At 63.1% G+C, this 922,746-nt stretch carries 748 protein-coding genes, 1 tRNA gene, 2 other RNA genes, 108 pseudogenes and 1 riboswitch (2 of these 860 cut by a window edge); of the genes and pseudogenes, 368 read left to right on the forward strand and 491 right to left on the reverse strand.

Annotated features, from left to right (window positions below):
* Positions 1 to 829 carry the 5' portion of an ABC transporter substrate-binding protein gene (locus tag ACVWYI_RS28695; protein WP_456663787.1) on the reverse strand. Its footprint begins 362 nt before the window's first position, so the window shows 829 of its 1,191 coding nt (coding positions 1-829); its start codon is at positions 827 to 829; its stop codon lies beyond the left edge, outside the window.
* A 522-nt stretch (positions 830 to 1,351) separates the two neighbouring features.
* Between ACVWYI_RS28695 and ACVWYI_RS28700 the strand changes: the two genes are divergently transcribed.
* Entirely contained in the window at positions 1,352 to 1,636 is a 285-nt protein-coding gene (locus ACVWYI_RS28700) for a hypothetical protein (protein WP_456663788.1), read from the forward strand.
* A 45-nt stretch (positions 1,637 to 1,681) separates the two neighbouring features.
* On the opposite strand, the pseudogene purU reads toward ACVWYI_RS28700, so the two are convergent.
* A pseudogene (purU, locus tag ACVWYI_RS28705) lies at positions 1,682 to 2,546 on the reverse strand (formyltetrahydrofolate deformylase).
* Between the two features lie 160 nt (positions 2,547 to 2,706).
* Between purU and ACVWYI_RS28710 the strand changes: the two are divergent.
* Both ACVWYI_RS28710 and ACVWYI_RS28715 read left to right on the forward strand, forming a co-directional pair.
* Positions 2,707 to 3,549, forward strand: a complete 843-nt coding sequence (locus tag ACVWYI_RS28710; RefSeq protein WP_456649234.1) for a uroporphyrinogen-III synthase — start codon at positions 2,707 to 2,709, stop codon at positions 3,547 to 3,549.
* A gap of 123 nt (positions 3,550 to 3,672) precedes the next feature.
* Positions 3,673 to 4,935 carry an MFS transporter gene (locus ACVWYI_RS28715; RefSeq protein ID WP_456663789.1) on the forward strand — a complete coding sequence of 421 codons (1,263 nt, stop codon included), beginning with the start codon at positions 3,673 to 3,675 and terminating at the stop codon, positions 4,933 to 4,935.
* Here ACVWYI_RS28715 and ACVWYI_RS28720 read toward each other — a convergent pair.
* Positions 4,932 to 5,606 carry a Crp/Fnr family transcriptional regulator gene (locus ACVWYI_RS28720; RefSeq protein WP_247350462.1) on the reverse strand — a complete coding sequence of 225 codons (675 nt, stop codon included), beginning with the start codon at positions 5,604 to 5,606 and terminating at the stop codon, positions 4,932 to 4,934. The two genes, ACVWYI_RS28715 and ACVWYI_RS28720, sit on opposite strands and share 4 nt — an antisense overlap.
* A 333-nt stretch (positions 5,607 to 5,939) precedes the next feature.
* On the opposite strand from ACVWYI_RS28720, the gene ACVWYI_RS28725 reads away from it, so the two are divergent.
* The 6 genes and pseudogenes from ACVWYI_RS28725 to ACVWYI_RS28750 all read left to right on the forward strand — a co-directional run bounded on the left by ACVWYI_RS28725 (position 5,940) and on the right by ACVWYI_RS28750 (position 13,177).
* Positions 5,940 to 6,761 (forward strand): ABC transporter ATP-binding protein, encoded by an 822-nt coding sequence (locus tag ACVWYI_RS28725; RefSeq protein ID WP_456663790.1) that lies wholly within the window; start codon positions 5,940 to 5,942, stop codon positions 6,759 to 6,761.
* A pseudogene (locus tag ACVWYI_RS28730) lies at positions 6,758 to 8,691 on the forward strand (AMP-binding protein). Before ACVWYI_RS28725 ends, ACVWYI_RS28730 begins: the two are co-directional and overlap by 4 nt.
* A gap of 220 nt (positions 8,692 to 8,911) precedes the next feature.
* Positions 8,912 to 9,805 carry a branched-chain amino acid ABC transporter permease gene (locus ACVWYI_RS28735; RefSeq protein WP_247443650.1) on the forward strand — a complete coding sequence of 298 codons (894 nt, stop codon included), beginning with the start codon at positions 8,912 to 8,914 and terminating at the stop codon, positions 9,803 to 9,805.
* Positions 9,806 to 9,808: 3 nt separating this feature from the next.
* Positions 9,809 to 10,882: a branched-chain amino acid ABC transporter permease gene (locus tag ACVWYI_RS28740; RefSeq protein ID WP_354106672.1), complete on the forward strand. Its 1,074-nt coding sequence runs from the start codon at positions 9,809 to 9,811 to the stop codon at positions 10,880 to 10,882.
* A gap of 45 nt (positions 10,883 to 10,927) precedes the next feature.
* Positions 10,928 to 12,213, forward strand: a pseudogene (locus ACVWYI_RS28745) (ABC transporter substrate-binding protein).
* 124 nt (positions 12,214 to 12,337) lie between these two features.
* A complete protein-coding gene (locus ACVWYI_RS28750) occupies positions 12,338 to 13,177 on the forward strand; it encodes an ABC transporter ATP-binding protein (RefSeq protein WP_456649228.1) in 840 nt (279 codons plus the stop codon).
* Positions 13,178 to 13,194: 17 nt separating this feature from the next.
* On the opposite strand, the gene ACVWYI_RS28755 is transcribed toward ACVWYI_RS28750, so the two are convergent.
* Both ACVWYI_RS28755 and ACVWYI_RS28760 read right to left on the reverse strand, forming a co-directional pair.
* Positions 13,195 to 13,956: an AGE family epimerase/isomerase gene (locus tag ACVWYI_RS28755; RefSeq protein WP_456663791.1), complete on the reverse strand. Its 762-nt coding sequence runs from the start codon at positions 13,954 to 13,956 to the stop codon at positions 13,195 to 13,197.
* Positions 13,937 to 14,389: pseudogene (locus ACVWYI_RS28760) on the reverse strand (AGE family epimerase/isomerase); the annotation flags it as partial. The gene ACVWYI_RS28755 and the pseudogene ACVWYI_RS28760, both read right to left, overlap by 20 nt.
* 44 nt (positions 14,390 to 14,433) lie before the next feature.
* On the opposite strand from ACVWYI_RS28760, the gene ACVWYI_RS28765 reads away from it, so the two are divergent.
* The 3 genes from ACVWYI_RS28765 (at position 14,434) to ACVWYI_RS28775 (ending at position 17,102) form a co-directional block, all read left to right on the forward strand.
* Positions 14,434 to 15,657, forward strand: a complete 1,224-nt coding sequence (locus ACVWYI_RS28765) for a phenylacetate--CoA ligase family protein (RefSeq protein WP_456663792.1) — start codon at positions 14,434 to 14,436, stop codon at positions 15,655 to 15,657.
* A gap of 506 nt (positions 15,658 to 16,163) precedes the next feature.
* Positions 16,164 to 16,571, forward strand: coding sequence for a hypothetical protein (locus ACVWYI_RS28770; protein ID WP_456663793.1), 408 nt, complete (start codon positions 16,164 to 16,166; stop codon positions 16,569 to 16,571).
* 249 nt (positions 16,572 to 16,820) lie between these two features.
* The gene (locus ACVWYI_RS28775; RefSeq protein WP_456663794.1) at positions 16,821 to 17,102 is read left to right on the forward strand and encodes a hypothetical protein; all 282 of its coding nucleotides are present in this window, start codon (positions 16,821 to 16,823) and stop codon (positions 17,100 to 17,102) included.
* A gap of 286 nt (positions 17,103 to 17,388) precedes the next feature.
* Here ACVWYI_RS28775 and ACVWYI_RS28780 read toward each other — a convergent pair whose 3' ends face one another.
* Complete coding sequence (locus tag ACVWYI_RS28780) at positions 17,389 to 19,359, reverse strand: acyltransferase family protein (RefSeq protein WP_456663795.1); 1,971 nt, start codon at positions 19,357 to 19,359, stop codon at positions 17,389 to 17,391.
* A 355-nt stretch (positions 19,360 to 19,714) separates the two neighbouring features.
* Between ACVWYI_RS28780 and ACVWYI_RS28785 the strand changes: the two genes are divergently transcribed.
* From ACVWYI_RS28785 to pseF, 12 genes and pseudogenes are all read left to right on the forward strand, one after another.
* A complete protein-coding gene (locus ACVWYI_RS28785) occupies positions 19,715 to 21,127 on the forward strand; it encodes a GHMP family kinase ATP-binding protein (RefSeq protein WP_456663796.1) in 1,413 nt (470 codons plus the stop codon).
* Position 21,128: 1 nt separating this feature from the next.
* Positions 21,129 to 22,010 carry a class I SAM-dependent methyltransferase gene (locus ACVWYI_RS28790; RefSeq protein WP_456663797.1) on the forward strand — a complete coding sequence of 294 codons (882 nt, stop codon included), beginning with the start codon at positions 21,129 to 21,131 and terminating at the stop codon, positions 22,008 to 22,010.
* Positions 22,011 to 22,189: 179 nt separating this feature from the next.
* Positions 22,190 to 22,393, forward strand: a pseudogene (locus tag ACVWYI_RS28795) (N-acetylneuraminate synthase family protein); the annotation flags it as partial.
* 64 nt (positions 22,394 to 22,457) lie between these two features.
* Positions 22,458 to 23,939, forward strand: coding sequence for an N-acetylneuraminate synthase family protein (locus ACVWYI_RS28800; protein ID WP_456663798.1), 1,482 nt, complete (start codon positions 22,458 to 22,460; stop codon positions 23,937 to 23,939).
* Complete coding sequence (locus ACVWYI_RS28805; RefSeq protein ID WP_456663799.1) at positions 23,939 to 24,628, forward strand: acylneuraminate cytidylyltransferase family protein; 690 nt, start codon at positions 23,939 to 23,941, stop codon at positions 24,626 to 24,628. The genes ACVWYI_RS28800 and ACVWYI_RS28805 overlap by 1 nt, the downstream gene beginning before the upstream one ends.
* Positions 24,621 to 25,382, forward strand: a complete 762-nt coding sequence (locus ACVWYI_RS28810; RefSeq protein ID WP_456663800.1) for an SDR family oxidoreductase — start codon at positions 24,621 to 24,623, stop codon at positions 25,380 to 25,382. Before ACVWYI_RS28805 ends, ACVWYI_RS28810 begins: the two co-directional genes overlap by 8 nt.
* Positions 25,379 to 26,227, forward strand: a complete 849-nt coding sequence (locus ACVWYI_RS28815; RefSeq protein WP_456663801.1) for a sugar phosphate isomerase/epimerase family protein — start codon at positions 25,379 to 25,381, stop codon at positions 26,225 to 26,227. Before ACVWYI_RS28810 ends, ACVWYI_RS28815 begins: the two co-directional genes overlap by 4 nt.
* Positions 26,224 to 26,985: an SDR family NAD(P)-dependent oxidoreductase gene (locus ACVWYI_RS28820; protein ID WP_456663802.1), complete on the forward strand. Its 762-nt coding sequence runs from the start codon at positions 26,224 to 26,226 to the stop codon at positions 26,983 to 26,985. Before ACVWYI_RS28815 ends, ACVWYI_RS28820 begins: the two co-directional genes overlap by 4 nt.
* Before the next feature lie 14 nt (positions 26,986 to 26,999).
* Entirely contained in the window at positions 27,000 to 27,839 is an 840-nt protein-coding gene (locus ACVWYI_RS28825) for an SDR family oxidoreductase (protein ID WP_456663803.1), read from the forward strand.
* 51 nt (positions 27,840 to 27,890) lie between these two features.
* The gene (gene pseB, locus ACVWYI_RS28830; protein WP_456663804.1) at positions 27,891 to 28,892 is read left to right on the forward strand and encodes a UDP-N-acetylglucosamine 4,6-dehydratase (inverting); all 1,002 of its coding nucleotides are present in this window, start codon (positions 27,891 to 27,893) and stop codon (positions 28,890 to 28,892) included.
* Positions 28,889 to 30,070 (forward strand): UDP-4-amino-4,6-dideoxy-N-acetyl-beta-L-altrosamine transaminase, encoded by a 1,182-nt coding sequence (gene pseC, locus ACVWYI_RS28835; RefSeq protein ID WP_456663805.1) that lies wholly within the window; start codon positions 28,889 to 28,891, stop codon positions 30,068 to 30,070. Before pseB ends, pseC begins: the two co-directional genes overlap by 4 nt.
* The gene (gene pseF / locus ACVWYI_RS28840) at positions 30,067 to 30,807 is read left to right on the forward strand and encodes a pseudaminic acid cytidylyltransferase (protein WP_456663806.1); all 741 of its coding nucleotides are present in this window, start codon (positions 30,067 to 30,069) and stop codon (positions 30,805 to 30,807) included. Before pseC ends, pseF begins: the two co-directional genes overlap by 4 nt.
* Here pseF and ACVWYI_RS28845 read toward each other — a convergent pair.
* Entirely contained in the window at positions 30,763 to 31,974 is a 1,212-nt protein-coding gene (locus ACVWYI_RS28845) for an HAD-IIIA family hydrolase (RefSeq protein WP_456664585.1), read from the reverse strand. The genes pseF and ACVWYI_RS28845 overlap by 45 nt on opposite strands.
* A gap of 243 nt (positions 31,975 to 32,217) precedes the next feature.
* On the opposite strand from ACVWYI_RS28845, the gene ACVWYI_RS28850 reads away from it, so the two are divergent.
* Positions 32,218 to 34,545, forward strand: coding sequence for a hypothetical protein (locus ACVWYI_RS28850; protein ID WP_456663807.1), 2,328 nt, complete (start codon positions 32,218 to 32,220; stop codon positions 34,543 to 34,545).
* A 423-nt stretch (positions 34,546 to 34,968) separates the two neighbouring features.
* On the opposite strand, the gene ACVWYI_RS28855 is transcribed toward ACVWYI_RS28850, so the two are convergent.
* The 3 genes from ACVWYI_RS28855 to ACVWYI_RS28865 form a co-directional block, all read right to left on the reverse strand.
* The gene (locus ACVWYI_RS28855; RefSeq protein WP_456663808.1) at positions 34,969 to 35,922 is read right to left on the reverse strand and encodes a phytanoyl-CoA dioxygenase family protein; all 954 of its coding nucleotides are present in this window, start codon (positions 35,920 to 35,922) and stop codon (positions 34,969 to 34,971) included.
* A gap of 137 nt (positions 35,923 to 36,059) precedes the next feature.
* Complete coding sequence (locus ACVWYI_RS28860) at positions 36,060 to 36,998, reverse strand: class I SAM-dependent methyltransferase (protein WP_456663809.1); 939 nt, start codon at positions 36,996 to 36,998, stop codon at positions 36,060 to 36,062.
* A gap of 295 nt (positions 36,999 to 37,293) precedes the next feature.
* A complete protein-coding gene (locus tag ACVWYI_RS28865) occupies positions 37,294 to 38,805 on the reverse strand; it encodes a lipopolysaccharide biosynthesis protein (RefSeq protein WP_456663810.1) in 1,512 nt (503 codons plus the stop codon).
* Between the two features lie 481 nt (positions 38,806 to 39,286).
* Between ACVWYI_RS28865 and ACVWYI_RS28870 the strand changes: the two genes are divergently transcribed.
* Genes ACVWYI_RS28870 through ACVWYI_RS28880 form a run of 3 tightly spaced genes read left to right on the forward strand, consistent with a single transcriptional unit; the run spans position 39,287 to position 41,656 of the window.
* Positions 39,287 to 39,982, forward strand: a complete 696-nt coding sequence (locus ACVWYI_RS28870; RefSeq protein ID WP_456663811.1) for an SDR family NAD(P)-dependent oxidoreductase — start codon at positions 39,287 to 39,289, stop codon at positions 39,980 to 39,982.
* Positions 39,979 to 40,701, forward strand: a complete 723-nt coding sequence (locus ACVWYI_RS28875; RefSeq protein ID WP_456663812.1) for a metallophosphoesterase family protein — start codon at positions 39,979 to 39,981, stop codon at positions 40,699 to 40,701. Before ACVWYI_RS28870 ends, ACVWYI_RS28875 begins: the two co-directional genes overlap by 4 nt.
* A 10-nt stretch (positions 40,702 to 40,711) precedes the next feature.
* A complete protein-coding gene (locus ACVWYI_RS28880) occupies positions 40,712 to 41,656 on the forward strand; it encodes an ATP-grasp domain-containing protein (RefSeq protein ID WP_456663813.1) in 945 nt (314 codons plus the stop codon).
* 61 nt (positions 41,657 to 41,717) lie between these two features.
* Here ACVWYI_RS28880 and ACVWYI_RS28885 read toward each other — a convergent pair whose 3' ends face one another.
* The 6 genes and pseudogenes from ACVWYI_RS28885 to pseG form a co-directional block, all read right to left on the reverse strand.
* Positions 41,718 to 42,605, reverse strand: coding sequence for a hypothetical protein (locus tag ACVWYI_RS28885; RefSeq protein ID WP_456663814.1), 888 nt, complete (start codon positions 42,603 to 42,605; stop codon positions 41,718 to 41,720).
* A 238-nt stretch (positions 42,606 to 42,843) separates the two neighbouring features.
* Positions 42,844 to 43,665 (reverse strand): class I SAM-dependent methyltransferase, encoded by an 822-nt coding sequence (locus ACVWYI_RS28890; RefSeq protein WP_456663815.1) that lies wholly within the window; start codon positions 43,663 to 43,665, stop codon positions 42,844 to 42,846.
* 192 nt (positions 43,666 to 43,857) lie between these two features.
* On the reverse strand, positions 43,858 to 45,258 hold the full coding sequence (locus ACVWYI_RS28895; RefSeq protein ID WP_456663816.1) for a surface carbohydrate biosynthesis protein: 1,401 nt from the start codon (positions 45,256 to 45,258) through the stop codon (positions 43,858 to 43,860).
* Positions 45,251 to 46,364: pseudogene (gene pseI / locus ACVWYI_RS28900) on the reverse strand (pseudaminic acid synthase). The gene ACVWYI_RS28895 and the pseudogene pseI overlap by 8 nt, the downstream one beginning before the upstream one ends.
* Positions 46,365 to 46,606: 242 nt before the next feature.
* Entirely contained in the window at positions 46,607 to 46,921 is a 315-nt protein-coding gene (locus tag ACVWYI_RS28905; RefSeq protein WP_456664641.1) for a hypothetical protein, read from the reverse strand.
* 115 nt (positions 46,922 to 47,036) lie between these two features.
* Positions 47,037 to 47,702, reverse strand: a pseudogene (pseG, locus tag ACVWYI_RS28910) (UDP-2,4-diacetamido-2,4,6-trideoxy-beta-L-altropyranose hydrolase); the annotation flags it as partial.
* A 153-nt stretch (positions 47,703 to 47,855) separates the two neighbouring features.
* Here pseG and ACVWYI_RS28915 point away from each other — a divergent pair.
* From ACVWYI_RS28915 to ACVWYI_RS28935, 5 genes are all read left to right on the forward strand, one after another.
* Complete coding sequence (locus ACVWYI_RS28915; protein ID WP_456663817.1) at positions 47,856 to 49,259, forward strand: capsular polysaccharide export protein, LipB/KpsS family; 1,404 nt, start codon at positions 47,856 to 47,858, stop codon at positions 49,257 to 49,259.
* Positions 49,260 to 49,271: 12 nt separating this feature from the next.
* On the forward strand, positions 49,272 to 50,021 hold the full coding sequence (locus ACVWYI_RS28920) for a glycosyltransferase family 2 protein (RefSeq protein WP_456663818.1): 750 nt from the start codon (positions 49,272 to 49,274) through the stop codon (positions 50,019 to 50,021).
* Positions 50,022 to 50,179: 158 nt separating this feature from the next.
* Positions 50,180 to 51,142: a UDP-glucuronic acid decarboxylase family protein gene (locus tag ACVWYI_RS28925; protein WP_456663819.1), complete on the forward strand. Its 963-nt coding sequence runs from the start codon at positions 50,180 to 50,182 to the stop codon at positions 51,140 to 51,142.
* Positions 51,143 to 51,175: 33 nt separating this feature from the next.
* On the forward strand, positions 51,176 to 51,538 hold the full coding sequence (locus ACVWYI_RS28930) for a hypothetical protein (protein ID WP_456663820.1): 363 nt from the start codon (positions 51,176 to 51,178) through the stop codon (positions 51,536 to 51,538).
* Positions 51,454 to 52,608 carry a hypothetical protein gene (locus ACVWYI_RS28935; RefSeq protein WP_456663821.1) on the forward strand — a complete coding sequence of 385 codons (1,155 nt, stop codon included), beginning with the start codon at positions 51,454 to 51,456 and terminating at the stop codon, positions 52,606 to 52,608. Before ACVWYI_RS28930 ends, ACVWYI_RS28935 begins: the two co-directional genes overlap by 85 nt.
* On the opposite strand, the gene ACVWYI_RS28940 is transcribed toward ACVWYI_RS28935, so the two are convergent.
* The 9 genes and pseudogenes from ACVWYI_RS28940 to ACVWYI_RS28980 form a co-directional block, all read right to left on the reverse strand.
* Positions 52,489 to 53,685 (reverse strand): glycosyltransferase family 4 protein, encoded by a 1,197-nt coding sequence (locus ACVWYI_RS28940; protein WP_456663822.1) that lies wholly within the window; start codon positions 53,683 to 53,685, stop codon positions 52,489 to 52,491. The genes ACVWYI_RS28935 and ACVWYI_RS28940 overlap by 120 nt on opposite strands.
* Entirely contained in the window at positions 53,678 to 54,529 is an 852-nt protein-coding gene (locus tag ACVWYI_RS28945) for an NAD-dependent epimerase/dehydratase family protein (protein ID WP_456663823.1), read from the reverse strand. Before ACVWYI_RS28945 ends, ACVWYI_RS28940 begins: the two co-directional genes overlap by 8 nt.
* Positions 54,456 to 54,611, reverse strand: a complete 156-nt coding sequence (locus ACVWYI_RS28950; RefSeq protein ID WP_456663824.1) for an NAD-dependent epimerase/dehydratase family protein — start codon at positions 54,609 to 54,611, stop codon at positions 54,456 to 54,458. Before ACVWYI_RS28950 ends, ACVWYI_RS28945 begins: the two co-directional genes overlap by 74 nt.
* Before the next feature lie 78 nt (positions 54,612 to 54,689).
* Positions 54,690 to 55,310: an acyltransferase gene (locus tag ACVWYI_RS28955; RefSeq protein ID WP_247443727.1), complete on the reverse strand. Its 621-nt coding sequence runs from the start codon at positions 55,308 to 55,310 to the stop codon at positions 54,690 to 54,692.
* 77 nt (positions 55,311 to 55,387) lie between these two features.
* Positions 55,388 to 56,476, reverse strand: a complete 1,089-nt coding sequence (locus ACVWYI_RS28960; protein ID WP_456649189.1) for a glycosyltransferase family protein — start codon at positions 56,474 to 56,476, stop codon at positions 55,388 to 55,390.
* A 3-nt stretch (positions 56,477 to 56,479) separates the two neighbouring features.
* A complete protein-coding gene (locus ACVWYI_RS28965; RefSeq protein WP_456663825.1) occupies positions 56,480 to 57,970 on the reverse strand; it encodes an asparagine synthetase B family protein in 1,491 nt (496 codons plus the stop codon).
* Positions 57,971 to 58,029: 59 nt separating this feature from the next.
* Positions 58,030 to 58,320 (reverse strand): annotated as a pseudogene (locus ACVWYI_RS28970) (asparagine synthase (glutamine-hydrolyzing)); the annotation flags it as partial.
* Positions 58,321 to 58,323: 3 nt separating this feature from the next.
* Positions 58,324 to 59,877, reverse strand: coding sequence for a lipopolysaccharide biosynthesis protein (locus ACVWYI_RS28975; RefSeq protein WP_456664586.1), 1,554 nt, complete (start codon positions 59,875 to 59,877; stop codon positions 58,324 to 58,326).
* 577 nt (positions 59,878 to 60,454) lie between these two features.
* Entirely contained in the window at positions 60,455 to 63,196 is a 2,742-nt protein-coding gene (locus tag ACVWYI_RS28980) for a M10 family metallopeptidase C-terminal domain-containing protein (RefSeq protein WP_456663826.1), read from the reverse strand.
* 196 nt (positions 63,197 to 63,392) lie between these two features.
* Between ACVWYI_RS28980 and ACVWYI_RS28985 the strand changes: the two genes are divergently transcribed.
* Together ACVWYI_RS28985 and ACVWYI_RS28990 are read left to right on the forward strand one after the other, a co-directional pair.
* Positions 63,393 to 63,707, forward strand: coding sequence for a hypothetical protein (locus tag ACVWYI_RS28985; RefSeq protein ID WP_456663827.1), 315 nt, complete (start codon positions 63,393 to 63,395; stop codon positions 63,705 to 63,707).
* 138 nt (positions 63,708 to 63,845) lie between these two features.
* Positions 63,846 to 65,039, forward strand: a complete 1,194-nt coding sequence (locus ACVWYI_RS28990; RefSeq protein WP_456663828.1) for a CaiB/BaiF CoA transferase family protein — start codon at positions 63,846 to 63,848, stop codon at positions 65,037 to 65,039.
* 202 nt (positions 65,040 to 65,241) lie between these two features.
* Here ACVWYI_RS28990 and ACVWYI_RS28995 read toward each other — a convergent pair whose 3' ends face one another.
* The 6 genes from ACVWYI_RS28995 to ACVWYI_RS29020 form a co-directional block, all read right to left on the reverse strand.
* Positions 65,242 to 66,759 (reverse strand): tripartite tricarboxylate transporter permease, encoded by a 1,518-nt coding sequence (locus ACVWYI_RS28995; protein ID WP_354049815.1) that lies wholly within the window; start codon positions 66,757 to 66,759, stop codon positions 65,242 to 65,244.
* 12 nt (positions 66,760 to 66,771) lie between these two features.
* On the reverse strand, positions 66,772 to 67,314 hold the full coding sequence (locus ACVWYI_RS29000) for a tripartite tricarboxylate transporter TctB family protein (protein WP_456663829.1): 543 nt from the start codon (positions 67,312 to 67,314) through the stop codon (positions 66,772 to 66,774).
* Between the two features lie 161 nt (positions 67,315 to 67,475).
* A complete protein-coding gene (locus ACVWYI_RS29005; protein ID WP_456663830.1) occupies positions 67,476 to 68,462 on the reverse strand; it encodes a tripartite tricarboxylate transporter substrate binding protein in 987 nt (328 codons plus the stop codon).
* 141 nt (positions 68,463 to 68,603) lie between these two features.
* On the reverse strand, positions 68,604 to 69,401 hold the full coding sequence (locus ACVWYI_RS29010; protein ID WP_354049812.1) for an enoyl-CoA hydratase/isomerase family protein: 798 nt from the start codon (positions 69,399 to 69,401) through the stop codon (positions 68,604 to 68,606).
* A 62-nt stretch (positions 69,402 to 69,463) separates the two neighbouring features.
* On the reverse strand, positions 69,464 to 70,663 hold the full coding sequence (locus ACVWYI_RS29015; protein ID WP_456663831.1) for a pyridoxal-phosphate-dependent aminotransferase family protein: 1,200 nt from the start codon (positions 70,661 to 70,663) through the stop codon (positions 69,464 to 69,466).
* A gap of 190 nt (positions 70,664 to 70,853) precedes the next feature.
* Positions 70,854 to 72,056, reverse strand: coding sequence for a pyridoxal-phosphate-dependent aminotransferase family protein (locus ACVWYI_RS29020; protein WP_456663832.1), 1,203 nt, complete (start codon positions 72,054 to 72,056; stop codon positions 70,854 to 70,856).
* 132 nt (positions 72,057 to 72,188) lie between these two features.
* On the opposite strand from ACVWYI_RS29020, the gene ACVWYI_RS29025 reads away from it, so the two are divergent.
* The 4 genes from ACVWYI_RS29025 (at position 72,189) to ACVWYI_RS29040 (ending at position 77,946) form a co-directional block, all read left to right on the forward strand.
* Positions 72,189 to 72,926, forward strand: coding sequence for a GntR family transcriptional regulator (locus tag ACVWYI_RS29025; RefSeq protein WP_456663833.1), 738 nt, complete (start codon positions 72,189 to 72,191; stop codon positions 72,924 to 72,926).
* A 105-nt stretch (positions 72,927 to 73,031) separates the two neighbouring features.
* On the forward strand, positions 73,032 to 76,010 hold the full coding sequence (locus ACVWYI_RS29030; RefSeq protein WP_456663834.1) for an FAD-binding and (Fe-S)-binding domain-containing protein: 2,979 nt from the start codon (positions 73,032 to 73,034) through the stop codon (positions 76,008 to 76,010).
* Positions 76,003 to 76,431: a GlcG/HbpS family heme-binding protein gene (locus ACVWYI_RS29035; RefSeq protein WP_247443755.1), complete on the forward strand. Its 429-nt coding sequence runs from the start codon at positions 76,003 to 76,005 to the stop codon at positions 76,429 to 76,431. Before ACVWYI_RS29030 ends, ACVWYI_RS29035 begins: the two co-directional genes overlap by 8 nt.
* A 726-nt stretch (positions 76,432 to 77,157) precedes the next feature.
* Positions 77,158 to 77,946, forward strand: a complete 789-nt coding sequence (locus ACVWYI_RS29040; protein WP_456663835.1) for a hypothetical protein — start codon at positions 77,158 to 77,160, stop codon at positions 77,944 to 77,946.
* 94 nt (positions 77,947 to 78,040) lie between these two features.
* Here the strand turns inward: ACVWYI_RS29040 and ACVWYI_RS29045 are convergent, their stop codons facing one another.
* Positions 78,041 to 78,256 carry a hypothetical protein gene (locus ACVWYI_RS29045; RefSeq protein ID WP_456663836.1) on the reverse strand — a complete coding sequence of 72 codons (216 nt, stop codon included), beginning with the start codon at positions 78,254 to 78,256 and terminating at the stop codon, positions 78,041 to 78,043.
* Positions 78,257 to 78,446: 190 nt separating this feature from the next.
* Between ACVWYI_RS29045 and ACVWYI_RS29050 the strand changes: the two genes are divergently transcribed.
* The 3 genes from ACVWYI_RS29050 (at position 78,447) to ACVWYI_RS29060 (ending at position 80,379) form a co-directional block, all read left to right on the forward strand.
* Positions 78,447 to 78,800, forward strand: a complete 354-nt coding sequence (locus ACVWYI_RS29050) for an AAA family ATPase (protein WP_456663837.1) — start codon at positions 78,447 to 78,449, stop codon at positions 78,798 to 78,800.
* A gap of 16 nt (positions 78,801 to 78,816) precedes the next feature.
* On the forward strand, positions 78,817 to 79,626 hold the full coding sequence (locus tag ACVWYI_RS29055; protein WP_456663838.1) for a hypothetical protein: 810 nt from the start codon (positions 78,817 to 78,819) through the stop codon (positions 79,624 to 79,626).
* Between the two features lie 543 nt (positions 79,627 to 80,169).
* Positions 80,170 to 80,379, forward strand: a complete 210-nt coding sequence (locus ACVWYI_RS29060) for a hypothetical protein (protein ID WP_456663839.1) — start codon at positions 80,170 to 80,172, stop codon at positions 80,377 to 80,379.
* Between the two features lie 155 nt (positions 80,380 to 80,534).
* On the opposite strand, the gene ACVWYI_RS29065 is transcribed toward ACVWYI_RS29060, so the two are convergent.
* The 3 genes from ACVWYI_RS29065 to ACVWYI_RS29075 form a co-directional block, all read right to left on the reverse strand.
* Positions 80,535 to 80,789 carry a hypothetical protein gene (locus ACVWYI_RS29065; protein ID WP_456663840.1) on the reverse strand — a complete coding sequence of 85 codons (255 nt, stop codon included), beginning with the start codon at positions 80,787 to 80,789 and terminating at the stop codon, positions 80,535 to 80,537.
* Between the two features lie 112 nt (positions 80,790 to 80,901).
* Entirely contained in the window at positions 80,902 to 81,156 is a 255-nt protein-coding gene (locus ACVWYI_RS29070) for a hypothetical protein (protein WP_456663841.1), read from the reverse strand.
* Between the two features lie 41 nt (positions 81,157 to 81,197).
* Positions 81,198 to 81,422, reverse strand: a complete 225-nt coding sequence (locus ACVWYI_RS29075) for a hypothetical protein (protein ID WP_456663842.1) — start codon at positions 81,420 to 81,422, stop codon at positions 81,198 to 81,200.
* 1,049 nt (positions 81,423 to 82,471) lie between these two features.
* On the opposite strand from ACVWYI_RS29075, the gene ACVWYI_RS29080 reads away from it, so the two are divergent.
* Complete coding sequence (locus ACVWYI_RS29080; RefSeq protein WP_456663843.1) at positions 82,472 to 82,705, forward strand: PRC-barrel domain-containing protein; 234 nt, start codon at positions 82,472 to 82,474, stop codon at positions 82,703 to 82,705.
* Positions 82,706 to 83,707: 1,002 nt separating this feature from the next.
* On the opposite strand, the gene ACVWYI_RS29085 is transcribed toward ACVWYI_RS29080, so the two are convergent.
* Positions 83,708 to 83,947 (reverse strand): hypothetical protein, encoded by a 240-nt coding sequence (locus ACVWYI_RS29085; protein WP_456663844.1) that lies wholly within the window; start codon positions 83,945 to 83,947, stop codon positions 83,708 to 83,710.
* Between the two features lie 1,180 nt (positions 83,948 to 85,127).
* Positions 85,128 to 85,790 (reverse strand): hypothetical protein, encoded by a 663-nt coding sequence (locus tag ACVWYI_RS29090; RefSeq protein WP_456663845.1) that lies wholly within the window; start codon positions 85,788 to 85,790, stop codon positions 85,128 to 85,130.
* A gap of 452 nt (positions 85,791 to 86,242) precedes the next feature.
* On the opposite strand from ACVWYI_RS29090, the gene ACVWYI_RS29095 reads away from it, so the two are divergent.
* Genes ACVWYI_RS29095 through copD form a run of 3 tightly spaced genes read left to right on the forward strand, consistent with a single transcriptional unit; the run spans position 86,243 to position 88,581 of the window.
* Positions 86,243 to 87,247: a hypothetical protein gene (locus ACVWYI_RS29095; protein WP_456663846.1), complete on the forward strand. Its 1,005-nt coding sequence runs from the start codon at positions 86,243 to 86,245 to the stop codon at positions 87,245 to 87,247.
* Positions 87,248 to 87,249: 2 nt separating this feature from the next.
* Positions 87,250 to 87,606: a copper resistance CopC family protein gene (locus tag ACVWYI_RS29100; protein ID WP_456663847.1), complete on the forward strand. Its 357-nt coding sequence runs from the start codon at positions 87,250 to 87,252 to the stop codon at positions 87,604 to 87,606.
* 42 nt (positions 87,607 to 87,648) lie between these two features.
* Entirely contained in the window at positions 87,649 to 88,581 is a 933-nt protein-coding gene (copD, locus tag ACVWYI_RS29105) for a copper homeostasis membrane protein CopD (protein ID WP_456663848.1), read from the forward strand.
* Between the two features lie 524 nt (positions 88,582 to 89,105).
* On the opposite strand, the gene ACVWYI_RS29110 is transcribed toward copD, so the two are convergent.
* From ACVWYI_RS29110 to ACVWYI_RS29125, 4 genes are all read right to left on the reverse strand, one after another.
* Entirely contained in the window at positions 89,106 to 89,603 is a 498-nt protein-coding gene (locus tag ACVWYI_RS29110; protein WP_456663849.1) for a hypothetical protein, read from the reverse strand.
* Positions 89,604 to 89,815: 212 nt separating this feature from the next.
* Entirely contained in the window at positions 89,816 to 92,035 is a 2,220-nt protein-coding gene (locus tag ACVWYI_RS29115; RefSeq protein WP_456663850.1) for a hypothetical protein, read from the reverse strand.
* Positions 92,036 to 92,593: 558 nt separating this feature from the next.
* Complete coding sequence (locus tag ACVWYI_RS29120; RefSeq protein ID WP_456663851.1) at positions 92,594 to 93,376, reverse strand: enoyl-CoA hydratase/isomerase family protein; 783 nt, start codon at positions 93,374 to 93,376, stop codon at positions 92,594 to 92,596.
* 135 nt (positions 93,377 to 93,511) lie between these two features.
* On the reverse strand, positions 93,512 to 95,602 hold the full coding sequence (locus tag ACVWYI_RS29125; RefSeq protein WP_456663852.1) for a molybdopterin-dependent oxidoreductase: 2,091 nt from the start codon (positions 95,600 to 95,602) through the stop codon (positions 93,512 to 93,514).
* 252 nt (positions 95,603 to 95,854) lie between these two features.
* Between ACVWYI_RS29125 and ACVWYI_RS29130 the strand changes: the two genes are divergently transcribed.
* From ACVWYI_RS29130 to ACVWYI_RS29145, 4 genes and pseudogenes are all read left to right on the forward strand, one after another.
* Positions 95,855 to 96,811: a tripartite tricarboxylate transporter substrate binding protein gene (locus ACVWYI_RS29130; RefSeq protein WP_456664587.1), complete on the forward strand. Its 957-nt coding sequence runs from the start codon at positions 95,855 to 95,857 to the stop codon at positions 96,809 to 96,811.
* A 15-nt stretch (positions 96,812 to 96,826) separates the two neighbouring features.
* Entirely contained in the window at positions 96,827 to 97,297 is a 471-nt protein-coding gene (locus tag ACVWYI_RS29135) for a (2Fe-2S)-binding protein (protein WP_456663853.1), read from the forward strand.
* Positions 97,294 to 99,430 (forward strand): annotated as a pseudogene (locus ACVWYI_RS29140) (molybdopterin cofactor-binding domain-containing protein). The gene ACVWYI_RS29135 and the pseudogene ACVWYI_RS29140 overlap by 4 nt, the downstream one beginning before the upstream one ends.
* A pseudogene (locus ACVWYI_RS29145) lies at positions 99,427 to 100,126 on the forward strand (molybdate ABC transporter substrate-binding protein). Before ACVWYI_RS29140 ends, ACVWYI_RS29145 begins: the two co-directional pseudogenes overlap by 4 nt.
* Positions 100,127 to 100,135: 9 nt before the next feature.
* Here the strand turns inward: ACVWYI_RS29145 and ACVWYI_RS29150 are convergent.
* From ACVWYI_RS29150 to ACVWYI_RS29165, 4 genes are read right to left on the reverse strand one after another with little or no spacing between them, the layout of a single operon-like run.
* On the reverse strand, positions 100,136 to 100,942 hold the full coding sequence (locus ACVWYI_RS29150) for an SDR family NAD(P)-dependent oxidoreductase (protein WP_247350739.1): 807 nt from the start codon (positions 100,940 to 100,942) through the stop codon (positions 100,136 to 100,138).
* Between the two features lie 23 nt (positions 100,943 to 100,965).
* The gene (locus ACVWYI_RS29155; protein WP_247350737.1) at positions 100,966 to 102,258 is read right to left on the reverse strand and encodes a TRAP transporter large permease; all 1,293 of its coding nucleotides are present in this window, start codon (positions 102,256 to 102,258) and stop codon (positions 100,966 to 100,968) included.
* Positions 102,249 to 102,797, reverse strand: a complete 549-nt coding sequence (locus ACVWYI_RS29160; protein ID WP_247443767.1) for a TRAP transporter small permease — start codon at positions 102,795 to 102,797, stop codon at positions 102,249 to 102,251. The genes ACVWYI_RS29155 and ACVWYI_RS29160 overlap by 10 nt, the downstream gene beginning before the upstream one ends.
* A 59-nt stretch (positions 102,798 to 102,856) precedes the next feature.
* Positions 102,857 to 103,828, reverse strand: coding sequence for a TRAP transporter substrate-binding protein (locus ACVWYI_RS29165; RefSeq protein ID WP_247350733.1), 972 nt, complete (start codon positions 103,826 to 103,828; stop codon positions 102,857 to 102,859).
* Between the two features lie 323 nt (positions 103,829 to 104,151).
* Here ACVWYI_RS29165 and ACVWYI_RS29170 point away from each other — a divergent pair, with 323 nt between their 5' ends.
* Positions 104,152 to 104,928: a cyclase family protein gene (locus tag ACVWYI_RS29170; protein ID WP_456663854.1), complete on the forward strand. Its 777-nt coding sequence runs from the start codon at positions 104,152 to 104,154 to the stop codon at positions 104,926 to 104,928.
* On the opposite strand, the gene ACVWYI_RS29175 is transcribed toward ACVWYI_RS29170, so the two are convergent.
* The 4 genes and pseudogenes from ACVWYI_RS29175 to ACVWYI_RS29190 form a co-directional block, all read right to left on the reverse strand.
* Positions 104,925 to 105,653 carry a Crp/Fnr family transcriptional regulator gene (locus ACVWYI_RS29175; RefSeq protein WP_456663855.1) on the reverse strand — a complete coding sequence of 243 codons (729 nt, stop codon included), beginning with the start codon at positions 105,651 to 105,653 and terminating at the stop codon, positions 104,925 to 104,927. The two genes, ACVWYI_RS29170 and ACVWYI_RS29175, sit on opposite strands and share 4 nt — an antisense overlap.
* 299 nt (positions 105,654 to 105,952) lie before the next feature.
* A pseudogene (locus ACVWYI_RS29180) lies at positions 105,953 to 106,104 on the reverse strand (Crp/Fnr family transcriptional regulator); the annotation flags it as partial.
* On the reverse strand, positions 106,103 to 108,796 hold the full coding sequence (locus tag ACVWYI_RS29185; protein WP_456663856.1) for a bifunctional acetate--CoA ligase family protein/GNAT family N-acetyltransferase: 2,694 nt from the start codon (positions 108,794 to 108,796) through the stop codon (positions 106,103 to 106,105). The gene ACVWYI_RS29185 and the pseudogene ACVWYI_RS29180, both read right to left, overlap by 2 nt.
* Before the next feature lie 68 nt (positions 108,797 to 108,864).
* Positions 108,865 to 109,704 (reverse strand): universal stress protein, encoded by an 840-nt coding sequence (locus ACVWYI_RS29190; RefSeq protein ID WP_456663857.1) that lies wholly within the window; start codon positions 109,702 to 109,704, stop codon positions 108,865 to 108,867.
* A gap of 188 nt (positions 109,705 to 109,892) precedes the next feature.
* On the opposite strand from ACVWYI_RS29190, the gene ACVWYI_RS29195 reads away from it, so the two are divergent.
* Together ACVWYI_RS29195 and ACVWYI_RS29200 are read left to right on the forward strand one after the other, a co-directional pair.
* Positions 109,893 to 111,431 carry a bifunctional aminoglycoside phosphotransferase/ATP-binding protein gene (locus tag ACVWYI_RS29195; protein ID WP_456663858.1) on the forward strand — a complete coding sequence of 513 codons (1,539 nt, stop codon included), beginning with the start codon at positions 109,893 to 109,895 and terminating at the stop codon, positions 111,429 to 111,431.
* Positions 111,432 to 111,456: 25 nt separating this feature from the next.
* The gene (locus ACVWYI_RS29200; RefSeq protein ID WP_456663859.1) at positions 111,457 to 112,431 is read left to right on the forward strand and encodes a CHAD domain-containing protein; all 975 of its coding nucleotides are present in this window, start codon (positions 111,457 to 111,459) and stop codon (positions 112,429 to 112,431) included.
* Positions 112,432 to 112,467: 36 nt separating this feature from the next.
* On the opposite strand, the gene ACVWYI_RS29205 is transcribed toward ACVWYI_RS29200, so the two are convergent.
* From ACVWYI_RS29205 to ACVWYI_RS29215, 3 genes are all read right to left on the reverse strand, one after another.
* On the reverse strand, positions 112,468 to 112,926 hold the full coding sequence (locus ACVWYI_RS29205; RefSeq protein WP_456663860.1) for a RidA family protein: 459 nt from the start codon (positions 112,924 to 112,926) through the stop codon (positions 112,468 to 112,470).
* Positions 112,927 to 112,945: 19 nt separating this feature from the next.
* Positions 112,946 to 114,637 (reverse strand): benzoate-CoA ligase family protein, encoded by a 1,692-nt coding sequence (locus ACVWYI_RS29210; RefSeq protein ID WP_456663861.1) that lies wholly within the window; start codon positions 114,635 to 114,637, stop codon positions 112,946 to 112,948.
* Positions 114,638 to 114,785: 148 nt separating this feature from the next.
* Entirely contained in the window at positions 114,786 to 115,304 is a 519-nt protein-coding gene (locus ACVWYI_RS29215; protein WP_247350722.1) for a MarR family winged helix-turn-helix transcriptional regulator, read from the reverse strand.
* A 249-nt stretch (positions 115,305 to 115,553) separates the two neighbouring features.
* Between ACVWYI_RS29215 and ACVWYI_RS29220 the strand changes: the two genes are divergently transcribed.
* Both ACVWYI_RS29220 and ACVWYI_RS29225 read left to right on the forward strand, forming a co-directional pair.
* Positions 115,554 to 116,726, forward strand: a complete 1,173-nt coding sequence (locus ACVWYI_RS29220; protein ID WP_456663862.1) for an ABC transporter substrate-binding protein — start codon at positions 115,554 to 115,556, stop codon at positions 116,724 to 116,726.
* Between the two features lie 27 nt (positions 116,727 to 116,753).
* A pseudogene (locus ACVWYI_RS29225) lies at positions 116,754 to 117,210 on the forward strand (cupin domain-containing protein).
* Between the two features lie 9 nt (positions 117,211 to 117,219).
* Here ACVWYI_RS29225 and ACVWYI_RS29230 read toward each other — a convergent pair.
* The 4 genes and pseudogenes from ACVWYI_RS29230 to ACVWYI_RS29245 form a co-directional block, all read right to left on the reverse strand.
* Positions 117,220 to 118,470 (reverse strand): flavin-dependent oxidoreductase, encoded by a 1,251-nt coding sequence (locus ACVWYI_RS29230; protein ID WP_456663863.1) that lies wholly within the window; start codon positions 118,468 to 118,470, stop codon positions 117,220 to 117,222.
* A 55-nt stretch (positions 118,471 to 118,525) separates the two neighbouring features.
* Positions 118,526 to 120,879 (reverse strand): annotated as a pseudogene (locus ACVWYI_RS29235) (bifunctional salicylyl-CoA 5-hydroxylase/oxidoreductase).
* Between the two features lie 94 nt (positions 120,880 to 120,973).
* Positions 120,974 to 121,810 (reverse strand): enoyl-CoA hydratase family protein, encoded by an 837-nt coding sequence (locus ACVWYI_RS29240; protein WP_456663864.1) that lies wholly within the window; start codon positions 121,808 to 121,810, stop codon positions 120,974 to 120,976.
* 43 nt (positions 121,811 to 121,853) lie between these two features.
* Positions 121,854 to 122,615, reverse strand: a complete 762-nt coding sequence (locus ACVWYI_RS29245; protein WP_456663865.1) for an SDR family NAD(P)-dependent oxidoreductase — start codon at positions 122,613 to 122,615, stop codon at positions 121,854 to 121,856.
* Positions 122,616 to 122,830: 215 nt separating this feature from the next.
* Here ACVWYI_RS29245 and ACVWYI_RS29250 point away from each other — a divergent pair, with 215 nt between their 5' ends.
* From ACVWYI_RS29250 to ACVWYI_RS29270, 5 genes are read left to right on the forward strand one after another with little or no spacing between them, the layout of a single operon-like run.
* Entirely contained in the window at positions 122,831 to 123,628 is a 798-nt protein-coding gene (locus ACVWYI_RS29250; protein ID WP_456663866.1) for an alpha/beta fold hydrolase, read from the forward strand.
* Positions 123,629 to 123,640: 12 nt separating this feature from the next.
* Positions 123,641 to 124,930 carry an acyl-CoA dehydrogenase family protein gene (locus ACVWYI_RS29255; RefSeq protein ID WP_354045111.1) on the forward strand — a complete coding sequence of 430 codons (1,290 nt, stop codon included), beginning with the start codon at positions 123,641 to 123,643 and terminating at the stop codon, positions 124,928 to 124,930.
* Positions 124,931 to 124,932: 2 nt separating this feature from the next.
* On the forward strand, positions 124,933 to 126,456 hold the full coding sequence (locus tag ACVWYI_RS29260) for a class I adenylate-forming enzyme family protein (protein ID WP_456663867.1): 1,524 nt from the start codon (positions 124,933 to 124,935) through the stop codon (positions 126,454 to 126,456).
* A complete protein-coding gene (locus ACVWYI_RS29265) occupies positions 126,453 to 127,541 on the forward strand; it encodes an NAD/NADP-dependent octopine/nopaline dehydrogenase family protein (protein WP_354045115.1) in 1,089 nt (362 codons plus the stop codon). Before ACVWYI_RS29260 ends, ACVWYI_RS29265 begins: the two co-directional genes overlap by 4 nt.
* A gap of 3 nt (positions 127,542 to 127,544) precedes the next feature.
* Positions 127,545 to 128,537, forward strand: a complete 993-nt coding sequence (locus tag ACVWYI_RS29270) for a 3-hydroxybutyryl-CoA dehydrogenase (RefSeq protein ID WP_456663868.1) — start codon at positions 127,545 to 127,547, stop codon at positions 128,535 to 128,537.
* A 99-nt stretch (positions 128,538 to 128,636) separates the two neighbouring features.
* On the opposite strand, the gene ACVWYI_RS29275 is transcribed toward ACVWYI_RS29270, so the two are convergent.
* The 6 genes from ACVWYI_RS29275 to ACVWYI_RS29300 all read right to left on the reverse strand — a co-directional run bounded on the left by ACVWYI_RS29275 (position 128,637) and on the right by ACVWYI_RS29300 (position 134,957).
* Positions 128,637 to 129,683, reverse strand: a complete 1,047-nt coding sequence (locus ACVWYI_RS29275) for a peptidase M29 (protein ID WP_456663869.1) — start codon at positions 129,681 to 129,683, stop codon at positions 128,637 to 128,639.
* 35 nt (positions 129,684 to 129,718) lie between these two features.
* Entirely contained in the window at positions 129,719 to 130,483 is a 765-nt protein-coding gene (locus tag ACVWYI_RS29280; RefSeq protein ID WP_456663870.1) for an ABC transporter permease, read from the reverse strand.
* Positions 130,480 to 131,265: an ABC transporter permease gene (locus tag ACVWYI_RS29285; RefSeq protein ID WP_456663871.1), complete on the reverse strand. Its 786-nt coding sequence runs from the start codon at positions 131,263 to 131,265 to the stop codon at positions 130,480 to 130,482. Before ACVWYI_RS29285 ends, ACVWYI_RS29280 begins: the two co-directional genes overlap by 4 nt.
* Positions 131,262 to 132,107: an ABC transporter ATP-binding protein gene (locus tag ACVWYI_RS29290; RefSeq protein ID WP_456663872.1), complete on the reverse strand. Its 846-nt coding sequence runs from the start codon at positions 132,105 to 132,107 to the stop codon at positions 131,262 to 131,264. The genes ACVWYI_RS29285 and ACVWYI_RS29290 overlap by 4 nt, the downstream gene beginning before the upstream one ends.
* 120 nt (positions 132,108 to 132,227) lie before the next feature.
* Positions 132,228 to 133,922 carry a dihydroxy-acid dehydratase gene (gene ilvD / locus ACVWYI_RS29295; RefSeq protein WP_456663873.1) on the reverse strand — a complete coding sequence of 565 codons (1,695 nt, stop codon included), beginning with the start codon at positions 133,920 to 133,922 and terminating at the stop codon, positions 132,228 to 132,230.
* A gap of 51 nt (positions 133,923 to 133,973) precedes the next feature.
* Positions 133,974 to 134,957, reverse strand: a complete 984-nt coding sequence (locus ACVWYI_RS29300) for an ABC transporter substrate-binding protein (protein WP_456663874.1) — start codon at positions 134,955 to 134,957, stop codon at positions 133,974 to 133,976.
* Between the two features lie 166 nt (positions 134,958 to 135,123).
* Between ACVWYI_RS29300 and ACVWYI_RS29305 the strand changes: the two genes are divergently transcribed.
* Positions 135,124 to 136,032, forward strand: coding sequence for an NAD(P)-dependent oxidoreductase (locus ACVWYI_RS29305; RefSeq protein WP_456663875.1), 909 nt, complete (start codon positions 135,124 to 135,126; stop codon positions 136,030 to 136,032).
* A 25-nt stretch (positions 136,033 to 136,057) separates the two neighbouring features.
* Here the strand turns inward: ACVWYI_RS29305 and ACVWYI_RS29310 are convergent, their stop codons facing one another.
* The 4 genes and pseudogenes from ACVWYI_RS29310 to ACVWYI_RS29325 form a co-directional block, all read right to left on the reverse strand.
* Entirely contained in the window at positions 136,058 to 136,621 is a 564-nt protein-coding gene (locus ACVWYI_RS29310; protein ID WP_456663876.1) for a flavin reductase family protein, read from the reverse strand.
* Positions 136,622 to 136,630: 9 nt separating this feature from the next.
* Complete coding sequence (locus ACVWYI_RS29315) at positions 136,631 to 137,860, reverse strand: acyl-CoA dehydrogenase family protein (protein WP_456663877.1); 1,230 nt, start codon at positions 137,858 to 137,860, stop codon at positions 136,631 to 136,633.
* Between the two features lie 187 nt (positions 137,861 to 138,047).
* Complete coding sequence (locus ACVWYI_RS29320) at positions 138,048 to 139,316, reverse strand: CaiB/BaiF CoA transferase family protein (RefSeq protein ID WP_456663878.1); 1,269 nt, start codon at positions 139,314 to 139,316, stop codon at positions 138,048 to 138,050.
* Between the two features lie 187 nt (positions 139,317 to 139,503).
* Positions 139,504 to 139,692: pseudogene (locus ACVWYI_RS29325) on the reverse strand (hypothetical protein); the annotation flags it as partial.
* Positions 139,693 to 140,208: 516 nt separating this feature from the next.
* Here ACVWYI_RS29325 and ACVWYI_RS29330 point away from each other — a divergent pair.
* Together ACVWYI_RS29330 and ACVWYI_RS29335 are read left to right on the forward strand one after the other, a co-directional pair.
* The gene (locus ACVWYI_RS29330) at positions 140,209 to 140,409 is read left to right on the forward strand and encodes a hypothetical protein (RefSeq protein WP_456663879.1); all 201 of its coding nucleotides are present in this window, start codon (positions 140,209 to 140,211) and stop codon (positions 140,407 to 140,409) included.
* Entirely contained in the window at positions 140,406 to 140,609 is a 204-nt protein-coding gene (locus ACVWYI_RS29335; RefSeq protein WP_247350673.1) for a hypothetical protein, read from the forward strand. The genes ACVWYI_RS29330 and ACVWYI_RS29335 overlap by 4 nt, the downstream gene beginning before the upstream one ends.
* Here ACVWYI_RS29335 and ACVWYI_RS29340 read toward each other — a convergent pair.
* From ACVWYI_RS29340 to ACVWYI_RS29350, 3 genes are all read right to left on the reverse strand, one after another.
* The gene (locus ACVWYI_RS29340; RefSeq protein ID WP_456663880.1) at positions 140,603 to 140,872 is read right to left on the reverse strand and encodes a DUF6894 family protein; all 270 of its coding nucleotides are present in this window, start codon (positions 140,870 to 140,872) and stop codon (positions 140,603 to 140,605) included. The genes ACVWYI_RS29335 and ACVWYI_RS29340 overlap by 7 nt on opposite strands.
* 341 nt (positions 140,873 to 141,213) lie before the next feature.
* The gene (locus ACVWYI_RS29345) at positions 141,214 to 141,462 is read right to left on the reverse strand and encodes a hypothetical protein (RefSeq protein WP_456663881.1); all 249 of its coding nucleotides are present in this window, start codon (positions 141,460 to 141,462) and stop codon (positions 141,214 to 141,216) included.
* 675 nt (positions 141,463 to 142,137) lie between these two features.
* Positions 142,138 to 142,314 (reverse strand): hypothetical protein, encoded by a 177-nt coding sequence (locus ACVWYI_RS29350; protein WP_456663882.1) that lies wholly within the window; start codon positions 142,312 to 142,314, stop codon positions 142,138 to 142,140.
* 204 nt (positions 142,315 to 142,518) lie between these two features.
* On the opposite strand from ACVWYI_RS29350, the gene ACVWYI_RS29355 reads away from it, so the two are divergent.
* Positions 142,519 to 142,845 carry a nuclear transport factor 2 family protein gene (locus ACVWYI_RS29355; RefSeq protein WP_456663883.1) on the forward strand — a complete coding sequence of 109 codons (327 nt, stop codon included), beginning with the start codon at positions 142,519 to 142,521 and terminating at the stop codon, positions 142,843 to 142,845.
* A gap of 50 nt (positions 142,846 to 142,895) precedes the next feature.
* Here the strand turns inward: ACVWYI_RS29355 and ACVWYI_RS29360 are convergent, their stop codons facing one another.
* Together ACVWYI_RS29360 and ACVWYI_RS29365 are read right to left on the reverse strand one after the other, a co-directional pair.
* Positions 142,896 to 143,069 (reverse strand): hypothetical protein, encoded by a 174-nt coding sequence (locus tag ACVWYI_RS29360; RefSeq protein ID WP_456663884.1) that lies wholly within the window; start codon positions 143,067 to 143,069, stop codon positions 142,896 to 142,898.
* A gap of 68 nt (positions 143,070 to 143,137) precedes the next feature.
* Positions 143,138 to 143,407 (reverse strand): hypothetical protein, encoded by a 270-nt coding sequence (locus tag ACVWYI_RS29365; protein WP_354045143.1) that lies wholly within the window; start codon positions 143,405 to 143,407, stop codon positions 143,138 to 143,140.
* 247 nt (positions 143,408 to 143,654) lie between these two features.
* Here ACVWYI_RS29365 and ACVWYI_RS29370 point away from each other — a divergent pair, with 247 nt between their 5' ends.
* The 3 genes from ACVWYI_RS29370 to ACVWYI_RS29380 all read left to right on the forward strand — a co-directional run bounded on the left by ACVWYI_RS29370 (position 143,655) and on the right by ACVWYI_RS29380 (position 146,778).
* Positions 143,655 to 143,840 (forward strand): hypothetical protein, encoded by a 186-nt coding sequence (locus tag ACVWYI_RS29370; RefSeq protein ID WP_211398252.1) that lies wholly within the window; start codon positions 143,655 to 143,657, stop codon positions 143,838 to 143,840.
* Between the two features lie 283 nt (positions 143,841 to 144,123).
* Positions 144,124 to 145,410, forward strand: a complete 1,287-nt coding sequence (locus ACVWYI_RS29375) for an NRAMP family divalent metal transporter (RefSeq protein ID WP_456649140.1) — start codon at positions 144,124 to 144,126, stop codon at positions 145,408 to 145,410.
* A 153-nt stretch (positions 145,411 to 145,563) separates the two neighbouring features.
* Positions 145,564 to 146,778: a mandelate racemase/muconate lactonizing enzyme family protein gene (locus ACVWYI_RS29380; RefSeq protein WP_456663885.1), complete on the forward strand. Its 1,215-nt coding sequence runs from the start codon at positions 145,564 to 145,566 to the stop codon at positions 146,776 to 146,778.
* Between the two features lie 6 nt (positions 146,779 to 146,784).
* Here ACVWYI_RS29380 and ACVWYI_RS29385 read toward each other — a convergent pair whose 3' ends face one another.
* From ACVWYI_RS29385 to rocF, 4 genes are all read right to left on the reverse strand, one after another.
* The gene (locus tag ACVWYI_RS29385; protein ID WP_247350657.1) at positions 146,785 to 147,081 is read right to left on the reverse strand and encodes a hypothetical protein; all 297 of its coding nucleotides are present in this window, start codon (positions 147,079 to 147,081) and stop codon (positions 146,785 to 146,787) included.
* 102 nt (positions 147,082 to 147,183) lie between these two features.
* Entirely contained in the window at positions 147,184 to 147,726 is a 543-nt protein-coding gene (locus ACVWYI_RS29390; protein WP_456663886.1) for a c-type cytochrome, read from the reverse strand.
* Positions 147,713 to 148,984 carry a sulfite dehydrogenase gene (soxC, locus tag ACVWYI_RS29395; protein ID WP_456663887.1) on the reverse strand — a complete coding sequence of 424 codons (1,272 nt, stop codon included), beginning with the start codon at positions 148,982 to 148,984 and terminating at the stop codon, positions 147,713 to 147,715. Before soxC (ACVWYI_RS29395) ends, ACVWYI_RS29390 begins: the two co-directional genes overlap by 14 nt.
* Positions 148,985 to 149,145: 161 nt before the next feature.
* Entirely contained in the window at positions 149,146 to 150,123 is a 978-nt protein-coding gene (gene rocF / locus ACVWYI_RS29400; RefSeq protein WP_247350647.1) for an arginase, read from the reverse strand.
* 267 nt (positions 150,124 to 150,390) lie between these two features.
* On the opposite strand from rocF, the gene ACVWYI_RS29405 reads away from it, so the two are divergent.
* Complete coding sequence (locus tag ACVWYI_RS29405; RefSeq protein WP_247350644.1) at positions 150,391 to 150,651, forward strand: hypothetical protein; 261 nt, start codon at positions 150,391 to 150,393, stop codon at positions 150,649 to 150,651.
* A 17-nt stretch (positions 150,652 to 150,668) separates the two neighbouring features.
* On the opposite strand, the pseudogene ACVWYI_RS29410 reads toward ACVWYI_RS29405, so the two are convergent.
* A pseudogene (locus ACVWYI_RS29410) lies at positions 150,669 to 153,409 on the reverse strand (EAL domain-containing protein).
* Positions 153,410 to 153,467: 58 nt separating this feature from the next.
* Complete coding sequence (locus tag ACVWYI_RS29415) at positions 153,468 to 154,643, reverse strand: FecR family protein (RefSeq protein WP_456663888.1); 1,176 nt, start codon at positions 154,641 to 154,643, stop codon at positions 153,468 to 153,470.
* Positions 154,644 to 154,772: 129 nt separating this feature from the next.
* Here ACVWYI_RS29415 and ACVWYI_RS29420 point away from each other — a divergent pair.
* Positions 154,773 to 156,570, forward strand: a pseudogene (locus ACVWYI_RS29420) (ShlB/FhaC/HecB family hemolysin secretion/activation protein).
* Between the two features lie 152 nt (positions 156,571 to 156,722).
* Positions 156,723 to 157,553 carry an alpha/beta hydrolase gene (locus tag ACVWYI_RS29425; protein ID WP_247443850.1) on the forward strand — a complete coding sequence of 277 codons (831 nt, stop codon included), beginning with the start codon at positions 156,723 to 156,725 and terminating at the stop codon, positions 157,551 to 157,553.
* 348 nt (positions 157,554 to 157,901) lie between these two features.
* Here the strand turns inward: ACVWYI_RS29425 and ACVWYI_RS29430 are convergent, their stop codons facing one another.
* The 3 genes from ACVWYI_RS29430 to ACVWYI_RS29440 all read right to left on the reverse strand — a co-directional run bounded on the left by ACVWYI_RS29430 (position 157,902) and on the right by ACVWYI_RS29440 (position 159,161).
* On the reverse strand, positions 157,902 to 158,243 hold the full coding sequence (locus ACVWYI_RS29430) for a phasin (protein ID WP_247348308.1): 342 nt from the start codon (positions 158,241 to 158,243) through the stop codon (positions 157,902 to 157,904).
* A 141-nt stretch (positions 158,244 to 158,384) separates the two neighbouring features.
* A complete protein-coding gene (locus ACVWYI_RS29435) occupies positions 158,385 to 158,570 on the reverse strand; it encodes a hypothetical protein (protein WP_247348309.1) in 186 nt (61 codons plus the stop codon).
* Positions 158,571 to 158,861: 291 nt separating this feature from the next.
* Positions 158,862 to 159,161, reverse strand: a complete 300-nt coding sequence (locus ACVWYI_RS29440; protein WP_456663889.1) for a hypothetical protein — start codon at positions 159,159 to 159,161, stop codon at positions 158,862 to 158,864.
* A 184-nt stretch (positions 159,162 to 159,345) separates the two neighbouring features.
* Here ACVWYI_RS29440 and ACVWYI_RS29445 point away from each other — a divergent pair, with 184 nt between their 5' ends.
* The gene (locus ACVWYI_RS29445) at positions 159,346 to 159,702 is read left to right on the forward strand and encodes a hypothetical protein (protein ID WP_456663890.1); all 357 of its coding nucleotides are present in this window, start codon (positions 159,346 to 159,348) and stop codon (positions 159,700 to 159,702) included.
* A gap of 46 nt (positions 159,703 to 159,748) precedes the next feature.
* Here ACVWYI_RS29445 and ACVWYI_RS29450 read toward each other — a convergent pair whose 3' ends face one another.
* Together ACVWYI_RS29450 and ACVWYI_RS29455 are read right to left on the reverse strand one after the other, a co-directional pair.
* Positions 159,749 to 160,324: a hypothetical protein gene (locus ACVWYI_RS29450; RefSeq protein ID WP_456663891.1), complete on the reverse strand. Its 576-nt coding sequence runs from the start codon at positions 160,322 to 160,324 to the stop codon at positions 159,749 to 159,751.
* A gap of 47 nt (positions 160,325 to 160,371) precedes the next feature.
* On the reverse strand, positions 160,372 to 160,899 hold the full coding sequence (locus tag ACVWYI_RS29455) for a GcrA family cell cycle regulator (RefSeq protein ID WP_456663892.1): 528 nt from the start codon (positions 160,897 to 160,899) through the stop codon (positions 160,372 to 160,374).
* A 166-nt stretch (positions 160,900 to 161,065) separates the two neighbouring features.
* Here ACVWYI_RS29455 and ACVWYI_RS29460 point away from each other — a divergent pair, with 166 nt between their 5' ends.
* Positions 161,066 to 161,674 (forward strand): S24 family peptidase, encoded by a 609-nt coding sequence (locus ACVWYI_RS29460; RefSeq protein WP_247348314.1) that lies wholly within the window; start codon positions 161,066 to 161,068, stop codon positions 161,672 to 161,674.
* Between the two features lie 98 nt (positions 161,675 to 161,772).
* On the forward strand, positions 161,773 to 162,048 hold the full coding sequence (locus tag ACVWYI_RS29465) for a hypothetical protein (protein WP_456649129.1): 276 nt from the start codon (positions 161,773 to 161,775) through the stop codon (positions 162,046 to 162,048).
* Between the two features lie 138 nt (positions 162,049 to 162,186).
* Here ACVWYI_RS29465 and ACVWYI_RS29470 read toward each other — a convergent pair whose 3' ends face one another.
* Positions 162,187 to 163,161: a quinone oxidoreductase family protein gene (locus tag ACVWYI_RS29470; RefSeq protein ID WP_247348316.1), complete on the reverse strand. Its 975-nt coding sequence runs from the start codon at positions 163,159 to 163,161 to the stop codon at positions 162,187 to 162,189.
* A 224-nt stretch (positions 163,162 to 163,385) separates the two neighbouring features.
* Between ACVWYI_RS29470 and ACVWYI_RS29475 the strand changes: the two genes are divergently transcribed.
* The 3 genes from ACVWYI_RS29475 to ACVWYI_RS29485 all read left to right on the forward strand — a co-directional run bounded on the left by ACVWYI_RS29475 (position 163,386) and on the right by ACVWYI_RS29485 (position 166,063).
* Entirely contained in the window at positions 163,386 to 163,586 is a 201-nt protein-coding gene (locus ACVWYI_RS29475) for a hypothetical protein (RefSeq protein ID WP_247443856.1), read from the forward strand.
* Between the two features lie 147 nt (positions 163,587 to 163,733).
* Positions 163,734 to 164,681 (forward strand): AAA family ATPase, encoded by a 948-nt coding sequence (locus tag ACVWYI_RS29480; protein ID WP_247348318.1) that lies wholly within the window; start codon positions 163,734 to 163,736, stop codon positions 164,679 to 164,681.
* 5 nt (positions 164,682 to 164,686) lie between these two features.
* The gene (locus ACVWYI_RS29485) at positions 164,687 to 166,063 is read left to right on the forward strand and encodes a vWA domain-containing protein (RefSeq protein ID WP_456663893.1); all 1,377 of its coding nucleotides are present in this window, start codon (positions 164,687 to 164,689) and stop codon (positions 166,061 to 166,063) included.
* 20 nt (positions 166,064 to 166,083) lie between these two features.
* On the opposite strand, the gene ACVWYI_RS29490 is transcribed toward ACVWYI_RS29485, so the two are convergent.
* Entirely contained in the window at positions 166,084 to 166,266 is a 183-nt protein-coding gene (locus ACVWYI_RS29490; RefSeq protein WP_247348323.1) for a hypothetical protein, read from the reverse strand.
* Between the two features lie 348 nt (positions 166,267 to 166,614).
* On the opposite strand from ACVWYI_RS29490, the gene ACVWYI_RS29495 reads away from it, so the two are divergent.
* Positions 166,615 to 166,836, forward strand: coding sequence for a hypothetical protein (locus ACVWYI_RS29495; protein ID WP_456649126.1), 222 nt, complete (start codon positions 166,615 to 166,617; stop codon positions 166,834 to 166,836).
* A gap of 84 nt (positions 166,837 to 166,920) precedes the next feature.
* Here ACVWYI_RS29495 and ACVWYI_RS29500 read toward each other — a convergent pair.
* Together ACVWYI_RS29500 and ACVWYI_RS29505 are read right to left on the reverse strand one after the other, a co-directional pair.
* Positions 166,921 to 167,211 (reverse strand): annotated as a pseudogene (locus ACVWYI_RS29500) (hypothetical protein); the annotation flags it as partial.
* A 96-nt stretch (positions 167,212 to 167,307) separates the two neighbouring features.
* A pseudogene (locus tag ACVWYI_RS29505) lies at positions 167,308 to 168,568 on the reverse strand (allantoate amidohydrolase).
* A gap of 400 nt (positions 168,569 to 168,968) precedes the next feature.
* On the opposite strand from ACVWYI_RS29505, the gene ACVWYI_RS29510 reads away from it, so the two are divergent.
* From ACVWYI_RS29510 to ACVWYI_RS29535, 6 genes are read left to right on the forward strand one after another with little or no spacing between them, the layout of a single operon-like run.
* Entirely contained in the window at positions 168,969 to 170,081 is a 1,113-nt protein-coding gene (locus tag ACVWYI_RS29510) for a BMP family ABC transporter substrate-binding protein (RefSeq protein WP_456663894.1), read from the forward strand.
* Entirely contained in the window at positions 170,078 to 171,190 is a 1,113-nt protein-coding gene (locus ACVWYI_RS29515) for an ABC transporter permease (protein WP_456663895.1), read from the forward strand. Before ACVWYI_RS29510 ends, ACVWYI_RS29515 begins: the two co-directional genes overlap by 4 nt.
* A gap of 1 nt (position 171,191) precedes the next feature.
* Positions 171,192 to 172,118, forward strand: a complete 927-nt coding sequence (locus tag ACVWYI_RS29520) for an ABC transporter permease (RefSeq protein WP_456663896.1) — start codon at positions 171,192 to 171,194, stop codon at positions 172,116 to 172,118.
* Between the two features lie 11 nt (positions 172,119 to 172,129).
* The gene (gene biuH / locus ACVWYI_RS29525; RefSeq protein ID WP_456663897.1) at positions 172,130 to 172,813 is read left to right on the forward strand and encodes a biuret amidohydrolase; all 684 of its coding nucleotides are present in this window, start codon (positions 172,130 to 172,132) and stop codon (positions 172,811 to 172,813) included.
* Positions 172,810 to 174,342, forward strand: coding sequence for an ABC transporter ATP-binding protein (locus ACVWYI_RS29530; RefSeq protein ID WP_456663898.1), 1,533 nt, complete (start codon positions 172,810 to 172,812; stop codon positions 174,340 to 174,342). Before biuH ends, ACVWYI_RS29530 begins: the two co-directional genes overlap by 4 nt.
* A 13-nt stretch (positions 174,343 to 174,355) precedes the next feature.
* A complete protein-coding gene (locus ACVWYI_RS29535) occupies positions 174,356 to 174,838 on the forward strand; it encodes a nucleoside deaminase (RefSeq protein WP_456663899.1) in 483 nt (160 codons plus the stop codon).
* A 158-nt stretch (positions 174,839 to 174,996) separates the two neighbouring features.
* On the opposite strand, the gene ACVWYI_RS29540 is transcribed toward ACVWYI_RS29535, so the two are convergent.
* Positions 174,997 to 176,106 carry a hypothetical protein gene (locus ACVWYI_RS29540; protein ID WP_456663900.1) on the reverse strand — a complete coding sequence of 370 codons (1,110 nt, stop codon included), beginning with the start codon at positions 176,104 to 176,106 and terminating at the stop codon, positions 174,997 to 174,999.
* 572 nt (positions 176,107 to 176,678) lie between these two features.
* Here ACVWYI_RS29540 and ACVWYI_RS29545 point away from each other — a divergent pair.
* The 4 genes and pseudogenes from ACVWYI_RS29545 (at position 176,679) to ACVWYI_RS29560 (ending at position 181,386) form a co-directional block, all read left to right on the forward strand.
* A complete protein-coding gene (locus ACVWYI_RS29545) occupies positions 176,679 to 178,250 on the forward strand; it encodes an ABC transporter ATP-binding protein (protein ID WP_456663901.1) in 1,572 nt (523 codons plus the stop codon).
* Positions 178,234 to 179,325 (forward strand): ABC transporter permease, encoded by a 1,092-nt coding sequence (locus ACVWYI_RS29550; RefSeq protein WP_456663902.1) that lies wholly within the window; start codon positions 178,234 to 178,236, stop codon positions 179,323 to 179,325. Before ACVWYI_RS29545 ends, ACVWYI_RS29550 begins: the two co-directional genes overlap by 17 nt.
* A pseudogene (locus tag ACVWYI_RS29555) lies at positions 179,312 to 180,230 on the forward strand (ABC transporter permease). Before ACVWYI_RS29550 ends, ACVWYI_RS29555 begins: the two are co-directional and overlap by 14 nt.
* A gap of 78 nt (positions 180,231 to 180,308) precedes the next feature.
* Positions 180,309 to 181,386, forward strand: a pseudogene (locus ACVWYI_RS29560) (BMP family ABC transporter substrate-binding protein).
* A 112-nt stretch (positions 181,387 to 181,498) separates the two neighbouring features.
* Here ACVWYI_RS29560 and ACVWYI_RS29565 read toward each other — a convergent pair.
* Positions 181,499 to 182,848: an 8-oxoguanine deaminase gene (locus ACVWYI_RS29565; protein ID WP_456663903.1), complete on the reverse strand. Its 1,350-nt coding sequence runs from the start codon at positions 182,846 to 182,848 to the stop codon at positions 181,499 to 181,501.
* Between the two features lie 151 nt (positions 182,849 to 182,999).
* Between ACVWYI_RS29565 and ACVWYI_RS29570 the strand changes: the two genes are divergently transcribed.
* Together ACVWYI_RS29570 and ACVWYI_RS29575 are read left to right on the forward strand one after the other, a co-directional pair.
* Positions 183,000 to 183,827: an FAD binding domain-containing protein gene (locus tag ACVWYI_RS29570; RefSeq protein ID WP_456663904.1), complete on the forward strand. Its 828-nt coding sequence runs from the start codon at positions 183,000 to 183,002 to the stop codon at positions 183,825 to 183,827.
* Positions 183,824 to 186,550, forward strand: a complete 2,727-nt coding sequence (locus ACVWYI_RS29575; RefSeq protein ID WP_456663905.1) for a molybdopterin-dependent oxidoreductase — start codon at positions 183,824 to 183,826, stop codon at positions 186,548 to 186,550. Before ACVWYI_RS29570 ends, ACVWYI_RS29575 begins: the two co-directional genes overlap by 4 nt.
* Here ACVWYI_RS29575 and uraD read toward each other — a convergent pair.
* From uraD to ACVWYI_RS29600, 5 genes are all read right to left on the reverse strand, one after another.
* Positions 186,547 to 187,434, reverse strand: a complete 888-nt coding sequence (uraD, locus tag ACVWYI_RS29580) for a 2-oxo-4-hydroxy-4-carboxy-5-ureidoimidazoline decarboxylase (RefSeq protein WP_456663906.1) — start codon at positions 187,432 to 187,434, stop codon at positions 186,547 to 186,549. The genes ACVWYI_RS29575 and uraD overlap by 4 nt on opposite strands.
* A gap of 8 nt (positions 187,435 to 187,442) precedes the next feature.
* Complete coding sequence (gene puuE / locus ACVWYI_RS29585) at positions 187,443 to 188,378, reverse strand: allantoinase PuuE (RefSeq protein WP_456663907.1); 936 nt, start codon at positions 188,376 to 188,378, stop codon at positions 187,443 to 187,445.
* A complete protein-coding gene (locus tag ACVWYI_RS29590; protein WP_456663908.1) occupies positions 188,379 to 188,792 on the reverse strand; it encodes a DUF3830 family protein in 414 nt (137 codons plus the stop codon).
* A gap of 100 nt (positions 188,793 to 188,892) precedes the next feature.
* Positions 188,893 to 189,171 (reverse strand): hypothetical protein, encoded by a 279-nt coding sequence (locus ACVWYI_RS29595; protein ID WP_456663909.1) that lies wholly within the window; start codon positions 189,169 to 189,171, stop codon positions 188,893 to 188,895.
* A 1,147-nt stretch (positions 189,172 to 190,318) separates the two neighbouring features.
* The gene (locus ACVWYI_RS29600; protein ID WP_354045207.1) at positions 190,319 to 190,711 is read right to left on the reverse strand and encodes a hypothetical protein; all 393 of its coding nucleotides are present in this window, start codon (positions 190,709 to 190,711) and stop codon (positions 190,319 to 190,321) included.
* 290 nt (positions 190,712 to 191,001) lie between these two features.
* Here ACVWYI_RS29600 and ACVWYI_RS29605 point away from each other — a divergent pair, with 290 nt between their 5' ends.
* Entirely contained in the window at positions 191,002 to 191,259 is a 258-nt protein-coding gene (locus tag ACVWYI_RS29605; protein WP_354106319.1) for a DUF2798 domain-containing protein, read from the forward strand.
* 50 nt (positions 191,260 to 191,309) lie between these two features.
* On the opposite strand, the pseudogene ACVWYI_RS29610 reads toward ACVWYI_RS29605, so the two are convergent.
* The 3 genes and pseudogenes from ACVWYI_RS29610 to ACVWYI_RS29620 form a co-directional block, all read right to left on the reverse strand.
* Positions 191,310 to 193,099, reverse strand: a pseudogene (locus ACVWYI_RS29610) (chloride channel protein).
* A gap of 12 nt (positions 193,100 to 193,111) precedes the next feature.
* Complete coding sequence (locus ACVWYI_RS29615; RefSeq protein ID WP_456649105.1) at positions 193,112 to 193,759, reverse strand: L-fuculose-phosphate aldolase; 648 nt, start codon at positions 193,757 to 193,759, stop codon at positions 193,112 to 193,114.
* A gap of 165 nt (positions 193,760 to 193,924) precedes the next feature.
* Complete coding sequence (locus ACVWYI_RS29620; protein ID WP_354045214.1) at positions 193,925 to 194,551, reverse strand: MarC family protein; 627 nt, start codon at positions 194,549 to 194,551, stop codon at positions 193,925 to 193,927.
* An 89-nt stretch (positions 194,552 to 194,640) separates the two neighbouring features.
* Between ACVWYI_RS29620 and ACVWYI_RS29625 the strand changes: the two genes are divergently transcribed.
* The 5 genes from ACVWYI_RS29625 to ACVWYI_RS29645 all read left to right on the forward strand — a co-directional run bounded on the left by ACVWYI_RS29625 (position 194,641) and on the right by ACVWYI_RS29645 (position 198,628).
* Positions 194,641 to 194,847, forward strand: a complete 207-nt coding sequence (locus ACVWYI_RS29625; RefSeq protein ID WP_456663910.1) for a hypothetical protein — start codon at positions 194,641 to 194,643, stop codon at positions 194,845 to 194,847.
* Positions 194,848 to 194,960: 113 nt separating this feature from the next.
* A complete protein-coding gene (locus ACVWYI_RS29630) occupies positions 194,961 to 195,527 on the forward strand; it encodes a YciE/YciF ferroxidase family protein (RefSeq protein WP_456663911.1) in 567 nt (188 codons plus the stop codon).
* 154 nt (positions 195,528 to 195,681) lie between these two features.
* Complete coding sequence (locus ACVWYI_RS29635; protein ID WP_247443884.1) at positions 195,682 to 196,065, forward strand: Hsp20/alpha crystallin family protein; 384 nt, start codon at positions 195,682 to 195,684, stop codon at positions 196,063 to 196,065.
* An 8-nt stretch (positions 196,066 to 196,073) separates the two neighbouring features.
* Positions 196,074 to 198,467 (forward strand): endopeptidase La, encoded by a 2,394-nt coding sequence (gene lon / locus ACVWYI_RS29640; RefSeq protein WP_456663912.1) that lies wholly within the window; start codon positions 196,074 to 196,076, stop codon positions 198,465 to 198,467.
* Positions 198,468 to 198,472: 5 nt separating this feature from the next.
* Positions 198,473 to 198,628, forward strand: a complete 156-nt coding sequence (locus ACVWYI_RS29645) for a hypothetical protein (protein WP_456663913.1) — start codon at positions 198,473 to 198,475, stop codon at positions 198,626 to 198,628.
* A 70-nt stretch (positions 198,629 to 198,698) separates the two neighbouring features.
* Here the strand turns inward: ACVWYI_RS29645 and ACVWYI_RS29650 are convergent, their stop codons facing one another.
* From ACVWYI_RS29650 to ACVWYI_RS29665, 4 genes are all read right to left on the reverse strand, one after another.
* Positions 198,699 to 199,001, reverse strand: coding sequence for an HU family DNA-binding protein (locus tag ACVWYI_RS29650; RefSeq protein WP_247349545.1), 303 nt, complete (start codon positions 198,999 to 199,001; stop codon positions 198,699 to 198,701).
* Between the two features lie 281 nt (positions 199,002 to 199,282).
* Entirely contained in the window at positions 199,283 to 200,515 is a 1,233-nt protein-coding gene (locus ACVWYI_RS29655) for an acetyl-CoA C-acetyltransferase (RefSeq protein WP_456663914.1), read from the reverse strand.
* A gap of 148 nt (positions 200,516 to 200,663) precedes the next feature.
* Positions 200,664 to 202,127, reverse strand: coding sequence for a GH1 family beta-glucosidase (locus ACVWYI_RS29660; protein WP_456663915.1), 1,464 nt, complete (start codon positions 202,125 to 202,127; stop codon positions 200,664 to 200,666).
* A 144-nt stretch (positions 202,128 to 202,271) separates the two neighbouring features.
* The gene (locus ACVWYI_RS29665; RefSeq protein ID WP_456663916.1) at positions 202,272 to 202,601 is read right to left on the reverse strand and encodes a transglutaminase N-terminal domain-containing protein; all 330 of its coding nucleotides are present in this window, start codon (positions 202,599 to 202,601) and stop codon (positions 202,272 to 202,274) included.
* A gap of 526 nt (positions 202,602 to 203,127) precedes the next feature.
* Here ACVWYI_RS29665 and ACVWYI_RS29670 point away from each other — a divergent pair.
* The gene (locus ACVWYI_RS29670) at positions 203,128 to 203,334 is read left to right on the forward strand and encodes a hypothetical protein (protein WP_247443889.1); all 207 of its coding nucleotides are present in this window, start codon (positions 203,128 to 203,130) and stop codon (positions 203,332 to 203,334) included.
* A gap of 62 nt (positions 203,335 to 203,396) precedes the next feature.
* Here the strand turns inward: ACVWYI_RS29670 and ACVWYI_RS29675 are convergent, their stop codons facing one another.
* From ACVWYI_RS29675 to ACVWYI_RS29685, 3 genes are all read right to left on the reverse strand, one after another.
* A complete protein-coding gene (locus tag ACVWYI_RS29675; protein ID WP_456663917.1) occupies positions 203,397 to 203,918 on the reverse strand; it encodes an adenylate/guanylate cyclase domain-containing protein in 522 nt (173 codons plus the stop codon).
* Positions 203,821 to 205,485: a cache domain-containing protein gene (locus ACVWYI_RS29680; RefSeq protein ID WP_456663918.1), complete on the reverse strand. Its 1,665-nt coding sequence runs from the start codon at positions 205,483 to 205,485 to the stop codon at positions 203,821 to 203,823. The genes ACVWYI_RS29675 and ACVWYI_RS29680 overlap by 98 nt, the downstream gene beginning before the upstream one ends.
* Before the next feature lie 168 nt (positions 205,486 to 205,653).
* Positions 205,654 to 205,938, reverse strand: coding sequence for a hypothetical protein (locus ACVWYI_RS29685; RefSeq protein WP_247349551.1), 285 nt, complete (start codon positions 205,936 to 205,938; stop codon positions 205,654 to 205,656).
* 669 nt (positions 205,939 to 206,607) lie between these two features.
* Between ACVWYI_RS29685 and ACVWYI_RS29690 the strand changes: the two genes are divergently transcribed.
* A complete protein-coding gene (locus ACVWYI_RS29690; protein ID WP_456664588.1) occupies positions 206,608 to 206,895 on the forward strand; it encodes a helix-turn-helix domain-containing protein in 288 nt (95 codons plus the stop codon).
* 20 nt (positions 206,896 to 206,915) lie between these two features.
* On the opposite strand, the pseudogene ACVWYI_RS29695 reads toward ACVWYI_RS29690, so the two are convergent.
* The 6 genes and pseudogenes from ACVWYI_RS29695 to ACVWYI_RS29720 form a co-directional block, all read right to left on the reverse strand.
* Positions 206,916 to 207,324, reverse strand: a pseudogene (locus ACVWYI_RS29695) (hypothetical protein).
* Between the two features lie 73 nt (positions 207,325 to 207,397).
* Positions 207,398 to 207,565, reverse strand: coding sequence for a hypothetical protein (locus ACVWYI_RS29700; protein ID WP_354106331.1), 168 nt, complete (start codon positions 207,563 to 207,565; stop codon positions 207,398 to 207,400).
* A gap of 148 nt (positions 207,566 to 207,713) precedes the next feature.
* The gene (locus ACVWYI_RS29705) at positions 207,714 to 207,944 is read right to left on the reverse strand and encodes a hypothetical protein (RefSeq protein WP_247349555.1); all 231 of its coding nucleotides are present in this window, start codon (positions 207,942 to 207,944) and stop codon (positions 207,714 to 207,716) included.
* Positions 207,941 to 208,240 (reverse strand): hypothetical protein, encoded by a 300-nt coding sequence (locus ACVWYI_RS29710; RefSeq protein WP_456663919.1) that lies wholly within the window; start codon positions 208,238 to 208,240, stop codon positions 207,941 to 207,943. The genes ACVWYI_RS29705 and ACVWYI_RS29710 overlap by 4 nt, the downstream gene beginning before the upstream one ends.
* 158 nt (positions 208,241 to 208,398) lie before the next feature.
* Positions 208,399 to 210,861 carry a TonB-dependent receptor gene (locus tag ACVWYI_RS29715; protein WP_456663920.1) on the reverse strand — a complete coding sequence of 821 codons (2,463 nt, stop codon included), beginning with the start codon at positions 210,859 to 210,861 and terminating at the stop codon, positions 208,399 to 208,401.
* A 163-nt stretch (positions 210,862 to 211,024) separates the two neighbouring features.
* Positions 211,025 to 212,380: a histidine kinase gene (locus ACVWYI_RS29720; protein ID WP_456663921.1), complete on the reverse strand. Its 1,356-nt coding sequence runs from the start codon at positions 212,378 to 212,380 to the stop codon at positions 211,025 to 211,027.
* A gap of 144 nt (positions 212,381 to 212,524) precedes the next feature.
* Here ACVWYI_RS29720 and ACVWYI_RS29725 point away from each other — a divergent pair, with 144 nt between their 5' ends.
* Together ACVWYI_RS29725 and fghA are read left to right on the forward strand one after the other, a co-directional pair.
* Positions 212,525 to 213,145 carry a response regulator gene (locus tag ACVWYI_RS29725; RefSeq protein WP_007612921.1) on the forward strand — a complete coding sequence of 207 codons (621 nt, stop codon included), beginning with the start codon at positions 212,525 to 212,527 and terminating at the stop codon, positions 213,143 to 213,145.
* 69 nt (positions 213,146 to 213,214) lie between these two features.
* Positions 213,215 to 214,061: pseudogene (fghA, locus tag ACVWYI_RS29730) on the forward strand (S-formylglutathione hydrolase).
* A 111-nt stretch (positions 214,062 to 214,172) separates the two neighbouring features.
* On the opposite strand, the gene ACVWYI_RS29735 reads toward fghA, so the two are convergent.
* Positions 214,173 to 214,673, reverse strand: coding sequence for a DUF3280 domain-containing protein (locus ACVWYI_RS29735; protein ID WP_247349561.1), 501 nt, complete (start codon positions 214,671 to 214,673; stop codon positions 214,173 to 214,175).
* 127 nt (positions 214,674 to 214,800) lie between these two features.
* Here ACVWYI_RS29735 and ACVWYI_RS29740 point away from each other — a divergent pair, with 127 nt between their 5' ends.
* From ACVWYI_RS29740 to ACVWYI_RS29765, 6 genes are all read left to right on the forward strand, one after another.
* A complete protein-coding gene (locus ACVWYI_RS29740; RefSeq protein WP_247349562.1) occupies positions 214,801 to 215,982 on the forward strand; it encodes an ABC transporter substrate-binding protein in 1,182 nt (393 codons plus the stop codon).
* Positions 215,983 to 216,127: 145 nt separating this feature from the next.
* Entirely contained in the window at positions 216,128 to 217,144 is a 1,017-nt protein-coding gene (locus ACVWYI_RS29745; protein WP_456663922.1) for a YVTN family beta-propeller repeat protein, read from the forward strand.
* A complete protein-coding gene (locus ACVWYI_RS29750) occupies positions 217,141 to 217,947 on the forward strand; it encodes an ABC transporter ATP-binding protein (protein ID WP_456663923.1) in 807 nt (268 codons plus the stop codon). The genes ACVWYI_RS29745 and ACVWYI_RS29750 overlap by 4 nt, the downstream gene beginning before the upstream one ends.
* Positions 217,944 to 218,792: an ABC transporter permease gene (locus ACVWYI_RS29755; protein WP_456663924.1), complete on the forward strand. Its 849-nt coding sequence runs from the start codon at positions 217,944 to 217,946 to the stop codon at positions 218,790 to 218,792. Before ACVWYI_RS29750 ends, ACVWYI_RS29755 begins: the two co-directional genes overlap by 4 nt.
* Entirely contained in the window at positions 218,789 to 219,403 is a 615-nt protein-coding gene (locus ACVWYI_RS29760) for a hypothetical protein (protein ID WP_456663925.1), read from the forward strand. Before ACVWYI_RS29755 ends, ACVWYI_RS29760 begins: the two co-directional genes overlap by 4 nt.
* A gap of 133 nt (positions 219,404 to 219,536) precedes the next feature.
* Positions 219,537 to 219,836, forward strand: a complete 300-nt coding sequence (locus ACVWYI_RS29765) for a copper-binding protein (protein WP_456663926.1) — start codon at positions 219,537 to 219,539, stop codon at positions 219,834 to 219,836.
* 154 nt (positions 219,837 to 219,990) lie between these two features.
* Here ACVWYI_RS29765 and ACVWYI_RS29770 read toward each other — a convergent pair whose 3' ends face one another.
* Both ACVWYI_RS29770 and ACVWYI_RS29775 read right to left on the reverse strand, forming a co-directional pair.
* On the reverse strand, positions 219,991 to 220,554 hold the full coding sequence (locus tag ACVWYI_RS29770; RefSeq protein WP_456663927.1) for a PQQ-dependent catabolism-associated CXXCW motif protein: 564 nt from the start codon (positions 220,552 to 220,554) through the stop codon (positions 219,991 to 219,993).
* Complete coding sequence (locus tag ACVWYI_RS29775; protein WP_247349570.1) at positions 220,551 to 221,429, reverse strand: substrate-binding domain-containing protein; 879 nt, start codon at positions 221,427 to 221,429, stop codon at positions 220,551 to 220,553. The genes ACVWYI_RS29770 and ACVWYI_RS29775 overlap by 4 nt, the downstream gene beginning before the upstream one ends.
* Positions 221,430 to 221,555: 126 nt before the next feature.
* Between ACVWYI_RS29775 and ACVWYI_RS29780 the strand changes: the two genes are divergently transcribed.
* The gene (locus tag ACVWYI_RS29780; protein ID WP_456663928.1) at positions 221,556 to 222,482 is read left to right on the forward strand and encodes a quinoprotein relay system zinc metallohydrolase 2; all 927 of its coding nucleotides are present in this window, start codon (positions 221,556 to 221,558) and stop codon (positions 222,480 to 222,482) included.
* Positions 222,483 to 222,541: 59 nt separating this feature from the next.
* Positions 222,542 to 223,360, forward strand: coding sequence for a quinoprotein dehydrogenase-associated SoxYZ-like carrier (locus ACVWYI_RS29785; RefSeq protein ID WP_456663929.1), 819 nt, complete (start codon positions 222,542 to 222,544; stop codon positions 223,358 to 223,360).
* 68 nt (positions 223,361 to 223,428) lie between these two features.
* Here ACVWYI_RS29785 and ACVWYI_RS29790 read toward each other — a convergent pair.
* A pseudogene (locus tag ACVWYI_RS29790) lies at positions 223,429 to 223,789 on the reverse strand (hypothetical protein).
* A gap of 87 nt (positions 223,790 to 223,876) precedes the next feature.
* Between ACVWYI_RS29790 and ACVWYI_RS29795 the strand changes: the two are divergent.
* The 4 genes and pseudogenes from ACVWYI_RS29795 to ACVWYI_RS29810 all read left to right on the forward strand — a co-directional run bounded on the left by ACVWYI_RS29795 (position 223,877) and on the right by ACVWYI_RS29810 (position 226,716).
* Positions 223,877 to 224,875 (forward strand): ABC transporter substrate-binding protein, encoded by a 999-nt coding sequence (locus ACVWYI_RS29795; RefSeq protein ID WP_456663930.1) that lies wholly within the window; start codon positions 223,877 to 223,879, stop codon positions 224,873 to 224,875.
* A 1-nt stretch (position 224,876) separates the two neighbouring features.
* Positions 224,877 to 225,614, forward strand: a complete 738-nt coding sequence (locus ACVWYI_RS29800; RefSeq protein WP_018460294.1) for an ABC transporter permease — start codon at positions 224,877 to 224,879, stop codon at positions 225,612 to 225,614.
* Positions 225,604 to 226,315: pseudogene (locus tag ACVWYI_RS29805) on the forward strand (ABC transporter ATP-binding protein). Before ACVWYI_RS29800 ends, ACVWYI_RS29805 begins: the two are co-directional and overlap by 11 nt.
* Before the next feature lie 47 nt (positions 226,316 to 226,362).
* Positions 226,363 to 226,716 carry a hypothetical protein gene (locus tag ACVWYI_RS29810; protein ID WP_247349577.1) on the forward strand — a complete coding sequence of 118 codons (354 nt, stop codon included), beginning with the start codon at positions 226,363 to 226,365 and terminating at the stop codon, positions 226,714 to 226,716.
* Positions 226,717 to 226,889: 173 nt separating this feature from the next.
* On the opposite strand, the gene ACVWYI_RS29815 is transcribed toward ACVWYI_RS29810, so the two are convergent.
* Together ACVWYI_RS29815 and ACVWYI_RS29820 are read right to left on the reverse strand one after the other, a co-directional pair.
* A complete protein-coding gene (locus ACVWYI_RS29815; RefSeq protein WP_456663931.1) occupies positions 226,890 to 227,099 on the reverse strand; it encodes a hypothetical protein in 210 nt (69 codons plus the stop codon).
* A 105-nt stretch (positions 227,100 to 227,204) separates the two neighbouring features.
* A complete protein-coding gene (locus ACVWYI_RS29820; protein ID WP_456663932.1) occupies positions 227,205 to 227,465 on the reverse strand; it encodes a hypothetical protein in 261 nt (86 codons plus the stop codon).
* A 196-nt stretch (positions 227,466 to 227,661) separates the two neighbouring features.
* Here ACVWYI_RS29820 and ACVWYI_RS29825 point away from each other — a divergent pair, with 196 nt between their 5' ends.
* A complete protein-coding gene (locus ACVWYI_RS29825) occupies positions 227,662 to 228,081 on the forward strand; it encodes a hypothetical protein (protein ID WP_456663933.1) in 420 nt (139 codons plus the stop codon).
* A 54-nt stretch (positions 228,082 to 228,135) separates the two neighbouring features.
* Here ACVWYI_RS29825 and pqqA (ACVWYI_RS29830) read toward each other — a convergent pair whose 3' ends face one another.
* Both pqqA (ACVWYI_RS29830) and ACVWYI_RS29835 read right to left on the reverse strand, forming a co-directional pair.
* Entirely contained in the window at positions 228,136 to 228,216 is an 81-nt protein-coding gene (pqqA, locus tag ACVWYI_RS29830; RefSeq protein WP_018460299.1) for a pyrroloquinoline quinone precursor peptide PqqA, read from the reverse strand.
* 171 nt (positions 228,217 to 228,387) lie between these two features.
* The gene (locus ACVWYI_RS29835) at positions 228,388 to 228,780 is read right to left on the reverse strand and encodes a calcium-binding protein (protein ID WP_456663934.1); all 393 of its coding nucleotides are present in this window, start codon (positions 228,778 to 228,780) and stop codon (positions 228,388 to 228,390) included.
* A gap of 343 nt (positions 228,781 to 229,123) precedes the next feature.
* Between ACVWYI_RS29835 and ACVWYI_RS29840 the strand changes: the two are divergent.
* From ACVWYI_RS29840 to ACVWYI_RS29865, 6 genes and pseudogenes are all read left to right on the forward strand, one after another.
* Positions 229,124 to 230,789: pseudogene (locus tag ACVWYI_RS29840) on the forward strand (methanol/ethanol family PQQ-dependent dehydrogenase).
* Between the two features lie 10 nt (positions 230,790 to 230,799).
* Positions 230,800 to 231,156 (forward strand): c-type cytochrome, encoded by a 357-nt coding sequence (locus tag ACVWYI_RS29845; protein ID WP_247349582.1) that lies wholly within the window; start codon positions 230,800 to 230,802, stop codon positions 231,154 to 231,156.
* Entirely contained in the window at positions 231,153 to 232,082 is a 930-nt protein-coding gene (locus tag ACVWYI_RS29850; protein WP_456663935.1) for a substrate-binding periplasmic protein, read from the forward strand. Before ACVWYI_RS29845 ends, ACVWYI_RS29850 begins: the two co-directional genes overlap by 4 nt.
* Before the next feature lie 79 nt (positions 232,083 to 232,161).
* Entirely contained in the window at positions 232,162 to 233,184 is a 1,023-nt protein-coding gene (locus tag ACVWYI_RS29855; RefSeq protein ID WP_456663936.1) for an FUSC family protein, read from the forward strand.
* 110 nt (positions 233,185 to 233,294) lie between these two features.
* Positions 233,295 to 234,284: a Bug family tripartite tricarboxylate transporter substrate binding protein gene (locus tag ACVWYI_RS29860; protein ID WP_456663937.1), complete on the forward strand. Its 990-nt coding sequence runs from the start codon at positions 233,295 to 233,297 to the stop codon at positions 234,282 to 234,284.
* 129 nt (positions 234,285 to 234,413) lie between these two features.
* On the forward strand, positions 234,414 to 234,854 hold the full coding sequence (locus ACVWYI_RS29865) for a hypothetical protein (RefSeq protein WP_247349588.1): 441 nt from the start codon (positions 234,414 to 234,416) through the stop codon (positions 234,852 to 234,854).
* Between the two features lie 60 nt (positions 234,855 to 234,914).
* Here ACVWYI_RS29865 and ACVWYI_RS29870 read toward each other — a convergent pair whose 3' ends face one another.
* A complete protein-coding gene (locus tag ACVWYI_RS29870) occupies positions 234,915 to 235,883 on the reverse strand; it encodes a helix-turn-helix domain-containing protein (protein WP_247349589.1) in 969 nt (322 codons plus the stop codon).
* A gap of 512 nt (positions 235,884 to 236,395) precedes the next feature.
* Here ACVWYI_RS29870 and xoxF5 point away from each other — a divergent pair.
* The 7 genes and pseudogenes from xoxF5 (at position 236,396) to ACVWYI_RS29905 (ending at position 244,353) form a co-directional block, all read left to right on the forward strand.
* Positions 236,396 to 238,201 (forward strand): lanthanide-dependent methanol dehydrogenase XoxF5, encoded by a 1,806-nt coding sequence (xoxF5, locus tag ACVWYI_RS29875; RefSeq protein WP_247349590.1) that lies wholly within the window; start codon positions 236,396 to 236,398, stop codon positions 238,199 to 238,201.
* 109 nt (positions 238,202 to 238,310) lie between these two features.
* Positions 238,311 to 238,802 carry a c-type cytochrome, methanol metabolism-related gene (locus ACVWYI_RS29880; protein WP_247349663.1) on the forward strand — a complete coding sequence of 164 codons (492 nt, stop codon included), beginning with the start codon at positions 238,311 to 238,313 and terminating at the stop codon, positions 238,800 to 238,802.
* Positions 238,803 to 238,863: 61 nt separating this feature from the next.
* Positions 238,864 to 239,973 carry an S-(hydroxymethyl)glutathione dehydrogenase/class III alcohol dehydrogenase gene (locus ACVWYI_RS29885; RefSeq protein WP_106946409.1) on the forward strand — a complete coding sequence of 370 codons (1,110 nt, stop codon included), beginning with the start codon at positions 238,864 to 238,866 and terminating at the stop codon, positions 239,971 to 239,973.
* Positions 239,974 to 240,007: 34 nt separating this feature from the next.
* Positions 240,008 to 240,571, forward strand: coding sequence for an S-(hydroxymethyl)glutathione synthase (gene gfa / locus ACVWYI_RS29890; RefSeq protein ID WP_247443913.1), 564 nt, complete (start codon positions 240,008 to 240,010; stop codon positions 240,569 to 240,571).
* A 618-nt stretch (positions 240,572 to 241,189) separates the two neighbouring features.
* The gene (locus ACVWYI_RS29895) at positions 241,190 to 241,642 is read left to right on the forward strand and encodes a (2Fe-2S)-binding protein (protein WP_354045276.1); all 453 of its coding nucleotides are present in this window, start codon (positions 241,190 to 241,192) and stop codon (positions 241,640 to 241,642) included.
* A 1-nt stretch (position 241,643) separates the two neighbouring features.
* Positions 241,644 to 243,957, forward strand: a pseudogene (locus ACVWYI_RS29900) (molybdopterin cofactor-binding domain-containing protein).
* A gap of 138 nt (positions 243,958 to 244,095) precedes the next feature.
* Positions 244,096 to 244,353 carry a hypothetical protein gene (locus ACVWYI_RS29905; RefSeq protein WP_247443916.1) on the forward strand — a complete coding sequence of 86 codons (258 nt, stop codon included), beginning with the start codon at positions 244,096 to 244,098 and terminating at the stop codon, positions 244,351 to 244,353.
* A 177-nt stretch (positions 244,354 to 244,530) separates the two neighbouring features.
* On the opposite strand, the gene ACVWYI_RS29910 is transcribed toward ACVWYI_RS29905, so the two are convergent.
* The 5 genes and pseudogenes from ACVWYI_RS29910 to ACVWYI_RS29930 all read right to left on the reverse strand — a co-directional run bounded on the left by ACVWYI_RS29910 (position 244,531) and on the right by ACVWYI_RS29930 (position 250,485).
* On the reverse strand, positions 244,531 to 246,258 hold the full coding sequence (locus tag ACVWYI_RS29910; RefSeq protein ID WP_456663938.1) for a methanol/ethanol family PQQ-dependent dehydrogenase: 1,728 nt from the start codon (positions 246,256 to 246,258) through the stop codon (positions 244,531 to 244,533).
* Positions 246,259 to 246,376: 118 nt separating this feature from the next.
* Positions 246,377 to 247,030 (reverse strand): QcrA and Rieske domain-containing protein, encoded by a 654-nt coding sequence (locus ACVWYI_RS29915; protein WP_247349597.1) that lies wholly within the window; start codon positions 247,028 to 247,030, stop codon positions 246,377 to 246,379.
* A gap of 259 nt (positions 247,031 to 247,289) precedes the next feature.
* Positions 247,290 to 247,754 carry a group III truncated hemoglobin gene (locus ACVWYI_RS29920; RefSeq protein ID WP_247349598.1) on the reverse strand — a complete coding sequence of 155 codons (465 nt, stop codon included), beginning with the start codon at positions 247,752 to 247,754 and terminating at the stop codon, positions 247,290 to 247,292.
* 137 nt (positions 247,755 to 247,891) lie between these two features.
* Positions 247,892 to 248,744: pseudogene (locus ACVWYI_RS29925) on the reverse strand (3-hydroxybutyryl-CoA dehydrogenase).
* Between the two features lie 262 nt (positions 248,745 to 249,006).
* Positions 249,007 to 250,485, reverse strand: a complete 1,479-nt coding sequence (locus tag ACVWYI_RS29930) for an FAD-binding oxidoreductase (protein WP_456663939.1) — start codon at positions 250,483 to 250,485, stop codon at positions 249,007 to 249,009.
* Between the two features lie 224 nt (positions 250,486 to 250,709).
* Here ACVWYI_RS29930 and hisC point away from each other — a divergent pair, with 224 nt between their 5' ends.
* On the forward strand, positions 250,710 to 251,762 hold the full coding sequence (gene hisC, locus ACVWYI_RS29935) for a histidinol-phosphate transaminase (protein ID WP_354045287.1): 1,053 nt from the start codon (positions 250,710 to 250,712) through the stop codon (positions 251,760 to 251,762).
* Positions 251,763 to 251,987: 225 nt separating this feature from the next.
* Positions 251,988 to 252,686, forward strand: a complete 699-nt coding sequence (locus ACVWYI_RS29940) for an ABC transporter permease (RefSeq protein ID WP_247349664.1) — start codon at positions 251,988 to 251,990, stop codon at positions 252,684 to 252,686.
* Here the strand turns inward: ACVWYI_RS29940 and ACVWYI_RS29945 are convergent.
* Positions 252,660 to 253,469, reverse strand: coding sequence for an extracellular solute-binding protein (locus tag ACVWYI_RS29945; protein ID WP_456663940.1), 810 nt, complete (start codon positions 253,467 to 253,469; stop codon positions 252,660 to 252,662). The genes ACVWYI_RS29940 and ACVWYI_RS29945 overlap by 27 nt on opposite strands.
* A gap of 172 nt (positions 253,470 to 253,641) precedes the next feature.
* On the opposite strand from ACVWYI_RS29945, the gene ACVWYI_RS29950 reads away from it, so the two are divergent.
* Positions 253,642 to 253,914 carry a hypothetical protein gene (locus ACVWYI_RS29950; RefSeq protein ID WP_247349605.1) on the forward strand — a complete coding sequence of 91 codons (273 nt, stop codon included), beginning with the start codon at positions 253,642 to 253,644 and terminating at the stop codon, positions 253,912 to 253,914.
* Between the two features lie 308 nt (positions 253,915 to 254,222).
* On the forward strand, positions 254,223 to 255,185 hold the full coding sequence (locus tag ACVWYI_RS29955; RefSeq protein ID WP_456663941.1) for a hypothetical protein: 963 nt from the start codon (positions 254,223 to 254,225) through the stop codon (positions 255,183 to 255,185).
* Between the two features lie 49 nt (positions 255,186 to 255,234).
* On the opposite strand, the pseudogene ACVWYI_RS29960 reads toward ACVWYI_RS29955, so the two are convergent.
* A pseudogene (locus tag ACVWYI_RS29960) lies at positions 255,235 to 255,947 on the reverse strand (IS5 family transposase).
* A gap of 126 nt (positions 255,948 to 256,073) precedes the next feature.
* Between ACVWYI_RS29960 and ACVWYI_RS29965 the strand changes: the two are divergent.
* Positions 256,074 to 256,358 carry a TonB-dependent receptor plug domain-containing protein gene (locus tag ACVWYI_RS29965; RefSeq protein ID WP_247443924.1) on the forward strand — a complete coding sequence of 95 codons (285 nt, stop codon included), beginning with the start codon at positions 256,074 to 256,076 and terminating at the stop codon, positions 256,356 to 256,358.
* Positions 256,359 to 256,370: 12 nt separating this feature from the next.
* On the opposite strand, the gene ACVWYI_RS29970 is transcribed toward ACVWYI_RS29965, so the two are convergent.
* Positions 256,371 to 257,687, reverse strand: coding sequence for an alpha/beta hydrolase (locus ACVWYI_RS29970; RefSeq protein ID WP_456663942.1), 1,317 nt, complete (start codon positions 257,685 to 257,687; stop codon positions 256,371 to 256,373).
* A gap of 308 nt (positions 257,688 to 257,995) precedes the next feature.
* Between ACVWYI_RS29970 and blaBJP the strand changes: the two genes are divergently transcribed.
* Positions 257,996 to 258,880, forward strand: coding sequence for a BJP family subclass B3 metallo-beta-lactamase (gene blaBJP, locus ACVWYI_RS29975; protein WP_456663943.1), 885 nt, complete (start codon positions 257,996 to 257,998; stop codon positions 258,878 to 258,880).
* Positions 258,881 to 258,981: 101 nt separating this feature from the next.
* Positions 258,982 to 259,143: pseudogene (locus tag ACVWYI_RS29980) on the forward strand (EAL domain-containing protein); the annotation flags it as partial.
* A gap of 7 nt (positions 259,144 to 259,150) precedes the next feature.
* On the opposite strand, the gene hutU reads toward ACVWYI_RS29980, so the two are convergent.
* From hutU to hutI, 3 genes and pseudogenes are all read right to left on the reverse strand, one after another.
* Positions 259,151 to 260,821 carry a urocanate hydratase gene (gene hutU, locus ACVWYI_RS29985; RefSeq protein ID WP_456663944.1) on the reverse strand — a complete coding sequence of 557 codons (1,671 nt, stop codon included), beginning with the start codon at positions 260,819 to 260,821 and terminating at the stop codon, positions 259,151 to 259,153.
* A gap of 13 nt (positions 260,822 to 260,834) precedes the next feature.
* Positions 260,835 to 262,396: pseudogene (gene hutH / locus ACVWYI_RS29990) on the reverse strand (histidine ammonia-lyase).
* Entirely contained in the window at positions 262,393 to 263,607 is a 1,215-nt protein-coding gene (gene hutI / locus ACVWYI_RS29995; RefSeq protein ID WP_456663945.1) for an imidazolonepropionase, read from the reverse strand. The pseudogene hutH and the gene hutI overlap by 4 nt, the downstream one beginning before the upstream one ends.
* An 84-nt stretch (positions 263,608 to 263,691) precedes the next feature.
* On the opposite strand from hutI, the gene ACVWYI_RS30000 reads away from it, so the two are divergent.
* From ACVWYI_RS30000 to ACVWYI_RS30030, 7 genes and pseudogenes are all read left to right on the forward strand, one after another.
* Positions 263,692 to 265,050 carry a formimidoylglutamate deiminase gene (locus ACVWYI_RS30000; RefSeq protein ID WP_456663946.1) on the forward strand — a complete coding sequence of 453 codons (1,359 nt, stop codon included), beginning with the start codon at positions 263,692 to 263,694 and terminating at the stop codon, positions 265,048 to 265,050.
* A complete protein-coding gene (gene hutC / locus ACVWYI_RS30005; protein ID WP_247349619.1) occupies positions 265,047 to 265,775 on the forward strand; it encodes a histidine utilization repressor in 729 nt (242 codons plus the stop codon). Before ACVWYI_RS30000 ends, hutC begins: the two co-directional genes overlap by 4 nt.
* A 106-nt stretch (positions 265,776 to 265,881) precedes the next feature.
* Positions 265,882 to 266,826, forward strand: coding sequence for an ABC transporter substrate-binding protein (locus tag ACVWYI_RS30010; protein ID WP_456663947.1), 945 nt, complete (start codon positions 265,882 to 265,884; stop codon positions 266,824 to 266,826).
* A 72-nt stretch (positions 266,827 to 266,898) separates the two neighbouring features.
* On the forward strand, positions 266,899 to 267,672 hold the full coding sequence (locus ACVWYI_RS30015; RefSeq protein WP_247349666.1) for an ABC transporter permease: 774 nt from the start codon (positions 266,899 to 266,901) through the stop codon (positions 267,670 to 267,672).
* Positions 267,669 to 268,454: an ABC transporter ATP-binding protein gene (locus ACVWYI_RS30020; protein WP_456663948.1), complete on the forward strand. Its 786-nt coding sequence runs from the start codon at positions 267,669 to 267,671 to the stop codon at positions 268,452 to 268,454. Before ACVWYI_RS30015 ends, ACVWYI_RS30020 begins: the two co-directional genes overlap by 4 nt.
* Positions 268,447 to 269,682 (forward strand): hydantoinase/carbamoylase family amidase, encoded by a 1,236-nt coding sequence (locus ACVWYI_RS30025; protein ID WP_456663949.1) that lies wholly within the window; start codon positions 268,447 to 268,449, stop codon positions 269,680 to 269,682. Before ACVWYI_RS30020 ends, ACVWYI_RS30025 begins: the two co-directional genes overlap by 8 nt.
* A gap of 972 nt (positions 269,683 to 270,654) precedes the next feature.
* A pseudogene (locus ACVWYI_RS30030) lies at positions 270,655 to 271,795 on the forward strand (MFS transporter).
* Between the two features lie 6 nt (positions 271,796 to 271,801).
* Here ACVWYI_RS30030 and ACVWYI_RS30035 read toward each other — a convergent pair.
* Positions 271,802 to 272,791: a Bug family tripartite tricarboxylate transporter substrate binding protein gene (locus tag ACVWYI_RS30035; protein ID WP_456663950.1), complete on the reverse strand. Its 990-nt coding sequence runs from the start codon at positions 272,789 to 272,791 to the stop codon at positions 271,802 to 271,804.
* A gap of 297 nt (positions 272,792 to 273,088) precedes the next feature.
* Between ACVWYI_RS30035 and ACVWYI_RS30040 the strand changes: the two genes are divergently transcribed.
* Positions 273,089 to 275,929 (forward strand): ATP-binding protein, encoded by a 2,841-nt coding sequence (locus ACVWYI_RS30040; protein ID WP_456663951.1) that lies wholly within the window; start codon positions 273,089 to 273,091, stop codon positions 275,927 to 275,929.
* 29 nt (positions 275,930 to 275,958) lie between these two features.
* On the opposite strand, the gene msrA is transcribed toward ACVWYI_RS30040, so the two are convergent.
* The 6 genes and pseudogenes from msrA to ACVWYI_RS30070 form a co-directional block, all read right to left on the reverse strand.
* A complete protein-coding gene (gene msrA, locus ACVWYI_RS30045) occupies positions 275,959 to 276,474 on the reverse strand; it encodes a peptide-methionine (S)-S-oxide reductase MsrA (protein ID WP_456663952.1) in 516 nt (171 codons plus the stop codon).
* 170 nt (positions 276,475 to 276,644) lie between these two features.
* Positions 276,645 to 277,068 (reverse strand): annotated as a pseudogene (locus tag ACVWYI_RS30050) (OsmC family protein).
* A 206-nt stretch (positions 277,069 to 277,274) separates the two neighbouring features.
* Positions 277,275 to 278,123, reverse strand: a complete 849-nt coding sequence (locus tag ACVWYI_RS30055) for an enoyl-CoA hydratase/isomerase family protein (protein ID WP_354107305.1) — start codon at positions 278,121 to 278,123, stop codon at positions 277,275 to 277,277.
* 60 nt (positions 278,124 to 278,183) lie between these two features.
* Complete coding sequence (locus ACVWYI_RS30060) at positions 278,184 to 279,497, reverse strand: epoxide hydrolase family protein (protein WP_456663953.1); 1,314 nt, start codon at positions 279,495 to 279,497, stop codon at positions 278,184 to 278,186.
* A 251-nt stretch (positions 279,498 to 279,748) separates the two neighbouring features.
* Positions 279,749 to 280,438, reverse strand: a complete 690-nt coding sequence (locus ACVWYI_RS30065) for a VOC family protein (protein ID WP_456663954.1) — start codon at positions 280,436 to 280,438, stop codon at positions 279,749 to 279,751.
* Between the two features lie 33 nt (positions 280,439 to 280,471).
* Positions 280,472 to 281,140, reverse strand: a complete 669-nt coding sequence (locus ACVWYI_RS30070; RefSeq protein ID WP_247353521.1) for a sensor histidine kinase — start codon at positions 281,138 to 281,140, stop codon at positions 280,472 to 280,474.
* Positions 281,141 to 281,468: 328 nt separating this feature from the next.
* On the opposite strand from ACVWYI_RS30070, the gene ACVWYI_RS30075 reads away from it, so the two are divergent.
* The 4 genes and pseudogenes from ACVWYI_RS30075 to ACVWYI_RS30090 all read left to right on the forward strand — a co-directional run bounded on the left by ACVWYI_RS30075 (position 281,469) and on the right by ACVWYI_RS30090 (position 287,051).
* Positions 281,469 to 284,312, forward strand: coding sequence for an ATP-binding protein (locus tag ACVWYI_RS30075; protein ID WP_456663955.1), 2,844 nt, complete (start codon positions 281,469 to 281,471; stop codon positions 284,310 to 284,312).
* Between the two features lie 118 nt (positions 284,313 to 284,430).
* The gene (locus ACVWYI_RS30080) at positions 284,431 to 285,138 is read left to right on the forward strand and encodes a hypothetical protein (RefSeq protein WP_247353524.1); all 708 of its coding nucleotides are present in this window, start codon (positions 284,431 to 284,433) and stop codon (positions 285,136 to 285,138) included.
* Positions 285,139 to 285,151: 13 nt separating this feature from the next.
* A pseudogene (locus tag ACVWYI_RS30085) lies at positions 285,152 to 285,478 on the forward strand (type 1 glutamine amidotransferase domain-containing protein); the annotation flags it as partial.
* A gap of 588 nt (positions 285,479 to 286,066) precedes the next feature.
* Positions 286,067 to 287,051, forward strand: a pseudogene (locus ACVWYI_RS30090) (helix-turn-helix domain-containing protein).
* A gap of 1,178 nt (positions 287,052 to 288,229) precedes the next feature.
* Here the strand turns inward: ACVWYI_RS30090 and ACVWYI_RS30095 are convergent.
* Both ACVWYI_RS30095 and ACVWYI_RS30100 read right to left on the reverse strand, forming a co-directional pair.
* Positions 288,230 to 290,557, reverse strand: coding sequence for a hypothetical protein (locus ACVWYI_RS30095; RefSeq protein ID WP_456663956.1), 2,328 nt, complete (start codon positions 290,555 to 290,557; stop codon positions 288,230 to 288,232).
* Positions 290,558 to 290,816: 259 nt separating this feature from the next.
* Positions 290,817 to 293,139, reverse strand: a pseudogene (locus ACVWYI_RS30100) (molybdopterin guanine dinucleotide-containing S/N-oxide reductase).
* Positions 293,140 to 293,420: 281 nt separating this feature from the next.
* Between ACVWYI_RS30100 and ACVWYI_RS30105 the strand changes: the two are divergent.
* Positions 293,421 to 293,816 (forward strand): RidA family protein, encoded by a 396-nt coding sequence (locus ACVWYI_RS30105; protein WP_456663957.1) that lies wholly within the window; start codon positions 293,421 to 293,423, stop codon positions 293,814 to 293,816.
* A 109-nt stretch (positions 293,817 to 293,925) separates the two neighbouring features.
* Here the strand turns inward: ACVWYI_RS30105 and ACVWYI_RS30110 are convergent, their stop codons facing one another.
* The 5 genes and pseudogenes from ACVWYI_RS30110 to ACVWYI_RS30130 form a co-directional block, all read right to left on the reverse strand.
* Positions 293,926 to 294,765: an endonuclease/exonuclease/phosphatase family protein gene (locus ACVWYI_RS30110; RefSeq protein WP_456663958.1), complete on the reverse strand. Its 840-nt coding sequence runs from the start codon at positions 294,763 to 294,765 to the stop codon at positions 293,926 to 293,928.
* Positions 294,765 to 295,575 (reverse strand): annotated as a pseudogene (locus ACVWYI_RS30115) (carbohydrate ABC transporter permease). Before ACVWYI_RS30115 ends, ACVWYI_RS30110 begins: the two are co-directional and overlap by 1 nt.
* Entirely contained in the window at positions 295,572 to 296,492 is a 921-nt protein-coding gene (locus ACVWYI_RS30120; protein ID WP_456663959.1) for a carbohydrate ABC transporter permease, read from the reverse strand. The pseudogene ACVWYI_RS30115 and the gene ACVWYI_RS30120 overlap by 4 nt, the downstream one beginning before the upstream one ends.
* A 45-nt stretch (positions 296,493 to 296,537) precedes the next feature.
* Complete coding sequence (locus ACVWYI_RS30125) at positions 296,538 to 297,797, reverse strand: ABC transporter substrate-binding protein (protein WP_456664589.1); 1,260 nt, start codon at positions 297,795 to 297,797, stop codon at positions 296,538 to 296,540.
* A gap of 56 nt (positions 297,798 to 297,853) precedes the next feature.
* On the reverse strand, positions 297,854 to 298,873 hold the full coding sequence (locus tag ACVWYI_RS30130) for an ABC transporter ATP-binding protein (RefSeq protein ID WP_456663960.1): 1,020 nt from the start codon (positions 298,871 to 298,873) through the stop codon (positions 297,854 to 297,856).
* A gap of 252 nt (positions 298,874 to 299,125) precedes the next feature.
* Here ACVWYI_RS30130 and ACVWYI_RS30135 point away from each other — a divergent pair, with 252 nt between their 5' ends.
* Positions 299,126 to 299,929 (forward strand): DeoR/GlpR family DNA-binding transcription regulator, encoded by an 804-nt coding sequence (locus ACVWYI_RS30135; RefSeq protein ID WP_456663961.1) that lies wholly within the window; start codon positions 299,126 to 299,128, stop codon positions 299,927 to 299,929.
* Positions 299,930 to 300,355: 426 nt separating this feature from the next.
* Here the strand turns inward: ACVWYI_RS30135 and ACVWYI_RS30140 are convergent, their stop codons facing one another.
* The 6 genes and pseudogenes from ACVWYI_RS30140 to ACVWYI_RS30165 all read right to left on the reverse strand — a co-directional run bounded on the left by ACVWYI_RS30140 (position 300,356) and on the right by ACVWYI_RS30165 (position 307,427).
* A complete protein-coding gene (locus tag ACVWYI_RS30140; RefSeq protein WP_456663962.1) occupies positions 300,356 to 303,544 on the reverse strand; it encodes an efflux RND transporter permease subunit in 3,189 nt (1,062 codons plus the stop codon).
* A complete protein-coding gene (locus tag ACVWYI_RS30145; RefSeq protein ID WP_456663963.1) occupies positions 303,541 to 304,935 on the reverse strand; it encodes an efflux RND transporter periplasmic adaptor subunit in 1,395 nt (464 codons plus the stop codon). Before ACVWYI_RS30145 ends, ACVWYI_RS30140 begins: the two co-directional genes overlap by 4 nt.
* Positions 304,932 to 305,340: pseudogene (locus ACVWYI_RS30150) on the reverse strand (FixH family protein). The gene ACVWYI_RS30145 and the pseudogene ACVWYI_RS30150 overlap by 4 nt, the downstream one beginning before the upstream one ends.
* 92 nt (positions 305,341 to 305,432) lie before the next feature.
* Positions 305,433 to 305,786 carry a hypothetical protein gene (locus ACVWYI_RS30155; protein WP_354045344.1) on the reverse strand — a complete coding sequence of 118 codons (354 nt, stop codon included), beginning with the start codon at positions 305,784 to 305,786 and terminating at the stop codon, positions 305,433 to 305,435.
* 216 nt (positions 305,787 to 306,002) lie between these two features.
* Positions 306,003 to 306,416 carry a DoxX family protein gene (locus ACVWYI_RS30160; RefSeq protein WP_456663964.1) on the reverse strand — a complete coding sequence of 138 codons (414 nt, stop codon included), beginning with the start codon at positions 306,414 to 306,416 and terminating at the stop codon, positions 306,003 to 306,005.
* Between the two features lie 138 nt (positions 306,417 to 306,554).
* Complete coding sequence (locus ACVWYI_RS30165) at positions 306,555 to 307,427, reverse strand: NmrA family NAD(P)-binding protein (RefSeq protein ID WP_456663965.1); 873 nt, start codon at positions 307,425 to 307,427, stop codon at positions 306,555 to 306,557.
* 116 nt (positions 307,428 to 307,543) lie between these two features.
* Here ACVWYI_RS30165 and ACVWYI_RS30170 point away from each other — a divergent pair, with 116 nt between their 5' ends.
* From ACVWYI_RS30170 to ACVWYI_RS30185, 4 genes are all read left to right on the forward strand, one after another.
* Positions 307,544 to 307,966 (forward strand): winged helix-turn-helix transcriptional regulator, encoded by a 423-nt coding sequence (locus tag ACVWYI_RS30170; RefSeq protein ID WP_354045350.1) that lies wholly within the window; start codon positions 307,544 to 307,546, stop codon positions 307,964 to 307,966.
* Between the two features lie 168 nt (positions 307,967 to 308,134).
* Positions 308,135 to 309,220 (forward strand): IS5 family transposase, encoded by a 1,086-nt coding sequence (locus ACVWYI_RS30175; protein WP_456663966.1) that lies wholly within the window; start codon positions 308,135 to 308,137, stop codon positions 309,218 to 309,220.
* Between the two features lie 237 nt (positions 309,221 to 309,457).
* A complete protein-coding gene (locus ACVWYI_RS30180; RefSeq protein ID WP_456663967.1) occupies positions 309,458 to 310,783 on the forward strand; it encodes an adenylate/guanylate cyclase domain-containing protein in 1,326 nt (441 codons plus the stop codon).
* Between the two features lie 309 nt (positions 310,784 to 311,092).
* Entirely contained in the window at positions 311,093 to 311,335 is a 243-nt protein-coding gene (locus ACVWYI_RS30185) for a hypothetical protein (RefSeq protein WP_456663968.1), read from the forward strand.
* A gap of 839 nt (positions 311,336 to 312,174) precedes the next feature.
* Here the strand turns inward: ACVWYI_RS30185 and ACVWYI_RS30190 are convergent.
* Both ACVWYI_RS30190 and ACVWYI_RS30195 read right to left on the reverse strand, forming a co-directional pair.
* Entirely contained in the window at positions 312,175 to 312,399 is a 225-nt protein-coding gene (locus tag ACVWYI_RS30190) for a response regulator transcription factor (protein WP_456663969.1), read from the reverse strand.
* A gap of 61 nt (positions 312,400 to 312,460) precedes the next feature.
* The gene (locus ACVWYI_RS30195) at positions 312,461 to 312,874 is read right to left on the reverse strand and encodes a response regulator (RefSeq protein WP_456663970.1); all 414 of its coding nucleotides are present in this window, start codon (positions 312,872 to 312,874) and stop codon (positions 312,461 to 312,463) included.
* A 1,045-nt stretch (positions 312,875 to 313,919) separates the two neighbouring features.
* Here ACVWYI_RS30195 and ACVWYI_RS30200 point away from each other — a divergent pair.
* Positions 313,920 to 314,261 carry an H-NS histone family protein gene (locus ACVWYI_RS30200; protein WP_247353572.1) on the forward strand — a complete coding sequence of 114 codons (342 nt, stop codon included), beginning with the start codon at positions 313,920 to 313,922 and terminating at the stop codon, positions 314,259 to 314,261.
* Between the two features lie 71 nt (positions 314,262 to 314,332).
* Here ACVWYI_RS30200 and ACVWYI_RS30205 read toward each other — a convergent pair.
* Positions 314,333 to 314,561: pseudogene (locus ACVWYI_RS30205) on the reverse strand (hypothetical protein).
* Positions 314,562 to 314,960: 399 nt separating this feature from the next.
* On the opposite strand from ACVWYI_RS30205, the gene ACVWYI_RS30210 reads away from it, so the two are divergent.
* The gene (locus tag ACVWYI_RS30210) at positions 314,961 to 316,061 is read left to right on the forward strand and encodes a hypothetical protein (protein ID WP_456663971.1); all 1,101 of its coding nucleotides are present in this window, start codon (positions 314,961 to 314,963) and stop codon (positions 316,059 to 316,061) included.
* Here the strand turns inward: ACVWYI_RS30210 and ACVWYI_RS30215 are convergent.
* On the reverse strand, positions 316,006 to 316,440 hold the full coding sequence (locus ACVWYI_RS30215; RefSeq protein ID WP_456649038.1) for a VOC family protein: 435 nt from the start codon (positions 316,438 to 316,440) through the stop codon (positions 316,006 to 316,008). The genes ACVWYI_RS30210 and ACVWYI_RS30215 overlap by 56 nt on opposite strands.
* Before the next feature lie 3 nt (positions 316,441 to 316,443).
* Entirely contained in the window at positions 316,444 to 317,064 is a 621-nt protein-coding gene (locus tag ACVWYI_RS30220; RefSeq protein ID WP_456663972.1) for a GNAT family N-acetyltransferase, read from the reverse strand.
* An 88-nt stretch (positions 317,065 to 317,152) separates the two neighbouring features.
* Here ACVWYI_RS30220 and ACVWYI_RS30225 point away from each other — a divergent pair, with 88 nt between their 5' ends.
* From ACVWYI_RS30225 to ACVWYI_RS30240, 4 genes and pseudogenes are all read left to right on the forward strand, one after another.
* A complete protein-coding gene (locus ACVWYI_RS30225) occupies positions 317,153 to 319,066 on the forward strand; it encodes an HAD-IIIC family phosphatase (protein WP_456663973.1) in 1,914 nt (637 codons plus the stop codon).
* Positions 319,063 to 319,311 (forward strand): acyl carrier protein, encoded by a 249-nt coding sequence (locus tag ACVWYI_RS30230; RefSeq protein ID WP_247443969.1) that lies wholly within the window; start codon positions 319,063 to 319,065, stop codon positions 319,309 to 319,311. The genes ACVWYI_RS30225 and ACVWYI_RS30230 overlap by 4 nt, the downstream gene beginning before the upstream one ends.
* Positions 319,312 to 319,797: 486 nt before the next feature.
* A pseudogene (locus ACVWYI_RS30235) lies at positions 319,798 to 319,908 on the forward strand (DUF4082 domain-containing protein); the annotation flags it as partial.
* A gap of 94 nt (positions 319,909 to 320,002) precedes the next feature.
* Positions 320,003 to 324,361 carry a DUF4082 domain-containing protein gene (locus ACVWYI_RS30240; RefSeq protein WP_456663974.1) on the forward strand — a complete coding sequence of 1,453 codons (4,359 nt, stop codon included), beginning with the start codon at positions 320,003 to 320,005 and terminating at the stop codon, positions 324,359 to 324,361.
* A gap of 204 nt (positions 324,362 to 324,565) precedes the next feature.
* Here the strand turns inward: ACVWYI_RS30240 and ACVWYI_RS30245 are convergent, their stop codons facing one another.
* From ACVWYI_RS30245 to ACVWYI_RS30260, 4 genes are all read right to left on the reverse strand, one after another.
* On the reverse strand, positions 324,566 to 325,003 hold the full coding sequence (locus tag ACVWYI_RS30245) for a transglutaminase-like cysteine peptidase (protein ID WP_456663975.1): 438 nt from the start codon (positions 325,001 to 325,003) through the stop codon (positions 324,566 to 324,568).
* Positions 325,004 to 326,042: 1,039 nt separating this feature from the next.
* Positions 326,043 to 327,356, reverse strand: a complete 1,314-nt coding sequence (locus ACVWYI_RS30250; RefSeq protein ID WP_456663976.1) for an HlyD family type I secretion periplasmic adaptor subunit — start codon at positions 327,354 to 327,356, stop codon at positions 326,043 to 326,045.
* Complete coding sequence (locus tag ACVWYI_RS30255) at positions 327,353 to 329,110, reverse strand: type I secretion system permease/ATPase (protein WP_456664590.1); 1,758 nt, start codon at positions 329,108 to 329,110, stop codon at positions 327,353 to 327,355. Before ACVWYI_RS30255 ends, ACVWYI_RS30250 begins: the two co-directional genes overlap by 4 nt.
* 267 nt (positions 329,111 to 329,377) lie before the next feature.
* Positions 329,378 to 331,879: an Ig-like domain-containing protein gene (locus ACVWYI_RS30260; protein ID WP_456663977.1), complete on the reverse strand. Its 2,502-nt coding sequence runs from the start codon at positions 331,877 to 331,879 to the stop codon at positions 329,378 to 329,380.
* A gap of 646 nt (positions 331,880 to 332,525) precedes the next feature.
* On the opposite strand from ACVWYI_RS30260, the gene ACVWYI_RS30265 reads away from it, so the two are divergent.
* Both ACVWYI_RS30265 and ACVWYI_RS30270 read left to right on the forward strand, forming a co-directional pair.
* Positions 332,526 to 333,611, forward strand: coding sequence for an IS5 family transposase (locus ACVWYI_RS30265; protein ID WP_456663966.1), 1,086 nt, complete (start codon positions 332,526 to 332,528; stop codon positions 333,609 to 333,611).
* Positions 333,612 to 334,253: 642 nt separating this feature from the next.
* Entirely contained in the window at positions 334,254 to 335,228 is a 975-nt protein-coding gene (locus ACVWYI_RS30270) for a class I SAM-dependent methyltransferase (RefSeq protein WP_456663978.1), read from the forward strand.
* Between the two features lie 12 nt (positions 335,229 to 335,240).
* On the opposite strand, the gene ACVWYI_RS30275 is transcribed toward ACVWYI_RS30270, so the two are convergent.
* Together ACVWYI_RS30275 and ACVWYI_RS30280 are read right to left on the reverse strand one after the other, a co-directional pair.
* Positions 335,241 to 336,077: a right-handed parallel beta-helix repeat-containing protein gene (locus ACVWYI_RS30275; RefSeq protein WP_456663979.1), complete on the reverse strand. Its 837-nt coding sequence runs from the start codon at positions 336,075 to 336,077 to the stop codon at positions 335,241 to 335,243.
* A gap of 26 nt (positions 336,078 to 336,103) precedes the next feature.
* Positions 336,104 to 337,189, reverse strand: a complete 1,086-nt coding sequence (locus ACVWYI_RS30280; protein WP_456663980.1) for a glycosyltransferase family 2 protein — start codon at positions 337,187 to 337,189, stop codon at positions 336,104 to 336,106.
* Positions 337,190 to 337,327: 138 nt separating this feature from the next.
* On the opposite strand from ACVWYI_RS30280, the gene ACVWYI_RS30285 reads away from it, so the two are divergent.
* Both ACVWYI_RS30285 and ACVWYI_RS30290 read left to right on the forward strand, forming a co-directional pair.
* Positions 337,328 to 338,119, forward strand: a complete 792-nt coding sequence (locus tag ACVWYI_RS30285) for an FkbM family methyltransferase (RefSeq protein ID WP_456663981.1) — start codon at positions 337,328 to 337,330, stop codon at positions 338,117 to 338,119.
* Positions 338,116 to 339,387 carry a hypothetical protein gene (locus ACVWYI_RS30290; protein ID WP_456663982.1) on the forward strand — a complete coding sequence of 424 codons (1,272 nt, stop codon included), beginning with the start codon at positions 338,116 to 338,118 and terminating at the stop codon, positions 339,385 to 339,387. Before ACVWYI_RS30285 ends, ACVWYI_RS30290 begins: the two co-directional genes overlap by 4 nt.
* Positions 339,388 to 339,497: 110 nt before the next feature.
* Here ACVWYI_RS30290 and ACVWYI_RS30295 read toward each other — a convergent pair whose 3' ends face one another.
* Positions 339,498 to 340,475 carry a glycosyltransferase family A protein gene (locus ACVWYI_RS30295; RefSeq protein ID WP_456663983.1) on the reverse strand — a complete coding sequence of 326 codons (978 nt, stop codon included), beginning with the start codon at positions 340,473 to 340,475 and terminating at the stop codon, positions 339,498 to 339,500.
* Between the two features lie 524 nt (positions 340,476 to 340,999).
* On the opposite strand from ACVWYI_RS30295, the gene ACVWYI_RS30300 reads away from it, so the two are divergent.
* Entirely contained in the window at positions 341,000 to 342,163 is a 1,164-nt protein-coding gene (locus tag ACVWYI_RS30300; RefSeq protein ID WP_456663984.1) for a glycosyltransferase family 4 protein, read from the forward strand.
* A gap of 46 nt (positions 342,164 to 342,209) precedes the next feature.
* Here the strand turns inward: ACVWYI_RS30300 and ACVWYI_RS30305 are convergent, their stop codons facing one another.
* From ACVWYI_RS30305 to ACVWYI_RS30355, 11 genes are all read right to left on the reverse strand, one after another.
* Positions 342,210 to 342,965: a class I SAM-dependent methyltransferase gene (locus ACVWYI_RS30305; protein WP_456663985.1), complete on the reverse strand. Its 756-nt coding sequence runs from the start codon at positions 342,963 to 342,965 to the stop codon at positions 342,210 to 342,212.
* Positions 342,962 to 343,984 carry a class I SAM-dependent methyltransferase gene (locus ACVWYI_RS30310; RefSeq protein ID WP_456663986.1) on the reverse strand — a complete coding sequence of 341 codons (1,023 nt, stop codon included), beginning with the start codon at positions 343,982 to 343,984 and terminating at the stop codon, positions 342,962 to 342,964. The genes ACVWYI_RS30305 and ACVWYI_RS30310 overlap by 4 nt, the downstream gene beginning before the upstream one ends.
* Before the next feature lie 465 nt (positions 343,985 to 344,449).
* Positions 344,450 to 345,646, reverse strand: a complete 1,197-nt coding sequence (locus ACVWYI_RS30315) for a DegT/DnrJ/EryC1/StrS family aminotransferase (protein WP_456663987.1) — start codon at positions 345,644 to 345,646, stop codon at positions 344,450 to 344,452.
* A complete protein-coding gene (locus ACVWYI_RS30320; RefSeq protein WP_456663988.1) occupies positions 345,586 to 346,587 on the reverse strand; it encodes an NAD-dependent epimerase/dehydratase family protein in 1,002 nt (333 codons plus the stop codon). The genes ACVWYI_RS30315 and ACVWYI_RS30320 overlap by 61 nt, the downstream gene beginning before the upstream one ends.
* Positions 346,584 to 347,765 carry a DegT/DnrJ/EryC1/StrS family aminotransferase gene (locus ACVWYI_RS30325; protein ID WP_456663989.1) on the reverse strand — a complete coding sequence of 394 codons (1,182 nt, stop codon included), beginning with the start codon at positions 347,763 to 347,765 and terminating at the stop codon, positions 346,584 to 346,586. Before ACVWYI_RS30325 ends, ACVWYI_RS30320 begins: the two co-directional genes overlap by 4 nt.
* A gap of 101 nt (positions 347,766 to 347,866) precedes the next feature.
* Complete coding sequence (locus ACVWYI_RS30330; protein ID WP_456663990.1) at positions 347,867 to 348,376, reverse strand: acyltransferase; 510 nt, start codon at positions 348,374 to 348,376, stop codon at positions 347,867 to 347,869.
* Positions 348,377 to 348,408: 32 nt separating this feature from the next.
* Positions 348,409 to 349,884: an oligosaccharide flippase family protein gene (locus ACVWYI_RS30335; RefSeq protein WP_456663991.1), complete on the reverse strand. Its 1,476-nt coding sequence runs from the start codon at positions 349,882 to 349,884 to the stop codon at positions 348,409 to 348,411.
* A gap of 52 nt (positions 349,885 to 349,936) precedes the next feature.
* Positions 349,937 to 351,001: a Gfo/Idh/MocA family protein gene (locus ACVWYI_RS30340; protein ID WP_456663992.1), complete on the reverse strand. Its 1,065-nt coding sequence runs from the start codon at positions 350,999 to 351,001 to the stop codon at positions 349,937 to 349,939.
* 40 nt (positions 351,002 to 351,041) lie between these two features.
* Positions 351,042 to 352,304: a UDP-N-acetyl-D-mannosamine dehydrogenase gene (wecC, locus tag ACVWYI_RS30345; RefSeq protein ID WP_247443989.1), complete on the reverse strand. Its 1,263-nt coding sequence runs from the start codon at positions 352,302 to 352,304 to the stop codon at positions 351,042 to 351,044.
* Positions 352,297 to 353,421, reverse strand: coding sequence for a non-hydrolyzing UDP-N-acetylglucosamine 2-epimerase (wecB, locus tag ACVWYI_RS30350; RefSeq protein WP_456663993.1), 1,125 nt, complete (start codon positions 353,419 to 353,421; stop codon positions 352,297 to 352,299). Before wecB ends, wecC begins: the two co-directional genes overlap by 8 nt.
* A gap of 3 nt (positions 353,422 to 353,424) precedes the next feature.
* A complete protein-coding gene (locus tag ACVWYI_RS30355) occupies positions 353,425 to 354,219 on the reverse strand; it encodes a WecB/TagA/CpsF family glycosyltransferase (RefSeq protein WP_456663994.1) in 795 nt (264 codons plus the stop codon).
* Positions 354,220 to 354,408: 189 nt separating this feature from the next.
* Between ACVWYI_RS30355 and ACVWYI_RS30360 the strand changes: the two genes are divergently transcribed.
* Positions 354,409 to 355,296, forward strand: a complete 888-nt coding sequence (locus tag ACVWYI_RS30360) for a glycosyltransferase (RefSeq protein ID WP_456663995.1) — start codon at positions 354,409 to 354,411, stop codon at positions 355,294 to 355,296.
* 16 nt (positions 355,297 to 355,312) lie between these two features.
* On the opposite strand, the gene ACVWYI_RS30365 is transcribed toward ACVWYI_RS30360, so the two are convergent.
* The 10 genes and pseudogenes from ACVWYI_RS30365 to rfbC form a co-directional block, all read right to left on the reverse strand.
* Positions 355,313 to 356,485: a hypothetical protein gene (locus ACVWYI_RS30365; RefSeq protein WP_456664591.1), complete on the reverse strand. Its 1,173-nt coding sequence runs from the start codon at positions 356,483 to 356,485 to the stop codon at positions 355,313 to 355,315.
* A 25-nt stretch (positions 356,486 to 356,510) separates the two neighbouring features.
* Positions 356,511 to 357,938: an HlyD family type I secretion periplasmic adaptor subunit gene (locus tag ACVWYI_RS30370; protein ID WP_456663996.1), complete on the reverse strand. Its 1,428-nt coding sequence runs from the start codon at positions 357,936 to 357,938 to the stop codon at positions 356,511 to 356,513.
* Positions 357,935 to 360,151, reverse strand: a complete 2,217-nt coding sequence (locus tag ACVWYI_RS30375) for a peptidase domain-containing ABC transporter (RefSeq protein ID WP_456663997.1) — start codon at positions 360,149 to 360,151, stop codon at positions 357,935 to 357,937. The genes ACVWYI_RS30370 and ACVWYI_RS30375 overlap by 4 nt, the downstream gene beginning before the upstream one ends.
* Complete coding sequence (locus ACVWYI_RS30380) at positions 360,129 to 360,452, reverse strand: hypothetical protein (RefSeq protein ID WP_247443995.1); 324 nt, start codon at positions 360,450 to 360,452, stop codon at positions 360,129 to 360,131. Before ACVWYI_RS30380 ends, ACVWYI_RS30375 begins: the two co-directional genes overlap by 23 nt.
* Before the next feature lie 10 nt (positions 360,453 to 360,462).
* Positions 360,463 to 366,417, reverse strand: a complete 5,955-nt coding sequence (locus ACVWYI_RS30385) for a DUF4082 domain-containing protein (RefSeq protein WP_456663998.1) — start codon at positions 366,415 to 366,417, stop codon at positions 360,463 to 360,465.
* Entirely contained in the window at positions 366,389 to 367,285 is an 897-nt protein-coding gene (locus ACVWYI_RS30390) for a polymer-forming cytoskeletal protein (protein WP_456663999.1), read from the reverse strand. The genes ACVWYI_RS30385 and ACVWYI_RS30390 overlap by 29 nt, the downstream gene beginning before the upstream one ends.
* Before the next feature lie 109 nt (positions 367,286 to 367,394).
* Positions 367,395 to 368,283, reverse strand: a pseudogene (gene rfbA, locus ACVWYI_RS30395) (glucose-1-phosphate thymidylyltransferase RfbA).
* Complete coding sequence (rfbD, locus tag ACVWYI_RS30400; RefSeq protein ID WP_456664000.1) at positions 368,192 to 369,181, reverse strand: dTDP-4-dehydrorhamnose reductase; 990 nt, start codon at positions 369,179 to 369,181, stop codon at positions 368,192 to 368,194. Before rfbD ends, rfbA begins: the two are co-directional and overlap by 92 nt.
* A gap of 7 nt (positions 369,182 to 369,188) precedes the next feature.
* Positions 369,189 to 370,247, reverse strand: a complete 1,059-nt coding sequence (gene rfbB / locus ACVWYI_RS30405) for a dTDP-glucose 4,6-dehydratase (protein ID WP_456664001.1) — start codon at positions 370,245 to 370,247, stop codon at positions 369,189 to 369,191.
* Between the two features lie 14 nt (positions 370,248 to 370,261).
* On the reverse strand, positions 370,262 to 370,819 hold the full coding sequence (gene rfbC, locus ACVWYI_RS30410; protein ID WP_456664002.1) for a dTDP-4-dehydrorhamnose 3,5-epimerase: 558 nt from the start codon (positions 370,817 to 370,819) through the stop codon (positions 370,262 to 370,264).
* Positions 370,820 to 371,168: 349 nt separating this feature from the next.
* Between rfbC and ACVWYI_RS30415 the strand changes: the two genes are divergently transcribed.
* From ACVWYI_RS30415 to ACVWYI_RS30425, 3 genes and pseudogenes are all read left to right on the forward strand, one after another.
* Positions 371,169 to 373,505, forward strand: coding sequence for an AAA family ATPase (locus tag ACVWYI_RS30415; RefSeq protein WP_456664003.1), 2,337 nt, complete (start codon positions 371,169 to 371,171; stop codon positions 373,503 to 373,505).
* Positions 373,506 to 373,580: 75 nt separating this feature from the next.
* Positions 373,581 to 375,593, forward strand: coding sequence for a hypothetical protein (locus ACVWYI_RS30420; protein WP_456664004.1), 2,013 nt, complete (start codon positions 373,581 to 373,583; stop codon positions 375,591 to 375,593).
* 247 nt (positions 375,594 to 375,840) lie between these two features.
* Positions 375,841 to 377,312 (forward strand): annotated as a pseudogene (locus ACVWYI_RS30425) (exopolysaccharide biosynthesis polyprenyl glycosylphosphotransferase).
* 57 nt (positions 377,313 to 377,369) lie between these two features.
* Here ACVWYI_RS30425 and ACVWYI_RS30430 read toward each other — a convergent pair.
* Positions 377,370 to 377,738: an H-NS histone family protein gene (locus ACVWYI_RS30430; RefSeq protein WP_354104729.1), complete on the reverse strand. Its 369-nt coding sequence runs from the start codon at positions 377,736 to 377,738 to the stop codon at positions 377,370 to 377,372.
* 724 nt (positions 377,739 to 378,462) lie between these two features.
* Here ACVWYI_RS30430 and ACVWYI_RS30435 point away from each other — a divergent pair.
* Positions 378,463 to 378,843 (forward strand): H-NS histone family protein, encoded by a 381-nt coding sequence (locus tag ACVWYI_RS30435; RefSeq protein ID WP_456664005.1) that lies wholly within the window; start codon positions 378,463 to 378,465, stop codon positions 378,841 to 378,843.
* A 55-nt stretch (positions 378,844 to 378,898) separates the two neighbouring features.
* On the opposite strand, the gene ACVWYI_RS30440 is transcribed toward ACVWYI_RS30435, so the two are convergent.
* The 4 genes from ACVWYI_RS30440 to ACVWYI_RS30455 all read right to left on the reverse strand — a co-directional run bounded on the left by ACVWYI_RS30440 (position 378,899) and on the right by ACVWYI_RS30455 (position 383,214).
* Entirely contained in the window at positions 378,899 to 379,975 is a 1,077-nt protein-coding gene (locus ACVWYI_RS30440; protein WP_456664006.1) for a nucleotidyltransferase family protein, read from the reverse strand.
* A complete protein-coding gene (locus tag ACVWYI_RS30445) occupies positions 379,962 to 381,092 on the reverse strand; it encodes a serine/threonine protein kinase (RefSeq protein WP_456664007.1) in 1,131 nt (376 codons plus the stop codon). Before ACVWYI_RS30445 ends, ACVWYI_RS30440 begins: the two co-directional genes overlap by 14 nt.
* Positions 381,093 to 381,249: 157 nt before the next feature.
* Entirely contained in the window at positions 381,250 to 381,495 is a 246-nt protein-coding gene (locus ACVWYI_RS30450) for a hypothetical protein (protein ID WP_456664008.1), read from the reverse strand.
* A gap of 1,191 nt (positions 381,496 to 382,686) precedes the next feature.
* Positions 382,687 to 383,214 carry a hypothetical protein gene (locus tag ACVWYI_RS30455; RefSeq protein ID WP_456664009.1) on the reverse strand — a complete coding sequence of 176 codons (528 nt, stop codon included), beginning with the start codon at positions 383,212 to 383,214 and terminating at the stop codon, positions 382,687 to 382,689.
* A gap of 564 nt (positions 383,215 to 383,778) precedes the next feature.
* Here ACVWYI_RS30455 and ACVWYI_RS30460 point away from each other — a divergent pair.
* A complete protein-coding gene (locus ACVWYI_RS30460; RefSeq protein WP_456661595.1) occupies positions 383,779 to 384,864 on the forward strand; it encodes an IS5 family transposase in 1,086 nt (361 codons plus the stop codon).
* A gap of 366 nt (positions 384,865 to 385,230) precedes the next feature.
* On the opposite strand, the gene ACVWYI_RS30465 is transcribed toward ACVWYI_RS30460, so the two are convergent.
* Positions 385,231 to 385,617 carry a hypothetical protein gene (locus ACVWYI_RS30465; RefSeq protein WP_456664010.1) on the reverse strand — a complete coding sequence of 129 codons (387 nt, stop codon included), beginning with the start codon at positions 385,615 to 385,617 and terminating at the stop codon, positions 385,231 to 385,233.
* Positions 385,618 to 385,990: 373 nt separating this feature from the next.
* Complete coding sequence (locus tag ACVWYI_RS30470; protein WP_456664011.1) at positions 385,991 to 386,479, reverse strand: arsenate-mycothiol transferase ArsC; 489 nt, start codon at positions 386,477 to 386,479, stop codon at positions 385,991 to 385,993.
* 952 nt (positions 386,480 to 387,431) lie between these two features.
* On the opposite strand from ACVWYI_RS30470, the pseudogene ACVWYI_RS30475 reads away from it, so the two are divergent.
* The 5 genes and pseudogenes from ACVWYI_RS30475 to ACVWYI_RS30495 form a co-directional block, all read left to right on the forward strand.
* A pseudogene (locus tag ACVWYI_RS30475) lies at positions 387,432 to 387,635 on the forward strand (SMP-30/gluconolactonase/LRE family protein); the annotation flags it as partial.
* Between the two features lie 115 nt (positions 387,636 to 387,750).
* Positions 387,751 to 388,134: an SMP-30/gluconolactonase/LRE family protein gene (locus ACVWYI_RS30480; RefSeq protein ID WP_456664012.1), complete on the forward strand. Its 384-nt coding sequence runs from the start codon at positions 387,751 to 387,753 to the stop codon at positions 388,132 to 388,134.
* Positions 388,135 to 388,150: 16 nt separating this feature from the next.
* Positions 388,151 to 388,459, forward strand: a complete 309-nt coding sequence (locus tag ACVWYI_RS30485; protein ID WP_456664013.1) for a hypothetical protein — start codon at positions 388,151 to 388,153, stop codon at positions 388,457 to 388,459.
* The gene (locus tag ACVWYI_RS30490; protein ID WP_456648957.1) at positions 388,407 to 388,727 is read left to right on the forward strand and encodes a tripartite tricarboxylate transporter substrate-binding protein; all 321 of its coding nucleotides are present in this window, start codon (positions 388,407 to 388,409) and stop codon (positions 388,725 to 388,727) included. The genes ACVWYI_RS30485 and ACVWYI_RS30490 overlap by 53 nt, the downstream gene beginning before the upstream one ends.
* Before the next feature lie 5 nt (positions 388,728 to 388,732).
* Positions 388,733 to 389,104: a tripartite tricarboxylate transporter substrate-binding protein gene (locus ACVWYI_RS30495; protein ID WP_456664014.1), complete on the forward strand. Its 372-nt coding sequence runs from the start codon at positions 388,733 to 388,735 to the stop codon at positions 389,102 to 389,104.
* A 400-nt stretch (positions 389,105 to 389,504) separates the two neighbouring features.
* Here the strand turns inward: ACVWYI_RS30495 and ACVWYI_RS30500 are convergent, their stop codons facing one another.
* From ACVWYI_RS30500 to ACVWYI_RS30540, 9 genes and pseudogenes are all read right to left on the reverse strand, one after another.
* Complete coding sequence (locus tag ACVWYI_RS30500) at positions 389,505 to 390,908, reverse strand: amidase (protein WP_456664015.1); 1,404 nt, start codon at positions 390,906 to 390,908, stop codon at positions 389,505 to 389,507.
* 85 nt (positions 390,909 to 390,993) lie between these two features.
* Positions 390,994 to 391,755, reverse strand: coding sequence for an SDR family NAD(P)-dependent oxidoreductase (locus tag ACVWYI_RS30505; RefSeq protein ID WP_354104718.1), 762 nt, complete (start codon positions 391,753 to 391,755; stop codon positions 390,994 to 390,996).
* Positions 391,756 to 391,801: 46 nt separating this feature from the next.
* A complete protein-coding gene (locus tag ACVWYI_RS30510; RefSeq protein ID WP_456664016.1) occupies positions 391,802 to 392,512 on the reverse strand; it encodes an ABC transporter ATP-binding protein in 711 nt (236 codons plus the stop codon).
* Positions 392,502 to 393,221 (reverse strand): ABC transporter ATP-binding protein, encoded by a 720-nt coding sequence (locus tag ACVWYI_RS30515; protein ID WP_456664017.1) that lies wholly within the window; start codon positions 393,219 to 393,221, stop codon positions 392,502 to 392,504. The genes ACVWYI_RS30510 and ACVWYI_RS30515 overlap by 11 nt, the downstream gene beginning before the upstream one ends.
* A 2-nt stretch (positions 393,222 to 393,223) precedes the next feature.
* A pseudogene (locus ACVWYI_RS30520) lies at positions 393,224 to 394,298 on the reverse strand (branched-chain amino acid ABC transporter permease).
* Between the two features lie 12 nt (positions 394,299 to 394,310).
* The gene (locus ACVWYI_RS30525; RefSeq protein ID WP_247444019.1) at positions 394,311 to 395,177 is read right to left on the reverse strand and encodes an ABC transporter permease subunit; all 867 of its coding nucleotides are present in this window, start codon (positions 395,175 to 395,177) and stop codon (positions 394,311 to 394,313) included.
* Positions 395,178 to 395,276: 99 nt separating this feature from the next.
* On the reverse strand, positions 395,277 to 396,518 hold the full coding sequence (locus ACVWYI_RS30530) for an urea ABC transporter substrate-binding protein (RefSeq protein ID WP_456664018.1): 1,242 nt from the start codon (positions 396,516 to 396,518) through the stop codon (positions 395,277 to 395,279).
* A gap of 34 nt (positions 396,519 to 396,552) precedes the next feature.
* Complete coding sequence (locus tag ACVWYI_RS30535; protein WP_247444020.1) at positions 396,553 to 397,548, reverse strand: acetamidase/formamidase family protein; 996 nt, start codon at positions 397,546 to 397,548, stop codon at positions 396,553 to 396,555.
* A gap of 17 nt (positions 397,549 to 397,565) precedes the next feature.
* Positions 397,566 to 398,966: an amidase gene (locus ACVWYI_RS30540; protein WP_247341517.1), complete on the reverse strand. Its 1,401-nt coding sequence runs from the start codon at positions 398,964 to 398,966 to the stop codon at positions 397,566 to 397,568.
* Positions 398,967 to 399,374: 408 nt separating this feature from the next.
* On the opposite strand from ACVWYI_RS30540, the gene ACVWYI_RS30545 reads away from it, so the two are divergent.
* A complete protein-coding gene (locus ACVWYI_RS30545; RefSeq protein ID WP_247444022.1) occupies positions 399,375 to 400,550 on the forward strand; it encodes a transporter substrate-binding domain-containing protein in 1,176 nt (391 codons plus the stop codon).
* A gap of 74 nt (positions 400,551 to 400,624) precedes the next feature.
* Entirely contained in the window at positions 400,625 to 401,134 is a 510-nt protein-coding gene (locus ACVWYI_RS30550) for an ANTAR domain-containing response regulator (protein ID WP_456648953.1), read from the forward strand.
* Positions 401,135 to 401,729: 595 nt separating this feature from the next.
* Here the strand turns inward: ACVWYI_RS30550 and ACVWYI_RS30555 are convergent.
* Together ACVWYI_RS30555 and ACVWYI_RS30560 are read right to left on the reverse strand one after the other, a co-directional pair.
* Complete coding sequence (locus tag ACVWYI_RS30555) at positions 401,730 to 402,203, reverse strand: SDR family NAD(P)-dependent oxidoreductase (protein WP_456664019.1); 474 nt, start codon at positions 402,201 to 402,203, stop codon at positions 401,730 to 401,732.
* On the reverse strand, positions 402,091 to 402,507 hold the full coding sequence (locus ACVWYI_RS30560) for an SDR family NAD(P)-dependent oxidoreductase (protein ID WP_456664020.1): 417 nt from the start codon (positions 402,505 to 402,507) through the stop codon (positions 402,091 to 402,093). The genes ACVWYI_RS30555 and ACVWYI_RS30560 overlap by 113 nt, the downstream gene beginning before the upstream one ends.
* Between ACVWYI_RS30560 and ACVWYI_RS30565 the strand changes: the two genes are divergently transcribed.
* Positions 402,483 to 402,629 (forward strand): hypothetical protein, encoded by a 147-nt coding sequence (locus tag ACVWYI_RS30565; RefSeq protein ID WP_456664642.1) that lies wholly within the window; start codon positions 402,483 to 402,485, stop codon positions 402,627 to 402,629. The genes ACVWYI_RS30560 and ACVWYI_RS30565 overlap by 25 nt on opposite strands.
* A gap of 69 nt (positions 402,630 to 402,698) precedes the next feature.
* On the forward strand, positions 402,699 to 403,160 hold the full coding sequence (locus ACVWYI_RS30570) for a tyrosine-type recombinase/integrase (RefSeq protein ID WP_456664592.1): 462 nt from the start codon (positions 402,699 to 402,701) through the stop codon (positions 403,158 to 403,160).
* Positions 403,161 to 403,221: 61 nt separating this feature from the next.
* Here ACVWYI_RS30570 and ACVWYI_RS30575 read toward each other — a convergent pair.
* The 5 genes and pseudogenes from ACVWYI_RS30575 to ACVWYI_RS30595 all read right to left on the reverse strand — a co-directional run bounded on the left by ACVWYI_RS30575 (position 403,222) and on the right by ACVWYI_RS30595 (position 407,738).
* Positions 403,222 to 403,297 (reverse strand) — tRNA-Lys (locus tag ACVWYI_RS30575).
* Positions 403,298 to 403,453: 156 nt separating this feature from the next.
* Positions 403,454 to 404,077 (reverse strand): Spy/CpxP family protein refolding chaperone, encoded by a 624-nt coding sequence (locus tag ACVWYI_RS30580; protein WP_456664021.1) that lies wholly within the window; start codon positions 404,075 to 404,077, stop codon positions 403,454 to 403,456.
* 188 nt (positions 404,078 to 404,265) lie between these two features.
* A pseudogene (locus tag ACVWYI_RS30585) lies at positions 404,266 to 405,269 on the reverse strand (TRAP transporter substrate-binding protein).
* A 223-nt stretch (positions 405,270 to 405,492) separates the two neighbouring features.
* Entirely contained in the window at positions 405,493 to 407,055 is a 1,563-nt protein-coding gene (locus ACVWYI_RS30590) for a 2-isopropylmalate synthase (protein WP_456664022.1), read from the reverse strand.
* 419 nt (positions 407,056 to 407,474) lie between these two features.
* Positions 407,475 to 407,738 carry a hypothetical protein gene (locus tag ACVWYI_RS30595; protein ID WP_247341496.1) on the reverse strand — a complete coding sequence of 88 codons (264 nt, stop codon included), beginning with the start codon at positions 407,736 to 407,738 and terminating at the stop codon, positions 407,475 to 407,477.
* A 280-nt stretch (positions 407,739 to 408,018) separates the two neighbouring features.
* On the opposite strand from ACVWYI_RS30595, the gene ACVWYI_RS30600 reads away from it, so the two are divergent.
* The 9 genes and pseudogenes from ACVWYI_RS30600 (at position 408,019) to ACVWYI_RS30640 (ending at position 421,187) form a co-directional block, all read left to right on the forward strand.
* Complete coding sequence (locus ACVWYI_RS30600) at positions 408,019 to 409,257, forward strand: SMP-30/gluconolactonase/LRE family protein (RefSeq protein WP_247341494.1); 1,239 nt, start codon at positions 408,019 to 408,021, stop codon at positions 409,255 to 409,257.
* Positions 409,258 to 409,790: 533 nt separating this feature from the next.
* A complete protein-coding gene (locus tag ACVWYI_RS30605; RefSeq protein ID WP_456664023.1) occupies positions 409,791 to 410,894 on the forward strand; it encodes an NAD(P)/FAD-dependent oxidoreductase in 1,104 nt (367 codons plus the stop codon).
* Positions 410,895 to 411,144: 250 nt separating this feature from the next.
* Positions 411,145 to 412,389, forward strand: a complete 1,245-nt coding sequence (locus ACVWYI_RS30610; RefSeq protein WP_247442277.1) for an ABC transporter substrate-binding protein — start codon at positions 411,145 to 411,147, stop codon at positions 412,387 to 412,389.
* 91 nt (positions 412,390 to 412,480) lie between these two features.
* Entirely contained in the window at positions 412,481 to 413,356 is an 876-nt protein-coding gene (locus ACVWYI_RS30615; protein WP_354053238.1) for a branched-chain amino acid ABC transporter permease, read from the forward strand.
* A gap of 1 nt (position 413,357) precedes the next feature.
* Positions 413,358 to 414,284, forward strand: a complete 927-nt coding sequence (locus tag ACVWYI_RS30620; protein WP_456664024.1) for a branched-chain amino acid ABC transporter permease — start codon at positions 413,358 to 413,360, stop codon at positions 414,282 to 414,284.
* Positions 414,284 to 415,766, forward strand: a pseudogene (locus tag ACVWYI_RS30625) (ATP-binding cassette domain-containing protein). The gene ACVWYI_RS30620 and the pseudogene ACVWYI_RS30625 overlap by 1 nt, the downstream one beginning before the upstream one ends.
* Positions 415,767 to 415,804: 38 nt before the next feature.
* Positions 415,805 to 417,043: an ABC transporter substrate-binding protein gene (locus tag ACVWYI_RS30630; protein ID WP_247341481.1), complete on the forward strand. Its 1,239-nt coding sequence runs from the start codon at positions 415,805 to 415,807 to the stop codon at positions 417,041 to 417,043.
* A 161-nt stretch (positions 417,044 to 417,204) separates the two neighbouring features.
* Positions 417,205 to 419,720 (forward strand): annotated as a pseudogene (gene uvrA, locus ACVWYI_RS30635) (excinuclease ABC subunit UvrA).
* A 156-nt stretch (positions 419,721 to 419,876) separates the two neighbouring features.
* Complete coding sequence (locus ACVWYI_RS30640; RefSeq protein ID WP_456648944.1) at positions 419,877 to 421,187, forward strand: ABC transporter substrate-binding protein; 1,311 nt, start codon at positions 419,877 to 419,879, stop codon at positions 421,185 to 421,187.
* Positions 421,188 to 421,251: 64 nt separating this feature from the next.
* On the opposite strand, the gene ACVWYI_RS30645 is transcribed toward ACVWYI_RS30640, so the two are convergent.
* From ACVWYI_RS30645 to ACVWYI_RS30685, 9 genes and pseudogenes are all read right to left on the reverse strand, one after another.
* The gene (locus ACVWYI_RS30645) at positions 421,252 to 422,421 is read right to left on the reverse strand and encodes a Gfo/Idh/MocA family protein (RefSeq protein WP_456664025.1); all 1,170 of its coding nucleotides are present in this window, start codon (positions 422,419 to 422,421) and stop codon (positions 421,252 to 421,254) included.
* A gap of 49 nt (positions 422,422 to 422,470) precedes the next feature.
* The gene (locus tag ACVWYI_RS30650; protein ID WP_247341471.1) at positions 422,471 to 422,782 is read right to left on the reverse strand and encodes a septal ring lytic transglycosylase RlpA family protein; all 312 of its coding nucleotides are present in this window, start codon (positions 422,780 to 422,782) and stop codon (positions 422,471 to 422,473) included.
* Between the two features lie 104 nt (positions 422,783 to 422,886).
* Positions 422,887 to 423,732, reverse strand: coding sequence for a CmcJ/NvfI family oxidoreductase (locus ACVWYI_RS30655; protein ID WP_456664026.1), 846 nt, complete (start codon positions 423,730 to 423,732; stop codon positions 422,887 to 422,889).
* 333 nt (positions 423,733 to 424,065) lie between these two features.
* Positions 424,066 to 425,004: pseudogene (locus ACVWYI_RS30660) on the reverse strand (ABC transporter substrate-binding protein).
* Entirely contained in the window at positions 425,001 to 426,101 is a 1,101-nt protein-coding gene (locus ACVWYI_RS30665; protein ID WP_247341464.1) for an LLM class flavin-dependent oxidoreductase, read from the reverse strand. Before ACVWYI_RS30665 ends, ACVWYI_RS30660 begins: the two are co-directional and overlap by 4 nt.
* Before the next feature lie 28 nt (positions 426,102 to 426,129).
* Complete coding sequence (locus tag ACVWYI_RS30670; RefSeq protein WP_456664027.1) at positions 426,130 to 427,302, reverse strand: acyl-CoA dehydrogenase family protein; 1,173 nt, start codon at positions 427,300 to 427,302, stop codon at positions 426,130 to 426,132.
* The gene (locus ACVWYI_RS30675) at positions 427,296 to 428,096 is read right to left on the reverse strand and encodes an ABC transporter ATP-binding protein (protein ID WP_456664028.1); all 801 of its coding nucleotides are present in this window, start codon (positions 428,094 to 428,096) and stop codon (positions 427,296 to 427,298) included. The genes ACVWYI_RS30670 and ACVWYI_RS30675 overlap by 7 nt, the downstream gene beginning before the upstream one ends.
* On the reverse strand, positions 428,090 to 429,112 hold the full coding sequence (locus ACVWYI_RS30680; RefSeq protein WP_456664029.1) for an ABC transporter permease: 1,023 nt from the start codon (positions 429,110 to 429,112) through the stop codon (positions 428,090 to 428,092). Before ACVWYI_RS30680 ends, ACVWYI_RS30675 begins: the two co-directional genes overlap by 7 nt.
* Entirely contained in the window at positions 429,090 to 430,193 is a 1,104-nt protein-coding gene (locus ACVWYI_RS30685; protein WP_456664030.1) for an ABC transporter substrate-binding protein, read from the reverse strand. The genes ACVWYI_RS30680 and ACVWYI_RS30685 overlap by 23 nt, the downstream gene beginning before the upstream one ends.
* A gap of 475 nt (positions 430,194 to 430,668) precedes the next feature.
* Here ACVWYI_RS30685 and ACVWYI_RS30690 point away from each other — a divergent pair.
* Positions 430,669 to 431,648, forward strand: a pseudogene (locus ACVWYI_RS30690) (ABC transporter substrate-binding protein).
* Positions 431,649 to 432,029: 381 nt separating this feature from the next.
* Complete coding sequence (locus tag ACVWYI_RS30695) at positions 432,030 to 433,124, forward strand: catalase family protein (RefSeq protein WP_247341450.1); 1,095 nt, start codon at positions 432,030 to 432,032, stop codon at positions 433,122 to 433,124.
* Positions 433,125 to 433,129: 5 nt separating this feature from the next.
* On the opposite strand, the gene ACVWYI_RS30700 is transcribed toward ACVWYI_RS30695, so the two are convergent.
* A complete protein-coding gene (locus ACVWYI_RS30700) occupies positions 433,130 to 436,201 on the reverse strand; it encodes an ATP-binding protein (protein ID WP_456664031.1) in 3,072 nt (1,023 codons plus the stop codon).
* Between the two features lie 202 nt (positions 436,202 to 436,403).
* Between ACVWYI_RS30700 and ACVWYI_RS30705 the strand changes: the two genes are divergently transcribed.
* Positions 436,404 to 436,583: a hypothetical protein gene (locus ACVWYI_RS30705; protein ID WP_456648932.1), complete on the forward strand. Its 180-nt coding sequence runs from the start codon at positions 436,404 to 436,406 to the stop codon at positions 436,581 to 436,583.
* Positions 436,580 to 436,783, forward strand: coding sequence for a hypothetical protein (locus ACVWYI_RS30710; RefSeq protein WP_456664032.1), 204 nt, complete (start codon positions 436,580 to 436,582; stop codon positions 436,781 to 436,783). The genes ACVWYI_RS30705 and ACVWYI_RS30710 overlap by 4 nt, the downstream gene beginning before the upstream one ends.
* A 4-nt stretch (positions 436,784 to 436,787) precedes the next feature.
* Here ACVWYI_RS30710 and ACVWYI_RS30715 read toward each other — a convergent pair whose 3' ends face one another.
* A complete protein-coding gene (locus tag ACVWYI_RS30715; RefSeq protein ID WP_456648931.1) occupies positions 436,788 to 437,264 on the reverse strand; it encodes a hypothetical protein in 477 nt (158 codons plus the stop codon).
* A gap of 293 nt (positions 437,265 to 437,557) precedes the next feature.
* Between ACVWYI_RS30715 and glgC the strand changes: the two genes are divergently transcribed.
* From glgC to ACVWYI_RS30730, 3 genes are read left to right on the forward strand one after another with little or no spacing between them, the layout of a single operon-like run.
* Positions 437,558 to 438,820 (forward strand): glucose-1-phosphate adenylyltransferase, encoded by a 1,263-nt coding sequence (gene glgC / locus ACVWYI_RS30720; protein ID WP_247442313.1) that lies wholly within the window; start codon positions 437,558 to 437,560, stop codon positions 438,818 to 438,820.
* Complete coding sequence (gene glgA, locus ACVWYI_RS30725) at positions 438,817 to 440,274, forward strand: glycogen synthase GlgA (protein WP_456664033.1); 1,458 nt, start codon at positions 438,817 to 438,819, stop codon at positions 440,272 to 440,274. Before glgC ends, glgA begins: the two co-directional genes overlap by 4 nt.
* A gap of 37 nt (positions 440,275 to 440,311) precedes the next feature.
* Positions 440,312 to 440,572: a SemiSWEET transporter gene (locus ACVWYI_RS30730; protein WP_247341438.1), complete on the forward strand. Its 261-nt coding sequence runs from the start codon at positions 440,312 to 440,314 to the stop codon at positions 440,570 to 440,572.
* A 53-nt stretch (positions 440,573 to 440,625) separates the two neighbouring features.
* Here the strand turns inward: ACVWYI_RS30730 and ACVWYI_RS30735 are convergent, their stop codons facing one another.
* A complete protein-coding gene (locus ACVWYI_RS30735; protein ID WP_456664034.1) occupies positions 440,626 to 441,420 on the reverse strand; it encodes a DODA-type extradiol aromatic ring-opening family dioxygenase in 795 nt (264 codons plus the stop codon).
* 157 nt (positions 441,421 to 441,577) lie between these two features.
* Between ACVWYI_RS30735 and ACVWYI_RS30740 the strand changes: the two genes are divergently transcribed.
* On the forward strand, positions 441,578 to 441,757 hold the full coding sequence (locus tag ACVWYI_RS30740; RefSeq protein WP_247329577.1) for a hypothetical protein: 180 nt from the start codon (positions 441,578 to 441,580) through the stop codon (positions 441,755 to 441,757).
* A gap of 11 nt (positions 441,758 to 441,768) precedes the next feature.
* On the opposite strand, the gene ACVWYI_RS30745 is transcribed toward ACVWYI_RS30740, so the two are convergent.
* Complete coding sequence (locus ACVWYI_RS30745) at positions 441,769 to 443,229, reverse strand: carboxylesterase/lipase family protein (RefSeq protein WP_456664035.1); 1,461 nt, start codon at positions 443,227 to 443,229, stop codon at positions 441,769 to 441,771.
* A gap of 80 nt (positions 443,230 to 443,309) precedes the next feature.
* Positions 443,310 to 443,486, reverse strand: coding sequence for a hypothetical protein (locus ACVWYI_RS30750; RefSeq protein WP_247341430.1), 177 nt, complete (start codon positions 443,484 to 443,486; stop codon positions 443,310 to 443,312).
* Positions 443,487 to 443,747: 261 nt separating this feature from the next.
* On the opposite strand from ACVWYI_RS30750, the pseudogene ACVWYI_RS30755 reads away from it, so the two are divergent.
* The 3 genes and pseudogenes from ACVWYI_RS30755 to ACVWYI_RS30765 all read left to right on the forward strand — a co-directional run bounded on the left by ACVWYI_RS30755 (position 443,748) and on the right by ACVWYI_RS30765 (position 447,222).
* Positions 443,748 to 446,439 (forward strand): annotated as a pseudogene (locus ACVWYI_RS30755) (flavin-containing monooxygenase).
* 92 nt (positions 446,440 to 446,531) lie between these two features.
* Positions 446,532 to 446,804: a hypothetical protein gene (locus ACVWYI_RS30760; protein WP_456664036.1), complete on the forward strand. Its 273-nt coding sequence runs from the start codon at positions 446,532 to 446,534 to the stop codon at positions 446,802 to 446,804.
* Positions 446,805 to 446,916: 112 nt separating this feature from the next.
* Positions 446,917 to 447,222, forward strand: coding sequence for a hypothetical protein (locus ACVWYI_RS30765; RefSeq protein WP_456664593.1), 306 nt, complete (start codon positions 446,917 to 446,919; stop codon positions 447,220 to 447,222).
* A gap of 68 nt (positions 447,223 to 447,290) precedes the next feature.
* Here the strand turns inward: ACVWYI_RS30765 and ACVWYI_RS30770 are convergent, their stop codons facing one another.
* The 19 genes and pseudogenes from ACVWYI_RS30770 to ACVWYI_RS30860 form a co-directional block, all read right to left on the reverse strand.
* Entirely contained in the window at positions 447,291 to 447,446 is a 156-nt protein-coding gene (locus tag ACVWYI_RS30770; protein ID WP_247341420.1) for a hypothetical protein, read from the reverse strand.
* Between the two features lie 116 nt (positions 447,447 to 447,562).
* A pseudogene (locus tag ACVWYI_RS30775) lies at positions 447,563 to 448,082 on the reverse strand (septal ring lytic transglycosylase RlpA family protein).
* A 93-nt stretch (positions 448,083 to 448,175) separates the two neighbouring features.
* Positions 448,176 to 448,394, reverse strand: coding sequence for a hypothetical protein (locus tag ACVWYI_RS30780; protein WP_456648926.1), 219 nt, complete (start codon positions 448,392 to 448,394; stop codon positions 448,176 to 448,178).
* Positions 448,395 to 448,426: 32 nt separating this feature from the next.
* A complete protein-coding gene (locus ACVWYI_RS30785; RefSeq protein WP_247341413.1) occupies positions 448,427 to 449,674 on the reverse strand; it encodes a DUF1501 domain-containing protein in 1,248 nt (415 codons plus the stop codon).
* Positions 449,675 to 449,676: 2 nt separating this feature from the next.
* Complete coding sequence (locus tag ACVWYI_RS30790; RefSeq protein ID WP_247341411.1) at positions 449,677 to 451,140, reverse strand: DUF1800 domain-containing protein; 1,464 nt, start codon at positions 451,138 to 451,140, stop codon at positions 449,677 to 449,679.
* 154 nt (positions 451,141 to 451,294) lie between these two features.
* Positions 451,295 to 453,815, reverse strand: a pseudogene (locus ACVWYI_RS30795) (M56 family metallopeptidase).
* Positions 453,812 to 454,204, reverse strand: a complete 393-nt coding sequence (locus tag ACVWYI_RS30800; protein WP_247341405.1) for a BlaI/MecI/CopY family transcriptional regulator — start codon at positions 454,202 to 454,204, stop codon at positions 453,812 to 453,814. Before ACVWYI_RS30800 ends, ACVWYI_RS30795 begins: the two are co-directional and overlap by 4 nt.
* A gap of 305 nt (positions 454,205 to 454,509) precedes the next feature.
* Entirely contained in the window at positions 454,510 to 456,162 is a 1,653-nt protein-coding gene (locus ACVWYI_RS30805) for an NAD-dependent malic enzyme (protein ID WP_346730922.1), read from the reverse strand.
* A 285-nt stretch (positions 456,163 to 456,447) separates the two neighbouring features.
* Entirely contained in the window at positions 456,448 to 457,446 is a 999-nt protein-coding gene (locus tag ACVWYI_RS30810; RefSeq protein ID WP_247341403.1) for a tripartite tricarboxylate transporter substrate-binding protein, read from the reverse strand.
* 103 nt (positions 457,447 to 457,549) lie between these two features.
* Positions 457,550 to 459,874, reverse strand: coding sequence for a mechanosensitive ion channel domain-containing protein (locus ACVWYI_RS30815; RefSeq protein WP_247442907.1), 2,325 nt, complete (start codon positions 459,872 to 459,874; stop codon positions 457,550 to 457,552).
* A gap of 930 nt (positions 459,875 to 460,804) precedes the next feature.
* Complete coding sequence (locus tag ACVWYI_RS30820; protein ID WP_247341400.1) at positions 460,805 to 461,734, reverse strand: polyphosphate kinase 2 family protein; 930 nt, start codon at positions 461,732 to 461,734, stop codon at positions 460,805 to 460,807.
* Positions 461,694 to 462,713, reverse strand: a complete 1,020-nt coding sequence (locus ACVWYI_RS30825) for a branched-chain amino acid ABC transporter permease (RefSeq protein WP_247341398.1) — start codon at positions 462,711 to 462,713, stop codon at positions 461,694 to 461,696. Before ACVWYI_RS30825 ends, ACVWYI_RS30820 begins: the two co-directional genes overlap by 41 nt.
* Positions 462,710 to 463,591, reverse strand: coding sequence for a branched-chain amino acid ABC transporter permease (locus ACVWYI_RS30830; protein ID WP_247341396.1), 882 nt, complete (start codon positions 463,589 to 463,591; stop codon positions 462,710 to 462,712). Before ACVWYI_RS30830 ends, ACVWYI_RS30825 begins: the two co-directional genes overlap by 4 nt.
* A 13-nt stretch (positions 463,592 to 463,604) precedes the next feature.
* The gene (locus ACVWYI_RS30835; protein WP_247341394.1) at positions 463,605 to 464,309 is read right to left on the reverse strand and encodes an ABC transporter ATP-binding protein; all 705 of its coding nucleotides are present in this window, start codon (positions 464,307 to 464,309) and stop codon (positions 463,605 to 463,607) included.
* A 3-nt stretch (positions 464,310 to 464,312) separates the two neighbouring features.
* Positions 464,313 to 465,081, reverse strand: a pseudogene (locus ACVWYI_RS30840) (ABC transporter ATP-binding protein).
* Positions 465,082 to 465,112: 31 nt separating this feature from the next.
* Positions 465,113 to 466,423 carry an ABC transporter substrate-binding protein gene (locus ACVWYI_RS30845; RefSeq protein ID WP_456664037.1) on the reverse strand — a complete coding sequence of 437 codons (1,311 nt, stop codon included), beginning with the start codon at positions 466,421 to 466,423 and terminating at the stop codon, positions 465,113 to 465,115.
* Positions 466,424 to 466,518: 95 nt separating this feature from the next.
* Positions 466,519 to 467,223, reverse strand: coding sequence for an NUDIX hydrolase (locus tag ACVWYI_RS30850; protein WP_456664038.1), 705 nt, complete (start codon positions 467,221 to 467,223; stop codon positions 466,519 to 466,521).
* 29 nt (positions 467,224 to 467,252) lie between these two features.
* Positions 467,253 to 468,278 (reverse strand): ABC transporter substrate-binding protein, encoded by a 1,026-nt coding sequence (locus ACVWYI_RS30855; RefSeq protein ID WP_247341385.1) that lies wholly within the window; start codon positions 468,276 to 468,278, stop codon positions 467,253 to 467,255.
* Positions 468,279 to 468,356: 78 nt separating this feature from the next.
* Positions 468,357 to 471,089: an autotransporter outer membrane beta-barrel domain-containing protein gene (locus ACVWYI_RS30860; protein WP_456664039.1), complete on the reverse strand. Its 2,733-nt coding sequence runs from the start codon at positions 471,087 to 471,089 to the stop codon at positions 468,357 to 468,359.
* 377 nt (positions 471,090 to 471,466) lie between these two features.
* On the opposite strand from ACVWYI_RS30860, the gene ACVWYI_RS30865 reads away from it, so the two are divergent.
* Entirely contained in the window at positions 471,467 to 471,916 is a 450-nt protein-coding gene (locus tag ACVWYI_RS30865; RefSeq protein ID WP_247341381.1) for a cupin domain-containing protein, read from the forward strand.
* Between the two features lie 54 nt (positions 471,917 to 471,970).
* On the opposite strand, the gene ACVWYI_RS30870 is transcribed toward ACVWYI_RS30865, so the two are convergent.
* From ACVWYI_RS30870 to ACVWYI_RS30895, 6 genes and pseudogenes are all read right to left on the reverse strand, one after another.
* The gene (locus tag ACVWYI_RS30870) at positions 471,971 to 472,744 is read right to left on the reverse strand and encodes an anti-sigma factor family protein (protein WP_247341379.1); all 774 of its coding nucleotides are present in this window, start codon (positions 472,742 to 472,744) and stop codon (positions 471,971 to 471,973) included.
* On the reverse strand, positions 472,741 to 473,259 hold the full coding sequence (locus ACVWYI_RS30875; protein WP_456664040.1) for a sigma-70 family RNA polymerase sigma factor: 519 nt from the start codon (positions 473,257 to 473,259) through the stop codon (positions 472,741 to 472,743). Before ACVWYI_RS30875 ends, ACVWYI_RS30870 begins: the two co-directional genes overlap by 4 nt.
* Before the next feature lie 40 nt (positions 473,260 to 473,299).
* A pseudogene (locus ACVWYI_RS30880) lies at positions 473,300 to 474,768 on the reverse strand (YncE family protein).
* A gap of 9 nt (positions 474,769 to 474,777) precedes the next feature.
* Positions 474,778 to 475,320 (reverse strand): DUF305 domain-containing protein, encoded by a 543-nt coding sequence (locus ACVWYI_RS30885; protein ID WP_247341372.1) that lies wholly within the window; start codon positions 475,318 to 475,320, stop codon positions 474,778 to 474,780.
* A 102-nt stretch (positions 475,321 to 475,422) separates the two neighbouring features.
* Positions 475,423 to 476,208 carry an ABC transporter permease gene (locus ACVWYI_RS30890; protein WP_247341370.1) on the reverse strand — a complete coding sequence of 262 codons (786 nt, stop codon included), beginning with the start codon at positions 476,206 to 476,208 and terminating at the stop codon, positions 475,423 to 475,425.
* Complete coding sequence (locus tag ACVWYI_RS30895; RefSeq protein ID WP_247341368.1) at positions 476,208 to 477,026, reverse strand: ABC transporter ATP-binding protein; 819 nt, start codon at positions 477,024 to 477,026, stop codon at positions 476,208 to 476,210. Before ACVWYI_RS30895 ends, ACVWYI_RS30890 begins: the two co-directional genes overlap by 1 nt.
* 133 nt (positions 477,027 to 477,159) lie before the next feature.
* Between ACVWYI_RS30895 and ACVWYI_RS30900 the strand changes: the two genes are divergently transcribed.
* On the forward strand, positions 477,160 to 477,942 hold the full coding sequence (locus tag ACVWYI_RS30900; RefSeq protein WP_456664041.1) for an ATP-binding cassette domain-containing protein: 783 nt from the start codon (positions 477,160 to 477,162) through the stop codon (positions 477,940 to 477,942).
* Positions 477,939 to 479,495, forward strand: a complete 1,557-nt coding sequence (locus ACVWYI_RS30905; RefSeq protein WP_456664042.1) for a glycine betaine ABC transporter substrate-binding protein — start codon at positions 477,939 to 477,941, stop codon at positions 479,493 to 479,495. The genes ACVWYI_RS30900 and ACVWYI_RS30905 overlap by 4 nt, the downstream gene beginning before the upstream one ends.
* Before the next feature lie 63 nt (positions 479,496 to 479,558).
* On the opposite strand, the gene ACVWYI_RS30910 is transcribed toward ACVWYI_RS30905, so the two are convergent.
* Together ACVWYI_RS30910 and ACVWYI_RS30915 are read right to left on the reverse strand one after the other, a co-directional pair.
* Positions 479,559 to 481,271, reverse strand: a complete 1,713-nt coding sequence (locus ACVWYI_RS30910) for a sulfatase-like hydrolase/transferase (RefSeq protein WP_456664043.1) — start codon at positions 481,269 to 481,271, stop codon at positions 479,559 to 479,561.
* A 203-nt stretch (positions 481,272 to 481,474) separates the two neighbouring features.
* Positions 481,475 to 482,068, reverse strand: a complete 594-nt coding sequence (locus tag ACVWYI_RS30915; protein WP_247442355.1) for a TetR/AcrR family transcriptional regulator — start codon at positions 482,066 to 482,068, stop codon at positions 481,475 to 481,477.
* Between the two features lie 188 nt (positions 482,069 to 482,256).
* On the opposite strand from ACVWYI_RS30915, the gene ACVWYI_RS30920 reads away from it, so the two are divergent.
* Positions 482,257 to 482,877: a hypothetical protein gene (locus tag ACVWYI_RS30920; RefSeq protein WP_456664044.1), complete on the forward strand. Its 621-nt coding sequence runs from the start codon at positions 482,257 to 482,259 to the stop codon at positions 482,875 to 482,877.
* Between the two features lie 7 nt (positions 482,878 to 482,884).
* Here ACVWYI_RS30920 and ACVWYI_RS30925 read toward each other — a convergent pair whose 3' ends face one another.
* The 9 genes from ACVWYI_RS30925 to miaA all read right to left on the reverse strand — a co-directional run bounded on the left by ACVWYI_RS30925 (position 482,885) and on the right by miaA (position 492,253).
* A complete protein-coding gene (locus tag ACVWYI_RS30925) occupies positions 482,885 to 483,736 on the reverse strand; it encodes an SDR family oxidoreductase (protein WP_456664045.1) in 852 nt (283 codons plus the stop codon).
* Between the two features lie 474 nt (positions 483,737 to 484,210).
* A complete protein-coding gene (gene ilvC, locus ACVWYI_RS30930; protein WP_247341352.1) occupies positions 484,211 to 485,230 on the reverse strand; it encodes a ketol-acid reductoisomerase in 1,020 nt (339 codons plus the stop codon).
* A 161-nt stretch (positions 485,231 to 485,391) separates the two neighbouring features.
* Entirely contained in the window at positions 485,392 to 485,994 is a 603-nt protein-coding gene (locus ACVWYI_RS30935; RefSeq protein WP_247341349.1) for a LysE family translocator, read from the reverse strand.
* 7 nt (positions 485,995 to 486,001) lie between these two features.
* Complete coding sequence (locus ACVWYI_RS30940) at positions 486,002 to 486,877, reverse strand: EamA family transporter (protein WP_247341347.1); 876 nt, start codon at positions 486,875 to 486,877, stop codon at positions 486,002 to 486,004.
* A 65-nt stretch (positions 486,878 to 486,942) separates the two neighbouring features.
* Positions 486,943 to 487,632, reverse strand: a complete 690-nt coding sequence (locus tag ACVWYI_RS30945; RefSeq protein WP_456664046.1) for a class I SAM-dependent methyltransferase — start codon at positions 487,630 to 487,632, stop codon at positions 486,943 to 486,945.
* Between the two features lie 3 nt (positions 487,633 to 487,635).
* A complete protein-coding gene (gene ilvN, locus ACVWYI_RS30950) occupies positions 487,636 to 488,178 on the reverse strand; it encodes an acetolactate synthase small subunit (protein ID WP_007613340.1) in 543 nt (180 codons plus the stop codon).
* A gap of 23 nt (positions 488,179 to 488,201) precedes the next feature.
* Positions 488,202 to 489,185 (reverse strand): threonine dehydratase, encoded by a 984-nt coding sequence (locus ACVWYI_RS30955; protein WP_456664047.1) that lies wholly within the window; start codon positions 489,183 to 489,185, stop codon positions 488,202 to 488,204.
* A 5-nt stretch (positions 489,186 to 489,190) separates the two neighbouring features.
* Positions 489,191 to 490,966, reverse strand: a complete 1,776-nt coding sequence (locus ACVWYI_RS30960; RefSeq protein ID WP_247442363.1) for an acetolactate synthase 3 large subunit — start codon at positions 490,964 to 490,966, stop codon at positions 489,191 to 489,193.
* Positions 490,967 to 491,296: 330 nt separating this feature from the next.
* Complete coding sequence (gene miaA / locus ACVWYI_RS30965; protein WP_456664048.1) at positions 491,297 to 492,253, reverse strand: tRNA (adenosine(37)-N6)-dimethylallyltransferase MiaA; 957 nt, start codon at positions 492,251 to 492,253, stop codon at positions 491,297 to 491,299.
* A gap of 11 nt (positions 492,254 to 492,264) precedes the next feature.
* On the opposite strand from miaA, the gene serB reads away from it, so the two are divergent.
* Positions 492,265 to 493,170, forward strand: a complete 906-nt coding sequence (serB, locus tag ACVWYI_RS30970) for a phosphoserine phosphatase SerB (protein ID WP_456664049.1) — start codon at positions 492,265 to 492,267, stop codon at positions 493,168 to 493,170.
* A 132-nt stretch (positions 493,171 to 493,302) separates the two neighbouring features.
* Here serB and ACVWYI_RS30975 read toward each other — a convergent pair.
* The 12 genes and pseudogenes from ACVWYI_RS30975 to ACVWYI_RS31030 form a co-directional block, all read right to left on the reverse strand.
* Positions 493,303 to 494,806: pseudogene (locus tag ACVWYI_RS30975) on the reverse strand (Do family serine endopeptidase).
* A gap of 144 nt (positions 494,807 to 494,950) precedes the next feature.
* Entirely contained in the window at positions 494,951 to 495,157 is a 207-nt protein-coding gene (locus ACVWYI_RS30980; RefSeq protein WP_211384594.1) for a DUF2065 domain-containing protein, read from the reverse strand.
* A 71-nt stretch (positions 495,158 to 495,228) separates the two neighbouring features.
* On the reverse strand, positions 495,229 to 496,125 hold the full coding sequence (gene hflC / locus ACVWYI_RS30985) for a protease modulator HflC (protein WP_247347556.1): 897 nt from the start codon (positions 496,123 to 496,125) through the stop codon (positions 495,229 to 495,231).
* A complete protein-coding gene (gene hflK / locus ACVWYI_RS30990) occupies positions 496,122 to 497,258 on the reverse strand; it encodes an FtsH protease activity modulator HflK (protein WP_247347558.1) in 1,137 nt (378 codons plus the stop codon). The genes hflC and hflK overlap by 4 nt, the downstream gene beginning before the upstream one ends.
* A 153-nt stretch (positions 497,259 to 497,411) precedes the next feature.
* Positions 497,412 to 497,921: a dihydrofolate reductase gene (locus tag ACVWYI_RS30995; RefSeq protein ID WP_354104661.1), complete on the reverse strand. Its 510-nt coding sequence runs from the start codon at positions 497,919 to 497,921 to the stop codon at positions 497,412 to 497,414.
* Positions 497,921 to 498,406: an N-acetyltransferase family protein gene (locus ACVWYI_RS31000; protein ID WP_456648903.1), complete on the reverse strand. Its 486-nt coding sequence runs from the start codon at positions 498,404 to 498,406 to the stop codon at positions 497,921 to 497,923. The genes ACVWYI_RS30995 and ACVWYI_RS31000 overlap by 1 nt, the downstream gene beginning before the upstream one ends.
* A gap of 5 nt (positions 498,407 to 498,411) precedes the next feature.
* Entirely contained in the window at positions 498,412 to 499,206 is a 795-nt protein-coding gene (locus ACVWYI_RS31005) for a thymidylate synthase (protein ID WP_247347571.1), read from the reverse strand.
* 168 nt (positions 499,207 to 499,374) lie between these two features.
* Positions 499,375 to 500,355 carry a tripartite tricarboxylate transporter substrate binding protein BugD gene (locus tag ACVWYI_RS31010; protein ID WP_456664050.1) on the reverse strand — a complete coding sequence of 327 codons (981 nt, stop codon included), beginning with the start codon at positions 500,353 to 500,355 and terminating at the stop codon, positions 499,375 to 499,377.
* Positions 500,356 to 500,519: 164 nt separating this feature from the next.
* Entirely contained in the window at positions 500,520 to 502,085 is a 1,566-nt protein-coding gene (locus tag ACVWYI_RS31015; RefSeq protein WP_247347573.1) for a tripartite tricarboxylate transporter permease, read from the reverse strand.
* A 7-nt stretch (positions 502,086 to 502,092) separates the two neighbouring features.
* Positions 502,093 to 502,854 carry a tripartite tricarboxylate transporter TctB family protein gene (locus ACVWYI_RS31020; protein WP_456664051.1) on the reverse strand — a complete coding sequence of 254 codons (762 nt, stop codon included), beginning with the start codon at positions 502,852 to 502,854 and terminating at the stop codon, positions 502,093 to 502,095.
* Between the two features lie 95 nt (positions 502,855 to 502,949).
* Positions 502,950 to 503,480 carry a chromate transporter gene (locus tag ACVWYI_RS31025; RefSeq protein ID WP_354051019.1) on the reverse strand — a complete coding sequence of 177 codons (531 nt, stop codon included), beginning with the start codon at positions 503,478 to 503,480 and terminating at the stop codon, positions 502,950 to 502,952.
* On the reverse strand, positions 503,477 to 504,094 hold the full coding sequence (locus tag ACVWYI_RS31030) for a chromate transporter (protein ID WP_456664052.1): 618 nt from the start codon (positions 504,092 to 504,094) through the stop codon (positions 503,477 to 503,479). The genes ACVWYI_RS31025 and ACVWYI_RS31030 overlap by 4 nt, the downstream gene beginning before the upstream one ends.
* Positions 504,095 to 504,178: 84 nt before the next feature.
* Here ACVWYI_RS31030 and ssrA point away from each other — a divergent pair.
* From ssrA to feoB, 7 genes and pseudogenes are all read left to right on the forward strand, one after another.
* Positions 504,179 to 504,544, forward strand: a transfer-messenger RNA (tmRNA) gene (ssrA, locus tag ACVWYI_RS31035).
* A 113-nt stretch (positions 504,545 to 504,657) separates the two neighbouring features.
* Positions 504,658 to 505,176, forward strand: a complete 519-nt coding sequence (locus ACVWYI_RS31040; protein WP_247347583.1) for an SspB family protein — start codon at positions 504,658 to 504,660, stop codon at positions 505,174 to 505,176.
* A gap of 87 nt (positions 505,177 to 505,263) precedes the next feature.
* Positions 505,264 to 506,707, forward strand: a pseudogene (gene fumC, locus ACVWYI_RS31045) (class II fumarate hydratase).
* A gap of 278 nt (positions 506,708 to 506,985) precedes the next feature.
* Complete coding sequence (locus ACVWYI_RS31050; protein WP_247347585.1) at positions 506,986 to 507,174, forward strand: DUF4169 family protein; 189 nt, start codon at positions 506,986 to 506,988, stop codon at positions 507,172 to 507,174.
* Entirely contained in the window at positions 507,171 to 507,425 is a 255-nt protein-coding gene (locus ACVWYI_RS31055; RefSeq protein WP_247329715.1) for a ribbon-helix-helix domain-containing protein, read from the forward strand. The genes ACVWYI_RS31050 and ACVWYI_RS31055 overlap by 4 nt, the downstream gene beginning before the upstream one ends.
* Positions 507,426 to 507,541: 116 nt before the next feature.
* Positions 507,542 to 507,817 carry a FeoA family protein gene (locus tag ACVWYI_RS31060; protein ID WP_247347587.1) on the forward strand — a complete coding sequence of 92 codons (276 nt, stop codon included), beginning with the start codon at positions 507,542 to 507,544 and terminating at the stop codon, positions 507,815 to 507,817.
* A gap of 20 nt (positions 507,818 to 507,837) precedes the next feature.
* Positions 507,838 to 509,710: pseudogene (gene feoB, locus ACVWYI_RS31065) on the forward strand (ferrous iron transporter B).
* Between the two features lie 226 nt (positions 509,711 to 509,936).
* Here feoB and ACVWYI_RS31070 read toward each other — a convergent pair.
* A complete protein-coding gene (locus tag ACVWYI_RS31070; RefSeq protein ID WP_456664053.1) occupies positions 509,937 to 510,458 on the reverse strand; it encodes a sensor histidine kinase in 522 nt (173 codons plus the stop codon).
* 79 nt (positions 510,459 to 510,537) lie between these two features.
* Positions 510,538 to 511,182: pseudogene (locus ACVWYI_RS31075) on the reverse strand (GAF domain-containing protein); the annotation flags it as partial.
* Between the two features lie 75 nt (positions 511,183 to 511,257).
* On the opposite strand from ACVWYI_RS31075, the gene ACVWYI_RS31080 reads away from it, so the two are divergent.
* Entirely contained in the window at positions 511,258 to 511,755 is a 498-nt protein-coding gene (locus ACVWYI_RS31080) for a GNAT family N-acetyltransferase (protein ID WP_456664054.1), read from the forward strand.
* Between the two features lie 190 nt (positions 511,756 to 511,945).
* Here the strand turns inward: ACVWYI_RS31080 and ACVWYI_RS31085 are convergent, their stop codons facing one another.
* The 6 genes from ACVWYI_RS31085 to soxC (ACVWYI_RS31110) all read right to left on the reverse strand — a co-directional run bounded on the left by ACVWYI_RS31085 (position 511,946) and on the right by soxC (ACVWYI_RS31110) (position 516,456).
* Entirely contained in the window at positions 511,946 to 512,668 is a 723-nt protein-coding gene (locus ACVWYI_RS31085) for a hypothetical protein (RefSeq protein WP_456664055.1), read from the reverse strand.
* Positions 512,665 to 513,552: a hypothetical protein gene (locus tag ACVWYI_RS31090; protein WP_456664056.1), complete on the reverse strand. Its 888-nt coding sequence runs from the start codon at positions 513,550 to 513,552 to the stop codon at positions 512,665 to 512,667. The genes ACVWYI_RS31085 and ACVWYI_RS31090 overlap by 4 nt, the downstream gene beginning before the upstream one ends.
* Positions 513,553 to 513,871: 319 nt before the next feature.
* Complete coding sequence (locus tag ACVWYI_RS31095; RefSeq protein ID WP_247347597.1) at positions 513,872 to 514,195, reverse strand: hypothetical protein; 324 nt, start codon at positions 514,193 to 514,195, stop codon at positions 513,872 to 513,874.
* A gap of 30 nt (positions 514,196 to 514,225) precedes the next feature.
* Positions 514,226 to 514,702, reverse strand: a complete 477-nt coding sequence (locus tag ACVWYI_RS31100; RefSeq protein ID WP_456664057.1) for a DUF302 domain-containing protein — start codon at positions 514,700 to 514,702, stop codon at positions 514,226 to 514,228.
* Between the two features lie 10 nt (positions 514,703 to 514,712).
* Complete coding sequence (locus tag ACVWYI_RS31105; protein WP_354104651.1) at positions 514,713 to 515,261, reverse strand: c-type cytochrome; 549 nt, start codon at positions 515,259 to 515,261, stop codon at positions 514,713 to 514,715.
* On the reverse strand, positions 515,248 to 516,456 hold the full coding sequence (soxC, locus tag ACVWYI_RS31110) for a sulfite dehydrogenase (protein WP_456664058.1): 1,209 nt from the start codon (positions 516,454 to 516,456) through the stop codon (positions 515,248 to 515,250). Before soxC (ACVWYI_RS31110) ends, ACVWYI_RS31105 begins: the two co-directional genes overlap by 14 nt.
* Positions 516,457 to 516,863: 407 nt before the next feature.
* On the opposite strand from soxC (ACVWYI_RS31110), the pseudogene ACVWYI_RS31115 reads away from it, so the two are divergent.
* Both ACVWYI_RS31115 and ACVWYI_RS31120 read left to right on the forward strand, forming a co-directional pair.
* Positions 516,864 to 517,340 (forward strand): annotated as a pseudogene (locus tag ACVWYI_RS31115) (cupin domain-containing protein); the annotation flags it as partial.
* A gap of 36 nt (positions 517,341 to 517,376) precedes the next feature.
* Positions 517,377 to 517,790 carry a helix-turn-helix domain-containing protein gene (locus ACVWYI_RS31120; protein ID WP_456664594.1) on the forward strand — a complete coding sequence of 138 codons (414 nt, stop codon included), beginning with the start codon at positions 517,377 to 517,379 and terminating at the stop codon, positions 517,788 to 517,790.
* Positions 517,791 to 517,817: 27 nt separating this feature from the next.
* Here the strand turns inward: ACVWYI_RS31120 and ACVWYI_RS31125 are convergent, their stop codons facing one another.
* The 5 genes from ACVWYI_RS31125 to ACVWYI_RS31145 all read right to left on the reverse strand — a co-directional run bounded on the left by ACVWYI_RS31125 (position 517,818) and on the right by ACVWYI_RS31145 (position 525,064).
* Positions 517,818 to 518,303: a YkgB family protein gene (locus ACVWYI_RS31125; protein ID WP_456648892.1), complete on the reverse strand. Its 486-nt coding sequence runs from the start codon at positions 518,301 to 518,303 to the stop codon at positions 517,818 to 517,820.
* Between the two features lie 198 nt (positions 518,304 to 518,501).
* Positions 518,502 to 518,729, reverse strand: a complete 228-nt coding sequence (locus tag ACVWYI_RS31130; protein ID WP_456648891.1) for a hypothetical protein — start codon at positions 518,727 to 518,729, stop codon at positions 518,502 to 518,504.
* A gap of 19 nt (positions 518,730 to 518,748) precedes the next feature.
* The gene (locus ACVWYI_RS31135) at positions 518,749 to 519,867 is read right to left on the reverse strand and encodes a DUF2336 domain-containing protein (RefSeq protein ID WP_456648890.1); all 1,119 of its coding nucleotides are present in this window, start codon (positions 519,865 to 519,867) and stop codon (positions 518,749 to 518,751) included.
* Positions 519,868 to 520,065: 198 nt separating this feature from the next.
* On the reverse strand, positions 520,066 to 523,695 hold the full coding sequence (locus ACVWYI_RS31140) for an AsmA family protein (RefSeq protein ID WP_456664059.1): 3,630 nt from the start codon (positions 523,693 to 523,695) through the stop codon (positions 520,066 to 520,068).
* A 139-nt stretch (positions 523,696 to 523,834) separates the two neighbouring features.
* Complete coding sequence (locus ACVWYI_RS31145) at positions 523,835 to 525,064, reverse strand: cytochrome P450 (protein WP_456664060.1); 1,230 nt, start codon at positions 525,062 to 525,064, stop codon at positions 523,835 to 523,837.
* A gap of 129 nt (positions 525,065 to 525,193) precedes the next feature.
* Here ACVWYI_RS31145 and ACVWYI_RS31150 point away from each other — a divergent pair.
* Positions 525,194 to 525,806: pseudogene (locus ACVWYI_RS31150) on the forward strand (TetR/AcrR family transcriptional regulator).
* Positions 525,807 to 525,842: 36 nt separating this feature from the next.
* On the opposite strand, the gene ACVWYI_RS31155 reads toward ACVWYI_RS31150, so the two are convergent.
* Positions 525,843 to 526,397 (reverse strand): MarR family winged helix-turn-helix transcriptional regulator, encoded by a 555-nt coding sequence (locus ACVWYI_RS31155; RefSeq protein WP_456664061.1) that lies wholly within the window; start codon positions 526,395 to 526,397, stop codon positions 525,843 to 525,845.
* A gap of 70 nt (positions 526,398 to 526,467) precedes the next feature.
* On the opposite strand from ACVWYI_RS31155, the gene ACVWYI_RS31160 reads away from it, so the two are divergent.
* Both ACVWYI_RS31160 and ACVWYI_RS31165 read left to right on the forward strand, forming a co-directional pair.
* Entirely contained in the window at positions 526,468 to 527,367 is a 900-nt protein-coding gene (locus tag ACVWYI_RS31160; protein WP_456664062.1) for an alpha/beta fold hydrolase, read from the forward strand.
* Positions 527,368 to 527,424: 57 nt separating this feature from the next.
* Positions 527,425 to 528,228 (forward strand): isocitrate lyase/PEP mutase family protein, encoded by an 804-nt coding sequence (locus ACVWYI_RS31165; protein ID WP_456664063.1) that lies wholly within the window; start codon positions 527,425 to 527,427, stop codon positions 528,226 to 528,228.
* Between the two features lie 89 nt (positions 528,229 to 528,317).
* On the opposite strand, the gene ACVWYI_RS31170 is transcribed toward ACVWYI_RS31165, so the two are convergent.
* The 11 genes and pseudogenes from ACVWYI_RS31170 to ACVWYI_RS31220 form a co-directional block, all read right to left on the reverse strand.
* Positions 528,318 to 529,634, reverse strand: a complete 1,317-nt coding sequence (locus tag ACVWYI_RS31170) for a glycoside hydrolase family 130 protein (protein ID WP_456664064.1) — start codon at positions 529,632 to 529,634, stop codon at positions 528,318 to 528,320.
* A gap of 43 nt (positions 529,635 to 529,677) precedes the next feature.
* Positions 529,678 to 531,955: pseudogene (locus tag ACVWYI_RS31175) on the reverse strand (glycosyltransferase family 4 protein).
* A complete protein-coding gene (locus ACVWYI_RS31180; RefSeq protein ID WP_456664065.1) occupies positions 531,943 to 532,908 on the reverse strand; it encodes a class I mannose-6-phosphate isomerase in 966 nt (321 codons plus the stop codon). The pseudogene ACVWYI_RS31175 and the gene ACVWYI_RS31180 overlap by 13 nt, the downstream one beginning before the upstream one ends.
* A gap of 658 nt (positions 532,909 to 533,566) precedes the next feature.
* Positions 533,567 to 533,791 (reverse strand): hypothetical protein, encoded by a 225-nt coding sequence (locus tag ACVWYI_RS31185; protein WP_456664066.1) that lies wholly within the window; start codon positions 533,789 to 533,791, stop codon positions 533,567 to 533,569.
* A 159-nt stretch (positions 533,792 to 533,950) separates the two neighbouring features.
* Positions 533,951 to 534,404, reverse strand: a pseudogene (locus ACVWYI_RS31190) (EAL domain-containing protein); the annotation flags it as partial.
* A gap of 11 nt (positions 534,405 to 534,415) precedes the next feature.
* Positions 534,416 to 535,708 (reverse strand): MFS transporter, encoded by a 1,293-nt coding sequence (locus ACVWYI_RS31195; protein ID WP_456664595.1) that lies wholly within the window; start codon positions 535,706 to 535,708, stop codon positions 534,416 to 534,418.
* Positions 535,709 to 535,975: 267 nt separating this feature from the next.
* The gene (locus tag ACVWYI_RS31200) at positions 535,976 to 538,405 is read right to left on the reverse strand and encodes a bifunctional diguanylate cyclase/phosphodiesterase (protein WP_456664067.1); all 2,430 of its coding nucleotides are present in this window, start codon (positions 538,403 to 538,405) and stop codon (positions 535,976 to 535,978) included.
* A gap of 128 nt (positions 538,406 to 538,533) precedes the next feature.
* The gene (locus ACVWYI_RS31205; protein ID WP_456664068.1) at positions 538,534 to 539,007 is read right to left on the reverse strand and encodes a hypothetical protein; all 474 of its coding nucleotides are present in this window, start codon (positions 539,005 to 539,007) and stop codon (positions 538,534 to 538,536) included.
* 210 nt (positions 539,008 to 539,217) lie between these two features.
* Positions 539,218 to 540,195 (reverse strand): hydroxyacid dehydrogenase, encoded by a 978-nt coding sequence (locus tag ACVWYI_RS31210; protein WP_456664069.1) that lies wholly within the window; start codon positions 540,193 to 540,195, stop codon positions 539,218 to 539,220.
* A gap of 12 nt (positions 540,196 to 540,207) precedes the next feature.
* Positions 540,208 to 542,061 (reverse strand): TRAP transporter large permease, encoded by a 1,854-nt coding sequence (locus ACVWYI_RS31215; RefSeq protein ID WP_456664596.1) that lies wholly within the window; start codon positions 542,059 to 542,061, stop codon positions 540,208 to 540,210.
* A gap of 22 nt (positions 542,062 to 542,083) precedes the next feature.
* Positions 542,084 to 543,116, reverse strand: a pseudogene (locus ACVWYI_RS31220) (TRAP transporter substrate-binding protein).
* Positions 543,117 to 543,546: 430 nt separating this feature from the next.
* Between ACVWYI_RS31220 and ACVWYI_RS31225 the strand changes: the two are divergent.
* A pseudogene (locus ACVWYI_RS31225) lies at positions 543,547 to 545,031 on the forward strand (caspase family protein).
* 297 nt (positions 545,032 to 545,328) lie between these two features.
* A pseudogene (locus ACVWYI_RS31230) lies at positions 545,329 to 546,997 on the forward strand (SulP family inorganic anion transporter).
* Positions 546,998 to 547,203: 206 nt separating this feature from the next.
* Here the strand turns inward: ACVWYI_RS31230 and ACVWYI_RS31235 are convergent.
* Both ACVWYI_RS31235 and ACVWYI_RS31240 read right to left on the reverse strand, forming a co-directional pair.
* Positions 547,204 to 547,566, reverse strand: coding sequence for a hypothetical protein (locus tag ACVWYI_RS31235; RefSeq protein ID WP_456664070.1), 363 nt, complete (start codon positions 547,564 to 547,566; stop codon positions 547,204 to 547,206).
* Positions 547,567 to 547,690: 124 nt separating this feature from the next.
* Complete coding sequence (locus tag ACVWYI_RS31240; protein ID WP_456664071.1) at positions 547,691 to 548,752, reverse strand: Spy/CpxP family protein refolding chaperone; 1,062 nt, start codon at positions 548,750 to 548,752, stop codon at positions 547,691 to 547,693.
* A gap of 54 nt (positions 548,753 to 548,806) precedes the next feature.
* Here ACVWYI_RS31240 and ACVWYI_RS31245 point away from each other — a divergent pair, with 54 nt between their 5' ends.
* Entirely contained in the window at positions 548,807 to 549,004 is a 198-nt protein-coding gene (locus ACVWYI_RS31245) for a hypothetical protein (RefSeq protein WP_456664072.1), read from the forward strand.
* 116 nt (positions 549,005 to 549,120) lie between these two features.
* Here ACVWYI_RS31245 and ACVWYI_RS31250 read toward each other — a convergent pair whose 3' ends face one another.
* Positions 549,121 to 550,545, reverse strand: coding sequence for an FAD-binding oxidoreductase (locus tag ACVWYI_RS31250; protein WP_456664073.1), 1,425 nt, complete (start codon positions 550,543 to 550,545; stop codon positions 549,121 to 549,123).
* An 87-nt stretch (positions 550,546 to 550,632) separates the two neighbouring features.
* Between ACVWYI_RS31250 and ACVWYI_RS31255 the strand changes: the two genes are divergently transcribed.
* A complete protein-coding gene (locus ACVWYI_RS31255) occupies positions 550,633 to 551,127 on the forward strand; it encodes a thioesterase family protein (RefSeq protein WP_456664074.1) in 495 nt (164 codons plus the stop codon).
* Between the two features lie 63 nt (positions 551,128 to 551,190).
* Here the strand turns inward: ACVWYI_RS31255 and ACVWYI_RS31260 are convergent, their stop codons facing one another.
* Positions 551,191 to 551,364 carry a DUF1328 domain-containing protein gene (locus ACVWYI_RS31260; protein WP_007613448.1) on the reverse strand — a complete coding sequence of 58 codons (174 nt, stop codon included), beginning with the start codon at positions 551,362 to 551,364 and terminating at the stop codon, positions 551,191 to 551,193.
* A 251-nt stretch (positions 551,365 to 551,615) separates the two neighbouring features.
* Here ACVWYI_RS31260 and ACVWYI_RS31265 point away from each other — a divergent pair, with 251 nt between their 5' ends.
* The 11 genes and pseudogenes from ACVWYI_RS31265 to ACVWYI_RS31315 all read left to right on the forward strand — a co-directional run bounded on the left by ACVWYI_RS31265 (position 551,616) and on the right by ACVWYI_RS31315 (position 560,336).
* On the forward strand, positions 551,616 to 554,030 hold the full coding sequence (locus tag ACVWYI_RS31265) for an ATP-dependent helicase (protein WP_456664075.1): 2,415 nt from the start codon (positions 551,616 to 551,618) through the stop codon (positions 554,028 to 554,030).
* The gene (locus ACVWYI_RS31270; RefSeq protein ID WP_456664076.1) at positions 554,014 to 554,202 is read left to right on the forward strand and encodes a hypothetical protein; all 189 of its coding nucleotides are present in this window, start codon (positions 554,014 to 554,016) and stop codon (positions 554,200 to 554,202) included. Before ACVWYI_RS31265 ends, ACVWYI_RS31270 begins: the two co-directional genes overlap by 17 nt.
* Positions 554,203 to 554,278: 76 nt before the next feature.
* Positions 554,279 to 554,431, forward strand: a pseudogene (locus tag ACVWYI_RS31275) (type II toxin-antitoxin system HicA family toxin); the annotation flags it as partial.
* Positions 554,432 to 554,509: 78 nt separating this feature from the next.
* The gene (locus ACVWYI_RS31280; protein ID WP_456664597.1) at positions 554,510 to 554,800 is read left to right on the forward strand and encodes a type II toxin-antitoxin system HicB family antitoxin; all 291 of its coding nucleotides are present in this window, start codon (positions 554,510 to 554,512) and stop codon (positions 554,798 to 554,800) included.
* 88 nt (positions 554,801 to 554,888) lie between these two features.
* Positions 554,889 to 555,305 (forward strand): hypothetical protein, encoded by a 417-nt coding sequence (locus ACVWYI_RS31285; RefSeq protein WP_247347651.1) that lies wholly within the window; start codon positions 554,889 to 554,891, stop codon positions 555,303 to 555,305.
* Positions 555,305 to 555,976 carry an OmpA family protein gene (locus tag ACVWYI_RS31290; protein WP_456664077.1) on the forward strand — a complete coding sequence of 224 codons (672 nt, stop codon included), beginning with the start codon at positions 555,305 to 555,307 and terminating at the stop codon, positions 555,974 to 555,976. The genes ACVWYI_RS31285 and ACVWYI_RS31290 overlap by 1 nt, the downstream gene beginning before the upstream one ends.
* Before the next feature lie 154 nt (positions 555,977 to 556,130).
* Entirely contained in the window at positions 556,131 to 556,667 is a 537-nt protein-coding gene (locus ACVWYI_RS31295; protein WP_456664078.1) for an Mpo1 family 2-hydroxy fatty acid dioxygenase, read from the forward strand.
* Between the two features lie 29 nt (positions 556,668 to 556,696).
* On the forward strand, positions 556,697 to 557,728 hold the full coding sequence (locus ACVWYI_RS31300) for an NAD-dependent epimerase/dehydratase family protein (protein ID WP_456664079.1): 1,032 nt from the start codon (positions 556,697 to 556,699) through the stop codon (positions 557,726 to 557,728).
* A 29-nt stretch (positions 557,729 to 557,757) separates the two neighbouring features.
* Positions 557,758 to 558,384: a methyltransferase family protein gene (locus ACVWYI_RS31305; protein ID WP_247347659.1), complete on the forward strand. Its 627-nt coding sequence runs from the start codon at positions 557,758 to 557,760 to the stop codon at positions 558,382 to 558,384.
* A gap of 292 nt (positions 558,385 to 558,676) precedes the next feature.
* Entirely contained in the window at positions 558,677 to 558,886 is a 210-nt protein-coding gene (locus ACVWYI_RS31310; RefSeq protein ID WP_354049359.1) for a hypothetical protein, read from the forward strand.
* Positions 558,887 to 559,028: 142 nt separating this feature from the next.
* Positions 559,029 to 560,336, forward strand: a pseudogene (locus ACVWYI_RS31315) (PQQ-dependent sugar dehydrogenase).
* Positions 560,337 to 560,339: 3 nt separating this feature from the next.
* Here ACVWYI_RS31315 and ACVWYI_RS31320 read toward each other — a convergent pair.
* On the reverse strand, positions 560,340 to 561,164 hold the full coding sequence (locus ACVWYI_RS31320) for an aspartate dehydrogenase (protein ID WP_456664080.1): 825 nt from the start codon (positions 561,162 to 561,164) through the stop codon (positions 560,340 to 560,342).
* Positions 561,165 to 561,200: 36 nt separating this feature from the next.
* Positions 561,201 to 562,118 carry a LysR substrate-binding domain-containing protein gene (locus tag ACVWYI_RS31325; RefSeq protein ID WP_456664081.1) on the reverse strand — a complete coding sequence of 306 codons (918 nt, stop codon included), beginning with the start codon at positions 562,116 to 562,118 and terminating at the stop codon, positions 561,201 to 561,203.
* A gap of 155 nt (positions 562,119 to 562,273) precedes the next feature.
* Here ACVWYI_RS31325 and ACVWYI_RS31330 point away from each other — a divergent pair, with 155 nt between their 5' ends.
* Positions 562,274 to 563,572: a D-galactonate transporter gene (locus tag ACVWYI_RS31330; RefSeq protein ID WP_456664082.1), complete on the forward strand. Its 1,299-nt coding sequence runs from the start codon at positions 562,274 to 562,276 to the stop codon at positions 563,570 to 563,572.
* Positions 563,573 to 563,592: 20 nt separating this feature from the next.
* Complete coding sequence (locus ACVWYI_RS31335; RefSeq protein WP_456664083.1) at positions 563,593 to 564,666, forward strand: tartrate dehydrogenase; 1,074 nt, start codon at positions 563,593 to 563,595, stop codon at positions 564,664 to 564,666.
* Positions 564,667 to 564,868: 202 nt separating this feature from the next.
* Here the strand turns inward: ACVWYI_RS31335 and ACVWYI_RS31340 are convergent, their stop codons facing one another.
* Positions 564,869 to 565,801: a LysM peptidoglycan-binding domain-containing protein gene (locus ACVWYI_RS31340; RefSeq protein ID WP_456664084.1), complete on the reverse strand. Its 933-nt coding sequence runs from the start codon at positions 565,799 to 565,801 to the stop codon at positions 564,869 to 564,871.
* Positions 565,802 to 565,959: 158 nt separating this feature from the next.
* Here ACVWYI_RS31340 and ACVWYI_RS31345 point away from each other — a divergent pair.
* Positions 565,960 to 566,373: pseudogene (locus ACVWYI_RS31345) on the forward strand (cytochrome P450); the annotation flags it as partial.
* Here the strand turns inward: ACVWYI_RS31345 and ACVWYI_RS31350 are convergent.
* From ACVWYI_RS31350 to ACVWYI_RS31360, 3 genes and pseudogenes are all read right to left on the reverse strand, one after another.
* Entirely contained in the window at positions 566,370 to 566,711 is a 342-nt protein-coding gene (locus ACVWYI_RS31350; protein ID WP_456664085.1) for a hypothetical protein, read from the reverse strand. The pseudogene ACVWYI_RS31345 and the gene ACVWYI_RS31350 sit on opposite strands and share 4 nt — an antisense overlap.
* 111 nt (positions 566,712 to 566,822) lie before the next feature.
* Positions 566,823 to 568,670, reverse strand: a complete 1,848-nt coding sequence (locus tag ACVWYI_RS31355; RefSeq protein ID WP_456664086.1) for an arylsulfatase — start codon at positions 568,668 to 568,670, stop codon at positions 566,823 to 566,825.
* 32 nt (positions 568,671 to 568,702) lie between these two features.
* Positions 568,703 to 569,650, reverse strand: a pseudogene (locus ACVWYI_RS31360) (formylglycine-generating enzyme family protein).
* Between the two features lie 833 nt (positions 569,651 to 570,483).
* Here ACVWYI_RS31360 and ACVWYI_RS31365 point away from each other — a divergent pair.
* Together ACVWYI_RS31365 and ACVWYI_RS31370 are read left to right on the forward strand one after the other, a co-directional pair.
* Entirely contained in the window at positions 570,484 to 570,627 is a 144-nt protein-coding gene (locus ACVWYI_RS31365) for a hypothetical protein (RefSeq protein ID WP_456664087.1), read from the forward strand.
* A 38-nt stretch (positions 570,628 to 570,665) separates the two neighbouring features.
* Positions 570,666 to 571,022 carry a transporter gene (locus ACVWYI_RS31370; protein WP_456664088.1) on the forward strand — a complete coding sequence of 119 codons (357 nt, stop codon included), beginning with the start codon at positions 570,666 to 570,668 and terminating at the stop codon, positions 571,020 to 571,022.
* A 451-nt stretch (positions 571,023 to 571,473) separates the two neighbouring features.
* Here ACVWYI_RS31370 and ACVWYI_RS31375 read toward each other — a convergent pair whose 3' ends face one another.
* Positions 571,474 to 572,190, reverse strand: a complete 717-nt coding sequence (locus tag ACVWYI_RS31375) for a hypothetical protein (RefSeq protein ID WP_456664089.1) — start codon at positions 572,188 to 572,190, stop codon at positions 571,474 to 571,476.
* Positions 572,191 to 572,477: 287 nt separating this feature from the next.
* Between ACVWYI_RS31375 and ACVWYI_RS31380 the strand changes: the two genes are divergently transcribed.
* Positions 572,478 to 573,401: an ABC transporter ATP-binding protein gene (locus ACVWYI_RS31380; protein ID WP_247347679.1), complete on the forward strand. Its 924-nt coding sequence runs from the start codon at positions 572,478 to 572,480 to the stop codon at positions 573,399 to 573,401.
* A complete protein-coding gene (locus ACVWYI_RS31385) occupies positions 573,398 to 574,159 on the forward strand; it encodes an ABC transporter permease (RefSeq protein ID WP_247442496.1) in 762 nt (253 codons plus the stop codon). The genes ACVWYI_RS31380 and ACVWYI_RS31385 overlap by 4 nt, the downstream gene beginning before the upstream one ends.
* A gap of 46 nt (positions 574,160 to 574,205) precedes the next feature.
* Here ACVWYI_RS31385 and ACVWYI_RS31390 read toward each other — a convergent pair whose 3' ends face one another.
* The gene (locus tag ACVWYI_RS31390; RefSeq protein ID WP_247347869.1) at positions 574,206 to 574,529 is read right to left on the reverse strand and encodes a hypothetical protein; all 324 of its coding nucleotides are present in this window, start codon (positions 574,527 to 574,529) and stop codon (positions 574,206 to 574,208) included.
* Between the two features lie 315 nt (positions 574,530 to 574,844).
* Here ACVWYI_RS31390 and ACVWYI_RS31395 point away from each other — a divergent pair, with 315 nt between their 5' ends.
* Entirely contained in the window at positions 574,845 to 575,627 is a 783-nt protein-coding gene (locus ACVWYI_RS31395; RefSeq protein ID WP_456664090.1) for a L,D-transpeptidase, read from the forward strand.
* A 2-nt stretch (positions 575,628 to 575,629) separates the two neighbouring features.
* Here the strand turns inward: ACVWYI_RS31395 and ACVWYI_RS31400 are convergent, their stop codons facing one another.
* Complete coding sequence (locus tag ACVWYI_RS31400) at positions 575,630 to 576,388, reverse strand: hypothetical protein (RefSeq protein WP_456664091.1); 759 nt, start codon at positions 576,386 to 576,388, stop codon at positions 575,630 to 575,632.
* 318 nt (positions 576,389 to 576,706) lie between these two features.
* Here ACVWYI_RS31400 and ACVWYI_RS31405 point away from each other — a divergent pair, with 318 nt between their 5' ends.
* Positions 576,707 to 576,961, forward strand: a complete 255-nt coding sequence (locus tag ACVWYI_RS31405) for an acyl carrier protein (RefSeq protein ID WP_247347689.1) — start codon at positions 576,707 to 576,709, stop codon at positions 576,959 to 576,961.
* A 26-nt stretch (positions 576,962 to 576,987) separates the two neighbouring features.
* A complete protein-coding gene (locus tag ACVWYI_RS31410) occupies positions 576,988 to 578,787 on the forward strand; it encodes a fatty acyl-AMP ligase (protein ID WP_456664092.1) in 1,800 nt (599 codons plus the stop codon).
* On the opposite strand, the gene ACVWYI_RS31415 is transcribed toward ACVWYI_RS31410, so the two are convergent.
* From ACVWYI_RS31415 to ACVWYI_RS31425, 3 genes are all read right to left on the reverse strand, one after another.
* A complete protein-coding gene (locus tag ACVWYI_RS31415; protein ID WP_247442503.1) occupies positions 578,696 to 579,709 on the reverse strand; it encodes a hypothetical protein in 1,014 nt (337 codons plus the stop codon). The two genes, ACVWYI_RS31410 and ACVWYI_RS31415, sit on opposite strands and share 92 nt — an antisense overlap.
* Positions 579,684 to 580,970, reverse strand: coding sequence for an MBOAT family O-acyltransferase (locus tag ACVWYI_RS31420; protein WP_456664093.1), 1,287 nt, complete (start codon positions 580,968 to 580,970; stop codon positions 579,684 to 579,686). The genes ACVWYI_RS31415 and ACVWYI_RS31420 overlap by 26 nt, the downstream gene beginning before the upstream one ends.
* Positions 580,971 to 581,113: 143 nt before the next feature.
* A complete protein-coding gene (locus ACVWYI_RS31425) occupies positions 581,114 to 582,073 on the reverse strand; it encodes an acyl-CoA desaturase (RefSeq protein WP_456664094.1) in 960 nt (319 codons plus the stop codon).
* Between the two features lie 160 nt (positions 582,074 to 582,233).
* Here ACVWYI_RS31425 and ACVWYI_RS31430 point away from each other — a divergent pair.
* Positions 582,234 to 583,242, forward strand: a pseudogene (locus ACVWYI_RS31430) (glycerophosphodiester phosphodiesterase).
* A gap of 9 nt (positions 583,243 to 583,251) precedes the next feature.
* Here the strand turns inward: ACVWYI_RS31430 and ACVWYI_RS31435 are convergent.
* Complete coding sequence (locus tag ACVWYI_RS31435) at positions 583,252 to 585,531, reverse strand: spermidine synthase (protein WP_456664095.1); 2,280 nt, start codon at positions 585,529 to 585,531, stop codon at positions 583,252 to 583,254.
* A 211-nt stretch (positions 585,532 to 585,742) separates the two neighbouring features.
* Here ACVWYI_RS31435 and ACVWYI_RS31440 point away from each other — a divergent pair, with 211 nt between their 5' ends.
* The gene (locus ACVWYI_RS31440; RefSeq protein WP_456664096.1) at positions 585,743 to 587,374 is read left to right on the forward strand and encodes a phytoene desaturase family protein; all 1,632 of its coding nucleotides are present in this window, start codon (positions 585,743 to 585,745) and stop codon (positions 587,372 to 587,374) included.
* 46 nt (positions 587,375 to 587,420) lie between these two features.
* Here ACVWYI_RS31440 and ACVWYI_RS31445 read toward each other — a convergent pair whose 3' ends face one another.
* Positions 587,421 to 588,308 (reverse strand): IS1 family transposase, encoded by an 888-nt coding sequence (locus ACVWYI_RS31445; RefSeq protein ID WP_456664097.1) that lies wholly within the window; start codon positions 588,306 to 588,308, stop codon positions 587,421 to 587,423.
* A 107-nt stretch (positions 588,309 to 588,415) separates the two neighbouring features.
* Between ACVWYI_RS31445 and ACVWYI_RS31450 the strand changes: the two genes are divergently transcribed.
* The 3 genes from ACVWYI_RS31450 to ACVWYI_RS31460 are packed head-to-tail and all read left to right on the forward strand — an operon-like array spanning position 588,416 to position 590,388.
* Positions 588,416 to 588,712, forward strand: a complete 297-nt coding sequence (locus ACVWYI_RS31450; RefSeq protein WP_456664098.1) for a type II toxin-antitoxin system RelE/ParE family toxin — start codon at positions 588,416 to 588,418, stop codon at positions 588,710 to 588,712.
* Positions 588,712 to 589,860, forward strand: a complete 1,149-nt coding sequence (locus ACVWYI_RS31455) for an ImmA/IrrE family metallo-endopeptidase (RefSeq protein ID WP_456664099.1) — start codon at positions 588,712 to 588,714, stop codon at positions 589,858 to 589,860. The genes ACVWYI_RS31450 and ACVWYI_RS31455 overlap by 1 nt, the downstream gene beginning before the upstream one ends.
* Positions 589,861 to 589,869: 9 nt before the next feature.
* The gene (locus tag ACVWYI_RS31460; RefSeq protein WP_456664100.1) at positions 589,870 to 590,388 is read left to right on the forward strand and encodes a hypothetical protein; all 519 of its coding nucleotides are present in this window, start codon (positions 589,870 to 589,872) and stop codon (positions 590,386 to 590,388) included.
* 714 nt (positions 590,389 to 591,102) lie between these two features.
* Here the strand turns inward: ACVWYI_RS31460 and ACVWYI_RS31465 are convergent.
* Entirely contained in the window at positions 591,103 to 591,258 is a 156-nt protein-coding gene (locus ACVWYI_RS31465) for a Flp family type IVb pilin (RefSeq protein WP_456649783.1), read from the reverse strand.
* Between the two features lie 165 nt (positions 591,259 to 591,423).
* Between ACVWYI_RS31465 and ACVWYI_RS31470 the strand changes: the two are divergent.
* Positions 591,424 to 592,312 (forward strand): annotated as a pseudogene (locus ACVWYI_RS31470) (50S ribosomal protein L11 methyltransferase).
* Positions 592,313 to 592,341: 29 nt separating this feature from the next.
* Here ACVWYI_RS31470 and ACVWYI_RS31475 read toward each other — a convergent pair.
* Positions 592,342 to 592,515 (reverse strand): hypothetical protein, encoded by a 174-nt coding sequence (locus ACVWYI_RS31475; protein WP_456664101.1) that lies wholly within the window; start codon positions 592,513 to 592,515, stop codon positions 592,342 to 592,344.
* 187 nt (positions 592,516 to 592,702) lie between these two features.
* Here ACVWYI_RS31475 and ACVWYI_RS31480 point away from each other — a divergent pair, with 187 nt between their 5' ends.
* Together ACVWYI_RS31480 and ACVWYI_RS31485 are read left to right on the forward strand one after the other, a co-directional pair.
* Positions 592,703 to 594,532: an aminopeptidase P family protein gene (locus ACVWYI_RS31480; protein WP_456664102.1), complete on the forward strand. Its 1,830-nt coding sequence runs from the start codon at positions 592,703 to 592,705 to the stop codon at positions 594,530 to 594,532.
* A gap of 213 nt (positions 594,533 to 594,745) precedes the next feature.
* Positions 594,746 to 596,020 carry a multidrug effflux MFS transporter gene (locus ACVWYI_RS31485; RefSeq protein WP_456664103.1) on the forward strand — a complete coding sequence of 425 codons (1,275 nt, stop codon included), beginning with the start codon at positions 594,746 to 594,748 and terminating at the stop codon, positions 596,018 to 596,020.
* A gap of 111 nt (positions 596,021 to 596,131) precedes the next feature.
* On the opposite strand, the gene ligA is transcribed toward ACVWYI_RS31485, so the two are convergent.
* From ligA to rsmH, 19 genes and pseudogenes are all read right to left on the reverse strand, one after another.
* A complete protein-coding gene (gene ligA / locus ACVWYI_RS31490; protein ID WP_456664104.1) occupies positions 596,132 to 598,279 on the reverse strand; it encodes an NAD-dependent DNA ligase LigA in 2,148 nt (715 codons plus the stop codon).
* 112 nt (positions 598,280 to 598,391) lie between these two features.
* Positions 598,392 to 600,065, reverse strand: coding sequence for a DNA repair protein RecN (gene recN / locus ACVWYI_RS31495; RefSeq protein WP_456664105.1), 1,674 nt, complete (start codon positions 600,063 to 600,065; stop codon positions 598,392 to 598,394).
* Positions 600,066 to 600,078: 13 nt separating this feature from the next.
* Complete coding sequence (locus ACVWYI_RS31500; RefSeq protein WP_247347720.1) at positions 600,079 to 600,969, reverse strand: outer membrane protein assembly factor BamD; 891 nt, start codon at positions 600,967 to 600,969, stop codon at positions 600,079 to 600,081.
* 261 nt (positions 600,970 to 601,230) lie between these two features.
* A pseudogene (gene lpxC, locus ACVWYI_RS31505) lies at positions 601,231 to 602,201 on the reverse strand (UDP-3-O-acyl-N-acetylglucosamine deacetylase).
* A 360-nt stretch (positions 602,202 to 602,561) separates the two neighbouring features.
* Complete coding sequence (gene ftsZ / locus ACVWYI_RS31510; protein WP_456664106.1) at positions 602,562 to 604,367, reverse strand: cell division protein FtsZ; 1,806 nt, start codon at positions 604,365 to 604,367, stop codon at positions 602,562 to 602,564.
* An 87-nt stretch (positions 604,368 to 604,454) separates the two neighbouring features.
* Positions 604,455 to 605,777 (reverse strand): cell division protein FtsA, encoded by a 1,323-nt coding sequence (gene ftsA, locus ACVWYI_RS31515; protein ID WP_247347727.1) that lies wholly within the window; start codon positions 605,775 to 605,777, stop codon positions 604,455 to 604,457.
* Positions 605,774 to 606,802, reverse strand: coding sequence for a cell division protein FtsQ/DivIB (locus tag ACVWYI_RS31520; protein ID WP_456664107.1), 1,029 nt, complete (start codon positions 606,800 to 606,802; stop codon positions 605,774 to 605,776). The genes ftsA and ACVWYI_RS31520 overlap by 4 nt, the downstream gene beginning before the upstream one ends.
* A gap of 350 nt (positions 606,803 to 607,152) precedes the next feature.
* Complete coding sequence (locus ACVWYI_RS31525; RefSeq protein ID WP_456664108.1) at positions 607,153 to 608,139, reverse strand: D-alanine--D-alanine ligase family protein; 987 nt, start codon at positions 608,137 to 608,139, stop codon at positions 607,153 to 607,155.
* A 22-nt stretch (positions 608,140 to 608,161) separates the two neighbouring features.
* The gene (gene murB, locus ACVWYI_RS31530) at positions 608,162 to 609,082 is read right to left on the reverse strand and encodes a UDP-N-acetylmuramate dehydrogenase (RefSeq protein ID WP_456664109.1); all 921 of its coding nucleotides are present in this window, start codon (positions 609,080 to 609,082) and stop codon (positions 608,162 to 608,164) included.
* Positions 609,083 to 609,086: 4 nt separating this feature from the next.
* Positions 609,087 to 610,490: a UDP-N-acetylmuramate--L-alanine ligase gene (murC, locus tag ACVWYI_RS31535; protein ID WP_354049299.1), complete on the reverse strand. Its 1,404-nt coding sequence runs from the start codon at positions 610,488 to 610,490 to the stop codon at positions 609,087 to 609,089.
* A gap of 123 nt (positions 610,491 to 610,613) precedes the next feature.
* Entirely contained in the window at positions 610,614 to 611,714 is a 1,101-nt protein-coding gene (gene murG / locus ACVWYI_RS31540) for an undecaprenyldiphospho-muramoylpentapeptide beta-N-acetylglucosaminyltransferase (protein WP_354049297.1), read from the reverse strand.
* Between the two features lie 166 nt (positions 611,715 to 611,880).
* Entirely contained in the window at positions 611,881 to 613,032 is a 1,152-nt protein-coding gene (gene ftsW / locus ACVWYI_RS31545) for a putative lipid II flippase FtsW (RefSeq protein WP_247442556.1), read from the reverse strand.
* 245 nt (positions 613,033 to 613,277) lie between these two features.
* On the reverse strand, positions 613,278 to 614,678 hold the full coding sequence (gene murD / locus ACVWYI_RS31550; protein ID WP_456664110.1) for a UDP-N-acetylmuramoyl-L-alanine--D-glutamate ligase: 1,401 nt from the start codon (positions 614,676 to 614,678) through the stop codon (positions 613,278 to 613,280).
* Positions 614,679 to 614,685: 7 nt separating this feature from the next.
* Positions 614,686 to 615,789, reverse strand: a complete 1,104-nt coding sequence (gene mraY / locus ACVWYI_RS31555; protein WP_247347744.1) for a phospho-N-acetylmuramoyl-pentapeptide-transferase — start codon at positions 615,787 to 615,789, stop codon at positions 614,686 to 614,688.
* A gap of 190 nt (positions 615,790 to 615,979) precedes the next feature.
* Positions 615,980 to 617,353, reverse strand: a pseudogene (locus ACVWYI_RS31560) (UDP-N-acetylmuramoyl-tripeptide--D-alanyl-D-alanine ligase); the annotation flags it as partial.
* Positions 617,350 to 618,823, reverse strand: a pseudogene (locus tag ACVWYI_RS31565) (UDP-N-acetylmuramoyl-L-alanyl-D-glutamate--2,6-diaminopimelate ligase). The pseudogenes ACVWYI_RS31560 and ACVWYI_RS31565, both read right to left, overlap by 4 nt.
* An 85-nt stretch (positions 618,824 to 618,908) precedes the next feature.
* Complete coding sequence (locus tag ACVWYI_RS31570) at positions 618,909 to 620,663, reverse strand: peptidoglycan D,D-transpeptidase FtsI family protein (RefSeq protein WP_456664111.1); 1,755 nt, start codon at positions 620,661 to 620,663, stop codon at positions 618,909 to 618,911.
* Positions 620,660 to 621,052: a cell division protein FtsL gene (gene ftsL, locus ACVWYI_RS31575; RefSeq protein WP_456648837.1), complete on the reverse strand. Its 393-nt coding sequence runs from the start codon at positions 621,050 to 621,052 to the stop codon at positions 620,660 to 620,662. Before ftsL ends, ACVWYI_RS31570 begins: the two co-directional genes overlap by 4 nt.
* 3 nt (positions 621,053 to 621,055) lie before the next feature.
* Positions 621,056 to 622,045, reverse strand: coding sequence for a 16S rRNA (cytosine(1402)-N(4))-methyltransferase RsmH (rsmH, locus tag ACVWYI_RS31580; protein WP_354104598.1), 990 nt, complete (start codon positions 622,043 to 622,045; stop codon positions 621,056 to 621,058).
* 523 nt (positions 622,046 to 622,568) lie between these two features.
* Between rsmH and ACVWYI_RS31585 the strand changes: the two genes are divergently transcribed.
* Positions 622,569 to 623,351 (forward strand): N-acetylmuramoyl-L-alanine amidase, encoded by a 783-nt coding sequence (locus ACVWYI_RS31585; RefSeq protein WP_354104597.1) that lies wholly within the window; start codon positions 622,569 to 622,571, stop codon positions 623,349 to 623,351.
* A gap of 109 nt (positions 623,352 to 623,460) precedes the next feature.
* Here ACVWYI_RS31585 and ACVWYI_RS31590 read toward each other — a convergent pair whose 3' ends face one another.
* Positions 623,461 to 624,693, reverse strand: a complete 1,233-nt coding sequence (locus ACVWYI_RS31590; protein ID WP_354104596.1) for an RNA polymerase sigma factor — start codon at positions 624,691 to 624,693, stop codon at positions 623,461 to 623,463.
* A 22-nt stretch (positions 624,694 to 624,715) separates the two neighbouring features.
* Positions 624,716 to 625,069, reverse strand: a complete 354-nt coding sequence (locus ACVWYI_RS31595) for a YciI family protein (protein WP_247347753.1) — start codon at positions 625,067 to 625,069, stop codon at positions 624,716 to 624,718.
* 149 nt (positions 625,070 to 625,218) lie between these two features.
* Between ACVWYI_RS31595 and rnpB the strand changes: the two genes are divergently transcribed.
* Positions 625,219 to 625,645: RNase P RNA component class A (rnpB, locus tag ACVWYI_RS31600), an RNA gene on the forward strand.
* A 180-nt stretch (positions 625,646 to 625,825) separates the two neighbouring features.
* Here rnpB and ACVWYI_RS31605 read toward each other — a convergent pair.
* Entirely contained in the window at positions 625,826 to 626,299 is a 474-nt protein-coding gene (locus ACVWYI_RS31605; RefSeq protein ID WP_456664112.1) for a DUF983 domain-containing protein, read from the reverse strand.
* A gap of 49 nt (positions 626,300 to 626,348) precedes the next feature.
* Between ACVWYI_RS31605 and ACVWYI_RS31610 the strand changes: the two are divergent.
* Positions 626,349 to 627,720, forward strand: a pseudogene (locus tag ACVWYI_RS31610) (aminotransferase-like domain-containing protein).
* 6 nt (positions 627,721 to 627,726) lie between these two features.
* On the opposite strand, the gene ACVWYI_RS31615 reads toward ACVWYI_RS31610, so the two are convergent.
* Complete coding sequence (locus ACVWYI_RS31615; protein ID WP_456664113.1) at positions 627,727 to 627,990, reverse strand: hypothetical protein; 264 nt, start codon at positions 627,988 to 627,990, stop codon at positions 627,727 to 627,729.
* Between the two features lie 231 nt (positions 627,991 to 628,221).
* On the opposite strand from ACVWYI_RS31615, the gene ACVWYI_RS31620 reads away from it, so the two are divergent.
* On the forward strand, positions 628,222 to 628,965 hold the full coding sequence (locus ACVWYI_RS31620; protein WP_456664114.1) for a sulfite exporter TauE/SafE family protein: 744 nt from the start codon (positions 628,222 to 628,224) through the stop codon (positions 628,963 to 628,965).
* Between the two features lie 173 nt (positions 628,966 to 629,138).
* On the opposite strand, the pseudogene ACVWYI_RS31625 reads toward ACVWYI_RS31620, so the two are convergent.
* The 4 genes and pseudogenes from ACVWYI_RS31625 to ACVWYI_RS31640 all read right to left on the reverse strand — a co-directional run bounded on the left by ACVWYI_RS31625 (position 629,139) and on the right by ACVWYI_RS31640 (position 635,659).
* Positions 629,139 to 630,543 (reverse strand): annotated as a pseudogene (locus ACVWYI_RS31625) (MATE family efflux transporter).
* A gap of 58 nt (positions 630,544 to 630,601) precedes the next feature.
* Entirely contained in the window at positions 630,602 to 632,401 is a 1,800-nt protein-coding gene (locus ACVWYI_RS31630; RefSeq protein WP_456664115.1) for an ABC transporter ATP-binding protein, read from the reverse strand.
* Positions 632,402 to 632,727: 326 nt separating this feature from the next.
* Positions 632,728 to 634,314, reverse strand: coding sequence for a DHA2 family efflux MFS transporter permease subunit (locus tag ACVWYI_RS31635; RefSeq protein WP_247442588.1), 1,587 nt, complete (start codon positions 634,312 to 634,314; stop codon positions 632,728 to 632,730).
* A gap of 25 nt (positions 634,315 to 634,339) precedes the next feature.
* Positions 634,340 to 635,659 (reverse strand): efflux RND transporter periplasmic adaptor subunit, encoded by a 1,320-nt coding sequence (locus ACVWYI_RS31640; protein ID WP_456664116.1) that lies wholly within the window; start codon positions 635,657 to 635,659, stop codon positions 634,340 to 634,342.
* A gap of 192 nt (positions 635,660 to 635,851) precedes the next feature.
* On the opposite strand from ACVWYI_RS31640, the gene ACVWYI_RS31645 reads away from it, so the two are divergent.
* Complete coding sequence (locus tag ACVWYI_RS31645) at positions 635,852 to 636,487, forward strand: TetR/AcrR family transcriptional regulator (RefSeq protein ID WP_354104588.1); 636 nt, start codon at positions 635,852 to 635,854, stop codon at positions 636,485 to 636,487.
* Between the two features lie 53 nt (positions 636,488 to 636,540).
* The gene (locus tag ACVWYI_RS31650) at positions 636,541 to 636,876 is read left to right on the forward strand and encodes a DUF6665 family protein (RefSeq protein WP_456664117.1); all 336 of its coding nucleotides are present in this window, start codon (positions 636,541 to 636,543) and stop codon (positions 636,874 to 636,876) included.
* A gap of 182 nt (positions 636,877 to 637,058) precedes the next feature.
* Here ACVWYI_RS31650 and ACVWYI_RS31655 read toward each other — a convergent pair whose 3' ends face one another.
* Positions 637,059 to 638,426 carry a tetratricopeptide repeat protein gene (locus tag ACVWYI_RS31655; RefSeq protein ID WP_456664118.1) on the reverse strand — a complete coding sequence of 456 codons (1,368 nt, stop codon included), beginning with the start codon at positions 638,424 to 638,426 and terminating at the stop codon, positions 637,059 to 637,061.
* 608 nt (positions 638,427 to 639,034) lie between these two features.
* On the opposite strand from ACVWYI_RS31655, the gene ACVWYI_RS31660 reads away from it, so the two are divergent.
* Entirely contained in the window at positions 639,035 to 640,516 is a 1,482-nt protein-coding gene (locus ACVWYI_RS31660) for a sulfatase family protein (protein WP_456648826.1), read from the forward strand.
* 219 nt (positions 640,517 to 640,735) lie between these two features.
* A complete protein-coding gene (locus tag ACVWYI_RS31665; RefSeq protein WP_456664119.1) occupies positions 640,736 to 641,137 on the forward strand; it encodes a phage integrase N-terminal SAM-like domain-containing protein in 402 nt (133 codons plus the stop codon).
* A gap of 169 nt (positions 641,138 to 641,306) precedes the next feature.
* Here the strand turns inward: ACVWYI_RS31665 and ACVWYI_RS31670 are convergent, their stop codons facing one another.
* From ACVWYI_RS31670 to ACVWYI_RS31705, 8 genes and pseudogenes are all read right to left on the reverse strand, one after another.
* The gene (locus ACVWYI_RS31670; protein WP_456664120.1) at positions 641,307 to 642,371 is read right to left on the reverse strand and encodes a DUF1254 domain-containing protein; all 1,065 of its coding nucleotides are present in this window, start codon (positions 642,369 to 642,371) and stop codon (positions 641,307 to 641,309) included.
* Positions 642,372 to 642,379: 8 nt separating this feature from the next.
* Entirely contained in the window at positions 642,380 to 642,721 is a 342-nt protein-coding gene (locus ACVWYI_RS31675) for a hypothetical protein (RefSeq protein ID WP_456664121.1), read from the reverse strand.
* Positions 642,722 to 643,174: 453 nt separating this feature from the next.
* The gene (locus tag ACVWYI_RS31680; RefSeq protein WP_456664122.1) at positions 643,175 to 643,903 is read right to left on the reverse strand and encodes a Crp/Fnr family transcriptional regulator; all 729 of its coding nucleotides are present in this window, start codon (positions 643,901 to 643,903) and stop codon (positions 643,175 to 643,177) included.
* Positions 643,904 to 643,935: 32 nt separating this feature from the next.
* On the reverse strand, positions 643,936 to 646,404 hold the full coding sequence (locus tag ACVWYI_RS31685; protein WP_456664123.1) for an amidase family protein: 2,469 nt from the start codon (positions 646,402 to 646,404) through the stop codon (positions 643,936 to 643,938).
* A gap of 29 nt (positions 646,405 to 646,433) precedes the next feature.
* Positions 646,434 to 647,273: an ABC transporter permease gene (locus tag ACVWYI_RS31690; protein ID WP_456664124.1), complete on the reverse strand. Its 840-nt coding sequence runs from the start codon at positions 647,271 to 647,273 to the stop codon at positions 646,434 to 646,436.
* A pseudogene (locus ACVWYI_RS31695) lies at positions 647,270 to 648,566 on the reverse strand (M20 family metallopeptidase). Before ACVWYI_RS31695 ends, ACVWYI_RS31690 begins: the two are co-directional and overlap by 4 nt.
* Positions 648,567 to 649,079: 513 nt before the next feature.
* Complete coding sequence (locus ACVWYI_RS31700; RefSeq protein ID WP_354049241.1) at positions 649,080 to 650,270, reverse strand: extensin-like domain-containing protein; 1,191 nt, start codon at positions 650,268 to 650,270, stop codon at positions 649,080 to 649,082.
* A gap of 341 nt (positions 650,271 to 650,611) precedes the next feature.
* Positions 650,612 to 650,929, reverse strand: coding sequence for a DUF2147 domain-containing protein (locus ACVWYI_RS31705; protein ID WP_456664125.1), 318 nt, complete (start codon positions 650,927 to 650,929; stop codon positions 650,612 to 650,614).
* A gap of 193 nt (positions 650,930 to 651,122) precedes the next feature.
* On the opposite strand from ACVWYI_RS31705, the gene ACVWYI_RS31710 reads away from it, so the two are divergent.
* Both ACVWYI_RS31710 and ACVWYI_RS31715 read left to right on the forward strand, forming a co-directional pair.
* A complete protein-coding gene (locus tag ACVWYI_RS31710; protein WP_247347774.1) occupies positions 651,123 to 651,914 on the forward strand; it encodes a DUF2147 domain-containing protein in 792 nt (263 codons plus the stop codon).
* 322 nt (positions 651,915 to 652,236) lie between these two features.
* Positions 652,237 to 653,688, forward strand: a complete 1,452-nt coding sequence (locus ACVWYI_RS31715) for a FecR domain-containing protein (RefSeq protein ID WP_247347874.1) — start codon at positions 652,237 to 652,239, stop codon at positions 653,686 to 653,688.
* 225 nt (positions 653,689 to 653,913) lie between these two features.
* Here the strand turns inward: ACVWYI_RS31715 and ACVWYI_RS31720 are convergent, their stop codons facing one another.
* Together ACVWYI_RS31720 and asd are read right to left on the reverse strand one after the other, a co-directional pair.
* The gene (locus tag ACVWYI_RS31720) at positions 653,914 to 654,480 is read right to left on the reverse strand and encodes an NUDIX hydrolase (protein ID WP_456664126.1); all 567 of its coding nucleotides are present in this window, start codon (positions 654,478 to 654,480) and stop codon (positions 653,914 to 653,916) included.
* A gap of 67 nt (positions 654,481 to 654,547) precedes the next feature.
* Positions 654,548 to 655,411, reverse strand: a complete 864-nt coding sequence (gene asd, locus ACVWYI_RS31725; RefSeq protein ID WP_456664127.1) for an archaetidylserine decarboxylase — start codon at positions 655,409 to 655,411, stop codon at positions 654,548 to 654,550.
* A gap of 35 nt (positions 655,412 to 655,446) precedes the next feature.
* On the opposite strand from asd, the gene ACVWYI_RS31730 reads away from it, so the two are divergent.
* A complete protein-coding gene (locus ACVWYI_RS31730; RefSeq protein WP_456664128.1) occupies positions 655,447 to 657,111 on the forward strand; it encodes an aminotransferase class III-fold pyridoxal phosphate-dependent enzyme in 1,665 nt (554 codons plus the stop codon).
* Positions 657,112 to 657,257: 146 nt separating this feature from the next.
* Here the strand turns inward: ACVWYI_RS31730 and ACVWYI_RS31735 are convergent, their stop codons facing one another.
* The 3 genes from ACVWYI_RS31735 to ACVWYI_RS31745 form a co-directional block, all read right to left on the reverse strand.
* A complete protein-coding gene (locus ACVWYI_RS31735) occupies positions 657,258 to 657,917 on the reverse strand; it encodes a hypothetical protein (RefSeq protein ID WP_247442630.1) in 660 nt (219 codons plus the stop codon).
* Positions 657,918 to 658,155: 238 nt separating this feature from the next.
* The gene (locus tag ACVWYI_RS31740) at positions 658,156 to 658,845 is read right to left on the reverse strand and encodes a methyltransferase domain-containing protein (RefSeq protein WP_456664129.1); all 690 of its coding nucleotides are present in this window, start codon (positions 658,843 to 658,845) and stop codon (positions 658,156 to 658,158) included.
* Positions 658,846 to 658,879: 34 nt separating this feature from the next.
* Positions 658,880 to 659,932 (reverse strand): glycosyltransferase family 4 protein, encoded by a 1,053-nt coding sequence (locus ACVWYI_RS31745; protein ID WP_247347780.1) that lies wholly within the window; start codon positions 659,930 to 659,932, stop codon positions 658,880 to 658,882.
* A 274-nt stretch (positions 659,933 to 660,206) separates the two neighbouring features.
* On the opposite strand from ACVWYI_RS31745, the gene ACVWYI_RS31750 reads away from it, so the two are divergent.
* From ACVWYI_RS31750 to ACVWYI_RS31760, 3 genes and pseudogenes are all read left to right on the forward strand, one after another.
* Positions 660,207 to 660,914, forward strand: coding sequence for a L,D-transpeptidase (locus ACVWYI_RS31750; RefSeq protein WP_247347781.1), 708 nt, complete (start codon positions 660,207 to 660,209; stop codon positions 660,912 to 660,914).
* A 102-nt stretch (positions 660,915 to 661,016) separates the two neighbouring features.
* Positions 661,017 to 661,445, forward strand: coding sequence for a c-type cytochrome (locus ACVWYI_RS31755; RefSeq protein WP_456648809.1), 429 nt, complete (start codon positions 661,017 to 661,019; stop codon positions 661,443 to 661,445).
* A 292-nt stretch (positions 661,446 to 661,737) separates the two neighbouring features.
* Positions 661,738 to 661,851 (forward strand): annotated as a pseudogene (locus ACVWYI_RS31760) (GIY-YIG nuclease family protein); the annotation flags it as partial.
* Between the two features lie 280 nt (positions 661,852 to 662,131).
* On the opposite strand, the pseudogene ACVWYI_RS31765 reads toward ACVWYI_RS31760, so the two are convergent.
* A pseudogene (locus ACVWYI_RS31765) lies at positions 662,132 to 662,383 on the reverse strand (hypothetical protein); the annotation flags it as partial.
* Entirely contained in the window at positions 662,380 to 663,174 is a 795-nt protein-coding gene (locus ACVWYI_RS31770) for a DUF899 domain-containing protein (protein ID WP_456664130.1), read from the reverse strand. The pseudogene ACVWYI_RS31765 and the gene ACVWYI_RS31770, both read right to left, overlap by 4 nt.
* A 90-nt stretch (positions 663,175 to 663,264) precedes the next feature.
* Between ACVWYI_RS31770 and ACVWYI_RS31775 the strand changes: the two genes are divergently transcribed.
* From ACVWYI_RS31775 to ACVWYI_RS31810, 8 genes are all read left to right on the forward strand, one after another.
* Positions 663,265 to 664,485, forward strand: coding sequence for a helix-turn-helix domain-containing protein (locus tag ACVWYI_RS31775; RefSeq protein ID WP_456664131.1), 1,221 nt, complete (start codon positions 663,265 to 663,267; stop codon positions 664,483 to 664,485).
* Between the two features lie 30 nt (positions 664,486 to 664,515).
* The gene (locus tag ACVWYI_RS31780; RefSeq protein ID WP_456648806.1) at positions 664,516 to 665,154 is read left to right on the forward strand and encodes a Vgb family protein; all 639 of its coding nucleotides are present in this window, start codon (positions 664,516 to 664,518) and stop codon (positions 665,152 to 665,154) included.
* 135 nt (positions 665,155 to 665,289) lie between these two features.
* On the forward strand, positions 665,290 to 666,858 hold the full coding sequence (locus tag ACVWYI_RS31785; RefSeq protein ID WP_456664132.1) for a DUF4403 family protein: 1,569 nt from the start codon (positions 665,290 to 665,292) through the stop codon (positions 666,856 to 666,858).
* A 134-nt stretch (positions 666,859 to 666,992) separates the two neighbouring features.
* Positions 666,993 to 668,102 (forward strand): ABC transporter ATP-binding protein, encoded by a 1,110-nt coding sequence (locus ACVWYI_RS31790; RefSeq protein ID WP_354104566.1) that lies wholly within the window; start codon positions 666,993 to 666,995, stop codon positions 668,100 to 668,102.
* A gap of 73 nt (positions 668,103 to 668,175) precedes the next feature.
* Positions 668,176 to 669,225 (forward strand): ABC transporter substrate-binding protein, encoded by a 1,050-nt coding sequence (locus tag ACVWYI_RS31795; RefSeq protein WP_247347788.1) that lies wholly within the window; start codon positions 668,176 to 668,178, stop codon positions 669,223 to 669,225.
* 253 nt (positions 669,226 to 669,478) lie between these two features.
* Entirely contained in the window at positions 669,479 to 670,741 is a 1,263-nt protein-coding gene (locus tag ACVWYI_RS31800) for an ABC transporter permease (protein ID WP_456664133.1), read from the forward strand.
* Positions 670,738 to 671,568 carry an ABC transporter permease gene (locus tag ACVWYI_RS31805; protein WP_354049205.1) on the forward strand — a complete coding sequence of 277 codons (831 nt, stop codon included), beginning with the start codon at positions 670,738 to 670,740 and terminating at the stop codon, positions 671,566 to 671,568. Before ACVWYI_RS31800 ends, ACVWYI_RS31805 begins: the two co-directional genes overlap by 4 nt.
* Positions 671,569 to 671,735: 167 nt before the next feature.
* Complete coding sequence (locus tag ACVWYI_RS31810; protein WP_456664134.1) at positions 671,736 to 672,950, forward strand: ABC transporter substrate-binding protein; 1,215 nt, start codon at positions 671,736 to 671,738, stop codon at positions 672,948 to 672,950.
* A gap of 216 nt (positions 672,951 to 673,166) precedes the next feature.
* Here ACVWYI_RS31810 and ACVWYI_RS31815 read toward each other — a convergent pair whose 3' ends face one another.
* Positions 673,167 to 673,700, reverse strand: coding sequence for a PRC-barrel domain-containing protein (locus ACVWYI_RS31815; protein WP_354104563.1), 534 nt, complete (start codon positions 673,698 to 673,700; stop codon positions 673,167 to 673,169).
* A 212-nt stretch (positions 673,701 to 673,912) separates the two neighbouring features.
* Positions 673,913 to 674,494 carry a hypothetical protein gene (locus tag ACVWYI_RS31820; RefSeq protein ID WP_456664135.1) on the reverse strand — a complete coding sequence of 194 codons (582 nt, stop codon included), beginning with the start codon at positions 674,492 to 674,494 and terminating at the stop codon, positions 673,913 to 673,915.
* Between the two features lie 180 nt (positions 674,495 to 674,674).
* On the opposite strand from ACVWYI_RS31820, the gene ACVWYI_RS31825 reads away from it, so the two are divergent.
* Both ACVWYI_RS31825 and ACVWYI_RS31830 read left to right on the forward strand, forming a co-directional pair.
* Entirely contained in the window at positions 674,675 to 675,430 is a 756-nt protein-coding gene (locus ACVWYI_RS31825; protein WP_456664136.1) for a response regulator, read from the forward strand.
* A 1-nt stretch (position 675,431) separates the two neighbouring features.
* On the forward strand, positions 675,432 to 676,757 hold the full coding sequence (locus ACVWYI_RS31830) for an ATP-binding protein (protein WP_456664137.1): 1,326 nt from the start codon (positions 675,432 to 675,434) through the stop codon (positions 676,755 to 676,757).
* Positions 676,758 to 676,759: 2 nt separating this feature from the next.
* Here ACVWYI_RS31830 and ACVWYI_RS31835 read toward each other — a convergent pair whose 3' ends face one another.
* The gene (locus ACVWYI_RS31835; protein WP_456648795.1) at positions 676,760 to 676,975 is read right to left on the reverse strand and encodes a hypothetical protein; all 216 of its coding nucleotides are present in this window, start codon (positions 676,973 to 676,975) and stop codon (positions 676,760 to 676,762) included.
* A 238-nt stretch (positions 676,976 to 677,213) separates the two neighbouring features.
* Here ACVWYI_RS31835 and ACVWYI_RS31840 point away from each other — a divergent pair, with 238 nt between their 5' ends.
* From ACVWYI_RS31840 to thiC, 6 genes and pseudogenes are all read left to right on the forward strand, one after another.
* Positions 677,214 to 677,747: a transglycosylase SLT domain-containing protein gene (locus tag ACVWYI_RS31840; RefSeq protein ID WP_456664138.1), complete on the forward strand. Its 534-nt coding sequence runs from the start codon at positions 677,214 to 677,216 to the stop codon at positions 677,745 to 677,747.
* 66 nt (positions 677,748 to 677,813) lie between these two features.
* Positions 677,814 to 677,942: riboswitch (TPP riboswitch) on the forward strand.
* Positions 677,930 to 678,940 carry an FAD-dependent oxidoreductase gene (locus ACVWYI_RS31845; RefSeq protein WP_456664139.1) on the forward strand — a complete coding sequence of 337 codons (1,011 nt, stop codon included), beginning with the start codon at positions 677,930 to 677,932 and terminating at the stop codon, positions 678,938 to 678,940. Its footprint overlaps the riboswitch before it by 13 nt.
* Before the next feature lie 7 nt (positions 678,941 to 678,947).
* The gene (gene thiS, locus ACVWYI_RS31850; RefSeq protein WP_247442660.1) at positions 678,948 to 679,145 is read left to right on the forward strand and encodes a sulfur carrier protein ThiS; all 198 of its coding nucleotides are present in this window, start codon (positions 678,948 to 678,950) and stop codon (positions 679,143 to 679,145) included.
* A gap of 171 nt (positions 679,146 to 679,316) precedes the next feature.
* Positions 679,317 to 680,099, forward strand: coding sequence for a thiazole synthase (locus ACVWYI_RS31855; protein WP_354049182.1), 783 nt, complete (start codon positions 679,317 to 679,319; stop codon positions 680,097 to 680,099).
* Positions 680,086 to 680,695 (forward strand): annotated as a pseudogene (locus tag ACVWYI_RS31860) (thiamine phosphate synthase). Before ACVWYI_RS31855 ends, ACVWYI_RS31860 begins: the two are co-directional and overlap by 14 nt.
* 205 nt (positions 680,696 to 680,900) lie before the next feature.
* Positions 680,901 to 682,800 (forward strand): annotated as a pseudogene (thiC, locus tag ACVWYI_RS31865) (phosphomethylpyrimidine synthase ThiC).
* A gap of 85 nt (positions 682,801 to 682,885) precedes the next feature.
* Here thiC and ACVWYI_RS31870 read toward each other — a convergent pair.
* The gene (locus tag ACVWYI_RS31870; protein WP_456664140.1) at positions 682,886 to 683,419 is read right to left on the reverse strand and encodes a hypothetical protein; all 534 of its coding nucleotides are present in this window, start codon (positions 683,417 to 683,419) and stop codon (positions 682,886 to 682,888) included.
* A 280-nt stretch (positions 683,420 to 683,699) separates the two neighbouring features.
* Between ACVWYI_RS31870 and ACVWYI_RS31875 the strand changes: the two genes are divergently transcribed.
* Positions 683,700 to 684,242 (forward strand): mismatch-specific DNA-glycosylase, encoded by a 543-nt coding sequence (locus tag ACVWYI_RS31875; RefSeq protein WP_456664141.1) that lies wholly within the window; start codon positions 683,700 to 683,702, stop codon positions 684,240 to 684,242.
* Between the two features lie 193 nt (positions 684,243 to 684,435).
* On the forward strand, positions 684,436 to 685,089 hold the full coding sequence (locus ACVWYI_RS31880; RefSeq protein WP_456664142.1) for a glutathione S-transferase family protein: 654 nt from the start codon (positions 684,436 to 684,438) through the stop codon (positions 685,087 to 685,089).
* A gap of 14 nt (positions 685,090 to 685,103) precedes the next feature.
* On the opposite strand, the gene ACVWYI_RS31885 is transcribed toward ACVWYI_RS31880, so the two are convergent.
* Complete coding sequence (locus tag ACVWYI_RS31885) at positions 685,104 to 685,832, reverse strand: SDR family oxidoreductase (RefSeq protein WP_456648785.1); 729 nt, start codon at positions 685,830 to 685,832, stop codon at positions 685,104 to 685,106.
* A 175-nt stretch (positions 685,833 to 686,007) separates the two neighbouring features.
* Between ACVWYI_RS31885 and ACVWYI_RS31890 the strand changes: the two genes are divergently transcribed.
* Positions 686,008 to 686,718: a glutathione S-transferase family protein gene (locus ACVWYI_RS31890; RefSeq protein WP_456648784.1), complete on the forward strand. Its 711-nt coding sequence runs from the start codon at positions 686,008 to 686,010 to the stop codon at positions 686,716 to 686,718.
* Positions 686,719 to 686,867: 149 nt separating this feature from the next.
* Here the strand turns inward: ACVWYI_RS31890 and ACVWYI_RS31895 are convergent, their stop codons facing one another.
* The gene (locus ACVWYI_RS31895; RefSeq protein ID WP_456664143.1) at positions 686,868 to 687,302 is read right to left on the reverse strand and encodes a hypothetical protein; all 435 of its coding nucleotides are present in this window, start codon (positions 687,300 to 687,302) and stop codon (positions 686,868 to 686,870) included.
* A 446-nt stretch (positions 687,303 to 687,748) separates the two neighbouring features.
* On the opposite strand from ACVWYI_RS31895, the gene ACVWYI_RS31900 reads away from it, so the two are divergent.
* Together ACVWYI_RS31900 and ACVWYI_RS31905 are read left to right on the forward strand one after the other, a co-directional pair.
* Positions 687,749 to 688,135 carry a RidA family protein gene (locus ACVWYI_RS31900; protein WP_456664144.1) on the forward strand — a complete coding sequence of 129 codons (387 nt, stop codon included), beginning with the start codon at positions 687,749 to 687,751 and terminating at the stop codon, positions 688,133 to 688,135.
* Between the two features lie 143 nt (positions 688,136 to 688,278).
* Positions 688,279 to 688,539, forward strand: coding sequence for a hypothetical protein (locus ACVWYI_RS31905; protein WP_247347810.1), 261 nt, complete (start codon positions 688,279 to 688,281; stop codon positions 688,537 to 688,539).
* A gap of 141 nt (positions 688,540 to 688,680) precedes the next feature.
* Here ACVWYI_RS31905 and ACVWYI_RS31910 read toward each other — a convergent pair whose 3' ends face one another.
* Positions 688,681 to 688,959 carry a hypothetical protein gene (locus ACVWYI_RS31910; RefSeq protein WP_456664145.1) on the reverse strand — a complete coding sequence of 93 codons (279 nt, stop codon included), beginning with the start codon at positions 688,957 to 688,959 and terminating at the stop codon, positions 688,681 to 688,683.
* 29 nt (positions 688,960 to 688,988) lie between these two features.
* Between ACVWYI_RS31910 and ACVWYI_RS31915 the strand changes: the two genes are divergently transcribed.
* Positions 688,989 to 689,435, forward strand: coding sequence for a hypothetical protein (locus ACVWYI_RS31915; RefSeq protein ID WP_456664146.1), 447 nt, complete (start codon positions 688,989 to 688,991; stop codon positions 689,433 to 689,435).
* A gap of 4 nt (positions 689,436 to 689,439) precedes the next feature.
* Here the strand turns inward: ACVWYI_RS31915 and ACVWYI_RS31920 are convergent.
* Positions 689,440 to 689,926 (reverse strand): annotated as a pseudogene (locus ACVWYI_RS31920) (J domain-containing protein).
* A gap of 111 nt (positions 689,927 to 690,037) precedes the next feature.
* Between ACVWYI_RS31920 and ACVWYI_RS31925 the strand changes: the two are divergent.
* Both ACVWYI_RS31925 and ACVWYI_RS31930 read left to right on the forward strand, forming a co-directional pair.
* On the forward strand, positions 690,038 to 690,805 hold the full coding sequence (locus ACVWYI_RS31925; protein WP_456648780.1) for an SDR family NAD(P)-dependent oxidoreductase: 768 nt from the start codon (positions 690,038 to 690,040) through the stop codon (positions 690,803 to 690,805).
* A gap of 204 nt (positions 690,806 to 691,009) precedes the next feature.
* Positions 691,010 to 691,258 carry a helix-turn-helix domain-containing protein gene (locus ACVWYI_RS31930; RefSeq protein WP_456664147.1) on the forward strand — a complete coding sequence of 83 codons (249 nt, stop codon included), beginning with the start codon at positions 691,010 to 691,012 and terminating at the stop codon, positions 691,256 to 691,258.
* Between the two features lie 273 nt (positions 691,259 to 691,531).
* On the opposite strand, the gene ACVWYI_RS31935 is transcribed toward ACVWYI_RS31930, so the two are convergent.
* From ACVWYI_RS31935 to ACVWYI_RS31945, 3 genes are all read right to left on the reverse strand, one after another.
* On the reverse strand, positions 691,532 to 691,756 hold the full coding sequence (locus ACVWYI_RS31935; protein WP_456664148.1) for a hypothetical protein: 225 nt from the start codon (positions 691,754 to 691,756) through the stop codon (positions 691,532 to 691,534).
* A 52-nt stretch (positions 691,757 to 691,808) separates the two neighbouring features.
* Positions 691,809 to 692,024: a hypothetical protein gene (locus tag ACVWYI_RS31940; RefSeq protein ID WP_456664149.1), complete on the reverse strand. Its 216-nt coding sequence runs from the start codon at positions 692,022 to 692,024 to the stop codon at positions 691,809 to 691,811.
* A 96-nt stretch (positions 692,025 to 692,120) separates the two neighbouring features.
* The gene (locus tag ACVWYI_RS31945) at positions 692,121 to 692,387 is read right to left on the reverse strand and encodes a DUF2277 domain-containing protein (protein WP_092021683.1); all 267 of its coding nucleotides are present in this window, start codon (positions 692,385 to 692,387) and stop codon (positions 692,121 to 692,123) included.
* A gap of 126 nt (positions 692,388 to 692,513) precedes the next feature.
* Between ACVWYI_RS31945 and ACVWYI_RS31950 the strand changes: the two genes are divergently transcribed.
* The 3 genes and pseudogenes from ACVWYI_RS31950 (at position 692,514) to ACVWYI_RS31960 (ending at position 694,790) form a co-directional block, all read left to right on the forward strand.
* On the forward strand, positions 692,514 to 693,590 hold the full coding sequence (locus tag ACVWYI_RS31950) for an alpha/beta fold hydrolase (RefSeq protein ID WP_456664150.1): 1,077 nt from the start codon (positions 692,514 to 692,516) through the stop codon (positions 693,588 to 693,590).
* A 170-nt stretch (positions 693,591 to 693,760) separates the two neighbouring features.
* Positions 693,761 to 694,107 (forward strand): annotated as a pseudogene (locus ACVWYI_RS31955) (hypothetical protein).
* An 80-nt stretch (positions 694,108 to 694,187) separates the two neighbouring features.
* Positions 694,188 to 694,790 (forward strand): MSMEG_1061 family FMN-dependent PPOX-type flavoprotein, encoded by a 603-nt coding sequence (locus ACVWYI_RS31960; protein WP_456664151.1) that lies wholly within the window; start codon positions 694,188 to 694,190, stop codon positions 694,788 to 694,790.
* A gap of 78 nt (positions 694,791 to 694,868) precedes the next feature.
* Here the strand turns inward: ACVWYI_RS31960 and bfr are convergent, their stop codons facing one another.
* Together bfr and ACVWYI_RS31970 are read right to left on the reverse strand one after the other, a co-directional pair.
* Positions 694,869 to 695,357, reverse strand: coding sequence for a bacterioferritin (bfr, locus tag ACVWYI_RS31965; protein ID WP_247347820.1), 489 nt, complete (start codon positions 695,355 to 695,357; stop codon positions 694,869 to 694,871).
* A gap of 132 nt (positions 695,358 to 695,489) precedes the next feature.
* A complete protein-coding gene (locus ACVWYI_RS31970; protein ID WP_456664152.1) occupies positions 695,490 to 695,762 on the reverse strand; it encodes a (2Fe-2S)-binding protein in 273 nt (90 codons plus the stop codon).
* A 320-nt stretch (positions 695,763 to 696,082) separates the two neighbouring features.
* Between ACVWYI_RS31970 and ACVWYI_RS31975 the strand changes: the two genes are divergently transcribed.
* Both ACVWYI_RS31975 and ACVWYI_RS31980 read left to right on the forward strand, forming a co-directional pair.
* Positions 696,083 to 696,421: a hypothetical protein gene (locus tag ACVWYI_RS31975; protein ID WP_247442698.1), complete on the forward strand. Its 339-nt coding sequence runs from the start codon at positions 696,083 to 696,085 to the stop codon at positions 696,419 to 696,421.
* A gap of 211 nt (positions 696,422 to 696,632) precedes the next feature.
* Positions 696,633 to 696,917, forward strand: coding sequence for a hypothetical protein (locus ACVWYI_RS31980; RefSeq protein ID WP_247442699.1), 285 nt, complete (start codon positions 696,633 to 696,635; stop codon positions 696,915 to 696,917).
* A 92-nt stretch (positions 696,918 to 697,009) separates the two neighbouring features.
* Here the strand turns inward: ACVWYI_RS31980 and ACVWYI_RS31985 are convergent, their stop codons facing one another.
* Both ACVWYI_RS31985 and ettA read right to left on the reverse strand, forming a co-directional pair.
* On the reverse strand, positions 697,010 to 698,239 hold the full coding sequence (locus tag ACVWYI_RS31985) for a lytic murein transglycosylase (protein WP_456664153.1): 1,230 nt from the start codon (positions 698,237 to 698,239) through the stop codon (positions 697,010 to 697,012).
* A 7-nt stretch (positions 698,240 to 698,246) separates the two neighbouring features.
* On the reverse strand, positions 698,247 to 699,896 hold the full coding sequence (gene ettA, locus ACVWYI_RS31990; protein ID WP_247347826.1) for an energy-dependent translational throttle protein EttA: 1,650 nt from the start codon (positions 699,894 to 699,896) through the stop codon (positions 698,247 to 698,249).
* 233 nt (positions 699,897 to 700,129) lie between these two features.
* On the opposite strand from ettA, the gene ACVWYI_RS31995 reads away from it, so the two are divergent.
* Both ACVWYI_RS31995 and ACVWYI_RS32000 read left to right on the forward strand, forming a co-directional pair.
* Positions 700,130 to 700,345 (forward strand): hypothetical protein, encoded by a 216-nt coding sequence (locus ACVWYI_RS31995; protein ID WP_247442701.1) that lies wholly within the window; start codon positions 700,130 to 700,132, stop codon positions 700,343 to 700,345.
* 103 nt (positions 700,346 to 700,448) lie between these two features.
* Entirely contained in the window at positions 700,449 to 701,411 is a 963-nt protein-coding gene (locus ACVWYI_RS32000; protein WP_456664154.1) for a D-2-hydroxyacid dehydrogenase family protein, read from the forward strand.
* Between the two features lie 4 nt (positions 701,412 to 701,415).
* Here the strand turns inward: ACVWYI_RS32000 and ACVWYI_RS32005 are convergent, their stop codons facing one another.
* Positions 701,416 to 702,384 (reverse strand): NAD-dependent epimerase/dehydratase family protein, encoded by a 969-nt coding sequence (locus ACVWYI_RS32005; protein ID WP_456664155.1) that lies wholly within the window; start codon positions 702,382 to 702,384, stop codon positions 701,416 to 701,418.
* A 176-nt stretch (positions 702,385 to 702,560) separates the two neighbouring features.
* Positions 702,561 to 703,752 (reverse strand): annotated as a pseudogene (locus ACVWYI_RS32010) (L,D-transpeptidase family protein).
* Between the two features lie 318 nt (positions 703,753 to 704,070).
* Here ACVWYI_RS32010 and ACVWYI_RS32015 point away from each other — a divergent pair.
* Positions 704,071 to 704,913: a hypothetical protein gene (locus ACVWYI_RS32015; RefSeq protein WP_456664156.1), complete on the forward strand. Its 843-nt coding sequence runs from the start codon at positions 704,071 to 704,073 to the stop codon at positions 704,911 to 704,913.
* Between the two features lie 2 nt (positions 704,914 to 704,915).
* On the opposite strand, the gene sseA is transcribed toward ACVWYI_RS32015, so the two are convergent.
* The 3 genes and pseudogenes from sseA to ACVWYI_RS32030 form a co-directional block, all read right to left on the reverse strand.
* The gene (sseA, locus tag ACVWYI_RS32020) at positions 704,916 to 705,773 is read right to left on the reverse strand and encodes a 3-mercaptopyruvate sulfurtransferase (protein WP_456664157.1); all 858 of its coding nucleotides are present in this window, start codon (positions 705,771 to 705,773) and stop codon (positions 704,916 to 704,918) included.
* Between the two features lie 220 nt (positions 705,774 to 705,993).
* Positions 705,994 to 706,401: pseudogene (locus tag ACVWYI_RS32025) on the reverse strand (rhodanese-like domain-containing protein); the annotation flags it as partial.
* 38 nt (positions 706,402 to 706,439) lie between these two features.
* Positions 706,440 to 707,615: a vWA domain-containing protein gene (locus ACVWYI_RS32030; protein ID WP_456664158.1), complete on the reverse strand. Its 1,176-nt coding sequence runs from the start codon at positions 707,613 to 707,615 to the stop codon at positions 706,440 to 706,442.
* A gap of 123 nt (positions 707,616 to 707,738) precedes the next feature.
* On the opposite strand from ACVWYI_RS32030, the gene ACVWYI_RS32035 reads away from it, so the two are divergent.
* Positions 707,739 to 707,984, forward strand: coding sequence for a GlsB/YeaQ/YmgE family stress response membrane protein (locus tag ACVWYI_RS32035; protein ID WP_007613712.1), 246 nt, complete (start codon positions 707,739 to 707,741; stop codon positions 707,982 to 707,984).
* A gap of 93 nt (positions 707,985 to 708,077) precedes the next feature.
* Complete coding sequence (locus ACVWYI_RS32040) at positions 708,078 to 708,920, forward strand: AAA family ATPase (protein ID WP_247442707.1); 843 nt, start codon at positions 708,078 to 708,080, stop codon at positions 708,918 to 708,920.
* Positions 708,921 to 709,739: 819 nt separating this feature from the next.
* Here ACVWYI_RS32040 and ACVWYI_RS32045 read toward each other — a convergent pair.
* From ACVWYI_RS32045 to ACVWYI_RS32060, 4 genes are all read right to left on the reverse strand, one after another.
* A complete protein-coding gene (locus ACVWYI_RS32045; protein WP_456664159.1) occupies positions 709,740 to 711,386 on the reverse strand; it encodes a GMC family oxidoreductase in 1,647 nt (548 codons plus the stop codon).
* A 17-nt stretch (positions 711,387 to 711,403) separates the two neighbouring features.
* Positions 711,404 to 711,997 carry a GNAT family N-acetyltransferase gene (locus ACVWYI_RS32050; protein ID WP_456664160.1) on the reverse strand — a complete coding sequence of 198 codons (594 nt, stop codon included), beginning with the start codon at positions 711,995 to 711,997 and terminating at the stop codon, positions 711,404 to 711,406.
* A gap of 203 nt (positions 711,998 to 712,200) precedes the next feature.
* Positions 712,201 to 713,127, reverse strand: a complete 927-nt coding sequence (locus ACVWYI_RS32055) for an SMP-30/gluconolactonase/LRE family protein (protein WP_247347839.1) — start codon at positions 713,125 to 713,127, stop codon at positions 712,201 to 712,203.
* Positions 713,128 to 713,330: 203 nt separating this feature from the next.
* Entirely contained in the window at positions 713,331 to 713,684 is a 354-nt protein-coding gene (locus ACVWYI_RS32060) for a hypothetical protein (RefSeq protein ID WP_456664161.1), read from the reverse strand.
* 185 nt (positions 713,685 to 713,869) lie between these two features.
* Between ACVWYI_RS32060 and ACVWYI_RS32065 the strand changes: the two genes are divergently transcribed.
* Complete coding sequence (locus tag ACVWYI_RS32065; RefSeq protein ID WP_247347841.1) at positions 713,870 to 714,094, forward strand: hypothetical protein; 225 nt, start codon at positions 713,870 to 713,872, stop codon at positions 714,092 to 714,094.
* A 289-nt stretch (positions 714,095 to 714,383) separates the two neighbouring features.
* Here the strand turns inward: ACVWYI_RS32065 and ACVWYI_RS32070 are convergent, their stop codons facing one another.
* Positions 714,384 to 715,040, reverse strand: a complete 657-nt coding sequence (locus ACVWYI_RS32070; protein WP_456664162.1) for a glutathione S-transferase family protein — start codon at positions 715,038 to 715,040, stop codon at positions 714,384 to 714,386.
* Between the two features lie 160 nt (positions 715,041 to 715,200).
* On the opposite strand from ACVWYI_RS32070, the gene ACVWYI_RS32075 reads away from it, so the two are divergent.
* The gene (locus ACVWYI_RS32075; protein ID WP_456664163.1) at positions 715,201 to 716,424 is read left to right on the forward strand and encodes a polyhydroxyalkanoate depolymerase; all 1,224 of its coding nucleotides are present in this window, start codon (positions 715,201 to 715,203) and stop codon (positions 716,422 to 716,424) included.
* A 28-nt stretch (positions 716,425 to 716,452) separates the two neighbouring features.
* On the opposite strand, the gene ACVWYI_RS32080 is transcribed toward ACVWYI_RS32075, so the two are convergent.
* Genes ACVWYI_RS32080 through ACVWYI_RS32090 form a run of 3 tightly spaced genes read right to left on the reverse strand, consistent with a single transcriptional unit; the run spans position 716,453 to position 720,066 of the window.
* Positions 716,453 to 716,647 carry a hypothetical protein gene (locus ACVWYI_RS32080; RefSeq protein ID WP_354107400.1) on the reverse strand — a complete coding sequence of 65 codons (195 nt, stop codon included), beginning with the start codon at positions 716,645 to 716,647 and terminating at the stop codon, positions 716,453 to 716,455.
* Positions 716,644 to 717,789, reverse strand: coding sequence for a PepSY-associated TM helix domain-containing protein (locus ACVWYI_RS32085; RefSeq protein ID WP_456664164.1), 1,146 nt, complete (start codon positions 717,787 to 717,789; stop codon positions 716,644 to 716,646). The genes ACVWYI_RS32080 and ACVWYI_RS32085 overlap by 4 nt, the downstream gene beginning before the upstream one ends.
* Positions 717,790 to 717,807: 18 nt before the next feature.
* Complete coding sequence (locus tag ACVWYI_RS32090; RefSeq protein ID WP_456664165.1) at positions 717,808 to 720,066, reverse strand: TonB-dependent siderophore receptor; 2,259 nt, start codon at positions 720,064 to 720,066, stop codon at positions 717,808 to 717,810.
* A 299-nt stretch (positions 720,067 to 720,365) separates the two neighbouring features.
* Between ACVWYI_RS32090 and ACVWYI_RS32095 the strand changes: the two genes are divergently transcribed.
* Positions 720,366 to 721,292 carry a catalase family peroxidase gene (locus tag ACVWYI_RS32095; RefSeq protein ID WP_456664166.1) on the forward strand — a complete coding sequence of 309 codons (927 nt, stop codon included), beginning with the start codon at positions 720,366 to 720,368 and terminating at the stop codon, positions 721,290 to 721,292.
* On the opposite strand, the gene ACVWYI_RS32100 is transcribed toward ACVWYI_RS32095, so the two are convergent.
* A complete protein-coding gene (locus ACVWYI_RS32100) occupies positions 721,293 to 722,219 on the reverse strand; it encodes a helix-turn-helix domain-containing protein (protein ID WP_247442717.1) in 927 nt (308 codons plus the stop codon).
* Between the two features lie 348 nt (positions 722,220 to 722,567).
* Between ACVWYI_RS32100 and ACVWYI_RS32105 the strand changes: the two are divergent.
* Positions 722,568 to 722,729 (forward strand): annotated as a pseudogene (locus ACVWYI_RS32105) (polyhydroxyalkanoate depolymerase); the annotation flags it as partial.
* Between the two features lie 14 nt (positions 722,730 to 722,743).
* Here the strand turns inward: ACVWYI_RS32105 and ACVWYI_RS32110 are convergent.
* From ACVWYI_RS32110 to ACVWYI_RS32145, 8 genes and pseudogenes are all read right to left on the reverse strand, one after another.
* On the reverse strand, positions 722,744 to 726,070 hold the full coding sequence (locus ACVWYI_RS32110) for an adenylate/guanylate cyclase domain-containing protein (RefSeq protein WP_456664167.1): 3,327 nt from the start codon (positions 726,068 to 726,070) through the stop codon (positions 722,744 to 722,746).
* Between the two features lie 330 nt (positions 726,071 to 726,400).
* The gene (locus ACVWYI_RS32115) at positions 726,401 to 726,916 is read right to left on the reverse strand and encodes a hypothetical protein (RefSeq protein WP_456664168.1); all 516 of its coding nucleotides are present in this window, start codon (positions 726,914 to 726,916) and stop codon (positions 726,401 to 726,403) included.
* Between the two features lie 505 nt (positions 726,917 to 727,421).
* Positions 727,422 to 729,291, reverse strand: a pseudogene (locus ACVWYI_RS32120) (ABC transporter ATP-binding protein).
* 9 nt (positions 729,292 to 729,300) lie between these two features.
* A pseudogene (locus ACVWYI_RS32125) lies at positions 729,301 to 730,228 on the reverse strand (2-hydroxyacid dehydrogenase).
* Between the two features lie 13 nt (positions 730,229 to 730,241).
* Positions 730,242 to 731,570, reverse strand: a complete 1,329-nt coding sequence (locus ACVWYI_RS32130; protein WP_456664169.1) for an NAD(P)/FAD-dependent oxidoreductase — start codon at positions 731,568 to 731,570, stop codon at positions 730,242 to 730,244.
* A gap of 52 nt (positions 731,571 to 731,622) precedes the next feature.
* The gene (locus tag ACVWYI_RS32135) at positions 731,623 to 732,498 is read right to left on the reverse strand and encodes an ABC transporter permease (RefSeq protein ID WP_456664170.1); all 876 of its coding nucleotides are present in this window, start codon (positions 732,496 to 732,498) and stop codon (positions 731,623 to 731,625) included.
* Positions 732,499 to 732,501: 3 nt separating this feature from the next.
* Positions 732,502 to 733,452, reverse strand: a complete 951-nt coding sequence (locus ACVWYI_RS32140) for an ABC transporter permease (protein ID WP_247347852.1) — start codon at positions 733,450 to 733,452, stop codon at positions 732,502 to 732,504.
* A 27-nt stretch (positions 733,453 to 733,479) separates the two neighbouring features.
* Positions 733,480 to 735,171: a peptide ABC transporter substrate-binding protein gene (locus tag ACVWYI_RS32145; RefSeq protein WP_456664171.1), complete on the reverse strand. Its 1,692-nt coding sequence runs from the start codon at positions 735,169 to 735,171 to the stop codon at positions 733,480 to 733,482.
* 206 nt (positions 735,172 to 735,377) lie between these two features.
* Between ACVWYI_RS32145 and ACVWYI_RS32150 the strand changes: the two genes are divergently transcribed.
* From ACVWYI_RS32150 to ACVWYI_RS32165, 4 genes are all read left to right on the forward strand, one after another.
* The gene (locus ACVWYI_RS32150) at positions 735,378 to 736,010 is read left to right on the forward strand and encodes a helix-turn-helix domain-containing protein (RefSeq protein WP_456664172.1); all 633 of its coding nucleotides are present in this window, start codon (positions 735,378 to 735,380) and stop codon (positions 736,008 to 736,010) included.
* A 129-nt stretch (positions 736,011 to 736,139) separates the two neighbouring features.
* On the forward strand, positions 736,140 to 737,981 hold the full coding sequence (locus ACVWYI_RS32155) for an ATP-binding protein (protein WP_456664173.1): 1,842 nt from the start codon (positions 736,140 to 736,142) through the stop codon (positions 737,979 to 737,981).
* 73 nt (positions 737,982 to 738,054) lie between these two features.
* Positions 738,055 to 738,504 (forward strand): cupin domain-containing protein, encoded by a 450-nt coding sequence (locus tag ACVWYI_RS32160; RefSeq protein WP_247347856.1) that lies wholly within the window; start codon positions 738,055 to 738,057, stop codon positions 738,502 to 738,504.
* Between the two features lie 40 nt (positions 738,505 to 738,544).
* Positions 738,545 to 739,618: a hypothetical protein gene (locus ACVWYI_RS32165; protein ID WP_456664174.1), complete on the forward strand. Its 1,074-nt coding sequence runs from the start codon at positions 738,545 to 738,547 to the stop codon at positions 739,616 to 739,618.
* 256 nt (positions 739,619 to 739,874) lie between these two features.
* On the opposite strand, the gene ACVWYI_RS32170 is transcribed toward ACVWYI_RS32165, so the two are convergent.
* Complete coding sequence (locus ACVWYI_RS32170; protein ID WP_456664175.1) at positions 739,875 to 740,681, reverse strand: ABC transporter substrate-binding protein; 807 nt, start codon at positions 740,679 to 740,681, stop codon at positions 739,875 to 739,877.
* Positions 740,682 to 740,942: 261 nt separating this feature from the next.
* On the opposite strand from ACVWYI_RS32170, the gene ACVWYI_RS32175 reads away from it, so the two are divergent.
* A complete protein-coding gene (locus ACVWYI_RS32175) occupies positions 740,943 to 742,127 on the forward strand; it encodes an efflux RND transporter periplasmic adaptor subunit (protein ID WP_456664176.1) in 1,185 nt (394 codons plus the stop codon).
* Between the two features lie 27 nt (positions 742,128 to 742,154).
* Positions 742,155 to 745,314, forward strand: a pseudogene (locus ACVWYI_RS32180) (efflux RND transporter permease subunit).
* On the opposite strand, the gene ACVWYI_RS32185 reads toward ACVWYI_RS32180, so the two are convergent.
* Both ACVWYI_RS32185 and ACVWYI_RS32190 read right to left on the reverse strand, forming a co-directional pair.
* Positions 745,311 to 747,545 (reverse strand): cation:proton antiporter domain-containing protein, encoded by a 2,235-nt coding sequence (locus ACVWYI_RS32185; protein ID WP_456664177.1) that lies wholly within the window; start codon positions 747,543 to 747,545, stop codon positions 745,311 to 745,313. The pseudogene ACVWYI_RS32180 and the gene ACVWYI_RS32185 sit on opposite strands and share 4 nt — an antisense overlap.
* A gap of 558 nt (positions 747,546 to 748,103) precedes the next feature.
* The gene (locus ACVWYI_RS32190; protein WP_247347861.1) at positions 748,104 to 749,276 is read right to left on the reverse strand and encodes an MFS transporter; all 1,173 of its coding nucleotides are present in this window, start codon (positions 749,274 to 749,276) and stop codon (positions 748,104 to 748,106) included.
* Positions 749,277 to 749,335: 59 nt separating this feature from the next.
* Between ACVWYI_RS32190 and ACVWYI_RS32195 the strand changes: the two genes are divergently transcribed.
* Positions 749,336 to 750,136: an AraC family transcriptional regulator gene (locus tag ACVWYI_RS32195; protein ID WP_456664178.1), complete on the forward strand. Its 801-nt coding sequence runs from the start codon at positions 749,336 to 749,338 to the stop codon at positions 750,134 to 750,136.
* A 95-nt stretch (positions 750,137 to 750,231) separates the two neighbouring features.
* Positions 750,232 to 751,584 carry a malonyl-CoA decarboxylase gene (locus ACVWYI_RS32200; protein WP_456664179.1) on the forward strand — a complete coding sequence of 451 codons (1,353 nt, stop codon included), beginning with the start codon at positions 750,232 to 750,234 and terminating at the stop codon, positions 751,582 to 751,584.
* A 179-nt stretch (positions 751,585 to 751,763) separates the two neighbouring features.
* Here ACVWYI_RS32200 and tarD read toward each other — a convergent pair whose 3' ends face one another.
* The 5 genes and pseudogenes from tarD to ACVWYI_RS32225 all read right to left on the reverse strand — a co-directional run bounded on the left by tarD (position 751,764) and on the right by ACVWYI_RS32225 (position 755,559).
* Positions 751,764 to 752,933: a D(-)-tartrate dehydratase gene (gene tarD, locus ACVWYI_RS32205; protein WP_456648751.1), complete on the reverse strand. Its 1,170-nt coding sequence runs from the start codon at positions 752,931 to 752,933 to the stop codon at positions 751,764 to 751,766.
* 125 nt (positions 752,934 to 753,058) lie between these two features.
* Positions 753,059 to 753,316 carry a DUF3297 family protein gene (locus ACVWYI_RS32210; RefSeq protein ID WP_247442757.1) on the reverse strand — a complete coding sequence of 86 codons (258 nt, stop codon included), beginning with the start codon at positions 753,314 to 753,316 and terminating at the stop codon, positions 753,059 to 753,061.
* A complete protein-coding gene (locus ACVWYI_RS32215) occupies positions 753,313 to 753,789 on the reverse strand; it encodes a glutathione peroxidase (protein WP_456648750.1) in 477 nt (158 codons plus the stop codon). The genes ACVWYI_RS32210 and ACVWYI_RS32215 overlap by 4 nt, the downstream gene beginning before the upstream one ends.
* Positions 753,790 to 753,791: 2 nt before the next feature.
* Positions 753,792 to 755,193, reverse strand: a pseudogene (locus ACVWYI_RS32220) (amidase family protein).
* 108 nt (positions 755,194 to 755,301) lie between these two features.
* Complete coding sequence (locus ACVWYI_RS32225; protein ID WP_247339247.1) at positions 755,302 to 755,559, reverse strand: DUF6894 family protein; 258 nt, start codon at positions 755,557 to 755,559, stop codon at positions 755,302 to 755,304.
* 249 nt (positions 755,560 to 755,808) lie between these two features.
* Here ACVWYI_RS32225 and pqqA (ACVWYI_RS32230) point away from each other — a divergent pair, with 249 nt between their 5' ends.
* The 10 genes and pseudogenes from pqqA (ACVWYI_RS32230) to ACVWYI_RS32275 all read left to right on the forward strand — a co-directional run bounded on the left by pqqA (ACVWYI_RS32230) (position 755,809) and on the right by ACVWYI_RS32275 (position 765,949).
* Complete coding sequence (pqqA, locus tag ACVWYI_RS32230; protein WP_007595659.1) at positions 755,809 to 755,889, forward strand: pyrroloquinoline quinone precursor peptide PqqA; 81 nt, start codon at positions 755,809 to 755,811, stop codon at positions 755,887 to 755,889.
* A 117-nt stretch (positions 755,890 to 756,006) separates the two neighbouring features.
* A complete protein-coding gene (pqqB, locus tag ACVWYI_RS32235; RefSeq protein ID WP_456664180.1) occupies positions 756,007 to 756,936 on the forward strand; it encodes a pyrroloquinoline quinone biosynthesis protein PqqB in 930 nt (309 codons plus the stop codon).
* Between the two features lie 20 nt (positions 756,937 to 756,956).
* Complete coding sequence (gene pqqC, locus ACVWYI_RS32240; protein ID WP_456664598.1) at positions 756,957 to 757,724, forward strand: pyrroloquinoline-quinone synthase PqqC; 768 nt, start codon at positions 756,957 to 756,959, stop codon at positions 757,722 to 757,724.
* A gap of 11 nt (positions 757,725 to 757,735) precedes the next feature.
* Entirely contained in the window at positions 757,736 to 758,047 is a 312-nt protein-coding gene (gene pqqD, locus ACVWYI_RS32245; protein ID WP_247339255.1) for a pyrroloquinoline quinone biosynthesis peptide chaperone PqqD, read from the forward strand.
* Positions 758,044 to 759,244 (forward strand): annotated as a pseudogene (pqqE, locus tag ACVWYI_RS32250) (pyrroloquinoline quinone biosynthesis protein PqqE). Before pqqD ends, pqqE begins: the two are co-directional and overlap by 4 nt.
* The gene (pip, locus tag ACVWYI_RS32255; RefSeq protein ID WP_456664181.1) at positions 759,234 to 760,220 is read left to right on the forward strand and encodes a prolyl aminopeptidase; all 987 of its coding nucleotides are present in this window, start codon (positions 759,234 to 759,236) and stop codon (positions 760,218 to 760,220) included. The pseudogene pqqE and the gene pip overlap by 11 nt, the downstream one beginning before the upstream one ends.
* A 147-nt stretch (positions 760,221 to 760,367) precedes the next feature.
* Positions 760,368 to 761,045 (forward strand): hypothetical protein, encoded by a 678-nt coding sequence (locus ACVWYI_RS32260; RefSeq protein ID WP_456664182.1) that lies wholly within the window; start codon positions 760,368 to 760,370, stop codon positions 761,043 to 761,045.
* A gap of 235 nt (positions 761,046 to 761,280) precedes the next feature.
* Positions 761,281 to 763,080 carry an FAD-dependent oxidoreductase gene (locus ACVWYI_RS32265; protein WP_456664183.1) on the forward strand — a complete coding sequence of 600 codons (1,800 nt, stop codon included), beginning with the start codon at positions 761,281 to 761,283 and terminating at the stop codon, positions 763,078 to 763,080.
* The gene (locus ACVWYI_RS32270; RefSeq protein WP_247339267.1) at positions 763,050 to 764,897 is read left to right on the forward strand and encodes a 2-oxoacid:acceptor oxidoreductase subunit alpha; all 1,848 of its coding nucleotides are present in this window, start codon (positions 763,050 to 763,052) and stop codon (positions 764,895 to 764,897) included. Before ACVWYI_RS32265 ends, ACVWYI_RS32270 begins: the two co-directional genes overlap by 31 nt.
* Positions 764,894 to 765,949 (forward strand): 2-oxoacid:ferredoxin oxidoreductase subunit beta, encoded by a 1,056-nt coding sequence (locus ACVWYI_RS32275; protein WP_456664184.1) that lies wholly within the window; start codon positions 764,894 to 764,896, stop codon positions 765,947 to 765,949. The genes ACVWYI_RS32270 and ACVWYI_RS32275 overlap by 4 nt, the downstream gene beginning before the upstream one ends.
* Here ACVWYI_RS32275 and ACVWYI_RS32280 read toward each other — a convergent pair whose 3' ends face one another.
* Both ACVWYI_RS32280 and ACVWYI_RS32285 read right to left on the reverse strand, forming a co-directional pair.
* A complete protein-coding gene (locus tag ACVWYI_RS32280) occupies positions 765,950 to 766,396 on the reverse strand; it encodes a DUF4399 domain-containing protein (protein WP_456664185.1) in 447 nt (148 codons plus the stop codon).
* A gap of 17 nt (positions 766,397 to 766,413) precedes the next feature.
* Positions 766,414 to 767,937 (reverse strand): SUMF1/EgtB/PvdO family nonheme iron enzyme, encoded by a 1,524-nt coding sequence (locus ACVWYI_RS32285; protein WP_456664186.1) that lies wholly within the window; start codon positions 767,935 to 767,937, stop codon positions 766,414 to 766,416.
* Positions 767,938 to 768,240: 303 nt separating this feature from the next.
* Here ACVWYI_RS32285 and ACVWYI_RS32290 point away from each other — a divergent pair, with 303 nt between their 5' ends.
* From ACVWYI_RS32290 to ACVWYI_RS32315, 6 genes are all read left to right on the forward strand, one after another.
* Positions 768,241 to 768,861 (forward strand): hypothetical protein, encoded by a 621-nt coding sequence (locus tag ACVWYI_RS32290; protein ID WP_456664187.1) that lies wholly within the window; start codon positions 768,241 to 768,243, stop codon positions 768,859 to 768,861.
* A 31-nt stretch (positions 768,862 to 768,892) separates the two neighbouring features.
* The gene (locus ACVWYI_RS32295; RefSeq protein WP_456664188.1) at positions 768,893 to 769,342 is read left to right on the forward strand and encodes a DsrE family protein; all 450 of its coding nucleotides are present in this window, start codon (positions 768,893 to 768,895) and stop codon (positions 769,340 to 769,342) included.
* Between the two features lie 247 nt (positions 769,343 to 769,589).
* Positions 769,590 to 769,913 carry an ArsR/SmtB family transcription factor gene (locus ACVWYI_RS32300; protein WP_456664189.1) on the forward strand — a complete coding sequence of 108 codons (324 nt, stop codon included), beginning with the start codon at positions 769,590 to 769,592 and terminating at the stop codon, positions 769,911 to 769,913.
* Complete coding sequence (locus tag ACVWYI_RS32305; RefSeq protein ID WP_354105779.1) at positions 769,910 to 770,341, forward strand: SRPBCC family protein; 432 nt, start codon at positions 769,910 to 769,912, stop codon at positions 770,339 to 770,341. Before ACVWYI_RS32300 ends, ACVWYI_RS32305 begins: the two co-directional genes overlap by 4 nt.
* Before the next feature lie 42 nt (positions 770,342 to 770,383).
* Positions 770,384 to 770,608: a hypothetical protein gene (locus ACVWYI_RS32310; protein ID WP_354105778.1), complete on the forward strand. Its 225-nt coding sequence runs from the start codon at positions 770,384 to 770,386 to the stop codon at positions 770,606 to 770,608.
* Entirely contained in the window at positions 770,605 to 771,051 is a 447-nt protein-coding gene (locus ACVWYI_RS32315) for a DUF1801 domain-containing protein (RefSeq protein WP_456664190.1), read from the forward strand. Before ACVWYI_RS32310 ends, ACVWYI_RS32315 begins: the two co-directional genes overlap by 4 nt.
* Positions 771,052 to 771,060: 9 nt before the next feature.
* Here the strand turns inward: ACVWYI_RS32315 and ACVWYI_RS32320 are convergent, their stop codons facing one another.
* The 4 genes from ACVWYI_RS32320 to ACVWYI_RS32335 form a co-directional block, all read right to left on the reverse strand.
* Positions 771,061 to 772,596, reverse strand: a complete 1,536-nt coding sequence (locus tag ACVWYI_RS32320; protein WP_247350874.1) for a SpoVR family protein — start codon at positions 772,594 to 772,596, stop codon at positions 771,061 to 771,063.
* Positions 772,593 to 773,870 (reverse strand): YeaH/YhbH family protein, encoded by a 1,278-nt coding sequence (locus ACVWYI_RS32325; RefSeq protein ID WP_456664599.1) that lies wholly within the window; start codon positions 773,868 to 773,870, stop codon positions 772,593 to 772,595. The genes ACVWYI_RS32320 and ACVWYI_RS32325 overlap by 4 nt, the downstream gene beginning before the upstream one ends.
* Positions 773,871 to 773,889: 19 nt before the next feature.
* Positions 773,890 to 775,833 carry a PrkA family serine protein kinase gene (locus ACVWYI_RS32330; protein WP_247350872.1) on the reverse strand — a complete coding sequence of 648 codons (1,944 nt, stop codon included), beginning with the start codon at positions 775,831 to 775,833 and terminating at the stop codon, positions 773,890 to 773,892.
* A gap of 297 nt (positions 775,834 to 776,130) precedes the next feature.
* A complete protein-coding gene (locus tag ACVWYI_RS32335; protein ID WP_456664191.1) occupies positions 776,131 to 776,790 on the reverse strand; it encodes an STM3941 family protein in 660 nt (219 codons plus the stop codon).
* Positions 776,791 to 777,096: 306 nt separating this feature from the next.
* Here ACVWYI_RS32335 and ACVWYI_RS32340 point away from each other — a divergent pair, with 306 nt between their 5' ends.
* From ACVWYI_RS32340 to ACVWYI_RS32365, 6 genes and pseudogenes are all read left to right on the forward strand, one after another.
* A complete protein-coding gene (locus tag ACVWYI_RS32340; protein WP_456664192.1) occupies positions 777,097 to 779,946 on the forward strand; it encodes a bifunctional transaldolase/phosoglucose isomerase in 2,850 nt (949 codons plus the stop codon).
* 13 nt (positions 779,947 to 779,959) lie between these two features.
* A complete protein-coding gene (gnd, locus tag ACVWYI_RS32345; protein ID WP_456664193.1) occupies positions 779,960 to 780,940 on the forward strand; it encodes a phosphogluconate dehydrogenase (NAD(+)-dependent, decarboxylating) in 981 nt (326 codons plus the stop codon).
* Positions 780,941 to 780,985: 45 nt separating this feature from the next.
* The gene (gene zwf / locus ACVWYI_RS32350; RefSeq protein WP_354105773.1) at positions 780,986 to 782,497 is read left to right on the forward strand and encodes a glucose-6-phosphate dehydrogenase; all 1,512 of its coding nucleotides are present in this window, start codon (positions 780,986 to 780,988) and stop codon (positions 782,495 to 782,497) included.
* Entirely contained in the window at positions 782,497 to 783,246 is a 750-nt protein-coding gene (pgl, locus tag ACVWYI_RS32355) for a 6-phosphogluconolactonase (protein ID WP_456649777.1), read from the forward strand. The genes zwf and pgl overlap by 1 nt, the downstream gene beginning before the upstream one ends.
* Positions 783,233 to 783,764: pseudogene (locus ACVWYI_RS32360) on the forward strand (gluconokinase). Before pgl ends, ACVWYI_RS32360 begins: the two are co-directional and overlap by 14 nt.
* Positions 783,765 to 783,789: 25 nt before the next feature.
* On the forward strand, positions 783,790 to 784,602 hold the full coding sequence (locus ACVWYI_RS32365) for an HAD family hydrolase (protein WP_456648735.1): 813 nt from the start codon (positions 783,790 to 783,792) through the stop codon (positions 784,600 to 784,602).
* 1 nt (position 784,603) lies between these two features.
* On the opposite strand, the gene ACVWYI_RS32370 is transcribed toward ACVWYI_RS32365, so the two are convergent.
* Both ACVWYI_RS32370 and malQ read right to left on the reverse strand, forming a co-directional pair.
* Positions 784,604 to 786,409: a glycoside hydrolase family 15 protein gene (locus ACVWYI_RS32370; protein WP_456664194.1), complete on the reverse strand. Its 1,806-nt coding sequence runs from the start codon at positions 786,407 to 786,409 to the stop codon at positions 784,604 to 784,606.
* A 44-nt stretch (positions 786,410 to 786,453) separates the two neighbouring features.
* Complete coding sequence (malQ, locus tag ACVWYI_RS32375) at positions 786,454 to 788,415, reverse strand: 4-alpha-glucanotransferase (RefSeq protein WP_456664195.1); 1,962 nt, start codon at positions 788,413 to 788,415, stop codon at positions 786,454 to 786,456.
* A 204-nt stretch (positions 788,416 to 788,619) separates the two neighbouring features.
* Between malQ and ACVWYI_RS32380 the strand changes: the two genes are divergently transcribed.
* The 6 genes from ACVWYI_RS32380 to treY are packed head-to-tail and all read left to right on the forward strand — an operon-like array spanning position 788,620 to position 802,623.
* Positions 788,620 to 790,566, forward strand: a complete 1,947-nt coding sequence (locus ACVWYI_RS32380; RefSeq protein ID WP_456664196.1) for a maltotransferase domain-containing protein — start codon at positions 788,620 to 788,622, stop codon at positions 790,564 to 790,566.
* An 11-nt stretch (positions 790,567 to 790,577) separates the two neighbouring features.
* Positions 790,578 to 793,871: a maltose alpha-D-glucosyltransferase gene (gene treS / locus ACVWYI_RS32385; RefSeq protein WP_456664197.1), complete on the forward strand. Its 3,294-nt coding sequence runs from the start codon at positions 790,578 to 790,580 to the stop codon at positions 793,869 to 793,871.
* The gene (glgB, locus tag ACVWYI_RS32390; protein ID WP_456664198.1) at positions 793,864 to 796,002 is read left to right on the forward strand and encodes a 1,4-alpha-glucan branching protein GlgB; all 2,139 of its coding nucleotides are present in this window, start codon (positions 793,864 to 793,866) and stop codon (positions 796,000 to 796,002) included. The genes treS and glgB overlap by 8 nt, the downstream gene beginning before the upstream one ends.
* Before the next feature lie 3 nt (positions 796,003 to 796,005).
* Complete coding sequence (gene glgX / locus ACVWYI_RS32395) at positions 796,006 to 798,084, forward strand: glycogen debranching protein GlgX (RefSeq protein ID WP_354051945.1); 2,079 nt, start codon at positions 796,006 to 796,008, stop codon at positions 798,082 to 798,084.
* Positions 798,081 to 799,835, forward strand: a complete 1,755-nt coding sequence (treZ, locus tag ACVWYI_RS32400) for a malto-oligosyltrehalose trehalohydrolase (protein ID WP_456664199.1) — start codon at positions 798,081 to 798,083, stop codon at positions 799,833 to 799,835. Before glgX ends, treZ begins: the two co-directional genes overlap by 4 nt.
* A 1-nt stretch (position 799,836) precedes the next feature.
* Positions 799,837 to 802,623, forward strand: a complete 2,787-nt coding sequence (gene treY, locus ACVWYI_RS32405) for a malto-oligosyltrehalose synthase (protein WP_456664200.1) — start codon at positions 799,837 to 799,839, stop codon at positions 802,621 to 802,623.
* Positions 802,624 to 802,626: 3 nt separating this feature from the next.
* Here treY and ACVWYI_RS32410 read toward each other — a convergent pair whose 3' ends face one another.
* Entirely contained in the window at positions 802,627 to 802,944 is a 318-nt protein-coding gene (locus ACVWYI_RS32410) for a polyhydroxyalkanoic acid system family protein (protein WP_456664201.1), read from the reverse strand.
* Positions 802,945 to 803,127: 183 nt separating this feature from the next.
* Between ACVWYI_RS32410 and ACVWYI_RS32415 the strand changes: the two genes are divergently transcribed.
* Positions 803,128 to 803,292 (forward strand): DUF3309 family protein, encoded by a 165-nt coding sequence (locus ACVWYI_RS32415; protein WP_007595743.1) that lies wholly within the window; start codon positions 803,128 to 803,130, stop codon positions 803,290 to 803,292.
* Positions 803,293 to 803,389: 97 nt separating this feature from the next.
* Here ACVWYI_RS32415 and ligD read toward each other — a convergent pair whose 3' ends face one another.
* Entirely contained in the window at positions 803,390 to 806,062 is a 2,673-nt protein-coding gene (gene ligD / locus ACVWYI_RS32420; RefSeq protein ID WP_456664202.1) for a DNA ligase D, read from the reverse strand.
* Positions 806,063 to 806,180: 118 nt separating this feature from the next.
* Here ligD and ku point away from each other — a divergent pair, with 118 nt between their 5' ends.
* On the forward strand, positions 806,181 to 807,065 hold the full coding sequence (gene ku, locus ACVWYI_RS32425) for a non-homologous end joining protein Ku (protein ID WP_354105765.1): 885 nt from the start codon (positions 806,181 to 806,183) through the stop codon (positions 807,063 to 807,065).
* A 137-nt stretch (positions 807,066 to 807,202) separates the two neighbouring features.
* Here ku and ACVWYI_RS32430 read toward each other — a convergent pair whose 3' ends face one another.
* From ACVWYI_RS32430 to ACVWYI_RS32455, 6 genes and pseudogenes are all read right to left on the reverse strand, one after another.
* Complete coding sequence (locus ACVWYI_RS32430) at positions 807,203 to 807,892, reverse strand: response regulator (protein WP_247442830.1); 690 nt, start codon at positions 807,890 to 807,892, stop codon at positions 807,203 to 807,205.
* Complete coding sequence (locus ACVWYI_RS32435) at positions 807,889 to 810,612, reverse strand: DUF4118 domain-containing protein (protein ID WP_456664203.1); 2,724 nt, start codon at positions 810,610 to 810,612, stop codon at positions 807,889 to 807,891. The genes ACVWYI_RS32430 and ACVWYI_RS32435 overlap by 4 nt, the downstream gene beginning before the upstream one ends.
* A gap of 40 nt (positions 810,613 to 810,652) precedes the next feature.
* A complete protein-coding gene (locus ACVWYI_RS32440) occupies positions 810,653 to 811,258 on the reverse strand; it encodes a K(+)-transporting ATPase subunit C (RefSeq protein WP_247350835.1) in 606 nt (201 codons plus the stop codon).
* 108 nt (positions 811,259 to 811,366) lie between these two features.
* A pseudogene (kdpB, locus tag ACVWYI_RS32445) lies at positions 811,367 to 813,482 on the reverse strand (potassium-transporting ATPase subunit KdpB).
* A gap of 17 nt (positions 813,483 to 813,499) precedes the next feature.
* Positions 813,500 to 815,203, reverse strand: a complete 1,704-nt coding sequence (kdpA, locus tag ACVWYI_RS32450) for a potassium-transporting ATPase subunit KdpA (protein WP_456664204.1) — start codon at positions 815,201 to 815,203, stop codon at positions 813,500 to 813,502.
* Between the two features lie 111 nt (positions 815,204 to 815,314).
* Positions 815,315 to 815,404, reverse strand: coding sequence for a K(+)-transporting ATPase subunit F (locus ACVWYI_RS32455; RefSeq protein ID WP_008133410.1), 90 nt, complete (start codon positions 815,402 to 815,404; stop codon positions 815,315 to 815,317).
* Positions 815,405 to 816,027: 623 nt separating this feature from the next.
* Between ACVWYI_RS32455 and ACVWYI_RS32460 the strand changes: the two genes are divergently transcribed.
* The 7 genes and pseudogenes from ACVWYI_RS32460 to ACVWYI_RS32490 all read left to right on the forward strand — a co-directional run bounded on the left by ACVWYI_RS32460 (position 816,028) and on the right by ACVWYI_RS32490 (position 821,232).
* Positions 816,028 to 816,495, forward strand: a complete 468-nt coding sequence (locus ACVWYI_RS32460) for a hypothetical protein (RefSeq protein WP_247442840.1) — start codon at positions 816,028 to 816,030, stop codon at positions 816,493 to 816,495.
* Between the two features lie 155 nt (positions 816,496 to 816,650).
* A pseudogene (locus ACVWYI_RS32465) lies at positions 816,651 to 816,903 on the forward strand (hypothetical protein).
* A gap of 24 nt (positions 816,904 to 816,927) precedes the next feature.
* Positions 816,928 to 817,845: a 4-hydroxy-tetrahydrodipicolinate synthase gene (gene dapA / locus ACVWYI_RS32470; RefSeq protein WP_247442842.1), complete on the forward strand. Its 918-nt coding sequence runs from the start codon at positions 816,928 to 816,930 to the stop codon at positions 817,843 to 817,845.
* Between the two features lie 128 nt (positions 817,846 to 817,973).
* Positions 817,974 to 818,165, forward strand: coding sequence for a hypothetical protein (locus tag ACVWYI_RS32475; RefSeq protein WP_247350829.1), 192 nt, complete (start codon positions 817,974 to 817,976; stop codon positions 818,163 to 818,165).
* 509 nt (positions 818,166 to 818,674) lie between these two features.
* Complete coding sequence (locus ACVWYI_RS32480; protein WP_256467627.1) at positions 818,675 to 818,803, forward strand: hypothetical protein; 129 nt, start codon at positions 818,675 to 818,677, stop codon at positions 818,801 to 818,803.
* A 168-nt stretch (positions 818,804 to 818,971) separates the two neighbouring features.
* Positions 818,972 to 819,607: a uracil phosphoribosyltransferase gene (gene upp / locus ACVWYI_RS32485; RefSeq protein WP_247442844.1), complete on the forward strand. Its 636-nt coding sequence runs from the start codon at positions 818,972 to 818,974 to the stop codon at positions 819,605 to 819,607.
* A 33-nt stretch (positions 819,608 to 819,640) separates the two neighbouring features.
* Positions 819,641 to 821,232: pseudogene (locus ACVWYI_RS32490) on the forward strand (AMP-binding protein).
* A gap of 17 nt (positions 821,233 to 821,249) precedes the next feature.
* Here the strand turns inward: ACVWYI_RS32490 and ACVWYI_RS32495 are convergent.
* The 6 genes and pseudogenes from ACVWYI_RS32495 to ACVWYI_RS32520 all read right to left on the reverse strand — a co-directional run bounded on the left by ACVWYI_RS32495 (position 821,250) and on the right by ACVWYI_RS32520 (position 828,208).
* Positions 821,250 to 822,488: an acetyl-CoA hydrolase/transferase family protein gene (locus ACVWYI_RS32495; protein ID WP_247442848.1), complete on the reverse strand. Its 1,239-nt coding sequence runs from the start codon at positions 822,486 to 822,488 to the stop codon at positions 821,250 to 821,252.
* 8 nt (positions 822,489 to 822,496) lie between these two features.
* Positions 822,497 to 824,054 (reverse strand): annotated as a pseudogene (locus ACVWYI_RS32500) (class I adenylate-forming enzyme family protein).
* Between the two features lie 32 nt (positions 824,055 to 824,086).
* Positions 824,087 to 825,253 (reverse strand): acyl-CoA dehydrogenase family protein, encoded by a 1,167-nt coding sequence (locus ACVWYI_RS32505; protein WP_456648719.1) that lies wholly within the window; start codon positions 825,251 to 825,253, stop codon positions 824,087 to 824,089.
* A gap of 29 nt (positions 825,254 to 825,282) precedes the next feature.
* Positions 825,283 to 826,572 carry a TRAP transporter large permease gene (locus tag ACVWYI_RS32510; protein WP_456664205.1) on the reverse strand — a complete coding sequence of 430 codons (1,290 nt, stop codon included), beginning with the start codon at positions 826,570 to 826,572 and terminating at the stop codon, positions 825,283 to 825,285.
* A gap of 12 nt (positions 826,573 to 826,584) precedes the next feature.
* Positions 826,585 to 827,139, reverse strand: a complete 555-nt coding sequence (locus tag ACVWYI_RS32515; protein ID WP_247350810.1) for a TRAP transporter small permease — start codon at positions 827,137 to 827,139, stop codon at positions 826,585 to 826,587.
* Between the two features lie 40 nt (positions 827,140 to 827,179).
* The gene (locus tag ACVWYI_RS32520; protein ID WP_456664600.1) at positions 827,180 to 828,208 is read right to left on the reverse strand and encodes a TRAP transporter substrate-binding protein; all 1,029 of its coding nucleotides are present in this window, start codon (positions 828,206 to 828,208) and stop codon (positions 827,180 to 827,182) included.
* 226 nt (positions 828,209 to 828,434) lie between these two features.
* Here ACVWYI_RS32520 and ACVWYI_RS32525 point away from each other — a divergent pair, with 226 nt between their 5' ends.
* The 4 genes and pseudogenes from ACVWYI_RS32525 to ACVWYI_RS32540 all read left to right on the forward strand — a co-directional run bounded on the left by ACVWYI_RS32525 (position 828,435) and on the right by ACVWYI_RS32540 (position 831,746).
* Positions 828,435 to 829,637 (forward strand): CaiB/BaiF CoA transferase family protein, encoded by a 1,203-nt coding sequence (locus ACVWYI_RS32525; RefSeq protein WP_456664206.1) that lies wholly within the window; start codon positions 828,435 to 828,437, stop codon positions 829,635 to 829,637.
* Between the two features lie 29 nt (positions 829,638 to 829,666).
* Positions 829,667 to 830,134 (forward strand): annotated as a pseudogene (locus ACVWYI_RS32530) (MaoC family dehydratase); the annotation flags it as partial.
* Complete coding sequence (locus tag ACVWYI_RS32535; RefSeq protein ID WP_354105750.1) at positions 830,134 to 830,985, forward strand: HpcH/HpaI aldolase/citrate lyase family protein; 852 nt, start codon at positions 830,134 to 830,136, stop codon at positions 830,983 to 830,985. The pseudogene ACVWYI_RS32530 and the gene ACVWYI_RS32535, both read left to right, overlap by 1 nt.
* 20 nt (positions 830,986 to 831,005) lie before the next feature.
* Entirely contained in the window at positions 831,006 to 831,746 is a 741-nt protein-coding gene (locus ACVWYI_RS32540) for an IclR family transcriptional regulator (RefSeq protein ID WP_456664207.1), read from the forward strand.
* A 7-nt stretch (positions 831,747 to 831,753) separates the two neighbouring features.
* Here ACVWYI_RS32540 and ACVWYI_RS32545 read toward each other — a convergent pair whose 3' ends face one another.
* From ACVWYI_RS32545 to ACVWYI_RS32555, 3 genes are all read right to left on the reverse strand, one after another.
* Entirely contained in the window at positions 831,754 to 832,170 is a 417-nt protein-coding gene (locus ACVWYI_RS32545; protein WP_456664208.1) for a hypothetical protein, read from the reverse strand.
* Between the two features lie 150 nt (positions 832,171 to 832,320).
* The gene (locus ACVWYI_RS32550; RefSeq protein ID WP_456664209.1) at positions 832,321 to 833,112 is read right to left on the reverse strand and encodes a transporter substrate-binding domain-containing protein; all 792 of its coding nucleotides are present in this window, start codon (positions 833,110 to 833,112) and stop codon (positions 832,321 to 832,323) included.
* 28 nt (positions 833,113 to 833,140) lie between these two features.
* Positions 833,141 to 833,938 carry a fumarylacetoacetate hydrolase family protein gene (locus ACVWYI_RS32555; RefSeq protein WP_247442865.1) on the reverse strand — a complete coding sequence of 266 codons (798 nt, stop codon included), beginning with the start codon at positions 833,936 to 833,938 and terminating at the stop codon, positions 833,141 to 833,143.
* A gap of 647 nt (positions 833,939 to 834,585) precedes the next feature.
* Here ACVWYI_RS32555 and ACVWYI_RS32560 point away from each other — a divergent pair.
* A complete protein-coding gene (locus tag ACVWYI_RS32560; protein WP_456664210.1) occupies positions 834,586 to 836,100 on the forward strand; it encodes a hypothetical protein in 1,515 nt (504 codons plus the stop codon).
* 6 nt (positions 836,101 to 836,106) lie between these two features.
* On the opposite strand, the gene ACVWYI_RS32565 is transcribed toward ACVWYI_RS32560, so the two are convergent.
* On the reverse strand, positions 836,107 to 837,408 hold the full coding sequence (locus ACVWYI_RS32565; RefSeq protein ID WP_247442871.1) for an MFS transporter: 1,302 nt from the start codon (positions 837,406 to 837,408) through the stop codon (positions 836,107 to 836,109).
* Positions 837,409 to 837,671: 263 nt separating this feature from the next.
* Between ACVWYI_RS32565 and tnpC the strand changes: the two are divergent.
* From tnpC to ACVWYI_RS32585, 4 genes and pseudogenes are all read left to right on the forward strand, one after another.
* Positions 837,672 to 839,126 (forward strand): annotated as a pseudogene (gene tnpC, locus ACVWYI_RS32570) (IS66 family transposase).
* A gap of 207 nt (positions 839,127 to 839,333) precedes the next feature.
* Positions 839,334 to 840,548 (forward strand): ABC transporter substrate-binding protein, encoded by a 1,215-nt coding sequence (locus tag ACVWYI_RS32575; protein WP_247350791.1) that lies wholly within the window; start codon positions 839,334 to 839,336, stop codon positions 840,546 to 840,548.
* 7 nt (positions 840,549 to 840,555) lie between these two features.
* Positions 840,556 to 842,289, forward strand: coding sequence for an FAD-dependent oxidoreductase (locus ACVWYI_RS32580; RefSeq protein ID WP_247350789.1), 1,734 nt, complete (start codon positions 840,556 to 840,558; stop codon positions 842,287 to 842,289).
* A 19-nt stretch (positions 842,290 to 842,308) separates the two neighbouring features.
* Positions 842,309 to 843,103, forward strand: a complete 795-nt coding sequence (locus ACVWYI_RS32585; protein ID WP_247350787.1) for an IclR family transcriptional regulator — start codon at positions 842,309 to 842,311, stop codon at positions 843,101 to 843,103.
* 1 nt (position 843,104) lies between these two features.
* Here the strand turns inward: ACVWYI_RS32585 and ACVWYI_RS32590 are convergent, their stop codons facing one another.
* From ACVWYI_RS32590 to ACVWYI_RS32645, 12 genes and pseudogenes are all read right to left on the reverse strand, one after another.
* Positions 843,105 to 843,878: an SDR family NAD(P)-dependent oxidoreductase gene (locus ACVWYI_RS32590; RefSeq protein ID WP_247350786.1), complete on the reverse strand. Its 774-nt coding sequence runs from the start codon at positions 843,876 to 843,878 to the stop codon at positions 843,105 to 843,107.
* Between the two features lie 54 nt (positions 843,879 to 843,932).
* Positions 843,933 to 844,530: pseudogene (locus tag ACVWYI_RS32595) on the reverse strand (thiamine pyrophosphate-dependent enzyme).
* Positions 844,530 to 845,072, reverse strand: a complete 543-nt coding sequence (locus ACVWYI_RS32600) for a thiamine pyrophosphate-binding protein (protein ID WP_247350781.1) — start codon at positions 845,070 to 845,072, stop codon at positions 844,530 to 844,532. Before ACVWYI_RS32600 ends, ACVWYI_RS32595 begins: the two are co-directional and overlap by 1 nt.
* Before the next feature lie 208 nt (positions 845,073 to 845,280).
* Positions 845,281 to 846,024, reverse strand: coding sequence for an aspartate/glutamate racemase family protein (locus ACVWYI_RS32605; RefSeq protein ID WP_247350779.1), 744 nt, complete (start codon positions 846,022 to 846,024; stop codon positions 845,281 to 845,283).
* Positions 846,025 to 846,033: 9 nt separating this feature from the next.
* Positions 846,034 to 847,299: an NAD(P)/FAD-dependent oxidoreductase gene (locus tag ACVWYI_RS32610; protein ID WP_247350778.1), complete on the reverse strand. Its 1,266-nt coding sequence runs from the start codon at positions 847,297 to 847,299 to the stop codon at positions 846,034 to 846,036.
* A 3-nt stretch (positions 847,300 to 847,302) separates the two neighbouring features.
* A pseudogene (locus tag ACVWYI_RS32615) lies at positions 847,303 to 848,965 on the reverse strand (thiamine pyrophosphate-binding protein).
* 238 nt (positions 848,966 to 849,203) lie between these two features.
* Positions 849,204 to 850,394: a mannonate dehydratase gene (gene uxuA / locus ACVWYI_RS32620; RefSeq protein WP_247350774.1), complete on the reverse strand. Its 1,191-nt coding sequence runs from the start codon at positions 850,392 to 850,394 to the stop codon at positions 849,204 to 849,206.
* A gap of 14 nt (positions 850,395 to 850,408) precedes the next feature.
* Positions 850,409 to 851,458, reverse strand: a complete 1,050-nt coding sequence (locus ACVWYI_RS32625; protein ID WP_247350772.1) for an L-idonate 5-dehydrogenase — start codon at positions 851,456 to 851,458, stop codon at positions 850,409 to 850,411.
* Positions 851,455 to 852,861, reverse strand: coding sequence for a TRAP transporter large permease (locus tag ACVWYI_RS32630; protein ID WP_247350770.1), 1,407 nt, complete (start codon positions 852,859 to 852,861; stop codon positions 851,455 to 851,457). The genes ACVWYI_RS32625 and ACVWYI_RS32630 overlap by 4 nt, the downstream gene beginning before the upstream one ends.
* 4 nt (positions 852,862 to 852,865) lie before the next feature.
* Positions 852,866 to 853,444, reverse strand: coding sequence for a TRAP transporter small permease (locus tag ACVWYI_RS32635; protein ID WP_247350768.1), 579 nt, complete (start codon positions 853,442 to 853,444; stop codon positions 852,866 to 852,868).
* A gap of 71 nt (positions 853,445 to 853,515) precedes the next feature.
* Positions 853,516 to 854,448, reverse strand: a complete 933-nt coding sequence (locus ACVWYI_RS32640) for a sialic acid TRAP transporter substrate-binding protein SiaP (RefSeq protein WP_249804290.1) — start codon at positions 854,446 to 854,448, stop codon at positions 853,516 to 853,518.
* Between the two features lie 115 nt (positions 854,449 to 854,563).
* Positions 854,564 to 855,373 carry a FadR/GntR family transcriptional regulator gene (locus ACVWYI_RS32645; protein WP_456664211.1) on the reverse strand — a complete coding sequence of 270 codons (810 nt, stop codon included), beginning with the start codon at positions 855,371 to 855,373 and terminating at the stop codon, positions 854,564 to 854,566.
* 129 nt (positions 855,374 to 855,502) lie between these two features.
* On the opposite strand from ACVWYI_RS32645, the gene ACVWYI_RS32650 reads away from it, so the two are divergent.
* Positions 855,503 to 856,987 (forward strand): mannitol dehydrogenase family protein, encoded by a 1,485-nt coding sequence (locus ACVWYI_RS32650; RefSeq protein ID WP_247350763.1) that lies wholly within the window; start codon positions 855,503 to 855,505, stop codon positions 856,985 to 856,987.
* Positions 856,988 to 857,083: 96 nt separating this feature from the next.
* Complete coding sequence (locus ACVWYI_RS32655; RefSeq protein WP_247350762.1) at positions 857,084 to 857,491, forward strand: nuclear transport factor 2 family protein; 408 nt, start codon at positions 857,084 to 857,086, stop codon at positions 857,489 to 857,491.
* Between the two features lie 68 nt (positions 857,492 to 857,559).
* Here ACVWYI_RS32655 and ACVWYI_RS32660 read toward each other — a convergent pair whose 3' ends face one another.
* Positions 857,560 to 858,276 (reverse strand): HAD family hydrolase, encoded by a 717-nt coding sequence (locus tag ACVWYI_RS32660; RefSeq protein ID WP_247350761.1) that lies wholly within the window; start codon positions 858,274 to 858,276, stop codon positions 857,560 to 857,562.
* Between the two features lie 148 nt (positions 858,277 to 858,424).
* On the opposite strand from ACVWYI_RS32660, the gene ACVWYI_RS32665 reads away from it, so the two are divergent.
* A complete protein-coding gene (locus ACVWYI_RS32665) occupies positions 858,425 to 859,273 on the forward strand; it encodes an SDR family oxidoreductase (protein ID WP_247350760.1) in 849 nt (282 codons plus the stop codon).
* Between the two features lie 120 nt (positions 859,274 to 859,393).
* Entirely contained in the window at positions 859,394 to 860,656 is a 1,263-nt protein-coding gene (locus ACVWYI_RS32670) for a serine hydrolase domain-containing protein (RefSeq protein ID WP_247350759.1), read from the forward strand.
* 112 nt (positions 860,657 to 860,768) lie between these two features.
* On the opposite strand, the gene ACVWYI_RS32675 is transcribed toward ACVWYI_RS32670, so the two are convergent.
* Both ACVWYI_RS32675 and ACVWYI_RS32680 read right to left on the reverse strand, forming a co-directional pair.
* The gene (locus ACVWYI_RS32675; protein ID WP_247350758.1) at positions 860,769 to 861,656 is read right to left on the reverse strand and encodes a dienelactone hydrolase family protein; all 888 of its coding nucleotides are present in this window, start codon (positions 861,654 to 861,656) and stop codon (positions 860,769 to 860,771) included.
* Between the two features lie 101 nt (positions 861,657 to 861,757).
* A complete protein-coding gene (locus ACVWYI_RS32680; RefSeq protein WP_247350757.1) occupies positions 861,758 to 863,047 on the reverse strand; it encodes an MFS transporter in 1,290 nt (429 codons plus the stop codon).
* 427 nt (positions 863,048 to 863,474) lie between these two features.
* Here ACVWYI_RS32680 and ACVWYI_RS32685 point away from each other — a divergent pair, with 427 nt between their 5' ends.
* Positions 863,475 to 864,050, forward strand: a complete 576-nt coding sequence (locus ACVWYI_RS32685; RefSeq protein WP_247344605.1) for a MarR family winged helix-turn-helix transcriptional regulator — start codon at positions 863,475 to 863,477, stop codon at positions 864,048 to 864,050.
* Positions 864,051 to 864,064: 14 nt separating this feature from the next.
* Here ACVWYI_RS32685 and ACVWYI_RS32690 read toward each other — a convergent pair whose 3' ends face one another.
* Complete coding sequence (locus tag ACVWYI_RS32690) at positions 864,065 to 865,003, reverse strand: hypothetical protein (protein WP_456664212.1); 939 nt, start codon at positions 865,001 to 865,003, stop codon at positions 864,065 to 864,067.
* Positions 865,004 to 865,818: 815 nt separating this feature from the next.
* On the opposite strand from ACVWYI_RS32690, the gene ACVWYI_RS32695 reads away from it, so the two are divergent.
* The gene (locus ACVWYI_RS32695) at positions 865,819 to 866,589 is read left to right on the forward strand and encodes a response regulator transcription factor (RefSeq protein WP_247344611.1); all 771 of its coding nucleotides are present in this window, start codon (positions 865,819 to 865,821) and stop codon (positions 866,587 to 866,589) included.
* A gap of 126 nt (positions 866,590 to 866,715) precedes the next feature.
* Here the strand turns inward: ACVWYI_RS32695 and ACVWYI_RS32700 are convergent, their stop codons facing one another.
* The 37 genes and pseudogenes from ACVWYI_RS32700 to motA all read right to left on the reverse strand — a co-directional run bounded on the left by ACVWYI_RS32700 (position 866,716) and on the right by motA (position 897,457).
* Entirely contained in the window at positions 866,716 to 867,174 is a 459-nt protein-coding gene (locus tag ACVWYI_RS32700) for a hypothetical protein (protein WP_247344614.1), read from the reverse strand.
* The gene (locus tag ACVWYI_RS32705) at positions 867,171 to 867,683 is read right to left on the reverse strand and encodes a flagellar biosynthesis protein FlgN (RefSeq protein ID WP_247344617.1); all 513 of its coding nucleotides are present in this window, start codon (positions 867,681 to 867,683) and stop codon (positions 867,171 to 867,173) included. The genes ACVWYI_RS32700 and ACVWYI_RS32705 overlap by 4 nt, the downstream gene beginning before the upstream one ends.
* 42 nt (positions 867,684 to 867,725) lie before the next feature.
* Complete coding sequence (locus ACVWYI_RS32710; protein ID WP_247344723.1) at positions 867,726 to 868,205, reverse strand: rod-binding protein; 480 nt, start codon at positions 868,203 to 868,205, stop codon at positions 867,726 to 867,728.
* Positions 868,202 to 868,621 carry a hypothetical protein gene (locus ACVWYI_RS32715; protein ID WP_247344620.1) on the reverse strand — a complete coding sequence of 140 codons (420 nt, stop codon included), beginning with the start codon at positions 868,619 to 868,621 and terminating at the stop codon, positions 868,202 to 868,204. Before ACVWYI_RS32715 ends, ACVWYI_RS32710 begins: the two co-directional genes overlap by 4 nt.
* A 6-nt stretch (positions 868,622 to 868,627) precedes the next feature.
* Positions 868,628 to 869,381: pseudogene (gene fliR / locus ACVWYI_RS32720) on the reverse strand (flagellar biosynthesis protein FliR).
* A pseudogene (flhA, locus tag ACVWYI_RS32725) lies at positions 869,378 to 871,460 on the reverse strand (flagellar biosynthesis protein FlhA). The pseudogenes fliR and flhA overlap by 4 nt, the downstream one beginning before the upstream one ends.
* A 95-nt stretch (positions 871,461 to 871,555) precedes the next feature.
* Positions 871,556 to 871,822, reverse strand: a complete 267-nt coding sequence (gene fliQ, locus ACVWYI_RS32730; RefSeq protein ID WP_106945789.1) for a flagellar biosynthesis protein FliQ — start codon at positions 871,820 to 871,822, stop codon at positions 871,556 to 871,558.
* Positions 871,819 to 872,238: a flagellar hook assembly protein FlgD gene (gene flgD, locus ACVWYI_RS32735; RefSeq protein WP_247344628.1), complete on the reverse strand. Its 420-nt coding sequence runs from the start codon at positions 872,236 to 872,238 to the stop codon at positions 871,819 to 871,821. Before flgD ends, fliQ begins: the two co-directional genes overlap by 4 nt.
* Positions 872,239 to 872,252: 14 nt before the next feature.
* Positions 872,253 to 872,663, reverse strand: a complete 411-nt coding sequence (gene flbT / locus ACVWYI_RS32740; protein ID WP_247344631.1) for a flagellar biosynthesis repressor FlbT — start codon at positions 872,661 to 872,663, stop codon at positions 872,253 to 872,255.
* Positions 872,663 to 873,007, reverse strand: a complete 345-nt coding sequence (gene flaF, locus ACVWYI_RS32745) for a flagellar biosynthesis regulator FlaF (RefSeq protein WP_247344634.1) — start codon at positions 873,005 to 873,007, stop codon at positions 872,663 to 872,665. Before flaF ends, flbT begins: the two co-directional genes overlap by 1 nt.
* A gap of 46 nt (positions 873,008 to 873,053) precedes the next feature.
* Positions 873,054 to 874,100, reverse strand: coding sequence for a flagellar hook-associated family protein (locus tag ACVWYI_RS32750; protein WP_247344637.1), 1,047 nt, complete (start codon positions 874,098 to 874,100; stop codon positions 873,054 to 873,056).
* A 3-nt stretch (positions 874,101 to 874,103) separates the two neighbouring features.
* Positions 874,104 to 875,579, reverse strand: a complete 1,476-nt coding sequence (flgK, locus tag ACVWYI_RS32755) for a flagellar hook-associated protein FlgK (protein ID WP_456664213.1) — start codon at positions 875,577 to 875,579, stop codon at positions 874,104 to 874,106.
* Positions 875,580 to 875,613: 34 nt separating this feature from the next.
* On the reverse strand, positions 875,614 to 876,840 hold the full coding sequence (locus tag ACVWYI_RS32760) for a flagellar hook protein FlgE (RefSeq protein WP_247344642.1): 1,227 nt from the start codon (positions 876,838 to 876,840) through the stop codon (positions 875,614 to 875,616).
* 96 nt (positions 876,841 to 876,936) lie between these two features.
* Positions 876,937 to 877,520 (reverse strand): annotated as a pseudogene (locus ACVWYI_RS32765) (transglycosylase SLT domain-containing protein).
* A complete protein-coding gene (locus tag ACVWYI_RS32770) occupies positions 877,471 to 878,835 on the reverse strand; it encodes a flagellar hook-length control protein FliK (RefSeq protein ID WP_456664214.1) in 1,365 nt (454 codons plus the stop codon). Before ACVWYI_RS32770 ends, ACVWYI_RS32765 begins: the two are co-directional and overlap by 50 nt.
* Positions 878,832 to 880,034 (reverse strand): chemotaxis protein, encoded by a 1,203-nt coding sequence (locus ACVWYI_RS32775; RefSeq protein ID WP_247344650.1) that lies wholly within the window; start codon positions 880,032 to 880,034, stop codon positions 878,832 to 878,834. The genes ACVWYI_RS32770 and ACVWYI_RS32775 overlap by 4 nt, the downstream gene beginning before the upstream one ends.
* On the reverse strand, positions 880,031 to 881,350 hold the full coding sequence (locus ACVWYI_RS32780; RefSeq protein WP_456664215.1) for a MotB family protein: 1,320 nt from the start codon (positions 881,348 to 881,350) through the stop codon (positions 880,031 to 880,033). Before ACVWYI_RS32780 ends, ACVWYI_RS32775 begins: the two co-directional genes overlap by 4 nt.
* A gap of 6 nt (positions 881,351 to 881,356) precedes the next feature.
* On the reverse strand, positions 881,357 to 882,058 hold the full coding sequence (locus ACVWYI_RS32785) for a hypothetical protein (RefSeq protein ID WP_247344655.1): 702 nt from the start codon (positions 882,056 to 882,058) through the stop codon (positions 881,357 to 881,359).
* Positions 882,055 to 883,689: pseudogene (gene fliF / locus ACVWYI_RS32790) on the reverse strand (flagellar basal-body MS-ring/collar protein FliF). The gene ACVWYI_RS32785 and the pseudogene fliF overlap by 4 nt, the downstream one beginning before the upstream one ends.
* 305 nt (positions 883,690 to 883,994) lie before the next feature.
* A complete protein-coding gene (locus ACVWYI_RS32795) occupies positions 883,995 to 884,906 on the reverse strand; it encodes a flagellin N-terminal helical domain-containing protein (protein ID WP_247344659.1) in 912 nt (303 codons plus the stop codon).
* Positions 884,907 to 885,179: 273 nt separating this feature from the next.
* Positions 885,180 to 886,088 carry a flagellin N-terminal helical domain-containing protein gene (locus ACVWYI_RS32800; protein WP_247344661.1) on the reverse strand — a complete coding sequence of 303 codons (909 nt, stop codon included), beginning with the start codon at positions 886,086 to 886,088 and terminating at the stop codon, positions 885,180 to 885,182.
* Between the two features lie 242 nt (positions 886,089 to 886,330).
* Positions 886,331 to 887,071, reverse strand: coding sequence for a flagellar type III secretion system pore protein FliP (gene fliP, locus ACVWYI_RS32805; RefSeq protein WP_247330503.1), 741 nt, complete (start codon positions 887,069 to 887,071; stop codon positions 886,331 to 886,333).
* On the reverse strand, positions 887,068 to 887,511 hold the full coding sequence (locus tag ACVWYI_RS32810) for a flagellar basal body-associated FliL family protein (RefSeq protein ID WP_247344664.1): 444 nt from the start codon (positions 887,509 to 887,511) through the stop codon (positions 887,068 to 887,070). The genes fliP and ACVWYI_RS32810 overlap by 4 nt, the downstream gene beginning before the upstream one ends.
* 42 nt (positions 887,512 to 887,553) lie before the next feature.
* A complete protein-coding gene (flgH, locus tag ACVWYI_RS32815; RefSeq protein WP_247344667.1) occupies positions 887,554 to 888,249 on the reverse strand; it encodes a flagellar basal body L-ring protein FlgH in 696 nt (231 codons plus the stop codon).
* Positions 888,250 to 889,013, reverse strand: a pseudogene (locus tag ACVWYI_RS32820) (MotE family protein).
* Between the two features lie 67 nt (positions 889,014 to 889,080).
* The gene (flgI, locus tag ACVWYI_RS32825) at positions 889,081 to 890,211 is read right to left on the reverse strand and encodes a flagellar basal body P-ring protein FlgI (RefSeq protein ID WP_247344672.1); all 1,131 of its coding nucleotides are present in this window, start codon (positions 890,209 to 890,211) and stop codon (positions 889,081 to 889,083) included.
* A complete protein-coding gene (gene flgA / locus ACVWYI_RS32830; RefSeq protein WP_247344674.1) occupies positions 890,208 to 890,684 on the reverse strand; it encodes a flagellar basal body P-ring formation chaperone FlgA in 477 nt (158 codons plus the stop codon). Before flgA ends, flgI begins: the two co-directional genes overlap by 4 nt.
* A gap of 13 nt (positions 890,685 to 890,697) precedes the next feature.
* Positions 890,698 to 891,486 (reverse strand): flagellar basal-body rod protein FlgG, encoded by a 789-nt coding sequence (gene flgG, locus ACVWYI_RS32835; RefSeq protein WP_247344678.1) that lies wholly within the window; start codon positions 891,484 to 891,486, stop codon positions 890,698 to 890,700.
* A 15-nt stretch (positions 891,487 to 891,501) separates the two neighbouring features.
* Positions 891,502 to 891,831, reverse strand: a complete 330-nt coding sequence (locus tag ACVWYI_RS32840) for a flagellar hook-basal body complex protein FliE (protein ID WP_247344681.1) — start codon at positions 891,829 to 891,831, stop codon at positions 891,502 to 891,504.
* Between the two features lie 2 nt (positions 891,832 to 891,833).
* Positions 891,834 to 892,251: pseudogene (flgC, locus tag ACVWYI_RS32845) on the reverse strand (flagellar basal body rod protein FlgC).
* 11 nt (positions 892,252 to 892,262) lie between these two features.
* Positions 892,263 to 892,664 carry a flagellar basal body rod protein FlgB gene (gene flgB, locus ACVWYI_RS32850; protein WP_247344684.1) on the reverse strand — a complete coding sequence of 134 codons (402 nt, stop codon included), beginning with the start codon at positions 892,662 to 892,664 and terminating at the stop codon, positions 892,263 to 892,265.
* A gap of 64 nt (positions 892,665 to 892,728) precedes the next feature.
* A complete protein-coding gene (gene flhB, locus ACVWYI_RS32855) occupies positions 892,729 to 893,814 on the reverse strand; it encodes a flagellar biosynthesis protein FlhB (protein ID WP_247344686.1) in 1,086 nt (361 codons plus the stop codon).
* Positions 893,815 to 893,827: 13 nt separating this feature from the next.
* A complete protein-coding gene (locus ACVWYI_RS32860; protein ID WP_247344689.1) occupies positions 893,828 to 894,868 on the reverse strand; it encodes a flagellar motor switch protein FliG in 1,041 nt (346 codons plus the stop codon).
* Positions 894,869 to 894,870: 2 nt separating this feature from the next.
* Entirely contained in the window at positions 894,871 to 895,251 is a 381-nt protein-coding gene (gene fliN / locus ACVWYI_RS32865; RefSeq protein WP_247344694.1) for a flagellar motor switch protein FliN, read from the reverse strand.
* A gap of 76 nt (positions 895,252 to 895,327) precedes the next feature.
* On the reverse strand, positions 895,328 to 895,642 hold the full coding sequence (locus ACVWYI_RS32870; protein ID WP_247344696.1) for a hypothetical protein: 315 nt from the start codon (positions 895,640 to 895,642) through the stop codon (positions 895,328 to 895,330).
* Positions 895,623 to 896,561, reverse strand: a complete 939-nt coding sequence (locus ACVWYI_RS32875) for a flagellar motor switch protein FliM (protein ID WP_249803923.1) — start codon at positions 896,559 to 896,561, stop codon at positions 895,623 to 895,625. Before ACVWYI_RS32875 ends, ACVWYI_RS32870 begins: the two co-directional genes overlap by 20 nt.
* Complete coding sequence (gene motA, locus ACVWYI_RS32880; protein WP_247344698.1) at positions 896,558 to 897,457, reverse strand: flagellar motor stator protein MotA; 900 nt, start codon at positions 897,455 to 897,457, stop codon at positions 896,558 to 896,560. The genes ACVWYI_RS32875 and motA overlap by 4 nt, the downstream gene beginning before the upstream one ends.
* Before the next feature lie 142 nt (positions 897,458 to 897,599).
* Here motA and ACVWYI_RS32885 point away from each other — a divergent pair, with 142 nt between their 5' ends.
* From ACVWYI_RS32885 to ACVWYI_RS32915, 7 genes and pseudogenes are all read left to right on the forward strand, one after another.
* Complete coding sequence (locus tag ACVWYI_RS32885) at positions 897,600 to 898,388, forward strand: DUF1217 domain-containing protein (RefSeq protein ID WP_247344701.1); 789 nt, start codon at positions 897,600 to 897,602, stop codon at positions 898,386 to 898,388.
* Between the two features lie 3 nt (positions 898,389 to 898,391).
* Positions 898,392 to 899,120: a flagellar basal-body rod protein FlgF gene (flgF, locus tag ACVWYI_RS32890; protein WP_247344705.1), complete on the forward strand. Its 729-nt coding sequence runs from the start codon at positions 898,392 to 898,394 to the stop codon at positions 899,118 to 899,120.
* A gap of 36 nt (positions 899,121 to 899,156) precedes the next feature.
* A pseudogene (gene fliI, locus ACVWYI_RS32895) lies at positions 899,157 to 900,483 on the forward strand (flagellar protein export ATPase FliI).
* A 759-nt stretch (positions 900,484 to 901,242) separates the two neighbouring features.
* Positions 901,243 to 901,878, forward strand: coding sequence for a MarR family winged helix-turn-helix transcriptional regulator (locus ACVWYI_RS32900; protein WP_247344711.1), 636 nt, complete (start codon positions 901,243 to 901,245; stop codon positions 901,876 to 901,878).
* A 933-nt stretch (positions 901,879 to 902,811) separates the two neighbouring features.
* Positions 902,812 to 903,876: a ketopantoate reductase family protein gene (locus ACVWYI_RS32905; RefSeq protein ID WP_247344714.1), complete on the forward strand. Its 1,065-nt coding sequence runs from the start codon at positions 902,812 to 902,814 to the stop codon at positions 903,874 to 903,876.
* 209 nt (positions 903,877 to 904,085) lie between these two features.
* A complete protein-coding gene (locus ACVWYI_RS32910; protein ID WP_247344717.1) occupies positions 904,086 to 904,904 on the forward strand; it encodes a YkgJ family cysteine cluster protein in 819 nt (272 codons plus the stop codon).
* A 103-nt stretch (positions 904,905 to 905,007) separates the two neighbouring features.
* Positions 905,008 to 906,519: an ATP-binding protein gene (locus tag ACVWYI_RS32915; protein ID WP_247344720.1), complete on the forward strand. Its 1,512-nt coding sequence runs from the start codon at positions 905,008 to 905,010 to the stop codon at positions 906,517 to 906,519.
* On the opposite strand, the pseudogene ACVWYI_RS32920 reads toward ACVWYI_RS32915, so the two are convergent.
* From ACVWYI_RS32920 to ACVWYI_RS32970, 11 genes and pseudogenes are all read right to left on the reverse strand, one after another.
* A pseudogene (locus ACVWYI_RS32920) lies at positions 906,516 to 908,832 on the reverse strand (TonB-dependent receptor). The gene ACVWYI_RS32915 and the pseudogene ACVWYI_RS32920 overlap by 4 nt on opposite strands.
* A complete protein-coding gene (locus ACVWYI_RS32925) occupies positions 908,813 to 909,859 on the reverse strand; it encodes a HoxN/HupN/NixA family nickel/cobalt transporter (protein ID WP_247348494.1) in 1,047 nt (348 codons plus the stop codon). The pseudogene ACVWYI_RS32920 and the gene ACVWYI_RS32925 overlap by 20 nt, the downstream one beginning before the upstream one ends.
* Positions 909,860 to 910,132: 273 nt before the next feature.
* Positions 910,133 to 910,873 carry an ABC transporter ATP-binding protein gene (locus ACVWYI_RS32930; protein ID WP_247348399.1) on the reverse strand — a complete coding sequence of 247 codons (741 nt, stop codon included), beginning with the start codon at positions 910,871 to 910,873 and terminating at the stop codon, positions 910,133 to 910,135.
* A complete protein-coding gene (locus tag ACVWYI_RS32935; protein ID WP_247348401.1) occupies positions 910,870 to 911,712 on the reverse strand; it encodes an ABC transporter ATP-binding protein in 843 nt (280 codons plus the stop codon). Before ACVWYI_RS32935 ends, ACVWYI_RS32930 begins: the two co-directional genes overlap by 4 nt.
* Positions 911,712 to 913,535: an ABC transporter permease gene (locus ACVWYI_RS32940; protein WP_247348404.1), complete on the reverse strand. Its 1,824-nt coding sequence runs from the start codon at positions 913,533 to 913,535 to the stop codon at positions 911,712 to 911,714. The genes ACVWYI_RS32935 and ACVWYI_RS32940 overlap by 1 nt, the downstream gene beginning before the upstream one ends.
* Positions 913,536 to 913,548: 13 nt before the next feature.
* Positions 913,549 to 914,706, reverse strand: a complete 1,158-nt coding sequence (locus tag ACVWYI_RS32945) for an ABC transporter substrate-binding protein (protein WP_247348407.1) — start codon at positions 914,704 to 914,706, stop codon at positions 913,549 to 913,551.
* 59 nt (positions 914,707 to 914,765) lie between these two features.
* Entirely contained in the window at positions 914,766 to 915,350 is a 585-nt protein-coding gene (locus ACVWYI_RS32950) for an alkylhydroperoxidase domain protein (RefSeq protein ID WP_247348409.1), read from the reverse strand.
* A gap of 11 nt (positions 915,351 to 915,361) precedes the next feature.
* Positions 915,362 to 915,982 carry a CMD domain protein gene (locus tag ACVWYI_RS32955; protein WP_247348496.1) on the reverse strand — a complete coding sequence of 207 codons (621 nt, stop codon included), beginning with the start codon at positions 915,980 to 915,982 and terminating at the stop codon, positions 915,362 to 915,364.
* A gap of 37 nt (positions 915,983 to 916,019) precedes the next feature.
* Positions 916,020 to 917,054 (reverse strand): putative FMN-dependent luciferase-like monooxygenase, encoded by a 1,035-nt coding sequence (locus tag ACVWYI_RS32960; RefSeq protein WP_247348414.1) that lies wholly within the window; start codon positions 917,052 to 917,054, stop codon positions 916,020 to 916,022.
* Positions 917,055 to 917,189: 135 nt separating this feature from the next.
* Positions 917,190 to 917,984 (reverse strand): MetQ/NlpA family ABC transporter substrate-binding protein, encoded by a 795-nt coding sequence (locus tag ACVWYI_RS32965; protein WP_247348416.1) that lies wholly within the window; start codon positions 917,982 to 917,984, stop codon positions 917,190 to 917,192.
* Positions 917,985 to 918,323: 339 nt separating this feature from the next.
* Entirely contained in the window at positions 918,324 to 919,805 is a 1,482-nt protein-coding gene (locus tag ACVWYI_RS32970; RefSeq protein ID WP_247348418.1) for an MATE family efflux transporter, read from the reverse strand.
* Between the two features lie 140 nt (positions 919,806 to 919,945).
* On the opposite strand from ACVWYI_RS32970, the gene ACVWYI_RS32975 reads away from it, so the two are divergent.
* The gene (locus ACVWYI_RS32975) at positions 919,946 to 920,524 is read left to right on the forward strand and encodes a TetR family transcriptional regulator (protein ID WP_247348420.1); all 579 of its coding nucleotides are present in this window, start codon (positions 919,946 to 919,948) and stop codon (positions 920,522 to 920,524) included.
* 197 nt (positions 920,525 to 920,721) lie between these two features.
* Here ACVWYI_RS32975 and ACVWYI_RS32980 read toward each other — a convergent pair whose 3' ends face one another.
* Positions 920,722 to 921,513, reverse strand: coding sequence for a hypothetical protein (locus ACVWYI_RS32980; RefSeq protein ID WP_247348421.1), 792 nt, complete (start codon positions 921,511 to 921,513; stop codon positions 920,722 to 920,724).
* A gap of 43 nt (positions 921,514 to 921,556) precedes the next feature.
* Between ACVWYI_RS32980 and ACVWYI_RS32985 the strand changes: the two genes are divergently transcribed.
* Positions 921,557 to 922,746, forward strand: partial view of a peptide ABC transporter substrate-binding protein gene (locus ACVWYI_RS32985; RefSeq protein ID WP_247348424.1) — the 5' portion only. 598 nt of this gene lie beyond the right edge of the window; the window shows 1,190 of its 1,788 coding nt (coding positions 1-1,190); the start codon lies at positions 921,557 to 921,559; its stop codon lies off the right edge, out of view.

Raw genomic sequence — 922,746 nt, forward strand, 5'->3', positions numbered from 1 at the left:
CCGTGCCCAGCACGGCGTCGCCCATGTTGTTGAGGAGGTCGTCGTCGGTGACGTCGCCCGGTCCGATCACCTTGATGCCGGCCTTGTCGAGCCCACGCTCGGCATACTGCTTCATGAAGTTGCCGCCCTGGCCGGCCGGCACGAACACGAAGATCGCGTCGGGTTTTGCGTCCTTCATGCGCTGGAGGAACGGTGCGAAATCGGGATTGGCAAGCGGCGTCTTCACCTCTTCGACCACCTCGCCGCCGCCGGCGGTGAAGTTCTGCTTGAAGAAGTTGAGCGCGTCATTGCCCGGCGCGTAGTCCGAGGTCAGCGTCGCCACCTTCTTGATGCCGTTCTTCACCGCCCAGTCGGCGATGATCGTGGAGGACTGCGCCAGCGTGAAGCTGGTGCGCACGATATAGGGCGAGCGCTCGGTGATGATGGAGGTGCCGGCCGCCATCACGACTTCCGGGATCTTGGCCTGCGTCGCGAGCGGAGCCGCAGCGAGCGCGGCCGGCGTCACGCCAAAGCCGGCGATGAAATTGACCTTGTCGTTGACGATCAGTTCCTGCGCGGCCGTCTTGGTCTTGTCCGGCACCGCGCCGTCGTCCCTGAGGATGATCTCGATCTTCTTGCCGGCGACGGTGTCGCCGTTCTGCTGCATGTAGAGCTTGATTGCGTTCTCGATCTGCTTGCCGGTCGAGGCCTGGCCGCCGGTCATGGGCAGGATCAGGCCGACCTTGACGCTGTCCTCGGCCTCCGCCGGAGCGACGGAAGCAAGGCCGGCGATGGCGGCCACTGCTGCGGCCCAAACGGCCTTATGAGACAATTGTTTGCGTTCGAACATCAGATGTCCCTCCCCTTCATTCCTGATCTCTTGTGCGCCGGACCGAGTGCCCGGTCCTTGCGCTAAGTTTAGGTCACGCACGCGTGATGTCGCGCGCCACAAGGCGTCTTTCGCGCCCTTATTGTCAATCGGACGTTTGGCGACCATTCGGCGCAAGCCGAGCGTTCCGATTGCCAACATCCGAAAGCGATGTCGGAGTTACGTCGGGTAACCGGGCATCGCGATTGCGGTCGCCATCATTTGTACGATTGTACAAATAAAATGGACCTGTCACCGAAAAAGCCCCCTCGCTGATCAAGCCACTTTGCCGCGAGCCCTTGCCGGAGTCTACAACCGCAGCCAGCCGGGTGGATGGAGGATTTCGCCTTTCATTTGCAGAATTTGAACATCTTCGTGGCTTGGATCGGCACTCCTCGGTAGCTAATTACCTACCTCGAATAAGTCTCTTTTACCTTGTTGAAGGCTACTCTCACGGCGCCAGCCCTGGCGTCCAAAATGACTGACCTCGCGCGTGCCGGTACAATGCCCAAGTTTTTTCGTTCCCTCCTGATCCTCCTCGCACTCGCCGGGGGGCTATCCGGCTGCGGCACCGTGAACGAAAAGCTCTCGTCCGGCATGGGCGACTACGTCCCGCAATGGGCCGGCGGTCTGCCGGCCGACGCACCGCCGCGACCCGGCACGCCGCAATACGATGCGTACCTGAAGGAGCGCGAGCGCAAGCGGCTGATGCCGGCGGCGGACCGCGAAAAGGAAGAGCAGGCGCAGAAGGGCGCAACGGGGTCTACGTCGGGCAACGCGGCGCGCTAGAACAGTGCGCTCCCTCGCCCTGCAAGCGGGAGCGGTGAAGCAACATCAATCCATAAACACCACGGTCTTGCGGCCGTTGAGGATGACGCGGTCGTCGAGGTGGTAGCGGATCGCACGCGCCAGCACGCGACGCTCGATGTCGCGGCCCTTGCGGACGAGATCCTCCGGCGTATCGCGATGGCTGATGCGCTCGACGTCCTGGTCGATGATCGGGCCCTCGTCGAGATCGCGTGTGACGTAATGCGCGGTGGCGCCGATCAGCTTGACGCCGCGCTCATGGGCCTGGTGATAGGGTTTTGCGCCCTTGAAACCCGGCAGGAACGAGTGGTGGATGTTGATGCAGCGTCCCGACAGATTTGCCGAGAGATCGTCCGACAATATCTGCATGTAGCGGGCGAGCACGACGAGATCGGCCCCGGTCTTGGCGACGAGGTCGAGGATCTGCGCCTCCTGCTCGCGCTTGGTCTCTTTCGTAACAGGCAGATAGTGGAAGGGAACCCCGCCGAAATCGAGCCCGTCATAGACTTCGCGCGGATGGTTGGAAACGATTGCGGCCAAATTCATCGGCAGCTCGCCGGTGCGCCAACGATAGAGGATGTCGACCAGGCAGTGGTCGGACTTCGACACCAGCAGCATCACCTTGCGACGCGCCGCACGGTCGCGCATCTGCCATTCCATGCCGAAACGCTCGGCAATCGCGGCAAAGCCGGTCTGGAGCGCCGACAGTTTCACGGCAAGGTCGGCGGCGGTGAACACCACCCGCATGAAGAACTTCTTGGTCTCGATGTCGTCGAACTGCTGGGCGTCGAGAATGTTCTGTCCGTTATGGGGCCAGGAAGGTCGACACTGCCGAGACGATGCCGGGACGATCCGGACAGGACAGGGTCAGGACATATTGATGATCGGGCATGGGCCTTGATGAAGGTTTGGGCAGCGGCTGCGAAACGACCCGCGATTTGCGCCCTGCTCTATCACCGACCCCACCCTTGCGCCAATCCCAAGACTTGAATGAACATGATGCGAGGAATCAGGCTGAATGTACCATTGCTTTGACTGACCGGAGTACGCCGATGGCCGACCGCTTGAACGGTTACCGCATCCTGATCCTGGAAACGCGCGAGGAGGCGCAGTTCTCGAAGCTGCTGGCCGAGCAAGGCGCCGAGGTCGTGCAGTGCCCGATGTTCACCATCCAGGATGCACCCGACCCCGCCCCGGTCGAGGCCTGGATCCGCCGTGCCATCGACAAACCGTTCGACGACCTCGTCCTGATGACCGGCGAAGGCCTGCGCCGGATCATGAAACTCGCCGTCGCGCGCGGCCTCGACCAAGCCTTTGTCGCGGCGCTCGGCAAGGCGCGAAAATTCACCCGTGGCCCGAAGCCCGGCAAGGCACTGCGCGAAGTCGGACTCGAGGCGCAGCAGACCACGGAGAAGCCGACCACCGAGGGCGTGATCGAGATGCTCGGCAAGCTCGACCTGAAGGGGCATCGCCTCGGCCTCCAGCTCTATCCTGACAAGGACCACAGCGCGCTGACCGGCGCGCTTGCCGCGCAAGGCGCCGATGTCGATGCCGTGCTGCCTTATGCCTACGACTCAAAGGCAGCGGATGCGAACATCGTCACCGCGATCGACGACATGGTCGAGGGGCGAATCGATTCGATTGCGCTGACCAATCTCGGCCAGGTGCGCCGCCTGATCGAAGCCGCGAAGGCGCATGGCAGCGAGGCGAAGCTGCGCGCAGGTTTCGAGCGCACTTTGATCGCCTCGGTGGGACCTGCTGTCTCAGGCGAACTCGCCGCGCATGGCCTGCGCACCGACGTCTCGCCCGCGGATGAAGCTTATTTCATGCGGCCGCTGATCTCGGCAATGGCCGCGGCGCTGGCGGAGCGGAAGCCGAGACCCGCGGCGACGTAGGAGCCGAGCGCGGGGCCGGCCTGCGGCGGCGCCGATTGACACGAGCATCGCCAGCGCTAGGTTGCCGAACAGCAAGAAGAAGCAACAAGGCAAGGGAATCGCCGTGATACGCGCCATCGCGCCTTGAGCACAGCCGCACGACCCTCCGCGCTCGCGCCGTTTCGCATCCGCAACTACCGCTTCCAATGGCCATCCGATCTGCTCACCTCCTGGGCGTTCGAGGTCGAGACTCTCGTGCTCGGTTGGTACATTCTGATCGAGACCGGCTCGGTGTTGCTGCTCACCGTGCTTGCGTCGCTGCAATTCGTCGGAACGCTCGTCGCACCGGTGCTCGGCATGATCGGCGACCGCATGGGTCATCGCGATCTCCTGGTCGTAATGCGCCTTGCCTATGCGGTGCTTTCGTCGACCATCATGGTTCTGGCCCTGACCGGTCATCTGTCGCCACTGAGCGTCATGATCATCGTCGCAATCATGGGCCTGATCCGCCCCTCCGATCTCGGCGTTCGCGGCGCGCTGCTTGCCGAGATCATGCCGGCCGAGCAACTGGTGGGCGCCATCAGCGTTGCGCGCACGACCCAGGACAGCGCGCGCATCGCCGGCGCGTTGACGGGCGCCGGGCTGTTCGCCGTCCTCGGCATTGGCCTCGTTTATGTGGCGATCGCCTGTCTCTATTTTGTGGCAGCGCTTCTCATGCTCTGCCTGACCCGGCCGGAAAAAACAGTTGTCACAACTGATCTCCCGGCGAACGGCCGCGCCGTTTCGAGATTGCTGGGCGATTTGAAGGAAGGGATCGTCTACGCCTGGAATGGCCCGGGGATGCGCGCAGCGCTGTGCGTCGCCTTTCTGGCCAATCTCACCGCATTTCCCTTCACCGGCGGATTGCTGCCCTACATCGCGCGGGACATCTTTCATACCGACCAGACCGGCCTCGGCTATCTCTCGGCGAGCTTCGCCGTCGGCTCGCTGATCGGCTCCATCACGCTCAGCCTCGTCGGCGGAGTGCGCATTGCCCGGCTTCTGATCGGCGCGACGCTGGCCTGGTACGCCATGCTCCTGGTGTTCGTCGAGATCAGAACCATGCCCGTGGCGATGGCCTGCCTCGTCCTCGCCGGCATCGCCCAGAGCATGTCGATGATTTCAGCTGCCGTGATTCTGATGCGGACGGCGAGTGCGCATCTGCGCGGCCGCGTCATGGGCGTGCGCATGATGGTGATCTACGGCCTGCCGATCGGACTGCTCGCAGCCGGCAGCCTGATCGACGTCATCGGCTATTCGGCGACGGGTTCGCTCTATGCCGCCTCAGGATTCATCGCAATGCTGGCGATCGCAATCCGCTGGCGTGCCGACCTCTGGCCGGTGCACGCTCCTGCCAATGGGCGCTAGTCCCCGTAACCGCGCAACCGCTCGATATCGAGAATGGTGACGCCGCCATATTCCAGCCGGAGCAAGCCCTCCTTCTCCAGCCGGTTCAGCGCGCGATTGGCATTCTGGCGGGACATTCCGGAGAGCGCGCCGATCTCCTCCTGGGTGATCTCCAGATGCGCGGTCGATTCCGGATAGAGGATCGGATTGAACAGCGACGCGATGCTGCGGGCAAGCCGCGCGGTAGCATCCAGCGTGCGGTTGACCTCGAGCATGCCGATGAACTGGCCGAGCCGCTCGTTGAGCTGGCGCACCAGGAAACGGTTGAAGCCAACGCTGTTCTCGAACAGCCACATGAAGGCGCTACGTTCCATCAGTGCGACGCGGCTGTTGCGCAGCGCGACCACGTCATAGCGGCGCGGCTCGTTCTTCAGCACGCTGCCTTCGCCGAACCATGCCCCTGCCGTCAGCCCGGCCAGACTCGTCTCCTTGCCGTCGCGCGAGACCCCGCCCATCCGGGCAAGCCCAAAAACCATGCCGGCCCAATAGTCGAACGTGTCGCCGCGCATGAACACGGTCTCGCCGGTGCCGTAGAACCGCTCCGTGATCCCGGCACGCGCGACCTCGATCTCCCTTTCTGTGAGCTCGCGCGCCCAGGCAGCGACGCGCTTCAGTTGATCCTCTGAAATCATGATCCCGAAGCCAGCCGCACCGTTCGCCACTCCTTGTTCTGCTGCATTGCAGCATGGCCGCTTCGACCACCATCCGACGAAAGACGGAGGCTGCTACCGCCCGAAAACTTTGTCGCAGAATTGTCAGGCGGGAGACATTTCAAAATAGCGCTTTCCCCTATTGAGGACCACCTCGGACGATGCGGCTTTTGATCCCAACGGGAACGAGAGTGGCGCGGCTCCGGTCGAGACCATCTGCTGCATGGCCTCACCGGCACAGCCGTACTAGGATCGCCGAAGAGAAACGGACGAAGAGCGCCCCTGAATGCGCCATCACCGGGAGGGATTTGTTTGGTGGCTACCAGTCTCGAAGTGCGCGGCGTGTCCTTGCGATTCGGCGGCGTCCGTGCGCTGACCGATGTCGGCTTCGCCATCAGGGATGGCGAGCTGTTCTCGATCATCGGCCCCAACGGCGCCGGCAAGACCTCGATCGTGAACTGTATTTCCGGCCGCTACAAGCCGACCGAAGGCCAGCTGTTCTACCAGGGCCGCGACATCTCCGGCCTGACGCCCAACGCGCGCGCTTCGCTCGGCATCGGCCGCACCTTCCAAAATCTGGCACTGTTCCACCACATGAGCGTGCTCGACAACATCATGGTCGGCCGCCATCACCTGCTGAGGAACAATTTCCTCACGGGCTCGCTGTACTGGCTCACCGGCGCGCGCAAGGAAGAGCTCGAGCACCGCCGTAAGGTCGAGGAGATCATCGATTTCCTCGACCTCCAGTCGGTGCGAAAAGCGCCGGCCGGCACCCTCTCCTACGGCCTGCGCAAGCGCGTCGAGCTCGCCCGCGCCATGGCACTGCAGCCGCGCCTCATTCTCCTCGACGAGCCGATGGCCGGCATGAACTTCGAAGAGAAGGAGGACATGGCCCGCTACATCGTCGACCTCAACGAGGAGTTCGGGATGACCGTGGTGATGATCGAGCACGACATGGGCGTGGTGATGGACATCTCCCACCGCGTCATGGTGCTGGATTTCGGCCGCAAGATCGCCGAAGGCGATCCGGCCGCCGTGCTCGCCGATCCCCACGTCAGGCGCGCCTATCTCGGCGAAGAGGACGAGGTGCTGGTCGATCCCGACGATGCACCGCCGGCGCAGGAGAGCGCGGCATGATGGATTACGCGGGCCGCGTCGCGCAGGCCGACACCTATCCGAAGATGCTCCGGCTCAACGCGAAGGAGTACGGTAACGAGATCGCATTGCGCGAGAAGGATCTCGGGCTGTGGCGCCCCTTCACCTGGAATGACTATCAGACACGGGTGCGCGATTTCGCGCTCGGTCTGGTCGAATTGGGCCTGGGGCGCGAGGATGTCATCGGCATCATCGGCGACAACCGGCCGGACTGGGTCGCCGCGGAAGTGGCGGCTCACGCGATCGGGGGATTGAGCCTCGGGCTCTATCGCGACGTGCTGGACGAAGAGGCCTCTTATCTCCTCAACTATGGTGAAGCCCAGCTCGTCTTCGCCGAGGACGAGGAACAGGTCGACAAGCTGCTTACGCTGGCCGAACGCGTGCCGAGGCTGAAGCACATCATCTATTCCGACCCGCGCGGCATGCGGAAATATGAGGATCCGCGTTTGATGTCCGCGGAAAAGCTTGCCGAGCTCGGCCGTGCCCGGGCGACGCGCGAGCCTGAGCTTTACAACCGCCTGGTCGACGCGACCAAGGGCGAGGACGTCGCGATCCTCTGCACGACGTCAGGCACCACCTCGCATCCAAAACTTGCGATGCTCGCCGCCGGTCGCGTGCTTGGCCATTGCGCGACCTATCTCGCCTTTGACCCGAAAGGACCGGACGACGAATACGTCTCGGTGCTGCCGCTGCCTTGGATCATGGAGCAGGTCTATGTGCTCGGCAAAGGCCTTTTGTGCCGGATGAAGATCAACTTCGTCGAAGAGCCCGATACCATGATGAACGATCTGCGCGAGATCGCGCCGACATTCGTGCTCTTCGCGCCACGCGTCTGGGAATCGATCGCTGCGGACGTGCGCGCCAAGGTAATGGACGCGACGCCCTTCAAGCAGCGCCTGTTCGACATCGGCATGAAGTCGGGTCTCGCTGCGCTCGCAGACGGCAAGCGTTCGGGCTTTGCTGACGCGATCCTGTTCCGCGCGCTGCGCGACCGCCTCGGCTTCACCCGGCTGCGGTCGGCCGCGACCGGCGGCGCGGCACTCGGCCCCGAGACCTTCAAGTTCTTCCAGGCCATGGGCGTGCCGCTGCGCACGCTCTACGGCCAGACGGAATTGCTCGGCGCCTACACGCTGCATCCCGAGGGCAAAGTCGATCCTGACACCACTGGCGTGCCGATGGCCGACAGCGTCGAAATCCGCATCGACAACGCCGACGTTCACGGCGTCGGCGAGATCGTGGTGCGGCATCCCCACATGTTCCTCGGTTACTACAAGAACCCGGAGGCGAGCGTTGCCGATATTCGGGAAGGCTGGATGCTGTCCGGTGACGCCGGCTATTTCAACGACAACAAGCAGCTCGTGGTCATCGACCGGATCAAGGATCTCGCCGAGACCTCGCGCGGCGAGCGCTTCTCGCCGCAGTTCATCGAGAACAAGCTGAAATTCTCGCCCTACATCGCGGAAGCGGTGGTGTTAGGGGCGGGTCGCGACGCACTCGCTGCGATGATCTGCATCCGCTACTCCATCATCTCGAAATGGGCGGAGAAGAACCGGCTCTCGTTCACGACCTACAGCGATCTCGCCTCGCGACCCGAGGTCTATGCGCTGCTCCGCAAGGAGGTTGAGACCGTCAACGTCACACTGCCGCCGGCGCAGCGCATCTCGCGATTCCTGCTGCTCTACAAGAAGAGCTCGACGCCGACGACGGCGAGCTCACCCGCACGCGAAAAGTGCGCCGCAGCGTCATCAACGAGAAATACGAAGCCATCATCGACGCGATCTACCGCGGCGACGCCGACATCCCCGTCGACACCATGATCCGCTTCCAGGACGGCACCACGCAGAGGGTCCGGACGACGCTGCGAGTGGTGGATCTGGGTGGACCGGGGCATTTGGCGGAGGCCGCGGAGTGAGGTCGCTTCGGGAGAACGCGCGGCCAGTCGATGCGCCCTCTCCCCTTGTGGGAGAGGGCATCACCGCCGCCAACCACACCCTCACGCGCGTGAGGGGTTCTCTCTCCGCATCCTCACTGCGGAGACAACCCCTCACCCGGCTTCGCTCCGCGAGGCCGCCCTCTCCCGCAAGGGGAGAGGGTGCACCGTCATCGCTTTTGCACTCTGCGCGGACATCGACATGAACACTGCCTTCCTCATTCAGCTCCTCGTCAACGGCCTCGTGGTCGGCACGCTCTATGGCGTGGTCGCGATGTCGTTCGTGCTGATCTACAAGGCGACACAGGTCGTCAATTTCGCGCAGGGCGAGCTCTTGCTGGTCGGCGCCTGGGTGTGCTGGACCTTGCTCGCGAAATACCAGGTGCCGTTCTGGATCGGCATGCCGCTGACGCTGGTGTTCATGTTCGTGTTCGGCATCGCGGTGCAGGTCCTGATCCTGCGGCCGATGATCGGCGAGCCCATCATCTCCGTCATCATGGTGACGATCGGCCTCTCCACTGTACTGCAGGCGACGCTGAAGTGGATGTTCGGGGTCAATCCGCAGCCGTTCCCGCGCGTGTTCGAGAGCCAGTCCGTCAGTCTGTTCGGGCTCCAGATCCAGACCGTCTATGTCATGAGCCTCGTGGTCTCGGTCGCGATGATGATCGGCATGGCCTGGTTCTTCCGCGCGTCAAAGTACGGCCTTGCGATGCGCGCCACCGCATTCAACCAGCAGGTGGCGCAGTCGCTCGGCATTTCCGTGAAAAGCGTGTTCGCGATGGCCTGGGCGATCTCGGCAACGGTGTCGGCCGTGGCAGGCGTCGTGGTCGCGGTCGTGAACGGCGTATCCTCGGGCCTTGCCGCTTACGGCATAAAAGTGTTTCCGGCTGCGATCCTCGGCGGGCTCGATTCCGTCGGCGGCGCCGTGCTCGGCGGCATCATCATCGGGCTACTCGAGAACATCGCGCAATATGTCGACAGCGAATACCTGCACTGGGGCAATCTCTACGAGATCGCGCCGTTCTACGTCCTCATCATCGTGCTGATGATCAAGCCCTACGGCCTGTTCGGCACCCACGACATCGAACGGATCTGATCCATGGCCGGCCCCGCCCTCATCCCTGCTGGTGATTTCCGCACCTCTTACGCGGCCGACACCACGATCTTCCCGACCACGACCAGCCGCAACTTTGCGATCGTCGGCGTGGTGCTGCTCTGCCTCGTGCCGCAATTCCTTGGTGGCTACTGGCTCAGCATCCTGATCCAGATCGGCATCTTCTCGATCGCCGCGCTTGGCCTCAACATCCTGGTCGGCTTCACAGGCCAGATTTCGATCGGCCACGCCGCCTTCTTCCTGCTCGGCGCCTTCACTTCGGCCTACATCTCCAACAACGCATCGATCCCGGTGTTCTTCGCGATCCCCCTCGCGGGCGTCGTCACTGCGCTGGTCGGGCTGATCTTCGGCATCCCGGCGGCGCGACTGAAGGGGCTCTACCTCGTCATCGCGACGCTCGCGGCACAATACATCCTGCTCGACTTCTTCTCCCGCGCGGAGTGGTTCACCGGCGGCTCGGTGCCGGCGAGCGCCAACCCGTTCTCGCTCTTCGGATACACGCTGCGCGGCGACAGGCAGTATTTCTATGTCGTGCTCGCCTATGTGATCGCAAGCTACGTTCTCGTCACCAATCTGATGCGCACGCGCGACGGCCGCGCCCTGGTGGCGATCCGCGACCATTATCTCTCGGCGGAGATCATGGGCATCAATCTCACCAAATACCGCACGCTGTCATTTGGCCTCGCCGCCTTCTTCGCCGGTATCGCCGGCGCGCTCTATGCGCACTACCAGCTCGTGGTCTCCCAGGAAGGCTTTGGCATCGAACGCTCGATCCTGTTCCTCGCCATGATCATCATCGGCGGCACCGGTTCGATCATGGGCACGCTGATGGGCACCGCCTTCGTGGTGCTGCTGCCTGAGACGATGGAATTCCTCAGCGTTGCCCTGAAGGGCGGCGCGATCGACAAGGCGCTGTCGCTCAACACCAACATCACCTTCCTGCGCGAGATCGCGATCGGGGTGATCATCATCGCGTTCCTGATGTTCGAGCCGGACGGGCTCGCCCATCGCTGGCGGCAGATCAAGGCGTACTGGAAACTCTACCCGTTCTCGCATTGAGCACGGCAACTCTCTAACCAACAAATAAACAGGAGGAGACAACCAATGAAGACGAAATCCCTTTTGAGCACCGCATCGCTGGCATTGGCCATCGCCGCATTCTCGGCAAGCGCGCAGGCGCAGATCGCAATCGGGCATCTCGCCGATTATTCCGGCGGCACGTCCGATGTCGGCACGCCCTACGGGCAGGCCGTCGCCGATACTTTTGCCTGGGTCAACAAGAACGGCGGTGTGGGCGGAAAGCAGATCAACGTCGACACCAACGACTATGGCTACCAGGTGCCGCGCGCGATCGCGCTCTACAAGAAGTGGTCGGCGCCCGACAGCAAGGTCGCCGCAATCATGGGCTGGGGCACAGCGGACACCGAGGCCCTGACCGGTTTCCTCGCCCAGGACAAGATCCCCGACCTCTCCGGCTCCTACGCCGCCGCCCTCACCGACCCCGAAGGCGTCAGCGGCAAGGCCAAGCCCGCGCCCTACAATTTCTTCTACGGCCCGAGCTATTCGGACTCGCTGCGCGCGATGCTGATGTGGGCCGCCGAAGACTGGAAGGCCAAGGGCAAGTCCGGCAAGAGCCGAAATTCGTGCACATGGGCGCCAACCACCCCTATCCGAACGCACCGAAGGCCGCCGGCGAAGCCATGGCGCAGGAACTCGGCTTCGAGGTGCTGCCGCCGCTGGTATTCGCACTCGCGCCGGGTGACTACAGTGCGCAGTGCCTGAGCCTGAAATCCTCGGGCGCCAACTACGCCTATCTCGGCAACACCGCCGCTTCCAACATCTCGGTGATGAAGGCCTGCAAGACCGCCGGCGTCGACATCCAGTTCATGGGCAATGTCTGGGGCATGGACGAGAACGCCGCCAAGACCGCGGGCGATGCCGCCGATGGCGTGATCTTCCCGCTGCGCACCGCGGTGAGCTGGGGCGGCGATGCGCCCGGCATGAAGACGGTGATGGAGATCTCGAAGATGTCCGATCCCACCGGCAAGGTCTATCGCCCCGTGCACTACATCGCCGCCGTCTGCTCGGCTCTCTACATGAAGGAAGCGCTCGACTGGGCCGCCAAGAACGGCGGCGCCACCGGCGACAACGTCGTGAAGGGTTTCTACCAAAAGAAGGATTGGGTGCCGTCCGGCATGGAAGGCGTCTGCAATCCCTCGACCTGGACCGAAAAGGACCACCGCGGCACGCTGAAGGTCGATCTGTACCGCACCAAGATTGCGGGCGCGACCGACGGCGACCTCAACGGCCTCATGGCCAAGGGCACGATCAAGCTCGAGAAGGTCAAGACCGTGGAGCTGCCGCGCAAGCCGGAATTGCTGGGGTGGTAACCACAATGTCGGACGTCATGGCCGGGCTGGTCCCGGCCATCCACGCCTGACCATTCGTACGAAGTACGTGGATGCCCGGGCCAAGCCCGGGCATGATGAGCACAGCAAATTGGCGGCACCTGATATGACCGAGACTCTCGCAGCATCCCGCCCCTCCCCGAGCATCGTACCCGCGCCGCCCCTCCTCGGCGTGCGCAACATCGAAGTCGTCTATGACGATGTCATCCTGGTGCTGCGCGGCCTCAGCCTCGACGTCCCCAAGGGCGCAATCGTGGCGCTGCTCGGCGCCAACGGTGCCGGCAAGTCGACGACGCTGAAGGCGATCTCGGGGCTGCTCAAGACCGAGGACGGCGAGGTCACGCGCGGCGAGATCCTGTTCGAGGGTGAGCGCATCAACGGTATCGATCCCGACAAGATCGTCCGCCGCGGCATTTTCCAGGTGATGGAGGGCCGGCGCATCGTCGCCGACATGACGTCGCTGGAAAACCTCAAGCTCGGCGCCTTCACCCGCAAGGACCGCGAGGTCGGTGCCGATCTCGACATGGTCTTCGACTATTTCCCGCGGCTGAAGGAGCGCACCGGGCTAGCCGGCTATCTCTCCGGCGGCGAGCAGCAGATGCTCGCGATCGGCCGCGCGCTGATGGCGCGACCGAAGATGATCCTGATGGACGAGCCCTCGATGGGCCTGTCGCCGCTGCTGGTGAAAGAGGTGTTCTCGATCATCCAGAAGATCAACCGCGACCTCGGTGTCACCATTCTGCTGGTCGAGCAGAACGCCCGCGCAGCGCTGTCGGTGGCAAGCCACGGCTACATCATGGAGCAGGGCAAGGTCGTCCTCGACGGCACCGCGGACGAATTGCGCGACAACGAGGACGTCAAGGAATTCTACCTCGGCGGCGCCGGCGACCAGCGCAAGAGCTTCAAGAACCTCAAGAGTTTCAAGCGGCGCAAGCGCTGGCTGTGACCCGCAACGCCTCGAGCCTAGCTCAGCACCTGCTCCGCTTCCGTAACGGCGCAGAGAACATGATAGAACGACGACGCAGGAATGGTGTCGATCAGCGATTTGCCGTCGCGATCGAACTGGTCGTACCAGCCGCCCCGCACGGGATGGTTGAGATAATGCCGTTCGAGCCGCGCCAGCGCCATGCGCGCCTCGTCCGCCGCGCCCGTCTCGCCGGATTCGGCCTGCGCGATCCACGCTTTCGCAATCTCGGTCTGCGGCCACAGCCGGCGCGTGCCGCGGCGAATGTTGCCGGCGTCGTCGCCTTCGTCGATCAGGCAGCCGTTGGCCGCGTCGCGATAGCGCAACGCGGTCTCCAGCAGTTCGGCGCGCCGCTGTCCGGTCGGGCAGCCCGTGATGCGTTCGAACCCCTTCAGCAGCCAGACCCATTCCGCCTGGTGTCCCGGCTCGACGCTGACCGGCGCGATCTTCGACCAGTCCTCCTCGAAATATTCGCCGAGCGCGCGCGTCTGCTTGTCGTAGAGATTGGCGAGGAACAGCGCGAAGAACTCGCCGGCGCGGTTCTGGAACGACAAATCGTGGGTCGCGTCGAAGCACGCGATCATCGCCTCGAACAGATGCATGTGCGGATTCTGCCGGCGCGGCAGCGAGACCGGCAGGCCTTCGTGGACGCCGCCGTGCGGCGAGCGCAAATGGCCGTCGAGGAAGGTGAGCAGTGCGTCGATCTCGGCGCGAATTTGCGCGTCCTGGTCGAGCGCATAGACGGTCGCCAGCGCAAACAAGGATGAAGGCGTGGTCGTAGGCGTCGCGCCGGCCGTCCAGCACCGCGCCCTCCGGCGTCAGCCGGTGCACGTAGCCAGGCCGGCCGTCGGGCGCTTTCGCGCGTGCGAGCAGATGCTCCAGCCCCTTGAGCGCGATGGCGCGCCCCTCAGGATACCAGCCCATCTGCGCGGCCTTGGCGTAGCACCAGATCTGGCGGGCCTGCACGAACACGCGCCGCGGCGCGGCCACGTCCGCCGTGCCGTCATGGTGCAACCGATCGATGAAACCACCCGCGCCATGGTCCCAGCCGACCGTCGACCACAGCGGCAGCGCCTCGTCGATCATGCGGCGCTTCAGGCGCGCGACGACGTCCGCCACCTCGCCCGCCGCAATGATTCCTTCGTCCGCCATCGCGTCCTCTTCAAACCTCGCCAATGGCCGTCTGATACCCATGCCGGCGGCGGCGCGCAACGGATGCCAACCCGGAAAGATCAGCCATGACCGCCCATTACGACGCCCTCGAGACGCGCAAACAAGCCGCACGCGAGGCCGATCTGTTCTCCCGCCTGCCAGGCGTGCTGCGCAGTGCGATGACCGCGCCCGCCTATGCCGATCGGCTGAAAGGCGTCGATCCGGCCGCCGTGACCTCGAGGACGGCCCTGGCAGGCCTGCCGGTGCTGCGCAAGTCGGAACTGCCGGCCCTGCACAAGGCCTCCACGCCCTTCGGCGGCTTCGTCGCGGCTGCGCCCGGATCGTTCGCCCGCCTCTTTACCTCTCCAGGGCCGATTTTCGAGCCGGAGGGACGACAGGCCGACCCCTGGCGCGGCGCACGGGCGCTGTTCGCGGCCGGGTTCCGGCCCGATGACATCGTGCTCAACACCTTCAGCTACCATCTCACCCCCGGCGGCTTCATCTTCGATGCGTCGGCGCGCGCGCTCGGCTGCGCCGTGATCCCCGCAGGTCCCGGGAATACCGAGCAGCAATTCGAGCTGATCGAGGCCTACCGCCCTGTCGGCTACAGCGGCACGCCCGACTTCCTGAAGATATTGCTCGATGCCGCTGCCAGTTCGGGCCGCGATGTCTCCTCGATCAAACGCGCGCTGGTTTCGGGCGCGGCGTTCCCGCCCTCGCTCCAGGCGGAGATGAAGGCGCGCGGCATCGACGCTTACCAGGCCTTCGGCACCGCGGATCTCGGCCTCATCGCCTTCGAGACCGGGGCGCGCGACGGCATGGTCGTGAACGAGGACCTGATCATGGAGATCGTCAAGCCAGGCACCGGCGATCCCGTGGCGCCGGGCGACGTCGGCGAGATCGTCGTGACCTCGCTCGACCCGCACCATCCCTGGATCCGGCTCGCGCTCGGCGACCTCACCGCGGCGTTGCCGGGGACCAGCCCCTGCGGGCGCACCAACATGCGTATCAAGGGCTGGATGGGCCGCGCGGACCAGACCACCAAGGTCAAGGGCATGTTCGTCCGCCCCGAGCAGATCGCCGAGATCGGCAAGCGCCATTCCGCGCTCGGAAGACTACGCCTCGTCGTCGCGCGCCAGGGCGAGACCGACGCGATGACGCTGAAAGCGGAAACGGCGGCCGCGAGCGACGCGTTGCGCGACGAGATTGCAGGCAGCTTGCGCGCAGTGACGAAACTCGGAGGCGACGTTGAACTAGTGAGGCCCGGCGCGCTGCCGAACGACGGCAAGGTGATCGCGGACGAGCGGTAGAGGATGGGTGTTTCTGCGTGTAACCACCTGTCTATATTCGATTTTCCAAAACGGGCTGGAGGTCTTGTCCTGCGAGTTTTGCAACCTTGTCGGGCAGCGCCAACAATTTCAATTCCGTTGCAATGCCTCACTTCTTCACAGTTTCCTTGCCATCGTAAAGATGGCACCCGAGGTTTGCGGTTATAGACGCTGTTGCCGATGTAGGCTTCGTTGCTCAGTATGTTGCGGATCATCCCTTCGGACCTCTGGAGTGAACGTTTAGCGATTCCATGGTTAGGTTGACCACAAGAAATCTCCTACTTAGCGATGCCTTGCTCCTCGACTGCTGCGGCAATAGTCGATGTCACCTTGGACAATTGCTCGATCGTGTCCGAGATTTCTTTGATGGCTTGCACCGGTCCCCTACCGATCGCCAAGGAGCTTTGGGACGCCAGCCCAGTTGGTCTCACGGACGAAGCAAACATCACCCCGTCGGTGCCGCTCCCATTGCCTGAGGCGCCTCGACAATGAACGCTGAACTTGATCGACTTCAGACCCACACGGTCACTGCGATGCCAACGGAAATCGAGGCGTTGCGCCCCCCGCCTCAACTTCTCCCGGGAGAGAGCATTGACCACTATCATGGCCTTCAGGCCGCCGTTTTACGAGATATCAATCCTCGATCGGCAATTGAGTGGCTGCTCTCTTTCGACATTGCCGAATTATCTTGGGAGATGCTACGCTATCGCATACTGCGCCACAGGCTTCTCAGCACATATCGCCAAAAGGCGATCGAAACGATGCTTCGTCGTGTGGACGTTTTTTCGCCGGCATCGCGCCGGATCTCCAAGATCTTGCGGAGATCTACACAGTCAAAAACGCCCTGGATTGGCAGCTCGACCGATCCGCCGCGCTGGATATTGAAGCACGACTAAAGACTCAAGGCTACGATGAACATGCCGTCAGCATGGAAGTCTACGTCCAAGCACGCGAAACCCTTTCGCTCTTCGAAGCACTGTTGAACGGAGTGCAACTCCGGCGCATGCTGCTGTTGAAAGAGCTAACTAATCTGCGCCGAACACGATTTCTCCCTCCGGTGAGAGCCACCTTATCGGATTAAAGACGACAGCAATTAGTGCAGTGCTCAGGTTGAGCGGTTCGCCGCGTGTGTATCGCTCATGCTCATGCCGTACCTGCTGCCGAAGATGCACGAGCGGTACTTCTACGCATTCGAATTTGCGTCCATCGCGCTCGCCTGCCTCAATCCGCGCTACTTGCCCTTCGCGGTCATTGCTCAGGTCGCCGGCGAGTTATCCTATCTCGCTTTCGAAAGTGGAATCGTCCTGGGCGTGCTACCGCCGCCAACAGCAGAAACGCTTTCAAAACCACAAATCAGTGCGGACTTCCCAATGGCCAGCGCACGATTGCGCATGCCGTGGCCGATGTCGCCGACATTACGCATGTGAATATCACCGCGAAGCAAATCGAGGCTGCTTCAGACGAGGCCTGGCTTGCTCCGGAAGTCCGATCCCCGCTTCCTGAGGGACGTGGGGAGAAAACATGCAGGCTTGACCCTTCTACAACCCGATTTGGGGAGGCGCTTGATTCGCAGGCACTGCGACCAGCGCGCTGTTCGAAAAACGCCAATAATGTGGGGCTTTGTACCACTCAGATCGGCGCTCTCTGCGGCAATCAGGAGTTGGGCCTAATACTTCTGCGTCGCCCCAGATACAAGCGTACAACCGGGGAAATTCACTTAGCGTCTGTCGCCTCCGTTGGAAGTACCGCTTTTAGCCGTTCTCCGATTACGCGTTCCTGACACACACTGAAATGGTCGAGATCCCGGTAAGTCAGGCAACTGCCGTTCATCAGAGTCATGCTTTCGGGTCTAACCACTTCGAAGAACGACAAATACCGAAAATCCCTGTGTTGCCGGCTGATCTGTTCATCAAGGTATTTCTCAAGGGCCAAAAAGATCTCCACTGATGCCGGATTCAAATGAAAGCCGGATTTCGCAACCCTTTTGATCAACTCGAAATCGCCGAAGTCGATTCTCGCTTCGATGAAAGGCCCTAACCAGATCACCTTGGTCAGCCGGGACATCCTCTGCAGATAATCAATTGTAGACTCAATCGCACTGTCGCCAAAGTGATATTTGCCTCCAGACTTCAGCACGTCGCCCGGCTCCTCACGCCCCTCCTCATCAAGCACCAAGTGAGAGCCTGAGAAATTCAAAATGACAGATGCTACCAGCGCGGGATTTGTTGCCAAGAGTTCATCGAAGCCAACGTAAGGGCACTCTCTCCTTCTATCCCACGGACGGCAGCCGGGATTAGCCAACCCAACAACAAACCTTCCATACTTCGCTCTGAACAATGCATTATAGATATTCATTGCGTGAGAATCGCCGAGAATTACCGTTGCCGGTCCGAACCACTTGGAGCAGTTGATGATGCGTTGCCGAGCAGCGGGATCAATCGATTCTTTCCAAAAGACGCAATCATCGTCTGTACCCATGTCCCGCGTGAGATCGCCTCCGGTGTCCCGCTTGATGAGCTGGTAAAGACGTCGAGTGTCGCTATCGCTGAAGTAGAGCGTCTGCTTCTCGAAGCCATCCGTCAACATTCCAGCAACGCCGAACGAAAAAAGACAAAGCGTCCCAATCAGGGAAAGAGTAACGATACCCCTCCTGTTCAACCTCTTGCGGTCCCGCGCAGGCCGCTCGACGAAAATGTACGTAACACCCGCGAGACAAACCGATGCCACGGTCAAAGCGAGAGCTACGGCAACGCTGCCACTTCCGAAACCATTTAGCCTCGCAAAAACAAAGACTGGCTGGTGCCAAAGATACGCGCTGTAACTGACTAGGCCGATGGATACAGGGATCGGACTTCCGAGCAACCTTCCAATTTTCGTCTGTTGGGTTGCGAATAGGATAACCAGAGAAGCCCCCAAAACCAGAGGCAGGGAGCGGAAGCCGGGATATCGATGCTCTGCATGGTCAAAAATACCATAGCTGAGCAGCACGACTCCAAACAGTCCCAACAGTTCGAGCGCACGATTTGGCAAGCGAGCTTGCAAACCCTCTATGGGCGACAAGGCCATCACTGCTCCAACCAACAACTCCCAAATGCGGCTTGGGATCAAAAAGAATGCGGCTTCTTTCGTCTGCGATCCCCATTGAGCATATCCGATGCTTGCGATTGCAGTGCAGCCGAACACGACGGCGGCTCGCTTCCGACCAAGGCGCAAGAGGATCGCAAGGAGAATGGGAAAACCGAAATAGAACTGCTCTTCGACACCGAGGCTCCAAGTATGCAACAGCGGCTTCAGCTCGCCCCCCGCATCGAAATAGCCGCTCTGGGACCAAAAAAAGATATTTGACACGAACGCGCACACAGCCAGCACGCTTTTCGAAAACTCGAATATCTCGCGTGGAAGCATGAAAAAAAGGACAAAGGGGACGCAGGCCAAAACGACAACCATCATCGCGGGCAATATTCTACGAGCTCGCCTTTCGTAGAACGCTGCGAAGCTAAACTCGCCCGCCTCCATCTCTGTGACGATGATCGATGTTATCAAGTAGCCACTGATGACGAAAAATACGTCGACGCCGAGGTAGCCGCCTGGAACGGCACGTAGGCCTGCGTGAAAGAGGATGACAGAAAGCACGGCGATGGCGCGCAGGCCGTCAATTTCAGGGCGATAATTCACGTGTTCCACGGCAATTAGGACGCAGCCCGATGTATCGGGAGAGCGCTAAATATGCAAGAGCTTGCTGGTTAGCTGCAAAGCAGGCCGTCCTTTAAGGTGACAGCAGAACTGCAGCCTGCATCGCCCCAAGGGCCGATCCTCGTAATGGGGTTGGAATTGGTCCGCTTTGACGCCCAGCTAGGTGGCCTTACACGGGTAGGACGCTTAAGAGTGGCGATGCGCGACTGGCGGCGGCAACCACGCCCGAGGGAGCAACTTGCGTCGTCTGCCCACCTTGGCGTATCAAGGCCTGATTCAGACCTTTTCCAGGGGCTCGCGCCGGTGATAAGGACCGGAACTGCCTGAACTTTTTGGATCCACGACCTTGATAGACACGAGCCTCGTGATCATCGCCGAGACCGAGACGATTCAAGAAGCGTTTCGGCGCTTAAACGTCAACATGCTCGGCATCCTGTTTGCGCAGGATGCGTGCGGGCGGATCGTCGGCGCGGTGACCGACGGCGACATTCGCAGGCGGATGATGACGGGCATCACGATCCACGATCAGGTCGCAACCTGCATCAATCGCAACTTCGTCTCGGCGCGGAGCGGCGGGCCGCGCGAGCAGATTCTCAAGCTGCTCGACCAGCGGGTGCACGTGGTGCCGATCCTCGATGGCGAGGGGCGGCTGGTCGATGTGTTCAGCCGCGGGCTGTTCAACCTGTCGGAAGAGAGCGAAGTGTTCGCGCGCGCACGCTCGCCGGTGCGGATCAGCTTCTCGGGCGGCGGCACCGACCTGACGCATTATTTCGTGGCAAATGACGGCGGCGCGGTCATCAACGCCACGATCAAGATGTACGCTCACGCGACGCTGCGGCGACGGAGCGATCCCCGCATCCGGATCTATTCGCATGATTTCCGCTGCACGATCGAGGCCGACGATCTCGCAGAACTTGGCTCGGGCGGCGACCTCGCGCTGATCAAATCGGTTGTGCGCCTGATCAAGCCGACTTACGGCTTCGAGCTCGAGGTGTCCGCCGACTTCCCGGTCGGCTCCGGGCTCGGCGGCTCGGCAGTGGTCTCATCCGCCATCATCGGCTGCTTCAACGAATTTCGCGGCGACCAGTGGGACCGTCACGAGGTCGCCGAGATGGCGTTCCAGGCCGAGCGGCTGATGCTCAACATTCCCGGCGGTTGGCAAGATCAGTACGCCACCGTGTTCGGCGGCTTCAATCACATGGAGTTCTTCTCCGACCAGAACACCATCGTGCCGCTTCGTCTCGATCCCAACATCATCGCCGAGCTCGAGGAAAGCCTGGTGCTCTGCTACACCGGCTCGGGCCGCGATTCCGGCGCCATCCACCGCGATCAGAAGGCTCAGCACGAGACCAGCGACGCCGTCGCCGCGGCCGCCAAGCAGAAGGAAGTGACGCGCGACATCCGGCGACATCTGCTGCGCGGCCAGCTGCTGGAATGCGGTCGGCTGATCGACGACGCCTGGCACGCCAAGCGGAAGCTGAGCTCGAAGATCTCGTCGGACGCAATCGATGCGATCTACGATTTCGCCAAACAGCACGGAGCGGTCGGCGGCAAGCTGCTGGGCGCCGGTGGCGGCGGTTACTTCATGTTCTTCGTGCGTCCGTTCGAGCGCTACCAGCTCATTGCCGCACTGGAACAGCAGGGACACAGCTGTTCGCGCATCATGTTCGAAGAAAACGGGCTGCGGACATGGAAGTCGCGCTTTCTCTCTTCGACCATGCGGGACGCCGTTGAAGCCGCCAAGCCAAAGGACCATTGACGTGCACTGGCAAGCAAAGGCGCGCGCGTTCGCCGTGCTCTCGAATATCCCGTTCGGAGACGACCTGCACTACGCTTTGCAGCGCTACGTGACGCGACGGTTGCCGCGTCCTGAAAAGCAAGTCAGCTCGATCCATGCATTTGCCCAGAAGCTGCTCAACACATATTGCGAATACAGCAGCCGGCCGCCGCAGGCGTCGACGTTCTACGAGTTCGGCACCGGTCGCGACCTAGTCACTCCACTGGCTTTCAGCGCCCACGGCGCCAAGCGGTTCATCACCGTCGATATTGAGCGGCTGGCCAAGCTCGACCTGATCCGCTCCAACGCCGCGATCATCTCCAAAGCGAGCGGAGCCAATCGCCTCGGGATAAATTCATGGGACGATCTCGATCGTCTTTGGAACATCGAATACCGTGCGCCCGCCGACGCCCGCGCAACGGATCTGCCGAGCAACTCGATCGACTGCGCCGTCTCTGTCGAGACTCTCGAACACATCCCCATGACCGATATTGCGGCGATCTTGAAGGAGCTGCGGCGCATTCTTCGCCCCAACGGTGTCGCCCTGATGCAGATCGATTACGGCGATCATTTCAAGAGGTTTGACCCTAGCATTAGCTCGTTCAACTTCTTGACTTACTCCGAAGAGGAATGGACTCCGTTTCAGTCGCGCTTCCAGTACGTAAATCGCTTGCGTCACAGCGAATATCTGCAACTCTTCAAGGACGCTGGTTTTCAAATATTGAGCGACCGGCCGGACTGTAGATCGCCGGAACCGGCGATCATGGAGCGGCTGGCACCGCATTTCCGCCAGTTCTCGGAACGGGATCTGTTCACGCTCGGCTCGTTGATCGTGGCCAGGCCAGCAGATCCCAATGAAAGATGATGAGAGGACCAGAGCGAATGGTTGACGTATCAGTGCGCATCGGCGACCGCCTTTTGGGAGACGGTACGCCCTGCTACGTCATCGCCGAGATCGGCAACAACCACAATGGCGACTTCGATCGCGCCATTGCGCTGGTCGATGCCGCGGTCGCGGCCGGTGCCGATTGCGCCAAGTTCCAGATGCGCAAGCTCGACGAGGTCTATCGCGCGTCGAGCCTGTCCGGGAAGGACGACGACCTCGCCGTCGAATACACGCTCGATCTCCTGCGCCGCTTCGAGCTCCTGACCGCGCAGCAGAAGAAGATTGCCGAGTACTGCGCAGCAAAGGGTATCGAATATCTCTGCACGCCCTGGGACGCAAAGAGCGTCGCCGTGCTCGAAGGGTTCGGCGTGCAGGCCTACAAGGTTGCCTCCGCCGACCTCACCAATCTGCCGCTGCTCGCGTGCCTTGACCGCCACCGGCAAGACGCTGATCGTCTCGACCGGCATGAGCACGACGGACGAAATCAAGACCGCGGCGAAATTCCTCGACGACCGCGATGCGAGCTACGTGCTGCTGCACTGCCAGAGCACCTATCCGGCCGCGCTCCACAACATCCATCTGCGTTTCATGGAAACGCTGCGCGAGATCCATCCGATCGTCGGCTATTCGGGCCACGAGCGCGGCGTTGCCGTTTCGACGGCGGCGGTGGCGCTCGGTGCCGTCGTCATCGAACGCCACATCACGCTCGACCGCGAGATGGAAGGTCCGGACCATGCCGCGAGCCTGGAGCCAGAGGAATTCAAGACGCTGGTCTCGGGCATCCGCGAGGTGGAAGCGGCGCGCGGTGAGAAACTGGCCGAGCGCGCGCTGAGCCAGGGGGAGCTCATCAACCGCGAAAACCTTGCCAAGAGCCTGGTGGCCGCGCGCGAGCTTCCGGCCGGCACCGTGATCTCCGACAGCGACATCGCCGTAGTGAAGAGCCCGGGACAGGGCCTGTCGCCGCTGAAGATGCCGGCGCTGCTCGGCCGCAAGCTCACGCGGGCGATGGCGACCGACGATTATTTCTTCCAGAGCGATCTCGACGAAGGCACCGCAAAAGCGCGGCGCTACCGCTTCGACCGGCCGTGGGGCGTGCCGGTGCGCTATCACGACACCAAGCGCTTCCTGGAGATCTGCGAGCCTGATATCATCGAGTTCCATCTCAGCTACAGCGACATGGAGCGCGATCCCGCGACGTATCTCTCCGGCACCTACGATCTCGGCTTCGTCGTACATGCGCCGGAGTTGTTTGCCGGCTCCAAGCTGATGGACCTCGCAACCCCCGACGAGGCGCTGCGGCGCTATTCGCTGGAGCAGACGCAGGCCGTGATCGACATCACCCGCGGCCTGAAGAAATTCTTCCCCAAGACGAAGCGCCCGTCCATTGTCGCCAACGTCGGCGGCTTTACCATGGACGAGCCATTGCCGCCGGAAGAGAAGGCCGAGCGTTATCGCATCTTCGCCCGGAGCCTGAAGGAGCTCGACATGGACGGCGTCGAGCTGACGCCGCAGACCATGGCGCCGTTCCCCTGGCATTTCGGCGGCCAGCGCCACCAGAACATCTTTATCTTCCCGGAGGAATCCGCCGCGTTCTGCGCCAAGCATGATCTGCGCATGTGCGTCGACATCTCCCACACCAAGCTTGCAGCCAACCATTTCGGCTTCGACTTCGCACAAGGCCTGGCGCAGCTCGGGCCGCACACCGCGCATCTGCATTTCGGTGACGCCAAGGGGCTCGATGGCGAAGGGCTCCAGGTCGGCGAAGGCGAGATCGATTTCGACGAGATCGGGCGGGTGCTGCGTAAGCATGCACCGACTGCGTCCTTCATTCCCGAGATATGGCAGGGCCACAAGAACATGGGCGAAGGCTTCTGGATCGCGCTCGAGCGTCTCGAGGGGCATATCTGATGGCGCGCAAGACGCTGGCCGTGATCGCCGCGCGCGGCGGCTCCAAGGGCATTCCGCACAAGAACCTGCTCGATCTCTGCGGCAAGCCGCTGATCGCGTGGACGGTCGAGCAGGCCCGCGCGGCGCGCGGCGTCGACGTGGTGGCGGTCTCTTCCGACAGCGACAATATCCTCACCGCGGCTGAAGCCGCTGGCGCCATCGGCGTGCGGCGCCCCGAAGACATTTCGGGTGACCTCGCCTCCTCCGAATCCGCCTGGCTGCACGCGCTCAATGCGATCGACGAGCGGATGGGACGGTTCGAGCGGGTCGTTGCGCTCCAGGCGACCTCGCCGATCCGCGAGTCCATCGACATCGAGAATGCACTTGCGACCTTTGATCGCGACCATCTCGACAGCCTGCTCTCGGTCTGCGAGGTCGAGGATTACTTCAACTGGCGCATCGGCCAAGAGGGACCGGAGCCGATCAACTACGACTATCACAATCGGCGCATGCGGCAGCAGATCGAGAAGCGCTATCTGGAGAACGGTTCGTTCTACGTCCTGACCCCATCGCTCCTGCGCGAGCAGAACAATCGTCTCGGCGGTAAGATTGGCTTTCACGTGATGGATCGTCACAAGATGTTCCAGATTGATCGTCCCGAAGACGTCAAGCTTTGCGCCGCCATCATGCGAAGTTACAGCTATGCCTGATCTCAGCACCTTCTCTCTCGCAGGAAAGATTGCGGTCGTGACCGGCGCTTCGCGCGGCATTGGCGCTGCGATTGCGACCGGCCTGAAAGATGCCGGTGCCACGGTGTTGGGCCTGAGCCGTTCGGGCACCGCGCCGCATGGCGTGAGCGCGATTGCCTGCGATCTCGCGGACGATGCGACGATCACGCAGGCATTCGACGACATCGCAAAACAGCACGGGCGGCTCGATGTGCTCGTCAACGCGGCCGGCATCAGCCTGCCGTCGTCGAACGCCGAAACCGAGCTTGCACGCTTCCGCACGACGCTCGCGACCGACCTCACCGGGGTCTATGCGACCATCCTCGCTGCCTATCCGCTGTTGAAAACGGCCGGCGGCTCGATCGTCAACGTCACCAGCATCAATTCGGTGCGCGGCTTTCCCGGCAATCCCGGCTATGTGGCGGCGAAGGCCGGTCTTGCCGGGCTCACGCGTGCTCTCGCAGCCGACTATGCTCCCGACGGCATCCGCGTCAACGCGCTCGCGCCGGGCTATGTCGCAACCGAGATGACCGCAAAGAGTTTTGCCGATCCCGCCATGCACGAGGACCGCCGCCGCCACACTATGCTCGGCCGCTGGGGACAGCCTGCAGACATGGTAGGAGCCGCTGTTTTCCTGGCGTCGGAAGCCTCCGCCTATATGACCGGCCAGGAACTCTTCATCGACGGCGGATGGACCACCAAGGGCCTCGCCATCAACTCGGACAAACAACCGTGACCGCAACGCTCGAACGCATCGGCTTCATGCAAGGACGGCTGTCGGCTCTCGTCGACGGCAAGATCCAGGCATTCCCCTGGAATGAATGGCGCGAGGAATTCCCGCGGGCGAAGCAGCTCGGCCTGACCCGGATGGAATGGACCATCGATCAGGAGCGGCTGCGCGAGAACCCGCTGACGACCGAGTCGAGGCAACAGGACATTCTGGCGCTGTCGCGCGAGAACGGCGTGCGGATCCCGAGCCTGACCGGGGACTGCTTCATGCAGGCGCCGTTCTGGAAGGTCGATGCCGTGGTGCGCGACGCGCTCGTCGCCGACCTCGATCTCCTGATCGCCGCCTGTCACTACATTGGCATCGAATTCGTCGTGATCCCGCTGGTCGACAACGGCAAGATCGAACGCGAGAGCGAGAGCGATACGTTGAAGCGCGTGCTGCTGGCTCGCTCCGAACAGCTTGCAAGACGGAACGTCAAGATCGCCTTCGAATCCGATCTGCCGCCGCACGAGCTCGCGCGGTTCATGGAGGCGTATCCAGCCGGCGTCTTCGGCATCAATTACGACAGCGGCAACAGCGCTTCGCTCGGTTATGACAGCGACGAAGAGATCAGCGCCTACGCGCCGCGCATCCTCAATGTGCACGTGAAGGACCGCATTCGCGGCGGCACCACCGTGCCGCTCGGCACCGGCAACGCGGAACTTGCCAAGACGATCCGGCTGATCGAGCGATCCGGCTACAAGGGCCAATACATCCTGCAAACCGCGCGCGCCACCGACGGCGACCACGCCGGTACGCTGGCGAAATACCGCGACATGACGGTTCGCTGGATCGGGGACGCCGCGCGATGAAGCTCGAGCTGAACGATCGCGTCGCTCTCGTCACCGGCGCCAGCCGCGGGATCGGACTTGCGATCGCGACGACGCTCGCAGCTGAAGGCGCCAAGGTCGCGTTGGCGGCGCGCGGCGCCGATGCGCTGAACGCCGCGCGTGCGGCGGTCGGCGGACGGAATTCGATTCACGTGGCCGACGTCACCAATCCCGCCAACGCCGCAGCCCTCATTCAGGACGTCGAAAGGCAGTGGGGCCGGCTCGACATCCTCGTCTGCAACGTCGGCAGCGGCGCGTCCGTGCCCCCAGGAAAGGAAACGGCGGCGGAGTGGTCGCGGGTGATGGACCTCAATTTCTTCGCCACCACCAACATGATCGAGGCGGCGCGTCCGCTGATGGCGCGCGGCAGGGGCGACCGGTCCATCATCTGCATCTCCTCGATTGCAGGCATGGCAGCGCTCGGCGCGCCCGTGACTTACTACGCCGCGAAGGCGGCACTGAATGCGACCGTGCGCGGACTGGCCCCGCCGCTGGCGCTCGAGGGCATCCGCATCAACGCGGTCGCGCCGGGCAATGTTCTGGCCGCCGATGGCACCTGGGCACGCAAGCTCGCCGAGAACCCGGCTGCGGTCGAGGACATGCTACAGCGCGAGGTGGCGCTGCGCCGACTGGGCAAGCCGGAAGAGGTCGCCGACCTCGTCGCGTTCCTCGCCTCGCCCCGTGCGGCATTCGTCACCGGCAGCATCATGGTCGCCGACGGCGGCCAATTGCGCAGCTGAACAGGAGCCTTCCGATGGCAAGCCCGTCCTCCCGCTACGACCTGACCGGACGCACCGCGCTCGTGACCGGTGCCGGTGGCCTGCTCGGGCGTCAGCATGTCGCAGCGCTTTCCGAAGCCGGCGCGCGCGTCGTCGTCACCGACATCGGTCTTGCGCAGGCCCAAGCGGCTGTCGCCGCATTGACGCAAAACGCGCCCTCCGCCGATCTGGTCGCGCTCGCGATCGACGTCACCTCGCAGGATTCGGTGCGCGCCGCAAATGAGCAGCTCGCGAGCCGCGACATCACCGTCGACATCCTCGTCAACAACGCCGCCATCGATCCGAAGGTGACGTCGACCCCGGGCGTCATGCACTCCTCACGCTTCGAGGCGTTCCCGGTGCCGCAATGGCAGACCGAGATCGCCGTGGGCCTGACCGGCGCAATGCTGTGCGCGCAGGAGTTCGGCGGCCAGATGGCCAGGCGCGGCCACGGCGTGATCCTCAATATCGCCTCCGATCTCGGCGTGATCGCGCCGGATCAGCGACTCTACCGGCAGCCGCATGTGACGCACGAAGAGGAACAGCCGGTGAAGCCCGTGACCTATTCAGTGATAAAGCACGGGCTGATCGGCTTGACGAAATACCTGGCGACTTACTGGGCCGATCACGGCGTGCGCGTCAACGCGATCTCGCCGGGCGGCGTCTTCAACAACCAGGACCCCGCCTTCGTCGAACGGCTGACGCGCCTGATCCCAATGGGACGGATGGCCGAGGTCGATGAATACCGCGCCGCGGTCCAGTTCCTGTGCTCGGATGCCTCGAGCTACATGACGGGACAGAACCTGGTGATGGACGGCGGCAGGAGCGTGTGGTAACCAGCGCCATTCTCCCATTTTCGCACAAGATGGTCCGACGCAAGGGCAAGCATGTTCAACGATAAGGCCATTCTGATCACCGGAGGCACCGGGTCGTTTGGGAAGAAATTTGTCGGCTACCTCTTGAAGGACTTCAAGCCGCGTCGCGTGGTTGTCTATTCGCGCGATGAGCTGAAACAATATGAAATGGAGCAGGATTTCGATCAGCCTGCGATGCGCTATTTCATTGGCGACGTGCGCGACGGCGAGCGCCTGCGCACTGCAATGAAGGGAATCGACTTCGTCATCCACGCCGCGGCGCTGAAGCAGGTTCCGGCTGCGGAATACAATCCCATGGAATGCATCAAGACCAACGTCCATGGCGCGGAGAACGTGATACAGGCGGCGCTCGAAGCCGACGTCGAGAAGGTCATCGCGCTGTCGACCGACAAGGCCGCCCAGCCGATCAACCTCTACGGCGCGACCAAGCTCGCCTCCGACAAGCTGTTCATCGCCGCCAACAACATGGCCGGCGGCCATCGCACCGCCTTCAGCGTCGTCCGCTACGGCAACGTGGTTGGCTCCCGCGGCTCGATCGTGCCCCTGTTCAACAAGCTGATCGCAGAGGGCGCGGACCACCTGCCAATCACCGATCCGCGGATGACACGGTTCTGGATCACCCTGCAACAGGGCGTCGACTTCGTGGTCAAGAGTTTCGAACGCATGTCGGGCGGCGAGATCTTCGTCCCGATGATTCCGTCGGTGCGCATCCCCGATCTCGCGGCCGCGATGGCGCCGAACCTGCCGACCCGCGTGATCGGCATCCGCCCGGGCGAGAAGCTCCACGAGGTCATGTGCCCGACCGACGACTCGCATCTGACGCTGAAGTTCCACGACCACTTCGTGATCAAGCCGACCATCAAATTCTTCCGCCGTGACGTCGACTATCTCAGCAACCAGATCGGTGAACGCGGCGGGGCCGTGTCGGACGGCTTCGATTACAATTCAGGCAGGAACGAGCACTTCCTCGACGTGGCCGAGATCAGAGAGTTCAACAAGATAGCGGTCCAATGATCCCCTACGGGCGCCAGGATATCTCCGCCGAGGACATCGACGCGGTCAGGGACATCCTGACGTCGGACTGGCTGACCCAGGGACAGGCCGGCCCGCGCTTCGAGCAGGCGCTGGCGACATACTGCGGCGCAGCCCACGGCATCGCCGTCTCGAACGCGACCGCGGCGCTTCACATCGCCTGCCTCGCGCTCGATCTCGGGCCCGGCGACATCCTCTGGACGGTCCCGAACACGTTCGTGGCCTCCGCCAATTGCGCGCTCTATTGCGGCGCGACCGTCGACTTCGTCGACATTGATCCGCGTACTTACAACATGAGCGTCGCGGCATTGGCCGAAAAGCTCGCGCAGGCAGATGCAGCGGGCCGCTTGCCGAAGGTCGTGGTGCCCGTGCATTTCGCCGGGCAATCCTGCGAGATGATCGAGATTCGCGCGCTCGCGGATCGCTATGGCTTTCGTATCATCGAGGACGCCTCGCACGCGGTGGGCGCCGACTACCGCAGGCGCAAGGTCGGCGATGGCGCCCTCAGCGACGTCACGGTGTTCAGCTTCCACCCGGTCAAGATCATCACGACCGGCGAAGGCGGCATGCTGCTGACCAATGCGCCGAAGCTCGCCGAACGGCTTTCATATCTGCGCACCCACGGCATCGTTCGCCCGGTGCAGTCGCTCGCGCCGGCCGACGAACATCGCTCCAACGAGGACCAGCACGGTCCCTGGATGTATGAGCAGATCGAGCTCGGCCTGAACTACCGCATGACGGACATCCAGGCCGCGCTCGGCACCAGCCAACTCGCCCGCCTCGACGCCTTCGTCGCACGCCGGCGTGAGCTAGCGGCACGCTACGACACTCTGCTCGCGAAGCTGCCGGTGACCTGCCCGTGGCAGCATCCAGACACGAATTCGGCCTGGCATCTCTACGTGATCCGGCTGCGGCGCAACGAGATCAGGCTCAGCCGACGCCAAGTGTTCGAGGCGCTACGCGCCGCCGGCATCGGCGTCAACGTGCACTACATCCCCGTGCATACCCAGCCCTATTATCAACGCATGGGCTTCAAGGTCGGCATGTTCCCGGAGGCCGAGAGCTACTACCAGGACGCCATCACGCTGCCGCTGTTCTCGAAGATGACGGATGCCGAGCAGGACACCGTCGTCGCCGCGCTCACGAAGATCCTCGCGTGAAAATCGCCATCATCCCGGCGCGCGGCGGCAGCAAGCGCATCCCGCGCAAGAACATCCGCCCGTTCTGCGGGAAGCCCATTGTTGCCTATTCGATCGATGCGGCACGGCTAAGCGGGCTGTTTGATCATGTCGTTGTCTCCACCGAGGACGACGAAATTGCGGCGGTCGCGAAAGAGCATGGGGCGGAAATCCCCTTCATGCGTCCGAAAGAGATCGCCGACGATTTCACCGGCACCAATGCCGTAGTGAAGCACGCGATATCCTGGTTCATTGAACAGGGCCACGGCGTCAGCCATGCCTGCTGCATTTACGCTACTGCTCCGTTTGTACAGGTCCGCCACTTATGCGAAGGCCACGAGTCGCTGACCCAATCCGATGCCGCATTTGCATTTTCGGCGACGAGCTACGCCTTCCCTGTTCAGCGCGCACTGCGCATCACAGCAACGGGCCGGGTCGACGCCATCTTTCCGGAGCATCGACTAACGCGTTCCCAGGATCTCGAGCCGGCCTATCACGATGCCGGCCAGTTCTACTGGGGCGCGGCGCGTGCATTCCTGGAAGATATTCCAGTGTTTTCGCAGAAGTCGATCGGCATCATCCTGCCGCGCTACCTCGTGCAGGATATTGACACGCTCGAGGACTGGGAACAGGCCGAATTCATGTACCGCGCGCTAGGGGCTCGTGGAGCCGCCTCAGCTGGCTTGACGGACGACCAGCTGGCGGATGAAATCCACTAGATTTCCGTTTTGGAACAAATAGCCGGGTATTCCGGCCGCGGCGGCCGCATCAAGGTCGTGCTGCTGGTCTCCAATCAGCAGGCTCGACTCTTTGCGCGCTGACCACGCCTCCAAACAGTCCAGAATCATGCCTGGCGCCGGCTTTCGCCGGTCGCTCGGACGACGCAACTCCTCGACGACGCCATCTTCGTGGAAAGGACAGTACTGGAAGTCGTCGATGTGGGCGCCGAGCTTCATCAGCTCTCGGTTCATCCAGTCATGGAGGCTTTCGACTGCTTCGAGGCCGTAATAGCCGCGCGCCACACCGGACTGGTTGGTCACGACGAAGCAGAGGTAACCGAGGTCATTGCACAGCTTGACCGCCTCGCGCGCGCCCGGTATCCATTCGAAGTCCTCCTGTCGGTGGACGTAATTCCTGTCGACGTTGAGCACGCCATCACGGTCGAAGAACACCGCAGGCCGCCGCAGCCTTTCGGGTAATTTGCGCCCTGCTCGCTCGAAATCGGCGGGAACGCCGATATCGATAAAGAAGCCGTCATACCGAACGGCTTCCAATTGCCCCCTCGCGGCCAGCCGCGGAAACACACTCTGCTCCAGCGAGCACGGTATCTCCTCAATCAAGGACAGGATGCTGCGATCGACACAGTAGACGCCGGCGTTAATCGGCCCGCTGGGCTGCGAGCCGGCGGCGAGGAAATCCACGACCTTGCGGCCATCCAAGACAAGCCTTCCGTAGCGATCTCCCGGCTGATCGCGTTTCAGCGCCATCTGGACCAGCGCAGATGAACCCTCCGCGTGGCAGGCGAGATCCAGCAGGTTGAAGTCGAAAAAGGAATCTCCGTTCAGAAGGAAAAACTGTTCCTGGAGCCTTGATGAAGCATGTTTCAGCGCGCCCCCCGTCCCGGATGGTGCCGGCTCGGACAAGACCGAAATGGACGTACCTCGGAGATTTCTGCCGTCGTAAGCCTCCACGATCTGCTGCGCGTGATATCCCGCGAGCAGAAGGATGTCCTCGATGCAAGGATAGCGGGCGAGCTCATCCAGGATATGATCGAGGAACGCCCTGCCCGCGATTTCGAGCATTGGCTTGGCCCGCGATCGAGTTTTCTCGCCAAGACGGGATCCGAGCCCGCCCACCAGGATGACGGCTTGCTTCGGCACTAGCATTGTCCGAAAATCGGCTGTGAACGAAAACACCGGATGGTCAGCCAAGCGGCAAGATCGTTGCGACCGAGTGCTATTGGCATGCGACCACCCTGGAGCCCTTCTCACCTCCGCTAGCCCATTGCTTCTGCGAGAGCAAGGGAGATATCAAACTTGCTTCTCTGGCCTAGCCATGCAGTAGTCAGAACACGATGACACAACGAATGGTAGTTCCGCCCCCCGCACTCATCGGATGATTGTTCGAACGTGATCTCGATTCTGATCGCTCCGCTCTTCTATTTAATTCCCGCAGGCACCATGCTTTGCCTGCTCCGAGGATTGGTGGGCAGGGTATCACTTTCCCTCGTGTTGGGCAGCGCGTGCTGCTCCGGATTTGTCATTCTGACGGTTTTTCTGCAGCAAGCCGAAACGCTGAATGTGCTGCGCGGAAGCTTCCCCGCGTTGTGCTTGCTGTTCCTGCTTGCAACGGTCTTTGGCCTGTCGTCGCTGGCACGATACAAAATCAGCTGGCACATTTCTCCGGCCGCCTTGCTGATTTCATTCAGTATCGCTCTCATTGTCTATTTCTATACGTACTTTGTTTTGTCTCATTACCCGACCGGCGACCTTTTTCAGGACGTACATTCGATGAAGGGAGCCGAAGAGCTTGGGCGGTTCGGAATCCTCAGCCCGTATGTCACCGATTCCTACATTCCAATCAAACAGGCCCTCGCCGGAATACTCGTCAGGACTTTTGGGTTCGACCAACTCGTCGGATACTGGGCTCTTGGGCCTTGGACGATACTGTTCAAACTTCTCGTAGTCTTTGCGGCATCCTCAATCGTGCCAAACTCGCAGCAACGCACTGTCGTATTCGTCATCGTCTCTGCCGTGGTTGCAAACGGAGACTTCGGCAACGGGGTTCTCTGCTTCTTCGCCAGCTTACTCTTGATGACAGCTACTAATAAATGGATGCGGGACGCTGTCGAAACCACTCGGATCAGGAACTCATCGCTGCTGCTCCTGTTCCTGGTGGGTACCCAATTGTTCCTGGCGCTGCGATGGCCGCAGTTGGCTCAGGCGTTTCTGCTCGTGATAGCCGGCGCGTCGCTGCTCCACTTTCTTCACGTCTCGTTCGAGATGTCGCCGTCGGGCCGTGTCGTCACTATCCGCAAGCGCATCGACCCCGTGTTGCTGCTCATCTGGCTGATCGTCGGCTCCATGTTTCTGATGCACCGCTCGAGCATCATTTTGGTCCCCATTGCAATGGGGGTCGGTTGGGCGCTCGCCGTGCCGATGCCCGTCTCGCTTCGGCGATACCTGATCGTGCCGGGGATCGTACTTCCTCTCTGCTGCCTGGCCCCGGCCGGCGTGGTTGCGGCCGAGCTTCTTGGTATCCTTAATTTCTCGGATCAGTCCGAGCGGATCCTCTCATGGGCCGCGCTAGTCGTGGGCAGCAATCCCGGCGACGACTTTGCACTCGGAACGGGCCTACGGAATGCGCTCGTGGAATGGGCGAGGACGATCGGGCTCAACTTTTCGCTCGTGGTCGCTGCGACGTTCGTATACACGACCATGAGCCGGTCGGGACGGACCCTTTGGCAGGACCAGAGGTTCTCGGTTCCGTGGATCATCGGCTGGTCTCTGACCCTATTGATACTCATAGGCACTCCGTTCGCTTATCGCTCCTCCTTTTACGTGATCCTGCTGTTATCACTGTCCGGATCAATTGCGCTGCTCCAACTATGGAAATCCGCGCACAGCTTCCTTCGGCTTTCCGCAATCGCGGTCCTTGTCACCTCGGGCAGCTATCTTCTAGCTGCGTACACGCTGGCAGTTTATCGGCCATACCTTGGATTCGTTTGGCCGACAACGATCATGTTCGCTCTGGTCGCCATGATCATCGTTGGCACATTCTCTCGCGTGCGCAGGATGGATTTCATGCTGCTGGTTGCCTTGGTTACGGTCGCCCTGTCGCTGGACCGCGTTGGCGCAAGATTTATCTCGCTGCCACACTCTTACGGACGGCCCACCTCCCCAATTCAGGCAGTCGCTCACTACACCGAAGACGACCTTGCCGTCGCACAAGCTTTGCGAAGCTTTGAGCCCGACACCGTTGTTCTCTCTGATTCATACACGATGGCGATTATGCGCGCCCGCACGGGACTTGGCGGCATCGTTGCATTCTCGAACCTTGATACTGTTGTCGACAAGCAAAGAGAGTGGCTTCAGGGGGCGATCAATGCGGCGCGAACGGCGAACAAGAAGAGCTATTGCAGGGTCGTGAGTCAGCTCATCGGCGGCGGAGCCGCTGAATATCGGTATGCCATGCACAGGATCCGCAAACACGATCGCCCCGATGAAGTTCGAACTCTCTTTGTATTCTCGTCCAGAACAGCAGACTGGGCTACAACCACTGGCGCAGAGCGGACAAGCTATTTCCCGAATCCATTACCAGTCCGGGGGGAGGAGATCGATTCAATCGGCGAGTTGGGACCGATCGTTGCGAACAGCCACGGAAGGACCATCGCAAGTCTCATCACCTGTCCCGCAGTTGAAGAGTTGCCACACGATCCGCTGTTCACTCCCTATTGAGAGCGATCAGTGCTGCAGGATACCCATCAGGTTCATGTGGGCGGGCCGCGAGTGCTCAATCCCCAGCAGCGTGCGGCGATTGTCGGTGGACCGATGAAGGTGCAGGCTTGCCAGCGTAACGCCCAAGCACGTCGTGACCGTTGCGCCTCGACCGCCGAAAGGTTTTAGGAACTCGAGTACCTGCTGCCGAAGATGTTGACCACTGACATTTCGCGCGCGCCAAGCGGCGCAATCCGACCGAAGTCACTATCGAGGTGCACAAACCTCGTAAGTGCAAACGCCACCCCCGACCGCGTCCCAAGCTCGCTGATCAGAACGACGGCCCGCCCCACGACAGCTCTTCCTTGTGAAACGTCCGCCTGCAACCCCGACATCGGATGTTCGCCGGAGGTTTCATTTCCGCGCCCTCACCAATCTAACAGCTCATGTCAGGCGGTACTGGACGGCTCTCCGCACGCTCTCAGGAAGCATTTTTCGCTCGTTCAAATTGCGCAGAACGTTCCACGCCCAGGTCGCATAAAACGGCTCCTCAAGATAGTGAAAGACCAGCCTGATTTGCTCACGCACGGCTCCTGCCGCGAAATTACCGCGGCGGTGGAAACCAAAATTGTTGGAAATGACCAAGGTGTTTGGTTCGGTCAGGATGTGTTTCTCAACAACACCCATGTCCTTCAAGTGTGCTTCGGGAATTTCCAGATTGTGCTTCACTGGAGAGCGCGCAACACGAATACTGTCGGCGTATTCGTATCGTAGACGCGCTGCTGTAAGCTTATGACTCCGTGGCACCCAAACATAGGCTCCGTTTTCCAGAGTGGAGCCGTTCAGGCTGTAATAGGCCTTGATTGTGGGATAGTGGCGATCGGCGTGCAGGATCGTTTCAGCATCCGGCACGAACTCCTCATTGTCTCTCATCGTCAGCAATTGATAGCCGATTTGCGGAGGTCGCTTTATTTGGTGGCGCGACATCGCTGAGACTACGTTAAGCAGCCTGGAATCGTTGGCGATCTTTTCCACCACAAAGGCACCATCGCCCTGATCGTCCCGGGAAATTGGGCTGGTTGTAAAATCAAGACCGGTACCGCCGCGATTTGCCTCATATCTCGTCGCCGGGCCTGAACGAAGCTTAGCGCAGTAATTGCGAAGCCTTTCGAATTCATCGGTTGGAAGGAAATTCGGGATCACGACAACGCCGTCTGCGATTCCCTGACCGATCAGGTCTTTCGTTTCCGCCAGAGGTGCAGGCTCTCGTCGCATGGCATATGCGCCGTGATGACTCAGGACGCGCGCAAGCTGCCAGCCCAAAAAATTGGCCGCGACCGGCCCAGAATGATACCTGGGCGGTTCCAAGAACTTCTTCGCCAGGTTGGATATCGACATCTTGCTACTCCTGTTCGATATTGTCAGGTTGTAGATAAAGAAGGGCTTCGCATGCAAGAGGCATTTTTATTAGTAATTTTAGGCGCTTGGTGTGAGGCAAGACAGGATTGACGGTTCGCCATTCGCAGCAGAGAGGCTTACCGCGCGGACACAATGCTGGCGGGCTCCCAAACATACAGGAACCCATCATTATGCAATGTCGGCGCGAACTCCATTCTTTCGCGAGCTACGACTCGAATTTCACCCTTGTCATTCAGTTCATCAAGGAATTTGAAAAGACGCGTCTGATAATCCATCGATTCGATATAGACGCGGCTGGCGAAATCGCGAGGCTTCGTGAGGCTGAGCATGTGGATAGAAGGCTCGATATTCACGACGCGCGCCGGTCCCGCACGCAGGATGTTCTCGATGACCTTTTCAACCAAATGCGGGATCTGTTCCAGGCAGAAATAGGTGAGAACCGTCGCGCCAGCGAGTTCAGCGAAACCGGGATCAGCTGGATCGGTCAGATCGATTCCGCCAAAAGTCACCCGATCGGAAAGCCGAAAATGACTCGCGATCTGTCGGCCTGCTTCAATTCCGTTGGCGGAAATATCCAATCCACGAAGCCGTCGCCATCGCGGATCCAGACTGAGCGCAAAGAGATTATACCCGAAACCAGTGCCGATTTCCAAAAGCGAGTCCGCCGCACCAGCGTGCTGCGTAATCAATTCAGACAACGCATCGATCCGATAGCGGTAGTAGTCACGATGCGAAAGCTGAACGATCCGACCATCCACCTTCGCAAGGCGCGCGTCCGCATTGTCCCCCACCAGAAATTGCACCAGTGTTGGCGCGCGGAGCCAGGTGCGGTCGTTGAGAGTTTTGCGCCAAGTGCCGGAATTATACTCGGAATCGACGACATCGCTGGTTCGGTGCCGACGCCTCAGCACCATCCGGGCAAGACTGTGAGCGATATCCTTCGTATAGGCCCCCGCCAAATCGGCTCGCGACGCGGGCCGGACGTCAGGTCTGAATCTCGATTGGCTCATTTCGAAATGGCTTACGCTATCGAGTCGGCAGGTGGCAATGTGCATCAAAGGCGCACCACCAGCTTCTGCTCGCTCTTTTCATTGAGATGCCAGACGTTCGCACCCGTATTCACTGCGTAACGCTGGGGCGAGCGGTTCACATGCCAAGGTGCTCTGGACACCATCCCCATATTCAACATATCCGAATTTTCAGCTGCAATGCGGCATCGGCCCGTGCCCGCCGCCGGCCGATGGCATAGCAAAGTTACCCCGTACGGGCAAGAATGGGGGCCCAAGAATGCGGGCCTGGCCGCCCCCGGGCCGAATCGCCCGCGGACTGCAAAGTCTCACTCCAAACCGCCTATTGCCGGTGGGTCATGGCTCTCGCAAGCGTACCGAACATCGCACGGTCACCGCGCGACAGGATCAGCTTGAAACTGAGAACCCACGCCGCGATGCACCCGACCCCTCCGACGAGAGCTAGACCAGGGAGACTCTCCGGAGCTGAATATGATCTGAAGCATGCTACGGCCGCCAGGATGATTGCCGCGACCATCGCCTGACGTCCCACTTGATCCCAAAACAGGGATTTCGGCAGTTCCATGAAAGACAGCATGTGGCGCGCGATGAGCGGCGCGAAGACCACAGCGGATATCGCCCACCCCAGGACGAAGGCTCGCTCTTGGAACCAGGCAAGACCTATTGCCGTCAAAACATATTGGAGGAGCACCTGCCAATAGAGGTACTGATTATTCATACTAACGAAATCCGGCCGCACCATCAATGCGGCTTGGCCCACACCGAGCATGGATGAAACAGCAGGAACCAATAGCGACATCGCAAGCCATGGCCCTTGGTCTGCGTGCTGCGGCCCCACCCATATTTTGAGTATGTCTTCCGAAAACAATGCCATGACAACCAGTGCCGGAATGATAACGGCGGCGGGAAGAATAAAGCCGTTTCGTCCAAGGATCTGCAATCGCCGGGTGTCGGTGAGCTCGTCGATTCGGGTCGAAAGCGGCAGGATGGCCGAGTACAGCGGCGCCATCGTGGTTTTGATGAACCGGGGCAGGCGCGTAATCAGATCGAATGCGCCGACCTCGGCCGGACCGTAGAGAATCCCGATAGCAAGCGGAGGCAACGTCTGCTGAAATGAACCCACGATCCGGCTGTTGAACATCAGCCAACAAAGACCCACGATATCGCGTCGGCAGTCAGCACTCCATGTGCTGAAGCGCAACGGCAGCCGACGCGCCGTAAGCAAGATGACGACCGCCAGCACAAGATACTTTGCGACGATCGTGGCCAGATAGGAATAAGCAAGCCATTCGAAGGCGCCGCCGTACCAGAAGACGGAATAAATGGAAACGACATAGGCCACGTTGCTTCCAACTTCAGTCAATCGCAACCACCCGTACTCCTCAAATCCTTTCAGCGCCCCCTCCGCCACGAGTCCCACAAAGGCAATCGGAAGCACCATCGCGGTTACGATCAGGATAGAAACGAAGGATTGAGTCTGATCCGGCGTGACTTTGAAGATTGCGGCAAGTGGCGTGGCAAACAGCCATATCGCCAGTCCGGCGATGATCCCCGTGACAGCGGAGATCACGGCGAGCAGCGATACTTTCTCGCTGGCCAACGTCCAGTCGCCCATCCTTCCCCGAACCACGGATTGCGTGGTGAGTTCGGAAACTCCCAGGTCAATCAGCGCTAGAAATCCAGTGGGCAGGAAAGCTCGCACGAGCACGATCAGGCCAAGTACCGCCAAGCCATAGGACCGCGCAATCAGACCGACGGCAAACAACCCCAGGACACCGGCAAGACCAAAGGCGATTGCCGAGATTGTCGTGTTTCGAAGGAATCTCCGCAGCACTCTCAGTTCGCCTCGGTGGGCGGCAGCCTCGCGCTGCCAACAGCAAGAAAGCCTGACGGGCCGGCAATGCGGTAGGCGCCGGCGGTGTTATGCAGGAATTTCCAAGGCACGGATCAGTTCGCCTCGCCAGCCTGTTATTCATGACGGGCAGCTAGCATAGCCCAGAGTCAGGCACCGTTTAGCACCATTGCCGGCGATAAGCAGGCAATGATCGAGCTTTCTCCAATTGCTATCGCTCCAAGAGTTTGTGGAATTTCGGTCCGGGGCCGACTCACTTGCTCAGCAAGATGCGGTATTTTAATACCTCAAGAACGGTCACACGGTGGTGGGGGCGACTCTTACGCCGAAGCCGACATAGCCAAGAGATGTAATTCTGGCATGGGGCTAACGACGAGTGTTCCATACGGTAGTGCCGCAACCGGCCATTCCAAAGCGGCTCTTGTCGACAGGATACCGAGGAATGTGCGAAAGGACGGTCGGCATGGAGCAACAGCGCGCGATCATCATCACCGGCGCCTCACGCGGACTCGGCTTTGAGCTGCTTGACCTACTTATTGCGGCCGACGCACGACCGATCGCGTTAGGCCGGCGTCTCGATCCGCGCCACGAGGCGGCCGCAGCCAGGAACGCCTGTATTTTCGTGCCTGCCGATTTTTCCGCTTTGCCGAACCTGGATCAAATCGACCTCGCCAGCACTTTGCCGCAAACCGCCAATGAGATCGTCCTGATCAGCAATGCCGGGGTTGTTGAGCCAATCGGCACGCTCGGCGTCATCGATGCCGCGTCGCTTGTCACGGCGTTCGCGGTCAATGCTCTGGCTCCAGCGATCCTAGCCCGCAAGCTTCTCGCGACCGCCGACGCGCAAAGGACGCGGTTGCGCATTCTCAACATCAGCACGGGAGCAGCGCGCCGCCCGCTGCCGGGACTTGCCGCTTACTGCGCCAGCAAGGCCGCAGCCGCGATGATCTTTGATTGCCTAACCGAAGAGCGACCCGACGTCGTTATCGAGCATATTGATCCGGGCGTTCTCGACACTGACATGCAAAGCATGCTGCGCGGTACTGACGATCCAGCTTTACCGGTACGGCAAATGTTTGTGAAGTTTGAGACCGAGGGTAAACTTCAACATCCTCGCGATGTTGCCCGCGATATCCTCACGCGAGCCGGGTTACTATGAAGATTGCCGTGCTCGCCGATATCCATGGCAATGCCGGCGCTCTAGGTGCGACCCTCGTCGAGGCACGCAAGAGCGGCGTTGAGCATCTGATCGTGCTCGGTGATATCATCGGCTATTACTATGCCGCCCGCGAAGTGCTTGAACAATTGAGGGAGTGGCCCTTCGTTGCGATCCGAGGCAACCATGAGCGGTTGCTCGCTGAAGCCCTCAAGAGTGAAAAATCCATGCAAGGTTATCGCGAACGGTATGGCAGCGCGTTGGACCTAGCGGGGGCAACGCTTAAGCCGCAAGACATCAATTGGCTGATCAGTCTGCCCGACCGGGCAAGCGTTCAGCTCGGCGGAATTGCGCTGGAGCTGTGCCATGGCTCGCCACGCGATCCTGACGAGTACGTCTATCCCGACGCGAACGCTGCGACGCTGGAAGCTTGCCGAGTAGCTGGGGCCGACTTCGTGCTGATGGGACACACTCACTATCCCATGCTTGTCGCCGGAGAGCGCTCTCTACTCCTCAATCCCGGCTCGGTGGGTCAGGCACGTGACCGCGGAGGATTTGCTTGCTGGTGCCGCATCGATACTGACACACGCGCCGTGGTCCTGGATCGTACCCCCTATGACACGCGTCCACTCGTTGAAGAAGCACGACGGCGGGACCGCCATCTCCCCTACCTCGCGGATGTACTCGAACGAGGCAATCCCACGGCCGCTGGGGCAGACTGAGGACCGCGAGATGATTTACGAAACCATGCTGATAACCGGATGCGGCGGCGATATCGCGTTGGCGCTGGCCCGTATTGCGCGAGAAGCCGGCGCAGTCCGCCGACTGATCGGTTGCGATATCCATGCTGATCATGCAGGAGCCGCCTTCTTTGACGTGTGCGAACTGCTGCCACGCGCAAATGAGGGTTCCTACCTCGAAGGGCTCGAACGAATCGTTTCAGCGCACGGCGTGGACGTGATCGTACCTATGTCGGAAGCGGAGATCGCAGTCTTACTCGCCGCCGGACACCTGGGTACTTTCGCCGGAGTACCGGTCCTAGCTGCAAACAAGCTCGCCGTCGAGACGGGCCTCGATAAGTATGCGACGTACAATCGACTTGCTGCGCACGAACTTGGGGTGCCGTGGACCCGTATCGTCGGGGAGGCGCCGCCACTAGCCTTGCCGTGCATCCTCAAGCGTCGGCGTGGCCAGGGCAGCAAAGATTTGCGTCTGGTCAACACCGAGGAGGAAGTCGAGATCGCCAGGCTGACGCGGGCTGGCGACTTGTGGCAGGAGTTGTTGTTGCCCGACGATCAGGAATACACCTGCGGCCTGTACCGGAGCCGTACCGGAGAAAACCGCATGATCGTGCTCCGCCGTCGGTTGCAGGGCGGACTAACTGGCGCAGCCGTGGTTGCCGATAGCGCACCATTCAGCTCGCTCCTGCATGGAATAGCAGACGCGCTTGAACTCAATGGTTCGATTAACGTGCAATTGCGACTGACCGCCGACGGCCCAAAGGTGTTTGAGATCAATCCACGCTTTTCGAGTACGGTACGCTTCCGTGACAAGCTAGGCTTTCACGACTTCGTCTGGTCGTTGCTAGAGTCACGTGGGCTTCCCATCGGAGACTATCGTGCGCCGTCTCCCGGCATACGGATGTATCGCAGCGCCGATGAAGTTATCATCGGCTGAATTCGCGGCATTCTGGATCGATTCGCGATCCCTTGCTGCGCATCCGCAGCCAGTCGCCACCTCAGAGGCCCATCACCAGCTTTTCCAGCGGCGACGTCTCGGGCGTAGCCAAAAATGGTCGCGGCCTCTCGAAAGGGTACATGATCGGGAACGCGAAGAAAGTGGCAGTGTAAAGCAGACGCCCGTGCCCCGGCCCCATACGGCTCCCCATGTGAAGGCATTTCGCCGTGTCCACCATGAAGGACGTCAGACGAGGCGCCTTCATCACCTTGATGTCTTCGCGCGGCACCTTTTGAAAAATTCGCTCGTCCGGGAAATGGCTACCCAGCAGCGGATAACCGAACTTGTCTGTCGATTGACGCGGCAAGAATGTGAACGGTCCGTCGCCATCCGTCTCGACATCGGTCAAATAGCTGAACAGCTTGATCACGCGGACGTCGTCGTGGTCGCGGTGCCACAGCTGGGAAGACTGGAGCTCTTCGCCCGTGTGACGGGAATAGGATAGCAGCACATAATCGAGCCACGGAATTTCGCCCAATGCCGCGGCAATGACGTTGATGACCGGAGGTTGCAGCGCATAGCGGACAAAGACGTTGTCGGCGCTCAGGCGACCGTCCTTCATCTCGGCATCCAGCAGACGGACCCAGAACTTCTTCCAGGTCGACGTTTGCTTGTCTTGCGCGGCTTCGATGTTGTCGAGCCTAGTTCGCCCCGCCTCGGCGAATTCAACCTGAACGGACGGATCCATCAATTCGGTGACGATCGCGTATCCATCACGATTGAGATCGTCGGCCTTCGCACGTTCCGCCGCCGCAGAGACGTTCAGAAGCTTCAATTGACGGCGGCGCTCGCGCTTTTCATTGAGATGCAAGGCGCTGTAACCGGTTTTCACCGCGTAACGCAGCGGCGAGCGGTTCACATGCCAGATTACCCGCGACACCAAACCCATCTTCGGACATCCTCTGCGTCAACGACGCGGGCTGTGGCCCGAGCGTCTGCACCCCCGGTGCAGGGGGATCCTTTAGCAAAATCAACCCATCCGAGCAAGGAAGACGCTCTGATGGCGCGGCGGAACGGGTGAGAGGTCCGGATCGGCCGACCAACGCGCCTGTCGGCAATGATCAAGCGGCTATTGCCGCAGAGCAGACGCATGGAACCATCACGCACGCGGACTACCACCCGCCCGTTCACCGTCGAACCACGATGCAGATATCTCTGCCCAATCCCGCCATGAATATCGACCTGAACAATGCGAGCCTGGCGTCAATTTCGACGCCACACGCATAACGAAAGAACTTTCGTCGCAATGAATGCGCCGAGGAACCAAGTTTTCTATCGTTGTAGTAGTTGAACGCCTCTTCCATCAGAAGATGGTCAATGGGGTAGTCGCCGAAGCAGTCAACGACGGATAAGCCGTTACGCCTACCGAGTTCGGGAAGCGTTTTCGTCGTGAAGTAGTGCAGATGTACCGGCGGCACGAAGATGGGAAGCTCTTCCTTGCTGGCATCGCCAAATATGGTCGAATGAAGCTTCGAGAAATCGTTTGGAACTTCGATAATCACCAACCCTCCGGGAGACAGGTAGGACGCAATGCGCGTCATGATGCTGTCCGGATCGATGACGTGCTCGATGACGTTCTTGCAATAAACCAGGTCAAACGTAGCGCCTTCGAAATGACGCCGAGATCCGATGTCGCCGGCGACGAAATGGCCAGGATCGCCGTCGATCAGATCGCGATTTTGCCGTTCAATGCCGACCAGAGAGTGGTCCACACCAAAGACGTCGAAGCCCCGTCGCTGCGCCGACTTCAGGAAGAACCCCTCCCCGCACCCGAGATCAATCGCAGTTCCCTTGGTAACGCCGTGGGCCGCTGAGAAATCGAGTGCGACGTTTGCTCGATCGTCGAAATAGTCGAGCTCCGCTCGATCATACGCCTTCTTATATTGCCCGGTCGGGTCTTGATAATAGGATTCGCGATAGTGTTTCTCGATCTCCTCGATGGTGGGCATTGGCTCGGCTGAGTGACCATACAAGGAGGGAACGCATCGATATTTCCGCATTGGCTACTCGTGAAAGGATCGAGGGACATCAGGCTGTGAATTGAAGCGATCCGGATTCGTCGAGGTGAAGCATCCGCGCTATCCAATTGGCAAACTTCGGGTGCTCGGAGCGGCGCCGCATCTCCTTGTGAGAAAGAGCGATCAACTGGATTCCGTCAATTGCAGGCTAGCGCCGCTCACAACCCTAGCCATCCGGCGCGTGTCACCGACGACCCTGCGGACGGAAAATCGTCGGCCATCCACGGAAGCAGCATCTATCCTGCCTAGTACGGCGCCGACCATGTCCACCGCGAACGTCTTGCCCAGACGGCGACGCTCGATCTCCGGCGAGCCAAAGCGGCGACGCAGAGCCGAGCTTGCCTTGTATCCAAGCACGGTACGGGCCATGGCGACTGCACGGCCGCGGGACGAAGGTCGCGGCAAGGTGCCGGAACGCGCATTGCCACGGGCCGTCTCGATCGTCGCGAGTATGACATCGGAAACGCGGATCGAGCTTGCGCCGTCGATGGCCGTAAAGAGATCTCTGATGATCTCGCGGCGGAATTGCGCGGTTTCCTCGGCAACCAAGGGCAACCGCCTTTCCATCGCCTCCTTGACCAGCGCAATCAGATCGGATTCCGACGCGACCGGACGGCTGACTTGCGCGGCTGCCTGAACACGCAAGGAAGGCGTGTTGAACCACTCCATGCTCAGCGGCTCCACATTCAGCATTGTCGCTTCAATCGCCGTCGAACAATTCTGGTGGATCAGCAGGCGCGCCCCATTGATCCACTCGATCGACGTACCTTCCTGCCGCACCTCGAAATTCGGGAGGTCTGCCAATGCATCGTAGGACTTGATGTTCTCGAACGGGTGCGGGCGCAGCACGAAATGGACGTCGGGAAAATGCCTGGCGAGCTTCATCGACATCGCGAGCGTCGATTGATAAGCGTGCTTGGCTTCGATGATGACCTGATTTGCGTAGTCCCTGGAGTAACCAGCATTGACGATGGTCTCTATCTCATCACCCGGACCGTTTGAGAAACGCGGATTGACGCTCGGAAAATTCGTGTTGAGGAGCACATAGTCCGCACCGACCGATGGCTTGGACAGTGCCGCGCGCCAGGGTCCCGCACAAAAATCGTACCGCGGACACCCGGTCGCATGCAGGATATGCGCGGGTACCGTCCCGTGCTTGAGGAAGGCATCCCGCTGCGCTTGTCCCCACACACAATAAACGTCGACCAGATCAGTACAACCCGCGCTTTTGACCAGCGCGGCAAACTGATCGGCATTGTTGCCGCCAATCCCCTCTGTATCCAGCACGCCGACCAGTATACCTTCCTGCTTGTACCGCTTGATCAGGTCGGCATTGTTCGGTCGCGTGTAATTCAAGAGCACTAGATCGGGTTGCAGCGCCGGAACGTCGAATCCCTGCTCGTACATGGGAACGAGCGTGACTTTCACGCCTCGCGTCGCAAGCTCCCGCCCGAGCAGAACCAACCCTTCGAGGTCACGAAGCGGATTGTCGACGATCAGGCAGACATGCGGCTGGTCAGGCACGGGCGTTCCTCGACGCGGACTGTCGGGACTTCGCAACCGTATCGTCGAGCGACGTCAGAAGGTCCCAGCTCATCGGCGTGCCCTTGCGCACGGCCCGGCCGACACATTTGCCGATCAGGGTCGAGAAATATTTTGGCGGCAGTCCGAGGCCGGGGCGGATGATCCGCAGGTTCTGCTCTGTCAGGACATCCCCAGCCGCGAGGTCCTCGGCCACGTAGAGCGAGCGGCGGAAAACCCGCGAGTCCTTTTCCTTCCCGGTCAGACCGTAATGGACTTCGCCGAGCGCCATCCACGCGCGCTCAGTCTCGACCACCAGCGAGGCCATTTCGGCGGGCTCCATGGAAAAGGACGAGTCCACCCCGCCATCGGCGCGCGCGAGCGTAAAATGCTTCTCGATCACGCTGGCGCCAAGTGCCACGCTGGCCACGCTGGCTCCGATGCCGAAGGTGTGGTCGGACAACCCGATCTCGCAATCGAACATGTCGCGCAAATGCGGAATGGTCAGAAGATTCGTGTCGGAGGGAGTCGCCGGATAGGTGCTGGTGCATTTGAGAAGAACCAGATCCTGGCAACCGGCGTCCCGCGCGGTCCGCACGGCCTCGTCGATCTCGGCCACCGTCGCCATGCCGGTCGATATGATCATCGGCTTGCCGGTCGAGGCGACCTTGCGGATCAACGGCAGGTCGGTGTTCTCGAACGACGCGATCTTTGAAGCAGGGCACACCGAGCTCTTCGAGGAAATCCACAGCGGTCGCATCGAATGGCGACGAGAACGGGATCATTCCGAGGGCGCGGGCACGCTCGAAGATCGGCTTGTGCCATTCCCAGGGCGTGTAGGCCTGCTGGTAAAGCTTGTGCAGCGAATGGCCCTTCCAAAGGCTGTTCGGATCATCGATGAAGAATTCGCCCTGGTCGATATCGAGCGTCATGGTGTCGGCGGTGTAGGTCTGCAGCTTCAGCGCGTGCGCGCCGGTCTTCGCTGCAGCGTCGACGATGGCCAGCGCCCGGTCGAGCGATTGATTGTGATTGCCCGACATTTCCGCAATGATGAACGGCTTGTGCGACCGGCCGATCGAGCGCCCCGCAATCAAGATCGTGTCCGCCATCGATTGCTCCTAACGCTCACGAATCGCGGTGCGATTCCATCCGTCTATTCGGCAAGGTCCTTGGTCCTGGATACCTTGCGGTCGATTCATTCCATGCCGAAAGCCAATCCGGCATCGTCTTTGGTCGCCGATCTTCCCAAAACGTGGCATCGCGAACCATCCCAAAGCACCCCCGCCATAGGCGTGGACCGCTGATTAGTCAACCGAGGGGATGGTTCCTGTGCTTGCTTCCCATTGTAAAGTCAGCAGAAAACGGCTCGGCGGACACGCTCCGCGCCATCGCCGTCTACGAGGGCCAGTGCGGTTTCGCTCATCCGCCGCACCTGCCCCGCATCGCACAACAGCGAATGCAGAGCCTGTGCGATCCTCTCCTCAGTCACTGATGCAGCTGCACCGAGATGCACAAGCGCTCCGGTTGCCGCGAGGGCCGTGAGTACGCCGACCTGGTTCTCGGCAATGCCGATCGCCACAGTCGGCAGACCGAGGCAGCAGCGCTCCCAGCTCATCACACCACCCGCACCGATCGCAAGATTCGCGCGCGCCATCAGCTCGGCCATGTTCTCTGCACCGTGATGCAATGCGGCCCCCTTCATCTCCCGGCACTGGCCGCGCCACGAGATCGGCGTTCGGATGGCCCCGCCCGATCACGACGTCAACGGCGAGCGTGGCAAATGACAGACGGCTGACCGCGCCCAGCGCTTTCCCGGTTTCGTTCGAGGGATCGGTGCCACCGAAACAGATCAGGAGACGATTGACCGCCCCGCTGCGCGCGGCGAGCGATCGGCGCAGCCGTGAGAAATCCGGGCGGAGCAGGGCGTAGCGCGGGCCAAGCAGGTATCGGCAGGTCCCTGGCACAAGGGGCTGATAGCGCGTCTCCATTCCCAGAACGAGATTCTGGTCGAGCAGGAAAGCGCAATCATGGGGGCGGTTGGCCAGATCGTCGATCGCGAGAATGCACAAACCTGGACGCCGCAGGGCGCGCTCCCACCTTGCGTCGAGACCGTAGTGATCGACGATCAGCCAGTCAGCTTCGCCAACACCGTGGATCGCTTCCCGCGTCTGTTCCGAATCCTGCTGCCAGCGCACCGGCAACCAGTTCGCGTAGGGACTGTCTGCCGGATCACGCCGACGGTTCCCGGATTCCGGGTCTGCCAGCAGGACCAGCTGGTGTCCAGCCGCCTCAACCAGGCCAGAGAAAGCAGCCGACTTCGCGCGCATGATGAAGACCGCCCTGGCTCCATTGGCGGCGAGGTTGTTTGCAAGGGTTATGCATCGGGTCAGATGCCCGATGCCCATCTCGACCGAAGCGTCGACACGAATGACAACCCGCCGTTCCATGGTGCCTGTTCAGAAGTGCCGTAGATTTTCAGGGATAGGAGCCGCGGTGATCGAAATGCCCGGCCCTCCCCGGGACCGGCGGAACGCCCGGTTTTTCACGCGAAACCCTCACTTGAGCTATCGCCTGACATTCTATATTGCGTCGCCGTAGCAATGCAATGTTCTGCAGAAACCTTCCTGATCACCACGCTCGCGGAATACCAGACCCGGTTCTGGATTCCGGTCGCGCAGCGGTTGCGCACGGCCGGCCATGATGTCGAGTTGCTCGCCTTCGACGATCGCAGCGCTGAGATTTCGGTCGTTGCAGGCGTGCCGGTCACGAACATGTATCGCGAGGGCCTCAAGGCCGGCCCTGCCCCCTACGACCGCGAGGCATTCGACGCGCGTGTTGCTGCCTACGGACTGGACGGAACCAATTTCCTGTTCAGCCACGAGCGTTTCACTTTCGGTATCCGCGACACGACCGCGCTGCACCGGCGCTTCATGATCTATGCCGACGCCATGGAGGCGCTGCTCGACCGGCTGGAAGCACAAGGCACGCGCGCCGAGCTGGTCCAGGAGCTTGGCGGTTTTCTCTCCGTCATCGCGAGCTTCTACGCCGCCAGGCGCCGTAACATCCGCAACTGGTTCATCGAGCCATCATTCTTCCGCGGCCGGATGTATTTTACGCCCGACAGCCTCGCAGCTCCCGACGTGATGTCGACGCCCGCAGACACGGTGTCATCAGAGGTGCGCGCCTATCTCGACGACACGCTGACGCAGCGTGCGATCGTCATCCCCAAGAAGGACCAGCATCATTATTCGGCGGCCTTCAAGAAGGTCGTCAACCTGCGCAATGCCAATCGTCTTGCCGAAAAACTCTGGGACCAGTTCGCACTCGGCAAGCACCAGGAGTTCGGGCACAATCTGCGCCACGCGCGTGTTCATGCGGCAATGGCACTCAACGCGGCGCGGCTGCGCAAGCTCTATCGCCCGCTTCCCGAAACGCCCTTCGTCTACTATCCCTTCCACGTTCCGGCCGACATGGCGCTGACGCTGCGCTCGCCGGATTATCTCGACCAGGTCGCGACCGTCGACTTCCTGCTGCGCACGATCCCGGATTCGCATGTGCTCGTGGTCAAGGAACATCCCGCCCAGATCGGCGCGATCGCGGCTTCGCGGCTGTTCGAGCTCGCGCGCCGGTTCGACAATTTCGTGCTGCTGCCGCCGCAGACCAACAATTACACCGTGCTCAATCGCGCCGATGCCGTGATCTCCGTCAACAGCAAGTCGGGCGCCGAAGCGCTGCTGCTCGGCAAGCCGGTCGTGGTGATGGGCGATGCCTTCTACCGCTCCTGCCCATTGGTGTATGCGGTCGACCGCCTGGCCGATGTGCCGGCCCGGCTGCGCGAAGCGCTCTCCGCCGGGCCATTCGATCCGGCCAGGGGGGCGCCCTATTTCGAGTCTGCCTGGCGCCGGTCTTATCCGGGCGAGCTTTATATCGGCGATCCCAAGCTGCTCGACACGTTTGCGGCCTCCTTGCGCGCGGCAATCACCGAGCCCGCCGACACGAACTGAACGGGACCCATCATGCCGCTCGTCTCGATCATCACACCGTCCTGGAACGTCGAAGGCCTGATCGAGGAGACGATCCGCTCGGTGCAGGACCAAACCTTCGCCGATTGGGAACTCTTAATCGCCGACGACTGCTCGATCGACGGGACGCCGGCGATCATCGCGGCAATCGGCGAGCGCGATCCCCGCGTCAAGCTGATCCGGCAGGCCAAGAATGGCGGCCCGGCGCTCGCCCGCCAGGCCTCGATTGATGCCGCGCAGGGCCGCTATCTCGCCTTCCTCGACAGCGACGATCTGTGGCTGCCGGCGAAGCTCGAGCGACAGCTCGCCTTCGCCCGGGAGAAGCGGGCCGCCCTCAGCTACACCGCGTTCCGCCGCATCGACGAGAACAACACGATCACCGGACGGCTGATCGAGGTGCCTGCCTCGCTCACCTATGGCCAGCTCCTGGAGAACACCGCGATCGCGACGCTGACCGCGCTGGTCGACCGCGAGATCGCCGGTCCCATCCTGATGAAGAACGAGGGCTACGACGATTTTTGCCTGTGGCTCTCGATCCTCAAGCGCGGCCATACCGCATACGGCCTCAACGAGGACCTTGCGCGCTACCGCGTCAGGGGCTCCTCGGTCTCCAGCCGCCCCGCGCGCTCCGCCAAATGGGTCTGGCAGATCTACCGCAATGTCGAACAGCTCTCCCTGATCCGATCGGCCTGGTCCTTTGCCCATTGGGGTGCGCGCGCCTGGCTGAAACGGCGGGAATTCTAGCTTCCCGGCGCCCTGCCGAGGGCACCTGCAAAAAATATCGAAAACAACCCCATGCACAGTACAGGTATTTAAATACCATTGACTAAGCCATTTGGCTATTGGCGAGTCCGCCCGTTGCCGATACCACTCAGCGCGCTCTGCCGCGAACTGGAACCATCATGCCATTTGAAAGCTACAAGAACAGCCGCATCCTCGTCACCGGAGGCGCCGGCTTCATCGGATCGCACCTCTGCGAGCGGCTGCTCGATACGGGGGCCGAGGTGGTCTCCGTCGACAATTACTTCACCGGCAGCCGGCGCAACATCGCCCATCTGATCGCCAATCCGCTGTTCGAGGCTGTCCGGCACGACGTCACCTTCCCGCTCTACATCGAGGTCGACGCGATCTTCAACCTGGCCTGCCCGGCCTCGCCGATCCACTACCAGCGCGACCCCGTGCAGACCACCAAGACCTCGGTGCACGGCGCGATCAACATGCTCGGCCTCGCCAAGCGGCTCAAGGCGCGCATCTTCCAGGCCTCCACCAGCGAGGTCTATGGCGATCCGCTGATCCATCCCCAGACCGAAGACTATTGGGGCAACGTCAACCCGATCGGCATCCGCTCCTGCTACGACGAAGGCAAGCGCTGCGCCGAAACGCTGTTCTTCGACTATTGGCGCCAGCACGCCCTGCCGATCAAGGTCGCGCGCATCTTCAACACCTACGGCCCGCGCATGCAGCCCAATGACGGGCGCGTGGTGTCGTCCTTCATCGTCCAGGCGCTCAAGGGCGAGCCGATCACCGTGTTCGGCGACGGTGGGCAGACCCGCTCGTTCTGCTATGTCGACGATCTCGTCGAGGCCATCATGCGGCTGATGGCAACCGGCGAGGACATCACCGGACCGATCAACATTGGCAACAACTCGGAGTTCACCATCCGCGAACTCGCCGAGAAGGTGATCAAGCTCACCCGTTCGCGCTCGAAACTGATTTTCCAGCCGCTGCCGCAGGACGATCCGCGCCAGCGCCAGCCGGACCTCACCAAGGCAAGGGCGGCGCTGGACTGGGAGCCGAAGGTCGCGCTCGAGGACGGGCTGAAGGAGACGATCGCCTATTTCAAGCGTACGCTCGAACTGGCTTGATCAATCTCCCTCACACGCAGGCAATGATCCGCAATGAGCCCGTCCTCCGGCATCCTGTGCGAGATGCGGTCACGGCTGGAATCCAAGCCCGGCTTGGCGATTTTGGCGACGCTGCAAAGCGCCATCACCTGCCTGTCACTGATCCAGGTCGCCAATTATCAGTCCTACATGCCCTTCGACCACGATCGGATGTGGATCGCGGTCGCCATTGCGCTTGCCTTCTCCGCCGTTTCAATGCTGTTCGCATTTGCCCGTTTCAGTTTCGGCTATTTCGTCGGTTTCTATTTCTATACGATGATCCTCGGATTCCTGTGGATCAACGTTTCTTCTCGAAATACAACTACGACCACCGGCTCGCCGGCATCTCGGCGGCGGTGTCGCTGGTGCTCTTTCTGATGCCCACGCTGTTCGTCACGGCCCCGGTCAGGCAGCTCCTGATCCTTTCTGAGGACCGTTTCGAACGACTGTTGAATCTGGCGTTGATCGCCTCCGCGGCCGTAATCGCGACCGCCGCGACCTACAACTTCCGACTGGTCTCGATCGGCCACATCTACGACTTTCGGGGCGAGATCGCGTTTCCGGGACCGCTCCGCTACCTGGTCGGCATTTTCTCCAGCGCGTTACTGCCGTTCTTATTCGCATGCTACTGGCTGCTCGGATATCGCTGGCGCGCCGCGCTCGTCCTCGTCCTGCTCTTGCTGTTTTACCCCATCACATTGACCAAGTTTGCCTTCTTGACCCCGGCCTGGCTGATGGTCCTCGTCGTTCTGTCGCGCTTGGTAGAGGCGAGGTCCTCCGTCATCCTGTCGATCCTGGTCCCGATGCTCGTCGGCATTGTCGCGATCGTCCTCACCCACACCGACCTCGGGAGCCCTGTGGGCAGGTATTTCGACCTGGTCAACATCCGCATGATCGCGACGCCGTCGAGCGCGCTCGATATCTACAACGAGTATTTCTCATCTCATCCGCTCACCCTTTTCTGCCAGATCTCCTTGCTAAAAACGGTGACGCATTGCCCTTACCAGGATCAGTTGTCGGTCGTGATACAGAACACGTACGGGTTCGGCATGATCAACGCATCCCTGTTCGCGACGGAGGGTGTCGCATCGGTCGGGCTTTATTTTGCGCCGCTGGCGGCACTTGCATCGGGTTTCATCCTGGCTCTGGGCAACCGTGCCTCGACAGGACTGCCGCATCGCTTCGTGCTGATATCCACCGGCATACTACCGCACGTTCTGCTCAATACGCCGCTCACGGTCGCCATGGTTACCCACGGCACCGCGCTCCTCTTCCTGCTCTGGTACGTGGTGCCGCGAAGCATCTTTGCGCGGGCCCGGTATCGCCGATTAGCGGACTCTCGACGTTTGCATCACGTCCGATGTCAGTCGGACGAAATCTGCAACGAACACCTTCACGCGCTCCTCGAGGTTCGGCGACAAATCTCGCATGGTCGCAGGACCGGCTGATTGTGCGACCTGCGACAGGTGATCGGTCAAGGCTTCCGGATCGCGGATGCCGAAATATCGCGCGCGGCCCTCGGTCTGCTCGCGATGGACATCGATGTCGGACAGGATCATCGGGACACCAAACGACTTGGCTTCTTCGACAGTCGTGCTCCACCCCTCGCACTCCGAAGGATTGATGAGAGCCATCGATGCGCGCAGGAGAGCGTAGACGTGATCCAGAGGAATCATTCCGAGATGCTTGAAGTTCATCTCGAGACCACGCGACCTGACCACACTCATGGTCCTCTCGAAAAGACCAGTTTCACGGAAGTCCCGCGTATTTCCGGAGGCCGCGACGACGACGTCGAGCCCTCGGCTTTTCAGCAGATCGAGCGCATCGACCACGATCTGGTGATTCTTGTGCCGCCAGAACTGGTTTGGCAGGTAGAAATACCGTGACGGAAGACCGTACTGCGCAATCACGTCGGACGGCGGCGTGGCGAGCAGACTGGCGGGCGGCTCGGTCGCAAACCGGACGACCGAGACGCCGTTCGAATTGCCGGGATAGAATCTCTTGAGATCGCCGAGCGCGGTGGCGCTGCTCAACATGATGTGCCGGCCCGATGCGATCTGAACCCGAAAGCCGAGATCACGCCGCCAATATGCACTCCTGGAGAACAGATGCGGGAGCAGGCGGTGCTGAAAATCCGGGAACCAGGCGACCACCGGCAACGGCAGGCGCCAGCCAAAGAAGCGCGCGGATTCGAACACCATGTCGATCTTGCTGGCCGTGAACGCGGCGACGGCAGGTGCGTCCAAACCAAAGACGATCGCGCGGGCGAGGTCCGTCGTGCGGGCAAGACCTGTCGCGGCGTGATCGAACACCGGCGAGCGCACGACCTCAACGCCGGGAATGCCGGCCAAAATTGCGATCTCCTCGGGATCGTCCGCCGTTCCGGCAAACAGCACGGGTACCACAGTCCCCGGAGAATGCCGATGGAGCACCTCGAACAGATTGCGTTGATAGTTATAGCCACCCGCCCATAGCCGACGTGGGATGTTGGTGAACGCAATCCGCAGCGACGTACGCTCAGGCACGAGTTTGGCTCCTGAACCATTCGACGTAGTCGGCCAGACCACGCTCCAGCGGGATACGCCAATCGAAATTCATGTCGCGCACGCGGCCGTTGTCCGCCAGCAAGCTCGTCGGGTCCCCTGGCCGCGCGACGCCGGAAAAGCGCGCGACCGTTTTGCTGTCCCAATGCCTGATCAGTCCCTCGGCAATATCGGCCACGCTCACGCCGCGCCCCGAACCGCCATTGATCACGCCAAAATCGTCCTGCCACTCCGCCTCCGCGACGCGCGCCAGCAAGCGAACGACGTCGCGAACGTCAGTCCAATCCCTTATCTCGGCGCCCGTCCCTCCGAGATTGAGCGTTTCGACCTCGCTCCGCAGCCGAGAGCAGATATCCCAGAGCAGTTGCTTGCGAAGGTGGGGACCGTAGACAGAGAACAGTCGCACGACCATGCAGTGAATGCCGAAGCTCTGGACGTAGCTTTGACACAGCTGTTCCATCACCAGCTTGTGGTGTCCGTAGGGCGACATCGGCAGAAGCGCTGCGCTCTCGGGGATCGGACCGGTGTGATCGGCGCCGTAGACCGCGGCGCTCGACACCACGATCAGCCGGCTGCTGGGTGCAAAACTTCGAAGCCATTCGAGCAGACGCGCCGTGCTCGTCACGGTCCGCGAAAAATCCTCGAGTGGGCGCGCAATCGACAGCCCGACCGACGACCCGCCGGCCAGATGGAAGACGTCCGACGGCAGGCCGTGCAAGGCGGCGAGTGCATTCAGATTGGCCGCGTCGACCTCACCATTGATCCAGCTTCTGCAAGCCGAGAGCGTGCGCATCGGCCGGATCGAGCGCACCGTGACCAACGCCATGGACCACACGCCCGGCGCCCGCCAGCTCGCGAACGAGATGACGTCCGATGAATCCGTTCCCACCGGTAACCCACGTGGACATTATGCTACCTTGGGTACTGCCAACGAGACGCTCGCTTGGCTCGCAAGCAAACTGCTATCGGTATTGCCATATGCTCCCTCATCGCTCGCCCGGCGACAATTCCCTGACGATGGTCGCAGGATTACCTGCTACGATGGAATATGCCGGAACATCCTTGGTGACCACAGCACCCGCGGCGACAATCCCACCCTCACCAATGGTCACGCCTCGCATAACCATGGCGCAAGCACCGATCCACGCATCATCGCAAATCTTGATCGGACGATCGTCAAGAGAAAGCTGCCTTGGGTGACCGGTAGAGAAAATCTGCTTCGCCTGTTCGTGCCGCTCAGAGGCACGGATCGGATGCGAGAGATTGTCGAATATATTGACGGAATGCGAGATCAAGACACGATTTCCGATGTCGATCGACGCACCTGACCAAATACGCGTGCCGACCCCAACATAGCACCACTCTCCGATAGTGATTTGACCGCCGTGACCGAGGATCATCAGTTCACCCCTGACGTGAGAATGGCTGCCAATGACAATCCTTTCGCTTTTGCCAAGCGCATTCCTGATCCGCGCGCTATGGGCCAAGAAAGCATCTCGTTCCAAGCGGCAAGTCGCCCGTCCGACTAGACGCTGGACGATATAGTGTAAGTTGAAGCCATCGATGGCGTGCGCAAACCGGCGCACAAGCGTGGAGAGGCTGGACATCAGCCTATCCTCTCACATAGCAAAATCCAACGTGCACGGATTTTCAATTGAACACCTCCAACGGAGCGGCTGCGCGGTCAGAGGCGCCCCACGAGCTCGCCGAATAGCTTCCACTGCATGTCCTTATGGTAAATGTCCCGGATGCGAGCTCGACCTAGCGCTGCGATCTCGGCCGATCTGCGCCAGTCCTGCAGACTGTGTGAAATGACCTCGACCGCCCGTTCCGGTGTATCGTAGGTTTCGATGGTCACCCCCTCCTGCATACCATCGATATATCTTCCCGCGTCGGACACGAGCAATGCACCACACCCCATTGACTCGAAGCAACGCATATTACCACGGTCTTCGCCTGCCATGTCGATCGAGCCATTAAGCGCGATCTTAGACGAGCCAATCAGCTCGTAGAGATCTCTCCCGAATACCGGCGGCCGAGCGATAGCTGCGATTGCTTCGGGACGTCTGTGCTGCTGCAGGGGCAGCAATCGCCCGATTGCACTCTCGGCGAGCCTGGTCAAGCGCGATGCGTCAAGACAAAATACGACACCATGACTGCCCGATAGGCTCGCGACTCGCTCAAGCGTCTTCGCACGCTCACGATGATGTCGTGAATAACCGCCGACGAAGACGACGTCGATCGGACGGTCTCCGTGGCCATACTCGTCCATCACCGGATCATGCGCCGGGTAAAATACCTCGGCCCGGCATCCCTTGCGGCGCCACATGTCGAGCATCGAGGGAAAGTTTGCAAGCACGGCGCCGTAGGACGTAAAGTCAGCATTTCCCGATGGCGCGCCACGCCAGCACAACGTCTTCTTGACGCAGCCCGGCAGCTTGGCAACGAAAGCGCTCGGGTAGCGCACGGGATCGAGATTGTAGAACACCTCGGTGGCGTGATGCTCGATTTGCGCGAGCAGGATGGCCTCGAGCGTCGGCTCGCCCGACATGCCCTGCTCGCGCGCCCAGCGGCGCTGCAGGATCTCGTCGTCCCCGTTGGTGAAGAAGGCGTCCGGCGAACCGTCGAGCACCGGTTGAAGGAAATGCGACGCACCGAAACGATCGTTGAGAAAAACCCGGCGTCGCTCTTCGAAGCTGACGGCCTTTGCCGCGAGCTGGTTCAACCGCGGCAGGTAGGATGGATAGAAACAGCTATTCTGGAACAGACGCATTGCTTATACGTACCTCGCCAACATCCATTTCATATTCAGATACGGCCAGATCCGCCCGACCGACTCCCAATCCCAGGACTTCGACGCAGTCAAGCGGCTGACGGCCGCGCGCAGACTCGCTTCATCCACCAGTTCCGCAAACGCCGGCACGCTCCTGTCCAGCAGGTCGGCCGTCCAGCCGGCCAGCGGTCCGTTCAACCATTCCGGCATCGGTGAATTGAAGCCGACCTTGCGGCGCGCGGTGCGAATGGACTCCGGCATCAAATTGGCCATCGCCCGCCGGGCAACAGCCTTGGTATAGCCGTCTGACGACTTGCTGCTCTCGGGAAGCGCCATCGTGTAGGTCACCAGCCGCCAATCCATGAAGGGCATGCGGACTTCGACGCCGTGCGCCATCGAAAGGCGGTCGAAGTTGCGCAGGATAGTGGGCAGCACCGTGCTGTGAAACATCCGATAGAGGCGCTTGTTCAAGCCACCCCATTCACGCGGCAGCACATCGTCCTCCGCTGTCAGCGGGAGCGGGGCGGGAAGATTGCGCAGGCCACCGCGCAGAAAATAAAAGCCCTTCCGCTTGAGGGCCACCGCGCGCAGGACGTCCACGCAGCGCCGGGCCAGCTTCGAACGCGAAGCGAGGTCCTCTGCCGCGTTCCGTATTCGAAATGCGCGCGCTTGTCCTTCCTGCAAATAGCCGCCCATCAACTCGTCCGCCCCGTGGCCGTCGAGTGACACCGCCACGCTGTTTTTGGTCAATTGCCGATAGAGCAGCCAAATGGCGCTGGGCAGCGCGATATAGACGTCATCGAGATCGTCGAGAATCTGATCGAGGTCCGTCAGCGCATCGGCCTGTCCGATTTCAAGAAAAGTAGGCGCGACATTGGCCCAGGCGGCGGCCTCCTCGGCCATCGGCCTCTCGTCATTCAAGGCGCCGGGGAACGTCGCAACAAAGGCGTGACGCCATGCCGTGCTGTCGCGCGGCCCCATGCCTTCCTTCTCATGCGCCGCCATGGTGCAAATCACCGCCGACGAATCGAAGCCTCCGGACAGGCATGTTCCGATCGGCACATCACTACGCATGCGCAGGGCCACGGCATCCTGGAACAGCTCGCGAAAGCGCGCGACACGCTCGGCTTCGGTCGTTGGCACGGGCGGCAGATGATCCACGGTCCGCCACCAACGCCTGACATTGACCTTACCCTGGCGAAGCCACATGCAGTGGCCGCCCTGCAGGCGGCGAACCTGCCGAAACAGGGTCCGCTCGCTTGCCTCGATCCCGAAGGCGTCGAGCAACAGCCGGCGTGCCACCTCCATGTCAACTGACGCATCGATCAGTCCACTCCGCACCAGCGCCCGCTGCTCGGAGGCGAAGATGAATCGTTCCGGCGACGCGGAATAGAGCAGCGGCTTGATGCCGAAGCGGTCGCGCGCAAGAAATAGTTCGCGGGTGCTGTTGTCGAAGATCGCGAGAGCCCACATGCCGTTGAAGCGGGGCAGCATGTCTCTTCCCGCCAGGCCTGCCAGGCGGCCAGGATCACTTCGGTATCGGATTGGCTACGGAACACCGCGCCCTGCGCCTCGAGCTCGCGGCGAAGCTCGAGGAAATTGTAGATCTCACCGTTGAACACGATCATGTGGCGGCCGTCCGCAGACAGCATGGGCTGATAGCCGCCGTCGCCGGGATCGATGATGGCCAGGCGGCGGTGGCCGAATGCGAGGCTTCGGTCTGCGCTGAACCAGGTCCCCTCGCCGAACGGACCGCGATGCGCGATCAGGCTGGTCAGCCGCGAGATGTCGGCCGGTTCGACCGCGTTGCCACCTAGATTTACGATGCCTGCGATCCCGCACATGTCCTATACAACCTTGACGGGCAAGAAGCGAGTGACGATGGAGCGAATGTCTTGCCAGCAGGCCCTTCGATACGGACCCAATTGCGACGCGGCAACCGCAATCACGAAGATGGTCGCGGCCGTCAGCGACGAGACGGCTCCCACCGACCACCAGGACGGCGCGAGGTGGAATGGCGCGCGGTCGAGACCGTATCGCACCGCCAGCGCCGTCGAGATCCCGATAGCAAGCGGCATCAGCACGCAATGCACGATGCGCGACCACATGCCGGCCAGGTCAAAACTGCGGCGCAACAGGAAGACAATGGTCGCCATCTGCGCGATCATTCCGGCACATGCGCTCCAGCCAGCCGCCTGCCATCCGAAGCGTGGCAATGCGACCGCGCTGGTCAGGAGTGTGACGACACCCGTGACCAAGGCGATGAACGCGTTAGAGCGCGACCGCCCGTGCGCCAGCAAGTAAAAGCCGAAGACGTTCGCGCTCGATCCGAGGATCCCGGCAATCGACAGCACGACGAGAACCCGTGCAGCCTCGGCCGCGACCTCGGCGCCGGTCCAGACATACAGCAGCGGGCCAGCCACAGGGATCAACCCGCCCAGGGCACTTGCGGCCAGGACGTTGAGAATCCACGACGATCGAAACAGCAGATCGACCTTGCGGTCCTCGCTCTCCCCTTGCAGCGTGCTGAAGAAGGGAAACAGAATCTCGCCGATCTTCAGGATACCGATATAGGTCGCCTCCTGCAGGCGCTGCGCAACGCCATAAAAACCGACGAACTGCGGTTGCAGCAGCGCGCCGAGCAGATATCGATCGGCTTGCCCTGCAAGTAGCGCACCGCCCTGTGCGGCAACTTGCCATCCGCCGAACTGAACCAGCCTGCCGAGTGCCTCGCGATGCAGTGCTGGCGGCGCCAGCCATTTGCGCATTTGGCCACTCGACCAAGCCAGGGCCAGCAGCAGGCCGATTGCCAATCCCAACGCCTGGCAACCCAGGAACGTCGATGCGTATGGCGCGGCGGGGATCAGGAGGAGCATCGAAAGAGTCGAAACCACGGTACTGACGATGCCGATCGAGGCGATCCGGCGATAGTCCTGCCGCGCGGTGAACAACGAAATGAAGACCGCCAGGACACACTGGCACAACCAGCCGACACCGGCCAGCGCGAAGGCCAGTGCGAGATCGTCGGCGGCCGAACCGGCCAGATGAAATCCGAGACGCGCAAGCGGAGCCCCGGCAACCAGAAGGAAAATGGCGATCGGTCCGCCCGCGCCGATCGCGAGCATGACCGCGGTCGCGAACAGGCGTCGCGCATCGTCGCGGTCGGATGGCGCCAGTCGCTGTGCAAGCTCGCGCGACGTCGACAGGCCGAGCGCGTTGCTGAACACCAGTGCTGGCGCAATGCATGAGGTGACCAGACCCGCGACCCCGAATGCAGCGAGTCCGAGGTGAGTGATCACGAAAGGCAGGATGGCCAGGTTGAGCACCACGGCCACCAGGAAAGCCATCGCATTCCACGCGGAATTCCCCAGCAGATCGGGCGGTGTTTTTCTCAACGTCATGCCAGCCACGCGGCTATCACCTCACCAAGCCTTTGCCCCGCGCCGATCAGGGGCCCCCTAGGCATCGCGAATTCGGGCTAGCAGTCAGTTCACGGAATGTCGATAGCCGGTGGGGACCGCAGCCGGCCCGGCTGGGTCGGACCCGTTGGACCGTTCTTTCAGGGTTCAACCCGAGGCTTGCCGGGACAGATTGCGGACGTTTGCGGGGCGAGCTCGGAAAGGCCCGCTCAAAGTCCGTCCGACTCGCCGTTTCTTCGGCGTCGAACGCGGCACGAAAGGCGAAGACGGCTCGGCCGGGCCCGGCATCGTCGACCTGCCACCGGCATCCGTGGGGGGCCACCGGGTGCGGCTGCCGGCCGCTGGAGCGCCAGCACCTCTGCACTCGCCTTGCTCGAGCGTAACCTCGCGCGGCTGCACCGAGGTCAGCAACCAGCCGCCGAGCGATTCGCCCTGCCGCTTAGCAAATCTGTGTGCGGAAATCGAACGTAAGCGGCGTTTTGGCCGCACCTTTTCCTGATGTTTTCGTTAGGTGATTGTTACGATCTCTGAATCGGAGATCGGCTATGTCCCGACATCTTCAGTAGATCAAGAAGTGTGCCAGAAGATGCTCTGCAGTAGATGACGCGTCGGCGGTGGCCCCGGCTGATGGAACACCGATGTTGCCATCACCATTGAGGTCTTGGTGGAAGGTGGTCTCGAGCGACTGAAATGACGCATTTGTCCCCGTCACCTCGGGAACGATGTTGGCAATATAGTTGCCGCTGCTATCGGTGCTCCAGACCGTGTAGTGACCTGTCGCCGAGTCCTTCCAGGCCACATCGTATCCGCCGACGGTCTGCTCGGCTGCGATGGGCGCCCAGGTGCCACTCACAATGGCGCTGACCGGCGAGCCGGAGATCTTCAGGATAGGCCCGCTGCCCGTGCTGATAGCGTCAAGGTAGAAGTTGTCTCCCATCTGCAGCAGCTTGGTGGAGCCCAGCGCCTCAATAGTGTTGACGGGAACACCGATGTTGCCATCACCATTGAGGTCTTGGTGGAAGGTGGTCTCGAGCGACTGAAATGACGCATTTGTCCCCGTCACCTCGGGAACGATGTTGGCAATATAGTTGCCGCTGCTATCCGTGCTCCAGACCGTGTAGTGACCTGTCGCGGAGTCCTTCCAGGCCACATCGTATCCGCCGACGGTCTGCTCGGCTGCGATGGGCGCCCAGGTGCCACTCACAATGGCGCTGACCGGCGAGCCGGAGATCTTCAGGATAGGCCCGCTGCCCGTGCTGATAGCGTCAAGGTAGAAGTTGTCTCCCATCTGCAGCAGCTTGGTGGAGCCCAGCGCCTCAATAGTGTTGACGGGAACACCGATGTTGCCATCACCATTGAGGTCTTGGTGGAAGGTGGTCTCGAGCGACTGAAATGACGCATTTGTCCCCGTCACCTCGGGAACGATGTTGGCAATATAGTTGCCGCTGCTATCCGTGCTCCAGACCGTGTAGTGACCTGTCGCCGAGTCCTTCCAGGCCACATCGTATCCGCCGACGGTCTGCTCGGCTGCGATGGGCGCCCAGGTGCCACTCACAATGGCGCTGACCGGCGAGCCGGAGATCTTCAGGATAGGCCCGCTGCCCGTGCTGATAGCGTCAAGGTAGAAGTTGTCTCCCATCTGCAGCAGCTTGGTGGAGCCCAGCGCCTCAATAGTGTTGACGGGAACACCGATGTTGCCATCACCATTGAGGTCTTGGTGGAAGGTGGTCTCGAGCGACTGAAATGACGCATTTGTCCCCGTCACCTCGGGAACGATGTTGGCAATATAGTTGCCGCTGCTATCCGTGCTCCAGACCGTGTAGTGACCTGTCGCGGAGTCCTTCCAGGCCACATCGTATCCGCCGACGGTCTGCTCGGCTGCGATGGGCGCCCAGGTGCCACTCACAATGGCGCTGACCGGCGAGCCGGAGATCTTCAGGATAGGCCCGCTGCCCGTGCTGATAGCATCAAGGTAGAAGTTGTCTCCTATCTGCACCAAACTGGTCGACCCGATCGCTTCGATCGTGGCGTTGATTAGGCTGGTGCTAGCAATTCTGCCATCAGCGAACTGAAAAGACTCGACACCGCTGACGGTATCAGTTCCGTCGGGAGAACTGGATCGCTGATCAACCACAGTAAAGTTCTGCGTGACCGCGCTGTAGATTAACGCGTAGTTCGCCTTGTTGCCTGAGAACACGGCAGTATCGGTGCCGGAGTCCCCGATGATGGTGTCGTTGCCGCCGCCGCCGGTGATCGTATTGTTGCCGGAGCCGCCGTTCAGCACGTTGGCAATGACGTTCCCAATGATCGCGTCGTTGCCGGAGCCACCGATGGCGTTGTCGATGTAGGAGCGGCCGTCATTGTTGTAGAGATAGGAATTGTAGACGTTGCCCGACGCATAATGGCCGTTTCCGAGATTGGCGAGTTGAACCGACGAGAACGCGGACGACGCACCTGGATTCAGATTGATGCTCAGGTTCGTCGTGTAGTTCGACAGGTCGTAGGTATCGACGCCGCCACCATCCCAGATCGTCTGGTAGATGCGATTGGCCGAGCCGCCGGCACCGCCATTGTCGGCCGGCTGGCCAACGCCGTTGATGAACTCCTGCCCGGTGGTCGGGCTCCATGTATAGACAGTGGTCCCGCTTTGGGTCGCGTAGTTGGCCCCGTACAGCGTCTGCAGCGCGAGGATATCGTTGGCCATGTAGGTCTGCGGATATCCATAGGCTTCGTTGGTGTAGCCGCTCGTCGTCGAAGCACCGACATAGCTGCGATAGCTCATGACGGTGTATTCGCTGTCGTCATGCGCGCTCGGCACCGCGACGTTGGCGACGCCGCCCGTTTCCTGGCTATGCTTCAGGCCAAGGGCGTGTCCGAGCTCGTGCAACGCCGTCGTGAAATAGTAATTGCCGAGCGCAGCCAGCGAATAGTTGTAGGCGGTTCCGAACCACACGTCGCCGCCGGCCGCGTAGTTGCCGGGGTAATAGGCGTAGGATGTCGGATTGGCCGCCGGCGACTGCGCGACCATGATGTCGGCACCGTTCGTCCCGGCGTACTGGATGTTGGCGTTGGTGTAGCCGAGGATCAGCCCGATCGCGTAATTGATCGCCACCTGCATCTGACTCGGCGCCGAGGCAAAGCCCGACGTGGTTGGCTCACTGTCGCCGCCGCTGTACGGATTCGCGTAGTCGCTGGACGAGTCGGGAAAGCTGTAGGTGATCGCGCCAGACCATTTGTAGCCCGACAGCAGGCCATCGATGTCTGCGTTGTTGGTCCTGCTGACGGTGACAGTGGTAGCCAATGGACCCTCCGCGAAACAGCGCATGGCGCTCGATGGGGCGCAGGCGGAATATCCCAGCTTGAGATGGATGTTTGGTTTAATTTTGGCGTCCGCAGCCGGACCTCTTCCATAATGCTGTGTTAGCCATCAATTCCCGTAATCATACGGGGCAAGGACAAGGATGCCGGTTCCGGCTACCCACGTGATTGGCAGAACAATGAAACTAAGTCCGCTCTCGGTCGGTCTGTTTGGCGCCCTGGTGGCACTCGCCGGGCCGAACCATCTACATTTCGGAGGACTGCCTGTCATGGTCGGGAAAGCCAGCGCGGATGAGAGTGGCAAGCAAGGCGGCACAGCGGGACGCGCCCCCTCTGTTCCAATGGCCCGCGACCCCTCGGCTGCGGTCGCGGAGGAGTACGAAGCCGCCCGCCGGCAGGGTACACGGGAGGCGTTCGAGCTCTTCATCGCGCGTCACGGTGACGATCCCCTGGCCGAGCAGGCGCGTGCCGAGCTGAAGCAGCTGGCGCGCTGATCCTTCGCGCGCCGCGCCCCCTCAGGCATTGCATTTCGACAGGCGGCATCCGCGCGGCCCAGACCTGCCGCGTGATGTCTTGCCGCATGGTCTTTCGGCACTATGGTAGGCCCGCAATCTGTCCCGGAGCCTTTCAATATGCCCTTTCCGCATGCCTCCGAAGCCCTGTCGCGCTTCACCGTACTCGATCTGACCCGCGTCCGGTCCGGACCCACCTGCGTGCGGCAGCTCGCGGACTGGGGCGCCAGCGTGATCAAGATCGACGCGCTGACCGAGGATTCCGGCGGCGAGCAGCCGGGCGGGCCGCGGCGGGGCTCTGACTTCCAGAATTTGCATCGCAACAAGCGGGCGATGACGCTGAACCTGAAGGATGAGCGCGGGCTTGCCGTGTTCAAGCGCCTCTCCGCCAAGGCCGATGTCGTGGTGGAGAATTTCCGTCCCGACGTGAAGAAGAAGCTCGGCATCGACTATGAGAGCCTGCGCGAGATCAACCCGCGCATCGTCTATGGCAGCATCTCCGGCTTCGGCCAGGACGGCCCCTACCACAAGCGGCCGGGCTTCGATCAGATCGCGCAAGGCATGGGCGGGCTGATGTCGATCACCGGCGCGCCGGGCGAAGGCCCGATGCGGGTCGGCATTCCCGTCGCCGACCTCACCGCGGGCCTGTTCTGCGCCATGGGCATCCTCACCGCGCTGCTGGAGCGCGAGGTCTCGGGCAAGGGCCAGTGGGTACAGACTTCTTTGCTGCAAGCCCAGATCTTCATGCTCGACTTCCAGGCCGCGCGCTGGCTGATGGAAAAGGACGTGGCAAAACAGGCCGGCAACAATCACCCGACCAGCATCCCGACCGGCGTGTTCAGGACCTCGGACGGCTACATCAACATCGCCACGACGGGTGGCCGGATCTGGGAGCGCTGCGCGCAGGCGATCGGCGCGCCGGAACTCTACAGCCACCCCGACTATGTGACCGCGCCAGCCCGCTCCAAGAACCGCGACGCACTCAATGCCGAGATCGAGAAGCGTACCTTGACGAAGTCCACCGAGACCTGGGTCAGTGAACTCAACGAGGCCGGCGTGCCCTGCGGGCCGATCTACGCCATCGACCAGATGTTCGAAGACGCGCAGGTCAAGCATCTCGGTATCGCGCAGGAGGTGCCGAACGATGAAGACCGCGACATCCGCCTGGTCGGCCAGCCCGTGACGCTGTCGCGCACGCCGAGCAGGATGGTGGCGCGGCCGCCGGAGTTCGGCGAGCAGACCGACGAAGTGCTGAAGGAGTTCGGCTTCAACAAGGAGGAAGTAGCTCGTTTAAGGGAGGCGAAAGTCGTCTAACAGTCTGCTGAAAAAACCCCTCGCCAGGGAGGGGACTTGATGATTCACTTTATCATCTCGAATCGGCGGAGACGATCATGCGCGGCAGGTTTACGGATCAGGGCGGCCTGTTTTCGTACATCGCGCCGGATAAACGTGTGCCAGCGAACGATCCGCTGCGGCGGGTCCGGGAACTTGTCCGGGATGTTTTGAGTGATAGAGGTCAAAGTGACCTGGCTTTACCCCGTTGCATCCCTCCAATGCGTGTCAGAAGCCCATCAATAATGGGCCAGAACAGCAGCACAATCGCGAGCGTCGTGATCGAGCCGACCAGGCCGTTCGACCAGAACACCTTGAGGTCGCCGCCGGAGCCGATCATCGACAGGCGGAAGGCATCCTCCGCGCGGTTGCCGAGCACGAGCGCGAGCGTGAACGGCGCCAAGGGAATGCCGATCTTCTTGAAGACGTAGCCGACGACGCCGAAGCCGAGCATCAGCCAGATGTCGAACATGGCGTTCTGGATCGCATAGGCGCCGATCGCACAGGACACCACGATCATCGGCGCCACCGCGGCGAACGGCACGCGCAGGATCGAGGCGAAGATCGGCACCGTCGTCAGCACCAGCACGAGGCCGACGACATTGCCGAGATACATCGAGGCGATCAGGCCCCAGACGAAATCCTTGTGCTCGACGAACAGCAGCGGGCCGGGATTGAGCCCCCACACCATCAACCCGCCGAGCAGGATCGCCGCGGTGCCGGAGCCGGGAATTCCGAGCGCCAGCATCGGCAAGAGGGCCGCGGTGCCGGAAGCATGCGCCGCCGTTTCCGGCGCGAACACGCCCTCGATGCGGCCCTTGCCAAAGCTCTCGGGATCCTTGGCGAAGCGCTTTGCCAGATTGTAGCCCATGAAGGAGGCCGCGATCGCGCCGCCCGGGGTAATGCCGAGCCAGCAGCCGATGACGGAGGAGCGCAGCAGCGTCACCCAGTATTTCGGCAGGTCCTTCCACACGCTCAGCACGACGCGCAGCGAAATGCTCGCTGCGTGTCCGCGCAGCGCGAGGCGCTCCTCCATCGTCAGCAGGATCTCGCTGATGCCGAACAGGCCGATGACGGCGACCAGGAAGTTGATGCCGCGCAAAAGCTCGGACGAACCGAAGGTCATGCGTAGCTGCCCCGACACGGTATCCATTCCGACGCCCGCGAGCAGGAGCCCCAGCGACATCGAGATAACAGTCTTGTGCTTGGCCTCGCGGCCCAATCCGACGAAGGAGCAGAAGGTCAGCAGATACACCGCGAAGAACTCGGGCGGGCCGAACTTCAGCGCAAAGGACGAGATCATCGGGGCGAGGAAGGTGATCAGCAGCACAGCGACCAGCGAGCCGATGAAAGAGGACGTGAACGCCGCGGTCAGCGCCTCGGCCGCCCTGCCCTGCTGCGCCATCGGATAGCCGTCGAACGTGGTCGCGACCGACCAGGCCTCGCCGGGGATGTTGAACAGGATCGAGGTGATCGCGCCGCCGAACAGCGCGCCCCAGTAGATGCAGGACAGCATCACGATCGCCGAGGTCGGATCCATCGTGAAGGTGAGCGGCAGCAGGATCGCGACGCCGTTGGGCCCGCCGAGGCCGGGCAACACGCCGACGAAAATGCCGAGCACCAGCCCGACCATCATCAGCGCGAGCGTCTTCCACGTCAGCAGGACGGCGAAGCCGTGAAGCAAGAGACCGAAAGCTTCCATCGCGGGCCCCGCCTAGTAGCCGAAGGCCGCTTCAAGCGGCCCTTTCGGCATGATGACGTCGAAGGCGATGTCGAAGGTGACGAACATGATCGCCGTGAACACGACAGCGGTGAGCAGCGACTTCCACGGCGCGATCTTGCCGACGAAGCGCATGAAGCCCGCGATCAGCAGGAAGCTCGCGACATAGAGGCCGAGAAACTGCGTCGTCAGGCAGAACAGCAGCGTCGGCACGAACACCGCCATCACGCGGCGGGCCTGCGCGCGCGTGACGAAGGTCTCAGCCGCCTTGCGGTGCGCGACCAGGGCCACGATCAGGCCGTAGAGGCTGCCGCCGCCGAGAATGACGGAGAGATAGAACGGGAAATAGCCAGGCTCCGGCCCGGTCGAATCCCAGGAGGCGCCGGTGCGCCAATTGTCGTAGCCGAGCGTGGCAGCCAGCGCGAGCAACAGGAGACAGACGAATATCTCGACCGTGCCGGAGGAGACGACGGAAGGCGAGTCGTCTTCGGGCGCGGTCGGATCGTCGACGACGATTTCAAGATCGGTTTGGGACATGAGCCGTTGGGGACCGAGTAGTTCAATTCCCCCTCTCCCCGCTTGCGGGGAGAGGGTTGGGGTGAGGGGGAGTCTCCGCGATGACGGTGAGGATTGGACTCGCGGAGAGAGCCCCTCACTCCGACCCTCTCCCCTCAAGCGGGGAGAGGGAGAAACCAAAGCTACTTCGCGACGAATCCGGCTTCCGTCATCAGCGACTTGTTGACTGCATCGTCCTCTTCGAGGAATTGCACCATGTCCTTGCCGGTGAGGAAGATCGGCTTCAACGCCTGCTTTTCCATGTAGTCCTTGTATTCGGCGGTCTGCGTCACCTTGTGGAACAGGTCGACATAGAACGCCTGCTGCTCAGCCGTGACCTTACCGGGCAGGAACGTCGCGCGCAGCATCAGATACTGGACATCGACGCCCTCCTCCTTGCAGGTCGGGATGTCGGCCCAGGACTGCGTGTCCGTCACTTTGCTGGTGTAGGAGATGCGCTCCTTGTCGAACACGCAGAGCGGCCGCACCTGGCCCGCGCGCCAGACTTCGAGATTTTCGGACGGGTTGTTGACGTTGGATTCGGTGTGGTTGCCGACCAGCTGGGTCGCGGCCTCGCCACCGGACTTGTAAGGCAGATAGGAGAATTTCGCGCCGGTCTTCTGCTCGAGGAACACCGTCAGCACGTGATCCTCGCGCTTGGAGCCGGTGCCGCCCATCTTGAACGGGGCGCTCGCAGCCTTCGCGGCGGCGACGAACTCCTTCACCGTCTTGGGACCCGCGCTGTTGTCCCATAGGACGAACTGGTCGAGCGCGATCACCGAGACCGGGGTCAGCTCACGCCAGTTGAACGGAATCTTCGCCGACAGCGGCAGCATGTAGATCAGCGAATAGGCGATCAGCACCTTGTTGGGATCGGCCTCGCTGGACTTCATGTACATCAGCGCTTCCGCACCTGACGCGCCGCCCTTGAGCGAGACCACGATCGGCTGCTTCATCAGATTGTTCTTCTGGATCGCGGCCTGCATCATCCGCGCCATCTGATCGGAGGCGCCGCCCGCGCCCGCCGCCACCACGATCTCGACCGGCTTGGTCGGTTCCCAGGCGGCAAACGCCGGAGCGCTCAACGATAGCGCCGCTGCGACCCCGACAGCTTTCACTAGAATTCGCACGAGTTTCGCCCCCTGGTTATTGTTGGCTTTGTTTGTCAGTAATTTATCGGCACATTGTGCGGACTAAAGCCAGCGAGTTCAAGCAGGCGGGCATCCCGCCGCCTATGACTTTCGGCTGACGAGGCCCAAGCCGGAGATACGCTACTTGCCCTTCCAGTTGGGCGTGCGCTTGTTGAGGAAGGCGTCCATTCCCTCGCGGAAATCTTCGCTCATATAGGCCTTGAGGATCAGATCCTCGCCCTCTTCGCGCGACAGCGTGCGGCGGATGCGGCGCACCGCCTCCTTGGTCGCTTCCAGCGTGAGCGGGGCGTGGCTCGCCACAAGCTTGGCGGTCTCGTCGGCGCGGCGCTGCAGCGTCTCGACATCGGGCACGATTTCGGTGAGCAGGCCGAGCGCGAGCGCTTCCGGCGCCTCGACCAGGCGCGCCTTGAAGATCATATCCTTGGTGCGGGCGGGACCGACCAGCGAGACGACGCGGCTGATATTGGACATCGACAGGCAGTTGCCGAGCGTGCGCGCGATCGGAAAGCCGATGCGTGTCGCTTCAGTCCCGATGCGAAGGTCACAGCAGGCCGCAATTCCGGCGCCGCCGCCGGTGCAGGCCCCCGCGATCGCCGCGATCACGGGCACGCGGCACTGCTCGAGCGTGCCGAGCACGCGGTCGATGCGAGCCTCATAGTCGAGCGCATCCTGCGCGGTTTTGAACGCGCGGAATTGAGAAATGTCGGTGCCGGAGGCAAACGCCTTGTCGCCGGCGCCGGTCAGGATCAGCGCCTTGATCGAGCGATCGGCGTTGATCTCCAGGCAGATCTCCGCCATGCGCTCGTACATGGCGAAGGTCAGTGCGTTGCGCGCCTGCGGGCGGTTGAAAGTGATCCGCGCGATGCCGTCCGAGACGGAGTAGAGCAGGTCTTCGTTGGCAGTCGTCGGTGCGTTCATCGCGCGCTCACTTCTTTTCTAAGCTAGTTCAAGCCACTTGAGCCTTCAGGCTACCTGGGCCTTTAAGCCACCTGGGCCTTGGCCATCGGCACCACGTCGCGTCCCTTCAGGACGTCCATGGCCGCCAATACGCCGCCGCTCCGGTGCGGGATCTGTGCAAGATCCAGGCCCATCTCGACGCCGGCGAGCGTGCCCATCAGCATCAGATCGTTGAAATGGCCGATATGGCCGATGCGGAACACCTTGCCCTTGACCTTGTTCAGGCCGGTGCCGAGCGACATGTCGAAGGCTTCCAGCACCACCTTGCGGAAGGCGTCGGCGTCATGGCCATCAGGCACGCGCACGCCGGTCAGCGCCGGCGAATGTGCGGCGGGATCGGCGCACTGCGTCTCCAGGCCCCAGACTTTGACCGCAGCACGCGTCGCCGCACTGTGGCGCTTGTGGCGGGTCCAGGCGTTCTCAAGCCCCTCTTCTTCCAGCATCTTGACCGCTTCGCGCAGGCCGTAGAGCAGATTGGTCGCGGGCGTGTAGGGGAAGGTACCGAGCTTGTTGAAGCTGATCACCTCCTGCCAGTCCCAATAAGAGCGCATGCCGGGGTTGGCCTTGGCCATCGCGAGCGCCTTCTCCGAGACGGCATTGAAGCCGAGGCCCGGCGGCAGCATCAGGCCCTTCTGCGAGCCGGCGACCGAGACGTCGATGCCCCAGGCATCGTGTTCGTATTCAATCGAGCCGAGGCCGGAGATGGTATCGACCATCAGCAGCGCCGGATGCTTGACCCGGTCGAGCAGCTTGCGCACTTCGAGCGGCGGCGTCACGCAGCCGGTCGAGGTCTCGTTGTGGACGACGCAGACCGCCTTGATCGCGTGCTGCTTGTCGGCCGCAAGCCGCTTCTCCATCTCGGCGAGATCGGCGCCATGGCGCCAGTCGCTCGGGATGAAGTCGACGTTGAGCTTGAACTTCTCGGCGATGCCGCGCCACAGCACGGCGAACTGGCCGGTCTCGCACATCAACACCTTGTCGCCGGGCGCCAGCACGTTGACCATCGCAGCTTCCCAGGCGCCGGTGCCGGACGAGGGGAAGATGATCACGGGCTGCTTGGTGCGGAACGCCCGCTGCATTCCGGCGAGGACGGCGAAACCGAGCTCGGCGAACTCCGGACCGCGATGGTCCAGCGTCGGCATGTCCATCGCCCGCAGCACCCGGTCGGGCACGTTGGTCGGTCCTGGAATCTGTAGGAAATGCCTTCCAGTATGCACGGTCATCGGCGTCCTTCCCGGTCTTGCCTTGATTTTGATGGCCGCCGAATAGCACCATTTGACCGGCTTGTCCCCTCTTCTAAAGGCGGCTCCCATGCATGGCCGGAGGGCGGCCGCCCCCTACTCTGCGGCCATACTCCCATCTCACCCTCCCTGAATGCTTTTTGTGGTTGTCGTCCGCGTGTCCCCGCGCGGTTTAAGTGCCGACCACTTTCAGATGCGGCGACGTATTGCCCTGCGGGCGCTGCTCCAGCAGCTTCATCGCGGCATCGACGCCGCCGGAGCGGTGCGGCACGCCCGCGACCGAAAGGCCCATCTCCACGCCGGTGAGCGCGCCGAGCAGCGTCAGCGCGTTGCATTCGCCGAGATGGCCGATGCGGAAGACTTTGCCCGCGACCTTCGACAGGCCCGAGCCGAGCGACATGTTGTAATTGTCGAGCACGATCTTGCGGAATTGATCGGCGTCATGTCCCGGCGGCATCAGCACCGCCGTGAGCACCGGCGAAAATTCCGATGGCTCCTGGCAGAGGATTTCGAGGCCCCAATGATTGACGGCGGCACGGGTCGCAGCAGCCAACCGCTGATGCCGCGCGAACACGTCGTCGAGCCCCTCTTCGAGCAGCATCGCGATCGCCTCGCGCAGGCCGTAGAGCAGATTGGTTGCCGGCGTGTAGGGGAAGAAGCCGTTTGCATTGGGCTTGAGCATCTCCTCCCAGTCGAAATAGGAGCGCGGCATCTTGTTGGTCTTCGCCGCAGCGCGCGCCTTCTCCGAGATCGCGTTGAAGCCGAGGCCGGGCGGCAGCATGAAACCCTTCTGCGAGCAGCTGACGCTGACATCGACCTTCCATTCGTCGTGGCGGTAGTCGACCGAGCCGAGCGAGGAGATGGTGTCGACCATCAGCAGCGCCGGATGCCCTGTACGATCGATCGCGGCGCGGATCTCGGCGATCCGGCTGGTCGCGCCGGTCGAGGTCTCGTTGTGCACGACCATCACGGCCTTGATCGCGTGGGCGGTGTCGTCAGTGAGTCTTGCCTCGATCACGGCCGGATCGGCGCCGCGGCGCCAGTCGCCGGGAACGAAATCGACCTCGATGCCGAACCGTCCCGCCATTTGGCGCCACAGAGTGGCGAAATGGCCGGTCTCGACCATCAGCACCTTGTCGCCCGGCGACAGCGTGTTGACGATCGCGGCCTCCCAGGCGCCGGTCCCCGACGAGGGGAAGATCACCACCGGGCCGGCGGTCTGGAAGATTTTCCGGCTGCCTTCGAGCACGGCCCGGCCGAGCTCGCCGAATTCCGCGCTCCGGTGGTCGATGACGGGCATGTCCATGGCGCGCAGGACGCGCTCGGGGACCGGGCTCGGCCCCGGTATCTGAAGGAAATGGCGTCCCTGATGCATGAAAACCTCCCTGTCGGCGGATTCTGGCCGGCTCTGCGAGCTAGTTTGCATTCATTTTTTGTACTTTCAATCAAATTTGGTATTCGATTGTGAAGATCGACGCGACCAAACGAGCAAACTATTGTGCTGCAAATGAAATCCACGATTCCCGACACCGGGGTTCCGATTGCCCCGTCCGCCGCAAATGGCGGCGACCGCCAGGAGGCCTCGCTTCACGGCGAGATCCTGCTGCGGCTGCGCGACTACGTGGTCGAGGGCAACATTCCGGACGGCGCCCGCGTTCCCGAGCGGCAGCTCTGCGAGATGCTCGGCATCTCCCGCACACCGCTGCGCGAGGCACTGAAAGTGCTCGCCGCAGAGGGGCTGATCGAGCTTCTCCCCAATCGCGGCGCGCGGGTCCGCCAACTCAGCCAGCGCGATCTCGAGGAGCTGTTCGACGTCATGGCGGGGCTGGAAAGCCTGGCCGGGCGCCTCGCCTGCGAAGCCATTACGGATGCGGAAATCGCCGCGATCGAGCAGCTGCATTACGAGATGTACGGCCACTATCTGCATCGCGACATGCACGGCTATTTCCAGATCAACCAGCGCATCCACGAAAGCATCGTCGCGGCCGCGCGCAACGAGACGCTGAAGACCGCCTACGCGAACTTTGCCGGGCGGATCCGCCGCGTCCGCTACTCCGCGAATTTCGCCCGCAAGCGGCAGCGCTGGGCCGAAGCGATGCGCGAGCACGAGACCATCCTCGACGCGCTGCGCCGCCGTGCCGCGAGTGAGCTCAGCGACATCCTGTTCCAGCACCTGCGCAACAAGCGGACGGCCGCGATCGAGCACCTGACCGAGCCCCAAGAGGGCGCTTCGGCCGCGCCGTGAGGGCAGCCGAGCCTGCTCATTTGCATTCATAATGTAATCGATCAGAAACAAGAATGAATACTCCAGTCCGGCCGTAGGCCTCGCTGGATCAGTCCGGGACCAGGGATGACAAACGCCTCCTCGCTCGAACGGCGCCTGCGCGCGGAAATGACCGGCGACGTCCTGTTCGACGGTTTCAGCCGCGGCCGCTACGCCACCGACGCCTCGTTCTACCAGATCGTGCCCGCGGGCGTGGTTGTGCCCAAGACCATGGACGAGGCCTTGCGGGCGCTGGCAATCGCCCGGGACGACGGACGCAAGGTCACCCCGCGCGGCGGCGGCACCTCGCAATGCGGCCAGACCGTCAATGACGGCCTTGTGGTCGATCTCTCGAAGCATCTGACCCGGATCCTGTCGCTCGACGTCGAGGCCCGCACCTGCGTGGTCGAGCCGGGCATCGTGCTCGACGACCTCAACCGCCAGCTTAGGAAGCACGGCCTCTGGTTTCCCGTCGACGTCTCCACGGCCTCGCGCGCCACCATCGGCGGCATGGCCGGCAACAATTCCTGCGGCGGCCGTAGCTTGCGCTACGGCACCATGCGCGACAACACGCTGTCGATGGAGGCCGCGCGCGCCGATGGCACGCTGAGCCGTTACGGCGAGGTGGCGCGCGATCTCTCTGATCTCGACGCGAACGACAGCGCCAGCGCCCTGTTCCGCGACATGCTCGATCTCGGCGCCCGCGAGGCCGAGGAGATCGCCGCGCGCTTCCCGAAGGTGCAGCGCCGAGTCGGCGGCTACAATCTCGATGCGCTGGTGCCGCGCAATGCGCGCAACAACATGGCGCATCTTCTCGTGGGCTCCGAGGGCACTCTCGCCTTTACCACCAAGGTCGAGCTGAAGCTGTGGCCGGTGATCCGCAACAAGGCGCTCGGCATCTGCCATTTCGGCAATTTTTACGAGGCGATGGACGCCGCCCAGCATCTGGTCAAGCTGAAGCCGATCGCGGTCGAGCTGGTCGATCGTACCATGCTCGCGCTCGGCCGCGACATCGCGATGTTCCAGCCGATCATCTCTGCTGCCATCAAGGGCGATCCGGATGCGGTGCTGGTGGTCGAATTCGCTGAAGAGGATCAGGCGGATAATCTCGTACGCCTGAAGCAGCTCGGCGAGCTGATGGGCGATCTCGGCTTCGGCTGGAATAACGACAAGCGCAAATGGGGCGGCGTGGTCGAAATCATCGAGCCTGCGCTGCAGAGTGGCATCGCCGATTTCCGCGCCGCCGGCCTCAACGTCATGATGTCGATGAAGCAGGAGGGCAAGCCGGTCTCCTTTGTCGAGGACTGCGCCGTGCCGCTGCCGCATCTCGCCGACTACACCGCGCGGCTGAACGAGGTGTTCGCCAGGCACGGCACCAGCGGCACGATGTACGCCCACGCCTCCGAGGGCTGCCTGCATGTGCGGCCGGTGTTGAATTTGAAGCTCGATAAGGACGTCAAGGCGATGCGCGCCATCGCCGAAGAGGCCTTCGAGCTGGTGCGCGAATACAAGGGCTCGCATTCCGGCGAACATGGCGACGGCCTGGTGCGCTCCGAATTCCACGAAACAATGTTCGGCGAGCGCCTGGTCGCCGACTTCCGCGAGGTGAAGCAGCGCTTCGATCCCGATGGCGTGCTCAACCCCGGCAAGATCGTCGACGCACCGAAGATGGACGATCGTTCGCTCTTCCGCTTCAAGCCTGAGTATCGCGTCGCCGAGCTCAAGACAAAACTCGACTGGTCCGCTTATCCCGGGGCCGGCGGCGGTTTTCAGGGCGCGGTCGAGATGTGCAACAACAACGGCGCCTGCCGCAAGCTTGAGGGCGGCGTGATGTGCCCGTCCTACCGCGCGACGCGCAACGAGAAGGACGTCACGCGAGGGCGTGCGAACACTTTGCGGCTCGCCATCTCCGGCCAGCTCGGCGAGGGCGCCTTGTCGTCGGACGAGATGATGGAGACGCTAAAGCTCTGCGTCTCCTGCAAGGCCTGCCGCCACGAATGCCCGACCGGTGTCGACATGGCCAAGATGAAGATCGAGGTGCTCGCCGCGCGTGCGGCGTCACACGGCCTGACCTTGCGCGATCGCCTGGTCGGCTACCTGCCGCGCTATGCCGGCCTCGCCTCGCGCTTCGCGCCGCTCGTCAACCTGCGCAATCACAGCCCGCTGCTGCGAAGACTGTTCGAGCGCTTCGCCGGCATCAGCGCGCGACGCGCCCTGCCCGCCTTCCGCAGCGATGTGTTCGTGCCGCCTGCGGACAGCGTGGGGCCAGAAACCGGCCGCGAAGTCGTGCTGTTCGCCGACACCTTCAATCGCATCTATGAGCGCGAAAACCTCGAGGCCGCGCTGCGCGTGCTCGCGGCGGGCGGCTATCGCGTGCACCTGCCGAAGCCCGCGAGCGGCAGCCGGCCGCTATGCTGCGGCCGCACCTTCCTGTCCGCCGGTCTCGTCGACCAGGCCAAAGTCGAGCTCGATCGTCTCGTCGCCGCCTTCGCGCCCTTCGCCGCGCGCGGCGTGCCGATCGTCGGTCTCGAGCCAAGCTGCCTGCTGACCCTGCGCGACGAGCTGGCTTCGCTGCGCAAGGACAACGATGCCAAGGCCGTCGGCGCCCACGCGCTGACCTTCGAGGAATTTCTGGTGCGCGAAGCCGAGGCCGGCCGGCTGCAACTGCCGCTCGGCACCGTCGCCGACAAGGCCATGGTGCACGGCCATTGCCATCAAAAATCCTTTGGCGCCTTCAAGCCGGTCGAGCAGGTACTGCGCCTCGTCCCCGGCCTTGCGGTCGAGACCATCGAGTCGAGCTGCTGCGGCATGGCCGGTGCGTTCGGTTATGGCGCGGACACCTACGACGCCTCGATCGAGATGGCCGAGCTGTCGCTGCTGCCTGCCGTGCGCCGCGCGGACCAGAATACGCTGGTCGTTGCCGACGGCACCTCCTGCCGGCACCAGATCCACGACGGCGCCCAGCGCGAGGCGCTTCACGTCGCGCGTGTGCTGGCGATGAGCCTTGATCGTGCCAAAACCCAATCCACAACCACTCCCCTTGCAAAGGAAACCAGCCATGGCTGACCTCACCCTCGACACCGCCCGCAAGATCCTCGACGCCGCCTTCGCGAAATCCACCGAGCTGAAGCTGAAGCCACTCGTCGTCACCATCCTCGACGCCCGCGGCGTGCTCAAGATCGCCGCGGCGCAGGACGGCACCAGCCTGATGCGCGCGGAGATCGCGCACGGCAAGGCCTATGGCGCGCTCGCATTGGGCATGGGCTCGCGCGCTTTGTTCCAGCGCGCGCAGGAGCAGGCCTATTTCATCGACGCCGTGAACACCATCGCCAAGGGCGCGCTGGTCCCGGTCCCCGGCGGCGTGCTGATCATGGACGGCGCGACGCTGCTCGGCGCCGTCGGCGTCTCCGGCGACACGTCGGACAACGACGAGGCGTGTGCCGTGGCGGGCATCCAGGCCGCGGGGTTGAAAGCCAACGCGGGGTGAATCCTGTAGAGGTGGGTTGGACGGCGGCTGCGCGAAGCGCGGTCGCTGACGTAACCCACCACTTCTGTCACCGCGGAGACTAAAAAGGTGGGTTGCGCCCTACGCGGCCACAACACTTTGCGCCACTCGACGAGCAAAACACGCTAGCCCTCGGTCAACCACCACCCATCAAAATATTCGCCTTTACAGAATTTCTGTTTTATCGCATTCTCCACCCCATCCTGATCCGGCGAAAGGGGCGGTCGTACGTCGTCACGAACCGCGGATCGGGCTGCGGTGGACGCGAGCGGCGCCGATGCGGAACGTAATGTGCAGGGCGGGATGAACCCCGTGAGCACATCGCGGACCGCGCACGACGGACGGCGCCGAATGCGTACGGCAAAACCGCGTGGTCCTGGCCGTCGTTGCTACGGTCAAGCCTTTGCGAATGCGGCATCGCCTCAACCGGGGAGATGTCCGTGATTTTCGCGAGGCGACGGAGGCAAGCAGGAATTCGTCTCCGGGGAGAGCGCGCATAAGCCGTCAAACCACTGCGCAGGGAGAGCGTGTGCCAAGAAAGCCTAGACATATCAATGCGTTGGTGGCGTTGTGTCTACATTTGTGTCGCGATCCGGCGACAGCCTGGCTGCGAGAAAATTATATGAATGCCCATCAAGCCCTGTGGATCGCGGTGAAGGCTGGCGGCGGGCGCAACGGTCGCGCTACGATCAACGGATGACGAATCCTATGTCCAAGATGATCCTGCTCGCACTGGCCGCGCTCGCCGTTTTGGCGACCGACGCCTCGGCCGATGTGCTGAGGTGCAAAATCGAAGGCTTCAGCGAGAACATTTTCATCACTTCTTCGCCCGACACCAATCAGAATGACGGTCAATACGCTCGGATCGGCATCTCGCCCGGCATCGGAAACAGAGCTTTTGCTTTCGCCGACCGCATGGGCGCTCACGTATTCGTTGAATTGAATGCTGACGGTACGCCTGTTGGGCTGTTGACGGTGCAGAAGGATATGCACGTGATCAATTCACGTCAGTCAATCGATTCCTTCGGGCATGGTTTTTGCGCCATCCCAAAATGCAGGCATGTGTACTCGATGCGAGTCGCTAAAGGCGTGTTCGCCACGATGACCACGACGGTAATCGCACTGCTCACGCTCTCGCTGATGATCGGCGCAGCGTCGGCGCAAACTCGCAAAGAGATTTACGAGTTGCAGGAACGATGTGGCAAACGGGCCGAGCAGATCTACGAAAAGGATTTCCCGGTCGGTGAGCGGAAGGGTCTCGAATCCTTCGAGAACCACTACAACGTTCGGCTAAATCGCTGCTTCATACTCGAAGAAAATACTATGACCGCGAAGGACGCAGGCAAGTCCTACGGAATGAAACTACTCACACTAATCGATGTGAACGACAACAAGATCTACGGCAGCTTCAGCCCGCTCAACTGCGATGTCCAGAAAACGACCTGCAAATCGGAGCAGGAATTCCGGTCCTTGATACGGCAGTTCATGGAAGATTGACGGGGGACGCAATGAGGCTGGAAATAAATCATCAGCTCATGTTCAAAAAGCCATCGGGGTTTGAGCTGCCGCCAGGTCCGTAGCCATTAGCCTTTTACCCCACCAAGATCACCTCGGCGAGATGCGCGAGTCCGGTGCCCGCGATGTCCTGATCTATTGCCGCGACTACCGCTGCGGCCATCACATCGAAGCCAACGCGGACGGCTGGCCCGACGATGTCCGGCTCTCCGACATCGAGCCGCGCTTCATCTGCAAACGCTGCGGCCCAGCGCGGCGCGGAGATGCGGCCGAAGTTTTCGCACGGACGCATGGGGACAGGCTAAATACCTGATGCTAGCCCGGTTTGGATGTTTGTGGATTGAGCCCCACCAGCAGGCCTGTGAATAATCGGGACAACAGCCCCAATCCTAGTCTTGCTACCCTGCATTGTGCCATCGTGTCACAATAGCGATTCGCGAAAATTGCCGCCACGGCACTTAATTGACTGGCGAGGGGATGCGGTGCGGTACAAATCGTTCAGAATACAAAACTTCAAGGGGATCAAGGACGCTACAATTAACCTCGACGGTGTTGGCGGTGCAGCGGTCTTTGCTCTCGTCGGCCTGAACGAAAGTGGAAAAACAACTGTCCTCGAAGCCATTCACAGTTTCTCACCCGAATCCGCTACCGGCGAACTACTCGGCGGCCCTAATGGAATTGGCATTCCATACAAAGATCGAGTGCCGAGACATCTGATTTCGACATTTTCCGGAGATGTTTCAGTCACTGCCACGGTCTCGCTTAACGAGAGCGACAAGGAGCAGATCGCCGCAGCGGTTATTCACCCAGTTTCGAGTCTCGCGAGCAGGTGTTGACCGAAAACTTCTATTCTTGTTCGACGAGCCAGCCTCTAACCTTCATGCGGCGGCCCAGCAGAAACTGATCGACTGCTTTCCGGGCATCGCCCGCGATGACCACATGCTAGTTTATTCAACTCATAGTCACTACATGATTGAACCGAAGTGGCTGGAGCAAACATTCATCGTCACCAATCGGGCCGATGCTCCCGGCAAATCTATTCTGGATGAGATTTCGCTCGACGATGAATCGCTCGACGTGAAAGTTGCATCGTATCGATCCTTCGTAAATGAACATCCAAACCAAACGAGCTATTTTCAGCCAATACTCGATCGACTTGAAGTTGCTCCCTCCCGCTTTGACATGAAGCGGTCATCGATCATTTTGGAAGGAAAATCTGACTATTACATCCTGCGATACGCCACAAAACTCCAAAATATGCCGGATTTGCCGCTCATCCCCGCTCTAGGAGCTGGAACATTCGACGCGCTGGCATCTCTGCACGTCGGCTGGAATCTGGACTTCCTATTTGTTTTAGATGGCGACAAGCAGGGCTTGGAGGAGAAGAAGCGATATTCGCAGCAATATGGTATCCCGGCAGAGCGTCTAACAACCATCAGCGAGCTGGCTGGAGACACAAAGGTCATTGAAGACCTTCTTGATGAGGAAGCGCTCAAATTCATTCAATCGGAGCTGTCTTTAACTAGCCCGCCGAACAAGAGCCAAATCCGGCGTTTCTTCCAAGAGCGGTTGGCCAGCGACCAGACGACTAAGATAAGTGCTGGATTTTCTTCCTCCTCGAAGAGCCTGCTGCACGCACTTCGCTCCCGGCTCAATCCGTAGTTATCGATCGCGCGACAGTGTCCACCACGACGGTCTCGGAGGATGATCAAGATTAGATCGTGGTGGCACGCGAGACGATGCAGGAGATGGCTCTGTCAGAGACTCTGAGAGAGCGGTGAATATCCCTTATTGGAGTCCCCATCGGAGCGCTCCGATAGGTCAACGCAAGGGGCATGGCGTAAACCCGCTAATTTCTAGCACGTCTCACTTCGCGCCCTGCCGCTGCTCGGCTTCGGCGATTTCGCATACGGCCACGGGATTCGGATGCCAGCGGCTGACACCGCAGGCCGCATGCGTAGCGCAAGTTCAGCGCTCACGCTTGGCACCGGGATCGCCCTAGAATAGGTCTGATCCAGCGCGCTCATGATGGGATAGCACAGTGGACCGTTGCCACGGATCAGGCCCAGCGCTTCGATCTGGCAGTGATTCGCGGCTGGCGTTGCAGATTTACAACCCGCACGGCCGTCCAAGGTACTAAGCTCATCGATTGGGACGACCAAACATATTTCATTCTTAGTTCAATATAATCAGCGGGGGCGAAAAGTGTTTGATGTCTATCGCAATGACAAGCGCGACTTTCTCGTTCTAAGTACAGGCTCTGCCGTACCCGTGCTTTACTCTGCGCATAAGTGGCGCAAGAGCAGGAAAAGAGTTCTCAAGGTCAGCGATGAAATCAAGACGGCCGTTCAGGCGCAGGGCTATTACGTCCGCAACCTGCGGGCCACCAAGGAGCGAATGGTCGAGGTCGAGTAGGCCGGCGGCCGGCGTCTCGATGTCCAAAGTCTACAGCACGACCGCCACCAGTCCGCCGTAACAGCCGTCACCACAGTCTGATCACTCAGGACCGTAAAAAGCCGCCGGGTTGAGGCCGCGCGGCGGCTCTTGCTATCGCGATTGCGAGATGATCGTCAGTAGCCACTCTTCGTGCTCGCGCCAGTGGTTTGGCCCGGCGCATAACCGGATGCACCGGGATGTCCCTTCTTAGAACCCATGGCGTGCATTTTGTGTCCCGGAGAGTATCCGGATGCTCCTGGGTGGCCTTTCTTAGACCCTTTGATTTGCATCTCGTGACCCGGCGTTTTGCTCGACACACCTTGCGCAAATACGGCCGGCGCTGTCCCTACGAGGGCGATGACGGAAAGTGCAACAATCACCGATTTCATTTTCATTCCTCCTCAGATAACCCCTCCCGACCAACCACTTGGAAACTGCGCTGTTCCATGAATGGTTGTTCATCAACCCTTCGCCGCAACGCAAATAGCCCGGATCATGTGCTCAAGATCGATGGATGCGGAGAAAGAAGATCGGTGGGGGCAGTCTGAACACAAGCAGCGGGTCGCGGTTATCTGGTCGTTGCGCCTTCCAACCGCCCAGCCCAGTCTCGATGACCACGATGTCTTCCGCGATCTGCTGGATGGTAGTCGTGCAGTCGATCCCGGTGCACGCGTTGAGGTCTGCAATCAGTTTCCGGCGCTGCATCCGCAGCTCATCGAGAGACCTCTGGTCCTTGAGTGAAACGTAACCCTCCACGATCAGCCCAATAGCCCCTGACATCTTCCGTACCCCGAGCCTCATTGTACCTTCAGGCTGCAATCACGCGTCCTGAGTTCGTCTAAAACAACGCCCCTGCGCAATTTGTGCGCAGCAGCCGTCAAATGCGAGCCTACGATCAGCCCGAGCCGGCTTAAGGTCAGGAGTGCAACGGGCTCACACAGCTCGATAGAAAGTCCGGCTCCCAATATCGCAATGGCGCGCTGCTCATCCGCGTCGAGATCAGCCCATGAAATGCCTTCCATCACGCGCCTCAAAGTTATCCCCGAGGGACATCTCAAAAACCAAACGCGTACCTGATTTGCCGCAGCATGATCATTGCCGTGTCGGTGTACCGACCGCAGTAACCAGTAACCAATCCCTTAACCGGCGCGACGTTTGGATGCGCGTGCCGTGGGACGAGGCGAAGGCGCTGCAACGGCCGTTATTTCGAGTTACGCCACCTATTAGCCGCCAGACCGCATCAGAAACGGATCCACAGACAGAGCTAATCGGTCCGCCACTTGCGTCGCGCCCGACGTGGATTGCCTTTCTGGCGACAGCGAACGGAAAGAATTGACGGTCAGCCCAGTACAAGCGGCAAGAACAGCTATCGCAATCGCAGCGAGATATTTGGTCCTCATAGCGATGGTCCCCTTTATCACCCTGAATTAACCGGGCACTCTCAGAAATAGTTCCCGAGTGCTGTTTGTGTGTCAGTTGGGCCGAAATGCATGGCTGCAAGTGGATGCGTCGAACGCCGCACTCACTTCGGGTTCCTCGTCCGGATGGAACATCGCGTCGCGATGAGAGGTCCAACGGAACGAAAACACCTGCCAGGCTTTGAAAAAACATGAGACCGTCGCTCGCCGGTACTAACACGGCGCATGTCGCGGATAGCCAAAGGTCGTTGCCAGCGACCCGCTGTTCTTAATACAAGCGCTCGCGCAGATAGCCAAAAGCGGCGGTCTCCAGTTTTATTCAAAAACGTCAGCCGTGCCTCGATTGGGTCGCGGGGAGCAGTGTTGGGCCGATATCGGCCAGCCGGACGGCGTTCTTGCCAACCGAAGGCTCCGTTATGCGCAACCGAATTGACATTGACCACATACACAGTCGGGCCATCGTTCGAGAGATCGGCGAGAGGCTACGCGCGTTGCTGAAGCCAGAGCTGAAACTGCCGGCGCGCCTCAAAACGCAAATCGACCGGCTTCGCGAATTGGAGCGCACACCGTCAATCGTTCCCGATGCGGAGCATTGGAATAAACGTCGCCGTTGAGCCGCAGGCAGATGGGCCGGCCGAATTTGGACGAGCAAGATGCCATCGGAGAAACGTCGTGCGTCAAAGATTTTGAGCGAGTACGGGTCAAAGATTTTGAGCGAGTACGGTAAGGCGCAATCCGAATTGATCGGCAAAGCCGTCGTCCTTACCGACGGAAAGGCAGGCACGGTCGAGAACGTTTGGCTGGATGAATTGCACGGGCTTCGGATTTCGATCAAAGGTCATGACGGAAGATGGCCGATCTCAACCATCAAGTTCGAGGAGAACTAGACCTTCGCACCCGCTGCGCACCACCCCAAAATAGCGCGCTATTTCAGAACATTCCGATCAGGATGAAAAACCCGATCTCAATCAGGAACGTCGTGCTCATAACCGCGACCGTAAGGAACACGTCGCTCGCCGAAAGAGGGTTCATGAATGCCTCGCATCTTGCGAAGCCCCGGGAGTAAATCATTCAGGCTAGAGAATGTTTCAGTTCCAAACTCAGACGGCGCGAGATGCGAGCGGGGCGGACATCCGAGGCGGCCTAAGGCCAGGCCCGCTTCGGGTCAAAAGCGGCGGTCCGGCGCTCGCATACCCTTGATAGCGGACCTACCCACACCCACGCGCCAACTATCCCTACGCCGATCCGATCCCCACCCGCGCAACAGATCAGGACGCGCGCACGGCCATCTCGCGAGCAGCTACAGCCACCGCCACCGGTTGGACCTCGTGGTGGTTCGTCGGCGTCGGACGTTACCTTCGTGATTGCAGAAAGGCACAACCCGTAAATTTCCCAAGTGTTGGCAATCAGGCGCACTGGTTTAATTGGTCGGCAGGTTGTGGGCGCCGCACCATGAAAACACCGAAGCCAAAGCAATGGGCCGAGCGCGAATTCCAGCAATTGTTCAAGCTGGCCCGGGCAGGCGCAGGCGTATCGAAGATAGCAGCCGAGCTGGGCCGTCACGCGGGATCAGTGAGGCGAATGGCGCGAACGATAGGGATACTGTTGAAGAAGTAGCCGTCGGGGACCTTTTGTGCAGCGCCAACGATCTACAGCCCAAACGCTCGGCTCGTGTCCCGCATCGGTATTGAGCCCGGGCGGAGATAAACGGCCCGGGCTCATCTGTTGAAAGGCCGTTACTGGGACCGACCAGATTTAGTGTGACTAAAGTTCGTTGGGGCAGTGCTAAAGCGGGTTCGCATGCGACATTGGGAATACTACGGGAGGCTCGCAAGGTCCGTAGCAACTTACCGGCCAATCGGGAGCAAAGCAGCACGTTGAGGTGCCGCTCAGTCAGATTTCGCCCGCGCGGCAATCTCTTTGACCTTCGTCAGCGTTCGTTCGAATTCCGATCGAAGATACTGCTCGTGCGCGAGGTCTGTTGGCTCCGCCAGAAATGCGACTTTCACGAGGAAGCGGTTCAACAGCGATGTAATTGGAAGGTTGCCCGAGTGTTTCGAACGGAGCGCCGTAAGTTGGCGACGCATCTCGATGAGATCAAGCGTTTTGTGGTCCGGCTGCTCTCTCAAATGAAGCTCGCGCGACTATCCAGTGACGAAGTCGCGGCACCGAGTATGATGGTGCGGCGACTTCGCTGGGGTGGGCCGGACAAGGGCAATGTCCGGTGTGCGCAAACCTAATCCTCTGGAGCGCGGCCGCAATCACGGTTTGAAATTAAGCTTGATGTTCGTGTTGCAAGTTAATTCTGGAACTGTGCGCTAAGGCGAACGATAGGATTACTGTTGAACTTCGCGATTGAGGGGATGCATTGGATGCGCTGCCCGGCGCGGAGACGTAGCTCCGAGGGTCTTGGCATCGCTGGTTCGAGTACATCCGCCGAGAATGACTTGGCCGCCAGTTCAGCCTTGCGCCAGTCAGCCCGCCGCCTGTGCTCGGCTGCCAACGCCATTTTAGTCTCCACATCCGAGATGATCCGGTCGATCTCGGCTCTGTCCAGCGTGCCCTGGTCCGCAACACGATGGACAGCACCATCACGACATCACCGTAAGGCATCAACAAATCTCGGACCGCTCTTGATGAAGCAGTTCGGCGTGCTATTACGCACCCCCATTAATCGGCTCGGAGAGCATCAGTGGCTAAAACGACTAAGACCAAACGCAAAGAATACACGAATGAAGACGTTAAACTGATCAAATCGCATTCCAAAGCTCGCACCCCAGTCGCCAAACTTTCAAAACTGATGAAGAGGTCCGAAGGTTCGCTGAGACAGAAGGCGCTCGCGCTCGGTATCGGTCTGGGTCATCAGCGGTAGCCACAGGCCATACCCAACCAAAACGGCCCCGGCGCGTGAAGCACTCCGGGGCCGTTCAAGATCATCAGGCTCGGGTACGTCCGCCGAGCCTGCCGATCTAGATGTCGTCAATTGCCGGACCTGATGTCCGCGCAAAATCGTGTCGAGCGACATCGATATGATCACATTGCGTTCGGTTTACCGCGTTTCGAGCCCAAACCGATTACGTCGCGCGAGAATGACCTTCCTTGTCAACTCGTACCTCATCTGACGCGCAATCATCCGCGCCCGCGTAGCCTCTGCGACGCTGCGCGGACGTGCTGACGGCATTCCGGCAGCGATCAGCCGAGCGACGCCCACAGGTACTTCTTCGACACTGCCAAACCATCCGTCTGTTCGCTGTAAAGTACGGAATGGCTCGGCGCCGGGCGGACAGAACTTCAACCAATCCTCCTTTTTTAGATCCGAACAAAGCCCTTGAAGGTCGGCTCAGCCTTCACGGCGTGGTACTTGAAGTGCGGCTCCTGAGGAGCCGGTGCCGGCGCCGGCACGTGCTGATCATCGCCGCGCGGCAAGCTCGCAGGCGCCGTGCCGGCGATCACAGCATCCGCGTGCGCACGCAGCAGCTTGGCAACCAGTTCCAGCGCGGCTGGCACTTCCGCGCGGCAGATCGCCATGAACTTGTCGACGCCAAGAGCATCGTACACCAGCGGTACGGCGCGCGCGGTATGCTCGGAAAGTCGCGAAGCCGCATTGTCGAATTCCGTACCAACCTCCGTCAGCCTGCCAATCAGACGATCGATGTCCGCTGCGGTTTCCGCTCGCAACTTCTTATCGGCGGCGTCCTCCTTGGCGCGTTCGAGATCGGCCAGCCGCTGGTTCATCTCCGTCAACGCCGTCTTGAGGGTCGTGGCGCGATCCTGAGCGAGGCGGAGCGAAGCCTCCGCTGCATCAAGAGCGGCATCGTCGCCGCTCAGTGCGCTTTCCTTGGCCGCAGTGGCATGCCGGGCAATGGCTTGATCGCATTCGGCGAGGTTCGCGGAGAGTCGATCGCGATTAGCCGTTGCGGCGTCGATGTCGCGCTGGATGGTTTTCTCGGGATTGGATTTGAAGATCGCCATTAGTTGCTCCTGTCGTTTCGCGATCACGTTACGCGATGACAGAGCTGCTTCGCATCAGACATAATCCAACGAAATACAACGAGAGCGTATGTCGGCTGTTCGGCCGGAGCAGTCGGCGGACATAGCGTTGCGAATGTGCAAGATGGGCCATGAGCAGACCTGTCCACGCGGCGCGTTCGGGAGCAGAGCAGTTAAGCGACCGGTACGACGAGCTATTTCTGGATGGGCGCGTCGAGATTATTCCTTGCTTGAAGTGACATTTTTGTCCTTTTGTTCCCGTGGGTGCATGGTAGCCTTGTGGCGGGTCAATGCACTCGACACCTCCAATGCCTTCAGCGCCGATCGAAGTCACACGTGGGCCTATTTGCGAGAGAACGGCGTCGGGGGTCGAACCTGAGCAGGCCGCTCCGGTGGCCGCCTCATCCATCCGCTACACAGCAGAGTGACCTCTCATGCCTATCCGTCATTTGCGCACGGCCCTGCCTGGGCTCGCAATCGCGCTCGTTTCTTCCAGTCAAGCTTCTGCCCACGAAATCGTCGGCAACCGCTTCTTTCCTGCAACCCTCGGGATCGACGATCCCGGCGTCAACGACGAACTTTCGCTGCCGACCGTCGCCAATTTCAAGACCGGCGATGATCCGTCGTTCAGGCAGCGCGATTTTTCCGCCGAATTTTCCAAGCGCATCACTGAAGCATTTGCGATTTCGTTTGGATCGACTTTTAGCAGTTTCGCGGCTCCCGGCGGGCCGACCGGGATCGGCGCGAGCGGATTTCAGAACCTGGAGACGACGTTCAAGTACCGCCTCTTCCGGGATCCGGAGCATGAGTTTGTGATGTCGGTCGGTCTCAGCGTCGAATGGGCCGGAACGGGCTCGCAAAGTGTCGGAACCGACCCTTTTAACACCTACACACCCACACTGTACCTCGGAAAAGGGTTGGGTGATCTTCCCGACACCCTGTCATGGATTCGACCGATCGCCGTCACGGGGCAGATCGGCTATGCGATCCCGGCGAGACGTTCGACGACGACGCTGAGCATAGACCCTGATAGCGGTGACCTGACAGCCGATACCGAATTTCATCCGAGGGTGATCAATTGGGGAGCGACCATCCAATACAGCATGCCCTATCTCAAATCGGCGGTCGTCGATCTTGGCCTGCCGGATTTTGTTAATCATCTGATCCCGATCGTCGAAGCAACGATGCAAACCCCGGTCTCGAATACCTTGACGTCCGGGACCCTGACGACCGGGACCATCAATCCGGGGATCCTTTGGGTCGGAAACTCGTTTCAGGTCGGTGTCGAAGCCCTGATTCCGATCAATCGGCAGAGCGGAACGAATGTCGGGGTGATCGCGCAGTTGCACCTGTACCTCGACGATATCGATCCGCGCGGGATTGGAAAGCCGATCTTCGGCAATGCCGTTCAGCCCGCCAGCCCGTTTCCGAGGAATTGATCATGCGCCGCACAGCTTTTGCCGTACTGGTTCCGCTGTTGCTGCTGCTCGTGACGGGCAACGCACTTGCGCACGCTTCTCTCGACCATGCCGAACCGCGCGTCGGCAACAAGGTCGCGACCGCACCACGCGAGGTGACCCTGTGGTTTACCCAAAAGCTGGAGCCTGCCTTCAGTTCCGTGACCGTGACCAACGCCGCCGGCCAGCGTGTCGATACCGGCAAACCACGTGTCAGCGGCAACCAGATGTCGGTCGCACTGCGTTCAGGGGGCGCGGGAACATACCGCGTAAACTGGCGTGTTCTTTCCGTGGACACGCACACGACGGACGGCAGCTTCACCTTTCAGGTCGGGCAGTAAAGGCCTGATGATCTGATGCTAGGGGACGCTGTAAACGTCTCATTGATCGTCGTCCGCGCGATTCACTTCGCCGCCACCGCGATAACCGTCGGCATCCTGATTTTCAGGGCAGTGGTGGCGCAGCCCGCGCTGCATTCAACGGGAGCTGCCCGCATCCTCGTCATTGGTCAGATGATCGTTCGTGCCGCATGGATCGGCCTAGCGGTGACCGTGGCATCCGGCGCGGCCTGGGTTCTGTTGCAGGCCGCCGCCATCAGCGGTCTGCCGCTCGGCGAGGCCGCGACCACAGATATCCTCTCCACCGTGGTGACGGAGACGCAGTTCGGGATGGTTTCGGAAATTCGCCTTGCACTGGCGATCGTGCTGGCCGCTTGCTTGAGCTATGACCGACTTCCGCTGGGCCGACCTCTCGCGCTCGCCTCTAGCCTCGGCCTCGTAGCGGGCATCGCATGGACCGGACATGCCGGGTCAAGCGCGGGCGATATCGGCAACATCCACGTGATGGCAGACGCGTTACATCTCATCGCCGCAGCGGCCTGGCTCGGTGGACTTGTGCCGTTCACCCTTGTGCTGGCGGAGGTTCGGCGCAACCAGGATCATGCGTGGGCCTCGCTTGCATCGCAGGCAGCACGCCGGTTTTCCAGCCTCGGCATGGTCAGCATCGGCACAATATTGGCGACCGGCATTGTCAATGCCTGGATTCTGGTCGGTTCAATCAAGGGGCTGCTCACAACGGAATATGGATGGCTACTCATGCTGAAGATATTTCTCTTCATGATCATGCTCGCCTTTGCCGCCATCAATCGGTATTGGCTGACGCCTGATCTTGCCTTGCCGCTGGGTAATGAAGCGCAGCTCAAGGCCCTTCGTCGACTGACGCGCAACAGCGGAATCGAGATCGCCTTCGGACTTGCGATCTTTGCGGTCGTCGGGGTGCTCGGGACCTTGCACCCCGCAGTTCACTTGGCGAACTAGCGTCCCCAACAGCCCCCTCCACGATAGCATTCAGTTGTTCTAATGTTATTCGCTCGCATTGTCCCTTCCCGGTTAAAAGCGGCGCGACCCTAACGGGGCGCTATTTCCGGTGTACCGCCAAGAGCGGACGAACTGAGGTGACGGGATTCACCCCCGCTCATCTAGCAACGAACGGTCCAACTACAGGAAGGTGTTCTTTGCTGCTCTCTCTCTGGGAGCCAACATTCTCCCTAATGCCGGCCAAAGAGCCGCGCTTGGCGTGCCTTCAAGCTAGTCAAGCTGATTATCCAACGCCCGCCCTCGCGGTGGGCATCGATCAGCCCGCGCTCCGCCCAAACACGTACGGTCTCGTAGTTCAAGCCACAGACCGATGCAGCACGCTTGAGGGGCAAGCCAGTGCGGGGCCGGCTGCTCAAGCTCCGCGACGCGGGCCTGCAACCGTGCGATCGTCTGCTGCAAGGCAGCGACAACATCATCCTGATCGTCAGTCTCGTGGCCGGTCTCTCGCGTATCTGCATCCATGGTCAGGCGCCTCCGGTCAAACGCGCAGGGCCGCCGGCAATGGCGTCGAGAATCTGCCAGCACTCATCCTGCGTCCACTCACATGGGCGCTCGAAGCAGCGCATCGCTACCCTCAGGTGCTGGTCGCAACGGAGGGAGGCACGAAGATCGTCTTCGCGGACCGCGCGAGCCTCGGAACGCATGGCGCCGTCCAGCTCGACCAAAAGGGCCAAAAGCCGGCGAGCTTCCTGCCGGCGTGCCTCCAGATCAGGGATCGAGCCGAGTCCTGCGCAACCTTCGTCGAATTCGGCAAAAGCAATATCCAGGCGGCTTTGATCGGCGGGCCGGGACAAGTTGTTGCGACCGAGGTGTCGATTGACCGCGTCGATGACAGTGGGCATCCGCCAACGCGGCTGCTTCTTTTCGTAGCCATCGGGCGCCACATGACGCAAGGCACGGCGGACAGTTTGCCGATCAAGCTCCAGCATGTCGGCGGCGCCGAACGCGGAAACGAGTTTCACGTTGAGTTCCTTTCGATGTTGTTGTCGCTCTCGAAATTCGCCATCTCCAGTCGTGCCGGGCGCGCGGGCGCGACCCGCCCCACGACTCCTACTTCTCTAAAACCCTCCTTCTTGCCTGTCTTTTCCCTGTCACTTCCCTCGTTTCTCATCTTCTCAGCAATTGAAAGAAAAGGGGGTCATTACGGTCACAGCAGCTCGAAAAACAAAGGTGCTCAGGGACTTGCGTCGATGACCGGTGTCGTGACCAGAAACGTCCTTACGCCGCTTTCGCGGTCACCGGTCAGTGACCCGCGATCGATTTGTGACCCGGTGTCGTGACCGGCACGCATCTTGACGATGGTCTCGCGGTCATTCCAGCTCACTGGAATGAGCGAGTTGACCTCGCGCGCCGGGTCGGTCGCGGTCGCGGTCTTTCCCTCGAACAGCCGGCTCTCATAGGCCGCGCGGTGGTAGCGAAGACCTGCCGCGTTCAGCGCAATGCCGCAGTAGTAACGGCTCGCGCTATCGCGCATCTCGTTGCGGTCCATGCCGATGCGCGCGTCGCCCATGGCTTTCAGCGCTTTGGCGACCGCTTCGTTGGTCGGCAGACGCCGAGCTTCGCCCTTCAGCTCAAGCCACCATGCCGAATGAGCCAGACAGAAGTCGGAGGAGCGGAGCCGGGCCGTCGGATCAAACTCGACGCAGTCGGCGAGGAAGCCCGCAACGAGGTTGCTGTCCTTGTGGATCGCGTCGGCTGTCTCTTCAATTGCATTGGTGGTCTCAATGGAGCCCCGCTCCAGCGCCCTGCGAAGCCCGGCAATCGCCCAATTCAGAACGCCCGGCAGTTCGGTCGCCACGACCAACTCGCCGGGCTTGGCGAAGCCCCGGCGCAAGGCTTCAGCGGCGGCGCCGATCGGCTTGCGGTTGGAGAACTGGCGCGACACTTCAATCACGATCATGCGGTCAACGATCGCGCGCGTCGCTTCCTTGAACTGCGGCTGGAAGTTGGTCGCCCAAAAGATCGGCGCGCGGATCACGGTGTTGATCATCGGACCGTTCTTCACGTTGATCTGCACCGGGTCCTGCGTGATGATTGATTTGACGTTGGTCGAGAAGTTCCACTGGCCGTTAAAGGCTTCGTGCAAGACCCACGGCGCCCGATGCTGGAACGGCATCAGGCCATGCGTCCCCTCGACCGAACCAATGGGCGCGCTGATCGACTTGCCGAACAGGCCGGCGATGACGTCGAGCGGCCCCGACTTGCCGAGGTTCTGGATGCCCCAAAACACGCACGCCTTCGAGAGCGCGCGCGGCTTCTTGTCGATCAGCGCGCAGCCGAACAGCTCTTGAACGACACGCACAAGCTCGCCCTGATCGTCCTTGTCGCCGAACATATCGGCGATCATGGTTTCCCACCACGGACACGTGGCGGCGGGGTCATAGTCAAGATCGATGCGCCACGTGCAGAAGTGATCAGCGCGCGCGATCTCCAACTCGCCCGTGCGCGGATCGACCAGCCCCGAGCGCGTCGGGATTTTGCCGTGCTGGTCCCACGGGATTTCATCCTCGCGGAAAAGCTCAGGCCGCGCCTCGATCCAGTTGCGGGTTTCGTTGCGCATCTTGGTGCTGTTCTTGAAGCCGAGCCCGACGCAGGCTTTCTCGATGCGCACGTTCAGCCATCTCGGCTCGACGCGCAGCTCCCACACGCCAGCCTTGTAGAACCACGTGTGGTTATTGATGTTAATGATCTGCTCGCCTGCAGCGCTCATGTGGGCGAGCACGGCCTTGCCGAGCTGCACGTGCTCCTCATCCTTGCGCGTGATCACGGGGCGCAACGGCACGACGTTGTCGCCGCTGGCGGTCTGGCGCGCGTCAGACTCGGCCTCGCGCTTGACGATCTCATTGCGCGTGGTCATGCCGGCCTCGACCCCCTCGACGGCCTTCAACGCGGGGTCCTTCTTCTTCTTCTTGCGCTCTTCAGGCGGATGCTTACGGACCCAATCATCGCAGTCGCGGCGGATGTTGCGCTCCTCGCGGCGCCAGTTCCAGCGGTTGCCATAGTCGCCGGCCGCGACCTTCGTCGCCGCAAGCAGGATCGCGACGACCTCATCGACCGCCATGCCACGGCTCAGCATCGAGGCCGCGCACTGGATTTGCGTCTGATGGATCGAACTCTCGCCGCTGCCCATATAGATCATGGCGTTCAGCCGCGCCTCGACGTCGATCGGGGCCTTGATATCGAACTTCTTTGCATATTGCGCAAAGAAGTCGTCCTCGATTTCCTGCACGGTCGCACCGCGCTGGCGAACCTTGCGCAGCATTACGGGCGATTGCTCGCTGAACCACTCTTCGAGATCGTCCAGCTCATAGCGGCGATCGGGATCAAACGACGTGATCTCGACCTCGTTCCATGCGCCGTCCTTGGTGTTGTGCGTGCCGGGAAGGCGCAGCACGCGACTGACTTCGCAGACAGCAGGATCGCCGGCAACGATGTCGGAGAGCTGGCGCAGCGCGGCCTCGATGCGCTCGCGTTCGGCTTGATTGTCGATCGGCTCGTTCGCAGCTAAATCAATGACTTAGCCATTCCACCGGCTTCTCTGCGCGTCCACGCGGGTAATTATTTTCCCCTGCGCAGGGAAGGCCGGGTGCCGGCTGGCACCCGCATAACTCCCGTGCGAGAACGTTGCACACGCAATGCACAGGAGAGAAACAGGGCAGCCTGACATCCGGCCTTCCCTGCGCCCTTTCTCCGGAAAGGGCGTGAAACGGAGAGCAAACCTCGGGCGAAATACGCCGCGAGAACGCGAAGGCGTGGTTGCTGTTTGACAATCGAATCTAAGCTGGTGGAAGTCGCTCTCGTGCCCCGGACGCAGCGCAGCGCTTCTTCAGCGGGTGCGCTGCAGAGCCGGGGCCTATCCCGCCGCGCTGTACCGAACTGCCTTCTGGGTCCCGGCTCTGCGCAGCAACGCAAGAGCGTTGCAGCGCGTCCGGGACACGAGAGCGGTGCGCCCTCACCGCCCCGTCCAAATCGGCTTGCGCTTTTCGCCGAACGCTTTCAGCCCTTCCTTGGCGTCCTCGGTCATGGCGAGCAGCGCGATCTGGCTTTCGGTGTAGGCGATACTCTCGTCGAACGACATCGAGGCGATCGCGCGCATCGCGTATTTGCCGCGGCGGATCGCGGTCGGGGATTTGTCGACGATGCGGCCGATCAGCCAGTCGACCTTGGCATCCAGCTCGGCCGTGGGCACGACATAATTGAGCAGGCCGGCTCCTTGCGCCGCCTTCGCGTCGAACGGCTCGCCAGTCAGCGCCCATTCGTTGACGAGCCGCGGCGGCGCGATCGACTGCAACAGGCTCAACACTTGCATCGGAAACACGCCGACCTTCACCTCCGGCAGGCCGAAGATGACGTGATCGGCGCCGACCGCCATGTCGGTCATGCAGAGCAGGCCCATGCCGCCGGCCATGCAGACGCCGCCGACGCGCGCAATCGCCGGCTTGGTCGCGTTCTGCGACAAACGCAGCAGATCGGCATAGTCGACATTTGGTTTGGAATGATCCATCGCGAAAGCCGCGCCGGAGTTCTGCAAATCCGCGCCGGCGCAGAACGCCTTCTCGCCCGCACCCGTCAGCACGATGACGCGGACATCCTTGTCCTCATGCGCGTCGCGATAGCCGCGTGCGATTCCGGCGATGACCTCGCCATTCAGCGCATTGCGTTTCTCGGGCCGGTTGATGGTGATCCAGAGCGCCTGCCCGCGCTTCTCAGTGATCACGGCTGTGGTGTCGGTCATGGCGCACTCGCTTCCTCTAGTTCCCGTTTTGCAGCCATTTGCGGCAGCACGGGCGGAAGGTGCAAGGGCAATCTGCGGCGAGCCGCCGCTTTAGCGCCTCGACACAAACTTGAAAGGCGAACGAAGCGCGAGCGCTCAGGCCGCGACCGCTTTCCTGATCCAGACCTTGTTGTCGTGGAAAGCGGCTCCGCCGATCGGCGCGATGGTGTCCGCGCCCGTCAACATGTTGATGCCGCGGTTACCGATATGGTTCTTGTTGGGATGAACGGACTCCGCGATCAGCACACCACGGCGCACGCCCTCGAACAGAGTGGCAATCAGCGTGGTCTCGCCGCGGGTGTTGCCGAGCGTCACGGCGTCACCGTCGGCGATGTCGAGCGCGGCCGCATCCAGGGGATGGATCATCACGCTCGCTTTGCCCTCGCGCGCCTGCGAGGACGGCGTCTCGTTGAAGGTGGTGTTGAGGAAGCTGCGCGACGGGCTGGTGGCAAGCCGGAACGGATGGGCCCGATCGGAGTGCTCGATCACCGCCCAATGGTCCGGCAGCGACGGCATCTTGTCGAAGTCCCCCATCGTCTGGCCGAACGGCGGATGCGCCCAATCGGCTTTGAAGTGGAATTTCCTGTCGGCATGGGCGAAGCCGTCGAGATAATGCGAGGTGCGGAAGTCCGGTTGCAGGTCACGCCAGAGATCGGCTTCAAGGCCGGCAATGTCGCCGTGGTCGCTGAGCTTCAGCGTCGCGTCGATCAATTCACGCGGCGTCAGCTCGAACCCCGGATGCCTGGCGCCGAGCCGCGGCGCCAACGCCTGCAGGACCTCATGGTTGGAACGGCATTCGCCGGGCGGATCGATCAGCTTCGGCCCGACCGAGATGTGCTGGTGGCCGCCGCCGTAATAGAGATCGTCGTGCTCCATGAACATCGTCGCCGGCAGCACGATGTCGGCCATCTCAGTCGTCTCGGTCATGAACTGCTCGTGCACCGCGACGAACAGATCCTCGCGCGCAAAGCCCTGGCGCACCAGTGCCTGCTCCGGCGCCACCGTCATTGGATTGGTGTTCTGGATCAGCATCGCCTTGATCGGACCCTTGCCGTGCAGGGCCTCGGCATCACCCGTAAGGATGCGGCCGATCTGCGACTGGTCGAGCGCTCGGATGGTCTGGTCGATGGCGTCGTGGCCTTCGATGATGGATTCGTTGAAGTGCCACAGCGCGTAATTGTTGAAGAAGGCGCCGCCGCCTTCATATTGCCAGGCGCCGGTCACCGCGGGAATGCAGTTCGCGGCATGCATCTGCGCCGCGCCGTTGCGCGAGCGGGTGAAGCCGTAGCCAAGCCGGAAGAAGGTGCGCTTGGTTTCGCCGACCAATTTGGCAAAGGCCTCGATCTCCGCCACCGGCACGCCTGAGATCGCGGACGCCCATTCCGGCGTGCGCGTCTTCAGATGCGCCTCGAGTTCGTCAGGGCAATCGGTGTACTTGTCCATATAGGCGCGGTCGGCATAGCCGTCACGGAACAGGACATGCATCACGCCGCAGGCGAAGGCACCATCGGTGCCGGGCCGCAGGATGATCTTGATGTCGGCCTGCTTCATGGTTTCGTTGTCGTAGATGTCGACCGCCGCGATCTTGGCGCCGCGCTCCTTCCGCGCACGTGCCGCGTGCGTCATCACGTTGACCTGCGTGTTGACGGGATTGGTGCCCCAGATCACGACGAGGTCGGAGAGTGCCATCTCGCGCGGATCGACGCCGGCGATCTTGCCGGTGCCGATCGCGAACCCGATACGCCCGACATTGGCGCAGATGGTCTGATAGAAGCGCGAATATTTCTTCACATGCGTGAGGCGATTGAGGCCGTCGCGCATCACCAGCCCCATCGTGCCGGCGTAATAATAGGGCCAGATCGATTCTGCACCGAACTCGCGCTCGGCCTGATTGAAGCGACGCCCGATCTCGTCGAGCGCCTCGTCCCAGCTGATCCGCGCGAATTGGCCGGAACCCTTCGGCCCGGTGCGGCGCATTGGATACATCAGCCGCTCGGGGTGATGGATGCGCTCGGCATAACGGGCAACCTTGGCGCAGACCACGCCGGCCGTATAGGTCTGCTTTTTCGAACCGCGGACGCGGCCGATGCTGCGTCCCTCGACCACCTCGATATCGAGGGCACAGGCCGACGGGCAATCATGCGGACAGGTCGAATGGCGGATTTCGATCTTGGCGTGCTGGTTCATGACCAATTTGGTAACACCAAAATACCTGTCAGCCGAGGGTATTTATCCGGCAACGCCCATGCGATTTGCTCAGGCCGCGTGCGCCGCCGGTTCCTGCTGCGACCGCGAAGAGCGGCACCGCCACACCGCAAACCGCCCGATATTCCCGGCACCGTCGGCTTTGTGAGGCGTCGACAGTCCGCCTCCCCTGCCGCTACAGTGCCGGCCAACAAGAACGATATCAGGGAGGTGGGTGTGACGGCCCGACAATTGATGCTGGCGCTGGCCGCCGGCCTGCTCAGCGCCTTCGCTGCAGCCCCGTCCCTGGCGCAAGACTATCCCAACCACGCGGTTCGGATCGTCGTGCCCTTCGGCGCCGGCGGGCCGGCCGATGTCGCGGCCCGGCTGATCGGCAATGCGCTCCAGGAGAGTTTCGGCCAGCCCTTCGTGATCGAGAACCGAACCGGCGCGGGCGGCGTCATCGGCACGGTCGAAGCGGCGAAGTCGCCGGCCGACGGCTACACGCTGTTGATGATGTCCAACACCCAGACCGCAAACGAATCCCTGCTGACACCGGATAAACGCAAATATGAACTGATGCGTGACCTCGCGCCGATCGCGCCGGTGAACTATTCCGATCTCGTCATGGTGGTGAACCCGCAAGTCGCAGCGAAGACACTGCTGGAGTTCGTCGCGCTCGCCAAGTCGCAGCCGGGCAAATTGAACTACGCGTCCTCCGGCCAGGGCACGCCCTATCACATGGCCGGGGAGCTGTTCAAAGCCATGGCCGGCATCGACCTCGTGCACGTCCCCTACCGCAACAGCGGCGAGGCGCGCAGCGGCGTGATCGGCGGGCAGGTGCAGATGATGATCGACGCGGTGCCGGCGATGGCGCCTAATATCGGCGAGAACCAGGTCCGCGCGCTCGCGACCACTGGCAAGCAGCGCTCAGCGGTGCTGCCAAACGTACCGACGGCGATCGAGGCGGGCGTAGCAGGCTCTGAAGCCACGATCTGGCTCGGCCTGATGGCTCCCGCCGGCACGCCAAAACCTGTTATCGACAAGCTCAATGCCGCCGTGAACGCGATGGTGAAGCGCCCCGACATCATAAAGCTCTGGACCGAGCAGGGCGCTGTGCCCATGTCGATGACGCCGGACGAATTTGAGAAATTCCTGCGCGGCGACATCGAAAAATGGGCCGACGTCGTCAAGAAGTTCGACAAGTCCTGAGGCTGTAGAGCGACAATGCCTACCATTCAATTCCAGCTCAACGGCGCGGCCACGTCCGTGGATGCCGCTCCCGATCGGACGCTACTCGATGTGCTGCGCGGCCGGCTCGGCGTCACCAGTCCGCATTTCGGTTGCGGAGCCGGCGAGTGCGGCGCCTGCTATGTCATGGTCGGCGACCGCGCGATGGCCTCCTGCGACTTGCCGATGTGGTCGGTCGCGGACAAGGACATCGTCACGGTCGAGGGCCTCGGCACGGCAGAGCAACCGCACCCGCTGCAACGTGCCTTTATCGCCGAACAGGCGATGCAATGCGGCTATTGCGTCTCCGGGATCCTGATCAGCGCGGCGGCGTTGCTGAGGCGCAATCCGTCGCCGACGGAGGCGGAGGTCAAAGCGGCGCTGGATCACCATCTGTGCCGCTGCGGATCGCACAATCGCATGGTCCGCGCCGTACTGCGGGCGGCGTCGCAGATGGCGGCATCATGAGTACGGCGTCCCCTGTCCCGACACTGCCGGTCAGCCTTGCGGCCAATCCAAAGCTGTCCTCCTGGGTGAGGCTCATCGGCGAAGGCCGTATCGCGATCTCGCCCGGCAAGGTCGAGATCGGCCAAGGCATCGTCACGGCGCTGGCGCAGATCGCCGCCGACGAGCTCGACGTCGATATCATCAGGATCGAGATGATCCGTGCCTCCACAGCGACCAGCCCGAACGAGGGCGTCACCTCGGGCAGCCTCTCAATCCAGCAGTCCGGCCGCGCGCTGCGCCACGCCTGCGCCGAGGTGCGCCAGCGCTTCCTCGTCGCGGCATCGGAACGTCTCGGTGTCGATGCGTCGCTGCTCGAGATCGATGACGGCACGATCTCGGGCCCCGGCAATGTCAGGACCAGCTATTGGGAGCTTGCCGGTGACGTCTTGCTCGACCACGACGCCAATGCGGGCGTGACAACGAAGAACTTCGCCAAACGCGCTATCGCCGGACATTCGGTCCAGCGCGTCGATAATCCCGACAAGGTGTTCGCACGGCCGCGCTTCATCCATGACCATGCGCTGCCGGACCTGGTGCACGGACGCGTGTTGCGGCCGCACGTCTCGGGCGCCAATTTGATCGCGCTGGACGAAGCGGCCGCGCGCGCCGTTTCCGGCCCCGTCGCGATCGTCCGCGACGGCGGCTTTGCCGGCGTGGTTGCGGAGAGCGAGGCAGCGGCGGAAGCCGCGCTGAAAGCCTTGCGCAAGGGCGCGACATGGTCGGCCGGCGAACCGTTGCCCGATGAAAATGATCTGGCGGGCTTCCTGAAGAGCCAGCCGGTCGAGACTGATCTCATCGACACCAGGATAGCGGCAACGACAGGCAAGCCCACTCGGACTCTCCGCCGGCAATACACCCGCCCCTACATCGCGCATGCCTCGATCGCGCCTTCCTGCGCCATGGCACAATGGGCCGGCGACGATCGTGTCCACGTTTGGACGCACAGCCAGGGCGTTTACCTGCTGCGCGCCGATCTCGCGATCGTGCTCAAGCTGCCGGCCGAAAATATCGTCGTCGAGCACATGGAGGGCGCCGGCTGCTACGGGCACAATGCCGCCGACGACGTCGCGCTCGATGCCGTGCTGCTGGCGAAAGCGGCGGGCGGCCGTCCGGTGCGGGTGCAGTGGTCGCGCCACGACGAGATGGCCCACCCGCCGTTTGGCGCAGCGATGACGATCGAGGTCGAGGCTGATCTCGACGTGGACAACGAGATCGTCGGTTGGCGCCATGCGATCTGGAGCAACGGCCACGCGGCGCGACCGGGGCGCGCAGCCCAGCCCGCGCTGCTTGCCGCGACCGAGATTGCGAACCCCTGCCCGCGCATGATCTCGACCAACCCGCCCGCTGCCAACGGCGGCGGCGGCGATCGGAACTCCATTCCGCTCTACGACCTCCCGGCCTGGACGGTCACGAGCCACCGGCTGCTGACCATGCCGGTGCGGACCTCGGCGCTGCGGACACTCGGCGGACACGGCAATGTGTTCGCCATCGAGTCCCTGCTGGACGAGATCGCCGCCCTGCGCGGCGAGGACCCGATCGCGTTCCGCTTGCGTCGTCTGCGCGACGAGCGGGCGAAGGACGTCATCCGCGCCGCGGCACGACGCGCGCAGTGGAAACCGCAGAAGCAGTCCGGCACGGGGCCACGGCGTCGGCTTCGCCCGCTACAAGAACACAGGGGCCTATTGCGCCGCGATTGCCGAGATCGAAGGCACTGATGACATCCGCGTCAAGCGGCTGACGCTTGCGGTCGATGTCGGCGAGGCCGTCAATCCGGACGGTGTCATCAACCAGATCGAGGGTGGCGCGATCCAGGCGACAAGCTGGGCGCTGAAGGAACGCGTCCGCTTCGACCGGACGCGCATCACATCGACGTCATGGACCGACTATCCGATCCTGACCTTCAGCGAGGTGCCGGCGGTGGATGTCGAGATCATCCAGCGGCCGGAGATCGAGCCGGTCGGCGCCGGCGAGGCCGCCCACGGGCCGGTGACGGCGGCGATCGCGAATGCGGTCTACGATTGCCTCGGCGTGCGCGTGCGCGACCTTCCGATCACGCGCGACAAGATCATTGCAGCCATGGAGCTAGCATCGTGACGTCAGTGAACATTTTGAGCGGAGGTGCGGCGCAAGGCCTGGTACGCGGCCTCAGCGAGCCTTTCAAGGCGCAGACCGGCCTCGGTATCGACGGCGAGTTCGGCGCGGTCGGCATCATGGCCGACAAGCTGCGCGCGGGGACGGCGGCCGATCTCGTCATCCTGACGCAGGCGCTGCTTGCAAAGCTCGCGGTGGGGAAGTTCGTCATCCCCTCCTCCATCGCAGATGTCGGACGGGTCGAGACCGCGCTGGCGGTCCGCAGCCGCGATCCCAAGGTGACGGTGAAGACCGAGGCCGATTTGCGCGAGGTGCTGCGCAGCGCCGACGCAATCTACGTCCCGGATACCAGAGCCTCGACCGCGGGACAGCAGGTCGCAAAAGTCCTGGATCAGCTCGGCATCGCCTACGAGGTTGCTTCGCGCCTCAAGATCTTTCCCAACGGCGCGACCGCGATGCGGGAGCTTGCGTCGTCGACTGCGACGCGTCCGATCGGCTGCACCCAGGCGACCGAGATCATCGCGGCCGACGGCATCGCGCTATCAGGGGGCGCTGCCGCCGGGCTGCGAGCTCGTGACGATGTACACGGCCGGCGTGACCACGCGGGCCGCGCATCCGCAAGAAGCGGCCGCGCTGATCGCGCTGCTGACCGGCGCAGATCACAAGGAGCTGCGCCAGCGTGCAGGCTTCACCGGCTAGACAACCGCCCTATTTGTGCAGCTGGGTGAGGCCGGTCGGCGGCCCGTCGACCGCGGTCCAGCCGCCGTCGACGAACAGCGTGCTGCCGCTGACATAGCTTGCGGCGTCCGAGGCGAGATAGGCGACGGCGGTCGCGACCTCGTCGGCGCTGCTCCAGCGGTTGAACACGGTGTGGCCGGCATACAGATTGTAGATGTCGGGCCGCTGCTTGAACGGCCCGGTCAGCGCGGTCTCGGCGATGCTCGGCGCGATCGCATTGACGCGCACGCCGGAGCGTCCGACCTCGGAGGCAAACCCCTTCACCAGCAGGCCGATGGCCGCCTTGGTCGAGCCGTAGACGCCGAGGCCCGGCTCGATGGTCACCGCGCGCACCGAGGAGCAGGCGATGATGCTGCCGCCCTTCTGCTCGACCATGATGCGGCCGAACGCCTGGAAGAACCAGACCGTGCCTTTGATGTTGAGGTTGAGGACGCGGTCGAGATCCTCCTCGGTGTAGTCGAGGATGGTCTTGCGGATGTTGAGCCCGGGCGTCGTCACCGCAATGTCGAGCCGCGGAAATTTCTGCATCACGGTTTTAGCCAGCGCATTGACGTCCGCAGCGCTCGCGGCGTCACACGCAGCCGCCTCGGCCCAGCCGCCCTTGTCGCGAATGCCGGCGGCGGTCGCTTCGGCGGCATCAAGCGCGCGATCGGCGCAGACGACACGGGCGCCGAGCCCGGCCAGCGCCTCGGCTGACGATTTGCCGATGCCCGATGCGGCGCCGAGCACCACGGCGGTCTTGCCGGTGAGATCGAAGAGCTTGCGATAGTCAGTCACGAACGAATTCTCCTGTGTTGCTGCTATCCCTTGTAGCCCATCAGCAGGCGCGGCAGCCACAGCGAGAAGGCGGGGACGTAGGTCACGAACATCAGAGCTGCGATCAGGGCGGCGTAGAACGGCAGGATGGTGCGCATCACCGCGCCCACCGAGATGCCGCCGATGGCGCAGCCCACGAACTGCGTCGTTCCGACCGGCGGGGTGTTCAGTCCCAGGGCGCAGTTGATCAGCATCAGCATGCCGAACTGCACCGGATCCATGCCCGCCTTCATCGCGATCGGCAGGAAGATCGGCGTGCAGATCAGGATGGTCGCGGCCATGTCCATGAACGTGCCGAGCACGAACAGGATGACGTTGATGAGCAGGAAGATGACCCAGGGCTGCGTCGAGACCTTGCTCATCATGTCGCCGGCGAAGTCGGCCACCTCGTATAGTCCCATCAGATACTGGAACATGGTGGAGACGCCGATCAGCAGCAGCACCACGCCCGTCGTCTTCACCGCCTTGGCCGCGGCGCGCAGGAAGTTCGGCAAGGTCATGGTACGATAGATGAAGAACGTCAGCAGGATCGTGTAGGTGACCGCGACGGCCGCGGATTCGGTTGCCGTGAACACGCCCGACAGGATGCCTGAGAGGATGATGCCGACGATCAGAAGGCCAGGCAGAGCGGCCGCAAACGAGCGAAAAACCGCGGGCCAGCCCGGGAACTTGCCGGCCGGATAGCCTCGCTTCACCGCGACCCCGTAAGCGGCGGCCAGCATGCACACCATCAGCACGAGCGCCGGCAGCAGGCCGGCGGCGATCAGCGCGCCGATCGATACCTTGCCGCCGGCGGCGAGCGCATAGATGATCATGTTGTGACTGGTCGGCATCAGCGCTCCGACCAGCGAGGCATGGGTGGTGACGTTGACGGCGTAGTCGGTGTCGAAGCCTTCCTTTTTCATCATGGGGATCATCACGGCCCCCATTGCCGACACGTCGGCCACGGGCGAACCGGAGACGCCGCCGAACAGCGTGCAGGCGACCACGTTCGACATGCCGAGCCCGCCGCGGATGTGCCCGACGAGATTCTTGGCGAGCTGCACGATTTTGTCGGCGACGCCGCCATGCAGCATCAGCTCACCGCTGAAGACGAAGAACGGGATGGCGAGGAAGGAGAAGATGTTCATCCCCGACATCATCTGCTGGAAGATGACGGCGACCGGCAGGCCTTCGTAGAGGATGGTGCAAATCGCCGAGAGACCGATCGCGAAGGCAACGGGTACACCGATGACGAGAAAGCCGAAGAAAGTGGCGCCGAGAATGATCAATTCCATGAGGGGACGACCTCTTCGCCGCGCAGGAGAGCAATGATGTGCTCGATTGAAAAGGAAACGATCAAAACGCCGGAGGCGATCAGCGGCACGTAGCGGATGACCTCCGGCAGGCCGAGATTGGGGATCTTCACCGTTCCGACCGACGCCCCGAGGATCCAGCCGTTGTAGGCCATCGCAATGCCGAACACGGCCACCAGGACGTGGATCACGAGTTCGATCTTCTCACGCACTTGATCTGGAAGCATCACCAGCAAGCTGTCCATTCCGATGTGTCCGGCATCGCGTACGCCGACAGCGGCGCCGATCAGCGTGACATACAGGATCAGAACCAGCGCAAGGTTCTCCGTCCAGGTCGGGCTGGAATTCAGCACGTATCGTCCGAACACCTGGTAGAACACGATGGTGACGATAACGAGCAGTCCGGTCACAGACACATACATGCCCAGCCGAGCGACGACGGCGTTGATCCGCGACAGCAAGCCGGTCGACGGTCGTCCGGCGACTTCCTGCTCGTGGCTTGCGACGTGAGGGTCTGTCATCAGCTCTCCTTGCGGGGTCCGGTGTCGCCATGCGGCGACGCCGGACCGACGCTATGGTCTTACTTCGTGTCCTGGATCCGCTTGACGAGGCCCTTCAGCTTCTCGTCGCCGGCGAACTTGTCGTACACCGGCTTCATCGCATCGACGAATTCCGCCTTGTTGGCGATCGTCACGACCTGAACGCCGGCCGCCTCGACCGTCTTGCGGGACGCCTGCTCACGCTCGTCCCAGAGCTTGCGCATGACGGGCACCGATTCCTTGGCGGCCTTGCGGACCATCGCCTGATCTTCCTTGCTCAGCGTGTCCCAGACCGTCTTGGACATCACGAGAACTTCGGGCGCCAGGGAGTGCTCGGTGACGTTGTAGAACTTGGCGGCCTCGAAATGGCGCGAGGATTCGTAAGAGGGCCAGTTGTTCTCGGCAGCGTCCACCAGACCCGTCTTGAGCGCGGTATAGACCTCGCCATACGGCATCGGCGTCGGGTTGGCCCCGAGGCTCTGGATCATGCCGACCCACAGGTCGGATTGCTGGACGCGAATCTTCAGTCCCTTGAGGTCGGCGAGCGACTTGATCGGTGCCTTGACGGTGTAGATGGACCGGGCGCCGCTGTCATAATAGGCGAGGCCGATCAGGCCTGCGGGCGCCATAGCCGCCAGGATCTCGTCGCCGATCGGCCCGTCAAGGACCGTGCGCATGTGCTGCGTGTCCCGGAAGATGAAGGGCAGGCACAACGCGATGGTTTCCGGCACGAAGTTGTTCAAGGGCGATGCGTTGATCCGCATCATGTCGAGTGCGCCGATCTTGAGCTGCTCGATGGTGTCCTTCTCGGAGCCCAGGGCTCCGTTGGGAAACACCTTCACACCAAGCTTGCCGCCGCTCGCCGTCGCGAGCTGCTTGCCCATGAACTTGACGGCCTCGACGGTCGGATAATCAGCGGGATGGATGTCGGCGGAACGGAAATCGCGTGCGGTCGCCAAGGGGGCCGAGACCGCGAGCAGAGCGGCCGCAATGATGCCGGTGAGTGTCTTCATCTGGGCTTCCTCCTGAGGTGATTATATCGTTGGGCAGATGCTGTGGGCCGCCTTGGGTCGCTCCACTTCAGGTGTGAAGTCAAGCGCCATTGTCGTCCGTAGGGCGGGCGGCATTCTGAGTCCAAGCCAAATCCGGCATCGATCAATGCTAGAGTTGCATCGATGGATCAAGCGGGTTCGGAGAGGCAATCTGGGAATAGTCAGTTTTTTCCGAAACCATCTGGCCGTCTGCCGCGGGAAACGTTCACGCGCGTCGCTTGACGCCCCCGGTGCGGCCCCTCCAAGATGCTCCGAAACAAAACGGACCGTCCCGAGGAACGCTCATGCCGCGGAAGCTGATCGACATCTCCGTGCCGCTCAGAAACGACGTGACGGCCGATCCCCCGGGCAATCACCCGACGATCCAGTATATCGATCACCAGCAGGGCCTGCCGCGGATGCTGCAGTTCTTCGACGGCCTCAAGGCGCAAGACCTGCCGGACGGCCAGGGCTGGGCCGTCGAGCAAGTCTCGCTGTCGACCCATAACGGCACGCATCTCGATGCGCCCTGGCACTTCCATCCGACCATGAACCGCGGCGAGCGGTCGTGGACGATCGACGAGGTGCCGCTGGAATGGTGCTTTCAGCCCGGCGTGAAGCTCGACTTCCGGCATCTGCCCGACGGCTACGTAGCGAGCGCCGACGACGTCGAGAAGGAGTTGAGGCGGATCGGGCACACGCTATCGCCGCTGGAGATCGTCGTCGTCAACACCAGCGCCGGCGCCAAATTCGGCCGCGCCGACTACGTCAACTCCGGTTGTGGCATGGGCTATGAGGCCACCATGTATCTGCTCGAACGCGGCGTGCGGCTGACCGGCACCGACGGATGGAGCTGGGACGCGCCATTCGTCTATACCGCGCAGAAATATGCGGAAACAAAAGATGCCGGCCTGATCTGGGAAGGCCACAAGGCGGGACGGCACATCGGCTATTGCCATCTCGAGAAGCTGCACAATCTCGACCAGCTGCCCTCGACCGGGTTCACGGTGTCATGCTTTCCGGTGAAGATCGAGCGTGCCTCCGCAGGCTGGACCCGCGCAGTCGCGATCATCGACAGCTAGTTACCGTCGAGGCCGCTCTCGGCGAGTTCGCGCAAGGCATCAATGTCGCGCACGACGATGGCGCCGTGCTCGAGGCGAACCCAGTTGCGACCTGCCCAGACGCGCAATTGCTTGTTGATGCTCTCGCGCGTCATCCCCACCATCTCGCTGATCTCCTGCTGCGTGATGGTGAGCGTGCCGCTGCCGGAGTCGAGCTTGCGCTCCTCAGTGAGACCGAGCAGCGCGCTCGCGAGCCGACCCGGTAGATTTTGCAGGATCACCTGCTCGACCTGCTGACTGGTCCAGCGCAGACGCGCGCAGAGCAGCTCGATGAATTTCATCGCCAGCGCCGGCTGGCTCTTCACGAACGGCAGGAAGTCCCGGCGGTCGATGATGTAGAGCTCGCAGTTGGTGTTGGCGGTCGCGTCGGCCGACCTTGGCGCGCCGTCGAGCACGGCGATCTCGCCAAAGATTTCTCCAGGACCGATCAGGTTGAGAATGGCATTCCGCCCATCAGGCGACGAAGAGGAAATCTTCACTGTCCCGGCGATCACCGCGAACAAATTGTTTCCCGGATCGCCCTTGGCGGCGATCGTCGCACCGCGCTTCACCATGGTGTGCTTGGCGTAGCGGCAGAGCTGATCAAGCGCGTCCGGCTCCAGATCCGCGAAGATCGGGTGCTTGCGCAGGACCGATAGTTTGTTGCCCGCCGACTGTCGCGGGTCGCCGGTCTTGTCCTGAGGCACGCCGCGGGGCTCCTAAGACTGCAAGGCACTGAAGTTCCTGCGTAGTCAACGTTATCAGGCTTTTCAACCAGAAAGCACGCGCGGCAAATGCCGCGAAAATGCGGCGGTCGGGCCCCAAGTCGGCATCCGAAGGATGCGCCGATGCATTTGATAGATGCAGAGTTGCAGGTAACGCAATTCTTATTGCGTTGAGACGCTGCCGAACGCCCGGAGCTGGCCCGGGTGAGCATCGCGGATTTGGCGCGCCAGATCAGACGATGATCTCGCGAGAGTCGGCGAGAGCGTTGTGGACAGAAGGTCAGGCCGCGGCCAGAGCCTCGACGCCGGCCGTCGGGCAGCAGCTTGTACAGCCGCATGACGCCCTCGAGGAGATTGGAGAACGAGGCTGTGATGTCCTCCTCGGAGAACACGTCTCGCCGGAGGCAAAATGGACGGGGCGTCCGAGATGCTCAGAGTTTCAGCCTGACGTCGCAAATATCGGGCTCGGCGGGATCCGGCCTCACCTCGAAGCCGAGCTGGCGACACATCTCAAGCATCGTGGTGTTCTCCCTGAGAACATCACCGGAGATCGCTTTGAGCCCTTCCGACTTCGCGTAGTCGATGATCAGTTGCATCAGCGCCCAGCCCAGCCCCCTGCCCTTGAGATCGGACCGCAGCAGGATCGCGTATTCGCCGCTCTCGTAGATCGAGTCCGAATGGAGCCGGACCACGCCGACCATCTCGCCGGTCGCCTCGCCGAATGCGATAAATGCCATCGCGCGCGCATAGTCGAGCTGGGTCAGGCGCGCGATGAACTCGTGGGTGAACTCCTTCATCGGCGCGAAGAAACGCAGGCGAAGGTCGTGCGCCGTGACGTGACGCAGGAATTCGTGGATGGTCGGCTCGTCTTCGGGACGCAAGGGCCGCACGAAGATGCGCCAGCCGTCCTTGAGCTCGAGGCGGCGTTCCCATTGCGACGGATAGGCCCGAACGGCGAAGTTGGCAGGACCTGAGCCGGCAAACTTCCGTTGCGGCGGCCCGACCGCGACGCGGGCATCGACCGCGGTGATGCCGGTTTCATCTGCGAGCAGCGGATTGATGTCGAATTCGCGGATCTCGGGAATGTCGGCGGCCATCTGCGCCAGCTTGACCAGGACCATGGCGACGGCGTCGGGCTTCACCGCCGGCACGTCCCGGTAAGCGCGAAGCAGCCGTGACACGCGCGTGCGGTCGATCAGGTCGCGGGCCAGTTGCAGATCGAGCGGCGGCAGCGCAAGCGCCCTGTCGTTGATGATCTCGACCGCGATCCCGCCGCGGCCGAAGACAACGACGGTGCCGAAGGTGGGATCGTCGGCCAGGCCCAGGATCAGCTCGCGCGCCTTCGCCTTGACGACCATCGCCTGCACGATGACGCCCTCGATGCGAGCTTCGGGACGCAGCTTCCTTGCCCGAGCGATAATGTCGGTGGCAGCGGTGCGCACCGCCTCGGGCACGGTCAGATTGAGCACGACGCCGCCAACATCGGATTTGTGGACGATGTCGCGCGACATGATTTTCAGCACGACGGTGGCGCCTTGCGCGAAGATGACTTTCGCGTGGGCTACCGCCTGCTCGACATCAGTGGCGGCATAGGTCGGAACCATTGCGATGTCATAAGCCTCCAGCAGAAGCTTGATCTCGACGGGTTCGAGCCATTCGCGACCGTCGGCGATCGCAGACGTAACAATCTGCCTGGCAGCCTGGGCGTCAGGCACGAACGTATCGGGCATCGCCGGAGGAACCTGGCTCAGCTCCTCCACGACTTCGCGATGCCTCACGAGGTACATGAAGCCGCGTACCGCGTCGTCTTCGGTCGGATAGTTCGGAATGCCGGCGCCAGACAGTGTTTCGATGATGTTCTGGTCTGCTCCGATCCATGAGGCGAGCACGGGCTTGGCCCAACTGCGGTGCTTCTGGCGATATGCCTTGACGCGTTCGGTCACCATCGTTGCGATATCGGCAGCCGAGGCGATCGCGGTCTGCACATTGAGGACCAGGACAGCGTCATTGCCGGAATCGGCGAGCAGCACCTCCAGCGCCGCCGCATAGCGCGACGCATCGGCGTCGCCGACGATGTCGACGGGATTAGCGCCGGACCAGGTCGGCGGCAGCGCGTCATCGAGCTTCTTGCGGGCGTCCGCCGAGATGGCCGCCGGAATGCCGCCGAGCTCGACCAATCGGTCAATGGCGAGGACGCCGATCCCGCCGCCATTGGTCAGGATGGCGAGGCGCTTTCCGGCCGGGGATTCAACGCGGCCGAGCGTCTCGGCGCAATCGAACAGCTCGCGCAGATCGGAGACCCGCAGGACGCCCGCGCGGCGGAACGCCGCGTCATGGACCGCGTCGGCGCCCGCGAGCGCACCGGTGTGGGTGGCGGCCGCCCTCGCGCCCTGCGCCATGCGGCCGGATTTGACCACGACGACCGGCTTCACGCGCGCCGCGGCGCGCGCTGCCGACATGAACTTGCGCGCGTCCTTGATGGCCTCGATATAGAGCAGGATCGCACGAGTCTTGTGATCCATCGCGAAATGGTCGAGCAGATCGGCAATATCGACGTCGATCTGATCGCCGATCGAGACGATGCCGGAGAAGCCGACGCCGCGCTGCGCGGCCCAATCGACCATGCCGGCCGCGATGGCACCCGATTGCGAAATCAGCGCGAGATTTCCCGCCCCCGGCATGTGCGCGGCAAAACTCGCATTGAGGCTCACGCCGGGCATCATGATGCCGAGGCAGTTCGGCCCGATCAGCCGCATGCCGTATTTGCGGGCCGCCGCGATTGCGGCCTCGTGCAGGGAGCCCGGTTCGTGACCGAGCCCGGCCGAGACGATCAGCGCGCCCGCCGAGCCGCGCCGGCCGGCTTGATCGATAATGTCGGGAACCGCGCGCGCCGGCGCGGTGATGACCACGAGCTCAGGCACGAACGGCAGTTTGTCGAGGCTGCCCACCGCCGCGACGCCGCCGATCTCGGCATGTCGCGGATTGACGAGGCCGAACTGCCCCGTGAATTCAGCCTTCTGAATATTCTCCAGAATGGCGCGTCCAACGGAGACCGGGCGGGCGCTCGCACCGACGAGCGCAACGGAACGCGGCGACAGCAGGTTCTTCAGACGATAAGTTGACATGAAAGCAAATGCGCCCGGTCGGTGGCGGTTCCGATGGTTGACGATCAGGCCAATGAACTGGCTACCGTCTAGTACGAGATCATAACCCAGCACGGTGGCTCGCCAATGACGGTCTTTGTCACACCGCCCCAAACGATCTCGTTCAGGCGCGAATGATGGTAAGCACCCATCACGATCGCATCGATGGCATGGGAATTCGCCCAACTTCCCAGCACCTTGCCGATCGAGCTGCCGCTGCCCGTCGTGGTTTCGAACGAGGCGTAGACCCCGTGTTCCCTCAAGTGGTCGACCAGAGCCGTCCCGGATTGCACGATCCGGTCGGACTTGTCGTCCGCCACGGTCACCACGCGGACCGAGGCAACTGCCTGAAGGATAGTCAGCGCGTCGCCGACCGCTCGCGCCGCACGCGCGGAGTGATCCCAGGCGATCATGACGTTCTCGAATTCCGGTCGCAGCTCGTTCACATGCTGCTCCGGGCAGAGCAGCACTGGCCGCCCGGATTCGAACAGGAGCGTCTCGATGATGTGCTCGGTTCGGCTGTCGTGCGGCTTCACGGGGACCAGCGTGAGATCGCTGAAACGCGCGTGCTCGGCCAGGATTGACGCGATCTGGTCTGCCGGCACCTTGGCCGATCGGCTTTGAGCGCGAATGTTGGCGCGGGAGGTCGCATGGCTGAACGCATTCAGGAGCTGCCGCATGTCGCCGGCTTCGCGCAACCCTTTTGCCTCGGCGGCATCGGAATCGTCTGGCAGCATCACCTTCGGCCGCACGAAAACATCGTCTTCGAGTGCCAGAGCGGTGATCCTGGCGCCGAGGTCGGCGGCAACGGCAACGCATTTCTCGATCGCAGCAAGGGCCGGCTCGCGCGGCTGGCCGACGAGCGGCAGAAAGACGTCCTTGATGGGCATCGGGATTCTCCTTTGGCCGCCAGATTAGGCTCGGCTTCGTCGGGACGCTTGATCCTCCTCAAGCCCGGGGAACTCCGCCAGCCTGGACAGGCGTTGACCGAGGCCAAGGACTGGCCGCGATCTCCTCCTAAGGGTTAACCTGTCGCGAGGTGGACTGCCTTTCGATGCATGTGGAAGTGTCAACTGGAATGACAGAGGATTCTGCGACCCAGGACCGGATCTTTGCGGCGCTCACCGATTCTGCCGCGCATCCAGGCGTGAGGCGGATCGATACGCACGCAGCTTCGGTTTTTCTCGAAGGCAGGCGCGCACTGAAAATCAAGCGCGCCGTGCAGTTTCCGTTCCTCGATTATTCGACTCTCGAGAAGCGCAAGGCGGCGTGCGAGGAGGAGCTCAGGATCAACCGGCCGCAGGCGCCGCAGATCTATCATCGGGTCGTGGCGATCACGGAAGAGCCCGACGGATCGGTGAAGGTCGACGGCCCCGGCCGGCCGATCGAGTATGCGGTCGAGATGTCGCGCTTCGACGAGAGCCGGACGCTGGACCATCTGGCCAAGGCCGGTCCGCTGGATGCTAATTTTGCCTCGGCTGTCGCCGACGCCATCGTAGCTTCGCATGCCGCGGCGATCCCCGCCGACCGCGAGGCATGGGTTTCCTCCATCCCCGGCCTGATCGACGGCAACAGCAATGGCCTGCGGACCGGCTTCGAAGCCGGAGAGATTGCACGGCTCGGTACAGCCTCGCTCGCGATGTTCAGGGGCCTCCGGCCGCTGCTCATAGAGCGCGGCCGTCAGGGCTTCGTGCGCCGCTGCCACGGCGACCTGCATCTTGCGAACATCGTGTCGATCGACAAAAAGCCGGTGCTGTTCGACGCCATCGAGTTTGACGCCCAGATCGCAACCATTGACGTGCTCTACGATCTCGCATTCACGCTGATGGACCTGCTGCGCCATGATCAACGATACGCCGCCAACATCGTGCTGAACCGTTATCTCGCCGCGACGCCGCCCGAAAATCTCGACGCGCTCTCCGCATTGCCGCTGTTCATGTCCGTCCGGGCGGCGATCCGCGCCCAGGTGGCCCGGGCACGGCTGAAGCCGTCACATTCTAGTAATCCCGGCATCGTGGACGACGCACGGCGCTATTTTGGCCTCGCCCGGGCGCTGATCCACCCTCCCGCTCCCCGGCTGATCGCGGTCGGCGGACTGTCAGGCACCGGCAAGACGATTTTGGCACGTGCGCTCGCGCCGGTGGTTACGCCGCAGCCGGGGGCCGTCGTTCTGCGCAGCGACGTCGTCCGCAAGCAGATGTTCGGGGTCGAGGAGACCCACAAGCTGCCGGCATCCGCATACACGCCGGAGGTTACAGCCCGCGTTTACGACATGTTGGCTCAGCACGCCCGGCGGGTGCTGGCGCAAGGCCATTCGGCGATCATCGACAGCGTATTCGCCCGCGAGGACGAACGAGACGTGGTCGCCGCACTGGCACGCGAGCGCAACGTGCCGCTGAGCGGCCTATTTTTGGTTGCGGACCTCGCGACCCGGCAGGCGCGGATCGGAGGCCGCCGGGGCGACGCATCCGACGCCACGCAAGAGGTTGCCGCGCTGCAAGAGCACTATAATATCGGCCATGTCGGTTGGGCGACCATCGATGCATCCGGGACGCAAGAGCAGACGCTCCAGAACTGCCGGGACGCGATCGCCGCAAGTAAGGCAATCTGCAGATAAGGCAATCTGTTTGACGCGGGTAAGGATGGCGCGACCCAGCACGAGTTCGACGGCGGCCGCGCGCGCCAAGCCTGCGGCGAAGCGCAACGCCCTGCCCGGCCGGCTCAGCCCCGGCATGGTCTGCGATACGGCCTTCCGGATCATTGCCCGCCGTCACCTCGACGCCGTTCTTGCCCAGCATGACGGCACCTGCCGCGGCGATCCAGAGGCGCTGCACCAGATCCGAATCGCACTGACGCATCTACGCACCGCCATCCGCTTCTTCTCGCCGATGGTGGATGACGCCCTGCGCCCGCAGGTCTGGACCGAACTGAAATGGCTGAACAGCCAACTCGGCATGGTGCGGGACCTCGACGTGGCGATCGAGCGGGTCATCGCCGAGAGCGGCGGCGAGTTGACCGTGATTGCCGAACTTCAGCACTGGGACGAGAAGCGCGCCGAGAGCCATCGTCTGCTGGCGCGTGCGCTGCAATCCGCGCGATATCGCCGTCTCGTCGAGCAGACCTCTAGCTGGATCGAGAGCGGCCCCTGGTCGACCCGGCGCAGCAAGGAGGCCATCCGGTTGCGCCGCTGCTCGCTTGCCGACCACGCGACGGCGCAACTCACGGAGTGGGAAACGACGCTGCTCAAGAAGGCGCGCAAGCTCCGCAAGCTCAACGTCGAGGAACGGCACAGGCTGCGGCTTCTCAACAAGCGGCTGACCTATTCGATCGAGTCGCTGGAGGACCTGTTCGCCGACGACTCGTTGACGAAGCAGAAGTCGATCCTCAAGCAATTGCGCAAGGCGCAAAAGTCGCTGGGACAGTTGAACGACGATGCGCGAGGGCAGACCTTGGCCGCGTCATTGAACGAGGTCGTCCCAGAGGCGGGCATTCGCTTCCTCAGCCGCAAGCGGGAAAAGAAGCTGTTGCGGACCGCCTCGGACGCCTACCGGAAACTGGACAAGGCCAAGCCGTTCCGCTCCGCCGACATTGCGCCGAATGCGGAGCCTGAGGATTAGGTGATCTCGCCAAGGCGAGCTGAAACCGGGCACGGCTCAGCGCGGAATGACGGCGGTGGCCTCGATTTCGACGCGCGCCGCCTTCTCGACGAGGCGGACCACCTGAACCAGCGCCATCGCCGGATAGTGCGCGCCGAAGATGGTGCGGTAGGCCTTGCCGAGCTCTTTGAGGTTCGTCAGGTACTCGTCCATGTCGACGACGTACCAGGTCAGCCGAACCAAATGCTCGGGCTGCGCACCGGCCTCAGCAAGGATCGCGGCGATGTTGCCCAGGGTTTGGCGCACCTGCGCGACAAAACCCTCCGCGAGACGTTCCTCGGCATCCCAGCCGATCACGCCGCCAGTGACGACGATGCGTCCCTCGGCGGCCATGCCGTTGGCATAGCCTTTCGGTACCGGCCAACCAGACGGCTGAAGTACCTGCGCCTTGGAGCGGGTTTCGTCCTCGGCTGCTGTCGGCAGCACCGCGAGGTGCGGGCCTTTCGGCGTCGTCACGGACAATTCTCTATCCTTCTCATTCCGCCGCGACGCCAGAGGTCGTCACTGCGGCTTGCGCCAGTTGCCGCAGGGCGAAGCGTTTTAACTTGCCAGTCTCGGTCTTCGGTAGCTGCGTCACGAACTCGATCGCGCGCGGATATTTGTATGGCGCGATCTCGCGCTTGACATGCTCCTGCAACGCGGTGACCAGCTGAGCGTCGGGCGTCACGCCAGGCGCGGCAATGACATAGGCCTTCACGATCATGCCGCGCGCCTCGTCCGGCGCACCGACGACCCCGCACTCGACGACGGAGGGATGCGTGAGCAGCGCCGCCTCGACGTCCGTGCCTGCGATGTTGTAGCCGGCCGACACGATCATGTCGTCCGAGCGCGACTGGTACCAGAAATAGCCGTCGCTATCCATCAGGTAGGTGTCGCCCGTGATGTTCCAGCCGTTCTGGACGTATTTGCGCTGCCGCTCGTCGGCGAGATAGCGGCAGCCGGTCGGCCCGCGTACCGCGAGCTGTCCTATCGTGCCGGGCGGTAAATCATTGCCGGAATCGTCGACGATCTTGGCTTCATAACCCGGCACGGGCTTACCCGTCGCACCCGGGCGGATCTCGTCCTCGGTAGCGCTGATGAAGATGTGCAGCAGCTCGGTCGAACCGATGCCGTCCATCAGCTTGATGCCGGTCGCCTTCAGCCAGGCGTCGAATGTCGGCTTGGGCAGCGTCTCGCCGGCGGACACGCATTTGCGGAGCGAGGAAATGTCGCGGCCCGAGAGCTTGCCGATCATCGCCCGGTACGCGGTCGGCGCGGTGAAGCAGACCGTGGTCTTGTGCTGCTCGATGGCGTTCAGAATGTCGTCGGGCGCCGTCTTCTCCAGAACGACGAAGGAGGCGCCGATGTGCATCGGAAACAGCACGCCACCGAAGCCAAACGTGAAGGCGAGCGGTGCCGAGCCGACGAAGCGATCCTTCTGCTCCGCACGCAAGATGTTGCGCGCATAACCATCGCAGACCGCCAGCATGTCGCGGTGGAAATGCATGGTGCCTTTGGGATCGCCGGTCGTGCCCGACGTGAAGGCGATCAGGCAGATGTCGTCGGAGGCAGTATCGACAGCTCTGAACTCCGGGCTCGCCTCCGCCATCAGCGCCTCGAGCGAGTCGCCGGCGCCGTTGCCCCAATAGACCACGTGCCTGAGGCCGGGTGCTGCGGCTTTCGCCTTCTCCATTTCCTCGGCGAGTTTTCCATCGCAGAGCGCCAGTGTGATCTCCGCCTTCTGGATCGGATAGGACAGCTCCTTGGCGCGGAGCAATGGCATGGTCGCGACGACGATGCCGCCAGCCTTGATCACCGCGAGGTAGGTCGCAACCATCATCGGATTGTTGGCCGAGCGCAGCAGCACGCGTTCGCCGGTCACAAGACCAAGCCTGCCGACCAGTACATTGGCGATGCGGTTCACGAGCTCTTGCAACTCGCGATAGGTGTAGCTGCCAGCGGGGCTGATGACGCAAGGGGCGTCGCCATGTCCCTGCTCGACCCAGCGGTCGAGGAAATAGCTGACGCTGTTCAAGCGGGGCGGATATTGCAGCTCGGGACGCGAGAAAATGAATTCGGGCAAAAACTCTCGCGGCGGCAGATGCTGCCGTGCGAACGCATCGACATGGGCCGTTGCGGCGTTGCCGTCATGCGAGCCCGAGACTTGAACCTTGGCGGCGTTGGCCATCGCACGCTCCTTTCGGCATGGAAAGCACCCGGCAGCACTAACTTGAAAACATTTTATGCTTAAAACAATTTGGTGCAATAGCGGATTTTGGGCATCCTGTGCCTTTTCCGGCGGCAAAATGGGATTAGTGGGGCGTCAGCCCGCGGACCTAGGTCCGGCGACGACCGGCTGATTTCTGCGCCGATGCCTTGGTCTTGGCAAGGAGCCGCATCAATTCGCGTACATCCTTCGGCGTCAGATCGGCGAACAAATCGGCGATCCAGGTCTCGTGTTCCGCGGCCATTTTGCGAAACTCGCCGCGACCGAGTTTCGTGAGGCGGATCACCTGAACGCGGCGGTCCGTCTCGGAAGTGCGGCGGTCGAGATGACCGGATTCCACGAGGCGTTCGACGAGGCCGGTCACGTTGCCGTTCGACACCATCATGCGCTTGGAGACGTCGGACAGCGTCATGCCGTCAGGCGCCTTGTCGAGCTGCGCCATCAGGTCGAAACGGGGCAATGTGACGTCGAAGCGCTGCCGCAACCGGCCACGGACCTCGCCCTCGATCAGGGTCGTGCAGGTCAAGAGCCGCAGCCATAGCCGAAGCTCTTCGGCGTGATCCTCCGGAGTTTCGACGGCCTTGGTCTCGGAATCGAGCATGTTGATGCAGTCACTCACGGCCGGCATTGGCGCGGGCACGGATTCCCCAACGTTTTGAGCTTCAAATAAATCGAAGCCGGCTGCAAGCCTAAAGCCGCAACAATCGACCGCACGCTGATTTCTTTAGGCTTCAAATAATTGGCGCGCCGCTTGCATGCGCGGCGGCGCGCAGCATGACGACGCCTTGAGCTCGCTTGCCGCGGCAGCAATCATCGGCCTAAACTTGGATTGAAGTAGCGGCTTGCAGCGCAAGACCGTCGTCACGGGGGACTGATCATGAAGACGCAGATGACCTTGGCCGCAGCCGCGTTGCTGCTTGGCACCGCGAGCCCTTCCCTCGCCCAGGAGAAGATCAAGCTGGGTGTAATCGTGACCCTCTCGGGGCCTGCTGCCGCGCTCGGCCAACAGGTTCGCGACGGCTTTGCGCTCGGGATGAAGGATCTCGGCGGCAAGATGGGCGGCCGCGATGTCGAGGTCATCGTGGTCGACGACGAATTGAAGCCGGACGCAGCGGTCACCAAGGTCAAGGGCCTTCTGGAACGCGACAAGGTCGACTTCGTGGTCGGCCCGATCTTTTCCAACATCCTCCAGGCGATCCACCGGCCCGTCACCGAATCGAAAACCTTCCTGATCAGCCCCAACGCCGGCCCATCTACTTTTGCCGGCAAGGACTGCAATCCGTTCTTTTATGTAACCTCGTACCAGAACGATCAGGTGCACGAGATCCTCGGCAAGGTCGCGCAGGATCGCGGCTACAAGCGCATGTATCTGATGGTGCCGAACTATCAGGCCGGCAAGGACTCGGTCGCCGGCTTCAAGCTCGACTACAAGGGTGAGATCGTCGAGGAATCCTACATGCCGCTCAACACGCTGGACTTCCAGCCGGAGCTTTCCAAGATTTCATCGCAGAAGCCCGATGCTCTTTTCACGTTCATGCCGGGCGGCCTCGGCGTCAATCTCGTCAAGCAATACAAGCAGGCAGGCCTCGCCGACAGCATTCCGGTGCTCTCGGCTTTCACGGTGGATGAATCGACCTTGCCGGCGCAGCAGGACGCCGCGGTCGGCATGTTCGGCGGCGCGAACTGGGCTCCAAATCTCGACAATCCCCAGAGCAAGAAGTTCGTTGCCGCCTACGAGGCCGCCTACTACAGCGTGCCAGGCACCTACGCCTTCCAGGCGTACGATGCTGCGATGCTGATCGACAGCGCCGTCAAAGCCGTGAAGGGAGATCTCTCGAACAAGGATGCAGTTGGGGCCGCGCTGAAAAAGGCCGACTTCACCTCACTGCGCGGCGCCTTCAAGTTCAACACCAACGGCTATCCAATCCAGGATTTCTACCTGACCAAGGTCGCCAAGCGCGCGGACGGCAAGTTCCAGACCGAGATCGTCCAGAAGGTTTTTGAGAATTACGGCGACCGTTACGCCAAGGACTGCAAGGCGGCGAACTAAGCCGCATCGCGTTATGGGAGGATCACAATGAAGAGCGAAATCACCGGCATCACGCGGGCCAATGAGGGGATCCAGGGCATCTCGTGGAACATCCTCGGCCAGACCTATGTGCCGAAGAGCAACACAGAGCACAGCTTCTCCTGGCACGCGACGCTGCCGCCGGGCACGTTCGTGCCGCCGCACATTCATCCCGACCAGGATGAATATCTCTACATGCTGGAGGGCAAGCTCGATTTCATGCTCGGCAAATTCCGAGTCGCAGGCGACCGCGGGCGATCTGATCCGGCTCGGCATGGGCGTGCCGCACGGCATCTTCAACAAATCGGAGCAGACCGCGAAGGTGTTGTTCTGGGTGTCACCGACCCGCAAGCTGTTCGACCTGTTCTGGGGCCTTCACAACATGAAGGAGCAGAAGCCGGAGGACGTGGTGGCGATGGCGGCCGAGTTCAACATCCACTTCCTGCCGCCGCCTTCCGGCGGCTAGCAGCGCATCCTAAGCGCGCACCGCCGCAAGTCCCGGCACTGCAGCGAAGCCGGCTTTGGTGGCGTAGCCGCGTACGATCGCTTCGCGCTGGGAATAGCTCAGCACGTTGTCGACATTGTCGAAGCCGTCAGGCGCGAGTTGCTCGACGGCGTCGATGACGCCCTCGGGGCCGCCGCGACGGTTGGAGCGGACGATGTCAGCGGTCATCGGCAGGCGCTTCTTCTCGTATTCAAGCAACGCCTGGCGCGGGTGCTCGGCGCGCACCAGCGCGTCGGCGAGGCAGCGTGCATCGAGGATCGCCTGCGAGGCGCCATTGGAGCCGACCGGATACATCGGATGCGCGGCATCGCCGAGCAGTGTGACGCGCCCGGACGACCAATAGGGTAACGGATCGCGGTCGCAGGTCGGATATTCATAGAACTCGGGCGTGGCCGAGATCAGGCTCTTCACGTCGATGTAAGGCACCGAGAAGCGCGCGACATGCGGCATCAGTTCCTCGCGCCGGCCCGGCCGCGACCAGTCTTCCTTTCGCGGCGGCGGGGCATTGCCCTCGCCGACCTTCACCAGCACCGCCCAGTTGGTGAGACGGCTCGCGGGGCTCGATCCCTCCGCGATCGGATAGATCACCACCTTGGCGTTGAGGCCACCGGCGACGATCATCGACTTGCCGGTCAGGAACAGCGGCCAATCTCGCGCACCACGCCACAGCATCAGGCCGTTCCAGCACGGCGGCCCCTCGCTCGGAAACAGCGTGTCGCGGACCCGCGAATGGATGCCGTCGGCACCAATCAGAATGTCCCCGCGCGCGGTGTGAATGTGCGCGCCGGCGCGATCGAAGAAATAAGCGGTGACGCCGCCCTCGTCCTGGGTGAAGGCACCGAGGCGGCAGCCGGTGTGGATGGCCTCCGGCCCGAGCCGCTCCTCGACGGCCCGATGAATGACGCCCTGAAGGCGGCCGCGATGGATCGAGAATTGCGGCACATCGTGGCCGGCGTCGACACCGCGGGCCTCGCGCCAGACTTCCTGGCCGTGACGGTTGAGGTAATAGAGCTGGTCGGTGCGGATCGCGACATCGTCAAGCTGCTGGAGCAGACCGAGGCCTGCCAGCTCTCGCATGGCATGGGGCAGCGTGTTGATGCCGACGCCAAGCTCGCGGATGGTCTCGGCCTGCTCGAAAATCTCGCAAGCCACGCCGCGCGAGCGCAGCATCAATGCGGTGGTGAGACCACCGACACCGCCACCGACGACAATCGCCTTCATCACCCCTACTCCACTCGATACACACCAGGCAATGCGGCTAAATTCGCACGAGCAGTCACTCTGCCGCAAGCGGCTTTGTCGCCTCCGCCTTGAGCTCGGCCCGGGTCTTGGGTTTAGCCTTAATTCTCAGCTCCTCGAGATCCTGTCGGTCCCGTGCGCTGTTGCGGAAAATCTGATCTTTTCCGGGAAGATATTGCGGCGGGCAGAACGCGTCGTCTGCTCCGTACCAGGCTGCCGCCCGCGTGGTGAAGAAGGGATCGACCAGATGCGGCCGCCCGAGCGCGACGAGGTCCGCCCGGCCGGCGGCCAGGATGGTGTTGGCCTGGTCGGCGGTCGTGATGTTGCCGACGCACATCGTGGCCACGCGGGCCTCATTGCGGACCTGGTCGGAGAACGGGGTCTGGAACATGCGCCCATAGACCGGCTGCGCATCGCGCACGGTCTGCCCGGTTGAGACGTCGACGAGATCGACGCCGGCTTCGGCAAAAGCGCGCGCGATCGCCACCGCGTCGTCGCCGCCGATACCACCCTCGGCCCAGTCGGTCGCGGAAATGCGCACCGACATCGGCTTGTGCGACGGCCACACGGCCCGCAGCGCCTCGAAAATTTCGAGCGGGAAGCGCAGGCGATTGACGAGCGATCCGCCATAATCATCCGTCCGCGTATTCGTCAGCGGCGAAATGAAGCTCGCGAGCAGATAGCCGTGGGCGCAGTGCAGTTCGAGCATGTCGAAACCGCAGCGTTCGCCGCGCTCGGCCGCCGCGACGAAAGCGTCCCTCACCGCATTCATGCCGGCGCGATCGAGCTCACGCGGAACCTGGCTGTCGGGGAAATAGGGCAGCGGCGATGCGGAGAACACCTCCCAGCCGCCCTCCTCCAACGGACGATCCATGCCGTCCCACATCAGCTTGGTCGCGCCCTTGCGCCCGGCGTGGCCCAATTGCAGGCAGATTTTCGCAACCGAATTGCCGTGGACGAAGTCCACGATGCGCCGCCAAGCCGCCTCCTGCTCGTCGTTCCACAGGCCGGCGCAGCCGGGCGTAATCCGCGCATCGCGGCTGACGCAGATCATCTCGCTGAAGATCAATCCGGCACCACCGATCGCCCGCGAGCCATAATGCACCAGGTGGAAATCGGTCGGCACGCCCTCCTTCGCCGAGTACATGCACATCGGCGATACCACGGCGCGGTTGGCGATCTCCATCTCGCGCAAGCGGAACGGCTGAAACAGCGGCACCATCGGCTTGTTGACGTCGACGTCGAAGCCGCTGTCGCGAACCTGCCTGGCAAACGATTTCTCAACCTCAGCCACGAAATCGGGCGCGCGGAGCTTCAGATTGTCATAGGTGATCGCCTTCGAGCGCGTCATCACGCCGAAGGCGAACTGCACGGGATCAAAATCCCAGAAGCGGTCGACATGCTCGAACCAGACCAGCGAGACGTCGGCGGCGTGCTGCGTCTTCTCGACCTCTTCGCGGCGGCCGTGCTCATAGACGTCCAGCGCGCCGCCTTGATGCTGGGCGCTTTCTCCATCGCGTCAGCCAGCGCGATCGCGTCTTCCATCGCGAGCTTGGTGCCCGAGCCGATCGAGAAATGCGCGGTCGCCTTGGCGTCGCCGAGCAGCACCATGTTGTCCTTGACCCAGCGTTTGCTGCGGATCATCGGGAAGTTGCGCCAGGTCGAGCGGTTGGTGAGCAGTTGGTGGCCATCGAGGAACCAGCCGAAGATCTCAGCCATCCGCGCGGCGGATTGGGTCTCGTTCAGACCCGTCAGTCCCGCGCGTTCGAACGTCTCCGGATCGGTCTCGAAAATCCAGGTCGAGTGCCCGGCTTGATATTGATAGGCATGGGCGATGAACGGCCCCCACTCCGTCTCCTGGAAGATGAAGGTGAAGGCATCCAGCGGCCTGGTCGAACCCATCCAGGCGAACTTGTTGGCCCGGAGGTCGACTTCCGGGGCGAAATGATCGACGTATTTGTCGCGGAAGCGGCTGTTGATGCCGTCCGCGAGCAGGATGAGATCGGCGTCGGCGAAGCTGGATTCGTCCTCGACGTCCGCTTCGAAAATCAGGACGACGCCCAGTTCGCGCGCTCGCGCCTGGAGAATCAGGAGCAGCTTCTGCCGCGAGCAGCCACAGAAGCCGTTGCCACCGACCCGATGGACCGTTCCGCGGAAGTGCACGGCGATGTCATCCCAGTAGGCGAATTCCTGGGTGATACGGCGATAGCTCGGAAGATCGTGCTTCTCGAAATTATCGAGCGTCGCGTCTGAGAACACCACGCCGAAGCCGAAAGTGTCGTCCGCGCGGTTGCGCTCGTACACCGTAATCTCCGCGCTCGGCCGCTGCTTTTTGAGCAGGATTGCAGCGTAGAGACCCGCAGGTCCGCCACCAATGATCGCGACTTTCATGGGAGCCTCGCCAGTTCAACCCGCCGAAACTATTTTAAGCCTAAACTAATTTCGCGCAAGTCCCCATTGCGGTAGGATGCCGGCAAAGCCCGGCTTAGTCGCCCCTGAAGACCGGCTTGACCTTGTTGGCGAAGGCCTCGAAGGCCCGTTCGAAATCCGCCGTCGTCATGCACAGCGCTTGAGCAACAGCTTCCGCCTCGATCGCCTCCTCCACCGACATCGCCCATTCCATGGCCAGCATCCGCTTGGTCATGGTGTTGGCGAAGGTCGGTCCCTCCGCAATCTGCTTGGCCAGCAGCTGTGCCTGGGGCAGCACCTGCTCCGATGTGACGATGCGGCTGAAGAAGCCCCAGCGCTCGCCCTCCTCCGCAGTCATGAACCGGCCGGTGTAGAGCAACTCGGAGGCGCGGGACTGTCCGATGATCCGCGGCAGGATCGCGCAGGCGCCCATGTCACAACCAGCAAGGCCCACCTTGTTGAAGAGGAATGCGACCTTGGTCCCGCTCGCCGTAAGCCGCATGTCCGACGCCATGGCGATGATCGCGCCCGCGCCGGCGCAGATACCCTCGACCGCGGCAACGATCGGTTGCGGGCAAGCCCGCATCGCCTTGACGAGGTCGCCGGTCATCCGCGTAAACGCGGTCAGCGCCTTGGTGTCCATCTTCACGAGCGGACCGATGATCTCGAACACATCGCCGCCGGACGAGAAATTGGCACCGGCGCCTGTCACGACGATGGACTTGACCGCATCATCGAACGCGCAAGCGCGAAAGAAATCGGTGAGTTCGCGATAGCTCTCGAAGGTCAGCGGATTCTTCCGTTCGGGACGGTTGAGCGTGACTGTCGCGACACCGTCGATTATGGCCAGCAGGAAATGCTGCGGCGAATAGTCCGCAAGCGGTAAGGTCACGGGATTGGCTGGTCTGCTCATGCGATCTCCTTAGCTTCTTTGTTCCTCGCCTGCGCCATACGCGCTAGATTTCACCACCGGCAACAGCGATCGCCTGCCCCGTGATTGCGCCGGCGCCCTCGCCGCACAGCCAGACCACGGCATCCGCGACCTCCTGAGGAGAGATCAGCCGCCCCTGCGGATTATGTTTCGCGAGCTCGGCAATGGCTTGCTCGCGGCTACGCTCCGTCTTTTTCATGATGTTCTCGATGCTGCCGGCGACAAGATCCGTGTCGGTGAAACCGGGGCACACCGCGTTTACGGTTACGCTGCTGCCAGCCATCTCGATAGCGAGGGACCGCACGAGACCGACCACAGCATGCTTGGCCGCAGTGTACGCGCTGACGTAGGCATAGCCCTTGAGCCCGGCCGTCGACGCGATCGCGACGATGCGCCCGTAGGGGCGATCCTTCATCCCGGGCAGCACACCGCTGATGGCATGGACCACGCCCATGAAATTGACGTCCATCATGCGCGCGAACAGGGCGCTGTCGGATTTGAAGAACGGCGCGGACTCGGCACTTCCCGCGTTGGCGATCAGAATGTCGATCGGCTGCCGCGCGCTCGCTTCAGCGATGGCGGCCTTCAAAGAGGTTTCGTTCGAGACGTCGGCGACGGCTGCAAAATGCGCAGCTCCTGCACTGACGGCCTCTTCAAGCGTCGCGGCGTTCCGGCCAAGCACCGTCACCGTGGCGCCGGCCTCGACGAGCGCTGCCGCGATGGCGCGACCGATGCCGCGACCGCCACCAGTCACCAGCGCGTGCGGCGAATGCGGTAATCCGGACATGCGCTGGCTTCCTTGCATTCTGCTGATCGCTCCTTGGATATATTTTAACCTTCAAACTTTTGCAAACAAGGCTCGACTTGGCACCGCGAACAACTGCACGCCAACGACCGGCCCAAAAATTGCTTTAAGTATAAAATTATCTCTTCCCATCCCTCACAGGCCTGTTAGCATCGAAGGGACGAGCAAAAGGATGTCGCGTGTCGCAGCCTGCGCCAATGATAACAAAGGACGGCCGCTTCGCCTATGAAGCCGCCGGCGATCCGGGCGCGACGCCTCTGATTTTCCTGCACGGCATCGGCGGTGCGGCACGGGCCTGGCGGCAGCAGCTTGCTACATTCGGCGACCGCTTCTACACGATTGCGTGGGACATGCCGGGCTATGGCGGATCGGCGCCGCTCGCCAGCGTCAGCATCGCTGCCCTGGCCGATGCGCTCCAGCAATTCATCGAGCAGCTTGGTGCGAGCAGGCCCATTCTGGTTGGCCATTCCATCGGCGGCATGATCGTCCAGAAATGGCTGGTGCAATCCCCAAAACTGGCGCGCGCAGTCGTGCTGGCGCAGACCAGCCCGGCCTTCGGCAAGGCCGATGGCGATTGGCAGAAATCGTTTATCGCCGCACGCCTGGGACCGCTCGATCGTGGGGAAACGATGAAGTCGCTGGCGCCCTCTCTGGTGGAGGAACTCGTGGGCGACGATCCTGATCCCAAGGGAATGGAGCTCGCACGCGAGTGCATGGCAAGCGTGCCCGAGGCGAGCTATCGCGCCATGATGCTGGCCTTGATTGGATTCGATCAGCGAGCCACCCTCAAGGACATTTCCATCCCGACGCTGCTGCTGTCCGGCTCCAGGGACAACAACGCGCCGGCCGCCATGATGGCGAAGACGGCGACCTACATTCCATCTGCCGAATATGTCGAGTTGGCCGGTGCCGGCCATCTTGCGAACCTTGAGCGCCCCGATGCCTTTGACGAGGCCCTCGGCGGGTTTCTGTACTCCGTCGCCACCAAAACGTAGGGTAACTGCGCCATGACCATGCAAGTCAGCAAGAATATCGGCGCAACCGACAAGGTCGCGCTCGATGCGCCGATCTTCGATCCCGTCGCGTTCCGCCTGAGCGACGAACAAGCCGGCATCATCGCGCGGGCGCGCGAGATCGGCCAGAGCGTGTTCGCTGGCCGCGCCGCGACTTACGACCGCGAGGCGATCTTCCCGTCCGAGAATTATCGCGACCTGCATCGCGTCGGCCTGCTCGGCATTGCCGTCCCCAAGAAACATGGCGGGCTCGGCGCAAACTACCAGACCTACGCTTTGGCGGCAGCCGAAATCGGCCGTTATTGCGGCGCGACTGCGCTCACCTGGAACATGCATGTCTGCTCGACGCTGTGGTCGGGCCCGCTCGCCGACGATCTCGACATGGACGCTGAGACCCGCGCCGAGCACGAGCGCCGGCGTGCAGTCCATTACAAGCGCATCGTCGAGGATGGCGCGATCTATTCGCAGCCCTTCTCGGAGGGTGGTGCGGCAGCGGCAGGCGGCGTCGCTTTCGGCACGGAAGCACGGCCGGCCGAAGGCGGCTGGATCGTCAACGGCAAGAAGATCTTTGCATCGCTCTCCGGACATGCGGACTATTACGGCGTGCTCTGCACCGAGATCGAGGAAGGCGAAAAGGCTTCGCGCCGCAATACGCTTTACCTCGCCATCCCCGCAAAATCGGAAGGCGTTTCGGTCGTCGGCGACTGGGATCCGCTCGGCATGCGCGGAACGGTCTCGCGCACGCTGCTGTTCAAGGACGTGTTCGTGCCGGGAGATTCGGCGCTGATGCCGCGGGGCGTCTATTTCCAGGCCGCGATGCGCTGGCCGCACATGTTCCTGACGCTGTCGCCGACCTATATGGGCCTTGCGCAAGCCGCCTATGACTTCACCGTGCGATATCTGCGCGGCGAAATACCGGGCATGCCGCCGGTCAAGCGCCGGATGTATCCGACCAAGCAAATTGCGGTCGCGCAGATGCAGATCAAGCTCGAGCAGATCAAGGCGATCTGGTTCCAGGCCGTCACCGAGGCCCGCGCCAATCCGAGCAAGGAGCAGGTGCTGCGCGCCTATGCCGCGCAATATTCGGTGATGGAGGGCGCCAATGAGCTCGCTACACTCGCGATCCGGACCTGCGGCGGCCAAGCCATGCTCCGCTCGCTGCCGCTCGAGCGCATCTATCGAGACAGCCGCTGCGGCTCGCTGATGCTGCCCTGGACAGCCGAGCTCTGCCTCGACCGGATCGGACGCGAAGCGCTATACGAGGCCGGCGAAACGGACGACTGACGGTGGACCTCTGTAGTCTGATCGATCGCAACGCGGCGTTCGCGCCAGACAAGACAGCCATTGCCTTTGAAGGCGAGCGGTTGAGCTATGCAGCGTTCGCCGCACGGATCGAGCGGAGCGCGGCGACATTGAAGCAGGAGCTCGGCGTAGGCCGGGGCGACCGCGTTGCCATCCTCAGCCTGAACCGGCCGGACTATCTGGTTCTGCTCTATGCCTGCGCCCGGCTCGGCGCGATGCTGGTGCCCCTGAACTGGCGGCTCGCTATCGCCGAGCAGCTTTTCATCCTCACCGATGCCGGCGCCAAGGTTTTGGTGCTCGAGCAGGCATTTGAGGGGGTTCTTGCCGAGCTTGAGGAGACTGCAATTGTCGGGCTCGACTTCGAGCCGCCTCGCGGCACGACGTTCGAAAACCTGTTGGCTCGAAGCCGGGGCACCGGCTGCAACCCGCACACTGATCTCTCCTGCCCGCTCCTCATTGTCTACACGTCAGGAACGACCGGACGGCCCAAAGGCGCGGTGCTGCGCCAGGAGGCGCTGTTCTGGAACGGCGTCATGAGCCAGCACATGCACAACATGACGTCCGATGACCATGTGCTGACGCTGCTGCCGTTTTTCCATGTCGGCGGCCTCAACATTCAAACCACGCCGGCGCTCCAGCTAGGCGCGACGGTCACGGTTCACGCGCGCTTCACGCCGGACACTGCGCTTGCAGCCGTCGAACGGGAACGACCGACACTGACCGTGATGGTGCCGGCGATCATCCAGGCCGTAAGCGAGCATCCCGCCTGGGCCACGACCGATCTTTCGTCACTCAAGGCCGTCACGACCGGCTCGACCATCGTGCCGCCGCATCTGATCGACCGCTTCGTCGGCCGTGGCGTCCCGGTGCTTCAGGTCTACGGCTCGACGGAGACTTGTCCCATCGCAGTCTACACTCGGCTTGGTGGCGATCTCTCGCGCGCGGGATCGACGGGACTTGCCGGCCTGTGCTGCGAAGCGAAGGTGATCGATCAGGCCGGCAACGAGATGCCGGTGGGCGCGCCGGGCGAGATCGCGGTTCGCGGCCCCAACGTGTTCTTCGAATATTGGAGCAACGCGGACGCCACGCGCGATGCGCTGCACGACGGCTGGTATCGCACCGGCGATATCGGCCTGTGCGATGCGGACGGCTATTTCTGGGTCCGCGACCGCAAGAAAAACATGATCATATCCGGCGGCGAGAATGTCTACCCTGCAGAGGTCGAGCGCGTCCTGCTCGAACACCCCGATGTCAGCGAATGCGCCGTGATCGGCCGGCCCGATCCGCGTTGGGACGAAGTGCCAATCGCCTATGTGATTCAGCGATCCGGCTGTCGACTGGAAGCAGACGAGTTGAAAGTGCATCTTCAGGCACAACTCGCGCGCTACAAGGTTCCGCGCGAGATCGTTTTCGTTACCGACCTGCCGCGCACTGCGCTGGGCAAGGTCCAGCATTTTCTGCTGAAGCAGCTTGATGCGCAATCGCGCACGCGAGGAGAAGCATCTTGAAGATTGCGGTTCTAGGCGGGGGGAACGGCTCTTTCGCGGCCGCGGGCGATTTTGCGCTGTCGGGACATGCGGTCCGGCTCTGGCGCCGCGACGCGAATCAGGTCGCAGCCCATCGCGCCGCCGGCTCGCGCATCCTGGTGAAGGATCATAACGGTCCTCACGACGTCAAGCTCGCGGTGGTAACGGCCGACATTGCCGAAGCGGTCGACGGCGCAGAGCTGATCCTGTGCCCTGCACCTGCCTTCGCGCAGCCCGACATTGCGCGGCTGCTTGCTCCACATCTACGAGATGGACAGGTCGTGTTTCTGCCGCCGGCGACGTTCGGCTCGATGATCTTCGCACAGGCTGCGCGGGATGCGGACAATCGCGCCAAGCCGAGCTTTGCTGAGACCGGGACGTTACCCTGGCTGACCCGCAAGCACGGGCCATTCGAGGTCGCGATCACCATCCGCGCCAAGCGACTTCCGGTCGGCGTTTTCCCGCTCGATCAAGCGCCGCATGCACTTGAGGTGATTGGACAGGCTTTCCCCGGCGCGGTCGAGCCGTGCGGAGATGCTCTCTCCGGCGCGCTGATGAACGCAGGCCCGATTATCCATCCGCCTCTGATCGTGATGAATGCGGGCCCGATCGAGCATTTCGAGCGGTGGGACATCCACAAGGAAGGAACGCAAGCCGCGATTCGCCGAGTTACGGATGCACTCGATGCCGAGCGGATCGCCGTGCGTGAGGCACTCGGATATGGCGCACCGCATTTTCCGCTCGCCCATCATTATGCGAGGGAAGGCGAGATCTGGATGTATGGGCGCGGCTCGCATGACCGGCTGACCGATTCCGGTGACTGGCGCGAGCGGATCGTGCTGAGGGAGCATCGCTACATGCGTGAAGATTTGCGGCTTGGGCTATCGCTGCTGGTCTCCGTCGCCGGCCTGGCGGGCGTGGCCACGCCATTGGCCAAGGCGTTCCTGGCCATCGGTGGCGCAGTCTGCGGTGACGATTTTGCGCAAGGCGGTCGGACGCTCGAGACGCTGGGGCTCGGCAATCTCGGCAAGGCCGAACTGCAGACGCTTCTTCGCAAGGGATTTTGACCGATGACCAGCCGAGCTAACATTGCCTGTCTCGGGGCCGGCCGCATGGGCCGCGGCATCGCCGTCGCGTTCGCCTATGCGGGGCATACGGTCACGATGATCGACATCAAGGCCCGCTCAACGGAAGATTTCGCCAGGCTGGAGGCTGACGCGCTCGGCGAGGTCAGGAAGACCTTTGCCAGCCTGTCGAAGCTGGGGCTAGTGACCGAGGCGGATGTCGATCCGCTCATCGCACGGATCTCGGTGGTGCCGGCCAGCCAGAGCGGTGTTGCACTATCCGACGCGGGAATAGTCTTTGAGGGCGTCCCCGAAGTCGTCGAACTGAAGAGAGAGATCCTGGGGGCGGCTTCAAAGCAGATCGGCCCGGATACGATCATCGCCTCAACGACGTCGACCATTCTCGTCGACGATCTCTCAGGTGCCATCGTGAATCCCCGACGCTTCCTCAACGTGCACTGGCTCAATCCGGCCTATCTGATACCGCTGGTCGAGGTTTCGCCCGGCAAGGCTACCGATCCTGCCATCATCGACGAGGTCAAGGCGCTGCTCGAAGGAATCGGCAAGGTGCCGGTGGTCTGCGCGGCGACGCCCGGCTTCATCGTTCCGCGCATCCAGGCGCTCGCGATGAACGAGGCCGCGCGCATGGTCGAGGAAGGCGTCGCCAGCGCCGAAGAGATCGACAAGGCGATCCGCTACGGCTTCGGCTTCCGCTACGCCGTGCTCGGGCTGCTTGAATTCATCGACTGGGGTGGCGGCGACATTTTGTACTACGCCAGCCGGTATCTCGAGGACGCACTTGGCAGTGACCGGTATCGCGCGCCGGACGTCATTTCGCGGAACATGCAGGAGGGCCGGATTGGCTTGCGAACGGGCGCAGGCTTTCTCGATTATTCAGGTATGGACGTCGACGCCTATCGGGTGAAGCGGCTTCAGGCCATGGTCGACCTGCTCCGGCACTTCGACCTGGCGCGTCCGCCGGTGCTCGATCGCGGCTAGAGCATTATCGGTTCTGATTGAATCAGAACCGAAGCTCTAGATTCTTGTTTTGACGCGTTTTCTTCACGCGAACCGGTATCCACTTCGCTCGAAAACGCTCTAGCCGAAGACGTCCTGAAGCACCCCTTCACGCACCACCGCGACGCCATCGAGCTCGATCGTCGTCCCCATCATCGGCAGATCGAAATGGCCCGCCGTGTAGCGGCCGGCGAATTCATTGGCCCCGGTCGAAAACAGGAAGTTGCCGGAGACGGCGCGAATCTCCGTGCCGTTGGTATCGCGCTGGTCATACATCGACAGCGCCTCGTAGCGTGCGCCCGGATTCATGCCGAAACCGACATGGGATACCGCATAGGCTTCCCGATCGCCCCAGGCCGCGAGATAGGCGCGCATCATCGCGGCATCCGTGCCCTCGCCGTCGAGCTCGACGACATAATCGTCCTTCAGTGTCATCTTCACCGGAGATGTCAGGTAACGCTTGAAGGTCAGGTTGATGTCGCCGGGCGCCATCACCAGCGTGCCATTGATCGTTCCGCTCTTGGGGAAGCTGACAACGATGCCGCCGGGCCAATGCGCCAACGTACCTGGTTTGTCCGTCCACCCCCACACGCCGACCGTGGACGCACCGACCATATCGACGTCGAGCGCAGTGCCGGCTTTTGATGTCACCCGCATCCGCTTGGTCCCACGCAGCATTTTTGCCGCCGCACGGACGCGCTTTTCGAGCGCGGAATCCGGCACCATCCGCTCCAGCGCCTCGGGATGCTCGTTGGAGATCACCAGGATGCGCGCACCGGCCTTGAGGATCTCTGGTGTCTCCACGGCATGCATCAGACCCTCGATGGTGCAATCCACCACAAAGCCGGCCTGTTGAAGCGCGGTGATGACCGGCTCGAGCCGTTGGATCGCCTCACTCGCCCCCGTTGAGCGAACCGGAACAATATTCCGGTTACGCGGGGTCGGCATAACCACGTGAAACGGTCGCGCGCCCATCCGCAGCAGCGCGAGCTCCGCCAGATGAACATTCAACGCACGTGACTGGGTTTCCGAGAGGATCGCGGCGGTATCGCCGGCCTTGACGGCGCATCGTTCAAAGATCTCGCAAAATGCGTCGATCCATTTAGCTTCAATGCGATCAGCCAGCATGGTCTACTCCCGTCTTCTGGTTTCTTCTTCGCAGTTCACGCTTCGGGGAAACCCCGCAGCAGGTACGCACGCAAGGCCCCCAGCAGACCATTCAGGATCAACCCCAGCAGCGAGATCGTGATTAGCGGCACGAACATATCGACGGCCTGAAAAGTCCGGGCCGCCGTGACGAGGGCATGTCCGAGCCCATCCGTCGACGTGATCATCTCGGCCAGAAACACCACGATGCAGGAAATGACAAGGCCGATTCGGCAACCGGTCAGGATCGACGGCATCGCCGCCGGCAGCACCACCTTGAACAGGATCTCATAGCGCGGCGTTCCCGCCGCCATGGCCGACCAGATCAGCTTCTGCTCCACCGTCGACGCGCCGTAATAGGTAGAGAGCAAAATGGGAAAGAGTGCGTCTGCCGCCACCAGCGTGATCTTCGATCCGTGTCCGAAGCCGAGCAGCAACAGAAGTGCCGGATAAAGCGCAACCTTGGGCAACGGCGCCAATACGCGAACGATCGGCCGAACCACGGCGTTGATGGCCGGACTGGCGGCAGCGGCGATGCCGACGCTGACACCGAGCACGACCGCAATCGCGAAGCCGGCAAACAACCTGATCAGGGTCGCCGCAATATCCTGCTGGAACGTCCAGGTCAAAAGTTGCTGGAGCAACCGGCCGAAGACGTATCCCGGCGGCGGCAGCAAGACTGCAGGCGCAAAGCCAAATGATACGAGGCCCTGCCACAGCGCGAGCACCAGCACGATTGGCGCGAGCCCGAGGATGCTTGTGGGGTGAAGGCGCGATGTCATGAGAAGCTCAGCGGCATGTCGAACTGAGGCTCGGACCACCGCACCAGCCTTGCGCGAATCCGCTCGAAGATCGCATCCAGGCAGATTCCCATCGCTCCAACGATAATGATCATCGCGAAGACCGTGTCGTATTGGCCCATGTCGAGCGCGTTGAACAGGATATTGCCGGCGCCCGACTGGCGGGCAATCATCTCGCTGGTGATCATCGTGATCAGCGCCAGCACGAGTCCCGTGCGGCACCCGGTCAGAATTTCCGGAAGCGCCGCCGGCAGCACGATCCGGACCAGCCGTTGCACAGGTGAAAGCCCCATTGCGGCGCCCGACCAGAGCATTTTCTCTTCCACTGCCTTGGCGCCCTCGAAGCTGTGATAGATCACGGGCAGGCTGACGCCCAGGAAGATCACCAGTGTCTTCGTAACGTCGCCGACGCCCAGCCACAGCATGATGATCGGCATCAAGGCCGCCTTCGGCACCGGATAGATGATCATCAGCAGCGGATTGAAGAAGGCCGCGACGGCCCGGCTGCGGCCCATCAACAGGCCCAGCGGAATCGAGATCAATACCGCTATGCCGAACCCGATCGCCATGCGGCGCAGCGAGGCCAGGATATTGATCAGCGATTCCCTGTCGCCAAGAATGTCCGGAATCGCCCGGATCGCCTCGATCGCCGTTGGAAAGCTGTCATTCTTTAGCGCGAGCGACGCCACCTGCCACATTGCGAGCAATCCGATGCAGGCAAGCACCGGGGCAGCACGTCTCGCCAAGGCAGCAGGCGATATCATGACGAAGACCCAATTAGGTCGCTCTCGTCAAACATCCGCTCGATATCGACGACGTATTTCTGGTAGCGCGGGTCAAGCAGCAGCTCGTTACGCCGGCGTGGCCGCGGCAGGTCGATGTCGATGACGTCGCGGATGCGGCCGGGCGATGTCGACATCATGACGACCTTGTCCGACAGGAAGACGGCCTCGTCCACCGAGTGGGTGACGAACAGCACCGTCTTGCGATCACGCTCCCAGATGTTCAGGAGATCGTTCTGCAGGCGCGTCCGGGTGTGAGCATCGAGCGCACCGAACGGCTCGTCCATCAACAGAACCTCTGGATGGTAAGCCAGCGTCCGAGCCAGTGCCACGCGCTGCTTCATGCCGCCGGACAATTCCTTGGGATAGAAGCTCTCATAGCCCTTGAGCCCGACCATCTCGATCAGGGCCCGGCTCTGCGCTTCCGCCTCAGTAGCCCGCACGCCCCGCTGACGCGGGCCATACATCACGTTACCCAGCACGGTCTTCCACGGAAACAACGCGAATTCCTGAAACACCGGACCGCGATCCGGCCCTGGCCCCGTGATTGTCCGTCCCTTTATCTTTGCTGAGCCGCTGGTCGGGCTGACGAAGCCGCCGACGACGTAAAGCAGGGTCGACTTGCCACAGCCGGACGGACCAAGGATGGAGACGAAGGCCCCCTCGTCGATCGTCAGCGAGATGTCCGATAGCGCCACATGATCCTTGCGCGTCGAGGTCTGGAAAACCTGCGAGACGCGCTCGATCTCGATGATTGCAGAAGCCGGTTTTTGCGGCGTCACCGGTCTCACCCATTCGCTCGATCTCGAAGGCACTACCTTCATCCCGTCTCACTTCACTCGCGCGAATCCTGCGCAACAGACTCGCTGAACGTCCTCGTCAGCGGCACGAGCTTAGCAAGAAACTTGCCAGACTACCGGCTGTTTCCGAGCAGGTGCGCCGCGTCATTCGAACCAGGGCCATTCTGCGGGCCCTTCATGCGTGACAGCACCGCCTGGCGCCTGGCCAACCAATCGCGCATATTTCGCGAGGGCGCCGGCACGGTGACGAGGCGGACGCGGCTTCCAATTGTGCCGGCGAGCAGTGAGTTCCTGCTCGTCGACGAGCATATCCATCCGCCGATTTGCAGCATCAATCCGGATCCTGTCGCCATCGCGAACCAGCGCCAGCGGACCGCCAACGAAGGCTTCGGGAGACACATAGCCGACGCACATTCCGCGAGTGGCGCCAGAGAATCGTCCATCCGTGATCAGGGCCACCTTCTCGCCCATGCCCTGTCCATAGATCAGCGCGGTGACGCCAAGCATCTCGCGCATGCCTGGACCGCCCACCGGCCCTTCATTGCGGATCACGAGCACCTCGCCCGCACTGTAGCTGCGGTCACGAACCGCTGCGACGCAAGCTTCTTCGTCTTCGAAGATGCGCGCCACACCTTCAAACAACTGGCTCTTCAAACCCGCGACCTTGATCACCGCGCCATCAGGGCAGAGGTTTCCCTTCAGCACTGCCACGCCGCCATCGGGCATGATTGGCGCCCGAGCCGCGTAAACGACCTCTCCGTCGGGTGCGTTGGCGGCGCCATATTCTTCGGCAAGTGTACGGCCCGTGACGGACAGGCAACTGCCATCGATATGCCCGCTCTGGATCAGCTCCCGGATCACCACGGCGGCGCCGCCGATATCGTAGACATCCTTCGCCGTATATTTGCCTCCAGGTCGCAGGTTTCCGATCAGCGGCGTCCTCGCAAAAACCTCGCCGACATCATCGATCGTGAATGCGATCCCGGCCTCGTTCGCGATCGCCGGCAGATGCAGCGCAGCATTGGTCGAACCACCCGTGGCAGCCACGATTGCCGCACCGTTTTCCAGGGATTTCCGCGTCACGATGTCGCGCGGCAACGGCCCGCCGCGCTCCAGCATCTCCATGATGAGGCGTCCGGCGCCCCGCGAAATCTGGGCGCGCTTGGCATAGACGCCCGGCACCATCGACACGTTGGGAATGGTCAGGCCCATCGCTTCAGACACCATCCCCATGGTGTTCGCGGTGAACTGGCCGGCGCACGCGCCGATGGTCGGCAGGCAGGCGCGCTCGATCCGCTCGAGCGTGGCGCCGTCGATCTCTCCGGTCATGAAGCTGCCGACAGCCTCATAGGAGTCGAGCACGGTCAGGGTCCGCCCGTCCACACGGCCCGGCAGCGAGCTACCGCCATAGATGAAAATGGACGGCACGTTGCACCGGACCATCCCCATCATCACGCCGGGAAGCGTCTTGTCGCATCCGCCGTATCCGATCAGCGCATCGTAGGCGAGACCATGGACGACGGCTTCGATCGAATCGGCAATCAGCTCCCGCGAAAACAGGGAGAACTTCATCCCCTCGTGATTCATGCTGATGCCGTCGGAAACCGACACGGTCGAAAACTCGCGCGGCGTCCCGCCGGCCTCCTCGATTCCCGTCTTGGCCGCAGCGACCTGGAAGTCGTGGGTCATGTTGCAGGGCGTCTGTTCGCCCTTCATGCTGACGACGCCCACCATCGGCTTGGCAATCGCAGCGTCGTCGAGCCCCATGGCCCGCATGAACGCGCGGTGCGGGGCCCGATCGAGGCCGTCCGTCGTGATCCGTGATCGCAACTTCTTCATACGTGCATCTTCACGCCGCGACCTTCTCGCTCGGATCGTTCGCCCTATCGCCTATTGCAAAGGAGCGACAATCGTCGAATGCTTGAATTGCGCGACATCCAATTTTGGTAGCATCCCTGTCTCCGCGTAGATGTCCAGCATCTTCTGGATCGCAGGGAAATTCGGTGCCGCACCCGGATCGCGGCCGAAATCATTGTCCTTGAGCAGATAGGTCTCGAGAACCGGAATAGGTGCCTTCAGGACTTCGTTGACCACCTTCAACGTCTCTTCGCGGTTGGCCAGCACTTTCTTCATGCCGGAGGTGATGTCACGCACGTAAGCCTTCACCAGCTCCGGGTTTTTGTCGACGAAATCCGCACGGCAGGCTTCCAGGATATGCACGATGTTTGGCATGGCCTGCGACAGCGAGAAGAGTTTGCGAGTGCCGCCCTTTGCCTCCGCGCGCGCGGCAAACGGCTGGTTCATGTTGACCGCATCGACACGGCCCTGCCGCAGCGCATCTTCAGAAATGGCAAAGCCGACCTCGACCAGCTTGATGTCCTTGGCCGGATCGACGCCATGCTGCTTCAGCAGCAGATTGAACGGGCCTTGCGTGCCGCCGCCGATCACGGAGATCCCGACCGTCTTGCCCTTGAGATCAGCGATTGTCTTGATCGGGGAGTCGTCCATGACGGCCCAGTAGACCGAGAAACCGCCGGGCTTCTCGAAGACGTGCTGCGCCACAATGTAGGCCTTGAGGTTGCCTCCAACCACGCCGTTGGCGAGCGACAGCGGCGCCTGCGTCGCGCAATCCAGCGCGCCGGCCGCCAATGCCTGCGTCATCGGAGCGGTGCCCTGAAATTGGGTCCATTCGATGTTGTAGGTCTTGCCGATATTGGGAAACTCAGCCGGGCGGCGCATCATCCAGTACTTGGATTCCTCAGCCGGAATCGTCCAGCCGACGCGGATCGTCTGCTGCGCCCATGACGAGCCTGCACTCGCACTCACGGCCGCTGCCGCCCCCAAAGCCAGGATCCACTTCGAAACGGTTCGCATCGTGCCCACTCCGCTGCTCCGGCACCGACCGGCGCCATCCAATCCGACTGCCGCAAATGTTTCATGGTTCAAACAATCAAGCAAGCCATGCGGGCCGGGCGGTTTCGTCGTGGCATGCGCCATGTATGGTAATGCAGCGTCGCAGAGCGACAGATGGAGGCAACCTATGGCTGAAGCGAGCAGGACAAACCCGCAGGGCGTCGAGCGGCTCGGCTATCTCGGCCTTGGATTGATGGGGACACCCATGACCCGGCGCCTGCTCGAGACCGGCCATCAGGTCACTGTCTGGAACCGTTCGGAAGGGAAGGTGGCCGCGCTCGTCGAGGCCGGCGCCAAATGCGCAGCCACCCCACGCGACTTGTTGGAGAGCTCGGACATCGTCTTCATGTGCGTGACCGATGCCGCCGCCGTTGAAGAGGTGATCTTCGGGCCTGAAGGCCTTTCAACCGCTGCCGGAGCAGGGAAACTCGTGGTCGACTTCTCATCGATCCATCCTGACGCGGCGCGTGACCTTGCAGCACGGCTGAAAGCTTCGAACGGCGCGAGTTGGGTCGATGCACCAGTGTCTGGCGGCACCAAGGGCGCCGAGGAAGGCACCCTTGCGATCATGGCCGGCGGAGAAGCAGGCGACATCGAGAGGGTTCGGCCCTATGTGCTCGCCATGGCACGCAGGTTCACCCACATGGGCCCGACCGGCGCCGGCCAGACTACAAAGCTCTGCAACCAGGTGATTGTCGGATGCGCGATGGCTGTGCTTGCCGAAGCAACGCGCCTTGCCGTGAACGCCGGAATCGACGCCAACCGGTTACCCGAAGCACTCGCCGGCGGCTTCGCGGACTCCATTCCGCTTCAGCTGTTCGTGCCGCGGATGGTCCAGGGCATTCACTCACCGCCGCTCGGTCACATCGCTACAATGCTCAAGGACCTCGATACGGTCGCCGATGTCGCGCAGACGACGTCAACGCCGGTGCCCATGGCCTCGCTTGCGGGACAACTTTTCAGGCTCGCCAAGGCCGCGCGAGGCGCCGATGCGGATGCACTCGAAATCTACAAGCTTTCGGCGCGGGAGCGCTGAACCGTCCAGCGCGAGCTGAAGCACGTTAGGGTAACTTCTTGCGCTCGTCGTCGGCGAGAAATCGACCAAACGCGCCCCGCGCGAACAGCAGCGGCTCCGTCGCATTGTAAGCATAGGCCTCGACTGCACCGAGAAAGATCACATGGTCGCCGCCGTAATAGCGATTGACCGAGCGGCATTGAAAATTGGCGACGCTGTCGGCGAGCACCGGTGCGTTGCCCAGGCCCGGCGTCCAGTCAACACCGGTAAACTTGTCATCCGACGACTTGGCGAATTTGCTCGCAAGCGCCTGTTGCGAAGCGCCAAGCACATTGACGGTGAAATGACTGGCGTTCTGGAAGATGGTCAAACTGGACGAATAGACGACCAGGCTCCAAAGAACCAGCGGAGGATTCAGGGAGACCGAGGCGAACGAATTGCATGTCAGGCCATAGGGCTTGCCATCAGGCGCCGCGGCCGTGATGATCGTCACGCCCGTAGCGTAGGTGCCAAGCGCGCTGCGAAAATCACGGGGATCGATCGGCGAGCTGTCGTTCGCGAATTCGTTGGCTGGATCGGGAACGGCCGGTTGCTTCGGCAGATCATTCATCGGCCGGCCTCAAAGCGTGAGATTCTCGGACGGCAGGCCCAGCGCCACGCGTCCATAATTGGTCCCGGCCGCATCGAAATTGAACGCGAGATGCGAGTTGATCGCGTGCGCATCGCGGAACTGCCGCTGCAACACGCCCGTCGTGAACAAACCCCGCGCTCCGCTCGCGGCAAACAGCATCGAAACCGCATCCGTGCAGGAGTTTACTGAATAAGCCCCGTCGCGCCGGTATCTGGTCTTGGTCGCCATATCGGGGACATGACCGCGCCGCGCATCCTCCATGGCATTCAGACAGGCCGAGCGCATGATCAAGCGTGCGGCGTCGATCTTCGCCGAGGCCTCTGCGATCTTGATCTGGGTGCTTTGAAAGTCGCTCAGCTTGGCGTGGTTGTAGGTGGAAATGCGATGACGGACGACCTCCGCATAATCGTCGAGACACGCCTGCGCGTTCCCCAGCGCGACGCCGGAGAGGACGTAAGGAAACAGCGCGAACACGGGGAGCGCATACAGCGAATTAGGATTGAGCTCGCTTCCCGGAGTCGGACCGCCGGCAAGATCGCCCACCGCGACCGTCATATAGTCGGGCACGAAAACGTCCCTGACCTCCACGTCGCAAGACCCTGTCCCGCGCAGTCCCGCGACATTCCAGGTGTCGAGGATCTTGTAGTCGGCTTTCGGCAGCAGGAATATCCGATACTCGATGCCGTCTGCCTCATCGTCGGAGTAAACCACGCTTGCGAGCATGTTCCATGCGCAGGAGGCAACGCCCGAAGAGAACGGCCAGCTGCCATGGAGCCGGTATCCCCCCTCGACTCTCGTAGCGCGTCCGGCGGGAAATATGAACGAGGATGCGATCAGCGCGTCCGGATCACGGCCCCAGACCAGATCCTGCGCCGTCGGCTCGAACATGCCGAGCATCCAGTGATGGCTCGCCAGATTGGCCAGATTCCACGCCACTGACGCGTCTGCTTGTCCGAGCTGGTCCGCGCAATCGATTAAGGCGACATAGTCGAGTTCTGCGCCGCCAATGCGCCTGGGCTGGAGCATCCGGAACAGGCCGGCCTCGTGCAGGTCCAGTTCGGTCTCCGGCGGCAGGTGCCGCAGCTCTTCCGTTCGTGCCGCGCGGTCTCGCAGCCGTGGTACGAGCGCCCGGGCCTTCGCGACCATTGCCGCATGGGCACGTTCATCGAATTGCGCCCCCGCGGGCTGGCCCACGCTCGGCTCTTGACCAGGCGCCATTGGTATCCCTCGCTTTCACGCAGTTATGAGGCGAGACTTTTGCCAAATCAAGCCGAGACGGCGCCCGCTGGGTATAGTCGCCCTGAACCCGGCCGCCCGGGAAGGATGCGATGTCACGAAGGCGATATCGCGACGCCGTGAACTGCGAACCGCGCCAGGCTTAGCCTGCAGGATCAGCCCCTCAGGCTCAAACCGACGCCGAGGGCTTACCTGAGCCAAAGACACCCTTTTGGGTGAATTGCGATATCCGGCGCTCGTCATAACCGAGCGTATCACGTAAAACCTGCTCCGTGTGCTCGCCCAGCAGCGGAGCAGCCACAGGATCAACCGAACCGGTCAGGCTCATGGTAATCGGTGGCTCGATGTTCGGGACCCACTCTGCCGTACGATGCGGAATCCGGCTCAAGCGATGGCGCTCTCGCGCCTCCGGTGCATTGAACCCCTCCTCGACCGTCCGGAGATAGCCGACCGGGATATTGGCGAGCTTCATCTTCGCCATCCAGCTCTCGAGGGTATCGCTTGCAAAGACCTCCGCGATGGCTGCTCGCAAAAGCTCCTTGTTCTCGGAGCGGGCTTTGCGCGTTGCAAACTGCGGATCGGTTATGAGATCAGGCCTGTTCAGCACCTCGACGACCAGCCTGCGATAGAGCCGGTCGTTGGCACACGCGATGTAGAGCGGCCCATCGGAGGCCTCGTAGACGCCGACGGTGGGAGACCCGCTCGGCGAATTACCGAACCGCCCAGGGTTCTCGCCGTTGATCAGATAAGCCATGCCGTAGAAGCTCGTCATGCCCATGGCGATGTCGAACAGGGCGACCTCGACATGCTGGCCGCGACCGAGCCGATCCCGCGCCAACAGCGCCAGCAGGATGGCGTTGCAGGCAGACATCCCCGTCGCTATGTCCACGATGGGCGGGCCGGTGCGAACCGCCGGTCCATCGGCAAATCCGTTAAGCGACATGAAGCCGCTTTCCGCCTGCGTGATCGGATCAAAACCGGGACGCGAGGCAAACGGTCCAGTGCGCCCGTAGGCGGAGATCGAGCAATAGACCAGCCGCGGATTGAGCGGCGCAACAGCTTCATAATCGAGGCCAAATTTCTTCATGACCCCGCTGGAAAAGTTCTCGACGACCACGTCGGCCTTGCGAATCAGATCCAGCGCAATCTCACGAGCCTCCGGTACGGTCAGGTCGAGCGCAATGCCGCGCTTGTTGCGATTCAAGCTGAGATAGGCAGCACTCTCTCCACCGATCTCGGCGTGTTCATACGCACGCGTGTCGTCGCCGCCATCCGGATTCTCGATCTTGATGACGTGCGCGCCGAAATCAGCAAGCGTCTGCGTACAGGCCGGACCGGCAACCACACGCGTGAAATCGACGACCAGCAGACCATCGAGTGCGGTAGGCGCGCCCGTCGCCCGCGACGAACGTTCCGGCAATTGAGGCTTGGTGGGCATCGATAGGGCTCCCCTACATCGGCTTGTGGCCGCCGAATTTCCTGCGAGAGCAAACTTAAAGCCCGCCGCCGCTGACTTCGCAAGTGCTTCACCCGCATCGCTCGAATACGCAAAAAAGGGCCCGGCAGCTGTCAAGCTGCCGGGCCCTTGGACGTTTCGTGCTGCGCTTCATCTCGCGCGAACCATTTTACGTTGCGCGAATCACGTGTCGCACCGCGGGAAACCTGGCTCCATTCGCGCAGCGAAGCCGCTTTCGCCAGTAAAGCGTATGCGACCAAGCCCAGGGCACATGGGGCTCAAAGAGCCGATAGCCCGCCCGGATGAAATTATTGGCAGACACCGGATTGTCCGTCGTATCCGAGACGATGCTGCCCCATTCCTTGCTCCCATGGCTTCAGTCGTACGAATATCGATGCGGATCGCACACAAGCCATATCCATGTTCTCGATCGACCTCGACGACCTCTCCGGCGCCCCGGCCCGCCGCCTGCTGGCACTGCACCTCGCCGGCGTGCATGCGTTCGCGACGGCAATGAGGTGGTCTGCATCGGCGCGCTGAAGGAGGTGGACGACGGTAGCGCGGAGGTGAAATCGATGCGCACTCATCGGCCGCCGCGGCGCTGTTGCTCGAGCCGATGCGTAGACGGTCCACCGCAGCTCGCATCCAAGTGAACATTAAAATCTCCTGCAACGCAAAATGAGTAAGCCACTCAAGCCGCTCAGACTAGCCGCGCGCACCCCCGAAAGATTCTTCCAAACAAAATAGCAAATGACAAAGACGGTGCGAAACCGGCGGCCTAGGCTTGAGATATCACCGCGCCTCACTCGGCATCGATCGGCAACGACGACGCCGGGGTTGCGCTCCCGCCCTGCTCGCACGATGGACATGCGCCATGCAGATGCGTCGACGTTTCAAGCAGACCACGACACTCACCGAACGGCTCGCCGAGGAGGCGGCGCGGCTTCGCGAGGAGGCGCGCACGCTCGCGCCGGGGCGCCGCCGCGAGATGCTGCTGCGCCGCGCGCGGCAAGACGAGACGGCCATTCACATCGACGCCTGGCTGCATTCCCCGGGCCTGAGGGCTCCAACATGACACAGCAATATCGCGCCTACCTGGTCGGCGAAAACGGTGTCTTCCGCTCCGCCGAAGCTTTCGAGGCCACGTCGGATGCGACCGCGCTCATCTTCGCGCAGCAATTCACGCGGCACGGCAAGGTCGAGGTCTGGCAGCTCGGCCGAAAGATCGCCGTGCTCGAGCCCGAACAGTCGGCGACATTGCTGACGCGTCAATGATCGCGTGATTCCGAAGCTGTCCTGAAGATCTCGATCGCGAACGAGAAGTTCACCTGCATCACGGGACCTGCGGCATCGCGAACGTCGATCGCCATCGTCTGCCTGCGGCCTGCGGGAGGCGCGGAGAGGATGGCGTCGCGCGCCATATCCGCGACCGACTTGGCGGCCTCCGCGTGAACGGAGCGAGGGCTTGCCAGCTCCAGCCCTTGCTCGTCGAGCGCTACACCGGTCTCGTCGCGCAGGTCGAAATAATATCGGGGCATTGCAGCATCCTTTGCCGTAACAGGTCCGAAGCGGACAAAGGGTTTCCGGCGGCACGAAAAAATCTGTGGGGAATCAACGGGTTCCAAGAACTCCAGCGTCCTGCCCGCCGATTCCGCGCCTGCGTCACGGATGCGCGCGCCACAACGGCCTATCACTCATCCCACGACGACGGTTTCAAGCAAAACAAGGAACCAGACAGGTGCTGCCGCCGACCCAGTAACCGCGCGGAAGCCGAGGGTGAAATTCGATGAAGACGCGAACGCGGCAGCATCAGTTGCCGCGTTCGTGCCCGGTCTCTTCACGGGCGAAAGCGACAGGGGCGAAATGACACTCGCCACCCTCACTCCTCCGCAAGCTTCCGCTCGATATAGGCATCCACCGTCTCGGCGAACGAGCGCTGCACGCCGACCGCGGCACCATGCTGGTCGAGCGCACCGCGCTGGAGCACGCGCAGGCCGCGCCCGCGCATGCACACCGGCGCCGTGTTCAGGTATGAATCGATCGCGCCTTGGGCGAGCGGGATGGCTTTCGGGTCGCCCCTTGCGATCAGAAGGCGCAAGAGGCTCTGGCATTCGGCCAAACCTGGCATGGGATCAGCGCCTCACGCCTGCTGCGATGTCGACTTCGGCCGCTTGACCGGCTGGGTGTGCGTGCCGAACAGCGCCAGCAGAAATGCGACTTCTTCCTTCGAACCGACCTGGATCATGATGATCTCCTTTTCGCTTGGTTGGTCGGGCGCAGCGGGCGGGGAGTTCGAGACTATCTGGTTTCAGCACTGTTTCAGGCGTGTTTCGTCGAGACGCGCTATGTCGCATTGGGCACGCAAACGGGCCGGAGGCACGGCTCCGGCAGCTACGCGACAGCGAAAACACGCCACCCGATTAGGAACAGCTTTAAGGGCCAAGTGTTATTCGGGTGTCGGTCCGGATGAACGACCGACAACCTCCACGGCCTCAGCTCGGTCCGCCGCGCTGAGGCCGTTTCTTTCCACTCGCAGGTCAAAGCAGGCCAGAGGTTTCAGCCGCTATGGAAGCAGCGTTGGCAGCCTGGAGGCGCCGACCGAGGCGGCCTTAGTTTTGATCTCGTCTGGGCTTCTCCCAGCACAGCTTGTTGCACTCGGAGCACCGAAAGATGGCAATCGCCCCGTCCGGTGAAGCAACCGCGTCGATGAATGTCATGGGTTTGTTGCACGCAGCACAAATAGGCCGCTGCCTGGTGTCTTGGTTCGCCATTCCGCGCAACGCGGGAACGGCGGACGAGGTTTCTATTGTTCTGGAGGCTCAGGGTGCCAGATCTTCGGAACCTGTTGCTGAAGCAGTGTCGTTGACATCTCGATCTGCTCCCGCGAACGGCGCAGCAATTGTCGTGTCGTTTGGCTTGCGTCAAGCTGGTGCGTTTTCTGCACGTCGAGATAGGCCTCGAATTCCTTGCTGATGAGCATGACAAGCTCCCGTCTTCCTGCTCTATTCGCAGCGTAGGTTATGAAACGATTTAGGACAGTCCAAAAGTGAACACGCGGAGGGAAGCTCGCCTGCAGCCATCCGGTGCGCTCTTGCCCTCTTGCGCAATCCAAACCGCGCCTTTCACCTCACATTCATGACCCCGCCCTTAAACCACGGCCGAGAAAACGGCAGTAGGTAGGATCATGTCCTTTGACCCGATGGCCGCTGCGGTTGACTGGCTCGATGCCTACCGCGACGGCGATATCGAAACCATTCTGGCAATGTATGCTGACGACGCGGTGGTCCATTGCGGCTGCGGCGGCATGAAAACGATCTCGGGCCGGCAAGGCTTGCAGGAGTATTGGGTCGATCGCCTGAAGAACTACCCCGCATCCCGCCTGGACAACCTCCAGCCGACCGCGGACGCAACGATCATCTCATACGTGTCGCGCGACGGCATCGTGAGCGCGATCCTCACTTTCAATGCCTCCGGGAAGATCGCGGCGCTGAGCTGCGGGCCTTCAAACTAGCTGTTTTTCAGGGTCTGCGCTTCTGCGGGACCGCTGGCAGACAGCCTCGCTCACACCCAGACTTCCTCGCGGCAACCGTCGCACTGGTAGATCAAGACCGGGCGATCGCGTTTCACGTCGAGGATCGAGGTCAGGTAGTGCGTGGACGTCTCGCATTTGGAGCACGACGGCCCCGGCTGATGATGATGGACTCTCAACGGCCCGGCTTGCTGGTCCTTGCTCATTTCCCCTCGCTGGCGAACTGAGTCCTAAGTCCCAAAGTGAACGTTTGTTCCCTGGCGCGGTAGCGCTTCTAATTCATGGGCGCGCCCAGACGTCCCATGATCGCGCGCTGATCCTCGGCGTAGTCCTGAACGACTTGGTGGGATTCCTGCCGTCGCCGTTCGTCCAGGGTCGGGACGGTGCAGATGCGCGCGGCGCGGCGCGCCAGTTCATCGTAATTTTCCGCCACCTTGCGCAGCACTTCCCGCGTCTCGGCGTACTCGCAATTGTCCGCCTTGGTGCGGAATTCTTCCGCCCGCATTCGCCAGTACCGCGGAGGGTGCATCCTTTCGGCGCCCATGGGCCACTCCTAGGTTGGGTCCAGCCAATTCCTGTTCGTTAATGGACCGCGCGTCCAGATGTTCCCATCCCGAATCAAACGTAGACAGCGCAGCAAACTGCAACCAATGGCGGCAACGTCTCGCGGGACTGATCGACTTTAGTTCAAATGCAGCAAGGCACATTCGGCAGGATGCAATTCGTTCGCGCCATGCTGGAACGTGTCCCTTGCGAAAGACGCAATCGGGAAAGCTTCGGAGAGATCGTCGATGTATTACGTCGCCGCTGCATTGCTGGTGCTGTCGGGACTGTTCTATTCCGCAAGCCATCACGAGATCGGCTCGTTCGGCGTCACCATGTGCACCTATGGGAGCGCGTTCTGCGACAATCCGCTGATCGTCTTTTCCGGCGCCGCGCTGGCCGGCGCCTGGGGCATGTTCGTCAGCATCAAATAGTCCCGAAGCGTACTCGCTCAGGGGACAAACACCTCGCTGCTCTCCATGCGCACGTTGCGGACGCGCGACGGCCGTCCGTGGTCGCCGGTTGCGGTAGGGATGTGCGCAAAAGCGGGCACCGAGTGTTCTTCGATGATGCACTTATATAGGTGTTTTGCCCGACGAGTCAAAAGTCGATTAGCTTTATCAGAAATCGGCGAGGGAGCCCGCTCATGCGCCGCTCGGAACCTTGTTCCCTCATTAGCATTTGCTAAGGACGCCCCCGACCGAGGTCCCTCCTGCCATGACCGACAGTGCCCTCACCCCCCCGAAATCGGCGCCGACGCTGTTGCAAAGGCTCGGGCCGGGTCTCGTCACCGGGGCGGCCGACGACGATCCGTCCGGCATCGCCACCTATTCGCAGGCCGGCGCGCAATTCGGCTATGGCTTGCTCTGGACGGTGTTTCTCACCACACCGTTCATGATCGCCATCCAACTCGTCAGCGCCCGGATCGGCCGCGTCACCGGCAAGGGGCTGGCCGCCAACGTGATGCAGATCGCGCCGCGCTGGGCGGTGCTGACGCTCGTCGCCATGCTCGTCGCCGCCAACACCTTCAACATCGCCGCCGACATCGCCGCGATGGCTGAGGCGCTCTCGCTGGTGATCGGCGGCCTCAACCACGAGCACGCGCTGATCTTCGCGGCGGGCTCGACCCTGCTGCAGGTGTTTCTGCCCTATCGGCGCTATTCGCCGGTGCTGAAATTCCTCACTTTGGCGCTGTTCGCCTATGTCGCGACGGCCTTCACCGTGAATATCCCGTGGAGCACGGCGCTGCTCGCGGCGGTGTGGCCGAAGGCCAATGTCAGCGCCGACTACCTCATGATGGTGGTCGCCGTGCTCGGCACCACCATCAGCCCCTATCTGTTCTTCTGGCAGGCTTCGCAGGAGGTCGAGGAGATGAATCAGGGCAAGCGCGACAAGCCGCTTCGCGGACTGAAGCGCGGCGGCAATCCCGAACTCGCGCGCATCAGGGTCGACACCCTCGCCGGCATGCTGCTCTCCAACGGCATCGCCTTCTTCATCATCCTAACCACCGCGTCGGTCCTGCACGCACATGGCGTCACCAACATCAACTCGGCGACCCAGGCCGCCGAAGCGCTGCGGCCGCTCGCCGGCGACTTCACCTTCGCCCTGTTCGCGACCGGCATCATTGGCACGGGCCTGCTCGCAATTCCGGTGCTGGCGGGTTCGGCCGCTTACGGCGTGGCGGAGATCTTCGGCTGGCGCGCGACGCTGGAGGCCAAGCCGGACGAGGCGGTCGGCTTCTACACCATCATCGCCGCGGCGACCATTATGGGCTTCGGGCTCGGCTTCACCGGGATCGGCTCAATTCAAATGCTGGTGTGGAGCGCCGTGCTCAACGGCATCGTCGCCGTTCCGATCATGGCGATGATGATGCTGATCGTCTCGAGCAAGGCGATCATGGGCCGCTTCAAGGCCCGGTCATGGCTCGTCGTACTGGGCTGGCTCGGCACCGCGTTGATGGCGCTGGCCGTGCTTGCTCTGCTCGGCTCCTCCGCGATCGGCTGACTAACCTTGCGACAATGGCCGTAAAACGTCTAGGGCCAGGCCCGCTGCGGGCTTCACGCCGATCCGTGGTTGGCCTAACAATTGCGACCAGGGCCGGGGCTTGCGACCGGGCCTCAAGAATAAGCAAAGCCCGGCCGGGCGACGGGGAGCGACATGACCAAATCATCAAAAGCAACAAGTCTCGAAATTCTCGCCTGCGATGCCGGTTGGAGAAACTACCACTTCGTCAAGCTGACGACCGAAGACGGTATCGTCGGCTGGAGCGAGTTCGACGAGGGCTTCGGCTCGCCCGGCGTCGGCGCTGCGATCCAGCGCCTCTCCGCCCGCGTCATCGGGCAAAACGTTTTCCGGCACGAGCGAATCTACGCCGAGCTGTTCGCGGCCACACGTCCCGCCGCCGGCGGCGTGGTGGCGCAGGCGCTCGGCGCGATCGAGAACGCACTGCTCGATGCCAAGGCGAAGTGTCTCGGCGTGCCCTGCTACGAACTGCTCGGCGGCAAGATCCGCGACCGCGTCAGGGTCTATTGGTCGCATTGCGCGACATGGCGGATCAATCATCCGTCCTGGTACAAGCCGCCGATCGAGAACCTCGACGGCGTCAAGGCAATGGGACGCGAGGTGCGCGAGAAGAAGTTCACCGCGCTCAAGACCAACATCTTTTCCTACGACGACGGCAAGCCGACCGGTTGGCGGCCGGGATTCGGCTCTCCCTTCGCCCCCGAGATCAACGTCGACCGCAAAATCCTGCGCGACCTGCGCATGCATCTGGAAGCGATCCGCGACGGTGCAGGCCCCGACGTCGACATCCTGCTCGACTGCAACTTCAACGCCAAGACCGAGGGCTATCTGAAGATCCTGCGTACCATCGCGGACCTCGATATGTTCTGGATCGAGATCGACAGCTTCAACCCGGAAGCGCTCGGTTACATCCGCAGGCAAAGCCCGCATCCCATCTCGTCCTGCGAGACGCTATTGGGCCTGCGGGAATTCCTGCCCTATTTCCACAAGCAGGCGATGGACGTCGCGATCATCGACACGCCCTGGAACGGCGTCTGGCAGTCGATGAAAATCGCAGCCGCCGCGGAAGCGTTCGAAGTCAACGTCGCACCGCATAATTTCTACGGCCATCTCTGCTCGATGATGAATGCGCATTTCTGCGCCGCGGTGCCGAACCTGCGCATCATGGAGATCGACATCGATCGCTTGGCATGGGACCGCGAGCTGTTCACGCATGAGCCGGAGATTGCGAACGGGCATCTGGTTATTCCAGACCGGCCCGGCTGGGGCACCGAGCCGAACGAGGAAGCCCTTCGCGCGCATCCGCCAAAGGCCAGCGGCGGGCTCCTCAACTACGGTCGCAAGGATTGAGGCCGACTACGGCGTCACGGGGTTGATGGTCGGGGACGTGTTCGGCCCCGGCCGCTCCGGCTCGATCGGCGACTTCTGTTCGGTCGGGAGCACTGCCGCACCAGCGGCGCGCGCAGCTTCTCCCGTGGTCGCATACATCGCGACGTGAGCCGGCTGCGTCTTGGCGCGATTCCACGGCCCATGATCGACGATGAGCATCGCAGCAATCGTCACGCCGGCCACAATCAACGCAATCACGCCGGGATGGCGAAGCGCTGACAACATGGAGTTTGCGAAGCGATCAGTTGCCATCGTATGACCCATATTTTTTCCTCTCGCAGGTTAATTCAATGACGTCCCGCGAGTTCCACCATTCGCATAAGCAAGTTCCGAGCCACCGCGTGGAACCTGATCGCGACAAGGCCATCACTTTTTCACATCAGGCCGCGCATCGTCAACGAACCTGCCGCGGTTCGGCATATTGACGGCCGCAAGCGATTTTGCATCGAGCGCCGCATCGGCTGCCACCAGCCCGTTCAGGTTCAGGATATAGGCAGACACCGCATAGACGTCCTCGTCACTCAGCGACTGCGGCGCGTTCTGCGGCATGGCGCGACGGATGTAGTCGAACAGCGTCGGCGCATAAGGCCAATAGCTGCCGACCGTTCGGATAGGCTTAGGAGTCCCGATCGTGCCCTGCCCTCCGACGAGCCGATCACCCAGTCCGCCCTCGCCCTGGTCGCCATGGCATGAAGCACATTGCTGGGCGAACACCTCGCGCCCGTGGCCGACTGAGCCACTTCCCTTCGGCAGATTGCTGCCGTCGCGCCCGATATCGATATTCCAGCCTGCGATCTCCGCAGCCGTCGCCGGGTGCCCGATGCCGTACAGGCTTTGCGCCTGCGCTTCGCTTGCAAAGACAGAGACCACGATTGCAACGGCGATATTGCAAATCTCACGCCTGCGCATTGGTCACCTCACCGTCAGCCGCGATGCGCCAGGGCCAGATCGCGTTGTTGTGGTAGAAATAGTTCTCGCCGCGCACCGCGAGCAGCTCGGACAGCGTCGGCTGCACATAGCCGGTCTCATCGATGGCCCGGCTCTGGATCACGGCAGGTTTGCCGTCCCATCGCCACGGCAGACGGAAGCGCGTGAGAGCGCGCGTCAGCACCGGCTCCTGCAATCGCGCGTCCTGCCAGCTCTTGCCGTCGTCGACGGATATCTCGACGCGCGCGATCTTGCCATGCCCGCTCCAAGCGATGCCGGTGATCTCGTGGAAGCCGGGCGCGTTCAGACGCTGGCCGCCCGAGGGCCGCGTGATGATCGACTTCGCCTCCATGAAGAACGAAAATTCACGTGCGGTGCCGTCCGGCAGGAGGTCGGTGTATTTCGAGGTCTCCTCTCGCGAATAGACCGGCTCCGCCGTCACATGCAGGCGGCGCAGCCACTTCACGCTCATATTGCCCTCGAAGCCAGGCAGGAACAGCCGCAGCGGATAGCCCTGCTGCGGACGCAGCCGCTCCCCGTTCTGGCTGTAAACCAACATTGCGTCCTCGAGGCATTTCTCGATCGGGATGCTGCGGGTCAGCGCAGCGGCGTCGGCGCCCTCGGCGACGACCCATTTGGCTTCCGGCTTCAACCCGGCCTCCTGGAGCACCAGCTTGAGACTGACGCCGGTCCATTCCGCACAACTCACCAGACCCACAAGCTCCGATGCTGTCTTGCCGTAAGGCTTGCTGTAGCCGGGATTGCCGGAGCATTCGAGAAAGTGGACGCGCGATTCCGACGGGAAACGCCTGAGATCGTCCATTGTGAAGATCAGCGGACGCTCGACCAGCCCGTGCAGCATCAACCGGTGCTGAGCCGGATCGATGGTCGGAACGCCGCCGTGATGCCGCTCGTAGAACAGTCCGTTCGGCGTGATGATGCCATCGAGCTCCTGCAATGGAGTCCGGCCGGAGGCCGATATGTATTGCTTGAGAGTCTTCGAGATGTTCTTGACGACGCCCTTCTCGAACGGTGACGGCGCGCCATAGGGTTGGCTTCCCATCGGTTCGCCCGGCGCCTTCATCCATTCGGGAATGTTGGGTGGAAGGTTGTCGGTCTCGGCGGCAGCCGATGCACCGGCGCCCATGACGGTGCCACCCGCCACCGCAGCGCTGCCGCGCAGAAAGAGGCGGCGAGTCGTGCCTGCGGATTTGTCGTCGGCGTCGAACGTGCTGCTCATTTGCGGATCCTCGGCTGAAGCGCCACCCGCATGAAACATTCTGCGACGTGCATTTGCAATTCGCAGCTGTTTCAAAAATAGGCGATTTCGACCTCGACTGATCTAAATAGCGCGGCGGCGACGGCAGTTCCCTTCTTCGCAACGCACAAACGGCTCGTGCGTCACTCACCCGGCGCGATCGCATTGCTTGGTGTCGGCCGGTCGGCGATCTGCTGGCCGAACAGGCTGCCGATCAGTTCAACCGCGGTCCGCGCGGTGCGGCCACGTTCGTCGAGGAACGGATTGAGCTCGACGATGTCGACTGATCCGACCACGCCGGAATCGTGCAGAAGCTCCATGATCAGATGCGCCTCGCGATAGGTCGCTCCGCCCGGCACCGTCGTGCCGACACCCGGCGCGACGCAGGGGTCGAGAAAATCGACGTCGAAGCTGACATGCAGCACGCCGTTGCCGGCCCTGACGCGCTCGATGACGCGGCGGATCAGCACGGCGACGCCGAACTCGTCGATCTGTCGCATGTCGACAACCCTGATCCGGCGCGCGCGCATCAACTCCTTTTCGAGCTTGTCGATTGAGCGCGCGCCGAACAGGTCGAGCCTGTCGGGATCGATCGAGGCGCGCGGATCATCGCCGAGCAATCCGTCGAGGCCGGGTTCGCCGCACAGGAACGCTGCCGACATGCCGTGCATATTGGCGGTAATCGTCGTCTCCGGCGTGTTGTAGTCGGCATGGGCATCGAGCCAGAGCACGAACAGCTCGCGTCCGCGCTCCTGCCAGTGACGGGCCATGGCGTTCACCGATCCCATCGACAAGGTGTGATCGCCTCCCAGGAAAATCGGCAGCGCACCGGTGTTCGCGATCTCGTAGCCTTTGCGGCTCAGCACGCGCGTCCAGCGCTGAATTTCGCGGTAGTGATTGGCTTTGTCGGGAGGCCTGTCCGCGAGGTCCCGGACCTCGGCCACCGAGAGATCGCCGTAATCAGTGACCTCGAAATCCAGGCTCTCGAGCAGTGTCGCAAGGCCGGCGGTGCGGAGCGCCGCAGGACCCATCAGGGTGCCGCGCTGCGAAGCCCCCATGTCGATGGGAGCGCCCAGCAAGGCGATGCGCCGGGCTCGATCCGTCGGGGTCCGATCGGTCACAGCCGTCTCCTGAGATCAGCAAGATTGCGCCAGCCTAACAGAGATTCGCGCCCGTCGTTTCACGGGGGAGGTCCGCGTAGCGGTGTATCGACGCGGAACAAAACCCCGCGCGCCGAATTGCTCATCCACGGCCGGTACCCGCCGTAAAAACCACGGCGCCTGTCGCGGATAGCCAAAGGTCGTCGGACCCGCTGTTCAGAACGAGCGCTCGCGCGGATAGCCAAAGGTACCGGCCTCCGACACACGATCAGCCTGGAGGTCGCGCGCTTGAGCACGGAGATTCCGCAGTCCACTTCCCATCCCGGCATGGCCGAGCGCGCCATCGATGCCGCGACGGACGTATCCCGCACCGTCGGTGAAGTCGCAGGCGGCTTGCATGCAGCTGTCGACCGCATGACCTCCGCAATCGATGAAGCGCGAAAGCCCGGACGGCCTCTCGCCACCGTCGCGGCAATCACGCGCGAAGCGCCGCTTGCGAGCCTGTTCGTTGCTTTCCTGTTCGGGGTCGCGGTGGCGCGTCGGCGCTAGAAATCGAGCGGGCCCGTTCAGGCGGCGCTGACGGCGCACTCGACCGCGAAGAATTGCCGCTCGAATGCTTCCGCCGGCATCGGGCGGCCGAAGAAATAGCCCTGCCCTTCCTCGCATCCCATGCTCACGAGGAAATCGGCCGTAGCGCGATTTTCGATGCCTTCAGCAACGACCGTGAGTCCGAGCTGCTTGCTGAGGCCGATGGTCGACCCCACGATCGCGGCATCATCGGAATCCGCGAGCAGATCGAGCACGAACGACCTGTCGATCTTGAGCCCGTCGAGCGGAAATTTCTTCAGATAGCTCAGGCTCGCATAGCTCCAGTGCCGAAATCGTCGAACAGGACGCGGACGCCGAGCTGCTGGATGCGCTTGAACATGTCGAGCACGCGGCTTTCGTCGTGGAGCAGGATGTCCTCTGTGACCTCGATCTCGAGCAGCGACGGCGTGAGCCCCGTTGCGTCCAGAAGCGTCGCGACCGAATGCGCGAGATCGCCGGAGTGAAGCTGCGAGGGCGACAGGTTGATCGCGACGCGCACGCTGTTGCCGGACAGCTCCCAGGCGCGCGCCTGCCGGCAGGCGGTCTCCATTACCCAATTCGCGATCCGCTCGGATAGCGCCGAGGTGTTGACCACCGGCATGAACTCCCCGGGCGAAACGTAGCCGCGCACGGGATGCCGCCAACGGATCAGCGCTTCGGCCCCGATCAGGCTGGCGTCGATCAGGCGTACCTGAGGCTGGTAGAACAGCTCGAACTCGCCGCGATCCGCGGCAAGCGCCAATTCACTCTCCAGCGTCAGCCGGTTCTCCAGCTCCTGCCTGATCGCGCTCTCGAAGATCACATGGCCGCCCCGCCGCGTCAGCTTTGCCTTGCTCAGCGCGAGATGGCCATTGCTCAGGAGATCGTCCGCGTTGTGCCCGCCTTCCGGATAGACGGCGACGCCGATGCTGATCCTGACGCGATGCTGCCGTGTGCCAGTCGCAAGCGGTGCTTCGAAGGCGAGCGCGATTCGCTCGGCGAACTCTGCGATCGGCTCGCCGCCATCAGAGCCTTCACGCGCAATGGCGAATTCGTCTCCGCTAAGCCGGGCAACGATAGCGCCATCCCCCGCCTGGCCCTTCAGGCGAATAGCGACCGCCTGCAGCACGAGATCTCCGGCGGAATGACCCAGCATGTCATTGATGCTCTGGAAACCGTCGAGTCCGATCACGAGCAACGCGACCTCGCAAGAGCGCTGCCCGGCGTCCGCAATCATGTCGACCAGTCCGGCATGCAGCGTGTTGCGGTTGGCAAGACCGGTCAGCGCGTCGTATTCGGCGAGATATCTGACGCGGTCGGCCTCGCGCTTGCGGACCGAGATGTCGCGCAGGATGGCTCCGTACTGGAAACCGTCCGTTCCCTGCCAGCCCGAGAAGCTCGCCTCGACCGGGAAAGTGTCACCGTTCTTGCGCCGCCCTTCGAACTCGACGACGACCGCCCCGCCGGGCACGAGGAGCGCCTGGCGTGCGGCGTTGCGCATGGACGGCCTCGCGTCATCGTCCACCGGCACGGCGCACAGCGTTTCGAACGGGCGGCCGATGATCTCGGCGGGCATATAGCCGAAGATCGCACTGGCGCCGGGATTCCACACCGTGATCAGTTGATCTTCGTCGGTGCAGACGAGGCCATCGCCGAGCGACATCGCGATCCGATGAAAGCGGCTTTCGGCGATGCGTCCCAGGAGACTACGGAAGTCGATTTCGTCCAGTGCGATCGCCGCCAGATAAGCGACAATCGCGATGTGGCACAGCGATGTGTCGATGATGAAGGGCCATCTTGCCTGCACGAGGATAGCGACCAGCTCGAAGGCCGCTCCGGCTGAGATCAAGATTGCGACGCGAGCTCCCGGTGCGAAGCGGCGCCACGAATACATCATCAGCAGGCAGATCGCACTGAGGCCCAGGATCATGCCGATATCGGAGGTCCAGCGCAGCATCCGGTTCTGGAGGATCGATTCTGCTGCCAGCGCCTGGAGGACGGGTCCCGAGACGATGCGCCCGTTAGGAACGCTGAACCGATCGCCGAGTTCGAGCGCCGTCGCACCAACGATGATTTTTTTATCTCTCAGCTTGTCGAGAGTGGCGGTATCGCCGCGGAGCACGTCGACATAGGAGACAGTCGGAATGGAAGCGCTTCGAATACCGAAATCGATCAGGAAAGGCGGCCGCCGATTGGCGTCCTGCCCGGCCAGCACGACGGCCATCGACGACATCAAGGCATCGCCGAGCTTCTCGCCGAACGGATAACGGCGCACGAGCCCGTCGGATTCGACCGCCACATTGACGACGGCGGGCCACGACTGGTTGCTGAACGGCTTCAGAGGCTGATTGATGTGAGCCCCGCCGCCATTCGGCGTCGGCTGCTTGAATGACGGCAGGATCGTCGAGCCGCCGACTTCACGAAGCGCAGTGACCAACGCCTCGTCAGAGGCCGGATCAGATGGCGTGCTGAAATCGATGTCGAAGGCGACGTCCTGCGCCCCCGCCGCCTCGAGCCTGTGCAACAGTTCCGCGTGCAGCCGGCGCGGCCAAGGCCATACCCCGATCTGGTCGATCGAGGGCGCGTCGATGGCGACCACGACGACGTTGCCGCTGGCAGCACGCGATTGCCATGCGAACCGCAGATCGGTCAGCGCGTTGCGAAGTGCACCGTGCCACCCCCTGGACAGCACCACCGCGAGTGCGGTCACGACAAGAATATGCGGCCGATAGCGTTTCACCCGATCCTCCTACACACCCGCGTCGGCGGGTGCGCCCCTCATCCCCTAGGAAATCGCCTCAGTGCTTGTTATGGCCGTAGGCATTGCCGTGACCATTGCGGCCATTGCCGTTACCGGTGGCGCCGTCGTTGCCGTTGCCGTTGCTTTCGTTTCCTGGACTTCCACCGGACACATTATCCGGCGGCCCAGCGGTGGTCGCAACGGTCGTCGCGCTTGCCGACGCCGATGTGGCACTGGCTGCGGATGAACTGCTGCTCACGCTGACTGCCGTTGTGTTGGAGCTATTGGCGGCTGCGGTCGTCGTGCTCGCCTTCGTATCGCTCCAGACCGTCTCGGTACCAGCGCTGGCGTTCGCGTTGCGCACCTGCCCGGGAGCAACAGCGCCGTGGGCGAGTCCGTGCGTGACCTTGTGGACGTTCAGCTTGACCTCGCCAAGCGAGCTCGAGATGCGCACGACCCCAGCCTTGGGCGCGTGAACTCCGGCTGCCTGATGCGATTGCTTAGCTGCGCCGGCCGCCTTGGTGCCCTTGTCGACCGGACCGAGCGCATGAATCGCACGGCCATTCGCTGCGCTGCGCGGAGCCGACAGGCCCGATTTCGGCACGGGGACGCGCTCGATCGTCGAGGCGCGCGGCTTGCCGTGCTCGATCGGATTGAAGGTGCCGGCACCGCTCAGGCTGATACCGGGCTTGCCGTGCTCGAAGGCGGTAGCCGCTTGTCCCGGCATGACCTGAGCGATCTGTCCTGTCTTGAAGTCGGAGACCTCGACTTGGCCGCGAAGCACGCCGACCTTGGTGCTGCCTGCATTCACAGTGACGCTGAACTGCGTTCCCTTGACCACGGCGGCGAGATAGGGCGTCTCGACCTCGAAATGCTTGACGTTGCGCTTCTCGACCTCGAGCAGGATCGAACCTGCCTGCTGGATGATGGTGGTCGAGAGACCCTCCTTTTTCTCCGTGGGCAAGCCGACCACCGAGTTGGGAGAGATCAGTATCGTTTCCTCGCCGCGGACGAGCAGCACGCGCCCGTTACGTCCGGTGCGAATGGTGTCGCCGGGCTTGAGCGCCTCCTGCTGGTTCAACGAAACCTGCTGAGCGCCGTTAGTGGCGACCCAGACGTCGCCGGTGGCCTTGCCGACCGACCAGACGCCATCGTCCGCGGCGGAGGCGCCGGAGGCCGTTCCCAGGATCAGCGCAGCCACCAAGGCGCACCGCATTCCAATTTTGACCAGCATGACGATCCTCAGTCCGCGTTACAGCCAGTCTTGGGGGTATCCGAAATCACTCAAGATAGAATTAGCGGGAAGCGGCGAGCGGAGCGGTCGCGTTAACGATTCATTGACCATAAAAAACTATGAAAAATCATGTGGCTAACGACCTCTTACCGCCTTAGGAGCACTTCTCCGTCAAACTACGGGAACAGGCTTGTTGCGCGCGTTGAGAAGCGGCATCTCCTTACCGCGCTGGTGCTGTTGGTACCGATTTTTGCGGGAGTTCCTCAGGCTTTCGGACAACAGGCGAGCCAGCCGGGTTTCGATCCGCGCCAACCTGAGAAATACTTTGAAAACCAGACCGAGCGGGAATCGCTGAGCCGTCCTCCGGTCAGGCTACCAACAGTCGGCCAGCCCAACACGGGCGGCGCTACCAAGCCTCAGTTCGTGCTGCGCGGCGTGAACGTCAGCGGAGCCCAGGCGGTTTCCCCCGATCGCATCGCCGCGGTCTACCAGCCCTATGTCGGCAAGAAGGTTTCGCAGGCGGATCTCGCCGCGATCGCCGGCGCGATCAGCGATCTCTACCGCGCCGATGGATTTCACCTGAGCCGGGCGATCGTGCCGCCGCAGGATATTGCCGACGGACGCGTCCGGATCCAGGTGGTCGAAGGCGCCATCGTGCAGGCCGAGCTGAAAGGCGATGGCGCCGAGCAGTTCGGCGTGAGGCCGATGCTCGGGCCAATCCTGGCCGAGCAGCCCTCGCGCTTGGCAACGCTCGAACGCCAACTCTTCCTCGTCAGCGGCAGGCCGGGCGTCCGCATCACCGATACCGCGCTGGAGGAGATCGGCGGTTTCGACCGGCCGCTTCCGCCTCACCGTCTATTTGAGGACCTGGCACGTCTTCTCGTCGCTCGGTCTGGACAATCTCGGCTCGTCGTCAGTGGGCCCGTGGCAGACCTACGCGACCGGCGCGTTCAACTCCTACCTCACGCCCGGCGACACGCTGGCGGTCAACCTGTCGACCATTGCCAACGACCCCCGTGAGCTCGGCTTCGCACGGCTGTCCTATGACGCGCCCGTCGGCGTCGACGGTGTGCGTCTCGGCGCCTCCGTCCTGTACAGCGCGGTGCGGCCGGGCGATGCCCGCCGCCTCGACAGCGACATCACCACGACCGAAGCTTTCGAGGTGCGGGCAAGCACTGTGCCCTTCCTGTCGCAATCGTCGGGGCTGACGCTTACCGTGGCCGGGACATTCAGCAACGTATCCGAGCATGACCTTTACGGGCCCTGGTACAACGACCATATCAGGACCGCGAGCCTGACCGCCGATTACCGGCTCCAGGATCATTTCGGCGGCACCAATTTCGCGACGCTGACCTATCGCCAGGGCCTCGACATCTTCGGTGCCTCGCATTTCGACGACGATCTGTTGTCGCGCGATGGCGCGGCATCGAACTTCTCGGTGCTGAACCTCTGGTTCACGCGCTACCAGACGCTCAACGACGCCTGGTCGCTCAAGCTCTCCGCTGCGAACCAGACGGCGTCGCGGCCGCTGTTCACCTCGCAGCAATTCTATCTCGGCGGCGCTGCCTTCGGCCGCGGCTATGGCGCAGCCGAGATCAGCGGCGACAACGGTCTTGCCGGTTCACTCGAACTGCGCTTCGACCAGAAGCTCAATTTCCGCTACTGGACCGGCTATCAGCTCTATGCTTTTGGCGATGCTGGCGCAGTCTGGAACGACGGTTACCGCCTGAGCGACGGCCTGTCGTTGACCTCGGCCGGAGCTGGCGTGCGGTTCTTCCTGCCGGACGATTTCCAGGCCGATCTCGGCGTGGCGGTCCCCTTGAGCTACCGGGCGCCAGACAACGAGCGCCGCAGCGCGCGCTTCCTGTTCACCCTGTCGAGCGCGTTCCGGCTCTGCCCCGAACGCAGCAGGGACGGCTACCTCTAGCCGCACGACCCTTGTTGCCGCTGCCTTGATGCGGCCCTTTTGCGGCGTTCCTCACAGACTGTCCTAAATTTAATCCCGTAACCTGCTCACGATCGCTCGATCCGGCAGTTCACAATGGCCATCTTCAGTGAAAAGTGATTTGAGACGGAACCATGAAAAGGGTGTTTGCAGTTCTGGCGTTTCTCTGTGTCCTCGGCGTCGGCCAGTACTTCGTCGTCAGCCGGTTCGCGATCCGCCACGAGGTTTTGGCCCTGTTCGACGCCGCCCGCCAACGGCCGATCGCGGTTGAAATCGCGGTGCGGCGCGATTACGAGACCAAGGCCAATCTCGGTCTCTGGAAGCTGCCGCTCGCCATCATCAGCAACGGCAACACCGTCAAGGCCACCGAGTATTCCTTTCTCGCCAACGTGCTCGCCGCACGCGGTTATCTTGTCGCCAGCATCCAGCAGGACCTACCGAGCGATCCGCCGCTGATGACCCGGGTCGGCCAGGAATATGTCGGCCGGCGCGAGGTCTATATCCGCTGCGAGACCAACATCCTCTTCACCTTGGCTGAGTTGAAGAGGCGGCAGGAGAACGCCGACTTCGACCACATCACCCTCGTCGGACATTCGAACGGTGGCGACGTTTCGATGTATGTCGCTCATCAGCACCCGGAGTTGGTGTCGAAAGTGATCACGCTGGACAATCTGCGGGTGCCTTTCGTGCTCAGCGACAACATGAAGATCCTGTCGTTCCGCTCGAAGGATCCGCATTTCCAGACCGACCCGGGCGTGCTGCCGACGCCGGAAGAGGCCAAGGCGCTCGGCATCGACATTATCCACACCGGCGCACAGCATACCGAGATGAGCGACCGCGGTCCCGATGCGGTCAAGGAGAAAATCCAGGCGACGCTCGACCGCTTCCTGCGCGACAGCGCCAGCAGTGCGCTCGCGCCTGCCGATACGAAAAGCCCGATGATCATGAACCCCGGCGACTATTAGCCTGGCACCTTTGCGGCAGGTCAAGGCTGCCCCGAGCCGGGCACGATAGACAGGGCCTCGCCATCTCGGAGAGGCACGTGTCGCACTCCATCAAAGCCTTGACACGAAAAATCTCCGTACGACAAGCTTTGGCCTGCCCGTGGCAAGGACGCCGAGATTCGCGCGGCATCTCTATCGTTCGGCCCGCAGGCTGCTGCGGTCGATCATTGCCCGCATCGGCCTCTCGCAATTTCCGGGTTCGTGTTGCGGATGAGCACGGCGTCGCAAACTAACGCGTGCCCGAAAATGCAAATCGCTGCCGGAGGACCGGCAGGGATCAGCAGAGGATGATGGAGTCACACACCGAGATCAGGACTTGTCCTTTCCCGGTTGCATGAGACTGCCAGTCATCTGGCGCATGTGATCTCCGGCGCTGGTGAACTGGCTGCGCAGGAAATCGGATTGGATTCGCATCGCCTCCTGAAGGTCGGTGGCATGAACGAGCTTGCGAGCATGCTCGAACGCCGACTTCATGTTCTGCTCGGTGAAAGCGAGCGCCTGCTTCGACACCTCCGCCCCCGCGCCCGGAACGGTCGTCATCGATTTGGTGGCGGCTTCGAAAAACATGCCGAATGCCTTTTCCGCCTGGTCAATCGTCTTCTCCGCCAGGTCGCGCAGTTCGGCCGGAACTTCGATCTTCGGTTCGATCATGGTCGCACTCCTCCCTTTTTCAAACTGAATACCACACTTGCCGGATCGCCTTCCAGCGTCCAGCCCGGGGCAAACCTCGCCCGGCGGCCGGTTCTGGCAGGAAAACGAAGGGCAAGGCGGAAGGCCGGCGCGCAGCCCGGCTTAGGACAGGGGGTGTTCGGAAACAGTTTCTTCGGTGGCGAGGTCTTCGACGAGCTTGATGACCTCGAAACGCTGCCGGGGCGCCAGCTTCAGAAACGCGCGGAGCAGACGCAGGCTTTCGACGGTGCCGCCTGCAGGCGCGCCGAGCTTGAGGTGCAGTTCAGCGGCGAAATTGAGGTTTTTCATCTCGCACCTATAACAAGCATCGGCTTTCGTGATCCGACATCGAGGTCCCAACTGAGAACCGAACGCCATAACCGAACGCATAACCCGATACCATGGCGACGGCGAGCTTTCGGCCGGAGCGGACCCTCGCGTGCTAGCACGCTGAGCTACATGTCCGAACGTTCGGGCTCAACCGAGCAGGTTGCACTTATGCCAAGGAACAACTCCTCCGGCAAGCCCAACAGTTGGCGTAGCAATGCTTCGTCTGCATCGCACTACAGCAATTCCGGATAACAGGAATATGGCCCCCCGTCACCCACCTGCGTCAAGAAGCGGCATCAATTCGGCATACTGTCTCGATCGCTGACCTTGTACTGCGCCTTTGCGCAGGCAAAGGGACGAGGTCCTGATATCTCGCGCCTTGAAGGCAGCCTCTTTTCCCATCAGCCGCGCCTGCCCGGTGCTGTCAGGCTTGCGTTGCGGATCGGCCCATGGCGCGACGGCGGCGGCAGTCAATGTCCAGTTGCCGATATAGAACGGATCGGCAGCCACAGCGACGTCTGCTGCCCCAAGCGACATGAGAAGGCAAACTGCGCCGGAGAATTTCATCATACCCGCCGCCTCGAGCTGTCAGACTCGGACGCGGCTCTTCATTCGGGCCGTATTTGGTTGCTGGCCATGAACCGTTCTTGAGGAGCGAACGACAAAGCGGATGCGAAACAGTCACGCAGATCACGGGCGCCATAGCCGACGGACTGATCGATTCGGGCGCGCCCCAGCACCTAAGGACGACGGCATGCTTTCTCGCTGCGATTTCATCAAAGGCGCCGCGGTCGCGCTTCTCACCCTCTCGATACAAGGCGCATGGGCGCAGGAGACCAGGATGAACCTGTTCAAGGTCGTCACCATCAAGGACGAAATCGTCGTCGGATTGTCGGCGGAGGAGCTTCAAGCGCTCGGCGGCAATGATGCCAGCGCGATTGCGCCTGCTCTTGCGCAGAAGGGCGATCTCACCGTGTGGCAATACAATGTGCATCGCGGTCCGAGCGGAGAATTGCAGCAGGCGCCGACCGCCAAGATCGGGCTTTTGGCCAACGCCTCGCTCCGCGTCGAGCCCTATACCACGCCCTACCAGATCCTGCCGCATCCCTAAGCAGCAGACTGGCACGCCGGCGGCCGAGACCGCAGGCGTGCCGTTGTCATCCGCGCTGCCCTGCACGCTGTCTCCCCGTTTCCGTCGCAAAGCCATAGATCAGCGCCAGCCGGTCCAGGCATTCCCGAAAGCGCCGCGAAAAATAGTCGTTCCAGCGCTGGGTACGGACGGCGCGACGCTGGCCGATCTCGCCCATGGTCAGGCCCAGTACCAACACATCGTGCACCAGCGCGGCGCCGTCGGTGCCGAGTTCGCGCTCGACCCCGTTCAGACGCAGCACCGCCTGACGCTGGCTCTCGGTGACGGGCTCGCGCGTGCGCGCGCCATCGACATATTCGCGGGTCGGGTCCATCGCCTGAAGACCTCGCTCGGCCCTCTCCCAATCGTTCTGGAAGGCACGCCCGCCGCGAAATTGCGCCTCGTCAATCTGATGGTGCGCGTGCAGCCTGCCGAGCGGATCGCTGCGGATCGACCGCACGGCCATGATCTTCTCTCCGGGGTCGAGCGCCAGCGGATTATCGACCTCGACGTCCGCCACCTCCGCATTGAACGGTACCTCGCGCGAGCGCCGGTCGTAGATCTTCGCCAATTTGTAGGACCTGTTGCTTCGGACACGTGCCACTCGGATACTCCTTTGCGAAATTGACGATTGAACGGGCGGTCGCCAGGTCAGGCTGCGGAGACCAGCCTCAGCACGACCGGTCCGGCGGGGCGGCCGGACCCGGCTCCAGAGCGGCGGGTCAGGCGCGCGTGCGGCGCGCAATAGCTCGAGCCCGGCTGGCGCGAATGGCCGCAGAAGGCAATCTCCTCCCCGTCTGTGTCGCCGCCGTAGGGATAGCGACAGTCGTCGCGATTGAGTTCGGCCAACGGGACCAGACGCGGCTGGACGCCGACGCAGCGCAGCTTGACCGGGGCGGCGGGCTTCATCGCGGATTTCGGCGGCAGGTTCAGTAACGTGGGACGGTGCGGGAGGATAAGACAGGCTCCAGACGGCAAAACCGGCACGATCGACGGACTCCTCATCGGTACCTTCACGACCAGCCCGAGCCGCTTGGCGCGGCCTACCACCGCATTGCGCGTGTAAGCCGTTCCAAACCTTGCGTTAATCTCCCTTCCGATCTCCGCATAAGACATTCCCTTGAGAAAATATTCGCGAAGCGCGTCGGAGTGCTCCGACGACCAATTGCCCGGTTCCATGCTGCTGTCCTGTGATGCGCCTCCTCCGATCGCACGATCGCGAGGCCGAGCGCACATTCCGTTATTCCGAAGTAAGTGTCAAGCAATAATTCTGATATTCATAATTGCATCAATTCCGAATTTCGGATTACAAGAGGCGGGACGATGGACAATCGAGGGAATCACCATGTTGGACGCTGCAATGATCGAGCGGGGCCTGGAAAAGACAGGCAAGAGCAAGGGCGGCCTGGCGGCAGCCATGGGCGTTCGGCCCGGCGCGGTCTCGGAGATCCTCGGCGGCGAACGCCTGGTGAAGGCCTCGGAAATCGTTCCGATCATGGAGTATCTCGAGCTCAATCTCGCGCCAATCATGGGCCGCGTCGGCGCCGGTGCCGTGATCGAGCCGGATTATGAGCAGGTTCCCCCGGAGGGACTCGGCGACATCGCGCTGCCCTTCCCGATCATGGAGGAGACCATCGCGTTCGAGATCGTGGGCGATTCGATGCTGCCCAAATACGAGAGCGGCGACGTGATCGTGGTCTACAAGGACCAGCGCCATCCGCTGTCGAGCTTCTACGGCGAAGAGGCCGTGGTCCGGCTCAAGTCCGGCGAGCGCTATCTGAAGACCATCGAGCGGGGCAAATCCCCCTCCGTCGTCAATCTCAGCAGCTTCAATGCCAAGCAGATCGTCGGCGTGAAACTGGAGTGGGTCGGCGAGATCTGCCTGTCCATGCCCAAGGGCCAGCTCGAGCGGTTGCGCGCCAAGTCGGCGCGCCCTCGCAAGAAGAGCAGGTAGGCGCCGACTTCCGATTTTTCGAAATCTAACTTGACTTGATTCCATTTTTCGGAAATACTCTGCCGTGCCCCGGCCGTCGGGCACGGCAGGATCGTTTCATGCAGTATTTCGTCGTGATGATCGACTATGGGCGGCGCGGCCGCGAGGCGGTGGTCGATCCTGAAATCACTAGGCGCGAGGTCATTTCCCGCGTCGCGTCAGGCGAATATCGGAACATCTCGTTCATCCACGAGATCGTGGAGAGTTCGGTCGAGGACGTGACCGAGGCGATCCTCGCCGAGGCTGTCCTGCCCCGGATCGCTGCCGAAGATATCGACCTCCAGGCGATCCGGCTCGATCACGCCCGCGATCTGCGCAAGCACGAGCGGACGTGACGCAGGCCTAGGGCCGTTTCCGTTCCGATCGAAGCGGACCGGCCCTAGATTCTTATCTTGACGCGTTTTCTTTGCGCGAACCGGAATCCACTTCGCTCGAAAACGCTCTGCCAGTCTACGTCACAGCCCGGTCGGAGACTACACCGTCAGGACGGTCGAGCCCGTGGTCTTGCGCGCGGCGAGATCGGCATGCGCTTTGGCGGCGTCCTTCAGTGGATAGGTCTGGCGCACCTCGATCTTGACTGCGCCGGACTTGACGACGTCGAACAGCTCGCCTGCCATCGCGACCAGGCTTTCACGCTTGGCGGCGTAGGTGAACAACGTCGGCCGGGTGACGTAGAGCGAGCCCTTCTGTGCGAGCAAACCGAGATTGAGCGGCTCGACAGCGCCGGAGGATGCACCGAACAGCGCGGCGACGCCGAGCGGCGCGAGGCAGTCGAGTGACTTGAGGAACGTATCCTTGCCGACGGAGTCGTAAACCACCGGCACCTTCTTGCCGCCAGTGATCTCATCCACGCGCTTCACGAAATCCTCGCGCGTGTAGATGATGACATGATCGCAGCCATGCGCCTTGGCGAGCTTGGCCTTCTCGTCGTTGCTGACGGTGCCGATCACAGTCGCGCCGAGATGCTTGGCCCACTGGCTCAGGATCAGGCCGACGCCGCCGGCAGCCGCATGGAGCAGGATGGTGTCGCCGGCCTTCACGCGATAGGTCTGCCGGATCAGATATTGCGTGGTGAGCCCCTTCAGCATCATCGCCGCGGCGGTCTTGTCGTCGACGCCGTCGGGCAGCTTCAGCAGCCGGTCGGCGGGAATCAGCCGCGCCTCCGAATAAGCCCCGAGCGGCGAGGCGCCATAGGCGACGCGATCGCCCGGCTTCAGATCGGTGACACCCGAGCCCACTTCCTCGACGACACCGGCCCCCTCGCTGCCAAGACCGCTCGGCAATTGCACGGGGTACACACCGGAGCGGTTGTAGATGTCGACAAAATTGAGACCGACCGCAGTGTGGCGGATGCGTGCTTCGCCAGGTCCGGGCTTGCCGACGCTGACCTCCTCCCAGACCAGGACTTCCGGACCACCAGTCTGGTGAAAGCGAATGGCATGCGTCATGGGCGTTGCTCCCTTATCGTTGAGGTAAAAGTCCGAATACCGGATCGGCCCTTTGAAATAGGCATTTAGTCCGCCCGTCACAGTACCGAGACGTAACAAGAATGTCACAGCGAACGACAAACCTCCGCCGTTCCGTCTCTGTTCGAAAGAGTTGATGTCGGCCTTGCGCCGACCGGCAGTAGCCTTTGCGCGGGTTTGGTGGTCGCCTGCGAAGGAGAGCCGAGATGCCAGCTTATGTACAGCATCATCAGGATATGGAAATCGCGCCTGTGATCTGCCCTGCTTGCATGGGGTTCCTGCCGATGTATGTGCGGGAGGTTGAACCGCATTGGAGCCTTGCCAAGATCGACTTCGTCTATGAATGCGCCGATTGCGGCGCCGAGGTCAGACAGACCATCCGCAAGCCGGAGTTGCTGCGGCACTGATCGCACGGCCGGTGGGCCTTTCAACTATTTGCGTTGAGCGGAAAATACGTCCGTACGCGCGGGTCTGGTCCCTCCCAAACGAGGCTTGTTCTTTGCCGGGAACACAGGCAGAACAAGCCTCAAGCAAGACCTTTGGGAGCGCCTTTCGTGGCTGAACAGAAGGCCTCGACCGCGATCGAGGCAGTGGAGAGCGGCCTCGCCGCGCAAGGCTACATCGCGAGCCGGCAGATCGCGACCGCCGTCTATTTGTCGCAACAGATCGAAAAGCCGATTCTGGTCGAAGGCCCTGCAGGCGTCGGCAAGACCGAGCTGGCCAAGGCGATCGCGGCCTGGCGCGGCCTGAAGATGATCCGCTTGCAATGCTATGAAGGCCTCGACGAGGCCAAGGCGCTCTACGAGTGGAAATACGCCAAGCAGCTTCTTTACACACAGATCCTGAAGGACAAGCTCGGCGAAGTCCTCGGCGGCGCGCAGACGCTGCACGATGCGCTCGCCCAGCTTCACGATTTCGGCGACGTGTTCTTCTCCAAGGAATTCGTCGAACCGCGGCCGCTGCTGCAAGCGCTGGAGCAGCCCGGCGGCTGCGTGCTCCTGATCGACGAGATCGACAAGTCGGATGCGGAATTCGAATCGCTGCTGCTGGAGATCCTCTCCGACTTCCAGGTCACAATCCCTGAGCTCGGCACCGTCTCTGCGATCACGCCGCCGACGGTGATCCTCACCTCCAACAGCGAGCGGGATCTCGGCGACGCTCTCAAGCGGCGCTGCCTGCATCTGCATATCGGCTTCCCCGAGCAGCGGCTCGAGGAGCGCATCGTCGAGAGCCGCGTCCCCGGCATCTCGCAGACGCTGCGGCGGCAGATGGTCGGCTTCATCCACGAGATTCGCTCGCTCGACCTCAAGAAGCTGCCCTCGGTCAGTGAGACCATCGACTGGGCGCGCGTGCTGGTTCTGCTCCAGGCTTCCGAGCTCGACACCGACATAGTCAAGGACACGCTCAACGTCCTCCTGAAATACGAGGCCGACATCGAGGCGGCTCAGCCTCAGATAACGACCTTCATTGCCAAGGCAGCACGATCCAACGTCTTCGGTTGACGCCGATGCGCGAGAACCTCCATCGTTTCTTCCGTGCGGCACGCGGCGTCGGCGTCCATGTCTCGCCCGCCGAAAGCATCGATGCGATGCGTGCGGTCACGCAGGTCGGCGTTTCAGACCGGACCATCCTGCGCGACGCGCTGCTCCTGACGCTTGCCAAATCGCAGGACGAAAAGCTCGCGCTCGGCGACTGTTTTGATCTGTTCTTCAGCCAGCCGGAGCCGCGGCAGAATCAGCCCGAGGCCGACAGCGAGGACGCTTCGGAGGACGCGGATCAATCGCCCTCCTCCAGCCCGGCCAGCGAAGCGGGCGAAGGTCAGCCTTCCGAGGGATTGGGACCGCTCGCGCAGATGCTGCTGTCGCAGGATCGCAACGCGATCGCAGCCGCGATCGCCAGCGCCTCAGGCGCGGCCTCTCTGTCCGAGATCCGCTACTCCACCCAGCGCGGCATCTTCTCCAGCCGCATCCTCGACGCCATGGGGCTCCAGCGGCTGCGCGACGATCTCGAGGAGCTGACCGCGACCAACCCGGCGCTGGCCGAGCGACTTCGCTCCGCGCTCGACGCCCTGCGCGAAGCCGTCCGCGACACCGTCGCGCAGGGGCTTGCGCTCTATGCCCGCGAGGAGGCTGAAAACCTCCGCAACGAGATCCTGCGCAACGCGCCGCTTGCCCGCATTGAGCGGCGCCATGTCGCGGAGATGCGCGCTCTCATCCGCCAGATCGCGCGGCGTCTGCGCGAGCGCTATTCGAAACCGCGCAAGCGCCAGCGCCGCGGTCATCTCGACGTCCGCCGCACACTGCGCCGCAACGCCGCCTGGGGCGGCATCCCCTTCCTCACGGCGTGGAAGCGCAAGCATCGCGACCGGCCGAAGATCGTGGCGCTCTGCGACGTCTCCGGCTCGGTCGCGCAAGTCTCCGATTTCTTCCTGCTCCTGATCCACTCGCTGCACGAGGTGGTCGACGACGTCCATTCCTTCGCCTTCTCTTCGCATCTGATCGAAGTCAGCGACATTCTGGAATCGAAATCGCCGGAAGAGGCAATGGCCGAGATCATGTCCAAGGTGGGCTTCGGCTCCTCCGACTACGGCTCGTCGCTGGTCGATTTCGAGAAGGAGTTCATGAGCACGTTGACACCGCAGACCACGGTGATCGTGCTCGGCGATGCCCGCAGCAATAATCTCGACCCGCGCGCCGACATCCTGCGCCGCATCTCCGAACGCTCCAAGCGCCTGGTGTGGCTCAATCCCGAAGGACGTCTCGCCTGGGGCTTTGGCGATTCCGAGATGCCGCGCTACGCGACCTTCTGCAGTGTGGTGCGCCAGTGCGCCACCGCGCAGCAGCTCGAGCGCGCGGTGTCCGATATCGTGGCGACTTATCAGTAGGCTTTACGCCACGGCCGACGTCAGTTTCGCGCAAACTCCGTCGGAGCCAAATTGCACTCCCGGAAATGATAGGCGATTTCGTCAAGCGCGCGCTGCTCCCATTCCTGGGCTTGCGCAAGCCAGAAAACCCGGCGCTCGAAATCAAGCGCGGCGCGCTCCCGGCACAGGGATTCTTGACTGCGAATTTCGACCAGCCTGATCATGCACTCCACTCCTGCCGTGTGAAGCCGTTTCACGCCAATCAGCGTAGCAGCATCTCGAGCGTTTCGTCTCATGATTTCCATGCATATTGCGACGCGGAATGGGACAGCAGCACTTCCCGTGCAGCGCGGCATCTCCGCGCGACATCAAGCCCGCTTCATCAATATGTGATCGAGGCCCCGGGAAGATATTCGTGATCGAGCGATCTTAATTCTTGTGGCGCAACGACATGCGGCAATTTGTGAAGAGGAGTTCTAAACACCTGACCGAATTCCCGACTCATTGTCGTCGCACGGTCTTCACGCAGCGCCGCTAACAGGTGAGCGAACGGTACTATCGCTTGAGGCAACATGAGCAACGACATCGACTTCGATCTTTCGCCGGACCAATGGGAAGTTCTGAAAGCGCTCCGCAATCCGCCGTCGCGCAGTCGCCTCACGAAGACCCATGTCGTCGAAGGCCTTATCAAGCTCGGCCTTGTCGCGATCAGGGACGGCGTTCCCGAGATGACATTGACAGGACGCAAGGTACTGGTGCGCGGATCATGCCGCCTGCTGGATCTCGTGGCGTAATATCGCGCGTGCAGCGACGCGGCGCGAGGACGGCAAGCAAGCCGATGCGGGAGCTGATCAGGAACGGGTTTGGCGGGCTGAACAAATGATGGTTTCGGGGTCGAGAACGTCGGGATAGAACCAGGCGAAGTCGCGCGGATAGTACGCGGAGGCGTGCGGCGCGCCCGTGACGAGGAATGCTTCGGTCACCGCAAAGGCGCTGTCCATCGAGTGCCGGTAAAGGTCCTCGATGGCCGTGAACGGATGATGTGACTTTCGCAGGAATCGATCGCCGAGAAAATTCACGGCCTGAAGCGCGTTGGCGACGAAGGTCGCCGCCCGCCCCTGATAAAACCGGGTCTCGCGATGAGATGGAAAAGAGATGTCGCTGTTCACATGCGTCGTGGAATGGTGTCTCGGTGGCGGCGATAGGCCGTCACTCTTCCAGACCTGCCTGATTCGTGTCTCTATCCCGTGACTTGCGGCATCAACTTACCCTTCCCGCGGCCGAAAATTCTCGATCACCCGCAGCAACACCCGCGCGCCGGCGTCAGCATCGGCGGGCTCGACATGCTCGTCCGGGTGATGGCTGATACCGCCGCGGCAGCGGACGAAGATCATGCCGACATCGGCAATGTCGATCATGGCCATGCCGTCGTGCCCCGCCCCGCTCGGCAGCTCGAACACGGAAAAGCCTTCCGCATGGATCGCCTGCGCGATCTGGTCCTTGAGCCAGGGCGCGCAAGGCGCGGTGCGGTTCTCGTGGGTGACGTCGAGCTGAAGCGTCAGTTGGCGGCGCTTTGCGATAGCTTCGATCTGCCGGACGACATCGGCGACCGCGCGCTTGCGGTGCATGTCCATCGGCGCGCGCAAGTCGATGGTGAATGACACCTCGCCCGGAATGACGTTGGTCGCGCCGGGCCTCGCCTGAATGTAACCGACAGTGCCGACCAGGCCGCTCGCGTCGGTCCGGCAGAAATGCTCGATCGCGCCGATGCATTCGGCAGCACCGGTGAGCGCGTCACGGCGCAGCGCCATCGGCACGGTGCCGGCGTGCCCCGCCATGCCAGTCAGGCGCGCGGCAAGCCGTGTCGCGCCCGCAATCGCGGTGACGACACCGACGGGCAGGTTTTGCGCTTCCAGCACGGGCCCCCTGCTCGATGTGCAGCTCGAGATAGGCAAGCAGTTCGCGCCGCGCCCGCGCAGCCGCGCCGATATGATCGGGGTCGAGCCCGAACGAAACGAGCGCGTCGCGCATCGCCACGCCATCGCGGTCGCGTGTGTTCAGGACGCTCTCATCAAAAGTGCCAGCGAGCGCGCGGCTGCCGAGCAAGGTCGAAGCGAAGCGCACCCCCTCCTCATCCGCGAAACCGACGATTTCGATCGCAAACGGCAGGCGCCTGCCGCGGCCGTTGAGATCGGCGACGCAGGCGATCGCAGTGATTACGCCCAGCGGCCCGTCCCATTTGCCGGCATCGCGCACGGTGTCGTAGTGCGAGCCAAGCATCAGGCAAGGCGCGCCCGGCCGCTCCCCTTCGTAGCGCCCGCAGACATTGCCAATCGCGTCGAGACGCGCACTCATGCCGGCCTCGCGCATCCAGCTTAGGATCAGATCCGCGGCCTTGCGCAGCTCGCTGGTCAGATAGATGCGAGTAAGTTTGTCGCCTTCTTCCGAGATCGCGGCGAGCTCGTTGATCCCTCGCACGATCGCTTCGCCGAGCGATGCATTCTGAACGGCGTTACCAGCAGCCATCTCGGCGAGCTTTCCATCTCTTGGGACCCGCGGCAGCGGCGGTCCTGGCGGCAATCGATACAAGTTCGGTGCCGGCGAAATCACGAGCGCGGTCCCGATCCGCGCGTGGGTAGCATGAATGAGGGTAGCCGGCAGAGCGTAGCTCCCGTCGTGCACACGCGCGAGCTGATCGGTCTGCTTAACTCAATTGCATACAATAGACAGATATTGCCTATAAAATAATCTGCCGATTTCCTCGGCAAGATCCTTAAAATTAAAAAATGTTATATTTTTCCATAGCTTACGATAATTTGCCCGCTTCCCGACCTCTGGCATGAAGCTTGCGACATCTTGTTCCGGGCTCCGCCAAACCGGCGCAGCCGCGAGATCGAGGCGGTCAATCCGCCAAGGGGAGCAGGCAATGGAATTTGGCAGGATCTCACGACGTCATTTGTTGCAGGGCGGTGCGGCCCTCACCCTCGGCGCGGCGGCAGGCATCCGCCCGGCCTTCACGGCCGAGACGACCATCGGCTTCATCTATGTCGGCTCGCGCGACGACTATGGCTACAACCAGGCGCATGCCCAGGGCGCTGCGGCATTGAAGAAGATTCCCGGCCTCAAGGTCGTGGAAGAAGAGAAGGTGCCTGAGACCGACGCGGTCGAGAAGACGCTCGAGTCCATGATCAATCTCGACGGCGCCACCCTGCTCTTCCCGACCTCGTTCGGCTATTACAATCCGCACACGGTCAAGATGGCCAACAAGTTCCCGAAGCTTCGCTTCGAGCACTGCGGCGGCCTCTGGAGCGACAAGGACCCGAAGAACGCCGGCAGCTATTTCGGCTATATCGACGAAGCCCAGTACATCTCGGGCATCATCGCCGGCTATAGCTCCAAGAGCGGAAAGCTCGGCTTCGTCGCCGCAAAACCGATCCCGCAGGTGCTGCGCAACATCAACGCCTTCGCACTCGGCGCCAGGCTCGCCAACCCAAAGGCGACGACGCAGGTGATCTTTACCGGCGACTGGTCGATGCCGGTCAAGGAAGCCGAAGCCACCAACAGCCTGATCGACCAGGGCGTCGACGTACTGACCTGCCACGTCGACGGTCCCAAGACCATGGTCGAGAACGCCGCGCGCCGCGGCGCCATGGTCTGCGGCTACCACGTCAACCAGTCGCCGCTCGCGCCGAAGGCCTACCTGACCGGCGCCGAGTGGAACTGGGAGGCGCTCTATCCGAAGTTCGTCAAGATGATCGCCGCCGGCGAGAGCATCCCGAACTTCTATCGCGGCGGCCTCAAGGAAGAGATCGTCAAGACCTCGCCCTATGGCGATGCGGTCTCCGCCGAAGCGCGCAAGCACGCCGACGAGGTCAAGGCCAAGTTCTTGTCCGGCGACGGCTACGCCATCTTCAAGGGAGGCCTGGTCGATAACAAGGGCAAGACGGTGATCGCGGCCGGCACCGATCGCGGCCAGAAGGATCCCGAGCTCGAGAAGATGGACTATCTCGTGGAGGGCGTGGTCGGAGCGACTTCGTGACAGCGGAGGCGGCGGATTCCACTGAAGCGGTCGGGACTGTTGCCCCGGCCGCCGATCCGGGATTCCTCCAACGTCACGGCGGAGCGATCGAATATGTCCTGATCCCGGGCGCGGCGCTGGCCGGCGCGCTCGCGGTCTTCGGCATCTTCGTCGCGATGTTCGGCAAGAACCCGCTCGACCTCTATTTCTACATGTACTACGGCGCGTTCGGCACCTGGTTCTCCTGGCAGAACACACTGACGCGCGCGGCGCCGCTGATCCTCACCGCGCTCTGCACGGCGCTTCCCGCGCAGCTCGGCATGGTCATCATCGGCGGCGAAGGCGCGCTGCTGATTGGCGCGCTTTCGGCAACCAGCGCCGCACTGTTGCTTCAGGGCATGCCGCCGCTCATCGTGCAGATCGCCATGGTCGTTGCCGGCGTGATCGGCGGCGGCCTGTGGGTCATGCTCTCGGGCGCGCTACGGCAGTACCGCGGCGTCAACGAGACCATCTCGAGCCTGCTGCTCGTTTACATCGCGCTCGCGGTGCTCAACCATCTCGTCGAAGGCGCGATGCGCGACCCCGCCAGCCTCAACAAGCCCTCGACCCGCGAGATCGGCGCGGCCAACATGATCGGCTCCATTCCCGGTACCGATGTGCATTGGGGCCTCGTGTTCGGCCTGATCGCCGCGATCGCCGCCTACATCCTGATCTATCACACCGTGTTCGGCTTCGCCGCGCGCGTCGCCGGCGGCAGCATCCGCGCGGCGAAGATCGTCGGCCTCAATGTCAGCAAGCTGATCCTGACTATCTGCTTCCTCGCCGGCGGCGCCGCGGGCCTTGCCGGCATGGTCGAGGTCGCCGCCGTGCAGGGACGCGCCAACGCCAATCTCGCCGCGGGCTACGGCTTCACCGGGATTCTTGTCGCCTTCCTGGCGCGGCAAAATCCGCTCGCCATTATCCCCGTCGCGATCCTGCTCGGTGGCATCAGCGCCAGCGGCGGGCTGTTGCAGCGCCGCCTCGGATTGCCGGATGCGTCCGTGCTGGTGCTGCAAGGCATCATCTTCGTCTTCGTGCTGGGCAGCGATGCGCTCTACGGCCGCATCGGATTTCTGAAGGGAAAGTCGTGAAATGGCAGACGGCTCGATCGGACTCTGGACCGTCCCGCTCGCCGTGCTCGGCGGCGCCATTCGCGTCTCGACGCCGTTCCTGTTCGTGAGCCTCGGGGAATGCATCACCGAGCGCGCCGGCCGCATCAATCTCGGCCTTGAAGGCACGCTGGTGATGGGCGCAATGAGCGCCTACGGCATCTCCTATCTCACGGGATCGCCGTGGTTGGGCGTGCTCGCCGCCGGCATCACCGGCGCATTGCTGGGAGCATTGCATGCCGGCATCTGTTCGCTGCCGCGCGTCAACGACATTGCCGTCGGCATCGCCTTGATGCTGTTCGGCACCGGGCTCGCCTTCTATCTCGGCAAGCCGCTGATCGAACCGACCGCGCCGCGGCTGCCAGCGATCGATTTCGGCTGGTGGAGCGATATCCCGCAGCTTCGCGCCGCGCTCCGCATCAATGTGATGTTCCTGATCGGCGTGGCGCTGGCCCCGATCCTATACTGGGCCTTCCGCACCACGCGCTGGGGTCTGTTGATCCGCACCGCCGGCGAAAGCTCGGATGCCGCACGTGCCATGGGCTACTCGGTGCTGCTGATCCGCCTGCGCGCAACCATGGTCGGCGGCTTTCTCGCCGGCATCGGCGGTTCGTTCCTGTCGCTGTTCTATCCCGGAAGCTGGAACGAGGGCCTGTCCTCGGGCCAGGGCATCACGGCCGTGGCGCTCGTGATCTTCGCGCGGTGGGACCCCTTGCTGTGTCTCTGGGCCTCGCTCGCCTTCGGCGGCGCCGCGGCGCTGGGACCGGCGTTGCAATCGGTCGGCGTCACCTCCGGCTACCACCTCTTCAACGCCGCGCCCTACATCCTGACGCTGGCGATTATGATCATCACCTGCTCGCCGAAGCGAACGCTGACCGGAGCCCCGGCCGAATTGTCGATCACCCGCTAGGAAGCGAAATCATGCCCGAGCGCACCATCAAGTCCGAGCCCTATGCCTGGCCCTATAACGGGGATCTCCGCCCCGAGAACACCGCGCTCATGATCATCGACATGCAGACCGATTTCTGCGGCATCGGCGGTTATGTCGACAAGATGGGCTATGATCTCTCACTGACGCGGGCGCCGATCGAGCCGATTAAGAAGCTGCTCGCGGCGATGCGTGCCCAAGGCTTTCACATCATCCATACCCGCGAAGGCCATCGTCCCGATCTCTCCGATCTTCCCGCCAACAAGCGCTGGCGCTCGCGCCAGATCGGCGCCGGCATCGGCGATCCCGGCCCGTGCGGCCGCATCCTGATACGCGGTGAGCCCGGCTGGGACATCATCCCGGAGCTCGCGCCCCTCCCCGGAGAACCCATCATCGACAAGCCCGGCAAGGGCTCGTTCTGCGCCACCGACCTGGAGCTGATCCTGCGCGTGCGCGGCATCGAGAATATCGTGCTGACAGGGATTACCACCGACGTCTGCGTTCACACCACCATGCGCGAGGCCAACGACCGCGGCTTCGAATGCGTGCTGCTGCACGATTGCTGCGGTGCGACCGACAGGAGCAACCACGAGCACGCGCTGAAGATGATCAAGATGCAGGGCGGCGTGTTTGGCGCGGTCTCGACGTCAGGCGCCTTCATCGGGGCGATTTCGTGATCATCGGCGAAACACCACCGCCGTCAGGCGCCTTCGGTGTCGACGCGATCGCCATGACCATGCGCTTCGGTGATTTCCTGGCGCTGGACAATGTCGCACTGAAGGTGCGGCCGGGTTCGTTCCATGCGCTGCTGGGCGAGAACGGCGCCGGCAAGTCGACCCTGGTCAAATGCATCATGGGTTACTATCACGCCACCGAGGGCGACATTCTCGTCGGCGGGCGCGAGCAGGCGATCGGCAATCCGAAGGACGCCCACGCGCTCGGCCTCGGCATGGTCTACCAGCATTTTACGCTGGTGCCGGCGATGACGGTCGCCGAAAATCTGGTGCTGGCGCGCGACGACGTACCGGCCGTGGTGAACTGGCCGAAGGAAATGAAGGAGCTCGAGGCCTTTCTGGCCCGCATGCCGTTCAAGGTACCGCTCGGCGCAAAAGTCTCCGCCATCTCGGCCGGCGAACGCCAAAAATGCGAGATCCTCAAGCAGCTCTACCTGAAGCGCCGCTTCCTGATCCTGGACGAGCCGACCTCAGTGCTGACGCCCGCGGAGGCCGATGAAGTGCTCGGCATGCTTCGCGACATGGTCGTCAAGGGCGAGCTGACCATCCTGATGATCACGCACAAGTTCCGCGAGGTCATGGCCTTCGCCGACCACGTCACGATCCTGCGCCGCGGCAAGCTCGCCGGAGCGGGCAAGGTTTCCGAGCTGACGCCGGACGCGATGGCGCGCACCATGATCGGCGCCGAGGAGCTGACGATACAGCCGCCGCGCACCGGTGAGGCCGGCAATGCGAGGCTGGAGCTGGCGGAGCTGCGCGCGCTCGACGACGCCGGCGCCATCGCTGTGCACGACGTCTCGCTCACGGTCCGTGCCGGCGAGATCGTCGGCATCGCCGGCGTCTCCGGCAACGGCCAGCGCCAGCTGGTCGAGTTGCTGGCCGGGCAGCGCGAAGCCGAGAGTGGCGAGATCCGCGTCGCCGGCGATCCCTATCGCGCCAGCCGCGAGGAGATGCGCCGCCACAAGATGTCGCTCCTCCCGGAGGAGCCGCTGAAGAACGCCTGCGTCGGCGGCATGAGCGTCGCCGACAACATCGCTTTTCGCGAGTTCGACCGCGCGCCGTTCGCCAGCGGCGGCTGGTGGCTTAACCGCGGCGCCTTTCGCGACGACGCCAGGAAGAAGATAGCCCAGTACAAGATCAAGACCCGCACGCCGGAGACGCCGATCTCGGCGCTGTCGGGCGGCAACGTCCAGCGCGCCGTGCTGGCCCGCGAGCTCGGCAGCAAGGTCGAAGTACTGATAGCGGCCAATCCCTGTTTCGGGCTCGACTTCGCCGCGGTGGCGCAGATCCATGCCGAGATCATGGCCGCGCGCAATCGCGGCGCCGCTGTGCTGCTGGTCAGCGAGGATCTCGACGAACTGCTGGAACTCTCCGACCGGCTGGTGGTGATGTTCCACGGCGAATTCGTGTATGAAGCACGGACCAGCGAGGCCGATCTCACCGTAGTCGGCCGACACATGGCGGGGCATTGACCAGGGAAGAGCGATGAGCGGCGCATCCGAGCGCGACGAACACTTCCTCCGCCTTTCGTTTGCGGTCGCCCGCCGTTCCCTCACCCATGGCAACCATCCCTTCGGTTGCATCGTCGTCGATGCCGACGGCAAGGTGCTGATCGAGACCGAGAACGGCTACATGCCGAATCACGATGGCACCGCGCATGCCGAGCGTCTCGCGGCGACGCAGGCCTGCCGTACGCTCGGCCGCGAGGTGCTGGCGAAGGCCACGCTCTACTCCTCCGCAGAGCCCTGTGCGATGTGCGCCGGCGCGATCTACTGGGTCGGCATCAGCCGTGTGGTCTACGGCCTCAGCGAGCACCGCCTGCGCGGCATCACCGGCGACCATCCAGAGAACCCGACACTCGACCTGCCCTGCCGCGAGGTCTTTGCCAGCGGGCAACGGCCGACGGAGGTTGTGGGGCCACTGCTCGAAGACGAGGCCGAAGCGCTGCACGACGGCGTGTGGAAGTAGCAAACAAGAGTTCAACTCCGTTGGGTAGGTTACCGCCAGCGGACTGCGCTTCGCGCAGCCACGTGCTCATCTACCTACTTTCCTTATCCACAAACGAAGATGACGCCGCGGAGGTTTGACGCGGCGTCATCGTCGTTCAGCCGAAGAGTGTCAGGTGGCTAGAACTTCACAGTGACACCGGAGTAGAGCGAGGACTCGGTGCAGGACCCGGTGCTCACCTTTGCCCCACCGGCCAGGGTGGTGCAGGCCACGGCGTTGTTGTGATCGAGGCCAAACTTGTTCTGCCAGTAGCGGTAGGCGACCCAGACGTCCACGAAGTGCGAATACTTCTCACCCCAGACCGCCTTCGAGGCATCGAGGGTCAGGCGGATCGGCTCGGAGTTGAACTCGACCTTGGTGGGATAGACGCCGTTGGCGACGCTGGCGGGAAGCGGCTCGGTGTCTGTTCCCTTCTTGCCGTACCAGCCGGCGCGGCCGCTGATCGAGAAATACTGCATGTTCGGCGGCAGGAAGCCGAGGTCCATATAATAATTGGTCTCGATCGCCCAGGTTGGCTTGAACGACGTGTTGCCGTCGGCAATACACGGCGCGGACCAACCGGCGCCGCACTGCGAGAAGGAGTTGTGGTTGGCAAACTCCCAGTACACCAGCGGCGCTACGTTGAAATAGCCCTTGTAGGGAAGGTCGAAGGCGAACTGCAGACCGGCGACGACGTCGCGCTTGGCGGCGCCGAAATACCGGTTCTCCGTGTTGGCATCCATGCCAACCTCGAACGAGATGTTGTGCAGCGGTCCCTGCGTGAAGGCCTTGGTGTTGAAGATCTCGTTCCAACCGAAGGTCGAGCGGAAAAGGCCATAGATTTCTGTCGCGCCGGCACAGCTCGCCGGCGTCGCTGCGAAGCCCGCAGCCGGCGAAACGATCACGCCTGTGGCGGTGCAGGGGGCCGCCGGATCGTTGTGATCCGACTTGAACATCGAGATGGTGAAGAAGTTGGTGCCGTAAGCCCAGGCATCGAAATGGGTGAAGGAGTAGACCTGCTTCGTCGTCTTGGCGTTGATCACGCCGTTGGTGTTGGTGAACGCACCGGGCTGCGAGGCGTTGAAAATGTAGGAGAAGGTGACGCGGTCGTCGATCACCAGGAAGAATGGGAGGTCCGCCGCCTTCTTGGCAGCCTTGACCGGCAGATCCGCTGCCTGAGCCAGGCCACCGGTGGCGAGCGTGGCAAGTGACAGCGCCCCTGCTGCAATTGCCTTGAAACGAAATGACATCCTGAATACCCCCAAATTTTGGACACGTAAAAATGAGCGTCCCTTGGTGCGACACTTGCGCCGATCTCCCGGAGTGAGAAGCCTCAACTTGTTTCAAGGCATGCCGCTTGTTTGCACAGGAGGCTGCGTTTCACCGGCGGATTTGGAGGACCAATCTCACCGCCACGCGGTCAGGCGAGAGCGGCCATTGCCGGAAATTCCCATTTGATTTCACTCGCCTTTCATGTCGAGCGGACAAGGCAGACACGATGGCCGGGAGCTACTGTCGCGGTGTTCGCAAATGCATACGCGTGATGGCGCGTCTCTGCTCAAGTTCACGTCAAGCCTGCATAGCGGGTTCCGATTTGGTTTGATCCGTCACAAATTTGCAACAGGCGTCACACGCGAGCCGGCACTGCAAAGGCGGTTCGGGAAGCATTTGAGGTCGATCGCCGCCCGGCGAAAGCAGCGGCTCGCCGACACCACCTGCCTGCCGAAGCGTTGAGCAAGGGATGACGCTTTTTCACACCTTACGCGACGGTTCAAACTAGCCCACTATTGAGGCACTTCACCCCGTGCAAGCGCATCAGCGAATGTTGGATCCAACGACTAACGGCCTGCATTCCGGCGAAACCCCGCTCCTCAGGACGATCGGGCTTACCAAGCGCTATGGGGATTTCCTCGCCAACGATGCCATCGACATCGATATCTGGCCGAAAGAGATCCACGCGCTGCTGGGCGAGAACGGCGCCGGCAAGTCGACGCTGGTCAAGGCGATCTACGGGCTGATCCAGCCCAGCGCCGGCGATATTTTCTGGAACGGCAAGCCGGTCGCGCTGACCGGTCCCTCGGAAGCTCGCAGTCGCGGCATCGGCATGGTGTTCCAGCATTTCTCGCTGTTCGACAATCTCACCGTCGCCGAGAACGTCGCGCTCGGCCTCGATGGGAGAGAGTCTTTCAAGGACATCTCGGCACGGCTTGAGCAGGTGTCGAAGACTTATGGTCTGCCGCTCGATCCCAAACGCGAGGTCTGGCAATTGTCGGTCGGCGAACGCCAGCGCATCGAGATTGTCCGCGCGCTGATGCAGGATCCGCAATTCCTGATCCTGGACGAACCCACCGCGGTGCTGACCCCGCAGGAAGCCGACCAGCTCTTCATCGTGCTGGAGCGGCTCAAGGCCGAAGGCCGCGCCATCCTCTACATCAGCCACAAGCTCGAAGAGGTGAAGCGCCTGTGCGACACCGCGACGATCCTGCGCGGCGGCAAGAAGGTCGAGACGTGCAATCCCAGGCTTGAGACCGCCGCTTCGCTCGCGCGCATGATGGTCGGCGGCGAGGTCAAGCAAGTGAAAGCGGCCGCCGGCCGGCAGACCACTGTGCCGCGCCTCGTCGTCAACGACCTCACGCTCGCCCCTGGCGAGGCGCATGGCGTGCGGCTCGAGCATATCTCGTTCGAGCTGAAGGGTGGCGAAATCCTCGGCATTGCCGGAGTCGCGGGCAACGGCCAGGACGAATTGTTCGCTGCACTGTCCGGCGAGCGCTTGTCGAGGGACCCCGGCACGATCGTGATCGAAGGCCTTGCTGCCGGCCACCTCTCGATCACGCAGCGCCGCAAGCTCGGCGCTGCTTTCGTTCCCGAAGAGCGGCTCGGCCACGGCACTGCGCCGCGCATGAAGCTTTCGGAGAACGCGCTGCTCACCGGGCACGCCGCCAGCGGTATGGTCCATCACGGCTTCATCGACACCGCCGCGACGCTGAAGACGGTTGATCGCACGACCGAGACGTTCGACGTCCGCAAGGCCAAGCGCGATCCGGAAGCCGCGAGCCTCTCCGGCGGCAATCTGCAAAAGTTCATCGTGGGACGCGAGATCCTGCGCAACCCCGCGGTGCTGGTGGTGAGCCAGCCGACCTGGGGCGTCGACGCGGGCGCTGCCGCCGTCATTCGCCAGGCGCTGCTTGATCTTGCAACCGCCGGTGCCGCCGTGCTCGTCACCAGTCAGGACCTCGACGAGCTCGCGGAAATCGCCGACCGCATTGCCGTGATGTTCCACGGCCATCTGACCGCCCCGCTCGCCATCAGCGAGGCGACCCGCGAAAAACTCGGGCTGTTGATGGGCGGCAGCACGCTGGAGCCAAAGGAGGCCGTGCATGCAGTTGGTGCTTGAGAAGCGCGCGGAACGCTCCAACACGATCGCACTGATCTCTCCGCTGATCGCGATCGGCCTCACGATCGTGACGATGGTCATCCTGTTCGCGATTCTCGGCAAGAATCCGCTGCTCGCCCTGCACGCCTATTTCATCGCGCCTTTGACCGACAGCTATTCGCTCCAGGAAATCGCGGTGAAGGCGACGCCGCTGGTGATGATCGCGATCGGGCTGTCGCTCTGCTATCTCGCCAACGCCTGGAACATCGGCGCCGAAGGGCAGTTCCTGATCGGCGCAGTCGCCGGAAGCTGGATTGCGGTGAAGACGCAAGGCACCGACGCCGGCGTCTGGGTGCTGCCGGTCATGCTTGTGCTCGCCGCCGCAGCGGGCGCGCTCTACGCGCTGATCCCGGCGATCTGCAAGGTGAAGTTCGGCGCCAGCGAAATCCTGACCAGCCTGATGCTGGTCTATGTCGCCGACCTCTTCCTCGACTATCTCGTGCGCGGGCCATGGCGCGATCCGCACGGTTTCAACTTCCCGACTACGGCCGAGTTCGATCCGGTCGCAACGGTGCCGCTGCTGATCGAAGGCGGCCGGCTGCATCTCGGCTCCATCGCCGCGCTGTTGGTCGTCGCGGCGGCGGCCGTATTGCTCGGACGCACCATCAAGGGATTTGAGATTCGCGTGGTCGGTGCAGCGCCCCGCGCCGCGCGGTTCGGCGGCTTCAATTCCAATCAGTTGGTCATCCTGACCTTCGCGGTCTCCGGCGCGCTCGCGGGCCTCGCCGGTATCATCGAGGTCGCAGGACCGGTCGGGCATCTCCAGCCCGGCATCTCGCCGGGCTACGGTTTTACCGCGATCATCGTTGCCTTCCTCGGTCGATTGAACCCGCTTGGAATATTAATTGCAGGCCTTTTTCTCGCGTTGACCTTTATCGGCGGCGAGCAGGCGCAGATCACAATGAAGATTCCCTTGGACGTCACCAAGGTTTTCCAGGGCATCCTGCTGTTCTACGTGCTCGCCTGCGATTCCCTCATTCTATACCGCTTCAAGCTGGTGTTCCCGAACCGACAGGTGGCTCGTGGAGCTGGTTGAAGCCATTATCCTCGCGGTGCTCGCCGCCTCGACGCCGCTCTTGATCGCGGCGACCGGCGAGCTCGTGACTGAACGATCCGGCGTGCTCAATCTCGGGGTCGAGGGCATGATGATCGTCGGCGCCGCCTGCGGCTTTGCCCGGCGCCTGGCTGACCGGTTCGATCTTTATTGGCGCGCTGTTCGGCATCGTCGCCGGCACATTGATGTCGCTGGTGTTCGCGCTGATGGCGCTCGGGCTTGCGGTCAACCAGGTTGCGACGGGTCTCGCACTGACCATCCTCGGCGTCGGCCTGTCCGGCCTGATCGGCGCTGGCTTCGTCGGCGAGCGCATCACGCCGGCAGTGCATCTCTACATCCCCGGTTTGACCGACATCCCGCTGATCGGTCGCGTGCTGTTCGGCGAGGACGCCTTCATCTATTTCTCGCTGGCGCTGGTCGTCGGCGTCTGGTGGTTCCTGTACCGCACGCGACCGGGCTTGATCCTGCGCGCCTGCGGCGACAACCACGTCTCCGCGCATGCGCTCGGCTATCCCGTGCTGCGCATCCGCACCTTCGCCGTGATGTTCGGTGGCGCCTGCGCCGGACTTGCCGGGGCTTATCTGCCGCTCGCCTATACGCCCTTCTTCATTCCGGGCATGACTGCAGGCCGCGGCTGGATCGCGCTGGCGCTGGTGGTGTTCTCGTCCTGGCGGCCCGGCCGACTCGTGGTCGGCGCCTACCTGTTCGGCGCGGTGACGATCCTGCAACTGCACGCGCAGGGTTGGGGCGTCGGCATTCCCTCGCAGTTCATGTCGGCGCTGCCTTACCTTGCGACCGTCATCGTGCTGGTCCTGCTCTCCCGCGCGCGCACCGGCGGATCGACCGCGCCGGCCGCACTCGGCACCGTGTTCGTGCCTGACCGCTAGCGTTTCATTTCTGCCGCGTGCGCGATGGGGCGCGCACGTTGCGGATCGTGGCTTTCCCCAGATGTTTGGAGATTGATGATGAGGAAATCACTTCTTGCGCTGGCTGCCGCGCTTTTGCTCGCCGGAAGCGTCAGCGCAGCCTCCGCCGCCGACAAGCTGAAGGTCGGCTTCATCTATTTGGGTCCGATCGGAGACCTCGGCTGGACCTATCAGCATGAGCTGGCACGCCAGGCGCTGGTGAAGGAGCTCGGCGACAAGATTGAGACCACCTATCTGGAAAACGTGCCTGAAGGTCCCGACGCCGAGCGGGCCATCGAGCAGCTCGTCCGCGCCGGCAACAAGCTGATCTTCACGACGTCGTTCGGCTATATGGATCCGACGCTGAAGGTCGCGAAGAAATACCCGAACGTGCATTTCGAGCACTCTACCGGCTACAAGCGCAATCCGAACATGTCGACCTACTCGGCCAAATGGTACCAGGGCCGCTACATCCAGGGCCTGATCGCGGCCAAAATGTCGAAGTCCGGCGTGCTCGGCTATATCGGCTCGTTCCCGATTCCGGAGGTCGTCTCTGGCATCAATGCGACGATCCTGGCGGCGCAGACCATCAACCCGAACATCAAGGTGAAGATCATCTGGGCCAACACCTGGTTCGATCCGGGCAAGGAGGCCGACGCTGCCAAGGCGCTGATCGACCAGGGCGCTGACGTCATCATGCAGCACACGGATTCGCCGGGCGGCGATGCAGATCGCCAGCGAACGCGGCAAGCTCGCCTTCGGCCAGGATTCCGAGATGATCAAGTTCGGGCCGAAGACCCAGCTGACCTCGATCCTCGACACCTGGGGTCCCTACTACATCGCCCGCGTCAAGGCGGAACTCGACGGCACCTGGAAATCCGAGGACACCTGGGGCGGCCTCGACAGCCACATGTTCGCGATGGCGCCCTACACCAACATGCCCGACGACGTGAAGAAGATCGCCGAGGATGCCCAGGCCGCGATCACCGCGGGCAAGCTGCATCCGTTCAAATGCCCGGTCGTTGGGCAGGACGGCAAGCCGGTCGAGTGCAAGGGCGGCGCAAATCTCGACGACGGCCAGATCCTCGGCATGAATTTCTACGTCAAGGGCATCGACGACAAGCTGCCGGGAAAGTAGCACGCTTCTTGCATCGCCTAAATCACCTGCTCCTCCCGGAGGAGGTTCGGAGGGGGTGGCCAGAAGCACCCGGCACTTGTGGTCGCCCCCTCTTTTTATTTTCGCCGGGATGTTATCCCGCCTGCATAGTCCGCGCCGCCGAACTGTGGCGGCGGATGAGGTCAGGGACGTCCAGCCCCGGGATCGCGCCGTCGATCACGGCCCATTTTCCCGCCACCATCACCCGGTCGGCCCAATGCGCCCCGCACAGCACCAGTGCGGCCAGCGGATCGCCGTGGCCGGAGAAGCGCAATTCGTCGAGCCTGAACAACGCGACATCGGCAGACTTGCCGACCGCGATCTCGCCGAGTTCCGGCCGGCCCACACACGCCGCCGACCCCTTGGTAGCCCAGCGCAGCGCATCCTTGTGGCTGACCTTCGTCACCCCGTAGCGCGCCCGTTGCAGCAGGAAGGCGGTCCGCACCTCCTGCATCAGGTTCGATCCATCGTTCGAGGCCGAGCCGTCGACACCGATGCCGATGCCGACACCGGCCTCCTCCATCTCGCAGACAGGGCAGCAGCCGGAGGCCAGAATCTGGTTGCTGCACGCGCAATGGCTGATGGTCGTCTTTGCCTTGCCGAGCCGCTTCATTTCCTCGGCGTTGAAGAAGATGCCATGGGCGAGCCACGTCCGCGCATTGAGCCAGCCGCATTGCTCGAGATAATCGAGCGGACGGCAACCATACATCTCCTGGCAGAATTTGTTCTCGTCCTCGGTTTCGGCGAGGTGGGTGTGCAGACGCACGTCGAGCTTGTCGGCGAGATCGGCGGTCGCGCGCATCAGGGACGTCGTCACCGAGAAGGGTGAGCACGGTGCGAGCGCGATCTGCACCATCGCATCCGCGCCGCGCTGGTGATGCCTGGCGACCACGCGCGCGCTGTCCGCGAGGATGGTGTCCTCATCCTGCACGACGCTATCGGGCGGCAGGCCGCCGTCGCGCTGCGACAGGTTCATCGAGCCGCGCGTGAGCAGCACCCGCACGCCGAGCCGTCTTGCGACTCCGACTTCGATATCGACGGCGTCTTCGAGTCCCGGCGGAAACACGTAGTGATGATCCGTCGTGGTGGTGCAGCCGGAGAGCAGAAGCTCCGACATCGCCACCGTGACAGCGAGCTCGAGCGCATCCGGCGTCAGCTTCGCCCATACCGGATAGAGCGCCTGGAGCCAGGGAAACAGCTCGCGGTCCATCGCCGCCGGCAGCGCCCGTGTCAGCGTCTGGTAAAAATGGTGATGCGTGTTGATGAGTCCCGGCAGCACGACGTGGTCGCCAGCATCGAACACCGCAACATCCGCGGTTGCGGGTACACCGCCGGCCGGCACGAGTTCGACGATCCGACCGTCCTTCACCACGACCCCGCGCTCGGCCCCGTCGGCCAGGATAGCCAGGGGATCCCTGATCCAGATCGGCTTTGCATCGCTCATGATCCCGCTCCTTCTCACATCCGTAGACGGCGACCCGCCCCATGCGGAAGCCGCACGAACGCCTTCCAGCTAGCTACTTGTTGTTGCGACTTGGCTCCGGTCTTGCAAGACTCTGTTGCATGATTTACGGGGCGGAAGCGTTGGCGCAGCCATGGATTTGAATACCATCACGACAGTGGCCCATCCGCAAACGCGCACCCAGCTGCCGATTTGGAAGGCAGGTGATGCTTGGCTCGCAGGCGGCACCTGGCTGTTCTCGGAGCCGCAGGTCCACCTCACTCGGCTCATCGATCTGGCCGACCTGAAATGGCCGGCACTGACCGTCACCGAGAGCCATCTCGGCATCGCCGCCACGTGCACCGTTGCGCAGCTCGATGGACTCGTCTGCCCACCCGGCTGGTTCGCTGCGGCGCTGATCAACCAGTGCTGCCGCGCCTTCCTTGCATCGTTCAAGATCTGGAAGACTGCAACCGTCGGCGGCAATCTCTGCATGTCGCTTCCGGCGGGACCGATGATCTCGCTCACCGCCGCGCTCGACGGGGTCTGCACCATCTGGAAGGCAGACGGCGGCGAACAGAAGATACAAGTCACCGAATTCGTCACCGGCAACCAGCGCAATCGTCTCGCGACAGGGGACCTGCTCCGGCAGATCGATATCCCGATTGCCGCGTTGAAGCGTCGCACGGCCTTTCGCCAGATCTCGCTGGCGCCGGTCGGCCGCTCGGCGGCGCTTCTGATCGGCAGCCTGGATACCGACGGCACGCTGAAGCTCACGGTCACCGCATCGACGGTACGACCGATCCAGCTGTCCTTTCCCAAGCCGCCCAACGCGAGCGCGCTCCGCGATGCGATCGAGCAACACATCACCGACGAGCTTTACCACACCGACATCCACGGCAAGCCGCTCTGGCGCAAGCACATGACACTACGGCTTGCCGAAGAGATCCGTGACGAACTCCTGGGCGCGGCACCATCATGAGCTTCGAGGTCAACGGCAAACCGTTTTCGCAAGCACCGCGCGCCGGCCAGTGCCTGCGCACGTTCCTGCGCGAGCTCGGCCATTTCGGCGTGAAGAAGGGCTGCGACGCCGGCGATTGCGGCGCGTGCACCGTGCTGCTCGACGGCGAGCCGGTGCATAGCTGCCTGATCCCAGCGTTCCGCGCCGAGGGGCGCGCCGTCACCACGATCGAAGGTCTCGGCGGGGATAGCGGCGCGCATCCGATGCAGCAGGCCTTCCTCGATGCGCAAGGCTTTCAATGCGGCTTCTGCACAGCCGGCATGATCCTGACCTGTGCCTCGCTCAACCAGGCGCAGCGCACCGATCTCGGCGTGGCGCTGAAGGGAAATATCTGCCGCTGCACCGGCTATCGCTCGATCGAGGATGCGCTGCTTGGCAAGTCCAATGTCGATGAGAACGTCGAGGCCGGCGCCGCATTCGGCCGCAATCTGCCGGCGCCAGCTGGCCCTGACGTCGTGCGCGGCAAGGCGCGCTACACGTTCGACATGCAGATTGACGGCCTGCTGCATATCAAGCTGCTCCGTTCACCGCACGCCCACGCGAGGATCGTCGCGATCGACAAATCGGAAGCGCTGAGCATTCCCGGCGTGCACGCGGTGCTGACGCATGAGGACGCGCCCAAGGTCCTGATCTCGACCGCGCGGCACGAGAAGGACTGGATGGATCCCGAGGACACCCGTATCCTCGACGAAATCGTGCGCTTCATCGGCCAGAAGGTCGCCGCCGTCGTCGCAGACAGCGAAGCCGCCGCCGAGGACGCCTGCCGCCGGCTGAAGGTCAGTTACGTGCTTCTGCCTGCGCTGATCGACCCTGAAAAGGCGATGGCGCCGGGTGCACCTGTCATTCATCCTGACCGCACCACCGCGAACCGGATCGCCGACGCCCAGCGCAACCTCGCCGCGGAGACGCATGGCGAATTCGGCGATGTCGCAGCTGCGCTCGCGACGTCCGCCGTCACTTACGAGGCTACCTTCCACAGTCACCGTGTGCAGCATGCCGCATTGGAGACCCATGGCGGCCTGGCCTGGCTCGATGCTTCGGGCGTGCTCAATGTTCGCACCTCGACCCAGGTGCCGTTCCTGACCCGGCGCGCACTGTCCGATATCTTCGAGCTTCCCATCAACAAGGTCCGCGTGTTCTGCGAGCGCGTCGGCGGCGGCTTTGGCGGCAAGCAGGAGATGTTCGTCGAGGACATTCTGGCGCTCGCCGTGCTCAAGACCGGGCGGCCGGTGAAACTGGAGCTCACCCGCGAGGAGCAGTTCATCGCGACCTCGACGCGACATCCGATGCGGGTCCACATCAAGGCCGGTGCGGACGCGGACGGCAGGCTCACCGCGCTCCAGCTCAACGTGCTCTCCAACACCGGCGCCTACGGCAATCATGCCGGCCCCGTGATGTTCCACTCGTTGTCCGAGTCCATCGGCGTCTACAATTGCCCGAACAAGAAGGTCGACGGCTACGCGGTCTACACCAATACGGTGCCGGCAGGCGCGTTCCGCGGTTATGGCTTGCCGCAAACACTGATCGCGACCGAAGCCGCGATCGAGGAACTGGCAAGGCAGCTCGGCATCAACCCCTACGAGATGCGCCGGCGCAACGTCGTCAAGCCCGGCGATCCCATGCTGTCGCCGCCGCCGTCGGAATTCCACGACGTGCTCTATGGCTCCTACGGGCTCGACCAGTGCCTCGATCTCGTCGAGCGCGCGATGCGGGCCGATGGTCCCCGACCGGACCTGTCGCCGGAGTGGCTGATCGGCGACGGCCTCGCGCTGACCATGATCGACACGGCGCCCCCGGCCGGCCATCTCGCGGATGCCATGGTCGCGCTCAACGACGAGGCCGGCTTCGACCTCACGGTCGGCACCGCCGAGTTCGGCAACGGCACCAGCACCGTGCACCGGCAGATCGCGGCGACAACGCTTGCGACCACCGTCGACCGGATTCGCCTGCGCCAGTCCGACACCGCCCATGGTGGCCACGATACCGGCGCCTACGGCAGCGCGGGCATGTTCGTCGCCGGCAAGGCGACGCATGCGGCAGCGATGCAGCTTGCGACCGAGCTGAAGACGGCCGCCGCCGGCGCATGGCTCTGCGACGTCCGGAGCTGTACGCTCGAAAACGAGGCCGTTGTCAGTGGGGTGCGGCGCATGGCCTTTGTGGAATTGGCAAAGCTCGCGCGCGAACGCGGCCAGCCTTTCGCCGGCACCGGCAATTCCAGCGGCACGCCGCGTTCGGTCGGCTTCAACGTGCAGGGCTTTCGCGTCGCCGTGAACAAGGGCACCGGCGAGCTCAAAATTCTCAGGAGCGTGCATGCGGCTGATGCCGGTGTCGTCGCCAATCCCATGCAGTGCCGAGGTCAGGTCGAAGGCGGGGTCGCGCAGGCGCTCGGTGCCGCGCTCTACGAGGAGATGGTGATCGACGCGGACGGCCGCGTCACCAACCCGAAATTCCGCGACTACCACCTGCCCTCCTTTGCCGACGTGCCGCGCACCGAGGTTTTCTTCGCCGAGACATCCGACACGGTCGGACCGTTGGGGGCGAAGTCGATGAGCGAGAGCCCGTACAATCCGGTCGCCGCCGCGCTCGGCAACGCGATTGCCGATGCCACCGGCATCCGCTTCACCGCGCCGCCCTTCAAGCCGGACCGGCTGTTTCCGGCGCTGCGCGACAAGTTCGGTGATTAGCTGCCGCGATAGGTCGAATAGCTCCACGGCGTGACCAATAGCGGCACGTGATAGTGCCCCTCCGGCTCGCTGATCGCGAAGCGCAGCGGGATCTCGTCGAGGAACGGCGGGTCGGCGAGCTGCACGTTGCGCTCGGCGTAATATTTGGCCACGCTGAATCGGAGTTCATAGCGGCCGATCGGCAACGGACGACCGCCGATCAGCGGCTGGGCGGTGCGGCCGTCCGCATTGGTGACGGTGCGCGCGATCACGCGGCTCTCGCCGAGCGCGGAGAGTTCAACGAGCTCCACCGGGATGCCCGGCGCGGGCTTGCCGACGTGATTGTCCAATACATGGGTCGACAGCCGGCCATGGACCCTGAGCTTGTCATCGGCTGCGACGAGTTGATCGAGCCGCAACGCCGAGATACGGCCAATCTCCTCGATCGCACGTCGCGTCTCGGTCTTGGCGATATTGCGCAACCGCGTCTCGAAGTCGGCCAGCACGGAATCCTTGGTGTGACGACGCACGCAGACGATATAGGGAATGCCGAACTTGTCACGATAGGCGTTGTTGACGCGTTCAAACGTAGCGTATTCGGCCTCTGACAGCCGGTCGAGCCCGGCGCTGTTCTGCTCGGCGGTCGATTCCTCCGTGAGCCCCGCCGCGCGCTGGGTCTTGTTGGCGAGGTCCGGATGCGCCCGGATCAGCGCCAATTGCACGTCGGGCTCGGCACTCTGGATCGCCGCCATCAGCGCGGCGTGCAATTGGTTGATGCCGGCGAACGGCCGCTTCGCGGCGAGTTGCCCGGCGATCCACGGCGAATGTTCGACGACGTTGGCAAGCGCGGCAACGAAACCGGCTTCATCGGCCGCATTGAGATCAGACAGCGAGATCTGCGACATCGCCCCCCTCACCCGATCTCAAATGCGTCGGCCGCAAGATGCGCGTGCTTGTCGTGCCAATGCTGTGCGATCTGCAACCGCGTCGGCACCCAGACGCGCTCGTGCCTGCCGATGTAGTCGAGGAAGCGGATCAGCCCCGCGGCGCGGCCGGGTCGGCCGGCGAGTCGACAGTGCAGGCCGACCGACATCATCTTCGGCGCGCTCTCGCCTTCGGCATAGAGTACGTCGAAGGCATCCTTCAGATAGGTGAAGAACTGCTCGCCTTCGGCAAAGCCCTGCGGGTTGATGAACCGCATATCGTTGGCGTCAAGCGTATAGGGAATGACGAGTTGCTTGCCGCTCGCGCCCTTGACCCAATAGGGCAGATCGTCGGCGTAGGAGTCGCAGAGATAGAGGAAGCCGCCCTCCTCCATCAATAGACGGTTGGTGTTGTTCGAGGAGCGCCCGGTGTACCAGCCGAGCGGCCGCGATCCAGTCGCCTCGGTGTGGACGCGGATCGCCTCCGCAATCTCCGCGCGCTCCTGCGCCTCGGTCATGTCCTTGTGCTCGATCCATTTCAGGCTGTGGCTGGCGATGTCCCAGCCCGCCTCCTTCATGGCAGCCACGATTTCCGGATTGCGCTTCAACGCCGTGGCGACACCGAACACGGTGGTCGGCCATTTGCGCTCATTGAACATTCGCCACAGCCGCCAGAAGCCGGCGCGCGAGCCATACTCGAACATCGATTCGATATTGGCGTGGCGCTGGCCGGGCCAAGGCTGCGCGCCGAGCACGTCGGACAAAAACGCTTCCGAGGCGCGATCGCCGTGCAGGATGCTGTTCTCGCCGCCCTCCTCGAAATTGACGACGAACTGCACCGCGACCCGCGCATCACCGGGCCATTGCGGGTGCGGCGGGTTGCGGCCGTAACCGCGGAGATCGCGCGGGTAGCGGGCGTCAGTCACTCAGACTTCCTCGAAGCGGATCGGCAGAGCGCCCTTCCACAGCACGCTCTTGCCGAGCGTTGCCAGATTCTCCAGGCCAGAGGTCAGCGTGATGAAATGATTGCCGGCGAGCTGGCCCATCTTGCTTGCGAAGCTCACGCCGCCATAGGCCATCAGGATCTCGGTCTCGCTGATGCCGCCGGGATAGAGGATGATCTGGCCGGGCGCCGGATAGCTAGTGTGGTTCTCGTAGCCGACCCCGAAATCGAGGTCGCCGAGCGGCATCCACACGCCCTCGCCGCTCCAGCGCACATGGATGATGTGGCTTTCGAACGGCAGCGCCTTGCGGAACACGGCGACAGTTTTGGGCGCCAGCTGCTCCTCGAAACGGGCATCGAAGGTGAAGTCGCCGGCGCGGATAACGAGTTTGCTCATCTCATCTCTCTGGATCGGGGCGGGCCCCCCGGGATACTCTCACGGGGAACTCATGGGCAAAAAGCATTCCATCGAGCTTCGCGCAAGGGGCGAGGCCGCATCACCTACGGTCGTAGGACCAGCCGAAAACGCCGCTCCGCCGCGTCTCCGGCTCCGGCTCCGCGGCAGGCTGCGGCGCCTCCCTCAGTTCCGCCTGCGGTGGCGGGGGCGGCACCGGCAGATTCTCGCATTTCATCGAGTAGACCAGTTTGCCGTCCGCGGTACGCCCGATCGGCACGCAGGGGTCCGGATGCGCCGCCGAGGTTTTTGGGGTCAGCTTGACCTGCGCCACGGCCGGCGAGGCGAACAGGAGAAGGACCAGCAGATATCTCGACATCATTGTCGCCTAAAAACCCAATTGGCCGCATTGAACCGGATTGCTGCGGGCAAGTCCATCGGCGCCGCGAGCACGATTGCCGAATATTTAGCCGGGACCCGGTGCTCACTCTCATGTCCCGGACAAGCTGCAACGCCCCTTAGCGTTGCGGCGCAGAGCCGGGACCCAGAAGCCACGAATTCTCTGCGGCATGGGCCCCGGCTCTGCAGCGCACCGCCGACGAGGCGCTGCGCTGCGTCCGGGGCACGAGAGCGAAGGGTGGTGCACACTCTCTCAAGTCGTCTTTGCGAGCGCAGCGAAGCAATCCAGAATCCCTCCGCGGTAAGACTCTGGATTGCTTCGCTGCGCTCGCAATGACGAAGTATGAGGCGGCAGCGCCACTCTTCCAGCTCGCATCTTGATTGCAGACACGCCTTCGCATCCTCGCGGCGCATTTCGCCCGAGCTTTGCTGGTCGATCCACCCTCGTGTCCAAGAGGGCGCAGGGAAGGCCGGGTGCCGGCTGACACCCGCGGTCCGCTGCGCGAAAGTGTAGCGCAAGGAAACCGCACAGCAGCATACAGGTGTAGCCAAATCACTCAGCCTTCCCTGCGCAGTGGCTTTACGGCTTATGCCGTGCTCTCCCGGGAGCCGAGTTCCTGTTGGCCTCCCTCGCCTTCACGAAAGTCGCGGACACCGCGCCGGTTGACGCGAATGCCGCCTCCGCCAAGGCTTGACCGTAGCAACGACGGCCAGGACCACACGGTTTTGCCGTACGCACGGCTCGCTTGTCGCCACCGGTTTCGACGGCGTTGTGCACGTTGCCGCCGACCTGATGACGAGACGAACCTGACAGCGCCGCTCGTCGGCACGAAGCCTCGGGCTCACGGAGAGCAATCCGCCCTGCCCGCACTTTTCGCACCCGACGCTGTCGCGTCCACCGCAAGCCCGGCTCTACGACCATCACGACACGTGGTCGCCCCTCAAGGGTGAGCCGGGATGGGCGACACATACGCCAATTCCGAATTTCGGTAAAGCGGAATATTTTTCCCGGAGAGGATTGACGCACCCGCAACACAGGTCGCGCAATGAGACGCCTCGCGCAGAAGCAACAAGGGGCGATGCAAAACACCGCCCCTTGGCGCGATAGAGATTGCAGCGAGGACAGGCGCCTAATACGGCTGATAATAGCCGCGCGGACCATAGTAGGGACCGCCGCCGTAATATCCCTGGCCGCCGTAGTAAGGACCGGGGCCGTAATTATAGCGGTCCTCGTAGTACTCCTGGCGCCTGCTCTCCGCGATAGCGCCGCCGATCAGTCCTGCCGCCACGCCCATGAAGGCGAGGCCTGCAGCGTTCGGACCTCGTCGATAATAGCGGTGGCGGCGAGCGGCGGCGCTGAAATCGGTGGCAGCCGGAGCGGCCGGGCCCGCGGCAGCGGCCTTGGTGGGCGCGGGCGAGTTGGCAGCCGAAGGCGTGATAGAGGCCGTAATCAGAACAAGACTTGCGAAAGCTGCCAACACAAGGTTGCGGCCGGCTGCAGAAATCATCGGTCCCTTATTCATCTTGACCTTCCTCAGTTCTCGCTCAAAGCGACATAATCAAACGAGACATAATGCGCAAACCACTGAAATGGTTTCCTGATCGCGGCAATCTGTCACGCTTTGAACGATTGTAAACCGACGACCAAATCCAGCTTGAACCATCCAACATGAGCGGATAATGAACAGCCGCGCCGTTTTTTTCGGTCGCCGTAAGCGTTTTACGTGAACCAACGCATCAACCGACGTCGTCGGGATCGATGCCATTTTCAGGTTCACCGTGACTGACCCGTCCTATTCCAAAGAGAAATCAGATGATTGCGGTTCGCAAACTGCCGGCGCGCTATGCGCCGATCGTGATGCCATTCGTGCTGTCCATCCTCATGACAGCCGTGGTGTCGGTCATTTCCACGCTTCGGAGCCTCGGCGCAACGGCGGCGTTCCTCGCGACGTGGCCGGGCGCCTGGGGGCTGTCATGGCTCGTCGCCTTTCCGACGCTGCTGATGGTGCTGCCACTGGTCCGCCGGATCGTGGCTAGCGTCGTCGCGGCTCCCTCCCAACCGGGCCGATAGAAGGCGCGGACGGCGGCGCATGACGCACGCCGTCCCGCTTTCGCGTGTCCTTACGATAGCGCGCCGAGCACGCCGCGCGTCGCCTTGTCGATCTCCTCGACATAGCGGCGTCGGACGAACGTCTCGGTGAGGAAGCCGACCACCTTGCGGCTGTCGGTGGAATCGACCACCGCGAGCATCTCGGCTTCCGCTTCGTCGAACACCGCCATCGCCGACTTCACGTTCATTTCCGGGATCAGCACGATCTCGGTCAGGCGGGCGAGCTCGATCACCTGGATCTCGTCGGCGATGGTGTCGAGGTCGCCGGAGAACAGATCGGGCAGCAGGACGAGCCCGACATATTCGTCCGCATTGTTGACGATGACGATACCCGGACGCGATCCCAGCGGGAATTCGCCGCGGACCGCCGCGATGGTCGTAGTCGACGGCACCTTGCCGACGTCGGAGCGCATCAGCCGCTCGACGGTGAGGTTGCGGAGCCAGCCGACATCGTTGGCGCTGCGGATGGTCTCGCCACGCAGATGCAGGCGCCAGGTCGAGAAGGAGTGTCCGAACATGAAGCGGACGCAGATCGAGGTGACGATGCAGCCGGCGAGCACCACGGCGGTGACGTCGACGTTGCGGGTCATCTCGAGCACGAGGAACGACATGGTCAAGGGACCGCCGACGATGGCGACGCCGAGCGTCGCCATGCCCGTCAGCATCGCGCGACCAGCGGGTCGATCACGAAGTTCGGGCTGATCAGCAACAGCACCGCGGAAAAGAACTTTCCGATCAGGCTGCCGACAAACAGCGAGGCAAAGAACAGCCCACCGCGGAAGCCCGAGGCGAGCGAGATCAGGCAGGCCGTCACCTTCAAGGCGATGATCAGCGCGATCAGGCCGATCGTCATGTCGTGAAAGAGATCGAGCACCATGGCGCCGTGGCCGGCCGCCAGCACCTGCGGTGTGACGATCGCAAAGCCGCCGACGATGAGGCCGCCGATCACCGGGCGCAGCCAGATCGGCATCCATTTGAACAGGCGCTCGAACATCGAGGACGAGCGCATCACGGCGATGCCGACGCCGCTGGTGACGAGTGCAAGCCCGATCAACGCGATATATTGCTCGACGCCGACAGCGCTGACCTTCGGTATTTCGAGCGAGTACGGTGCGCCGCCGAGCCATTGCGCGGTCAAGGCGCCGGCGAGCGAGGCCGCCAGGATCGGGGCGGCGCTGCCGACCGAATAGACGCCGACAATCAGCTCGCAGGCGTAGAAGGCCCCGGTGATCGGTGCACCGAACGCCGCCGCGATCGCAGCGGCAGCGCCGCAGCCGACGATCAGGCGCAGATCGTTGCGGCGCAGATTAAAGAACTTGCCGAACAGCGAGGCGATACCCGAGCCGATCTGGGTATAGCCGGCCTCGAGACCGACGGATGCGCCGCAGCCGTTCGAGATCAGCGTCTGGCTCGACACCACCAGGCTGTCGCGCATCGACAGATTGCCGCCGCGCAGCGCGTTCGCCTCGATCGGGTCGACCGCGTTGGAGATCTTCCACCGCCGCCGCCACCACTCCATGATACCGAGCGCCAGCCCGCCCAGCGCAGGCGCGATCAGCGCGGCCCAGGGGCTGACGCGCGCGTTGGCGGAAAGGCGGACGTCGATGGGAATGCCGTAGATCACCATATGAGCAATCTGCGCAATCTCGGCCATCAGCGTCACGACGGCGCCGGCAAGCGTGCCGATCACGAGGGCGAGCGGGATCAGATAGAATTCGTTGCTGCGCAGCAGCGCCCGCAGCCGAACCATGACGCGGTTCGTCCCCTTGCGATCGGTGAGATGTCTGATCCGAAGGAACACTCTCTGTCCGCCCTACTCTTCCGACATGCCGTAACCGGACATGCGCTGGCGGACCCGCTCGATCTCGGCGCTCGAAAGCAGCGGCGGCTCTCCGATCTGGAGGCAGCCGTGATATTGCCGCGCCAGTGTCTCCACCTCGACCGCGAGCCACATCGCCTTGTCCAGCGACTTGCCGACCGCGATCATACCGTGATGGTCGAGCAGACAGGCGAGCCGGTCCTCCAGCGCCCGCACCGCATGTTCCGACAGCTCGACCGTTCCGAAGGTGGCATAGGGCGCGCAGCGGATGCTGTCTCCGCCGGCGGCTGCGATCATGTAGTGCACGGGCGGGATCTCCATGCCCATGATCGCGAGGATGGTGCAATAGGTCGGATGAGCGTGGACGACGGCGTTGACGTCCTGCCGGGCCTTCAGGATGTCGAGGTGGAAGCGCCACTCGCTGGACGGCTTCTGACTGGGCGCATGTGAGCCGTCCATCGCCATGAAGACGATTTGGTCCGGCGTCATGGCGTCATAGGGCACGCTGGTCGGTGTGATCAGAAGCCCGTCCACATGGCGGACGCTGATATTGCCCGAGGTGCCCTGGTTGATGCCGAGCGCATTCATGCGGCGGCAGGCGCCGATGATGGCCTGTCTCTTGTCGAGCTCGTCCGCTGTCATCGAGATATCGAATTCCTGACGATGGGCGCTTGTTAGACGGGGAGTACGTCAAAGCAATGTGGCAGCGCAAGAGAAAGCAGACCGGATCGCCCGCGATCGCGCCGGCGCTCTCGCTGCATCGTGAAATACTCATGAAAATCAACGCGTTAACAGATTGTCACAGCCCTACGGCAAGCTCGCCCGGACGGCGGCGATCCCGTTGATCACGAACTGCACCGAATAGGCCGCGAGCAGCATGCCGAGCACCCGCGAAAGCACGGCGTTGCCGGTGCGCCCAAGGGTGCGCGCGATCATGTTCGCGGAGGCAAAGCAGAGCATGCAGATGAGGCAGACGCAGAGCACGACCGCGATGATGATCGCGAGCCTCGCCCCGTAACCGGCATCGCCCGAAAGCAGCAGCGTGGTCGCGATCGCGCCGGGACCGGCCATCATCGGGATCGCCAGCGGGAATACCGCGACATCCGAGGCATGCTCCGACGTCGCCTTGTCGGCCTCGCGGGCCTCGCGATGCGGACGGTCGCCGAAGATCATCTGGTAGGACACGCCGAACAGCAGCAGCCCGCCGGCGATCTGGAAGGCGGGGATGCCGATCCCGAGCTGGCGCAGGAGCCAGTTTCCGATCAGCGCGATCACCACCAGGATCGACGCCGCAATCAGCGGCGCGCGCAGCGCGATGGTGCGTTTGGTCTTGTCGGGCATGCCGCCGGTCGCGGCGAGGAAAGCCGGCGCAAGGCCCACGGGATCGACCACGAGCAACAGCGTCACGAAGGCCGACAGGGTGAAGTCGATCATGTCTCGGTGGGCTCCCTGGACGCAGGAACGATGGCTGGCGGACTGACTTAGCCCGGCAGAACCGCTTTGAAAATCACCGGAGATGCACAATGAGTGACAGTGGAATTGGAATGTTGCTGGGCCACCTCTCGGCCAATTTGCTCTGGCTCTGGTTCATCGGAGCCTTCCTGCTCGGTGCGGTTCTCGTCTATGGCGTGTCGAAATCGGGACGCCTGCGGCGCAGCGAGCGCGCACAGCTCGACCGCAACACCGAGGCGCGGCAGCGGCAGGAAGATCCTCGTAAGCGCCCGACCTGAACGATCGCCGTGAGCGCAGGTAGCAGTTTGGAACTTTCGTTCTCGCAAAGGTTTTGATCGCCTGAGGATTGAGGAAGGCGATGCCTTCCCGTGTCACCTCAAGAGGAGGATCTATGGCCAAACGAGCAAAGAAACGTACAACCAAGAAGACCGCGGCGCGGCGCCCGCGTCAGGCGCCGAAGATGTTGAGCGATCTGTTTCTGGAGACGCTGAAGGACATCTATTTCGCCGAGAACAAGATCATCAAGACCTTGCCCAAGATGGCCAAGGCCGCAAACTCGAAGCAGCTCGCGGCGGCCTTCAACAAGCATCTGCGCGAGACGCAGGGCCAGGTCAAACGTCTGGACCAGATCTTCAAGATGCTGGGCAAGCCGCCCCGCGGCAAGCCTTGCGAAGCGATCAACGGCATCACCGACGAAGGCGCCGAGATCATGAAGGAGTTCAAGAACGCTCCTGCGCTCGACGCCGGCCTGCTCGCAGCTGCGCAGGCGGTCGAGCACTATGAGATCTCCCGCTACGGCACCTTGCGCACCTGGGCCGAGGAGCTCGGCATGCACGACGCAGCAAGATTGCTGCAGGCGACGCTCGACGAGGAAGAGGCGACCGACCACGCCCTGACCGAGCTCGCCACTTCCGTGATCAACCTCGAAGCGGAAGAGGAATACCGCAAAGCGGCCTGAGCCGCTCACGCCTGACAACGCCACGCCGCGGCCCGGAAGGCCGCGGCGCTTGTCTTTTCGGATCGCACGATCCGCATGGCACGTCCGCGCCGCCGGGCTGGAATTCCCGGGAACCAGCCCCATATGCAGCATTCCCCACCGCCGAGCCTGCATCATGCAACCCAAAAATCCCCTCGACTGGATGCTGTCCGAAGCCCTGGACCAGCTGACCCGCGCCGAACGGCTGCGTCAGCAGTTCGGCCGCCAGGAGGCCTGCTGGGAGCCGCCGATCGACGTGCTCGAAACCGAGCATGAGCTGCTGATCCTGGTCGCGCTTCCCGGCGTCAATCCCGACAATGTCGAGACTGTCATCCATGACGGCGTGCTCGTCATCTCCGGCCAGCGCACCCTTCCGCCGGAGCTTCGCAACGCCCGCATCCACCGGCTCGAGCTGCCGCAGGGCCGCTTCGAGCGGCGCATCGTGCTTCCCGTTGGCCGCTACGCCATCAGCCGCTTCGTGATGGACGGCTGCGTCGCATTGCGCCTCGCCAAATCCTGAGGTCGATCATGGCCACCGAGCAAATGAATACCGCACAGACCAATCCGCAAAACACTTCCGACGTGAAGATTCCCGAAGACGCGCTGATCATCATCGCCGTGCGCGACATGGTGCTGTTTCCTGGCGCCATCGGGCCGATCGCGATCGCACGGCCGAAGTCGATCGCCGCCGCACAGCAGGCGCTGCGCGAGCAGCGGCCGATCGGCATCGTCCTGCAGCGCAGCCCCGAGACCGACGAGCCCGGGCCGGACGACCTCTACCGGGTCGCGACCATCGCCAACATCGTGCGCTACATCACCGCGCCCGACGGCACCCATCACATCGTCTGCCAGGGCGTGCAGCGCGCGCGCATCCTCGACTTCCTGCCGGGGACGCCGTTCCCGGCCGCGCGGATCCAGCAGATTCCGGAGCCGACTGCGAACTCGCCCGAGATCGAGGCGCGCGCGCTGAACCTGCAGCGCCTGGCCATCGAGGCCATCGAACTGCTGCCGCAGGCGCCGCCGGAGCTGGTCGCGATGTTCCAGAGCACCACCGCGCCCGGCGCACTGGCCGACCTGGCGACGTCGTTCATGGACATCAAGGCGCAGGACAAGCAGGAGGTTTTGGAGACCATCGACCTCGCTTTGCGTGTCGAGAAGGTGTCGAAGCATCTGGCCGAACGGCTGGAAGTGCTACGCATCAGCAACGAGATCGGCCAGCAGACCCGCGCCAGCTTCGACGAACGGCAGCGCGAGGCGATCCTGCGCGAGCAGATGGCGACCATCCAGCGCCAGCTCGGCGAAGGCGACGGCAAGGCGGCCGAGGTCGCCGAGCTGACCGCTGCCATCGCCAAGGCCAACATGCCGCCCGAGGCGGATGCTCATGCGAAGAAGGAGCTGCGGCGCTACGAGCGCATGCCGGAGGCCGCCGGCGAAGCCGGCATGGTCCGTACCTATTTGGACTGGCTGATCGAGCTGCCCTGGGCGCTGCCCGCGGAGAAGCCGATCGACATCAAGGAAGCGCGCCGCATCCTCGACGCTGATCACTTTGGCCTGGAGAAGATCAAGACCCGGATCATCGAATATCTGGCGGTGCGCAAGCTCGCGCCGCAAGGCAAGGCGCCGATCCTGTGCTTCGTCGGGCCGCCCGGCGTCGGCAAGACCTCGCTCGGCCAATCCATCGCACGCGCGATGGATCGCCCCTTCGTGCGCGTCAGCCTCGGCGGCGTGCATGACGAGGCCGAGATCCGCGGCCACCGGCGCACCTATATCGGCGCGCTGCCCGGCAACATCATCCAGGGCATCAAGAAGGCCGGCACGCGGAACTGCGTCATGATGCTGGACGAGATCGACAAGATGGGCCGCGGCGTGCAGGGCGATCCTTCGGCTGCGATGCTGGAGGTGCTCGACCCCGAGCAGAACGGGACGTTCCGGGACAATTACCTGGGCGTGCCCTTCGACCTGTCGCGCGTGGTCTTCATCGCGACCGCCAACATGCTGGACCAGATCCCGAGTCCGCTGCTGGACCGCATGGAGCTGATCAGCCTCGCCGGCTACACCCAGGAAGAGAAGCTGGAGATCGCGCGGCGCTATCTAGTGCGGCGGCAGCTCGAGGCGAACGGCCTGACCGCCGAGCAGGCCGAGATCGAGCCGGAGGCGCTGAAGCTGGTGGTCAAGGGCTACACCCGCGAGGCCGGCGTGCGTAATCTCGAGCGCGAGATCGGCAAACTGTTTCGGCACGCCGCGGTGCAGGTCGCCGAGGGCACGGCTGTAAAGGTCGTCGTGACGCCGAAGGACATCGGCACCGTGCTCGGCCAGCCGCGCTTCGAGGGCGAGATCGCGCAGCGCACCAGCATTCCAGGTGTGGCCACCGGCCTTGCCTGGACGCCGGTCGGCGGCGACATCCTGTTCATCGAGGCTTCGCGCGTATCGGGCCGGGGCGGGATGATCCTGACCGGCCAGCTCGGCGAGGTCATGCGCGAAAGCGTGCAGGCTGCGATGACGCTGGTGAAGAGCAAAGCCTCGCAGCTCGGCATCGATCCGCAGCTGTTCGAGAAGAGCGACATCCACGTTCACGTGCCCGCAGGCGCGACCCCGAAGGACGGGCCGAGCGCGGGCGTCGCGATGTTCACGGCGCTGACGTCACTGCTCACCAACCGCACGGTGCGCAGCGACACCGCCATGACCGGCGAGATCTCGCTGCGCGGCCTGGTGCTGCCGGTCGGCGGCATCAAGGAAAAGGTCGTGGCGGCCGCGGCTGCGGGCCTGAAGCGGGTGATGCTGCCGGCGCGCAATAAGCGGGACTACGACGACATCCCGCAGAGCGCGCGGGACAACCTCGAATTCATCTGGCTGGAGCGCGTCGACGAGGCCATCGCCGCGGCGCTTGAGCCGGCGGACGCCAAGGTCGAAGCGGCGGAGTGAATGCGATGAAGAAACTGCTGGAAAGAGCAAAGCGATCGCGGAAGACGCAGCGGCTGCGCCAGTTGCTCGATCGCGCCATCGACGGGGTTCGCGATGCGCTGACGACGCCAGGACCGCGGCTTCAGCCGGTCCCGGTCCGGGTGAAGCGCCGCAAGGGTTGAGCCCTCCGTCTCAAGTCCTCGCGGCAGCCCCAAACAAAAGGCCCCCTCGCTCAAGGGGGCCTTTGCGCTATTAGCCCACGGCGTCCTTGGCCGCCTTGACCGGGCGGGCGCGAACGATCTTCCGGGCCGGCTTGGCCTTGAACATCATCTCTTCACCCGTGAACGGGTTGGTGCCCTTGCGCGCCTTGGTGGCGGGCTTCTTGATGACCACGAATTTGGCGAAGCCCGGCACCAGGAACAGGCCGTTCTTCTTGAGCTCCTTGTGGCCGACTTCCGTCAGCGTCTCCATGACGCTCTTGACGTCGCGCTTGGAAAGCTCGGTGGTGGTCGCAATCTTTTCGATCAGCTGCGATTTGGACATTTGGGTTGGCATCGTGTCTCCTCTGATTCGTTGGCGGCTGCATATTAGACCAACCGGCGAAGGCCTATAGCCTTCTGCACAGTTTTGTCGCGGTTTTACGGGCTTTTTTGGCCCTCTGTGGCAAAAAACCCTGCATTTTAGCCACTTCCAGTGCGGAAGGAGCCTCGGGCAGCGGATTCTACCTTGTTTCAAAGGCCCGCACGCAGCCTTGCTAAAGCTGATTCGATGCTTTCGACAAGCGACGACCGGCCTCTTTGTGGAAGGCCGGTCGCGATTCACCCTAGAAAATAAGGCTAGACGCGCTCGATGATGACGGCCGGGGCCATACCGCCGGCCGCGCACATGGTGACGAGACCGCGCTTGAGGTCGCGCCGTTCGAGCTCGTCCAGCACGGTGCCGATCAGGATCGAGCCCGTGGCGCCGATGGGATGGCCGAGTGCGATCGAGCCGCCATTGACGTTCACTTTGGCACGGTCGAGCTTGAGGTCGCGGATGTATTTTTCCGCAACCACGGCAAAGGCCTCGTTGATCTCGAACAGGTCGATGTCGTCGATGGTCAGTCCCGCCTTCGCCAGCACCTTGCGCGTCGCCGGCACCGGCGCGTTCAGCATCAGGGTCGGCGAGTCCCCCATGTTGGCCATCGCAACCACACGGGCGCGCGGCTTGAGCCCATGCGCCTTCGCGTAAGCAGGCGACGCGAGAAGGATCGCGGCCGCGCCATCGACGACACCGGACGAGTTGCCGGCATGGTGCATGAAGTCGATCTCGAGGTCGGGGTACTTCTGCAGGATGAGACCGCGATACGTCGTGCCCTTGTCGTCGATCGCATAGTCAGCGATGGCGGGGAATGCCGGCTTGAGCGCGCTCAACCCTTCCATCGTGGTCTGCGGCCGCGGATATTCTTCATGATCGAGCGCGAGGCTGCCGTCCTCACGATGCACCGGAACGAGGCTCTTCCTGAAGTGGCCGTTCGCCATCGCATGTGCTGCGCGCTTCTGGCTTTCGAGCCCGAGTGCGTCGACGTCCCTCCGCGTGATGCCTTCCATGGTCGCGATCGCGTCGGCGCAGACGCCCTGATGCGACTGCGGATGCCGCGCACGCAGGCGCAGATTACCGCTATCCATCATCATCGGACCGCCGCCGCGACGTCCTTCCATCGACATCATCTCGCAACCGCCGGCAATGACGAGGTCTTCCGCACCCGCCATGATCGAGCTTGCGGCCATGTTGACGCTGGTGATGCCGGAGCCGCAGAAGCGGTCGAGCGTCACGGCGCTCGCGCGCACGTCGTAGCCGGCATCCAGCGCCGACATGCGGCCGAGATCGCCGCCTTGCGTTGCGACCTGCGCGCTGCAGCCCCAGATGATGTCGTCGACATCGGCGGTGTCGATCCCGGTGCGCTCGGCGAGCGCGCGCAGCACGGTTGCACCCAGCTGCTGCGGATGGATGCCCGAGAGCGCCCCCTTGCCGGCCTTGCCGACGCCGCGCGGGGTCCGGCAGGCATCGATGATGAGTGCGTCGGTCATTGGCGTTATCCTCTTTTTGAATGGTTAGAGGCGTTTTGAATCAGGGGGCGAAGCGAGTCAATGCGCGCTGGCGGAACCCCTCACCCCGCCCCCGTCAGCGCCAGCCAGGCTCGTCGCGCCCCCGCAAGAACGGGGCGAGGGAGAGCAATCACGCCCCCGCCGCGTTCTTCGCGATCACGTTGCGATAGAAACTGGCGCTGAGTTTCGGCGTACGGACCTGCGTGTCGAAATTGACGTGGTAGAGCCCAAAGCGCTTGTTGAGCCCGAACACCCATTCAAAGTTGTCCATCAGGCTCCAGAGGAAGTAGCCGCGCACCGGTACGCCTTCTGCGGTGGCGCGCTGAAGCTGGGCGAGATAGTTGCGCAAAAACATGATGCGGTCGGTGTCGTAGATCTTGCCGTCGGGCGTCACGACGTCTTCGCCGGAGGTGCCGTTCTCGCTGATATAGATCGCATCGGTCTTCCAGATTTTTGCAGCGAGCTTCGGCACCCAGTAGAGCGTCTCCGGGCCGACGCGCAGCCAGTCCGAATTCATGTGCGGGAACGATTTCGGGATCGGCAGCGGCATGAAGCCCGCGCCCTGGTCGGAGGCCACCACATAGTTCTGCGGCGCGTAGATGTTGAGGCCGAGGAAATCGACCGGCAAAGAGATGATCTTCAGCTCGGCATCGGTGTATTTCGGCGCATCACGGCCAGCGAATTTCAGGAAGGCGTCGGTGTACCGGCCCGTCATGATGACGTTGAGATAGCCGGCGTTCATCTCGCGCAGCGCGATCTCCGCGGCGCGGACGTTCTCGGGCGTGTCGATCGCGGGCGCGCAGGCATCGATGTTCTCGGCCGGCCCGACCCGGGTGCCGCGGCGGCCATGGGCGCGTACCGCCTGCACCGCGAGCCCATGCGCGAGCGCACTGTTGTGCCTGATCTGGTTGACCTCGGCTTGCGGCAGCGTCAGGCCCGGCGCATCGATGCCGATGCCGTATCCGAAATAGACGAAGCGGCCGCTCTCGTTCAGCGTGAACACGTTCTTGACGCGATCGGTGAGATGCTCGGCGACATAGGCCGCGTAATCACCGAAGATCTTGCAGGTCTCCGTCGAGCGCCAGCCGCCGAAACGATCCTGAAGCGATTGCGGCAGGTCCCAATGATAGAGCGTCAGCCACGGCTCGATGCCGCTTTTGAGAAGCTCATCGACCAGGCGATTGTAGAAGTCGAGCCCCTTCGGATTCGGCTGGCCGTCGCCGTCCGGAAACACCCGCGGCCAGGCCACCGAGAAGCGATAGGCCTTGCAGCCAAGCTCCTTGATGAGCGCGATGTCCTCCTTGTACCGGTGATAATGCTCGTTCGCGCGGTCGCCGGTAGAGCCGTCCTCGATCTTGCCGGGGATGCGGACGAACTTGTCCCAGATCGAGGGACCCCGCCCGTCCTCGTTGACCGCACCCTCGACCTGGTAGGACGAGGTCGCCGTGCCCCAGAGGAAGCCCGCGGGAAAGCCGTCCATGCCTCGCGGCGCCGGTGCCCGCTTGATCTCGGCGGCCTCCAGGGGATTTGCCAGCCCGGCTGCGGACAATCCCGCGATTTTCGCGAACTGGCGACGCGAGACCTTGTCCGACATTGATGTTGCTCCGGGGTGATGCTCTTGCCGCAGCACCATGGCGAATCGCGGGTCGTTCGAGAAGCGGGCGGGCCGAGGGCTGAGGATGCAGAATTGCCGGATGCGACAACGCGGTCTGAAAGACCACCGCGATCGTCGGCCGACCTACTGAGGCCTGACGAGCGCCCCCAAGTCCATCCACTCCTCGTCCGTGTACCGGAACGGGTAGGAGATGGCTGACGCCGAAACAGGGAAAACGGGCCAGGCGGTCGAGGTCAATTCGACCTCGGACAAACTTTCGACGACCAGGCTGTCTGTACTGCTCGTGAAGTTGGCCGTGGCGACAGAATTGCCGAAAACATCCTGTGCCCATGTTAATTCGCCAAGCGGCGTGAGGTGAATGACATTGGAAAGAAGCCTGAGATCGCGACTTTCGCGAGGGCGCAGCAAAAATCGATGGTGGTTCAGGCTGACTTGGCCTCCAAACCGGTACACGGTCTTGTGTGCCTTATGCCCAGAACCATCAAACCGCTCCCGCGCCGCCCATGTACGAACCCAGATGCCTGGACTGGCCTGCGGGTTAGCTCAGAGTTCCCAGCCCAATCCGGAAAGGAAGGGTCAGTTCCCTGTCAGGCGCGGGCCGTATGCTTGCAGAATGCCATAACCCCCTCAGAATTTACGACCAAAGTTGCCAAATGTGATGTATGGTGGAGCCATCGCCGCTCCGCTCCAGGCAATTGGCGGCGACTGAGAGTGCTTGCACTCCCGCCTTTTTGGGGAGGGCTGCTGTGGACCAGCTAGTGGGTGAGCCAGTTCGCAGCTTGAGGCCGCAGCGTCGGAGCAAACCAATCTAGAGAGCCTGATCAACTGCCTGCACGAGTCAAAGAGGAGAACGACCGGCTCACGGCGCGGATAAACGCTGGAGACTGTGGTAACCCCTTCCGCTTGACTAAGCGCCTGTCCTGACAGGACACAACGACTGCCCCCACGTGAGAGCAACTGTGAATTTCGAGGTAGATATATGTCGTATGCCTACAAGCTAAATGAAGACGTTCGCCATCAGCCCCAAGGTCCACAAGGACGTGCCGCAACTGATGAGCCGATGATTTACACCATCGTCCAGCATATGCCCATCGAGGCCGATGGACGTCTCCGATACCGCATCAAGTGCAAGTCGGAGAAGATTGAGCGAGTCGTTACGGAAGATCAGCTTTCATATTCGCAGTGATCTGCCGATGACGGAGCGCGTCGGACAAAATCGCAGGACTGCCCCTGAGTATCGGGAACGCGTCAGACAGCCTGCTGAGTGACCTGCTCTTGCAGTCGCCGAGCATGGTGGAGGGCGATCGTGTCTTCCGGAAAGTCGATCAAGAAAGCGGAGAGTTGAAACGAGGCGCTTTCGATAGCTTTCTGCTCTATTGATCGAAAAACGTCTTCCCAGCGCCGGCACATCGCGACCTCCTCCGGAAGAGCGTCCGGAAGTTCCGCGCGAAGTTCGCTGATGTCTACGGCGTCCGCGAAGCCTTTCGGGCTAATACGGTCGACGCTGCGAAACAGGAAGCGATCGGCGACACGCGCGCGGACGGCGGAGCTCACCAGGATTTGCGTGCCATAGTTCTTGTTGAGACCTTCCAGCCGCGAGCCAAGATTCACGGTCGCGCCGAGCGCGGTATAGTTCATTCGATCGTTGGAGCCGATATTTCCTACCACGGCGTCACCGACGTGAAGGCCAAAGCGGGTATGGTAGGGCGGCCACCCCTCTGCTGCGAACGCCCTGTTCAGCTCCTGATTGGCCTGGATGCAGGCCAACACGGCGCGGCAGGCGCCTGCCGTATGATCCGGATCCTCTGCCGGCGCGTTCCCAGAATCCCATCAGGCCGTCACCGATGAACTTGTCGATGGTGCCGCGGTGACGCATGATCTCCTCGGAAAGGGCGGCGAAATAGCGCGACGTGTAAATCATCACTTGAGACGGGTCGGCCATCTCGGTTTTGGCCGTGAAGTCGGCCACGTCAGTGAACAGCACCGTAATTTCGCGCCGCGATCCGCCTAGTTCGAGCGAGGCCTCGGTCTCGACCAATTGTCGCACGATCTGCTTCGGGACGTAGCTCGAAAAGCTCCGGACGACGCTGCGCATGGTGAAAACCGAGCGGCCGAGCTCGTCGATCTCAACGATGCTGGAGCGAACGCGCGGACGATCGGCGATCTTGAATCGCTGGATCTCGTCGGTCTGGTCGGCGAGCTTGCGCAAGGGGCGCGCGATCAGAGAGCCGAGCCAGAACGCAAACGGCAAGGTCGCACCGACGAAAGCGAGCGCCAGCGCAAACAGAGAGCGTCGCTCGGAGAGAATCTGGCCGTAGAACTCGTCGAGAGGCGCGACCTCCGCCAGCCTGACGTCGGCGTCTCCCGTCGACTGCACGCGATGGAAACCGGCCAGGTAGGTTCGCCCGGCCTTGTCGACGAAGATCTGCTGTGAGGAACCTCCTCGCCGCCAGGCCTTGATTGCGGGCATCAGGCCGGGCACGTCCAGCGCTGCCAAAGTCGGAAGCTCCTGGCCCGCGCCCATCAGGCGCCTCATCTCCGGATGTCCGACGACCCGATTGGAATCATCGAACAGGAACGCAAGACCGGACTTGCCCAGCTTCTGTTGCGCCAGCATGTCCTCGAACGTGTTGAGAAGAATGTCGCCGGCGACGGCTCCGGAACGCCCTGCCCCGAGAGGCACCCGTAGCGTGTAACCGGGCTCGCCGGTCGCAAAGAACACGTAGGGGCCGGTCAGAAGCGTCTTGTCCACCTTGAACGCCTCGACATACCACGGGCGCTGTCTGGGGTCGTAGTCGGTTGGCTCAGTCCTTGTGCTCACCGCATCCAGCGTCTCGGACAAATAGATCGTCGAAAAATTGATCCGACCGCTGCGCTGTATCACCACCAGGCGGAAGGCGGCCTCGTCCGCGACTTTCAAGCTCGCCCTGAAGGCCGGCGAGGCGCGATCGATGACGTCCATTTCGAGGAACGATCCGTCATCATAGCCGACATAGAGATTGAATAGCTGCGGATTGTTGCGCAGCATGGAGGCCAGCACGGCATAAAGGCGCGGGTTGTCGACGATGTCCGCCGAACGGATCGACGGAAGCCCGGTGAGTATCCTCAGATTGTCACGCACGTTGGTGAACTGCTCGTCGACGTGATCGGCGCCGAGCTGGGCGACCTTCTCGATGAAGCCAGTCGCGGCGTTGTAAGTGATCCTCGTCACCCGTTCGAAGCTGAGCCAGACAAGAGATAGTCCGACTGCGAGCACGACTCCGACGAATACGGCAATAATCGAGGTCCGGAAGCCGACCCGGAAGCGACGGGCGTTAGGCGGTTTTTCGCCTGCCATCGGAGCTACCTTCGCTCTCAATATTGCGGGCCAGAGGCTTCGCCGAAGCGGAGGGTGCCTCCGGAGCGATCGAGAAGGTCGCCCAGCTGCTCCACACTTGCGGGCGATTCTCGGTCCCGATATCCTCGTAAGCCTTGAGATCGCGCCGTTTCCATTTTCTGCCCGCTTCTATTTCTCGTTGTATTTCAACGATAAGGTAAAATCGCCCTCCTGTGACGTCCAGTTTGTGCCAAATGTTCGAAAAGCAGCGATTGCCGGAAAACGCGGAAAATTTTTGGCGATGTTGATCCAAATCAAACTGCGGCGCGACGCATCGCCGCGCCGTTCGAAACATGCCCGAGTTGCAAAGCGTGCCTCAATAGCGACGCCGGATAATGCAATATAGTCGCCGACGGCGCGGTTTGAATCGAGCGGGATCTGACAATGGCAGGATTTGCCTTGCTGCAGACGCATGAGATCAAAGGGTTCGAGGAATTCAGAGAAGTCGTTGCTGGCGCGCCTCGCGAGGTGGTCCAGATTCAAAAAGGAATGCTCTCCGGCCGCCTCTCGCACGCATTGATCGACGGTCTGCGCATTGACACCGCCAGCTTCAATCTTGGTCTCAGAACGAAGGGTGTTTCCGGCGCGGATGGCGTCGTCATCGGCATGCTCGCGGACAGCACCGATCGTGTGACGCGCTTCTCTTACGAATCCTGCCCGGGAGACGTTTTGGTCACGCCGCCCGGTACTGAGCATGAGAACCGTTATTATGGCGGCAGCAAAGTCATCATTGCCTCGATACGATCCGAAGACATCAGTTCGTCGTTTGCCTGCGAAGGTGAGCTGAGCGATCCCGCGGCGTGGCGAAGAAGCCATTACAAGGGAAATGCCCACACGGTTCAGAGTGTCGTCCCTCGCCTGCAGTCCCTGGTGGCAAGGCTCGGCAACGCCCCACTGACGGCCGAATCCGCCGATTTCTGGAAGCGCGCGGTCATCGAAGCGATGAGTGCCAACATCGTCCAAGGCCGGTCGTCGGAACGTGACGGTCCGCGGCCGTCTGCGTTGAAGATCGTACGGCAGGTCGAGGAGTATCTCGACGAGGCCGGCCCGGGGCCGGTTCATATCTCCAAAATTTGCAGCTACATGCATCTGCCGCGGCGTACGCTGCATCGCGCCTTTCAGGAGGCACTCGGTATCGGCCCGATCGCCTTTCTCAAGCACCGGCGGCTTTGTTCGGTCCACGCGGCTCTCCGCCTGCCAAGGGATAGCAGGACGATCTCGGACATTGCCCTGCACTATGGCTTCCAGAGTCTCGGCCGATTCTCCGGCCACTATCATCGAATGTTCGGCGAATATCCCTCCGAGACGAGGCGTGCGCTTCGAACCCCACATCAAAACGGCAGCCCCGGAATAGAAAGCCCGCAGCCTTAGCGGGCTGGGGCTCAATGCGATCAGCGCGAACGCTTCGGCAACTTCGGGAGCTTGTCGGGATTGAACGCCGGTAGCTTGCCCGGTTCGTTCACGTGCGGGCGGCTGCTGTTCCGTAAGAATGAGCGTGCCCTGGAGGATCATTCCCGGCACCTGTGCTGCCGTCGCCGTGTAGGTCCCGACCTTGCCGGGGCAGTTTCCTTCAATGTCCAGCGTGAGCTCATCGTCGACGCCGAAGACCGTTGCACGTCCGTCGGTATGGCGCTTCGTCGACACCGTGGCGGTGAAGCGATCTCCATCGACCTTGCAGGAGCCGTGATATGTCATCAGGCTGTCGCAGCCCCAGATTTGTCCGTCTGCGACATGAACGATCCCCGTCCCCTGGTCGAGCGGCGTCTTGTACCACGCCGAATAGGTGCCGTCCTTCAGCATGGGAGCAGTCTCCCTTGGCAGTTTCCCTTGGTAGTCCTCCTGAATAATCCGCATGATTAGCGCTAACAAAGCGTTAATCGCGCGGCCCGTGCCAATCCGGGGTATCCCTGCGCAGCTCGGCTTCCAGGTCTTCGATGATGCTGTGAAGCAGGCAGGCGGCAAGCGGATCGGTCACTTCGCGCTCCAAACGCCTGTAACGCGCGATCTGGAATTCCAGCTCTCTCAACTGGTGCTCTGTCATCGGAACGGGCCCTCCGACAAACCGACTCAGAGACAGCCGAACAGTTTCGCTAAAGTTTTCCGATCATTTGCCATGGTTTCCGAGCGGTTAAGGTCGAGGCCGCGCCGACTTTGGCTTGGAAAAGTGGAGTTGGCCGCCGTCTCGGACGTCACGGCACGTCGCCGCTGCGACTTCCACCGATGCTGTGCGGCTTGTTGAGGAAGAACTCCCGGTTACCGAGAGCCGCTTCCGCGTACTGATCGATCGCGACCTGGATGGCCTCGATGTGCATGCGGCACCAGCCTTCGAAGCAAGACAGGCGGCGCGCCTGATCGAGAGCCTTCAGGAACTCCGGCGGCTCCTGCATGTCGGAGAAGTAGCTCGGCCTCTGTCCTTTCATGCCCGTGCCGCCTCGCGCGGCGGAACGAGACGACGCCTCTCAAGACGGAGGCGCAGCGCCATCGGCCTTCGGCGGGGAATGAAGAGGCTGGCGACGACGATCGGGTCGGTGTCACCGAGAGCGGTCCGCTCCTGGACCAGCCCGCTCATCACCGTGCGCATCTTCATGACTTCTCCGGCGACGAAGGCGCAATCTTCGTCCCTGTTGATTTGCTCGTGCATGATCGCTTCAGCCTCACGCATGCTGACACGTAATGCCCTGATTATTCTGCGGATTTCATTGATGCGGTTGTCCATGGCTCGCTCCCTTGGCTGGACGACCAGCATAAGAACAAAACATGAACATTGAGTCAATCGGCCTGAGGTAGAACAGAGCCGGGGTGACACGCCGCTCGGGGCGGCGAAAACCCCGGCCTCCTCGTCACGCACAAGCCCTGAGCGTCCTGAGCCAGGGATCAGAACGTAACCCGCATCCCCGCATAGAACGCACGCGGCCGTGCCGGGCTGAGCGAGCGCGGGTCGGTGAACTCGGCGCCGCCATTGGTGAAGTTGGGCAGTGCTTCCCTGTCGAAGAAGGTGCCGAGCGTCGAGTAGCGATTGTCGAAAATGTTGGCTACGCGGCCATAGATCTGGAGATTCTTGGTAACTTGGTAGGAGGTGTTGAGATTGAACACGGCGTAAGACGGCAGCTTCGGAAACTGGTTGGACTCGTCGCCGACGAAATACTGGCTCGAGACGAAGAGCGCGTCACCCCCGACCTTCCAGACATCGGTCACGGAATATTCGACGCTGGCCTTGAGGAGATGGTGCGGCAGGCGCGGAATCTGGTTACCCGGCAGAACCTGGATGTTGCCGTCGCCGTCGGCAAACGGGCTCTCCGAGCCAAGCTGCAGCGCATCGAGAAAGCGTGCATCGAGGAACGCATAGCTCGCCTGGAACTGAAGCACGTTCGACTTCAGGCTCACCTCGGCTTCGATACCCTGCCTGCGTGTCCGGCCGACGTTCTGGAAGAAGCCAAAGCCCGTCACCCCCGGAACTGGGGTCGCAAGGATGTCGTCGTAGTTGGTCGCGCGGTAGGCACCGATTTTCCAACCGAGCGATCCGATGTTCAATTCCTTTGTGCCGCGGAAACCCGCTTCGAACGTCTTGGATACGACTTGCTGAAGTGGGGGATCAGCGATCAGGAACTGCCCGATGATACACGGCCTTGCCGGATCGGCGCAGCCGAGTTCGAGTGGCGTCGGCACCCGGTTGGCTTCGGAATAGCCTGCATAGGCGGTCACTTCGGACGTGATCTTGTAGGTTCCGCCGATGATCGGATTGAACCGATCATAGTTGTGATCGCCATTGAGCGCGGTGCCAAGCTGGTCCATCAGCGAGATATGGGCCGCATTGAACCGCCCGCCTGCCGTGACCGCAAACCGATCGTCCACATTGAAGGTGTCGAGCGCATAGAGTCCCTGGTATTGGTTGACGGTGCGAAGCGACACGGGGCCGACCGATGTCGGGGCGCCGGACGGACCCAGGAATATCCCGCTGCCGGTGACGACATAGTTCGTGCCTGTCGTTCCCAAGTCGGCGCTACCGGTGAAGCGCGTGCTGCTGACATCATAACTTGCGCCGATCACGAGGCGGTTCTCATGACCGAACAGCTGATCGCTGTTGGTCGCCTGCCCGGATACGCCAAATGTGGTCGATCTCGTGCTGGTGCGATCGACCTCGCTGAGTACGGCGCCCGGCGCAAAGGGATTGGCGAGCTGAACGCCATTCAAGCCAAAAGCCGGGACCGTATCATCGCCAAAGCACAGGAGGGTTGGATCAGCACAAGGCTGGGCGTCGGTGGGGTTTCCGTCCACAGTGTTCTGTTTGAAGCCCCGCAAATGCGCCGTGCCCTCAAAGGTCCAGGTCGGCGTCGCCTCCACCTTGGCGGTCAGGTTGAGATAGCCGACCTTGTTGGAAATGGTCTGCGGCGTTGTATAGGTCGCGCCCCAATATTGCTGGAGCAATTCGGCCGGAACGGTGCTGGGTCCCGCCAGGGAATTGTTGGCGACGCCCATGTTGAGGTGAAATTCGTTGCCTTCAAAGCGATAGCCGACATCGCCATAGAAGCGCCGGACGTCCGATGACGAGAAATTACGGAAGCCGGTGTCATGGATGCCTTCGAGTGCTCCGTAGACTGCCCAGTTGTTGTCGACCTGCTTGCCCCATTGTGCAGAGCCCTGGATGCGGCCGAACGAGCCGCCCATGACGTCGATCTCGGCACCTTGATAGTTGAAGCCGTTCTTCATCTGCAGATCGATGGCGCCGCCGAGCGCATTGAGGCCGAACGCGGGGTTGTTGGTCACGACCAGCGCCGACCGGATCGCAACCGTCGGGATCAGATCCCAATTGACCGTATCGGAAAACGCCTCGTTGATGCGCACGCCGTTCTGGTAGACGGCGAGGCCCTGCGGCGTGCCGGCCAGAGGTGAAGCGACGAAGCCGCGAAACTGCACATCGGGCTGGAATGGATTACCGGTCACTTCGTTGATGCTGACACCAGGCACATACTGCTGCAGGGCGTCGGCGATATTCGGCGAGCGGGTGCGCCTGATCTGGTTTGCATCGACCGCGTTGATGCTGGCTGGAATCTTGTCGACTTCGATGCTGCCGCCGGCTCCGGGCGACGTCGGGTAGACGTAAATGCGGGTCCTGGGGCTGGCGGATGACGGCGCCCCGATGCGCGCGACCGGGCGTGGTGGCGCACTTCGCCTCACAGTCGGCGGCGGTGGCGCCGTGATCTCGACCGCGGGCAGGTTCTGGACGTTGGTCTCCTCGTCCTGCGCAGCACCCGCAGGAATCGCGAAAACCAGCCCCGACATCAACCCCGTCGACACCGAGGCCATCCACAAACGACGCTTGCTACTCAGCTTGCCCATCCCTGCCGTCCCATCCGTGACCACCGGCTGTTTTGATTTTCGCCGTTTGGTGGAGACGAGTGTAATCGGCGGCCATTGGCGCGCCAGCCACAAAAGGTCGGGCGATATTCGCACCCGTTTTCCCGACAAGATCGGGAATTTTTCCCGATTGTATCAGGCGCGATCACGCCGCCGTCGGAACCAGCGCCTCCACGGTCAGACCGCCCTCGCCGGAGACGACGTTGAGCGTGCCGCCCAGCGCCAGTATCCGCTCGCGCATCCCGACCAGGCCGAAGCCGAGCTTATGGCCCGGCTCCATGCCGCGGCCATTGTCGCTGACCCGCACCCGGGCGCAGCCGCGGCCATCGGCCGCCGCCTGCTCCACCGGCTCGATGAGGACGTTGACCGAGGTCGCGCCGGCGTGGCGGAACACGTTGGTGAGCGCCTCCTGCACGATGCGGTAGATCGTGAGGTCGGCGGTCTCCCCCGTGACGCCAAGCGCCGGCGAGATCACGGTCTCGATGGCGACATCGGGATGCGACTCCCGCCACAGCCGCGACAGCGATTCCAGCGCCTGGCGCAGGCCGAGCTCGGCAAGTCCGACGGGCCGGAGCCGCTCCAGCACGCGGCGATTGAACTGCTGAAGCGCGTTGATCTGCTCCATCATCGCGCTGCCGTGTTTTCGCACGGCCTCCGCACTCGGCGCGCGCCCGTCCGCCTGCTTTGCCAGCGCGCTCGCATGTGCGCGCAGCGAGAACAGATACGGCCCGAACTCGTCATGGAGCTCGCGCGCGATCTCCTTGCGCTCGACGTCCTGGAGCGACACCGCTCGCTCGGCGAGGCGCCGCTTGTCCTCGACGGCCTCGCTGAGCGTTGCCGCAAGATGATTGAGCTTGGTGCAGATCGCGGCGAGCTCCGGTGCGCCGCCCGGCGTGACGCGCGCCTGATAGCGCCCGTCTTCGAGCTCGGCCATCACATCCGCCAGGGACTGCAGCGGCGCCAGGGCGCGGCCGACCACATTCATCATCACCAGGAACAGCGCGAGCGCGAGCGCCGAGCCGACCTCGAGCTGGGTCACGATGGCGTCCCAGATCTCGGCGATCTCGTCGTCGGGATGCGAGGTGATCAGCAGCGAGCCCGGCTTGCCATGGATCGAGACGGGCACGCTCACCGCGGTCTGCTCGGGATGAACCAGGCCGACGAACCAGGCCGGCGGCCCGCGCGTGTCGTCATCGGCGTCGGCCCGGGGCTGCGTCAGCGGATTGCCGCCGGCGTCCCGAAGCGCGATGCTGACATGGCGCAGGCGGCTGAGGTCGCGCGCGATCTGATTCAGCCTGGTGTCCGGATCGGGCGCCTCGTTGAGATCGGCAACGATCATCCCGATGAATTCGCGCGCGAGCCGGATCACGCTCTGGTCCTCGGCCTGCACGCGCGGCCCGGCTTCCGCGACCTGCCGGCCGATATTGACGGCGAGCCCCAGCGCCAGCAACAGCGCCAGCAGCAGGTTGATGCGCCCGCGCAAGGATAGATTTTGCCACATTGGTGTCGCCCGTGCCCCCGCGGAGGATTGCTCGCGCCTGTCCGATGACGTTGACAGAGGCGAAGCGCCCGATATCTAATCGAAAGCGTACAGCAATCCCGGCCGGGCGCGAAACAGGCCAAGACGCTGTCGCGAGGAACGCCTATGCGCATTTTGATCGTCGACGATCATCCCATCGTCGCCTCCGGCTGCCGTGCCGTGCTGGCCGACGAGGGCGAGATCGAGATTTTGGAGGCCGCCGACGCCGAAGACGGCGAGTGCGTCTTCATCGTCGAGCGCCCCGACCTCTCCATCATCGACATCAACCTGCCGACCGTGTCCGGCTTCGAGCTCGCGCGCCGCATCCTCGAGCGCGCGCCCGAGGCCCGAATCATCATGTTCAGCATGAACGACGACCCTGCCTTTGCCGCGCGCGCGATCGAGTGCGGCGCCAAGGGCTACGTCTCCAAGACCGGCGACCCCGACGATCTCGTCGAGGCGATCCGCACCGTCGGCAGCGGCGGCACCTATCTGCCGAGCGCGATCGCGCGCAGCATCGCCTTTGCGGGACCCGCGCTGGCGCAAAGCCCGCTGTCGAAGCTCAACGCGCGCGAGATGGAGATTTTGCGGCTGCTCAGCGCCGGAAAGAGCCTGTCCGAGATCGCCTGGCTGGTGCAGTCGTCCTACAAGACTGTTGCCAACACGTCGTCCATCATGCGCCAGAAGCTTGGGGTGAAGACCTCGGTCGAGCTGGTGCGGCTTGCGATCGACAGCGGCGTGGCCTGACGGCCGCCACGAATTCGGTCACACAAGCATTGCAATCCTGATGTGGTTTGACGCCACGGAGCTAACGGCATGACGATTCAGACTGTCTCGACCAATACTTCCTATGGCGGCGTGCAAGGCGTGTACCGCCATGCGAGCCAGGCGACCGGAACCGATATGACGTTCTCGGTCTATGTTCCCCCGCATGCGGCCGGCGCCAAGCTGCCCGTGGTTTGGTATCTCTCCGGCCTCACCTGCACGCATGCCAACGTCACCGAGAAGGGTGAATTCCGCAAAGCCTGCGCCGAGCTCGGCCTGATCTTCGTCGCGCCCGACACCAGCCCGCGCGGGCCGGACGTGCCGGGCGATGCCAACAACGCCTATGATTTCGGCCTGGGCGCCGGCTTCTATGTCGACGCGACGGAAGCGCCGTTCTCACGCAACTATCGCATGTGGAGCTATGTCACCGACGAACTGCCAAAACTCGTGGCGGAGAATTTTCCGGTCGATGCCAAGCGCCAATCGGTGATGGGCCATTCAATGGGTGGCCACGGTGCGCTGACGGTCGCGCTGCGCAACCCGCACCGTTTTCGCGCGGCCAGCGCCTTCGCCCCGATCGTGGCGCCGTCGCTTGTGCCCTGGGGCATCAAGGCGCTGACCGGCTATCTCGGTCCCAACAAGGACGCCTGGCGCAGCCACGACACGGTGGCGCTGATCGAGGACGGCGCGAAGTTTTCGGGCTTTCTGGTCGACGTCGGCGAGGCCGATAACTTTTTGAAGGAGCAGCTTCGTCCCGAATTGCTGCAGGCGGCCTGTGCCAAGGCCAACATCCCGCTGACCGCTGCGGCGGCAGGCGGGCTACGACCACAGCTATTATTTCATCTCGACCTTCATGGGCGATCATCTGCACTGGCATGCGGAAAGATTGAAGGGATGATGGCTTCTTTCCTTCTCCCCTTCTTGTGAGAGAAGATGGCGCGAAGCGCCGGACGAGTGGTTGTGTCCGCGCGTTCAATGAGAATTGGACTCGCGGAGAGAAGTTCCCTCCTTACGGCTTGCCGTAATTCGGTGCCAGCAAGCGGTTGCGGATCAAATAGCTCATCGTGCGCGTCCAGGATTCATCCGTGTTGCCACGCATGTCGGCGCTGGCGGCCGTGATCATGGTGCCGGTCTTCACGTCGCGCAGGTAGATGTTCAGATTGATGATCAGGTTCGAGACCTTCTGCACCATGCCGGTGATCTCCAGGTCAGCACCGAGCTGCCCGGCAAGCTTGAGGTCGCAGCCGCCGCAGGCCTGCAGATTGGCATGACGGGCGGCGTCCCTGATCGGCGCGATATCGAGCATCTGGAACCTGCCTGACTCCGTCAGTTCCTTGCGCAACTGCTCGCCGATGAGCAGGAGCCGCGCCTCCTCCGGCTTGGAGCCGTAGAACTCGCCGGGCAGGCTGGTGTCGATCAACTCGAAGTCGAACACCGCGAGTTTTGGCGGATCGGCAAACGCGACCGACGTCGTCAACAGCAAGGCAGCGAAACATATCAGGGCTCGCATGATCGTGATTTCGGTCCTCGTGCACGCGGGGCGAAATGCGGGGTTGCATGCCCTGACAAATCGGTCATGCTTTAGCAGAGACAATTCTCCACCGGCGGTCAAGCCAGGGAGAACATCTGGAGGAAACATGATCCGATGGTTGGTCGGCCTGATCGGCCTGGGTCTTGCTGCGACGAGCGCGCTCGCCGCCGACCCTGTCATGATCGGCGTCGGCTATCTCGGCGTCGCCGGCACCAGATCGACGCTGTCGCTGGTCGAGCAGCCCGCGGAGAATGACGGCGTCGCGGGCGCGCGCCTCGCCATCGAGGACAACAACACCACCGGCAAATTCCTCAACCAGCGATTTGTGCTGGAGGAGCGCCGGATCAAGGAGGGCGAGGATGCCGTGCAGGCCGCGACCGATCTCGCCGCACGCAACGGCTTCATCATCGCCGACCTGCCGGCGGATGCGCTGCTGAAAGTCTCAGACGCCTTGCGCGACCGCGGCACGCTGCTGTTCAATGCCGGGGCGATCGACGAGCGTCTGCGCGAGGCCGATTGCCGTGCCAACGTCATCCACACCGCGCCGACGCGCGCGATGCTGGCCGATGCGCTCGGCCAGTATCTGGTGTGGAAGCAGTGGAAGCGCTGGCTGCTCGTGGTCGGCTCGCATGACGAGGACAAGCTGTTCGCCGATGCGCTGAGGCGCACGGCCACGCGGTTCGGCGCCAAGATCGTGCAGGAGCGCAGCTTCGAAGACAAAGGCGGCGCGCGCCGCACGGATTCGGGCGTGACGCTGATCCAGCGCCAGATGCCGGTGTTCACGCAGCAAGCGCCGGCCTACGACGTGTTGGTCGCCGCCGACGAGAGCGAGGTGTTCGGCGCCTACCTGCCCTATCGCACCTGGGATCCCCGCCCGGTCGCAGGCTCGGCCGGCCTCGTGCCGCGGAGCTGGGACGCATCGCAGGACCAGTGGGGCGCGATCCAGATGCAGAACCGCTTCGTCAAGCTGAACGCGCGGAGGATGACTGCGCTCGACATGCAGGTCTGGACCGCGGTGCGCATGATCGGCGAGGCCACCTCGCGCACCAATTCCGGCGACGTCAAGAAGGTCACCGACTTCATCAAGGGCCCGGACTTTTCGGTTGCTGCCTTCAAGGGCACAAAGCTGACCCTGCGCGACTGGAACCTGCAGCTGCGCCAGCCGATCCTGCTGGTCGACGGCCGCATGGTGGTGTCGGTGTCGCCGCAGGAAGGTTTTCTGCACCAGGTCTCCGAGCTCGACACGCTCGGCTATGACCGCCCGGAGAGCAAATGCAAATTGAAGTGAGCATTGTGAGATGAGTTCGAGCTGCGACTACAACGACGCTGCGCTCCCTCCCCCGCTCGCGGGGGAGGGTTGGGGAGAGGGTGTCTCCGCGAGCGATAACCTCCTAGAGGAGAGAACCCTCACCCGCATCGCATCTATCGATGCGATGCTCCCTCCCCCGCTCGCGGGGGAGGTGAAACCAACCCGCAGCGGAATACTGCGCTTGTGGCGTGTGGGATTGCTGTCCGGGCTGGCGCTGGCGGCAGCGCCGGCCCATGCGTTCATCGCCTATGTCTCGAACGAGAAGAGCAACACGGTGTCGGTGATCGACACCGACAGCTGGACGGTCACCAAGACCATCAAGGTCGGCCAGCGCCCGCGCGGCATCGACTTCACGCGCGACGGCAAGTTCGTGATGGTCGCGGTCGGCGACGACGACACCATCCAGATGATCGACGCGAAGACGCAGGCCGTGGTGGACAGCCTGCCCTCCGGACCCGACCCTGAATTGTTCGCCCAGGATGCCGCCGGCAAGATCCTCTATGTCGCCAACGAGAACGACAACACGGTGACCGTGATCGACCTCGAGAAGCGCGCGCGCCTTGGCGACATCCAGGTCGGAGTCGAGCCCGAGGGCATGACCATCAGCCCGGACGGCAAGACGTTGATCAACACGTCCGAGACGACCAACATGGCGCATTTCATCGACACCTCGTCGCGCCAGATCGTCGCCAATGTATTGGTCGACGCGCGGCCGCGCTTTGCCGAATTCAAGCACGACGCTTCCGAATTGTGGGTGTCCTCGGAGATCGGCGGCACCGTGTCGATCATCGACCCCGGAAAGCACGAGGTGACCGGCAAGGTCAATTTCGAGATCCCGGGGTTGAGGAAGGAGGCCATCCAGCCCGTCGGCATCGGCATGACCAAGGACGACAAGACCGCCTTCATCGCGCTCGGTCCCGCCAACCGCGTCGCCGTGGTCGATACCGCCACGCGCAAGGTGACGAAATATCTGCTGGTCGGACAGCGGGTCTGGCATATGGCGTTCACGCCGGACGAGAAATATCTGCTCACCACCAACGGCGTGTCGAACGACGTCTCCGTCATCGACGTCGCCGCGCAAAAGGTGATCAAGACCATTCAGGTGGGCGAACTGCCCTGGGGCATTACGATCGCGCCATGACCAGCCCTGCTCCCATCGCCGAACAACGCGATGTGCCGAAGCCCAATCCCGCTGCGGTGCCGGCGCTGTCGATCGACGGCGTCAGCCACGCCTATGGCCCGCGCCGGGCGCTGATGGACGTGTCGTTCAACGTGCAGCCGGCGAGCTTCACGGCGCTGCTTGGCCTCAACGGCGCTGGCAAGAGCACGCTGTTCTCGCTGATCACGCGGCTGTTCGGCATCCAGACCGGCCGCGTCGGCATTTTCGGCCATGATGTGAGCAAGAGCCCCGGCGAAGCACTCCGGTTGCTCGGCGTCGTGTTCCAGCCGCGCACGCTCGATCTCGATCTGTCGCTGACGCAGAACCTGCTCTATCACGCCGCGCTGCACGGCATCAGCCGCCGCGAGGCCGCAGTGCGCAGCGCCGAGTTGCTCGGCCGCATCGGGCTGACCGAGCGCGCCGGCAGCAAGGTGCGCGATCTCTCGGGCGGGCAGATGCGGCGGCTGGAGATCGCACGCGCGCTGCTGCACCGTCCGCGCCTGCTATTGCTGGACGAGCCGACCGTCGGCCTCGACGTCAAGGCGCGCGCAGACATCATCAGCCATGTGCGTCAGCTCGTGACCGAGCAAGGCATCGGCGTGCTCTGGGCCACGCATCTGTTCGACGAGATCATGGCCGGCGACGATCTCGTGGTGCTGCACCAGGGCAAGGTGCTGGCGCAGGGACCAATGAGTCGTGTCGTTGCGGAAGCCGGCGCGCAGGACGTCAACACCGCCTTCATGCGCCTGACCGGCGCGCAGACCCTGCCGGGCAGCGGCGCATGAGCAGCATCACGACACGCGACACGCCGCGCGGCTTCTCAGCCGCCGAGTATATGACTTGCCTCACCGGCATCGTCTGGCGCGAGGGCCTGCGCTTCCTGCATCAGCGCGAGCGTTTCGTCTCGGCGCTGGTACGGCCGCTGGTCTGGCTGTTCATCTTCGCCGCCGGATTCCGCCAGGTGCTCGGCATCTCCATCATCCCTCCGTACGAGACCTACATCCTCTATGAGGTCTTTATCGCGCCCGGGCTGATGGCGATGATCCAGCTCTTCAACGGCATGCAGTCCTCGCTCTCGATGGTCTATGACCGCGAGATGGGCAACATGCGCACGCTGCTGGTAAGCCCCTTGCCGCGCGGGTTCCTGTTGTTCTGCAAGCTGCTCGCGGGCACCGCGGTGTCGCTGCTCCAGGTCTATGCGTTCCTGCTGATCGCCTGGTTCTGGGACATCACACCTCCCCCGATCGGCTATCTCACCGTACTACCGGCGCTGATCCTGTCCGGACTGATGCTGGGCTCGCTCGGCATGCTGATCTCGTCCGGCATCAAGCAGCTTGAAAGCTTTGCCGGCGTCATGAACTTCGTGATCTTCCCGATGTTCTTCGCATCCTCCGCGCTCTACCCGCTCTGGCGCGTGCAGGAGGGCAGTCCGTATCTCTATTATGTCTGCGAGGCCAATCCGTTCACCCATGCGGTCGAGCTGATTCGTTTTGCGCTGTACGGACAGATCAACTGGGTCTCGCTGGCGGTGGTCGCGACCTGCACAATCGTCTTCATGATTGGGGCGATCTATGCCTATGATCCCTCGCGCGGGCTGGCGCGACGGGGCCCTGCGGGAGGCGAAGGATGAAGGTTCGGGTTCTGGCCATGGCCGCTCTGATGCTCGCAGTCGCGAGCACGGCGGCACGCGCGACCGATCCGCGCCATCCGGATTGGCCCTGTACGCAAGCCAAAGTTCCGGAAATTTCGCTCGCCGCCGTGTGGGCTGGTCCTTCGCTCGATGACGTGCAGAACAAGTGGAAGGACGACGCCAGGGTCAGCGCGCTGGTCTCGAAACTGGCGGCCCGCAAGACGCCGCTGGACGAGGCCGAGAAGTCGGTGAAGGAGTTCTTGGCGGGCTCCGCGGCCGACAAGACCGCGAATGCAAAACTTCTGTTCGCCGGCCTGTTCGACACGCTCAACGCCCAGCGCTCGCAGGTCATCGGCGGGCTGGAACGCGTCAGCCGCAAGCAGCGCGAGGCCGCCGACCAGATTCGCGAGGAGTCGATCCAGCTCCAGGCGCTCCAGGGCGCAACGCCGCGCGACGAGGCCAAGGTCGATGCGCTCAGCAACGAGCTGATCTGGAAGACTCGCATTTTCGAGGACCGCCACAAAGTGGTGCGGTTCGTCTGCGAGGTTCCCACCACGATCGATCAGCGCCTGTTTGCGCTGGGACGCGTCATTCAGCAGGAAATGGAATAGCGTCACCCCACTGACAGCTTTGCAAGTTCCGGCGATCTCAACGCTATCGTTAACCTTTGTCCGCGCTATCTGCCGGAACTAAATCGATCCAGGATAGCTTGTCGAAGAGAGTCCAAGACGTCGGGAGGCCTTGATGGGAACCACGAAATTCGTCCTCGCAGGCGCTGCGGCCATCAGCATGCTCGCAAGCAGCGCATTCGCTGACGACATGACCGGAATGGTCACGCGGATAGATCGGCTCAACAGCACGATTTCGATCCAGCAGATGCAGAAAGGCACGGTCGGCGGCAGCGCAGGCGGCGCCGGCGCGCTCCAGGAGTACAAGGCCAAGGACGCCGCGATGCTGGATGCCGTGCACGCCGGCGACAGGGTGAGCTACTCTGCGACCGTCAATAACGGCACGGGCACGCTGACCAAGCTGCAGAAGCAGTAGGGGAAACTCTCTGTCCCATCCTTCGAGACGCCCGCCTTCGGCGGGCGCCTCACAGGATCTGATTTCGCTGCGGGATGTAGATCCTCTGGTGAGGAGACCGCGAAGCGGTCGTCTCGAACCACGAGGCCACCCATGACAGAGCTCGCTCAATTCTTTATTGCTCCGGCCGCAGCTCCGGCTGTGCCTCGTCGGTTGGGAGTTTGGCGCGCTCCCAGCCGTCGGTGCCTTCGGGATACCAGGCGACGTTGGAGTAGCCATACGCGAGCGCGCGCTTGGCGGCGTTCCAGGACATCCAGCAGTCGGCCAGGCAATAGATCACCAGCAGCGCGGCCTTGTCGCCGCGCGACGCACGCGCGAGCCCGCGCTGAAAATAACCGTCCATGGCCGGCGGCAGCGCACCATAGCCAGTATCGGGCAGCCAGATGCTGCCCGGAATGTTTTTGCGCGGCGCCTCGCGCCAGACGGTACCCGCGGGAAGGTTCTTCGGCTTCGGCGCGCGCGGCAGCACGTCGATGAACACGCCGCTCTTGGCGTGCCAGATCGCCTCGGCTTCTGAAGTCGACAGCACGCGCGCGCCGCCGAGCGTCGCCGGCACAGGCGCGCGGTAATTGTCGGCGCGATAACCCTCGGGCTCGAACGGCTCCTGCTGCTGCGCGACTACCGGTGCCACCAGAGTGGCGGCGACCAGCGCAGCGGCAATCTGCCGCCGCCGCCTCATGGCGTCTTGGCCGTCTCCGCGCCGAGCGGCCGGTCGCTCTCGTCCAGCAGCGGCACGCCGAAATCGAGCAGGATCTTGTTGATCTCGCCCTGGTTCTCCTGGATCAGCTTGTTGAGTTGCCGCTTCCAGTTCTGGTCGGCGGCACGCACGCCCATACCGATGCGATAGGCCAGTTTTGGTCCGGTGGTTTCCTTTACCAGCGGCGTGACATGAAGCGAGCCCGCCTGCTTCGCGTAAAATCCCGCCATGGGTCCCCACAGCACGCCGGCGTCAATCTTGCCTGCCGCGAGATCATTGATCATTGCCTGCGCCGAATTATCGTAGCGCGTGTCGATCATCAGCGGATAGGGCTTTGCATCGCCCATCAGTCCCGCGATGGCCATGTTGGTCGCAGGCGGCGTTCCAGCGACGATGCCGACATGCTTGCCCTTCAGCCTGGTATCCTCGAGCGTGTCGACCTCCTCAAGCCCGCTGCCGGCTTTCGCGACCAGCGCATAGCTCGTGCGGTAGTAGGGATTGGTGCCCTGGACGAGGTCATCGCCTTGTGGGAAGCCCATGATGACGTCGCAGCGATGCGAGCCGAGCGTCATGCGCACGAAGCCGGTAGCCTGCGGAAAAAAGACATAGTCGAGCTTCTTCTGGAGCTTGTCTGCAAACAACTCGGCAAGCTTGTTCTCGAACCCCTCACCCTTTTCATTCGAGAATGGCAGATTGCGCGGGTCGGCACAGACGCGCAGCACCTTGGGATCGACCAGCTCGAAGGAGAGGTCGCCGGCGTCGTTGGTCTGCGCGACGGCGACGTCGCCGAACGCGCAAGACGCAACCAGGATACTCAGTGAAACCAACCAACGACGATGTCGTCCGGCCTCCGTCATCGCGCTTCCTCCTAGGATTGTTTGAATGCTAGCCATGCAACGCATGACGCACCATTTCTGCCAGACTTTGTGCTGGCTTTTCTTTGTTGCAGTGCAACGGGTAACCCTTTGAACTGAGGCGGAAAAGTGTCTCGCATCGCTTTCGTGATTGCAGCCTGGTCCCTGCTGGTGACGGCGACACTAGCATGCGCAGGAGCGGCCGAATTGCCTGTAAGCGAAGTCGCGCCGGGAATCTTCGTACACTCCGGGACCATCGCCCTGATGACCCGAGAGAACGAGGGCGACATCGCCAATGTCGGCTTCATCGTCGGCGCGGATGCGGTCGCCGTCATCGACACCGGCGGTAGCCTTCGCGAGGGCGAGGCGCTGCTGGCGGCGGTGCGGGCCCGCACCAGCAAGCCGATCCGCTACGTCATCAACACCCACGGCCATCCCGATCATGTCTTCGGCAATGCAGCCTTCGTCGCCGGGGACACGCGCTTCGTCGGCCATAGCCGGCTGCCGCAGGCGTTGGCGACGCGCGGGCCGTATTATCTCGACAATTTCAGACGCATCATGGGCGACGAATTGATCTCTCCCGTGAAGATCGTGCCGCCCACAATACTTGTCACGGACACCCTGACGCTCGATCTCGGCTCGCGCCACCTGACCTTGCGGGCCTGGCCGGCCGGACACAGCGACACTGATCTCACCGTGTTCGATGAGACGAGCAAAACACTTTTTGCGGGCGATCTCGTCTTCCTCCGCCATATTCCGGTGATGGACGGCAGCATTCGCGGCTGGCTCGGCATCCTCGGGGAACTCGAGAGCATTCCAGCGCGGCGCGTCGTTCCAGGTCACGGACCCGTGAGCGAATGGCCTGCAGCGCTGACCGATGAACGGCGTTATCTCACGGCGCTGCTGGCGGACGTCCGGGCGTCGAACAAGAAGGGCGAACCGATCCGAGCCGCCGCAGACAAGGCGGCCGCCTCGGAACGGTCTCGATGGCTCCTATTCGACGACTACAACGCTCGCAACGCAACCGCAGCATTTTCGGAAATTGAATGGGAGTAGCGGACGCGCTACGCTAGGCCCGATAACTGCTTCTGCTTCGTCCGCGCGGGACCATGACCATGATGGGATGCACACGCCGCCTGCCCCTGATCGCCCTGCTCTTCGGCATGGTAGTCGCCGTGCCGGTGCAGGCAGAAGAAGCTTACGATCCCTGGCCGGGCCTCGTGCAGGACATCTTCAGCAACCGTCCGATGCACGACGGCGGCGATGTCATTGGCATCGATATGCCGTATCGCGCCGAGGATGCGGCGATCGTGCCGGTGACCCTGCGCAGCAAGCTTTCGCCGGGCGATGCCCGCCGCATCCGTTCGATCACGCTGGTGATCGACCGCAATCCGGCGCCGATGGCGGCGAAGTTCGAGCTCGGCCCCGATGCCAACGTCACCGAAATCTCGACGCGGGTACGCATCAACAACTACACCGACGTCCATGCGGTTGCCGAGCTCAGCGACGGCCAGCTCTATGTCTCCAAAGTCTATGTGAAGGCCTCCGGCGGCTGCTCTGCCCCGGCGGGGAAGAATGCCGAGGAAGCCCAGAACCGGCTCGGCCAGATGCGCTACCGGCAATTCGCGCGGCAAGAGACCCCCGCGAGCCGCATGCGCGAGGCGCAGATCATGATCGGCCATCCCAACAATTCCGGCCTGCAGATGGACCAAGTCACGCAGCTCTACATTCCCGCCTTCTTCGTCAACCAGCTCAAGTTGACGCAGGACGACAGCCCCGTGCTCTCGATGGAAGGCGGCATCTCGATCTCGGAAGATCCCAATCTGCGGTTCACGTATGTGTCCAACGGCGCCAAGCGTTTTCGCGCCGAGGCCAAGGATACGGATGGACACGTGTTCCGCAACGAGTGGGATGTGGAGAAGCCGGGGACGTGAGCCCCTCACCCGTCATGGCCGGGGGCAAGCCCGGACATGACGACTACGGGATGCACGCCGCCAAGCGGTTAAAAACACCTCACCTCGGCTTCGGCCTGCGCGCGGCCTCAAATCGTTCACAGCCGAGTTCGCCTGCTCCGAGGTGCGGAACTGGACGCCGAGATTGCCGCGGACCTGGGACATGCTGAGCGCGGTTTCCGCGGTGACGTAGCGCTCATAGGATACGATCGAGGCCACCACGTCGATCGAGCAGGAACATTGCTCGATCGCCTGCCGGCTCTCGCCATTGGCCTTCATGCAGCCATAGACGTACTCCGCACGCGCCGCCGTCGGATAATCATTCGCCTCCTCGGCGCGCACTGCGAGCGCGGTCGCAGCCCACACCGCCAATGCGGCGACAATCGGTCGTAGCTGTCCGGCCAGATTCATGCGCGTCCTCCCGCTGGTTGCGACGAAAGCTATGCTATGCGTATTGTCCTGAAAAGCACTCTGTCAGAGGAAACGGCTCACAAGGTGATGAGAGCACTTGGTTTGATAAGAGCACTTGGTCGACCATTGGCGCTCGCGGTGACGCTGGCGCTGACACTCGCCGGACCCGGCCGCGCCGCGGATACCATCCGCCTTGCGGTGCAGAAGACCGGAACATTCTCCTGGGAGCTGGCCGCGATCCGCGCCGGTGGCCTCGACAAGGAGGCCGACCTGTCGCTCGACGTCACCGAGCTTGCGAGCCCCGAGGCCGGCAAGATCGCGCTGCGCGCCGGCAATGCCGACATCATCCTGTCCGACTGGCTGTGGGTGTCGCGCGAGCGCGCGCTCGGCGCCAAGCTCACCTTCTATCCCTATTCCAGCGCGCTGGGCGCGGTGATGGTGCCGGCTTCCTCGCCGATCAAGTCGCTCGCCGATTTGAAGGGCCGCAAGCTCGCCGTCGGCGGCGGCCCGATCGACAAGAGCTGGCTCTTGCTCCAGGCCCGGTTGAAACAGGACGGCATCGACCTGAAGTCGGAGGCGACCATCGTCTATGGTGCCCCGCCCCTGATCGCCGCCAAGACGCTCGACGGCGAGATGGATGCGAGCCTCAACTTCTGGAATTTCTCCGCCCAACTGGAGGCCAAGGGTTTTAGGCGCCTCACCGGCATTGACGACATTTTGCCGAAGCTGGGCGCCAAGGGCGCGGTCTCCGCCGTCGGCTATGTCTTCGACGAAAACTGGGCGGCAAGTCATCGCGAGGCCGTGGCGCGCTTCATCGCGATGACCCGCAAGGCCAAACAGCTGCTGGTGACCTCGGATGCCGCCTGGGACAAGATCGCGCCGCTCACCGGCACGAGCGATGCTATCCTGCTGAAGACCTATCGCGAGCGATATCGCGACGGCATTCCGCGCCGGAGCATCGATGACGAAGAAAAGGACGCGCGCGTGCTCTACCGCGTGCTCGCCGAGACGGGCGGCCGCGACCTAGTCGGCCCGGCCGCTGAACTCGAGCCGGGCACGTTCTATCACGCAGTTCCCGGAGACTGAGGTGCTGCGTCTTCTGTCGTTTGCCCTGTTGCTCGCGATCTGGTGGATCGCCGCGCTGTTCGTCGGCGCCGCGAAGCTGCCCTCCCCGCCCGCCGTGCTCGACGTCGTTGTCGCGGAAGCTTCGAGTGGCGCGCTGTTCCTGCATCTCGGCGCCACGCTCGCTCGCGTAAGCCTCGCCTTTGTGCTGGCGATGTCACTCGGCAGCGCCATCGGCTATCTGATGGGACGGGTGAAGCTTGCCGACCGGCTCGGCGATCCCTGGCTGATCCTGCTCCTGAACCTGCCCGCGCTGGTCGTGATCGTGCTGGCCTATATCTGGGCCGGGCTCACTGAAGCCGCAGCGATCGCGGCGATCGCCATCAACAAGTTGCCGACCGCCATCGTCACCCTGCGCGAGGGTGCGCGCGCGCTCGATCGCTCGCTCGACGAGATGGCGAGCGTGTTCGCGATGCCGCGCTGGCGCGCGTTCCGCCACGTCGTGCTGCCGCAACTGGCGCCCTATATCGCAGCCTCAGCCCGCTCCGGATTGTCGCTGGTGTGGAAGATCGTGCTGGTCGCCGAACTCCTGGGCCGGCCGAACGGCGTCGGCTTCGAGATCGGCGTCGCCTTCCAGCTGTTCGACACGCCGCGGCTGCTGGCCTATTCCCTGACATTCGCCGCCGTCGTGCTCGTAATCGAGACGGCGCTGGTGCAACCGTTCGAAGCCCGCGCAACACGGTGGCGACCCCGTGCGGCTTGAGGTCGAGATCACAGGCAAGACGTTCAGGAGTGCCGCGGGCGGAACGCAGGGGGTGCTCGCGCCGGTCAGCTTCGCGCTTCAATCCGGCGAGGTCGGCGTGCTGATCGGTCCATCCGGCTGCGGGAAGAGCACGATGCTGCGCATCATCCTCGGGCTCGACCGCGATTTCGGGGGGCACGTCTCGCGTCCGCCCGAAGCGCGGATCGGGATGGTGTTTCAGGAGCCGCGGCTGTTACCGTGGCGCTCTGTCGAGCAGAATGTGCGGCTTGCGGCCCCCGATGTCACCGATGCGAAGCTCGCCGAGCTGTTTAGAATCCTGGAGCTGGACGCGCATCGCAGCCACTTTCCCGCGCGAGCTGTCGCTCGGCCTCGCCCGGCGCGTCGCGCTCGCCCGCGCCTTTGCCGTCGAGCCCGATCTGCTCGTGCTCGACGAGCCGCTCGCCTCGCTCGACGACGCACTCGCCGGCCGGTTGCGCGACGAGATCGCTACGCTGGTGGCGCGCCGTCCGGTGATGACGTTGCTCGTCACACACAGCCTGGATGACGCGATCCGCCTCGGCGATCGCCTGTTCTTGCTGTCGCCGCGGCCGGCGCGCATCGTGCGGGAGGTGCCGATTGCCATCCCACGTGCGCAGCGCAGCGAGGCCGAGCTCGGCAGGATCAGGGCCGAGCTCGCGGCGCTGCAGCTTGAATCGAAATGAGAACTCATGGTCAACTGGACCAACCAAATCTTCGCGGGAGGTTCACCATGCGGCGTCAGTTGATTGCGATCGGCATCCTGTTGGTTGCGATGCCGGGCGCGGCGCTCGCGCAGGCCAAGGGCAAGGGCATCCGACTCTGGAATCTGACGACGGAGACGATCTCCGGCTTCCAGCTCTCGCCGGCCGGCAAGACCGAGTGGGGACCGAACCAGTGCTTGAACGACAAGGACAAGGAGGTCGACCACGACGAGCGGCTGCGCATCACCGGTATCGAGCCCGGCCGCTACGACGCCAAGGTCAGCTATCCCAGTGCACGGCAGTGCATCGTCCGCGACATCGAGATCAAGCCGGATGCGGTGTTCTCGATCGCCGACAAGGATCTGAAGGACTGCAACAAGTAACGTGGCTGCGTTACTGGCGTTTTCCCCTCATGGTGAGGAGCGCGAAGCGCGTCTCGAACCATGCAGGGCCGCCTGTCCGTCTGTCCCTTGTGGCCATCCTTCGAGACGCTTGCTTCGCAAGCTCTCAGGATGAGGACCTAAGCCAGTCGCGACCGGCAAGGCAGCGCAACGCTTCACGCCTTGTCGTGCAGGTGCGGATATTCGCAGCGCCATCGCACCGCCTGCCACTTCGGATGGTCGCCGATCCATTGCGCGATATAGGGCGGCGCGGCCATCGCGCACTGCGTCGGCGAGCCGGCGTAGTTGAATACCAGATGCTGCTCCTCGCAGGTCGCAGGCGAGAGCAACGCACATACAGTCACTACCAGGTCGATCGGGTTCATGCCGGGATCCTCGCAGAGGCGATCAAGATTAGCACAAAAGGTTACGTTCCGAGGAGCGGGAAGTTTCAATCCGGCCGTGAGAGAGGCCGCGGGGAACTCGCCTTCCTAGAAGTTAACCCCAAACACCAGCCTCGCCTGGTGGCGCTCGAAATTGACGAGGTCGAGATTGGCACCTGATCCGGCCGGACGACCCCAGGCCTGCATGCTCCAGCTCACGGTCAGGCGCGAGCGCTCGGAAAGCTGGAAATAAGCGGTCGGACCGACGAACAGGGCCTGGCCGGCAAGCTCGCCGAGGCCGATGCCTTCGTACTGCCGGAAGTAGCGCATCTCGCCGCCGAGCAGCACATCGGGCCGCACACGCACCATTGCCGGCGAAGGCCGCGCCGATGGTCGAGCTCTTTTCGGACAGTCCCGCCACCTCGAAGCGCGCCCATTCCGGTTGATAGATCAGATTGAGCGCGCCGATGGCGAAGTTCGGGATCAGTTCGCGATCGAAGGCGAGTGTGAAATCGGTGCCGTACATCCGCCCTTTCGCGCCGCTGGTTTCGTCGATGCGGTCGCCATGGAGCTCAGCGCCGACGGTCATGCCGAACGGCGCGTGCTCGCGGTCGAGCAGGCGATAACGCAGGTCGAGCGAGGCGCCCTGAAAATTGAACTGGCGACGATCATCGATATCGGGGACGCCGGTGATGTCGTGCAAGCTAGCGATGCCGCCGACCTCAATGCGGAAGTTCGGCAGCGGCACGATCTCGATCTCGACTTCCTGCGAGAGGGCGCGATAGGCCCCTCCGCCTTTGCCGAATCGCCCCGTCGTTTCGGTCTGGAATTCGCGCTCACCGGGATTGCCGACATCGGTGCCGATCAAAAAGCCGAAGATGTGCTCGGTATCGAAGCCCTGTTCGGCGCTGACGCACGCCGGTACGAGCGCGACTGTGCAGGCGGCTATGGTCCAGAATGTATGGGCTCTCGCGCGCATCCCTGACACTACCACGGCTTCAATGGCGTTTGCCATCGAAGCCGCGACAGGTCGTCAGTCTTACTTGCGCAAAGCGCAGGCGTACATGTTGATTTCCATGCCGACCGGCACTTCCACAATCTTCGGAGCTTTCCAGGCCATTCGGGGGTCTCCCAAGGGATGAGCGCGACATCGCGCGGGGCAAAACCTAGGGCTGCATCAGCGACAGCGCAAGTCTGGAATCAGACGACGAACACCGCGAACTGTCGCATCGCGCTCGCGAATTTCCCTCTCGGGCAAAACGCCTTCGCTCCCAGTCAAGCGCGGCTTCTCTCAGCGCAACAATCGCAGCAACGCGCGGCTGGCGCGCGAGTTCAGCTCCTTCGCATCCAGCGTTCCATCCTTGTCGGGATTTGCCGCGTTGAAGCGCTGCTCCACCACCGAGAGATATTCGTCGAGCGTGAGGGTCCCGTCACGATCGGGATCGGCGGCGGCGAGTTCTTTCGCCGTTAACCGTCCGCGCAATTCGCGGGCGTCAAGCGTGCCGTCGTGATCGGGATCGAGCTTGGCGAACAATGCGGCCGCCGCCTTCTTCACCTCGGCAAGATCGAGCGTGCCGTCATTGTCGGTATCGAACAATTTTACGGCGCCGACGGATGCCGACCAGGCCGGACCGGACAGCAGTGCAATCGTGAGCGCAAGCGCAACAGAGCGACGCGATATCATCAAAATCTCCCTGACCGAGAGCTCCGATTGGGAGCCGGATCGTAATGACATAAGTCCACACGCGGGCTTCCGTTCAAGCCCCGAATTGCAACCTGCGCACTGCACAACCCGCAGAACCCGACGGCCCGGGCGCGGCGCCCCGCATGGGCTCCGCTTCGCGCCGCGGAATTTCTTCAGCGCCTGCGCACAAGTTGAGAATCGTTTGTAAGGTTTCCGTCAGGTGACCGGCATCTGGCATCGAACATATCGGCAGCGCGCCTTCGACTTTCGTATTGACGCGTTTTGCATTCGGGCGGAGTGTTGCTGTCGCAGCGTCAACAGGCGCGCATATTGGGAGGAACGGATGAAACGCTTTGCGATGGCCGCGAGCCTCGTCATGCTTGCATCGACTTGTGCAACTGCACAAACCAGCGAGCAGCTGGTCAAGGGCGCGACCGATACATCGAACGTTCTCAACTACGGGATGGGCTACAATCTCCAGCGCTTTTCGACGCTGAAGCAGATCAACAAGGACAGCGTCAAGAACCTTGTCCCGGTCTGGAACTACTCCTTCAACGACGATCGCAGCGAGGAATCGCAGCCGCTGGTGTATCAGGGCGTGATCTACGTGACCTCCCACAACGCGACCATGGCGGTCGACGCCAAGACCGGCAAGCAGATCTGGAAGAGCAAGATCGAGTATCCCGCCGAGACGCCGCGCATCGTCTGCTGCGGCATCATCAATCGCGGCGCCGCGCTCTACGACGGCAAGGTATTCCGCACCACGCTCGACGCCAACGTGATCGCGCTCGACGCCAAGGACGGCAAGGAATTGTGGCGGCAGAAGGCGGCCGACATCAAGGAAGGCTATTCGATGACGGTGGCGCCGCTGGTCGCCGACGGCGTCGTGATCACCGGCATCTCCGGCGCCGAGTTCGGCACCCGCGGCTTCATCGACGGCTGGGATCCGGCGACGGGCAAGCACCTGTGGCGTACCCATTCGATCCCCTCCCCCGACGAGCCCGGCGGCGACACCTGGAAGGGCGATACCTGGAAGCTCGGCGGTGGCTCGACCTGGATCACAGGCTCCTACGATCCCGAGCTGAACACGGTCTATTGGGGCATCGGCAATCCCGGACCGTTCAATTCGGCGGTGCGCCCCGGCGATAACCTCTACACCTGCTCCGTGCTGGCGATGGACCCCAAGGACCGGCAAGATCAAGTGGCACTACCAGTTCTCGCCGAACAATCCGTTCGACTATGACAGCGTGGCCGAGATGGTCCTCGCCGACATCAACGTCGAGGGCAAGCCGACCAAAGTGTTGATGGACGCCAACCGCAACGGCTTCTTCTACGTGCTCGACCGCACCAACGGAAAGCTGCTCGCGGCCAATCCTTACGTGAAGGTCAACTGGGCGACCGGAATCGACATGAAGACCGGCAAGCCGATGGAGACCGACGTCACGACAGGTGCTCGGGAAGGCAAGAAGGTGACAGTCTATCCGTCGATCCTCGGCGGCAAGAACTGGGAACCGATGTCGTTCAATCCGCAGACCGGATTGGCCTACGCCAACACGCTCGCCTTCGGTGGCCGGTACAAGACCGAACCCGTCACCTTCAAGCAGGGTGAATGGTATCTCGGCATGGACCTCACCGATCTCTGGGAGTGGGGTGACGGCCCGCGCGGTCATCTGAAGGCGATCGATCCGATGACCGGCAAGGCGAAGTGGGAGGCGCCGAGCGACATCCCGCGCTTCTCGGGCGTGCTGTCGACCGCGGGCGGCGTCGTGTTCTCGGGCGCGCTGACCGGCGAGTTCGAGGCCTTCGACGCCGACACCGGCAAGAAGCTCTGGCAGTTCCAGACCGGCTCCGGCATCGAGGGACAACCGGTGACATGGCAGCAGGATGGCGTGCAGTATGTCGCCGTCACCAGCGGCTATGGCGGTGTCTACTCGCTGTTCTCCGGCGACGAGCGGCTTGCCAAGGTGCCGCCCGGCGGCTCGCTGTGGGTCTTTGCGGTCAAGCAGTAACCACGGCGCGATGCTGAAAGACGGATCTCACAAGACGGCGGCGATCCTCGCCGCCGTCGCGGTGCTCACGGTCGCGCTTGCGGCGACCGTTCGTGCCGCGGATGACGCAACCGGCAATCCCGTGCAGGCACAGATCGACCACGGCAAGTCGACCTATGCCGAAAAATGCTCGCACTGCCACGGCCCCAACATGATGAACCCCGGCACCATCACGCCGGACCTGCGCGCCTTCCCAAACGACAAGACGCGCTTCGTCACCACGGTGAAGAACGGCAAGAACAACAAGATGCCGCCCTGGGCTGACATCCTCAACGACGACGAGATCGGGGATCTCTGGGCTTTCATCTCGAGCCGGAGGAAGCCATGAAGACCTGGCACGTCGCGTGGAGCGTTGCCGCGATTCTCGCGGCGGCGGCCACGGCTGCGCGCGCGGCCGACGATCCGCTCAGGATCTGTCTCGACGAGGACCGGCCGCCGCTCTCGGTGCATCACAAGGGCAAGCCGGACTCCGGCTTCGACGTGCGGCTGGCGCAGGCGCTCGCCGACCGGCTCGGACGGCCTCTGACGATCCAGTGGTTCGAGAGCAAGCTGGATGAGGATTCGAGCCCGCAGCTCGAGGCCAATGCGCTGCTGTCCGACGGGCGCTGCTCGCTGGTCGGCGGCTACGCGCTGACGACGGATTCGCTCGTCAAGCCCGGCATGAAGACAGCACGCTTACCGGATTTTGCCGGCGCCACCCGTGACGACCGGCGCCGCCGCGTCGCGCTCGGCGTGCTCGCACCGAGCCAGCCCTATGTTTACTCGCCGGTGACGGTTGTGCTCGGGCCGAAGGCGCAGGGCCGCAAGATCGGCGATATCGGCGACCTTGCCGGCCTTCGCCTCGTCATCGAGAGTGGCTCGCTGGGCGATGCCGTCCTGATGACATTCGACAAGGGGCGCCTGATCGACAACATCACCCATCTCGTCCCCGGTCGCGACGATCTCCTCGGCGCGCTCGCTCGTGGCGACTACGACGCGACGCTGATCGACCTCGGCCGTTTCGATGCCCATCGCGCCGCGCATCCCGACACGGCGACCACGGCGTCCGGCTATTACTATCCGATCGGCGCCAACCGCGGCTATGTCGGGCTCGCCGGCGATCCCGCACTGATCGACGCCGTCAACACGGCGCTGAGCGGGCTTGCTGCCGAGGGCAAGATCGCCGAATTCGGCAGGCAGGCAGGGCTGACCTATCTGCCGCCGCGAGAGCCTGCAATCCTCGGCGACGTCTGGATGAAGATCATTCAGCGGTGAGATGGCCTGACATGGCACGCTAAAGTGCCGACATCATTTCCGTGCTATACTTGGCGCTTCATTTGACGATCGGTGCCCTGTGAGCTCCCCGACCATTCCCTCCGCCGCAGGCCTGCGCGATCACCTCTCGCGCGAAATCAAGACCGGCGAGCTGGTGCGGGCGCTGATCGTCGTCGGCCCGATGGTCGCCGCTTTTTTCATCGCGCGCGAGACCGCGCTGCTGAATCTCGGGTTGGTCGCGGTCTCGTTGCTGATTCCCGCACTCAGGCTGCAGCTGCCGCCAAAAGTCGTCGCGTGGCATTATCTCGCGATCCTCGTCACCTTTGCCGCGCTGTTCCTCGCCGCCCCGATCAAGCCGCTATTCGTGGTGCTGACGGCGCTTGCCGGATTCCTTGCGGCCGCGGCGACGCGCCATGGCGAACATTTCCGCACGCTCGGAAATTGGGTGTTCATTCCCGCCGTGTATCTCGCCTGCGAAGTGCGGGAGGGCGTGAGCGCCTCGGACGCCCTCCGCCATGTCGGTATGATCATCGTGTCCTCTCCGATCGCGCTGGCGCTGGTCTGCGCCATCCGGATTTACGACCAGCGGCGCGGCGACACCACGGCGACCTCGTTCGGAGCGCCCGCGGCCGAGTGGTTTCTGCCCGCAGCAGCAACCGCCCTTGCGGTGTTGGCTGCGGCGGCGCTGGTCGAGATCCTCGATCTCGCGCAGGGCCAATGGGTGATGTGGTCGGCCGCAAGTGTCGTGGTCGGCGATCTCACCGCGTCTACCGGCAAGCTGAAGCAGCGGGCGATCGGCGCCTTGGTCGGCGTGCCGCTCGGCTTCATCGCCGGCATGGTGCTGCCGCAGAGCCGGGTTGGCTATGCACTCGCGGTTCTCGCGGCCACCCTCACGCTGATCTCGTTCTCCCGCTACATCGTCGGCTTCGGCCTGCGCTGCTTCTTCATCGCGCTGGCCGCTTCTTTCGCCGGCGGCGCCAGCGGCATCGCGGAGGAGCGCATCGTCAACGTGCTGATCGGCGGCGCCTTTGGCTTGATTGCCGTGGCGCTAACCGAAATCGTCTGGCTGCGTGTCATGCGAAAGGTGCGATCGTCCGGATGACGCCCGAATAGGTACGGGCACGGCCTGTCAAATGCGCCAATCTGTCTCGCCTGGCGCCGATGGCAGAGGCGACCTGATGCAGTACCTTCGGCAAAAATCTGGAGGGAATCATGTCCATGAAACTCGATCGCCGCCACTTCATCGCCGCCGGCGGCACCGCACTCGCGATGCCTTTCGTCTCGCGCAGCGCCTCGGCGCAAAGTCCGTGGCCATCGCGGCAGATCCGCATGATTTGCAGCTATCCCGCTGGCGGACAGACCGATCTGCTCGCACGCGCCTATGGCGAATTCATTTCCAAGCAGGTCGGAAAGACCGTCGTCGTCGAGAACAAGCCCGGCGCCTCGGGCGCGATCGGGACGGCGGAGGTTGCCCGCGCGGAGCCCGACGGCCACACCATCCTGTGCTCGATCTCGACCACCTACATCATGAACCGGGTGGTGATGAAGGCTCCGGGCTACGACATGGACAAGGATTTGACGCTCGTCAGCGTCATTCCGGGCGCCGGCCTGTTGCTGATCGCGAACGCGAAAACCGGCGTCAAGACGCTGGAGGATTTCGTCGCCTTTGCCCGCAAGAGCGGCAAGGTCAATTTCGGCACCTATAGCGCGGGCTCGGCCCCGCATATGACGATCCACGAGCTCAACAAACAGTACGGCCTTGCGATTGAGCCGATCCATTATCGCGGCGAAGCCCCGATGTGGACGGGCATGCTGGAAGGTACGCTCGATGCTGCCATGGGCAGCTACACGGCAGCGCAATCGGTTTTGCAGAGCGACCGTGGCACTGTGTTCGCGGTGCACGCGAAGAAGGTCGACGCGATCCCGGCCATAAAGACCCTCCCCGAGCAGGGCGCGACGTCGAAATTCTTCACCGTCAGCGGCTTCTCCGGCTGGGCCGTGCCGAAAGCGACGCCGCAGCCGATCGTCGACCGCCTGGCGGAGCTTTGCGTTGCCGCCAACAGCGATCCCAAGGTGAAGGACGTTCTCAACACGTTCGTGCTCGAACCCGCGATCGGCTTCAAGGAAACCAACGCGCTGTATCAGCGCGAGCTGCCGATCTGGATCGAGAGCGCGAAGTCGCTCGGCCTCGAGCCGGCCTGAACGTCGAGGCAAGGTGCCTTCGCGACACCGGCATCCGACCAAAGCCTGGTGTCGGAAACGCGTTTTCGCGCTATGATTGTGCGACGCTGGCGGAAGATCTCCCCGCCGCCGACGAGAAAGGCCGATCCCATGACACCGGATGGCGTCACACCGGATGGCGTCGCCATAGCCGTCATGATCATTCTGCTCTTTCCGATGGGCTATTTCACGCTGGCTTCGCCCGCCTTCCTGCTGGTGAAGCTGGATATCCAGCCCGTCGCCCAGCTTTTGCGCGGAATGTTCAATGCCCATTTTCTGGTGATGCGCGTTGCCGGAATCATCGGAACGGTCGCTTTCCTGCTCGACGGTCGTTTGCTCGCTGCGATGGGCGTTGGCTTGGTTACAGCCCTGGCGATCTACGGACGTCGCGGCTTCATGCGGCGGATCGACGACCAGCTCAGCGCGCGAGACGCCGGCGATACCGAAGCCCCACGCCGATTACGCCGGTTACATTGGAGCGGGATGCTGGGCAACGCGGTGCTGCTCGCCGCTCTCGTGGCCGGTATTCCCTACGTCGCCCTATCGGCGTGAGAGACATCGCGGACGTGTGACGGTCATTTGCTGTCGGCGACCGCCGAGCTTGGCGTTCGCCTAATGCTCGTCCGCGGCAACGGCGCCCTGTTGCGCCTTGTGGATCGAGGACGGCACTACGCCGAAATATTTCCGGAACACGCGGCTGAAATGCGATGAGCTGGAGAAGCCCCAGGAGAACGCGACATCGGTGATGGTCTTGCCGGCATGGGTCTCGAGCTCCTGGCGGCAATTCTGAAGACGCGCCTGCCAGATGTAGTCGCTCACCGTGGTGCCGCGCTCGGAGAACAACATGTGCAGATAGCGCTTGGAGCAGCCGAGCTCGGCGGAGATCTGGTCGATGCATAGATCCGGATCGCGCAAATGCTCGCGAATGAAGAACTGCGCGCGCACATACGTCGCTTCGGGCCCGACGCGATCGAGCATCGTGTCCGCCTCGCGCAGCGGCAGCAGCAAAAGGTCGATCAGTGAATCGGCGACGCCGACCGCACTGTTCGCCGACAGCTTGGCCGCCTCGTCGAAGGTCGCATGGACGAAATCATGGGCGATCCGCCCCGTCCCCGTGCGTGACGTCAATTTGCAGGCGGGCATTCGCTGCGACGGGAATCCGCGGTCGCGCAGCAGCGCCTTCGGCACGATCACCACGTCGTGGCGCGTGAAAGCGGGGCTGATGATCGAATGCGGGCAGGAGACGTCATAGGCGATGATGTCGCCCGGGTTCAGCTCGATGTGGCGGCCATCCTGCTCGAAATATGACACACCGTAAGTCTGGAAGTGGATCTTGATGTACGGGTGCTCATTGGCCTTGGCGCGCGCCAGCGTGTGCGCGATGCGATGCTGGCTGACCTCGATCTGGCAGAGCTTCAAGCGCGAGACGGAGGTGTAGTCGATGCGGCCTTCGAGCGAGGACGCCTCCAGCGGATCGACGTCGAAATGCCCACACAGGCTCGTCAGCCCATCGATCCAGCTCTGGATCTGCCGCTTCGGCGTCATTCCCGTCGTCGAGAGCGTGTGTATTGTGTCGGACATTAATCCAGCCACTGGTTTGATCCGGAGATTCGATACGAATCGCAACCAGCGCTGCCGGAGCCCTCAGCCATGATTGCGTGACGTTTACCTCGATTTGAGCGATCTTCTAGAACGAGCGCCATCGTTCCATTGTCACCCTTGAAAGTTAATCCTCCGCCTTAGTCGCAGCGCCGTCAAGGGGAACCTGAGCGTTGAAGACGGTCCCAAAGCAATGCGGAAGCTGCTGAATTCGCTACTGCAAAATCAAAATCTTCGTGTCCGTGCGCTGTGAAGCAAACCAGCTTCTCTCTTGGGCAAGTTTCCCGATTACGAAGTCGTTACGAATTGCGGCAGGAACAACAAGAACGGGCCGCGCTGCACGTGGACCCGTGACTCTCATCAGGAGGAGGTAACACCACCGCATCGTTTCTGGTCCCAATCGTGACCGCCCTGCACGAGCAGACGCCGGACGAAAAGCCCGGTGATTAAGCAATGCTTCGGAAACAATAAACGAGACCAATGGAGGAATGACTATGCGCAAGGTACTACTGGCGGCCTATCTTGGCTCCGCGGCGGCTCTCGCCGTCGGCAGCGCGTCGGCCAACGATGAAGTGCTCAAGATGTCGCAGAACCCGAAAGACTGGGTGATGCCGACGGGCGACTACGCCAATACCCGCTATTCCAAACTGAACCAGATCAACGCACAAAACGTAGGCAAGCTCCAGGTCGCCTGGACCTTCTCGACCGGCGTGCTGCGCGGCCACGAAGGCGGCCCGCTGATCATCGGCAACATGATGTACGTCCACACGCCGTTCCCGAACAAGGTCTATGCTATTGACCTTTCCAACGAGAACAAGATCGTCTGGAAGTACGAGCCGAAGCAGGACCCGAATGTCATCCCGGTGATGTGCTGCGATACGGTCAACCGCGGCTTGGCCTTTGGCGACGGCAAGATCTTCCTGCATCAGGCCGACACCACGCTCGTCGCACTCGACGCCAAGAGCGGTCAGGTGGCATGGACCGCGAAGAATGGCGACGCCAGCAAGGGCGAGACCGGCACTTCGGCTCCAATGGTCGTCAAGGACAAGGTGCTGATCGGTATCTCTGGCGGCGAGTTCGGCGTTCAGGCCCACATGTCCGCCTACGACATCAAGACCGGCAAGCTGGCATGGCGTGGATACTCGGAAGGACCGGATGATCAGCTTCTGGTCGACCCCGAGAAGACCACAGCACTCGGCAAGCCGATCGGCAAGGACTCCAGCCTCAAGACCTGGCAAGGCGATCAGTGGAAGATCGGTGGCGGCGCGACCTGGGGCTGGATCTCCTACGATCCCGCGCTGAACCTCGTCTATTACGGCTCCGGCAATCCCTCGACCTGGAATCCGAAGCAGCGTCCCGGCGACAACAAATGGTCGATGACGATCTGGGCGCGCAACCCGGATACAGGCGTTGCCAAGTGGGTCTATCAGATGACGCCCCACGACGAGTGGGACTATGACGGCGTCAACGAGATGATCCTCTCGGACCAGACGATCAACGGAGCGCCGCGCAAGCTGCTGACGCACTTCGATCGTAACGGCCTCGGCTACACGCTCGATCGTGTCAACGGTGAGCTTCTGGTCGCCGAAAAGTACGATCCGAAGGTCAACTGGACCTCCGGCGTCGACATGGACAAGAACTCGCCGACCTATGGCCGTCCGAAGGTGCTCGACACAGCTTCGACCGACAAGGCGGGCGAGGACCACAACGTGAAGGGCATCTGCCCGGCCGCGCTCGGCACCAAGGACGAGCAGCCGGCAGCCTACTCGCCGGACACGCAGCTGTTCTACGTTCCGACCAACCACGTCTGCATGGACTACGAACCGTTCAAGGTGAGCTACACCGCGGGCCAGCCCTATGTGGGTGCGACGCTCTCGATGTATCCGCCGCAGGGTGAAACCCATATGGGTAACTTCATCGCCTGGGACGGCAAGACCGGCAAGATCGTCTGGTCGAACAAGGAGCAGTTCTCGGTCTGGTCGGGTGCACTCGCAACCGCGGGCAACGTGGTGTTCTACGGAACGCTCGAAGGCTACCTGAAGGCAGTCGATGCCAAGACCGGCAAGGAACTCTACAAGTTCAAGACTCCCTCCGGTATCATCGGCAACGTCACCACCTACGAGAACGGCGGCAAGCAGTATATCGCAGTCCTCTCCGGCGTGGGTGGCTGGGCCGGTATCGGTCTGGCGGCGGGTCTGACCGATCCGACCGCAGGTCTCGGCGCAGTAGGTGGCTACGCGGCGCTCAGCAGCTACACGGCACTCGGCGGTACGCTGACCGTGTTCTCGCTGCCCAACTAGGCCTCTCAGCATCGCTCCGGCGCGTGGATCTACTCCACGCGCCGGCTCGTCTCACAGAATGCCTTCCGAGGAAAATCTCTTGCGTAAAATCTGCTCTGCCATCGCTGCGATGTTTTTGATTGCGTCCGGGGGAATTGCCGTCGCGGACGGCTCAGGTGATCCGACCGCCGTCAAGCAGAACGAAACCGGCGAATGGTCCGACAAGGAAGGCAACCCAACCTACAAGATCACGGAGGGCTCTGTGGACTGGTACACCTATTCCGGGTACCGCCGCTATCACTCGGACTGCCATGTGTGTCACGGCCCGGATGGAATGGGCTCGACCTACGCCCCGGCGCTGAAGGATTCGCTGAAGACGATGAGCTACGCGGATTTTCTCGGCGTCGTCGCCTCCGGCCGCAAGAACATCTCGACTGCCCAGGAGAACGTGATGCCGGCCTTCGGCGATAACCCGAACGTCGCCTGCTACATGGACGATCTCTACGTCTATCTGCGCGCCCGCTCCAACGAGGCCTGGGGCCGCACCCGACCTGGCAAGCACGAGGACAAGAACGACGCCTATACCAAGAACGAAGATTCGTGCATGGGCAACAAGAAGTGAACGTGCGGAGCCCGACCAGGACCTGGTTCCTGGCGCCCTGCTAGAATTTGAGGAGTTTACGATGAAGACACGCGCCGCCGTCGCTTTCGAAGCCAAGAAGCCGCTCGAGATAGTGGAGGTCGATCTGGAAGGACCGAAGGTCGGCGAAGTCCTGGTCGAGATCAAGGCGACGGGCATCTGCCACACCGACGCCTACACGCTCGACGGCTTCGACAGCGAAGGAATCTTCCCGTCGATCCTGGGCCATGAGGGCGCCGGCATCATTCGCGAGATCGGTCCTGGCGTGACCTCGGTGAAGCCGGGCGACCACGTCATCCCGCTCTACACGCCGGAATGCCGGCAGTGCAAAAGCTGCCTCAGCCAGAAGACCAATCTCTGCACCGCAATCCGCGCGACTCAGGGCAAGGGCGTGATGCCGGACGGCACCAGCCGCTTCTCCTACAAGGGCAAGCCGATCTACCACTACATGGGCTGCTCGACCTTCTCGAACTTCACCGTGCTGCCGGAGATCGCGGTCGCCAAGATCCGCGAGGACGCGCCGTTCGACAAGAGCTGCTACATCGGCTGCGGCGTCACCACCGGCGTCGGCGCCGTCGTCAATACCGCCAAGGTCGAGCCGGGCTCCAACGTCGTGGTGTTCGGCCTCGGCGGCATCGGCCTCAACGTGATCCAGGGCGCCAAGATGGCCGGCGCCGACAAGATCATCGGCGTCGACATCAACGACTCCAAGGAGGAATGGGGCCGGCGGTTCGGCATGACCGATTTCGTCAATCCCAAGAAGATCACCGGCGACATCGTCCCGCATCTCGTGACCCTGACCGACGGCGGCGCCGACTACACCTTCGACTGCACCGGCAACACCACGGTGATGCGCCAGGCGCTGGAAGCCTGCCATCGCGGCTGGGGCACCTCGATCATCATCGGCGTTGCCGAATCCGGCAAGGAGATCGCCACCCGCCCGTTCCAACTCGTCACCGGGCGCAACTGGCGGGGCACCGCCTTCGGCGGCGCGCGCGGCCGCACCGACGTGCCGAAGATCGTCGACTGGTACATGAACGGAAAGATCCAGATCGACCCGATGATCACCCACACGCTCAAGCTCGAAGACATCAATAAAGGCTTCGAGCTGATGCATGAGGGCAAATCCATCCGTTCAGTCGTCGTGTTCTAGTTCGAAAAGCGTCACCCCCAAGGAGGATCGACCCATGACTGTTGCACTCCATCCCTCGATCGATAACGGCCTCAAACAGGGCAGCGGCAGCTTTGCCGGCGGCACGCTCGTATGCAAATGCAAGGACCATCAGGTCAAGGTCGCCGTCAAGGGCGACGTCGCGCACAACCACGCCTGTGGCTGCACCAAGTGCTGGAAGCCGCAGGGCGCGAATTTCTCCGTCGTCGCCGTGGTGCCGCGCCAGAACGTCAGCGTGATCGAGAACGGCGACAAGCTCCAGATCGTCGACCCCTCTGCGGTGATCCAGCGCCATGCCTGCAAGGCCTGCGGCACCCACATGTACGGCCGCATCGAGAACAAGGGCCACCCGTTCTACGGCCTCGACTTCATTCACCCCGAACTGTTCCAGGAACAGGGTTCGCAGGCGCCGCAATTCGCCGCCTTCGTCTCCTCGGTGATCGAATCGGGCGTGAAGCCGGAGGAAATGCCCGGTATTCGTTCGCGGCTGAAGGAAATCGGCCTCGAGCCCTATGACTGCCTGTCGCCGGCTCTGATGGACGCGATCGCGACCCACGTGGCGAAGGCCAAAGCCGCCTGAGCCAAGCCGCCTGACGTTTGCCCGTCCGCTCGCTGGTTCTCGCCAGCGAGCGGACGGGTCCGGCCCCGGGACCAATCACGGCGATGCCCCGCTTCTCCACTCTGCGTATACGAGGGCCATCAGGTCCCTCAGTCCTGGTCTCTGAATGACTGCGCAGGGCCGCCGGCTTCCTGCTTGAAGTCCGCAGCGCTTGCGTTTCTCCCTCCCTCGACTGAGGCATCCTGCTTCGTCCGCACAGTTCTTCTGGCGGACGAAGCTTTTTTCATTGTGCCCGTTTCGGGAGGCGCGCTGCGTGATGCAGCGCCCTGCTTTTGACAAACCTTCGTTGCAATCTTTTCCCGTCGATACAGCTGACTAGAGAACACTTGGCTGTGAACGCCGGACCGAGGCGATCTCTGCTACGATTGCGTCGTCACGATGCCGCGCGAAATTCAATAATCAAGAACAAGACGGAGGTATCGAGCACATCCGGACATGACACTCGCATTCCTGCTTCCTGCCGGGATCTGCCCGCGCCGGATGACGGCCGGAACGCGACGACACGACGCAGCGGGCATTGCACCGACCGACGTCGAGACAATTTGAAATCGGCAAGCTTATGAAGAGCGAGGGACGATCATGATCAAGGTGAAGATCAACGGCCAGGAACAGAGCTGGGACGGCGACCCGGATCTCCCGCTACTCTGGTTCCTGCGCGACGAGGCCGGGCTGACCGGCACCAAGTTCGGCTGTGGCCAGGCCCTTTGCGGCGCCTGCACCGTCATCGTCGACAAGGAAGCCGTGCGCTCCTGCATCACATCGGTCAACGACGTCGCCGGCCGCGAGGTCACGACGATCGAGGGACTGCATCCGAACGGCGATCACGCGGTGCAGAAGGCCTGGCGCCAGGTCAACGTACCCCAATGCGGCTTCTGCCAGGCGGGCCAGATCATGCAGGCGGCGGCACTACTGATGGACAACCCAAAGCCGTCGCACGATCAGATCCGCGAAGCGATGGCCGGCAACATCTGTCGCTGCGGCTGCTACCAGCGCATTGAGAACGCGGTCCATCTCGCATCGACGGGAGTGTGACATGAATTTCATCGACAATCCGGGGAAGCTTCGTGGCTTCGAAAAGAACATCAAGGTCGAGAAAGTCTCGCGCCGCAGCATCCTGAAAGGGCTCGGCATCACCGGCGGCTTCGTGCTCGCTGCCCCCGTGATGTCGCGCCAGGCGTTCGCCTATGAGACCGGCGCCGGCAAAATGCCGCATGGCGTCGTGGTGGACCCGCGCGTGTTCGTCGCGGTCGCGCCCGACGGCACCGTCACCATCCTCGCCCACCGCGCCGAGATGGGTACCGGCGTGCGCACCAGTCTGCCGCTGATCGTAGCGGAAGAAATGGAAGCTGACTGGTCGCGAGTCAAAGTGCAGCAGGCTCACGGCGACGAGGTCAAGTTCGGCAACCAGGACACCGACGGCTCGCGCAGCACGCGGCATTATCTGATGCCGATGCGCCAGATCGGCGCCTCCGCCCGCACCATGCTGGAACAGGCCGCGGCCAAGCGCTGGGGCGTGCCGGCGACCGAGGTCAAGGCCGTCAATCACGAGGTCGTCCACAGCGCGACGAGCCGCAAGCTCGGCTTCGGCGAGCTCGCAGCCGATGCCGCCAAGGAATCGGTGCCGAGTATCGAAGGCCTCAAGCTGAAGAACCCCAAGGACTTCCGCTATCTCGGCAAGGGCCAGGTCGGCATCGTCGATCTCCACGACATCACCACCGGCAAGGCGCGTTACGGCGCCGACGTGCGGCTGCCTGGCATGAAGTATGCCGTGATCGCGCGCCCGCCGGTAACAGGCGGCAAGCTGGTCTCGTTCGATCCGGACGCGGCGCTGAAGGTCCCCGGCGTCGAGAAGGTGATGCAGGTGCGCGGTTGGCCGTGGCCGTCGAAATTCCAGCCGCTCGGCGGCGTTGCCGTGATCGCGCGCAACACCGGCGCGGCGATCAAGGGCCGCGACGCACTTAAGCTCACCTGGGATGACGGTGCCAACGGCAAATACGACTCCGTCGCCTACCGCAAGGAGCTCGAGGAAGCCTCACGCAAACCGGGCCTCGTCGTGCGCCAGGAAGGCGACGCCGATGCTGCCCTGAAGGGTGCCGACAAGATCATCGTCGGCGAATATTATCTGCCGCATCTCGCCCATGTCAGCATGGAACCGCCGGTGGCGGTCGCCGATGTCAAGGGCGACAAGGCGGAGATCTGGGCACCGGTGCAGAGCCCGGGCGGCACACGCGAGGACGTCGCCAAGACGCTCGGCATCCCCGAGGGCAATGTCACGGTCAACGTCACCCTGCTCGGCGGCGGTTTCGGCCGCAAGTCGAAGTGCGACTTTGCGCTCGAGGCCGCGCTGCTGTCGAAGGAGCTCGGCGCGCCCGTGAAGGTGCAATGGACGCGCGAGGACGACGTCCGCCACGACTTCCTGCACACGGTCTCCGTGGAACGGATCGAAGCGGGCCTCGACAAGAGCGGCAAGGTGATCGCTTGGCGCCACCGCAGCGTGGCTCCCAGCATCGCCTCGACCTTCGCCGCCGGTGCAAATCACGAGGCGCCCTTCGAGCTCGGCATGGGCCTCGTCGATATGCCGTTCGAGATCGCCAACATCTCTTGCGAGAACCCGGAAGCCGCGGCGTTCACCCGCATCGGCTGGTTCCGCTCGGTCTCGAACATCCCGCGCGCCTTCGCGGTACAGTCGATGGTCGGCGAGATCGCGCATGCGACCGGCCGCGACCAGAAGGAGACGCTGCTGGCGCTGATCGGCAGCCCGCGCATCGTCAAGCCGGCCGTGAAGGACATGTGGAACTACGGCGAACCCTTCGACAGCTACCCGATCGACACCGCGCGCCTGCGCAAGGTGGTCGAGGTTGGTCGCCGAGAAGGGAGAATGGGGCCGCGCGGTCGCCAAGGGCCACGGTCTCGGCATCGCCGTACACCGCAGCTTCGTCAGCTACATCGCGACCATCGTCGAGGTCGCCGTCGACGATAAGGGCAAGCTGACGGTGCCGCGGGTCGACACCGCGATCGATTGCGGCACCTATGTCAACCCCGAGCGCATCGCCTCGCAGATCGAGGGCGCGGCAATCATGGGGCTGAGCCTCGCCAAATACGGCGAGATCAGCTTCAAGGACGGCAAGGTGGAGCAAAAGAACTTTGACGACTTCCAGGTCCTCAGGATGGATGAATCCCCGCTGGTGACCAACGTCTACATCGTGCCGCCCGGACCCGACACGCCACCGAGCGGAGTCGGCGAGCCCGGCGTCCCGCCGTTCGCGCCGGCGCTGATGAACGCCATCTTCGCCGCGACCGGAAAGCGCATCCGCAACCTTCCGCTCGGCAAGCAATTGGAGGCGTGAGAGCTTGGTCCGGAAAAGTGGACACCGGTTTTCCGAACAGACCATGCTCAATCAGGAAAGGGCGCGATAGAAGTCTATCGCGCTCGGGAACACAAAGCGGCTTCGCGCCGTTTCCATCGATCTGACAGGAGCAGATCGATGACCCATATTTCAAAGGCGCTCGCAGTTTCGCTGTCGAGCGCCTTTCTTTTGACGACCACAGGCGTGTTCGCCCAGAACAACACGGCGCCGCCAACCACGGCCACGCGCCCCAGCACGCCGGACCAGAACTCCCTGCCCAACGCCAATGCTCCGCCGCCCTCGACCACCCAGACCACCGGGCAGCACAATCCGGATCCCAAGGTTCAGGAAATGAACCAGAAGGAAAAGGGCAAGGTAGAGCGCGAGGGGAAGTAGCGATCTGGCGTCGCGTGCGACCGCATCGTCATGGCCGGGCTTGTCCAGGCTTGTCCCGGCCATGACGACTTCGTGGCGCGGGCAGCAATCCCATCCCGTCACGCAAAATGCGGCGGACGCTGCCGTCCGCCGCATTTGCCCCCTGACACTCCGCTTCTTTCGATCCGCCAGCGGAGCTTACTTCTTCAGCGCGAACACCCAGATGACGCCGCCCTGCGGTACGTTGGCCTCGATGCCGATATTGTTGGTCACGAGTGCATCCTGGATGCGCTGCGCATCCACGCCCCATCCCGACTGGATCGCGATGTATTGCGTGCCGTCGATCTCATAGGACACCGGCATGCCCATGATGCCGGAGTTGGTCTTCTGCTCCCACAGTAGCTCGCCACTCTTGGCGTTGAAGGCGCGGAAGTTGCGGTCGTTGGTGCCGCCCACGAAAACGAGGTCGCCTGCGGTCGCCGTCACCGATCCGAACAGCTGCGACTTGGGGAAGTTGTGTTGCCACATCTTCTTGCCCGTAACGGGATCCCAAGCCTGGAGCTCGCCGAAATGATCGGCGCCAGGCTTCGTCTTCAGGCCGATGTCCTCCGGCTTGGTGCCGAGCCAGAGTTCGCCGGGCTTGAGCGGAACCTTCTCGCCGGTGAACCCGCCACAGAAATTCTCGTTGGCGGGCACGTAGACGAGGCCGGTCTTCTGGCTGTAGGCCGCCGACGGCCAATCCTTTCCGCCCCACAGCGACGGACAGAACTCCACGCGCTTGCCGACCATCGGCTTATGCGCGGGATCGACGATCGGCCTGCCGCTCTCGGCATCGATGCCCTTCCAGACGTCGGTGGAGACGAACGGCCAGCCGGCGATGTAGTTGATCTTGGTCGGCGTGCGCTCGAGTATCCAGAAGATCGCATCGCGTCCGGGATGGACCAGGCTCTTGATGGTGCGGCCGTCGCGCTGCAGGTCGATCAACATCGGTGCTTCGACCTCGTCCCAATCCCAGGAATCGTTCTGGTGATACTGGTGATAGGTTTTGATCTTGCCGGTGTTCGGATCGAGCGCGAGCACCGACGAGGTATAGAGATTGTCGCCGGGATGCATCTCGCCGGGCCACGGCGCGGCGTTGCCGACGCCCCAATAGATCGTCTTGGTGTCCTTGTCGTAATTGCCGGTCATCCAGGCCGAGCCGCCGCCGTTCTTCCAGTCCTCGCCCTGCCAAGTGTCGTGGCCGGGCTCGCCTTCGCCAGGAATGGTATAGGTCCGCCACAGCTCCTTGCCGTCCTTGGCATCATAGGCGGCGACATAGCCGCGCACGCCGAACTCGCCGCCGGAGCCGCCGACAATGACCTTGCCGTCGACGACCAGCGGCATCAGGGTCATGTACTGGCCCTTCTTGTAGTCCTGCACCTTGGTGTCCCACACCACCTTGCCGGTCTTGGCGTCGAGCGCGACGACATGATCGTCGGTGGTGGCGAGATAGAGCTTGTCCTCCCAGAGGCCGACGCCGCGGCTGGTCGGATGCAACTGGAACAGATCGTCGGGGAGCTGCCGCTTGTAGCGCCAATATTCGTCGCCGGTCTTGGCGTTCAGCGCGATCACCTGCCCCATCGGGGTCGCCACGAACATCACGCCGTTGTTGACGATCGGCGGCGCCTCGTGGCCTTCGACGACGCCGGTCGCGAAGGTCCAGACCGGGGTGAGGTTCTTCACATTCGAGGTGTTGATCTGGTCGAGCGGGCTGTAGCCCTGCCCGTCATAAGTCCGCCGGTAGAGCATCCAGTTGGCGGGCTCCGGGTTTTCCAATCGCTGCGCGGTGACCGGCGCGTAGTTCTCGACCGGGCCTGATACGGCGGCGGTCGAGGCAAGACACGTGAAGGCGACGAAGCCGGACAGTAACCATTGCTTCCTGGTCATGGACGTTCCCCTTTTTCATCCGTTTGAATTCTTATTTTGAATTGTTGTTTTGAATTCTTGTCGTCCGCCCATCGGCGGATGCGGCCTCTCGTGACGCGGGTACGACCCGCACCGTCCATCATCCTGGCTGCACGCCACCTACCTTTCCCATGAAGTTCCCGGCCACGCTGAGCGAACCGTCAGCGAGCGCCAGCGGCAGCGCCGCGAGCCGTCGCGGCGCTGGCCCGAACACGACTTGCGCGCCCGCGCGAGGATCGTATTCGGAGTTGTGGCACATGCACTTGAACACCTCCTTGTCGCCGACATCGCTCTTCACCCAGGCAGTGACGGGACAGCCGGCATGCGAGCAGATTGCCGAATAGGCGATGATGCCGTCGACGGCGCGTGCTTTCGTCTGCTCGTCGAGCTCGGCGGGATCGAGCCGGATGATCAGGATCTCGTTGAGGCGCGAAGCGCTGCGCACGACCGACGTCTTTGGGTCTTTCGGCCAGGCTTGCACCGGCGGTCCGCCGACCGACAGATCGGCCGCGGTAATGAGCTTCCCTTCCCGATCGCCTTCCGAGAAGACGAGCACATCACCCTTCTGCGGCCGCTCATCCGAGCCGGGCGGATCCTCTCCTGCTTGCACCTGCGAGGCACAGCCAAGGCAAGCAGTGGTGGCGAGCGCACCGAGCAAAAGCGTTCGCCGCGTCTGCTCGATGCCCGCGTCGACGTCAGGCTCCGCGACATTCTCGGAGGATGAGGAATGGGTGATGAACGATGCGCTGGACATGCAATTAGGAGGCGCTGGAACTCTGCCGAAAACAAGGCGAAGGATTGGCGCCGCAATGCATCAATATGGCTTTGCTCGCTGTGATTGAGCAAGAATGAAAGCAATCGAACGGTTTTCGCAATTTCAACGTCACATCACGCGCTTCGCATGATGATTTTGCAGACCAGCCCGATGATATCGGAATTGGTGCACCGCCCTACCTGTTGCGCACGCAAAGGCGAACCAGGTCGCTGTACGTCTGCAGGCAGACCGATCGTCGTTAGGACCTGAGCACGTGACGCGGCGCGGCAATCCGACCCGCCAAGGTGGCGGAGGCCATCTCAAAGCTGTCGGCGATGCGGCGCGCCTTGTCGATGAACAGCGCGGCCGCCGCGGGCGGACAGACTTCGTGCGCGGTCGGTTCGAACAAATCCAGCCAGCGGTCGAAATGATCGCCGGCCAGGCTCAGCGGCATATGCGCCCGCATCGGGGAGCCGTGGTAACGGCCACTCATCAGAACGACCGATGACCAGAAGTCCCTGAGATTGGCGAGATGCTCGTCCCAATTCCGCACCCTCGCGAACACGGGGCCCAGCAGTGCATCCTCGCGCACGCGTCCGTAGAAGCGGGTGACGAGTTCCCCGATCATCTCTTCGGTGATGCCCGTGCGCTTGATCGCGTCCTGGGTCAGCAGGTTCCGCCGCTCGGCCGCAGCCTCGCGCTCGGCCTTCAATCGATCCGACATGTCCTTTGTTATCCGTTCCGTTGTTCCCGCAGGCCGCCCGTTCGACATTGTGAGCTCAATTGCGCGCGGCGTCTTTGTCGCAGCGCAAATTGCGGGGTCTGGCGGCGAGCACCAATTGCCCGCCGCCTGCGCCATTGTCAGGCGCTGTAGGTGTAAAAGCCCTGCCCGGTCTTGCGGCCGAGATGGCCGGCATCGACCATTTCCTTGAGCAAGTGGGGCCGGACGGTATTTGGGGTCGTTGAAGCCTTTGTAAAAGACCTCCATCACCGACAACATGGTGTCGAGCCCGACGAGATCGGCGAGCGCCAGCGGCCCGATCGGGTGGTTGCAGCCGAGCTTCATCCCGGCATCGATCTCTTCTGCCGTCGCAATCCCTTCCTGGAGCGCGAAGATCGCTTCGTTGATCATCGGGCACAGGATGCGGTTGACGGCGAAGCCGGGGCTGTTCTTGGCGGTGATCGCCACCTTGCCGATGCGCTTGGCGAAATCGAGCGCTTTGGCGTGGGTGTCGTCGGAGGTCTGCAAGCCGCGGATGAGCTCCAGCAGCGCCATTACCGGTACCGGATTGAAGAAGTGCATGCCGATGAAACGGTCGGGGCGGTCGGTCGCCGCGGCGAGCTTCGTGATCGAGATCGAGGAGGTGTTGGTCGCGAGCAGCGTGCGCGGCGACAGCGTCGCGCAGAGGTCCTTCAGGATCTTGACCTTGAGCTCCTCGTTCTCGGTCGCGGCCTCGATGACGAGGTCGCAATCGACGAGCTTCGCGCGGTCGGTGGTGCCGGTGATGCGCTTGAGCGTCGCGTCGCGATCGCCCGCCGACATCTTCTCCTTCTTGACCAGCCGCTCGAGGCTGCCGCCGACGGTCGAAATCCCGCGGTTCACCGCCGCATCGGAAATATCGACCATCACGACCGAAAGCCCGGCCGCGGCACAAATCTGCGCGATGCCGTTCCCCATGGTCCCTGCCCCGATAATTCCAACGGTTTGGATCATTGCCTCAAATCCTTCATCCTTACGGACGTGCCATACCGGCACCGCCCCATTGCTCCTGCATCAGGGTCTAGCACCGCCACCGGGCGGGTGCGACCTGATCCTGCCCTTCCTTAAAGCATCCAACGCGGGAATAAAGCCGCCATTCGGCCGCGAAACCGCATGATTTGGCGGCCTCCTGGCCTGTTAGGCTCGAGCTATCTGCGGCTTCCTCCCCCAAGAGCGCCGAGGGTCCGGGAGGACCGTGCCCGAGGCGGGGAGCGCCTCAATCGAGACGAAGCACCTTGCCCGGATTCATGATGTTCTTGGGATCGAGCGCCCGCTTGATCGTGCGCATGATGTCGAGCTCGGTCCGGGAACGATAGTACTGGAGCTCGTCGAGCTTCTCGATGCCGATACCATGTTCCGCCGAGATCGAGCCGCCCATGGAGGTGACGAGGTCGTTGACGGCCCGTGAGATCGCCGCGGAATACTGCTTGAGCGTAGCGCGGTCCATGCCCTTCGGACCCATGAAGGAGAAGTGCAAATTGCCGTCTCCGATGTGGCCGAGCGGGTAGGGGCGGATCGTCGGCAGGATTGCGCGTACGGCCTCGAGACCGCTGTCGATGAACTCTGGAATCCTGGAGATGGCGACCGACACGTCGTAGCTCAAGCCCGGCCCTTCGGTGCGAGATGCCTCGGCCACGCTCTCGCGAATGCGCCACATGTTGCGCGACTGCGTTTCGGTTTGCGCGATCACCGCATCCAGCACCCGGCCCGCCTCGAGCTGATCGGCCAAAAACTGCTCCATCCTGTCCGACATGCCCGTGCCGCCGTCCTGTCGGGGCCGGGCCGACGACCATTCGAGAAGGAGATACCACTCGGTCTCCGCCCTGAGAGGATCCTGGGTCCGGGGAACGTGGCGCAGTACCATGTCGGTGCACGCACGGCTGATGAGTTCGCACGAGCCGACATTGTCATCGGAAGCGGCATGCGCCTCCGACAGGAGGTCGATGGCTGCCTTGGCATCGCGGATCGCAAGCCATGCCGTGCACACGTCTTTCGGCGCCGGCCAAAGCTTCAGCACCGCCTTGGTGATGATACCGAGTGTCCCTTCGGCGCCCATGAACAGGTGCTTGAGGTCATAGCCGGTGTTGTCCTTCTTGAGTGCGCGCAGGCCGTCCCAGACATCGCCGTTAGCCAGCACGACCTCGAGACCCAACACCAGATTTCGCGCATTGCCATAACGCAGCACCTGCACGCCGCCGGCATTGGTGGACAGATTGCCCCCGATCATGCACGAGCCCTGAGCACCCAGGCTGAGCGGAAAGAGGCGGTCGTGGCGCGCGGCCGTGTCCTGAAGCGTCTGGAGGATGCAGCCCGCCTCCACGGTCATGGCGTAGCCGACAGGATCGACATTCAGCACCCGGTTCATGCGACCGAGCGACAGCACGATGCCGCGGTGCATAGGCCATGGCGTGGCACCGCCCATCAGGCCGGTGTTGCCACCCTGCGGCACGATGGCAATGCCGTTGTCGTAGCAGAGCTTGACGACAGCGGAGACTTCCGCGGTGCTGGCCGGACGCACGACCGCCGCGGCCTGCCCCGCCAGTTCGCCGCGCCAGTCGGTCACGAAGGAGTGCTTGTCTTGCTCGTCCAGGATCAGGCCTTTGTCGCCCACGATTGCCCGCAAGCAGTCGAGAATAGCTGACGTCACGGGCGCGGTCGGAATCGAGGGAGCGGTGGGAAGGGCTGCACCCGGCATGTGTTCCTCTCTTTGCGGCTGTTCTGCGCCTTGGGCGCACCGGCCTTCGTTCTTGTTTTCTGTTCTGGGCGGTTTCGCGATGACCCTAGCACAGGGGTCGCGCGGGCGGGAACGCCTCCGGCCGTGAGGCTGGTGCGGATTTGCCTGGAATGCCGAATGCAAGCGCACTTCCGCGGAGGTCCCGCATACCCTACTGTGCCGCGATCAAATTCGGATTGGAGATCATGAGCCGTTTCTGGAGTCCGGTCGTCCACACGCTTTCGCCCTACGTCCCCGGCGAGCAGCCGAAGCAGGACGGCATCGTCAAGCTCAATACCAACGAGAATCCCTACCCGCCCTCGCCACGCGTGCTGGCGGCCGTCGCATCGGCTGCGGAGCGGCTGCGCCTTTATCCCGATCCGGGTGCGACGCGCCTGCGCGAGGCGATCGCGGCGCAATGCGATGTGAGGCCCGAGGAAGTGTTCGTCGGCAACGGCTCCGACGAGGTTCTGGCCCACACCTTCCAGGCTCTTCTGAAGCACAATATGCCGCTTCTGTTTCCCGACGTCACCTACAGCTTCTATCCCGTCTATTGCGGCCTCTATGGAATAACGCACGACGAGGTGCCGCTCGATGCCGCGATGAGAATCGATATCTCCGACTACAGGCGACCATCGAGCGCCATCCTTCTCTGCAATCCGAACGCCCCGACCGGCATCGCCCTTCAGCGCGACGCAATCGCATCGCTTCTTGCCGAACAACCGGACCGGCTGGTGGTGGTGGACGAGGCCTATGTCGATTTCGGCGCCGAGAGCGCCGTGCCGCTGGTTGCACGCCACGACAATCTGCTGGTCATCCAGACCTTCTCGAAGTCGCGCTCGCTCGCTGGCCTGCGGGTTGGTTTTGCCATCGGTCAACGACCGCTGATCGAAGCGCTGGAACGGGTGAAGGACAGCTTCAACTCCTATCCCGTCGATTGCCTCGCTATCGCCGGCGCCGTCGCCGCGATCGAGGACGACGGCTGGTTCCGCAAGACCCGCGCCCGTATCATCGCGAGCCGCGAAACGCTGGCCCGTGAGCTTGGACAACTCGGCTTCGAAGTGTTGCCGTCGCTCGCAAACTTCGTTTTCGCGCGCCATCGAAGCCGGAGCGGAACAGATCTTGCGGCAGCGCTTCGCCAGCGTGGCGTTCTGGTCCGGCATTTCGGAAAGCCGCGCATCGAGGACTTCTTGCGCATCACCGTAGGAACGGAGGCCGAGTGTGCCCGGCTTGTTGAAGTGCTGCGCGGCTTGATCTGAGCCCCCGACGGTCGCGGCATCGGCCAGCGTCAAACGGTGATGCCAAACGCGGCCTCGTGCCATGCCGCCCGCGGCTTTTGATTTCCGGTCAAATTCGGGTTACCAAACCGCTCCGCCGCTGCTTTGCACGACGATACCCTCAGGGAAATATACGTGAATCACCTCCGCAGTCCCGAAATCGACGCACCCGAGACATCGTGGCGGGCGGCCGAAGCTCAGGCACGGATGAACGACTTCGCGCGATCCATCGGCGCCGCATTCACGCTGATCGGCGAGGCCGACGCAGAGCTTCTGGGCATCGTCGGACTGTCGGTGCGCGTCAGCTTGACCGCGAGCATCGTCGCGCTTCTGATCGGGGCGCCGTTCGGGGCCCTGCTTGCGATCACCCGGTTCCGCGGGCGGCAGGTCATCATCGTCCTGACCAATGCGTTGCTTGGTCTTCCGCCGGTCGTGGTCGGGCTCGCGCTCTATCTTCTGCTGTCGCGCTCCGGCCCGCTCGGGGCGGCCGGCCTGTTGTTCACGCCGGCGGCGATGGTGATCGCGCAGGCGCTGCTCGCAACACCGATCGTCGTCGCACTGGTGCACCGGCCGGCGAGCCTGCTGTGGGCGGAGTATGGCGACTTGGCGCGAATCGACGGGCTGTCGGTGCTGCGCAGCATCGGCTTGCTGTTCGCGCTGGGCCGGACCTCGCTGCTGACGGCCTTTCTCGCAGCCTTCGGGCGCGCGATCGCCGAGGTCGGCGCCATCATCATCGTCGGCGGCAACATCCGCGGCTTCACACGCACGATGACGACTGCGATCGCGCTGGAGACCAGCAAGGGCGACCTGTCGCTGGCGCTCGGGCTCGGGCTGATCCTGCTCGCGCTCAGCGTCGCAGTATCAACCGTCGCCTTCCTGCTAGTGGGACGCGTTGGGGAAAAATAGCTGCTCGCCACCGACCTTGTAGCCGGCGATGGCCTCCTGTCCCCTAGGAGAGATCAGCCAGTCGATGAAGGCTTGCCCGTCCTGCGCCTTCACGTTCGAATGCTTTGCCGGATTCACCAGCATGACGCCGTACTGGTTGAACAGCCGCTTGTCGCCTTCGGTCAGAACGGCAAGCTCGCCGCGGTTCTTGAATGACAACCAGGTGCCGCGGTCAGACAGGAGATAGGCATTCGACGACGACGCCATGTTCAGGGCTGGCCCCATGCCCTGGCCGATCTCGCGATACCAGCCGTCCTTGCCGGCACCGAGGTCGACGCCCGCCTCCTTCCATAGCCGCAGCTCGGCCGCGTGCGTGCCGGACTTGTCGCCGCGCGAGATGAACGGCGCCTTCGCGGCGGCGATCTTGCGCAGCGCCTCGGCCACGTCCTTGCCGCCCGCGATCTTCGCAGGATCGCTCTTCGGCCCGACAATGACGAAGTCGTTGTACATGATATCGAAGCGCTTCACGCCCTGCCCTTCGGAGATGAACTTGTCTTCGGCAGGCCTGTCATGGACGAACACGACGTCTGCATCGCCGCGCCGCCCGATGTCGAGCGCCTGGCCCGTGCCGACGGCAACCACTTTCACATCGATGCCGCCGACCTTCGAGAACAGCGGCAGCAAATAGCCGAACAGCCCCGACTGTTCCGTTGACGTCGTCGAGGCCACAGTGATGGTGCCGTCCTGCGCGAATGCGATCGTGGACCAGAGCAGAACCGCTCCGAAAGTCATTACCCTCTTCATGCTTCGTCCTTACACCAGAAGCCGGATGTTCCAAACTCTACCTCGATAAGGGCCGTGCAGGGGAACATCGACATTTCGTGAACGCGCGTTGGTGCGATTCTCGCGGCGCTGCCAATTGGGAACGTCCGCCCCGCGCGCAGGTTGTCCGGAGGTGAACCCAGGAGGAAACCAGATGAAGAAGTTCATTTTGGCATCTGCGTGCATCATGGCGCTGGCGACCGGCGGCGCCTTTGCGCAAACACAACCCGCCCCAAGCGCATCCGGCAAGGGCGACGTCGGCCCCTCGTCGCGGGGCCCCGCGACCAAGGGCATGACGACCGGCGCGTCGTCGAACATGCAGAACGAGGCCAGCGACAGCAAGGGCAAGCAGACCCCTTCGGCCGGCGGCAGCAACACCAATAACATGGGCAGCCAGGCCGGCGGCGGCGCGGGCTCCGGAAAATAGGCCGGCATCGATCGGAAATCTGGAGAGGGGCGATCGTCCCCTCTCCAAAAGTTTTTCGTGCAGCCAAAGCTTGTCGTCGCCGATGGTATGCGCGAAGGTCACGGTGCGGGCGGGGCTGCACTGAGGTTACAGTCACGCGGGCGAAATCACCGCCTGCGCGCGATGGGTGTGGATGTTCTGCAATTGGTCCCACTTACATTGACATCAGTGTGATGGCCGGGGCATTTTTTTACATTGCTGGCGAATCAGCGATTGCCTCACGCCGAGTACCTCTTGGACAACTCCCAGTGCTTTCGAGACTGATATCGTTGCTGCGCCGCATCCCCGCGGTGAAATGGGCGTTCACGAAGCTTCGGCCGTTGCCTCACGGCGGCAGCATCGACGTCGCGCCTGATAGCGCAGACGCTTCGCCCGCCCTTGTTGCCGAAATTGCAGAAGCCGCTCCGCCTCTTGAGACCAGCATCAGCGCGGAACCGTCGCGCTGCGACGCCGCGGTCGCGGCTCCGGCCATCGAAGACGACACTGCTATCTCTGTCATCGCGGATAGCCCGTCGGCAGCGGCAACCGATGTCGGCGGCAGCGACGATTCATCCCGGGAGACGCCGACGCAGGTCGAGCCGATCGTCGGGCAAGAGGCTTCTCTCTCGCCGGTCGAGATCGAGAGCGAGCCGGTTGATGCGGCTGACCTCACCAGCAACGATCCGCTCACGGAAATCTCGACGGGCGTCGACTTCGTCATCGCGGAGGAGGCTCCGGTCTCGTCTGTCGACGCCGCGATGGAGATCGCACCGGTTCCCGCAAGCGATCCGGCTCCGGCTGCAGCGATCGCCGCGGACGAGTTTGCCGTCCCCACACCGAGCGTCGTCGCGGACGTCGCGCCGGAGCTGGCCCTCGAGGCTCCCGCTCTGGAGATCACCAGCGCGCCGAAGACTCGTGCAAACATCGCAGAACCCACCGACCGCGCCGCGCTGATCCGGCAGCGCTGGGCGGAGACCGGGATCAGGATGTGGAATCCGCGGCTTCACGGCGCCGGCGATGCCACGCTGAACATCCAGGGGAGCGTCGGGCTGTTGCCGCCCGCGCCCGGCGAGACGATGCCGCGCTACGACAAGCTGGAATTCCGGATGCTCGGCGGACAGATCGCCTGCGAGGGCGTGATTGTCGAAGCACCCGCGCATGCAAGCCAGCGCAGTTTTACGCGGCTCGCCGAGCCCGGGAAGCCCGACCGGATCCGCGAGCCGATGCGGGAACGCCGGGCAGCTCTCGCCTGACCCTTACCTCTCTGCGACGACGCGCCCATATGCTAGGGTCTGTTGGGATTCATCTGGAGTTTATCGCGGCCGCGGCCAGATAGATCATTGAAGTGAAGCTCTGGTCGGTCTTGTCGGCGCGCATTGCGATGCGCTTGAATTCCTTGAGCTTGCCGAAGAAGTTCTCGATGAGATGCCGCCATTTGTACATCTCCTTGTCGATGGCGAGAGGCTGTGCACGGCGCGGATGCTGGGAGATGACGACTTTGGCGCCACGCGCTTCGAGTTCGGCGATGATGGCGTTGCTATCGAAGGCCTTATCAGCGATCAGCGCGTTGAAGGCCAATCCCTCGATGAGCGGCGGCACGCCCACCGTATCGAAACGCTGTCCCGGCAGGAGCACGAAGCGCACGAGATTGCCGAGCGCATCGGTGAGCGCCAGAATTTTGGTGGTCATGCCGCCTTTCGAGCGGCCGATCGCCTGGCTTTGCGTCCCCCTTTTGCGCCCTGACCGTGGCGGTGGACCTTGACGATGGTGGCGTCGACCATGGCGTATTCCATGTCGGGATCGTCGGAGATGGCCTCGAACAGCCGCTTCCAGACATCCGCCTTCACCCAGTCGCGAAAGCGCGTGAATGTGCTATTCCAGTGGCCGAACATCGCCGGCAGATCCCGCCAGGGACTGCCGGTTCGGGCGATCCACAGAACGGCCTCGACAAACAGTCGGTTGTCCTTGCCGCTGCGGCCCGGATCTCCCGGCTTGCCAAGACAATGCGGCTCCATCTTCGCCCATTGGGCGTCAGTTCAAAACGAATCGGTCCATCCCAAGCTTGAATCACAACCAAGCCCCGATGAGAATCCTGAATCCCAACAGACCCTAGGCTGACGCCCCCGAATATGGGAGATCGCATGCCGGCAAAATCATTGCGACTGGTCGTGATCGCGGCCCTCTTCGTTTCGCAGGGAGCCTTAGCCGCGTCCGGTAAACGGCCGCAGCACACGTCCTCTACAGCGCCCGCCACCGATCCGGCCGCACCCTACAAGGCCGACCGGCTCTCTTCCTCGCGCGGAGAGACGATCCTCAACACGCCCGGCCAGACCACCGTGCTGACTCGCCAGGTCCTCGACGACAAGAACGCGACGAGCCTCAAGGACGCCATGCGCTCGACCGCCGGCGTGACGGTCGGGCGTTAGGCTTCTTCGCGCTCAGGGGATCGGATAGCCCTTCCAGACCCACTCCAGCGCCGACGGAAGTGTCTGCGCGATCGTCGGACGGTCGACGTGCTTGGCGTTGCGCACGAACAGGAACTGATAATGATAGCCCTTCTCCGCCAGCACCTTGGCCGTCAGCGCGTTGGACAGGGTCCAGTCGTGCATGCCGTCGGGAATGGTGGGGTTCGGATAGAACAGGTCCTGATCACCGCCGAAGAACCAGAACCGGATCGGCTTGGTCGGTGCGGCGACGATCAGCGGTGCGCCAGGCGGCTCAGCCGGCGTGAGCACGCCGGCCTTCGAGATGAGGTTGGGTGTGGCCGGCCCCGTCCATGCGCTGTGATATTCCCAGGCGCCGCCGCGCAGCGACGGATCATACGGCCATTGCTGGTTGACCATGGTCGGCGAGAAGGCCAGCACGCGGTGATAGAGCTCGGGATAGAACCACGCCATGGTGAAGGCTGCCACGCCGCTCGAACTCAGCCCCATGGTCGCACGCCCATCGGGATTTTTGGTCAGCCTGACGTCCGCGTTCTTTTCGACCAGCGGCAGCACTTCACGCTCGACGAACTGCGCGTAGGCACCTGACACCGCGTCATATTCCCGTCCGCGCTGGCTGCCCTGTGCGTCCTGCCCGCCATTGCCGAGCTGGATCGCGATCATCGGCGGCACGCGGCGCTGCGCGATCAGATTGTCGAGCGTGGTGCCGAGATCCTTGTAGGCGTTGGAGCCGCCGTCGCCGACCACGATGAACGGCGCCTCGGTGCCGTGCACATATTGCGCCGGCACATAGACGTCGATGGTACGCGACCAGATACCTGGGTGGCTGGTGGTGACGATCATGTGCGACTTATCACCAGGCGCCGTGACGGTCGTCATGATCGAGGAATTGGTGCAGCCGGCGGCATCGTCGCGGATCAGGCCGGGATTGTAGATCGTGCTCTCCTTCGACGACAGCGTGAAGGATTTTGTGGTGCCGCGCGGCACGCCCTCCTTTGCGATCGTCTCCGGCGCTGGATTGTGGGTGGGACCGATGATGAAATTGCCCTCAGCCCCCGGTGGCGGCAGCGTTCCGTCAGGCAGCTCAGTCGCGCGCGGGTAGCGGGCATTGGAGGGATCACGCGTCGGAGGCGTCGTCTTGAAGTCGAGACCTGTCGTATCAATGAAGAACGGGGCCGCCTTGTCGGTGCTGTTGGCCCCGGGCGGCACAGCCATGTTCTGGGTGACGCAGGCCGGCTGCGAGACGGCAATCGAAGTGAAGGAGACGAGGGAAATCAGCGTCCCCGCAAGGACGGACAACGAATTGGTCATTTCAGCTCCCGGTGCCGGCGAGTCTTTCTGGCTCGTCTTGACGCAAAGTATGGCGAGCTGCCTGCGCGCGGTCAAACCCCACTTGGCCGCGTTGCAGCAATTGCCGCCATGCTCAAACCGGACAGGCACCGTTATTCCGCGCATGCCACGAAATTTTGCGGACACGTGGCCGTTGCTGCCGCATCTCGCACGACGTAGTTTGCCGGCCGGCCGCGCCGCGCGACGGCCGCGCCCGATCAAAACGACAAGAACACTCTGCAAGAACACTCTGCAAGAACACTCTGCAAGAACACTCTGGGAGACAAACGATGAAGCAGCTCACGGCCGCGCTCTGCGCGCTGGCGTTCCTCGCAACCGGCGCGCAGGCGCAGACCGTCAAGGATTTTATTGCCGCGGTCACCAAGAAATGGACCACGCCGTTCGAGCCATTCCAGCTGATCGGCAATATCTACTATGTCGGCACCGATGGTATCGCCGTCTACGTCATCAAGACCTCGCAGGGCCTGATCCTGATGGATACGGCGCTGCCGCAGTCGACCGGCATGATCAAGGACAATATTGCGAAGCTCGGTCTCAAGGTCTCTGACATCAAGATCATTCTCAACACACACGCGCATTTCGACCACACCGGCGGCTTCGCCGAGATCAAGAAGGAGACCGGCGCCCAGCTCATCGCCGGCGAACGCGACAAGCCGCTGCTCGAAGGCGGCTACTATCCCGGCGACGAGAAGAATGAGGACCTCGCCTTCCCCGCGGTCAAGGTCGACCGCGCCGTGAAGGAAGGCGACAACGTCACGCTCGGCGACACCGCGCTGACTGCGCATTCAACCCCCGGCCACTCGCCCGGCTGTACGAGCTGGGAGATGACCGTCAAGGACGGCAATCAGGATCGCGAGGTGCTGTTTTTCTGCAGCGGCACGGTGGCTCTCAACAGGCTGGTCGGCCAGCCGACCCATGCCGGCATTGTCGACGACTACCGCGCGACCTTCGCCAAGGTGAAGGCGATGAAGATCGACGTGCTGCTCGGGCCGCATCCCGAGGTCTATGGCATGCAGGCCAAGCGCGCGGAGATGAAGGACGGCGCACCGAACCCGTTCGTCAAGGCGGGCGAACTCGCAACCTACGCAACCAGCCTGTCGGAAGATTTCGACAAGCAGCTTGCAAAGCAGACGGCGGCGCTCGAGAAGAAATAGCGACTGTCTTGCGCTATCTTCACCTCTCCTTCTCTGGGGGAGAGGTGAAGCCGGCATGTCGGCCCCCCACCGTTGTCGGTGCGACAATGCATTGCGCTGGCGGCGTCGAGACTCGCGCTCAGCTCGACACCCTGCGCCGGCTGGGCTGCGACTTCATCCAGGGCTACTACTTCGCAAAGCCCATGCCTGCGGACGCAATCGACGATTATCTCACAAAGGAACGCCGGCGCCTCGGCGGCGCCGGAGCCAAGGTCGTGGCCTGAGTCCCAGTTACTTCGCCAAGCTCGGCAGATCGAGACCCCTGTCGCGGGCGCATTCGATCGCAGTGTCGTAGCCCGCGTCGGCATGGCGCATGACGCCGCTGGCAGGATCGTTCCAGAGCACGCGCGCGATCCGCTTCGCCGCTTCCGGCGTGCCGTCGGCGACGATCACCATGCCGGCATGCTGGGAATAGCCGATGCCGACGCCGCCGCCATGGTGCAGCGAGACCCAGGTCGCGCCGCTGGCGCAATTGAGCAGCGCGTTGAGCAAGGGCCAATCGGACACGGCGTCCGATCCGTCCTTCATCGCCTCGGTTTCACGGTTGGGACTCGCCACCGAGCCGCTGTCGAGATGATCGCGGCCGATCACGATGGGTGCCTTCAATTCGCCGCGCGCCACCATCTCGTTGAAGGCGAGGCCCAGGCGATCGCGATCGCCGAGGCCGACCCAGCAGATCCGCGCCGGCAGGCCCTGGAACTTGATGCGCTCCTTGGCCATGTCGAGCCAATTGTGCAGATGCTTGTCGTCAGGCATCAGCTCCTTCACCTTGGCGTCGGTCTTGAAGATATCTTCAGGATCGCCCGACAGCGCGGCCCAGCGGAACGGCCCGACGCCGCGGCAGAACAAGGGACGGATATAGGCGGGAACGAAGCCCGGAAAATCAAAGGCATTCTTCAGGCCCATGTCCTGCGCCATCTGGCGGATGTTGTTGCCGTAGTCGAGCGTCGGAATGCCTTGCGCATGGAAATCCAGCATGGCCTGGACGTGCTCGACCATCGAGGTTTTCGAGGCGCGCTCCACAGCCTTGGGATCGGCGGCGCGCTTGGTCTCCCATTCGGCGAGCGTCCAGCCCTTGGGCAAATAGCCGTTGATCGGATCGTGCGCGCTGGTCTGGTCGGTGACGATGTCGGGCCTGACGCCGCGGCGGACCAGTTCGGGAAAAATCTCCGCGGCATTGCCGAGCAGGCCGACCGAGACCGCCTTCTTCGTCGTCGCCGCCTCCGCCATGATCGCGAGCGCCTCGTCGAGCGTCGCGGCCTGGCGATCGAGATAACCGGTGCGCAGACGCATCTCGATGCGGCTCGGCTGGCATTCGACCGCCAGCATCGAAGCCCCGGCCATGGTTGCAGCCAGCGGCTGCGCACCGCCCATGCCGCCGAGACCCGCGGTCAGAATCCATTTGCCGGCGAGGCTGCCGCCATAATGGCGACGGCCAACTTCCACGAAGGTTTCGTAGGTGCCCTGCACGATGCCCTGGCTGCCGATATAGATCCAGGAGCCGGCCGTCATCTGGCCGTACATCATCAGGCCCTTGCGATCGAGCTCGTTGAAATGATCGAGCGTCGCCCAGTGCGGCACGATGTTGGAGTTCGCGATCAGGACACGCGGCGCGTCGGCATGGGTGCGGAACACGCCGACCGGCTTGCCGGACTGGACCAGCAGCGTCTCATCAGCTTCGAGCTTGCGCAAGGCCGCCGTGATCCGGTCAAAGCTCTCCCAGTCACGCGCGGCGCGGCCGATGCCGCCATAGACGACGAGCTCGCTCGGACGTTCTGCAACGTCGGGATCGAGATTGTTCATGAGCATGCGCAAGGGCGCTTCCGTCAACCAGCTCTTCGCGCTGATTTCGCTGCCGCGGGGCGCGCGGATAGTGCGGTCATTGTCCAGTCGGCGGTTCATGCGGAACACCTCGTCAAGCAAGTGTCGGAAACGGGTCAGTTGAAAGCGCGGCGAGCGCCGCCGCCGGCAGCGCGCCGGCTTCGACCAGCGCTGCGGCCTTGGCGAGATCGCCGGCCATGTAGCGGTCGGCACCGAGCGCCGGCACCTGCTCGCGCAGTGCGGCGATCACGGCAACGAGCGGCGCGCTCGTCGCATGCGGCGCGCGCAGCGCGATACCTTGGGCCGCGACCAAGAGCTCGATGCCGAGGATGGCGGCAAGATTGTCGGCCATGTCCGACAGGCGTCGTGCAGCATGCGCGGCCATCGAGACGTGGTCTTCCTGGTTGGCACTGGTCGGCGTCGAATCGATCGAGCAGACGGCCGCGCGCTGCTTGTTCTCGGCATAAAGCGCGGCCGCCGTCACCTCGGCGATCATGAAGCCGGAATTGATACCGGGATCTGGAGTCAGGAACGGCGGCAGGCCGAAATTGAGCGCGGGATCGACCAGCGTCGCGATGCGCCGCTCGCTGATCGCGCCGATCTCCGACAGCGCCAGCGCGATGGTGTCCGCCGCAAAGGCGACCGGCTCGGCGTGAAAATTACCGCCGGAGACGATCTCGCCGGTCTCGACCAGCACGAGCGGATTGTCCGTGACGGCATTGGCCTCGACGATCAACGTGCGCGCGGCCTGCATGATCAGGTCGAGCGCCGCGCCCGCGACCTGTGGCTGGCAGCGCAGGCAATAGGGATCCTGCACGCGCTCGTCGCCTTCGAGATGTGACAGGCGGATGTCGCTGCCGTCGAGCAGCGCCATCAAGGTTGCTGCAGCCGCGATCTGTCCGGAATGGCCGCGCAGCGCCTGGATCTCGGGGCGGAACGGCGCCGTCGAGGCCATCGCCGCATCGACCGACAGCGCGCCGGTGACGAGCGCGGCGCGAGCCAGGCGACATGCGCGCAGCACGCCAGCTACGGCATAGGCGGTCGAGAACTGCGTGCCGTTGATCAGAGCGAGCCCTTCCTTGGGACCGAGCGTCAGTGACGTCAGGCCGGCTGCGCCGAGCGCGTCGCTGCCCGATACGGTCTTGCCGTCGACGATCGCCTGCCCTTCGCCGATCATCACAGCGGTCATGTGCGCGAGCGGCGCGAGGTCACCGGAAGCGCCGACCGAAAACCCTGCTGCGGCACCAGCGGATAGACGCGCCGCGCCAGCATGGCCTGCAACTGCTCGATCACCTCGCGGCGCACGCCGGAGGCGCCGCGCCCGAGCGAGATGATCTTCAGCGCCATCATCAGGCGGACGATCGGCTCGGGCGTCGCCAGGCCGACGCCGCAGCAATGCGAGACGATGAGGTTGCGCTGAAGCAGCGCAGTCTGATCCGGCGGAATCCGCTTCGACGCCAGCTTCCCGAAGCCGGTGTTGATCCCGTAGACGGGCGCATCGGCCCGCGCGGCCTTCGCGACGATCTCCGCAGCGGCCTCGACACGCAGCCAGAACGACGGATCGAGCACCACGGATTCCCCCGCAAGTACGCGTGCGAGATCGTCGAGGCTGACCGTCCCCGGCTTGACGACGATCGCTGCTCCCTGCTCCGTCACTGTCCCCTCCACACGCGGCGGTGCAGCGGATTGAAGCCGATGCGATAGACCAACTCGGCGGGACGCCCGATGTCCCAGATGGCGAGGTCGCACCATTTGCCGGCTTCGAGCGTGCCGGTTTCGTTCAGCACGCCGAGCGCGCGCGCGCCTTCACGGGTGACACCGGCCAGGCATTCGGCCACGTTCATCCGGAACAGCGTCGCACCCATGTTCATGGCGAGCAGGAGCGAAGTCAGCGGCGAGCTGCCCGGATTGCAGTCGGTCGCCAGCGCCATGGGAACGCCGTGCATGCGGAATGCCTCGACCGGCGGTTTTTGCGTCTCGCGGATGAAGTAGAAGGCGCCGGGCAGCAGCACGGCCACCGTTCCAGCCTTCGCCAGCGCCGCTGCACCGGCTTCATCGGTGTGCTCGAGGTGATCGGCCGACAACGCCGAGAATTTCGCGGCAAGCGTAGCGCCGCCGAGGTTCGAGAGCTGGTCGGCATGCAGCTTGACCCGCAGTCCAAGCCGCCTCGCCGTCTCGAACACCCGCTCCGTCTGCTCACCGGAAAATGCGATACCTTCCATGAAGGCATCGACGGCATCTGCGAGGCCTGCCTTTGCTATCGCCGGCAACATCTCCTTGCAGACGAGATCGATGTAGCGATCCTTGTCGCCATCGGCCTCTGGCGGCAGCGCATGCGCGCCGAGAAACGACGTGCGGATCGTAACCGGCCGCTGGCGGCCGAGGCTGCGCGCGGCGGCAAGCTGCCGCATCTCGGTCTCGATGTCCAAGCCGTAGCCGGACTTGATCTCGACGGTGGTGGCGCCCTCGCCGATCAGCGCATCGAGCCGCGGCAGCGCGTGTGCTGCGAGCTCGGCCTCGCTCGCCTTGCGTGTCGCGGCCACCGTCGAGACGATGCCGCCGCCGGCGCGCGCAATCTCCTCGTAGCTCGCGCCCTTCAGGCGCAGCTCGAATTCATGGGCGCGGTTGCCGCCATAGACCAGATGGGTGTGGCAATCCACAAGGCCGGGCGTGATCCAGCGCCCTTCGCAATCGATCCGGTCGCCGGCCTCGGCATCCGCCGGAAAATCGGTCCGCGCACCTGCATAGACGATACGGCCGTCGCGCACCGCAATCACGCCGTGCTCGATCTCACCGAGATTGGGACGATCGGCCCGCATCGTGGCGAGCCGGGCGTTATGCCAGATCCGGTCGAAGCGCTCTGCCATGCAACTGTCCCTTCGCGTGGGATGCTTGACTTATATGTCTAGACATATAATCGTGGGGCGGTTCTGTCCAGCCGGCATGGAAACATGACACGCCTGCATTTCGCCTCCGCGCTCCTGCCCTCGGGCTGGGCCAATGACGTGCAGGTGGTGATCACCGCCGGCGCGATCGCCGAGGTGACGCCGGACGTCGCGCCCGCCGCCGGCGACGAACGCCACGGCCTTGCGGTTCCTGGACTTGCGAGCCTGCACAGCCACGCCTTCCAGCGCGGCATGGCGGGACTTGCAGAACTGCGCGGCGACAGTACCGACACCTTCTGGACCTGGCGCGAGACGATGTACCGCTTCGCGCTGGCGATGACGCCGGATGACGTCGCCGCCGTCGCGACGCTGCTTTATGTCGAGATGCTGGAGCAGGGTTTCACCCGCGTCGGCGAATTCCATTATCTGCATCACGATCGCGACGGCTCGCGTTACGCCGACCCCGGCGAAATGGCCGCACGCATTGCGCAGGCCGCCGAAGCCTCGGGCATTGCGCTGACGCTGCTACCGAGTTTTTATGCGCATGGTGGCTTCGGCGGCGCCGCGCCGCATGCCGGCCAGCGCCGCTTCATCTGTACGGTCGATCAGTTCGCTGATTTGACGAGCGCCTCGCGCAAGGCGATCGCAACATTGCCCGGCGCGAATATCGGCATCGCTCCGCACAGTTTGCGCGCGGTGACGCCTGACGAACTCGGCGCCATCATCCCGCTCGCGGACGGCGGCCCGGTGCACATTCATGCCGCCGAGCAGGTGAAGGAGGTCGAGGATTGCCTGGCCTGGTCCGGACGGCGTCCGGTGCAATGGCTGCTGGAGCACGCGCCCGTCGACCGACGCTGGTGCCTCATCCACGCGACCCACATGACGGATGAAGAAGTCACCGCATTCGCCAGGACCGGCGCGGTCGCCGGCCTCTGCCCCATCACCGAGGCGAGCCTCGGCGACGGTATCTTTCCGGCGCGCGAATTTCTCTATGCCGGCGGCGCCTTCGGTGTAGGCACCGATTCCAATGTGCTCGTCGGCGCCGCCGACGAGCTGCGCCAGCTCGAATACGGTCAGCGGCTCAAGCACCGCGAGCGGAACGTGCTCTCCGCTGGCGCAGGCCGCTCGACGGGACGCGCCCTGTTCGATCATGCGCTCGCCGGTGGTGCGCGGGCACTGGCGCAGACGTCAGTCGGCCTCACGCCAGGTGCACGCGCCGACATCGTCACGCTCGACACCACGCATCCCTCGCTGGCGGGGCGCACGCGCGACGTCGCCATCGACGGCTGGATCTTTGCCGCGGGCAGCGGTGCAATCGATTGCGTCTGGGCCGGTGGCGACAAGGTCGTCGAGGGCGGCCGGCACAGACTGCGGCAGGTCGCACGCGACCACTTCAACGCGTCTGTGCGGAGGCTCGTGGCATGAGCCTCGCTACTGATACAGCGGAGCAGCCGTCGCTCTACAAACGGATCCGCGCCGATATCGAGAAGCGTATCCTGACCGGCGAGTGGCCGCCGGGGCATCGCATTCCGTTCGAGCACGAACTGGTCGCGCGTTACGGCTGCTCGCGCATGACCGTAAACAAGGCGCTGTCGGAACTCGCGCAAGCCGACCTGATCGAGCGGCGGCGACGTGCCGGCTCCTTCGTCCGCCGGCCGCAACACCAATCTGCCGTGCTCAAGATCGCCGACATCCGCGCCGAGATCACTGCGCTCGGCCGCGGCTACGGCTACGAGCTGATCGGCCGCAAGCTGCGCGCTGCGACCGCTGCCGACCGCGAGCGTCTTGGCGTCAAGAAGGCCGGCAAGGTGGTTGCGATCACCTGCCGGCACAGCGCCGACAACGTGCCTTTTGCGGTCGAGGACAGGCTGATTGATCTTGCGTCGGTGCCGGATGCGGCGACCGCGGATTTCTCGCGCGAGCCGCCCGGCTCGTGGTTGCTTCACCACGTTCCATGGACAGAGGCCGAGCATACGATCAGCGCCATCGTTGCGGACGATCGCACGGCGGAAGCGCTCGACATCGCCCTCGGCGCGCCCTGCCTCGTGATCGACCGCTATACCTGGCGCAGCGCGCGCACGATCACCGCTGTGAGGCTGCTCTATCCCGGTGACTCTCACCGCCTTGTCGCCCGATTCAAGGGAGGCTGAGAGAGCGATGTCGGCACAAATCGTGCAACGCTTCGGGCAACGGTCCACAGGGGCCGACAGTGATCAACAGGACGTCAATCCATCGATCGGCAAGAGGACGACAATCATGCGTAGTTCGAAACTTTTCGCGACAATCATTGCGCTTACGGCCTCCACTCCCGTGCTCGCCGACGACATCAAGGTCGGCGTCGGCATCTCCGGATGGACCGGCTTCGCACCGCTGACGCTGGCGAAGGAAGCCGGCATCTTCAAGAAGAACGGCCTCGACGTCACCATCAAGAAGATTCCGCAGAAGGACCGCCATCTCGCGATCGCCTCCGGTGACGTCCAGTGCGCGGCGACCACCGTCGAGACCTGGATCTCCTGGAACGCCAACGGCGTCGCGACCAAGCAGATCTTCCAGCTCGACAAGAGCTTTGGTGCCGACGGCATGGCCGTGCGCAACGATCTCGCCGCGATCAAGGACCTGAAGGGCAAGACGGTTGCTGCTTCCGCGCCCGGCACCTCGCCCTATTTCGCGCTGGCCTGGATGCTCAAGAAGAACGGCTTGTCGGTGAAGGACGTCACCGTCGTGAACCTCGAGCCGGCCGCTGCCGCTCAAGCCTTCGTCTCCGGCCAGAACGACGCCGCGATGACCTACGAGCCGTATCTGTCGACGGTTCGTGCCGCGCCCGACAAGGGCAAGATCATCGCGACCACGCTCGACTACCCGATCGTCATGGATACGTTCGGCTGCACGCCGAAATTCCTCACCGAGAACCCCAAGGCGGCCAAGGCGCTCGCCGACAGCTATTTCGAGGCCCTCGACATGATCGCCAAGGATCAGACCAAGGCCTACGAGATCATGGGCGCCGACGTGAAGCAGAGCGGCGAGGCGTTCGGCAACTCGGCAAAGTATCTGCGCTGGCAGGACAAGGCCGCGAACCAGAAATTCTTCGCCGGCGATTTCCTGACCTTCAACAAGGAGGCCGCCGACCTCCTGCTCGAGATCGGCATCATCAAGGCCGCGCCGAAGGTGGAGGACCTCTTCGACGCGAGCTACATCAAGTAAACCTCCCAGGAGCCGCCGGCCCCGTCTCTCGGCGGGGCCGGTAAACTTGTTCACCGCCCGGATAGACCATTGATGCGTCCCCTCGATCCCGTGACGTCAAAGCAGCGCGTGGCTTACGGCCTTGCGTTCTTCGTGGTGTTCGTTGCCCTCTGGTCCTGGGCGACCTTCGGCGGCCACGTGTCGAAAGTGTTCCTCGCCAACCCGCTCACCATGGTGCAGGAAGGCGTCGATCTGATCGCCAAACAGGGCTTCCTGTTCGACATCGGCATGACGATCTGGCGCGTCGTCGGCGGCTTCGCGCTGGCCGCAATCATCGCGGTGCCGTTCGGCGTGGTGATGGGCGCGTACAAGCCGGTCGAGGCGTTCCTCGAGCCTTTCGTTTCCTTTGCACGCTATCTGCCGGCGTCCGCGTTCATCCCGCTCCTGATCCTGTGGGCCGGCATCGGCGAACTGCAAAAGCTGCTCGTCATCTTCATCGGCTCGGTGTTCCAGATCATCCTGATGATCGCGGTGACCGTCGGCACGACGCGGCGCGATCTGGTCGAGGCGGCCTATACGTTAGGGGCCAGCGACCGCGGCATCATCCGCCGCGTGCTGTTGCCCTCCTCCGCACCGGAGATCGCCGAAATCCTGCGGCTGGTGCTGGGCTGGGCCTGGACCTATGTCATCGTCGCCGAACTGATCGGCTCCTCCTCCGGCATCGGCCACATGATCACCGACAGCCAGGCGCTGCTCAACACCGGCCAGATCATCTTCGGCATCATCGTGATCGGACTGATCGGCCTCGTCTCGGACTTCCTGTTCAAGGCGTTCAACGCGTGGCTGTTTCCCTGGAGGCTCGCATGACGACCCTCAAGATCGAACAGGTCTCGCGAACCTTTCCCGCGCGCCACGGCAACGCACCGACCATTGCGCTGGAGCCGACCGATCTTGTGATCGGCAACAACGACTTCGTCACCATCCTCGGCCCCTCCGGCTGCGGCAAGTCCACGCTGCTTCGCATCGTCGCCGGACTCGATCGCCCGACCGGCGGACGTGTGATGCTCGACGGACGCGAGGTGACCGGCCCGGGTGCCGACCGCGGCATGGTGTTCCAGTCCTACACGCTGTTTCCCTGGCTGACCGTACGCGAGAACATCGCCTTCGGCCTGCGCGAGCGTGGCGTGTCCGAGGCGGAGCGCCACAAGATCGCCGATACCTTCATCCGCCAGGTCGGGCTGTCCGGTTTCGAGAACCATTGGCCGAAACAGCTCTCCGGCGGCATGCAGCAGCGCACCGCGATCGCCCGCGCGCTCGCCAACGATCCGAAGATCCTGCTGCTCGACGAGCCCTTCGGCGCGCTCGACAACCAGACCCGCGCCTTGATGCAGGAAATGCTGCTCGGGATCTGGGAGCGCGACCAGAAGACCGTGCTGTTCGTGACCCACGACATCGAGGAAGCGATCTTCCTCGGCAGCCGCGTCATCGTCATGAGCGCACGCCCCGGCCGCATCAAGGCCGAGATCAATGTGGACCTGCCGCATCCGCGCTCCTACAAGATCAAGACCACGCCCGAATTCGTCCAGCTGAAGGAACGGCTGGTCGAGGAGATCCGTACCGAGGCGCTGAAGGTTGCCGAACATGCCTGACACTTTCTCGCGCGCAAACGGCGAACGCGTTCTCGCCGACCTCAATGCGCTCCGCGCCATCGGAGCCTACAAGACCGGGGTGCACAAGCCGACCTTCTCCGAGCCGCACAGGCTTTCGCTGGACTGGCTGGTGCAGAAGCTGCCCGACGCGGGCCTCACCGCCGTCATTGACGGCATCGGCAATGTCTTCGGCAGCAGCGCAAAGCGCGGACCCAAGCTGCTGGCGGGATCGCACCTGGAAAGCCAGAACTACGCCGGCTGGCTCGACGGCCCGCTCGGTGTCGTCTACGCGCTCGAAGCGGCCCGCGTGCTCAATGCCGATCCCTCGGCCAGCGGCGTGGTCGAAGTTGCCGCCTGGTGCGACGAGGAAGGACACTTCGGGCACTTCCTCGGTTCGCGCTCCTATGTCGGGCAAGTGACCGAGGCCGATATTGACGCGGCTCGCGACCGCACCAGCGGCCGCACCATGCGCGATGCGCTCGCCGACATGGGGCTCGCAGGACGATCGCGCATCACCGCCGCCGAGCCGGGCCGGCACGTCGGATATCTGGAAGCGCATATCGAACAGGGCGATACGCTCGAGAGCGGCCGGCTTGCGGTCGGCGTCGTCACCTCCATCGTCGGCATCTGGCAATACCAGATCAATTTTGTCGGTGAGCAGAACCACGCCGGCACCACCCGCATGGCGGCGCGGAAGGATGCGGGCCTCGCGCTCGCAAAATTCTGCGTGGCGATCGACGAGCGTTTTCCTGCCGCGTGCGGTCTTCGCACGGTCTGGACCACCGGCCGCATCACGCTCGATCCCGGCGCGCCCAGCATCATCCCCGGAGGCGCGGAGATGCTGTTCCAGATCCGTGACGACGATCCTTCCGTCATCGCACGGCTGGAAGAACTGCTGCGGAGCATGGCGGATGAATTCAGCGCGAACGGCCCCTGCACCGTCACCGTGGAAAAGCTGCGCACCGGTGCACCCGCCATGATGAACCCCGGCATTCAGGACGCGATCGAAGCGGCGAGCAAGGCGCTGGCGGACGGACGGTCCGTCCGCATGCCCAGCGGCGCCGGCCACGACGCGCAGATGCTTGCGACCGTCATGCCCGCAGGCATGTTGTTCGTACCGTCGATCGGCGGCATCAGCCATCACTGGACCGAGAACACCGCCGACGCCGACATCGTCACCGGCGCCCAGGTGTTCGTCGACGCGTGTCGGAGGATACTCGGCGGTTAGAACGACGTGCCGCCGCCCACTCTCATGTCCCGGACGCGCCGCAGCTCTTGCGCTGCTGCGCAGAGCCGGGACCCAGGGCGACACGGATTGCTCGGAGACATGGGCCCCGGCTCTGCAGCGCACCGCAAGGCGCTGCGCGGCGTCCGGGGCACGAGAGCGGATCTTCTTCGCATTCATCTTTGCCTTCCAGTCACGCCTTCGCATCCTCGCGGCGCATTCCGCCCGAGCTCTGCTTCGTCGCTCCACCCTCTTGTCCAGGAGGGCGCAGGGAAGGCCGGGTGCCGGCTGGCACCCACGGTCCGCTGCGCGAAAGGTAGCGCAAAAGAACCGCACAGCAGCATACAGGTGTAGCCAATCACTCGGCCTTCCCTGCGCAGTGGCTTTACGGCTTATGCCGTGCTCTCCCGGGAGCCGAGTTCCTTTTGGCCTCCCTCGTCTTCACGAAAGTCGCGGACACCGCGCCGGTTGACGCGAATGTCGCCTCCGCAAAGGCTTGACCGTAGCAACGACGGCCAGGACCACACGGTTTTGCCGTACGCACGGCTCGCTTGTCGCCACCGGTTTCGACGACGTTGTGCACGTTGCCGCCGACCTGATGACGAGACGAACCTGACAGCGCCGCTCGTCGACACGAAGCCTCGGGCTCACGGAGAGCAATCCGCCCTGCCCGCACTTTCGGGCCCGACGCTGTCGCGTCCACCGCAAGCCCGGCTCTACGACCATCACGACACATGGTCGCCCCTCTTGGTCGAGCCGGGATGGGCGACACATACGCCAATTCCGAATTTCGGTAAAGTGGAATATTTCTGCGCGGAGGGGTTGACGGGGCGGCGACACAGGGCACAAAGCCTTGCGCGTCCACTTGCAGCTGGCGATGGCTGCCTGCGACAATTCGGGCACGCTGCGGACATAAAGGCGCGGCAATCGCAGGGCTTGTCGATTCACCCCCGCCCCGCTTCCCCCGGAGTTCCCATGCCTTCTGCCGACACGCCGGCGACACGCCTTGCGACCAGGCTTGCCTTCCTCGTCGCGGGCTTCGGCATCGCGTGCTGGGCACCGCTGGTACCGTTCGCGAAGGCGCGGCTCGCCGTCGATGACGGCATCCTCGGACTGCTCCTGCTCAGCCTCGGCATCGGCTCGGTCGTCGCGATGCTCCTGACCGGCATCATGAGCGCACGCCATGGCAGCAAGCCGATCATCATTGCGGGCGGGCTCGGTCTCGCTTTCGTCCTGCCCCTGCTGGCAATCGCGAGCGCGCCCGCGACGCTGGCGCTGGCACTGTTCGCATTCGGGCGCCGCCCTCGGCTCCATCGACGTCGCCATGAACATCCACGCGGTGGAGGTGGAACGCGCCGCGGGACGTCCGCTGATGTCCGGCTTCCACGCGCTGTTCAGCATCGGCGGCTTTGCCGGGGCTGCGCTGATGACCGCGCTGCTCTCGCTGCGACTCGGTGCGCTCGCTTGCACGCTGATCTGCTCCGTCCTGATGCTGATCGCAATGCTGGCGACCTGGCCGCGCCTGCTTCGCTCCGTGCAGGTGCAGGAGGGGCCTCTGTTCGTGCTGCCGCATGGCTCCGTGCTCCTGCTCGCGCTGCTTTGCGCCATCACCTTCCTCGTCGAAGGCGCGATGCTCGATTGGGGCGCGCTACTCGTCATCGGCGCGGGCCTCGTCTCCGAAGCGCAAGGCGGGATCGGCTACATCGTGTTCTCGATCGCAATGACGATGGGGCGGCTCGGCGGCGACGCCGTCGTCGCGCGCATCGGAGACCGCACGACATTGGTTTGGGGCAGCCTCATTGCGATCGCGGGCTTCGCGGTCCTGCTCACGGCTCCCGTAGCAGTGGTCGGCGTCGGCGGCTTCCTGCTGATCGGCCTCGGCGCATCAAACCTCGTGCCGGTGCTGTTCCGCCGGGCGGCGAGGCAGAAGGTGATGCCCACGGGGCTCGCCGTCGCGGCGATCACGACCGCCGGCTACGCCGGCGTCCTCGTCGGTCCCGCCGGTGTCGGGTTCGTCGCACGTCTTGGCGGATTGCCGATGGCGTTCTGGCTCCTGGCTGCGCTGATGGGCCTCGTCACGCTGTCGGCGCGCATTGTTACGCGCACAGACGGCTGAGCGGCCTCACAAATTGCTCAGCCCGATCGATTTGATCACGGGCGCCAGGCTTGCGGATGTGGCCTCGACGATGCGCTGGAATTTATCGGGGCTTGAATCGTTGTCCGGCTCCATGCCCTGGGCGCGATAGCTCGCCAGAAGCGCCGGATCGGACATGCCCAGCCGCGTGGCCTGCGCGATCCGGTCGATGATGGCATCGTCGGTGTGCTTGGGTGCAAAGATGCCGAACCATCCCTCATAGCGGAGATCCGGCATGCCGGATTCGACGGCAGTCGGAATCTCCGGTGCACCGCTCAGCCGCCTTTCGGTGGTGACCGCCAGCAGCCTGACCTTCCCGGCCTCGCTCAGCTCCTTCAATTGGACGGACATCACGCCAATGATGAGCGAGATCTGGCCGCTGACGAGGTCGTTGGCCGCCTGCGACATCCCCCGATAGGGCACGTGGACGATATCCAATGCGCCCGCCTGCTGCTTGAAGGATTCGCCGACCAGATGGTTTCCGGTGGCGATGCCGGGCGTCCCGTAGGACAGCTTTCCCGGATTGGCCTTTGCGTAGGCGATCAACTCGCGCAGATTTGCGGCAGGCAACGACGGATGGACGGCGAAGACCAGCGCAGTGCTGATCAGACGGTAGATGGCGCGGAAATCGTCAACGGAATAGCCGGGATTTGCCGAGGTCAGGGGAATGATGACCTGCGTGCTGCCGTTGCCGAGCAGCAGCGAGTAGCCGTCGGGCTCCTCGCGCGCAACCGCGGCAGTCCCGATCGCGCCGCCGGCACCGCCGATATAGTCGACGAAGGTCGGCCCGAGCAGCGATGACATCTTGTCGACCCAGGGACGCCCGATCTGGTCCCCCGCTCCGCCGGCCCCGTACGGATGCACGAGACGAATGGGACGAGACGGGTAGTCGCCGGCTTGTCCGCTGCGGGGAAGCGCGGCGAGCGCCGTTGCGCCCGACAACGCGCGCACGAATTGTCGCCGCGTGAAAGAGGCCATGCTGGAAATTCCGGAAGTCGGCAGTCAATGTGGTGGCGGGACCGGCTCCCGAACAATGCCATCGCAGCATTCCGCCATCACAGTCAATGCTCCATCCGGACGAGCCCTGGCGTCATCGCATTGTCACGTCGGCCTAACTCTTTACGCTGCAAGCGTTATTTCCGCGGCCTAGCCCACCCAAGCCGTCCGCGCAGGGCTGCCAGCCCTGCCCACTGCTTTCCGCCGGTTTACTGTACGCCTCGTTCTGATAGACGAGAAAGAAATACCTTTTGACTCCCTTCGAGGGGGCGATGGCGCGTGCCAGATCGTAACGAAGACTCGGCCATTTCCTTTGGGCCTTTTCGACTGTTTCCGAAGTCCCGGCTCTTGGAGAAGGAGGGCTCGCCGCTTCATGTCGGCGGCCGCGCGCTCGACATTCTGATCTTCCTTGCCGGACGCCCGGGTGAAGTCGTCGACAAGAGAGAGCTGGTCAAGCGCATTTGGGCTGACGTCAATGTCGACGAGGGCAGCCTGCGCTTCCATATCGCGGCGCTGCGCAAGGCGCTCGGCGACACCGGCAAGTCGGCCCGTTATGTCGTCAACGTGCCCGGCCGTGGCTATTGCTTTGTCGCCTCGTTCGCTCAACCAGCCCCGCCGGCCGCCCCTCCCCCGGCCGAAATCGCTGCTCCCCGCTCTCTGCCCGCTCAGCTTACCAAGATGATCGGCCGGGAAGACGTCATCGAGAAAATCTCGAACGGACTTTCGCTCTATCGCTTCATGACCGTGGTCGGACCGGGCGGCATCGGCAAGACCGCGGTCGCCGTCACCGTCGGGCATCGCCGCTCCCAGGATTTCGGCGGACGTGTCTTCTTTATCGATTTCGGCCCGCTGAGGGATGCCAGCCACATCGCTACCACCATTGCTTCGGCGCTCGGACTGACCATCAGTGCGGAGGATCCGACGCCGGCCCTGCTGACATTTCTGAAGACCGGCCCGGCCCTGCTGATCTTCGACAGTTGCGAACATGTGCTGGATAATCTGGCGCCGCTGGTCGAGCGCATCGTTCGCGAGGCGCCGCAGCTTCGTGTTCTCGCAACCAGCCGCGAGTCGTTCCGGAGCGAAGGCGAGCGGATTTTCCGGCTATTCCCGCTGGATTGTCCGCCCGAGCGCGAAGGGCTTGCTGTCGCCGAGGTGCTTGCCTACCCCGCCGCTCAACTCTTCGTGGAGCGTATCGCGCAGAGTTCGGGTCCGTTCCAGCTCAGCGCAGAAGAGGCGCCCCTCGTCGCAAGCATCTGCCGGCGCCTCGACGGCATCGCGCTGGCGATCGAGCTCGCGGCGGGCCGCGTCAATGCTTACGGCATCGCCGGCACGGCATCCCTGCTCGACAGCCGCTTTTCGCTGCAATGGCGCGGGCGGCGCACCGCCGTGCCGCGGCACCAGACCCTCGCCGCGGCTCTCGACTGGAGCTACGATCTTCTGCCCGCTGCGGAGAGCGCTACGCTACGACGCCTGTCGGTCTTCGCCGGACCTTTCGCGCCGGAGGCGGCTGCCGCCGTCGCGTCCGGTGACGGCGTCACCGCATCGGAGACTCTCGAAGCGATCGACAGCCTGGTGACCAAGTCGCTGATCTCGCCGTCCGGCTCGCGGACGCTGCGTTATCGCCTGCTCGACACCACGCGCACCTATGCGCACGGAAAACTCAACGAGCTCGGCGAAACCAGGCAGTTCGCGCGCCGCCACGCCGAACATTTTCGCGATTTCTTCGGGCGCGCGGAGGCCGACACGTCGACGCCGCTGCCCGAATGGCTGAGCATCTATGGCGCGGAGCTGGATAATGTGCGCGCGGCGTTGGACTGGGCCTTCGGGCCCGACGGCGAGGCGACACTCGGTATCGCGCTGACGGCGGCCGCGGTCACGCTGTGGGTGCGTCTTTCGTTGTTCGCCGAATGCCGTGAGCGCAGCAGAACGGCGCTCGCAGCGCTCGGAGACACCGCCGAGGACAACCGCATCCGCATGCAGCTCCTGTCGGCGCTCGGCTGGTCGCTGATGTATGGCGAGGGCCGCGCGCGCGAGGCGCGGCCGATCCTCGAGACGACCCTCGAGCTTGCCGACAGGCTCGACGACAAGGATTTCCGGCTGCGCGCGCTCTGGGGCTTGTGCATCGACCAGTTCAACAACGGACAGTTCGGCAAGGCCCGTATGCTCGCCGATCGCTTTGCGAACGCCGCGGCGAACTCGCCCGACAGGACCGATGTCATGCTGGGCGATCGGCTGACGGCCGTCGCGCTGCACTATCTCGGGGACCAGAACGAGGCACGGCTGCGCATCGACCGGGTCAATGCATCGCTGCATGTGCTGGCGGAGAAGCCGAAAATCTTCCCGCTCGACCTCAGGATATCCACGCAATATTTTCGGGCCCGCATTCTGTGGCTTCAGGGCCTGGCCGATCAGGCCCAGGCTCTCACCGCCAGAAACATCGAGGAAGGCCGCGCCAACGGCCACGCGCTGACCTTCTGTAGCGTGTTGGGACAGGCCGCCTGCCCGATCACGTACTGGGCCGGCGATTTCGACGCCGCGGAGCGTCACGGCACTGAGCTGCTCGAACATACCGATCGCCACGCGATCCGGCTGTGGGGGCTGTGGGCACGTGCCTTCAACGCCGCGGTTATCGTCAAGCGAGGCGACGTCGCGACGGGACTGCCGCTGTTGAGTGAAGAGCTCAATCGCGCCGGCGATGCGCGCTTCCTGCCACGGTTTCTTCCCCTGCTCGGCGAGCTCGCCGCATGCTTTTTGGAGGCCGACCAGGTCGATCGCGGCCTCGACGTGATCGAGGATGTCCTGACCCGCTGCAACAACCGGCAGGAACTCTGGTATCTGCCGGAGCTGACCCGTATCAAGGGTGAATTGATGCTCAGGAGCGCGCGGTACGCAGGGGACGCCGAGGCCCATTTTCGCGAGGCCATGGGCATTGCCGTCCAGCAAGGCGCGCGCTTCTGGGAGCTGCGATGCGCGATCAGCCTCGCGCGAACCATGGTCGGGGCCGGCCAGAGCGCGAACGCTCTGGCCGTTCTCGACAATGTCCGCGGGGCCTTTGCCGAGGGCTCAGACTTCGCCGATATGCGCATCGCGCGCGACCTGATCGCGCAATTGCGAACCTGACCGTACGCGCTGACTGCGCTACGACGGGCTCAGCCTCCCGCAGCCGTCGCGCGCCGCGGCAGCTTCCAGTCGGGCCGGATGAAATGGCAGGTGTAGCCGTCAGGGTAACGTTCGAGATAATCCTGATGCTCCGGCTCGGCTTCCCAGAAATCTCCGGCCGGCGCGAGCGCCGTCACCACCTTGCCGGGCCACAAGCCGGACGCCTCGACGTCAGCAATCGCGTCTTCAGCGGTCCGCTTCTGTTCGTCGCTCGTATAAAAGATCACCGAGCGGTAGCTCGTGCCCAAATCGTTGCCCTGACGGTTGAGCGTGGTCGGATCGTGGATCTGGAAGAAGAACTCCAGCATGGTCCGGAAGCTGGTCTTGGCGGGATCGAAGACGATCTCGATCGCTTCGGCATGTCCTTCATGATTGCGGTAGGTGGCGTTCTTCACCGCGCCGCCGGTGTAGCCGACGCGAGTCGAGATCACGCCGGGCTGCCTGCGGATCAGATCCTGCATGCCCCAGAAGCAACCTCCGGCCAAAACTGCGCGTTCCGTTGTCATATCTCCACTCCCAATTGATCCGTCTGTCCGTTCTGCATCCGTCGCATACTATGCTTTTGGCGGCCCAGCCGAAAGCCGGGCATTTGTCCATCCGGTTCCTCTCGTGGAGGCCAAGCTTCGACGAGCTCAGCTTCCCAACCAGAACCAGATGGACATAAACTGAGCGCGCCCTACGTCAGTTTGGCGTCGAGCGTGATCTCGGCGTTGAGCACCTTCGATACCGGACAGTTCTTCTCGGCCTCTCCGGCGATGCGGGCAAAGTCCGCCTCGTTGAGGTTCGGCACTTTCGCGCGCAGCGTCAGGGCCGACTTGCCAATCTTGAAGCCTTTGCCTTCGGGCTCGAGCGTGACCGCGGCTTCTGTCGAGAGTTCGTCCGGCGTGAAGCCGGCGAGCTGCAGGCCGAAGGCCAGAGCCATGGTGAAACAGCCGGCATGGGCCGCCGCGATCAATTCCTCGGGATTGGTGCCCTTCTCGCTCTCGAAGCGGGTCTTGAACGAATTAGGGCGTCTCGGCGAGCACGCCGGATTCGCTCGATAGCTGACCAGTGCCATCGCGGCCGGTGCCCTTCCAAACTGCTTTTGCCTTGCGGATCATGTCATCTCTCCTTGCTTGGTTTGGCTCCGGCGCTCCGCACCGGAGGAAGGCGACATTGGCATTACCGCCTGTCGCCTCTCCAACCGGTCGAGCGCCGCAGCGGTTCCGTCACAGCCCCGTTCCGATGGAATCGGAACGGGGCTCTGGATTATTGTTCTGGCGCGTTTTCTTGACGCGAACCGGTATCCACTTCGCTCGAAAACGCTTTAGCTGCCGATCTGTCCGACGTGGAAGCCCAGCCGGTTCTCGACGTCGCCGGCGCGGTGGAAGCCGCGCGACATCAGCGCCTTGATGCGGGTCTGGCTTGCGGGGCGGCCGAGCGAGGCCAGGAACGCGTCCCATTCCGGCTTGATCTCGACATCCGGCGGCAGGCTCGCGACGTCGACGAGACGCTTGGTCTCGGCAATGGCTTCCTTGTCAAAGGACGCGATGCGCATGGCCAGCGCTTCGACGAAGCCGTCGAGCTCGGCATCCGGCAACGACCGGTTCACATAGCCGTAACGTTCGGCGAGATCGCCGTGGATGTCGTCGGCGCCCAGCAGGACTTCGAGCGCGCGGCCACGGCCCATCAGGCGCGGCAGCCGCGCCATCGGCCCGCCGCCAGGCACGAGGCCCGCGCCAACTTCCCATTGCGACAAGATCGCCTTCTGGCGGCTGGCAAAGCGCATGTCGCTCGCGAGCGCCAGCTCGCTGCCGACGCCGGTCGCGCGGCCCCTGATCGACGCAATCGAGACCACCGGCGCGCGGCTGAGACGCACCAGCATATCAGGCAGCGCCTCGAGGCCGGTCGGCCCGGGCGGGATATTCAAGGAATCCTCCAGCGGCGCGAGGAAGTCGTAATGCGTTATGAAGAAGCCTTCGACGGCGCTGTCGAACACCACGACCTTCACGTCGGGATCGGTCTCGATCTCAGTGATGATGTCGCCCAGCCGCGGGAGCTGCTTCGGGCCGAAAATATTCACAGGCGGCATGTCAAAGGTGACGCGCCAGTACGACGGCAAGCGGCGCTCCAGGCGGATCTCGTCGGTCGTGAAATTTCGTTCGGGACGATTCATGATTGTGATTCCTGATGTTGCGGCAAGCAGGGACGCGCGGAATGCGCGTCCCTGCTTGTTTCAGATCGACTGACGTAGCGGGCGGAACGCGGTGCGCATTTCTGCAGAGAACAGCACGGGCTGCTCCCAGGCCGCGAAGTGGCCGCCCTTGTCGAGGCAGTTGTAGTGCATCAGCTTCGGATAGGCCGTTTCCGTCCAGCTGCGCGGCGCGGCGTAGATCTCGTCCGGGAAGACGCTGACGGCGACCGGAATCTCCACATGCTTCGGCTCGAAGAACACCAGCTTGTTCTCCCAGTACAGTCGCGCCGACGAAACCGCGGTGTTGGTGAGCCAGTAGAGCGTGATGTTGTCGATCACGTCGTCTCGCGACAGCCCTTCCGTTTTGCCGTCGAACACTCGCGCGATCATCGCAGTGCTGCGCGCATCGTGATCGAGCATCCAGGATGCGAGACCTGCCGGCGAATCCACCAGGCCATAGAGCGTCTGGGGCCGGTTCGCCATCTCGATCGCATAGCCGAGACCGCGCTTGTAGAAATCGTCGAGCTGATCGTAAGCATAGCGCTCGTCGGCCGAGAGGTTGGACGGCCGCGATCCGCCGGGCTGAAGCGCTTTGGCGATCTCGTCAGGAACCGTCGCGGGCATGTTCGTGTGAATACCAAGCAACTCCGGCGGCGCGATCACCGCCATCTGCTCTGTGATCGCGTTGCCCCAATCGCCGCCTTGGGCCACGTAGCGGGTGTAGCCAAGGCGCTTCATCAGCACGATCCAGGCGCGCGCGACGCGCTGCGGGTCCCAGCCCAGTTCCGTCGGCTTGCCGGAGAAACCGTGGCCGGGCAGCGAGGGGATCACCAAATCGAAGGCGTCCGCCGCCTTCGCGCCGTGTGCGGTGGGATCGGTGAGCGGGCCGACGATCTTCATCTGCTCGATGATCGAGCCCGGCCAGCCATGCGTGACGATCATCGGCAGCGCGTTTTCATGGCGGGAGCGCACGTGAATGAAGTGGATGTCGACGCCGTCGATCTCGGTGACGAATTGCGGCAAGGTGTTCAGCCGCGCTTCCATCTTGCGCCAGTCGTAACCGTCCTGCCAGTAGCGCACGAGCTGCTGCACCGTCGTCAGCTGCACGCCCTGCGACTGGTCGGCGACGATCTCGCGATCGGGCCAGCGCGTTGCGGCGAGGCGACGACGGAGGTCCAGCAGATCCTCCTCGGGCACGTTGACCTGGAACGGCCGGATGGCGCCGCTTGCAGCGGCCTTCGCCGGATGCAGCGGCAGCAAGCTCGATACGCTTGCGGCAACAGCGGTCATCGCGGCCTGGGTCAGCAGTTGACGGCGGTCGGGATTGAGAATGTCGGTGCGTGCTTGGTTAGTCATATTGGATCTCCCTTGCTGTGGTCGGTGACGCTGACCGAATTCAAATCGACGCGTCGGTTCGTTGTGCACACAGTGACCCAGGCATCGGCCATTTGCTCGTTATGGATTGTTAGAGAGCGTTAGCCGTTGCGAGTCCGCGCGATGCAAGGCGGGCGAAGACGACGATACGCGCAAGACCAATGCGACACGGCGCGCGACGACCAGGTCATCGCGCGCCGTGTCGACCAAGCTAGGAGCTGTTTCGCTGCAACTCAGGACGGTAGCGGCTCGCCGGCCTGTTCGCGGACGACATAGTCGGCGTACCAATCGGCCCAGTTCGCGTCGTGCCCGCCGGTCCGCTTTTCGTGCTCGCCATGGGCCGCCGCCGCGCGGCGCAGTGCCGCGGCCAGCGCAGCCTGCGAAGCGAATGTCGTGCCGTCGCCCGCGATGCGTCCGGGCAGGCGCGTGGTGATCTCCTGAAACAGCCAGCCATTGCCGTCGGGATCGCTGAACGCGGCAAATGAGCTGTAGCTGCCGCGCTTCGGGTCAGCACCGTTGACCCGAACGCTGCCGGACAAATATGGCTCGTCGTGGCCGGCGTGAATATCGCCGGCACCGTGGAATGGAGCACTGACCTTGATGCCGCGGTCGAGCAGATCCTGTCGGGCCGCCTCCAGATCGGAGACGATCAGGTACAGGCCCCGCACCGAGCCGGGCGCCGCCGCCGTCACGTTCCTGCCGAAGATCACCGAGCAGGCCGAGCCCGGCGGCGTGAACTGGATCACGCGCCAGTCATCGCTGGAGGCAAAATCGGCGTCCAGTCGCCAGCCGAGACGCGTGTAGAACGCCTTGGCGCGGTCGACATCCGACACGGGGATCACGACCACCTCGAGCCTCATATCAACGCCGAGAGATTCAGAACCCTTGGCCGCGGCGTCGCGTTCGATTTCGTTGGTAGCCATGTTCGAACTCCCTGATTGAATTTAAAACGAGCTTCAAGCGGCGATCGGCATCACGATGGTCACGCGTGTGCCGCCCTCTCCCGCCTCGCCGTGCAGCCGGGCGCGGATGCTGCGTGCGAGTCCTTCGAGAATCCGGCTGCCGGTGCCCTGAAGCGGCCCGGTCGCGCCGATTCCATTATCGGCCACCGTGCAGAACCAGGCGCCGTCGCGAACGGCCATGTCGATGCGGATCAGTGCATCCTTCTTGTTGGTGAAGGCATGCTTTGCCGCATTCGTCACCAGCTCCGTCAGCATCAGCGCGAGCCTATGACATTGCGATGCGGGCAGCGTGCCGCTTGCAATGGCAGCCTCGCAGCGGATGCCCGCCGGCTCCAGCACGGCCTCGGAAATCGCTGCGCACAGGTTTTCGAAGAAGGCCTCGACCGGGATCGCCGTATGCCCGCCATTGTCGGACAAGAGTTGATAGAGCCTGCCAAAGGCGACGATGCGCCGCTCGAGCCGGTCCGCGGCAAGCGACACGTCCCGGGTGCCTGCCCGCGTGAAATCGCGGCGAACTGACGCACCCAGCAGTGTCAGCGTGTTCTTCATCCGATGGTGGGATTCCCGCAGCACGAGTTCCCAGTCACGCGACTGATCCTCAAGACTGGCGACAAATTGAGATTGAACGACATGGTCGTTCGGCCGAGCACCGATACCGGACATCATAGCCTCCCCGTTGCAAATAGCGCGTAACTCGGAGGCCATACTGGATGCAGTTCGCGCGCTTTGCTCGTTAGACGTTGCAAGTTTTTGTTATGATCGGCGGTACGACGGTCGGACTCCGAACTGTCAGTTCGGCGGCCAAGCACGCTGCCGAATTGTCCCGATCACTTCGCAAATGCTGCGTTTGAGCAAAATTTGCTACGGATTGTCGCGCAACCGGCCAATTGCAGCCGCCACGCGATTTCGCCACTTTCGACCAGTTTACTCGGGGTTTCCTTCTGGTAGATCAAAGTGCGGATGTCAGCCCCTTCACTGGAATCATTGGCCCGTGCCGGACACTAACGATCAGGATTCGGCCATTGCTTTCGGTCCATTCCGGCTGTTCGCAAAGTCGCGGCTGCTCGAGAAGGACGGCGCCCCGGTTCACCTCGGCGGCCGTGCGCTCGACATCCTGGTTTTTCTCGCCGAGCGCGCCGGCGAGGTGGTGGACAAGCGGGAGTTGATCAAGCGCATCTGGGCCGACGTGAACGTCGATGAAGGCAGCCTGCGCTTCCACATCACGACGCTGCGCAAGGCGTTGGGCGATGCCGGCGAAGGCGCCCGCTACGTCGTCAACGTCCCCGGACGCGGCTATTGTTTCGCGGCCCCGCTGCTCCGGGCTGCCCCGTTGGAGAGCCGGATCAGCCTGCCCGCGGCTTCACCTCGCTCACTGCCCTCGCCGCTCGCGAAAATGATCGGGCGGAACGATGCGGTCGAGAGAATTTCCGCCGAGCTGGCGCAGCATCGTTTCGTCACCATCGTCGGCCCAGGCGGGATCGGCAAGACCTCGGTCGCACTGGCCGTCGCGCATGGCGAGCTCCCGGCGTTCGACGGCCAGGTGTGTTTCGTCGATTTCGGCGCACTGACGGAGGCCCGGCTCGTTCCCGGAACGATTGCGGCCGCACTGGGTCTGACCGTCAATTCCGACGACCCGAGGCCCGGGCTGCTGACGTTCCTGCGCAGCCGGCGGATGCTGCTGGTCTTCGACAGCTGCGAGCACATCCTCGACGACCTCGCCCCCCTGGCCGAGCGCATCGTGCGGGAAGCGCCCGAGCTGCATATTCTCGCCACCAGCCGCGAATCCTTCCGCACTGAAGGTGAGCGGGTCCATCGGCTGTTTCCGCTGGATTGCCCGCCACAGCGCGACGGACTCGGTATCGCCGATATCCTTGCCTATCCCGCAAGCCAGCTCTTCGTGGAGCGCATTGCCGAGAGCATGGGCGATTTCGAGCTCAGCGAGGAAGATGCGCCGCTCGTTGCCGATATCTGCCGGCGGCTGGACGGCATTGCGCTCGCGATCGAGCTCGCGGCCGGGCGTGTGAACGCCTATGGCATTGCCGGAACAGCCTCGCTGCTGGACAGCCGCTTCTCGCTGCTGTGGCGCGGGCGGCGCACCGCTGTCCCGCGGCACCAGACCCTGAGCGCAGCGCTCGCCTGGAGCTACGATTTGTTGCCGGCAGCCGAAAGCGCAACGCTGCGTGGATTGTCGGTGTTCGTCGGGCCGTTCACCCTGGAAGCCGCGCTTGCGGTCGCCTCCTGTCAGGGCATCGGCGAGCCGGAAGCCGTCGAGGCGGTCTCGAATCTGCTCTCCAAATCGCTGATCGCTACCTCGCCTGCGGAGCGGCGGCTGCGCTATCGCCTGCTGGACACGACGCGCGCCTTCGTCGCGGACAAGCTTGTCGAGAACGGGGAAGCTGGCGGCGCCGCGCGCGGCCACGCCGAATATTACCGCGACTTCCTGCGCGACATTGCGCTCAAATCCACGGGCATGCAGACGGCGGGCGGCTTCCTTCCCTATGCGGACCACCTGCCCAATGTCCGGGCGGCACTGACCTGGAGTTTTTCCGAGGGCGGAGACCGAACGATCGGCGTGGATCTGGCAGCGTCGGCGGCCCAGTTCTTCCTCGAACTGACATTGCTGACGGAGTGCTATCGCTGGACGCAGCAGGCACTTGTCCCTCTCGATACGAATTCGATCGACAGCCGCCATGAAATGACGTTGCAGGCCGCGCTCGGCGTCTCCGCGATGTTCACGCAGGGCAACACCGAAACGGTCCGGTCGGCATTCACGCGCAGTCTCCAGCTTGCCCGGGAGCTCGAGGATTTGCATTGGCAGCTCTGGCTGCTGCGCGGATTGCACATCTACCTGACCAGGGTCGGAGATTTTCACGGCGCGCTCGGGACCGGCGAACAGAGCGAAAGCGTCGCGCGGAAGCTGAACGATTCCGCCAGCACGCTGAACGTCGAATGGATGCTGGGCGTCGCACATCATTTGATCGGCAACCAGGACAAGGCGGTGCAGTTCTGCGAGAGCGCGATGGTGCACAATCCCGGCTCGCAGCGGCTGAATATCGGGCATCTCGGCTATGACGACCGCATTGTCGCACTGGTGGCGCTGGCGCGCGGGCTTTGGCTCACAGGCCGGCCCGATCGTGCGATCGAGGCGGCCAGATACACCGTTCGCGAGGCCGAGTTGCTCGAACAGCCGCTCACTCTCGGTATTTCCCTGATCTGGACGATCTACGTGTTCCTCTGGGTCGGCGACTGGGCCAATGCCGAAATCCTGATCGAGCGGCTGATCGAGCATTCCGCGCGGCACTTCCTCGGCCCCTATCACGCGGTCGGCATCGGCCAGAAGGGTGAGCTGCTGCTTCGCCGCGGCGACGTCGCGGGCGGCATCGAGCACCTTCGCCGCAGCCAGGCCACGCTGTACGCGACGCGACACCGGATCATGACGACGGTGTTTGCGACGGCGCTCGCCGAGGGCCTCGCCTCCCAGAACCAGGCCGGCGAAGCGTTGCAGACGATCAACGAGGCCATCGCCCAGATCCCCGATCACGGCGAATCCTTCGATATGCCGGAGATGCTCAGGATCAAGGGCGACATCCTTGCGCGGTCGGGTAACGCTGCGGAGGCCGAGAGCTATCTGGACAAATCGCTCGATCTGGCGCGGCGGCAAGGCGCGGTCGGCTGGGAGCTCCGCGGAGCGATCAGCCTCGGCCGCCTCTGGGAGGGGGCCGGCAAGGCCGTCGACGCACGCGCCCTGCTCACCCCTCTCGTCGCGCGGTACCAGGAGGGCCTCCAGAGCCGCGATCTGGTCGCCGCGAGGGAGCTCCTGGGCGGCCTGAATTGAGAGTATCTTCAACGGGATACCGCAAGAATATCCGCTCGCAACTCCTAACAACTTCTAACACGCCAAGCCGCGTCCGCCCCGCCATGGTGGTGGCACTTCATGGTGGATATGGCGGGACATGGCGCTTCTTGACGATGTAATTGATGCCAGCGGCGGTTTGGCCCGCTGGAACAGCTTGAACCGGTTCACGCTCCACCTTTCCGTCAGCGGAACGCTGTTCTCCAACGCAGGACATGCCAGGGAATTCAAAGACGTGACGGCGGAAGGTTCGACCCGGACGCAATCGGTCCGCTTTACCGGCATCACCGGCGGCGAACACTCCGGATCCTTTCAACCCGATGCGATCACGATCGAGAGCCTGGAGGGTGAGGTGCTGCGGACCTGGCGTAACCCGAGCCTTGCGTTCACCGAGGTCGGCTCGCCTGCGCTTGCGGACGAACTGCACCTCGTCTTCTTCTGCGGCGTCGCGATCTGGAATTATCTGACCAATCCATTCCTGCTCGCCCATCCCGATGTCGTGGTGGAGGAACTGCCACCGTGGCAGGAGAACACGGAGTCATGGCGGCGGCTGCGGGCGCAGTTCCCGCCGAGCCTGATCACGCTCGCGCCCGAGCAGATCTTCTATTTCGACGAGAACGCGTTGCAACGGCGAAACGATCACGATCTGTTCGGGATGAAAGTCGCGCATTACTCCTGGGCTCATGACAGCTTCGGCGGCATCGTGGTGCCGACGCTTCGACGTGCGCAGACGCTGCGGCCCGACGGAACCGTGGTCGCCAAGCCCGTGCTGATGGACGTCGAGATCTTCGACGCCGTCTTCGAGTAGCGGCCCGCGCGACATCGAGTCGTTCTTTGCCACCAGCAAGCATGTGGCGATCGTCTGTCATTCGCCGGCGGCGCTGCGCCACGTCAAGACGCCGGACGGCAAGCCGCTGGTCGAGGGCAAGGAGGTGACCGGCTTCACCAGCGGCGAAGAAGAGGCGGTCGGCCTCACCAAGGTGGTGCCGTTCCTGGTCGAAGACGAGATGCTGCGCCTCGGCGCCACCTTCTCGAAGAGGGCCAACTGGACGCCGCGCGTCGTCAACGACGGCCTCCGGATCACGGGCCAGAACCCGCACTCGTCGGGTCCGAGCGCGAACGCGCCGCTCGCCGCCTTGAAGGGCAAGCCGATCGCGCGTGCTTCAGGCAGCAGGCTCGTTCAGCATGCGCTGTGCCGCCCTGAGATCGGCGGTTTCGAACCCTTCCGAGAACCGGGCATAGGTTTTGGCGAGCTGTTCGAGGGAATTCTGCACACCCTGCCGAACCCGATGCCGCGCCAGCGACATCCGGCTCGCAATCTCCGGGACAATGCGCCCTGCTGTTCGGCGAGCTCAACCGACGCGACAAGATCCGCATCGGCAGCTTCGAGATTGCCGCCAACGGCCTCGAGCTCTCCCCGCAGACGGAGCAGTTCGGGCATGTCGAAGGCGCCACCCTCCTGCCCGACCCGTGCAATGGTTTCGTGCAGTACCTGAACGGTAGCCTCCGCTCTCCAGAGTTGGGGCGGGGCTGCGCGAATATCTGACAAATTGTACAAAACAGCGCTTCCTGCGACGAGCTGCCGCACACCTGATGCGCCCCCACAAAAACTAACAGATCCTAATCACCCCTAACGGGCTTCCTGGCCAGCTCACGCCTATCCTCTCAACATGGAAAACGTGGGTTTGGCGCGCTTGCCGGTCGCAAGCAGCGGCAAACCCGGGAGAGGACGAGCGATGTTGACCAATTTGCAGGCGGCGCATTCCTGGATCGATTTTGCGGCCAGCCCGGAGGATCGCGAGATCCCTCGAGCAACCCAGGCGATCACTCGGGAGAGCCATTGGCGTCAGATCGATCGCGGCCCCGAGGCTGCCGTCGAGGACGTCGCGATCTCGCGATGGGAAGACGCGCGGAGCACGTCGTCACACGACGCGACGACACCTCAGGATTGTTATTTCGTCGGCATCGCCCTGAAGACGACACGCGCCAAATTGACCCGGGATCGCCAGATCATTTTCGATGGCACCATGCCTGCGGGCACGCTGTATCTCACCGCGCCGTCGAAGCGTCTCGGCGTGCAATTCCAGTCGCCCTGCGCCTTCCTGCACTTTCACATCTCCACGGATCATTTTCCGGCGCAATTTTTCCGGGACCGACGGACTGAATGACCTCGTCCTGTTGCGCGACCCGCTCGCTGCGGAGCTTGCCAAGACACTAATCGAACACGGCGACGCCGCGGACCACCAGTTTACGCGCTGCATCGGCCAGACCCTTGCGATGCATCTCACCCGATTGGAATCGCCGCGCGCCAGGATCAATGCCTTGCCGAAATGGCGGCTGCGGCGCGTCGAGCAATATGTCGCCGATCATTTCCACCGCCGCATCAGCCTGTCCGAGCTCGCCGATGTCGCCGGCCTGTCAAGAATGCACTTCGCGGCGCAATTCCGCGCTGCGACCGGTTACCGTCCCCGCGAGTATCTGCTCAATCACCGGGTCGAGCATGCCAAGACGCTGCTCGCGACCACAGAGCGGCCGCTGGCCGAGATCGCGCTTGCCGTCGGCTTCAGCACGCAGGCGCATTTTTCGACCGTCTTCAAGCGCATCAGCGATCAGTCTCCGGCACGCTGGCGCCTCGCCAGCAAGGGACAACGGCACGAGATGCAAGCGCTGCCGCCGCGCCGTCGTTCTCTGGAGAGCGACTGGATCAGCGCAGCCGCGTAACGCACAGGCTCGCGCCCTCCTCCTCCCGGGCCCGCGAGTCACTCGGGGCCGCCCCTGCACCCACACAGGGCGGCCTCTTTTTCTTCATGGACGCGCGCTGAGTCGCGTCTGGGGCGCGAGAGTGCGGTGTGATGCGCCGCTGCCTGCCCATCGTGATTGCGAGCGCAGCGAAGCAATCCAGAATCCCTCCACAGCAAGACTCTGGATTTCTTCACTCCGCTCACAATGACGATACTATCAGCTCCGTCATCCTGAGGTGCGATGCTTGCGATGCGAAGCATCGCGAGCAGAGCCTCGAAGGATGGACGGCTCGATGCAGCCGGGCCGTCGTCCTTCGAAGTTTGCCATTGGCGCGATTGCGCCGCTGGACGCGCACTCAGCGACAAAGGCTTCGCCATTGCACGGGGATGACGGTGTTAGAGTTTTGTCGCAGCACCGATCTCTGCACTTCAAATAACAGACAGGTCTTCGCACCCTCGCGGCGCATTCTCGCCCGAGCTTTGCTTGATCTCTCCACCCTCTTGTCCAAGAGGGTGCAGGGAAGGCCGGGTGCCGGCTGGCACCTGCGGTCCGCCGCGCGAAAATGTAGCGCAAAAGAACCGCACAGCAGCATACAGGTGTAGCCAATCACTCGGCCTTCCCTGCGCAGTGGCTTTACGGCTTATGCCGTGCTCTCCCGGGAGCCGAGTTCCTGTTGGCCTCCCTCGCCTTCACGAAAGTCGCGACGCCGCGCCGGTTGACGCAAGTGCCGCATCCGCAAAGGCTTGACCGTAGCAACGACGGCCAGGACCACACGGTTTTGCCGTACGCACGGCTCGCTTGTCGCCACCGGTTTCGACGACGTTGTGCACGTTGCCGCCGACCTGATGACGAGACGAACCTGACAGCGCCGCTCGTCGACACGAAGCCTCGGGCTCACGGAGAGCAATCCGCCCTGCCCGCACTTTCGCGCCCGACGCTGTCGCGTCCACCGCACGCCCGGCTCGCGAAACGTGACGACACAAGATCGCCCCTCTTGGGTGAGCCGGGATGGGCGACACATACGCCAATTCCTAATTTCGGTAAAGCGGAATTTTGCGGGACGGGATTGACTCGCAGGCGAAACACCAAGCATCAAGGATGCCCGTCGTGACATCGTGCCGCCCCAGGCAACAGAACAGCCCTTGCTGAACCAGCGGTTATTTCGAAAGCTGCTTTTGAAACTCAGAATTTGCGCTAACCGCCCGAACAACATCCGCGAATTGCCGCGCATTTGGAGCGACAAGCTTGAGCCCTTGACGCTCAAGATTGGCCGCGAAGTTGGCGCCAAGGTCTTTCTTAAACGGATTTACATCTAAGACGAATTCAGGAATTAGACTCCGCAAAACACTCGGCGTGCTCAGCACACAGCACACCGACGGATCCACTTTACCGCCGCTTCGCGCCTCAATTTGAGCCCGCATGCGCGCCGACAACGTCCATGACAGGGGTGCCCGAAACTCGTGATCGAAGAGTTGGTAACCGTGCACGACCTTAAACCCTGCGGTCAACGCATCGGTCTGACGAAAACTGCGCGCCTCTCTCACAGCTTCAAACGTCGTGATCGGCGCAACGAGTTCTGATTGAGCGCCTCGCTCACCTTCCAACTGCAAAGCCGCATTCGAATGCCCAAAGGAAATCAGATGAAACTCGACGTTTTGCATCAGCAACTTCGTCTCCTCGGCATCTTTCAACTGCCTTATGATCTCACTCGCCGTGGCGATGCCGCTATTGTCCCAGAAGCCGCCGTCGATCAATTGAAGCCCTGTGGTTTCCCGCAATGTCGCGTCCGCGGCCGCAAACTTGTCGTCGGCGTACAAGACACCTGGTGGTGTCACATAGGGAAAACGTGCACTCAATATTGCCGCTGTCACGAGCGATAGTTGAAGATTGGGACGATATTCAAGAATATTGAAGTAGTTCGGACGTGAATATTCGCTCGCACGAATACCACTGACGACCATGCGCTGAACGATTCGCAGTTGCTCCTTATCGGTACCGGTTTGTGGCATGAATGCACTTAGCACCGGCGCGAACAAGCTCGAAAAAATAAACTTGGTCCGCTTATCCGTCATGTAGAGCTGCGAGAGCAGGATCGGCCTTCCGTAGTTCGCGCTGGTTGTATTGAGAAAGAGTGCCGGGGCAGCGCCTGACGCGGACCAGGACGAATAAAACTGCGTTGACGCATGATCATCATTTGGACCCGCCACATTGTCGATCGCGTTCTTGACAGCGATTTCGAGCGTACGTGCACGATCTGGCGCTAGATGCAGCTGTGGTATGAGGAGGCTTGGCGCATCAAAGAAGAGCCCTGTAGCGACGACGGGAGTTACCAGATCGAATTCAAAGAATTCGCGAACTGACTTCTCCAATTTACCGGTACCTGTCGGTTCGGTCGAGCAGTTCTCTCCGAGCGGTTCAGATCGACGTAGCAATTCATTGAAGATAGTCGCGCCGAGGCTCCCGCCGGAAACGCCGCTGATTGCGAAGACGTGATCCTTGAGCTTCGGGCAACTGTCATAGAGGCGGGCGAGGGAGAGCGCCGTGTGATAGGCGGCGTATTGACCACCGCCTTGGGCCGCCACGACGAAAATCGGATATTTCTGATCCTGTGCACCCGGTTTTCCGACAATACGACGCGCCCCCAGCCAATCGCGAAATGCAGGAGGGAGACTAGGAATGTCGCTTTTTTGAACCACGCTCTCGATTGCCGTAGGCGCTTCAGGCTTAACATCTCCCATAGGCACGATTGTGTGAGTAAATTCCGGTGACGAACCGCCGACTAATTGGCACACCAGAACAACGGTGATGAGCCAACCTGTAAATCCTCGAATGACTCCGTTGAGCCACACCAGAGCCTCGCCGATCAGCAATATACAAATCAGAAAAAGGAGGATGATTCCGACGCCGCCGACGAAGAAAGTGGCGGCAACCACATCGCGCCAAAGCCACGAATAAAGGGCGAGCGCACAGATGCCGGCCGACATCAAGACGACGATCGTTTTCCATACCTCGTCAAGGCGCGCAATTCTGTTTATCGGCACCAGAGTCATGAAAGCTTGAAAGACGGCGGTGAGTATGACCACAATGGCGGCCAGCCAAATCACCCATGTGCCACCCGCGGCCAAACGCGCGGCATCGATGAGCAGGTAGCTGAGCGCAACGGCCGGCGTGACAAGAATGATCAACCGCGCCAATCGCTCAATGACCGTTGTTGCCGGAGACAGCGCGACGCCATTCGCGCGCAAAATGACCCTGCGAAACAGCAGGATGGCGAAGATCACGTACAGCCCGATGCAAAGCAAGAATTGAGCGATCAGTCGCAGACCAAAATTGTCCTGCGCGAACTCCGCCGTGTATAAAAAGTAGTCCGATAGAGGAGAAAATCTTACAAGACGGTAGCTGACGTATATCGACAGGCAGGCCAACCAAACAACAAGCAGAAGGCTTCCTCGTCTCGGGTCAATGGTTGCTGGAAGCTGCATCATCTAGATCACTGCTTGATATGGAAAATGTTATCGATTGAAATCGGACTCCCTGCCCAATTCGCCACGGCACGGAGACCAAATTGGCCGGCTTGAAAATAACCTGGTGCAGTTTCGAGAATATAGTACAGCTGGACCTCGCAATCCAGAGATGCGTTCAAAAATAGTGCACGCGGAACGGCGCGGACAAAGCCGGATATTGGCCGGCGAATTCTTGCATGGCCAGATCCATAGCCTTTCAGACCGACGTTCCGCGTTGGCCCTACACCGGATCGAAAGCCCGGATCGGGGGCAGATTGCCGGTGAACTTCTCGACCTCGACCGTCGTGAGCTGGCCGGTACAGCCCTGCGCGAAGGACGAGGTACCGATGTCGCGGGTAAGAACGTTCGGGTTGCCGTGCACGCAGAGCGGCGCGTCGTCTTCGGGGTCCATCGGGTCGTACCAGGCGCCGGTCGGGAGCTGCACGATTCCCGGCGCGATGTCGTCGGTGACGTGGACCGCGGCGAGACAGGCGCCGCGTTCGTTGAACAGGCGGATGATGTCGCCGTCCTTGACAGCGCGCGCCTCGGCGTCGCGCGGATTCATGCGCGCGACCTCGCGGCCGCGATGTTTGGCGGCAAGCGAATGTCCGCCGAAATCGAGCTGGCTGTGCAGGCGCGTCACCGGCTGGTTGGCGACCAGGAAGCACGGCGCGCCCGGCGTCGGCATATCGGTCTTGTCGAGCCAGACCGGATGACCGGGACAATCCGCATCGCCATGGCCCGCGATCTTTTGCGAGAATATCTCGATGCGGCCGCTCGGCGTCGGCAGAGCGTGATTGACGGGATCGTCGCGGAAGCGGCGCAGCCGGCCGCCGTCGTCGGGCTGCTGCGGCACGACCAGGCTGCCGCGCTGCCAGAATTCTTCGAAGCTCGGGGCCTGCAAACCACGCGCTTCGAGCGAAGCACGGGTCGGCTCATAAAGATATTCCAGCCACTGACGTGACGTACGCCCCTCGGTGAAGGGTTCGCGCGCGCCGAGACGGTCGGCGAGATCGGCAAAGATCTCGTAGTCGTCACGCGCAAGGCCGAACGGCTCGGCGATCCGGTGCATCGCGACCATCAGGGGATCGTTGCTGGAGTAGCCAATGTCTTCGCGCTCGAGCGTCATCGTCGAGGGCAGCACGATATCGGCATGCCGCGCCGTAGCAGTCCAGGCGAGCTCGTGCACGACCAGCGTGTCGACTTTCGCAAACGCCTTGCGCAGGCGGTTGATATCCTGGTGGTGATGGAAGGGATTACCGCCAGCCCAGTAGACGAGGCGGATGTCCGGATAGGTGCGCGTCTCGCCGTTGTAGCGATAGGTGCTTCCAGGGTTGAGCAGCATGTCGGCGATGCGCGCCACCGGAATGAAATCGCGGACGCCATTGCGGCCCTGCCCCAGTGTCGGCCCCGGCACGTCGTTGACGCGGCGGCCGTAATAGCCGATCGCGCCTAACGAATAGGCGTAGCCGCCGCCGGGAAGGCCGATCTGGCCGAGCGCCGCCGCCAGCACCATGCCCATCCACACCGGCTGCTCGCCATGCTCGGCGCGCTGGAGCGAATGGGAGACGGTGATGAGCGCGCGCTTGCCGGCGAGCCGGCGCGCGAGCTGCCGAATCCTGTCCGCATCGACGCCGCAGATCGCTGCGGCCCATTCGGCGTCCTTGGCTTGGCCGTCGCTATCGCCAGTAAGATAGCGCAGGAAGACGGGCCAGCCCTCGGTGTAGCGATCGAGGAAACCCTGGTCGTGGAGGTTTTCCGCGACCAGGGTATGAACAATGCCGAGCATCAGCGCGGTGTCGGTGCCGGGCACGCATGTCATCCATTCGGCGCCGGCCTCGACAGGCAGGTCTTCACGCAACGGACTGACCAGGATGAACTCGCAGCCGCGCCGGTGCGCAGCCTCCATCGCGCCGCGCTCGACATGCTTGCTGATCGAACCGCCGGCGACCATCGAGTTCTTCAGCGCCATGCCGCCGAACGCCAGCACGATCTCGGTGTCGGCAGCGATCTGTTCCCAGGTGACATTGCGCTTGGTGATGTCCTCGTAGCCGCAAAGGATCTGCGGCAGCAGCACCGAGGACGCGCCGGAGGAATAGGAATTCACCGAACGCACATAGCCGCCCAAGGCGATGTTGAGGAAGCGATGCACCTGGCTCTGGGCGTGGTGGAAGCGGCCCGCGCTCGACCAGCCATAGGAGCCGCCGAACACCGCGCCGGGGCCGCGCGTGTCACGGATGCGTGCCAGTTCGTCGCCGAGCAGATCGAGCGCCTTCTCCCAGCTGACGGAGACGAATTCGTCGCGGCCGCGCCGATCGTCGGGACCGGGACCGCGTTCGAGCCAGCCGCGGCGGATCGCGGGTTGGGTGATGCGGGCCTGGTGGCGGAGCGCGCCGGGGGAAATTGTCGATGATGCCGTTCGGATCGGGATCACCCGCATAGGCCCTGACCTCGAGCCCGGCTTCGCTTTGCCGCGCCGAGAACACGCCCCAATGCGAAGTGTGCGGCTTGAAGCCGTCGGACAGGTCGAGGCCGGGGTCGGGGAAGCCAATCGTATCGTCCATCGTCTGATCCTTGTTCCGGGCGTGGCACGGTCCCGGCCCGTCCCGTGTCAATTCGGTTGGCAGTATAACGATCCGTTTCCCGATGTCGTCGGGATCAGGGTCGGCGGAAATGCCGGGCGCTCGTGCAAGGACGGCTTGGCGGACGTTCGAGGGAACGACCGGCGGCGATTTGTTGGCCAGTTTTCTACTTTTATTTTCAACGCCTTACCAAGCCTTATTCGAGCAGTGCAATTCGTCTTAGGAAGCACTGCGAAATCTCTTGCAACGACAGTGACATTGAAATGTGCGATATGCCGCCCATCCCACAGCAACATCGGTCTCATCATGATCAAGCGCGCGTCTTGCCCTACGAAGGTCTGCTCCACGAAGCGGTCGAGCATAATGGCGTGCTTTACATCGGTGGGATCGTCCCCGAGGACACGAGCCTCGATATGTCGGGCCAGGCGAACGACGTTCTCGGGCAGCTGGCGCAGCTACTGAAGACCCTCGGATCCGATCTGACCAACGTCTTGCAGGTGACCATCTACATGACCAGCCTCAAGGAGAAGGCAGAGTTCAATGCGGCCTGGAAGGCGCATTTTGCAGAAGCTCATCTGCCGGCGCGCGCCGCAATCGGCGTGGCCGATCTCGGTCCGGGCGTCAGACTCGAGATCACGGCCATCGCCGCTCGACAATAGTCGCGCACCAAGGCCCGAATTCGGATGACCTCAGCTGCGCGAGGCGTTCGATCTCGCGATCCGGAGCCCGAGCCAGCGCTGGTAGATTTCGCAATTCTATCCGCCCCTCTTAATCCGCCAATTCGATGAAGAGCGGCTGATGATCGGAAGCATCTGTCTTGCCATTGACATCGACGCCAAGGACACGGCCGGCCAAATCCTCCGTCACGAAAATAAAATCTCGGCAATCAGGTCCTGCTATCCATTGCGCGTGATCGTATAGCCCGCAGGTCGCCGACCGCTGCCGGTGTGGACGACGAGCTGTCCAGGCATCGCGATAGTTGAGGCCCGGCCGATTCGATCGATCGATCATGGCGTGCTGGGGATCGGCAACATCACAATTGAAATCGCCGCACATCAGGCTCGAAGCGGCGACCGTCTGGCTTTCATAGGGCTCGACGGGCCCTCCGGTCGGTGCCTTGGGACTGATCGATGCATCCTCTTGCAGGTCCAGCAAACGCTTGATCTGCGCCTCCCGCTGGGCGACCGAATAATATTCGAGATGCGTATTGACGATACGGATCGCACCAAATGGGGTCTGGACCGTTACTTCCAGCGCATGGCGCCGCATGCTGCGCACCGTGCCTGCGCCAGACCACGGCAGGATGTGGTTGTTGATCTGCACGACCGGCAGGCGCGATAGGGTCATGTTGCCGAAGCGATGCAGTTGGCCTGCCTGATCGACGGTTTCGATCGCAGGCCGAAATATCGCCATGTAGCCCGGCAGCAGCGCGGCGAGCTCTGCGCTCTGATCCCCTCCCCCGTCGTGCCTGGAGAAGTTCGAACTCACCTCCTGGAAGCAGAAGACGTCGGCATCCACCGTGTCCCTTGCGACCTCGACGATCCTCGCCAGATCAGTAACGCCGTCGCAACCCTTGCCGCACTGAATATTCCAGGTGAGAAGCCGCATCAACGAATTCCCGCGCGCATGAAGGATTGGACGAACTGCCGCTGGAAGAGCAGGAACGCGATCAGCAGCGGTGCCATGGTCATCACCGTTGCCGCCGTGATGACCGACCAGTCCACGCCGGTCTCCGGCGCGCCGAACACCGCAAGGCCCACGGTGAGCGGGCGCGCTTCGACAGAGTTCGTCACGATCAGCGGCCACAGGAAATTGTTCCAGTGGTAGCTGACCGACACGAGGCCGAATGCCACGTAGGTCGGACGCGCCAGCGGGACATAGACCCGCCAGAGAATCCCTAATGGTCCAGACCCTTCGACCCGGGCCGCATCGACGAGTTCCTGAGGGACGCTTTTAAAGGTCTGCCGAAGCAGGAAGATGCCGAAGGCGCTGGCGAGATAAGGCAACGCAATCGCAGGGATTGTGTCCAGCAGGCCGAGCTTGGCAATCGCGCGATAATTCTCGACGATCAGCACGTCGGGCATGATCATCAATTGTAACAAGACAAGCGCGAAGGCGATGCCGCTGCCCTTGAACTTGAAGCGTGCAAACGCATAGGCCGCCAGCGTCGACAGGATGAGTTGCCCGACCAGAACCAGCGTCACCAGCACAATCGTATTGAGATAGTAGCGGGCGAACGGCGCCTGCTTCCAGGCGCGGGCAAAGTTCTCCAGCGTCCAGGGTGCGGACAAGCTGAACGACGTTGCATAGGCGGCCGGGATGCAGTGCGCTCCAGAAGGCATAGGCCAGCGGCGCGAGCCAGATCAGCGCCAGAAGCCACGCGGCGACAGCCTCGATGGGATGTGTCCGGCCTCTCATTGATAGTGGATCCTGCGATCGAGATAGCCGAACTTGATCAGCGCGACGGCGCTCAGCAGCACCAGAAGCACCACCGTCAACGTCGCCGCGTAGGATGAATCCTGGAACGTGAAGGCGACTTCGTAGATGTAGTACAGCAACAGCGTGCTGGCGTTGTTAGGACCGCCCTTGGTCATGATGACGAGGTGATCGACCAGCTTGAACGAGTTGATGACCGCGTTGATCGCGACGAACAGAGTGGTCGGCATCAGCAGCGGGAACGTGATCCGGCGGAATGTGTACCATCGGCTCGCCCCCTCGATGGACGCAGCCTCTTCGAGATCCGGCGAGAGCTGCTGGAGGGCCGCGAGATAGAAGATCATGAAGAAGCCGGCTTCCTTCCAGATCACCATGACGATCAGGCAGCCCATGACCGTCGAGGGATCGCCGAGCCAATTCCAGCCGGCGAGGCCAAAGTTTCCGCGCAACTGATCGAGCAGCCCATAGTCCGGGGTGTAGAAGAACAGCCAGATGTTCGCGACCGCGATCATCGGCAGTACGGTCGGAGTAAAATAGGCCAAACGCAGAAAGCCGCGGCCGCGCATGTTGCGATTGACCCAGATCGCCATGACCAGCGCCAGCGCGATCGACGTCGGAACTGTGCCGAGCGCGAACCAGAAATTATTGACCAGCGCCTTCCGGAAGATCGGGTCGGCCACCATAGCCTGATAACTGTCGAGGCCGACAAAGACCTCGGTGCCGTTGCGGCGTGTGATGAACAGCGAATGCCGGACCGTCGCGAGGATCGGGTAATGGGTGAACGCGATCAACAGCACTGCCGCCGGCAACAGCAGCAGCCAGGCGTTCACGGCATTCCACCACGCCTGCGAGCCGGCGCGGCGCGGAGAAGCCTGTGATGAGGCGACGGTATCGGACATCCCTGTATCAGCGGGATGGCGGCGAGCCGCCATCCCGCCTTTTCCTTACTTGTAGGCGCGCAAGACGCGATCGGCCTGCTGCTGGGCTGCGGCGAGCGCCTCCTGCGGCTTCTGCGTGCCGGTGATCGCGGCTTGCACGGCATCGCCGACGAACTTGTAGATGCGGCCGTTCTCGTGGACGGAGAGTTCTGGCACCGCGTGCTCGAGCTGGTCGCGCGCGACGGTCGCTTGCGGGAAGCCCTTGGCATATTCCGTCATCGCACTGGTCTTGTAGGCGGCCGGGGACACAGCCACGTAGCCGGTCTTCATGCTCCATTCCGCTGCACGGTCTGGCGCCGTCATCCACTGGATGAACTTGACCGCTGCCTTCTGCTGCTCCGGGGACGCGCTTTTGAAGATATAGAAATTGCCCCCGCCGGTCGGCGATCCGCGCTGCTCCTTGGCCGGAAGCATGGCCACACCGAACTGGAATTTCGCGGCATCCTTGACCGCCGTCAGGTTGCCGGTGGTGTGCCACATCATGGCCGTCTTGCCTTCGAGGAAGTCGGTGCGCAGCGTAGCCCAGTCGATGCTGCCCGCCGGCGCCACGTTGTGCTTGCGCGACAGATCGACCCAGTAGTCCAGCGCGGCGACCGTCTTCGGTGCGGTCAGATACACCTCATTGCCGGGCTCGTTCATCATCTTCTGGCCGTTCTCGATGGCCAGCGCCTGCAGCATCCAGTAAGCGTAACCGGTCGAGGGAATTTCGACACCCCAGCGCGTGGTGTTTCCGGCACCGTCCTTCTTGACGAGCTTCTTCGACATCTCGACCAGTTCGTCCCAGGACGCCGGTGCCTTCTCCGGATCGAGGCCGGCTTCCTTGAAGGCCTCCTTGTTCCAGTACAGCACGATCGTCGAACGCTGGAACGGGATGCTCCAGGTCTTGCCGTCGATCTGCCCGTTCGCCATGAACGCCGGATAAAAATCCTTGAACCACGCCTTGTCGCTGACGAGGCCGTCGATCGGCACGATCGCGTTCTCATCCATGAGCGTGAACACGTCGGTGGACAGCAGCACCGACAATTGCGGCGGTTGGCCGCCCTTCATCGCTGTCATCGCCTTGGTCATCGTGTCCGTGTAGTTGCCGGCATAGACCGCCGTCACCTTGACGTCCGGATTGTCCTTCTCGAAGCGCGAGACCATGTCATCGATGATCTTGGTGACGGGGCCGCCGACCGCGACCGGATAGTACATCGTGAGGTCCACCGCTGCCGCCGGACGGGCGGCGCCCATGGACAGCGCAGCGAAAGCAGCTGCCATCAACATTGTTCGGCGCGCAAACATTCTGGTCTCCTTCGTTATCCGCCCTGACACCGCCGCCCTCATCGGTCGGATGCTGCCAGACGGCCCTCTTTGACAATGCTCTCCAACCGGACTTCCGTTGTCGAATCGAACCGGTGTTCGTAATCTGCATCCCAGGCAATCCGGATATCCTCGCCCGGTCGAACCTTGCTGAAGCCGTCAAGCCGCACCGAGATGGGCTGCCCACCCATCTCGCACAGCACGATGCTGTCCGCGCCGAGATGCTCGACGGCCTTGACGCGCACAACATGATCGCCGCCGGAGACGATGCGGATATGCTCCGGCCTGACGCCAATAAGCTTGTCGCCCTGATGCACGAGATTCATCGGCGGCGTGCCAATGAACCGTGCCGTGAACGCCGTTGCCGGACGATTGTAGAGTTCTTCCGGCGAGCCGTTCTGCTCGACGCGGCCGTCGCGCATCAGCACGACGCGGTCCGCCATCGTCATCGCCTCAGTCTGATCGTGGGTCACGTAGACCATGGTGATGCCGAGGCGCTGCTGCAGCGCGCGGATTTCCGTCCGCATCTCGTGCCGCAACTTGGCGTCCAGATTTGAAAGCGGCTCGTCCATGAGGCAGACGCGCGCCTCCGCGATAATAGCGCGGCCGAGCGCTACCCGCTGGCGTTGCCCGCCGGACAATTGCGACGGCTTGCGCTCCAGCAGACCACTGAGTCCGACGATGTCGGCGACGCGCCGGAGCCGCTCGTCCCGCTCTGCGCGAGACACGCGGCGCACGCGCAGTCCGAAGACGATGTTCTCGGCCACGCTTAGATGCGGAAACAGGGCGTAGGACTGGAAGACCATTGAGATCTTCCGTTGCGCCGGAGTGAGATGCGTAACATCGATGCCGCCAATAGTGATCGTGCCGACGGCGGCCTCCTCGAGGCCCGCGATCAATCGAAGCGTCGTCGACTTGCCGCATCCGGAGGGCCCGAGCAGCACCAGCAGCGAGCCTTCGTCGGCTGTCAGGCTGACGTCATCGACAGCGCGCATCGATCCCCAAAATTTGGAGACGTGGCTCAGCGTAATCGCTGACATGGTCTGTTCGCTCTCAAATGCCGGGTTCGGTGCCGGGCACCGGCGTGGCCATTCATACCGGCTTTGTCCTGCCCTCGCGGAGCAGCCAAAGGCTCCTCACCCCAAGCAGACCGATCCATGCCGTTCCTCCAGACCGCGCAACTTCATTGGCGCAGCAATTATTATGTTCATATGAACATAGTGTGACCCCATATGAAACAGAAAATTGCGTCCTAAGCGTTCAAATGATACTTTGGTTGGAACGGATCAATTATGCTCAAGACCTCCACCTCACGTCGAGCCCCCATACTAGAGATCGTGCGCGAGCAAGGCTTCGCCTCGATCGAGCAACTTGCGACGCGTTTTGAGGTGACGCAGCAGACCATTCGCCGTGTCGTGAATGCGCTCTGCGATCAAGGATTGCTCCGGCGAATCCACGGCGGTGTCAGCCTTCCCGTCCAGAACCAGAATTTGGCCTATGGAAGCCGGCAAGGTTTGAACGCCGTCGCCAAGCAGCGCATTGCGCATGCGACCGCCAGGTTCATTCCCGATGGAGCATCGCTGATGATCGGACTTGGCACGACGCCAGAATACGTTGCGCAGGCACTATCCCGTCGTCAGGATCTGCGCGTCATCACCAACAATCTGAACGTGGCTGCTGCATTCGCACAAAACCCTGAAGTCGAGATTACGATCGCCGGCGGCACCCTCCGCCCACTTGATCGGGATATTGTTGGCGAGGCCGCCGCGCGCTTCTTCGCGGGTTTTCGAGCCGACTACGGGATCTTCGGTGTCGGCGGCATCGATCAAGACGGCGCGCTGCTGGATTTTCATATGGACGAGGTTCAAGCACGTCAATCAATCGTCGCCAATTCGCGCACGGCGGTGCTCGTCGCTGACACGACCAAGTTCGGTCGCAACGCGACGGTGCGAGGCGGCCATCTCGACGATTGTCACCACCTCTTCACCGACGGCCCGTTGCCGCCAGCCTTTGGGCCGATCTCCACCAGATACGCCGATCGTATTCACGCAAGAGACTACACTCGCGAGGAATCCGAGCGGCTTGGCTACGATTGAACGGCACCGGCTGACGAACGCGTCCGTTTGCGTTACTTGAGCGAAGCCGCTCCCGCATCCTCGTTCCGCCGCTCGCCTTTAGAACTTCGTACGCCATCAAAACTCCCTTCCGGAAAGCTCCCTGGAAAGAGCTCCACGCGAAGCTCCTGGAGTTGCAAGGGGTGAAGTCGCCCTTCCCCGCGAGCCGGCATCCCATTCGCGACCGCGCACGTTACCTACCTAAAGCTGCAGTGCTCGGCATACTGCTCGATCGATCGTTCATCTGTATCGCTGGGGTCCATTGTACCGCGAAGTTCGGATCAACTCTGTCCATACGCAAGTTGGGCCCGCACTGACGGTGCGTCGGCCACGCTCGATTGTGCCGTTCGATCGTCTAAGTCGTGCCATGCCCGGCTCGAGGACTTCGCGCATGGCGCCTTGTCGATCTTATTTAGCAGGCTGCAGCACTCGCTCCTTGACGGGCCCCTTTGTCTGATCTGCCGACTGGGCCCTGCCCTGATCACCGGGCGGAAGTCCGAAGCCCTTCACCAATCCGAAGATCGCCGGGATCACGATCAGCGTCAGCAGCGTGGAGGAGATCATCCCGCCGATCATCGGCACCGCGATCCGCTGCATGATTTCGGAGCCGGTCCCGGTGCTCCACATGATCGGCAGCAGGCCCGCCATGATCGCGACCACAGTCATCATCTTGGGTCGGACGCGCTCCACCGCGCCCTCCATGACGGCGTCGTAGAGATCGCCGCGGGTCAGGGCCCGCCCCTCGGCGGCACGCCTCGCCGCAGTCTCCGCCAGCGCCTGGTTGAGGTAGATTAGCATGACAACGCCGGTCTCGGCTGCGACGCCGGCGAGCGCGATGAAGCCGACGGCGACGGCAACGGAGAGGTTGAAGCCCAGCCACCACATCAGCCAAAACCCGCCGACCAGCGCGAAAGGCAGCGAGAGCATGACGATCATCGTCTCGGTGATCGAGCGGAAGTTCAGGTAGAGTAGCAGGAAGATGATCATCATCGTCAGGGGAACGACGATCTTCAGCCGCGCGGTGGCCCGCTCCAGGTATTCGTACTGGCCGCTCCACATCACGTAGTAGCCGGCCGGAAACCGGATGCTGGCCTGCACGGCGGCTTTCGCGTCCGCGACGTAGCCCCCGAGGTCGCGGTCACGGATGTCGACGTAGACGTAGGTCGCGAGTTGCCCGTTCTCGGTCCGGATCGAGGTCGGCCCGCGCGCCGGCGCGACCTTCGCCACCTCGCCGAGCGGCACAGCGCCGCCGGCGGGCATCGGCACCAGCACGTCGTTGGCGATAGCCTGCGGATTGTCGCGCAGATCGCGCGGGTAGCGCATGTTGACGGTGAAGCGCTGCCGGCCTTCCACGGTGGTGGTCACCGTCTGCCCGCCCAGCGCCATAGCGATCGTGTCCTGCACGTCTTGGACCATGATGCCGTAACGCGCCAGCGCGGCCCGGTCCGGCGTGACCTCCAGATAGTAGCCGCCGATCCCGCGCTCGGCGTAGGCCGATGAGGTGCCCGGAACGGTTTTGAGGACCTGCTCGATCTGCTTGGCGAGCTTGTCGATCTCGACGAGATCCGTCCCGATCACCTTGACCCCGATAGGCGTCCTGATCCCCGTCGACAGCATGTCGATGCGCGCCTTGATCGGCATGGTCCAGGCGTTCGACACCCCGGGAAACTGCAGCGCCTTGTCCATCTCGGCGATGAGCCCGTCGATGGTCATGCCGGGGCGCCACTCTTCCTTTGGCTTGAGGTTGACAAGGGTTTCGAACATCTCGGACGGTGCCGGATCGGTGGCGGTCGCGGCGCGCCCTGCCTTGCCGTAGACCGAGGCGACTTCCGGAAAGGATCGAATGATTCGGTCCTGGGTCTGCATCAGTTCGCCGGCCTTGGTGACGGAGATGCCCGGCAGCGTGGTCGGCATGTAGAGCAACGTGCCTTCATTGAGGTTCGGCATGAACTCGGTGCCGAGCTGGCGCGCCGGCCAGATGCTCACGGCCAGCACCGCGAGCGCGAGCACGACCACCAGCGTCTTCGCCCGCATGACGCCTTTGATCACCGGGCGGTAGATCCAGATCAGGAACCGGTTGATCGGATTCCGGTGCTCCGGAACGATCCGCCCGCGCACGAAGATCACCATCAGCGCCGGCACCAACGTCACCGAGAGAAGCGCGGCGGCCGCCATCGAGAACGTCTTGGTGAACGCAAGCGGGCTGAACAGCCGCCCCTCCTGCGATTCGAGCGTGAAGATCGGCATGAACGACACGGTGATGATCAGCAGACTGAAGAACAGCGCCGGTCCGACCTCGGCCGCGGCGGCGATCAGGACGTCGATCCTGGACTTTCCCGGCTCGGCGCGTTCGAGGTGCTTGTGCGCGTTCTCGATCATGACGATGGCCGCATCGACCATGGCGCCGATCGCGATTGCGATGCCGCCGAGGCTCATGATGTTGGAGCCGAGGCCCAGCAGCTTCATGGCACCAAACGCCATCAAGATGCCGACCGGCAGCATCAGGATCGCGACAAGCGCGCTGCGCACGTGCAGCAGGAACACGATGCAGACCAGCGCGACAACGACACTTTCTTCGAACAGCGTGTGCTTGAGGGTGTCGATTGCCGCGTAGATCAGGTTGGAGCGATCGTAGACCGGGACGATCTCGACGGACTTCGGCAGACTCGAGGCGATCTCCCGGAAGCGCTTCTTGACGTTCTGGATCACCTCCAGAGCATTGAGGCCGAAGCGCTGCAGCACGATGCCGCTGGCGACCTCGCCCTCGCCGTTCAGCTCCGCTATGCCGCGCCGCTCGTCGGGGCCGAGTTCGACCCTTGCGACGTCGCGCAGCAGCACGGGCGTGCCGCCGGACGTCTTCAGCACGATGTCGCCGAGGTCGTTGATCGACTTGATGTAGCCCTTGCCGCGGATGACGTACTCGAATTCGGAGAGTTCGACCGTTCGCCCGCCGACGTCGGCGTTGCTGGCGCGGATGGCGTCACGCATCTTTTGCATGGTGATTCCCCGGTCGCGCATGCGCTGCGGATCGAGGATCACGTTGTACTGCTTGACGAACCCGCCGACGCTCGCGACTTCCGCGACGCCCTCGGCCTTGGCCAGCGCGAACTTCAGATTCCAGTCCTGGATGGTCCGCGTGTCGGCGAGGTTCAGCTCCTTCGACATCACCGCGTACTGGTAGACCCAGCCGACACCGGTCGCGTCGGGACCGATCGTGGGTGTGACACCGGCCGGCAGGCGCGCGCTGGCGCCATTGAGGAATTCCAGCACGCGCGAGCGCGCCCAATAGATGTCCGTGCCGTCCTCGAAGATCACGTACACGAACGAGACGCCGAAGAACGAGAAGCCGCGGACCACCTTCGATTTCGGGACCGTCAGCATCGCCGTCGTCAACGGATAGGTGACCTGGTCCTCGATCACCTGCGGCGCCTGGCCGGGGTACTCGGTGTAGACGATCACCTGGGTATCCGAGAGATCCGGGATGGCATCGAGCGGCAGATGCAGAAGCGCGTACAGTCCCGCCGCGGCGGCGAAGCCGGTCCCGAACAGGACCAGCAGCAGGTTGCGGGCGGACCAGGCGATGAGGCGTGCGATCATTGCTGCGCCCCTTCGGCAAAGCCCTTCAGGGCGGCCTTCAGGTTGCTTTCGGCATCGATCAGGAAATTCGCCGAGACCACCACGGCGTCGCTCTCCGCGAGGCCCTGCCGGATCTCCACGAAGCCGCCGCCCCGGTGGCCGAGCTTGACCTCGCGCGGCTCCAGCCGACCCTGCCCCTTGTCGATGAAAACGGCCTGCCGGCTCCCGGTGTCCATCACGGCGCTCTCCGGCACCGCGAGGACGGCCTCGCCGCTACCGGTGTCGATGTCGGCGTCGACGTACATGTCGTGCAGCAGGATCAGGTCCGGATTCTGCAGTTCAACGCGGACGCGCGCGGTCCGGGTCTCCTTGTTGATCTCGGGATAGATCACCTGGACCTGCCCAGTGAACTCCCGGCCCGGAAAGCTCCGCGCCTTCACCGCGACGGGCTGGCCCTTGGCGATCATGCCCAGATCGCGTTCGGCGACGTCGATCAGCGCCCAAACAAGGGAGTGGTCGGCGATCCGGAACAGGACGCCGCCGGGCTGCACGCGCATGCCTTCGATGGCATTGCGCTCCAGCACGATGCCGTCGCGCGGCGAAGTCCACTCGATCGAGGTCGGCACGGTCCGGCTCTTCTCGATGGCGGAGATCGCAGCATCGGGCACGTCCAGATTCATCAGGCGCTGCCGCGATCCACGGCCATACTGAACGTCGCCGCTGGTCGTCTTCGAGGTGATGGTGGTCAGGTACTCGGCCGCCGCGGAGGACACCGCGGGGCTGTAGACCTCCATCAGGGGCTGGCCCTTGGCAACATGCGATCCGGTGGTGACGTCGGCGACCTTAAGGATGAAGCTTTCCGCCCGCATTGCGATCACGGAAATCCGCCGCTCGTCGAGGGCGATCGTGCCCGGCGCCCTGACGACGGTCCGGATCACCCGCCTCGCTGCGGGCTCCGACTTGACGCCGGTACGCTGGATCTTCCCCGGGGAGAGCTTGACGGAGCCGTCGTCGCTGTCCTCGCCCTCGTAGACCGGGATGTAGTCCATCCCCATGGAATCTTTCTTCGGCGCCGGGGAGGTGTCCGGCAGGCCCATAGGATTGCGGTAGTATTTGATCCGTCGCGCTCCGGAATCGCCGGCCGTTGTCGCCGGCTGGTCGTCGTCGAAGCCGACGTCGGCGCCAGCGGGCACGGCGCGGTAATCCCGGCCGTCCGGCGTCTTTCTTGGCACAAGCGAGTAAGACGGCTTGCCGTCCGGATCCTGGTAGTAGATCGGGGCGCCGCTCTCCTCGGCCGCAGCGAGGCCGATCACGGCTCGAGCCGCCGGCCGCTGCGGGCCGGCGATGACGAATGCGATCCCGGCCGCCGCGATCAACGCGGCGACCAGGCTTGTGGCGATGGGGCGGATCATTTGTGCGCCGTGATGACGAGCTTGTTCTCGACGCTACCCCGTCTCGCCCTGGACCTTGGCGCCCAGCGAAAGCTGCCACCGTCCCGCCATGCCAAAGCTTGCCTTGAAGCGGTAGGTGCCGGGCTCGGTCCCGGGCATGGCCGTGACCTTGGTCGCCATCTCCTGCATCCCGTCGGGAGCCATGTCTAAACGGCTGGCGAAGATCACCGCCTCCGGCACCGGTTTGCCGGTCTTGGTGTTCACGAGCCTGACGGTGATGACCTTGTCGGGCCCGGCCTGGACCGACTGGTCGACGAGCTCGAACGTGTAGTCCTTGATGTCGGCCAATGCGGCCGTGCTTGTGCCGCCGATGGTCGCAGCGATCAACGCGGCCTGGACGGCCCGCGCGAAGGTAGACGTCTTCATGTTGTGTGTCCTCGATGTCCTGAATTCGCCGCCGAGGCGGCGTGCGTCATCCGGGCGCAAAGCGCACGGACGCAATCGGCGTCAAGCGCCGTTCAGGCCAGGATTCGAGGGGGTTGGTCGGGAGGTGGACGGATCAAACCGTCGCCGACCACGTCGTCCGCCACCGAGTGGGTGGTCCGGATTGCGTGCCGCAGCGGAAGGGCGGCGGCCTCAGAGGGTCCCGCCTGGGCCGTCTTCAACACGCACATTGCAACCAGCGGACAGTCTTGACAGTCCTTGCTCTTCTGCTCCTCCGGACAACAGGGCATGTCGGCCGACATGGACATGTTGGCCATCGCGGCCGATCGCGCGTGCGCAGCGGCGGCCGGCGTGATCAGAGGCGCCAGCATCAGGCCGAGGCTCACAAAGAGCGCGAGAGCGAGTTTGAGCAGTCGCCGCAAATGCATGGCACGACCATCCCACGGAAAGTGAAACTATGGAAGCCAGCCCGGTTCACATGTTCGCCAGCCAAACCTGCCGGATCTCAGCCGCAGCAGGACTCGCCGTCCTCATCGCCGGACTGGATCGACGGACACGGGATCGACCCGTAGCTGCAGAACACGCAGCAGCCGATCAAACGCGGGGTCAGCTAGGGCCAAACATTGGTAGGTGGACATCCAGTTTCAGCCGCGAACGTTCGCACGCAGACAATCCCTTGGCTCTCCAGTAGCGTCGGTCATGCTGGGCCGGGGAGCCGCTTTCCGCGAGGCGATCCAGCCGCCGACTATCGATAGTGTCGCCACGACAAGCGGCGCCACCGCGTGCCCGTACTCGCCGTGCAGTGTGACGGTCGCGAGCGCCGCCAACATCACGGTGCAGCCCAGCGCCGAGCCCCACAGCCGCGTTCGTGCCCGCACCAGCAGAACGGCGGTCGTGAGTTCTAGCGATCCGGTCACGAAATGGAACCAGTGTGGGTATCCCCACCGAAGATATTCCTCGTAGATGGACCCCGGGGCGAAGATGTTGCTGAGTGATCCCACGACGAAGAAAACGGCAAGCGCCAAGGCCGAGACATGGCTCCAGGAACTCTTTGACATTTGTCTATCCTTTTCTGATGTGGGCGCCGGAAAACCTGTGTGGCCGCCAAGAGAGGGGCGGCCGCGAAGCATTCATTCCGAAGGAGATGCGACTTTCCGGAGCAGGTTCGAAAGTCGCATCTCATCGCTGATCTGGACCTACGCCGTGGCGGTCTTCTGGGCCGCCGCGAAGACATCGCGGGGCAGCGTTGTGCCGGCGACGTGCTCCGTGCCCGCTACGCCGAGGTCCATCCAGCCCGCGTTGACGGCCTCAAACATCGCTTCAGCCGGTCCGGTTTGGCCCTTCGGGATGCCGAACTGCTCGAACGCTGCCGACCACTCGGCCCGCGGCACTGCGAACGCCCTGACTTCGCGCTGCATGACATCGCCCAGTTGCGCTGCGATTTCATCCGCGCTGACCATCGAACCAAGTTCGATGACGCGATGCCCCGACCACGCCGGCCCGGTCAGCAGCGTCGCCGCCTCGGCACCGATGTCGTTCGTCGCGGCCATGGTCGATTTCCGGTTGGTCGGATTGTAGTAGACGGGGAGCGTGCCGCCCTGGGCGGCGTGCAGGCCGTAAAGGAAATTTTCGAAAAACCCGCCAGCGCGCACGAAGGCGATCGGCGATGTCAGTTTGCGAAGGCTCTGCTCCAGCAACGACAGGGCGGTGATCATCCCCAACTCGCTGGTTCTGTTCGCACCCATCGACGAGAGCCCAATGACCCGCGGGGGCGCGGCCTTGGTCAGCGCCTCGACATAGTTCGCGATGACGCCCTTGGCTTCCCTAAAGTCCGGCGAGGGGGCCCAGACGGCCGGCAACATGACAAACGCGCCGTCGACGCCGTTGAGCGCCCGCTCGATGGTGGCCGCATTGTTCCAGTCGCCGTCGACCAGTTCCACGCCCTGGTCTGACCAGCTTGCCGCCTTCGCGCGGTCGCGAACCAGCGCGCGTACTTTCTTACCTTGGGCCAGCAGATGCCTGGCCGTTGCGCCGCCGACTTTTCCCGTGATTCCCGTGACTAGAAACATACGTATTCTCCCGGTGTTAAATGGTCTACGTTCTAGGGTAGGTCTCACATAGAGACCTGAGGTCTGCACCGTAAGGAGGCAGTTTTTTGTAACCAGGAGAGAAAAAGGAGACCGGCATGAGCGACGCATTGAGCGCGATCGAGCGATTCAGCCGATATCAATCGGACGACGCCCGGTCAGCAGAATCCGTACACTGCCCGGTGCGCGACGTACTCGACTGCATCGGCGATAAGTGGAGCATACTCATGATCATGACCCTCGCGACGCGACCGCAGCGCTTCAGCGAGCTTCATCGAGCCATCCGCGACATCTCGAAGCGCATGCTCACCCAGACGCTGCGCGACCTGGAGCGCGACGGACTTGTCACCCGCAATGTCTTTCCGACCAAACCACCGAGCGTTGAGTATTGCCTTTCCCCGCTAGGCCAATCCCTGCTGGAGCCGATGGCGAGCCTCGTCGATTGGGCCGATCGTCGTTATTCCGACATCCATGCCGCGCGCGTCCGCTTTGACGGAGCCCCCTGTGATGTCCCGCGCTAGTGATCTGGTGCAGAAGTTCGCATGGGGCGAACACCACGGTCTCGCTCGGCCTCTACAGCTGCTTTTGCGACATTTCGAGGCCATTGCTCTAGCAGTCTGCTGAAAAACCCCTCGCCAGGAAGGGGACTTGATGATTCACTTTATCATCTCGAATCGGCGGAGACGATCATGCGCGGCAGGTTTACGGATCAGGGCGGCCTGTTTTCGTACATCGCGCCGGATAAACGTGTGCCAGCGAACCATCCGCTGCGGAAGGTCCGGGAACTTGTCCGGGATGTTTTGAATGATTTGAACCGCAGCCTTGGAAAGCTATACGCCAGCGAGGGACGTCCTTCGATCCCTCCGGAGCAATTGCTGAGCGCCTTGCTGCTGCAGGTGTTCTACGGCATCCGCTCGGAACGCCAGCTGATGGAGCAACTGGACTACAATCTTTTGTATCGCTGGTTCGTGGGACTGTCGCCGGACGATCCGGTCTGGGACCCGACCACCTTTACCAAGAACCGGGAGCGGCTGCAGAACGGCGATGTGTTCACGAAGTTCATGACCAGGCTTCTGAACCATTCTCAGGTCAAGCCGCTATTGTCGGACGAGCATTTTTCGGTGGACGGAACGCTGATCGAAGCCTGGGCTTCGCAGAAGAGTTTTCGCCCCAAGGACGGCAGCGGCGACGATGATGACGGCGCCAACTTCCATGGCCAGAAACGCAAGAACGACACCCATGCGAGCACCAGTGACCCGGACAGCAGGCTTTATCGCAAGGCGGCCGGACGGGAGGCCAAGCTTTGCTATATGGGCCACGCCACCATGGAGAACCGGCATGGGCTGGCGGTGGCCGGCAGGGTCACGCATGCCAATGGCACCGCCGAACGCCGGGCTGCGGAGGTCATGCTGAAGGCGAGACGCAAAGCCGCAGGTCGCCGCATCACGGCTGGTGAGGACAAGGCATACGATACGGCCGATCATGTCGCCAACCTTCGCGCCATCGGCGTGACGCCGCATGTGACACAGAACCAGGCCATCACCAAAACCGGCAAGAACCGTAACAGCGCGATCGACGAACGAACCACGCGGCATCCGGGATACGGCATGTCGCAATCGCGCCGGGCGATGGTCGAGTGCATTTTCGGATGGGGCAAGCAGCATGGCACCATGCGCAAGACCAAACATCGGGGCATCGCTCGCGTCGCCGCCGACTTCCTGCTTAATCTGATCGCCTATAACCTGATCCGAATTCCCAAACTGATCGCCGCATAGCCACCCCGCGCCGGGGCACACTCAATAACAAGCTAGAAATTACATCCAACTCTACCGCGCCGCTCCAAAAACGACCGGCGGAAAAATGAAAATTCTCCATTTCAAGGTTTTTCAGCAGACTGCTAGCCCTGTTCAGCTGCCCGTACGATAAGATGCCAGCTGCGCGCCGACCAGGTGACGAACGATGTCGCCTGTTTGCTTCGGCGGTGGGGACCTTAGCCGTCAAGGAAGTGACTGATGATCGATTTTGCCATGCCGGAGACGCGCTATGCGCTCAGCGGCGACGTCAATATCGCCTATCAAACGCTGGGTAGCGGACCCGTCGATATCATCATGGTCCCGGGCATCATTTCGCATGTCGAATTCTTGCATGAACTGCGCGGCTATACCGCGTTCATGCGCCGCCTTTCGACCTTCGCCCGCGTGGTTTCCTTCGACAAGAGAGGCCAGGGGCTCTCCGACAGGGTAGCCGGAGCCCCTTCACTCGAACAGCGGATGGATGATGTTCGCGCCGTCATGGATAGCATCGGGTCAACCCAGGCCGCGCTGCTTGGCGTTTCCGAGGGATGCGCGATGAGCGTCATGTTTGCTGCCACCTATCCCGAGCGCGTATCCAAACTCATCCTCTTTGGCGGCTATCGACGGCGACGCGACTTGCCCGGAGACGGCGAGCAACAGGCCATACAGCTCATGAAGTCGTGGGGCACGGGCGCGATGATCAACAGAGTTGCTCCCAGCCTCGCGACCGATCCTGCCGCCGTGGCGCAATTCGCCAAGTATGAAAGGCTTGCAGCCAGTCCCGGAGCCATAAAGCAGTTTGCCCTGCTGAATGCGTCGATCGACGTGAGTCAGCTGCTTGAGAACGTACGCGCTCCGACGCTCGTGCTGCATCGTCACGGCGACGTGCAGGTACCGGTCGAGCATGGCCGCGATTTAGCCGCGGGGATTCCCGGCGCGCGATTCATCGAGTACGCCGGAGATGACCACAGTCCATATTTCGGCTTCAGCGATCGCGACGAACTGCTTGGCGATATCGAAGAGTTCACGACCGGACATCGCGACGGCTCGCCGGAGGATATCGATCGCGTTCTCGCCACGGTCCTATTCACGGATATCGTCGATTCAACGCGCCGCGCCGCCGAAGCCGGCGACCGGGCATGGCGCAAATTGCTCGACAGTCACGATGAACTGGCGTCGCAAATCGTCGAGAAGCATCGCGGCACTTTGATCAAGTCCACCGGCGATGGCATTCTCGCCACCTTCGACGGACCAGCCCGCGCCGTTCGTTGCGCTCTCGCGCTTGGAGCAGCTGCAAAACAGATTGGCTTGGCGCTCCGAGCGGGTCTTCACACCGGCGAAATCGAGATCAGGGGCCGCGATATAGGCGGCGTCGCCGTGCATGCAGCTTCGCGCGTTATGACGCAGTCGCAGCCTGACGAAGTCTTGGTGTCACGGGTCGTCACCGATCTCGTCGCAGGCGCGGGTTTGAGGTTCGCCGAGCGCGGATCGCATGAACTTAAGGGACTTCCGGGCCGGTGGGATCTGTTCGCAGCGATCATCTAAGTGAAGGGCCGCTCTTGATGCTATTGGCGAACCACATTTGCTCAGGTTGAGTTCTTCGCATTTTGACCCAGTGCGGACAATCGCCCTGACGGACGCTAGGAGATCAACTATTGCGCGGGTCGCCCTGAAGCGGAGATCCCGCTCGCCCACTCTTTCGCTTGGCTATTAATTTCGCCGCGCGGAGGACGGTCACTGGACCGCGAAAGGGCAAGCCCCGCACGCAAGTAAGGCAAAGAGCACAACAACCGATGAGGACGGCCGCATAGCTTCCGGTCCAATCGATGCTGACTGCGAAAAGCAGCGGTCCGAATGCCGCGCCCGCAGCCCGCCCTCGACCACACTTCGGACCATCGCCTCTCGGTATGGTTCGGCAACCACGTCGCCCGCTGGCCCGACCGTGCCAACAACGCTAAAAAAGCCTGCGGGATGAACAGGTTCAACGCAGGATCATGGCCGTGGACCGTGATCCCGCCAAATCCCGCCCGCAAGCATCCGCATGGATACGACAAAGACGTCTATAAAGACCGCAACGTCTTGAGCGCATGTTCTTGAGTCCAGACCCCAGGAGGTTCAAAGGCAAGTCTGGATGCTGCCGTTGATCGGCCCAGAAGATTCGCGCCCAGCAATTCCCGCCATTCAAAAGAAAACTCCTTGTTTAAAATATAATATATAATACCATGCTTTTATATTTCATTTAAATCGAGGAGAGCGCAGCGTGACCCGGGACGGCAACGAAGACGACGACCGGCGGGCCTTTTTGAAGACATGCGGAAGATTCGCGGCCGTGACGCCCCCGGTCATGACATTGCTTCTGTCCACCTCCCTGACCTCGAAAGCCATTGCACGTTCGGGCGGTCTGAACGGAGCGACGCAAGGCGACAAGAGCCAGTCTGTCTTCGACAACGACCGGTCCTCCGCGGTACGGTCGGGGACCTCAAGTAGCGGCGGATCATCCGGAGGGGGTGGAGCTGGAGCACCCGGCGGTGGCCGGCCCAGCTCACCTCATGCTGCTGCAGGGACACCCGTTGGCGGCGGATCCGCTGGTGCCGGAGGCGCTGGTAAAGGGCCTTTCGCGACCGGCGGCAGCTCCGGAAGCCCGACCGCATATGGCGGCGTCGATTGCGCAGATGAAGAGGAAGAGAGGCTCAAGGCCGATTGCGACCGCGCTATCACTCGGGTTTCGAGCGCGACCAAAGCCGAAAATTAGCATCGTTTCAGCGCATGCATAGCGCATTGACTTGCCCAGCCAGCACGTCGGCTCATTTGCTGCGGCATGCTGAAAAGCGTGGCTCGGATTGCGGGGGCCGCGGGCCTGGACATCCGAGAACCTCCTTGAGAGGCAGACCCGATTCCCGTGAGTCGAAAAGGCGTTGTTGCGCTTAACGTCCTCGTCATTTCGCGCTGGCGGGATCTCGCTGTGTAAGACCGGTAGCACTCGACCCACGAGGCGCTGAATGCAGCTCATTCCGTGAAATTGCCAATGCCGCGAGAACTGTCCGATTACTGATGTCCAGTTTTTGAAAGATGTGATGAAGGTGGACTTTGATCGTACCGTCGGCAATGTTCAGGCAACGCCCAATTTCCTTATTCGATAGCCCCTCCGATACGAGCCGCATGATCTGCCGCTCCCGGTCCGTAAGCTGGGTCAGGGACTTCTCCTCACCTGCGCGAGAGTCTTCAGCAACCTGCCCCAGTCCTGTGCGACCGTGACGCCAATCCTCGGATCTGAACAACCTTCCGCAGGGTGGCGACTAACGTCTCCGGCTTCGCATGCTTCGTGAGGACGAGACAGACCCCGTCGGCAACCAGCTTCTGCAACGCGTCATCGCCAGCCGTATCGACGAAGAAAACTACCCGAGTACCCTGGCCCGCGGTGTTTGCCAGAGCCAGGAAGTCAGACCGGCTCATTTCAGGCGCGCCCAAATCCACCAGCGCAATGTCCGGCACAAGAAGTCGAATTGCCTCGATGCAGCTTGCAGCATCTCCGCATGAGGCCACGATCGCAAAATCGTGCTGCGTCGCCAAGACGCTGCTGATTCCCTCCAAAACGATCGGGTGCCGATCCGCGATGACAATTCTGATGCGACGCATGCTTCCTCTGCCCAATTCGTAAACCCACAATGCGGCAGTTTATTCCAGCAACGTCTCCGGTAACGCTCGCTAACCATAAAGCCAATTTGCAATGTCAAAGTGTCGCACTTGCTGAGGCACATCTCGCAACGCTTGACCGCGGTGTGAGCGTAACTCACTCTGAAATTGCGTGCACCACCGTACGAACCCGGGCTCTGCTCGAAACGCAAAAACGCGAAATCTTCGGCGGAAGTCGACCTTCCGGGCAATTTTTGATAGTAACGCAAGTAAGCTTCGCCCGGCAGGTGTATTTTGGGCGCGGGGTGAGTCGCTGACTATCATAATCGACATCCATCTAATCGGTCCACCGCTGCTATATTACGAAGGATATATAGGGATATCCGCGATTCAAATCTAACATTCAACGAAGTTTCGCCTAAAACGAGGCGATCCAACCCGGGGAGGCTGCAGAGTAATATTATCGTCGAGGAGCGTTCATCCGACGCAAAGAACGGCTGCGATCCTTTGATTTTGTGTATCGGCGGGGAGCTCAAATGAGGAATGAAAATTTTTCAAACTGCCTGATTTCAACGAAAGCACCCTGCCAATGCTCGTTTCGAGCGAAATCCAGGGAAAGGCCTTCAATCTAACTATAGCACCGATGAACAACTGATCAGCAGAGTTGAACCGGCATCTTCGTCAGCCCGGCAATTTCACTGAGCGGTTACGAGGTGATCTTTGTAACGAGTGTAGGTGGTCACATGCATTCTTCGGCTGTTCTGCGTCAAACTCATCAGGATCTGATCGTTCAATTCACCGAATTGCAGAATTTGCGTAGTCGCGTATTGCAGGCCGAACAGCGGATGTTTGGCCCCCGACGAGCCAACCGGCGAAGGGCCTCTGGGAGGCGCCTGCTCGGTCGGACAACCAGAACGAAGCGGTAGCGGCGACAGGCGTCGGCGCGGGCCGGACGTGCCGGACCAACCGATCGTGCTTGCCGGACCGGGCTTCGACCTGATATCCCCTCGACCTTCCTGTTTGACGGAAGTAGCTGGGGACGGCTTCCATGGGTAAGGACGACTGGACATCCGTCCCTACGGGGGACCTTTGGCAACTTTACGACGAGGTGACCACGGTTCTCAGTCGCAGAATGACCGCGGAAAAAGCCAAGCTCGAACAGCGGCTTCGCAGGATAGAGGGAACCGCCGGCACTCCCACCGAGGAGCGTGCACGGCGCCCCTACCCTCCAGTGCTGCCGAAGTACCGGAATCCTAAGAAACCATCCCAAACCTGGTCTGGTCGCGGTAAGCAACCCCGATGGCTGAAAGAGCAGCTTCGCGCCGGCAAAAAGCTGACCGACCTGTTGATCAACCGCTCATCCGGCCAGAAGCGCCGCCAGACCGGCTGAGCACGAGCAATCGTTGTACCGGCGCCCGCGCGAACGCCGGCATGGCTGTCGCGGGCCGTTGGCGCCACCCTTCAGCGGTCGTCATCCTCTTTGCCGTTAGGACTGCCGTCCCCGCCGCCGTTGCCGCCCCCATTGTTGCCGTGCACAATTCGGCCAGCCGAACCCGCGATGGCGGCCGAGGTAAGAGAGGTGGAGAGCAACAAGGTCATAGCTGGGGGTCACGGCGGCAAATCTTCCGCAACTCTTCAAGAACTCACGACGGTCTTCGCTGTCGGCGCCCAGGTGGGTCATCGGGGTCATCCTGTAATGATTGCCCAATCGAAAATAGGCCAGAATGGCCGCGCCGCAAGTTAAATATGTTATTTCGGACAATTTAATTACAAGCCTGGTCCGAGGTCTTCGCTGGGGCGACTATCGCTCGAAACCGCGCACGTGAGCTGGGGAATCCACTAATATGCTCATCGCCAATCAGCACAATCGCGCCCATCTACCCGTCCGAGGAATGCATGAATCCCGGCTCTCGCATTTGACATTTTCAATGTTAGATCTATTATAAATTTAAATATAATTTAATAGCAGACAATTTCTTCTTCGCTCATAAGCCTGTTCAGCGCACACCGAATTAGGGGCGATCGGCCCAGAACGTGCCGCGCCCAAGCGCACGGCCATTTCCCGAGTGGCGAAAGCGAAAAGCAGTTCATGACCGGAACCGAGGCAGGAGCAGCATTCAGGCAATTGCGGTCTGGCTTTAATACGGCCTTACGACCAGGATTTTCACTGCCGCGTCTGGGAGCCCTGATGAGCCGGGCCCTCACGGAAACTCTCTTAGACCTTTCGGAACTTACAGTGCTCACCGAAGCTGCGACCGGCGCGTATGCCGTGACGGCCGCCCTTGCAGCGATGGCCGGAGCCAAACACGTCTATGCCTTCACGAGGCCCACACGACACGGCACACCAGCTGAAGCCCGGCAACAGACTCTGGAGCTCGCAGATTTGGTCGGTGTGGCCGATCGCATCGACGTCTTGGAGCAGATCACCCCGGAAGTCCTCCATCAAACCGATATCGTGACCAACAGCGGTCATCTACGGCCCCTTACCGCTGCACTCATTGATGAGTTACCAAGAAACGCCGTCATCGCCCTGATGTTCGAGGCTTGGGAATTTCGCCCTAAGGATCTCGACATGGAAGCATGCTTACGGCGCGGAATTCCGATTGTCGGAGTAAACGAACGCCACCCGTCGGTGGATGTCTTCTCGTTCCTGGGTCCCCTGTGCGTGAAACAACTCCACGATTGCGGACTATCCGTTTACAAGAATCGCATCGCTGTGTTGTGCGACAACGACTTTGTTGGCTCGCTGCGCACCGGTCTCGCAAGTTCTGGAGCGAGCGTGGACACCTTCAACAACATGCAAGATCTGTATCGCGACCAGTGGGACGCAATCGTCGTCGCGTTGCGACCGGCGGCTGAACCTCGTATCGGTTCGCCGGAAGCAATACACCTCGCTGCTTGCGCGCCCGCCGGTGCCATTATCGTGCAGTTCTGGGGTGATATGGATCGAACCGTATTGTCAGAAAATGGATTGGCCGTTTGGCCAACAGCCCCTCCGGCATCGGGGCACATGGGCATTCTCCTGTCGGAGATCGGCCCCGATCCGATCGTGAGACTGCAAGCTGGCGGCCTCCGTGCTGCTGAATGGGTTCGGCGCAGTAGACCTGTTTCGTCCGACGGATTGGCGCAAATCGTCACTCAGCCCCCGATCGACATTTCGCCAATTCATGCTCGGCCCTCGCCTCGATGAGTTCGACGAGCGTGCGCGTCGCGGACGAGAGAAAGACTATACGCCGCATGTCGAACGCGACCGCGGGCGCGGGTGACGATACGGGAAAATACTGCCGCGCCGTGAAGCAAGCGATCGCGTCGTCGAGCTGGCTCACTTCGTAAGCAAGATGATAAAATTTGCCGCCTCGCTTCAGGATACCCTCCACTGGCGATTGTGCGCCGGCCGGCTCAATGAGCTCCAGGCGCGGACCGCCGCCTGACACGAACTGAATCCGCACCTGCTGGATCGGATCCTCGAATACAGGTCCTTCAGGGCTGTAGCCGGCTATTGCGAGTTCCGGCAACTCCGCCTCGATGTTTCGGCACGCCATTCCCAAATGATGAAAATGCAAATCCATCTGCTATTCCCGCGCGTCGAGGAGCAGCGCCGACCAGGCCTGCTTCAACCGTGGATAATCTTCGCGCGACATTCGAAACGTAATCACGTCGTCACCATTCCACCAAGCCTTCGGCGCAATCTTTTCGATTTGGAAACCAAGGCGAAGATGGAAGTTCTTCGCAGATCGGTTGTTGCTTTGCACGTTGGCTACGACGACCGAAAGCCCTAGCTGCCCGAAGGCGAACCCGAGAAACAGATCGAAGATCTCCGCCAGAAAGAGGCGCGCTCCCGGATCGACGATCAACCGCGCCACCTCGCCGCGCTTTGCCGCAAAATCCAGGTTCGCAAGGGCGATGCTGCCAGCCGGTTTCCTCGAGTGCTTGAACTCGGCAATAAAATAGTAATCGTCCGTCCTCGCCTGGTAGCTTCGGAAAAACTCTGCCTGCTGAGTCAAGGTCAGCTTTTCCCGGGTCAGGAACTTGCCGAGAACGGGATCGTTCCGCCAAGCGATGATTTGCGCGGAATCCTCCAGCCGGACCTCTCGGAGGACCAGGTTATTTCCCTCGGGAAGCCGTTCGAGATTCTCAATCTTGTTGGCAAGCGTGCCCTGTCCCGGCGGGGCCAGCCCCATATATCCCGTCATATATTTATCCGCCTTAATTAATGACATAATAATATATTTAATTGACTCGGGACTTTAACATTATTTAGTATCGGCGACAATCAAATGATTGCTGTTTCATTTGTGGAGGCTCGCCATTCTCGCTGCTCTACCCGACCTGTCGGACCGGCACGTAAATGATGCCGAACTCAAATCTTTGGCGCTATCCGGCGATGTCGCGTTCTGGGGACATCTCAGCACCCGCTCGCGGCAGGCGGGGAGTTTTTCAGAACTTTTTTTTCTGTCGGCGCTTCGAAAAAAGGCGAAGTTACCTTCGATCGAAAGTGTCCAGCCAAAACTCCGCCTCGCCTTGATCGGTGGCTACAACCTGTATCCGTTGCACGAATTGGTTGCACATCTCCTGGCCGTTCGTGGGGTCGAGTGCGAACAGTTCCTCGGCGAGTACGATAATTTCGTCTCGGAAATCCTCGACAGCTCCAGCCCGCTGTACGCCTTCAAGCCGGATATCGCCTTCATTCTGCCGAATGCAAGCCACTGTCGGTTTTCCGGCTCGCTCCTCGATGCCGTAGAGCATCAGCGCGAAGCTGCAGTCAACGCGGCGAAGCACCTCCTCAACCTCGCGCAGACTTTCATCGAGCGCTCGGATGCGGCGGTGATTCTCGCGAATCTTCCGCTGCCAGGCGAGCTCGATCTCGGCTCGTTTCGTTCACGCACGCTTGGCGCCGATTGGAGTTTCCGCAAAGCGGTAAACCTCGAACTCGGGCTCCGGGCCTCAGCGGAGGTGCAAATCTGCGACGTCGAGTTCCTCTCGGCACGCCGAGGGATCTCAGCCGCGGCGGATGCGCGAGCGTGGTATGAATCGAAGCAGCTCGGATCGCCTGACTTTCTCGTGGACGTCGCGCAAGAGCTAAGCCATCTGATCGCCTCCCGGAGGCAAAGCCCCAAGAAGGTGCTGGCAATCGACCTCGATCACACGCTATGGGGCGGCGTGATCGCGGAGGACGGTGTCGAAGGAATCGAACTTGGCGACTCGTCCCCCCGCGGCGAAGCTTTCAAGGCCTTCCAGAAGTACCTCCTTGCACTTTCCGAGCGCGGCGTCCTGCTTGCGGTGTGCAGCAAGAACGACCATGCGCGCGCGATCGAGGTATTCGAGACGCATCCCGAGATGGTTCTCCGGCTGGAGCATTTCGCGGCCTTCAAAGCCAACTGGGACCCGAAGTCTGACAACCTGCAGCGGATCGCGGATGAACTCCGCGTTGGCATGGAGAGTTTCGTCTTCGCCGACGACAACCCAGCGGAGATCGAGATCGTGCGCCAGTTTCAGCCGCAGGTCGAAGGCGTGCTCCTCGGGCCGGATCCCGCCGAATTCATCGGCCGCCTCCAGGCCGGGCGCCATTTCGAGCCGCGGAACGTCACCGAGGAGGATCTCGAGCGGACGGCGCAGTATAGGCAGGAACGGCGACGTACGGAGCTCGCGGCGAGCGTCACCGACATGCCAGCCTACCTCGCGTCGTTGGAGATGCGAGGAACGATTAAGGAATTCGACTCGCTCGACCTACCACGCATCGCCCAGCTGATTGCACGCAGTAACCAGTTCAACCTGACGACTGTCCGTCGATCCGAAGCTGAGATCCGGGGGCTCTTAAAAAGGCAGGACTACCTGTGCTTCACGATGCGGCTTGAAGATCGATTCGGTGATTCCGGGCTCATTTCTGTGGTCATTGCAAAGATCGAGGGTGACGCCTTTGTTCTCGATACCTGGCTTATGAGCTGCCGCGTGCTTAAGCGCCAAGTCGAGGACGAGATCATGAACGAGATTTTTCGGCTTGCAAAGGTCGCTGGCTGCGCGAAAGCGCGCGGCATTTATCTTCCGACGGCCAAAAACGGGATCGTCGCTGGGATCTACGAGGAGTTTGGCTTCGTGCGTACGGGAAGGCTCCGCCACCCGAATAAAGTTCGAGCTCGATGTGGAGAAGTATCAGACGCGTTCGACAAAGATCCGCATAACCCGGAGGGCTTATGAAGCAGGCTGAAGTACTGGTGAAGTTGCAGGAGCTATTCGACGGCATCTTCCTTGAGAAGGTCGTGGCCAGACCCGAGCTGTCGGCGGCCGACGTCGAGGAGTGGGACTCGCTCATGCAGATCTCGCTGGTCATCGCCGTCGAGCAGAAGTTTCGCGTGCGATTCCGCGTTGGCGAAGCCGAGACGGCCCGGAACCTGGGTGAGTTCGCCGATCTGATCGCGAAACGGATAGAACCAAAGAGCTGACGTCGCAAAGGACGATCGCGGGAATACGCGATCCGCGACCGTTTTTGGCGTCTCCGGCCCAGCTTATGGGCGTGACGCGGCACCGCTGCGCATAACCGCAGCCGGCGATTGTTCGTCTGAGGTCGAGCGGAACCTCAGCGCCGATATCGTTGCCTCCACTGAAGCGAGCACGCCTTGGGCGGACTGCGATCAACGGGAGCAGCCGCCAACAGCTGTTCAGATCAGGAGGTTGACCGGGAACCGCACCTTTTCAAGAGAAATTGACATCTGTGCAAACGCCGCTTGCTTCACAAGCGCATTAAAGAATGCCATTAACAAATATAACTATTTAATTTATTTAATCTCGCTTTGCACGATTTGGTTTGTTAAATTTGCTGAGTACAAGAATCGATGGCGCTGGAGAACAACATGGCAAGCTTGTTCACCACTCAGGCTCCCGTTCTGACCAACAACACTGACGGGATCGGGGCGGATTATGAGCTGGGGATGCGCTTCACCGCCGACGCTTCCGGCGTGATCCAGGCAATCCGCTACTACAAGGCCTCGAACGAGACCGGCACCCATATTGGCCACATCTGGTCGGCCACCGGCCAGGAGTTGGCGACCGTCACATTCACCAACGAAGGCGCATCGGGCTGGCAGCAGCAGACGCTCGCCACGCCCGCTCACCATCGCGGCCGGAACGACCTACGTGGTCTCGGTCAATATCAACAGCTACTATGTCTCCACCACCCAAGGCTTCGCCTCCGGCATCAGCAATGGCGGCCTGAACGCTCCGGTCGGCGCCGGCGTCTTCGACTATACCGAAGGCGCCTTCCCGACCGCCACCTATCAGAATGCAAACTATTTCCGCGACGTCGTGTTCGCTGCGAGCGGGACCCAACCCACCAATCACCCCGGCACGGTGAGCATCAGCGGCACGCCGACGCAGAACCAGACCTTGACCGCGACGGTGAGCGATGCCGATGGCCTGCCGGGCAGCATCACCTATCAATGGCAGCGAAGCACGGACGGCACCACGTGGAGCAACATCACGGGCGCGACGGCGAGCACGCTGACCCTCGGGCAGGCCCAGGTCGGCGGCTTCATACGTGTCAGCGCCGTCTACACGGACTCCCTGGGCAGCAGCGAGACCCCGGTGAGCGCCGCGACTGCCACGAAAGTGGCCAACGTCAACGACATCGGCATCGTCACCATCAACGGCACGGCGACCCAGAACCAGACGCTGACGGCCAGCGTTGCGGATCCTGACGGCGTCCCGGCCAGCATCACCTATCACTGGCAGAGCAGCCCCGACGGCACCACCTGGACGAATCTGTCCGCCACGACCGCGAGCCTCACCCTCGACAGCAGCCTGGTCGGCAAGCGGATCCGGGTCAATGCCACCTACACCGACCAGCTCGGCACCGCCGAGAACGCAACCAGCGCGGCCACGGCGACGGTCGGCGCTGCGAGTGCCACCACCACCCTGTTCACCACCCAGACGCCCGTCAACACCAATGCCACCGACGGGACAGGGGCGGATTATGAGCTGGGGATGCGCTTCACCAGCGACGCTTCCGGGGTGATCCAGGCGATCCGGTACTACAAGGCCTCGAACGAGACCGGCACCCATATTGGCCACATCTGGTCGGCCACCGGCCAGGAGTTGGCGACCGTCACATTCACCAACGAAGGCGCATCGGGCTGGCAGCAGCAGACGCTTGCCACGCCGCTCACCATCGCGGCCGGAACGACCTACGTGGTCTCGGTCAACATCAACAGCTACTACGTCTCCACCACCCAAGGCTTCGCGTCTGGCATCAGCAATGGCGGCCTGAACGCTCCGGTCGGCGCCGGCGTCTTCGACTATACCGAAGGCGCCTTCCCGACCGCCACCTATCAGAATGCAAACTATTTCCGCGACGTCGTGTTCGCTGCGAGCGGGACCCAACCCACCAATCACCCCGGCACGGTGAGCATCAGCGGCACGCCGACGCAGAACCAGACCTTGACCGCGACGGTGAGCGATGCCGATGGCCTGCCGGGCAGCATCACCTATCAATGGCAGCGAAGCACGGACGGCACCACGTGGAGCAACATCACGGGCGCGACGGCGAGCACGCTGACCCTCGGGCAGGCCCAGGTCGGCGGCTTCATACGTGTCAGCGCCGTCTACACGGACTCCCTGGGCAGCAGCGAGACCCCGGTGAGCGCCGCGACTGCCACGAAAGTGGCCAATGTCAACGACATCGGCATCGTCACCATCAACGGCACGGCGACCCAGAACCAGACGCTGACGGCCAGCGTTGCGGATCCTGACGGCGTCCCGGCCAGCATCACCTATCACTGGCAGAGCAGCCCCGACGGCACCACCTGGACGAATCTGTCCGCCACGACCGCGAGCCTCACCCTCGACAGCAGCCTGGTCGGCAAGCGGATCCGGGTCAATGCCACCTACACCGACCAGCTCGGCACCGCCGAGAACGCAACCAGCGCGGCCACGGCGACGGTCGGCGCTGCGAGTGCCACCACCACCCTGTTCACCACCCAGACGCCCGTCAACACCAATGCCACCGACGGGACAGGGGCGGATTATGAGCTGGGGATGCGCTTCACCAGCGACGCTTCCGGGGTGATCCAGGCGATCCGGTACTACAAGGCCTCGAACGAGACCGGCACCCATATTGGCCACATCTGGTCGGCCACCGGCCAGGAGTTGGCGACGGTCACATTCACCAACGAAGGCGCATCGGGCTGGCAGCAGCAGACGCTTGCCACGCCGCTCACCATCGCGGCCGGAACGACCTACGTGGTCTCGGTCAACATCAACAGCTACTACGTCTCCACCACCCAAGGCTTCGCGTCTGGCATCAGCAATGGCGGCCTGAACGCTCCGGTCGGCGCCGGCGTCTTCGACTATACCGAAGGCGCCTTCCCGACCGCCACCTATCAGAATGCAAACTATTTCCGCGACGTCGTGTTCGCCCCGTCCAACGTCATCGCGCTCCTCAACACGTCCACGATCTATGTCAGTGAAGCGGCCGGCACGGCCACCATCACCGTCACCCGCTCCGGCGACCTCCAGTCTCAAAACACCGTCGAGTACACGACGAACGAAATCGGCACCGGTGGAACCGCCACGGCAGGATCGGACTTCATCCAGCCCACCTTCAACGGTCGGGCGAACACCGGCCAGATCGTCTTCGCACCGGGCGAGAGCACAAAGAGCTTCACCATCTCCATCGTCAACGATCAACTGACCGAGGGCAACGAAACGTTCGCTGTCGGTATTCAAAATCCGGGCTCCGGATCCCTCGGAGCTCCACGCACTGTGCTCGTGACCATCATCGACGACGACTCCCCCGCCTCGATCGCAATGGCGGACGTCGCGGTAAGTGTTGCGGAGAGTACCCCGACGGCGGCGATCACGCTGCTGCGCAGCGGGAACGTCAATCAAGCAGCCACGGTCGGCTTCACGACGAGCAACGGCAGCGCACTCGCAGGTTCCGATTACACGACCTCATCCGGCACGGTGACCTTTGCTGCCGGCCAGGTGAGCCAAACCATCTCGGTGCCGATCGTCAATGATACGACCCCGGAGAACGACGAGACCTTCACCGTCACCTTGAGCAACCCGACCGGCGCCACTCTCGGCCCTCAGGCGACAACGACAGTGAAGATTCTGGATAATGACAACCCCGCTCTCGGCAATCTGGTGGGCGAGACAGCCGTGACGGGGCTGAACGAACCAGCGGCGATGGACTGGACTCCCGACGGACGCTACATGCTGGTCGCGCAGAAGGACGGCGTGGTGCGCGTAGTGGACAACGGCACATTGCGATCGACTCCGCTCATCGACCTTTCGGCCGAGGTAAATGATTTCGGTGATCGCGGGCTGCTGGGGATCGCGGTGAACCCGAATTTCGCAAGCAACCATTATGTCTACCTGCTCTACACTTACGATCCGCCCGAGACGGCGGGCCAGAGCGGTCTCGCAGCCGCCGATCAGGGCGGCAACCGACCTGATCGTCTGGTAAGGGTCACCGTCGACCCCACCACCATGATCGCCGATCCGTCCAGTGAAGTGGTGCTGGTCGGCAAGAACAGCGTCTGGGCCTACATCAGCCGCCCCGACGCGAACAGCGGCGGCGATCCCAGCATTGTTCCTTCCGGGATCGTCAACGGCACCACAATCACAGCTCCCGCGAGTCAGATCGAGGTTGGATCGCAGGACAACGATCCGGATCGGCCCGGCATCCAGAACCAGAACATTCGTGATTATCTTGCGACCGACAGCGATTCGCACTCCATAGGTGCCGTTCATTTCGGCCCCGACGGCTATCTCTATCTCACGGTCGGGGATGGCACATCGTACAACTTCGTGGATCCGCGCGCAGTGCGGGTCCAAGACATCCATAATCTCTCTGGCAAGCTCTTGCGGATCGATCCTGTTACAGGTGAGGGAGCGCCCGGCAATCCGTATTATCAGGCCGGCGATCCAAACAGCAATCAGTCGAAAGTGTTCTACTACGGCGTCCGCAACGCGTACCGCTTCAGCTTCGATCCCGTCACGAATCTGCCTGTGGTGGGAGACGTGGGATGGAACAACTGGGAAGAGATCGATACAGGCCCCGCCGGTTCGAATTTTGGATGGCCTTATCTTGAAGGCCCGGACAGAACCGCTAGCTACCAGAACCTCCCCCAGGCGATCACCTTCTACAATAATGGCAACCGCAACAACACGTCCGACCCGGCTGCCGTGTTCCCGATCCTGCCTCTAAGCCACGGGGCTCCGGACAACGCCCACGTAATTACCGTGGGAGATTTCTACAATCAGAACACGATGTTCTTCGACGACGTCTACAATGGAACGATCTTCGCTGCGACGTTGAATGCGAGCCGTCAGGTCGCAGGCGTCCAATTGGTGGACAACGTACAAGGCATTGTGGACCTGCAGAAGGGACCCGACGGGTGGCTCTACGGCGCCGACATATATGATGGCACGATCCGACGCTGGGTGGATTCCTCGGCTGCCGCCGGGAGCACGCTGGGGCTCGCGGCGTCATGACAGCGGGCGCGCCCCGCAATCTGCGGGGCGAATGTCGGTGCCCCGGCTGAGGTGAGACGTAGAGAAGCTACCACTCTTGAGACTTATCTATACTTGTACATCAGCGGGTACGACAGAGCCGGCACCATTCCGACACAGCAGACCCACGGATGGGTCGCACTTGCATGCCGCCCCGCCCATCATGATTCCGGCCGCGTGGCAAAGTCATGCTGCTGGACGGCCAGTCGTCGCCCACATTCGACTGTCGCTCGGCATCTGCATGCGGACCCAGCCATACGGTACCCGCGACCAGAGCTTAATCTCGGGCGTCAGGTTGTCGAGGACCAGGTCGCCGGTCCTGGCGCGCACCACCAGCACAAGGTGATGATCTCCAGAACCAGTGACCACTTCGCTCAATAGAAGTACCCGCGCGGGCCAGCCGCGTTGCAGCAGTTCATGACGCTTCGTCACAGCGTAGTCGTTGCAATCACCACGATCGGGGTTAACGACCCACTCCTCACCGGCAAGGCCGAATTGATTAGGCTGCGGAGCAATGGCGCGGTTCACGACGCGATTGACTGCTTTCAGCTCTGCCCACCGTTCTTTCGTCAACCGGATCGGCCCGCCGCGGAAGGGAGCGCCGCAGGCGACATTCAGCCTCATACCGCAAGCAAAACATCGTATAAGTGAGGGGTGGAAGCGTCGGGCGTCCCAGCTCGATGTGCGCAAAAGCCGCTTGCGGGGCCGTCGGCACGGTCAACAATGCCGCACGCGCCCACTGAGCGCCTCCGATCATGACAGCTACAGCTGCCGCCACGGCTGGCCCCGAGGTTCGCTGCATCTGCCGATCCCCCTGCGAATGCCAAATTGAGAGCCGGATTCACCACCGAGCGCGGTCGCCCCGGTCGCGGAAATGACCTCCGATATAACTTTTAACCCTAATTATATTTTATTTAATATGCAATAAATAAACCGCAAAATTAAATTGATGCCGTGGAGTCGTCCCCCAGTGGTGCCGCGCGGGGGCGCTGCCAAGCGAGAACGGCACCCAATAAATGGAGCGAGAAGTCTTGATCGGGTTAAGTGCCCCGATGGAAAGGCCGTCAATTCGCGGCACGGAACGTGCTCCGCGTATCCAGAGCCATGACGACATTTCAACGACGCATATAATTATATTCTTGATTTAATTGTTCACCGAGGCCAAATCTTCAAACAGTGTTTCCTGGGGCAGGACGGATTCATATGCCGGATGGGCTGCTCGTCATTCTGGGGGCTGAAGCTACATTGCTGGTTTTTGTAGCGGCGATGACCCTGTACGCTAGACGAATGGACGTACTGAGCGGGCGGTCGTTCGAGCGATCGGTAGCCTCGCCCACGGGCAACAGGCATCCGTCACGGTCAATCCGTCGAAAGCTGCGCAATTTACTGCGGTTGATCAGGCGGTGGGGCGATCTCACCACGTTCGCCCCGTCAAATCTCTTCCGGCGACCAGACATCACCAGAACGCCGCGGTCGGGCCTTGAAACCCGACCGCAGACTCCGTCCCGGCTTGTGACGCGCTTTCGTCGGCCAGGCACGCCCGCTGCGGATGCGTCGGGCCGCCCAGCCGTGCTTTCAGGGCTGGTCGCAACGCCGGGCGCCCGTGGATAAAGGCGCCAGCCCCGAATGCGTGCAGTCGAGTGCTGCGATCTTCCGCGAAGACTCAGCGCTCCTTGAAGGCGCGCTCCGCCTGGTCGTGCAGCGGCTTGAGCAGATAGGACAACGCGGTCCGACCTCCCGTCTTGATGAAGACCTCCACCGGCATTCCGGGCAGCAGCTTGGCTGACCCGAGTTTCGCCAGCTCTTCGGGCTTCAGCAGGACGCGGCCCGTGTAGTAACTCGTGCCGGCACGCTGATCCTGTGTGATGTCTGCGGAGACCATGCTGACATCTCCATCGATTTCGGGCGTAGTCTTCTGGTTGAATGCCGCGAAGCGCATCGTCGCGGTCTGCCCCAGATAGACTTGGTCGATATCGCGCGGTGCGATCTTGACCTCAACCGCAAGCGAGTCCGCGTCGGGCACGATCAGCATGATCTGCTCGCCGGGAGAGATTACACCACCAACCGTGTGGACGCTCAGCTCATGGACACGTCCGGATTGCGGTGCCCTGATATCGACCCGATTGAGTTGATCGACCGCCGCAGTTTTGCGCTCGCCCAGCTCAGAGAGTTTCGATCGCGTTTCGATCAGGTCCTTGCCGACTTCCGTTCGTAGGTCCTGGTCGATCTGAATGATCTGGAGTCCGATTTCGGAAATCTTGCCTTTCGACTGAGCAATCATTCCTGCCAGCTGGCTGCGCTCGCCTTCGAGCCGGGCGGCATCGCGCTCGAGAGAATTGAGCCGCGTGATCGGCACCAAATTTTTTTGCCAGAGGCTGCGAACGCCCTCCAGCTCCTGGCGGATGAAATCGACTTCCTTCACCTTGGCCTCGGTCTGCCCTGTATAGCCCTTAATCTCATTTTCCAGCTGCGCGCCTTTCTCCAGCAACTGCGCCTTTTGGCCGCTTCTCGCCTGACGACGCAGGTCGAACAGCTTCCGCTCCGCGGTGATTGCACGGCTCGCCTCGGAGTTACTCTCGTTGGCCCGGTCGAGCAGCGCCTTTGGAAACATAGCCTGCTCGGCGCCATCGCGCTCGGCCTCGAGCCGAGCCTGCCGCGCGAACAGCTCATCGAGGCTGTTTGTGACGATGGTCGCATTCGCGAGCGTCTGGGTCTCGTCGAGGCGGATCAAGATGTCCCCTGCATTGACCCGGGCGCCCTCCCGCACGCGCAACTCTCCCACGATCCCACCAGTGGAATGCTGAACCTTCTTGACGCTCGAATCCACCACGATCACGCCCTGGGCGATCACCGCGCCAGACAATTGGGTCGTTGTTGCCCAACCGCCGATCCCAAAGGTGACCAGACCGAACATGATCATACCGACGATCATGTAACGCTGGATGGATTGCATCGCCGGTGCCACTTGGCCGTTCATCGACCGCCTCCCTGAGCTTCCGCTACGACCTTGAGCGCTGCGGGATTTCGTAACACTCTCTTGAGAACCTCCTCTCTCTTGCCGAAGGACTGAACCTTGCCTTCCCCAAGGCACAAGACATGGTCCACACCTTCCAGCGCCTTCGGACGATGAGCGACAACGGCGACAATTCCTCCCCGGCGGCGCACGTTCAGGATCGCCTCGGTCAAGGCCTCCTCGCCCTCGGCATCGAGATTGGAAGACGGCTCATCAAGCACTACCAGGAAGGGCTTGCCGAAAAATGCGCGCGCGAGCCCGATACGCTGCCGCTGACCCGCCGACAGCGCGAGCCCTCCCTCGCCAATCTTCGTGCTGTAGCCGTCCGGGAGGGAAAGGATGAGGTGGTGCGCGCCCGCAGCATGTGAGGCTTCCAGCACAGCAGCGGCCGTTGCCTCCGGGTCGAACCGAGCAATATTCATTGCGATGCTGCCGTCGAACAATTCAACGTCCTGAGGCAGATAACCGATGTGCTTGCCAAGGGCGTCTGAAGACCAGTGATCGAGCGCGGCATTGTCGAGCCGGACCCTGCCTCGAATGCACGGCCACACACCAACCAGTGCACGAGCCAACGTCGACTTGCCGGATCCGCTCGGACCAATGATTCCAACCGCCTGCCCGCTCCGCAGCTGGAACGATACTTCGCTGAGCGTGGGCCTCTCGGAGTTCGGGGCGCCAATATAGAGTTGCTCGGCGGTGAGGGTTTCAACAGGCGCCGGCAGTGCCAGGCGCTTCTCCTCGTTAGGCAGAAGCTTCAGCAAGTGATCGAGCCGTTGCCCCGATTGCCGCGCGGCGACGAAACCTTTCCAGTTCGCAATAGCCATTTCGACGGGCGCCAGTGCACGCGCGGTGAGAATCGATCCGGCAATGATAATGCCCGCGCTCGATTCCTGGTTGATGACGAGGACGGCGCCAACGGCGAGAACCAGCGATTGCAATATCGCCCGAAAGATCTTGGAGGCGCCGCCGAGTCCGTTTGCGGCATCGCTGGCCCGCTCATGGGCGGCGAGGTACTTCGCGTTGGCATCCCGCCATCGGAAAGCCGCTTGTTGCCGCATGCCCATGGCCTGCAGAACCTCGGCATTTCGCCGCCCCTCGAGCGCAAGGGCAGTTCGCGAAACGGCTAGGCGCGAGGACGCCTTTGCCGGCCCTCGGGTGCGTGTTTCCGTGAGCATCGTAATGCCGATCAGCACCAGCGCGCCGGCCAGCGCAGTGACGCCGATCCAGAAGTGAAAGAGGAAGCAGACGCCGAGATAGATCGGCATCCAAGGCAGATCGAAGAGCGCCGTCGGTCCTCCGCTCGACAGGAAGCTGCGGACCTGATCAAGGTCTCGCACCGGCTGCAAGCCATCGCCATCGGCCCTGGTCTTGAGAGGCAGGCGAACAAGCGCGTCGAATATTCGAACGCCGAGCCTTTCATCGAAATACCGGCCGACCCGGGCGCTGATCCTGCTCCTGACGAGGTCGAGCCCACCCTGAAACAGGTAGAGAACCGTGGCCAGAACCAAAAGGGCGATCAGCGTCGGTATGCTGCGCCCGGGCAGCACCCGATCATAGACCTGCAGCATGAAGAACGAGCCGGTGAGCATAAGGAGATTGCTCATCCCGCTGAAGGCCGCGAGAGCCCAGAAAACCCGGCGGCAAGAGCGCAGGAAAGACGACATCTCTGACTGGGGCTCGTCGTAATGCTCCGCCGGCCCGGGTCGACCAGCGAACATCCGTTGCCGCAGGATTTCGATCGCGCGCTTTGCCCAGCCGATCAGTCGCGGCGTCCGCAGTTCGGCGTCATCTGCCGACTGTCGTCCGCCCGACCATAATCCTGACAAATGCAAAAGTGGAATTCGATAAAGATTCGCAGGCGGGGGGATCACCCCCCGCCGTCTAAGGTCCATCATGGCAGCCGCCCTTGAAACATGCCTCGGAAGATCCCCAAGAGATCCCCCGAGGCAGTTATTGAGTACTAATCGGTGTGGTTGGCCCGTCTCCTACGCGAAGTGGAAGTCGTGGCTGTTCAGCTTGTCGAGCTGCGTGTTCTTCAGCGTGAGCGTGTCACTCCCCGTCGCGATGACGACGTCGTGGCCTGACTGGGCCGCGTGTGAGAGAACGCTCGCAAAACTGTCGAACACGCTCTTGCTGAATTGGACCGTGTCGTGAGCGGGTCCACTAGCAGCGAAGTCCTTGATGACGTCATGGCCGAACTTCGACGCAAACACGAATGTATCCGCACCTGCTGTGCCAACCATGACGTCGTTACCCGTGGTGCTGGTCTTCGTCGAGCTCAGGGAAGTACTGCCCGATGAAGAAACGACCGGTACCGTGGCGGATACGGCGGACGACGCAATTGCGCCGGAAGTACCCATCTGCCCGTCACCGTTGAGATCCTGGTGGAAGCTCGTCTCGAGCGATTTAAGGCCAGAGTCCGTACCCGACACGGAGCCGCTCGACGCAGAGCCGGTCAAGGCGCTGACATGCGAAACGTAGTTGCCGTTGTCGTCGGTGTTCCAGGCCGTGTACTGACCGGTACTCGCCTCCTTCCAGGCAACCTGATAGCCCGTCGCCGTCTTCTCCGCACCAATCGGCGCCCAGGTGTGATCTGACCCGTCCACAAAATCCACGCCGTGATTCTTCAGCGTGGGGCCCGATCCGCTGCTGCCGTTGAGGTAATATTTGCCGTTGTTCTCAACGAGACTTGTCGCACCATCGGACTCGATTTGCTTACCAGTAGTTGGCGGCGTCGGCGTGGTTGGGGACGTCGGTGTGGAAGCACTGGAAGTACCGATCTGCCCGTCGCCGTTGAGATCCTGATGGAAGCTCGTCTCGAGCGATTTAAGGCCAGAGTCCGTACCTGACACGGAGCCCGACGTGGAGCTGGTCAGGGCGCTAACATGGGAAAGGTAGTTGCCGTTGTTGTCAGTGTTCCAGGCCGTGTACTGACCGGTACTCGCCTCCTTCCAGGCAACCTGATAGCCCGTCGCCGTCTTCTCCGCACCAATCGGAGCCCATGTGTGATCTGAACCGTCCACAAAATCCACGCCATGATCCTTCAGCGTGGGGCCCGATCCGCTGCTGCCGTTGAGGTAGTATTTGCCGTTGCTCTCAACGAGACTTGTCGCACCATCGGACTCGATTTGCTTACCAGTCGTTGGCGACGTCGGCGTGGTTGGGGACGTCGAAGTGCCCGTGCTGGCCGTGACCACGGTGGACGCCGCGCCGGTGTTGCCTGCCGCGTCCGTTGCCTTCGCGGTAAGGCTGTGCGAACCGGCCGCCAGGGCGCTGGTGGTATAGCCCCACACGCCACTGCTGTTAGCCGTCGCAGTCCCGACCTGGGTCGTGCCGTCGAACACCTTTACGACGCTGCTCGCTTCGGCACTGCCCGACATCACCACCTGATTGGCGCTGTTCACCGTATGGCTGGCAATGGTCGGCGCACTCGGCGCTTTGGTATCGACGGTGATCACCAACGCAGACGACGCCGCGCTGGTCTGACCCGACGAGTTGGTCGCGGTTGCAGTGAGCGTATGCTTGGCGTCAGTCAGGACCTTTGTGATGTAGTCCCAATGGCCGCTCGAGTCCGCGCTCGTCGAGCCAATTTGGGTCGTACCGTCGTAGACCTTGACCGTGCTGCCGGCAGCAGCAGATCCCTTGAGCTCAATGGCATTGTCGTTGGTGATCTTGTCGCCAGCGGTGCCACTATCGGTCGAGAACGACGCGATGACGGGAGCGGCTGGTGCGGCTGGTGCGGTTGGTGCCGTCCCGCCCGTGTCGGTACCGCTGTTCGCCGATGTGTTGAGCGTCGCGACCACGGCTGCACTGTCATCGACATTGCCGGTGTAAACCGGCGAGTTGCCGGTGAATGCGGTCGGGCCCCAATAACCTCCACCCATATGATTGTTCGTAACCGACACACCGGTGACCGATCCGCCCTCGAACTGGGACGAGCTGTAGATGTTGTAACCACCACCGTACAGCAAGTTGTTGTCGACGACGACGTTCGAGACCGGCCCGAAGTAGTTGTCGATCATGACTGCCGACGTTTGCGTATGCTCGTTGATCACCGTGTTGTGTCGGATGGTGATATCGGAGTTCTTCCCGTCGATCGAGATACCGTCGTAGTGCGGGGATCCCGACGCGATCAGATCGTGAATATAGTTGTCCTGGATGAGGGTATTCCCTCCATCCACCCCGATCCCATTTTCGACATTGTAGATATTGTTCGCGATGAACTTCCCTTGCCCCATGATTCCATAGTCGCCGTCGTTGCCCGAGCCGACGCCATTGATCTCATTGTGCTGGACCACCGCTCCGGTCACGCCGGTCGCAACCCTCACGGCGTAGAACGCCTCGGTCGTAACCTTGCAGTTCTCCAACGTGACGTTCGGAGCGTTGATGAAGACCGTTCCATGGATGTCGAGGCCGCTGATCACGGCTCCCGCAGTGTTGATAACAAGATCGCCGTTGTAGGGAGTGAGGGTCACGCCCGCCGACACTCCAGTGCTCGTAGCATCAGGCCAAGCAGTCGTCGTTGCCAAAATGTATTCTCCTTCGCAGTTAAATGGAAACGTGCAGTGCACGTAGGCGCCGTCATCCCCAAAGGTGCGCCATGGCCCGTGTCATCGTCCATCGGCGGGGGCTTTTTTGGGACGAGATGGCGGCGTGACTGGGGTCATTTTTCGGGTGCATCACTCAGCTACATTCAATCGCGATTAAAAAAAAACGAAGTAACTTCCGTCATATAAGCTCGGAAAGATTGCGGACATGCGCGCGTTGCCGCAAGAGCACAGTACGAACTTATTCACCTCAATCTTCGCAGGCATCGGCAGAGGAGCGAATCTTCTCGCCACCGGCGAGGCCGTTTGCATTGTTCGATTTAACTCGGATTATATAATACCCGGCTTCAGCCAAAGACCCGCGGCCAGATGGGACCGAGCCACTCGATCTTACGGACGTAGCGCGATCTCGCCAGCAAGCCCGGCGACGTACTGCGCATCCGGCAACACTCACGCAGGGTGTGGACATCCAAGGCGTTGGAAGGAGTGATCCAGAAGGAGCGATCTAGCAGTCTGCTGAAAAACCGCCTCGCCAGGAAGGGGACTTGATGATTCACTTTATCATCTCGAATCGGCGGAGACGATCATGCGCGGCAGGTTTACGGATCAGGGCGGCCTGTTTTCGTACATCGCGCCGGATAAACGTGTGCCAGCGAACCATCCGCTGCGGAAGGTCCGGGAACTTGTCCGGGATGTTTTGAATGATTTGAACCGCAGCCTTGGAAAGCTATACGCCAGCGAGGGACGTCCTTCGATCCCTCCGGAGCAATTGCTGAGCGCCTTGCTGCTGCAGGTGTTCTACGGCATCCGCTCGGAACGCCAGCTGATGGAGCAACTGGACTACAATCTTTTGTATCGCTGGTTCGTGGGACTGTCGCCGGACGATCCGGTCTGGGACCCGACCACCTTTACCAAGAACCGGGAGCGGCTGCAGAACGGCGATGTGTTCACGAAGTTCATGACCAGGCTTCTGAACCATTCTCAGGTCAAGCCGCTATTGTCGGACGAGCATTTTTCGGTGGACGGAACGCTGATCGAAGCCTGGGCTTCGCAGAAGAGTTTTCGCCCCAAGGACGGCAGCGGCGACGATGATGACGGCGCCAACTTCCATGGCCAGAAACGCAAGAACGACACCCATGCGAGCACCAGTGACCCGGACAGCAGGCTTTATCGCAAGGCGGCCGGACGGGAGGCCAAGCTTTGCTATATGGGCCACGCCACCATGGAGAACCGGCATGGGCTGGCGGTGGCCGGCAGGGTCACGCATGCCAATGGCACCGCCGAACGCCGGGCTGCGGAGGTCATGCTGAAGGCGAGACGCAAAGCCGCAGGTCGCCGCATCACGGCTGGTGAGGACAAGGCATACGATACGGCCGATCATGTCGCCAACCTTCGCGCCATCGGCGTGACGCCGCATGTGACACAGAACCAGGCCATCACCAAAACCGGCAAGAACCGTAACAGCGCGATCGACGAACGAACCACGCGGCATCCGGGATACGGCATGTCGCAATCGCGCCGGGCGATGGTCGAGTGCATTTTCGGATGGGGCAAGCAGCATGGCACCATGCGCAAGACCAAACATCGGGGCATCGCTCGCGTCGCCGCCGACTTCCTGCTTAATCTGATCGCCTATAACCTGATCCGAATTCCCAAACTGATCGCCGCATAGCCACCCCGCGCCGGGGCACACTCAATAACAAGCTAGAAATTACATCCAACTCTACCGCGCCGCTCCAAAAACGACCGGCGGAAAAATGAAAATTCTCCATTTCAAGGTTTTTCAGCAGACTGCTAGAGTGCCTTGTATTTTTGCCGGCCAATCGCGTAGCCGTGGCCTATCGTTATCAGGTGCGAGCGCAGTTCTTGCGCCTCTCCAGCTTCACGTCAGGACTCACTGCGTTGTCCCGGCAAGGCCTCGCTGAAGATGCCGCCCTTCCCCTACCGTTGTGGCCTTATGGAATAATTCGCTCGTCGATCGCCACGGCGCTGCAGACCCGCTGCTAACGTCAATCCGCAGCCGCGTTGCCTGAAACGATCCGATAATCAAGATTAGTTCGCTATTCCTCAGTGAACGATATCGCGACCAACCCCAGAGCCAAGATGGTGTCGAATTGCCCGCGCCATAAGTCGTTTGCGCCTGACAAAGACCACAGCCGGCTCAGCTTTTTACTGCCCGAACGAGCTCCGTATGCGTGGTTCTTGTCTGGACGGCGGAATGACAATGAGTCACAATATTTGCGTGCATAAGGTGGAGCGCTGTTAAACGCCGACAACCCTCGTTTTTCTTCATTCAGATCGGAAGTGATTATCCATGCATTATTTCCGCAAGTCTGTTTACAGAATACTCGATCTGATTCTGACTCCGATCCTTTTGCTCTTTGCTCCGTTTGCGGTCCTCCTGAGCCGCCTGCGTGATCGAGTTCCCCTGTCGAGGTCTGTCTGCGACAGGTTTCAGTTCGCCATTGTGCGGCATCACTACTACGAGCCCATCCTTTTTGCGACCGACCTGAAGCGTGATCTTAGTCTTCCGAGGCAAATTACCGGGCTGGACTTGAACGAAGCGGCACAGCTTGAGTTAGTCGAACAATTTAACTACCGGGATGAACTGCTCGAAATTCCTACCCTTCCAAAAGGACCGGCCGAATTTGGATACCACAACGGCTCGTTCGAGCCTGGCGACGCCGAATTTCTTTACAATATGATACGTCACTTCCAACCCAAACGGATCATCGAGGTCGGCAGTGGAAATTCGACCCTCATGGCCCGCCTCGCGATAGAGGCGAACAAGAGGGACAATCCACAATACGACTGTGAGCAAATCTGCATTGAACCGTTTGAGCAACCGTGGCTCGAATCGGCCGGCGTAACGGTCCTGAGAAAAAAGATCGAGTGCTGTCCCGACAGCCTGTTTGAGACTTTGGACAAGAACGACATTCTCTTCATAGACTCCTCCCACATCATTCGACCGCAAGGCGACGTTCTGCACGAATACCTGCATGTGCTCGGTCTCCTCCGTCCCAATGTCATCGTCCATGTCCACGACGTCTTCACGCCGCGCGACTACCCCGCCCAATGGCTACTTCGCGATCGCTGGCTGTGGAATGAGCAATATCTCCTTGAGGCCTTCCTGAGTTTCAACGCACATTTCGAGATTATTGGCGCAGTCAACTGGCTTGCTCGCCATCACGGAGCCAGGCTGAACAACGCATGTCCGGTTTGGATACGCGAACCGTGGCGCGAGCCAGGCTCATTCTGGTTGCGGCGGCTGAATAAATCGGAGACCTGAGTCCGCCGATGACTACCGGGGACCAGCGGGGCGGCCTGTCACGCTGTCCACATTTTCTCGCCAGACCGGAACGTTCTTCACAATCGAACTATAGCCCCACTTGCCTCTGCCCATCCGGTTCTTCGTAAACGAAACCCGCTCGACCGATCCACCGTTGAATTGTGCAGAGCTATAAACCGTATATCCACCGCCCATCAGCAGGTTGCCGTCGACTTCGATATTCGAGATCGGCCCGAAATAATTATCGATCATGACCGCCGACGTCTGCGTGTGCATGTTGACGACCGTGTTGTGCCTGATAACGATGTTGACGTTGCCGCCATCGATCGAAATGCCATCGTAGTGCGGAGAGCCGGAAGCAAGGAGATCGTGAATGTAGTTGTCCTGGATGAGCGTATCAGACCCGGACACACCAATTCCGTTTTCCACGTTGTAGATGTTGTTTGCGACGAACGTACCCTGGCCTACTATGCCGTAGGAACCATCGTTGCCGGAGCCAACACCGTTAATCTCGCAATTCTTGATCACCGCGCCAGTAATACCGGGCTCGATTCGCACGATGTAAAACGAGGCGGAAGTCACTCTGGAGTCGATCAACGTTACGTTCGGTGCCTTGATATAGACGCGGCCTTCGATGTCGAGGCCCGAAATGGTTGCGCCGGCCTGGTCTGCCACAACATCGCCGGAAGGCGTCAGCTTCACATTCGCACGCACTCCTGTATTCGTTGCGTTGGGCCACTCGGACGTGGGTATCTCATCGCGCTCGGCCGCGCGCGCAACAACGCCATCTACTCCGAGGCTTGCGACCACAAGCAATAAAAGCGCGTAAATGAAGATCGGCTGCCGCATCTGGAAGTGCCCCCGACTGGCGTTCGTTATTGGGCCATCCGCTCCTTCGGCCGGCCCATTTCGCCTCTCAATCCGGCGACAAGCCCTTCGACCGCTGCGCGACTGTTGTTTGGAGCTCCCTGCAGCAGGAACCTGAGTGCATACAGGAGGGAAACCGCAATTCGAAGAGGCACCGACCAGGGAAAATGTCGCCGTACAAAGCGAACGCAATTGCGGTGCTGGAGATAAACGGAGAGTACCGGTATTGCCGATGAACCTCTGGCCGAGCCCGTCGTCGTACCTCGCTTGTGAACGACAATCGATTCGACCGCATAACCGAGCCCCAAGTGTCTCGCCCGAAGCCCCCAATCCATATCCTCATAAAACAGGAAATAGCTTTCATCCATCAGCCCTATCTGCTCGATGCACCAGCGGGTCACGTACATCGATGCTCCCGAAGGGCTATCCATCGCGTCTTCAACGGCGGCGATGTTGCAGGAGACGTTGAGAAGCTCTCCCAGGCCGATGGCGACATCTCTCGCCGCCAGCTTCTGCCAGGAAAGTCCGCCGCGAAATCTCACGTGGTCTGCGTCCAAGCTGTCGAGAATGGTGCTGCCCACCATCGCCTTTCGGCCGGACTCGGCCCGTTCGTGCAGCGCCGCCAAAGCAGACTCGGTCGGCTGGGTGTCTGGATTCAAGATCCAGATGGCCCGCCAGGTGGGTATCGCAGAGAGGGGACGCAACCACGCGTTGATCCCGCCTGCATAGCCCAGGTTGTCGGGGGCGCACGCAACCCACACATTCGACGATCTTGCTCGCAGAGCCAGGTGCTGAACGTCGGTAAACCGGCTGGTGTCGCAATCTATCCCGGTTCCAGGAGATTGGCCCCGCACGCAAGGGCCTCCTTTGCCGATCAGGGCGCCGACAAGGCGGTTATAGGCATCATGACCGCCATTTTCGCAAATGAAGATGTCGAACGCCGGCGAAGCCGTCGCACGAGACAACGCCAGGAGACAATCAACGATGTCCTGTGGGTTCCGATAGCCGACGATGAGCACCGCGACCTCAAAGGCGAGGTTTGCCGCCAGCCCACACGAACCGTCCGTTTGGCTAGCCTTCAACCCGGCCGTCATGGGGCGTCCGCTCCAACGATTGAATTAATTATATATTTTTATACATTTAAATAGACGAAGTTGCAATCTGATTTACTTTATTTAATATTGAACGTTGAATGACCGCCTATAACCTCTGCCTCGGAAGGTCCTATCGTTATGAATTTGAAGCCTTTTGCCCGCTTCGCATATGCGAACATCCCCGGCGTTGCCGCCGCGCGATTTGCATTTAAGGACGCGACGGCTTCATACCTTGCGAAACCCGAGTACAGGGGTTCTACGTGGACCACCAGGGCTGATGGTGTGATCATTGACATCGGGGCGAACCGCGGACAAAGCATTCACGCGTTTAAGAGGTTCCGGCCGCAATCGACCATCGTCGCCTTCGAACCCGAACCTGTCTCGGCCGAGCGACTTAAAATTCGGTTCTCCGGTGATAGGTCCGTCTCGATTTTCGCCTGCGCTCTAGGGGCCAAGCCGGGCACCATTACATTCTTCGTTCCGTCATACGGCTGGTGGGTTTGCGATGGCATGGCGGCGACCTCCCGCGAGGCGGCTACCGAGTGGCTGAGTGATTCCGGCCGCATGTACCGCTTCGATCAGTCCAAGTTAACCGTGGGCGAACACAGGATCGAATGTCGCACGCTCGATTCCTTTGCCATGTCGCCTTCCCTGATCAAGGTGCACGCTCAGGGAGCCGAGTTGGAAATCCTGCAAGGGTCGGAGCAGACCCTGAGGCGGCACAAGCCAGCGCTGATGTGCGCCTTTGCATCGGACGCGATTTCGGAATTCGTTTCCGAAATCGGTTATCGGCCGTACGTCTTTCAGAACGGACGTTTCGTGAGGGGACTGGCGCCGCGTTCAGTCACTTTCACGTGGTATTTGAGTGGCGATCACAGCCGCCGCGTTCAGGTCGAAGAGGGGTCACCGGGCAAGGCGGTTCTCTCATGAGCGTCACGGTTGCCGGCGGCGAGTTCGGCCTGACACATACGGCTTTGTCGAGAGCCTCTGAGCGATGCAGTACGCTGCCGGCTTGGCTGCTACTGAGTGGACTCATTCTGCCGGCGGCCCAGGTCCAACTGTACCTCGCCGATGCGAAATTGACGGTAGGCCGGATCGGTATCCTGCTCCTCATAGTACCTGCGGTGGCAAGACTAGCCAAGGCCGGCCGTCACACCCTCGCGTCGGACTATCTTGCATGTGCTGTCGCAGCATGGATGTTCGCAGCCGCTTACTACACGAGCGGGCCGAGTGCAATCTCATCGACCGGCGCAGAGAGCCTCGAGTTTCTGGGCGGTTACACTGTTGCGCGCGGGTTTTTCTTCGGACCGGCGGCAATTTACACCTTCATCAAGCCATTCAAGATTGTGACTGCTTACATCGTCCTGCTGGCGCTTTTCGATAACCTCTCGGGCCGGCTCATTGTTCAAGAAACGTTTTCTGCCGCTTTCGGCAGCTTTGCGCCGCTCTCGCCCGACTTCAGGCTTTATTGGGTAAGAGCTACCTCGACGTTTGACCACCCAATTCTGTTGGGCACCTACTGCACTGTAGCTTGCGGCATCTTCCTGTTTTCGGAGCAAAGCCCATTGTCAAAGATGCTTTGGGCAGGTCTTGCTGTTTTCGGTTGCCTTTTGTCCTTGTCCTCCGCGCCCCTCTTGTCATGTCTCATTGTCCTGATGCTCTATCTTTATAATATGACACTGAAAGAATACTCTGGACGCTGGCGCGCGCTGCAGCTGTGTCTTGTTACGATCGTGGTCGTGATCATGGCCGTTGCCAATCACCCACTTGGCTGGATCATCTCCCACCTGACCTTCGATCCCGTGTCCGGATACTTTCGAATGTTGATCTGGGACGCAGCTACGCAAAAGATTATGGAGTCTCCTTTCACCGGATACGCATTCGGCCCGCTCAATCACGACATTCTCGATACTACAATCGACTCTGTGTGGTTGGTGTTTTCGCTTCGGTTTGGACTTCCTATGGTTTTCCTTCTTGTCTTGGCAAACATTGGAAGCCTCCTACCGGCAAAAAATCGCCTCAAGGGCGCAATGGAGGATCCCAATGCGCCGAATCTGCGCATCGCGTTCACCATCGCGATAGTGACGCTCATGTTTACCGGGCTGACGGTCCACTACTGGAATTACCTCTGGATATTTTGGGGAGTATGCATCGGCATTAGGGCGTCGCTGCGGGAGTTCTCGATGTACCAGGTCTAACCCCTGCGAAACAATCGAACGCGAGGGCTTATTTAGCCGCAGCACCACAAGCAATACGCAGTCGGGTCCGAAACGCCAATTCTAAAGCAGCCCGGAAGCCGCAGCGCCGATTACGGCGTCCTCAGCCGCTCGATAGCGGGCCGCAGCAACTGCCATCCGCGCGATCCCAACTGCCGTTTGCAGGCGAGAAGCCACCAACGGCGCGATCTCGTGACCTTGGGATTCAGCTTTGACGCAATCGCCGAAAGGCGTTCCGATAACTCGACGTCTCCGTCATTGAAGGCCCGGCTCGCGCAACTGATCGCGTCGAGCGCCAAATTGCCCATTAACGAGGACCGAAGATCATTGGCGTCCGGAAGCACCACTGAGCAGCGATCCAGGAAATGCTCAAACGCCAGTTTGCGTTGAAGGAAGTCCTGCTCTGCCGAATATCCGCCTGACATGTTGGTTGAATGTCGTCGATACACAGCCTGGATCGCATCGATAAAACCGACCGGACCATGCGCTGCGAACCGCAACCACATCTCCATATCACCGCTGTGCGTCAAATCCGGCAAGTATCCGCCCACTTTCTTCTGCAGGCTCGTCCGCACCACTACGCTCGGCGCCACCACTATATTTCTGGCGCCCCCGATTTTAATGAAATCTCGGCCGGATAGTATCTTTGTACCACCTCCAAGTCCCTGAGGCAGTGCCACGATCTCTTCGTGACCTCGATAAAGCGCGACCGCGCCGCCGAACGTGAGGCCGACGGACGGGTTCTCATCCATCAGGCTCGTCGACCTCTCAATCGCACCAGGCATCAGGTAATCGTCCGCGGATAGCAGAATCATGTAGTCTGCAGCGGCCCAGACGATCCCCTCATTGAAGGTGGCGATGTGGCCTTGATTGGTAGAATGCCTGCGAAATTCGACCCGAGAATCAGCACGAACCAGTTCTTGTGCAACTTGGGGAGTATTGTCTGTCGACGCATCATCAATAATCAGCACCCGCAACTCGGGTCCGCACTGCTTCAATAGACTGTCGACGCATTCCTTGAGGAAATGCCCATACTGATAACAGGGAACGATCGCATCGACGGAACTCACAGCGCCTCCATTTCCGCCAAAGGTCTCTGGCAAGTGTTTTCCATGATTCCTTAGCGCACTTCGCAATGTGCTTACCCACTGCAGATCGACCGTTCAATGGCGTCAAAAGACGATACGACATTATTTATATATTTTGGTTTTGTGCAATATATAGTTTAAATGTTTATTTTCCGTGCTAATTATTTGGCTTCAGAAATCCAAACGGGCGGCATTAGAACGCATGACGGGTCTCAGTCACAAAGACCTTTCTTTAGTGGGCCGTGCGACACTTTGGGCACAACGAAACTCCTGGCGGCTGCCACGAAGCGTGAGGCGTATCGCGAAGAAACTGTTCATTAGCAGCCACCTGGCCTCTGGAAGTGACGACATTGTCGACGACTGGTCGAAGCCACTCGTACCATGCGATGCGATGGTCGCGCCGAATGCACCGGCGGCGCCCGCCTCGATCCCGACCAGTAGCCTGCCGAATCCAAACGAATTCCTTGTGTCGCCAGGCAAGCATACATTGCCTCATCGTCACTCCGGTGCTCGACGCCGGCGGCCTCGACGAATTTGTTGCTTTTCTTGCACGGCGCCTGCCCCACTTCGGATTTCGCGTCACGGTTATGTGCGCACATTCATCGTCGGCGCCCGTCGGACAACTATTCACGGCGTTGCAGAGGGAAGGCACAGCGGTTGTTGCCGCCTCGCCAGGCGACGCTTGCCTATGGATGGAAGCGAACCGTCCTGACGTCGTCAGCGCGCACGATCCGCCCGGCTGGCTCTTGCAGGCGGCTAGTGACGCCCGCGTTCCAGTCGTGGAAACGCTCCACGGCATTCCAACTCCTATAAGCACGAATTGGAGGGAAGAGCGCCAGAGATCGAAATTCGTTACCTGCTTTGTCGCGGTAAGCGAGCTCGTGAGGCGTCAGTACCTATCGGGCAATCCGTCCTATTCTGATAGCGCGGTTATCACGATCCCCAATGCGTTCAACCAGACACACCGCCCCTTGGTGAATCGGCCGAGAGCCCGAACCTGGCTAGGCCTCAATGACGAATTTCTTTTTCTTTCGCTCGGTCGTCATACCGTTCAGAAGAATGCTTACGGCCTGGTATGGGCCTTTTCCGAAGTCGCAGAGAATAATCCCAAGGCACATCTGCTGATCGCCGGCCGCCTGGACGATGCTGTATACACGCGTCAAGTGCGTACGCTTCGCGACAAAATGCCTTGCAGGGATCGGATCCACCTCCGGCACTCGTTTCCGGATCCGTCCATCCTGCTAGCCGCCGCTGATTGCTTTGTTCTGAACTCCTTTTTCGAGGGATGGTCATTGGCTTCCATGGAAGCCTTAAGCGCGGGGCTGCCCACAGTTGTAAGTGACGTCGGCGGTGCGCGCGAGCAACTCGGTATGGACGGCAGCCGTGGATTTGTTGTGGCGAACCCGGTTGGCGATCCCGAAAGCGCGAATTGGCATAGCTCGAGCCTTATGCGATTTCAGCCACAAAAAAATAAGGATGAACTCGTCTCAGCCATGAGCTCGGTCATCTTACACAGAGACTATTGGTCAAGAGTACGCGGACAACTGTCTGCGGATTCAAAAAGCCGCTTCGATCCGTTCATATGTTCCAAGCGGCATGCCGAGGTCCTTGTTGGGGCGATTTCAAGACCTATGATCAAGACTGAATTCGCGGATTGTGGTCGCCCGTAGTTGATGCCCTCGACGGATATTGCGCGCTTCGCAGTCACCGTTCCCGCTAGCTGATCAGCCGGCTCTTCTTCCAACTGACCTTCGGTTGCGCGGTACGTTCACCAGTCGGCTCACCCGCCATAATGTATTGCTTTGCCAAGTGATGGGTCAGGAACCCCAGTGTAACTCTATCCAACATATTGGATTTGGGACCTTCAAGGCCTGTCATCAGACCGTCTTTGACGATCAGATTTGCATCATTCAGAAGCTTAACGGCGGTGTCTTCGACAAAAAACTTTAGATGGGTGCGGTCAAGAATTCCAGAATCTGCGTATGCAAATCTGCGTTGGAAAAGCAGGGGAAGAGTCACGCTCAGATGCGCGATGTTTGGAACAGAAACAATCACGCGCCCACCATCCATGAGGAGGTTCCTGGTGATGGCCTGAAGCGTACGAGTTGGGTCCGGGACATGCTCAAGGACATCAAGCAACAAGATCAGGTCGAACTTGCTAGCGACCTGTGATATCAAATGGTCGATGTCTCCGATAATCGCGACATCGGCATGCTCTTGCAGGTCGGCCTCAAGTGCTGGATTGAGCTCGACACCGCATGTCGTGACAGCGGGGTAGATCGACTTAAGCCACATCAGTGTGAAGCCTGCGCCAGGTCCCACTTCGAGTATCCGAGAGGCGCGGCTGGGCAGCAATGACCGAATCTCGCGGCGAGAGCGGCTATAGTAGTTTTTCGTAGCCGAGCCATGCGTAACGTCGGCGTGTCGCTGCGTTTCACTCATTTCAATTCTTTTTGCGGCCTCCAAGCTCATTGAACGACGCTCCTTCTGGAAACCTCCATTTGCCCCATTCCGTGATCTTCGCCAAAGAACGGCTTTCGCGATTCACGCCTTGTGGCGGTCGCAACAAGATCGGGCGCAAGTATGGGAAACAGGAGTTGCAACATCGGCCCGGTTGGATGCGGAGCGCACCTTTCAATCCTCTCGATCGCCAGACCGGCCCGCGCACACCAGCTTTGAATTTTTCCGGCTGTCGTGTTGTGGATCCCTACTGCCTCGAAGCTGCCCCAGCGCTGAAAGACGTTGCTGGTCTTCGCGCATTCCCAGGTGTAACGAACAGACGGTCGATTTGGCGTGCTTATGATCACCCTTCCGTCCGGCGCCAAGAGATCGACAAATAGCCTGAGCAGATGTGCCGGATCACGGACGAATTGCAGAACATCGACGAAAAGTAGCCGGTCAAATCGCTCCGCTTCAATTTTCGCTCTCGCCGTTAAGACGTCTCCTAACACCACCTCAGCCCCGAGCTGAGCCAGGCCGTTGCCCAGAACGGGGTCGAGAGGTACAGCCACCACGCGGTTCCCTCTCTCCAGCAGTCGACGCTCGTTTGCCGCGGAGCAGGATCCAATCGAAAGTACGGCAGCGCTTTTCGGTACGCCGGACAACACTTCGTCCCTGGCCCGCTCGTAATAGTCTTTCGAATACATGTTATGCCAGAGCCTAGTCTCGACACTGAATAGCGGAACCGCGTTTTGTCCCTCACGCGCGATCCGCATCAAGACGGACAGTTGTGAGTCCAATTGGTGACGGTCGATGCCGAGCCGGTCGATATATTTATTCGGTAAATGTTGGGCCGAGAAATCATCAATATTGGAAATGGGGATCAATTTCTTGAACCCACACTGCGTGTATGGATCAGTCGCAGCAGTGCACGGCAGGTCGTACTTGCCTTCGTGAGGTCCGACCAGAAATCCGCCGGACGCAATTGCTCTCGCAAGCTGCTGCTGGGTGAGCAAATAGCTGGCGGCATGTTCGTTGGTAAAAATGAGCAAGGTAGTAATCACCCCTGATCTTTACCGATGTGCAGTCCCAGTGGAAAGAGCCATGGGCCTGCGGGTAATTTAGTTCACCGCTTGGCGCTTTCTCGACGAGCATTAATCCGGCAACTTCGTCCTCATTCAAGACTAAAGTCACGTCAAGAAACGATCTGATGTTCCTTTCAGTTATTAAGATATCGTCTTCGGAATAAATGAACAAATCATACTGATCAACTCGCCCTGCAAACAACTCCTTGTGTGCGAAGGGAAGCGACCAGGGATTCTTATTGGGAAGGCCAACGATACACTCGATGTCCGGGGCTGGCTTCTTGTCAATGTTGGATATGATTACGAGGTCCACGTCGAACGACATGGACCGGTACTCTTTAATCACTCGATCCAGGTAGGCATTATTGGCAGTCCCATAGCTCGCGATCACGACCAAAAGCCGCAATGCCTTCTGATGGGCGATCCCCGAGATCATCGTTCCAACTCTGCCCGCACCGCATCGGCCACCCTCAAGGTATCCTCCGCGTCCATCTGTGCATAAATGGGGAGCAAGATCGACCGATCCTGGGCAAGTTCGGATTGACGCAGATCCTGCCCCTGGGTGAGGCTTGAATAGGGCTGCTCACGGTGGGCGCACATGATGCCGCGGCGGGTCGCAATGCCCTTATCGAGGAGATGTTGCATAACGATGCGTTGGTCGAGGCGGTCAGGGAGACGCACGCAATAGCTCTGCCAGTTCGATCTGGCCCACGCCGGCTCGGTAGGTAACCGCAGGCCTTCCAGATTGCCAAGCTGTTCGGCATATCTAGCGGCGACCGCTCGCCGGCGTGCTACCAGTTCTGGAAGTCGCTCGAGCTGTCTGCGCCCAATTGCGGCCTGCATATCGGTCATTCGGTAATTGTAGCCGAGAACAACGTACTCCTCGAAGATCACGGACGACGAGTTATGACGCACCGTATCCGGAACGCTCATGCCGTGCTGGCGCAGCAGCTTGAACTTGCGATCAAGGTCGGCATCCGCGGTGGTGAGCATTCCACCCTCACCGGTCGTGATCACCTTTCGCGGATGAAAGGAAAAGCACGCAATATCGCCACGGGGCTTGCCAATCGGCTCCCATTCCCGGTCTATCCGGATCTGCGATCCGGCGGCACAGGCGGCGTCCTCGATCACGGCGATCCCATGGCGGCGGGCTATAGCCATGAGCGCTGCCATATCACAGGGCATGCCCATCTGATGGACCGCTATGATCGCGCGCGTTCGCTCAGTGATGGCTTCGGCCAGCCGAGCGCAATCCAAATTGTATGTTTCGGGATCGATATCGACAAAAACCGGAATGGCGCCCTGATGCCGGATGACGTTCGCGGTCGCAATGAAGGAGTGGCTGACCGTGATCACTTCATCGCCAGTGCCGATGTCCAACGCCGCCAATGTGAGCTGTAGGGCGGTCGTACAATTGGAGACGGCACAGGCGTGCGGTGCGCCGACAAGTGCAGCGAACTCGCGCTCAAACGCCGCCACCTGCGGGCCTTGCGACACCCAGCCCGATAGCACGACCGCGCGCGCAGCGTCAGCCTCTTCGTCCGCCAGGAGCGGCGCCGCGATCGGAATCACGATGCCGCCGCCTGCCGCTGGCGGTCCGAAGCGAGATCGCGTTCGGATCGCCACCATTTCACGAGATCGGCGAGCCCTTGCTCAAGCGAGACCGTAGCGCGGAAACCCAGCAGACGCTCCGCCTTGCCCGTCGATGCCAGCCGGCGCGGCACCGGATTGACCGAGCGCTCCGGCGCGAATTCCGGTGTCAATCCGCGGTGTCCCATCACGGACGCAAGCACCGTCGCGAGCTCGGTCAGACTGGTTTCAGTGCCGCTCCCGACGTTGAAGACCTCATCAGTAACCTTTGCCCTGGCCGCAAGGATGTTGGCACGCGCGATGTCGCGGACGTGGACGAAATCCATGGTCTGGCGGCCATCACCAAAGATAGTGGGAGGCAATCCGGCTTCCAGGCGCTCCATCCAGCGGATCAACACCTCGGTGTACCGTCCGTGGATATCCATTCGGCTGCCGTAGACGTTGAAATATCGGAATGCCACATAGTCGAGGCCGCATGCATCGTTGAAGGTCCGCAGGAGCCCTTCGTTAAACGCCTTGGCGGCCCCATAAAGAGTCCGGTTGTTGTACGGATTGTGCCGCTCGGTCGTCGGAAACTCCTCGGCCATACCATATACGGATGCCGACGACGCCGCGATGATCTTCTCGATATCGTGCTTGATGCACAACTCCAGCAGGTCGTAGGTGGCATCCACCATGACTTCCTTCGCCAGCCGTGGTTCGGCTGCACAATGGGTAATGCGAAGTGCGGCCTGGTGAAAGACGATATCGGCGGCCTTGACCAGCGCCTCCATCAGCTTGCGATCGCGTATGTCGCCGTGAACCAGTCTCACCGGCCCGCGCCCGAGCGCGCGCCGGAGATTTTCCGGCCGGCCTCTGATCATGTTGTCTATTGCAACAATCTCGATACAGCCCTCGTCGCAGAGCAGATCAACGATATGGGAACCAATGAACCCTGCCCCGCCGGTGACCAGAACGCGCTTTCCCTTGAGATCAATCAAGACGCTCTCCTGTTGTGAGACCATGTCATGACGCTTTGTGGATTCTCCGCCCGGTCGCTGACGGTTTCGCTGGGCCGCAGGGCCGCCGCGTTCCTCAATGTAGAGACAACTTCGTCGGCTTGTTCCAGCAGCATCTCCGGATAAATGGGAAGAGAGAGCAACTCGTTCGCAAGCATCTCAGTGACGGGGAAATCACCGGCACGATAGCCGAGTTCTGCATAGGCTCTCTGCAGATGCACCGGAACGGGATAGTGGATCCCGGAACCAATGCCGGCATCACGCAACAGCGTCAGCGCGTCATCGCGGCGCTGCAACCTGACCGCATAGACATGATACACGTGACGGGTGTAGCGAGGCGGCTGTGGGCGCGCGAATGGGAGATCGGAAAGCAGTGCATCGTATCGCTCAGCGAGCGACCGTCGCGCTTCCGTCCAGCGCTCGATGTAATCCATCTTGACGGTCAGTATTGCGCTTTGAATTTCGTCCATACGATAGTTGTATCCGGGGATGATGTGGTCGTATTTCGCCTCCTGCCCCCAATCGCGCAGCAGTGACACGCGTCGAGCGAGGTCAGGCCGATCGGTTACGAGCGCCCCACCCTCGCCATACGCTCCAAGATTCTTGCCGGGGTAAAAGCTGAAGCAGCCCAGATCGCCAATCGAGCCTGCGCGGCGTTCCCGGTATTCCGCACCGTGCGCCTGCGCGGCGTCCTCAATGACGACCAGACCGTGACGACGCGCGATCGCCATTATCGGATCCATGTCGGCCATCAGCCCGTGGAGGTGAACCGGCACGATCGCTTTGGTTCGCGGTGTTATCGCAGCTTCGATCAAGCCGGGGTCCATCGTCCACGTCACCGGGTCGACATCGACAAACACCGGCCTGGCGCCGCTGTAGAGAATGGCCGCGGTTGTCGCGACGAACGTCATGGATACTGTGATGACTTCGTCACCAGGTCCGACTCCCGCCGCAAGCAAGGCAAGGTGAAGCGCGGAAGTGCCGCTGTTCACCGCGCGGCAATGGGCGGTCCGGCAATAAGTCGCAAAGCGCCCCTCGAAGGCCGTCACTTCCGGCCCGAGCACAAAGTGCCCGCTGCTGACGACCCTCGCTAGCGCCACGTCGATTTCCGGCTTGATCTGGCTATATTGGGCTTTCAAATCCAGGAAGGGTATCGACATTCAAGACCTTGGATTGGGGATAAATAATAGAACAAATAAACTCGTATTATTATATTTAATCAAGTATTAAATTTGATAACCGCATCTTCGATTTACGAATGTTATGAAGCGCGCGTGACCGAGCCTTGCTCGCTCAGAGCGATGTTTTCAGCTCTGGACAGAATCCGAGCCGGCACTCCGGCGACAATGGCTCCGGGCGGAACGTCCTTCGTCACTACCGCACCCGCACCTACGGAGGCACCTGCACCGATCGTCACACCGCACAGAATGGTGGCGTTCGAGCCGATGGAAGCTCCGCTGCCGACATGAGTGCGCTGCAGTGTCCAGTCCGAAGCCTGCTGAGGACGACCATCCGGGTTTGTTGCTCTCGGAAATTTGTCGTTCGTGAACATCACTCCGTGACCGACGAACACTTCGTCCTCAATTGTGACGCCCTCGCAGATGAAGCTGTGCGATGATATTTTGCAACGAGCACCTATCTTTGCCCCAGCCTGGATCTCGACAAAGGATCCGATCCTGCTCTCGTCGCCCACGACGCAACCATACAGGTTGACTAGGTCCGAATGGAGGATGCGGACATCGCGGCCAAGCTCGGTGTCAATTATTGGCATGTCAGTTTTCCTGTCTCTACAGTCAAGCAAGCCTACGGTACCGGGCGCGACGAGAGCAGCCTGGGCGCCATCTCGGCGAGATCCGCCGCCGCTTCACGAAGCTGCTGCAGCAGAGGATGACCTGTCACCATCAGTCCCCACAGCCAGCAGAAGGCGGCGACCACCAACGCTGATACAATCCCAACAACGAAATTAAGAATTCCCGCCTCGATCAACACCGCACAGGTGGCTGCGCCTGAAGCGGTCGCCAACGTGACGACACCGCTCTTCAGCAGGGCGCGGCCAAACTCGGCCGGCCGTAGCGCCAGATGCGGACTGAGGTAGTATATCGCCACCGCTGCTTGAAATGGCAACGTCAGCAAGGCGCACGCTGCAACTGCCTCCACGCCAAAAAAAGACGCACCCAAGAGGGCAAGGAGCGATGGTGGCAACGAGATAAAAGACGAGACAAGCGCGTCGCGCACGCGCCCAACGGCCACGAATACGGGATACGTCAGGCACGCAGCGAATAGCGCCAAATTTGCAAGGCAAAGGATGCGCACTAGCGGCACTACCTCCAGCCATGCTTCCCCCAGCCAGAGCAAAACGATCGGCCTTGCCATAATCGCTATGAAAGTGAGGAATGGCCACTGTACGGCGGAAAGCAGTTGGACCGCGTCGAGATATACGCCCTTTAGATCTGCCCCGGCTGCACGCCTCGTCACGATCGCGGGCATGACGATCGGGTTCAGCACCTGCGTGACGAGCCTGTCGAATACCTGGGTCAGGTTTATTGCCCGGCTATAGAGACCAACGGCAGTAAAATCGAGAATCTTTGCAAGAAAAAGCTGCGGTGCAAGGTTGTAGAAGATATTGATGGCGCTGACGCCGCTAGAAAAGAGACCGAATTCGAGGACGTCTCGGTATTCGGACAGCGAAGGGCGCAACACACCGAAATCCCGATACGAGCTCAGCAGCATGGCCGCGAGAACCACGCTCCCTGCCGCACCACCCCAGATCGGAGCCATGTAGCTGAAGTGCATTACCGCCAGTCCGATCGAAACCAGTGCGATCGTCATGTTGCTCGCAAAATTGCAGATCGCGAGCGTCCCAAACTGCATGTCGCGGCGAAACAAGGCGGCCAACGTTCCGGAGACCGGGAGAAGGAGAAGGTTTAGCGCAGAAACCTCGATACCTCGCCTCAGACCGTCTTGCCCAAACAGTTGCGATATGACGTCGGCCGAGGCCCACAGGATCAGCGCAACCGCCAGCGAGATCGCCCAGGTGATAGTAAACGCTGTGCGAACGGTTCCGCGCGATAGCTCGCGCTTCTGAATTAGGTAATTCGCCCCGCCAAATTCCTGAAAAGCGGCTGCGATCACGGCGGTAAGAGCGTTGACAACCGCGAAGACCCCGAACTCGCTCGGCGTCAGCAGCCGCGAAAGCACTGCGGTCGAGACGAGGAACAGCACAAGGCCCGCATAACGGTCCACCGCAGAAAACAGGACTGAACGCTGTACTGAATTCATTGCAACTCCGTCGCGGGGCTCGGCGGGCGAACAGCCACGACGAAGCCGCCAATTAAGCCGTGGCCCGAGCCCGCTCCGGTAGCCTGCCTGGCAACTGCCTGATGGCGACTGGTTTGCCCTGTTCTTCGATCGATCGCGAAGCCGCCTCAAGCACCTCGATCACTCGCAGCCCAGACATCCCGCCGGAGATCGGCTGTCCGCCGGTGCGCACGCAGTCGATAAAATGCTCGACCTCCGTTTGCAGCGCTTCCTTAGGCGAGATATGCGGAGCCCACATGTCGCCGGCGCGATATCCGATCCGAAATTGATGTGCACTCTCGGGAGGCCTATCAAGGGTAATTCCTTTGTCATACACCTTTACCTTTTCGGTCGGCTCAAGATCGTCGTAGACGATCATCTTCTTGCTGCCACCGATGAACGTCTGGCGTACCTTGACAGGCGAGAGCCAGTTGACGCTGACGTGGGCCACGCATGCGTTGGGGAAGAACAATGTGATGTGGGCCATGTTTTCCGGCGAACCGGCAACATGGCACGAGCCCGTTGCGGAGACCGCGACCGGTTCCTCATCGAGGATATGGTTGATGATCGAGATGTCGTGCACCGCCAAATCCCAGATCACATTTACGTCTTTTTGAAACAGCCCGAGGCTCGAGCGTATGCTATCGTAATAGTAGATGTCACCGAGCTCTCCCTTCAGCAACAGCTCACGGATCTTCTGAACCGCTGGCGTGTAGAGAAAGGTGTGATCGACCATCAACGTCAATCCGCGCCGGTCCGCCTCGTCGATCAAGCGGGACACGAGCTCCGTGCTCGGCGCAAGGGGCTTCTCAACCAACACGTGCTTGCCAGCCCTTAACGCCGCAATCGCCAGCTCGTAATGTGTATGCACGGGCGTAGCTATAGCGATTGCATCAATCGAGGCGTCCTTCAGCAGATCGTCATATCGAGGTGTGGTTGATACCCCCGGGTAAACCTGCCTTATGGCGCCGAGCCTGCCTGGATCAAGGTCGCTGACGCTGACGACCCGGGCGGCCGGATTGATAGAGAAATTACGAACGAGATTAGGGCCCCAATAGCCATATCCCACGACCCCGATTCCCAGCTGGCTATCTCGCATACTGACCTCGATCCATTCGGGAGTTAACGCCGCCTATACGTTATGTCCGCGCCGGCATATCCTGCCATATGCCTCGCGTATCGATGACGTCGAGGTGCCGGCGTTCTGCTAGCGGCACCATTTTGAATTCATCATGATCGACGAGGACAATCGCGATCTCGCAACTGCGCAGGGCTTCCTCGATATTCACGAATGCGACACGATGATCGGCCAACCCAGGAGGCAGACGGCGCAGATTCGGTTCAACAACCTTGATCCGTTCACCGTATTTTGCCGCGAGATGCATGGCTATCTCCATCGCCGGGCTTTCACGCACGTCGTCGACATTCGCCTTGAAGGTCAGTCCACAACAAGCAACGTTCGCATAGGGATGATCGTCGATCAGTGCCTCTGTGCGCTCGATGATCTTTTGCGTTTTGGCGTTGTTCACTTCTCGGCTTGTTCGCATCACACGGGCGAGGTCCGGCGCTGAGTCGATGATGAACCAGGGGTCGACCGCAATACAGTGCCCGCCCACTCCTGGTCCCGGCCGCAATACGTTTACGCGAGGGTGGCGGTTGGCGATATCGATCACTTCCCAGACATTGATGTCGAACCTGTCGCAAATCAACGAAAGTTCGTTGGCAAATGCTATGTTGGTATCGCGAAAGGCGTTTTCCGTCAGCTTGACCAACTCTGCCGCGCGCGCCGTAGTACCGACGCAAGCGCCGCGAACGAACATTTTGTAGAAGCGCTGAGCACGCCGCGTGCAGGTTGGCGTAATCCCGCCGATGCACCTGTCATTGTTGATAAGCTCGGTCAAGATCCGCCCCGGCAGCACGCGTTCGGGACAGTATGCGACGTAAATCGCTCCATCTTCCTTGCCGTTGACGCCAATGTGCAACTCTGGCCTGCGTTCAACGATCCGCTTTGCAATGACTTCTGTCGTCCCAATCGGCGATGTCGATTCAAGGATGACAAGGTTGCCTGGCGCGAGAAGATCTACGATAGAGTCGACTGCCGCATTCACGCTTGACAAGTCTGGACGGTTTTCGTGATCGATCGGTGTTGGCACTGCGATGATGAACACGTCCGCCGGCTGCGGATGTCTGGCCGTCGTGAGCGCACCACTCGACACGACCTTGGAAACAAGGCCATCCAGATCGGGCTCTGCGATGTGAATTCTGCCAGATGCAACGGTATCGACGATGCGCTCATTGGTATCGATACCGACCACCTGCAGCCCTCGGCTTGCAATCAGCGCCGCGGTCGGAAGTCCGATATAACCAAGTCCAATGACATTGATCTTTTGGAATTCAGGCATCGAGAAGGACCTTCACGATCCGCTCGCTCGCGTGCCCGTCACCAAACGGATTGTGCGAACGCGCCATGGCTGCATAAGTCTCGTCATCGTCGAGGAGGCGAAATGTCTCCGCAACAATCCTGTCGTAGTTCGCACCAACCAAGCGCGCCGTTCCCGCTTCTACTCCCTCGGGTCGTTCGGTTGTCTCGCGCATCACCAGGACTGGCTTCCCGAAAGTGGGAGCCTCCTCCTGTACGCCGCCCGAATCTGTCAGGACCAAATAGGACAACGCGAGCAGGCTCACAAAATCTGTATACTCTTGAGGGGAAATAAGGACGACCCGCGGATGGTCCGAGAACCGAGACGCAAACATGTCGCGGACATTCGGATTTGGATGCACGGGGATCACCACGGCAACGTCCTCCCTCCGCAGAATCGTCTCCAACGCGTTTACGATATTAAGGACGCCGCCTCCGAAATTTTCCCGGCGATGGCAGGTCACCAGGATGATGCGCCGATTGCCGTGACGCTTCTTGATGCCGTCCCATCGGCACGAGAGTCGTGGATCGGATTCGACCATGGCTTTCGCGAGGATGAGAGCGTCCACCACCGTGTTTCCGGTAACGTGAATGCGGTCATCCGAGACATTTTCGGCGCGTAACGCGCGCGCCGCGCGCTCTGTCGGGGCGAAATGTTGGTCGGCAATCGAGCCGACGATCTTGCGGTTCACCTCCTCGGGCCACGGCGCGAAGATGTCACCGCTGCGCAGCCCGGCCTCGATGTGCGAGACCGGTATTCGGTGATAATAGGATGCCAGCGCACCCGTCATGGCAGTCGCTGTGTCGCCCTGGACGATAACCCTGGTGGGCTTCAACTTTTCGAGGAGTTCGCCGATTTGTCCGAGCAGACGGGCGGTCAGATGATCGAGAGTCTGATCGGGCGTCATGACGTTCAGATCAAAATCCGGGATCACTTTGGCCAGCTTGAGGACTTGGTCAAGCAAGTGCCGATGCTGGGCAGTCGCACAGATCGTTACGGAGACGTCCTTGCGCTTCTCGGCCTTGAGCCGGTTGATGACTGGAAAGAGCTTGATTGCTTCCGGCCGGGTTCCCAGGAGAATGAAAAAATGCTTGCGCACGCCTCACCCTCCGATCCGGCTCGGACCAGGCGGAACGGCGCGGGGCGCGCCAAGCGGGTGCCGCAGCGCCTGCCTGATAAGGGCTTGCGCCAGAACGCCCGCAAACAGCGTGTTCGTCGTGGCGTATCGCCACCACATCCGCCCAGGCTCCTGATAGATGCGGTACAGCCATTCGAGGCCGAGCCTCTGAATCTGGATCGGCGCGCGCCGAACAGCGCCTGCTAGAATATCGAATGCACCACCGACGCCCATGATAAAAGGTATGCCGAGATCATCGCGGTACGCGGCCAGAAAGCGCTCCTTCCGGGGGGTTGGCATGCCGATGAAGAGACAATCGGCCCCGCTGGATTGGATGTCCCGGACGACGTCATTCTCCTGCTCGCGTTTGAAGTAGCCGTCGTGCCAGCCCGCAAAGACAAGTGAAGGATGCCTCTCGCGCGCCACTTGCACGGCCTGCTGCAGTACGGCGGGAGTGGCTCCCAGGAAGTAGGGCTTGAAGCCTTCATGCGCACATACCACGAGCAACTCGGCGAGGAGATCCACACCCGCGACTCGCGACGTCGCCGGAAGCCCGAGTGCTCGAGCGCCCCAAGCAATGCCCATGCCGTCGATGCCGACAACGTCGCTGTTGGCCACATCGGCCGCGAGCACGGGATCGGATCGCATGTTGACGAATTTAGCGACGTTCAGCGCCACATGTTGCAGCCGTCGCCGGCTGTGCATGGCCCCGCGCGCAAGATCGACGGTTTCCGACATTGTCAGCAGGTCGATGGGGCATCCCAGAAACGAGGCGCGCATTGGAACCATCTCCTAGAAAATCCGGCCGGTTTAAGTTTGCATTTTAGATTAATATTTATATAATACGTGACCGACATTTAATTGCAAGATTTAAATCAAGCACGGCGGCCGAATTCCACAAAAATGAGAGGGCGGCCGCGCAACCGGGTGGGCCGCAGATCTAACAGGATTAAATGGAGGAATTAACTGATGATTTCGGTCGTTATTCCCCACCTCAACCAGCCTGATGCGCTGGAAGCCTGCTTGCGCAGCCTGGACGCACAGACCCTGACGCGTCACGCGTTCGAGATCATCGTGGTGGACAACGGCTCGGCAACGCCCCCAATGAACGTCGTTGCTGGTCATCCTGGTGTGCGGCTGCAGCACGAAAAGCATCCAGGTCCCGGCCCGGCGCGAAATGCAGGCGTCGCTGCCGCCAACGGCGAGATCCTCGCCTTCATCGACGCCGATTGTAAGGCCCATCCGGATTGGCTGAGCAGTGTGGTGAGATGGTTGCGCTTGTCACCGGCAGGCACAGTTCTCGGGGGCGACGTTCGCATTTGGCGGCCGGAAAATGCGGAGCTTGACGGCATTGCGGCTTACGAAAGCGTCTTCGCTTATCGCTTCAAGCTCTATATCGAGCGCCACGGCTATTCCGGCACTGGCAATATGGCGGTGTTTCGCCGCGACTTCGATCGCGTCGGCCCCTTCGCTGGCATTGATGTGGCCGAAGATATGGAGTGGGGGGAGCGTGCGCTGCGCGCCGGACTTCGATTTCGATACACCCCTGAAATGATCGTCTTCCATCCGGCCCGGGGCTCTCTCCGGGAACTCTACGCCAAATGGGATCGACACATCGCGCACTATCGCAACATGGCGGAAGGTAAGCCTATTTGGCAATTGCGCTGGATCGCGCAGGCTCTGCTCGTCCTCGCGTCACTCGCGCCAAACGCCGTGACTGTCCTAACCAGCGACCGCCTACACGGTAGCGGCGTGCGTCTCAAAGCCATTGGCGTATTGTGCGCGGTCCGAGCGCACCGCGCCGTGACGATGCTCTCGCACCTACGAGGCCGCCGAGCAGTCGCTTGGAACCGTTAGCGAAACGCCAATCCTGTCAGGCGCCGCCAAAGGCATAATTATGGGTCAGCTCCTGCAAGTCGATACGCCGGCCGAATGACCAAAGGATCCAACCCAGTTCGTAGCTGCGGCACTCAAGCCGAAATTCGACGTCAGCGCCGTCGATCAGCCGCTCCCCGTTTCCGAGCCAGGCGTTCTTGAGCGCGCGCAATACCCGCGGTGCCTTTGTTGTCGATTCGCCTTTGCGGACCTGCGAGCGGAGGGTCAGGTTCAGTTCAGGCACGAGCATGGCCCGGCCCAGTTGGTTATGGCCAAACACCCAGTTGAATCCCTTTACCAGCGCGTCCCGCGATCCCCGCCGCCCGAAGCGCTCGGCCCACTCCAGCAGTGCCGGGGCCATTCCATACTGATGTACCGAATAGACTTCATAGAAATCAATGACGCGGCCGCTCTGCGCGTCGAAGAACCAAGGCCATTCGCCTTGTGGGCCTTGAAGCGCGATCAGGTTGCGCACACAGGTATCCGCCATGACAAGCGCGGATGCGTCGCCGGCGAATTCGCCATATTGATAGCAGGCGATTGAGAGGTAGGTCTGCGCCGCAAATGACGAGAAACGGCGTCGAAAGGCGAACGGTGCATCGAAGAACAATCCTGATTCGCTGTGAAAGCGTTCCTTCAGGAAAAGATAAAGCGGTCTAGCGTAACGCACCCACTCGTTATCGCCCAACCTCGCTTGAGCCACGATTCCCGTGAGCAGCATGCCAAGATCTTGCGCACGGAAGCTCCTCCACCCGGACTCATCGCCAAGAATGGCTCTCAGCTCGCATTTGACCGACTCCGGTATTGGGAGGCCGAGCTCGGCGGCGGTCCATAACGCCATACCGAAAGCGTACTTGCGTACCGGAAGCCTCGTGAGTAGCAGAACGTTCCGACGGAATATTTCGGGCACGTCAATGCCACTTGGAATCTCAGCGACGCGCGACATCCCGAGCAGAACGTTGAGGGTATAAAATACGTCGCTGCTTGGTACCGACTCGTTTGGCGAAGAACGCCCATCAAGATGGTATATATGCGACCACCGGCGGTGTTCAGGTAACCAACAACGTTCCAGCCCTTTGAGGGCATAGTTCACCAGCGGTGAATTTTGCGAGAGCTTACTCTCCGCCGTCGGCACCACAAGCTTCACCCCAAGATTCGAACTAATGATCATGGTCAATTCGCCATCCCAAGCCGGGTTAGTATTCCCGAATACTTTCATCCAATCCGCGTAGCAATGGGTAGAGGAAGTAGGAAATCACGGTGCGCTTTCCGACTTTCATTTCGGCCGTCACGGCCATGCCTGGAATCAGTTGAATGCGCTCAGGCGGCAGCCGAAGGTGCGCGTCGGACAAATCGACCAGTACGCGGTAATAGGGAGCTGGCGCGCGGCGCACACCTTCGGCTTTCGGGTCCGGCGAGAACGTGTCCTGGCTGATGACGCGGACTTCGCCCGTTGCAGTTCCATACTTCTGGAAAGGATACGCTTCGAACTTGATCCGGACAGCTTCTCCAACCGCCACCTGACCAATATCTCGACCCTCGACATTGACCTCCGCCTGGAGAGGCACATCACGAGGAACCAGGACAAACAGCGTTTCCGCTTCGCGAACCACCGAGCCGACTGTCCGGTTTGCGATCTCCAGCACCACGGCATCTGCCGGCGCCTGCAGGACGATCAGCTGCCGACGAAGGTCGGCTTTCTTCAATTCCTCAGCTGCGCTATTGCGCTTCGGGACGGTCTCCACCAGTTCCTGGTAGGTGGTGCGACGAAACTCCTCGGCGAAGACCTTCAGGTCAGCCCGAGCCTTATCCAGCCGATGCGTACTATCGGCGATACTTCCATGAACGCGCGCCAAATTGCTCTCGACCTCGAGCCGCGCATCGCGAGACAATAGGAAGTTCAGCCTCGAACCGACCTCCTTGTCCATCAGTGTGGTGCGCATAGCTTCAATTGAACGCATCGTGTCGAGTCGCTGAATGAGAACCGCCTCTTCGTTCTGCGCCGTCTTAAGATTGGCCTGAGCGGAAGCGATCTGTGCGTCGTAGTTTTGGATCTGCGCCTCATAGGCGGCCCTCCTCTGCAAGAACAACTTGCCCTGCAGGACCTGGTCCGCATTCGAGAGCTCGGTGACGGAATACTGGGTTCCATTTAGTTCGGCGCCCAGGCGATCGATCGACGCATCGAATCCAGCCACTTTGCCGCGCAGTTGATCGAAATCCGCCTGCGAGAAAGTCGGATCGAGCGTAGCCAGAACGTCGCCGCGGTTGACGCGATCACCGGCCTTGACGTGGATCTCGCGTATGACCGACGTTTCCAATGGCTGCACGACCAGGTTTGGACGTATCGTGGTCAATTTTCCCTGCGCCGTGACGATCATCTCCACTTGCGATACGGATGCCCAGGTGACCGCGAAGGCAATCACTGCAAGCACACTATAGAGAGTGAGACGCGCAATCCGCGGCGGCGCTTGCTGCTCGACTTCGGTTGCATCGGATTGGAATTCGACGATTGCAGGCGCTTGCCTCGGCACTGACCTGAATAGCTTGCGCCGTCGCTCGACCGTTCTGGCCAGGACCAGACCGTCCGGCTTCGTGTCCGCGCGTGATTGCCTTGTCTCCTTCATGCAATCTGCTTCATCTGTTGGTTCCACAAATGCCTGTAGATGGTGCATTTCGACAGGAGGTGGTCGTGACGATCCACGTCAACGATTCGGCCGCGGTCCATCACCAGAATCTGGCTTGCTTCAGTCAGCATTGACAGCCGATGCGAGACGATGATGACGGTACGCCCTGCCGCCAAGCGGCGGAGATTGCGCCTGATGATCATTTCGCTTTCGGAATCGAGCGCACTCGTCGCTTCATCGAAAATCACGATCCGTGGATTGACAATCAAGGCCCTCGCAATCGCGAGCCGCTGCTTCTGCCCGCCGGACAGGTTCGAGGCATCTTCCTCGAGCATGGTGTCGAAGCCACGGGGCAATCCCTCGATGAACTCGTCGGCGCCTGCGAGCTGCGCCGCGGCGACGACCTCGGCAAAGGTCGCGTCCCGCTTCACGCAGGCGATATTGTCGCGGACCGTCCCTCGAAACAGGAAATTATCCTGCAAGACGATTCCGAGGTTTCGGCGCAGGTGCGCCAGATCGAGCTCCCTTGAATCATATCCGTCGATACGGAGCAGCCCCTGCTGCACCGGATACATGCCCGAAATCAGCCTTGTGAGTGTCGTCTTGCCGGAACCGCTCCGGCCCACGATTCCGAAAATCGAACCCGGCTCGACGGCGAAGGAGACATCATCAAGCGCCGGCGCTCCCTCAGCTCCGTAGCGAAAAGAAACATTCTCGAACTCGATTTCGCCGGCGAGGTCGGGACGCAGCCCATCTTTCTTACCATCACGCTCAGGCTTCTGATTCATCACCTCGCCGAGCATCTTCACGGCAAGAGCAACTTCCTGGTATTCATGCACCATGGTCACGAGCTGGACCAGTGGTCCGGAGACCCTCCCGGCCAACATGTTAAAGGCGACCAGGGCGCCGATTGTCATTTCTCCAGCGAAGACATCGAGTGCTCCGACGGCGATGATCCCAAGCGTCATGATCTTCTCGAGAAATCCGGTGAGCGCCTGGGCGCCGGCGGAGATCTTCTCAACACCGAATCGCATGGTCACCGACTGTGCACAGCGGCTATCCCAGATCCTGCCCTGCACGGGCTCCATCCCCAGCGACTTCACCGTACGCATACCATGAACTGTTTCGACGAGGAGAGCCTGCCGCGCACCTTCCGCCTGGTAAAGATCGTAAAGACGTCGCCGGAAAGGGCCCATGAGCAGGCCGACAACAGCGCCGCTCGCGGCAGTAAAAGCCAGAACCATAAGCGTCAACTTGACGCTGTAGAGCGCAAGTACCGGCAGGAAGACGAATAAGGAGAGCGCGTCAAGGGTGGTTAAGAACAGTCGCCCGGTCAAAAATTCACGGATTCGCGCCGCTTGCTGCATGTGCTTGACCAAGACCCCCGCTGCCATGTGCTCGAAGAAGGTGACCGGCAGCCCAAGGAGATGACCGAACGTCTTTGTAGCAACTCGAATGTCAACCTTATTGGTCGCATAAAGCAGCAGGTAGCGCCGCAGAAAGCCAAATATCGCGTCAAAGACGAGTGCGACGGCCGCCCCAGCCGCGAGTACGTAGAGCGTGGTGAAGCTCTCGTGAACCAGAACTTTGTCGATGACGAGCTGGAAAAAGATCGGGACGACGAGGCCCAGCGCATAGAGCATGATGGCGGCAATGGCGACGTCTCTAAACAGTCGCCATTGAGGAAGCAATTCCGGTACGAACCAGCGGAGGCCGAAACTCCTCCGACCATCCCGTGTCAACTGCTCGCGCTTGATCAGGATGATTTCACCGGACCATTGGGCACAGAATCGGTCCCGCTCGACAACCAAGACCTCGTGCTTGCGGTCGGCGAGCGGGTCGAAGACGCTCACGACCTCGGTGCCATCAGCTCCCAGCCCCGCACCAAGGACAACGATCCAATTGCCATTGGTGAGCCGAGCCAGCGCCGGATAGGCTTCTCCGAGACGAATGAGCGCCCCCCAATCCATTTTCGTGCTTCTCGCACGCAGACCTGCATCCTTCGCCATGCGCAACAGGAGATTCAGCGAGAGTAGCGGAGCGGCTACGGCATAGGCGTGCTTCAGACGCTCGACCGGCAGGTCGATGCCATGATGACCGGCAGTCTTGGACAGGCATTCCAATGCCGTCTGCGTCGCCAATCCAAACGGGTCCGCAACCTTGTCCTTCGCGCCACCAGCGGCGTCGATTTCACCGGAAGTTTGAAGAGACATTATGAGACCGTGGCGTGTTGGGGGCGAGCGCATCGCGTACGACCGACGCACCGCTGTGCGACTCAGCCGGCTGATTCCGCCGGATCACGCCCGCATCGACCAGCCCCTGAAGCGCCTTCTGCATCACATCGACCGAATTGGCGAAGGATTCGACCGAAAAGATCAACCGCTGAGAAAACACGCGTTTCGGAACATTGTTGGCGTCACGCTCCGTCGGTGACTGACTGACTAGATCGATGCGGACGATGGTTCCGCTGACGGTAATTTCTTCGATTCCGTCCGTATAAAGTTCGGCGTGCATCTTGTGTCTCCTATGCTGCGAGCTGCTGCCTGAAAACCACGTCAACGCCGTAGCTCGTTGCGTTGTAAGTGTTGGTCGGAAACAGGCTATCTGACCCGTACGCAAACACGCCGTTGCCGGCGATCGATGCCGAGGATGGGGCCGTCAGAGGTCCGTTGGTAATTGCGTTGGCGAGGAGGCCCGGATCGGACGCATAATTCCCGGCGGTGTGATAGGAGGCGACGTAGGTGGTCCCCGGCATGATCGTCACGGGCGTGGCAAAATTGACCTGCTGCCAGCCGTCGGCTGTTTCGCTGGTGAAGGTCGCAGTCGTCAGCAAAGTGCCGGTGCTACTCCAAAGATCCGCAACGTGGGTGCCCGTGTTGGATGGCCCCTTGTAAAAGCGAAGGGCAACAACATCGCCTGGGCTAGACGTCTGGAATTTGACGCCCACTTCCACTGACTGTGGATCGTTGGCCGCCACAATGCTGGGCTCCTGACTTGCGCTGAACAGGCGCACAGTCGTCGAAGACGCAGCGGTCACATTGAGAGCGACGGATGCACTGGCGATGCCACCATGGCCGTCGGAGATACCATAGTTGAAGGACGCCGGCCCCGTGTAGCCGGTCGTCGGAGTGAAGGTCACGCTATTGCTTTGGGCGTTGAAGCTGGCGTTGCCATTCACACCGCCGCTCGCGCCCGTGATCGTGAGGGTATCGCCATCGGGATCGGTGTCGTTGGCAAGCAGTACCGAGGCCGGAATCCCGAAGGGGACGTTCTGCGTGGCGTAAAGGCCGCTGTCGTTTGCGGCGACCGGCTGTCGATTGGCGCCGCCGCTCGAGCTGTTGAACACGACATCCACCCAGTAGTTGCTTGCGTTATAGCTACTGGTCGGGAACAGATTGGTTGTTCCGTAGGTGTAGACGCCATTGATGCTCGCAGGAGCCGTGAGTGGACCGTTGGCGCGAGCGGTGGTGAAGTAGTTGGTGCTGGAGGCATAATGGCCGTTGCTGTGAAAGCTCGCGACGTAGGTGGTGCCAGCCGCGATGGTTACGGGACTGCTGAACGTGACGGTCTGCCAGCCGCTGCTGCTCTCGTTCGTGAAAGTCGCGGTCGCCAGCAGCGCGCCGGTGCTGCTCCACAACGAGCCCGTATGAGTGCCGAGGTCATTTGCACTCTTGAAGTACTTGATGCCGGTAATCGTTCCTGCCACGGAGGATGTGAATTGCACGCCGAGGTTGACCTGAGACGTGTCCCCATTGGACCGCAGTGCGGGGGTGTCCGAACCCGAGAACAGGCTCACCGTTGACGGAACTGCCGACACTGCGATATCGAATGTCTCACTGCTCGTGAGATTGCCGAGGTCGGCAGCAGAGACCGTAACGCTGAGCGTGCCAACGTTCGCAGACGTCGGCGTGCCGCTAAAGGTGCGGGTCTGAGCATTGAACGTGAGCCAGGCGGGAAGGACTGAAGCTGCGGCGTAGGTGAGCGTGTCGCCGGCATCGACATCGGTGAAAGTGCCGGCGGGCAGCGTCAGAGAGAACGCGGAACTCACGGTCGCAGCCTGGCTTCCGGTCTGGATCGCCAGCACCGGCGCGTCGTTGGCGCCGTGAATGGTGACAGTAAGGGTGGTCGACGATGCGGCGCCGGCGGCGTCCCGCATCGTATAGTTGAAGACATCGCTCAGCGTATTGCTCGACTGCCGCAGGGCCTGCACGGCCGCATCGTTCTCGTTCACCGTATAGGTGAAGGCACCTGAGGCACTGAGCAAGAGCGTGCCGTGTGCGCCCGCGAGAGGCGTATTGAATATCCCGTTGGTCGAGCCGAAGCTGAATGCAGTGACGGTCTTGGTGTCGCCGGAATCGGGATCGATATCGTTGGTCAGCACGTTGCCGATGGCGGGCGAACCGCCAGTGCTGTTGTTCGCGCCGCCCTTCTCGGTCGCATCCGCGCCGTCAGCAACCGCGGTTGGCGGCGTATTATTGGCGGCGGTGGAACCGTTGAAGACAACATCGACCCAGTAGTTGGAGGATTTGAAGCTGTTCGTCGGGAACGCGCTTCCGGCTCCGTAAATATAGACTCCGTTGCTGCCGGCCGGTGCCGTCAACTGGCCGTTGGTAAGCGACGTCGCGAAATAGTTCTGGGTACCGGAATAGTTGCCGTTGGTGTGGTAGGACGCGACGAAGGTGGTGCCTGCCGTGATCGCGACAGGGGAGGAGAAGTTGACCTGTTGCCAGCCGCTGGCGGTCTCGCCCGTAAACGTGGCGGTTGCAAGCAGCGTTCCGGTCGAGCTCCAGAGATCCGCAATATGGGGACCGGTATTGAGCGATCCCTTGTAGAAGCGCAGGCCGGTGATCGTCCCGTTCACCGATGCGGTAAACTTGACGCCGACTTCGACCGGGCTGCTATCACCGGAATTGGGAACGCTTGGCGCAGCGCTGGTGCCGAACAGGCTCTGCGCGGAGGCCGGATAATTGACCTTGAGCGACACCTGGCCGGACCCGCTTTGGCCGCTCGTGTCCGTGATCGTGTAGCTGAAACTCGCCGCCCCGGCATAGCTGGCGGTGGGCGTGAAGGTCACGGTCTGGTTCTGCGAATCGTAGCTTACGCTTCCATTGGCCGCGTTGCTGACGCTGGTAAGTGAGAAAGCCAATCCGGACGCGTTGGTATCGTTCGCGAGCAGCGTCGATGCCGCAATGTTCAGCACGCCATTTTGACTAACCGTGAAGCCGCTGTCGGCGTTCGCTTGCGGCGCGCTGGTTGCAGCGGAGCCGTTGAAGACGACATCGACCCAATAGTTCGAGGATTTGTAGGTATTCGTCGGGAACGCGCTTCCGGATCCGTAGGCATAGACTCCGTTGCTGCCGGCCAGAGCCGTCAACTGGCCGTTGACAAGCGACGTCGTGAAGTAGTTCTGGGTACCGGAATAATTGCCGTTGGTGTGATAGGACGCGACGTAGGTGGTGCCTGCCGTGATCGCGACCGGGGTGGAGAAGTTGACCTGCTGCCAGCCGCTGGCGGTCTCGTTCGTGAACGTGGCGGTCGCGAGCAAGGTTCCGGTCGAGCTCCAGAGATCCGCAATATGGGGACCGATATTCAACGATCCCTTGTAGAAGCGCAGGCCCGTGATCGTCCCGCTCACGGATGCGGTAAACTTGACGCCGACTTCGATGGGACTGGTATCGCCGCCATTGGGGACGCTCGGCGCATCATTGGTGCCAAACAGGCTCTGCGCCGAGGCCGGATAATTAACCTTGAGCGACACCTGGCCGGTGCCGGTTTGGCCGCTCGTGTCCGTGATCGTGTAGGTGAAACTCCCCGCCCCGGCATAGCCAGCGGTGGGCGTGAAGGTCACGGTCTGGTTCTGCGAATTGTAGCTTACGCTTCCATCGGCCGCGTTACCGACGCTGGAAATCGAGAAAGCCAGCCCGGACGGGTTGGTGTCGTTCGCGAGCAGCGTTGATGCAGCAATGTTCAGCACGCCATTTTGGCTTACCGTGAAGCCGCTGTCTTCGTGAGCTTGCGGCGACGTCGTTCCTGAATCGGTGAAAACGACGTCCACCCAGTAATTCGCGGCGTCGATAGAGGACGTGTTGCTGGGGAAAGTCGGGCTACTGCCGTAGGCATAGACGCCGTTGAGGCTGCTACCGGGCGCGGTGAGCGCACCTTTCGTAATGCCGTCATAGTCGATGAAATAGAAGTCCGTCGAGGAATAGTGGCCGGTGTTGGTGTGATAGGAGGCGACATACGTGACGCCCGCTTGGACATTGACAGGCGTCGCGAAATCAACCTGCTGCCAGCCGCTCGCTGTTTCGTTGCTAAAGGAGGCGCTCGCGAGCAGCGTGCCGTTGGTGGTCCAGAGATCGCCGATGTGAGTGCCGGTATTATCAAGCGCCTTATAGAAGCGAATGCCAGTGATCTTGCCCGACGCGGTAGGAACGAATTTGAGGCCGACTTCAACTGCGCCGGAATCGCCGTTCGAAATCACCGCAGGCGTGTCGGTCGGACTGAAGAGCGTCAGGCTGGAAGACGGCGTGACCGTGTAGGTCGTGCCCGTACCAGGTGTTTGCAGGTTCAGGCTGTCGTCGACCGCCCTGGTCTTGAGATTATATGCCCCCTGAGCGCTTGCGACGAACGTATATGACCACGTCACGCTCGCCGTGCCGACGTTGCTGTTGGCTGGATGCCACGTTGTTCCACCGTTCGTGGAGATTTCGACGCCGGCAATCTTGCCGCCCACGTCAGTGGCCGTCCCCGTCACCGTGATCGATTGGCCCTCGACAACGCTGGTCGCCGAGAGATTGCTGATGGCAGAGGTCGGCGCCGTAGTGTCTGTCGACTGAATCGTGGCCACCAGGTTCGCCTGCAGCGTCGCCGGCTGAACGCCCATGTCGGCGAAGAGGTTGACCATCGCCTGCTGGACATTTGGGTCCACCGGAGTCGCAGGTCCGTCGTGGTCGCTGGCAAGCGCCCACGGCCAGTTGATTGAACCGGCTGAGAATATCAGTGCGCCACTAACGGGATCCCGATGCAGCACGAGGTTGTGGGTCGCCGTGCCTGCTCCGAACGTGTTACCGTAATCAAGCAGATACTTTCCGTCCACATTGACTGTCGAAGACGAGACACTGACCAACCCCGCCGGACGGAATCCGTTGTCCGGCGCGACGTCCCATTCAACGCCCAATAGGCCGGGTACGAGCGAGGCGGTCTGTCCGGGGGAGGTTTGCGCGACGGCCGTATTGCGCCAGAAGCGCAACTGGGTCATCGAGTACGGTATCGTGATCGTATCGTACCGGAATGCGTTGACCGCGAACAATGTACCAGTCAATTCATTCGAGGGAAGAGGAGCACTAAACCGCGGGTCAGAGTAGTTGCCGGTCGCCTGTCCTGATGGATCAATCAGCGCATTTGCGTGCGTATCCTTGTAGCTGATGAGCGTGCGGTTGGCTGTTCCGCTGCCATCGATGCTGGGTGCCAACCTCGTTTTCCAGAAAATTTCGTTGGCTGTGAGAAACGCAAGGTTCACACCAGCGTGCGCTGCGGCCTCTACGTTGGCGCGCTGAGCTTCGGTCCAATACTCGTCATGCCCCGCATCCATGAACACTTTGTGATTGAGCAACAACGAGCCGTTTGTCGCAGCATCGATTCCTGAAATGTAAGAGACATCGTACCCGTTTTGCTCGAGCCACTGAATGGCCGCGAACTCGGCCGTGAACGGGGAGTCTCCCCCTTCGGAAAAGGTTCCGGTGCCGTCACGCGTTACGAGGGGGCGGTTGTAACTGACCGCGTAGGCTGATCCATTGATGCCCGGGCCGTTCCCGAAATAAAGGTTGGCGCCTCCCCAACCGTTGTAAGCTTGCCAGTCCTCATCACTTGTCTGCAAGACTATATCGCTGTGCGAAGCGTCGTTCCTTATGACGAACGGGATCTGGAAAATCTGGGTGCCGTTGATGACGCTGGCGATGTAGACGCCCGAGACTGCATCGGTTGGCACGCTCCAGGCGTCGGTTACGCTCCAGTTGCCGGCATCTACGAGGCCAGTCGACGGGTCACTTAACGGAGCGGGTTGGACGACCGAGGCTGCCGCCTGATGCTGCAGACTCGTAACTAGTCTGGCACCATCGCCTCCATAATAGCCTAGGCGGTAAACATCGACGTGGTAATTCGGGTTGCCAGTCAGATTGTTGATCTTGAATTGGACCGTCCCCCCGACATCGGTGCTGATTGCTGTCGCAAACCCTTGGGTCAGAGTCGAATTGTCTCCCGGCTGAATCTGCCAGACACTTTTCGGCGTACCTGGTTTCTGGTTTTCCAGTACGATGGGATTCGGCGGTGGATCGGAGACAATGGTGCCTCCCTGCCCATCGCTTTTAAAATTCCAATTCGAGTCCATCCCCGAGAACAATAGGGTGACATCGGCCGCACCATTGCTGAAATCAACTACGCTGATATTCGAGCTATTGTCGTATTGGACGGTCGCCGACATCGACGATGTGAAGGGTAGATCTTTCAGGTCGATCAGGTTCGCTGACGAAAGCGCTGCCCCCCGGCGACGAACCTGCGATCAACCCGTGGAACTTGGCCGACTGATCGAGGACAAGCGTGCCAGCTCCCGTGTCGAACGACACGATTATGCCGGAGAACGATCCATTCAAGAACTGCCCGGAAACCGAACCTTCAATCTCAAGGATCGCCTTGTCTGCAATTTCGAAAGATCCTGTGCCGGTGACATCGCCCTTAAGCTTCCCTGTAGCAATACCATCGCCAGGGAACGACCCTGCTTCGACGGCCCCGTTGTTCACTACATCGCCTTCGACGATAAAGGGCGATCCGACACCAAACGAAAGCGTCGCGCCTGCATCAACGACCAGACTCTTAATATCAACGCTGGACGCGCTGGTGACGACATACGCTCCTGCCGCATCGAGGACCGCAGAGTCAAAGATCGTCGGGACGCCGGCGCTCCAATTCGTAGCAATATCCCAGACTCCACTGCTGGAATTGGTCCATCGCGTGGTGCTCGGGGCCGAAATCGATGATGATGTCGGCGACGTCCGTTCGTTTGCTGCAAATGGGAACGTCGGACTGTGATAGCGGCTCGTCAAAGACGTCGACGACAGCAGATCAGACAATCGCGTTTGGAAGGGAGCAGAGAAAAGATGGGGCGGACCGGATAGCCCGCTTGCTGGCCGATGAGCAAACAGCGGGATCCAAAGGCCGGGCGGATCGGAGTCCTCGAATGCATTCCACAACGGCGATTCTCGCCAAAAAACATTCAAACCCGCGGGAATATCTTCCGCTGGAAAAACGGCCCGGGCTCCCCGACCAAAGGCGCTGGCCTTTTGAATAAGCATCGCCAATCCAATTAAACAAATAACTCTTAGACATTTAATTATATTTTGAACCGCAGGTCAATTCAATGTGCACATGTTTAAAACAAATAAAATTATCGACCAAGGAGCGCTATTTCGAAGCAAAATGCGTCAGCCGAGTGATTTCGTTCAGATATTTGCCGTAACCGCTCTTCTCCAACGGTTGCGCCAAGCGCGAGAAGTTGATCACGATCGATGAAGCCGAGTCTGAAGGCAACCTCCTCGAGACAGGCAACCTTCATTCCCTGCCGCTTTTCAAGGGTCTGTACGAACATCCCGGCATCAATAAGAGACTCGACCGTGCCGGTATCCAGCCAGGCAAACCCCCGGCCCATGCGCTCAACGTGCAGCGCGCTGGCTGAAAGGTAGCGCATCTGAAGATCGGTAATCTCGAGCTCTCCCCGCGACGATGGCTCGACGCGACGGGCGTAGCGGACAACGCGATTATCGAAAAAATACAGCCCCGTAATCGCCCAATTCGAAGGTGGCCGTCTGGGCTTCTCCTCGATCGATACTGGGCGGTCCGCCTCGTCAAACGCGACGACGCCATATCGTTCTGGGTCCCGCACGTGATAAGCGAAAACGGTTGCGCCTTCCTCACGGCCTGCCGCCCTGGCAAGCAATTCGCTCAAGCCATCGCCGAAGAAGATATTGTCCCCAAGCACCATCGCCACCCGATCGGTTCCGATGAAATCGGCACCAACAATGAAGGCGTCCGCGAGACCGGCGGGGCGGGTTTGTTCCGCGTAGCTGAGCCGAATGCCCCATTGGCTGCCGTCCCCCAGCAACCGCTCGAACTGACACCTGTCTGAAGGCGTGGTGATAATCAGAATTTCGCGAATTCCTGCCAACATCAGCGTCGACAGGGGATAATAGATCATCGGCTTGTCATAAATCGGGAGCAACTGCTTGCTGACCACGTGCGTGATCGGATAGAGGCGCGTTCCGCTGCCGCCAGCCAGCACGATTCCCTTGAGCATCGGTTTCTCCTTCTCCAACCAGCCGGTCGAGACAGACTTCGAGTGAGTGGCGCCAAGGGGCCAATCGAATCCCGAACACACGTTCGGCCTTAGATGAGTCCAGGCACGAGTTCCGTGGCCGACGCGCAGCGGTGGGAAACTCTTCGGTGGTGATCGCTTCGAGCGCCGGAATTCGCGCTCCACGACGGGAAAGCTCGTAGAAGATTGCCTGCGCAAAGTCGTGCCAGCTTGTCTCACCTTGACCGGCGAGATGAAAAATACCGGCTGTGGCCCTGCGATCGGCCGTTACTGACCGTTCTGCAATCCGAAGGACGGCTTCCGCAAGGTCCAATGCTGAGGTCGGATTTCCATGTTGATCCCGAACAACCCTTACAATGGGCTGCGTCTCACATAGCCGCAGCATCGTTCGAACGAAGTTGCTGCCATAAGGGCTGTAAAGCCACGAGCATCTGATCACGGTCGCGAGCGGATGCGTGGCCAATACGGCAGCTTCGCCGGCAAGCTTCGACGCGCCGTAGACATTCAACGGCGCGGGGATGTCGCTTTCGTCATACGCATCCGGTTTCGCGCCGTCGAACACATAGTCGGTCGAGAGATGGATGAGTGGCACGCTCATCTGCCAAGCGACATTTGCTAGCGTCGCCGCGCCATCGCGGTTGATGGTAAACACTTTCGCTGCTTCAGATTCGGCCTTGTCAACCGCCGTATAAGCGGCCGCATTGATGATTGCAGACGGCGCGATCGAAGCGATGAGCTTGTCGATTCCTTCGCGGTTCTCCAGATCAAGTTCTCGGTGCCCGAGAGCCACAGCAGGCAGACCGCGCATTGCGGCGAGATCACGCAGGCACATTGCCAGCTGCCCATTCCGCCCGGCAATGAGGATGGGTCGATCGGTCATCTTCACCTCAATGTTGGATCGCGAGGAGACCCAGACGCGAGCCGTCATAGACACCGCAGCGAGCACGCTCCCACCATGCACGGTTTTTGAGATACCATCCGACCGTTTCGGCCAGGCCCTGTTCGAAGGTTCTCGTCGGCTCCCAGCCAAGTTCGCGATGTGCCTTCGACGCGTCGACGGCATAGCGCGAATCATGTCCCGGACGATCCGGCACGAAGGCAATGAGAGATCGTCTCACTCCCGCGCCCGGAGATAACCGATCCAGCACATCACAAATCCGGGTGACCACTTCCAGGTTGGATCGCTGGCTGTCTCCGCCGAAATTGTATTTCTCACCCGGTCTCCCCTCGTACAGAAGTCTTATCAAGCCGGCGGCATGATCATCGACGTGAAGCCAGTCGCGAATATTTCCGCCGTCGCCATAGACCGGTAGTGGCTTCCGGTCGATCGCATTGAGGATCGTCAACGGGATGAGCTTTTCCGGAAACTGGTACGGTCCGTAATTGTTCGAACAATTCGACACGACGACCGGCAGTCCGTAGGTTCTGAACCACGCGAGCGCGAGGTGGTCCGAGGCCGCCTTGCTCGCCGAATACGGCGAACTCGGCCTGTAGGGCGTGTCCTCGCGAAACAAGTCCTCCGGCCCCAATGAACCGTAGACTTCGTCTGTCGATACGTGGATGAAGCGGAACTGCTTCCGCCGCGGAAGCGGCAGACGTTCGTAGTAGATCCTGGCCGCCTCCAACAGCGTGTAGGTGCCAACTATGTTGGTGCTGACGAAGGCCTCGGGCCCGGCGATCGAACGGTCGACGTGGCTTTCGGCGGCCAGATGTATGATCGCATCCGGCTCGTAGTCGGCGAACGCGAGATCCATAACCTGTCGATCGCAGATGTCGGACTGCAGGAACGCATAGGACCCCAGCCCCTCGATGCTCGCCAGCGAAGCCAGGTCGGCTGCGTATGTCAACTTGTCGACGTTGATTACTGCGGCACCGGTCTGCAACACCAAACGGCGACACACCGCAGAGCCGATAAAGCCCGCTCCGCCGGTCACCAAGATACGCATTTTACTCATCTCCGCTATTCGAAAACGCAAGCAACTTGGCTGAGCGCAGGAAGGGTCTGGTCCTTTGGCGATATCTGAGCCTCTGAGGTTGTCACCGGCCACTTGATTGCTAATGCGGGATCAGCCCAATAGACGCCGCAGTCATGGCTCGGCGCGTAGACCTGGTCGACTTTGTACAAGACGACGGTCTTGGGCTGCAGCGTACAGAAACCATGCGCGAATCCCTTGGGAATGAACAGCTGCTCACCGCTTTCGCCATCCAACTGGATGGCGATGTGCTTGCCGAAGGTGGGCGATGAACGCCGGAGATCAACGGCAATATCCAGAATGGCCCCGTTCAACACCCGTATGAGCTTGGCCTGGGCGAAGGGCGGTCGCTGGAAATGCAAGCCGCGCACTGTGCCGATCCGATCTGAGCTGGACTGATTATCCTGAACGAAGTCATGGAGGATCCCCTTTTCAGCAAAAGCTGATCGCCGAAAGGTCTCACAGAAGTAGCCGCGGGCATCGGAGAACCGATCTGTTCGAATTACTTTGACATCAGGGATAGCCAAGGATCGCAGTTCCAGCATTGGGCATCCTCCTTACCGGCCCTCATTTTCCCATCGGGGGTTTGTTGCGACAGACCCTAATCCGCAATGGAATTAATTATCCGTGCGCCTATCGGGCTCGAAAGCTCACATTATTCTTGCTCCAAATACAGGCTGATCGTAACGCCCATAAAAATCTTCTAATTTGCCAATGCCGGGCCGAAGCGGCGGGTCCATATTCATTTTTATTTATTCCATTTAATATATGTTCATTTAATTTGGCAAGTAGATTTTTATATGCATATACTCCCTCGCCGTCCGTTCGTCCCCCCATAAACCTCGGTCTGCGGGCGGGCGGCCCTAATGTGCCCCACCGTCGGACAGGTACGCGATGCTCCAGAACAATCTTCGACACGCGGATAGACTGCGGATTCCGGTGACCGGGCTGGCCCAACCCGTTCAGACAGAGGGCGGAGGGATCAACGACGTCATCAATTTCGGCATCGGGCTTCTCCGACGCCAATATCTCGTGATCCTTGTCACCGCTGGACTCGTAACTGCAGCCAGCCTGCTCTACCTCCGGTTGGCGCCTCCAACCTATACGGCGCAGGTTCAGATCCTGTTGGCCAATCCAAGGCCCCAGTTTATTCAGCAGCAATCTATTCTCGCGGAGCCGGCCTTCGATCTTAATCAAATCGAGACCCAGCTTCAGCTCCTGAGATCAAAGGCCACCGCAGTTGCGGTAATAGATCAATTGAAACTGGTGGACACTCCGGACTTCAATGCGTCAGGGCTATCTCTGCAACCGCTCTGGCAGCGAATTCGGTCTTGGGCCTCGCCTGGATCGAAGAAAGACGACCCATCCGATACGCAGACCGGGCCATCGGACACTATCGTTGACGCATTTCTGAATCGGCTTTCAGCGGGGCGTGTCGGGTACAGCAACGTCATTGAGATCAGTTTCAATTCGAGCAGCGCAGCCAGAGCAGCGGAAATCGTCAACGCTGTAGCCAACACTTATGTTGCGGATCAGCTCAATGCAAAATTCGATGCCAATCGCAGGGCAACAAGCTGGCTGCAGGAAAGGCTGCGCGATCTTGGCGACCAAGCTCTCACTGCACAACGTGCCGTCGACGTCTACAAGGCCCAGAACAATATCGTTTCTTTGGACGGAAAGCCCATCGACGAACAGCAGATTATGGAAATCAACAATCGATTGGCTGCCGCACGCGCCCAGACCTCAGAGGCCACGGCCAAGTTGGCTCGTTATGAAGCTCTCCTGGCCTCCGATCCGACAAAGCGGTTCACGATGGGCAATCTGGATGCTGTCGGGGCCGATGCGACGAATAGTCCGATCATTACGGGGCTGCGTCAGCAGTATCTAGAACTCACGAGGCGTGAGGCCGAGTTGTCGGCCAGGGTGGGTCGCGATCACCTGGCAGTTGTCAATATCCGGAACCGCGCGCGGGAATTTCGCGTCTCTATTTTCGACGAAGTCAAGAGACTTGCCGAAGTCAGCCGAAGCGAATTCGAATTCGCCAAACAACGTCAGCAAGAAATCGAAAAGCAGCTGTCCAAGGCGGTTTCGCAATCCCGTTCAGTCAACTCTGCTGAACTGACTATCAAGGACTTGGAAAGCCGGGCAAAGGGCTTGCGTAGCTTGTACGAGACCTTCCTGCAGCGTTACATGGGCTCCGCACAGCAGGAGACATTCCCAATCTCCGAAACCCGGCTACTTTTCCCCGCTTCGCCGCCACCGAGCAAGAGCAAGCCAAAGTCAAAGCTGGTGCTGGCGCTCGGCATCCTCGGTGGTCTCGCGCTGGGCGTCGGCTTGGCGCTCCTCCGAGACATCATGGACCGCGTCTTTCGTACCTCTTCGCAAGTAGAAAGTGTGTTGGAATTGCCTTGCCTGTCTTTGGTCCCATTGTTGCCGGCCCGCAAATTTCCGAAGCTACCAGTTCGACCCCAGCAAACCCACGATGATGTTCAGCAACAGATAGCTTCGTCTCCAACCGCAATTCATCGAACCGTGATCGGGATGCCGCTATCTCGATATACCGAGGCAATCCGTTCCATCAAGCTGGCCATCGACCACAATCCGGCGAAAATCTCCTCCCAGGTCATCGGCATTACCTCGGCCCTGCCGAATGAGGGGAAGACCACGATTGCAGCCTCGCTCGCGCAATTGATCGGGCACACCGGCAAGAGAGCCATCATCGTCGATTGCGACCTCAGGAATCCCTCACTGTCTGCTACATTTGCGCCGAAAGCTGTCGGCGGAATCGTCGAAGTTGCGAATGGCAGCCGCTCACTCGAGGAGACTATTTGGCGGGATCCTACGACCAATCTTGCATTTCTACCCGCCGTGCGGCGAGGGCCTCTGCTTCACACCAGCGAGATTCTTTGCGCCGACGCGATGAGCAAACTGTTCGACCGCTTGCGAGCTGAATATGACTACGTCATCGTCGACCTTCCCCCACTGACGCCCTTAGTCGATGTTCGAGTCACTTCATCTCTCATAGACTGCTATATCCTAGTTGTTGAATGGGGCCGCACCAGAATAGATGTCGTCCAGCACGCACTGCACACTGCACCCAACATTCACGAATCGCTGATCGGAGCAGTTCTCAGCAAAACGGATACCAAGGCCATGGCTCGATACGACGGTCATCAGAGCTACTACTATCACGATAGCCACTACATCCATTATGGGCTTTCTGGGTCTTGAGGCTGTCTCGTAGTGGCCTCCCCGTTCTCCGCCTAGCGGATCAGTGGAGTGGCCGCGCGACAAGGTGGTGTTTAAATGATTATCCGGCTGGTCATGTTAGCCGAGTTAGGGGCGATCACCGCGGCGCTCACATTGCCGGAAAGCCTACAGAGCTTGGGATTGGCATCGTTCATACTTGCAATAGCCGCGTTCGTTGTAGCGATCTTTCCGTCATCCGCCCCCCTCGGGCTCGCCAAGCTGCTCCGACCTAATCTCGTCGTTGTACTCGCGGCGCCGGCGCTCTGGATGGCGTTACAGGCGGTGCCGATGCCCGTGGACACGCTCGGCAATCCCATCTGGACAACTGCTTCGGCGGCCTTAAACGAGCCTCTCGCCGAAATGATTACTGTCGATATCGGTGCGACTATGCTCTCGCTCGCGCAGTATTGCGCTGTGCTCGCCGCGGCCTTCGTCACTGCGGTCGTCACGCTTGACCGATATCGCGCAGCGCAAGTCCTGCATATCCTACTGTCGGTAGCCACCATTGCGACAGCCATGTGGTTCGGTAAGGAAGCACGTGCTGTCGCCGGCCCCGATGGCTCAACCGTCGCTGTGCTTGGCGTCTTGCTCGCCTGCGCGACGGCAATACGCGCAGTGGATCAATTGCGGCGGCACAGTCGGCCAGGAAAAGTCGCGCCGGCCCCGCTCCCTGCTCTGTCCGCCGCGATCATCGCAATGATTGTGTGCATGACCGCGCTGCTCATTCGGACCAACTCGGCCGCCGTCATTGCCGCCCTCCTTGGATCAGGAACTTTGGTCTCGGTGTTCAGTATTCGGAGGTGGTATTTGGGCTTGTGGGGGACCGCTGGTGTTCTCGCAACCGCCGCAATACTCTTTATTGCCGGCGCAACCGTCATTCCATTCAGGACTAACACCGATGTGACGATCGCGTTGTCAACGAGCAGCCAGATCGCGACAGAACGGATGCTACAGGACGTCAGGCCCGCGGGATCCGGTGCCGGCGCTTCGACGGTCCTCTTGCCTCTTTATCGGGACGTCGATATCGGCGCCCCGCGAGAAAGGTCAACGGCTGCCGCTGCAATCGTTATCGACATGGGGTGGGCATTCCTTTGCGGCCTCGTAGTGATAGCAATGCTCAGCGCTTGTATTCTGTTCAGGCGTTCTCTGTCACGAGGTCACGATTACGTATATCCAGCCTTGGGCGCCGGCGCTTCGATTGCACTGCCAATACTAGCGTTTTCCGACCACGGAATTCTGGGTCTGGGCGCATCGCTCCTGGTCGCAGCGCTTTTTGGGCTTGCGTTCGGCCAAAGCGTACCCGGTGTGGGCCGCGAGGTCTTAATCGTGGAATCGAAAGAGGCCTCGAATTGGATGGCCGGTCCCGTTCCGGCGTCTCGTCCAAGGCTCGCCTCAGCGCTTGTCACCATTTGGCCGCGCGTTGCCCTGATGGTGCTTGGAATAGTGCTGATCATGCAGACAATATGGATGGTTCTCCCCACGTGGTATCTCGCTGGTCAGTCTTCTTTGTCGGCAGCTGTTTCGGCCGCAACGGCATGGCCAAACGGAATCTCGAAACCAGTTTCGGTTGCGGCCGCGCGCGAAGACTTTCGAATCCAAGGGGAATCGCGATCCCGCGGGGAGCCAGCTCTCGCCGCGGACGAGCAAAAGACCGAACTTCCGGCAGCGTCGAGTTCTTTGGTCCGGTCATTGCACTCTTCGCCGCTTCACGGCGACATTTGGCTCATGCTCGCGGCGGCGTCGAAGCAGAATTCGTCCCAGTCCAGCACGGCAGCCATGCTCAAGATGTCGTACTATACTGCGCCGAACGATTTGGATCTGCTGCCGCTAAGGCTATCGGTCGCGCTCGCTACAGATGCTGTGGTACGGGAGCTTGAATTTCGGGACTTGATCAAGCGGGACGTCCGCCTCGTCGTTACGCGTGGATCTGCTATCAGACCAGCGCTTGTGACCGCGTACCGGTCAGCCTCAACCGAGGGGAAGATCTATCTCGAGAGCCTAATTTCGGAGTTGGATCCGACGTACCTCGACAACATGCGCGCGCCGCGTTCTCGTCAGGGTTCTCGATAGAATCCTCTGGCTCTGTGACGGCGGCTTGGAAGCCTTACTTCTGCGACAAAACGCTCCGCGAGTGAAACTGCGGCTCCAGGACCCGGGTACGGAGCCCACCCGACTGCGTTGCGAGTTCCGGCACCGGAAGAATTTCCGGCACGGACCATGACTTCGGGCAAATTTAAATCACACGAACCGTCATTTCATACTTGATAAATCCCATAGATTAATAATAAATTAAATAGTTAATCTAGGGTGTCCGACAATGAATTTCGTGAACCGACATTTCCCCGATCAAGATGAGACGGATTGTGTCAGTCCCCGGCCAGCAGTACCCCGCCAGCATAACTGGCCCCTCCGATACGACTCGATCGAATACGTGGCGCTCTGTGCGGATGTTGCCACCATTCTATTCGCGAGCGTCGTTTCTAGGTTGCTGCACCAAATTCAAAATGCGCAGGCTGCAGGTGACTTGAGTAACGCACTTTGCTTGGCACTAGTCAGCGCAGCTTGTCTCGTTTGCCTGTTGAAGACCCATGGCCTTTATCGGCCAGTTGAGCTCCTCGTCCTCCGAAATCAGATACGCGCCCTGTGTTTGGCCTGGACGTCATTGTTGCTTTTGATTTGGGCCGTGTACGGCTTTGCGATTGGTCCGGGCTCTTCTCAAGAAGCAGGCTCACTCTTCGCTGTCATCGGCCTAGGCTTGCTTATTGCCGAACGGTGGGGTGTCAGGACACTTCTCGGTAGAGGCCTGAGCGGTAGAAAATTTGCTAGCACGAACATCGCTTTGATCAGCGATCAACCGCTATCGGAAAATGCCGGGCTGTCTGAAACGTTGGCAATGCACGGTTACTGCGTCAAGGGAAGGTTCAGCTTGCCTCCGATTGGCTTCGGTCTCTCGCCAGCAGAAGGCGGCTCGCCAGCCGCGTGATTGACTACATTCGCAGTTCCCAGCTCGACCAGGTGGTGGTGGAAGCTAACCCGGAGCGATGGCCCGAACTTCGGGCCTTGGTTGCCGATTTGCGGGTATTGCCTTTCCCGATCATGTTCGTGCCGGTCGGCACAACATCCGAGTTGCTTCGACATCCTACGCGGAGTCTTGGAAGTGCCGTTTGTGTAGAACTTCAGCGCGGTCCCCTCACGCCCATCGAATGCGCGACGAAGCGAACCATTGATCTTGTTGGCGCAGGTCTCGCCTTGACGATATTTGCACCGCTCCTCGCGCTGGCTACGGCGGCGATCAAGCTGGATTCTCCTGGCCCTGTATTCTTTCGACAACAACGCTGCGGCTTTAACGGCCGGACCTTCTTGATCCGCAAATTTCGGACGATGCATGTGCTCGAGGACGGGCCTGTGATCCTTCAGGCCAACCGCGCCGATCGACGCGTTACCCGCGTCGGCAAATGGCTGCGCCGGACAAGCTTCGACGAACTGCCACAGCTGCTGAATGTACTCGACGGCAGCATGTCACTGGTGGGCCCCCGTCCTCATGCCTTGGCTCACGACGGAGAATTTGACAAGCTGGTGCGCAACTATGCCCTTCGCCGCAGGGTCAGGCCGGGATTGACCGGGTGGGCTCAAGTCCACGGCTGCCGCGGCCCGACTCCCACAGCGGTCATGGTCGAAACACGTGTGCAATATGATCTCTGGTACATCGACAACTGGAGCCCTCGGTTGGATCTCGCAATCTTGCTGCGAACCCCCGTGGAGGTGCTGCGTGGCCGCAATGCCTACTAGGCGCACAGATTTATGTGGCTGCGCCGGCTAGCTTGCCGCCGATCATTGCCGATCCGGTCAGCCCCGCTGACGAAGCTTAGGACCCGCTTCGCCTATACGAAAGTCCTCGACCCTTCGACCAGACTTCACGGCTGCAACCAACCACCGCGGCCGCTTGCCGCGCCCTGACCAGGTCTCGGACGTCTGTGGATTCCGATACTTCGGCAGAACTCGTGGATATTTACGCCTCTGCTTGCCGGTCGGAGACGCGCCTGCGCCACGGGAGTCCGCTAAAACAGCCATCCCGCCCCCGAGAACTGCTAAGCGCTTCTCCAGTTCGTGCTTCTCCGCTTTGATCCGCTCAGACAACATCCCGCTAATTTCCTCATGAAGCGACCAGAGATCGTCAAGAGACATGGATTCTAGTTCGAGTTTCTTAGCCGACATGGGCTCACCTTTTAGTTGCGATCATCTAATATTGGCCCGATTGACATTAATCAAGACAAAGAGCCAAATTATCCCCGCAAAATGCGCGGAACCGACTGGAACCTTCGTTCCAGATAGCTGCGTCTCGGTTATTAATCAAGTCTGGAAGATGAGTGATCCGCAGAATTTAACCGCGGAGAAGTAATTTCACGCGCCCAGCGCAGGGCCGCGGAACACATCAAACGTCAAACCGGACCTGGGGGATGAGATCAAGCCGGCCGCGTGAACAACTTTCCGCGCCGCAGCCTCAAGAAGGACGCTTGACGCGCGGAGGCGCCCTTCCTTCGTCTGGGCATCCTTATTACCGTACGGTCGTCCCATACCCGCAGACGGCAGCGAATGACTTCGATATCCCGCAGTGCACGCTGCCTGAGCTCGATTTGGGCCATCAGAGCCTGGATGTCCGAAAATGAAGCCGAGGGAACAATGAATCGGCTGACTGAATCTTGAAGACGTTCAAGAGGAAGTTCGATCAAGACTACTCCTCCATCCGCAATTTCTTTGCTTGTCGAAAGCATTAATAAATAATCGTCGCAATAATTATTAAATCATATATAATAATTTTATTGTCAGGTCAATTCCGGTGCTGACTTCGTCAATCGTTCATTCGCGGCTCGGGTCACGATACTCGAATGTAGAAGATGATAGATGGACAACCAGTCAGTCGAACGGTGACGAGAATGCTATGCGCAAGCAGGATCTCGAAGCTATGGATTTTGAGGAACTTTGGCTTCTCCACGAGGAGCTGACCAAGATTCTTGCTGAAAAGATAACCGCCGAGAAGCGGGAACTGGAAAAACGTCTTGCGCAACTCAACCAACCCGAGCAATTGGGCCAAGCTGGAAGCGGGGCGGCGGAGACGAGCCAACTCCCGCGCCGCAAATATCCCAAGGTCATGCCCAAATACTACAACCCGCTGCAGCCGACAGAGACTTGGTCAGGACGTGGCAAACAGCCTCGCTGGCTGGTAGCCGCCCTCCAATCAGGCCACACGCTGGAGGAGTTCAGAGTCCGCGAGACCGGCGAATCGTCAGATCGTAATGCTCATGATCGAGAGCACTCCTGACTCGGCTTGCGATCGCAAAATTTTGCCGCTGATCTGTCAGACGTCGCTGTCGACCCTAGACTTTTCCAGCACGAGCCACGGTAGCCGCCTTCCACAGAAACTGTAAGGTGTCCACTCTCGGCATCGACCACAATCCACGGCGCGCGCTGGTTTGCGCGTGATCAACGGTCGCCTCCCGCCGGTAGTTTCTGAGGTCCAGGACCGTCATTGCCAGCAAGGGCAGACGTGAGGCCGGAAAGCGCGCTTGCATCAATTGACGAATAAGCTGTAGCCGCGGAATTAGTCGGGAGCGCAGCGCGTGCGGAATCTCGACTCCAAGCAGCGCAGCGAGAACGACCAGCTGGGTTTCGACCGCATTCCTCGTCAACTCGCCGGAAACATGAGAGGCAAGCTCATTCCAGTCGAGCCCCCCAGTGGAGCTGTTCAGATCACGCAATTCAACCAAATGCCGCAGATCCATGTCGCCGAGCCAATAACCATAGTCTTGAAATTGATCATGGATGATCAACATGAGCGCTCGGTACGTGGGCGTCGGAATTCGCACGCTCCCCCGCCCTAGCGGCGCAAAAACGCAATGGTTCAAAGCATGTCCGGCGCGACGATAGGCGTATGCGGGGCCTGGGACGGCCCGCTGAAGATCGATAGCGCCGGCATCTGTCGACCGAATCAGCTCTACAAACCATCTCCGGCTTTCGGGACGAGCCTGATCATGAATTTGATAGCCAATTGCTCGAAGTGCAGCGACCGCTCTTTCAACTTCGTCCGGTATAACCATCAGATCGAGGTCGGACATCAGCCGAACTCCGCGCCGCTCGTCAGCCACGGTGGCTAGCGTCGCCGCCCCCTTGAGCAGCACTGGCGTAACTCCCCGGTTATTCATCGCAACGACGGCTTCTTCCAATTGAACCGCCAACCGGTCGTTGCGCAGTACGTTTCGGTGATAGATCTGTCGGATATACGCGCAGACGTCGTCCGGCAACACCGATGCAAATTGATCGACGAAGTCAATAAGCGCGGGCGTCGTTAACGTCTGGTTTGCGAGGCCGATTACGGACGTCCACTCCACATCGGCAGGCGGCAAACCTCGAAGGCAATTACAGAGGCTCGTCAGTGCCGCACTATGCTTTGCCATTGCACAAGTCCATCAGCAGCGCCCGGGCCTCACCCGACTGGGAGTAGGTAAGCTGAAACGATCGCGCGCCGGCAACAATCCGCTTCAAAGCAAAAAACCCGGCCTGCGACAGCCTTCCGTCGGCGGCAAATGCGCCGTCAATGAGCCGCTTCATCGAATCCAGCTGATCCAGCGATACCAGCTCGGCCGTGCCGCTCGCAACCCGGTTCAAAAAAATGATCCAACTCGCAGAAAGGCTTCCAATGTGCGTGTTCCGAATTGGCAAGTATCGCACCTGAGCGCCGTCGGCCCTGCAATGCGTGACGCCGTCCCAACTGCTATGCAACAGCGACAACAACTCCCATGACCCTTCCTTGAGAGTGAGAGCAAATGGAAATCCACAGACCGCGCCATCATCGCCAATCAGCGCAACATCGTCACCGGCATACTGAAATCCTGCGTCCACCAATTGCAGTGTAAGCGTCGACTTGCCGGCTCCCGGCTGGCCGCACAACAGCAAGCCAGTCCCGCAATTCGCAAGAGACGCGGCATGGAGGGCGAAGACCCATCGATCGCTTCGAATAAGCCGCTCGGTCAAGTACGCTTTGACTGTAGGTGCAAGTGCTTCGAGTTCACATCTGTGGACGCCCCCGTCAATTCCTCGGAAGAACACTCGATCGTCCAGCAGCATCGCCTCGATTGCGATATCGTTTTCGCCATCCTCGTTGTCCAGGATGCAAAATAGCGAAACCAACCGCTGCAGGAGCTCCCGATTGTCAGCCCGGACACTGATACGATGCCGCCCTAAAATGGCTGAGAAGGCACAACTGGCCGAGATTTGCCAATCGACGTCGAGCAGCCCTTGATCTGTCCAAGCGTCTATAGCCTGCCACGTGAACCGGCGCGCCGCGTGCTCAACAATGTCCAGCTCTCCGAGCTCCCGATAAACGGTTGCCAAAGAAGCGCCCTCTGCCAACTTGCACCAGATAAATGCACCCAGCTGGTCCAGCTGATAGATGTTCTGCCTTGTCTCACTAAATAGCACGGGTCGGCCATCCAGCAGTGCGAAGACTGCATCCACAGCTGGCCTCAACACCACTTTTTCTGATGATTTTTCGAGCACGGCTCCAGCCAACATGAGCAGTATTCAATCTCGTCACCGTGCCGAGCCAACCGCGACGAAATCTGCGATGCACTGTTCCACAGCCTTCGATGGAACGAACAGCCGCCTCAGATCCAAGCCCAGCATCTAGCGTGGGCACACATCACTTCGAAAATGGCCAGACACCGACGGGTCAAGCAGCCAGCTGATTGCCCTCGCCTGTTCTGGTTCGAGAATTGTTCACCACATCTTCTGTACAATCGCTGTGCCGCACAGCTAAGCGGTAAGCGTCCAACAGATACCGGCAGGCTTCACGATCAGCACTGCGCTCTTTTAAAATGCGTTCTCTCTCACCGATGATTATTAATTGGTCGCGCATTTTGGCGAATTGCAGCGTGGCGGAGCCGATGTTGCGCTTGTTATGATTTGATTCCCACATGGTTCCCTCCCAGCACAGTACAACTTACAAAAGTTAGCTTACGTCATGCGGCAGAATTGACAATAAATATTCGCGGCGTCAAATATAATAAAAATGCGCCGTATGATTGAACCTGCACCATCCCCCTTGATACCAAGGGGCGCGCTCGTAGAAGGCGCTCAGAGACCCGCCGACGATTAGCCGGCTCATCAACGGCAGATATCCATCGAGCCTTATTCTGATTTCCAGAACGCATACGCTCGATTCATTCGGGCAAATGCGATTTAATTTGCAAATTGATTTTTTCGAAGCGAACATATGACGAAGTGAAGAACGGGGAGTGAAGCTGTCGAGAAGCGCCGTCACCGGCATCTCTCATGGCGCCAAGCAAACGCCCAGTGCCCGATGCCGCTAAGTAAACAGCACTCCCACTCAAGCCAGCCGGTTTCCGATCAGCAGCGAGCAATATCTAGGAAAGGCCTACATGGGTATGATTAATGGTCAAGTGCCCCCAAACCGGTCACGTTATTCCCACCGGTATCATGTCCGATCGTGAGACATTTCTGCGAAGCGTCGTGTTTTTCGGCAATACTCATTGTCCAATTTGCCGCGCCAATCACAATTGGTTTGCTCGCGAGGCTTGGGTGGAAGAGCCGGTCACTCAGCTTGTCAAGATGTTCGGAGGGGCGCCGTCGTGCTGATGTCGAATATCGTCGGCGTATACGTCTAGCCGAATTAACGATGGAATGCGGACCGGATGGATAGCCTTATTTGGCACCGCGCTTGCTGAGTTCTATTGCGCTCCCCCTTCCGACCCGTGGAAAGGAACTTGGCCGCGCCTGATAGAAGCGAAATGATGCGATTCTCAATGGAGACTGTTGCTATGCCGCTTCGGCCAGATCCGCAGCGGCTATGTGCAGTTGAGAGATCAGGGTCCTACCTCCTCTCAGCTGATCGCTATCATGGTCGCTTCGCCCTCACCGGGTGGAATCGCGCCTAGCTTCAAACTTCGCAGGCGACCGCGCTAAGCGGGGATGCGGATCTCGTTCATCGGCCCGATCGCCGATAACGGCTCCTGCAAAACATTAAACGACTGGTCGCCTGCAAATTGTCCGAGCGAGAAAAAGCCGCAGCGAATCTCCGCTGCGGTTCTCGACAGGAGGCGCGCCTCCTGGATGTGGAGTCCTGATTGGGACGCGCTGCACGATGCTGCTAGGCTGAGCGAGGGTTCACGATGGTGTACCCCCTTAGGGAGCGCGCGTGGATCCTCGTCGCGTGCCCTCCCGAGTTTGCGTCATACGCCAACCAGATGTCACCGGCGATGTGCCGCTCCAGGACAAAGACGTGTCCGCGTCGCGCTGCAGCCATTCCCGGGGCGGGCGAGGCGCGCGGAAAACGCAGCCAATTAGCCGCCAGGTTAAGTTCCGGCACTATGCGACCAAACACTCGTATTGCCGCACCACATCCACAGAACGATCGAGGGCAACCGGCTGGACGACCGCCGACGATCTCAGTCTCAGCCATGTCTGAGCTGACTGCGGACATCCTTAAGCTCCGAACAGCATCTGGTTTTAGACCTCGTGCTGATCTGCTAGATCTCTGCATGTGCACCAACGACGTTGAAAAATCGCAGGGCATAGTGACGTTGCATTCGGGTGGAGGAGGACGTAAAGGGCGCGCCTCCGAAGAAACGGAGATTGTTAAAGCGAAAATTAACGCAGTTACTACTCGACTAAACATGCAGGGACTCCCGATTAATGGCCCCGCCCAGCCAAGAGAACGCCTTGTATTTTGTCGAATTTAAGCTTGCCGTTTAAAGTTTCTCACTTGAATAAATTAAATAATTGAACAAGATTTGGCGACCTATGCCGGCCTTATGTCTCTTTGCGATGCATTGCGAGCAAGGTTGGAGCGCACGCGGAATGAGAGCCCAAGGGCCGGGCACACGCAATCGCGGGCATGGAATCTCGCCGGCTTTGAGGCCAGGGTACCCCTCCGGCAGCGCACGGTTGAGTGCCGTCGCCCTAACAGCATCCGCTCGCTTTGCCGTCGTGAAGAATGTTCAATCGCATAAATTCCCGGGAGATGGCCTCAATGGGGCCCTCACGTTTTGGCGGGGCGCCTGCTGCTTAGTCCTTCCTCCCGCCGGGGTGACATCTTACTGATAGATCCGTCTGAGTTTTCGAATGATCCACCGTGCTCGCCATCGGCGCAGCTTTAGGGCCTAGCAGTCTGCTGAAAAACCCCTCGCCAGGAAGGGGACTTGATGATTCACTTTATCATCTCGAATCGGCGGAGACGATCATGCGCGGCAGGTTTACGGATCAGGGCGGCCTGTTTTCGTACATCGCGCCGGATAAACGTGTGCCAGCGAACCATCCGCTGCGGAAGGTCCGGGAACTTGTCCGGGATGTTTTGAATGATTTGAACCGCAGCCTTGGAAAGCTATACGCCAGCGAGGGACGTCCTTCGATCCCTCCGGAGCAATTGCTGAGCGCCTTGCTGCTGCAGGTGTTCTACGGCATCCGCTCGGAACGCCAGCTGATGGAGCAGCTGGACTACAATCTTTTGTATCGCTGGTTCGTGGGACTGTCGCCGGACGATCCGGTCTGGGACCCGACCACCTTTACCAAGAACCGGGAGCGGCTGCAGAACGGCGATGTGTTCACGAAGTTCATGACCAGGCTTCTGAACCATTCTCAGGTCAAGCCGCTATTGTCGGACGAGCATTTTTCGGTGGACGGAACGCTGATCGAAGCCTGGGCTTCGCAGAAGAGTTTTCGCCCCAAGGACGGCAGCGGCGACGATGATGACGGCGCCAACTTCCATGGCCAGAAACGCAAGAACGACACCCATGCGAGCACCAGTGACCCGGACAGCAGGCTTTATCGCAAGGCGGCCGGACGGGAGGCCAAGCTTTGCTATATGGGCCACGCCACCATGGAGAACCGGCATGGGCTGGCGGTGGCCGGCAGGGTCACGCATGCCAATGGCACCGCCGAACGCCGGGCTGCGGAGGTCATGCTGAAGGCGAGACGCAAAGCCGCAGGTCGCCGCATCACGGCTGGTGAGGACAAGGCATACGATACGGCCGATCATGTCGCCAACCTTCGCGCCATCGGCGTGACGCCGCATGTGACACAGAACCAGGCCATCACCAAAACCGGCAAGAACCGTAACAGCGCGATCGACGAACGAACCACGCGGCATCCGGGATACGGCATGTCGCAATCGCGCCGGGCGATGGTCGAGTGCATTTTCGGATGGGGCAAGCAGCATGGCACCATGCGCAAGACCAAACATCGGGGCATCGCTCGCGTCGCCGCCGACTTCCTGCTTAATCTGATCGCCTATAACCTGATCCGAATTCCCAAACTGCTCGCCGCATAGCCACCCCGCGCCGGGGCACACTCAATAACAAGCTAGAAATTACATCCAACTCTACCGCGCCGCTCCAAAAACGACCGGCGGAAAAATGAAAATTCTCCATTTCAAGGTTTTTCAGCAGACTGCTAGGACGAAAATCGGAGCCAGCCTGGTCGGCAGCGAAAGGGACACTGCGTGCCACCTCCTCCGCGTTACTGTCGTGCACCCCACGCTAGCGAGACGTAAAGATGCACCGCAAGCAGAAAGACAGCCGCATATCCCGTGAAGAACAACATTTGGGGTACCGCTCGAAGAATGACCTCTTTGATATTGCCCATATGAGCCTCTCGGTGCGCCCTGTTCGGTGGCACGGGGCTAAAGGCTGCGCTCTTACGATCGAAGCTGCTTTTGCAGATCGTTACGCTCTTCAAGTAGTTCGTTCAGACGTTGAGCATTGCCAATTTGTGTTTCCTGCCACTCGATTCGATCCTCTGCAGTCCATAAGTAAGACTCTCGATTGAACCGATCTTTTTCAAATCCATCGACTTGAATGTACATCTCGATTTCACGCTCAACCTTGTCCAACTGCTCCTGGAGAGCCCTCCGTTGCCTCGGTGGCCACGTTTTAGCAATATCCGTCACCCGACTGAACCTACACCCCAAGTGAAGAAGCTTGGCATCCGCATGCTCCGACGAGAATGGGAGCTCCGGATTGGATTTATTGGGCGACTTGTTGAGCGAAGCGATATGTGTGCTTGGTAATGAATGCATCGACATTGGAATAGCTCAATTTATGGGAGCGACATCGACAATATTATTCTACCCAAATATCTGAGGAATATACCTTAAGCTATAGCATTTCAATTCCATAGATAATCACAGACGTCGCCGGGCTCCCCGACGGCGCCTTGGCTGCCATGTGGGAATTGAGCCCGTTGCAACTTCTTATTTATATGCTCCAATGATTATTTTTATTAATTGAACAATGGACACACTGAATGCCATGAGGGCCAATCCAGGCTGCTTCGCTGTCGATGCGGACAGGGGCTGACGGCTCTGCCATGCCCTTTCGGCGAACGAATAGAACAACCATCTGCCTCACGCGGATGAAGGTGGCGCTATGACGGAGCGGGGATGTCCGCGCCTCCCGCTATTCTTTCCGCAGGCTTTCGGCATGCCCCTTCAGGACCGCTGGTTGTCGCGATATAGCGATCAAGTTCGTGACCATTTGCGTCAGGTGCGGCAGGGTATCGCTGGGCTGGGCGACATCGATATCGTCCACTTGCCAATATAGGACCCGGTCCGCCACAGCCGGAAAGTGGCGTTCGATCATCGATCGATGCTCAGCCTCTTTCAATCCTATGACGACATCTGCTCGACTGAAGTCAGCTAAACTGCACGCCTGCGGAAATTTATCAGCGCCCTTCGGGCTAATTCCTAGGGCTTGCAACCTCTCGAGTGCAAAGCCGGAGATGGGACCGGTGTTCTCAAGCGCCCCCCTCTCGGAAGAGCCTCTGGAGAATGCTCGCCAGGGCAGATCCTCTTGTTCAGCAAGGTGATTGAACAGTTCCTCCGCAAACCGGCTGCGGTAGTAGTTGCCCGTACAAAGGAAAAGAACCCATTTGCAGTTTTCAGTCATTCCGAGACACCAGGAAATGGAAGTTCGATCATGGCTGGAGGCGTGAGTTTATCTCGAATCGCGCCAATCTCCTCGACCCAACGATCACCAGCTTATCTCCTGTAACATCGCTGGCCGAAAGCTTGGCGAAGGCGCCGCGGGCGCCATACCGCACCGTCAGCTATTCTGTCGAATGAAGAATGGCATCAGCTTTTCGAAGATTTGCGACCGAAAGCGATCAATCTCCCAGGTAAGCGCATCGCTAAACCCTGTGGCATACGCATGGATAGTGGCTCGGTCCGCAGTCACCTTGGTGGGCACCCCATTTACAACCACCAAACCAGTCAGAACCTTTCCATCCCATTCAACAGCGCGATTACAATCGACCGACATGGCAACTTCCAATATAAATGACAGGATGGTCTTATATCGTACCAAATCACGTAGATCCGCATGGGCACAATAGAAGGATAAAGAGGCATGATCCCAAACTTGCGCCAATCTACTTGATTCTAATAACACGATTAAATCGATGATTGAAATGGAATTTACATCGCCGCGGCGAATAAAAGCATCATGGTGCAAACTCGCTGGTTGATCGAGAGTGACGAGGACGAAGCGAAGTAGTCGGCTGCTCTTAGCGGGCCGAAGTCTCTCGCGTCGGAGCAACTTCGTTTCGCGTGAATCCAACCTGCGGGACGGGGCCAGACTATACTGCCAGCGTCCCGTGACGCGGCTCGGATACTCAGAGCTTCGGAGATACTCCACGACCTTTTAAGTCTAGAATTAATCGGATGAGGTCGATGGCCCGGTACCGGGCTCCGTCGTCTTTACCGCCTCGATTTGGCTGGCGTCACCGATTGCTTGTCGAAGTCGAGGCGGAAGGCCCGCAGATACGCGTCCATAGCCCCGGTGAAAGCAACTCCGCCCGCCGTGACCACAAGGCCGCTCACCAGTGGTGTGTCCCAGTTGAATGCCATTCCAAGCGGCGTACGACGGCGAGCCGAACGGGTTGAAGATCGCGCGCGACGGGCGGATCGTCATCACGGACTATCGCTATGGGCTCATGACGCTCGATCCAGCCAGCGGCAAGGTCACGTCCATGCGGGAGCGGCGCTGGTCGGAGCGTTTCAAAGGCATCAACGACCTGGTCCTTGCCAGCAATGGCGACATCTATTTCACCGACCAGGGCCAGACCGGCATGCACGACCCGACCGGTCGCGTCTATCGCCTGCGCGTGGACGGAAACGCTCGACCAGATCGTCAACAACGTCCGCAGCCCGAACGGCCTCGTGCTCAACGGCAGCGAACACATCCTCTACGTGGCCGCCATAAGGGGCAATGCGATCTGGCGGATACCGCTGATGCCCGACGGCACGGCATCGAAGGTCGGCATCTTCATTCAACTGTCCGGGAGCCTCGGCGGGCCCGATGGCCTTGCGATAGACGAGCAGGACAACCTTGCCATTGCTCACGCCGGTCTTGGTACCGACTGGATTTTCAGCCGCCTGGGCGAGCCGCTCTATCGGATCCGCTCCTGCGAAGGGCTCGCCACCACCAACGTGGCCTATGGCGGTCTCGACAACAAGAGCCTCTACATCACTGAATCCGAGAGCGGCTGTGTCCTGGTTGCGCGCCTTCCCGTCGCCGGTCGGTTGATGGCGTTGCATCGATAGCGAAAGGATAACCTTCATGTTCTGGACGGTGCAGACGGTAGTTCTGATTCTTGGCCTGACCGCGTCGGGGACGGCCTGGGCCGCATCGCCCGACGACAACCCGGTCGAAGTCGTCGTTGGCTTCGCCGCGGGTGGCGAGACCGACGTGATGGCCCGCAAGCTTCTTCCCTTCGTCGAGAAAAGACTTGGCGGGAACGCGAGATTTGTCGTCGTCAACAAGCCCGGTGCCGGCGGCGAGATCGCGGTCGCAGCGATTGCGCGCGCCGTCCCCGATGCCTACGCGATCGGGTCGTCAACGTCCCCGGCTACAACTTTCTGCCGATGAAAGACCCAGTACACCATGGGACGAAATCCGTCTGGTTGCGCGCGTGGTCGACGATCCCAGCGTGATCGTCGTTCGCAATGACAGCCCGTTCACGACCCTCGCAAGCGTGCTCGACGCGCAGCGCAAGAAGCCGGGTTCGGTCACGTTCGGCCATAACGGCGCGGGCACGAACGGACATCTGGCCATCTGCATGCTCGCAAAGGCGGCCGGCGTCGAGCCGAATGAGATTTCCTATCGCGGAACGGCAGCGGCCATCTGGTCAGCCTGAGCAAAGTGCCTAAGCTTCACGGTACCAACAAAGCAGAGCTCCGGGCTATCGCAATCCTGTCTAAGCCTAGTTCCTCATCATTGCCCGGCGTACCCACGGCCGAGGAAGCCGGCGTTCCCGTCATCACGACCGCCGAGCGCGGCTTTGCGCCGCCGAAGGGGGCGCCCGATGACATCGCAAAGAAGCTGCAAGCCGCGATCGCCGAGAGCCTCAACGATCCCGAATACATCAAGAGCTCAGCCGGTGGTGCTCCAGTGCTCGCTTTCATAGCCGGAGCCGAATGGCAAGCGTCTCGACGATATGACGAACGGGTTGCAGCCGCTTGCGAGCGAGATTCAGTCGATCGGAGCGCGCCGCCTACGCCAATCCGTAACTGACTGCAAGTCCTACTGACGGCAGGAAGTCATTGAATTCCGGTGGCGTCCGGGCTCTCTCGGGCTCCCCAAAAACCTACCCAGGCATCCGCTGAGATCGACGATATGCGGTTCGATCCGACTTCCGCTCATGGCCATAGCTGACTTTCGACAACTCAAGCCTGCTAGATGGGCCGACGGGGTCACCCTATCTACGCCCGGCCACCACTGATAAGCTTTCGGCTATTTCCTTATCAGTTCGCGAACTGCCTTCATTTGCGACCAAGCCATATCGGTTGCCGACTGACTGCTGGGCTCACCAACCCAACTTTCGTGTCGGACTCGCTAAATGAGCCCTATCTGCCAGTCGACTCCGCAGGCTAGGAGATTGCGCGCGCGTCTTGGTATCATTCCGTGACCCCGTTCATTCGATGGCCGCGCGCCGGGTATGCCAGTCCGTTACCGACTGGAAGGCATGACCAGCGCGGGCAAGCACATCCTCGGACAGATGCGGACCCACCAGCTGCATGCTGAGCGGCAGGCCGTCCGACGCCATCCCGTTCGGCAGCGTGATAGTGGGGCTGCCCGAGAAGTCGAACACCGCGGTGAAGCGCAGGATACTGAGCAGCACGTTCGGATCGGCACCGTATTCGGCCATCTTGGTCAGCGTCGGGATCGGCACAGGCATTGTGGGGATCAGCAGCAAGTCGATATCGCCGAACAAGGCGGCGAGACTTCCGCAGAACTTCAGTCGCTCATGATGGATCTGCGCGATCTCGATACCGCTCATCGGCCTGCCCTGCTCGATCAGCTGCGCCAGATCGGGGCCGTATTCCGATTTTCGCGACGGATAGGTCTCCAGGTGCGCCTCCGCCGTTTCGATCGAGCACATCGGGATCCACATGCTGACAAGCTTCTCGTAGGCCGGGAACTTGACCTCGCGGATATCGGCACCGAGCGCTGCCAGCGTGCGTTCGGCTTCCAGCAACGCAGCGACCACCTGCGGATCGATCCCGTCCTGGGTGTAGCTGCGGTCCACGCCGATCCGTACGCCCCGGATGCCGTCACCGATGCCGGCCAGATAGTTCGGCACCGGCGCCTGCAGGGCCGTGGGGTCGTTGACATCGGCACCTGCGATGACGCCGAGCATGGCCGCCGCGTCGGCAGCGCTTCGACACATCGGCCCGACATGGTCGAGCGAGTCCGCCAGCGGAAAGACGCCGTGGCGGCTGACGCGTCCCCAGGTCGGCTTGATGCCGGTCAATCCGCAGGTCGCCGACGGAAACCGGATCGAGCCGCCGGTGTCGCTGCCGATCGAGCCGAAGCAGAGCCCCACCGAGGTCGCCACGCCCGATCCGCTTGACGAGGAGCCGACCCAGTAATCGACACCCCAGGGATTGAGCGGCGCCTGATCGTTCGGATGGTGGCTGGTATAGGCGCCCTCGGTCATCTTGAGCTTGCCAAGAGTGACGGCGCCGGCGTGCTCGAGCCGGTCCACGATCGTCGCATTGAAGGACGGAACGAACTTGGCATGGATCGTAGTGCCGCCTGCCGTCGGTGCGAACGTGGTGTAGCAGAGATCCTTCAATCCGATCGGCACGCCATGCAATGGTCCACGCCAGACGCCCTTGGCAAGCTCTGCGTCACAGCGCTTCGCTTGCGCCATGGCCCGCTCGGCAAGCACGAGCGCGTAACCGTAAAACTTGCTATCGAGCTTCGCGATCCGGCTCAGCATGGCCTCGGTTACTTTCGAAGGCAGGAGCTCACCCCGGCGGAACAGCTCGGAGAGTTCGGTGATCGACTTGTAGTGAATTGGATCCGCTGACATCTGACAGCCCTGCTGTTGTCGGAAATGGCTTCGCTCACCGGCGCCGCAGACGGCCGGCCTCGTGACTACGCTGCTCGAGATGCGCCTAGAACTGCACGCCGCGCGTGAGGGCACCATCAACCACGAGGTTGGTCCCCGTGATGAAGCTCGCCGCCTTGCTGGCAAGGAACACAGCGCCGTTCGCCATCTCCTGCGGCGTTCCCATGCGGCCGGTAGGATTGAGCGCCAGCGCGGTGTTGTACAGTTCGGGATTGCCGTCCTTGATCTGATTCCAGACACCGCCCTCGAAATAGGTGTTGCCGGGAGAGACCGAGTTGGCGCGGATGCCTTTGCCGGCAAGCTGGAAGGCGAGCCCCTGCGTGTAATGGATGATCGCAGCCTTGAACGTGCCGTAGGGGCCGCTGGCGAAGTCGACCTCGCGGCCCGACACGCTGGAGATGGTGACGATCGCAGCGGCCTTGCTCTTCTCAAGATACGGCATCGCCGCATTGACCAGCCGCACCGTGCCCATCATGTCGGTGGAGAACTCCTTCTCCCAGCTCTCCTCGTCCTGCCCAATCGACAGCGCGCTGACATTGGCAACGACGATATCGATCCCGCCAAGTTTCGAGGCCATATCCTCGACCCAGACCTTGAGCGCCGGCCCATTGGAGACGTCGACGGAACCGCCGAACGCCGCAACACCTTTCGCCTTGATCGCGGTGACAGCACTATCGACGTCGGCCTGGTTGCGGGCGCAGATGCCGACATCTGCGCCTTCCGCCGCGAAGGTGTCGGCTATCGCCTTGCCGATGCCCCTGGTGCTGCCGGTAACGAGAACCTTTGCTCCCTTGAGTCCCAGATCCATGTCCATTCCCTCCCTATTGACGACTTATAACGTGCGACGTGGCCGTTCAGAGCAGAAGCTGCTCGCGGACATTATGCTCGTTGACCTCGCCGCCTGCCAGCGACTGCGTGATCTTGCCCTTCTCCATGATGTAACAACGCTCGGCGATCGCCAGGATCGTGTCGAGATTTTGCTCGACGAAGATGATCGTAGTGCCGAGCTCGTTCCGGAACGATCTCAGCGCCCCGCAGATGTGTTGGACGATCGAGGGCTGGATGCCCTCAGACGGTTCGTCCAGGATCATCAAGGATGGATTGCCGATCAGCGCGCGGCCGATGGCGAGCTGCTGCTGCTCGCCGCCCGACATGGTCCCCGCGACCTGCCGCCTGCGTTCCCTGAGCCGCGGAAAATACTCATAGACGAGCTCCGGCAGCTTCTTACCGTCGGGACCGCCGATCAACTCGCCGACCTGGAGGTTTTCCTCAACGGTCATCTGCGGAAAGACGTCGCGCCCCTGCGGGATGTAGCCGAAGCCCGCCCTCGCCCGCGCGTCGGCTTCGAGCTTTGTGACGTCCTGATCCATGAAGCTGATCGTGCCGCGCCAAGTCTGCAGCAGGCCGATCAGGCACCGCATCAGGGTCGACTTGCCGACCCCATTACGGCCGATCACGCCGACGATCTCGCCGCGCGAGACCGACATGGTGACACCCTGCAGGATCGGCGTCGCGCCGTATCCCGCCCATAGTTCCGATACGTCAAGAATCCGATCAGTGGGCATGGGTTTTACCGAGATAGATTTCCGCGACCTTCTCGTCCTGCAGGATGTTTTCGAGATTGCCGCGCGCAAATATCTTGCCGAGATGCAGCACCGTGACGCGCTGGGCGACCTGGCGCACGAAGGCCATGTCATGCTCGACGACAAGCACAGTCATGCCTTCGGCATTGAACGACTTGATCAAATCCCCGGTCTTGAAGGTTTCCTCGGGAGACATGCCGGCGGTCGGCTCGTCCAGCAACAGGAGCTGCGGCTTCAGCGCCAGTGCCATCCCGATTTCAAGCCATTGCTGCTGGCCGTGCGACAGTGCCCCCGCGAGCTTTTCGCTGTCCGGGCCGAGATTGAGCAGCGTCAGCAGGCGATCCTCCTCTGTGATGCGTTCCGCCCCGGACAATCGCTCCTGGAGCGCGATTTGAATGTTCTGCCGGACCGGAAGTTCCTTGAACACGCTCGGAGCCTGCATCTTGATGCTCATGCCCCGTTGCACCCGCGCATATGGACGCTCGGCGGTGACGTCGACGGTATCGAACAGGATGCTGCCCTGGGTGGGTGGGTAAAGACCCACGATCAGCTTGAACAACGTGCTCTTGCCGGCACCGTTGGGACCGATCAGGCAGTGCACCTCGCCCGCGTTGACCGTAAGATCGACATCGGAGACAGCGGTCAATCCGCCGAAGCGCTTGGATACGCCTTTGACCTCGAGCAGCGCCATGTTCAGGATTCTTCCGGCTGTAAGCGACCGGCCTCCTCCGCGACGGCGCCATCATCGCGCCGTCGGCGCGCACCCCACCAGTCGGCGGCAAGCTTGCCAATTCCGAGCACAAAGCCCTGCGGCGCCAGCATCACAGTGGCGAGCAGCAGCGCGCCCATCAGCACCAGCGCGGCCTGCTGGCTGTAGACCGTGATTGTCTGAAAGCCGAACAGCAACAGGAACGACCCGACCAGGGTCGCCGTCAGATCGTTTCGCCCGGAGAAGGCCACCCACACGATCGGCATCGCGGCTGCCGGCAGGCCGATACTGGAGGGCGTGATAAACTGTCCCCAGGACGTGTAGAGTGCGCCGCTGAGGCCCGCGAGGCCGCTGCCGATCACGAATGTCAGCAGCTGGTATTTCCGGACGTCATAGCCCAGCATCTCCGCGCGTTGGGGATTTTCGCGCGTTGCCACGATGACATTGCCGATCCCCGAATTGACCAGCATGCGCAGCGCGAGATAGACGATCACGATCAGCGCGATCATGATGTAATAGAGCGCCGATCCCTCGATATAGAAGTCACCCACGGTCAGCGGGTCCATGCCCTTCATGCCGTTGAAGCCGTTCAACCGCGCCGGGCCGATGTGCCATTCCGGCCCTGCGGTCTGACCAAGGAAGAAGGCAAGCACGAGCGTCGCGGACAGCGTCACGATGCCGAAGAAGATGCCGTTGATCCCACCCCAGATCATGAAGTAGCCGAGAATTCCCAGCCGCCAACATCGCGAGGACAACCGAGAGCACGAGTGCGGCGATCGTCGCAGTGCCGCCGCCCATGTTGATGGCGAGCACGCCATAGCCATAGCCGGCGATGCCGAAGAACAAGGTCTGGCCGAACGACAGCATGCCGCCATAGCCCCACATCAGGCAGAGGCCGAGCGCCATGAAGATCCAGATCAGGAAGTAAGCGAAATTGCCCACGTCGTAGGAATCGGCGAACAGCGGATAAGTCAGCGCACCCGCGAGCACGGCGAGGAAGCATGACCAGAAGATCTTGCCGCGTCCGAGCGTCTGTGGGCCTTCCAGCAGCTTGAACATCAACATTTCCCCTTAGCGCCCACGGCGGACCAGCACGCTAGAGAGCCCTTCGGGCAACACCCGAATGATCAGGATGACAGCCACCAGCATGCCGATCTGACCGATGATCTGTCCATAGCTCGCGTTCAGCGCCATTCGGATTATCGCCAGGAAGACCGCGGCCGGCGCCGTTCCAAGCAGCACGTTCGCTCCTCCGATCACGACGGTGACGAAGCTTTCGACCACGAATGTCGCACCCATGGTCGGAATCAGCGTCATGGTCGGCGCGTAGAGCGCCCCGCAGAGCCCGGCGAGGCCGGTGCCGATCCCGAAACTGATCGCATAGATGCGGCCTGTGCGCGCGCCCAGCGCCTTCGCCATCGCGGCGTTCTGCATAGTCGCGCGGGCGATCACTCCGAACCGCGTCTTCATGAAGATGATGTAGAGACCGCCCAGCACGGCCACCGCGCAACCGAACAGCACCAGACGATAGGTCGAAAACGAATAACCGCCGATTGCGAAGCTTCCCTCCGGCGTTCCGATCCCCCGTACGGCAGACCCGACAATCAGGAGCATCGATTGCGTCACGATGAGACTGAGCCCCCAGGTCGCGAGCAACGAATCCAGCGGCCGCTTGTAGAAACGCCGCACGACCAGGAACTCGACGAGGACACCGATGAGCCCCGCCGTCAGCGCGGCCAGCATCTGGGCAATCGCGAGCGGCACACCGAGATTCACAAGGCCAACCGTCACATAGGCACCACACATGATGAACTCGCCGTGGGCCATGTTGATGACGCCCATCATGCCGAACACAATGGCGAGGCCTGCGGCCGAAAGAATTAGGAACGCAAACACGTCGGCGAACTGATAGAACAGGGAGAATACTTCAGCCGACATCTTGATCCCCCTTGCCGATCCCGGCGCCCCATCGTTGCGGCGCCGGCCTTGTTCAAGATCGTGACACTCAACACGAGCAAGATCTGTGCCCGCCGGACGTCACGACTTCTTGGGGAGATGACTCGGGGTGTACTGATCCTTGTCGTTCTTCTTGGTGAGATCGCAACCGATCTCGCCAAGCCAGTAGGGCTGGATCGTCCCGTAGTCCTTCTCGACCTTCACTTCGTGCTTCGGCCCGACCGAGATCAGGCGCATGCGGTGCGAGGTATGCTGGCTCTTCGGATCGATGCAGACCTTGCCTTCGGGGGCGTCGATGCAGGCGTCTCCACTGGAGATCACCTTCCGCATGTCGTCGAGCTTGATCGACTTCGCCTTCTCGACCAGCGCCTTGTACATGTAGAGAGCGTTATAGGCGTTGTAGCCCATGTCGTTGATGTAGAGTTCGTCGGGGAATTTCGCGTGCCAGCGCTTCTTGAACTCGGTCGCTTCAGGCGTGTCTATTTCCTCGAACCAGTTCGCGGTTGCGTGCATGTTGTTGAGCGCCGGCGGCTTGAACCGCTTGTGCTCGAAGCCGAGCATGACCTTGATCGAAGACCCCATCGGCAGGTTGAGGTTGGCGGCAGCGGCTTGCTCGAAGAACGAATCCTGGGCGGCACCGACATTGATCGTGAGCAGCCAATCCGGCTTCGACTTCTGGATGTTCTGGATCGTCTGCGCGAACTGCGACACACCGAGCGGAATGAACTCTTCGCCCACTATCTCACCGCCGAGATCCTTCATGATCTTGCGGTTCCACTCTGCCGAGATCTGACCGAAATTGTAGTCGGCGGCGATGACGTAGACTTTCTTGCCGAACTTCTCGACCATCCACGGTATCAGCGTCGAGAACTGCTGCTCAGGCACCGCACCCATGCTGATCATGCTGGCGTCGCAGACACCGCCTTCATACTGGTTGGTGTAGAAATAAGGCGTGGAGGTGCGGTCGACGATCGGACGCAGCGCTTCGCGCGAGGCCGAAGTGATGCCGCCGATCAATACGTCGACCTTGTCGCGATTGAGCAGACGGCGGCCGAATTCCTGATATCGGGCGTTGTCGCCCTGCGGATCGAGGTGGATCAGCTCGATCTGCCGCCCCAGGATGCCGCCGCTCTTGTTGATTTCCTCGACGGCCAGCTGGGAACCGTGCAGCTTCGGCATGCCCATGAAGGCGAGATCGCCGGATACGTCCTCGAGCAGCCCCACTTTCAACGGCGGCTCTGCCGCGCGTGCAACATTCATCACCGCAGCTGTACCAAGCATGGCGCCGAGCAAAACGATTCCGAGCTTACGTCCTGAACTCATCGTGATGTCCCCTGTTTTTGAAAGCGGCTGGATGTCATGGCTTGAGGTAATTCTTCAGGATCGATGCTCCCATCGTGTATTTGGGGTCGACCATGTTGCCGAGGCGCATGCGGCCCGTCTGGCTGAGCAGCATGTAGGCGTCGATCTCATCGAAGCCGTAATCTGCCGCCATCCACCGCACGAGCTCACGATAGGCGATACGCGCCGCGTCCTCGAGCGGACGCGCGCTGCCGATCGTCATGATGAAGTCCTTAGTCTCGAGCCGGGGCCAGGCGAAGCTCCAGTTCTTGATCAGGTCGACCTGCAATGTAACGGTGGCGCGCTGCTCCAGCGCCACGCCGGAGAGCTCACCGTCGCCTTGCGTCGCATGGCAGTCGCCGACGTAGAGCATCCCGCCATCGGTATGCACCGGAAAATAGATGATCGCACCTGGCGCGACGTCGGGCAGATCCATGTTGCCGCCGTGGTAATCAGGCTGAAGCGATGAGATGGCCTCGATCTCCGGCGAGACACCGATGGTTCCGATGAACGGCTCGTAGGGCAGCGTGATCTTGTCGTTCCAGCGTATGCCGTTCCTGTCGACATGCAGTTTCTTTACGCGTTCCGGCAGCGGCGGATTGAGCAGCGCCGTCGAGCTTGTTCCGACCAGCCCGCCGAATTCCGGAATGATGCAGGTCGTACCGGCCGGCTGTTCACCCCGCGTCTCGACGTCGCGGATATAGATCGCGAGACAATCGCCCTTCTTGGCGCCCTTGACGGCGATCGGTCCGCATTGCGGGTTGAGATAGGGGAAATTCAGTTTGGCGGTCGGGCTGTCGCTTTCGCTGGTGAGCACGCCGCCAAAGGCATCTTCCGTCTCGACGACAACGATCCCACCCGGGTCGATCGACAGGGTCGGCTTGGCATAGGGGCCGTAGACATAATGGAAGCCGCCCTGCTGCTCGATCGTCAGGCTATGCGTCGCGCCAGTCGCGCCTTTGGCGACCGCGCGCTTGGTCATGATTGATGTCTTCAACCAGTCTTCGGACATGTGATCAGCTCCTCAACTCAGACCCCGGGATGACGTTTGTGCCAGTCGGTGACGCGCTGGAACGCGTCGCCCGCCCGCACAAGTCCGGCCTCGTCGAAATGACGACCAACGAACTGGAAGCCGACCGGACCGCCATTCGCCGCGAACCCGCCGGGCAGCGTCACGGTCGGACTTCCCGTCATGTCGAATGGACACGTGAAGCGCAGCAGTCCGCCGATCAGCGAGGCGTCCTCGCCGAGCGCTGCCATCTTGGCGAGCGTGGGCGCGGCGAACGCCTGTGCCGGCACCGCGACGAGATCGACGGTCTCGAACAGGACACGGACCGCGCCGCGAAATGCCTCGCGGCGAAGCACGATCTTCTGGTAGTCCATGCCGGACTGCTGCCGGCCGAGATCGAGCAGACCCGCGAGCGCCGGGCCATACTCGTCCTTGCGCGCCGGATAGGTGTCTTCGTGCGCGACGGCGACCTCGATGCCGCAGAGCGGGAACCAGTCGTCGATGACCGCCTTGGGATCGGGGAAAATGATCTCATTGATCTTCGCGCCGAGATCGGCCGCCACACGCAACCCTTCGGTCAGGACCTTCGCCGCATCGCCATCGGTTCCTTCGCTGGTCCAGCGCCGGTCGACGCCGATCGTCACACCGCGCAGGTCGCCGGAGAGACCGGCGAGATAGTCGGGCACAGGCAGCGGCACCGACGTCGTGTCCCTGGGATCCTGCCCCGCGATGACGCCGAGGATTGCGCCGCAGTCGACAGCGCTCCGCGCCATCGGGCCGATGTGATCCAGCGTCGCCGCAAGTTCGAAAGCGCCGTAGCGGCTGACTCGTCCCCAGGTCGGTTTAAGCCCGGTGACGCCGTTGGCCGCTGACGGAAAGCGGATTGAACCGCCGGTATCGGTGCCGAGCGAGCCGAAGCAGAGGCCAGCCGCGGTAGCGACGCCGGAACCGCTCGAGGATGCGCCGGGCCAAAGATCCGCGTTCCACGGATTTTTCGGCGGATCAATCTTCGGATGATGATCGGCGTAAGCTCCTTCGGTCTGCTGCAGCTTACCAAGAATGATTGCGCCGGCCTCCTTCAGCCGCGCAACCACCGTTGCGTCCTCAGTCGGACGAAAATCGTGATGGATCGTCATGCCGTGCGCGGCAGGCGCGCCCCTGGCCCAGCAGAGATCCTTGACCGCCACCGGCACCCCATGCAGCGGTCCTTTGACCTTGCCGGAGGCGATTTCCTTCTCGGCCACGGCGGCGTCGGCAAGCGCTGAGTCAGCCATCACATGCGCGAAACTCTTGAGCTTGCCGTCGAGCTTCTCGATCCGCCCGAGCATCGCCTTGGTCGCTTCGACCGGCGACAGGTCCTTCGCCTGGATCTTTCGCCCGATGTCGACGAGCCCGAGATAGTGGAGATCCGTTTCCGCCATCGCTCTTCATCCTCCCGCTCACATGACACATCGCCGTCTCGCACATGCGTCACTGTTCTGGCTACGCGGACGCATCGCCAGCTTTCCCGGCGGCAAACGAAAAAAGCCACCCGTCCCTCCCGAATGAGGTGACGAATGGCTCAAATGCCGCGGCTATGATCTGTCGCTTTAGGGTCCGTGATCGAACGAAGCACTTAGTGCAAGGAGCTGGACGTCATCGGCCAGATCGGCGCACGCGAGGTTCGACAGGTCACCCTGTAGGAGAAAAGTCTAAGGACCTGCCCATCGCGTTGTCAACGATGCTGTCTGCCTAAATTTCGAGAGTGCTGCGCAGCAAAACGGCAAGCCACTTGCGCTGTCATCGGCGATGATGATTTCATCGTCGCGTTACGCGATCGAAAGCAGTCAATGACCAAGCCGTATGTTCCCGTTGGCATCATCTGCTCGCAGTCCGGGCCTTATCAGGCAATGGGCCGCGAGATCCTCAAGAGCGCGATGATGGCGGTCGACGAGATCAACAGCCAGGCGGAGTTCGACTTCGCGATCGCGCCCCATATTCGCGATCCCCGCGGCATCGTCTCCGAATATCACACGGTCTGTGACGACCTCATTCGCAATGTCGGCGTCGAGCACATCATCGGCTGTTACACCTCGGCTTCGCGCAAGCAGGTGCTTCCCATCGTGGAGCGCACCGATCGCCTGCTCTGGTATCCTGCCCGCTATGAAGGCTTCGAGTGCTCGGACAACGTGATCTATGTCGGCGCCTCGCCCAATCACAACGTGCTGCCGCTGGTCCGCTACGTGCTCGACAATCTGTCACGGGAAATCTTCTGCGTCGGCTCCAACTACGTGTGGACGTGGGAGACCAATCGCGTCACCCGTGAACTGGTCAGCGCGGCAGATGGCCACATCCTCGCCGAGCGGCTGCTCGAGCTCGGCGAAAGCGCCGTCGGTCACATCGTCGACGAGATCGTTCGCCGCAAACCGCCGATCGTGTTCAATACGCTGGTCGGAAGCTCGAGCTACGACTTCATCCGCGCATTTCACGCCGGCACCAAGGCTGCCGGGCTGGAGATTCCCATGCTGAGCTGTAGCCTGTGCGAGCCGGAACTGGCGATCGTCGGGCCGGCATCGGCCGGCTGTATCACGTCGTCGGCCTATTTCGAGAGCATCCGGCTGCCGGAGAACCGCGCCTTCGTAGCGCGCTGGAAGGCGCGCCATGGCGAGGACAGCAGCCCCTCCGTTGACGGGCAATCCGCCTATGTCGCAGTCTATCTGCTGGCGCGCGCGCTGCAGCGCGCGGGCACGTCCGACATTGCCGAGGTGCAGCGCGCCGCGGCGGGATATCGCTACAATTCGCCGCAAGGACCGGTGTGGATCGACGGCGGCAACAATCATTGCGTCCTTACACCGCGGCTTGCCGTATCCAATCCGCGAGGACAGTTCGATATCTTCTGGGAAGCCGACGCGCCTGTTAAGCCTGATCCTTACCTGACGCAGCTCGACGTTGCGGTCAGCCCTTCGAAGGAGATCTCGATGGGCGGCGCATTGCCGAACGCGCCGCATTTGCGGGTTGTGAAATGAGCAGACCGTCTTCATTTTCGCTGCGCGGACGCAAGGCGCTCGTTGCCATCAAGGACGAACGCGATGCGACCATCGTGCGACGCCAGTTCGAGCGTCTCGGGATCGAGGGTGTTGCATGGACGCCGGGTGAGCCCGTCGGCTTCACACCGGATCTGTCGCTGATCGATGACGAATTCCTGCCCTTACTGCAACCGGCGCAACGCGCGTACCTAGCGCGATCACCTGTCATCGCGCTGGTCGGCACCGAGACCCCAAGCCGCTTGAAGTTGGTGTTCGAGCTCGACCCAGCTTCGTTCCTGATTAAGCCGCTGCGATCGGCCGGCATCTATGCAGCGCTCGTCATGGCATTCGAGCGAAACCATCGCACAAGCGAATTGAAGCAACAGATCCTCAAACTCGAGCAGCGCCTGCGGTCACGTCGTGTCGTACTTGCCGCCGTTCTCCAGGTGATGCATTCGCATGCGCTTGCCGAACCTGCCGCCTTTGCGCTGATCCGAAAAGCCGCCATGGAGCAACGCAAGACGATCGAAGAGCTTTCGGCAGAGATTACGGCAAGCGGCATGCTCCCACGCGCAACGGGTTAGATCGCCTCCAGCTGCGGGCGGGCGTGACAGGCCGCAATCTCCTATGCCCCGCTGGACTCTTTGCTGTTGCATCGTCACATCGAGAAGATGAGCCGTAGCACGCGCATAGCGCTCGATGAGCTCTCAACTGATTGGCACCATCGGGCAAACTCTGGTTTCGGCTTCTGGCCGCATAGTTGACATCCCAACGGCTGTAGCTGCGGTCTGCTATTCGGGACAAATCAGGCATCCATCTCCCGTCCAGCCCCCAACTGATAAGCTTTCGTATGAAACCTTATCAGTTGGCATGCTTACTCCGATTCGTATGCGTCGCTTTTCAGTTGCTAGGATTTTCAGGACCAACCGCGCGTCAACTAAATTCCGTAACGCTCTCTCGCTGGAACAGAAATTCCAGGAGACACTTATTCACCCAGATGAACCTCAGGTCCACTGGGGCACCGAAAGTAACGTTTTCCAAGCTCCTCCAAGCGGCGCCAAATTACCTCGCCAGGCCAGTTCGAGCAGGCGGTGTTCGCCTCTGGAAGTTGCTCCAATTTCGGCCTGAGGCGTGTCCAGGTGCTCTGTTGACAGACTCGCTCTGCAAGAACTCGGCTTGCTAGCGCGAGAAGCGTCGCGCACCTCCGTCAACGTGGACTACCTGTCCCGTGATGTAACGGGCAAGTGGTGAGGCAAGAAAGGCGACCAGCACCGCGAGATCTTCCGGTTCGCCGATATAGCCGGCAGGACAATTTTCAGCGACCCATTTGCGCTGAGCCTGGCAACAATTCTGGTCGATCTGCTCGGAGTGCAGCCGACCTGGCGGGATTGAATTGACCGTGATCCCATCCTTGCCGACAACGCGGGAAAGCGACTTTGCCCAGATGTCGGTGGCCCCATTGGGGGAATGCCGCCGTTCAACGCCAACGGATCGTCGCCTCCCGTCAGATTGATGATCCGGCTGAATTTCTGTGCTTGCATTATGGGTACGAAGGCATGGGCGAGTTCCCGACCGGCATGAAATTAAGCGCCATAGCCTCATCCCATTGTTGACGCGTGCCGAGCCCGTCGAAGGGCCGCGAACTGCCGGCATTGTTGACGAGGATGTCTAGTCGGCCGAAAGCGGCAACCACATCATCTCTGATCCTCGTAGCTGCGTCGTGCTGCGTGATATCCGCGACAATGACCAACGGCCGCTCGCATCCGATAATCGCAATCTCTTCCGCAGCGTTTCTTAGGCGGTCTTCTCGCTGGGCCACGGTTGCGAGGCGACATCCTTTCTTCGGCAAGCATCTGCGCGATCGCGCGGCCGAGGCCGAGGCCGACGCTGGCACCGGTGACAAGCGCGACCTTGCCGGCGAGCCTGAGATCCATGGTTTTCCCCCTTTTTGCCACACCGCGCAAGGCTGATCTCGCCTGGACGGTACTGGCGCGCATTCTGTCCTTTGCGAAAGACCGCGGCATCATTACCAGCAACCCCTGTGAGCGCGGTGGTCGGCTCTATGTCGCAGACCGCTGAGACAAGATCTGGACCGAGCAGAACATCGCCGCAGTCCTGTCAGTCGGCTCCCCCGAGATCCAGCTGGCGCTGGTCTTGGCTTTGTGGAGCGGACAAAGGCAAGGCGACCTGTTGCGGCTGCCCTGGTCGGCCTACGAGAACCCTTACATTCGCCTTCGCCAGTCGAAGGGAGGTCGGCGCGTCGCAATGCCTGCCGGCGGTCCTCTGCGAGCTCTACTCGACACCACAGAAAGTCGGGGACCCCTTATCTTGACGAACACGCTGGGCCGGCCTTGGACGTCCGACGGTTTTCGGACATCGTGGGCAAAGGCTTGCGAGCGCGCCGGTATCGAGGGCCTGACATTTCATGACCTGCGCGGCACGGCGGTGGTTCGGTTGGCGATCGCCGGCGCTAGTGTGCCACAGATTGCCGCAGTCACCGGTCACTCCCTGAAGGACGTCGAGGCTATTCTCGATGCACACTATCTCGGACGTGACATTCAGCTCGCAGAAGCTGCCGTGCTCAAGCTCGAAGCAAGAACAAAACTGTAAACGGTGGTGTAAACGGGGCTGGCTTTGCCGTTTGCTCAAACCGCTAAGTGTTTGATTTATTTGGTGGGCGCACCAGGGCTCGAACCTGGGACCCGCTGATTAAGAGTCAGCTGCTCTACCAACTGAGCTATGCGCCCGAAAGGCGGTCAATGCCTTGCGAGGTCGGTCGTTTAGCAAAGCGATCCCGGTCTGGCAAGCGATGCAGCGAAGGTTTTTCCACAGTCCTCAGAAAGCGAAAAGCCGCTGGATTCCAGCGGCTTCGCCAAGGTTGATCCCAGACCACACTTGAAGGCTTAGAGCCGCCCCTCGCGGTCCCGGTCCGGGCCGCCGTCGCGGTCGAAACGATCACGGTGGAAGTGGTCCATGCCGCGCTCCATCATGCGGTCCATGCCCCGTTCCATGAAGTGGCGGCGCGGGCCGTCTTCGCCGCTGCCGAACGGGCCGCGGTGACGAGTCAGTACGGCGAGGCGCCGCTTCTGGCCCTCGTCCAGGGTCTTGTAGAGCGGATCGGCTGCATCGGCGATCTTCTTCAGGGCCGCCGAGCTCGTGCCCATGTCCTCGGCGCGCTGGCGCAGTCGGGCGATTGGATCCTCGGGCTTGTCGGCATCCTTGTTAGCATCCTTGTCGGCATCGCCGGGGCCGGCATTCATCCGCGCATTGGCGCGGTCGATGCGCAGCTTGGCGAAGTCGCGCACCGCACTCTCGACCGGCGGCCACAGCTTCTCCTGGTCCGCGCTAAGCTTCAGTCCGGCATGGACGGCGGCGATCCGCGCGTCGACGAAAGCGGCGCGGTCTTCCGGATTCATGCGCATGTGGCGCATGTGCTCGTGCATCCACGGGCGATGATATTGGGCATAGACCGCGCCCGAGCCGGCGATGCTGAGCACGGCAATGGCGGCGATGGTAAACTTCCTCATACGAACCTCCTTGGAAGGACGCCCTGAAGATGAGGGTCGCAAGGCTGACGCGCAACTTACAAGTTGGACAGAGAGAGCCTTCTTACACCCCTGAATGTCCATTCAGATGCAGACTGAAACGATTTGCAACAAAAAAGGGGCCTCCGCGGGGTCTGCACGGAAGCCCCTTCATTCACGGCCGATCCGGATCAGTTCGTCGTGCTCTTCGCTTCCTTCTGGAACTCGTCGATCAGCGGCTGGCCGATGCGGCCTGCGGCGTCCTTGTAGACCGCCTCCATGGCCTTGCGCATCGCCTCGTCCTGCTCCGGCGTGAGCTTGATGATCTCGCTCTTTCCGCTCTTCTTGATCTCCGCCAGCGCGGCGTCGTTCTCTTTCTGCGACTGCGTATTGTTGAAGAGTCGGTCGCTTCCTTCATCGCCTTCGAGAGCTGGTCGCGAATGTCGGCCGGCAGATCGTCCCAGAACTTCTTGTTCACGATCACGACGTAGCCGATGTAACCGTGGTTGGTCTCGGTGATGTACTTCTGCACCTCGTGCATCTTCTGGGTATAGATGTTCGACCAGGTGTTCTCCTGCCCGTCGACGACGCCGGTCTGGAGCGCCTGGTAGACTTCCGAGAACGCCATCACCTGCGGCAGCGAGCCGAGCGACTTGAACTGGGCCTGGAGCACGCGCGAGGACTGGATGCGGAACTTGACGCCCTGATAGTCCGCCGGCGTCACCAGCTTCTTGTTGGCGCTCATCTGCTTGAAGCCGTTGTCCCAATAGGCCAGCCCGGTGATGCCCTTGGAGTCCAGCAGCTTGAGCAGCCGAAGGCCGAGCGGGCCTTCCGTCACCTTCCGCAGCGTCTTCAGGTCGGGAAGGATGTAGGGCAGATCGAACACCTCGAATTCGCGGATGCCGAGCGGGCCGAACTTGGAGTTGGACGGCGCCAGCATCTGCACGCTGCCGAGCTGAAGCGCCTCGAGCTCTTCCTTGTCCTTGTAGAGTGTCGAGTTCGGATAGATCTCGACCTTGACCTTGCCGCCGGTGTACTTCTCGGCAAGCTCCTTGAATTTCTCCGACGCCTTGCCCTTCGGCGTGTCGGTGGCCACGACGTGGCTGAACTTGATGATGATCGGCGATTGCGCCGATGCCGGCCCGGTCAGCGCCAAAGCCGCAATTGATGTCGCAGCCAAAATGAGTTTCCGCATGCTTCCTCCCCCCATGTCCTTATGGGGCACGGACCGCCGGCCCCCGGGACTTGAACTCTTGGGGGCAGATTTATAGGGAAGCACGCCAAGGCGCCATTGCCCCTTAGCAGGGGCCTCCTTGCAAAAATGCGGTACCCGGAAAGAAGCGCCCGCACTGGACGATCAACGAAAAACGCGGCACCGAGGGCGCCGCGCTTTTGCAGATTGGCCGGGAGAATGAGCGTCAGCTCGCCGCTGCCGTCGTCACCGTGTCGCGCTGGCGCTTCATGACGATCTTGTTCAGCGCGCCGAGATAGGCCTTTGCCGAGGCAACCAGCGTATCCGGATCCGCCGCGCGCGCCGTCATTGCACGTCCCTCATGCGACAACCGCACCGAGACTTCGGCCTGCGCGTCGGTGCCTTCGGTCACCGCATGGACCTGGTACAGCTCGAGCTTGGCTTCGTGCGGCACCAGGCGCTTGATGCAGTTGAACACCGCGTCGACCGGACCGTTGCCCTCGGCCTCCTCGATCCTGATCTGGCCGTCGACGTCGAGCTTCATGGTCGCGCGCTGCGGGCCATGGGTACCGGCGATCACGGTCAGCGAGGTCAGCTTGATGCGATCATGCGAAGCCGCCATCTCCTCGTCGACCAGCGCCTCGATGTCCTCGTCGTAGATGTCCTTCTTGCGGTCGGCCAGCGCCTTCATGCGCGTGAACGCATCTTCCAGCTGGTTCGGACCGAGCTTGTAGCCCATCTCCTCCAGCTTGTGCACGAAGGCGTGGCGGCCGGAATGCTTGCCGAGCACCAGCGAGGACTGCTTCAGGCCGACCATCTCCGGCCGCATGATCTCGTAGGTCGAGGCGTCCTTCAGCACGCCGTCCTGGTGGATGCCGCTTTCATGCGCGAACGCATTCCGGCCGACGATGGCCTTGTTATACTGCACCGGGAACGAGGTCGCCGCCGACACCACTTTCGAGGCGCGGGTGAGCTGCGTGGTGTCGATCTTGTTCCACCACGGAAACTTGTCGTTGCGGACATTGATCGCCATCACGACTTCTTCCAGCGCGGCATTGCCCGCCCGCTCGCCGATGCCGTTGACAGTGCATTCGATCTGGCGCGCACCGCCGGCGATGCCGGCCAGCGAATTCGCAACAGCCATGCCGAGATCGTTATGGCAGTGCACCGAGAATACCGCCTTGTCCGAATTCGGCACGCGCTCGATCAGCGTGCGCATGAAGTGGGTGTATTCCTCGGGCGTGGTGTAGCCGACCGTATCCGGAATGTTCACCGTGGTGGCGCCGGCCTTGATGACGGCCTCCACAATGCGGCACAGATAGTCCATCTCGCTGCGGGTGGCGTCTTCGGCCGACCATTCGACGTCATCGATCTGGTTGCGGGCGCGCGCGACCATGGCGACCGAGGTCTCGAGCACCTGCTCCGGGGTCTTGTTCAACTTCACCCGCATATGCAGCGGCGAGGTCGCGATCACGGTGTGGACGCGGCCGCGCTTGGCGAATTTCACCGCCTCGGCGCAACGGTCGATGTCGGCGGGATGCGCGCGCGACAGACCGGCAATCACTGCGTTCTTGGAGCGGCGGGCGATCTCGCTGACCGCCTGGAAGTCGCCTTCAGAGGTGATCGGGAAGCCGGCTTCGATGACGTCGACGCCCATATCGTCCAGCATCTCGGCGACCTGGATCTTTTCCTCGAAGGTCATGGTGGCGCCGGGGCACTGCTCGCCGTCGCGCAGGGTCGTGTCGAAAATGATGACGCGGTCCTTCTCGGACTTGTTCACGGTAGCCATTTCAAATTTCCTTTTGAGCTTCTGCGCCGTCAGTTTTCTGGGCGCTTGAGGTGTACGGTGATCTCGACCAACCCCTGAGCGCCCAGGCGCATGGCGCCCAGCCGGCCCTCAGGGGCAAGTAAGAAGAAGCCCGCCAATAAGGAGGGTGGGCAGCAGCGCAGCCGGGATCGTGGCGGCGGCCAGAGCCACCTCCCCCGAAATCCCATCGATTTGGCCGCGAATCAGCATTGCCAGACCCTGTTGAGCCCTCAAATCCTCGGTCAAAACCGTTGACGGTTGGTTGCCGGGGGCTCGATCGGCCGTTTCTAGACGAAAAATAGGAGCAACTGCAACGCCAAAAGATGGACAGAAAGGCTGACATGATTGCAGCGTTGGCAATTTATCGGATGCGCTGCAGGGCTTGTGCCTTCCGCCGGTAGCTATCCCGTGCGGCGAGCGCGAGCCCTGGTCTCCCAGCGGTCCAGCATCTGACCCAGCTCGCCGGTCGCGACCGGCGCGGCTTTATCGGCGTTCGCGACCTCGTTGGTGTTGGCCGGCGCGTTGGCACCGAGCCACTCCGGCTCGGAGTACTCGCGCCAGCGGCGCGCCTCAGCTCGCCTTTTGCGGGAGACATGGTCGCGAGTGAAATAGCCGGCCGCAAATGCAATCCCGAGCAGCAAAACCAGTACGACGACAGCGACCACGGTCAACTCCGACTTTACACCCCGAGTGACGTTCTGCCAGCGTCGCGCAGGAGGTCAAGGCTTGACATGCTCCACAGTTTGGCAACGCTCCGAAGGCGTTCCGGGGAAGCCGTCACGCGGGGACGAATTTGTCGTTTCCATGTTCGACGTTCCCACGCTTTTGCCGGCCCGATATCACGCGGAGGATGCGTACCTCCCCCTCGCAACCGTCATCGGACCGGACTAACTTGCCCTGCTCGGCCGGATCAACCGGCTAGCCGAACATGACCGGGAGGACGCGATGACACGCCAGGAAGCTCGTGACCACGAGCAGCGTGACCAGGATGCTGCGCTTTCACGACGAACACTCGTTCAGGGGCTCGCGCTGGGTGCTGCCGCCACAATGGCCGGCGCCGGCTCCGCGCTGGCCCAGACCGGACCCGCCGCACCGCCGACGACGATCACCACCCCGCCACGCGATTTCGGTCCCAACGGTGCCCCGACCACCTATTTCTGGGATCCCGACATCATTGCGGTCGATCCGTCCTTCAACGATCTCGCCCAGCCCAACACGGCGATCAAGCGTCTCTATACGGGCGTGCTGTGGGCTGAAGGCCCGGCGTGGAGTGCACAAGGCCGCTATCTGCTGTGGAGCGACATTCCCAACAACCGGCAGATGCGCTGGAGCGAGGACGACGGCCGCGTCAGCGTGTTTCGTTCGCCGTCCAACAATTCCAACGGCAACTCGTTCGACTTTCAGGGCCGCCAGCTCTCCTGCGAACATTTGACCCGGCGGGTGACGCGCTACGACCACGACGGCACCGCGACCGTGCTTTGCGACAATTACAACGGCAAGAAGCTGAACTCGCCTAACGATGTCGTCGCGCATCCCGACGGCAGTTACTGGTTTACCGATCCGCCCTATGGCGGCCAGCTCTACGAAGGCGAGCCCGATGCCGCAGGCGGTCCAACCAACTCCGGCGGCAAGCTCAATCCGCGGATTGGGCAGCCGGCCGGCTTCGTGCCGGGCAAGCGCGAACTGCCGACCAATTGCTATCGCATCGATCCCTCGGGCCGTGTCGATCTCGTCGTCACCGAGGAGCAGGTGCCAGATCCGAACGGCCTGTGCTTTTCGCCGGACTTCAAGAAGCTTTACGTCGTGTCGACCGGCAAGGGACCCGGCGACACCGGGCCCGGCGGCAAGGGCGAGATATTCGTGTTCGACGTTGGCGGCGACAACAAGCTCACCAACCAAAAGCGGTTCAGCGAGTGCGTGATCGACGGCGTGAAGTGCGGGCCGGACGGCGTGCGCTGCGACGTCAACGGCAATGTCTGGGCTGCCAGCAATGCCGGCCGCGCCGTCGGCTACAGCGGCGTGACGGTGTGGTCGCCGGACGGCAAGCTGCTCGGCCGCATCCGGCTGCCCGAAGTGTGCGGCAACATCTGCTTCGGCGGCCCCAAGCGCAACCGTCTGTTCATGGCCGCGAGCCAGTCGGTCTACGCGGTGTATACGGCCACGCAAGGCGCAGGGCCCGGCTGAGCCCGCGCGAGAGACCGCAAGCACGGGCGTCGGCGTGGACCGCCGGCGCCCGATCGCTTTCCGCGGGTGCGATCTGCACAAATAACGGTCACGAGCACCGCGGCGAACTTGCGCGTTGTGACAGCAGTTCGAACGCGTGCGCAGAGTTGCGGTTCCCTGGTCGCAATCAAGTTACGCCTCGGGCAAATCTCCGCCATCAATCCAACGAAGATTGAATGGCACGCCAAGGCCGCAGTGCGGCGCGAAGGCATGCTGCTCTTCGTTCCCGCGCCCGGCTTGAACCGGGAGTTGCGCGATGCGCCGTATGCCAAACGACACCATCATCGTCAGCGTTGGGACCCAGCAATTCGTGACTGAGTTTGGAGACCCGGGCCTGCCGACAATGACGTCGTCATTGCATCGATGAAAAACAGATCGTCCGCCGCGTTCAGCGGAGACTCCGGTAGTTCCATCAGCGATCATGCGCATGGCGGCTGGAGGGGGTCCATACCGCGGATCTCCATGCGAAGGATTTCATTGTGTAGAGGGAATTCATGCGCGTTGTGATTTGCGGCGGCGGCGTGATCGGGGCCTGCACCGCCTGGTTTCTCCGCCGCCGCGGCATCGACGTCATCGTCGTGGAGCGGACAGACGTCGCGGCCGCAGCATCAGGCAAGGCGGGCGGCTTCCTCGCGCGCAACTGGTGCGAGGGCTCGCCGCTCGATGCGCTGGCGCGACGGAGCTTTGCGATTCATGCGCAACTGCCGGAAGAGATCGCAGGCGATTGGGGCTATCGCCCGATGACCGCTTATAGCGGCTTCGTTGCTGCCGATGGCCATCCGCGCCGGGATGCACCCTCCGCGCTCGGCTGGCTCAGCAACGGCGTCATCATCGCACAGCGCATCGGCACGACGGAGACCACCGCGATCGTTCACCCCAAAAAATTCACCTCAGCCGTGATGAACGCGGCGCTCGCGCAAGGCGCCGAGCTTCGCCCCGGCAACGTGGCCGGTATCATGCGCGATGCGGACGGCACGACCGCGACGGGCGTCGAGGTCGACGGCCGCACCGTGGAGGCGGACGCCGTCGTGATCGCGATGGGACCATGGTCGCTGCTCGCCGCGCAATGGATGAGCCTGCCCGCCGTCTTCGGCCAGCGCAGCCCGAGCATCGTGTACGACACCGGCACGGATGCTCCGGCCGATGCGCTGTTTCTGGAGTCTGAAGAGAATGGCAGCGCCGTGTCAGTCGAGGTCTTTCCTCGCGCTGACGGCAGCACGCATATCACCGCTCTCTCCGACTTCGCGCCGCTTCCTCTCGATCCGGCCGCCGTGACGCCGGACCACGACGCAATCGCGCGCCTGCAAACCATGTCCGAGCGGCTGTCGCCGCTGTTCCGCTCCGAGAGGATCATTGCGCGGCAGGCTTGCTTCCGGCCGCTGACACAGGACGGCCTGCCGCTGATCGGCCGGGTACCGCAGAGCGACGGCCTCTATGTTGCGACCGGGCACAATGTGTGGGGCATCCTGAATGCACCCGCCACGGGCGAGGCAATGGCGCAACTGATCGCCGAGGGTGCGACGCGCAACGTCGACATCTCGCCCTTCGATCCCGCGCGGCTCGAGCCGCTCGATCCGTCGCTGCTGCGAGCGCGCTGAGCCAACGCGACGGCATCGCAATTCAACGATCCGGTTGCTGGGCGCGATAGCAGCGCATGCCTACCGACGAAATCTGCATGCCTGCGCGTGAAACGGGTCCGGCAGCTCTCCCGCCCGCTATTTGCGCAGCGCTAGACTTTAGTTCGTCTGTCGCAATCCTGAACGCGGTTTCACTTGCCGAGAATGCCTCCGCCGGTATAGTTGCCGACATAATGGCTCACAAGAGGCCTTTTCAAAGGGAGAGAATAACATGAAGAAACGACTCTCTGTAGCATTGCGAATATCGCTCGGTGCGGCCGCGGCCGGTGCGTTGATGACGGCGTCAGGCGCGGCACTTGCCGCCGATCCCATCAAGATCGGCGTGATCGCGGAAGCGCAGGCGATTGCCGGCGCCTCCATCCCTCAGGCGGCACAGCTTGCCGCCGACGAGATCAACGCCACTGGCGGCGTCGACGGCCGCAAGATCGAGATCATCGGATACGACAATCACTCCTCCTCGGCAGATTCAGTGCGCGCGTTCCAACGCGCGGTGAACGAGGACAAGGTGCAGGTCGTCATCGCCAGCTACATCAGCGAGGTCGTGCTGGCGCTCGAGCCCTGGGCTTCGCGGCTGAAAACGCCGTTCGTGACGCCCGGTGCTGCTTCCAACGAGATCAGCAAAAGCGTCCACGCCGATTACGAGAAGAACAAGTATACGTTCCACGGCTATCTGACGTCAGCGGCACTGGCGCTCTCGGTTTGCGACGGCGCCAAGGACCTCCTCGTCGACAAGATGCACATGAAGACCGCGGTCATCATGAGCGAGGACGCCGCCTGGACCAAGCCGCTCGACGTCGGCTACGAGGAATGCCTGCCCAAGATCGGGCTCAAGGTGCTCGATCACATCCGCTTCTCGCCTGATACCACCGACTTCACGCCGATCTTCAACAAGATCGAGGGCTCAAAGCCCGACGTGATCATCACCGGTATCTCCCATGTCGGCGTGCAGCCGACGGTGCAGTGGAAGAACCAGCAGGTGCCGATCCCGATGTTCGGCATCTCGTCGCAGGCCACCAACGAGACTTTTGGCAAGGATACCAACCAGGCCGCTGAAGGCGTGCTCTACCAGGGCGTTTCCGGGCCCGGCGTCGCGGTGACGCCGAAGTCGGTGCCGTTCGCAGAAGCCTTCAAGAAGAAGTTCGGCAACTATCCCTCCTATGCCGGCTACACCTCTTACGACGAGGTGTACTACATCGCCGATGCCGTGAAGCGCGCCGGCTCGACCGACGCCGACAAGCTCGTCGATGCGCTCGAGAAGACCGACTGGGAAGGCACGATCGGCCGCGTCCAGTTCTACGGCAAGGACGATCCGTTCACCCACTCGATCAAATACGGCAAGGGCCTGATCACCGGACTGATGCTGCAATGGCAGGACGGCAAGCAGAGCGCAGTCTGGCCCAAGGATGTCGCCAAGGTCGACGTCAAGTTCCCGAGTTTCATCAAGCTCTCGAACTAGCCGGAACAGCTCCCGGGACCACTTCCCGGGAGCTTCCACACGCGGCTTTCCGCAGCACATTCCTCCAGCAAGATCGTCTGGCCAATCATAGATGCGAGCTTTCCAGATTCTGATTGATGGCTTTGCCATCAGCGCCCTCTACGCTCTCGGTGCCACCGGCTTCACACTGATCTTCGGTGTCTCTGGTGTGCTCAACCTCTCCCACGGTGCCATCATGGTGGCGGCAGCGGTGGCGGCCTGGGCCGCCGCCAGCATCCTCAATGTCGGCACCTATGCTGGCGCCCTGATCGGCGTCGGAGTTGCCCTCCTCACAGCCTTTGCCACCTATTTCGCGGTGGTGAAGCCGATCCAGGACTCCCGGCGCATACCGAATGAAGAGAAGGAGATCTTCGTCCTCACCGGCACGCTGCTGTGGGGGATCATGATCCAGGAGGTGATCGCCTATTTCTTCACCAATAACGCCAAGACCGTGCTGCCGATCGTCGATGGCGTCGTCGAGATCCTCGGCGTCCGCACGCCCAAGAACGAGATCTTTACCGCCATCGTGTGCTGCTTCGTCATCGCGCTGTTGTGGCTCCTGGTGAACCGCACCCGCACCGGAAAGGCGGTGCTGGCGGCATCGATGAACCCGCGCGGCGTCACCCTGCTCGGGCTCGAGCTCACCAACATCTATGTCGTGGTGTGGGCGATCTACGGCATCCTCGCCGGCATCGCCGGCGTGCTGCTCGGAATGTTCCTCGGCGTCAGTTCCTACAGCGTGGGACCGCTGACGGCGAGCGCATTCTCGATCGTCGTGCTCGGCGGTCTCGGCAGCGTCTCCGGCTCGCTGATCGCAGCCTTCGTGGTCGGCTATCTCGAAACCCTCACGGCCTATCTGGTCTCGCCGGCCTACCGCACCATTCCGGCGCTGCTGCTGCTCGTGTTCGTGATGTACATCCGGCCCCAGGGCCTTCTGGGGAGGCGCTGAGATGGCCAGCTTCTTTACGACACGCCTGTTCTTCATCTCGCTCGCGCTCGTCATCATCGCGGCGACGCTGCCGCTCTACGTCTCCGGCTACGTGCTCGGGCTGCTCACCGTCGCGTTCTATTTCGGCGTGTTCGCGATGGCCTGGGACCTGCTGTTCGGCTTCGCCGGCGAGGTCAATTTCGGGCCGACCTTCCTGATCGGCGTCGGCGCCTACACCGCCGGCATCCTGAACGCCCAGTTCGGCTGGTCGGTTTATCTCTGCATCGTGCTCGGCGCACTCGCCTCCGTGATCGCCGGCCTCGTGCTGGCGCTACCGGCACTTCGGGTGCGCGGACCGTATTTCGGCCTGACCACGCTGGTCGCGGTGCTGATGCTGCAGAACTTCATCGTGGTGTTTGCCGATCTCACCGGCGGCGAGATCGGCCTGACCATCCCGGATGTAATCACCATCAGCGCCGGCGCCAACTACTGGATCGCGCTTGGCTTCATGACGATTTCGGCCGCGATCCTCTACGGCCTGTCGCAATCGCCGGTCGGGCTGGTGCTGCAAGCGAGCGGTCAGGACCCGGTGCAGGCCGGCGCGCTCGGCTTCAACATCGTCAAGCACAAGCTTGCCGCCTTCATCGTCAGCGCGTTCTTCTCAGGGTTGTCAGGCGCGTTGCTGGTGTTCTACTTCGGCACCGCCTCGGTCGGCACCGTGGTCGACGTCGCTGTCGGCGTCAACGTCATCGTCTCGGCCGTGCTCGGCGGCCGGCGCACGGTGCTTGGCGCGGCGCTGGGCGCGATCTTCCTGATCGTCGCCGGCGAATTCCTCAGGCCGACCGGCGAGCTCGCGACCTTCATCGTCTCGGCGGTCGCGCTTCTCGTCGTGCTGTTCTTCCCCGGCGGCTTCCTCGGAGCGGCTCTCTCGCGTGAGGCGCGCTCGTGATGGATATGAAGACTTCAAACCGGGCCGTACTGGAAGTCCGTGGCCTGACCAAGCGCTTCGGCGGATTGACGGCGGTGAAGAACCTCGGCTTCGAGGTCAATAGCGGCGAGATTTTTGGCCTCATCGGGCCGAACGGCTCGGGCAAGTCGACCGCGATGAAGAGCGTGATGGGCATCGAGCGCCCGACCGCCGGCGAAGTGATCTTCGAAGGCGAGAACGTCGCCGGCCTTCCCGCGCACAAGATCGCGCGCAAGGGCTTTGGCATGGTGTTCCAGCACTCGCGGCCGCTGAACCGGCAGACGGTGCTGGAGAACATCATGGTGGCGCTGCTGCCGGACAGCCTGTTCATGCTGTTCCCGGACAAGGCGCTGGTCGAGCGCGCCAAATGGATTGCCGACCGCGTCGGTTTGGGCGCCGTCATGAATCGCCGCCCGCCGACGCTGCCCTTTGCCGACCTGCGCCGGCTCGAGCTTGCGAAAGCGATCGCGCGTGATCCGAAGGTGGTGCTGGTTGACGAACCCTTCGCTGGCCTGACGCGCGGCGAGGTCGACGTCTTCTCCGACCTGATCCGCAGTTTTCGCGACGAAGGCCGCGCGGTGATGCTGGTCGACCACAACGTCAAGAGCGTCGCGGCCCTGGTCGACCGCGTGCTCGCGATGTATCTCGGCGAGGAGATCGTCACCGGCAAAGGCCGAGGACGTCATGAAGAACGAGACCGTGCGCCGGGTCTATCTCGGCGGCGCTATCGAGACCCACGCGCGGCCCGAGACCAGCTTCAAGGACAAGGTGCCGCTGCTCCAGGTCGAGAATGTCAGCGTGTTCTATGGCAAGGCGCAGGCGCTGGAGAACGTCTCGATCCACGTCCACGAGGGCGAATTCGTCTCGATCGTCGGTCTCAACGGCGCCGGCAAGACCACGCTGTTCAACACCATCTCCGGCTTCCTGCCTTATAGCGGCGAGATCGTGCGCGGAGGCGAGAAGCTGCGCGGCACGACGCCGGCCAAGATCGCGCGCAGCGGTCTTGTGCAGTGCCCGGAATCGCGAGAATTGTTCGGCGAGATGAGTGTTCGGGAAAACCTCGATCTCGGCGGTCAACATCTGACCGACGACAAGCGCGCGACGCAGCTCGCCTGGCTGTTCGAGCTGTTCCCGATCCTGAAGGAACGCCAGGGCCAAATGGCTCAGACGCTCTCCGGCGGCGAGCAGCAGATGCTCGCGATCGGCCGCGCGCTGATGATGCAGCCGCAGATCCTGATCCTGGACGAGCCAACGCTGGGCCTCGCCCCTGTCATCCTCGAACTCCTGTCCAAGGCGTTAACGAAACTGCGGCAGACGACGTCGATCACGGTGCTGCTCGGCGAGCAGAACGTGACCTTCGCGCTTCCGCATGCCGACCGCGTCTATGTGCTCGAACATGCAAGGATCGTCTGGGAGGGCGATCCCGGCCGCTTCGCCGCGGAGGCTGGCGCCGATTTCCTGTAATTCACGGCACCAACAACAAAACAAGAAGGGAAACGACCATGCGACTATCTACGATTCTCGGCAGCAGCCTCCTCACCTCTGCGCTGGCGCTGTGCCTCGCCGCCCCCGCCTACGCGCAGTCGAATGATCCGATCAAGATCGGCGTCATCGCCGAAGTGCAGTCGATCGCGGGCGCCGCGACGCCCGGCGGCGCGCAGATCGCCGCCGACGAGATCAACGCCAAAGGCGGCATCCTCGGCCGCAAGATCGAGATCGTGACCTACGACAACAAGAGCTCCTCGGCGGACTCGGTGCGCGCCTTCCAGCGTGCCGTGAGCGAGGACAAGGTGTCGGCCGTGATCGCGAGCTATATCAGCGAAGTCGTGCTGGCGCTCGAGCCCTGGGCGGCGCGGCTGAAGATGCCGCTGATCACGCCCGGCGCGGCCTCGAACGAGATCACCAAGGCGATCCACAACGACTACGAGAAGAACAAGTACACCTTCCACGGCTATCTGACCTCGGCGGCGCAAGCCCAGCTCGTCTGCGACGCTGCCAAGGACTTGCTCGTGGACAAGCTCAAGTTCAAGACGGCCGCGATCATGAGCGAGGACGCGGCCTGGACCAAGCCGCTCGACGTTGGCTACGAGGCCTGCCTTCCGAAAGCAGGCCTGAAGGTCGTCGAGCATGTGCGGTTCTCGCCCGACACCACCGACTTCACTCCGATCTTCAACAACATCGAGGGCAAGAAGCCGGACGTGATCGTCACCGGCATCTCTCATGTCGGCGTGCAGCCGACGGTGCAGTGGAAGAACCAGCAAGTGCCGATCCCGATGTTCGGCATCAGCGCGCAGGCGCTGAGCCCGACTTTCTGGAAGGACACCAATGGTGCCGCCGACGGAGTGCCGTCGCTGGCGGTCGCCACGCCCGACGTCGCCGTGACCTCCAAGACAAAGCCGTTCGCGGCGGCGTTCCAGGCCAAGTTCGGCTCGCCGCCGGCCTATACCGGCTACACCGCCTATGACGAGGTCTACTTCATCACGGAGGCGATCAAGCGCGCGGGCTCGACCGATCCCGACAAGATGGTCACCGAGCTCGAAAAGACCGACTACGAGGGCACGATCGGCCGCATCCAGTTCTACGGCAAGGACGACGAGTTCACCCACGGCATCAAGTCCGGTCCCACGACCGTATCCGGTCTGGTCTTCCAGTGGCAGGACAGCAAGCAGATCGTGGTCTGGCCCGAGAAGATCGCGGAGGGCAAGCTGAAGTTTCCGAGCTTCGTGAAGCTGTCGCAGTAACAATTCGGGCTCGGTACCGAGCGCCCCATCACCCTTGCAAGGCCCGTCGCTTCAACTGCGACGGGCCTTCGCTTTGTGCAGAACGCAGCTGGTGCGCTGGCATCGGAGGACCCATCCTGCGATCTTGCCGTTAACCTCCTATGCGCGGCTGGAACAGCCAGATGGACGACCGATCAAGACAACCCGATAGACTGATGCAGGACGACGGCTTCGTTCGTGTGCGAGGCGCGCGTGAGCACAACCTCAGGAACGTCGACGTTCGCATTCCCCGCAACGCCCTCGTCGTGTTCACGGGCGTGTCGGGATCAGGGAAATCCTCGCTCGCCTTTGGAACGATCTATGCCGAGGCGCAGCGTCGATATCTGGAATCGGTGTCGCCTTACGCGCGGCGGCTGTTCCACCAGATGCAAATCCCAGAGGTTGACGACATCGAAGGCCTGCCGCCCGCCGTAGCGCTCCAGCAGCAGCGCGGCGCGCCGACGACGAGGTCGTCTGTCGGCAGCGTGACCACCATCTCGAACCTGCTCAGGATGCTCTACTCCCGTGCCGGCGATTACCCGCGCGGACAACCGATGCTCTATGCGGAATCGTTCTCGCCGAACACGCCGGAAGGAGCCTGCCCGACCTGTCACGGTATCGGCAGGATGCTCGACGTCACCGAAAACTCCATGGTGCCCGACGACACCAGGACCATCCGCGAGCGCGCCGTCGCGGCCTGGCCGAGTGCCTGGCAGGGGCAGAACCTCCGGGACATCCTGACGACGCTCGGTCACGACGTGGACAAGCCCTGGCGTGAGCTGCCCAAAAAGAACCGCGACTGGATCCTGTTCACGGAGGAGCAGCCGACCGTTCCGGTCTATGCCGGTTACACTGCGGCCGAGGTCAAACGAGCCCTTCGCCGCAAGGAGGAGCCGAGCTATCAGGGCACTTTTCACCGGCGCAAAGCGCTACGTGATGCAGACCTATGCCAAGTCGGAGAGTGCGATGATGAAGCGCCGCGTCGCGCAATTCATGATCACCCAGGACTGCCCGACCTGCCACGGCACGCGATTGAAGCCCGAGGCGCTGAAGGTCAAATTCGCCGGCCTCAATATCGCCGAGATGTCGCATCTGCCGCTCAAGCAGCTGCAGGAGGTGATAAAGCCGTTCGCAAGGGCATCGACGGAAGGGGCATCGGAGAAGACCATCGTCGCCAGGCGCATCAGCGAGGATCTGTCGGCGCGACTAGCCGTCCTGCTCGACCTCGGCCTCGGCTATCTCGCTTGCGAGCGCAGCACGCCGACGCTGTCGCCGGGCGAGTTGCAGCGGCTGCGACTTGCGACGCAGGTCCGCTCCAACCTGTTCGGCGTCGTCTACGTGCTCGACGAGCCCTCCGCAGGCTTGCATCCCGCCGACACCGAAGCGCTGCTGCGGGCGCTGGACCGGCTGAAGCACGTGGGCAAATCAATCTTCGTGGTCGAGCACGAGATCGAGGTGATCCGGCATGCCGATTGGCTGGTGGATGTCGGCCCTGACGCCGGCGAAGGCGGCGGGAGCATCCTCTACAGTGGGCCAGCCGGTGGGCTTGGCCAAATCGAACAATCGCGAACCGCTCGTTATCTCACGCATCCACGAAAGCCGCTGCCGACGGTCCGTCGCGCGCCGAAGGGGCATCTGAAAGTCCGGGGGGTGACCCGGAATAATCTTCACAGCCTCAGCGTCGATATCCCACTGGGTGTTCTCACCAGCGTGACCGGCGTGTCGGGCTCCGGCAAATCGAGCCTGATCAGCCAATTCCTCGTCGATGCCGTGGCGGAGCATCTCGGCCATACACGTGGCGCGGAAGCGGACGACGACAGCCTGGCACCTACGGTCGAGACATTGGGCGGCAAGATTGTTGGCGGCCTCGACCAGATCAATTGCCTCGTCGTGGTGGATCAGAAGCCGATCGGGCCGCACGCCGCGATCCAACCTAGCGACCTATACCGGCCTGTTCGACCATGTCCGGAAGCTGTTCGCCGCGACGCCGCAGGCAAAATCCCGCCGCTACGATGCCGGACGCTTCTCCTTCAATGTCGCGAAAGGCCGATGCAGCACCTGCGAGGGCGAAGGATTTGTCTGCGTCGAGCTTCTGTTCCTGCCCAGCGTCTATGCGCCCTGCCCGACCTGCAAGGGCGCGCGCTACAACGACAAGACGCTCGAGGTGAAGATCCGCGGAAAATCCATCGCGGACGTGCTGGCGATGCGCGTCGACGATGCCTTCGAATTCTTCCGCGCAGATCCAACACTGAACCGCTCGCTATCGGTCGTCCGCGAGGTTGGCCTCGGCTATATCCGCCTTGGCCAGTCCGCCACCGAATTGTCCGGCGGCGAAGCCCAGCGCATCAAGCTCGCGACCGAGCTCATGCGGCCGCAACGCGGTCACACGCTCTACGTCCTCGACGAGCCGACCACCGGTCTTCATCCGCAGGATGTCGAGCGGCTGATCGCCCAGCTCGAGCGGATCGTGGAGGCCGGCAACAGCGTGATCGTGGTCGAGCATGACATGGATGTCGTCTCTCACTGCGACTGGATCATCGACCTCGGCCCCGGCGCCGGTGACGAGGGCGGCCGTATCGTGGCATCGGGGACACCGCATCAGATCGCCGAAGCCGGCGGGAAGACCGCAAATTACCTTGCCCGTCGCTTGAAACAGTAGCGCACGATCTCATCGCCACTCATTTCGCAATTGCGTTCTGCGCCGCGGAGGAGGGACCCCGACTTTCGCCATGTTGACTTTCCGCCGTCCCGCTCCCCATACTTCGTAAAAAGATAAGCAAGACCAGTCATCGGACGGTTTTTGAGGGAGGATAGGATGCCGACTTCACGCAGGCAGCTGCTGAAGAGCTCGGCGGCTGCTGCCGCCGCACTCAGCCTCGATTGGACAAGGGCCCAGGCGCAAGCCGAGAATTTGCGCATCGGCCTGATCTACGACCTCACCGGCCCGTTCGCCGCCGGCGGCTCGGTCGCCTCCTCGGTCGGCGCACAGATCGCCATCGACCTCGTCAACGAAAAAGGCGGCATCGGCGGCAAGACCAAGATCGTGCCGGTCGCGGCGGACTCGCAGAGCAAGGCCGATGTCGCGATCAACGAGGCCGAGCGGCTGATCAGCCAGGAAAAGATCGACATCATCAACGGCGTCTATTCCAGCGCGCATGCGGTACCGATGGCGGCAAAGGTCGAGCAGCAGAAGAAGATCCTCTGGATCACGACCGCGGTCTCGACCGCCGTGTTCAAGGACAAGAACCTGCAATATGTCTTTCGCGCGCAGATCCATTCCGACCAATATGGACAGGCCTTTGCCGGCTTCATGAGCGAGCATGCCAAGGCGAAGCTCGGCATGGAGCCAAAGGACGTCAAGATCGCGTTGATCCACGAGGACGGCCCTTACGGTGTTGGCGTCGCCGCCGCAGACGAGGCCTATGCGAAAGAAGCCGGACTTCAGATCGTGCTGAAAGAGGGCTATTCGGCTTCGGCCCCGGATTTGTCGGTGCTGGTCACAAAAATCAAACGCGCCAAGGCCGACGTGATTTCGCATGCCGGCTACAACCCCGACATCACCCTGTTCCTGCGCCAGGCCCGCGAGAGCGGCCTGCGCTTCAAGATGCTGTTCGGCGCGGGCGCCGGCTATAGCCAGCTCGACAAGCTGCGCGCGACTTTCGGCGCAGACATCGACAATTTCTGCAACATCGATCCGGTGCCGGCGCAGCTGCTCGATCCGGCGAAGCTTGCGCCTGGAATCGGCGATCTGACCAAGACCATGGTCTCGCGCTACCAGGCCAAGACCGGCGCGACCGACGTGCCGCCGCACTGCTCGATGGGTTTCAACCAGACCTGGGTGCTGATCAACAACGTGCTGCCGGTCGCCAAGGAGAAATACGGCAGCTTCGAGCCCGAGGCCATTCGCAAAGCCGCGCTCGACGTCGACATTCCCGCCGGCGGCACCATCCAGGGCTATGGCGTGAAATTCTTCCCGCCCGGCACGCCGCTTTCCGGCCAGAACGAACGCTCGACGCCGGTCGTGATGCAGAATGCCGGCGAGCACATCTCGGTGGTGTGGCCGACGAACATCAGGACGCAAGACCCGGTGTTTCCACTGCCGAAGGGATCGACTTACGGGACGTAGGATTGAAGCCGCGCAGACGGTGCGGCCCTCTCCACTTGTGGGAGAGGGTGGCTCGCCGCTCGCCCTACAACACCATCCTTCGCCCCTCCTCCGCCGCCCAATAGCCGGCGTAGTTCACCTTGATCGTCTCATACGCCAGCGCCAGGTCGGACAGCGGCGGCCTTCCGCTCGCGGCGCATTCCATGAAGTCCTGGATTTCCTGGAGATAGCCGCGCGTCCATTCCTCCTCGAGGCAGACATATTGCCAGCCGGTCTTGCGGTCGACTTTTTCGGTGATGTAGACCGAGGCGAGCTTCTCTTCGGAGGTCTGGTAGCTCATCAGATGCGTGTTCGGCGTGATGTTGGCGAACAGCGAGCCGCCTGACGTATAGGTCTCGATCAGATTGCGCACGCCGCCCATGATCATGTCGCCGGAGAACACCGTGGCCTTGGTACCGTCCGAGAAGGTGGCGGTGAGTGTGCCCCAATCCTCGACGTCGACGGGATTGGCCTTGATGTAAGTGCGCTCCTCCGGCTTGAGGTTGGCCGTGACATTGCCGACATCGCCGGTGACGCTGGCGACGCGGATAGTCTCGCCGCGCGCCTTGGCTTCGACCTGCTTGAGATACAGCACGGCGGAGAGCGGATGGCAGCCCATCCGGATCAACGAGCCGCCGCCGGTCATCGCCCATTGCGCGGCATGGGCCGCATGCGAGCCGGAATGACTCTCCTCGCCCTTCATGAACAGGATTTTGTCTTTCGTCGCCCTGATGATCTCCGCGGTCTTGGTCACCGCGGGTGCGTAGATCCAGTCCTCGGCATACATGAAGAGCTTTCCGGTACGTTCGATCGCGGCCCGTGTCGCGTCCATCTCCTCCAGCACGCGCTCGTACATCAGCGCCTTCGGCACATGCTTGCCGATCGGCTGCTCGTCGCCCGCGCGGCCAAAATAACCGGCGAAGGGTTTTTCACAGATCACGTGCTTGCCGGCTTGCATGGCGGCCACGATCATTTCGGCATGCAGATTGGGCGGCGTGCAGATGTCGATGACGTCGAGTTCGCGGTCTGCGATCAGCTCGGTGAAGCTGCGATAGACCCGCGGGATCTGGTGGCGGCCGGCGAATTCGACGACGCGGTCGCCGCGCGCAGCGACCGCCGCGACCTCGACATCCACGCCGTAGACGCGCCGGAACGCATACATATGCAGCTCCGACACGAAGCCGCAGCCGACGAGTCCCACCCTGATCTTTGCCATAGCGTCCCCTTACCCATGCTTTGGGCCGCACTATAGCGCGCCGGCAGGCCTATTCCACCGAGACCCGCACCACGCCGGCGCTCATCATGCCCAGCGCACGAGCGGCGGGAACGGAGAGGTCAACGATACGGCCGCGGATGAACGGGCCGCGATCGTTGACGCGGCACTGAATCGAGCGGCTCCCGTAAGACACCCTCAGCACGCTTCCGAAGGGCCGCGTCCGGTGCGCGCAGGTCAGCTCGCCTTTCCCAGCTTTTCCGTATCCGTAATAGGAGGCAAGCCCGCTCTCGGCGTGGGCAAAGGAAACAGCAGAAAGCGAAAAAGTGGCAAGGCAAGAAAATAGCGTGGTCTGCGCTCGCACGGCACCGCTCCCGGTTGGCCCTGGCCCGCGCAGCAAACGTTTGTTGGTTCCCGTAGGTTCCTGAGCCGCTGCCGGACGACGCCCGGCAGCGCCATCACACATTGTTACCGCTTGTGGAACACGAGCGTCCGGACCTCGATGCTCTCGCGCGGCGCCGCATCCGCCGGCGTGGTCGGATCGACGAAGGCCGTGTGAGGCCCGAAGCGCGTGCGGCCATCGGTTGCGGAATCGTAGCACTTGAGCAGCAGCGCTTCCTCGGCCGTCATCTCGGGGAAATAGAACCAGCGATGGTTCGGATTGTATTTCACCGAATAAGTCTCGCCGCGACGGTTGGGATAGATCAGATCGGAGGCGACGAGATCGTCGGGCGCAACCGTCGTGCCGTCGGCCATCGCCAAGGGTGAATCGCGCAAGGGACCGCGAATCGGCCGCCAGAGGTTGATCACTTGCACGCGTCCCTTCAGCAGCTCTTCGGCTTCGTCGGGCAGATGTTCGCGCACGCGATTGGCGCCGGAGATCGCGGTCTGGTCGACATGGACGCGCGTTGCCGGCTGACGCGGACCGCCGTCGCGAATGTCCGCGGCGCCCTTGACCCGCCTGCGCACGGTATGATCGAAGATGAAGACGCGGTCGGCCTTCAGCGTTGCGCGCAGGAAGGCCTCGACGGCGGGATAGTAGACCGCCCTCACCTCTTCCTCGTTGTTGAAATCCTTCACCAGGGTCGGATGCCGCACCAGCGCAAAGCCTTCGCGATCGAGCGAGATATTTTGCGCGATCAGGCGCGCATCGAAGATCGGAACCTGATGCGGCTCCGGCAACGACGTGCTTTTGGGCTCGCCCGGGGGCGGATCGAAGGCGTACGTGCGCGGTTTGCCCGAAACCGGCGCGAGATAGTTGAGTTCGGCGATGACGAAGGGAAGCGATTCGATCTTTGTTTCTTGCAGGCCCATGGCCGGTCTCCCGATGTGGTCGTCTGGATGATTTTTGAGGGGACCGCGCGTGGCGCAAGGGAGGTGGTGCAAATAGCAATGGGGGTGTTGTCGAGAGCAAGGAATGCAGAAGGAACGTTTCGAAGAAGGCAATCGGATTAGGAGGTGCTCTCTCCGCTTCACGGACACTTGAGAGGCATGTGGGGTTTCGTGCCCCGGACGCAGCGCAGCGCTTCTTCAGCGGTGCGCTGCTGAGCCGGGGCCCATATCGCCGAGCATTTCTGTGCAACACGGGTCCCGGCTCTGCGGAGCAGCGTTGCACGCTGCGCCGCGTCCGGGACACGAGAGCTGTTCCTACAACCCCGCTTTCGCGATCGCATCCGAGAACGAGCGATCCACGATCTCGGTCGCATCCAGCTTCTGCTTGATCAGGCCCCAGCGAAAATAGAGATCGATCGTGCTCTGCTCGTCCGCGACCACGCCGTCGTCGATCGGCGCGATCCTGATCTTTGCGCGTGACAGCCAATTCTGCGGCACGGCGGTCGGGATGTTCATCAGCCTGCCCCAGGTCGCGGCATAGCTCTCGACATTGTTCAGCGACCACGCCCGCGCCGCGGTGAGGCGCCGGATGAAGTCGGTCAGCTCGGCGCGCTTGTCGCGGATGGCATCAGGCCGCGCCACTTGAAAGCTCAGCCCCGGTGTCAGGCCCTCCGAGGTGATGACGCGGCGCGACCTGAACAGCACCTCCTCCTGGCTGACATAAGGCTCCCAGGTCGACCACGCGTCGACGGAGCCTTGCGTGTAGGCGATCTTGGCGTCCGATGGCGCCAGGAAGGCAATCTGCACGTCGGCCGCACTCCAGCCGTTCTTCTCGAGCGCGGCGAGAATCAGTTGATGGCCGATCGAGCCACGGCCGGTTGCGATCTTCTTGCCGCGCAGATCGGCGAAACTCTTGATCGGCGAGTTCTCGGGCACGAGTATGGCGAGACCCTCGCGCGTCTACCGGATCGCGGCAATCGCTTTCACCGGCGCGCCAGAGGCGGCGGCGAAGGTGAAGGGTGCGTCGCCCACGAGCCCGGTCTCGATCGCGCCGGCGCTGAGCGCCTCGAGCAGTGGCGCAGCGGCCGGAAACTCCTTCCATTCGATCTTGTACGGAACGTCCTTCAGCACGCCGGCGGCTTCCATCACCGCCTGCGAATTGCCCTTCTGGTCGCCGACGCGCAAGGTGGTTTGCGCCGCCACCTGCTCGAACGAGCCGAACAGCAGCGCGCCGGCTAGCATGAGGCGGATCATTCCGCCGCCTCGCCGCGAACGGCCTGACGCTTGGCGACCAGCTCGCGCGTCAGCGGAATCAGCTCGCGCCCATACTCGATGGCGTCGATCAGGGGATCGAAGCCGCGGATCAGGAAATGGCTGATGCCGAGGTCGTAATAGTCGCCGAAGACTTCCGCGACCTGCTCCGGCGTACCGACCAGCGCCGTGGTGTTGCTGTTGGCGCCGGTGAGCTTTGCGATCTCCGTCCACAGCCGCTTGTCGATGCGGCTGCCCTGGTCGGCGAGCGAGAGCAGGCGCCGTGCGCCGGCCGTGGCGTGGCCGTCGGCGGGCTTGCGATAGCCGGTCTTGTCCTGGAGCGCGGTGGCGCGCGCAAGAATCTCTTCCGCCTTTTCCCAGGCCTGCTTCTCGGTCGGGGCAATGATCGGCCGCACCGAGAGGCTGAAGCGTGGCGTCGGACGGCCCTGCCTGACGGCTGCGTTGTGAACGCGCGAGGTGACGTCGCGCACCTGCGCATAAGATTCCCCCCACAGCGCGAACGTGTCGGCATGCTTGCCGGCGACGTCGATCGCGGCATCCGAGGCGCCGCCGAAATAGATCCGGATGCCCTCTGGGCGATACGGCTTCACCTGCGAAAACGCGTTCTCGACCTGATAGTGCTTGCCCTTGTAGGTGAAGGGCTTGTCGCTGGTCCATTCCAGTTTGAGGACATCAAGAAATTCCGAGGTGCGCGCGTATCGCTCGTCCTTGTCGTCGAGCGTGTTGCCGTCCTGCCGCAGCTCGGTGGCGTTGCCGCCGGTGATGACGTGGAGCGCGACACGTCCGCGGGAGAACTGGTCGAGCGCTGCGAACTGCCGCGCCAGCAGGGTCGGGGCGGTGAAGCCCGGGCGCTGCGCGATCAGCACGTTGAGGCGGCTGGTCGCACCGAGGACGTGCTGGGCGACCTGAAGCGCATCGGGCGCCGTTGAATGAAACGCCAGCAGCGCGCGGTCGAAGCCGGCATTCTCATGCGCCTTCGCCACCGTCTCGATGTGGGTCGGGTTGAGGATCGGTCCCTCGCGAACGACGGTCTCGGACGAATTGTTGTTGCTGATGAAACCGATGAACTCGATCGACATGATCGTCTCCCTGTTTGTTTTCTGAAAGCTAGAGTCCCAATGCGGCACGGCCGAGGCCGGTGCGCGTGGAATCGTCCTGCGGCGTGTGCACGCGACCGCACAGGACGTCGCGATAGTGCCGCTCCAGCGGATTGGCGCGGGAGAGGCCATGATTTCCGGTGAGCGACAAGGCATCCTCGACCGCGGCGACGGCGTTGTTGGTCACGGTCAGCTTGATGGCGTTGGACTCGGCCGCGCAGAGCGCGATGCCGTCATCGAAATCACCGGCGAAGGATGCGATCAGCCGCGCATTGACCGCGAGCCGCGCCTCGATCGCGCCGAGGATCTCCTGCACGCGCGGCAAGGTCGCAAGCGGCGCGCCGAGGCTGGCCGGCACCCGCTGCTTCAGGAACGCGACCAGCCAGTCGCGCGCAGCCCGCGCCACGCCGTCATAGATCGCGGCGACGAAGATCGTGTGGACGGTCGCCTGCGCGACATCGGGAGCGCGCCAGTCCGCCGGCTTGCGCACATCGATCTCGGCATCGAGAGGAATCACGACGTCGTCGAAGATGACGTCGTGGCTGCCGCTGGCGCGCAGGCCGTGATGATCCCAGGTCTCGAGGATGCGCGTGCCCGGTAGGCCCGCCGGCACCAAAAACTGTCCGACGCGCGGTTCGGCCTCGTCCGTCCGCGCCCACACCAGATACCATTTCAGGATCGGCGAGCCCGTCGAATAGATCTTGTGGCCGGAGAGCCGCCAGCCGGTTTCGGTGCGACGTGCGATGGTCGCGGGCAGTCCGCCGCGCGCAGGCGAGCCCAGTTCGGGCTCGACGCGAAGCGCGTTGACGAGCGCAAGGCCTTCGACGCTCTCGTGCGCAAGCTTGCGCGACAGCCGCGCCGGCCAGGACGGGCTCCGTGCCATCACCAGATGGTTGATGTAGTGCATCGACAGCACCAGCGCGGTCGACGGATCAGCCTTGCCGATGATGCCGAGGACGCGTGCGGCATATTGTGCGCCCGCTCCGGCCCCGCCATGGGCGGCCGGCACCGTCAGCGACAGCAGGCCTGCCTCGGACAGCTCGCGAAAATTCTCGAACGGGAAGCTGCCGGTGCGGTCGTGTTCGGCCGCGCGCGCGGCGAAGGCCCCGGCCAGCGCCTCGGCACGTGCGATGTAGTCGGGCTCGTGATGGGCCGTGCGCCCCTTGGCTATCGAACTCACCATGTGGCGTCCAGTCCCAGCAAGCCAAGAATCTGGCGGCGCAGATCGGCCAGATACGGATCGCCGCGATGGCGCGGATAGGGCCGGTCGACACGGATGTCGGCCTTCACCCGCGCCGGGCGGTCGCTGAACACGATGACGCGGTTGGCGAGCACCAGCGCCTCCTCGGCGTCATGCGTCACCAGCAGCGTGGTAAAACCCTTGCGCTGCCACAACGAGACCAATTCGGCCTGCATGGTGATGCGGGTCAGCGAATCGAGCTTTCCGAGCGGTTCGTCGAGGATGAGGATTTTGGGATCGTTGACCAGCGCGCGGGCCAGCGCGACGCGCTGCGCCATGCCGCCCGAGAGCTGGTGCGGATAGGCATTGCGGAAGGACGATAGCCCCACGAGATCGAGCGCGGCATCGACGCGGTGACGCTGGCTCTTCAAGATGCCCTGCGCCTCCAGCCCCAGCGCGACGTTTTCCCACACCGTGCGCCAGGGAAACAGGGTCGGATCCTGGAACACGACAACGCGCGACGGGTGCGGTCGCGTGATGCGAGCCTCGTCCTCGCGCAGCGTTCCGGACCTGGGCTTGTCGAGGCCTGCGACGAGGCGCAGCAAGGTCGACTTGCCGCAGCCGGAGGGGCCGAGCAGCGCGACGAACTCGCCCGGCTCCACGGAGAGGCTGACGTCGCTGAGCACCGGCAGCTCGGCACCGTCGATGTCGAAGGCGTGGCTGACCTGCTCGATGTCGAGCGCGGCACCGGCGGCCGGGTGAGCGTCGATTTCGGCGAGTGCAGTTGCGGCTACCATTTTACGGTCCCCTTCTGCCAGACCAGCAGGCGATCACGGATCGCGAACAGCAGCGTGATCGCACCGGAGCAGAGCAGCGACATCACGATCAGCGCCGCATACATGTTGGCGTAGGCGGCCCAGCCCTGCGCCCATTGCAGGTACCAGCCGAGGCCGGCCTTGACGCCGATCATCTCGGCGACGACCAATACGGCGAAGGACGAGCCGAGCCCCATGAACAGGCCGACGAAGACGTGCGGGAGTGCCGCGGGGATTGCGACCTTCAACACCAGGAAGGACGGCTTTGCGCCGAGCGTCCGCGCGACGTCGTAATAAGCGTTGCTCACACTCGCGACGCCCGACCAAGTCAGCACGGTGACCGGGAAGCCGGTTGCCAGCGCAATCAGAAAGGTCGAGGCGCTCCAGCTCGACGGGAAGGTGAAGAAGGCGATCGGCAGCCAGGCGGTCGCCGGCAGCGGGCCGATGAAGCGCAGCACCGGATGCACCCAATAGCCGACGGCGCGCGACCAACCGATCGAGACGCCGGTCAGGAAGCCGATTGTTGCGCCGATCAGATAGCCGCCGAGCTGGAGCTTGACCGAGGCGAGCACGCTGTCGAGCAGTTTTGGCAGATCGTCGGTATAGACCTCGATGATCGACTGTGGCGGCGGGAAGAACGGCAATGGCAGCCAGGCGAATTTCGAGGTCGCGACTTCCCACAGGGTCATGAAAACGCCGAGCACGACGAGCCACGGCGCACGCTGGCGCAAGGCCCGGCCGGCCGAGCCAAGATAGTCGGCGGCGACGGTCCCGAACAGCGCGACGGCCGCGATGACAAAGGCGGCAATACCGAGCGAATGGGTTCGCGACCAATCGGCGACGTCCTCCCACCACAGGCAGGACAGGCCGAAGGCGATCCACGCCACGCTGGCGAGAATGCCAACGCCGGATTCACGGACCCAACTCGCAAGCAGCGGCGCGCGCGAGAGACGCGGCGCGCCGGAAGCAACGCCGTCAGACAGCGAATACGTCGACATAGATGCGCTCCGCGAATTTGGCCGTATCGGTACTCTGTTTGAAGACCTGCACGCTCTTGAGATCGTCGGCATAGGCCTTGAGTTCGCGCTTCAGTACTTCGCCGACGGGATGATGGTGGTGAGTGTGGTAACGCACCATGCCTTCGATATCGGCGAGCGACGCCGTCTTGGGCGCGTAGGGCTGGAACGATTTTGCCGCCACTGTCGGGTTCTGCGAGGTGAACATGGCGGCGTCGAGCAGCGCCTGCGTGATGGCGCGCGCGATCTGCGGCTCCTCGCGCACCAGACTGCCGCGCAAGCCGACGATGCAGCAGCTCTTGTCGCGGTATTCGCCGTCGAGATTGGAGGCGACTTCCTTGTACTGGCTGTCCTTGAGCCAGAGATAGCCGAGTGGGTCGGACGACAGGAACGCCTGCACCTCGCCTTTCTCGACGGCGACGTTGAGGAGGTTGCCGGGATAGGCGCGCCAGTCGACGTCCTTGTTGGGATCGATGCCGAGCTTGGCGAGCTGGATCGAAAAGAAGTTCTTGTCGGGGCCGCCGAGATCGCCGACCGCGACGATCTTGCCCTTGAGATCGGCCAGCTTGCTCACGTTGGAGTCGGCGCGCGTCAGCACGCGCATGCAGCCGCCATGGGTGCCGGCGGCGATCTTGACGTCAAAGCCCTGCTCCAGCGGCTTCAGCCAGCGCAGCGCCATGCCGAGACCGGCATCGCTCTTTCCCGTTGCGATCGCCTCTAGCAGCTGGTCGGTCGATCCGGAATAGTTGACGAGCTCGACGTCGAGATTCTGCGTCTGGAAGAAACCGTGCTCGATGGCGACCGGCAGCGGTGCAAGGCAGACCGCGCCGGCATTCCACGACAGCTTCAATTTGCGCGGCGCACCGGCGAGCGCGGGCGCATCTGACGCCGTCCGGCACAGCGGAAATTCCGAGAAGTCGACGCCGGACGCAATCCCGCGCGGCACAAAAGCCTGTGCCGCACCGAGGGCGCCGAGCGGCGCGGCGAATGCCGCCGCGAGCCCCGCCTTGAGCAGGTGACGCCGGTCGAGCCTCGATCCGCCGTGCTTGATGTCGTCGTTCATCCGTCCCCACTCCTGCGCTGGCACGGCTCCGCCATCTGCACAACAGTTTGCGTTGCGCCTGTTCCGTGCGGAGCTGCGTTGAGAGAAAATCTTTTCGCCGGCGCCTGCTGCGCCTCGTTGATGCGATGCGCAAATCATGCGGCGTGCTCGCCGCATCGTCAATGAAATGGATTTTCGAATGTGGCGCGAAGCGAAGTCATTCTCTCCATCGGCGCGTCCGGGACGATGAAAGGATTTCTTCCGATGCATCGGTTGGCAGCGTGCTGGCCTACTCCCTCTCTTGCTTCATTCTTGCGCAGCATCAGTGGCGCACACCGCACGTTCTCGAAAGCAGCGCCTCGCTAAAACGTCCTTGCCCATCGCGCGCGCAATACGGTTAGCCATTTCATTGACTGCGCATCGCGCGACCATAGACTTGATCGTCTCGCTGGATCGTTCGCTCACGCGTCGTGAGCAAAGCACCAAGACAGGCAACATGAGCATCAACTCCCTCCATCATTCCGTCACCCGCCGGCTCGCCGCATCGCTGCTTGCTGCCGCCATCACCCTGTCGACGGCCGCGACGTCATTCGCAGCCGACGCAATCGTGCTGCGCGTCGGCGACCAGAAGGGCGGCAATCGCTCGCTGATCGAGATCTCTGGCTACGCGAAGGATCTGCCTTACAAGATCGCATGGTCGGAATTCCCCGCGGCTGCGCCGATCCTGGAGGCGCTCAACGCCGGCGCACTCGACGTCGGCTACACCGGCGACCTCTCGTTCCTTTCCGTCTACGCGGCCGGCGCGCCGATCAAGGCGATCGGCGGCACAAGGTCGGATGCGAAGACACAAGCCATTCTCGTACGCCAGGATTCGCCGATCAAATCGGCCGCCGACCTCAAGGGAAAACGCCTTGCCGGCACGCGCGGCGGCTGGGCCAGTTCCTGATCGACGCCACGCTGGAGAAGGCGCAGATCAAGCTGGAGGACGCGACTTTCGCGCCGCTCGGCCCGGTCGACTCCAAGATCGCGTTGGTCGCGGGCTCGATCGATGCCTGGGCAGTGTGGGAGCCCTACGTCTCGTTCGCGACGCTCAAGGACAAGGCCCGCGTGATCGCCGATGGTGAGGGCCTGACGCCGACCATCACCTTTATCGTCGCCTCTGACAGCGCCATCACTAGCAAGCGCGCGGCGGTGCAGGACCTCGTGCAGCGGCTGAACAAGGCGCGGCTGTGGTCGCTGGATCATCTCGGCGAATATGCCAAGAGCACGGCCGAACTAACCAAGCTGCCGGAGGACGTGCTGCTCTCGGCCTACACCGCGCAGCGCACCAGCCCGATCGTGATCGACGAGAACGTCGTGAAGGAGGTGCAGGAAGCCTCCGACCGCTCGACGCGCTACGGCATCCTGCCGAAGAAGCTCGACGTCAGCAAAGCCGTCGACCGCAGCTTCACCACTGCGGCCGCAGGATCGAACTAGGAGGCGGCGGGATGCGAAGGCTTCGCCTCAAGGCTGGCCCACTGCATCTCGCCGCGATCGTGCTCGCGCATTTCGCTTGCATGGGCCTGATCGTGTGGCTGTCACTTTAGACGCCGGCCAACGTCGCCGCTCGCTGGCCGGGCCTTAAGGAAAAGATCAGGACAACATAAGGAGCCCATAAGGACTTACGAGACGCCACTGGCCTAGCATCGACACTGTGATCTCGTCGGTAGCAGGATGCCTCATCCCACGGCTTGTCCAGGCAACCGCAGCTCGTTCTCCGATTGCCGATCCCGACTGGACGGGCTTACAGTGGAACTCGCCCTGCGGCCGTCGACGCTTGCAATGGGAAGGCGACCTTCGGGCTGGGAGATCAGCGCCATGTCAGCCGGTCAGTATCTTCGTTACGATCCGTCCGTCGAACAAATCCGGCCGGAGGAAGCGGAGGCCGTCGAGGCGATCGTTGCCTCGATCTCGCGAACGAGCGCCCGCACTTTTCACAACGACAAGCATGGGACCCGGCAGCAGCACGCCAAGGGCGCCGGCTATCTCCGCGGCGAGCTGATCGTCTACGACGATTTGCCGGATCATCTGCGCCAGGGCCTGTTCAAACAGGCTGGCCACTTCCCGATCATCGTCCGCCTCTCCACCGCATTCAACAGGAGCGATCGCGTACGTTCGCCGCGGGGGTTTGCCATCAAGGTCTTGGGCGCGACTGGGCTTAAGGCGCTCGGCGACGACGACTCGACGAACCAGGATCTCCTGCTCGTCAATCACCCCAGCTATTTCGCGGATGCGATGGCCTATATGCGCGCACAGCACAAGGTCGAGCGCAGCCTGATCCTGCCGGATCTGGCGTATGGACCCATAGGCTTTGTCGCGCGCATCCTGGTCGCCGCATCGGACAGAACAGGCATTCCGATCCCGATAGTCTTGAAAGCGCTTGGTGATGCCGGCAGCAACATTCTTGGAGAAACCTTTCACACAGAGGGAGCACTGCGGTTTGGCGACTATATCGCAAGGCTTCGCCTGGTGCCGATCTCGGCCTCGGTCCGCCGGCTCACCGGCCAGCCCTGCCACGATGCCGATAATGCCGTGCTGAACACTGTCGTTGCATTCTTCAAGGACAATGCGGCCGAGTACGAACTATTTGCCCAGCTCTGCACCGACCTGGAGCAAACGCCGATCGAAGATGCCTCGATCGACTGGCCCGAAGACGTCGCGCCGCCGCAAGCACTCGGCAAGATCACGCTTCCGCGCCAGACCGCCGACAGCCCCGCGCGTCGCGTCTATTCCGACGAGGTGCTTTCGTTCGATCCATGGCGATGTCTCGCGGCGCATCAGCCGCTCGGTTCGATCATGCGATTGCGCAGGGATGCCTACCGTGCCTCCCGCACGCTGCGGCAGCAGCAAAATCAACACACGGTCAAGCAACAGCCCGGAGAACCGCGACAGATCGCGGACCTGCCGGATTGAGCCGATCACCGTTCCGCACTATCGAGCCGGGTGTCCCGGCCTGCGTCGAAAAAGGAGGCCGATCGCAGCGGATCGCCGGGATCAAGCGTCTCTGCCAGCGATCCGATCACCTGGCCGGAGCGGTCCCGCCACTTGGCAGCCCTTTGCGTTTGTCCAAGGCCCGCATAAAGCGCTGCGGTCGTGCGATAAACCCGCCAGGTGGCATGCGGCAACCTGGCATGGCGGACGATCGAAATTGCCGTCGACAAATGTTCGCCGGCGAGTTGCACATCCTGCTTCAGGATCGCAATTCTTGCCATGACCTCGTGGCACAGCGCGAGAAACGGGCGGTCGGGTGCCGCGCTCGTCACCTCATGAAACTGGCTGGCCGAACTCTGGGCGCGATCCAGATCGCCGATCGCGATCCAATAGTCGCAGCAAGTCAGCAGATAGTGGGGGATGACCAGCGACTCCATCGGCACGCGATCGACCTCCATTCGCCGCTCCATCGCATCGAGATGCTGCCGCGCCCGAGTCAGGTCGCCCATCCTGACATAAGCACGCGCCAGCAGGTTCCTGCCAACGAAGAAGGTGAACGGATTGGCCTCGATCATCGGGCCGAGCGCATCCTCCGCACGCCGTGACCCGCTCCCATATTCCTCGGCCTCGGAATACAGCCATCCGATCGCGAGATGACACAGCGCGACGGCCTGCGGATTTGCATTTCGTTCCGAGATGGCCAACGCGGAGACGACGTTTCGTTGCGCCTGCCCCCATTCACCGTGATAAATCTGGGCAAACGCCTCGACCGTTTCATAGAGTACGAACAGATAGACGTCACCGACCAGGCGGGCGAGCTCCTTGCCCCTGGTCGTCGCATCGCAGCAGGCCGGATAATTCGCGCGCAAGAACTCCAGCACCATCTCCATCGAGCAGCGTCGCAGCCGCATGCTCAGATCCTGTTCTCCGGTGATCAGTGCTGACGCATGCTCGGCAAGGTCCGCATTCTCGCGATCCCAGCCGCGGAGCATCAGCTTCAAATTGGCAACGTTCCCCTGGACCAGAGCGCTGAACGCGGCGTCGTCGATCGCCCGGCTCTTTACAAGAGCCTGTTCCGCAACAGGCAGGCTCTGGCGTCGATCGACGTAAAGACAAAATCTGCTGAGGTCGACCAGTGCGTTCACCTCTTCGCGCACGTGTCCGTTCTCCGCCGCGTGCGCGACGACTGCGCTGAGATCCTGCAGGGAATTCAGGAAATCTCCACTGGCCCGCCAGGCCCAGGCGCGCTGAAGCAACAACTTCAGACGTGCTGTCACCCGAAACTCCGGCGGCAAATGCGGCACCAGTTCCAAAGCGCGGGAGAGGTAATTGGCGGCCTCGCGTGTGCTGAACCTTCGCGCCGAGCCCTCGGCGGCCGCGCCCAGATAATGCATCGCTTTCGGGAAATCGCGGCCCAGTTCGAAGTGGCGCGCGAGAACGGCGGCAATCTCCGCAGCCTGCGGCCCATAGCCCTGCTCGAGCCCCGCCCCAAGTAGCGCATGGGTTTTCGTGCGGCGCGCCGGCGCGAGCCGCTGGTACAGGATCTCCTGGTAGAGCGTGTGCTGGAACGCATAGCGACCGGAGACACCTCCGCTCGGCCACTCAGTCATGCCGGCAACGACGATAATGCGATCAGTCCGCGCCAGATCCTCGCACATCTCCTCGACATCCAGCACGGGACGGTCCAGCGCACCGGCGATATGGAGCGCAGAAAACTCCGCTCCCGCCGCACTGGCGACCTCGAGCAAGCTGCGCTCGTCCACGGTGAGGTGATCAATCTGCTGCTTGATCATTCCTTCCAGATCGCGCGGCATGCTGTCATGCGAGGCCGCGTCTTCGCTGACCAGCCGCCAGCCCAATTCGTGCTCGACAAGCGCGCCTTGCGCCACGAGATGATCGAGGAGAGACGACACGAACAGAGGATGCCCGCCGGTTCTCGCGAAGATGCGCTCGACCAGCTCTCTGGCAAAATCGGCCGAGTTGAAGCGCAGGGAAAGATAACGTTCGACGTCGATGCCGGTTAGTCGATCGAGCGCGAGCTCGGTGGCGTGTCCGTGAATCCGCAAGTCCTGGTGAACGGCACGGATAGGATGTCCGCCGACGGCGACTTCCATCGGCCGATAGGTGGCCAGCACGAGGATAGCCGCCCTCCGATCCCGGCGCGCAAGCCGGGAGAGCACATCCACGGTGGCAACGTCGCTCCAATGCAGATCTTCCAGGATGATCACCCATGGTCGCCTGACGGCGAGGTGTTCCATGAGATCGGCAAATTCGCGCAGCATGCGCTCCCGGGTTGCGCCAAAGACTTCATGCTGGAATGCGGCCCGGTCTGCTTCGCCGAGGAATCCGGGCATTTGCGCGAGCCAGGTCGGCGCGTGCTCGCGTATGGAAGTCAGCAGCGATGCTCCATCGGTTCGACGGCAGCACTCGTTCAGCGCTCCGATCAGCGGAAGAAAGGCCTCATGAGTGCCGAACAACTCGTTGCAGCTACAGTGCAGCACGCCCAGTCCCTGCTGGTTCATCCTGTCGAGCGTCATTTGCAAGAGGGTGGTTTTTCCGATCCCGGCTTCGCCGGTGATGAAGACGATCTGACGCTGTCCGGTACGAGCGAGTTGCAACGCCTTGTCCAGCGTCTCGAGTGCGCCAGTGCGGCCCACCCTCCAGTGCCGGCGTCGATCGACGACCTGCTCCGTGACGGAAGCCGCCTCCTCTTCGGCTGGCCGCTCGATCGCAGGCAATTCGGCGGTCGCGACCGGCGCAATGAAGCGATAGCCGCGCCGCGTGACCGTCTCGATGTAGTTGGGGGACTGCCTGTCGTCGCCGAGCACCGAGCGCAGCGTGTTCACGGCAACGGCGAGGCTCGACTCGCTGACGTGCAGATCGGACCAGACCGCGTCGAGCAACTCTTCCTTGGTGACGAGCTCACCGGGCCGACCGACAAGATAGCAAAGAACCTCGAACGGCTTCGGCGCCAGCGCGATCCGCTCCCCGCCTCGCCACAATAGCGCGTTGGCCCGGTCGAGGCGGAATTCACCAAAGGCAAGCGCGTCTCTACGCACGGCTCCAACCCCCGGATGCTCCCCGATCTTAAGGGAAAGCTCAGCCAAATGTAAGGGCGCGCTAAAGACCTGCGCCCTGCGCCGGCACTAGCATTGGCCTGTCCACTTCAGAGACGCCGGCAAGGCGTCGGACGGCCTTTTCATCACACTGTCATTTCAGTCGACAGGCAGTCGATGCCTGAATTCCGGCAAGGAGTTGGCCATGAGCATTTTAAAACACCTGGCGATCTCGCCTCTCGCTTTTGCCATTCGCCATTGCGACGTCAGGGTCATATTGAGCGCCACCGTCCTCAGCCGCATCTTTCTCGTCGCCATCTATCTTGCGTGCGGCGGCCCGGGCCTGTCCGGACCCGATCTCACCAACACCATCGCGCTGCCATGACCTCGGGACCGCTCGAATGGTCCATCGAGATCGCGATCATCGTCGCGATCTGCATCGGGATTGTCGCGGGCGGGCATGGCCGGCTCGTAGTGCCGCATCACCGGGTTCAACGCGCGCAAGCCGATCGGACCGCTTGCGTGCAGCGGCCCTCAAACCTCTTCAGCATCGTCGCGCTGCGGCGAGGCGCTCCGCCCGTTTGATCGATCACCAATATCCGCGATGATAGGCCCGGTACGGCCGGTAGTAGCCGTAGCGCGGACCGTAATATGGACGATAGGCGCGATAGCCGTAGTAGCGGGGACGCGCGTAGTAGCCGCCATAACCGTAACCCGGACCATAAGCATAACCCGATCCGTAGCCGCCGCCATAATAGGCGGGCGCATAACCGTAGCCCGGCCCTGGGTATCCGTAGCCGCCCCCATAGTATGGGCCGCCGCCATATCCATAGCCATAAGGCGCGCTGCTGGCGATGGCGCTGCCGATGATCGCGCCGGCTGCGAGGCCGCCAATACCCCATCCAAAACCTCGGCCGCGCCAGTACACCTGCGTAGCATCATCGCCGACCGCGGCTTTCATGGTCGCGACATTGGTCGGCAGCGGAGCTGCTGCCGCCTGCTCGACCTGGCCGGCCATCACCGCACCCGCCAGCGAACAGGCAATTGTCATTTTCCAGATACTCATCGCCTCACTCCCTGTTTGACGTTCCGCTCGGAAGAGGATCGCGGTCGCATGATCGGGCATCCTTGCGCCAAGTCAAAGGCTCAAAAGTCGCGCCTCCAATTGCGTGCACCGCACAAGATGGGATGCCTCAATTGTCATCAGACCGGAGGCCGCAGACCCGGCAAAGCATTAAGCTTCCCGCGCATTCGCAACCAACAACCACCTTCCCGATTGACTATTCGGGCCGTTACTATCGGTTCCGAAGTGCGCGGCCGGGAGGCTTCTGGCGAGCGCCAGAGTTGTGGGAGGATGACATGAGTGCCGCGAGACCCGAGCCGCTTGCCCGTCAGGCCCTGGCGTTCGTCCTGGCCGGCGGACGCGGCAGCCGGCTCCTGGAGCTGACCGACCGGCGCGCCAAGCCTGCGGTCTATTTCGGCGGAAAATCCCGCATCATCGATTTCGCGCTGTCAAACGCGGTGAACTCGGGCATCCGCCGCATCGCAGTCGCCACCCAGTACAAGGCGCACAGCCTGATCCGGCACCTTCAGATGGGTTGGAACTTCTTCCGTCCCGAGCGCAACGAGAGCTTCGACATTCTCCCGGCCAGCCAGCGCGTCTCCGAGAACATGTGGTATGTCGGCACGGCGGATGCGGTCTACCAGAACATCGATATCATCGAATCCCACGCCTGCCGCTTCATCGTGGTTCTCGCCGGCGACCATGTCTATAAAATGGATTACGAGGTGATGCTGCGCCAGCATGTCGAGAGCGGCGCCGACGTCACCGTCGGCTGCCTCGAAATGCCGCGGGCGGAATCCTCCGGCTTCGGCATCATGCATATCGACGAGAATGGCTGGATCAAGTCGTTCCTGGAAAAGCCGAAAGATCCGCCGCCGATGCCGGGGAAGCCGGACGTCTCGCTCGCCAGCATGGGCATCTACGTGTTCGACGCGAAACTCCTGTTCGAGGAGCTCAAGCGCGACGCCGAGGATCCGAATTCCAACCACGATTTCGGCAAGGACATCATCCCCTACCTCGTCAAGAACGGCCGCGCCATGGCGCACCAGTACTCGACCTCCTGCGTCCGCTCCGGCAGCGACCCCCGCGCCTATTGGCGCGATGTCGGCACGGTCGACGCCTATTGGGCCGCCAATATCGACCTCACCGACGTGGTACCCGAGCTCGATTTGTTCGACAGCGCCTGGCCGATCTGGTCCTATTCGGAGATCACGCCACCGGCAAAGTTCGTCCACGACGAGGAGAGCCGACGCGGCCAGGCCGTGAGTTCGCTGGTCTCGGGTGGTTGCATCATTTCCGGGGCCTCGCTGCGGCGCTCACTGCTGTTCACCGGCGTACGCGTCAACTCCTACGCCAATGTCGAGAACGCCGTGATCATGCCCTACGTCAATGTCGGCCGCGGCGCGCGCTTGAAGAACGTCGTGATCGACCGCGGCGTCGAGATCCCGGAAGGCCTCGTCGTCGGCGAGGATCCCGAGCTGGACGCGAGGCGCTTCCGCACCACCGAACAGGGCATTTCGCTCATCACCCAGTCGATGCTGGACAGGCTCAATACATGACGTCTGTTCGCGTCCTCGCGGTCGCCTCTGAAGTCTATCCCATCGTCAAGACCGGCGGCCTCGCGGATGTCGCGGGCGCGCTGCCGCTCGCGCTGAAAGCTCACGGCGTCGAGATGCGCACGCTGATGCCGGGCTATCCGGACGTGATGCGGATGCTCGGGGGAGCCGACGAGATCCGGCGCTGGCCGAATTATTTCGGCGGCCCCGGACGCCTGCTCGCGGGCTCGCATGACGGGCTCGATCTGTTCGTGCTCGACGTGCCGCATCTCTACGCGCGGCCGGGCAATCCCTACGTCACCGCCGAGGGCGTCGACTGGCCGGACAATGGCGTGCGCTTCGCGGCGCTGTCGCGCATCGCCGCCGATATCGGCCACGGTCTCGTTCCCGCCTTCGTGCCCGACGTCGTGCACGCCCATGACTGGCAGGCCGGGCTCGCGCCGGCCTATCTGCACTATGACAGCCGACCGCGGCCCGGCACCGTGATGACCATCCACAACATGGCCTATCAGGGCAAGTTCGCGCCCGAGCTGATCGGTTCGATTGGCCTGCCCTGGCACGCCCTCGGCATCGACGACCTCGAATATTTCGGCGGCATCAGTTTTTTGAAGGCAGGCCTGCAATTCGCCGATCGCGTCACCACGGTCTCGCCGACCTATGCGCGGGAGATCCAGAGCGACGAGGGCGGCATGGGGTTCGGCGGCTTGCTTCGCTCCCGTGCCAACGTTCTGAGCGGCATTCTCAACGGCATCGACATCGATGTGTGGAATCCGCAGACCGATCCGCACATCGCCTACCGCTTCGGCGCAGAGGATCTCACCTTCCGGGCCGCGAACAAGGCGGTGCTTCAGCAACAGTTCAATCTCGATTCCTCGGACGGGACGCCATTGCTCGGCGTCATCAGCCGCCTGTCGTGGCAGAAGGGGCTCGATCTCCTGCTCGAGGCCATTCCGACCATCCTGAGCGAAGGCATGCAGCTCGCGCTGCTCGGAAGCGGCGACCGCGATCTCCAGGAACGCTATCAGGCCGCCGCACGCGCGAACCCGGGCCGGATCGGGGTCGTGATCGGCTACGACGAGATCATGGCGCATCTGATCCAGGCCGGCTCGGACGCGCTCATCGTTCCGTCACGCTTCGAGCCGTGCGGCCTGACCCAGCTCTGTGCGCTACGCTATGGCGCCGTGCCGATCGTCTCGCGCGTCGGCGGCCTCGAGGATACCATCGTCGACATCGGCGAGGCCGATAAATCGGGCCACGATGCCACCGGCTTCAAGTTCGGCCCCGTGACCGCGGATGCCCTCGCCGGCACGCTGCGCAAGGCCAACACCACCTTCCACGACAAGCTGACCTGGCGCCGTCTGCAACTGGGCGGCCTCGCGACCGACGTGTCATGGCGCAACCGTGCCGGCGACTATGCCGCGCTTTATCGCGGGCTGATGGCCTCCCGCCGCGCCTGAGCCCTGATCGTCCTCGAATCCATGCTATAGAGCCGGCATGGAACCCCTTACGATCAAGCTGATCGGCTTTGCCGCCGCCACCTGCACCACCGTCGCCTACGCGCCGCAGGTCATCAAGGTCTGGAAGACCCGCTCGGCGCGCGACATTTCGCTCGGCATGTTTCTCATCATGGTGCTGGGCCTCGCGCTCTGGCTCGTCTACGGCCTGCTCTCCGGCGACGCGCCCCTGGTCGCGGCCAACGCCATCACCATGCTGCTCGCCGGCGGCATCTTGTTCATGAAGCTGAAATACGGGTGAGGCTAGCGCGATGCTAGGGGGTGGATTAGCGAATCGCAATCCGCCCTACGAGTTCACCCGAACACATACGACGCCATCGCAACGTTAGCGACCTCGTCGACGAAGACGCGCTTGCCCGCGTCGCTGCCGGCGGCGCCGGCGGCCACCATCAGCGGCAGCAGATGATCTTCACGCGGATGCGCGAGACGCGCACTCGGCGCGTTCTCCCAGTCAACCAGCATCGCGTTGCGGCGCGCCGCGTCCGGATTGCTGATCGCCTCGTTCAGATAGGCCTCGAAATCATACGAGACCGGCTTGGACTCCGCCCGGCCAAACCCGCGCATGTTGTGATAGGTGAGCCCGCTGCCGACGATCAGAATGCCCTCATCCCGGAGCGAGGTGATCGCCTGCCCCACCCTGATGTGCTCGGCCGCGTCATAGCTCGATCTCAGCGACAGCAACACGATCGGCATGTCGGCATTCGGATACATCAGGCCGAGCGGCACGAAGGTGCCGTGATCGAAACCCTGATTGGGATCCTCCCGGCAATCGAGGCCGGCGCGCGCAAGCAGCGCCTTCACTTCCGCCGCGAGTTCGGGCTTGCCCGGTGCAGGATATTTGATGTGATAGGTGTGCTCGGGAAAGCCGTGATAGTCGTACACCATCGGCGGATACGCCGAGGTGGTCACGGTGAAGGCCTCGGCCTCCCAATGGCCGGTGATGACGAGCACGGCCTTCGGGCTTGCCGGCAATAGCTGCGGTAGCCGGCCGAACGCCTCGGCAGTCTTCGCATATTGCACCCGCCTGTCCTCCATGAACGGCCAAGGACCGCCGCCATGCGACAGGAAGAGGGTCGGAAATCGCGTCATGGATGCGGGCTCGTCTCGTTGACAGCATGCGCGTGTAACAGCCGCGCGATCGGCGGCGAGCATAGGCAAACCCGTATGGTTAGCAAGACGTTAACGATTTGCCGCCCAAAATCCCGGGCGTGGCCGAAGGAGTCGGCCAGAAGACCAAGGACGTGAGATGAAGAAGTTTGCGCTGGGGGACGTCGTCAACAGTGACAAGGGCCGCCGCGGTGTGGTTCGCGCCGCCTACAGGTCCAGGGAAGGCCAGCAGTTCTACGCCGTCGAGAGGGATGGCGCGATGGATTATCTGGAGGAAGACCGGCTGAGCCCGGCGCCGCGCGTCGAGCTCGCGGCTTAAGTCCAACTCATCTAATGCCCGAGCCGGTCCAGGCGCTCCGACCAGGGGTCGTCTCCGCTCGCGAGGCGATCATTCGTGATCAGCAGCAGGCGATCGCTGCCTGCCGCAGCGTCCCATCGCGGCAGGTCCGCACCGTTCGGATCGCCGCTCTTGGCGAAGTTGATCCAGTAGGCGCGCATGCGGCTTGCGACCTCGCGATCACCTCGTGACAAGATGCCCGCACCCGGCATGCCTTCTGCGCCGAAGATGAACTGCAATTCCCGCCCGTGACCGCCTTCGGGGTTGGCGCGCCGTGCCTCCGGCACGTAGGCGAAGCGATAGCGGAAGGTCGGCGCGCCGCTTGCGGCATGCAGCCGCGCCAGCAGCCGCACCGGCTCCGAGAAAACCTTGTCGGTGTAGAACCTTGCCGCGCGGTCCGAAGGTTTGGCGAGGTCGGGATAGAGCTTGCGCAGTTCGTCGCTGGTGATACCTGACGATGCCAGCTCCTCCCGGATATCGAGCTCGCTGTCGAAACCCGTCTCGTCATCGTTCGAACCGATGATCATCGGAATGCGGCTCTCACGTCCGGCCGCGAAGCCTGCGGCGACCTCCTCGCTCACCAGACGTCCATCGATCGTCGGCGCAAAACTGCGCGGCGATTTTTCGAGCAGATGTTTTTCGGCGGCAAGCAGGCCTCGCGGTTCGGCTACGCGCAAATCAGCCTGTTGACCAAGCGCCGCGACGAATTGCCGGCCCACAATCTCGGCCTCTTGCGCCGAGCGCAGCCGCGCACGGCCAGGGACCGATTGCAGAATGGCTTTCTGAAAGAGCGCGGGCGATTGCGCACACAGCATCAAGAGCGCGATCGAGGTCGCGCCTGCGCCGCTGCCAAACAAGGTGACGTTGTTTGGATCGCCACCGAAGGCCGCGATGTTGTCGTGCACCCAATGCAATGCGGCGATCTGGTCCATCAGGCCGTAATTGCCGGAGCCGCCTTCCGACAGCGCGGGCTCGGTAAGCCAGCCCAGCGCGCCCAGGCGAAAATTCACGGTCACCACGATGAGGCCGGCCTGCGCCAGCCTGCCGCCGTCGAACAGCGGATCGTTCGCGGTGCCGCGGACGAAAGCGCCGCCGTGGATGAATAGCATCACCGGCAGCGGGCCATCGACCCCGAACGGACGGAACACGTTCAGCGTGAGGCAATCCTCGCTCGCGCCCGGCAGCGACGACTGAAGGCATGGCGCGCCGTACTTGTAGGCCGTGCGCATCTCCGAACTCTCGGCCGTTGCCTGCGGCGGACGCCAGCGCAGCGGCCCGATTGGCGCGGCCGCATAGGCCAGCCCCTTGAACGACGCCACCTCGCCTTCGACGGCGCCAAGCATCTGTCCTTCACGCGTCAGCGCGAACGGAAATTGGCCGACCGGCTGGGCCACGGCCGAGCCGTTGCAACAGAGGATGACAGAAGCCGCAAAAAGCGCGAACACGTACCGCATCTTCGGAGCATCTCGATGCGCGGAAGGGTTCGGTCAGGTTATGTCCGTCGTCCATAGTGAGGCAAGCGCCGCGGCCGCGCCTAGCTGCCCTTGGCGATAAGCTCCGCCAGTGCGTGCCGTGCGATGATGCCGAGTTCACCAAGCGTGGAGTGGCCTGACTGCGCCGCCTCGATCAGGCGCTGGGCGATGAACCTGCGGCTGTCGTGATCGCCGCCATGCGGCAGTTGACGGCACGTCTCCTCCAGGACGACGTCCATGTTCGCTCTGGTTCGCTCACTCAACTCTGTCATGACGCCCTGGATATGCGTGGCTTGTAGCCGCAAGCATACACAGACGGATCATCCATGATTAGCCCGGGTAATCACGGCCATTGTGCATCGCGATGCGTGCATTGAAGCAAGGTTCGCGCGGCCATGATGACGCCGCAAACAGCTACCGAAGATTGCACTTGATCTGATGACAAGCCGAGCCTGCGGCGATAGCCTGCCGGCAAAACAAAACATACGGGAGGAAATACCATGCCTGACGCAATGGTTGCTGCACGTGCCTCTGACGCGGGTCGCGGAGCCAGTCAGCAGGTCGATGTTGCCGTGGTGGGGGCCGGGTTTGCCGGCCTCTATCTTCTCCATCGGCTGCGCAAGGCCGGCCTCACGGCGGTCGCCCTCGAAGAAGCCGGCGATGTCGGCGGCACCTGGTACTGGAACCGTTATCCCGGCGCGCGCTGCGATATCCAGACCATCGATTACAGCTATACGTTCGATCCGGAACTCGACAAGGCCTGGACCTGGTCGGAAAAATACGCCGCCCAGCCCGAGATCCTGCGCTATCTCGGCTTCGTCGCCGACCGCTACGATCTCAGGCGCGACATCCGCTTCAAGACCAAGGTGACCGAAGCCAAATGGGACGAAGCGACCGAACGCTGGCAGCTCACCACCGACAATGGCGCACCGGTCTCCTGCCGCCATTACATCATGGCCACCGGGTGCCTTTCCGCGCCAAAGCCGCCCGAGATCGACGGCGTCAAGGATTTTGGCGGGGAGGTCTATTTCACCGGACGCTGGCCTCATGACGGCGTCAATCTCGCCGGCAAGCGCGTCGCCGTGATCGGTACGGGCTCATCGGCCATCCAGTCGATCCCGCTGATCGCCGAGCAGGCCGCGCATCTGACCGTATTCCAGCGCACGCCGAATTTCGCGCTGCCGGCGGGTAACGGTCCGGCGCCGGAAGATCGCAAGACCTTCTTCGAAAGCGACCGCGCCGCATATCGCGATCAAGCACGCTTGTCGATGACGGGCGTGCCGTATCCGCAGCAGACGGTGGTGAGTTGGCAGTTGAGCGATGCCGAGCGTCGCGAGCGCTTCGAACGCGCCTGGGCCGCCGGCGACCTCGTCCACATCCTGACCCAGCTCTGGGCCGACCAGGGCGTGGATGTCGATGGCAATGCGCTGATCGGCGAGCTGATCCGCGAGAAGATCGGCGCTGCCGTGAAGGATCCGGAGACGGCGGCGGCACTGATGCCCCACGATCATCCCTTCGGCGCAAAACGCCCCTGCCTCGACACCAACTACTACGCGACCTACAACCGGCCGAACGTCACGCTGGTCAATCTGCGCCAGGAGCCGATCAAGGCGATCACCGCAAGCGGCATCACGACGGCCAAGCGCAGCGTCGACGTCGATGTCATCGTGTTCGCGACCGGCTTCGACGCCATGACCGGCGCGATCCGCGCCGTGCATCCGATCACCGGACGTGGCGGCAAATCGCTCACCGATGTCTGGGCACAGGGACCGCAGTCCTATCTCGGGCTCACCGTCGAGGGCTTCCCGAACTTCTTCATGATCACCGGCCCCGGCAGCCCGTCGGTGCTGTCGAACATGGCGGTGTCGATCGAGCAGCATGTGGACTGGGTTGTCGACCGGCTCAAGGCATTGCGCGACGCCGGCTTCACCACGATCGAGCCGACCGAGACGGCACAGGCCGGCTGGGGCCGGCACATGGCCGACTGCTCGATGGTGACGCTGCACCGGCTCGCCAACACCTGGTACACGGGCGCCAACGTGCCCGGCAAGGTGCAGGGCCTGATGCCCTATACCGGCGGCGTCGGCCCCTATCGCAGCATCTGCGACGAGGTCACGAGCCGCGGCATGCTCGGCTTCAAGCTGACCGGCCCCAACGTTGCCGCGCAATGCAATGACGGCGAAGTGGTGCGCCTGCAGCCGGATGTGCGGCTGGTGCTGAACCTGTTGGCGTCGCTGAATCTGCCGCAGATCGAGTCGATGGGCGCGATCGGTGCCCGCGCCTTCGTCGACGAGTTCAACAAGGGCCGGCCTGCGGGACGGCCAATCGGCGACATCGTCGACGGCACCCTGCCCGGCACCGACGGCCCGCTGTCGTACCGCGTGTACCGGCCGGCGACGCCGGGGCCGCATCCGGTCGTGATCTATTTCCACGGCGGCGGCTGGGTGCTCGGCGACGAGCAGTCGGACGATCCGTTCTGCCGCGACATGGTGCGGCGAACCGGCATGATGCTCGTCAGCGTCGGCTATCGTCATGCGCCCGAGCATCGTTTCCCGGCCGCAGCCGAAGACGGCTATGCAGCGACGCGCTGGATCGCCGAGCACGCCGCCGAGCTCGGCGGCAAGCCGGGCCCGGTGCTGGTCGCAGGCTGGAGCGCCGGCGGCAACATCGCCGCCGTCACTTGTCAGCTCGCACGCGATCGCGGCGGCCCGGAGATTGCCAGGCCAGCTCCTGATCTGCCCGGTCACCGACTGCACATTCGATCGTCCCTCCTATAACGACAATGCGACCGGCTATTTCCTGACCCGCTCGCTGATGTACTGGTTCTGGGATCTCTACTGTTCGCCAGCCGACCGCACCGATCCGCGCGTCTCGCCGCTCCGCGGCAAGGTTGCGGGCCTGCCGCCGGCCTTCGTCGTCACCTGCGAATTCGATCCCCTGCGCGACGAGGGCATCGCCTACGCCGAGGCAATGGCGGCCGCCGGCGTCCCGGTCGAGCAACTTAGGGCGCGCGGTCATTTCCACTCGTCCTTCGCCATGGTGGACGTGGTGATCACCGGGGTCTCCGGCCGGGTGCAGATGGCCGAGGCGTTGCGGCGCTTCGCCGGGCTTCCGCCAAAGGTCGGTCGCGGCGACGAGATCAGCCACGGTCACGCCAGCCCGGAGCCCAGAATTGCGGCGGCCGCGAGCTGACAAAGACAAAGCGGCCGGGAACTTTTTCCCGGCCGCTGCGTTTTGTGGGGCGGCACCCGTGTAATGGAGTGCGTGTTGCGTGAGGTGGGGCGATGGGCGACGTGGTTGCGGATTCAAAGGTTGATTTCGGCGCGGCTGCGGCCCTGTATAAATGGCCTTCGCTTGCGAACCAGCGCCGGCCGGACCGAGATTCCTATCAGGTGAGCCAAGGCACTCTGGACGAATGCATCTCGGCTTTCATGGAGAAGCCGGCGGCGACCAGGCATCTCTATGAGATTCACACGGCGGCGCAGCCGTCGCTGGTCACGGATATCCTCTCGCCCGAGCACGTCACCGAGCTATCGCGGCTCAGGGAATATCTCTGATTGCCTGCAGGCGCCGAAGCTGCACGCACACGACAAGCTTCTCACAAAGCAGGAACCTTCTTCCGGTTTTTCCCGTTAGTGGTGATCGGAAGCGAAGGTGTGAGTGCTTCAGATGGTTGAAGCCGGCGTGCCAGCCCAGGTCGTGCCCTATGGCGCAGATCAGACCTTGTTCGTGGTGATCGATCGCCTCGACAAGGCGACTGAAATCCGCATCGAGCGAAGCGATCTCGACGCCACCATCGGCGAGCTCGTCGCCGGCTGCTTCAACGATCCCATCCAGGTCATCTCGTTCAACACGCTCGAGCACTGGATGAAAGACATCTCGACCGACGTCGCCGGTGAGATTCGGGCGCGCTGCGACATCGATGGCGTGAGGCTGCCCGACTATCTCAGTGACTTCGTCGAAAGCTATAGCTGAGCGCGCGTTACTTCGATTGCTCAGACGGGGAAGCGAGGCGTATGCGTTCAGCGCATGGATGATAAGAATCAGGCGCGCCGGTACTTGCCGGCGATGACCTCAATCTCGCGGCGGCGTTCGCCCGCGAAGCTCAGCAGCTTTTCGATCGTCACTGTATCCGTGATCCGTTTGGCGAGCCGCTCGGCGCGTGTGGCCTGATCTTCGAGATACTGGATCGTGTTCAAACGCCGCCCCCCAAGAGCCCCGATTTGGAGTCCGGAATTGTTTGGATGTCGATCGTGCGTCGGAGGCGGCTAACAGCCGGTTAAGCACAGCGTCGGAAATCGATGAGAATCGCGCTTTATTGCACGACGTCGAGCCGGACATTGGTGACGCCCTTGTCGACCATGCCGAGCGCCTCAGCCGCAGAGGGAGAGATGTCGACCACGCGTCCGCGAACATAAGGCCCGCGATCGTTGATCCTGACGGTCACGAAGCGACCAGAGGAGACATCGGTGACGCGCAGCTTCGTGCCGAACGGCAGGGAGGGATGGGCCGCGGTCAATTCGTTCTTGTCGAACCTCTCCCCGCTCGCGGTCTCTGTATCCGAATAGAAGCTGGCAACGCCATGCGAGGCGGTTTGCTTTGCGTCTCCGTCGGGGACGCGCACCCGGCTGATCGGCCGTGGATGCAGTGCCGCCACCCTGTGCGGGCGCTCGACCGTGGCCTGCCGGCTGGTGCCCGCCAGATCGGCCTTCTGGCGGCCGAACCGGCGATTGCGCACACGCCGCAAGCGACGCCGCACCGGCGATGGCGAGCAGCAACCGGCACGAGGTTGCCAGCGAAATCCGGGTATTTTCGGCACGTGCAAAGCGAGACATGATGCGCCCTCCGAACGGCCCGAGTTTCGGCGGGCAATGAGGGCAGAACCTTGTCGGAACAAAAGCGGGTCGGAGGCCGCAGCCGTTTCGTGTTTAGCTGTGACGATTCCACCACACTGGCTTGTCCTGAATCGAGACAGGCTCGTGGGATAAGTCCGATACAACGTGCCAGACGATGCGCGTTGCCGGCTGAACCTCGGCAGGCTTGGTGTCACCCTTCAGGAGCCGCGCGAGCTCGCGCCGATAGAGCCACTGCCAGCCTGTCTTGAGGCTGGCGAGAAAGTCGAGCTCCCGCGGTGTCAGTGTGCACATCTCGAACCCGATCCGGCTGCAAAGCCGCGCTATCAGCCGACGAGGCCGCCCATCGGTCTGACATCGGCGCTGCCGGGGAAGACCGCATCGGCCAGCACCTTTTCCTCGACGCGCAGATGATCCCTCAGCAGGCCCTTCAACACCGCGCGCAAATCCGTGGTCGGCTTGAGATCGCGATCCTCGAAGAGTTGCGCCGGCTTCAGGCCAGGCCAGTCCGCGATCACGCGGCCGCCGGCAAGCGCACCGCCGATCAGGAAAGCGACCGTGCCGGTGCCGTGATCCGTACCCTGCGTCCCGTTGATGCGCGCGGTGCGCCCGAACTCGGTGACGACGGCGACCACCGTCTCTCGCCAGGCCTCGCCCATGTTGCTCTCGATCGCAGCGAATGCGCCGTCGAGCGCGCCGAGCAGATTGTAGAGCTGGCCCGCGGCCGCGCCTTCGGCGATGTGCGTGTCCCAGCCGACGAAGCCCATGGCGCCGACACGCGGACCATCGGGCTTTGCGAGATAGCGCGCGGCGGTGCCGGCGGCTTCGGCAAAATAGGCGCGCACGCGCGCGATGCCGGGCGCCAGCGTCGGATCGTCGGACATCGGATCGCCCGTGCCCGGTGCGCCGCCGAGCGAGGCGAGCTTCATGCGGGCCTGGAGCACGGTCGCAAGCTTCGGATCGGTGTGCCGGTAGAGATCGAGCAGGCGGTTCTGCGTGTCCTCGCTCGCCGGCAGCAATTTCTGCGGCACCCATGTCATGACAGGCGCCGAGCCGCGCACCACCAGCGGCGTCACCGAGCCAATGCCGAGTGCGCGGCTGCCGCGCGGGTCGACACGCCCGCCCGATTCCAGCGCGAGCAGCGCGCGGTTGAGCCATCCCGAGTTGGTCATGCCGGGCTTGACGAGCCCGCTTTCCAGCACGTCCTGGCCGTCGAAATGCGAGCGCTCGCGATAGGGCGTCGCGGTGGCGTGGACGATCGCAGCCTTGCCGGTCTTGTAGAGCCGATGCAGGTTCGGCATCGCCGGATTGAGCGCGAAGAAGGCATCGAGCGGCAGCGCCGGCGTCTTGCCGTCCAGCACCAGCGCGCGATCGCCGCGCAAGGAGATCCAGTCGGAATCGCCGACCGGCGCGACCGCACCGAGACCATCGAGCGCACCGCGCAGCACGATGACCAGCAGGCGCGGATCGCGCCCTTCGGCGCGCGCAATCCGCGGCATTTGGCTCCATGCGAACAGCGCACCGGAACCGACGAGAAGCTCGCGCCGCGTGGGCAAATGATTGACGAAGCCCATACTCACCTCCTCAGAAAATCCGCCGACATGAACAGCAGCGCCAGCGCCTGCTGCCGACTCTCGGCACGCCCGACCGCCTGCTTCACCTCGGGCGCGATCTCGGACGCGAAGACATCCTTGATGATGGCTTGCGGATCCGCAGTGGCCGCCACGCGCTCGGCAAAATTATTGGCGATGTCGAGCCTTCGGCCAACGCCGTCGATCCAGCTTGCCTCGTCATCCGGATAGCCCTTGGGCGCCGACGGGCGCCACAGCCCCTCGCCGAGCAGGTCTTGGCCGCCGGTGAAGCGCGTGGGATCGACTTCCCTGATGCCGGTTGCGCGCACCATGCCGACGACCCATTCGCCGGGACGCTTGAGTTTTGACGGCGGCCCGCGCCACGCTTCGTCTGACGAGACCAGCGCGATCGCGACCTGCTTGAGATCGCCCTCGGTGTCGCGAAAGGTTTTTGCCATCTGCGCGACGAGCGCCGGCGGCGGTTCGTCTGCCACGAAATGGCGCGCGAGTTTTGTCGCGACGTGGGTCGCGGTTGCCGGATGCGCGGCGAGGTCGCGCAGCACGGCGCGGCCCTGCTCGGCATCCTCCTGCTCGTAGCGCTTGCCGAGCACGGTCTGTCCGCCGGGCTCGTGCAGCCGCGGATTGAAGATGAACTCGCCACCGTGCTCGGGATTGTCTCCGGGCGGAACAAGCGTCCATCCCGTCAGCACATTGGCGAAGCCGATGACGTCGTTCTGGCTGTAGCCGGTACGCACGCCGAGCGTATGCAGCTCCATGATTTCGCGCGCGATGTTCTCGTTCAGGCCACGGCTGCGGTTGATGCCGGCAATCGAGTTCGCGCCCATCGAGCCGAGATTGTCGAGATAGAACAGCATCGCCGGATGGCCCTCGACGGCCTGAAGCAGATCGACGAAGTGACCGAGCGCATTGGCGCGAACGGCCTCGCGCTCGTAAGCACCCGACATGCTCTGGATCTTGTAGGCCGAGACGCAGAAATGATTGGACCAGAACCACACCAGCCTCTCGGCGAAGCCGATGTCGGCGCCGAGCGCGGCTTCGGTCCGCAGCTTGGCTTCCTGCAAATACATGGGACGTCCGGGATCGGGAACGGCTTCGGCCGCCTGCTTGGCTGCCATCTCAGCCCCGTCCTTCTCCTGACCCTGCGCTGGCCCTTGCGTCTGCGTTTGCTCTTCCGACATGACCGGCGCCGACGCCGTCTGCTGCTTCTTCGCCTGCTGCTGGGCCTGCTTGGCGCGGGCCGTTCGCCGCGCATTGGCGTCGGCCACGGTGCGATAGGCTTTCGCACTGGAGGGCAGGCTGGCGGCTGCGGTGAGCACAAGCGGGCGATCGAGTTCGGCGATCAGCGCGCCGCGCGGGTCACTGCCGAGAGCGGCGATTGATCCCGGCCGCGGCCCCATCCCGAAGCGATGAAGCGCCAGCACAGCTTCGGCCCTTGCAGAATTGCTCATGGCGAATGCCCACTTCTTCGAGCCTGCCCGACAACGCGCCGCTACGAATTGTAATGCTACATAACGTAGCATTCGATGCATAAGCTCGCAAGCGGAGATTGAGACGTCGCCTCAAGACGTCGGAGGCCTCCGGTCCGGCAGACCGGCAGCGGTCCTAGAAATTCGGCCCAAGCGCGATCTTGGTGATCGTGCCGTTCCTGACACCGATCCGCCATTCCGCCGAGCCGTTGGCGAACTGGGCGATGTAGATGTCGCTGTCGAGCGCGGTGACGCCGCGGAACGAGACCGCACGCAGCGCGCCAAGCTTCGCCAGGATCGCCTGGTCGAACGGAAGCTGCTGGCGCGTGACGTCGGCGACTTCCGACGTCATGTGCTCGTAGTCCGGCTGTCCCTTGCCGACGCCCTGGATGTAGCGGCGCAGCATCTCCTCGCCATTGGCGATCGGAACGGCACGGCGCGCGGCGCGTCCCGGCTTTGCGCCGATGTTCGAAGCCTCGACATTGTGGAAGCGCGTCTGCCGGCCCGGCATCAGGACCTCGAGGCACCGCCCCGACTTGTCGGCGATCACCCAGGGATTGTTCACGGTGGTCGTGGCAGCCCAGCTCATGTTGGGCCTGACCACGCTTTGCGTCTTGCGATTGCCGTCGGCACCGAGATTGAAGACCTGGATGTCGTCGCCCATCTCGTTGTAGACCAGAATTCTGATCGGCGAGGTGCCGGCACGACCGCGCACATTCGCCTCCTCCGAGCAAGGCACGATGCCGCCGAGTTCGTCATTGCCGTCGGCCCGGAAGATGACATCGCCGGCCTTGCCATCGGGTTCGAGCAAACAGGCGGAATTCGGCCGTGCCGTTCTCGAACTTCGCGCCATAGATGTCGTAGCCGCCGGGCCCGACGCCGCGGAAGAAAATCGACTCCAGCCCGCCGAGCGCGACCAACGTCGCGTGCATTTCACTGAGCTGCCGGTGGACCTTGGCCGCTAGCGGCGCGCTCATGCGATCGTAGTTCGGTGTGCCGCCGCGCAGATCTTCGATCCCACGCAAGATCATTTCCTTGCCGCCGGTGGCTGGAACCTGCTCCCTGAATCGGTCAGGCACTTCGGCGAGGCGGCGAGCGAAGTCCGCTTCGACGGCCTGAGCCACCCCCGCATCGACGCGGGCTGCCAGGCGGGCGCCGAAAACCGCACTCTGCACCAGCACGCGCGAGACCTTTGACTGCTCGTCGCGCAGGAAGATCAGGAGATGGTCGCCGCGGAAGGAGAACGCATCGGTGCCCTCGGCAAGGACTTGCGTCGTGCCCTGCCCGGTTTCGTTCAGCCAGAGACGATCCCCGTCGCGGCGCACGGTGAGCACGCGGTTCGGCGCGACCCTGTACCAGCCGACATATTGATCGAGCGATGCGGGATCGGCCGCCGCCGTCGGCATCTCGGCGACGCGAACCGCGCGTATGTCGCGGCCGTTCATGCGCAGCATCAGTTCGGCCGAACGACGCTCGGCATCGAGCGGGAACGTGATCTCGCCGGACGAGGCCGCGTAGGACGCGGTACCGTCGCTCCCGACCGTCAGGCGCAATTTGCGCCGCCCGGTGAGCTGGCCGTAAAGCTCGTCACCTTCGCGGAAGATCGCGAACACCGAAGCTGGGGCCATGGCATAGAAATTGACGAAGGGTCGGTAATGCTGGGCCGGCACCTCGCCGGCATCCGCGGCGAGGGGCGCCGAGTCCGGCGTGCGATAGGCGATCATGCCGGCGGATACGATCACGGCCGGTCCGATCGCGGCCGCAATCCAAAGCCGCTTGCGCCAGCCGACTGGGACGGGCATCGCGGCGGCCGCGATAATGCGCTCGACGCGGGCACGCACGGTCGAGGCCCGCGCCATCGCAAGCTCGGCCGGTCGCGGTCTTACGGTGCTTGCAAAATCAAGCAGGATTTCCGCATAGGACAGCCGGTCGTCGATCACCTCGATCGCCTCGGCGTCGCTGATGATCTCGGCGAGTTCGGCGAGGTGCGCGAGCTGCCACCACGAGAACGGGCTGAACCAGAACACCGCTCGGTTGAGGGAAGCGAGCAAGAGAACGTAGAAATCGCGGTTGGCGACGTGCGCGCTCTCATGCGCGAGCACCGCGAGCCGCTTCTTCGCGTCCCAGCCGAAAAATTGCGGCGGCACCAGAATGGTCGAGCCGAAGGTCACGGGACCACCGACGTCGCAGCTGACGCGCACATCAGCGTCGATCATCTGCGGGCCCTTCATCGGCTTCGCCACGCGCGCCAGACGCCAGGTCAGGCAAAGGCCGATAGCGAGCCGCAGCAGCAACAGGCCGGCGACGCCGGCATAGACAATAGTGGCGACCAGCCACCAGTCGATCGAGAACCCGGTCTTGGCCGGTGGAACAATCGCCGGACCGGGCGCGACCGGGAGTGTCGGCTGCGGCATCTCCAGCGTCGACATGTCGGCCGGCAGAAAATCATCCGGCATGGATACCGGCAAGGGCAGCCGGGTAATCGTGAGCGTCGGCCAATGCATCACGAAGGGCATCGCAAGCGACGCCAGCAGCACGACGACCCAAGCCGTCATGTGGACGTGCGGATTGCGCACCCGAAAAAGATTGAGGCCGAACCAGACGACGCCTCCCAGCATAAGGGAGCGCAGCGCCGCCTCCGCCAGAGTTGCGATCATTCTTTCTTCACTCCCCTCGCCTTCTTCGCCTTGGCCACCTGATCGGCCAGCGTGCGCAATTGCTGCTGGTCGAGCATCGCGTTGTCGACCATGCCGACGAGAACCTCCTCGATCGAGCCGTTGCAGAACCAATCGACGATGCGCTGCACCGCCTTGGCTGCAACCCGCGAGCGTTCTTCAGCCGCGTGGTAGACATAGGTCCGTCCGTCCACGGTGTGCCGAGCATAGCCTTTTTCTTCCAGCCGGCGCAGCACCGTGCGGACCGTGGATTCCTTCAGACGCCGCGATAGCCGCTCGCGCACGATTTCGGCCGTAACAGGACCATGGGCCCAAACCAGTTGCATGACCTCGTGCTCGAGGTCGCCCAGATCGGGCAAACGATCGTCCATGGGCATCTGACCTTGCTTCGAATTTTCTTGTAGCGCTACAGATCGTCGCATATACGGCCGCGCCGCGCAACGGCGTTTCCACCTGAAATGGTGTCGCGTGCTGACCTAACGAGGCGCGTTGCGACCCGCGGGGGCGGTGCGCTCCCTCTCCCGCTTGCGGGAGAGGGTTGGGGTGAGGGTGTCTCCGCAGTGGGACTTCCCAAGAGGATAGAGCCCTCACCCGGCGCAAGCGCGCCGACCTCTCCCGCAAGCGGGAGAGGTGACCGGGCCAGCCGCCAGATCGAGTCAATCAAAAGTCATCACGCTCAGTACTTCGGCTCGTACATCTGCGACTGGACCAGGCCTTTCACGTCGTTCGGCGCGGGTCCGTCCGCGAGCCCGCGCTGAAAAGCGACGTCGGCGACGGCGGCGGCGATGCGAACCGAGACCTCGCGGATGCGCGGCAGCGCCGGGTAGAGGCTGCCCTGCGCAAGATCGTCCTTGCCGACGCAATTGGCGAGCGTATGGGCGGCGGCCATGAACATCTCGTCCGTCACCAGCCGTGAACGGCTGGCGATGACGCCGAGGCCGACGCCCGGGAAGATGTAGGAGTTGTTGCCCTGGCGCGGCACGAAGGTGCGGCCGTCGAGCTTGACCGGGTCATACGGGCTGCCGCAGGCAAACAGCGCGCGGCCCGCGGTGTAGCGGTAGGCATCTTCCGCAGAACATTCGGCTTTCGAGGTCGGGTTGGAGAGCGCAAACACGATCGGCTGCTCGTTGAGCTCGGCCATTGCCTTCAGTACGTCGGGTGTGAAGGCGCCGCCGACCGCGGCAACGCCGATGATCGCCGTCGGCTTCAGCGTCTTGATCGCGGTAAGGAAGTCGGCGATCGGCGCCTGATCGGCATGGGCATAACGGAGCTTGTGACCCGAGAGGCCTTCGCGGCTGCTAACGACAAGACCGCGCGAATCCACCAGCCAGTTGCGGCGGAGCGCTTCCGCCTCCGAGGCGCCCTCGGCCTTCATGGCGGAGACCACGAGGTCGGCGATGCCGGTCGCAGCCTCGCCTGCGCCAAGGAACAGGATGCGCTGATCCCTGAGCTTGCCGCCGTTGATGCGCAAGGCCGAGAAAAGGCCGGCGAGCGCCACCGCTGCGGTGCCCTGGATGTCGTCGTTGAAGACGCAGGCGTCATCCCGATATTTGTGCAGCAGCTTGAACGCCGAGTGATTGGCGAAATCCTCGAACTGGATCAGCACGCCGGGGAAGGTCTTTCGCGCGGCGACCATGAATTCGTCGACGAAGCTGTCATAAGCCTCGCCGGTGAGCCGCCGCTCGCGCAGGCCGAGGTAATAGGGATCGTTCAGGAGCTCTTCGTTGTTGGTGCCGACATCGAGCACGATCGGCAGGCACAGTTCGGGATGCACGCCGGCGCAGGCCGAATAGAGCGAGAGTTTTCCGACCGGAATGCCCATGCCGTTCGCGCCGAGATCGCCGAGGCCCAGGATGCGCTCGCCGTCGGTGACGACGATCAGCTTGGCTCGGTAAGGCCAGTTCTTCAGGATTTCGCCGATCTGGCCCCGATCGCGCGAGGATATGAACATGCCCCGTGGCCGCTGGAAGATCAGGCCGTATTTCTGGCAGGCGAGCCCCACCGTCGGCGTGTAGATGATGGGCTGGATCTCGTCGATATTGTCGACGACGACGCGGAAGAAAAGCGCCTCGTTGCGGTCGTGCAGCGCATTCAGCGCGACGTATTTCTCGAGATCGGTCGGCAGCGTGCGCAGATTGGTGAGCACGCGCTCGACCTGGGTCTCCATCGTCAGCACGCAAGGCGGCAGCAGGCCGCGCAAGCCGAGCGCGTCGCGGTCCTGCGCCGTGAAGGCGGTGCCCTTGTTGAGCAAGGGATCGCGCAGCAGCGTCATGCCGTGCGCGGTGTCGGATGACGTCGAATGGGCGCTGACCCGAGCAGGTCTATTCACGAATTCCCCCAGGGAGTTTCTTGTTGAGCCGCAATCATTGTCGGCCACCCCTCACCTGATATCAAGGACGTAGAAACTCAGGCATTGATTGTGATCTCGCACCGCAGCGAGATTTTCGTGAAGACCGGCAGTTGCGCGCGAGAAAAGATTAACGCCGCAAGACTCCCGCTCCTCATGGTGAGGAGCGCGTCTTCGCGCGTCTCGAACCATGCAGGCCCTGCTCTCTCCCGCGGCGCATCCTTCGAGACGCCCGCTCCGCGGGCTCCTCAGGATGAGGAATTGGTATTATTCCGCCTTGATATCGGCGGCCTTCACGATCGGCCACCATTTCTCGGTCTCGGCCTTCTGGAAGGCTCCGAGCGCCGCGGGCGTTTGCTGATCCGCTGGCGGAATCTCCTGCCCCAGTTCGCCAAAACGCTGCTTGACGGAGGGATCGGCAAGCACGGTCACGATGGCCGCGTTGAGCTTTGTGACGATCTCCTTCGGCGTGCTCTTCGGCGCCCAGATGCCGTGCCAGTAGGAAATGTAGAGGCCGGGTAGGCCCGCCTCGTCGACGGTCGGAATGTCGGGCGCAGACGCGAGCCGTGTCGGCGACGTCACCGCGAACGCCTTGATCGCATTGTTCTTGTATTGCGGCAGAGAATTAGAGGCCTGATCGAACATGATGTCGATCTGCCCGGCCACGAGGTCGATCATGGCAGGCCCTGCGCCGCGATAAGGCACGAACTGAAAATCGGTGCCGGTCCTTCCCTTGAAGAAGACACCGGCGACATGGGCGCCCGTGCCGGCGCCGGCTGTGCCGGCAGTCGCCTTGCCGGGGTTGGCCTTCAGCCAGGCGATCATCTCTTTCAGATTGTTGGCCTCGAGCGACTTCCGGCCGACGATCAGCTGCGTGCCCATCGCAATCGTTGCGACCGGTTCGAAATCGGCGATCACGTCGTAGGGCAGCTTGAAGATCGCGCCGTTGAGCACATGCGTGCCCCAATGACCGATCGTGATCGTGGTGCCGTCAGGCGTTGCGCGCGCAACGCGGGCGCCGGCGATGCTGCCGGAGGCGCCGGCCACGTTTTCGACCACGACCGTCGTGTGCAGTTCGGCGGCGATGCGTTCGGACAGGATGCGCGCCAGCGTGTCGGTCGGACCGCCCGCAGCGAACGGCACCACGAGGGTGATGGGACGCGACGGAAACGGCTGCGCGCTCGCAGGTGCGATCCCCGTCGTACATCCAATCAGCGCGCCCACAACCATCGCATGGCCGCGCAATCCGACCCACAGCCCCCGCATCAGTCTCTCCCACCCTTTTTGCCGCCCGCATGTTGTCAACGGGCTGGGGCCGGAGTGAACGCTGCCGGACGGGCCGAGGCAAGTCGGAAATTTAGCGGAGCGACTATACGGCCGCCCGCCTTGGCGTCAAATTGGCGGCGCTATCAGCCGGAGGCGCGACGTGCATCAAGATGGTCTGGGTGGGGGATGCGACCTCGATGCCGTTCTGTTGGAAACGCTGTTTCATGCGGCGGTTGAATTCGCGCTGCACCGGCCAGCGTCCGGCCTCTGTGCAGCGGATCTGGCCGACGATCGACACCATGGCGCCGTCGACCTTGTCGACGCCCCAGAGATCGAGATCGCCGCGGATCAACGCGCGGAATTCCACCTCGCGGCGCATCTCGTCGACGATATCCTTGAGGATCTGACCGGCGCGGTCGGTGTCTTCCTTGTAGGCGACGTTGACGCTGACGGACGCATTGCCGGCGCCGCGGCTGGCATTGGTGATGGTCGTCACCGCGCTGAACGGCACGATGTGCACGGCACCGTCGCCGGCACGGAGCCTGATAGTCCGGATCGAGACGTTCTCGACCACGCCTGATAGTCCCGACACGCTGACGCTGTCGCCGACCTGGACGGTGTTCTCCAGCAGCAGGAATAGACCGGTGATCAGATCCTGCACCAGCTTTTGCGAACCGAAACCGATGGCGATGCCGACGATGCCGGCGCCCGCCAGCAGCGGCGCGACGTTGACGCCGATCTCGCTGAGCGCCGTGAGGCCGACGACGGAGGCGATCACGCAGAGCAAGGCTGTCCGCAGCATCGGCTGAAAGGTCCGCAGCCGCGCGGCGCGGGCATAGTGCCCGTCGCGCGACAGCGTATTGATCTGGCGGTCCAGCAGCGCGTTGCTGGCTTCCCAGATCGCCGCCGCGATGAGTACGGCAACGCCGATCGTCATCACCGCCGAGATCAGCCGGCTGCCGATCTGGCCACCATAGAACCAGACGATGGCATCGACGCCCCAGACTTCGAGCACGGCCACCAGGCCGATGAAGGCGATCACGCTGGATACGATCTTGCGCAGCAGCGGCAGATAGCGGTTGGCGCGGATCTCGAGACCCGGAAAGCGCTGGAGGATCTCCGGCTTGATGCGGAAGCCGCGGTCGATCAAGCCCAGCGTCAGCATGATGGCAACACGCGTGATCAGCACCACCGCGATGGTGCCGACGAAGTATTGCAGCAGCAGCGAATAGCCGTTGCGGATGTTCAGCGCCCACACAGCCCACAGCGCAAGATCGAGTGCGATGGCAAGATAGTGCCAGCCGCCCGCAATGCGGTTGCGCAGTCGCGCCGCGATCCCCTGCCGGTCGGCCGGCGCGCGGATGGCTTCGGCGACCTGGCGGCGGCTTTGCAGGATGATGACGACGACGAAGAGATGCACGACCAGCATCACCATGCGCAGGAGCGCGGCATAGCCGGCACGATGCAGGCCGAGCAGCAGCGCCACGTTGGCAAAGGCGATGCCGGAGACGCCGACACCGACGATACGACGCGCCCAGATCTCGATATAGGCCGCGGTTTCGGCCCTGACCGGAAACAAGCCGAACGGTCCCGCCAGCGCACGGACCGCACAGATGAGCGCGCGCGAGAACGCATAAGCATTGACGACCGCGAGGATCACGAGGCGGACGGTGGTGGGCTCGCCGATCTCTGTGCCGAGCAGCGCCGTGGCGGCGCCGACAAAGACCAACACCGGAAGCAGCTCGAGCAGGAAGCGTCCCAGCACGAGGGGCAGCCGCAGCATGACCTGCCAGGCCCGCGCCAGGCTGTGGCGGCGCCTGTGCAATTCGGGCGCGGGGGTGACATCGGCCACGGATGACGGCGGATCGGCAATCGGCAACACCTGCACCGGCAGACGCGCCGCTTGCGGCATGCGCACTTCCAGGAACGCGACGGGGCGCCGGATCAGACGGAACATCACCCATTCGGCGCAATAGGCGCAGCCGAACACCAGCGCTAGCTTCCAACCGATCTCGATCAGGAGATTATAGGCCGCAGGATCGTTCGCGGTCCGCACGATCCAGTAGTAGAACGCCGGGAAGTGCGTGAGCGTCCTGGCCATATCGGCGACGTCTCGCGAAATTTCGCCGATCTCCTGAGACACGGTGAGCATGAGCTGCGCACCGAGGCCGTCGGCCGCGAGCGGGATCGGCGATTTCTGCTCGGGCGCGGGTTGCTGCTGACCGGGCGCATTCGCGATCGCGCGCAACGTATCGATCATCTGCGCGCGCTTCTTGTCGTCCTGCAGCGTCTCCAGCGCGCGCTTGGCCTCCTCCGGCGACACTGCAGCAGCACTGTTGGCGGCCGGCGGCTCTGCGCGAGCGCTGGTGAAAGACGAGATCGCGAGGAAGAGAACGGCGAAGAGCGCCGGGGCAAGCTTTTGCGACACGAGGATTCCCTGGAAAAAAACAAAAGCGCCGGCGGAATCGGAATCGTCATCACCGAAGCGCATGCGTCATGTCGGAAGGCGTTATTCGCCCCGGTCCTGTGTCGGAAATTTGCCGATGCGGCGACATTCTCTTGGCATTTGCCGCAACGCAGGAAACGGGAACCGCGGTCTCGGAGACACCGGGCGCGTATTAGACGCAGTACGCGCAACCTCTCCCGTCATTCCGGGAGTCGGCCCGGAATGACGGCGATGAGGAGGAGAGAGGCAGGATGTCAAAAACGCCTGTCGCGGCGGCCCCGTCACGGCCATCCGACATGATCGATGTGATGCGCAATACAGCGCCGGGCAGGTAGGGGCTTTGCCTTACTGATGCAGCCCACTAAACCTTGACCCGGCGTGCCGTTCGCGGATTCTGCCGCTATGCGATAGTCCGAACGAGCTCCATCGCAATTAACGCGGCTGGGTCTGCGGAGGTGGTGTCATAGACCTCCCCTTGCTCTTGATGTGGACATTGCGCGTCGCTTGTTTGCGACCATTGCGATGCTCCACCCGTGACACAAAACTGTCAAGCGGGATCGACCGCCTGAGGTATCACATTTCAGGACGCGTTCCATCTCACTGCGACAGATAAGCCGCAGCGGACCGCGGAATAAATTCCCTTCGGCAGTGGGCAAATTACGAGGCCGTCCTTCCCACCAATGTCGAGCGCCTCTGCTACTGGTGGGGCCGCGGGTATTGAGGGGACGACGGGGCCGATGGTGACATCCTGCTCCTGTTTTGCCCGACGAGTCAAACGGCTTCGTAAAATCCGCAGCCGTCTATAGTGTCCGTCAAGCCATTGATTTCGCTATCCTCGGCTACTGTGCATGGGGTTGTTTTCGCGTTTTTTGTCCGTGACCACGAGTGGGCGGGCTTCGCGCCAATCGACTGTCACTTCGCTCGCCCCTTGCTTCCCTTGCCCTCTTTCTCCAGCGCGTTGCGCACCTCGCCGAATTCCTCCCGCGACGCCTTGTCGGCGCGCGGAAAGCGCAAATCGAGCTTTTCGAGCGCTGCGACGATGGCCGACCCGATCACGACGCGGGCGAACCATTTGTGATCGGCCGGCACGACATACCACGGCGCATGCGGCGTTGCCGTGTGGCGCACGATGTCCTGATAGACCGCCTGGTAGCGCGGCCACAGCGCACGTTCCTTGATGTCGTCCATGGAGAACTTCCACTGCTTGGACGGATCCTCCAGCCGGTCGAGGAAGCGCTCGCGCTGCTCGTCCTTGGACAGGTTGAGGAAGAATTTCAGCACCACGGTGCCGTTACGCGAGAGATAGCGCTCGAAGGCGGAGATGTCCTCAAACCGCTCTTTCCAGATGTTCTTGGTGACGAGCTTTTGCGGCAGCTTCTCTTTGGCAAGGATCTCCGGATGCACGCGCGTCACCAGACATTCCTCGTAATGAGAGCGGTTGAAGATGCCGATATGGCCGCGTTCCGGCAGCGCGATCACGTGACGCCAGAGGAAGTCGTGGTCGAGCTCCTTGCTGCTCGGCGCCTTGAACGCACTGACTTCGCAGCCCTGCGGATTGATGCCCTCGAAGATCGCCTTGATCGCAGAATCCTTGCCGCCGGCGTCCATCGCCTGGAACACGATTAGCACCGACCAGCGGTCCTGGGCGTAGAGCTTCTCCTGAAACGCGATCAGCCGCTTCTTGTTGGCGTCGAGAAGCTCCTGCGCCTTCTCCTTGTCGAGGTCGCCCTTCGCGTCGGTCTTGTGGTCCTTGAGATGAAACTTGCCCGATCCATCGTAGCGGAACGGCGTGATGTAGCGGTCAAGTTCCTGGGCGAGCGATTTGGACGGCTTCTTGCTCATGAGCGCGGGGCACCTTGCGTTGCGGCTTCAATCGATCGAGCAAGCTACCAAGGATACCCTTGGGAAGGAATATGATGAAAAGCACGAGCAACACGCCGTAGACGAGATTGTCCCAGCCGACCGCCTTGGTGCCGAAACCAATGCGCAAGGTCTCGGCCAGCAGGATCGTGATGACGGCGCCGAAGGTCGGGCCGAGCGAGACGAACAGGCCGCCGACGATGGCGGCGAACACCATCTGGAGCGACACCGCGATGCCGCTGACGGTGTCGGGCGTGATGAACATCTGGTACTGGCAATAGATCGCGCCGGCGAGCGCCGTCATCACCGCGCTGAGCAGCGTGATCTTCAGCTTCTCCGCCGTGACGTCGACGCCAGCGGCGGCCGCAGCGTCCTCGTCTTCCGAGATCGCCTCAAGCGCATAGCGGGCCATGCTGCGGTCAACCCAGTGCCAGACCACGATGCCGAACAGCCAGACCCCGAGCGCGATCAGGTACCAGGTGATCTTGTCGTCGAATTGCAGCGCCAGGAGCTTGTTGCCCGGGGCCCGGTTCGGCGTGTAGCCGAGCGAGCCGCCGGTATAGTCGCGCGTCGCCGTGATGACCTGGAGCACGATCCCGGAGAGCGCGAGCGTCACCAGCACGAAATAGTGCCCGGTGATGCGGAAGCGGAAACAGGGATAGCCGACGATCAGCGCCAGCACGCCGGCCGCGACCATGCCGATGGGGATGCCGATCCAGGGTGACCATCCCAGATGATTCCAGAGCAGTGCGGTGACATAGGCGCCGATACCCATGAAACCGCCATGGCCGAGCGAGACGAGGCCGAACCGCCCCATCATCGACCAGGACGTATAGGCGAACGACCAGATCAGGATCAGCACCAGGATGTGCAGATGATAGGGATCGCGATAGACGAAGGGCAGCGCGACCAGCGCCGCTAATCCTATCGCCCAGGCTGCAAGCCGCCCCCGCCCCATCATCGGCGCCTCGCCAGCAGGCCCGCGGGGCGGATGAACATCATGACGATGAAGAAGGCGAAGGCGAGCACATAGCCCCATTCGAGATCGGAGAACAGGCCGCCAAGCGAGATGATCTCGGCGAACACGAAGGCGGCGATGAAGCCGCCGATGAAATTGCCGAGGCCGCCGAGCACGCAGATCAGGAAGGTGATCGGTCCGAACGACAGACCGACGAAGGGATGCACGTCATATTGCAGAACCAGCAGGCAGGCGGCGAGCCCGGCCAGAGCGCCGCCGAGTGCCGAGGTAATGAGATAGATCCGCTTGGTGTCGACGCCCATCAGCGCCATGATCTGCCGGTCCTGCGAGATCGCCCGGATCGCGGTGCCGGTGAAGGTCCGCGTCATGAACAGATAGACCACGACCATGCCGACCAGCGCCGCCAGAAAGGACAGCAGCCGCGCATAGCTAAAATGCATTTCGCCGAAGGCGAGCACCGGCAGGCGGATGCCGAGGTTGCGAAAGTCGATGCCGAAGGCGACGGTCGCAAAGCTCTGGAGCACGAACAGCACCCCGCCGGTCGCGAGCAATTGATTGATCGGAGGCGCTGTGAGCAGCGGCGCGATCACGAGGTAATGCAGCGCCGCGCCGAGCACCGCGACCAGCAGGATGGTAAGCGGCGCGGCGACGAAATAGCTGATGCCGTAATGCTGCACCATGAAATACATGGCGTACATGCCGATCATCACCAGTTCGGCGTAGCAGATCCAGGTCACGTCGATGACGCCGAAGATCAGGTTGAGCCCGAGCGCGAGCAGCGCCAGCACGCCGCCGAGCAGGATACCGTTGATCACGGCCTCCAGCAGGTAGATGTCGAAAATGTCCAAAAATGCTTGCATGCCCGCATGAACCTCACACCCCGAGATACGCTTCCTTGACCGTGTCGCTCGCCAGCATCTCGGCCGAGGTGCCTGAGGACCTGATCGTGCCCGCCTCGATCAGATAGGCACGATCGACCACTTTCAGCACCTGCTGCACATTCTGCTCGACGATCAGCACGGTCAGCCCGCTTGCTCGGATCCGCTTCACCAGCTCGAACACCTGCTGCACCACCACTGGCGCCAGCCCCGCCGACGGCTCGTCGAGCAGCAGCAGCTTTGGATTCGACATCAACGCGCGTCCGATCGCGCACATTTGCTGCTCGCCGCCGGACATGGTGCCGGCCATCTGGTGGCGGCGCTCCTTCAGGCGCGGAAACAGATCGAACACGACGTCCAGCCGCTCGGCATAATGGCCGCGCGCCTCCTTCATGAAGGCGCCCATCTTGAGATTGTCGTCGACCGAGAGCTGCGGAAACAGCCGCCGGTTCTCCGGCACATGCGCGATCCCGAGACTGACGATCTTGTGCGACGGCGTCGCCACGACGTCGATGCCCTCCATCGCGATCGACCCACGCGCGGGACGGATCAGGCCGGAAATGACGCGCATCAAGGTGGTCTTGCCGGCGCCGTTCGGGCCGATGACGCCGACCGCCTCGCCGGCCTTCACGTCGAGATTGACGTCGAACAGCGCCTGGAAGGTGCCGTAACCGGCATTGACGGCGCGGAGCTCCAGCATCGACTATCCTCCCGCGCGGCGGCGCGCTTCGGCGGCCGCGGCCTGCGTGGTCTCGGCATCGGTGCCGAGATAGACCTCGATGACGCGCGGATCGCCGGCAACCGCGCTCGGCAAACCTTCCGAGATCTTTTCGCCGTGGTCGAGCACCATCACGCGATCGACGACGCGCATCAGAACGCCCATGATGTGCTCGACCCAGATGATGGTGATGCCGAGCTCGTCGCGGATGTTGCGCAGCATGTCGGCGGCCTGGCCCATCTCGGCTTCGTCGAGCCCGCCGAGGCTCTCGTCGGCGAGCAGCAGTTTTGGCCCAGTCGCGAGTGCTTTCGCCAGTTCGAGCTTTTTCAGGCCGGCTGCGCCGAGGCCATCGACGCTGGCGTGGCGATCGGTCGGCAGGCCGACCATGGCCAGCGATCGCTCGGCCGCCTCCTCGGCCCTGGCACGGCTGTGGCGGCCCTGGCCGTAGAATCCGGCGAGCGCGACGTTCTCGAACATCGTCAAGCGGCGGAACGGCCGCGGGATCTGGAAGGTGCGGCCGATACCACTGTTGATGATCCGGTGCGGTGCGAGGCCCGCGATCTCGGAGCCGCCGAACAGGATCGAACCGGATGTCGGCGCCAGCGTGCCTGAGAGCATGTTGAAGATCGTGCTCTTGCCCGAAGCCGTTGGGGCCGATCAGGCCGAGGATCTCGCCCTGATCGACTTTGAACGACACGTTGTTGACGGCGGTGAAGCCACCAAACCGCTTCACCAGCCCGCTGACTTCCAGCACCGCTCCGCCCTCCTTGCTACGCGTATTTGCGCTACTGGTTGCTGTAGGTGGTGCCCTTCGGAAGCGGCAGCACGGCCTCGCGCTGCGCCTGGCTCTTGGGCCACACCACCGAGGATTTATCGTCGATGTACTGGATCACGACCGGGAACGAGCGCTCGTTCTGCCCGGCCATCGGCGTGCCCTCGCCGTAGAATTTGACGCCGAAGCCGAGCATGGTGCCGCCCTCTGGGATGTCGGTGTCGAGCGCCGCTTTGCGCAGCGCATCTGGATCGACGCCACCGTACTTCTTGATCGCTCGCGGCAGGACGTCATTCATGAACACATACGTGTTGGACGCGCCGATGCCGACATGAGCCGAGCGGATGGCGACGCCGGGCCGGATCTTGTCGAACTCCTCGCCGACCATCTTGATCACCGCAGGGAGCTTCGGATCCATGGTCTTCTGGTTGGCAAGCCAGATCGAGATGGGGTCGGTGTTGAAGATGTAGGTGGCATCGGCGCCCATGCCTTCCTTCAGCTTCTCATAGACGCCGTAGCCCGCGCCATGCCCCATCAGGGCGCCGAACTTCAGGCCCTGCTCGCGGGCCTGGCGCAACAGCAGCGTAATGTCCGGATTGTAGCCGGTGTGGAAGATCACGTCGGGCTTGGCGCGCTTCAACTTGGTCACCAGCGCGGAGAGGTCAGGTGCGGTGGCCGAATAGCCCTCTTTCATCACGACGTTGAAGCCGGCCTTCTTCGCGCCGGCTTCGTTGCCCTTGGACACGTCGACGCCATAGGCGCCGTCCTCGTGGATGATGGCGACGCGCAGATCCTTCGGCTCCTTGTCGAACTTCGCCTTGGCGTTCTGCGCGATGAAATCCATCGTCATCATGCCGAACTGGTCGCCGCTCGCCTGCGGGCGGAAGACGTATTTGTAACCCTTCTCGTTGAACACGGCCGACGAGATGCAGGTCGTCATCCACATGAACTTCTTGAGTTGCTCGACGCGCGCGGCCACCGGCACGCATTGCGCCGACGAGAAAAAGCCGAGCACCATGTCGACCTTCTCCTGCTCGAGCAGGCGGACGGATTCGTTTATGGCAATGTCGGGCTTGCTCTGCGCGTCGGCATAGACCGCCTCGATCTTGTAACCCTCGACGCCGGTCCTGGCGAAGTGGTCGAGGATGATCTTTGCGCCGATATAGCCGAGCTCAGAGCCGCCGCCGGCGAGAGGTCCGGTCAAATCGAAAACGACGCCGATCTTGATCTTCTTCTCTTGAGCCTGGGCGGAGATCGCCAAGCCCGTCGCTGATATCGCGACCAACAGCCCACGCACCAAGCGGGCAGCCATGCGCACGCGCATCAAAACCTCCCTGGACGATTGTGCATTGCATTCTTTTTGCTTTTACTTTTTTGCCCATCACATGGGCTGAGCGCAGCGATGTCAAGCCTCGCGAATCAGCGCGACGCGAACTGCTGCTCGACGAAGGCCGTGACAAATCGCGGCATGGACGGCGTGAGATCACTCATCCCGTGCACGAGATGGATAGCCGAGAGCTCCGGCTCAGCCTCGCGCGCCAGATTGGCTTCGATCCGCGCACGCGCCACGTCACCCGGCATGTCCAGGTTGATAATTTGCATCATTGCAATCGTGGGCCCGGAGACGACACAATGCCAGTCCGGCTCGGCACGGTAGTCGGCCGCGGTCAGGCCGGTCTCTTCCTCGAGTTCGCGGACAACGCTGCCGGAAATGTCGAGCGTGTCGCCCCTGACGTCGTCAAGGTCGGGCGTGCCCGAGGGGAAATAGATGCGCCCGCCGTTGGCGGTGTGCTGTGCCATCTCGCCCATCACGAAGGCGCCGTCGGAGGTGCGCAGCGCGCCCATGCCGAAACCGTTGAACACGGCTTTGTCGGGAATGCCCCAGTCGCGCCAGGCGAGGAAGCTCGCGAAATCGGTCTCGAAATAGGTCGCGGTGAAATGGCCATCCGTAAACACGGGATCACGCCCGAGCAGGACACGGCCGTTCCAAATCTTCGGCCGCTCACGCTGCTTCTCGGCGAAATGCGCGGCGATCTCGGCGCGCCGCTCCTCGGCGAACGGCCAGACGATCGGCCGCACGGCGAGATCAAGGGTGGTGACGCGATGAATGATTGATGACGTCATGACGCCTGATGACCCCACCTTCGCGTCAGTTATTTGGCGCTCCCCGTGGTCTTCTTGGCCTGCTCGACGTACTTGTTGGTAAAGGTCTTGCTGACGTCGATCTTGGCGTTAGCGACCTCGGGCGAGCCAACGCTGAACACCGCGAGCACGGCATCAGCGCCCTTCGGATCCATCTTGCCGGTCTCGGAGAACATAGGAATCGTGTTCTTGAGCGCCGCGAGATAGAGGTCCTTGTTCTTTCCGACCGTCTCCTCCGGCATCTTCGCCATGATCTCCTCGGGCGAGTGCGAGTGGATCCAGGCGAGCGTGCCCATGATCGCGTTGGTCAGCGCCTGCGTCTCCTTTTCGTGGCCGGCAACCCAGGCCGCGGTCGAGTACAGCGCACCGCCCGGATATTCGCCACCGAACGTCTCGAGCGTGTCCTTCTGGGTACGGGTGTCGCTGAGGATGCGAAGATCCTTGTGACTGCCCTGGAGCACGGTGACGGAGGGATCGAGCATCACGGCGGCGTCGATCTGGCCCTGCTCCATCGCGGCGACCGCGGTGGCGCCGAGGCCGACGCCGATCACGGCAGCGCTGGCGGGATCGACCCCATTCTTCTTGAGCATGTATTTGAGGAAGAAGTCCGTGGAGGAGCCGGGCGCGCTGACGCCGACCTTCTTGCCGGCTAGATCCTTGATCGACTTGATCTCGTTGGTGTGCGAGGGCGAAACCACCAGCACGAGGCCGGGATAGCGGTCATAGACCACGAAAGCCTGGAGCTCCTGCTTCTTGGCGGCGAGGTTGACGCAATGGTCGAAATAGCCGGAGACCACATCGGCGCTGCCGCCGAGCACGGCCTTGAGCGCGTCCGAGCCGCCCTTGAGGTCCACCAGTTCGACACTGAGCCCCGCCTTGTCGTATTCGCCGAGCTGCTTGGCCAGCACCGTCGGCAGATAGCACAGGCAGGAGCCGCCGCCGATGGCGATCGTGATCTTGCTTTGCGCCGCGGCAAGACCGGTGGTGAGCGTCAGCGCGAGCAACGCGCCGGCGAGCCGGCCAAACAGTTTCTTCATGGTTTCCTCCCAGTCTCAATTCGAGGCGCACGATAGAGCAGCGTGCGCCGCCTGAGAAGGTGCCGTGCCTACGATAGACTAAAAGCCGATGCGGAGGCCGCCCCGGCCGCTGACGATCGAGCCCGAATTGTTCCACGCGAGATATTCGGCCGCAGCGAAAAGAGACACGTTGCGCGACTGCCATTCCACGCCAAGGCCACCGAAACCACCCCAGACATTGCCCGCGCCCGGTGCGGTGAAGGCGAGCGGCTGCGTGAGCAAGGTGGCGTTGACGGTATCGCCACCGACCCGCTGCAAACCGAGCGCCCCGCCGGACAGGTGGATGGTTAGCAGCGATGCCGGGGATATCTGCGTGGTTCGGATGAACTTCAGCTCGGCCCGCTCCTCGATATTTTGCGTATTGCGGCCGCCGGCCGTCAGCGGCGCGGTGGTACCGGTCTCGGTATAGCCGTCGAAACCGGCATAGAGGTAACGGACCTGCACGTTCGGCGTCAGCGCGTAGTGCGAATCGAGCAGCGTTCCGAGCGCGAAGCGATGGCCCCATGTCAGTTCGGGACTGACGTACCAGCCGGTGTAACCCGCGGTCGCCGTCTCCAACCCATTAGCCACGAGATTGTTGTTGACCAGACGAGACGTCGAACTGTGCAGGGCCCCGCCCTGCAGCGCCGCATTGAGGAACGATGCGCCCGACGTGTAGCGCGCGTAGGCTCCGCCAAATGCGAGATTGCTGTCGGTGGCGTCGCCGTTCAGATCGAGGCGGTTATGGGTGCTGCCCGCGCCGACGAACAGGCCGAGCCGCAAATCCGGCCGCAGCGATTTGTCGATGCCGATCGCACCGCCATACCAGGTCGTGACGTTGCGCGACAGCAGGCCATCGGCAGCCTGCACATGCCGTCCGCCAAACCCTCTGCCCCACACGGCGGTGCCGTCGGCATAAATCGCGGTCGGACTCTTGTAGGCAACCTCGTCCGAGGCATAGGCCGAAAGGCCGGGAATGCCGGCAAAGGCATCGGCGATGCCCGACATGCCGCTATCGGGCGGAGCGAATGCGGACACGCCGCCACCGGATGCCATCACGCTGTCGAATGCCGGCACGATCGCAGAGACGCTGCGCGAGAAGTCGGCAACCACGCTGCCGGCCGTTGCAAACGAGGACGGATCGACCGAGGCGATCCGGTTGCCCGACACCACGTAAGGCACCGTGCCGTTCACCGTTGCGCCGGCCAGCGTATCGAAGGTGAGGTTCTGGTTGACCGCCCGCATGTTGACGGTGTCGCCGCCGCCGCCAAGATTGACGGCGCCGATGATGCGCGATCCCTGCTGCACGGTGAGCGTGTCGGACAATCCCACGAACTGGAGCGCGGCGAGCCGCCCGCTGAGGATCCCGGAATTGGTCAAATTGCTGGAGCCAAAGGCCTGAATGCCGAAGCCGCCGGCCGAGACGGTGCCGGAATTGATCACGGTGGCGTTGTGCTGATCGACTAAAATGGCAATGCCGCCCGTACCATTCGCCGAAATGATTCCGGAATTGACGACATGGGCGTTCTGAAGACCGATGATCGCGACGCCGGAGGGTCCATTGGCAGCGATCACGCCCGAATTCGTCACATTTGCATCTCGCACGGCGATGATAGCTGTAGCGGACAGACCGTCAGCCAGAATGGACCCGGAATTGAATACATTTGCATCTCGACCGGCACCGACGCCGGTACCGACGCCCGACGACGAGATGGTGCCGGAATTGACCACGTTGGCGTCTCGGCCCGCAGAAATTCCAACCGTGCCCGCGATCGTGCCCGAAATGACTCCGGAATTGGTGACGTTGGCATCCTGAAAAGCGCGGATCGCGCGCGCGGTGAAGCCGCCGACCGAAATGGTGCCGGAATTGACCACATTTGCGGTCGTTGCAGAGATGGCGAACAGATTTCCCAGGACGAGCCCTGAGTTGTTGACGTCGGCGATCTGGGTGGCGGCAATGGCGGTGCCGCCGGTATCGTTGGCTCTGATGAGCCCCGAATTGGTCACGGCGGCATTCCGCAGCGCGTGAATGGCGACGCCAGTGCTGGAAGCAGTGATCGTGCCGGTATTGGCTACGGTGGCATCTCGAATCGAAAGGACACCGCGACCGCCGTCCCCGGCCGAGATGATTCCGGAGTTGGTCAAACTGGCGTCTTGATAACTCTTGATACCGATGCCGCTGACGCCGTTCACCGAGATGGTGCCGGAATTGGTCGCAAGGACGGTCTCGCCGGAGACAATGCCGATGCCGCCGCTTCCATTGGCCGAGATGACCCCGAAATTGATAACGGTGGCAGTGTGCAGATCGACGAAAATACCGAAGCCATCGGGGCCGTCGGTCAGGATGCTTCCGGAATTGATCACATAGGCATTTCGACTGGCGATAATACCGGTGCCTTGGGCACCGTTGGCCGAAATCGTGCCGGAGTTAATTACGTTGGCGTCGCGCGTAGCCACAATAGCGTTACTCATACCATCGTCAGCCTGGATGATCCCGGAATTGCTAATGGTGGCATCCCGTCCCACCGCAACGGCGCTGTTGGCAGCACCCGCGGCAGCGACACTTCCTGAATTCGTCAGGTTCAAATCCTGATTGGCGAAGATGCCCAGACTGCTGAAGCCGCTGCTGGAGATCACGCCGGCCGCGGTGTTGGTCAGACTTAGCGTCCCCAGATCCTGCAAGCCGACATTGCCAATGCCCCGAATACTGGTATCAGCGAGCGTCCCGCCATTGGTGCAAGTCTGATTGGTCTGGACCGGGAAACCGACGCACTGCGCATTCGCAGCGTCCATCGGCCAAAACATCAGCGGCAACATCGCCGCCAAGAACACAGCCCCCGACATTCGGCAGCCACCGAAAGGCATTCCCAGACAAGACCTGAAAATTCGCAAAATATTCCTCAAACGCTCATCAAAAATAACGCCGAGGCGATCCAAGCGTTGGCGGCATGTTATTCAAATCAGGCGACTAAAGTCGATCAGCCCCGCGAATATGGCCGCCTATTTCAAATCCCTGTGGCAAACGCGCAACGCTGGGAACGTCGACCATATCGGCCGATCACCGCAAAGCAGCATGCGGCCCTTGAGACGGCGACTTTCCGACCGCTGGTCAAGCAAGTACCGGCGGCATACCATCGCTCGCATAATAATCAGCACGGGGAGGACTACCCATGAATCGCCTGGCCATCACGCTATCGCTCGTCGCCGCCTTCGCCGCCGGGTGCGGCGCAACTCACCTGATGCGGCCGGCGCTCGCCGCCGAGAACATCGCCCCGCAGATCATTCACACCGCCGAGATGGAGGGCGACGCACTCGGGAATGCCAACGCTGTCGGCTACCGTTCCAAGACGTTCGCAAGCGCCGATGGCGCCACCATCTCGATCCAGGTCGGCAATGTGCCCAAGCACATGCATCCCAACACCAACGAGATCCAGTACATTTTAGAGGGCACCGGCACGATCTGGTTCGGCGACAAGGAAGTCACGGTGAAGCCGGGCGACCTTGTCATCATCCCGAAGGGGACGCCGCATGGCGGCACCAAGCCGATCAGCGGACAGGTCAAGGCGATCGCGATCAAGACACCGCCGCAGGCGCCCGACGACACCAAGCTGCTGGACTGACCCATCGCGCTTCCGGGCTCGCGCCAATGCGCGGGCCCGTTCTTGAAATCCGGGCTAGATCGGGCGCGCCTGCTTCCGGATCTCGTTCGCGATCGGCTTGAGCGTGTCCGCTGGAAGCTGGGCGACGAGCGTATAGCCCATACCCCTGTCCGCCCAGGCGAAGCCCGTAATATTGCCGGTCGATTGCGGCAGCATCGGCGTATCCTGCCTGGGATTGCTCATCGGACGCGTCAGCACGACAAGACGGTCGCCGTGATCGTCGTCGTACATAAACATCGCGGCCGGACCATGCGAGGTCGCAACGAGGCGTCCTCCCATCAGCCGATAGCCGGAGACAGCAAGGTCCGGCACCTTGACCGGCTGTTTCAGCCGATTGGAGACCCATTGCGTCAGCTCGGCACTGTCTGAAGCTCGTATCTCGACCGGCCGTACGCGATCCGGAGCGTAGACTCCGTAGGAGTAAGCCGCCTCCTGCGCCAACGCAGACAGTCCGCTCGAACCATCCTGCAACAGGCTGCGCATGGTCCAGCCGCCGAGACCGCCAATGCTCAAGAGCAACAGCGCCGCGATCGCCGCCCACGCCCGCAAGGGACGCCGCTTTCGGCGCTCAATGATGCGCGACAGGTTCAGCGCGGACGGCAATGGTTCATCGGCGATCGACGCCAGCGCGCCGCGCAACTGCTCGCGCTGGGCGGCGAAAGCGGCGACGCGCCCCGCGATGTCAGGGTGATCGTCCAGATAGGATGCGATCTCTGCACGACGCTCGGGCTCGAGCGCCTGGTCCACATAGGCGTGGAGATCATCCTCCGTGATCGGCCGCTGGCTCATTTCATGCTCCGCAATGCCACGACGTTCCCCGGTGCAATGCCGTCTATCTCCTGAAGTAGCCTTTCTCGCGCGCGCGACAGGCGCGACATCACGGTCCCGACCGGGATATTCAGCACCGCCGCGGCATCGGCGTAGGAGAGATCCTCGACGGCAACAAGCAGCAATACAGCCCGCTGCTCTTCCGGAAGTTTCGCCAGCCTGTTCAGGACATCCTGATAGATCACCCTGTGCTCCTGCGCGGCAGCGCTGACGAGCTCACTCTCGCCTGCATCGTCGATCGGCATATGCCTGCCCCGCGCTGTTGCTTGACGGAACTGCGTGACCGCCAGATTGTGGAGGATGGTGAACAGCCACGCGCGCACGCTGCCGTCGCGCCGCTGATGCCAGCGGGTGACGGCGCGCTCCAGGCAATCCTGAACCAGATCGTCGGCAGCCGCGCGATCGCGAACGAGCGCCCGCGCATAACGACGGAGCGCGGGGATCAGCGGCTCGACCTGAACCAGCATATCCTTCATGAGGCGCTCCGCCCGAACTTCGTTGCCGCCCTGCGGCGGGTCATTGCGTCTCGATCTGGACCGCTTCGCCGGGCCCGGCCGCGTCTCCGGAAGCGATCACCAGATATCGCTTTCCTGCCACGGCGGACGGGTCGACGATCTGCCGGATCGGGCCGGCCGCGTTGACGATGGCCGATCCGGCCGGATTGGTCATGAAAGCCGCCAGCGGTTGTAGCGGCCCGCTCCCGTCGCTGCGTTCCGCCAGTGCAAGCACATATTTCTGCTTGGGCTGAAGGCCCGTCACCGAGGCCTGCAAAATCTGAATCAGGCCCTGGTCGAACAGCGAGACGCTGGTCGGCGCCTTGCCGTCCTTCGAACTGTCCCTGGAGGCGAGCGACAGATGGGCGACCTGGCCGGCAATGCCGAGGGCCTGCAAGTTCTGACGATCATCCGGGTCGGGCGCCGCTCCCGGAACATAAGCGATCGCCTGCGGCGCCTGGCCGATCGGGATATTCGCCACCACACTGTTGGTCGCGGTGTCGATAGCCGCGAGGGCGTCGGCATTCTCAAGCCCAACATAGATGCGCGTGCCGTCGCCGGAGGGCCAGATGCCATGCGGCAGATTGCCGACCGGGATCGTTGCGACCTGCGAGAAATCGTCGGTGCGGAACACTTTCACCTCGTTCAGTCCGCCAATGGTCACGTAAGCAAAGGTCCCCTTGGCGGTGTGCGCGAAGTTGACGTGATTTGTAATCGGACCGGTGTCGATCGTCTTGATCGGGTTGAACGGCGGCTTGGCATTGAACACCTGGGTCCGGCCGATGTCCTTCAGCGTGAACCACACCTGATTTCCGTCCGGCGTCACCGCGATGTTCGGGCAGAAGGGGCTCTCCTGCTTCACCCTGGCGATGATCTTGTGCTCGGCGACCGCGACGACATCGGTCTCGGGATTGAAGGACGAGCAGATGTAGCCGTATTTGCCGTCGGGGGAGAATACCTGCATGCCGGCCCGTTCGGGGTGGCGATGCGGGCTTTCTCCGCAAAACTCTTCGCATCGATCACGGAGACATAGTTTTCGCCGCGAATGGTGACCCAGACCTCCTTGCCATCAGGCGTAAAGAACGCCTCGTGCGGCGACCGCCCGATATAGGTCGTGTGCTTGACCGCGTTGGTCGCGGTGTCGATGAACGTCACCGAATTGGAGCCGATCGACACCACGGCAAGCGTCTTGTGATCGGGCGAGAAGCCCACGCCGTGCACGAGGACTTGGCCCTTGTACAGTGGGCTGAAATTGCCGGGCTGCGGGTCGCCCAGCCGGATCACACCAAGCAGCTTGTTGTCGACGGGATCAGTGACCGAGACCGTATTCGAGAACTGCTCCGCCGCGTAGATGCGGTCGTGGTGGCTGATCGGAATATCGGGCGCGGACAGCGCGCCCGGCGCCTGCCCAGCCCATGCGACGGAACCGGTGGCAAGCATGGTGGCTGCCAGAAAAATGCTCTTCATGATGTTGCTTTGCGACGTCGTCATCTGCGGCTCCTACTTCCTCATTTTCATTCCGGCGGACATATCCATCTGCATGCCCGGATGTTGATGAACGTTTGCGGCGGGAACAGCCGACGGCTGCGTCGGAGCCGGCGTCGTCTCCGCCGCCGGCTTGCCGATCGCCAGCTTCATCGCCGCGATCTCCTGCATCTGGTCGACGATGATTTCCTGCGCGATGCGTCGCAGCTGCTCGTTCTTGCCGTAACGCAATTCGATGATCGCCATGTCGATCGCGCCCTGATGATGCGGAATCATCATCGCGGCGAAGTCGCGATCGACATCGCCGGTCGGCTTGGCCGCCATATCGTTCATCATCTTGGTCATCGCGGCTTCGTTCTCTTCCAGGAACGCACGCTCTTCCGCACTCAGCGCAGCCGGTGGGACGGCTGGATGAGATTCATGCGCGAGCACCAGCGAAGGAAGCGCGAATGCGACGAGAATGCGCGCGCAAATGAGCGCCGTACCGAAACCGGGCTTTGGCCTCCGGCATCTGCCTGCGAGCGCCGCAACGACGAGGAGAAACTGTGACCGGGGCATCCTGAACTCCCATGCGGGTGGTTGCATGGGGGTATGACGCGCGGGCGCGCGTTCTATTCCGGCCGGCCCATCACATAAAAGTCAGCAGGCAATCGAGGTAGATTAGCCGCGCTCATCCACGGTCGGCCGCCAGACCAGCAGACGGCGCTCGACCAGCGTGACGCCAAAATCGATCAGGATGACGAAGGCCGACAGCACGAACATGCCGGCGAACACGCCGGCGACGTCGAATACGCCTTCAGCCTGCTGGATCAGATAGCCGAGCCCCGCCGCCGATCCCAGATATTCGCCGACGACCGCGCCGACCACGGCGAAGCCCACCGAAGTGTGCAGCGACGAGAACATCCACGACAGCGCCGACGGCCAATAGACGTGCTGCATCAACTGCCGCTCGCTCATGCCGAGCATGCGACCGTTGTCGAGCACGGTGCGGCTGACCTCCTTCACGCCCTGATAGACGTTGAAGAACACGATGAAGAACACCAGCGTCACGCCGAGCGCGACCTTGGACCAGATACCCAGCCCAAGCCACAGCGCGAAGATCGGCGCCAGCACGACGCGCGGCAACGCATTGACCATCTTCACGTACGGATCGAACACGGCGGCGACCAGCGGCTGGCGCGCGAACCAAAAGCCGACCAGCACGCCGCCGGCCGATCCGATCACGAAGGCCAGGATCGATTCCGTCAGCGTGATGCCGAGATGCCTCCAGATCACACCGGATGAGAACCACTTGACGATCTGGGCGAAGACATCGACCGGGTTGGAGAAGAAGAACGGCGGCAGCAGGATCTTGCCGAACACGGGCACGGTCGTCAGCAATTGCCACAGCACGAGGCAGACGATGGCGACCAGGATTTGCAGCGCAAGCAGCGTGACGCGCGACATCAGACCGCCTCCGCCGCTTGCGTGGACTGCGCATAGCCCTTCATGACCTCGTCCTTGAGCACGCTCCATATCTCGCGATGAAGCGCATGGAACTCCTTGTCCAGCCGGACTTCAAAAATGTCGCGCGGGCGCGGCAGGCTCACGCGCCAGTCGCCGATGATGCGGGAGGACGGCCCCGCCGACATGATCACGACGCGGTCGGCGAGCGCGATCGCCTCTTCCAGATCATGGGTGACGAACAGCACGGCCTTGCGGTCGGCGTTCCAGAGGTCGAGCAGGAGGTTGCCCATCACCTGTCGGGTCTGCGCATCCAGCGGCCCGAACGGCTCGTCCATCAGCAGGATCTTTGGATCGCGGATCAGCACCTGCGCGAGCGCCACGCGCTTGCGCTGGCCGCCCGAGAGCATATGCGGATAGCGGCCGGCGAAGGCGCCCAAGCCGACCGAGGTCAGCCATTTCTGCGCCCGCGGCAGCGCCTCGCTGCGCGGCGTGCCGCTGACTTCGAGCCCGATCGCGACGTTGTCCAGCGCGGTCTTCCATGGGAACAGCGCATCGGCCTGGAACAGATAGCCGGCATCCCGGTTCAGCCCGGCGAGCGGCTGGTTGAATATCTTGACGCTCCCGGCAGCCGGCTTCAGCAGCCCGGCCGCGACGTTGAGCAGCGTCGATTTCCCGCAACCGGTCGGGCCGACGATGGCGACGAACTCGCCCTGCGCGACCGTCAGATGCGCCTTCTCCACCGCCGTATAGACCCGCCCGTCCCCCAGCCGGAACGCGACCTTGGCATCTTCCAGCGCCACTGCCGTGGGCGTTGTCATGTATTCCCTCCGAACTTGGTCCGATGCCTTAGCCGCTCGCGCGGCCAAGTTCAATCAAGCCGCCAAGCGTGGTACGCATAGACCTCGTCATCCCCTCCCTCCCGGGTGGGTCAGCGCAGTGAGCCCCCGCCCGATGCCGTCCATGCCGATGATTCGCTATGCCCATGTCACCAAGAGCTTCGGCGCGCTCAAGGCCGTGGACGATGTGTCATTCGACATCGCCGAAGGCGAGTTTGTGGCCGTCGTCGGCGGCTCGGGTTCGGGCAAGACGACGCTGCTGCGGCTCGCCAACCGCCTGATCGAGGCGGATGGGGGCACGATCACGGTCGAGGGCGACGACGTGCAATCCGCCGATCCGGTCGCGCTGCGGCGCCGCATCGGCTACGTCTTCCAGAGCGGCGGGCTGTTCCCGCATCTGAGCGTCGCCGACAATATCGGGATCACGCCGAAGCTGCTCGGCGTGCCGGCGGGAGATATCGCAACGCGAGTTGATGAGTTGCTCGAACTCGTGCAGCTCGATCGGGCCGCGCATCGCGACCGGCTGCCGGACGCGCTTTCGGGCGGCCAGCGTCAGCGGGTCGGCGTGGCGCGGGCGCTTGCAGCACGGCCCCGCATCGTACTGATGGACGAGCCCTTCGGCGCGCTCGATCCTCTCACCCGCGATGCGCTCGGCGACGATTTTCGTGAGCTGCACCGCAGGCTCGGCCTGACCACCGTGATGATCACCCACGATATGACGGAAGCGATTTTGCTCGCCGACCGCATCGCGGTGATGCGCAGCGGAAAGCTGCTCGCGCAGGGCACGCCAGTGGAGCTCTCGAAAACCAGTGACGCCTACGTGCTGGAGCTGCTGCGGACGCCGCGACGCCAGGTCGAACGGCTGAACGCGCTGCTGCCACAGAGCGGTGCGGCATGAGCCTGTTGTCTGATCCGCGCTGGGGCGAGGCGCTGGCGCATTTGCCCGACTATCTCGGCAACCATGTGCGGGTGAGTTTGGCCGCGCTCGCGCTCGGCCTGATCGTCAGCCTGCCGCTGGCGATCCTGACGCGCAACCGCCCCACCCCGCGCGCTGTCCTGCTCGCGCTCGCCAGCATCGTGCAGACGGTGCCGGGGCTGGCACTGCTCGCGCTGTTCTATCCGCTACTGCTGCTTACGGCCTCCGTGACGCTGGCCTGGTTCGGCGTCTCATTCTCGGCGTTTGGCTTCCTGCCGGCGATGCTGGCGCTCGCGCTCTATTCGATGCTGCCGGTACTGCGCAATGGCATCATCGGCCTCAACGGCATCGATCCCGCGCTGATCGAGGCCGCGAAGGGCGTCGGCATGACCGCACGGCAGTCGCTGGTGATGGTCGAACTGCCGCTGGCCCTTCCGGTGATGATGGCGGGCATCCGTACCGCCGCAGTTTGGGTGATCGGCACCGCGACGCTGTCGACCCCGATCGGGCAGACCAGCCTCGGCAATTACATTTTTGCCGGGCTCCAGACCCAGAACTGGGTGTTCGTTCTGTTCGGCTGCTTTGCTTCGGCGCTGCTGGCGCTCGCAGTCGATCAACTGCTCGGTCTGATCGAGAGCGGCCTGCGCCGGCGCAGCCGCGCGCGTACAGCGCTTGGCGCGGCCGGGATCGCGGCACTGGTCGTCGCAACATTGGTACCGACGATGGGGCGCTCGTCGCAGAGCTATGTCGTCGGTGCCAAGACGTTCGCCGAGCAATACGTGCTATCGGCGTTGATGAGGGACCGGCTTCAGGCGGCCGGTCTTTCCGCCGTCTCACGATCCGGCCTCGGCTCAAGCGTGATATTCGAGGCGTTGAAAGCCGGCGATATTGATCTCTATGTCGATTATTCCGGCACGCTCTGGGCCAATCAGCTTCATCGCACGGACATCAAGCCGCGTGCGGAACTGTTGGCGGAGCTGAAAACAACGCTCGCGAAGGACAACATCACGCTGCTCGGCGAGCTCGGTTTCGAGAATGCCTATGCGCTGGTGATCCCGAAGAAGCGCGCCGAGGCACTTGGCATCCGCACCATCGCCGATCTCGCCGCGCATGCGTCGTCCCTGTCGATCGCCGGCGATTATGAATTTTTCTCGCGGCCCGAATGGGCGGCGCTGCAAAAGACCTATGGCCTCTCGTTCCGCGCCCAGCGCCAGATGCAGCCGGACTTCATGTATGCGGCCGTCGCCAGCGGCGAGGTCGATGTCATCGCGGGTTACACGAGCGACGGGCTGATCGCAAAATACGATCTCGTTGCGCTCGACGATCCCCGGCACGCGATCCCGCCCTACGATGCGATCCTGCTGCTGGCCCCGAAGCGCGCCGGCGACGAGCGGCTGCAGGCCGCGCTGAAGCCGCTGCTCGGCAAGATCGACATCGCGACCATGCGGGAAGCCAATTTGCGCGCCGCCGGCAATGACGCGAATTCGTCGCCGGATGCGGTGGCGAAGTGGCTGTGGGAGAAGGTGGGGAAGTAGGTTTTGCCGTATGTCCCGTCATCCCGAAAGCTTCACAAGCTCTCAGGATGACGGTGACGAAGACTACAGTCCCCGGATCATCCCCGCATCGATCAGCAGCCGGTTCAGCCGGCGCGCTTCGGCGCCGTCCTTGCAGCCGTAGAAGATCCCCTTGCAGCGGAGCATGATCTCCTTCTGCTCGGCGAAAGACGGATCGAGCGGGATGCCGGCGGCTTCCTGGATGACCAGCGGCAGATACGGGCCGTCGACCGTGTCCATCACGGCCTCGCTCTTCACCGGCTCGAAATTGACGGCGTCGATCGCGTAATAGGTCGCGTAGAGACGTGGGTCGTAGGCGTCGAGCTTCTTGCCGAGAGCACCTTCGTCGAGCCCGGGTTCGAGGATACCAGGCGCGAATTCCGGCTGGTGATCGCCGTAGCGCACGATCAGGAAGGGCTCGCCGGGGTAATTTTTCTTCAGGCCCGCGAGGAAAGCCTTGTACTGCTCGGCGCTCATCGCCTGCCGGCGCAGATATTCGTCGATCGACGGCATATTGCCCGGCGCGCGCCAGTTCGGCAGCAGATCGGGGCGGAAGCGCGTCTCCCAGGGGAAATGATTGGCACCGAGGTAGATGAAGGTGAACAGCGGCTTGTTCGGCGTCCGCTCACCCATCAGCCGGAGCGCGTTGTCGTAGAAGAAGCTATCCGGCTCGACATCCTTGGCGCCGAGATCCTTGGAGTCGAAGAATCGTTCGACGCCGGTCGTCAACTGAAAGCTGCGCGCGGCCATGAAGCCGCCATAGGCAGGATAGAGCGACATCGTGTCGTAGCCGCAGCGGCGCAGCGCCAGCGGCAGGCCGCGCTCGACACGGCCTGTCGCGATGCGCGTCACGAAATAGGCGAAGCGGCCGAACGAGCGCGAGGAAAGGCCCGCAAGCACGTTGTATTCGGTGAACCAGCTCGGCCCGCCATTGCTCTCGGCCAGAAATGTGCGCTCCTTGCCGTCCCAGGATTTGAAGTGACGGCCATAGCCTTGCGGCACCTTGATGTCCTGCGCGGCGCGGATGTCGAAGCTCGATTCATCATGGACCATGATGATGTTCGGCCGGCGGCCCGCGGGATGGCACGCATCGACCAGTGGCATGTTGAGCCGTTCGTTGGTCGAAGCAGCCGACTCCATGAAGCCGTATTGCGCGAAGTCGGAGACCGCGCTGACGCCGGAGCGGAAGAATTTCGAGAGATAGCCGTCGTCGTAATAGCCGCGCCAGGCCTCGTCCGGATGATAGAGCGAATAGCCGACCAGCGCGGCGAGGCAGCCGAGCATGGAGGCGAGCGCCGGCAGCCTGCGAATGCGGAACGGATCGAGCCACCACAGCGCATACATCAGCGGCAGCGTGACGAGACCCGCCAGGACCACCGACCAGCGCAAATTCGGGAAGATCGTGAACAGGAACGCCACCGTGTCGCGGTCGATCATCATCAGGTCGATGAAGTTGACCGTCATCTGTACGACATCGTGCTTCAGCCGTGACAGCAGCACCAGCACCACGACCATGGTCAGCGACAACGCACCCGACAGCGCCGGCCGCCGCAGCAGCGCGATCCAGAAGAAGTTGAGGATGCTCCAGGCCAGCACGAAGGAGAGCCGCGCGCCGAAATCCGTCTCGGTCTCGTACATCAGTGCGAGCGCGGCAAGATGGGGCGCCGCAACCGCGAGCAGCCGCCAGATGCCGAGCGCGGCGACACTCGCCAGCACGGCGGTCGCGGCAGAAGGACCTGGATTGGGCGCGGGCGGCATCGACGACACGCTAAACTTTAGTCCGGCGGGTGATGCCAAGCGTCTCGCGTTTGAAAAATCGCGAAGGCGTCCGACGCAGCCGGAAGCCTGCACCGTGTCACAAAACTGTAACGGAACGGTCAAGGACAAGCAACGCGCGCGGCGATCCGAGCTTTGCTTATTGTCAGTGAGCGGCGAAGCGCCGCACGGCCAACTCTATCTCCTCACTCTGAGGGCCGGCAGGCGCGCTGGGGTTTGGCAATCCCGGCGATGAACAGGTCGATGACCCCTTCCGCCATCCGCTCGATCTCGCCCTCCTCCACGCCCCAGCGCGGAAGGTGGCCGTCGAGATTCATCCTGGCAAAACCATAGACCAGGGCGCGGCCGGCGATCTGGATGCGCTTGAGGTCGGCCGACCGCAGCAGGCCCTGCTTTGCCGCCTCAATCAGTATTCCCTCGGTCAGCGCGATCAATTCGGCATTGTCGCGCGTCAGGCCCGGCGAGTTGCCATGGGCGAAGTAGCGCCCGGTGGAGATGATCTCGAAATGCGCGGGATTGCGCCTCGCCCAGCGCACGTAGGCGAGGCCGAAGGCGCGGAAGCGGCCGAACGGGTCGGCGGCCGGTGCCTGGTCCAGCGCCACCTCGATCTCGGCACGGAAGCGCCGCTGCGCCTCCTCAGCCACCGCTGACATGAGCGCGTCGCGGTTGGGGAAGTGCCGGAACGGCGCGCCCGGCGAAACCGCGGCCCGGCGTGCGGCCTCGCGCACCGAGATTTCGGCCCCCTCCGCCGCCAATTGCAGCGCAGCGTCGATCAACACGCGGCGGAGATCGCCGTGGTGATAGGGCCGGACTTCAGAGGTGTTGCGGCGAGCACGCGGCTTGGCCGGCTGTCGGGCAGGCATGGAGCTTCCTAGCATCACCCGAACGTGAATGTAAGCAGCGATTACACCATTGACCGCGCAGCCAAGCCATATGTAATCGGTGATTACATAATGGAGCAAATCGCATGTCACAACCCCAAAACTGGTTTGAAGGCTGGCGGCTGCTTGCCGTCCTCGCATTGAGCCTGATCGCACTCAGCCTGTGGATTGCCTCGATGCGGCAGTTCGAGGTCGAGGGCGCGCGGATGGTGATCCGTTTCACGGCAAGAGGTTCGCTTCTGCTGTTCTGCCTTGCCTTCAGTGCCGCGGCACTGGCACGGCTGTGGCCCAGCGCCTGGACGCGCTGGCAGTGGCGCAACCGGCGCTATCTGGGCCTGAGCTTCGCCACCTCCCACGCCATCCACGCGGTTGCGATCGTCGCGTTCGCCAGGATGGATCCGGCAAGCTTTGCCGAGGCCACCTCGGCGGCCTCCTACATCTTCGGCGGCATCGGCTATGCCGCCATCATCGCCATGAGCGCGACTTCGTTCGACCGCACCGCCGCGCTGCTCGGGCCGCACGCCTGGCGCGCGCTGCACCTTACGGGCGGATACTATCTCTGGTTCCAGTTCGTGGTGTCGTTCGGCAAGCGCGTGCCTGCGATGCCGCTCTATGCCGCGTTTCTCATTCCGCTGATCGCCGTGATGACGCTGCGCCTGGTCGCGATGGCCGCTCGGCCGCGCGGACAGACGGCCGAGGCGAGCTGAACGTCGGTCAGCTCTGCGGCAGCAATCCGACACGCTTGGCGATGATGCGGTCGACCACGCGCTTGGGCAGCGTGGCCGTCATCAAATGTCGCATCCGGTCCGGCGTGATCTGGTAGCGAACCTTGGGTCTCTCAGTCGTGAGCGCCTCGAAAACGACCTCAGCGATCCGCTCGGCCGGCAGCCCGGTCTCGCCGAGCTTCATCATGAACGCCTTGACCTTGTTCAGCGCCGGCAGATAAGGCGAGTTCTGGTAGACGGAGAGATCGATCTGCTCGGCCTTGCTCCAGATCGGCGTCTTGACCGCGCCGGGGGCGACGATGATGACGTCGATGCCGAACAGCATCAGTTCGCGGCGCAGGCTTTCCGATAGCCCCTCGATGGCGTGCTTGGAGGTACAGTAGGGCGCCGACAGCGGATTGCCGTTCTTGCCCGCGACCGAGCTGATCATCACGATCCGTCCCTTCGGCCCCTTCAGCGACAGGTCGGCACCGAGCAGCGGCCCGAAAGCCTGCGTCGCGATCACAGGGCCGATCACGTTGATGTCCATCTGGCGCCGGAAATTGTCGACCGACAGTTCGAGCACGGGACCGGCGACCGCGACACCGGCATTGTTGACCAGACCGGCCAGCGTCTCGCCGCCCAGCACCCCGCGTACTTCTCGTGCGGCGGCCAGCACGGCAGCCTCGTCGGTGACATCGAACAGCAGCGGGGTGAAGTTCGCGCCAAACTCACCGTTGAGCCGGTCGGCGTCCGCCTGCTTGCGGACGCTGCCGAAGACGCGATAGCCGCGCCCGATCAGAAATTTTGCAGTGGCCCAGCCAATGCCGGTGGACGCGCCGGTGACGACGACGGATCGCATGGTCTTTCCCCCCAACAGTTCCCGCGATCATGTAGGACAAAGACGTCAGTGCGCAATGCCGCCCGACACTCAAGGGGGCGCCGCAGATGTCAGTTCTTAAGATGAAGCGGCGCGCGAACGTCGCGGCGCGGGATGGATCGCGCCTTCACAATGCGGGTGAAGAGCCGAATCCTTACCCCTGAAGATGCTAGGCTTTCGGCGTTCACGCGCTTCTGAAAGATTTTGAAAAACCACGCGAGGCCAAGAATGTGGTTTAAGCGTCAGTTCTTCGTTCTCAGGGAGTACTTCAGTTCGCGAAGAATTTGAATGAAGCAGCAATGCTTCGCGCGAGACGAAAAGAGCGAGACCGCTGTTTGCGATCCCGCTCAGATATAGTCGCGAAGGTTTAAGAATTGGTTTGGCGAGCGAAGCTTGTGTTTCGCTCCCGTATCCCGACGCGGCGTAAACGATACGCCGCGTCCGGACGACGGCGACTTAGTTCTTCGACTTGTCGACCAGCGCGCCCTTCTTGATCCAGGGCATCATGTCGCGCAGCTTGGCGCCGACTTCCTCGATCGGGTGCTCGGCGAGCTTGGCGCGGGTCGCCTTGAACGAGGTCTGGTTGACCTTGTTCTCGAGCATCCAGTCGCGGGCGAACTTGCCGCCCTGGATGTCGGCGAGGACACGCTTCATCTCGGCCTTGGTCTCGGCGGTGACGATGCGCGGGCCGGTGACGTACTCGCCATACTCCGCGGTGTTGGAGATCGAGTAGTTCATGTTGGCGATGCCGCCTTCATAGATCAGGTCGACGATCAGCTTCACCTCGTGCAGGCACTCGAAATAGGCCATCTCCGGCGCGTAGCCAGCCTCGACCAGCGTCTCGTAGCCGCCCTTGATCAGCTCGACCAGGCCACCGCAGAGCACGACCTGCTCGCCGAACAGGTCGGTCTCGCACTCTTCCTTGAAGGTGGTCTCGATGATGCCGGCGCGCCCGCCGCCGACGGCGGAGGCGTAGGACAGGCCGAGGTCGTGGGCGTTACCCGAGACGTCCTTGGCGATCGCGATCAGGCAGGGCACGCCGCCGCCGCGCTGATACTCCGAGCGCACGGTGTGGCCGGGGCCCTTGGGCGCGATCATCAGCACGTCGAGATCGGCGCGCGGGTCGAGCAGATTGAAGTGGACGTTGAGACCGTGCGCAAACACGAGGGCGGCGCCCTTCTTCATGTTGTCGTGCAGGTGCTCGCGATAGATGTCGCCCTGGAGCTCGTCCGGGGTCAGCATCATGACGAGGTCGGCCCATTTGGCGGCCTCGGCGACTTCCATCACCTTGAAGCCGGCGGCTTCCGCCTTCTTGGCCGAGGCCGAATCCTTACGGAGCGCAATCGTCACTTCCTTGACGCCGGAGTCCTTCAGGTTGAGCGCATGGGCGTGGCCCTGGCTGCCGTAGCCGACGATGACGACCTTCTTGCCCTTGATCAGGTTCAGGTCGGCGTCGCGATCGTAATAAACACGCATGGTCGTTTCCTCATTCAGGGGCCGGAATCGGCCGTTGGTCAGATCTCGTCAGTCAGGTCTTGTCATTCAGGTCTTGGACGCTGAAATTTGCGGATTTCGGAGGCTGTCTAGAGCATTTTCAGCCCACTGGGAAACCCGATTCTGCATGGAAATCCGCGACATCATGCATCCATGAAAACGGGGTAGAGAGACGTCAGCAGCAGGATCGCCATCAGGATATTGAAGGCGCGGACCAGCCGCTCGGAGGTCAGGACCGGCCGCAATGCCGTGCCGAAAAAGGCCCAGACCACGGTCGAGACCGTGCCCACGAGCAGACTGATCAGGGTCTGGATCGCGATGTTGAGCGGGAATTGGGCGATGGCCGCATAGGCGGTGATGGTGCCGATCACGATCACCCAGCCCTTGGCATTGATCCACTGGAACATGGCGGCGCCCCAGAAGGTCATCGGACCGCGGGCGCTCCCTTCGCCCGGCTTGACCGCGCCGGAGAAGGCGATGACCGCGGCCAGGTAAATCAGATAAGCGGCGCCGGCATATTTCAGGATGGTCTGAAGAATGGGATAGGCCAGGAATACCGTGCCGAGACCGAGGCCGACTGCACCGACCATGAAGGCAAAGCCGATGGTGATGCCGGCGATGTGCGGGATGGTGCGACGGAAGCCGTAGGTCAGTCCCGACGACAGCAGCATGATGTTGTTCGGCCCCGGCGTGAAGAACATCACGAGGGCGAAGATGATGAAGGCGTAGAGCAGCGACTGAGACATGTTCACCTCACGCGACCTTGGCCAGCGCCCGCGGGCGCCGCGCCAGCACCATCACCGCGATGCCACCGACCACGGTCAGCATGCCGGCAAGCCGCAACGGGCCGAACTTCTCGCCGAACACGATGCTCGACGCGGCCGAGCCGACGAACGGCACCAGAAGCGCGAACGGCACCACTTGCGCCGCGGGATAGTCACGCAGCAACCGGCCCCACAGCCAATAGGCGATGCTGGTGGAGATGGCGCCGATCACCAGCAGGCAAATGAGGCCGGTGAGCGACATGTGGATCAGCGACTGCCAGGTCGGCGCCGGTCCGTTGACCACCAGCGTGAGCGCGAACAGCGGCATCGCGGTGGCGAGACACAACCAGGCGAACAGATCGAACATCGGCACGCCGCGAGCACCGCGTAACAGGATATTGCCGATCGCAAAACTGACCGGCGCGATCATCAGCACGGCGAAGGCACCGACGCTGAAATCATAACCAACGGTGCCGCAGATCATCAGGAGACCGACGGCTGCGATGACGATGCCCAGCGTCTGCGCCGGCGTCGGCCGCTCGCCGAATGCGATCGCGGCAAGGCCGATCGTGAACAGTGCCTGGCTCTGCACGACGACGCTGGTCAACCCCACCGGCACGCCATGGGCGATGCCGTAGGCCTGGCTCAGAAACTGGCCGAGAAAGAGCGTGAAGCTGATGGCGATCAGGAGCGACCAGGCAATCTTCGGCTTGCGAATGAACAGGCACGGCACCGCGGCAATCGTGAAGCGCATCGCCGTCATAAGCTCCGGCGAAAATTCGTCGAGCGCAATCCGGCTCGCCACGAAGGCAAGCCCCCAGATGATCGCCACCAGGATGGCGATGAGGATGTCGGCCGGCTTCATTGTTGTTCCCGGTTCTGCCTTGTCGTGCAGCCCTGTTGTTGTCGTCTAGTCTTGCTCGCCGGCCTTTACGTGGAAGAATTGGATTTCCGCAGCAGATAAGTGCCGTGCATCGGGGCGTGGTAATCGGCCGAGACCACCGTGAAGCCGACATCGGTCAGCATCCGCTCCATGACCCAGCCAAAGGTGGAATATTCGTCGCGCATGTGGGTGACGACGCTGTCACGCGAGACATCGTGGTTCTTGATCTCAAAGTCGGCCCATTGCTCGACGTCGCGCTCGACGGCATCGGGCATCGAGGCGTAGACGATGTCGCGCAAATAGAAGGTCGCACCGGGCTTGAGCGCGCGATAGATCCGCGACATCGCCACCGCCTTCCAGAAATCCGGCAGATGGTGCAGCGTGAACTCGCTGACGATCAGGTCATAGGATTCCGGCCGGTAGGCAAAGCTGAGCAGGCCGGCAGACTGTGTGCGCACGGGGGCCTTGCGGTCGCGTGCGTAGATCTCGGCGAGCGCCAGCATCGCGGGCGAGATGTCGATGGCGTCGACCTCGGCACCCAACAGCGCCGCCTCGGTCGCGAGCACGCCGTTGCCGCATCCGATGTCGGCGATGCGCCAGCCGCGTTGGACCCCGAGCATTTTCAGCGCGGCGCGCGCTCGCAGATCGGCGTCGTCGTGGCTGTCGTAGATCGAGGCCACGGCGGGCCCGATGCCCATCCGGTTCCGCTCGTTATAGTACCAGTCGCGCGCCAGCATGGTTCACATCCCTTCGGGCCCGCGGCCGATCGCGGCAACGCCGGTGCGCGACACTTCGACGAGGCCAAGCGGACGCATCAGGTCGATAAACTGATTGATCTTGTCGGTATTGCCTGTGATCTCGAACACAAAGCTCTCGGTGGTGGCGTCGATCACGCGGGCGCGGAACGCATCCGCCAGCCGCAGCGCCTCGACGCGATGCTCGCCCTGCCCTCGCACCTTCACCATCGCCAGCTCGCGCTCGATCGAGCGTTTCGTCAGCGTCATGTCGACGACGCGATAGACGGGGATCATGCGATCGAGCTGATGCTTGATCTGCTCGATCACCATCGGCGTGCCGGTGGTGACGATGGTGATGCGCGAGAGATGCTTCTGGCTCTCGGTCTCCGAGACGGTGAGGCTCTCGATGTTGTAGCCGCGCCCAGAGAACAGGCCGATGACGCGCGCGAGCACGCCGGGCTCATTCTGCACGAGCACCGAGAGCGTGTGCGTCTCGTTCGGATCGTGGCGCTCCTCGATGAAATAGGCGGATGCGGGTTGGTTCATTGTCGTCCCCTCTATTCTCGTCGTTACGCCGTCGCCCGAAGGGCGACCGGCGCATCCGTCCCGACCCAATCGCGGAACAGATCGAAATCGATATTGCCGCCGGACAGCACGAGTCCGACGCGCTTGCCCGACAGTTTCGTCTTTTCCTGAAGTGCCGCGGCGAGCGCGGCGGCGCCGGCGCCTTCGGCGAGATTGTGCGTGTCGGTCCAGTAGGCGCGGATCGCGGCGGCGACCTCGTCGTCGGTGACCTCTACGATATGCGAAGCGCCCTTGCGGATGATGGCGAGCGCTTCCGGATCGGGAATCCGCGTCGCCATGCCGTCCGCGAGCGTGTTGCTGGTCTCGGTCGTCACGACGTGGCCTGCCGCAAACGACAACGCGTAGGACGGCGCCTCCGTCGATTGCACGCCAACGATCTCGGTCTTCAAGCCCAGCAAATCTCGCGCCATGATGCAGCCGCAGATGCCCGAGCCCTGCCCGATCGGCACATAGAGGATGTCGAGATCCGGTGCAGTCCTGAACAGTTCGAGCGCATAGGTCGCCACACCCAGAACAAGGTCCGTATGGAACGACGGCACCATGTGTAATCCGGCGAACTGCGCACGGCGGCCGGCCTCCTCACGCGCAGCTTGAAAGTCCTCGCCATGCTCGACGAGCTCGGCGCCAAACATCTGCATCGCGCGGTTCTTCTCGACCGAATTGCCGCGCGGCACGTAAATCACCGCAGGCACGCCGTGACGGCTTGCCGCGAACGCGAGGCTCTGGCCGTGGTTGCCGCGCGTCGCCGAGATGATGCCCGGAATGTTGGGCTGCTCGCGCTTCAGACGTTCGAGATAGACCAGCCCGCCGCGCACCTTGAAGGCGCCAATCGGCGTGTGGTTCTCATGCTTGACCACGACCTGTGTGCCGAGCCGCTCGGAGAGCAGCGGCCAGGCGTACGCCGGCGTCGCCGGCACCGCCTGCCCCACGATCGCATGTGCGCGTTCGAGCTCCTTCAGGTCGAACATCGCGCTCACACCAGCGCCTTGCCGCCGGCGAACGCCTTTGCGGTGGCTTCGTCGTTGGCCTGCTCCGGCAACAGCATCTCGTTGTGCGCCTTGCCGGAGGGAATCATCGGGAAACAATTTTCCAGCGCCGCGACGCGGCAGTCGAACAGCACCGGGCGCTTGACCGAGATCATCTCCTGGATGGCGCCATCGAGGTCGGCAGGCTTGTGCACCTGGAAGCCGACGCCGCCATAGGCCTCCGCGAGCTTGACGAAATCCGGCAGCGCCTCCGAGTAGGAATGCGACAGCCGGTTGCCGTGGAGCAGCTGCTGCCACTGCCGCACCATGCCCATATACTGGTTGTTCAGGATGAAGATCTTGATCGGCAACTCGTACTGCACCGCCGTCGACATCTCCTGCATCGTCATCTGCACCGAGGCATCGCCCGCGATGTCGATGACGAGGCTGTCGGGATGGGCCACCTGCACGCCGACCGCGGCCGGCAGGCCGTAGCCCATGGTGCCGAGACCGCCCGACGTCATCCAGCGATGCGGCTCCTCGAAACCGAAGAACTGCGCGGCCCACATCTGGTGCTGGCCGACCTCGGTGGTGATGTAGGTGTCCTTGCCGCGCGTCGCCTCGAACAGGCTCTGGATCGCGTGCTGCGGCAGGATGACGTCGTTGCTCTTTCTAAAATAGAGCGAGTTGCGGGCGCGCCACTGCGCGATCTGCTGCCACCACGCCTTGACGTCGGGCTTCTTCGCCTCCGCCTTGAACACCTGGAGGATGTCGCCGAGGATGTTGCCGCAGTCGCCGATGATCGGCACGTCGACGCGGATGTTCTTGTTGATCGAGGACGGGTCGATGTCGATGTGGATCTTCTTCGACCCCGGCGAAAACGCATCGACGCGGCCGGTGATGCGGTCGTCGAAGCGCGCACCGACGCACAGCATGACGTCGCAATCATGCATGGTCATGTTGGCTTCGTAGGTGCCGTGCATGCCGAGCATGCCGAGCCAGCTCTTGCCCGACGCGGGATACGCGCCGAGACCCATCAGCGTGGAGGTGATCGGAAAGCCGGTGACCTCGACCAGCTCGCGCAGCAGCCTGGTCGCCTCGGGGCCGGAATTGATGACGCCGCCGCCGCTGTAGATCACGGGGCGCTTGGCATTGGCGAGCAGCGCCACGGCCTTGCGAATCTGCGTCGCATCGCCCTTCACGCGCGGCGCGTAGGAGCGATGCACGTCGGACTTGCGTGGCGGATGATAGGTGCCGGTCGCGAACTGCACGTCCTTGGGGACGTCGACGAGCACCGGGCCCGGTCGCCCCGTAGTCGCAACGTAGAACGCCTCGTGCAGCACCTTGGCGAGATCGTTGACATCGCGCACCAGCCAGTTGTGTTTGGTGCAGGGGCGCGTGATGCCGACGGTGTCGCATTCCTGGAATGCGTCGTTGCCGATCAGATGCGTCGGCACCTGGCCGGAGATGCAGACCAGCGGGATCGAGTCCATCAGCGCATCCGTCAGCGGCGTCACCATGTTGGTGGCGCCGGGGCCGGAGGTCACCAGCGCGACGCCCGGCTTGCCGGTCGAACGCGCATAGCCTTCGGCGGCGTGGCCGGCGCCCTGCTCGTGGCGGACCAGGATGTGCTGGACCTCGCTCTGCTGGAAGATCTCGTCGTAGATCGGAAGCACGGCGCCGCCTGGATAGCCGAAAATGTCGGTCACGCCATGATCGATGAGCGCGCGGACGATCATCGCGGCGCCCGTCATCTGGTTCGGATCGTGGCTCTTGTCGCTCATTGGCTTGCTCCGGATGCGCTGTTGTCAGCGGCTTCGTTCGTGTCGGGTTCGGGAAATAAAAAAGGCCCCGAAGAGGGCCCCATGCACACCGCCTGACATGTGGATGGCAGCTAGCCATCCCCGGCGGTGTGCCTGGGTACGACGGCGATAAGAAGTTTGGTAATAATGTTACGCATGGCAGGTGCCCAGCTTCCCAAAGGTTGCGCGAAACATAGCGACCAACGCCCCGATGTCAAGGCAATGTGGCCGTTCCCGCGCGATTTAGGCAGTGTAGCGGCGTTCCCGGAGTTCGGCGAGCGGTAAATATGGGAGCCGAGGCACAAAAGCACGTCAGCCCGAGTCCCGTGCCGCGTTCACGATCGCCGCGAGCCAGCCCCTCGCCTCCTCCGGCTTGACCCATTCGAACTCCGGCAATTGGTGCCGGAACCAGGTGAACTGCCGCTTGGCGTAATGGCGCGTGTCGGCGCGGCCGATCGTGGCCGCTTGCTCCAGGCTGAGCTCACCGCGCAGCTGCCGGATCAGGGCCGGCACGCCGTGAGCCTTCATCGCCGGCAGCAGCGGATCGAGGTTTCGGGCGGCGAGACGCTCAACCTCCTTCAGTGCGCCGGCCTCTAACATGGCGTCGAAGCGGGCGTCGATGCGGGCGTAGAGCTCGTCGCGCTCGGGCGCGAGGAACACCGCGCGAAAACTGTCCCTGGGCAAGAGCGACGGCTGGCCCTCATGATGCCAGTCCAGTAGCGAACGGCCGGTGGCTTCGACCACTTCGAGCGCGCGCGCAATGCGTGTGCGGTCGCGCAGGTTCAATCGCTCGGCCGCCCGCGGATCGCGACGCGCGAGTTCCGCGTGCAGCGCCTCGACGCCGTTCCGCTCCAGCCGCGCTCGAACGTCCTCGCGTAGCTCGGCAGGGATCGGCGGTACCACGGAAAGGCCCGCCGTCAGCGCCTTGAAATACAACCCGGTGCCGCCGATGAAGATCGGCTGGCGGCCTTCGGCTTTCGCCTCTTCGAGCGCCTTCGCCGCGTCGCTCACCCAGGCACCGGCCGAAAAATTGACGGCCGCATCGACGTGACCGTACAGGCGATGAGGCACCCGCGCCTCGTCGCCCTGTGTCGGGCGCGCGGTGATGATACGGAGGTCGCGGTAGACCTGCATGGAATCGGCATTGATGACGACGCCGCCCGTGCTGAGCGCAAGCTCGAGCGCCAGCGCCGACTTGCCGCTGGCGGTCGGGCCTGCGATAAGCACGGCCTTGCCAACATGCCTTCTGCCGACTTGCCCCTCGCTCACGAAAACCTCAAATGTCCCTCGTCGCCACGCTGATCTGCAACCCGAATAATCCCGCGCTCGACTCTACCATCGTCGACGGCGCCCGCGCCGTGCTGCCACAGGCGGCTCCCGCGCACTGGCTGTTCGACGGGGTTGCAGTCGACATCCCCTTCGGCGCCGACAGTAACCTCGAAGGCGACCGTCACGCCATCGAACAGCGGTTGCGCGAGCTTCGCGGCGACCTTCCCATCGACATCGTCGTGCAGCCAGTCGGCCTCCGGCGCAAGAAGCTTTTTCTCGCCGACATGGATTCCACCATGATCGGGCAGGAGTGCATCGACGAACTCGCCGATCTTGTCGGGATGAAGACCCACGTGGCCGCCATTACCGAGCGCGCGATGCGCGGCGAGATCGAGTTCGAGCCGGCGCTGCGCGAGCGCGTTGCGCTGCTCAAGGACCTCCCCGCCAGTGCCGTCGACGAGGTGCTGGCCAAGCGCATCACGCTGACGCCGGGCGGCCGCGAACTGGTCGCGACCATGCGCTCCCACGGCGCCTATGCCTGCCTCGTCTCCGGTGGCTTCACGCTGTTCACCCGTGCGGTCGCTGCCAAGATCGGCTTCCAGGAGAACCGCGCCAACGAGCTCGTCGTCCGCGACGGCAAGTTCACCGGCGAGGTGAAGGAGCCGATCTTGGGGCGCGCTGCAAAGCTCGCGACGCTGGTGGATTTGATGGAGTCGTTCGATCTCGACGACATCGACTCGGTCGTCGTCGGCGACGGGGCCAACGATCTCGCGATGATCCAGGCGGCGGGGCTGGGCGTGGCGTATCATGCCAAGCCGTCGGTTGCGGCCGCGGCCGCGGCGCGGATCGATCACGGCGATCTCACCGCGCTGCTGTATGCGCAGGGGTATCGGCGCGAAGAGTTCGTGGGGGCGTAGCGTCCTCTCCGCCGTTGTCGTCCGCCTTGTGCGCAATTGCGCACTGGGCTGGGTGATCCAGAGTTCCAGAGACCGCGAGGATGGAACCGAGAAGCCGCGGCATGACAGTGAGTTTGTGGTAGGCCGTTCTTCCTACTGCACGCTCAGCGCGACAAACCGCAGCTCGCCGTCGGCATTCGACACCAACAGCAGCACCGACTTCTTGCCGTCCTTCTTGAGCTGGTCGACCCGCTTCTGGATGTCGGCTCCGTTTGACACCGCCTCCTGCGCCACCTCGACGATGACATCGCCGGCGGAGAGCCGCTTTTCCGCGGCGTCCGAATTGGCGTCGACATTGGTGACGACCACGCCCTTGACGGTGTCCTTGATCTTGTAGCGCGTGCGCAGATCCTTGCTCAGCGCCGCGAGATCGAGGCCGAGCGCCTTCTGCGTCACAGTCTTTTCAGGCGCGGGCTCATCGGTCTTCACCGCGGCCTGTACCTTGTCGGGATCCTGCAACCGGCCGAGCGTGACCTTCTTGGTCTCTTCCTGGCCCTTGCGAATGATGATGACGTCGACCTCCTTGCCGACCGCCGTGTCGGCGACGACGCGGGAGAGATCCTTGGGGTCCTTGACGTCCTTGCCGTCGAACTTGATGACGACGTCGCCGGGCTCGATGCCGGCCGGTTTGGCCGGGCCCTTGTCGTCAACGCCGGCAACCAGCGCTCCGCGCGGCGGCTTGATGTTGAGGCTCTCGGCGATCTCGTCGGTGACGCTCTGGATGCGGACGCCCAGCCAGCCGCGGCGCAATTCGCCGAACGTGACGGAGCTGGTCGACGACACCCGCGACCGTCTTCGACGGTACGGCGAAGCCGATGCCGATCGAGCCGCCGGACGGCGAGATGATCAGCGTGTTGACGCCGATGACGTCGCCATCGAGGTTGAACAGCGGACCGCCGGAATTGCCGCGGTTGATGGAGGCGTCGGTCTGAATGTAGCTGTCGTAGGGACCTGAGGAGATGTCGCGGTTCTTCGCCGAGACGATACCAGCCGTCACGGTGCCGCCGAGGCTGAAAGGATTGCCGATCGCGACGACCCAGTCGCCGAGGCGCAGCTTGTCGGAATCGCCGAACTTCACCGACACCAGCGGCTTCGGCGGCTTGAACTTCAGCACGGCAAGGTCGGTCTTCTTGTCGACGCCGACCAGCTCGGCCTTGATCTTGGTACCGTCGTTGAGGATGACGCTGATCTCGTCGGCGTCCGCGATGACGTGGTTGTTGGTGACGACGACGCCTGATGTGTCGATGATGAAGCCGCTGCCGAGCGAATTGGTCTTGCGCGGCGCCGGGCTGTTCTCGCCGCCCTTGCTGCCGCCGCCGGGACCCTTGCGATTCTTGAAGAAGTCGTCGAAGAACTCCTCGAAGGGCGAGCCGGGCGGCAGTTGCGGCATGGCGTTGCTGCCGCCGCCGCCACCTTTGGCGTCGACGGTCTGCGAGGTCGAGATGTTGACGACCGCGTCGATCACCTTCTCGGCAACGTCGGCGATGCCGTCCGGTCCGCGCGCAGAGGCCGGTGTGCCGAATGCACTGAAAGCGCCAACGGCGAGCGCGGCCAGCCCTAAGCGCAAACGGGTCGGGGCAATGATGGCAGCGGTCATTGTGATCTCCAGGGAATGCGGATTCGGCGTCAAGACTGCGCTTGAACGGGGGGACGGCGCAAGCGCGGACCTTAACGGGCCTCAAGACCCGGACAATACGGCGAAAACCGGTCCCTCGCCTTCACTTTGGCGTTGGCGCGACGGCTAAATTGGACGTCGCATAACCCAGATCAGGATCAGGCCGGCCACGGCCGAACCAATCCCCACCGCCCGCAGGACATTGTCCGGAGTGGCCATGGCGCTTTTCATGGCCTTGCGCATCCAGGCCGGACTTGCCGCGAACATCAAGCCTTCCAGCACGAACAGGATGCCCAAGCCGATGAGGAAGTCGGCGAACGCAATGGACCTCATCGGATTGGAACCTCCCGTTGTGCTGTTCTTGTCCGGACGAAGGGCGGCCAGACCGGCCGCCCTCGTCTGGCTTACGGCTTCGCTGGCGTCGTGGTCGCCGTCTTGCCGGACGGGTTACCAAAGAACCGGAAGAAATCCGAGTCCGGGCGCAGGAGGAAGCGGGTATCGTTCGAGCGCAACCCGTTCTCATAGGCCGACATCGAGCGGTAGAAGGCGAAGAAATCCGCATCCTGGCCGTAGGCTTCGGCGAACAGACGGTTGCGCTCGGCATCGCCGACGCCGCGCGTTTGCTCGGCCTGTGACCTTGCTTCTGCCTCGATCACGGTTGCCTCGCGGTCTGCCTTGGAGCGGATCTCCTGTGCCTTCTGGCCGCCCTGCGCGCGGAACTCGGCGGCTTCCCGCTCGCGCTCCGTCTTCATGCGCTGATAGACCGCCTGGCTGTTCTGCTCCGGCAAATCGGCGCGGCGGATCCGGACGTCAACGACCTGGATGCCGTAGCCGTCGGCCTCGTGATCGAGCTGATCGCGGATGCGCTGCATCAGCTTCTCGCGGTCGTCGCGCACCACGTTGATGAACGTGACCTCGCCGAGCACGCGGCGCAGTGCCGCGTTCAGCAGGGTGGTGAGCTGGATGTTGGCGGCCTGGATCGAGCCGATGCTCTGATAGAACCGCAACGCGTCCTTGATGCGGTAGCGCGCGAAAGCGTCGACCACGAGCCGCTTCTGGTCGGACGCGATCGCTTCCTGTGACGGGTTCTCGAGATCGAGGATCCGCTTGTCGATGTTGATCACCGAATTCCACGGCGCCTTGAAATGCAGGCCGGGAGCGGTAACGACGTCGACGGGCCGGCCGAACTGCAACACGATGGTCTGCTCGGTCTGCGCTACCGTGAACAGCGACATGTAGCCCACGATCACGACAAGCAGGAGCCCGAGCAGCGCGACTATACCTGTAACTGGAGACCTCATCGGTTGCCTCCGGTCGTCTGCTGGCCGGTTGCAGGCGGCCGCTTGGCCGTCAATTCGCTGAGCGGCAGATAGGGCACGACGCCTTGGCCCGACTGGCCGCCGTCATAGATGAGCTTCTCCGAGCCGCCGAGCACGCGCTCCATCGTCTCAAGATAAATCCGTTCACGCGTCACGTCGGGCGCCTTCTTGTATTCATCGTAAACCTTCAGGAAGCGCGAGCTCTGGCCCTTGGCCTCGGCGACCGTCTGCTCCCTGTAGCCTTCGGCGGCCTGCATGATCTGCGCCGAACGTCCACGTGCCTGCGGCACGACCTGGTTGGCGTAGGTCTGCGCCTCGTTTTGCAACTGCTCGAGATTGGCGCGCGCCGCCTGGACGTCGCGGAAGGCGTCGATCACCTGGGCCGGCGGATCGACCTTCTGCATCTGCACCTGGCTGATCTGAATGCCGGCGCCGTAGGTGTCCAGGGTCTTCTGGATCAGCTCCTGCACGCCCTGTTCGGTGACGTTGCGCGCGCCGGTCAGGATCGGCTGGATCTGCGAGCGGCCGATCACCTCGCGCATCGAGCTCTCGGCGACCGCCTTCACGGTGCCCTCGGGATTCTGGATGTTGAAGAGGAAATCGCCAACGCCATTGGGCTTGATGCGCCAGAGCACGGTGAAGTCGACGTCGACGATGTTCTCGTCACCGGTCAGCATCAGGCTCTCTTCCGGCACGTCACGAATGGAGCGGCCGCGCCGCGCCGGATCGTCGATCAGCGTCATGCCGATGGAGATGGTGGAAACGCGCAATGCCTTCGGCAGCAGCACGGTCTCGATCGGATAGGGCAGATGATAGTTCAGGCCGGGCTCCACGGTGCGAACATGCTTGCCGAAGCGCAGCACGACGCCGAGCTCTTCGGACTGCACCCGGAAGAAGCCCGACAACAGCCAGAACGCGACGATGAGCAGCACGATCAGCGTGATGCCGATGCCGGAGAAATAGCCGCCCGGCATGATCTGCTGGAGGCGGTCCTGGCCGCGGCGCAGAAGGTCTTCCAGATCCGGCGGCCTCGGCCCGACCGGTTGCGGGCCGTTGCCCCATGGTCCCTTCGGACCCGAGCCCCATGGGCCACCGCCCTGATTCTTCCACGGCATTCGATGCTCTCCTCGGCAGGGTGAAATTGCCCCAGCCCGCTTTGTCCGGTCCGGCTTTATAGGGGACAGGCAGGTCCCTTACAACGCGGCCCTCGCTGTCTTCCGAGCTATGCTCGGGCACGAAAAAGTCAATGTAAACATTGGCGAAAGCGGTTAATGGCGCGGCCGCCGACGATATGTCACATAGGAGTAGTCGGCGCTGTCGTCGGGTCCGGCAGGATGACGTACACGCGCCACCTCATCCCAGTCTGCCTTGTCGATGTCGAAATACGTGTCGCCTTCGGGGCGCGCATGCACTTCGGTGATTTCGAGGCAATCGGCGCGATCGAGCCATTGCCGATAGATTTCGGCGCCGCCGATCACGGCAATCTCGGCGACCGAACGCCGCAGGGCATCGCCGCGCGCGACGGCGCCTGCATCGGCAGCCGATGTCGTGACGATGGCGCCAGTGGCGCGATAATCCGCATCGCGCGTGATGACGATGTTGGTGCGGTCCCGAAGCGGCCGGGGCAGGGATTCGAAGGTCCTGCGGCCCATGATCACGGGCTTGCCGATCGTGAGCGCCTTGAAGCGCGCCATGTCGGATTTCAATCGCCACGGAATCGCGTTGCCGGCGCCGATGACGCCGTTCTCAGCGATCGCGACGACGAAGACGATCTCCATCAGGTCGCGCTCCCGGCAAGCCGCGTCAGCGCTGGTCCGGTGACGCGGCACAGCGTCCAGTCGTCCAGCATGACGGCACCGAGCGACTTGTAGAACGCGATCGACGGTGCGTTCCAGTCGAGCACCGCCCATTGCAGCCGCGACCAGCCGTTCTCGACGCATTCCACGGCAAGGCGCACGAGCAGCGCCTTGCCGAGGCCCCTGCCCCGATGCGACGGCCGCACATACAAATCTTCGAGATAGATGCCGTGGCGGCCGCTGAACGTAGAGAAATTCACAAACCACACAGCGAAGCCGGCGGGCTCGCCGTTCCACTCGGCGATTGCGCAATGGAGTTGCGGCCTCTCACCGAACAGCGCGTCGGTGATCATCGCCTCGGTCGCTTCGACCTCGTGCGAAAGCTTTTCGTACTCGGCGAGCTCGCGGATGAAAGCGAGAACGAGCCCGGCTTCGTCTGGACGCACACGGCGGATGTTGAGCGACATCGGCTTCAGACCGCGACTGCCGCCTTGATGTGCGGATGTGGATCGTAGCCGACCAGCTCAAAATCCTCGTAACGGAAGGAGAAGATATCCTTCACGTCAGGATTGATCCGCATCACCGGCAGCGCGCGCGGCGCGCGCGTGAGCTGGAGCTTCGCTTGCTCCAGATGGTTGGAATAGAGGTGGGTGTCACCGAACGAATGCACGAAATCGCCGGCCTTCAGGCCCGTGACCTGCGCCACCATCATGGTGAGCAGCGCGTAGGAAGCGATGTTGAAGGGCACGCCGAGGAACACATCGGCCGAGCGCTGATAGAGCTGGCACGACAGCTTGCCATTGGCGACGTAGAACTGGAACAGGCAGTGGCACGGCGGCAGCGCCATCTTGTCCACTTCGGCCGGATTCCATGCCGAGACGATCAGGCGGCGCGAATCCGGATTGCGCTTGATCATGTCGATCACGTTGGCGATCTGGTCGATGCTGCGTCCGTCCGGCGCGGGCCAGGAGCGCCATTGATGGCCGTAGACGGGTCCGAGATCGCCGTTGGCATCCGCCCACTCGTCCCAGATGGTGACGCCGTTGTCGCGCAGATATTTGACGTTGGTGTCGCCCTTCAGGAACCACAATAGCTCATGCACGATCGCCTTCAGCGGCAGGCGCTTGGTGGTCAGCATCGGAAAGCCGGCGGACAGGTTGAAGCGCATCTGATGGCCGAACACCGACAGCGTGCCGGTGCCGGTCCGGTCGGTCTTTTCCGCGCCGTCTGAAAGAATCCGCTCGAGCAGGTCCTGATACTGGTGCATGTGCGTGAGCCTTTGGGGAGGCGGCAAACTTAGCGGCCACCCCCGCGCTGCGACAGCGTCGATTCGCCATCCATACGCATTATACCCGGAAAAATGAGCGTTCCCGGCGCAAACGACAAGGGGCGGAACTTGCGTGCCGCCCCTCGCCTATCAACTTGATCCTGCTGGCTAACTTGCCGGCTTGAGCACCGGGGTCCACTTCGCGATCTCGCTCTTGACGAGGATCGCCAGCGCCTCCGGCGTCCGGTCCGCGGGCGCCGGAATGACGCTGCCGAGCTCGAGCAGGCGCTTGCGCACGGTCGCATCGTCGAGCGCCTTGACGGCCGCGGCGTTCAGGCTCGCTAGGATCGCGGGCGAAGTTCCCTTCGGCGCGAACATCGCATTCCAGGCCTGGGCCTGGAATGCAGGCAGGCCGGCTTCCGCCGTCGTCGGCACGTTCGGCAGCGACGGATTGCGCTCGGCCGTTGCGATCGCATAGGCCTTGATGGTGCCGGCATTGATCTGCGGCACGGCGTTGACGATCTGGTCGCAGATGTAATCGACCTGGCCCCCCACCAGCGCATTCATCGCGGGGCCCGTGCCGTTGAAGGGCACGCCGACGGGCTTGATGTCGAGGATGGAGTGCAGCAGTTCGCAGGAGACGTGCGAGACAGAGCCGACGCCGGCATGGGCAGCGTTGACCTTCTCGGCATTGGCCTTCACGTAAGTCACGAATTCCTTGAGGTCCTTCGGCGGAAAGTCCTTGCGCGCCAGGATCAGGATCGGCGTGCCCGCCAGCAACGCGACCGGCTCAAAATCCTTTTCCGGATGATAGGCGAGCTTCGGATAGAGCGGCACGGAGGCAGCATGCGTGCCCATGTGCCCGGTGATGAGCGTATAGCCGTCATTGGCCGCACGCGCGGCGCGCGTGGTCGCGGTGGTGCCGCCGGCGCCGACCACGTTCTCGATGATGATGCTCTGTCCCAGCGTCTGCGCCATGTGTCCGGTGACGATGCGCGAGATCACGTCGGTCGGACCGCCGGCCGCGAACGGCACGATCATGGTGATGCCGCGCGTCGGATAGGTCTGCGCCGCAGCCGGTGCGACAAAGCCGCACAACGACGCCAGCGCCGCGGCACATGCGCCGGCAAGCGTGCGAATGGAAGTCATCTCGATTCCCTTGTCGATCCGTTTGTCGGTCTCTTGAGCCCACAAGCAAAATGCCGGCCACAAGGGCCGGCATTTTCATTTCACGAAGCCGTCACACAAGTCGATTGGACTTCCGAATGCGGCGCGCCGACGCAGGCGCGAAGACGACGCAAGAAGCGTCGCCTTCAGTTCTCGGATTCGGTGAACACCTCGTCGCGCTTGGCACGCAACGTGGGCAGCACCGTGAGCACCAGCAGGAAGGCCGCAATCGCAAGCAGCACGGCCGACAGCGGACGCGTCAGGAACACGCTCCAGTCGCCGCGCGAGATCAGCAACGCACGGCGCAGGTTCTCTTCCATCAGTGGTCCGAGCACCATGCCGAGCAATAGCGGCGCCGGTTCGAAATCGTGCTTGATCAGCCAGTAACCGACCAGACCGAACACGCCAGCGAGGATGACATCGACCGGTGCGTTGTTCACCGAGTAGATTCCGATCGCGCAGAAGATCACGATCGAGGGGAACATCAGCCGGTAGGGCACGCGCAACAGCCGCACCCAGATTCCAACCAGCGGCAGGTTGATGATGATCAGCATCAGATTGCCGACCCACATCGAAGCGATCATGCCCCAGACCAGCTCCGGCTGCTTCTGCATCACCTGCGGGCCTGGCACGATGCCGTGGATGGTCATCGCGCCCACCATCAGCGCCATCACCGCGTTGGGCGGGATGCCGAGCGTCAGCAACGGGATGAAGGAGGTCTGCGCCGCGGCGTTGTTGGCGCTTTCCGGCGCCGCAACGCCCTCGATCGCACCGCGGCCGAACCGCGACGGGTTCTTGGCGATCTTCTTCTCGAGCGTATAGGCCGCGAAGGAGGCGATCACGGCGCCGCCGCCCGGCAGGATGCCGAGGATCGAGCCGAGCACGGTGCCGCGCAGGATCGCAGGCGTCGAGTCGATCAGGTCTTTCCTGGTCGGCATCAGGCCGGTGATCTTCTGCTGCACGAGGTCGCGGTTCATCTCGGCGCCGGCATCGAGGTTCCGGATGATCTCGGCGAATCCAAACACGCCCATCGCCACCGTCGCGAAGCCGAGTCCGTCGGCGAGTTCCGGAATGTTGAACGCCATGCGCGAGGCGCCGGTCTCGATGTCAGAGCCGACCATCGACAGCAACAGGCCGAACACGATCATCGCGATCGCTTTCAGCACAGAGCCCTTGGCCAGCACCACCGCGAAGATCAGGCCGAGCACCATCAGCGAGAAGTATTCGGCCGGACCGAATGCCAGCGCGAGCTTGGTCAGCGGCGCACCGAGGATGGCGATCAGGATGGTCGCGACGCAGCCGGCGAAGAACGAGCCGATCGCCGCAATCGCCAGCGCCGGACCGGCGCGGCCTTGCTTCGCCATCTGGTGACCGTCGATGGCGGTGACGACCGATGTCGCCTCACCGGGAATGTTGACCAGGATCGAGGTGGTCGAACCGCCATATTGGGCGCCGTAATAGATGCCGGCGAGCATGATCAGCGCGCCGACCGGCGGCAATCCGAACGTGATCGGCAGGAGCATCGCCACGGTTGCGACGGTGCCGATACCCGGCAGCACGCCGACAAGCGTGCCGACCAGTGCGCCAATCAGGCACATGAGAATATTGATCGAAATCGGGAGCGACAGTCCGAACAGCCACGACGGTGACCACCAGGAGATCTGAAACACCACACCGAAACCGAGGCCCAGATTGTGAAAAAGATCGGCCATCACACCCTCACTGAACCAGGAAACGCGGGAACATCGGCATCGGCAGCCCGAGCACGTAAGGGAAGAGCAGCGCGCAGCCGAGCGTCAGGCAGGCGCCTACGATGATGGCTTCGATCCAGCGCGTCTCATGCGTGCCCATCGCCGCGACCAGGAAGCTCACGAACGCCGTAACCACGACCCCAAGCGGACGAATCGCCAGCGCGAAGAAGATGATCGAGATCAATACGAACAGCGGTCCGCGCCAGGCATAATGTGCCATCGCCGGTCCATCAGACAACAATCCCGTCAACGCGATGCCGGCACCAAGCGCGACGAGGAGCCCGCCAAACATTCGCGGCGCCGTGCCGGCGCCGAAGGAGAAGCCGCGCATACCCTGCAAATCGCTGGAGGCCCACAGCGCGAACAAGGCCAGCGCCATCAGAACGATCCCGCCGACATAGTCCTGCGCCGACCTGATCGTCATGAAGATCGTGAGAATCGCCACCGCAAACAGCGGATAGGAATAGATTAGCGCCAGCAGCACATCGGATGACGCCTTCTTGGTGTCACCGCCGATCGCTCCGATCAGCGCGCCGGGGGCGCCCGCGAGCAGCGCCGTCACGTGACTGATCACGACGGTGGCCGGACCGCGTCCGGTGCCCCAGCCGAAGATCGTCCCGAACGACCAGATGAATTCGAAGATCTGCGGCGCTATGGCCAGCAGACAAAAGCTGAGCGCCACCGACGTGTTTCGGTTGGCTGTCGCCGAGTGGCCCATCGTATCGGCCATGCCTGTCTCCTCCGCGACCCGTAAGCCACGAGCAATGTTGTTCTAATCGGCTGGAAAACGATCCCCCCGCCCGGATCACTGCCTAGCGATTTTCATTACACAATGCCAGCAAAACCCAACAGGCCTCCGGCGAGCAAAAGCCATAGTGGATTGATGCGCGAGACCGAGGCGATCACTGCAACCGTCGCGGTCAGGAGCAGTGCAGCAATGGTGCGATCGGTCGACTGTGCCAGGATCAAGGCGCTCGCCGCCATCAGTCCGATCGACAGCGGAACCAATGCAGCCTGAATCAACACAGGCCAGCGCGATTGGCTGGGGCGGTTGAGGAGCCGGCTGACATAATAGGCAAGCAGCGCCGTCGGCAGGCACATGGCCAAGGTCGCCGCCAGCGCGCCGGGGATGCCGGCAACGGCGTAGCCGATTAACGTGACGATAAGCACGTTCGGACCTGGTGAGAGCTGCGCAATCGCATAGGCATCGGCGAACTGCTTGTCGGTCATCCAGTGATGCACATCGACCGCGATGCGGTGCATCTCTGGCACCGCCGCCGCGGCGCCGCCGACCGCGAACAGCGACATCAGGCCAAAGGTGGAGATCAGCGCCCAGATCGGGTTCTCGGCGTTCATGCTGCTACCTTCCGCCGCATCAGGAAGGTGGCGCCGACACTCACGGGGATCGCAACCAGAAGCACGGCCTGGAGCGGCAGGCGAACGACGCCGATGGCAAGAAACACGGCCAGCATCAGGATGAGCGCGACGACGTCCAGCCGCTTGAGCAACGGCGTCATCATCCGGAAGACCACCGCGGTCAAGAGCCCGACCGCCGCGCAGGAGATGCCCGCGAGGATGCGGCGCAGCACCTCCACATCGCCGAACCGGGAGTAGATGATCGCAAGCACCGTCATGATCAACGTCGGCGGCAGCAACAACCCGGCGAAGGCGGCAATACCACCCGCGATCCCGCGCAGCCGCGCGCCGAACACCATCGACAGATTGACGATGTTGGGCCCGGGCAGAAAATGGCAGAGCGCAAAAGTCTCGTTGAACTCGTCCGCGGTCATCCAGCGGTGCTGCTCGACGATGGCCTGCCGGGCAAATACCAACACCCCGCCGAAACCGGCCAGCGACATCCTGGCGAAGGCCAGGAACAGCGCGACCAGGCCGGGCGGAACGGGGTTGGTGGCTGGACGGTCCGGCGATTGATCTGGCTGTTGGGCGGCCGGTGCGGAATCCTTGGACATGTCAGGAGCTTAGAACGCCGGCCGTCGCGCGGCCAAGCCAGTCGGGAACCTATCCAAAGGGAACCTCCGCAAAACCGCTCGAAACACCTGTCATTTGAAACCTTTGCCCCCTATATTGGGGGTGCCGGTTCGCCGGCTATGGAAATAAACGGTCGTCGCAATAAACCATTCGGACCCGGGGGCGGTACCCGGCGCCTCCACCAAAGCCCACCAGCGGGCTAGCCCTAGAGCGGGCTTTGGCGGGGGCGAAATAGGATCGACGAGGGCGTAAAGGGCGTTCTTTTTCTCGGTATTGTTCCGCCGTTATCGGGCTATGCAATAGTTGCCAACGACAACTTTGCTCCGGTTGCTCAGGCTGCGTAACGCAGTTTGAAAGACCATTCTGAAGTCCTAACGGGTTAAGCTCCGTTAGGCGGGGTTCGGAGGCACCTGGCAACAGAAGCCTCCACTTACCTCCATTTCCTACCCGGCGGGGACTCCTGCTGACCCGTCAGGCGCGGTATTATCGCGGCTTGGCGAGTCGGGCCGGCGGGGCCCAACTCCTGGAATGCAACAGGACCACCATGGCGACCGATCATATCCGATACGATGTGCTGGCCCGCGACGCGTTGCGCGGCGTGCTGCGCAAGGTGCTGACCGATGCCGCGTCCCAAGGACTGCCGGGCGAGCATCATTTCTTCATCACCTTCGTCTCGAAGGCCGACGGCGTGAAGATCTCATCGCGACTGCTGGCGCAGTACCCGGAAGAAATGACGGTCATCCTGCAGCACCAGTTCTGGGATCTGACCGTGCTCGAGGACCGCTTCGAGGTCGGCCTGTCCTTCGGCGGCATTCCGGAGCGGCTGATCGTGCCGTTCAGCGCCATCAAGAGCTTCCTCGATCCGTCCGTGAAATTCGGCCTCCAGTTCGATACCTCCGATGTCGCCGAGGTCTCGCCCGAGACATTGCCGGCCGCTCCCGCCCCGTCCGCGGTCGCGGTGCCGGCGTCTGCGGCCGAGACGACGGAAAGCTCTGAAGAGCCGGCCGCCCCGAACCAGGGCGGCGCCGAAGTCGTGCGATTGGATCGTTTCCGCAAGAAATGATCTAGATTGGGCCGGAACCCGTCGCACCCGACCAAACTCCCTATATAGAGGCACATGTAGAGGCTGCGCGGCGTTTCGCGCAGCGGAATGGATGTGCCCATGGCCAAGATCGCCCGCTCGAAAACCGACCGCTCCTCGCGCTCCGCGACCCGCACCGAGACCGACAGCTTCGGCCCCATCGAGGTCCTCGCCGATCGCTATTGGGGGGCGCAGACCGAACGCTCGCGCCAGAATTTTCGCATCGGCATCGATCACATGCCGATCTCGCTCGTGCATGCGCTCGGCATCGTCAAGCTCGCCGCGGCGCAATCCAACCAGGAGCTCGGCTTGCTCGACCAGCGCCGCGCCAACGCCATCATCCGCGCCGCGCGCGAGGTGATCGAAGGCAAGCTGGACGATCATTTTCCGCTGGTGGTGTGGCAGACCGGCTCGGGCACGCAGAGCAACATGAACCTCAACGAGGTCATCGCCAACCGCGCCAATGAAATGCTCGGCGGCGAGCTCGGCGCCAAGAAGCCGGTCCATCCCAACGATCACGTCAACATGAGCCAGTCGTCGAACGACTCGTTCCCGACCGCGATGCACATCGCGGCGGCAAGCCGTATCAATGCCGATCTCGTCCCGGCCCTCGGCGAGCTGCTCCGTGCACTACGCAAGAAGGAGAAGGAGTTCGCCAAGATCGTCAAGATCGGCCGCACCCACACCCAGGATGCGACGCCGCTGACGCTGGGCCAGGAATTTTCCGGCTACGCCGCGCAGGTCGAGAGCGGCATCGCCCGGCTCAAGGTCGCGGGTGAAGGAGCTCTATCCGCTGGCGCAGGGCGGCACCGCCGTCGGCACCGGCCTCAATTCGAAGCCGCGCTTTGCAAAGCTGTTCGCAAAGCACGCGGCCAGCATCACGAAGCTGCCCTTCACCAGCGCCGCCAACAAATTCGAGGCACTGGCCTCGAACGACGCCTATGTGTCGGCGCACGGCGCCATCAATTCGGTCGCGACCGGCCTGTTCAAGATCGCCAACGACATTCGCCTGCTCGGATCCGGCCCGCGCTCGGGCCTCGGCGAATTGATGCTGCCGGAGAACGAGCCGGGCTCCTCGATCATGCCGGGCAAGGTCAATCCGACGCAGTGCGAGGCGCTGACCATGGTGTGCTGCCAGGTGTTCGGCAATCACACCGCGATCACGGTCGCCGGCAGCCAGGGCCATTTCGAGCTCAACGTCTACAAGCCCGTGCTGGCCTACAACATGCTGCACTCGATCCGGCTGATGGCGGACGCCGCGCGCTCCTTCACCGAGCATTGCGTCAGCGGCATCCGCGCCGACGAGAAGCGCATCAAGGAGCTGATGCAGCGCTCGCTGATGCTGGTGACGGCGCTCGCTCCCAAGATCGGCTACGACAACGCGGCCAAGGTGGCCAAGACGGCGCATGCCAACGGCACCACGCTGAAGGAGGAGGCACTGCGGCTCGGCTTCGTCTCGGCGGACGAGTTCGACCGCCTGGTGCGCCCCGAGAAGATGACCAGCCCGGGATAAAATTCCGAATTCCGATAGCCATCCGTAGTGATACGGACGCGCGCGCTGCAGAAATATGAGGCTTTGAGGGCCGGATTTGATTACCGTCAATGTCGCGGCGGGGCGGTGTGTTACGCAGCCCCTCTGCCCTTCACGGAGCGAAATTCATCGTTTGATGGCCCAAGGGGCCGATTGACGAGGACGAGCGAATGGCGATCAAGTCTTGTGGGGCGCAACGCGGCACCCTGTTTCTGAATGTTTCATCCAGCCCACGGAGGATCGGATGATGGGGACGCGGCATGGGGAACGTCATCAACCTGAAACGTTTCAGGAAGCGCGCCGAGCGGGAAGCCACGGCGAAGCAGGCGGACGCCAACCGAACGAAGTTCGGCCGCACGAAGGCGGAACGGTCGGCGGAGCAGACGCGCGCGGACCAGGCGAAGGCACACTTGGACCAGCACCAGATCGATCGCGAGGAGCAGCCATGAAGTCGCCCGTCGTGAAAAGGTCGATCGTCGTCGCCGGCCACAAGACCAGCGTCAGCCTGGAAGAGGCGTTCTGGAACGGCATGAAGGAGATCTCGGGCCTGCGCAACATGACGCTGTCCGAGCTGGTCGGCGAGATCGACGGCAACCGCCAGCAGGGCAATCTGTCCTCGGCGATCCGCCTGTTCGTGCTGGACTACTTCAAGAGCCGCGCCATGGCCGCCATCCAGTCGGAAAAGGTCCCGGCCCTGTAGCCGCCCTGGCGCCGATCCCCCTCCGTCACGAAGCTGCTACTTTAAAATCACTCTAAGATGCAGCTTCCGCGAGCCAGCGCGCTTGACCTCGATGCCCTGCGTTGAAAATACAGGGCATGACCGACATCCACGATACGCGTCCGCACATGCCGCTGGGTCTGGCCCAGCGCGGCTATACCGGCGTCATCCAGCACCTTTCCGCCAAGGACGCCGGCTCGGCGCTCTCGGACATCGAGCTCGAGAGCCGGCTGATCGAGCTCGGCTTCGTCGAAGGCGCCCGGGTCGAGGTCTTGCATGAGGGGCTGGTCGGGCGCGACCCGATCGCCGTACGGGTCGACAGCATCACGATCGCGGTGCGCCGTCGCGAAGCCATGGCCATTATCGTCGCCTGAAGCGACCGGACCCCAATTCCATGGAATTGCCCCAACTTCATCTCGCCCTGGTCGGCACGCCAAACAGCGGCAAGACCTCGCTGTTCAATGCGCTGACCGGCAGCCGGCAGAAGGTCGCGAACTATCCCGGCGTCACCGTCGAGCGCAAGGAAAGGCTTTTTTGTCACCCCTCTGGGGCGCCAGGTCTCGGTGGTCGACCTGCCCGGCACCTATTCGCTGCGCGGCCGCAGCCCGGACGAGGAGATCACCCGCGACTTCGTGCTCGGCAAGGCCTCCGGCGAGACCGCGCCCGACCTCATCCTGTGCGTGGCCGATTCCACCAATCTGCGGCTGACCATCCGCCTGCTGCTGGAGCTCAAGCGCACCGGCCGGCCGATGGTGCTCGTGCTCAACATGTTCGATATCGCCAGCCGCCGCGGCATCACTATCGACGTCGAGCGGCTCGCCAACGAGCTTGGCGTGCCCGTAGTCACCTCGATCGCGGTGCGCAAGGGCGGCACGGCCGACCTGCTGGCGCTGACGGACGAGATTTCGGCAAAGCTCGCCGCCGAGCCGGGGGAGAACAATTGGCGTGTGCTCAGCGTGGCCGAACTGCGCGCCACCCAGCGCGAGGCCGACCGCATCATCGCCGATTGCGTCAGCCTGCCGAGCCGGCCCGACACCTGGACGGCGCGGATCGACGCGATCGTGCTGCACCCCGTCGGCGGGCTGATCGTGCTCGCGGCTATCCTGTTCGTGATGTTCCAGGCGGTGTTCGCCTGGGCGCAGCCGCTGATGGAGCTGCTCAACTCGGGCTTCGACTCGCTCGGCGAGTTCGTGCACGCCACCCTGCCCGCCGGCCTGCTGCAGAGCTTCCTTCAGAACGGCGTGATCTCGGGCGTCGGCAGCGTGATTGTGTTTCTGCCGCAGATCATCATCATCTTCCTGTTCATCCTGCTGCTGGAAGATTTCGGCTACATGGCGCGCGCCGCGTTCCTGATGGACCGCATCATGGGCGGCGCAGGCCTGCACGGCCGCGCCTTCATTCCGCTGCTGTCGAGCTTCGCCTGCGCCATCCCCGGCATCATGGCGACGCGCGTCATCGACAACAAGCGCGATCGGCTGACCACGATCCTGATCGCGCCGCTGATGACCTGCTCGGCGCGCATTCCGGTCTACACGCTGATCATCTCCGCCTTCATTCCGGCAAAGGACGTCTGGGGCTTCATCAACCTCCAGGGCCTCGTGATGTTCGGGCTCTACGCCGCCGGCATCATCAGCGCGCTTGCCGTCTCGTTCCTCATCAAATTCTTCATGCTGCGCGACTATGCGCCGGCGCCGTTCATGCTGGAGCTGCCCGACTACAAAATGCCGCGGCTGAAATCGATCGCGATCGGCGTCTATACGCGGGCCAAGATGTTCCTGCACCGTGCCGGCACCACGATCTTCTCGATGATGGTGCTGATCTGGTTCCTGGCCTCGTTCCCGCAGCCGCCCGTTGGCGCAACCGAACCGGCGATCGACTTCAGCCTGGCCGCGATCATCGGCAAGGCGCTTGCGCCGCTGCTCGCGCCCGTCGGCTTCAACTGGCAGATCGCGGTCGCGCTGATCCCGGGCATGGCGGCACGCGAGGTCGCGGTCGCCGCGCTCGGCACCGTTTATGCGATCGAAGGCGGCAAGGAAGCGGCCGAGCAGATCGGCCAGGTGCTGGCGACGAAATGGTCGCTCGCGACCGCGCTGTCGATGCTGGCCTGGTACATCTTCGCCCCGCAATGCGCATCCACGCTGGCCGTGATCCGGCGCGAGACCGGAAGCTGGACCTGGATGGCCGTCACCTTCGGCTACATGCTGGTGCTGGCCTATGCGGCGAGCCTCCTGACCTACAACGTCGCGGTCGCGTTCGGGGCGGGCTGAAGCCTCTCGACACCAAAACCGCGAAAACAACCCCATGCACAGTAGACCGATGCTGTGAAATCAACAGCTTACTTGCGCTAAAATGATCCGAGCGTAGCCGGGACAGAACCCACGCGTCGGCACACAGGCCGGTTGCCCCGTCGGGCAAAACAGGCGCATGATGGCATGGTCCGAGAATTGGCGAGACGCTCCGTGACGGCAGGACACGCCGGCGTGGCAGGCCTTCTCAGCCGCTCGCCTGTGTCGCCGGGAACGACGCGGTGAACACCGTTTCATCCCGCACCGACGACGCGACGATCAACCCGCCATGGGCGCGCGCGATCTCCTGGGCAATGTACAGTCCGAGCCCAAGCCCTTTCTGGTTCGGCAGAACGTCGCCACGATCGAACGCAGTGAAAAGGCGCGGCATCGCCTCCGCCGGAATTGGCGCACCTTTGTTGACAATGCTGATGTCGAAGCCAGCTCCGGTCGTTTGCGCCAGCACCCTGATCGGCTCGTTGGCCGCTCCATAGGAAATCGCGTTGCCGAGAAGATTGGACAGCATCTGACCTATGCGGCCGGCGTCGATCCTCACAGTCCCCGGAATGTTGATGACCGTTTCGATATCGCGATCCGGATGCACGTTCTCGAACTCTGCGACAATCTGCTTGATGACAGGCTCGAGTGCCTGTTCTCTCAGCTCGAGCTGCATCCCGGCACCGAGCCGCGTGCGGGCGAGGTCCATGACATTGTCGATCAGACCCGCCATCCGGGCGACGCTTTCCTTGCAGAAGGTTGATCCAGTTCTGCCCCTCTTCATCGACCTTCTTGTTCAGAAGCCGCAGGCCGCCCTGGATCGCGGCAAGAGGGTTTCTGAGGTCGTGACCGAGCACGGCGATAAACTGCTCGCGCAGTTCGGCATTCTGTCGTTCCAGCGCCAGCCTGTTCTCGATCAGTTCGACGCGGTCGCCCGCGTCGAGGTGAGACGCGATCAGCTCGGCAAAAAGCTTGAACATCCCGATGACTTCGGGTGTCCGAAGCTTGCGCGGCTTCGGATCGATCGCGCAAAGAGTCCCGAAGAATGAACCGTCGGGAAGGATGATCGGCACGGAGATGTAGCTTTGGAAGCCATATTGCGCGGGCGTGTGATGCTTGAAGTACCCGGCATCCTCGCTGACATTCTCGATGACGACCGCCTCACGGCTCTGCCGGATCTCATGGCAGATCGTGGTCTCGACCTTGAGCTCGTCACCGGGTTTCAGCCCGAACGCAAGTTCGTCACGCGAGGCACAGGTGATCCACCTGTCCTCCGTGACGCGGGCAACGGCCGTAAATCCCATGCCGGTGGTCCGGCTGACCACGTCCAGGATAGTCGAGACCGCAGCGATTCCGCTGACCTTGGCTATGTCGCGCTCGAAATCCATTGCCGCTCCGCGTCGGAACATTCGCCCCGGGGCGACCGTCACCCCAACCAAAGCGCATCCTTGCAACATTGAAAGCACTGCCAGCCAGGTTATTCCACGTCAATGTTGCTCGACGCCCCACCGTGGAAGCGGCTATCTGTTCCTATGGAACATTTCAGCACGGGGAGACTGACCGCCGAGAGGCTTCGTGAAGATCACCTGGCCGACCTCGTCGCATTGCATCTCGATGCCGAGGTATCCCGATATCTCGGCGGCGTGCGCCCGGCGGAGACGACCAGGACCTATCTCGGCGCCAACATGGCGCATTGGGACCGGCACGGTTTTGGGCTCTGGGTGCTGCGAACCAAAGACGGGGCATTCGCCGGACGGGCGGGCATCCGGCACATTCTGGTGGATGATATCGACGAGATCGAGATTGCCTACGCATTCAAGCGCGAATTCTGGGGCTGTGGACTTGCAAGCGAGACCGCGATCGCGCTGACGGATATCGGACTGTTACACCACGAGCTGCCGTCCCTCATCGGCCTGGTCTGTGTCGGCAATGGCGCATCGCGCCGCGTGCTGGAGAAGTCCAACTATCTCCTCGAGCGAAGCACGATCCGGCACGGCGAAGACGTCGTGATCTACCGGATCCGGCGATGAGACCCGGCCTGGAGATCACTCGGTGCGCAGTCGGACAACCGATTGTGGCAGAGACGCGAGAAACGCGCAGGATCAAGCTGGCTTATGAGCCAGCACCGTTCCGATCCGCTCCTTTTTAAGCGCAAACTGTGCCGCCAATGCGAGGCCGAATGCCAAACAAAACGTCGTACCGGCCGCAATGAAGCGCAGCTTATTGGTTTCCCAGATCGCACCCTCCCTGTGCCACCAGCGACAGCAAGGGCGGAAGAAGCAAAAACACATTGGTTGCCGCAAAGCCGAAGCAATTGAACAGTCGCCACGCTACCGTTCGTAGGGAATTATCGATGTCCGGCAAATCGGAGCAGCTCTGCCTGTCGAGATAGTACGAAATATAAACGGTCACGAGCGCGGGCCCGAGCCCCCACCGCAACATCGCATAGTAAAGACTGACAACAGACATTTCCCGCAGATTCCCCTCTCCAAAGTAATGGACGGCCACCGTCAGACCGGCGGGCCCTACGACCAGCGCGACCAGAAAACTCCAGCAATAGGTGGTGAGGTGCGACGGATCTGAATGGCTTCCCAGCGAAGAAATCGCAAATCGAAGCAAAAGAACGACGACGATCGCCAATCCATAATTGCAAAGTGAATACATGACCCATGCCATCGAGCGATTAGGGTCTTGCGCCAAAACAATACCCTTGCCTTGCAGCACGTCATAAACGACGGCCGAAATGGCCACGCCCAGATAGACGGAACAGATCAGTGCAATAATATAGACAATCCAGTACCGTAAGGGATTGTCGTGAACAGGAGCATCAATTTCGATGCCGAATTTGTTGGCCTCATTGCGCAGGTCAATTCGAGAGCCGTTGCGGTAGATCAGGTAGCACGCAACAAGACGGGCAAATCGATTGTAGAGCTCTTTGATCAATTGCGTGGCCTGGGCGCAGCGAGGCCCGTTAGCACGCCGGCCTTCCACTGGCTCATTGTCGGCGACGTCAGCTGAAAGTCTGCCATGAGCTTGTCGAAACCAAAGCTGTCCTCGGTAAAGAAGGTGGCGTCATCGCCAGCGTCGTGCCCCTGCGTCAGCCACCATTTCATGTAGCAAATTTCCGCCCACATTCGATCCGGGGTATTGGGATCCTTGCGGAAGTCCTGATCCACGATCTCCGGCGAATTCGCAACGACTTCCGAGACCGCATTCTCTGGCACGCGCAGCGAAAAGCGGATTTGCGCCATGATCTGCTTCGCGAGTTGAGGCACGCTGATCCAACTCTGGATCACGTCGCGGACCATCAGCAGGACGTTCCACTGAGCCTCCTTTGTAAGGAGGAACAAATACACGGCCCCCATTGCGGCGATCACGGTCAGGTAGGGCGCAGACTGACCTTTCGCAGCCTGTATGACGGCGTCCGGAATCGCAGGGACCAATGGCGCCAAGGCAATGACGTCCCGATTCTCATGGATGAGAAGAAGGAAAAAGCAGCACGAGAATATGACAAAGATGAAACCGCCCAATCGATACTGCTGTCGGGTCGTCATGTATCTCGGGAAAGTCGGTACTTCGGCAATGGTCACGGCGCGGCCAAAGGCTTGCCAAGCCAATCGGGCCGCCACGACCAAACCCAACAAGGTGATGGACCAGCGCACCAACGAAGGAAGGAGTTCGGACGCGGTGTCGCCGAACTCATCGGCGGAGGCTTGTGTCGATACCAATATGGAGATGACAATTCCCCAACACGATGCTAGCCATTGCCAGAACTCCCTCTTGAGCGAGATAGTTCGAACGGGCCGCTCTACGCGGAATTTGAACAAACCGTAAATCCGGCGCGTCGGCGTGTGTGTGAACTAATTCACATCCTCTGGGAGTTTTTGTGCAACTCTCTCGGGCAAGAGGCACAATGCCTTGTCCGCAAGACCCCGACATCTCAACCAGGCGAGCCGGAAACGAAATCCGGTGCGGCCGGGATTGCCGTCACCTCGGCGGAGCGCTGATCTCCGTCGGCATGACACCGGCCTGCCTGAATGGCGAAGCCAACGTCTTCGAGATCAATTCGAATGATGATTGGTACGGTTTGTCAGCCGGCTATTCCAATGTTGCAGGCACGCGATCCCTTGTCCTGCGCTCGGCCCGTTAGCGTGGGCCGCCGTGTCCATCCTCCGGATCGCTCTCCGGCTCGCGGATCAGCACCGCGGGTTCGTCATAGCCTTTGCGGCTGCTGTAGAACACCAGCGCCATGAGGCCGATGCCGACGACCAGCGAGAACACGACGCCGAGCACCAGCGCAACATAGCCCGACGCCGGCACGCCGTTATCGGTGCTGGTCCAGCCGAGATAGCCGAGAACGCACGCGGCGACGAGCAACGCGCACAGCACCGCAATGACCACCCATCTCGCGAGCTTGCCCTCTCGCGGGCTGGACGTCTCGGTTGCCGGTTGCTCATTGGTGCTGTTCATGGAGCTCTCCTCAAGCGTGGCCGCATTATGTTACGGCACAGTGGCCTTGGTCGCAATCGCATGCAGGGCCGCCGTCATCGCGGCAACCGCAGCCTTTGCCGGCTCGCCGGCGCCGTGACGCCCAGCGAGATAGGCCGGATCGTTGTAGGACAGCCAGGTCGCACCTTGCTCGTCCTGCCAGACCAGTGCCTTCAGCGGAAGGTCGATGCCAGCGGTCTGCGCCTGCTGCATCAACGGCGTGCCGCCCTTGGCGTTGCCGAAGATCAGCAGATCGGTCGCCCTCGGGCGCAATGTCAGCCCGACAGCGGCAGCGCCCGCGGCGTGATCGACATGGGCAAACACCGCGAGGCCTTTGGCTTTCACCTCTGTCTCGAGCCGCTTCATCGTGTCTTCCGGTCCAAAACTGCTCTTGATGGTGATGAGTCCGTCTGCGGCCATTGCTTGTGCCTCCGATAAACATGACGCTGCGACCAGAGCGATGATCCTGATCAGTGCCGAAAGCTTCATGACCGCTCGCTTACTTCTTGCGGAATAGTTTCGCCGGGTCGAACTCCGGTTCCGGAATGAAGCCGTCGCGATTGGGCATCTTGATCTTCGGCAAGCTTTCCTTGTCGACCTTGCCGTCCGCTGGAATGATGCCGTTGAGGCTCAGGATGTAAGCGGTGACGGCATAGGTTTCGTCCGTGCTGAGCGAGCCGGGCGTCGGATACGGCATGGCGCGATGGATGTAGTCGAACAAGGTCGTCGCATAGGGCCAGAAGCTGCCGACCGTCTTGACCGGCATGTTGGAGGTGAGCGTGCCCTGTCCTCCAGCGAGACGATCCTTGATGCCGCCCTGGCCATTGTCGCCATGACAGGCCGCGCAATTGTCGGCGAAGATCTGCTTGCCTGGCGCCACCGCGCCGCTGCCGTCCGGAAGCCCTTTGCCGTCAGGTCCGACATCGATGTCCCACAGCTTGATCTCCCCCGGCGTCGCTGGACGGCCGAAATCGAACCCCAGCGCGGGTGTCGCGAGCAGGCCCAGGGTGAGCGCGACTGCGAGAAACAGCTTGCTATGCGAGGACATTGCGGACCCTCCCGGCCTCGTCGATGCTCCAGGTCTGCTGGGCGTTGTAATGAAACAGCGCGTTAGTCCCCATCGCGGCGATGAAGGACTGCCGGTCCGGTTGAACATTGCCCTGGTCGTCAGTCGAACGGCTCACGATCTTGGTCGGTTTGCCGTCCCACGCCCAATCCATCTGGAATCGGACCTGGGCCTTGGACAACACCGGTTGGCTCAATTGCGCGGGCGTCCACGTCTTCGCGCCATCGGTCGAGATTTCGACCTTGGCGATCTTGCCATGGCCGCTCCAGGCAAGACCCGATATGCGATTGTAACCCGGCTGGATCTGCATCATGCCCGAGGGGTGCGTGATGACGGAGTTGGTCTCCATCCTCAGCTGAAACTGCCTCGCCTTACCGTTCGCGAGCAGCTGTGTGTAGCGCGCCGTCTCCCAACGCGTCATCCACGGTTCGTTGCCGAACTTGAGCCGGCGGAGCCATTTGATATTGAGATTGCCCTCGAAGCCCGGCATCACCAGCCGCATCGGAAAGCCATGCGCGGGCCGCAACGGCTCCCCGTTCTGCCCGTAGGCGACGAAGGCCTCGTTCACGATCTCTTCGGTGAGCGGAATGCTGCGGTCGACGCCCGCGCCGTCGCCGCCCTCCGCGAGCATCCAGTTCGAGCTCTTGTCCTTGGCTACGAGATCAATCAGGAATTTGAGCGGCACGCCGGTCCATTCATTGGTGCTGACGAGGCCATGTGTGTTCTGCACCGTCACATCGGGATCGGCCTTTTTCCAGTTTTCCCATCCGTTGCCAGTGCATTCGATAAAAACGATCCGCGTGACCGACGACATCCGCTTGAGATCGTCGACGCTGAAAACCAGCGGCTTCCGAATCATGCCGTGGATGAGAAGCCGGTGCTGCGCAGGATCGATATCGGGGACGCCGGAATGGCTGCGTTCGTAATGCAAATCGGTTGGCGTGATGTTTCCAACCAGCTTCTGATGCGGCGTCTTGGAGTTGATGGCATCGCCCGGGTCGATGTTGCGCTTGCCCGGCGTGGATTCGGGGATGCGATCGATCTTGGCAAAACGTGAGCGTTCGCTGTGAGCGCTCAGATCGGCGCCGGGCCCGCGATCGGGCACATCGGCCAACGTTTCCGCGCCAGCGGCTTCGGTTGCAACCGCACCCACGATACCGGCCGACAGGCCTGTCACGAAGCCGCGACGCGAAACGTTTCGCGGCGCGCGGCAACAAGTCGATTGGCGTCCTGGACGTCATGCGATCTCCCCTTGATAGACGTACGTTTTGGAAATCCCGGCCGCTCTCATGTCGTGATATTTGCCGAACGCCGCGAAGATTGCTCGTTAGGTTGTGAAACCATGAGCACCAGCTCATTCGCTCGAAGATTGCCAGCATTCCTATCTTGCCGACGCGGCGAGGACCTGGTGGCGATCATTATTCCGATCGAGCAAGGCCATGTTATTTCCCGCGAATGACTTGACGCGCGTAGGTTAGATGCGCTTTGCCGCTCCGTGGAATGGCCGGGCGGCTCGGATTCATGTCCGGGCGGATCAAGGGGTGACGGATGTCGGAGGCGGACGCAGCGGACTTGTTGAAAGCGATGGTGCCGCTATTCAGAATCCGCCCTGTGTTCGAGGATTCCTGCAGATTTGGTGGCAGCTGGGAGTCGTTACACGCGCCGAACGGCAAGGGATGGGCGCAATTCCACATGGTCACGCGCGGCTCCTGCACGGTCGAGAGGCCGGGCTTGGGCTCGCAGCGGCTCGAAGCGGGTGACATCCTCCTCCTGCCGCATGGCGACAGTCACGCGGTCCGAAGCCAGATCGGAGGCGCTGTCGGGCAGATAGCGACCGAGGTCAAAAACGGCGTCCGCCAGCGAGCGACGATCGACGCTGACGCCGATACCGAACTCCTGTGTGGCCGGTTCCTGTTTGAAACGTCGGACAGGAACCCCCTGATCGCAGCTCTTCCCGACGAAATCATTGTCCGCACGGCGGGCGAACCGCTCCTGGAAAGGTTTCGGCACCTGTTCATCGACATTCGTGACGAGCTGGATGCAGGAAGGTTTGGCTCGGAGGTGGTCGCGGCCGACCTCGCAAGGGCGCTGTTCGTCATGATCCTCCGCGACCATCTCGCCGACGATGCTTCCGGGAATAGTACGGTGTCGCTCCTGCGGGACCGCATAACGGCTCGTGCCGTGTCGGCGATCCTCGACGATCTCGCCCGGGACTGGACGCTCGACGAGATGGCGGCGGTCGCGATATCCTCGCGCGCAAGTTTGGTGCGCGCCTTTCGGAAGCGCGCAGGCATTGCTCCAATGGCGTTCCTTGCCGATTTGAGGCTGACGATCGCGCGCAAACGGTTGGCCGGCACCTCTGATCCGATTGCGAAAATCGCAGGCGAGGTCGGCTATGCATCCGAAGGCGCGCTGAGCAAAGCCATCATGCGCAGATACGGCATGCGGCCCGGCGCTCTGAGAATGGCGCAGCCGGGCGAAGCGCGATCCGTCACGGCGAAGACGTCGTGATCGACTGGAGAGAGGCTGCCTGACGCTTCAGCCGGTGCGCAGACGGACAACCGATTGCGGCAGAGAGGCGAGAAACAACACCGCGCAGACGCACAGCAGGACGATGTCCTTGAACAGAAACTCGCCGGTCAGATTCCACGCCATCGGATCGAACGAAAGGCTCCATTTGACGACATCAGGCGTCGTGAAGAAGAACGACCACGTGATCGCGAAGGTCACCATGCCCATGAACGAGCCGAGGGCGGACAGGACCGGGCTGAAGCTGCCTGCCGCGAGCAGCCCCGCGATCACGAATTCGGCGACACCGAGGAAATATGCCTCTCCCCTCAAGCCGAACACCGACAGCCAGGAGATGATCGGGCTGTTGCTGATGAACTGAGCGATGCCCTGCGCGGATTGCGGCGTGAATTTCTGCATTCCAAACGAAACGAATATGATCACCATGACCCAGCGGAGAATGGCGAGGGGACGATAGGAACCGCCTCCATTCTCAGCGACATTGAATTTCTTCATCCGACCATGTCTCCCCGGTTGCACATCCATCAGCTCTGCGAGAATACGTTCGCTGAAGGCTGTACGAAGGGCAGCTTCCGTCGTTACCCATGTCGGCAGGTTCCGGAGATCACAGATGCGTGCGATGCGCGTGTCCGCGCGGCCTACGGCTAACGCCGCCGTCGGCGCATTGATGTGCCATTGGGCATCTGCGGCGTCTTACCTGAAATACCCCAGCACCAGATCGACATCCGCGCTGCCCGCGACCGTACCGTTCAGCTCGGCGTCGATGACGCGGCGGCAGGCTTCGATCGCGGCGTGGTCGCCCAGATCGTTGGCGGCTTCCAGCACGAGCCAGGCGGCGTCGACCGAGGCCTGGTCCGATGCTCCGCCGGCATCGGCGTTGAGGTTCGTCTTGCGAACGGCGGTGCCGAATTGAGGTAACATTGCAGATACTCCCTCTCGCTCAGTGCACCTGGAGCTCGGGCTGACGGCCCGCTTCGGTGCCGGCGCTGTTCTTGCGCGACTGATAGCACTTCAAAACGCTGCGTGATGTCTCGATCTTGAGCTTGCCGAAATCGCGCTCGCTGTCGTGAAGCTCACGCGCCGTGATCAGATGATCCTTGGCGCCGAGGAACAGCAGCGACATGGTCGTGTCCCAGGAGAAGTCGAGCGCCTTGCACAGCACCAGGATCATCTCGCGATTGCGGTCCATCATCGCACGCTCGATCACGTCGACCGGCAGCGACGACAACAGTGACAGGCCGATCTGCACCTCGTCGAACCGGTGCTGGCGCGCGTAGTTCGAGATCGAGTCTTGGTTCAGGTTGCCCTGCCGGTACTGCGTCGTCACCACGCGCTTGGCGACGAAATAGCTGCGCGAGGACGGACCGAACTTCGACTGCAGGTCGCCGGTGACCCCTGTCACCGAGCTCTGGATCTGCGCCATCATCTCGGGCCGCTCGGTCTCGAGCCGGTGGCGGACGTCTTCCGACGCCTTCGAGATGAGCTGCTGGAAGATGTGGCGCGGCACGTCCTTGCGCAGGCCAAGCTGCTCGGCAAGAATCGAGTCGCCCTCGGCGCGGCGGACCATGTGGAGCAGGCCCGAACCGGAGAAGCGCGCGCCCTCGTTCCTGGCAACCGACGTCACGACCGCCTGGTCGCCGCGCTTGACCAGCACGTCGGTGACGGCCTCGCCGATCGATTTGCGCTGAGCGATCGCGAGCAGGTGCGACTGGCCTTTGGTCATGGCGCTCTCGACCAGCATCTTCTCGTCGATGCGCGTGGAGTCGCGCAGCACGGGACCGGCGACGGCGATCTCGTCGTCGAGGGCGAGCTTCTCGATGACGTTGAGCGGGGCGTGATCGCACGCCGACATCAACTCCGAGAGCTGCACGCGCGCGGCGACCTCGATCTCGTCGGCGAGCCGGCCGATCACCTCGCCGAACGTGCTGATCTCGTCGTCGCTGTAGCGGCCGGTGATCAGAATGTCGGTCGCATGCCACAACGCCTTCGTCCGGCTTTCGTCGGAGCCGCGCGCGATCGCGTCGTCCAGATCCTGCAGAAGTGTTGTCGCCCCGTTCATCTCGATATCCCCAGTTCTTGGCGAACCGTCCCGCCTGTGCTGGCGCGACGCCGAATTCCTCTGGGAGCCAGACTAGGGAACAAACGCGCAAATCCGGTAAAATCGGCAGAGCAGTTTTGCCGAGCAAAATTCAATAAAATGCGAGGGAATTCATTTAGGCCCGCGTAACATCGCGCGTCGCTCGGGTCTGCCCGCTCGTTACGGATTCGACGGCGTCAGAACCAGCGGCGGCTTTGGCCTGGGCTTTGCGGGCGGCGGGCCCGGGGCCGGCCTCACGTCGATCGGCGGAGGCAACGGTGCGATCTGCTGGCTTGCAAGCGGCGGGCTCGGCGCTGCGGGGGCTGCCTGCGGCGCCTTCGGCGTCGGCGTGACCCTGATATCGACCTTGGGCTTCGGCGGCGGCGCACGGCGCGGATCGCGGCCGGCCATCGGTACATCCAGCCGCGACGGCTCCGGCGTCGGGTCGGGTGAGACCAGCGTCGGCAGCGCAGCGGTTGCCGGCGGCGGCTCGCCGCGCTCGATCGCGTCCAGCCGTCGCGTCTCGCGGTCGATCATGCGCACCGCCAGCCACGACGACAGCGGCCCGAGATCGACGGTGCGGCTGAGCCTGTCCGGGGGACCTGCAGCGAACAGCTGAATCTCCGGCGGCGCGCCGGACAGCCCGGTCATGATCGGCGTCAGGCTGGCGCGGATGTCGGCCTGGTCGGCGGGGATGTCGTAGCCGCCGGAGACGATGGCACGCGCGTTCTTCGCCTCTAACGACGTGGCACCAACGCGCAGGCGTCCGTCGCGGATCGTGAACGGGAACTGCGCCGAGGCCACTGCAATCGGGCCTGCCGACAGCGCTGGCTCGACCAGCTGCCGCAATCGATTGTCGTCGGCAACCTGCCCGCCGTCGCTGGCCCGGATGGCAATCTCGAAGGCGCGGGGATTGAGGCCGGCGATCTCGGCGGACTCGAGCGTCACCGTGCCGTTGCCGGCGAGCGCGCCGGTCAAGGCCGCGACACTGCGGCCCTGGCTGGTCAGCGCCATCTGCGCCGAGGCGCGTCCCTTCGGCAGCGCGAGGTCGCGATAGCGCAGCACCGCCGCATCGACATTGCCGAGCTCGATACGCGCGTTCAACGTCAGACCATTGGCGCCATTGCGCGCATCCAGGTTCGCCGATATCTCGCCGCCGCCGACGCCGCCCTTGAGCGCATCGAGCGCGAGCGACTGACCGTCGCTTCGGATCGTACCGCCAAAGGGGCGCAGCTCGATGCCGCCGGGCAATGTGCCGCGCAAGGCCTGAAAAGCGATGCGGCCGCGCCAGCCACCGAGGAGCCCCGCACTCAAGGGATCGCCGCCATCGTGGCCGGCCGCGCCGATGGCCATCGCGAGCGCGGGCACGAGGTCGAGCGTGTCCAGGCCGACTTCGCCGTCGACGCTCTTCTCCTGATCGAGCGTCACCGCCAGATGACCGCGCAGATGCGAGCCGACCGCGCTGCTGTCGAGGTCGTCGAAGGTCAGCCGATTGCCGGAGAAGCCGACGCGCGAGGACAGGTTGACGGTCTGCACCGATTTATCGGCCGGGCTGGTCCCGAACAGCGGCGCCAGATTGGCATTGCGCACGCGCAAATTCACGCTGCCTTTCGGCTCCGACAATTCGACGCTGCCTTGTGCGTCCGCGTCCAGCCCGCCGCCGCTGAGCTTTGCGTTCAATTGCAACGGATGGCGCCACGCGCCGCTCAAGCGGCCTTCGAACCGGGAAGCGCCCTCGCCTGCGGCCACCACGCGGTCGAGCCCGAGCAAGCCCAGCAATGCACCGGCCTGCGGTGTCGAGACTCTCGTGTCCAGCGTGAAGTCGCTGTTGCGCAAGCGGTCGACATCGATGCCGTTGACGGCCGCTACGGGCATCTGCGCGGCCAGCGTCGCGGTGGCCTTGAGCTGCGGCGCGTCGAGGTCGAGTACGACGCGCGCGTCGTTGCGATCGGCATGCTCGGCGTTCTTGTCGAGGCTGAGGTCGAGCTTCAGGCGCGTCGCGCCGGGCAATGACGGGATGGCGTCGAAGCGCGCGCGCACCGAAGGCGCAAACGGCTCGAGCAGCGCCGTGAGCTCGCGCAGCGAATTGGCGGAGGATTTCAGCGCGAACTTGCCCGTGGCCTTGGCGCGGTCGAAGCTGCCGCTCGCTTCCGTGGTCACACCGCTGGCCTGGCCGAACCGCAACTGCTCCAGCGACAGCGCCGCCGGACCGTAGCCGAGCTTCGCAGCAAACGGCCGCAACTCCTGGCCCGCCGAGATCGCGCGGCCGATATCGAGCGAGAGCTTCGCTTCCTCCGGCCATTCTCCTTGCGGCCCCGCGAGCGCGCGGACAAAGCTTGCGGCGGAATCGAGGTCGAGGCGGTCGGCCCTCAGCTCGGCATCGATCCGCGAGCCCTTGCTCGCGCCGGTCTGAACGAAGGCGATACGGCCTTCGACCGCGCCGCCCTCGATCTCGGCCTTCAGCCTGTCGATGGCGAAATGGTTGGCGGCGATGGTCACGTCTCCGGCAAGACGCAGCGGCCGCGTGCTGCGGCGGTTGACCTCGCTGCGGCCTTGGAGCCAGGCCACCAGCGTATCGGGATCGGCGGAATCGACGCTGAGGCGGCCGCTGAAACTGTCTGCACCGGGCGTCGCGCCGTTGAGCGAGAGCTGCGTCATGCCCGGCGCGCGCAGCTCAAGCCGCTGGAAGGTCCAGGACCTTCCGTCGGTCTGAAGCTCGGCCGTGATGTTCTGGAGCGGACGGCCGCCGAGCATGATCTGGTCGGAGTTGAACTCGATCTGCGCCGGGATCGGCGCCTGCGGGATTGCGGCTAGCCCTGCGCGGAGCGCCGGGAGGATGCGCTGCGGCTCGTTAGCGTCCTTCGCCGTGAGCTTGTCGGCATCGACCTGGCGCGCCGACAGCACCGCACGCAGCAGCGGCGAAGCGCCGAACTTGATATCGCCGACGCCGCCGAGCTTCAACGCGGTGTCTTCGGGGCCGAAGCTGGCATCGACCTGCTCGAACTTGGCGCCGGCCGGATCGGCCTTGAGTTTTGTCGTGAGCTTCCAGGGCATCCGCCCCGCTTCGCCCGGCTTCTTCGCCGCGGGTACGGCGAGCGTCAGCGCACCGTCGAATTTCGGCAGGCGGTTGTCGAAGGCGAGCACGCCTTCGAGATCGGCCAGGATGGCGCGCTCGCCGGGATCGATGTTGAGGTGGAGGCGGGTGGCGTTGCCGTCGGCGCTCGGGCCGGAGGAGACGCGGAACGGATAGCGCACCCCGGTGGCGGTGAAACTGCCGTCGCCGCGGACCGAGCCGGCCAGCGAGCGCACGTCGCCGGAGAAGGTGATGTCGCTCAACTCCAGCGTCGAACGGCTGGCGGCATCATGCAGGGCGATGCGGCCGGTGAGGTTCAGCCGCTCGATCGCCAGCGAGGCCAGATTGAAGCTGCCGCTCGCGACCGACGGCAAATCGACCCGCCCGCGCGCGTCGAGGCCAAGATCGACCGCCATGCCGTTGACCGTAAGCTCGGTGGCGCGCCATTCACCGCGCATCAGGGAGCTCAGGCTGAACTCGACGTCGAGCTTGTCGGCGCGCAGGCGGCCGAGATCGTTGTTGCCGCCGAAGGTGACCGCGCGCAGCCGCAGCGTCGGCGCCGGCAGGAGCCGCGCGTCGAGCTCGCCCGCCACCCGCACCGGAACGCCGATGATCCGGCCAGCCTCCGCCTCGAACTGGGGCCTGAACTGGTTCCAGTCGACGAAGTAAGGCCCGATCAGAGCGGCCAGCAGCGCTAGAATAAAGGCAATCGCCAATCCGAGCAGCGTCGTCTGCACGGGTCTCCCCTCGGCCAAACCGGATGCGGGCCTTGCCTGAGCCTTAGGGCCTCAGGCGTACCGGAACAGCCCCTTATATAGGGGGAAGTGTGGCGAAGTCACAGCGACTGTTGCGCGCGGAGGTTAACGCCGGCAGCTATCACCAGCTCGCGGGCAGCCGCTTCAGGCCGCGCAGCACGAAGGTGGGCCGCCATTCCGGATTGTCGACGTCGTCAATGCGCAGATCCGGCAACCGCCGCAACAGCGTGGCGATGGCGATCTCGGCCTCGATGCGCGCCAATTGGGCCCCCAGGCAGAAATGGATGCCGCCGCCGAACGACAGCGGCCTCACATTCTGGCGGGTGACGTCGAGCCGGTCGGGGCGGTCAGGATAGACCGCCGGGTCGCGGTTGGCCGAGCCCAGCAGGCAGAGCACGGTCTCGCCCTTGGGGATCCTCGCGCCGCCGAGATCATCAATATCCTCCAGCGCGACCCGCCCGGTCATCTGCACCGAGGAATCGTAGCGCAAAAATTCCTCGATCGCGCCCACCATCAGTTCCGGCCGCGCCTTCAAAAGCGCGAGCTGATCCGGATTGCGATGCAGCGCGAGCAGGCCGTTGCCGATCAGATTGACCGTGGTCTCGTGGCCAGCGCCGAACAACAGGATGATGTTGGCGGTCAGTTCCTCGTTGGTGAGCTTGTTGCCATCTTCCTCGGCCTGCACCAGCTGGGTGATGAGATCGTCGCCGGGGTTGCGGCGGCGCAGCTCGAACAGCTGCTGGAAATACATCTGCGCCATCATGTTGCCGGCGTTACCTTTCGCGATCTCCTCCGGCGAGAGCGGCACGGGATCGAGCAGCCGTCCGCCGTCGCGCGAGCTGCTATAGAAAGTCTCGCGATGATCCTCGGGGATGCCGAGCATGTCGCAGATGATGGTGACAGGCAGGCGGAAGGCGAAGTCCTCGATCAGGTCCATGTGGCCGCGGTCGATCACGGCATCGATGGTCTGGTCGACGATCTCCTGGATGCGCGGCCGCATGTCCTCGACGCGGCGGGCGGTGAAGGCCTTCACGACGAGGCCGCGCAGGCGGGTGTGGTCGGGCGGATCGGCCTGCAGCATCCAGTGACTCATGCTGCGGAAGACCGGCTCCTCCATGATCTTCTCGCTATAGCGGCGCCTGGAACGCTCGACGAAATCCTTGCCGAAACGCCTGTCGCGCATCACGAGGCTGACATCGGCATGGCGGCTGGCGACGAACTGGCCGAACGGCGTCACGTGGATCGGAAAGATCGCGCGGAGCCGGTCATAATGCGGATAGGGATCGCGGATGAAGTCCGGCGACAGCGGATTGAACAGCGGACCGCCGGCGCCTTGCACGTGCTCGTTCATGGTGACCTCATATCGGTTGCCGCATGAATCGAATACGCCGGGCAGCCCCTCGTGCGCAGCGTAACCATCCCCGAATTATCAACTCGATACATTGTTGTATCGAGTTGCATTCTGCCCTAAACTGCTCCGATGTCAAGGGTGAGAACCAGGCCGACCAGGGACGACACGCGCGACAGGCTGTTCGAGGCGGCCGCCCGCATGTTCGAGCAAGACGGCATCGGCGGCGCCAGCATCGAGGCGATCGCGGCGGCCGCCGGCTTCACCCGGGGAGCGTTCTATTCCAATTTCAAAAGCAAGGACGAGCTGATCATCGCCATGCTCGAGGATCATGTCGAGCAGTCGATCCGGCGCAACATGGACATCCTCGCGCAGCACGACAATCTCGACGATTTCATCGCGGCGCTGAAAGACGATGGATCGCACAAGGCAGGATCCGCTCGGCCGTTCGCCGCTGCTGCACATGGAGATGATCCTGTTCGTCGCGCGCGCCGAGAAGCGCCGGCCTGAACTTGCCAAGCGCCTGCGCGCGCGGCGCAAGCTGGTCGCCGACATCGTCGAGGCCACGTTGAAGAGCAACGCGAAGGGCGACAAGCTGAACCCGCCATGGATAGCCTCCGTCGTGCTGGCCCTGGAAGACGGCTTTCGCCTGCACCGCCTGATCGATCCGGAGACAACGCCGCCCGACAGCTTTTTGCGCGCGATCACGGATTTGCGGCGCAGGACGGGGTTGTCGTCGGATTAGGACGAGACCGCGCGCCAGCAAAGCGACCCGTTGCTGCTAGCGATCGCGTTTGCCCTTGGTCGTTGGCAACGGGCAATTGGTGCACACCCTGTCGTCGCACCTGCGGCAGATCGTGAAGCGATCCAGCTCGGACGTGTCTTGCCTCGCCAGCAACTCGTGTAGCAGCGTTCCAAGTCGCTTTGTTTCGGCCGGCGACAGCACATCCAGAAGTGACGCAACGGCTGAAAGCCGCGACGCCATCAGATCGTTCCGGGCAGCGGCGCCGGTGGCCGTCAGGTACAAGGCGACCTCCCGACCGTCCTTTCCCGGCCGACGCTCGACGAGCCGGTCCGACACCAGACGGTCCACCAGCCGGACAGTTCCGGAATGCGATAGGCCCAGGATCCGCCGCAGCTTGTCATTGGTCATGCCCTGGCCATAGCCGACGACTACGAGTGCCGCAGGCGTCTCGCCGCCGCGGCCTATGACCTCGCGCGCGCCCTGCTCGATACGGTCCATGACGGCGAGCGAAAGCGCCCCCAGTAAATTCGCGGTTCCTGATTCCATGCGCTGAACAATATGTGCGGAGCGCACAAAAAACAACTTGACCAAACATGTGTGCTGCGCACATATTTGGTCAAGGAAGCGCGACGATGACATGACGAGGACATGGAGTATGGCGATGAGCACCCGAAGCACCGCACTAACGAGCCCGAATGCCGTCCTCAGTGAACCTGCTCTGAAATTCGTGCAGGCCAATGGCGTGCGTTTTGCCTACCTCGAACAGGGCAACGGGCCGCTCGTCATGTTCTTGCATGGCTTTCCCGACAATGCCTGGTCGTATCGAAAGCAGCTGCAGGTCTTCGCGGATGCGGGGTACCGCGCGGTCGCGCCGTTCCTGCGTGGCTATGCGCCGACCGAGATTCCGACGGACGGAGTTTTCGATCCCATCGCACTGGGCAAGGATCTTGAAGCCCTCATCGCGGCGCTGAGCGACGACGGCCAGGCACGCGTCGTCGGCATGGATTGGGGCGGCACCTCGACCTTTCAGGCGCTGGCCACGGCGCCATCTGCAATCAAGGCCGCCGTGGTCATGAACACCGCCCACCCGATCACGTTTTCAAGCATCAGGAAGGATCCGGACGTCGTTCGATCGATCTTCCATGTCTATTTTTTCCAGATGCCCGGCGCCGAGTCTGCGGTCAACATCGAGGGACTTCCCTTCGTCGATTATCTCTGGAAGCTGTGGTCACCGACATTCAACAATGCCGATCATCTCCGTTCGATCAAGCAGACACTCAGCTCTCCCGGCACCATGGCAGCGGCGCTCAAATACTATGGAGGCCTGACCGATGCGGGGCGCGAGGGCCGGCTGCCGATCAATGACATGCACACGCCGACGCTGACGATCTATGGCAGCAACGATCCGACAGCGAAGTACTCGGTCAAGGAGGAGCCTCTGTTCAAGGGGCCGCACAAGCGGATTGTTCTGCCCGATGTCGGGCATTTCCCGCACCTCGAGCGGGAGGACGAAGTCACCGGCCTGATCATAGACTGGTTCAAGACACACGCGCCTGACTGAACGCATATGGCGTGGCCCACAAACATCCTTTGAGTTCTCTAATCTGGAGTGCGCGCGATGGACGCCAAGACACAGCAGCAATACGCCGAGACGTTTCGCGCTCTTCACAGAAAGGGAGATCCGCTCGTCCTGTTCAACGCCTGGGACGCCGCCACCGCCAAAGCCATTGCGAAGACCTCTCCGGCCGTCGCGACCAGCAGCGGGGCGGTTGCGTCCGCCCTTGGGTATGCGGACGGAGAAAATGTACCGCTCGACATGTTGACAGGCCTGGTGTCGCGGATAACTGCGACCGTGTCGGTTCCAGTTTCAATCGATCTGGAGGCAGGATATGGCGACACCCCGGAGGCCGCCGCCAGGTCGGCGAGTGAGATTTTGAAAGCCGGCGCCGTCGGCATCAATATCGAGGACGGGCTATCCGGGGGAAAGCGGCAACTGGTCAGTTCCGAACACCATGCAGCGAAGATCAAGGCAGTGCGGGAAGCCGCGAAAGATCTGGGCGTTCAGCTGTTCATCAATGCGAGAACGGATCCGTTCCTGCTGAAATTCGGATCGCCGGATGAGTGCATGAATGAAGTGGCAAGGCGGGCGCAGGTCTATGCCGAGGCCGGCGCCGACGGAATTTTCGTACCCGGCCTCACCGACCTCGCTCTCATCGAAAAATTCGTTCAGCTCACGCCTCTGCCGGTCAACATCATGGTGACACAAGGCGTTCCCGCAATTCCGGATCTGGCTCGCGTCGGCGTTCGGCGGGTGAGTCTTGGGCCGTGGCCCATGATGGCAGCAATGCGGATGATCGGACAGGCCGCCGCCGCGGTCGCCGCGACCAAACAATACGGCACATTTCTGCAACCGAGCGCCTGAGCCTGGGAATCACCAGCCGAAGGTCGCGCCCTCCGCCGACCGCTTCACCGTCTTTTCAATCTCACCGGCCGGATGGATGTCGAGAACGGTCAGCGCAGTTCCAATGCGCTGGTGTCCATGGCCGCGATCAAGGATGCGATCTCGATTGTCGCGAAATTGCAGAAGCTGTCGGAGACCGCATAGGGGAAGATGATCTTGTCGCGATGGCGCATCGCGCCGCAGGTATAGACAACGTTTGGAACATATCCTTCGCGTTCGGAAGGGTCTGGGCGCAACAGGGGCTCGCGCAGGCGGCCGAGCACCTTCGACGGGTCCTTTTTGTCCAGCAACGCGGCCCCGATCGAATATTTTCGCAAAGGGCCGACGCCGTGCGTCAGCAGCAACCACCCTACGTCGAGCTCGATCGGTGATCCGCAATTGCCGATCTGCACGAATTCCCAGGGGTATCGAGGCTTCAGAATCGGCTGGCCGCCATCCCACGTATGGAGATCGTCGGAAAAGATCAGATAGAGGTTTTCGTTGTCCTGGCGCGCGATCATCGCATATCTGCCCTCGATCTTGCGCGGGAATAACGCCATGCCCTTGTTGCGCGCGGCATTGCCCTTCAAGGTCGAGAGCCGGAACGATACAAAATCGGACGTCTCGATCAGCTCCGACCGGATCGCGCGTCCGCTATAGGCGGTGTAGGTCGCGTAGTAGATCTTCTGTCCGGCGTTGCTGAATTGCACAAAGCGGGCATCCTCGATCCCGTTCGACTGCGCTTCGGTGACCGGAAAAATCACCCGCTCGCTCAGATCTTCCCCAGCCGCGAACGTAACGTCAATCTCGTCGCCGCCGGCGCCCGATGTCAGCCTGACGAGATCGGGGCTGGATGCAAGACGCCCCGTCGGGTCGATGGTCACGGCCCCGTCTGCCGCAATAAGCCCCGACCGAAATGTCAGGGAAGACACATGACCCTCGCCGACGGCACGAAGACTTAGGATGAAGCGGAGGCTGCCGTCCGGCGTTCCGGACTGATCGGGATGTGGCACGATACTCGGATTGAACAATGCCGAGGCCTCGAACGAATATTCGTTGAGAAAATAGGCGCCGGCGAGTTGGCGCTGGACCGGTGTGAATACGGCATGGTCGGCCAGCGCCTGTTCCATTTCCGCGGCGCGTGCCTCGAAGATCTGCAACAGGTTGCGGTGACGGCCGAGGAAATTCTCCAGAACGTCGGCCAATTGCCGGTCGGCCGTCTCGGGATCGAGCGCGAGAACCCGTTCGACGATATGGTTGGCGCGGGTCTTGTCCGTCGGATTGAGGTCGCGCGGCTCTGTCGCTGGCTTGAATGGCCGAACGATGACACGGGTCGGGTCCGGCCGCAGCTGAAGGGCTTGGCGTTTGAGGAAGGGAGATTGCGACAAAACGGCCTCGATTGGTTGAAGGAGTAAATCGTAATCGGCGCCGTCAAGCGACCAGAGGAGCAGGCTTGGCCCGGCTTTCGCTGAGGCGGGCAATCTGCCGAATCTCGGAAAGGCCAAGCAGATACGACACCACGGATTCCCCGCCCCGATTCTCATTAGGGCGATCGGGGTGCAGGCCATCCCGACAGCTTCCGGTTTCCAAATCGACCAGCGAGGCCGACAAATCGTTACTGCCCAGAAACCACGCGAATACCCGTGCGGCTTCGGCTTTCCACTCGACATCGTGATCGGCCCGCCACGCGGCGAGGCACGCCGCGATGGTCGCCGCGGCTTCCAGCGGCTGCTGGTCGAAGGCTTGCGGCGGTCGGCGTCGATCACCGAATCCCGCCGTGCCGATCGGGCGGAATTGGCCCTTCGCTGAGGTTTGCCGCTTCACAAGCCAGCGCAGCGACTCCAGCCCGATATTGACATAGCGCGATGTCTTGCTGGCCAAGCCGGTAATGATCAGCGCCTGGGACAAGCGGGCGTTATCGTAGGCCAACCCGTCCTCGAACCAGACCCAATCGCCGGTTGCCACGGTATCGAAGATCAAAATCAACCGATCGGCAAGCACGGCACGCAGGCGGGTCGCCTGGAAATCGTCCGGAACAGCCGAGCAGTAAGCATCGAGGCCCAGCAATACGAACGCCCACGCACGGGGCGAACGAAAACTTTCCACTGTCACCATCGCTTCGGAAAACAGCGCCGCGGCCCATGAGCGCCGCGACGGGCTGGCATCGGTGAGCGCGCAGACGCCCAAGGCCCAGAGCGTGCGTCCGTGGCTATCCTCCGACCCCCTGTCCTCCAACCAGCAGCGGTTGAAGCCCATGAAATTGCGAAACCGCCGTGTATCCGGATTCCAGGCGTGCTGGACGAAGGCGGCAAATCGCGCCGTCAGGGCTTCCGGCAGCCGCTCTTCGCCCGGATTGTTGAGCGCACAGGCCACGAGCAGTGCCCGGGCGTTGTCGTCGACGCAATAGCCGTGCGCACGATCCGGCACGCTATGAACGGCATGCTGAAACAGTCCGGTGTCGTCGCACATCGACAGGAAATGGCCGAGCTGCATTTCCGGCGGGGCGCGGCTGTCGCGCAGCAGCGTACCAGTATCCGTGCGCGCAATGGTCTTGAGCCGATGCCGGCGGCCCGCGTTCTCGAATACCGACATATAGCGTTCGGCGGTTCTTTCCCACGTCATCGCGCGGCTGCTCGAATAGGCGCGCTTGCGCATCGCCTGCCGAAGCACGTCGTTGGTGAGCAGCTTGGCGATTTCGATGCCAAGCGCTGCCGCATCGCCAAAACGGAACCAGGATGCCGCGGCCATCGGCTAATAGTTCGCGGGCATGCCAATACGGGGTTGAAACCACGGCTTTACCGAGGCCAAAACTATAGGCGAGCGTGCCCGACGTCATCTGGGCTTCACTGAGGTACGGCGTTACGTACACGTCGGACATCGAGATGAAATCGAGCAGCGTTTTCTTGTCGACGAACTGATCGAGGAACACCACGTGATCCTCGACTCCAGCACGGCGCGCGTGCGCCATCAGGGCCTCACGATAGGCTTCGCCCCGATCTCGCACGAGGTTGGGATGCGTCGCACCGAGCACGACGTAAACAGCGTCGGGTCGGGTCTTCAGAATAGAAGGCATCGCATCGATCATGACTTCGATACCCTTGTTCGGCGAGAGCAATCCGAAGGTCAGGATGACCGACTTGTTCCTGAATCCGAGCGCGGCCTTGGCCGCGTCGGGTTCGACAAACGCGAACTCCGGGATGCCGTGCGGGATGATTTCGATCTTCTCGTCAGCCACGTGATAAACGGAGCGCAACAATTCCCGACCTTTTTCAGCCATCACGACGACCTTGGACGAAGACTCGACGATGCGTGCGATGACATCGCGCTGAGCCTCTGTCGGCTCGGACAAGACCGTATGCAGGGTTGTCACGATCGGTATGGTCAGGCGCGACAAGAGCGCCATGATCTGACCTCCGGCTTCGCCGCCGAAAATGCCGAATTCATGTTGCAACGAAACGGCCTCGAAGCCGCCGCTGTTCAGATAAGCGGCCGCACGGACATAATCATCTTGCCGGTCGTCGTTGATCTCCAGGCCCACGGTGGGAGGATAATCATAGACTTGGCCGTGATCGGTCATCGCGACGATGACGGTTTCCAGATCGCCCCGGGACGCCGCAATGGCGCTCTGCAAGTCGGTGGTGAAAGTCGCAATGCCGCAGCGGCGGGGAAGCGAATTCCCGATGAATGCGATACGATTTACGGTAGCCAATTTGGCGTCTCCGATTGTTTGAGCGCGGCGGTCTCGAAGGGGGTCGGGACCAGGGCGCTGGGAAAAGCGTGCGGTACGCGACTGGCGCTCGCGGCGCTGCGCTCTATTAACGCGGCAGGGTTCGCCTTCGGGCCGGGATAGGCCAGTAGCGCTTTCAACCCGCCCGCACCTACCTCGATTTCCGCCTGGTCGGTTTCCAGAAAAAAAGCGTCACCCGGCGCCAGCTTCGTCGGGCCGAGTTGCGCGTGACCTTCGATCGCCAGCAGCCAAGTCTCTTTCGGTGCGTCGAGCATCCAAACGGAGCCCGGAGCAAGGTCAGTTTGCTCCAGCGCAAAATAAGAATTGACGGTGAGGACGGTTCGCGCGCCGCTCAGACGTTCGGAAGGCAATTGGATTTTGCGAGGGCCTGCCGTGGCCACCGCGACGGCATTGTCGATGTGCAGTTGGCGCCCTCGTCCATAGTCGAACAGCCGGAACGTGGCGTCGCTGTGCTGCTGGATTTCAACGAGCACGATGCCAGCGCCGATCGCATGAATGGTTCCAGCAGGAATGAAAATGACGTCGCCTGGATGAACCGGCTGCCAATGCACGATATCGGCGATCGAGCCGTCAGTGACCGCGGTTCGCAACTCAGCGGCAGAGCGCGGATAGTCCAGTCCCACCGCGACCTGCGCACCGGGGACCGCGGAGACGATGTACCAGGCTTCGGTCTTGCCGTTGGCAAGCCCGATCGCGTGCGCGAACGCATCATCCGGATGAACTTGAATCGATAGCGGCTCGGTGGTGAAGAGCATTTTGAGCAGCAACGCCGTCTTCGGCGCAGCAAGACCCGGGCGCTCAAACCACAATTCCCCGATCGGGCCGTCGCCGGTCGACGTCTGGCTCCAGGGACGCAGATCGAGGCTGCCCCAGGGCTTCGGCCTGGCTCGCACGATAGCATGTTCGATCGTCAAGCGGGCCTCCCAAAGGCTGTGGCATCAGTCGGTGACCGTGCGTGCCGGGCGCGGGCCGGTCCAGGGCGGGAGCGCATCCCATTCAGCCCTTCGCATGCGGCGTTCTTCATCGCCGACCTTGACGAAGACAAACGGGGCGTCGTCCTGCCCGGTCTTCGATCCAGTGAATGTGGCTGGAAGCCCGTTAGAGTCTCGGACAGCTGCTGTATTTGCCAAGTAACCTCCTGACCGATCTGCGCGCGAGATCGCTGCCGCAGATCAATCAAAAATGGATTCCCGATGCATGAGGCCGACATAGCGACCGGCAAAACAAGGAAATCGGGCAACGGCACCGCAGGTACCAGCCACTTCAGGAGATTTGTATTTTGGGGTATCAGACATCCGACCGCCTTCGTGGTTGAGGCGGGAGCGCAATGCTCTCAGTCACCGATAACTACCTGGGGCGGGCGGTGATCTCAAGCATATAGGAACGTCGTCGCCCAATAGCGAGACGAGAGCATCAATCAGATCGGCTTTATTAGCTGTATCTTTGTGTTGGCATTGCTCTATGGTCACACGACCTGACGTCTGAGTTGACGGGGGCAATTGCTCGATTCCAATCCTGGCCGGCTGATCCCCCTTTTCGGAGGGGTTTTCAGCTATCGGATGCTGAATGGTTTCAACGAATCATTTCCGGCAAGAGATTAGATCCCGGCTCGAATTGGCGAGCGCGCAAGGCCGGCAGAACCTGACTATCGAATGTGGCGAGCTTTACCGGTCCGTTAGCAAGCTGCCCCTTTTGAATCGATTGATGATCTTCTGCTGCAATGCCATGCGCGCCGAAATGGCCTTGACCGATCATCTGATTTTCGATGACAGGAACGCAAGCTTGCTGACCGTTCACTATGCATTGCCACGTCAATGCTGACCAAAATCAAACCAGGTACGATCGAAGTAACGCGTTTCACGGCGAGCTGCCCTTGTCCGCGGACATGGCACGCCTTCGGGATGCAAGCCTTCGGAATGCAAGCCTTCGGGATAATTGGCGCCGAGAGTACACGCCTTACGCCGACCGCTTCACCGCAGCCGCGTCAACCGGCTTGACATCAAGCCTGCCCAGCATCGCCCTCGCCTGCTCAGCGCAGTGCTCGATCAGCCAGCGCTCGAAGGCTACTGGCGCGAGCGCGGGTGCGTAGAGGAAGCCTGGCACGACGTCGCAGCCGAGTTCGGCCAGCACCTTGCGCTGCGCCTCGGTCTCGACGCCTTCGGCGACAACGGTCATGCCGAGGCCCTGGCCGACGCGCACCACGGCGGTGGCGATTGCGAGGGCGCCCGCGTCGCGCTCGATGTCGCGCATAAAACTGCGGTCGATCTTCAGCTCGCGGATCGGCAGATGCGCGAGCTGGCTGAGGCTGGAATAGCCAGTGCCGAAATCGTCCACCGAAAGCCCGACGCCGAGCTCCCGGATCGCGTTCATCGTCTCGAGCGCGGCGACGCCTGTCCTGCATGAACGCGCCACGTGCGGAGCCTATTCAGCGCCGGTTGCCGCCTGAAGCTTGCCGGCCACCGCGCGTACCTTGCGCGGCGCGGCCTGCCAGATCGAGAGCGCCGACAATCCGCTCACGATGATGGCGATGCCGAAGGCAAGCGTGTAGTCGCCGGCCCGATCATAGAGCAAGCCGGTGACCCAGGGTCCCGCCGCGCCGCCGGCCAATGCCGCCAGCATGATCGTGCCGAAGATGCTGCCCTGGTGCTTGCCCTGAAAAATCTCGAACACCACTGCGCCCATGATCGAGGTGAGACCGTAGCCGAGCGCGCCTTGCGTGAACACCATGAGATAGACCAGCCATAAGGACGGCTGGAATTTCAGTGCCATCAGCGCCGCGAAAGAGATCGCAAAGCCCGCGCAGCTGATCGCCCACACCCATTCCCGCCCGATCCGATCGGAGACATGGCCGAGCAGGATCTGGCCGGGAATGCCAAGCAGGCTGACGATGCCGAGTGCCCACACAGCGACGTTCGAACTGAAGCCGATGTCGAGCAGGAATTTGGTCTGGTGCACCTGCACCGCATACCAGATGTAAAGGCCGCAGAAATAGCCGAGCGCGATCCACCAGAACCGCGCAGTAGCGACGGCGCGCCGAAGCGTCCACTCGGTACCAACCCAGACGGGATCGACAATGTTGGAGACGGGCTTTGCGGTACCCGCGGCCGGGGCGGCATCGCCGTCCGGCTGGAGGCCGATATCCTCGGGGCGCCTGTTCAGGAACAGATTGATCGGTGCCAGCACGATCAGGATCATCAGACCCATCGCGGTGCAGGCGGTGCGCCAGCCGGTCTGTTCGATCATGTGCTGCACCCATGGCAGCAGCGTCACCGAGCCGATGCCGACGCCGGCGAAGGCGATACCGATCGCGAAGCCGCGCTTGCGGATGAACCAGTTCGGCAGGAACAGCGATTGTCCGGAATAGCCGAGACACACCGAGCCGGCCCCGACCATGACGCCGATGGTCACGTAGAGATGCCAGGGTTGGCTCGTGAGCGGCGCAAGCAGCAGCCCGCCGCCCATCAGAACCACGCCGAGCTCCATCACCGCACGCGGGCCGGCGCGATCCATCAGCCGGCCGATCAGCGGGCTGACCATGCCCGACACCACGAAGCCGAAGGAGAAGGCGCCTGCGGTGACGCCGCGCTCCCAGCCAAATTCGGAGATGATGGGAGGAAAGAACAACGAAAAGGCTGTGCGCGCGTTGACGCCGATGGCCATGGTGACGAAGGTCACCGCGACCACGACCCAGCCGTAGAAGAACGGAAGCCGCATTGTGTGTTTCATCCCTGGACGGTCCTTCGGACCATCCGGGAATGACCGGGTCAAGCGCTTTTCGCGCATGCCCGCTGAGCAAGGCGATCGCATTTGAAGGGCAACTCGGCGAACAACTACCCTGCGGCCATCCTTCGAGACGCCCGCTTGGGGCGGGCTCCTCAGGATGAGGACGGAGTGTACGGCAGCAGTTCAACAGGCGCCGATGCCGCTTAGCCTCGTCCTGAGGAGACGCGAAGCGGTCGTCTCGAAGGACAAGGCGCGCGCTCAGGCGGCGTTGAGCTGGGACGGTTCGACGGGCACGTCGAACAGAATCCGCTCGATCGGCTGCGGGCGGCCAAACAGATAGCCTTGCGCGAAATTGACGCCGAGCGCCTTCAGCCGCTCGTACTCCTCGCGGGTCTCGACGCCCTCGGCGGTGACCGACATGTCCAGCCCGCGCGCCAGCGTCACGATCGAGGAGATGATGGCGGAGCTGCGCGGCAGATGCGTGAGGTTGCGGATGAACGATTTGTCGATCTTGATCTTGTCGAACGGGAACGCGGTCAGATAGCTGAGCGACGAATAGCCGGTGCCGAAATCGTCGAGCGCGAGCTCGATGCCGATACTCTTCAACCGCTCCATGAAGGCGTGGTTCTCGACCCCGCGTTCAAGCAGCACGGATTCCGTGATCTCGATCTCCAGTCGCTGCGGCGGCAGCCCGGAATCCGCGAGTGCCGCGCTGATCATCTCGAACAGCTCGGCCTCCTTGAACTGGATCGGCGACAGGTTGACGGCGAGTGCGAGGTGGGAGGGCCAGCCGGCCGCGTCCGCGCAGGCGCGCCGCAACACGAATTCGCCGAGCGGCACGATCAGTCCGGTTTCCTCCGCGAGCGGAATGAACTGGTCCGGCGGAATCAATCCGCGGCTCGGATGCCGCCAGCGCACCAGCGCCTCGAAACCGCGCCGCGCGCCGCTGAGGGCGTCGACGAACGGCTGGTAGTGCACCTCGAGCTGGCACTGTGCGATGGCGTCGCGCAAATCGCCTTCCAGCGTGTTGCGGGCCTCGAGCTCGGCCGACATCGCCTTGTCATAGGTGGTGAAGCAGTTGCGACCCGCCGATTTCGAGCGGTAAAGCGCAAGGTCGGCCTTCTTCAGGAGCTGCTCCTGGTCGCTGCCATGATCGGGCGCGATCGCAATGCCGATGCTGGTGCCGATCTCGACGCGGTGTCCGGGAAGCAGGAACGGCTCGGCCACGAGCTTTGCGATTCGCCCGGCCAGTTCGGTCGAGCAGACGCGCTGATCCTCGCAGGCCTCCTGGATGATGGCGAATTCGTCGCCGCCGAGCCGGGCCAGCACGTCGCCGGTGCGCACCGCGGATTTCAGCCGCTGTGCGACCTGACGCAGCAGTGCATCGCCGGCACCGTGACCGAGCGAGTCGTTGACGTTCTTGAAGCGGTCGAGGTCGAGCATCAGGATCGAGAAGGTCGGACCGCCGTCCTTCAAGCGGCCGTTGAGCTCGTCGAGCCGGGCGAGGAAGAAGGCGCGGTTCGGCAGTCCGGTCAGGATGTCGGTCTGGGCGAGTTCGAGCACACGCCGGTTCGCCAGCGACAGCCGCTGCGAATTGCGGCTTGCGAGCCTGAGATAGATCGAAAGCGACAGCGTCAGCAGCATGCCGACGATCAACACCGCGCCCGCGCGATCGTACGTCGTCTCCAGCGAACCGCCGGCAGCCGGTATCGCGCGCACTTGCCAATCGGTGTCGCCGATCTTGAGATTGCCCGACCAGTGCAGGGCCCGCGCGACATCCCGCATCGACTGCGGCGCCGTGGCAGCCGACGAATAATCCGGCAGCATTTCCTCCAGGCTGACGATCTGCCCCGTGAACGGCGGATAGACGTTCACGCTGACCGCGGGGCTTGCGCCGGTGGTCACGCGAATGGACTGGATCAGCAGCGGCAGGTCGAACACGCCGACGACGAAGCCGGCGAGATTGCGGCGCCGGTCCACGACCGTGTCGCGCGACGTTGCCTTGGCGTAGACGGGAATGGCGACGAGGACGTCGGGCAGCCGGCCGCCCTCCTTCGGCTCGTAGAGGCGGGTGCGAATGGCCGCGACCCGATCGGCGTCGCGCGCGCGCTCGAGAACCGCGCGGCGCTCCGGAACGGTCGCGTAGTCCATGCCGTAGACCGAAGACGTCTTCGGCTGGGTCGAGTAGAACACCGGAAAATACTCGTCGCTCTGCGGCGCGCTCGCGAACGCATCGCCCTGGAGCGACTTGATGCGATAGCCGGACACGCCGTCCGCGATCGCCGCGGCCTCGTATTCGGCACGCTCCTTGCGGTTCACGCGCGGCACCCACGCGATGCGCAGCATGCCGGGATGGCGTTCGAACAGGCGGGCGCTGAAGGTCTCGAATTCGCTGCGGGTGATCTCCTGGTTGGTCGATTCGAACAGCGTGCGCAGCGCGACGAGCCTGGAGATGTACTCGCCCATGCCGTTCTGCATGACGATCGCTTCGGTTTCGGCCGCGTTCTCGAACTCGATCTTGTTGACGCGGTCTTCCCATCGCGCCACTGCGGCCGCACCCGCAATCGAGAACAGAAGACCGATTCCGACCGCGACGAGCGCAGGACGATACAGCCCGAGCAGTGGCGCGGCACGCCACCATCCGGTCATACGTCCCCGATCCTGATCGTTCTGATCGCGACCGTCCATTCCAGAAACCGCCGTCCCCTCTCCCGGGTCAACCGAACCTCTGGTTGAGCCGCCGGAGCCACTATCGGAACAGGACCGCAGTTAAGAACTGCTCAATTTCGGAACCCGGCCGTTCCGCATGACCCGGCTTAGTTAATGAAGTGCGGGATGATGCGAACTTTGTCGACGTAAGTTGCCGGTTTCCCCGGAGTAGTACGGAGCCGTCGATACATCGCCGATTCATCCTGCGGAGATAGCTTTCCCGAAGCTCTTCCCCGCACCCGGCAAGACTTTTCCCGATGTATCGCGCGCGCGAGCCTGCTGCGCGCCATCAACGATATCGGCCGCTTCGACATCAGCGGCAGCACCGTCACCGTCGGCATGCGGATGATCGAACCGAAGGTGTTTTTGACGGTGACCCAGAAGGACGGGACGTTCAGAGCGGTGGACCGGCTGTAGAGCCGGATTTGACGAGACTCGCCTACCGCTTCGAAAGAGATGCGTTCCCTCCCGTTGTGGGTCAGGGCTATCGCACAGGAAGAAACATATGGCTGGAAGCTCGACTGCGGCCATCCTTCGAGACGCCCGCCCTGCGGCGGGCCCTCAGGATGACGGATGAGCATGCGGCAGCATTTTCAACGCAGATGGATGCAGCTGAGCCTCATCCTGAGGAGGCCGCGAAGCGGTCGTCTCGAAGGACGAGGCGCTCGCTCAGGCGCCGCTGAGACGTCATATGCGATAGCCCTGCCCACAAGGGGAGAGGGAACGGAGAAGCGTGCATTTAGTCGTGTGCCAAGCTCAATTCGACCTCAACAGATCACGCTCGCAGTCGATCAGGGCCGCCGCGTCCAGCGCTCGGCGTTGACCGCGCCCTGCGGAATCTCGCCTTTGACGATCGCTTCGACCTGGCGCACGGTTTCCAGCGACTGATATTCGATCGCCTGCGGCGTCAGCCCACCGACATGCGGCGTCGCGACGACGTTGGGAAGTTTTGCCAGTTCCGGAGTCGGCATCTGGTCAGCTGCACGGCCGACATCCATCGCCGCACCGGCAATGCGGCCCTCCAGCAGCGCCTTCGCAAGCGCCGCCTCGTCGACGAGGTTGCCGCGCGACAGATTGACGAAGACGGCGTGCCTCTGCATGCGCGCCAGCGCCGCCTGCCCGATCAGGCTCTCGGTCTCTTCGTTCGCGATCGCAAGGCAGACGACATAGTCCGACGCGGCGAGGAGATCGTCGAGACCGACCTGCCGAATCGCGGCATCGCTGACGGTCGCGAAGGGATCGGAGACCAGCACCTCCATGCGCAGCACTTTTGCCACCTCGGCGAGGTAACGCCCGATGCTGCCATAGCCAATGATGCCGATCTTGCTGCCGGCGAGCTGACGACCCATCCGCGCTTCCGGCTGGCGGCCGGCCTGATAATCGGCCGTCGCCCGCGATACGCCGCGGGAGAGATCGACCATGAAGCCGAGCGCGAGCTCGGCAACGGCTTGCACGAAGCCAGGCCCGGCGCGGGTCACGAGCACGCCGGCGTTCGAGGCCGCCTCGACATCGACGTTGCGGATGTCGACGGCGCAACGGACGAAGGCGCGCAAGCGCGGCAGTTGCGCAAAGATCTCGCCGCGGCCCTCGGTCATGCGATCGGCCACGATGATGTCGATATCTTTCGCGGCGCGAACGAGGCCGGCGGCGTCCAGCGTATCATCGCTCTCGTGCAGGACCACCTCGGCGGTCGCGCGCAGGCCGCTCAGGCTGCGATCACCGTAGTAGTTGCGGCGCATCTCCGGCGTGTGGGCCAGCAGGACTTTCACGGCAACACTCCTTCAGTAGCCGAACGCGCGCGGCAATGCCGTGCTGAGCCATGGCACGAACGCGATCACCAGCAGGCAAAGGAACAACAGGCCAAGATAGCCCATGATCGGCTTCACCGTCTGCTCGATCGGCACGTTGCCGATCAGGCAAGCGCCGTAGAGCCCGAGCCCGAGCGGCGGCGCGAACAGGCCGATGCCCATCGCGATCACGAGCACGACGCCGAAATGCAGGGGATCGATACCGAGCTGCACGGCCACCGGCAGCAGCAGTGGACCGAAGATGATCAGCGCGGCCGCGCCCTCCAGAACCGAGCCCATCACGATCAGCACGCCGATCGCGAGCAGGATGAACAACCAGGTGCCGCTGGTCTTTGACAATCCCAGCATGAAATCGCCGACCGCATGCGGCACCTGCTGCAAGGTCAGCGTGAACGCCAGCGATTGCGCTGCGGCAACGATGAACAGCACGAGCCCCGCGCGCGTCGCTCCCTGCACAAAACTATGCGCGGCCGATGTGAAGCTGAGCTCGCGGAACACGACACTGCCGACGACGAGTGCATAGGCGACGGCAAAGGCCGAGATTTCCGTGGCGGTGGCAAAGCCGCTCTTGAAGCCGAAGAAGATCATGAAGATCAGGCCGAACGACGCTATCGCGCCGCTCCACAGCCCCGACACCGGCATCTGCGGCTCGACCTCCTCGGTCTCGGCCGGAGTCTTGCCGAAGATGATGGAGACGGCGATCAAGGCCAGCGCCATCAGCGCCGCCGGCAACAGCCCTGCGACGAACAGGCCGCCGATCGACAGGTTCGCGACGAAGCCAAGGATGATCAGGTTGATGCAGGGCGGAATGGTCTCCGCCATCACCGCGGATGCCGCGAGCAGCGCCACCGCGCCGCCCGGATTCTGCTTGGAGCGGCGCGCAGCCGGGATCAACACGGAGCCGACCGCGGCGACATCAGCCATCTTCGAGCCGGAGATGCCGGAGAACAGCACCATCGAGGCCACCATCACGACGTTGAGGCCGCCGCGCATGCGCCCGACCCCACGCTGCAACAGCTCGATCAGCCGCACCGACATGCCGTTGGCTTCCATAAGGTAGCCGACGAGGATGAAGAACGGGATCGCGAGCAGCACGAAATTGTCGATGCCGCGCGCCATCTGCTGGGCGAAGATCACGCCGGGCAGCGCGCCCTCGACCCAGATGAAGACCAGCGCGGCCAGCGCCAGCGCAAAGCCGATCGGCAATCCGCCGACCAACGTCGCGAAGAAACCGATCAGCATCAGCGTTCCCGCCGACGGCACCGTGGCGGGCGACAGATAATCCCAGGCGAGATAAAGGCCGGTCACGACGGCAATCGCAACGAGGCCTCTGACGATATCAGGGAGCGGCCTTGCGCAAAGATGGTCGATCGCGAACACCGTCATGAACAGCGCGCCGATGCCCATCGGATAGAAGGTCAGCTCCAGCGGCAAGCCAGATCCGGTGGTCTGGCCCGCCGTCAACGAGCCGAGCTTGATGGCGTTGTAGGCGACGTAGCCCGAGATCAGCACCACCAGCAGCGAACTCGCGGCGTCGACCAGCGCGCGTAGCCGTACCGGAGCCAGATCGCGAAAGAAGGAGACGCCGACATTCTCGCCGCGCGCGAGTGCGCACGCCGCGCCGAAGAAGGCCGAGCCGACCATCAGGCCGCGCGCGACGTCGTCGGACCATTCGACCGGCGCGTTGAAGCAGAAGCGCAGCAGTACGGAACCGCAGACAACGACGAGATCTGCGGCGAGCAGGATGGCTGCGATCGCGTCGCTGACGCGAAGCAGCAGTGCGATGCTCCCGTGGCGGCCGCCCGAGAGGGAGGCGGCGCCCGTCATCGCCAGCTCAGATTTGGCCATTTCAAGCTTGCGTGGCGCGGATGATGTCGATGACGGGTTTGGATTCCGGCCGCGCCTTGATGAAGTTCTCGATCTGCGGCGCGACACGCTTTTTGAACGCCTCGCGGTCGCATTCAGCCACCGTCACGCCCTTCTCGGTCAAGGCCGACAGCGCCTCCTTCTCGACCGCGAGCCCATGGGTACGCGTGTCGGATGCGGCCTTCTTCGCGGCGTCGAGAAAGCCCTCGCGCAGCTTCGGATCCATGCGATTGTAGGTCACGTCGCTGAAATAGATCGCGAGCGGCGAGAAATTGTGCTGCGTCAGCGCATAGAATTTCGCAGTTTCGAAGAACTTGCTCGCCAGGATGGTCGGCGGATCGTGCTCCAGCCCGTCCAGCACGCCGGCCTGCAATGCCGTGTAGATTTCGCCGAACGCCAGCGGCGTCGCGGCGGCGCCCATCAGGCGCAGGCATTCCGTGATAACGGGATTTGGCAGGGTGCGGATCTTGAGCCCGGCGAGATCTTCCGGCGTCTTCACCGGCTTCTTCGCAAGGACGCTGCGTGAGCCGAAATTATAGGCCCAGGCGATGATGCGGATGTTGCTGCCCTTGAGCAGCGCGTCCTCGATCGGCTCGGCGGCGCCGGCGTCGAACGCCTTGGTCTGCTGCGGGAAACTCGAGAACAGAAAGCCGAGGTCATAGGTGCCGACCAGCGGCACCAGATTGGCCGAGATCGACGAGCCCGACACCATGAGGTCGATGACGCCGAGCTTCACCGAGTTGATGACGTCGATTTCCTGCCCCAACTGGTTGTCGGGAAAGAACGCGACCTCGACCTGCTCACCGAGGCCGTTCGTCTTCAGGTTCTTCACGAGATTGTCGTAATAGACGCGGCCGTTAGCGAATTGTGGGATCGTTCGGCAGCGAGGAGGAGCATTTCAGCTTCAACGTCGCGGCTTCGGCGCGGCCAATCAGTGCGGGGGAGAACACGAGGCCGGCGGCAAGTCCCGTCGACGACTTGATGAACGCGCGACGGTTTACGGGCACGATGGACATAATGCGGTCTCTCCCCAATTCTTATTTTTTCGCGCCGCGGTGGTTGCCGCAACCCGTTGCGCGGACTGTATGGCCAAAGCGATGGCGCAGGCAAGGCTTGCGGCCGGCCGTCGCAAGGCGGCGTGCAGCAAAAAGCAACGGCATCAACGCGCGGCGAAATGACCATGTTTGTGCGGGATTTCCGATCAGATCGGCATGGGGCCCGAGGCACGAAGGCATGCTTTCGCGCAGCACCCGAGATCAATCCAATTGGCGCATGGATCAATGCGCTATTCACATGGATGGTGCCAGAACGATGCTGCACCGGCTCTGGCAAACCTGCTGCCCCTTTTTGCCGCAGCTCGCAACGTGATCCAGTGCACAGACAGGCGCGTGGCGGCGGCCTAGAAAAGGTGACATCCTCGCGCGCATTGCCGATGGAGGAGACACCATGCCCCGTCCAGTCCTTCGCAATTTTTTCCTTGCCTCCAGCCTTCTTGCGCTCACGCAATTGACGACGCCGACGGAGGCCGCGGCCGAAGCGCGGCTCGCGCTCGTGATCGGTCAATCGGCCTATCGCACCGTGCCGGAACTGCCCAACGCTGCCAACGACGCCAAGGGCATGACGGAGCTGCTCGGCAATGCCGGCTTCACCGTCACCACGGCGGCCAATCTCGGGCAGAACGACATGCGCGCGACGATCTCCGATTTCGCCGGCAAGGTCAGCGCCAGCGGCGCCGACACGGTCGCGCTGGTGTTCTATGCCGGCCACGGCCTCCAGATCGACGGCGAGAACTATCTGGTGCCGGTCGATCTCGACCCCAAGCGCGAGGCGGATATCCCGCTTCAAGGCGTGCGGCTCAACGATTTGCTCTCAACACGCTCGGCGCGCTGCCGACGCGGGCGCGCATCTTCATGCTCGATGCCTGCCGCAACAATCCGTTCCCGGCCCTCAGCGGCGCCGGCCACGGGCTTGCGATGGTCGACACCAAGGCCGGCGCGCCCGGCTCCTTCATCTCCTATTCGACCTCACCCGGCGCGGAAGCCGAGGACGGCAGCGGCATCGACAGCCCTTACACCACCGCAGCTTTGACCGTCGCCAAGCAGCCCAATCTGCCGATCGAGGAAGTCTTCAAGCGCATCCGCGTCGCCGTGGCGCAATCGACCGACGGACGGCAGATCCCCTGGGAAAGCTCGTCGCTGACGACCGACTTCAAGTTCTTCGGCGGCGACAGCAGCGGCGATCAAACTGCGCTTCCCGGCGCATCCTCCATGGCACTTGCGAGCGGCACGCGCAGCCTCGATGACTGGCGCAAGGATTTGCAGGGCAAGCCGGCCATGGTCGCCTATGAGATCGTGATCACCGACGACACCGTGCCGGCGTATCAGGCCTATATCGAGTTGTACGCTCAGGACACCCGTACGCCGCGCCTGCGCACGGTGCTGGAGCGCCGGCGCCAGATGCTGGCCTGGGAGCGCGCCACCGCGATCAACACCCGCGCCTCGTTCGAGGCCTATCTGGCGAACTGGGACAACAGCGATCTGGCTGCGACCGCACGCAGGCTGCTGCTCCGCGTGCAGAACCGCAACTACGTCTTGCCTGCTGTGGTCGCGGCCGCTCCTGTCCCGGTCGCAATCGCGATGGCGCCGACCTGCCCGTGCTCCACGCCCTCGACACCGGCAACACCTGTCAATCCGACAATCGCGCCTGTGATCAAGAAGCGCGTCGACGACACGCCGCCGAAGCGCAAGGTCGTCGACACGCCGCCCAGGCAGCGGCGGCCGCCGCCTGATGAAGTGATCTACGAACGCGCGCCGCCCCCCGGTCCGCCTCCCGGCGCCGTCATGCAAGGCATCGGCATCGGTGTCGGAATCGGGCATGGGAATGGGCGGCGGCCGCGGCGGCGATTATCACAATGACCGCGGCCGGTACTGAGGCTTCCGCCCACGTCGAGAGAGATGTCCGCGAGCCCATGGTTTGCGGACACTTCTGTTGATGCGGCTCTCGTGCCCCGGACGCAGCGCAGCGCTCTTCGGCGGTGCGCTGCAGAGCCGGGGCCCATCCAGCAGCGAACTGTGCAGCATCCTGGGTCCCGGCACTGCGCAGCAACGCTACGCGCTGCAGCGCGTCCGGGACACGAGAGAGTTGCGGATCTTCGCCATCTGCCGCCCTCCGAGCCGGAATTGCTGTAGTCTGATCGTCCGACGCAGGCCTTCCGGGGATTCCACATCGATGCCGCACGACACTCCCGCGAAGAGGTCTTGGCCGCTATTCCGGTCGCTCGCGTCCTATTCGCTGCCTGGCGATCTCATGGCGGGGCTGACGCTGGCGGCCATCGCGATCCCCGAGCAGATGGCCACGGCGCGGCTCGGCGGCTTCGCGCCGCAGATCGGCTTCTTCGCCTTCATGGCGGGATCGCTGGGCTTTGCGATGCTCGGCGGCAACCGCTTCCTGTCCTGCGGCGCGGACTCCACGATCACGCCGATCTTCGCCGGCGGGCTTGCGGCGCTGGCCGCCGCCGGCTCGCCGGACTATCAGGGCCTCGCAATCGCACTGGCGCTGATGGTCGGCGCGATGATGCTGGCCGGCGGCGCGTTCCGCCTCGGCGGCATCGCCAATCTGCTATCGGTGCCGGTCATGGTCGGCTTCCTCGCCGGCATCTCGGTCCACATCATCGTGTCGCAATTGCCGGGCGTGCTGGGCCTGGAATCGCCGAGTGGACCGACGCTCGATCGCATCGGCGTGCTCGCAAGCGAGCTCGGCCGCAGCAATCCCTTCACGCTATGCATTGGCTTCGGTGTGCTGGCCGTGGTCTTCGTCGCCGAGAAGGTCAGCGCAAAAATTCCGGGCGCGCTGATCGGGCTCGTCGCCGCGACCTTGGCCACAATCGCCCTCGGCCTCGAGAGCAAAGGCGTTAACGTCGTGGGCCTCGTGCCCGGCACCCTGCCGCGGCCGACCTTCCCCGATCTTGCACCGGAGCAATGGGTGCGCCTCGTGCCGCTGGCCTTCGTGATCGCGGTCGTGGTGATGGTGCAGACCGCGGCGACGACGCGCTCGTTCCCATCCGATCCCGACAAGCCCGCCGATGTCGATCGCGATTTCCTCGGCGCGGGCGCCGGCAGCGTGCTGGCGGGACTGTTCGGCGCGTTTCCGGTCAATGCCAGCCCGCCGCGAACGGGCATCGTCGCCGAGACCGGCGGGCAATCGCAGCTTGCGGGCCTCGCCGCGGCCGCCATCGTGCTGGCGCTGCTCGCATTCGGAACGGGGTTGCTGCAGCACGTTCCGGACGCCGCGCTCGGCGGCATCCTGCTGTTCGTCGCGCTGCGCATCATCCGCGTGAAGCAGATCGTCACGATCTATCGCCAAGCCCCGAGCGAATTCCTGCTGATCGTCGCCACCGCCGCGCTGATTATCTTGCTGCCGATCCAGCAGGGCGCGTTCCTCGGCATCGTGCTGTCGCTGCTGCACGGCATCTGGAGCACGACCCGCGCGCGGCTGGTCGAGTTCGAGCGCGTGCCGGGCACCACGATCTGGTGGCCGGCGCATCCGCACATCACCGGCGAACGCATCGCCGGTGTGGCCGTGATCGGGCTGCAGGCGCCGCTGTCCTTCCTCAACGCGCCCGGCTTCCGCAGCGACGTGACCAAGGTGCTCGGCGCGACGCCCCCGCAACTGCTGGTACTGGAGGCGAGCGGCATGGTCGAGATCGACTTCACCGCCGCGCAGATCCTGCTGGACGTGTTCAGGGCGTGCAGCGAACAGGGCGTCACGGTGGCGCTGGCCCGGCTGGAATCGGTGCGCGCGCAGGACGCGTTCGAGCGGTTCAGGCTGTTCGAGGCGCTGCCGCGGGACCACGTCTTCCACAGCGTCGACGAGGGCCGTGCGCAAGCTGGCGAGGTAAGGCTCAGTGGTGTTGGGTTGAAATCCGATCGCGCCGCGGGTTCGGTGCACCTCTCCCGCTTGCGGGAGAGGTCGACACGCTCGCAAGAGCGTGGCGGGTGAGGGCTTTATCCACTCGCGATATATCGCTGGTGGAGACACCCTCTCCCCACCCCTCCCCCGCAAGCGAGGGAGGGAGCGCACTTTCCTCGCGGCAACATCCAGCGCTCACTGCACCAGCGTCGGGTGATCGCGCTGTATCGTTTCGCGGATCCAGCTGGCATGGATCGCGCGAAACAGGATCTGCGCGGTCTTGAGGTCGCCCGCTTTCATGCAGAGATCGACGATGCGATGGACTGCGTCGTCACGCATCAGTCCATCCGAGATCTTCATCGCGATTTCCATCGCGACTTTCGCCGCCCGCTCGTAGCGCACGCTCTCGTGCTTGTCGTTGCGCGCAGAGCCTGCCGCACTCGCCGCAGCGGCGTCACAGATCGTACGGATGCGCTCGGCGGCCTCGATGTCGCCGAGCGGCCGTTCGATCGCTTCGTCCCAGATGTCCTGTCGCGTCTTGCGCGCGAACCACTTCATCGCCCCGCCACCCGTGGTCTTCCAGCCGCCGCATCGTCACGCTTCAAACCGCGCCCAGCATAGAGAACCGTGGTGAGATCGGCGAGGCGGTTTTTTCCGCCACACTCCGCGGCTCGCGACACGTTCAGGACGTCCGACGCGGCCCGATCGCCTCGAACTGCGCCTTCTGCTCGTCGTTCAACGTGGCATAGAAATCTTCGAGCGCAGCGCGCACCGATTTGACGCCATCCAGCATCAGGTCGAGCCGCTTGTGCATCGCGGCCATTCGCGCCGGCGGCGTCATCACGTCGTTGGGCTGGCAAGCCGCCTTGAGCGATGCGCTGACCTTCGCGCTGGTATCCTGGAGCACCTGCAGCGCAGCGCGCTGGGTGCCGTCGGGATGAAGCCTCGCCTCGATGTCGGCGCCGGGCCAATCGAGTGCCGCAGACGCTCCGCAATTCTGGACCAGCGATCCACTGGCAGCGTTGGAAGCTGTCGCGCGACGCTGATCGTCGGCCAGCGCATTGAAGCGCGCCTTCTGCTCGTCGCTGAGCGAGGCATAGAATTTATCCAGTGCGGGCTGAACGAGATCGACGGCTTTCTCCATCGCCTCGATGCGCTGCTGCATCGCCGCCAGCCGACCGGGCGCCGTCGCCGCGACCTGCGCCGGACAGGACGCGCGGATCATCTCCGCCGCCTGGATCGAGGCATTGCCGAGATCGTCGAGGCTTGCCCCTTGCGCATCGGTCGGCTGCACCGCAGCTGCGATCTGGTCGATCGGCAGACCGACGATTTCGCGGCGGTCGCTGCCGCAAAGCTGGTCGAGCGCAACGCCTCGCGCTTGCCGTCGTCCCTGCGGACGTTGCGGCAGATAGGCCGAGAGACCGTCATAGCCATAGGGCCCGAAGATGCCGGCATAGACGTCGGGATAGCCGTAGCCCCAGAAGCCGAGACCGTCGCCCCAGATCGTGTAGTCGTAGAGGTCGTTATAGGCGAAAGGCCAGAACAGCGGTCCGACCCAGCCATAGCCGCCCCCTGCATGTTGCCACCATCCGCTGCTTGCGCCATGCCAGCCGGCGAGTGCGGCAGCGGCTGCGATCTGGGCCCGCGCCGCCGGATTGCTGATCAGACGGCCGTTGCGGAAGGCGCTGGAGTGCGCGTTGAGCGCATTGCGAAAATTCGCGGGACGCACGGCCGCATTCCGCATCTGACCGAAGTTCGGGCCCCCATGTCGGGCTCCGGTTGCGAACCGCATCCCGCGATGCCCGCCGCCACCATGCGCGTGCCCGAAACCGTGACCACCGAAATGGCCACCACCATGATGACCACCTCCATGATGACCACCTCCATGACCGCCGCCATGACCACCTCCGTGCCCACCGCCATGGCCACCACCGCCCTTGCCCAGAGCCGTGCCCGCCAGCATTGCAGGCCAGCGCCATCACGGCAATTCCAATGATCGGTCGCAACATCGCATCCTCCCGCAGAGCCGCGCCATTGAGGCATCGGAAGTCTACGGGAATTGGAACCGGCGTGGCTGGGGAAAGTTCCGCGACCGCGATGTCACGCCGGGCGCTACGCCTCCGGCACAATCTTGCCGGGATTGAAGATGTTTTGGGGATCGAGCGCCTTTTTCAGCGCCCGCATCGCGTCGATCGCCTCGGGGCCGAGTTCCGCATTGAGATATTTCTGCTTGCCCTGGCCGATGCCGTGCTCGCCGGTGCAGGTGCCATCCATCGCCTGCGCGCGCTCGACCAGGCGATGCATGAATTCCTCGCCGCGCGCCATCTCATCGGAATCGTTGGTGTCGCAGACCAGCGAGCAGTGGAAATTGCCGTCACCGACATGGCCGACGATCGGCGACAACAGATTGAGGCGCTTGAGATCTTCCTCGGTCTCGTTGACGCAATCGGCCAGGCGCGAGATCGGCACGCAGACGTCGGTCGCGACCACGCCGATGCTGTCCCCGGGCCGCAGCGCCTTGACGGACCAATAGGCGTCGTGCCGCGCCTGCCACAGTTTTGTGCGATCCTCCGGCTTGGTGGTCCAGGAGAAATCGCCGCCGCCGTACTCCCCGGCGATCTCGGCGAAGGCCTTGGACTGCTCGGCGACCTCGATCTCGCTGCCGTGGAATTCCATCAGCAGCAGCGGCGTCTCCGGCAGCGTCAGCTTCGAATAGGCGTTGCAGGCCCGCACCTGCGCAGCGTTGAGCAACTCGATGCGCGCCACGGGAATACCGGTCTGGATCGCCAGGATCACGGCCTGACACGCCCCGTGCACGGTCTCGAACGACACCGCACCGGCCGCGATCGTGTCAGGGATGCCGCGCAGACGGATGGTCAGTTCCGAGATGATGCCGAGCGTGCCCTCGGCGCCGACGAACAGATGCGTCAGGTCGTAGCCGGCGGATGATTTCTTCGCGCGCGTGCCGGTCGTGATGATCTCGCCGTCGCCGCGCACCACCTTCAGCGCCAGCACGCTGTCGCGCATGGTGCCGTAACGCACCGCGTTGGTGCCGGAGGCGCGCGTCGAGGCCATCCCGCCGAGCGAAGCATCCGCGCCGGGATCGATCGGGAAGAACAGGCCCTGGTCGCGCAGATGCTCGTTGAGCGCCTTGCGGGTGACGCCGGGCTGGATCACGCAGTCGAGATCCTCGGCATGGACCGCCAGCACCTTGTTCATGTCGCGCAGGTCGATCGAGATGCCGCCGGCGGGTGCGTTGACCTGGCCCTCGAGCGAGGTGCCGGTGCCGAAGGCGATGACGGGCACGCCGTTCTTCGCGCAGATCCGCACCACGTCCTGAATGTCGGCGGTCTCCTGCGCCATCACCACGCCGTCCGGCGGCTGGTTCACGATCCATGTGGTGGTATGGCCGTGCTGCTCGCGGACGGCCTGCGAGGTGATGAGGCGGTTGCCGAACCGTGCGGCAAGCTGCTCCAGCGCGCTTGCGAGGGCTTTCGGCGCCGGCCGCGGCGGATTATTGGTGATGGTCGTACCCACGGACGTTCCTCCCGACGAGACGAACCGTGGCAAAGGACATCTCACCGGTCAAGTCAAGCGACCGGGCGCATAGCTGGGGAAGAAAACATGCTGGAGACTGCCGCCATAGTGCCATTCCGCGCCGCGATCATGCAGATCGAGCCGCAATGGATCGACTACAACGGCCACCTCAACATGGCCTATTACAACGTGATGTTCGACCGCGCGGTCGACCAGATGTGGCTGACGCTCGGGATTGGACCGGGCTACATGAAGGAGCGCGGCGGCTCGACCTTCACCGCCGAATGCCATGTGCGCTACTTGCGCGAAATCCACCTCGGCGATCCCGTGCAGGTGTCGGTCTGGCTGCTGGAAGCCGACGACAAGCGACTGCACACGTTCCAGGAGTTGCGACACGCGACCGACGGCTGGTTGTCGGCGACCTCCGAAAACATGTCGCTGCACATCGACATGGGCTCACGAAAGGTGGCGGCCTTTCCACCAGACATCCGCGAGCGCATTGCGGCGGTGGTCAAGGCCCACAGTACCGTGCCGCGGGCCGAGGGCATCGGCCGAAGCGTGGCGATGCCCTCGAAGCGGTAATGCATGGATCCGGAAAAGTGCGAAGCGGTTTTCCGGCAAGATCATGCACCAAATCAAACCGCGCTAGACCCTGGTACGGCCGCGAGCCAATCCAACAACGGCCGAGACCAGGAACAGCACGACCGCGATGAAGAAGATGATCTTGGCGATTTCGATCGACGCGCCGGCGAGGCCGCCAAAGCCCAGAATACCGGCGATCAGGGCGATAACCAGAAACGTCACAACCCAGCTAAGCATGATCCGAACCTCTGTTTCGATGTCTGTCTGCGGTCGGCGCGGCTGACGCGCCTCACTTGCAGAACCAATCGCCGACGCGGAACAATGGTTCCGGGCCGCTGAAGCCGGAAATTCGCCTGACCAGCAGGAACAAATTGACTTTCCACGCACGTGGAAAACCCCTCCCCGCAGACCCATATAGGGACCAATCCCTGTTAAGAAGGCTCCCCTTTCACCACCCCGCGGTGCCAACGTGGGGCCAAATGATTCGCATGACCGAGCCGAGCAAGATCCCGTCCCAGAGTGTCCCCGACCACCAGCCCGCAGCCGGCGGCATCGCCGCGCGCGCCTCGGTGGGCCCGAAATATCTGTCCGGGCTCAATCCGGAGCAGCGCGAGGCGGTGGAGACGCTGGACGGCCCGGTTCTGGTGCTGGCCGGCGCCGGCACCGGCAAGACCCGCGTGCTGACCACGCGCATCGCCCATATCCTGAGCCAGGGCCGAGCTCGCCCCGCCGAGATCCTGTCGGTGACCTTCACCAACAAGGCCGCCCGCGAGATGAAGCACCGGCTCGGCCAGATGCTCGGCCATGCCGTCGAAGGCATGCCGTGGCTCGGCACCTTCCACTCCATCGGCGGGCGCATCCTGCGGACCCATGCCGAACTGGCGCAGCTCAAGTCGAACTTCACCGTGCTCGACGTCGACGATCAGGTCCGGCTGCTCAAGCAGCTCCTGCAAGCCGACAATATCGACGACAAGCGCTGGCCGGCGCGCATGCTGGCCGGCCTGATCGACGGCTGGAAGAACCGCGGCCTGACGCCGTCGCAGGTGCCGTCAGGCGAAGCCGCCGTGTTCGGCAACGGCAAGGGCGGCAAGCTCTATGCGAGCTACCAGGAGCGGCTGAAGATCCTGAACGCCGCCGATTTCGGCGATCTGCTGCTCGAAGACATCCGCATCTTCCGCGAGCACCCCGATATCCTGCGGCAGTACCAGCAGCGCTTCAAATTCATCCTGGTCGATGAGTACCAAGACACCAACGTCGCGCAGTATCTGTGGTTGCGGTTGTTGTCGCAGGCGCCGTCGAAGCCAACCACACCCGCTGTCAGTCCGGAGCGGCTCGTAGAGCCGAACTCCGACGTGCAATTGCACGTCGGGGAATCCAGAGATGAGTCCGACAATCGAGATACCGGGTCTGCGCCTTTGGCGCATCCCGGAATGACGACTCCGCCCCCCGTCAAAAACATCTGCTGCGTCGGCGACGACGACCAGTCGATCTATGGCTGGCGCGGGGCGGAGGTCGACAACATCCTGCGCTTCGACCACGATTTTCCCGGCGCCAAGGTTATCCGCCTCGAGCGCAACTACCGCTCGACCGGCCACATCCTCGCCGCCGCCTCGCACCTGATCGCGCACAACGAGGGCCGGCTCGGCAAGACGCTGCGCACCGAGGACCAGGACGGCGAGAAGGTCACGGTGACGGGTTCTTGGGATTCGGAAGAGGAAGCCCGCGGCATCGGCGAGGAGATCGAGCAGATCCAGCGCCAGGGCGACAAGCTCAACGAGATCGCAATTCTCGTGCGCGCCTCCTACCAGATGCGCGAGTTCGAGGACCGTTTCGTCACGCTCGGCCTGCCCTATCGCGTCATCGGCGGCCCGCGTTTCTACGAGCGCGCCGAAATCCGTGATGCGCTGGCTTATTTGCGCGTCATCAACTCACCGGCCGACGATCTCGCCTTCGAGCGCATCGTCAACACGCCCAAGCGCGGCCTTGGCGACGCCACCGTGCAGATGCTGCACGACCACGCCCGCAAGCGCCGCATCCCGCTGTTCGAGGCGGCGCGCGCGGTGGTCGAGACCGACGAGCTGAAGCCGAAGGCGCGCGGAAGCCTGCGCGAGGTCGTCGCCCAGTTCGACCGCTGGCGCGCCCAGCGCGAGGTCACGGCGCATACTGATCTGGCCCAGATCGTGCTCGACGAGAGCGGCTACACCGAGATGTGGCAGAAGGACCGTTCGGCGGACGCCGCGGGCCGGCTCGAGAATCTCAAGGAGCTGGTGCGCTCGATGGAGGAGTTCGAGAACCTGCAAGGGTTTTTGGAGCACATCTCGCTGGTGATGGACCGTGACAGCGGCGCCGATGAGGACGCGGTGTCGCTGATGACGCTGCATTCGGCCAAGGGCCTGGAATTCGACAACGTGTTCCTGCCCGGCTGGGAGGAAGGCCTGTTTCCGAGCCAGCGCACGCTGGACGAACAGGGCCGCGCCGGTCTCGAGGAAGAGCGCCGACTCGGCCATGTCGGCATTACCCGCGCCCGTCGCCGCGCCAAAATCTATTTCGCGACCAACCGCCGGATCCATGGCACCTGGTCGACCACGATCCCGTCGCGCTTCCTCGACGAGCTGCCGGCGGCCAATGTCGAGATCACCGAATCCAAGGGCGGCTCGGCTTGGGGCGGCACCGGCGGCTACGGCGCCTCCCGCTTCGACGACATGGAGGCGTTCGGCTCCACCTATTCGACCCCGGGCTGGCAGCGCGCCCAAGCCAATCGCAATCGCGGCGGCGGCGGGGGCGGCAATGGCGGCCGCGGCAGCTTCGAGGAACAGGCCTCGTCGTTTTCGTCCCAATCGTCCTCCGCCCGATTTCGGCAGCTTCTCCTCGCGCCGCCGCGGCCCGATGACGATCGAGGGTGAGCTGGTCGCCAAATCCACCGGCACGACCTCGGAATTCTCGCTCTCCGACCGCGTCTTCCACCAGAAATTCGGCTACGGCCACGTCACCAAGATCGACGGCAACAAGCTCACCATCCATTTCGACAAGGCAGGCGAGAAGAAGGTCGTGGACAGCTTTGTGCAACGGGCGTGAGCGATTGCGGCGCGCTCACTAAGCGCTAGTTGGCCCGGACTAGTTTTACGGTCAGATGATTCTTTGGGGGAACGTCATGCTGACCGCGAGCCGCGATATCATTCGGCGCCTGGAACGAGAGGGGTGGAAGCTCGTGCGCGTTACCGGCTCCCACCACGTGTTCAAAAGCCCCGTCTCAGGGGAAACGCTCGTCATTCCGCACCCCAAGAAGGACTTGGGAAAGGGATTGGTCCGTGCCATCTACGTGCCATCTAATTGGTCCGTGCCATCTATAAGGGCGCGGGTTGGAAGCCCGACTGAGGTCGAAATGGCTCACTACATTGCCATCATTGAGGACGCCGGTCCGGACCACGCCGTTGGCGTATGGTTTCCCGACCTGCCCGGCTGCGTTTCCGGTGGCGACGATATCGACGAGGCCTTGCACAATGCGCCCGAGGCTCTGGAGCTCTACGCGCAAGATCTGAGTGGGGATGGCCGCCAGCTTCCCCGGCCCAGGACCCTGACCGAGCTCAAGGCCGATCCGAACGTCGCCGACGATCTCAGGAACTACATGGTCGCCCTGATCGAATTGCCGGCCCGCGCAGACGCTGCGGAGTGAGGACTGTTCGCCGCACTGGCCGGCCTGTCGACAGTTCTGGTCCGAACAGGCCTTGACCACCGCGAACTTCCCCGTATCAGATGCAGCCATGGTCCGGGGCTCCATCACACTGATCTTGCTGGCATTGGGTATGCCGTCGCTTGCGGCGGCGGAGACCATGAGCTTTGGCGATTCACTCGGGCTCCTGGCCAAGAGTTGCGGTGCGGAAATCGTTGCCAATTGCCGCGGCGTCAACCCGGACTCGACCCGCCTGAAGGAGTGCCTTTCCCGCAACCGCGACGTGCTCTCGCAGCAGTGCCAGAGCGACTATCTCGGCGCCTTCGATGCCATCCAGAAGCGCGTTGCCGCCCGCGTCACCGTGGCGAACGTCTGCCAGCGCGAGATCGTCAAGGTCTGCGGCGGCTCGACCAAGGAGACCAGCAAGGCGATCCCCTGCCTGATCTCGACGCCCAAGGGCATCAGCAACAACTGCCTGAAGGCCGTCGACGACGCGGGATATCGGTGATGCGCGCGAACACGCTTTCCACCGCCGCAATTGGCATCGCGCTCGGTCTTGCCCTGCTCGCGGGCGCGGCAGAAGCGCAGACGGCGCCGCCGACCCGCGACGACATCGTCGCCAAGCTCAACCATTTCGAACAACCCGCTGAGATCGATATCCCCGCGCTGAAGCTGCAGGTGATGGAGCGGGCCAAGGCCAGGATCAAGAACGATCCGGGTCCGGTGAACCGGCCGCTGATCGCGCCGGATCTGGCCAATTTGCCGACCTTCACCGCGCAGATCCAGTTCGACGCCGACACGCCGATCATCCAGCCGGCGTCCTACCAGGCCGTAGGCCGCATTGCCGACGCGCTGGTCCATGCCTCGCTGCTGCCCTACACCTTCCTGATCGTCGGCCATGTCGAATCCAACGTGAAGACGCGCGAGGCTAACGCGATCCTGAGCCAGCGCCGCGCGGACGCGATCCGCGACGTGCTGGTGAACACGTTCAAGATCTCGACCAAGCGGCTGCATCCGATCGGCCTCGGCGAGGAGCAGTTTCTCGACCGAGCCAAGCCGACCTCGACCGCCAACGGCCAGTTGCAGATCCAGACCTTTGCCAAGCTGCCGGAGGACGAGCCTGCGCGCCCGGCTGCCGCGCCTGCGCCTGCGACGAAAAAGCCGGCCAGGAAGCACTGAGCGCATGCGCCCCGGCGCCTGACGGAACCCTTTGAAGTCTTGCCCTTTTGTGACCTGTCTCACAGCGCGACAGATCGGCTTTGCGCGACAATAACGCCGGTTTGTGCACCGCGCTATCAGGTGCTATAGGCTTTTTTCGCCCTTCCCCGACCCCATGCTGCACGAGACCGAGATGGCCAGTTATTTTCAACGCCAACTGGCCGACTACGTCCAATATCATCGCGATCCCTGGAACTGCGCGATGCACGTGGTCGGCATCCTCCTGCTCTTCACCGGGGCCGTACTGCCGCTGACCCTGGTGCACGTCCCGCTGTTCGGGATCGAGGTGAGCCTGGCCGTGATTTTTGCTCTGCCCGTGCTGGTCTACTGGCTGATGCTGGACGCCGGGATCGGGCTCGGCATCCTCGCCTCGATGATCGTGCTGCTTTCTGTCGCAACCGCGATCGGCAATCAGGTCTCGATCGTCATGATGTGGTCGATTTTTGCGGTGCTGATCGGGTCTGGCGTCGCATCGCAGATCGTCGGTCACAAGGTTTTTGAGGAGCGGCAGCCGTCGATGGTTGACCACCCCGCCCATTTCTTGCTCGGACCGATGTTTGTCATGGCGAAATTATTCATTGCATTGGGCTTCCGTCGCGACCTTGCCGCGATTATGGCGCCTCTTCCGACCAATTCCCTTTCAACCCGATAGTTCTAGACGCGAAACAGCAAACCTTCTGCATGGCTCTCGTACTGGTTACCGGTGGCAGCGGCTTCATCGGACATCATCTCGTAGAAGCGCTCCGCGCCCGTGGGCAGCGGGTGCGTGTTCTCGATGTGCGTGCGCCGGCCACGGCGAATGCCGACGTTGAATATGCCCATGGATCGGTGCTGGACGGCGCCGCGGTCGATGCCGCGATCGCGGGCGTCGATCAGGTCTATCACCTCGCCGGCCTGCCCGGCATGTGGGTCGCCGACAAGCAGGCCTTTCACGACGTCAATTGCCGCGGCACAGAGATCGTGCTCGCGGCGGCGATGAAGCGTGGCGTCTCCCGCTTCCTGCACTGCTCGACGGAATCGATCCTGTTCCCGTATTCTGACCTGGGCGGTGTTCCCGCCGAAGAAGCGCTGCAGCCAGCTGATGCCATGCCGGGCGCCTACACGCGGTCGAAATCGCTGGCCGAGCATTGCGCCGCGAAGGCGGCCGCTGAAGGTTTTCCGCTGGTGATCGGCACGCCGACCATGCCGATCGGTGCTGCCGACCACAATCTGACGCCGCCGACCGCGATGCTGTGGTACTTCCTCCAGAAGAAGGTGCAACCGCACCTCAACTTCCTGGTCAATCTCGTCGACGTCCGCGACGTGGCCATGGGCCTCGTGCTGACCATGGAACGCGGCCGCATCGGCCAGCGCTACATCCTCGGCGGCGATTGCGTTCCGCTCGGCCAGATCCTGCGAATGATGTCCACGATGAGGGGCCGCCGGCAGTTCCCGGTCGTCGTTCCCGGCAAGATTGCCGAGCTCTCTGCGATCATGCTCGAATATCTATCCGATCACGTCACGCGCCGGCCGCCCAACGGCACCGCCGAGGGCGTGCGCATCGCGCTCGCGGCGAGCGACCTCTCGATCGACAAGGCGCGCACCGAGCTCGGCTACTCGCCGCGCCCGGTCGAGCCGGTCCTGCGCGAAACCATCACCCATCTTCTCGCCCGCGGCGGCGCGCTTGCCTCCAGCGCCATCGAGCATCACGCGCTCTCCTCGCGCGCCAGCTGAGCTGCCGCCAACCCAAAGAACCTTTCCGCATGTCCTTCGATTTCAGCAAGCTTCTCTCTGTCGCCTGGGGTGGTTGGACCACGACCTGGCCGACGCAACTGCTCGCCCTGATCTGGCTCGCCTGGCTCGCAAGCTGGGTCGGCGCCTCGTTCTGGCAAGGCCGCACCCAGAAGCAGGTGATGACGCTGGAGTCCGGGCGCTATCGCATCCCGATCCTGGTCGGCGGCATCCTGTTCACACCGTGGACCGCGGAAGTGCTCGGTGAGAAGCCGCTCTGGGTGTTCAGCAATACCGCTGTCTATATCACGGCCCTGATCGTGCTGGCCGGCATCTCCTTCACCTGGTGGGGACGGCTGCATCTCGGACAATTCTGGTCCAACACCATCACTCACAAGCAAGACCACCGCGTCATCGACACCGGCCCGTACGGCATCGTGCGCCATCCGATCTACACCGGCCTGATCCTCGGCATGCTGGTGACCGGCATCGCGGTCGGCACGGTGACTGCGATGCTCGGCGCGATCCTGATCTCGCTCGGCATGTGGCAGAAGGGCCGGATGGAAGAGGTGTTCCTGTCCAAGGAGCTCGGCGAAGACGCCTACGGCGCCTATTGCCGCCGCGTGCCGATGATCATCCCGTTCCTGGCGCCGCGGTGAAGTAGCAGACCGCGTCCACCATTTTCTCTGCCAGCGTTAGTGCCAACTCCGTCATCCTGAGGCGCGAGGTTTGCGATGCGCATGCATCGCGAGCCGAGCCTCGAAGGATGCGCGGCCAAGATGCAGCCGGCCGGCCATCCTTCGAGGCTCCCCATGCGTCGCTTCGCGCCCCATGGCTCGCACCTCAGGATGACGGTGATGGATTAGCGCGCTCTGAACATTCCGCCGAGGAACTGCCCTCCTTCCAGCCCGTTGACGCCTCGCCACCTGCACTGACCGCAGAGCATCGAGCATGTCCGACGCCTACGATTATTTTCGCGAGCACGCGATCGCCGCCGTCCGCAAGGCGCGGGCACTGCCGCCCGGGCAGTCGAAGCAGAAGCAGCGCACGGTGGCGCGAGTCTATCAGCTCCTGTCCAGAGAGGCTGCGCTCGCGCCGAACATCCATCATCTGGATGATTTTCGCGCGGCGCGCGGGCTGGAGCGGCAGATCGGCCGCTGATCTCCGGGCACAGCCCGTCGGCGGTCGTCCCATGCAAATTCGAACGGCTGCCATTCCACGGGAATAGAGCCCGACGGCGTGCCACACAGGTTGACGTCTGCCCCGTCAGCCAGTTGGATGCGCGCGCAAACAGGGGCTTCTCATGACTTTTTCCAGCATCTTTGCGCAGTTCGTTGCGCTCCTCGGTGGCATCGCGCTGCAATGGCGGAAGCTGTCGGGCACCGTGCCCGCGCCGGCCTGGGGCCAGTCGCCCGCCATTCCCCAAGCAAAGCCGCAAGGCGCCATCCCGACATTGAAGATGCCGACGGCGCGCGGCTGGAGCGAGGGACAGAAGCCGACGGTCGCTCCCGGGCTCAAGGTCAATGCGTTCGCGACCGGCCTCGACCATCCGCGCTGGATCGAAGTGCTGCCCAATGGCGACGTGCTGATTGCGGAAGCGACGCAGATCGCGGGCGCGCCGAGGTCGGTGTTTCATTACGCGATGCAGGCGACGATGCGGCGCGCCGCCGCGCTCGGCGTCAGCGCCAACCGCATCACGCTGCTCCGCGACAAGGACGGTGACGGCGTCGCCGAAGTCCGCGGAGCCTCTTCATGGAGAATCTCAGCCAGCCGTTCGGCATGGCGCTGGTCGGCGACACCTTCTATGTCGGCAACACCGATGGCGTGATGGCCTTCCCGTACGTGGCGAACGCCGACCGCATCACCGCGCCGGGCAAGCGCCTCACCACATTCAAGCCGAACGGCCACTGGACGCGCAGCCTGCTGGCAAGCCCCGACGGCAAAAAGCTTTATGCCGGCGTCGGCTCGCTCAGCAACATCGCCGAGATGGGCATGGAGGTCGAGCAAGGCCGCGCCGCGGTCTACGAGCTCGATCTCGTCGCCGGGACGCACCGCATCTTCGGCGCCGGACTGCGCAATCCGGTCGGATTGGCCTGGGAGCCGACCACGAACGTGCTCTGGACCGTCGTCAACGAGCGCGACGGCCTCGGCGACGAGACGCCGCCGGACTATCTGACCTCGGTGCGCGACGGCGGCTTCTACGGCTGGCCCTATTGCTACTGGGGCAAGACGGTGGACGATCGCGTGCCCGCAGGATCCGACGCTGGTCGCCAAGGCGCTCACGCCGGACTATGCGCTCGGCGGACACACCGCTTCGCTCGGCCTGTGCTGGATGCCGGCGGGTACACTGCCCGGCTTCCCGGACGGCATGGCGATCGGCCAGCACGGCTCGTGGAATCGCAGCAAGCTGTCCGGCTACAAACTGGTGTTCATCCCGTTCGAGAACGGAAAGCCCTCCGGTCCCGGTCGCGACATCCTGTCGGGCTTCCTGGCCCCGGACGAGAAGGAATCCTACGGCCGCCCGGTTGGCGTCGTGATTGGCCCCGACAAGAAGTCGCTGCTGATGGCCGACGACGTCGGCAACGTGATCTGGCGCGTGACGGGCGCGTGAAGGTTACGTTCCGACGCAGAGCGTGGCGCGCTGCTTGCGGAGCAGCGCGATCACCGACAGTGCCGTGATCAGGCCGGTCTTGGGATTTTCGGACGGGATATTCTCGATCGACATCGAGAAGCGCGCCGCATCCGCCTCGACCTCGATACGATGAACATTGCGTGTCACGGTCGGGTCGGCCCAGATCTGCACCAAGGTGCGGTCCGGCCCGACGCCCGCGAGCGACAGCGCGACCGCGACGTTGAGATTGGCCGGAAAACCCTTTGCAGCCTCGCGCGCGGAGCCTTCGAACAGCTTGAGCGGCTCGCGCAGATTGTCGATATCGATATTGTTCTCGACGATGAACGGCGCGCCCCGCAAGCCGTCGATCGGCTTGCGCGTCACCATCTTCACCGAATGAATGGTGCCGATGGCGGCGGCGTTGACGGCGTCGAGTCCGATCAGCGCGCCGGTAGGCACCAGGATGCGGCCGCCATTGGCGCGGGCGAGATCGACAAGATCGAAATTGTCGAGCAGCCCACCGACGCTGACGACGACCGCGGCCTTGCCGCGCTTCACCGCGGGCTCGACGATCGCGCGCAACTGGCTGCTCGGCGCACACTCCACCACAATATCGGCGGCGTCCCCGAGTTGGTCGATCGGCATGATTTGCGGCGGATGACGCAGGCCGGAGAGGAATGTCTGATGCTTTGCGGGATCGCGCACCGCCACGGCAGAAAGAGTCAGGCCCTCGATGCCCTGATCGAGCGCGGTTGCGATCTTGGTGCCGATCGAGCCGAGCCCTGCGATGGCAACCCGCAATTCGTCCGAAGCTCGCCGTTCAGTCATCGCATCCACCCTCTCGCCAGCCGATGTCATAGCCGCTCAGGCGTCGCGCGCATAGCTGCGCAGGCGCGTCTCGAGCACCGACAGCATCGCGTCGCGGGCCGGGTCGCGCGAGCCGCGCAGCCATACGGCAGCGAGCGGCAGCCGGCCGACGGGGCCGATCTGCTTGGGCCGCAGCGGCACGAAGCGCACGCCTGATACCGCCATCCGCGTGGTCCAGCGCGGCACGATCGCAACCCCGAGCTTCGTTGCGACGAGATTGATGATGGTCTGCTTCTCGTCGGCGACCTGCACGATGCGTGGCGTCAATCCGGCCTGCTCGAACAGTTTTATCGTGAGGTCGTGGCTGTGCGGCCGCGAGCGGCGGTCCGGCACCAGCATCGCCTCGTCGGCGATCTGGGACAGCGTGATCGCCTTGCGTTCGGCGAGCGCGTGGCGCTGCGGGAACGCCACGATGGCTGTCTCCTGCAGGAGATCGCGGAATTCGAGCCGCTTGTCCCGCTGATGGGGGGACGCACGAAGGCGAGATCGAGCGCGCCGGTCAAAATCTTTGGCAGGCAGCCGCACCGTCTTGTCCTCGAGAAGCTGCACCGCGACCTCCGGATGCTTTGCGCGAAAATCGCGGAGTAACGCCGGCAAAAGTCCTGCTGCGGCACTGTCGATAGCACCGACCCGGAGTTTTCGAGCAGCCCCCGCGCGCGAGCGATTGCGCAGATTGCTCTCGACCGCCTCGACGCGGGCGAGGATGGCACGGGCATCGCGCAGCAGAGTCGCGCCATCTTCCGTCAGCGACACCGCACGCGTCGTCCGCGCGAATAGCCGCGTGCCCAGATCCTCCTCAAGCAGCCTGATCTGGCGGCCGAGCGCGGAAGGCAGCATCTGGAGATGCTGCGCCGCGCGGCCGAAATGCAACTGCTCGGCCGCCGCCGCGAAGCATCGAAGCTGATGCAATTCCATTCCCTATCCTCTCGTCCCGCTCCCGGAGACGATTATATCATTTTTTTGTATAAACCAGCGCCAATTGAGTCCCGGGCCTTCCTCCGCCTAGGCTCCTTGTCGGCATGGACCACCGGGTCTGCCGATAACGAGAAAAACGGGACAGGGGGGCTGGGATGGCGAGCGAGATTCAGACGCGCGTGCTGCGCAAGATCACATGGCGCATCGTTCCGTTCATCATGCTGCTCTACTTCGTGGCCTTCATCGACCGCGTCAATATCGGCTTCGCTTCGCTGACGATGAACAAGGACATCGGCCTGTCGCCGACCGTCTACGGTTTTGGCGCCGGCATCTTCTTCTGGGGCTACTTCCTGTTCGAGGTGCCCTCCAACATCATCCTGCACAAGGTCGGCGCGCGGATCTGGATCGCGCGGGTGATGGTCACCTGGGGCATCGTCTCGGCCGCGATGGCCTTCGTACAGGGGCCGACCAGCTTCTATGTGCTTCGCTTCCTGCTCGGCGTCGCCGAGGCCGGGTTCTTTCCCGGCATCATCCTCTATCTCTCCTACTGGTTTCCGGCGCGCCAGCGTGCCGCGGTGACCGCGCTGTTCATGGCGGCGGCGCCGCTCTCGACCGTGCTGGGCTCGCCAGTCTCCGGTGCGCTCCTGGAGATGGACGGAATGCTCGGCTTCAAGGGCTGGCAATGGCTGTTCGTGCTGGAAGCGTTTCCGGCCGTGCTGCTCGGCTTCGTCGTGCTGGCATTCCTCACCGACCGCCCGGAGAAAGCCAAATGGCTCGCGGATGACGAGCGGCGCTGGCTGGTCGAGACCATGAACGTAGAGAGCACCAGCAAGGCTGCGACCTCGAAGCATAGCATCTGGCGCGGGCTCGCCGATCCGCGCGTGCTGGCGCTGGCGCTGATCTATTTCGGCACTTCGGCCGGCCTCTACACGCTCGGCGTCTGGGCGCCGCAGATCATCAAGCAGTTCGGCCTGTCCACGCTCCAGGTCGGGTTCCTCAATGCGTTGCCGGCGAGCGCCGCCGTCGTCGCCATGGTGCTGTGGGCGCGGCATTCGGACCGCACAGGCGAACGCACCTGGCACGTCGTGCTGGCCTGCCTGCTCGCGGCCGCGGGGCTTGCGTTTGCCGGACTTGCGATCGGCGTCGTGACCGTGCTGGTCGCGCTGACACTCGTCAATATCGGCATCTCCTCGGCAAAACCGCCGCTCTGGAGCATGCCGACGCTGTTCCTGTCGGGCCCTGCGGCCGCAGCCGGCATCGCCACCATCAACTCGATCGGCAATCTCGGCGGCTTCGTCGGTCCCGCCATGATCGGTTGGATCAAGGACCAGACCGGCAGTTTCGTCGGCGGGCTCTACTTCGTGGCCGGCCTGCTTGTTCTCTCCGCGGTCCTGACCCTGCTATTGTCGCGCGTGAAGACCGCGCCCGTCGAACCCGTCACACAATCCCATTGATATCTGAAACGGAGCACCCCATGCGCACCCATTTGATTGCAGCGATCCCCGCCGACGGCATCGGCCCCGAAGTCATCTCCGCCGGCGTTCGCGTGCTGGAGGCACTGGCCAAACGCAGCGGCGATCTCGCCTTCAACATCAAAACCTTCGACTGGGGCTCGGACTATTACAAGAAGCACGGCCTGATGATGCCGGCTGACGGCCTTGCCGAGCTCAAGAAATTCGACGCGATCTATTTCGGCGCGGTCGGCGCGCCCGACGTGCCCGATCACATCACGCTGTGGGGCCTGCGGCTGCCGATCTGCCAGGGTTTTGACCAATACGCCAATGTGCGGCCGACCAAGATCTTGCCGGGCGTCGCCTCGCCGCTGCGCAATGTCGGCGTCGGCGATCTCGACTGGGTGATCGTGCGCGAGAATTCGGAGGGCGAGTATGCCGGCATGGGCGGCCGCGCCCACAGGGGTCTCCCCGAAGAGGTCGGCACCGAGGTCGCGGTGTTCACCCGCGTCGGCGTGACGCGGATCATGCGCTACGCGTTCAAGCTCGCGCAGTCGCGACCGCGCAAATTCCTGACGGTCGTGACCAAGTCGAACGCTCAGCGGCACGGCATGGTGATGTGGGACGAGATCGCCGCCGAGGTCTCGGCCGAATTCCCTGATGTCGCCTGGGACAAGATGCTGGTCGACGCCATGACCGTGCGCATGACGCTGCATCCCAAGAGCCTCGACACCATCGTGGCGACCAACCTGCACGCCGACATCCTCTCCGACCTCGCCGGCGCGCTGGCCGGCAGCCTCGGCGTGGCGCCGACCGGCAACATCGATCCGGAGCGCCGCTTCCCCTCGATGTTCGAGCCGATCCACGGTTCGGCCTTCGACATCACCGGCAAAGGCATCGCCAATCCGGTCGCGACGTTCTGGACCGGCGCGCAGATGCTGGAGCATCTCGGCGAGAAGGACGCTGCAATTCGATTGATGGCGGCCGTCGAACGCGTCTGCGCGGCCGGCGTCCTGACGCCCGATGTCGGCGGCAAGGCGACGACACGGGAAGTGACCGACGCCGTGATCGACGCGATCCACGGATCGAATGCTTAAGATCGCAGCCTCTAATTGAGGTTAGTCTTGCGGCAGATTCGCTGTACCTCTCCCGCTTGCGGGAGGTCGACGCGCGAAGCGCGGCGGGTGGGGGCTCTCTCCTCTCGGGGGTTCTCGATCGCGGAGGCACCCTCTCCCCACCCCGCTCCCGCACGCGGGAGAGGGAGCGCACCGCCGCCGTGGTCGCGATGAGACCAGGCTTCTACCTCCGCCCAGCAGGCGGAGTTGCCATCGCGGCAGCCGGCGCGGGCGGCGCCAGATGGCGCGGGACGATGATGGACTGGCCGGGGGTGAGCTGTGCGTTCTCCGCCAGCGAATTGCTCTGCGCGAGCGACCACAGCGGCACGCGATTAGCTGCGGCGATGCTCTCCATGGTGTCGCCCCGGCGCACCGGTAGACGCACGCCGCTATCCCACAATTCGACCAGCGTATTCGCAGGCACGAGATAACGCAGCGGCACGGCATCGATTTGAGTCTGGGGCGGGATCCGCGGCAACTGCGTGACCATCTCGATGATCTGACGATGGATGTCGTCGGACTTCTCGATGTTGATGTGGCTGACCCGCGAATTCTCCTTCAGGTCGTAGCTCGCATAATGACCGCGATAGCCCGGCACGGCCACCACGTTGCCACCGCCGAGCACGCTGTCGGAGAGGAAGATGTTGATGAAGCGCTCGACATTGAGCGGCACGTCGCCGGTCGCATGCGCGGGATCGATGGTGATGACGAGGCTGATCGGGATGTTCTCCTTGGCCGCCATCTCGGAGATGACGATTGAGCACAGCCCCCCCATCGAATGCCCGATCAGCACGATCGGAGCCGGTGCCTCCTTGTAGCTGGAGATAGCGCGGTCACCGATCCATCGGCAGATGGTGAATTCATAGACGTTGGCCGAAAAGCCGGCCTGCGTCAGCTTCTCTTCGAGCCGGTCCATGCCGGTGGAGAAGAACGGCCCCATGGCGCCGCGGAAGAGGTAGATTTTCGGCGGCGCCAATGGCTCGAACGGTGGGGGCGGTGGCGCGGCGGGTGCGGCCGCAATGGGCTTCGATTTGGCGGGTGAGGCAACGGCCATGCCGGGGCTTAGGGCGAGCAGCGCAACCGCTGCCAGTACGACTGGTCGCCTCAAATCCATCATCAGTCCAGCAGTCCCACCACGGGAGGCAGCAACCTCCCCCGGGGGCTTAGTGACCACCGATTGGGTGGATTTTGGGGCACGGAACCGGCCCCCGCGGAAACTCGACCACGCGCCTCGCTTTTGCCGGGGGCCGTCCGCGAGCTTAAAGCGGCAGAAGCAAGCTGCACCACAAACCGGAGCTGGCCCGCAACGCGTTCGAGGAAGGGCTGCGTTATGATTCGCCGGTGCAGACGTTCTTTCGCACCACCTCGCGCGATGTCGAGATCGGCGGCGGCGTGATCCCCGCACACCGCAAGGTGCTGCTGTTCATGGCCTCCGCCAATCGCGACCCCGCGCGCTGGGACAGACCAGACCGCTTCGACGTCGAACGGCTCGCGACCGGGCATGTCGGTTTCGGCGCCGGCATCCACGCCTGCGTCGGCCAGATGATCGCACGTCTGGAGGGCGAATTGATCTTCAGCGAGCTCACAAGGCGTGTGAAGACCATCGAGCTCACGGCAGAGCCGAGGCGCAGACTCAATAATTCCCTGCGTGGGCTTGAGAGTATGCCCGTGCGGGTGACGGCCGCCTAGAACGGATTGACGTAATTGGTGATCGCAATCTGGCGCAGCAGCACCTTGCGGATGGTATGCGCCAGCTTAACGTGTTCGGTATAAATCGCCGCATCGCCGGTGGCTGCCGGCCGGCAGCGCTGCGCAGTCGCTTCGTCGAGCGGTCCAGAGCGTGCCGTCATTGTCGAAAGTCGCGATGCGCTGCTCGACGGGACAAGTCGCCGCCGCCTTGCGTCATCACGCGCGTGACGAAATCGGTAATGGACCTTTTTGACCGCGCCGTCGTTCCAGGACGGCAGCGGATCAGACTGGGCGAGCGCGAGAGGGGCCGCAGCGACAACCAGCCACACCACGAACAAGGCATGCCGGACGGAGCAATGCAAACATCAAATCGCCCTGTCGAGTCGAGGCCACGCAAAACGAAGTCATCCGGTCCGCCCGTGGGCGAACCGGATTCGATGCAGCGTCGCTTATTTGATCCCGCGCTGCTGAAGCTGCTGCTCGATGATCTGATTCACGCCCGAGCGGATCTTGTCGATGCTCTGCGCCCGTTGACCGGCCTTCGCCCTGTTGTCCTTGATGTCGTCGAGTTGCTCCTCGAGAATCGTTGCCGGCACGAAACTCGGCGGGAACGAGCGTGGCGGAAACTCCTTGAACGTCATTACAAAGGCCCCGACGTCGTCCATGGCACCATAGACCTGCCCGACGTGGTTCAACTGCCAGTCCCAGAAGGTGTTGGACGTGATATCGGCGCGTTCGAATGGATCCTGCAACAGATTGAAAATCTTCTGCAGGCGCAGTTTGGTGAACGGTTCCGCCCACACCTGCATCGTGCCGGGAGATCGCTGTTCGGCGTAGACGTACTTGTAGTCGCCCTTGCGCAGCGCCACCAGCAGGCCGTCGTCGTCCGCATAGAAGAACTTGTCGCGCGCGCTCTTGGTCCCGTTGTTGTTTCCGGCGGTACCGCTGACACCGCGCAGGAAAGCGGTCTGGTCGAACCCGTCGAGGTGCACTTTGTAATTGACGCCGTTGGCGGTGTAACCGGCCTTGAGTTTGTTGACGATATCGGGCTCGCCGGCGGCCGCGCAAAGCGTGGGAATCCAGTCGTTGTGGCTCATCAACTCGTTGGTAACCGTGGCGGGCTTGATCACGCCGGGCCAGCGGACGAGACATGGCACCCGGAAGGCACCCTCCCAATTGGTGTTCTTCTCCGAACGGAACCAGGTCATGGCACCGTCCGGCCACGAGTTCATGTGGGGCCCGTTGTCGCTCGAATAGACGACGATGGTGTCGTTTGCGAGCCCCATGTCGTCCAGCGCCTTGAGCAAGCTACCCACGGTGTCGTCGTGCTCCAGCATGCCGTCGATGTACTCGCTGTCGCCGTGGGTGTAGCGGCCTCGATGATCGGTGCGCACATGCGTGCGAAGATGCATGCGCGTTGCATTGAACCAGCAGAAAAACGGCTTGCCTGCCGTTTTCTGCCGATTGATGAAATCGATCGCCGCGGCCGAGGTTTCGTCGTCGATCGTTTCCATGCGCTTCTTGGTGAGCGCTCCGGTATCTTCGATGGTCTGCTTGCCGATCTTGCCGAAGCGCGGATCGACGGTGGGATCGTCGCGGTCGGTCGCCTTGCATTTTAGAACGCCCCGCGGGCCAAACTTGGCAAGGTAGGACGGTTCCTTCGGATAGTCCGGCAGTTCCGGCTCTTCCTCGGCGTTGAGATGGTAGAGATTGCCGAAAAACTCGTCGAAGCCGTTCACGGTCGGCAGCGACTCGTTGCGATCGCCGACGTGGTTCTTGCCGAACTGCCCGGTTACATAGCCGAGGTTCTTCAAGAGCCCGCCGATCGAGGGATCGAGCTGGCTCATGCCCATCGGGGCACCGGGAAAGCCGACCTTGGTCAGCCCGCTGCGGATGCCATGCTGGCCGGTCAGAAAGGCGGCGCGACCCGCCGTGCATGACTGCTCGCCATAGTAATGGAGAAACTTGATCCCCTCACGGCCGATACGATCGATGCTCGGCGTCTCGTAGCCCATCAGGCCATTCGAATAGGCGCTGATGTTCGCGACACCGACATCGTCGCCCCAGATCACCAGAATATTGGGTTTGCGGCCGGACGCCGGCGCAGCAGGCGCCGGTGCCGGAGCGGTCGCGGCCGGCGCGGCTTTCTGGGCTTGCGCCAAGGCACTGGAAGTCAGCGCCGCCGCTGCCACCAAGGTGGATGTTCCCAGCAGGATATTACGACGATTGACGGCACGGCTGCCGGTATCGTCGGTGACGCCTTCGCTATGGTTTTTATTCTTATCTTCGCTGGACATTTCAACTCTCCGCTGGTTGCACGACGGCAAAATCAACAGGTAGGTGAGTTCCTGACGACGCACCTGAACCCGAGGTGGCTGGTGGAGGTATCGATCGCCTCGGCATGCCGCGCGGCCGGGCGATAACGGCGGCAATAGTTTGGCGCGCACAGATGCGAACCGCCCTTGATCACCTTGCGCGGAATTTTGATATTCGGTTGGTTATGGTCGAAGCTCGTCTCTTCGCGACCGCCGCGCGGGTTTTCCGGAATACAACACGACTTCGGCGCGTCGGCCTCGTGCTCCGGAGAATACCAATCGGCCGTCCATTAGAATACCAATCGGCCGTCCATTCCCAGACGTTGCCGATCATGTCGTGGACACCGTAACCGTTCGACGGAAAAGCCGTCACCGGCGAGGTGCGCTCGTAGCCGTCGGCGTTGAGGTTCTGTCCGGGAAATTCACCCTGCCAAGTGTTGGCCATATGTGCGCCGCCGGGCAGAAATTCGTCACCCCAGGCAAACTCGGCGCCGTCGAGGCCGCCGCGTGCGCAAAATTCCCATTCGGCCTCGGTCGGCAGATCCTTGCCCGCCCATTGCGCGTAGGCGAGCGCGTCGGAGAACGACACATGCACGACCGGATGGTGATCGAGCACATTGATGTTGCTCTTCGGCCCATAGGGGTGGCGCCAGTCGGCGCCTTTCATGAAATCCCACCACTGGCTCCAGTCGCGCAAACTAGCCACACGTGGCGGCGGCGAGAACACCAGCGAGCCGGCGTAGAGCATGTGCGGCAGCCCGCCGGGATAATCCTTCGGGTCGGGTGGGAATCTCGGCAAACGTCCGGTGGCCAGTCGTCCTGATGAATTCCTTGAATTGGAGGTTCGTCACCGGTGTGCGGTCGATCCAGAAGCCATCCACCGTCACGCGGTGGACCGGCGCCTCTTCGGGATAGTGATGGTTCGATCCCATACGGAACGTGCCGCCGGGAATCCGAACCATCTCATTGGTCCGGCTATCCTGCAACGGTCGTTCGTTCAGCCCGATCTCGGTACGCAGCAACGTCATGGCACCGGCTCCAGACGATGGTCCGCTACCGGCAGTAATCCCAGAAGCCCTGCGTGCGCGATGGGTCCGTGTAGTACCAGCACATGCCAGGAGCGGGAGCAGCGCCCGCCCAAGCAGCGGCCGTAGCGGCGGTAACAAAGCCGATCGCAGCGCCGGCAGCGATGGCTCCGCCCCTGGGCCAATAGTACCGACCGGGCCGTGCCCAGCGTACGCCGCCACCGGCATAGCCCGGACGCACTACGGCGCCCCGGCGCACCACGGGTGCGGCTTGCCACGCCGCCGCGCGGCCCTACGACGGTGGTCCGGCGCACCGCGCCGCCACCGCGACGCACAACGACGTCGATGACAGAACTCTCCTGCTTGATCTGGTATCCCAGCACACCGGCTGGGCCGGCATTGATGGCGGAGGCCGTCGGCCCGGTGACCGCAAGGACCGTCAGGCCAAGAGCGATTGCTACGCTCGAACGGCGGATTACCGTTATTTTTACAAGATTTCTTATGACCGATCGCATTTCAGACGCCCTTCCATAATTCAGTCTTAAGTTGAATCACTGCGCGAATTGGTCGGTATCCTTTCCCAACTTCTTTTGGATTGCCATAGGTTTTCAGCGTAACAGAAGTCCGCGCGCATGTGATGTACGATTTGTGCCATTTTTTAGCACTCGCTCTAAAATTGAGACGCTGTTGTCGCGTCGGAATGTCGCATAGAAATAACCGGACTCCGATTTGCGATCATGCATTGCGCCTTGGGGAATCGAGGTAGGCAAATGCGACATCGTGTTACCGCCGCACTTGCGGTCGGCGCGCTGCTTTGCCTGAACGATGCACCGGCCAACGCGGCCGAAGGCGGCATCGGCGCCTACCTGATGGGATCGCGCTCGAACGGGCGCCGGCATCACGCCGCTGGGTGACACCGGCGAAAATTCTCGGCGGCGATCTCGGGTTTTCGGTGACCTCGTCGGTAGGCGAACCGCGTGTCAACGCCGACCTGCTGGTCAATTCACCGCGCTTCGGCCCGATCGGCGTCAACGTGACCGATGCGAATACCAACCTCAGCGACTTCTTCGTGCAATCCTTCGTCGGATGGCAGGCGGGCAATCTACACCGCTGGGACCTGTCCGCGACGGCGGGATTTACCTTCAACCAGACCAACACCGCCACCGACTACAAGACCGGTGACGACTTCCATCTGGAGTGGGCAGTAACCAAATATCTCAGCAAGCAATTCACCATCGGCCGGGCCGCGGTCCTTCTCGTTCAAGGGACGTGTGGTCGCGCTCGGCGGCGCCATTGGCTACACGTTTGAGATCGGCCAGCTGCCGGTCTCGACGCGGCTCAAGGTCTTTCGCGAGTTCGACGCCGTCAACCATCTGGAGGGAACGGCGGGCTTTCTTCACGGTGTCGTTGCCGCTCGCCATCGATGCCTCGGTTTCATCTGCCACCACGGGGAAAGCCATCAAGGCAAGGTTCTGAGGTCGGACAGAACCGATGGGGCACAGTTCACACCGATACAAGTTCGGAGCCTCGAAAGCTTCGAACAGCTCAAGAACGCGGTCCGCGGCTCTCAGAGAAACATCGTGCAAATCGACCGCGGACGCATGCGCGGTCAACTCACCCACACCCGCACGCGACGAGCATCACGGCAGGTACGAAGGAGGCGCGTCGTTTGCGGTCATCTCGTTTTCGTCGGGCCGGTGGCCTTTCTTCAGCGTAGACGATTGTGTGACGTTCGCTCCGGATCCAAAACAGCGATCCAGCTAGTTCCTGGCCGGAGCCATTGCCGCCGCCGACCGTGCCGGCCTGGGCCTGCCGGGCTCGGCAACCGGAGCAGGTGCGCGCGAGTGCATGATTGCGGCGTCGATCTCGGCAATCACGCGGCGCTGGATCGCCTCGTTCTTGTCGATCGAGATGTGGCCGACGCCGGACCCGCGGACGTCGACATTGTCGAGCTTGCCGCGGAAACCGTCCGCGCGCTTCACCGGTTCGCCGGGGCCGTCGCCGATGTAGATGTTGATGTAACGCTCCGCGCCGGTCGAGAGCTTGGTCTTGAACACGGAGTCGAGCCCGATCGCGAGCTTCACGGGAACGCCAAGACGGTTGAGCTTGGCGATCATGTCCGGCAGCGCGGTCGCGCCGGAGGAGTGCCCGACCAGCACGATGGTCTTGAGCCGCCCCGCCTTGTAGGCGATGGCGGCTTCATCCGCGAGCGAGGACCAGGACACAAAGTTCGAGACGGTCACCGGGATGCCCTGCGCCTGGAGCCGGGCGCCGATCGTGTCCAGACCGAGCGAGAAGATGTTGAGCACGCCGCGGAGCAGGTAGACATGCGTGGTCGCGGCCGCGGACTGGCTCGGAGCCGCGTGGGCGGTGGTCGGGCTCATGGCAACAGCTGACAGCAGGAGCAGGCTCATCGCCCACACACGGAGAGCGGACAACTGGCTGGTGCCGGCGGTGTGAAGGCCGTTCGGTCTCATCGATCTTTTCCCTGGGAATACGCTTCGCGATTGGCCGGAATCGTAGCCATGGCCTGCTCGCAGACGCAACAAAGAGCCGCGTGAACGACGATCTTAGCAGCAAGCCGTGACGATCGCGCAACACTTGCCCGAAACCTGCCACGGAAGGGCCTGCTTTGAGACCATTTTTCTCTCGGCAATTGCAGCCGGGCAAGGGCATTCCTATCTCAGGGCTCCGCTGACCCGCCCTTCCCGGCTGGTTCCAGCCTCCCCTCCCCAGCATTCAGCCCCTCAGACTTGCGGCCATCATGTCCTCCATCATTTCCGTCGCCAATTTGTCGAAGACCTATGGGTCCGGCTTCAAGGCGCTCAACAACGTCAATCTCGACATCAAGCCCGGCGAAATCTTCGCGTTGCTCGGCCCCAACGGCGCCGGCAAGACCACGCTGATCTCGATCATCTGCGGCATCGCCAATCCGAGCGAAGGCAAGGTTCTGGTCGGCGGCGAGAACATCCAGACCTCCTACCGCAAGGCGCGCTCGCTGATCGGGCTGGTACCGCAGGAATTGCACACCGACGCCTTCGAGAGCGTGTGGGCGACCGTGAGCTTCTCCCGCGGGCTGTTCGGCAAGCCGAAGAATCCTGCGCACATCGAGAAGGTTCTGAAAGACCTCTCGCTGTGGGACAAGAAGGACAGCAAGATCATCACGCTCTCCGGCGGCATGAAGCGCCGCGTGATGATCGCGAAAGCGCTGTCGCACGAGCCGCAGATCCTGTTCCTGGACGAGCCCACCGCCGGCGTCGACGTCGAGCTGCGCAAGGGCATGTGGGAAGTGGTGCGCACGCTTCAGCAATCCGGCGTCACCATCATCCTGACCACGCATTACATCGAGGAAGCCGAGGAGATGGCTGACCGCATCGGCGTCATCAACAAGGGTGAGATCGTGCTGGTCGAGGACAAGGCCACCTTGATGCAGAAGCTCGGCAAGAAGCGGCTGACGCTGCATCTGCAAGGCAAGCTCGATGCGCTGCCAGAGAGCCTTGGCCATTACGAGCTCGACCTCTGCGACGGCGGCGCGACGCTGGTCTACGACTACGACACCAAGGGCGAGCGTACCGGCATCACCAGCCTGCTCGGCGACCTCCGCACCGCCGGCATCCGCTTCAACGATCTCGACACGACCCAATCGTCGCTCGAGGACATCTTCGTCGACCTCGTGAGGGCGTCATGAACTACCGGGCCGTCCGCGCCATCTATCTGTTCGAAATGGCGCGCACCTGGCGCACGCTGCTGCAAAGCATCGTCTCGCCGGTGGTCTCGACCTCGCTGTATTTCGTGGTGTTCGGCGCCGCGATCGGCTCGCGCATCAGCCAGGTCGAGGGCGTCAGCTACGGCACCTTCATCGTGCCGGGCCTGATCATGCTCTCGGTGCTGACGCAGAGCATCGCCAACGCCTCGTTCGGCATCTACTTCCCGAAATTCACCGGCACGATCTACGAGATCCTGTCGGCGCCGATCTCCTATTTCGAGATCGTGCTCGGCTATGTCGGCGCGGCCGCGACCAAGTCGATCATCCTCGGCCTGATCATCCTCGCCACGGCCGGCCTGTTCGTGCCGCTGCACATCCATCATCCGGTCTGGATGCTGGCATTCCTGGTGCTGACGGCGGTAACGTTCAGCCTGTTCGGTTTCATCATCGGCATCTGGGCCGACGGCTTCGAAAAGCTGCAGATGATCCCGATGCTGGTGGTGACGCCGCTGACGTTCCTCGGCGGCAGCTTCTATTCCATCGACATGCTGCCGCCCGCCTGGCACACGGTGGCGCTGCTCAATCCGGTCGTCTATCTGATTTCCGGCTTCCGCTGGAGCTTTTACGAGATCGCCGATGTCAGCGTGTCCGTCAGCGTCGGCATGACGACGGCGTTCCTGATGATCTGCCTGGTTCTGATCTGGTGGATTTTCCGGACGGGGTATCGGTTGAAGAATTGACCCTGGCCGTCATTCCGGGGCGCGCGCGCCCCGGAATCGCCAGCGGCTACCGATAGCAGTGGAAGCGGTGGTACCCGTCGTAATAGCCGCGGCAGCGTCGATGGCCGCGATGTGGAATGCCGAACACACCCTCGACCGCGCCAACGGCACCGCCGACACCGGCGCCGACGACGCCTCCGACTGCACCGCCCACCGGGCCGGCAATACGATTGCCTTCATAGGAGCCTTCCTGGGCGCCGCGCACGATACCCTGGGCGTGGCCAGCTTGCGGCAGCGACAATAGCGCGAGGAGGATGGCGGCGGCTGCGAGCAGCAGGCGGAGGGGCAGACCCGCCGGCAATGACGCGGCGGCGATGCGGGCTTTGTTCATCTTCGATCCCAAGGAAAATATAAAGGGTAACGGCGGCGGGCGCCGCCTGTCGAGCGTGGCCACAGTCAACGCACCGAGCGGCCAAATGGTTGCGCCATTGTGACGAATTGTCGGCGTTGTGAACGCATCCCCGCTCGCGAAAATGTCAGCACCGCCGCTGGCTTTGCGGCACAAAGCGGCCTTGCTTACGCCGGGCGTCCCGTTAACGATGGGCGAGGCAGGCCGCTGGAACGAAAGCCGGATTGCAGGCATAGTGCACGCCGGGGACGGAGAGCCGCGGCGTCTAGCGTGAACAGGCCGGAGGCCAGAAGTCAGATGCGTTCGTTTTTTATTGTTTTCACCTCGCTGATGCTTTTGACCGCGGGCAGCGCGCAAGCCAAGGTCGAGATCACCATCGACAAGGACAATCAGCAGATGACCGTCGCCGTCGACGGCGTCGCCCGCTACCACTGGCCGGTGTCGACAGGCATCCCCTCGCGCGAGACGCCAAACGGCGCGTTCCGCACCTTCCGCATGGAAGAGGATCACTACTCCAAGGAATTCGACGACGCGCCGATGCCGCACGCGATCTTCTTCACCAAGGTCGGGCATGCCATCCACGGCACGGACTCGGTCGGCCGGCTCGGCTCGCCCGCCTCCCACGGCTGCGTACGGCTGTCGCGCCAGAATGCCACGACGCTCTACGCGCTGGTGCAGCAGCAGGGCGTGCTCAACACCACGGTGACGCTGACAGGATCGGCGCAGGTGGCGCTCGCGCGCAATCCGCGCGGCCGCAACCCCACAGCGGTGGCCCGCGCGCCGCAACCGGCCGAAGAGCAGTACGCCACATCAGGCGATCCCGTGAACCTGACGCCGCCGGCCGCACCCGCCCGCCGCTACATGCCGCAGGACGAGAATTACATCTATCCCGCCGACGGCAGCGACAACGGCGCGCGCTATCCCGCGCCGCGCGCGACGAGCCGCCCGCTCTATGACGCGCAGGTCTATCAGCAACAGCCGCAGCAATACTACAATCAGGGCAACGGCCAGCAGGGCAACTACTACCAGCCGCAGCCCCGGCAGGTTTATCAGCCGCGCGGCTATTACTACCAGAACTGACGCTATCTGAACGCCGCGTTGCCGCGCTCGACGATTTTTCGCGCAGCTTGGACGAAGGCACGGGCGACCGGCTCGAGGAGCTCGGGCCCGGTCGCGGCGAAATCGTCCGACGGCGTGTGGAAAGTCCGATGGCGGCCGGCCATGCCGAGCAAATTGGCGTAGCCCGCCGCATGCACATCGCGCAGTTCGCCGACCGCCTGCTTCTCCGTCACCAGCCGTTTTGCATCGACCTTGGCGAAGGCTTCGTCAGTCAGCGCGACGGCGGATTTGCTCAGCACGAGATAACGCTCCTCCTCAGGCCGATCGGTGCGGGCGCCCTCCGCGAAGGCGTAGCAGGCGTTCGATGAGCCGAAGTGAATCCACGCCAGTGTTTCCTTCGGCGCCGGCGCTCCGTTCTTCAGGAACAGCTCCATGCCGCCATGGCCGATCTCATGGCCGGCGGTCGCGATGAAGACGACATGCGCCGGCCATTTTTCGGCAGCGACCGTGCGCGCCAGCGCAAGGAAGTTGGAAATGCCGGGGCCACGTTCGCACACGCAGCCAAGCACGACGGGCTGGGATCTGACCTCGAATCCGGCGGCCTTGAGCTCAGCGGCGATCCACTCGCCGGTGGCGCGATCGCCGGGCGAACCGAACCGGTGCAGACCGAAGGACGCATAACGCGTCACGTCTTCATAGAGGCTCGCACCCGAAAGCACATCCTTGGCTGCCGCCTGCCCGGCCATAAGAACCGCCATGATCGCGATGAACATATGCCGCATCTGGGTTGCTCCCGGTGCCGATCATTTTTCTTGGCGGCCAGTTTCGGCCCTCCGCGGCCGTCGTCAACCGCCCTCGCCGAATCAAATCACTGCCGCGCTGGATGGACGCAGGCAGGATCCGACAGGAACCGCGGGGACAGAAGCGCCTCGCAATCGGGCCCAAGCGCGGAAATCGCGCCAGCCTGTGCACGCACGGATTGAGCACTCGGACGACGCAGGAAAGCAACAGTCCCCAACCTTCAACGCTGCGGCGTTCCGGCCAAATTGACAACCAGAAGGTCGCCCGTATTGTCATTCTGATTGTTTCTGGGACATGACATGACACGCGAGCAGATTTCGGATTTCTGCGTTACCGCCCTGGCGAATATCCTGCGAATTTCGAGGGACCGAGTTGACATCGGCACGAAATTCAATCGTCTCGGCCTCGATTCGGCGATGTTGGTCTACCTGATGATGGAACTCGAGGAGAAGCTCGACCTCGAACTGTCGACGGACGACTTTTACGACCATCCGACCGTTGAGGCCTTGTCGCGATTTCTCGCTGACAAGCGTGCAATCCGCCCCGCCGCCTGAGGGCGGCTGAAGCCGGCGCAATCCACATGGAAACCTTCCGCTCGCTGGTGGCACTGCTGGCCCGGCGTGCGGCGGAGCAGGCCGACGACCGTGCCTATGTCTTCGTCTCCGATCGCGGGACGGAGGAAGCTGTGCTCACCTTCCGCCAGCTGCATGACTCCGCATCCACGCTTGCGTCGCGCCTGACCGCGGCCGCACGGCCCGGCGACCGCGCCATCCTGGTGTTTCCGCCGGGCATCGAATTCATGGTGGCGTTCTTCGGCTGCCTGATGGCCGGCATCATCGCCGTGCCGATGATGATGCCGCGGCGAAACAGCGCGCGCGATGCCAGCGCCGCCATCCTCGCCAATTGCACGCCGGCGCTGGCCCTGACCAATTCGGCCATCGCGCTCCGTGGTGAACTGAGAGCACGCTTCGCGCAGGAGAACATTCGCTGGATCGAGGTCGATCTCGCCGTGGCCGACGGTGAGACATTCGAACTTCCCGAGCCGGCGCCTGACGACACCGCCTTCCTGCAATATACCTCCGGCTCTACCTCCGAGCCCAAAGGCGTGATGGTGAGCCATGCCAATCTGCTCGCCAATCTCGAGATGATCCGGATCGCGCTCGGCAACACCCGGCAATCGACTTACGTCAATTGGGTGCCGCTCTATCACGACATGGGGCTGATCCTGAACGCGCTGCAAGCACTCTATGTCGGCGCGACCTGCGTGCTGATGGCGCCGAACGCGTTCATGCAGCGGCCGCTCGGCTGGCTGCGCGCGATCTCGCACTATCGCGCGGAAGTCGCGTGCAGCCCGAATTTCGGCTTCGACCTCTGCGTCAGCCGCTTCCGCGCCGATCAGATGGAGGGCATCGACCTGTCCTCGCTCAGGATCGCGCTGAACGGCGCAGAGCCGGTGCATGCGGAAACCATCGAACGGTTCATCCAGACATTTGCGCCGCACGGATTCGATCCGCGCGCGATGTATCCCGCCTACGGCATGGCGGAAGCGACGCTCCTGATTTCCGGCGGACACCGCGGCGGCGGTCATGTCACACGCAGCGTGAGCCGCACGGCGCTTCAGGCGCACGCGGCGGAGACGCCTTCCGATGCGGAAGACACGCAAGTCGCCGTCGGCTGCGGGCGCGCACTCACCGGCGAGCGGATCGCCATCGTGAACGCGGACGACCGCACACGCCTGCCCGCCGACCGCGTCGGTGAGATATGGGTGAATGGCGCCAATATTGCCCGCGCCTATTGGCGCAACGGCGAGGCGACGCGCGAGGGGCTCAATGCGCAGATTGCCGGCGAAGGCGGGCCGTGGCTGCGCACAGGCGACCTCGGCTTCGTCGACGTCACAGGCGAACTGTTCGTCACGGGTCGGATCAAGGACCTCATCATCATCCGCGGCATCAACCATTATCCGCAGGACGTCGAGCGCACCGTGCAATCGCTCGACGGAGCTTTGCGCGAAAACTGCGGCGCGGCGTTCTCGGTGCAGGACGAGAGCGGCGAAGAGACGCTCGTCATCGTTCCAGGAGATCGAGCGCACCGCGCGCCACTCGATCGACACCGACGCGATCAAGGGCCTGATCCGCGAGGCTGTCGCCGACCACCACGAGCTCTCCGCGCGCCACATCGCGCTGATCCGTCCCGGCGCGCTGCCGAAGACCACCAGCGGCAAGATCCAGCGCAAGCTGGCGCGCAGGCTCTGGTTCGACGGTGGCTTCGAGGGGATCGGCTGAGCCGGCTCAGAAATCGATCTTCGCACCCTCCCCGTCGCGCAGGCTCGCTGCGATTCCCTGCTCGAGCTTGCGCGCGAGGATCGCGCGGTAGTGGATGAAGTCGGCAAAATTGGAGCGGTCGCGCGTGAGATCGTTATCGACGCGATAGCTGATGAAATTGCTGCGCGGCCGGCCCGCGACCACCTGTTTCAGCGCGGCGTCGCAGGCGCTGCGCTCCAGGGCGATTTCCGTACCGGGCTTCGGCACCGTGGTTGCGAGGGTCGGCGGCACGATGATCACGACGGGCACATCGGCCGGCAATGTCCTGACGGTATCTGCCAGCACAGCGATCTCGGGAAATGTCGCCCGCATCCCGGCGGACAAGGACGGCGCCGGATCCCTGGGCCAGCCGACTTCCTTGAATTGGCCCGGCGGCCAGATGTCCTCGTAGCTGACAAAGCCGTCGGGGTTCATCCGTGGTCGCCGGCCCAGCCCGATACTGATCCGCTGAAAAGCCTGCTCGATCGCCTGCCAGGAGATCAGACGTGCAGCGTAAGTGACGACGCTTCTGTCATAGAGCCAGTCGGGAAACGGGACGCCGCCGACCTCCTTCGCCCGCGCATGCTCGCACCAGCCGGGGTCGGCCACGATCACCAGTGCGCCGACCTCCCGGTGATTGCGGAGGAAGAAGTCCAGCACCGCAAGCTCCTGGCGGGGAAAAGCACCGGTCATGTAGAGCTGCACGAACCGCAGGCCGGTCGCACGCGACAATTCCGTCGGCTCGATCATCTGCGCTGTCGAATTGCCCAGGATGGCAGCATTGAAATCCGGATTCCTGGCGCGGCTCGCGGCCGTGATCTGGGTGAGCCGATTGTCGACGCCGTCAATGCCGAGCAGGCCGAGCTTGCCGCTGTCATAGGGATCGACCGCCACCATCAGTGCGAGCACCAGCAGCGCAGCGCCGATCAGCGTGCCCAGGCACGCGAGCAGGCTCCGGCCCCAGCCGGGGTCGGTCTCAGAACTTGAAGTAGACGAAGTCATGGAGATCCCGACCACCCATGTGGAGCAGCAATGCGAATAGCCCAAGACCGAGCAGACCCGCGAGCCACGGATTGGGACGGCGCGTGAGCACCGCCACGATGTCCTGGCTCGCCGGCAGCAGGAAGGCGAAGAGCGGCGCCGCGATCAGCGGCCACAAATGCTTTCCGTGCTCGAGCGGCAGCGGCGAAACCAGTCCGGCAAACACATGCCAGGCCGCTTCCACCGATCCCGCACGGAAGATCGCGCCGGTCGCGAGCACGAACAGCACGGTAAGCGCCCAGCCGAGCCATGACGGCAAATCCGGGCCATAGCGGCGCCACAGCGTGCAGGCGACCAGTGCAAGCCCGTGCAGCACGCCCCACAGCACGAAGTTCCAACTCGCGCCGTGCCACAGGCCGCACAGCGCCATCGTGATCATCATCGCGGCGAAAAACTGGACGGGAAGCCAGCGCCGCGGCAGCAGGCGCAGATTGACCAGCGGATAGAACACGTAGTCGCGCAGGAACAGCATCAGGGTGATGTGCCAGCGCTGCCAGAAATCCTGGATGTTGGTCGAGCGCAGCGGTGCATTGAAATTGTACGGCAGCTGCACGCCGAACAGCAGGCCAAGGCCGATCGCGATGTCGGAATAGCCGGAGAAATCGAACAGGATCTGGAAGGAGAAGCAGAAGGCGAGCCAGGCATCGCCGCTCGGGAGCGGCCCGTTCGCTGCCTGGGTGTAGATGGGATCGAGCAGATGCGCGATGCCGTCGGCGATCACGACTTTCTCGAACAGGCCGATCGCAATGAAGCAGGTCGCGACGCAGAACTGGCGCTGCCAGCCCGGCACGTAGACCTGCCTGCCGAACTGATGCATCACCTCCGACCAGCGCGCCAGGGGGCCGGCGATCGCCTGCGGGAAGAAGGCGATGTAGAGCGCGTAGCGGTCGAGCGCATAGAGCGGCGCCCTGCCGCGCTTCAGATCGACCAGATACATGATGTGGTGGAAGGTGAAGAAGGAGATGCCGAGCGGCAGCCCGATGTCGAGCGCCGGCAGCGTCGTACCGAGCACGAGGCCGAGATTGGCGAGAAGGAAGTTGGCGTATTTGAACAGCGCCAGCACCGCGAGATCGAGCACGATCACGAGCGTCAGCAGCGTCGGCCACTTCACGCGCCCATAGGCGATCGAGGCAAGCCAATTGATCGCGATCGAGCCGATCAGGAGCAGGATGAAGGACGGGCTGCCCCAGGCATAGAAGGCGAGCGACAGCGCGACCTGCACGCCGATGCTCGCAAATGCGGATAGGGATCGGCCAGGCGGTAGATCAGCAGCGCCGCCGGCAGGAAGACCAAGAGAAAGGGATAGTCGTTGAACAGCATCGGTTCAAAGCTGAGCCATCGCCGGCGTTGCGCCGGCCGATGATGTCAGCCCGTTTCCAGGTCGGGCGTCGCGTCGCCCGGCTGCCGCGACATGCGCCGGGCGATCTTCTCCTCGCTGGGCACCTTGACGTCCCAGGCTAGTCCGAGCGCTTCCAGTGCGCGGATGAAGATAAAGCCGGGATCGAACTCGAACCAGCGCAGGCCGAAGGCCGCGGAATACGGAAAGGCATGGTGATTGTTGTGCCAGCCCTCGCCCCAGGCGAGCCAGGCCATCACGCCGAGATTCCTGCTGCTGTCGTCACGGGTGACGAAGGGCTGCGCGCCAAAGCTGTGCATGACGGAGTTGATGGCGGACATGGTCTGCTCGACCACGAACATGCGCACCACGCCGCCCCAGAGCAAGCCGGTCAGCGCGCCCCACAGGCTCATGGTGGCAAGGCCGCCGATCGCGGCCGGCAGCACCAAGCCGAGACCGACCCAAGTGTAATAGTAGCTGTTGACGGCAACCAGCCTGCGATCCGCCATCAGATCCGGGACATAGTGCGCGACGTTGGGATAATCGTGCGCGATCATCCAGGTCAGGTGCGCGTGCAGGAAGCCGCGCAGGCGGCCGAACGGGCCGTCGCCATGCAGCCGCGGCGAATGCAGATCGCCATCGTGATCAGACAATTCGTGATGCCGGCGGTGCATTGCCGCCCAGGACAGCATGGGACCGCGGCCTGCCATCGATCCCATCACGGTCAGGATCGCGCTCATTGCCGTAGAGGTCGCGAAGGCGCGGTGGGTGAAGAGGCGGTGATAGCCGACGGTGAGGCCGAGGCCGGTGACCAGCCAGAAGCCGAAGAACAGGCCGAGCTCCATCGCGCCGATCGGGCGGGAGAACAGAAGGGCCAGCGCCACCAGCGTGCCGGCCAAGGGCAAAACGTCGAAAAGGATGAAATGCCGCCGCTGCAGCCGATGAAAATGCCGGCTGCGGATAATGCGGTGATCGCGTTTCTGTTGCACGTCGGGATTCCAGGGCAGCTTCCATGAGTACATACCCGCCGGGCGAGCGCAACCCAAGCCACCGCCCAAGGTTTCAACAGGCGCGAAAGCCTATAGAATGGACGCGCCGCGCCGAAATGCGTTCAGATTCGGCCTTTTTCCGCTTGTTCTGCGAGCCACCATGCCATCCCGTGCTGCGACAATCTTGACCGTGCTGTTACTTCTCATTGCGGGAAAGGCCATGGGATTTGATTCGGGATTTGATTCGGGATTTGACCTCGAGGCCCATCGCGGCGGGCGGGCACTGTTGCCGGAAAACACTCTTCCGGCCTTCGCCAATGCGCTGTCGATGGGCGTGGGCACGCTGGAGCTCGACGTCGGCATTTCCGCCGACGGCGAGGTCGTCGTCTCGCATGAGCGCGGGCTCAATCCCGATCTGGCGCGGGATGCGAGCGGCACCTATGTCGCCCCGCCCGCCACGCCTTTCGCAAGATTGCGTTTCGCCGAGGTCAGGACCTACGACGTCGGCCAGATCCGGCCAGACAGCCCTTACGCCAAGCAATTCCCCGACCAGCGCGCCGTACCCGGGACACGCATTCCGACCTTGAGCGAGCTGTTCACGCTGGTGCGCAAATCCGGCAACACGCGCGTGCGGTTCAACATCGAGACCAAGATCGATCCGAACCATCCGGACGAGACGCTCGATCCGCAAACTTTCGTCACCAAGCTGCTTGCGCTGATCGAATCCGAAAAATTCTCCGACCGCGTCATGATCCAGTCGTTCGACTGGCGAACTCTGCAGCTCGTCCAGCAGCGGGCACCGAAGATGCCGACGGTGTACCTGACGCTCCAGCGCGGCTCGGGCCGGACGGTGGCGCTGGACAAGGCGACCAACTGGACCGCGGGATTCAGCCCGGCCGACCACGGTTGGCTCGCTGCCGCGAACGATCAAGGCTGCGGGCGGCGCGATCTGGTCGCCCTATTTCGGCGATGTGACCGCGGCGCTCGTCTCGGAGGCGCACGGCCTCGGGCTGCGCGTCGTGGTCTGGACCGTCAACAAGCCCGAAGACATGGCGCGCATGATCGAGATCGGCGTCGACGGCATCATCTCCGACAGGCCCGACCTGCTGCGACAGGTCGCAGGCGAGAAGGGAATTGCGTTGCCCGCGGGGACACCGGTGGAGCCGTAGAAGGGGCCCCTACTCCCCGTCCCGCAAACGCCGATACAGCGCGCCCAGAATATTGGAGTAATCGTCGGTCCAGACCCGCACCCTGTCGTCAGCTTCGGTCTGCTCCCAAACTTTCGACGATGCGAGCCTGCCGACATCTTCCTCCTCGCGGGCGGAGATGACGACGTCGGTCGAGAAGATGTAGTCACCATCGCGGCCGGAATCCTCGTTGTAGACCCAGCTCTTGAGATCGTTGGCGTCGGCGATGCCGACCACGACGGTCTCGAGATCGAGGTGCCGGTTGGAGACGTGCATCACCACGGCGCCGTGCGGAGCGAGCTTGTCCTTGTAGATCTTCATCGCCTCTTCGGTCGCAAGATGGATCGGGATGGCATCCGACGAATAGGCATCGACGATAATGAGATCGTAGGCGCCGTCGGGCTCCTTCGCGAAGGTGAGGCGGGCATCGCCGATCACCGGCTTCAAATCCGGCAGGCAGCTCGAGATATAGCGGAAATTCTTCGGATCACGGGCGGCATCGACCATGGACTGGTCGATCTCGAAGAATGTCCAGCTCTCGCCGGGCTCGGCGGCGCAGGCGAGCGTGCCCGATCCGACGCCGATCGCGGCGACCTTCAGCGGCGCGCCCTTGCGTTCCCGGATCGCGCTGACGGCCTGACCGATGCCGCCGTCCTTGTGATAATAGGTGATCGGTTCGGGCCGCCCGGTGACCGGCGTGCCGTCATTGTTGAGGAAGCGCTCGGCGCCGTGGATCGTGGTGCCGTGCATCAAGACGTGGAAATAGCCGCCGGGCGTCACCACGATCTTATGCACGCCGAAGAAGCTGCGCACCGTGGTGACGCGGCCTTCGTCCGCCGGATAAATGCGGATCAGTGCCAGCGCGAGCGCGACGGTGGCGAAGATCTTCCAGCGGCCGGCGTTGACCGCCAGGACCAGCAGCGCGGCGAGCACGCCGATGCTGCCGGCCACCCAGACGCGGTGATCCTCGAACCAGGCCGACAGCCCCCCCGTCGTAATGGACGGCACAACGAGCACGACGGCGAGCGCGGCCAGCGCCAGCCAGTACCATTTGACGATGCCCGCCAGCCGCTCGCTCGCGGGCGGCCGGCACAGCGCGGCAAGCGCAACCAGGATCGGATATTCGGCGATCCAGGAGAAGGTAAAGGGCGCAACGAGCCCTGCAAACAAGCCGCCGACCATGCCGCCGAACGACAGCGCGACGTAGAATCCGGTGAGATATTTGGCGGCCGGCCGGGTCCGCGCCAGTTCGCCGTGGCAGGCCATGGCGATGACGAAGAAGCACAATTGATGGCCGCCAAGCGTCAGCAGCAGGTTCTGTTCGCCGCCGAACGCCAGCAGGAAGACAACGCCCGCGATCGCGACCGGCTGGAGCATCAGCATCCATTTGTGCGGCAGCAGCGGCCGCGACTGGAACACCACCACCCAGGTCAGGAGGTACAGCGACAGCGGCAGCACCCACAGCAATGGCGCCGCCGCAACGTCGGTCGAGATGTGCGCGGTGACGGCGATGAGCAGGCCGGACGGCACTCCGGCGAGAAAGATCCAGCGCAGCCGCGTCAGGAAACCCGGGGCCGGAGCATTCAGATCCTCGGTTCGCGCATTGACGATTGCCAACTTCGGCGAGCGCAATAACAGCACACCGCATGCGGCGATCAGGAGGATCAGAATGCCATAACCGCCGGTCCAGAGCCGGTTCTGCGTGTGCAGCGTGAACATCGGCTCCAGCAGGAACGGATAGGATAGCAGGGCGAGGAAGCTACCGATGTTGGAGGACGCGTAGAGGAAATATGGATCGTGTCCGGCAGGATGCCCGGTGCGGACGAACCAGGCCTGCAACAACGGATTGTTGGCGGCGAGCGCGAAGAACGGCAACCCGATCGAGATCACGAACAGGCCGAGCAGCCAGATCGCGTAGCCCGAAGCAGGCGGATCGCCATAGGCGGAGGCGATGCCGAGCGGCAGCGTGACGAACGCCGTAATCAGCAGCAGGAGATGCACCACCACCGGAACGATGCGGTTCCTCACCTGCATCAACAAATGCGCATAGGCGTAGCCCGCCAGCAGCAGCGACTGGAAGAACACCATCGCCACCGACCACACCGCCGGCGAGCCGCCGAGCCGCGGCAGCACCATTTTCGTGAACAGCGGCTGCACCGAGAACAGCAGTAGCGCGCTGACGAAGATCGCGGCGGTGTAGACCGTCAGCAGCAGCCGGTTGCGTGACGAGGACGGCTGCTCCGTGGCGGCGGGTTGCACGATCGAATCCATGGAAGCTCCAGCAAGAACGTTTTCCAGCGAAATGGGCACCGGTTCGCGCGCGAAAACGCGTCGGATTACTCCTCCGGCGGGCGCCGGACGCGCGCAATGGAGCACACGGCGCCTGAACGGGCAATAAAGGGTCTCGTGATGTTGCAGCGGAGAATGCTTGATATACAGATGTCATTCCGAACCTGGTCGTTCAGACCGTCCCGGAATGAATGTGGAACAGCTTGACTCCTTCATGATCGAAACCGACGTCATCATCATCGGCGCTGGCCATAACGGCCTGACCTGCGCGGCCTATCTCGCGATGGCCGGCTTGCGCGTGCACGTGGTCGAGCGCCGCAAGGTGGTCGGCGGGGCCGCGGTCACGGAGGAGTTTCATCCGGGCTTCCGCAATTCGGTCGCGGCCTACACCGTGAGCCTGCTCAATCCGCAGGTGACCCGTGACCTCAAGCTGGCCGAGCAGGGCCTGCGGGTCGTCGAGCGGCGCGCGCAGAATTTCCTGCCCGCGCCCGACGGCAGTTATCTCCTCACTGGCGAAGGACGGACGAAGGCGTCCGTCGCACGGCTGAGCGCCCATGACGCAAACGCGCTCGACGGATTTTCGCGCGAGTTGGAGGATATCGCCGACGTGCTCAGGCAATTCGTGCTGCGCGCGCCGCCCAACATGCTCGACGGTTTCGGCGCGCCTGCGATCCGCGAGGCCGTGAATGCATTCCAGAGCGCCAACATCCTGCGTGGGCTGTCGCTGGAGCAGAGCCGCAATCTGCTCGATCTCTTCACCCGCTCGGCCGGCGAGATGCTGGACGAACGTTTCGAGCACGATCTGGTCAAGGCGCTGTTCGGCTTCGACGCCATTGTCGGCAACTACGCCAGCCCCTACGCCGCGGGCTCGGCCTATGTGATGCTGCATCACGCCTTCGGCGAGGTGAACGGCAAGAAGGGTGTCTGGGGCCACGCCATCGGCGGCATGGGCGCGATCACGCAAGCCATGGCGCGCGCCGCGCGCGACCGCGGCGTTGTGATCGACACCGATGCGGGCGTGCGCGAGGTCATCGTCGAGCGCGACCGCGCGGTCGGCGTGGCGCTGGAGAACGGGACGACCATCCGCGCGAAATATGTCGCGGCCAGCGTCAATCCGAAGCTGCTCTATACGCGGCTGATCGCCGCCGATGCCCTGCCCCAAAACTTCCTCGACCGCATCCGGCACTGGAAGAACGGCTCCGGTACCTTCCGCATGAACGTGGCGCTGGACCGTCTGCCCTCCTTCACGGTGCTGCCCGGCGACGGCGATCATCTCACCTCGGGTATCATCCTGGCTCCGAGCCTCGGCTACATGGACCGCGCCTTTCTCGATGCCCGCGCGCACGGCTGGAGCCGAGAGCCTGTCGTGGAAATGCTGATCCCCTCGACGCTCGACGACACGCTCGCGCCCGCAGGGCAACATGTCGCGAGCCTGTTCTGCCAGCATGTCGCGCCGGAGCTTCCCGATGGAAAGTCGTGGGACGACCATCGCGACGAGGTGGCCGACCTCATGATCGCGACGGTGGACAAATACGCGCCGGGTTTTGCGACAAGCGTGCTCGGCCGCCAGATCCTGTCACCGCTCGACCTTGAACGGCAGTTCGGCTTGTTGGGAGGCGACATATTCCACGGCGCGCTGACGCTGAACCAGCTGTTCTCGGCGCGGCCGATGCTGGGCCACGCCGATTATCGCGGGCCCCTGAAGGGCCTTTATCACTGCGGCTCCGGCGCCCACCCCGGCGGCGGCGTCACCGGGGCCCCCGGTCACAACGCCGCGCAGGCGATCCTGAGGGATCACCGCTCGCTGTTCGGAAGCCGTGGATAGGTCTGTGGACAAGCTGTTGGTAACGCTGTGAAAGGGCGGTAGTGTCTCAGTTTGAAATTTCATCGGCTTCGCGCTTCTTGTAGCGACCGCGAACGGCCGGGACCGGGTTGGCGGCATCGATCAGCGCGACCAAGTCCGTCATCTTCATAACCCGGTCGATCAAGCCAGCAGCCATTGCCGGGGTAGCGCCAAGCGTCTTGTGGACGCGGCAGAAGTTGTAGAACACGAAATAGAGCGCCAGCGCGTGGCAGTGGTTCTCAAACTTCTTGCTGAACGCATTAGTCGGACGGGTGAACCGGCGCATTGACATGCGCATGGTGAGGTTCTGGCGCTCGATAAAGGACGTATTGATGAGGTCTGGGTCCGGGTTGCCCATGATCGGGGGCTTAACCGCGCCGATGCACTTGGGCAGGCTGTAGCGGCCAGCGTCAGCATAGTCGGTCGCGAAAATCTTGTTCAACATCGCATAGTCCGCGTCAAAATCGACCTCTGCCACGGCCTTGAGATAGGCCTTGTGGCCGTCCGTGGTGAACTGGACGCGGTTGGCAAGGCGGGCCTTCAAATCCCCCATGAAGGCAATACCGGTGTGCTGGCTGCGGTCGCCAACGTGCCATGACACGATCAGTTTGGAGTCGGCGTCCAGCGCCGTCCACGTCCAGACGTCGCCAGCGCCCTCAGGGGCGGCCTTGGCGAACTTGACGTTCTTCTGCTTGGCGTAGCTGAACGACCAAATCTCATCGCACTGGACGGCCTTGGCGGTTACGCCGCGCACCGTAACGTCGAGGAAGCGCGCACAAGCCAGCCCGGCGTCAATCAGAAGCTTAGAGACGGTATTGATTGAGACGCCCGTTACTCGCGAGATCGACCGCATGGACGACCCCTCGCAGAGCATCTGGAGGATTTGAACGCGGGTCTGGGCCGGGAGCTTGTTCATGCCCCATCCAACCCGAAATATTTCGTCATTGTCAAGCACATAGTTCAGTTTAAGCCATTGCATTAAACCGACTTGAACGATATAAGAATCAATGCTATACGGCTCGGATGGATATTGTGTTCGCAGACCCAATACTTGCGCTGATCGAGACGGACGAAGCCGGGCAAACGCGGCTCCCCGTTCCGGTCATCAAGTCGGCTCGGCGGAAACTAACCGTCATCCGCTCCGCGCCGGATGATCGTGCGCTGAGGAACTGGAAAAGCCTGCACTACGAAAAACTGAAGGGGGATCGTGATGGCTATCGGTCAGTCCGGGTCAATGAAAAATACTGGATCGTGTTCTCGCTCGACGAAACCACTAGGCCGCCCACCGTCACGATAGTTGCAATTGAGGATTATCACTGATGGCACAGATCAAAATCGCATCCGTGGACCATCCGGGCACGTTCATTGCTGAAGAGCTTGAGGCCCGTGGATGGTCCCAGACGGATTTGGCATACATCCTTGATATGAAGGTGCAGCAGCTCAACCCGCTGCTTAATGGCAAGGCCAACATCACTCCGGATTTGGCCGCCGCTCTTGGCGATGCCTTCGACATGCCCGCAGAGTTTTTTGCAAACTTGCAGAAGCTTTACGAGCTTAATCGGGTCAAGCCGGTCGATCCAGGGGTGAGAACTCGCGCGGCTTGGGCCGCATGGTTTCCAGTCCGGGAAATGATAAATCGCGGATGGATCGAGGAGACCGAGCCTAGCCTACTTGATGTTCAGATGCTCCGGTTTTTCAATAAGAATCGAGTAGAGGATATCCCCTTCATTGGGTCGGGCGGCGTGCCCGCGCACGCTTCTAAGAAAAGCAGCGCGTATGGTGAGCCGACGGCAATCCAGTATGCATGGCTGCATCGGGTGATGACAATTGCGAAAATGCAAGAAGCTCCTCCGTACTCCGAGGAGAACCTTAGGAAGAATCTCGGACGCATTAGAGCGCACCTTCTCGATAAGGAGGATTTGATTCGCATTCCTGAAATTCTTCGAGCGTGCGGCGTTCGCTTCTCGCTGGTTGAGGCGCTGTCTAAGTCAAAGATTGATGGCGTGTGCGTATGGATTGACGGTCAGCCAGCTATCGGAATGACCACCCGTCTTGACCGATTGGATAACTTCGCTTTCGTTCTTCGCCATGAAATTGAACACGTTCTACAAGGTGACGGCAGGGAGGAAACTTTCGCGCCAGTCGATGAGCTAGACGCCTCCGATGTTGCGGGGGCAACAGACAAGCCGAAGGAGGAGGTCAGGGCAAATGATGCGGCGGCTGAGTTTTGTATCCCAAAGGCGCAGTTACATTCGTTCCTCGCGAGGAAAGGCCAATACATCTCAGAACAGGATGTCATTGGATTTGCCGCAAGGCTTGAAATTCATCCGGCCATCGTGGTCGGGCAAATCCAGCATAGGCGTCAAAACTATGCATGGCTGCGCAAATATCAAACCAGCATTCGAGACTACCTGATGGATTGGGAATTCATTGATGGTTGGGACCGAAAATTCCCAACCGGACTCTAGGAGGCCAGAATGGCTAGTAATTTTGATCAGCAGTTATTCGATGCGTGGAATGAGTACGAGGCATTCACTGGCGAACCAGCCAACAATCCAGACGACTTTCTTGTCTGGGCCTTGGAGACTAAAAAGCTCGCACCCGGCCCGCAAGACATTCGCAAAATCTTCCGCAGAGCCATCGGGCGGGTGTTGAGGCAGGCTACCCGCATGGATGATGCGGGCTTTTCCTATCGCGCGAAACAGAGCCTGATTCTAATGGACGAGAGCGGACGCCAGTACCGTATGGTGTTCGATACGGATAGCGGTGGAACGCCGAACCTTCGTCAGAAGGCGACCCGTCAACGGCGGGATGCGGTTGCAAGCGACGTTTACCGAGCCGTCTGCGATGTCGAACACATGAACAAGACGTTCCCAGACGAACCGCAATTGAACTTCTGGTTGGACTTCGCGGAAGATGTTGCAGAGCGGCGCGCCGCTGATCTATTGAATCGCGACAAGGACGACGACGAGGACGACCAGGACGAGGCGGCTTAATGGCGCGAGGACCCAAGGGCGAAAAGCGTCCGGGCGACGTTATAGGGGCCGCAATCATGGTCGGCCGCATTGCCACGGGCGAGATCGAGGAACCTACCGGCAAGGCTCCCAACCGCGCCAAGGGTGGGCGCAAGGGCGCCAAGGCCCGCGCCCGGGTGCTGAGCCCTCAGGAGCGTTCCGAAATAGCCAGAGCCGCCGCTACCGCCCGTTGGAAGAAAAGCTAGCGGTAAGCTTCGCAAGGGAGGTGGGTATATGGTGTTGCTACGTTATGTGTTGCTCTGCGCAACATCGGCGGTGCTGGCCTTTATTACGTATGGGCTGCTTTACGTCAGGGAAATGACCGATATAGATCGGTGGTCAGGTATCGTCGCCTTCATTCTGCTCTTGTTCAATTTCGCTTACATCTACCTTAGCTCGCCAACACAGCGAGCAGCAGAAAGCCCTTGATTTCAAACTGAGACACTAGCGAAAGGGCGGTGGGTTGCCCGTCTCGGCCCGCCGGGCCAAGCCGGGCACAAGTCGGTGGAAAATCTGGGGATGAGTACCGGATAAGGCCGTGGACAATGTCCGGAGAACGAGCGGATAGCCGGTGGGCATCTCCTTCGAAACCCAGTCCCCAAAACGACTTCGCCCGCCAGGGGCAATACCCCGACGGGCGCTGGTCGAAAACAGTCTTATGAAAAAGTAACGCCGCTGAAAAATGGGAGGCGGAAATTACTTCAAGGAGGTGCTAATCGAAGTGAACTTCTCGTTCATCGTAGTACCCAGGCTGTTCACCACCGTGATGATCGCCAGCGCGATACCGGCTGCGATCAGGCCGTACTCGATTGCGGTTGCACCCGAATCGTCGGACCAGAACTTCAAAATCATGCGCTTCAAGTTTCGCCTCCATCTCCTTTTCAAGCTGTGTTGGTTGGCCCCAACATCCGGAAGTATACGGAGCACAACCTGCGGTCGGGTTAACCCCAAGATTGCAAGTTGTGCGAAAAATTGGGAACAAAAGTTCCAAAAATTGAACCGGACGGAACCCTAGGGATGCAGCCCTCCCCCACCCATCGCGCCAGCTTTTCGATCGGCAGCGAGATCGCCGCCAAGCGTGTTGTGGACGTGCTCAACGAGGTGTTTTTCGAGGGCGATGCGGCGGTCGCCGCCTTCGAGCAGCCGAACGGACAATGGGACGTCGCGCTGCATTTCGCAGACGCGCCGGACCAGGCATGGCTGCGCGAACTCGTTGCAACCTCAGCAGGAAACGAGTTCGCGGCAACGCTCGCCTTCGACACGATCGAGGCCAAGGACTGGGTCAAGGCGAGCCTGGAAGATCTCGTCCCGGTGCCGGCCGGGCGCTTCGTCGTTCACGGCAGCCACGACCGCGACCGCGTGACGCCAAACAAGCTCGCCATCGAGATCGAGGCGGCCCTCGCCTTCGGCACCGGCCATCACGGCACAACGCGCGGCTGTTTACTGTTGCTTGACCATGTCCTCAAGAGTTCCCGACCAAGGAACCTGCTCGACCTCGGCACCGGGACCGGCGTGCTGGGAATAGCGGCGGCGAAGGCGCTGCATCGCGCCGTGCTGGCCTCCGACATCGACCGCGGCCTCGGTAAGGGTAGCAGCCGAGAACGCCTCCTTGAATGAGGTTGGTCACCACGTGCGGCTGATCTGCGCCACCGGCTTCGCCGCGCCTGATTTTGGCAGATACGGCCCGTTCGACCTGGTGCTGGCCAACATCCTTGCCAACCCGTTACGGCAATTGGCGGGCCCGATGACGGGCCACCTCGCGCCCGGCGGACGCGTCATCCTCTCCGGCCTGTTGACACCCCAAGCCCCCGCCGTGATCGCCGCCTACCGCGCGCGCGGCCTCGTGCCGTTGAAGCATTTGCGGATCGAAGGGTGGAGCAGCCTGTTGCTGCGGAAGCTTTCGTAGGGTGGGTTAGCGCTGCGTTCGACGCTGCGCTACTTCGCAGGCTTCTCGTCACTGCGCGTCGATGCGCGCAACGCCCGCTTTGCGCGGCGTTCGGCGAATCGATTGATCATCTGGCTAAGGAGGCCGCGCGGCTTCTTCGGTGTCGCCGCAGTCGGGGCGCGGCGCACCGGCGGCGGAATCTTCTCAAACGTGAACGCTGGCATCGTGTGTCCCCTCGCCGTTGAGATGAACCACTTGCTCGAATTTCCCTGTTATCCGGACGAAGCGCACTGCTGCATCCCGTACTCCATCCAATTCGAATGGAACTTGTTCAAGCACAGTCCATGCCAGATGCGGCCTCGAATGCGTCTACATTGCGGACTGATCGTCATGATCCTAAAGTGATCCACCATGTTCGAAGCGCATTTCCAGACATTCGAGGAGCCCGAGGCCGGCGTCGCATTGACGGCCCGGCTGGCCATGCTCCGTGAAGAGCTCGCCCGCCGCAAGCTGACCGGCTTCGTGATCCCGCGCGCCGATCAGCAGCAAAATGAGTATGTGCCGCCCTCGGAAGAGCGTCTGGCCTGGCTGACCGGTTTTACGGGCTCAGCGGGCTTGGCGGTGGCGCTGACGCACGAGGCCGCATTGTTCGTCGATGGCCGCTACACGATCCAGGCGGCCAAGCAGGTCGATCCAAGGGCCTGGGCCGTGGAATCCCTGATCGATCCGCCGCCGGAAAGCTGGGTATCGGCACACCTGAAGGCAGGTGACCGCCTCGGATTTGATCCGTGGCTGCACACTTTTGCGGCAGCCGAGCGTTTGTCCGCCGCCTGCGCCAAGGCCGGCGCCGAGCTGGTCGCCGTCGACAGCAATCCGGTCGATGCGATCTGGCAGGACCGGCCGCAGCCGCCGATTGCGCCGGTCGCGGTACACGGGATGCAACATGCCGGCGTTACTGAAGCCGAGAAGCTGACGCAGATCAGGAGTGAGATCGGCAAGCTCGGCGCCGAGGCGCTGGTGCTGTCCGACAGCCATGCCGTGGCCTGGACCTTCAACATCCGCGGCGCCGACGTCGCGCATACGCCGCTGCCGCTGTCCTATGCGCTGGTGCCGAAGGACGGACGGCCGACCATCTTCATCGACCACCGCAAGCTCTCCAATCTGACCCGCGACCATCTCGAGCAGTCCGCCGACGTGCGCGAGCCCGACGCGATGGCGCCGACGCTAATGGCGCTCGCCAAGAGCGGTGCATCGATCGCACTCGACAATGCGACTGCGGCCGACGCCCTCAGCCGGCTGATCACGGGCGCCGGCGGCAAGCCGGTGCGCGGCAGCGATCCGATTGCGCTGCTCAAGGCGGTCAAGAACGCGACAGAGATCAAGGGCACGCAGACCGCGCACCGGCGCGACGCCGTGGCGCTGGCGCGCTTCCTCGCCTTCATCGACCGCGAGGCGGCAAGCGGCAAGCTCACCGAGATCGACGCGGTCGAGGCGCTGGAAACATTCCGCCGCGACACCGGCGCGCTGAAGGACGTGTCATTCCCGACCATATCAGGCACGGGCCCGAACGGTGCCATCGTGCACTACCGCGTCACCCGCAAAAGCAACCGGCGGATCGTCCCCGGCGATCTCCTGCTGATCGATTCCGGCGCGCAATATGAAGACGGCACCACCGACGTCACCCGCACCATGGCGGTCGGCGACCCCACCGGCGAGATGCGCGACCGCTTCACGCGCGTGCTGCGCGGACACATCGCGATCGCACGCGCGATCTTTCCCGACGGCACCACCGGCGCGCAGCTCGACACACTCGCGCGACAATATCTCTGGGCCGCCGGCGTCGATTTCGAGCATGGCACCGGCCACGGCGTCGGCAGCTATCTCTCGGTGCACGAAGGACCGGCGAGGATTTCGAAGCTCGGCACCACACCGCTGAAGCGCGGCATGATCCTGTCCAACGAGCCCGGCTACTACAAGACCGACGGTTTCGGCATCCGCATCGAGAACCTCGAACTGGTGGTCGAAGCCGACATCAAGGGCGCGGAGAAATCGATGAACGCGTTCGAGACTCTGACCCTGGCGCCGATCGACCGCCGGCTGATCGATGTGGCGATGCTGGGCAAGGACGAGCTCGACTGGCTCAATGCCTACCACGCGCGTGTGAGGGCCGAGGTCCGGCCGGCGCTGGACGAGGCGACCAAGGCCTGGCTCGATCAAGCGACGGCGGAACTAAAGGCGTAAGCACGCCGTCCCGAAGCCGCATGGCACCACGCGATTTGCGCAAGGCTGCTTTCGCAACGGACTCTCATTCTGGCGCGAACCGCGCCCAATTCGTCGCCATCGCGCTCTTATCATAACCGTCCCGGAATTCGTATAGCCGCATTCCGAAACGCCGATATCCGTCTTGCGCGAGCACGCTACAGTCCGATTCGAATTTCCACGAGACGGACACGCATGCACGGCATGATCAGCAAGCCGCCGGAAACGGCGAAGAACATCGCGACCTCGCGCCTGGTGTTGCTGCTGCTCGTCGTCATGACCGGGATCGCGCCGATCTCGCTCTATATGCTGGTTCCGGCGCTGCCGGTGCTGGCGACAACATTTGGCAGCGACATCTCGGTCGCGCAGATGACGGTGTCGCTCTACATGGTCGGCATCGCGCTGTCGCAACTCATCATGGGCCCGCTGTCGGACCGGTTCGGGCGGCGCCCGGTGCTGCTCGGAGGACTGGCGCTGATGGTGGTCGCCAGCATCGCCTGCATCTTCGCGGAAACCCTGCCGCAGCTGATCGCCGCGCGCTTCTTCCAGGCGCTGGGCGGCGCCGCCGGCATGGTGGTGAGCCGCGCCATCATCCGCGACATCTACGCGCGCGACCGCGTCGCCTCGATGATCAGCCTCGTGGTCGCGGCGCTGATGATCGGACAGATGGTCTCCCCGCTCACCGGCGGCCTGATCGAGACCGCATTCGGCTGGCGCGCGATCTTCTACGTCATCACCATCGCCGCGATCATTGTCGCCGTCGGCATCGCGGTCGCGCTCCCGGAGACGCGCCGCACCCGCGCCGCCAGCGGGGGGTTTCGCGGCGACGTCGGCATTCTCATTCGCAACCGCGCCTTCGTCGGCTACGTGATGTGCCAGGTGCTGGCCTCGCAGATCATCTTCACCTTCGCCGGCGGCGGTCCCTACATCGTGGTGACGCAGATGGGCAGGACCAGCGCCGAATACGGCGCGTGGTTTGCAACGACGGGCTTTGCGTATCTCGTCGGCAATCTGCTCTGCGTGCGCTTCGCGCCCAGGCATTCGCTGGAGAAGTTGATCTGGTTCGGCCTCGCGCTCCAGCTTTGCGGCAGCCTTTTGAACCTGCTCTGGAGCTTCACAGGCTGGAACGAGGCGCCGGCATGGCTGTTCGGCACGCAGATGATCGTGATGGCCGGCAATGCCTTCGTGATGGCGAACTCGGCCGCGGGCGCGATCAGCATCCGCCCGGAGGCCGCGGGTACCGCATCAGGCGCGATGGGCTTCCTCCAGCAAGGCATCGGCGCGCTGATGTCGCAGTTCGGCGCCTATCTCGGCGGCCATTCCGCGACCACGCTGCCGCTCACTTCCGCCGTGCTGGCAATCTCTCTGCTCTGCGCCTGCACGATGATCTTCCTCGTCCCCCGCCGCGAGGTGGTGGTGAGCGAGACCTTGATCGAGCAGGCGGAGGAGGAAGAGAGCGGGATGATGTGAGGGGGCGGTATGCCGCCTCCCCGTCATTGCGAGCGAAGCGAAGCAATCCAGAATCTTTCCGCGTTGACAGTCTGGATTGCTTCGCTTCGCTCGCAATGACGAAAGAAAACCTCACTCCCCGATCAGCGTCAACCACTCGTCCTCGGTCAGCACCTTGACACCATGCTTGTTGGCTTCCGCGAGCTTCGAACCCGCTCCGGGGCCGGCGACGACGAAATCGGTTTTCTTGGACACCGATCCGGACACCTTTGCACCTAACCGCTCAGCGGTGGCTTTGGCCTCGTCGCGTGTCATCTTCTCCAGCGAGCCCGTGAACACCACGGTCTTGCCGGCGACGGCGGAGTTGCTCTTCGGCTTCTCGGCGTCGATGATCTCGACCTCCTTGGTGAGCCGCTCGACGATGCCGCGATTGTGGCTCTCGCCGAAATAATCCGCGATGCTCTTGATCACGGTCTCTCCGATCTGGTCGAGCGCATCCATCTCGGCCATCGCCTCCTCGTCGCCCTTGGCGACCTTGAGGCTGGCATCGTGGAAAGCGTCCCAGGAGCCGTAGCCGCGCGCCAGCGCCAGCCCTGTGGTCTCGCCGATATGGCGCATGCCGAGCGCGTAGATAAAGCGCTCCAGTGCAATCTTCCGACGGCTCTCGATCGCGCCAAACAGATTTCGCACCGAGGTTTCGCCGTAACCCTCGATGTCTTCCAGCTTGAGTTTTGCGTTGCGTTTTTCCAGCGTGAAGATGTCGGCCGGCTCCTTCACAAAGCCCTCGTCGAAGAAGTACTGGAGCTGCTTCTCGCCAAGACCGTCGATGTCGAAGGCGCGGCGCGACACGAACAGCTTCAGATGCTCGATCTTCTGATAGGGGCAGGCGAACTCGCCGGTGCAGCGAGCGCGTGAGCCCTCCTCTCCCGCCGCCGTCTCCTCGCGCGTGACATCGGTGTGCAACGGGCAGGGGCACTTCTTCGGAAACTGGAATTCCTTGGCAGCCTTCGGCCGCTTATCTAGGACGACGTCGACCACCTGCGGGATGACGTCGCCGGCGCGCTGGATCACGACGGTATCGCCGATCCTGATGTCGCGGCCCTCGCGCAGCACCTCGCCCTTGTTGCCGATGCCCTTGATGTAGTCCTCGTTGTGCAGCGTGACGTTCTGCACGATCACGCCGCCGACGCCGACCGGTTCGAGCTTGCCCACCGGCGTGAACGAGCCGGTGCGGCCAACCTGGATCTCGATGTCGCGCAGCACCGTCATGGCGCGCTCGGCCGGGAATTTGTGCGCGATGCCCCAGCGCGGCGTGCGCGAGACGAAGCCGAGCCGTTCCTGCCAGTCGATGCGATCGACCTTGTAGACGACGCCGTCGATGTCGTAGTCGAGTTTCGCGCGCTGCTCCTCGATCGAATGATGGAAAGCGAGCAGCTCCTCGACGGAGTGACAGAGCCTGGTCAGCGGGTTGGTCTTGAAGCCGCAGCGCTCGAACCAGTGGATCATGCCGCTCTGCGTGCCCTCCGGCATCGCGCTCATCTCGCCCCAGGCATAGGCGAAGAAGCCGAGGGGGCGCGAGGCGGTGATGGTCGGATCCTTCTGCCGGAGCGAGCCCGCGGCCGAGTTGCGCGGATTGGCGAAGATGGTGCTGCCTTCAGCCTTCTGCCGCTCGTTGAGCGCGAGGAAGGCCTTCTTGGTCATGTAGACCTCGCCGCGCACCTCGCAGATTTCGGGGACGTTGCGGCCCTTCAGCCTCTCGGGCACGTCTTCGAGCGTGCGGATGTTGGCGGTGACGTCCTCGCCTACCGCGCCGTCGCCGCGAGTCGCCGCGGTGACGAGTTCACCGCCCTCATAGCGCAGCGACATCGAGAGGCCGTCGATCTTCGGCTCGGCGGAGAAATCGATCTTGTCGTCGTCGAGCTTCAGGAAGCGCACGATCCGGCCGACGAAGTCGCGCAGATCCTCTTCTGCAAAGGCGTTGTCGAGCGACAGCATGGGGACGGCATGCCGCACCTTCTTGAAGCGGCCTGACGGTGCAGCACCGACTTTCTGCGACGGCGAGTCCGCGCTGACGAATTCCGGAAAGCGCTTCTCGATCGCGTTGAAGCGCTGGCGTAGTGCGTCATACTCGGCATCGGTGACGGTAGGCGCGTCGTCCTGGTAGTAGCGTTCGTTATGCCCCTCGATCTCGAGCGCGAGCCGCATGTGCTCGACCTTGGCCTGCGCCTTGGTGAGGTCGGCGACATCGGGAAGCGGTTTGGATTTTGCTGCTCTGGCCATGGTGCTTGGATACGACGGAGCGGGCGGGAGGGTAAAGGCGGTTACAGTTTCGTACCCCGGACATAACGTTCTGGGTCCCGGCTCGCGCTTCCGCGCGTCCGGGACACGGGGCCTACGCCGTCGCCGCCTTGAGCAGCCGGTCGGCGGCAGCCCTCGCCTCGGCGGTGATCTCGGCGCCGGCGAGCATGCGGGCGATTTCCTCGCGGCGGTGGTCGGCGGCCAGAGCATTGACGCGGGTGGCGACGCGCTTGCCCTTGTCCAGCGCGTCCTTCGAGATCAGCAAATGCTGGTCGGCCCGGGCGGCGACCTGCGGGGCGTGGGTGACGGCCATCACCTGGACCTTGCCGGCGAGCCGCGCCAGGCGCCCGCCGATGGCGTCCGCGACCGCGCCTCCGACGCCGGTGTCGATCTCATCGAATACCAGGGTCGGCGCCGAGCCGCGGTCGGACAGAACGACCTTGAGCGCCAGCAGGAAGCGCGACAGCTCGCCGCCGGAGGCGACCTTCATCATCGGCCCTGGCTTGGTGCCCGGGTTGGTCTGCACCCAGAACTCGACGCGGTCGAACCCTTGCGGACCCGGCGTGGCCTCGTCGGTCTGGACCTGGGTCATGAACTTTGCGCGTTCGAGCTTGAGCGGCGCGAGTTCGGCATTGACGGCCTTGTTGAGCTTTTCGGACGATTTCTGCCGCGCCATCGACAGTTTCTTGGCGGCGGCGGCATAGCGGGCGTCGGCTTCGATCGCGGCCTGCTCCAGCTCTTTCAGCCTCGAGGCGCCGGCATCGATCAGCACGATTTCCGCGGCATATCTGGCGGCAAGCGCGGCAAGCCCGTCGACCGGCGTCGAATGTTTGCGAGACGCTGCACGCAAGGCGAAGAGCCGCTCCTCGATGCGTTCGAGTTCCGAAGGATCGAAGTCCGTCGCGGCCAAGGCAGCCTGGAGATGCTGGTCGGCCTCTTCCAGCGCGTTGATCGCGATGTCGATCGCCTTCACCGCCGGCTCGACCAGTGCTGGCGAACTGGCGCCGCGGCGCTCCAACCGGCGTACCGCGGCCGACAGGGTCGCGACCGGCGAATGGTGGCCGCCGACCGCTTCCTGCGCTTCGCGCAGGTCGGAGGCGATCTTCTCGCCCTGCATCATGGTCGTGCGGCGGGAAGCCAGCGAGGTCTCCTCGCCGTCCCTGGGCGCGAGCTGCTTCAATTCGTCTGAGGCGTGGCGGAGGTAGTCCGCTTCGCGCGCGGCGCGCTCCATGCCGGCGCGATGTTCCTCCAGCGCGGTGTTGGCGGTGCGACGTGCATCCCAGAGCGCTTCGACGGCCGAGACATCTTTTTCGAGACCGGCGAAGGCGTCGAGCAGGCGGCGGTGGGTGGCGGCGTCGACCAGGGCGCGCTCGTCGTGCTGGCCGTGGATCTCGACCAGGGCGGCGCCGACCGCCTTCAGCGTCTGCACGCTGATCGACTGGTCGTTGATGAAAGCGCGGGTGCGGCCGTCGGCGAACTGGACCCGGCGGAGAATCATCTCGCCGGTATCCTCCAGCCCGTTCTCCGCGAGGATCTTCGCGGCGGGGTGATTTTTGGGGATATCGAACACGGCAGTGACCTGCCCCTGCTCCGCGCCGTGGCGCACGAGGCCGGCGTCGCCGCGGCCGCCGAGCGCCAACGCAAAGGCATCGAGCAGGATGGATTTGCCCGCACCGGTCTCGCCGGTCAAAACCGCGAGGCCCGTTGCGAATTCGATATCGAGCCGTTCGATCAGGACGATGTCACGGATCGACAGACGCGCGAGCATGGAATTCTATTTCCTAGCCGAGGCCCATTTTCTTGAAGGTCTTGCTAATCCAGGACCCCTGATTCTCGCTCGGTTCGAGACCACCGGATTTTACAAGATTATAGGCGTCCTTGTACCAGCGGCTGTCAGGAAAATTGTGCCCGAGCACGGCGGCGGCCGTCTGGGCCTCGCCGACGATGCCGATCGCCATATAGGCCTCGGTCAGGCGGTACAGCGCCTCCTCCACATGGCGGGTGGTCTGGTACTGCGTCACCACGGCCTTGTAGCGGTTGATCGCCGCTGTGTAATCGCGCTTCTGCGCGTAGTAGCGGCCGACATTCATTTCCTTGCCGGCGAGCTGGTCGCGCGCACCCTCGATCTTGGCCTTGGCCGAGGTCGCATATTCGGATGTCGGATATTTGCGCACCACCTCTTCCAGCGAGGCGATCGCCTTCTCGGTGCGGGTCTGGTCGCGGCTGATGTCCGGGATCTGGTCGTAATGCGAGGCGGCGATCAGGTATTGCGCATAGGCCGCATCCGGGCTGCCGGGATGCAGCGTGACGTAGCGGGTGGCCGCGCCGATGCAGCTGTCATAGTCGCCGGCCTGATAGGACGAATAGGCGGACATCAGCAGCGATTTGCGGGCCCAGTCGGAATAAGGATGCTGGCGGTCGACCTCTTCGAACTTCTTGTTCGCCGCCTTCATGTCCTTCTTCTCGTTCATGAGGTACAGGCCCTCATTGTAGATCTTGTCGGCGGGCTCCTCGACGAAGGTGTCGTCCTTGGCGGTGAACTTGTCCCAAAGCGCGCCGGTGCCGCAGCCGCCCAGCGGCAGCGCGAGTACGAAGAAGGTGGCAGCCTTGAGCGATCCACGGACTCGAGACGAGACCTGGAGATATCCGCGCGTCATACGCTGTGCCGACATGAGTATTGCCCGTGACGCCCTATGGTGCGGTGTCCGCCAGCCCATGAACCGCGTCATGGGCGCGAAAAGTAGCCGTGGTGCCTGCCATGCGACTACGCCGGTGTAACCGAAAAACGATCTTGAACCAACCGGATAGGCAGGCATTTCGCCCGGATTAAGGCGAACGCGCCGCGATCCTAGCCGATCATCGTTACCAGGAGTTTCCCGGGGTCGGCGGGTACAAGTGGCCGCGACGAGAGGTCCGTCAGGCCAGGTCTTTCTTCAGGAAACGTCCGGCCCGTAGGCCGCGGCGATCCGGCCGCCGACGATGCCACGACCGACTTCGCCCATGGGACGCGCGGTGGTGCGGCGGGCCGCCTCGCCCTCGACCACCCGCCAGGCGGTCCGGTCGGCGAGCAGCGCGGTCAGGACGGCGTGGTTGAGCTTGTGGCCGCCACGGACCGAGCGATAGGCGCCAAGCAGCGGCAGACCGGCCAGCGCGAGGTCGCCGATCACGTCCAACACCTTGTGGCGGGGGGCGCATTCGTCGGCGTAGCGGAGGCCTTCGGTGTTGAGCAGCCGCTCCTCGTCGAACACGACGGTGTTGTCGAAGGAGGCGCCGAGCGCATAGCCGGCGCTCCAGAGCCGCGCGACGTCGCACATCAGACCGAAAGTCCGGGCCCGGCCGACTTCGCGGCGGAAACGTTCCGGGTTGAGGTCGAAGGCGTAGCTCTGCTGGCCGATGACAGGATTGGTGAAGTCGATCTCGACCTCGGCGCGGAACCCGTTGGCGTAGGGCCTGATCTCGCCGAAGGAATCGCCGACCTTGACCGAGATCGGCTTCAAAACCTGAATGAAGCGGCGCTGTGCCGATTGGGTCACGATGCCGGCCTGATCGATCGCTGCAATGAAGGCCGCGGCGCTGCCGTCCATGATCGGCACTTCCGGCCCGTCGATCTCGATAATGGCGTTGTCGACGCCCATGCCCCGCAGCGCAGCAAGTACATGCTCGGCGGTGGAAACCAGCGGGCCGCTGCGCGATCGCCGAGGACGGTGGCGAAATCGGTCGCGATCACCTGCTCGGCGGTCGCCTGAACTTCGCGGTCACTTCCCTCGAGCCCTGTGCGGACAAAAATAAAACCCGCGTCGACAGAAGCGGGCCCAAGCGTGAGAGTGACGGGAAGACCGGAATGAACGCCGACGCCTGCCACGGAGGCTTGCGCACGAAGCGTTGTTTGCCGGCTAAATTTCATCAGGAACCGCCCCACTACGACCATCGCGACTTATACTGAACCCGACTAACCGGCCAAGGCCGCCCGCGCCGAATCCGTATCCCCAAGTCACGGCAAACCATAGTCACTGCCTCAAACAGCGCCAACTCACGCTTTTTTACCGATTGTTACCCCAAACCTGCCGTATTCGCGCCAAGGCTTAACCAAATTAGAGCGAGGTTCGGGACCGTTATCGGCAGTTTTACTGAACCATCGAATACGTAATTAATGATTTAAAATCAGCTGCTTGGCGACGCAATCCGGATATGTACCGGACAAAAGCAAAGGTCCCGGCAAGCTTCCCGCCGGGACCTTTTTTCGTCTGCCTTATTGTAACAATCCTCAGGTCGCCTGCCGCCGCAGGAAGGCCGGGATATCAAGATGGTCGTCTCCCTGTGGCGCCGGGGCAACAGGCGCGGGACGGCCATGCATGTCCAGGCCCTGCGGCGCGGGACGGCGGGCATACTCGGACACCGGCTCGCTGGACGCGATTTGCTGCGCCACGGTCTTCTGGGTCCGGCGATCGGGCAGCGGCGGCATCGCGGGACCGGCGGTACGGGCCGCGATCGGCGCCTCGCTCTCCTCGTCGCGACGGCCTAGGCCGACATTGGCGAGGCGCTGGAGCAGCGACAGGCGGGTCTTCTGCGGGGTCTCTTCTTCAAGCTCGCCGCGGGCCTGGCGAAGCTCGGCCTGGGCCGGCATCGGCAGTTCTTCGATACGCGGCATCCGCGGTGTGCGGACCGGCGCACGCTCCGCCTGCGGCGGGATGAAGGTTTCCGGCGTCATCTGCTCATGCATGGCCATCGGCGCCTGCTCAGGCTCCGGGAACAGCGTGGGCTTCTGCGCGATCGGGCGCACGGTGACGTCGCCATAGGTCTGCATCGGGGCGGGAGCCTGCGGCACGTCCGCAACGGCGGCAGCGATGGCGGCGAGCGCAGCGCGCTCGACGTTCGCACGCGGAGCCATGGGAGCGGCGGCAAACTGGCCCGGTGCGGCGCCCGGGATCTGCGTTTCCAGCTTCTGGGCGCGCTCGGCCATGCGCTGATTGTCGGCGCGCAACCGCGCGGTCAGATCGGCGAGGCGGCTCTCGGCAACCGCGGCCGGAGCAGCGGGAGCCTGCGGTGCCTGCGGTGCCGCGTTCGCGACGGGAGCGCTGGTGGCCTGGCTGTTGCGGGCGATCGCGGCCTGTTCGATGCCGGTGGCGACGACCGAGACGCGGATCAGGCCGTCGAGCGCTTCGTCGAAGGTTGCGCCGACGATGATGTTGGCGTCCTGGTCGACTTCCTCGCGGATGCGGGTCGCAGCTTCGTCGACCTCGAACAGGGTGAGATCCTTGCCGCCAGTGATGGAGATGAGGAGGCCCTTGGCGCCCTTCATCGAGCTATCGTCGATCAGCGGGTTGGCGATCGCGGCTTCAGCGGCGGTCAGCGCGCGCTTGTCGCCGGAGGCTTCGCCCGTGCCCATCATCGCCTTGCCCATTTCCTTCATCACCGCTCTCACGTCGGCGAAGTCGAGGTTGATCAGGCCTTCCTTGACCATCAGATCGGTGATGCAGGCAACGCCGGAATAGAGCACCTGGTCGGCCATCGCGAAGGCGTCGGCGAAGGTGGTCTTCTCGTTGGCGACCCGGAACAGGTTCTGGTTCGGGATGATCAGGAGCGTATCGACGACCTTGTGCAGCTCGTTGATGCCCGCTTCCGCAGTGCGCATGCGGCGGCCGCCCTCGAAGTGGAAGGGCTTGGTCACGACGCCGACGGTAAGGATGCCCATCTCGCGGGCGATCTTGGCGATCACGGGAGCCGCACCGGTGCCGGTGCCGCCGCCCATGCCGGCGGTGACGAACACCATGTTGGCGCCCGAGAGATGGTCGCGGAGTTCGTCCATCACCTCTTCGGCCGCGGCCGCGCCGACGACCGGCTGCGAGCCTGCGCCCAATCCTTGCGTCGCCGCCGTGCCCATCTGCACGATGCGCTGCGCCTTCGACATCGTCAGCGCCTGCGCGTCGGTGTTGGCGACGACGAAGTCGACGCCCTGAAGGCCCGCCGTGATCATGTTGTTGACGGCGTTACCACCGGCGCCGCCGACGCCGAACACGGTGATGCGGGGCTTCAGTTCGTGAATATCAGGAGCATTGATGCTGATGGTCATGTTTGCCTCTCGATCACGCGCGCGTGGGTTCGCCCCGGCCGACGGCCGCGGGAGTTGGTGAAATTCGAAGATTGCGGAACCGGTTCATCAGAAGCCCTCGCGTAGCCATCGTCCGACCTTTCCAAAATAGCCGCCTGTCCCTGTCTTGACCTGCTGCCGCGTATGCCGCGGTTCGACATGTTCCTGGTGAACATATTGCGGGTAGACGAGAAGTCCGGCGGGCACCGCGAACGCGGCGTTCTTCGCCTCGTTGGGCAGCCGGCCGAATCCGAGCGGACGTCCGACCCGCACGGGCCGGCCGAGAATCTGCGTTCCGAGTTCGACGAGGCCCGTGAGCTGCGAGGCCCCGCCGGAGAGCACGACGCGGCCGTTGGGCTCCGAGGCGAAGGGCGAATCCTTCAGCTTGTCCCGAACCATTTCGAAGACTTCCTCGGCACGGTGCTTGACGATATTGGCGATGGTAGCGCGGGAGACGATCTGCGGCAGATCCTGTTCGTCACCGGCTGTCGGTACAGACATCAGCTCACGCGAGTCCGATCCGCCGGTGATGACGGTCCCGTATAACGTCTTGATTCGCTCGGCATCGGCAATGGTCGCGGAGAGTCCGCGCGCCAGATCCATCGTGATATGTTGCCCGCCGACCGCAAAACCCGCGGCATGCACGAACCGGCCGCCGGAATAGACCGCGATCGTTGTCGTGCCCGCGCCCATCTCGACGACGGCCGCGCCCAGATCGGCCTCGTCGTCGGTCAGCACCGACAGGCCGGCCACATAGGGGCTCGCCGCCATGGCTTCGACGTTGATGTGGCAGCGTTCGACCGCCAGCATCAGGTTGCGCGCCACGGTGGCGTCGCAGGTGACGACGTTCATGTCGACGCCGAACTGATGCGCGACCATGCCGCGGGGATCGCGGATGCCTTTGACGCCGTCGAGCGTGTAGCCGACCGGCAGCGCGTGCAGCACCGTGCGGCCTTCGCCGGTGGCGTGGCGCATGCCGGTGGAGGTGACGCGGCTGACATCGGCCGGCGTCACGGCGCCACCGCGGATGTCGGCCGCAGCTTCGACCAGTTGGCCGGAGAGCCGGCCGCCGGAGACCGACAGCAACACGGACTCGACCCGCACCTTGGCCATTTTCTCCGCAAGCCCGACGGCCTGGCGCACCGCCTGCTCGCATTCGCCTAGATCGACCACCGCGCCGGCCTTCATGCCGCGCGACTGGATCTGGCTGTAACCGATCAGTTCCACCGCATGGGTCCGATCGCGCAGGGCTTCGCTCGGCGCCGACGGCCTCAGCCGCGCGATCATGCAGGCGATCTTGCTGGTACCGATGTCGAGGCAGGCGACGAGGCCGCTGCGCTTGTGCGACATCGGGCGTGTCTTCGGCGTTTGGGTGCGATCAAGACCGGTCATGCGGCGTCCCCGGTCTTTTTCTTCTTCTTGTCCTTGAACAAATCTTCGCGCGCTTTGGCGGCGTCCTCGGACAGCTGCACCACAAGCCGATCGGGCAGGCGCAGGTCGACGGCGACGATGTCGCGGGAGAACAGCCTGTCCTCCTTGTCGAGCCTGGACAGCATCGCAAGCGCGTTGCCGACGTCCTGCTCGGGCAGTCGGATATCGAGGCCATCCTTGAGCCTCAGGTTCCAGCGCCGCTCGCCGACGAAGATCGCGGCCTTGGTGATCGAATTGACTTGCGGATAGCGCGCCAGCAGCGCGAGGAAATCGCGGGCCTGCGTATCGGCGCCCTTGCCGACCACGAGCGGCAGCGACAGGAACCGGCGCGAGACATAGGGCTCGAGCACGGCGCCGTCATCGGCGATGACGGAAAGCCGGCCGGCCTCCTGCCACAGCGCGAACGCCTTGCGCTCGGTGAGCTCGATCATGAGCTGGCCCGGATAGAGCTTCAGCACGGTCGCATCCGCGATCCAGGGATTGCCCTTGAGCTTGTCGCGCACGGCGTCGGCGTCGAGGAACAGCAGCGATGAGCGGCCGCTGACGCTGCCGATCGCCAGAATCTCATCCTGGCTGAGCTGCTTGCGGCCGTTGATCACGACGGAGGTGATGCGGAAGCCCGCGGAATTGGCCAGCGCGTTGCGGGTGTCGTTGACCGCGGTGATGAAATCCTGGAGATGGCCGCCCTTGACGATACCGAAGCCGCAGCTTCCGATCAGGAGCAGCACCGTCATGCTGATCCCGACCCGGCGCGGCATAAAGCGCTCGACCAGCGCGACCACGCGCGGCGGCGGCTCGCGCTCGACGACGGCTTTGGCCTTGGTCTTGTCCCTGGCGGCCGCGCGGGCGCCGTGAAGTCTTTCCTCGCGCTTGTCCTGCACCCACTCGCGCAGAAGCACGACCGCTCCGACAGCGGCCGCCTTCAGGTCAGCTTGGGGCCTCAGCGATCTGAAAAGCGACCGAGTGAGGCTTCCTGCTCCATCCATTGCACGAGCTCGTCAACAGTTTGCCCGCGACATCGCGCGGGTCCTGGCGAATATGACGTCTCGGACTTGCCGGGCCGGGTGCTGGTCTTCAGCAGAAGAAAACCTCTCCCCTTCAGAGCGTTCGCTGGAGGTGACAACACCCGCAACGGTCCACGCGCCGGCAGCCAAAGCGTCATATGCGCCGCCAGCGTTAACCTTCGGACGTCCTGGTAAACAAAAGGTAAAGTTCGTTAACGGCGAGAGCTTTTTGCCCAGGCCGGTGAGGCATTTATGCCGCAATGTCTGGCATTTTACCGGTTTTGGGTTCCAAAACCGGCCGTTTCGCCGCTTCGGCCGTTAACCAATCCTAATTATTTTCGCACACGGGGCACGGCGAGCTCGACCAGGCCGCGCAGGAAGTCGACGAATTCGATGCCCTCCGCCTTCAGCGCCTTGGGATAGAGCGATGACTTGGTAAGGCCCGGCAGCGTATTGGTTTCGAGATAGACCAGGCCCTTGTCCGAGACGATGAAGTCCGAACGGGAATAGCCGGTACAGGACATCGCCCGGTGCGCCAGCATCGATTGCTGCTTCAGTGCGGCGGTGATCTCCGCCGTGAAGCGGCCGGGGCAGATCTCCTGGGTCGACTTCAGGAGATATTTCGCGGCGTAGTCGAAGCTACCCTCGCCCGGAATGATCTCGATCGTCGGCAGCGCGATGATCGACCCGTCCGGCCGCTCCAGCACGCCGCAGGTCGCCTCGACGCCGGCGATGTAGGGTTCGATCACGTATTCTTCGTGCTTCGCCGCGTTGCGGACGGCGACGATATCCTGCTTGGCGTTGACGAAGATCAGGCCGTAGCTCGAGCCATCCTTCGCGGGCTTTGCGATCAGCCGGCCGTATTCGGCGAACGCCTCGTCGATCTCGTCCAGCGCAACGTTGGCCGGCGGCGTCACGCCGCCGAGCGCGGCGAAATGCTTGGCCGCGATCTTGTCGAACGCGAGATGCGAGGAGGCCGAGCCAGATCCGGTAAACGGCACGCCGCGCGCCTCGCACATCACCTGCAATTCGCCGTTCTCGGCACGCCCGCCATGCAGGCCGAGCACCAGCACGCGGTCCTCCGCCTTGGCCTGGTCGAGCGCCTGCGCCAGCGGAATGCCTGATGTACCCGGCTTGAACTCGTCCTCGAACGGGCGGGCATGTTCGAGCAGCTGCTTGGACTGCACGACATGCACCTTGTCCTCGACGTCCCACCACCAGAGATCGGCCTCGGGCAGCGCCTGATGCAGCGCCTGGGCTGACGCGACCGAAACCAGACGTTCGCGGTTGGAGCCGCCGAAGAGGATGGTGATGCGCATGTTCTCTCGTCGCTTGTCCAAATTAGCCGGGAATTCCGATCCGCTTGATTTCCCAGTGTAGCTCAATTCCGGAATTTGCCTTCACCCGTTCACGCACGGTCTCGCCCAGAGTCTCGATGTCGTGCGCGGTGGCGTCACCCGTGTTGATCAGGAAATTGCAGTGCATCTCGGAGACCTTAGCCCCGCCGACGCGCAAACCGCGGCAACCGGCGGCATCGACCAGCTTCCAGGCGGAATGGCCTTGCGGATTCTTGAAGGTCGAACCGCCGGTCTTTTCGCGGATCGGTTGCGCGGTCTCGCGGTGGGTCTGCACCTCCGCCATGCGCGCGCGGATCGCCTCGGCATCCCTGATCTCGCCGCGGAAACCCGCGGAGGTGAAGATGATGGAGGGATCGATGCCGCTGTTGCGGTAGACGAACTTCATGTCGGCATTGGAGAAGACGTGCTTCGTGCCGTCGCGCCCGACGCCTCGCGCCTCGATCAACACGTCCTTGGTCTCACCGCCATTGGCGCCCGCATTCATGCGCAGCGCTCCGCCGATCGTGCCGGGAATGCCGAAGTAGAATTCGAGCCCGCCGATATTGGCGGAAGCGGCGACTTCCGCCACGCGCTTGTCGAGCGCGGCGGCTCCAGCTGTGACGACATCGCCACTCGCGCTCGCCTCGCCAAAGGCACGCGGCGCCAGCCGGATCACCACGCCCGCTATGCCGCCGTCGCGCACGATCAGGTTGGAGCCGACGCCGACGACGTAGACGGGAATGTCGCTTGCGAGATGCGCGAGAAAATAAGCGAGGTCGTCCTCGTCCGCCGGCGTGAACAGCACCTGCGCGGGACCGCCGACGCGAAACCAGGTGAGCTCGGCGAGCGACTGGTTCGCGAGCAGCCGGCCGCGCAGCTCAGGCATCGCGGCTTTGAGAGCGGGGGTGATGTCGGGAAAGCTCACTGCCCTACCCCAGCGCCTTCAATTCGCCGGGGAGCGCATACGCCCATTGCGTGATGTTGCCGGCGCCCAGGCACACCACGAGATCGCCCGGCTTTGCGATTGCCTTGATGATGCCCGCAAGCTCCGGCGCCGCCGGCAGCGGAATCACCTCGCGGTGGCCGTGCGCGCGAAGGCCTGAGACGAAATGGTCGCGGTCGATGCCTTCGATCGGCGTCTCGCCTGCGGCATAGACCTCGGCGACGATCACCGCATCCGCATCATTGAAGCAGGTGCAGAATTCCTCGAACAGCGACTCCAGGCGGGTGTAGCGATGCGGCTGCACCACGGCGACGACCTTGCCGTTGGTGGACTCCCGCGCGGCCTTCAGCACCGCGGCGATCTCGACCGGATGATGGCCGTAATCGTCGATCACGGTGACACCGTTCCACTCGCCGGTCTTGGTGAAGCGGCGCTTGACGCCGCCGAAGCCGGCGATCGCCTTGCGGATCGCCTCGTCCGACACCCCGAGCTCGCGCGCGACCGCAATCGCGGCCGTCGCGTTGGAGGCGTTGTGGCGTCCCGGCATCGGCAGCATGAGATCGGCGATCTCGTGCACGCGGCCGGTCTTGCGATCGCGGAACGCGACCTTGAACTTCGATCCGCCGCCCATCGGGGTCAGATCGAGGAAACGCACGTCGGCCTGCGGATTCTCGCCATAGGTGATGATGCGGCGGTCCTCGATCTTGCCGACCAGCGTTTGCACCACGGGATGGTCGATGCACATCACGGCAAAGCCGTAGAACGGCAGGTTCTCGACGAAGTTTCGGAACGCGTCCTGCACGGCCTCGAAGGTCTTGAAGTGATCGAGATGCTCGGGATCGACATTGGTGACGATCGCGACCTCGGTCGGCAGCTTCAGGAATGTGCCGTCGCTCTCGTCGGCTTCGACCACCATCCAGTCGCCCGCACCGAGACGCGCGTTGGAGCCGTAGGCGTTGATGATGCCGCCGTTGATCACGGTGGGATCGAGGCCACCGGCGTCGAGCAGCGTCGCGACCATCGTGGTCGTCGTGGTCTTGCCGTGGGTGCCGGCGATGGCGACACAGCTCTTCAGCCGCATCAGCTCGGCCAGCATCTCGGCGCGGCGCACCACGGGGATGCGCCGTTCGCGCGCCGCCATCAGTTCCGGATTGTCGCGCTTGATCGCGGTGGAGACCACGACGACCTCGGCGCCGTCGACGTTCTCCGCCTTGTGGCCGACCGAGACCTTCGCGCCGTTCTTGCGCAGACGGTCGAGATTGTAATTGTCGGACGCGTCCGAGCCCTGCACGGAATAGCCGAGATTGAGCAGCACTTCGGCGATGCCGCTCATGCCGATCCCGCCGATCCCGACGAAGTGGATGGGTCCGATCTCGCGCGGCAGTCTCATGCGTTGTTCCCTGACCTTGCCGCCCTGCAAGAGCGGCTCTGGCGATGGTCACGGCCAAATCAGCCGCGGGCCTTTCCTACTGGATGCCCCGCTTTAGAAGGCGAAGACAAGGGCTTTTTCGCGTCAGATTCCCGCAACTTTGACCACAAGATCCGCCAGCCGCTCGGCCGCGTCGAGCCGGCCGGCGCTGCGGGCGGCCTCGGCCATGGCGGCAAGACGCGCGGGCTCGGCGGCAAAGGCGGAGATCTCGGCGGCGAGGCGATCGGAGGAAAACTCGGTCTGCAGGATGCGGATCGCGCCATCGACCTTGGCCAGCACGCCGGCATTGGCGAACTGGTCCTGGTCGATCGCGCCGGGCAGCGGCACGAGGATCGAGGGCCGCCCGATCGCGGCGAGTTCGGCCACGGTGCCGGCACCGGAGCGCGACACCACCAGATGGTTGGAGGCGAGCCTTGCCGGCAGATCTGTGAAGAACGGCGCAAGCTCGGCATTGATCTTGAGCTTGTCGTAGACCGCGCGCACGCGCGCCATGTCCTCGTCGCGCACCTGCTGGGTGAGAACGAGCCGGCTCCACAACGCAGGCTCGAGGCGCTCGATCGCGCCGGGCACGATGTCGGCCATGATGCGTGCACCCTGGCTGCCGCCGACGACGAGCAGGCGCAGCGGGCCGTTCACTTCAGGCGCAGCATATGGCACGTCGGCTGCGGCGAGGATTGCCGGTCGCATCGGCGTTCCGACGGTCGTGGTCTTGCCGGATAGCGCCCGATCGCGGTCGAGCACGCCGGGCAACGACGTCGCGATGGCGCGGACGCGGCTCGACAGGAACCGGTTGGCGCGGCCGAGCACCGCATTGGCGTCATGGATGATGCCGGGCACGCCGGCGAATTTTGCCGCGACCAGCGGCGGCAGCGTCGGATAGCCGCCGAAGCCGACGACGGCGACCGGCTTCAATCGCTTGATCAGGCTGTAAGCGGACAGCGTGCCGGCGGCGAGCGTCAGGCCGGCATAGGCGAGCTGCAGCGGATTGCGGCCGCGCGCGGTCTCGCTCGATACGACGTCGATCATGTCCTTGGTGAACAGCCCGCTGTAGCGCAGCGCGCGCTCGTCGGTAACGAGGCGGACACGGAAGCCGCGCCGGATCAATTCGACGCCGAGCGCCTCGGCCGGAAACAGATGGCCGCCGGTGCCGCCCGCGGCGAGAAGAATCAGGGGGGATTTGTCCATGGTGGGGGAGTTTTACAGTGTCTCCCTCGTTATTGCGAGCGAGCCGGCCAGACTGCCTGATCCTCATCCTGAGGAGCGCATCTTCGCGCGTCTCGAAGGATGCAGGCCCGGCCGGTGGCCTCGCCCTTCGAGACGCCGCGCGTAGCGCGGCTCCTCAGGGTGAGGGTCACGCGTAGCTGCGCATCGCCTCGGCGTGGCCGCTTGCCTCGACCTCCGTGCGCGAGCGCAGCCGCGTCAGCGCCAGCATCATGCCGACGCCATAGGCCAGCGACACGATCGAGGAGCCGCCATAGGAGATGAACGGCAGCGTCATGCCCTTGGCGGGGATGAGCTGGAGGTTGACCGACATGTTAATCGCCGCCTGCACGCCGAACAGGATCGCAAGACCCGAGGCCGCAAAGCGCGAGAACATGTCCTCGTTGGCATAGGCGCGCGACAACGTGCGGATGACGACGAAGGCGAACAGCGCCAGCATGGCGAGGCACAGGATGATGCCGAACTCTTCGGCGGCGACCGCGAACACGAAGTCTGTGTGGCTGTCCGGCAGGCTGCGCTTGGCGATGCCCTCGCCCGGTCCGAGCCCGAACCAGCCGCCGTTGTAGAAGGCTTCCATCGCGGTATCGACCTGGAAGGTGTCGCCGGAGGCCGGATTCATGAAGCGCTTGATGCGGCCGGCGACGTGGGGGACGAACAGGTAGGCACTGAACAGTCCGGCCGCTCCGAGCCCGGCAAGGCCGAACACCCAGATCATCCGCATGCCCGCGATGAAGAACAGCGAGCCCCACACCATCAGGATCAGCATGGTCTGGCCGAAGTCCGGCTCCATCACCAGGAGCGACACCAGCATCAAGAGCAGCACCAGCGCCATCGAGGTCGCCGGCATTTCCGGACGCTTGGTCGATTCCGCAAACAGCCAGGCCGCGATGACGACAAAGGATGGCTTGGCCACTTCAGAGGCCTGGATATTGACGCCGAGCAGCGTGATCCAGCGCCGCGAGCCCTTGACCTCAGGGCCGATCGCGAGCGTCAGCACGATCAGGATGATGCTGACGGTGAAGATGATCAGCGCGCTGCGGCGGATCGCGCGCGGCGACAGGAAGGAGACCCCGAGCAGCACGATGCAGGACGGCACCAGGAACAGCACGTGACGGCTGAAGAAGTGGAAGGGATCGAGCCCGATGCGGGTCGCAACCGGCGGGCTCGCCGCCAGCGACAGGATCACGCCGGTCAGCATCAGCGCCAGGATGGCGCCCATCAGCGGCTTGTCGACGGTCCACCACCACTCGGAAAAGGGGGTGCGTTCTTCACGGGAGAGCATGGCGGCCGCTTTCGGAGAGAGGTCGGTCCATTGGTCGCCGAGGTTGGTTTACGGGGGGTTAATGAGATCGATGAACTTGTGGAGAGTCTCGTGCCCCGGACGCTGCGCAGCGCTATAAGCGCGTTTACGCGCGTCTTCGACACGCTATGGCGGTGCGCTGCAGAGCCGGGGTCTATTGCGGCTTCTCGGTCCCGGCTCTGCGGAGCGTCACTTCGTGCCGCACGGCGTCCGGGACACGGGAGCTCCTACACCACCGGCTTCACACCCGGCAGTGCCTGCACCAATTTGCGGAACCTGGTGCCGCGGATTTCGAAGTTGCGGTACTGATCGAAGGACGCGCAGGCGGGTGACAGCAGGACGACCGCGTCAGTGATGCCCGACGCCTCGGCATCGCGCGCGGCGTGCTCGACGGCGACGTCGAGGGTCTGGCTGATCTCGTGCGGAACTTGCGTGCCGAGCGTGCCGGAAAACTCCGGTGCGGCCTCGCCGATCAGATAGGCCTTGCGGATGCGCGGGAAGTAGCCGGTGAGCCCAGTGATGCCGCCCGCCTTCGGCTTGCCGCCGGCGATCCAGAAGATATCGCCGAAGGACGACAGCGCATGCGCGGTGGCGTCCGCGTTGGTGCCCTTGGAGTCGTTGACGAACAGCACGTTGCCGCGGCGGCCGACCTGCTCCATGCGATGTGCAAGGCCCGGAAAGCTGCGCAGGCCGTTCTGAAGCACATCGAGGCTGATGCCCATCGCGAGCGCGGCGGCTGCGGCGCACGCCGCGTTCTGCGCATTGTGCAGGCCGCGCAGCGAGCCGATGCCACCAAGTCTGGCAACTTCGCTGCGGGCGCCGCCCGAATTGCGCACGATGGTGCCGTGCTCGACATGGATGCCGCTCGCCAACGGGTTCTTGACGGAAATGCGCTCCACCTTCTTGCCTGCGCGATCGAGCCGGTCGGCGATGTCGCGGCAAAACCCGTCGTCGACACCGACGATCGCGGTGCCGCCGCCCTGCACACCGGCAACGAGGCGTTCCTTCACCGCGGCGTAATGCGCGATGGTGCCGTGACGGTCGATATGGTCCTCGCTGACATTGAGCAAAATGCCGACGGAGGGATCGAGCGAGGGCGTGAGGTCGATCTGGTAGGACGACATCTCGATGACGTGGACGCGGCCCATGCGCGGCGGCTCCAGCGACAGGATCGCAGTGCCGATATTGCCGCCCATCTGGGTGTCGTAGCCGGCAACTTTCGTCAGGTGCGCGATCAGTGCCGTCGTGGTCGACTTGCCGTTGGTGCCGGTGATGGCGACGAACGGCGCGTCCGGCGCGTTCCGCCGCCGCTCGCGGCAGAACAGCTCGATGTCGCCGATCACCTCGACGCCCACCTCGCGCGCCTTCAGCACGCTCCAATGCGGGACCGGATGTGTCAGCGGCACGCCGGGCGCGAGCACCAGCGCCGCGAAATTCGCCCAGGAGACGTTTCGCAAATCAGCCGTGATGAAGCCCGCCTGCGCGGCCGTGGCGACGTTCTCGGCACTGTCGTCGGCGGCGATCACCTCGGCGCCGCCCGCTTTCAACGCGTGACAAGACGCGAGCCCCGAGCCGCCGAGGCCGAACACTGCGACCGTCTTGCCGGCAAAGGACGTCACGGGGATCATCGACCGGTCACCGCAGCTTCAAGGTCGACAAGCCGGCCAGCGCCAACATCACCGAGATGATCCAGAAGCGAATCACGATCTGCGGCTCGGTCCAGCCGAGCTGCTCGAAATGGTGATGGATCGGCGCCATCCGGAAGATGCGTTTTCCGGTCATCTTGAACGACACCACCTGCACGATGACGGAGACCGCCTCCAGCACGAACAGGCCGCCGATCACCGCGAGCACGATCTCGTGCTTCACCGCCACCGCGATCGCACCCAGCATGCCGCCGAGCGCAAGCGAGCCGGTGTCGCCCATGAAGATCGAGGCCGGCGGCGCGTTGAACCAGAGGAAGCCGAGGCCGGCGCCCAGCAGCGCGCCGCAGAGCACCGCGAGTTCGCCGGTACCGGCGACATATTTGATCTGGAGATAATCGGCGAACACCGCGTTGCCGGCGAGATAGGCGATCATCGCAAAGCTCGCGGTCGCGATCATCACAGGCACGATGGCAAGGCCGTCGAGACCGTCGGTGAGGTTCACCGCGTTACCGGCGCCGACGATGACAAAGGCACCGAACACGATGAAGAACCAGCCGAAATGCAGCACGGTGTCCTTCAGGAAAGGAATCGTCAGCGCGGTCGACGCGGGATCGCGGTTCAGCCGCACCAGCGCATAGCAGGCGACCAGCGCGATGGCCGCCTCGATCAGCAGGCGAAGCTTGCTGCCGAAGCCCGTCGTGGTCTGCTTGGTCACCTTGAGATAATCGTCATAGAAGCCGACGAAGCCGAAGCCGAGTGTCACTGCCAGCACGATCCAGACGTAGGGGTTGAGCGGATTGGCCCACAGCACGGTGCCGACCGTGAGGCCGGACAGGATCATCAGCCCGCCCATGGTGGGCGTGCCTTTCTTGGCGAGATGCGATTGCGGGCCATCGGCCCGGATCGGCTGGCCCTTGCCTTGGCGGAGGCGCAGATGGTCGATGATCCAGGGCCCGAACAGGAACACGAACAGCGCGCCGGTGACGACCGCGCCGCCGGTGCGGAAGGTGATGTAGCGGAAGACGTTCAGGAAGGTGCGAACGGCACCGAAGCCCGGAAATGTGTTGGAGAGCTCGATCAGCCAGTAAAACATTCAGACGGTCCTATGGCGCTTTCGCACGCGTTTTTGGCCGTGGTTATGGCCGTGTTGGTATTGGCCTCGACGTGCCTCACGCGCATTCGCTGGTCTTCATCATGGGGTCGGGCGACCTCTCAAGAAAACGGACGGTTTCGCGCCGCAAAGGGTGGGATTCGGGAGCAGCGCCTTCCAAGCAGTTTACGCCTTTGCACTGCAAGGCGACCACTAGGCCCGGCACAAACTTGTTGACCCAGAACACCTTCTTGCTGCCCTTGACAACCACGACATCGCCTGCCCTCAGCAGATTTGCGACCTCGCCCGGCTTCAGCGTGACGGGATCGTCGTGCCAGCCGAGACCCTTGCCGGCGGGGAGCACCTCGAAGAGGTGACGCATCAAGGGCCCGACGCAATAGACGCCGTCGATGCCGTTGAGATGCTTGGCGAGGTCGGTGTGATAGCCCGGCGCGCCGTCGCCCAGTTCCAGCATATCGCCGAGCACCGCAATGCGGCGGCCGCTTGTCATGTTGCGCGCCTGGAGGCTTTGCAGCGCAGCAGCAACGCTGGCCGGGTTGCCGTTGAAACTGTCGTCGATCACGGTGACGCCGCCGACCGCTTGCTCGACGCCGCGGCCGGTCATGATGCCGACGCGGTCGAGCTTGGTCGCAAGCGTCGCCGCATCGAGGTTGGCCGCACGAATCGAAGCAAGCGCGGCCAACGCATTCTGCACGCGGTGCGGCGCGCCCGGCGTCAGGCTGAAGGCGATCTCCTTCTTGCCGAGCGCGGCCACGACTTGCCAGCTGTCGCCATGCGGCGCGTGCGCGACCTCGTGCACTTCGGCTTTCTCGCCGAAGCGTGCGACCTTGCCCTTCCAGTCCGGCGCCTTGATCCCGGCGGGCAGCACCAGCACGCCGTCCGAGGACAGGCCGAGGGCGATCGACACCTTCTCGCGGCGGATGGCTTCGAGCGAGCCGAGCTTCTCGAGATGCACCGGCTGGACGTTGACGACGAGCGCAACCGTCGGCCGCGTCAGTTCGCTGAGCCGCGCGATCTCGCCGGTCTGGTTCATGCCCATCTCGACGACCCAGAGACTGGCATCGGGCCGCGCATTGCACAGCGTCAGCGGCACGCCCCAGAAATTGTTGAAGCTCGCCGGGCTGGCATAGGCGCCGGGATAGGCGGCCAGAAACTCCTTGGTGCTGGTCTTGCCGGCGCTGCCGGTGAGCCCGATGACTGGTCCTTTGAAGCGTACGCGTGCGGCACGCGCGAGGCCCCAGAGACCGTCGATCAGCGTGTCCTTGACGACGATCTGGGGAATGCGGATGCCGGCGATCTGGTGCGGCACGATCATCGCGACCGCGCCGGAAGCTTCCGCCTTGTCCGCGAACTCCCAACCATCACGCGCGCTGGCGAAGGCCGAGATGAAGCCGCCGCTCGGCGTGCCGCTCAGCGCGACGAACAGGCTGCCCGGTTTCACCAGCCGGCTGTCCTGGGTGACGACATCGATCGGCGTGTCCGGGAATGATCCCACAGCGCCCAGCGCACGCGCCACTTCGGCCACCGTCCATACTGGCGTGCTCATGCAATCCTCGACGCTAATGCGGCGGCGACCGCCTCGTGATCGCTGAAGGGCAAAACCTCTCCGCCGACGATCTGCCCGGTCTCGTGTCCCTTGCCGGCGATGAGCAGCGCATCGCCCTCTTCCAATTCCTCGATCGCAATGCGGATCGCCGCGGCGCGGTCGCCGATTTCGCGCGCGCCCTTGGCGGCCGCGAGGATCTCGGCGCGGATGGCCTCCGGCTTCTCGCTGCGCGGATTGTCGTCGGTGACGATGATTCCGTCGGCGTTGTCAGCGGCGATCTCGCCCATGATCGGACGCTTGCCTGCATCGCGGTCGCCGCCGGCGCCGAACACGACGATCAGCCTGCGCCTGGCGTAGGGACGTAACGCCTGCAGCGCCTTCGCCAGCGCATCGGGCTTGTGCGCGTAATCGACAAAGATCGGCGCGCCATTGCGTTCGCCGACGCGCTCCAACCGACCCTTGGCGCCTTCGAGATGCTCCAGGCTTGCAAACACATTTGCGGCGTCGCTGCCGGTGCCGATGGCAAGGCCGGCCGACACCAGCGCGTTCTCGATCTGGAATTCGCCGACCAGCGGCAGCCGGATCGCATAGCGACTGCCGCGATGCTCGAGCGCGAGCATTTGCGAAAACCCTTCGACTTCGGCACCGGCGAGACGAATGCCCTCGCCTGCCCCGTCGCCGTTGCGACCGACCGCCATCACGCGCAAGCCGCGCGACTTTGCCGCGTCGATCGCCTCCGCCGAGCAATCATGATCGGCCGAAATCACAGCCGCGCCTCCAGGCTGAACCAGCTCGCGCAACAGGCGCAGCTTGGCCGCGAGGTAATGCGCGACAGTCGGATGATAATCCATGTGGTCGCGCGAGAGATTGGTGAAGCCGCCGGCGGAAACGCGCACGCCGTCGAGGCGATACTGATCGAGCCCGTGCGAGGACGCCTCGAAGGCGAGATGCGTGACCCCCTCGCGCGCGATCTCGTCGAGCTGCCGGTGCAGCGCGATGGGATCGGGCGTCGTCAGCGAGCCGTAGACGGTGCGCTTGGGTGAAACGAGGCCGATGGTGCCGATGCTGGCGGAGGCGTGCCCGAGCCGTTCCCAGATCTGGCGCGTGAACGCCGCGACCGAGGTCTTGCCGCATGGTGCCGGTCACCGCGGCGATGGTCGCGGGCTGCGCGGGGAAGAATCTTGCCGCGGCCAGCGCCAGCGCGCGGCGCGGATTGGCGACCGCGACGAACGGCACCTTGCTGGCCGCCGGCGCATGGTCGCCGACGACCGCCACCGCACCTGCGGCAATCGCGGCATCGATGAAGCGCGCACCGTCGGTCTTGCTGCCCGCAAGTGCGAAGAAGAGATCGCCCGGCTTGACCACGCGGCTGTCGAGGGCAACGCCGTTCACATCGAGCGCCGCGACAGCGGGCTCGAGTGCGGCATCATTGCCCAGAACATCCTGACCTAGGAGGTCGCGCAGCTTCATGGTCTTCCAGTCGACATGCCGCACCCGGAGCGCCGAATCTTCCGGGAAATCCCGACTCAGCGGCGGCAACGGCCCACCCGGTTGATTACTGGGTTGTCCTGGATGCTGCAAGAATAAGGCGCTCGGACGGCGGCAGGTCGAACCGCGGCTCGATGCCCAGAAGCGGCGCGATCCGCTCGATCACCTTGCCGCCGGTCGGCACCGCGTTCCAACCAGAGGTGATGAAACCCTTCGTTTCAGGAATCGCCTGAGGCTCGTCCAGCATGATCAGGATCTGATATTTCGGGTCGTCGCAGGGCATGATCGCGGTGAAGGAATTGAGCACGCGCTTCTTGGCATAGCGGCCGTTGATGACCTTTTCGGACGTGCCGGTCTTGCCGCCGACGTAGTAACCCTTGACGTCGGCGGTCTTGGCGGTGCCGATTTCGGCATTGAGCCGCATCAGGAACCGCATCTTGTCGCTGGTGTCCTGCTTGATCACGCGTTTCGCCATCGCCGCCGCTTCGGACTCCGTGCGCTTCATGAAGGTCGGCGGAATCAAATAGCCGCCGTTCACCAGCGCGTTGATGCCCATCACCGCCTGCAGTGGCGCCACCGACATGCCCTGGCCGAACGCGATGGTGACCGTGTTCAGCTCGCCCCAGCGTCGCGGTATCAGCGGAGCCGCGCTCTCCGGCAGCTCGGTGCGCAGCCGGGTCAACTGGCCCATCTTGGCGAGGAACGCCTTGTGCGCCTCGACGCCCTGGCCGAGCGCGATCCGCGCGGCACCGATGTTGGACGAGAACGTGAACACTTCCTTGGTGTTGATGAAACGTCCGAGCGAATGGCTGTCATGGATGGTGAACTTGCCGTAGTGCAGGTTTCCCCGTGCATCCCACATCGAGTTCAAATTGATCTTGCCGGAATCGAGCGCCATCGCCAGCGTGAACGCCTTGAAGGTCGAGCCCATCTCGTAGACGCCGGTGGTCAGGCGATTGATGCGGTCGGGGTCGTGCGCTTCCTTCGGATTGTTGGGATCGAAGTCCGGAAGGGAAACCATCGCCACGATCTCGCCGGTCTTGACGTTGGAGACGATGCCGGAGGCGGCCTTGGTGTGGTACTTCTCCTTGGCCTTCAGGAGCTCGTCGCGCAGTGCGTGCTCGACGCGCAGATCGACCGAGAGCTCGATCGGCTTTTGCAGCCGGTCGGTGGCAAAGCCCGCGCGGTGGAGATCGGCCAGCCCTTGATTGTCGAGCCACTTCTCCATGCCGGCGATGCCCTGGTTGTCGATGTTGACGAGACCGATGAGGTGGGCGACCTCGTTGCCGGTCGGATAGACGCGCTTGTTCTCGCGCAGGAAACCGATGCCGGGAATGCCGAGCTTGTGGATGTCCTGCTGCTGCTTCGCCGTGATCTCACGCTTGAGCCAGACGAAGCCCTTGCGCGACGACAGGCGCTCGCGAACCTCGACCTCGTCGAGGTCGGGCACGGTGGCGGTCAGGAGCTCGATCGCCTCATCCTTGTCGATGATGCGGCGCGGCTCGCCGAACAGGCTCGACGCTTTGACGTCGGTCGCGAGGATCGCGCCGTTGCGATCGATGATGTCGGGCCGCGCGGTCGCGACCACCTCCTGCGCCGCGGCGCGGCGCGCGCCGTGGGCGTCGGCGCCGATCGCGAACATCACGAGCCGGCCGCCGATCAGGGCGTAGACCGCGACGAAGGCGAGCATCGCCAGGCCGACGCGCGCGCGTGCCTTCGCGGCGCGATCGACGTTGCGCCCATAAAGCAGGCTGCGGATCAGACGCTGCCGCCAGGGCTCAGCCGGCTTTGCTGCAGGTTTGGCCGGGGTCACAGCACTCATTGCTTGTCCTCGGACTGAGGCACGGAGCCCGTCACCGTGTCGGGATCGCTCGCGGCTTCGATGGTGTTGAGCATGGCGCCGATCGGATCCGGCTCGCCCGGCCTGAACATCCGCGGCGGACGCTCGGGCAGGTTCTTCAGTGAATCGTACTGCGTGCCGTTGACCGGCTTGAGCTGCAGATGCCGGTCCGACAGGCCTTGCAGGCGCAGGGGCGCGTCGAGCTTGGCCCATTCGGAGCGCAGCGCCGCGATGGCGTCGCGCTGCTCGCGAATTTCAGCATGCAGCCGCAGCACCTTTTCGGTGCGCGCCGTGGAGTCCATCTTGATCCGGTAAACATAGGCCGCTGCAAAGACCAGCGCGCCGATGACGAGGAGGTGGATGAAGCGCATGCGCTAGCCACCTCTCATGACGTCGGAGAGTTTTGGCCAGGGCGATTGCTCGCCATCGTCATGCGCAGGCGCCGAGGTGCGCTCGGCGGCGCGCAGTTTTGCAGACCGCGCGCGCGGGTTCTGCGCGACCTCGTCTTCGCCTGCGATCACCGGCCGCCGTGTCAAAAGCTGGAAGCTGGGCACAGCCTGCGACACTTCCGGCAGATGCCGTGAGCCGCCACCGGTCTTGCTACGCTCGGCCAGAAAATTCTTGACGATGCGGTCTTCCAGCGAATGGAACGAGACGACCACGAGGCGACCGCCGGGCTTGAGCACACGCTCCGCCGCGGCAAGCGCGGTCTGAAGCTCTTCGAGCTCTTCGTTGACGAAGATGCGCAGGGCCTGGAACGTCCGCGTCGCCGGGTGAATATCGCCGGGCTTGGAACGAACCACCCTGCCGACGAGATCGGCGAGCGCGCGCGTGGTCGTGAACGGCGTCTCCTGCCGGTCCGCGACGATGGCGCGGGCAACGCGGCGCGAATGCCGCTCTTCGCCGAGGAGATAAATGATGTCGGCGAGATCGCCTTCGGAGGCACGCGCCACGACGTCGGCTGCGGTCGGTCCCGCCTGCCCCATCCGCATGTCGAGCGGACCGTCGAGACGGAAGGAGAAGCCGCGGCCGGCCTGGTCGAGCTGCATCGAGGATACCCCGACGTCCATCACGACGCCGTCGACGCCATCGACGCCTTGAGCCGCGCAGATCTCGGCGAGGTTGGAGAAGCGATCTTCAACGAGCGTCAGCCGGCCCGCGGAGCGTTCGACCAGCTCGGCGCCGCCTGCGATTGCGGTGCGGTCGCGGTCGATCGCGATCAGACGGGTTCCCGGCACGTCGAGAATCGCGCGGCTGTAGCCGCCGGCACCGAAGGTCGCGTCGACATAAAGGCCGCCTTCGCGCGGGGCGAGGTGGTCGACCGCCTCGCGGCCAAGAACGGGGATGTGCGGAGCCGAGTTCATGCGCCAAGCCTGCCGAGCGCCCCGCCGGACGTCCATGCGAGATCGGGGACGAACAAGCTCATAACGCCTCGCATGATTCCGCGTCGCGGCGGTTCCACGACCCAACCCCCGTCCAGGATGGTTGCCGAACCCGGTGACCCTGAGCCGCCAACCCAGTGTTCCCAGTGGAATTTGTCGGGCAGCCATGGGATTTCAAGCCAAAATACGCTTTGGCCGCCTCCGGACACGGGTCGGCTCTTCATCTCTCAGTAACGGCCCTTAGCGTTAAGAAAGCGTTGATCGGCTCGTGACAAGTCGAAAAGCTGACGCGACGGTGATGCTGCATCCACACACCTGCGCCAAAATGCACCCGTTAACCCCGTCTCCCGATTGCGCACGGTGGAGGGTAAAGAAATAGTAAAGAGAAGGGCTTGGCCCACTCTCTGTCTGTCTCGAGCTGTTTATGTCGTCCGGTTCGTCCACGCCGTCTGGATCTGATTCGAAGCGTCAACGCGTTCTCCCGGTTCCCAAGGCCGCGGCGAACATGCGGACGTTCGAGCCGGATTCCTCGATCGTCTCCGACATCATCCCCTCACCGAACCATGGCGACCGCAACAAGGGCCGGCAGCCCGATATGATCGTGCTGCACTACACCGGCATGCCCGACGTCGAAGGTGCATTGGCGCGGCTCTGCTCCGCGGGCACCGAGGTGTCGGCGCACTACGTCGTGCTGGAAGACGGCCGTATCGTGCAATGTGTGCCGGAGGCCAGGCGCGCCTGGCATGCCGGCGTTTCGTCCTGGGGCGGCCAGGATGACATCAACTCCTGCTCGATCGGGATCGAGATCGTCAATCGCGGCCATGACTGGGGCTATCCGGAATACCCGCTGCGCCAGATCGCCGCCGTGATCGCGCTGTGCCGCGGCATCATGCTCCGTCGCAAGGTGCCCGCGCACCGGGTGCTCGGCCATTCCGACGTCGCGCCCGCGCGCAAGAAGGATCCCGGCGAAAAATTTCCGTGGCATTCGCTGGCCAATTCAGGCGTCGGCCACTGGGTCACGCCCGCGCCGGTCGTGCGCGGCGAGAGCCTGATGCTCGGCACCATCAGCGACGAGGTGTTGAGCCTGCAGCAGGCGCTCGCCAGATACGGCTACGGCGTTCCCTTGACCGGCAAATACGACGCCGGGACGATGGAAGTCGTCACCGCGTTTCAGCGGCACTTCCGGCCGGCGCGACTGGATGGAGTCGCGGATCACTCCACCCTGTCGACCTTGCAGGCGCTGTTGGGGAGCTTGCCGGCCGAGGGGACGGTGGTCGCGTCAAAATAGCTGACGTCTTCGACAACATGACCTCTTGCTCCGTCATGCCCGGGCTTCCACGTCTTTGTCGCGCAGGAAGAACGTGGATGGCCGCGACAAGCCCGGCGATGACGGAAACTCAGTTCATCTCCCTCACTCTTCGCGCGTAGAGCCGTCGCAGCGGCTCGAGCTGCGTCGCCTCCGTCGCCGTAGCATACGCCTCCATCGCCTCCTCCTTCCGGCCGAGCCGCCGCAACAGATCCGCCCGCACCGCCGGCAGCAGCTCGTAACCATCGAGCCCGCCGCGGGCGGCGATCGCATCCACCAGATCGAGCGCGCGTGCCGGTCCGTCGACCATCGACACCGCCGCCGCGTGATTCAGTTCAACCACCGGCGACGGGTTGATGCGTAGCAGGACCTCGTAGAGCCCGGCAATCTGCGGCCAGTCGGTCTGCTCATAGCTCGGCGCACGCGCATGCAGTGCGGCGATCGCGGCTTGTACTGCATAGGGCTGCGGCCGGCCGGGCACGCGTAGCGCGTCGTCCACCATACGCAGGCCCTCCTCGATCTGTGCACGGTCCCACCGTGAGCGGTCCTGCTCTTCCAGCAGCACGATATCGCCGGCGGCGGTCTCACGCCCGGCGCGGCGCGCATCGTGCAGCAGCATCAGCGCCAGCAGGCCCTTGATGCCGGTCCGATCGGGTAGCAGACGATCGAGCAAACGGCCGAGCCTGATAGCCTCGGCCGCGAGATCGGGCCGCATCAAATCCGCACCCGACGTCGCCACATAGCCTTCGGTGAACACGAGATAGATCACGGCGAGTACACCGTCGAGCCGCGGCACCAGCGTGTCGCGCTCGGGCACCTCATAGGGAATGCCGGCGAGCCTGATCTTCTGCTTGGCGCGGACGAGACGCTGCGCCATCGCCTCCTCACCGACAAGGAAGGCGCGCGCCACCTGCGCGGTGGAGAGCCCGCAGACGGTGCGCAGCGTCAGCGCGACCTGGACCTCGGGCGCGAACGCGGGATGGCAGCAGGTGAAGATCAGCCGCAGCATGTCGTCGTCGAGCATCGCCGACGGCTCGTCGGTCGCCTGCGCGTTCAGCTCGAGCTCGTGCACAAGTGCCTGCTGCTTGCCGCGGAAGACGGCCTGCCGGCGAATCCGGTCGATCACCTTGTGCTTGGCGACGTTGACCAGCCAGGCGCGCGGGTTGTCGGGAAACTCGCCCGCCGGCCAGTGCTCCAGCGCAACCGCGAAGGCGTCCTGGAGCGCATCCTCGGCGAGATCGAAATCGCCGACGAGGCGGATCAGCGTGGCCAGCGCCCGCCCCGCCTCGTCGCGGAAGATTTTGTCGATCTCGGACAGTGTCATGCGCCGATGCGCGGCTGCGCCATCACTTGTCGTAGACCCAGATCGGCCGCACCTCGATCGAACCGATGCGCGCCGACGGAATCCGGGACGCGATCTCGATCGCAGTATCGAGATCCTTGGCCTCCACGAGATAATAGCCGCCGAGTTGCTCGCGCGTTTCGGCAAACGGGCCGTCGGTCGTCAGCGTCTTGCCGTCGCGCACGCGGACCGTCGTCGCGGTCGTGGTCGGCTGCAACCGGTCGCCGGCCTTGAAATTGCCGCTCTGGATGATGCCTTGCGTGAAGGCCTGGTATTCGCTCATCATCTTCTGGGCCGTGGCAGCGTCGTTCTTCGCGTATTCGACCTCATTCTGGTAGATCATCAGCAGATACTGCATCGCTTCACTCCTGTGTGTTCGGGGGATCACCGACATCCAGTCGAACGGGGCACGCACCAAACGACATGTTCAGGATAAATTATCTGAAGGTCGCGTGCGCGGCGATATCGGCTTGACGGAACCGTCGCAAATGCTCCATGCGTAAGCCGTCAGTCGGCCGGACGGCCGCCCCTGTAAGTGCCGAAAGGCCGCCGGGGAGGAAAGTCCGGGCTCCCTTGACATACGGTGCCGGATAACGTCCGGCGGGGGCGACCCCAGGGAAAGTGCCACAGAGAACGAACCGCCCTGCTTCGCCTTCGGGCTTCGCAGGGTAAGGGTGAAAAGGTGCGGTAAGAGCGCACCGCGGCTCCGGCAACGGCGCCGGCATGGTAAACCCCACCGGGAGCAAAACCGAATAGGGACGGCGTAGCGGGCTGTTCGCGAAAGCGATAACGCCGCGGGGCGATGTCAGGCCCGCCGTCCGGGTAGGTTGCTCGAGGCCATGTGCAAACATGGTCCCAGAGGAATGGCCGTCACGTATCGTTCGCGCAAGCGGACGATGCCTTACAGAACCCGGCTTACAGGCCGGCTGATATTCTAAAGCGTTTTCGAGCAGAAGAAAACGTGTCTACCAAGAAGTGACGAGGGGTTCGATGCTGACCGCATCGGGCCCCTCACCATTTTGGGGCTCGTTATCCGACGATCTCTTGCAACACCGCCATCAGCGCCTCTGGCGCCGTGACGTTCGGTGTAGCGGCCAGTCGCGCGATGTAAACGCTACGGCCTCCAGGCCGCGCGCGGATCGGCTTTCACGAAGACGGGTGCAAGCTGACCGGCCTCGCGCCGCAGCTTGCCTGGCTCAAAACCGTGCATGCCGATCTGCCACTGCAGCCCGACGATGGCGCCCTTGGTCGGTTGCAGCAGCGCGAGCGAAGCGAACAGCGTCACCGGCAGCCACACCGCCAGTTGCAACCAGACTGCCGGCGCATAGGCGGTCTCGACCGCGAGGATCGCCGGGACCACGAGATGGCCGACGACGACCATCACGAGATAGGCCGGAAAATCATCGGCGCGCTGGTGAAACAGCTCCTCGCCGCAATGGTCGCAGGCGTCAGCCACTTTCAGGAAACGGCCGAACGCATGCCCTTCGCCGCAATTCGGGCATTTGCCCACGAAACCGCGCCACATCGCTTTCGTGAGCGAGACTGAACCGGTTGCCATGACAGCACCTCTTCCTTTCCGCTGATCCATACAATACTATCTTGTATCCATACATTCAAAGGATATGGGCTCAAATTGCATGGATTGGACTCCTACAATCTCGGAGCTGAATGGCCCGCGTTATCAACGCATCGTCGATACCATGGAGGCCGACATCGCCGCGGGCCGCCTCGTACGCGGGCAGCAACTCCCGACGCAGCGCGCCCTCGCAAAAGCGCTCGGCATTGACCTCACCACGGTGACGCGCGCCTATACCGAGGCACGCCGCCGCGGCATCATGGAAGCCCGGGTCGGCCAGGGTTCGTTCGTGTCCGAGACCAGCGCGCGCCGCGCGGTCGATCTGCCGCACCCCGTCGCGATCGACCTCTCGATGAACGTGCCGCCGCATCCGCTCGAAGCGCAGCTGGACGAGCGAATCATCGCAGGGCTCGAGGCCATCCGCGCGCAATCGGGCCTGACCGCGCATCTCAACTACCAGCCGCCCGGCGGCAGCGCACATGAGCGCGCGGTCGCAACGCGCTGGATGCGCGCACGCGTTCCGCACGCGCATGCCGACAAGCTCGTGATCTTTCCCGGTACGCAGACGATCCTGTTCAACCTGCTCGCCCATCTCGCCAGGCCCGGCGACGTGGTGCTGACGGAGGCGCTCACCTTCCCCGGCATCAAGGCCGCCGCGGCGCGGCTCGGCGTCAAGCTCGTCGGCGTCGCCATGGATGACGGCGGCGTCCTGCCTGACGCGCTGGCGAAAGCGTGTCGCGCGCATAAGCCGAAAGCGGTCTATCTCATCCCGACGCTGCACAACCCAACCACCGCGACGCTTCTCCCCGAGCGCCGCAGCGCCATTGCAAGGATCATCAGCGATGCCGATACGATGCTGATCGAGGATGACGCCTACGGTCTGCTCGACCGCTCCGCATTGCCGATCGCCAATCTCATTCCGGAGCGGACATATCTGGCGACCACGCTGTCAAAGTGCATCGCGCCGGCGCTACGGGTGGCCTATCTGGTGACGCCCGACGAGAGCTCCCAGCAGGAAATGCGCAACTATTTGCAGGCGACCGTGCAGATGCCGGCGCCGCTTATGGTCGCGCTGGTGACGCATTGGATCGAGACCGGCATCGCCGATCGCATCATCACCGCCATTCGCAACGAGGCGATCGGCCGCCAGCAGCTCGCACAGCGGACGTTGAAGGGTTTTCAATTTCTGGCCAAGCCCCGCAGCTCATCATCTATGGCTGCGGCTGCCGGAGGGCCGCCCCGACGTCGCAGCGCATCTGTTGCGAAATGGACTCGCAGTGGTCGCAGGCGAGGCTTTCACCGTCGACGGGACGGCGCCACACGCGGCGCGCGTCTCGCTTGGCGCAGCGCGCAACAGAGCGGAATTGACCGAAGCGCTGCGCATCCTGGTCGGCGCGCTGCACAGGCCCGCCGACACCAGACAGATCGTCTAGCAATACTTATCGATGCTGGCGGCGATGGTGGTGGGAGCGAACAGCCGGCGCGACGGGGGACGGATAGGCCGCATAGGCCTCGCTCGGCGCAACGGTCTCGCCGCGGGCCGCGCGCGCGGCGGGCGTGAGCTGGCCGCCATTCAGAACATCGCGGTCCGGATGGGCAGCCTGATAGGCCGCAGGCTCGGAAAACTGCGCCTGCGCCATTGTCGGCATCAAAGTCGCCGCCGACAATAGCGCGGCTGCAACGGCAATCTTCGTGCGGGTCATCGTCCTTCTCCATATTCTCATTCGGGTGACCGGCCGATCGAACCGCATGATGGCGTCGGGCGGACCCCCAGATTGCAGTACGAGCATCATGTGGGCCTGTCTTTCGCGAACGCCCGCCGTCGGGGATCACGCTTGCGTGCAGTTTTGAAATTGACCGACACGGCCGCAGCTGTGCTATGCGAGCGATGGCGATCAACAGTTCGGGATCGCCCAGATAACAGGGACAATCTGTTGGATACGCTCATCTACGCGCTGCTGCTGTTCGGCGCATTGGCCGGGGGCTTCGTCTCGGGCCTTGCCGGATTCGGCACGGCGCTGATGGCGCTCGGCATCTGGCTCTACGTGCTGCCACCGTCGCTCGCGGTGCCCCTGGTGCTGATCTGCTCGGTGATCGCGCAGAGCTCGACACTGCCGTCGATGTGGAAGAGTTTTGATGTCTCGCTGGTCTGGCCGTTCCTGATCGGAGGACTGATCGGCGTGCCGCTGGGCACCATGCTGGTCGCCTCCGCCGATCCAAAAGTGTTCAAGATGAGCGTCGGCGTGCTGCTGCTGATCTTCTCGAGCGCGCTGTACCTCAACAAGAAGCCGCTCGCCATTGCCTTCGGCGGTCGGATCGCCGACGGCGCGATCGGCTTTGCCGGCGGCATTCTTGGCGGTCTCGCCGGATTGTCGGGCCCGCTGCCAATCCTGTGGGCCAACATCCGCGGCTGGAACAAGCACGAGCGGCGCGGCATCTTCCAGCTCTTCAATTTCACGGTGCTCGCCACCGCTTTGGTGTTGCAGACGGCCTCGGGCCTTGTTGAGTTCAAGGTCGTCTGGCTCGCGGTGGTCGCATTTCCGGGCACGCTGATCGGCGCATGGGTCGGCGCGCGCGTCTATCACGCATTGAGCGACAAGCATTTTGGCGATGTCGTGCTCGGTCTGTTGTTTCTGTCGGGCCTCGGCCTCGTCTGGAACAGTTTTGGCACGCACTAAATCCGCATTTTCTTCGCGGCCAGCGCCATGCCGCCGGCAATGCCGACGCCGAGCACGTAGATCCAGCTCCCGGCGAAATCGAACAGATGCGAGTCGGTCATTTGGCCCCTTGCAGCCGTCATCCCCACGGCGCGGCAAATTAGCCGGAGCCGTGGGGCGGGGACAAGCGATCGCTACGCGGGCGCGCGTGCAGGAGACGGCACGGGTTCGGGTGCAGCCTGCTCTGGAGCCGCCTCGTGCACCACCAGACGCTTCCCGAATTCGCGGCGTAGCAGCCACAAGCTCAGGCCCGCCTGCAACGTGGTTGCCGCGATCGACAGGTACCAGACGTACTCCATCCGAAAGCCCGGCCGCGTCGACAGCCAGATCGCCGGCAGCGAATAGGTGAACACGCGCGTTGCCGAGCTCCACAACACAGGCTTGGTATTGCCGAGGCCCTGGAACATGCTCGAGCAGGTGAAGATCAGGCCCTGCGCCACCATGTTGAGCGAGATGATCCGCAGGAACAGGAAAGCGACCTCCATGGTCTCGCGATCGTTCGAGAAGCCGGCGAGCAGGAGCTGCGGCTTCGACTGAGCAAGGCACATGAAGCCGATCATCACGGCACTGGTGATCAGCGCCGCCTTGACGAAGGTTTCGCGCACGCGCTCGCCTTTTCCGGCGCCCATGTTCTGGCCGGCGATCGGCCCGACGGCGAGCGCAATCGCAAGCGCCGGCATCTGGATCAGGCCCAGCACACGTTGTCCGATCCCGAAACCCGCCTGCGCCGCCGCGCCGAAATCGCGCAGCACGAAATAGACCACCGCCATGAGGATGAACATCATCGCGAACTCGCCGCCGGCGGGCAGACCGACGTTGAGAATGCGCTTCAGATGGTGCGCCTGCGGACGCCACTGCGCCGGATTGAAGGCGACATAGCGCTCGACCTTGCGGAAATACGCAAGCAGCATCACGACGCCGATCAACACCGCGACCGAACTCGCCAGCCCCGCGCCGGCAACGCCGAGCGCATGGCCCGTGCCCCAGCCCAAAATGAGGACCGGCGCCAGCGCGATATTGATGACCACCGCAAGCGCCTGCACCAGCATGACGGGACGTACGATGCCGGTGGCCCGCAGCGCGGATCCCATCACCTGGGTCGCGAACTGCAGCGCGAGCGCCGGCATGAACCACAACAGATATTTGGTCCCCGCCTCGATCGTGGCTTGATCCGCGGCAACCGAACGCATGTAGGCGCGCGACAGCGCGGCGCCTGCGACCAGGGTCAACAGGCCGAACAGCACCGACAGCACGATCGCCTGGTTGAAGATCAAATTGGCATCGGGCCGATCCCTGCGACCCACCGCATGCGCGATCAGCGCCACCGAGCCGACGCCGAGCACCTGCATCAGCGCGTTGACGAGAAAGCCGGCATTGCCGGCCGCCGCCACGCCCGCGACCGCGGCATCGCCCAAGCCCGAGACGAAGTACAGATCGACCAGCTGGCAGAGCATGATCGTGATCATGCCCACCATGATCGGGGCGCGGTGCCATGGCCAGGATGTGCTTCGCGACGGAGCCGTTGGTCAGGTCTTTCATGTCATCCCACCCCTTGACGACGCAGCCTCCGGATCTTCGTCCGCCGGCCGCGCGTCACTCATTCAGCTGCTGCGAGATGTCCGAGCTCCACCACCTGGCGCTCGAACAGTCCGCGATAAATGCCGTCTGGCTTGGCCGCGAGCTTGGCATGCGTGCCTTGCTCGACGATCTCGCCGCGGTCGAACACCAGGATCCGATCCATGCTCCGCACCGTCGACAGCCGGTGCGCGATCACGATCGAAGTCCGGCCCCTCATCAGCCGCTCCATCGCTTGCTGGATCAGCGCCTCCGATTCCGAATCGAGGCTCGATGTCGCCTCGTCCAGGATCAGCACCGGCGCGTCCGCCAGGAAGGCGCGCGCCAGCGCCACGCGCTGCCGCTCGCCGCCCGAGAGTTTGACGCCGCGCTCGCCGACAAGCGTGCCGTAGCCCTTCGGCAGGCGCAGGATGAAGTCGTGCGCATTCGCCAGCCTCGCCGCCTGCTCGATCGCCTCCACGCTGGCCCCGGGCCGGCCATAGGCGATGTTCTCGGCGAGCGAGCGGTGAAACAGGATCGGGTCCTGCTGCACGATCGCGATCTGGCTGCGCAGCGCTTGCTGCGTGGCCAGCGCGATGTCCTGCCCGTCGATCAGCACGCGGCCGCCGGTGACGTCGTAGAGCCGCTGCACCAGCTTGACGAAGGTGGTCTTGCCGGAGCCGGAACGGCCGACGAGACCGACGCGTTCGCCGGCGCGGATCGTGACCGACAGTCCGTCGTACAGCGGCGCGCTATGGCCGCCATAGTGGAACGTGACGCCGTCGAACACGATCTCGCCGCTCTCGATCGCAATCGGCCGCGCGCCCGTCGCATCCGCAATCCCGATCGGCTCGTCGTGGATCGCCACCAGCTCCTCCATGTCGTTGACCGAGCGCTGGAGGTTGTTGATGTGCATTCCGACGTCGCGCAAATAGGCGTGGATGACGTAGTAGCTCGTCAGCACATAGGTGACGTCGCCGGGCGAGGCATGCCCGGACATCCACAGCAGCACCGCGCCGCCGATCACGGAGGCGCGCAAGACCAGCAGCAGCGAGAGCTGCGCCATGGCGGTGGTGTTGTAGCGAAGCCAGGTCCGCCGCACGCGCACGCGCCAGCGGTTGATGACGCGGGCGAGCCGCGCATCCTCGCGCGCTTCGGCGCCGAAGGATTTCACCACGGCGTTGCAGGTCAGCGCATCCGCCAGCGTGCCGCCGACCTTGGTGTCCCAGGCGTTGGAGGCGCGCGCGGCCGGCGCGATGTAGCGCGTCGAGAACAGCACCGTCATCGTGACATAGACCAGCGCGCCGAGCGCGATCACCCCGCCGAGCGAGGCCCAGTGCACGCCGAGCAGGACCATCGACCCGATCAGCACGACCAGCGAGGGCAGCAGCGCCAGCAGGACGGTGTCGTTCAACAGGTCGAGCGCCCACATGCCGCGCGTGATCTTGCGCACGGTCGAGCCGGCGAACGAGTTGGCGTGCCAGTCGGTCGAGAAGCGCTGCACGCGCATGAACGCGTCCTGCGCGACCTCGGACATGATCTTCAGCGTGAACGGCACGATCACCTGCAGTCCTGCGAGCCGCAGCACCATCGAGGCCGCGCCGAGCGCCACGATGGCGCCGAACGCGACCAGCGCCGCGTGACGCGCATCGGAATCCGACGGACCGCGCGTCAGGGCATCGATCAGGTGCCCCGAGAATACCGGCATGAACAAGTCGGCGGCGGTCGCGCCCAGCAGGCTGCCAACGACGACAAGCGTACGCCCCGGCTGCTTCAGCCAGTGCCGGAACACGAAGGGCAGCACGACGCGTATCGCTGCGGGCTTTTTTGACAGAGCGGTCATGGCATCATCCGGCCGCTTTTGGCGCAGGCCGGCTCCATTGATGGACGCAGGCCGGCCGCGAGGGCCGAGACGGCGTCACTTGAACTTGGCTTTGACTTGGGGAGCGGAGCGATCGGGACTGGAAGCCCAATCGAAGCTGGCGGAAGAGGCCTCTAGGAGGCCGAGCACATACCGAGCCAGAACATCATCGAGCGCGGGCGTGCGATCTGCGAATGCGACGAAATCATGCAAATCCTCCCGGTTCGATTGAATGAGGTGCGCTTTATAGATGTGCCATTGGTGATTTGCAACGGGGCTCGCGCGCGATCACGCACGAGTGTTGCAAATTAGTGCGCGTCGCCGCTGGCGCCGAACGGCGAGGCCGGCCTCTTCAGCAGCGTGACCGTGAGGGTGAGGCCGAGATAGAACAGCGTCAGGATGAAGAAAGCATCGCCGAAGCTCATCACCACGGCCTGGCGATGCACGATCTGGCTGAGCTGCTTCATCGCCATCAGCGTGGAGTCGCCGAGTCCCTGAAACTTCTGCATGAACATGGTCAGGGTTTCGGTCGCGGTGGCATTGCCCCAGGTCACGCGCTCCTGCAGGCGAGTGATGTGCAGATCGGTGCGGTCGTTGAGCACGGTGTTGATGACCGCGAGCCCGACCGCGCCGCCGAGGTTGCGCATCAGGTTGAACAGGCCCGAGGCATTCTTCACCCGGTCCGGCGCCAGCGTGCCGAGCGCGATGTTGTTGGTCGGCACCATCGCGAACATCATGCCGATGCCGCGCAGGATCTGGGGCACGAGCAGCTCGTAGAAATCGTAGTCGCGCGTGATCCAGGTCATCTGGTAGGAGCCGATCGCGAACACGACGAGGCCGAACGCGATCATGTAGCGCATGTCGTACTTCGCCATGAGACGGCCGACCAGCGGCGCGACCAGGAACATGGTGATGCCCGAGACGAACATGGTCTCGCCGATCATCAGCGCGCTGTAGCCGCGCACCTCGGCAAGATAGCGCGGATAGATATAGGTCAGGCCGTAGAGGCCAATGCCGATGCAGAACTGAAGTACGCAGCCGATCGCGAAATTGCGATTGGAAAAGGTGCGCAGATTGACGATCGGCTCGGCCGCCGTGAACACGCGCCAGAAGAAGGCGATCGCCGAGATGCCGCAGATCCAGGCGCAGATCGCGACCGAGGGGTCCTGCAGCCATTCATATTGCGGGCCTTCCTCCAGCACATATTCCAGCGTGCCGAGGAAGCCGGCCATGAACAGCAGGCCCCACCAGTCGAAGCGGTCGAGCAATTCGAAGTGCGGCTCGTCGAAATCGACCAGCGCCAGCACCCCCAGGGTGATGCCGATGCCGGGCACGATGTTGATGAAGAACAGCCAGTTCCACGACATCAGGTCGGTGATGTAGCCGCCGACGGTCGGCCCAATGGTCGGGGCCAGCGTCGCGACCAAGCCGATGATGGGACCGACGATGTGGAATTTGGAGCGCGGGAAGACAGTGTAAGCCGAGGCGAACACGGTCGGGATCATGCCGGCGCCCAGAAAGCCCTGGAGCGCGCGCCAGAGGATCATCTCCTCGATGGTGGTGGCGAAGCCGCAGAGCAGGCTCGAAGCTGTGAAGCCGGCGGCAGAAATCGCGAACAACAGCCGCGTGCCGAAGGCGCGCGACAAAAACCCCGACAGCGGGATCGCGATCACTTCGGCGATCAGATAGGCGGTCTGGACCCAGGAGACCTCACTGGAGCTTGCCGACAGGCCGGCCTGGATCTCGCTCAGGGACGCCGAGACGATCTGGATGTCCAGGATCGACATGAACATCCCGAACACCATGATGATGAAAGCGAACAGCCGCTTCGGCGCGATGCGCTCCGAAGCGGGGTCCGCCATCATGGCAGGTGAAGCGGTGGTGGCGTTCGCCATGGTCTGACCTCGAAGCGCCGGCGCGCTACTGCGGATGGACCGTGGTGGGATCGTCGAGATCGATTTCGCTGTCGGCGTCGACCGCGCCCTTGTTGGTGTCGACGGTCGCATAGACCGACATGCCGGCGCGGAGCAGGTTTTGCCTCGCGACCGACTTCGGCACGCGGATGCGGACCGGCACGCGCTGCACGATCTTGGTGAAGTTGCCGGTAGCGTTGTCAGGCGGGAGCAGCGTGAACACCGAGCCCGAACCCGCCGCGATGCTGTCGACGACGCCGGAGAACTTGCGCATGCCGTAGGCATCGACCTTGATCGTCACCGGCTGGCCGGGACGGATGCGCTTGAGCTGGGTTTCCTTGAAATTGGCGTCGATATAGACGTTGTCGAGCGGCACGACGTTGCCGAGCCGCTGGCCGACCGCGACGAAGTCGCCGGCACTGACGAGGCGATTCGAGAACGTGCCGTCGACCGGCGCGCGCACCGCAGTGAAGCTGAGATCACGCTCGGCCTTGGCGAGCGTGGTCTTGAGCTCGGCGAGTTGCGCCTGCGCTTCGGCTTGCTGCGCCTTGGCGACGTCGACATTGCTGACCGCGACGTCATAGGCGGCCTGCGCGGCCTTGACCGCGGCGGCGCCCTGGTCACGTCCGGCTTCCGAAGTTTCGAAGGTGGCGCGTGAGGCAAAGCCCTTGCTGTTCAGCGCCTGCTGGCGCTCGTAATCAAGGTCGGCGCGCTTGAGGCCGGCTTCGGCGGACACGAACTGCGCCTTGGCCTGCGCGACCTGGCTGTCGAGCGCCGCAACCTGGCGGCCGATGCGATCGATGGTGGCCTGCTGGGTCGCGATCCTGGTCGCGGCGGCGTCGACTGCGATCTTGTAGTCGCCGTCGTCGATGCGGAAGACGATGTCGCCGGCACGCACCGTGGCGTTGTCGCCAGCAAAGATCGAGGAGATGTGACCGGCAACGCGCGCGCCCAGCATGGTATTGTTGGCGCGGACATAGGCGTCGTCAGTGGCAACGTAGAAGCGCCCGACCAGCGTGTAATAGCCGGCATAGCTCGCGGCCGCGAGCGCCAGCACCAAGCCTACTCCCATCATCACGAATTTGCGCTTGCCCGACTTCGCAGCGGCGGCGGCGGCGGTCGCCTCTGGGGCTGCGGCCGGCTTGTCGATCACGGGCTTCTCCGGCGCATCGCTGGTGCGGCGCTTGGTTTCCTCGGTCACATGAGAGCGCAACTGCTCGGCGAGAACTGCGGACGTCTCGGTGGCGGCGTCACCGCCCGCGGGCGCCGGCGTCTCCACCGTATCCTGGCGAAGAACGCGCGCAGACTGGTCTCTCAATACGGCCATAAAGGCTTCCCCAAAAGCGCGATGAGGGACGGCCGCCGTGCGGCCGGTTCCCTCTCGCCTATCTCAAATACCATTGACCGAACGGTTCGGTCAATATAGATAATACTCCCGGGCAAACCCTACTGGCCCGAATCCTTTATTTCGGTTTCATGGCCCTGGACCGATCCAAAAACCTTCCGAGACCCTAAACCAATGGTTGTAACCGGCCGCGAACAACTACACGTCGTCCAAGAAGAGGACAGCTCCAAGCGGCGCCAGATCCTGGACGGGGCGCGTAAGGTGTTCATGGATCTCGGTTTCGACGGTGCCAGCATGGGCGAGATCGCCCGCGCGGCGCAGGTCTCCAAGGGCACGCTTTACGTCTACTTCGCCGACAAATCCGCGCTGTTCGAAGCCATCCTCGAGCAGGAGGCGCTGCAACACGGCCAAGTCGTGTTCAATTTCGATCCCGCCCGCGACGCCGAGACCACGCTGAAGGATTTCGGCCAAGCCTACATCCATCTGCTGTGCCGGCCCGGCGGCGGGTCCGCAATCCGCACCGTGATGGCGATCGCCGAACGCATGCCCGATGTCGGCCGCCGCTATTATGCGCGGGTGCTGGACAAGACCATCAACCGCCTCTCCGACTATCTCAAAGCCCATGTCGTCCCTGGCGATCTCGATATCGACGATTGCGACCTTGCGGCGTCGCAGTTCATGGAGTTGTGCAAGGCCTCGCTCTTCCTGCCCTTCGTCTTCCAGGCCGCACCCGCACCGTCGGAAGAGCGCATGACCGAAGTCGTCGACAGCGCGACGCGGATGTTCCTGGCGGCTTATCGGGCGAAGTAGCGGCAAGCCGGGCATGCGTTGCAGGCCGTTCCGGCGGTCCTATATTGGGGCTCATGTCCCGTGATCGTCGGCCGCCGGTCGATATCCTCCATTACGAGATCGTTCAGGAACAAGCCTCCGCGCTTGGACGGATGGGCCACACGCTCGAACAGGCGCTAGCGCGCTTGCGCGAGTTCGACGCCGCCCATGCCCTCCCCGAGGTGCCGGCCTCGATGCAACCGGCCAGGCGCAAGCTGGTGATGGAAGCCGGCCACGCGCTCTGGATGTTCGTGGTGCAGCGTGAGGCATCGGGCTTGCGCGACAGCCGCCACATCATGCGGACCTACAATGTCCCGGCCGAGGTGCAGCACTGCATGGGGCTGGTCCCAGTACCGTCGAAGTCGGCCTGAAAATGATTTTCTACGGCACCACGCGCGAGGGCGTGCACTCATTGAGCGGCCGGCCGCCTGATGTCCGGTTTAACGCCAACACCGGCCGAAGAGCGGATGGCCTCCGAGGTCGCAGATGGGCCAATAGGCGACACTCAAGATGTAAGAGGCCGTCGACGTCAGCAAGCGAATAGCCTTGCTTCTTATTGCTCCCGGACCCCTCCCTTCCTCAGCCCATCGAGAATGTCGTCGATCTCGCGGCGAAACTGCGGATTGGTTGACATTGAGTAAACAAGATCACGGTACCAATGGATCGTGAAGTCTGGTCGCAGCTTGTTCAATTCAGTCAAGCTCCGCTGTGCCTGTTCCAATTGCCCCGTGGCTCCATAAGCCGAAGTCAGATCTACATAAGCGTACATGTGCGAGTTGTTCAGATTGACCGAGCGCCCGCATTCCTCGATGGCTTCTCCATATTGGTGCAGGTGCAAGTGTGCATGGCAGAGCCAGAAGCGCCATTGGAAAGCAAAAGGATCTCTGGGACTGAGACGGAGAGCCAACTGGACCGGCGAGAAGGCTTCGCGCGCGCGCCCAGAGGCGATGAGTGCAATTGCTTTAGTAGCGTAGGCAGCTGGATTATTTGGATCAATTTCAAGCGCCGTATCGTATTCAGCCAATGCCTCCTCAGGACGTCCAAATAGAAGAATGGTTCCCTTAGTCGTATGAGCACTCGCGCTTGCCGAGCTTTTGGACAGAACTCTGTCGATGAGGTCGATCGCTTGCTTTTTGTCTTCGACAACGGATGTAGACCATCGGTTGTTCACACCAGCCGCTAGACACCGCGCTTTGCCAATCATGGCTTCGACGTTGTCCGGATCGAGGCGCAGCGCGTCATCGAATAGGTCTTTTGCCTGACCATTTTGGATCTTCGACTGCGGCCCATAGAGCTTTGCCCAGCCGCGCATCGTGAAGTCCGTAGCGTCTGGATTTCTCGATCGGTCTACTTCGCTGCGACGGCTTTCGGCCTGGATCAGTTCAATGTTAAGCGAGCGAGCGAGCCGCGCTGTGATCTGGTCCTGCAAGGCGGCGAGGTTCGTACGATCGCCGTCGAAACGATCGGACCAGACGTCCCGACCGCTCGCGATATCCGTAAGTGATACGTTGACCCGAACCTGATCCCCGTTGCGCCGCACCGCGCCCTGGACCGCCCAGCGGATGCCAAGGTCCTTGCCGAGCGTCCTGAAGTCGATCTGCTTGTTCTTGTATGTAAACGCCGTTCCGCGTCCGATAACGAACGCGCCGGGCATTTGCGCGAGGTCGGTCGTTAGGTCGGTTGTGATGCCGTCGGCGAAGTAGTCCTGCTCCAGATCGTTGCCGACGTTTGCGAACGGCAGAATGACAAGTGACAAGCGGGGAGCAATGTCGGGCCGGGCCGTAGCCTCCCTCTGCGTCTGTTGCTTGTCCGGAAACACGTCGGTGCGGAGCGTCTTCCACACAGTCCAATAGCCGACGAGGCCACCCGCGATCGCACCGATAGCCGCGATCGAAGCGAGCGCCCCGCCGATCAATTGCATTCGCACCCGGAAGCGACCCTTAAAGTTGCGAGTCGATGCCGGTTGGTCCGGAGGCTCGTCATCAGATGGCGTTTTGTTCAGTGGGTCACTATCGGATGCCGGTTTATTCGGTCGGTCGCTGGAGACTTCTGAGTCTGTCACCATTGCCTCCCCGCAGGGGCCAAACGCCCGGATGCTTGAACCTACCAGAGTTTTGTGGCTTTGCGTTGGTCAGGGTTGCTGACTAGGTTCACGGCTCTTACAAGTTGTTGCGGTTGGGTTGAATGGACGGCCGGTTCGGGTCAAAAGCGTCGGTTTGGTGCTCGGACGAAAACTACCGGTCTTCTCTATGACCCGACATTTGGCGCTGGCGCGCTAACGGAAGCGATGGGCCAAACTCAGACCTGAGTTAGACACTCGTGCCGAATGAATTAGTCAACACGCCGACCTTAAATCAATCACTAATCGCCACTCTTGCACGATCGATTGTGCAAGCTTTCCCATATAGCTTAGATGTACGTTGCGGACGGAATCCTAGAGGTGGTTCTGGTTCTGCATATTTTGACGGAGCAATGTAAGCTGTTGACGAAAGCGACGATTTTCTTCAGTCCGCAAGGGGAAACTCATCCATGGTCCAGCAGAGCGCAATTTCACGTCGCCGATTTGTCCAAACAACCGCCGCGAGTTCGCTGGCGCTCACGGGAATAGGCCGGATCGGTCCCGCCGCGGCTCAATCGCGACAGCCGAACATCGTCTTCATCCTGGCGGATGACCTCGGCTACGCTGACGTAAGCTGCTATGGTCAGCGGGACTATACGACGCCGAACATAGACCGGTTGGCTGCCGAGGGGTTGAAATTCACACAGGCATACTCCAATTCGCCTGATTGCTCTTCGACGCGCACGGGGCTGATCACTGGGCGCTATCAGGCTCGCTTGCCGCTTGGGCTCGAAGAGCCACTTTCTCCTTTAAGCCCGAAAGGGATTGGCTTGGCGCCGAGCCATCCCACCTTACCATCACTGCTGAAGAAGGTGGGATATGGCACGACTCTAGTCGGAAAATGGCATCTTGGTGATCTGCCGGATTTCAGTCCGCTGAAAAGCGGCTATGACCAGTTTTTTGGGATACTCGGCTGCTGTGCCGATTATTTCAATCATGGGGCGGAGGCCTCGCAAACGTACATATTGCCGTTCCCCGGACTTGCGCATCAACTCTACGAGCAGGAGGTACCGGTTGAGCGTCACGGTTACATGACAAACCTCCTCGGCGATCGAGCGGTGCAGACTCTTGAAGGCTACGCCAAATCGAAGGAGCCGTTCCTGCTAAGTCTGCATTTCACGGCGCCGCATTGGCCATGGGAGGGGCCGGACGACGAGGCTGAGTCAAAGCGGATCAGGAACATTATTGACCGCGACGGCGGCTCCCAGAAGACATACGCGGCGATGGTGCAAAGTCTAGATGCCAATATCGGTCGGGTACTACACGCGCTTGACGCGAGCGGTCTCGCCAGCAACACCATTGTCATATTCACCAGTGACAACGGCGGCGAACGATTCTCCGATGTGTGGCCGTTCATCGGCATGAAACATGAGCTCCTCGAAGGTGGCATTCGCATTCCAGCGATCGTTCGCTGGTCCGGACGGATCGCGCCTGGAGCGGTGTCCGAACAGGTCACGATTACGATGGACTGGATGCCGACCTTGCTGGCTGCCGCCGGCACGTCGCCGGACGCGGCATATCCATCCGATGGTGAGGACCTCGGACAGATCTTGGCCGGCGGTGCGGGATCGCATCCCCGGAAGTTGTGCTGGCGCTATAAAGCGGGATCGCAGCGCGCCATCCGCGACGGCGATCGGAAATATCTGCGGATAGGGGGAAACGAATTTCTCTTCGATGTCGTGCGAGACCCGCGGGAGCGAGCGAACCTCATGGACCGGGAGAAAGACGTATTCGAACGGCTGAAAAGCGAATGGGCGGTTTGGGACGCTTCGATGCTGCCAGAACGGTCGCGACCGGCGTCTTATGTCCACCCGGGTAACTTCCTGGCTGACCACTACGGCGTCACCAACCCGCCGCCGGCGACCGCGACAATCAATGCTCCCACGAAGTGACTGTTGAGTTGGAAAAGACCTACCGCATTTGCCACTGTCGTCGAGGCGCTTCTCGTCGGTGTCGGCCTAGAACACTGATGTCTGCTTTGGGTCAAAGGACTAAGCCGCTCGCGCGGTAGGGCGCCGCGGCCGGCGGCACAGCAAACAGGATAGCGCTGTGGGGCGTCCTGTCTTGAAGATGAGGAGTTGGCAAACCTCACTCAAGACAGGAGCATCCCCATGACCGACGAGGCAATGAGCCCGTTGCGCCGGCGCATGATCGACGACATGACGATCCGGACGTTATCGCCGAAGACCCAGCAAGGCTACATCCGCACGATCAAGAACTCGGCAGCTTTCCTTTGCCGGTCGCCGGACAAGGCGAGCTTCGAGGACGTCCGACGCTTTCAGCTGCATGTGGCCCAGAGCGGCGTCGGCACGGGAGCCCTCAATGCGACCGTGGCGGCGTTGCGTTTCTTCTTCAGGGTCACGCTTAAGCGATCCGCCATCAGGCTTGTCAACAAATCGCCGCTCAACGCCGGTTCTGCCCATCCGATCAAACCCGCCAACCTTCCCGATCGCGTCCGCAAAACGCGTTCAACGAACCTGGCACACACACCGCCAGCGACGAAATCCCCATAGCACCTGACGTGCCACCTCGCCCGACGTCCCGCGGTTTCCTCCTTTGGAGGTTTTCGTACGCCGGCCCCAGAGCGCGTGGCGCCATCATCGTGGGCCGGCATCCGAAAACCTTCACCAGGCTTTGCTGCGGCCATTGAAACCACGCTACTGACTTGGTAGTCCGTCGCAGCTAATGGACGGGTTCGACCTGGGGCAGCTCATATTTTCCCGACAGCACTTCGTCCGTGGGTTGATAGAGTCTCAGGATCACATAGAACGGGCCCTTAGGGGTCGGCAACCAGTTGGCGGCGTCGCCTGACGGCGGCGCGTTCTGCATTCGCACCTCGACGGAGCCATCTGCGCGAACGTTCAGGCCCTTGGTGCCTGAGCCGAGTTTGTAGCGGTGGATTGGATTTTCGACCAACAGCTTGTCGGTTGCGTCGTAGACGGTGAGCGACCAGAACGCATTGACTGGCGGCGCTTTGACGAAACGTATCATGTAGTTCTTCCCTCCGGCCAACTGATTGCCCTGGGCATCGGTCGACCGGAGCGGGTACATCGCTTCCTTCTCGCCGTTACCGCCGAGGTATGGCCCTGCTACCAGCGCCCTCAATGGGTAGTCATAGCCGAAGTTGTCGAGCCCTGTGGACCAACTCCAGCCGTTGCGGTCGACAGTCGAAGTGGCAAGGGCTGAGACGGCGACCTTCGGGCCGTCTGCCAGTGCCCGCAACAAACCCTTCCGCTGCGGTGGCGTCAGCTTCGACCTGTCGAAGCCGTTCTTTGTCAGGCCGATCCGGGCGAACTGACCGAACAAGGCTGCATCTTGGGCTGGCACTGCATTGGACTTGAGGGCAGCGGCCAAGTGCGTGAAGAAGCCGAATTCGTCACCTTCAATTGCGGGGAGAGGCGGGAGAGCTGCCGCAACCGGCGCATAGTTGGTATCCTTCCAGTGACTTAGCGGGCGCAGCGTGAACTGCTTCTGCAAGGCGTGCATCGGCGCAAGATCCTCGCCCTCTATCGCGCGCATTCGCCCCCAGAGCCATACCTTGTTGGTGGACACATCGAGTCGCTTGACGCCTTCGGGCAATTGACCATTCCATTCCGGCGGCACCAGCGCGTAGTCGCCTGGCTTGGTGCCGGTGGCGCGACGGCCCACGTAATGCTGCAGATTCTGCCACATATCGAAAACGTCGACCACGTAGTAGCGGTCATTTGTATCAGGTACGTGCAGGATAAACGGCTCGTCCAGCTTCACCACCGCGCTCAGTAGGCCGTGTCGTTGTTCGGTGTCGGCATGTCCTTGGCGTCCGCCGTCGCCACCGTCGCCGCCCAGCCGATCTGGTTGAGTGGCGCACGATAACTGGTGGGGGACTGCGGCCCCGACACATCGCTGTACTCCCGCGCAACGCGTTCCATCCTGACCAGCGGGTATCCCCAGATGTAGGCTGATAGACCTGTTTGATAGGCGTCGAGTTCCAGACCAGCGTTAATGTTTTCGGTGGTGGTCGGTGTCGTCTCGAGCGCGTCGGGATAATGAGGCGTGGCGGCCCGGATATGGCTGACCAGTAGCGAGGCCGCGCATGCAATTGCAATTTTCTTGTACACGTCGATCTCCTTTCAAAGTGCCGCCAACCCTCTCTCTACTTGTGCAGTGCACAGCTTGCGCGCCAAGGTCGCTCGCTTCCGCCGGTCTGAGCCGCCGCGCCGGGCATCGACGCTTTCGGGCAACAAAGTTGCGACTGAAACGAGGAATCCTAAAGCCAAAATTGATGCTCGAGTGGTTTGATTGCATCCTCCGAGGCTCAGCTCAGTACCCCTAATAGTCCAGGTTGCAAGTGACTTCCTAATCACGCGACTGCGGTTTAGTTCCGCAAGCGCCGCCGCTATCGTGGCTACCTCGCTACGGTGGGTAAGACACACTTGATCAGCCATGGCGGATGACAACGGACGGTTCCAAGGTTGGCGGCCGCGCCGAAAACCTTCACGCAAGCCGCCCATCATGCTCAAGGCGGGAGACTTCCGTTTTGCGTCGGTAAGCTGACCTCTATGAGTACACGCCTAGTCGGTAACCTGCCTCCTCAGCGCGGCGAGATCGTTGACGACCATCTTGGTCGGGCCGGTCGAGATGATGCCGTCGTCCTGGAGGCGGCTGAGGATCAGGCTGATCGACTGGCGCGTCGCGCCGATCATGCGCGCCAGATTGGCCTGCGTGATGCGGCCGAGCGAGATCGAGCCGCTCTCGTCCTGGGCCGCGTTCTCGCACAGCTTGACCAGGAGCAGGACCAACCGTTCCGCCGCCTTCTGTCCCGCCAGCGTCTGCGCCAGCATCGAATAGGTCTCGCCCTTGAAGCCGAGGCACTCGATCAGCGCGACTGCGAATGACGGCGACTGCGCGATCAACCGGCGGACCGCATCCTGGTCGAGATGCAGTGCTTCGACCCGCCCAAGCGCGCGGGCTGACCAGCTGTGGCGATGATCGCCGAGGATATAGGGCGCGCCGACGAAGTCACCTGCCTCCCAGGTCGACAGCATCAGTTCGCGCCCTTGCGTGCCGGCATGGGTGCTTTCGACGATCCCGGTCAGGATGATGTGGATGCCATTCGCGGGCTCGCCCTCCCGCAGCAGATATTCGCGGTTCTGGTAGGTCGCGAGCCTGCCGGTTCGCATCACCAGGTCCAGATCGGGCTTGTCCAACGCCTTCAGCACATAACGTCCGGTCCCGGGCCGTGACAGTTCAGCGCGCGGCTCAGCTGGATCGGCCACCTCATGCGCATCGCTGCGCTCCACGATCGGTCTCCCTTCGAGTGACGGCTCGAAGGCTAGGAGGTCTCCGCTCCGATTGCAACGCGGCGCAGATGTTGAGGTTCGGCTGCCGCCTCCATGAAGGCGCAAGCCAGATCGGTGAGCAGGCGCTCCCGGCCGGCCGGCGCCAGAAACGTGACGCCATAGGGCACGCCCGCTGCGGTGACGGCGTTCGGAACGGCGATGGCGGTCAGGCCCAGCGGGTTGGCGTAATTGGTGTAATAGCCGTTGTTGAAGTTGGCCATCAGCGGATCGCGCGCGACGTCGTCGATGCTCAGCACGGTGCCGACCGTGGGCACGACCAGCGCGTCGTGATCTTGCCAGAAATCGCGCAGCGATCGCTGGACCTCCTTCACCTTGTAGAGCGCACGATAGGTGTCGGCCGCCGTGAACTTCCGGCTGCCGATGACGAGGTCGCGCACGATCTTCACGCCCGCATCCGGGTTGGCGTCGAGGAATGCGCCGACCGAGACGTCCCGCTCGGCGAGGAAAGGTCCGAAAAACATCAGGTCGTTGACCGAAATGAACGGCGAGAAATCGATCGATGCGACCGACAGATCGAGCCGCCGCAGCTTGCGGAGCCCATCGCCGAACAGCGCCTCCGTCTCCGAATTGCCGAAGAACCTGAGCTGATCCGGACGCGGCGTTGCGATGTTGAGCGGCCGCGCTGGGGATGCCTGCTCCGCCCATCCGGCGAAATCTACCGGTGAAAAGCAGTCCTCGGCATCGCGCCGCGCCAAGACGCGATAGACGTCGTGGCCATCGCGGGGATCGCGCGTGTAGAGCGAAATGGTATCAAAACTTCGGCACGCGTAGACCATGCCGCGCTGACTGAGGGCGCCGGGCGCCGGCTTGAAGCCGGTAACGCCACAATAGGACGCCGGCACCCTGCCCGATCCGCCGGTATCGGTGCCGAAAGCAAAGGACGAGGTGCCTGTCGCGACCGATACCGCTGCGCCCGAGCTGGAGCCGCCGGGGATGTAGTCGGGGTTATGCGGGTTGCGAGCGATGCCATAGGGCGAACGCACGCCGACCAGGCCGGTCGCGAACTGATCCATATTGGTTTTGCCGAGATAGATCGCGCCGGCGGCGATGGCGTCGGCGACAACCGGGCTCGTGTCTTTCGCGGTGTAGGCGAATTCCGGGCAGGCCGAGGTGGTCTGCTCGCCGGCCACATCGATGCAATCCTTGACCGAGAACACGAGGCCGTAGAGCGGCAGTTCGCCGATCTCGCCTATGCGAGCATCGAGCGCGCGCGCCTTTGCCATGACGCTTTCGGGATTTGCCGTCGAGATCCAGACGCCGCTCTGGTCGGCGTCGTCAAGGCGCGAAAGCACATGCGCGGCGACATCGGACGGCTTGAGCTCACCGCTGCGATAGGCGGCACGGAGGTGGCGAGGTGCGAGATTCATGTCGGTCACGTGCTTGCAGGAATTGGCAATGCGCCGGCGAGACAAGCCCGCCGGCACCGACCTTAGCGGCCGATCACCTTCTCCAGATATGCGGGCTGGATGAAGGCTTCGAAGTCGGCGCGCGGCAGCAGCTTCGGCAGGCGCTCCTGCTTCACCAGGGAAGTCGGCGGTCGAGACCAGCGTGTCGACGAACTTGCCCTTTTTCACGGATGTGCCGAGATACTCCTCCGTGAGCTGCCTGTTGCAGGGGACCATCCCGGTGCCCTCCATCATCCGCTGCGCGTCCTCGATGGGCAGCGAAAGCTCTTCCGCGATGATCTCCGCGGTCTTTTCCGGGTTCTTCAGCCAGAATTCGATTCCTTCGCATTCGGCCCTGATGAACTTATCGACGTAGGACGGGTACTTCTCCGCGAACGCCTTCATGACGACGCCGATGTCCCAGGTCGGATAACCGCGCTTGGCCATGTCGCCCGAGGTGACGAGGATCTTGCCGCCGTTCTTCACGGCCTTGCCGAGATTCGGCTCCCAGAACCAGGCCGCGTCGATGTCGCCGCGAAGCCAGGCCGCCGCGATATCCGACGGCGCGAGGTCCAAGATCTTCATCGAGGCGGGATCGACACCCTCGTCCTTGAGCGCCTGGAGCAGGAGGTAGTGTGTCGTGGAGCCGAACGGCGCCGCCACCGTCTTGCCCTTGAGATCCTTGAGCGAGGTGATGTTCTTGTCGGTGCGAACCACCATCGACTCGACGTAGTCGAGCATGTTGATCACCAGGATGCCCTTGATTGGCAGGGCGCGCGTCGCGCCGATCGCGGTTGGCGGGTTGCCGAGACCGCCGAAGTCGACGTCGTTGCCGGCGATCGCGCGCAGCATGTCGCCGCCGCCGCCGATCTTGACGTACTTGATGTCGACGCCTGGCATCTCCTTGGCGAGCAGGCCAAGATGCTTGGTGACCAGCTGCGCGTTCACGAGGTTCAGATAGCCGACCGTCACCTTCGCCGGCTTGTCCTCGGCGCGTACTGCGGCCGTGAGCGCCAACGTGGCAACTGCGAGCGTCGCAATCAGTCTCTTCATCATGGAGGTCTCCCCTTCGATCAGGATTGGATTCAGGCCCACGGCATCAGCAGTTTCGCGATGCCGCGCATAATGAGGTCGAGCACGACGCCGGTGAGACCGAGCACGATCAGCCCCATGATCACGATGTCGGAGAGCAGGAATTTTGCGGCGTCCCAGATCATCCAGCCGATGCCGGCGGATGCCGCGACGATTTCGGCGGCGACGAGAACGGTGTAGGTAAATCCGAGCGAGATGCGCATGCCGGCGAGAATCAGCGGTCCCGCCGCCGGCAGGTAGACGTGAAAGAGCAGGTGGCGCCGGGTCGCGCCAAGCGACTGGGCGGCGCGCACATAGACCGGGTCCACGCTGGTGACGGCCTGGATCGTCGAGATGACGATGCCCGGCAAGCCGGCAAGAAACAGCAGCGACAGCTTCGAGCTCTCGCCTATGCCGAGCCACATCACCAGCAGCGTGTACAGGCCGAGCGGCGGCAGTGGCCGGTAGAACTCGATCAACGGATTGAGCAGCGCGCGTGCGTTGCGCGACACGCCCATGACGACGCCGAGCGGGATGCCGATCAGGCAGGCCAACGTGAAGGCCGTGAGGATACGATAGAGGCTTGCGCCGAGATGCTGAAGCAGTGTCGCGCCCTGATATCCCTTCGTCATCGTCTTGACGAACGCGGCCCAAACCGCCTGCGGCTTCGGCAGGAACAGCTCGTTGGCCCAGCCCCTCTCCGTGACGATGGCCCAGCCAGCCAGCAGCACTGCGACGGTAAGCGTCGAGAGCAGCACCGATCGAGAGACCTTCGGAAGCCGCAGCGGCAGGCTGCCGCGTCGCGTGCGATCCGCCGAGATCGGAATGGCCATGGGGCTCGCCTCGACGCTCATGTCCGCACTCCCAGGATCTGCATGATGGTCAGCGCGTAGATCCGCGTCGCCATCACCGACTTGGTGATCGAGATGTTCTCGTTGTCGACGGCCCAGCCGTCTTCTCCGGGACCGAACGTCACCGCATTGATGCCGGCTTCGCGGAAGCGGATCGTGTCGTTGAAGGCATTCTTGCGGTTGACCCCGGGCTCGCGGCCCATCAGACGCCGGTAAACCGTGCGCAAGGAGCGGCAGGGCTCCTCCTCGACCGGCACCGGTTCGGTCGCGTTGACGAAAAGCGATCCAGGCACCTGGCGCACCTCCACCTTGACGTCGTTCACGCCCGCAAACGTGTCCCGTCCGAGACGCTCGATGTCCGAGATCACGCTCGACAGGGTCATGCCGGGCACGATGCCGACCACGGCGAGCGTAATGGTGCAGGCATCCGGCGAGAACTGCATCTCGCCAGGCAGGCCGGCCCGAATGCGCACCACGGCGCAGCAGGGCGGCGTATGGCCCATGAACTTGCTGGGCACATGCGTGAACGCCATGTCCTTCAACTTCGGCAACAGCTTTGCCGCTTCCATGATGGCGTTGACGCTGATGTCCGGCCGCCAGATGTGCGACTTGATCCCGTGAACGGTGAGTTCGATCAGGCAGTGGCCGGAATTGGCCACCGACAGGTTCATGCCCCAGTCCTTGTTGACGTCACCCCATGCCGTCGGCTCGGCGGTGATCTCGTAATCGGCGGTAAGGCCGACCTTGTTCAGCATGTAGATGGAGCCCTCGGTGCCGTTCCGCTCCTCATCGACGGTGTAGCAACACATCAAGGTGCCATCGAACTTCACACCTGCTTCGATCAGGGCCTGCACTGCGAGCAACGATGCAGCGAGGTTCCCGCGCGTGTCGGAAGTGCCGCGTGCATAAAGCAGATCGCCGTGGCGCGTCGCCTTGAACGGATCGAAATCCGTCATGTGCCATTTCTCGGGCTCGACGACCGGATAGGTGTCGAGGTGATCGTTGAGAATGAGCGAGGGCGCCGGCCCGTCCCTTGAGCACGCCGAGCACGTTCGGCCGGTGCGGCTGCGCGCTGTGCTTGGTGACCTCCATGCCGAGCGCTTCGAGCTTGCCCGCGACCAGCATCGAGATCGCCTCTTCCTCGGCAGGCGGCAAATCGGGATCCAGCGGATTGCCGGAACGGGGCTGGCCGGTGCGGATCAGCTCGGATGCGAGTTCAAGCCAGCGCTCCTCCGTGATGTGCGACAGCACGCGCCGTTCGAGATCCGAGTAAGGAGGGGCAAGGGGCATCTGCATGACGGGTTCCGCTGGCTCACGGCGCCGGCAGCGCCGTTTCGTGGCAGCCTCCCCACTGCAGCGATTGTGCCAACTGCCGGCAAAGCCCGCCGCGACACAATTGTCGTTTTGATTTCAACGATTTAGACAAGAATTGCGAGTGCGCAAATTTTTGCGCCCGGGATGCGCTCTGCCGAAGACGCGGCGTCGGCTGAACAGGCAGGGCTCAGCGCGAGGCCGGCCGGTCCAGATATTCCATGCGGCGCCACGCGTGCAGGACTCGGCGCCCGTTGCGCGCGAACGCGAAACAATGACCGCCGCCGGCGGAGCGGGCCTGCAATGATCTCGGCGGTCTCGATCGCCTTGCGCTCGCCGCTGGAGACGATCTGCGTGGTGCTTGAGAGCCAGCTCGCATTCGCAAGCCCCCCGGTGCGCGTTCGGGCCGATCGGACTGAGGCTCCATTGCGGCACCGGCACCGCGGGGTCAATTTGCACCTGCGGGTGGGTGAGATAGCGACGATATCAGCGGACATTTTAATCGTCCGCGTACTCGTCTTCTTCGCGCTTGTGCGCGGTGCTCTTACGCGCAGCGAGCGAGCCGGTCACGGAGGGATCGCGCGCATTCGCATAAGGATTGCGCCCGCCCGCTCGCGCGGCAACCTCTTCGCCGGAGACGGCGGCGGGCTGGCAGATCAGGCGACGGCTGGCACGGCGCATCAGATCGACGTGGATGTGATCGTAGTGATAGACGTTCGATCCAGGCGCCAACACCGTGGTGAAATGCGCGCACGCGCCGGACTGCACGTCACGCAAAAATCCCTGCTCTTCCGGCATGCCGCGCCAACCATCCTTCACGGTGACGCGGCGGCCGTCGGCGAGCACGAACGCTGCGATATCGAGCGCATTGCCGAAGGCGTGCTCTGAAATGTGGGCATGCGAATTGCCGTTCATGCCGCGGCAGGAATAGGCGGAGATCTGTTTGATCTCGGCGACGCGAGCGCCAAACCAGCGCATTGCCGAGGGCTGCACGGAATCGGCAAGCCAACGGTCTAGCTCGGAGACAATCGGACAGGCCAGCGTCGCGGTCGGCTTCACGGCGACGGGGCCGACGGCGGTGACGGGATTGCCCTGCGCCGGACCAAGACGCGGCAGCGGCTGCTGCGCGGGCGCCTGCGAATACGGCGCCGGCCGCGCCGGATAGCTTGGTGCATTCATGTAGCGCGATGCGCCCGACGCATCGGTGCCCTCGGGCGGCAGGTCGATCTCGTCCTCCTGCTGCGCCACGCCGGGTGCATTCAGAGGCATTGGACCAGGCGAGGCGCCATAGCCGGAAGGCCGCCGCACCGCGCTCTCGGGATAGTTTGAGCGTTGCGGATAGTTCTGGCCTTGCGGGTAATTCGATCGCGGCTGCGTCACCGGCCAGCGCGGCTGGTTGCCGACGCTCCCGGGCGGACGCAGTTCCTCATCGGCAAAGCCGTAGCTGCTCGAGCCTTCGCCGAGGGCGGCGACCTTGAGCGGAAACTCCGCGCCGCACATCCCCGGCCCGGAGATCGGGTCGATGCGGACGAGATCCGGCCCCTCTTTCACCGCGCCTGATTTCAGGCATGCGGCTTCGGCCTCGGCCCGCCACGGTTCACGTTCGGCCTGGAAGAAGCCGCGTCCGCAACCCGCTAGCGAAACAAGGACGATGGAGCCGACGAGATACAAACGAACTCCGCGCGTCATGCACGCACGTTCGGTGAATTTACTTAAAGACTCTTCAACGTGTTGATTTCAGTCTTCTTTAACCATGCCGGCCCGCGCTCGCAGGCGCGCCTGCCGGTGACGAGCGACAGCAAGGCTGGCTTTTTCGGAAAGAGACTCTCTGTTAACCATGACGCTCTCGCGCAGGGCGGCGCGACAGCGGGAGCGACCTCATGACGTTCGCCGGGAGACTGAGCGTTATCACCGCGTACCTCGCCATCGCCTTCGTCGGCGCCATCGTGCTCGGCATGATCTAGCGGCTTCAATCGGCGGTATCGAACGCTTCCCTTACGACCGCGCGCTCCACTGCCGCGACATTGTGATCATTTTCTCCGGCTGCTCTTCGGCTCGCCTCCGGTTGTTTCCGGAACACCAGAAGTGGCCGAGTGCGCAGGCTTCGACGTGGAACTTGGCAGGCTTCGACGTGGAACTTGGCAGGCTTCGACGTGGAACTTGCCGGAGCTCTTCAGCGTCATCGTCGCATAATAGGTGCTGCCGCTGGAGCGGCTGTAGATGTTGCCGGTCCAGACGTCGTGCGTTTTTGGCTTCATATTGACGAGCACGCTCTCGCCCCTGGTCGACGCTTCAGTGAGCGCCATCAGCGCGATCAATTTGCCAAGCGAAGTCACAAGCCGCATCATCGGCGCCTCCCTCTGTGTCCCGAGACGTTACGCAGATGGAATCGCGGCTGAATGTGCGCTGCCTCACCCAGCGGCGGCGAGCCGTTGTGACGTCTATCACAGAACGCTCGATCGGCCCGGCGTAGGGTCGAACCACGCTTCATCCACGGGTGACTTCAGTCCTATCGGGACCACACATTTTTCGGAGGTTGTCATGAACAAGCTCACCATCGCCGCCACTGCCCTCTTCCTCGCTTCGACCGCCGCCGCGCATGCCGGCAATTCGCTCTCGTTCCAGATCGAAGGCCAGCACATCCGCATCGAGACGCCGCGCAACTGCGCCTCGCTCAACTGCGTGACCATCGTCGCGCCGGGCCTGTCGGACAAGCCGATCAAGCTGAACAACATCAATCTCAAGGGCCTTGGCTCCAAAGACTTTGGCTCGAAGGACGATGACATCGACACCACACCGGCTCCGGCCACGACCGCGCAGCCCGCGCCGACTCCGGAGCAGCAACAGCCCGCGCAGCAGGCCCCGGTACAGGCGACCGCACCGGCGGCTCCAACTATCGCCGCTCCGGCAACGACGGTTTCCGCTGCCCCGGCCGCCGGCTACGACACCACGACGCAGACTGCGCCCGTTGCGACTCCTGCTCCCGCTGCCGCCCCCGCGCCGGTCGCGGTTGCGCCGGCTCCGGTTGCCGCCGCGCCTGCGCTGGCCGCCAACACGCCGATCGGCGTCTGGGCCACCGAAGAGAACAAGGGCAATGTCCGCGTCGAACAGTGCGGCGCCAATCTCTGCGGCTACGCCGCGAAGACCAACGAGCGCATCCTGATCAACATGAAGCCCGAGGGCGCGAAGTGGAGCGGCCGCATCCACGACCCCGACTCCGGCAAGAACTACGATTCGACCATCGCGATGAAGGGCCCGAATGCAATGCGCGTGCAGGGTTGCGCCTTCGGCGGCATGTTCTGCGGCGGCCAGACCTGGAAGCGCGTGAGCTGACGCACCACCGTCGTCCTATACTATCGTCATCCCGGGCGATGCAAAGCATCGACCCGGGATCTCGCGCGACAGCTTCACTTTATCCCCTCACCCTGAGGAGCCTGCGAAGCAGGCGTCTCGAAGGGCGAGGCCCGGGATCGAGAGCCGGGCCGGCATGGTTCGAGACGCGCGCAAGAGCGCGCTCCTCACCATGAGGGGAAAGAGTTGCATTTGAACGTTCACCGCTCCCGTGCGATAGACATTCATCCGCCGTTCAGCTGTATCAGGCTGATATCGGTCGATCTCGCCTCGCGTTTCTCACCGGGACCTCTTCGTGACTTTTATCGTGGCTTGGCGCCGCCTCGTGTTCGCGCTTGTGCTGCTGGCGTTGCCACCGGCCTGTGCAAGTGTTGCGTTCGCATCCGATGCGATCGAGCTTGCGCAGGCGCAGCCGCAAGCACAACCGACGCCCGCCCCCTCTCCGACGCCCTCAGCTTCACCCGCTCCCGCGACGGATGCGCAGTCCGCCGCCGTCGAGCCGATCGGCAACGTCGCGACGGTGACAGGCATCGCGACCGTGATCCGCGACAGGAATTCCTACCCGCTGCGGGTGCGAGACGACATCTATCTCAACGACGTCGTGCAGACTTCGTCCAACTCCTCGCTCGGCATTACCTTCAACGACGCGACCACATTCAATCTGTCGGCCAGCGCCAAAATCACCATCGACACTTACGTCTATGAGGACGGCGGCAAGCAGAACGCAGGCGCCTTCGACATCGGCAAGGGCACCGTCGCGTTCGTCGCTGCGGCGGTGGCAAAGACCGGCGACATGAAGATCACGACGCCGACGGCGACGCTCGGCATCCGCGGCACCACCGGCGTCATCGACGTGCCGGAAGGCGCGGCCGCGAACAACGCCAACAATGTCAACATCAAGCTCTATCCCGACGCCGACGGCCGGGTCGGACACATCGATGTCGACGACCGCACGAGCGGGACGCGGCTCGGCGCACTGACGCAAGGATCGAGCGGTTTTGCGATCCGACCGGGCACAGCCGCTGCTGGCGTCATGCGCTTTGCCGCGGTGCCGATCACGATCGCGCCACAGCAGATCGCGCGCGACCGCGGCTTCGTCAGCCAGGTGCATCTGGCGCAGACCACGGGCCGGCAGATCGTCATCGAGCAGCGCGACTTCCGCCGCGCCAATCCGACCGCGAGCCCGCGCATCCCGCGTCCGTTCCAGCCGCCGCAACAGCAGCAATTGCGGCCGAACACGGCGCCCGGACAACAGCCGCAGCGGCCGAACGGCCAGCCCGGTCAGAACAACCGTCCAGGCCAGCAGCAGCCGGGCGCACCGAACCGTCAAGGCGCCCAGCCACCGCAGCGGCAGGGCCAAGGGCAAGGCCAAGGTGGCGCCGTGCAGCCGGGCACGCCGCGCGCGGGTCAGGGTCAGCAACAGCAAGGCCAGAAGCAAGGCGCGGGACGTCCGGTAGGTGCGCCACGCAGCGGGCAAGGCACGCAGCCTAACGGCGCGCCGCAAACCCAGCCGCAGCGCGGTGGACAAATTCAAACTCAGCCCGGAGGAGTCGCGCCGCCGCCGGGCGGGACACAGCAGCAGCCCGGCCAGCAGCTGCAACTGCCACGCACCGGCATGCAGCCGGGGCAGCCGCCCGCCGGTCAACAGCCAGGCCTGCAGCGCCCGGGCGGATTCCAGCAACGCCTGCCGGGCGCACAACGACCCGGAGCGCCACGCAAACCGGCGCCCGCTCCGAAGGAGAAGGAGCGGCGGTGATTGTGCCGCCCCTCACCCTGAGGTGCTTGCGAAGCAAGCGTCTCGAAGGGCGAGGCCACAGTTGGGCCTCGTGGTTCGAGACGCGCGCGATGCGCGCTCCTCACCATGAGGATTGACGTCGAGCGCAATCAGCCTCCCTCCTCTCCGTCAGAGAGCTGGTGCGCTCTCCCCAACCGTATCAGCCCGCGGATGCTTAAGCGCCTGCAAGCGCGGCACGATGAGAACTCATGCCTCGCCACGCAGCCACGCTCGTATCTTCTGCAACAGGCCATGGCGCAGTTCGTCGCTGGAGGCGGCTTCTACCGGTGTCCGGGTCTGCATCGCGGCGTCGACATCGCCGTTTGCAAGCGGCGGCGTCGGCTCCGCATCGGCCGGCGCAAGCCCGGCCGATGCGAGTGCGATCGGGCCGACTTGTACCAGGAACGCACGCTCGTACTCGCGCGACAGGCGCGCGAGCGCGTCTTCCAGCGTCAGCCAGTCGATCGCCTTGATGTCGCTCATCAGCTTGCGGACGGGACCGCCCTCGACCTCCATGCGCCAGAAATGCACGACCTTGGAGCGACCACCGGACTGATAGACGAGCGTGCCCAAAAACTCATGGATAGCGACGTCGTGGCCGGTCTCTTCCAGCACCTCGCGATGCGCGGCTTGCTTCGGGGTTTCGCCGTCGTCGAGCTTGCCCTTGGGCAGAACCCATTCGTTGCGCTTGCGCTGGCGCACGACGGCAATCAGCGGCGGCGCACCACGCCGCAGCACAATACCCCCCGCCGCCATGACCGGCGCCCGTGCCATCACCAAATCCGTAGTCGTAGAAACGTCCGCACGAGCGATATAGGCGGCCGACGCGGCGGATTGAAGGCTAGCTTTTTCTCAGCAGCGCTTGACCCGCCCGTATGCGCGCGCCTTCGGCGATGCCGTCGCAGAACGTGAAATCGCCGGGCGCGAGCATGATGATGGTCGAACCGTGTTCGAACCAGCCGAGCTCCTCGCCCTTGCTCACGTTGACGTCGCAGGGAAAATTGACCGGCCCTCTGGTCTGCGCATTCAGCACCATGTCCAGGAAATGCAGGCGGATGCTTGCGACCAGGATCGCGGCAACCGGCACCAGCGTCACGGCTTCGCCGGCTGGCAAATGCGTGCGGATCACCGCGCGCTCATTCTTGCAGAACAGGCGCTCGACGCGCTTGAGCGCGATCGGGTTGACGTTCCAGACGTCGCCATGGATCAGCGTGACGCGCTCGATATGTGCGTCACAAGGCGCGTGGAAGCGGTGATACATGCTCGAGGTCAGCCGCAGCGTGACGAAGGAGCCGTTGCGGTGCTGGTCGACCAGCGCGGAATCGCCGAGCAAATCGAGCAGCGAGTAAGGCGCGCCCTTGACCTGGAACAGCTCGGTGTCGGCGATCCGGCCATGAGCACCGACGATGCCGTCCGACGGGCTGGCGACCACCGCCGGGTCCGGATCGAACGGCCGCAGATCTGGCTTCAGCTCCCGGGTGAAGCAATCGTGCAGACTCCTGAAATAGGTTTTTCGCGCCTCCGACAGATCGAGGTCTGAAAACAGCTTCCACAGCGCGATCGAGCCGTCCCGAATGAGTGGGTTCTCGATCTTGGAGAACCAGCCCATGAACCGGGTCAGCGCGGCGCGGGGGATGCGGTTGGTCAACAGGAAGTTGAGGTCTTCCTGCTGGGTGAATGAAGCGATGAGGGCTTTGACTGTCATGAATCTGTCAGCTCGCAAGGTTAGCGCTTGTTGTCATGGAAACGACACTCCCGATTCTCTCTTTGTCCGTGGCCGCCGCAGCGTCCGCTGCCGCCGTCTTCCCGAAGCTGAAAGCGCGGCTTGAACTCTCCCGCGCCAAGCATCGCTCGCTCGCCGGGCACTCCAAGATGTCGCGGCGGGTGGCGAAGCTGCTCCCGTTCTACGAGTTCGAGGGCGATCGCTATTTCGGCTGCGACGGCGCGCCGGCGAACGTCGCAACGCAGCGCAAGGACGCCTTCTTCCGCCTCGCCGCCCTCTACGCGGAGCGCTACCCCAAGGGCCGCGCGATGACGAAGGAAGCGGCAGGGAAAATCTCCGACCTGCACTTCACCGAGACTTACCGCGTGCCGTTCCAGTTCTCGCGTCTCGTCCGCGAGCATCTGGGCACCTCGACCTTCGCCGAGTCCTCGCGCGGCGTCACGGTCACGGATGTCGACGGCAACACCTCCTACGACCTCACCGGGTCCTACGGCGTCAACATCTTCGGCAACGACTTCTACAAGGAGTGCATCGAGGGCTCGGAGAAGCGGGCGCATGCGCTCGGCCCGGTGCTCGGCCCCTACCATCCCGTCATCCTCGAGAACATGGCGCGGCTGTGCCGGATCTCCGGCCTCGACGAAGTGTCCTTCCACATGTCCGGCACCGAAGCCGTGATGCAGGCGGTGCGGCTCGCGCGCTACCACACCAGGCGCACGCATCTGGTCCGGTTCGCCGGCGCCTATCACGGCTGGTGGGGCGACGTGCAGCCCGGCGTCGGCAATCCGATCACCGCGCACGAGACCTACACTCTCGCCGAGATGTCGGAGAAGACGCTGCACGTGCTGCGTACGCGAAAAGACATCGCTTGCGTGCTGGTCAACCCGCTGCAGGGGCTGCATCCGAATGCCAGCGCGCCCGGCGATTCCGCGCTGGTGGACTCGTCCCGCGGCGGCAGTTTCGATCGCGCCGCCTACACCGAATGGCTGAAGAAGCTGCGCGAGGTCTGCACCGAACGCGGCATCGTTCTGATCCTCGACGAGGTCTTCGTCGGTTTCCGTCTCGCCGCAGGCGGCGCCCAGGAGTATTTCGGCGTGCGTGCCGACATGGTGACCTACGGCAAGAGCCTTGCCGGCGGCCTGCCGATCGGCGTGGTCTGCGGCAGGAAGGAATTGATGCGCCGCTTCCGTGACGATCGTCCCGCCGACGTCTGCTTCGCCCGCGGCACCTTCAACTCGCACCCCTACGTCATGACGGCGATGGACGAGTTTCTGAGCCGGCTCGCGAGCCCGAACTTCCGCGCCGTCTATGACGGATTGGAAGAGACCTGGAACGGCCGCGCGCAAAAGCTCAACCGGACGATGACCGATGCTGACCTTCCGGTACGGTTCGCAAACTTCTCGTCGATCTGGACGGTGAAGTACACCACGCCGTCCCGCTACAATTGGATGCTGCAATACTACCTGCGCGCGGAAGGCCTGTCCTTGAGCTGGGTCGGCACCGGACGGCTGATCTTCAGCCTGAACTACACCGACGCCGACTTCACCGAAGTCGCCGAGCGCTTCGTCCGCGCAGCCGAAAAGATGAAGGCCGACGGCTTCTGGTGGCACGATGGCGTCCTCACCAACAAGACCATCAAGCGGCAGATCCTGAAAGAGATGCTGGCCAAGCGCTTCGGGCGCTGAGGTTAGTTCCTCCAACGCCGTCATGGCCGGGCTTGTCCCGGCCATCCACGCGTCTCCGCGCGAGAGATCGAAGACGTGGATGCCCGGGACAAGCCCGGGCATGATGCAACCATCAGACATCGGAATGCCGGATCTGCGCGGCGTGCTCAGGCGTGGTGCTCTTCGAGCGTGGACTCGCCGATCAGGCCCAGCGTGTGCTCGGGGTTGAGATGCAGGCCGGGGTCCATCAACTCGCCGCGCAGCAGCGCCAGCGGCGCGTTGCGGTAGAGCATCAAATCGTGGAAGGGGTCGGTCAGGATCTTGGTCATCCAGACGAGGCCGGTCTCGACGTCACGGATGAAGAACAGGTGCACGGTGCGGAACATGAGACCGCCGCCGCCGACAACGAGCCAGATCTTGGCCACCTGCCGCATGAAGTCGGTCGCGCCTGCCCAGGGCGTGAACAGTCCGAACAGCGTGGGATCGACCAACAGCACCGCCGGCGACAGCGCCCAAATCGACATCAGCACCACCTTGCGCCGAAGGTTGTAGCCGACCTTGATCTCTTCCTTGTGCTCGTGCGTCGCCTGGTTGAGCTGGTCGTAGCCGTGCGGCTCGAAGAAGAAGTGACCGGCCTGGCGCGAGGTCATCGACACCAGCCACCCGACCAGCGCGGAGATCATGGGGTCGACGAACAGCCAGACATAGGCGAACAAGAAGCTCAGCGCGCTGACGAAGTGCAGGCTCTGATTGATGCGGCTGTGGTGATAGTAGCGATGGTCGTCCCAGCGCTGGATCCGCAGCTGCTCGAGATAATTCTTGATCATGCTCTCCCCCCAAAATGCTTTCGGGTTCAGGATTTACAGGGATTCGGTGTAGGCCGTGTGACATCATCATTTTTGTCATGTGACGATGTGCAGCGGCGCGATGACGCACGGTTACTTTCTCCCCTCATCCTGAGGAGCGCGGAACGCGCGTCTCGAAGGATGAAGGCCCGAGTGCAGCAGCCGGGCCTCTATGGTTCGAGACGGCGCTGACGCACCTCCTCACCATGAGGAGCGGCAGTCAAGCCGCCTTGGCGACGTCGATCTTGCGGAAGCGCACCAGCGAGAAATGACCGAGCGGCGGAATCAGGCGGCGCTCGGCAAGCTCGATGCCGTCGGCACCAGCCAGCCACTTGGCGTAGCGCGACCAGGCGAATTCGGCGGTGCGGAAGCCGAGCGGACGCACCACCGGCTGGAGCTTCTGCTCGATGAAGCGGCGCATGCCGGTATCGGCGCTGACGCGGGTGAGGATGATCAGCTCGCCGCCCGGACGCAGCACGCGCGCGAATTCGTCCAGCGCGACTTCCGGATTCGGCACGGCCGTGACGACATACTGGGCCATCACGACGTCGAAGGAATTGTCGGGGAATTCGAGCTTCTCGGCATCCATCACCGCGAGGCCCTCGACGTTCCCCAACTTGCCCTCGGTGACGCGCTGGCGCGCCTTGTCGAGCATCGCTTCCGAAATGTCGGTGCCGAAGATGCGCAGATGCGGCGCGTAGAGCGGCAGCGAGATTCCGGTGCCGACGCCGACCTCGAGCACGCGGCCGCCGATCTTGTTGGTGGCCGCGATCGCGGCCTGCCGACCCTTGGCGAACACGCCTCCGAACACGAGGTCGTAGACCGGCGCCCAGCGGTCATACGCCTGCTCGACCGTACCACGGGTGAGGTCGAGCTGCTGGGTGCCGTCAAGGTTCATGATCTTAGCCATCGATGGGGTTCTCGCTGTGGTCGAACGGTTGAGATCAGCCGCGCACCGGCCGCCGCGCCATGACCGGCGAGGCCCGCAAGGCACGGCTGGGCTGAAGTGAAGTGAGGTTGCCGACGAACTGGCGCGCGCTGTTTTCCCAGGAACGCTCCAGCGCGAAATGACGACAGGTCTGGCGCGACATGGTGAGCGCGCGCAGGCACGCGGTACGCAGATCGTGATCGATCGCGCCGATCGGATGATCGGCGATGACATCCTTCGGACCCGTCACCGGAAACGCCGCAACCGGCGTGCCGCAGGCGAGCGCTTCGAGCTGCACCACGCCGAACGTATCGGTCAGGCTCGGAAACACGAACACGTCGGCGGCGGCAAGATGCGCGCTGAGATCGGCGCCCTTCTTCTCGCCGAGGAAGACGACATCGGGGTACTTCTTTTCAAGTGCGGCCTTCTGCGGGCCGTCGCCGACGACGACCTTGGTGCCGGGCAGGTCGAGCGAGAGGAAAGCCTCGAGATTCTTCTCCACCGCCACGCGGCCCATCGTCATGAAGATCGGTCCGGGCAGATCGAGCTTTGCCGGCGAGTCGGGATGAAACAGCTTGGTGTTGACGCCGCGCGTCCAGAAGCCGAGCCGCTTGAAGCCGCGCTCGGAGAGCTCCTGCCGCAGCGAGGGCGTCGCCACCATGGTCATGGCGGCGGCATCGTGGAAGTGGCGCAGAACGGCATAGCCGACGGCGGCGGGGATGCCGGTCCGCACCGAGACGTATTCCGGAAAACGCGTGGTGTAGGAGGTCGTGAAGGCGAGCCGGTTGCGACGGCAATAGGCCCGCGTCGCCCAGCCGATCGGCCCTTCGGTCGCGATGTGCAGCGCCTCGGGCGCCGCCTTCTCGATCCGCCGCGCGATCTCTTTGCCGCTCGGCAGGGCAATGCGCAGCCCCGGATAGGTCGGCAGCGGCCACGATCGAAAGCCGTCCGGCGTGACGAAGTCGATCTCGACATCCAGTGCCTTGGCGGCACCAGCCAGCGAGGTCAGCGTCCGGACCACACCGTTAACCTGCGGATGCCAGGCGTCAGTCGCGATTAATACCCGCATGGGGAAATCCCGAGAGTTTGATGATTCTCGGCTTAGGACCATCAACCACGGATATTTTCAGGCGTGTGACGCCATAGAAATGTCGGCCCGCTGTTTTGTTCGTTAACGGGTCCGCGCAGCCACGAAACCGTCATGAAACAATCCTTTCCGCCATGAAACCGTTTTCGGTTTTCCGCGCAAACGTCCCGAAACTTCTTGCCGTTAGTGATCTACGCAACAGAGCACCGAAACGGTGCCGGGGTGACTAAGAACACCGCGCAAACAGGGGCGACCAATGATCAATCTGGACATGTTGAAGACTTATTCGCGCGCCGTTGCTTTTGGCGCAGTGGCTGTGACCGCGATCGCGTTCGCCGGCCCGGCCAAGGCCGCGCCCGTGCAGCTCTTCCCCTTCTTCCAGCCGTTGCCGACGATCGCAGCGCCGCAGCCATACCAGCCTTATCAAGCCACGCCCTATCAGGCCGCGCCGTCCGAAGATCGGGACGCTGTCGAAACGCCGGCGCGGTTCCGTCGCCAGACGGTCTCCTATGCGACGCGTGAGGCGCCGGGCACCATCATCATCGATACGCCCAACACCTATCTCTATCTCGTGCTCGGCAACGGGCAGGCGATGCGCTACGGCATCGGCGTCGGCCGTGACGGCTTCACCTGGTCCGGCACCCAGTCGGTGACCAAGAAGGCCGAGTGGCCGGATTGGACCCCACCGCCGGAGATGATCCAGCGCCAGCCCTATCTGCCGCGCCACATGGCCGGCGGCCCCGGCAATCCGCTCGGCGCCCGCGCCATGTATCTCGGCGGCACCATCTACCGCATCCACGGCACCAACGCGCCCGACACCATCGGCAAGCACGTGTCTTCCGGGTGCATCCGCCTGACCAATGACGACGTCGCGGACCTCTACTCCCGCGTCAACGTCGGCACCAAGGTGATCGTGCTGCCGATGACGGAACGCCGCGCCGACCTCGGAGCCGCGACGCGGTAAGCGGCAGGACATTGTGACGCAAACGGCCCCGGAACCCACCGGGGCCGTTTTCGTTTGCCCTCGGCATCCCGATGCGCGCGCGTGCTGCGGCGCGATTCCCCGATGGAGGCGCAAATGCAATCACGCCCGCAAACGACGCCGGGCACATGGCTGCGCAGGATGAGCCGCGCCGGCGCATTGACGCTGCTGCTGACCGCGCCCGCCTCGCTGGCACAGCAGCCGGACAGCGACGACGCAGCCCGGCAGGCCTTCAACAATTCCTGCCGTACCTGCCACTCGGTGAAAGAGGGCGACAATCGTCTGGGTCCCAACCTCAATAAAATCGTCGGACGCAAGGCCGGCTCGCTGCCGAACTACAACTATTCTCCGTCGATGAAAGAAGCCGGCTTCGTCTGGGACCAGGACAAACTCACCCGCTTCATGGTCAAGCCGGACGAGGTCGTGTCCGGCAACAAGATGCAGCCCTATGGCGGCGTCTCGGCGGAGGAAGCGGCGAAGGTGGTTGGTTATTTGCAGGCGGCTTCGCAGTAACCAGCCCCGCGATGCAGGGGCCGCTTCGTTTGGAGTCGGTGATCGTGGCCATCCTTCGAGACGCCCGCCTGCAGCGGGCTCCTCAGGATGAGGGCGGAGTGTGTGGCCGCGAGGCGTCTGTCTGGCAAATCGACGCGGCAACGAATGTCCATAATGCTTGCGCCAGTCCGCAACTGCCAGTTAGCCTCATCCTGAGGAGCGCGCTCTTGCGCGCGTCTCGAAGGACGAGGCGGGCACGACGACCGATGGCGCGTACCTCCACATTCTCAGATGTGCCGATGGCAACTACTACATCGGAACGACGCGAACCGAACTTGAAATCAGGATCGCCCAGCACAACGCAGGGACATTCGCCGGCTATACGAAGTCGCGCAGGCCGGTGACGCTGGTCTTTTCCCAATGGTTCGATCGCATCACCGATGCGATCGAATGTGAGCGGAAGCTCAAGAAATGGAGCCGCGCCAAGAACGAAGCCTTCATGCGCGGCGATTTTTCCGAGCTGCATGAGCTAGCGAAGCGCGGATCTCATCATCCTTCGAGACGGCCCGCCTGCGGCGGGCTCCTCAGGATGAGGATCGGAGCGTGCGGCCGCAGGATAGTAGTTGAGCCTCATCCTGAGGAGCCGCGCCAGCGGCGTCTCGAAGGACGAGGCGGGCACGATGTGAGACAGCGCCTATCGGCCCACCCGAGATCAACCTCAGCCATGCCGCCGAATGAAACGCGCTCATCAGCAGATACATCGGCACCATCCCGCCCAGCAAAGATTCGTGTCCGGCGGCGCACAGCATGTCCGAGGAGCCGCCGCCGAGCACGGCCGTCAGCACGGCCATGATCGCGAAGGTGGGCGTGGCCGCCAGCCCCAGCCATCTGGCAAGGTGACGCGCGGCCGCGATGCCGTCGCGGCTTGCACTGGGGACCACGCTGACGGGATGGGTCATTTCCCTTCGCCTGCGGCCTCCTCGCGAAAAGCCTTCTCGCCGGCGGTCGAGATCTCGACCCATTTCTTGTCGGGCGCCGCACCTTCGGTGTAGCTGTCGTGCCAGTTCCACCATTTGTAGGTCGGCGTCTGGGGATAGCCTTTCGGCGAATCCTCCCAGACCTCCTGCCGTCCCAGCGGCGTGATGTCGAGATAGTTCCAGGTGCCGCCCATCTGCTCGTCGCCACGGCTCTTGACGAAGTAGGTGCGGAAGATGCGGTCGCCGTCGCGGTAGAACACGTTCGTGCCATGCCATTCGTCCACGCCGAAATCGGCATCGAAACTGTCGGTGATGGTGACCCATGGCATGGTCCAGCCCATCCGCTTCTTCAGCCGTGCGATATCGGCCTGCGGCGCGCGCGAGGCGAACACCAGCGTGGTGTCGCGGGCGTTCAGATGCGCGACATGGGCGACCTGGTCGGCCACCATGGAGCAGCCGCGGCAGGCATGATCGGGCCAGCCGAACACGCCAGGCTCGAAGAAGGCGCGGTAGACGATCAGCTGCCGCCGGCTCTGGAAAAGGTCGGGCAGACTGACCTTGCCGCCGGGCCCCTCGAACGCATAGGTATTGGTGACTTCCATCCACGGCATGCGCCGGCGTTCGGCGGCCAGGGCGTCGCGGGCACGGGTATGCGCCTTTTCCTTCACGAGCAGTTGCTGACGGGCGGCCTCCCAGTCCTGCGGCGACACCACCGGCGGTGTTTGCATGGCAGCCTGTCTGTTAGTTCCTGCGTTTTCTGATGATGTCATCATGGCTCTCCTGTTTCCGCACATTGTCGGCCGTCAACGATTTCTCGCACCGGACAGTTGCGGAGTGGGAGTAACAAGTGTGGCGGGATTCGAATGGAGTCGCTGATCACGGCCGCGGCGCGCGCGCTCGAAGCCGGCGATCCGCTCGGCGCCTTGAACCGCGTTGGGCTGCGCAACGATGCACCTTCGCTGGCGCTGCGCGGCATCGCGATGGCGCAGCTCGGCGATCTCGCGAAGGCGAAGACGCTGCTGCGGAGTGCCGCACGCGCCTTCGGGCCGAAAGAGGCGGTCGCGCGCGCAAGATGCGTGGTCGCGGAAGCCGAGATCGCGCTCGTCTCGCGCGACCTGAACTGGCCGGCGACGACGCTCGCGGCCGCGCGGGCGACGCTCGCAAGCCACGGTGACCTCGCCAACGCGGCCCATGCGGGTCACATCGAGGCGCGCCGTCTTCTTCTCGTCGGGCGCCTCGAGGAGGCCGAACGCACGCTGGCGGAGATCAAGACCACGCCGCTCCCCCCGGCTTCGCAGGTCGTCCGCGAGCTTGTGATCGCCGGCATCGCAATCAGGCGGCTCAGATCGAAAGATGCGCGCGCGGCGCTCGACCGCGCGGCGAAGGCGGCGCGGCTGGTGGGGATTCCGTCACTCACCGCCGAGGTCGACAGCGTGAACTTCATCCTCGACACGCCGGCGGCGCGCCTGATCGCGCGCGGCAGCGAACACCCGTTGTTGCTCGGGGAGGTCGAACGGCTGGCGACCTCGACAGCGCTCGTCGTGGACACCTTTCATCACGCCCTGCGCAGGCAAGGCCGCATTGTATCGCTCGGAACGCGGCCGGTGCTGTTCGCGCTCGCCCGTCTCCTGGCGCAGGCATGGCCTGCGGATGTCTCGCGAGAGGCTCTGATCGCCGGCGCGTTCCGGGCGAAGCACGCCGATGAATCGCATCGCGCGCGGTTGCGGGTGGAGATCGGGCGGCTCCGCACCAAGCTCAAGCCGCTCGCCGATGTCAGCGCGACGAAGCAGGGTTTTGCGCTGACACCGCGAAAGACGCGGCAAGTTCTGGTGTTGGCACGGCCCGTCGAAGAAAAGCACGCCACTGTGCTCGCCTTCCTCTCCGACGGCGAGCCCTGGGCGAGTTCGGCCCTCGCGCTGGCGCTGGGAACGAGCGCGCGCACCGTGCAGCGTGCCCTCGAAGAGCTGGCGCGATCGAACAAGGTGCAGTCCTTCGGACACGGCCGGGCGCGGCGCTGGATGACGCCGCCCGTCCCGGGTTTCCCGACAGGCTTGTTACTCCCCGGACCGCTCCTGAAGACGTAAGGTGGGGTCACACCACAGGGACCGAGCAACATGAAGCGTTCAGCCGCCGAGATCGTCAGGGAATACGGGCCCTTTGCGGGCGTCGATGCCGTGCACGGCGTCACCTATGACGGCGCCCATGTGTGGTTCGCGTCCGGCGACAGGTTGAACGCAGTCGATCCGGCCAATGGCAAGATCGCCCGCTCCATAGATGTCGCCGCGCATGCGGGAACGGCGTTCGACGGCCGGCACCTGTTCCAGATCGCCGAGGACCGCATCCAGAAGATTGACGCTGCGACCGGCAAGGTGCTCGCCACCATCCCCGCACCTGGCGGCGGCGGCGATTCCGGATTGGCCTGGGCCGAGGGCTCGCTCTGGGTCGGGCAGTATCGGGAACGCAAGATCCATCAGGTGGATCCCCAGACTGGAAAGGTTCTCCGCACCATCGAAAGCAAGCGCTTCGTCACCGGGGTGACCTGGGTGGACGGCGAATTCTGGCACGGCACCTGGGAAGGCGAGGACAGCGACATCAGACGGATCGACCCCGAGACCGGCAAGGTGCTGGAGCAGCTCGACCTGCCCGCCGGGACCATGGTGTCAGGACTGGAATCCGACGGCGGCGACCGCTTCTTCTGCGGCGGCGGCAGTCGCGGCAATGTGAGAGCGGTCCGCCGTCCCAAGCGCAGCTAGGTGCGCACTAACGAATGCGCGGCAACGGCGCATCGCGGCCGTTAACCTGTTCGCCCCAATTCCACCCCATCGGTGCGCTCTAGCGCCCTCCTCGCCTGCCCTGTAGACTTCTGCCCCGGGCGGCCTGGGGGATTGATGCGACTAACGCTGAACTTGAAGACTGTCCTGATCGCCGTCGTGGTGCTCGCGGCGTCGTTCTTCGTCAGCCTGAAGGCGATGGACTGGCTGTCGCCGCGGGCGACGAATTCCGCGCCACCGGTCGCGCAATTGCCGCCGCTGCCGCCGGTCGCGAAGAGCTCAATCGTGGTGGCGCCGGTCGCCATCGCGCTGTCGGCGATCCGAGAGCAGGCCGAGAAGGCCGCGCCGCGCAATTTCGCCGGCAAGGCCGAGAACCCGATCTCACAGATCCTGCAGGACGCCGACATCGGCTGGTCCGCCGTGCGCGGACCGATGTCGGCTGCCGGCGACAAGGACGTGCTGACAATCTCGACGCCGCTCAACGGCAAGCTGAACGTGACGGGCTCGCTGTCGTCGAAGGCGACCGGCGCGCTCGGCGAAGCACTCGGCAGCGTGCTCGGCGGTGACGCAGCGAAACGGATCGGCGCGGTCAACATCAAGAATCTGAACGCCAGCGCCGAGATCAAGGGCAACGTGGTCGTCACCTCGCGACCGAAGCTCGCGGCCAACTGGCACCTCGAGCCCAATCTCGGCGCCCAGGTCAATCTCGGCGACACCAACCTCAACGTCGCCGGCGCCAAGGTCAACGTGCCGGCGCAGGTGAAGCCGCTGATCGACAAGAATGTCGGCGAGCAGATCAACATCGTCTCCGAGCGCATCCGCAACGATCCTTCGCTGCGGGAGAACGCGAAAGTGCAATGGGCCAAGGCCTGCCGCTCGATCGCGCTGCAAGGCTCGGGCTCCTCGGCCGCGCTGCCGTCGCTCTGGCTGGAGATGAAGCCGATCCGCGCCATCGCGGCGCAGCCGCGCGTCGACGCGCAGGCCGTGACCCTGCTGGTGGGCCTCGAGCTTGAGACGCGCGTCACCGCTACCCCGACCAAGCCCGACTGCCCGTTCCCCGACAAGATCTCGATCGTGCCGCCGACCGGCACCGGCGTGAACATCGGTGTTCCCATCGACGTGCCCTTCACCGAGATCAACAAGCTGGTCGCGGCGCAGATGGTCGGCCACACTTATCCCGAGAACGGCTCCGGCCCGGTGGACGTCACCGTCAAGAGCGTCAACGTGATCCCGTCGGGCGAGCGCCTGCTGATCTCGCTGCTGGTACGCGCCAAGGAGAAGAAGAGCTGGCTCGGTCTCGGCGCCGAAGCGACCGTGCACATCTGGGGCCGGCCGATGCTCGACCAGGCACAGCAGACGCTGCGGCTCGCCGACATCCAGCTCGCGGTGGAGTCCGAGGCGGCCTTCGGTCTGCTGGGGGCCGCGGCGCGCGCGGTGGTGCCGCAGATGCAACAGGCGCTGGTGCAGAAGGCGACGATTGATCTGAAGCCGATCGCCGCCAATGCGCGCGAGAAGGTCGCGGCCGTGATTGCCGACTTCCAGAAGAGCGAGGACGGCGTCAAGGTCGACGCGAAGATCGACAGCCTGACCCTCGCCGACATCGCCTTCGATTCCAAGACGCTGCGCATCATCGCGGAAGCCGGCGGCACGCTGAATGTGTCCGTGACGAAACTGTCGGGGATGTAGCGAACCTTCACTCACGGGTCTCGCCCGCCACTTGGTCGCTTGCGCCGCTGGCATTCTCGTCGGAGGATGCTAAGCTGTTCTTCGCAATCTCGAACGAGGTGCCGACGGCACTGTAGAGGACACCGCGAGGACACATGGAAGCCGGCATGGTCACGCCCGCGCCGGCGCTGGTGCGCTTTTCCGGCATTCAGAAGACCTACGATGGCGAGTTCCTCGTGGTGAAGAACCTCGATCTCGACATCAGGAAGGGCGAGTTCATCACCCTGCTCGGCCCGTCGGGCTCGGGCAAGACGACCACGCTGATGATGCTGGCTGGCTTCGAGGTTCCGACCCATGGCGAGATCTACCTCGCGGACAGGCCGATCAAGAACGTGCCGCCACATAAGCGCGACATCGGCATGGTGTTCCAGAACTATGCCTTGTTTCCGCACCTGACGATCGCGGAGAATATCGCCTTCCCGCTATCCGTCCGCAACACGAACAAGGCGGAAACGCAGGAGCGCGTAAAGGCGGCGTTGCGCATGATCAAGATGGAAACCCTGGCGCAGCGCCGGCCCGGGCAGCTGTCCGGCGGTCAGCAGCAGCGTGTGGCGCTCGCCCGCGCGCTGGTTTTCAATCCGCAACTCGTGCTGATGGACGAGCCCCTGGGCGCCCTGGACAAGCGCCTGCGGGAGCAGATGCAACTGGAGATCAAGCAACTGCACGAGACCATGGGCATCACCGTCGTCTACGTCACCCACGATCAGAGCGAAGCGCTCACCATGTCGGACCGCATCGCCGTGTTCAACGACGGCATTGTGCAGCAGATCGACAGGCCCGACGCGCTGTATGAGCATCCGGTGAACAGCTTCGTCGCCCACTTCATCGGCGAGAACAATGTGCTGGCCGGCACTGTCGAGACAATCGAAAAGGAATATTGCCGCGTCGCGCTTGCTGGTGGCGGCGTCGTGACCGCACGAGCGATCAATGTATCAGGCGCTGGCGCATCGACCTCCCTGTCGGTGCGGCCGGAGCGAATCGCCATTGTCTCGGATGGCACCTCCAGCGAGGGGCCGAACCGGCTGCCCGCCAAGGTGCAGAACACGATATATCTCGGCGACCACGCGCTGGCCGTGCTCGAGGTCGCCGGCAACCGCGAGTTCATGGTCAAGCTTCAACCGGGGGCGCGTGACGACTTAAGACCTGGCGAAAGCGTGTTCGTCACCTTCCGCCCCGAGGACTGCCTGGCCCTGGATCCCGTCTGATCCAACCCTGCAGCTCCAAGTGGACCGGCATCGATCAACCCCAACGCAACTCTCATGAAGAAGGAACAAGACCATGCTGAAGCGCAAGATTGCTCTGGGTTTCGCCGCGGCGCTCAGCGCCAGCGCTGCGCTGGCAACGGCCGCGCAGGCGCGTGACCTCACCGTCGTTTCGTGGGGCGGCGCGTATCAGGATGCCCAGAAGAAGGTCTATTTCGAGCCGTTCAAGAAGGCAGCGGGTGTTCCGATGAACGACGAGTCCTGGGACGGCGGCGTCGGCGTGTTGCGCGCCAAGGTACAGGGTGGCGCCGCGACCTGGGACCTCGTCCAGGTCGAGAGCGACGAACTCGCGGTCGGCTGCGAGGAAGGCCTGTTCGAGAAGATGGACTATTCCAGAATCGGCGGCGAGGCCGCCTATATCCCGCCGTCGGTCAATCCCTGCGGTGTCGGCGCCATCCTCTACGATTTCGTTCTCGGCTACGACAGGGACAAGCTGAAGGAGGCCCCCAAAGGCTGGGCCGACTTCTTCGACACCAAGAAGATTCCAGGCAAGCGCGGCTTGCGTCAGGGTCCGAAGACCACGCTGGAGATCGCGCTCATCGCCGACGGCGTCGCACCGAAGGACGTGTACAAGGTGCTGGCGACCGACGATGGCGTCGAGCGTGCGTTCAAGAAACTGGATACCATCAAGAACGACATCGTCTGGTGGAAGGCCGGCGCCCAGCCGCCGCAATTGCTCGCCTCCGGCGAGGTAGCGATGACCTCAGTCTACAATGGACGCATCGACACCGCGAACAAGAACGACAAGAAGAATTTCGGCATGGTGTGGGACGGAGCGCTTTTCACCCTCGACAGTTGGGTTATCCTGAAGGGCAGCCCGAACAAGGACGCGGCCTACAAGTTCCTGGACTTCGCCGGCAAGGCGGAGAACCAGTCAAAACTGTCGGAGAACATTGCTTACGGCACCTCGAACAAGGACGCCGCGGCTCTGCTCGCGCCCGCCGTTCTGAAGGACCTGCCGACTGCGCCGGACAACATCAAGAACGCGGTCGAGATCAACGTTGCCTTCTGGCTCGAGAACATCGACCGCCTGACCGAGCGCTTCAACAAATGGGCAGCGAAATAGGCCGCGACAGCACCGGCGTGCGGCGCGCATTGAAAGCAGTTTCGTCGCGGCCATCCTTCGAGACGCCCGCCTTAGGCGGGCTCCTCAGGATGAGGACGGAGTGCGCGGCAGCGACTTCAGAGAGCCTCATCCTGAGGAGACCGCGAAGCGGTCGTCTCGAAGGACGAGGCGCTTGCTCAGGTTGCTCCGAAAGGCCACATGCCATTGCCGCAGCCAAAATGGCGAGAGATGTCCGGTCACAGTGGGGCTCCCGATGACGACAGCCTCCTCAACCGGCGCCGATGCCCGGACCGAGGTGCCGCTCAAGCGCCGCCTGAAGCGGGCGGAGCGCGCGCGCCAGATCAGGGCGTTGGCACTGATTCTGCCGCTTCTGCTGTTTCTGCTCTTCACCTTCGCGGGCCCGATCGCCGGCATGCTGTGGCGCTCGGTCGATGACAGGGAGGTGCGCCGGGTGCTGCCTCAAACGGTCGCTGCTCTCGCCAACTGGGACGGCAAGGACCTGCCGGACGAAAGGGCCTACGCGGCGTTGGCAAGCGACATCCTGGCGGCGCGCGCCTCCGGCACCATCGCCATTGCGGCCAAGCGGCTCAACTACGCACTGAACGGCTTCCGCACGATCCTGACCAGCACAGCACGCAATCTGAAGGCGGAGCCGGAGCCCGGAACGGCCAGGGAGGCGCTGGGCAAGATCAACCCGGCCTGGCGCGAACGCACCACCTGGACGACGATCAAGGACGCCAGTGGCCCGATGACCGGCTTCTACCTTCTGTCGGCCCTCGACCTGACGCGGAACGTGGACGGCGCGATCGTCGCCGCCCCACCGGATCAGGCCATCTACCGCAACGTTTTCGCCCGCACCTTCATCATCAGCCTTAGCGTCACGGCGCTCTGCCTGATCCTTGGCTTCCCGGTCGCCTACCTGTTGGCGACGCTGCCGGCGGGCCGGTCGAATCTGCTGATGATCTTCGTCCTGCTGCCGTTCTGGACGTCGCTTCTGGTTCGCACCTGCGCCTGGATCGTCTTGTTGCAGAGCAAAGGCGTCGTGAACGACAGCCTGCTCTGGCTTGGCATCATCGACGAGCCGTTGCGCCTGATCTACAACCGCTTCGGTGTGTGCGTGGCAATGACCCACGTTCTCTTGCCGTTCATGATCCTGCCGCTGTACAGCAGCATGAAGGCGATCTCGCCTGCTTACATGCGTGCCGCCGCCTCGCTCGGTGCGCCACCGGCCACAGCCTTCCTGCGGATCTACCTGCCTCAAACCCTGCCCGGCATCGGCGCCGGAAGCCTGCTCGTCTTCATCCTGGCGCTCGGCTACTACATCACGCCGGCACTCGTCGGGGGCGCCGCCGATCAAATGATCAGCTACTTCATCGCGCTCTACACGACCGAGACCGCCAACTGGGGCCTTGCTTCGGCACTGGGTGCGGTGCTGCTGCTCGCAACCATCTTGCTCGCTCTCGTCTACGGAAAGCTGGTGCAGGGCCAGCAGGTCACGGGAGGAATGAAGAATTGAGCGATAATCCTTCCCTTCGCACGCCCAGCCAGCGCATCGCGTGGACCACGACCATCGTGATCTCCACGCTGGTGTTCATCTTCCTGATCGCACCGATCCTGGCAATCATGCCGCTGTCCTTCAGCTCGGGCTCATACCTCACCTATCCGCTGCCGGGCCTCTCCTTGCGCTGGTATGACGACTTCATCAATTCGCCGCGCTGGATGAATTCGCTGAAGAACAGCATGATCATCGGTGTCGCCTCGACCCTGCTGTCCATGGTGCTTGGCACGCTGGCCGCACTGGGCCTGGCGCAGTGGAACAGCCGGTTCAAACCGCTCGTGCTGGCGTTCGTGTTGTCGCCGGTCGTCGTGCCCGGTGTCATCACCGCGGTCGGCCTGTATTTCTTCTTCGCACCGATCGGACTGACCGGTACTTATCTCGGCCTGATCCTGGCCCACACCGCCCTGGCGACGCCCTTCGTGGTGATCACGGTCGGCGCGACGCTGCAAAGCTTCGACACCAATTTGGCGCGCGCCGCCGCCTCGCTTGGCGCCTCGCCGCTTTACGCGTTCCGCCGCGTGATCCTGCCGCTGATCCTGCCCGGCCTGGCGTCGGGCGCGTTGTTCGCATTCGCGACCAGCTTCGATGAGGTGGTGATCGTGCTGTTCATGGCCGGTCCCGAGCAGCGCACCCTGCCACGCGAGATGTTCAGCGGCATCCGCGAGAACATCAGCCCGACCATCACGGCAGCGGCGGTGATTCTGACGACGGTATCGGTCATCCTCCTCGCCACACTGGAAGGCTTGCGCCGACGCAACGAACGGCTCAAGGGCAGCAGCGCCTGACCGGCGGCGTTCTTCTTCCTGCCCCCTTGTGGGAGAAGGTAAACACCGCAGCCCCCTACTTTTTCTCAACCCTCCTCACACATCCCTGGCTTTGCCCCCGCGACGGTTTGTCGGTAGAACAGTCCCCGCAACAAAGCCCAAACAACAAGGCTGAGGGAGAAAACGATATGCAGAAACTCATCGCCGCCGTCGCGGCCGGCTTCGCCATCGCCGCGACCTGCGGCGCGGCGCAGGCGCAGATTTCCGACGATGTCGTCAAGATCGGCGTGCTCACGGACATGTCGAGCCTCTATGCGGACGCGACCGGCAAGGGCTCGCTTGCCGCCGTCGAGATGGCGGTCGCCGATTATGGCGCCAAGGTCGCCGGCAAGCCCGTGCAGGTGGTCGCCGCCGATCACCAGAACAAGCCTGATGTCGGCGTCAACATTGCCCGCAACTGGTACGACAACGACAAGGTCGACGCGATCTTCGACGTGCCGACGTCCTCGGTGGCGCTGCCGATCTCGGCGCTGACGCGCGAGAAGAACAAGATCCACATCAATTCCGGCGGCGGCTCGTCCGATATCACGGGCGTCGCCTGCTCGCCCAACACCGTGCATTGGACCTACGACACCTATGCGCTGTCGAACGTCGCCGGCAAGGCGATGGTGAAGCGCGGCGAGGACACCTGGTTCTTCGTCACCGCCGACTACGCCTTCGGCATGGCACTGCAACGCGACGCCGCCAACGTGGTCAAGGAGAGCGGCGGCAAGGTGCTCGGCGAGGTCCGCCACCCGCTCAACTCGTCGGACTTCTCCTCCTTCCTGCTCCAGGCCCAGGCCTCCAAGGCCAAGGTGGTCGCGCTGGCCAACGCCGGCGGCGACACCACCAATGCGCTGAAACAGGCGGCCGAGTTCGGCCTGACGCAGGGCGGCCAGAAGATGATCGCCTTGCTCATGGAGATCACCGACGTTCATTCGCTCGGCATCAAGTCGACGCAAGGCCTGATCATCACCGACGCGTTCTACTGGGACACAAACGAGGAGACGCGCGCCTTCTCGAAGCGCTTCAACGAGAAGGTCGGTCACATGCCGACCATGATCCAGGCCGGCCTCTATTCGGCGACCATGCATTATCTGAAGGCGATCGAGGCCATCAAGACCGACGAGGCGCCGAAGGTGATGGAACAGATGCGTGCCACGCCGGTCAACGACTTCTTCGCCAGGAACGGCAAGATCCGCATCGACGGCCGCATGGTCCACGATATGTATCTGTTCGAGGTCAAGAAGCCCGAGGAGTCCAAGGGCGAGTGGGACCTCTACAAGCTGATCGCCACCGTGCCCGGCGACGAAGCCTTCCGCCCGCTCGACAAGGGCGGCTGCCCGCTGGTGAAGGGGAACTAGGGACAGCTAACCGGCCGGCGTCAATTCCTCATCCTGAAGGAGCGCGTCTTCGTGCGTCTCGGAGGATGAAGGCCCGGCCGGTGGCCTCGCCCTTCGAGACGCGCGCAAAAAGCGCGCTCCTCAGGATGAGGGTCAACAGCTCGCAATGACGCAAAAAGACACGACAGCGCGCCCGGTGAAAACCGGGCGCGCTTCGTTTAGGCGTTCAGAAGCCCATTACTCCGAGTACTTGAACTCGGGCATCTTCTTCAGATCGTCCTTGCTCGCATTGAACACGGCGTGGTCCGGATACCACTTCGAGCCTGACGACGCCGTCGCAGTCTTGTCGGTGCCGGTCGCAGCGCCCGTGGTGGTGGTCGACTTGCTCATCGTGCCGGGTCCGCCCGGAGCCGTACCGGCGCCGGAATAGGCCACCGCCTCATTGACGAATTTCAGCTTCTCGTACGGAACGGCGACGAGATGCTCGCCCATGCCGAGAAAGCCGCCGACGCCGATCACGGCGATCTTGATCGCACCCCCTTTGTCCATCAGCAGGTCGTTGATCGAGCCGATGTTCTCGTTGGCGTCGTTGTAGATCTTCAGGCCCGCCATCTTCGATGCGCGCCACTCACCCGACGCCGTCGTACTTGTCGTCGTCGCGGTGCTTGCCGCGGTTGGCGACTTGTCGGTGGTAGTCGGGTTTTGCGCAAATGCAACGGTCGCAAACAGTGCCGTGCCGGCAAGGCCGGCGGCGATCGATTTCATCAACATGGTGTCCTCTCCTTCAGCAGAAACTTGTGCGGAGAGAACAAATACGATCACCGGCAGTTCCTGAGCTACGGCAATTTCGTTGCGCAATTGCGCTGCGTTGCGACGAAAGTTCCTGCGTCGCACAGGAACGTTGCGCGGTTCCCACCGACGATCTTGCGCCCTGGGATGTAGCACAATCGCGGCGAAGAACGCGCCGACCTGCGTCGCTCAGGTCAGCTCTTGTAATCGATCAGCAGCGCAGAAAAATCCGAACTGCTCGGCGAGCTCGTCGTGCTGCCATTGGTGCCGTAAGACGAACTCGATGACGATTGCGACTGCTGCAGCGCCTCGAGGAACTGCTTGAGGATATCGGCCGTGGTGGAAGTGGTCGACGTGCTGCTGGTCGAGTCCGCCGACGACGAATCCGAAGAGCTGTCATCCGGCGGCGGACCGGGCGGCGGCCCTCCCGCACCACCGGGACCGCCGGCACCGCCGGGGCCATTGGCGAAGGCGGACTGAAACACGTTCTTCAGCTCGTCGGCCTGGTCCGAGGTCAGCGTCCCGTTCGACACCTCGTTCGAGATGAGGTCGTCGATCTTCGACTTCATCTCGTCCTTGGAGGGACGCGTGCCGCTCGACTGGTCGCTCGATCGGCTCTGCTGGAGCGCTGTGTCGATGTCGGTCAGCGCCGTCGACAGCGCCGACTGATCCGACGACGAGACCGCGCCGGCGGAAATTTCAGATTGCAGTTCTTGCTGCAGCTTTTGCAGGGGGGACTGGTGGGTACTGGCGGAGGTCGCCGAAATCGAGGTCATGATGGCTCCGGGCTTTTTGCGGGGTTTCTTGAGTGACTCCGCCACGGTATGGTTAACGGCCCTAACGAGACCTTGCCGCTCCACTGCCGGGTGATGTCGTGGTGTTGCGGCAAAGGCCGTGGAAACAAACTGAAACAAAAATCCTCGCCTTTTGGCCCGAATCTTGGACAAACAAAGCGCATGGCCATTCCCAATCCCAACATCCTGGTCGTCGAAGACGACCGCGAAACCCGGACGTTGATTGCGAAATACCTGCGCAACAACGCCTGCAACGTCACCGCCGTGAGCGACGGCCGCGAGATGTCGCGCGCCATGGCCGATCACCGCGTCGACCTCATCATCCTCGACGTCATGCTGCCCGGCGAGGACGGCCTCAGCCTGTGCCGCAAGGTGCGCGCGGAAGCGCAGACGCCCATCATCATGCTGACCGCACGCGGCGAGGACATCGACCGCATCGTCGGCCTCGAGATGGGCGCGGACGACTATCTGGCGAAACCGTTCAACCCCCGCGAGCTGCTCGCCCGCATCAACGCGGTGCTGCGTCGCCAGGCGTCCGCACAAGCCGCAAGCTCGATCGAAGGCGCCAGCACGCTCGACTTCGAGGGCTGGCGCATCGATCTGCGCTTGCGCGAGCTGCGCAATCCCGAAGGCGCGCGCGTCGCGGTGACCAGCGCCGAGTTCGATCTGCTGCGGACGTTCTGCGAGCGGCCCGGTCGCGTGCTGTCGCGCGACAGCCTGCTCGACCTCACGCAGGGGCGCAACGCCGGCTCGTTCGAACGCTCGATCGACGTGCTGGTCAGCCGCATTCGCCGCAAGATCGAGCCCAACCCAGCCGATCCGACCATCATCAAGACGGTGCGCTCCGGCGGCTATCTGTTCACGCCAAGAACTGAAGCGGTGAGAACGGAAGCGGTCGCGGCAGCCTTGAGCATCTGACATGCGGCTTTTGGGATTTTTCCATCTCAGGAGCATCAGCGGCCAGATCGCCGCGCTCGTCGTGGTGTCGATCGTCGCGCTTCATCTCATCATCACGGCGGGTTTTCTGATTACGCGGCCGGACCGCGCGATAGCGCCGCCGGACAGCGAGCATGAACTGGCGAATGCCGCGCTGCTGCTGTCCGCGGCCGACGCGAGCGAGCGGCCGCGCCTTCTCGCCGACATCGCGCGCGCCTTTCCGGATCTGCGGGTCGAAGCGATCGCGCCCGGTTCCGTGACGCCCAACGGCGACAGCGAAGGCCCGCATTTGCACGGCATGCGCCGCCATCTCGGTGACGGCTACAAGATCGTCATGCTGGCTCCGAACGGCGGCTCGTCCCGGATCGGCATCGAGCTGCCTGACGGCACAACCATCGCTGGCCATATTGAGCGGGGACGGCCGGGCTGGTTCTGGGGCAATCCCTGGATATCGACGCTGCTATCTGCCGTGATCAGCGTGACGCTGCTTGGCGTATGGGCCGCCCATGCGCTCGCCGCGCCGCTGTCGTCGTTTGCAAAGGCGGCCGAAAGCTTCAGCCTCGACGGCGCGGCCGACCCCCTGCCGGAGCGCGGCCCGGAGGAGATCCGCTCGGTCGCGCGCGCGCTGAACCGCATGCACGAGCGGATCGCGCGGCTGATGTCGGACCGCACCAAGATGCTCGCGGCGATCAGCCACGATCTGCGCACACCGATCACGCGGCTGCGCCTGCGCGCCGAGTTCATCGAGGACGAAGGCAACCGCAAGCGCATGCTGATCGATCTCGACCAGATGCGCTCGATGCTGGAATCCGTGCTGTCGCTCCTGCGCAATGACCGCAAGGTCGAGGCGGTGACGCTGGTCGACATCGCGAGCACGCTGCAGCTCATCGCCGACCAGTTCGGCGACATGGGCCATGTCGTGCACTATGACGGCCCGCTATCTGCGACCGCCGCGGCGCGGCCCGATGATCTGCATCGCGGCGTCACCAATCTCGTCGAGAACGCCGTGCGCTTCGGCGCCGAAGTGACGATCCGCCTCGACATATCGGGCACCATACTCGTCATCGACGTCGAGGACGACGGTCCCGGCATTTCGGACGCGCGCAAGCAGGAGATGCTGGAGCCGTTCGTGCGCGGCGACGATGCGCGCACCATGGACGATTCCACCGGCTTCGGGCTCGGCCTGTCGATCGCCCGGGCGATCGCGGTCGCCCATGGCGGCGAGCTGTCGCTGCACGACCGCGAACCGCACGGGCTGATCGTGCGGATGCAATTGCCGGTGTGGCAACAGCCGCGGCTGGCCGCGTAACCTTACGCCGCGAGCGGCGGGTGCTCGACTTCCATCTCGTCAAAGATTGCCATCGCCTCGAAACGATAGCCGCAGGCGCTGCAATTCCAGAGATATGAGATGCGCCCCTCGCCCGGTTCGATCCAGTCGGGCTGCGCGATCGGCGTGCCGCATTGGGCACAGGGATTATGTCTGGGGATGTCTCCGATGTGTGCCTTCACCACGTTTGCTTTTGTCATGGCACCTCTCCCGATTTGCGCCGCTCTCATACTCGCTTTCGCGCCCGCACGCGAATAGACAGGCCCGCTGTCGCGAATGGCGGCTTCGTCTGCCTGACAACCCCTATGCCGGTCTTGCGTCGGAATGACGGCTCTGCGCTGCAAAATCGTAATCGGCGGCGTTTCGCCACATCATCGCCGCGTTCAAGAGTCCTAACGGTTCCAGTGCAGGTTACCCAAGGACCTCGGGGGATATCTGATGAAAATTTTACGTATTGCCGCGCTGCTCGCGGCCGGACTGACGTTGCCGCAGGCCGCATTCGCGGGCGAAGCGGAGTACGCCGAGATGGTCGCGGCCCATGCGCGCGCCAACGGCGTGCCGGAAGCGCTGGTGCACCGCGTGATCATGCGCGAGAGCCGCTATCAGCCCGGCCTGGTCGGTCATGGCGGCACCATCGGGCTGATGCAGATCAAGCTCGCGACCGCCCGCGGTGTCGGCTACACCGGCGATGCCGCAGGCCTGCGCGATCCCAACACCAACCTCACCTATGCCGTCAAATACCTCGCCGGCGCCTATCACGCCGCCAATGGCGATCACGCCCGAGCCGTGCGTTATTTCGCCGGCGGCTATTACTATGTCGCAAAGCGGCAGCGGCAGGAGGTCCTCCAGGTCGCCAATATGGGCGAGCCTTGGCTCGAGCCGAACGGCAATCCGCAGCCGATGTTCGGCACCGTGCCGCGCCGAAAGCTCGCCCAGCGCGTCGGCAACGCCCGGGCGCAGGCGCCCAGGTAAGTTCCTGCCAACCGCGTTGACACCACAGCCCGTCAGTTGACACAGCCCGTCACTGGCATACATTAGAGCCGTTCCGAGGGGTGCTCCGAGGAGGAGCTGAGATACCGCTAAATGGGCCAACCGGCCCAGGACCGCGGTGACCCTTTGAACCTGATCCGGGTTATGCCGGCGAAGGGACAGGGATGTTGCAGACGACGAAACGACCGGATTCCGCGGTATCCATCATCGGCGCAGGCATTGCGGGCGCCTGGCAGGCCTTGTTGTTCGCGCAGGCCGGCCACGCGGTCACCTTGCACGAGCGCGGTGACGCCGAAATGACCGATGCCACCAGCCATTGGGCCGGCGGCATGCTCGCGCCTTATTGCGAGGCGGAAGTTTCCGAGCCGATCATCTCCAGGCTCGGCCTGCGCTCGCTCGACATCTGGCGGCGCGAGCTGCCTGACACCCCCTTCAACGGCTCGCTGGTCGTCGCCCATCCGCGCGAGCGCAACGATTTTGAGCGCTTTGCCCGGATGACCGAGGGCCATCGCCGGCTCGATGCCGCCAGTCTTGCCGAGCTCGAGCCGTCGCTCGAAGGCCGCTTCCGCGACGCGCTGTTCTTTCCGACCGAAGGCCATGTCGAGCCGCGCCGCGTGCTGCCGAAACTGCACGAGCGCATCCGCGCCGCCGGCGGCACCATCAAGTTCGACAGCGGCGTTTCCGCCGGGGATCTCGACGGCATCGTGATCGATTGCCGCGGCCTTTCTGCGCGCGACGATCAGCCTGCCTTGCGCGGCGTCAAGGGCGAGATGATCCTGATCGAAACGGACGAGGTGCAGCTTGCGCGCCCGGTACGGCTGATCCATCCGCGCTGGCCGCTCTACGTGATCCCGCGCGAGGACAATCGGTTCATGCTGGGCGCGACCTCGATCGAGGCCGAGGACACCGGCGTCAGCGTGCGCTCGGCGCTGGAGCTGCTCGGCGCGGCCTATGCCGTGCATCCCGCTTTCGGCGAGGCCCGCATCGTCGAATTCGGTTCCGGCCTGCGTCCGGCTTTCCCCGACAATCTGCCGCGGATCGGCATTCGCGGCGGCAAGATCAGTGTGAACGGGCTCTACCGCCACGGATTCCTGATCGCGCCTGTTCTCGCCGAACTGACGCTCGCCTATATCGAGCGCGGCCAGATCGACAATGAGGTGATGCAATGCGCGTGATCGTCCAATGCTTGTGATCGTTAACGGCGAGCATCGCGAGATAAACTCGGCCAGCGTCGACGCGCTGCTGAGCGAGCTCGACTACGAGGGCACCCATTTCGCGATCGCGCTGAACTACGACGTCGTGCCGAAGAGCCGCTGGGCCGAGACCCATCTTAAAGCCGGCGACGAGATCGAGATCATCACGCCCCGGCAGGGAGGGTGAGATGATGGCGAAATCTGCATCCACAAATTCCGCCGTCATCCTGAGGCGCGAGCCGTCTTCGGCTCGCCTCGAAGGATTGCCGCACCCCGTGGCTATCATCCTTCGAGGCGCGCAAGTGCGCGCACCTCAGGATGACGGTCTGTGCACGTCGCCTGCAAGGAAATTGAAACCATGGTGACCTTCTACGGCAAAACCTTCGCCTCCCGCCTGCTGATCGGCAGCGCGCTCTATCCCTCGCCTGCGATCATGCAGTCGGCGATCCGCGCCTCCGGCTCGAGCATCGTCACGGTGTCGCTGCGGCGCGAATCCGCCGGTGGAAAGAGCGGCGATGCGTTCTGGAAGCTGATCCGCGAGCTCGACGTGACAGTGCTGCCGAACACCGCCGGCTGCCGCAGCGTGCGTGAGGCGGTGACGACGGCAAAGCTCGCACGCGAATTGTTTGCGACGTCCTGGATCAAGCTCGAAGTGATCGCCGACAACGATACGCTGCAGCCCGACGTCGTCGGCCTGGTCGAGGCCGCTACCATCCTGATCAAGGACGGCTTCGAGGTGTTCCCCTATTGCACCGAAGATCTTTCGGTTGCGAACCGGCTGGTCGATGCCGGCTGCCAGGTGGTGATGCCGTGGGCCGCGCCGATCGGCAGCGCAAAAGGCATCACCAACCGCGACGCGCTAAAACTGATGCGCGAGCGTCTGCCCGACATCACGCTGGTGGTCGACGCCGGCATCGGCGCGCCGTCGCACGCGGCCGAGGCGCTCGAGCTCGGCTACGACGCCGTGCTGCTCAACACCGCCATTGCAAAAGCCGCCGATCCCGTCGCCATGGCCAACGCCTTCCGGCTCGGCGTCGAGGCCGGCCGCACCGCATACGAAGCCGGGCTGATGAACGCCCGCGATTTCGCCTCCCCCTCCACCCCTGTCGTTGGGACCCCGTTCTGGCATGCCGTATCCTGATCCGTTCTATCCCGTCGTCGACAGCCTCGCCTGGGTCGAGCGCCTGACCAAGCTCGGCGTCGGCACCATCCAGCTGCGCGCGAAAGATCTCGACGATTCGCAGGCGCTGCAAATCGTCAGCGACGCGCTGGCGATCACGAACGGCACGCCAGCCAAGCTGGTCGTGAACGATTACTGGCGCGCGGCGATCGTCGCTGGTGCAAAGTACCTGCATCTCGGCCAGGAGGACCTTGCGGACGCCGACCTCAAATCCATTCGCGAGGCCGGCCTGTCGCTCGGCGTCTCCACCCATGACGAGGCGGAGCTTGAGACCGCGCTCGCCGCCAAACCCGATTATGTCGCGCTGGGCCCGATCTTCTTCACCACGCTCAAATCGATGCGCTTCGACGCCGCAGGGCATTCCAAAGATCCCGGAGTGGAAGAAGCGCATCGGCCCCATCCCGCTGGTCGCGATCGGCGGCATCAAGTTCGAGCAGGCCGCGGAGATCTTTGCGGCAGGCGCGGATTCCATCGCCGTCGTCAGCGACGTCACCCAGAATGCCGACCCGGATGCGCGGGTGCGGCAATGGCTCGGCCAGGCGAAGGAGGCGGCGTGATGCTTCATCTCCAAAGCCTTCCACACACTCCACCGTCATCGCCCGGCTTGACCGGGCGATCCAGTACGCCGCGGCTTCTCGGCTCTAGCCGCACCGCCTCGGAATACTGGATCCCCGCTCCCGTGCGCAATTGCGCACTAGGCGGGGATGACAGCGGTATTTGTCTCTCGCGCAGCGATGCCAACGAACTAACTAGGAGGATCCCATGAACATCCGCTCCAACCCTGAAAAAACCATCCCTGCCGTCACCACTGGCCCGCTGCCCTCGTCACGAAAAATCTTCGCGTCCCCGGACGCCGCGCCTGATATCCGCGTACCCTTGCGCGAGATCATCCTCTCCGAAGGCGCCGGCGAGCCGAACCTGCCGGTCTACGACACCTCGGGCCCCTACACCGACCCAAGCGTGACCATCGACGTCAACGCCGGTCTCGCGCGCGGCCGCAAGGCCTGGGTGCTGGAGCGCGGCGGCGTCGAGGAATATCAGGGCCGGCAGATCAAGCCGGAGGACAATGGCAGCGTCTCCACCGACAAGGCCGCGCGTGCCTTCTCCGCCTATCACCAGCCGCTGCGCGGCCTCGACGGCAACATGATCACGCAGCTCGAATTCGCCCGCGCCGGCATCATCACCAAGGAGATGATCTACGTCGCCGCGCGCGAAAATCTCGGCCGCAAAGAGCAACTCGAGCGCGCGGAAGCAGCGCTCGCCGACGGCGAAAGCTTCGGCGCAGAGGTCCCCGCCTTCATCACTCCGGAGTTCGTCCGCAGCGAGATCGCGCGCGGCCGCGCCATCATCCCCTGCAACATCAACCACTCCGAGCTCGAGCCGATGATCATCGGCCGCAACTTCCTGACCAAGATCAACGCCAATATCGGCAACTCCGCCGTGACGTCATCCGTCGAGGAAGAGGTCGAGAAGATGGTGTGGGCGATCCGCTGGGGCGCCGACACCGTGATGGACCTCTCGACGGGCCGCAACATCCACACCACCCGCGAATGGATCCTGCGCAACGCGCCGGTGCCGATCGGCACCGTTCCCATTTATCAGGCGCTCGAGAAATGCGACGGCGATCCAGTCAAGCTGACCTGGGAGCTCTACAAGGATACGCTGATCGAGCAGTGCGAGCAGGGCGTCGACTATTTCACCATCCACGCCGGCGTGCGGCTGCAGTACATCCACCTCACCGCCAACCGCGTCACCGGCATCGTCTCGCGTGGCGGCTCGATCATGGCGAAGTGGTGCCTGGCGCATCACAAGGAAAGCTTCCTCTACACGCATTTCGACGAGATCTGGCGACCTCATGCGCAAGTATGACGTCTCGTTCTCGCTCGGCGACGGCCTGCGCCCGGGCTCGATCGCCGACGCCAACGACCGCGCGCAGTTTGCCGAACTCGAGACGCTCGGCGAACTGACCAAAATTGCGTGGGACAAGGGCTGCCAGGTCATGATCGAGGGCCCCGGCCACGTGCCGATGCACAAGATCAAGATCAACATGGACAAGCAGCTCAAGGAGTGCGGCGAGGCCCCGTTCTACACCCTCGGGCCCCTGACCACCGACATCGCGCCGGGCTATGACCACATCACCTCGGGGATAGGTGCGGCCATGATCGGCTGGTTCGGCTGCGCCATGCTCTGCTACGTCACGCCGAAGGAGCATCTCGGCCTGCCCGACCGCAACGACGTCAAGGTGGGCGTCATCACCTACAAGATCGCCGCCCACGCGTCCGATCTCGCCAAGGGCCACCCCGCCGCACAACTGCGCGACGACGCCCTCTCCCGTGCTCGTTTCGACTTCCGCTGGAGCGACCAGTTCAACCTCGGCCTCGATCCCGAGACCGCAAAGAACTTCCACGACGAGACCCTGCCGAAGGAAGCCCACAAGGTCGCGCATTTCTGCTCGATGTGCGGACCCAAGTTCTGCTCGATGAAGATCACGCAGGACGTGCGGGATTACGCGGCGACGCTGAACGATCCGAACGGCGTGGGCATGTCGATGAGCGGAACCGCCGAGGACGGCATGGCCAAGATGAGCGCGAAATTCAAGGAGATGGGCGAGAACTTGTATCTGGATGCGGAGAAGGTGAAGGAGAGTAACCGGGTGCTGTGAGGGACACTTCTTCTCTGAAATGGTAATCGCGCTCGTCAATAAAGCGACCGGATGTTCATCCGGTCGCCTTATTGCTTAGCTTTCGTCACTTTTTGACGATCAGATCGCTCCAACCTTGGAGTGAAGACGGCCGACTTTCCAGACTCTTCGCAAACTCGATCAAGTCTGCTCTTTCCTCTGGAGCTTTAGTCAGTAGTGCCTCACCCACCTGCTTCAGAGTGGTGAAGCGATCCACTTTCTTCGGGCCCTCTGAAATTCCTAATCGAGCGGAAAACTGTCGCAGTGAGCGACCGTCATTCAACATTGCTCCCTTTGAAGCCGCCCTCAACAACTCAACGACATCTGCCTGAGTTGAATCGGACTTAGATTCAATCTCAGCAATCAGATCGGAAAGGTACTCGCGTTTAGACTTCTTCTTCGACGTTGTTGCGCGCGGGGGTCTGTTAGCAGAAACTCGCTCCGCCCTCCTTACGACGTTCATCGTCAAATCCGATATCTCTCGCAGAGCATCACCGTTCTTGAGAGATTGGACGGCTTGCTCAATTTCGTCAGCGCCGTATCGCTGATACAGCGTCAGAATATCTCTAATGATTGAGCGTTGATCTCTTGGAGATTTCATAAGCTGATCCGAGCCGCAAACGCATTGCAAAATGAAGACACATCGTGCGCAACGCTAGAACGAGCGTTACGAGGTGTGGAAGATTGGACTTCCTTCCCGTGCTCCCTTGGGAAACGATCTACTATAAGGAATCTCCTCGGCAAATACATGCCAACCGAAGCCGGTCGACAGAGCAGCCACTTCCTGTTTCGAGATACTCTCTTCTGGTGAGTAATTCGAGGTCATATTGTAGCAGATATCCGTGCGGCGAGCCCGCGGAACGATCGTTGAGAAAGAGAACTTGCCCGACGCCACTCCCCACCGCCTCCCCGACCAGCTCCGCCCCGACCTCCGCCTCGTCTTCGTCGGCACCGCCGCCAGCACGCGTTCGGCCGAGCTTGGACACTACTACGCCCATCCTGGCAACCGCTTCTGGCGCGCGATCCATGAGGCCGGCATTACGCCGCGGCGGTATCAGCCCGGCGAGTTCGCGGCGCTGCTTGAGCTGGGGATCGGCTTCACCGATCTCTCCAAGTCGGGCGCCGGGATGGATCACCAGATCGCGGCTGAGACGATCGATGTGCCGGGGTTCAAAGCGAAGATCGAGAAGTATCGACCGAAGACGATTGCGTTCACGAGCAAGAAGGCGGCGAGCTTGTTTTATGGCAGACCGTCGAGCGGGATTGCGCTGGGGCGGCAGCCGCGCGATGAGAGCTTGCCGGAGATATTCGTGCTGCCCTCGCCATCAGGGGCGGCGTCCGGGCATTGGACGCTGGAGCCGTGGCGGGAGTTGGCGGCGTGGATCGGTTTGTCGGACGCCCAACACCCACCGACCTCATCCTGAGGAGCCTGCGAAGCAGGCGTCTCGAAAGGATCGCTGCGGGCGAGATGCGGGCCTGCATGGTTCGAGACGGCGCTGCGCGCCTCCTCACCATGAGGGTTTGGTTTCGCATACGTCCCAGAAATCGAGATAGTCTGTCGGAAACTGTCCCTGCCGTTCGTCCTCTGGATATAACGCCACCACCCGGAGCCCTCAGATGCCCCCCACCATCACCGCCTTCGAAAGCTCGCCCGACCGCGGCAAGGGGCAGGCGCGCGAGATGCGGGTTCGCTGGGCGCTCGAGGAGGTGGGCCAGCCCTACGACGTGCGGCTGGTTTCGTTCAAAGCGATGAAAGAGTCGGCGCATCGCACGCTGCATCCGTTCGGGCAGATCCCGACCTATGAGGACGGTGATCTCGCCCTGTTTGAATCCGGCGCGATCGTGCTCCATATCGCGGAGCGCCATGCCGGGCTGCTGCCGGAGGATGCGAACGCCCGAGCCCGCGCGATCACGTGGATGTTTGCCGCGCTGAGCACGCTGGAGCCGCCGATCGTCGAGCTCGGGATGGCCATGCTGTTCGAGCGCGACAAGAGCTGGTACGAGGAGCGCCTGCCGGTCCTGAAGGATCGCGTCCGCGTCAGGCTCGGCGAATTGTCCCGTCGCCTCGGCGATGCCGACTGGCTCGACGGCGCGTTCAGCGCCGGCGATCTCATGATGGTGACGGTGCTGCGCCGGTTGAACGCCTCGGGCCTGCTGGACGAATATCCAGATATCGCCGCCTATGTCGCCCGCGGCGAAGCGCGGCCGGCCTTCAGGCGCGCTTTCGACGCTCAACTGGCGGTTTTCATCGCCGCATCGAAGGGTTCGTAGGGGCGGTTGGCGCTCTAAAGATCGAAATTGGTCGGCAGCATCACCACGTCACGAATTGTCATGCCGCGCGGCCGCGTCAACATGAACATCACCACGTCAGCCACTTCGCTGGCCTCCAGCAGGCTTCCCGATTCCCTGGCTTCCCTCAGCTTCTCCGGCGGCCAATCCGCGAGCAGCGCGCTGACGACCGGACCGGGCGAGATCGAGCCGACGCGGATGCCGTGCTTGAAAACCTGGCGCCGCACCGTCTGGACAAAGCAGTTGATCGCCCATTTGGAAGACGCATAGACCGGCTCCCACGGCGTCGGAAAATGCGCCGCCAGCGAACTCGTGACAATGATGTCGCCGGTCCGACGCGCGATCATATGCGGCAGCACGTCGTGCACGTTTTTCATCACGACGTTGACATTCAGGTTCAGCATCCGGTCGATCGCCATGGTGTCGGCATCGACCAGATCGCCACCGACATAGGTGCCGGCATTCGCATGCAGGATGTCGAGCTGGCCGGTCTTCTCCAGAACGCGCGGCAGCAGCGTTGCGCAGTCCTTTGGGTCCAGCAGGTCGACCAGCAGCGGGATCACTGCGTCGCCGTGCTTGTCGCCGAGCGCCTTCAGCGCGGCCTCGTCACGGTCGACCATCACCACGCGCGCGCCCGCGGCCAGCATCGCCTCGGTGCTGGCCAATCCGATGCCCGACGCGGCGCCGGTCACGACCGCAACCTTGCCTTCCAAGTCTCTCGCCATAGGGATCCCCATCTTGCCGAGGCCAGCAGGATCCGCAGTATAGCGGTTCCGGGCGGCGTTGTCGGGGACAAACCTGTGACGATGCCATCGTCCGCCGAAGGAGGCGGCGCACAAAGCGCGGGACTGTTGCAAGCCCGTCACTGCGGCGATACGACTTCAGCTCGAGGAGCATCCCATGCTGACCCTCTATTCCTATCCAGACCTGTTCGGCGTCGCCGACAACAACGGCTACGGCCTCAAGGTCTATGCCTTCCTGAAGCTCGCGGGCGTGCCGTTCGTGCATGAGCACGTGTTCGACGCCTCCGCCGCGCCGCGCGGGCAGCTGCCCTATATCGTGGATGACGGCGAGACGATCGGCGACAGCGAGACCATCATCGCGCACGCGATCGCGAAGTACCGCCTCACCATCGATGCAGCGCTAACTGCGGAGCAGAGGCGGACCAATCATCTCGTCACGCGCATGCTCGACGATCTCTACTGGGTGATGTCGTATTCGCGCTGGAAGGACGAGCGCTATTATCCGGCGTTTCGCGACGCCTTCATCGCGCAGCACAAGCAGATCGACGCGACAGGATTCGAGAAGGCGAAGGCGTATAATTCGCAGCGCTATCATTTCCAGGGCATCGGCCGCTATACGCCCGAGCTGGCTTACTCGCGGGGGCTCGCCGATCTGCAGGTGCTGGCCGAGATCGTGCCGGCGACCGGCTTCGTGCACGGCCAGGCGCCAACCAGCGTCGATGCCGGCATCTATGGCTTCATCGCCAACATCTATTACTTCCCGATCCCGACGCCGCTGAAGGCGTTCGTCGATCCGCACGCAAATCTCGTCGCGCATTGCGAGCGGATTCATGCGGCGGTGACGCCGCAACCACAGACCTCATCCTGAGGAGATCGCGAAGCGATCGTCTCGATGGATGGCCGCGGGCGAGACGGGCCCGCATGGTTCGAGACGGCGCTACGCGCCTCCTCACCATGAGGGTCTAACACCGCAATGAGGGGCACGGTGCTTGCGCGCCTTTGCCCCCTCTACACGCCCTACCGCATCGTGATCGCGAGCCCGCTCAGATCCGCATTCGCCATCAGGCCTACCTGTGTGCCGGACAGCTCGAGCACGGCGCCCTTCTGGTTGGTCAGCACGATGGCGCGGGCGCCGCGGCCGATCGCGATGCCCGCACCGGCGGCGCCGTAGACGCCGGCGATGTCGGAGGGCCGGTTGATGTTGGAGACGCGGCCGCGCAGCACGGTCTTGGAGCCGCCGAAGACCAGGCCGTAATCGAGCCCGCCGGTCGAGAGCGAATAGGAGCGGCCGCGGAAGCTCAGCACGCCCGAGCCGCCGGACCCGCCGATGATCCAGCCCGCCTTGTAGATCGTCAGCACCACGGTGCCGCCGTCGGCGAGCGCCGAGGTCGAGAGGGCGGCAAGCGCGGCAATGCCGAGCAGCGCGGCGCGGAAGGCGGATGCGATCTTCATGGGGGCTCCGGGGGCTATCTTTCAAGGAGGGAATCGAATCAGACGCGGCGAATGTATCCGATGCATCGCGGCGGCAACATGATGGGGTGGGCGTGAATCGCGGTCTGTAGCACACGCTCAACTGTCATCGTCCGGCTTGACCGGACGATCCAGTATTCCAGAGATCGCGGTGGGATACCGAGACGCCGCGGCGTACTGGATGCCCCGGTCGAGCCGGGGCATGACGGCGGAGTTTGGCGCGACCAGGCACCACTGCCATCATGCCATTCTGCCCCTGTTTTGCCCGACGGAGCAATCGATTATTTTGCTTTTCCCGAATCCAAAAAAAACATCAATGGTTCCCGCAGGATGGCTACTGTGCATGGGGTTGTTTTCGCGTTTTTTGTTGGAGCGGGCCCGACCTGCCGCTACGCTTACCGCCTCCAGCTGTCCATTCGAGGTGATCCATGCCGATCCAGCATTTCGCACCCCCGTCGCACGTCAAGGCTCCGCCGCTGTCCTTTGCCACGCGCGCCGGCGATCTCCTGTTCGTCTCCGGCATTCCCGGCTTCGACGCGAGCGGCGCGCTGCCCGATGGCTTCGAGGCGCAGTTCGCCAACGTCGTCGTCAACATCAAGCGCGTGCTGGCGGAGGCCGGTGCCGGCGTCCGCGATCTCGTCAAGGTCAACGTGTTGCTGACCCGCGCCTCCGACGTCGCCGCCATGAACGCGCTCTACGCCGGCGCCTTCGGCCCACCACCCTACCCCGCCCGCACCACCTGCGTGGTCCAGGCGCTGCCCGATCCGAAGATGCTGATCGAGATCGAGGCGGTGGCGTCGCTGGCCAAGGGGTAATCAAGCGACAGTCAAGGAGAATAAGGGTCGACCGAACAGCCGACGAACGGCTGACATATCCGTGAACGGTCGCCGCCCCGCTTGCCAGCCGCGCAGATTTGCCGCACCAGTTTCCTTCTCACGTTCCCATCAGGAGATATTTCATGCGTCGCGTTCTCGCCCTCTGTGCCGTTGCCGGCATCGCCACCTCCGTGTTCGCCGTGCCGGCCTCTGCCGCGGTCGGCTATTACGTGATCCGCTGGGACAACACCGGCATCTGCCAGGTCTGGAACGAGGACCTCAAGTACAAGCCGTTCCAGTGGGGCGTCTCGACCTACAAGGTCGTCAGCAAGCCGCTCCCGACCTTCACGGCCGCCTCGGACCTCCAGATCAAGCTGCGCGCCGAGCGCCGCTGCACGCTCTAGGCCTTACGCGACAAACCATATTTCGAGGGCGGATTGCGCAAGCGGTCCGCCCTTTTCTTTTTTGGACGCGCCGCTGGTTTTCGGCCGAAGTCACGCATTTTCCGCGCACGCGCTTTGAACCTGGCCACCTGGCGGAACTACTCACATCTTGTCCCGGGCGCGCGCCCAAAAGCGTCTCGCACCACCCCTCCCCAGCAAGGATGCGATGCTAGCATCCTTGCCCGCTCGTTTTTTTACCTCGTGGCTTTGGAGCCAATCGGTGCGCGCACCGGCGACAGCAACGATTCTCGCCGCATCGCTCCTGCTCGCCGCAACGGCGTACGCGCAGGCCCCGCAATCCTTCCGCGTGATCTCGCCAATCTTCGGCCAGCTGGTCAGCTTCGCGATGCCGTCGAATTTTTCCGCGGTGTTCGAGAACACCGCGGGCGGCCACTACATCCGCGAGGGCGGTGCTGAAGGGCGAGACGCCGGAACGCTGGACCGAGATGATCACCGTGACAGGCGAGAAGGGCATGACGCTCACTCCAGGTTCATCGCCGGAGAAATTCGCGGGCTCGATCGCGAGCGGTTTCAAATCCGCCTGCCCCGACAGCTTTGCGGCAAGACCGCTCGGCACCACCACGTTCGGCCGCTTCGAAGGTTTCGTCGCCGTGATCGGCTGCGGCCGCGTCGACAGCGGCCCGACCCGGCACAGCGAGACCGCGCTCCTGGTCACCTTGAAGGGTACGACCGACTATTACACCATCCAGTGGGCCGAGCGCGGCCCCGAAAGCGACGAGCCGCCCGTGAACGACGACCGCTGGCAGGCGCATTTGCGCGCACTCAGCCCGATCGAGCTCTGCCCGATCGTAGCGGGCGAAGCCGCGCCCTATCCGAGCTGCGTGAACAAGAGCTGAGCTCTCACGCGTCCTTGTACGCGCGGGGATGGATCAGGACATCGCGCGCGGGCGGCGAGGTCGATGAAGGCTTCGGCGCTGCCGCCCTGGTCGGGGTGCATGCCCTTGGCCGCGCGGCGATAGGCCTGGTTGATGTCCTCGCAGGTGAGCTGCACGGCGAGCGGCAGGCCGAGCACCTTGCGGGCGCGATCCTCGCTGGACGGTTTTTTCGGCATGGCGTTGCGGCGGCCGAAGCGCGGCGCGGTGAGATCATGAACGACCTCGAGGACCACGCCGATGCGCCGCTGGGCCGCCAGCGTGACGCTGTGATCGTCATTGTCCACGGCCTGGCGCAGCACCGGCAGCGCCTGCTCGGCGGCCAGGCGCAGCATGGTATCGGTGCTCATCCGCACGATCTCGGCGACGAGCCGGCCCGCCTCGGCCCAATCGGCGCCTTGCGACGACCGCAGGCGTTCGAGTGCGAGTTTCCAGGATTCAAGCCGTTCCATCATGCGCGCAACGTTTAGCAATGAAGATCAGTATGCCAAGGCCGCCGTTTCCGACCCCTTAATTTCGGGTTAGCCTTTCATGAAACTTAGAAGCGAAATCGGGAGGAAATTGTCATGGCATTGCTCGCTAACCATATCGCCGTCGTCACGGGCGCCGGTTCCGGCATTGGCCGGGCAATCGCGGAAGGCTACGCACGCGAAGGCGCGCGGATCGTGCTGCTCGACGTCAACGCCGACACGGTCGCGGAAGCCGCCGAGGGAATCCGCAAGGCCGGCGGCAAGGCGGAGAGCTTTGCGCTCGACGTGACCAAGCGCGACGACTGTTTTGCGCTCGCCAAGCAGGTCGCCGACAAGGTTGGGCAGGTCTCGATCCTCGTCAACAATGCCGGCATCACCCGCCGCAATGCCTTCACCGCGGAGCCGGAGACAGTGGCGAAGGACTGGAACGACATCATCTCGCTCAACCTCAACGGCGTCTTCAACATGACGCAGGCGTTCCTCAGCCCGTTGCGCGCAGCTAAGGGTCGCATCGTCAATATCGGCTCGATCCAGTCCTTCGTGCATCTGCGCACGCCGAGTTCGGCGGCCTACACCACCTCGAAGCACGGCGTGCTCGGCTTCACCAAGGCGCTCGCGGCCGAGCTCGGCAAGGAGGGCGTGCGCGTCAATGCGATCGGGCCGGGCTTCATCGAGACCAACATCAACGCCAATGTGCGCGCGACGAATCCGGCGCTGGTGCAGGCCTTCGTCGATCACACCCCGCTGGCGCGCACCGGCAAGCCCGAGGACATCGTAGGCCCCGCGATCTTCCTCGCGTCGGATATGTCGGCCTACGTGACGGGAACGATCGTGATGGTGGACGGCGGATACCGGACGGTGTGAGCGGGGCGAGATATGCCCGCATCACGATGCATCTCGCGCCAATCGCGGCGCCTTCGCGGCAATCCTGAGGTCAATTGGTGCGATCGCCCGCGGTTAACCTTTCATTAACCAAACCCGCCCACCGTAGATCTACGGCTTGGGGGTCGTTGGTTCTCGATCCGCTTCCAAAGATGGAAGCGGGCGCGTCGATCGGGAGGTGTTTTGATGACCACTGTTCATGTCGCTACGTTCGAACCGGGCGCGCAATTCCTTGCCCCGAACCAGATCGTTCCGCTGCTGATCGGCGCGACCGTCGACGAGGTCGAGCGTGAGCTCGTGCTCCAGACACTCGCGCGCTGCGACGGCAACCGGACGCGCGCGTCGCGCGTGCTTGGCCTGTCGGTGCGCACGTTGCGCAACAAGATCAGGATCTATGCCGCCTCCGGCATCGAGGTCCCTGCCTATCACGACTAGCGCGTGACATGCAGCCGATTGATGTTGATCAAACCCTGCGCAATGCCGGGCGGAATTGCCGCTGCCGTCAAAGGCCGCTAAGTAGCTGGCTTCCGCAGAGGGAGCAGTGGCGTGGCAGACGAACAAAAACGGCAGGGACCGCGCGGACGTCAGGGCGAACCGGGACGGCCGGGACCACAGGGTCATCCAGGCAAGCGGGGACCGGACGGCGCGCGCGGCAAGCCCGGGCCAGAGGGCAAGCCGGGCCCGCGCGGGGCAGCCGGCGCGCAGGGATCACCCGGCCCGCAGGGCCCGCGTGGTGAAGCCGGGCCTCCGGGCCAATTGCCGTCGATCGAACAAGTGTTGCCGTGGCTCGATCAGCTTTTCGACGCCTGGGACGAACGCCGCCGCCAGCGCGAGCATGAAGCTGCCGAGCGCGAGGCGCTGGAGGCCGCCGTGCAGGAGGCCGACGACGTGCCCCTCGATGACGGGGACGACGGCAGCGAAGGCGATGATCACAGGAAGAAGAAGAAAAAGAAAGAAGCACGGCCACAAGGACTGACAGACGAATCTATTTCGTCCCGTTCTCGCGTCGCGGCAGCATGCCCATGCGCTCGAACTGCCAGCGCATGGCGCGGTACCAGAGATAGCCGACTGCCGCGCCGCACAAGGCGAGGACCACGACGTTCGCGCTCGAGAACGAGCCGCTCCACCACGTCATCCACGCGGTCCACAGCAGCGTGAAAACGATGGCACCTGCTTTCAGCGGAAGAAGGGGGCGGCTCATGGTCGTGCTCCGGGGTGTCAAAAGCCCGGCGAACATCATCGCGCGTTGACACCGCTTTCACCGTGAGGCAGATCACGGAACGACGTTCGAGGCCGCCTAACCGAAACGCAGCCGCGAGCGTTCCTTCGCCTTTTCCGCCTCGACCTCCCGATCGCGCGCCGGCGCATGAGTGTGCAGCGACGTCAGGAGTTTTCGCGCGACCTCCGATACCTCCGCCACGGCGCGGTCGAAGGCCGCCTCATTGGCCTGCGACGGCTTATTGAAGCCGGACAGTTTTCGCACGAACTGGATCGCACTGGCGTGGATCTCATCCTCCGTCGCCGGCGGCTCGAAATTGAACAGCGTCTTGATGTTGCGGCACATGCAGTCTCTCCTGATGCTTCCCTTGAAGACGATCGACGACAGCGAAATCCTACATCCTTCCGGACAGTTCTGCTAAGTTCCGCCGCAACGCGGCCGCCGACCATGAGCCGCATGGGGGAAATCGACATGAAAGCTTCTTGCGCGGCGCTGTCAGCCATCCTGTTGTCCGTCTCGTTGTCGACCATCTCGACATCCGCATTGGCGGCCGATTATCCGGCGCCGAAGCAGGGCGACTGGATCGCCAGGGATTTCAAATTCCACACCGGCGAGACCATGCCGGAGCTGAAGCTGCACTACACCACCGTCGGCGAGCCCTCAGGCCAGCCGGTGCTGGTGCTGCACGGCACCGGCGGCTCGGGCGCGAGCATGCTGTCGCCCGCCTTTGCCGGCGAGCTGTTCGGCGCGGGGCAGCCACTCGATGCCTCCAAATATTACATCATCATCCCCGACAATATCGGCCATGGCAAATCGTCAAAACCGTCCGACGGGATGAAGACGAACTTTCCGAAATACGATTACGGCGACATGGTCGAGGCGCAGTATCGCCTGGTGACGGAAGGGCTCGGGGTCAAGCACCTGCGGCTCGTCATCGGTAATTCGATGGGCGGCATGCAGACCTGGATGTGGGGCGAGAGATATCCGAAGGCGATGGACGCGCTGGTGCCGATGGCCTCGCAGCCGACCGAGATGGCGTCGCGCAACTGGATGCTGCGGCGGATCATGCTCTACACCATCCGCAGCGATCCCGACTACAATGGCGGCAACTATACCGGCCAGCCGCGCATGATGAAATACGCGATCGCCGCCTACGGCATCGCGAGCATTGGCGGCACGCTGGCCTATCAATCGCAAGCGCCGACGGCAGCCAAGGCCGACAAGATCGTCGATGATCGGCTGGCCATGCCGATCGCGGCAGATGCCAACGACTTCCTCTACCAGTGGGAGTCCTCGCATGACTACAATGCCGGCGAGAAGCTGGAGCAGATCGAGGCCTCGCTGCTGCTGATCAATTCTGCCGACGACGAGCGCAACCCGCCCGAGACCGGTATCACGGACGCTGCGATGAAGCGGGTCAAGAATGGGCGTCTCTACCTGATTCCAGGGAGCACCGAGACGCGCGGCCACGGCACCACGGGCAACGCAAAATTCTACAGCGAGCAGGTCCGGCAGTTTCTACAAACCGCGCCGCAGCGGACGATGTAGGATTGCCAGGCTCGCAGCCATATCGCGATGCATCATATGCGGCGCCTCGACGCCGCATATTATTTGAGCATGCAATGCGCTGACAGCTCGGGCTTAATCGCATCAACGATACGAATCGACGCGCGGGACAATCGCGCGCCAATGGCACGACACGCGATGAGGAGGATCGCATGCACAGGCTCGTACTGTGCGTTTGGCTGGCGGTGCTGACGAGCGCCGCGTTCGCGTTCGACAACGGGCAATATGATCACGTCCCGCCCGACGTCCGCGCCTGGTTCAAGAGCGTGATTGCACCGAACGGCGTGCCCTGCTGCGACGTCTCCGACGGCCATCGTACCGACTACGACGTGCGCAGTGGCGCCTATTGGGTGCCGATCGAGGGACAATGGATGCAGGTGCTCCCGAGCGCGCCATCATCCGTGACTGCGGCAATCCGGTCGGCCAGGCCGTGGTGTGGTACGTCCACCACCGCGGCGCTATCATCATCAGCTGCTTCGTGCCGGCGGATGCGGTGTAGCAGACGGCAGACCCGAATTTCATTGGCTGAAAATGGTCCAATCAGATAGTTTGACGCGAAGCTGAAGCGGAGGCACGCCGTTGACTGATCTTTGCGCCGAAGACCTCGCCACCATCTATGCCCAGCCGAGCCCGCGCGTGATCGCGAAAGCGCGCCCCGCGATCGATACGCACGCGAAGAAATTCATCGAGATGTCGCCCTTCTGCGTGCTCGCGACATCGGGCGTGGACGGCAGCGTCGATGCCTCACCACGCGGCGGCGGCGTTGGCTTCGTCCACTTCGCCGGCCCCAACCAGCTGCTGATGCCTGATCGCTCCGGCAACAACCGCATCGACAGTTTTCGGAACGTCGTCGAGGGCTCGGGCTTCGTGCATCTGTTGTTCTTCGTCCCCGGCATCGACGAGACGCTGCGCGTCGGCGGCCGCGGCACACTGTCCGCCGATCCGGACCTGCTCGCCTCGATGGTGGAATTCGGCAAGCCGCCGCGCGCGGTGCTGAACGTCGCCGTCAGCGAAGTCTATTTCCACTGCGGCAAGGCACTGATGCGCTCGAAGCTGTGGTCGTCCGAGAAGGTGCCGCGCTCGGTGATGCCGAGCATCGTCGAGGTGGTCCATGAGCAGACCGGCCTTGGTGAGCCGCAGAGTCAGGAGATCGTGGAAGAGCTCTACAAGACGCAGTTGTAGTTGGCGTCCTAAACTGTCGCCCCGGCCTGGCGCGCAATTGCGAACCAGGCCGACACGTGGCAGCGCTAACGCACCAGACTAATGCCCCTCGCCCTCGAGCCCGCCGACGTGCTTCTGGGTGTAGAGTTCGAGGCCGATGCGGCCGATCAAATCTAGCTGGGTCTCGAGGAAGTCGATGTGGTGCTCCTCGTCGCTCATCAGCTTCTCGAACAGGTCACGCGTGACGTAGTCCTTGACGCTGTGACAATAGGTTGCCGCTTCCTGATAGAGCGCGCGCGCGCTCATCTCGGCGGCGAGATCGCAATCGATGATCTCCTTGACGTTCTGGCCGATGCGCAAGGGATCGAGCACCTGCATGTTCGGAAAGCCGTCGAAGAACAGGATGCGCTCGGTGAGCTTGTCGGCGTGCTCCATCTCCTCGATGGACTCCTTGCGCCAGACCTTGGCCATGTCCCGCAGCCCCCAATTGTCGAGGAAGCGATAGTGGAGCCAGTACTGGTTGATCGCAGTCAGTTCGTGACGCAGTGCCTTGTTGAGATAGTCGATAACTTTTGCGTCGCCCTGCATGATGCACTCCAGATCTTGCGTCCAAATCGGCTCTGCACCGAATTTAGAATGCTTCTAAATGAGTTTAAGGACGGGGGCAACCGGCTACGGGGACGCAGCCGGGATAAAGCTCAGCCGAGGTTGCGGAAGTTTTCAGCAGGCCGCGAGGGCAAACTGGACGGGCCCGGCCGTCTCGTCGTTGGCGGCCACGGTGTGGTTGTGGGGGCAGCCGGAGCAGCAGGACTTGGCACACGGGCCGAGCGCTTCGTCGATGATGGTCTTGATCGTCCGCGCGCAGCGGCCGCATTCGGCGCTACAGCCGAGACACCCATAAACCTGCTTGGCATGGCGCATGGCGTCGTCGGACTCGGCGACGGCGGCGCGGATGTCGTCATCGCTTAGCACGTTACAGGAACAAACGATCATGGAAGCGGCAGGCCCTTCGGTGATGCGCCATCATCGATATTTAAGAGGCCGTCCGGATGCAAAAGGAAAAAGCGGTATTTGAAGCTATTCCAAACTGGCCCGGAAACAGCCTAGAACGGCTCTAAAATAGGGCGTTGCGCTGGATCAATTTCGCGGCAGACCTAGTCGCCCTCGCCCCTCCACCACCATCGCCGCCGCCTCCGTCTCCGTCTCCGCAATCCCGTCGGCCCCGGCGAGGGTGCCGTTCATTGATCATTCAAACGAAGTATGGAACCTTGCCCCAAAGAGTTCCCGCGTGTTTGTTCGAAAGGTCCAAGCCAATGAAGAAGTCGCTCCTGGCAATTGCTGCCGTCGCCACCCTGGCCCTGACGGCCGGTACACCCGCCCATGCGCAGCGCGGCGTTGCTGCGGGCGTGGCAGCCGGAATCATCGGCGGCGCCATTGTTGGCGGCGCATTGGCCTCCCCGTATAATTACGGACCTGGCCCGGGTTACGGATATGGTCCGGGCTACGGCCCCGGTTACTACCCGCCCCGCTATTACGCGCCGGGTCCTGGCTATGTCGCCGACGACTATTACGGCAACGGCTGCGTCTGGCAGAAGCAGCGCTTCTGGGACGGCTATGCGTGGCGCGCCCGCCGCGTCAGAGTCTGTGGCTGAGTCGCGCCAAGTCGTTTCATTCCGGATGCGCCGTTCATCTCGGGGCCTGAAAAAGACCGCTTTTTCTCGTCACAGCTCCGTGTGCGTTTACCGCGGATTGACCATTTGCGCGCTTCCTAGCTGCAAGGCCAATTCCATCAGAGTCTGCGTGAACCTTTGAACCCCGGACGCTCCTAACAAGGTGCGTCCATCTCTCAGGAGAGCCAAGAGCATGAAGAAGACTTTAGTTGCCGCCCTCGCGGTTGCGACGATCGCCGGTTCGCTGGTGACTGCCACTCCGTCGGCCCAGGCCCGTGACGGTGTCGGCGTCGGCATCGCAGCCGGCCTGATCGGCGGCGCCATCGTCGGCGGCGCCATCGCGTCGAGCCGTCCGGCCTATGGCGGTCCGGTATACGTGGCCGAGCCCGGCCCGCCGCCCCCGCCCTGCTACTGGCAGCGTCAGCGTTATTGGGACGGCTACGGCTGGGCCGTCCGCCCGGTTCGCGTTTGCTACTGATCTGATCGCATGGCGCTCATAAGCGCCGCGATCAAAGCCCGGCCGAGCATCTCGGCCGGGCTTTTTCTTGTGAGCCAGAGGACCGAGACCCGCTATCGCGCCGCCTCGATCGAGCGCAGCACCTCTTCGCTCGGCCAGCAATCGACCTTGAGGCCTGCGGACTTCTGATAGGCACCAAGCGCGGCGCGCGTCTGCATGCCGGCCTTGCCGTCGATCTTGTCCTTGTAGAGCCCGACGCGCGTCAGCCCGCGCTGCATGGTCTCGACGTCCTTGGTACGCAATTGCTTCGAGGCCGACCACGGCGTCGCGAACGGCTGCGGGCTCGTCATGCGGTCGCTGAGATGGCCGACGAACAGCACGTAGAGATCGGAGAAATTGTATTCCTTGATGACGAAGTAGTTCTTCGTGGTCAGGAAGGACGGGCCGTAGATGCCTTCCGGTTGCAGCAGCGAGGCCGGCTGTGTCTGCTCGGCGGCACTGAGCTTTTGTCCCCGCACCGGCACAAAGCCTTCGCGCAGCCACTGGCCGATCGGCTTCGTCATCTCGGGCACACCGCTGGTGCAATCGACCTTGGCAGGCGCCTGCACTTCGTAAGCCCAGCGCACGCCGCTCTGCCAACCCTTGTTGACAAGCTGCTGCGCGGCGGATGCGAGCGCATCCGGCACCGAGTGCCAGATGTCGATGCGGCCGTCACGGTCGAAATCGACGCCGTGCTTGTAATATTCGGACGGCAGGAATTGCGTGAGGCCCGTGGCGCCGGCCCAGGACGAGCGCATGTCCTTGCGTGTCACAACGCCGTCGCCGAGGATTTTCAGCGAGAGGATGAACTCGTTGCGATAGGTGTCCTTGCGGCGGCCGACATAGGCCTGCGTCGCCAGCACGCGCACGAGATCGTAAGGCAGCGTGTAGCGGCCATAGTCGGTCTCGCGGCCCCAGATCGCCAGCATGACGGTGGCGGGCACGCCGGAGTTTTTCTCGATCTCGGTCAGCGCCGGCCGATATTTTTGCAGCAGAAGCTGCCCCTCGCCCGCGAGCCGCGCGATCGAGGCTTCCCTGACGTAGTCGCCCGGCCACACCTGCACGAACTCGGCCTGCGACGGCGCCCCCGTTGCGGGCCGTCCCGGCAGGATCAGATCGGGCAGCTTGTAGTCAGGCTCGAGCCCGCGCGTCTCTCGCTCGAACGTCGCGCGCGACACGCCGGCGGCCTGCGCTTCCGGCCAGAGCGAGGCGATGAACTGCGTGAAGGCGGCGTCGGCGGCGCGGGCGGGCGGCAGGCTACAGGTGATGGTGATCACCGCAGCTATGAGCGCCCGCCGCATCATACCGAAATCACCGCGTCAGCTTCTTGTACTTCACGCGATGCGGGATGATGCTGTCCTGGCCGAGCCGGCGCATCTTGTCCTTTTCGTAATCCTGGAAGTTGCCCTCGAACCATTCGACGTGACTGTCGCCTTCGAAGGCCAGGATGTGGGTCGCGATGCGGTCGAGGAACCAGCGATCATGGCTGATGATGACGGCGCAGCCGGCGAAATCCTCCAGGGCTTCTTCGAGCGCGCGCAGCGTGTCGACGTCGAGATCATTGGTCGGTTCGTCGAGCAGCAGCACGTTCGAGCCGGATTTCAGCATTTTCGCAAGATGCACGCGGTTGCGTTCACCGCCTGAGAGCGCGCCGACCTTCTTCTGCTGATCGGCGCCCTTGAAGTTAAACGAAGAGCAATAACCGCGTGAATTGACTTCCCTCTTGCCGAGCAGGATCAGTTCATTGCCGCCGGAGATCTCCTCCCACACGTTCTTGCTGCCATCGAGCGCGTCGCGGGACTGGTCGACGTAACCGAGATGAACGCTCTCGCCGACCGTGATGGTGCCCTTGTCCGGCTCTTCCTGCTTGGTGATCATCCTGAACAGCGTAGTCTTGCCGGCGCCGTTGGCGCCGATCACGCCGACGATACCGCCGGGCGGCAGCTTGAAAGTGAGATCGTCGATCAGCATGCGATCGCCGAAACCTTTGCTGAGCCCTTCGAAGTCGACCACGTTCTGACCGAGTCGCTCGGCCACAGGAATCGTGATCTGCGCGGTCTGGGTCTGCTTTTCGCTCGCCTGTTTCAGCAGTTCGTCATAGCGCTGATAGCGCGCCTTGGATTTGGCCTGGCGGGCTTTCGGCGAGGACGCGATCCATTCCTGCTCGCGGGCCAGCGTCTTCTGATGCGCAGCGTCCTCGCGGCCCTCCTGCTCGAGCCGCTTCTGCTTCTGCTGCAGCCAGGACGAGTAATTGCCCTCGTAGGGGATGCCCTTGCCGCGATCGAGCTCGAGGATCCAACTCGTGACGTTGTCGAGGAAGTAGCGGTCATGGGTGACGATCAGGATCGCGCCGGGATAGTTGCGCAAATGCCCTTCCAGCCACGACACGGATTCTGCGTCGAGATGGTTGGTCGGTTCGTCGAGCAGCAGGAGTTCGGGCTGGTCGAGCAGCAGCTTGCACAGCGCGACGCGGCGGCGCTCGCCGCCGGAGAGTTTCGAGACCTCGGCATCGTCGGGCGGGCAGCGCAGCGCGTCCATGGCCTGGTCGACCTTGCTGTCGAGATCCCAGAGGCCCTGGGCCTCGATCTCGTCCTGCAGCTTGGTCATCTCGTCCGCGGTCTCCTCGGAATAATTCATCGCCAGCTCATTGTAGCGATCGAGGATGGCCTTCTGCTTGGCGACGCCCAGCATGACGTTCTCGCGCACGCTGAGTGTCGGATCGAGATGCGGCTCCTGTTCGAGATAGCCGACGCGGGCGCCCTGGGCGACCCAGGCCTCGCCGTTGTACTCCTTGTCGAGGCCGGCCATGATCTTGAGCAGCGTCGACTTGCCCGAGCCGTTGACACCGAGGACGCCGATCTTGGCGTCCGGGTAGAACGACAAATGGATGTTATCGAGCACCTTGCGGGTCGGGTAGCTCTTGGTCAGGCCCTGCATAAAGTAGATGAACTGGCGCGCCATCGGTCCCGAAAACCTTCGATTTGAGGAAATTTGCTTGCCGCCGATGTAGCGATCCCGTCCCCAAAGGGCAATGTTTTCCCTCCGTTCACCACGGATCAATACGGGTCGGACACCATCCGGACCTGGATCCGGACAATTGAAACCATCTTTTAATAAATCAGGCCAAAGCTCGGCTTCGCGCGGAAACAGCGCCACCCGCTCAGAAATGAACGGGAGCACAGCGAGACAGCGTCATGGCCGTGATCGAGACCAATTCTCTTCCCGTTCCGGTAGACTCCGGGAACGCGTCCGTGTTCGTCTCGGAGATCAAGGGCTTCTGGAAACGTTTCTTCGCCACCGCTTTCAACCCCTACAGGCCCGAACTGCATTACATGCGCGGCCCCGGCCCCGCCTGGCGGGCCAAACACGGCATGAATGCGCCGTTCCGGCTCAAGCCCCGCGAGCTCTGAGCCTTAATCACCTATCGGATTTTTGAAGACGCGAACGGCTTGCGCACGGTCGTGATTGCGCGCAACCATGGTCCGGTTACACCTCACCCATGGATGAACGCTGATGACGCGGTTGCGCTGTGCAATTCTCGACGACTATTTCAACCTCTCCCTCGATGTCGCCGACTGGCAAAGGCTGTCCGACCGCGTCGACGTCACCGTTTTCAGCCATCCCTTCGCTTCCGAACAGGCTGCGGCCAGCGCGCTCGCCGATTTCGAGATCGTCTGCGCCATGCGCGAGCGCACGGCGTTTCCGAAGAGCTTGTTCGAGAGCTTGCCGAAGCTGAAGCTGCTGCTGACATCGGGCATGCGCAACGCCTCGATCGACATTGAGGCCGCGAAGGCGCGGGGCGTTACGATCGGCGGCACGCAATATTCGCGCGATCCGACCGCGCCCTTGACCATGGGCCTGATCCTGGAACTGACCCGCGGCATCGGCCGCGAGAACGCGCGCATGCATGCGGGCGGGCCGTGGCAGACCTTTGCCGGCGTCGAGATCGAGGGGCTGACGCTCGGCGTCATCGGGCTCGGCAAGCTCGGCAGCAAGATGGCGGGCATCGCGAAAGCGTTCGGCATGAACGTGATCGCCTGGAGCCCGAACCTGACGCCGGAGAAGTGCAAGGACGCCGGCGTCGGCTATGCCACCAAGGAAGAGCTGTTCGCCAAGGCCGATATCATCACCATCCATGTTGTATTGAGCGAGCGTTCGCGCGGGCTGGTCGGAGCTGCCGATCTTGCGCGGATGAAGCCCACGGCCTTCCTCGTCAACACCGCGCGCGGGCCGATCGTGGACGAGCAGGCGCTGCTCGAGGCGTTGCAGCAGAAGCGGATTGCAGGCGCCGGCATCGACGTGTTTTCGGTCGAGCCGCTGCCGACGGACCATCCGTTCCGCAAGCTCGACAATCTCGTGCTGACGCCGCATCTCGGCTACGCCACAGAGGATGGCTTGCGCATCCATTACGGCCAGATGGTCGACGCGATTGACGCCTTCACCAAGGGCGGTGAGCTGCCGCGGAAGCTGGCCTGAAGCCTCAGGCTGCCGCGCGGTGGCTGGTGGGCTGCCTTGCCGCATCGGCAAAGCCGTCGCGCCAGGAGGCATGCGCCGGCAGCCAGCCGAGCTCGCGCTTTGCCTTGTCGTTGGATGCTCCGCGCACCTCTGTCATCATCGCAACCATATGCTCGCCCGCAAGCAGGCGCCCGAGCCAGGCGGGAATGTGACGCGGCGGCTTGGCACCAAGCAGCTCGGCCAGCGCGGGCAACCAATCCCTCACCTGCGCCGGATGATCGTCGACGATGTTGTAGATGCCGCCAACGCGTCCGCGTTCAACCGCGGCCAGCGTGGCAGAGGCGGCATCTTCGGTGTGAATGAACGACCACGTCCCGCCGCCATCGCCGATCACCGGCACACGCCGGTGGCGCAGCTGGTCGATCATCGCCGGCGAGAGCGTGCCGGTGCCAGGTCCATAGAAGAATCCATAGCGCAGCACGATGCCCCCCGGCTTCGCTGAAGCGGTGACGCTTCGCTCCAGATACCGGATTGCCTCAAGAGTGCGTCGCAGCTCTTGCGGGGGATGCGGGTCGAGTTCATCGATCTCGGTCTTCACCGTTCCCCCGGCGCGACTGAAGGTCCAGCCGCAGAAGCTTTGCGCGATGAAGCGCTTGGCGCCGGCCTCGCGTGCGGCGTTGAGAAGAATGTCGGTTCCGCGGGTGCGGAGCTCGTTGGTTCGCGCGAAAGCCCGATCGAAATGCCGGAGGTCCGTGGCGGCCGCGAGATCTGTCATCTGGTGGATGACGGCGTCGGGCTTCGCCGCGATCACCGCAGCGCGCATGCTGTCGGCATCGAGGCCGTCGGCGACGACCGGCTCCGTACCCAATCGACGCACAAAATCTGCTTTTGCCGCATTCCGTGTCGTGCCAATCACCGAATGACCTGCTGCGACCAGCAATGGAACAAGATACCGACCGACCGCGCCGGTCGCCCCCGCAACAAAGATGCGCATCCTGTGCTCCTCAATTCGTTGCAATCCTCCCGGACGTAATCGAGGTGCTGAGCCGTTCAAGCAAGGCATGCGCAACTAAGGCATGCGCAAGCGAGAGATGCGCGCATGCGTCATATGATTACGGCGCGTGACCGAAATTCACGCGCCGTAATCAGATCAATTCTTGCGAGGCCGGTTCAGCGCACGGTGACTGGTGCGGGCAGCGGCGGCACCACCGTCGGCTGCGTGCCCGGGACCGGACCGGCCTGCGCGGCCATCGGAGCGGGCCCGGCAGCACCGGGCACGGGCGCGGCGGATGCGGTCGCAGTTCCCGGCGGCGGACCACCCGGCATCACGACCACACGGGTGCCGACCTTGACGCGATCGAACAGGTCGGAGACGTCCTCGTTCAGCATGCCGATGCAGCCGGAGGACACGAACTTGCCGATCGTCGAGGGCTGGTTGGTGCCGTGGATGCGGTAGACGGTCGAACCGAGATACATCGCGCGGGCACCGAGCGGATTGCCGGGGCCGCCAGCCATGAAGCGCGGCAGATAGGGCTGGCGCTCGATCATTTCCGTCGGCGGATGCCAATCTGGCCATTCGGCCTTGCGGGTGATCTTCTGCACGCCGGTCCAGGTGAAACCGTCGCGGCCGACGCGGACGCCGTAGCGGATCGCACGGCCGTTGCCGAGCACGTAATAGAGATAGGTGTTCGGGGTATCGACGATGAGCGTTCCGGCCGGCTCCTTGGTCGCCAGCGAAACCTCCTGGCGACGCAGGTTCTGCGGCAACTGCGCTGGAGCGGCGTCGGGCTGCTCCTCGGGCGGCAGCGAGGCGATCGCCATCGGCCGGCCATCGGCGCCAACAGGCGGCTGCCCGGCCTGGACCGTTCCGGTCGCGGCGGGACCACCGACCGCCTCGGGCGGACGCAAGCCGTCACTGCCGGGCGCCTGAGCCGGACGATCCGCATAGATCACCGCGGGCGGCCCGGCGGGGCGGCCGTAGCGGGGGTCGTCGGGCGACGTCACGGGACCCTGCGGCGGCGCGGCCGAGTAGACGGGCGCGCCCGCGGGACGACCATAACGGGGATCATCCGGCGACATCACCGGACCCTGCGGCGGGAGCCGCCGAATAAACCGGGGGAGCGCCGGCCGGACTGCCGTAGCGCGGGTCCGGGCCGGGCGGCGGTAGCGCCGCCTGCGGCATCGCGTCGTCTTCATCGTCCAGCGCGTCGAAATTCGGTGCGCGGTCGCCGGGCCGATATTCGGCCGGCGCGCCATAGCTCGGCGCCTGCTGGACCGGATAGCTCTGAGCCTGTGCGAGCGAGGTTCCCGCCGCAGCGACTGTCGCGGCAGCGCATATCGTCAGAATATGTTTGATCATCATCGCTCTTGTATAGTCCCCGGGCCCCGTCCGGACCGTTAACGGCCAGATGACGGAAGATAGCGGCACATTCAAGACATTACAGGTTGATTCGTGCCTGATTTGCCGATTTGTGATCCGCAAAACTACCGTTGCCTCGTTGCATCATGGGATGAAAATCAACGCACGCTTGAGATCACCGGAGTCGCCGGCTCCGTTTTTTACGGAACGACCCGGAATCGTTGCGGTATGTTCGAATCAGCCTGATTCGCCTCCGCTTTGAGCTTCGATCCCCGCGTGGCGAACGCGGCAAGCAGTACCGTCACCGCGTTCAGATGGCTCATGGGCCCTGGCCAATTCGCCGCCGGGGCGGAAATTCGCAATCCCTCGATGCTTCCCGGCTTTCGCTTCCTGTTTGCCGCGATCCTGCTGTCAGCCTCCATCCTGGTGTTCGGCCTAGGCGCCGCCGCGCTGCTGCGGGCGACCCACGAGCAGTATGTCAGCAACCCCTCCTGGCGGAACGGCCCGCAGGAGAAGGTGTTTGCGCAAGCTCCCGAGCCGGCCCAGCCGGTGCTCGCGGTACTGCGCGCCGAGCCGGAGGCGGTCGAGCCCACGCCGTCGCTGCGCGACCGGGTGCCGACGATCGGATTGCCGGCGAGCGAGCCCGAGCAGATCGCGCTGACGACCGAGACCGAATTTCAGCCGCAGATCGTTGCACCTCCCGCTGACGTCCCCGCCGAACCGGCCAATGCCGAGACCATGGCCGAGACCAAGGCCGAGACGACGGCGGACGCCGCGGCGCCGGCCTCGAGCAACACGCTTACTCCGGCCGACGCCACCGCATCCATTGCCGCGGCCAAGCCCGTTCCGATTGCTCTCGCGAGCAAACCAACACCTGCCGCCAGCGGAGCCTCGGCTTCGTCCACGTTCGACATGGCGAGCGCGAAGTTCGCCGCGTTGAACGACCCGGCGACCACGGCCTGGAAGGATCCGCCGGCGAAGGCCAAGGGCGACGCTAAGGCCGACAGCAGCTCGCCGGAGAGCAAGGCAACCAAGCCGCGGGCGCATCGGGTGAAGAAGCGCCGCCGCATTGTCCGGCGTCCGCCGCCGCCGGTTCAGCAACTCGATCCGTTCGGGCAGCCGCAACCGGCCTTCGCCGCGACGACCGCGCGCGCGCGTCAGTAAGGTTACGCCGGCCCGGTCGCGATCGGCGGGCCTTTTTCCTGGCCCCATTCCGACCATGAGCCGTCGTAGAGCGCGGTGTCGGTGATGCCGAGGCGATAGAGCGCGAGCGTCAGCACGCCGGCAGAGACGCCCGAGCCGCAGCTCGTCACGATCGGCGCATCGAGCTTGACGCCGGCGTTCGCGAAGGCGGCGAGGAGATCGTCGAGCGGCTTCATCGTGCCGGTCGCGGTATCGAACAGCTGATTGTAAGGCACGTTGCGTGCGCCGGGGATGTGACCGGAGCGGATGCCCGCGCGCGGCTCGGGCGCCCGGCCCTCGAAACGGTCGGCGGCGCGCGCGTCGATCACCTGCTCGGCACGGCTTTCGACGTTGGCGACCAGTTGCTGCATGCTGCGCACGCGTTTTGAATCATAGCTCGCCTTGAACGTCGCAGGCTTCGGCTTCACTTCGCCGGTCTCGGTCGCACGTCCCTCGGCGCGCCACTTCTTCAGGCCGCCATTGAGGATACGCACATCGTTGTGGCCGAAAGCCAGGAACATCCACCACGCGCGCGGCGCGGCGACCCAGCCGCCGGCATCGTAGATCACGATGGTGTCGGCATTGGAGATGCCGAGATTGCCGGCGTCGCGGCCGAACTGCTCGGCGCTCGGATACATGTGCGGCAGCGGGTTGGAATGGTCCGATACCGCATCGACGTCGAAGAACACCGCGCCCGGCAGATGGGCTGCGAGATAATCGTCCTTCGGCAATGGCAGCACGCCCGGCAGCTTGAAGCTGGCGTCGATCACCTTGACGCCGGCGTCGTTGATGTGGGTGGCGAGCCATTCGGTGGAGACGAGAGGATCGGTGGGGGTGGTCATGCGATTTCTTCCTTGTCATTCCGGAGCGTGCGCAGCACTGGCGAAGTTGAAGCAGTGCGCGTCAAACTCCACTGTCATCGCCCGGCTCGACCGGGCGATCCAGTATTCCAGAGGCGGTTGTGATTGAGCGGAGAGGCCGCGGCGTACTGGATTCCCCGCTTTCGCGGGGAATGACGCCGGAGATTGGAGCAACAGCGCAACACCCCTCACTCCTCACCCCCTTCTTCTTCGGCTCCCACTGCTCCACCGGCCCGCCGGCATCCCGCCAGGCGGCGTAGCCGCCGGCGATGTGGGCGACGGGCTTCAGGCCCATGTCCTGCGCGGTCTTTGCGGCGAGCGCGGAGCGCAGGCCGCCGGCGCAGTGGAACACGAACTTCTTGTCCTCCTGGAACACCGGCTTGGCGTACGGGCTCTGCGGATCGATCCAGAATTCGAGCATGCCGCGGGTGCAGGCGAACGCGCCGGGGATGCGGCCGTCACGCTCGATCTCGCGGGGATCGCGGATGTCGACGATGACGACGTCGCCGTTTTTGGAGATCTCGATGGCATCCTTGGCGTTGAGCGTCTCGATCTCCGCATTGGCCTCGTCGATCAGCGCCTTGATGCCGCGGGTGATGGTCTGGGGCATGTGGTTCTCCCTCTTGTTGTCATTCCGTGGAGCGCGAGCTAATGCGTCAATTCCTTCATCGCACCCTCGAGCCCCTCGATCGTGATCGGGTACATGCGATTGGCGAAGATGCGTTTGATGATGGTGGTGGATTCCGAATAGTCCCAATGCTTCTGCTGCACAGGATTCAGCCACACCGAATGCGGATAGGTGCGGATGATGCGGTCGAGCCAGACCGAGCCGGGCTCCTCGTTGACATGCTCGACCGAGCCCCCGGGCACCATGATCTCGTAAGGCGACATCGAGGCGTCGCCGACGAACACGATCTTGTAGTCGTGCGGATATTTGTGCAGCACGTCCCAGGTCGGCGTGCGGTCGGTGAAGCGGCGCTTGTTCTGCTTCCACACGCCTTCATAGAGGCAGTTGTGGAAGTAGAAATACTCCATGTGCTTGAACTCGCTCTTCGCCGCCGAGAACAGCTCCTCGACCTGCTCGATATGCGCGTCCATCGAGCCGCCGATGTCGAAGAACACCAGCAGCTTCACCGCGTTGCGCCGCTCGGGCCGCATGTGGACGTCGAGATAGCCGTGATTGGCGGTCTCGCGGATGGTGGTGTCGAGATCGAGCTCGTCGGGCGCGCCGGTGCGCGCGAACTTGCGCAGACGGCGCAGCGCCACCTTGATGTTGCGGATGCCGAGCTCGACGTTGCCATCGAGATCCCTGAACTCGCGTTTGTCCCACACCTTCACGGCGCGGTTGTTGCGGTTCTTCTCCTGGCCGATGCGGACGCCTTCGGGATTGTAACCATGGGCGCCGAACGGCGAGGTGCCGGCGGTGCCGATCCACTTCGAGCCGCCCTGATGACGGCCCTTCTGCTCCTCGAGGCGCTTCTTCAGGGTCTCCATGAGCTTGTCCCAGCCCATGGCCTCGATCTGCTTCTTCTCTTCGTCCGTCAGGTATTTCTCGGCGAGCTTCTTCAGCCACTCCTCGGGGATCTCGGCGCCTTCCATGGCATCGAGCAGGCTTTCCAGCCCCTTGAACACCGTGCCGAAGACGCGGTCGAACTTGTCGAGATTGCGCTCGTCCTTCACCAGCGAGGTGCGCGACAGATAGTAGAAATTCTCGACCGAGTAATCCGCGAGGTCAGCGTCGAGCGCCTCCACCAGCGTGAGGTATTCGCGCAGCGTTACGGGGACCTGCGCATCGCGCAGAGAAGTGAAGAATTGCAGGAACATGGGTGACAGATTGCCCGTCGGGGGGCGAACGTCAAGGGGCGGAGGCCACTGCTCTGCGCTGGACCGGGAGGCTTTTTGCTCTAGAATTGGCGGTCTCACGGGGTTGTCTTGGGGACGTTTGCAATGGGAATTCTCGCAGCGCTCATCATTGGCGCGATCGCCGGCTGGCTTGCCGGCAAGATTGTCCATGGGGCGGGATTTGGGCTGATCGGCAACATCGTCGTCGGCATCATCGGCGCGCTCGTGGCCAGCTGGATTCTGCCTCAGCTGCACATCCAGCTCGCAACGGGCACGGTCGGCGCCATCGTCGATGCCACGATCGGCGCGGTGATTGTGCTCGTCATCCTTTCGCTGATAAAACGGGTCTGAAAGCCTGACCGAACCAGGAACGGCCGCCACGCGCGGCCGTTCCCATGTCGCGACCAGGGCAACGCCTGGGACGACGACCAACAAGGACGCGCGATGAAATTTACCGGCACCAAGGACTATGTTGCGACCGACGATCTCAAGGTCGCGGTCAATGCCTCGATCGTGCTGGAGCGCCCGCTGCTCATCAAGGGCGAGCCCGGCACCGGGAAAACCGTTTTGGCCGAGGAAGTGGCGAAGGCGCTGAACGCCCCGCTTCTGACCTGGCACATCAAGTCCACCACCAAGGCGCAGCAGGGCCTCTACGAGTACGACGCGGTGTCGCGCCTGCGCGACAGCCAGCTCGGTGATAGCAAGGTGTCCGACATCAAGAACTACATTAAGCGTGGCAAGCTGTGGGACGCCTTCACCGCCGAGCAGCGCCCCGTGCTCCTGATCGACGAGATCGACAAGGCCGACATCGAATTCCCGAACGACCTCCTGCTCGAGCTCGACCGCATGGAATTCCATGTCTACGAGACCGGCGAGACGATCAAGGCCAAGCAGCGCCCGATCATGATGATCACCTCCAACAACGAGAAGGAGCTGCCGGACGCCTTCCTGCGCCGCTGCTTCTTCCACTACATCAAGTTCCCCGACGCCGACACCATGACCCGGATCGTCGACGTCCACTTCCCCGGCATCAAGAAGCGCCTGGTCGAGGAAGCCCTGCGCATCTTCTTCGAGGTCCGCGAAGTGCCCGGCCTGAAGAAGAAGCCGTCGACCTCGGAGCTGCTCGACTGGCTCAAGCTGCTGCTGAACGAAGACATGAGCGTCGAGCAGTTACGCGAGCGCGACCCGCGCAAGCTGATCCCACCGCTGCACGGCGCGCTGCTCAAGAACGAGCAGGACGTGCATCTGTTCGAGCGGCTGGCGTTCCTAAGCCGACGGGAAGTGTAGAACAAAGACAAACTGTAGGGTGGGTAGAGCAGCGAAACCCATCAAGCTTTTCCCGTAGTGACGGAGGCGATGGGTTTCGCTGCGCTCTACCCATCCTACGCTCTCCGCACCTCGTCTCACGCGCGCAGACACACGCCCGCATCCTCGCGGCGCAGTTCGCCCGAGCTATGCTCTCTCCATCGCCCTCATCAAAAAGGGCGCAGGGAAGACCGGGTGCCGGCTGGCACCCACGGTCCGCTGTGCGCGGGTAGCGCAAAAGGAATTGCACAGCGGCATACAGGTGAAGCCCAACACACGGCCTTCCCTGCGCAGTGGCTTTACGGCTTATGCCGTGCTCTCCCGGGAGCCGAGTTCCTGTTGGCCTCCCTCGTCTTCACGAAAGTCGCGGACACCGCGCCGGTTGACGCGAATGCCGCATCCGCAAAGGCTTGACCGTAGCAACGACGGCCAGGACCACACGGTTTTGCCGTACGCACACAGCGTCGCTCGTCCACACGAAGCCTCGGGCTCACGGAGAGCAATCCGCCCTGCCCTTGACCTCTCGTACACGACGCTGCCGCGTCCACCGCAACCCGGCCCGCGTTTCGAACGACTCGCGAACCGCCCCTCTTCGTCGGGCCGGGCTGTTTCGATTTATGCCGCAATTCCGAATTTCGGTAAAGTGGAATGTTTTCGCGCAGAGGGATTGACGTAGTGCATGGTGTTTTGCCCGTCGGGCACGCGTAGGATGGGTAGAGCGCAGCGAAACCCATCAAACTTTTCCCGCGGTGATGGAGGCGATGGGTTTCGCTGCGCTCTACCCATCCTACGAAGATGCCCTCACGCCACCGCCGCATCCGGCACGCGCGCGGCTTCCATCGGCTGCTTGCCGCGGATCAGGTCCGAGGCGCGATCGGCGATCATCATCGTGGAGGCGTTGAGGTTTGCCGAGATCATGCGCGGCATGACGGAGGCGTCGATCACGCGCAGGCCCTCCAGCCCGTGGACGCGGAGCTGGTCGTCGACCACGGCCCAGGTCGAATCGGCCGGGCCCATGCGGCAGGTGCAGCCGGGATGGAAGGTGGTAGTGCCGCGTTCGGTGGCGGCGGCCAGGAACTCGTCGTCGGTGTTGATGTCAGGGCCGGGGAAATCCTCGTAGGCGTAATAGGGCGACAGCGGCGCGGACTTCAAAAGCCTGCGCGCGAGCTTCATGCCGCCGACGATCACGCGGCGGTCGAGCTCGGCGTCGAGATAATTGGTCTGGATGATCGGCGGCGCAAAGGGATCGCTGGAGCGGATGCGGACATAGCCGCGGCTCTCGGGGCGCTGCTGCCAGGAGGCCACCGTCATGCCGGGCTCGTCCTCGAGCTGGCCCTGCACGCCTTCCTTGTAGCTCGCCGGCGTGAAGGTGAGCTGAAGGTCGGACGAGTCGGCGCTCTCGCCGGAATGCCAGAAGCAATAGACCATGGTCGGCGACAGCGAGAGCAGGCCTTTGCGCGCGGTCGCCCATTTCAGCGCCTCGATCCACAGCGAGAAGCCGCGGCGAAGCTCGTTGATGGTCCTGATGTCTTTGACACGCGCCACAGTGCGCGGCGCATAATGATCCTGCAGGCCCTCGCCGACCGGCAGCGCGTGACGCACCTGGATGCCGTGGGTCTGCAACAGGTCGGGCGAGCCGATGCCGGAGAGCTGCAAGAGCTGCGGCGAATTATAGGTGCCGCCGGAGAGGATCACTTCCTTGTTGGCGCGCACCTCCACCGGCGTGCCGCCTGAGCCGCCCTTCATGTAGCGCACGCCGACGGCGCGCTTGCCCTCGAAGATGATCTCGGTCGCGTGCGCGTGGGTGTGGACATGCACGTTCGGCCGCTTCATCGCGGGCTTGAGAAACGCGGTCGAGCCGGAGACGCGCAAGCCCTTGTCGATGGTGCGCTGACAATAGGAGACGCCTTCCTGGGTCTTGCCGTTGTAATCGGGGTTGCGGGGGATGCCGAGCGAGACCGCGCCTTCCATGAAGGCTTCGCAGAGCGGATCGCGCCAGTTCATCGTGGTGACGGTGAGATTGCCGTCGCGGCCGCGGTAAATGTCCTCGCCCTCGCCGACCCGCTTCTCCAGCCGTCGAAAGTAAGGCAGCACATCGGCATAGCCCCAGCCGCGATTGCCCATCTGCGCCCAGGTGTCGAAATCCATGCGCTGGCCGCGGTTGTAGATGTGGCCGTTGATCGAGGACGAACCGCCGAGCGTCTTGCCGCGCGGCGCATAGATGCTGCGCCCGGCGGTCCAGGGCCCGACCTCCTGCTGGTAGGCCCAGTTGATGCTCTTCATGTGGAAGGTCTTGATGAAGCCGGCCGGCAGATGGATGTAGGGATGCCAGTCGCTGGGTCCGGCCTCGAGCACGCAGACGCTCACGTTCGGATCTTCGCTCAGCCGGCTGGTGAGCACGCAACCCGCCGAGCCCGCGCCGATGATCACGTAGTCAAATCTATCCATGGTGCCTCGGCCGCCGCTCAGCGCGGCTTGTCGTTGAGTTGATAATTCAAATGCGTCCGCACCGTCGGCCATTCGGCCGCGGTGATGCTGTAGACGACGGTGTCGCGCAGCGTGCCGTTGGCCGCGACCTGGTGGCTGCGCAGGATGCCGTCCTGCTTGGCGCCCAGACGTTCGATGGCGCCGCGGCTCTGGTGATTGAAGAAATGCGTGCGGAATTCCACCGCGATGCAGTCCAGGGTTTCGAAGGCGTGGGTGAGCAGCAGCAGCTTGCACTGCGTGTTGAGCGGGCCGCGCTGCGCGCTCTTGCCATACCAGGTCGAGCCGATCTCGACGCGGCGGTTGGCGGCATCGATGTTCATGTAGGTCGTCATGCCCACGATCTTGCCGCTGCCATCGAACACGGTGAAGGGGAGCATCGAGCCCGCGGCCTGAAGACCGAGCCGGCGGTCGATTTCCTTGGTCACGTTGTCCGGCGTCGGGATCGCGGTGTACCAGATGGTGGAGAGCTCGCCATCCTTCACGGCCTCGATCAGCCCCTCGCGGTGCTGATGCGACAGCGGCTCGAGTCGGGCATGCTGTCCGCGCAGGGTGATGGGATCAGGCCAGGGCATTGCAGGTCTCTCTCTGTTGTCGTTGCGAGCGAAGCGAAGCAATCCAGAGTGCCTGCTCCTCGTCCTGAGGAGCGCGTCTTCGCGCGTCTCGAAGGATGAAGGCCCCGCTGGTGACCTCGCCCTTCGAGACGCGCGCTAAGGGCGCGCTCCTCAGGGTGAGGGTCTACTTGATTGCTTCGCTTCGCTCGCAATAACGGCTTGGCTCACTTGTTCAAGAAATTCAACGGCAAACCGCCGCGCGGCCAGTCCATGGCGATCAGCTCGCCCTTGCCCGAGAGTGTGATGTACGCGGTCTTCAGCTCGGGGCCGCCGAAGGCGATGTTGGTGGTGACGCGGTCGCCGGTCGGCACCTGCTCGACCAGGGTGCCATCGGGCGCGATCACCGAGATGCAGCCGGAGACGAGGGTGGCGACGCAGACATTGCCGTTCGCTTCGACCGCCAGCGAGTCGAACATCTGGTAGCCGCCGAGGCCGCAGATCGGTTTTCCGCGCTCGCCGCGATAGATCACGTCGCGCGGCTTCAGCGTGCCGGGCGCGGAGAGCTCGTAGGCCCAGAGCCGGCCCGTCGGCGTCTCCGCGATGTAGACGGTGTTCTCGTCCGGCGACAGGCCGATGCCGTTGGCCGGCAATACGCCATGAACGATTTCGACGATCTCCTTCATGCCGGGCTTGAGATAATACATGCCGCCGACGTCCATCTCACGCGCGCGGCGCTTGCCGAGATCGGAGAACCAGAGGCCGCCGTGCTTGTCGAACACCAGATCGTTCGGACCGCGCAGATCGTGCTCGCCGCACTTGGTGACGACGGTTTCGATCTTGCCCGATTGGAGATCGACGCGCTGGATCGAGCCGCCGAGATAATCGTCCGGCTGCGGGCCGGGCATGATCATGTTGCGGGTCGGGATCCAGGAGAAGCCGCCATTGTTGCAGATGTAGACCTTGCCGTCGGGGCCGAGCGCCGCGCCGTTCGGGCCGCCCGGAATCTTCGCGACGATCTCCTTGCGGCCGTCGGGATAAACGCGGGTCAGGCGCTGACCGCGGATCTCCACCAGCACCACCGAGCCGTCCGGCATCACGACCGGCCCTTCGGGAAATTCGAGGTCGGTGGCGAGAACGCGGACGTTGGACATGTGGGGACCCTCCCGATTGCTTGTTATGACTTGCACGGGATGTCCGGCACGGGCCCCACACGCAAGATTTGCCTGCGGTTATGACAAAGTCACCGCGGCTTGCCAAGCAAGCCGGATGGTATGCCAGCGTTGCGCGCTACTGCTTCATTGCCCCGGCTCGGCGGAGCAGCGTTACACGCTGCGCCGCGTCCGGGACACGGCATTCACTTCGCATCCTTCGGCGACGGCGCGTCCTGCTTCTTCTTCACATCCTCCGCGATCTTCGCCTGCGCGGCCTGGAGATCGCCGAACGTCTTCTGCAAGCCGGCAACCGTCGTCTTCAACGCATCGATCTGGCGAGCGGCGGCGTCCAGCTTCTGCTGGTGATCGAGGTTTAGCCTGGTGATCGTCTTCTGGAGAAAGTCGACGTTGCTCTGGAGGCAGCTGGTGCGGCGCTCCATGGTCTTCTCGACGGTGCAAATCTCGATGCCGGGCACGTCCTGCGCGCGAACCGACGCATTCGCCAGCGCGGCGAGCAGTAACATCGCGAAACAGACGCCGGCACTTCGAAGATGCATGCTGGTTCCTCGTCAAATCAATCACGGCAATGTGCGCTTTTTGCGCGCCGCCGCATAAGGCTACCACACTCGCACCGCATTCTCGCGTTGAGCTTGTAGCTGTTCCCTCGGACGGGGAGCGATGATCTGCACGCGGAGGGAAATGGGCACTTCTTCCGCGGCTTTGTTTAGGGGAGATTTTTGGAATGGCAACGCGCGACAGACGACTTGCAGAATTCGACGGCTCCGGAGAACCGCCGCCTGGCCTTGCAGTCGAAGTGCTGTGCGAGGACCATAGCGGGACGTATCAACTGCCGTTCGCTTGCCGCTATGTGGAGGGACGCTGGCAGAACCACACGGCCGGCGTCGCGGTCGAAGCAACCGTCATCGGCTGGCGCGTGCCGCGCTTGAAGCACTCGGGCGTGGCCTGAGCATCGAATTCTGTCTCAAAATGCAACGGGGCCGCGTCCCGGCTTAACCTTCGGAACGCGGCCCGAACGAATCACGTCCGAATCAGCCGTGGGGCGCTGTACGCGCCTGTTCACGGCTAGATGTCGCAACCAGTTCGCACGCGTATACAATATCTGTGCAGCGCGTGAGCAGGCCCGAGCCGGCCACGGACGCCAAAAGTTAACGGCTTCAATGACTTCAATGCCATGACTGCCGGGTGCGGCGGTTCAGGCCGCGCCCCCAAAACAGGCAGGGCGGCACCAGGCCTGGCTAATATTCGACCTCGAGCTCCTCGATCTCGGCCGGCTCGTCCCTTGCCGCTACCATCCATTCCCTCATCTCGGGTATGGCCATGATGGTATCGGCATAGGCCTTCAGAAGCGGTTCGAGCTTGACGTCATAGGTGACGAAGCGCGTCACCACCGGGGCGTACATCGCATCCGCCATGGTGCGCTTCTCGCCGAACAGGAAGGGGCCGCCCGATTTCTCCAGGCAGTCGCGCCAGATCGCCCAGACGCGATCGATGTCGGCCTGCGCGCGCGACCAGACCTTGAAGCCGGGGAAATGTCCCTTCAGATTCACCGGCAGCGAGGCGCGCAGCGTGGTGAAGCCGGAGTGGATTTCGCCGCAGATCGAGCGGCAATGTGCGCGCTGGACGCTATCAGCCGGCAGCAGGCCGGCATCCGGCATCGCCTCGTTGAGATATTCGGCGATCGCCAGGGTGTCCCAGACCACTGCGCCGTCGTGCCGCAGGCACGGCACCAGGATCGATGACGACAGCAGCAGGATCTCCGCGCGTGCCGACGCGTCGTCGGGCGCGGTGGCGATCTCCTCGAAATCGAGCCCGGAAAATTTCGTCAGCAGCCAGCCACGCAGCGACCAGGACGAGTAGTTCTTGCTGCTGATGGTCAGTTTCGCCTTCGCCATATGGCCTTCCCTCACGCCTTTGACCTGCACCCGCCCGGCCTGCGGGGAATGCTCGCTTCCCGCGAATAAAGCAGCAAGCGACGTGCCAATCTGGAGGTCGGCCCATCTCCGGTTTGGCTTCGATATTGCATAGCAGCACGGGACAAGTGGGCGTTTCAGTATGATGTCGATGTATTATCAGGCCTTTCAGAACCATATGGACCTGACGGCGCCGTGGCGGTCGGGCGCTTCCTCCGCACTCCAATTCCTCAATCTGGTGCCGCAGGGCTTGTCGGATCAGGTCGTCGGCCGACTGTCGGCCGCGCTGGAGCTGATCTCGCGCTCCACTCTCACCTATCACCGCCCCGCTTACGGCATCGACAGCGTCATGGTGGGCAACCGCGAGGTCGGCATCACCGAGGAGGTCGCCTACGCGACGCCGTTCGGCTCGCTGCTCCACTTCAAGAAGGATGGCGCGCCCGAGCAGCCGCGCATGCTGCTGGTGGCGCCGATGTCCGGCCATTTCGCGACGCTGCTGCGCGGTACCGTGAAGACGCTGCTTCAGGACCACGACGTCTACATCACCGACTGGCACAATCCACGCGACATTTCTCGCAGCGAGGGTCGCTTCGGGCTCGACGACTACACCGATCACCTCATCGATTTCCTCGGCCAGCTCGGCCCGCGCCCGCATATGGTGGCGATCTGCCAGCCCTCGGTCCCGGCGCTCGCGGCCGCCGCGATCATGTGCGAGGGCAACCATCCCTCGCGGCCGGCGACGCTGACACTGATGGCGGGGCCGATCGACACACGCATCCAGCCGACCAGGGTCAACGAATTCGCCAAGAGCAAGCCGATCGACTGGTTCGAGCAGAACCTGATCAACTACGTGCCGATGCAGTGCCGCGGCGCGCTTCGGAAAGTCTATCCCGGCTTCGTGCAGCTCACCGCCTTCGTCTCGATGAATCTCGAGCGCCACATCAAGCAGCACATGGACCTGGCCAACCACATCGCCAAGGGCGAGAAGGACAAGGCGGCCAGCATCAAGAGCTTCTACGACGAATATTTCGCCGTGATGGACCTGCCCGCCGAGTTCTACATTGAGACCGTGCGCGACGTATTCCAGGAACATCTGCTGCCACAGGGCAAGCTGATGCATCGGGGACGTCCGGTGAACACCAAGGCCGTCAGCCGGATGGGGCTGATGACGATCGAGGGCGAGAAGGACGATATCTGCTCGATCGGCCAGACACTCGCGGCGCAAGACCTCTGCACCGGCGTGCGCGCCTATCGCCGCGTTCACCACATGCAGGCCGGCGTCGGCCATTACGGCGTGTTCTCGGGCAAGCGCTGGAACAACGAGATCTATCCGCTGCTGCGGGATTTCGTGCACGTGAATTCCTGAAGGCGCGGCGCGAGCGCCTGCGCCCCTGTCACGCCTGGCGACTCGCGGCGCGCTTGCTGACATAGAAGAGGATGATCGCGAGCGGAACCGCAAGTGCGATCCAGGAGGCCTGATCCCAGATCCCATCTCCGAGCAGCGCCGAGACCAACCCGAAAGCAATGACGCAGGCGATCACGACCGGAGCCCGAAATATCCTGGCAAGGGAACGCCTTGCGCCGATCATCGGGATGCCCCCGCGCCGGCCAATTGCGACGCGGCCGCCGCGGTCGATCGCGCCGGCGCCTTGCGCAGGCGCGCCGCCCAGAGATAGAGGCCACTGCCGAGCACGATGAGGGTCACGAGATCGAGCAGCGCCCAGATGATTTTCAGCGGCATGCCACCATAGTCACCGAAATGCAGAGGTTTGGAGACGAACAACGCCTTGACATAAAGCGGCATGTCCCTCGTTTCGCCAAACGACCCGTCATCGGCATTGATCAGCACCGGCTTGAGCAGCCGCGAGGTCAGCGGCTCGTTACCGCGCAAATAGACGCCGTAATGGTGCCCCCCGGCAAACGGCGATCCCGGCATGGCGACCGACTGCACCTTCATGCCTGGAGCGTGTGCGAGTGCGGTATCGATCGCCAATTGTGCAGATGCGAGCTTCGGCGGCACCGGCGCGTTTCGCCAGGGACCGAGCATCGCGACGAGTTCGGTTCGCTGCCAGTGCATTGCGATCTGCTGGGACAGCGTGTTGATGACACCGGTGATTCCGACGACGAGCGTCCACGCCAGAATGACGATGCCGAACAGATTGTGCACATCGAGCCAGTACAACCGGCGGCGCGACCTCATGGTGCCGAAATCCAGCCGACGCATGAACGGACCGTAGACGACCACGCCGGAAACCACCGCGACCAAAAAAAGCAGTCCAATCGCTCCCAGGAACAGCATACCGGCCTGATCCAGGAACAGGTCCGTATGGAGATCGAGAAGAAACTTGGTGACAGCTCCGCGCACGGCGGCGCCGACATGGAGGACCCGTCCCGTGTGACCGTCGACGCTGACGATGGCATCGGCCTTCGGCGTCGTGACGGTCGATGCCATGAAAACGTTCCAGATGGGATTTTCATCATCCGCGCCGACGATCGTGATCACCTCATTTGGTCGTGCCGCTCGGGCGATGTCGAGGACGCGGTCGAAACTCAGCAGCGGCGTACCCGCGGCCACGGCATCGGGCTCAACGGTGGCACCCAACGCCGCGTCAATTTCGTCGTGGAAGATCAGCGGCAGTCCCGTCAGGCACAGCATGAACAGGAACAGCGTGCAGACGAGGCTCGTCCACTTGTGCGCTTCCTTCCAGATCCGAATTGAACGGGGCGTCATGCGGGGGGCTCTCTCTCGTCACCAGGTATAGCGCACGCTGCCGATCACCGTACGCCCCGAGCCGAGGAAGCAGGAACTCAGGGTCGTACATGACGCAACGTAGTACTTGTTGAACAGATTGGTGGCATTCACCGCAATCTGCACACCGCGGAGCCTGCGATCGAGATTCGACAGGTCGTAGTGGATCGCGGCGTCGAACAGCGTGTAGCTCGGGATCGAGATCGTATTGGCGAGATCGCCATAGGAATCGCCGATGTAGCGCACGCCGCCGCCGAAGCCGAAGCCGGTGAGCTGGCCCTGCTGGAACGTGTAATCCGCCCACAGCGCCGCCTGGTTCATCGGCTGGATGGTGAGGTGTTTGTTAAGCTGGCTTGGCGTATTGGTCTTGGTCGTCAGGGTGTCGCTGTAAGCATAGGAGGCCTTCAGCTTCAACCCTTCGGTCAGGCTTGCCGTTGCCTCGAATTCAGCGCCCCGGGACCTGGCCTCGCCGGTCTGCACGCTCTTGCCCGTGACGTTCAGATCCGGAGTGACGACGTTCTCCTGCGTCAGGTCGAACAGCGCCGCCGTCAAGAGCAGGTTGGTGCCGATCGGCTGATACTTCACTCCGATCTCGGCCTGCTTGGCCGTGGTCGGGACCAATGCCGAACCGCTGGCAGTTGTCCCGAGAGTCGGCTGGAACGAGGTGGCATAGGCGATGTACGGCGCCACACCGGAGTCGAACACATAATTCAGTCCGGCTCGCCCTGTGAATGCGTGGTCGTTCTGGCTTTGGGTCGTGTTCTTGATGAAGTCCCGCGTGTCAATGCCGACCCGGTCGTTGCGACCGCTGAGCGTCAGCCTCCATCCGCCAAGCGCGATCTGGTCCTGTGCGTAGAGGCCGGTCTGATCCTGGCGCTGCCCGGTGTTGGTGCCGGTCGTCGGCATCGCAATTGACGCACCATAGACCGTATTATTGAGATTGATCGATGGTGCCGAGCCGATGCCCATATTCAGTTCGCTGGTGATGTGACGATAGTCGACCCCCATCAGCACCGTATGGGCGAACGCGCCGGTCGAAAAGCGGGCCTCGACCTGATTGTCTATGGTGAACGCGTCGGCGTTTTCCGGAAACTTGAAGGAAGCGCGAGCGAGCGTGGCGAAATCACCTGCGCCGGAATTGGGATAGGGGTTCACACCCGCCGCACCGCCACCGGCGACTGCATAGGTGTTGGTCTGGAGGTTGAAGTAACGGATGTTCTGCCGCACCGTCCAGATCTCGTTGAACGAGTGCTCGAACTGGTAGCCGACCCATGCCTGCTGACGATCGAAATGATCGAAGCCGGGCTCGCCGAGGAATTTCGTGAGCGGAATGCGTCCGTTCGGACTGGGCAGCAGCGTGCCCACGGCCGGAAAGAATTGCAGAGTGAGACCGGTGATGTCGCGCTGATAACCGCTCAGGAATGTGAAGGTGGTGTCGAGATCGGGCCTCCAGGTGAAGGACGGCGCGATCGCGCCGCGAAAATCGTTGACGAAATCGACCTGCGTCCCGCCGTCATGCAGTGTGCCGGCGATGCGCCAGTACAAATCACCCTTCTGATTGATGCCGCCGATGTCGAAATTGGTTTGCGCCTTGCCCCAGCTATCGCCGAGAACTTCGACCGAGTTGACCGGCGTCGCCGTCGGCAATCGGCTGACGAGATTGATCATGCCGCCCGGCGCGACCTGTCCGTAAAGCGGCGATGAAGGTCCTCGCAGCACCTCGATCCGTTCGAGCAAAGCGAGATCGAGCTTCGGCTGGCCGAATTGACTGGCACCATATGGAAGCTGCATGCCGTCGAGATAGAGGACGGGCTGAAAGCCGCGGATCCGCAGCGATTCAAATCGCGTGTCGTTCGGGCTGTTGGTGACAACGCCAGGCGTGTAGCCCAGGGCCTGCACCACCGACCGCGCACCCTGGTCGCGGATTTGATCGCTGCCGACCACGGAGATCGACTGCGGCACTTCCAGGATCGGCGTGTTGGTCTTGGTTCCGGCCAATGTTCGATGCGCGACATATCCCTCGATCGGGCCATTGCCCTGGCGGAATGTGCCTCGACTTGCCGCCGTCTCGACGCGGGCGGCCTCGGCACCCTGTCCCGTCGCCGCCCTCGGCTGATTGGAGCGTGTGCTGCGCGAAGTTCGCGTTGGTTGATGGCGCGTTGTCGCGCGCGGTTTTGCCGCGTCGACAGTCACAGGAGGCAACGTCGCGCCCGGTGCTGTCTGCGCCGTTTGCGCGACGCTCACCGTCGCGGAACCCATCAACACCACCCCAAGCAAGGCAACAAACGGAGCTCTCGCTCCACCCACCAGAATTCCCACCATCACGCCCCATTCCACTTACGACAGCCGTACCCCCCGGTCTCCGCGATGGAAAGAACGCGACGGCGATGCTCCAATAGAATCTCTCTTAGAACGAATCAAACTGTGGGCCGTGCACATGGCGTGCATCGCGGGAATCTCTTCGGCAATATCAGACAAAGCATCGTCGCTTTGGGAAAGACGCCGGCGATGCACCAGCCCTAAAACACGGACATGCCGCTTCAACCGGAGGCCTTGCCATGTCCGAATTGCCAACCCCAGCCGCCACGCCGGCCGCGATCGTCGACGCACTGAAGACGGTCGCAGGCAATCCGCCGAAGGTGCGCGCGAGCTTCGCCAAGGGTCGATGCGTGCGCGGCACCTATACCCCGTCCGACCGCGCGGCAGAGGTCACGCGATCGCTGAGCTTCACAAAGCCTTCGCGCGTGTTGGCCCGCTTCTCCGTCGGCGGCGGCAATCCTGACGTAGCCGACACCAGCAATTTCGTGCTGCGCGGCTTCAGCTTCAGGCTTGGCGACGACGCCCATCGCTCGGACATTTTGGTGGAAAGCGCGCCTGTGCATTTTGCACGGACGCTGGACCAGATGCTCGCCTTCCTCAAGGCGCGCATTCCGGGCGCGGACGGCAAGCCCGACATGGCGAAGGTCAAGGCCTACTCCGCGGCCAATCCTGAGACGCTGAATCAGGCCAGTTACATCGCCGCGCGCCGGCTGCCCGGCAGCTTTGCCGGCACGACCTATTGGGGCGTGCACGCCTTTCCCGCGACCAGCGCGAAAGGTGAGACCCGCTTCATCAAGTTCAAGCTCGCGCCTGTCGGCGGCGATATCACGCTGGGTGAGGACGAAGCCGGGGCGAAGTCCGCCGACTTCCTGCACAAGGATCTCGCGCAGAGGATCGCAGCCGGCGATGTCCGCCTCAACGTGATGGCTCTGCTGGACCGTCCCGGCGATCCCGTCATGGACGTCACCCTGCGATGGCCGGACGAGGACAACCGGGAGGAGGTGCGGCTGGGGACGATCGTCATCACCGGTCTGGAAGCCAACGATGCCTGCGACCGGTCCATCTTCGATCCGGCCAATCTCGCCGACGGCATCGGCCATCCGCCGGACGAGATTTTCGCGGCGCGCCGCGCGGCCTACAACAATTCGCTGGCGAAGCGGCGCTGATTAGATCTTTTCTCGTCCGCCATCCGTTTCGCGACGCCACGCGCCCGGACTGACGCCGACCATCGACGAGAACACCCGCGTGAAATGGCTCTGATTGGCAAATCCGGCCGAGATGGCAATCTCGGATAACGGCAGGTCGCGGACCGTCATCAGTTGCTTGGCCGCCTTCACGCGCTGCTGGAGCAGCCATTGATGCGGCGGCAGGCCGGTGGAGATCCGGAATGCGCGTGAGAAGTGGCTGACTGAAAGGCCGAGATCGGTCGCGATCTGCTGCAGCGCGATCTTGCCTGAGAGATCGGAGTCGAGCCGGTCACACGCACGCTTCATCTGCCATGGCGCGAGACCGCCGCGGCTCGGTTCTGCGGCTGGCTTCAGCCCACCATAGGTCTGAGCGACGTGAGCGGTGAGCGCGAGCATCATGTGATCTACGAAAAGCTGGTTGGTCTCGTCGGGTCGACGCAGTCCGTGCTGCAACGAGGCGCCGACATGTCGAATGACCTCGTCGTCATGACCGACACCTGGCTCGTAGCTGAGCTCGCCAACGCGCGGCCCGCCCGACTGCCTGGCAACGCCGTTGAGCGCCGAGCGCGGCAAATAGAAGAAGAGCGAGTGAAACGGCTTGTCGATCACATAGCGCGGGTCGCGCTTGAGGTCGTACAGATAGGTCGCGCCTGCGCGAACATCCGCCTTGGTGACACAGCGGCCCTGCTCCCAGCATTCGCAACCCGGATAGTCGCGGAATTTCAGGCTGACAAGATAGGCATCTTCCGCCGCCAGGGAGCCGGAAATACCCGGTGTCGGATCGTCGTTGCGGACTTCAGTGACCGCGAGCGCGGCGCTATGCAGCGAACGCGTGATCAGCACTGGTGCTTGCTTCGAGTGAAGGCCCTGTCCGAGCCTCCGTCCGTAGACGCCCGCTTGTGTCATTTCAATAAACCTATCCGTAAAGGCACTTCTTCGTCGGCCTTCCCGATATTTGCGCATTATCGGAGATCGCCGGCCAACGGTCCAGCCGCAGCGCATAACACGAAGCTTTTGCCGCAGGCTGTCGCGCCGGATCGCGCCGCGATGATTTCATTGTGATTTCAGCGTGATGTCATAGGCCCGGCATCGCGAAGGACAACACAGCTAATCTGTTCTGCGACTCACCGCACGATTTCGTCGTGCGTTCTCGAAAGCATTCGCAGCGCGCCTGCGCCGCCTCAGGCGGACCACTCCTCGCCCCAGACCTGGACGACGTGACCCGGCGACACTTCGCGATATTGCCGAACCGGCGGCCAGACGCTCGCGGCACAAGACCTTTGCACCGGCGTGCGCGCCTACCGCCGCGTCCACCACATGCAGGCCGGTGTCGGACATTACGGAGTGTTCTCGGGCAAGCGCTGGAACAACGAGATCTATCCGCTGCTGCGGGATTTCGTGCACGTCAATTCGTGAAGCGCCGCACGTGGCTAACGCTCTTGCTTGAGCAGCTCTTTCGCTTCTTCGACTTCGGGAAGATTTCGCTCCGCATCGAATTCAGCAAGGACGGGAGCGAGCACCTCGGATACCGCGCCCGCTCGGCCCTTTCTCTTGTGCAAGCGTGCGAGACCAAGGGCGCTGCGCAACTCGAAAGTCTTCGCCTGTTGGTGTCGTGCGATTTCCAGCGCTCGCTTGAGGGCATTTTCGGCACTGCATTCGTCAGGGTCATGGCGCGACAACAGTTCGCCGTAGACGCGATGCAGCTCGGCATCAAGCCAATGCTGACCGGATTGGCCCGCCCATGCGATCAATTCGCTCAAGATTTCCAGCCCGTTTTCGAGTTGACCCGACTCTGCGGCCGCCATGGCGACATGCATCCCCCAAAACGGTTCACAGAGATAGCAGTCATTCTCGTGCAGCAAGGTCCAGCCGCGGCGCATTTCCGTCAATCCGGTCGTTCGGTCGCCGGCGCGCCACTTGGCCAGGCCATTCAGGTAGGTGCCGGCGGCCACATACAGCGGCATCGTGTGGTCGCGAGCGAGACCGAGCGCCAGGATCGTCTCTGTTTGCTGCAACATGCCCCCGCATAGTCCGTCAAACACAGCGCGATGAACAAGCGCATTGGCCTGAGAGAGAGCCCGTTTTTCTCCTGAAGCACTCACCGCTTCGGCGGCGAGCCGGCGCGCGCGAGCGATCCTGCCAAGCGGCCAGAGCACTAGGGCAAGAAATCTCATGATCACGAACGGAAGATCCAGCGCCGAAGCCCTGAACGTCGCGGGATCCGGCTCGGCACCATAGGTATCCAGCGCCTGCTCAAGATGCACTCTCGCGTTCAAGTAGTCACCCCCGAACCAGCAGGTAACTCCGCCCGTCCAATGGGCTACGACGGCGGCCACCGGTGAGTCCGGTCGTCGGTCAACGGCGCTCCTGATGGCATCCGCCAGCTCCCGCATCGGAGCGAGTTCGCCGTGTGTCAGGCAGGCATTGAAGAGTCCCGAATGGACCGGCGCAAGTTCAACTGGATCATTGATGTCGGCTACGAACTGCCGAGCGCGCGTCCATGCGGCTACCGTTTCGGGAGCGCTGTGCCCGAGGCTGCCCCGTAGTGCGCGACCATAGGCGATTTGAAGATGGAGCCTGCTCATCATCCCGCGGGGCTCATCAGGCAACTCATCGGCGGTGGCAATCGCCTTGCCGAGATGTGCGATCGCCTCGGAATAGGCCGAGCGCTTCAGCGCCTGCTGTCCTGCCTTGCGCCACCACTCGTGGGCGACCCCGCTCAACCCCGCCTCAGTGAAGTGGTGTGCCAGAACTTCCGGCTCGGTCTCAGCGACGACTGGAAACTTTTCGCGCAGGACGTCGCCGATGCGGGTGTGCAGCACATGCCGTTTGCTCTTGAGCAGGCTCTCGTAGGCCGTTTCCTGAACGAGAGCGTGCTTGAAACTATAGTTTGCTTCGGGCGGAACCCCGCGACGCACCAGCAGTTCGGCCTCTTCGAGTTGCCCTAGCGCAGCACTCAGCGTCAGATCATCGCGTCCCGCCACATATTTCAGCAGCGCGTATGAGAAGTCGCGGCCGATGGCGGCGCCTATCTGCGCCACCTCCTTGACTGGAGCGAGCCGGTCGAGCCGCGCCATCAGCGAATCTTGCAGCGTCGCGGGAATAGCGAGCGGCGGGAGCGGACTATTGAGGCGATAGCGCCCGGCATCTTCGACGAGCAGCCCGGACTCGAGCACCATCTTGGTCAATTCCTCGACGAATAGCGGGATGCCATCCGTCTTGTCGATGATCTGCTTCATCATCTCGCGTGGCAGCTGGCGACCCACGGCCACCTGTTCGACCAGCGCGCGCGAGTCCTGCCGGTCGAGCCGGTCGAGCCGCAACAGACTGACGTTGGCAAGGCCCGACCATGAGGGCTCGAACTCCGGCCGGGATGTCATGAGCACGAGTATCGGCAGTCCCCTGATCCGATCGACCGCGAGATCGAACAGTTCAAGTGTCGTGGCATCGGCCCAATGCATATCCTCGCAGATAATCAGCAGGGGTTGCTCTCGCGCCAACCCCTCGAGCTGATCGAGAAGGGCGGCAAATGTCTGTCGCCGCTGCTGCGCCGGGCTCAAACCGAGCGGCGAACAATGGTCTCCGGTTGGAATCGAAAGGAGAGCCGCAATGAGCGGTGTCGCTCGGGCGACCTGCTGTGTTCCAAGCGCCAGCATTGCTTCGAGCTTGTCGAGCTTTTGCCCGCACGTATCGTGCGAGCGGATGCCGGCGGCGCGCTCGAGCTGCGCGACAAAGGGATGAAGCGCACTGTTGGTGTGGTAAGGCGAACACTGATATCGCACCCGACGGTGCGCGCCCAACGAGGGGCTTTCGGACAGCGTTGCGACAATGCGCGACTTGCCGATGCCCGCTTCGCCAGAAATCAATACCATCTGGCCCTGCCCCTGCCATGCCCGGCGCTGGCGCGAGAGAATGAATTCGATCTCGTCCTTGCGGCCAACAAAGCCGATCGAGCGCGCCGCGCGGACCGCCTCGAAGCGACTCTCGGATGCGGTCGCTCCCTCCACCGCCCAGACTGCGATGGGTTCGGCTATTCCCTTGACTTCACGGCGGCCGAGATTGCGAAAAGCGAAGAGATCACCAAGCAGCCGGCGCGTCGACGAAGCAACGACGACCGCCCCCGGCTCCGCCAGGCTCTGGAGCCGAGCAGCGAGGTTTGGTGTATCGCCGACGGTTGCGTGCTCCTCTGACGCATCTCCACTGATGAGGTCGCCGACCACCACAAGCCCGGTCGCAATTGCAATCCGCATTTCAACCCGTTCGTCAGCGCCTGTTTTGAGCTGCCGAATCGCGGCTATAGTGTCGAGCCCCGCTCGCACTGCGCGCTCCGCGTCATCCTCGTGGGCGCGAGGATAGCCGAAATAGACGAGTATTCCGTCGCCAACGAACCTGGCTATCCTGCCGTCATAAGCGGCAATGACTCTCGCGCAGGCCGCGCGGTAGGCCCGGATCACCTCCCACATATCCTCGGGATCGAGACGCGCCGAGAGCGCAGTCGAGCCGACCAGATCGCAAAACATGACGGTGAGATGGCGCCGCTCGGCGTCATGAGGAGGAGCCGGCGATGCGATCAACGCGGCTGGATCGAGGTCGGCAATAGCACGCAGCATTTTGCGGCGATGGCCGAGCAGGACTCCGAGCTTATCGAAGTCCTCGTCCATCAGTTCGGGAAGGACGTCGATGTCAATCCCATTTTGGACAAGACGCTCTGCGTATTGCCCAAGCCCCAGCTTCTCGAGCCACTCCGCAATCTGCATTGGCTCCACCGATCGTGTGGTTGGCGGTTAGCAGAATTTTTGGACCACGGCGCGCGGGGACAATATCCCAACACCACCATGATGGCACGTCTTGTTTGTCGCGCGATCATTTAGGTTGCTCAGTACCGGCACCGCTTCCAGGCAGGGACATTGCTCGATGCGAACGGCTGCGCTACTAAAAATCGTCACCACGCAGCGTTGGACGACAGAGGTTGCGATGAGTTGTCAGCCGTCAGCTACTCACTTTCAGACCTGAAGCCGAAACCAACACTGCGGCCTGTGCCCACGTCACGACGCCAAGCAGACGTTTTTCCGTGAGCACAGTTTTGTTCATTCCTTGCCCATGGACGCTTCGTAGTTGCGAGCCATCATCCCCGCCGCAACTTGAAGCGAAGAACCAACCACCCAACAGCCGGCAACAAAGCCTATCAGGCCATTGGGCAAGGTTTGATCAAGGACAAGGATGCTGACGGACAGAGTTGCAGCAATCGCGGCGCCGAACGTTCCGGCCGCACTCATGACCTCAGCCGCCTCGAAACCGTTCCATTCTTCCGAGATGCTCGAAATCGACCTCCGAGCGGCACTGCGGGACAAATCAATTCCGACATAATAGCTAAGAGCTCCGTACAGCATCGTTAGCAGCACGATCCAGCCGCTTTCAAACAGTCCGTCTTTCTGACGCAACAGGGTCGCACCCACATAGAGGCCGCAAGAGGCCCCAACGGCTGCGAGCCCAACTCTTTCAATAAGATGGGCCGATTTGATCAGACTGGAACGAGCGATCCGAAGATTGCCGGTTTGCTTCGTTACGGATAATGCGCTGGAAACTGCATTGCTAATCTTCATTGGAGTCTCCCTCTCAGGTAAGTAGCGGCCTACCGGCCGACCTCGAATAGAGGCTGCCTCGTGGACGTGCTTTGCGATTCCGTGGATTCCAAATTTCTGAAAGATCTGTGCTGAGTGATGGGGCTGGCTTGCTCATGAGCAAGACGAGAGCCAATCCAAAGCTGCGAGCTCGCCGCTTCGCAGGCATTGCATCTCACCCGTGTCTGTCAATTAGCTCCGGGTGCGGCAATTTCTTGTGGGAGTGATAGCTCAAAAAGAGAGTGATGGAATGTGAGACGGTTCACATACCGTGGTTTCCTGTCGCTCCATCCGGTCACAATTTCCGGAGGACGCCTCTGCATCGTCGCGACACCCGGGAGCGCGCAAGCAGGAGCTGAACGGCGCGGTCAACTCGCAAGCTGTCCCCGCATTTCGCCGACGTCAAATCTATCCGCCCTTGCTGTTTCGTGCACGTCAACTCATGAGGTTAGGCCGCGTCACCGGAAACGCACCGCGCCTGCGCGCCTCAGGCGGACCACTCCTCGCCCCAGACCTGGACGACGTGACCCGGCGACACTTCGCGATATTGCCGAACCGGCGGCTGGTAGTCGGGCGCGCGCACGGGGCTTCTGATCTCGTCGTTCGAGGCCTCGCGCCGGGTGCCGCGGCGCGCTGGATCGGGCACCGGCACGGCCGCCATCAGCTTCTTCGTATAGGGGTGCTGCGGATTGCCGAACAATGCCGCGCGCGGGCCGGTCTCGACGATCTCGCCGAGATACATCACCGCGACGCGATGGCTCATGCGCTCGACCACCGCGATGTCGTGGGAAATGAAGAGATAAGCAAGCCCCATGCTGGCCTGAAGATCGAGCATCAGATTGACGACCTGCGCCTTGACCGAAACGTCGAGCGCCGAGACCGCCTCGTCCGCGACGATCAGCTTCGGTCCGAGCGCAAGCGCGCGTGCGATGCAGATGCGCTGGCGCTGGCCGCCGGAGAATTCGTGCGGAAAACGTGCGGCCATGTCGGCGGTGAGGCCGACGCGCACGAGCAAATCGGCGACCTTCTCGCGCGCCTGCGACGCCGTGGCGAGCCCGTTGGCGAGCAAGGGAGCCGCGATCGCCGTTCCCACCGACATGCGCGGATTGAGGCTCGCGAACGGATCCTGAAACACGATCTGCATCTGCTTGCGGAAGTCGCGCAAGGTGCGGGCATTCATGGCCAGCACATCCTGCCCGTCGATCAGAACGGTGCCGCTGTCCGGCTCCGTCAGCTTGAGGATGGAACGGCCCGTCGTCGACTTGCCGCAGCCGGATTCGCCGACCAGCGCCAGCGTCTCGCCGGCACGCAAGGTGAAGGAAATGTTCTCGACCGCATGGACGCGGCCCGAGACTTTGCCGAACAGGCCCGAACGGATCGGAAAGCGCGTGGTGAGGTTGGCGACTTCGAGCAGCGGGCGCTCGGCGGTCGAGACCGTATCGGGTGTCTCCGCCGGGTCGTCCGAGGTCCCCGTCACCTTGTCGACGATCGGAAACCGCATCGGCCGCACGCGTCCATCCATGGAGCCGAGGCGCGGCACAGCGGCGAGTAGTGCCCCTTGTATAGGGGTGCGAGGGGGCTGCGAAGATGCGCGAGGTCGCGTCGGTCTCCACCGCCTGGCCGCCATACATCACCACGGTGCGGTCCGCGATCTCGGCGACCACGCCCATGTCGTGGGTGATGAAGAGGATCGACATCCCCTCCTCGTTCTGGAGCTCCTTCAACAGCTCCAGGATCTGCGCCTGAATGGTGACGTCGAGCGCAGTGGTCGGCTCGTCGGCGATCAGGAGTTTCGGCTTGCAGGCCAGCGCCATCGCGATCATCACGCGCTGCCGCATACCGCCGGAGAAGCGATGCGGATGTTCGTGGAAGCGCGATTTTGCCGCGGGAATGCGAACACGATCGAGCAAGCGGATGGTCTCGGCCTCCGCCGCCGCGCGCGACAGGCCGCGGTGCTGGATCAGCGCTTCCGCAATCTGGAAGCCGATGGTGAGCACCGGATTGAGGCTCGTCATCGGCTCCTGAAAGATCATGGCGATTTCGTTGCCACGAACATCCTTCATGCTGCTCTCGGGCAGCGTCAGTAGATCGCGACCGGCAAGCCGGACGCTGCCTTCGACGCGGCCGTTCTCCTTCGGAATGAGCCGCATGATCGAGAGTGCAGTGACGCTCTTGCCGGAACCGGACTCACCGACGATAGCCACGGTCTCCTTGGGAGAGACATCGAACGATACATTGCGGACGACCGGACTCCATTGCCGCTCGCGCAGGAAGGACGTGGTGAGGCCTGAGACCGACAGCACCGGCGCCTGCGCGTCGGCAACGACGTGGTCGGGTATGCTTGCGCCCATGCTCATGCCGATGTCCTAATAGCCACGACTACGGTCGACACGCCCAGGCAAATCCTCGCCGCGGCGGTGGCGTTCGATCACGTCGAGCACGAAATCGACCGCCGTATCTGGCGTCGTCATGCTGGCATTATGCGGCGTCAGCAGGATGCGCGGGTGGCTCCAGAACGGATGCCCCGCAGGCAGCGGCTCCGGCTCGGCGACATCGAGGACGGCGCCGGACAACGCACCGCTGTCGAGCGCTGCGAGAAAATCGGCTTCGACCAGATGCGGGCCACGCCCGACATTGACGAGGAACGCGCCGCGCGGCAGGCGCGCGAACAGGTCGGCGTTCAGGATGCCGCGGGTCTCGTCGGTCAAAGGCAGCAGGCAGACGAGAATGTCGGCCTGCGCAAGGAAATCCGGCAGCGCATCCGCGCCCGCATAGCAGGTCACGCCCTCGATCTCGCGCGGTGAGCGGTTCCAGCCGAGAAGCGGAAAGTCGAACGTCTTGAGGCGCTCGAGCACGGCCTGGCCAAGCCGGCCGAGACCCATCACGCCGACACGACGACGCCTGGCCGGTGTGATCCGGATCTCGCGCCAGACCTGCTCCTTCTGCTGGGCGATGAAGTCCAGGAGATTGCGATGCAGGGCGAGCACAGCCATGGTGACATATTCGACCATGGTTTCGGCGATGCCGGGCTCCAGCATGCGCACCAACGGAATGTGCCGGCGGAATTTTTGACGCGTCGAACTGGTCCACGCCCGCACCGACCGAGAAGACGAGCTCGACATTAGGGAAAGTCGTCGCGATGTCATCCGGTGGCACCCACGCCACGAGATAGCGGACGTCAGCGGGATCGCCGATGTCGGGCCAGAGCCGGAACGGCACATCAGGCGCGCGCTGGGCGAAGAAGCGCGCCCACTCCTCACCGCGAACCATATTGGCCTTGTAGAGAACCGTCATGCGGCCAAAACTCTCAAAACGGGCTGACCGGCGCGAGCCGCCGGCCGTCGATCAGGCGCTTGTGGCTGTACGCCGCAGGATCGACCAGCGGCGTCGCGCCCGTCACGATGTCGGCGGCCAGCTTGCCCGCCGCGGGGCCGATGCCGAAGCCATGGCCGGAGAAACCGGTGGCGAGGAAGAAGCCCGGCAAGGCGTCGACCGGCGAAATCACCGGAATGGTATCCGGCGTACAGTCGATCGTGCCGCCCCAGGCTTCCGCGATCTCAACGTCCTTCAGTTCCGGATTCGATTTGATCAGCGAAGCCAGCGCCGCATTGACCAGCGACATGTCGGGCGCGGGGTCACGGACACGCTCGGTCTCGAACGGCGACGGCTTGTCCAGGCTCCAGTCCGTGCCGCGCATGAGTTGATCGAAGAACGACTTGCCGAGCGACAGTTTCAACCCGTTCTTGCGGTGCAGGTAGGTCGGCCAGAAGGTCAGCGCATAGCGGAACAGGTCGGGCGACAGTTCAACCGTGCCGCGGTTGCGCAGCGCCAAGGTGAAACCGCCGTCAAGGCGGCGGCGGATGCAGTAGAGATCGGTGCCGAGCGCGCCGGAGGTGATCTCCGGTCCCGGCGTAGTCCGGCATGCGGTGGCGTTGACGAGGCCGATCGGCAGCTCGATGCCGTGGCGCCGGCAGAACAGCGATGACCACGCCCCTCCGGACAGCAGTACCGATTGCGTGCGAACGGTGCCCTTCTCGGTGACGACGGCGCTGACCCGTCCACCCTGCGTTTCCAGTCCGCGCGCGGCGCAGCCCTGATGGAGGGTGACGCCGTGTTTTCGCGCGGCGGTCGCGAGCGCGGGCACAGCCATCGACGGCTCGGCGCGCCCGTCGCTCGGCGTGTGCAGGCCGCCGACCCATTTCTCGGAATTACCGGGCAGGCGCTCGGCGACCTCGGCCGGCGTCAGGACCGTCGAGTGCACCTGCATCTCGCGCGCCGTTGCGGCCCATCGCTCCCAGCTGGCGAGCTCATCCTTGCTCTTGGTCAGGAACAGCACGCCGGTGCGGCGGAAGCCGGCATCGACGCCGGCATCGTTCTGCATGTCTTCCCACAGGCGCAGCGCCTCGCGGGCAAGAGGAATTTCTTCACGCGCGCGACCCTGCTGGCGGCACCAGCCCCAATTGCGGCTCGACTGCTCACCGCCGACATGTCCCTTCTCGACCAGGGCGACGGAGAGGCCCTTCTTCGCTAGATGATAGGCCGCGGAGACGCCGATGACGCCGCCGCCGATGACGACGACGTCCGCCTGCGCCGGCAGGCGCTCGTCGCTGTTTATGCAGGTGAGCGGCGGGGACATGAGACACTCCTTAACATCAGCCTGGACTTCAATTCGATCGAGATCTTGCTCGTCATGGGATGTTCATTCGCGGATCGAGCGCGTCGCGCAGGCCGTCGCCGAGGAAGTTGAAGCTCGTCACGGCAAGCGTGATCGCGAGGCCCGGCGCGATCGCGAGCCAGGGCGCGCTGGTGAGATAGATCTGCGCGTTGTTGAGCATGTTGCCCCAGCTCGCGGCAGGCGGCTGGATGCCGTAACCGAGATAGCTGACATAGGATTCGAGCAGGATCGCCTTGGCGACGTTCAACGTCGCCGCCACCATGATCGGCGCCATCGCATTCGGCACAAGCTCGCGGAACATGATGCGCATGTTCGACGAGCCGAAGGCGAGAGCCGCGACCGCAAACTCGCGCTCGCGCAGCGAACGCACCTGGGCCTCCACGACGCGGGCAACGGCCATCCAGGCGGTCGCCGCAATCAGCACGGTGGTGGTGACAAGGCCCGGCTCGGTGAGCGCCGCGAGCGCAAGCAGCAGGAAGATCGTCGGAAAGCATAATACCGCGTCGACGAGCCGCATCAGTACCGCGCCGATCACGCCGCCATAGAAGCCGGCAAAGGCGCCGACCACGATGCCGACCGCCATCGCGATCACCATCGCGACGATGCCGATCGCAAGCGACACGCGCCCGCCCATCATCAGCCGCGCCAGCACGTCACGGCCGAGCTCGTCCGTGCCGAGGATGTGCGCGCCCGAAAACGGCGGCGCGAACCGCTTCATGATGTCGATATAGGTGTCGTCGAACGGTAGCAGATACGGGCCGAATGCCGAGCCGAGGATGAGAACCAGAATGATCACCGCGCCCGCGAGCGCGAGGCGATGCCGGCGGAATCGCCGCCACGCGGCATGGCCGGGTGCGAGCTGGACGGTGGAGAGGGCTGCAGTCGCCATCGTCTAGCCCACCCGGATGCGCGGATCGACGACGGCATAAAAGATGTCGGCGAGCAGCGAGCCGATCAGCACCATCGTCGCCGAGAACATCAGGATGCCCATTACCACGGGATAGTCGCGATAGCCGATGGAATCGAGGAACAGCCGACCCATGCCCGGCCAGGTGAATACGGTCTCGGCGACCAGCGCGCCACCGAGCAGCGTCGGAAACTGGAGGCCGGCCACCGTGATCATCGGCAGCAGCGCGTTGCGCAGGGCGTGAACGGTGAGGATACGCCATTCCGGCATGCCTTTCGCACGCGCGGTGCGGATGTAGTCCTGGTTGATCACCTCTAACATCGAGGAGCGCATGAAGCGGCCCCACATCGCGGTCTCGACCAGCGCCAGTACCAGCGCCGGCGCAATCAGATGATGCAGCAGGTCGAGGAAGGAGCCGTCGCCGACGGTCTCGCGATTGCCGGACGGCAGCCAGCCGAGCTTCACCGAGAACACGTAGATGGTGACGAGGCCGAACCAGAAGGTCGGGATCGACAGCGCGATCATGGCGCCGACGGTTGCGAGCGTATCGAACAGCGAGTAGCGGCGGAGCGCTCCAAGCACGCCGATCCAGCAGCCAAGCAAGACCGCGATGATCGTCGCCGTCGCCATCAGCTCCATGGTGGCACCGAGATGCGAGGAGATCACCGACAGCACGGCCTCGCCGTCGCGGTAGGAGCGACCCCAGTCGCCTTTCAGCATACGACCGAACCAGTCGAGATACTGGATCGGAAGCGGACGATCGAGCCCGAGCTGGCTGGTGACGCGATCGAGATCCTCCTGCGTCATCTGCGCGGAGGCCGCAAATTGCGAGAGCGGGCCGCCGGGCGCCAGATGCAGGATGGCGAAGCCGATCGCTGAGACGATCACCAGCAGCATGATCGCCTGCGCCAGGCGATTGGCGACGTAACGGGCCATCTCAGGCGATCCCGCGGATCGGATGCATCAGGCCCAATACCACTCGCGGATGTTCCAACAGTTGATCGACATGTTGATGTTGGGGCGGAAACCCTGGAGCCCTTCCTTCACGCCTTCCGCGATGAAGCCCTGGAACAGCGGCAGGATGGCGAGATCGTTGCGGATGAGCTTTTGCAGCTCGCCATAGGTTGTCTTGCGCTGCGCCAGATCGAACTGCCTGGCGCCTTCGGCGAGAAGCCGATCCGCTTCCGGGCTCTGGTACTGATAGGTGTTGTAGCCGCGGCCGCCTTTGGCGGGAATGGCGCCGGAGCCGAAGCGCGGCGTCACATCGGGGTCGCTGCCCAGCATGAAGTTCACCCCCACGATCACCGAGTTGAACTTCGACTGCTGCCAGAAGTCGCCCCAGATTACCGCCGCCGGCATGTTGTTGACGCGCATCGCGGCGCCGATCGCACGCCAATCCTGGATCAGGAGCTGCTGGGTCTGCTCGCGCACGGCGTTGCCGGATGTGGTCGAGTTGGCGAATTCGAGCTTGACGCCACCCTTCTCGCGCACGCCGCCGGCGCCGCGAACCCATCCCGCGGCATCGAGCAGCGCATTGGCCTTGGCAGGATCATATTTGTGCTGCGGCAGGCCCTGCTGGAACGACCAGGCCTGCTGCGGCACGAAACTCTCGGTTTGCGTCGGCAGGCCGTAATTCAGCGCATCGATGATCGCCTGCTTGTTGATGGCGAGATACAAAGCTTCGCGCACCGTGCGGTCGGCGAACGCACCAAACTCCAGATTGGGCGCGATGTGCTCCACCGAGGATGTCGCGGAGACGAAGATCTTGCGCCCCTTCAGCGTCTTCGCCTCCTGGACGAAGTTCGGCAAAATGCCTTGCAGGCCGGTGTAATCGACCTGGCCGGTGCGGAACTGGGTGTAGAGGACGGTGAGGTCCGGAATGTACTTGAACACCACGCGCTCAACGTAGGGTCCCTTGCCGTGGTAGCCGGCATGAGCATTCAAGAGGATGTGGTCGCCCGGCACACGCTCGCCCCAGCGGAACGGCCCGGTGCCGACAGGCGCATTGTGGAACGGCGAGGCGTTCGGATCCGACAGCTTTTCCAGGATGTGCTTGGGTACGATGAAGGTCAGCGCGCCCAGGATCGACATATAAGGCGAATAGGCCGTCTCCATCCGCCAATGGATCTCGTCGGGCGCGACGACCTTGATGTCCTTCACGAGGTTATGGCCGACGCGGCTGCGGGCGCGGAAATCAGGATTGTTGATCAGTTCGAGCGAGAATTTTACGTCCTCGGCCGTGAACGGCGTGCCGTCATGCCACTTCACGTCGCTACGCAGCTTGATCTTCCAGGTCAGGCCGTCGGCCGACAGGCCGCCATTCGCGATGGTCGGGACTTCGCGCGCGAGGTCGGGAACGAAGGTGCCGTCGGGATCGATGAACCAGAGCGGCGAGAACACCTGCCACCAGATGCCCTGGTCGACCTCGATGCCCGGCATCAGGGGATGAAAGACCGTTGGCTCCTGCGATAGCGCCGCGATCACCTGTCCGCGCGGCTTGTCCGGCGGATTGGTCGGGCGTTCGGTCTGCGCAAATGCGTGGCCTGGAAGCGTCCATCCCGCCGCGGCGCCCGCGCCGAGCTGAAAGAGCTGACGGCGATTCGGAACGCCGAGATGCAGTGCTCCAACGCCGAACTTCCCGGTGTCGTCCGCCATGACCACTCTCCGTTTTCGCACGCGGCACCGTCTCCCGCGCCCCCAAGACCCCGGCAAAGGGACAGGAGTGGGCTTTAGTGCTTCTAAATTTTTCTATCAAAAGTTCATCACGACTAAATACAGCTGTCAATCACATTGCTAGGATGCGCGACCTTTTCACGCCGCCGGACCATTTTTGGCGGCGACCCAATGCATGGGAGAGCGACATGGATGGTCGCGGCGACACGAACGGTCCGAAGGACGCCCCGGCGCTCGAGGCCGACGATGCGATCGACCAGCGCCTCGGCGAGACCGTGCGGCTGCTGCGTCAGCGTGCCGGGCTGTCGATCCAGGACGTCGCCAACAAGACCGGCCTCTCCAACGGCATGATCAGCCAGCTCGAGCGCGCGCGCGCCATGCCGTCGATACGCACGCTGCGCCTGCTCAGCATCGCGCTCGACGTCCCGATCTCCTATTTCTTCGAGACCACCGATCCCGCCGACGTGCAACGCTACATCGTGCGCAAGAACGGCCGGCGCCTGCTGCGGCTCACCGCCAGCGGCGTCGTCAAGGAGGCGCTGACGCCGGCCGACAAAGGCCAGCTCGAACTCTATGAGCTCACGCTCAATCCCGGCGCCTCGTCCGGCACCGACTTCCTGCAGCACACCGGCGAGAAGGCGGGCTATATCCTCTCGGGCAGCCTGCGGCTGTGGCTCGACAACCAGGCCCATCTGCTCGAAGCCGGCGACAGCTTTCGCTTTCCGAGTATCGTGCCGCACATGTTCGACAACCCGACCCAGCAGACCGCGCGCGTGATCTGGGTGACGACGCTGCGCCAGACCGATTCTCCGGCAGGTTGAGGCGCCGCTGCCCGGCACCACCGCAAATTGCCCCTCGACGGCGGCGGACGGAATCTGTAGCTCACGAGGAGCCGGACTCATTGACAGGGTGGACGCGAGGGTCCGCGACTGACGCGTTGGTGTGAGACCATGAAACTCAGGGGGCTACTGACACTCGCGATGGTCGCGCAGGTGGTCGTGACTGCGGCGGCCCTCCTCGCCTCCTATGCCGTGACCGGAACGGGGTTCGGCACGGCCCAGCTCATCGCCCTGCTCGCAAGCGGTCTCGTTGCGGTGCTGATCGCGCGGCTCTGCACGCGCACGATCGCGACGTTGCAGGACAAGCGCATTGCCGCACGACTGGCCGAGCAAGCGCAGGCCAGCGCGCAAATCACCCAGGCCGTCATCAAGACCGCGCTCGATGCCTTCGTTCAAACCGACGCGAACGGTATCGTCCTGGAGTGGAGCATTCAGGCCGAAGCCTTGACCGGTTGGACACGCAAGGAGGCGCTCGGCACGGACGTCGTCAACCTCCTCGTCGCCGAGCCGCTACGCGACGGCTTCAGGCAACGCATGATGCGGCTGCTGCCGGAACTGTCGGATGCGCCGATCGGCATCCGGTTCGAAGCGACCCTGCTGCACCGGAACGGCGACGAGATCCTGATCGAGGCGTCCAGCACGGCGCTCCAGCTCGGGGGACGCACCCTCATCAACAATTTCGTCAAGGACGTCACCCAGAAGCGTGCCGCCGAGGAGCAGCTGATCCAGGCCCAGAAGATGGAGGCGGTCGGCCAGCTCACCGGCGGCATCGCGCACGAGTTCAACAACATGCTCACCGTGATCACGGGCACGATCGAGATCCTCGCCGACGCCGTGAAGGACAATCCGCCGCTCGCGACCGTCACCAAACTGATCAGCGAAGCCGCCGACCGCGGTGCCGCGCTGACGTCGAGCCTGTTGTCCTTTGCCCGCAAGCAGGCGCTCAAGCCGGCCGAGATCGACGTCAACAAACTGCTTGAAGAGCTCGCGAAGCTGCTGCTGGCAACCTTCGACAAGAAGATCGAGATCATAACCCGGCTTGACGGCAAGATATGGCTCGCCCTGGTCGATCGCGGCCAATTGAGCTCGGCGCTGCTCAATCTCGCGATCAACGCCCGCGACGCAATGCTGGATGGCGGCCGACTGACACTGACGACGCGCAACGTCGTGTTCGGCGTCCGCGAGGCCGTGGCGGTCGGGGCCGGCTATGCCGGTGACTATGTCGAGATCGAGATCGCCGACACCGGCACCGGCATTCCGCGGGCCATTCTGGAGCGGATCTTCGATCCCTTCTTCTCGACCAAGGACGTCGGCAAGGGCACGGGGCTCGGGCTCAGCATGGTGTTCGGTTTCGTCAAGCAATCCGGCGGCGGCATCAAGGTCTCGTCCGAACAAGGTCGCGGCACGATTTTCACGATCTACCTGCCGAAGGCGGAGGCGAGCACGCTTCGCCCGGCCGGCTATGACGAGCGCAAAGTCGTGGGCGGGACTGAGACCATCCTTTGCGTCGAGGACGACCGCGACGTCCGCCAATATGTCACGGTCCAGCTCGAAAGCCTCGGCTACAAGGTCATCCCCGCCGCCAATGCGGCCGAGGCGCTCGCCATCGCAGCCGAAGGCACGCCATTCGATCTGCTCTTCACCGACATCGTGATGGCCGGCAGCTTGAATGGACGAGAGCTCGCCGACGAGATGGTGGCAGCGCGCCCCTCGCTGCGGGTGCTGTTCACGTCGGGCTATGCCTACGACTCGCTGCATGCGCAGGGACGCGCCACCATGGGCGCGCCGCTTCTGACAAAGCCCTACCGCAAGGCCGAGCTCGCGCGCATGCTGCGCCGCTCCCTCGACACCGCCGTCGACACGGCTGGCGATCCGATCCCGACGCCCTATTCGGTGCAGGCCGATGTCGAAGGCTTTCTGCGCAAGCAGGCGGCTGAACGCGACGGGCGCTAGTGCAGCGGAATGGATGGACAGCGCGCGATAGCTGCGCAAAACTCATCCCAGACATATCCATTGGAGACGAGCCATGACGTCACTCGAAAAAGGCATCACCGCGAACGGCACGGGCTATGGCGGCAAGACCTGGAACATTCTGGGCCAGGTCTATTTCCCGAAGGCCGTCACCGAGTCCACCTTCGCGTTCGAGACCAACAGCGAGCCGGGCCAATTCGTGCCGGTGCACATCCACCCGACCCAGGACGAATTCATCCTGGTGCAGGAAGGCACGCTCGACCTCAAGCTCGACGGCAAATGGGTGAAGGCCCATGCCGGCGACCTCGTGCGCCTGCCGCGCGGCATCCCGCACGGCTATTTCAACAAATCCGACAAACCGGCCCGCGCGTTGTTCTGGGTCTCGCCGATGCAGAAGCTGGAGGCGCTGTTCAACCAGCTCCATGACCTGACCGACCCGGCCGAGGTCGTGCGCATCTCGGCGCTGCACGAGGTCGACTTCCTGCCGCCCGAAGCCAATGACTAGGCTACGATCCCCCGACAGACGAATCGTTGGGGAACCGGCCATGCCTGCACGACGTCAACTCCTCGCAATCATCGCGGCGCTTGGGCTGGCCCTTACGACGTTCGTCCCGAGCCAGGCGCAAACGCTCACGGCAAGACAATCGGAGGCGGCTGCGACCTACGAGCGTGCGCTCGGCGATTTCAAGGCAATTCTGGCCGAGCGCCGCCGCCAGATCGACGCAAAGGAACCGCTGCCGAACCTGCCCGGCCAAGCCATCTATCTTGCGCGGGTCGCCGTCATCAGTGCTTACAAGGATCTCACCGATGCTATACCGTCGAAGATCGGAAGGCCCAACAAGTTCGAGATACCGCCGGCCTATTTCGACGCCGACATCGAACCGCTGATCGACGAATATTCAAAACTGTTCGACATCATGGAAGCGCCGCCGGCCGGCGCGCAGAACTCGGCCACGCCGTTCAACGACGTGGTCGATCTCGCTGCCGCGATCGCGCGGGCCAAGGGGCTGGCGCCGATTCACGCCGAAGTAGCGGGCCGGATCAGCCTCGGGCTGTTCTTTGCCGAGACCAACGGCAAGCAGAACGTCCGCAACGGGCGCTCCAACACCTATATGGGCAGCTTCCAGACCGGCCCGTCCGAGGACCGCAACGGCCGCAGGAAATGGGAAGCCATCAAGGCAGAGATCGCCGCAAGCGATCCCGAGCTGAGCGCGCGCGACGACAAGGAAGAGGCGCGCGCCCGCGACACCGATCATCGCTTCAATCACTGGACCAACGTGCGCGACGGCCTGATGAACGCACATGCGGATGTTTTCCGGGATATCCCGGGAATCGTGAAGACGCTGCCCGACCCGATTGACCAGATGAAGCTGTTCGAGCTGATCCAGATCGTTCCCACGCCGACCCGGTCGGCGCTCAAGTCCGGCGATCTCCTGAACTACAGGGTGTCCAGTCCGACGATCATGAAGCACCTGCGCAACAACAGCATTTTTGCTTTTGGACAGGCCGACCGCGCGCGAACCTCAGCAAGCTTCCGGGAAATCCTTGGCGCGATGTGGCTGTTCAAGCGGAAATTCGAGAAGGCGATGGCAAAATACGCGGAGATCAAGCCGCGTTAGTTCTCCGGCTTGCAGGGCGATTACATATAAGGCGATTACATATAAAACGAGCGTGGCGGATAGCTCGCCTGCGGTCCATCCTTCGATACGCCCGCCTACGGCGAGCCCTCAGGATGAGGTCGCGTTTTACCGCGCGATACTAGACCCTCATGATGACGAGCCCGCCGAAGCGGGCGTCTCGAGCCATGCAGGCCGAGCACGTTCGGCGGTCCTCCTAGCTATTCATGTCCGATCGCGTTGGCCTGCTCCGCACGCCCTACTCGGTGCGGATCGGCGAGTCCTTCAGGCCGTTATTGTCATAGGCCTTGCGAAGCGTGCCGTTCGTCGTCGCTTCCGTCATGAACTTGGTGACGAAAGCCAGTGCCTGGCTGTGGCCGAGCGGCACGGCGACGGCGGTGACCGTCTTCTTGAAGGTCTCGTCCAGCACCTTCGTGCCCGGGATCTTCTGCGCCATCTTGTTGAGCTGGTCGCGCGACAACGCGAAGGCGTCGATCTCGCCGCTGCTGAGGAGGCCGAAGATCTCGTCATAGGTCTGGTAGCCCGTGACTTTCGCGTTCTTCAGATGCGCGACCGCGCCGCGCATGGTGGTCGTGGCGTTGACGGCCGCAACCTTGATGCCCACCTGGTCGAGCGTGGCGAAATTGGTGACGCTTGACCTTGCCTTGACGATGTAGGTGGCGTCGGCGACCTCGTAGATCGGACCGAACATCATCCTGGTCTCACGCTCGGGGTCTTTGGGTAACCAGGTGACGTCCCAAGCACCTTTTTCAAGCGTGCCTTTCGACGCCGCATCGGTGATCTGGCCGGAATTCTGGTGCACGACATATTCGACGGGCACGCCGAGCTGGGCGGCCATCTCCTTGCCGAGATCGACCGGCACGCCGGCATAGCCGGCTTCGGTCTTGGTGGACCAGAACGCGCCGCCCGCCGGGCTGATCGCGATTGCGACGCGGAGCTTGCCGCTCGGTGCGATGTCGTCCTTCAGACCATCGGCTAGCGCGGGCATGGCAACCGCCGCTGCGAGAACGAGGCCGGCAAGGGCCGACTGAAGATACGTGGGCATGTCATGATCTCCTGACCTTTTCTTCTTCTCTTGTTCTTCCCGACCGCCTCGCGTGCCACCGTTCGGCCATTGACATAATTCTGGTCGATCGTGCGGGCGATGAAAAGCGGTTTGTCATGGCAAAACTGCCGAAGGTCACAGCGCGGTTTGCGGTGCAAGGCCCATGACTGCCACCTGATGACTGCCATGGCTATGGTGTTTCACGGCCGGGCATTTGTTGGTAGCCTTTCGCCCCGACAGACAGTAACCGGGGGCCACCGAATGACCTGCGCGAATCCCTCACGGCGCAACGGAGCGTGGAGACATGCCGGGCGGGCCCTGGCCGCGGCGATGGCCATGGCCGCGCTCACCGGCTGCGAGGACAAGAATACGTTCGTCGCGCCGCCGCCGCCCAAGGTGGACGTCGCCGCGCCCGTGCAGCGCGCGGTCACGCGCTATGTCGAGGCCACCGGCAACACCGCGCCGATCAAGAATGTCGATCTCGTCGCGCGGGTGCAGGGATTCCTGCAATCGATAGACTACCAGGACGGCACCTTCGTCAAACAGGGCACCCAGTTGTTCACGATCGAGCCCGAGACCTACAAGCTCAAGCTCGATCAGGCGCAGGCGGCCGAGGCCGGCGCGCAGGCGTCGCTCCGGCAGGCGGAAGCCGACTACAAGCGACAGAGCGATCTGGTGCAGCGGCAAGCGGTCTCGCAAGCGACGTTGGACAACTCGACCTCGAACCGCGACAACGCGCAGGCCAACCTCCAGCAGGCCCAGGCCAACACCCGCCTCGCCGAAGTCAACTACGGCTACACGAAGGTGAGCGCACCGTTCGACGGCGTCGTCAGCGCGCATATGGTCTCGATCGGCGAGCTCGTCGGGGTTTCCTCCCCGACCCAACTCGCCTCCATCGTGGCGATGGACCCGATCTATGTGAACTTCACCGTCAACGAGCAGGACGTGTTGCGCATCCGTGCCGAGGCCGCCCGCCGCGGGCTGACCGCCGCCGACATGAAGCAATTTCCAATTCACGTCGGCTTGCAAACCGAGGCCGGCTATCCGCACGAGGGCAAGCTCGACTACGTCGCGCCGACCATCAACCAGTCGACCGGCACGCTCGCGGTGCGCGGTCTCGTGCCCAACGACAAGCGGGTGCTGCTGCCCGGCTATTTCGTGCGCGTTCGCGTGCCCTTCACCCAGGAGAAGGACGCCCTGCTCGTTCCCGATACCGCGCTCGGCAGCGACCAGGGCGGCCGCTATCTCCTCGTCGTCAGCGGCGACAACATCGTCGAGCAACGCAAGGTGCAGATCGGTCCCGTCGAGAACGGCCTGCGCGTGATCGAAAGCGGCTTGAAGCCTGATGACCGCGTGGTGATCGCGGGGCTATTGCGCGTGATCCCGGGCCAGAAGATCGACCCGCAAATGACGAAGATCGAGCAGCCGCAGGCGTCCGCCAAGTAAGATTCGCCAAGTGAGGGGCCGCCAGTCATGATCTCAAAATTCTTCATCGAGCGGCCGGTCCTCTCGAACGTCATCGCGCTGCTGATGATCCTGATCGGCGGCGTCGCGCTGTTCAATCTCGCGATCGCGCAATATCCCGATGTGGTGCCCCCGACGGTGCAGGTCACCACGCGCTATCCAGGCGCCAGCGCCAAGACCGTGATCGACACCGTGGCGCTGCCGATCGAGCAGCAGGTCAACGGCGTCGAGGACATGCTCTACATGCAGTCCTACAGCGGCTCCGATGGCACCTATACGCTGACGGTGACGTTCAAGATCGGCACCGACCTCAACTTCGCGCAGGTGCTGGTGCAGAACCGGGTCTCCAGCGCGCTGTCGCAACTGCCCCAGTCGGTGCAGAACCAGGGCGTCACCGTGCAGAAGCGATCGACGTCGATCCTGCTGTTCGTGACGCTGACCTCGCCGGACAAGACCTTCGACAGCCTCTATCTGAGCAACTACGCCACCATCAATCTCCGCGACGAGCTCTCGCGCCTGCCCGGTGTCGGCAACGTCACCGTGTTCGGCGCCGGCCAGTATTCGATGCGGGTGTGGCTCGATCCGAACAAGCTGCAAGTCCGTGGCCTGGTGCCGCAGGACGTCATCCAGGCGATCCAGCAGCAGAGCCAGCAGGTCTCGGCCGGCCAGGTCGGCGCGCCGCCGACGCCACCGGGACAGGCGTTCCAGTACACGCTCAACGTCAACGGCAGGCTCGACGACACCACCGAGTTCGAGAACATCATCGTCAAATCAGGCACCAGCGGCGACGTCACCCGGGTGCGCGACGTCGGCTCGGTCGAATTGGGCGCGCAGACCTACAGCCAGATCTTCTCGCTGAACAAGCAGCCGGCCACCGGCATCGGCGTGTTCCAGTCGCCCGGCGCCAACGCGCTCCAGGTCGAGCAGGCGGTCGAAAAGAAGATGGCGGAACTCGCCAAGGCTTTCCCGCAGGGCATGAAGTACGACACGCCGTTCGACACCACCAAATTCGTGCAGGCCTCGGTGCACGAGGTCTACATGACGCTGATCGAGGCCGGCCTCCTGGTGCTGGTCGTGATCCTGGTGTTCCTGCAGGACTGGCGCGCGATGCTGGTGCCGGCGACCACGGTGCCTGTCACCATCATCGGCGCGTTCGCCGCGATGGCGGCGCTCGGCTTCACCATCAACATGTCGACCTTGTTCGCGATCGTGCTTGCGATCGGTATCGTCGTCGACGACGCCATCGTCGTGGTGGAAGGCGCGGCGCACAACATCGAGCAGGGCATGAACGGCCACGACGCCGCGATCAAGGCGATGGACCAGCTGTTCGCGCCGATCGTCGGCATCACCCTGGTGCTGATCTCGGTGTTCTTGCCGGCCTCGTTCCTCGCGGGCCTCACGGGCCGCATCTATTCGCAATTCGCACTGGTGATCGCGGCAACGGCGCTTTTGTCCGCCATCAACGCGGCAACGCTGAAGCCGACGCAGTGTGCGCTCTGGCTGCGGCCGACGGTGCCGCCGGAGAAGCGCAACTTCTTCTATCGCGGCTTCAACAATGTCTATGACCGCGTCGAGCGGGGCTACACAAGGCTGATCAGCTTCCTGTGCGGGCATGCCACGGTCTCGGTCGCATTCGCGCTGGTGCTGATCGGAATCGGCGGCTACGGCCTGTCCCGAGTACCGACCGGCTTTCTGCCGATCGAGGACCAGGGCTATCTGATCGCCGCCGTGCAACTGCCCGACGGCGCTGCGCTGGAGCGGACCCAGAAGGCGCTCGACAGAGCGAGCGAGCTGATCAAGGACACGCCTGGAGTCCAGCAGGTCATCACCATCGCCGGTATCTCCGCGCTCGACAACAGCGCCAGCCTTGCCAATGCCGGCGTCGCCTACATCATCCTGAAGGACTGGGGGGCGCGCAAAGGTCCGGGCGAGGATCTGCGCTCGCTGGTCTACGGACTGAACGACAAGCTCGCGGTCATCATGGAGGCGCGCACGCTGGTGCTGCCGCCGCCGCCGATCCAGGGCATCGGCAACGCGGCCGGCTTCTCGATGCAAGTCGAGCTGCGCGACGGCAACAGCGATTTCGGCAAGCTCCAGGCCATCACGAGCGCGATGGTCAGTAGCGGCCAGAGCCAGAGCGCGCTGCAGCGCGTCCAGTCGTCGTTCCGCTCCTCGGTGCCGCAATTCAACGTCGAGATCGACCGCATCAAGACCCAGACGCTGCACGTCACGACGGACCAGGTGTTCGCGGCGCTGTCGACCTATCTCGGCTCGTCCTATGTCAACCAGTTCAACAAGTTCGGCCGCGTGTTCCAGGTCTATACACAGGCCGATCCTGCGTTCCCGCCTCACCGAGCGCGACATCGCCAACTTGCAGGTGCGCAACTCGAACGGCGATATGATCCCGATCGGCACCGTCGCCACGATCACGCCGGCCACCGGTCCCTCGCTGATCAGCCTCTACAATCTCTATCCCTCCTCGACCGTCATCGGCCTGCCGGCGCAGGGCTACTCCTCGGGCCAGTCGCTGAAGCTGATGGAGGAGATCGCGGACAAGACGCTGCCGCCGGGCACCGGTTACGAATGGACCGCGATGTCCTATCAGGAGAAGGCTGTCTCCAACCAGATCTACTGGGTGTTCGGGCTCGCCATGCTGCTGGTCTATCTCGTCCTCGCCGGCCAATACGAGAGCTGGTACGCGCCGATCTCGGTGATCCTCGCGGTGCCTCTGTCGCTGATCGGGCCCATGCTGATCCTCAATGGCCTGAAGATCGACAACAATCTCTACTGCCAGATCGGCCTGATCCTCCTGATCGCGCTGTCGGCCAAGAACGCCATCCTGATCGTCGAGGTCGGGCTGGAGCTGCACGGCCGCGACGGCAAGCCGGTGCTGGAATCCGCCATCGAAGCTGCGCGCGCCCGCTTTCGTCCGATCCTGATGACGTCGTTCGCCTTCATCCTCGGCGTCGTGCCGCTGGTGATCGCGACCGGCGCCGGCGCCAGCGCGCGCAAGTCGATCGGCATCACGGTGTTCTCGGGCATGCTGGCCTCGACATGCCTTGCGGTGCTGTTCGTGCCGGCCTTCTTCGTGGTGGTGCAACGCTTCGAGAACTGGCGCGCGTCAAAAAAGGCGACGAGGGCTGCGGCGGCGGCCGAGGTGAAGTCCTAGGCTTTCTCGGTGGAGGTCTGCCGCGCCTCGCCGCTTGACACCAGCAGCACCGAGACCTTCGCCTGCCTGAGCACGGCGTCGGCGACGCCACCGAAGGAGAGATGGTCGCCCTGGATGCGGTCGACGCCCATCACCACGAGATCGACATCGGTGGTCTCGATCTCGCGCAGGATCGCCGCCTCCGGCGCCCGGTTCACGCGCAAGGTCGTGGTGATGTCGACCTCATAACGGGCAGCGAGATCGCTGGCGTCCTTCAGGATGCCGGCCTCCTGGCTCAGACCACGAGAGGCGCCGCGCTGCGCGCCCTTGTCGCGCGTCGTCGCGACATAGATCACGCGGAGCGAGCCTGATCCCGCCGCCTGCGTCAACGCCACCGCGATCTCGGCACCGCGTTTGGAGACGCCGCTGCCGGAGACCGGAACGAGGATATTGAGCGCGTCGGGCATCGGCTGCTTCAGGTGCTTTCCCTTCGCCGCCAGGATTGCGAGCGGTCCTTCGAACTTCGCTGCGATGTCCTCAACTTCGCGATCGAAGCGATCCTTGGCGGCAGTGACCTTGTCGACGCCGATGACCAGAAGATCGAAGCCCTTCTTCGCCTCATCTCCGATTGCCTCGCCGAGCCCCGACTTGCGGACACGCGTCGTGACGTCGACGTTGCCGGCATCGCCATGCGCCGACACGGTCTCGGCGGCCTTCTTCACCACCACTTCCGGGCTTTCTTCCTCGCCGCTCCCCTTCTCCCGCTCCTTGGCGCGCTTGCCGATGTGCAGCACGGTGATCGGCAGGCCACGCATCCCGGCGATCAGGCCGGCAATGTGGGCGGCGAAGGTGGCATTGACGCTTTCGTCCACTGCCAGCAACGGACGTTCGAGATTGGCGACGAAGCCGCGCTTCTCGAACTCTTCCCGCTCCAGGCGCTCTTGCTCCTCCTTGTTCATCGGCAGCTTTGCCAGCGTCGCGCGCAGCATCGGCGGCATCGCCATCGTGGTCACGATCGCCATCGTGACGATCATCGTGAACAGGTTCTGGCTGAGCACGCCGATCGAAAGACCGATGGTGGCGATGATCACCTCGGTCGAGCCGCGCGCGTTCATCCCGCTCGCGAGCGCCAGCGACTCCCTTGTGTTCAGCCCGCCCAAGGTGCCGCCGACGAAGGCGCCGCCGAACTTGCCGACACTGGCGATCACGACCAGCAGCCCGGTCAGCATCAGGAGATTGGGATCGCGCAGCACCGTGAGGTCGGCGCTCAAGCCGGCCAGGCCGAAGAATACCGGCATGAAGAAGCTCGAGATCAATCCGCGCAGGCGCTCGTCGATCTGCCTCGTCAGGATCGGGGACTCTCCGACCAGAATGCCGGCGACGAAGGCGCCGAGCACCGTGTGGACGCCGATCAGGTGCGTGATCAGCGCCATCACGCTCATCAGCAGCAGGATCACCGTGACGACGGGCGCGGTGCTGACGAGATTGTCGTTGGCCCAGCGGATGAGCTGAGACACAAGCTTGCGGCCGATGGTGAAGCTGATGGCGAGGAAGGCCAGCGTGCCCAGCACGGCTTTCGCCACCGAGGCGATATCCAGCGTGCCGTGCGAGGCGAGGCTGAAGATGACGGCGATGATGACCCAGCCGATGGTGTCGTCGATGACGGCGGTCGCGACGATGATCTGGCCGACATTGCGGCGCATGAAATTCATTTCGCGCACGACCACGGCGACGATCTTCACCGAGGAGATCGACAGCGCCGTGCCCATGAACAGCGACGCAACCAGGCGGGCTTGCGGGTTCGGCAGCAATGCATCGGGCAGGAACTCGCCGAGCGCAAAACCGCAGGCGAAGGGCACGAGGATGCCGGCGATCGAGATCGCGATCGCGGCCTTGCCGACCTTCCTGACCAGCTTGAGGTCGGTCTCCATGCCGGTCAGCAGTAGCAGCAGGAGGATCCCGAACTGGGCGATGCCGTCGATCATCGCTTTCTGCTCGGGCGTTTTGGGGAAGATCGCGTGCTGCGCGTCAGGCCAGATCCAGCCGAACAGCGACGGGCCGAGCAGGATGCCGGCGAGCAATTCGCCGATCACCGAGGGCTGGCCGATGCGCTGCATGGTCTCGCCGAGACCGCGGCCGACCGCGATCAAGAGCACGATCTGCGCAACCAGCAGGAATTCGGACGGACCGGCCGATTTTGCCGCCCTCGGCAGCGGCCGCAATGGTGGTGAGGACAAGAGCCGCGGGGACAAGGCCGACCGGTCGGAGCAGGCTCCAATGCATGCAGGTGTCTTCCCCCTTCATTTGCCCCGGCAAGGTGCCGGACGGGGGATAGAACCCGCGGGAGGCGGAGCGGGTTCCCGTCGCTTGCGGCGAGTTCGGGGGCAACAACAAAAAACGCGAAAACAACCCCATGCACAGTAGAGATGGGGTTGAAAAGGCTGAAGAAATTTCGTCTTTGCCGAAACCACTTGCTCTGTCGGGCAAAACACCGGCACAATGGCATCATCGGGTGGCATGCGCGGGCTGCCTCCTCATCCCCTTCATTGCGAGCGAAGCGGCGAAGCGAAGCAATCCAGGGTCCCTCCGCGGGAGGATTCTGGATTGCTTCGTCGCAAGGGCTCCTCGCAATGACGAGAGAGTCCCGGCCTTACGCCGCACTCGTGCCCCGGACGCGGCGCAGCGCCACTCCGGCGGTGCGCCGCAGAGCCGGGGCCCATGCCACATGGGAATTCGCAGCCTCTGGGTCCCGGCTCTGCGCCGCAACGCTCGCGCGTTGCAGCTTGTCCGGGACACGAGAGCGTTCCCCCTCACACCGCCTGCGGCGTCCTGATTTCGCGCGGCAGGATGATCGCCGCTGCGATCGCGAGCAGGCAGAGCGCGGCGAAGGCGTGCAGCATGGTGACGAAGCCGCCCTGCTCGTAGAGCCACGCGACCAGGCCGACGGAGGCGCCGGCTGCAGTGAAGCCGATGAAATACCGCACGGCATAGGCGCGCGAGCGCCATTCCTCGCTGGTGTACTTGCCGACCATGGCGTCGTTGACCGTGACCTGTCCGAACGCGCCCATGACGATGCCGATCGAGACCAGGATCAGCGGCAGATTGGACAGGCTTGCGGCCAGATACAGGAACGGCGCCAGCATGAAGGACAGCGGCAGCGCCACCGTCTTCAGCGAATAGCGGTCGAGCAGCCGGCCGATCGTGTACTGCGTCATCGCGCCGAACACGTAGACGCAGGCGGCGATGACGCCAAGCAACGCCGGGCTTTTGGTGAGATCGGCAAGCCGCTCCGCAAACAGTTTTGGCAGCGCGACGGTGACGGCATTGAACGTGGTGGAAATTGCGATCACCACGATCAGCAGCGACAGGATCACGCGCCACATGTCCTGCTTGGCCACGCGGGCCTGCGCCGCGGCCTGCTTCGAGCCCTTGCGGTCCTCGTGCACGACCATCATCGCAAACGCGATGCCGATCATGATCGTCACGACGCCCGGGACGATGAAGGCCAAACGCCAGCCGAGATATTGGCCGATCACGCCGGTGACCAGCGCCGACGAGGCAACGCCGAGATTGCCCCAGACGCCGTTCAATCCCATTTCGCGGCCGAGCTTGTCCGCGTAAGACACGATCATCGCGGTACCGACGGGATGATAGATCGAGGCGAAAATGCCGATGGTGAACAGCGCCGCGCCGAGCTGCGCCGGGGTCTGCACGAAGCCGACCGAGATCATGGAAAGACCGATGCCGACGAAGAAGATCAGCATCATGTGGCGGCGGCTCCAGCGGTCGCCGAGCCAGCCGGTGAGCAGCGAGCCCGCACCGAAGGCGACGAAGCCCGGCGTCGCGTAGGGCAGGAGTTCCGAATACGCCATGCCGAGCGCCGGTCCCATGATGATCACGGCGGCGGCGAAGATCAGCATCGCATAATGGTCGATGAAATGGCCGGCGTTGACGAAACTGATCACCCGGCTGGGGCTGTTCATGGGAATCCTCTCCTGCTCCGAAATGAGTTATATGTCAGGCGCATTACGGGATGCTGCCAATGACTGTCGTCGAAACGCCAATCCTCCGGGAGGTCCGGGGCAACCACCGCTCGACCGCCGGGGTGCACCTGGTTGCGCGCGACTATCCCAAGGGCATGCGGATCGATCCGCATATGCACCGCGAGGCGCAGCTGATCTATGCGACCAAGGGCACCATGCAGGTGACGACGCCCGGGGGGCGCTGGCTGGTGCCGCCGGACCGCGCGGTCTGGGTCCCCGCGAGGCTCGAGCACGCCATCGACCTGCTCGCCGACATCGAGATGCGCACGCTGTATTTCGACCTGTCCTGGCTGAAGCGCGAGCAGCGCCATGAGGGACTGACCAAGGAATTCGTGGTGCGGGTGTCGCCGCTGCTGAATCAGGCGATCCTCGCGCTGTTCGACGTCCGCAATACCGAGGAGCGGACCGATCTGCTGGTTCGCCTGGTGATGCTGGAATTGGTCCAGGCCGAGGATTCCGCGACCTTCGTGCCGCTTCCGCACGAGCCGCGCTGCCGGCGCGCGGCCATGATCGTGCTCGATGATCCGACCGGCCTGCACGACATCGACACGCTGGCGCGCGAGGTCGGAACCTCCGCGCGCACGCTGTCGCGGCTGTTCTCGACGCAGACGCAGCTGAGCTTCAAGAGCTGGTGCCAGCGCGCAAGAATTGCGGCAGCGATCCAGCTTCTGTCGACGGATGCCAGCGTGTCGGTGAAGCAGCTCGCGACCCAGCTCGGCTATGCCAGCGTGCCTGCGTTTTCGGCGGCGTTCCGCCAGGTGACGGGGCGGACGCCGACGAAATTTGCGGGAAAGGCATGACAAGCATGCCTCATTCCTGCGCTTGATTGTGATCGGCTTCCACCTAAATCCCGTGTAAGCTTCCCGCACCGCACAAACCTGACACGAAAGCTCAGATGGCAAACGCCTTCTTCTCCGACCTGCTCACCACCATCTCCGAGCGTGGCCGCACGCTGCTTCGTCGCGGGGATTCTGCTGACACCACGCAGGATGCCGACGGGCTGATCGAGCTCTGCGGTGCGCTGCTGTCGGGCCGGGGCGAAGCTTCGGGCACTGCCATGGCGCGTGAGGTGCTCGACACCTACCAGGAGTTGGATGAGACGGGACGCCGCACCTTCTTCGAAGCACTGGTGCGTGATTTCGGCCCGGATCGGGAACGCCTGTCCAAGGCGATCGAGACATGGCGTGCCAAGCCGGCCGACGAGGATGCCAGCGCCCTTCACTTCGCCTCCGAGCCGCGCCGGCAGGAGCTGATCCGCCGCCTCAACCGCGCGCCCGGCGGCACCGGCGATCTCGTCAACATGCGCGCCGATCTGCTCGGTATGATGAACGGACATACCGATCTCGCCGCGCTCGATCGCGACGTCTCGCATCTTCTCTCTTCGTGGTTCAACAGGGGGTTTCTCGTGCTGCGCAGGATCGACTGGTCGACCCCGGCCAACATCCTCGAAAAGATCATTCGTTACGAGGCCGTGCACGAGATCAGCGACTGGGACGATCTGCGCCGCCGCATCGATCCGGTCGACCGCCGCTGCTACGCCTTCTTCCATCCCGCAATGGTCGACGAGCCGCTGATCTTCGTCGAGGTCGCGCTGACCGAGACCATCCCCGGCGCGATCGCGCCGCTGCTCGCGGTCGATCGCACATCCGTCCCGATCGAGCGCGCGCGCACCGCCGTGTTCTACTCGATTTCCAACACCCAGCGCGGTCTCGGCGGCATCTCCTTCGGCAGCTTCCTGATCAAGCAGGTGGTGGAGGAGCTGCGCCGGGAAACGCCGAAGCTCGACAATTTCGTGACGCTGTCGCCGGTGCCGGGCTTCATGCCATGGGTGAAGCAGGACAAGGATTTGCCGCTGTCGGACGAGGACCGCGAAGTGCTGAAGCGTCTCGATGATTCCAAATGGTTCGAGAACCCCGAGACGACAACGCTGCTGCGTGGCGTGATCGAACCGCTCGCGGCGTATTACTTCCTCAAGGCGCGCACGCCTAAGGGCAAGCTGATCGACTCCGTCGCGCGCTTCCATCTCGGCAACGGCGCCCGCCTCGAGCGCATCAACTGGCTCGGCGATCTCTCGCCGAAGGGCGTGCGGGAGTCGGCCGGCGTGATGGTCAACTACCTCTACCGCCTCGACGACATCGAGAAGAACCACGAAGCCTACGCCAATGACGGCGTGGTCGTGGCCTCGAGCGCGGTGAAGAAACTGCTGAGGGGCGAAGGACGAAGGCTGCTGGATATGCGGCTGTCGTAGGCAGCGACGGCTCGCGCCATATCGTCATGGCCAGCGCAGCGCCATCATCGCGAGGAGCTCTTGCGACGAAGCAACCCAGGCTGCCACCCGCGAAAGATTCTGGATTGCTTCGCTACGCTCGCAATGACGGAGAAGAGGCTACATCTCGCAATGACGGAGTGTGCGGCCCCGGCGCCAGGCTACTCCGCCAGCGCCTTCATTTCCTTGTAGAGGTCCGACTTGCCTTCGAAGCCGATGCCCGGCAGGTCGGGCATGGTGATGTGGCCGTTCTCGACGCGGACGCCGTCGGGGAAGCCGCCATAGGGCTGGAACAGGTCGGGATAGCTCTCGTTGCCGCCGAGGCCTAAGCCGGCTGCGATGTTGAGCGACATCTGGTGGCCGCCGTGGGGGATGCAGCGGCTTGGCGACCAGCCGTGGGTCTTCAGGACTTCCAGCGTGCGCTGGTATTCGCACAGGCCGTAGGACAGCGCGCAGTCGAATTGCAGCCAGTCGCGATCGGGCCGCATGCCGCCGTAGCGGATCAGATTGCGGGCGTCCTGGTGGCTGAACAGGTTTTCGCCCGTTGCCATCGGCCCCGGATAGAATTCGGCGAGCGCAGCCTGCAGTGCGTAGTCGAGGGGATCGCCGACCTCCTCGTACCAGAACAGCGGATAATCGCGCAGCATCTTGGCGTAGGCGATCCCGGTCTCTAGATCGAAGCGGCCGTTGGCGTCCACCGCAAGCTGCGCGTCCTTGCCGATTTCCTTCAATACCGCCTCGATACGCGTGCGATCGTCCTCGATTCCCGCGCCGCCGATCTTCATCTTCACGACGTTGTAGCCGCGATCGAGATAGCCGCGCATCTCGCCGCGCAGCATCGAGAGGTCCTTGCCGGGATAGTAGTAGCCGCCGGCGGCGTAGACGAACACGCGCGGATTGGCTTTGACGCCATGACGCTCGGCCAGCAGGCGGAACAACGGTTGGCCTGCGATCTTCGCCACCGCATCCCACACCGCCATGTCGATGGTGCCGACCGCGACCGAACGCTCGCCATGACCGCCCGGCTTCTCGTTGGTCATCATTGCGCCCCAGACCTTGTCGGGGTCGAGATTGTCGCCGGCCGCATTCAGCAGCGATTTCGGATCGGCCTCGAGGATGCGCGAGGCAAAGCGCTCGCGGATCAGGCCGCCCTGCCCGTAGCGGCCGTTGGAATTGAAGCCGTAGCCGACGACGCGCTTGCCGTCGCGCACCACGTCGGTGACGACGGCAACCAGGCTCGTCGTCATCTTGGTGAAATCGATATAGGCGTTGCGGATCGGCGAAGAGATTGGTTTCGTGATCTCGCGAACGTCGACGATGCTGACGGACATGGGGGACCTTTTACTTTCGTCATTGCGAGGAGCGAAGCGACGAAGCAATCCAGGTTGTCACTGCGGAAAGATTCTGGATTGCTTCGCTTCGCTCGCAATGACGAGTGGAGAGAGCACCGCGAGTTCTATTTCTTATCCCTGAAATACGGCTCGACCGGGCCGTGCACCTTGATGGTCAGCGGGTTGCCGTGGCGGTCCTTGGCGTTCCCTGCGGTGACGCGGACCCAGCCTTCGCTGATGCAGTATTCCTCGACATTGGTCTTCTCGACGCCCTTGAAGCGGATACCGACGTCGCGCGCCAGGATGTCCGCGTTGTAATGGGGGCTGTTCGGATTGACCGAGAGGCGGTCCGGAAATTCGTCGCTCATGATTGTCTCGCTCATAACAGGATCTCGATTTGCTGCCGCAATCCTTCGGGCCGCGCGGTCGGCGCATAGCGCGAAACCACCTTGCCGGCGCGATCGACCAGGAATTTTGTGAAATTCCATTTGATGGAGGCGCCCAACAGTCCGGATTGCTGGCGTTTCAGGTACTCATACAAGGGATGCGCATGGGCGCCGTTGACGTCGATCTTCTCGAACAGCGGGAAGGTGACGTCGTAATGGGTCGAGCAGAACGCCTGGATCTCACTCGCCGGCCCCGGCTCCTGCGCGCCGAACTGGTTGCAGGGAAAGCCGAGCACCGAAAAACCGCGCGGCGAGAGCTCGCGATGAATATCCTCCAGCCCGCGATATTGCGGCGTGAAGCCGCATTTGCTCGCAGTGTTGACGATCAGGAGCACCTGCCCTTCGAAACGTTTCAGGGCGACTTCATCGCCCGCAAGCGAATTGGCCTTGAAGTCGTAGATCGCAGACATCGCTAACCCACGGGGTCGATCGGCGACGGCGGCACGCCGCCCGCCTCGATCGCCTCGCCTGCAAGCAGACAAAGATCCTCGCGATAACGGCCGGACACGATGTGCACGCCGACCGGCGCCTTGCCGACGAGACCGGTGGAGACCGCGAGGCCCGGCAATCCCATGAAGGGAATCGCGATCTGCGGCAGTTGCGCTTCCCAGACGCGATTGAAGGACTCGTCGTCCTTGCGGTCGAGATGATCCGGGAACGGCAGCTCGCCCGACACCGGGGTCAGCAGCACGGCATATGTCTCGAAGAACAGCATCCACTCGCGGGTCAGCGCGGCGCGGCGGGTCAACGCCTTGGCGTAGTTCGCCTGGTCCATCGGCGTGACCTTGGCGCGGTTGCCGCGGAGGCACGCCAGCGCGCCGGGGTCGCCCTCACGCTCGGCCATCTCGAGCTGCGCCTCGTAGCCGTCGCCGAGCCAGAGTTTTGTCTGCCACTCCACCGCTTCGCGCATCGGCGGGGTGTTCTCGATCATTTCGACGGTCCAGCCGGCGCGTTCCAGCCGCTTGCCTGAATCGATGACGGCCGCCTTCACCTCGGGAGCCGTCGCAAGCCCGTCAGGGTTGAGGCAGAGCGCGGCGCGCTTCGGCCGCGCGGGACCGTCCAGCGGCGCTGGCACAAACCAGGGGTCGCGGATGTCGCGGGCCGACATCGCGGGCGAGCGAAATTCTGAGATCGTTGACGGTGCGCGCCAGTGGTCCCGACACAGCCATGATCTGCGGCCCGATCGGACGCTCGGGCAGCGCCGGGTTGAAGGCGGGAATGCGGCCCAGGGTCGGGCGCAGGCCGTGCACGCCGCAGGCATAGGCGGGATAGCGGATCGAGCCGGCAATGTCGGTGCCGTGGGCGATATGGCCGATGCCGGCCGCGACCGCCGAACCGGCGCCGCCGGACGAGCCGCCCGGCGTCAGCGAGGCGTCGCGCGGGTTCTTGGTGTCGCCATGGACCAGATTGGTGGTGAACCAGCGATAGGAGAAGGCCGGGCAATTGGTCCGCCCAAGGAGAATGGCGCCCGCTTTGCGGAAATTGGCGACCACCGGGTTGTCCTCGCGCGCGATCAGGTCGCGCTGGAGTTTCAGGCCGTTGGTGGTGGCAAAGCCCTCCTGGTCGACATTGGCCTTGATGGTGACGGGCACGCCGGCCAGCACGCCGGGGTCTTCCCCCCTGGCAATGGCGGCATCGACGGCATCAGCCTGCCTGAGCACGTCCTCCGGCCGATGATCGATCACGGCATTGAGGATGGGGTTGACGGCATCGAGCCGGGCGAGGCCGGCCTTGGCGGCTTCCCTGGCGGAAACCTTTTTGGCTTTGACGAGGGTGACGAGGTCGGCGGCGGACAGGCGCCAGAGATCTTGCATGGCTTGCTCCGTATAACCGGGCCCTTTTAGCCCCGGGAACGCGGCAAAGTCATGCAGATTTCGCAGGGATACCTCCGTCATTGCTGTGACGGGGAGAGAGCTGGGGGCTCAATGCCGCGTGGCGGACTGGTCGGGCATGTCGAGGAGCGCCTCGGTGAAGGGGAATTCGAGCACGATCTCGCCTTCGACGTCAGTGACCTCGATGACAGCTTCCATCAGGGCCGGCTGGGTGCCTTCCGATTTCAGGACCTCAAGGATCATTTGGCGGGCGACCTCCCAGGCGCGATCGGGATTGCGCAGGACCTCCCCTTCGGGATCCACGATCAGTTCGTTGCCGATGCGGGTGTTGAAGAAATATTTGGGCATCACCGAGATCCAATTGGGTCGCCTGTACCGGATTGAAAGCTGCACTGCACTCACAACTGCTTTATCAGGACAGCGCTCGCGGCCGAATGCCCCTTGGCGCAAGACTGCCTCATCAAAAGCGGTGTTCCAACCCCGATATTTCGCGCCGCAACATGGCTTTATCGGGAAGATTTCACTAGCGAACTTTTCCGCCCGCACTAACTTAAGGGCTGGGCGGATACGTCCGAATTCGCGAAATGGAGAGCCGAAATGGCCTGGAAAGCACCGAAGATCGTCGAAGTGCCCTGTGGCATGGAAATCAACATGTATGTGAGCGCCACCCGCAAGTAAGCGGCTGGCGATCTGCGTTCAGCGCAGGTGGGTCTCTCGGTCACGGCAGGTTTCCGAACGACGGAAACTGTGTTGGCCTGAGATCCACCTCGCAGCGTTCCTTCCAGGAGACGGATCATGCTTCGCGTCGTCGTCCTGGGCGCCGCAGCCGGCGGCGGAGTGCCGCAGTGGAATTGCGGCTGCGAGGGCTGCCGGGCGGCCCGTGAAAACGGCCAGGAGCTCCAGAGAACCCAGGCCTCGGTCGCCTTCAGCGGCGACGGCGAGCACTGGTTCCTGATCAACGCCTCCCCCGACCTCCGCCAGCAATTGAATGCCACGCCGCAGCTGCATCCGAAGGCAGGCGCGCTGCGCCACACCCCGATCGCAGGCGTGATCCTGACCAACAGCGAAGTGGACGCGGTGGCAGGCCTGCTGTCGATGCGCGAGGGCTCGCCTTTCACGATCTATGCGCATGAGAAGGTGCTGGCGATCCTGAAGGCCAACAGCATCTTCAACGTGCTGAACGAAAAGAACGTGCGGCGCCAGCCGATCGACATCGATGAGCCGTTCGAGCCGCGGCTGCCGGACGGGACGCGCTCAGGACTAGAGCTGCTGCCCTTCGCGGTATCTGGCAAATCGGCCTGGTATCTGGAAGGCAAGGCGCATCCGGGCGGCGAGAGCGGCGACGGCGATACGCTGGGATTGAAGATCACCGACAAATCGACCGGCAAGTGCTTCTACTTCATCGCCGCCTGCGCCGAGGTCACCGACGCGCTCAAGGCCGAGATCGACGGCGCCGCTTTGGTGTTCTTCGACGGCACGGTGTGGCAGGACGACGAGATGATCAGGGCCGGGCTTGGCCATAAGACCGGCAAGAGCATGGGCCATGTCGCGATGTCCGGCGACGACGGCGCCATTGCGCGGCTCGCCGATCTCACACTCGACAGGAAGATATTTCTGCATATCAATAACTCGAATCCGGCGCTGCTGCCCGCATCACCCGAGCGCAAGGCCGCTGAAGCGGCGGGCTGGCAGATACCCGCTGACGGAACGGAGATCGTGCTGTGAATGCCGCGTCACTGATTGGAATGACCTCGCTCTCGATCGGCAAGGACATCAAGCTCAACTCCGCCGAGGAGCTGGAGGCGACGTTGCGCCATATCGGGGCGACGCGCTATCACAGCCTGCATCCGTTCCATAAGCTGCTGCACGGCGGCAAGCTGAACAAGGGCCAGGTGCAGGCCTGGGCGCTCAACCGGTACTATTACCAGAGCACGATCCCGATCAAGGACGCGGTGGTGATCTCGCGCTTCCGCGACCGCGCCACCCGGCTGGAATGGCGCCACCGCATCGAGGACCATGACGGCGATATCGGCTCTGAGGGCGGCATCGAGCGCTGGCTCAAGCTGACCGACGGCCTCGGGCTCGACACGATCTATGTGGAGTCGACCGAAGGCATCCTGCCGGCGACGCGTTTTGCGGTCGAAGCCTATGTCCATTACTGCCGCGAAAAGAGCCCGCTGGAGGCGATCGCCTCCTCGCTCACCGAATTGTTTGCGCCGAACCTGCACGAGGAGCGCATCTCCGGCATGCTGGAGCACTACGACTTCGTCAATCCTGACATCATGAGCTACTTCAAGCGCCGACTGGCGCAGGCGCCGCGGGACGCCGGCTTCGCGCTCGACTATGTCAAGGCGCATGCGAGGACGCCGGAAGAGCGCGCGTCGGTCTGCAATGCGCTGATCTTCAAGACCAATGTGCTATGGGTGCAGCTCGATGCGCTCCAACACGCCTATGTCGAGGGCCACATTCCGCCGGGCGCGTTCGTGCCCCAAGAACACCAAAAGGCGAGCTGAGGGAACAACCGATGGCCGGGCCGCGTAACATCAGCGTCAGCGAGACGAGCCGGCCGGTTCTGCCGCGGCACGCCAAGCTGAAGTATGACGAAACGCGAAAAGTCTGGGTGATCCTGGCGCCGGAACGGGTGCTGGCACCCGACGAGATCGCCGTCGAGGTCTTGCAGCTCTGCGACGGCGAGCGCAATGTCGGCGACATCTCCGACCAGCTGGCCGCGAAATACGCCGCGCCGCGAGATGCGATCCTCACCGACGTGATCGCCATGCTGCAGGATCTCGCCGACAAGGGCTTTCTCACGGAGGCCCGGGAGAAGACGTCATGAGCGATGTGCTCGGTAATCCCACCATCCCGGCTGACGCCAGCGACAGCCTCGCGGTGCTCGAAAAGCAACGCTCGACGGCCGAGACGTTCGGCATTCCGCTCGCGGTGCTGCTCGAGATCACCCATCGCTGCCCGCTGCAATGCCCCTATTGCTCCAACCCGGTCGAGCTCGACCGCTCCGGCAAGGAGCTGACCACCGAGGAATGGAAGAAAGTTCTGAGCGAGCTCGCCGAGATCGGCGTGCTCCAGGTGCATTTCTCCGGCGGCGAGCCGACCGCGCGCAAAGACCTCGTCGAGCTGGTCAAGCATGCCAGCGACCTCGGCCTCTACACCAACCTCATCACCTCCGCCGTGCTGCTGACACGCGAGCGGCTAAGCGAGCTGGCCGATGCCGGGCTCTGCCATGTGCAGATCAGCTTCCAGGGCGTTGAAGAAGCCCTCGCCGATCGCGTCGGCGGCTACAGAGGCGGGCACCACAAGAAGCTCGAAGTGGCAAAATGGACGCGCGAGCTGGACCTGCCGCTCACCGTAAATGCGGTGATGCACCGGCAGAACCTGCATCAGCTTCCTGATATCATTCAGATGTCGATCGATCTCGACGCCGACCGGCTCGAGGTCGCCAACGTGCAATATTACGGCTGGGCGTTGAAGAACCGCGCCGCGCTGATGCCGACGGTGGCGCAGCTCGACGAGTGCACCCGCACCGTCGAGGAAGCGCGCGAGCGGCTCAAGGGCCGGCTGACGATCGACTACGTCGTCCCCGACTATTACGCGCTGCGGCCGAAGAAGTGCATGGGCGGCTGGGGCCGGCAATTCTTCAACATCTCCCCGGCCGGCAAGGTGCTGCCCTGCCACGCCGCCGAGAGCATCACCGGGCTCGACTTCGAATCGGTGCGCTCCAACCATTCGATCGCCTGGATCTGGCAGAACTCGGACGCCTTCGAACCGCTATCGCGGCACCGGCTGGATGAAGGAGCCGTGCAAGTCGTGCGAATTCCGGGAGATCGATTTCGGCGGCTGCCGCTGCCAGGCTTTTGCGCTGACCGGCGACGCCGCTAACACCGATCCGGCCTGCGCGCTGTCGCCGCTGCACGAGACCATCTTCAAGCAGGCCGAGCGCGAAGCCGAGGGCGAAACCAACCGCTTCCTCTATCGCAATTTCGCCGGCGGCACTCTGGAATCCGAGAATGGTGCCTGACGCCGACGCGGCCGCATCCGCCAAACGTACCGATCCCTTTGCGCCGCTGACCTCCGAAATGCTCGACGTCGGCGACGGCCACGAGCTCTATATCGAGAGCACCGGCCGCACTGACGGAATCCCTGCGGTCTATCTGCATGGCGGCCCCGGCAGCGGCTGCCAGCCCGACCATCGCCGGCTGTTCGATCCCGACCGTTTTCATGCCGTGCTGTTCGACCAGCGCGGCTGCGGCCGCAGCCGGCCGAAGGGATCGCGCGAGCACAACACCACGGCGCACCTGATCGCGGACATGGAAAAAATCCGCGAAAAATTCGGCTGCGAACGCTGGATGGTGGTCGGCGGCTCCTGGGGCGCAACGCTGGCGCTGGCGTATGCGCAGGCGCATCCCGAGCGCGTCTCCGGCATCGCGCTACGCGCGACGTTTTTGGGTACGCGAGCCGAAGTGGAGACGGCCTTCAACTCGCGCCTGTCGCTATTCTATCCCGCGCTCTACGAGGATTTCTTGAGCGTGCTGCCGGTCGGGGAGCGCGACCGGCCGGTGGACGCCTATTGGCGCCGCATCCTCGATGCCGATCCCGCCGTGCACGGCCCAGCATCGCGCGCGTGGCATGATACCGAGCGCGCGTTGTCCGAGCACAAGGCGGCAAAGACGCGGATCGACCTAGGCTCGCTGAATGTGTGGCGCACATTGCCTGCGACGCCATTCATGGAGGCGCATTATTTCGTCCAGGACAGCTTCATGTCCGAGAACCAGTTGCTGCGGAACGCCGGTCAGCTCGATGGCATTCCGGGCATCATCGTCCAGGGACGCTACGACCTGCTGTGTCCTCCTGAGACATCTCAAGCGCTCGCGAAAGTGTGGCCGGGTTCCGAGATTCGCATCGTGGAAGAAGCCGGACATTCACTCTATGATGCCGGCGTGCGGGACGCGGTCATGAAGTCGATCGCGGATCTCGCCTCGAAGGCCGCGCGATAGATCTATCTCCTCATCCTGAGGAGCGCTTCGAAGGAGCGCGTCTCGAAGGATGCAGGCCCCGAGATGCGAAAGCCGAGCCTTCATGGTTCGAGACGCCACTTCGTGGCTCCTCACCATGAGGGTGTCGATGGGAAGGACAACAACAAAATGCCGCTCGCCGGAACAGGCATGCTGCTGACGTCGATGAACATCGACGCGGCACACGAAGCCGATTTCAACCGCTGGTACGATCGCGAGCATCTGGAAGAGCGCGTCGCGATCGAGGGATTCCTCGAGGCGCGGCGCTATGTCGCTCACGCCGCCAATCCCAAATATCTCTCCCTGTATTCGACCGAAACGCTCGACGTGCTCGACAGCCCCGCCTACCGGGCGCGGCTCGCCAATCAAACCGAATGGTCGCGGCGGAACATGGCGCATTTCAAGGACATGCTTCGCGTTGTCGCTCGTATCACCATCAGCAACGGTACCGGGCGTGGGGCTGCGCTCGGCGTGGTGCGGCTGCGGCCGACGCCTGAGAATGCCGGGGCATGGCGTGACGCGCTGCAAGAAAAGCTGGCGCCGCAACAGCGCGAGGGCATCATCTCCATGCATCTGCTCGAGAGCGAACCCGAATTGTCAGGCGCGACCGCGGACATTCCGGCGGTGCGCAACGAAGGAGCGCGCGACTGGTTCGTGCTGGTCGACGGCACGCATGTCAGCGCGGTCTCGGCCTTGATCGCCGAGCGCTTCACCGGCCCGGCCGCGGCGCCATTCCCGCCTCCTGTGTCGGTCGGCACCTACAGCCTCATGTGGGATCTCGCGAAGAGCGACATCGCTCACAATTAAGCAATCGGACGCATCGCAACATGCTGCACCGCCGCATACCCGCGCGGCCGTTAATGCTTTGCGCGCGGAGCTCCCATGAAAGAGGGGAAGCGCGAAAATTTGCCGTTGTACTTCGGAAGGGTTCTAATAAGCTAACCCAATGACGTCATTCAGAAACCAGATCGAAGCGAGTTAGCGTTCGCCAAGCTCAAGAAAAGGCCGCGGGGGTCTTTGAGCCTGCGCGGACAGGGTAGGAATGAAACCGACCGATATCGCGGCCCCCGACTACTTTCACAAAGTGGTCGATTGCCAATGGGCCTGTCCTGCACACACCCCCGTCCCCGAATATATCCGACTGATCGCCCAAGGCCGCTACAGCGACGCCTACATGATCAATTGGAAATCGAACGTGTTTCCCGGAATTCTGGGACGCACCTGCGACCGTCCATGCGAGCCGGCGTGCCGCCGCGGACGCGTCGAGGAGACGCCGGTCGCGATCTGCCGCCTCAAGCGCGTCGCCGCCGACTTCAAGGACGATATCACGCAGCGCCTGCCGCGGCCTTCGGCGAAAAACGGCAAGCGTGTTGCATTCGTCGGCGGCGGCCCAGCCTCGCTGACGGTCGCGCGCGATCTCGCGCCGCTCGGCTATCACTGCACCGTGTTCGACGGTGACCCGCAGGCCGGCGGGATGATGCGCTCGCAGATCCCGAAGTTCCGGCTGCCCAATTCGGTGATCGACGAGGAGACCGGCTACATCCTCAATCTCGGCGTCGACTTCAAAGGCGGCCATCGCATCGAGAGCATGAAGGCGCTGCTCGCGGAGAAATATGACGCGATCTTCGTCGGCTCCGGCGCACCGCGCGGACGCGAACTCGACATCCCCGGACGCAAGGAAGCAGCCGCCAACGTCCATATCGGCATCGACTGGCTGTCCTCGGTCTCGTTCGGTCATACCGACAAGATCGGCAAGCGCGTCATCGTGCTCGGCGGCGGCAACACCGCGATGGATTGCTGCCGGACCGCGCGCCGCCTCGGCGGCGAAGAGGTGAAGGTCGTCGTGCGCTCCGGCTTCGAAGAGATGAAGGCCTCGCCCTGGGAGAAGGAAGACGCGCTCCACGAGGACATCCCGATCCTCAACTTCCTCGTCCCCATCGCCTTCGTCCACGACAACGGCAAGCTCACCGGCATCACCTTCCAGAAAGTGAAGGCCGAATACGACGCCAAGGGCCGCCGTAACCTCGTGCCCTCCAGCGAGCCGGACCAGACCATCGAATGCGACGACGTGCTGGTCGCGGTCGGTCAGGAGAATGCCTTCCCCTGGATCGAGCAGGATTGCGGCATCGAGTTCGATAAATGGCACATGCCCAAGGTCGATCCGAAGACGTTCGTATCGACCAATCCAAAAGTGTTCTTCGGCGGCGACGCCTCGTTCGGACCGAAGAACATCATCTGGGCCGTGGCGCAGGGCCATGATGCCGCGCTGTCGATCCACAGGATGCTCTCGGGCGAGGACATCACCGAACGGCCATTGCCGGAGGTGCATGTCTCATCGCAAAAGATGGGCATCCACGAATGGAGCTATGACAACGACATTTCCAACGACAAGCGTTTCAAGGTGCCGCATCGCGACAAGGTGATCGCGCTGAAGGACATTCGCACCGAGGTCGAGCTTGGCTACGACGTCAAGCTGGCGCTTGGCGAAGCCGAGCGTTGCCTGAACTGCGACGTGGAGACGGTGTTCTCGACTTCGCTCTGCATCGAATGCGACGCCTGCGTCGATATCTGCCCGATGGATTGCATCACCTTCACAGAGAATGGCGAAGAGGCCGATCTGCGCCAGCGCCTGAAAGCGCCCTCGCCCCGTCCGGACCAGGACCTCTATGTGTCCAGCGACCTCAAGACCGGGCGCGTGATGGTCAAAGACGAGGATGTCTGCCTGCATTGCGGGCTGTGCGCCGAGCGTTGTCCCACCGGCGCCTGGGACATGCAAAAATATTTCATCGAGATGACTTACGCAGGTTCAGCATGTCCGACAAAAAGCCGATCAGCAGCGTAAACGACTTCGTCGTCCGCTTCGCCAACGTCAACGGATCGGGCTCGGCCAGCGCGAACGAGATGTTCGCGCGCGCGATCCTGCGTCACGGCGTCCCGGTGAGCCCCCGCAACATCTTTCCCTCCAACATCCAGGGCCTGCCGACCTGGTACGAGGTGCGGGTGACCGAACACGGCCATCTCGGCGCCCGCGGCGGCGTCGACATGATGGTGGCGATGAACCCGCAGACCTGGGACAAGGACGTCGCCGGCATCGAACCGGGCGGCTATCTGTTCTACGATTCCACCAAGCCGATGCCGTCGACGAAATTCCGCGACGACATCACCGTGATCGGCGTCCCCCTGACCGCAATCACCAATTCGACTTACACCGATCCACGCCAACGCCAGCTGTTCAAGAACATCATCTATCTCGGCGCGCTCTCGGCGCTGCTCGACATGGATCCGAAACTGATCGAGCAGCTAATCGGCGAGCAGTACAAGGGCAAGGAGAAGCTGCTCTCCTCCAACGTCCACGCGCTGCATCTCGGCCGCGACTGGGCGCTGCAGAACCTGAAATGCCCGACCGGGCTGCGGGTGAAGAAGTCCGACAAGGTCGGCGACCGCATCTTCATCGAGGGCAACAGCGCCGCCGCGCTCGGCGCCGTCTATGGTGGCGCCACCGTGTGCGCCTGGTATCCGATCACGCCGTCCTCGTCCGTGGCGGAGGCTTTTACCGCTCACTGCAAGAAGTACCGGCACGATCCTGATACGGGCAAGGCGAAATACGCGATCGTGCAGGGCGAGGACGAGCTGGCTTCAATCGGTATCGTGATCGGCGCCTCCTGGAACGGCGCACGCGCATTCACCGCGACCTCCGGCCCCGGCATCTCGCTGATGACGGAGTTCATCGGCCTTTCATACTTCGCCGAAATCCCGGCCGTGATCATGAACATCCAGCGCGCCGGTCCCTCGACCGGCATGCCGACCCGCACCCAGCAATGCGACATCATCGCCTGCGCCTATGCTTCGCATGGCGACACCAAGCATGTGCTGCTGTTCCCGGAAGATCCGGCTGAAGCGTTCGAATTTGCAGCCGCCGCTTTCGATCTCGCCGAGCGGCTCCAGACCACCATCTTCCTGATGCTCGACCTCGATATCGGCATGAACCACCGGCTCTGCCGTCCCCTGAAGTGGGACGACGCCAAGCAATATGACCGCGGCAAGGTCATGACCGCGGAGATGCTGGACGAAGGCCGTGACTTCGGCCGCTATCTCGACGTCGACGGCGACGGCATCCCCTACCGCACCTATCCCGGCACGCATCCGACCAAGGGCTCCTATTTTACCCGCGGCACTTCGCGTGATCGCTATGCGCGGTACTCCGAGGAAGGCTCGGTCTACGCCGACAACATGCAGCGTCTCATGCGCAAGTTCGAGACCGCGCAGGATCTGGTGCCGCGGCCGCTGCAGGCCAATGCGGAACGGCCGACCAAATACGGCGTGATCTATTTCGGCTCGACCACGCCGGCGATGGACGAGGCGATCGGATTGCTGGAAACGCGCGGGCATCAGCTCGACCGCCTGCGCATCCGCGCCTTCCCGTTCCACTCGAGCGTGGCGAGCTTCCTCGCCGAACACGATTTCGTCTACGTGGTCGAGCAGAACCGCGACAGCCAGCTCCGCCAGCTCATCGTCAACGAGAACGGCATCGACCCGGTGCGGCTCGTGCCAATCGTGCATTACGACGGTTCGCCGATCACCGCCCGCTTCATCGCAAAAGCCATTGGCGACCACCAGGATCACCTCAAGGTGACCCCGCTCCGCAAGGCCGTGTCATGACCTACATTGCAAAGCCGAAATTCCATCATCCGGGCCTCAAGAAGAACGAGCTCGGCTACACCCATCGCGACTACGAAGGCAAGATCTCGACCCTGTGCGCCGGCTGCGGCCATGACTCGATCACGGCGTCGATCATCGAGGCCTGCTACGAGCTTTCGATCGAGCCGCACCGGGTGGCAAAAATCTCGGGTATCGGCTGCTCCTCGAAGACGCCGGACTACTTCCTCGGCAATTCACACGGCTTCAACACCGTGCATGGCCGCATGCCGTCGGTCCTGACCGGCGCCAACCTCGCCAACCGCGATTTGATCTATCTCGGCGTCTCCGGCGACGGCGACTCTGCGTCGATCGGCTTCGGCCAGTTCGCGCATTCGATCCGGCGTGGCGTCAACATGACCTATATCGTCGAGAACAACGGCGTCTATGGCCTGACCAAGGGCCAATTCTCCGCGACCGCCGACCGCGGCTCGAAATCCAAGAAGGGCGCCACCAACACCGACAACGCGATCGACCTCGTCGCGATCGCGCTGCAGCTGGGCGCCACCTTCGTCGCGCGCTCGTTCTCCGGCGACAAGACCCAGCTCGTGCCGCTGATCGCGGCGGCGATCGGCCACAAGGGCGCATCGTTCATCGACGTCATCAGCCCCTGCATCGCCTTCAACAACCACGCCGGCTCGACCAAGAGCTTCGACTATGTCCGCGAGCACAATGACGCGGTGAACCGGCTCGATGTGCTGGTCGGCCGCGACCCCATCGCGGTGGATTACGCACCAGGCACGGTGCAGATGGTCGAACAGCATGATGGCAGCAAGATCGCATTGCGCAAGATCGACGCCGACTACGATCCGCATGACCGGCTCGGTGCCCAGACCTTCCTCCAGAAGCACGCCGCCAAGGGCCAGATCGTCACCGGCCTGCTCTACGTCGATCCCGACGCGGAAGATCTGCACGAGCATCTCAACACGGTGGAGACGCCGCTCAACACGCTGGAAGCGGACACGCTGTGCCCGGGCTCGGCGATGCTGGACAAGTTCAACGCCAGCCTCCGGTGATCATTTGCCGCGCTGAGGCAGCTGCCTGACGCGCACCGTGATCTTGTCCGACACGACGGGCGGCTCGAATGGGTAGTGCTTGGCATCGCCGAGCACGAGTTGAAGCGTGTGCGTTCCGGGCGGGAGGTCGAGAAGGGTTTCGGTCTGCCCTGCCCCGAAATGCAGATGCGACTTGTCCTGCAAGATCGGCTCCTTGGGATCGACGGGGTCGTTGACGTCGATCAGCAAATGATGATGGCCGGCGTTCTGGTAGTCGTCGCCTGCATGCGTCACGCCCATGTTCCGCAAGCCAAACCGAACCAGAAATCCGCCGCGCACCTTCTGTCCGTCATGCGGGGTGATGAAATAGAGTTTTGCGTCCTTGGGGGCGGTCTTGCCTTGCGAACAAGCGACACCCGGAAGCAATGCAAGCGCCGCCGATAGCGCGATGCAGCGAAGGATTTGCATCAAACCTACTCCAGCACTTACGGACTAAGCGCGACGCGGAATCCGTGCGTCGGATAACGGACATTGGTGTCGTAGCCATCGCGGTTGGACGGCCGCACATATCTCGAATCGTTCTTCCAGGAGCCAGAGCGCAGGACATGAGCGCTGCAGTCCCCGCTGCTCCATGCCGAGCCGTCAGCGGGCGCCCCCTGATAGGTTTTGTGCCAGCAGTCCTCGACCCATTGATCGACGCCGCCGCCCATGTCGTGCAGTCCGAACGGATTCGGCTTGAAGCTACCGACCTTCGCGGGCTGCTCGGCCGCGAGGTCACCACAATCCTTGCAACCGGCCATGCCTTGCTGAAGCTTGTCGCCCCACCAATATTTTGTCTGCGTTCCGCCGCGCGCGGCATATTCCCATTCGGCTTCGGTCGGAAGCCGATAGGGCTTCTTCGTCGACCGCACGAGGTAGGCCGCATATTGTTGTGCGTCTGACCAGCTCACATTGGTGACCGGCGCATCATCCTTGCCGATGGCGGTGAAGCCGCATGCCTTCGCAGCCGCGCATTCGTTCCATTCCTGCACGGTCACCGGATATTTTCCGATCGAGAAGGGTTTGATCGTGACTTGATGCACAGGTCGTTCGGTCGGATCATCATTGCTTCCCATCGCGAAGCTGCCGCCGCGAATGGCGATCAATTCGGGTTCTCGCACCGGCGTTGCCGACTGATCGGGCGCCGGGGCGGACGGCGAAGGTGATGACGCCAACGAGGGCGACGGTTGCGGTGTCGGGCTCGCCGCTTCGCGCGGCGGAGGCTGCGGGATCGGGGACACGGTGGGAGAGACGGCCGGCGTGACCGCCTGCTCGTTCGTCCTGGTCGGCTGCGTCAGCAGATACCAGAGCACGCCGGCGGCAATGACCAGCAGCGTGATGCTCAAGAGAAAGATGAGGGTATTCTCGCGCCGGCCTCGCGTCGTGCCGACCGCATTTGCGTCCGGCAGCACGCGATAGATGCGCACGGGATCCGTGATGTTCTTGACCTTACGGTCCCCGAGCGACTCATAGCCGCACACCACCTTGTGCTTGATCTGCTCGTAGATCGCGCCCGAGATGTAGACCTGACCAGGCTCCGCAATGCCTTCGATGCGTGTCGCGATGTTGACGCCATCGCCGTAGACATCGTCCGGCTCCACAATGACATCACCCAGATTGACGCCAATCCGGTATTCGATCCGGGTATCTTTCGCGAGCGATGCGTTGCGGCCGATGAGGTTCTGCTGAATGACGATGCTGCATCGAACAGCCTCGACGGGACTGTCGAAAATCGCGATGAAGCCGTCGCCCGTCGTCTTCACCAGTGATCCATGGTGCTCGACGATGCTGGGCTGGATGAGATCCCGTTCGATCCGTTTGACGCGGACGTGCGTGCCTTCCTCGTCGGCCTGCATCAGGCGACTGTAGGAAGCGATATCACCGACGATGATCGCGGCGAGACGACGAGGCATGGGGCCGTGTGAAGGCGGCTCGTCATTCCCGGATCTGAAGTTGCGAATTTCGCCCATCGCGGGGGACTCCACCAACTACAAAGGCAGTCCCAGCTTACGACTTCCAAACGCGTCTGTCTGTGAAGGCTATCACATCGATGAAGCGGGGCAACGTCGAAGGAATCGCAGGCATCGAGTTCCGAAAGGCGACAGCGTCACCTCGATTGAACCTTCACGATCCCCGCGACGACTAACGCCCTGCATGGAACTATCAGCTCGCTCCGCCCCAGCGATGATCATGTCAGGGACACGCGACGTTGAACGCGTCGCACCCGGGCCGCGTCTACAGCTTACAGCTCAGCTGCGGCGTTCGAGGCCATCATGAAGTTTTCCCTTTTTGCTGCCGTCATTTTTGCCACGTTCGTCGGCGCCGCCCGGGCCGAGGAGGCCGAAGACATCCGCGAGGCGGGCAAGACCGAGGCCGAGACCTTCAACGCGCGGATGTACGCAGGCACGCCCGGCAACAAGGCTTATGCCTGCTTCGTCCGCCGCTACGATGCCGAACACCTGGCGCGGCATCCCAAGCAGAAAGTCGCCTTGATGAAGCTGCTGGTCTCCGCGGAATTCGACAGCGAGGACAAGCAGCTGCACAATTCCTTCCGGCTCGGCTTCAAATATCGCCATCGTAGCCGCGATTTCAATTCCGGCGGCTCCTGTAGCCATGTTGTGTTTGTGAAGGACGGGAACGATGTCCGCCTCGGCTGCGGCGTCGACTGCGAGGGCGGCAGCATCGGGGTTGCGCTGTCGAAGGACGATAAATCGACCGTCGTGCGGCTGGTGCGGGTCAGGGTCTGGCAGAACAACAAGCCGGATGACGACGCCGAGCAATCGCTGGTCGCCGGCGCCGACGACGGGATCTTCCGCCTCGACCGCACTGACGCCCGAGAGTGCGCCTCGCTCGTGACCGATCGCAAGGAAGTCGCCGCGCTCCGCCACAAATGATATATCTCAGGCGCAATCGAGGGAGATCGTCATGAACCGCCGGAACATCCTATGGAGCGCCGTCTCGGCGGTGGGCGCGGCGCTTGGCGCCTCGCGTGCACAAGCCGCCACCGAAGCGAGCACGGGCAGCAAGCTGAAGGTGGTCTATCACCTCAGCGACGCGGAGAAGGTCAATTTCGTGCTCGGCAACATCCAGAACCACATCGACGGCGTCGGCGGTCCTGATCAGGTCACGATCGCGCTGGTGATCCATGGACCGGCGCTGAAGGCGTTTCACGGGGCGCAGGCCAACCCTGACATCAGCAAGCGCGTCAGCGATTTCTCCAAGGACGGCGTCGAGCTCGCCGCGTGCGGCAACACGATGAAGGCGCAGAACGTCACGCTTACGGATCTCTTGCCGGGCTTCGTCAGCGCGGAAAAAGGCGGCGTAGTCCGCCTGGCCGACCTTCAGTCGCAGGGTTATCTCTATCTGCGGCCGTAAGCAGGTTACCGCGAAAAGGTGAGCTCCCTCCCCTGCTTGCGAGTCGGGGTAAGGGTGTCTCCACAATCGGAGAATCCCCAAGAGGAGAAAACCCTCACCCGGCGCTACGCGCCGACCTCTCCCGCAAGCGGGCGAGGTGCACCGGTGCCCGCGGCAAGTACTGAAATCCGACCTCCCCCTCATCGCGCTTGACATATCATAACCCCATGGTTATGAATTAATCCATAACTTACAGGTTATGAATCTCATGTCCATCGCTCACGACCTTCTGTTCAGGACGCTTGCCGATCCGACCCGGCGGGCGATCTTCGAGCGGCTGTGCCGCGAAGGGGAACAGACGGTCGGGGCACTGACGGCGGTATCAGGCGTTTCCCAGCCGGCGGTCTCAAAACATCTCGGCGCGCTGAAGCAGGCCGGGCTGGTGCGCGACCGGCATCAAGGACGGCAAACGCATTACAGCGCGCAACCTGCCGCGCTCAATCCGCTGATCGACTGGACCGGCCAGATGGCCGGGTTCTGGCAAAACCGACTCGACGCGCTCGACGATCTCCTGAAGAGGATGGACCAATGACCGAAGCCGCTACCGAGATGCGTTCTGTCGTCATCGAGCGCGAGTTTGCCTTTCCGGCGGAGCGGATCTGGCGCGCGCTGACGCAGCCGCACCTGATCGAGGAATGGCTGATGAAGAACGACTTCAAGCCGACCGTCGGCCATCGCTTCAATCTTCGCGGCGAGTGGGGTGGCGTGCTCGACTGCGAGGTCCTCACCATCGAGCCACAGCGCACGCTCGCCTACACCTGGAATTTCACGCATGACGACGCGGCGTTCGATCTCAAGAGCGTCGTGACCTTCACGCTGACACCGACGGGCGCCGGCACGCAACTGCGGGTCGAGCAAGCCGGCTTCAGCCCGACGCAGAAGCAGGCTTTTGGCGGCGCGCATGCCGGCTGGAAGCAGTTTTTCGCCAAGCTGGACGAGGTGCTGGCGCGGGCTGACTAGCCCAGCCGGCGTCTCTTCAGATCATTTCCAAAGGAGATCCCAATGAGCTCGAACATGTGGATTCGGCAAATCCATCGCTGGCTGTCGATCGCTTTCACGCTCGCCGTCATCGCGAACATCGTCGCCATGATCCAGCAGGTCGAGGCCGCCTGGATCGGCTTCCTGGCGCTCGTCCCGCTGATTCCGATGCTTATCACCGGACTCTACCTGTTCGCGCTGCCCTATCTCGGCAAGCGCGATGACGCGCGACGGGAGGCGCGATCATGAAAAAGGCCGTGACCGCGGCGACAGGCAGCGCGAAGGAAGCAAATGGGCCTTCGCCTTCCAAGCTGATCGACGGCAGGATCAAGGAGCTCGGCGACTGGCGCGGCGAGATGTTCAAGCGAATCCGCGGCCTGATCAAGGAGGCCGACCCTGACATCGTCGAGGAGTGGAAATGGCGCGGCGTGCCCGTGTGGGAGCACGACGGCATCATCTGCACGGGGGAGACCTACAAGGCCGTCGTGAAGATGACGTTTGCCAAGGGCGCTGCGTTGGACGACCCGGCCGGGCTGTTCAATTCCAGCCTCGAGGGCAACGTGCGGCGCGCGATCGATTTCCACGAAGGCGCGAAAATCAACGAGAAGGCGTTGAAGGCGCTGATCCGCGCGGCGGCGGCCCTGAACGCGAGCAAGGCCAAGAAGAAGCCGGCCAAGAAGCGTTCTCCGTAGACGGCGGCGTCAGGCCGCCACCGGAATCGGGCGCGGGCTCACGACATATTCGCGCAAGACCTTGTCGTTGCCGTCGACCTCGATCAGCGCGACGTCGTAGGTCCAGAGATCGGCGAGGTGCTGGAGCACCCGCTTGGCGTCGGTCTCGTTGAGCTGGGAGCCCTTGATCACATGGTGATGCAGGATCAGGCGGCGGTCGCCGGAGAGATCGACGTCGACCACCTCGATATTGGCGTCGATGTAGCCGACATCATGCTGCCGCGCCAATTCGCGCCGAACACGGCGGAAGCCGCGATCGTCGTGGATGGCATCGACCCGGATGCCCGCACGCTCTTCGGGATCGTCGTGCAGATGGAACATGCGGAGGTGCCGCATCAGCTTCGGACTCAGGAACTGCGCGATGAAGCTTTCATCGCGGTAGTTGGCCCAGACGTCGCGCAGCACGCCCATCACGTCGTTCTTGCCGGCGATGTCGGGGAACCACTCACGATCCTCGTCCGCGGGATTTGTGACGATGCGCTCGATGTCCTGCATCATTGCGAAGCCGAGCGCGTAGGGGTTAAACCCCGAGAAGCGCTGGTCGTCGAATTCGGGCTGGAACACGACGTTGGTGTGTGACTGCAGGAATTCGAGGAAATTGCCGTCGCTGATGCGGCCCTGCTGATGCAGCTTGGTCATGATGCGATAGTGGACGTAGGTCGCCGTCCCCTCGTTCATCACCTTGGTCTGGCTCTGCGGATAGAAATATTGCGCGATGTGGCGGACGATGCGCAACAGCTCGCGCTGCCATGGCGCCAGGCGCGGCGCGCTTTTCTCCAGGAAATACAGCAGGTTTTCCTGCGGCAGGCCGAGCAGCTTGCGGCGCCGTTCGAGGGAGATGGCTGACCGGGTCTTCGACGCCCCCTTGGGCACCGTGCGCCAGAGATCGTTGAAGACCTCCTCTTCGTGCTGGCGGCGACGGCCGGCACGCTTCTCTTCCTCGCGCAAATCCAGCTTCTTCTTGCCGGGATAGCGGTCGATGCCGTGCGACATCAGCGCATGCGCGGCATCCAAAGTGCGCTCGACCTCGACGCGACCGTAGCGCTCCTCGCAGCTCATCACATACTTCTTGGCGAAGTCGAGGTAGTCCAGAATACCGTCGGCGTCGGTCCACTGCTTGAACAGATAATTGTTCTTGAAGAAGTGGTTGTGGCCGAAGGCGGCGTGGGCAATCACCAGCGTCTGCATCGTCGCCGTGTTCTCCTCCATCAGATAGGAGATGCAGGGCGAGGAGTTGATCACGATTTCATAGGCAAGCCCCATCAGTCCCTTGCGATAGGACGCCTCGTGATACGCGAACTGCTTGCCGAACGACCAATGCTTGTAGAACAGGGGCATGCCGACCGACGAATAGGCATCCAGCATCTGCTCGGCGGTGATCACCTCGATCTGGTTCGGATAGACGTCGAGCCCGAGATCCTTGGTCGCCACCTCTTCGCAGGCATCGGTGATGCGCTGCAAGATGTGAAAATCCCAATCGGCGCCTTCGAACAAGCGTTCCGTCATGGAGCGGTCTTCTCCTGGGCAGTTTCGCGGCGCTGGAACAAATCGTGGAACACCGGAAAAATCTCGCTGCGCTCGCTGACCTTGCGCATCGAGAGCGGTTCGCCGCTGTTGCGCAGGCGCTCGTAGAGGGTCCAGAGCGAGGAGTCGGAGAGATCGAAGGCGCTGCCGCCTGATTCCCCGACCTCGAGATAGGCGAAGAACTGGCAGACCGGCAGGATCTTGTCGGTCAACAGCATGCCCGTGAGCTCGCCGTCGGAATAGGAATTGTCGCCGTCGGAGGCTTGTGCGGCGTAGATATTCCAGTCCGACGGATTGAAGCGCTCGCGCACGATCTCGTGCATCGCCTGGAGCGCGCTGGAAACCAGCGTGCCGCCGGAGGCCGGACCGTAGAAGAAGGTCTGCTCGTCCACTTCCTCGGCGCGGTCGGTGTGGCGGATGAAGACGATGTCGACATGCTTGTAGCGACGCTTCAGGAACACGTAGAGCAGCATGTAGAAGCGCTTTGCGAGATCCTTCATGTGCTCGGACATCGAGCCCGACACGTCCATCAGGCAGAACATCACGGCCTGGGCAACGGGCTTGGGCACCGTCTCGAAGCGGCGGTAGCGGATGTCGAGCGGATCGATGAAGGGAATGCGCTTGATCTTCGCTTTCAGCTTTTCCAGCTGGGCGAGAAGCACCACACGCTCGTCCTCATCCGTGCATGCGGCGATTGCGGCTTCCAGTTCCTCGATCTCGTCCTTGCGGGGACGTTTGAGCGCGATGCGGCGTGCCAGCGCGAGCCGCACCGTTCGGCTGACCGAAATATTGGCCGGCGAGCCGGACGTGGTATAGCCGGCGCGCTGGATGCCCTCGCTCTCGGTGTGCGCGATCTTGCGCTTGGCAAGGTCCGGCAGTTCGAGATCGTCGAGGAAGAGATCGACGAACTCGTCGCGGCTCAGCACGAAGCGGAAGGCGTCCTCGCTGTCGCCTTCGCCCGGCCCGGAATCCTTGGCGCTGCCCTGGCCGGAGCGCTGGAGATAGTCGCCCTCGATGAACTTCTTGTTCCCGGGCAATACCATGTCGCGCGTTCCGCCGTCGCGGCGGAAACGCGGCTCGTGCATGCCGTCGAGCGGAATCGTAACTTCACCACCCTCCAGGACATCCTTGATGTCGCGTTCCTGCGAGGTCTTCTTGACGGCGCCCTGCACCAGGGATTTGGCCCGACGCAAGAACCGCTGCCGGTTCTCAAGACTCTTGCCGCCTGGATTCAGGCGCCTGTCAATAATGTGAATGGGCACTTTTCCATCCGCCTCAACCGGCCTGCTTCACGCGCATGTACCATTCGACGAGCCGGCGAACCTGACGCTCGGTGTAGCCGCGCTCCACCATGCGTGCGACGAACTCGCCGTGCTTCTTTTCCGTCTCGCCGTCCTTCTTCGATCCGAAAGAGATGACCGGAAGCAGGTCCTCGACCTGAGAGAATATCCGCTTTTCGATCACATCGCGAATCTTCTCATAGGAGATCCAGGTCGGATTCTTGCCACCGTTCTGGGCGCGCGACCGTAACGAGAATTTGACCACCTCGTTGCGGAAATCCTTCGGATTGGCGATGCCCGCCGGCTTCTCGATTTTGGTCAATTCCTGGTTCAACAGTTCGCGATCAAGCAGCTGGCCGGTGTCGGCATCCTTGAAATCCTGGTCCTCGATCCAGGCATCGGCGTAGTCGACGTAACGGTCGAACAGGTTCTGGCCGTAATCCGAGTAGGATTCGAGATAGGCCTTCTGGATCTCGTTGCCGATGAACTCGGCATAGCGCGGTGCGAGATCCGCCTTGATGAATTCGAGGTAGCGCTTCTCGACTTCCTCGGGCAGCTGCTCGCGTTTGATCGACTGCTCCAGCGCGTACATCAGATGCACGGCGTCGGCGGCGACTTCCTGCGGATCATGGTTGAAGGTGGCAGCCAGGATCTTGAAAGCGAAGCGCGTGGAGACACCGTCCATGCCCTCGTCGACGCCGGCGGCATCGCGATATTCCTGGACGCTGCGCGCCTTCGGATCGGATTCCTTCAGGCTCTCGCCGTCGTAAACCCGCATCTTGGCGAACACCGTGGAATTTTCGTGCTTGCGCAGACGCGACATCACCGAGAACCGGGCCATCGTCTCCAGCGTCGAAGGAGCGCACGGCGCGGCCGCGAGCTCGGAGCCCTGGATCAGCTTCTCGTAGATCTTCTGCTCTTCGGTGATCCGCAGGCAATAAGGCACCTTGATCACGCAGATGCGGTCGATGAAGGCCTCGTTGTTCTTGTTGGCCTTGAAGCTCGACCACTCGGCTTCGTTGGAGTGGGCGAGGATGACGCCGGTGAACGGAATCGCGCCGATATTCTCCGTGCCGATATAGTTGCCTTCCTGCGTTGCCGTCAGCAGCGGGTGCAGCATCTTGATCGGCGCCTTGAACATTTCGACGAATTCGAGGATGCCCTGGTTGGCGCGGTTGAGGCCGCCCGAATAGCTGTAGGCATCGGGATCGTTCTGCGCGTAAGTCTCGAGCTTGCGGATATCGACCTTGCCGACCAGCGAGGAGATGTCCTGGTTGTTCTCGTCACCGGGCTCGGTCTTGGCGACCGCGATCTGGCGCAGCCGCGACGGCTGGATCTTGGCGACCCGAAACTGGGAAATGTCACCGCCGAAGGCTTCGAGCCGCTTGTAGCACCACGGGCTCATCAGGCCGGTGAGACGGCGGCGCGGAATGCCGTATTTCTCTTCCAGCATCGGGCCGAGCTGATCCGGATCGAACAGGCTGAGCGGGCTTTCGAACACCGGGCTCAACTCGTCGCCGGCCTTGAGCACGTAGATCGGATGCACTTCCATCAGCGACTTCAGCCGCTCGGCAAGCGAGGATTTGCCGCCGCCGACCGGACCGAGCAGATAGAGTATCTGCTTGCGCTCTTCGAGGCCCTGCGCTGCGTGACGGAAGAAACCGACGATGCGCTCGATGGTTTCTTCCATGCCATAAAAACCGGCGAAGGCCGGATAGGTGCGGATCGTGCGGTTCAAAAAAATACGGCCAAGGCGTGGGTCCTTGGCCGTGTCAATCGTCTGGGGCTCGCCGATCGCCGCGAGTAATCGTTCGGCCGCGTTCGCGTATTTCATGGGATCGCTTCGACACGATTCCAGATATTCCGCCATCGACATGTCGTGCTGGCTTCTCGCCTCGAACGACTTAGCGAAAGCGTTGAATAGAGAATCGTTGTACATGATCCCTCTCCGCGTGAGTTCCGCTACAAGCTGAAACGAAAGCAGTTACCGGACCGTTCCTCAGGCCGGATCGAATCAGCGTGAGCACATGACGATCATTGGACACCCTGGTGTCGACTCGACGCAACGCACAACGTAGGCACTCGTTGGGTTACGAACAGGCACCTGCCCGTAATTTGTGCGAATCTCTATCTATATTGGCCTATTTCCAGAAAATGTCACTCGGTCGCAACATCCGGGCGTTACCGGGGATGAGCCTATCCTGCCCGGCACCATAGCGATCCGCGAGCGGCGATCTTATGACGCTTGTACGGCGAAGCCTTGGGTGCCGCGTTCATCTTCCTGCTGCAATGCAGTGCGCGGACTACTGGCAGCGTGACAGTCGCGGCAAGCGCTCAGCAGTGTATCAAAATCGGTCGCCAAACCCTCCGACCGGATGACAATCCGACCGTTCTGAGCACAACGGGCCAAGCCGCGGATGGTGCAGAGCTGCCGCTGCAAGGCCGGCGTCGGCGTCAGCACGATCATCTTGCGCCCGCGGCGTTCTTCAGCCGAAATCTCCGCGATCGAGTCCCACAGCAGAAATTCATTGCCGATGCGGAGATCGCGGATGCCGTAGGGGGTGACGATCACCACCGGCCCCCGTTCGGCGGGGAGCACCCAGATCAGCCAGCAGGTGATCGGACCGAACAGCGCGACGCCCGCATAGCCCATCGCGGTATCGTAGTCGCTCATGCCGCCCCACCAAGCTAAGGCCAGGCCGGCGCTGAGCAGTGTCACGGCGAAACCCGCCGCGACCAGCAGCCGTAGTTGGGTCTTGCATAGACTGATTTCGAGATCGTTGGAGGCGTCGATGCATCCGGCCCGCGTGACCGATTGCGGGCTGTCAGCGACAGCGGGCGCCAGGCCATCATGATCTGCATGATCTGCGTGCATGCTTTCCCCCAGCATGGCCATTCGCGACCGAGCCACAATGCATCAGGCGGACCGGAATCCGCCGATCGTACTCCGCGCAGCCACTAGCGACGAGGTTAGGCAGCTAAACGCTACGCAACGAGCCCCGGCCGATTCCTCGCGGCCAACGACTTTTTACGTAACTCGGCTCCTTCACCCGGATCGCCATGATGGCGACGGAGTTACACTGGAGGGTATGACGTCCATACCCTTGAATGGTTCCCTCAAGGAAGCATGTAAGCTAGAGGATAGCGCGTCAGGACCGGCGCGGAAACCCCTCGCCCGCAGGCTTGGAGATAAATAAGCAGCATGAATCCCGTCAAAGAACTGGAAAAGCACGGACAAGCCGTCTGGCTGGACTTCCTGGCCCGTGGCTTCATCGCCAAGGGCGACCTGAAGCGGCTGATCGACACCGACGGCGTCAAGGGCGTCACCTCCAATCCATCGATCTTCGAGAAGGCGATCGGCAGCTCGGACGAGTACGACGCGCAGATCGGCAAGGCGTTGAAGCGCGGCGATCGATCGGTCGCCGACCTGTTCGAGGCTGTCGCGGTCGAGGACATCCAGAACGCCGCCGACGTGCTGCGCCCGGTCTATGACCGCCTCAGGGGAGACGACGGATATGTCAGCCTGGAGGTCTCGCCCTATCTGGCGATGGACACAGGCAGCACGGTCGCCGAGGCGCGGCGGCTCTGGAAGGACGTCAACCGCAAGAACCTGATGGTGAAGGTGCCGGCGACGCCGGAGGGCCTGCCCGCGATCGAAACGCTCATCGGCGATGGCATCAGCATCAACATCACCCTGCTGTTCTCCAGGGACGTCTATCTGCAAGTCGCCGAGGCCTATCTCGCCGGCCTGGAGAAATACGTCGCAGGTGGCGGCGACCCCTCGCACGTGGCGAGCGTGGCGAGCTTCTTCGTCAGCCGCATCGATTTGGTGGTCGACAAGCAGCTCGATGAAAAAATCGCTCGCGCCAACGACCCCAGCGAAAAGGAACGGCTCGCCGCGCTGAAGGGCAAGGTCGCGATCGCCAACGCCAAGGTCGCCTATCAGGACTACAAGCGGTTGTTCTCGGGTCCCCGCTGGGACAAGCTTGCCGCCAAGGGCGCCAAGCCGCAGCGCATGTTGTGGGCCTCGACCGGCACCAAGAACAAGGACTACAGCGACGTCCTCTATGTCGAGGAATTGATCGGTCCCAACACCATCAACACCGTGCCGCCGGCGACGCTGGATGCGTTCCGCGACCACGGCACGCCGCACGACAGCCTTGAAGGGAATGTCGACGACGCCCGCCGCGTGCTGGAAGAACTGGAGCGCTCCGGCGTCTCGCTCGATGCCGTCACCGAAGAGCTCGTCAAGGACGGCGTCAAGCAGTTTGCCGATGCCGCCGACAAGCTCTATGGCGCGGTCGCCCACAAGCGCGCCACCGTGCTCGGGCCCGCGATCGACCGCCAGCTTCTCTCGCTCGGCGACGGTCTCGGTAAGGCCGTGGCCAAGAGCACCGAGGAATGGCGGGCCTCTGCCAAGATCCGCAGGCTGTGGCAGCGCGACAAATCGGTCTGGACCGGAAGCGACGAGGACAAATGGCTCGGCTGGCTCGACAGCGCCGCCAAAGCCGACGTCGCCGATTATGAGGACTACGCAAACCGCGTGAAGGGCCAGAAGTTCTCCGACGCCGTCGTGCTCGGCATGGGCGGTTCGAGCCTTGGTCCCGAGGTGCTGGCCGAGACGTTCGCGCGGAAGTCCGGCTTCCCGAAGCTGCACGTGCTGGATTCCACCGATCCGGCGCAGGTGCGGGCGATGGAGGCCAGGATCGACATCGCCAACACCGTGTTCATCGTCTCCAGCAAATCCGGCGGCACCACCGAGCCTAACGCGATGAAGGATTATTTCCATGAGCGCGTCGCGCAGGCCCTCGGCCCGAAGGCCAAGACCGGCTTCCGCTTCATCGCGGTGACCGATCCCGGCTCGTCGCTGGAGACGGCGGCGAAGAAGCTGAACTATGCCCGCATCTTCCACGGCGAGCCCTCCATCGGCGGACGTTATTCGGTGCTCTCGCCGTTCGGCCTGGTGCCGGCGGCAACCGCGGGCGTCGATATCAAGACCTTCGTCAAGCACGCGCTTGCGATGGCCCGCTCCTGCGGACCGGACGTGCCGCCAGCTGAGAACCCCGGCGTGCAGCTCGGCCTTGCCATGGGCCTCGCGGCGCTCGAAGGCCGCGACAAGGTGACGATCCTGTCGTCGAAGAAGATCGCCGATTTCGGCGCCTGGGCCGAACAGCTCATCGCCGAATCGACGGGCAAGGACGGCAAGGGCCTGATCCCGATCGACGGCGAGCCGCTGGGCGAACCCGCAGTCTATGGCAATGACCGGCTCTTCATCGACATCCGTATCGAGGGCGAGGCGGACGCCGCCCATGACTCGAAGCTTGCCGCGGTCGAAGCGGCCGGCCATCCCGTGGTGCGCATCGTGATGAAGTCGATCGACCATCTGGGCCAGGAGTTCTTCCGCTTCGAGATGGCAACGGCGGTGGCGGGCAGCATCCTCGGCATCAATCCGTTCGACCAACCGGACGTGGAAGCGGCCAAGATCAAGACCCGCGAGCTCACCGCGTCGTTCGAGAAAACCGGCGCGCTGCCGGCTGAGCAGCCGGTGGTCAGCACGGATGAAGCCGATCTCTACACCGACGAGTCCAACGCCACGGCGTTGCGCGCTGCCGGCGCCAACGGCGACCTGACCTCATGGCTGAAGGCGCATCTGTCGCGCTCCAACCATGGCGATTATGTCGCCCTGCTCGGCTACATCGCGCGCGACAAGGCGACGATCGAGGCATTGCAAACCATGCGGCTCGAAGTGCGCGAGAAGCGGCACGTCGCAACCTGCGCCGAGTTTGGACCGCGCTTCCTGCACTCGACCGGGCAAGCCTACAAGGGCGGGCCCGATAGCGGCGTATTCCTCCAGATCACTGCCGACGACGTCAAGGACTTGCCCGTGCCGGGCCAGAAGGCAAGCTTCGGAATCATCAAGGCAGCACAGGCGCGCGGCGACTTCGACGTGCTCACCGAGCGCGGCCGGCGCGCGCTGCGGGTCCACCTGAAGGGCGGGCTCAAGAAAGGTCTCGCTGCGCTCAACGCGGCGCTTAGCGACGCACTAAATTAAGGGAATCTCTCAGATGCAACTCGGCATGATCGGTCTCGGCCGAATGGGCGGCAACATCGTTCGCCGGCTGATGCGCCACGGCCACTCGACCGTGGTCTACGACAAGGACGCCAAGGCCGTCGCTGGCCTCGCCGCAGACGGCGCGGTTGGCTCCGCGACGCTGGAGGAGTTCATCTCGAAACTCGAGCGGCCGCGTACGGCCTGGGTGATGCTGCCGGCCGGCCACATCACCGAGACCACGATCGGCACGATCGCGGGCGTGATGCAGGAAGGCGACGTCATCATCGACGGCGGCAACACCTTCTGGCAGGACGACGTCCGCCGCGGCAAGGCGCTGAAGACGCGCGGCATCCACTATGTCGACGTCGGCACCTCCGGCGGCGTCTGGGGCCTCGACCGCGGCTATTGCATGATGATCGGCGGCGAGAAACAGGTGGTCGACCGGCTCGATCCGATCTTCGCCGCGCTCGCGCCCGGCGCCGGCGACATTCCGCGCACGGAGGGACGCGAGGGGCGCGATTCCCGCATCGAGCAGGGCTACATCCATGCTGGCCCTGTCGGCGCCGGGCATTTCGTCAAGATGATCCACAACGGCATCGAATACGGCTTGATGCAGGCCTATGCCGAAGGTTTTGACATCCTCAAGAACGCCAGCATCGAGGCGTTGCCGGCGGATCATCGTTACGATTTCGATCTCGCCGATATCGCCGAAGTGTGGCGGCGCGGCTCCGTGATACCGTCCTGGCTGCTCGACCTCACCTCGACGGCACTCGCCGACAGCCCGGCGCTGACGGAATATTCCGGCTTCGTCGAAGATTCCGGCGAAGGACGCTGGACCGTGAACGCAGCGATCGACGAGGCCGTGCCGGCCGAAGTTTTGACGGCCGCGCTCTACACACGTTTCCGTTCGCGGCAGCAACACACTTTCGCCGAGAAAATTCTCTCCGCGATGCGCGCGGGCTTTGGCGGCCACAAGGAGCCGAAGTCCAAATAAGAAGTCCGAGTAAGAGGAAGTCCACAAAGCGAAGGCCAGTAATTCGTGACAAAAGACCAGCAGCCAAAGCGCAAGCCGGAAAATTGCGCCTTTGTCATTTTTGGTGTCACCGGTGATCTCACTCACCGCCTCGTGATGCCGTCACTTTACAATCTTGCTGCCGAACATATGTTGCCGGAGAAGTTCTGCGTCGTCGGGGTGGGCCGCAACGCCATGTCGGACGACGAGCTCCGCGACAGCCTGATGAAAGGCCTGCGTGAGTTTGCGACCCGCTCCGTGGACGACGTCGTCGCCAAGAAACTCCTGGAGCGCGTCAGCTTCGTCGAAGCGGATCCAAAAGACCCGCCATCCTTCGATCGCTTGCGCGAACATCTCGATGCGCTCGAATGCGCGCAAGACACCGGCGGCAACCGCTTGTTCTACCTGGCGACCCCGCCCGCCGCGTTCGCGCCGACCGCGCGCGAGCTCGGCCGCACCGGCATGATGAAGGAGAACGGCACCTGGCGGCGACTGGTGATCGAAAAGCCGTTCGGCACCGACCTCGCCTCCGCGCGCGCGCTGAACGCCGAGTTGCTGAAGATCATGCAGGAGCACCAGATCTACCGGATCGATCACTATCTCGGCAAGGAGACGGTGCAGAACATCCTGGTACTGCGCTTTGCCAACGGCATGTTCGAACCGATCTGGAATCGCAACCATATCGACCACATCCAGATCACGGTGGAGGAGAAGCTCGGCGTCGGCCATCGCGGCGGCTTTTATGACGCCACCGGTGCGCTCCGCGACATGGTGCCGAACCACCTGTTTCAGCTGATGTCGCTGGTGGCGATGGAGCCGCCGGCCCGTTTCGACGCGCATTCCGTGCGCTCGGAAAAGGCCGAGGTTTTGACCTCGATCCAGCAGCCGAGCGAGGAGGAAGCGCTGAAGAGCTCGGTGCGCGCGCAATATCTCTCGGGGCGCATCGGCGACGATGAGATCCCGGACTATCGCAAGACCGAGGACGTCAAGCGCGGCAGCACCACCGAGACTTTTGTCGCGCTGAAGCTGATGATCGACAATTGGCGCTGGGCCGGCGTGCCGTTCTACTTGCGCACCGGCAAGGCGCTGGGCCACAAGCGCACCGAGGTCGCGATCAAGTTCAAGCAGGCGCCGCTGTCCATGTTCTCAGGCACGGCGGTCGACCGGCTCTCGCAAAACTTCCTCACCATCGGCATCGCGCCGACCGAAACCATCGAGCTCCAGTTCAACGCCAAGATCCCGGGCCCTAGCATCACCATCGACGGCGTCGAGATGAAGTTTCGCTATGGCGACTATTTCCGGGCCGATCCCAGTACCGGCTACGAGACGTTGATCTACGACTGCATGATCGGCGACAACATCCTGTTCCAGCGCGCCGACGGAATCGAGGCCGGGTGGCAAGCGGTGCAGCCGTTCCTGGACGCCTGGAAGAACGCGGGCACGAACGGCATCGAGACCTATCAAGCCGGCAGCGACGGCCCCGCCTGCGCTGATGAGTTGCTCCGTCGCGACGGCCGAAGCTGGCGGAAGTTTTCGTGATGGCAGCGGCCGGACAGCCGAAGCTGATCGTCGAGGCAGACGCCGAGGCGCTGGCGCAGGCCGCCGCCGAGCGGGTGATGGCGCGGATCGAGGCCAATCTCGGGCGGATCGCGATCTGCCTCACCGGCGGCTCCAGCCCAACGAAGCTCTATCAGCTGCTTGGCAGCGATGCCTGGCGCGGCAAGATCCCATGGGAGCGCGTGCACTGGTTCATCGGTGACGAGCGCTTCGTGCCCGAAAGCGATCCCCTCAACAACATGGCGATCGCGCGCGCGACCTTTCTCGATCGGAATGCACCCCCCGGCCATATTCACCCGATCCCGACGGCGGCTGACAACCCTGATCAGAGCGCCGCGGCTTATGCGCGCGAGCTGCAGTCTTTCTACGGCGCGGAAAGCCTCGATCCGGCACGGCCGCTGTTCGACATGGTTTTGATGGGTGCGGGCCCGGACGGCCATACGGCTTCGCTCTTTCCGGGCTACCCCGCGATCGAGGAGACCATGCGCTGGGTCGTCGGGGTCCCCAAGGCCAATGTCGCGCCTTTCGTGCCGCGGGTATCCCTCACCCTGCCCGCGCTGGCATCCTGCCGCGAAATGCTGTTCGAGATTGCGGGGCACGACAAGCAGCCGATCTTGACGCGCCTCCTCAATGGCGAGACTCTGCCGGCTGTACGCGCGCGCTCGAATGGTGAGACCGTCTGGCTGGTCGACCAGGCCGCGCTACCGGAGGGAATTCGTGGCGGGCGTTGAAGCACCTTGTGCATTGATCGTGATGGGCGTGTCGGGCTCGGGCAAGAGCACGGTTGCAAAAGCGCTCGGCGAGCGCCTCGGCTGGCGCTTCGAGGACGGCGACAGCTTTCACCCCGCCAGCAATGTCGAGAAGATGCGTGCTGGCCATCCTCTCACCGACGAGGACCGCTGGCCCTGGCTCAACGCCATCGCCGACGAGATTGCGCGGGTCTGCGACAAAGGCGAGCAAATCATCATCGCCTAGCTCGGCGCTGAAGCACACCTATCGTAACGTGCTCCTGCGTGGACGCGACGACGTGCGCTTCGTCTTCCTCAGGGGCACGAAGGAGCTGATCGCCGCTCGTCTCGCGCAACGCAAGGGGCACTTCATGCCGCCCGGGCTGCTGACGAGCCAGTTCAGCACGCTGGAACCGCCGGAGGCGGGCGAGCACGTCATCACCGTCTCGATCGACGAATCCGTCGAAGCGATCGTGGACGGGGTTGTACGGCAGCTGAAACCGGGCGTCGCGAAGCGCTGAGGCCAAAAACCCCCAAGGTCCTGCCATGACGAAAATCTCACTCGTGGTCTCCGACGTCGACGGTACGCTGCTGACCAAGGACAAGACGCTGACGGAGCGCGCGAGGTCCGCGGTGCAGCGGCTGCACCAGGCCGGCATCGGTTTCACGATAACGTCGAGCCGCCCCGCGATCGGCATGCGCTTCCTGATCGACCCGCTGGCGCTCTGGCTGCCGGTCGGCCCGTTCAACGGCTCATCGATCGTCGATCCCGAGATGAACCCGGTCGAGCAGCATCTCATCCCGGCCGGCGCGGCCGAGCGAAGCTTAAAAATCCTCCGCGACTTCGGCGCCGACATCTGGCTGTTCACCACCGACAAATGGCTGATCGACAACCCCAGCGGTAAATACGTCGCGCATGAACAGCACACCATCCGCTCTGACCCGACCATCGTGACGGACTTCTCGCCCTACCTTGCGAGCGCCTGCAAGATCGTCGGAGCCAGCGCCGATGCAGCCGGCCTAGAAGCTTGCGAGAAGGCGATGCAGAAGGCGCTCGGCAGCGAGGCGACCGCAGTGCGTTCGCAAACATATTATCTCGACATCACTCCGCCCGGCTTCGACAAAGGTACATTCGTGCAAGCCATGGCCAAGCGCCTCGGCATTTCAACGGACGCCGTCGCCACCATCGGCGACATGCAGAACGACCTCGCGATGTTTCGCGTCAGCGGCGTCTCGATCGCCATGGGCAACGCGACCGACAGCGTCAAGGACCATGCCAGCCACGTCACCGCGACCAACGAGCAGGACGGTTTTGCGGAGGCGATGGAGATGATCCTGAAGCGGAACGGGGTCGCTTAAGTCACTGCTTCGACCGCTGCACCGCCGGCTTCTCGCTCCCTTGCCTCGCCGCGGACAGATTGTGCGCGGTGTTGATCAGCGCGATATGGGTCAGTGCCTGCGGGAAGTTGCCGGTCTGGCGCCTGGCGCCTGAATCATATTCCTCGGCCAATAGCCCGACGTCGTTCGCGATACCGACCACGCGGTCGAACAAGATCTGCGCCTTGTCGAGATCGCCCGCCAGCACATGGGCGTCGGCGAGCCACAGGCTACAGGCGAGGAACGCGCCTTCGAGCGGCGGCTGTCCCGCAGGCACTTCGCGCGGGTCGTGCCGCAGCACGAAACCGTCGCGCATCATGTGGTTCTCGATAGCCCCCATGGTGCCACGGATGCGCGGGTCCGATGGCGGCAGGAAGCCGACGGCCGGCAACAGAAGCACGCTGGCATCAAGCAGTTTCGAACCGTAGGATTCGACGAAGGCGTTTTCCTCTGCGTCAAATCCCTTGTTGCAGACGTCGCGATGGATCGCATCGCGCAACGCGCGCCAATGCAGAAGCGGCGCCTTGAAGCCAAAAGTCTCGGCACTCTTGATGCCGCGATCGAAGGCGACCCAGGTCATCACCTTCGAGAAGACGTAGTGCCTGGGCTCGCCGCGCCGCTCCCAGATGCCGTGGTCGGGCTCGTCCCAGACCTCGGCGAGATGATTGAGCACGTTGCATTCCAGCGCCCAGGTCGTTTCGTCGTCGAGCTTGAGCTTGGCCATGCGTGACTGATGAAAGGCGTCGATCAGCTCGCCATAGACGTCGAGCTGAAGCTGCGCATGCGCGGCATTGCCGACCCGCACCGGCCGTCCGCCCTCATAGCCGTCCAGCCAGCCCGCCTCCCATTCCAGCAGCCGCCGCTGGCCCCAGATGCCGTACATGATCTGCATGTTCGCCGGCGAGCCTGCCGCCGCGCGCAACAGCCAATTGTGCCAGGCCAACGCTTCCTCGGTATAGCCGGAATTCATCAGCGCCAGCAGCGTGAAGGTGGCATCGCGCAGCCAACAGAAACGGTAATCCCAATTCCTGCTGCCGCCGAGCTTCTCCGGCAACGAGGTGGTGGGCGCGGCGACGATGCCGCCGGTCGGGCCAAAGGTCAGCGCCTTCAGCGTGATCAGCGAGCGCATAATGAGATCGTGATAGTCGCCGTCGCGGATGCATTTGCTGCACCAGTCCTGCCAGAATTTTTCGGTCTCCTGGAGCGCGACCTCCGGATCGATCGGCGCGGGCGGTTCGAGATGCGAGGGACCGTAGGTCAGCACGAACGGCACGGTCTCGCCGGCTTTTACCTCGAAGTCGGACACGGTTGTCATATCCTCGCCGCGGGTCTTTGCCGGCGTACGGAGCACCGTCATGTCCTGGCCGGCGACCGCAAGCAGCGAATGGTCAATCCGCCGCACCCAGGGAATGTCGACACCGAAGCCGAAGCGGATCACGAGCTCCATCCGCATCTTCACCGTGCCGCTGACGCCGCGGACCAGCCGCACGATGTCGGAGGCCTTGCCGCGCAGCGGCATGAAGTCGATCAGCGCAACGGTGCCGCTCTTCGTCTCGAAGCGCGTCTCGAGGATGAGGGTGTCGCCGAGATAGCGGCGCGACGTCGCGGTGACGTCCTCGTCCGGTGCGATCAACCAGCGGCCGTTCTTGTGCGTGCCGAGGATCGCAGCGAAGCAGGCGTCGGAATCGAAGGCCGGCCAGCACAGCCAGTCGATCGAACCGTTGCGCCCGACCAGCGCCGCGGTCTCGCAGTCGCCGATCAGCGCATAGTCCTCGATCCTCTGAGACAATGTCGTGCGAGCCTCGAAAACGGCGTTTCGGAAATCCTCAGCAATCAACGCCCGCCGGGCAACGAGCGTTCCCGTGTCGCGGCCTTCAAAGCTGCGAGATCGACCTTCGAGGCGATCTTGTCGAGCGCAACCGGCAGGCGCTGGCGCCAGTTCGGATGCTCGTCGATCGTGCCGGGAATGTTGGGCTGATCGATCACGCCGAGCAGGTCCTCCAGCGACACTGCGAGCAGCCGCGACGGCGTGCGCGACAGGAAGGCGAGCACCGAATAAAGGTCGTTGGCGTTGATGCCGTTCTGGCGCAGGATGTCGTCGAGCTTGCCGAGCGCATCCCAGCGCGCCTTCTCGTCCTCGCCGGGGTCGAGCCCGAGCGAGAGCTTCATCCTGAGATCGCTGAAGGAGCGCCAGCCGGCATAGGTGCACAGATCATGCGTGTTCAGCGTGACCAGCGCGTTGGGCCGGTAGTGATCGGTGTTGCGGAAATGGCCGGCATCGTCGCGCTCGAACATCATGACGAGATAGGACCAGATGCCGAAATCCTGCATGGTCTCGCGGAATCCTTCCGGCACGGTGCCGAGGTCCTCGCCGATCACGATGCATTTGTTCGCCGCGCTTTCACGCACCACGGCGCCAAGCAGCGCCTCGAACGGCATCTGCACATAGGCGCCATTATCCGGCTTGAAACCGCGCGGCACCAGATAAAGCCGCTTCAGCCCCAGCACGTGATCGAGGCGGATGGCCCCGGCATGCCGCATCGAAGCGGCCAGCATGTCGGCGAACGGCACGAAGGACTGAGCCTCCAGGCCACCGGCATTGAAGCCGGCAAGGCCCCAGTCCTGGCCGACGGTGTTGAGCACGTCAGGCGGCGCACCGACCGCGAGATGGCGCGAGATCGCCATCTGCTCGTTCCAGGCATCGAAGCCGTTGGACTGCACGCCGACGGCGACGTCGAGATAGAGGCCCACGCGCATGCCAAGTTGGCCGGCCAGTTCCTTGGCGGCATGCAACTGGCTATCGGCGGTCCATTGCACGAATTCAACGAACTCGACGTCGTGCTTGTCCGGCCCGTTGCGCAGTCGGGCGCATTTCGCCTCGTCCGGCTGCTGCCATTCCACCGGCCATTCCCACCACGGCGCCGTGAAGCGATGGCGTAGCACCTCGAAGCAGGCAAAGCGGGACAACAGCGGCGCGCGCGCCGCGCGGAAGGCGTCGAACTGGTTGCGGCGGACACCGCTGGCGCTTTTCACGAAGCTGTCGAAGGCGGCGCGCAAGGCCAACCACTTCAAGGCCGCCATGTCCGCATAGGGCACACGATCGCCTTCACGGAGCCGCGCGGCGGTTGCGGCCGCGTCGGGGACGAGATCGCCGGAAAATTCCGGGATTGCCTCGACATCGATATAGAGCGGATTGAGAAACAGCCGGCTGTTCGGCGAATAGGGGCTGCAATCGGCCGGATGGTCGTCGAACAACACATGCAGAGGATTAAGCCCGACGCCGTCGGCCCCCAACTGCTTGGCGAGCCGGACGAGATCGGCAAGATCAGTGAAATCACCGATGCCCCAATTTCGGTCGGAGCGGACGCTGTAGAGCTGCACAGCAAGCAGCCAGCCGCGGTCGAAATCGCCGCCAAAGGCCCGCTCGGGCGCCACGATCATCGGCGCCTCTTCGCTCACGCCTTCGGCATCGGTCAGCGTCAGACGGTGATAGCCGAGCGGCAGACCGGCGGGCCATGCAATCACGGGCTCGCGCGCCTCACCTTGCGCGATCAAATTGCCATTGCCGGTCATCGTCCATTTGAGCGGCGGTGCACCGATTGTCACCAATTCGGTGCGCGGATGGCCCAAGGCGCGCACCACCACGGGTCCGCTAACGAAGCGATAGACCCGCTTCTCCGGCAGGGCGTCGAGGATGGATTTGAGGGCCACGGGATCGGTGATCCGCAGCTTTCCGAGGGCATCGACGAATTCGGACTGAACGCCCTTGATCTGGGCTTGAGCTAAAAGATCCATTCGGCACGCAGTTGGCAGGCCAGATTTTGGCCGGGGGTATTGATTTTAACGAGGCGGTGGAAGACGTTAGTCAGGCTTAACTCACAAACCGCGCTTGCCGTTCCCGAGGGAACTAATGACACCCAACCGGCTTTCTATATAGGTATCAAGCGTAGGTTCCCGACAAGGGAAACGGGCTCCTGCTTTCTTGTCAATGGCATCACCGTGAACAAGACAATTCAAACTGTCGAGAGTGCCGCAGCCGGCAGCGCTTTCCTCATCGAAGACGTCTATCCCTTGATCGATGGCGGCCGCTTCCCCGTGAAGCGGATCGCGCGCGAACCGGTCGAGGTCTGGGCCGACATCTACCGCGACGGCGACGGCGTGATCGGCGCAGCGCTGATCTGGCGGCAAGAGCAGGACCGCGAATGGCGGAGCGAGCCGATGATCCCTCACGGCAATGACCGCTGGTCCGGCGCGTTCACACCGGTTGAGCCCGGCAAATATGTCTATGCGATCGAAGCCTGGACCGACGAGTTCGCGACGTGGTCGCACGGGGTCGCGCGCAAGCAGCGCTCTGGTGCCGATGTCAGCCTCGATGCGATCGAGGGCGCCGGCCTTCTGACCAAGGCGCATGGCGCGCGGCAGGACGCCGCGGCTGTCATCGTCAGGCAATGCGAGGACTATCTTCAGACCGGCGACGTTGCCCCGCTGCTGGCAACTGAACTCGGCGAAGCCATGGCCGAGAGCCAATCGCGGCCCGACCTCACCCGCTCGGCGCCCTTCCCGCTCATCATCGACCGCGACAAGGCGCGCTTTGGCGCCTGGTATCAGATGATGCCGCGCAGCCAGAGCCAAATTCCAGGCCGGCACGGCACGCTCCGCGACTGCATCGCGCGGGTGCCCGAGATCGCGGCGATGGGCTTCGACGTACTCTACTTCACGCCGATCCACCCCATTGGCCGCACCCGCCGCAAGGGCCGCAACAACGCGCCGGTAGCGACCGAAGGCGATCCCGGCTCGCCTTATGCGATCGGCACCATCGAGGGGGGGCACGATGCGCTGCATCCGGAGCTCGGCACGATCGAGGATTTCCGCGCGCTGGTCGCGACCTGCCTGGAATACGGCCTCGAGCTCGCGCTCGACTTTGCCGTGCAATGCTCGCCGGACCATCCCTGGCTGACGCAGCATCCGGAATGGTTCAAATGGCGGCCGGACCGCTCGGCGCGGACGGCTGAGGGGTCCTATTCCGATATCGTCATCCCCGATTTCACGTCCGTCGATCAGGCCGGACTGTGGAACGCGTTTCGCGACGCCATGCTGTTCTGGATCGACCACGGTGTCACCATCTTTGCCATCGATAATCACGACACCGCGCCGCTTGCTTTCTGGGAGTGGCTGATCCGCGATATCCGCCGCCGGCACCCCGAGGTGATCCTGTTCTCCAAGACGTTCGCGCGACCGAAGCTGATGAAGGGCCTCGCCAAGCTCGGCTTTGCGCAGTCCTTCAGCTATTTCCCGTGGCGCACGGCGAAGTGGGAGCTGGAGCAATATCTCGGCGAGCTGACGCGCTATCCCGAACGTGACTTCTATCGGCCGAACCTGTTCGTGAGCACGCCCGACCTGCTGCCATATCATCTCCAGGGCGGCGAGACCTGGGCGTTCAAATCGCGCGTCGCGCTGGCCGCGACACTGTCCGGCAGTTACGGCGTCTACAGCGGGTTCGAATTGCTGGAGCACGACGCGATCCCCGGCCGCGAGGAATATCTCGACTCCGAGAAATACCAGATCAGACAGCGCGACTGGGACAAGCCCGGCAACATTAAGCCGTACATCACGGAGCTAAATCGTATCCGCAACGAAAACGTAGCCCTTCAGCAGACGGCGAACCTGCGCCTCCTCGGCATTGAGGACGGCGACACGATTGCTTTTGCCAAGGAGGCCGCCGATCCCGCCAATACCGTCATTGCCGCGATCGCGCTCTCGCGCAATGCACGCGAGTTCTGGTTGCCGCTCGGCGACCTCGCCATCGATGTCGGCGGCGAGCGCCGCCATGTCACCGGACTCGAAAATCTCCTCACCGGCGAACAGTCCCGCATCGAATGGGGCGGGATCAAATTGCGTATCGATCCCGACCGCGATCCGGCGCTGCTGTTCCGCTGCCTGGCGTAAAGGCGCACGCCATGAACGTATTGTCTTCCGTCGACACCAAGAAAGCCGAGGCTGCCAGGATCGTGGATGAACTCTGGTACAAGGACGCCGTTATCTACCAGCTTCACGTCAAGGCGTTTGCCGACAGCAACAATGACGGCATCGGCGACTTCGCCGGGCTGACCGAGAAGCTGCCCTATCTCCAGGAGCTCGGCGTCACCGCGCTCTGGCTGCTGCCGTTCTATCCCTCGCCCGGCCGCGACGACGGCTACGACATTGGCGACTACGGCTCGATCAATCCCGATTTCGGGACGATGAAAGATTTCAAGCGCTTCATCCAGGAGGCGCAGAAGCGCGGCTTGCGCGTCATCACCGAACTCGTCGTCAACCACACCTCGGACCAGCACAATTGGTTCAAGCGTGCGCGCCGCAGCCCGGCAGGCTCGAGCGCCCGCAATTGGTATGTCTGGAGCGACACCGATCAGAAATACCAAGGTACGCGGATCATTTTCACCGATACCGAGAAGTCCAACTGGACCTGGGATCCCGAAGCCGGCGCGTTCTACTGGCACCGCTTCTTCTCGCACCAGCCGGATCTCAATTTCGACAATCCGCGCGTCGTCAGCGCGCTCATCCAGGTGATGAAGCGCTGGCTCGATGCCGGCGTCGACGGCTTCCGGCTCGATGCCATCCCCTATCTCTGCGAGCGCGAGGGCACCTCGAACGAGAACCTTCCCGAGACGCATTCAATCATCAAGCGCCTGCGCAAGGAATTGGACGCCTATTCCAAGGGCAAGTTGCTGCTGGCCGAGGCCAATCAATGGCCGGAGGACGTGCAGGAATATTTCGGACGTGGCGACGAATGCCACATGGCCTACCACTTCCCGCTGATGCCGCGCATCTACATGGCGATCGCGCAAGAAGACCGCTTTCCGATCACAGACATACTGCGACAGACGCCGGACATTCCTTCAAGCTGCCAGTGGGCGCTGTTCCTGCGAAACCATGACGAGCTGACGCTGGAAATGGTCACCGACGTCGAACGCGATTATCTGTGGTCGACCTACGCCAATGATCCGCGCGCCCGCATCAATGTCGGCATCCGCCGGCGCCTTGCGCCGCTGATGGACAACGACCGGCGCAAGATCGAGCTGATGAACTCGCTGCTGTTGTCCTTCCCTGGTACGCCGATCATCTATTACGGCGACGAGATCGGGATGGGCGACAACATCTATCTCGGCGACCGCAACGGCGTGCGCACGCCGATGCAGTGGAGCCCGGACCGCAATGGCGGCTTCTCACGCGCTGATCCGGCCCGCCTTTACGCGCCGCCGATCATGGACCCCGTCTATGGCTACGAGTCCGTGAACGTGGAAGCGCAGTCGCGCAGCCTTTCGTCGCAGCTCAACGCCACCAAACGGCTGATCTCGGTGCGCAAGTCCACGCTCGCCTTCGGCCGCGGGACCATGACCTTCATCCGCCCGACCAACCGCGCTGTGCTGGCCTATGTCCGGCAGTACCGCGACGAGGTGATCCTCTGCGTCGCGAACCTCTCGCGCGCCGCGCAGGCAACCGAGCTCGATCTGTCGCCGTGGAAGGACCGCATCCCGCAGGAGATGCTCGGCCGCACGCGTTTTCCGGCGATCGGCGAACTGCCCTACATGGTCACGCTGGGGCCCTATGGCTTCTACTGGTTCCAGCTCACCGAGCGCGACAAGTCCGAGCCGGTGACGCCGCGCGCGGTGCCGGAATTCGAAACGCTGGTGGTACCTGTCAATTCGACCTGGGTCTCTCTGGCACGCGAACGCGGAATGTTCGAGCGCGATGTGCTGCCGGGGTTCCTGTCACGGACGCGGTGGTATCCAGAAAACAATCCCAAGCACATCAAGCCCACGCTGACCTCGGCGGTGCCGTTCTGCGACATCGGCGACAACAGGCCCTGGATCGCGTTCTTCGAAGCGACCCGCCACGATGTGACCACCCGCTACGTCGTACCGATGCAGATTGAGTGGGTGCGCTTCGATCGCGAACGCTTCAACCCGAAGGCGCTCGCCGCCGTGCGCCAGGGTGCCCGCGAAGGCACGCTGCTCGACGTTGCGACAGAGCAGATCTTCATCGGTCTGTTCCTGCGCAATCTGTCGCAGAACCTGGTGGTGGAAGAGAACAATCTGCGGCTGGAGTTCAAGGCGACCAGCAGGTTTGCCGATTACACCATCAAGGAGCCCGAACGCATCCGCACGGTCGAGCAGTCGAACAGCACCGCACTGGTCGACAACCAGTATGTCGCCAAGATCTATCGCCGGCTTGAAAGCGGCATCAATCCCGAGATCGAGATCGGCTCCTACCTCACCGAAATCGCCCGCTTTGCCAATACGCCGGCACTGCTCGGCAACGTCGAGCTGGTCGAAGGCGATAGTCGCAGCGCGGTCGGCGTGCTGCACGCCTATGTCGAGAACCAGGGCGATGGCTGGGCCGTCACCGCGGGCTATCTCGACCGCTATATCGACGAGCAAAGGGTGCTGCCACCGGGCGAGATGCTCCGCGAGACCCAGGAGCAAGCGCCATATCTGCACTTCATAGCGCAGATTGGCCGGCGGCTCGCCGAGCTGCATGTGGCTCTGGCGGCCGCAAAGCCCGACGATCTCGCGCCGGAGTCGATCGGCTCCGCACACGTCGAGCGCTGGACATCCGACCTGACGAGACGGGCCGAGCGCGTTCTCGAGCGGCTGGCCGACACTCGCGGCGGCCTGCGAGAGGCGGACCGGCCGCTGATCGATCAGCTCGTGGCGATGCGTGCGTCCCTGTCCGGCCGGCTGAATGCGCTATTGCCTTCCGAGATCGGCGGGTTGAACATCCGTCATCATGGCGACTTCCGCCTCGGGCAAACGCTGATCGTAAAGGACGATATCTTCATCATCGACTTCGACGGAGATCCGCGTTTGCCGCTGGCCGACAAGCGGCGCAAGCTGCCTGCCGCGCGCGACGTCGCCGGCCTGATCCGCTCGATTGATCTTTCGGTTAACGCGGCGCTCAACCGCGCGCTCACGGGCGCCTCCGACGAGCAGGGCCGGCTTACGGCCGCGCTCGGCGAATGGCGCGAGCGCGCCACTGCGACGTTCCTCAACGCCTACCGCGAGGCCACGACGGATCGGCGGCTGTGGCCAGTGGATCGGCAATCCGCGGCAGGCCTGTTAAGTTTTTTCCTGCTTGATCAAGCGTTCGACGAAGTAGAGTACGAGCTGTCCCACCGGCCTGAGGGGCTCCATGCGCCGCTGTCCGGACTGCTTCGCATTCTGTCCAGCACCGAGAGCGAAGCCCATGCCTAAACTCCCTGCCGAGGCCTATGCGATCATCGAGGGCCGCCACTCCGACCCCTTCCACTATCTCGGGCTGCATCCCGAGGGCGGCAAGAGTGTTGTGCGCGCGTTTCTCCCCGAAGCCTCCAATGTCGAGGCGGTCAGCGAGCATGGCGAGGTGGCCCGGCTCGACCGCGTCCACGATGCCGGCCTGTTCATCGGCAGCCTGCCGAATGGCTCGAAGCACTACCAGCTCCGCGTCAAATTCGGCGACAGCGTCGTCGAATTCGAGGACGCCTACCGCTTTCCGCCGATCCTGTCCGATTTCGATCTCTATCTGCTCGGCGAAGGCACCCACCAGCGCCTTTACGACAAGCTCGGCGCGCATCCGATGCGGCTCGAAGATATCGATGGCATCGGCTTCGTAGTGCTGGCGCCGAATGCACGGCGCGTCTCCGTGGTCGGCGATTTCAATTTCTGGGACGGGCGGCGCCATCCGATGCGGGTGCGCGGCGCAGGTTATTGGGAGTTATTCATCCCACACGCCAAGGCCGGCGACCACTACAAGTTCGAAATTATCGGACCCCATGGCCATCTACTCCCGCTGAAGTCCGATCCGATGGCGTTTGCAAGCGAGGTGCGGCCGAAGACGGCTTCCATCGTGTTCGACGAGGCGCATCTGCCGCGGCCGCGACCGGCACCCGACGGCATCAACGCATTGTCGGCGCCGATGTCGATCTACGAGGTCCATCTCGGCTCGTGGCGGCGCAAGAACGGAGATGAATGGCTGACCTATCGGGAGTTGGCCGAGCAGCTGCCGGCCTACGCCCGTGACATGGGCTTCACTCATCTCGAATTTCTCCCCGTCAGCGAGCATCCTTTCGACGGCTCATGGGGCTACCAGCCGACCGGCCTGTATGCGCCGACCAGCCGCTTCGGCACGCCGGAGGATTTTGCCGCATTGGTCGATGCCTGCCACCGCGAGGGCGTCGGCGTGCTGCTCGACTGGGTGCCTGGCCACTTCCCGGACGATCCGCACGGGCTCGGCAGTTTTGACGGCACAGCACTGTACGAGCACGCCAATCCGCTCCAGGGCCGTCACCTCGATTGGGGCACGCTGATCTACAATTACGGCCGCACCGAAGTGACGAACTTCCTGGTGTCGAACGCGCTGTTCTGGCTCGAGCGTTACGCTATCGATGGCTTGCGCGTCGATGCGGTCGCATCCATGCTCTACCTCGACTACAGCCGCCCGCCCGGCGCGTGGATTCCGAATCAGCATGGCGGCCGGGAGAACATCGAGGCGATCGCGTTCCTGCGCCGCTTCAACACCGAGCTGTTCGCGCGTTTCCCGCAGGCGACCACGGCCGCCGAAGAGTCCACCGCATGGCCGCAGGTCTCGCGCCCGGTCGAATTCGGCGGGCTCGGCTTCGGCTACAAGTGGAACATGGGTTGGATGCACGACACGCTGAACTACATCAGCAAGGATCCGATCCACCGCAAGCATCATCACGGCGACATTCTGTTCGGCCTGCACTATGCCTTCTCGGAAAACTTCGTCCTGCCGCTGTCGCATGACGAGGTCGTGCACGGCAAGCGCTCGATCCTGGGCCGCATGCCCGGCGACGAATGGCAGCGCTTTGCGAATCTGCGCGCCTATTACAGCTTCATGTTCGGCCATCCCGGCAAGAAGCTGCTGTTCATGGGTGCCGAGATCGCGCAAAGCCGCGAATGGAATCACGACCAATCGCTCGACTGGCACTTGCTCGAGCACAAGACTCATTCCGGCATCCAGGCGCTGATCCGCGACCTCAACCGGCTCTATCGCGCGGTGCCCGCTCTGCACCAGATGGACTGCGAGCCGGCCGGTTTCGAATGGCTTGTCACCGACGACGCCAACCGCAACGTGTTCGCTTGGCTGCGCAAGGGATTTGACGAGCACGCCCGGTGCATGGTGATCGTCAACTTCTCACCCAACGTCTATCGCAACTACCGCGTTCGCGCGCCCTTCGGCGGCAAGTGGAAGGAAGTGTTCAACTCGGACTCCGCCCACTACGGCGGCAGTAATGTCGGCAACATCGGCGAAGTCCATGCTGTCGATGGCGAGCTCCGCCTCACCATTCCGCCGCTCGCCGGGATCTTCCTCGTTCCGGAAAGCTGAACGATGCGCCTGACTGCTGGATCGCCCGCACGCCTCGGCGCAAGCTGGGACGGACGCGGCACCAATTTCGCGCTGTTCTCCGCCAACGCGCAGAAGGTCGAGCTGTGCCTGTTCGACACACAAGGCCGCCGCGAACTCGAGCGCATCGAACTGCCGGAGCGCACCGAGGACGTCTGGCACGGCTATCTCAACGACGTTTCGCCCGGCCAGCTCTACGGCTACCGCGTGCATGGCCCCTACGAGCCCGAGCAGGGGCATCGCTTCAACGCCAACAAGCTGCTGCTCGACCCCTATGCCAAGCGGCTTTCCGGGCGGCTGGTCTGGAGTGACGCGCATTTCGCCTACCGCACCGGAAGCCCGCGTGAAGATCTCTCCTTCGACCGGCGCGACAACGCGCGCGGCATGCCGAAGGGCGTCGTGGTCGACGAGACCTTCAACTGGGGCCGCCGCGAGATCCGGCCCAACATCCCCTGGGAAGATACCATCATCTACGAGGCTCACATCAAGGGCCTGACGCAGAAGCGCAACGACGTTCCGCCGAATTTGCGCGGCACCTATGGCGGGCTGTCGTCGCCGGCGATGATCGAGCATCTGAAGAAGCTCGGCGTCACCACGGTCGAGCTCCTGCCGATCCACGCGTTCATCGACGACCGCATCCTGGTGGAGAAGAAGCTAGCCAATTACTGGGGCTACAACACGCTGTCCTTTTTCGCGCCCGAGGCACGCTATGCCCAGGACAACGCGCTCGACTCATTTCGCACCACGATTGCACGCCTGCACGATGCCGGCATCGAGGTGATGCTCGACGTCGTCTACAACCACACTGCCGAGGGCAATCACCTCGGCCCGACGCTGTGCTATCGCGGCATCGACAACGCCTCCTATTACTGGCTGAACCGCGAAAACCCGCGCTATTACGACGATTTCACCGGCTGCGGCTCGTCGGTCAACCTCACCCACCCGCGCGTGCTGCAGATGGTGATGGATTCGCTGCGCTACTGGGTCGAGGTCTGCCACGTCGACGGCTTCCGTTTCGACCTCGCCACCACGCTGGCGCGCGGGCCGAACGGTTATGATCGCGGCAGCTCATTCCTCACCGCGATCCGGCAGGATCCGGTGCTGGCGAGCGTCAAGCTCGTCGCCGAACCCTGGGATCTCGGCCTCGGCGGCTACCAGGTCGGTGCATTTCCCTCGCAATGGTCGGAGTGGAACGACCGTTACCGCAGCGCCATGCGCCGCTACTGGAGCGGCGAAGGCAGCCTGATCGGCGACATCTCCAGCCGCATGACGGCGTCCTCCGACTTGTTCAACCACGACGGACGGCGGCCGCGCGCCAGCATCAACCACATCACCGTCCATGACGGTTTCACGCTTGCCGATCTCTTCAGCTACAATGAGAAGCACAACGAGGCCAATGGCGAGGACAACCGCGACGGCTCCAACGACAACCATAGCAACAATTGCGGTGTCGAGGGCCCGACCGACGATCCCCAAATCCTCAGCTTGCGCCGGCAGCTTCGCAAGAACGTGCTGGCCTGCCTGATGCTGGCGCAGGGCATTCCGCTGATCCTCGCCGGCGACGAGGTCGGCAATTCGCAATCGGGCAACAACAACGCCTATTGCCAGGACAACGAGGTCGGCTGGGTCGGCTGGGACAATCTCGGCAAGGACGGCGACGGCATGGTCGATTTCGTCGCCGAACTCGCCGATATCCGCCGCCGGTTCTCGCAGCTTCGTAGCCATCGCTGGCTCGACGGCCGCCCTAAAGACGGCATCTCCTACGGCGCGCTGTGGCTGACGCCGGCCGGCGACGAAATGACGGAAAGCGACTGGAAATTCCCGGAAGGGCGGTTTCTTTCCTATGTGATGGGGCCGATGGAACCGGGCAGCGCCGCGATCTTTATCGTACTGAACGCCGCCCCCGAAGAGATCGCATTCAAATTGCCAAAAATGACCGAATACAAGAGCTGGCAGCAGATCCTGAACACGACCGAGGCCAAGCTGAACACGATCGACTTCCAGCCCGGAAGCGCCAGCAAGGCGCCGCCGCGCTCCGTGCTCGCTTTCGCGGGGGCGCTATGAGGCCATCCTTCGGGGCGAGGCTGACCAAGGACAGCGTGTCGTTCCGGCTGTGGGCGCCCGCCGCGCGCCGTGTCGATCTCCTGCTCGACGGACGACACGCGATGCAGCGCCGGCAGGATGGCTGGTATGTCGCCGACATTGTCGGCCTGGCCGTTGGCAGCACCTACAAATTCAGGATCGACGACGAGATCGACGTGCCCGATCCGGCGTCTGCATTCCAGCCCGAAGACGTGTTCGGCCCGAGCGAAGTGATCGATCACGATGCCTTCGCCTGGCGCGCGCGCGATTGGCGCGGCCGCCCCTGGGAGCAGACTGCGCTGATCGAGACGCATGTCGGCACCTTCACTGCTGAAGGCACCTATCGTGCCATGATCGACAAGCTCGATCATCTCGTCGCAACCGGGATCACCGCGGTCGAGCTGATGCCGCTGGCCGATTTCGCCGGCTGCCGCGGCTGGGGTTATGACGGCGTGCTGTGGTACGCACCCGACAGCGCTTATGGCCGCCCCGATGATTTGAAGACGCTGATCGACGAAGCACATCTGCGCGGGCTGATGGTGTTCCTCGACGTCGTCTACAATCATTTCGGTCCCGAGGGGAATTACCTCGGCCGCTATGCGCCGGCCTTCTTCACCGATGCGCACACGCCATGGGGCAGTGCGATCGATTATCGCGTGCCGCAGGTTCGCGCTTTCGCCGTCGAGAACGCACTGTCATGGCTCACCGACTACCGCTTCGACGGCCTGAGGCTCGATGCCGCCAATCACATCATGGCCCCCCCCGGCGAGCAATCGATGCTGCAAGACCTCAGCATCGCCGCAGGCGAGCTTGCCAAGGCAACGGGACGGCACATCCATGTCGTGCTGGAGAACGGCGATAACCGCGTGAGCCTGCTCGACGCCGCGCAGGAGCCCCCGAACGGCAAATATCGCGGACAGTGGAACGACGACTACCACCACGTCTGGCACGTGATGCTGACTGGTGAGCTCGCCGGCTATTACGCGGACTATCAAACGCCGCGCCTCGATCTCGCACGCACGCTTGCATCCGGCTTCGTCTATCAGGGCGAAATCTCGGAATTCTGGGGCAAGAAGCCGCGCGGCGAAAAAAGCGGCGAGCTGCCGCCGGCGACCTTCGTCAACTTCCTGCAAAACCATGACCAGATCGGCAACAGGCCGCTGGGCGAACGACTCGAGAGCCTGGCATCGCCCAGGCAGATCGAAGCCGCACTCGCGGTGACCTTGCTCGCGCCGATGGTGCCGATGCTGTTTCAGGGCGAGGAGTGGGGCTGCACCGCGCCCTTCCCGTTCTTCTGCGATTTCCAGGGCAGCCTTGCCGATGCCGTGCGCGCGGGGCGCAAGCAGGAGTACGCCTGGGCTTACGAAAAATACGGCGACGAGGTGCCCGACCCGCTCGATCCGGCAACGCTGCAAGCGGCCGTGCTTGACTGGACCGGCCACACGCCGGAACAGAACACACGTCTCGCGCTGGTGCGGGAGCTGCTCGCGCTTCGCCACAAAGAGATCGCGCCACGACTAAAAGATGCGCGCTTCGGTGATGCCGCCGTAGCCGATAGCGGCCTGCTCACCGCACATTGGCGCATGGGAGATGGCGCGACGTTGCGTCTGGTCGCCAATCTGTCCGACAAAGACATCGCATACTCCGACGGCAGTGAGGGCACCCCGATCTGGGGCGGCGCGGCCGGCGACAAGCTTCCGCCTTGGTCGGTGGTCTGGCGTCTCGGAGGTTGAGATGCCTCCAGCCATTCCTCTCGCAACCTACCGGCTTCAGCTCACCGCGGATTTCGACTTCGACAAGGCCACCGCGGTGGTACCCTATCTAAAGGCGCTGGGGATCACGCATCTCTACACCTCGCCGGTGATGAAGGCCCGCAAGGGCTCGACGCACGGCTATGACACCGTCGATCACAGCCAGCTTAATCCGGAGCTCGGCGGCGAGGCCGGCTTCGCGCGACTGAGCGAGGCGCTGACGCAGAACGACCTTGGCCTCATCATCGATTTCGTGCCGAACCATGTCGGCGTCCACTTTGCCGACAATCCCTGGTGGCTGGACGTGCTGGAATGGGGCCAGACTTCGCCGCACGCAGTTTCCTTCGACATCGACTGGGATCTGCTGCCCTACCGCGCCCGCGACGGCGTGCTGCTGCCGATCCTCGGCGCCTCCTATGGTGAAGCACTTGAGCGCGGCGAGATCGACCTGCGCTACGATTCCGACGAAGGCAGCTTCTCGGCCTGGTATTTCGAGCACCGCCTGCCGATCGCGCCGGAGCGCTATGGTGAAATGCTGCGCATGATCGTGAAGGAGGCGGACGCGGCCGAGAGCGAAGCCGGCAAGCGCCTGCTGTCGCTGGCGGCACGCTACACGGGACTGCGCCGCCCCAACCGCAAGGAAGCGCCCGGCTTCAAGGCGGAGCTTAGGGAGATCGCAGGCAGCGCCGACATCGTCGCGCGCGGTCTCGGCGCCTATCGTGCCGCCAAGGACCGCCCCGCGCAGACGCTGGCGCTGCATCACCTGCTGGAACGTCAGCACTACAAGCTCGGGCACTGGCGGCTTGCCTCCAGCGATATCAACTATCGCCGCTTCTTCGACGTCAACGGGCTCGCCGGCCTGCGCGTCGAGGACCCCGGCACGTTCGCCGCCACGCACCGGCTGGTGAAGCAACTCATTGCCGAGGGCAGACTGCAGGGCATCCGCCTCGATCATATCGACGGCCTGCGCGATCCTGCGCAATATTGCCAGCGGCTGCGCCGGCTGGTGCGCGACGCGCAGGGCACGACGAAGCCGTTCTATACGGTGATCGAGAAGATCCTGTGCGAGCACGAGCGTCTGCCGCATCTCGCCGGCATCCAGGGCACCACCGGCTATGAGTGGATGAACGCCATCACTCACGTTCTGGTCGACGCCAAGGGGCTTGAGGCCCTGGACGAAACCTGGCGACAGATCAGCAATCGGCCGCCACGGCTCGCGCCTTACGTCAAGGACGCCAAAAGGCGCGTGCTTGAGACGCTGCTGACCAGCGAATTCACAGTTCTGACGCGCCTGCTTGCGCGCATCGCCAATGGGCACTACTCGACCCGCGACTTTTCCGCCGACAGCCTGCGGCAGGCACTCGAGCTCTATGTGCTGCATTTCCCGGTGTACCGCACCTACCTGACGACAAGTGCGCCGACGGCGAACGATCGTAAGCTGATCGACGACACCATTGAGCACGCTCGCCGGGAATGGTTCGCTGCGGACGACGGCATCTTCGACTTCCTGCGCGACGCGCTCACCATGGACCTGCTCAAGCCTGGCCGTCCCCCGCACAGCGCCCCGCGGGTGCGCCGCTTTGCGCTGAAGGTGCAGCAGTTCACCGGGCCGATGATGGCAAAGTCGCTGGAGGACACCGCGTTCTATCAATTCCACCGGCTGCTCGCGATGAACGAGGTCGGCGGTGATCCCGCGAGCAGCGGCCTCACCGTTCCCGCTTTCCACGAGATCATGCAGGCCCGCGCCAGGGAATGGCCGCAAGGAATGACGGCGACCGCCACCCATGACACGAAACGCGGCGAGGACGCCCGCGCGCGGATCGCGGCCCTGAGTGAAATTCCCGGCGAATGGACCAGCGCGGTGGCCCGCTGGAAGGTCCTGAACGCACCGCACATTGCGCTCGACGGCAATCTGCGTGCCCCGTCGGCAACGTTCGAATACATGCTCTACCAGACCCTGCTCGGCGCCTGGTCGCTCCAGGAGCCGGCCGACGCCGGTTTCGTCGAGCGCATCCAGGCCTATGCGCTCAAAGCCGCGCGTGAGGGCAAGGAGGAGACGAGCTGGCTCAACCCGCACGAGGCCTATGAGAACGGCGTCAAGAGCTTCATCGCGAAGGTCCTCGATCCCGCGCAATCCGGCGAATTCCTGGAGGCGCTGCAAACCCTGGCGCGCCGCGTCGCGCTGCTCGGCGCGCTGAACGCGCTGAGCCAGCTCACGCTCAAGGCGACATTGCCGGGCGTGCCCGACTTCTACCAGGGCACCGAATTCTGGGACCTGTCGCTGGTCGATCCCGACAACCGCCGCCCGGTGGATTTTTCCGCGCGACACGCAGCGCTGGACACGCTGGACGATCCGGATTGGAATGATCTGATCAAGAGCTGGCCAGACGGCCAGCTCAAGCTGGCCTGGACGCGGCACCTCCTCAAGCTGCGCAACGAACTCCCTGACGTCTTCGCGCGAGGGGATTACCAGCCGCTTCAGGTTCGGGGCGCGCACGCCGACCATGTCGTGGCCTTTGCCCGCCGCCACGGCCGCGCCGCGGCGATCGTCGTGGTCGGGCGCCAGTTCGCACCCTTCACGCAAGCAGGACGCGAATGGCCGATGCTAGATGGGTTCGACGCTGCCATCGACGTCACGGGCTACCACGTGCCGGGTCTTGCGGGCAACGATCTGCTGCTCGCGCAGGCGCTTGGCAATTTTCCCGCTTCTGTCATCTCGGCGCGTGCCGCGGGTGCGGCGAGGCCGATGCGACCGCGCGCCCGCGCGTGAACGCTAGCTTTTTTCGTCTTTGCCCAGCAGCAGCTGGCCGCGCTTGCGGATCGTGGCCTGCGCCATCTCGGCAAAGCGCTGCAACAGCCAGGGCAGCACCACCTGCACCTTGACGTGGTCGTCGGCGACATCGACCTGGCCGCTCGCGATCTGCCCCAGCGCGCGGATGCAAAAATTCATGCTGTCACCGCTCCAGCGCTCCTCCTCGACCTGCATCACCGGAATGCTGGCCGCGGCGCGGCCGAGCCCGGTCTTGAGCCGGCGCACCGCCTCCTCGCGGCCGAGACGGTGCGGAATGGAGACGACAAGCGGTGCTGACATGGCCCTGACCCGTAAGTGACTGATCCTCACATAGTCATGCCGGCCGGTGGGTCAAAGGTTCCATGCAAGCTGGCCGTGCAACCACTGTTTCATCGGGGGAACTTTAAAACCTGCGGCAAGTTGCCCTCGCACAACGGGACAGGCTGCAAACGACCCTTTCAAGAAGGGCTGGAGGAGATTCGCATGTCTATCGGTACGATCATTCTGATCATTTTGGTTATCGCCCTGCTCGGCGGCTTCAGCGGCATCGGCGGCGGTCCGTTTTACGGCACCGGCTATTATGGCGGCGGCGGCCTCGGACTTGTCATCGTCATTCTGCTGATCTTGCTATTGCTGGGACGGATTTAGCCGCTCTTGCAGGGTGGGTTAGCCGAAGGCGTAACCCACCATTGCTTCCGTGAATGCTGAACGAAGTAGGGTGGGCTACGCCTTCGGCTACCCCGCCCTACTTCACTTTCCCCGCGAGCTTCTTGATCGCCGCCTTGATCGACGCGGCTGCATCATCGTAGCCATCCCACGCCTTTGATCGCGTCAGCAATCCGGGTACCGTCCGCACCGTGTAGCGCTTCGGATCGAGATCGCTCTTTACCTGCGCCCACGTGACGGGCATCGACACGGTTGCACCATCTCGTGCGCGGGGGGAGAGCGGCGCCACCGCCGTCGACATCCGATCGTTGCGCAGATAGTCCAGAAAAATCTTCCCGTCGCGCAGCTTCTTCGACATGTTGAGCAGATAGCGCTCGGGCTCGTCACCCGCCATCCATTGGCAGACCCCTTGCGCGAACGCCTTTGCCTCCTTCCAGCTCACCTTGTCCCGTGCGCCGTGGAGCAGCGGCACGACCACATGCAGGCCTTTGCCGCCGGTGGTTTTGCAAAAACTCTCCATGCCGACATCGGTGAGGCGCTGCCGCATCTCCTTGGCCGCATCGACGACCTCGGGAAAATCAACATCCGGCGCCGGATCGAGATCGAACACCAGCCGGCCCGGCGTGTCATAAGCACCTGGCGCACAATTCCAGGGATGCAGCTCGACGCCACCGATCTGCGCCACGGCCGCGAGCCCCTCGAGGCGATCGATCTGCAGATAGGGCTTGCGATCGCCTGAGACCTTGGCGAGTTCGATCAGATTCGAGGTGCCCTGCATGGCGTGGCGCTGGAAGAACTTCTCACCGCCAATGCCATCAGGCGCACGCACGATTGAGCAGGGACGGCCCTTGATATGCTCGATCATCCAGGAACCGATCGCCTCGAAATAGCGCGCGAGATCGAGTTTCGTCACGCCCTTGCCGTCGCCGCCGTCCGGCCACAACTCCTTGTCCGGCTTGGAGAGCACGACGCCCATCACTTCGGCACCGCCGCTTGCCTTCGGCCGGGCGGCAGGCCTGGGTCTGCCCCGTGACCTGGTGGAAGGCTCGGCAAGCTCGGTATCGGCGGGCGTTTCGGCCTCGACCTCCTCCGCCGGCTTGTCCTGCCGCAGACCCTTGAAGGCGGCCTGGCGGATATTGCCGTCGGCGGTGAAGCCGGCGAACTCGATTTCGGCCACGAGCTCCGGCTTCAGCCAGTGCACCTCGCCCGTCTTCTTCGGCGCATTCTTGCCGCCGAAGGGGCTTTGCTTGGCCTCCATGGCCTTCAACGACGGCAAGATGCGCTTGACCTTGTCGGCGCCGAAGCCGGTGCCGACCATGCCGACGAAGGCGAGATGATCACCGCGATGCACGCCCGCCATCAGCGAGCGAAATTTACCGTTGGTGGTCTTCCAGCCGCCGATCACGACTTCATGCCCGGCACGGCATTTGGCCTTGGTCCAGCTTTCTGACCGTCCCGAACGGTAAGGCGCATCGAGCTTCTTCGACACCACGCCTTCGAGCTCGAGCTTGCAGGCCGATCGCAGCACCGCATCGCCGCCGCTTTCGAAATGCTCGACATAACGGATCTGGCTCGATTTCTTCTTGCGTGCTTCCAGCAACTCCTTGAGGAGGTCTTTCCGTTCACCGAGCGGCAGGCGGCGATAATCGATTCCCTCGGTGAACAGGAGATCGAAGGCGAAGAAGATGAGATCTTCGGTCTTGCCATCGGATAGTGCTGCCTGGAGCGAGGAGAAGTTCGGCGCACCATTATGGTCGAGCGCGACGATCTCGCCGTCGATCATCACGTCCGGCAGCACGCTTGCTTCCTTCGCAATACTTGCGAATTTTCCGGTCCAGTCGAGGCCCTTGCGCGTCTTCAACGTCGCCTCGCCGCCCTCGACCCGAAGCTGCACGCGGTAGCCGTCGAACTTGATCTCGTGACACCAGCCATCGCCACCCGGCGGGCGCTCGACCGACGTGCAGAGCTGCGGCGCCACGAAATCCGGTATCTCCGCCGCCTTCTTCGCGGTCGCGGTCGTGGCTTTCTTCTTTGCCGTCTTGCCGGTCTTCAACGCCGCGCGCGGCGCCGGCTTGACCGTGCGCCCTTTCGCTTCTTCGGCCCGATTGGACTGCCAGACCGCGTCGGCCTTGGCATTGGCGCCCTTCGCCAGCATGAACGGTCTTGGCGCGCGTCCCTTGCCTCCGGCGATCTGATCCATCGCGCGGCCGGAGGCGACCGACTTGTCCTCCTCGAGAATGTCGTTGTCTGCGCCCTCACGGACATGTTCGTCGCGGTGCTTGATCAGGAGCCAATTGGTGCGCTTCCCGCCGGTGCGGTCGTTGCGCATGCGCACCAGCACCCAGCTGCCGTGCAGCTTCTCGCCATGCAACGTGAACTTGAGGTCGCCCTTCTTGAACCCGCGTTCGGGATCCTCGGATTCCCAGGTGCCGCGGTCCCACAGCATGACCGTGCCGCCGCCATACTGGCCCTCCGGGATCGTGCCCTCGAAGTCACCATAGTCGAGCGGGTGGTCCTCGACCTCGACGGCCAGCCTCTTGTCGTGCGGGTCAAGCGAGGGCCCTTTCGTCACCGCCCAGGACTTGAAGACGCCGTCGAACTCGAGCCGTAGATCGTAGTGCAGTCGCGTCGCATCGTGCTTCTGGATCACGAAGCGTCGCTGCTTCGAGGGCACCGCTGCCGTTTTGCCCGACGGCTCCGGTGTCTTCTCGAAATCACGTTTCTGTCGATACTTAGAGAGCTTTTGCAGCACGACTGATCCCGGATTCTCTTTTGGCGTGAAAGCCTATCACGGCCCACAACCCACCCGGAACCAAAACCCCACGGGACGGTTGGGGTTCCAAAATGACTCGAAGACGCTGGAGAACGGAATGGCCCCGCGCGCCTATTGGAAGGGAACGTTGAAGCTCTCGCTGGTCAGTTGCCCCGTTGTGCTTTATCCGGCGACCACCGCGGCCGAGAAGACGCGGTTTCACATGATCAACCGCGAGACCGGCAACCGATTGAAGCAGCAGATGATCGACGCCGAGACCGGCGACGTCGTCGAGAGCGATCAGAAAGGACGCGGCTACGAGCTACGCAAGGGCAAATATGTCGAGATCGAGCCGGAGGAGCTCGAAGCGGTCCAGATCGAGAGCAACCACACCATCGACATCGAAAGCTTCGTGCCGAGCGACGAGATCGACCAGCGCTATCTCAACCATCCCTATTATGTCGCGCCCGACGGAAAGGCTGCGATCGACGCCTTTGCCGTGATCCGCGATGCCATGAAGGACCAGGACCGCGTGGCGCTCGCCAAGATCGTGCTCACCAATCGCGAGCATATCATCGCGATCGAGCCGCTTGGCAAGGGCCTGCTCGGCACCACCCTGCGCTTCCCGTACGAGCTGCGCGACGAGGGCCAGTTCTTCGACGACATCAAGAGCCCGAAGATCACCAAGGACATGGTGGAGCTCGCCGGCCATATCCTCCAGACCAAGACGGCCCATTTCGACCCCAGCAAGTTCAAGGACGAATACGAGAACGCGCTAAAGGCACTGGTGAGGCGCAAGGCCAGCGGCAAGACAATCGAACTGCCGGAGCCTGAGGAGAAGCCGAGCAACGTCGTCAACCTGATGGATGCGCTGAAGCAGAGCTTGAAGGGACGCGGCGGGAAGAAGACGTCGGGAAAGTCTCATGCCCGCCGCACGAGGGGACGGCAACGTAGCGCGAAGAAGACGCAAAGGGCCGCGGCGGGGCGTCGCAAGGCGGGTTGATTTACTCCGTCATTGCGAGCGTAGCGAAGCAATCCAGAACCTTTCCCGAGAGACAGTCTGGATTGCTTCGCTGCGCTCGCAATGACGATGCTGATGGAGGCTCGCGCCACAATCTCCGTCGTGGCTGCCGCAAGCAGCTAATCCCCCGCCCTTAGCCGATACCCGATCCCGGTCTCCGTCAGCACATATTGCGGCCGTTCCGGATCGGCCTCGATCTTCTGGCGGAGCTGGCGGACATAGACGCGCAGGTATTGCGCATCCGTCAGTTCGTCCCAGAGCTCCCTAAGCAGGAAGCGATGGGTCAGCACCTTGCCGGCATGCTGCACCAGCACGCGCAGGAGATCGTATTCTTTCGGCGACAGTTTGACGTCCCGCTCGCCGACCTTGACGATGCGGCGCACCAGATCGACGGAGAGGTCAGCAGTGCGGAACACCGGGCGCTCGCCCTGGACCTGAAGCTGGTGCCGCAGCGCGGCGCGCAGACGTGCCAGGAGTTCGTCCATACCGAACGGTTTGGTCAGGTAATCGTCGGCGCCGAGATCGAGCGCCTGTACCTTGCCGGCCTCGTCGCCGCGGCTCGATAGCACCACGATCGGCACAGCTTCATTGCGGGCCCGGATGGTGCGCAGCAGCTCATGGCCCTGGATGTCGGGCAGGCCGAGATCAAGAATGATCAGCGCGGGTTCTTCGACAAGCTTTTCCAACGCCATCTTGCCGTTCGACGCCTCCAGGATTTCATAGCCTTGCGTCGAGAGCCCCATCCGCAGCAACTTGCGGATCGGCGGCTCGTCGTCGATGACCAGCACCTTGATCGGGGCAGCACTCATGCGGCGGTGTCCAATGCCTGGGTCTGGGCCGGAATGGGCAGACGGATGGTCAGAACCGCGCCGCTCCGGTCGTTGCGATTCGCGGCCGAGATCGTGCCCCGCATCGCCTCGACGAAGCCGCGGGAGATGGCGAGCCCGAGCCCGGTGCCGGGACGGACACGATCCCCCTTCTGCGCGCGATAGAACTTGTCGAAGACGCTCTCAAGCTCCTCGGGCGGAATACCGTCGCCCTCGTCGGCAATCTGGAGCACCACGTGATCGCTGTTGCGCCGGCTGCGGATCGAGACCGTCATGTCGGGCGGCGAATATTTGGCGGCGTTGTCGAGCAGGTTGAACAGCACCTGCTCAAACAGCACCGCATCGAGCTGGAGCATAGGAAGGTCTGCGGCCAACACCAGTTCGACCTTGTGGGCGGTGAGGATCTTGGCTGCACGCCGTAGCGCGCTACCGACGATCTCGCCGAGATCGTGCAACGCGGTGTTGGGCACGATGGCGCCGGATTCAAGCTTGGTCATGTCGAGCAGATTGGCGATGAAGCGGTTGAGCCGTTCGGATTCGTCGATCACCGTGGCAAGCAGGTCGCGCTTTTCGGTGTCGGAGAGCGCGCTGGCGAGATCGCGCATGGTCGAGGCCGCACCTAGCACGGATGCGAGCGGCGTCTTCAAATCATGCGAGATCGAGGTCAACAATGCAGAACGCAACCGCTCGGATTCGACGGTGCGCTTGACGCGATCGACGTCCTCAACAAGCAGCACGCGCTCGATCGCCAGCGCACCCTGGTCGACCAGCGCATCGAGCAGGCGGCGCTGGTCCGGGGTCAGCAACGGGCCGGTGCGGTCGTTGTCGATGCCGATGACGCCGATCGGGCCGCGCCCGGTGCGCATCGGCAGGAACAGCCGTTTTGCGCCCGGCAACGTGTCCGAGCCGCGGCCTGCGGGGCGGTCGTTGCTGCAGGCCCAGTTGGCGGCGGCAAGGTCAGCCTGATCGAGATCGTCCTCGGGCGGATAGCCTGATTTCACCGTGAGCAGGCCTTCCTCCGGCAGCAGCAGCACCACACGGACTTTCAGCATCAGCGCGATCTGGTAGGCGGTCGCCCACAGCACGTCGTCGAGCGTGCCGGTGCCGGCGAGCTTGCGGCTGAAAGCGTAGAGCTGCTCGGTGGTCCTGATGCGGCCGATCGCGGTGTCAGCCTGGGTGCGGACCCGCCCGGCGACATTCGACACCACGAACGCAATCAGCATGAAGAAGAAGAACGCCGCGACATTGGTCGGATCGGTGATCGTGAAGGTATAGACCGGCGGCAGAAAGAAGAAATTGTAGGAAAGCGACGCCGCGACACTCGCAAGCAACGACGGCCACAATCCGTGGCGCACGGCAACGGTCACCACGGCGCTGAGGAACATCAGGTCAACGTTTTCGATACCGACATACGGCTTGATGGCGACGGCGGCAGCAAGACCAAGCGCGGTGATCCCGAGCGCCTTCAGATAGGGCCGGGCATCGAACGGGTCTGATCGCGCTGCCGTCTGCACCGCCGTCTTCGGCGCCGGCTCGCTCGTGAGCTCGTCGCCGGGAATAACGTGAACGCTGATATTGCCGGACCGGCGCACCAGATCATGCACGACGGAGCCGCGCGTCATCTCGAACCAGCGCGAGCGCGTCGACTTGCCGATCACGATCTGGGTGACGTTGTTGCCCTGCGCGAAGTTGACGACGTCGTCGGCGAGGCGGCGGCCGACGCCTGGAATCGTCAGCGCCTCGCCACCGAGCGATTCCGCGAGCCGGAGCGTGTCGGCCAGCCGATCGCGCTGCTCATCCGACAATTGCAGGGACCGCCGCGTCTCGATCGAAACCGCAGTGAACGGCGCGTGCAGCCGGTCGGCGAGCCGTTTGGTGTAACGCACGAGGCCAGCCGCGCGCGGATCTTCGCTGACGCAGACGAGGATGCGCTCGCTGGCGGCCCAGGGGCCCGAGATCGCATTCGCCTGCATGTGACTGAGAAGTTGCTCGTCGACCCGTTCGGCCGTGCGCCGCAAAGCGAGCTCGCGCAGCGCGGTGAGGTTGCCCGGCGAGAAATAATGCTCCAGCGCCCGCTCCGCCTGCTTGGGAACATAGACCTTGCCTTCCTTCAGGCGCTGGATCAAATCGTCGGGCGTGAGGTCGATCAGCTCGATCGCGTCGGCGCAGTCGAATATGGAATCCGGCACTGTCTCGCGCACCCGCACATGGGTGATCTGGGCAACGACGTCGTTCAGGCTTTCGATGTGCTGGACGTTGACGGCGGTATAGACGTCGATGCCGTGTGACAGCAGCTCCTCGACGTCGAGATAGCGCTTGGGATGGCGGCAAAGGGGACCGTTGGTGTGGGCGAGTTCGTCGACCAGCGCAATTTTCGGCCGGCGCGCGATCACGGCATCGAGGTCCATTTCCTCGATCACCTGGCCGCGGTAGTCGAGCCTCTTGCGCGGGATCACCTCCAGCCCGCGCACCAGCGCCTCGGTCTCGGCGCGGCCATGGGTCTCGACGAAGCCGACCACGACATCGATGCCGGCCTTGCGCCTGGCATGTGCGCTTTGCAGCATCTCATAGGTCTTTCCGACGCCGGGAGCGGCGCCGACGAAGATCTTCAGCTTGCCGCTCGCACTCTCCTCCCTGCGCGCTGCTTCCAGCAGCGCCTCGGGCGACGGACGTTGTTCTGGATCGCGGCGCTCTCGGACCATGGTGCCAGTATAATCACCCTGATGCCACGAGCCTAGACCGCTACTTCGCGGCCACACGATCGAGCGCGAGGTTCAGCGCCAATACGTTAACGCGGGGTTCGCCAAGCAGGCCGAGCAAACGGCCTTGGGTGGCGGAGGCCACCAGCTGCTTCAACGTGTCCTCCGGCATATTCCGGGCCTTGGCGACGCGCGGTACCTGGAATTGTGCCGCCTCCGGCGAGATGTCCGGGTCGAGACCGCTGGCCGAAGTGGTCACCAGGTCCACCGGCACCGCGGCGTTGGAATTCTCGCCCCTGAGCTTGTCCACGTCTTCCTTCAGCCGGTCCGCCAACGCCTTGCTGGTCGGACCGAGATTGGATCCGCCCGAATTGGCCGCGTTGTAGGGTGCCGGCACCGTCTTGGTCGAATCATTCGGGTCTGGCGCCAACGTCGCCGAGGGACGGCCGTGGAAGTACTTGTCGTCCTTGAACTCCTGCCCGATCAGGGCGGAGCCAACGACCTTGCCGTCCTTCTCGATCAGGCTGCCCTGCGCCCGTGCGGGGAAGAGCGCGCCGGCAATAGGCGTCATTGCGAGCGGATAGGCCAGACCCGTGATGACGGTGAGCACCAGCAGGAGGACGATGGCGGGGCGTATTTCTCTGAGCATGTGTTTCTCCTATTTCTTCCGTCATTGCGAGCGAAGCGAAGCAATCCAGAGTCTTTCCGCAGAGGCAGTCTGGATTGCTTCGTCGCTTCGCTCCTCGCAATGACGGGGTTATGCCAAATGCAAGGCGGTGACGACGAGGTCGATCGCCTTGATGCCGATGAAGGGAATGACGATGCCGCCGAGCCCGTAGATCAACAGGTTGCGCCGTAGCAGCGCGCCGGCACCGACCGCACGGTAGGCAACGCCCTTCAACGCCAACGGGATCAGCGCAACGATGATCAACGCGTTGAAGATGATTGCCGACAGGATGGCGCTCTGCGGGCTCGACAGGTTCATGACGTTGAGCACGTTGAGCTGCGGGTAGAACGCCAAAAACATCGCCGGGATGATCGCGAAATACTTGGCGACGTCGTTGGCGATCGAGAATGTCGTCAGCGCGCCTCGTGTCATCAGCAACTGCTTTCCGATCTCGACCACCTCGATCAGCTTGGTCGGGTTGGAATCGAGGTCGACCATGTTGCCGGCCTCTCGCGCGGCCTGGGTACCGGTGTTCATGGCGACACCGACGTCGGCCTGCGCGAGCGCCGGCGCGTCGTTGGTGCCATCGCCGCACATGGCCACCAGCTTGCCCTTGGCCTGCTCGTCGCGGATCAGCTTGAGCTTGTCCTCTGGGGTTGCCTGCGCCAGGAAATCATCGACGCCGGCTTCCGCCGCGATTGCCGCGGCCGTCATCGGATTGTCGCCGGTGATCATGACGGTGCGAATGCCCATGCGGCGCAGCTCGGCAAAGCGCTCGCGGATGCCACCCTTGACGATGTCCTTGAGCTGGATGATGCCGAGCAGCTTGCCGTCCCTGGCAACCGCCAGCGGCGTACCACCGGCCTTGGAGATCTCGTCCGCAATCGTCTGCACCTCCCGGCCAATATCCGAAAGCACCGCAGGCTGGATGGCGCGGACCGTGTTGCCTGAAGCAACCGCCAGCGGCGCGCCGCCACCGACATAGTTGAGCATGGCATCGACCGCGCCCTTGCGCACCGATGAGCCGCCGGCATCCACGCCGCTCATGCGGGTCTGCGCCAAGAACGGGATGAAGGTGGCGCCCAGCTCGGCCATGTCGCGGCCGCGGATGCCGTGTTTCTCCTTGGCCAGCACGACGATCGAACGGCCTTCCGGGGTCTCGTCGGCGAGCGATGCGAGCTGGGCCGCGTCCGCGAGCTCCTGCTCGGTCACGCCGCGCACCGGGCTGAAGGAGGTCGCCTGGCGGTTGCCGAGCGTGATGGTGCCGGTCTTGTCCAGCAACAGCGTGTCGACATCGCCGGCCGCCTCGACCGCGCGGCCGGACATCGCCAGCACGTTGAAGCGCACCAGGCGGTCCATCCCGGCGATGCCGATTGCCGACAACAGCGCACCGATCGTGGTCGGGATCAGGGTCACGAACAGCGCGACCAGCACAATCACCGAGATCGAGCCGCCGGCATAGGCCGCATAGCTCGGAATGGTGACGGTGGCGAACACGAAGATGATGGTGAGGCCGGCCAGCAGGATGTTGAGCGCGATCTCGTTTGGCGTCTTCTGCCGCTCGGCGCCCTCGACCAGCTTGATCATGCGGTCGATGAAGGTCGAACCTTGAGCTGCCGTGATCCGCACGCGGATCCAGTCGGACAGCACCTGCGTGCCGCCAGTCACCGCCGACCGGTCGCCGCCGGATTCGCGGATGACAGGCGCGGGATTCGCCGGTGATCGCGGCCTCGTTGACGGAGGCGACGCCCTCGATCACCTCGCCATCGGAGGGAATGGTATCGCCGGCCTCGACCAGCACGATGTCATCGACCTTGAGGCTCGTGCCCGGCACGAGATTGAAGGCTCGGCCGGCACCACTCAGGAGCTTGGCCTGGCTCTCGGTGCGTGTCTTGCGCAGCGATTCGGCCTGTGCCTTGCCGCGGCCTTCGGCAACCGCTTCGGCGAAATTGGCGAACAGCACCGTGAACCAGAGCCAGAGGATGATCTGGAAGGTAAAGCCCAGGCCCGCACCTCCCGTAAGGACATCGCGCAGAAAGATCGCCGTGGTGAGCGCGGCCACGACCTCGACCACGAACATCACCGGGTTCTTCACCATCAGCCGCGGATCGAGCTTGGTGAAAGAGGCGCTAATCGCGGGCACCACGATGTTCGGGTCGAGCATCGCCGACATTGACGCGCGCTTATGCAGTTTCATCGTATCCATGGAGGTCGCTCCAACAATCAGAACAGGTTACCGGCGTTCATCGCCAGATGCTCGACGATCGGGCCGAGCGCGAGCGCCGGGAAAAAAGTCAGGCCGCCGATGATCAGGATCACGCCGACGACAAGCCCGACAAACAGTCCGCCCGTGGTCGGGAATGTGCCCGCCGACGGCGCGATCGATTTCTTGGCGGCCAGCGAGCCCGCAATCGCCATCGCAGGGACGATCATGAAGAAGCGGCCGACGAACATCGCGCTTGCCAGCGTAAGGTTGTAGAATAACGTGTTGCCGGTGAGGCCCGCGAAGGCCGAGCCGTTGTTGCCGGTCGCCGAGGTGAAGGCGTAGAGCACTTCGGTGAAGCCGTGCGGTCCGGCATTCGCCATCGAGGCGACCGCCACCGGATAGACCACGCCGACCGCGGTCCAGCCGAGATACATCAGCGGCAGCACCAGGATCGCGAGCATCGCCATCTTGACCTCACGCGCCTCGATCTTCTTGCCGACATATTCCGGCGTGCGGCCGACCATCAGGCCCGCCACGAAGATCGCCAGCACGACAAACAGCAGCATGCCGTAAAGGCCAGCGCCGACGCCGCCGACGATGATCTCGCCGAGCTGCATGTTGATCAGCGGAATCATGCCGCCGAGCGCGGTGAAGCTGTCATGCATGGCATTGACGGCTCCGCAGGATGCGGCCGTCGTGATCACGGCGAACAGCGAGGACGCGACGATGCCGAAGCGAACCTCCTTGCCTTCCATGTTGCCGCCGGTGAGACCGAGCGCATGAAGGGCCGAGGTGCCGCTGGCTTCCGCCCAATAGGTGACGGCAACGCCGCCGACGAACAGCACGCCCATCACGGCAAGAATGGCCCAGCCCTGGCGCTGGTTGCCGACCATGCGGCCGAACACGTTGGTGAGCGCGGCGCCAAGCGCGAAGATCGAGAGCATTTGCACGAAGTTCGACAGCGCGGTCGGATTCTCGAAGGGATGCGCGGCATTGGCATTGAAGAAGCCACCGCCATTGGTGCCCAGCATCTTGATCGCGACCTGGGAGGCGACCGGGCCGACCGCGATGGTCTGCTTGGCACCTTCGAGCGTGGTCGCCTCGACATAATCACCGAGCGTCTGCGGCATGCCCTGCGAGACGAGGAACAGCGTGTAGACGATGCAGATCGGCAGCAGCACGTAGAGTGTCGTGCGGGTAACGTCGACCCAGAAATTGCCGACAGTGCGCGCCGAGGCGCGTGAGAAGCCGCGGATCAAAGCCACCGCCAGCGCGATGCCGGTTGCCGCCGACAGGAAGTTCTGGTGCGTCAGGCCGAGCATCTGCACGAGATAGGACAGCGTGCTTTCGCCGCCGTAGTTCTGCCAGTTGGTGTTGGTGATGAACGAGATTGCGGTGTTGAAGGACAGATCCTCGGCCACCGCCCCCTGACCAGCCGGATTGAACGGCAGCACGGCCTGAAGCCGCATCACGCCGTAGATGATGAGGAATCCGCCGACGTGGAACAGCAATATGGCGACCGTGTAAGTCAGCCAATGCTGCTCGCGCTTCTCGTCGACGCCGGAGAACCAGTAGATGCCGGCCTCGATCGGACGCAGCACCGGCGACAGGAACGTCCGCTCGCCGTTGAACACGCGCGTCATGTACCAGCCGAGCGGCTTGGTCAGCGCGACGATGATGCCGCAGAAGAGAATGATCTGGAGCCAACCGATCATAGTCATGGAATCAACCCTTCAGGCTTGGTGCCCGGCGCATAAGCGGCGGGAGCACCGATAGCAGGCAGGCGACGAGCACGGCGTCCGCCAGCAGTAATTCGAGGAGAAGCGGCACGGTCAGAACCGTTCAGGCCGAAGCAGCGCGTAAGTGAGGTAGATCAGGAGGCCAAACGAGACGGTGCCGGCGAGCGCATAATCGAAAATCATGGTCCGCTCCCTCAAAGACGTTCGCAGGCGTAGGTGTAGCCGATCGCGAGGGCGAAGAAGCCGAAGCCCAGCCCCAGCATCATCAAAATGTCCATCATGGCGATACTCCTTGCTAGACGATATCCGGCGTAATCAATCTCTGGATGCCGGCAGGCCGCTTGCTCCGCGCGAATGCAACGGGTGTCTGCGCCCGGCCGGGACTTTCACCGTGCTGAAGTCCCACCGTGTACATAGATTTTCGAGATGAAGCCGATGGCGAAATTATAGGAATCTCATAAAGGCCGGCACGTCTTCGCCAGCGGCCATGCGACACTGACAACGCATTCCAGGCGGTCTTTCCGGGCAGGTGGCGCAGCGACGCGATCCACCGTCACCATCGCTACCCATCCTTAAGGCAGACTGTGGGGAAGGTCTTTTCAAAATGCCGGTTTCTATAAGCCTTCACCTTCGGTGGCGATGACAGTCGAGAATGAGCGCTGTCTTTTGCCTCTTACCCGGAGGCATACGCACACTTATGAAATGCTTATATCTCTCGCCCGCTCCTCATCTCGTTTTCAAACGTGCTTCCAGCCATCTTGGGCATGCCGGCCGACTGACCGACACCAATTCCAGGAGGCCTGAACATGACCGCCGCACTCCGACATTACGATCCACCTTCGTTCAGCGAACGCCTGCGCGATGCGCGCGCAATGACGCGACCGTTGATGCTCGAGATCATCGACCACGCCTGTCGGCACTTCCCCTCGCTTGGACAAAACGGCCGCACCGCGCGCGTCATGCGACTGCTCGACGCAGAAGCCTGGGCCGATGCCGCACTGGCACTGATGGAGCTCGAGCTGCCGACGTGGCAGGTCCGCCGCATCGCCTACGACGAGGGCGAGTGGCACTGCGCGCTCTCGCGCGAGCGCGAGCTGCCGGACTGGCTGGATGCCGCGGTCGAAGCGCGCCACGCGGATCTTTCGTTGGCCCTGCTGTCGGCCTTCATCGAGGCCCAGGCATTGGCCGCGGAGATGTCACGGCCCAGCGTTCCTTCTGTTCGTGCGCCGCTGGATTCGCTTTACGAACCTGTCGTCTGTGACAATTTCGGCTAGAGCGGCCTGACGGGTTCGGCGGGCTCACGCCTTTCCGACCTTCCTATGAGATCGTCGCGTGGCCTCCCTCGAAATCATATTCGCAAGGAAAGATATTGAGTCTGCAGGCGCGGTCGATGCTGCCGCCACCTGTAGCGATCAGAAGGAATATCGAAGTGAAACTCATCGAACCTCCCTCGTGCAGCGCCTTCCACCATCGTCTTCATTGGCAGGAACAGTCGCGGCCATTGGATCGCGCAGGAGCAGAACGGCCTCTATGGCGGCCTGTTCGTCAGCCGCGCGCAGGCCATCAAATATGCGCTATTCGAAAACGGACAGCATCCCGAGACCATCGTCGAGCTGCCACGCGAGATCGAACTCGACATGGGCAAGAGCGGCAACAGCAGTATCTCGCGGCACGCCGCCTGAGCCGGCGCCTTCGAGCGAAAAGCCATGTTCATCCCTCCCTCAGCTTGGTTCACCGGCATCATTCCGGACGTACCGACCCCGTTCGACGCGGCTGACGCCATCGATCTCGAGGCGTTCGCCGCGCTCTGCGAGCGCCAGGTTGCGGCTGGCGTCCCCGCTCTGGTGATCTGCGAGACGGTCGGCGAGGCGCCAACGCTCTCGCCCGCCGAGCAGGAGCTCGTCATTCGCACTGCTGTCGACGTCGTCCGCGGTCGCGCGCGAATTATCGCCGGCGCGATGTCGAATGCGACCGGCCACGCCATCGAACTCGCGCGGCGCGCGGAGGCTGCGGGTGCCGATGCCATCATGTCGGCCGTGCCCGCCTATAACAAGCCGATGCAGGAGGGGATGCTCGCGCATTTTCGCGCCATTGCCGGTTCGACCGGTTTGCCGATGATCCTGCACGATGTTCCCTCGCGCACGCTGCGTCCGCTGGCGGACGAGACCATCGTGCGTCTCGCGGAATCCCGGCAATTCGCCGGCTTACGCGACGGCAGCGGCGATATCAGTCGCCCGATGCGCTTGGGTCGGCTTCTGCCGGCCAGCTTTCGCCTGCTGTCCGGCGACGATACCACCGTCTTCAGCTTCATCGCGAGCGGCGGCGATGGCGCGATCTCGGAGATTGCCAATGTCGCCCCGGATCTCTGCCGGACGATCTTCTCACAGGCGAGGCAGGGCCGCCTGCAATCGGCGCGCTACCTGCACAAGCGCCTCATCCCGCTTATCGCCTGTCTCTCTCGGGAGAGCCCGGCGGCGCTGAAATGCGCCTTGAGCATCCTCGATCTGATGCGGCCGGATACTAGGCTGCCGATCATGCCGCTGAACGACGTTGCGCGAGCGGAGGTCGCCCGAGCAATCGCCGCGATCGCCGACGAGGAGCTGAACGATAGCGTCGGAGCGTAGGCACGGCACTTATGACGTTCCTATATCGCTGCACGGACAGTCGTCTCGCATTCCTATGCTTCGACATCCATCATACGAGCCAGGGTCGGAGCGGCCGTATCGCCGCACCACGCATAAGGACTTCCAACATGTCGATGCTGACACATGGCTTTGACCGGCACTTTGGGAAGGTCGAACGCCCGGTACGGATCTCGATGGCACGCAAGGCCCAGCTCAAGCGCCTGGCATTACGCGCGCTGGGCGTGCTCTCGATGGGCAGCGTGCTCACCGCGCTCATCGCGTTGAAGACAGCGATCCATGTCTGGCACCTGCACGCCTGACCAGAATGGCAGACCATCATGACCTTGCAGATGTGTGAGGAGGCCGCGATGGCGGCAATCGCGCTTCAAGCTGCCCCTCGCGCGCCCGAGGCCCGGCAGACGCCAGTGTTGCTCAAGTCGCTCGATCCCGATGTCGTCAGCGCCTCCATTCCCGCGTTCTTCATCGGGCGCAACGCGGCCGGCCTCTGGGTTGTCCGGGAAGCGAACGGGCGCATCGGCGGCCTGTTCCTGTTAAAGAGTTCGGCGGTCGATTTCGCCAACCGGCAGAGCAAGCCGGCAAGGTGCGCGCTGGTGTTTCCCACCGGGATTTTTGAGCTCGACATCGAGAACCGCGGCAATCCGCTGATCGTGCTGGCCGCACGATTGCTGGAGGGGCCAAGCGGCTCGCGGCGCTCGTCGCCGCAAGGCGACAGACATGATCGAGCTCAAGATCATCATGCTGATCGCCCTGATAGGACTGCTGCTCCTCGGCATGCGTCTCACCGCAGCCCCGACTTCGGACGGCTAGCATGCAGCTCCTCAAGGGAAATCTCGAGCAGGTGGTCGCCACGACGATCCTGACCATGACGCTGAGCCTGGTCTGGGGCGCGATCCTGACGATCGTGATCACGCTCGTGGCGCGGGGGCTTGGGATCTAGCCTCTCGTCGCCACGCGTACGGCAATCGAGCGGGAATTGACTATGGTTGCCTGCGAGGCAAGCAACCGGGCGCGAACGGCGGTGGCGATCCTTGCTTGAGGCTGCGTATCCCGCCAAAAACGCTCGTCCGATCTGGCGCAATTTCACGGAACCGTGTAGAGCGATTTCATGAGCATCAGCAACGTCAATGTCGTCGCCCATCCCCTGGTCCAGCACAAGCTCTCCCTGATGCGGGAGAAGGACCGCTCGACCAAGAGCTTTCGCGAGATCCTGAACGAGATTGGGATGCTGCTCGGCTACGAGGTGACGCGCGACCTGCCGCTGGAGCTGGTCGCGATCGAGACGCCGATCGCGCCGATGCAGGCGCCCAAGATCGCCGGCAAGAAGCTCACGCTGGCTCCGATCCTGCGCGCGGGCGTCGGCTTCCTCGACGGCATGCTGGCGCTGATGCCCTCGGCGCGCATCGCCCATATCGGGCTCTACCGCGACCCCGAGACGTTGCAGGCCGTGGAATATTACTTCAAGGCGCCGCAGGATCTGTCGGACCGCACCGTGATCCTGATGGATCCGATGCTGGCGACCGGCAACTCGGCCTGCGCCGGCGCCTCCCTGCTCAAGGCGCGTGGCGCCCGCGACATCCGCTTCGTCTGCCTTCTGGCCGCGCCCGAAGGCATCGCGCAGTTCCAGAGCGAGCATCCCGACGTGCCGGTCTGGACCGCCGCGATCGACGAGCGGCTCAACGACCACGGCTACATTGTGCCGGGCCTGGGCGACGCCGGCGACCGGATGTTCGGCACCAAGTAGACAGCTTTGCGCGATCGGGTTAGTCCGGTTGCCATGAACGCCAATGATTTTTCGCTGCAATCCCTGATCGGAACCGAGGCCGCCGCCGATCCGGCCTTCGTGTTCGACGGCACGCCGCTCCTGCGCGCGGAGTTCTCAGAAAAGATCGAGCAGACCGCCGCCTGGCTTGCCGCGCACGGTATCGGCAAGGGCGACGTCGTCGCGGTCTGGCTGGTCAACCGGATCGAATGGATCGCGCTGCTGTTCGCCGTCGCCCGCCTCGGTGCCATCATCGCCGCCGTCAATACGCGCTACCGCAGCGCCGAGGTCGCCCATCTCCTGAAGCTGTCCGGCGCCAGGCTGATGGTAGTCGAAGCCGAATTCCGCGCGATCGACTTTGCCGCCATCCTCGCCGACGTCGCCAGGGACGAAGTGCCTGCGCTACGAGAGATCGCGGTGGTCGGCGCGGATGCGATTCCCGCACACTGGCCGTGCGTGCGCTTCGATGCCTTCGACAGATCCTATCCGTCTGCCCCGCCGGCTCAGGATGATTTCGATCTGCCGGTTCTGCTCTACACGACGTCAGGCACGACCAAAGGACCAAAACTCGTCGCGCATTCGCAGCGGACGCTGGCGAGCCACGCCGTCTCCATTGCCACGGCGCTAAAGCTCTCGCCGCAGCGCCATTCGTTGCTGGCCATGCTGCCGCTCTGCGGCACCTTTGGCATGACAAGCCTGCTCGGCATCGTCGCAGCGGGCGCGACCGTCCATGTGCTCGACGCCTTCGAGGCGGCGCCGGCGCTGAGGATTCTCGGCGAATGCGGTATCACGCACGCATTCGGCTCGGACGAGATGTTCCGCCGCATCCTCGCCCTCACCGATGCACCGCGTCCGTTTCCGCCATCATCTCGAGGTCTGCGGCTTCGCCGCGTTCCAGCCCGGCTGGCGCGAGCTCGCCGCGGACGCCGAGGCCCGCGGCATGCCCCTGTTCGGCCTCTACGGCTCGAGCGAGCTGCAGGCGCTGTTCTCAATCGCACACTCCAGTGATGGCTTTGCTGATCGCATCGAGGGCGGCGGCTGGCCGATATCACCCGACACGAGGGTGCGCGTGCGCGACACCGAGACCGGCGAGCCCGCGGCTCAAGGTGTCTCCGGCGAGATCGAGATCAGCGCGCCGTCGCGCTTCCTCGGTTACTACAACAATCCCGAGGCGACACGCGACGCCATCACCGCGGACGGCTTCTTCCGCACCGGCGATATCGGCCGGCTGCGCGCCGACGGCTCCTTCGTCTACGAAACCCGCGCGGGCGACGCCATGCGGCTCGGCGGCTTCCTTGTCGCGCCCGGCGAGATCGAGGACGAGCTCAAATCGTGCCCCGGCGTTGCCGACGCCCAGGTCGTCGCGGGTCGATCTGAAGGGACAGGCGCGCTGCGTTGCCTTCGTGATCCCAGCCCAAGAACCCCACCACGAGCCGCCGCGGCAGGAAGCGTTGATCACGCGCCTGCGCGAGCGGCTCGCCGGCTACAAGGTCCCGGCGCGGATCTATATCGTGGAGGCCTTCCCCGTCACCGACAGCGCGAACGGCATCAAGATCCAGCGCGCCCGGCTTCGGGCCATGGCGATGGATCGGATCGCTGCCGAATAGCGTCTACGGGCTTCGCTTCATCGACGAAGCTGCGCCGATAGCGCGTCGCGGTGCCCGGGCGCCGCGATCGCGATCATGCGGCGCGCACGCTCGGCAAGGCCGCAGCCGCGCAGCTCGGCAACGCCCCATTCGGTGATGATGGCATCGACATCGGCGCGGGGGGTCGTCACTGTCTCGACATGGGCGACGATCCGGCTCGTGCCATCCGAAGCCGTCGCCGGCAGCGCGATGATCGCCCTTCCCCGAGGTGAGGCATTGGCGCCGCGCACGAAATCGAGCTGCCCGCCGATCGCACCGATCGCAACGCCATTCAGCGTCTCGGAATTGACGCTGCCATCGAGCCCGACCTGGAGCGCCGAGTTGATCGCGACCAGCCGGTTGATGCGGGCCAGCACGTCCTGGCCGTGTGTGTATGACGTCGGCCGCACCGAAACAGCGTTGTTCTCGTGCACGAAGCGATAGAGCCGCTGCGTCCCGATCACCTGGTTGGTAACCGTGATCCCGGCATCGATACCCTTCTCCGCATTCGTCACCGCACCGCGTTCGATCAGATCGACGACGGCGTCGTTGATCAGGCCGGAATGGATTCCGAGATTGCGTACATGCGAGAGCGAGGAGAGAATTGCGTCCGGAATTCGACCGACGCCGAACTGCAGCGTGCTGCCATCGTCGATCAGCCCCGCCGCATGCGCCGCAATGCGCCGCGAAACATCGTCCAGCGGCGGCGACGCCAGCTCGACTGGCGCACAGCGGGCCGGGACGCGCACATGGATCGTCACGTCCTCAGGCCACTCCGCTCCGAACGTAAAAGGCGCATCCGGGTTGATCTCGGCGATGACCAGGCGCGCACCGCGCGCGGCATCGATGACATAGTCGTTGGAGAGACTGGCGCTGAGCCGCCCCTTGGACTCCGCAAGCTGCACCAGAACGACATCGGCCTTGTGGCGGCGCGCGGCGAAGTCGGCGCAGAACGCGCTGTAGTTGCTCGGAATCAGATCGAGCCGTCCGGCCTTAGCGAGCCGCCGGGCATTGCCGATCACGCCATAGCTCAGGAACGACACGTTGGGCGCGGGGCCTGCGGGAAACGTCTCCGAGAACACCGGTCCGACCATCATGCGAAACGGTGGAAGATGTTCCGCCTGTGCCATCAGCACTTCTGTCAGCGTGACCGGCTCCGCAGTCGCCTGCCCGCACACGACGAGATCACCCTCACGGACCAGGCCGGAAAAGTCGATCGGCGACGCGGGCTCGAGCATCGCCCACCTCAATCCATCGGTTTGAGGCGCGCGGAGGACTCGCCGAGCAGCGTGCGCAATTCCGTCTTCACGATCTTGCCGTAGCTGTTCTTCGGTAGCTCGCCGGTGAGATAATAGTGCTTCGGCCGCTTGAAGCGCGCGATCCAGGCATTGCACATCTGGTCGAGCTCGTCCCGCGTGACCGCCCTATCCGCGACGGGAACGACGACGGCCACCACCTCCTCGCCCCATTCCGGATGGGGACGGCCGATCACAGAGACTTCGGCGACGGCCTCATGCCGCAACAGGACCTCCTCGACCTCGCGCGGATAGATGTTGGTGCCGCCGGAGATGATGACGTCCTTGGAGCGGTCCTTCAGCGTGAGGAAGCCGTCGGTGTCGAAGGCCCCCATGTCGCCGGTATAGAGCCAACCGTCGCGCAGTGTGTTCGCGGTCGCCTCGGAATTTTGCCAGTAGCCCGACATGACAGTATCGCCGCGCACGATGATCTCGCCGACCTCGCCAGCGGTGCAACGTCGCCGCCCGCCTCATTCACGGTGCGCACCTGTACGACGCCCTGCGCGATGCCAGCCGACGCCAGGCGCTCGGCATGACGCGGATGCCCAGCATCGACATGCATTGACTTCGGCAGGTACGTGATGGTCATCGGCGTTTCGCCCTGACCGTAGATCTGCGCAAGCTTTGGTCCGAACACGTTGAGCGCGGCCTTGCAATCGGCGACATACATCGGGCCGCCGCCATAGATGATCGTCTTCAGCCCCCGCGCGGTCGCGCCAGCTGCTTCCGCCGCGACGGTCAGGCGCCGCACCATGGTCGGCGCGGCAAAGAAGGAGATGCCGTCGCGCTTTGCCGTCAGCTCAAGGATCTCGTCCGGCTCGAAGTGACCGCTCTCGGGAATGATCTGCGCCCCCATGCCGAGCACGTGCGGCACCATGTAGAGGCCTGAACCGTGCGACATCGGTGCGGCGTGCAGCAGCGCCTCGCCCGGCGCGACCGGATTGATCTCGGCGAGATAGTTCAGCGCCATCGCAAGCAGATTGCGGTGGCTCAACACCGCGCCCTTCGGACGCCCGGTGGTGCCGCTGGTGTAGAAGATCCAGGCGGGATCTGTGCTCACGACATCGGCGATGGCAATGCCGTCAGTCTTTTCGAGACCACGATGCTCGGCCGAACCGATCTCGACGATGCGCGGCTTGGCCGCAACAAGCGCCGACGCTTCGGAGGCGACGCTCGCCATGTCCTCGGTCACGAAGACGACCGCCGCACCCGAGTTGTCGAGAATGAACGCGACCTCGCGCGGATGCAGCTTTGCGTTGATGGGAACGGCAACCAGCCCGGCATGCCAGCAGGCATAGAGACAGGCGACGTAGTCGGGCACGTTCTTCATCAGCAGCGCAATGCGGTCGCCCTTGGCCAAACCAAAGCGCTGCTGCAGCGATGCAGCCAGCGACGCCACCGTTGCAGCGAGCCGGCCGTAATCGGCAACCGGCGTCAACCCTTTGAGCACAACGCCGGCGCGGACGCATCGGCTTTGGCGGAACGCAGGAGATGGTGAGCGAGGTTCATTGGCGGCCCTGCCGAAAAGTCCGCGGGAAAACCTAGTATGACTTGGCCAGTCCAAGCACCTTTTCCGCAATAAAACTGAGCGCGAGCTGCGGGCTGACCGGCGCGATGCGCGGGATCAGAACTTCGCGCAAGTACCGCTCGACGTGGAACTCCTTGGCATAGCCGAAGCCGCCATGGGTCATCACCGCCTGCTCGCAGGCATGGTATCCGGCCTCACCTGCAATGTATTTCGCGGCATTGGCGGCGCCGCCGCAGGGCATGCCCTTGTCGTATTGCCACGCCGCCGACATCACCATCAGCCACGCCGCTTCGAGCTCGACCCAGTTTATGGCCAGCGGATGCTGGATGCCCTGGTTCTTGCCGATAGGCCGGTTGAACACAACGCGGGTCTTGGCGTATTCGGTGGCGCGCGACAGCGCGACCTTGCCGAGGCCGACCGCTTCCGCCGCGATCAGGATGCGCTCGGGGTTCATGCCTTCGAGGATGTACTGGAAGCCTTTGCCTTCTTCGCCGATGCGATCCTCCATCGGAATCTCGAAGTCCTCGAAGAACAGCTCGTTGGAATCGACGATCTTGCGGCCCATCTTCTCGATCTCGTGGACCTTGATCTTGTTGCGGTCGAAGTCCGTATAGAACAGGCTCAGCCCATGCGTCGGCGAGCGCACTTCCTCCAGCGGCGTGGTGCGCGCCAGCAGCAGGATCTTGTGCGCGACCTGCGCGGTCGAGATCCACACCTTCTGGCCATTGACGATGTAGCGGTCGTTCTTGGCGACGGCGCGGGTCTTGAGCTGCGTGGTGTTGAGGCCGGTGTTGGGCTCTGTGACGGCGAAGCACGCCTTCTCGCGGCCTTCGACCATCGGCGGCAGCATGCGCTTGCGCTGCTCCTCGGTGCCGAACACGACGACGGGATTGAGGCCGAAGACGTTGATGTGCACCGCGGATGCGCCGGACATCCCTGCGCCGGATTCCGCGATCGCGCGCATCATGATCGCGGCTTCGGTGATGCCGAGCCCGGAGCCGCCATAGGCTTCCGGCACGCAGATGCCGAGCCAGCCGGCGTCGGCCAGCGCCTTGTGGAAGTCGTGCGGAAAGCCGCCGTCATGGTCTTTCTTCAGCCAGTACGCATCGGGAAAGCCTTCGCAGATCTTTGCGATGGCGTCGCGAATGGCCTCTTGCTGATCGGTGAGCGCGAAATCCATGTTGGTCTCCTTGTGGAGGCTCGTTAGTTCTAGCGCCCCATCTGCGAGGGCAGCCAGAGGATGATAGACGGAAACGCCACCAGGATCGCAATGACAATCAGGTGCGCAATGAAATGCGGGAAGGTACCGTGGAACACCTCCGCGACCGGCCGCTTGGCATAGCGGGCGACGATGAAACAGTTGAGCCCGACCGGGGGCGTGATCATGCCGACCTCGGCGGTGACGATCTTGATGACGCCGAACCAGATCGGATCGAAGCCGAGCGTCTTGATCAGCGGCAGCACGATCGGCACGGTCAGCACCAGGATCGCGATCTGGTCCATGAAGGATCCGAGCACGATGTAGCCGCACAGGATCAGCGTGATGATGACCCAGCGCGAGGCCGGCAGCGAGCCGACCCAGGCGACAAGATCCTGGGTCACGTGGGTGAGCGTGAAGAAGTAGCCGAAGATCGACGCACCGACCAGGATTATGATGATCATGCAGGTGCCATGGCAGGCACGCAGCAGCGTCGCGTAAAGCGACGACGGCGTGATCTTGCCCTTGACGATCGCGAGCAGGAAGGCGCCGAACGCACCGAACGCGGAGGCCTCCGTCGGCGTGGCGACGCCGAGATAGATCGTGCCTGTGACAATCGAGAACAGCACCACCATTGGCGAAACCTGCCACAGCAGCGCGAATTTTTCGCGCCACGGCACCGACTTGGCGGGCGGCGCGCGCGATGGATCCTGCCAGACCAGGAAGTAGATCGTGGCCATGATGGTGATGGTGACGAGGATCGCGGGGATGATGCCGCTGACGAGCAGCTTGCCGATATTTACCTCGGCAAGGAGACCGAAGATGACGAGTGCGACGCTGGTCGGCAGCAGCATCGACAGCGTGCCTGATATCGCGACCACGCCTGCGGCCATCTTCGGCTCATAGCCCTGGCGGATCATCGCCGGCAGGCTGGTCGAGGACAGGGTTGCGGCCGAGGCCGTCGATGTGCCGCAGATCGCGCCAAAACCGGCGCCGGCCAGCGCGGTGGCCATGCCGAGCCCGCCGGGGATGCGGCCGACCCAGGCCGAGGCCGTTTTGAATAAATCGTCCGCGACACCCGACAGCAGCACGAGGTCCGCCATCAGCAGGAACATCGGGATGGTGATCAGCTCGTAGGAGGAGACGGTCGAGAGCGGCGCGGTTTGCAAAATGCCGAACAGTGTGCTCCAGCCGCCGACCATCACGAGGCCGACCGAACCGGAAAAGGCCATCGCGAAGCCGACGGGCGTGCCGAGTGCGAGCAGGCCGAACAGCAGGGCGAGAACGATGAAGGGTGTCATGAATGCCTGCCGTTACTCAAAGGATCGTGCTTCGCCAACGCCGGTCACCGGCGGCAGCGGATAGAGGTCACGGCCGCTGACGAGGCTCAGCAGATTGCCGACGAGCTGGAGCAGCAATCGCAGCACCAGCACGCCGCAGCCGAGCGGCACCAGCGCCGCCGAGATCCAGGTCGGCCAGGCAATCGCGCCAGCCAGCACGTCATGCTGCTCGTAATTTTCCACCGCACGCTCGAGGCCGACCTTGCAGATCAGGACGAAGACGAACAGGCCCACAAGCGCGGTGATGATCTCCGAGAGCCGCCGTCCCGCCGGCGAGAAGCGCGACAGCAGGATATCGACGCCGACATGGGCGTGCTCGCGCAGAGCGTCCGAGACCGTGAAGAAGAACACGCCGGCGAGGAGATAAAGCCCGATCAGATCGTAGGTGAAGGAGAACGGACGGTTCAGCGCGTAGCGCATGAACACGTCGGTTACGACAAGCAGCATGATCACGAACAGGAACACCACCGCGATCACCGTCAGCGCGCGTTCCAGCACGCCGAGCACATATCCCGCCCGCTTGATCACCTCTCGCGTCTCCTTCTTCCTTGTCGGATGACTTCGCGCCCTATTTGGCGCCGCCGGCGGCGAGCAGGCCTTCGAACTCCTTCAGCGCAGCGGACGCCTGCTTGCCACGGCTGTCGAGCCCAGCCGCCCATTCCTGGCCGACGCCCTTCAGCTTGTCCTTCATCTCGGTGCGCGTCGCCTCCGGCAGCGGCTCGAAAGTGACGCCCTGGCCCTGAAGGTGCTTCTTGGTCGTCTCCGTTTCCTTGTCGACCTGGGCGCAGGCCACAGGCTCGATCGCCTCCGACGCGTCGTTCATCGCCTTCTTCACGTCGTCCGGAAGCTTGTCCCAAACCGACTGGTTGATCGAATAGGCGACGATGAAGCTGCCGAAGCTGACGCCTTCCGTAGCGTGCTTGACCAGCTTGTCGAGCCCATAGGCAACGACGCTCTCCATCGGGAACAGCAGGCCGTCCATTGTGCCGCGCGACAGCGATTCATAGGCATCGGGTGCAGCCATGCGCACCGGCACCGCGCCGAGCGCGCGCAAGGTCAGGTCTTGCGCGCCGCCGGTGGTACGCAGCTTCAGGCCACCCATGTCCTTGGTCGTGTCGACCTTTTGCTTGGCGGTCCACACCTGGTAGGGCGGCAGCACCACCTCGAACAGCAGCTTGATCTTGTTCGGAACGTATTCCTGCTTGGCCAACACGCCTTCGCGCGCGGTCTTCCAGTAGGCGAGCGTACCCTGGCAGGCGGTTTCGAACGCGCCCGGCAATTGCGCCACTTCCGACAGCGGCATCTTGTCGGAGACATAAGACGGCCCGATGTAGCCGATGTCGACCACGCCCGACTGGGTGAGCCGCAGCATGTCCGCGGCCTTGCCGATCTGCTGGTTCGGATAATAGGTGAAGGTCACCGCGCCATTGGTGCGCTTGGTGACGTCGTCCATCCACGGCTTGAGCATCAGGCGGACGAGATAGTGCCCCGCGGGGAAGGAGTCGGCGACCTTCAGCTCCAGCGCCTGCGCCTGTCGCGTCGAGACCGGCAGCGAGAGCGCGAGCGCTGCGGCAGCCCAGGGCAAAATCTTCTTCATCTCGTTCTCCTTGACGCGTCCCCATGCCGGCGGCGGCAGCATCTCGCTGCCGACCACTTGGCCCCGCTCCAGTTCTTGCTTGAGATAAAAATACATATAGGTGAATTTATATGTCAAGCGTATGAATAGTGCATGGGTCTATGCGCCCAGCTCAGAGTTCTCCGGATTGACACCGGAGATTTATGAATTCTAACTCCACGTATATGAATGTAATGAACGAGGCCCTATGGGACCGCTCGCCGGCTTCACTATTCTCGACCTGACTTCCGTGCTGATGGGCCCCTATGGCACCCAGGTGCTGGCGGACATGGGCGCTGAAATCATCAAGGTCGAGAGCCCCGAGGGCGACATCGTTCGCCAGATCGGTCCCGGCCGCACACCCGGCATGGGCGGGATGTTTCTCAACGCCAACCGCGGCAAGCGCAGCATCGTCCTCGACCTCAAGAAGAAGGAAGGGCGCGACACGCTGCTGCGGCTGGCGAAGCGTGCCAACGCGCTGGTCTATAATGTGCGCCCGCAGGCGATGACGCGGCTCGGCCTCGACTACGAGACGCTTCGCGAGGTCAATCCGTCCCTCGTCTATGTCGGCGCGTTCGGCTACGGCCAGTCCGGCCCCTATGCCGCCAAGCCCGCCTATGATGATCTCATTCAGGGCGCGGCCACCATTCCGACACTGCTCGCCGCCGCCGGCGACGGCACGCCGCGTTACGTTCCTGTCACCATAGCCGACCGCATCGTCGGACTGATGATGGTCAATGCCATCATGGGCGGACTGATGCACCAGCGGCGCACCGGCATCGGCCAACGCATCGACGTGCCGATGTTCGAGTCCATGACGGAGTTCGTGCTGGTCGATCATCTGGGCGGATTGACCTACGATCCGCCGCTCGACCACGGCGGCTACGCCCGCCTGCTCTCGCGCTATCGCAAACCCTACAAGACCAGCGACGGCTATCTGTGCATCCTCATCTACAACGACAAGCACTGGCGCAGCTTCTTCGAGGCGATCGGGCAACCGCATTTCCTCGATCAGCCGCGTTTTGCCAACCACGCTGCGCGCACGAAGCATATTGACGAGATCTACGAGGAGATCGGCCACATCTTCGTCACGCGCACCAGCGCGGAATGGCACGAGCTGCTGGAAGACACCGACATTCCGGTGATGCCGATGCACACGCTGGAGACGATTCTGGACGATCCGCATCTCAATGCGATCGACTTCTTCCAGACTGTAGATCACCCCGTGGAAGGCCGCATCCGCCAGATGCGCGTGCCCTCGACCTGGAGCGTGACCCAGCCCGAGCCCGCCGGCCCCGCGCCGACACTCGGCCAGCACGGCCGCGACATCCTGGCCGAAGCCGGCTTCACGGCGGACGAGATCGAGCAGCTTGCAGAGCAAGAAGCAGTTCACCTGGCGGCGCCGCCGTAAGCAGCGGGCGCCGGCAAAAATCGAGACACAGGGAGGAAACCACGATGGCCGGACTCTATTTCGAGGATTTTTCCGTGGGCCAGGAGTTCAGGCATCCCCTGAGCCGGACCGTCACGGAGATGGACAACACCATGTTCAGCCTGCTGACGCTCAACCCGCAGCCGCTGCACATCGACGCGCATTTTTCGGCCCAGACCGAGTTCGGCCAGCGCATTTTCAACAGCCTTTACACCCTCGGCATCATGATCGGCATGACGGTCTATGATACGACCATGGGCACCACCGTCGCCAATCTCGGCATGACCGACGTCACTTTTCCAAAGCCGGTCTTCCATGGCGACACTTTGCGGGCGACGACAAAGGTGCTTTCGTTGCGGGAATCCAAATCGCGCCCCAAGGCGGGCATCGTCGAGTTCGAGCACCACGCCTTGAACCAGAACGACGAGATCGTCGGTAAATGCCGCCGCATGGCGATGATGCACAAGAGGCCGGTCTGATGCGTTCGATGCTGTTCGTGCCGGGCGACTCCCCGCGAAAATTCGAGAAGGCCAGCGAAGGCAGCGCCGACGCGTTGATCATCGATCTCGAGGACTCTGTCGTCACCGACAAGAAGCCGGAGGCGCGCGGGTTGACGCTGGCGATGCTGAAGGGCTCTCGCGGCCCCCATCAGCTCTATGTCCGCGTCAACGCGCTCGACACCGGCATGACGCTCGCTGACCTCGCCGCGGTGATGCCAGGCAAACCCGACGGCATCGTGCTGCCGAAATCGCAAGGCGGCGACGACGTGCGCCAGGTCGCAACCTGGCTCGAAGCCTTGGAGGCTGCGGCCGGCATCGCGGTCGGCACGACGCGCATCGTCTGCGTCGCGACCGAAACCGCCGGCTCGATCTTCGGGCTGGGCAGCTACAAGGGCTGCTCCGCGCGCCTTGCCGGCTTGATGTGGGGCGCGGAAGATCTCTCCGCTTCGCTCGGCGCTACTGAAAAGGCGTCAGGTGGCGTGTTCCACAGCCCTTATCGTCTGGCACGCGATCTCTGTCTGATGGCGGCGGCGGCGGCCGAAGTCGCGCCGATCGACACCGTCTATACCGACATCGACAATCTGGCAGGACTCGAGCAGGAAACGCGCGCCGCGCGGCGCGACGGTTTTTCGGCGAAGGCGCTGATCCATCCAAAGCATGTCGACGTCGTCAACGCGGCGTTCGAGCCGACCGAGGCCGAGCGTAATTGGGCAGAGAAGGTGATCGCGGCATTCGCGAACAATCCGAACTCCGGTACTCTGCGTCTCGACGGCCAGATGATCGACAAGCCGCATCTTCGCGCCGCGAAGAAAATCCTCGGCCAGCCCTAGATCAGGATGCAAGTCTCACCATGATCGTTCGCCAAGCCGCAAACGTCCTGGAGATCATGGAGTTCTTCGCGCAAGCGAGGAAACCGGCGACGCTTGCCGAGATCGCCGACCATTTCGGCTGGCCGCGCTCGTCGACCTTCAACCTGCTCGCGACGCTGTCGGAGAAAGGCTATCTCTACGAACCGCGGCCGCGGGCCGGCTTCTACCCGACGCCGCGCTGGCTGGCGATGGCGCGGATGATCTCCGAGGTCGAGCCGCTGCCGCCGTGGACACACACGCTGATCGCCGACCTCTCGGCCGAGACCGGCGAGACCGCCTCCATCGTGGCGCCGGCCGGCGTGATGGCCGTGTTCATTGACGTCGTCGAGTCCCAGGCCGCGATCCGCTATTTCGCGACCATCGGCCACCGCGTGCCGATTCACGCCACCGCCAGCGGCCGCGCCCTGCTGCTGCAATATTCGCCGGAGGAGCGCGACTCCGTCTATCGCAAGATCGAATTCAAGCAATACGGTCCGTCAACGCCGATCAGCATAGACGCCGTCGAGACCGAGCTGCGCAATTCGATCGCGCGCGGCTATTGCCAGAGCTTCGCCGACTATAGCCGCGACCTCGCGGGCGCCGCGATCCCGCTGCCGATCAGCGATCGCAGACTCTCGGTCGTGGTCGCCGGCCCGGAATTTCGCATCGGTCCGAAGGTGGCGGAGGTGGCCGCTTTGATCGCGCGGACTGTCGATCGATTGCGGCCGAAGGCGGCGGCGTAAGCTGACCTCAGTCGAATCCTTGAACCGGCGGCGTCGTGGTCTGCGCGGGCACCACAGGAGCAGCTTGAACAGGCTGCACCGCAGGCGCGGCTTGAACCGGCGGTTTGCTGGCAGCTCTCATCTGGCCATTGGCATCCATCGACTCGCGTGTGCCCGGCGGACCCCCGGTCGCCGCCGCGCGGTACGCCTCGCGACGCGGCAGTTTCCGATGTCTCGCCGAGCGTGAACCTCTCACGCCCCAGGACCGGGCGATTGCAGGTCCGGCGGTATAACCGACCACCGCGCCCGCGACGGCACCGATCGGACCCAGCACGACGGCGCCTGACACGGCTCCCAACGCCGCAGCACCAGCGCGCTCCTGCGCGGCGGCGCTTGCAGGCACGCTAGCCAGCATCACGACGGCAGTGATCAGAGCTTTGTTCATCGGAGCGTCTCCCTCGCGGGCGTGACTCATACTTAAATATGGCTGCACGAGGTTTGTTCGTTGCCCAACACAGGGCAATCGCCGATGGAACTCCGGCAATTCAAAGGCCTCTGCCTTCAGATTGTGGTCGCAGCGGAGGCAGATCGGCAACTACGGCGCGACCTTGTCGCTGGTAAATCCGTTGCCGTCGAGCGCGCGGCGCACCGTGCCATCCGACTTGGCCTCATCCAGGAAATGCGCGGCCCAGGCCTTCGCCACCGCCTTGCCCTTGGGCACGACCACGACCACGCCGGTCGACTGGATCACCTCGTCCAGCACCTTCGTTCCCGGCAGCTTACGCGAGAGGTCTTCCAACGCCCCCATACCCATCGCGAGGGCATCCAGCTTCCCCTTGCCGATTAATTCGGCCGCCTGTTCCGGCTTCACGAACTTCGTCAGCTTCGCCTGCTTCAGCGACTTCTCGACCGTCCGCGACGTCGAGGTCCCCTCGATGCAACCGACCCGCATTCCCGCACGATCAACATCCGCAACGGCGCGGATGTCCGAACCGGCGCGAATGAGATAGCCGCTCATATAGGCGACGTAAGCTGGGCCCTGATCCACGAACTGCTCGCGCTTGACGTCGGCCGGCATGAAGGAGAGATCCCAGACGTCCTTGCTGCTGGCGGCGGCGATCTCGTCGGAGCTCTGGTATTCGACCAGATGCAGAGGAACGTGCAACTTGTCGGCGGCAGCCTTGGCGAGTTCTACGGTGACGCCGCGCGGCTTTCCGCCTGCGGGATCACGCGTCGTCCAGAACGCCGACGCGGCGGGGCCGACGGCCACCGCCACGCGCAACGCTCCCGTCGGCGCGATGTCGCTCGCGCCTTCAGCATTCCCCGTTACAGCGCCGGTGACAGCGAAGGCCAACCCCAACATGACGACTACGGCATAACGCAACATATTGCACTCCCGATCCGGGCTGGATCAGTCAGGCGATCTTGATCGACATGTCCGGCAAGCCATCGAGCTTGCACAGCAGCACGTCGCCCTTCACCACGGGGCCGACATTCTCCGGCGTGCCGGAATAGATGATGTCGCCGGCCTTGAGCTCGAACGCTTCCGAGAGCTTTGCGATCTGCTCGGCGACACTCCAGATCATCTTGCTGAGATCCGAGCTCTGCTTCACCGTCCCGTTGATCGCCAGTGAAATGGCGCCCTTCTCGAAATGCCCGGTCTTGCTGGCCGGATGGATCGGGCCGATCACCGCAGCGTGGTCAAAGCTCTTGCCGATCTCCCAGGGCTTCTTCTCCGCGGCCATGCCGTTCTGGAGATCGCGCCGGGTCATGTCGAGGCCGAGCGCGTAGCCATAGACATGATCGAGCGCCTTCTCGGCCGGAATGTTGCTGCCGCCGGATTTCAGCGCAGCGACCAGCTCGACTTCGTGATGATAGTTCTTGGTCAGCGACGGATAGGGATGATCCGCGACCTCGCCGATCGCGACGTTCTGGATCGCGTCGGTCGGCTTCTGGAAGAAGAACGGCGGCTCGCGGCTCGGATCCGAACCCCGCTCGATCGCGTGCGCCGCATAGTTACGCCCGATGCAGTAGATGCGGCGGACCTGGAACACGCTGGTCTCGCCGACGATCGGGATGGTGACCATCGGCACCGGAAAGATCGGCCTTTGCCCGGCCTGCGCCGCAGCCGGCGCAACTTCCGCGATTGAAGCAGCACTTGCCACCGCGGCAATTGCGAGCAGCTCTCGTCGCGTTGCTGAGATCTCTTTCATGTTTTGTGCTCCCTTTTTATGTTCGTTGGGCGCATCATGCGCGCCGGCCCACCTGATAATCAATATTCAGTATGCCAGCAACACTGGACTGGCACGTCCTCTAATTGATGAGAACAGGTCGCGTGCGGCAGCGGGGCCTCACCCAGCCGTCCACACCGGCGGCCAGGTGGTGCGGCGCGAGCAGTTGGTCTGGATGACCGGCGAGCAATCCGCCGCCCACTAGGAGCGCCTCTATCGCGATTACGCCATTGATACGCTGGAGCGTGCAAACCTGCGCTGGCGCATCGGTCGGGAAGCCGCGGATCGCGTCCACTCCTGCGGCTGCGCCCGCAACTGCGGCCGCCCCCCAGCGTGCGCCGGCTCAGCTTTTTCGTCGATTTGTCGTTCGTCCCCGCCGGATTGGCAGCGGATGTCACTTCGTCCCCGTCAAGCATGGCAACCCTCGTTGGCTACAATGAACGCTGCGCACAGATCGCCATTGACCGGCTGCGGATCTGATCAATTGCGGCGAGGCCATGGGCGGGATGTTGAGAAGTAAAATTGGAAGTAAAAATTCGCCGCATAAAAGCGGTTAATGGTTCGCCCAGCTGCATCGGCTTTCGGCAGCGCGCATAAGAAGGCGTCAGGACGTGTATACAAGGCCGGCAATGGAGCGACACAGCCGCCTGCGCATCGCGCGCGTGATCGGCGCCGCATTGCTCGTCGCTGCGATAAGTCGCGCGGCAAGTGCAAGCGAGCCTTCGATCGCACCGTCGCGCATGAAGGTGATCGACATCATCGACGCGCGCTTTCAATCCTACAATGTCGAGATGGTCGAGGTGACCGGCGGTCGCTTTTGGAGACCTTATGCGCAACATCAGATGCAGCGTGATGGCTACAGCGACAGGCCGCCAATCGATCTTGCCAACCGGCGTCTCCGCAAGCTCGCCGCCGCCTTGGCGCCGGCCTATCTGCGCGTGAGCGGCACCTGGGCGAATGCAACCTATTTCGCGGACGGCGACGACGCGCCGGCGGCACCGCCTGCCGGCTTCAACACCGTGCTCAGCCGCGCGCCATGGCGTGGCGTTATCGACTTCGCCCGCGCCGTTGATGCGCAGATTGTCACCTCCTTTGCGATCAGTCCGGGCAGCCGCGATGCGGATGGCGCGTGGAAGACCGATCAGGCGGAGCACCTGATCGACACGACGCGTTCGCTGGGCGGCCACATCGCGGCGGTGGAATTCATGAACGAACCAAACCTCGCCGCGACGAACGGCGCGCCGCCTCGATATGATGCGAAGGCTTATGGCCGCGACTTCAGGATTTTTCGCGAATGGATGCAACGGGCGGCGCCTGAGACGCTGATCGTCGGTCCGGGTTCAATCGGCGATGCGCCGTCGCCATCCGGGTCCGGAATCGCCACGCGCGACCTGCTCGCCGCATCCGGCCCCGGTCTCGATCGCTTCTCCTATCATCACTACAACACGCTCTCGCCGCGCTGCGGCGGCAGTGACGATCCGGCGCAGGCGCTTTCGGAGCAATGGCTGGCGCGCACCGACGCGAGTCTCGCGATCTACAGCGCGCTGCGCGACATGTTCGAGCCGGGCAAACCGATCTGGCTGACGGAGACCGCGGATGCCGCCTGCGGAGGCAATCGCTGGGACAAGACTTTTCTCGACGCGTTCCGCTATCTCGACCAGCTCGGGCGGCTGGCAAGAGCTGGTGTCCAGGTCGTGATGCACAACACGCTGGCCGCCAGCGACTACGGCCTGCTCGACGAAGGGACGTTCCGTCCGCGGCCGAACTACTGGGCTGCGCTGCTCTGGCACCGGCTGATGGGAACGGTCGTGCTCGACACGAGCTCGGTCGCCGCGCCAGATCTCCATCTCCATGCGCATTGCCATCCGGCCATGCGGGGCGCGGTGTCCGTGCTCGCGATCAACGCGTCGCGGTATGCATCATCCACCCTGACGCTGTCACATCCCGCCGAGCGTTACACGTTGCATGCGAAGCGGCTGCAAGACGCGACCGTGCAGCTGAACGGCAAGTCGCTCGCGCTGAATGCCGATGACGAGCTACCCCGGCTTGAGCCGCGCGCAGCATCGGCGGGCACGATCCGGCTTGCGCCAGCGACCATCACCTTCCTGGTATTTCCAGCAGTCGCGAATCCTGCCTGCCGTTAGCCGCCCTCAGGATCTCAGCGAGCTCCGCGCGGTCTCCGGCGCCATCAGCGTTGCGATGATCGTGATGATCGAGAGCCCGATGATGTAGACTGACACCGCCCAGTACGAGCCGGCCCATGCGAGCAGTGCCGTCGCAATCAGCGGCGAGAAGCCGCCACTGAGCGCGGCCGCGACGTTGGCCCCCAGCGACGCACCGCTGTAGCGCACCTGGGTGCGGAACAGCTCCGGCATGAAGGCGGCCTTCGGCCCGAACAGCAGCGCATGCGTCAGGGTCATCGTGACGACGAGCGCGAGCGTGATCAGCGCCGGCTCCCTGGTGTCGAGGAACCAGAACAACGGAAACGCCAGCGCCACCGTGAACGCGCCGCCGGCGAGATACAGTGCCTTGCGGCCGAAGATGTCGGACAACCAGCCGGCGAGCGGCAGCGTCGCGAGCTCGACCAGCGCGGCATAGACCACCGCATCCAGGATCACCTGCCGCGGCAGGCCGAGCTGCGTCGTGGCATAGACCACGGTGAAGACGGTAAGGAGATAAGCGAGCCCGACTTCAGAGACGGTGATGCCGATCGCGAGCAGGAAACTACGCCAGTCGCGGCGCAGGACTTCCATCACCGGCTGTGCCAGCACCTCCTTGCGCTCGACCACCTCCTTGAAGTGCGGCGTCTCCGCGAGTTTCAGCCGCACGATGAAGCCGACCCCGACGAGCAGGATGCTGATCAGGAACGGCACGCGCCAGCCCCAACTGAGGAAATCGGCTTCGGGCAGTTTCGTCATCAGACCAAAAATGCCGGTGGAGGCGGCGACGCCGACGGGAAAACCGATCTGCACCAGACTGCCATAGAAACCGCGGCGATTGCCGGCGTGCTCGGCCACCATGACCACCGCGCCGCTCCACTCGCCACCGAGCCCGATGCCCTGGATGAAGCGCAAGATGACAAGGAAGATCGGCGCCCAGACGCCGATCTGGCTGTAGGTCGGCAGGCAGCCGATCAGGAACGTGCCGAGCCCCATCGCGATCATGGTCGCGACCAGCATCTTCTTGCGGCCGAGCCGGTCGCCATAATGCCCGATGATCGCGCCGCCGATCGGCCGCGCCACAAAGCCGACCGCATAGGTCGAGAATGCCGCCAGCGTGCCGACGAAGGGATCGAAGCTCGGGAAGAACAACTTGTTGAACACGAGGGCGGCGGCCGTGCCGTAGATCAGGAAGTCGTACCACTCGATCGCGGTGCCGAGCGCGCTCGCCCACACTACATGCGCCGTCGTCGATTTCTCCGCCGCCGCGGAGACCCCCGATGCTGCCGTCATGCCATGCGCCCCAAAATTCCTGGGCGGCATCATGGCGAATCATAATGGCGGTTGCAACCTGCGGGCGTGTTGGCTTGCCCGGGATTACGGTGCGAAATTTTGCGCGTCGCTGCTTCAACACCTGTCATTGCGAGGAGCCCTTGCAACGAAGCAATGCAGAGTGCCCCGCGGAAGGATTCTGGATTGCTTCGCTCCGCGTAACAGCCCAGGTGGCCGTTTGTATTCTCTTGACTGACCACATGTGTTTGTGAGTCAAGGTATGGGTGACGCCGCCAAATTCCTCATTGTCTGTGGATGCCCTGCTGGCCTTGATTGGGGAGTTGCAGGAGCGCAACCTGATGTTGGAGCAGCAGAACGCATTGCTGACGGTGCGTGTGGCCGATCTGGAGCGTCGGCTTGGTCTGGATAGCTCCAATAGCAGCAAGCCGCCTTCGAGCGATGGACCGGGCCAGGCTTCTCGCCGGACACAGAGCCTGCGTGAGCGAGGGTTGAAGAAGCCCGGCGGCCAGCCCGGCCATGCAGGCAAACACTTGAAGCGGTCCGAACGGGTCGATCATACGATCATGCATCGCCCTGTCAGATGCGGGCGCTGCCGAATGGCGCTGGAGGGTGAACTGCTGGAACTTGTCGGCAGCCGTCAGGTGTTCGATCTGCCGGCGCCGGCGCCGCTGCTCGTCACGGAGCATCAGCTTTATCGTTGCAAATGCAGCGGCTGTGGCGCGGTCACGACAGGATCGTTTCCACCCGAGGTAAGGGCGCCGGCGCAATATGGCGTCCGGTTGGCCGCTGTGGTGACCTATCTGTCGGCGGGACAGTTTCTGCCTGAAGATCGGCTCGGGCAAATCCTCTCCGATCTGTTTGGCGTGACCATCTCGGCCGGCACGATCGGACAAATGATCGCCCGGGCTGCCAGCCGGACGCAGGATTTCGCTGCGGCAGTCTGCGAGCAAATCCGCCGGGCACCGGTCAAGCATTTGGATGAGACCGGGTTCTGGGTGGGCGCCACGCCGCAATGGCTGCATGTCGCGGGCACCGCCGGGATCAATGGGCTGGTGCATTATCGCGTCTCACCCAGGCGCGGCGAGGTGCTGACGCAAGCGGCGCATATCGTTGTGCACGACCATTGGACATCCTATTTTCTTTTCAGATGTCCGGTGTCACGCATGCGCTGTGCAATGCGCATCACCTGCGCGAGTTGACGGCGCTGGTGGACATCGATGGCGAGGCCTGGGCCCGGCGCATGCGCGGGTTGCTCCGCTGCCTGTGCCACGAGGTCAATCTGGCGTCAGAGCATCCAACCGATCAGACAGGCGCGCTGCGTCCCAGCAGAATCCGCGCCGCCGAGCGACTTTATGACCGCATTATCCGCGCCGGTATCGCCTGGCACGAGGCGCTACCCGCGCTGCCTCGCGACATCAAGCGCGGGCGGATCAGACGGCGCACGGGCCATAATCTCCTGTTGCGCCTCAAGTTACATAAAGAGGCGGTGCTGCTGTTTCTGCACAACTCGGCGGTGCCGTTTACCAACAACGAGGCCGAGCGCGATGCTCGGATGATGAAATTGCGGCAGAAGATCTCTGCCGGCTTCCGCACCTCACAAGGCGCAGACAATTTCGCCACGCTTCGCACCCTGATCGGTACCGCTCGAAAGCGCGGATGGAACATGCTCGTTGTCCCGATGCCCCACACAACTCATCCACAAACTCAGCGTCGCCTAACCGAGCAAACGGACCTGGGCAGTTACCGCTCCGCTCGCAATGACGGTCGTGGGAGCAGTTGCGCGCTCACTTTGGCGGCGCCGTCCGCGGGATAGCGGAATCCACCCAAGACCGCTATTCGTCATTGACAAATTCGTTCGTCATTATCTAATTAGCTCCCAGAACAACCAGCCGCGCCAAGCGGCCCATAAAAGAGAGGGAATGACGATGAGAGGGTTTTTGGCCTGCGCCATGCTCGCGGCCATGTCTTCGGCTGCCATGACCACCGTCGCGACCGCGCAAGTCTCCGACGACGCGGTGCGGATCGGCGTGCTCACGGATCTATCGAGCTGGGGCCGCGACAACAGCGGGCCTGGCTCGGTCGAAGCCGCGAAGATGGCGGTGGAGGAATTCGGGCCCACCGTGCTCGGCAAGCCGATCGAGATCATCAGCGCCGACCATCAGATGAAGACCGACGTCGGCGTGCAGATCGTGCGCGGTTGGTTCGACAACGGCAAGGTCGATGCCGTCGTCGACATCCCCAATTCCGGCATCGCGATCGCCGTGCACAACATGGTGCGCGAGCGCAACAAGATCGCGCTGCTCTCCGGCCCCGGCGCGAGCTCGCTGACCGACGAGCTGTGCAGCCCGAACACCGTGCACTTCACCTATGACACCTATGCGCTGTCCAAGGTGACGGCCTCTGCGGTGATCAAGGAAGGCGGAAAATCCTGGTACTTCATCACCGCGGACTACGCCTTTGGCCAACAGCTCGAGAAGGACGCCACGCGCTTCATCAACGAGATGGGCGGCAAGGTTTTGGGCGGCGTGAAGCACCCGACCAACACGGCGGACTTCTCCTCCTTCGCGCTGCAGGCGCAAAGCTCGAAGGCCGATGTGGTGGCCTTCGCCAATGCCGGCCAGGACACCGACAACGCCATCAAGCAGTCCGGCGAGTTCGGCCTGGTCCAGGGCGGCCAGAAGCTGGTCGGCCTCTTGATGTTCGACACCGACGTGCATGCGATCGGCCTCAAATCCGCGCAGGGCACCTACATGACCACGGCGTCGTATTGGAACATGGACGAGGCGACCCGCGCATGGTCGCGGAAATTCTACGAGCGCACCAAGGTGATGCCGACCATGATCCAGACCGGCGTCTATGGCTCGGTGTTGCATTATCTCAAGGCCATCAAGGCTGCCGGCACCGATGACCCCGCAAAGGCGATGGCCAAGATGCGCGAACTGCCAATCGAGGATACATTCGTTCATGGCGGACGCTTGCGCGAGGACGGCCGCGTCATTCGCGACATGTATCTTGCCAAGGTAAAATCGCCCGAGCAGTCCAAGGAACCGTGGGATTACCTGGAGATCATCAAGACGGTAAAGGGCGAGGACGCCTTCCGCCCGGTCTCCGAGTCCAAATGTCCGCTGCTCAAGAAGTGAGGCCCGCATGACCGGCAACGAGCGCAACGCAATTGAGACTTACGAGTGCGATGTGCTCGTGGCCGGATCTGGCGCCTCCGGGATGTCGGCCGCGATCACCGCGCGCTATCGCGGCCTCGACGTCCTGATCGTCGAGAAGGAGCCACGCTTCGGCGGCACTACCGCCCGCTCCGGCGGTTGGTTGTGGATTCCCGGCACGTCGCTGGCGAAGGCTTACGGCATCGAGGAGACGCCGGAGCAGGCCCGCACCTATCTGCGGCACGAAGCCGGCAACAATTATGACGCCGCGCGCGTCGATGCATTCCTGAGCGCCGGTCCCGAGGCGGTCGATTTCTTCACCAGCAAGACCGCGCTCCGTTTCGACATGCCGCTGGTGTTCCCGGACTACCACGCCGAGGCGCCCGGAGGCACCCAGGGTGGCCGTTCGATGGTGGCGCGCCCGTTCGACGGCCGCGAGCTCGGCGACCAGATCAAGACCCTCGGCATGCCCCTGCCGGAGCTGACCGTATTCGGCATGATGCTCGGATCCGGCAAGGACATCGTCCATTTCATGCGCGCGACGAAGTCGCTGACCTCGGCCGTCTATGTCGCAAAGCGCCTGTCGCGCCATTTGATGGACGTGCTGCGCTACGGCCGCGGCATGACCCTGACCAACGGCAATGCGCTCGCCGGGCGCCTGGCAAAATCCGCGCAAGACCTGAAGATTCCGATGTGGCTGTCCTCGCCGGTGCGTGAGCTGACGGTCGAGAACGGCACTGTCATCGGCGCCATTGTCACCCGCGAGGGACGCGATGTCCGCATTCGTGCCAGACAAGGCGTCGTACTCGCCTGCGGCGGTTTCCCGCACGATGTGGAACGGCGCAAGAAGATGTTCCCGCACGCGCCGACCGGCAACGAGCATTTTTCGCCGGGACCGACCGGCAACACCGGCGACGGCCTGCGCCTTGCGGAAAGCGCCGGCGGGCGTGTCGAGGACCGCCTGCCGAACGCGGCAGCCTGGGTCCCGGTCTCGGTCACCAAGCGCAAGGACGGTTCAAACGGCGTGATGCCGCATTTCATCGACCGCGCAAAACCCGGCGTGATCGCGGTGATGCGCGACGGCAAGCGCTTTGCCAACGAGGGCAATTCCTATCACGACTTCGTCCAGGCCATGGTCAAGGCGGCGAAGCCCGGCGAGGAGATCGCGGCGTACCTCGTCTGCGATCACCCGACCCTGCGCAAATACGGCCTCGGCTGCGTGCCGCCGTTCCCGATGCCAACAGGTCATCACCTCAACACGGGTTATCTCTTGCGCAGCGAGACGCTGGAGGCGCTTGCGGCAAAAGCGGGTATTGATGCCACCGCGTTCACCGAGACCGTCAAGCAGTTCAATGCGACCGCACCACTAGGTCATGACGCGGCCTTCGGCAAGGGATCAAAGGCCTATAACCGCTACCAGGGCGATGCGCTGCACGGCCCCAACCCCTGCGTCGCGCCGATCGAGAACGGCCCGTTCTACGCGATCAAGATGGTGGTCGGCGATCTCGGCACCTATGCCGGCATCGTCACTGACGAGAACGCGCGAGCGCTCGATGCGGAGGGACGGGTGATTCCCGGGCTCTATGCCGCCGGCAACGACATGGCGAGCATCATGGGCGGCAATTATCCCGGTGCCGGCATTACGCTTGGGCCGGCGCTGACCTTCGGCTACATTGCCGGCCGTCATCTCGCCGACCGCGCTACCAAGCGCGACGCGGCGTAAGCCACACGCCAGGAGGCGCATGAAGAGAGAAAGCCGCGGCATCCAGTCGATCGAGGTCGGCGGAGAATTGCTCCGCGCGCTGGCGAGATGCGGTGAGCCGATGATGCTGCGCGATCTCGCGCGCGAGGCCGGTATGACGCCGGCCAAGGCGCATCCTTATCTGGCCAGCTTCTCCCGCATCGGGCTGATCGAGCAGGACGAGACCACTGGCCGCTACGAGATCGGCGCACTGGCGCTGGAACTCGGCCTGATCAGCCTGCGCCGCCTGTCCGGCGTACGCATCGCGAGGCCGAAGATCGCGGCGCTCGCAAGTCACATTGGGCACGCGGTCTCGCTGGCGGTCTGGGGCACGCACGGCCCGACCGTGGTGCAGCTCGAAGAGCCTGGCCAGCCCGTGCACATCGTGATGCGGGCCGGCTCGGTCATGGCGCTGCTGGAGACCGCTACAGGGCGGGCCTTTGCGGCCTTCCTGCCGGAGAAGACAATCAACGCCGCACTCGAAAGCGGCCTCGATCGCCACGGCGTCGGATATAATCCGAAGCGCGCGGTAAAAGGCGCGAAGATCACCGAGATGCTCACAGAGGTCCGCAAGCACGGTCTCGCCCGCGCGCTCGGCGATCCCCTGCCCGGCGTCAACGCATTCTCGGCGCCGGTGTTCGACCATTCCGGCCATGTCGTCCTGGTCATCACTGCAATGGGACCGGAAGGCACTTTTGATGCGCGCTGGGACAGCCCGACCGCCCATGCCTTGCGCGACTGTGCCGGCAGCATTTCGAAACGGCTGGGCCACGGGATGACGGTTGCGGCGGAGTGATCTACTTCACCGGCACCGTATAGTTCAGGATCAGCCGGCCGCCGTCTGGGTAGATGGTCTGCCCAGTGATGTAGGACGCATCGTCGCTCGCCAGGAACGCCACGACGGAAGCCACCTCGCCCGGCTCGCCGCCGCGGCCCGCCGGCGTGCGCGACAGCACGGTCTTGCGGGCATCTTCGGATGTGTAGATGGCGGACGCCACCATGTCGGTCAGAATCGTACCCGGTCCGACCGCGACGACGCGGATGTTGTGCGGGGCAAGCGCGACGGCGGCGACACTCGTTAGCTGCTTCATGCCGCCCTTGGAGATGGCGTAGGTCGCGAGCGTCGGGATCGCCAGCAGCGCGTTGACCGAAGACATGTTGATGATCACCCCGCCGCCGCCTTGCGCGATCATCTGCTTGGCCGCCGCCTGCACCCCGAAGAACGCACCCTTCAAGTTGATGGCGATGACGTCATCGAAATCCTGTTCGGAGATCTCCAGAATGTCCTGGTTGCGGGCAACGCCGGCGTTGTTGACCATGATGTCGAGCCGGCCGAACTCCTCCACGGCGGTAGCCACGAGCTGGTCGACGTCAGCGCGCCTGGCAACATTGCCGACGATGGTGCGCAAGGCGTGGGGCCGCCCCAGTTCAGCAGCCGTCGCGGCAAGGCCGTCGGCATCGACATCCGAGATGACGACTTTGACGCCGTCGTCCAGGAATCGTTTCGCGCAAGCCTTGCCGATGCCGCGCGCCGCGCCGGTGATGGCGGCGACCTTGCCGGTTAGTTTCATGGTCCCACTCCAGAAGAGCTGCTTGAGGCAAGCTGTTGCCGGGTGAGACCCGGCTTACGCAGCCGCGAAACCCAGATGAGCACGGAACCGGTTCTTGATAAAGACGGCATCGCGCTCAGCGCGAGGGCAGCGATCGTGGCGGATTTTCGGCCAGAACCTTGATGACAAAAAGCCGCGGGCCATCAGCCGGCTCGGCGATCTGCCGCGTGAGGCGCTCCACTTCCTCGAGCGTCCGCACCGTCCCGGTCGCAACAAAGCCGCAGGCCGTGGCGATGGCGGTGAGATCGACCCCGCGCCCGGTGTGGCTTGCCTGCATTCCGGTCTCGCCAAAATGCTGGTTGTCGATCACGGCGATGTCGAGATTGCGCGGGCGCGCAACGCCGATGGTGGCGAGACCGCCGAGGCCCATGAGCTGCTCGCCATCACCAGTGAGGGCCAGCACGCGCTTTTCCGGCTGGGCCTGAGCGAGGCCAAGCCCGATCAGCGCGGCGCCGCCCATGGCGCCCCAGAGATAAAAATTGCCGTTGTGGTCGCCGACCGAATGAAGGTCGTAGGTCGGCGAGCCCAGGCCGGAGACGACCAGCGTGTCTTTGCGATTCTTCAGGAGTGCGGCCACGGCGGCGCGGCGGTCGAGTTGAGCTTGCATTGGCATCACCACTTCTTCTTGCCGATCAGGCGCTGTCCGATCAGGACTGCGACCTGCTGATCGGATTGGTAGGCGAGCGCTGCGGCCGATTCGACCGTCTCGACCAGATCGTCCGGCGTCTCCGCGCGCATCACCTTCAGGCCGATTGCTTCCAACGAGGGCTGCGTCGCCCGGCTCATCGGCACCTGCCAGGGATTGAACTCGGCCCACTCGCCGCGCATCGTCACCAGCATCAGCAGTGGAAATCGTCCGATCGCCGACAGCGACAGCATGTTGATGCAGTTGCCGACCCCGCTCGACTGCATCAGCAGCACGCTGCGCTGCCCGCCGAGCCAGGCGCCCGCGGCAATGGCGATGCCCTCTTCCTCCGTCGTCAGCACGTTGGTGGTGACGTCGCGGTCGGCTGAGAACAGGCGGATGAGCTGGCTGTGGCCGGCATCGGGGACGTACGACATCTGCCGCACGTCGGCGGCTTTCAGGATGCGGTAGAGTTCGGATGGCCAGTCGCCACCGGCGTGCGCTTCGGAAGTGGGATGAGGATTATGCACCGTGTGTCTCCGTGAATGCGAGGCACACTAACGATGTTCCGACACGAAAGCGCTGACCGTCTAGTATGACCAGATATCGAGGGATTGTATAGCTGGCTTGCTCTCTCCACTCGAGGCCAGAAGCGCGATGGGCCTTCCAGCCCTCTTCCCCAACGAGAGGTACCCCTCATCCGGCGCTTCGCGCCACCTTCTCCCAGCTTCTCGACCTCTAACCAAACCGACGCGGCCGCAGTCCGGCATGAAACCACGTAATCATGGAATAGATATCATAGACGGGCAATCCGACTTCGGCCTGAAGCGCCGCCGCATAAGGCGGCATGTTGGTGCATTCCAGCACGATCGCGCCGACATCAGGATTCCTGGCGACCAGCTCCTTGCCGGCCTCGACCACGTCACGCTCGGCCTGCGCGATGTCCATGTCGTCCTTCTCGGCCTTGATCAGAACGCGGAAGAATTCCTTGCCGTGCTCGGTCCCCACCAGCGGCGTGTCGAGCGGCGCGCCGGCGCCTTCGAGATGGGCGGGCGTCAAGGTCGAGCCGGAGACCGTGACGAGACCGACGCGCTTGCCCGGCGGCAAGGTCGCCTGCACCCACGGCACCTGCATCAGTGACGAGGTCGCGACGGGAACGCCGGCCGCGGTTGCGATCTCCTTCTGGAACAGCGAGAGGAAGCCGCAATTGGTGGTGATGGCTTCGGCCCCGAGCCGCACCAGATCCTTCGCCGCATCGATGAAAGCAGGCAGCAGGCCGGCCGCGCCCTTCAGCACCACCTTCTCCGGCGAAGCGCCACTCACCACGCGATAGAGCACGGGGAAAGGCCAGGTCGTGCCGTTGCCCATGTCGCCGGGAATGCGAGGAAAGCGCGCCTCCAGCATCAAGATGCCGAGCGGCGCGCCGTAGATGGCCTTGCCGCCACGGGCGACACGGGAAGACGAGTTGGCTGAAGTGGTCATGGTGCGATCTCAGAGGAAACGATCGGGCGCGAACGGTGCGAGCGGAATCTCCGGTGGCTTGCCGCTCAGAAGCTGGGCGACGAGACGGCCAGTGCGGGCCGAACCGACCAGGCCGATATGGCCGTGGCCGAAGGCATAGACGATGTCGCGCGAGGCGCGCGCGTAGCCGATGCAGGGACGTCCGTCCGGCATGCTCGGCCGATGGCCAAACCAGGTCTTGATACGGGAAGACGGAATGTCCGTCGGCAGTTTCGGGAACATGCCGAGGAGGTTGTCGCGCAGGATCTCGGCGCGCTTCCAGTTCGGTTCGGCCTCGAGGCCTGCGATCTCGACCGTGCCGGCGGCGCGCAAACCCTTGTCGGTCCAGTTCACCACCATCTTCGCATCCGATGCCATCATCGAGCTGCGCGGGCCCGATTCCGGATTCTCGATCATGACGTGATAGCCGCGCTCGGTCTCCAGCGGCAGCGGATCACCAATGGATGCGGTGAGCCGCTTCGAATGCGCGCCGGCGGCAATCACCGCGGCATCGCAGGGAATCTCGCCGGTCTCGGTGATCACTGCAACGAGCTTGTTGCCGGAAAGCTTGAGCCCCGTCGCCTTGGCCCGCACAAGCTGCGCGCCACTTGCCAGCGCATGTTGCGCGAGGGCTGCGACATAGGCACCGGGATCGCGGCAGCGCCCGGCCTCTTCCACCACCACGCCGAAGGTGTAGCGCGGATGCAGATCCGGCTCGCGCTGACGAATCTCGTCGGCGTTAAGCTCCATCCATTCGACGCCGACCTTTCTGCGCAGGCGCCAGCCGAGATCGTTGTCGAAGTTCCCGCGTGACGGAAACACATGCATCACGCCGTTGCGTTCCACCAGCTCAGGAACGCCCGCCTCCTCCGCGAGCTTCCTGTGCAACAGCGGCGCGTCCTTCAGGAGGTCGCGCAGCGCAAAGGCCGTCTTCTCGACCCGCGCCTCGGTCCAGCCCGAGAGCAGATATCTGATCAGCCAGGGCAGCGCCTTCGGCAAGTAAGACCAGCGGATCGCGAGCGGCCCGAGCGGGTCCATCAGATAGAACGGCACCTTCTTCCAGACGCCGGGCTCGGCCGGCGGGATCACCGAATGCGAGGAGAGCCAGCCGGCATTGCCGTAGCTCGCCGCCTGTTCGCCACCGGGCTCGCCTGCGTCGATCAGCGTGACGCGATGTCCCTCGCGCAGCGCTTCGATTGCGCTGATCACGCCGACCGCGCCGGCACCGATGATGGCGACGTGGCGGCCCTTGGACATGGCTTAAGCCTTCACCGCAGGGGCAAAGTCCTTGCCGACCGACATCGCGCGCGGATCGATGATGCAGTGGAGGATCGACGGCTTGCCCGAGGCGAGCGCACGCTCGAACGCCGGCGCGAACTCTTCAGTACGCTCGACGCGCTCGCCATGGCCGCCGAACGCTTTTGCGTACATCGCAAAATCCGGGTTCTTCAGCTGGGGTGCCGACTATGCGGCCGGGATAGTCGCGCTCCTGGTGCATGCGGATGGTGCCGTATTGCGAATTGTCGACGACGATGACGACGAGCGGCGCGTCGTATTGCACGGCGGTCGCGAACTCCTGGCCGTTCATCAGGAAGCAGCCGTCGCCCGCGAAGGCGATGACGGTGCGATCTGGATATTGCCGCTTGGCGAGCACCGCCGCCGGCACCCCATAGCCCATCGAGCCTGAGGTCGGCGCAAGCTGGGCCGCAAAGCTGTGGAAGCGGTGATGGCGGTGGATCCAGCCAGCATAGTTGCCGGCGCCGTTGCAGACGATCGCGTCCTTCGGGAGTCGGTCGCGTAGCCAGGTCATGACCTGGCCGTACTGGAACGTGCCGGGCAGCTCGCGCGCTTTGTCGGTCCAGGCCAGATAATCGGCATGCGCCTTGGCCGCTTCACCCTTCCATGCGAGCGCCCCGGCGGGCTTTAGCGTCTCGACCGCTTCGGCGAACGCGGCGGGCGTCGCCTGGATCGCCAGCTCCGGCTGATAGACGCGGCCGAGCTCTTCCGAGCCCGGATGCACGTGGATCAGCTTCTGTCGCGGGGTCGGAATATCGAACAGTGTGTAGGACGAGGACGGCATTTCCGACATGCGGCCGCCGATGAGCAGAATGACATCGGCGCCGTCGATGCGCGCCTTCAGCCCCGGGCTCGGCCCAATGCCGAGGTCGCCGGCATAGTGCGAATGGTCCGCGTCGATCAGCGACGCTCGGCGGAACGAGGTCGCGACCGGCAAGTCGAACCGCTCGGCAAACCGCGCGATGCTCTTGGTCGCCTCGTCTGTCCAGCGCGAACCGCCGAGAATGACGAGCGGCGCCTTGGCGCTGGCAAGCATGGCGCCAACGCGCTCGATATCAGAAGGCGCGGGCCAGCTCACCGCCGGCTCGATCCGCATCGCGTCCGCAACGGCCGCGGTCTCGGTCAGCATGTTCTCCGGCAGCGAGATCACGACGGGACCGGGACGACCCTGCATGGCGACGCGGAAGGCGCGCGCGACCAGCTCCGGAATGCGGTCGGGACGATCGATCTCGACCGCCCATTTTGCCATGGTGCCGAACACAGCCTTGTAGTCGAGCTCCTGAAACGCCTCGCGCTCGCGCATGCCGGTGTCGACCTGGCCGACGAACAGGATCATCGGCGTCGAATCCTGCATCGCGATGTGGACGCCGTGGCTGGCATTGGTGGCGCCGGGGCCGCGGGTGACGAAGCAGATTCCGGGGCGGCCCGTGAGCTTGCCGTAGGCCTCCGCCATCATCGCGGCGCCGCCCTCGGCGCGGCAGATCATGACGTCGATCGGGCTGTCATGCAGCGCATCGAGCGCCGCGAGGTAGCTCTCGCCCGGCACGCAGGTGACGCGCTCGACGCCTTGCGCGACCAGCTGATCGATCAGGATCTGGCCCCCGGTGCGGGTGTTGCGAATGGTCATGACGGCTCCCTCGAGGCTTTGGCGATGCGCTTCATGGCTTCGCGAAAATCTTGTTCAGAGCTGGCGTAGGACAGGCCGGCAGGGCGCGCAAGATCGAATGGCTTTTCGCACCCTGCGCAGGCGTCATGCCGGCCCCTGGTCTTTGCACATCCGGCCCATTCGCGAGGACGCGGCGGCCATGATCGAGCGCCGCGCCAATGATCGACCGGCTCGATCCGAAGCTCGGCGCAGCTGCCTTCTATTGATGCTCGATCGCGCGGATCGCGCCGCGGAGCTCGGCGAGGCCGCGGAGACGGCCGATCGCGGTGTAGCCGGGATTGGTGCGCTTGGTGGCCGCGAGATCGTCGAGCATGCGGTGGCCGTGGTCAGGCCGGAACACGATTCTCTTGTCGGGCGAACGCCGCGCGTTCTCCTTCAGGAGCGCCTTCAGCACCGCGATCATGTCGACATCGCCGTCGAGGTGATCGGACTCGTAGAACGACAGGCCATCGGCCTCGCGCTTGGTCGCGCGCAGATGTGCAAATGCGACGCGCGGGCCGAAGCGCTCGGCCATTGCGGGGAGGTTGTTCTCGGCGCGCACGCCGAGCGAACCCGTGCACAGGCAGATGCCGTTGGCCTTGGACGGAACGGCATCGAACAGCGCCTGATAGTCATCGGCGGACGAGGCAATGCGCGGCAGGCCGAACAGCGGGCGCGGCGGATCGTCGGGATGCAGTGTCAGCGAGACCCCGAGCTGCTCGGCGACGGGCGTGACGCGGCCCAAAAATTCGGCAAGATGTTGCCGCAGGATTTTCGGCGTGATGTCGCGATATGTTTCGAGTCGATCGCGGAATTGCGGGATCGTCATCGGCTCGGTGGTCGACCCCGGCAACGCGCTGGCGATGACCATGACGAGATAGTCGATATCGGCCTGGCTCATCTGGTCGAACAGCTTTTTCGCGCCGGCCTGCTGCTCGGGTGAGTATTCGGCGGTTGCGGCCGGCCGCTTCAGGATATGCAGCTCGAACGCGGCAAAGCGGTCCTGGTCGAAGCGCATGGCGCGGGCGCCGTTCGGCAGCTCCCATTCGAGATCGGTGCGACACCAGTCAACCACCGGCATGAAGTTGTAGCAGACAATCCTGATACCGGCGGCGGCAACCGCCTCCAGGCTCGCGATCCACGTCTCGATCGAGCGCGTCGCCTTGGCGCCAAGACGCTTGACGTCGTCGGGGATTGGGATCGATTCCACCACCGACCAGGTCAGTTGCGAGCGGCCGGGCTGGCCGCGCTCGATGAAGTTCTTGCGCTCCTCGACCGCCTTGCGTGTCCAGGCCTCGCCGATCGGCACCTGATGCAGCGCCGAGACGATATCGGTCGCGCCGGCCTGCCTGACGTCATCCAGCGAGACGGGATCATCGGGCCCGTACCAGCGCCATCCCTCTAGCATCATGCCCTTTTCTCCGATCAATTCGCGGTCAGCACGACCTTGACGCTCTGCGAGCGGTCGAGCGCCAGCCGCAGCGCCTCCGGCGCGGTGGACAGCGGCCGCTCGGCCGTGACCAGTGACAGCACGTCGACGCTGCCGGCAGAAATCAGTTCCACCGCGGTCATGAACTCGAGCCCGAAGCGGAACGAGCCGCGAAGGTCGATCTCCTTCGCCATCACCGCATTGGCCGGCACTGGAATCTGGCCGCCCGGAAGGTTGCCGATCTGCACGACAATGCCGCCGCGCCTGACGATGCCGATCGCGCTGGCGAGGCCAGCAGCCGTGCCCGAGACCTCGAAGACGACATCGTAGGGACGCGACGCGGCTTGTGCCTTCAGGCCTTCCTCACCGCCCGCGACGTTTTCGGCGTGAGAGGCGCCGAGGCGGCTTGCAAAGGCCAGCGGCGCCGGCGCGATGTCCGCAACCGTGATGTCGGTCATGCCGGCGCGGCGCGCGGCGAGCATGGTCAGAAGCCCGATCGGGCCGGCACCGAAGATGATGCCGCGCTTGCCTTCGATGTTGCCGGCACGCGCGACCGCGTGCAGGCAGACCGCGAGCGGCTCGGCCAGCGCCGCAGCCTGATAGGACACGTGATCGGGGATCTTCACGCATTGCGCCGGGATCGCATCGAAGTAATCGGCAAAACCGCCCTGCATGTGCGGCGTCTTCGAGGCCGAGCCCATGAAGTAGATATTTTCGCAGAGGTTTTGCCGGCCTTCGCGGCAAGCGACGCAATGGCCGCACCAGCGCGACGGGTTGACGGCGACACGGTCGCCGGCCTTCAGGTTCGCCGCGGCGCCCGCGATCTCCACGACCTCGCCGGAGATCTCGTGGCCGAGCACCAGCGGCGACTTCACGACGAAATCGCCGGTCCGGGCATGACGGAAATAATGCATGTCCGAGCCACAGATGCCGCCGGCGCCGAAGCGGATGCGCACCATGCCATCAGCGAGCTTGTCGAGCGGGTGCTCGATCATGCGCAGATCTTCGGGACCGAACAGGGTTGCGGCGAGAGAAGTGGATGTCATTTGGAAAGTCCCATGTATTTCGGCAGCCAGAGGGTCAATTCAGGAATGTAGGTGATTGCGATCAGCGCGATCATCAGCGGCACCAGCCATGGCAGGATCGCAATCGTCGTGCGCTCGACCGAGAGTTTGGCGACGCGGGCGAGCACGAAGAGGACCATGCCGAGCGGCGGATGCAGCAGGCCGATCATCAGGTTCAACGTCATGATCAGACCGAAATGGATCGGGTCGATGCCGAGCTTGAGCACGATCGGCAGCAGGATCGGCACCAGAATGGTGATCGCCGCCGTGGTGTCGATGAAGCAGCCGACGAACAGGATCAGGACGTTGGCGAGTGCCAGGAACACCCATTTGTTGTGGGTAATGCTGAGCATCCAGTCCGACAGCATCTGGGCCGCCTGCGACACCGTGAGCAACCAGGCGAAGATCGAGGCTGCCGTGACGATGAACAGCACCGACGCCGTGGTCTCGATGGTGTCGAAGGTCGCTTTCGCGACCGTCTTCATCGTCATGGTGCGGTAGCGCACCAGGCCGAGAAACAGCGACCAGATCACGGCGGCGACCGCGGCTTCCGTCGGCGTGAACCAGCCGAGCGTCATGCCACCGATCAGGATCACCGGCGCCATCAGCGCCATCACCGCCGAGAAGTCGAAGTACCAGTCGATCGCGAGCAGCACGACTAGGCCAAGCCCAACCGCCCAATTGGTGGAGAGACCGGCGACCGTCAGAAGCCAGACAGCCATCGGAAAGCTCAGTACGACGACGATCTCGAGCCCCGCCGATCCCAATTGCGGCCATGAGAACGGCGTATCGCTGCCCCATTTGTTCTTGTGCGCGAAATAGGTGACGGTGGCCATCATCAGCAGCGTCAGGACGACGCCTGGAATGACGCCTCCCAGAAACAGCGCGCCGATCGAGACATTCGCCATCATGCCGTAGATCACAAACGGCAGCGACGGCGGGATGATGGGCCCGAGCGTGGCCGAGGCCGCGGTGACGCCGACGGAGAATTCCGTGGAATAGCCGTGGTCCTTCATCGCCTTGATCTCGATGGTGCCGAGGCCGGCGGCATCCGCGATCGCGGTGCCGGACATGCCGGAGAAGATCACCGAGCCGATGATGTTGACGTGGCCGAGACCGCCGCGCATCCAGCCGACCAGCGCGACGGCGAACTTGTAGATGCGCCCGGTGACGCCGGCGATGTTCATGAGATTGCCGGCCAGGATGAAGAACGGCACGGCCAGCAGCGGAAAGCTCTCAACGCCGGCGATCATGCGCTGCGCCAGCGTGACGTCGGGCGTCACGCCGCTGACCAGGATGTAGAGCAGCGACGACGCGGCCATGGCGATCGCCACGGGAACGCCGAGCAGCATCAGGATGAGAAAGCCTCCAAGCAACAGCAACATGGAACTACCCTTCAAAACCGTCGTAGGCGCCGGGACGTTCGAGGATCGAATAGCCCTGTCGCAAATGCTGCACTGCGACCTGCAACGACCGCACGAACATCAGCACGAAGCCGAGCAGCACCGCGTAGTAGACGTAGTCCTTGGGAAAATTGATCGTGGTCATGGACTCGTCGCCGATGATCTGGATGTAGACCCAGACCAGCTTGATGGCGTAGCCGAAGAAAGCGATCCGAATCAGGTCGATCACCGTCGACAGCGCGCGCGCCACGAGGTGCGGCAAATAGCGGTAGACGAGGTCGACCTGGATGTGCCGCGACAGCCGCACGCACATCGAGGAGCCGATGAAGACCACGCCGATCAGGCAGTAGGTCGCAATCTCCTCGGTCCAGGCGTAGCTGTCGTTGAGCACGTAGCGGGTGAAGAACTGGAGGAAGACGGCGAGCGCCATCACCCAGAAGATCGCCAGCGCGACCCAGTCCTCGAAAGCGTAGACGCCGAGATCGACCTTGGGTGCCGCCTCCTCCTCGAAGGTGTGGGCGATCTCGTCCCCGGTGATCTGCCGGTGCGTTTCGACTGTGGACATGGGGTTACTCCTCAAGTACCGAGCGTCATTCCGGGCCTCGCGAAGCGCGCGCCCGGAATGACGACCTATTGTTATTTCACGTCCTGGATCCGCTCCCAGTCGGCCTTGCGATAGCCGAAGGTCTCGAACGCGACGTTCTTCAGCACGGTGTCGCGGAACTCTTTCTTGTCGACCTCGGTCACGGTCAGGCCCTTCTTCTTGAAGAAGGCGACCAGCTTGGCTTCGTTCTGCTTGATCTCCTCGGTCGCCTTGGCGGCGGCTTCCTGCGCCACGTCCGTGAAGATTTTCTTGTCCTCGTCGCTGAGCTTCTTCCACAGCGCGCCCGCCACCACCGTGTTGAGGTGATCGACGATGTGGCCGGTCAGCACGATGTGCTTCTGCACCTCGTAGAACTTCTTGGCTTCGATCGTGGTCAGCGGGTTCTCCTGGGCTTCAACGGTGCCGTTCTGGAGCGCGAGATAGACTTCGGCGAACGCGATCGGCGCAGTGTTGGCACCACAGGCGCGCGGCATCGCCAGATAGGCCGGAACGTCGGGCACGCGCATCTTCAGGCCCTTGAGGTCGGCACAGGTCTTGATCGGCTTGTTCGACGAGGTCTGGCGCACGCCGTAATAGGTCACCGCGATGATGTGGTGGCCGCTCTTGTCCTCATAGCCCTTGGCGAGTTCCTTGAAGATGTCGCTCTTGGTGTAGGCGAGCAGATGATCGGCGTCGCGGAAGGTGTAGGGATAGTAGGTCACGCCGATCGGCGGAAAGCTCTTGGCCGCGAAGCTCGATCCGGAAATGATGATGTCGACCGAGCCGAGCGAGAGGCCCTGGTTGATGTCGGCTTCCTTGCCGAGCTGCGACGCCGGATAGACGTCGATCGCATAACGCCCGTTGGTGCGCTTTCCGATCTCCTGCGCAGCCCAGACCGAGGCGGTATGGAACGGCTCCGAGGTCTCATAGACATGAGCCCATTTGAGCTTGGTCTGCGCCATGCCGGCATTGGTCGTAGCAAACATGGCCGCGGCCGAGACCGCCAGCACCGTTGTGATCTTTTTCAACACTGATTTTTTCCTCCATCTTCTAAGTCTGCTTCTGTCCGCCCGCCCCGACCTGGATGCGGACCGCCCAATCTCATCGCCGCCGCGCGCTGCTGCTCGCAGCCCGTTTTTTCTTCGGCGCATGTTCCGGCTTTGACGGCTTTGCCGTCGATCGCGCCGCGCGCCCGGACGACGGTCCTGCCGCGTTCTCGGCGCCAAAGTTCTGCGCAAAGCGCTCCTGGGATCGCGCGAGATGATCGCGCATCGCATCGCGCGCGGCCCCGGGATCATGCGCCACGATCGCGTCGCGCACCGCGCGATGCTCGTCGAGCGCATTGCGCCAGGTGCCAGGGCTCTCGAAATAATGCGCAAGCTGCGCGAAATAGGGATTGAGGCGTTGGTCGAACAGCTCGCCGACCACGCGCACGAGGACGGCATTGCCGAGGCTTCCGGCGGTCGCGACGTGGAAGGCGCGGTCGTGAACCATCGAGGCTTCGCCGGGGTGTTCTACATTCTCCATCGCGACAAGAGACGCATCGATGCGGGCAATGTCGCCCTTCGTCGCCACGCGCGCGGCTTCTTCGGCGATCGCGCTCTCCAGGAATTCGCGGGCGCGCAGCAGCTCGAACGGGCCCTCGATGACGGAAGCAGGCGCGGGCGCCGCAACGGCGGCGGGCTCGATCACGTAGATGCCGGAGCCGACACGGATGCGGAGGCGGCCTTCGACCTCGAGCGCGATCAGGGCTTCGCGCACAGTCGGCCGCGATATCTTGAGCTGCTCGGCGAGCTCGCGCTCGGTCGGCAAGCGGCTGCCGACCGCGTATTCACCGCTGTCGATCAGGCTTCGCAATTGATCGGCGACCTGGCGATAAAGCCGTCTCGCCTCTACAGCTTCCAGCGGCACGCTGGCCCTCCCTCAAAGGTCGGCACCGGGTTGATCCCGGCGGCCCGCCAATTTTGGAAAATTGGTCTTACCAATTGACCGAGGACGGACGTCATGTCAAGCAGCAGCAAAGCAAGGGGAGACACGTCCATGCGCCTTGGTTCAACGCGCCTTGGCCGCGCCAATCTCGACCGGCTGCCACCTGGCATCCGCCGCCCGGCCTATGACCGTTCGCGGGTCACGCCCGGCATCGTGCATCTCGGCCTCGGCGCCTTTCATCGCGCCCATCAGGCCGTCGTCATCGACGATTGCCTTGCCGCCGGCGCCGCGTCGTGGGGCATCGTCGGCGCGAGCCTGCGCAGCCCTGACGCGCGCGACGCCCTCGCCCCGCAGGACCATCTCTATACGGTTGCGGTCCGTGCGGCCGAAGGCACCCAGCACCGGGTGATCGGCGCGCTGCTCGACAGCGTGGTCGCGCGCGAGAGCCCGGCGCGGCTGATCGAGCGGATGGCCGATCCCGCCATTCGTATCGTCTCCCTCACCGTCACCGAAAAGGGCTATTGCCATACGCCGCAGACCGGCGATCTCGACGAGCGGCATCCTGATGTCGTGCACGATCTCAACAGTTTCGACGCGCCGCGTTCGGCGCCCGGCTTCATCGTTGCGGCACTGGCGCGGCGGCGAGCGCTGGGTGCCCCGCCCTTCACCGTCCTGAGCTGCGACAACCTCGCCGCCAATGGCGACACCGTGCAGCGGATCGTGACGCAGTTCGCAGCGCTGCGCTCGAAGGACCTCGGCAAGTGGATTACGGATACAGCGGCCTTCCCCTCGACCATGGTCGACCGCATCGTGCCGGAGACGACGGATAGCGACCGCGATACGGTTTCATCCGCGCTCGGCTTGCGCGACGCATGGCCGGTCATGACCGAGCCGTTCACGCAATGGGTGGTCGAAGATCGCTTCACGGCGGGCCGGCCTGACCTTGCCGCCGCGGGCGTCGAGCTCGTCACTGATGTCAAGCCGTTCGAGCTGATGAAGCTGCGGCTGCTCAACGCCAGCCATTCCGCGCTCGCCTATCTCGGCTATCTCGCCGGCTACGAGACCATCGCCGACACCATGCTGGATCCGCATTTCGCGCGTTTTGCCGCGCAGGTGATGGAGGAGGCCGCGGTGACGCTGACAATGCCTGCCGGTGCCGATCTGGCCGCCTATCGCGCCTCGCTGCTCAAGCGCTTCGCAAATCCGGCGCTGCATCATCGTACCTGGCAGATCGCGATGGATGGCTCGCAAAAGCTGCCGCAGCGGCTGCTTGGCGCGATGCAGGATCGCCTGCTTAAGAATTTACCGGTCGCGACGCATGCGCTCGCGGTGGCCGGCTGGATGCGCTACGTCACCGGCCTCGACGAGCAGGGCCGCGCCATCGACGTGCGCGATCCGCTCGCCGCCGAGTTCGCTGGCTTGGCGCGCGAGGCAGGTCCCGTCGCCGAGCGATTGGCGCCCGCACTGCTCGGCGTCGGAAAAGTGTTCGGGCCGCTGGGTGCCGAGCCGCGCCTGCGCGAGGCCGTGACCGCGGCGCTTGGCCGTCTCTTTAAGGATGGCGCGCGGCGGGCGGTGGAGACGCACCTCTCCGCGTGACCACAAAGCAGGCATGCTGCACTGCGGTCCAGATCGAACAGAAAGCCGACGGAAGTCGCGCTTGATTTTTGCCTGTCATTGCCCCACCCGAGAGGCATGGCAAAGGACAGCAAGATCATCGCCGCCAACGCGGCCTTTTACGCCGCCTTTTCAACCGGCGACTTCGACGGTATGGAACAGATGTGGGCAGATGACGACGCCATTTCCTGCATCCATCCCGGCTGGCCGGCGATTATCGGGCGCGCCACGGTGATCGGAAGCTGGCGCGATATCCTGCAAAATCCGCAGCGGCCGCAGATCGTCTGCGCCGAACCGCAGGCCATCGTCGACGGCGACAGCGCGCGCGTGCTCTGCATCGAGATCGTTGACGGCACCGCTTTGGCTGCTGCCAACCATTTTCGGCGCGTCGGCGACGGATGGCGGCTGGTGCATCATCAGTCGAGCCCAATCGCGCAGATTGTCGAGCAGGCTGAGGATGATAGAACGAGCCACCGCGTCCACTGAACGCGGCCGGCCCGCAGGCACTTTCTACTGTGCATGGGGTTGTTTTTCAGTTTTTTTGTTCTGCGGCCTCATCCGAGCTCCGACAAATCATCCAGCACGACCCGCGCCGCGCTGAAATCGTCGTCCCGGAAGAACATGCTGCGGGTGATGAGCACGGGAATCTTCGCCCGCGAGGCCGCGATCAGGCCGTTGGCGGAATCCTCGATCGCGACGCAGTCGGACGCCTTGAGCTTCAGCCGCGCCAGGATTTCGAAATAGACGTCCGGCGCAGGTTTCTTGTGCTCCACATCATCCCCGGCCACGATCGCCTCAAAATCCGCGGACCAGCGCGTCCCCAGCGCCCGCGACAGCAGCGCATCGATGTTGCCGTGGGACGTCGTGGTCGCGATCGCGAGCCGCTGGCCGCGCGCCTTGGCAGCAATGAGGAGACCGGTCACGCCGGGCCGTAAGGGGCAGCAGCCGGTCTCGACCAGTTCGGCGTAATGCGCGGTCTTGATGCGGTGGAGTTCCGCGATGTTCGCGTCCGACAATGGCGCAGCAATCTTCAGCCGTCCATGGAAGACGCGAATGCGCTCCTTGCCACCGGTGACCCGCAGCAGGTCCTTGTAGACGGCCCGGTCCCACTGCCAGCCGAGACCGTGGCGAACGAAGGCATAATTGAAGGCCTGCCGATGCAGTTCCTCGGTTTCGGCCAAGGTGCCGTCGATATCGAAGATCAGCGCTGCGGCGCGCCGGATCAGCTCAGCGGCGTCACATGGCACTATGGCGGGCGCTTCTGCCTGCATGATCGATCCGTCCCTCCTGCCGCTGTGACAAGTGAGCATCGCCCGAGGCAGCGTGCGAGTAAAATTGCAATATCTTTTGCCGGACCCAAAAATCCCTTATGAGCGGAGACGCGCGCAACGGCGCGAACGGAACCAGCACGGCGGACACATGCGGCTCTTCATCCTTGGCCTTGGCTACAGCGCCGGGCATTTCGTCCGCAGGTTTGGCGGCACCTTCTCACATATCGCCGCCACCGTGCGCGATCCCGCGAAGCGAGATGACCCCGCCGGCATCGAGATGCAGGCCTTTTCCGGCGGCAGCCCCGCGCGCGAGACGGTCGAACGTATCGGCGACGCCGACGTCCTTCTCGTATCGATCCCGCCCGGCAGCGTCGGCGATCCCGCCATCGCCACGTTCGGCGACGTGCTGGCGGCGGGCCGGCGCAAGGTCATCTATCTCTCGACCATCGGCGTGTATGGCGATCACGGCGGCGGATGGGTCGACGAGAGCACACCGCCGCAGGCCATCCTCGATCGCACCCGTATGCGGGTCGCTGCCGAGCAGGCCTGGACGGACATAACGCGCGGCAACGCCGCGATCCTGCGGCTTGCGGGCATCTACGGCCCCGGCCGTAACGCGCTGGTGACGCTGCGCGCGGGAACGGCCCGGTGCATCATCAAGCCGGGACAATTGTTCAACCGCATCCATGTCGACGACATCGCAAGCACGATCACGGCCGCGGTTCATCACCCGAGCGGCGGCACCTGGAACGTCTGCGACGACGAGCCGGCGCCGCCGCAGGACGTGATCGCCCATGCGGCGAAGCTGATGAACGTTGCGCCGCCGCCCGAAGAGGCCTTTGAGACCGCGGGAATGTCGCCGATGGCGCGCAGCTTCTATGCCAGCAGCGCCCGTGTCTCCAACGCGAAATTGAAGCGCGAGCTCGGCGTCACACTTGCTTATCCGACCTACCGCCACGCTCTGGATGCGTTATGGCACGCGGGAGAGGGACGATAGGGTTCCGGCATTCCCGGCGTCCCAGACATGCCCTGCCCGCGCTTGACTTCGCGCCGGTGCGGTCGTGATCTAACCACTCAGCGGGCCACTGCATAACGAGCCCGCGCTTGGGAGGATACAATGAAGACGATCGCCATGGTCGCGGCGGCTGCCGTCGTCACGCTTGCTGCAGCGCGCGCCGCGCCGCTGCCCGAAGCCAGTCCCGACGACGCCGGCTTCTCGAAACAGGGCCTTGCACGGCTCGACAATTTCTTCGCGCGTGAGATCGCCGCCAAGCGCGTCCCCGGCGCGGTCGTCGCGATCGCCCGTGACGGAAAGCTTGTGCACTACAAGGCCTATGGCATGCTGGATCCGGACAAGGGCACGCCGATGCCTATTGACGCGATCTTCGCGCTGGCATCGATGACCAAGCCGATGGCGGCAGTCGCGGGATTGACATTGATGGAGCAGGGCAAGCTGCCGCTCCAGGCCAAGCTGTCCGACTATTATCCTGGCTTTGCCGACATGAAGGTCGGCGTTCAGCAGGCCGACGGTTCATTGAAGCTCGAACCGCAGGCATCGCCGATTTTCATTCACGATCTCTACCGGCACACGTCCGGCCTGATGTATGGCGGCCGGCCGGACAGCTCAAGCACGCTTGCGCGACAATATCCTGAAGGCACCGCGCCGGCGATCGAAGGCGACACCCAGGCGTTCATCGACCGCATCACAAAGCTGCCGCTGGCGCATCAGCCCTCGACCGAGTTCGAATACGGTTTTTCGATCGACGTACTTGGTGCTGTGGTCGAGAAGGTGAGCGAGCAGAAGCTCGGCGACTATCTCGCCGCCAATGTCTGGCAACCGCTCGGCATGAAGGACGCGACCTTCCATCCGACCGACGCACAGCGCCCTCGCCTCGCCCGCCCGTTCGCCAACGATCCGCTGACCGGCAAGCCGCAAGCCATCAAACTTTTGGACACGCCGACAAAATCCGACTGCGGCGGCGCCTGCTCGTTCGCAACCGTCGGCGATTACATCCGCTTCGGGCAGATGCTGCTCAACGGCGGCGAACTCGACGGCCAGCGCGTCCTCGGTCCCAAGACCGTGCATCACATGACGACCAATCATCTCGGCCCCGAGATCAAGAACAACGTGGCGAACATCGAGCCGCACCGCGCCGGCTTCGGCTTTGGCCTCGCGGTCGCTGTCCGCACCGGCGAAGGATTGTCGTCGGTCCCCGGCAATCCCGGCGAGTTCACGTGGAATGGCGCGTACGGGACACAGTTCTTCTGCGATCCCAAGGAGCGTCTCGTCGTGGTTGTCGGAACGGCGGCGCCGGGCGAGCTGCGGAAATTTTATCGCGAGCAGGTCCAGGACATCGTCTATGGCGCGATGGTGAAATGAGATCGGCACGCCGCATTGGAAAGAGGGCGGCCGATTGGATCGCCCTCTTGAATTGTTTGAGCATGATCTTGTCGGAAAACCGCTACACGCTTTTCCGGATCATGCTGCGACGTCAGCTCAGAACGCCGTATTTCTTGAACCAGGCCTGCGCCCGCTTCCAGGCATCTTCCGCGGCGTCCTTGCGGTAGCTGCCGCGGTAGTCGGCATGGAAGCCGTGCGGCGCTTCCGGATAGATCTTGAATTCGGCCGTCTTCTTGTTCTGCTCGAGCGCAGCCTTCATCTGCTCGACCTGGGTGACGGGAATGCCGGTATCGGCGCCGCCATAGAGGCCGAGCACCGGCGCCTTCATCTCGGGCGCCAGCTGCATCGGGCTTTTCGGCCACAGCGGATTGGGAGCATCGACCGGCGGACCGTAGAAGGCGACGCCAGCCTTGAGCGTGCCGTTGTGGGCGGCATATTCCCAGACGGTGCGTCCACCGCGGCAAAAGCCGATGATGCCGAGCTTCGCGGTGTCGCCGCCTTGCGATCCCGCCCACGCCACCGTCGCATCGAGATCGGACAGCAGTTCCGCGTCCGGCTTGGCATTGACGATCGGCAGCAGGTCCTTGATCTCGGCGATCTTGGTCAGATCGGTACCCTTGCGGAAGTAATAGTCAGGCGCGACTGCGAACGCGCCGAGCTTGGCGAGGCGCCGCGTCACGTCCTTGATGTATTCGTGCAGGCCGAAGATCTCCATGGCCACGATGATCACCGGCGCCTTGGTGTTGCCGGCCGGGCGGGCGAAATAGGCAGGCATCTCTTCGGAGCCGACCTTGATCTTGGCGTCGCCGGCCTGGAGACCGCTGGTGTCTGTCGTGATCGCCTCGGCGCGCACGGGCCCGGCCGCAAGCGTGTAGCCGGCGGCAACCGCCGCGGTGGCGCTCATGAATCCGCGCCGCGAGACCGGGGCGGCCTTGGTCAGCCCGACGACGTCGGATGTCATGGTGGTTTCAATGCTCATCGGTTCATCCCTTCCTGATGCCTGGCCCTGATCCCCAAGGCGATGCATTCGCCGATAATTGCCGGCGAAACGCAAATCACCAGCCTGCGAGCACGCCGCTTTCAGGCCTTGCCCCGACGCTGCTTCCCCGGGGCAGTCTCGGGCATCAGACTCATCGCAACAAGTCCAACGATTGCCGCAAGCAGCAGGTACCAGGCCGGCGCCAGCGGATTGCCGGTGAGGTGGAGGAGCCAGGTGACCACGAGCTGCGCCGTGCCGCCGAAGCTGGCGATCGCGACCGCATAGACGGTCGCGAACACGCCACCGCGAATGTTCTGGGGCAGCGCCTCGACGAAGGTCGCGTAGAACGCAGTGAATGGCAGCGACCCGATGACGGACAAGACACCGAAACCGGCCAGGAGCGACAACGCGCCCGGCGCATGGACGATCCACAGGAAGGTCGGGTAAGTCAGCAGCAGCGTTGCGAGCTGCGGCCAGATCATCACCGGCTTGCGACCAAGACGATCTGCCAGCCAGCCCCCGACCAGTGCGCCGACAAACTGAATGCCGTTGCTGACCAGCGACACGGCGAAAGCCAGTGTGGACGACACATGCAACGTGTTCTGCGCATAGGTCGTCATGTACTGGGTGACGTAGGTCGAGATGGTGCCGCTTGCCAGGATCATCAGCGCAAGTCCGATGATGCCAAGGTGGCGCCTCGCCTGCGAAAGATGACTGACGTGTTCGACGGTGCGGGCACCGGCTTTGGCCTGCGGGATCGTCTCGGGCAGCGTTCGGCGCATCCAGAACCCGAACGGTATGCAGACCGCCCCGATCAGAAACGCCACCCGCCAGCCATAGGCGTCGAGCATTTCCGGCGCCATCGTCCGGCTCAGGATGACGCCGACGAGCGCGCCCGCGGTCGCGGCGATCTCCTGGCTCGCCGGCTGCCATGCCACCACCAGCGCCCGATGCTCGGGCGGGGCAATCTCGATCAGATAGGCGGTGGTCGGCCCAACCTCGCCGCCGAGGGCAAAGCCTTGCGTCATACGCGCCGCGATCACGATGATGGGCGCGGCAAGACCGATCGCTTGATAGGACGGCGTGAGCGCGATGGTCAGGATGGATAGCCCCATGAGCGCGAAGCTCAGCAGCATGGCGGGGCGCCGGCCGATGCGGTCGGAATAGATCCCGAGCACGATTCCGCCGATCGGCCGCGTCACGAAGCCGGCGCCGAAGGTCGCCAGCGACAACATCAGGCTGCCGTACTCGCTTCCCGTCGGGAAGAAGGTATGGCCGATCTGGATGGCGAAGAAGCTGTAGGTGATGAAGTCGTAGAATTCGAGCATGTTGCCGACGGTGGCGGCCAATGCTGCGCGCTTGACGTTGAACGGCTTCGCTTGCTCGATCACAGACGATACTCTGGAATTCCCGGGCTCGATCGTATTTGGGACTTAACCGCCTGCCTGCATTGCGACGCAACATCCATTAACCGAAAACGGTGGTTCTCTCGCCTCCACTTTCGCCGCCACGAGTTGCAGCGCAACTGCCTGCTCGCGCAATTCGAACCGCGTCGCCGCAACAAATGGGCTCTGCTGTGGTCGCAAGGGCACATCATGTTGCTCCCCGTCGTACGCTATCGGGATTCTGCAGGCGAATCGCAGTTATTTGACTGAAATTTTCAGAACAGTTGAGCCGGGCGATTTACTCGAACTTTCTTCGTGACGCTCTAGTTCCACCGCCGGAAGTTCCGTCTCTCTCGGGAGCTTCATTATCAGCCACCCGGATTGCGCTACCAGAAGCTCAATTGAATAAAGATTTATCCGACCTGGAATTGAAATGCATTTGGCTCGCGAAGCGATCGAATTATTGGGACAGATGGCCCGTATCCTGTGGTTCGAAGGCGCCAAGCATGGCCTGCGCGACCGCGAATGGATGGCGCTGCGTTTCCTCTCCCGCGCCAACCGGTTTTCCCGGACGCCCTCGGCGCTCGCGAGTTACGTTGGCACCACGCGCGGCACCGCCTCTTTCGTCATCGGCGAGCTCGAGCGGCTGGGCTACATCGAGCGCAAGCGCTCCGCCACGGACAAGCGCTCTGTGTTGCTGAGCGTGACGCAGCAGGGCAAGAAATTTCTCGTGCGCGACCCCATCAGCGTTCTGCTCGAGCCGATTGCCATTCTCGACGACGATGCCAAGACTCGCTTTCGCGACACGCTCCGGCATGTGCTCGATCAGGCCGATGCGGCCGAACAGCGGCACCATACCGACGTCTGCAAGCGCTGCATCTTCCTGCGCGAAGATCGCACCACGGACAGCAAGACGGCGGCCGAGTTCAGCTGCCGCCTGTTTCGCGCGCCGATCGCGGAGGCGGAGGTCGACCTGCTATGCACCAGCTTCGAGCACCACCGCCAATAGAAGGCGGCCCTCGATCAGGGCGTTGCCTTGCGTGACGAATAGATGACGCCCCCGCTGGACTCCACCACCAGACGTCCGTTCTCGTTTTTGATCTCCTCGATACGGCCAAGGCCCGGCACCTGCTGTCCCAGTACGGCCTCGACGACGCCGTTCGGGCCTTGCAGGATCGCAATCCCTTCATAGGCCTGGCGGACCGACCAGCCCTTGATGGTCTTGCGCGGCGCCGACATGCGCTCGGACGGAGACACCGATCCCGTGACCTCGGGCGCCGGGACCGAAGCCATCATCGGCATTGGCTGTGTTTGTGAGGCAACGGGCGTCGGAGCCTGGGCCTGCGCCTGGGCAAGCTTATCGAGCTTCACCGTCGAGGACGAGCTCACCCGCTCGATGCGATCCAGGTTCTCGCCAAAACGGCCGAAACGGTCATTGGTCGCCTTGCTCGATTGATCGACCGCCGTGCGCAGGCCGTCGAGATTGTCGGACACGCCCGACATCTGCTTGCGCAATTGCGCCACCGTCTCACGCAGATTCCTGATCTCCGTACTGGCCGCGACGTTGCTCTGGGCGGGCTGCGTGGTGAGATAGACGATCACGCCAGTGCAGGCGCAGACCACCACCATCGCAGCGACTGCCAATGTCGCGAGCGGCGCGACCCATGTCGGACGCGGCGGCGGCGGCTTGGCCACGATCACGGCCGGCTTGATCACGATCGGCGCAGGCTTGTGTATCGCCATTTTGTCGAGCCGCGCCTTGGCGCGAATACGCTTCAGACCCTCGAGCGCCTCTTTCGCCAGAGTTTCATCACTCGCCGCTGCCGACACACGCTTGGTGGTCGCAGCAGGCTTGGCGGCTCCCGTCGCATTGTCCCCGGCATCGCGCGCCTCCGCAGCCGGCTTCGCCGCTGCGGAAACATTGGCGGTCGCGTTGGGGCGAGCTTGTCCATCGGACAACATGTGAGAATGCTCCGTTCGGTTCGACCTATCGAACGGTGACGTTATGTGCCGAAGCTTGCCTGAAACGTGCGCATAAATCTTTTCATCGCGCGCGAAGCGACGCAACTGAGTCAAACGCGTCATACACGTGGCGAGAGTGCGACTCGAAAGACACACCTCCGTCAAGATTTCGCCAAGCTGAGGTCGCCTTGCCATACATGAGTCGAATTGTCGCATGTGGAAACAGGGCGACGAGAGTCAATCCCGGGTTGAAAACCTCCCGATTTGCATGAACCGCGGCACCGCCCGAAAAGGCTGTATTCATACGGGGATACGGAACTTTAGAACTGCCAAAGTGCAAAACTAGTTCTAATTCCAAATCAACTGATGCGATTGTACATACAAAGAAACAACTCGAAACAAAGCAACAGTATCAAGCACGCGTAGCAACCGCTTTGTTGCGCGCGCTTGATCGGGAATCGGCAATTGTTACGGTCCTACTCAAGTGATTCTCGCCAGTTAGCGAGGAGAACGACACAGTACAGTAGCGTTCGGACGCAATGAGCAACTTGGCGCAACTGTTCTAGGTCGCTTTCTCAATCCGCTCCGCGAGGTGATCCGTAAGACACCCGCCGGGCCTCACGCGGTAAGCGTTCAGTATCGAGTCGAAGTAGCAGGCCTGCGAGACGCAGGCACTGAATGCGTAGGGCTGCCCGCGAATATGAAACCATAATAACGGTTCGCGGGAAGGAATGTCGTCAAACAGCACCGCTGCCGAGCCGGGCATCACAACAACGAACCGGCCGCAGCAAGTGCGAAACAGGGGCGAAAGACTGATGTATATTATCGTTGATGATCGCGAGAGCGTCACGAACAGCTATGTCGGAGGGCTCGTTCGCGAAGGTGTATCGTCGATCGGCTTCTCCTCCGGAGAATTCTGGGACTGGCTGCAATCTGCGAGTGAATCGGATCTGGCTGCGGTGGACGCCTTCCTCCTCGGGGATTGCGACGCTCGCGGAAGCCTGCCGCGGGCGATGCGCAAGCGCTCCTCGGCTCCCATCATCGCCATGAGCGGCCAGAAGATGCTCAAGAACACGCTGGAGCTGTTCGAATCGGGCGTCGATGACGTCGTGCACGTGCCGATTCATCTCCGCGAGATCCTCGCTCGAACGGCCGCGATCGCGCGCCGCCGGGTCGGGGAACTGCCGAGGCCCTGCGAGACCAGGATCCAGGTCTTTTTCAACGGACGTGACCCCGAGATCGCGGGCCACGCCCTCACCCTGCCCCGACGCGAACTGCGCATCCTCGAATATATGGTCAGCAACCACGGCAAGTGGGTCACCAAGACGCAGATCTTCAACGCGGTCTACGGCATCTTCGAGGCGACCTTCGACGAGAGCGTGATCGAGAGCCACGTCAGCAAGCTGCGCAAGAAACTTCGCGACCGCCTCGGCTTCGATGCGATCGTGGCCAGGCGCTACGTCGGATACCGTCTCGATATCCCGGCAGGGGAGACCATCGACGTGCCGATGCAGGAACTCGACGAGCTCGGCATCCTCCTGAACAGGGCGCATGTCGCCCCAGCGGCGTATCCGGCCGGAAACTGATCGGCAGGGTACTGCCACGAAAACGACAACGGCCTCTGCGAACCAATTTCGCAGAGGCCGTTGTACTTTCAGCGGCGGAAGCGCCGGAACAGATGCCTAGCTTCGCGACGCGAGGCGCCGCGACACCTAGGGCTTCTGCTGGAATTCTTCCTTCGACACGTAGTTGAAGTCTTCGACCAGGACATCCTGGACGACTTCGGCCTGCATCCGCTCATTGACGCGCTGCTTGATGGCCGTCGTGAGGATGGAGAGGTCGTAACGGGCGAGTTTCCTGAAATCGAGGCGGTCGTCGGCATAGATCTTGCGGAAGGCTTCGTCGACGACGAACGGCTCGGGCGGAACGTTGAGCTGGTGCATGGTCCGCGCCTCCACGGTGTAGACGAAGCGCGCGACGATGTAGCCCTGCACGTTGCCACCCTCAACCATAGGCACGCTCAGCGCCCGCGTCTTCTGATACTGCAGCCCGTCGAGATATTCGTCCTTCGCCGGCAGCAGGGTGCCGTTCTCCTTCCAATACGCGACGGCATAGCTCGTGCCCGCGGTGAGGATGCATACCCAGAGCCCGGCCAGCACCAGTCTGATCATCTTCCGTCCTGTGCTGCTCGACCGGTATAGGTGCCGTCCGACTCGGCGTCCCTGATGGCCTTGACGACGATGGTCGCGACCTCGCGTACCGCGTCGTAGTGCATTTCGAGGAGAGAACGATTTCGCTCAAGTTTCTCGCGCAACCGCTGGATCTCCTCGGTGATCTCGACCTCGCCGCCGAGATGCATTCGGGCCCGCATCAGGCGGACGAATTCCAGCATACTCCGGCTCTTCCGGGCGCTGAACTCGTCGAAATCGATCTTCTTGCCCGTACCGAGCGCGACCGTCTCTTCCTCAACGATGCTTTCGAGCCGGCGGATCGCAGCCAGCAGGCCCCGCACCTCATCCGACCTCGCTGTATCCGCGCCTTCGTTCGCCAACTCGCCACCGACATTCGAGAGCAGCACGGGCAACAGCGCATCACCGGGCGCGGCTGCCGTCGTCATCGCCTCGGTGTCCACGACCGGCTGCTCCATCACCAGGGCCGCCGCGCCTTCATGTGCCTGCATAGGAAATTCACCCTTCAACTTCTGTCACCCATTCCCGGATCGTCATCCGGCCTTGCCCGTAACGTCCGGCCCGGCCGGATGCGCGGCGGCGAGCTGCTTGGCAATGCCAATGCCCTTGCCCTTTGCCAGCTGAGCACCAAGTTGCTCCGCCAGCATCGACTTCCAGACGCCACCGGCCGTACCCTTGCCAAAGACCTCCTCCGACTCCTTCGGCAACATCGTCTCGACGAAGGTCTGGAGGATGAAAGCCTCGAACTTCCGGTACACCTCGCCGGATGCCGGCGCCTTGATCACCTGCACCGGAGCCCCGTTCACCGCACCCGACGGCGCTTCCGAAACCTTCGACGCGGATTGTTCTGCAGCGGCCGCCTTCGCCTTGCCGACCTCCGCGTCCATCGTGGCGGCGAAATCCGTGTCCAATGATTTCAGCGCATCGAGCTTGGCGGTCGCCGCGCGCTGCGCTACCGGGTCGGCGGCATCGAGGACGTCGAGGACGAGGTCGGGTGTCGCTGTCACGATCATGTCTTGTTCCGGTTGGCTGGCCGTGGCGTCCACTCGCGCACGGTGAGACTTGTTCCCGTCATCTCCTCGAGCGATTTCTTCTCGGCGTCGCGAAGCTTGTCCGCGAGCGCCGCCTTGGCGACCTGCTCGAACTGCTTCACACGGCGGCTCTCCGCGCGAACCTGGTCGAGCTGCTGCGAGGCCTGCGCCTGAATCGCGCGCGTGCCGACGCTGGTCCTGGTCAGGCGCCGCGCGATCGATTCGCTCGATGATCCCGCCGGCGGCCTGCCATCGTTCAGGGCTCCGACAAGCCATTCCTGCTCGTCCTGCAAGCTGCGCTCCTGCTGCCGCAGATGCGCGAGCTGCCACTCGGACAGCCGGAGCTGGAGCTTCACGAGCGAGACCAACCGGCCGAGCTTGTCCGCGCGCGAGGTCATGACCGATCACTCCGCCAGCCATGACGAGACGCCGAGCATGAATTGCGTCAAGAGCTCGTCGCTGGTGAGGTAGAGCAGCAGGAAGCCGCCGAACAGCACGAACGGCACCGAGATGAAATAGACCGGAATCGCCGGCGTCAGCTTGTTGACCAGGCCGACCGCGACGTTAACGATGACCGAATAGACGATGAAAGGGCTGGTGATCCGCAGCGTCAGGACGAATGCTTCCGACAGCCGGCCGACGAGCAGCTCCAGCGCCATGCCGCCGCCGAACTTATCGCCGGGATGCCAGACGTCGTAGGAGTTCATCAACCCGCGCAGGACCTGCCAGTGCTGGTCGGTTATGAAGAACAGCGTTGTGACGGCCGTCATGATCAGCCGGCACCAGAGCCGGCGCCGGATCAGTGTCGCCGATCGGCGTCCCCGGGATGTTGCTCAGCCCGATGGCACTCGCCATCACAGTGGCCATGGTCTGGAGTGCGAGGAAGAACACGCGGCCGCCGAGCCCGATGACGCTGCCGACCACGAGCTCGGAGCAGATCAGCAGCGCGAGCGTCAGCGGTGCCGCATTGTCCGTGAGAGGTTTCAGGACAGCGACCAGGATCGGCGTCAGCGCAAACGTCGTGACGAGCGCGACGAACAAGCGGACCTGGGCCGGGACGTTGACGCTGGAATAGCCCGGCACCAGCATCAGGCAGGCACCGATGCGGCAGAACACGATGAACGTCACCAGCACGCTGTCGGCAAGGCCGCTGATCACGATATGGCTCCGAGTGCTCTGATCTCGGTGCTGCGCGCGACTTCGACATGCGACAGGATCGGCAGTGTCGGAAATACCCGTTCCAGGATCATCCGGACGTAGGGACGGGCTTCGGGGGTCACCGCCAGCACGACGCTGGTGCCGTTCTCGGTGAACTTGCGGATCGCGGCGCTGGCTTCGGTCGCAAACTGCTCGATCAGGCGCGGATCGGCGTCGAATTCGACGACGTCGCCCTTGGCGTCGCGCTTCAGGCTCTGGTGGAACGCCAGGTCCCAACGGTTGCCGAGACGGACCACGTTGAGCACGCCGTTGTCGGACAGGTCGCCGCAGATCTGCTGGGCCAGACGCGTACGCACATGCTCCGCCACCTGCTCGGAGCGCCGCACATGGGGCGCGATCTCGGCGATGGCCTCCAGGATCAGATGGAGGTTGCGTATCGACACGCGCTCGGCCAGCAGGATCTTCAGGATTGCCAGCAGTCCCGAGTACGATATCTGCGACGGGCAGAGATCCTCGACCAGGCGCTTGTATTCGGGATCGAGCCGGTCGAGCAGGCCGCGCATGTCCTTGTAGGACAGGAGCTGGGCGAGGTTGGCCCTGATCACTTCGCTCAGATGCGTGAGCAGCACCGACAGATTGTCGACCGGCTTGCAGCCCTGACGCTTGACCTCGTCGGTGAAAGCGTCCGTCACCCACAGCGCTTTCATGCCAAAGGCCGGCTCGATCACCTCTTCGCCGGGCACGTCGGGCTTGCCGTCCTTGTCGACGAGCACCAGCACCTCGCCGAGCCTGAGCTCGCCCTGGGAGACGCGGGTGTCGTGGATCCGGATCTGATATCCCTTGGGATCGATCGACAGATTGTCGGTGAGCTTGATCTCGGGAACGACGAAGCCGTACTGCTTGGCGAACTTCTTGCGGATCTTGGCCACGCGGTGTGCTAGCTCGGTACGCGAGCCCAGCAGATGGACCGACAGGTGGCCGCCGAGCGCCAGCTCGATCTCCGCTGTCTTGAGCGATTCCTTGACGGATTCCTTGGCCTCGAGCTGGGCGCGTTCGTCGGCCTTGCGCGCATCGTCCTTCTGCTTCAGGGCCGCCTGCCGCCTCGGCAGCGAGTATCCGACGAAGGCCATGGCGCCGCCGAGCAGCAAGAAGGGCGCCATCGGCAACCCCGGCATCAAGGCAAGCACGAACATCATCAGCGCGGCGGCCGATACCGCGCGCGGATAGCCGCCGAGCTGGCGCAACACTGCCTGCTCCGCCGACCCCCTGGTGCCGCCCTTAGAGACCAGCAAGCCCGCCGATAGCGACACGATCAGAGCCGGCATCTGCGTTACCAGACCGTCGCCCACGGAGAGTTTGGTGTAGACGTCGGCGGCACGCGACAGCGTGAGTCCGTGATGGGTCACGCCGATGATGATGCCGCCGAAAATGTTGATCGCGGTGATGATCAGGCCGGCGATGGCGTCGCCGCGGACGAATTTCGAGGCACCGTCCATGGCGCCGAAGAACGCGCTCTCCTCTTCCAGCTCGCGGCGCCGGCGCTGGGCTTCCTTGTCGTCGATCAGCCCTGCGGATAGGTCCGCGTCGATCGCCATCTGCTTGCCGGGGATGGCGTCCAGGGGTGAAGCGGGCGCCGACTTCGGCGATACGCGTCGCGCCCTTGGTGATCACGACGAAGTTTACCGTGACCAGAATCGCGAAGATGATCAGGCCGATGACGAAGTCGCCGCCCATGACGAACTTCGAGAAGCCGGCAACGACGTGGCCCGCGGCGTTTTCCCCCTCCCCGCCGCGCGACAGGATCAGACGAGTCGTCGCGACGTTCAGCGCCAGCCGCAGGATCGTGGCGATCAGCAGCACGGTCGGGAAAGCCGAAAAATCGAGCGGCCGCTGGATCCACAGCGCGACCATCAGGATCAGCGCCGACAGTGCGATCGAGAAGGCGAGGCCGAGATCGATCAGGATCGGCGGGATAGGCAGGAACAGGATCGTGAGCATGGCCACGATACCGCCTGCGAAAAAGGCGTCGGCGCCCAATCGTCGCGGGGTCGGCAGGCTGGCAGCTAACGTATCGGACATGGGTCACCGGCAGAGGATCCGGCCCGTAATCTGCCGTGCAAAGCTTACGCGGGGGTGGTGGCAGGAGATGGCCAGGGGTGCCCGGGCCGCCCGGATCAGAAGCCGCGCTCGATATGCGAATAGACCATCTCGGTGAAGGTGGAGAGATGGGCTCCGATGAAGGAGCCGGAGACAGCAACGACCAAGAGAATGACGATGATCTTCGGAACGAAGGTCAGCGTCACCTCCTGGATCTGGGTCAGAGCCTGGATCAGCGCAATGAGGGTGCCGACCAGCATCGCGGCGCCAACGGCAGGCCCGGAGGCGACGATGATGGTCCAGATCGCCGCCTGGACGATGTCGAGAGCGTCCCGTTCGTTCATGACTGGCTGATCGTGAGACCCGGGCCGACCGCGACTTTCGTGCCGTCCTCGAGCGTCGCGACGGAGCCGTCAGTGTTGATGGAAATCGAAGCGACCTTGCCGCTGAAAGTCGCTCCGGTCGAGTCCGTGAAGCTGACGGTCTTTCCGATCAGCCCGTCTGCCTGCGACAGCGATTGCGAAGATAGCAAAGAGTCGAGCTTGGTATTGGTCTGCATCGCCTGCTCGACCGACGAGAGCTGCGCAAACTGGCTCATATATTGCGAGGTATCCATCGGATTGGTCGGATCCTGGTTCTTCATCTCTGCGATGAGGAGCTGAAGGAACGTGTTGTAGTCGACGCCGGTGCTCGACTTCGACGTGGTTGAGCTGGTCGAACTGGACTTGCTGGTGCTATCGGTCGCGCTGGTGACGTTCATGTGACTCTCCGCTGTCAGGCAGCCTCGAATGGGGAATCGATCGTGGCGCCGGCCAGGATGGCCTGCTCCACCGGAAACAGCGCCCGGATCCGCTTGAGCGCTTCGAAGTAACGGGTTGCTCCGACCAGTTCGTCGACCGCGCCAAGTCCGAGCAGCATCTCGTGGCTCTCGCACACCGCGATCAGGGCTGCGTGATGCTGCCCGTAAAGCGCCGAAGCATCCCGGACGTCGGTCGGATTCATCAGCATCAGCTGGACGATGAAATAGAGCTGCCGCAGCGCCGTGGTGGCGTCGGAGGCCTGCATGATCTGCCCTTCGAGCAGGAACATCACGTCGTTGACGAGCTCGACGGAGACCTTGCGGTCCACGCGCAGCACCGCGCCGTTGATGTAGACCCGTTCGCCCGCCCGCAAGGATATCTTCATCAAAGAGCGTCTCGGATCAGGCGGTTGATTTCGATGAGCTGCATCACGTCGTTCGACCTCTCTTCGCGAAGGCGGTCGGCTTCCTTGACGACCCACAGGCCGATCGAGATGATGTCGGCGCGCAGCTTGACCGGAAGTCCGTTTTCCGGATGCGCGAGATCCTCGATGAAGATCGTCCACAGCCGCCGCACATAGAGCAGGCTCTCGACCAGATCCTCGATGCTGAAGCGGTCTTTCTGGATCCGCTCGAGCCGGTCGATGCCGAGGCTGAGCGCCTGCCGCTCGCGGCCCCGCGCTTCATATCCGCTCTCGTCGACGACCGCTTCATAGGCTTCAAACGTCATCAGGACAACTCTGCCTTACAAAGGAGGCTTCTCAAAAGTACTTGGCTCAGAGGTAGTTGATGAGGCTGATCTGCTGGAGCTGCGATGTCAGCGCCAGCGCTGTCTTGATCTGGGTTTGCAGCGTATTGACCCGGACCGAGGCCTCGGTCGGGTCGACCGCCTCCATCTTGACGATCTGGTTGTTGAGGATGTCCTGCTGCAGCTTCAGCCTATCGGTCGCGCCGGTGATCCGCTGCTGGACCGTGCCGATGTTGCCGCCGAGGGTAGCAAGGTCACTGATGGCGTTTCCGACAAGGCCGATAGCCTTGTCCACGACGACCTGGAACGTCGCTTGGTCCAGGTTCACGTTCCCGAGATCCGCCATCATGGTGTAGGCCTCGGCGAGCTTGCGGAAGCCTGGCTGATTGGCGCTGACGGAGGTATCGGCGATCTCGGTCGTGGAGATACGGCTTTGCATGACCTGGTCGGTAGCCGACGACCAGTTGGTGTCCCAGGCCGGGCTCGCGAACTCGGCATCGAAGGTGGTGTCGAGGAAGGTCTGCATCTGGGCCGGGGTGATGCTGCTCACGCTGGCAGAAGACTGGGCAAAGCCGAAGGTCGCGAGGAAATCCGCATCGACCTGGTTCTTGCTGGCCGAGCCCGCGGTGTAGGCCGTGATCGGCGTGTTCTGCGTGTTGATGCCCGAGAAAAGAGACGAGCCGTTATAGGAGACGTTCAGCGCGCCAATCAGATCCTGGAGGTTGGAGGACGCGGGCGGCAGGATGATCCGCCCGCCGCCGTCGGTACTGCGGGCCGCGATCAGGTCCTTGAGGAAGTCCGTTGCGGTCGAACCAAGCTGGGTGATCCGGCTCTGCGTTATGTCCAGGCGTCCCGAGACCAGCCCGTTGGTATCGACGAGCTGATCGGCGAAGCTCAGGTCCGCTCGCAGGGTGACGTCGCTTCCCGTCGTGGCACCAAGCTCGAGGCCAACGTCGGCAAAGCGGCCGGTGGTGGCTTCCTTCGAAGCCTTGGCGAGCGCCGCCTGATTGTTGGTAACCGAGGACCTCAGCGACGAAGACAGCATCAAAGTCGAGATGTAGTTCGCGCTCATCATGACTTAATTCCCCACAGCAGCCAGCAGGCTCTGCAACATCTCGTCGACGGTGGAAATGATCTTCGACGAGGCCGAATAGGTCCGCTCGACCTGGAGCATCAGCGACATCTCGTCGTCCATGTTGACGCCGTTGACGTTGGACAGCGCCGCGGTGCTACGGTCGAGCAGCGTGTTCTGGTAGGTGACGTTGTCGTTCGCGGCCGTGCGCTGACTTTCGATCCAGCTCGCCGAGGACGACGCGAAGTCGATCAAGCTGCCGTTCGGCTTGCCTTGCGTGGTTGCATCGAACGGCTGCGACGCATCCATGTTGCCGATGAGCTGCTGCAGCCGGGTCGAGTAGCCGGCGTTGCCGGCGGTGTTGTATTGATATGCGGCATTGCCGCTGATCGCGCCGTCGCGCAGCAGATTGGGGTTGCCGCCCTGAACAGGGTCGACCGAAGCGGCCACACTGATCAAGCCGGCCAAGCCGACCGAGACGGTGGCGCTCGCCGGCATCGCCGGCGCACCCGGATAGGTGAACAGGCCGGGGACGTCCGGCAGCGCGGCGCCGGACTGGTCGACTTCCTTGAAGGCGTCGACCAGGCCGCGTGCGACTTCGTCAAGCTGGCTCTGATACGTGACCGTGGCGTTGTCACGCAACTCGGCGAGGCCGGCGAGCTTGCCGGACTTGAGCGGCATGACGGAATTCGCGCCGGTCACGGGTACGCCGTCGATGTAGACGGCATTGCCCGTCGTGCCAGCAGTGTAGGCGTTGGTCGGGGAAAAACTCACCGCGCGCGCCGTCTTGTCGAACAGAACGACACCGCTATCGGCATAGAGCGCCGCGTCGCCGTTGGGACGGATCGACATCGTGACGCCGAGTTCTTGCGACAGTTTCGAGACGATGCTGTCGCGCTGGTCGAGGTAGTCGGTGACGTCGTCGCCGGAGATCGTACCCTTCACGATCGCGGTGTTCACGCTCTGGAACTGGGAGAGCAACTGATTGATATTCTGAACCGACGTATTCATGTCGGCATCCGCGCCCTCACGAACCGACTGCACGGTTTGGGTCGCCTGGTTTAGCGCCGTCGCCATGTCCTGGGCGGACGCGACCGCCGCCTGCGCCAGCGTGGTGTTGTCCGGGGCGTTGGCATATTGCTGGAGCGCCTTCTTCAACGCATTGAGCTGCGCCGTCGGCGACTGGTCGAGCTCCGGATCGTCGACCGTCGAGGCCGCGATCTTCTGGAGACCGTCATAGATCGCGCTCTGCTCGCTAGACGACGAAGTCGCGGTCAGGACGTTGGTGTACAAGCCGCTGCTGGCGGCGCGCTGGATCGCCGCGACGTAGACGCCAGCACCGGGGTGATTGTCCAGCACGGTGAGCTTGCGCGAATAGCCGGTGGCGGTGGCCCCGGCGATGTTGCGCGAGATGACCGACGACTGGATGCCCGACGTCATCAGCGAGGAGCGGGCGGATTCGAGAGCGGCGGTAAGGTTCATGATCTGCTCTTGCCGGGATCGAGCGCTGAGAGACTCAGCGCTTCAGGTTGACGACGACATCCAGCAAGTCGGCGCCGGTCTGGAACGATTTCGAGTTCGCAGTGAAGCCGCGCTGCGCCTCGATCATCGCAGTCAACTCGTCCGCCAGATCGACGTTCGAGTCTTCCAGAGCGCCCGACTGGATGGTGCCGAGCCCGCCCTGGCCGGCGAGGCCGACCTGCACGTTTCCGGAATCCAGGTTCGGTGAATAGACGTTGCCGACTTCGGGCGTCAGATGGTCCGGGCTCGGAACGTTCGCGAGCGCGATCTGGAAGCTCGGCAGCTCGGTGCCGTTCTTGAGCACCGCGGTGACCACGCCCTTGTCGTCGATGTTCACCTTCTCCACCGCGGACGGGGCGTTGCCGTCGACCGTCGCCTTGAAGTCGAAGCTGGACGCGACCTGGGTCATGGCCGACAGATCCATGTTGAAGGACGAGCCGCCCGGGATGGTCACGGTGAGCGAGGTCGGGCTTGCGGCGGCGAGCTTGCCTTTGCCGGTCGCGGTGACATCGAAGGTGAAGGTATTGAGACCACCCGCGAGCGCGGTGCCGGTGGAAGAATCGTAGAGCTGGATCTGCCAGGTGTTCGCGGCGGTCTTCGCAGCATAGACGTCGACCGTCACCGCGTTGCCGATGTTGTCGTAAGTGACGACCGAGGTCTTCGACGTGTAAGCGCCGGGACCGGGTGGACCCGCGATGATCGCAGCGCTCGGATCGAGATTGGCATCGACAGCTGCCTTGGTCGAAGGCGACGCCTGGAGCGCCATCTGGTTGACGTTGATGACCTGCAGGCCGCCGAAGCCGTTGGCGGCGACGGTGGGCGTGGCGCCGTTCGCGATGTTGTAGCCCATCAGCTGGAAGCCGGCGGAGTTGACGAGATTGCCCGTGCTGTCGGGCACGAACGCGCCGGCGCGCGTCAGGAAATTGTTGCCGTTCGGATCCTGCACGACGAAGAAGCCGTTGCCCTGCACCGCGAGGTCCGTCGCCGAGGTCGTGAACTGGTAATTGCCGGCATCGCTGATGGCGTAGCGGACCGTGGTCTCGACCGCGCCGGAATCGTAATTGCCCGAGCCGCTCTTCAGGATCAGCGAGGAGAATTCGGTCGAAGCCCGCTTGTAGCCGGTGGTGTTGACGTTGGCGATGTTGTCCGACACCGTCGACAGCTTGTTGGACTGCGCGTTCATCCCGGAAACACCGGTGCGCATAACACCATACAGGCTCATGAATTGGGCTCCTTCGGTAGGTTGCAGTTACAATGGTGGTTGTTGCTTGCGCGGGGCTGATGGTGCGGAACGATGCACAACTTTGACGTCATCCCTTCAGGTCGTTTTCGGCTGACAGAACGAGCGCGCCTTATCGGTCCACGCGCCGAAGCCGCTCGAGAGACCAGATGAGCGACGATATGACAGACGTAGCGCTTCTGCGCCGGCTGGTTGTTGGGGCCTGCATTGTAGCGGGCGACCGCCATGGTCCAGCTGCCCTCGCGTTGCTTCAGCTCCTTCAGGAAGCGCGCGGCGTAGTCGACGTTCCTGGCGGGATCGAACATCGCCCGCACCGACGCGAATTTGTCGCCGTGGTAATAGTGGTTGATCTGCATGCAACCGAGGTCGATCAGCTTGATCCCCTTGCTGCGCATGGATTCGAAATTCGCGATTGCGTCGTTCATGTCCTTGGCGAACACGGTCTGTCCTTCGGCGCCGAGCGCGTAAGGATAAAGCGCGCCGCGCCGCCCGGTCTCGGTGAGGCCGACGGCATAGAGAATGCCGAGCGGAATTCCGTGCTGCTGAGACGCACGCGCCATCTCGCGCTCGCAGGGGCGCGAATTGTCGGTCGCCGCGGCCGCGGCGCCGGCGTTACAGATAAACAGGGCCGCGACGAATCTGCGGCGCCACGTCCTGGTCATGACGCGTCTCCTGGTTGAACTGGCGCTCCTGTCGGGCCTGTTTCGCACCGCCGTCCGACTGTCCCGACGAATTTCTCGCGCCGTCGAACGTGCCTTGCGACTGCGACGATGGCTGTTGCTGGCCCGAGAGCTGCGGCTGCGACTGACCGGAGCCGCTCTGGAATCCATCCAACGAGCCGTGCTGGACGGGCGCAACGTCGGCCACGTAGCCCGCCGACTGCATGAGCTCGCGGATCGAGTCGCGCTGCTGGTCAAGCATCTGGCTCGTGTCCTTGCGCTCGGCGGCGAGGTGGACGGACACCTCGTTGCCAACGAGACGAAGGCGCACGGTGACGTTGCCGAGCGTAGGCGGTTCGAGGTTGATGGTCAGGATCTTGAGCGGCTGGTCCGGCGCATTGGCTTGGGACGCTGCAAGATCTGGAGCTGCGGACGCCGTCGGCGCCGGAGATTCCTTCAGCTCGGCGACGACGGCATTGGCAACTTGGTGCGGAGCGTTGAACTGCGCCGGGGGCAGATGGGTCTCCTGCTGGACTACGGTGACCTTGGTCGTCTCGGGCAATGCATCCCGCGCCGAGGCCTTGGCAGCACGCTCGACATTGGCCGCAACGGCCTCGAAGCCGGGTGCCGTTGCCTTCGGCGATGGCTCGCCGTCTTGCGTCGATGTCGCCTGGGCGGCGGCCGTCGCGTGCGGAGCCGCGGCCTGCGAGTGCGCGGCGGTCGGAGCCACAGCAGATGGGCCGGAGTCGGCTGTCATCGTCTTCGCCATGCCCATGGCCTGAACTTCGCGCTTCGTCGTGGCAGACCGCCCGTCGCGCCCGGACGCATCGTTCTTGTCGCCCGCCGGTGCTTGCATCTGCGGTTGCGCGACCGGTCCGGCGGCGATCTCCTGTCCGACGATCACCGCAATGCTCGATTGGTTCTGGACGTCGGCCTGCCCGGTATGGTCGACAGGGACATGTTTCCCGGACGATTTGTCGGTCTTCTTGTCGGAAGATTTCTCGGTGGGCCTCTCGCTGGATCCTAGGGCCTCGGCCGCCGCGGGGCCTTCGTGCACCGTGTCGTCGTTCGCCTTGTCCTTCTCACTCTGGTGCGCCAGGCGCGTCCGCAGTGTTCCGGCTTTCACGGCCGTGTCGCCGCCCTCGTCGTTGAGCGCCCGCTTCGCGAGATTCGAGACGGTGTGCAGCAGATCGTTGAACGACGTGTCCGGCTGCGCTTTCGCCCCGGCGCTCTTGCCGGCGCGCGATGTGCCCCGCATGCTGAGGCTTTCGGCGAGGCCCGAAAAGACCTGTCCGGAGGTTCCACTGAGCTTCGTCATGGACGGCGATCCCTGGTGAGAAGCTCGAGTTCGCCGAGCTGCTTCTGTGCGCGCATAAGCGTTGCGGTCGACGATGCGAGATCGATGCGCGCCGGCGTGACCGGAGGCTTGTCGGCTGCGGCGGCGGATTCGCCGGCGAATGGCTTGCGAACGTCGAGTGCGAGCTGCACCGTTGCATTGAGCAAGGGAATGTCGCGCTCGGGCAGCTTCGACCGGTCGAGCGCCTTCAACTCGGCAAGACCACCGTCATATTCGTCGGTGAGCGCCCGCGACACGCCGCGGAACAAATGCGCCCGTTCGCGATCCGCTGAAGCATCGGCGCTGAGCGTCAGCGCGCGCTGGCCGGCAAGCCGGGTTACGACGAGACCTCCGCGCGCCATCGCGGCGCGCGCGATCACGAGATAGAGCTTGAGGCGGCTCGCGCGATCGATCTGCTCCAGCAAAGTGGTGATCCGCGCAAACCGGCGCTCATCGAGCGCGAGGCTCGATTGCGTCAGGCCGGTGGAAAAGCGCTGCCAGAAGTCGCCGGCATAGACCGAGTTGCCGTAGTGGCGGATATAGGCCAGCGTCAAGAACTCGAACTTGTCGAAGTCCTCGGCTTGCCCGACCAGCAGGATCTCGCGCCGCAGTGCGGCCTCCTCCACCAATGTGCCCGGCAAGAGCAAGCGCGCGTCATCCAGACGCTCGATCGCGAGCGATGCTTCGGCGCGTGCGAACAACGCGCCCTGGACCAGCGCGACCTGTCCGCCCAGGCCCGACGGAATCGTCCGGGGCTTGACGTCCTTGAGCAGCTCGCGCGCTTCGTCCTGACGGCCCTCGACATAGGCGAGTGCGCCATCGAACAGCCGCCCGTCGACGTTCAGCTTGTCGCGCGGCAACTTGCGGACGATTTGCGGCCCGCCGCCGCTGAGCAGGTAGATGACGACGGCTTGGCCGTTCTGCGGGTTGCTCCACACGCCCGGATCGGCGGCGAGAAATTTCTCGCCGATCTGCCGGATCAACGCGATGTGGTTGCCATGCGCCGCGGTATCGCCGTTGGCGATGCCGTCCTGCACGGCCTGCAATGCGCGAACGAGCTCATATGGCTCGCCCGATGTCGATGCCGCCGGGGCCAGAGTCGGTGCCGGCTCGGCAAATGCGCCTGCCGCCGTGAACGGCAGCAGCATCAGCAGCGTTGCGCGGAGAACAGGCCCGATCAAGGACGCTTCTCCCGGACCAGGATCTCGATCCGGCGATTTTGCGCGGCCGCCGGATCGTTTTGGAGTTTCGGCCGTCGATCGGCATAACCCTCGACATGCTCGATGCGCTGCGCATCGACGCCGGAGCGGATCAGCATGTAGTAGGCCATCTGCGCACGGGCCGTCGACAGCCGCCAATTGTCGTAGGTCTCCGAGCGGTATGGCCGATTGTCGGTGTGGCCGCGGACGATGATCATGCCGGGACGCTTCGTCAGCAGCGGACCGATCTTGTCGATTACACGGATGAGTTCGGGCCGCGGTTCAGCCGAGCCGCGCGCGAACATGCCGAAGCTCGCGTCGTCGGTCAGGCTGATCAGCAGGCCTTCCTCGACCTGACGCACCTCAGCCACCGGTCCCGCGCCGGCCTTGACATCCGACAGCGCCTCCGCGATCGCCGACTGAAGCTGCTTGACCGTCGGTTGCTGCGTCTGAGCCGCGTCGCGCGGCTCGGATTCCTTCGTCGTATCGTTGGGACGCGGCTGCGCGGCGGCGTTGGCTTGAAGACCAGCCTGGGTGCCCGGCTGCGTGCTCCCTTCGCGTGAAGACTGCGAGGGCGCGGGCCCCGGCGGCAGCAGGGGCGACAGGCTTGCGGACGACGCATCGGCGTTCGGAGCCACGCTTCCGGCGGCATCGTCCTGCTTGGCCCGGCGCGCCTGCGGCTCGCCAGGGCCGGACGCTGTGTCGCGCGCGGACGCATTCGGCTTGGGCTCGCTCTCCATGATGCGATCGGCATCCTTGGATGCCTGTGGCGCAAGCTTCCAATAACCGGGATCGAAGGGATCGCGGTAGGCGTCGCCGCCCTTGAGTCCCTCCTCTTCGGCGGAGGTCAGAGCGCCGGCGCGCCGCTGGCCCGAGGCCTGGTTTGCGCTGCTGGCGATCTCGGCGAGCGTCGTGTAGGGATCGCGGAACAGGACCTTCTCCTCGTAGAAGGGCGGCTTCTCGGCCGTCGGAGAGTCACCGCGACGTTCCTCGCTCGGTCCTGCCGGCTGACGCCTGCCGTCCTGGCCTTCGAACGACGACGGCTCTTTCTTGGAGAGGTCTTTGAGGCCTTTCGGGGCAGGCGCGTTCTCCGCGAGCATGATCGGATTGAAATAGCTCGCGACCACCTGCTTCTGATCCTGGTTGAGTGCATTGATCAGCCACATGACCAGGAAGAACGCCATCATCGCGGTCATGAAGTCCGCATAGGCGATCTTCCAGACGCCGCCGTGCGGCTTCTCGTCGTCGAAGGCGCTCCGCCGGCGGATGATGACGAGCTCTGATTTGACCTCATTCATGACGGGCTACCGGCGCGCCTCTTTCAGGCGTTCGCTCCAGGCCGTGATCTGCGTCTCGATCACGGTCTGGTCGGCTACGACGCGGACCTCGAAAGTATCGGCGGCCTCGTACTCGATGCCCGTTCGCCGGGCCGTCTGGAGTTGGGTCTTCACCAGGTCGAGCAGTTCGCTCGGGCCGGTGACCTTGAACACCGGCACCGGCGAATTGCCGGTCAGTGCCGCAATCTGCTCGACCAGCGACCCGATCGCCTTGTCGCGGACCGCATCGGCGAGAAACGGCAGCAATATCCGCGCAACAGAGCTCGCGATGTTGGTCTCGATCTCGCGGCAAGCCGCCTCGAAGCCGCTGACGATCGCGCCCGCCTGCTGGTCGGACCACTTGGCCCGCTCCTCGCCGAGCCGGATCGCGCTGCGCACGCGTTCCTCGGCGATCCTGGCGTCGCTCTCCGCTACGCCGGCCGCGTGGCCGCGCCGATAGGCATCGTCCAGAAAATTGACCGCCGGAGCTTCCGTCTTCGGCGCCGGAGGCGGCGACTGAAGCAGCGGCTGCGGCTGCGAATGGACCTGGGGCTGCGGCTGAGGCTCGCGCCGAACCTCCCTCGGCCTTGTCAGCACATCCTGGATCTTGGGCGGCGGCGGAAGCGGCGGCGATTTGGCTCGCCCGTTCGCGTCGAACTGCGTCAGGAGTTTTCCGATTGCCGCGTTCATGCCGCCTCCTCGCGCCGCATCCAGTCTTTAAGGATCGCCGCCGCCTGCATCTGATCGAGACGGACGATCTGCTCGAGCCGCTTCTGCGGCGTTCGCTGCATCTTGCCTTCGAGATCTTCGACCAAATTGAGCTCGGTCTCCTCGCTATCCGCCAATGCAAGAGCGCCGGCGGCTGCCTCGAGTTGGGCAGCTTCCGCCGCCTCGGTCTGCTCCTGCGCCGCGCGATGGGTCAGGATGCCGTTGACCGCGGGCCGAAGTCCGAACCACACCAGCATCGAGGCTACGGCCAGGATCGTGACCGCGTTGATGACGCTGCCGAGCTGCTTGTTGATCATCTCGACGAAGCTGATCGGCGGCACCGGCGCCAGTTCGCGCGAGCCTTCGATGAAATCGACGGCCGTCACCTGGATCTGGTCGCCCCGCGCCTTGTCCAGCCCACCGGCCCCGTGGCTGCGAGCTGGCTGATCTCGGCAAGCTTGCTGTCGACGATGGCCTGGTTGCTCTTGTCGCCGAGGTCGGCGACGAGCCGCCCGCGATTGATCAGGACGGCGATGAAGAGTTTCTTCACCGAATAGCCGTCGCTCACCGTCGTCGTGGTCTTGGACGAGACCTCGAAATTGGTGACGTCCTCGCGGCGGCTCTTGTCCTCGTTGGAGTTCTTGCCACCGCCGGCGTTCACCTGCTGGTCGGGAAGATTTTGCTGCACCGTCGTCGGCTGCGAACGGTCCGCGTTCTGCGACGACTCCTTCTCGCGCACGTTTCGGACTGAGCGCTCGGCGCGGTTCTCAGGATCGTAAACAGTCTCGTTGATCTGCCGCTTGTCCGTGGAAAGCTGCGGGGAGACGCTCACCTCGAAATTATCGATCCCGAGATACGGCGTCAGCGCCTTGCGGATGTTCTCCTGCACCATCCCGCCGACGGTCTTCTGAAGGCTCGCCATCTTGGGTCGGCGCTGCAGTCGCTTCGTCCTCCTCGGCGAGCAGCATCGAACCGTCGGCGTCCAGCACCGTGACCTTGTCGCGGCTCATGCCCGGAATGGCGGCAGCGACGAGATGACGAATCGACTGCGCCGTGCGCGCCTCGATCGGACCGTCGGTGCGCAACACGACCGATGCAGAAGGCGGCTGCTGCGTCGCCCGGAACGAGCCGCGCACCGGCAGCACGATATGCACCCGCGCCGCCTTCACGCCCTTCATCAACTGCACCGTGCGCGCGATCTCGCCTTCCAGCGCTCGCAGCTTGGTGACCTCCTGCATGAATGAGGTCAGGCCGAGCGAGCCGATCTTGTCGAACAGCTCGTAGCCGGAATTGGCGCTGGTCGGCAGCCCCTTCTCGGCGAGCAGCATCCGCGCCTGCATGGTCTGGCTCGGGCGCACCGAAACCGCGTCGCCGGCCGTATTGACGTCGAAGGCGATGTTTTGCTCGCGCAGCGCGGCACCCATGCGCGTCACGTCTTCGCGGGAAAGACCCGTGTAGAGTGTCTCGAACTCAGGCCGGCTGAGATAATAGGCGCCGCCGACGACGGTGACGAGAACGGCAAAGCCGATCAGTCCCAAGGCCATCAGGCGTCGCGGCCCAAGCTCCAGCAGATTGTTGAGCAGTTGCTGTATCTGCACACGACTGAACAGCATATGACCTCATACCAATGCGAACGTAGAGGACACTCCGCTGCCAACCTTGTCCGAAGGTTGTGCGAGAATACGAATGTGTCGGTTCGCAGGCGAGGCGTTGCAATTTTACAAGAGATTGAGTGACGCAATCGCGCGCGTCGGCAACGGGCGGACAGCCGGTCGCATCGCGGCGCGATCGGCCAGGGCGTGCTGCCCTGGAATGTGGCGTCAGGAGACCGATGTGGGCACGTCTTGTGCCGTCAGATCCGCCGTTCATGGCGGAGACCGTGCTCCCTGGGGAGCACGGTCGCTTTCGAAGCCGCCGCTTAACGGAACAGCGACAGGATGCTCTGGCTGTTCTGGTTGGCGATCGAGAGCGCCTGAACGCCGAGTTGCTGCTGGGTCTGCAGCGCCTGGAGGCGAGTCGATTCCGCGTTCATGTCGGCGTCGACCAACTGGCCGATACCGCGGTCCACGGAGTCCATCAGGGTCTTGACGAATTCAGTGTTGGTCGCGAGGCGGTTCTTGACGGCACCGAGATTGGCGGCAGCCGAGGCCACCGAGTTGATGCCGGCGGTGACCTGCGAGATGTAGCCATCGAGCAGGGTCTGGTCGGCCGCCGAGTCGGTGAGCGCGGAGATGGTCATCGTGTTGATCGACGGAGCGGTACTGCCCGCCGTGTCCAGAATGCCGGTCTGCGTCGCGGTGTAGAGCGAGTAGTTGGCGGTGGTCACGGTGATGGAACCGATGGTGGGCGTACCGCCGACGCGCGAGTACGACGACACCAGGTTGAAGGTCGTCGGCGTGGCGGCGGTCGTGCTCAGCCAGTTGATGCCGTTGAAGGTCGCCGAGCTGGCCTTGAGCTTCATATCCTGCTGAATCTGGGTGATGTCAGCCTGGATCTTGGTGCGGTCGATACCGGCGGTCTTGGCTTCGACCAGCAACGCCTGAAGCTTGGTCAGGCCGGAGTCCTTGTCGCCGATAACCGAGGTCAGAGCGGTATATTCGGTGTCGACAGTCGCGGCCGACAGACCGAGCGAGTCGGAGACGGCGGAAAGCGCGGCATTGTCGGAGCGCATCGACGTCGCGATCGACCAGTAGGCGGCGTTGTCCGACGCGGTCGAGACGCGCTGGCCGGTCGAGATCCGGTTCTGCGTGGTAGCAAGTTGCGAGCTGACGTTCCGAAGCGTCTGCAGCGCGGTCATTGCGGAGGAGTTGGTGAGGAGACTAGAACCCATTTTGATGTCCCTTTGAAGATTGGATTAGGTTTGGGGACATACCGGGCTTGCACCGGTACGACAGGGCGGCGTCATGCCTTTGGGCTGCGCAAAAGCGTCAAGGCCCAACCTGTCGTAACGGCGAAGGTAGCGAGCCAAGCTTGTGCGAGGCTTGTGGCTCTGTGCCCGTTCGGCAACAGGGCAGTCGAAAATTGCGGCCCGCGCGCGGCGTCACGCCAAAACGAAAGGGCCGCGCTTTGCGAGAAGCGCGGCCCTCCCAAGATGGTTCGAGGCTCAGCGGAACAGCGACAGGATGCTCTGGCTGCTGTTGTTGGCGATCGAGAGCGCCTGCACACCGAGCTGCTGCTGGACCTGGAGGGCCGACAGGCGGGTGGACTCCTGGTTCATGTCGGCATCGACGAGCTGACCGATACCGCGATCCACGGAGTCCATCAGCGACTTCACGAAGTCCGAGTTGGTCGAGAGGCGGTTCTTGACGGCACCGAGATTGGCGGCGGCCGAGGCCACCGAGTTGATGCCGGCGGTGACCTGCGCGATGTAGCCGTCGAGCAGGGTCTGGTCAGCCGCCGAGTCGGTTAGCGCGGAGATGGTCATCGTGTTGATCGACGGAGCGGTACTGCCCGCCGTGTCCAGAATGCCGGTCTGCGTCGAGGTGTAGAGCGAGTAGTTGGCGGTCGTCACGGTGATGGAACCGATGGTGGGCGTACCGCCGACACGCGAGTACGACGACACGAGGCTGAAGGTCGTCGGCGTGGTGGCGGTCGTGCTCAGCCAGTTGATGCCGTTGAAGGTCGCGGCACTGGCTGTCGCCTTCATCTGCTGCTGGATCTGGGTGACGTCCGCCTGGATCTTGCTGCGGTCGATACCGGCTGTCTTGGCTTCGACCAGCAGGGACTGAAGCTTGGTCAGGCCGGAGTCCTTGTCGCCGATGACGGTGGTCAGAGCGGTATATTCGGTGTCGACAGTCGCGGCCGACAGACCGAGCGAATCCGAGACCGCCGAGAGCGCGGCGTTGTCGGCGCGCATCGACGTCGCGATCGACCAGTAGGCAGCGTTGTCGGAAGCAGTCGACACGCGCTGGCCGGTGGAGATGCGGGTCTGCGTGGTGGAGAGCTGCGAGCTCACAGACCGCAGGGTCTGGAGTGCGGTCATGGCGGTCGAGTTCGTAAGCAGGCTTGACATTGCGAATGTCCCTTTATGTACGCGTTACATTTTCACGAGGGGACATACCGGGCTTTCACCGGTACGGAGGGGCGGCATCATGCCTTTGGACTGATGTGGGTGGGTCCAACCCGCCGTGACGCATTGCTAACATGCCGAATCTTGCCCGCAGATTAAGATCGGCTTGAATTACATAGCAATATCATATGGTTAATGTTAGTTTTTGCTAACCATAACCAACCGATCGGCCGCGATCGCTCCTCTTACGAGAACGACCGCACCAGTCCGGAGGCGAGCAGGTTCCAGCCGTCGATCAGCACGAAGAACAGCATCTTGAACGGCAGCGCGAGGATCGTCGGCGGCATCATCATCATGCCCATCGACATGGTCAGCGTCGCCACGATCATGTCGATCACGAGGAAAGGCAGGATGATGAGGAATCCGATCTCGAACGAACGCCGGAGCTCGGAGATCATGAAGGCCGGAATGATGACGCGCATGTCGACGCGCTTGTCGTCGAACTTCTTGCGGAAGCTTTCCGCGGCAAGCGCTTCGAAGGTCTGCAGATCCTTGTCGCGGACATGGGCCAGCATGAACTCGCGGAACGGATCGGTGATCTTCAGATACGCCTCCTCCTCCGAGATCTCGTTTTTCATCAGCGGCTGGACGCCGGTTTCCCAGGCGCGGTCGAAGGTCGGCGCCATCACGTAGAAGGTCATGAACAACGCGAGGCTGATCAGCACCAGATTGGCCGGCGTGGTCTGGAGGCCGAGACCGGCGCGCAGGAACGACAGTGCCACTGCAAATCGCGTGAAGCTCGTCACCATGATGAGCAGTCCCGGCGCCACCGACAGCACCGTGATCACCGCCATCAGCTGGATGATCCGGCCGCTGGTGGAGCCGTTGCCCGGCGGCAGCAGGGAGTTGAGGTCCGGAATCTGGGCCAGTGCCACCTCGGGCAGCACGACCAGGACCAACGCAAGCAGCAGGACTCTCAGTTTCACTGAATCACCAACGTCTCAATGATCAATTCGCGGATCTTGCCCGAGGAGCGGATATTGGCGCGCTCGGTCAGGTCGTCGCGCAGATGCTGGAGCCCGCGGGATCCCTCGAACTGCGCAACCGTCGCCGACCGCAGATAGGTGACAATGTCCTCGCTGATGTGGGCCGCCAGGATGCCGGCATCCTCGTCGTTCATGCTCTCGGTCACCATGGAGGCTTCGATGCGGGCCCAGTTGTTGGCCGGCGCACCGAGATTGGTCACGATCGGGGACAGTTTCCTGAGCCGCGCGCTGCCGGCGTAACTCGAGGCAAGAGGCGCCTGCGTCGCGGTTTTCTTCGCGTCGGCGACGCGCTCGGCGGCCGCAAACAGATGCAGGCCGGCGACGGCGCCCGCGCCGATCGCGATCAGGGTCAACACCACGATGGCCGCAATCAGGCGCATGACGTCCCCTGCCCTCGCGACGCGGCCCGACGGCCGCTGCTCTCAGAATGGTGCCACGGCGTCATAGATCCGATGTCCCCATCCAGGCTGCTGCACGTCAGACAGATTTCCGCGACCGCCATAGGCCACGCGCGCCTCGGCGATCTTCTCGTATGAGATCGTGTTGGCTCGCGAGATATCGCGTGGACGCACGATTCCGCCGACGTTGAGCACGCGCATTTCTGTGTTGACCTTGAATTCCTGCGAGCCGCTGATCATCATATTGCCGTTCGGCAACACGTCGGTGACGACGGCTGCGATCGACAGCTTGATATCCTCGGTGCGGTCGATCTGGCCGTTGCCCTTGATCTGGGTGTTGGTGCTGAGATTGGCGCTCGTCGAGCCTTTGTCCTGCCATCCCGCGATGTCCATCAGCCAGTCGAGCCCGAACTTGATCTGCGAATCGCGCGAGCGGTCGGTCTTGTTGTCGAGCTTGGCCTTGTCCTGCATCGAGATGATCACCGTCACGAGGTCGCCGGTGCGCCGGGCGCGGGCGTCGCGATAGAGATCGGTGCCGTCGTCCCAGGTCGAGCGATAGCTGACGGGCGAGCGCATGCGGGGCGTCACGGGAATCGGATCTGCCTGCGTCCTCAGGCCGCTCCCGACCGGCGACAATCGCGGGCCAGTCAGGACCTCGGCCGGATCAGCGACGCATCCGACAAGCAACAACAGAGACAGGATGACGATTAGATTCTTCATCTATTTGGTCTTTCCGTCATCCACGCGACGCATTCCGCCGAGCAGATCGGCGAGGTGCGCCGCGCGCCCCGTCTCCATCTCGTTGAAGATTGCGCTCGAGCTCCTCGGGGTGAGCTTTGCGAGCACGGCCGCAGCCGTCTCGTCCGCCATCCCGGCGATCTGCGTCGCCGCGGCGTCCGGCTTCATGCGCGAGTAGATCTCGACGACGCTCGCTTCGGCCTTCTTCAGGAAGTCGTCGCGCAATGCCATCCACCTTTCTCATATTCGGCGCGCTTGGCCTCGACCTCGGCGATCCGCTCGCGGAGCAGGTTCTCGGCCTTCTCCAGCTCCTTGAACTGCCAGGCCAGCCTTGCATCGACGGCGGGGTCGGCGACATTGCTGCAGAACAGGGCCACTTCATTGTCCGCGGTTGCAGCGGCCTGGGGCGGCGCCGGCTTCGGCGGCACCGTGACGCTGCCAGGCTTGGCGGAGCGCACCGGCGCGGCTGTGGGTACAGGCGCGGACTTCTCGGAAGCTGGCACGGCACCCGTGGTCGCGGGTCCTGAGTCTTCGGCTGCCCACGCAGTTGCCCGGATCGACGCATTGTCGCTTGGGATCGACGTGATCGGCTTCTGCGGTCCCGGCGCGCGGGCGCGCGCGAAGGACAGCAGGTTGAGCGGCTTCGACGACTTGGCCTCATCCAGCGCCAGCACGGGCGAAGCGCTCGCGAGCGCGGAGGCCGCGACCAGGAGGAGGAGTTTGGTTTTGTGATCCAGCTTCAACATCGGGCCGCGTGCGATTCTCGGTCAAGACCTGAGCATTGAGCGACCAAGCTTGCACGACGCTTACGCATCATTGCACGATGACGTCGGCCTGAAGGGCGCCGGCCGTCTTGATCGCCTGGAGGATCGCGATGATGCCTGATGGCTTCAGGCCGATCTGGTTCAGCCCGCGCACCAGGCGCTGGAGATCGACGCCGCTCAGGATCGCCACCTGCGATCCGGCCTCGTTGGCCTCGACCACGGTCTGGGGCACGACCACCGTCTGCCCTTTCGAGAACGGCGCCGGCTGCGACACCACGGGAAGCTCGGTGACGCGGACCGTCAGATTGCCGTGCGTCACGGCAACGGTCGATATCCGTACGTCGCGTCCGATCACCACCGTACCGGTGCGCTCGTTGATCACCACCCGCGCCGGCGTGTCCGGTTCGACGGTCAGCTCGCCGATTTCGGCGAGGAAGCGGACCGGGCCGATGTGGCGCGGCTTCGACAGCACGATCGTGCGGAAGTCGCGCTCGAAGGCGATCTGCGCGCGGTAGCGTCCGCCCGCGTAACGGTTGATGGCGTCGAGGATGCGTGTTGCGGTGACGAAGTCGGGGTTCTTCAGCTCCAGCACCAGGTACTCCATTTCATGGAGACTACCCTGCACCTCGCGCTCGACCAGCGCGCCGTTCGGGATGCGGCCCGCGGTCGGCGTGCCCTGACTGACGTTCTGGGCCTGGCCTCCAACGCTGTAACCCGCGACCGTGACCGCGCCTTGCGCCACTGCATAGACCGCACCGTCCGCCGCGCGCAGCGACGTCATCACCAGCGTGCCGCCGAGCAGCGAGGTCGCATCGCCGAGCGACGACACGCTCACGTCCATGCGCTCGCCCGCACTGATCGAAGGCTGCAGGTCCGCGGTCACCATCACGGCCGCGACGTTGCGCGTGCGCAGCGTCGTCGGACGCGGGGGATTGTTGGTGCTCGTGGTCTCGTTCTTGACATTGATGCCCATGTTCTCGAGCATCGATTGCAAGGACTGCTCGGTGAACGGGGCATTGCGGAGCGTGTCGCCGGTGCCGTTCAGGCCGATGACGAGGCCGTAGCCGACGATCTGGTTTTCGCGCAATCCCTTGATGTCCGCGATGTCCTTGATGCGAACGGCGGCCTGGGCGCTGGCGGCGGAAACCAGTAGCACGAGCGCAAGCAGGAATCTGGTCATGACCCGTCCACGACCTTGACGGTGCCGTCGGGCTGGACCACGCCCCTGATGATCACACCGGTATCGGTGTTTCGTATCGGGATGAGCGCGCCGGGCGCACCCGACTGCATCGCTGCGCCGTAGGTCACGATCGACAGGCCGCTGTCTTCGACCACGACCTTGACCATGGCGCCGCGGGCGACCGTCCAGGGATCCTCCACCGAATTGGTCGGGATCGGTTGGCCCGGCAGCAACGTGCGCCGCGCCATCCGGCCGACCAGGATCTGGCGGCCTTCGATGAACATGGCGACGCCGAGCACGTTCGGCGCAAAGGCGCGCTCGGTGATCATGTCGTCCCGGATCAGCTCGCCGGCGCGGATCGAGACGGCCGGCACCGGCAGCCGCTTCTCCTCGGCCGCCGCGACCCGCGCGGAGGCGAGAACCAGAAGCATGGCGGCCAACCCGCGCACCATCAAGCCCATCCTGTTCAACATGGATACACCGGAACTAGCGCATGCCCTTCGAGACTGTCTGGGCCATTTCATCCGAGGCCTGGATGACCTTGGCATTCATTTCGTAGGCGCGCTGGGCGGAGATCAACTCGGTGATTTCCTTGACCGGGTCGACGTTCGAGGCTTCGAGATATTGCTGGTTGATCTTGCCGTAGCCGGAATCGCCCGGCAGCCCGACGACCGGCGTGCCCGACGCCGTGGTCTCGCGATAGAGATTGCTGCCCAGCGGTTCGAGGCCGGCTTCATTGGCGAAATTGGCGAGGTTGAGCTGGCCGATCTGCCGCGGGTTCACTTCCGTATCCAGCTTGGCGAACACCTGCCCGGTCTGGTTGACCGTGACCTGGACCGTTCCCTGCGGCACCGTGATTGCGGGATCCAGCAGATAGCCGTCGGTCGTGACGAGCTGACTGTTGGCATTGGTGTTGAACGAGCCCGCGCGGGTATATTGCACCTCGTTGTTCGGGCCGAGCACCTGAAACCAGCCGCGCCCGTTGATCGCCATGTCGTAGGGATTGCCGGTCTGCGTGAGCGCTCCCTGGATGTGCAGCTTGCGGATCGCCGCCGACTTGACACCGAGGCCGAGATTGGCGCCCTCCGGGATCGGCGACGAGCCGTTGGTGTTGGCAACGCCCTGCATGCGGTCCATCTGGTAGAACAGATCGGTGAATTCCGCGCGCGCCCGCTTGTACGACGTCGAGTTGATGTTGGCGATGTTGTTGGCGATGACTTCGATGTTGGTCTGCTGGGCGTTCATGCCCGTAGCCGCGATGGCAAGCGATTTCACAGCGTCACTCCTTGATCAGATCGACATCCGAACGACTTCTTGGTAGGCCTGCACGACCTTGTCGCGAACCGCGACCGCCGTCTGCAAGGCCTGCTCAGCCGACATCAGCGCTTCCACGACGCGCCGCGTCGATTCCTTGCCCTGCATCGCCGAGATCGAGGCCGCTTCGCCCGCCTTCAGCGTCCCGATCGCGTCCGTCGTGACCTGCTTCATCACCGATTCGAATCCGACATCGCCGCCGGACTGCATCGCGGGCGTCGCCGCCGGCGAGATGGCCTGCGCTTCGGTCGCACGGCTCGCCGCTTGCGCGGTTGAAATCGCGGTGGATGAAATTGCCTCAAGCATTGTCAGCTCCTCAGCAGGTCGATGGTCATGCCCAGCATCGATCTCACCTGTTTCACGACCTGGAGATTGGCTTCATAGGATCGATTGACTTCCCTCATGTCCGCCATCTCGATCATCATGTTGACGTTCGGCAGCTTGACGTAGCCGGCCTTGTCGGCAGCGGGATGCCCCGTGGTCGTACTCCACGCGGTACGGCGTGGTGTCGACCCCGATTTCCTTGACTTTCGCCAGCTGCGCGCCGGAAGCGCGGTCCATCGCCGCATCGAAGGTGATGGTCTTGCGCTGATAGGGATCGGCGCCGGCGGCGCGCCCCGTCGACGTCGCGTTGGCGAGGTTCTCCGACACGATGCGCATGCGCGTCGACTGCGCTTCGAGCCCGGAGCTCGCGACCGTCAACGAAGATTGCAGTGAGTCCAGCATGTCAGTTCACCTCAGGTCTTCGCGCTCGACAGCAGCATGCGGTGAAACGACCGCACCACCGCCGAGTTCATCGAGTAGTCGCGACTGACGTCGCTTCCCTTGATCATTTCCTGCTCGAGACTGACGGAATTGCCGGAGTGAACCACGTCCCAGCTGTCCTTCTTCGCGGTCGCCCGCGTGTCGCTCTCGGCCGCGGAGAGCTGCAGGTGCGACGGCGACGTCGTCGCGAGCCTCACCGGCGTGCTGTCGAGCACCTTGTTGAAGGGCTCGACGTCGCGTGCCTTGAAGCCCGGCGTGTTGGCGTTGGCGACATTGGTGGCGATCGTCGACTGGCGGAGTTCGAGGTAACGCGCCTGCGACGATGCGAGTTCGAAGAGATAAAGCGGTCCCACGACATCACCATTCTGGTTCATTCGGGTTGAGCTTAGGGTCGCAAGCTTTCGTCAGGCTGATGCGCGAGACGTCGTCCTCGGAATTCTACTGGACCTTCTCGGTCTGCGGCGCCTGCTTGGACTGCAGGAAGTAGATGATCTCGGCGACCGGTCGGAAGAACTCCGCCGGAATCACCTGGTCGACCTGGACCGCCTCGTAGAGCGCCCGCGCCAGCGCCTTGTTCTCGATCACAGGAATACGATTCTGCTCGGCGATTTCGCGGATCTTCAGCGCGATCACGTCCATGCCCTTGGCCACGACGATCGGCGCCGGGTTTTCCTCGCGCTTGTAGCGCAATGCGATCGCGAAGTGCGTCGGGTTCGCGATCACCAGCGTCGCGCGCGATGCGGAGGCGATCATGCGCTGGCGCGAGCGGTCGCGTGCCAGCGAGCGCAGGCGCGCCTTGATCAGCGGATCGCCTTCGGCCTGCTTGTGCTCGTCCTTGATCTCCTGCCGCGTCATGCGCAGCTCACGCCGCCAGTGGAAGCGCGCCCAGGCGAGATCGATCGCGACCAGGACGATGGTCGCGATGCAGATCGCCGAGACGATCCGCATGGCGATGTTGAGAATCATCTCCGGCAGCGCGACCGGATCGGTATACATCGCCTCGAACGCCTTCGCTTCCGACGAGCGCAGCACGACGACAACGACGACTGTCACCGAGACAAGCTTGAACAGCGACTTGGCGAACTCGACGAGGCCCTGCGCTCCGAACAGCCGGCTCCAGCCGCTAAGCGGCGAGATTCGCGACATATCCGGCGTGATGCGCTGGAGCACCAGGCTCGGCGCATTTTGCAGCAACGACGCTGCCAGCCCAAACACCGACAGAATGACGACCAGCGGCACCAGGAATCGCAATGCCTGAAGGCCCACTACGGTGAGGAGATTGAGGGCGTCGGCCCCGGTGCTGAGAGGGAAGCCGTCGGGATCGTCGAGAAAGCTCGTCAGCATCGGCGTCAATTGCTGCACGCCCTGGCCGATCAGAAACATCTGAATCACCATCAGCGCCGCCATCGACGCGAAGATGGAAGCCTCCCGAGAGACCGGGATTTTGCCCTGTTCGAGCGCATCGCGGACTTTTTTCTCGGTCGGCTCTTCTGTCTTGCCCTCCTGATCGGTTGTTTCTGCCATGCCCGTTCAGCGGTCAGCGAAAGACCAGCTCATCCTCCTGCTCGGGGTTGAGCTCGATTTCGCCCTTTTCCGCGAGGTCGAGCGCGAGGTCGGTGATCACACGCCGCGCCTCCAGCACGTCGCGCTGGTTCGACGGCTCGCCGATGGCGAGTTCGTGTTCGACGACGCGGCGGACGCGCGAGGCGACCGAGGACAGGATCATCTCGCGGAAGTGCTTGTCGGTGCCCTTCAGCGCGATGACGATGCGATCGGTCGGCACCTGGTCGAAGATCATGGTGCGCGCCTTCGGCGTCAGGTTGGTCACGTCGTCGAAGGTGAACAGCAGCTCCTTCAGCACTTCGGCGGACTTCGGCCGCTTCTCCGACAGGCTCTTCAGCATGTCCTCGATGTGTCCGCGCTCCATCTTGTTGATGATGTCGGCGACGCGGGCGTAGGTGTCCGCGCCGAGGTTGCGGGCGAAGTTCAGCGTCAAATCCTCATGCAGCGTCTTTTCGAGCACCCTCATGGCGTCGTCGACGATCGGCTTGAGGCTGAGCACGCGCCGCATCAGCTCGTTGCGCAGGCTCGACGGCAGCTGGCTCATGACCTTGGCGGCGCAGGACGGCTTCACCTTGGACAGGATGAGCGCCGCGGTCTGCGGATGCTCCTTGGAGAGGTAGCTCGCCAGCGAGTTTTCCGACACCGACGAGACGCGGTCCCACACCGACCGGCTCGAATTGCCGAGCAGGTCCGACATGATGGCCGAGACCTGGTCGGCCGGAAGCACGTCGCCGAGCACGGCTTCCAGGCCACCAAGGGTGCCGAGAATGTTGGCGCCCATCGAGAATTGCTGGGCGAACTCCTCGACGATCGCTTCGAGTTCCTGCGCGGTGATCGGCCGCAGCTCGGCCGCGGCCTTGGTCACGGTGCGGATATCCTGCGGCTCGAACTGCGCGAGCACGCTCGCGGCCGCCTGCCGGCCCATGGCGAGCAGAAGTGCCGCGACCTTCTCCGTTCCGCCCAGCGTGGCAACGCCTCGCTGTTTGATGGGAGCGATGCCGACCTGTGCCGCCATGGTCAGGTATCACCCTGCCCCAACGGCCCGACAATCTCGGTGAGCGAGACGCCGAAGCGGGAATTGTCCTCTTCAACCACGACCACCTCGCCACGGGCGACGATGCGGCCGTTGACGACGACGTCGACAGGTTCGCCGACCCGGTGATCGAGCGGGACCACCGCGCCACGGCCGAGCTTCATCAGGTTTGCCACCGGAATGGTCGCCGATCCCAGCACCACCTGCATGGTCACGGGAATACGCAGGATGGCATCGACATTGGCGAACTTGCCACTCTCCTCCGCGGTGCGCGCGGCGATCTCCGCCAGCCGCTCCAGCGGAGATGTCTCGGTATGCCCGTCGTCGGACGCCGCTGCGGACTCATAGTCGAAGGATTGCGCCATTTGGTTTCGCCTCTTGGTATTTCCGCTCCCGGAGCGCCGCAACGTCCCGATCGTATTTGTTCTGCCGGCTTCGGCTTCAATGCTTGTTCACGTCGGTGCCGCCCGCGGTCGCCGCGGGTGCGAGCCCGCTTCTCGCATCGAGGGCCGCGATCGCCTCGTGGGCCTGATCGATCTTCGTGCTCAGCACGTTGGCGAGCCGACCGAGATTCGCGGTGGAATCATGCGCCGCGGTGATGACCGTATCGAACGCACCCGCCGTCTCGTGGACGATAGTCGAGAACTCGCCCTGGTAGCTGCGCAACCGTGCCAGCTCGCTATGCATCCGGGTCACTCGCATGCTGGTGAAGGCCAGCGCAATCAGCAGCACGGCATCAACGAGATAGGATATCATCGACGAACTCCCGTTTCTGATCGACGGGATCTGCCACCTGCATGGCGTAGTAGCCATCAAGCTGGCCGATCTGGCACCAGAACAGCACCTGGTTGTTGCTCTCGAGCCGGGCCAGCGTGCGCGGCGTGGCTTCGAGCTCGAGCACCTGTCCAACCTTGAATTTCACGACGTCCTCGAGGGATATCATCTTCTCGTCGAGCACCGCGCTCAGCGTCACCTCGGTGCGGTGTACCTCGCTCTCCATCTGCTCGCGCCAGCGCGGATCTGCCGCGCGGCCGTCGCTGACGACGACGGTCGCGAGCTTCTGCCTGAGCGGGTTGAGCGCGGAGTGCGGAATGATGAGGAACATCTGACCGCCGCGATAGAGTGCCTGCAGCATGATGTTCGCGCAGATCGACATGTTGCCGCTCCGCCCGATCGCCAGCGACGCCATGGCGGTCTCGACCCGCTCCACGCGGAAGGTGACGTTGGAGGTGCCGGCGAAAGCGGATTGCAGCGCCTTGGCGAACCGCTCGAACAGCGCCTGGACCAGGCGGATCTCGATGTTCGAGAAGCTGCGCTCGACGTCGAGCGGCGGTTCGGCGCCGTCGGAGCCGAACATCGCCTCGACCATGGTGAACACGAAGTCGCGGTCGAGCATGATGATGATGCGGGAGTCCCATTGCTCGGCATAGAGCACGGCCGCAACCGCGTTGGCCTCGTAGTCCTTGACGATGTCGCCGACGCGGTCGTTGGTAATGCCGTTGACCGAGAAATAGCACGGCGTGCCGGCCATCGGCTGCAGGCTGTCCGTGCACGATGCCGCCATGCGATCGAAGATCACATTGAGCATCGGCATACGCTCGATCGATATGCCGGCGGCGTCCAGCAGATAGTTCGGCAGCTGCTTGCGCTGATCGACGTCGAGGTCTTCCATCATGATGCGCGCGCAGCCTTCGGTTCAACCTCGGTCACGACAGCCTTGGGGCCGGCGATCGTCTCGTTCTCGACGACGTCGATCGAGGGCCGCTCGGGGCTCGCGATCATCTTGCGGCCGTGCTCGACGGCGATCTGCGGCATGGCCCCGTTCATGAACGCCAGCAGCGTCTGCTTGACGATGATGTAGGGCCGGCAACGCTTCTCGCGCGTCATCTTCACCTTCATCGCGAATGGCGAAATGATGCCGTAGGACAGGAAGATACCGGCGAAGGTGCCGACGAGGGCGGCGCCAATGAAGCCGCCCAGCAGCTTCGGCGACTGGTCGAGCGCGCCCATGGCCTTGATGACGCCGAGCACCGCGGCGACAATGCCGAGTGCAGGCAACGCCTCCGAGACTACCACCAGCGCGTGGTAGGGCGTCAGCTTGCTCTTGACGATGGTGTGGATCTCCTCGTCCATCAACGCTTCGATCTCGTGCGTTCGCGCGTTACCCATGATGATGAGGCGGACGTAGTCGCAGATGAACTGGAGCACCGAGGGATCCCCGAGCACGCTCGGGAACGCCTTGAATATCTCGGAGGACGCGGGATCGTCGATATGTGCCTCGACCTCGTTGCGCCCCTTGCCCCGCAGCTCGCGCATCAGCGCGTGGAGCGCGCCGAGCAGGTCGAGATAGTAGCGCTGACCGGGCACCGCCCCCGTCACTGCCTGCATGCAGGCAAGCCCGGTATCCACGACCGTCTTCCAGGGATTGGCCATGATGAAGGTGCCGACCGCGGTGCCCATGATGATCACGAACTCCCACGGCTGCATGAGCACGCCCAGATGCCCGCCCATGGCGGCAAATCCACCCAGCAGTGCCGCTACCGTGATGACGATCCCCACGAAACTGCCCAACACGCCGCTCCATCACCGATCCTATCGGGAATATCTAGTCGGCGAGCCTTGCGCGAAGCTGGCTTCCCCGTCGTCAGCCTCGCGCAAGCAATTCACGGCAGCTTGGGACGACGTCGCAAGAGCGGCCAGAGGGACGCGTGTCATGCTATCCACCATCGCGGACTACACCAGACTGACCAAGGACATGGGCAAGTCGCTGACGCAGGTCGCGACGCAGCCGGATGTCAGCCGCGACACCGACTATTTCCTCAGCCACATCGGCAATGTGAAGACCATCGACGACTTCCTGAAGGACTATCGCCTCTATTCCTACGCGATGAAGGCCTTTGGTCTCAGCGACATGACCTACGCCAAGGCGTTCATGCGCAAGGTGCTGACCGAGGGTATCGCCGACAACAAAGCCTTCGCCAACAAGCTGACCGACACCCGCTACCGGCAATTCGCCGCTGCCTTCAATTTCGCCGCTCTCGGCGACAAGGCGACCCAGACCGCCGCGGCTACGGCCGGTGTCGCGACCCAATTCGTCACGCAGACAATGGAGGAGAAGGCCGGCGACCAGAACGAGGGCCTGCGGCTGGCGCTCTATTTCACGCGCAAGGCCTCCACCATCACCAATTCCTACCAGATCCTCGCGGACAAGGCGATGACGCAGGTGGTCCAGACGGCGCTCGGCCTGCCGGCGACGATCAGCTCGGCAGACATCGATGCCCAGGCCAAGCTGATCACGAGCAAGGTCAACCTCGCCGACTTCCAGGACCCGGCCAAGGTCACCAAATTCGTGCAGCGCTTCGCGGCAATGTGGGATTCGACCCAGGCCCAGAATGACACCTCGACCAACCCCGCGCTGGTCCTGATCGCCGGCGCCGCAACGTCGATCAGCATGGATACCAACATGCTCACCACACTTCAGAACATCAAGTTCAACAGGTAAATCATGCAATCGGCTCTCTATGTGGGATTGTCGGCGCAGGTCGCCCTCGAAAAGCGTCTCCAGACGATCGCCAACAACGTCGCCAACGTCAACACGGCGGCGTTCCGCACCGACGTGGTGAAGTTCGAGACCGTGCTGTCCAAGGCGGGCGCGAACCCGGTCGCCTTCTCCTCGCCAGGCAACAACATCATCTCCCGCGAGCAGGGCAGCATCACCGAGAGCGGCAACCCGCTCGACGTCGCCGTGGTCGGACAGGGCTGGATCGCGTTCGCCGGTCCGAACGGCACGGTTTACACGCGCGACGGCCGCCTCCAGATCGCCGCCAACGGCGACCTTCAGACCGTGTCCGGCTTCCCCGTCATCGATTCCGGCGGCGCGCAGATCACGCTCGATCCGAACGGCGGACCGGTCTCGATCGCGCGCAGCGGTACGATCACCCAGGACAACAACGAGATCGGCACCATCGGCCTGTTCAACATTCCCGCTGACGCCAATCTCGACCGCTACGGCAATTCGGGCGTCACGCCCGACCGGCCTGCGACCGCCATCGTCGATTTCTCCCGCGACGGCTTCAAGCAGGGCTATGTCGAGGGCTCCGGCGCCAATCCGATGATGGAATTGACCAAGCTGATCGCGGCCTCGCGCGCCTTCGAAGGCACCAATTCGATGATCGAGGGCACCGAGAGCTCGCTCCAGAACGCAATCCGGACGCTGGGCGAACCCGGCAAATAGACTGCGCCTCGCGCGCAATGAGGTTGGACGGTTTCCTTGAACGCTCTTCGGCAACTTGAGTGGGCGCTGCTGGAGCTTCAGCAGAGCACTCCCCTGGCAAGCGTCAGCGGCGCGATCTCCGAGATCGCGCCGACGCATTTCCGCGTCTCCGGCCTGTCGCGCTTCGTCAGGCTTGGCGAACTGATCGGCGTCAACACCGGCGGCAAGCCCCAGATCGGCGAGGTGGTACGGATCGACAGCGAGGGCATCATCGCCAAGCCGTTCGACCGGCAGTTCGCCGGCGGCCTCGGTTCGGTCGCCTACCGGATGCCGCCACTGTCGTTCGCGCCCGATCCGAGCTGGAAGGGCCGCGTCATCAACGCGCTCGGGGCGCCGCTGGACGGACTGGGCCCTCTCACTCCGGGATCGCGTGCGGTCTCGGCGGAGGCGGATGCGCCTTCGGCCATGAAGCGCGCGCGCGTCCACAAGCCGCTGCGCACCGGCGTACGCGTCATCGACTTGTTCGCCCCGATTTGCGCCGGCCAGCGCGTCGGCATCTTTGCCGGTTCAGGCGTCGGCAAATCGACGCTGCTTGCGATGCTCGCCCGCAGTCAGGGGTTTGACACCGTCGTGCTGGCCCTGGTCGGCGAGCGCGGCCGCGAGGTGCGCGAGTTCATCGAGGACGTGCTGGGTGCTGATCGTCACCGCGCTGTCACAATCGTGTCGACGGGAGACGAAAGCCCGATGATGCGGCGGCTGGCGCCGAAGACGGCCATGGCCGTCGCCGAATATTTCCGCGACCGGGGCGAAGCGGTCCTGCTCATGGTCGATTCGATCACCCGCTTCGCCCACGCTGCCCGCGAGGTCGCGCTCGCCGCCGGTGAGCCCGCGGTCGGCGCGCGGCTACGCACCCACCGTCTTCACCGATCTGCCGCGTCTGCTGGAGCGCGCCGGACCCGGCGAGGAGGGATCCGGGACGATCACCGGGATTTTCTCCGTGCTTGTCGACGGCGACGATCACAACGAGCCGATCGCCGACACCATCCGCAGCACACTCGATGGGCACATCGTGCTCTCCAGGCACATTGCCGATCAGGCACGCTATCCGGCCGTGGACGTTCTGGGTTCGGTCTCCCGCCTCGCCCATAACGTCTGGGATCCCGAAGAGCGCGAATTGGTGAGCAAGCTGCGCGCCATGATGGCCAAGTACGAGGACACGCGCGACCTTCGCCTGATGGGCGGATACCAGCCGGGACGTGATTCGGGGCTCGACCAGGCGGTCGACATGGTTCCGAGAATCTACGGCGCGATGCGGCAGGACGCCTCGGCTCCACCAAGCGCCGATCCGTTCCGCGAACTCCGGGACATGCTCAAGGGCGACTAGCCGGTCGCAGGCTGAGACGACGCGCACCCGCCGGTCGCGTCCTGCTCGTTGTTTTCGACAGGCGATCGCGCTGGAAGCGACTGAACCCAGCGAGTCCGCGATCGCGGCATAGACAACCGCCACGTGTAGTTCCTGTGAGTTCCCTTGGCGATTCTCCAGCCGAACGCACAAGTTGTGGATGACATTCCGGTGCACATCGTCGTCGTGCACAAGCTTCGATCAACTTGCACCAACGACAGCCACGTGCCGTGCAATCAAACCGTCGCATGGTTGAGTGCATGTTGCTCGTAGGACAGCGTATTGCTGTTCACCATCATGTGTCCCGAAGAGCGAGATTGTCTTGAACGTTACATTCGCCTGCGACGACATCCGGTCTCCGAGAGCGTCTCTACTTGATTTTGTTGATAAGCTCATTCATCGTTTCGTTGGAAGACAAGAAACATCTGCTTGTGACTTGAACTTTAGGGGCTTCGGTTGAACTACTCCGATCCATCGTCTGCTGGCGACGGCTACTCGGGCTCTCGTGCGACGACGCCACGATTGGCATACGATCAGCAACATCGCATCCCGCGCCATAGCTTGCAGTGCCCGTCAGTCCAGGTCGGGCGCCGGACAGTCCGTGCCTTCGCGCGAGAGAAGAGCACGGTGCATATGTCGGATATTGCGGGCGGTACGGCTTCTCGCAAACGGCTCGTGCGCGACGACGGAAGGCGGCTCCGGGGCGCCGCATACGTGTTTCCCGGGGCAAGGTAGGAATTCATGCCATTGGCAAGAGAAGCCGTCGAGCTGCTGGTTCAGGCGGCGAGGGCTTGGTATTTCGAAGGCAATCAACATGGATTGCGCGATCGGGAATGGATGGCGCTGCGCTTTCTCGGCCGCGCCAACAAGTTTTCGCGCACGCCGTCTGCGCTCGCAGGCTTCATCGGCGCTACCAGGGCGACTGCATCGCAGATCGTGAAGACGCTGGAGGGCAAGTCCTTCCTGGTGCGAAAGCCGTCGCACGAGGACAAGCGTTCTGTCGTGCTGCACGTCACTGCGCAGGGCGAAAAGTGCCTGAACCAGCACGATCCGATCAATCACGTGATGAACGCGGTCATTGCGCTCGGAACCGACGAGTGCGTCAGGCTGCGCGACTCGCTGCGGGAGATCCTCAATCACCTCGACGCGGCACATCAGCGGCTCGATGCCAGCGTCTGCCGGGACTGCATGTTTCTCGCCGAACGCGGCCCGGCCACCGGCAAGGGACGCGCAACGGCCGAATTCATGTGCCGGCTGTATCGCGCCCCGGTCTCGATCGAGGAGACCGAACTGCTCTGCACCAGCTTCGAGCGCACCCGCGACCGTCCGAAGATCGAGACCCATCTCGACCGCGCGCGCGTCGCAAGCCAGGGCTGAGGCGCGCGCCCGCCTCCCCATCGTCATTGCGAGCGCAGCGAAGCAATCCAGAATCCCTCCGCGGTAAGACTCTGGATTGCTTCGCTGCGCTCGCAATGACGAAGTATGAGGCGGCAGCGCCACTCTTCCAGCTCGCATCTTGATTGCAGACACGCCTTCGCATCCTCGCGGCGCATTTCGCCCGAGCTTTGCTGGTCGATCCACCCTCGTGTCCAAGAGGGTGCAGGGAAGGCCGGGTGCCGGCTGACACCCGCGGTCCGCTGCGCGAAGATGTAGCGCAAGGAAACCGCACAGCAGCATACAGGTGTAGCCAAATCACTCAGCCTTCCCTGCGCAGTGGCTTTACGGCGTATGCCGTGCTCTCCCGGGAGCCGAGTTCGTTTTGGCCTCCCTCACCCCAGCGAAAGTCGCGACGCCGCGCCGGTTGACGCAAGTGCCGCCTCCGCCAAGGCTTGACCGTAGCAACGACGGCCAGGACCACACGGTTTTGCCGTACGCACGGCTCGCTTGTCGCCACCGGTTTCGACGGCGTTGTGCACGTTGCCGCCGACCTGATGACGAGACGAACCTGACAGCGCCGCTCGTCGGCACGAAGTTCTGGGCTCACGGAGAGCAATCCGCCCCGCCCACGCCTCTCGCGCCCGACGCTGTCGCGTCCACCGCAAGCCCGGCTCTACGACCATCACGACACATGGTCGCCCCTCAAGGGTGAGCCGGGATAGACGACACATACGGCATTTCCGAATTTCGGTAAAGCGAAATATTTTCATTCGGGCGAATTGACAAAGGCGCGACACAACAAGACCCCTGTACCCACCCTTGTATGCATTATACCAGTTGCCATCCCCGGGCACTTTGCCTTACATGCCGGCAATTCGCCCGCGGATGACGGCCGGGGCTCAAAAATCACACACATTGTCAAAGGGACGAGGCATGGCGCGTAACATCCTGATTCTCGGGGCTTCCTACGGCTCCTTGCTGGGCACGAAGCTGCTGATGGCGGGGCACAACGTGACCCTGGTCTGTCGCGCCAAGACCGCGGAGCTGATCAACCGCGAGGGCACCGAGGTCCGCATCAAGTTGCGTGACGAGGCGGTTCACCGCGCCATCTTCTCGCGCGACCTGCCCGGCAAGCTCGACGCCGTGACGCCGGCCAATGTGGACTTGTCCCGTTACGACATGGTCGGCCTTGCGATGCAGGAGCCGCAATACACCAACCACACGGTGCGCGTTCTCATGGTCAGGATCGCCGCGGCGAAGCTGCCGTGCCTGTCGATCATGAACATGCCGCCGCTGCCCTATCTGAAGCGGATCCCCTCGCTCGCAGACATGGATCTCGAGGAGGCCTACACCAATGCGCAGGTGTGGGAGCGCTTCGAGCCGGGGCTGGTGACGCTGTGCTCGCCCGACCCGCAGGCCTTCCGTCCGCCGGAAGAGGCTGCGAACGTGCTTCACGTCGGCCTGCCCACGAACTTCAAGGCATCGGCCTTCGCCGACGACAAGCACAACAAGGTGCTGCGCGAGCTCGAAGCCGACATCGACGCGGTGACCCTCGACGGCCACGACGTGCCGGTGAAGCTGAAGGTGTTCGACTCGCTGTTCGTGCCGCTGGCGAAATGGTCGATGCTGCTGACCGGCAACTACCGCTGCATCACGCCGCACGAGCCGCAGTCGATCCGCGACGCCGTACACGGCGATCTCGCGCGCTCGCAGACGATCTACGATCACGTCGACGGAATCGCCCGCCGTCTCGGCGCCGATCCGCAGGACCAGGTGCCGTTCGCAAAATACGCCAAAGCCGCCGAAAGCCTGCTCAAGCCGTCATCGGCTGCGCGCGCGGTGGCAAGCGGCGCGCCGTTCATCGAGCGCGTCGACCTCCTGGTGAAGCTGATATCGCATCAGCTCGGCGTGCCCAATGCAGAGATCGACCGCACCGTCGAGACCGTGGACCTCAAGCTGAACGAGAAGATCGTGCAGGGCGGATCGGGCGCACAGTGACGACATTCGGCGGCCAGGTGGGCCAGCGCCGCAAGTGCCCGGAACCAGCCTTCCCGGGCGGGTTGGCTTAAAACGAACCTTCCTGCGCGACCTCCGTTTGCGCAAATCCCGCATCCATGCGACTGCTAGCCGTCACGCTGGGGCCAATTCCCAGCAGGTTCTGGGCCCACGCGATAGCCGGATAGAAGCCGACCAACAAGCAGAACACGATGGATCAGACGGAGTTGCAAGTCGTTCGCGCGGTGGAGGCCGGCGCGACGACGATGAAGGGTATCGTTGACGCGACTGGATTGTCTCGCCTCAAGGTCGAGCGCGCGCTGAGCACGCTGGAGAAGCAAAAGTTCCTCATCCGCGACGGCCAGGGTTTTCGGCCGGCCAACCGGCGAGCACCACCGTCGCCGTCTCGACAATGCGGAACGTGCAACGCCTGCTGCGACATCCTCGAAGTGGCCGCTGTCGACAAGCCGGTAAACCAATTGTGCAAGCATTGGCAGAACGGCACGGGATGCACCATCTACGACCGCCGTCCGCAGATGTGCCGCTCATTCGTCTGCGCCTGGCTGCAAGGCCATCTCGACGACGACTGGATTCCCGAGAAGGCCGGGCTCATCGTCCATTTCAGCCAGGATGCGGTCAATGTCACGGTCGACGATCATTGCCCCGATCGCTGGCGGGAGGAGCCTTATTTCAGCAAGCTCAGCGAATGGTCGCTGAACGGGATCAAGCGGATCGGAAACCGCGGCTATGCGACCCTCGTCGTCTCTGGCGAGAACCGGTTCATGCTGCTCGGACGCACCATCGTTCCCGAACCGACCCTGTTTGGCACTGCGTTCCTGCCGCTGACGCCGGACACGTTCCGATTCTGGCGGGCGACATCGCCGGAGCACTTGCAGCGGCTACACGAGCGCATGGCCGAGATTGAGCGGATCAGGCAGGAATTCGGCTCATGCGCCATCCCCGAGAATGAAGACGACGATCCGCAAGCCCCGTATCGGCCCGCACTTCTACGCCAATCGAATCACGTCTGAACTCCGCCGTGGGCAACAACGCATGATTCTCGCCGTGGCGCTCGACGCGCCGCGAGCGGGTTGATAAGCCCCTGTCCGCGAATGATGGGGACTTGAGTCGGGCATGACGGTTGCGATCGAGATGGGGCAGACCACGGCAGGCGCCGCGGCGGCCATGGACCTCGAGGAACTGCTGGCGACCCGTCTCCTGGTGCAGGGCAATTCGGGTTCCGGCAAATCACATCTGCTGCGGCGGCTGCTGGAGCAAAGCGCGCCCTGGGTGCAGCAAGCCATCATCGATCCCGAAGGCGATTTCGTCTCGCTGGCCGAGCATTTCGGCCATCTCGTGATCGAGGCCGAGGATCACACCGAGCGCGGCCTTCAGGTTGCCGGCGAGCGCGCGCGGCTGCATCGCGTCTCCACCGTGCTCAATCTCGAAGGGCTGGATGCCGAGAACCAGATGCGGCGCGCCGCCGCCTTCCTCGGCGGGCTGTTCGACGTGGACCGGGACCATTGGTATCCGATGCTGGTGGTCGTCGACGAGGCGCAGCTGTTTGCGCCTGCGGTGGCGGGCGAAGTCTCGGACGAAGCGCGAAAATTGTCGCTCGGTGCGATGACCAATCTGATGTGCCGCGGCCGCAAGCGTGGGCTGGCCGGCATCATCGCAACCCAGCGGCTGGCAAAGCTCGCCAAGAACGTCGCGGCGGAAGCGTCCAACTTCCTGATGGGCCGCACCTTCCTCGACATCGACATGGCGCGCGCCGCCGATCTGCTCGGCATGGAGCGGCGGCAGGCCGAATCCTTCCGCGATCTCGAGCGCGGACAGTTCATGGCACTCGGCCCGGCCTTGTCGCGCCGGCCACTGCGTTTGAATATCGGCGCGACCGAAACCCAGCCGCGCAATTCCACCCCGCGGCTGATGCCGATGCCTGAAACCACACTCGAAAATATGCGCGCCGTGATCCTGGCCGCGCCGCCGCCCGATGCCAGCCGGCCGCAGCGCCGGCCCGCGCCTGATCTGCTCGAACAGCTCCGCGCCGCGAAGGCTGCGGCACCGGAGATTCGCCCCGAAATGATCGAGGTGCCGGTCAGTGCCGAGGAGCTCGCCGAGCGGCGCCAGCGCGTCGACCGCACCTTGCGCGCCGTGCTCGCCGCGCCTGATGCCGGTTTCCGCGCGGTCGGCGTGCTCTATCAGGAGTTCGTCGTCCGCTGCCGCATCGAGGGGCTCGGCGCGGCCGTGCCTGACCTCCACGAATTCCGCCGCATGCTGACGCATGCGCGCGCCGGGCTCGGCGCCGATCTCGCTGGCGACGATGCCTGGCAGGATGTCACGCTGCGCGCTTCGATCCTGCCCGACGACATGCAGGGCGTGTTCATGATGATCGCGCGCGCAGCGAAAGAAGGCTGGCCGTGCCCGGGCGACGCCGCCATTGCCCGCGCCTATGGCTCGCATTCACTGCGCCGGGCGCAGCGCCTGCTCGGCTACATGGAGGAGCAGGGCCTGATCGTCTGCCAGCTCGATGGGGCCGGCCGCAGGTTCGTGACGCTGGTGGAACTGGCCTGGGCCACCGCGCCTGGCGATCCCAATGCCGACGATCTGCCCGTGGAGCAGGTCGCGAGCGCGGCTTCGGCCTAGAACGCTCCCGCCACAGTCAGGCGGAACGTCAGCGGCTCGACGGGGTGCAGCACATAATCCATCACACCGTTCTGGCAGACTGCCGCCGGCGCGGTGCCTGACGTGCAGAGATTGTACAGCGTGTCGGTCGTGAGCAGCGAACCATAGGCATAAGTGATCTGGTTCGCCTGCGTGTTGAAGAGATTGAGCACGTCGAGCTGAAGGCGCCAGCCATTGTCGATGCGATAGCCGAGGCGTCCGTTGAAGATGCTGGTCGCGGCCGAGCGAAACGCATTGTCTTCCGTCAGCGGGCTCGACGCGAGATAGCGCCAGCGCAAGGACCCGAACCAGCCCGTCTTCTCGCCGAGCGTGATGCCGGCCGAGGCCACCATCGCCGGCGCATTCGGAATGTAATTGCCGGGCGCGTTGCCGAACTGCGCCTCGGGATAGCCGGCAAGGGAGGCGTAGACCCCCGCCTGCTCGCTGTCAGTGCCGCGACACAAAGCGCGCATGCGTCATCGCGACGTCGGCATCGATGTCGATCCACGATCGCGGGCGATAATGATTGGTCCACTCAAAGCCGTAGCGGCGGCTGGCGCGGGTCGCCGAGGTATCGCCGGCATCGCCGGAAAACAAAATCTCGGAATCCTGGTCGAGGATGAAGATGCTGAGCGACGCGTCGAGGCCGGGAACGACTTTGCTGCGAACACCAATTTCCGCGCCACGCGTGCGGACCAGCAGCGGCGAGGGCGTGAGCCTTGTGGCAGGATCACTCGGGTCTTCGGTCGTGGTCGCGCCGCGAGCGTCGTTGGAATGCATGCCGTAGCCGGCGCCGAGGAAGAATTCGGTCTGGTTGAACGGACCAAGCACCATCCTGAATTTCGGGCTGCCGAGCGTGGAATCGGCGCGGCCGGAATTGTTTACGTTGAACAGCGATGTGACGTCGGTGGCGTAGTAATCGCCGCGCAAGCCAATTGTGGTCCGGAGCCAGTCGGTCCAGCGCACGGTGTTTTCGCCGAAGAGACCGACACTGCCCTCGCCGACCTTGTCACTGCGGACGTTGGAGACGAAGCCGCGCTGAAAATTGTTGGTCAGCGCAAGATCGATCGCATCATAGCGGGATTGCAGGCCGATGGTGGTCTGCATCGGCAGCCCCGCGAACGAGCCGTCCAGCGTGCGCGAGATGTTGGCGCCGGCCATCAGGCGGTCGTCGTGCTGGTGGAACTGGTCGCCCAGCACGGGATTGCTCAGAAAGTAGGTGAAGTTGTTGAAGAGATCGAGTTGGCTCTTCACGACATAGGCGTTGGCTTTCCACAACCCCACATCGTCACTCTGCGCCACGCGGGCCGAGAGCGCGAAGCGATTGGTGTTGCCGCCGTCGCTTGGATCCTCCGAGCCGAACCGGTCGAGCAGGCCGGTCGCGATCGCGCGCTGTGGCACCTGGTCGGTCGAATTCCATTTGTTCGCATAGGCCATGCCGGTGACGGACACGCCCTCGGTCGCGGTGCCTTGGCTGTAACGCACGAGGCCGTTGAGCTTGCGGGCATTGTCCGGATTGTCCCACGGGCCGTTATAGGTGCCGAGTTCGCCCGCGACGAGCAGCGAACCGTCACCGACCTTCGCTGAGTCCATGCCGAGCAAACGGTGATAGCCGAAGCTGCCGGCGGTCACCTGCGCAAGACCCTTGGTGCGGTCGATCAAGCCGATGTGAACGCTGCCGACCGAGGCGAAATCGCCCTCGTCGGCGAAGTACGGCCCCTTGCGTACGTCGATCGCGGCAATAGTTTCCGGGATCAGCCAGTTCAGGTCCGCATAGCCCTGGCCATGCGCGTGCGTACGCATGTTGACGGGGATGCCATCCACCGTGATGGCGAGATCGGTGCCGTGGTCGAGATTATAGCCGCGCAGAAAATACTGGTTGGCTTTGCCCTCGCCGGAATGCTGGGTCACGATCAGCCCCGGCACGGCTTCGAGCGCTTCGCCCGGCCGTGCGAAAGGGCGTGCGTTGATCTCCTCGCCGGAGACGGTGATCTCGCTTGCCATGCCGGGCGGGCCCTTGACGCCTGAGGCGACGCTGCGCGCGTTCGGTGCTTGTGTTGCTGTCGGATCGACAACGATGCGGTCGTTCGAGCGGACCGGTTTGCCGGCTCGTCGCGCTAAGGCGGGTTTCTTGTGAGGTCTCGTTTCGCCGCCGCTGACCTGGACCGGCGGCAGTTCGCGCGAGGTGCCCGCGTTCTGCGCGAAAGCGTCGCCGCCATCCGCGAGCAGCACCAAGGCCGAAAATGCCGTCAGCGCGCCGTAGCATCGGCCGGGCTCAGACCGCCTCGGTGGCATCGGCGCGTTGCAGCACTTTTGGCGCGGTGGCGCAGCCGAGCGCAAACATCCGCCGATATAGCACGACCGAGACGAGCCAGGCGATCGCGAACAGCGCGATCACGGCGAAGCCGACATTTGCGAGCGAGTCGTTGAGTGCGTCGACCAGCGCCCAAACGCCGCCAGAGAGACCAAGGCGATCCGCGATCAGCCCGAGCGCCTCGATGCCGCCGATCAACAGCGCCACCGCCACGGAGGCGCCGGTGATCGTGAGATTGTACCAGAGCTTTCGCAGGGGATCGACGAAGGCCCAGCGATAGGCGCTCACCATCAGCGCGGAGTCGGCGGTGTCGACCAGCGCCATGCCCGACGCGAACAGCGCGGGGAAGACGAGAACATCGACGGGCGACGCGCCGCGCGCGGCTTCGCCGGCGGAGATGCTGAGCAGGCCGATTTCGGTTGCGGTGTCGAAGCCGAGCCCGAACAAAAAGCCGAGCGGGTACATGTGCCAGGGCTTTGTCACCAGGCGAAACATCGGGCCGAGCAGCCGCGCCAGAAGGCCGCGATTGACAAGCAGGGCGTCGAGGCCCTCGGCGTCGTGAATGCCCTGCTCCCGCGCTTCGCGAAACGTCCGCCACAGGCCTACGAAGATGACGAGATTGATGGCCGCGATCAGCAGCAAAAACAACGCGGAGACCGACGTGCCGATGAAGCCGCCGATCTCCCTGAGCAGGCCGTCGCCGCCAAGGCTCCCGACACCGAGGCTCACGACGCCGAGCGCGAGCAGCATGGTCGCGACCACCACGATGGTGGAATGGCCGAGCGCGAAATAGAGACCGGCGCTGCGCGGCGCGCCGCCGGCCTGCATCAGCTTGCGCACGACATTGTCGATGGCGGCGATGTGGTCGGCATCGACGGCGTGGCGCAGGCCGAACACCCATGCCAGCAGCGCGGTCGCCATCACCGTCGGCCGGTCGCCGAACGCCGCGAAAGCCCAGACCCACGCCGCGACATTGGCGGCGATCAACCCGCCGAACAGCAGCACCATTCCGGGCTCGACCGCCCGCAAAGACCATCTCGTCACGACAATCAATCCGTCCGCTGCACGCCCATCGCATGGGCGGTATGATCTTTTCATAAGATGGTCATACTGACCAGTGCAATTCAGGGGAGCCGCTTTGCAGGAATGCTTGTGGCCTTCCTTCGAGACGCCCGCTGCGCGGGCTCCTCAGGATGAGGTCTTGTTTCGCTGCGAGATGCCAAATCCTCATGGTGAGGAGCCCGCCAACGGCGGGCGTCTCGAACCATGCAGGCCGAGATGCTAGGCAGCCTCGGAGCCGCCGAGATAGGCGTCGCGGATGCGGGGGTCGTCCTTCAGCGCACGGGCCGAGCCGGACAGCACGATCTTGCCGGTCTGGAGCACATAGGCCTCGTGCGCGATCTCGAGCGCGAGGCTGGCATTCTGCTCGACCATGAAGACCGAGACGCCTTCCTGGTTGATGGCACGGATCAGCTCCAGCACGCGATCCACGTAAAGCGGCGACAGGCCCATGGTGGGCTCGTCCATCACGATCATCCTGGGACGGCTCATCAGCGCGCGCGCCATCGCAACCATCTGCTGCTCGCCGCCCGAGAGCGAACCGGCGCGCTGCGACAGCCGCTGCCCGAGCTTCGGGAACAGGGTGAGCATCTTGTCGAGATCCTGCGCGATCGCATCGCGGTCGTTGCGCACGAAGGCGCCCATCAGGATGTTTTCGCGCACGCTCATGTCCGCGAACAGCCGCCGCGCCTCCGGCACCGAGGCGATGCCGCGGCGGACGATCTGCGGCGTGGTCAGTCCCAGCAGCGAGGCGCCGTCGAAAATCACGTCACCGGAACGCGGCTTCACCAGGCCGAGGATGATCTTCATCGTCGTGGATTTGCCGCTGGCGTTGCCGCCGAGCAGGCAGACGATGTGGCCGCGCGGAACACTGATCGACAGGTCGAAATGCACCTGGGCCTGGCCGTAGAAGCTGTTGACGTTGGTCAGCGCGAGCAGCGCATCAGGAGGCGAGTTCGTCATGCCGCGCTCTCCTGCTCCGTCGTCAGGCCGTGGCCGAGATAGGCCTCGATCACCTTGGGATCTTTGCGCACCTGCTCGCCCGGCCCTTCCGCGATCTTCTTGCCTTCGTCCATGACGATGACGCGGTCGGAGAGGCGCATCACCATTTCCAGCTTGTGCTCGATCAGGAGGATGGTCAGGCCCTCGCCTTTGAGTTCGGCAACGAGGCCCTGCATCTCCGCGGTCTCGGTCGGGTTCATGCCGGCGGTCGGCTCGTCCAGCAGCAGCAGGCGCGGCTTCAGCGCGAGCGCGCGGGCGATCTCGACGCGGCGGCGGTTGGCGTAGGAGAGGCTGTAGGCCGGCTGGTCGATCCGCGGCAGCAGGCGCTCGCCGAAGCGCGCGAGGATGGCTTTCACCTCCTCGCGCAGCCGCTCTTCCTCGGCCTTGACGCTGGCCGGCCGCAGCAATGCCAATCCCAACTCCAGCAGCGGGCCGATCAGCGGCACGGCGGGCTTGACCGCACGCAGCCGCGTGTGGGCGCCGATCAACACGTTGTCCATGACGCTGAGATTGCCGAAGACGCGGCCGAGCTGGAACGTGCGCGCGATGCCTTCGGCGGCCAGCCGCTCCGGCGAAAGACCCGTGATGTCCTGACCTTCGAAGTGAACTGTGCCGGCGTCCGGCCGATCGAGCCCGGTCACGAGATTGAACAATGTCGTCTTGCCGGCACCGTTCGGGCCGATGATGCTGATCAGCTCGCCCTTGGCGAGGTCGAGATCGACGGCATCGACGGCGGTCAGGCCGCCGAAGCGCCGCGTCAGCCCGCGCAGGGACAGCATGGTCGTGTGCTGCTCCGCCATCACATCGTCCCCAACAGGCCCTGCGGCCTGAACCGCACGAGCAGCAGCAGCACGATGCCGTAGATCAGGATGCGATACTCGGCCGCGATCCGGAACACTTCCGGCAGGCCGACCAGCGCGACCGCCCCGAGAATCGCGCCGACGACATTGCCGAGGCCGCCGAGGATCACCACGGTCAGCGCCAGAATGGATTGCTGCGTGTTGAAGGTCTCGTGGTTGATGTAGGAATAGAGATGCGCGGCGATGCCGCCGCTGACGCCGGCCGCGAAGCCGCCGAAGATGAAGGCGAGCGACTTGTAGCGGTTCAGGCTGAGGCCATAGGCGCGCGCGGCGATGTCGTCGTCGCGAATGGCGCGAAAACTGCGGCCGAGATGCGAGCCGAGCAGGCGTCCCTGCAGGAGCGCCAGTACGACCATCACGATGAAGCTGAACCAATAGATCGAAATCGGGCTGACCAACTCATAGCCGAACAGCGACAGCGGCGGGATGCCGGAGATGCCGATCGGACCGCGCGTGACGCTTTCCCAGTTCAGGATCACCAGCGACACGATCTCGCCGATGGCGAGCGTCGCGATCGACACGTAATGCCCGCGCAGGCGGAACGACGGCGAGATCAGCGCCGTGCCGAGCGCGGCGCTCATCAGGCCGCCGCCGATGATGGCGAGACCGACCGGGACGGCGAACGTGAGCGACAGCAGCGCGGAGGTGTAGGCGCCGATCGCCAGCAGCGCGGCATGTCCGAGCGAGACCTGGCCGATCGTGCCCGCCACCAGCGTGAGGCTGAGCGCGAGCATGCCGAGCAGCCAGGCGTTGATCAGGGTTTGGAGCACGTAGAAAGACACCGGAAAGAACGGCAGGACCGCGAAGATGCCGGTGGCGACCAGCAGAACCCAGCGCGGGATGCGAACGGGGCGGCTCGGCGCAATGAACGTGCCGGTGAGCGGCTCGGGCGGCGCCTGCCGTGCGCTCGCGAACAGGCCGTTCGGGCGCAGCACGAGCACCACGACGAGCAGCAGGAAGGCGAAGAGATTGCGGTAGCTGGTGCCGAACACGGCGACGCCGTAGCTCTCGACCAGTCCGAGCAACAGGCTGCCGATCACCGCACCGGGCACATTGCCGGCGCCGCCGACGACTTCGGCAACAACGCCCTTGAGCGTCGCCTGCAGGCTCATCGCGGTATCGATCTGGTTATAGTACATGCCAACCAATAGACCGGAGACGCCGCCAAGCGCAGCCGCGATGCCGAATACGGCCTGATTGACCCGGTTGACGTCGACGCCCATCTGCATCGCGGCGTCGCGGTCCTGCGCGGTGGCACGCACCGCCCAGCCAAGCTTGCTATAGCGCAGGAACACGAACAGCAGTAGCGCGCTGGTGATGCCGACACCGGCGATGAGCAGATCAAGCGGGCCGATCGTGCCGCCGCCGATCTGGAAGCGAACATCCGGCAGCTGGCTCGGCAGCGCGCGCGGATTGGGCGAGAAGGTCAGCATCACGAGCTGGTCGAGCACGAAGCTGATGCCGATCGTCGCCAGCAGCGGCGCGATGCGCACCGAGTTCTGCAGCGGGCGCAGGCCGAACCGTTCGATGATCAACCCGACCAGCGCCGCCGCCGCCGCGACCAGGATGATGGTGAGCGGCAGCGGCGTATGCAGCTGCACCACCGCGACCCAGCCGATATAGGCGCCGACGAGGTAGATCGAGCCTTGCGCAAAGTTGATCAGCCGGCTGACGCCGAAGATCAGCGCGAGCCCGACCGCAACGAGGGCGTAGACGTTACCGACGATCAGCCCGTTGATCGTGTAGTCGAGCCAGGAAGACACGCAGGAGATCCCCTCAGGTCGGCTTGCCGTCCCAGAGCGCGAACTGGCCCTTGCGCACGACGAGCTCGGCATTCATGGCGCCCTTGACGCGCCGGCTCTCGACGTCGAAGGTGGCCTTCCCGAAGATCACGCTCGATACGTCCTTCACTTTCGCAAAGGCGTCGCGGATGGCGCGCCGGTCGGCGCCGCCGATCTTGACGACGGCGGCCGCCATGTTCATCGCGTCATAGGCGTAGGCGTTGAACGCGTCGGGTTCGAGCCCGTTGTACTTCTTCTTGAAGCCCGTAATGAATTTCTGCACCTCGGGGCGCGGGTCTTCCGGAAAATAGCGCGTGCCGACATGGACGTCCTCGACCGCCTCGCCGCCGAGCTCCAGGAATTTCGGCGAGTAGACCGAGCTCGCGGCGCAGATCACCTGCTTCAGCCCGACCTGGCGCGCCTGGCGCGCGATCAGCGCACCGTCGGAATAATAGGAGATCAGGATCAGTCCATCTGGATTGGCGTCACGGACGCGCACCAGCGTGGAGCGGAAGTCGCGCTCCTCCGCGATGTAGCCTTCGGTGACGGCGATTTCGGCGCCGTGCTCCTTCGCGGCCTTGACGAAATAATCGCGGCTGGTGCGGCCCCAATCGGTGTTGAGGTGCAGCACCGCGAGCTTCTTCAGGCCGAGACGTTTCACGGCATAGGCCGCCAGCAGCGGCTGCTCGTCGGCCTGGCTGACCGAGGTGCTCCACATGAAGTCGCCGCCCTTGGTGAAATCGGGATGCGAGTTGGTGAAGCCGAACTGCACCAGCCCGCCGCGCTGATAGATCGGCGAGGCTGCCATCGAGGCGGGACTGGAGAAGTCGCCGAGCTCCATGACGATCCTGGGATCGGAGACGAATTTCTGGGCGATCGCCACCGACTGGCGCGGGTCGCTCTGGCTGTCTTCGAAACTGTAGGCGAGCTTGCGGCCGTTGATGTTGCCCGCTGACTGGATCTCGTCGAGCGCGAGATCAAAGCCCTGCTTCCACTGCGTGCCATATTGCGCGTTTGGCCCGGTCAGCGGACCGCTGACGCCGAGCAGGATCGGCTCGGACGATTGCGCGAAGGCGGCGCGCGAGAAGGCTGCTCCCGCCATCATGGCGGCAAGCGAGCCCCTGACCAGGGTACGACGATCGATGTTGCTCATGCACGGCTCCATCCACTTAATGTTGAAACAAGCAGCAATTTCTATGCCGGTGAGATTGGTTATTTCGAGGGCTCGCCGAGCGACAGCATCAGCCGGTTGGCCCAGTTGAAGAACGACGCGCCGTTGATGACGTCGACGATTTCCGCATGGTCGAGGCCGGCACGGCGCAGCTCATCGATATTGTCAGGGCCGAACGCGATCGGCGTCGCAGCCAGCGCCACCGAGGCCTTGACGACCGCATTCCATCGCTCGCCGAGATCGGCGCCGACGCCTTCGTCGAGCAGGCGCTGCAAATCGTCGCGGCGTTTGGAATAGGTGCTGGCGAAACGCGCATGCACGGATGCGCAGTAAATGCAGCCGTTGTAGCGCGAAGTCGCAGCCGCCGCGAGCTCGCGCTCAGCGCGCGGCAGGCCGTCGGCGACGTTGTAGAAGATGTCCTTGTCGGTCTTGGTGCGGGCTTCCAGCACCTCGGGATCGCGCACCAGCAGGCGGAAATACTCAGACTTGGAACGGGAGCGATCGACCAGGCCGGCGAAGTGCCGCTCGGTCAGCTCGGCTTCGGGCAGCGGATCGATCCACGACACCCAGCCCAGTTCATCCTGGGTGAAGACGACGGGCGGATTGACATTGTTTGCAGCGCTCATGATGCAGCCTCCTACGCGCCGGCGTTCGCGGTGTGCCCAAGCGAGGCACCGAGCACGCGCAGTCCGGTGACGACGCGCACCTGAAACGACAGGAACGCGACGAGCTGAGAGAACGTGACGATGCCGGTGCTCGACCAGCCGGCGGCGAGCAGCGCCTTCATGTCGGCTGACGCGGCATCGCGCGGGCGGAACACCAGCAGATGCGCATGCTCAAACGCGGCAACGAGCCGGGTGCCGAGATCGGGCTTGCGCTCCGCGCTGACGCGGTAGATCAGGCCGGCCTTGTTCTCGACCGACAGCGGGCCAGCGGGAAAAGCGCCATACGGGCCGGAGGTCTCGCCCCGGGCGATTTCGACATCGACCGCTTCCACCAGGCGGGCTCCGTCGGCGGTCGCCGCGAGCTTCGTCCGATAGAAGCCGGCCACATCGGGCTCGCGGTGAAGACCGATCACGAAGAGTGCGACCGCCGCGCGCTCCAGCAGCGAAAAATCGCCGGCGTCGATCGGCTCGAACAGCGAGAGATAGCTCTTCTGCGCGTTGTCGCGTGCCTGCATGCGACGCCCGCGAATGGCGTCGAGGGACGAATCCGGTTCGATCCCGGCGAGCGTGTCGATGATATCTTTCGTACCCATCATTTAGCCTCGTACAACGCTACTCTGTTCATTCCGACTAACCTGCCAGCGCGACATCGGGCGCCGTCCGCGTCCAGCCCAGAGCCGGCGCGACTTTCTCCGCGACCAGCTCGATCGAACGCAGGATATGGGGGTGCGGCGCATCGACCGAATGCGCCTGGAACACCAGGTCGGTCACCCGCTCCAGCGTGGCGTCGGTGCGCAGTGAGGCGATAACGTCGTCGGCCGCGCCGACATGTGTGTCGAACGCGGTGATCATCTCCTCCAGCGTCTCGCCCGGCTTGGCGTGGCCGCCCTTGAGGAATTGCGGCAGGGCGCGCCGCAGCCCGATATCGGCAAGGCGCATCGCTTCAGTCCGGTCGTCGGCGACGAAGACGCTGCGCGAGGCCATGATGCGGGGCTCGCGTCCCGGCGGCAGCGCTTCGAGATAGGCATCGATGACCGGGTTCTGAATCTCGGCCAGCGTTGCCTTCGGCGCTTCCTTGGGCCTCGGCTGCGTGCGCGACAGCAACAGGCCATCACCCGCCTTGCCGGCACGCGCGCCGCCCGCCACTGAGAACGTCGCCTGCCAGATCCGGCCGTCCAATTGCGGCCGCTGCGGATAGAGGGTATCGCCGCCGTCGAGCGGCTTGCCGACCAGCGCGGTGCGAACGACCTGAAGATTGCGGGCAAAGATCTCGTTGCGCTGGGCGCTGTCGAGGCCGAACGCGGCAAAGGCCGACGGGTTGCCGCCGGTGCCGACGCCAAGCTCGAAGCGGCCGTTGCAGAGCAGATCGAGCACCGCGGCGTCCTCCGCCACCCGCACCGCGTTCTCCAGCGGCAAGGTGACGATGCCGGTGCCGAGGCGGATGCGCGAGGTCTGCGCGGCGACGTAACCGAGGAAAGTGAAGGGCGACGGCAGGCCGCCCTCGCGCTCGTGGAAATGATGCTGCGCGATCCACGCGGAATCCAGGCCCGCCTTCTCGGCGCGCACGATTTGCTCGGCCGCGAAACGATATCGGTCGGCGGGCGGGGCCTCGTCGAGAAGCCGCGTGAAAAACCCCAGGCGTTTCAGGTTTGCAAAGCGTTTCATACGACCCCTGTCGGGCGAGAATGGGCCTCGATGATGTCGGTTGCCGCAGCTCCAGACAAGCGGGCATTGCGCAAGGCTGCCCGCCGGGATCGCCCCGGAGCTGGGCTTTGGCTGGACTCTGGCTGGGCAGACTGCCTACCAGCTCGGCAACACCGCGCCCTTGAACTTGGTCAGGACGAACTCCTTGACCTCTGCCGAGTGGTAGCTGTCCACGAGGATCTTGACCCAGGGCTTGTCCTTGTCGGCCGTGCGAATGGCGATCAGGTTGACGTAGGGACCCTTCGGGTCCTCGCGCAGGATCGGATCCTTGACCGGATCGAGGCCAGCCTGGGTTGCATAATTGGTGTTGATCGCGGCGGCGTCGACGTCGTCGAGCGCGCGCGGCGCCTGTGCCGCGTCGACCTCGATGAACTTCAGCTTCTTGGAATTTTCGGTGATATCAAGCACCGTCGGCTTGAAGCCGGTGCCGTCCTTCAGCTTGATGGCGCCCTTGTCGCGCAGCAGCAGCAGCACGCGGCCGCCATTGGTCGGATCGTTCGGGATCGAGACCTTGCCGCCCTCGGGGATGTCGGCGAAGGCCTTGTGCTTCTTCGAATAGACGCCGATCGGGAAATTCACGGTGAGGCCGACGGCTTCGATCTTGTAGCCGCGGTCGGCCTTCTGGTTGTCGAGATAAGGCTGGTTCTGAAACGAATTGGCCTGGATCTCGCCGGCATCGAGCGCTGCGTTCGGCACGACGTAGTCAGAGAATTCGATGAGCTGGATGTCGAGACCCTGCTTGGCGGCGATCGGCTTCACGGCCTCGAAGATCTGGGCGTGCGGCCCCGGTGTCACGCCGATCTTGATGGTCTCGGCCGAGGCGGCAGCCGACCAGGCCGCGATCGCGGTTGCGAGGATCAGGGGGACGCGAAACGACATCTTGGTCTCCATAACTCGGCGGCAATGATTGGAACCGTATTCGCTTCTCCGCGGGGCGAAATCAATGAAATGAAAATCCATATTGGCCGGCTGACGCGGACGACGCTTCTCCGTTCGACGCCGTGTGGGGAACGAATGCACCTGCGCAAGCGTGAGGCGTATCACGGCAAAGCGAATTTCCGCATTTCTTCAGGCACAGCTTTGAACCGCTGTTCGCCGACCCGGCGCTGTCGTTCTCCGAAAAAGTCTCGCGTTGGCTGGCGCTCCCACACACGCCGCTCAAATTGCTGAGCAATTTGCTGCTGCTCGCGGCGCTGGCGGTTGGCGTTACCGGCCTGCAGTGATGCCGGTTTACTCCAAGCGCCACGTCGCCGGCGAGAGCATGATCAGGGCGCAGATCGCGGCATAGGCGGCAAGCGACACCGTGACCATCGTGGCCAGTCCCGCCATTCCCGCCCCAAAGCTCGCCACCGCGATCCAGCCGCCGCCGGCCGCAATCAGGATCCGCATGAGCGCGCCTGCGAGCGGCCCCATGGCGCGGCCGGTGCCTTGCACGGCAAAGGACGTGACGAAGCCGAAGCCAAGCGCTGCATAAGCAGGTGCGACGATGCGCAGGTAAGTCGCGCCTTCGCTCACGACCTCGGGATCGTGGCTGAACAGGTTCAGCCACGAGGTCGGGAAGATCGCCACCAACAGGCCGATCGCGCCGGTCATGATCATGCCGACAATGCCGCTGACCCAGCCGATCTTCCGCGCCCGCGCCGTTTGCCCCGCGCCCATGTTGACGCCGACCATGGTCAGCGTCGCCGTGCTGATGCCGAACAGCAGCGGGATCATGATGTAGTCGAGTCGCGAGGCGATGCCGTAGCCGGCAAGCGCCGAGGTGCCGAACAGGCCGACCGCGCCGGTGACGAGGATGACGGTGAGATTGGTCAGCACCGCGTTGAAGGCGGTGGGGATGCCGACCTTCAGCATGTCGCCGAAGATTTTTGCGCGCAAGGGCACGATGTGCAGTCGCAGACCGGACTTGCCCGACAACATGTAGCGGAGCAGGAACAGCATCGCCGCGCCATAATAGAGGCCGAAGGCGATGCCGGCGCCGCCGATGCCGAGCCGCGGGATCGGCCCGAACCCGAAGATCAGAGCCGGCGAGACCGGAATGGTCACGATCGCGCCGACCAGCGTCACCAGCGCGGGCACCTTGACGTTGCCGGCGCCGCGCAACGCCGCGGCCTGAAGATTGACGATCCACACCGGGATGGCGCCGGCAAAGAGGTAGTTGGAATAGGCGGTGGCAGCTGCGAGCGCATCGCCCGCGCCGCCGAGGGCGCGATACAGATGCGGTCCGCCGACGATGACGCCGAGCGTGAACACGCCGCCGGCAATGATCGCGAGCACCACGGCGTGAAACAACGCGGCCTCGGCGTCGTCGCGTCGGCCGGCACCGACCGCGCGCGCAACCGAGGAGGCAACGCCGCTACCGAAGCCGCCATTCGACATCATGGTCATCAGCATGAAGATCGGGAACACCAGCGCGGCGCCGGCGAGCGCATCGGTGCCGAGGAAGCCGACATAATAGGCTTCCGCGATGTTGACCGCGGTTTGCGCCACCAGGACCGTCACGGTCGGCAGGGCGAGTTTGAGCAGCGTCGGCAGGATCGGCGCCATCAGCAGCGCGACACGCTTCTGCTCGGCGGCGCCTTCGGTTGCCGCAGCGCTCTCTGTTGCCGCCGCGCTTGGGACGGGCGCGAACTCCCGGCGGAGCGGAGCCGCGGTGCGGGCCACGGCTTGCGTGGCTGACAAGGCCGGCGCGGCGGCATCCTCGACTGACATGGGTTTGATCCTGTACGTCACGGACCGCCGGACGGCCGCCTATTGCATTACACACATAATGTATTATTATGATCGTAATGCAATAGGCCGCGCCTCACGATCTTGTGGCCGGGCGATGGCCAGGTCGCGAGGAGGCGGGATTGGCGCGCTACGACAAGGGACACAGGGACACCACACGGCGGCACATCATCGACGTCGCCTCGTCGCAGTTTCGGGAGAGCGGCATCGCCGCGGTCGGCCTCGCCGGCATCATGGCGGAGGCCGGCCTGACCAACGGCGCCTTCTATACGCATTTCGCCTCCAAGGAGGATCTGGTGCGCGCGGTGCTGTGTGAGGCGCTGGAGCGGCGCGAGCAGAGGCACAAGGACAATCTCGCAAACGGCGTCGCGCTGGAGACCACGATCCGCGACTATCTCTCCCCCAGGCATCGCGACCGCGCGGCGACTGGCTGCCCGACCGCAGCGTTGGTTTCCGAGATCGCGCGGCATCCGAAGGCGACGCGCGACACCTTTACCGGAAAGACGGCCGATCTCATCGCGCTGATGGCCGCGCGGATGCCGGATGGCTCGGCTGCGGAGCGTCGGCGACGCGCGATTTCGGTCTACGCCACCATGGTCGGCGCGCTGCAATTGTCGCGCGCGGTGAGCGACAGGCAATTGTCGGAGGAGATTCTGGAGAATGCAGTGGATGCCGCGCTGGCCCTTGCGAACGGGCGCTGATGCATGTCGGCTCTCGGAGGGAGCATGTGTGGCAATTTCCTGGCGGCTGCAATCAATCTCCGGCTGGAGCAACATGTGCCCGCGGCGACCGGGTTAGCGTTCCGGCGCGGCCTTGGAACTTCCCCAAGTTCACCTGAGCTCGCACCGGATCGCCGCCTGGGTCTCTCAGGCGGCGGTCCAGTTACCGCTATTCGCACTCAGCTCCTCGCGTCCACCTGGCCGTTGCGGCCGGATGACACTGCCTGCGCGGCATAGGCGGACGCTGCGGCCGACGCCGGTGAGTAATGCGACAGGGATTCGGCGAGTTCCTCGGCCGCCTCGGTGAGCTCTTTCATGACGGCGGCACTGTCCGTTGCATGACCACCGGAGGAATGCAGCACCTCGAACGAGATTCCATTCGGAAGATCGACATGGACCTTGTCGAGCCCCGCAGTGTCGGGCGTGTCGTTATTCTGCGCTTGATCGGCATTCTGCGCTTGATCAGCGCCGGATGTCGAGGTTCCTGAAATCTGCTGGCTCGCGAGCCTCTGCACGAAATCCTCGATGGATTTGAGCGCGCTGCTGTCGAAGCCACCGCCGCCGAAGTGGACGATGCCGATCGACATGCCGTTCGGCAAGCTCACCTTGACCTCGTCGTAGGGCGTGCCATCGTTCAGCAGGGACGCGAACATCGAGACTCCATCTTGTGAATCGGCCGATTTCGCCTGCCCGGTGGACGAAGGCGAACCCGCCGCGCTTCCACCACCGATGCTGCTCATACTGCTGACGCTCATACCAAACTCCACTCCATTGCAAACGCACGTTCTGCGTGCAACGAGCATGCCAGATGAGAGCGTTATTGCCATCAAGGGCTTATCGCTAATTCCTGATGGCAGGTTCGTCACGCCGGCAAATCTGTCCCGGCAGAAACTGCCCATCTCCACCCTCGTCATTTCGCCGCAGGACTTTGCTCTCTTGCCGGCATTGCCGCCCCGGCCCTGATGAAACATGATGGGCTTTGGCCGGTGGCAATGTGCAGGTGGAGCTCAACCGATGAACGAGAACGAAATCCGCAAGTCCATCGCGGAGGTGAAGCAGGGCACCCTGTCGCGACGCTCGTTCATGCAGACGATGGCTGCGATCGGGATCGCAGCGCCGGTCGCAAGCCAGATCCTGCTCTGGAACGACGTGGCGATGGCGGACGCCACGCTGCCCTACAAGCCGACCAAGGCCGGCGGCGGTGGCCCGCTCAAGATCCTGCTCTGGCAGGCTCCTACGCTGCTCAATCCGCATTTCGCGCTGGGCACCAAGGACCAGATCGCCTCGCGCGTGTTCTTCGAGCCGCTTGCCGGCTGGGACAAGGACGGCAACCTGTTCCCCTGCCTCGCCGCCGAGGTCCCGAGCAAGCAGAACGGCAGCCTCGCGGCGGACGGCATGAGCGTGATCTGGAAGCTGAAGCAGGGCGTGAGATGGCATGACGGCAAGCCGTTCACCGCCGACGACGTCGTCTTTACCTGGCAATACGCCGCGGACCTCGCGACCGCGGCGTACACCACGGGATCCTACAAGGACATCAAGGTCGAGAAGATCGACGACCACACCGTCAAAGTGATCTTCAAGAGCCCGACGCCGTTCTGGGCCGACCCCTTCGTCGGCTCGGTCGGTCCGATCCTGCCCAAGCACCATTTCGGCGACTATGCCGGCGCCAAGTCGCGCGAGGCGCCCGGCAACCTGAAGCCGGTCGGCACCGGTCCCTACAAATTCGTCGAGTTCAAGCCCGGCGACCTGATCAGGGCCGAACGCAATCCCGACTATCACGTCAAGAACCAGCCGCATTTCGACACGCTCGAAATCAAGGGCGGCGGCGATGCGGTCTCCGCGGCGCGCGCCGTGCTCCAGACCGGCGAATACGACTATGCCTGGAACATGCAGGTCGAGGAGGAGGTCCTCAAGCGCATGGAGGCAAGCGGGAAGGGCAAGCTCGACGTCACGCCCTCCGGCAACGTCGAGTTCATCGTCCTCAACACGACGGACCCGTGGACCGAAGTCGACGGCGAGCGCTCCAGCGTCAAGACCAAGCACCCGACGCTGTCCGATCCCGCCGTTCGCCGGGCGATCAACCTGCTGATCGACCGCGAGTCGATCCAGAAGTTCATTTACGGCCGCGGCGGCGTCGCCACCGCGAGCTTCGTCAACGCACCCAAACAGTTCAAGTCAGCCAAGCTGAAATACGAGTTCGACGT

The organism is Bradyrhizobium sp. LB13.1 (assembly GCF_054056815.1).

Bases quoted from the DNA above. Each gene is read 5' to 3' on its own strand.
- ACVWYI_RS28700 (WP_456663788.1), top strand. From the start codon at position 1,352: ATGCCCAAGTTTTTTCGTTCCCTCCTGATCCTCCTCGCACTCGCCGGG.
- ACVWYI_RS28710 (WP_456649234.1), top strand. From the start codon at position 2,707: ATGGCCGACCGCTTGAACGGTTACCGCATCCTGATCCTGGAAACGCGC.
- ACVWYI_RS28720 (WP_247350462.1), bottom strand. From the start codon at position 5,606: ATGATTTCAGAGGATCAACTGAAGCGCGTCGCTGCCTGGGCGCGCGAG.
- ACVWYI_RS28735 (WP_247443650.1), top strand. From the start codon at position 8,912: ATGAACACTGCCTTCCTCATTCAGCTCCTCGTCAACGGCCTCGTGGTC.
- ACVWYI_RS28740 (WP_354106672.1), top strand. From the start codon at position 9,809: ATGGCCGGCCCCGCCCTCATCCCTGCTGGTGATTTCCGCACCTCTTAC.
- ACVWYI_RS28750 (WP_456649228.1), top strand. From the start codon at position 12,338: ATGACCGAGACTCTCGCAGCATCCCGCCCCTCCCCGAGCATCGTACCC.
- ACVWYI_RS28765 (WP_456663792.1), top strand. From the start codon at position 14,434: ATGACCGCCCATTACGACGCCCTCGAGACGCGCAAACAAGCCGCACGC.
- ACVWYI_RS28770 (WP_456663793.1), top strand. From the start codon at position 16,164: ATGAACGCTGAACTTGATCGACTTCAGACCCACACGGTCACTGCGATG.
- ACVWYI_RS28775 (WP_456663794.1), top strand. From the start codon at position 16,821: ATGCCGTACCTGCTGCCGAAGATGCACGAGCGGTACTTCTACGCATTC.
- ACVWYI_RS28805 (WP_456663799.1), top strand. From the start codon at position 23,939: ATGGCGCGCAAGACGCTGGCCGTGATCGCCGCGCGCGGCGGCTCCAAG.
- ACVWYI_RS28810 (WP_456663800.1), top strand. From the start codon at position 24,621: ATGCCTGATCTCAGCACCTTCTCTCTCGCAGGAAAGATTGCGGTCGTG.
- ACVWYI_RS28820 (WP_456663802.1), top strand. From the start codon at position 26,224: ATGAAGCTCGAGCTGAACGATCGCGTCGCTCTCGTCACCGGCGCCAGC.
- ACVWYI_RS28825 (WP_456663803.1), top strand. From the start codon at position 27,000: ATGGCAAGCCCGTCCTCCCGCTACGACCTGACCGGACGCACCGCGCTC.
- pseB (WP_456663804.1), top strand. From the start codon at position 27,891: ATGTTCAACGATAAGGCCATTCTGATCACCGGAGGCACCGGGTCGTTT.
- pseC (WP_456663805.1), top strand. From the start codon at position 28,889: ATGATCCCCTACGGGCGCCAGGATATCTCCGCCGAGGACATCGACGCG.
- ACVWYI_RS28845 (WP_456664585.1), bottom strand. From the start codon at position 31,974: ATGCTAGTGCCGAAGCAAGCCGTCATCCTGGTGGGCGGGCTCGGATCC.
- ACVWYI_RS28855 (WP_456663808.1), bottom strand. From the start codon at position 35,922: ATGTCGATATCCAACCTGGCGAAGAAGTTCTTGGAACCGCCCAGGTAT.
- ACVWYI_RS28860 (WP_456663809.1), bottom strand. From the start codon at position 36,998: ATGCACATTGCCACCTGCCGACTCGATAGCGTAAGCCATTTCGAAATG.
- ACVWYI_RS28870 (WP_456663811.1), top strand. From the start codon at position 39,287: ATGGAGCAACAGCGCGCGATCATCATCACCGGCGCCTCACGCGGACTC.
- ACVWYI_RS28875 (WP_456663812.1), top strand. From the start codon at position 39,979: ATGAAGATTGCCGTGCTCGCCGATATCCATGGCAATGCCGGCGCTCTA.
- ACVWYI_RS28880 (WP_456663813.1), top strand. From the start codon at position 40,712: ATGATTTACGAAACCATGCTGATAACCGGATGCGGCGGCGATATCGCG.
- ACVWYI_RS28885 (WP_456663814.1), bottom strand. From the start codon at position 42,605: ATGGGTTTGGTGTCGCGGGTAATCTGGCATGTGAACCGCTCGCCGCTG.
- ACVWYI_RS28890 (WP_456663815.1), bottom strand. From the start codon at position 43,665: ATGCCCACCATCGAGGAGATCGAGAAACACTATCGCGAATCCTATTAT.
- ACVWYI_RS28905 (WP_456664641.1), bottom strand. From the start codon at position 46,921: ATGGCCGAGCTGATGGCGCGCGCGAATCTTGCGATCGGTGCGGGTGGT.
- ACVWYI_RS28915 (WP_456663817.1), top strand. From the start codon at position 47,856: ATGCAATGTTCTGCAGAAACCTTCCTGATCACCACGCTCGCGGAATAC.
- ACVWYI_RS28920 (WP_456663818.1), top strand. From the start codon at position 49,272: ATGCCGCTCGTCTCGATCATCACACCGTCCTGGAACGTCGAAGGCCTG.
- ACVWYI_RS28925 (WP_456663819.1), top strand. From the start codon at position 50,180: ATGCCATTTGAAAGCTACAAGAACAGCCGCATCCTCGTCACCGGAGGC.
- ACVWYI_RS28930 (WP_456663820.1), top strand. From the start codon at position 51,176: ATGAGCCCGTCCTCCGGCATCCTGTGCGAGATGCGGTCACGGCTGGAA.
- ACVWYI_RS28945 (WP_456663823.1), bottom strand. From the start codon at position 54,529: ATGGCGTTGGTCACGGTGCGCTCGATCCGGCCGATGCGCACGCTCTCG.
- ACVWYI_RS28950 (WP_456663824.1), bottom strand. From the start codon at position 54,611: ATGTCCACGTGGGTTACCGGTGGGAACGGATTCATCGGACGTCATCTC.
- ACVWYI_RS28955 (WP_247443727.1), bottom strand. From the start codon at position 55,310: ATGTCCAGCCTCTCCACGCTTGTGCGCCGGTTTGCGCACGCCATCGAT.
- ACVWYI_RS28960 (WP_456649189.1), bottom strand. From the start codon at position 56,476: ATGCGTCTGTTCCAGAATAGCTGTTTCTATCCATCCTACCTGCCGCGG.
- ACVWYI_RS28965 (WP_456663825.1), bottom strand. From the start codon at position 57,970: ATGCTGCCCCGCTTCAACGGCATGTGGGCTCTCGCGATCTTCGACAAC.
- ACVWYI_RS28975 (WP_456664586.1), bottom strand. From the start codon at position 59,877: ATGACGTTGAGAAAAACACCGCCCGATCTGCTGGGGAATTCCGCGTGG.
- ACVWYI_RS28985 (WP_456663827.1), top strand. From the start codon at position 63,393: ATGAAACTAAGTCCGCTCTCGGTCGGTCTGTTTGGCGCCCTGGTGGCA.
- ACVWYI_RS28990 (WP_456663828.1), top strand. From the start codon at position 63,846: ATGCCCTTTCCGCATGCCTCCGAAGCCCTGTCGCGCTTCACCGTACTC.
- ACVWYI_RS28995 (WP_354049815.1), bottom strand. From the start codon at position 66,759: ATGGAAGCTTTCGGTCTCTTGCTTCACGGCTTCGCCGTCCTGCTGACG.
- ACVWYI_RS29000 (WP_456663829.1), bottom strand. From the start codon at position 67,314: ATGTCCCAAACCGATCTTGAAATCGTCGTCGACGATCCGACCGCGCCC.
- ACVWYI_RS29010 (WP_354049812.1), bottom strand. From the start codon at position 69,401: ATGAACGCACCGACGACTGCCAACGAAGACCTGCTCTACTCCGTCTCG.
- ACVWYI_RS29015 (WP_456663831.1), bottom strand. From the start codon at position 70,663: ATGACCGTGCATACTGGAAGGCATTTCCTACAGATTCCAGGACCGACC.
- ACVWYI_RS29020 (WP_456663832.1), bottom strand. From the start codon at position 72,056: ATGCATCAGGGACGCCATTTCCTTCAGATACCGGGGCCGAGCCCGGTC.
- ACVWYI_RS29025 (WP_456663833.1), top strand. From the start codon at position 72,189: ATGAAATCCACGATTCCCGACACCGGGGTTCCGATTGCCCCGTCCGCC.
- ACVWYI_RS29030 (WP_456663834.1), top strand. From the start codon at position 73,032: ATGACAAACGCCTCCTCGCTCGAACGGCGCCTGCGCGCGGAAATGACC.
- ACVWYI_RS29035 (WP_247443755.1), top strand. From the start codon at position 76,003: ATGGCTGACCTCACCCTCGACACCGCCCGCAAGATCCTCGACGCCGCC.
- ACVWYI_RS29040 (WP_456663835.1), top strand. From the start codon at position 77,158: ATGTCCAAGATGATCCTGCTCGCACTGGCCGCGCTCGCCGTTTTGGCG.
- ACVWYI_RS29045 (WP_456663836.1), bottom strand. From the start codon at position 78,256: ATGCGTCCGTGCGAAAACTTCGGCCGCATCTCCGCGCCGCGCTGGGCC.
- ACVWYI_RS29065 (WP_456663840.1), bottom strand. From the start codon at position 80,789: ATGAAATCGGTGATTGTTGCACTTTCCGTCATCGCCCTCGTAGGGACA.
- ACVWYI_RS29075 (WP_456663842.1), bottom strand. From the start codon at position 81,422: ATGGAAGGCATTTCATGGGCTGATCTCGACGCGGATGAGCAGCGCGCC.
- ACVWYI_RS29080 (WP_456663843.1), top strand. From the start codon at position 82,472: ATGCCATCGGAGAAACGTCGTGCGTCAAAGATTTTGAGCGAGTACGGG.
- ACVWYI_RS29090 (WP_456663845.1), bottom strand. From the start codon at position 85,790: ATGGCGATCTTCAAATCCAATCCCGAGAAAACCATCCAGCGCGACATC.
- ACVWYI_RS29095 (WP_456663846.1), top strand. From the start codon at position 86,243: ATGCCTATCCGTCATTTGCGCACGGCCCTGCCTGGGCTCGCAATCGCG.
- ACVWYI_RS29100 (WP_456663847.1), top strand. From the start codon at position 87,250: ATGCGCCGCACAGCTTTTGCCGTACTGGTTCCGCTGTTGCTGCTGCTC.
- ACVWYI_RS29120 (WP_456663851.1), bottom strand. From the start codon at position 93,376: ATGACCGACACCACAGCCGTGATCACTGAGAAGCGCGGGCAGGCGCTC.
- ACVWYI_RS29125 (WP_456663852.1), bottom strand. From the start codon at position 95,602: ATGAACCAGCACGCCAAGATCGAAATCCGCCATTCGACCTGTCCGCAT.
- ACVWYI_RS29130 (WP_456664587.1), top strand. From the start codon at position 95,855: ATGCTGGCGCTGGCCGCCGGCCTGCTCAGCGCCTTCGCTGCAGCCCCG.
- ACVWYI_RS29135 (WP_456663853.1), top strand. From the start codon at position 96,827: ATGCCTACCATTCAATTCCAGCTCAACGGCGCGGCCACGTCCGTGGAT.
- ACVWYI_RS29155 (WP_247350737.1), bottom strand. From the start codon at position 102,258: ATGGAATTGATCATTCTCGGCGCCACTTTCTTCGGCTTTCTCGTCATC.
- ACVWYI_RS29160 (WP_247443767.1), bottom strand. From the start codon at position 102,797: ATGACAGACCCTCACGTCGCAAGCCACGAGCAGGAAGTCGCCGGACGA.
- ACVWYI_RS29165 (WP_247350733.1), bottom strand. From the start codon at position 103,828: ATGAAGACACTCACCGGCATCATTGCGGCCGCTCTGCTCGCGGTCTCG.
- ACVWYI_RS29170 (WP_456663854.1), top strand. From the start codon at position 104,152: ATGCCGCGGAAGCTGATCGACATCTCCGTGCCGCTCAGAAACGACGTG.
- ACVWYI_RS29185 (WP_456663856.1), bottom strand. From the start codon at position 108,796: ATGTCAACTTATCGTCTGAAGAACCTGCTGTCGCCGCGTTCCGTTGCG.
- ACVWYI_RS29190 (WP_456663857.1), bottom strand. From the start codon at position 109,704: ATGCCCATCAAGGACGTCTTTCTGCCGCTCGTCGGCCAGCCGCGCGAG.
- ACVWYI_RS29195 (WP_456663858.1), top strand. From the start codon at position 109,893: ATGACAGAGGATTCTGCGACCCAGGACCGGATCTTTGCGGCGCTCACC.
- ACVWYI_RS29200 (WP_456663859.1), top strand. From the start codon at position 111,457: ATGGCGCGACCCAGCACGAGTTCGACGGCGGCCGCGCGCGCCAAGCCT.
- ACVWYI_RS29210 (WP_456663861.1), bottom strand. From the start codon at position 114,637: ATGGCCAACGCCGCCAAGGTTCAAGTCTCGGGCTCGCATGACGGCAAC.
- ACVWYI_RS29215 (WP_247350722.1), bottom strand. From the start codon at position 115,304: ATGCCGGCCGTGAGTGACTGCATCAACATGCTCGATTCCGAGACCAAG.
- ACVWYI_RS29220 (WP_456663862.1), top strand. From the start codon at position 115,554: ATGAAGACGCAGATGACCTTGGCCGCAGCCGCGTTGCTGCTTGGCACC.
- ACVWYI_RS29230 (WP_456663863.1), bottom strand. From the start codon at position 118,470: ATGAAGGCGATTGTCGTCGGTGGCGGTGTCGGTGGTCTCACCACCGCA.
- ACVWYI_RS29240 (WP_456663864.1), bottom strand. From the start codon at position 121,810: ATGAGCAGACCAGCCAATCCCGTGACCTTACCGCTTGCGGACTATTCG.
- ACVWYI_RS29245 (WP_456663865.1), bottom strand. From the start codon at position 122,615: ATGTCCGGATTACCGCATTCGCCGCACGCGCTGGTGACTGGTGGCGGT.
- ACVWYI_RS29250 (WP_456663866.1), top strand. From the start codon at position 122,831: ATGATAACAAAGGACGGCCGCTTCGCCTATGAAGCCGCCGGCGATCCG.
- ACVWYI_RS29255 (WP_354045111.1), top strand. From the start codon at position 123,641: ATGACCATGCAAGTCAGCAAGAATATCGGCGCAACCGACAAGGTCGCG.
- ACVWYI_RS29270 (WP_456663868.1), top strand. From the start codon at position 127,545: ATGACCAGCCGAGCTAACATTGCCTGTCTCGGGGCCGGCCGCATGGGC.
- ACVWYI_RS29275 (WP_456663869.1), bottom strand. From the start codon at position 129,683: ATGCTGGCTGATCGCATTGAAGCTAAATGGATCGACGCATTTTGCGAG.
- ACVWYI_RS29280 (WP_456663870.1), bottom strand. From the start codon at position 130,483: ATGACATCGCGCCTTCACCCCACAAGCATCCTCGGGCTCGCGCCAATC.
- ACVWYI_RS29285 (WP_456663871.1), bottom strand. From the start codon at position 131,265: ATGATATCGCCTGCTGCCTTGGCGAGACGTGCTGCCCCGGTGCTTGCC.
- ACVWYI_RS29290 (WP_456663872.1), bottom strand. From the start codon at position 132,107: ATGAAGGTAGTGCCTTCGAGATCGAGCGAATGGGTGAGACCGGTGACG.
- ilvD (WP_456663873.1), bottom strand. From the start codon at position 133,922: ATGAAGAAGTTGCGATCACGGATCACGACGGACGGCCTCGATCGGGCC.
- ACVWYI_RS29300 (WP_456663874.1), bottom strand. From the start codon at position 134,957: ATGCGAACCGTTTCGAAGTGGATCCTGGCTTTGGGGGCGGCAGCGGCC.
- ACVWYI_RS29305 (WP_456663875.1), top strand. From the start codon at position 135,124: ATGGCTGAAGCGAGCAGGACAAACCCGCAGGGCGTCGAGCGGCTCGGC.
- ACVWYI_RS29310 (WP_456663876.1), bottom strand. From the start codon at position 136,621: ATGAATGATCTGCCGAAGCAACCGGCCGTTCCCGATCCAGCCAACGAA.
- ACVWYI_RS29315 (WP_456663877.1), bottom strand. From the start codon at position 137,860: ATGGCGCCTGGTCAAGAGCCGAGCGTGGGCCAGCCCGCGGGGGCGCAA.
- ACVWYI_RS29320 (WP_456663878.1), bottom strand. From the start codon at position 139,316: ATGCCCACCAAGCCTCAATTGCCGGAACGTTCGTCGCGGGCGACGGGC.
- ACVWYI_RS29330 (WP_456663879.1), top strand. From the start codon at position 140,209: ATGCAGATGCGTCGACGTTTCAAGCAGACCACGACACTCACCGAACGG.
- ACVWYI_RS29335 (WP_247350673.1), top strand. From the start codon at position 140,406: ATGACACAGCAATATCGCGCCTACCTGGTCGGCGAAAACGGTGTCTTC.
- ACVWYI_RS29340 (WP_456663880.1), bottom strand. From the start codon at position 140,872: ATGCCCCGATATTATTTCGACCTGCGCGACGAGACCGGTGTAGCGCTC.
- ACVWYI_RS29345 (WP_456663881.1), bottom strand. From the start codon at position 141,462: ATGCCAGGTTTGGCCGAATGCCAGAGCCTCTTGCGCCTTCTGATCGCA.
- ACVWYI_RS29350 (WP_456663882.1), bottom strand. From the start codon at position 142,314: ATGCTCATCAGCAAGGAATTCGAGGCCTATCTCGACGTGCAGAAAACG.
- ACVWYI_RS29355 (WP_456663883.1), top strand. From the start codon at position 142,519: ATGTCCTTTGACCCGATGGCCGCTGCGGTTGACTGGCTCGATGCCTAC.
- ACVWYI_RS29360 (WP_456663884.1), bottom strand. From the start codon at position 143,069: ATGAGCAAGGACCAGCAAGCCGGGCCGTTGAGAGTCCATCATCATCAG.
- ACVWYI_RS29365 (WP_354045143.1), bottom strand. From the start codon at position 143,407: ATGGGCGCCGAAAGGATGCACCCTCCGCGGTACTGGCGAATGCGGGCG.
- ACVWYI_RS29370 (WP_211398252.1), top strand. From the start codon at position 143,655: ATGTATTACGTCGCCGCTGCATTGCTGGTGCTGTCGGGACTGTTCTAT.
- ACVWYI_RS29375 (WP_456649140.1), top strand. From the start codon at position 144,124: ATGACCGACAGTGCCCTCACCCCCCCGAAATCGGCGCCGACGCTGTTG.
- ACVWYI_RS29380 (WP_456663885.1), top strand. From the start codon at position 145,564: ATGACCAAATCATCAAAAGCAACAAGTCTCGAAATTCTCGCCTGCGAT.
- ACVWYI_RS29385 (WP_247350657.1), bottom strand. From the start codon at position 147,081: ATGGGTCATACGATGGCAACTGATCGCTTCGCAAACTCCATGTTGTCA.
- ACVWYI_RS29390 (WP_456663886.1), bottom strand. From the start codon at position 147,726: ATGCGCAGGCGTGAGATTTGCAATATCGCCGTTGCAATCGTGGTCTCT.
- soxC (WP_456663887.1), bottom strand. From the start codon at position 148,984: ATGAGCAGCACGTTCGACGCCGACGACAAATCCGCAGGCACGACTCGC.
- ACVWYI_RS29415 (WP_456663888.1), bottom strand. From the start codon at position 154,643: ATGCTGGTCAAAATTGGAATGCGGTGCGCCTTGGTGGCTGCGCTGATC.
- ACVWYI_RS29425 (WP_247443850.1), top strand. From the start codon at position 156,723: ATGAAAAGGGTGTTTGCAGTTCTGGCGTTTCTCTGTGTCCTCGGCGTC.
- ACVWYI_RS29430 (WP_247348308.1), bottom strand. From the start codon at position 158,243: ATGATCGAACCGAAGATCGAAGTTCCGGCCGAACTGCGCGACCTGGCG.
- ACVWYI_RS29435 (WP_247348309.1), bottom strand. From the start codon at position 158,570: ATGAAAAACCTCAATTTCGCCGCTGAACTGCACCTCAAGCTCGGCGCG.
- ACVWYI_RS29440 (WP_456663889.1), bottom strand. From the start codon at position 159,161: ATGATGAAATTCTCCGGCGCAGTTTGCCTTCTCATGTCGCTTGGGGCA.
- ACVWYI_RS29445 (WP_456663890.1), top strand. From the start codon at position 159,346: ATGCTTTCTCGCTGCGATTTCATCAAAGGCGCCGCGGTCGCGCTTCTC.
- ACVWYI_RS29455 (WP_456663892.1), bottom strand. From the start codon at position 160,899: ATGGAACCGGGCAATTGGTCGTCGGAGCACTCCGACGCGCTTCGCGAA.
- ACVWYI_RS29460 (WP_247348314.1), top strand. From the start codon at position 161,066: ATGTTGGACGCTGCAATGATCGAGCGGGGCCTGGAAAAGACAGGCAAG.
- ACVWYI_RS29465 (WP_456649129.1), top strand. From the start codon at position 161,773: ATGCAGTATTTCGTCGTGATGATCGACTATGGGCGGCGCGGCCGCGAG.
- ACVWYI_RS29470 (WP_247348316.1), bottom strand. From the start codon at position 163,161: ATGACGCATGCCATTCGCTTTCACCAGACTGGTGGTCCGGAAGTCCTG.
- ACVWYI_RS29475 (WP_247443856.1), top strand. From the start codon at position 163,386: ATGCCAGCTTATGTACAGCATCATCAGGATATGGAAATCGCGCCTGTG.
- ACVWYI_RS29485 (WP_456663893.1), top strand. From the start codon at position 164,687: ATGCGCGAGAACCTCCATCGTTTCTTCCGTGCGGCACGCGGCGTCGGC.
- ACVWYI_RS29490 (WP_247348323.1), bottom strand. From the start codon at position 166,266: ATGATCAGGCTGGTCGAAATTCGCAGTCAAGAATCCCTGTGCCGGGAG.
- ACVWYI_RS29495 (WP_456649126.1), top strand. From the start codon at position 166,615: ATGAGCAACGACATCGACTTCGATCTTTCGCCGGACCAATGGGAAGTT.
- ACVWYI_RS29510 (WP_456663894.1), top strand. From the start codon at position 168,969: ATGGAATTTGGCAGGATCTCACGACGTCATTTGTTGCAGGGCGGTGCG.
- ACVWYI_RS29520 (WP_456663896.1), top strand. From the start codon at position 171,192: ATGGCAGACGGCTCGATCGGACTCTGGACCGTCCCGCTCGCCGTGCTC.
- biuH (WP_456663897.1), top strand. From the start codon at position 172,130: ATGCCCGAGCGCACCATCAAGTCCGAGCCCTATGCCTGGCCCTATAAC.
- ACVWYI_RS29535 (WP_456663899.1), top strand. From the start codon at position 174,356: ATGAGCGGCGCATCCGAGCGCGACGAACACTTCCTCCGCCTTTCGTTT.
- ACVWYI_RS29540 (WP_456663900.1), bottom strand. From the start codon at position 176,106: ATGTCATTTCGTTTCAAGGCAATTGCAGCAGGGGCGCTGTCACTTGCC.
- ACVWYI_RS29545 (WP_456663901.1), top strand. From the start codon at position 176,679: ATGTTGGATCCAACGACTAACGGCCTGCATTCCGGCGAAACCCCGCTC.
- ACVWYI_RS29550 (WP_456663902.1), top strand. From the start codon at position 178,234: ATGCAGTTGGTGCTTGAGAAGCGCGCGGAACGCTCCAACACGATCGCA.
- ACVWYI_RS29565 (WP_456663903.1), bottom strand. From the start codon at position 182,848: ATGAGCGATGCAAAGCCGATCTGGATCAGGGATCCCCTGGCTATCCTG.
- ACVWYI_RS29570 (WP_456663904.1), top strand. From the start codon at position 183,000: ATGGATTTGAATACCATCACGACAGTGGCCCATCCGCAAACGCGCACC.
- ACVWYI_RS29575 (WP_456663905.1), top strand. From the start codon at position 183,824: ATGAGCTTCGAGGTCAACGGCAAACCGTTTTCGCAAGCACCGCGCGCC.
- uraD (WP_456663906.1), bottom strand. From the start codon at position 187,434: ATGTCGCAGATCTCGCTGTCTGATCTCAATGCGGCCGATGAAGCCGGT.
- ACVWYI_RS29590 (WP_456663908.1), bottom strand. From the start codon at position 188,792: ATGAGCAAACTCGTTATCCGCGCCGGCGACTTCACCTTCGATGCCCGT.
- ACVWYI_RS29595 (WP_456663909.1), bottom strand. From the start codon at position 189,171: ATGATGTCGAGATATCTGCTGGTCCTTCTCCTGTTCGCCTCGCCGGCC.
- ACVWYI_RS29600 (WP_354045207.1), bottom strand. From the start codon at position 190,711: ATGAATAAGGGACCGATGATTTCTGCAGCCGGCCGCAACCTTGTGTTG.
- ACVWYI_RS29605 (WP_354106319.1), top strand. From the start codon at position 191,002: ATGATTGCGGTTCGCAAACTGCCGGCGCGCTATGCGCCGATCGTGATG.
- ACVWYI_RS29615 (WP_456649105.1), bottom strand. From the start codon at position 193,759: ATGACAGCGGACGAGCTCGACAAGAGACAGGCCATCATCGGCGCCTGC.
- ACVWYI_RS29620 (WP_354045214.1), bottom strand. From the start codon at position 194,551: ATGATCGACTTCACCCTGTCGGCCTTCGTGACGCTGTTGCTCGTGGTC.
- ACVWYI_RS29625 (WP_456663910.1), top strand. From the start codon at position 194,641: ATGAGTGACAGTGGAATTGGAATGTTGCTGGGCCACCTCTCGGCCAAT.
- ACVWYI_RS29630 (WP_456663911.1), top strand. From the start codon at position 194,961: ATGGCCAAACGAGCAAAGAAACGTACAACCAAGAAGACCGCGGCGCGG.
- ACVWYI_RS29635 (WP_247443884.1), top strand. From the start codon at position 195,682: ATGCAACCCAAAAATCCCCTCGACTGGATGCTGTCCGAAGCCCTGGAC.
- lon (WP_456663912.1), top strand. From the start codon at position 196,074: ATGGCCACCGAGCAAATGAATACCGCACAGACCAATCCGCAAAACACT.
- ACVWYI_RS29645 (WP_456663913.1), top strand. From the start codon at position 198,473: ATGAAGAAACTGCTGGAAAGAGCAAAGCGATCGCGGAAGACGCAGCGG.
- ACVWYI_RS29650 (WP_247349545.1), bottom strand. From the start codon at position 199,001: ATGCCAACCCAAATGTCCAAATCGCAGCTGATCGAAAAGATTGCGACC.
- ACVWYI_RS29655 (WP_456663914.1), bottom strand. From the start codon at position 200,515: ATGACCGACGCACTCATCATCGATGCCTGCCGGACCCCGCGCGGCGTC.
- ACVWYI_RS29660 (WP_456663915.1), bottom strand. From the start codon at position 202,127: ATGTCGGACAAGGTCTCGCGTCGCCAGTTCGCGAAAATCGCGGGATTG.
- ACVWYI_RS29670 (WP_247443889.1), top strand. From the start codon at position 203,128: ATGTCGTATGCCTACAAGCTAAATGAAGACGTTCGCCATCAGCCCCAA.
- ACVWYI_RS29680 (WP_456663918.1), bottom strand. From the start codon at position 205,485: ATGGCAGGCGAAAAACCGCCTAACGCCCGTCGCTTCCGGGTCGGCTTC.
- ACVWYI_RS29685 (WP_247349551.1), bottom strand. From the start codon at position 205,938: ATGCGTCTGCAGCAAGGCAAATCCTGCCATTGTCAGATCCCGCTCGAT.
- ACVWYI_RS29690 (WP_456664588.1), top strand. From the start codon at position 206,608: ATGCATCTGCCGCGGCGTACGCTGCATCGCGCCTTTCAGGAGGCACTC.
- ACVWYI_RS29700 (WP_354106331.1), bottom strand. From the start codon at position 207,565: ATGACAGAGCACCAGTTGAGAGAGCTGGAATTCCAGATCGCGCGTTAC.
- ACVWYI_RS29705 (WP_247349555.1), bottom strand. From the start codon at position 207,944: ATGAAAGGACAGAGGCCGAGCTACTTCTCCGACATGCAGGAGCCGCCG.
- ACVWYI_RS29710 (WP_456663919.1), bottom strand. From the start codon at position 208,240: ATGGACAACCGCATCAATGAAATCCGCAGAATAATCAGGGCATTACGT.
- ACVWYI_RS29715 (WP_456663920.1), bottom strand. From the start codon at position 210,861: ATGGGCAAGCTGAGTAGCAAGCGTCGTTTGTGGATGGCCTCGGTGTCG.
- ACVWYI_RS29720 (WP_456663921.1), bottom strand. From the start codon at position 212,380: ATGTGGCAAAATCTATCCTTGCGCGGGCGCATCAACCTGCTGCTGGCG.
- ACVWYI_RS29725 (WP_007612921.1), top strand. From the start codon at position 212,525: ATGCGCATTTTGATCGTCGACGATCATCCCATCGTCGCCTCCGGCTGC.
- ACVWYI_RS29735 (WP_247349561.1), bottom strand. From the start codon at position 214,673: ATGCGAGCCCTGATATGTTTCGCTGCCTTGCTGTTGACGACGTCGGTC.
- ACVWYI_RS29740 (WP_247349562.1), top strand. From the start codon at position 214,801: ATGATCCGATGGTTGGTCGGCCTGATCGGCCTGGGTCTTGCTGCGACG.
- ACVWYI_RS29745 (WP_456663922.1), top strand. From the start codon at position 216,128: ATGCTCCCTCCCCCGCTCGCGGGGGAGGTGAAACCAACCCGCAGCGGA.
- ACVWYI_RS29750 (WP_456663923.1), top strand. From the start codon at position 217,141: ATGACCAGCCCTGCTCCCATCGCCGAACAACGCGATGTGCCGAAGCCC.
- ACVWYI_RS29755 (WP_456663924.1), top strand. From the start codon at position 217,944: ATGAGCAGCATCACGACACGCGACACGCCGCGCGGCTTCTCAGCCGCC.
- ACVWYI_RS29760 (WP_456663925.1), top strand. From the start codon at position 218,789: ATGAAGGTTCGGGTTCTGGCCATGGCCGCTCTGATGCTCGCAGTCGCG.
- ACVWYI_RS29765 (WP_456663926.1), top strand. From the start codon at position 219,537: ATGGGAACCACGAAATTCGTCCTCGCAGGCGCTGCGGCCATCAGCATG.
- ACVWYI_RS29770 (WP_456663927.1), bottom strand. From the start codon at position 220,554: ATGAGGCGGCGGCGGCAGATTGCCGCTGCGCTGGTCGCCGCCACTCTG.
- ACVWYI_RS29775 (WP_247349570.1), bottom strand. From the start codon at position 221,429: ATGACGGAGGCCGGACGACATCGTCGTTGGTTGGTTTCACTGAGTATC.
- ACVWYI_RS29785 (WP_456663929.1), top strand. From the start codon at position 222,542: ATGATGGGATGCACACGCCGCCTGCCCCTGATCGCCCTGCTCTTCGGC.
- ACVWYI_RS29795 (WP_456663930.1), top strand. From the start codon at position 223,877: ATGAGAGCACTTGGTTTGATAAGAGCACTTGGTCGACCATTGGCGCTC.
- ACVWYI_RS29810 (WP_247349577.1), top strand. From the start codon at position 226,363: ATGCGGCGTCAGTTGATTGCGATCGGCATCCTGTTGGTTGCGATGCCG.
- ACVWYI_RS29815 (WP_456663931.1), bottom strand. From the start codon at position 227,099: ATGAACCCGATCGACCTGGTAGTGACTGTATGTGCGTTGCTCTCGCCT.
- ACVWYI_RS29820 (WP_456663932.1), bottom strand. From the start codon at position 227,465: ATGGTGCGTGTGCGGCCCGATGTGCTGCTCGGCGGCGAGATGCGCTAC.
- ACVWYI_RS29825 (WP_456663933.1), top strand. From the start codon at position 227,662: ATGGAGCTCAGCGCCGACGGTCATGCCGAACGGCGCGTGCTCGCGGTC.
- pqqA (WP_018460299.1), bottom strand. From the start codon at position 228,216: ATGGCCTGGAAAGCTCCGAAGATTGTGGAAGTGCCGGTCGGCATGGAA.
- ACVWYI_RS29835 (WP_456663934.1), bottom strand. From the start codon at position 228,780: ATGATATCGCGTCGCTCTGTTGCGCTTGCGCTCACGATTGCACTGCTG.
- ACVWYI_RS29845 (WP_247349582.1), top strand. From the start codon at position 230,800: ATGCTGAAAGACGGATCTCACAAGACGGCGGCGATCCTCGCCGCCGTC.
- ACVWYI_RS29850 (WP_456663935.1), top strand. From the start codon at position 231,153: ATGAAGACCTGGCACGTCGCGTGGAGCGTTGCCGCGATTCTCGCGGCG.
- ACVWYI_RS29860 (WP_456663937.1), top strand. From the start codon at position 233,295: ATGTCCATGAAACTCGATCGCCGCCACTTCATCGCCGCCGGCGGCACC.
- ACVWYI_RS29865 (WP_247349588.1), top strand. From the start codon at position 234,414: ATGACACCGGATGGCGTCACACCGGATGGCGTCGCCATAGCCGTCATG.
- ACVWYI_RS29870 (WP_247349589.1), bottom strand. From the start codon at position 235,883: ATGTCCGACACAATACACACGCTCTCGACGACGGGAATGACGCCGAAG.
- xoxF5 (WP_247349590.1), top strand. From the start codon at position 236,396: ATGCGCAAGGTACTACTGGCGGCCTATCTTGGCTCCGCGGCGGCTCTC.
- ACVWYI_RS29880 (WP_247349663.1), top strand. From the start codon at position 238,311: ATGTTTTTGATTGCGTCCGGGGGAATTGCCGTCGCGGACGGCTCAGGT.
- ACVWYI_RS29885 (WP_106946409.1), top strand. From the start codon at position 238,864: ATGAAGACACGCGCCGCCGTCGCTTTCGAAGCCAAGAAGCCGCTCGAG.
- gfa (WP_247443913.1), top strand. From the start codon at position 240,008: ATGACTGTTGCACTCCATCCCTCGATCGATAACGGCCTCAAACAGGGC.
- ACVWYI_RS29895 (WP_354045276.1), top strand. From the start codon at position 241,190: ATGATCAAGGTGAAGATCAACGGCCAGGAACAGAGCTGGGACGGCGAC.
- ACVWYI_RS29905 (WP_247443916.1), top strand. From the start codon at position 244,096: ATGACCCATATTTCAAAGGCGCTCGCAGTTTCGCTGTCGAGCGCCTTT.
- ACVWYI_RS29910 (WP_456663938.1), bottom strand. From the start codon at position 246,258: ATGACCAGGAAGCAATGGTTACTGTCCGGCTTCGTCGCCTTCACGTGT.
- ACVWYI_RS29915 (WP_247349597.1), bottom strand. From the start codon at position 247,030: ATGTCCAGCGCATCGTTCATCACCCATTCCTCATCCTCCGAGAATGTC.
- ACVWYI_RS29920 (WP_247349598.1), bottom strand. From the start codon at position 247,754: ATGTCGGATCGATTGAAGGCCGAGCGCGAGGCTGCGGCCGAGCGGCGG.
- ACVWYI_RS29930 (WP_456663939.1), bottom strand. From the start codon at position 250,485: ATGCCGGGTGCAGCCCTTCCCACCGCTCCCTCGATTCCGACCGCGCCC.
- hisC (WP_354045287.1), top strand. From the start codon at position 250,710: ATGAGCCGTTTCTGGAGTCCGGTCGTCCACACGCTTTCGCCCTACGTC.
- ACVWYI_RS29940 (WP_247349664.1), top strand. From the start codon at position 251,988: ATGAACGACTTCGCGCGATCCATCGGCGCCGCATTCACGCTGATCGGC.
- ACVWYI_RS29945 (WP_456663940.1), bottom strand. From the start codon at position 253,469: ATGAAGAGGGTAATGACTTTCGGAGCGGTTCTGCTCTGGTCCACGATC.
- ACVWYI_RS29950 (WP_247349605.1), top strand. From the start codon at position 253,642: ATGAAGAAGTTCATTTTGGCATCTGCGTGCATCATGGCGCTGGCGACC.
- ACVWYI_RS29965 (WP_247443924.1), top strand. From the start codon at position 256,074: ATGCCGGCAAAATCATTGCGACTGGTCGTGATCGCGGCCCTCTTCGTT.
- ACVWYI_RS29970 (WP_456663942.1), bottom strand. From the start codon at position 257,687: ATGACCAATTCGTTGTCCGTCCTTGCGGGGACGCTGATTTCCCTCGTC.
- blaBJP (WP_456663943.1), top strand. From the start codon at position 257,996: ATGAAGCAGCTCACGGCCGCGCTCTGCGCGCTGGCGTTCCTCGCAACC.
- hutU (WP_456663944.1), bottom strand. From the start codon at position 260,821: ATGAACCGCCGACTGGACAATGACCGCACTATCCGCGCGCCCCGCGGC.
- hutI (WP_456663945.1), bottom strand. From the start codon at position 263,607: ATGGCAGAGCGCTTCGACCGGATCTGGCATAACGCCCGGCTCGCCACG.
- ACVWYI_RS30000 (WP_456663946.1), top strand. From the start codon at position 263,692: ATGACACGCCTGCATTTCGCCTCCGCGCTCCTGCCCTCGGGCTGGGCC.
- hutC (WP_247349619.1), top strand. From the start codon at position 265,047: ATGAGCCTCGCTACTGATACAGCGGAGCAGCCGTCGCTCTACAAACGG.
- ACVWYI_RS30010 (WP_456663947.1), top strand. From the start codon at position 265,882: ATGCGTAGTTCGAAACTTTTCGCGACAATCATTGCGCTTACGGCCTCC.
- ACVWYI_RS30015 (WP_247349666.1), top strand. From the start codon at position 266,899: ATGCGTCCCCTCGATCCCGTGACGTCAAAGCAGCGCGTGGCTTACGGC.
- ACVWYI_RS30020 (WP_456663948.1), top strand. From the start codon at position 267,669: ATGACGACCCTCAAGATCGAACAGGTCTCGCGAACCTTTCCCGCGCGC.
- ACVWYI_RS30025 (WP_456663949.1), top strand. From the start codon at position 268,447: ATGCCTGACACTTTCTCGCGCGCAAACGGCGAACGCGTTCTCGCCGAC.
- ACVWYI_RS30035 (WP_456663950.1), bottom strand. From the start codon at position 272,791: ATGGCCTCTTTCACGCGGCGACAATTCGTGCGCGCGTTGTCGGGCGCA.
- msrA (WP_456663952.1), bottom strand. From the start codon at position 276,474: ATGACAACGGAACGCGCAGTTTTGGCCGGAGGTTGCTTCTGGGGCATG.
- ACVWYI_RS30055 (WP_354107305.1), bottom strand. From the start codon at position 278,123: ATGAATCGTCCCGAACGAAATTTCACGACCGACGAGATCCGCCTGGAG.
- ACVWYI_RS30060 (WP_456663953.1), bottom strand. From the start codon at position 279,497: ATGACTAACCAAGCACGCACCGACATTCTCAATCCCGACCGCCGTCAA.
- ACVWYI_RS30065 (WP_456663954.1), bottom strand. From the start codon at position 280,438: ATGGCTACCAACGAAATCGAACGCGACGCCGCGGCCAAGGGTTCTGAA.
- ACVWYI_RS30070 (WP_247353521.1), bottom strand. From the start codon at position 281,140: ATGTCCGGTATCGGTGCTCGGCCGAACGACCATGTCGTTCAATCTCAA.
- ACVWYI_RS30080 (WP_247353524.1), top strand. From the start codon at position 284,431: ATGGCGCTTCTTGACGATGTAATTGATGCCAGCGGCGGTTTGGCCCGC.
- ACVWYI_RS30095 (WP_456663956.1), bottom strand. From the start codon at position 290,557: ATGATGCAGCTTCCAGCAACCATTGACCCGAGACGAGGAAGCCTTCTG.
- ACVWYI_RS30105 (WP_456663957.1), top strand. From the start codon at position 293,421: ATGTGCGATATGCCGCCCATCCCACAGCAACATCGGTCTCATCATGAT.
- ACVWYI_RS30110 (WP_456663958.1), bottom strand. From the start codon at position 294,765: ATGCGGCTTCTCACCTGGAATATTCAGTGCGGCAAGGGTTGCGACGGC.
- ACVWYI_RS30120 (WP_456663959.1), bottom strand. From the start codon at position 296,492: ATGTCCGATACCGTCGCCTCATCACAGGCTTCTCCGCGCCGCGCCGGC.
- ACVWYI_RS30125 (WP_456664589.1), bottom strand. From the start codon at position 297,797: ATGTTGATGGCAGCTGCTTTCGCTGCGCTGTCCATGGGCGCCGCCCGT.
- ACVWYI_RS30130 (WP_456663960.1), bottom strand. From the start codon at position 298,873: ATGTCAGCGATTACGCTGAGCCACGTCTCCAAATTTTGGGGATCGATG.
- ACVWYI_RS30135 (WP_456663961.1), top strand. From the start codon at position 299,126: ATGCTCAAGACCTCCACCTCACGTCGAGCCCCCATACTAGAGATCGTG.
- ACVWYI_RS30140 (WP_456663962.1), bottom strand. From the start codon at position 303,544: ATGATCGCACGCCTCATCGCCTGGTCCGCCCGCAACCTGCTGCTGGTC.
- ACVWYI_RS30145 (WP_456663963.1), bottom strand. From the start codon at position 304,935: ATGATCCGCCCCATCGCCACAAGCCTGGTCGCCGCGTTGATCGCGGCG.
- ACVWYI_RS30155 (WP_354045344.1), bottom strand. From the start codon at position 305,786: ATGCATTTGCGGCGACTGCTCAAACTCGCTCTCGCGCTCTTTGTGAGC.
- ACVWYI_RS30160 (WP_456663964.1), bottom strand. From the start codon at position 306,416: ATGTCAAAGAGTTCCTGGAGCCATGTCTCGGCCTTGGCGCTTGCCGTT.
- ACVWYI_RS30165 (WP_456663965.1), bottom strand. From the start codon at position 307,427: ATGTTTCTAGTCACGGGAATCACGGGAAAAGTCGGCGGCGCAACGGCC.
- ACVWYI_RS30170 (WP_354045350.1), top strand. From the start codon at position 307,544: ATGAGCGACGCATTGAGCGCGATCGAGCGATTCAGCCGATATCAATCG.
- ACVWYI_RS30175 (WP_456663966.1), top strand. From the start codon at position 308,135: ATGCGCGGCAGGTTTACGGATCAGGGCGGCCTGTTTTCGTACATCGCG.
- ACVWYI_RS30180 (WP_456663967.1), top strand. From the start codon at position 309,458: ATGATCGATTTTGCCATGCCGGAGACGCGCTATGCGCTCAGCGGCGAC.
- ACVWYI_RS30185 (WP_456663968.1), top strand. From the start codon at position 311,093: ATGCCGCGCCCGCAGCCCGCCCTCGACCACACTTCGGACCATCGCCTC.
- ACVWYI_RS30190 (WP_456663969.1), bottom strand. From the start codon at position 312,399: ATGCGGCTCGTATCGGAGGGGCTATCGAATAAGGAAATTGGGCGTTGC.
- ACVWYI_RS30195 (WP_456663970.1), bottom strand. From the start codon at position 312,874: ATGCGTCGCATCAGAATTGTCATCGCGGATCGGCACCCGATCGTTTTG.
- ACVWYI_RS30200 (WP_247353572.1), top strand. From the start codon at position 313,920: ATGGGTAAGGACGACTGGACATCCGTCCCTACGGGGGACCTTTGGCAA.
- ACVWYI_RS30210 (WP_456663971.1), top strand. From the start codon at position 314,961: ATGACCGGAACCGAGGCAGGAGCAGCATTCAGGCAATTGCGGTCTGGC.
- ACVWYI_RS30215 (WP_456649038.1), bottom strand. From the start codon at position 316,440: ATGGATTTGCATTTTCATCATTTGGGAATGGCGTGCCGAAACATCGAG.
- ACVWYI_RS30220 (WP_456663972.1), bottom strand. From the start codon at position 317,064: ATGACGGGATATATGGGGCTGGCCCCGCCGGGACAGGGCACGCTTGCC.
- ACVWYI_RS30230 (WP_247443969.1), top strand. From the start codon at position 319,063: ATGAAGCAGGCTGAAGTACTGGTGAAGTTGCAGGAGCTATTCGACGGC.
- ACVWYI_RS30245 (WP_456663975.1), bottom strand. From the start codon at position 325,003: ATGAGGCTGAATGTCGCCTGCGGCGCTCCCTTCCGCGGCGGGCCGATC.
- ACVWYI_RS30250 (WP_456663976.1), bottom strand. From the start codon at position 327,356: ATGAACGGCCAAGTGGCACCGGCGATGCAATCCATCCAGCGTTACATG.
- ACVWYI_RS30255 (WP_456664590.1), bottom strand. From the start codon at position 329,110: ATGTTCGCTGGTCGACCCGGGCCGGCGGAGCATTACGACGAGCCCCAG.
- ACVWYI_RS30265 (WP_456663966.1), top strand. From the start codon at position 332,526: ATGCGCGGCAGGTTTACGGATCAGGGCGGCCTGTTTTCGTACATCGCG.
- ACVWYI_RS30270 (WP_456663978.1), top strand. From the start codon at position 334,254: ATGCATTATTTCCGCAAGTCTGTTTACAGAATACTCGATCTGATTCTG.
- ACVWYI_RS30275 (WP_456663979.1), bottom strand. From the start codon at position 336,077: ATGCGGCAGCCGATCTTCATTTACGCGCTTTTATTGCTTGTGGTCGCA.
- ACVWYI_RS30280 (WP_456663980.1), bottom strand. From the start codon at position 337,189: ATGACGGCCGGGTTGAAGGCTAGCCAAACGGACGGTTCGTGTGGGCTG.
- ACVWYI_RS30285 (WP_456663981.1), top strand. From the start codon at position 337,328: ATGAATTTGAAGCCTTTTGCCCGCTTCGCATATGCGAACATCCCCGGC.
- ACVWYI_RS30290 (WP_456663982.1), top strand. From the start codon at position 338,116: ATGAGCGTCACGGTTGCCGGCGGCGAGTTCGGCCTGACACATACGGCT.
- ACVWYI_RS30305 (WP_456663985.1), bottom strand. From the start codon at position 342,965: ATGAGCTTGGAGGCCGCAAAAAGAATTGAAATGAGTGAAACGCAGCGA.
- ACVWYI_RS30315 (WP_456663987.1), bottom strand. From the start codon at position 345,646: ATGGTGGCGATCCGAACGCGATCTCGCTTCGGACCGCCAGCGGCAGGC.
- ACVWYI_RS30325 (WP_456663989.1), bottom strand. From the start codon at position 347,765: ATGTCGATACCCTTCCTGGATTTGAAAGCCCAATATAGCCAGATCAAG.
- ACVWYI_RS30330 (WP_456663990.1), bottom strand. From the start codon at position 348,376: ATGCCAATAATTGACACCGAGCTTGGCCGCGATGTCCGCATCCTCCAT.
- ACVWYI_RS30335 (WP_456663991.1), bottom strand. From the start codon at position 349,884: ATGAATTCAGTACAGCGTTCAGTCCTGTTTTCTGCGGTGGACCGTTAT.
- ACVWYI_RS30340 (WP_456663992.1), bottom strand. From the start codon at position 351,001: ATGCGAGATAGCCAGCTGGGAATCGGGGTCGTGGGATATGGCTATTGG.
- wecC (WP_247443989.1), bottom strand. From the start codon at position 352,304: ATGCCTGAATTCCAAAAGATCAATGTCATTGGACTTGGTTATATCGGA.
- ACVWYI_RS30355 (WP_456663994.1), bottom strand. From the start codon at position 354,219: ATGCGCGCCTCGTTTCTGGGATGCCCCATCGACCTGCTGACAATGTCG.
- ACVWYI_RS30360 (WP_456663995.1), top strand. From the start codon at position 354,409: ATGATTTCGGTCGTTATTCCCCACCTCAACCAGCCTGATGCGCTGGAA.
- ACVWYI_RS30365 (WP_456664591.1), bottom strand. From the start codon at position 356,485: ATGATCATTAGTTCGAATCTTGGGGTGAAGCTTGTGGTGCCGACGGCG.
- ACVWYI_RS30370 (WP_456663996.1), bottom strand. From the start codon at position 357,938: ATGAAGGAGACAAGGCAATCACGCGCGGACACGAAGCCGGACGGTCTG.
- ACVWYI_RS30375 (WP_456663997.1), bottom strand. From the start codon at position 360,151: ATGTCTCTTCAAACTTCCGGTGAAATCGACGCCGCTGGTGGCGCGAAG.
- ACVWYI_RS30380 (WP_247443995.1), bottom strand. From the start codon at position 360,452: ATGCACGCCGAACTTTATACGGACGGAATCGAAGAAATTACCGTCAGC.
- ACVWYI_RS30385 (WP_456663998.1), bottom strand. From the start codon at position 366,417: ATGTCGGCGACCGTCCAATACGACAATAGCTCGAATATCAGCGTAGTT.
- ACVWYI_RS30390 (WP_456663999.1), bottom strand. From the start codon at position 367,285: ATGCTTATTCAAAAGGCCAGCGCCTTTGGTCGGGGAGCCCGGGCCGTT.
- rfbD (WP_456664000.1), bottom strand. From the start codon at position 369,181: ATGACCGATCGACCCATCCTCATTGCCGGGCGGAATGGGCAGCTGGCA.
- rfbB (WP_456664001.1), bottom strand. From the start codon at position 370,247: ATGCGTATCTTGGTGACCGGCGGAGCGGGCTTTATCGGCTCTGCGGTG.
- rfbC (WP_456664002.1), bottom strand. From the start codon at position 370,819: ATGCTGGAACTGCGATCCTTGGCTATCCCTGATGTCAAAGTAATTCGA.
- ACVWYI_RS30415 (WP_456664003.1), top strand. From the start codon at position 371,169: ATGCTCCAGAACAATCTTCGACACGCGGATAGACTGCGGATTCCGGTG.
- ACVWYI_RS30420 (WP_456664004.1), top strand. From the start codon at position 373,581: ATGATTATCCGGCTGGTCATGTTAGCCGAGTTAGGGGCGATCACCGCG.
- ACVWYI_RS30430 (WP_354104729.1), bottom strand. From the start codon at position 377,738: ATGTCGGCTAAGAAACTCGAACTAGAATCCATGTCTCTTGACGATCTC.
- ACVWYI_RS30435 (WP_456664005.1), top strand. From the start codon at position 378,463: ATGCGCAAGCAGGATCTCGAAGCTATGGATTTTGAGGAACTTTGGCTT.
- ACVWYI_RS30440 (WP_456664006.1), bottom strand. From the start codon at position 379,975: ATGGCAAAGCATAGTGCGGCACTGACGAGCCTCTGTAATTGCCTTCGA.
- ACVWYI_RS30445 (WP_456664007.1), bottom strand. From the start codon at position 381,092: ATGTTGGCTGGAGCCGTGCTCGAAAAATCATCAGAAAAAGTGGTGTTG.
- ACVWYI_RS30450 (WP_456664008.1), bottom strand. From the start codon at position 381,495: ATGTGGGAATCAAATCATAACAAGCGCAACATCGGCTCCGCCACGCTG.
- ACVWYI_RS30455 (WP_456664009.1), bottom strand. From the start codon at position 383,214: ATGTTTAGTCGAGTAGTAACTGCGTTAATTTTCGCTTTAACAATCTCC.
- ACVWYI_RS30460 (WP_456661595.1), top strand. From the start codon at position 383,779: ATGCGCGGCAGGTTTACGGATCAGGGCGGCCTGTTTTCGTACATCGCG.
- ACVWYI_RS30465 (WP_456664010.1), bottom strand. From the start codon at position 385,617: ATGTCGATGCATTCATTACCAAGCACACATATCGCTTCGCTCAACAAG.
- ACVWYI_RS30470 (WP_456664011.1), bottom strand. From the start codon at position 386,479: ATGACTGAAAACTGCAAATGGGTTCTTTTCCTTTGTACGGGCAACTAC.
- ACVWYI_RS30485 (WP_456664013.1), top strand. From the start codon at position 388,151: ATGTTCTGGACGGTGCAGACGGTAGTTCTGATTCTTGGCCTGACCGCG.
- ACVWYI_RS30490 (WP_456648957.1), top strand. From the start codon at position 388,407: ATGCCTACGCGATCGGGTCGTCAACGTCCCCGGCTACAACTTTCTGCC.
- ACVWYI_RS30500 (WP_456664015.1), bottom strand. From the start codon at position 390,908: ATGTCAGCGGATCCAATTCACTACAAGTCGATCACCGAACTCTCCGAG.
- ACVWYI_RS30505 (WP_354104718.1), bottom strand. From the start codon at position 391,755: ATGGATCTGGGACTCAAGGGAGCAAAGGTTCTCGTTACCGGCAGCACC.
- ACVWYI_RS30510 (WP_456664016.1), bottom strand. From the start codon at position 392,512: ATGCCCACTGATCGGATTCTTGACGTATCGGAACTATGGGCGGGATAC.
- ACVWYI_RS30515 (WP_456664017.1), bottom strand. From the start codon at position 393,221: ATGGCGCTGCTCGAGGTCAAAGGCGTATCCAAGCGCTTCGGCGGATTG.
- ACVWYI_RS30525 (WP_247444019.1), bottom strand. From the start codon at position 395,177: ATGTCGGCTGAAGTATTCTCCCTGTTCTATCAGTTCGCCGACGTGTTT.
- ACVWYI_RS30530 (WP_456664018.1), bottom strand. From the start codon at position 396,518: ATGAGTTCAGGACGTAAGCTCGGAATCGTTTTGCTCGGCGCCATGCTT.
- ACVWYI_RS30535 (WP_247444020.1), bottom strand. From the start codon at position 397,548: ATGTCCGAAGACTGGTTGAAGACATCAATCATGACCAAGCGCGCGGTC.
- ACVWYI_RS30540 (WP_247341517.1), bottom strand. From the start codon at position 398,966: ATGGCGGAAACGGATCTCCACTATCTCGGGCTCGTCGACATCGGGCGA.
- ACVWYI_RS30545 (WP_247444022.1), top strand. From the start codon at position 399,375: ATGACCAAGCCGTATGTTCCCGTTGGCATCATCTGCTCGCAGTCCGGG.
- ACVWYI_RS30555 (WP_456664019.1), bottom strand. From the start codon at position 402,203: ATGCCGGCAGTTCGCGGCCCTTCGACGGGCTCGGCACGCGTCAACAAT.
- ACVWYI_RS30565 (WP_456664642.1), top strand. From the start codon at position 402,483: ATGGTTTTCCCCCTTTTTGCCACACCGCGCAAGGCTGATCTCGCCTGG.
- ACVWYI_RS30580 (WP_456664021.1), bottom strand. From the start codon at position 404,077: ATGAGGAAGTTTACCATCGCCGCCATTGCCGTGCTCAGCATCGCCGGC.
- ACVWYI_RS30590 (WP_456664022.1), bottom strand. From the start codon at position 407,055: ATGGCTACCGTGAACAAGTCCGAGAAGGACCGCGTCATCATTTTCGAC.
- ACVWYI_RS30600 (WP_247341494.1), top strand. From the start codon at position 408,019: ATGACACGCCAGGAAGCTCGTGACCACGAGCAGCGTGACCAGGATGCT.
- ACVWYI_RS30605 (WP_456664023.1), top strand. From the start codon at position 409,791: ATGCGCGTTGTGATTTGCGGCGGCGGCGTGATCGGGGCCTGCACCGCC.
- ACVWYI_RS30610 (WP_247442277.1), top strand. From the start codon at position 411,145: ATGAAGAAACGACTCTCTGTAGCATTGCGAATATCGCTCGGTGCGGCC.
- ACVWYI_RS30615 (WP_354053238.1), top strand. From the start codon at position 412,481: ATGCGAGCTTTCCAGATTCTGATTGATGGCTTTGCCATCAGCGCCCTC.
- ACVWYI_RS30620 (WP_456664024.1), top strand. From the start codon at position 413,358: ATGGCCAGCTTCTTTACGACACGCCTGTTCTTCATCTCGCTCGCGCTC.
- ACVWYI_RS30630 (WP_247341481.1), top strand. From the start codon at position 415,805: ATGCGACTATCTACGATTCTCGGCAGCAGCCTCCTCACCTCTGCGCTG.
- ACVWYI_RS30640 (WP_456648944.1), top strand. From the start codon at position 419,877: ATGCCGACTTCACGCAGGCAGCTGCTGAAGAGCTCGGCGGCTGCTGCC.
- ACVWYI_RS30645 (WP_456664025.1), bottom strand. From the start codon at position 422,421: ATGGCAAAGATCAGGGTGGGACTCGTCGGCTGCGGCTTCGTGTCGGAG.
- ACVWYI_RS30655 (WP_456664026.1), bottom strand. From the start codon at position 423,732: ATGGGCCTGCAAGAAACAAAGATCGAATCGCTTCCCTTCGTCATCGCC.
- ACVWYI_RS30665 (WP_247341464.1), bottom strand. From the start codon at position 426,101: ATGTCGATCGAGTTCATCGGTTTCATCAGCAACAACAATTCGTCCGAG.
- ACVWYI_RS30670 (WP_456664027.1), bottom strand. From the start codon at position 427,302: ATGGTGAGTTCGATAGCCAAGGGGCGCACGGCCCATCACGAGCCCGAC.
- ACVWYI_RS30675 (WP_456664028.1), bottom strand. From the start codon at position 428,096: ATGGTAGCCGCAACTGCACTCGCCGAAATCGACGCTCACCCGGCCGCC.
- ACVWYI_RS30680 (WP_456664029.1), bottom strand. From the start codon at position 429,112: ATGTCGACGTATTCGCTGTCTGACGGCGTTGCTTCCGGCGCGCCGCGT.
- ACVWYI_RS30685 (WP_456664030.1), bottom strand. From the start codon at position 430,193: ATGAACGACGACATCAAGCACGGCGGATCGAGGCTCGACCGGCGTCAC.
- ACVWYI_RS30695 (WP_247341450.1), top strand. From the start codon at position 432,030: ATGTCAGCCGGTCAGTATCTTCGTTACGATCCGTCCGTCGAACAAATC.
- ACVWYI_RS30705 (WP_456648932.1), top strand. From the start codon at position 436,404: ATGAGCATTTTAAAACACCTGGCGATCTCGCCTCTCGCTTTTGCCATT.
- ACVWYI_RS30710 (WP_456664032.1), top strand. From the start codon at position 436,580: ATGACCTCGGGACCGCTCGAATGGTCCATCGAGATCGCGATCATCGTC.
- ACVWYI_RS30715 (WP_456648931.1), bottom strand. From the start codon at position 437,264: ATGAGTATCTGGAAAATGACAATTGCCTGTTCGCTGGCGGGTGCGGTG.
- glgC (WP_247442313.1), top strand. From the start codon at position 437,558: ATGAGTGCCGCGAGACCCGAGCCGCTTGCCCGTCAGGCCCTGGCGTTC.
- glgA (WP_456664033.1), top strand. From the start codon at position 438,817: ATGACGTCTGTTCGCGTCCTCGCGGTCGCCTCTGAAGTCTATCCCATC.
- ACVWYI_RS30730 (WP_247341438.1), top strand. From the start codon at position 440,312: ATGGAACCCCTTACGATCAAGCTGATCGGCTTTGCCGCCGCCACCTGC.
- ACVWYI_RS30735 (WP_456664034.1), bottom strand. From the start codon at position 441,420: ATGACGCGATTTCCGACCCTCTTCCTGTCGCATGGCGGCGGTCCTTGG.
- ACVWYI_RS30740 (WP_247329577.1), top strand. From the start codon at position 441,578: ATGAAGAAGTTTGCGCTGGGGGACGTCGTCAACAGTGACAAGGGCCGC.
- ACVWYI_RS30745 (WP_456664035.1), bottom strand. From the start codon at position 443,229: ATGCGGTACGTGTTCGCGCTTTTTGCGGCTTCTGTCATCCTCTGTTGC.
- ACVWYI_RS30750 (WP_247341430.1), bottom strand. From the start codon at position 443,486: ATGGACGTCGTCCTGGAGGAGACGTGCCGTCAACTGCCGCATGGCGGC.
- ACVWYI_RS30760 (WP_456664036.1), top strand. From the start codon at position 446,532: ATGGGCGACGTGGTTGCGGATTCAAAGGTTGATTTCGGCGCGGCTGCG.
- ACVWYI_RS30765 (WP_456664593.1), top strand. From the start codon at position 446,917: ATGGTTGAAGCCGGCGTGCCAGCCCAGGTCGTGCCCTATGGCGCAGAT.
- ACVWYI_RS30780 (WP_456648926.1), bottom strand. From the start codon at position 448,394: ATGTGCACACTGACACCGCGGGAGCTCGACTTTCTCGCCAGCCTCAAG.
- ACVWYI_RS30785 (WP_247341413.1), bottom strand. From the start codon at position 449,674: ATGGGCTTCGTCAATCATTTGCCCACGCGGCGCGAGCTTCTCGTCGGT.
- ACVWYI_RS30790 (WP_247341411.1), bottom strand. From the start codon at position 451,140: ATGAGCAATTCTGCAAGGGCCGAAGCTGTGCTGGCGCTTCATCGCTTC.
- ACVWYI_RS30800 (WP_247341405.1), bottom strand. From the start codon at position 454,204: ATGGACGATCGTTTGCCCGATCTGGGCGACCTCGAGCACGAGGTCATG.
- ACVWYI_RS30810 (WP_247341403.1), bottom strand. From the start codon at position 457,446: ATGCGGGGGCTGTGGGTCGGATTGCGCGGCCATGCGATGGTTGTGGGC.
- ACVWYI_RS30820 (WP_247341400.1), bottom strand. From the start codon at position 461,734: ATGAGCAAGAAGCCGTCCAAATCGCTCGCCCAGGAACTTGACCGCTAC.
- ACVWYI_RS30825 (WP_247341398.1), bottom strand. From the start codon at position 462,713: ATGATGGGGCGGGGGCGGCTTGCAGCCTGGGCGATAGGATTAGCGGCG.
- ACVWYI_RS30830 (WP_247341396.1), bottom strand. From the start codon at position 463,591: ATGCAAGCATTTTTGGACATTTTCGACATCTACCTGCTGGAGGCCGTG.
- ACVWYI_RS30835 (WP_247341394.1), bottom strand. From the start codon at position 464,309: ATGCTGGAGCTCCGCGCCGTCAATGCCGGTTACGGCACCTTCCAGGCG.
- ACVWYI_RS30845 (WP_456664037.1), bottom strand. From the start codon at position 466,423: ATGCGCGTGCGCATGGCTGCCCGCTTGGTGCGTGGGCTGTTGGTCGCG.
- ACVWYI_RS30850 (WP_456664038.1), bottom strand. From the start codon at position 467,223: ATGACGTCATCAATCATTCATCGCGTCACCACCCTTGATCTCGCCGTG.
- ACVWYI_RS30855 (WP_247341385.1), bottom strand. From the start codon at position 468,278: ATGAAGAAACTGTTTGGCCGGCTCGCCGGCGCGTTGCTCGCGCTGACG.
- ACVWYI_RS30860 (WP_456664039.1), bottom strand. From the start codon at position 471,089: ATGGACGCTGCGAATGCGCAGTGCGTCGGTTTCCCGGTCCAGACCAAT.
- ACVWYI_RS30865 (WP_247341381.1), top strand. From the start codon at position 471,467: ATGAATCGCCTGGCCATCACGCTATCGCTCGTCGCCGCCTTCGCCGCC.
- ACVWYI_RS30870 (WP_247341379.1), bottom strand. From the start codon at position 472,744: ATGAGCCAGCGGCCGATCACGGAGGATGATCTCCACGCCTATGTGGAC.
- ACVWYI_RS30875 (WP_456664040.1), bottom strand. From the start codon at position 473,259: ATGAAGGATATGCTGGTTCAGGTCGAGCCGCTGATCCCCGCGCTCCGT.
- ACVWYI_RS30885 (WP_247341372.1), bottom strand. From the start codon at position 475,320: ATGCCCCGGTCACAGTTTCTCCTCGTCGTTGCGGCGCTCGCAGGCAGA.
- ACVWYI_RS30890 (WP_247341370.1), bottom strand. From the start codon at position 476,208: ATGTCGCGCGTCACGCTGCTTGCGCTGCAAATCCTGGTCGCCATCGTC.
- ACVWYI_RS30895 (WP_247341368.1), bottom strand. From the start codon at position 477,026: ATGACAACGCCCACGGCAGTGGCGCTGGAAGATGCCAAGGTCGCGTTC.
- ACVWYI_RS30900 (WP_456664041.1), top strand. From the start codon at position 477,160: ATGCCGTCCATGCCGATGATTCGCTATGCCCATGTCACCAAGAGCTTC.
- ACVWYI_RS30905 (WP_456664042.1), top strand. From the start codon at position 477,939: ATGAGCCTGTTGTCTGATCCGCGCTGGGGCGAGGCGCTGGCGCATTTG.
- ACVWYI_RS30910 (WP_456664043.1), bottom strand. From the start codon at position 481,271: ATGCCGCCCGCGCCCAATCCAGGTCCTTCTGCCGCGACCGCCGTGCTG.
- ACVWYI_RS30920 (WP_456664044.1), top strand. From the start codon at position 482,257: ATGTCACAACCCCAAAACTGGTTTGAAGGCTGGCGGCTGCTTGCCGTC.
- ACVWYI_RS30925 (WP_456664045.1), bottom strand. From the start codon at position 483,736: ATGCGATCCGTCGTCGTCACCGGCGCGTCCACCGGCATTGGCTGGGCC.
- ilvC (WP_247341352.1), bottom strand. From the start codon at position 485,230: ATGCGTGTTTATTACGATCGCGACGCCGACCTGAACCTGATCAAGGGC.
- ACVWYI_RS30935 (WP_247341349.1), bottom strand. From the start codon at position 485,994: ATGTCTCAGTCGCTGCTCTACGCCTTCATCATCTTCGCCCTCGTGATG.
- ACVWYI_RS30940 (WP_247341347.1), bottom strand. From the start codon at position 486,877: ATGAAGCCGGCCGACATCCTCATCGCCATCCTGGTGGCGATCATCTGG.
- ACVWYI_RS30945 (WP_456664046.1), bottom strand. From the start codon at position 487,632: ATGCTGGCGCGCGACTGGTACTATAACGAGCGGAACCGGATGGGCATC.
- ilvN (WP_007613340.1), bottom strand. From the start codon at position 488,178: ATGAACCAACCCGCATCCGCCTATTTCATCGAGGAGCGCCACGATCCG.
- ACVWYI_RS30955 (WP_456664047.1), bottom strand. From the start codon at position 489,185: ATGTTCGACCTGAAGGAGCTCGAACGCGCACATGCGATCGTGGGGCAG.
- ACVWYI_RS30960 (WP_247442363.1), bottom strand. From the start codon at position 490,966: ATGAGCGACAAGAGCCACGATCCGAACCAGATGACGGGCGCCGCGATG.
- serB (WP_456664049.1), top strand. From the start codon at position 492,265: ATGTCCCTCGTCGCCACGCTGATCTGCAACCCGAATAATCCCGCGCTC.
- ACVWYI_RS30980 (WP_211384594.1), bottom strand. From the start codon at position 495,157: ATGAGGTCCATTGCGTTCGCCGACTTCCTCATCGGCTTGGGCATCCTG.
- hflC (WP_247347556.1), bottom strand. From the start codon at position 496,125: ATGAGGTCTCCAGTTACAGGTATAGTCGCGCTGCTCGGGCTCCTGCTT.
- hflK (WP_247347558.1), bottom strand. From the start codon at position 497,258: ATGCCGTGGAAGAATCAGGGCGGTGGCCCATGGGGCTCGGGTCCGAAG.
- ACVWYI_RS30995 (WP_354104661.1), bottom strand. From the start codon at position 497,921: ATGGAGATCGTCTTCGTCGTCGCGATCGCTGAGAACGGCGTCATCGGC.
- ACVWYI_RS31000 (WP_456648903.1), bottom strand. From the start codon at position 498,406: ATGTCGCTCAACATCCGCCGTGTGCGTCCAGACGAAGCCGGGCTCGTT.
- ACVWYI_RS31005 (WP_247347571.1), bottom strand. From the start codon at position 499,206: ATGCACCAGTATCAGGACCTGCTCGAGCGGATTCTTTCAGACGGCGCG.
- ACVWYI_RS31010 (WP_456664050.1), bottom strand. From the start codon at position 500,355: ATGACTTCCATTCGCACGCTTGCCGGCGCATGTGCCGCGGCGCTGGCG.
- ACVWYI_RS31015 (WP_247347573.1), bottom strand. From the start codon at position 502,085: ATGGCCGATCTTTTTCACAATCTGGGCCTCGGTTTCGGTGTGGTGTTT.
- ACVWYI_RS31020 (WP_456664051.1), bottom strand. From the start codon at position 502,854: ATGGCCGATACGATGGGCCACTCGGCGACAGCCAACCGAAACACGTCG.
- ACVWYI_RS31025 (WP_354051019.1), bottom strand. From the start codon at position 503,480: ATGAACGCCGAGAACCCGATCTGGGCGCTGATCTCCACCTTTGGCCTG.
- ACVWYI_RS31030 (WP_456664052.1), bottom strand. From the start codon at position 504,094: ATGTCCAAGGATTCCGCACCGGCCGCCCAACAGCCAGATCAATCGCCG.
- ACVWYI_RS31040 (WP_247347583.1), top strand. From the start codon at position 504,658: ATGGCGACCGATCATATCCGATACGATGTGCTGGCCCGCGACGCGTTG.
- ACVWYI_RS31050 (WP_247347585.1), top strand. From the start codon at position 506,986: ATGGGGAACGTCATCAACCTGAAACGTTTCAGGAAGCGCGCCGAGCGG.
- ACVWYI_RS31055 (WP_247329715.1), top strand. From the start codon at position 507,171: ATGAAGTCGCCCGTCGTGAAAAGGTCGATCGTCGTCGCCGGCCACAAG.
- ACVWYI_RS31060 (WP_247347587.1), top strand. From the start codon at position 507,542: ATGACCGACATCCACGATACGCGTCCGCACATGCCGCTGGGTCTGGCC.
- ACVWYI_RS31070 (WP_456664053.1), bottom strand. From the start codon at position 510,458: ATGGCGGGTCTGATCGACAATGTCATGGACCTCGCCCGCACGCGGCTC.
- ACVWYI_RS31080 (WP_456664054.1), top strand. From the start codon at position 511,258: ATGGAACATTTCAGCACGGGGAGACTGACCGCCGAGAGGCTTCGTGAA.
- ACVWYI_RS31095 (WP_247347597.1), bottom strand. From the start codon at position 514,195: ATGAACAGCACCAATGAGCAACCGGCAACCGAGACGTCCAGCCCGCGA.
- ACVWYI_RS31100 (WP_456664057.1), bottom strand. From the start codon at position 514,702: ATGAAGCTTTCGGCACTGATCAGGATCATCGCTCTGGTCGCAGCGTCA.
- ACVWYI_RS31105 (WP_354104651.1), bottom strand. From the start codon at position 515,261: ATGTCCTCGCATAGCAAGCTGTTTCTCGCAGTCGCGCTCACCCTGGGC.
- ACVWYI_RS31120 (WP_456664594.1), top strand. From the start codon at position 517,377: ATGATCCTCCGCGACCATCTCGCCGACGATGCTTCCGGGAATAGTACG.
- ACVWYI_RS31125 (WP_456648892.1), bottom strand. From the start codon at position 518,303: ATGAAGAAATTCAATGTCGCTGAGAATGGAGGCGGTTCCTATCGTCCC.
- ACVWYI_RS31130 (WP_456648891.1), bottom strand. From the start codon at position 518,729: ATGTTACCTCAATTCGGCACCGCCGTTCGCAAGACGAACCTCAACGCC.
- ACVWYI_RS31135 (WP_456648890.1), bottom strand. From the start codon at position 519,867: ATGAACGGGGCGACAACACTTCTGCAGGATCTGGACGACGCGATCGCG.
- ACVWYI_RS31145 (WP_456664060.1), bottom strand. From the start codon at position 525,064: ATGAACGAGCACGTGCAAGGCGCCGGCGGTCCGCTGTTCAATCCGCTG.
- ACVWYI_RS31160 (WP_456664062.1), top strand. From the start codon at position 526,468: ATGAGCACCCGAAGCACCGCACTAACGAGCCCGAATGCCGTCCTCAGT.
- ACVWYI_RS31165 (WP_456664063.1), top strand. From the start codon at position 527,425: ATGGACGCCAAGACACAGCAGCAATACGCCGAGACGTTTCGCGCTCTT.
- ACVWYI_RS31195 (WP_456664595.1), bottom strand. From the start codon at position 535,708: ATGCGGCTTCCGTTCTTCTACGGCTGGGTCGTGGTCGCGGTGACCTTC.
- ACVWYI_RS31200 (WP_456664067.1), bottom strand. From the start codon at position 538,405: ATGGACGGTCGCGATCAGAACGATCAGGATCGGGGACGTATGACCGGA.
- ACVWYI_RS31205 (WP_456664068.1), bottom strand. From the start codon at position 539,007: ATGCTCATCCGTCATCCTGAGGGCCCGCCGCAGGGCGGGCGTCTCGAA.
- ACVWYI_RS31215 (WP_456664596.1), bottom strand. From the start codon at position 542,061: ATGACGGGCGCCGCCTCCCTCTCGGGCGGCCGCCACGGGAGCATCGCA.
- ACVWYI_RS31235 (WP_456664070.1), bottom strand. From the start codon at position 547,566: ATGAAGTGGTTCGCGCGCAAGACGCGACAGGACATCTGGGACGAAGCG.
- ACVWYI_RS31240 (WP_456664071.1), bottom strand. From the start codon at position 548,752: ATGCGGAATGCGGCCGTGCGTCCCGCGAATTTTCGCAATGCGCTCAAC.
- ACVWYI_RS31245 (WP_456664072.1), top strand. From the start codon at position 548,807: ATGCCCGCCGCCACCATGCGCGTGCCCGAAACCGTGACCACCGAAATG.
- ACVWYI_RS31255 (WP_456664074.1), top strand. From the start codon at position 550,633: ATGCTGGAGACTGCCGCCATAGTGCCATTCCGCGCCGCGATCATGCAG.
- ACVWYI_RS31260 (WP_007613448.1), bottom strand. From the start codon at position 551,364: ATGCTTAGCTGGGTTGTGACGTTTCTGGTTATCGCCCTGATCGCCGGT.
- ACVWYI_RS31265 (WP_456664075.1), top strand. From the start codon at position 551,616: ATGACCGAGCCGAGCAAGATCCCGTCCCAGAGTGTCCCCGACCACCAG.
- ACVWYI_RS31270 (WP_456664076.1), top strand. From the start codon at position 554,014: ATGACGATCGAGGGTGAGCTGGTCGCCAAATCCACCGGCACGACCTCG.
- ACVWYI_RS31280 (WP_456664597.1), top strand. From the start codon at position 554,510: ATGGCTCACTACATTGCCATCATTGAGGACGCCGGTCCGGACCACGCC.
- ACVWYI_RS31285 (WP_247347651.1), top strand. From the start codon at position 554,889: ATGGTCCGGGGCTCCATCACACTGATCTTGCTGGCATTGGGTATGCCG.
- ACVWYI_RS31290 (WP_456664077.1), top strand. From the start codon at position 555,305: ATGCGCGCGAACACGCTTTCCACCGCCGCAATTGGCATCGCGCTCGGT.
- ACVWYI_RS31295 (WP_456664078.1), top strand. From the start codon at position 556,131: ATGCTGCACGAGACCGAGATGGCCAGTTATTTTCAACGCCAACTGGCC.
- ACVWYI_RS31300 (WP_456664079.1), top strand. From the start codon at position 556,697: ATGGCTCTCGTACTGGTTACCGGTGGCAGCGGCTTCATCGGACATCAT.
- ACVWYI_RS31305 (WP_247347659.1), top strand. From the start codon at position 557,758: ATGTCCTTCGATTTCAGCAAGCTTCTCTCTGTCGCCTGGGGTGGTTGG.
- ACVWYI_RS31310 (WP_354049359.1), top strand. From the start codon at position 558,677: ATGTCCGACGCCTACGATTATTTTCGCGAGCACGCGATCGCCGCCGTC.
- ACVWYI_RS31320 (WP_456664080.1), bottom strand. From the start codon at position 561,164: ATGACTGAACGGCGAGCTTCGGACGAATTGCGGGTTGCCATCGCAGGG.
- ACVWYI_RS31325 (WP_456664081.1), bottom strand. From the start codon at position 562,118: ATGGAATTGCATCAGCTTCGATGCTTCGCGGCGGCGGCCGAGCAGTTG.
- ACVWYI_RS31330 (WP_456664082.1), top strand. From the start codon at position 562,274: ATGGCGAGCGAGATTCAGACGCGCGTGCTGCGCAAGATCACATGGCGC.
- ACVWYI_RS31335 (WP_456664083.1), top strand. From the start codon at position 563,593: ATGCGCACCCATTTGATTGCAGCGATCCCCGCCGACGGCATCGGCCCC.
- ACVWYI_RS31340 (WP_456664084.1), bottom strand. From the start codon at position 565,801: ATGATGGATTTGAGGCGACCAGTCGTACTGGCAGCGGTTGCGCTGCTC.
- ACVWYI_RS31355 (WP_456664086.1), bottom strand. From the start codon at position 568,670: ATGTCCAGCGAAGATAAGAATAAAAACCATAGCGAAGGCGTCACCGAC.
- ACVWYI_RS31365 (WP_456664087.1), top strand. From the start codon at position 570,484: ATGCGACATCGTGTTACCGCCGCACTTGCGGTCGGCGCGCTGCTTTGC.
- ACVWYI_RS31375 (WP_456664089.1), bottom strand. From the start codon at position 572,190: ATGAGACCGAACGGCCTTCACACCGCCGGCACCAGCCAGTTGTCCGCT.
- ACVWYI_RS31380 (WP_247347679.1), top strand. From the start codon at position 572,478: ATGTCCTCCATCATTTCCGTCGCCAATTTGTCGAAGACCTATGGGTCC.
- ACVWYI_RS31385 (WP_247442496.1), top strand. From the start codon at position 573,398: ATGAACTACCGGGCCGTCCGCGCCATCTATCTGTTCGAAATGGCGCGC.
- ACVWYI_RS31390 (WP_247347869.1), bottom strand. From the start codon at position 574,529: ATGAACAAAGCCCGCATCGCCGCCGCGTCATTGCCGGCGGGTCTGCCC.
- ACVWYI_RS31395 (WP_456664090.1), top strand. From the start codon at position 574,845: ATGCGTTCGTTTTTTATTGTTTTCACCTCGCTGATGCTTTTGACCGCG.
- ACVWYI_RS31400 (WP_456664091.1), bottom strand. From the start codon at position 576,388: ATGCGGCATATGTTCATCGCGATCATGGCGGTTCTTATGGCCGGGCAG.
- ACVWYI_RS31405 (WP_247347689.1), top strand. From the start codon at position 576,707: ATGACACGCGAGCAGATTTCGGATTTCTGCGTTACCGCCCTGGCGAAT.
- ACVWYI_RS31410 (WP_456664092.1), top strand. From the start codon at position 576,988: ATGGAAACCTTCCGCTCGCTGGTGGCACTGCTGGCCCGGCGTGCGGCG.
- ACVWYI_RS31415 (WP_247442503.1), bottom strand. From the start codon at position 579,709: ATGACTTCGTCTACTTCAAGTTCTGAGACCGACCCCGGCTGGGGCCGG.
- ACVWYI_RS31435 (WP_456664095.1), bottom strand. From the start codon at position 585,531: ATGGATTCGATCGTGCAACCCGCCGCCACGGAGCAGCCGTCCTCGTCA.
- ACVWYI_RS31445 (WP_456664097.1), bottom strand. From the start codon at position 588,308: ATGAACAAGCTCCCGGCCCAGACCCGCGTTCAAATCCTCCAGATGCTC.
- ACVWYI_RS31450 (WP_456664098.1), top strand. From the start codon at position 588,416: ATGGATATTGTGTTCGCAGACCCAATACTTGCGCTGATCGAGACGGAC.
- ACVWYI_RS31455 (WP_456664099.1), top strand. From the start codon at position 588,712: ATGGCACAGATCAAAATCGCATCCGTGGACCATCCGGGCACGTTCATT.
- ACVWYI_RS31460 (WP_456664100.1), top strand. From the start codon at position 589,870: ATGGCTAGTAATTTTGATCAGCAGTTATTCGATGCGTGGAATGAGTAC.
- ACVWYI_RS31465 (WP_456649783.1), bottom strand. From the start codon at position 591,258: ATGATTTTGAAGTTCTGGTCCGACGATTCGGGTGCAACCGCAATCGAG.
- ACVWYI_RS31475 (WP_456664101.1), bottom strand. From the start codon at position 592,515: ATGCCAGCGTTCACGTTTGAGAAGATTCCGCCGCCGGTGCGCCGCGCC.
- ACVWYI_RS31480 (WP_456664102.1), top strand. From the start codon at position 592,703: ATGTTCGAAGCGCATTTCCAGACATTCGAGGAGCCCGAGGCCGGCGTC.
- ACVWYI_RS31485 (WP_456664103.1), top strand. From the start codon at position 594,746: ATGCACGGCATGATCAGCAAGCCGCCGGAAACGGCGAAGAACATCGCG.
- ligA (WP_456664104.1), bottom strand. From the start codon at position 598,279: ATGGCCAGAGCAGCAAAATCCAAACCGCTTCCCGATGTCGCCGACCTC.
- recN (WP_456664105.1), bottom strand. From the start codon at position 600,065: ATGCTCGCGCGTCTGTCGATCCGTGACATCGTCCTGATCGAACGGCTC.
- ACVWYI_RS31500 (WP_247347720.1), bottom strand. From the start codon at position 600,969: ATGTCGGCACAGCGTATGACGCGCGGATATCTCCAGGTCTCGTCTCGA.
- ftsZ (WP_456664106.1), bottom strand. From the start codon at position 604,367: ATGACCATCAGCATCAATGCTCCTGATATTCACGAACTGAAGCCCCGC.
- ftsA (WP_247347727.1), bottom strand. From the start codon at position 605,777: ATGACCGGTCTTGATCGCACCCAAACGCCGAAGACACGCCCGATGTCG.
- ACVWYI_RS31520 (WP_456664107.1), bottom strand. From the start codon at position 606,802: ATGGATGGAGCAGGAAGCCTCACTCGGTCGCTTTTCAGATCGCTGAGG.
- ACVWYI_RS31525 (WP_456664108.1), bottom strand. From the start codon at position 608,139: ATGCGCATCACCATCCTCTTCGGCGGCTCCAACCGCGAACGTCTGGTT.
- murC (WP_354049299.1), bottom strand. From the start codon at position 610,490: ATGAGACTGCCGCGCGAGATCGGACCCATCCACTTCGTCGGGATCGGC.
- murG (WP_354049297.1), bottom strand. From the start codon at position 611,714: ATGGACAAATCCCCCCTGATTCTTCTCGCCGCGGGCGGCACCGGCGGC.
- ftsW (WP_247442556.1), bottom strand. From the start codon at position 613,032: ATGCTCTCCCGTGAAGAACGCACCCCCTTTTCCGAGTGGTGGTGGACC.
- murD (WP_456664110.1), bottom strand. From the start codon at position 614,678: ATGATCCCCGTGACGTCCTTTGCCGGCAAGACGGTCGCAGTGTTCGGC.
- mraY (WP_247347744.1), bottom strand. From the start codon at position 615,789: ATGTTTTACTGGCTGATCGAGCTCTCCAACACATTTCCGGGCTTCGGT.
- ACVWYI_RS31570 (WP_456664111.1), bottom strand. From the start codon at position 620,663: ATGAGTGCTGTGACCCCGGCCAAACCTGCAGCAAAGCCGGCTGAGCCC.
- ftsL (WP_456648837.1), bottom strand. From the start codon at position 621,052: ATGCGCTTCATCCACCTCCTCGTCATCGGCGCGCTGGTCTTTGCAGCG.
- rsmH (WP_354104598.1), bottom strand. From the start codon at position 622,045: ATGAACTCGGCTCCGCACATCCCCGTTCTTGGCCGCGAGGCGGTCGAC.
- ACVWYI_RS31585 (WP_354104597.1), top strand. From the start codon at position 622,569: ATGCGGACGTTCGAGCCGGATTCCTCGATCGTCTCCGACATCATCCCC.
- ACVWYI_RS31590 (WP_354104596.1), bottom strand. From the start codon at position 624,693: ATGACACTGTCCGAGATCGACAAAATCTTCCGCGACGAGGCGGGGCGG.
- ACVWYI_RS31595 (WP_247347753.1), bottom strand. From the start codon at position 625,069: ATGCAGTATCTGCTGATGATCTACCAGAATGAGGTCGAATACGCGAAG.
- ACVWYI_RS31605 (WP_456664112.1), bottom strand. From the start codon at position 626,299: ATGGATCAGCGGAAAGGAAGAGGTGCTGTCATGGCAACCGGTTCAGTC.
- ACVWYI_RS31615 (WP_456664113.1), bottom strand. From the start codon at position 627,990: ATGACCCGCACGAAGATTGCCGTTGCAGCCGCGCTATTGTCGGCGGCG.
- ACVWYI_RS31630 (WP_456664115.1), bottom strand. From the start codon at position 632,401: ATGACCGCTCTGTCAAAAAAGCCCGCAGCGATACGCGTCGTGCTGCCC.
- ACVWYI_RS31635 (WP_247442588.1), bottom strand. From the start codon at position 634,314: ATGGCGAACGCCACCACCGCTTCACCTGCCATGATGGCGGACCCCGCT.
- ACVWYI_RS31640 (WP_456664116.1), bottom strand. From the start codon at position 635,659: ATGGCCGTATTGAGAGACCAGTCTGCGCGCGTTCTTCGCCAGGATACG.
- ACVWYI_RS31645 (WP_354104588.1), top strand. From the start codon at position 635,852: ATGGTTGTAACCGGCCGCGAACAACTACACGTCGTCCAAGAAGAGGAC.
- ACVWYI_RS31650 (WP_456664117.1), top strand. From the start codon at position 636,541: ATGTCCCGTGATCGTCGGCCGCCGGTCGATATCCTCCATTACGAGATC.
- ACVWYI_RS31655 (WP_456664118.1), bottom strand. From the start codon at position 638,426: ATGCAATTGATCGGCGGGGCGCTCGCTTCGATCGCGGCTATCGGTGCG.
- ACVWYI_RS31660 (WP_456648826.1), top strand. From the start codon at position 639,035: ATGGTCCAGCAGAGCGCAATTTCACGTCGCCGATTTGTCCAAACAACC.
- ACVWYI_RS31665 (WP_456664119.1), top strand. From the start codon at position 640,736: ATGACCGACGAGGCAATGAGCCCGTTGCGCCGGCGCATGATCGACGAC.
- ACVWYI_RS31685 (WP_456664123.1), bottom strand. From the start codon at position 646,404: ATGATGAAGAGACTGATTGCGACGCTCGCAGTTGCCACGTTGGCGCTC.
- ACVWYI_RS31690 (WP_456664124.1), bottom strand. From the start codon at position 647,273: ATGAGCGTCGAGGCGAGCCCCATGGCCATTCCGATCTCGGCGGATCGC.
- ACVWYI_RS31700 (WP_354049241.1), bottom strand. From the start codon at position 650,270: ATGACGCGCGGAGTTCGTTTGTATCTCGTCGGCTCCATCGTCCTTGTT.
- ACVWYI_RS31705 (WP_456664125.1), bottom strand. From the start codon at position 650,929: ATGATGCGGCTTGTGACTTCGCTTGGCAAATTGATCGCGCTGATGGCG.
- ACVWYI_RS31710 (WP_247347774.1), top strand. From the start codon at position 651,123: ATGAACAAGCTCACCATCGCCGCCACTGCCCTCTTCCTCGCTTCGACC.
- ACVWYI_RS31720 (WP_456664126.1), bottom strand. From the start codon at position 654,480: ATGGCACGGGCGCCGGTCATGGCGGCGGGGGGTATTGTGCTGCGGCGT.
- asd (WP_456664127.1), bottom strand. From the start codon at position 655,411: ATGACAGTCAAAGCCCTCATCGCTTCATTCACCCAGCAGGAAGACCTC.
- ACVWYI_RS31730 (WP_456664128.1), top strand. From the start codon at position 655,447: ATGGAAACGACACTCCCGATTCTCTCTTTGTCCGTGGCCGCCGCAGCG.
- ACVWYI_RS31735 (WP_247442630.1), bottom strand. From the start codon at position 657,917: ATGATCAAGAATTATCTCGAGCAGCTGCGGATCCAGCGCTGGGACGAC.
- ACVWYI_RS31740 (WP_456664129.1), bottom strand. From the start codon at position 658,845: ATGGCTAAGATCATGAACCTTGACGGCACCCAGCAGCTCGACCTCACC.
- ACVWYI_RS31745 (WP_247347780.1), bottom strand. From the start codon at position 659,932: ATGCGGGTATTAATCGCGACTGACGCCTGGCATCCGCAGGTTAACGGT.
- ACVWYI_RS31750 (WP_247347781.1), top strand. From the start codon at position 660,207: ATGATCAATCTGGACATGTTGAAGACTTATTCGCGCGCCGTTGCTTTT.
- ACVWYI_RS31755 (WP_456648809.1), top strand. From the start codon at position 661,017: ATGGAGGCGCAAATGCAATCACGCCCGCAAACGACGCCGGGCACATGG.
- ACVWYI_RS31770 (WP_456664130.1), bottom strand. From the start codon at position 663,174: ATGATGACATCATCAGAAAACGCAGGAACTAACAGACAGGCTGCCATG.
- ACVWYI_RS31775 (WP_456664131.1), top strand. From the start codon at position 663,265: ATGGAGTCGCTGATCACGGCCGCGGCGCGCGCGCTCGAAGCCGGCGAT.
- ACVWYI_RS31780 (WP_456648806.1), top strand. From the start codon at position 664,516: ATGAAGCGTTCAGCCGCCGAGATCGTCAGGGAATACGGGCCCTTTGCG.
- ACVWYI_RS31785 (WP_456664132.1), top strand. From the start codon at position 665,290: ATGCGACTAACGCTGAACTTGAAGACTGTCCTGATCGCCGTCGTGGTG.
- ACVWYI_RS31790 (WP_354104566.1), top strand. From the start codon at position 666,993: ATGGAAGCCGGCATGGTCACGCCCGCGCCGGCGCTGGTGCGCTTTTCC.
- ACVWYI_RS31795 (WP_247347788.1), top strand. From the start codon at position 668,176: ATGCTGAAGCGCAAGATTGCTCTGGGTTTCGCCGCGGCGCTCAGCGCC.
- ACVWYI_RS31800 (WP_456664133.1), top strand. From the start codon at position 669,479: ATGACGACAGCCTCCTCAACCGGCGCCGATGCCCGGACCGAGGTGCCG.
- ACVWYI_RS31810 (WP_456664134.1), top strand. From the start codon at position 671,736: ATGCAGAAACTCATCGCCGCCGTCGCGGCCGGCTTCGCCATCGCCGCG.
- ACVWYI_RS31815 (WP_354104563.1), bottom strand. From the start codon at position 673,700: ATGTTGATGAAATCGATCGCCGCCGGCCTTGCCGGCACGGCACTGTTT.
- ACVWYI_RS31820 (WP_456664135.1), bottom strand. From the start codon at position 674,494: ATGACCTCGATTTCGGCGACCTCCGCCAGTACCCACCAGTCCCCCCTG.
- ACVWYI_RS31825 (WP_456664136.1), top strand. From the start codon at position 674,675: ATGGCCATTCCCAATCCCAACATCCTGGTCGTCGAAGACGACCGCGAA.
- ACVWYI_RS31830 (WP_456664137.1), top strand. From the start codon at position 675,432: ATGCGGCTTTTGGGATTTTTCCATCTCAGGAGCATCAGCGGCCAGATC.
- ACVWYI_RS31835 (WP_456648795.1), bottom strand. From the start codon at position 676,975: ATGACAAAAGCAAACGTGGTGAAGGCACACATCGGAGACATCCCCAGA.
- ACVWYI_RS31840 (WP_456664138.1), top strand. From the start codon at position 677,214: ATGAAAATTTTACGTATTGCCGCGCTGCTCGCGGCCGGACTGACGTTG.
- ACVWYI_RS31845 (WP_456664139.1), top strand. From the start codon at position 677,930: ATGTTGCAGACGACGAAACGACCGGATTCCGCGGTATCCATCATCGGC.
- thiS (WP_247442660.1), top strand. From the start codon at position 678,948: ATGCTTGTGATCGTTAACGGCGAGCATCGCGAGATAAACTCGGCCAGC.
- ACVWYI_RS31855 (WP_354049182.1), top strand. From the start codon at position 679,317: ATGGTGACCTTCTACGGCAAAACCTTCGCCTCCCGCCTGCTGATCGGC.
- ACVWYI_RS31870 (WP_456664140.1), bottom strand. From the start codon at position 683,419: ATGAAATCTCCAAGAGATCAACGCTCAATCATTAGAGATATTCTGACG.
- ACVWYI_RS31880 (WP_456664142.1), top strand. From the start codon at position 684,436: ATGCCCCCCACCATCACCGCCTTCGAAAGCTCGCCCGACCGCGGCAAG.
- ACVWYI_RS31885 (WP_456648785.1), bottom strand. From the start codon at position 685,832: ATGGCGAGAGACTTGGAAGGCAAGGTTGCGGTCGTGACCGGCGCCGCG.
- ACVWYI_RS31890 (WP_456648784.1), top strand. From the start codon at position 686,008: ATGCTGACCCTCTATTCCTATCCAGACCTGTTCGGCGTCGCCGACAAC.
- ACVWYI_RS31895 (WP_456664143.1), bottom strand. From the start codon at position 687,302: ATGAAGATCGCATCCGCCTTCCGCGCCGCGCTGCTCGGCATTGCCGCG.
- ACVWYI_RS31900 (WP_456664144.1), top strand. From the start codon at position 687,749: ATGCCGATCCAGCATTTCGCACCCCCGTCGCACGTCAAGGCTCCGCCG.
- ACVWYI_RS31905 (WP_247347810.1), top strand. From the start codon at position 688,279: ATGCGTCGCGTTCTCGCCCTCTGTGCCGTTGCCGGCATCGCCACCTCC.
- ACVWYI_RS31925 (WP_456648780.1), top strand. From the start codon at position 690,038: ATGGCATTGCTCGCTAACCATATCGCCGTCGTCACGGGCGCCGGTTCC.
- ACVWYI_RS31930 (WP_456664147.1), top strand. From the start codon at position 691,010: ATGACCACTGTTCATGTCGCTACGTTCGAACCGGGCGCGCAATTCCTT.
- ACVWYI_RS31940 (WP_456664149.1), bottom strand. From the start codon at position 692,024: ATGAGCCGCCCCCTTCTTCCGCTGAAAGCAGGTGCCATCGTTTTCACG.
- ACVWYI_RS31945 (WP_092021683.1), bottom strand. From the start codon at position 692,387: ATGTGCCGCAACATCAAGACGCTGTTCAATTTCGAGCCGCCGGCGACG.
- ACVWYI_RS31950 (WP_456664150.1), top strand. From the start codon at position 692,514: ATGAAAGCTTCTTGCGCGGCGCTGTCAGCCATCCTGTTGTCCGTCTCG.
- bfr (WP_247347820.1), bottom strand. From the start codon at position 695,357: ATGCAGGGCGACGCAAAAGTTATCGACTATCTCAACAAGGCACTGCGT.
- ACVWYI_RS31970 (WP_456664152.1), bottom strand. From the start codon at position 695,762: ATGATCGTTTGTTCCTGTAACGTGCTAAGCGATGACGACATCCGCGCC.
- ACVWYI_RS31975 (WP_247442698.1), top strand. From the start codon at position 696,083: ATGAAGAAGTCGCTCCTGGCAATTGCTGCCGTCGCCACCCTGGCCCTG.
- ACVWYI_RS31980 (WP_247442699.1), top strand. From the start codon at position 696,633: ATGAAGAAGACTTTAGTTGCCGCCCTCGCGGTTGCGACGATCGCCGGT.
- ACVWYI_RS31985 (WP_456664153.1), bottom strand. From the start codon at position 698,239: ATGATGCGGCGGGCGCTCATAGCTGCGGTGATCACCATCACCTGTAGC.
- ettA (WP_247347826.1), bottom strand. From the start codon at position 699,896: ATGGCGCGCCAGTTCATCTACTTTATGCAGGGCCTGACCAAGAGCTAC.
- ACVWYI_RS31995 (WP_247442701.1), top strand. From the start codon at position 700,130: ATGGCCGTGATCGAGACCAATTCTCTTCCCGTTCCGGTAGACTCCGGG.
- ACVWYI_RS32000 (WP_456664154.1), top strand. From the start codon at position 700,449: ATGACGCGGTTGCGCTGTGCAATTCTCGACGACTATTTCAACCTCTCC.
- ACVWYI_RS32005 (WP_456664155.1), bottom strand. From the start codon at position 702,384: ATGCGCATCTTTGTTGCGGGGGCGACCGGCGCGGTCGGTCGGTATCTT.
- ACVWYI_RS32015 (WP_456664156.1), top strand. From the start codon at position 704,071: ATGGGCCCTGGCCAATTCGCCGCCGGGGCGGAAATTCGCAATCCCTCG.
- sseA (WP_456664157.1), bottom strand. From the start codon at position 705,773: ATGACCACCCCCACCGATCCTCTCGTCTCCACCGAATGGCTCGCCACC.
- ACVWYI_RS32030 (WP_456664158.1), bottom strand. From the start codon at position 707,615: ATGTTCCTGCAATTCTTCACTTCTCTGCGCGATGCGCAGGTCCCCGTA.
- ACVWYI_RS32035 (WP_007613712.1), top strand. From the start codon at position 707,739: ATGGGAATTCTCGCAGCGCTCATCATTGGCGCGATCGCCGGCTGGCTT.
- ACVWYI_RS32040 (WP_247442707.1), top strand. From the start codon at position 708,078: ATGAAATTTACCGGCACCAAGGACTATGTTGCGACCGACGATCTCAAG.
- ACVWYI_RS32045 (WP_456664159.1), bottom strand. From the start codon at position 711,386: ATGGATAGATTTGACTACGTGATCATCGGCGCGGGCTCGGCGGGTTGC.
- ACVWYI_RS32050 (WP_456664160.1), bottom strand. From the start codon at position 711,997: ATGCCCTGGCCTGATCCCATCACCCTGCGCGGACAGCATGCCCGACTC.
- ACVWYI_RS32055 (WP_247347839.1), bottom strand. From the start codon at position 713,127: ATGTCCAACGTCCGCGTTCTCGCCACCGACCTCGAATTTCCCGAAGGG.
- ACVWYI_RS32060 (WP_456664161.1), bottom strand. From the start codon at position 713,684: ATGCATCTTCGAAGTGCCGGCGTCTGTTTCGCGATGTTACTGCTCGCC.
- ACVWYI_RS32065 (WP_247347841.1), top strand. From the start codon at position 713,870: ATGGCAACGCGCGACAGACGACTTGCAGAATTCGACGGCTCCGGAGAA.
- ACVWYI_RS32070 (WP_456664162.1), bottom strand. From the start codon at position 715,040: ATGGCGAAGGCGAAACTGACCATCAGCAGCAAGAACTACTCGTCCTGG.
- ACVWYI_RS32075 (WP_456664163.1), top strand. From the start codon at position 715,201: ATGATGTCGATGTATTATCAGGCCTTTCAGAACCATATGGACCTGACG.
- ACVWYI_RS32080 (WP_354107400.1), bottom strand. From the start codon at position 716,647: ATGATCGGCGCAAGGCGTTCCCTTGCCAGGATATTTCGGGCTCCGGTC.
- ACVWYI_RS32085 (WP_456664164.1), bottom strand. From the start codon at position 717,789: ATGACGCCCCGTTCAATTCGGATCTGGAAGGAAGCGCACAAGTGGACG.
- ACVWYI_RS32090 (WP_456664165.1), bottom strand. From the start codon at position 720,066: ATGGGTTCCGCGACGGTGAGCGTCGCGCAAACGGCGCAGACAGCACCG.
- ACVWYI_RS32095 (WP_456664166.1), top strand. From the start codon at position 720,366: ATGTCCGAATTGCCAACCCCAGCCGCCACGCCGGCCGCGATCGTCGAC.
- ACVWYI_RS32100 (WP_247442717.1), bottom strand. From the start codon at position 722,219: ATGACACAAGCGGGCGTCTACGGACGGAGGCTCGGACAGGGCCTTCAC.
- ACVWYI_RS32110 (WP_456664167.1), bottom strand. From the start codon at position 726,070: ATGCAGATTGCGGAGTGGCTCGAGAAGCTGGGGCTTGGGCAATACGCA.
- ACVWYI_RS32115 (WP_456664168.1), bottom strand. From the start codon at position 726,916: ATGAAGATTAGCAATGCAGTTTCCAGCGCATTATCCGTAACGAAGCAA.
- ACVWYI_RS32130 (WP_456664169.1), bottom strand. From the start codon at position 731,570: ATGTCCCCGCCGCTCACCTGCATAAACAGCGACGAGCGCCTGCCGGCG.
- ACVWYI_RS32135 (WP_456664170.1), bottom strand. From the start codon at position 732,498: ATGGCGACTGCAGCCCTCTCCACCGTCCAGCTCGCACCCGGCCATGCC.
- ACVWYI_RS32140 (WP_247347852.1), bottom strand. From the start codon at position 733,452: ATGGCCCGTTACGTCGCCAATCGCCTGGCGCAGGCGATCATGCTGCTG.
- ACVWYI_RS32145 (WP_456664171.1), bottom strand. From the start codon at position 735,171: ATGGCGGACGACACCGGGAAGTTCGGCGTTGGAGCACTGCATCTCGGC.
- ACVWYI_RS32150 (WP_456664172.1), top strand. From the start codon at position 735,378: ATGGATGGTCGCGGCGACACGAACGGTCCGAAGGACGCCCCGGCGCTC.
- ACVWYI_RS32155 (WP_456664173.1), top strand. From the start codon at position 736,140: ATGAAACTCAGGGGGCTACTGACACTCGCGATGGTCGCGCAGGTGGTC.
- ACVWYI_RS32160 (WP_247347856.1), top strand. From the start codon at position 738,055: ATGACGTCACTCGAAAAAGGCATCACCGCGAACGGCACGGGCTATGGC.
- ACVWYI_RS32165 (WP_456664174.1), top strand. From the start codon at position 738,545: ATGCCTGCACGACGTCAACTCCTCGCAATCATCGCGGCGCTTGGGCTG.
- ACVWYI_RS32170 (WP_456664175.1), bottom strand. From the start codon at position 740,681: ATGCCCACGTATCTTCAGTCGGCCCTTGCCGGCCTCGTTCTCGCAGCG.
- ACVWYI_RS32175 (WP_456664176.1), top strand. From the start codon at position 740,943: ATGACCTGCGCGAATCCCTCACGGCGCAACGGAGCGTGGAGACATGCC.
- ACVWYI_RS32190 (WP_247347861.1), bottom strand. From the start codon at position 749,276: ATGAACAGCCCCAGCCGGGTGATCAGTTTCGTCAACGCCGGCCATTTC.
- ACVWYI_RS32195 (WP_456664178.1), top strand. From the start codon at position 749,336: ATGACTGTCGTCGAAACGCCAATCCTCCGGGAGGTCCGGGGCAACCAC.
- ACVWYI_RS32200 (WP_456664179.1), top strand. From the start codon at position 750,232: ATGGCAAACGCCTTCTTCTCCGACCTGCTCACCACCATCTCCGAGCGT.
- tarD (WP_456648751.1), bottom strand. From the start codon at position 752,933: ATGTCCGTCAGCATCGTCGACGTTCGCGAGATCACGAAACCAATCTCT.
- ACVWYI_RS32210 (WP_247442757.1), bottom strand. From the start codon at position 753,316: ATGAGCGAGACAATCATGAGCGACGAATTTCCGGACCGCCTCTCGGTC.
- ACVWYI_RS32215 (WP_456648750.1), bottom strand. From the start codon at position 753,789: ATGTCTGCGATCTACGACTTCAAGGCCAATTCGCTTGCGGGCGATGAA.
- ACVWYI_RS32225 (WP_247339247.1), bottom strand. From the start codon at position 755,559: ATGCCCAAATATTTCTTCAACACCCGCATCGGCAACGAACTGATCGTG.
- pqqA (WP_007595659.1), top strand. From the start codon at position 755,809: ATGGCCTGGAAAGCACCGAAGATCGTCGAAGTGCCCTGTGGCATGGAA.
- pqqB (WP_456664180.1), top strand. From the start codon at position 756,007: ATGCTTCGCGTCGTCGTCCTGGGCGCCGCAGCCGGCGGCGGAGTGCCG.
- pqqC (WP_456664598.1), top strand. From the start codon at position 756,957: ATGACCTCGCTCTCGATCGGCAAGGACATCAAGCTCAACTCCGCCGAG.
- pqqD (WP_247339255.1), top strand. From the start codon at position 757,736: ATGGCCGGGCCGCGTAACATCAGCGTCAGCGAGACGAGCCGGCCGGTT.
- pip (WP_456664181.1), top strand. From the start codon at position 759,234: ATGGTGCCTGACGCCGACGCGGCCGCATCCGCCAAACGTACCGATCCC.
- ACVWYI_RS32260 (WP_456664182.1), top strand. From the start codon at position 760,368: ATGCCGCTCGCCGGAACAGGCATGCTGCTGACGTCGATGAACATCGAC.
- ACVWYI_RS32265 (WP_456664183.1), top strand. From the start codon at position 761,281: ATGAAACCGACCGATATCGCGGCCCCCGACTACTTTCACAAAGTGGTC.
- ACVWYI_RS32270 (WP_247339267.1), top strand. From the start codon at position 763,050: ATGTCCGACAAAAAGCCGATCAGCAGCGTAAACGACTTCGTCGTCCGC.
- ACVWYI_RS32275 (WP_456664184.1), top strand. From the start codon at position 764,894: ATGACCTACATTGCAAAGCCGAAATTCCATCATCCGGGCCTCAAGAAG.
- ACVWYI_RS32280 (WP_456664185.1), bottom strand. From the start codon at position 766,396: ATGCAAATCCTTCGCTGCATCGCGCTATCGGCGGCGCTTGCATTGCTT.
- ACVWYI_RS32285 (WP_456664186.1), bottom strand. From the start codon at position 767,937: ATGGGCGAAATTCGCAACTTCAGATCCGGGAATGACGAGCCGCCTTCA.
- ACVWYI_RS32290 (WP_456664187.1), top strand. From the start codon at position 768,241: ATGAAGTTTTCCCTTTTTGCTGCCGTCATTTTTGCCACGTTCGTCGGC.
- ACVWYI_RS32295 (WP_456664188.1), top strand. From the start codon at position 768,893: ATGAACCGCCGGAACATCCTATGGAGCGCCGTCTCGGCGGTGGGCGCG.
- ACVWYI_RS32300 (WP_456664189.1), top strand. From the start codon at position 769,590: ATGTCCATCGCTCACGACCTTCTGTTCAGGACGCTTGCCGATCCGACC.
- ACVWYI_RS32305 (WP_354105779.1), top strand. From the start codon at position 769,910: ATGACCGAAGCCGCTACCGAGATGCGTTCTGTCGTCATCGAGCGCGAG.
- ACVWYI_RS32310 (WP_354105778.1), top strand. From the start codon at position 770,384: ATGAGCTCGAACATGTGGATTCGGCAAATCCATCGCTGGCTGTCGATC.
- ACVWYI_RS32315 (WP_456664190.1), top strand. From the start codon at position 770,605: ATGAAAAAGGCCGTGACCGCGGCGACAGGCAGCGCGAAGGAAGCAAAT.
- ACVWYI_RS32320 (WP_247350874.1), bottom strand. From the start codon at position 772,596: ATGACGGAACGCTTGTTCGAAGGCGCCGATTGGGATTTTCACATCTTG.
- ACVWYI_RS32330 (WP_247350872.1), bottom strand. From the start codon at position 775,833: ATGTACAACGATTCTCTATTCAACGCTTTCGCTAAGTCGTTCGAGGCG.
- ACVWYI_RS32335 (WP_456664191.1), bottom strand. From the start codon at position 776,790: ATGGCCATGCTGGGGGAAAGCATGCACGCAGATCATGCAGATCATGAT.
- ACVWYI_RS32340 (WP_456664192.1), top strand. From the start codon at position 777,097: ATGAATCCCGTCAAAGAACTGGAAAAGCACGGACAAGCCGTCTGGCTG.
- gnd (WP_456664193.1), top strand. From the start codon at position 779,960: ATGCAACTCGGCATGATCGGTCTCGGCCGAATGGGCGGCAACATCGTT.
- pgl (WP_456649777.1), top strand. From the start codon at position 782,497: ATGGCAGCGGCCGGACAGCCGAAGCTGATCGTCGAGGCAGACGCCGAG.
- ACVWYI_RS32365 (WP_456648735.1), top strand. From the start codon at position 783,790: ATGACGAAAATCTCACTCGTGGTCTCCGACGTCGACGGTACGCTGCTG.
- malQ (WP_456664195.1), bottom strand. From the start codon at position 788,415: ATGGATCTTTTAGCTCAAGCCCAGATCAAGGGCGTTCAGTCCGAATTC.
- treS (WP_456664197.1), top strand. From the start codon at position 790,578: ATGAACGTATTGTCTTCCGTCGACACCAAGAAAGCCGAGGCTGCCAGG.
- glgB (WP_456664198.1), top strand. From the start codon at position 793,864: ATGCCTAAACTCCCTGCCGAGGCCTATGCGATCATCGAGGGCCGCCAC.
- glgX (WP_354051945.1), top strand. From the start codon at position 796,006: ATGCGCCTGACTGCTGGATCGCCCGCACGCCTCGGCGCAAGCTGGGAC.
- treZ (WP_456664199.1), top strand. From the start codon at position 798,081: ATGAGGCCATCCTTCGGGGCGAGGCTGACCAAGGACAGCGTGTCGTTC.
- treY (WP_456664200.1), top strand. From the start codon at position 799,837: ATGCCTCCAGCCATTCCTCTCGCAACCTACCGGCTTCAGCTCACCGCG.
- ACVWYI_RS32410 (WP_456664201.1), bottom strand. From the start codon at position 802,944: ATGTCAGCACCGCTTGTCGTCTCCATTCCGCACCGTCTCGGCCGCGAG.
- ACVWYI_RS32415 (WP_007595743.1), top strand. From the start codon at position 803,128: ATGTCTATCGGTACGATCATTCTGATCATTTTGGTTATCGCCCTGCTC.
- ku (WP_354105765.1), top strand. From the start codon at position 806,181: ATGGCCCCGCGCGCCTATTGGAAGGGAACGTTGAAGCTCTCGCTGGTC.
- ACVWYI_RS32430 (WP_247442830.1), bottom strand. From the start codon at position 807,892: ATGAGTGCTGCCCCGATCAAGGTGCTGGTCATCGACGACGAGCCGCCG.
- ACVWYI_RS32435 (WP_456664203.1), bottom strand. From the start codon at position 810,612: ATGGTCCGAGAGCGCCGCGATCCAGAACAACGTCCGTCGCCCGAGGCG.
- ACVWYI_RS32440 (WP_247350835.1), bottom strand. From the start codon at position 811,258: ATGCTCAGAGAAATACGCCCCGCCATCGTCCTCCTGCTGGTGCTCACC.
- kdpA (WP_456664204.1), bottom strand. From the start codon at position 815,203: ATGACTATGATCGGTTGGCTCCAGATCATTCTCTTCTGCGGCATCATC.
- ACVWYI_RS32455 (WP_008133410.1), bottom strand. From the start codon at position 815,404: ATGATTTTCGATTATGCGCTCGCCGGCACCGTCTCGTTTGGCCTCCTG.
- ACVWYI_RS32460 (WP_247442840.1), top strand. From the start codon at position 816,028: ATGACCGCCGCACTCCGACATTACGATCCACCTTCGTTCAGCGAACGC.
- dapA (WP_247442842.1), top strand. From the start codon at position 816,928: ATGTTCATCCCTCCCTCAGCTTGGTTCACCGGCATCATTCCGGACGTA.
- ACVWYI_RS32475 (WP_247350829.1), top strand. From the start codon at position 817,974: ATGTCGATGCTGACACATGGCTTTGACCGGCACTTTGGGAAGGTCGAA.
- ACVWYI_RS32480 (WP_256467627.1), top strand. From the start codon at position 818,675: ATGCAGCTCCTCAAGGGAAATCTCGAGCAGGTGGTCGCCACGACGATC.
- upp (WP_247442844.1), top strand. From the start codon at position 818,972: ATGAGCATCAGCAACGTCAATGTCGTCGCCCATCCCCTGGTCCAGCAC.
- ACVWYI_RS32495 (WP_247442848.1), bottom strand. From the start codon at position 822,488: ATGCTCGAGCCCGCGTCGCCGATCGACTTTTCCGGCCTGGTCCGTGAG.
- ACVWYI_RS32505 (WP_456648719.1), bottom strand. From the start codon at position 825,253: ATGGATTTCGCGCTCACCGATCAGCAAGAGGCCATTCGCGACGCCATC.
- ACVWYI_RS32510 (WP_456664205.1), bottom strand. From the start codon at position 826,572: ATGACACCCTTCATCGTTCTCGCCCTGCTGTTCGGCCTGCTCGCACTC.
- ACVWYI_RS32520 (WP_456664600.1), bottom strand. From the start codon at position 828,208: ATGAAGAAGATTTTGCCCTGGGCTGCCGCAGCGCTCGCGCTCTCGCTG.
- ACVWYI_RS32525 (WP_456664206.1), top strand. From the start codon at position 828,435: ATGGGACCGCTCGCCGGCTTCACTATTCTCGACCTGACTTCCGTGCTG.
- ACVWYI_RS32535 (WP_354105750.1), top strand. From the start codon at position 830,134: ATGCGTTCGATGCTGTTCGTGCCGGGCGACTCCCCGCGAAAATTCGAG.
- ACVWYI_RS32540 (WP_456664207.1), top strand. From the start codon at position 831,006: ATGATCGTTCGCCAAGCCGCAAACGTCCTGGAGATCATGGAGTTCTTC.
- ACVWYI_RS32545 (WP_456664208.1), bottom strand. From the start codon at position 832,170: ATGAACAAAGCTCTGATCACTGCCGTCGTGATGCTGGCTAGCGTGCCT.
- ACVWYI_RS32550 (WP_456664209.1), bottom strand. From the start codon at position 833,112: ATGTTGCGTTATGCCGTAGTCGTCATGTTGGGGTTGGCCTTCGCTGTC.
- ACVWYI_RS32555 (WP_247442865.1), bottom strand. From the start codon at position 833,938: ATGAAAGAGATCTCAGCAACGCGACGAGAGCTGCTCGCAATTGCCGCG.
- ACVWYI_RS32560 (WP_456664210.1), top strand. From the start codon at position 834,586: ATGGAGCGACACAGCCGCCTGCGCATCGCGCGCGTGATCGGCGCCGCA.
- ACVWYI_RS32565 (WP_247442871.1), bottom strand. From the start codon at position 837,408: ATGACGGCAGCATCGGGGGTCTCCGCGGCGGCGGAGAAATCGACGACG.
- ACVWYI_RS32575 (WP_247350791.1), top strand. From the start codon at position 839,334: ATGAGAGGGTTTTTGGCCTGCGCCATGCTCGCGGCCATGTCTTCGGCT.
- ACVWYI_RS32580 (WP_247350789.1), top strand. From the start codon at position 840,556: ATGACCGGCAACGAGCGCAACGCAATTGAGACTTACGAGTGCGATGTG.
- ACVWYI_RS32585 (WP_247350787.1), top strand. From the start codon at position 842,309: ATGAAGAGAGAAAGCCGCGGCATCCAGTCGATCGAGGTCGGCGGAGAA.
- ACVWYI_RS32590 (WP_247350786.1), bottom strand. From the start codon at position 843,878: ATGAAACTAACCGGCAAGGTCGCCGCCATCACCGGCGCGGCGCGCGGC.
- ACVWYI_RS32605 (WP_247350779.1), bottom strand. From the start codon at position 846,024: ATGACCACTTCAGCCAACTCGTCTTCCCGTGTCGCCCGTGGCGGCAAG.
- ACVWYI_RS32610 (WP_247350778.1), bottom strand. From the start codon at position 847,299: ATGTCCAAGGGCCGCCACGTCGCCATCATCGGTGCCGGCGCGGTCGGC.
- uxuA (WP_247350774.1), bottom strand. From the start codon at position 850,394: ATGATGCTAGAGGGATGGCGCTGGTACGGGCCCGATGATCCCGTCTCG.
- ACVWYI_RS32625 (WP_247350772.1), bottom strand. From the start codon at position 851,458: ATGACATCCACTTCTCTCGCCGCAACCCTGTTCGGTCCCGAAGATCTG.
- ACVWYI_RS32630 (WP_247350770.1), bottom strand. From the start codon at position 852,861: ATGTTGCTGTTGCTTGGAGGCTTTCTCATCCTGATGCTGCTCGGCGTT.
- ACVWYI_RS32635 (WP_247350768.1), bottom strand. From the start codon at position 853,444: ATGTCCACAGTCGAAACGCACCGGCAGATCACCGGGGACGAGATCGCC.
- ACVWYI_RS32640 (WP_249804290.1), bottom strand. From the start codon at position 854,448: ATGTTTGCTACGACCAATGCCGGCATGGCGCAGACCAAGCTCAAATGG.
- ACVWYI_RS32650 (WP_247350763.1), top strand. From the start codon at position 855,503: ATGCGCCTTGGTTCAACGCGCCTTGGCCGCGCCAATCTCGACCGGCTG.
- ACVWYI_RS32655 (WP_247350762.1), top strand. From the start codon at position 857,084: ATGGCAAAGGACAGCAAGATCATCGCCGCCAACGCGGCCTTTTACGCC.
- ACVWYI_RS32660 (WP_247350761.1), bottom strand. From the start codon at position 858,276: ATGCAGGCAGAAGCGCCCGCCATAGTGCCATGTGACGCCGCTGAGCTG.
- ACVWYI_RS32665 (WP_247350760.1), top strand. From the start codon at position 858,425: ATGCGGCTCTTCATCCTTGGCCTTGGCTACAGCGCCGGGCATTTCGTC.
- ACVWYI_RS32670 (WP_247350759.1), top strand. From the start codon at position 859,394: ATGAAGACGATCGCCATGGTCGCGGCGGCTGCCGTCGTCACGCTTGCT.
- ACVWYI_RS32675 (WP_247350758.1), bottom strand. From the start codon at position 861,656: ATGAGCATTGAAACCACCATGACATCCGACGTCGTCGGGCTGACCAAG.
- ACVWYI_RS32685 (WP_247344605.1), top strand. From the start codon at position 863,475: ATGCATTTGGCTCGCGAAGCGATCGAATTATTGGGACAGATGGCCCGT.
- ACVWYI_RS32690 (WP_456664212.1), bottom strand. From the start codon at position 865,003: ATGTTGTCCGATGGACAAGCTCGCCCCAACGCGACCGCCAATGTTTCC.
- ACVWYI_RS32695 (WP_247344611.1), top strand. From the start codon at position 865,819: ATGTATATTATCGTTGATGATCGCGAGAGCGTCACGAACAGCTATGTC.
- ACVWYI_RS32700 (WP_247344614.1), bottom strand. From the start codon at position 867,174: ATGATCAGACTGGTGCTGGCCGGGCTCTGGGTATGCATCCTCACCGCG.
- ACVWYI_RS32705 (WP_247344617.1), bottom strand. From the start codon at position 867,683: ATGCAGGCACATGAAGGCGCGGCGGCCCTGGTGATGGAGCAGCCGGTC.
- ACVWYI_RS32710 (WP_247344723.1), bottom strand. From the start codon at position 868,205: ATGATCGTGACAGCGACACCCGACCTCGTCCTCGACGTCCTCGATGCC.
- ACVWYI_RS32715 (WP_247344620.1), bottom strand. From the start codon at position 868,621: ATGACCTCGCGCGCGGACAAGCTCGGCCGGTTGGTCTCGCTCGTGAAG.
- fliQ (WP_106945789.1), bottom strand. From the start codon at position 871,822: ATGAACGAACGGGACGCTCTCGACATCGTCCAGGCGGCGATCTGGACC.
- flgD (WP_247344628.1), bottom strand. From the start codon at position 872,238: ATGAACGTCACCAGCGCGACCGATAGCACCAGCAAGTCCAGTTCGACC.
- flbT (WP_247344631.1), bottom strand. From the start codon at position 872,663: ATGAAGATATCCTTGCGGGCGGGCGAACGGGTCTACATCAACGGCGCG.
- flaF (WP_247344634.1), bottom strand. From the start codon at position 873,007: ATGACGTTTGAAGCCTATGAAGCGGTCGTCGACGAGAGCGGATATGAA.
- ACVWYI_RS32750 (WP_247344637.1), bottom strand. From the start codon at position 874,100: ATGATGAGCGCGAACTACATCTCGACTTTGATGCTGTCTTCGTCGCTG.
- flgK (WP_456664213.1), bottom strand. From the start codon at position 875,579: ATGAACCTTACCGCCGCTCTCGAATCCGCCCGCTCCTCGCTGATGACG.
- ACVWYI_RS32760 (WP_247344642.1), bottom strand. From the start codon at position 876,840: ATGAGCCTGTATGGTGTTATGCGCACCGGTGTTTCCGGGATGAACGCG.
- ACVWYI_RS32770 (WP_456664214.1), bottom strand. From the start codon at position 878,835: ATGACGAAGCTCAGTGGAACCTCCGGACAGGTCTTTTCGGGCCTCGCC.
- ACVWYI_RS32780 (WP_456664215.1), bottom strand. From the start codon at position 881,350: ATGAATGAGGTCAAATCAGAGCTCGTCATCATCCGCCGGCGGAGCGCC.
- ACVWYI_RS32785 (WP_247344655.1), bottom strand. From the start codon at position 882,058: ATGAACGCGGCAATCGGAAAACTCCTGACGCAGTTCGACGCGAACGGG.
- ACVWYI_RS32795 (WP_247344659.1), bottom strand. From the start codon at position 884,906: ATGGGTTCTAGTCTCCTCACCAACTCCTCCGCAATGACCGCGCTGCAG.
- ACVWYI_RS32800 (WP_247344661.1), bottom strand. From the start codon at position 886,088: ATGTCAAGCCTGCTTACGAACTCGACCGCCATGACCGCACTCCAGACC.
- ACVWYI_RS32810 (WP_247344664.1), bottom strand. From the start codon at position 887,511: ATGCGCCTGATTGCGGCCATCGTGGTGTTGACCCTGATCGCGATCGGC.
- flgH (WP_247344667.1), bottom strand. From the start codon at position 888,249: ATGAAGAATCTAATCGTCATCCTGTCTCTGTTGTTGCTTGTCGGATGC.
- flgI (WP_247344672.1), bottom strand. From the start codon at position 890,211: ATGACCAGATTCCTGCTTGCGCTCGTGCTACTGGTTTCCGCCGCCAGC.
- flgA (WP_247344674.1), bottom strand. From the start codon at position 890,684: ATGTTGAACAGGATGGGCTTGATGGTGCGCGGGTTGGCCGCCATGCTT.
- ACVWYI_RS32840 (WP_247344681.1), bottom strand. From the start codon at position 891,831: ATGCTTGAGGCAATTTCATCCACCGCGATTTCAACCGCGCAAGCGGCG.
- flgB (WP_247344684.1), bottom strand. From the start codon at position 892,664: ATGAACCAGAATGGTGATGTCGTGGGACCGCTTTATCTCTTCGAACTC.
- flhB (WP_247344686.1), bottom strand. From the start codon at position 893,814: ATGGCAGAAACAACCGATCAGGAGGGCAAGACAGAAGAGCCGACCGAG.
- ACVWYI_RS32860 (WP_247344689.1), bottom strand. From the start codon at position 894,868: ATGGCGGCACAGGTCGGCATCGCTCCCATCAAACAGCGAGGCGTTGCC.
- fliN (WP_247344694.1), bottom strand. From the start codon at position 895,251: ATGGCGCAATCCTTCGACTATGAGTCCGCAGCGGCGTCCGACGACGGG.
- ACVWYI_RS32870 (WP_247344696.1), bottom strand. From the start codon at position 895,642: ATGATATCCTATCTCGTTGATGCCGTGCTGCTGATTGCGCTGGCCTTC.
- ACVWYI_RS32875 (WP_249803923.1), bottom strand. From the start codon at position 896,561: ATGATGGAAGACCTCGACGTCGATCAGCGCAAGCAGCTGCCGAACTAT.
- ACVWYI_RS32885 (WP_247344701.1), top strand. From the start codon at position 897,600: ATGCTATCCACCATCGCGGACTACACCAGACTGACCAAGGACATGGGC.
- flgF (WP_247344705.1), top strand. From the start codon at position 898,392: ATGCAATCGGCTCTCTATGTGGGATTGTCGGCGCAGGTCGCCCTCGAA.
- ACVWYI_RS32900 (WP_247344711.1), top strand. From the start codon at position 901,243: ATGCCATTGGCAAGAGAAGCCGTCGAGCTGCTGGTTCAGGCGGCGAGG.
- ACVWYI_RS32905 (WP_247344714.1), top strand. From the start codon at position 902,812: ATGGCGCGTAACATCCTGATTCTCGGGGCTTCCTACGGCTCCTTGCTG.
- ACVWYI_RS32910 (WP_247344717.1), top strand. From the start codon at position 904,086: ATGGATCAGACGGAGTTGCAAGTCGTTCGCGCGGTGGAGGCCGGCGCG.
- ACVWYI_RS32915 (WP_247344720.1), top strand. From the start codon at position 905,008: ATGACGGTTGCGATCGAGATGGGGCAGACCACGGCAGGCGCCGCGGCG.
- ACVWYI_RS32925 (WP_247348494.1), bottom strand. From the start codon at position 909,859: ATGGTGCTGCTGTTCGGCGGGTTGATCGCCGCCAATGTCGCGGCGTGG.
- ACVWYI_RS32930 (WP_247348399.1), bottom strand. From the start codon at position 910,873: ATGACGAACTCGCCTCCTGATGCGCTGCTCGCGCTGACCAACGTCAAC.
- ACVWYI_RS32935 (WP_247348401.1), bottom strand. From the start codon at position 911,712: ATGGCGGAGCAGCACACGACCATGCTGTCCCTGCGCGGGCTGACGCGG.
- ACVWYI_RS32945 (WP_247348407.1), bottom strand. From the start codon at position 914,706: ATGAGCAACATCGATCGTCGTACCCTGGTCAGGGGCTCGCTTGCCGCC.
- ACVWYI_RS32950 (WP_247348409.1), bottom strand. From the start codon at position 915,350: ATGAGCGCTGCAAACAATGTCAATCCGCCCGTCGTCTTCACCCAGGAT.
- ACVWYI_RS32955 (WP_247348496.1), bottom strand. From the start codon at position 915,982: ATGGGTACGAAAGATATCATCGACACGCTCGCCGGGATCGAACCGGAT.
- ACVWYI_RS32960 (WP_247348414.1), bottom strand. From the start codon at position 917,054: ATGAAACGCTTTGCAAACCTGAAACGCCTGGGGTTTTTCACGCGGCTT.
- ACVWYI_RS32965 (WP_247348416.1), bottom strand. From the start codon at position 917,984: ATGGAGACCAAGATGTCGTTTCGCGTCCCCCTGATCCTCGCAACCGCG.
- ACVWYI_RS32970 (WP_247348418.1), bottom strand. From the start codon at position 919,805: ATGTCAGTCGAGGATGCCGCCGCGCCGGCCTTGTCAGCCACGCAAGCC.
- ACVWYI_RS32980 (WP_247348421.1), bottom strand. From the start codon at position 921,513: ATGTTTCATCAGGGCCGGGGCGGCAATGCCGGCAAGAGAGCAAAGTCC.